Genomic DNA, 695759 nt, shown 5'->3' with positions numbered 1-695759 from the left:
AGGCGAGGCCGAGAGGCGTAGTCGATGCACATACGGTTGAAATTCCGTAACCACCGAAACTGTTAAGCACACTGACACATGGAGATAGCCGAACCCCGGCGTTGGTCGACCGGGGCGTAAGGGACCGAACATCAGTAGGGAAGTCGGCGATGCTCTGTGGCGAGAAAAGGTGTGTGTATTGGTGAGGTGCCCGTACCGCAAACCGACACAGGTAGATGAGGAGAGAATCCTAAGGCCAACGGGAGAAGGGTTGTCAAGGAACTCGGCAAGTTAACCCCGTAACTTCGGGATAAGGGGAGCCTCCGAAAGGAGGCCGCAGTGAAAAGGCCCAAGCGACTGTTTACCAAAAACACAGGTCTCTGCTAAATCGAAAGATGACGTATAGGGGCTGACGCCTGCCCGGTGCCGGAAGGTTAAGAGGAGATGTTAGGAGCAATCCGAAGCATTGAATTGAAGCCCCGGTAAACGGCGGCCGTAACTATAACGGTCCTAAGGTAGCGAAATTCCTTGTCAGGTAAGTTCTGACCCGCACGAATGGCGTAACGATTTGGGCACTGTCTCGACAGCCCGCCCGGCGAAATTGTAGTACTGGTGAAGATGCCAGTTACCCGCAACTAGACGGAAAGACCCCATGGAGCTTTACTGTAGCTTAATACTGGAGCTTGGCAATGCATGTATAGGATAGGTGGGAGCCTAAGAAGCCGGACCGTCAGGCCCGGTGGAGGCGACGTTGGAATACCACCCTTGTATTGCTGGGTTTCTAACCTGCGGCCATGAATCTGGTCGGGGGACACTGTTAGGTGGGCAGTTTGACTGGGGCGGTCGCCTCCCAAAAGGTAACGGAGGCGCTCAAAGGTTCGTTCAGCACGGACGGAAATCGTGCAGTGAGTGTAAACGCAAAAACGAGCCTAACTGCGAGACCGACGGGTCGAGCAGTAACGAAAGTTGGAGTTAGTGATCCGGCGGTATGTGCGTGGAAATGCCGTCGCTCAACGGATAAAAGCTACCCTGGGGATAACAGGCTGATCTCCCCCAAGCGTCCACAGCGACGGGGAGGTTTGGCACCTCGATGTCGGCTCGTCGCATCCTGGGGCTGTATTCGGTCCCAAGGGTTTGGCTGTTCGCCAATTAAAGCGGCACGCGAGCTGGGTTCAGAACGTCGTGAGACAGTTCGGTCCCTATCTGTTGCGGGCGAAGGAGAATTGAAGGGAGCTGTCCTTAGTACGAGAGGACCGGGATGGACATACCTCTGGTGCACCAGTTGTCGTGCCAACGGCATAGCTGGGTAGCTAAGTATGGACGAGATAAACGCTGAAAGCATCTAAGTGTGAAACTCTCCCTAAGATAAGTTCTCCCATCCTTTATGGAGTAAGGGTCGATGTAGACTACATCGTTGATAGGTCGGAGGTGTACGCACGGTAACGTGTTTAGCTGACCGATACTAATAACCCGAGGGCTTGACCTGGAAATGCAGGCAAACAAGCCTTGTGGGAACGTCACAAACAAATTCATTGTTCGGTTTTGAAGGTGCAGACGCGCGGTGCGAACCAATTGCAAGTATGCACCTTTAGCTCAGTTGGTAGAGCACCTGACTCTTAATCAGGGTGTCCAGGGTTCGAGTCCCTGAAGGTGTATTAACCCCGTTGGGGTGTGATACACTCCAGCGGGTAAAACAAACCCTCGCAAGGCCCGTTGGTCAAGCGGTCAAGACGGCGGCCTCTCACGCCGCAAACAGGAGTTCGATTCTCCTACGGGTCATTTCCCCTTAAAAGCCCTTGACATGGGCGTCATATTGTTGTAGTATTCGGTTTAGCCCGATTACATAGTTGGTGTTGATGACGGTGAGGGTCCACCCGTTCCCATTCCGAACACGGCAGTTAAGCTCACTCGTGCCGACAATACTTGGCCGGCGACGGCCCGGGAAAATAGGTAGATGCCAACACAAAAAGAGCCTGAAGTTTCTTCAGGCTCGCCATATTCCTCAATAGCTCAGTCGGTAGAGCATGCGGCTGTTAACCGCAGGGTCGTTGGTTCGAGTCCAACTTGGGGAGCCAGCTTGCGGTATTGCCGTCACGAATATCGTGACGGCAATGCTTATCATTCATGCGGGCCTTTAGCTCAGTTGGTTAGAGCAACCGGCTCATAACCGGTCGGTCCTGGGTTCGAGTCCCCGAAGGCCCATTTTTTAGCGAATCGTCATGGTATACATAGCGTTTAGGGGTATAGCTCAGCTGGTAGAGCAGCGGTCTCCAAAACCGCGTGCCGAGGGTTCAAATCCTTCTGCCCCTGCCATAAGGAATTCCCATGAGATAAGGCTTTGATTGTTTCAGGCAATCAGAGTCTTTTTCTCTTTTTATGAGTTATTGGGTTTATTTTGGGTTGATTATGAAGTAAATAGCCTCAAATAGCGGTGAAATAAATATCGAAAATGAAAGGGTGGCAAAAATGATTAAAATGAAAAACTACGAAGAGCTATCAACAAACTCCTACCGGCTGACTGTTTATTATGGGTACAAACCTAATGGGCAGCAAAATCGCCACAGAAGGACATTTAAGTGGTCTAAAGAAAAGCTAACCGATAATCAAAAAGAAAAAGAAGCCAGAGCTAACTACCAAGAGTTTAAAAGAGAGGTCGAAAACGGGACATATTTAGATAAAGGGAATATGACGTTTGAGCGGTTTACTCAAATATGGCTTGCAGATTACGCAGAGAAAAAACTAGCGTTAAAAACCGTTGAACGGTATAAGTCATTACTTTATCGAATCAATAATGAATTAGGTGACTTAAAGCTTTGTAGAATAGAACCCATACATATTATTAAACTTATGGTATTAATTCTTGGGGAAAGGATAATGTTGTTTATGTGGAATCACCGGCTCCGATTTCCACATCTACCTCTGCAACTGAAACCCATACTGAAGTTGAACCCAAACCTGAACCTGATGACACCACTATCGGCTCTGACGAAGTAGCGGTATCAACCCCTGCTGTGCAAGCTGAAATTTCGGACTTTGATAAAGCAGTTGCTGAAAATCCTGAAGCTGTTATATTGAGTGATGGTTTTCTAGGACCCGGGATTTTGTGGAACGTTGAAATACTAGAAACTTCAAATGATATAGCTCAGGTGACAGCTTTTGTGGAGCGGCATCATCCTAATGCTGTATCGCTGATTGAGTTTGGCAATGAGTCTGGTTATGTCACAATATATGTGAAATGCAGGATTACTCTGATTCAATCACAGACAGGTTTGTCGTATAAATTCGACCCTGATACTTTTGTATTCTTTGATTCCAATTATGATAAATTAGATTCAACGGTGATAGCTGACAATGGTTTCGATGAAAAAATACATATAGGTGATTACGCTACTGGCGGCTTTGTAGTCCAAATACAAACAGATAAAATCCCGAGAATTTTTCTTGGAGATAAAGTGTTTAAGTAGATAGATCATAGCTGATAGTTGTGTAAATTAGATTCTGCCTAATAAAGAGCGCTCTCAGAAATGGTCTAAGGCGGCTTGAAGGTGTTGGGGTAACTGTATAGGGTACAAAGAGAAACGGCGCTCACAGGGGCGGGGAAACGGCGCGAACTGCTATGTATGCCCGTATGTACAATTCGATTAAGCCTAGCGTAAAGGCAAAACATTATGGTCAATATAACACAAATAACACTTTATAACTTATAAAAGTCTTGAAATTACTAGGTTTCAGGGCTTTTTGTTACTATTATTAATAAACAGTAATTTACAGGTATTCACATCCGCGCTATTTAATGTTATTATAAATTTTAAAAGTATATAAACAATAATTTCAGTTATTTAGCCTACTACAAGCTTAACAATAACACACAGTTCATTATAAGAAAAAAGTAAATGGAGGTTTAACATGAACGAGCACATTCTAATTTCGAAAGCAAAGCGTTACGATGTATCAAAAGCCAAAACCGAACCGGCTTCATGCACATTTTCTTATAGAGGGGGCTATTGGACTGATAATATGTCAGGTATTCCAATGATGTTAATGGATGACCCAAGGAGGCCTAAGCCTGAGACCAAAAAATTTGATGTTGAAACAGGTGAGGACCAAAAAGGTGAATAACATATGTCACTTAATAATATCAAACACAATTGATTTTTCCACTGATTTAGTTTGCCTCAAACTTAAAAAGCTTGGAGAAAGTTACTTAAGAATTAATAGAGATAAATTTTCAGAATGCAAAATTACTTATAAACTAAGTGAAAATGCAATATTCATAACTATGTGTGATGAAAATTTTGTAATTAGAGAGAGTGAACTAAAATCCATATTTTTCAGAGCACCTGTTTTTTTAAGAAGCGGGAAAACTTATACAGTTTCGGAACAATTGTATCGAAGTCAGTGGAGTGCTTTTATTAGAAATTTGATTGTCTTTGAAAAAAGTAAATGGTTAAATAATCCGGTTGACACTTATAAGGCCGAAAACAAAATGTATCAGCTTAAATTGGCAAGTGACATAGGTTTTCTTGTTCCCGAGACTTTATTAAGTAATAGCGCAAATGAAAGTGTAGTTGATACTAATGAGTACATAATGAAAGCATTAGATACAGCTTTGTTTCATGATGGAAACATGGAACTCTTTACTTATTCAACCATTGTAACTGGGTTAGAGTTGAAGCAATCAGACTTATCTAGTGCTCCTGTTATAATACAGGAATACCTAAAAGAAAAAATAGACATAAGGGTAACTGTAATTGGAGAGAAACTATTTCCGGTTAAGATAACGAAAAACGGTTGTGGGATAGCCGGAGATTGGCGAAAAACATCAAAAGAAGCGTTGAATTATACACCGTTTGAGTTGCCAAAGGAAATATCATCAAAATTAATTAGCTTAATGAAAAGGTTAAACTTACTCTTTGGTGGAATAGATTTGATTTTTTGCAATGATGAATACTATTTTGTTGAAGTTAACCCCACTGGGGAATGGGGCTGGTTAAAGTTTGCGACCAAAATTGACCTTGAAGATGAAATTGTTAATTGCATGTTGACTTAACAATTTAAAGGAGCTTCTATGGAAAAATTCTTAAAATCACTCTTTTTTGCATTATTCCCTTTTGCTGAATCATTCTTTAAAAACAAAAAAGTCGGCGTATTAATTGATAATTTAGAAAATAAGGATTTTGAGCAGAACAAAAACTTTATGGAATTAAAAACAGAATACGAAATTTCATACAAGAGGAAAGACAAGTTCGAAGACAAGGCTAAAAGTAATATTATTTCAGTTACAATTGCGATAACACTTATTATGGGTTCGCTAACGATTATCAAAGAATTCATGAAATCTTATAACTTTTCTTGTTTCAATATCATAGCAATAGGATTGTTTGTATTTGCGGTAATCTATATGATAAGTGCAGGTTTAAGCGCATTTTCGTCATTGATGGATAAAAACATCGTTTACCTCTCCAGATTAAATGAATCAGACCTAGAGGAAATTGAGCAGGCAGTGACTGGCAATAATTATTATAACACTATTCGTAATAATCTGGTGACTACATCATATAGGTGTATTCGAAATGCTTTAATATGTATGTTTTTTGTGATGTTAATACTAATTGCAAGCCAATTTGAATTCACAAAAAACGACAAAATTGTTGCGCTCCCCCAAACGAATACGGGAGTTTATTATTCTTCTGAAGTAATTAATAACGACTGGTTTTTTGAGATGAAACCAAAAATTGAAAGCTTCATACAAAACAGTATAATTGTAATTGAACTGGATACTGGAATCGAGACCGGGGTAATCGATTTGGATAATGAGCTGTTCATCAAACTTGTTAAAAATGTTGACAATTCAATACATGTCATACTTATCGAGCAATTCAAAAGTGAATAACTTGTCCCGTTTACAGTAAGTGTATTGTAGAGATAAATTATATTATTGTAGTTCAAGGCAATATAACATAAATAACGCTTGTGACTTAAAATAACCAGTTTTGTAATGCTCCAAAACCATAAGCCAGGGACCGGATCCTATTTGCTACAGTTAAAAGTCTTGAAACTACGAGGATTCAGGGCTTTTTGCTATACAGGGGTTGAAATCCATGGATTGGGGTTTAATTTTTTAGATTCATTCTCTTTGCGTATGCAGGAGAGTGTCTTTATTGCTTATTGCGACAGTAATTGACGGATATCAACAACTGAACTACTTAATGTTATTAGAAACTATTGTTGCCGTTTCTGCCATAGCATGATATACTTTTGCTGTATATGTAAGTTTGTATTATCTATATCTTGCGGCGCGAATAGAAGCGACATGGGCTATATAGTATGCCTACTGACATTTTTTGAGGGGAGTGACCAACAGGATGGATAAACTGTACGCAATCTCGCTTTTTTCTGGTGCTGGTGGCTTTGACCTCGGAATTGAAGCGGCGGGATTCACAACAAGGCTATGCACTGACATTGATTTGCACAGTTGCCAAACACTTGAGCTTAATCGTGACACACTGAAAATGGGTAATGGACCGCATTTTCTCGCTGAGGCAAAAGTCGTTCAAAAAAATATAAAGGAATATACATCAGAACAAATGCTTGCTGATGCTGGATTAAAAACAGGCGAAGTTGCTCTCGTATATGGTGGCGCTCCTTGCCAGTCTTTCTCTGTTTTTGGGCAGCGTAAAGGTATGGAAGACCCCCGTGGAACACTTCTATGGGATTACCTCCGAGTTATCCGCGAAATTGAGCCTACCTGTTTCATTTTTGAAAATGTGGCCGGGCTGTTAACCATTGATGACGGAAAAGTATTTAAGCAGTTTTTAGACGAATTATCAAAAGATGCTGACGGAAATATCGTATATAAAACATCGCATTATCTTCTGGATACTGCATCGTTTGGTGTGCCACAATATCGATCAAGAGTGATTATATTTGGGACGAAAGGCAAGGAAATCTCCTGCCCTGTTAAAACTCATGCCATAAGCACAGAGAAAGAAGGCGTACTTTTGCCTGCTGTTACGGTAGAAGATGCAATTGGAGACTTGCCAGAACCATCAAAAATTAAATTGCCTAATCACAGCGGCAGAGTACATGGAGAAAATATAATACAGCGGTATACCGCGCTTAAATTCGGTGAACGCGATTCAAAAACGAGAATAAATAGACTTAATCCGAAAAAACCGAGTTTTACTATTGTTGTGGGTTCAGATAAAGGCGGCGGAAAGGGCCATGTTCATCCATATTCTCCACGAGAAGTTACGCCGCGTGAATCTGCAAGGCTGCAATCCTTTCCGGATTATTGGGAGTTTACGGGTACAAGTCGTCATCCGATAAGACAAGTCGGAAACGCTGTTCCCCCAATTTTTGCTGCCGTAATCGGGTCCCATTTGCTCAAAGAGGCGTTCAATGTTACGGATACTCCCGACTATGAAGAAATAATTGAACGTTTAGGGTTGGAATATTTAAAAAACGCATCAAAGGAGCTTAAAGGCAAAGAGTTTTCAAAGGCTGTATAGCCTTACAAAAAGTAAACGAACGGCGGTGATTTCTCAATGGGGTTACTCACCGAACCCATACTCAAAAAATTTTTTGTCAATAAAATTGAGAGTTCCCGCCCCGAATGGGGAGATTATCTTCTTGAAGTTGCAGACATATTTTCAACTTTCGATGGTGAGGACTTAGACCGAGAACTTCTCGCTGAAAGGTTTTCTGTTATTAGCGGCAGATCGCCTTACGCTTTGCGTGATGTGTCAAACTTCCGCGACGAGTTTGGGGCATACGGTACTTACTTAGGCGTATTTCGTATTGAGCGAATCAACAATAGCTGGAAGATATTTTTATCTAATGCTGCGAAACATTTTCTTTGTTCAACAGAACCGGATGTAGAAAGCTTTTGTCGCGCCCAATTGTCGCTGTTCCAATATCCAAACGGGGCGGGAGCTGTTCAAAATCATAGTGGGTCTGTACGTATGCAAGCCAACGCTCAAGCTGACACTGTGCGCGAGATTACAAATGGTATACGAGTAAATCCATTGCGACTATTATGCAGGGTTGTAGTTGCGTTCCATGAAATCGCTAATATTGCGTTGTCAGACATTCATATTTCATATCAGCATATCTTTATGTTAATGAATGATGATAGAATAAACACGGCATTTTCACCTGATAAGAATACCCTTGTTGATGTTTTGAATGAATATGTAAGCAGCACCCCACCAGATTGGGCAATTGCTCGAAATTATTTGACAAACTTCAAGCGCAACTTTCATATCCTTGAACGAACAGGTTTGTTTTCTCGAGATAGAAGTGGACTAATTGTCCGCACTGATAATCTTCAAAGGGTTTATTCGTATATCTCGGCAATTAGCGAAATGACCACAAACTTTAATGGTTTTGATGATTGCTATGGCAGCCCCAATATTGCCGACAGGGTTAATGCGGTGGTATCAAGTCCCGCATGGGGCGTGTATTTCGATGCACTAACACTCCCAATGCAAATACTGACTGCGTTGTCTGATGATATAGATGATGCTGAGATTATTCAGACTGAGATGCCTATTGGCACAATGCCGCCCCCGTTACAGGATTTTCCCGCTATGCGGAGTTTTCAATCGAACCAACCTCGCGCTTTTGTGGCAAGCGGAAACACAGTTGATCCTTTTGAAACAATAATTCGAAGAGAAAAAGCAAATCGTGAGCACGCTCGTATTCTGAATTTGCTCGCCGCATCTTTAAGGCTGCGGTATGCTGACGTTTTTGAAAATACGTTTATTGACCTCATGGCAACCGCTGACGATCAGACATTTATTTTTGAAGTTAAGTCTAACAACACCAGAAATGTCCTTAGCCAAATCCGCAAGGCGATTGCCCAGCTTTACGAATATCGCTACCGGATCGAATTGCCGCAAGCAATTTTATGTACTGTTCTTCAACAAAAACCTTCACAAGAATGGGTAATAGATTATCTCCTAAACGACCGCGAAATACTCGTTTGTTGGTTGGTCGATGACGTTCGGTTGGAGTGCCCACCCCAATGTCACACATTATTATCGCAAATAGGGATACTGGAATAGGCACAACGGATACCTTGGAGGTTTTCGCTGTGCCTATAAATTTATAAGCGGATTGTTAACTGACATGGTGATTTATTATTTCGGATGTCTCTTGTAAAGATTCTCGAAGCTGCTGTATATCTCAAATCATAGCAAAGATAATAAACTCATAGTTGTATACTACTCAGGCTTTTAAACAGCGCCCTCAGAATCGGCTGTGAACCGGCTTGGATGCTTTATTGGTATAGGTTAGGGTATAAGGCGAAAAAACGTTGACACAAGGGCGAGAAACGGCTCGATTTGCGATGTAAGTTCCGTTTGTGCTATAATATAGGTGTAAAAAGTATTGTAGTATAGGGGGTTAGAGCGAACTTGAAAGTTCCGTTTCGTTATCAGGCAACGAGATATGATTGTGTACCAACGACATTTATTAACGCTTTGCAGTACCTATTTAAGCGAAACGAAATCCCGCCGGTGGTTATCCAAAAGATAATGCTATATGCACTTGACACTGTGAACAAAAATGGGGAAAGTGGCAAGCGTGGAACATCGGGACTAGCTATACAGCTAATTATGCAATACTTGGAAACATTCCGAGGTGATAAGTTTGCGTTTAAACGATGCGAGTATCTTTCTGAAGATCAAATACACCTTAGGAAAGGCAACAAAATTATATCGTGTATAAACAGGGGCGGCGTAGCTTTACTGCGAGTGAGTGCAGGCAAGCGAACAACCGCCCTTTTTCATTATATGCTCGTTTTAGGCGTAGACAGACAAGATAGCGAATGGCTGTTATTGTTTGACCCGTTTTACAGAAGCACCCCCTTTAGCGGCGAAGAAGCAAAGTATCTGCAATGGCTCGGTAGCGAAAATGAAAAAGGCGCAAACTTGAAAATAAAGCGGGAAAGATTAGATTCTTATAAATATGAAAAATATAGTATGGCGCATTTAGACGAGCGTGAATGTTGCCTACTTGAACGTATATAAAGGCTCAGACCTCATGAACGTGCCTGCTTAGCCTACAGAGTTGCATGGATAAAAATATTATGGAAATCTTAAAGTTGAACTTAGTTCAGGAAAGTCCGAGGTAATTCCAAATATTCCAAAAATGGAAGCGATCAATTCTGAATTAAGCAATTATGTAAAGCAATGTACAAAAGTAACCGTTGAAGAATTATATTCAAATCCTAAAAGATATAATGGGATGGATGTTGCTGTTACAGCCTGGAATGCTTATTATGGTTTAATAGAACCCGTAAAATCTGAAAGCTATTACCAGCTATATCTAATTAACGATAGGTCGCGCTTCTTAGGTAATAATAAACTTTCTTCAGCGGTTGATGCGGAGAAATACCCTTCAATATTTGTATATGTTTATTATTCAGATTATATTGAGCCATATCATACACCATATGTTGATGCAATTATATATAATAAATATATCGATGAAGTTATTAATTCGCGCGAGAATAAAATAACGGTCTATGGTAAATTTACATATAATCCAGCTTATGATGAAGGTGGATATGTTGCTGATCCCAAACCATATCAAATTGAAGTATATGAATACCAACTTCAATAATGCGCGCTTTGAAACAATTAAAACGTAAGCAGAAAATAATCGTGTTTCTGTTACTATTCCTTCAAAACAATCCTTCTGCCCCTGCCAAAAGACACGCCATCAATTGATGGCGTGTCTTTTTTTTGTTGGGGGTATATCGATGCTTCCAGGTTCGGTTTCAAACAAAGAATCCGTGTTACTCAAGCAGGACGCAGCCGGTATAGGCGACATGGTCTGACCCGTAATTGTATGCCAAGTCATTCGCTTTGCAAACCTTGCTGACGAAGAGACCGCAGGCTTCCATGGAGTAGATGAGCTTATCTGGAAACCGGCACGGCTCACCGTCTAAATACGCGCATGTTTTGCATCGGGTGCATGTACCGGCACCCAAAGCGAGAAGGTTCGGAAAATCTTCAGACAGATTATCGCAGAACGTTAAAAGGTTCGCTGCCTGATCCTTTCCTGTTTGCTCCATCGTTTTCCAATCAAAGGTGCTGTTGAGCTTCTTAACGGTTTGCACGAGCAGACCCTTGGAGTACTTCGTCACCTTGTCGCGCATTTCTTCCAGTGTCCCGATCGCCGGTGGGCAAGCCCAAGATTTGTTATAGCTGCGGCAGCGGTCAGAAGCGCACATATCACGAACTTGCGGCATAAATTCAAGCGTTGCAACGTCCAGCGGGCCCGCGTTCGTAAAGCCGGAATCAAGCGCTCGTTTAATTAAATCATCATAATCAAGCATATGACAATCAGCCTTTCTTCGGCGCGTTTGAATAGTAACCCCTTCTGCGCGCGCCGGTTTGGCAAAAGGGGGAAGCCTTGCCGAGAGCTTAGAAAGTCATTTGTTCAATAAACTGGAGCGTAAAATACTTGCTTGTTGACAGCTCAACGACCTCGATATTCTCGTACAGCTTTTGAAGGCGTTCTCTTGCTTCCGCCGAGCATAAGGCAACGGCAGCGCCTTCGCCCGCCATATTCCCCATCGTTTTGGCGTAAGGAAGGAACTCCTTCGGGAACAGGCCGATCGTTGCGGCGCTGACCTGATCGAGAAAACTGCCAAAGCCCCCGGCGATGAGAAATGAATTAATATCCTTGGCCGTGACACCGGCTGCGTTTAACAGCGTTTGAATACCGCCCGCAATGGCAGCCTTTGCCAGCTGGAGCTTTCGAATATCGTTGCGCGTCATGTAGACATCATTTTCACGCGAGAGCCAGAAAACAGGCTTGCCGTCAATTTCGCCGATTAGCTCGGAAATGGGGCCTTCAATCTTATCCGCGAAGAGCAGACGACCGCTTGAATCAACAGCGCCCGTGTGGACGAGGACGGCCAAGGCGTCCATCAGGCCGGAGCCGCAAAGGCCGAGAGGTGCGGCGTCTCCAATGACGGACAGTTCAAGCTTATTATCGACCCATTTCAAGTGACTGATGGCACCGTCGATAGCCGCCATGCCTTTGGTAATTTCAGCACCTTCAAAAGCCGGACCGGCTGCCGTCGCACAGCAGTAATATTTGTCGCCAACCTTCAAAACGATTTCTCCGTTTGTTCCGATGTCCATATAGACACAAGGGCCGGGGATATCTTCGATATTTGCCGCGATCATACCGGCCGTAATGTCGCCGCCGACGTAAGCGTAGACACACGGGGCATAGTAGACGATCGCGTCGTCAGCAACGGGAAAATCCTTGCCAGCGGGGCGCTCGTCACCAAAAAGGGAAAGAGGATGAAACGGGATCATGGCCATCTCAATCGGGGAAAGATCGTCCGCCAGGTGCTGCATGATGGTGTTTCCTGCAATCGATATGTAATGAATATCCTTTAATTCGGCACCGATTTTACCGCAAGCCTCTTGCATCAAATCAGCAAGCTGTTCACGGATAACACGTGTTAAAGTTTCGTGGCCGTTTTTGATACAGAACTGAATACGGCTGATGACGTCGGCACCGTATGTCCGCTGTGCGTTGACGCCGCTAGCCGTCGCCAACCGCGCGCAATTTGCAAGGTCAGTTAAATGCACAACGACGGTTGTCGTTCCGATATCGATCGCAACGCCGAGTCGGCCGGAGTGCGAAACAGCCTTTGCTTTGGAATCGGAGCCGGCGATTTTCATTTTCATCTCGTCCGGGATGTAAACATCCATATCCCCGTGAATAAACGTCTGACAGGCGCGCACCTTTTCGCCGCCCGGTTCAAGCTGGACGAGGCATTTGCCGCATTTACCTTTGCCGCCGCAAGGCGCTTCAAGATAGACGTCCGACGCGATAATGCGCTCATACAGAGATTCGCCCTCGATGGCTTGTGCGGTGGCGATAAGTTCACCAGACTGGTAGATTTTGACGATAGGGGGCATCGAGCAGGACTCCTTTGTCTTTATTTTAAATAAGCTCTCCAAAAAGCGCCCACGTATTGCAATGAATAATTGCCGCATTTTGAAATGAGCCAATTTTCGATTGATCGCCGGAGAGATGGACAAGGCGGCCGCCGTTTGTCCTGCCGGTCAGCGGATAGAGAACATCTTCCGCCTCGCCGTCCACGAGAACGCGCAGCGTCTTGCCGACGTATTCGCGATGCTTTTCTTCAGATATCGCGTTCTGGCGGGACAATAAGTCGTCAAAACGGCGCTGTTTTTCCTGCTTTGGCACATCGTCGGGCATGCGCCCGGCAGGCGTCCCCTCGCGTTTTGAATACAGAAATGTAAATAAAGCATCAAAGCGTGCTTTTTCGATGACATCCAGCGTTTCAAGAAAATCGTCATACGTTTCGCCGGGGAAACCGACGATGATATCACTTGTTAAAACAATATCCGGCATATATTGCCGGGCTTTTTCAACCAGATGAAGATACTGCTCTTTTGTATAGCCTCTATTCATCGCGGCTAGAATTCTGTTACTGCCGGCTTGAAAAGGCAAATGGAGATGGCGTGCCACTTTTGGGCTGATTGCCATCGCTTCGAAAAGACGGTCGGAGGCGTCTTTCGGATGACTTGTCATAAAACGAATTAAAAAGTCACCGTCAAGCGCGTTAATCCGGCGCAAAAGCTCAGAAAAATCGATTTTCTCAGACAAACCCCGGCCATAGGAATTAACGTTTTGCCCAAGCAGTGTGAGGTCCTTATAGCCGTCTTTTATAAGCGCGCGTGCTTCCGATAAAATATCGTCCGGGTGGCGGCTCCGCTCACGGCCGCGGACATATGGGACGATACAGTAGGAACAGAAATTGTTACAGCCATACATGATGGACAGCCAGGCTTTGACGCGCCCGTCCCGCAGGACGGGCAGCCCCTCCGCGATGGCATCCGGTGCGTCATCAATCGAAAACACGCGGCCGCGCGCCAAAAGGACCTGTTCTAATAGCTCCGGAAAGCGCCATAGTGCCTGGGGCCCGAAAACGAGGTCGACATGCCGATAGGAGCGCCGAATTTTATCAGCCACGTGCTGCTGCTGCACCATGCAGCCGCAAAGGGCTATAATCTGCTCTGGTTTCTCTTTTTTCGTGTGCACGAGCGCGCCGACGTTGCCGAAAACACGCATTTCCGCGTGCTCACGGACGGCGCAGGTGTTGATGACGATAACATCCGCTTCACGTTCGTTTTGCGTTAAGCGATAACCCATACAATCGAGCATGCCGCGCAGGCGCTGGCTGTCCGATTCGTTCTGTTGGCAGCCGTATGTGTCAACAAAAGCAAGCGGCTGGACGGAGCGGGCGCTGTTCCTGTCGCCGAGCCGCCGCATAATGTCATTTTGACGCGCGATTTCAGTGGGGGGGATTTCCTGTCGTTGAGCGTTCACGCATGCCTCCGTGTTAGTGGTTCGGATGGCCGCGAAAAGAGCCTTCCTTCAAATTATTTTATCATTTAGACATAGAATTTACAATGTAAATAATGTACATAAATTGCAAGTGCAAATTGAACACCCCGAGGCAAAATCGTTCCCATCAATTAACCTTGGACACAGATGGTGCCGCAGGCGCTGTCTGTGCCAAGGTTGTCGCAGCCGTCAGGCTGCGTATTCGGAATCAAGAAAGGCTTCAAATAGTTCCTCTGGCGTGTGGTATCCGAGCTTCTTCCGGGGTCGCCCATTTAACTCATCAGCAGCGGACAGGATGTCCTCGTCTGTATACTGCTCAATAGATGTTCCCTTTGGAACGAAGGTCCGGAACAGTCCATTATGCCTTTCGTTCTGAGGACGTTCCCAAGAGCTGTATGGGTGGGCAAAGTAGATCTGGGAACCCCAAGCCTCGACTTCTGCAAAGTCGGCGAACTCGCTGCCGTTGTCTACGGTAATCGTCTTAAAAATCTGTGAAAAACGTTCCCCGTACTCAGCGCGTAGGCTTTTCATGGCAGACATCACCGCATCACTGGTCTTTCCGGGAATACGAATGGCGATGTAGTGCTCGGTCTTCTTCTCCAGCAGAGAGAGTACAACTGCCTCTTTCCCAGCTCGTTTTCCAACCACGGTGTCGCCCTCCCAGTGGCCGCCTTCTATACGAAGGGAAGCGATCTCAGGACGGGCGGAAATGCTTGTGCCGTAGTGCTTTTTGTTTTCCCTGCCCCTGGCCTTTCGGGTGCTGCGTTTTAAGGCTTCCGGCAGTTCGGTCGGCGTGATGGGAAGCAAGCCTGCCCAGACCATGTTGTACAGAGTGCGGGTACAAACCATCTGATCTTCACTGTACAAACGCTGTCGCTTCGCATATCCGCAGCAGGAATCCAGCGACCACTTGTGTTCCCGGATCTGCTTGACTACCCAGTCAATGAAAGTCTTGCAGGAGCCTGCTTTGAGGGGCTTGACACAAGCCCTTCGATTAGCCTTGTAGATGGCCTCGCCGAGTTTCGGAGAATAGCCAGGTGCTTGGCCCCTGTTGCTCTTCCGTGTCGGTGTACCTCGCCTTAACTCGTATGAGATGGTGGACGGTGAACAGCCAATGTTTCGGGCGATGCCGCGTACGCCAAGTCCCTGCTTCAAGAGGGCTTTGACAGCACCACGATCTTCCAAGCTCAAGTGTTGCCCTTTCTTGCGTTCTGCGCTGACTGTGATAGAATCATTGTTATCCATAGTGATTGTATCCTTTCGGTGGCAGATGTTGTGTAGGAACTACATTTTACCACGAAGAATAATCACTATGGATTTTTCTGTTCAAGTGTTCAATTTCATTTTACAATCAACCTGTAAATAATGTATAATCAGACAATAACAACAGAAGCTGTCGTATGCGCGGAAAGGGTTAGAGGGTCAGCCATGAAATATCTGGTTATTGACAGGCGCGTCGTCCGAAATAATCTCAAGGTCGTTAAGGAACGCTCGGAAGATGCGGAAATCTATGCGGACCTGAGTGCCAATGCCTGTGGCATGGGGCTTTTGGAAATTGCAAAGCTCCTGCGTGATGAGGGCATTCGCTCATATGCCGTCTCCGACCCGAAGGACGCCGCCTTTCTCCGCAGCAACGGGTTTCAACAGGAAAAAATCATGATGCTTCGTTCAACAGCGGACCCCGACGAGCTGGGGGAATTGCTGGAGGCAAACGTTATCTGTACCGTTGGCTCTTATGACGCGGCCGTTGCCCTTAACGGCATCGCAGAAGCGCGGAAAACAGTTGCCGATGTGCTCATAAAGGTCGATACCGGTCTTGGCCGCTACGGCTTTCTGCCGGGAGAAACAGATAAAATGGCGGCGATTTTTAAATATATGTCGAACCTTGCCGTTATCGGCATGTTTACATCATACGCGGCGTCCTGGAGCAACAAGAAACTGACGATGCAGCAATTCAACAGCTTTAACGCCGTCCTCGATAAAATCACGGAAATGGGCTTTGAACCGGGTGCCGCGCATGCATGTGACTCGGCAGCCCTTTTCCGCTATAATTATGGGCGGATGGATGCCGTTCGTATCGACACGGCGCTTTCCGGCAGGATGCCGGGCAAAAACGCCCCGGGGATCAGCCGCGTCGGTTATATCGAAGCAGGAATCGAAGAAATCGGCTGGTTTCCGAAAGGCCACCGCATCGGCGCGGAGCACAGCATCGTGACGAAAAAGCCGACGAAGATCGCCATATTGTCCGTCGGGTATTATCACGGCTTCGGCGTTGACCGCCACATGAGCCTCGGTATCCTGAGCTTTTTCCTCAGGCACCGGTATAACAAGCTGTTTGTCAAAATAGGCGGGCAGCGCGCCAAAGTGCTCGGCAACGTTGGCCTTCTGCACACGATTCTTGATGTGACGAACATTGACTGCGCCGTCGGAGACCCCGTTTACCTTGATGTTGACCCAGTCAACGTGAAGGGGCTTCCGATTTTATATTTATAGGTACAAGACCGCGTGTGAGCGCTGGACTTGTTCGGGAGAAGGAATGGTGATCTTTGGCCAGAATTCTGCAGCTTGACGCGCATGTTGCCGACTTGATTGCCGCCGGTGAGGTGGTTGAACGGCCGGCGTCTGTCGTCAAGGAGCTCATGGAAAATGCAATTGACGCCGGGGCAACAAGTGTAACGGTCGAAATTAAAAACGGCGGCATGACGTATATCCGCGTGACGGATAACGGCTGCGGCATTGCCTCGGACGATGCCCAGACAGCATTTTTGCGTCATGCCACCAGTAAGCTGCGCGACGAACGAGGCCTTGAAGCTATTACAACGCTTGGATTCCGCGGCGAGGCGCTGGCCGCCATAGCCGCCGTGTCAAGAATCGAGCTGCTCACGCGGGAAGCGGGCGCGCCGGAGGGAACCGGCCTCGTCATTGAGGGCGGCACCGTGACAGAAAAGACGGCCGCCGGTTGCCCGGACGGAACAACGATGATCGTACGAGACTTGTTTTTTAATACGCCCGCGCGACAGAAATTTATGAAAACCGATAGGGCAGAGGGGGCCGCGGTCTCTGCGCAAATCATCTGCTGCGCCCTGTCGCATCCGGAGGTCTCCGTCCGCTATCTCAAGGACGGGAAGGAAGAGTGCCACACACCCGGCGACGGACAGATATCGTCCTGCGTGTACAGCATTTTCGGCCGCGACTTTGCCGGCAGCCTGCTCGAAGCAACGACGAGCGACGGAGACATTTCCGTCAGTGGCTTTGTATCGTCGCCTTCCGCCGCGCGCGGGAACAGAAGCTATCAGTTCTTTTTCGTCAATGGACGCCACGTGAAGTCAAAAACGCTGCAGGCTGCTTTAGAACAAGCTTATAAAAACACGCTTTTCACCGGGCGGTTCCCGGCTTGCGTCTTATACGTCACACTGCGGCCGTCCTGTGTGGACGTCAACGTTCATCCGACAAAAACAGAAGTGAAATTCCTGAACGATCATCAGGCGTTCGACGGTGTTTATTACGCCGCGCGCTCATCGCTGGAAGGCGAAACACAACGCCCGCTCATCACGCTATCGCCTGGAACATCGAAGGTACTTTCTTCGGAAAGTCAGCCGACAGCCCCCAATACATACAGCAACGTGACAAACGGGGGACGACTGCCCGACAGCAGCCCACCGCCACAAATAACAGACCGGCACGGGCGACTGCCAGGCGGCTTTAAAAGCCGGGTGCCGTCCGCAACGGAGCGACCGCTTTACGCATCGGTTCGCGATGAGACAAGAGTAGCATATCAATCTTTAAAAACACCTGGCGATAGCGCCGCTATCGCCGTTGAAGCAGTGACCGTGCCGATTGCCGAAATGCCGACACAGCGGGAACACCGCATCGTCGGCGAAGCGCTTGACACCTACATTATTGCCGAGCAGGCGGGGACGCTTTGGCTCATTGACAAGCACGCCGCCCATGAACGGATTCATTTTGACAGATTAAAGGATCAAAAACAAGTGACGATGTCACAATTGCTTATGACGCCCGTTATTTGCCAACTCGGGCGTGAAGATATGGCACTCGTGCAGGAAAATATCACGCTTTTTGAGCAGCTTGGTTTTCAAATCGACGCCTTTGGCGATGGGTCGGTGGCAATCCGTCAAATACCAGCCGACATATTAATTGACGGCGCCGAAGCGGTGCTTGAAGAGCTTTGTACCATCCTGCGCCGAAGCGGCGCTCTAAGCGGCGAAGCACGGCGGGACGCCCTCCTGCAGTCAATTGCCTGCAAGGCGGCAATCAAGGCCGGGCGTGCGTCGGAGCCGATGGAGATTGAAACGCTTGTAAAAAGGGTTCTCTCCGGTGACGTGCGTTATTGCCCGCATGGGCGGCCGGTGGCTGTCGAACTGACAAAAACGGCGCTGGACAAATATTTCAAACGAACGTAGAGGAGCAGCCATGAGCCAGAAGATCGCCGTCATCGCGGGGCCGACGGCAACAGGGAAGACAGCGCTCGGGATTACCCTCGCAAAGCGGCTGGGCGGTGAAGTCATCTCCGCCGACGCAATGCAGGTCTATCGCGCTATGAATATCGGCACCGCCAAGACGACAGTGGCGGAACAACAGGGCATTCGCCACCATATGCTTGACGTGGCGTCTCCCTTTGAAAGCTATTCCGTGGCTCGCTATGTCCAAGAGGCGTCCGCCTGCGCCGACGATATTTTAAGCCGCGGTAGGCTGCCGATTGTTGTTGGCGGAACAGGCCTTTATATCGAGGCGCTGATTGCCGGGAACGAGTTCTCCCCTGTCGGGGACGCCGCACTGCGCCAACGCCTTTCCGACCGTTATGACGGGTCCGGGGGCGAGGCACTTTTAGAGGAACTGGCGCGCGTTGACCCGCAGGCTGGGGCACGACTTCACGCTAATGACAAAAAGCGCATCATCCGCGCCCTCGAAATATTTGAGCTGACAGGGAAACCAATGTCTGAGCACGACAGCCAGACGAAAAAGCGCCCGCCGCGTTATGACGCGTGCCGCATTGTGCTCTCTTATGGCAACAGGGCCGAGTTATACGAGGCCATCAACCGGCGCGTCGACAACATGATGGCAGACGGGCTGCTTGGCGAGGTCAGGCAACTTCTGGACGCCGGACTCACACTTGCGCATACGGCGATGCAGGCCATTGGTTATAAAGAGCTCGCGCGGGCGATAACGACAAATCAGGATATCCAAGTGGCTGTCGACGAGATTAAACGAGAAACACGGCGATATGCCAAAAGGCAGCTGTCGTGGTTTCGCCGCGAGCCCGGTGCGCACTGGATTTTATGGGAGAAAGAGCCCGATTTTGATACCGGCCTGCAGCTTTCGACAAAGTATTTGGAGACGAACGGATAGAATAAAGCCGTCTAAAAATGAACAGACGGCGCCGCTTCAGATAAAGAAGACGCCGTCAAAGAAAGGACGGCAAATATGGCAAAAATTCAGAATTTACAGGACATTTTTCTCAATCAGGCGCGATGCAGCAAACAACAGGTAACGGTTTTTCTCGTCAACGGATTTCAGCTGCGCGGAAACGTGACGGGGTTTGACAGTTTTACCGTCGTGCTTGACACGGAGGGAAAGCAGCAACTCATTTACAAGCACGCAATTTCGACGATCATTCCGTCCAGAGCGGTCAATCTGATGGCCGAAAATGACGCAGGCGGTGTGTAATACGCCGGAAGTCCGGCATGAAAAATAAAGCGTCAAAAAGCGTCGCATTTAGAAAGACACAACAACAGAAAGTGTCCGGCGGGTTAAGGGGATGTTTGCACCATGCAGCGCACCGATTTTTTAATGAAAGTAATGACAGGCATCTTGTTTATCGCGATTGCCGCGTATATTGGGCTTTACATATTTAATGCGGTGGACAAGCCTTTAAAAACGGTTGTTGCCGTCCGTTCAACGCTTGACGAGAGCGGCCGTGCCGAAGGGTATGTTGTGCGTTCCGAGACCGTCGTCACCGGTGGCGGGAGCGCGACGCTGTTAGTCTCCGAAGGGGAAAAAGTGGCGTCGGGAGAGACGCTCGCCGTCAGCTATCAAGGGACGGCGGCGCTCAAGCGGGCCAGCGAAATCCGCGCGCTTCAGATTGACATCAAAGAAGCTGAAGCGCCCGCCTCCACGACGGGCGGTGCCGGTGAGGCTGTTTTAGAATTATCTCGCGCCGTTATTTCAGGAAACCTTGAAAATTTAGGTGAATTAACGGCAGGAATCCATAAGCAGGTCTTCACAGGATCCGTTCAGCAGGGTGCCGACCTTGATACGATGAAAGCACAACTGGCGCAGCTGCTTTCCGAAAACGCCGGGACGCAAACCGTAACGGCGCCGATGGGCGGCATTTTTACAGCTGTTGTCGACGGGTTTGAGGGCACGACGCCGGATGACCTTGATAATTTAAGACCGTCATCGCTCAAGGCGCTGTTTTCGACGCCGGGGGGCACGGGAAATGAAGTACTCGGTAAGCTGATGACGGACATCAAATGGTATTACGCCGCCGTTATGGATGACGATGATGTGCAACGGTTAACGGACAAGCTAAAAGAAAAGAAGACTTTTTCGGTGCGCTTTGTCGACACCTACAGTGCGTCACTGAATATGGCAGTTGAAAGCGTCGGCCCCAGTGAAAACGGCCAGTGCGTCGTCGTCTTTTCATCAAAACAGGAAATCCCCGATATTGCAGCCGTTCGGGCGCTGACGGCACAGATCGAATTCGACAGCGTTTCCGGCCTTGCCGTCCCGAAGGAAGCCGTTAAAACCGATTCGGACGGTAAGCCTTATATTTATCTGCTGACGGGGCTGCAGGCCGAACAGGTTTTTGTGGATATACAGGCTGAAAAAGGCAATAACTACATCGTCCGCGACGGCTCGGAAAACAATACGGTTCTGCGCGAAGGCTCTGTCATTATCGTTAAGGCGAAAGATCTGGCTGACGGCAAGGTGGTGTTATCATGACAATAGCAGACCGCGTGAAAGCCGTCCGTGACCAAATCGGCGATGCAGCACTTCGCTCCGGCCGTCGGCCCGAAGACATTACGCTCGTTGCCGCCGCCAAAATGAACACGGCGGAAAAGGTGCGCGCGGCAATTGAGGCTGGGGTGGACGCCGTCGGCGAAAACCGCGTGCAGGAGATGCTGCAAAAAAACGACGAGGGCGCGTATCGCGGCGTACCGCTGCATTTTATTGGCCATCTGCAGACAAATAAGGTGCGCCAGGTTGTCGGCGTGTGCCGGATGATCGAGTCGGTCGATTCCGAAGAGCTCCTCGCCCTCATCGGGAAAAAGGCGCAGTCTCTGAACATGACGCAGGACATCCTGATCGAAGTCAATATCGGCAGGGAGCTCAGTAAATCCGGTGTTTTGCCGGAGCGGCTCGATGATATATTGGCTGCCGCGTCCAAAACGCCGGGAATTTCCGTCAGGGGGTTAATGGCCGTTCCGCCTATTTATGGAAATTTCAGCGGTAGTGACCATTATTTCGAAGAAATGTACAAGCTTTTTGTTGACATAAGAGTAAAAAAATATGATAATATCTCTATGCATTATCTGTCAATGGGCATGAGCGACACTTTTACCGCGGCGATACATGCCGGGGCAAATATGGTGCGTGTTGGGTCCGCGATATTTGGAGAGCGATTTTATCCGTAATAAGCTGTCAACCAATAGAGCCAACGCAGACGCAAATGAATAAGGCAGGGGCGGCCCCGGACGAACCGGCGCCTTAAGGAGGTACCTTCCATGGGATTTTTAAATGAGCTGAAAAAGCTGACACGGCCGTACGATGACGACGACGATGAATTTGAGGATTTTAAGCCGCACGCGGCTGAGGAAATCCCCATTACGCCGAGGACGCCGACACAGGCCAGAAGCTCTTACGGTGGCTTTGAGGAGCGGCGCGACAGCAACAAGGTCGTCAATATTCACGCTACAGCGCAGCTGCAGGTTGTATTAGTCAAGCCGGAGCGGTTTGAAAACGCTGCCGAGGTCGCCGACCATCTCCGAGAGAAGCGTACGGTTGTCTTGAATCTGGAGCAAACGAACAAGGATATTGCCAGGCGGCTCATCGATTTTCTCAGCGGCGTGGCCTACGCGCAGGAGGGGAAAATTAAAAAGGTTGCCGTTAACACATACATCATCACACCATATAACGTCGATCTTTTAGGTGACCTCATCGACGAGCTTGAAAATAACGGGCTTTATTTCTGACCGTTAAGCCGGGCTATAGCCTGAATACTCAAACAGAGAATATAAAAACTAAAACGAGATGCTGATAAAAAGGCACGGATTTTGGGAAAGGATTGTGGGAACATGCTGACACCGCAGGAAATCTCCGGTAAAGAGTTTGTCAAAGCCGTTTTCGGCGGTTACGACATGTCGGTCGTTGACGATTTTCTTGAAACGCTGACAGCCGATTACACGGCGCTGTATAAAGAAAATGCCATTTTAAAGAGTAAGATAAAAGTCCTCGTTGAAAAGGTTGAGGAATACCGGACAACGGACGACGCCATGCGTATGGCGCTATTAACAGCGCAGAAGCTCGGTGACGAAATTACCACCGATGCGAAAAAGAAGAGCGATGATATGATACGCCAGACGGAGAACGACATCAGAGATCGACTCCTTGAAATGAAAAGCAAGTATGCCGACGAAGATGCCAGATTGTTATCCGTTAAAGATGAAACGAAAAAGTATATTCAGGCCTCACAGGAAATTCTCAAGCAGCACGCAGCTTTTCTTTCGCGCATTGAGGAGTTGAGCACGGGGAAGAGCAGCTCGGCAGCTTATGAGCCCAATGACGAACCGGTCTGCAGTCCGGCAGCAGAGGACGAGCCATCTGAAAGCGACATTTCAACGACGGCTCGGCAGATTGACAGCGCACTATCAAATCTGACGGAGACCGACACAGCAGCCGATCCCTTCGCCCCTATGTTTAAAGACGGAGAGACGGCAAAGCTTTTCCGCCCGAAACATGAAAACGACCCGCCGGAAGACGACGAGCCAACCTCGCCGCGGCCAAAATTTGATTTTAACGATCTGAAATTCGGCTCTAATTACGCGGGAGAATAAACGAAACCCACATCTGATTTTTAACGGGCCGGCTTATCAGGCGGCCCGTTTGGCCGCATTTTAGCGGAAAATGTTACGACAGCTAGAGGAGATAGAAGTCATGCCAGTCGACTATAACGCCACGATCAATCTGCCGAAAACGGATTTCCCCATGCGCGCCGGCCTGCCGAAGCGTGAACCGGAAATGCTGGCCGGTTTTTATAATAAAGACGTTTACGGGAACCTGATGGCGCGCAATGCAGGAAAGCCGCTTTTTATCCTGCATGACGGCCCACCGTTTTCAAACGGCGATATTCATCTTGGCCACGTGCTTAACAAGTGCCTGAAGGATTTCATCGTGCGCTATAAAAACATGACGGGCTTTCAAGCGCCTTACGTCCCGGGGTGGGATAACCACGGCATGCCAATTGAAAGCGCCATCATCAAAAAGAGTAAACTCGACAGAAAAACGATGTCGGTGCCGGAGTTCCGAGATGCCTGCCACGCGTTTGCCGACAACTTTGTTAACCGCCAGCGCGAGCAATTTAAGCGGCTGGGTGTTATTGGCGACTGGGACAGGCCGTACCTTACGATGGATCCGAAATTCGAGGCCAAAGAGGTGCGCGTTTTCGGGAAGATGTATGAGAAGGGCTATATTTATAAAGGCCTCAAGCCGGTCTATTGGTGCCCGCACGACGAGACGGCGCTGGCCGAAGCCGAAATAGAGTACAGCGACGACCCGTGCACGGCTATTTTCGTTAAATTCAAGCTTAAAGACGACAAAGGCGTGTTGAAAGACGTCTGTGACCCGGCTAAAACCTTTTTTCTCATCTGGACGACGACGACATGGACGCTTCCGGGTAACCTGGCTATCAGCCTTGGCCCGGATTTCGAGTATGCCATTGTCAAAGCCGGGGACGAATGCTTTATTGTTGCCGCCGACCTGGCCGACGCCGTCATGAAAAAGGGCGGTATTACCGACTATACTGTTTTAAAGAAAATGCCCGGTCGCGCGTTCGAGCTTGCCGTTGCCCAGCACCCGTTCTACGATAGGCAGTCGCTCATCATCGTCGGTAACCATGTGACAATCGATACCGGCACGGGATGTGTCCATACGGCTCCGGGCTTCGGCGTCGACGACTTTAATGTCTGTAAAAACTACCCGCAGATACCCTTCGTTGCGCCCGTCAACGGCCACGGCGTTATGACGGAGGAGGCGCTGCAATACCAAGGGCTCCATTATTCTAAGGCCAATGACGTGATTTTTGAGGATCTCCGAAAGAGCGGTGCGCTCTTTGCTGTTGAAAAAATCGTCCACGCCTATCCGCACTGCTGGCGGTGCAAAAATCCGATTATTTTTAGGGCAACCGAGCAGTGGTTTGCTTCTGTTGACGCCATGAAGGAGACGGCTGTAAAAGCATGTGAGGAGATCAAGTGGATTCCCGAATGGGGCAAAGAACGCATGATCGCCATGATCCGTGAGCGGAGCGATTGGTGTATTTCACGCCAGCGCCACTGGGGATTGCCGATTCCCGTTTTCTATTGCGAGGACTGCAAAAAACCGGTTTGCACGCCGGAGACGATTGACGCTGTTGCAAACTTGTTCGGCGATAAAGGCTCCAACACGTGGTACGAGCTGGAGGCGGGCGACATTCTGCCGGAAGGCTTTGTCTGCCCGCATTGCGGCGGCCGTCATTTTACAAAAGAAACCGATACGCTTGACGGATGGTTTGATTCCGGCTCCACTCATTCCGCCGTGCTGGATGAATTTCCGGGCCTCCGTTCCCCTGCCGACGTCTATCTGGAGGGCGGCGACCAGTACCGCGGCTGGTTCCAATCGTCCATGCTGACGAGCATTGCGGAAAAAGGCGTTGCCCCGTACCGCCAGATTATCACAAACGGCTGGACAGTCGACGGTGAGGGCAAGGCCATGCACAAATCACTCGGGAACGCCGTCTCACCGGACGAGATCATCAAGGATTATGGCGCGGATATTCTGCGGCTGTGGGTCGCCTCTACCGATTACAGGGTTGATGTGCGCATATCAAAGGAGATCGTCAAGCAGCTGTCGGACATCTATCTGAAAATCAGAAACACGGCGCGTTATATTTTAGGAAACCTAAACGGGTTTGATCCCGACATGGCCATCGAGTTTAACGATCTGGCCGAGCTGGATAAATGGGCGGTTGTCCGCTTCAACCGGCTTGTCGAGCGCGTCCGAGCCGCTTACGATCGGTATGAATACCATACGATATATCATGGCATTCACAATTTCTGTGCTGTGGAGATGTCAAGCTTCTATCTTGACGTGATTAAAGACAGGCTCTACTGCGACGGAACGGATAGCGACTCGCGCAAAAGCGCACAGTCGGCTATTTATCTGATTCTAGACGGGCTTGTGCGTCTGATTGCCCCGATTTTGGCCTTCACGGCTGAGGAAATCTGGGCGGCAATGCCGCACGGCAAAAATACCGATACAGAAAGCGTCCTCTATAACGACATGCCCGCGTATAACCCTGCCTACAATTTCAGCATGGATCAGGAAACCGTGTGGGAAACGCTTTTAGCCCTGCGTACCGATGTCAACAAGGCGCTCGAGCTTGCGCGCGCAGACAAAATTGTCGGCAAGCCGCTCGACGCCGAAATCACGCTTTATCTTGACGACGTTGGCAAGAAGGCGTTCAAGCTGATTGAGGACAAAAACCTCAAAGAGCTCTTCATTGTTTCCAAGGTCACTGTAGCTGACGGCAGCGGCCAGGGCTACAGCGCACAGGAGTTTAAAGGTGCTGTGATTGCCGTTGGGGCAAGCAGCGCGGCAAAATGCGCCCGTTGCTGGACACATGACGACGCACTCGGCAATAACGCATTACACCCGGAGCTTTGCCCGAGATGCGCAGAAGTTGTATCGTCAATCGGCTGAACAATCGGGCTGCCCTTATTTGGGCGGCCCGTTTCAATGATCAATAAAGGCGGGAGATTGATGGTTTATTTTATTTTGGCGGCGTTTATCGTCCTGCTCGACCAGATGAGCAAATATTATCTGGCGCTGCGCCTGGCCCCTGGTAAAACGGCAGCGCTGCTGCCCGGTATTCTCCATATGACGTATGTCAAGAATACGGGGGCCGCGTTCAGCTTCCTCTCTGATATGCGCTGGGTGCTCGTTGCTGTCTCGGCGGCCGTGATTATCCTGATCGTTATCATCATGCTGCGATATGGGCAGAAAATGAGCCTTGTCGGACGTCTCGGACTGGCGTTTGTTTTAGGCGGCGCTTTTTCAAACCTCATTGACAGAGTGGCGCTCGGCTATGTGGCCGATTTTTTCGAATTTGAATTTGTCCGGTTTGCGATTTTCAACGTCGCCGATATTTTTATCACGGTCGGCGGTATGGTGTTCTGTCTGTATTACATTTTCGGCATGCCGAGAAGCGACTTGAAAAAAGCGCAGAATGGTGCATCCGCATCACCATCGACGTGTGACGCACACGAGGACGACGTGGAGGACGGCAGTGGGCCCGATCATTCTTGAAGCGGCGACCGGCGGGACGCGCCTTGACGTCTTTTTGGCGGATAAACTGCCGGAAATAAGCCGCAGCGCCGCCCAGAAGCTTTTGGAAGGCGGGTATGTGACGCGTGCCGGTAAGCCGGTGCGCAAAAACGATAAGGCCGCGCGTGGTGACACGTTTGAGGTGACGCTGCCGGAGCCAGCCCCGGCGCAGATGGCAGCGCAGGATATCCCACTCGATATCGTCTTTGAGGATGACGACGTCATTGTCGTCAACAAACCGCGCGGCATGGTCGTACACCCTGCGCCGGGCCACGCGGACGGAACGCTCGTCAACGCGCTGCTCGCCCATTGTGGGGACAGCCTGTCCGGTATCGGCGGGGAGATACGCCCCGGCATCGTCCACCGGATTGATAAGGACACTTCCGGCCTGGTGATTGCGGCGAAAAACGATGCGGCGCACATTAAGCTCTCGGCACAGCTGAAAAACCGCACCCTGTCGCGTGTTTACGAGGCGGTCGTTATCGGGCGTGTCAGGGCGGACGCCGGAACTGTTGATGCGGCCATTGGCAGACACCCGACCGATCGAAAGCGCCAATCCGTCACCGCGAGAAATGGGCGGGCAGCCATCACCCACTATGAGGTGATTTCCCGCTACAACGGGTATACGCATGTGCGGTGCCGCCTTGAAACGGGGCGGACGCATCAAATCCGCGTTCACATGGCATCAATTGGGCATCCCGTCTTGGGTGACCTCGTCTACGGCCGCAAAAAAGCCGAGAAAGGGCTTTCCGGCCAATGCCTGCACGCCAAAGAGCTGAAATTTATCCACCCCAAAACAGGGGATAGTATCGAACTGACAACGACGCTGCCGCCTTACTTTTTAGATGTTTTGTCAAAGCTCGGCAGCGCCGAGTAAGACAGCCCGTCGCCACGTTGAAAACCGGATTAAACCGAATTATTAAGCCGCGCGCCGCTGGGGTTAAACGTTTTCACATGGCGGCGCGGCGGCCTTTTCATTGCGAAAACCGGCCCGATATGCTACAATACCGGCAGGACAAACGGGGAGAAATTCACCATGCGCATGAGAAAAAAACCGAATCTGCCCGAGCGAATCGCAAAATGCGGTGATTTGTACATACAAGATCCGGCGCGTTTTCGAGGCGGGTGGCAGCAACAATTTCCGCAGTTTCGTGACAAGTACCTTGAAATTGGCTGCGGGCGCGGCCGATTCACGACAGAGACAGCGCTCAAAATGCCGGATATTCTGCTCATCGCGGTCGAGCGGGTGCCAGAGGCGATGATTATTGGCCTTGAGCGCGCCGCGCGGGAGCAGATACCGAACGTCCGCTTTCTCGATACGGACGCGGCCACACTGCCGGACATTTTTGGCGATGGCGAAGTGGGCCGCATTTACATCAATTTCTGCGATCCATGGCCGAAGGCAGGCAACCGAAAGCGGCGGCTGACGCATGAAAATTTCCTCGTCATCTATGAGTCCGTTCTGCGTGTCGGTGGTGAAATCCACTTTAAAACCGACAACCGCGATTTGTTTGAGTTCTCGCTCGGTCAGTTCGAAAAGGCCGGTTTTGAATTATCTGAGGTTACAACCAACCTGCATCAAAACGGCCCGGTCGGTATCATGACGGATTACGAAGAGAAGTTTTACAGCGAGGGTGTTTCAATCTGCCGCTGCGTGGCTAAACTTTCTGAAAAAGCGCATCGTTTCGGGGAGCGTCCCGGTGCTCCCGATATCATGGGAAGCGATATAGAAAAACGGCGTGAACAGGAGTAACCAATGCATAAAATCAGATTTATAGCGGCGCTTTGGCTGGCGAAATGCGCGCGGCTGGCGCTGAAAATGTTAAGACGGAACGCCACGTATTTTCCGGGCTATCTGGCGCTTAAAATTTGCCCCGACTTTCTGCGTTACGTTGGCAAGCCTGAAAAGATCATCGCCGTCACCGGCTCCAACGGCAAGACGACGGTTTCAAATCTTCTCAATGACATTTTAACCGGCCGCTCACAGCGCGTTTTAAACAATCAGCTCGGCTCTAACGTCCCCGCCGGGATCGCAACGAGCCTTCTGACGGGGTGTAGCCTCACCGGGAAGACGCGGTATAGTATGGCGGTTCTTGAAGTGGACGAGCGCTCGTCAAAACGCATCTATCCATACGTTAAGCCCGACTACCTCATTGTGACGAACCTGTTCCGCGATTCCGCCATGCGCAACGCGCACCCGCAGTATATCGCCGGTTTTATTGAGACAGCTGTCCCACCGGAGACGAAGCTTATTTTAAACGCTGACGATTTGATTTCCGCCGGCATCTGTCCGCATAACGCGCGTCCCTATTTTGGCATTGACCGGATGGCTACAGACGTCGAAGCGTGTATCAATCTCATTAACGACGTTCAGCTCTGCCCCGCCTGCTGCGGCGCGCTTACCTATGACTACCGGCGCTACCATCATATTGGAAAGGCACATTGCCAAGATTGCGGTTTTCAGTCGCCGCAGGCCGATTATCGCGCATCTGACGTCAAAACGGACAACATGACAATGACCGTATCGGATGAGTCCGGTTCGATGGTGTATCCGCTTCTCAGCGACAGTATTTTTAATATTTATAATGTCTTGACGGTCGTCGCCGCGCTCCGGGAGCTGGGCCTTTCTCACGAGGAGATTAAAACAGGCCTTGAAAAAACGAAAATCGTTGAAACACGGTTTAACGCGCAAAAGGCCGGTGACGTCACCGTTGTCATGCAGATGTCGAAGGATAAAAACGCGCTGGCCGGGTCGAGGGCTTTTGATTACATCAGCGGTCTGCCCGGGAAAAAGGAAGTCATCCTGATGATGAACTGTATCCACGATCAGCAGCACTGGTCGGAAAACGTTACATGGCTGTACGACTGCGATTTTGAATTTTTGAATAACGAAAATATCACCAGAATTGTGGCGACAGGCCCACGGGCGAAGGATTATTACCTGCGCCTTGTATTTGCCGGGGTGCCGGAGGACAGGCTCCGCTGCACGCTCCGCGAGCTTGATGCACCGGCGCTGCTCGCGTATGAAAACGGTGAAAGCGTTTGCCTCTTTTATGGGACAGATGCCTTAGACCTCGTCTACAAAGTGCAGGGAAAGATCAAGCAGTGCGCGGAGGCGGCCGCTCTATGAAGATTGAAATTCTCTATCCAGAAATCTGTTATCTGTACGGCGACCTCATGAACATCGAATATTTGCACCGCTGTCTGCCGGAAGCGACCGTTGTCCGCACCGGCTTGAAGGCGCGGCCCGCGTTCGTGGACGGGAATGTTGACCTCGTCTACATAGGCTCGATGACAGAGCGGGCGCAGGAACTTGTGATTGACGCGCTTCGGCCTTATACGGAGACAATCAATGAGCTGATCGAGCGTGGCGTGATCTTTCTTGCCACCGGCAACGCGCTGGAGATTTTTATCGGCCGGATTGAAAATGAAGACGGTAGCGCCCTTGAAGCGCTTGGGCTATTTGACCTCGTCGCCAAGCGCCGGATGATGAACCGGTATAATGCCCTGTATCTCGGCAAGTTTGGCGATGTCGACATCGTCGGCTTTAAAAGCCAGTTTGCCCATGCCTACGGCGAGGATGGGGAAGCGCTGTTTGAAACAGCCCGCGGCGCCGGGCGAAACCCCGGCACGAAACCTGAGGGCATCCGAAAAAACAATTTCATGGCGACATATGTTTTAGGACCGCTGCTCATTTTAAACCCGCCGTTTACAAAATATCTGCTGGGCCTTCTCGGCGTGCCGGACAGGCCGCTTGCCTATGAAGCTGCGGCGATGGACGCCTATTGCCTGCGCCTGGCGGAGTTCTCCGACCCAAAAAGAGGCTTTGACTATTAATGCGTGTTGTCGAGCATGGTGGCTTCGTAGAGCTTGCTGAAATCCGGGAATTTGATCTGGCGCGCATCTTTGAATGCGGGCAGTGCTTTCGCTGGAGCGCGGCATCGGACGGGGCATATATCGGCGTCGCCATGGGGAAGGCAGCCCGTATCTTTCAAGAGGGCGGCAGCGTTTTTATTTCCGGGACGCTGGCGGATTTTAACACCGTCTGGCGGCACTATTTTGATCTGGACAGGGATTATGAGGCCATCCGCCGTGCCGTCGCCATCGACCCGTTCATGACAAAAGCCGCCGCGTTCGGCGCGGGTATCCGCATATTGAGGCAGGACAAATGGGAGGCGCTCGCGTCGTTCATCCTCTCCCAGTGCAACAATATTCCGCGCATTAAAAAAATTATTGATACGCTCTGCCGCCTTTACGGTGAGCCGGTTGACTTTGACGGCAGGACGTTTCAGACGTTCCCATCGGCTGAAGCCGTCGCGTCACTCTCGCTATCGGACTTAGAACAGCTGCGCTGCGGCTACCGCGCCCCTTTTTTAATTGAAGCGGCGCGCGCCGTCGCTTCCGGTGATCTCAACTTGGAAGCGCTGTCAAACCGGCCGCCGGAAGAGGCTTTGGCGGCGCTTAAAAGCCTTGCCGGCGTGGGCGACAAGGTGGCCAGCTGCGTCGTTCTCTTTGGGCTGCACCGGCTCGACGCATTCCCTGTCGACACGTGGATCCGTAAGACCGTCCGCGATCACTACGGCAGCAGCTTTGACCCGGCGGTTTTCGGCCAACACGCAGGCATTGCACAGCAGTATATGTTTTTTTATGCCAGAAGCAATCAAACGCGGGCGGACAAAATGCTCTGTGAGACAGAAGATGCCGGATAAGCCGCCGCTTGGCACAGCCGGATGGTTGACATCATCAAAAGCGGTGCTATAATAGGCAAAAAGCATGTGAATAGAATCGGAAAAGGAGAGGTCACCATGGCATATATTTTTAACGAGCCGTCACGGACGTTTAGTGAATATCTGCTCGTACCGGGGTACTCGGGTGCAGACTGTGTCCCGGACAGCGTCAGCCTGAAAACACCGCTTGTCAGATTTAAAAAAGGGGAAGCACCGGCGCTTTCAATGAATATACCGATGACATCTGCCATCATGCAGTCGGTCTCGGATGACAAAATGGCCGTCGCACTTGCAAAAGAGGGCGGCGTCTCTTTTATTTATTGTTCCCAATCGATTGAAAGCCAGGCTGCCATGGTCGCAAAGGTCAAGTCCCACAAGGCCGGTTTTGTTATCAGTGAATCGAACATCCGGCCGAACGCAACGCTGCGTGACATATTAGAGCTGAAGCAGAAGACCGGCCATTCCACCGTCGCCGTCACGGAGGACGGGACGCCGTCCGGCCGCCTTGTCGGCATTGTCACAAGCCGCGACTACCGCGTCTCCCGCATGACGGGTGACGAGCAGGTATCAAGCTTCATGACACCGATTGACAAGCTCGTCACCGCCCCGGCTGGAACGTCTCTGCGTGAGGCAAACGATATCATCTGGGACCATAAGCTCAACGCCCTGCCGGTGATCGATAATAATGGGCGCCTGATGCACCTCGTCTTCAGAAAGGATTACGACTCGCATAAGGAAAATCCTCTGGAGCTGCTCGATAGCCATAAAAAATACGTCGTCGGCGCGGGTGTCAATACGCGTGACTATAGTGAGCGCATCCCGGCGCTCCTTGAAGCGGGGGCCGACGTTTTATGTATCGACTCGTCAGAAGGCTTCTCAGAGTGGCAAAAGAGGACGCTTTCATGGGTTCGGGAGAAATACGGGGATACTGTTAAAATCGGGGCCGGAAACGTCGTCGACGGCGAGGGCTTCCGCTTCCTGGCCGATTGTGGGGCAGATTTTATCAAAGTCGGTATTGGCGGCGGCTCTATCTGCATCACGCGCGAGCAGAAGGGCATTGGGCGCGGGCAGGCCACAGCGCTCATCGACGTTTCAAAAGCCAGAGACGAATACTTTGAAAAAACCGGCGTTTACATTCCGCTCTGCTCGGATGGCGGTATCGTCCATGACTATCACTTCACGCTCGCCCTGGCGATGGGCGCCGATTTTCTGATGCTGGGGCGTTATTTCGCCCGGTTTGACGAGAGCCCGACGAATAAGGTCAGCGTCGGCGGCAGCTACATGAAGGAATACTGGGGCGAGGGCTCGGCCCGCGCGCGCAACTGGCAGCGATACGATCTCGGCGGTGCCGGAAAGCTCTCCTTTGAAGAAGGCGTCGATTCGTATGTCCCGTACGCCGGCAGTCTCAAAGACAACGTTGGCTTGACGCTGAGTAAAATTCGCTCGACGATGTGTAACTGCGGATCGATGACAATTACGGAGCTTCAGAAAACGGCGAAAATTACAATGGTCTCCGCGACGTCCATCGTCGAAGGCGGTGCGCACGACGTGCTGCTGAAGGAAAATACCATCGGCTCAAAATAAGAATCGGGGCGGCTTCGGCCGCCCCTTGTTTCTAATACAGACAAGCCGTCAGCGACCGCACTTAAAATCAACGGAGGACATATGATGGACGAAAAAATCACGCAGTTGAAAAAATGGATTGACGAGAGCGACAACGTTGTTTTCTTCGGCGGGGCGGGCGTGTCAACCGAGAGCGGGATACCGGATTTTCGGAGCGTTGACGGCCTTTACAGCCAGAAATACAAATACCCACCGGAGACGATTATCAGCCACTCGTTTTTTCTTTCAAACACGGCGGAATTTTACCGCTTCTACCGGGACAAGCTGCTCGTTACCGGCGTTGCCCCGAACGCCGCCCATTTAAAGCTGGCGGAATGGGAAACAATCGGCAAGCTCCGTACCGTTATCACGCAAAATATTGACGGGCTGCACCAGATGGCTGGGAGCAAGAATGTTCTGGAGCTGCACGGCTCGGTACATCGGAACACCTGTATGCGCTGCCTAAAGCCGTACGGATTGGAGGCCGTCAGCGCGACCGACGGCGTGCCGCGCTGTGATTGCGGCGGCATCATCAAGCCCGACGTTATTTTATATGAGGAGGGGCTTGATGCTGATGTGATGCACGCTGCCGTCCAGCATATATCAAACGCTGAGGTTTTAATCATCGGGGGCACATCCCTCGTCGTTTACCCTGCGGCGGGACTCGTTAATTACTACAAGGGTAAAAAGCTTGTTCTCATCAACAAAAGCACAACAAGCTATGATTCTCAAGCCGACCTTCTCATCGACGGTAAAATCGGGGAAGTGTTGGGGCAGATATAGGGAGATGACATTGGAGGGCATACATGAAAGCCTATAAACGAGACTACCCGCTTTTTTCATTGTGTGGATTAAACTGCGGACTTTGCCCGCGCTATCAGAGTAAAAGCGCGTCCAGATGCCCCGGCTGCGGTGGCCAGGATTTCCACTTGAAACACCCCTCCTGCGCCGTTATTGCGTGCAGCCAAAAGCATGATAATGTGGCGTACTGTTTTCAATGCGCCGCGTACCCCTGTGAAAGGTACCAAAAACAAAGCGACAAAGATTCATTTATAACTTACCGCCATGTGATTTCCGATCTTGAAAAAGCCCGTGTCAAAGGGATTGAGGCTTATATGAAAGAACTCAACGAAAAAGTCGCCTTTCTTGAGCAACTTGTCAACGCGTATAATGATGGCAGAAGAATGAATACGTACTGCGTTGCCGTCAATCTCTTGGACCTTGAGGATCTGAATGATATTAAAAACAGTATCCGGAATAAAGTGAATGACACCGAGATGGCGTTGAGGGAAAAGATCGCGATTGTAATATCTGAAATAGAAGAAAAAGCGCGGAAAAATAATATCGATTTGAGATTACGAAAATAGGTCGGCGCAGATATGCGGAAAACATTTACGATTGCTGTGGCAAAAAGATATGGAGACGATGAATAGGAGGCAAATTGATGCTTCAAAAAGTCAATTTAAAAGAGAAGGCTACGTCGCTTAACCAGCTTTTTACATACTTGAATGTCGGAAAACTGAATAATCATACGCTTAATATTTTAAAAGCGGAAAATAGAACGCTTGACTTTCATGTGCACGAGAAATCCGATGAGCTGTTTTACTGTATTGAAGGCTCGTTTGATATTGAATTAGCGGATGGCTTTGTGCATCTCAATGAAGGTGAATTTATTATTGTTCCGAAGGGCATTTTGCACAGGCCTATTTGCAAAGACCTTGTAACATGCTTTTTGATCGAAATTGAAGGGACGCTAAATAAAGAGAATACCGGCGGGACATATGAGCCGATTTAGGAAACCTGATTGACATCAAAACAAAGAGACAAGCCGATTTCTGGCTTGTCTCTTTAATATTCGTAAAAGTTTTTTGCTTATTTTGCCAGCGCTTTTGCCACATTGACCGCGCAGGCGACGGTGGCGCCGACCATGGGGTTGTTGCCCATGCCGATAAAGCCCATCATCTCGACGTGCGCCGGGACAGAGGAGGAGCCAGCAAACTGTGCGTCGGAGTGCATTCTTCCCATCGTGTCCGTCATGCCGTAGGAGGCGGGGCCGGCTGCCATGTTGTCCGGGTGGAGTGTTCTGCCCGTGCCGCCGCCGGACGCGACGGAGAAATATTTGCGCCCGAGTTCGACGCGCTCTTTCTTATATGTACCCGCGACGGGGTGCTGAAAACGCGTCGGATTCGTGGAGTTGCCGGTGATGGAGATGTCCACATTTTCGAGGTGCATGATCGCAACGCCCTCGCGGACGTCGTCCGCCCCATAGCATCGGACATTTGCGCGCTCACCCTTGGAGTAGGCAAGCTCTTCTGTTACGGCAACCGTTCCGGCGTAGTAATCAAACGCCGTTTTGCAGTATGTAAAGCCGTTGATGCGGGAGATGATCTGCGCGGCGTCCTTCCCCAAGCCGTTTAAGATGACGCGCAAGGGCTTTTGGCGGACAGTATTGGCGCTTCTGGCGATGCCGATGGCGCCCTCCGCCGCGGCGAAGGATTCATGACCGGCCAAAAAGGCAAAGCATTCCGTTTCATCGGAGAGGAGCATTGCCGCGAGATTCCCGTGCCCGAGCCCGACCCTGCGGTCCTCGGCGACGGAGCCGGGGATGCAGAAGGCCTGCAGCCCAATGCCGATGGTTTTCGCCGCCTCGGCGGCAACGGCGCAGTTTTTCTTGAGCGCAATCGCCGAACCGACGATATAGGCCCAACCAGCGTCCTCAAAGCAGATCGGCTGAACGTCTCGCGCTGTCGTATATGGGTCAAGGCCATGCTGCGCGCAGAGTGCTTTGGCCTCGTCGAGATTTTTGATGCCGTTTTCTAAAAGGGCGGCGTTCACCTTGTCGATCCGGCGCCCGTAGCTTTCAAACAGTTCCATGATGTGAGCCTCCTTATTCGTGTCTCGGGTCGATGTATGTAACGCCCTCGGCAAAGCGCCCGTAGGTGCCGGTTGCTTTTTTCAGCGCCTCGTTGGCGTCGGTGCCTTTTTTGATGAAATCCATCATCTTGCCGAGATGAATAAATTCATAACCGATTATTTGGCTGTCGGCGTCGAGTGCCATGCGGCTGATATAGCCCTCGGCGATCTCCAAATAGCGCGGGCCCTTGGCAAGTGTGCCAAACGTCGTTCCGACTTGACCGCGTAAACCCTTGCCGAGGTCCTCAAGGCTTGCGCCGATAGGCAGGCCGCCTTCAGAGAATGCTGTCTGCGTCCGGCCGTAGACAATCTGCAAAAACAGCTCGCGCATGGCGACGTTGATAGCGTCGCATACGAGGTCGGTGTTGAGTGCCTCCAGAATTGTTTTGCCCGGCAGGATTTCGGCGGCCATCGCGGCGGAATGCGTCATCCCGCTGCAACCGACCGTTTCGACGAGCGCCTCTTCAATAACGCCATTTTTGACGTTCAACGTCAGTTTGCAGGCCCCCTGCTGCGGCGCGCAGCCGCCGACGCCGTGCGTCAGGCCGGAAATGTCCTCGATTTTTGTGGCCTTGACCCACTTGCCCTCCTCGGGAATCGGGGCCGGGCCGTGATTGGCGCCTTTTTTCAGGCACGTCATCTGTTCCACTTCGTGTGAATAAGTCATCAGTGAGCTCCCTTCGTAACGCTTGGTGATTTCATTGGCTCAATTATTGAGCGCTTCAAAACGGCGGCTGCCACCGCCGGATAGATACAGATAGAGGGCGCTGGACAAAACGGCAAATAAAACGGCGCACAGCATCAGATATAATTCGACGGTGAAAACGCCTGCCAATACGACAACATATAAAACAATAAGGGCGGCGATAAAAGCCATCGCGCCGAACATGGTGATCAGCACGCTCAACCCTTGCTTAATTGGCTGCAGCTCATTGATCCAATCAAATTTCGGGAATTGAAGATTCATGACGACACCAAATAAAGCGGTGAGCAGCGTCATGAGCAGCGGCAGGGCAAGCAGAAGGAGAAATTCCAGAAAATTTACGCCAAGTGTTACGGCGCAGATAAGCCCGGCTAATAATGCCGGAATACCGCAGACGAGAAGATGCAGTTGAACTTTTGCCATCAAAACATCAAGCGGCAGGACGGGCAGGCTTTTGGCAATCCAAAGGTTCTTCCCCTCCAGCGAGACAGACGGAGCCGAGACAAAATTGAGCGCCGAGACGGCGGTGAGCGCGACGCAAACGAGTATGGCTGGGGACAGGAAAAGCCCCGCGGCGTTAAATCGGCTCAAATACGTCAGCACCATGCTCCGGTTGACGACAAGGAGAACGGCGCCTGCAAGCATAAACGCCCCGCCAAGCCCGGCATTTAGGATATACATCGGATTCGACCAAAAGTGGCGCAGTTCTTTGTTTGTGAACGCGGTACGCACGCCGGAGGACTTCAAGGCCTTTTCCTTGTATTTGATCTTGGCCGCGCCGCGGTTTGCGGTGGTGATGGCGATAAAGTTCCATGATAGGATGAAAACCATAATAGCAAACGGAATCAAGACGCTAAGGAGAAAAACAAGAAGGCTCCAGAAGCGCCCGTCTTCAATCGCCTTGCCGAGGTAATAGGCGGGCGGCAGGGCCTTTTGGACGGCTGCGGCAATCTGCACGCCGTTTTGAATAAGGCTGTTCAAGTAGCCGTTGATATTTGAAACGACCTTAAAGTAGCCGAAGAGGAAAAGCAGGGACAAGACAAGCGTTGCGATATTTTTGTTGTGCAGCCGCGACGTTATAAGGGCGATCAGCCAGGCAATCAGGCTTGCTAAGGCGAGCGCGCCGAGAGGCAAGGCTAATACGGCGATCATAAAAAACACAATGCTAAGGATCGTTACGGGCTGGTAGACAACCCAGACAACGAACGCCGGAACGGCAATAAACGCTGCAAAAATATACTCCAATACGAGGAGTGAAGCCAGCCTGCCAATAAGAATATCTGAGGGCCTCACAGGCAGCGATAAAAGCAATTCGTTGTCCTTGGCGTTAAAAAGCTGATTTTGGGCTGCAAAAATGCTCCCAATAAAGCAAAGTCCAAAAACGGCCAGACCCATCATGGAGAAATAAAACCAGCCGAGTCGCATCGGAAACAACGCGCCGCTGAGCTGATAAAACGTCACGGCTGACATGCTTAAAAAAGCGCCGATGACATAAAGGGCGAGCAGAGCGATCAGGACAATAAAAACAGGGCTTCGTTTTTTTGCATTCTACCCCGCAGAAACATCCTAGAAAAAAGCGCCCGGATATTGAGCGCAACGAGCCTTCCGGTCATTTCCGATCCTCCAGCTCAAGGAAGACGGATTCGAGTGACGCGTTACCGCGAACGTCTTCCATCGTCCCCGCAACGACGAGGCGGCCGCTTTTGATAATGGCGACCTTATCGCACAGCTTTTCGGCGACCTCCAGAACATGCGTTGAAAAGAAGATGGCCCCGCCGCCGTCGCACAGCTCGCGCATGATGCTTTTAAGTTTGTGCGATGCGATGGGGTCAAGCCCGACAAAAGGCTCGTCAAGAATCATCAGCCGCGGCTCATGGATGAGCGCGGAGATGATGGCGAGCTTTTGCTTCATGCCGTGTGAATAGGCGGAAACGGGCTGCGCAAGGTCGCTCGTCAGATCGAATAAATCGGCGTATTTGTGAATGCGTTCCTGCCGGATGTCAGCCGGGACGCCAAAAACATCGGCAATAAAATTGAGATATTTAATGCCAGACAGAAAGTCGTAAAGATCGGGGTTGTCCGGAATATAGGCAAGGCTTTTTTTACAGCCGAGCGGGTCAGCTTTGATCGATTTGCCATTGACGGTGATGTCGCCGCTGTCAAACTGCAAAATGCCGCAGCAGGCCTTGATTGTCGTCGTCTTACCAGCGCCGTTATGACCGATAAAGCCGTAAATCTCCCCGGGGTTGATGTGCAGCGACAAATTGTCAACAGCGCGTTTTTCACCATAAGTCTTTGTAAGATTCTCGATATGAAGCATAAAAAAGACCTCCCAGTGTCGGCGTCAGGCGTTGGCGCCACGAAAAACAGTATAGCTGTATTCCGATTTGATGTCAACAAGAGACGAGCGCCCGCAATGATATGCAGGCGCAGGGCGCATGGCGTTTTATGACAGGCGGTTTTTAAAATCCGCGAAACCGAAGGTCTTGACAATTTGAGTCGTGCCATCGGCTTTGGCAATCGCGATTGACGGCAGATTAATGCCGTTGAAGGTGTTGTTTTTAACCATTGAGTAGATGGCCATATCGGTGAAAATAAGCTTGTCGCCAACAGTAAGCGGCCTGTCAAAGCTGTAATCGCCGATAACGTCCCCGGCAAGGCACGTCGGCCCGGCGAGCCTGTAGGTGTGCTTTTTCCTGTTCGGGAAATCCGCACCGAGAACAGCCGGGCGGTACGGCATCTCCAAAACGTCCGGCATGTGGCAGGCGGCCGAGGCATCAAGAATCGCAATGTCAATGCCGTTTGAGACAACGTCGAGAACGGTTGAGACGAGATAACCCGTGTTTAAGGCAACGGCCTCGCCCGGCTCCAGATAGACGGCCACCTGATATTTATCCTGGAACGCACCGATCGCGGAGATGAGTGCTTCGACATCATAATCCGCCCGCGTGATATGGTGACCGCCGCCGAAATTGACCCAGTCCATCCTGTGCAGGACAGCGCCGAACTTCTGCTCGACGGCCTCCAGCGTGACGATGAGCGCGTCGGCATTCTGCTCGCACAGGGTATGAAAGTGAAGACCGCTCACACCGTCCAAGAGGTCTTCCCGGAAATTGTCCTTGGTCACGCCGAGGCGGGAGCCGGCGGCGCAGGGATCGTAAATGTCGCGCCCCTGCGTCGAGCGCTCTGGATTGATGCGGATACCGAGACGGCAATCCTTCAACTGCGCCCTGTCTTTAAATTTCTGGAGCTGCGCGAAGGAATTGAAAACGACATGGTCGCAGACGTCCGCGATTTCGTCAAATTCGTCGTCGCAGAACGCCGCTGAGAAAACGTGCGTTTCGCCGCCCATTTCCTCACGGCCAAGTCGGGCCTCAAAAAGGCCGCTGGCTGCCGTGCCGCTGAGGTAGCGGCCGATGAGCGGATAGAGCGAAAACATGGAAAAGGCCTTCTGGGCGAGTAAGATCTTGCAGCCCGTCCTGTCCATGACATGCTTTAATATCTCGAGGTTCTTTATCAGAAGGGCCTCGTCGACGACATAAGACGGCGTTTTGACAGCCGCGGCATCAAACAGGCCGTCCATCAGTCCACAAGCTCCGGCGAGAAGCTCTCCTGCCAGGGGAGGCCCCAAGTGTTGAGGGCTTCCATAAACGGGTCGGGGTCAAACTCCTCGACGTTGAAGACGCCGGGCTTTTTCCACGTGCCATTCATAACGAGCATTGCGCCAATCATGGCGGGAACGCCGGTCGTGTACGAAATAGCCTGCGAAGAAACTTCTTTAAAACACGCCTCATGGTCGCAGACGTTGTAGACATAATAGGTTTTTTCCCGGCCGTCCTTTACACCGGTGAAGATGCAGCCGATGTTCGTCTTGCCCTTTGTCCGCGGGCCGAGCGTTGCAGGGTCTGGCAGCACGGCCTTCAAAAATTGGAGCGGGACAATCATTTTCCCGTCATATTCGATCGGCTCGATGGCCGTCATACCGACGTTTTCAAGGCACTTGAGATGCGTCAAATAGCTCTGCCCGAACGTCATGAAAAATCGAATGCGCCGGATGCCTTTGATGTTCAGAGCCAGAGACTCCAGCTCCTCATGGTGGAGAAGATACATATCCTTGTTGCCGATTTCAGGGAAATTGTAAACGCGCTTAATTTCCATCGGTTCCGTCTCGACCCAATGGCCGTTTTCCCAATAGCTGCCCTTGGCCGTGACCTCTCGGATGTTGATTTCGGGGTTAAAGTTTGTGGCAAACGGGTAGCCGTGGTCGCCCGCGTTGGCATCGAGAATATCGATTGTGTGAATCTCGTCAAAATAGTGCTTTTGCGCATAGGCTGAAAAAACGCCCGTGACGCCGGGGTCAAAGCCGCTGCCGAGTAGCGCCGTAATCCCGGCTTTTTCAAATCGGTCGCGGTAAGCCCACTGCCATTTGTATTCAAATTTCGCCGTATCAAGCGGCTCATAATTGGCGGTGTCGACATAGCTCGTCTTTGTGGCGAGGCAGGCTTCCATGATGGCAAGATCCTGATACGGTAGCGCGAGGTTTAAAACAACATCCGGCTTGTAGGCGCTTATGAGCGCAATAAGCTCCGGGACGCTGTCGGCATCGACCTGTGCCGTTGAAATTGTCGTTTTGCCGCCGGAGAGCTTGTCCTTCAACGCGTCGCACTTGCTTTTCGTCCGGCTGGCGATCATGATATCGTCAAAAACAGCGCTGTTTTGGCAGCACTTATGAATGGCGACGGCGGCAACGCCGCCGCAGCCGATGATGAGGGCTTTTCCCATCGTTATTCCTCCCTTAATAGATGCAGGGACAGCAGCAATTCACGAAGCGTTTTACAGGCCGTCGCCGTTGAGACGCCGCTCTGGTCGTATACAGGAGAGAGCTCCACAAGGTCACAGCCCACGACGCGGCCCACACAGACTGTTTTGATCGCCTGGCGCAGATCGCGGAACGTGACGCCCCCGGCCTCCGGTGTCCCCGTCCCCGGGAAAACAGACGGGTCAAGCACGTCGAGGTCAACCGTGAGATAAAGAGGCTTGTCCCCCAAGGCAGCGAGTACATCGGAAAGCCCTGTAAAATCAAACTTCTGCAAGTGGGTATGACTGCCTGAGAAGAGAAATTCGCTTTTATCGCCGGAGCGGATGCCAAACTGAAAGATGCGCCCGTCCCCGAGAAAGTCGTGGCACCGGCGGATCACTGACGCGTGCGATAACGAAACACCCAGATAATCGTCGCGCAGGTCGGCGTGCGCGTCAAAATGGATGAGACACAGGTCGGGATGATGTCTAAAGGCTGCTCGGACGGCACCAAGCGTCACCAGATGCTCGCCGCCGAGCATGACGGGGATTTTGCCGTCGTCAAAAACATCTGACGCGAGAGCCTCGATCTGCACAAGGGCCTTTTGGGTGTCGCCAAAGGGGAGCTCCAAGTCCCCGGCGTCAAAAACAGCGATATCGCTAAGATCGCGATCCAAATACGGGCTGTACGTCTCAAGGCCGAACGATTGGGCGCGCATCTCGCGGCTGGCAAAGCGCGTACCGGGCCTATAAGACGTCGTCGAGTCAAACGGCGCGCCGAACAACACAACGGCGGCCTCGGGATACTCACTCTCACAGCCGATAAACGGCGCATACTGTCTATTCAACATCTCTGAGCATCTCCCAGACGTAATTCGGCAGGGCAAATGCCCCAACGTGCAGCTTTGTGTTGTAATACTTCATCGGCAGGTTTAAGGCGTTCCAGCGGTCTTCGTTTAAATCAGCCGTCGGATGGCGGCGCTTGGACGAGAAGCCGAACAGCCAGTGACCGGACGGATACGTCGGGATATGCGCCTGATAGACGCGGCTTATTGGAAAGCACTGAACGATGCGCTTGTGCGCCCGCTGCATGGCGCGCGCGTCGTTTTCATAAAACGGGCTTTCGTGCTGGTTAATCATGATCCCGTCGTCTCGGAGCGCCTTGTAGCAGTTGCCGTAAAACTCTTTTGTAAAGAGGCCCTCGCCGGGGCCGAACGGATCGGTCGAATCGACGATAATGAGGTCATACTGATCGCTGCAGCCGCGGATGTATTTCAGCCCATCCTGAAAAGTGAGCGTCACGCGCGGATCGTCAAAGCCACACGCCGTCTGCGGCAGCAGTTTTTTGCAGACGCCGACGACGTTTTCGTCGATCTCAACGATGTCGATGCGCTTGATGCCCGCGTATCGGGATAACTCACGTGCCACGCCGCCGTCACCGGCACCAATGACGAGCACGTCCCGGATGTCCGGGTTCACGGCAAAGGCGGGGTGGACGATCATCTCATGATAAATAAATTCGTCTTTCTCCGTCAGCATGAGAAAGCCGTCCAGCGTCAGAAACCGGCCAAACTCCTCGGACTCGAATACGTCGATCCGCTGAAATGGGCTTTCGCCCGAATACAGCTGCTTATCTGTCCTGATGGAAAACATCACATTTTTGGTGTGCCGCTCGGAAAACCACAGCTCCATGCTAATCGCTCCTTTTCAGAACGTTGAGTCTGTCTACGGCAAGATCCTCCGGACCCGTCAAAAAACAGCCCTTTTCCTTCGCGTAGATGATGTAATCAATAATATCTTTTGTAACCTGCTCACCCGGTGAGAGTATCGGGATACCGGGCGGATAGCTCATCACGTTTTCGGCGCAGATTTCGCCGAGGCACTCCTCCAGCAGCAGAGATTTCTTCTCGGCAAAAAAAGCCTTTTGCGGCGTTGTCACAACCGTTGGGGAAATATATTCGTAGGAGAGCATCCCGGCGCGGTCCTTTTTATACAGCCGCCGGATGTCGGACAGGGCGCTGACGAGTCGCTCGATATTTTTGTTCGTATCGCCGACGGAGATGTAAGCAAGGAAATTGCCAATATCACCGAACTCAACCTGAATGTCATACTCGTCGCGCAGAATGTCGTACACCTCAATCCCGGCAAGGCCGAGGCCGAGCGTGTTGACGGAGAGCTTTGTCCTGTCAAAATCATAGACGGTATCTCCGTTGATGCGCTCTGTTGAAAAAGCGTAATAATCGCCGATTTGATTGATCTCGTCTCGGGCATATTGTGCCATAGCCGCGACCTTTTCGAAAATCTCCCGACCGTTGAGGGCCAGATTTTTTCGGGAGATATCAAGGCTTGATAAAAGCAGATAGGAGCCGCTCGTCGTCTGTGTGAGGTTAATGATCTGGCGGACGTAATGCGCGTTGACGCCAGCCCCCGTTAAAAGTAGTGAGCTCTGTGTCAAGGAGCCGCCGGATTTGTGCATGCTGACGGACGCCATATCGGCTCCGACGGCCATCGCCGAAACAGGGAGGTTTTCGCCAAAATAAAAATGGGTGCCGTGCGCCTCATCGACGAGTACCAGCATGCCGCAGTCGTGCGCGAGCGCCGTCAGATGCTTTAAGTCGGAACAGATGCCGTAATAGGTGGGGTTGTTGATTAATATGGCCTTGGCGTCGGCATGATCTCGGAGGGCTTTTTCCACATCTCCGACAGACATGCCAAGAGAAATCCCCAGCTCCTTGTCGATCTGGGGGTTTATATAGACGGGCGTCGCGCCGCAGATAATGAGGGCGTTGATAACGCTGATGTGCACATTGCGCGGGAGAATAATTTTATCGCCTTTTTTGCAAGCCGTCATGACCATCGCCTGAACGGCGGACGTCGTCCCGCCCACCATGAAGAAGGCGTGATGCGCGCCGAAGGCCTGCGCGGCCAGCGCTTCGGCGTCTTGGATAACGGAAACGGGGTGGCAGAGGTTGTCAAGAGGCTTCATGGAATTGACATCCACGCTTAAGCACTTTTCGCCGAGAAAATCCGTCAGCTCCGGACTGCCGCGACCACGCTTGTGGCCGGGAACGTCAAACGGCACGAGGCGCTGGCTTTTGACGACCCGAAGCGCCTCTAAAATCGGCGTTCTGTTTTGATCCAACTTGTTTTCCAATGTCACAGACCCTCGATTAATAGACGTTCATCGCGCTGAAAATCTCAATCATTTCCTTGCGGAGAAGGCTGTTGATCTGCAAGCGCGTTTTCGGCGGCAGCTCATAGACATCGGCGTTGAAGAGGTAATTCTGCAGGTCGATTTCCTTGATGAGCATTTTCGTGTGAAAAATATTCGACTGGTACATATTAATGTCAATGGTGTCATACCGCTCTAGGGTTTTGCCATCGATATATTCCTGAATGGAGGTGATCGTGTGGTCGATAAAAAGCTTCTTGCCGTCAATATTGCGCGTAAAGCCGCGCACTCTGTAATCCATCGTGATGATATCGCTATCGAAACTGCTGATCAGATAGTCGAGGGTTGACAAGGGGGTGATGGCCCCGCATGTCGTCACGTCGATATCGACGCGGAACGTGGCGATGGCGTTATCCGGATGGTATTCCGGATACGTATGGACGGTGACATGGCTTTTATCAAGATGGGCGACGACGGTGTCGCCACTCGGGTGCATGATCATGGACGGCTCGGCAATCAGAAACGTCACACTCGCGCCCTGGGGGTCATAATCCTGCTTGGAGACGTTTAAAACCGTCGCGCCGATCATTTCCGTCAGGTGAAAGAGAATCTTCGTCAACCGTTCTGAATTATACTGTTCGCCGATGTACGCGATATAGTCCTTCTGCGCGCGCTCTGTTTTGGCATAGCAGACGTCATATATATTAAAGCTTAAGGATTTCGTCAGATTGTTAAAGCCGTATAATTTCAGTTTGTTCTCCATGGCCGCGTCTCCTCACCAAAAAAAAAATAAATGCCCACGTCATTATGGTATTCACCACAACACACTTGAGCGCTTATCTTAGAAATGTTTTATTTATTTCGAATGTAAATTCGTTTTATTTATTCATTCTTTGACAAATTTCAGAGTCTATATAGCAAGAATTACTTTTACTACTCTTATTGATCCATTTCACAAGTGTATTTGGTTTAAAGTAACCAACTTATAAAATTTAAGCGGGGTTCAATCAATAAGGCAACGAAGTTGCCACGCGGCATTTGACCTGGCTGTCCGTCCGGCCTCTTATATCCGCTTTGTGCGGATACGGTCAAAAATTCTGGACTCTGATAGATTTCCAGTGATAACAAGACGCATACTAACACATAAAAAACAATCTGTCAATACCGCAGGGATAATTAGAGCATAGTATAAAAGAGGGCGTCACAGATGCCTTCTTAAGAAACGGAGTATGACTATGATCTGGTTTTTATCGCAGCGGTCAAAATACTATATCGATATTCTGGACAAAAAACGGCCGGACGCCAAAGCTGATATAAGAGGCAGCAGCGCCTATTCCGATATTGTCGGAACGGTCGGCTTTTATCAGACGAAAGACGGCGTTCTCGTCAGTGCCGAGGTGATGGGGCTGCCACACGGCGGCGATTTATGCGCCGGCGGCGTCTTCGCGTTTCATATCCACGAGGGTACGGCCTGCGCTGGAAACAGCGAGGACGCGTTTGCCGATGCAAAAGGGCACTTCAATCCGCAGGGCTGCAAGCACCCTTACCACGCCGGCGATATGCCGCCGCTTTTTGAAGACAACGGGCGGGCCTTTCTCGTTTTCCTGACGGGACGGTTTACCGTTGAGGACATCATCGGGCGGACAGTCGTTATTCACGCATCGCCGGACGACTTTACATCACAGCCCGCCGGAAACGCCGGGAAAAAAATCGCCTGCGGCGTCATTCGAAAATAACGGCGCAGACGGGCGACGGCACGTCTGCTTCGCGCACCGGCATATGACGGGGAAGAAAACGGCGGGGGTCAGCCCCCGCCGTTTGTTTATTTGCTTTTCAGATATGCGTTGCAGGCGGTGGCGGCATCACGCCCTTCGCGGATGGCCCAGACAACAAGGCTCTGGCCGCGGCGCGCGTCACCGGCGGCGAACACGCCGTCAACATTCGTTGCGAACACGCCCTCGGCGGCGTCAATGTTGCTACGTTTATCCTGATTTAAGGAGAGCTCTTGGATAATCGCCTCGTCCGGCCCCAAAAAGCCCATGGCGATGAGAACAAGCTGCGCCGGCCATGTTTTTTCCGTCCCGGGGATTTCTTTCATCGCACCGGTGCTCCAATCCACTTCAACGGTATGGAGGGCTTTAACATTGCCGTTTTCGTCACAATCAATTTTCTTCGTCGTCAGACAGAAGTTGCGCGGGTCGCGCCCATAGAGCGCCATGGCCTCCTGCTGGCCGTAATCGGTTTTGAAGACCTTTGGCCATTCGGGCCAGGGGTTGCTCACGTTTCTGTCAACAGGAGCCGCGGGGAGAATTTCCAGCTGGTTGACGGTATGGCAGCCGTGGCGGATTGCCGTTGCCACGCAGTCTGTGCCCGTGTCGCCGCCGCCGATAACAATAACGTCTTTTCCCTTGGCGGAGATGTTCTTCCCGTCTGCGAGATTTGAATCGAGCAGGCTCTTCGTGTTTGCCGCCAAGAAGTCGACGGCGAAATAGATGCCGCCGCAGTCGCGGCCGTCAACACGGAGGTCACGCGGGCGTTTGGCGCCAATGCATAAGACGACGGCGTCATAGTCTTTTCTAAGGCTTTCTGCTGTGACGCTTTTGCCGACCTCGACGCCTGTTTTGAAGACGACGCCCTCTTCTTCCATCAGCTTAACACGGCGATCGATGATTTTTTTCTCAAGTTTCATGTTCGGAATGCCGTACATGAGAAGGCCGCCGACGCGATCGTCCTTTTCAAAGACGGTGACCGTATGGCCGAATCTGTTGAGCGTATCGGCGCAGGCAAGGCCGGACGGGCCGGAGCCGACGACGGCCACTGTTTTACCGGTGCGGGTTTTCGGCGGACGGGGCTTCACATAGCCGTTTTCAAACGCATATTCGATGATGGCGCGCTCATTTTGCTTTGTTGCCACCGCGTCATCGTTTAAGCCGAGTGTACAGGAGCCCTCACAGAGCGCGGGACAGACGCGCGACGTAAATTCCGGGAAGTTACTTGTTTTAGCAAGGCGTTTGTATGCTTTTTCATACATGCCGTTATATAAAAGCTCGTTCCACTCGGGGATGAGATTGTTCAACGGGCAGCCGGAAGCAGTTCCGCCGATCATGAGGCCCATCTGGCAGAAAGCCGTGCCGCAGTCCATACAGCGGGCACTCTGCTCCTTGAGCTTGTCAAGCGGCATTTCCGTATGAAAGTCGTTCCAGTCTTGGATACGCTCGCTGATCGGCCTGTCGGGAGCGTTTTCTCGTTGGTATTCTAAAAATCCTGTCGGTTTAGCCATTGTCTGTACCCCCTTAGTTTCCGCTCAGGCGCGAGACGTCACGATTATTGGCGTCAAACGCGATCATCAGGGCTTCGTCGCCCGAGTAACCGTCGTCAAAAGCTTTTTTAATTGCCGTCAGCATGCGGTCATAGTCGTTCGGCAGAACGCGGACGAACTTTTTAAGTGACGCGCCCCAATCGGCGAGAAGGGCTTTGGCCTTGTCGCTGTTTGTATACCGCGCGTGGTTTTCAACCATCTCTTTGAGCTCGTCGGCAGCCTCGCCTTCGACGGCGGTGAGGCGGACCATTTCCGTATTGCATCGTGCTGCAAACGTGCCGTCGTCATCGTACACATATGCGATACCGCCGGACATGCCCGCGGCGAAGTTGCGGCCCGTCTTGCCGAGAACGGCAACGCGCCCGCCAGTCATATACTCACAACCGTGATCGCCGACCGATTCGACAACAGCTTTGACGCCGCTGTTTCGGACACAGAAGCGCTCACCCGCAGCGCCCCGGATATAGGACTCACCGCTTGTGGCGCCATAGAAGGCCACGTTGCCGATGATGATATTTTCTTCCGGCACGAAGGTTGACACGTCCGGTGGCATGACGACGATCTTACCGCCGGAGAGGCCCTTGCCGGTATAGTCGTTGGCGTCGCCGCGGAGCGTTATCGTGATACCCTTCGGCATGAAGGCTCCAAGGCTCTGACCGGATGAGCCCTTGAGATTAATTTTTATGGTGTCCTCCGGCAACCCGTCAAAGCCGTATTTTCGTGTCAGGTAGCTGCCAAGGATCGTCCCGGCGGCGCGGTCGGTGTTGTGAATGTCAAGGTCTACTTCGACCTTTTCACCGTTTTGCAGCGCGGGCTCACAGGCTTTCAAGAGTACACTCATGTCAAGCGCCGTCTCAAGACCGTGGTTTTGTGGGATGGTTTGATAGAGGGGAAGGTTATCTGCATTCACCGGCCTATGGAGGATTGCCGAAAGGTCAAGCCCTTTCGCCTTCCAAGATGATTCCGGCACACACATGTCGAGCATGTCGGAGCGGCCAACCATTTCGTTAACCGTTCTGAAGCCCATCTCCGCCATGTATTCGCGCATTTCCTGCGCGATGAAACGCATGAAGTTGACAACGTATTCCGGCTTGCCCGTGAACTTTTTGCGCAGCTCCGGATTGTTTGTGGCAACACCGACGGGGCAGGTGTCCAGATTGCACACACGCATCATCACGCAGCCGATTGTAACGAGCGGGGCGGTGGCAAAGCCGAATTCCTCAGCGCCGAGAAGCGCCGCCACGGCAACATCACGGCCCGTCATCAGCTTGCCGTCCGTCTCGACGACGATTCTGTTTCGGAGGTTGTTTAAGACGAGCGTCTGATGCGCTTCGGCCAAACCAAGCTCCCAGGGAAGACCGGCATGGCGCATGGACGTTCTCGGAGACGCGCCCGTACCGCCGTCGTAGCCGGAGATCAGAACGACGTCGGCAAAGCCCTTGGCAACACCGGCGGCAACTGTGCCAACACCAGCCTCGCTGACGAGCTTAACGTTGATGCGCGCGTTCGGATTGGCGTTTTTGAGGTCATAGATGAGCTCTTTGAGATCCTCGATTGAATATATATCGTGGTGCGGCGGAGGCGAAATAAGCCCGACGCCGGGCGTTGAATAGCGCACCTTGGCAACGGCGGGATACACCTTGCGGCCCGGTAACTGGCCGCCTTCACCGGGTTTCGCGCCCTGGGCCATTTTGATCTGAATTTCCTGGGCGCTGACGAGGTATTCGCTCGTCACCCCGAAGCGGCCGGAAGCAACCTGTTTCACGGCGCTGCAACGCGAGTCGCCGTTCGGCTCCTTCTTATAACGGGCCGGGTCCTCACCGCCTTCACCGGTGTTGGACTTCGCGCCCAGGCGGTTCATGGCGATAGCAATTGTCTCATGCGCTTCCTTGCTGATAGAGCCGAAGGACATAGCCCCCGTTTTAAAACGCCTGACAATTGCGTCCACCGACTCGACTTCGTCAAGCGGCACAGGATTGGCACTCTTTTTAAAGCACATGGCGGACCGGAGCGTTGCGTGTTCCGTTACATTGTCGTTTAAAAGCTTGGTGTATTCCTTAAACAGGGCGTAATTGCCCTCGCGGGTCGCCCGCTGAAGCTTGTCAATCGTCTCGGGGTTGTAGAGGTGATACTCACCGTTGCGACGATACTGGTAGTTGCCGGTGGAATCAAGATCCTCCTCGTCATCAACGGCAGAAAAGGCCATGGTGTGGCGCATTTCGGCTTCCTTGGCAATCTCGTCGAGGCCAACGCCGCCGATGGGGGCCGGCGTTGATGTAAAGTAATTGTCGACAACCGTGTTGCTGATGCCGAGTGCTTCAAAAATTTGTGCGCCCATGTAGCTCTGAATTGTCGAGATACCCATTTTGGAGAGCACCTTGATTACACCCTTGTAAGCGACCTTTATGTAGGTGTGCAGCGCCTTGTCTTCCGTATAGCCTTTAATATATTGATCTTTTACGAGCAATGCAACGGAATCGAGGGCGACATACGGGTTGATGGCGGCGGCACCATAGCCGATCAGGCAGGCGAAATGATGCACCTCGCGCGGCTCGCCCGATTCCAGGACGATGCTCGCCTTGGGACGCAGGCCGGAGCGGATAAGATAATGGTGCAGACCGGCAACAGCGAGCAGGGCGGGGATGGCCGCGTTTTTCGCATCAACGCCGCGGTCAGAGAGGATGAGGATGTTCGCGCCGCCGGCGATTGCGGCGGCAGCTGCTTCAAACAGCTGATCGAGCGCCGTTTTCAAAGCGTCTCCGCCGCCTCCCGACTTAAAGAGGATCGGCAGCGTTGCAGACTTGAAGCCGGGGATATTGACAGATTTAAGCTTGTTAAGCTCCTCGTTGTCAATCACGGGGGCGTGTAGCTTGATGCGGCGGCAGCTCTCCGGGCCGGGCTTTAAAAGGTTGCTCTCTGAACCGAGGAAGACAACCGAAGAAGTGATTAACGACTCGCGGAGCGCGTCGATCGGCGGGTTCGTCACCTGTGCGAAGAGCTGTTTGAAGTAATCATACATTAACATGGGCTTTTTGGAGAGGACGGCCAGCGGCGTGTCGTTGCCCATCGCGCCGACGGGGTCAACACCGGTCGTCACCATGGGGGCGAGAAACATCCGCAGATCCTCATAGCTGTAGCCGAAGGCTTTTTGCAGCAGGAGAAGCGGACGGCCGTCAAGCCTGTCGGCCGACGGGGCCGGCAGCGCGCAGAGGTCAACAAGATATTTTTTTAGCCAGTCGCCGTAAGGCTCGCTTGACGCGGCTTTATTTTTAATTTCCTCGTCTTCAATGATGCGGCCGCTTTCCGTATCAATGAGCAGCATGCGGCCCGGATGCAAACGCTCTTTTTTCACAATCTTTTCGGGCGGAATATCGAGAACGCCGACCTCGGAGGCCAAAATGACCGTATCGTCCGTCGTTACATAGTAACGCGAGGGGCGCAGGCCATTGCGGTCTAAGACGGCACCGACACTGACACCGTCCGTAAAGCCCATGGCGGCGGGGCCGTCCCAGGGTTCCATCAGGCAGGCATTAAATTCATAAAAGGCCTTCTTTTCGGGGCTCATGCTCTCGTGGTTGGCCCACGGCTCTGGAATCATCAGCATTAAAACACGCTCGATCGGCATGCCGGAGAGCATCAGAAACTCGGCGGTGTTGTCAAACATTGACGAGTCGCTGCCTGTTTTATCAATGATGGGCAGCACCTTTTTCATGTCGGCACCGAAAACGTCGCTCTCCAGAACGGACTGGCGGGCATCCATGTAATTGACGTTGCCGCGCAGCGTGTTGATTTCGCCGTTGTGGATGAGGCATCTGTTCGGATGTGCCCGCTCCCAGCTCGGGAACGTGTTCGTGGAATATCGGGAATGGATAAGTGCCAGCGCGGTCACGACGGCGTCATCCTGAAGGTCCAGATAAAATTCGTCAAGCTGCTCGGCCGTCAGCATGCCTTTATAGACGATGGTTTTGGCCGAGAGGCTCGGCATATAAAGCGTTGAGCCGTTATGAAGCGCGCCGACAGCGTTTTCAACGCGACGGCGGATAATATACAGGCGGCGCTCAAAGTCAAGGCCTCTGTCACCTGCCTTGCGGCCGATGAATATCTGGCGCATGAACGGCATGCTCCCGCGCGCCGTTTTACCGAGCATTGATGCGTCGACAGGGACGTCTCTGTAGCCCAGGAAGGTTTGGCCTTCTTCTTCGACAACAGACTTAAAAAGAGCTTCTATCGCCGCACGCTTATCGGTGTCCGTCGGCAAAAAGACGATGCCGGTGCCGTAGTCACCCAGGTCAGGCAGATTGATCCCATCAGGCGGGCAGACCTTTTTATAATAATCGTGGGGGATCTGAAATAAGATACCTGCGCCGTCTCCCGAGGTGGGCTCGCTGCCAAGACCGCCGCGGTGACTGAGGTTTTTCAAAGCGGTCAAAGCGTCGCGGAGAATCCGGTTTGATTTTTCCCCCTTGATATTGACAACAAAGCCAATGCCGCAGGCGTCATGCTCAAACCGCGGGTCATAAAGCCCCTGCCGCGCCGGGAAATTACGCATGTTCATGTTTACCATTCCTTTCAAGACACGAAAAACTGCCAATATCCGGATAAGTGATCCATTCTCGGGCAGAAAACCCCCGAAAACGCATCACGACACATCAAAAAGACCGACAAAAAAACCTGCCGCACGGATCGGTCTGATAAGGCAGTGTTATGATATTTTAAGGGTTTGGGTGATGTTTTGCAATACCTATAATAAAAAATAACTGTAAAATCGACAAATTATTTATTTCCAGCGACACGGCAGCGCGCGGCAAAAGAGGCGGACCGGGGCTTTTGACAGCAAAGCATGGCAACGACGCCAGCGCTTCTGCGATCGTCCCGCAGACCGGCCGTCGTGCCACGCTTCGGTTGGCCTTGCCACAGCTGCCGAAGGGCCGGATTACTCCGGCTTCGGTGTTTCACCGGCTTGTTTTTGGCCGGATGATTTGCCCCGGCCCTTGCCACCGCGGTGATGCCGTTTGGCGGGCTTTTTACTCAAAACAGTCTCGTCTTGCTTGGGCTCCGCCGTTTTCGGCATCAACTGTTTTTTTGGCGGTGGCTGTTTGCCCGGATGCATCTTCTGGCGCTTCGGGTCGTTTCGATACTCCGGTTTTTTGTGATGGGGCGCTTCCGGTGTGGGTTCGCCCCGCTGCTCCCGTACAGGCTCGGGCCGGCGTTCCTTCGGACGGGGTTGGGTATCGGTAAAGCCTGCTTCCTCAAGCCGACCTTCGGCTTTTGCTGCGATATACTCGGCGCGGCGCGATTTGCCGCCAAGCACGTCAAGCTCTTCGAAGGTAAAGGTTTTCAGCGTGGTGTCCATGCCGTCCTCCAGGCGGACTTTGGCATTTCCGCGCAAGAGGTTCACGCTGGTGACAGACCCCTTGCCGGAGGGGGTTTCAACAAACGCGTCTACCTTGGGCGCACGCTTAACAAGGTCTTCATACGCATTTTCTTCGTATTTGAGGCAGCACATCAGCCGACCGCACGTACCGGAAATCTTGACGGGATTTAAGGATAGCCCCTGGACTTTTGCCATTTTGATGGAGACGGGATGGAACTCGTCAAGGAATTGGGCGCAGCAAAACGGTTTGCCGCAAATGCCGAGACCGCCCAGCATGCGGGCCTCATCGCGAACGCCGATCTGTCGCAGCTCGATACGCGTTTTAAAAGCAGAGGCAAGGTCTTTGACAAGCTCGCGGAAATCAACACGCCCATCCGACGTGAAAAAGAAGAGGATTTTATTGCCCTCAAAGCTAAACTCCACATCGACAAGCTTCATATCGAGCCGGTGCTCGGCAATTTTCTTCAGGCAGTAATCAAACGCCTCGCTCTCCCGCGCCTTGTTGTCCAGAGCTCTTTTGTCATCCTCCGGCGTTGCCAGCCGGACGACGGGCCGGAGCGGCGGGATGATTGCCGTGTCCTCGACGGCGTGGTTGCCAAATGTGCACTCGGCGTATTCAAGGCCCTTTGACGTCTCGACTACAACATGCGCCCCCGTTGGGACGGACAGCCCGGACGGGTCAAAAAAATATATTTTTCCTTTGTTTTTAAAACGGACGCTAATTACTTCAGTCATGATGATCCTCACTTTGTCCTGTCAGTGCCGCGGCTAAAAGCCCGGCAATGTGCCCGGCACCGACGTTGTGCTCGATGAATTCGTCGGCCCGGCTTAAAGCGCGCTCAGCCTTGAGAAGAAGTGCCGCCTCCGGCATGCCGGGAGCGCCGAGAAGTGCTTCTCTGAGACGGTGTACCGCACCGGCCCGCGCCCCGTCAACAAAGGATATGAGGCGGTCCTTCTCAAATTTTTCGAGGGAAAAAGAAAACGTTAAAAGCGCGACGGGGCCATCGCCCAAGGCTTTGAAAAAAGCTTCGACATCAGCGCTTTCGTTAGCCTGCGCATCGTTTTGGCTGTGGAGATAAATTTCTACGCAACGTGACCGGACGGTCATCAACAGAGCGGACGGGTTTTCGGCTGTCAAAATAAAAACAGCGTGCGGCGGCGGCTCTTCCAGAAGCTTCAAAATGGCGTTCTGCGCCGCTGTGTTCATGTACTCGGCACCGAAAATCAGATAAATCTTCTTGTCCGCCTCGTTCGGCAGGATAACAGCATCCCCCCGAAGCGCGCGGATCTCGTCGACGTATATCATGCCGGTTTCGGAGCCGTCAAGCACGGACAGATCCGGATGAACGCGGCGGGAGACTTTTCCGCAGTGCTCGCAGGCGCGGCACGGCGTTCTGCCCGGGCCGGTACAGAGTATCGCGGCGGCGAGCTCATAGGACGCCGCTGCGCAGGCGGCGGGGGCCCCCGCCAATAAAATGGCATGCTGCCCAGCGGCTGTTTTTATGATTTCCGAATAAGAGGTTTCGGCAGCTTTCTTCTGGTCCATAGTCGCTCCAGTATGACGGACGTCGTCATTTGTGCTCATCATGTTATTCTACATAGAAAGCAGGCGGTTCGTCAACAGAAATTGTCAATATCCTGCAACGCTGCAGAGAATTTGTACCTTTTGCGTCCAGAAACAGGTTGTATTGGGTGTCTTGCAGGCGTATAATTTTAAAACATAGTAAAAATGACATTTGGAGGCAGAATATGTCTTTAGAGCTAAGCTATTATTTTCGACAGCCGGAAAAATTTCCGATTGACGGATTTTTAGACGGTGTTCAATCGCCGTGCGAGCTTTTGGCCAAAGCAAAAAGTGTCTTAAACAGCTTGCTTGTTGAGCCGGATGTTCATGAAAATAACGGCGCTGTCCGCTGCGGGACCTTGCATACGTGCGGCAACTTGGTCATCGGCGAGGGGACCGTTATATACGGCGACGTGACAATCATCGGGCCTGTTTTTATTGGCAGAAACTGCGAAATCATGCCCGGCGCCGTCATCCGCCCGTATTCAATCATCGGAGATAACTGCTCTGTAGGACACGGAAGCGAAGTCAAGCGCGGCCTTTTGTTCGCCGGTGCCAAGGTGGCGAGCCTGGCCTTCGTCGGGGACAGCGTTCTCGGTGCCGCCGCCCGGATCGGTTCCGGCGTCATCACCGCAAACCGCAAATTTGACCAGACCGGCGTCACATTAAAGCTTCAAGGCGTCCGACATGACTTGGGCGACACATATTTCGGCCTTGTGCTCGGCGATTCATCACGGCTTGGCGCCAACAGCGTTTCCCAGCCGGGGACGCATATCGGCCCGCACACCTGGATTTATCCGATGACGTCCGTGCGCGGCTTCATCCCGCGGGAAAAGAGGGTCGGCCACGGCCAGAGCCTCCAGATGGCGGACAATGCCGTCGTTGAGCTCAAGCCGTAAGCGCTTGCGCGCCACACCGAAGTCTGATATACTGCCGGTTATCCGATTTAAACGGAACGGTTTTGATAGCAGTGCCGAAAGCACTGTTATGATACACGGAAAGGAAAGAGTCATAACATGAGCAAAGGAACATTCTACATCACAACGCCCATCTATTATCCCTCGGACAAGCTCCACATCGGGCACACGTATTGCACGGTGGCAACGGACGCGATGGCGAGGTATAAGCGCATGCAAGGCTATGATGTCATGTTCCTGACGGGAACCGACGAGCATGGCCAGAAGATTGAGGAAAAGGCAGCCGCCGCTGGCCTGACGCCCAAGCAGTTCGTCGACAATATTATTGAGGGCCCGGGCGGCATCCGCGACCTCTGGAAGCTCATGAACATCAGTAACGACCGATTCATCCGCACGACGGACGATTATCACGAAAAGTCGGTTCAGCGGATTTTTAAAAAACTCTATGAGCAGGGCGATATTTATAAAAGCGCCTACAAAGGCCGATACTGCACGCCGTGTGAATCGTTCTGGACGGAGAGTCAGCTTCAAGAAGGCAAGTGCCCCGATTGTGGACGGGAGGTCAAATATGCCGAGGAGGAGGCTTACTTCTTCCGCTTGTCAAACTATACGCAGCGTATTCTTGACCTCTATGAAAAGCAGCCGGACTTTTTAGAGCCGGCGTCGCGCGTCAATGAGATGGTGGGCAACTTTTTAAAGCCGGGTTTGGAGGATTTGTGCGTTTCTCGGACGACATTTACATGGGGGGTCCCCGTTGATTTCGACCCCGGCCATGTCGTGTATGTTTGGATTGACGCCTTGACAAACTACATTACGGCGCTTGGCTATCTCAACGAGGCATATAATGATTTTGATCACTACTGGCCGGCAAACGTCCACTTTGTAGGCAAGGAAATCGTCCGCTTCCACGCGATTATCTGGCCCGCGCTCCTCATGGCGCTCGGCTTGCCTCTGCCGAAGAAGGTGTTCGGCCACGGCTGGCTCCTCTTAAACGGCGGCAAAATGAGCAAATCGGTCGGCAACGTCGTCGACCCGGGGATTCTAGCTGCTCGGTATGGCGTTGACGCGCTGCGGTATTTTCTCCTCCGCGAGTTCCCCTTTGGAACGGACGGTACGTTTTCAAACGAACTGCTGATCAGCCGGATTAACACCGATCTGGCAAATGACCTGGGCAATCTCGTCTCACGCACGGTCGCCATGGTCATCAAATATTTTGACGGGACACTGCCAACGACACAGGAAGCTGACAGCGGTGATGAGGAGCTGTGTGCGATGGCATCTGCGCTGCGTGGTCATTTTGAGACGCAGATGGAGAAATACGCGTTTCAGAGCGCTCTTTGCGAAATTTTTCGGGTCACAGCCCGGGCCAATAAATACATTGACGAAATGACGCCGTGGGTGCTGGCAAAGGACGAGGCGAAGAAACCGCGCCTTGCCGCCGTCATGTACAACCTGTTGGAATCCATTCGAATCTGCGCCGTCCTCCTCTCACCGTTTATGCCGGAGACAAGCGCGAAAATATTGGCGCAGATCGGCGCAGCGCCAGCCGATACGACGTGGGATGCCGCCGGTGTGTTCGGCGCGCTGCCGAAAGCGGTCACCGTCATGAAGGGAGAGGCTATCTTCCCACGGATTGATGCGGCCAAGGAACTGGCCGCGCTGGCGGAACACAGCAGCTGAATAGGCATAAAAAACTGCCGGATGATATCCGGCAGTTTTTCGTTTATGGTTTTTTCCGTGCTCCCAAAAGCCTGTCACGGAGCTTTCGCAGCGCCCCGTCATATTTGAGAGACTGCAGCTTTGGGAAAGCCTTGAACAGACGGAGGTTTTGCAGCCTGTCTAAGTTAAAGAGTGTTCGGATCCGGTCAGAGTAAAATTCACTGCCTTCAAAGTTGACAAGGAGCGTATTTTTAAATTCGCCGGCGCGGCGGGAATATTTTTCGAAAAAAGCATTGATCGCCGTCTGGATTTCACTCAACCGACCGTTTAATAGCAGGACGTGGCGGACGGTAAAGGCAAAGTCGAAAAGGATCAGCATGAGGATGACAAAAGAAAACGCTATCTTAAAGTTATCGGGGAGCCTGTCCGTCAGGCCGCTGATAAAGGGATGACCATATTTAATCTGCACAACCGACATCAAACCGAAAACAACGGTGGAAATAACGCCGATTCTGCCCTGAAAATTCAGCGGGAACTCGGAATAGTCCCACCATTTGGCGTTAAAAACTTTTTCAAGAACAACAGCCGTCAGATATTCAAGTGTTGTCGTCAGGACGGCGGCGAGGAAAAACAGGACAAAAACGTTCGTCGTATGTTCAAAAATCAACAGGTTCAGAATAGCGCCAAAGCCGTAAATCGGGCAGAGGGGACCGTTAAGGAACCCGCGGTTGACAAAGTGCTTTTCCTGAATCGTAAACAAAACCGATTCATACGCCCAGCCGATAAAGCTGTATATGACAAACCACAAAAATAAATCCAAGATGTCCATGGATACACGCTCCATATCATATTATCCCGTCTCGCGCGGAGGACAGCCGGGAAATAGTGGCCAGACGTTAGATATTCTGGTATGTCTCTTCAAGATAGAAATTCTGACTGCGGCGGAAAAGCTTGAAGGCGCTTGCGGATTCGCTGACGCAGCAAAACTTGTCGACAAGAATGACAACGAGCGTTTCAAGATATTTCGGCATGGAGACGGTGAGCGGCCACATGTGTTTCTTAATAACATCCTGCTCTTTATTGTTCAGCGAGAAGTGGCGGTTTGCGTTTAATGCCGCGATTTTCGGATGGCGGAAGCCGTGCAGCCCGCCGTATGGGTTTTCAACATGCCAGTCGTAGAGAAAGAAATCGTGGAGCAGGCCACCTCTTGCCGCGGAGCGGTAATCAAGACCGAGGCGACGGCAAATGAGAAAGCTACGGTAGGATACATTCAGGCAGTGCCGCAGGCAGTCGACGCCCGCGTGCTGATTATACCCGCGCATTGACCGGACGGCGTCGTGATGTGTCATCTCCCGGACGCACGAGAGATAATCGTTGATATTGCCGGTTTTATCCCGCTTTTTGTCAGGCATAAAAACCCTCCGTTTGACAGTCTCGATGACTTAATATGACACATTTATTAATACATGTCAAGGAATTGACAGAAGAGGGCGCCGCTCGGCGTTCTCAACATCCTCTATATTATCGGAAACATCGCCGCCTGTCCACCCCATCGATGTAAAATGTTCTGGAAAGCTGACAAGGGGCAAGCTTTGCCGATGCATTTAATCAGGTTTTGGGGAGACATAGAAGGGCATAACGATGGCGCTGCGGCGGCTCGTTATGCCCTGTTTTCGGCGGTACGGCGGCGTTAAGCCATTTCGATAGCGGCGGCCTTCTGAAGGCCAAGCTTTTAAACCGGCAGGTAATGCGATAATTACCTACTGGGTGTGAACGTCAGGTCATTCGTGTGCAGCCCGCCGTCGCATGAGGCATTTTGTAGTTGCCCTTCATTATATTATACCCGCAGGTCGCAAATTCCCCATTTGTCTAGACGGGAAGGCCGGCACGCCGTGGAAGAGCGTAATCGCTCGGATGGTTTTGCCGCTTCTTAAACTGAGATCGGACACAACTGCTCACCCAACACGTGCCAGGAGATGTCTGCAAGCTGTACCGATTTCATTTGCAAAACCGCCGTCTTTTTTTCGCGGATTAAACGGGAACTGTCCAGCCCATATCGTCCTGGAGCTTCCCTGTCTGGATGCCGTAAAGTGTTTCATAAAGCTTGTTTGACAGGCTGCCGACAACGCCGCCGCCGATTGAAACGTCATTTCCCTTGTAGACGAGCGTACCGACTGGAGAAATAACGGCGGCTGTGCCCGTTGCAAAGACTTCCCTCAGACTGCCATCAGAGGACGCTTTGATAACATCTTCGATGCGCAGGCGGCGCTCCGAAACCGTCAGGCCCCACTTTTTCAGAAGCGCAATAACGGAATCGCGTGTGACGCCGGGGAGAATCGTCCCGCCGAGCGGGGCGGTGATCACCTCGTCGCCAATGACGAAAAAGGCGTTTGAAGTGCCGATTTCTTCAACAAAGCTGTGCTCGATAGCGTCAAGCCACAGCACCTGCTCGCAGCCAAGCGCGTTGGCTTTCGTCTGCGCCTTCAAGGACCCGGCGTAATTGCCACCGACCTTGGCAAATCCGGTACCGCCCGGCGCAGCGCGGACAAACTCCTCTTCGACAAAAATTTTCGTCGCCGGGAGGGCGCCTCCGGCTGTGGCGTAATATGGGCCGACAGGACACATGATGATCATGAATTTATAATGGGTTGCCGCGTGGACGCCGAGAAAAGCCTCGTCAGCAAAAATAAACGGGCGGATATAAAGCGACGTGCCGGGCTTTTCCGGAATCCAGTCGCGGTCTACATCAACAAGCGCACGAATGGCCTCGACAAACAGCTCCTCATCAAGCGGCGGGATGCACATGCGCTCGTTTGTCCTGTTAGTCCGGCGGGCGTTCATATAAGGGCGGAAGAGCAGAATTGTGCCGTCTGGCGTCTTATAGGCCTTGAGGCCTTCAAACATCATCTGAGCGTAATGCAGGGCGGCCGCGGCCGGTTCGAGCGAAATCGGGCCATAGGGGACGATTTTTCCGTCGTGCCAGCCTTTGTCGGCCGAGTAGTCCATAATAAACATGTGGTCCGTAAACGTTTTGCCGAACTTAAGCGTATCGGGGTCCGGCTTCGGCTTCGGCGCTGTCGTTCTCTGTATGGAAAAATTATAAGTCATTTTGATTCTCCTTTATCGGTATATCGGAAAGCCTTCATATTCAGGTCAATCAGCTTGGCCTTGCTGCCGGTAAATGTTTTTTGCATGACCTTTTCGATCGATGCTTCACTGACGACGCCCGTTGCGCGGACGAGCGCGCCGAGCATAACCATGTTGGCGACCTTCGCGTTGCCAAGCTCGATGGCAATGTCGTTAGCCGGTATGGCAATGGCCGTGATATCTGTGCGTTTGACGGGCTGGTCGACGATGGAGGTGTTCACAAGGATCACGCCGCCGGGTTTGACCATTGATTCGAATTTAATGAGTGACGGCAGATTCATCACGACAAGGGCGTCGGCTTCATAAATCAGCGGGCAGCTGACCTCTTTGTCGGATACGACGACGGTGCAATTGGCGGTGCCGCCGCGCATCTCCGGGCCGTATGACGGAAAAAAGGTTGATGATTTATCTTCCAGCATAGCGGCGTATGTGACCATCTGGCCCATCAGCAGGATACCCTGACCGCCGGAACCGGCAAAAAACAGTTTATGTGTCCTCATTGGATGTCCTCCGGCTCTTTTAATACGCCCAGCGGGTAGAAAGGAATCATCTTATCGGCAAGCCACTTCATGGAATCAGGCGGCGTCAGACCCCAGTTCGTCGGACAGGTTGATAGCATTTCCACGAAGGCAAAGCCGAGCTTCTTTTCCTGCACCGCAAACGCGCGCCGGACAGCTTTTTTCGCAAGCCTGATGTGAGCCGGGGTATCGAGCGCAACACGCTCAACGTAAACGGCACAGTCAAGCGTTGCTATCAGTTCGGACATCTTAATCGGCATACCGGCCTGTTCGACGGTACGGCCATCCTGCGACGTTGTCGTCTTCTGGCCGACGAGCGTTGTCGGGGCCATCTGGCCGGACGTCATACCATAGATGCAGTTGTTGATAAAAAAGGTGCAGATTTTTTCGCCGCGTGCTGCGGCGTGGACGATTTCGCCCATACCGATGGACGCAAGGTCGCCGTCCCCTTGATAGGTGAATACGAGTTTATTGGGATGGACGCGTTTAATACCGGACGCAACGGCGGGCGCACGGCCATGTGCCGACTCGCACATATCGACATTCATAAATTTGTGGGCCTGTACGCTGCAGCCGATGGGGGCGGCGCCGATCGCCTCGCCGAGCTTTCCCATTTCCTCCAGCGTTTCCATGATGAGACGGTGCGCAATGCCATGTGTACAGCCGGGGCAGTAGCTCGTGTCAACCGGCGTCATGCCGTTCGTATATGTAAAGACAGATTTCATGTTACCCTCCATCTGCTAGCGTAATTCTTCGTAAATCTTTTTGGCCCGCTCGGCAATCTCAATGGATGTTGGGATCATGCCGCCCGTCCTGTGAATGAGCCGAACGGGCTTGCGGCCGCCAATGCCAAGCTTGACATCGTCGATCATCTGGCCCATCGACAGCTCGGCGGAAATGACGACCGTCGTTTTGCTGCCAACCTCGTCGAAAGCGCCGTATGGGAACGGCCAGAGGGAGATGGGGCGGATGAGACCGGCGCGAATGCCCTGCGCCTCGAGGATGTCGATGGCTTCCTTCGTGATGCGGGCGACCGTACCGAACGCGACAAAAACGATATCAGCGTCGGCAACATTGGTGCTTTCGTAACGGCAGAGCGCTGTTTTGGCCTGCTCATATTTTTTAAAAAGCTTTTCAACGTGTGCCTCCAGCTCATCAGGCTGCATACGCAGGGATTTAACGACACGCCTGTTCCCGTCGTCGTTGCCATAACCGACAATGGCCCACGGCTTTTTGGCCGCGATGTCCGCCTCTTCGATAAAGGGGCGCGCTTGGGGCAGCGTGATGGGCTCCATCATCTGGCCCATAATACCGTCGGCAAAAATCATAATGGGGTTCTGCCACGCGTCGGAAAGCGCCACGGATTCATAAATCAGGTCAACGGCCTCTTGAATGCTGGCGGGCGCAAAGACGATAAGTTTATAGTCACCGTTGCCGCCGCCGCGCGTAGCTTGAAAATAGTCTGCCTGCCCAGGTTGAATACCGCCGATGCCGGGGCCGCCGCGGGAAACGTTGAGAATGACGACGGGAACCTCCGCCGAGCACAAAAAGCTCATGCCTTCCTGCATCAGGGCGATGCCGGGTGACGAGGACGAGAGAAACACACTCCCTCCGGCAGCGCCGGCGCCGTAGGCCATATTGACAGCACCAAGCTCGCTTTCAGCCTGCAGGAAAGTTCCGCCGCGCTTCGGCAGCTCGCGCGACATAAATTCGGGAATTTCGCTCTGCGGTGTGATCGGATATCCGAAATAGAAACGGGCGCCGCCACGGATGGCCGCTTCGGCAAAAGCCTCATTTCCCTTCATAAGAACTTTTTCTGTCATTGAGACGCCTCCTCTTGAAAAATGGCAATCGCGCCATCCGGACAGACGAGGGCGCAGGACTGGCATCCAATGCATGCATCCTGCTCGGCGACGGTAGCCGGTGCGAAACCCTTGTTGTTCAGAGTGGCGCTCATAATGATGATCCCTTTTGGACAGGCTGCGCGGCAAAGTTCGCAGCCCTTGCACTTGTCGCTGTTGAACTGGACGAGAAATTTAGCCATATCTTTGCTCCTTTCGGTTGTTTAACAAGTTGAAAAACCGGCTGGCATCACCGATCCAGCCAGGTTGGGCGCATATATAGGCCCAAAGGCATGAGGAAAGCGGGGATTCCGCTTAACTGCTCTCTGGAAACGAGCTGTTCAGGATAACAGACGCACCAAAGCGATATACCTGTTTTTTCGCAGAGCTCGGTGCTCAGACGGTAGCCGTGTATAATCGTCTCCGCCACTGTCTCCCGCAGCAGATGCGTGTTGCTCACGATCCCTTCAACAGTGAGCCCGGTGACATTTTCGATCGCGCGGATATGGGCTTCGGCACGCCCAATATCACGTGTCTCAAACCGGTTGAAATTCAAAACAGCGACGACCGCCGCCGCTTCTTGTGTAAAATATTTTTTAAACTGGTTGAGAACCTTGGCACCACTGTCATTTCCGCCGACATCAAGAATCACGCGGCAGTGCTTGTCCTCCAGCGGGGCGCGGATATCGGCGGCAAGCTCCGGGAGCTCCGCCGTAATCTCTGTTTTGTAAATGCCGCCGTAAACGCCAATACCCGCGTCCGCCAACAGCTGCGATTGCTCACGCGAGCGAAAATACGGGTTGACAATATCGAGATCGACAAGGGCCAGGCGCTCGTCACCACGCATGTTTTCCAGTACCAGCTTCAGGGCGAGACTGACGGAAAACTCCGTCTTTCCGCTGCCGTAATGACCGGTAACAAGGAGCAGGCGTTTTTTTAAGAAGGGAAAGGAGGTGGGATTCAAAACGGATCACCGGCTTTCGGTGTGATGGCAGGTATTTGCGGTAATAACGCAGGGATAAAAGGGATGATAAATAGTATACGCCCGTTTAGTCTGTTTTGACAAGCCGCATTTCAACAAACATAAACGCTCCCAATAGGCAAAAAAAGGCGAACCGCCAAGCGATTCGCCAAAGAAAGGGTTGTGGGATAAAGATATGAGCTTATGTCCGAGCGCCTCCGCCGAGGCCAGGGACGGTTGGCATCCTCATGCCATTGGATAAGCTGTGTCATTATCATACAACAATTAACAGAATGTGTAAATAGGAGCATTTGTCAGAAAGGCACTAGTTTTGTCGTGAAACAACCGGCGTGCAATCGTTAAGACAATGCCTTGTCCCCGGCCTTCATACTGAGATACGCGTTAATAAATCCGTCGATATCGCCGTCCATAACGGCATTGATATTCCCGTTTTCAAAATTGGTCCGGTGATCCTTAGCGAGCGTGTACGGCATGAAGACATAGGAGCGGATCTGACTGCCCCATTCGATTTTCATCTGCTCACCTTTGATATCGCTGATTTTATCAAGATGTTCGCGTTCTTTAATCTCAACGAGCTTGGAGCGGAGCATGCGCATAGCGACCTCGCGATTTTGATGCTGGCTGCGCTCCATCTGACAGGCGACGATGATACCGGTTGGGATGTGCGTGATGCGGATGGCGCTCTCCGTCTTGTTAACGTGCTGGCCGCCCGCACCGGAGGAGCGGTACGTATCAACCTTTAAGTCCTCGGGGCGGATATCGACCTCAATATCGTCGGAAATCAGCGGCGCGACCTCGACGGCGGCAAAAGATGTGTGGCGGCGGCCGGAGGAATCAAACGGTGAGATGCGGACAAGGCGGTGGATGCCGCCCTCGCTCTTCAGATAACCGTAGGCATTTTCGCCCTCAATTTCAATAGAGGCAGATTTGATGCCGGCCTCCTCGCCGTCCAGATAGTCAAGGATTTTGTATTTCATACCATGGCGTTCGGCCCAGCGTGTATACATACGATAAAGCATTTCCGTCCAATCCTGTGCCTCGGTGCCGCCGGCACCGGCGTGGAAAGACAAAATCGCGTTGCAACCATCGTATTCGCCCGACAAGAGCGTTGATAGCCGCGCGTTTTCAAGGTCCTTTTCAAATGCGTTGAAGTCCTCCACAAGCTCCGGAAGAAGGCTCTCGTCCTTCTCCTCAATCGCCATCTGGCACAGCGTCAGCAGATCATCCCAGCGGGAAGCCAGCTTTTTATAGCCTGCCACCTTGTTTTTCTGCTGCTTGATTTTTTGCAGGACCTTCTGGGAGTTTTCAATATTTGACCAAAATCCGTCGGCGGCGCTCTCACTTTCCAGCTTTTCGATTTCCGCTTCGGCATCGTCGAGCTTCAGGGCCTCGCCAAGGCCGGTTAAAACCGGCTTTAAGGCGTTAATCTTTACTTTGTAATCATCAAATTCTATCATTGTCTGACCGCGCTTTCATTTGTATATAAGATGTATATGGGGAAAAAACATGTTGCCGGCAGCGGCGTGATGGCAACTAAAGCGGGGATGGCCAACCTGTCAGGCGTTCGCTCGGGACGGTTCCCGTATCGCCGTAAATCAGGTCGTCAATATCCAGAGAGTCCTCGCCGCTGCAGCGGGTTATGTGATGTCGCATACGCTCACTCCTAAAATGCTGATAACTTCATCATATGTTGCGCCTTTTAGAAATGTGCATATTATTTTGTGCGCCGGAGGATGGCAACGACGAGCTCGGGATTGTTCAGAAGACGGGGATACCCCGTCCGGTTGCCGATGCCGCGGGAGACGAGCATCTGCGTCGCGCCGTCAGTATAAACGCCGCTAGTATATTTGGGGAACCACTCTCTGCTCGGGCCGATCAGGCCGTCCGTCAGCGGCAGGCGGACAAGGCCGCCGTGTGCGTGCCCGCTCAGCACGAGGTCGATACCTAAGCTGGCATACCGGGCAAGCGCGTCATTTCGGTGCGCGAGCAGGATAACGAACGGGTCGCCGACCTGCGCATGGATTTCCGACATAAGCGCTTCCGGTGTTTTCATATCCGCAGGACCGTTCGGGTCGTCAACACCGGCCAGAACGATTGATTCTTCACCGACGGTCAGCCGGACAAAGCTGTTTCGGAAAACGGTCACACCGCGCGCTGTCAAGACGCTGAGCAGGCTGTTTAGGGCTCCCGAGCGCCACTCGTGGTTGCCGGTGACGAAATAGACGGGAGCAATGCCTGTGAGGGCCTGAACAAGCGGGCTGACAATGGGCAAATCGTTCTTGCTGTCGATTAAATCGCCGGTTATAACGATGATGTTGGGCCGGGCTTTCTGGACGGCGGCAAGTAACGTTGCGTTGTTTTGACCGAGAACGGCCGCATGAATATCGGAGAGCTGAACAATTCTGTAACCGTCAAAGGACGGTGGGAGATTTTCAAAATAAAGGCTGTACGCATCTGTTACGAGGCTCGTGTTGCTGTCGTAAAACAAATAAGAGACGGACAGACAGATGAGAAGGAAGAAAACGAGGCCGACACGGCGGCGGTTTTTGCATGTTTTCATAAACCGACTTTCAGCCGCGGTGCGGCGAAGAAAAATCTGCCCCTGACGTCAGGACTCTTTGTCGTGGACATAGGGGTGCTTAATATTCGGATCCGTCGTCTGGCGAAAATCGACATCGAAGCGATCAATCGATTTTATGAGGGAGGACAGACTTTTAAACCCAAAATTTCTGTGGTCAAAATCCGGCTGTTTCTTCAAGATGAGGTTACCGAGTTCGCCCATAAAGACCCAGTCGTCATCAACGGCCAAATCAGAAATCGAGTCGGCAATAATCTGAATCACATCCTCCGGAACCTTGCTGCCGCGCGTTTTGGATGGGAGCGGCTGTTTTGAGCGCGTTTTCTCAACGGGCTTTTGCTCCTCCCCGGCGGCCTTGACTTCTACGGCGTTGGCCCGGATGACCTCAATATACGTGAATTTATCGCACGCGGCAATAAAGGGACTTGGTGTCTTCATTTCACCAATGCCGATAACGCGCTGGCCCGCCTCACGCAGACGGATGGCAAGCCGCGTAAAGTCACTGTCGCTGGAGACGATGACAAACCCGTCTGTCTTTTCCGTGTAGAGAATGTCCATCGCGTCGATAATCATGGCCGAGTCCGACGAATTTTTGCCGAAGGTGTAGCTGTACTGCTGAATGGGCGTAATGGCGTTTTCCAAAAGGGAGTGCTTCCACCCGGCGATGGACGGATTCGTCCAGTCACCGTAAATGCGCTTAATGGTCGGCGTCCCGTAGATCGCGATCTCCTCCATGACGCTTTTGATACAGTTGCGCGGCACATTTTCGGCGTCAATCAAGACGGCCAGGCGAAGGTTATTCAGGTTCAATACGTTTGCTGTCAACGTCACACCTTCTTTCAATTTCATGCGGGCAAAGATGCACCTGCGGCACCGCTGTGCGCTGGACAAATAAAATATTGCTTGATGCAAGTTATTATAATGGACATCCGGCAGATAATCAATACACGGAGGGCATCGGCACAACCCGCGTGTTATCAACAAACACACAGAATTATCCACATAATTCCATATATTGATGCCGAATGACGGCGGATTTTAGCGAAATGCTCGTGTAAAGCACGATTTGAGTGACAGATGCTTGAGTCGGCAGATCCTACATAACTATTAATTTCGTTCACAATTAGGCATCTGTGGCGGTGGTTTTGACTGATAATTTGAGCACCGACGGCTGGAATTTTACATTTTTAACAAAAAAGCGGCCAAAATTAGCCGATAAATTTATCTAATTATTAAGAAAATATTAAGATTTGATTAATACCATTGTTTATTTCGAGAAATAGAGGTATAAATATAGATGTGTTAATTTATGTTTGTTCGTTATTTAAGGATGTTTACCTAAAGGAGCAGTAAACAATGCATACAATAGGCCTTATTAATTTTATCATATCGATTACGTTCACCATCGTCTATATGTATCAGTTTTTCTATGTGCTGGTGCCGTTTATCAAAAAACACAAGCCACAGACAAAGCCTGTGGTTATGCACCGATTCGGCGTTCTCATCTCGGCGCGCAACGAGGAAAACGTCATAGGACAGCTGATAGACAATATTGGCGAGCAGAGCTATCCAGCCGAGCTTGTGACCGTCTTTGTCGTCGCCGACAATTGTACGGACGAAACGGCGCGTGTTGCCCGAGAGGCGGGCGCCGTTGTTTACGAACGCTTTAACAAGGTTGAGGTCGGCAAAGGCTACGCGCTGGATTATTTGCTGACAAAAATCGATGAAGATTACAACAGAGAAGAATTTGACGGCTTTTTCGTCTTTGATGCCGACAATCTGCTCGACGAGAACTATATTGCCGAGATGAACAAGACGTTTTCTCAGGGGCATAAAATCATTACAAGCTACAGAAATTCCAAAAACTATGCCGATAACTGGATTTCCGCCGGCTATTCGCTCTGGTTTCTCCGCGAGTCAAAGTATCTCAACAATTCTCGTATGATTCTCGGTACAAGCTGTGCCATTTCTGGAACGGGCTTTCTGCTCCACCGCGAGATAATAGAAAAGCACGGCGGCTGGAAATTCTTCCTGCTGACGGAAGATATCGAATTTACTATTTGCAGCGTTATCAACGGCGACCGGATTGCCTACTGCAAGAACGCCGTTTTGTACGACGAGCAGCCAACGGCCTTCAGCCAGTCCTGGCGGCAGCGCCTGCGCTGGGCGAAGGGCTTTTTGCAGGTTTTCCGCAAGCACGGCTCGTCGCTTATTAAGTCGATCTTCTCGCGCCGCAGCTTTGCCAGCTATGACATGACGATGACGATTATGCCCGCCATCTTCCTGACGATGACCGGTGTTCTGTGCAACTTTGTCGCCGCCATTGCTTACGGGCTGCTTGGGCAGGACGTCTCGGAGGTCTTTTATTCGCTGCTTATAACGTGCCTTGACGGCTATTTGCTCCTGTTGGTCATCGGTATTGTAACCGTGGCGTCTGAATGGAAACAGATTCACTGCAAGCCGGTTCACAAAATCCTTTATCTCTTCACATTCCCAATCTTCCTTGCGACGTATCTGCCGATTGCGCTGGCCGCACTCTTTAAAAAGGTTGAGTGGAAGCCGATCATTCATAAAGAGGTTAAAACGCTGGCCGACGTCCGCGGTGAGATCAGAAAAGCTGGCTGACGGCGCAGCAAAGCTCCTTTTTAAAATAAACATCCATGTGGTATACTACCTGAAAAGGCGGTATACCACGTTTTTTTGGAGGACTTATGACGATACCGGCACCGTGGCTCCGATTTTTCGGCGACGTCCCGCATCATCTCGACTATCCGGACTGTTCGATGAGCGCTTTAGTGCTTGAAGCGACAAAGACGTATGCAAACACCGACGCCCTCGATTTTTTTGGCTGCCGAACGACATATGGTGAATTGGCAAATGAAATCAACGCCTGTGCCCGGGCGCTTTTCGCCATCGGGATCAGGCCGGATGACCGTGTTACCGTTTGTATGCCGAATACCCCGCAGGCGCTTGTATGTTTTTACGCGATCAACAGAGTTGGGGCTGTTGCCAATATGGTGCATCCACTATCGGCGGCGGAAGAGCTTGTCTTTTTCCTAAACAGCAGTAACAGCGTTGCCGCCCTGACGCTTGACCAGTTTTATCCGACGTTGGCGCCCATTGCGCACAGAACGAGGCTCAAAACACTCATCGTCACCGGCATTGAGGACGGGCTGAATGGGTATCGAAAGGCATCATACAGACTTTCTAAAGGGCGGAAAATAAGACGCGTTCCGACGGGCGGCATTGTCTTGCGCTGGAAAGACTTTTTGGAAAAGGGAAGCGATGCTGAACCGGAATTTCCCGCGCGTCAGGGTGGTGATCTCGCAGCCATTTTATATAGCGGTGGCACAACGGGGACGATGAAGGGCATTCTCCTGACGAACAGGAATTTCAACGCCCTGGCGCTGCAGACCGGCGCTGCCGGCAACTGCATTGTCCCCGGTCATAAAATGCTGGCAATCATGCCGATCTTTCACGGCTTTGGTCTCGGCGTCTGTATTCACACAATGCTGACGCACGGCGTCACCGGTGTTCTCGTGCCGCAATTCACCGTCGCGGGATATTTGGCGCTTTTGAAAAAATATAAGCCTCATTACATCGCCGGTGTCCCGACGCTGTTTGAGGCACTTTTAAGAATCGACGGCTTAGAGAGGCTCGATATGTCACAGCTTGAGGGCGTGTTCTGCGGCGGTGATACGCTGTCCGTCGCGCTCAAGCACAAGGTGGACGCCTTTTTAAAAGCGCACGGCGCCGCTGTTCAGGTCAGGGAGGGCTATGGCCTGACGGAGTGTGTGACGGCCAGTTGTCTAACGCCGCGTGATGATTACAGGGAGGGCAGCATCGGCATTCCGTTTCCGGACATGTATTACAAAATCGTCCGGCCGGGGACGGCCGAGACGCTCCCGCCCGGCGAAATCGGTGAGATATGCCTGACAGGGCCGACGGTAATGGCGGGATATGCCAACAATCCGTCGGAGACGGCGGAAGTACGCCAACGTCACTCGGATGGGGCCGTCTGGCTGCATACAGGAGACCTCGGTATGATGGATCAAGACGGCTTCGTCTATTTCCGCCAGCGGCTAAAGCGCCTCATCATTACCTCGGGCTACAGCATTTACCCCTCTCAGCTTGAAAACGCGATTAACGCGCACGAAAAGGTTTTGACATGCTGTGTCATCGGCGTTGACGACCCGTATAAGATGCAGAAGGTCAAGGCATTCGTCGTCCTGCAAGACAGCCTTCAGGCAACAGACGACGTGAAAGCGTCAATCCTTGAGCACTGTAAGAAGTATATTGCCAAATACGCTATGCCCTTTGAATTCGAATACCGCGCGACGCTGCCGAAAACCCTGGTCGGCAAAGTCGCCTACACGGTGCTCGAAAAGGAGGAAGCCGAAAAAACAGCGTCTGGCAGGCAGGCAAACCCGTGAGGTATTTACGTCATTGCTGCTGCATTTTCAAGGTCTTCGCGCGTTAGCAGCATCAGCACGTCGCGTGTGGGCTGCTCAAAGCAGGAGACGCGGTCTGAATGGACGGTTACGGCGTTTTCAAAGAAATTGCGCACATCGCGCGCGTTGCCGAAATGCTCGTCCCGCTGCGCATAAAGGGCATCGAAATAAGCGCTGGCATAAGCCGCGGCATCGTCGGCTATGACATATTCGTTTTGCTCACAAAGGGATTTAAAAATACTGCCCAGCTCATCACTTGTGTAATCGTCAAAGGCAAAGTAACGGTTAAAGCGGGACTGAAGCCCGGGGTTTGAGGCGATAAACGCCGCCATCAGCGCGTCGTACCCGGCCACGATGACGATGAAGTCGTCACGATGATCCTCCATCGCCTTCAAGAGCGTCTCAATGGCCTCGTGGCCGAAGTCGTTGACGCCGTCTTTCGAGACGAGGGCATATGCCTCGTCAATAAATAAAATGCCGCCGAGTGCGCTTTGAATAACACCACTTGTCTTCATGGCCGTCTGACCAACGTATCCGGCGACGAGACCTGAGCGGTCAACCTCAACAAGCTGGCCCTTCGACAAAACGCCGATCGCGCAGAAAAGGGAAGAGAGGATGCGCGCGACCGTCGTTTTCCCGGTACCCGGATTGCCGGTAAACACCATGTGCAGAGAGACCGGCGGCACGGTCAGGCCGTTTTCCTCACGCAGCTTGCGTACCTTGACGAGGTTAATGAGACTTCGGACGCTTGATTTAATGTTCCGCAAACCGATCAGCGCGTCAAGCTGGCAGAGCAGGGCGTTTAAATCAGGCTTTTCGGGGGATTGCTCGGCCTTTGTCTTCGGGGCGGCGTCATGCAGCGCGCCGCCCGTTTCTTCAAGAAGCTCATTTGCCGCATGCTCCGCCGATTCGATGACGCCGAGTAATTCGGCAAAATCGGACAAGCTGCTTAAATACGAGCCGGGCGGTTTAAGTGCCGGTTCCGGCATGTTATCGTTTTTCACGGCGGTCACCTCATAACGCTTTTCTGTTTCGTGAAATTATCATAGCACGTTCTAGGAGAAAATAAAACGCCCCGTTTTCGGGGCGTTAGGTGCGTTATCGGCCGCGGCGGCGCGGCCCTTTTTTATCGGCATACTGCTTGAGCCCGGAAATTTTGCTGTCGGAATCTTGCATAAAGCGCTTGAGCTTATCCTCAAAAGTTGCCTCAAACACAGGCGGCGGGCTGGAAAGACGTTCGCCATTATGGCGCGGCGCAACTGGGGCGCGGCGCGGGGCGTCGTTACGAACGGGGCGCGGCGCTTTCGGAAGGGCCGCTTTGATTGAGAGGTTGATTCTACCGTTGTTGTCCATGCCAATCACCTTGACGGTGACTTCCTGCCCGTCCGTCAAGTGCTCGCGAATATCGTTGACATATGTATCGGCGATTTCCGAAATATGCACAAGCCCAGATTTCCCCGGCACAAGGGAGACAAAAGCGCCGAATTTCGTGATGCCGGTGACCTTGCCTGTGACAATTGATCCCACTTCAAAATCCATACGAAAAGAAAAACCCTCTCAATAATTATAATATGACATCTATTAGCTAGTTGCCTGAATCGTAAAAAACTTTTTCGCCGGGAGCCACGAGACCAAGATCGTCTCTGGCAACATCGGCAATCGTCTCTTTATCGCTGCTGTGATCGATTTGATACTGAAGCGCGGCGTTTGACGTTTCTTTTTCCGTCACCTGCTGGCGGAGCGCCTCCTGCGCCGTACGGGCGGCGTCGATCTGCGTTCTGAGATTGATAAGAGCTACCGATGCGTAGACGATCATTGCGAAGATGATAATTTTCGTAATGGTACCTGCCCTTTTCAGCTTCATGCTGGACTCCTTTCGAGCGGGCTTTTTGAAGCCTTATCTGGTGTGACGGCCGGAAAACGTTATCAATCTCAAGTTTATACCATTTTTGCAGATAATGAAAGATGTTTTTGATAAATAAACAGATTTTTTTCATGGCCAAGTATAACCAAACGACAGGTCTCGACAGACAAAAGAGAATAAAGATAATAATATCTGCCAGCTTGTTGCAGATGGCAAGTGATATCCGGCTGAGCGTGATAAAATACAAAGTGGCACCCGTCACGGCGACAACGCTCATAAAAATCCGCTGACGGCCGCCGCCGAGAGACAGGCCAAGCAGAAAAAGACCCGCGCCGCACACGAGCCAAAATAGAAAATCAGCGATCATTGTCACGGTGCCCGACGGTGCCCGGCGCCGCACAACACGGAAAAAATCGTATAAGAAACCGGCGGCCGCCCCCAACAGCAGGGAGGAGGCCGCCTGGATTACTTGCTCTGTGACGGGGATTTCCATCGACTACTTGAAAAGACGGCTGAACAAACCGCCTGAAACGCGCGCGTCATCTTCATATTCAAGCCGGTCAACCATTCCGTCGAGCACAACGTCACCGCTGTCAAGGTTCAGTTTTTCGATCCGAAGCCCTCTGCCGCGGACGATGAGAATCCCTTGCGTTGTGCGCATAACGATTTCATTATCGTCAAAGCTCTCGACGTCTTCAACGCCGGAGACAGAGACCTTTTTCCGGCCCTCCATGATCACATTGTGCGGAAGCTCGGCGGTCTTATATTTTTCCTCGTACGGCATGTTCTTCATCCTTTCCAATGCTGCCTATTGTTGGGGGACGGCAAGTGCCGCGCCACGATGTGGACACACCATATATATATTGCTTGTCAGAGGGAAATAGAATTTTTTTCTGAAAGATAGGAGCGCACAAAAAAATACAGTCGTCGCTTTACACGATTCGCGATTTTTGATATAATGGCATCCGCTTCCGATGAAATCGGAAATAGGCGCCCGTAGCTCAGTTGGATAGAGTGTCAGACTCCGACTCTGAAGGTCGCTGGTTCGAATCCAGTCGGGCGTACTTCAAAGACCCGCCGTTTTAACAAACGGCGGGTGTCGCCTTTTTTCGCAATTAAGACAGGCTGAGTTTAGTCATTTATTCTCAATGACCTGCCGGTAAGGAGCCGCACATGACACAGTCCCAACAGATCAAATACTCAAAAATCGGCGTGCTGGCCTTAGCGCATCTGCTCAATGACTTTTACAGCAACTTTCTGCCGCAGCTGATTCCTTTTCTGGCCGTTTTATTTGTCGGCTTTACGGCGACGCAGGCGTCGATTCTCGTCTCTGCGTTCACAATATCGTCGTCATTGATTCAGCCGGTTTTCGGCTTTTTGCTCGACAGGCAAGGCAAGCGCTGGCTTGTCTATATCGGAACCGTGTGGATGGGCGTCATGCTCAGCTTAACGGGTCTCGTCGGCAACTTTCCGCTGCTCGTTGTTTTAGCGGCACTGGCGGGACTTGGCACGGCGGCCTTTCACCCACAGGCAACGACAATGGTGAACGTTCTGAGCGGGGACAGGAAGGCTGTTTTAATATCGGCATTTGTCGCGTTCGGCAATTTCGGTTTTGCACTCAGCCCACTGCTGCTCGTCCCGCTTTTTCAGGCCTTTGGCCTCCGGGCGACCGTCTTTACCGTTATCCCGGGCGTTCTGGTGGCGCTGCTTCTGTTGTTTTTTGCCCCGCGCGACAATGTTCTTGCCGGGGCGATAACGCCGCTTAAAGAAGTTATTGCGTCGCTCAAAAAAGCGTCACGCGAGCTTGGGGCGATTGTTGGCGTCATCGCGATCCGTTCGCTCGCCTACACATCCATGCTCACGCTGCTGCCGCTTTATTTTAAGGCGGAGAACATTTCAAACGTCGCGGCGAGTCATCTTGTTACGATCATGCTGGCGGCTGGCGCCGTTGGGGGCGTAACGGGCGGCTTTATATCAGATTTATATGGGCGGAAACGGCTCATAGTCGGCTCGCTCGCTTTGTCAACACCGCTCTTTTTCGGATTCTATTTGTTCTCTGGAACGATCGGCACCATTTTTCTTGCGCTGGCAGGCGCCGCGCTCCTGTCAAGCTTTTCCGTTACCGTTGTTGCCGCGCAGGAGGCCATTCCGAACAACAAGGCGCTTGCGGCCGGTCTAACGATGGGCTTTGCGGGCGGCCTTGGCGGCCTTGCGGCGATCGTGATGGGAACGGTTGCCGACGCGTGGGGGCTGAAGACGGCAATTTTCATCGTTTTTCTGCTGCCCCTCATAGCGGGCCTTTTCGGCCTGCTCCTGAAAAAAAGACCGTCGGCCCGGTCGCGCCGCGCGGCGTGATAGCGCTTTTGGCCAATGAACAAAACGCTGGCTGCAAAACTAAACAGGAGCCCTCGGGCTCCTGTTTTGATTTTATCTAGTTACCGTTAGAGCTTATTTCTCTGAATCTTACCGCTAATTGTCTTCGGCAGCGATTCCCGGAAGACGACAATGCGCGGGTATTTATACGGCGCCGTATGTGTTTTGACGTATTCCTGAATTTCCTTGGCCAGCGCGTCGCTCGGTTCGGTGCCCTTCGTCAGCACAATGCTGGCCTTGACAACCTGGCCGCGGATTTCGTCCGGTGCGGGTGAGACGGCGCATTCCAAAACATAAGGCAGCTCCATGATGACGCTTTCGATCTCAAATGGCCCAATGCGGTAGCCGGAGGATTTGATGACATCGTCCATACGGCCGACAAACCAGTAGTAGCCTTCTTCGTCACGCCAGGCTGTATCGCCCGTGTGATAAAGGCCGTCATGCCAGGCGGCGCTCGTTTTCGCCTCGTCGAGATAATAGCCCATGAAGAGACCGCATGGAATCTCCTTGTCAGTGCGAATGACAATTTCGCCCGTTTCTCCGACGCCGACAGGATTGCCGTCGCTGTCAACAAGGTCAATATCGTACAAGGGCGTCGGCTTACCCATCGCGCCGACCTTCGGCACCATGCCGACGAGGCTGCCGAGCGCCAGCGTCGTCTCCGTCTGGCCGAAGCCCTCCATAACGGATAGGCCGGTTGCCTTTTTAAACTGATTGAAGACCTCAGGGTTGAGCGCCTCCCCGGCAGTGGTGGCATACTTGATGGCGGTCAGATCAAATTTTGACAGATCCTCCTTGATCATAAAGCGGTACATCGTTGGTGGCGCGCAGAAAGTGGTGATGCCGTATTGCCGGAACATCGGCAAAATATCATTGGCGTCAAAGCGGTCAAAATCATACGTAAAGACGGCCGCTTCGCAGAGCCACTGGCCGTAAAGCTTACCCCACATGGCCTTGCCCCAGCCGGTATCGGAGATCGTGAAATGAATGCCTTCTGGGTCGACACAATGCCAGTATTTAGCAGTGATGAAGTGGCCGAGCGGGTATGTAAAGTTGTGAGCCGCGATTTTGGGATACCCTGTCGTACCCGAGGTGAAGTACATGAGCATCGGTTCAAAGCCGCACGCCGTATCGTCCGTCCGCGGGAAAGTGCTCCTGAACATTTCATATTCGCTGTCAAAATGATGCCAGCCTTCGCGCGTGCCGGAGGCGATAATTTGGACGGCGACCTGCGGACATTGCGCCATCGCCTTCTCGGCCTCCTGTGCGGCGCCCGACTCGGCCGTGCAGACAAGCGCGCTGACGCCGGCGGCGTTGAAACGATAAACAAAATCCTTCTCAAGCAGCTGGTCAGTTGCCGGGATCACGACCGCCCCAAGCTTGTGCAGGGCGATAATGGCGAGCCAGAACTGATAGTTGCGCTTTAAAACAAGCATGACGCGGTCACCTTTTTTGATGCCGAGCGAGCGGAAGTAGTTGGCCGCGCGTGCCGACATGCGGCTGATATCGCCGAATGTAAAGCGGCGCTCGACCTTGTTGCGGTCAATGTGCAGCATTGCGAGCTTCTCCGGCTTTTTCACGCCCAGCACATCTACCACGTCAAAGGCGAAGTTGAACGTCTCCCTATTTTTAAAGGAGATGGCCTGCAAAGCGCCGTGCGCGTCTTCAACCGTTGTGATAAAGTCCTCATAAATACGGGTGGCAGTCGCAGCGGCAGGCTCGGGCGTTTTGCCGGGCAGTACCGGCGCTTGCGTTTTTGCACCGGGGACAACGACGGCGCAGAAAACGCAGTCTTTCCCGTCGACGGCGAGCATGCCGTGTGGCGTTGAGCTGTCATAATAAATGCTGTCGCCCTCGGTGAGTATTTCCGTGTGCTCGCCGATTTGAATTTTCAGCTTGCCGCTGATAATGATATCAAATTCCTGACCGGCGTGCGTTGACTGGGCAATTGGCTTGTCTTGCAGCGCTTCTGAATAGGCGTATGTGACCCAAAACGGCTCGACGAGCTTATGGCGGAAAAGCGGAGCTAAATCCTTAATGTCAATACCCGGCTCGTGCGCCGTCATTTTCCCTTTGCCTTTGCGTGTGATCGTATAGGAAGACAGATGTGCGCCGCTGCCCTCCAAAAGCTCCGTCATGTCCACGCCAAAGATAAACGCGCACTTGTGAATAAAGGAAAAAGGCAAATCGACAATACCGGATTCATATGTCCGATACGTTTCGGCGCTGAGGTCTGTTTTCTGGGCCATCTCATCCTGACTTAAACCGATAATTTCACGCAGTTCTTTAATGCGCACTGCCATGTCAAGCAGTCTCGAGGAGATCTGATCGTTTGCAGTCATGATAACCGTCCTTTTCTCCGGCGGTATTTTGGTCAGGGACACTGTACCGGTATGTCAACAGAATGCCATAGAGATAAAAGCGTGTCAAGAGAGGAGCGAGAGGGGGCATTCGGCGGCCGACCGGACTGGACAAGCGTTTTTCGATATGATAAAATAATCTGACTTGCTGCTATAGCAGCTGTCATATTATGGCTTGTGAACGGACAGATGAGAACATGAGAACGGATGTATACGGCGTCGGCTTTGACAATCTGACGATGGAAGAGGCCGTTGGGCGGGCGGAAGCGCTTTTGGAAGCGCAGAACACCTCTTATGTAGTGACGCCGAACCCTGAAATCGTCTGGCTCTGCCGGTCGGATCCGGAATTAAAAGAGATCATATCCGGCGCCGCGCTTGTCCTGCCGGATGGCATCGGCGTAGTTTATGGAGCAAAAATTCTTGGCCGCCCGCTCAAGGGCAAACTGGCCGGGATTGAATTTGCCGAAAAATTAATGGAAAGCATGGCACGCACCAATAAAAGCATTTTCTTGCTCGGTGCCAAACCCGGCATTGCCGAAAAGGCCGCCGAAAACCTTGCCAATAAATATCCCGGCTTGGCTGTTGCCGGGACGGCCGACGGATATTTTCAGGAAGACGGCCCTGTCGTTGAAAAGATTAACAACGCAAAGCCGGACCTTTTGCTCGTCTGTCTTGGCGCGCCGAAGCAGGAGCGCTGGATGGCACGCAACTTGAGGCGCCTCAACGTCCGCGTTATGGCCGGGCTTGGCGGCTCGCTGGATGTTTATGCCGGCGTTGTGGCGCGCGCACCGGACGTTTGGATCAAGCTCCATCTGGAATGGCTGTACCGGCTAAAAAAGGAACCGTGGCGCTGGCGGCGGATGACAAAGCTGCCGCTGTTTGTGCTGGCAGTAATCGGCTGGAGGCTCAGAGGGAAATGACGATGGGTAAGTTAATCGTATTTGAAGGTATCGACGGCAGTGGGAAATCAACACAGTTCAAGCGAATCTGCGATCGCTTTGAAGCGGCGGGGGTTTCCTTCCGCCGTCTGGCGTTTCCACAGTATCAGGAAATGTCCTCCGCCCTTATAAAAATGTATCTGGCGGGGGAATTTGGTGCCGACCCGGCGGACGTTAACCCGTATGCCGCGTCATCTTTTTTTGCCGTTGACCGGTATGCCTCCTTTGTGAAGGACTGGGGCGGCTATTACAGCGGCGGCGGGCTTATTTTAACCGACCGCTATACAACGAGCAACGCGCTGCATCAGGGCTCCAAGCTCCCGGAAAGAAAGCGACCGGCGTTTTTTAAATGGCTGTATGATTTTGAATTTAATAAGATGGGGATGCCCAAACCAGATACCGTCTTGTATCTCGATATATCTGTTGAAACGGCGGCCGCGCGTATTCAAAATCGCCAAGCCAGAACAGGCACCGATAGCGACATCCACGAGCGCGATATCGAATACCTGAAATGCTGTGCATCGAGCGGCCTGCAAGCGGCAGATTACTACGGCTGGAAAAAAATTGCTTGCATCCGGGATGGCAAAGAGCGGGCAGCGCAGGATGTTCACGCAGAGATTTATGAGCTTCTAATCAGTGAGGTGCCGTATGATAAATGAAAAAGCAGCCTGGCGCAAGGAAATCGCCGAGAAAATCGGCGCATTGACGGACGATTATATTGCCCAAAGCGATACGGGCGTATTTCAGAATATCATCGCGATGGCCGAATATAAAACGGCGCAAACCATTTTTGTATATTATAGCCTTGGGCGTGAGGTCGGTACACATCAAATTATCGAACACGCGCTGGCACAAGGAAAAACGGTCGCGCTGCCGGTCTGCTTTCCGGGCGGGATCATGGAAGCACGTGCCATTAAAAGCATTGATGAACTGACGCTATCCCGTTATAAGCTCATGGAGCCGCTATCCTCAACACAGATCATTCCACCGGAGGCGCTGGACTTTATCATTGTCCCGGCGCTGTCGTTTGACCGCTACGGCTTCCGGCTCGGCTGGGGCGGCGGGTATTATGACCGTTTTCTTGTGAAAACAACCGGCTTTACGGCTGGTATTGCGCGAGAGAGCCTCTTGTCGGACGTTCTGCCGCATGAGGCGCACGATATCCCCGTCCGACGTGTCGTGACGGAAAAAAGCGAGACTCCGTAAGAGGAGCCTCGCACAAAGTCCGGATCAGGGGGACGCCATTTTGCCTGATGGGATCCCGACGCTGTTGTATGTAGGTGTCAGCGGTTGCAGCCGCAGTTGTCGCCGAAGCCGCCACAGCAGCAACAAAGGATAATCAGGATAATTATGATCCAGCAGCAGGAATTATTTCCAAAATTAAACATATTATGAACTCCATTCTGCCGCTGCGCGCCGGCATATTATAATTTTCAATCCTCACTTATCACGCGCAGAAAAATGATAAGGGCTCATCGTCTTTTGAAGACGGTACATTTTCTTTAGCTCCACCGTCTGCGTTATTCTATGCGACCCTGTGAAAAGGGGTTCCAGTGGGTAAACAGCGGATTTGCATTATATTTTTCGATCTGAAGACCGAACAAGGAGTGATCGTTCTTATGGGAAACCCTGAATACTGGAAAAATCTTTTGGGAGACGATTACAGTGATGACCTCATGAATGTCCTGCAGCCGTCCGAACAGGGAAAACAGGCTGACGCGATAAAGGCAAAGCAGCCAGCGGCGGACGAGCCGGACGACGGCGACCGCTTTTACAGCTATAACGCGCAGCAAGACAAAAAAACGGCAGCGCGAAAACAGGCACCGGCAAGCCCGGCTGCAAGTTCCGGTAAGCCGAATGAAAATGAGGAATTCAGTGTGAATTTTGATTTCGACGGTGAGTACAGAGATATACCGGATAAACGGCCGATACGGCCGCGCCGCGAGAAAAAATCCGGCTGCCTCAGCGGCGTCACCTATGTGGCGTTTGTTCTCTGCGTCAGTTTACTATTCGCGTCGCTCGGCTGGCTTGCCGCGACGGATGTGCTTGGCCTTGCCAATGAGGACAAGCTGGTTCAGGTGACGATCCCGGAGGACTTCACTATTGGCACTGTCGCCGACGTTTTATACCGCAGCGGTTTGATCAAGTATAAGCTTTTATTTGAAGCCTATGCCGGATTTTCACATGCCGTTAAGAAAATTGACCCCGGGACATATGAGCTGAATAAAAACTATGATTACCGCGCCCTCGTCAGCGGCATGTCCACCCATGGCGGAAAACGCGCCGAGGTCACCTTGACAATTCCCGAAGGGTTTACGGAGAAACAGATATTTCAGCTTCTTGCTACCAACAATGTCTGTACGGAGGACGAGCTTTGGAACACAGCGACGAATGAGGCGTTCGAATACGACTTTCTCGACAACAGTACCCTTGGTGACAAGCACAGGCTGGAGGGCTTCCTGTTCCCGGATACGTATACCTTCTACGTCGGCGATTCGGCAACGCGTGTCATGTCAAAAATGCTTGATAATTTTGAAGAAAAGTTCGGCGCGGACTACATCAAGAAGGCGAAGGACATGGGTTATACGGTTCAACAGATCGTTACGATCGCTTCTATGATTGAAAAGGAGGCGGGCGGCGACAGCGAACGGGCAACGATTGCCTCCGTCATCTATAACCGCCTGAACAGCTCGGCCTTCCCATATCTCCAGATCGACGCAACAATTATTTATGGCATTGACGAAACGGGTGAGAAGTTCTCAACTACCGCCAACACGCCATATAACACCTATACAAACAAAGGTTTGCCGCCAGGGCCGATTGCAAACCCCGGTATCGCGTCCATCAAAGCCGCCCTCAATCCCCAAAAGACGAGCTATTACTTCTATGCGCTCAACAAATCGCGCATGCACGACTTCTTTAAGGATGCGGCCTCCTTTGACAGCTTTGTAAACAGCGATCAGTATGGCGGGTAAAACGCCCGAGCTGCTTTGCCCAGCCGGTGATATGGAGCGGTTGGAGATGGCGCTATGCTACGGTGCCGATGCCGTCTACCTGTCGGGCACCCGGTTCGGCATGCGCGCCGCTTCAGGCTTCTCAGAAGAGGCGCTGCGGCGGGCAGCGACGATGTGCCGGGAAAAAGGCGTGAAACTCTATGCCGCGTGCAACGCCGTGCTGCATGGACAGGATGTCCGCGCGCTGCCACCGTTTCTTGAATTTCTGCAGGAGGTCGGCGCGGATGCCGTCATTGTTGCCGATCTTGGTGCGTTGGCTTTGGCAAAAAAGCATGCCCCGCGGCTCCAAATCCATGTCAGCACGCAAGCCGGTGTCGCCAACGACGCGTGCGCCAGAGCGTTTTATGACATGGGCGCCACGCGCGTTATCCTCGCTCGGGAGCTGACGCTTGACGAGATTGCCGACATCCGCGCTAACACACCGCCGGACCTCGCGCTCGAGGCCTTTGTCCACGGCAGTATGTGCGTATCATTTTCCGGACGCTGCCTGATATCTAACTACCTGACGGGGCGCGACGCCAATCAGGGTGCGTGCGCGCAGCCGTGCCGCTGGAAATATCATCTCGTGGAAGAAAAGCGGCCCGGCGAGCTGTTTGAAATTACCGAGGATAACGGCACGTTTATTTTAAATTCCCGAGACCTGTGTATGATTGAGCATATACCGGCCCTTTTAGATGCCGGGATTGATAGCCTGAAAATAGAAGGGCGCATGAAATCGGCGTACTATGCCGCCGTCGTCACAAATGCCTACCGCCATGCGCTTGACGCCACTGTGCGCGGCGAAGCGCCGGAGCGCCTTTGGCTTGACGAGGTTCAAAACGTCAGCCATCGGCCTTACGAGACGGGCTTTTACTTCAAAGCGGACGGTCCAGGCCAGTATTATGAGAACGCCATGTATTTTTCCGGCTGTGACGTTGTCGCTGTTGTGGAATCGTGCGACGCGTCTCAAAATGCTGTTTTGACCCAGCGTAACAGGTTTTTTAAAGGCGATACGCTGGAGCTACTGATGCCAGACGTGCCGCCCGTTTCCTTTGTCGCTGAGGCGTTGTATGATACCGATGGCATGGAGCTTGACGCCGCCCCCCACCCGATGATGGTTTTCACCATGCGCCTGCCTGCTGTGGCACCGCGCTGTGCCATCATACGAAAGAGGCGGCAAAAGACGCCCGACGGCCCGTGAGAACAGGTGGGAATCTTTGTGCACCATGGGACATGTCCGATAAACAGCGTGTTTTGCAAGAGGCATGCCGCCGAATTTTTATTGACACAGTCAGGCGACGTATTATATAATGAGCTTCCGCATGAGCTGTCCAGCAAGCTTTGAAATCGCCAAAGAAATCATCTTTTTTGTATGGCGACGCCGGGAAATGACCGATACTTGTCAGAATGTTGAGACATGCCGCGCAGCCGGATGCCGTGCGCCGGAGATGCCCGCTTTCAGATACCATAAGGAGGTGCCAGGATGCTCAGAACATATCAGCCGAAAAAACGTCAGCGTTCGAAGGAACATGGATTCCGTAAAAGAATGTCAACAAAAAATGGCCGCAAGGTTCTTGCCCGCCGCCGCGCGAGAGGCCGCGCGAAGCTCTCCGCTTAATGGTTGGCGAGTCTGGTAATAATTAAGTTTAGGGCGGGTACCCCGCCCTATGGCTGTTTGACGGGAGGGGCCGTTTGAAGTTCTCGGTTTCTTTAAAAAACAACTTCGAATTCAGGCGCCTGTATGCCAAAGGCAAAAGCGTGGCCTCCCCCTATGCCGTTGTCTATTGCAGAAAAAACAGAGGTGCCCAAAACAGGCTTGGCCTGACCGTCAGCACAAAAATTGGAAAGGCCGTCTGCCGCAACAGAATCAGGCGCCGCTTTAAAGAGATTTACAGGCTCCACGAAAATCAATTGACCCCAGGGTTTGATATTGTGATCGTTGCCAGGACAAGAAGCCGTACGGCACGCTTTCAGGAACTGGAGGCAGACTTTTTGAAATGCTGCCAGCGGCTGGGGATAACGCATTAAATGAAAAAGGTCGTCATCGCGATGATTCGCTTTTACAGAAGGAATATTTCACCGCTCACGAAGCCGAGCTGCCGTTTCGTGCCAACTTGCTCGGCGTATGCCCTCGAAGCCGTTGAAAAGTACGGTGCCCGAAAAGGGACGTGGATGGCTGTGAAAAGAATTTTTAGGTGCCATCCTTTTCATGAGGGCGGGTATGACCCCGTCCCATAACTTTCTTTGTTTTCCGACAGATAGGAGAATGTATGTTTGACTTTATAACAAAGCCGTTCGGCTGGCTTCTCATGCTGCTGTATGAGGTCACCATAAATTACGGTTTTGCTGTTATTCTATTTGCACTTGTTCTGAAAATCATTCTGCTGCCGTTCCAGTATAAATCGAAGCGGAGCATGATGCAGACAAGCCGTCTCCAGCCGAAACTTAAGGAATTGGAGAAGCGGCACGGTGCCAATAAGCAAAAGTATAATGAAGAGGTGGCCAAGCTCTATCGGGAGGAGAAAATCAACCCGATGTCGGGCTGCTTGTGGTCTCTTTTGCCGTTTCCAATCCTGCTGGCGCTCTTTGCCGCCATCAGAGACCCGCTGACAATCATGATGGGCGTTCCGAAGGCGCTTTTGGAACAGGGCGGGGCCATTGCAAACAAGCTCTCGGAGCTCGGCTTCTCGACAACGATGAATAACAATTATATACAGATTGCCCAAACGCAGTTCATTTCCGAGCACTTTGACAAATTTGCCGGATTGAGCGACAAGCTGCGGATGATTGATTATAACTTCCTGGGCATGAATCTCGGCGATACGCCACAGTTTAACTTCCTCTGGACGACGAACTGGAACGATGTTTCCGTCTGGCTGCCGGGCCTTTTGCTCTTTACGCTGCCGATCATTTCCGGCGTTCTGGCATTCCTCTCCTCAAAAATCAGTATGCAGATCAATACGGCCGGTGACCAGCAGCAGCAGAACACGACGAAGACAATGCTGCTCCTCATGCCTTTGATTAACGTCTATTTCGCGTTTATCATGCCGGGTTCAATCGGTATTTATATCATCGCCAGCACGCTGTTTGCCATGATTCAGGATATCATTCTGACAAAGCGGTTCAAACGGATCCTGGATGCGGAGGACGCCGTCAAACTCGAGCGCCAGAAAGAGAAGGAAGCCGAGCTTGAGGCCAAGCATCTGGAGACGGAACGCAAAAAAGCGGAAAACATGACGGAAAGAAACCCCAATACGTCCAAGAAAAAGCAGCACAAAAGTGAGCGGCAGGAGCAGCTGGAGAAAGCGGCGGATTGGGAGAAGAAGCATTCGGATACCGTTGAGGAAACCGACCCGAGCCGTGTCGGCACGCGCCGATTCGCCAGAGGGCGTGCGTATGACCCGGAACGTTTTGGCGACGGTGTTGCCCTCGATGATGCGGCGACGGACGCGCCTGATGAAAACATGTAATGCGCCCTTGGGCGCTGAAGGAGCTGACTGGGATGTTGAAATCAATTGAAGTGACTGGAAAAAGTGAGGATGATGCGATCCAGTCGGCGCTGGATCAACTCGGGCTGTCGCGCGACGAAGTATCCGTTGAAATCGTCGAGCGGGCAAAAGCCGGATTTCTCGGACTGAAAAGTACGCCGGCCGTTGTCCGTGTCACATTTGACAGCGTTACCAGCAGCGCCGAGCACGTTGAGACGTTTTTAACGGGCTTATTTGTTCGGATGGGCGTCAAAGCAACGCCCGAAATTGCCGAAGCGGAAGGGACTCTGGCCGTCACGCTGACCGGGGAAGACCCGGGGGCGTTAATTGGCCGCCGCGGCGAAACGCTGGACGCCATACAGCATCTGACCAACTATGTTATCAACCGTGGTAATGCCGCGCACGTCCGCGTCAGCATCGACGCGGAGAATTACAGAGAGCGCCGCAACGAGGCGCTGGAGCGCCTTGCCGAAAAAGTTGCCGCCAAGGTCGTCAAATATAGAAAGAATATGACGCTTGAACCGATGAACTCCTATGAGCGCCATGTCATCCATACGGCACTGCAGGAAGTTGCCAATGTGACAACATACTCCGTCGGGACGGAGCCAAACCGACGCATTGTTGTCGCCTATGAACGCAAAGGCGGAGAGACGAACAGCCAGCCGACGTATCGGGAATGGAGATAAGAGGGGGTACGGCAAAATGGTACTTGACAAAGTGCGGGAGCTGTTGGCATCGCAGTTTGAACTGGATATCAGCAAAATATCGCAGGACACGGATATCGTTGCGGATCTCGGCGCCGATTCCTTAGATCTTGTTGAGATGATTATGATGCTGGAAGAGGAATTCGGTATTGTCATTACAGATGAGACGATTTACGGGTATAAGACAGTCGGAGAAGTGACAGCGTTTATTGAAAACATACTTGACAAAACGCTATAAATTCATGAAAAAAGAGCGGTGCAGGTTATACCTGCACCGCTTAATTCATAAATTCGGAAACGTTTAGGTTAAGACATCACGCGTTTAGCGCCGTACCAGACACGCGTGTAATAGGCGCTGTCAAGGCTAGAGATAACGACGCCGATTTTGGGCGTTGAGGCATGGACGAATTTGTTGTTGCCGATGTAAATCCCAACGTGCGTCACGCTGTGCCCGCCGTTTGAGGAGAAGAAGACAAGGTCACCCGGCTGCAGGTCTGCTTTCTTTACGGACGTGCCGTCATTTTTAAACTGGCTCGATGCCGTCCTGTTGACATTATAATCAAAATGACGGAAAACGTAGTAAACAAGACCGGAGCAGTCAAAACCGGACGAAGGAGACGCGCCGCCATAAACATAGTTGTAACCGACATACTGCGTGGCAAAGTCAACAAGAACCTGGCGGGCCGAGAGCTGCTCGGAGGAAAGCTGCGTCACTGTGACGTTGTTGGCACCTGTCTGAGCCGCGGCGGTTGTGCCGGACGGCGTAGGCGTTGCTGAAGGCGTCGCCACAATGCTCACAAAATCAGAGCGGATATAACCCGTTTTACCGCTATATTTGACTTTATACCAGCCGTTATTGATGCCTATGACACTGACGACCGTGGCGTTCTTGCAGCTGCACAGTAAAGTTCCCGATGTTGAGGGTGTTGCGCGCATGGAGACGCTGTCACCTGTAACGCTGCCGGTTGCATTAAAATTTTCCGCTTTTAAAACGTTCGACAGATACATCGTCGCGACGTACCCGGCGGTCCCGTTATAATTGACGTGGTACCAGTCGCTGCTCGTCTGCTCGAGAACGACCACCCTTTCGTTATGTGCAACGGTTGCAACGATTGGATATGACGTGTCCGGCCCCGAGCGAATGTTGAGACTGGAGGCGGAAACGGTCGCTGCACCATAGGCAATGCTGCCGGCTGCGGCTGTTATGTATTGTGCTGTTAACAGGACCGATAAGACCATCAGCACGGCGAAAAGCTTCTTGAATAATCGCAAAACACATCACACCTTTCCGATTGCGCTTATTTTGAATTCAATGCCCTGTCAAGCCAGACGGCGGCAACATCTATTGCCGCATACAAGCTATTTTTCTCGCTTTTTTTAACGACCCTGTCACGTGACTTTAAATCGGGATCCGTGAGCTGCAGCTGCACGATGATTTTCGTCGCCACGTCCATATCTTTAACCTTTTTCGTTTCCGTGACCTGAAGCATGATTATATATTTATCGGACATGCTGCCGTAATAAATGAGATTATCCTTGCGTCTGAGCGGATGACCTTTATACTCTAAAACTGATTCTGCCGTAGCTGTGGACATACTTCGCCCCCTTTCTATGATTGTAACGGAATTGTAACACATTGTTTCCCAGCTGTCAATATAAAAAGCACCAATTCCGGTCAATATAGACAATGTCACTGTCAAAGCATGATATGATTGGTATAAATTATACAATAAGGACATAAATGCCGCCTGAAAAGATAAAAAGACAGCCAATGACGTGTCATCGGCTGTCTTAAAATGTGATGAAGATTGCGGCCAGGTTATTTTTCCAGATAGAATTTAACGAGCTCTTGCAGGAGCTCGTCCCTGTCGAGACGACAGATGAGGCTGCGGGCGTTGTTATAATTTGTAATATAGGTGGGGTCTTCAGATAAAATATAGCCGACAATCTGGTTGACCGGATTGTAGCCTTTAACACGCAGTGATTCATAAACCGAGGAGAGTATTTCGCGTGTCTCGGTTCTTGTTGTCACGACATCAAATTTTCTCGTATATCCGTCCATCACGATGCCCTCCTTATGCATAATCAAATGCGCTCACGATAGATACACAACAATATTATAACAAATTTTAGCAGTGTGTAAAGCCGATTGTGTTACAATTTCATGACAAATACCACAAGATGCTAGCAAATAGAACAAAATTACATGTCCATCTGCTCTTTGCCAAACGGCTCCGGCAGCAAGGCCGTCAGCGGATAGCTGACGTACCGCCCGTCCGAACGCGAGCAAAGCACTTCAATCCGCGGCGAGAATTCCCACAAAACCTGACGGCAGGTGCCGCATGGGAAGCAATAGGCGTTCGTATCAGCATAGATGGCAATGCGCTTAAAGCTACGGTGACCGGCGCTGACGGCACTGGCAACGGCGGCTCGTTCAGCACAAAGTGTACACTCCAGCGCGGCGTTTTCAATTTTGCTGCCGGTAAAAACAGTGCCGTCTTCACACTCCAGTGCGGCTCCGACGGCAAAACGTGAGTAAGGGGCATAAGCGTTTTTCACGGCATTGGCAGCTTTTTCAATCAAATTTCTGTCTGTCATGGCGTCCTCCCGTTCCGGAATAACCGGTACTCATAGAAAAATGCCGTTTCGCCCGCGGTATTTAGATAAAGTAACGAACACCGCTTTCGAAAATAGGCTGATGCTTATTGCCGAGGATGTTTTTCGCGACATATGTGTTGCGGCGCTCGGTATGCGCCATCTTGCCAAAAACGCGCCCGTCAGGGCTTGTAATGCCCTCAACGGCCATAACTGAACTGTTCGGGTTTACAAGAATGTCCATCGACGGCGTGCCGGAAGCATCGCAGTACTGCGTGGCGAGCTGCCCGCTGGCAAGCAAGCCCTTTATCGTCTCATTAGAGGCAACAAAGCGCCCCTCGCCGTGGGAAACGGGAATCGCATGCACGTCATCTACTTGGCAGAGGTTCATCCATGGCGAGTGCACGGACGCGACACGCGTATAAACGTATCTGGACTGGTGACGGCCAATCAGGTTGTAAGTCAGCGTCGGGCAAGCCGCGTCCGTCTGCCGGATTTCACCGAAGGGAACGAGCCCGAGTTTGATGAGTGCTTGAAAACCATTGCAGATGCCGAGCATGAGACCATCACGGTTGTACAAAAGATCATGGACGGCATCCGTTATGCGCGGATTTTTGTAAAAGGCCGTAATAAATTTCGCAGACCCGTCCGGCTCGTCGCCACCGGAAAAACCGCCGGGCAGAATAATTATCTGGCTGTTCCGGATCGCCTTTTCAACAGCGTCAACAGACTCTTCCAAAAAAGATGACGTTAAGTTGCGAACCAGTCTTGTGTCAGCAATACCGCCGGCGGCGATCACGGCACGGGCTGTATCAATTTCACAGTTGGTGCCGGGAAAAGCGGTGATGACCACGCGCGGCTTGGCAAACGATTGCTTTGGCGTGAGAAGGCACTTGTCTCGAAAACTGACAGCTGGAACAGACGCCGTTTCACCGGTTTTCGTTTTAAAAACGTCCTCAAGTGTCTGTTCCCAGTGCACACATAAGGGCTGAAGCTCAATCGTTTCAGCCGCAAAAACGAGTGCATGGGTATCGGAAACGCGACCAAGAGGCAGAGCCCTGTCGACAGGGCCGGTCACTTCCGCAATAATTGATCCAACAGGCGCTGAAAAAAGGGTATCGCTGTCTAAGCCCAAGTCCGCCGTTAAGCCGAGTTGATTGCCGAGTGCCATTTTAAAGAGACCTTCGGCAATACCGCCACTTGTGACGGCCCAAGCTGAGACAATAACGCCGCGCCCGGCTAGCTGATGGACGGTTTTCCAAACTTGTTTCGTTTCGGAAAGCGTCCGCCCGGCTTTGAAGAGGACAACGGCATTCCCGGGCTGCTTGAATTCAGGGGATAGGACGCGCGACGCGTCATTCGGCGCGATGGCAAATGAAATGAGAGACGGCGGCACGTCAAGCTCGTTAAAGGAGCCGGACATGCTGTCTTTGCCGCCGATGGCGGCAAGCTCCAAGTCCATCTGCGCTTCTAAGGCACCGAGAAGGGCGGACAGCGGTTTGCCCCAACGGACAGCGTCGTGCCGCAGGCGCTCAAAATACTCCTGAAACGAAAGATAAACGGCGTCGGGGTCGCACCCGGCCGCAACAAGCTTGGCGACTGAGGTCACAACAGCAGTTTTAGCCCCTTCAAAGGGGTTTTGCGCAGACAAAAACGGGTCAAAACCGAAGGACATGGCAGAACAAGTCGATGTCTGCCCAGAAAAAGCAGGCAGGAGCGCCGCCATCACCTGCGTCGGTGTGCGCTGCGTTTTGCCGCCAAATGGCATTAAGACGCTGCCGGCCCCGATAGAGCTGTCAAAGCGCTCAATCAGGCCGCGCTGGGAGCAGGCGTTCAAGCTGCCGACAAGCGCTAGAAAGCGTTCGCCTAGGGCTGCACTAGATGAATCGGCTTGCTCCGCCGGAAGCGGCGGCACAACGGCCGAGATATGCTTTTCAGAGCCGTTGGACGCCAGAAATTCACGGCTTAAATCGGCAATCACCTTGCCCTCAAAGCGCATGACAAGGCGGGGAGATTCGGTCACCTCAGCGACGACGTAAGCTTCGAGATTCTCCTGGGCTGCTTTTTCAATAAAAGCTGAGACATTTTCCGGTGCCACAACGACCGCCATGCGTTCCTGTGACTCGGAAATGGCAATTTCCGTACCGGTTAAGCCGTCGTATTTTTTCCGGACACGGGAAAGGTCAATCGACAGACCGTCGGCCAGTTCGCCGATGGCAACCGAAACGCCGCCCGCGCCAAAATCGTTGCAGCGCTTGATCATGGCCGTGACAGCCGGGTCAAGAAACAGGCGCTGGATTTTGCGCTCTTCCGGCGCGTTGCCCTTTTGAACCTCCGAAGCCATCGTGACAAGGGAGGCATCGTTGTGCGTCTTGGAGGACCCCGTCGCGCCACCGATACCGTCGCGGCCTGTCCGGCCGCCAAGCAGCAAAACCTGATCGCCGGGGGCGGGCGTCAGGCGAACAACGTCCTTCGCCCGAACGGCACCGACAACGGCACCAATCTCCATGCGTTTGGCGACATAGCCGGGGTGATAGTACTCGTGAACAAGCCCGGTTGCCAGGCCGATTTGATTACCATAGGAAGAATAGCCCTGTGCGGCTGTCACCGTCAGCTTACGCTGCGGGAGTTTGCCGGGCAGCGTGTCCATAAGCGCAACGCGCGGGTCGCCGGAGCCTGTTACGCGCATGGCCTGATAAACATAGGCTCTGCCGGAGAGCGGGTCGCGGATGGCGCCGCCGATGCACGTTGCAGCACCGCCAAAAGGCTCAATTTCGGTCGGGTGGTTATGTGTTTCATTTTTGAACATCAGCAGCCAGTCTTCCGTTTCACCGTTGACTGTCGCATCGACATGAATGGAGCAGGCGTTGATCTCATCAGAGACGTCGATATTTTTCAAAAGGCCGCGCTTGGCAAGCGCTTTGGCCGCGATGGTCGCGATGTCCATCAGCGTTTCAGGGCGCTTGGCCGCGTTGTCGCCATAAACCTCGTTTCGGAGGTCTTTGTATCTGGTATAGGCGCGGGAAACGGCCTCGTCCTCAATCTTGATATCGTCAAAATGTGTGCCGAAGGTTGTGTGGCGGCAGTGGTCGGACCAGTATGTGTCAATCAGCCTGATTTCCGTCTCGGTCGGGTCGCGCTGCTCAGTCCGGCGGAAATAGGCCTGCATAAAGCGCAGATCGTCCATGTCCATAGCCAGCCCAAAGGTGTCATGCAGGCGCGAAAGCACTGCATCGTCGGCGTCAATAAAACCGCTCACAACGCCCACGGGTGCCGGAACAATCGTTTCCTGATACAGTGTTTCAGGTTTTTCAAGACCGGCACGGCGCGTTTCAACAGGGTTAATGAGATAATCAGACAGGCGGTTTTTATCTGTTTCGTTGAGAGTACCGACAAACACATAGATTTTTGCCGCTTTGACGGCAGGCCGGTCAAGGCATGTGAGCATTTGGATGCACTGCGCGCAGGAATCGGCGCGCTGGTCAAACTGCCCGGGGAGGGCCTCGACGCCTAGAACCCAGTATTCGCCGGTAAAAGCGGGCAACGCTTCGTCATAACAATCGTCAACCTGCGGCTCGGAAAAGACAGTGCCGTGCGCTTTATTATAGATATCTTCCGTTATACCTTCAACGTCGTATCGGTTAAAAATTCGAACGGCCTGAAGGTCTTTTAAACCGAGAAAATCGCGCAGGTCGACGGAAAGGCCTTGAGCTTCAATATCATAGCCGGGCCTTTTTTCTGTGTAGCATCTGTAGACGTGCATAGTTGCCCCTTCCCCTGGTCAGCTGAGATTGATTTTCCAAGACGTCAGCCCATAAAAAATATCGGACTGCGTCGGGTTTAAACCGCTTATAACATTTCTGTTGGCGTGGACGGTATATTGCCTGTATAAAATCGGGATGATCGGATCGGTTGAATCGACATAAGCGCACAGCTGTGCGGCCGCCGTTTTTTCAGTTTCCTCGTCCGACGCGGCCAATAATGCGTTGATTCGCGTCTGGCAGGCCGTTGTCCCGGCGTGGCCGTAATCAACCGAACCGCCGGGTGCCAATAGCGCGGAAAGGTCATTATCGGCGGGCAGATAGACATCGCCGTAATACATATCAAAATTACCGTTTTTTAAAGCCTCGACATAAGCGCTCCAAGAAAGCGGCTTGAGCTCAACATTGATGCCGACCTTCTTAAGCGAATCGACGACCTGTTGGGCTGCGGCGACCTTGTAGCTGTTATCACCGTTGACGATGAAGGTGAGCTTAAAGGGAACAAGCGTATTGCCAGAGCTCGGGAATTCAAGGAAACCGTCTGTATCGTCATCACGCATCCCGAGCGATGAGAAAATGCTGGACAGCTCGCTGAGCGTATCGGTAATCTGCGGCTCCCAAGCCGTATCGTAAAACTTATAATTCGGGCTTAAAATAAGCGGTGCGGCAAGGGCATGGCCGTTGTAAACGGCGCTCACGATGCTTTTTCGGTCAATAATAAGCGAAAAAGCGTTGCGGATTTTCGCGTTTGACAAGACGCGGTTATGCAGGTTAAAGCCGACATACTGCAAAATTGTCGTATTATAATAGCGAATTTCATGGTCGTTTAAAATGTTGATTTCTGAGGCGTCAGCCGGATCGTCCCAGAACATGTCGACGGTTTGCGAGGAAAATTCAACCGACAGGTCTGAGTTCGTGCAGTCCTTTAAATAGATCTCAGAAACAGGAATTTTAGCGGCATCGCGATATGTGGTAAGGGCGACGAGATGCGCCGAGCCAGTATCATCATAGTAATAGGGGCCAGAGCCCGCCGGGTGGGTGCTGTTGATAGCGCCGCTCTTAATAATCGGCACGTCTAAAAGCTCTGGCAGCTTATAATTTGCTTTTGTGAGCGTGATCTTCAGCGTGAGGGCGTCAACTGTTGAGATGCCTGAAAGAGCCCCAAAGCGACCGGCAAAACGGCCGAGTTGACTGGCCCAGTTTAGTGAATACTTGACGTCGGCCGCGTTGAGTGTTGACCCGTCACTCATGGCGACGCCGGATTTTAGCTTGATGGTATATGTTTTGCCGTCGGATGATGTTGAAAAGCTGTCACATAGGACGGACTCGGCTTCCATTTTGTCATTCAGAACAAAGAGCCCCTCATACATCAGCGGTGCCAGCGCCATATTATCCGGCGAAGTTCCCGTAATTGGATTGAGCGTTTGGCCCGCGTTATACCGAACCGTGAAGACGTGGTCGGAGGCATTTGAAGCGCCCGCCGTTACGCCGGGGGAGGCGCTGGACGCCGGATCGTCTGATGATTTGGATGATGACGCACAGGAAGACAGCGTCGCCGCCAAAAGGGCGCCGACAAGCAGCAGGGCAAGCGATTTTTTAAAATGCCGTTTCAATGAGCGCTTCCTTTCAGCATGATCACGGTGGCCTGACTGCCCCGCTGTCCCTTCGTGACACGGTGGGACCAGTATTTTGTGTTGGCGCAGGCCGTGCATTCCGGCGAAACGTCGATATTTTCCGCCTTTAACCCCGCGCGGCGTAAAAGAAACGTGTTAATACCTTTCAAGTCGACGTTAAACATGCCGTCATCTGCTCGGATGAAATTAGACGCGGCTGGGCCGAGAAGGGCTGAAACAGCGACGGTGACATCTTTCCCCGTTTCAAAGCAGCATTGAGAAATACAAGGCCCGATGGCCGCCCGGAGATTTTCCGGGTGCGTCCCGAAACTCGCGGCCATTTTCCGGACGGCCGCACCGGCAATGTCTGCCGTCGTCCCGCGCCAGCCCGCATGAACGGCACCGACGGCGTACTCTTGGGGGTCAAATAGTAACATCGGGACACAATCCGCCGTGAAGATAACGAGCGGCACGTTTATGGCCGCCGTGACGAGCCCGTCAGCCTCAAACGGGACAGGCTGGAACACATCCACGCGGTCTTCTTTTGTGACAAGGCGAACCTCGGCCCCATGCACCTGCCGGGAAAAGACAAAGCCGCCGGCTGGAAGGCCAAGGGATGCGGCAAGGAGCTGATAGTTTTCCCGGACGGCAGCCGGGTCATCCCCGACATTCTGCCCGAGATTCAACGATGCGTGAATACCGTGGCTGACACCGCCGCCGCGCGTTGTAAAGGCATGGGTGACAGGTAGAAGCGACGACGTCATAAAAGGGATACCGCCCGCGCTTTTCTCTGCAAATGACATAATTTAGTCGTTTCTGCCGCAGCAGTCCTTATACTTCATCGGTAAACCGTTTGAGCGTTTTTTGCCGCAGGGGCAGGGGTCGTTCCGGCCAATTTTTGCGCCTTTTTTAACCGGCTGCTGTTTGACGGAATCGTCGCCTCCGGCGTTTTCAACCGCGCTGGCGTTTTTAGAAACGCTCTTGCGTTCCAGCGTCTGCTCTTTTTTGACGCGCGCGACAAATATCCGGCGGACGACTTCTTCCTTGATGCCGCCGATCATGGCCTCAAACATGTCGTAGCCCTCGCGCTTATATTCGTCAACAGGGTTTGTCTGCCCGTAGGCCCGGAGACGGACGCCGTCTCGAAGCTCTTCCATAGCGTCAATATGCTCCATCCAGTATTCGTCAACAACACGCAGCATGATGACGCGTTCGAGCTCACGCATGAGCAGCGCGTCTGTCCCCGGCAGGAGACCAAGATCCTTTTCCTTTGCCTCATAGGCGGCAATGGCTTTATCATATAAAAGGTCACGAAGCTCGTCGCGGCTGATTTTCTTTGTTTCAGACAGCTGCGGTAGGTCACCTTTATTTAAAAACAGCTGTTCATACGGCTTGACAAGCTCGTCAAGTTCCGCCTGATCGGACAGGCTGCCATGCTCGCCGAAACTGCCGGCAAGCGTCGCGTCAATCACCTCGCCGATCATACCCTGCAGATTTGCCTTGATATCCTCGCCGTCAAGAACCTTGCGGCGCTGCTCATAGATGAGTGTGCGCTGCGTGTTCATGACGTCGTCATATTCCAAAACGTGCTTGCGCGACTGGAAGTTACGGCTTTCAACCTTTTTCTGTGCCTGCTCAATCGCATTGGAGAGAATTTTCTGGTCGATGGGCGTGTCCTCGTCAAGGCCGAGAGAATCCATCATGCCCATAATGCGTTCGGAGCCGAACAAGCGCATAATATCGTCCGTCAAGGCGATATAAAACCGCGTTTCACCGGGGTCGCCCTGGCGGCCGGCGCGGCCGCGGAGCTGATTGTCAATTCGGCGGGACTCATGGCGCTCAGTGCCGAGAATGAACAGGCCGCCCGCCTCTTTCACTTTTTCGGCCTCGGCGCTTGTAACGGCTTTATGTTTTTCAAGACTTGATACGAAAAGATGGCGGGCTTCAAGAATGCGCTCGTCCTCTGTCTCGGCATAACCGGTGGCTTCGACAATAACTTCGTCTGAGATATTCGCTTTTTGCAAATCGTTTTTCGCCATATATTCGGCATTGCCGCCGAGCATAATGTCTGTACCGCGCCCGGCCATATTCGTTGCGATCGTGACAGCGCCGAGCTTTCCGGCCTGCGCGACAATTTCGGCCTCCTTCTCATGGTGCTTGGCGTTGAGAACATTATGCGGAACGCCGCGCTTTTTCAGCATGGCGGATAAGAGCTCGCTCTTTTCAATAGAGACGGTGCCGACAAGGACAGGCTGGCCTTTTTTATGGCAGTCGTCAATCTGATTGATGATAGCCTTATACTTGCCGTTTTCAGTTTTGTAAATGACATCAGGGTTGTCAATACGCAAAAGCGGGCGGTTTGTTGGAATTTCGATGATATCAAGATTATAAATAGCGCCGAACTCCTCTTCCTCGGTCAGCGCCGTACCGGTCATGCCGGAGAGCTTGTCATACAGGCGGAAATAGTTCTGAAAGGTGATCGTGGCAAGGGTTTTACTCTCATGGGCGACCTTGACGTGCTCCTTGGCCTCGATAGCCTGATGTAGGCCCTCGTTATAACGGCGCCCGAACATCAAACGGCCGGTGAATTCGTCGACAATGATGACCTCACCGTCCTTGACAACGTAGTCAACATCGCGTTGCATAATGCCGTGGGCTTTGACGGCCTGATTGATGTGGTGGGAAAGCGTGTTGTTTTCAAGGTCTGATAGATTTTCAAGCCCGAAATACTGTTCGGCCTTAGCGATGCCATTGGCCGTCAGCGTCGCGGTTCGGGCTTTTTCGTCGACGACGTAATCCTCGTCAATATCCTCATCCTCCTGTGACTTCTCGTCGATGGAGGCATAGACTTTTTTCTTCAGCTTGCTGACAAACTCGTCAGCCTTTGTATACATATCCGTCGATTCGTCACCCTGACCGGAAATGATAAGCGGTGTTCTGGCCTCGTCGATCAAAATGGAGTCGACCTCGTCAACGATGGCAAAGGAATGGCCGCGCTGCACCATGTTTTGGCTGTAGAGCGCCATGTTGTCACGCAGGTAGTCAAAGCCCATTTCGTTGTTGGTACCGTAGGTGATGTCCGCCGCGTATGCCGCGCGCCGTTCCGGGCTTGACAAGCCGTGGACGATGAGGCCGACGGACAGACCCATAAACCGGTGGACCTTGCCCATCCAATCGCTGTCACGCCGGGCGAGATAATCGTTGACGGTGACTATGTGGACGCCGTTGCCGGCAAGCGCGTTTAAGTAGGAGGGCAAAACAGCGACGAGCGTTTTGCCTTCACCGGTTTTCATCTCGGCAATTCGGCCCTGATGGAGGACGATGCCGCCGATGAGCTGGACCTTATACGGCCTGAGACCTAAAACGCGGTCGGCAGCCTCTCGCACGGCGGCAAATGCCTCCGGCAGAATATCGTCAAGCGTTTCGCCGCTGCCAAGTCTTTCTTTAAATTCAGCCGTCTTGGCCTTTAAGGCCTCGTCTGACAGTTCTTTGTATTCCTCTTCATAAGACTCGATTTTAACAACAAGCGGGGCAATGGTTTTGAGCTCGCGCATACTGTGCGTGCCAAAAACTTTTGATACGAGTTCTTTAAACATATGACTGCCTTTCCTGCGGATAGAGTGTGATTTGGTTAACCAACGTATTATAGCATACACATATGAATAAAAAAAGAGATTCTTATAAAAAATGAGTAATCCAATGCTTATGGGATCGTATCAAGCAAAAAGGCTGGCAGCGGGGTGTTTTCGTCTGTAAAAATTAAGCAATATAAACGAAATATGGAACAGATGTTTGCTTATGATCCGGCATACATTTTTCTGATGCGAAAAATGGAGAAAGGAATCGGGTGGGTTAAAACTTTTTGTTGACAACACCGGGCTGTTTTGCTATCATTAACCTCACTGACGGCAAGGGTGTGCTGGTGTAGCTCAGCCGGTAGAGCAGCTGATTTGTAATCAGCAGGTCGGGGGTTCGAATCCGTCCACCAGCTCCATTTCGTCTTCCGTCCAAATTGAATATGGAGGAGTTCCCGAGTGGCCAAAGGGGGCAGACTGTAAATCTGTTGTCACCGACTTCGGTGGTTCGAATCCACCCTCCTCCACCAAATTAAAACACCGTTTTCATACAAGAAAGGCTGGCTCTTATGAGTCAGCCTTTCTTGTATATTTGGTTGAAAACCTTTTAGAATTAGGACTTTCAACGTATGGACATGGATTTTTCATCGCTGGGCTTAACGCTGGGAATATCTTCAGTGGTGATGCGCGGCATTATTTGTTTCGGAATATGCAACAAGCCGACAAAAACGGGCGAAGTCAATACATCGGCGTGGTACGCGGCATCATATTGTTTTTTTAGGCGCTAAACCCGCAAGCGGCCGCGAAACCCTCTACTGCTATAAAATGAGGGGGCGCCATTATGATAAACAAAGACATGGCCATATCGGCGATCGCCAAAAATTGCGCCGCCAAGCTTTCTGATGTCCTCCGGTGTCATCAGCCAGCTTGAGGTTTTCGTATCAAAATTTCCTTGTTTCTGTAATTGCTTATACTGCTCTTGCGTCAAAAGCTCAATACCCATGGAAGCGGCCATATCTATGGCATTGCCCTTTGGAAAAACCCCTTTTTCAATCCGCTCCTGCTGGCCAATACCATCATAACAAACATTGCGCCGACCGATAGGACTTTCCGGTGAGCAATCATAAAAGATGTATTCACCGGTCGCGCCATCAAGCTCCAAAACATCCGGTTCGCCACCGGTACGCTCCATAGTTTCCAAGGAGCGAAGCTTTTCGGGGTAGAGTTGAAGTCTTTTCAGCATATCGGGCCAGTAAATGTTCTGGTGGCGATTCATATTTGCTTCAAAGCGGCTTTTTAGTATGCCGAGCAATTCCGTTTCTGTCATATTAACCCTCCTATGAACGATCTTGAATACCGCCTTGATGTCTAAACCAAACGCGTCGGCTCTGGTATGAAACGATATTTCCCTTTTTTTGAAACTTTACAGGTGATCGAACGCGCCGAACTCATTGTTCCAAACGCATGGCGCGCATGGCGTTTAAAATTGCAAGCAGTGCCACGCCGACGTCGCCAAACACGGCTTCCCACATAGTCGCAAACCCCAATGCCCCGAGAAGAAGGATGACGGCCTTCACCGAGAGTGCGAAAATAATGTTTTGCCAGACGATGGCCCGCGTCCGGCGCGCTATCCGGATTGCCGAAACGAGCTTTGAGGGTTCATCCGTCATCAGGACGATGTCGGCGGCCTCAATGGCGGCATCGGAGCCGAGCGCACCCATCGAAACACCGACGTCGGCCCGCGCGAGTACCGGGGCGTCGTTCACACCGTCTCCCACAAAAACGAGCGTTTTGCTTTTCTGCTTTTCCTGTTGCAGGGCTTCAAGCTGTGCCACCTTCTGCGCGGGAAGAAGGTCTGTCACCACCGCGTCCAAGCCGATGCTTGCGGCTATAGCCTCGCCGGAAGCCTTGACGTCACCTGTCAGCATAACCGTTTTTCGGACGCCGAGGGTTTTAAGGTCTTTGATGGTCTGCCGACTATCCGGCTTTAACGTGTCGGCGATGACGATAGACCCGGCGAAAACGCCGTCAACCGCCACATAAACGACGCTTCCCGGTACGGTGCTTACTTGCCAGTCAATTCCCGCCGACGCCATAAGCCTGCCATTGCCTGCGAGGACCTGCCTGCCGTCCACCGTGACGCGGACGCCGAGACCGGGGAGCTCTTCATGCGCCCCGACCCGTTCCGGGCGGACGGGTTGCCTGTAAGCTTTTTGAAGCGAGACGGCAATCGGATGATTTGAAAAGCTCTCGGCGTGCACGGCCATATCAAGTAGTGCCGCTTCCGACCAGCCGTTTGCACAGGTTGTTTCCGTCACGTCAAAAACGCCTTTCGTCAAGGTGCCTGTTTTATCGAAAACGACCGTATCGATGGTGTTGAGAGCCTCCAGATAGTTGCCGCCTTTAATCAAAATGCCGTTGCGGGAAGCGCCGCCGATCCCGCCGAAGTAGCTGAGCGGGATGGAGATGACAAGTGCGCACGGGCAGGAGACAACGAGAAAGACGAGCGCCCTGGAGAGCCAGTCATGGAACATCGCCCCGGGTATAATAAGCGGTGGAATAATGGCAAGCGCCAGCGCCGAGAAGACGACAAATGGCGTATAAAACCTGGCGAATTTTGTGATGAAGGTCTCTGTTGGCGCTTTTTTGCTGCCGGCGTTTTGCACGAGATCAAGGATTTTTGAAACGGTCGAATCGCCAAAGACTTTTGTAACCGCAATCGTCAGCAGGCCGTTTTGATTGACGGAGCCGGACAAAACGGCACTGCCTGGCTCAACGTCGCGAAACAGGGCTTCTCCCGTCAAGGCGGATGTATCAAGAGCCGAGCGGCCTTCAACAACGCGCCCGTCAAGCGGGATTTTTTCACCCGGCTTGACGACTATTAAATCGCCAACGGCAACGTCTTCCGGGGCGACACGACGAAGCGTGCCGTCAATTTTTAAATTTGCGGTATCTGGCCGGATGTCCATCAGCGCGGCGATGGAACGGCGGGAGCGCCTAACGGCGAGATGTTCAAATGCTTCACCCACCTGATAAAAAAGCATGACCGCTACACCCTCGGGGTATTGCCCGATGGCGAACGCACCAATTGTCGCGACGCTCATGAGAAAATTTTCGTCAAAGAAGTCGCCTTTCAGGATGTTTCTCAGCGCCCGGATAACGACCGTGCCGCCAATCAACACATAACTGATCAAAAAAAGCGCCAGTGCCGCCGTTTTGCTAGAATTTGCGAGGAGACCAGCGACAAAAAAACCGACCCCCGCCACAAAAGCTATTTGACGGACATGCATTTTTTTTGTCTCGTCGTTATCTGCCGCCTGTTTTTCGACGGACGATACGGTCACATCGGGCTCAATTGCATTGATGATGGAAGACGCCTGCCGGACGATGCCTGGCAGCGCCTTTTTGTCGGACACCGTGAGCGTCAACCGCTGCGCGGCAAAGTTTATTTCCGATGTCAAAACACCTGTAATGGCACTTGTCTGCGCCTCAATTTTTTGCGCGCAGTTATTGCAGCTCAGCCCATCCAAAATGAGAATATGCCGGCCGGGTCCCGTTGTTTTCTGGTCCATAGTCAGTCCCTCGTCTAAATCGATATAATAAAATAACCTGTTCATCTATACGCCGCATACAAAGCACGCGTTTGCAGCACTATTCGCAGATGTGTTGAAGTCCCTGATCAAAAATATGGCGAACATGATCGTCGGCTAGAGAATAAAAAATAATCTTACCGTCCCGATGGTAATTGACAAGCTTGGCTTGCTTTAGAATCCGAAGCTGATGGGAAATCGCCGACTTCGTCATTCCCAGCAGTACGGCGATATCGCACACGCACATCTCGGCGTTTAAAAGCGCGCAGAGAATTTTAACGCGCGTGGAGTCGCCGAACACTTTAAAAAGCTCGGAGAGATTCAGAAGACTGATTTCGTCGGGCAGCAGGGCGCGGACGTCGCTGACGACATCCTCGTGAATGGTGCTGCAATCGCACCGATCCATTTCGACCGTATAGGCGCACATGTTGAATTCCTCCAATAAAACCACAGTTGTTCAATTGTTCAACTATAGTATACATATGACGGCTCGTCATGTCAACAGAAAATGTGCTGCGGGGAGACGGGGGCGTAAAGCCGACCTTTACGTCAAAATGTTAAAAGAGACCGGCGCCGCCGGTCTCTTTTTGTCATCACGTAGAGGATTCTTTAGCAGAGTATTAGAACAGCGTCAGCTGGCTTGTCTCCGGCAGCACGCCAAGCGCGCCGAGGTTTTTCAGCTGCTCGATATGCGTTTTCGAAACTTTCGGGCAGCAGAGCGACAACTCTTCAATCGAGATAAACAGCCGCCCACCCCCGCGGCTTTTAACGAGATCGAACGCCGCCGTCTCGCCGAGGCCGCTGATGGCGACAAACGGGGGGCGGAGCTTCCCGTCTGTCGTGATGTTGAATTTAACGGCGTCCGATTCGTAAAGGTCAACCGCTGTAAATTCAAACCCACGCTGATAGAACTCGTAACAAGCCTCAAGTGTCGTTAAGAGGTCTTCTTCCTTGGCTTTGGCTTCCGGCAGGTTTTTGATCTCGCGGATTTTTGCCGAGACAACGTCAATCCCGCGCGTCATGAACTCAGCGTCGAAAGAGTCCTTCTGGCTGCGCCGGTAGAAATAGGCGCTATAAAAGGCCAGCGGCTCGTGGACCTTAAACCACGCTATGCGGAAAGCCATCATGACGTAGGCCACGGCGTGCGCTTTCGGGAATAGATATTTGATTTTTTTGCAGGATGTTATGTACCACCCGGGGACGCCGATGGCTGCCATTTTGTCCTCGGCCCCCTCCGGAAGGCCTTTGCCCTTTCGAACGCACTCCATAATTTTAAACGCCAGCTTTTCATCCATACCCTTGGAAATCAGGTAGAGCATAATATCGTCGCGACAGCCGATTGTCTCGCCGATGGTGGCTGTGCCGCTTAAGATAATATCCTTGGCGTTGCCGAGCCAAACGTCCGTCCCGTGAGAGAAGCCGGACAGACGGACGAGCGTATCAAACTTGTCCGGCTTCGTGTCAACCAGCATCTGTCGTGTAAAACCCGTGCCGAATTCCGGGATGCCGATCGAGCCCGTTTCACCGACGATATCGTCCCCCCGGGCAAGGCCGAGCGGTTCGGGCGATTTAAAAATCGCCATCGTTTCGGGGTCGTCAAGCGGAATTTCACGGGCGTCCACGCCCGTTAAGTCTTCCAGCATTTTAATCATCGTTGGGTCATCGTGGCCGAGCTCGTCAAGCTTTAAAAGGTTATCCTCCATGCAGTGATATTCAAAATGCGTTGTGATGATGCCGGTACCGCTGTCGTCTGCCGGGTGCTGTGCCGGGCAGAAATCGGTGATCTCCATATCCTGCGGAATGACGACGAGGCCCCCGGGGTGTTGGCCAGTCGTCCGCTTGACACCGACGCAGCCCTGCGCGAGACGGTTTTCTTCCGCGCGCGAAACGTGCTTCCCCAGCCCCTCTAAATATTTTTTGACGTAGCCAAAGGCTGTTTTTTCAGCGACTGTTCCAATGGTACCCGCCCTGAAAACATGGTCAGAGCCGAACAGCTCATTCGTATATTTGTGCGCATTTGCCTGATATTCGCCGGAAAAATTGAGGTCGATATCGGGAACTTTATCGCCCCCGAAACCAAGAAACGTCTCAAACGGAATGTCAAATCCGTCTTTTTTATAGATGTCACCGCAGATGGGGCAGACATTGTCTGGCATATCTGCGCCGCAGCCGTACCCTTTGCCGGCGTCGAAATCAGAATGGCCGCAATTGGCGCAGCGGTAGTGGGCTGGAAGTGCGTTGACCTCTGTTATACCCGAAAGGTAGGCGACGATCGATGAGCCGACGCTGCCGCGCGAGCCGACGAGATAGCCGTGCGCAAGCGAATCGGCCACAAGCCTCTGCGCGCTCATATAAATAACGTCGTAATGACGCTCTAAAATATCGCCCAATTCTGCCTCAACCCGTTTGAGAACGATTTCCGGCGGTTGAAGGCCGTAAAGCTCCCGCATCCGGTTTGTGACAATCGTTTTCAAATCATCGGCGCTGTTGTCAATTTTCGGCGCGAACAGCGTTTTGGCAGGCGGCAGCGGCCGAACGGGGTCACACCAGTCGGCAATAAGCCGCGTATTCGTTATGACGACGGCATACGCTGCCTCCTCGCCGAGGTATTGAAATTCCTCCAGCATCTCCGCCGTTGTTCGGAAATAGAGCGGCAGGTCGCGGTCGGCATCCTCAAAGCCTTTGGAAGACAGGAGGATGTGGCGGAAAACTTCCTGCTCTGGGTCAAGGAAGTGAACGTCACCCGTCGCGACGACCGGCTTGTTGAGTTCCTTGCCGAGCGCAACGATGCGGCGGTTGAAGTTGCGCAGATCCTCAACGTTTCCAGCCTTTGGCCTGTCTCCTGACAGCATGAAAAGATTATTGCAGATCGGCTGAATTTCTAGGTAATCATAAAAGGAAGCAAGACGGCGCTGCTCTAATCGGCCGTACCCGTCGGCAACGGCGCTGAAAACCTCGCCAGCCTCGCACGCCGAGCCGATGAGCAGACCATCCCGGTGTTCCAGAAGCGCGCTTTTCGGCATAATGGGATATCGGTTAAAAAACTCGAGATGGCTTTTCGTGATGAGCTTATAGAGGTTTTTGATGCCCGTCTGATTCTTTGCCAGAATCATGATGTGCTTTGGCTTAAACCGGCCCTTGACGGCGGCACCGGCGCGCGCCGCTTGGATATAAGGCCCGATTTGATCCATCGACTCAAGGCCGCCTTGGCGGAGGCGTTCAAACAATCGCGCGAGCACAAGACCCGCCGTAACCGCATCGTCGGACGCCCGATGATGGCGGAAATCAGGCAGACCCAAAAAGCCCGCCACCAGATTAAGGCGATGGCTTTTCAGCTGAGGCAAAAGCGCCCGCGCCAATGCCAGCGTGTCAAGATAAACAGGATCGAAGGCGATGCCGTATCGGCAGCAGGCCTCATCGATAAAGCCAATATCGAAGCTTGCGTTGTGTGCGGCCAGCGGCCGCGTGCCGGCAAAATCGAGAAAGGCGCGCACGGCCTCCTCCTGCGAGGGTGCCGTTAAAACGTCACTGTCTGAAATGCCGGTCAGCTGTGTGATGGCCGGGGGAATATGCCGACCGGGATTGACAAACGTTTGAAATCGCTTGAGCTCCGCGCCGTCTTTCATGATGACGGCCCCAATTTCCGTGATGGCGTCATTAAATGCCGACAGCCCTGTTGTCTCAATATCGAAAACAACGATCTCGGTATCGAGAGGGGCGCAGCAGTCGCCGAAGACGGCCGTCTTATCGTCAACATCGTTGATGTAATACCCTTCAACACCGTAAAGAACCTTAATTTTATCACCGGCGGCCTTCATCGCATCCGGAAACGACTGGACGACGCCGTGGTCGGTGATGGCCACAGCGGGGTGCCCCCACGCGATGGCCCGCCGGATAACGTCCGACGTATCGGTTAAGGCATCCATGGCAGACATTTTTGTATGCAGGTGGAGCTCAACGCGCTTTTCATCGGCCGTATCTGTGCGGCTTTCCTTTGACGCTGTTGCAATGCCTGTGGGCTCGAGCGTCAGCTCGCCGTCATACCGGTTAAAGCCGAGGACGCCCGAGACGGTGACGCTAAGGCCCTTTTTAATACGGCCGACAACATCCGCCGCGTTTTCGTCCGTCAAAAATTTCGAAACGCGGACAGAGCTTGTGTAGTCGGTTATATCAAAGCTTAAGACCCAGGCTTTGCGCTTTGGAATCTCGCGGGATTGGATATCAAAAATGTCGCCCCGAATCGTCACCTTGCCGAGGTCAAGCGTCACCTTTTCCATCGGGGTGATGCTGCCGCCGGGCTCGCGGCCATAGAGAAGTGCACTTTCGGGCTTCTTTTTTTCCGATTTTTTCTTGGAGGCTGTGCCGCCGATGCGGGGATAGACGGGCGTTACCAAAACGGCGGCGAGGCCGAAATCGGCTTTAATGCCGTCGGCGATCACGCCGAGATCAACGGGTGCAATCGGCTCCGGCAGCAGGAGCGTGATTTTCATCAGGCGTTTAGCCTTGTCCACCGAAGCCGAGACAACAAAGGTCTGGGCCAGCTTATCTGCCAAGGCTCCCGCGTTCTGAAGGCACGAGAACATCTCAAGAAAAGGTATCTGATTTTGCTCGCTCAACAGTCCTCTCCCTTTCAGTGTGCCGTTTGTTTTTCTTTCTCACAGTCATCGATGAGCGCCATCAACGCGTCGACAAGCGCTTCTTTCGGAACCTTTCGGACGATTTCACCTTTTTTGAACAAGACGCCTTCACCGTCGCCCCCGGCGATACCAACGTCGGCACGCCTGGCTTCTCCGGGGCCGTTGACGGCGCAACCCATCACAGCAACGGTCAGCTCGGTTTTCCGCCCGGAAAGCCGCCGCTCGACCTCCTCGGCAATCGATATGAGGTCTATCCGCGTCCGACCGCACGTCGGGCAGGAGATGAGCTCTACGCCGCCGCGGCGCAAGCCCAGTGCTTTTAGGATTTCAAGCCCGGCCTTCACCTCGCTCTCCGGCGGGGCGGTGAGGGAAACGCGAAGCGTATCGCCGATTCCTTCGGCCAAAAGCGCCCCGATGCCAACGGCGGATTTGACGAGCCCAGCATAAGCCGTCCCGGCCTCGGTGACGCCGAGATGGAGCGGGTATGCCGTTGCCTCGTGCAGGAGGCGGTAGGCATCAATCGTCAGCCGAACGTCAGATGCTTTGACAGAAATGCAGATATCGTCAAAGTCGAATTGATGTAGCAGCGCGACGTGGCGCAGGGCGCTCTCCAGCATTGCTTCGGCTGTCACGCCGCCATGGGCTTTCAGAATGTCTTTTTCAAGGCTGCCACCGTTGACGCCGATGCGGATGGGGATGCCCTTTTGGCGGCAGACGTCCGTCACCGCGCGGATGTTTTCATCAGAGCCGATGTTGCCGGGATTGATCCGGATTTTGTCAGCCCCCGATTCGGCGGCGGCAATGGCCAGCTGATAATCAAAATGAATATCGGCCACGAGCGGCAATGAAACGTCTTTTTTAATGGCCGCCAGGGCACGAGCCGACGAAAGATCGGGTACGGCAAGACGCACAACGTCACACCCGGCATCCGCCAGTCGCCCAATCTGTGCGACGGTGGCCGAAATATCGCTTGTTTTCGTGTTCGTCATGGACTGGACGGTAATCGGCGCACCGCCGCCAATCAAAACGCCCCCCACGCGAATTTGTTTTTTAACCATTAAACAACTTCACCACATCGTTAAACATCACAATCAGCATGAGCCCCATCAGCAGGACGAAACCGGCTGTGTGCACATACCCCTCATACTTCGGGTCAATATGCTTGCGGGTCAATTTCTCCACAACGAACGTGACGGCCATAAAAAAGATGCGGCCGCCGTCAAGCGCCGGAATGGGCAAGAGATTGAAAACGGCGAGGTTAATGGCGATAAACGCACAAAAGTAGGCGATGTCGGCAAGCCGTTCGGAAAGCGGAACAGACTGATTCTGCCCAACCTGATTGATGGCCGAGACAATCCCGACGGGGCCGGACAAATCCTTTAACCCGGCGCTGCCTGAAACGAGCATCGACAGGCTGACGCGGATGAGGCGGACGAAGTTCATCGTCTTGTACGCCGCGTATTTCACCTTCGCGCCCACTGTTGCCTCAATGGTGTTGAAAGTGACGCCGTAGCGCACGACCGTCTCGCCGTCCTGCGTGTATTCGCGCAAAACGAGCGGAAAATCGTTCCGTTGAATCGTCCGGCCGCCACGATTGATAACGAGGTCAACCGGCTTGTTGCTAGCAAGGCTCATAAAAACGGCAAAATCCTCTAAATAGTAAAGGCGCTCGCCGTTAATCGAGACGATCGTGTCACCCGGCAGGAGGCCTTCTTCCCCCTGCAGCGGGAAGCCGTCGGCCAGGCCTGTCAATGTTGTACCGCTGAAGCTTGAGGCCTGCGAAACGAGCAGGAAAATGACAAGCGCCCCGGCGAGAAAATTCATCAAAGCACCGGCAACAAGGATGATAAAGCGCTTCCAGCGTGGCTGCGCCGTGAACGAGCGTGTGTCGCCCGTTTCCGCATCCTCGCCCTCCATCAGGCAGGAGCCGCCGATGGGCAGTGCGCGCAGGGTATACAGCGTCTCACGGCCCTGCTTTTTAAAAAGCCGCGGGCCCATACCGACGGAGAATTCCAAGACTTTGACGTGAAAAGCCTTCGCTGCCGCGAAGTGACCTAGCTCGTGGATCACAATCAGCAGCCCGAAGGCGAGAATGGCAAGGATAATATACATCATTCACAACCCTTTCTGCGGGGGAGACACTCAGGGATGCAGCCGAAAGACATATCGACGTGCTTCCTGGTCGGATTTAATAATGTCGTCTACGGACGGATTTTCAATGTTTTTTATCGTGTCCAGCGCGGCCGAGACACATTCATAGATACCGTAAAAAGAAATTTTGCCGTTTAGAAAAAGCGAAACGGCGGCTTCGTTGGCGGCGTTCATGACGGCGCAGGCCGTGCCGCTCCTTGACGCCGTGTCCATCGCGAGCTTTAGGCAAGGGAAAACGACTATGTCCGGCTTTTCAAATGTCAGTGACGCGACGGCGACGAGATCTAACGGCGCGGTCAGTGACGCCCGGCGCTCCGGATACGTCAGCGCGTATTGAATCGGCAGGCACATATCAGGGACGGACAGCTGTGCCAACACGGACCGGTCCTCAAACTCGACCATGGAATGGATGACGCTTTGCGGGTGGACAACGATGTCGAGCTGGTCCGGCGCTGCGCCGAACAGGTGCATCGCCTCGATGTATTCAAGGCCCTTATTCATCAGTGTTGCCGAATCGACAGTGATTTTGGGTCCCATCCGCCAGTTCGGATGCGAAAGCGCCTCGCGGCACGTGACGTGCCTCAAAGCATCGGCTGATTTACCGCGAAAGGGCCCGCCTGAGGCTGTTAATATGATTTTTTTGAATGTCTTCGAGCCGGAGAGACACTGAAAAATTGCCGAATGCTCCGAGTCGACAGGGATAATTTCTGCCTGGCATCGCGCCGCCGTTTGCATAACATATTCGCCCGCGCAGACGAGCGTCTCCTTGTTTGCCAAGGCGATGCGCTTTCCTTTTTCAGCGGCCGCCAGTGTCGGTTTTAACCCGACGGTGCCGACGACGGCCGTAACAACGGCGTCTGCTTCCTCAATAACAGCAGCCTGAATTAGCCCCTCCAGACCGGACACGACCCGGACAGGTGTGTCAGCCAGGCGCACACGCATGTCACAGGCAGCGCGCTCGTCATAAACGGCAACGAGGGCGGGCTTAAAGCGCCTGACCTGCTCCTCCAGTAGCGGCGTCCCGCGGGAAGCCGCCAGCGCCGAAACGCGGATGCCAAGCAGCTCGGAGACCTCCAGCGTTTGGCGGCCGATGGAGCCGGTGGAGCCTAATAGTGATACAGCATGAATTCTCACGGAAAAGACCTCTTTACGCGCACGTGCCTTAATAGTGTATTCAACAGCGGCCCCCAGACATGTATTCTCTGGATAAATGTTTGTCGTTCGTCAAAAAGCTGGGAACAGCTTAGCGAGCATAAAAACGGCGGGCGCGGCGAAAATCATACTGTCAAAGCGGTCGAGCATACCACCGTGCCCCGGAATCAGGTTGGAGTAGTCTTTAACGCCAAACTCCCTTTTGATCAGCGAGAAGGCCAAATCGCCAAGCTCCGTCACTACGCCGCCGCCGAGGCCGTAGAGGATCAGCGCCCAGAACCGGACGGCAATGCCCTGCGAGAGCCCGACGATGGCGCCGAAGACGACGAGTGCGGCAACACCTGTCAAAATGCCGCCGATACAGCCTTCCACCGTTTTCTTCGGGCTGACGGACGGAAAAGCCTTGTGTTTGCCGAAAAAGACGCCTGTAAAATAAGCCCCTCCGTCCGTAATAAAGGCGACGAGAAAGGGCACGAGCACATAAAACCGGCCGTTTTCAAAGAGCTTTAAACTGATGATAGCCGACAGGAAGTATGGGATGACGACGCCGCCAAATAAAACGGCGGCAATGTGCGACAGGGCGATTCTGTGTACCGAGGTGGATGTTATAACAGCGTCGGCAAACAAAACGACGATGACAGCATAGAGAAGGACGCGGAAAAAAATACTGCCCGTTCCAAATAAAACAGCAACGGGAATTATAGCCGCTGCTATCCCCGCGTACACATACAGCCGCCTGACGGTGGACGCGCCGACAGCCCGGACGAGCTCAAACGACGCAACGACGGTGATGATCGTGACAAGAATCGTGACGGCGTACGGCGGCAGGAAAAAGAGTGTGACAAAAATGAGCGGGACAAAAATGGCGGCAATTAGAATTCTTGTTTTCATTTTTCCCGTCCTTTCACGCCCCCGTAACGACGGTCGCGGCTTTGGTAGGAGACGATGGCGCGGTCGAGCTCCCGCTCGCTAAAATCCGGCCATAAAACATCTGTAAAATAAAATTCGGAATAAGCCGACTGCCATAACAGAAAATTCGACAGACGCATTTCCCCGCTCGGCCGGATGATAAGGTCTGGGTCGGGAAGGCCTTGAGAAAACAAATAGCTCGAAAAACGCTCTTCCGTCAGGGCAGCGCCTGTTTCTTTGTAATCCTCGGCGTAGCGGCGGGCAGCGCGCAGAATCTCATCCCTGCCGCCATAGTTGACGCACATATTGACTTGCACGCCGTCAAACTTGGCTGAAATTTTTTCCGTTTGATCAATCAGCAGACGGATTTTATCCGATAAAAACGAAATGTCACCGAAAAATTTCATTTTGACGCGGTCGCGCTCCATTGTCTCGATGGCTTCCTTGAGATAGCGCTCTAGGATATCCATAATGGCGGCGACTTCGTCTGTCGGGCGGCGCCAGTTCTCGGTTGAAAAGGCATACACCGTCAGATACTCAATGCCGATGTTTTTACAGTAGGTGGCAATGCGGCGGAACGTTTCCGCCCCGGCGGCATGACCGGCCGTGCGCGGCAGCCCGCGCTTTTTGGCCCAACGGCCGTTGCCGTCCATGATTACCGCAATATGGCGGGGGAGCCTTGACTGATCCGGCTGCCCCGCCTTTCCGGTTCTTTTGTTAAATAGTTTCATAGCCAATCTGTTACTCCGATAGGCGCGCGAGCGGACTAAATATCGCTAAGCTCCTTTTCCTTCTTGTCGGCGAGCTTATCAATTTCCTTCGCGTATTCGTCCGTCAGCTTTTGCAGGTCCTTTTCAATGTCTTTTAAATCATCCTCTGTGATTTCGGACTTCTTCTTCTGCGCCTTAAAAACCTCCAGCGCGTCCCGGCGGATGTTGCGGATGGCGACCTTGGCTTCCTCGGCGTACTTGCTGACCTGCCGGACAAGCTCGCGGCGGCGCTCCTCGGTCAGCTGCGGGAAAAGAAGGCGGACGACGCGGCCGTCATTAGTCGGGTTAATTCCAAGGTCGGACGTTTGAATGGCCTTTTCAATCGCCTTCAGACTAGAGGCGTCCCACGGCTGTATGACAAGCGTTCTCGGGTCGGGCGAAGAAACCGAGGCAATCTGCTGAATCGGCGTCGGTGCACCGTAATAATCAACCTTGATGTGGTCGAGAACAGACGCGTTGGCGCGGCCTGCGCGGACAGACGTAAACTGTGCGTGCAGCACGTCAACCGTTTTCTTCATTTTATTTTCATATTCCGTAAACATAATCCTACCTCCAGTTGTTTTTCAGCCGACGACGGTGCCGATTTTTTCACCGAGAATGACGCGGAGAATATTTTCCGGATCCTTCAAGGCGAAGAGGATGACGGGGATGTGATTGTCCATAGACAGGGAGGTCGCCGTTGAATCCATAACAGTTAGCTTTTTGGCGAGCACGTCGTCGTATGAAATGGTATCGAACTTGACGGCCGTCGGATCTGTCTTCGGGTCGGCGCTGTACACGCCGTCAATGTTTTTTGCCAGCAGGATGACATCGGCGTCAATTTCCGCCGCGCGTAAAACGGCGGCCGTGTCGGTCGAGAAGTACGGGCAGCCTGTGCCGCAGCCGAAGATGACGACGCGCCCGTTTTTCAGGTGTTTGTCGGCTTTGAGCCGGATGTACGGCTCGGCGACCGCCTTAATTTCCAGCGCCGTCTGAACGCGGACAGGAACATCCATCTGCTCCAAGACGTCGGCCAGTGCCAGACAGTTCATGACGGTTGCCATCATGCCCATATGGTCGGCTCGCGTGCGTTCAATTTTGCCGCTGCCGTCCTTCGTGCCGCGCCAGAAGTTGCCGCCACCGACGACGATACCGATCTCAACGCCCATATCCACGCATTTTTTAATGACTCTGCAGACGCTTTTGATCACGTCAAAATCGAGTCCAGAGTGTTTGTCACCCGACAGCGCCTCTCCGCTGATTTTAAGCAGAACACGCTTGAAGACGGGTTTTTCCGCAGTCATCGGCGCACCTCCAAGAAGCTTTTCCCATGTATTTTAATATATTTAAGGGTAAATTGGAAGAGCTAACTGAAATTTGTTTCCGTGCGGCTTCGACCGGCGGCGGCCGAAATCGTCATAGCGGCAGCACTTCTGATAAGAAACAAATCCCGTTTTTTTCGCCCTGCGAAAAAAACGGGAAATGGCATGAGATTTAAATAGGATGGTGCCAGTTATTTTTTCGGCAAATATTCAAGCGGGTTTGTCGGGTTGCCGTCTTTCAGCATGGCAAAGTGGAGGTGTGACGGCTGGCTCGACTCGCCGATGGCCGTATCGCCGACGGCACCGAGAACAGCCCCCATGGCAACTTTATCGCCTTTTTTAACGACAGGTGTTTTTGCGAGGTTTGCGTAAATGCTCTTGAGCCCATTGCCGTGGTCGATGATAACGGTCGTGCCAAGCAGATCGTCCAGTTTCACGTCAACAACGGTCCCGTCGGCAACGGCCAGCACTTTCGTGCCGATTTGGGAATCAATATCGATGCCGTTATGCGTGCGCCAGTCTGCCATTGTTTTGTCGTAGAGGAGGTCATCGACCGAATAGCCGACGTCGATATCACCGACGACGGGCCAGGAAAACGTCAGCTGTTTGGCCATTGCCTCAGCAGATTTCCCGGTTGACGACGGTTTGTTCGTGGTCGATGGCGACGCCGTGGCGGATGGCGAAGCGGTGCTAGGATGATTACCGGTGGGTGACACCATGACCTGCGGGGATGCGTTGGCGGCGGTGTCCTTGCCGGCCTGATCAACCCGGCTGCTTGAAAATAGCAGAATCCATGCAGAGACGCCGATGACGGCGGTACAGATAAAAAGGACGACATAGAAGCCCTTGCCGGCGAGAAAATCGCCGATTCTGCGTGTCAGTGAGAACTTATCTTTCACAACTGATCCTCCCGTAGTTAAAAATTATACCGAAGCGCCGATAAGTATAAAAGTGAAGCGCGTCTGCCGTTATTGTTGACGGCGGACGCGCGCTTTATACCAGATTACGGAATAAATTTTTACAGAAACTACCGGACGAAATTGATTATATAGCAGGGGCGTCATGTTGTCGGTTTAAAGCTGTCCTTCAGGGCAACGGAGCGATTAAAGACAAGCGCATCCGACGTGGAAGCCCGGCTGTCGGCCGTGAAATATCCAAGACGCAAAAATTGAAATGTATCGGGCGCCTTGGCAAGGGCAAGAGACTGTTCGACTTTGCAGCCCTTCAGAACCTCCAGAGAATCCGGATTTAAGCACGTGATAAAGTCTTTATCGCCGCCGTCGGGGTCGGGGTCGGAAAACAGGTTGTCGTATAGGCGCACCTCGGCGTCGGCGGCATCGTGCGCGTTGACCCAGTGAATCGTTCCGCGCACCTTGCGGCCGTCTGGTGTGTTGCCGCCACGCGTTTCAGGGTCATATTCGGCGAGCACTTCGGTCACGTTGCCGTCTTCATCGGTTTGATAACCGGTACACCGGACAATATAGGCGGATTTGAGGCGCACCTCGCCGCCGACGAAGAGCCTGTTGTATTTTTTCGGAGGGTCGACCATAAAGTCGTCCTGCTCAATCCAAAGTGAACGGGAAAATGAAACGCTCCGCGTACCCGCGGAAGGGTCTTCCGGGTTGTTTTCTACAGCAAAGTCCTCGCTGCTGCCGTCCCGGTAATTGACGATAGTCAGCTTAAGCGGGCGGAGCACGGCCATAGCCCGTTTGGCGTTTTGGTTGAGGTCTTCGCGCAGGCAGTGCTCCAAAAAGCCGAACTCAACCGTGCTGGGGGCTTTCGCCACGCCGATGCGCTCGCAGAAATTGCGGATGGACGCCGGCGTATAACCGCGCCGGCGCAGGCCACAGATCGTCGGCATCCTCGGATCGTCCCACCCGTCGACATAGCCCTCTTCAACGAGGCGTCGCAGCTTACGCTTGCTCATGACGGTATAGTTGATGCCGAGGCGGGCAAACTCAATCTGACGCGGAGTACTTGGCACGTCCGTATGCTCGATGACCCAGTCGTAAAGAGGCCTGTGATCCTCGTATTCCAGCGAACACAGCGAGTGCGTGATACCCTCCAGAGCATCCTGAATCGGGTGCGCGAAATCATACATCGGATAAACGCACCATTTATCACCCTGACGGTGGTGGTGCGCGTAGCGGATGCGGTATAAAACAGGGTCGCGCATATTGAAATTGCCGCTCGCCAGGTCAATTTTGGCCCGCAGCGTCATCTCGCCCTCTTTAAACGCACCGTTTTTCATGCGTCCGAACAGCTCAAGGCTTTCGGCGACCGGCCTGTCCCGAAAAGGGCTCGTCGCGGGGACGCCGACATCGCCGCGACGCTCTTTAAATTCCTCCGGGGAGAGCTGGCAGACGTAAGCAAGGCCTTTTTGAATCAGGCCGACGGCCAGCGCATACGTTTTTTCAAAGTAGTCGCTGCCGTAAAAAAAGCGGTCGCCCCAGGAAAAGCCGAGCCAGCGGATATCCGCCTGAATGGCGTCGACAAATTCCTCGTCTTCCTTGACGGGATTCGTGTCGTCCATGCGCAGGTTGCACAGGCCGCCGTACCGCTCGGCTGTGCCGAAATCAATTGTCATGGCTTTGCAGTGGCCAATGTGCAGGTAACCGTTCGGTTCCGGCGGAAAGCGCGTATGAACTGGTTTTCCCGCGAAGCGGCCGCCAGGGGCAATATCCTCGTCGATAAATGCATGAATAAAATTTTTGGATGCTTCTTCCATGTGCCATTCAACTCCAAGCTTGTCTCATAAATGAATATTATAAACGATTTGTGTGGTATTTACAATGATGGTATGTTAAAATTACCCTAACAACGGGCACGGCCTTGACCCTTTAAGAATGCGCTGCTGCCCGCCAGCGAATTTGCATTTAACGCTTGGTTCATGAACCGGATTATATAGAAAACGGGGGTATCACATGTTTGACATCATCATCGTCGGCAACGGGCCTGCCGGCCTCTCGGCCGCCATCACGGCCCGTATGCGTGATAAAAGCGTTGCCGTCATTTCCAATAACAGAACGGAAAGCGGCCTTTATAAGGCCGTTGAAATCGGCAATTATCCGGGCATGCCAGGCATTTCCGGCATGGAGCTCTCGGGCAAGCTGTCGATGCATGCCTCAGGCATGGGGGCCGAGCTCATCGGCGGCCGCGTGACAACGATTCTGCCGCTTGGCGCGGAAATTTCGGTTGCTTACGGCTCCGAGGCCGTCTCCTGCAAGAGCCTCGTCCTAGCGACCGGCGTCGTGCAGACAGCAGTATTCCCGGGCGAAACGGCACTGCTTGGCAGCGGTGTGTCTTATTGCGCGACGTGCGACGGTATGCTTTTCAAAGGGAAAAAGGTCGCCGTCGTCTGCCTGTCGCCCGAGGCAGAGCACGAGGCGGATTTTCTGGAATCCATCGGCTGCCTTGTCACGCGCTTTAAAACGAAAAACGTTGTCGTTAACGGCAGCGGCAAGGTGACCTCCATCACGGCGGACGGGGAGGAGATTCCTTGCGACGGCGTTTTCATTCTCCGCGCAACCATCGCGCCGGATTCCCTCCTGCCGGGGCTTGAGACGGAAAAAGGTCATATTAAGGTCGACCGCGCGATGCGTACGAATATCCCCGGCGTCTTTGCGGCAGGAGATTGCACCGGAACGCCGTATCAGGTGGCCAAGGCCGTCGGCGAGGGGCAGGTTGCCGTCTTGTCGGCGATTGACTATCTCGCAAAAAAATAAAGAGTGGGCGCGCGCTTACGCAGCGCGGCTGTACGAATATCGGAAGGAGTTTTATTATGGAGATTCTGCATCTGACTCAAAAGACGTTTCAGGAAACAGTGGCAGAAGGAACTGTTCTTGTTGATTTCTGGGCCGGTTGGTGCCTGCCGTGCAAAATGCTGGCCCCCGTGCTGGAAGAGCTTGCCGCCGCGTTTGACAATGTTCGGGTTGCCAAGGTCGACGTGGATGCAGAGGGCATTTTAGCGCTTGAATACGGTGTGATGAGCATCCCGACTGTTGTGATGTTTCAGGATGGGCAGGAGGTTAGGCGGTTTGTCGGCGTCCAGCCGAAAGATGTGTTTATTGAAGCGCTCTCGCCGGATACCGAACCTGCCGACCCGGAGGACACCAACGAAGGGGAAGAGGAATAACACGCCCATTGACAATGCTTGCAGACTGTGCTACGCTCTAAAAATTAAATGAAACTCGTTAAAAGCTGTGATGAAGAGGGTCTGATTTCGAAGCTTCAGAGAAGCCCGCAAGAGAGCTTATTGTTCTTGATGGTGAGAGCGGGCAGCAGAGGATCACGGACTTGTCCCTTCTGAGCTGGAGCGCAGAACAAGCCAAATGCCGGACAGTATTTGGCTTCAGTAGAGCCTCCCGCAGATGCCGCGTTATGGCAGCTGACTTATGTTCAGTCCTAAAGAGTGGTCGTGGTCTTTTGAGGCCTTGGCAATTTGAGTGGTACCGCGGGTCTTTCTGCCCGTCTCAAAGCACAGCTTTGAGACGGGCTTTCTATATCTGAAAAACTATGTAATTCGGCGCCAAAAGCGCGTGGAGGTTCTTATGAAAAAAGAATTACCGAAGGTGTATGAACCCGGCGACGTGGAAAAAAATATCTATCAGATGTGGATGGACGGGGGTTATTTCAAGGGCGTCATCGACCCCGAGAAAGAGCCGTTCACCATTGTTATCCCACCGCCGAACGTCACGGGCCAGCTCCATCTTGGCCATGCCTTTGACGAGACGCTGCAGGACGTTCTCATCCGTTATAAGCGCATGCAGGGGTTTGCCGCCCTGTGGCTGCCGGGCACGGATCACGCCGGTATCGCCACGCAGATCAAGGTAGAGGAGGAGCTCCGGCATGAGGGCCTCACCCGGTATGATTTGGGGCGCGAGAAGTTTTTAGAGCGCGTCTGGGCGTGGAAAAACAAATATGGCAGCCGGATCGTTGAGCAGCTCAAGACGCTTGGGTCGTCCTGCGACTGGGACAGAGAGCGCTTTACGATGGATGAAGGCTGCTCTCGCGCCGTCCGTGAGGTCTTCGTCTCCCTTTACGAAAAGGGGCTAATCTATAAAGGCAACCGCATCATCAACTGGTGCCCGCAGTGCACGACGGCGCTGTCCGACGCCGAGGTGGAGCACGCCGAAAAGGCGGGCTATTTCTGGCATATCAAATACCCCGTCAAGGATTCGGACGAATTTGTGATCGTTGCGACAACACGGCCGGAGACGATGCTGGGTGATACGGGCGTTGCCGTTCACCCGGCGGATGAGCGCTATCAGCACCTTATTGGCAAAACGGTGATTCTGCCGCTCATGAACCGGGAAATCCGCGTTGTCGCCGACGACTATGTCGACCGCGAATTCGGCACCGGCTGCGTTAAGATGACGCCTTGCCACGACCCGAATGACTTTGAGGTGGGCCAACGCCACAATTTAGAGCAGATCCTCGTTCTTGATGAGAACGCCAGGGTTATTAACGGCGGGAAATATAACGGGCTTGACCGCTATGAAGCGCGCAAAGAGATTGTTAAAGACCTCGACGCGCTCGGCTTGCTCGTTAAGACAGAAGAGCACACCCACAGCGTCGGTGCGTGCTATCGCTGTGGCACGACGGTGGAGCCGATCACGTCCCCCCAATGGTTTGTGAAGATGGAGCCACTCGCGAAAGAGGCGCTAGACGTTGTGGAGGACGGGCGGATCAAATTTGTCCCCGACCGTTTTGTGAAGATTTATCACAACTGGATGACGAACGCGCACGACTGGTGCATCTCGCGCCAGCTTTGGTGGGGCCATCAGATTCCCGCCTGGTATTGCGCCGACTGCGGCCACACGAGCGTCAGCCGGGAAGACCCCGTTGCCTGTGAAAAGTGCCACAGCAAAAATATCACACGAGACGAGGATGTCTTAGACACGTGGTTTTCGTCCGCGCTCTGGCCGTTTTCAACGCTCGGCTGGCCTGACAAGACGCCGGAGCTTGACTATTTCTACCCGACGAGCGTCCTCGTCACGGGCTACGATATTATCTTCTTCTGGGTTGCCCGCATGATCTTTTCCGGCATGGAGCACATGAAAAAAGAGCCGTTTAAAACAGTTTTATTCCACGGCCTCATCCGTGACGCCGAGGGGCGCAAAATGTCCAAATCACTCGGCAACGGCGTTGACCCGATTGAGATCATCAACGCCTACGGGGCGGACGCACTGCGCTTTAACATTATCACCGGCAATTCGCCCGGAAACGATATGCGCTTTTACCCGGAGCGCTGCGAGGCCATGCGCAACTTCGCCAATAAAATCTGGAACGCCAGCCGGTTTGTGATGATGAACCTCACTATTGAGCAAAACGCCCTTCCGGATAAGCTGGAGCTGGAGGATCGCTGGATTCTCTCCAAGCTTAACGCGCTTGCCGGTGCCGTGACGGACAATCTTGACAAATTTGAGCTCGGTATCGCCGCCGCCAAAATTTACGATTTTATTTGGGACAGCTACTGCGACTGGTATATCGAGCTGACAAAGCCGCGTTTAAGCGGCGATGACGAAGCGGCGAAAATCGGCGCGCAGCAGGTCCTCCTCTACGTCCTCACGGAAACGCTGAAGCTCCTGCATCCCTTTATGCCGTTTATCACCGAGGCGATTTGGCAGGCGCTGCCGCATGAGGGCGAGGCGCTCATGATTGAGAAATTCCCGGAATTGACGGAAAAGCTGGCCTTCCCGGAGGACGAGGCGAATTTTGAAATCATCATGGCGGCAATCCGCGCCGTCCGTGTTCGCCGCTCGGAGATGAACGTGCCGCCGTCCAAAAGGCCGCATCTTTATATCGTTACCGACAAAACGGCTATTTTTGAGGCTGGGCGCGTCTACCTGTCGAAGCTTGCCTATGCGGGAGAACTCAGCATTTCAAATACGCCGCCGACGACAACGGACGGTCTTGTGGCCGTCGTTACAAACGACGCCAAGCTCTTTATGCCGCTTGATGAGCTCGTTGACCTCCAAAAGGAGCGCGAGCGGATTGAAAAGGAGCTCAAAAAAGCGCAGGACGATCTTCAAAAAACAGAAGCCAAGCTGAATAACCAAGGCTTTGTCGCCAAAGCGCCGGAAGCCGTCGTGGGCGCCGAGCGCGAACGCGTGGAAAAGCTCAAGGCCCTCATCGACAATCTGCACGAGAGCCTGAAAGGGCTGTAAACACAGCCGGATTCGACACAATACGCAGGAAAGTTCAGATAAAATACCCGTGTACAAGATGTACACGGGTATTTTTATTTTCTCCGGCCGACAGTCGGCAAAAAATCATCGAGGAGGGGAAAGGATGACAATCGGCACATCGATTGACGGCGGACAGCTGACGATTTTTCTCAATGGTGAGCTCGACCACCACGCCGCCAGAAAAGCCATTGCCGTAATAGAAGAAAAGATCGACACGCAGCTGCCGCGTGAAACCATTCTGGACTTTCGGGGGCTGACGTTTATGGATTCATCCGGCATTGCCATTGTCTTAAAAACGTACCGCCGTATGCAGGAGCTCGGCGGAAAAGTCCGCGTTGAAAATGTGAGCAACCAGCCGCGGCGCGTGCTTGACGCGGCCGGGGTCGAACGTATCGTCAAAATAACCGCGCTGACGAAGGAGGTCTAATACATATGACAGAGACTAACGGTTTTAAAATGGAGTTTTTAAGCCGATCAACGAATGAGGGCTTCGCGCGGACGGTCATGGCCTGCTTTGCCTCACAGCTCGATCCGACGCTGGAGGAATTAGGGGATATCAAAACGGCCGTCAGCGAGGCGGTTACAAACAGCATCGTGCATGCTTATCCGAACACACTTGGACGCATTCAGCTGCGTGCGCGCCTTTTTGACGATGACTGGATTGAAATCACGGTTCGTGACTGGGGCTGCGGCATCGACGATGTGAAGCGCGCCCGGTCGCCGATGTTCACAACGGGCGGCGACGAGCGCAGCGGCATGGGCTTTACCATTATGGAAAGCTTTATGGACAAGCTGCGCGTCCGCTCAAAGCCCGGGCGTGGAACGACCGTCGTCATGCGCCGTAACATCTCGGTGCGGATGAGCGAAAAATGATGGAACAGGCCACGCTCTGCCGCCTCTTGGCTGCCAAACAAGGGGACCGCGACGCTGCCGATGAAATGGTGTCGCTCAATTCCGGACTCATCTGGAGTGTCGCGCGGCGGTACTTCGGGCGTGGCGTCGACCCGGACGACCTCTACCAGTTGGGCTGTGTCGGCTTTCTGAAGGCGGTGGCCGGATTTGACCCCGAATACGGCACGCAGTTTTCAACGTATGCCGTCCCAAAGATCGCCGGGGAGATCCGGCGCTTTTTGCGTGACGACGGCAGCATCAAGGTCAGCCGCACCATTAAGGAGCGGGCGCATGTCATCCACAGCGCGAAGAGCCACTTAGAGCAAAAGCTCGGCCGGGAGCCGACGCTGTCAGAGCTGTCGGCGGAAACCGGCGTGACGATTGAGGATATCGCCGTCGCCGAGACGGCTGTCGGCGCGCCGGAGTCGCTGCAGCGGGAGACAGGGGATGATGGCTTCACACTGGAAAACATCCTCGGCGACTGGTGCCAGGAGGAGCATTTGATTGAGCGCGTGGCGCTGCGCGAGGCCATTGCTGCGCTGCCGGAGAAGGAACAGATGGTTATTCGCCTGCGCTATTACCGCGGCATGACGCAGGAGTCTGCCGCCCGCATCTTAAAAGTGTCGCAGGTGCAGGTCTCGCGGCTGGAGCGCCGCGCCGTTGAGCAGCTGCGATACCTGCTGAGATAGCGGGTGCTGCGGCAGGCGTTCACCAAAAATAACCTGAGAATGACAGGGCATCCTAAAGCCTGCCGTCTCAGGCTGTTTATTTTCATAAAAAATATCGATTATCGATAAAATACTATTGCAAAACAATATGACGTCTGTTATACTGCGGGTGAAAATACGGATTAGGAGGCCATACGATGTGGAATGACGACCGGTCGCTTCTTTTAAGCCGGGTCTGTGTAACTGTCTTCTTGATTGTTCTAGCGGCAACGGCCGTTTTTGCGCCGTGGCTTGTAGCGAGAACGTTTGGGAATACAGATATGGCAGGTTCGGAGACACTCGTATTAATCACGGTCTATACAGGCTGCATTCCCGCCGCTTTTTTGCTGACAAGGCTATATATTCTCCTGCGCCGGATTGCGCAGGGCGAGGTTTTTGTCCCGCAAAACGTTGAGGCACTGCGGCACATCTCGTGGTGTTGTTTTGCCGGGGCTATCATCTGCGCCGTCTCTGTCATCTATTATATGCCGTGGGTCTTTGTCGCCGTAGCCGCCGGTTTTGTCGGTCTCATCGTCCGCGTCGTGAAAAACGTTTTCGCGCGGGCGGTTGCCCTGCAGGATGACGCCGACCACACCATTTAGGGGGCAGACGATGGCGATAGTAATTAACCTTGACGTCATGATGGCCCGGCGGAAAATCTCCTCCGGCGAGCTTGCCGAAAAAATCGGTTTAAGCCAGGCCAATCTGTCAATTCTCAAAACAGGAAAGGCACGGGCGATCCGTTTTTCAACGCTGGAAGCCCTCTGCCGGGCGCTGGACTGCCAGCCCGGCGACATTTTGGAATACAGGGAGGAAGCATAGATGACTGATTTACCGAATGGGGCGAGCAGTTCGCCCGAGTCCGTACCGGGCGGGAGTCTGCCCTCTTATGCCGGGCTTGTTCCAGCCCCCTTTCAGGCGTCGCGCCGGGACGGCATATTTGCGCTCGTTGCGTTTGTTCTCGGTTATTTCTTCTGCCGCTGGGTGCTGGTGTCGACACAGGGGTGGGGGACGGCCGTTTTCACTGTCGCTTTCCTGGCAACGGTCACGACGTATCTTTTTGCGAAAGGCGCACGGATGAGCGGTGAAGCGTGGTTTTGGTTCGGCGTGACGCTTCTCGTCGGCCTCAGCTTTGCCGTCTGGGATGACGTTGGTCTTCTGCCGCTGAAAAACATGTTTTTATTCTGCGCCGCTGTATACTGGGTTATGGCCGCTACGCAAACACAAATGGCCGGGAGAACAAACAATTTTCTGCTGCTTGATGCCCTGAGTGTCGTTTTTATCGTTCCCTTCAGCAACTTTATAAACCAGTATAGAAGTCTTGGGGCGTTGAGCCGTGGGCGGGAGCCAAAAAAAAGAATGGGCCAGTCAATTGCCTTGGGGATCGTCCTATCTGCTGTCGTTATTCTGTTTGTAACGCCACAGCTTTTAACAGCTGACAGCGGTGGTTTTTCGCACCTGCTGCGCCGCTTTATCGGCTTGTTCCGATTCGATTTTTCAAAGCTCGTCGAATTTCTTTTGTACGCCTTCCTCGCCATCCCGACGGCGGCCTATCTGTTCGGGCTTGTGTCGGGCTGTGCCGCCCGGCGGCACACATCGTCGTTTTCCCCGGAGAAGACGGGTGAAAGCGTCAAGGCTTGCCGTGTTGTCGCGCCGGTGACGATTTTTATTGTTCTGGGCGCGGCGGTTTTACTGTATGGCGTATTCATCGCGTGCCAAGTGCCATACTTCTTTTCGGCATTCTCCGGCGCGCGGCCGGAGGGCTGGCTCTCGTATTCTGACTATGCCCGGCGCGGATTTTTTGAGCTCTGCCGTCTGGCTTTTGTTAATCTTCTGCTTTTAACGGCGGCCAACGTCACAAGCCGCACGCCGCGGCGGGAGAGCCTGCCGCTCAAAATCTTCAACATCCTCCTCGCGCTCATAACACTGCTCCTCATCGCGACGGCCTGGAGCAAGATGGCGCTTTATATCAGTGCCTATGGCCTCACAATGCTGCGGATACTGCCATGCGTGTTCATGGCGCTTCTGGCGATGATCTGTATCGGAATTCTTGTACTGCAGAAATGGCAGTTTTCAATCGTCCGTCTCGCGCTGATTGCCGGTGCCGTCTTGTTCACGGCGCTCTGCATATTAAACGTTGACGGCTATATCACTCGTTATAATACGAATCGTTACCTCGCCGGAACACTGCCGCAGTACAGTGACGCCGTGCTCTATCGCGCCGGGGCGGCGGGCGTTCCTGACGCCGCGCGGGTTTATGAAACAACGGAGGACCCGGTCCTGCGCGGCGCGCTGCAAAACTATCTCCAGGAGCAAAAATCACGCACCGACATGACAGAGGGCACCTTCTGGGAGACGTATCAGGACAAAATAGCGCGGGAAAGACTTCGAACGCTTTATCTGGGGTAAGCGGAAAAACGCCTGATGGTAAAATATCTTTCGCTGCAAAACACCAACTGCCGGGCCATGTGCCCGGCAGTTGCTTTCGATTAATGAAATGCCGAGCCTAGGACTATACATCCCCCTCCAGCGATTGGCAGAATGCATACAGCGGTACAAGCGATTCGAATTCGAGGCAGAGCGTTTTGGCAAACGCCGGGGTGGCGATTGTTTCGTGCCCCTTAAATTCAGCGATGACGGCAAGCGTTTTCCGATTGTACCAATCGGCGAGCAGGCCCGTCTTCTCAGCTTTTTTGCGTCGGTATTCCTCACCGAAAATCTGAAAGTCTTTGTGGCGTTTAAGTGCTGCGGCAATGCGCTCAAATTCGGCGGGGTTTACGTCAAGCCGGTCACGGAATTTCTTCATCGTCGCGGCGGTCGCTGCATAATACCCCATGCCGTACATGTACCCCTCGGGAGAAATTTCGAAAAAGAAGACGGGCATTTCCTGCCAGTTTTCATGGTGCTTTTCCAGAGAAAACCAAAGGCTGTCCTTATAGAATTCACCGGTCTTGACGCGGCGTGCGTCTCTGTATATGCGGGAGATGCGATATGTGAGGTCGAGCCCTGTTTTATCGATCAGATATGACCAGACGTCGTCTGCCAGCGCCTTGAGCGGGGCCTGGATTTCATCATGAAAAACGCCTTTGTTTTCAAGAAACCACGCCCGATTGTTATTCAAGCGGATGCCCCATAAAAATTCCGCTGCTTTTTCCGTAAAACCGGTGAACATGACGCATAATCCTTTCTCATATAGCGTACTGCAAATTTAAATACCAAAATACACGTTTATTTTATTGGCTGTCACGTATTTGCTGCCAACCGGCTTTAAAAAAAGACAGCTTTGTCTCACTGATAATAACGGCTGCAAACGTTAGCATAAAGCCGACGGTCAGCTTGACGGTTAACACTTCGCCGGTAAAGAGGACGGAAGCCGCAGCCCCGAAAACAGCCTCCAGCGCCATGATGACGGACGCTTGTGCCGGTGGCGTATGCTTTTGGCCGAACGTCTGAAGAAACAGGCACAAGGCCGTGCTCACGACCGTCAGAAAAACAAGGCCCCAAACTGTCTCGGCTGAAAGATTGACCGGTGCCGGTTCAAATAGCAGGGCCAGTATCAGCGCAAGCGCCCCGGCAACAGCAAACTGCAGCATTGCCACAAGCACGGTGCTGCGGTTACGCACAGCCGCGCCTGTCACAACGATGTGAACGGCAAAAACGAGCCCGCAGACAAGCGTCAGCCCATCGCCGAGACCGAGGCGGAGACTGCCATCAAGCGAGATGAGACCGCCGCCGACAATGCAGATGGCTGCTGCGGCAATGTTAAAGGCGTGCGGCCGTTTCCGCCTGAAAGCCCAATAGAGAAACGGGACGATGATACAGTAAACGGCCGTCAGAAAGGCGTTTTTACCCGGCGTAGTGAGCGCAAGACCAAACGTTTGAAACGCATAGGCAGCCAGAAGCAAAAGCCCCATGATGACGCCGCTCGTCAGATACCGCTTATCAAGCTTTTTAAAATCGCGCGCAGCGAACGGCAGCATGACAGCGGCAGCGCCCAAAAACCGGATGGCGAGGATAAAAAACGCCCCCATGTGGGTCAGCGTCACGTCCATCAGGACAAATGAGATCCCCCAGATGAGCGTTGCCAGAAACAGCGCGGCCCGCCCGAGTGCTTGATCATGATTTTTCACTGTCATACTCCGTTAGCCGGACAAACAGGAATTAGCCGCTTGTCCGGTCAGACTTTTTTCATATACGCTGACGCCGAGCGCGCCATCAGCCGCTTCGTCCCGCCGTTATCGAAGGCAACCTCCAAAAGGGCGTCGCCGCCAGCCGGTGAAACACTGATAATAAGCCCGCGCCCGAACGCCTTGTGCTCGACACTGTCGCCTTTTTGAAAGGCGGCCACCGGAGCAGCCTGCAGGATACTCGGCGCATAAGGTTTTAGATCCTTCTTTTTGTAGGACGTCGCACCCGATGAGGATGAGCGGCTATATGGGCGCTCTGTGGGTGTTCGTGAACTCTCAAAACCATCGTCGTCAAAGCGATAGCCCATGGAAAATGCGGGTGCTTCCGGCTTGTCAATATGGTCTGAAGAGACCTCCTCAATGAAGCGAGAGGGTTTTCCGGCTGTTGTTTTGCCGAAGATCATGCGCTGACGGGCGCTGGTGAAATAGAGCTTTTTTTTGGCGCGCGTCATCCCGACGTAACACAGGCGGCGCTCCTCCTCCATCTCCTCCGGCTCACCGATGGCGCGAACACCTGGGAAAATGCCCTCCTCAGCCCCGACGATGAACACCGTTTCAAACTCCAAGCCCTTGGCGCTGTGCATCGTCATCATCACGACACTGTCCGCCGTTTTATCATACTGGTCGAGATCTGTGTACAGCGCTATTTCATTGAGAAAGTCCAAGAGCGTACCGCCTTCGGCCTCCCGTAGAAACGTGACGATGTTAGTTTTGAGCTCGCGGACGTTTTCAAGCCGCGTCAAGTTTTCATCCGTCTCCTTCGCCTCCAGCATGCGCACGTAGCCGCTGCGGTCAAGCAGCGCTTCATAAAAGCTGTCGAGCGGGACCGTGTCGGCGAGCGCGCGCAGCTCGTCAATTAGATTAACAAATTGGTGCAGCTTGGGCGCCGCCTTTTGGAGGCTTTCAATGGTTGAGGATGCCTTTAAAACGTCATAGACGGCCAATTGCCGCGTCGCGGCCATTTCGTAAACGGCGTCCAGCGTGACTTGGCCGATGCCGCGGGGCGGGTTGTTGATAATACGCATGAGGCGCAGGTCGTCTGACGTGTTATTCACAACACAGAGATACGCCAGCATGTCCTTCACTTCCGCGCGGTCAAAAAAGCGCGTGCCGCCGACCATGCGGTACGGGACGCCGCTGCGCTTGAAGGCGTACTCGAGCTGGTTTGACTGAGCGTTGAGGCGGTAGAGCACCGCGTGGTCGCTCCATCTGTCGCCCGCGGCAATGTCTGATATAATCGTCGATGTGACGAAGGCGGCCTCCTCGCGCTCGTTGGGCGCGATGTGCAGCGTTACCTTCTCGCCGCTATCCTTCTCCGTCCACAGCTTTTTGCTGTGCCGGCCCTTGTTGTTCCGGATGACGTCGTTGGCGGCGTTTAATATATGGCTCGTCGAACGGTAATTCTGTTCTAATCGAATGACGCGGGCGTTTTTATAATGGCTTTCAAAGCTTAGTATGTTTTCAATCGTCGCGCCGCGGAATTTATAGATGCTCTGGTCATCATCGCCGACGACGCAAATGTTTTCGTGGCCGCCCGCCAAAGCGCGCGCTAAAAGGTACTGGAGGTTATTTGTGTCCTGATACTCGTCAATCAACACATAGCGGAAGCGGCGCTGATAAAACGCCCGCACGTCTTCATGCTCCTGAAGCAGGCGGACAGTCAGGAGAATCAGGTCATCAAAATCGAGGGCGTTGGAGGACTTCATGCGCTGGGCATATTCGAGATATGCCCGCGCGATGTGGCGCTTGCGGATATCACCCGTTTTGTCAGCAGCGGCGGCAAAATCCTCGGCCATAATCATGCTGTCCTTCGCGCGGCTGATTGTATTGAGCACCGTGCGGTACGGATACGTCTTATCGTCCATATTGAGGTCTTTTAAAATCCGCTTCATGAGGGACTGGCTGTCCGACGTGTCGTAAATCGTGAAGGAACGGTCATACCCGAGCCGGTCAATATCGCGCCGCAGAATGCGCACGCACGCGGCGTGAAACGTTAGCGCCCAGATATCGTTTGAGGCATCGCCCAACAGCTTTTCAAGGCGCAGCTTCAGTTCGTCGGCCGCCTTATTTGTAAAAGTAATCGCCAAAAGCCGCCACGGCTCGACCGGTTCAACGGCGCATAACGCCTGTGCCCGCGCACGCTCTTCCGGTATGGGGTTCTTGGCGTACGCTTCTAAAAACGCCGCGTCCTGCTCTGTGACGGCGGGCGGGAGTTCCAGACTATCCGAGCCGCTGCCGTATTGAATCAAATTCGCGATTCTGTTGATCAGAACCGTTGTCTTCCCGCTGCCGGCACCGGCCAGCAGGAGCAAAGGGCCCGCCGTCGTCAAAACGCCGCGGCGCTGCATATCGTTTAAATGCATGAAATCAAGCGCGATCACGTCGCGCCGAGCCGAAATAAAGCGATCTGTCAATGAAGCTGTCATATCTGTCTCCTCAATCAATATACCCGGCCGCTATTATATAACAAGAAGGGCCTGCACGCAATTATGAAGGGCGCGGCTAAGGGCAAACAGATGACCGACGGGAGGTGTAACTCCCGTCGGTCAAAGGTTATGAGGATAATAAAATGAAAAAAGATAAAAGCGGCATTGGCAACCCTACGCTATCTATATTACCAGCCAGTTGTTAACAATTCTACATTTAATTGTTTCGAAACTATGAATTTTTGAATAAAGTTTTCATGAAGATCAGTCAAACGCCGGGCCGTACCAGCACACGGCGTCTGAACAGTGTTCCAAACCGCGAAGCGGGCGCAGCATGCCGAAGCGACGATAATTGGCAGCGTCACCCGTCGTCGTGCGGAGACGGTAGACGGGTGCCGGGAAGTACTCGCCGAGCGCGGCGACGGCAGCTTTTTTAAGCGCCGCGTCAGCCAATAAAAGCTCTTTGATGATAAGCGTGCCCGCCTCGCGCTCACAGATGGCACAGCCGACAGCCGTGCCGTTGCGCCGGATTTCAAAAAGACCGCCGCCCGCTGTGCGGCAGAGGTGCTCTTGATAGGAGAGCGCGTGCGTGTCCATGTCGATATAGACGCCGCCGGATAAGAGGGCTGCCCGGCGCTGTCGGTATGATAGCGGCGAAACGGGCACGGCGGCAACACCCGGCGTGGGAGGCGTGAGGGCGGCCGATTCAAACGCCTCCTCGTAAACGCCGAAAAATTCAACGAAATCGCTTTTTCGGGCGTAATAGTCAAACAGGCCGTCTGTAGCCGGTTTCAGTACAACCGCGTCATAGCCGAGCGCCAGCGCCTGTTTTTCAGCAGCTGTTGTCACAGAAGCGCCGTAGCCTCGGCCTCTCTGAGCCGGGTGCGTGGCGACGGCGTAAATCATCGCGCAGGCAAAGCGCTGGCCATCCGGCAGGACAAGGCTTCCAACGGGCAGAAGGTATGACGCGGCAACAATCCCAGTCCCGCCGTCAATCACAACGGTGTGGTCCGGGCTAAAGAAGATTTTAAAAAAATCCTCAACGTCCTGCGCGCTGTCGTCAAAAACAAGGCGCCAGAGCTCTTTCAGAGCGGGGACGTCTTTTAAAGAGGCAAGACGCGGCGTTGCCTGCGCCGTCATGACAGCGTATACGTGCCGGGGCACGTCTCTTTGATCGCCTGCTCGAGCGTCTTGAGATCGACAAATGTCTCCGGCCGCCGCCGCGGGTCACGCAGCAGCGCCGCCGGGTGATAAAGCGCCATGAAACGCGTGCCGTTTTTGTCAAACCATTTCCCGTGGTCGCGTGAAATTTTAAAATCCTCGCCGATCAGGCGATAGGCCGCAATGCGCCCCAGACAGACAACGATTTTCGGCGTGAGCAGCGCAAATTGCGCGCGCAGGTAATCCATGCACGCGTCCTGCTCCGTGTTCAAGGGGTCGCGGTTTTTCGGCGGGCGGCATTTAACGATGTTGGCGATATAGATGTTCTTGTGCCGGTCAAGATTGATGATTTTCAGCATGTCGTCCAAGAGCTGGCCCGCCCGCCCGACGAAGGGCTCCCCCTTTAAATCCTCCTGCTCGCCCGGCCCCTCGCCAACGAACAAAACGTCGGCCTCGCGGCTGCCGACGCCGAAAACAACGTTCGTCCGTGTCTCGTACAGCGCGCATTTTTTGCAGGTCTGGCAGGCTTTTTCAAGTTCTTCCCACGATGGCATGAGCTTGTCCCTCCGCTTTTTTGTCTGTTTTCAAAGTATACCGTGTTTCGCCTGAAAAGTCCATGCCGGGCGGTATTATGTTCTTGACTAATGCGCGCATATCTACTATAATAACTAAGCCTGACAGCACCCGCTGCCGGGAATTTACTCAATAATGTATGGAGAAGTCGCCTAGTCCGGTCGAGGGCGCACGATTGGAAATCGTGTAGGCGTCAAAAGCGTCTCGAGGGTTCGAATCCCTCCTTCTCCGCTGAAAAGAAGACTCTGGATTTGTTAGTCCAGAGTCTTTTTTAACGCTTTTTAACATGTACCATAAGTCGAATCTTAACAATACTTTAACCCGCAATCATTTATTATGTTATTTTCTCATTTGGCATCGTAAAACAACATTGGTTGATTACCAAGATGTGATGCTAGCAATCACAGCACGCTCATTTTCAACTTTGTCTTTAAGATCCTTTAAACCCGATAATAAAAGGGCATGATCTCCAGTTGCATTATTATAAGTAATTATTTCGAGATTTCTATTGTTTCTTAAGCTATTAGAAATTTGATTAGCGAAGTTATCTTCGGATGTTATAAAAAAGTGAGGTCTACATTTTGGAAATGAGAAATTATAGTTTTCTAATACCAATTGTATGTCGGGATCTGCAATTCCACAGCCAATAAAAATAAAAGTGTGAGTTAACATTAAGGCATCTAAAATACGATAAAAAGTTTCAAATTGATATCGTGCCCTTGCATATTGTTGGTGAGTAAAAATAATTCTTTCTGCACTGTCAACAGTGCCATGTGCCTTAATAATTAAGAAATCCTGCGATCGCAGATATTTAGCCACATCATCATCATAAAAGGTCTTTGGTACAATAGTTCCATGTGACTCCATGCTAGCATATTGTTCGTAGATTTTATCGATATTAGGAGTAATAACAATTTTTGAATCTAAAGAAAAAATAACCTCATGAATTTCATGATGTCGATAACCAGGTCTTCGATATTCATCTGCCGCGAGCTCTCCGAATACACGTTCACCTATATGGTCAACAATCAATTCACAAGAAGTTAAATAGTCTTCTCTGGCAATTAACGATATTATTAAGTCTTTATCAGTTCCAAGGAGATGACCTTTACTACTAACAATATCGGTTAGAAATTTTGCCCAAGTTGCAGGATGCTTTCCAGTATCGTTTATAGAATTAGCAGAAACACCTGAACCCAAATATAATACACACTTCCGTTTTGCTATATCCTGTATTAATTCCACTGGCCAGTTAATCATTTTAAGGCCTCCATGTTTTGCAACACGCGCTGAGTAATACCACCCATCATTTCATTATAATCGCTAACTTTCTGATAATGAGCACCAAGAACACCATCAGCATTCGTTAATAAGAATACAGGCTTATGAGCAGTTTGAGACATTGGTATTAGACTATAAAAGTTGGGTATAGACCCCAAGTTGTAATTTTCGAATTCTATATCACCGTTTATCGGCGCTATTACATATCTTTTAATTTCATCGGGGATTGTACTTAAAATCTTTTCATAGGAACGTACAGCCACTTTTTTTCCCCCGCTACTTTTTGAAATGTACTGCTGCTCAACGTATCCCAAAAACTTTATATTACATTTATCCTTTAATCCCTCAAATAGAGCTTTATCTTTTGGGTTTACATCAGATAGCGTTTCATTATATAAATCTCTCCATGTAGATATTGATTCCCCTATATTTTTTAATGCAAGCACGCTAAAAATATCGGAAGACATAGGTGTTATAAAATAGTCACAAGCCAGTAAAACAGCACGATTGATAGCGCCTAATGAAGGTCCCATATCGAAAAAAACATAATCATATTCTTGACACAAGGTTAAAAAATGAACAAAGAGCATATTTGTACGTATTCCACGTATTTCCTTAGCTCGCAATTCTGACCAATCCTTTGATAGAAAATCTTCATGAGCGGCTAATTCAGGGTTACCTGCGATAAGATCAAAACCAAATAGATCTGACTTAGTTGCTTTTATCTGTTTGGCATAACCCAACCCGTTTTTAAGTGGTGGGATAAGATCAGCTATAGTAAAATTATTTTGTTCAAAATAAACGTCATAGTAGTCATCATCATCTAAAACATAGGATGTTGAATTGCATTGTGGATCAGCATCAACTACTAATACTTTCTTCCCACATTTGGTTTGCAAATAACTTGCAAGGTTGCATAGAAAAGTGGTCTTGCCAACACCACCTTTGTTATTAAATATTGCAGTTGATATCAATGTGTTCAACTCCTCATTTTATGACGAAATATTTTGGCAGTACACAGCACCCTTTGTGTGGCCGTGCTTAAACATAACTCATTCTCATTAAGAATAATACTTTTTACTGTGTTTGGCAATTGTTGGACTGAAAAATAAAGACTCTGATATAAATCAGAGCCGATATTTATTTATTATATAAACTTATGACTATCATTTTTGCACTGAATATCATCCACCTGTTTCTTATAGGATTCGCATTTCTCACCGTTAATAACTTCAATCGGTGTCAGATGGGGATACTCTTTGCATACTGCTGTTTTCGTGTCTGGGTAGACATATATGCAATCTTTGCATACAAACTTAGGTTGCTTAACAGTTCCATCTCGCCTTCATGCATGATAAAGCGTTCATCTCTAATGGTGCCTCCTGGTCAACTTATTCACCTGAATACTATATAAACTTATGATCTGGCCGATCAACGGCACTAGATGCATAACGCATCATTCAACTTGATAGCGGCGTCGCGCTAGAGGTCTTCGTCTATATGACTATATAGGTCCATTGTAGTGCCTATTGTCGTGTGTCCTAGGCGTTCACTAGCCACTTTCATAGGGTACTCCAGCGTTTAGTATCAGGCTGGCGTTTGTGTGACTTAAATCGTGTAATCTTACGGTATTGACAATACTTGTCCGTCTGCTCAAACACATAAGAGGGTGATAGCCGTTTGGTTTCACCCTCTTTTTGCCGTTGTTATGACTAAATCTCAATGACACGAATATCGCGTTCCAGCATGGCTGCCTCCCGCATGGCAAATACCGTGTTGCCTTTATCCCGGCCATCGTATACGGCTATTACCCGTTGGCATAGGGAAACCATTTCACGACTGCACTTCATATAACAAGAAGGACTGTATTTTTCGCTGTGGATGCAGATCGTTTTGCATTTAAGCAGCAACCGGCGAAACAGCTTGTCAGTTGTCTTCATCCGGTTACGGTATGGGAGGGCGGCTTCCAATGTCAGCGCAGGATTATCTTCCATCAAGTCCGCTACAATGGATGCGAAAAGCAGGTCAACACCTTCGTAAAAACCCGATATGAAATGCGTATAACCGTCCGCTATTGCCTGTAATATTTCGTGGTGAAGCGCTTGTTTGACATAATCAATTTTTTCTACTGCTATCTCCCTGTGACCCGTAACACAGCAAGTTTTTTCATCCATAATATCTTCCCCCATTATACATATCATTGTGCCCAATATTGGGAATAACACATGTGCCCATTATATAGGCATACTAGAAATATGTAAAGGGAGGGTTGAGAAATGATTTCATATGCGCCATTGTGGAAAACAATGAAGGAAATAGGAGTCACGCCATACGCACTGCGATATAAGTATAATGTTGGCGGGGGAACCATACAGCGCTTGAAGAAAAACGAAACGGTGTCTACAAACACACTGGATATACTGTGCAAAGTTTTAAACTGCCCTTTGCATCAAGTTGCCGAATTCGTTCCTGACTAATAGGCCGCGAATGATCATCCCGCCTTCTTCGCCAAAATACTAAGGCTTGCAGGGTTTAACTGCAAGCCTTTTGCTGTGTCATTTTGGGGGGCGAAGAAGACAGCTTTAATGCCTTTTAACGTAAGTTAATAATTAGTCTGAGGATTAATTATTAACTTATTTGACAATTCTTGAGAACATGTCTATCATGAGATGAGTAGTATCGTATTTTTTAATGGTTGTGGAGGATGTGTGATGAAATTAAAAAAAGTATTCGTTGTTCTCTTTACCATATTCATTTGTATTATTGTCTCGAACTGCATGCATGCGGCAAAAAATATTTCAGTGGTCGTAGACAATAACCTTGTTGTATTTGACACACCGCCTTACATTGTAAATGGCCAGGTACTTGTGCCGCTAAGAGCCATTGCCGAAGCGGCAGACATGAAGGTTGATTATGACGAGAATACTCGTACCGCAACAATAACGAAGACAGAAAAATTGATGAAAATTCCACTGGATTCTACGAATCGATATGTTGACGGTAAAACACACATAGTGACGCTGACACTTAATAGCGACACGGCTACCGTTGATGGTTCAACAATTCAACTTGACGTTCCCGCTAGGGCAGTCAGGGGCAGTGTGATGGTGCCGTTGCGATTCATTTTTGAAGCAATGGACATGGACGTGATTTGGAGCTCTATCGGAGCAGGCGTTTTAGATGGGAACGCTGGATTTTTAATCAGCACGCGTTTGCGAGGGAGTGCTCCGCTCGCTGGCGAGAGTCTTTTCCCAACCGTTTCACCGGAAATAATTTCAGTTATAGACAGCAAAGGCAACACCGTTTCCCTTGGCATGGATGTGACTGAAATGCAGCAAAACTTAGGTGAACCCGCATTTGTTTGGGGGCGCGGCGTACCGTCTCCGCAATCACGTTATGAATATGGCGAAAATATTTCAAGCACAGCGGATATCGGAAATGCTTATGCCGAAATTGGGTGCAGCTTGGGGAAAGTAACGGTCATCCAGCTTGGACCGGGCAGCGGAGGCAACCTGAAAACAGGCACAGGGGTCGCTGTTGGAGACCCCGCGTCAAGTATCGCGAAGGCTTATGATGGAAGCGAAAGTTATTTACAGAAGCATGACGCAAACGGACACATTATACTGGCTTACGTCGGCAACACCCTAAAATATGCGGTGAGTATCAGCGGTGCCGTCCAATCCGACTATTCCGATAGCGACATTACACATGCAATAGACTTCATCATAAAGGATGATAAAATCGAAGCCATAGCTATCACCGATATCGTCTCTGCTCGTGAACTTTAGTCTGGTGATTAATTACATTAACCTTACACTGGATATACTGTGCAAAGTTTTAAACTGCCCTTTGCATCAAGTTGCCGAATTCGTTCCTGACTAAACGGCCGCGAATGATCATCCCGCCTACTCCAACACAACACAAAGGCTTGCAGTGTTTAACTGCAAGCCTTTTGCTATGGCTTTTTAAGGAGACCACTTTGTCACAAAAAAACGTTTGTGAGAAAATTTAGTATGTCTATATACAAAATTCCATAATTGCTTTACAATGGCTAATATGTATTTTTTAGCACGAAAGTGGTGTTATCGTGAAAATACGACTGATTGAACCCGGTAATCTGCCGTACAGAAAATCATTCAAGAATCTGTATCTTTATGATAAATACATACGAACACCGTCAAACGGTCTTTTGACGCTGACAACAATTGTGAAGCAATATGTGAGCGACACGTTAATGTACAGTGAGTCCATATCCGAAATTATCTGGAAAGATGTTCTTGACGCGGATATTATTTTTATCAGCATCTTCACGTTCAACGCCGTCAGGGGGTACGAGCTGGCTGACGAAATTCGGAAAAAAAGCCGTGCGCTCATTGTTTTTGGCGGCCTGCACGCAACGCTCAATTATTCGGAGGCATGCCGACACGGCGATTATGTTCTGCTCGGCGAGGGCGATGCGTCAATCATTCAGTTTATTCAGGCAGTGCAAGCGAACAAACCGATCGATTTTCCGGGCGTTGCGTATTATCGCGATGAGCAGCTGATACATACCGGCAGCCCGAAGATACCGGAACAAATTGAGACCATTCCGAACAGGTTTTTACTGTACAATTTCAAAAAGATGGCCGGCCACAATACGATTTGGCCGCAGGTGCACGCGTCACGCGGGTGCCCGCACCAATGCGATTATTGTGCGCTTGTCGCCGCGTTTGGCAGGAAGCTGCGGCATCGCGCGCCGGAAACAATTATTGAAGATATCCGGCAGGCAATCCGATTTTTTGAAAACGGATACCACAGATTGACGAAAATTCTCTGGCTGACGGATGACAATTTCTTTGCAGATAGGGGCTGGGCCATCCGCGTTTTGAACGCCTTGATCGACAGTAAAATCAGCTATAACTTTACAATACAGGCCCGATATGAAGTCGGCCTCGACGATGAAATGCTGGAACTGCTCAAACGCGCCGGGTTTGTTGAGCTTGCGGTTGGCATTGAATTTATTGAGGACGAGGCCTTTGAAATCTATCACAAAAAAAGCACGAGAGACGACATCAGGCGTTCTATTAAAAACATTCAGGCGCACGGCCTGCGCGTGCGCGGCCTGTTCATCGTCGGTGCTGAAAATCATACGAAGGGGATAGGCCGGCGTTTGGCGGATTTCGTCATTGAAAATAAGCTCTGCGGCGTTCTCATACAGTCTATGTACTTTATTCCGGGCACGCCTGTATATGAAACGTATCAGGCGCGTTTGTTGGATTTGGATTGGTCAAGGTGTGTTGGAAAAGTCGTTCATTACCCCAAAAATATCTCGCCGTATGATCTGCAGAAAGAAATCATTCTTGCAAGCAGGAGAATCTATTCGATCAAGCGGCTTTTTGAGGCGATAACAACAATGAGAGGAAACGAGCGGCTGCTGTTTATCGGCGAGTACTTTTGGCAGAAAAACGTCAGAAAAAATTTATTGAGAGACCTGCCGTATTTAAAAAAGATCTCGGAAAATGCGCTTCCCGGCGCTTGCCCCGCAGGCGTTGGCGGTGGTTAAGAGCAAGCTTTTCCTGTATTCGTGAATGAAGACACCCCCGCCGCCATCTATGCTGGCGGACAGAGGGTGTCTTTTTAAGCTGTTTTAGATAAGACTATTCGGCGGAGACGCTGCCCTGGTAAAAATTAAGCTGTCCGTTTAAGAATTCCATAACGCGCTCCCACGCTTTTTTTGTCGCTTCGAACATATTGTAATGCTCCACAACATGCGATGAAAAATCATCAAGCTCTTGACGCAGGCTCATAAAATCGCACGTCGGAAAATAACGAGACACTTTTGGCAAAACGCGGTCAAGGTTCTTTTTCATGAGCGCAATGTCCCGCTCGTAGGTATCTCTGCCCGTTATATACATCAATAATGGCTTATACCGAATCCAGCCGACGCAGGCTTTATAAAACCGCTCGTCTGTTTCACGGTTTCCGGAAAAAATCGGCTTGAGTTTTTTAGGCAAAATACCACAGAGCAGGTGAGGGTATGACAAAAATCCGTCGTGGAACATATAGCATGGGACCTTTAAGACTTTTACATCGGATAGACAAGTACTCAGGAACGTGTCTTCTCCCCGTGCGCCCGGCGGGTTAAAAAACGGGAAAAGCTGTTTCTCGGTATTCAGCTTGAAAAACAAATTTGATCCCGAAATGAATTTCGCCCCATTAATTTCCGGAACTTCTACCGCCTCCCGGCTGCTGAGAAGACTTTTCTTGGCATATGTAATACCGCCGTTTTGCATTTTTTCTTTGATAGAGTTCCAACTGATGATATCGTTGCTAATCGTTTCGATAAACATCCTGAAATCATCCTCGGTTAAGACGTCATTAAAAGTAATCTGTGGAATCGGAGAAACGTAACCACAGTGATAGCCATATGTTATATCGGCATTTTCAATCGCCTTTAGGTGGGCCGCCAGCACCTGCTGACCTTGCCAGACCAAACCGTCTGGCGTTTTTGCAGCGGCAATCGGATATTCATCGTCATCAATAAACAATAGATAATCCATGCCGTTTTTGACGGCAAAGTACAAAATGGCGTTCCTTTTCTTGGCGTAACCGTCACCGAAAAGCAGCTGCGCCTCATATCTGCTGACGACGCCGCTGCTGACGAGCATTGCCGTTTCCTTTTTTATTTCAGTGTCTCCGATATAATAAGGATAATTGAGCATATCGGTTATTCTCGGGTCATGAATTCTGTAATCCTCGGGCTTTGTGTTTTTATACTTCAGATCATAGGCCACAAAAAGATTCAGTTTGATATTTTCACTTTCAGTCAAGCCGGACTCGCACCAGCTTTCCGCATACGTTCTGGCGATATGTCTGAAGTTCTTCCTCCCGGCGGCAAAACCAATTCCGATATTCATGGAATTATCTATCGTAATCACCTCTTTAATAAGTCGTATCCGAACAATATATTTAGAAAATCGCTCAGCCATTTACATCGCAGAGCACAGATAATCTAAATATATCTATTATTTACATAAATCACCATCAATCATAAAAATAAAATAGATGAGAAGCAATAAATAAGCTTCCCACCCAAGAAGCGGCATCTTGAAAACGGCTCGCGCCGCCCAACCGAAAACCATTTTATTCAGTTTTATTATTCAAATTATATCAAATGAAGCATTTCCTGTCAAACAAACGCACAAAATTCGGCTGTCATCACAAAGTAATTCTCTTTTATTTGTAAGGGGTTACAGAAAATTATTACATAATATGTATATTGTATTACAAATGTATGAAGCGCAGATGGTGTTTTCAAATGGAAGCCGGTCAAGGAGTGGGATACTAAAGAGGAAGCGGGGTAGACCAAAAAAATACACAAAAATTTGTTTTTTTGATAATTATGGGTATTATTGACGGCACTTTTATCGATAAATATGTAAAGTCCATTTATGTGAGGAGGCCCACCATGATCAATACGGTCGGCGCGTCTGCCTTATCGGCATACAAAACGGATTATGACAAGACAGCCGCGACAAAACAGCCGAAGAAAGATATCGTGCCTGACGAGGCGTATCATCTGAGCCTCAGCACAGAAAGTCTTGAGGCAAGCGCTGTCACATCGGGCTCGGCAGAAATCGAGGACATCAGGCAGCAAGCCGATATGACGACGGCAGCCTTGCGCGACCTCGTTGAAAAACTGATCTCCCGCCAGTCCGGTGACACGTCGGCGATTTCGCTGTCAACAAAGTTTTTCGCCGCATCAGGAACCGAAACAATGTCTCAGGCAGAAGCACAAGAGGCTGTCGGTGACGGCGGGGACTGGGGCGTCGAGGCTGTCAGCGACAGAATTGTCAATTTTGCCAAGGCCGTATCCGGCGGCGACACAAGCAAGCTGGAGACGCTCCGGGAAGCGATCGATAAGGGGTTTGCTAACGCTAAAAAAACGCTTGGCGGCAGCCTGCCGGATATTAGCAGCCAGACGTACGACGCCGTGATGCAGAAGCTTGACGACTGGGCCAGCACCACAGAAACGACCGTATCAAATTGAAGCGAAATACATGACGAAAAGGCGGCATCTATTAGGATGACGCCTTTTTTGTTTTCGGTCGACGCATGACGACACGGGCATTGACAGTTGATTGGAAATCATCTAATATTAATTTAAATTGGTTTAGAGCAAAAAGCTTTGCTCGGAATCACTAGATTGAAAGATGGAGATGGATGAAATGACGACTGTATCAATTAACCCGGGTATTTGCAGCTTGATGACAAAAGTAGAAGCAGTTGCCTCGGAGAATAAGAAGACAGTCACACTAACCGTGGAATCCGCCTGCGACGCCGTCAATAAAATGATGGCAGAGGTCGGCAGCACGTTCAAGGCCTATGACATTTGCCTTGTCAGGCCTGGCGTCGGCCCCTTCTATGACTATGCTTCAAAGAAATTTCCGGTTCACGTCTCCTGCCCCGTCATTGCGGGCATTATCAAATGCGCCGAGGTCGAATGCCGCCTGGCGCTGCCGAGAGACGCAGAAATCCGATTTGAAAAGAAAGAAAATACATAATTCATATTTCATGATGTATATGGGCTCCCGGTTTTTACCGGGAGCCCTTTTTGATTGCCAACGGACCGGATTCTATTTTCCCCAGACTGTTTTATTGACAATTTTCGTATAGCTCTCAATCAAATTGACGACTTTGATGGAGACATTTAAATCACCATAATCGGCGGGAAGCGCGTTACCCTCGCCTGTGACGCGCAGCGCCAGAGCGAGCGCGACAGCACGGGCAACATCGTCTTGCTGGATACCGCCGATGACGACAGAACCTTTGTCGAGTGTTTCCGGCCGCTCCGTTGAGGTTCGGATTAGGACACCGGCAAAGCCCAAGATGGCCGACTCCTCCGAAAGCGTACCGCTGTCAGATAGGACGCAGGCGCTGTTCATCTGCAGCTTGACATAGTCAAAAAAGCCGAACGGCTTGACAAGGCGTACGAGCGGGCTGAAGGGAAACTGATGCGCCTTGATTGTCCGCATCGAGCGCGGATGCGCCGGATAAATCACCGACATCCCGTATTTGTCGGCAATATGGTTGATGGACTGCATGAGCTCAAGGAAGTTTGCATCGTTATCGATATTCTCCTCCCGGTGCGCTGAAACAAGGAAATAGGCTTTTTCTTCAAGAGACAGGCGTGATAGCACGTCGCTTTGCGCAATCTCTTCCCGGTGGCGATGGAGCACCTCGCCCATCGGCGAGCCGGTTACGAAAATCATTTTGCCGTCAAGCCCCTCGGAAAGGAGATAGCGCCGCGCGTGCTCCGTATAGGGGAGGTTCACATCCGAAATATGATCGACTATTTTTCTGTTGATCATCTCCGGGACATTCCAATCCCAGCAGCGGTTCCCAGCTTCCATATGGAAAATGGGTATTTTGAGCCGCTTGGCCGAAATGGCTGACAGCGTTGAATTGGTGTCGCCCAGCAGCAGAACGGCGTCCGGCTTCTCGCGACGCATGAGGTCGTATGAGCGTGTGATAATATTGCCCATTGTTTGGCCAAGATCAGCACCGGCGCAGTTTAAATAATGAGCCGGGGCGCGCAGGCCCAAGTCGTCAAAAAACACCTGATTGAGTGTATAGTCCCAGTTCTGCCCTGTGTGGACGAGGACGTGGTCAAAATAAGTATCGCAGACCCCAATGCAGGCCGACAATCGGATAATCTCCGGCCGCGTACCCAGAATCGTCATCAACTTAAGCTTTTCCATCAACCGTCAAACCTCCAGCCGATATGTGTCCGGTCTTGCGGGGTCAAACGGCTCGCTGGCCCAGATCAAAACGACAAGATCGCTTTGCCCGGTGTTGAGGATGGCGTGCGTATATCCCGGGGGAATCTCGACGGCCGTTATTAGATTGCCGGAAACGTCAAATTCAATAACATCAGGTGCGCCGACGCGGCGTAGCATGATTTTTCCTGTCCCGCTTAAAGCGATAAATTTTTCATTTTTTGTCTGATGCCAGTGATTACCGCGCACGGCTCCTGGTTTCGCGACGCAGACGGAGAGCTGCCCCAGATCCTCCGACCGGAACAGCTCGGCAAACATGCCGCGCGCATCAACGCTTGTCTCGACCCGATGAGAGAGCGCTTCAGCCGGGAGATAGGTGAGATACGTTGCATAGAGCTTTCTCACAAAGTCGTCCCCCATATTTGGGAGGCTTTTTTGATCCCGGCAGGCTTTAAATTCGGATAAAATAGAGACAATTTCGCCGAGCGTTTTTTCGTATGGGACTGGGACGAGGCAGCATCCGGCGGCTGCCGCGGTTGTGTCGGTCATGATGCGCACGTAAGTGTCAACCACATCATCAATGTAGACGAGACGAAGCGTACGGCTAGGGTCATCGACGCGGATGGGTAGGCAGTGCGCTGTGTTGCGGCAGAAGGTCGCGACGGCACTGTTATAGTCAGGACGGCACCATTTGCCGAAAACATTCGGAAGGCGGGATATATAAGTGCGCGCGCCGGTGATACGGCTGTGGGCATCAAGAAGGAATTCTGCTGCTTTTTTGCTCCGGCCGTAAGGTGTATCTTCGTCAGCCTGAACGGAAGAAGTATAGAGAATTGGACAGGCGTTTTTGTTATCTTCGAGCTGATCTATAAGGCGTGCCGTCAAGCCGACATTAACGGTGCCAAAATCGTCGGGATTATCGGGGCGGTTTGCCCCCGCGAGATGGCAGACAAAGGCACAATCTTTTGTAAACGCGTGCAGCTGCGCGGGATCATCGTCGGCGTGAAAGAGATACAGTTCAACGTCCGGCTGATTGTTCAGCGCCGCGACGAGGTTTTTTCCGATAAACCCGGCGGCGCCCGTCACCAAAATTTTCATGGCGGCCTCCAAAAAAATTATTCCTGAACCGGCTGTACGGCAGGCTTGGCGGGAAACCTGTCGGACAACGCTTCTCGGATACAGGGTAAGCCGCGCAGCTTTTCCTTGACTTGCCCAACCGTGAGCTGTTCGGCGTTGTTGGAGTTAAACTCCTTCAGCCCGACGTGAGGCCGCAATCCCAAGCTGACGTACTTGTCATAATTCAAGCCGCGCTTATCAGCCGGTACGCGGTAAAAGGCCCCCATATCAACAGCGGCGGCGCATTCCTCGTTTGTTAAAAGCGTCTCAAACATTTTTTCACCGTGGCGGATGCCGATGGTTTTAATTGGAATGTCAGCCTCAAACAGTTCCAAGAGCGCCTGGGCCAGTACGCCAACGGTGCAGGCCGGCGCCTTCTGTACGAGGATATCGCCGCTCTCGGCATGTTCAAACGCAAAGAGAACGAGTTCGACCGCCTCGTCGAGGCTCATGATAAAGCGCGTCATCGATGGATCGGTGACGGTCAGCGGTTTTCCGGCCTTTATCTGCCCAATGAACAAGGGGATGACGGAGCCCCGTGAACAGAGGACGTTGCCGTAGCGTGTGCCGCAGATGAGCGTTTTCTCCGGTAGAACGGCTCTCGACTTGGCGACAAAGACCTTCTCCATCATTGCCTTTGAAGCGCCCATGGCGTTGACGGGATAAGCAGCCTTGTCGGTCGACAGGCAGACGACCTTAGAAACGCCTGCTTCGATACAAGCCGACAAGACATTTTCCGTTCCGAGCACATTTGTTTTCACGGCTTCAAGCGGAAAGAATTCACAGGACGGCACCTGCTTTAACGCTGCCGCGTGAAACACAAAGTCAACGCCGTGCATAACGCTGCGAAGGCCTGCGGGGTCCCGCACATCGCCAATGTAGTAACTGATTTTGTCGCTATTATAGTGAAATCGCATCTCGTCCTGCTTCTTTTCGTCACGTGAGAAGATACGAATTTCAGCAATAGCGGTTGATATAAAGCGTTCTAAAACGGCATTGCCGAAGCTGCCGGTTCCGCCTGTTATAAGCAGTGTTTTGTTGTTAAATAAATTATCCATATTTATCAACAGGCGCCGTCGATGATGTCATCAAGGAGCGTTTTATATTCCAGTTCTCGGGTTGATTGGAGGATCTCCTCTAATTTCTTAAGACGAGGCAGAAGACAGGGGGAAACATTGGCAGGGCCGCAGACGAAGATTTTGTTGTTCTCTGTTTTTCCAAGAAGCTCGTTATGAAAAGACAGTTCCTCATACATTTTTTCACCGGGGCGAAGACCGATGAACTCGACAAGAATATCCCGCTCCGGCTTTAAGCCGTTCAGGCGGATCATGTTGTGCGCGAGATCAAGGATTTTGATCGGTTTGCCCATATCCAAAACGAAAATCTCACCGCCGCGGGCCATGGACGCGGCCAGCAGAACGAGGCTGACAGCTTCCTTAATTGTCATAAAATAGCGCTCGACCGCCGGATGCGTCACCGTAACAGGGCCGCCGTCCCGAATCTGGCTCTGAAACATTGGGATGACGCTGCCGCTGCTGCCAAGAACATTGCCGAAGCGGACGGCCGCGAGCTCGGTCAAGGGGGCATCATCATTGAGCCGCTGGACGATCATTTCGGCGATGCGCTTCGTTGCACCCATAATGCTTGTTGCATTGACAGCCTTATCGGTTGAAACGAGAATAAATTTTCGGGTGCCGTATTGAACGGCCATTTGTGCGGTTTTTAATGTGCCGAAGACGTTGTTCTTAATCGCCTCGGCCGGATTGCTTTCCATGAGCGGGACATGCTTGTGTGCTGCCGCGTGAAAAACGACGTCGATCTGATGCCGGGCAAAAATGTCTGTCAGACTGCCGCCGTCCTTGACGGAGCCGACAACAACGTCATAGCGCTCGGGGTTGAATTTCTTCCGGAACGCATTATTCAGCGCGAATAAAGCGTTTTCGTTTATATCGAATAAAATCAATTTTTTACACCCGGATGACAGCACGTGCTGGCAGATTTCCGACCCGATGGAACCCGCACCGCCCGTCACGAGAACAGTTTTGTCATGAAGGCCTTCTCTGATCTTTTCCGTATTCAGAACAGCCGGCGGGCGGCCAAGCAGGTCGTCGGTGTTAATCTCGCAGGAAAGGCGGGCCTGAAGCGGCCGCGGCGGCAATTCGGCACCGAAAAAGTGATCGGTTGATGTTGAAAAGAATTCGGACATGTGAAATCCTATCTTATTTCATTAGGCTTAAGCGTTATCGCTTGGTTAGATTAGCGGTGTTACCGGCCGCTTGACGATTAACCGGTAAATGCAGTCGAGATCCTCCGGTGTCATGCGCTGATCAATCGGTAGTGGTAAAAGGTGGCGTGACAGCATCATTTCAAGGCTGTTTTCCGGCACAAGTGATGTCAGCGCCGCCCACCATCTGCCGAGGTAGACGCTGCTTTTAAGAAGATGTGGCAAAATCTCATCGTCGGCTAATACAAGCGGGTAAACCATGGGGACGGTATCCTCATCCAGAGGAAAACGGCTTAAATCAAAAAGGTTCATTTGCGAAAAGAGCGACTGCGCATAGCGAAAATTTTGAACGCGCCGGTCTTTAATGGTAATATAATCAACATTTTGTAAAAGCGCCCGCGTCAGGCGTGACATCAAGGAAAGGCCGCTTCCGTCCAGCCGTGTTTCGTTCATCATCCTGTCGGAATAGCTGCCCTGGCAGCCCCGTTCAATCCGCTTGAGGAGAAAAAGCGACGTGTCGGCTGAAAAACCACAGGGGATGAAAAAATCCTCCTGCCCGGCCTTTTCCCCAACGACGTAGCACCCGTCCGGCACGCCAAAAAATTTCCGTGGGGAATAGACAGAGTAGGCGTTTTCAGCGGGCTTTTTGTAAAAAGCCTGCGCGTTGTCGACAATGACGTTTTGAAACCTTGACGTTATTGTTTCAATTTTTTCACGCGGCAGGAGGCCGAAATAATTGACGATCAAGACGGCGGTGTCGCCGCTTATCTTCTCGGGAAGTATCGGCAGAAGATCATCGCCGAGGGCGCAGTTAACAAGCTCGATGGACTGCGCGATCAGATATTCACGCACTTTTGGGCATAGGTATGTCGGAAGCAAGAGCTTTTTAAGGCCTAAGAGCCTTAAAACGTAGCCAATACCACAACGTGCCGTGTTGAGACGCTTGACGCCCACACCGTCGTAATACTCCGGCCCTTTTTTCAGGTCAAGCTCAAGAAAACTGCCGTATTCTTTGATCGTTGTCGTCCCTCCAGTTAAAGCCACAGTTCATGACATAATCCAAAACGGATAGATTTTCAATAAAGCTGCCCCAAAGCTGCGGGTATTCGAACGGCGTATAAGCACTATAAGTGAGCTGCACGCCGTTTTCCGAAAAATGCGCTAATGTTTGATAGACCTGCGCGCCGTTGCCGGATAGATACGTATCGGCCCCAACAGCGCGGCAGAGGTCAATGACCCGCTGTTCTTTTTTTGTGCGGATGTGTAACTGAGATGACTGTAAAAATGCCGTGTCAAAACCGAATTCATGGCTGAAACGGACGATGACCGCCTCGTTTAATCGGGCGATGTTGTCATACGCCGGTTCCAGAAGTTCGCTGAAAATCGGGAAGACGGCATCAAAAAAAGGGGCGCTTTTGTAATGCTCACGGACGGCTGAGAGATGCTTTGCCTTCCAGCCGAGATGATCTTTTGTCCGAACCTCGTTAATGGCGTCGCCCAAGGTCTGTGATACCGGTATTTTAAGGGCTTTAACCCCCAAAGGCGTTTTGAAGAGGTTTCTGTCATGACCGCCGGTATTGGAAAACTGGGCGTCATCGAGAAAAACAAAAACATCCGCCCGGCTAATTTTATAAAAATACCCGAGATACGGGATATAATCCGGCTGGTGAATAGCGGCCGTCACGGTGAAATACCGAACTCAATGGACCGCTGAAGGCTAAACGCTTCGGCGTACATAAGACCGGCCGCCAGCCCCCTATAAGAGGCATGGGCGCGGATGCCATGCTCTGACCGCGGGTGCGGCGCAGAACGCAGCTCGATGTCATACTCTGCCAGTGCTTCGATTTTCCGCGCAATCGTCTCATCAATATCGATAAAGACAGTTGGAATGAAAGCCGTTTTATAATCATAGCCTTGCCATTCGGTAGCTGAGGGCGTCTCATACAGAAGTATATCGATCGGATGTCTATCCACAGGGCGGGCAGCCACCATCGTCGAGCGATAGACGAGCTGATGGTCCAGGTTCAAGTCACCGGGATGATGCGTCAAAACAAGGCGCGGGGCTGTTTCCGCAATCACCTTTTCCAAAAAGGCATTAATCGTGACATGCCCCACGGTATCAAGGCGCATATCTGGGAAATCACCGAAAAAAACGTCTCGGACGCCCAGCAGGCCGTTAGCCTTCAAGGCGGCCTTTTTTTTAAGGGCGATAATCTTTTTGTAATCCGTATCGGCATACTGCGCACTGCAACCCTCGGTGACGATAGCCGTAAAAACCTCGTTTGACTCGGATAGCCGCGCTATATACCCGCCGCAGCCAAGCACCTCGTCGTCCGGGTGCGCGGCGATTACGAGAATTCTCATAGATGACTCCGATCTGCCGCTGAAGGCAAGTTTCTGCGGCAGTGTCATCATATGCATTGTCCAGCGTATTGGTTAAGTCTCAGGCAAATCTTCAGAAAATGCCGTTCGTTATCAGCAATACTGTCATTTGGCGTTGTCCTGCATATATTGGACTGACACGATGTTTGTCAGGGAGGTGCTTTTAAATAAAAAGTCTTTTTTGCATACCAAATTTCATTCTCGTGATACTCGGCTCCCTGTTCGGCTCAGCGAGTGCCTTAATCTGGTATTATGGCTTTATCCCATATGTCCGGCCGACGCTGCCTTTTGTGCTCGTTTTCGCGATTATTCTTTTTGTTGTCACCGCTATTCTCAAAGCAAGATGTGGCAACATGGCGGAAGGGATCTGTCTCACGTCTACCTGCTCAAGCCTGCGTAAATATTCTGCTTTGGTGCTAATCAGCGCAGCTATTTTTATCATTTTTTCATTTGTTGTTATGGCGACATTTTTACCGCTCTTATTCCGGACGATCTTGGCGTTTATCGGCGCTATATCGTTATGGACGATGCTGTTTGAATTTGTTGCAATGCTGTTTTGCATGCTGTACAGGCGCTGAGGGCCAAAGGCTTTTTCATATTTCATGAAAAAGCCTTTACATAAAGGTGCTGCAGTCACATGAAAGGCGTGGCGGATTTGGAAAATCTCATTATCTACGGCGCGGGGGATCTAGGCCGAGAATTTTTATGGCTTGCAGCCTCAAGCCTGCCGGGCCTCTGTCTTTTGGGCTTTCTGGATGATGCACTCCTACCTGGAACTGTTATATGGCACTATCCGGTTCTTGGGGATGCGACATATTTTGAACGCATCTTAACGCCGACTGCCGTTTTATGTGCCGTTGGTGCGCCAACCGACAAAAGGCGCATCGTTCGAGCGCTGAAGCGGCTGCCGTTTATTTGTTTTCCGGCTGTCGTGCACCCGTCAGCCATTCTTGCCGACAGAACGAAGCTGGGGGAGGGAAGTGTGGTCGGCCCCTTATGCACAGTTTCGGTTGACACGATTGTCGGCAGCCACGTACTCATCAATCAAGGCTGCGCCGTCGGCCATCACGGCTATATTGGCGATTTCGCAATGCTGGCACCAGGCTGCCGTCTGGGTGGCCATGTTACGGTAGGGGAGGGGGCTGTCCTCGGCGTCGGATGCTCAATCAAACCCGGCGTTGCCATCGGGGAATATGCTGTTATTGGTGCAGGAGCCGCTGTCGTATGCGATATCCCGGCTTACTGCACGGCTGTTGGCGTTCCGGCAAGGCCTTGTGAAAATAGCGTCGGTATCAGCGATGTATAAGCAGGGCGTTAAGCGGCTGCTGGACGTGGCCTTGTCGGGCCTTGCACTGCTATTGTTTTCCCCCGTGATGGTTGTGACGGCGATTAGCGTCAGATTGGCGCTGGGAAAACCAATCCTCTTCCGCCAGCCGCGGCTTGGCAAGGATGAGAAAGCGTTTATGATGCTCAAGTTCAGGACGCTGACGGATCAAAAAGAGGAGGACAGCATGCTGCTTTGCGATCATCAGCGACTGACACAGTTAGGACGATTTTTACGCGGGACGGGACTTGATGAGCTGCCTGAACTCGTCAATATAATTCGGGGCGACATGTCCCTCGTCGGGCCGCGCCCGCTTCTGACGGAATATCTGCCGTATTTTACAACGGCTGAACGGGTACGCCACCGCGTGCGGGGCGGGCTTATTCCACCGGAGGTGCTGTATGGCAATATCCGGCCGACATGGGCCGAGCAGCTTCAATATGAAGCCGACTATGCGGCCAATGTTTCTTTTTTACTGGATACACGAATTTTATTTAAAGCCCTATCGGGGCTGTTTTATCGAAAAAGCACGGATTACGGCGGCTACATCCGACGGCAGCTGTCGGCAGAGCGTCAAAGCAGCATGGCTGAAGGGGGAGAGCACCGTTAAAATTCTTCTGATTACAGCCGCCTGGCCCCCATGCGGTGAACAGAATCTCTACACCGATCTGATAGAGACATTTTGTGATATGGGGCATGAGGTGACGGTTGCCGCCGTGGGAATACACGCGGAAAAGTCCGGCCTACGCCCTGAAAAGCATTGCCGCGTACTGGCGGTGAAAACAAGGCCGCTCCAAAAAACCGGAAAATACAGAAAAGTTTTGTTCTCCTTTTTCGCTGGGCTCCAGCTCGCTCGCGCCGTCTTCCGAAATTTTAAGCGGGAGCCGGTTGATCTGATTGTTTTTTCAACGCCGCCGATTACGCTTCTTCCCGGCGTGCTGTTAATCAAAAGGCATTTAAAGGCGCCCTTATATCTTCTGTTAAAAGACATCTGGCCGGACGATACGGTCGGCATCGGCGGCATGCGCAAAGGCGGCGTTGTCTGGCGCGTTTTTCGTTTTCTGGCTAATCGCACATACCGGGCGGCCGACTTTATCGGCTGCATGTCGGAGGCTTCGGTCCGCTATCTCCACCGGCACTATCCTGAGCTGCCGTCAGAGAAGGTGGAAGTCTGCCCCAACAGCAGAAAAAGCCGGAAACGCCCGCCGGTAGACCGGCAGGCCATCCGGCGTCAGTATGGGATACCAGACTCGGCGCTTGTGATTGTTTATGGCGGCAATCTAGGCAAGGCACAGGGCATTGGGTTTCTCATCGATATTGCCATAGCGTACCGGAATGATTTGGCGGTGTTCTTTTTAATTGTCGGCACCGGAACCGAGGCGTTGGCTTTGAAGCGCGGCCTACTGACTGCAGACGCGCCGAATGTGCGGCTGCTCCCCGCTTTGCCGAGCCCCGATTATGAGGCGCTCACGGCTTCGTGCGATGTGGGGCTTGTTTTGCTCCATCCGTTGGGGCGGGTACCGAATTTTCCGTCACGCCTGCTCTCTTACCTGATGGCAGGCCTTCCCGTCATTGTCGCCGCAGACGACGCAACAGACATGGGAGACATTCTTGAGCGACAGCAATGCGGTTTTAAATGCCGAAACGGTGATCTTTCGCGCTTTAAACAGGCTGTTGAAGCATTAAAGGATGAAAAGAAGCGGTTGGATATGGGGCAAAAATCGCTCCAATTATTCAGAACGCACTATACAACTGCGGTAAGCTGCGCGGCCATTCTGCGCCATTTCGGCGCATCCGTCAAAGAAGAAAGCCATGACGCTTAAAACGCTTCTTTTGAAGTCCCCCGGCCTGACGGCGCTTTGTGCGGCCGTTTACAGACTATTTGGGTTTAATGGCATCCGAATAAAAGGAAAAGAGAACGTCATATATCAACAAAGCGGCTTTGTCAGACAGACAAAATTTAAGCTGCTAGGCAATCGGAACACCGTGATCATCGGCCCGCACTGCCATATCAGCAATTGCCGGTTTTTTATATCCGGCTGCGGCAACATGATGATTCTGCACGAGCGCGTCACAGCCGACGGCAGTGACTTTTATATGGAGGACGATGGGGGCGTCATCGAAATCGGCACCGGCACCGTTATTAACGCGGGATCACATCTGGCCTGCATCGAAGGAACACATCTGACGCTCGGCAGAGATTGTCTTCTGTCGTCCGACGTTGTGATAAGGACGGGCGATAGCCACGCCCTTGTTGACCAAAACGGCGTACGGATTAATGCCTCGCGCGATGTGACGCTCGGCGACCGTGTCTGGGTCGGGCACCGCGTAACCTTTTTAAAAGGTTCGGGCGTCGGATCGGATAGTGTTGCTGCGACAAACGCCGTCGTCACGAAATTTTTTACAGAATCCAATATCGTCATTGGGGGCAACCCGGCGGCCGTTATCCGTCGGGAGATTACATGGGCGCCGGAGCGGAAAACGGGGATTAATGCATGAGCACGGCACAGACAAGAGAATACCTCTATATCGTCAAAGCGCTGGCGCTCTTCAGTATCGTCTGCGCGCACTGCGGCGTTTGGTCCGATAACGCCGGGGCGGGCGGCAAAACGGCCGTTCTTGTTATGCTCAGTGTTGGCGCTAGTGGTGTCGGCGTTTTTCTGCTCGTCGCCGGTTACCTTTTTTACGGCAGCCGAAAGTCGGCGCGCGCTTTCTTTCAAGGGAAGGTCACGTCGTTGGTTGTCCCATGGCTCGTTTGCGGAACGGTTGATTACCTTTATGTCGCGCTGCGAAAAGGCGGCCTGGGGTTGAGCGACTGGTTTCTTGCGCTGACTTGTAAGAGCCATTATTACTTCCTCACGGTTTTGTTCGCCTCCTATATTGTTTTCTTTTACATCCGCGGGCGCCGTTTTGAAGGAGTGGCGCTGCTCTGCCTCGCCGCACTGTCCGTCACGAGCATTACACTGACCGGCGCGGGTGTTTTGAAGCTCAACCCTTATATCAATCCGTTCAATTGGTTTATCTATTTCATTCTTGGGGTCGCTTTGAAAAAATACGCGCTGCTTAACACCATCGTCGGCTTTTGTAAAAAAGGTATATGGGTCCTCGCATTGTGGTATGGTCTTGCCATATTTTTACCCGTTTCCGGTGGTTTGCATATTGACTACTGGCAAAACGCCGCCATACCCGCTGAACTGCTCGCCATTCTGACAATTTTGGGCTTTGCCGCGCGGCTTCAAAAACAAAAACTGGCGTCTTTGCCGGTGCAGCTTGGAAAGCGCTCCTTCTCGGTTTATCTCATTCATATGATACCGGCCGGTCTTGTCGTCAGGCTGACGAGCGACGTGGATTTTTGGCCTGTGATCCTTCTAAGACCGTTTGTCGTCATCACGCTGTCGCTTGCCGCCATCGGCCTCTGTCGGTTGACGGCGCGCAAACGAGGTGTTTTAAAAACAGCCGATATCCTCATCGGGGTGCGGGAATGAACGTTTTAATGATCAATTCAGACAGTGGCTCTGGCAGCACGGGTCGAATTGCCGACGATTTGTGCCACGCGCTGATAAAACGCGGTCATCGCTGCCTTCTGGCCTATGGCCGCAATAACGCGGGGAGAAATCCGGACGCCATCAGAGTTGGGAGCCAATGGGACGTTTTATGGCACACGCTTCAAACCCGACTGCTTGACGCCCAAGGCCTTGGTTCAAAAAACGCTACGCGCGCCTTTTTAAAAGAAGCAGCATTGTTTTCGCCTGACGTGATCCATCTGCACAATCTCCACGGCAGCTATATCAACATACCGCTGCTTTTTCGCTGGCTGAAGAAGCTGAATAAGCCCATTGTCTGGACGCTGCACGACTGCTGGCCGCTGACGGGGCACTGCACCAATTTTACGGCAATCGGCTGCCGCCGCTGGGAAACGGGTTGTCAAAGCTGCCCGCAGCGGCAGGCATACCCGAAAAGCTGGCTTGTTGACCGCAGCGCCCAAAATATGGCGCTGAAAAGGCGCCTGTTCACATCACTCGACAAGCTGACGCTCGTTCCGGTTTCACAGTGGCTCTGCCAGCAGGCAGCACAATCCTTTCTTGGCGGTTGTGAGCGACGCGTCATCTCCAACGGCGTCGATCGGTGCATTTTCGCGCCGACTGAAAGCGATTTCAGAGCCCAAAATGGTCTGGACGGCAAGACAATCCTACTCGGGGCGGCGTCCGTTTGGAGCCCCCAGAAGGGACTTTCCATGTTCAACGCGCTTTCGGCACTTCTGGACGAAACATACCAAATCATCCTCGTTGGTGTGACGCAGGCGCAAAAGAAGAAGCTTTCAAAAAAAATTATGACGTTCGAGCACATTCAAGACCCGCAAGAACTCGCGAACGTCTATTCGGCCACCGATATTTTTCTCAATCCATCTGTTGAGGAGTCGTTCGGCCTCGTCGCGCTCGAAGCGCTTGCCTGCGGCATACCGGTCATTTCTAACAGCTTTTCGGCAAACCCGGAACTCATAACGCCGTCCTGTGGACTTGTACTCGGCGATGTTTCAGCCGCGGCTTTTGCACAGGCCGTCAAAAAGCTGCAAATAAACCCCTTCAAACAGGCGGACTGCGTTAAGCGCGCTTCGGGGTTTGACAAAGAAATCATGCTGGCGCGGTATCTTGATTTATATGAAACACTTTATGAAAAGGCTGGCCGATTAAATGGATAACATTCTGTGGCTGACGAATATCCCCGCGCCGTACAGGGTTGATTTTTTCAACACGCTTGGGAGCGGGTGCGCGCTGACCGTGCTTTTTGAAAAGAAAACGTCCGGAGAGCGGGACCGGCGCTGGGTTTTCGGCTGTTTTAAGACCTTCACCGGCGTTTTTTTAAAGGGCGTATCCATCAGACCGGATATGGCATTTTGCCCAGGCGTTATCCGGTATCTGAGAAGAAGGGACTATGATGGCGTCGTTATCAGCAATCCGCTGACGCCGACAGGCATACTCGCCGTCGCCTATTTAAAATTAATGAAGCGCTCTTATATGATTGAGGGTGACGGCGGGTTTTACAAAAAGGGCGACTGGCTCCGCGCCTTTGTCAAAAGGCGGATTTTTGGAGGCGCTGCGGTTTGTTTCAGCACCGGTGACAGCCATGATGCGTACTTCCTGTCAAACGGTGCCCGTGAGGACGCGCTTTGCCGCTACCATTTCACATCCCTTTATGAAAGGGACATCCGCAGCGCCCCGCCATCCGACGCTGAAAAAGGCGCGCTCCGCCGCGCTCATGGAATCCCGGAGGCGAAAATGGTTGTAAGCGTTGGGCGGTTTGTTCCCGGAAAGGGCTTTGACTGTCTGCTCGGCGCCTGCCGGTATTTAGACATGGATACCGGCATCTATCTGATCGGCGGACAGCCGACGGCGGAATACAGGCGTATTATGGCGGCAAACGAATACCGTAACGTTCATTTTCTTGATTTTATGGGCAAAGAGAAAATTAATTGTTATTTTGACATGGCCGATGTGTTTGTCCTGCCGACACGAGCAGACGTCTGGGGCCTTGTTGTCAGCGAGGCGATGGCGCGCGGCCTGCCCGTCATTACGACAGACGCCTGCGGCGCGGGTGCTGCGCTTATTAAAAACGGCGAAAACGGCTATATCATACCGGCTGGTGATGAAAAAGTGCTGGCAGAGCGGCTTTTGTGCTTGTTAAATCATAACGGATCACGGCACCGCATGGCCGAAAAATGCTTGCAGCGCATCCGGGGCTACACTATTGAGACGATGGCTGCCGAGCATCTTGAGAAGTTTAGAGAGCGCTGCCGGACAACGCTTATTTTTCTGGGCGCCCTTGCCGGAAAAGACGGGGCCGAGGTGCGCTCGGGCGGGTCTGTGGCGGGTAATACCATGCAGCTAAATCTTTTAAAGCACCTCTCGGCGTTAAGAGATTTTGATATTAAGGTTCTGGCACTGCAAACCACTGGGGCCTATCCGAAGGAAAGAACGCTGTTTTCCGCGCGGCACCGTGAAGCGGTGCTCGATGATACATGCATGACGGCGGAATTTGTTCCATTCCTCAATATCCCGCTCATCAAGCAGCTCTGGCAGGCTTTAGCGCTATGCCGCCGGGCAAAACAAATCGCGTGCCGGGCCGGTAATGTCATCGTCCTGTCCTACAATCTCTATCCGCAGACGGGCCTGCCGCTGCTGTCAATGAAAAAACACTGGCATGTCGCCGCACTCCTCGCCGACCTGCCCTTCGACGACCGGACAGACAGGCCGTTTCCCGGCAGGCTTTTGTTGGGGATCTTTAATGCCTTGACGAAGAAGATTATTGCCGCCTGCCCGAACCTGATCGTCCTGAACCGGCACGCCGCCGAGCAATACAATCCCAATGCCTGCTTCATCGTCATGGAAGGCGGCGTGGATCATATCAGCGACGACGGGGATCCCGCAAATAAAACAACCGGACAAAGAAGAATCGTGTATTCCGGCAGCCTCACGGCCTATAATGGTATCTCTGCCCTGATGGACGCAATGGCGCTTGTTGAACACCACGATGTGAGCCTTCATATATATGGTAAGGGACAGCTTGAGTCCGCTGTTCAAAAAAGGGCGAGCATGATGCCGAATGTGTGCTATGGCGGCAGCCTAAAGAACGCCGAAGTACGCGCCGTCCAGAAAAACGCCTGGCTTCTAATTAATCCCCGGCCTGTTGACGACCCGATTGCACAGGTTACGTTTCCGTCAAAAATCCTGGAATACATGCAAAGTGGTACGCCGGTACTCACAGCACGCTTAAACGGCTTTCATGAGGCGTATAACGACAAGCTCTTTTTCATTCAAGGTTTGGGAAAAGCGCCCGAGATTGCCGAGGCAATCAATCACCTTGCCGGTTTAGATGAGGCCGCTTTAGCCGAAAGAGCAGAGAAAGCAAAAAAGTTTATTTGCAGCAGTAAAACGTGGGCCGTTCAGGCAGAGAAAATCAACGAATTTTTAAAGGAAATCAGCAATGGAAGAAATGGTGTTGGCGAATCGAGATCATGAAGCATTTATTGACCGGTGTTTTTTCTGGTTTTGTCTTATCGACCTCTTTTTCATGCCGTATTTTTGGTTTATATCGATACCCTATTCCATGCCGGTTGTCCTATATTGGTTTATAAAAAGATATGCGGCGGTTTCGCAGCGGCGGGAATGGCGGCTATTTGTCCTGCTCTTGTTTTTAATGGGCGTGAGCACCGTGCTGTCGTTTTTCCTCAACCCGGCGCACATTTATGACAACACAACGCTGCTCGTCGAGCTACTTATGATGTTTATTTATTACTTCATGTTTGCTTATTACGCCGAGAGGTATCCTCTTCGAGTCAAAGGCGTTCTCATCGGATTTATTCTATTTGTCACAGCGTTTGCTGTTGTTTACAACGTGGATAAATCCCTCTATCAGGATATAAAATTTATCTGGAATCCACGCATGGCGACAGCTTGGATGACGACAGATTTTACGGGCTATCGCTTCGGATTTTTTTGGATGGATGAAAACAACATCGGCTATATGGCAAATGCCGTTGTTTTGTTTATACTTTGTCACGAGAAAACGAGCCTTTTTACAAAAGCACTCCTGCTTGGCGCGCTAACGCTTATCGTTATATCCTGCATGAGCAGCGGCGCGCTGCTGAGCACCGTGATTTCAGTTGGACTATACATGGTGTATTCAGTTTGGCGCTTCATAACAGGGCGCGTGACCTTTCGGTGGCGTCTTACGAACGTCGTTTTGTTTGTCTTGCTGGCCGTTATTCTGTACTTTCTTATCCCCAGAATACCGGACTATCTGGGTGGTACCGTCGCGCAGGAGTCATTTTCCCGGATAGCGGGCAATTCGGCCAGCTCCCGCTTATCCATCTGGAAAAATATCTTACAGCAGGCTAATTTCTTTCAATATCTGCTGATCGGACAGGGGGGCGACACGTTTTTAAACGACGCGAAGATCAGCCCACATAATGGGCACCTGTTCTGGATACTGGCATATGGGATAATCTCCTATGTCATATTTATGGTGATGTTTTTCAGAAAAAGAAAAACAACGCCACCCGCCGGTTATTTGTTTATGATACCGATTTGGATCGGGTTCACCATCAATATTTTGCTGGGCGAAGTCAAGCTTGCGGCGATACTCGCCCTTCTTGTCGCGCTGTCGTGCGGCAGCCGGCCTATGACCATGCCGCAAGGCAGACAGGAGGTTCTCAATGCGTAATATTTCAGCCGAAATCGGAAAGCCGCTTTTGAGCATTATCGTGCCGGTATACAATGTGGAGGCGTATCTGACAGCCTGCGTTGAAAGCATCCGGCGTCAGGATTACGACAATTTGGACATTATTTTGGTTGACGACGGGTCAACAGATGGTTGCCCGCGGCTTTGCGACATATTTGCCAAAGCGGACACCCGAATTCGGGTTATCCACAAAACAAACGGCGGGCTGAGCGACGCGCGCAACGCCGGTCTGGCATCATCGCGCGGCGACCTTGTCGCGTTTGTCGACGCGGATGATTGGCTTGAAAAAGACATGTATACAACACTTTTTGATCTCATGAGCCAACATAACGCCGATATAGCCGAATGCGGCATCCGGTACGTATATCCGAACGGGAAACGACGCAAAGATGGGGCGAGAGGTGGTATTTGCGTCCTTGATCAGCGCGCGGCAACGGCGGCGTTTCTGGACAGACGCGTTAAAATCAGTGCGAGCATCTGTAACAAGCTTTATAAAAAATCCATTTTTGAAACGCTGCGGTTTCAGAAAAACCGGTTACATGAGGATGCATTTTTTATGTATCGCGCCCTTTATGACGCGCGCGTTTTCGTACGAACGGCACGGCCGAAATATAATTACCGGCAGGGCAGGCCCGGCAGCATCATGACATCACCCGTTTTGCCAAAAAATATCCGGGACATTCTGGACGCCTTTGAGGAACGCAACGCGTTTTTTGAAAAGGAGGGGCAAGAAATCCTCCTTCAAAAATCAAAAAACTATTATTATCAGACGCTGATATCGTCTTTTGCCGAAGCAAGCGTTTACCTGCCAGAAGAAAAAGAGCTGTTGCACGAAATAACGTCGAAACTGATTGGCGCAAAACGCGATATTATCCAAATGCCCATCCATGTGCGCCTCATACTCCGTTACATCGTGTTCCTAGTGTGCCCGAAGCTTTTAACGCTTCTGTTTCGGCTCAGGGAGGGATGGCGGTGAAAAAAGCGGTCGTGGTGACGTTTCACTGCGTCCCGAATTACGGGGCAATGCTGCAGGCTTACGCCATGCAGCAAAACCTTGAGAAGTTCGTCGATACAGCGGAGATATTAAACTATGTCCCTCCGCATCTGCTGCGGCAATATCACTATTTCTATTTCAAAACAATGCGCTGGTTTCTTTCCTGCCTGCTTAATTTCCCCTTCACATTTGTTCGAAACAAGAAGTTCGGATCCTTTTTAAAAAAGTATCTGTGCCTGACGCCGGGCGTATACCGCGTCCGGGAGGCGCTCACGCTGGACTGTGACTACGTCTTTCTCGGCAGTGATCAAATTTGGAGCTTCGGGATTACAGACGGCGTTGACAAAACATATTTCGGTGATTTTAAAAAAAAGAAGGGCTGCCGCGTCATCGCTTACGCAGCAAGCTACGGCAAGGATATCCTTGAGGCACGGGAGCTGGCTCTGTATAGCGCGCTTTTAAAAAACGTGGACGTTGTTGCCGTCCGGGAGCGCTCGGCGCAGAAGGCGATCGGCTTTGTCTATCCCCGGCCTGTATCCGTTGTCCTTGACCCGACACTGCTCCTCACGCGGGAAGAGTGGCGATGCGTGGCTAAAAAGAGCCGGTTGAAAAAATATCTCCTTTTATATGCCCTCAATGGGTACGACGAAACGTATCGTCTTGCCGCTGAAATCGCCGCGAGAAAAGGCCTTACGGTGTATGAAATTGCCTCCGGCGGCTTGTCGTTTCGCGCGCGCCGTCGCCATCGGGTTATACCCTGCGCCGGACCGTCGGACTTCCTCGGGCTGATTGACGGGTCGGACTATGTCGTCACCGATTCCTTCCACGGCACAGCCTTTGCCGTTTTATTCAAAAAAAATTTCTATACGGTACCTCATCGGACAAAAGGCTCCCGAATGGTGGATCTTTTAAAAGATCTCAGGCTTGACGGCAGGATCGTCTCTTCGTTTGATTCCGAGATGGCCATCGAGGATATCGATTTTACGATCCCAAGCATTCGCCTCAATGAGCTGAGAAAAAATTCGCTGGCGTATATCCGTGCATCCCTTGATAACACGCCAACCGGGCAGGTGACGAGGTGATATCAATCATCGTGCCTGTTTACAACGGTGAAAAGTATTTGGATCGATGCCTGAATGCCATCCTGCGCCAAACGTATCGAGATATTGAAATCCTGCTCGTTGACGACGGTTCGAAAGACGCCTCTTTTGATATTTGCAGGCGATATGAAAAAGCAGATCACAGAGTGCGCGTTATTCACAGAGATAACGGGGGTGTCTCCGCCGCGCGCAACGCCGGGCTTGACAACGCCGTGGGGCAGTATATTCAATTTGTCGATGCCGACGATTATCTTGAGCCGGATTGCTGCCGGACGCTCGTTGAGGCTATTGAAGAAAGCGGCTGCGATATGGCCGTTTCGGCATTTAACAACGTTTATGAACAGCCCGGCGGGGAACTGAAAACCATCCCCATCAAGCTGCCGATTGCAGGGCGCTTCGAGACGGCGGCCTATGTCCGGCAATTTGATGTCTTGCAGGGTTTTTCACCGTTTATCGGCGGCGTTTGGAATAAAATGTACAGGCGAGAGGCCCTGCAGGCGAGCGGCGTCCGCTTTCGGGAAGATATCAGCCTGCACGAGGACTCCATTTTCAATTTTAGGTTTTATCGGCATACAGCAAGTATCTGCGTTGTCAATCAATGCCTGTACAATTATTTTCATGAATTGGGTAACATGTCGCTGAGCCGTAAAAAGCAACGCGAACTGCACCGCCTGACACACCTGTTTTACAGTGAATACAAAATGCTGTTCAAAGCATATGACGCCTATTCTGGGTGCCGCCTTCTTCATACCGAAGAAAACTGTTACCGTGCGTATCTTGTCTGCCTGCTGAGCAGCGCCGACAGACGCAACCCGCTGTCGCATGCGGTTTTGAACGAATTAAAAGCATATTATTCCGACGCGGTTTTTATGGCGTCGCTCCCCTATGCACAGCTGAAAAACCACACAGACAAATGGCTGAATTTTTTAATTGCACGGCGGAGAACCGTTCTGTTGGCGCTTTCGTTATATCTGACTAATGCCTGGCACCGGTTTGGGGCGCGGTTACCCGATCATCGGCTGGCCGAGAAGCGGATGAATGAGCATTGATGAGCAGAACAAGAGCCTTTTTTTACAACACGGCCGCAACGGCGCTGATGCAGCTTGTCACCCTTCTGGCCGGTCTCATAACGCCACGCGTCCTGCTCACCGCCTACGGCTCGGAAATTAACGGGCTCGTTACCTCTGTCTCCCAGTTTATCGCCTATTTCAATCTGGCAGAGGCGGGGCTTGCGGGGGCGGCCGTTTACGCCCTGTATAGACCGCTGGCCGAGCAAAACCATCAAGCTGTCAACGGTATTGTCGCCGCGGCAAAAAAATTCTACACGCAGAGCGGGTACTTGTTTCTGGCCCTGACGGCCGGGCTTGCGATTTTGTATCCCATTTATATCCGCTCGGAGACACTGCCCTTTTCCATGATTGGCCTGCTTGTTTTAATTTTGGGAACAAACGGGGCGATGGAATTTTTTACGCTGGCCAAATACCGTGTGCTGCTGACAGCCGATCAGAAGACATATGTCATCGCCGCCGCGACGACGGCGGAGATTGTGCTCAGTACGGTGGTCATTGCTACCCTCGCTTTTTGGCGCGTTCCAATCGTCGGGCTGCGCGCCGTCTGTCTGTGCGCCCTATTTCTCCGATCGGCCATTTTATGGCGCTATTGCAGACGACGGTATCGATTTCTTAATGACAGGGTCCCGCCCGATAATAAATCGCTAAACAAGCGGTGGGATGCCATGTTTCTGCAGATTCTCGGAATGGTTCACACGGGGGCACCCGTGATTTTATTGACGCTTCTTCTAAAAGACCTCAAGCTTGTCAGTGTCTTCTCGGTGTATAACATGGTACTGACGGGAATCGGCGGTCTCGTCGGCATTTTTATCAGCGGGCTTTCCGCGTCGTTCGGTGACGTGATTGCACGCGGAGAATTGCCAACGCTTCAAAAAGCTTATCGGGAATTTGAAATGGCTTATTACGCCATTATTTCTTTGATGTACGGCGTGACATTTGTGATGATCATGCCCTTTGTTCAGTTGTACACAGCCGGCATCTCGGATGCGCACTACAATATGCCGCTTGTCGGATTTCTCATGGTTTTAAATGGGCTGCTTTTTAACATTAAAACGCCGCAGGGCATGCTTGTCTTATCAGCGGGGCTGTATCGGGAAACGCGGTATCAAACGGTGGCACAGGGGATGATCGCCGTGACAGTCGGCGCGGCACTCGCACCTGTTTTCGGTCTTGCCGGGATCATCCTAGGCTCGGTGGTCTCCAATATATACAGGGATTTAGATTTAATGTTTTTCATCCCGCGCCACGTGACGAAGCTACCTGTCAAAAAAACGGCAAGGCGCATTTTGCTGGTCTTTGTGCGCGTCGGGCTTATCATTTTGCCGTTTACCGTGATCAAATTAGAACCGGCGCATTTGAGCAGCTGGGTGCTTATGACGTGCCTGACGGCGCTGTATGCCGCCCTGGTCATCGCTATAACGGCACTGTTTATTGAGCGGGAGGAACACCGCCATATCCTCAAAAGAATTAGAAACTTAAAAGGAGCGACGAAAATGACAACAAAACCACAGGGAAAGGAAAACTGCTGCGGCTGCGGGGCATGCCAAGCCGTTTGCCCGCATCACGCCGTCACGCTCCGGCCGGATGAAAAAGGCTTTCTCTATCCCGAGGTCAGCACGGCACTCTGCGTCGGCTGCCGGGCTTGTGTCAGAACTTGCCCGCTGGATGCTGCCGCGGAAAGAGAACTCAGCGGAAGGCTTACAGAACCAACGGTCTACGCTGTCAAGCATCGGGATAGCGCCGTCCGCCGCTCGAGCACATCGGGCGGCATGTTCACGGCGCTGTCCGACGTGGTGTTGGAAAAGGGAGGGAGCGTCTACGGTGCGTGCTTTGACGAAAATTTCAACGTATGCCACCGGCGGGCCGTGACAAAACAGGTGCGTGACGCCTTTAAAGGCTCTAAATATGTGCAGAGCACGCTTCTCAACGTCTATTGGGAGGTTGAAAAAGACTTACATCAGGGCAGAACTGTCCTCTTTACAGGGACGCCGTGTCAGACCTCGGCGCTGATGCGATTTCTCACACAGCATGCGGTAAGAACTGAAAGACTTTTCATTTGCGATCTCGTCTGTCACGGTGTGACGAGCCCGGTTATCTGGCAGGCATATCTGGCCTTCCTCATGAAAAAATTTAAGGGGCGCGTGATGTCTGCCGCTTTTCGGAGCAAGGAGATATCCAATGGTGGGATTGGAATGAAAATTCATTTCTTCAGCACATTGCACGGCACGCAGGACACATATCAGAAATCCTTTGTGACCGACGTGTTTTTCCGGCTATACCTCGATGGATTGATCCTGCGGGAATCGTGCCACCGATGCCGCTTCGCCGGAACAAAACGGCCTTCCGACATGACGATTGGTGACTTCTGGGGAATAGAGACATGTAAGCCGGAATTTGACGACGGCGGCGGCGTTTCGCTTGTCCTCGTCCAAACAGAAAAAGGCAAAACGTTGTTCGAAGCGGTTGGTGATCGAATCGACTTTGAAAAGAGCAATTTGTCGGAATGCTTGCCGCGTCAGCCGCAGCTAAAAAGCCCCAGCGAACGAAGCTCGAAAGCAGATACCTTCTGGGAAGAGTTTTTCACACGCGGCCTCTCATATGTCCTCAAAAAATATACGCCTGCCGGATGGCGGTTCTGCTTAAAAAAGCGCATCGAAAACAGTGCCTATGCGCTTTTAAAAGCGCTGCATCTCGTCAACTTCGCCAAAAAAATACTCGGCAGAGAGTGAAAGAAGCCTGACGATTAACCGTCAGGCTCAGCACATTGAGAACACGCGCCGTTAATGCTTCATATAGGCGTACAGTTTATTTGTTTTACCGGAATCAAAACCGTTTAAGACACAACCGAGAACATGGGCGTCTTGTGCCTTTATACTGTTCATTGAAAATTCGGCGGCTTCGAACGGCGTTGCATTTTGCCTGACGACGAAGAGAACGCTGTCAACCGCGGGCAAAAGAGAAAGGGTGTCGGAGAAAACGGCCATCGGCGGCGTGTCCAGGATAATGTGGTCATAATTATTTGACAAGGTCTCCAGAAGCGATTGCATCGCATCCGACTCCAGTAAATCGTTCGGACTGGCCGGTGCGATGCCGGAAGGCAAAATGGTGATGCCGGATGCACCATACTGGACAAGACAATCCGATAACGGCGCGTTTTTCAAGAGAACTTCTGTCAGGCCGCATCCGTTATGGTATGACGGCGAAAACAGCACGCCAAGACCCGGATTTCTAAAATCGGCATCAATGAGAAGTACGCTTTTACCGCTCCGACCGAGAGAAATAGCCAGGTTGACGGCAACGGACGTCCGTCCCTCGCCGCTTATCGCGCTGGCAATGATAATCTTTTTAGCCGGGTGCTGTTGGGCGGCATGTTTCAAGTTTGCCCGCATGGCATAGTACGATTCAGTCAGATGCGCCCAATCCCGCTCAGGCAAAATACTGTTTTCATCGATGGTTATCTTTTGGGAGCTGGCTTTTGCCGGTTGATATGTCGGCACGACGGCGATCACACGGCAGGAAAGCTTGCTGCTGATATCCTCGCTCGTCATAAACTTATTGTTTAAAAGCTCAAGAACAAAAACGACGATGCAGGATGCGGCGAAACCGACAAACAAGCCGGTAAAAGAATTATTTAGGATGTTAGGGCCTACATACACCGTCCCTTTCGACAGAATGACGATCTGCGCTGAATCGACTTTAAGTGTTTTGCTGATCTCCTCAGGTGCTAAAGTCAAAATAGCGTCAATAATGGCGGCAGCTCTTTTTTCATCGCTGTCGCGAACAGAAAGCGTGAAAATTTCAGTTGAACCGATCTCACTGATATGAACACGGTTTTCAAGCGATTTGACGCTCATATTCAGGTGCAGCGCTGCAATCGCGTTTTCCAGCAACGGCTGATTTTTCAGAATAAAAGCAAACGTATCGCCAAATTTAACGGCGGAGCCGACAACTGACTTATTTTCCTCGGCCTGCGAAACAAACAACGTTGCAGTAGACTCGTACGTTGGTGAAAGAATGAATTTTGACGCGGCAAAGCTTAAAACGCCGACGGACAGCGTCAGTACGATGATGAGTGCAAACCGCCTTTTCAGAAAAAAAAGGATATCACTTACGGTGACTTCAACGGACTGTTGCAAATAAATGCCTCCCCTATGCTCCCGCTATGTCCGAAATGCATCGCAAGAAACCGGACAAATCAGCGGCATTAACAATATATCGATTCGGGCCGTCTGATGTGCCTGCTAAACGGTGATAAATCATCGAAAAAAAGAAAAACACTTCAAAACCAACTGATTTTGAAGTGTTTAAATACGTATCAAAGGCTTTGGGTAATAAGCCAGATTTTTGATACCAATCAGCACAAGAAGATAAATTGCTGTGTTCTGAATGGCCTTTCGATATTTGAGATTCATGAAGACTCCCTCAGCCAAAGCAATATCATTTGCCGTTATCATAGCAAGGAATATCCCGCTTGACAATATTTGAATGATTGCTTCGCAATTAGAATATGCGGCATATCCTCGGGATTCAGCCATTTTAAAACCGCGAGCAGATCGTTTTTCGGCATGGCCACGCACCCCGCCGTCGGCTGTTGGCCGCAATGCATAAAAATAGCGGAGCCGCATTTTGGGATGCGCTGCGTGTTGTAGCCGATCGTGACGGCAAAAGCGTATTCCTCCGGATAGACGGCCAGTTGCTCGGCGCTTACCCAGTCCTCGTTTTCGTCGCCTTCAGCCCAGGTGTTGTAGTTGGCGGAGCGTGGGTCGTCGACCCAGCAGCTATTGACGGAGACAGGCCGGTAAGGCATCGCCGTTTCCGGTCTCGGCCCGCAGCCGAAGGCAAAGCCGAGCCTAAATAGGCCGCATGGCGTGCAGCCGTCTCTCTCGCGCTTGACCGTACTCAGGCCGTGAATACCAACGAAGCCTTGTATAATCCCGGTGTCTTCGCTTGGCGCCCAAAAGCCCATGGCATCTCGCTGATAGCAGATGATTTTGACGTCTGATTTTTGGACGGCGACGTGCAGCAGCTGTGAGAAATCGAGCTTTTCGGCAGACAGGCCCTCGCATGACAGCGCCTCGGCCAGAATCGGCGGCACGGCACACCGTTTTCCGTACAATCACATCACCGCCTTCAATAACTACTGAAGTTTGAGAAATCGATAAACACGCGTTTAATAACAGTGATTGACAGCTTGACGGCATACGAAAAACCGCCAAAACTATTTGTTTTCCGGGGCGTATCTGCTATAATACAGGTGGCAAGCGAAAAAGAGGGGGACAACAATGGTTTCACATGGGAAAGATATTAAAATATTTGCGGGCAATGCCAACAAGCCACTGGCTGAAAGCATCTGCCGAAACATAGGAATCCGCCTGGGGGATTCGAAGGTCACAAGCTTTTCGGACGGCGAGATTTCCGTTTCGCTGTATGAATCCGTCCGCGGCTCAGACGTTTTCATCATTCAGCCCACCTGCGGGCCGGTCAACGATCATCTGATGGAGCTGCTCATCATGGTGGATGCCTGCAAAAGGGCGTCGGCCGGGCGCATCACAGCCGTCGTCCCCTATTTTGGATACGCGCGTCAGGACAGAAAGGCAAAAGCCAGAGACCCTATATCCGCCAAGCTTGTGGCAAATCTGATCACCTCGGCCGGGGCCGACCGGGTGCTCACGATGGATTTGCACGCTTCGCAGATACAGGGCTTTTTTGATATCCCGGTTGACAATTTGCTTGGCAGCCCGCTATTCGCGGAATACTACATTAAAAAATTTGGTGAAGGCTCGGAAGATGTTGTCGTCGTCTCGCCGGATGTCGGCTCCGTCGCCAGAGCGCGCACGTTTGCCCTGAAAATGGGCCTTGGGCTTGCGATTATCGATAAACGACGCGAAAAGGCCAATCAGTCTGAAGTAATGAATATCATTGGTTCCGTCAAGGATAAAAACGTTATTCTCTTCGACGACATGGTGGATACGGCCGGGAGTCTCTGTGGCGCGGCTAAAGCCCTTGTCGAGATCGGTAAGGCAAAGGAAATCTTCGCCTGCGCGACGCACGGCGTCCTCTCCGGCGCCGCCGTTGAACGGGTTAACGACAGCTATATCAAGGAATTAATATTTACCGATACGATCCCGTACCCCGGAAAGATTGCGAGCAGCAAAATTAAGTATCTGTCCGCCGCGCCGCTTTTTGCGGAAGCGATTGAGCGCGTCTATGAGGAAGTTTCGATTTCAACCTTGTTCCGTTAATGAAGGCAGGGTGTGCCGATGTTGTTTAAGAAAAGCGGCCCCGTCGACTGGCTTGTCGTTTTTTTGGGGAATCCCGGTGCCGTCTACAGCAAAACGCGGCACAACGCCGGCTTTATGACGGCGGATGTTTTTGAAAAAGCAGGCGTCAGAATAAACCGCCTGAAATTCAAAGCATTAACAGGCTCGGCCGATATTGACGGCGTCAAGCTCTTTCTGATGAAACCGCAAACGTATATGAATCTGAGCGGCGATGCCGTCCGGGAGGCTATGGCATTTTACAAGCTGCCGCTTGAGCGCGTCATTGTCGTCTCCGACGATGTGGCCTTGCTGCCCGGCAAGCTCAGAATCCGGCGTGACGGTACGGCGGGCGGGCACAACGGCCTAAAGGATATTATCGCCAAATGCGGCGGCGACAGCTTCATCCGCGTTAAAATCGGCGTCGGCAAACCTGCGCATCCTGATTTCGAAATGGCCGACTGGGTGCTCTCCACACTTTTCGGCAGTGAGCTCCAGCAGCTCGAAGCGGCGGCGGAAACAGCGGCGGCGGCTGTGAAGACCATCGTCACGTCCGGTGTTGACACGGCGATGAATCGATATAATTGACAGGATGGCGGGGCAGTAATTTGCCCCGCCTCTTCTTATGAACAAAAGCGATGGTCCCCGATAATAACGAGAAGCGGGCGTGACCAAATCCACGCGCTCGTCGCCGTGTTCGGATTAAAATAGTAAATCGCGCCGCCGGAAGGATCCCAGCCGTTTAAAGCGTCCCGCGCGGCGTTGTATGCGCTGTCAGACACGGGTGCGTAGAATTGCCCATCGTCGAGGCAGGTAAAGGCACCCGGCTGATAAACGACACCTGAAATCGAATGGGGGAAGGCCGGATGCTTCGTCCTGTTGAGGACGACGGCACCGACGGCGACCTGCCCGGAATACGGCTCGCCGCGGGCCTCGGCAGAGATGAGGCGTGCTAAAAGCTCCATGTCGTTTGAGCGCGCCGTCGAGCCAGACCCCCCGTTGACGCCAATGGCCGCGAGCGTTTCATCCCCTGCAACCCCGTCAACCGTCAGTCCGTTTTTGCTCTGAAAATATCGGACAGCCGATTCCGTCTGCTCACCGTATACCCCGTCAATCCCATTGTCATAATAACCCCAGTCGGACAGGCGCTGCTGAATCTCTGTAACAACAGAGCCCGTCGAGCCTCTTCTATATGTGGCAGCCTGTGCCGACTGCAAGAATTGGATGAGCGAAATGAGCGCGATGTTGAGTGCGAAAATGACAGCCAGCGATAAAATCAGCTTTCGTTTGTTTGCCACGTCAAAAACTCCCTTAATTGTAATGGCTGTTTTTAGTTTACGAAGGCATGCCTGCTCATATGTCTTGTAAATTTTGTCGCTGAATTTGCAGCAAAAAAGGGTTTAAGCGTTCGCTTAAACCCTTTGGTTTGGCATCTTGACTTTTATTTAATAGCGCGCGAATCCCGCTCTTCCGTGATGGCTGCCAGGAAATCGGCAAGGGCCATCGCGCCCTGATCGCCGCCTGCACGCGTGCGTACGGTGACGGTGTTTGTCTCAGCTTCTTTATCGCCAAGGACAAGCATATACGGGATTTTTTGAAGCTGTGCCTCACGGATTTTATAGCCGATTTTTTCACTGCGACGGTCCGTTTCCGCCCGAAAGCCGCTGGCGCGGAGCGTCTTTGTGATCTGATCGGCGTAATCAGCCGTTCTGTCGGTAATCGGGAGGACGCGAACCTGCTCCGGCATCAGCCACAGCGGCAGAGCGCCGGCGTATTTTTCGAGCAGCAGAGCGAGCGTGCGCTCATAGCAGCCGATGGAAGTGCGGTGAATGATATACGGCCGCTTCTTTGAGCCGTCGGCGTCGACATACTCCATGCCGAACTTCTCGGCCAGCAGCATATCGATCTGGATGGTGATGAGCGTGTCCTCTTTGCCGTGGACGTTTTTGATCTGAATATCAAGCTTCGGGCCGTAAAAGGCCGCCTCGTCAATGCCAATTTTGTAGTCGATACCGAGATGGTCAAGGATTTTGCCCATCAGTGCCTGCGCCGCGTTCCACTGCTCGGCTGTGCCCTCGTATTTGGCGGTATTGTTCGGGTCCCACTGGGAGAAACGATAGGTGCAGTCGCCCTCGAGGCCGAGCGTCTCCAGCATGAATTTTGCCAGCTCCAGGCAGCCTTTAAATTCCTCCTCCAGTTGGTCGGGGCGCAGGATGAGGTGGCCTTCTGAAATAGTGAACTGACGCACGCGAATCAAGCCGTGCATTTCGCCGGAATCCTCGTTGCGGAAGAGGGTGGATGTCTCACCAAGACGCATTGGCAGATCGCGGTATGAGCGCATGCTGTTTAAAAACACCTGATACTGGAACGGGCACGTCATCGGGCGCAGGGCAAAGCACTCCGTCGTTTCGTCGTCCGGTTCACCGAGGATGAACATGCCCTCGCGGTAGTGATCCCAGTGGCCGGAGATTTTATAAAGCTCCCGCTTGGCCATGAACGGCGTTTTTGTGAGCTGATAACCGCGGCGCTGCTCCTCATCCTCCACAAAGCGGGACAGAAGCTGAATGACGCGTGCGCCGTTCGGCATCAGGATCGGCAAGCCCTGCCCAATGACGTCGACCGTTGTAAAGTAACCGAGTTCACGGCCGATCTTATTGTGGTCGCGGCGCTTGGCCTCCTCAACACGTTCTAAATAGGCGTCAAGCACATCCTTTGTCATAAAACACGTACCGTAAACGCGCTGAAGCATTTTTTTGCTCGAGTCGCCGCGCCAGTAAGCACCCGTGCAGCTTGTCAGCTTAAAGGCATTGGCTTTGACGCGCCCGGTGCTGTCGAGATGCGGGCCGGCGCACAGGTCGACGAAGTCACCCTGCCTGTAAAAGCTGATGACGGCGTCCTCCGGAAGATCACCAATCAGCTCAACCTTATATGGCTCCCCGCGCTCTTCCATGAGCGCTACGGCCTGGTCGCGCGGCAGCTCAAAGCGCTCGAGCGGCAGCTTTTCTTTGATGATCTTCTTCATTTCGGCTTCAAGCTGTTCCAGCACCTCGGGTCCGAACGGCTCCGGCGCGTCAAAATCATAATAAAAACCGTCAGTTATGGCAGGGCCAATGGCGAGCTTTGTATCGGGAAAGAGGCGTTTGACGGCCTGTGCCAGAATATGTGACGTCGTATGACGATAGGCATTTTTATAATTTTCATTTTCAAATGTGTAAAGCGCGTCCGGCATATTATCATCTCCTGAATTTATAACTTAACATGCCGACGCTGTGGTGTCAAGCCGGGGGGAACCTAGGAATGCGATGACACAAAAGCTCAGTTTTTCAAATGTTTTTATTTTATTCATTTATTGGACATAAAGACAATATATGATACGATTGCAAGAGGAAGCGAGAAGCTTTTAAAGATACATGTTTCGTTTTGGAGGAATACGAATGCTCAATGACGACGGAATGAGAAATGATGAAACCCAGGCCGCGCAGCCGTCGGAAAATTTAATGCCGGAAAGCGCTGTGGAGGTTGGTGAGAATCCGGAGACAACGGCAGCTATCCCGGATGAAGCGACACCGCCAAGCACCCAGCCGCCTGAAGGACAGACAGGCGAGCCGCCAAAGACGAGCGGATACGTCTATGAGGCGCCATGGCAGGAGCCTGTTTACCGAGAAGTTGGAGTAGCTGCGCCACCGCCGTTTTCACCGGGGTATCACAGCGCGCCCTTTAAAGACTATGGGCATTTTCAGCCAGCGCCGCCCAAGCCAAAAAAGCCCAGAAAGCCGCTTAGCGGTTTTGCAAAAGCCGTGTGCCTTGTTCTGGCGTGCGCCATAGCCAGCGCCGGTTCAACGTACGGTGTTATTCAGGTTACAAATTACAGAAACAACGCAACGCAGAATAAAGTTATCATCGGCTCGTCATCAAACGGGGCATCAAACAACGGGCAAGGCACATCGTCTAACGTCTCGCCTGGGACAGAAATGGCAGCGGAGGATATTTACGCTATGGCTGTCAATCAAGTTGTTGGTGTTAACTCGCAGATGAAGACGAACGTTTTTGGGGAGTCTTCGTCATCGGCCGTTTCAGGGTCGGGCTTTATTATATCGGCGGACGGATATATCGTTACCAATTACCATGTGATCGAATACGCCGTCAAAAACGGCTATGAGCTGACAGTGATGATGCACGACGGCAAATCCTATCCGGCAAAAATCGTCGGCTACGAGCAGGATAATGACTTGGCCGTCATCAAGATCGATCAAACGGGCCTGAGCGCCGTTACCATCGGCAGCAGCAAGAACATGCAGGTCGGCGACCGGGTTTTTGCCGTCGGCAATCCGCTTGGCGAGCTCGATTATACGATGACGAACGGTATTGTCAGCGCGCTTGACCGCGTGATCCCAATTGACGAGGCGACGAAAATCAACATGTTTCAGATTGATGCCGCCGTCAACCCGGGCAATTCGGGCGGGCCGGTCTACAATTCAAAAGGGGAAATCATCGGCATCGTCTCGGCTAAATATGCCAGCAGCAGCGTCCCCGTGGAGGGACTGGGCTTTGCCATCCCGATTGATGACGCCATGAACATCATCACGCAGCTGATGACGACAGGCCATGTCAGCGGCAAACCGAGTATGGGCATTACCGTCAGCACCGTGACGAGCGCGGCGGCGCAGTATTACAATTGGGTTGAAGGCGCATATGTCAATTCCGTCGAGCCCGGCTCCTGCGCCGACAAAGCCGGGATCAAGGTTGGCGATATTATCACGAAGCTTGGCGACACGGCTGTAACGTCTTCCGATACGCTCAAGGCGGCGAAAAAAAATTATAAAGCCGGTGAGACGGCGAAAGTAACGATTCGACGTGAAGGAAAGGATATCACGCTGTCCATCACGTTTGACGAAGAGGGCGTGACACAAACGACCAGCGAAAACGGCTGAAAAAAGCTGTCTGCCGGTATAAAACAACTGCCGGTTTAACATATGAGTGCCGCTGCCCATTTGGGCGGCGGCACTTTATGATCGTCTGCACGCACACGTCAGCCGCTCGAATTGAAAAGCGCCTTGTAAAGTTATGGATTTCCTGTATAATTGACGGAGGGACGATAGTTACCGCATACTGGGAAAAGAGGGCGATTATGAAAAGGTACATAAAAGCGGCCGCGACGGCCGCCCTTCTCGCGCTGCTTGTATCCATCGCGTCAAACGTTATGGCGGTCAGCACGGTGCAGTATCTGGGCACGTACCGGAAAGACACCGAGAACATGCGCTCAGCCGAAGCTGTGTTTTCTCAGCAGGCGTACCCCGAGAGCACAGATTACACCGTCGGTGATTACGAGAGCTTTATTGAAACGGCCGCCGAGCAGTTTGTCGCGCGTGATACCGATTTCACGATTGCGTATATAAATGTCAGCTTTAGCACGTTCACTGCGATTGTCCCAGATCAGATTTGGGACGATATCTTTTCGGCTGATCTCCCAGAGACGACATCGGATCTTGATTATCTGTCTAGTAACATGGTTGGGTATATGTATATGAGCCGTACATGGTCAAATGGCACCGCTGCCTATAAATTCACGCAGTCGTACCTGACAACACAGCAACAGGAAGATTATGTGGACGCGGCTGTCGAAACGATCCTCGAGCAGCTTGACATCGGTGAGAGCAGCCAGTATGAAAAAATCAAAGCCGTTCATGATTACATAAAACAGCAGGTTGACTATGATTATACGCTAGAAAAGTATTCGGCTTATGACGGACTTTATTCTAAGAGAACAGTCTGCAACGGGTACGCGTTATTGTTGTATAAAATGCTCCTGGAGGCTGGTGTGCCGGTCAGAATTATCACTGGCCAAGCCAGAAATTCAAGTGACGGCCATGCCTGGAATATTGCGCAGATCGGGAAGTACTGGTACAATATCGACGTAACCTGGGATGATACGGGAAGGACGTCGGCCTATTTTCTAAAAAACGATGCCGCGTTTTCAGACCACGATCGGGATCCTGAATACGATACAGCCGCGTTTTACGCGGAATACCCCATGTCGCCCGTCAACTTTAACAGTTCGCGTGATGTCACGCTTGTTGCCTCTATCACGTTCCCTTCCAGCGAGGGGGTTTATACCGTCGGCGATACGTTTACGCTGACGCCGACGATAAGCCCGGCAGACGCGACAAACAAGACCCTCCGCTGGTATTCGATAGGGTCTTACGGCAGCGTGGTTGACAGCGCCGGCCACGTCACGGTCGATCGCGCGGGCACGGTTTATGTCGTCGCCGAGGCGACGGATGGCAGCGGCGTCGCTGCGATGTATCAAATCACGGCCTATGATAACGCCGCTGTCAGCCCATGGGCGCAGGCCGATGTTGCAGCGCTGGCAGCCCGCGGCGTCGTGCCGGAGGCACTCGCCTCAAGCTATCAGAGCAGCATCACGCGCGCCGAGTTCACGGCGCTCATGGTGAATATTTACGAATATGCGGCTGGGGACTATACAGCGCCTACTGAAACCCCGTTTACCGATATTTCCAGCAGTCCATACGCCGCTGAAATTGCAAAGGGCTACGCTCTCGGCATCGTCAGCGGCCAAAGCCCAACGACGTTTGGGCCAAATGGTACGCTGACGCGTGAGCAGTGCGCAAAAATCATCGGCGCAACTGTTGCGGCGGTCACAAGCGTGCCGGTGTCATCGTCATCACCGCTGCCGTATCAGGACGCTTCTCGGATTAGCGCCTGGGCGCTTTTATATGTTCGGTATGCTTATGAAAACGGCTTGATGACGGGAACGGGTACCAATTTTGAACCGCAAGGTCTTTTATCACGCGAACAGGCCATGACGATTGCCGAGCGTATGATTGAGAAATACGCCTGGTAGAACTGCCATAACACAAAACAGGAGAGGGCCGATTGAAGGCCCTCTCTTTTCATAGATGCGCCGCACAGTTGCATAAACACCCCCAGTATGGAAACGCTAACGGCGAGGTGCGTGTTTATGGATATGTCAAAAAAAGACTATAAGAAATTTGTAGAGAAAAAATCGCCTAATTCGCCGCTCGCTGCCAACATGGTGAAAGCATTTATATCCGGCGGGCTTATTTGCGTCATCGGTGAGGTCATATTAAACGGCTATACAAGCCTGGGACTCACGCCCGATGGCGCGGGGGCGGCGACATCAGTCACACTCGTGTTTGCCGGGGCGCTCTTAACGGGTCTTAAAGTATACGACAATCTTGCGAAATTTTCAGGTGCGGGAACGCTTGTGCCGATTACCGGCTTTGCCAATTCCGTCGCCGCACCGGCGCTGGAATTTAAAAGCGAGGGGCTTATTACTGGCATGAGCGCCAAAATGTTTATCATCGCCGGCCCCGTTATCGTTTTCGGCACGATGGCGTCGGTGCTGTACGGGCTTTTTTATTTTCTGGTGAAGCTGGCTCAAGGCGCATAAAAAAACAGCGGTGTGTTCGGAAGGAACACACCGCTGTTGCGTTATCACGAGCCACCGGCTGTTTTGAGAATGTTACCGTCGTCCTTCAAGCCGTCCTGCGTCAGGAGGTTTTCAAGGACGGTGATGTCCGAGGAGATATCGAGCTTATCCGACTGAAACAGGTTGTCCAATTGCTGCTTAAAACCGGCCGTTAGCGTGTCAAGGATGCGCTCAATGTCCTGCTTGGCCGTTGTAATATTCTCGCCGTCAATGCCTTGCTTTTCAAGTGTTTCATACGTGTGGAGGAGCTTGAGTGTCGTCGGCAGATAGTAGTTCATAAAACGACGGATGAGCGGGCGCTTTTCCGGATGATCTTCAACAGTTTTGAAGATTTTGATCGTCAGCGTTTCAATCTGCGTAATTTTACCGCAGATGACGGGGTCTGACGTCCTAGCGCAGATCATATGAAGCTGGCTGACGACGCTGACGAAGGGGTTGGAGACGCCATCGGCTGTCTCACCGTCTTGCGCCTCAACAGGCGCAGACGCGGCGCTCCGCGCCTTTTCGGCTGCCTCAAAGGAGATGACAAAACTGTCAAGGGATGTGTCAATATAGGCAAAGGGGCCGAAACAGCCACACTCGAGCAAATTCTCCAGATCGGCACGCGCTCTCTTTAAAGAGCAGCCGATGGCCTCGGCAATCTCAGCGACGGGGACGGCGTCTCGTCCGGCTATGACGGCCGCCGAGGTGTTCAGGCGGCGCGTGCGTTTTTTAACAAAGCCGCGCGTTATCAGGGAGATAATCCCGCCGGACAGGAAAAATCCGGCCATGGCAAAACTGAAAGGAACAGAACCGGCAAGACCAAGACTGATCAGCCCCTGTATTCCGGCCAGTAAAGACGCGCCGCCTGCGGCGATAAAAACAAGCCCGAGCAGTAAAAGCCAGGTTGCAAGCCCCTGCCCCGGAACCTTGATCGGCTTTTTGGGCTTAGGCGCACCGCCTTGAGCAGCTTCCGACGCCTCTTTATTGCCGTGAGCCGTCTTTTGATATCGGCCCGCCTGCGCATTCTGCACCTTGTTTTCCGTGGGCGTGCCTGATGCGCTTTCACCGTAACGCGGCGCATTGGCCGAATTGCCGTACCCCGTGCCCTGCCGGTTCGCGCTCTGGGTACCCAGCGGCTTAACGGTGATTTTCCGGATCAGCAGGAAAAGGCCGAGCGGCCAGAAGGCCAACAGACAGATGACGATGACGACCCATGAAAAAATATCGCCCGACGCATCGCGCCCACCATTTGTAAAGCCGTTATTCAACTGCCGTCACCTCTTTTGTATCTGATGCAGAAAGTATAGCAGACTTTGATGAAAAAGAAAACATGCCGTCAACAAGCTAAAAAACAAGCCGCCGTTGCCGGCAGCCTGTGCAGGAATCTTGGAAGTATCAGACGCCGCTGAAATAAAGAGCGGCGTTGTCCGCATCCGCGCGAATCTGCTGCTTCAGGGCGTCGATGCTGTCAAAACGGATTTCAGGCCGCAGGCGTTTATAAAACTCCAAGCGGACCATTTTTCCGTACTGGTTGCCGGTGTAGTTGAGAATATACGTCTCAGCAGTGACATTGTCCTGATTGTCGACCGTCGGACGTACGCCGATGTTCGTCACGCCGACGTGCTCGCTGCCGTCATCAAGAAAGACGCGCGTGGCATAAACGCCGTAAGCGGGGATGAGAACACCGGGTGCAAAGCACATGTTGATCGTCGGCGTTCCGAGCGTCCTGCCGAGACGGTAGCCGTAATGGACGATGTCGGTCAAAACGTGCGGATGGCCGAGAAATTCGTTTGCCTGCTCGAGATCGCCTTCGGCTATCAGCGTTCTGATATATGTGGAGCTGCTGACAATGCCCTTGTATGTGACGGCCGGAATAATATCGCAGCCGATGCCAAGCGCGCGGCTTTTTTCGAGAAGCTTTTCGGCACAGCCCTCGCCTTTCCAGCCAAAGCGGAAGTCGTGGCCTGCCACAAGATGTACGGCATCAAATTCGCCGGTCAGGCGCTCGACGAACTCCGACCACGGCATATGCATCGTCTCATTGTCAAAATGCAGAATAATGACGTTCTTGATACCAAAAATGCGGTGGATAAGCCCGGCCCTATCCTCGCAGGAATTAATAAGCGGCACAGGGCAGCCGGTGACCATGCTGATGGGATGGGCGTCAAACGTTATAACGGAGGGCAATAGGTCTTTTTCCTTCGCAATTTTTAAAACGCGCTCCATCAGTGCCGAATGGCCGATATGCACCCCGTCAAAAAACCCTAGGGCGATGACTCGTTTTTTTTCTGTCATTTTGAAGCGATCCTTTCGCCGGTGCTTTAGCACGTGTAACCGGCGCGATTGTCAAGAACTTACTCAAAAAAATTTTTAACAGCGCGCATCATACCGCCGTCGACATTGCCGAGCATGAGGAATTGGTTGTCGGCATCATAAACGCGGTAGCGCCCGTCCTCTGCCATGACGGCAAAATCGGCGCCATTGCGGCACTTTTTTTCCTGACTGCCGTCAATCACGATTGCCGGGTACAGACTGAAAAGCGTATCGACCGACTTTAAAAAAGCAGGAGACGACCCACCGGCCGACGATGCGATGATCTCATCAAGCGTCACGGCGTCGTCAAGTGTGAAAGTGCCGACGCGGGTGCGCCGGAGTGACGACATTGCTCCGCCGCAGCCAAGAGCCGCACCGATATCATGGCACAGGGTACGGACATACGTCCCCTTCGAGCAGACAACGCGCAAAAGAACATCTGGCCCGTCGCCGTCAAGACGCTCGAGCACTTGGATGGTGATAGCGCGCGTTTCGCGGGCAATCTCGATACCGCGCCGCGCCAGCTGATAGAGCTTCTGGCCGCCGATTTTAATCGCCGAATACATTGGCGGCAGCTGCTGCTGTGGGCCGATAAAGCGCCCGAGTACCGCGTCGATATCCTGGGCTTTTATGGGGACGGGCGATTGCTTTAAAACCTGCCCCGTTGTATCTTGTGTATCCGTTACGATGCCGAGGCGCAGCCCGGCGAGATACTCTTTGTCAGACACTTCACAGAACGAAACGGCCCGCGTGGCGCGGCCGATGAAAACGGGCAGAACGCCCGTTGCCATTGGGTCAAGCGTCCCGCCGTGGCCGATGCGCTTTTCGTGCAGAACACCGCGGAGCTTGGCCACGACGTCGTGCGATGTCCAACCCGCCGGTTTATCGACGACAACGATTCCGTTCATTTGCCGGTATGGCTCTCCGAAAAAACGTCCCCCAGCGCGTCCACCAGAAGCGCCGCCGTTTTTTCAGAAGAAGCTTTGATGGAGAAGCCCGCCGCCATCGCATGACCGCCGCCGCCAAAGCGCGCGCACAAGTCGTTTGCGTTGACGATCGGCGTCGTCCGGACGGAGACCTTGCAGCCTTCCTCGTCGATCATTTCCCGGATGGTAATGCCGACGATGACCTCTTCAATTGAACCGGGGATGGAAGCGATGTCATCGAGTTCATTATCACTGGCACCCGTTTGCGCCAGCATCTCCCGTGTGACTGTGGCGACGGCGACGGCACCGTTAAAATAAAACGCCATTCCGGATGTAATAAGACCTTCCAGCATCATGCGGCTTTTGGCCTTACGCCGGAACAGCTCCCTGTTGATTTCACCGATCGGCGCGCCCGCATCCACAAGCGTTGCGGCGACGCGGAGCGTGTTAGACGTCGTGTTGGCAAAGGCAAAACAGCCGGTGTCAGTCGACAGCGCGACGTAGAGCGAGGTTGCCGCCTCCGTGCTGATATGGCCGTTTAAGGCCATCAGAATTTCATAGACAATTTCGCCGCAGGCCGCGCGTGTTGTATCGATACAGCTGCTCGAAGCGTACTGCGTGTTCGACGGGTGATGGTCAACGCACAGGTCAATCTTGTCCCGGTAAACGGCGGCGTTAGGCGGCAGCAGCTCCTGCGACGCAATATCAACGGAGATGATATGCGCCGGAACAAATCCCGCCGGTGCCCAGTGCTTTTCCACATACGTCGTATAGCGAGCCGTGGCCTCCGGATTATAGAGGATGTAAGCCGTTTTCCCAGCCTCTAAAAGGCCCCCGACAAGCCCCGCTGCGCAGCCGAGCGTATCGCCGTCCGGCCGCCGATGCGTCAGAACAAGAAATTGATCGCGCGACGAAAGCCAGTGTGCCGTTTCACTGATGGTCATGTTGATCCCCGTCTTCTTTCTCTGTCAGGTCAGCAAGAATTTTATTAATGGCCGCGCCGTGCTCGATAGACTTGTCCAAATGAAAAATGAGCTCCGGTGTGTATCGCAGCGATAGGGCGCTGCCCAGCTCCCGGCGCAGAAAACCGGAAGCCGACTTGAGACCCTTCATGAGCTCTTTTTCAGACTGAAGCCCTAAAACGCTCAGGTAAATGTTACTGTAGCGCAAATCACCTGTCGTGTCGACAGCGGTGATACTGAGCATGCCCTGCTGGATGCGCGGGTCCTTCACATTTCGGAGAAGCGTCGACATGACGCGCTGGATATCCTCATTTGTCCTGCCGATTTTATTTGATGACATGGTTTTTTACCTCAGTCGGAAATTAATCCTTGATCTGCTCCATGATATACGCCTCAATGATATCGCCTTCTTTGACATCATTGAATTTTTCGAGGGTGATGCCGCACTCATAGTTTGTCGCAACTTCCTTGACGTCATCCTTGAAGCGGCGCAGGGAGCCGAGTTCGCCCTCATGGATGACGATCCCGTCGCGAATAAGGCGGACGAGGCTGTTGCGGACGATCTTGCCGTCCTGCACATAGCTGCCGCAGACGGTGCCGATGTGCGAAATTTTGTAAACCTGACGCACCTCGGCGTGGCCGAGGACGACCTCTTTGAACTTCGGGGCGAGCATGCCCTTCATGGCTGCCTCGATCTCATTGATCGCGTCGTAAATGACGCGGTACATACGGATATCAACGTTTGAGCGCACGGCGCTGTCACGGGCGGCATTGTCCGGCCGGACGTTGAAGCCGACGATAATCGCGCCGCTCGTGGCGGCAAGCATGACGTCCGACTCGCTGATGGCGCCAACGCCCGAGTGGATAACGCGCACGCGCACCTCGCTGCCGGAAAGCTTTTCAAGCGACGATTTGATGGCCTCCGCCGAGCCCTGCACGTCGGCTTTGACGATAATATTCAGGTCTTTGAGTTCGCCCTGCTGAATTCTGGAGAAGAGATCCTCCAACGAGACCTTGACCGTCTCGGCACCGGCGTTCTTCTTTTCGGCCTTCCGCTGCTCGACGAGCTCGCGGGCCATGCGCTCGTCGGCGACGGCGTTGAACGTGTCGCCCGCGTCGGGCACTTCCGACATACCGGAAATTTCAACGGGGACGGAGGGGCCTGCCTCAGTGACGCGCTCGCCGCGGTCATTCGTCATCACGCGGACGTGGCCGACGGCCGTACCGGCGATGATGATGTCGTTCTGCTTTAAGGTGCCGTTCTGGACGAGAACCGTCATGATCGGGCCGCGGCCCTTATCAAGTCGTGCTTCGATAACGGTACCGCGGGCGGCTCTGCTCGGATTGGCGCGCAGTTCGCCCATTTCGGCCGTCAGGACGACCATCTCAAGAAGGTGGTCGATGCCCATGCCGGTTTTCGCTGAAATCGGGCAGACGATCGTGTCGCCGCCCCATTCGTCGCTGACGAGCTCGTATTCCGTCAGCTGCTGCTTGATGCGGTCTGGGTTAGCGCCGGGAACGTCCATCTTATTGATGGCGACGATGATCGGAATACCGGCAGCCTTGGCGTGGTTGATAGACTCAACGGTCTGCGGCATGATGCCATCGTCTGCCGCGACGATCAAAATGGCGATATCGGTGACCTGCGCGCCACGGGCGCGCATGGCCGTAAAGGCTTCGTGACCCGGTGTGTCGAGGAAGGTGACTGGGCTGCCGTTAACGGACACACGGTAAGCGCCGATGTGCTGGGTGATGCCGCCGGCCTCGCCCTCGGCAACGTTAGCTTCGCGGATTTTATCTAAGAGTGACGTCTTGCCGTGGTCGACATGGCCCATGACAACAACGACGGGCGCACGCGGGGCAAGCTCTTCCTCGGTGTCGGCCCTGTCGTCAATCAGGCGTTCTTCAATCGTGACAACGACCTCGTGCTCAACCTTGCAGCCGAGCTCGATGGCGACGAGCGCCGCCGTCTCGTAATCAATCACGTCGGACAAGGAAGCCATAACGCCGAGCTTAATGAGGCGCTTAACAACCTCGGCACCCGTCTTTTTCATGCGGGCGGCGAGGTCGCCGACGGAGATTTCATCAGGGATGGCGACCTTGAGCTGCGCTTTTTTAGCGATTTCAAACTGCAGGCGCTGCATGCGCTCGCGTTCTTCCTGACGGCGCTTGGCGCCGGAGGCCATCGTCGGGCCGCGGCTTTGATTCTTTTTTGTAAATTTCTCTTTGCCGTGCTTCATATGCTCGGCGCGCTCTGGTACGAGATTGTCGAGCCGCTCGTCATATTTGTCGATGTTGATGGTGGCGCCGGAGGTGTCAATCACGCGTTTTTGCGGGGCCTGGCGCGGGACAAACGGTTTATCCGGCTTTTTCGCCTGTTCCGGGCGGTACGCTGGGGGGTGCTGCGGGGTAGCACCGGTGGCCGGCTGCGCGGCTTCCGGCGTTTTCTGGCCTTGCGGGGCTTTTTCGGCTTCGGGCGCCGCTGCGGGCTTCTTTTCCGATGCCGCTTTGTCGGACTGGCCGGCCTTCGTCTGAGAGTAGGGCGTGACGGCGTAGATCTCCTCAATATCGGCGATCTGGTTGTGTTGGGTCAAATGCTCGAAAATCAGATCGAGCTCCTCCGACGTCAGAACCTGCATATGGTTTTTCGGCGTCGTGGCATACTCGGTCAGTATTTCGGTGATGACCTTTGTCTGGACCTTAAAGTCCTTAGCCACCTCGTGAACCCTGTATTTAAACATCGTGCTCATTGTCCTGTCCTCCTCTTACCGGTTCGTTTGTTTCTGTCGTGCGCCCGGGCTTCCCGCCGCCGTTGCAGCACGCGCTGGGCCATTTTTGACAAGGTTTCCGCTTCGGTGTCATACCGCCCGGGTTCCAGCCGGGCAAGCATGTCGGCGTAGCGGGACGCGATACCCGCGTCGAGAATGGCCAGCATGCCCGGGGCGCCTCTGCCGACAACCGCCCCCAGATCTTCCTTCGTACTCGGCAGAACGAGATATATGATATTGTACTGTTCGGCATACGCATGCGCCCGGCGTTTTGATCCGTCCGACGCATCGGCAGCCGACAGGATGACCTTTGCTTTTTTGTTCCGCGCCGCGGTGGCGACGGATTCCTCGCCGATTTCGAGAAAACCGGCTTTTTTGGCAATGCCGAGGAGTCTATTGTCCATCCGCTTCCTCCAGCTGCACTTTCAGCGCCTCATAAAAATCCTCGGGGAAGGCGGTCTCCAGCGCCCGCTCTAGGGCTTTCGTCTTCAGCGCTTTTTTCAGGCAGTCGGCGTTTTGGCACACATATGCCCCACGCCCCGGGTTTTTACCCCTGACGTCAAGGGACACGCTGCCGTCCGGCGCGCGGACGGCGCGGATGAGCTCTTTTTTCGGCTTCATGGCACGGCAGCCCAGACATTGGCGCATCGGTATTTTTTTCTGCATAGCCAGGCCGCCTTTCGATAATGATTTTTGCCCCAACGGGGTATTGATTTGATCGGGCGGGCGGATATGGAATCCGCCCCTACGGGGCAATCGGTTAATTGATGCCGTGTTTGGTTCGCCGCTTTGACGGGCGAACACAGTTCGCCCCTACGGGTGTGTTGGTTTATTCATACAGTAGGGGCGATCTGTGATCGCCCGCTTTTATTAAGCCTGCGATTCCGGCTTGATATCGATTTTAAAGCCCGTCAGCCGCGCGGCCAAACGAACGTTTTGCCCTTCCTTGCCGATGGCGAGGGAGAGCTGGTTATCCGGCACGATCACGCGGCAGCTTTTGCCGTCTTCGAGGATGGTAACGCCGAGAACAGCCGATGGGGCAAGTGCCGAGGCGATATACTCCTCCGAAACCTCGGAATATTTCACGATGTCAATTTTTTCGCCGCCGAGCTCGTCGACAATCGACGCCACGCGCCCGCCCTTGGGGCCGACGCACGCGCCGATGGGGTCTACCTCGGGGTCAGAGGAGGCGACGGCGATTTTCGTCCGGCTGCCGGCCTCGCGCGCAATGCTTTTGATTTCAACGATGCCGTCAAAAATCTCCGGCACCTCCAGCTCGAAAAGGCGCTTGACAAGACCGGGGTGCGTGCGGGAGATCAGAATCTGCGGGCCGCGCGTTGATTTCCGCACCTCAACGACGTAGACCTTAATTCGGTCGCCCTCGCGGAGCGCCTCCGTCGGGATGCGTTCGCCGGGGGAGAGCATGGCCTCGGTAAACTCCGAATTGGAGCTGATTTGAATCGAAACACTGCCGTTGCGCGGTTCAATGCGCGTGACAACGCCCGTTAAAATTTCGTGTTCCTTGGAATTGAATTCATCAAAAACAATGCCGCGCTCTGCCTCGCGGATGCCCTGAATGATTACCTGTTTCGCCGCCTGCGCGGCAATCCTGCCGAACTTTTTGGCGTCAACCGTCTCATTCACAACGTCGCCGACCTCGGCACCGGCGCTGATTTTTCTGGCGGCCTCCAGCGTAACCTGCGTGTCCGGGTCTGTGACAGGGTCGGCCACTTCTTTTTGCAGGTACATATGAACCGTCTTGCCGACGGGGTCTAAAACGACGCGGGCGCAGTCCTGACAGGCGGGGGAGTCTTTTTTCAGGGCCGCCAGAAGCGCCTGCTCGATTTTTTCAAGCATATAAGACTGCGGGATGCCCTTTTCCTTTTCAATGTCGGCTATCGCTGAAAAAAATTCGGCATTCATGGATGTGCTCCTCCAATATCTAACTTATGCGAAGGCGCACGTTGGCGACTTCGCTTTTTGGCAGCTGATGCAAGGTGTCCGCTATTTTTATGTCAACCGTATCGCCGGTGCCGTCTACAAGCGTGCCGACAAACTCCTTGCGCCCGTCCTGCGCCTTATAGAGCTTTACCTCAACGAGATGGCCCTGAAACCGCGCGAAATCCGATGGGCGGCGGAGGGCGCGTTCGGCCCCGGCGGAGGAGACCTCAAAGGTGTAGCTGTCCGGAACGGGGTCGTGCTCGTCAAGCAGCGGGTCAAGCGCACGGCTGATGTTTTCGCAATCGTCCAGCGTCGCGCCGCCGTCGCGGTCAATGTACACCCTAAGGTACCAATAGCCCGCTTCCTTCACATACTCAACGTCCCACAGCTCGCAGCCGAACTGGCGGACGACCGGCTCGGCCAGCGCCGAGACCTTGTCTGTCACTTTTTTCATCTAACGCCTCTTTAATTATAGCGGTATGTGCCATTCGGCAAATTTAACAATTTACAATAACGCAAGAAAAAGAGTGGGAAAAACCCACTCAAACCGTCTCTGCCATGACTAACGTGTGAATTATACCACTCAGAGCAGTCAATTGCAAGCGTTTTCCGCATTTAGTTTTTCACGCGGCCAGTTATTTATTATAATGAATCGTGGCGGCGCGGCAGCCGCGGGCGAAAGGGTTATTTTGCCCGCTGTAACATAACTGTAATATAAATATTTCCTTTTTTGAATTGACATGATTCGGTCTTTTCTCTATAATCATCCTTGGAATAAAACGTACAGTATACCCATTTTCTGAATGGATTATGTACGGCAAGCAGGGCTGAAGGTATGTGGTGTGCCGCGTCAGACTTGTCTTGGAGGTCTTTATGTATGATGGGGGGCGGCCTTACCGCCGCACCCCTGCCTCCTTCGGCAAAGCTGCTTTCACCCGGCGAAGCTCCAAAAACGGTACAAACATCCGTCTCCGGTACTAGCCGAACCGGCGCGGATGCCGTACATAAACAAGCCGACCCCGCAAACCCCGCTCATTTAATAAGACCCGGGGCGTCACATTCACCACGCCGGTAGAACGGCTTGGGCGCTTTTGCGGCTTATCAAAAAGGCGGCCCGTTTAGGGCAAGGCAGAAAAAGCGTGTAATCACGCAAAAAAATAATAGGAGGAAAATACATGAAGAATCTCAGAAAAGTTCTCGCAGTGGTTCTCGTCGTTTGCATGGTGTTCAGCCTTGCAACGATCGCTTCTGCTCTGACGTTCACTGACGACTCCAGCATTCAGTACAAAGAAGCTGTTGGCGTCATGACCGGCATCGGCGCGATCAACGGGTACCCGGACGGCAGCTTCGGCCCGACGAACAACGTCACCCGCGCTGAGGCCGCCAAGATGATCGTTTACGCGATCCTCGGCCCCACAGTCGCCGCATCACTCTCAACATCGACATCATCCTTCTCGGATGTTGCCGCTTCCCACTGGGCTTCCCCGTACATTGAGTACTGCGTTGACAACGGCATTATTAACGGCCGCGGCGACGGTACTTTTGATCCCACCGGCAACGTCACAGGCTTTGAGCTTGCCAAAATGATGCTCTGTGCTGACGGCTACGGCAAGGACAACGAGTATGTTGGCTCCAATTGGGCGCTCAACGTTGCTATCGATGCTTTCGATAACGACATCTTCAATGGCAATGACGACGGCAATTTCTCCGTTGCCGCCACGCGTGAAGAGGCTGCCCTGTACATCTACAACGGCCTGATGGTCGAAAGAGTCACCTACAGTAAGGTCACCGGCGAATATACCGGCACAGGCTCCGACATGCTCGAATCGAAGTATGACATGGAACCCGATACCGGTATGGTCATGGCAAACCAGGCAACCGGCGACGATTTTACTGTTGTCGATATCGCAGGTGTTGAAAAGGACTGCGACGTCACGACCGGTCTTAGCCTGATCGGCCACGATGTTACAGTGTTCTATGCAGATGCAAACGAAGACGGCAACATCGACGATGATGAAACAATCTACTACGTCCTTGACAACTCCACGACGTGGGCTGCCGAGGAAGATGATGACCTTCCGGATGATGTCACCTATGACGCTGTTGTCCCGATGTTCGAGGACTATACGAACACAGGAGACACCCCTGACACGACGATTGATGAAGGTACATACATCATTACCGATGATGCAGTCACCGCTTACCTCGCTCCCTCCACGTTTGCTGTTGACCTCGTTGTCGACATCGACGATACCGAAGATGCAGAGACGATCGAGCTTGACGGCGCTGGCGTGCTGGAGAACAACGACACGCTTGACGAAGTCATCGAGTATGCCGGCATCGCTGTTGACGATATTGTCATCGTCACCTACACCGGTACCCTCTTCACGCTGACCAAGGCCACGACGGTTGAAGGCACGATCTCCAAGGTCACAGCCGACGACACGATCACCCTCGGCGGCGTCGCCTACGCGGAGACCGACGCAGTGACCAACGACAGCGGTATCGTTGACGACGCGATCAACTTTGACGACACCTTTACGCTCTACCTTGATGGTTTCGGCGGATACTTCGGTGTCGAGGCGGTTGATGCCGCTTCGGATGCTGGCCTCCTTTATGTAACGCTGGCATATACTGTTGAGACCACCGACGCTTACGGCAACCCGACCACCTCTTACTATGTGCAGGGTGTTACCACGACTGGCACAGAAGCCAACTATCAGGTCACAGTTGCGACGTATACCGAGATTAACAACGGCGACGGCGATAACGACGAACTGATGCTCTTCTCCGTCGAGACAGCTGTTGCTGAGGACGCGGGCAATGGCGGCCTTGAAGCAAACTATGCAACGCTGACTGCAGAAGGCACTGTGATACCGTGGACTGATGATAACGCAAACACAACTTGGGACAGTGGCGAAACAGATACTGTTGCTGCTGATGCAGTCAAGATTGAAGATGACAACTATTATGCCAGCGATGTTGCATTCATCTACGTCGACGGCTCCGGCGCTACTCTTGACGTCACAGTTCTGAACGAGGTTCAGGCTATCGAGAATACTAACACAGGTTACTATTATGCTGAGCAGATCGGCGACACGACCAACAACTCCGTTATGTACGTCTTCATTGACGGTGAAGCTCCGGCGGCAGAATCCGACGGTTTGGGCCTCATCTTTGTCAATGATTTGGTAAAAGATGCCGATACCGCTGACGGCGATGTCTTCGAGGTTTACCTCGACGGCGTTGAGACAGAGATTACGCTTGCTAACGGCACAACCCCGGCAGCTGTTGGCTTCTACACCTACACTGAGACAGATGGCGTGACAACGCTGACTGCGTACACCGGCGATGACGTTGTCGGCGAAACGCTCGACAACCTCGTCGGCGACCTTATCACGACGGCTTCGGCAGATGATGTCGACGCTACGGGCGCAACAGTTGTTGATCTGACGGATGACGATGTTGATCTTGCGGACATCGAAGACGATGCCGATTACATGGTCTCCTTCGCGATCGACGACGATGGCGTGACTGCTGTCATCTATATCGAGCTGGCTCCGTAACTTACCCTAACCCTCTAACGCTTAACCGCGTTTAGAAAAAGAGAACCCCCGCCGAAAGGCGGGGGTTTTCTTTTTGCGTTGCTGCTCGTGGCGTAAATTGAAACATTCCTGTTGTTGACAGGCAAAGGAAAAAGCCGGTATACTGAACATATCCAAAATCAGTAAAGAAGATGATTGAATGAAAGCTATGAAAAAGATGCTGGCTGGCTTTTTTGCTGCCGTCCTTCTCGTGGGGGCCGCGTCAATAACGTGTTTAGCCTCGGGCACTCTAGCGACGATATCGTCGTCAAGCGTCAAAATATCCGATAAAACAATGGCGTTTGAAGCGTATACCATCGGCGGCAATAATTACTTCAAGCTGCGGGATATCGCCATGGCGCTCAGCTATACATCGGCGCGCTTTTCCGTCGATTACGACGCGGGGACGAATTCGATTTATCTTTTCACGAATAAATACTATGTCCCGGTCGGCGGGGAGCTGACATCGTCCGGCGGCGCGGCAACCGTTACGGCCTACCCGACGACGTCTAACGTCTATCTCAACGGGCAAAAAATCAGCCTCACGGCGTACACCATCGGCGGATATAATTATTTTAAGCTCCGCGATATCGGCATGACGCTTAATTTCGGCGTTACCTACGACGCTAAGTACAATATCATTAACGTTGACCCGAACAGCTCCTATTATCTGGCGGCCTTTTTTGAAGTTCTGCCGAACGCGGGGTATGACGCGGTAACCGGCGTTATTAATGCGCATGATACGGATACCGGGACGATTACAATCAACATCATGAAAGAGACGTACTATAAAATCACCGCCGAGCAGCTCACAACAACGCACGATCTGACTGTTCTGAAAAACGTTCTCGGTGTTCTTGTGGCATCGCCTGATACCATCATGACGGCCTTAAAAGACAATAAAGACGCGGGGACAAAAACGATGACGCTGGGTGACCGCCAAATTACGTATTACTACACGTCCAACACGCGTTACATCGAAATCAGCTGGTAAATCAGATACACCTCTGTTAAGCGCATGCCTTGACACCCAAGCGCAAGGCGTGCTAAACTATACCTAATATATCCGCGAAGAACGGAAAGAGTAGGGCACGCGCGCCGCAAGGCGTTTTGCCGCCAGAGAAGGGCCGCCGCTGGCTGAAAGCGGCCTTCGGTAAAGGTTGCCCAAAGTGCATCCGGGAGCGGGGGGCTGTAACGGCCCCCGTCAGGCCGCGTTAAGGCCAAAAAGGCGCTGTTGAGAAGCGCGAATGAGAGTGGAACCGCGGGTCACGCCGCCTCTTGTACAGATCAAGAGGCGGCGTTTTTGTCTATGTTGGAGCGGATTCCATATACGCCCGTGTGGGAAAACGCCGGGCGAATAATATTCGCCCCTACAGAGACCAAGGCAAGACATTGCGTGTATATCGTCGGGGCGATTATCAATCGCCCGGGTGTCTGACGTAGGAGACATTGCCATGGAACTACAAAAACGAAAGAAGCTACGCCTGCCTGAACATGATTACGCACAAAACGGCATGTATTTTATCACAATGTGCACGAAAGACAGGCAAAATTTGTTCTGGGATGTAGGGGCGATTATCAATCGCCCGCAGGATATACCGACATTATCAGATTACGGCATCATAGCGGAAAAGACTTTATTTGAAATACCAAAGCGGTATCCTCACGTGCGTGTCGATAAATATGTGATCATGCCCAATCACATTCATCTGATCTTACATCTGGATAATACTGATTTGGACGGCGGGCGAATAATATTCGCCCCTACGACAGTATCAAAAATTATTCAGCAATATAAAAGCACTGTGACAAAAGAAATTGGGATGCCATTGTGGCAAAAATCATATTATGAACACATTATCAGAAATGAAAAAGATTATAATGATATCTGGCAGTATATTCATACAAATCCTGAAAAATGGCATGAAGATAAATACAATAAGTTCATCATGGTATAGTGGGCAATTCCCCGAAAAGATGGAGATGAATCACATGTTTAAAAACCTGCGTGAAACGATCAAAGCTTATCAAAAGCGCGACCCGGCGGCGCGGAGCGCGCTGGAGGTATTCCTGCTGTATACCGGTCTGCACGCCGTGATGTATCACCGCTTGGCGCATTGGCTTTTCCGGCACAAGCTTCTCTTTCTGGCGCGCGTTGTGTCTCAGTGGTCACGCTTTTGGACAGGGGTAGAAATTCACCCCGGGGCAAAAATCGGCCGCCGCTTCGTCATAGACCACGGCATGGGCATCGTCATCGGCGAGACGACGGAGATCGGTGACGACGTACTTCTCTATCAGGGCGTCACGCTCGGCGGTACCGGCAAGGACAAGGGCAAGCGCCACCCGACGCTGGGCAGCAACGTGATGGTCGGCGCGGGGGCAAAGGTGCTCGGCCCGTTCAAGGTCGGCGATAACGCGCGTATTGCGGCCAACGCCGTCGTCCTCAAAGAGGTGCCGCCGGACGCTACAGCTGTCGGCGTCCCGGCGCGGATTGTGAACGTTGCGGGCGTGAAGGTCAATTACGCCGAGATTGTCGACCAAATCAGCGTGACGGACCCCGTCGCCATCGAGCTGGCAACGCTTTGCGCACAGGTGCAGCTTTTGGAAAAGAAGATGGCCGAGCAGCAGGCCACGGCTTACAGGCACGGCACATAAGACGGGCAAATCGGGCTATCGGCATGTCGAAAATACTGCGCGGCGACACAAAAAGCCGCTGAAACGGAGCGTTTGGATTGAAGCTGTTTAACACGATGACCATGAAAAAAGAAGAATTTGTACCGCTGGTGCCCGGCGCTGTCAAGATGTACGCCTGCGGGCCGACGGTGTATAATTATATCCACGTCGGCAACGCGCGGCCGCTCATTGTCTTTGACGTTTTGCGCCGCTATCTCGAGTATCGCGGGTATGATGTCACATTCGTCCAGAACTTCACGGATGTCGACGATAAGATTATCGGTCGCGCCAGAGAAGAGGGGACGACGCCGGAGGCTGTTGCCGAGAAATACATTGCCGAATATTTTAAAGACGCTGAGGGCCTCGGTGTTCGCGCGGCGACCATCCACCCGCGAGCGACGGAGAATATCGGCGAGATCGTCGCCCTGATTGAAACGCTTGTCGACAAGGGCAGCGCCTACGTCTCAAACGGGGATGTCTACTTTAAAACATCATCGTTTCCGCAGTACGGCAAGCTCTCGCACCAGCCGCTTGACGAGCTTCTCGCCGGGGCGCGCATCGATGTGAGCGACGTTAAGGAAAGCCCGATGGACTTTGCGCTGTGGAAGGCGGCAAAGCCGGGCGAGCCGTCTTGGCCATCCCCGTGGGGGGAAGGGCGGCCGGGCTGGCACATTGAGTGCTCGGCCATGTCCAGCCGCTATCTGGGGAAGACGATTGACCTCCACTGCGGCGGGCAGGACCTCACCTTTCCGCACCACGAAAATGAAATTGCCCAGTCGGAGGCGGCCAATGGCACAGAATTCGTCCGATACTGGCTGCATAACGGCTTTATCAGCATCGACAACAAAAAAATGTCCAAGTCACTCGGTAATTTTTTCACCGTCCGGGAGGCGGCCGAGGCGTATGGGTACGATACGATCCGAATGTTCATGCTGATGAGCCACTACAGAAGCCCCCTCAACTATTCCGGGGACATTCTTATACAAGCCAAAAACGCGCTGGACCGGCTGAAAACGTTTCGGAAGAACCTCCAGTTCGTTCAGGAAAACGGCGCTGACGGCGGCCTTTCCGGAAACGAGAAGACGGCCACAGCGGCGCTGCCGGGCTACCGCGAGCGGTTTATCGAAGCCATGGACGATGACTTTAATACGGCCGACGCCATCGCCGTTCTTTTCGAGCTTGTTCGAGAGGGCAACAGCATGACGGCAGCGGATAAAAACCCTTCCAAAGAGCTGGCGGCGGCGATACTGGCATTGTTTGACGAGCTGGACGGCGTCCTCGGCCTCCTCTACGCAGAAACGGGCGCGGAGAACCTCGCGGATACGGTGGAGGCGCTGATCGCCGCACGGCAGGCAGCCCGGCAAGCAAAGAATTGGGCCGAGGCCGACCGCATCCGCGACGAGATCAAAGCGATGGGTATCGTTTTAGAGGACACCCCGCAGGGCGTCAAATGGCACAAGGCTTAACGGTATAACGCACCGTAATGTAGGGGCGGATTCCATATCCGCCCGTATAAGAACGAATTCGTCAGAGACGAAATTTTGGGCGGATATGGAATCCGCCCCTACAGAAATCGAATGACAGGGGTGGATGATCCTTGAAGCTCATGGTGATAGACGGTAACAGCATCGTCAACAGAGCGTTTTACGCCATACGGCTTTTAACGACGAAGGACGGCACACCGACGAACGCCGTCTACGGCTTTCTGACGATTCTTCAAAAGCTCCTCAACGAGGAAGCGCCCGACGCCGTCTGCGTCTGTTTCGACCTGCCCGCGCCGACGTTCCGCCACGAACAGTTCGAGGCCTACAAGGCGCAGCGGAAGGGCATGCCGGATGAGCTGGCCGTGCAGATGCCGATTCTCAAGGCAGTGCTCGATGCCATGAACATCCCGCGCTATGAGCTCTCCGGCTGGGAAGCCGACGACCTCATCGGGACGATTGCCCGCCGGTGCGAAGAAGCGGGCTGGGACGCTGTCATCGTCACGGGGGATAAGGATGCCTTTCAGCTCGTCACCGAAAAAACGCACGTGCGCCATGTGAAGACGCGCATGGGGCAGCCGGAGTCGACAGATTATACACCGGCTGTTTTCTTTGAGACGTACGGCTTTGAGCCGCTGAAAATGGTCGACCTCAAGGCGCTGATGGGCGATGCATCCGACAATATTCCCGGCGTCAAGGGCGTCGGCGAGAAAACGGCGCTTGACTTGGTGCGGCGCTTCGGCAGCCTTGAGGCGCTGTATACATTACTTCCGACGCTGGACCTCACGGACAGCCTGAAAAAGAAGCTTGCTGACGGGAAAGAGGCGGCCGAGCTGTCGTACCAGCTCGCGACAATTTGCCGCGACGCGCCGATAGACTTCCACCCCGAGGACAACAAACGCCGCCCGGCCAATAACGACGCCTTATACGCGCTGTTTCAGACGCTGGAATTTCAAAAGCTGACGGAAAAGTTCGGGCTGACGAAGCCGAAAGAAGAACAAGACGTTGCGCCGGAAAACGATATGTCTTTCCGCCGCGTCGATATTGTCACGGCAGCGGACGGTGCCGGTCTGATCACGATGCTTGAAAGCGCCCAGTTCGTCGCGGTGCGCTGCCACCTTGCGGCGGGGCTCCTCGCTGTTTGCGATGCCGGTGAAAAAACGGTTTATCTCTTGAGCCGGGATACAACAGACGGCTTTGACAGCGGCCTGCGCGCTGTTTTCAGCGAAAACGTCAAAAAAGCCGGGCACGACATTAAGGACACACAGCGGGCCCTTTTAGGACTTGGTATTGACGCGGGCGGTTGGATTTTTGACACGGCGCTTGGCGCCTATCTCCTCTCGCCGACGGACAGCACTTATCAGCTTGCCCGGCTGGCGGAAACTTACGGCGGCTTTGCCTTAAAAACATCGGAAGACGAAAACGAGCAGCTGACGCTGTATGGCGGGGCCGAGGCGGAGCGGTTCGCAGCAGAAGCGGCCGCCATTGCGCGGCTTTATCCGATCTTAGCGCAAAAGCTGGCTGAAAACGGGATGGACAGGCTTTTTTATGACATTGAGCTGCCGCTTTGCCATGTACTGGCCGAGATGGAGCAGACGGGCTTTCTCATCGACAAGAGCGCCCTGCGCGACTTTGGCCAGACGCTATCCGTCAAAATCCAGGCGCTTGAAAAAGAGATTTTTGATCTCGCCGGGGAGCCGTTTAATATCAATTCACCGAAGCAGCTGGGAACCGTTCTTTTCGACAGGCTGATGCTGCCCACCCCGAAAAAGACGAAGACGGGGTATTCCACAAATATTGAGGTCCTCGAGTATCTTGCCGATAAGCATCCCATCATCGGGCACTTGATGGCGTACAGGGAGCTGACAAAGCTCAAATCCACATATGCCGACGGGCTTTTAAAGGTGATCTCCGACGACGGACGGATCCACACGAATTTTCAAATGACGGTGACGGCGACGGGCCGCCTGTCGTCAACCGAGCCGAATCTGCAGAACATCCCCGTACGCAAGGAATCGGGCGGTGCGCTGCGAAAAATGTTTGTCGCGGGGCCTGGTAATGTTCTCGTCGACGCCGACTATTCGCAGATCGAGCTGCGCATTCTCGCGCACCTGTCGGGCGATACGGTTATGCAGGCGGCGTTTCAAAACGGTGAGGATATCCACGCCGTGACGGCTTCACAGGTCTTCATGACGATGCCGGAGGATGTGACGCCCCTCATGCGCAGCCGGGCCAAGGCCGTTAACTTCGGCATTGTATACGGCATTTCGGCTTTCTCGCTGGCACAGGATATCGGCGTCACCGTGCCGGAAGCGCGTCTTTATATCGACAACTACTTTGCCAAATACAGCGGCGTGCGCGCCTACATGCACGACATCGTCGAGCAGGCCAAGCGTGACGGGTTCGTCACAACGCTCTTCGGCCGCCGCCGGTATCTGCCGGAGCTGCGGTCAGGTAACTTTAACACGCGCGCTTTCGGCGAGCGCGTGGCGCGTAATACGCCCATGCAGGGGACGGCTGCCGACATCATCAAGCGCGCCATGGTGACGACTGCCGCCCGCCTGAAGGCCGAGGGCCTGACCGCTAAACTCATTTTGCAGATTCACGATGAGCTGATCGCCGAATGCCCCGAGCGCGAGGAGGAGGCCGTTAAAAGAATTCTGACGGCAGAAATGGAAAATGCCGCGGCCCTCGCCGTCCCGCTGACGGCTGAGGCACACGCGGGCAAAAGCTGGTATGCGGCCAAATGATGACGATTGTGGAGGCGCAGGAGCGTGATATCCCAGCCGTTATGGAAATTGAGCGCGCGTCCATCACGCCGCCTTGGTCGGAGGGGACGCTGCTTGGTGAAGTAGGGCGCATGGATACGGTTTTTAAGCTGGCGGTGGAGGGCGGGCAGGTCTCTGGTTTTTTCATCGTCCGCTTTGCCGCCGACGAGGCGGAGCTTTATCAGATTGCCGTCCGGGAATCCCGGCGGAAAAAGGGGATTGGAGATGCCCTCATGACAGCCGCTCTGGCGGCTTGCCGCGCGCGCGCTGCCGCCGCCTTATACTTAGAGGTGCGAAAATCGAATGCCCCCGCGCTCATGCTTTATAAAAAGCACGGTTTTGTCCACGCGGGGCGGCGTAAAAATTATTACAGTAATCCCGTGGAGGATGCCATCGTCCTGTCGTATCATTTTGATGGCGACAAAGAAAGCGTGTGAAGAAATGATTATTTTATCAGTTGAAACGTCCTGCGACGAGACGGCCGTCGCCATTACGAAGGACGGGCGCTCGGTGCTGTCCGACGAGATTTTCTCACAGGCGGACATGCATGCGCTCTATGGCGGCGTCGTCCCGGAGATCGCCTCGCGCAACCACGTCGCCGTTATCGGCCGCCTCGCCGAGCAGGCGCTGAAAAAGGCTGGAATCACGAAAAAGGAAATTGACGCCGTCGCTGTCACATACGCGCCGGGTCTCGTTGGCGCCTTGCTCGTCGGTGTCAATTTTGCCAAAGGGCTGGCGCTGGCGCTCAACGTCCCGCTCATTCCTGTCCATCACATCAAGGGCCACATTGCCGCCAATTATATTGCTTTTCCAGAGCTTGAGCCGCCGTTTCTCGCCCTCATTGTCTCCGGCGGGAACAGCCTTATTGCCGACGTACGCGACTATACAGATATCGGCCTTGTCGGTGCCTCACGGGACGACGCGGCGGGCGAATGCTTTGATAAGGCAGCGCGTGTGCTCGGCCTGCCGTACCCCGGCGGCCGCCCAATGGACCTGCTGGCGCAGACGGGAGACGACACGGCCTTCACGCTCCCGCGCGCCAAAATTGAGGGCGCGCCGTATGATATGTCTTTTTCCGGACTCAAAACAGCCGTCGTCAATATCGTCCACAACGCCGAGCAAAAAAACGAGACACTTGACAAAGCGTCTCTCGCGGCGTCGTTTGCCCGCGCTGTCAGCGAGACGCTCGTGCCACGGACGATGGCGGCAGCCCGGGCGCTTGGGCATAAAAAAATCGCCGTCGCGGGCGGCGTTGCTGCCAATTCCCGCATTCGGGCTGATTTTATCTCTGCGGCAGCCGAAGCGGGGATTTCGCTTTTTATCCCGCCGCTGTCCTTGTGCGGTGACAACGGCGCGATGATCGGTGCGCAGGCGTATTATGAATTTTTGAGCGGGCGGCGCGCTGGGATGGATCTCAACGCTTGCGCGACGATGGATATTGACGCGGAAGTGCTATAAATCACACTAAACTATCTTTATCGGGAGATTTATCAAAAAGTTTAGGGAATATTTTTGTAAAATATTTTTGTGGCAACCGTCTCAAACCGGTTATTATGTAAATAGAAATGAAAAGGCGGCAAACGATGCGCAATGCGCGAAAATCGATTGTTAATTATTAGTAAAAAAGCGTTTGAACGCTATGATACAAAGGAAATGTAGCGGTGGATAAACCGGTGGACAGTGTGAATAACTCTCTGTAGAAAGCTGTAACGAATGAATTTACGTAAACTCTATCGGCGTTGTATTTGTCAGTAGACATTTAAGAAAACCGTCGATTTTACAAAAAGTTAACAAGCCGAACTAGTCGAAGTCATGAAATAAAATTTCACCAAGCAGAAAAATTCTCATATCCTGTCGGTCTGTAATTTTTGTCGAATCGCGTTTATACAAAACGTAATATCAACCGGACAGAAACGTTAAAACAGCGTCATTAAATGCGGCGCTATTTTCTTGGGCAATAAAATGAGAGCCGTCGACAATGGTGAGAACGCCACGCGGCAAATGTCGGCACATTGTCGCGGTGTGTCGCTGGCGGATCATGTCGCGGCTTCCGACGATGACGAGGACCGGCATCTGAAGCTTTTGAAGCGCTGTGGGGCAAATATTTGGCTCAAACAACATCAGTGCCATGAAGTCGCGCTTAATGACGGATTTCTTGCTGACGGGCGATAAAAGCGACGCCAGGCACCAAGACAGGGCGATGGGGAGCAAAACAAAGGGCTTGAGACCGAACGGTGACAGATTTGCCCCGTTTAAAACAAGGCGCGCAACGAAGGCGGGGTAACGAAGCGCGAATAACAGAGCGATGTTGCCACCGTCGCTAAAGCCGAGCAGATGTGTTTGCTGGATACCCAGCCCATCAAGAAAGAGCTTTAAATCCTCGGCAAACCGTGAAAGTTTGAAGTGCCCCGCACCGCGTGGCGACTGACCGTGGCCGCGCGAGTCAACGGCAATGACGCGATAGTGGCGGGCGAAGGCATCGATTTGCCGGTCGAAATACTGTGCGCTCTCTCCGTTGCCGTGTAGCAGGACAAGGGGAAAGCCAGTGCCTTTTTCAATGTAGTGCAGGTTAATATCCACGGCAGCGCCCTCCCAGTTAGCATGTCTTTTATTATAACATTAAGTCTTTACAGTATAAATAAATTCTGCTATAATAAACACCGCTCTGAAAAAAACATGTGGGGGCGTAGCTCAGCTGGGAGAGCGTACGGTTCGCATCCGTAAGGTCGAGAGTTCGATCCTCTTCGTCTCCACTGAATAGCACAAGGCAGTCAGAATAATAGACTGCCTTGTGCTTTTTCTCATTCGGCAAAGCCGAAAATTATTGCGTAAATCTAGATTATGAAAAAGGGATATATGGCTGCCGTTTGCCGGCAAAGCCGCCACCGATAACGACAACCTTCATTATTTCCTCCTTATACCAAGTGTATCCGGTCGTACCCTTGAAGTTCTGAGGGAAGTCTGTGTGTGATTAACAAGACGCCCTTTGTTTTTGAGAGTGATAAAATGCAGTCGATCATGCGTTTTTCATTGAGCTGATCAAGGCTGCTTGTCGGTTCGTCGAATATATAAAAGGGCGCTTTTTTTAAAAGGGCACGGGCGATGGATAGCCGCTGAAGCTCGCCGCCGGAGAGATTCTCGCCGCTTTCAAAAATCATCGTGTCAAGACCGTCCGGAAGAGCTTTGAGAAAGGGTGTAAGGCCGACTGCATCCAAAACATTATGCAGTGCTTCGTCCGACTCGGATGCGTCGGCGAGAAGATTAGCCCGAAGGGTGTCATTGAAAAAATGGGGCGATTGCTCCGCCACGGAGAAAAGGCGGAGGCGCGCGTGCTCCGGTAAGGAGAAAATCGAGACGCCGTCAACCATTATCTCGCCCGCTTCCGGGGTTAGAAAGCCGCAGAGCAGATCGGCAATCGTTGATTTCCCGCGGCCGCTTTTCCCCGTTAGCACCGTCAGCTTTCCCGGTTCAAGTGAAAAGCTGATATCTTTAAAAAGCGCGCGGCCAGGGTAAGAAAAGGTGAGATGATCGACAGACAGTTTTTTGCAGGCAGCCGGGTCAAAGCCATCAGGTGATGATTGAGCGAACTGATGGGGTGGTTTTCCGGTAAAAATGCGGTTGGCAGCAGTTTTTACGCGCTCGAACCGCGCCCCCACAGCAGCAAGAGCCGAAACGGGCTCCGTTAAATAGCTCAGACCGACAACGGCGGCAGCCAGCAACGTCCCGTCCAGGCGCTGCGCTGCGCAAAGCGCAGCGGAGACGGCCAGCAAGATAACGAAAGACAAGCCGGAAAAGAAACTGGCAGCAGCGTCACTTAAAGCGGACACGCGGCTGACGGCGCTTTGCGCGGCGGCGCTGTCGGACAAACGGCGGGATAAATGTTCTTGACGGGCGCCTTCACAGGAATTTGTCTTAATATCAGTCAAACCGGCCGAGAGGTCCATCAGGTCGCCGTAAAGGCAGCTTCGGAGTTCATCATAGCGCTTTTGACGCTTTTGCGATAAAAGTGCCGTCAAGCCGAACACGACAAACGACAGTGGCAGTGTCAAAAAGAAAAAGACAACGGCAAGAAGCGGCGAGAGGAAATAAGCCCCCATCGTCCCCATAAGAGCGGCAAAGACCGCGACGGCAATCGGATAGACAATGCGCAGCAGCCCGTCCTGCAGCATCTCGACGTCGGACACAGCGACCGAGAGATTATAACCGCGATCCCGGCTTGCCTTGCTGTACGGGACAAGCGGCGCCAAGCTGTCATAAACAAGCACTCTGATGTCAGAGAGAATTCTAAATGTTTCATTATGCGATACATAGCGCTCAAGATAAGAGAGGACGGCGCGGCCGAGACCGAAAAAACGGACAAGGACAGCCGGTACCAGTATCACATCATATAGCGGATGCAGGGCTGATAAGGATATAAGAAAGCAAGCAACACCGTAAAGACCCGCGGCAAAAAGGCTCGCGGCAACGCCGAGTAAGCAAGAAAATAAGACGGACAAAGGCCTTGCTTTGAAAATGACAATCAGATAATTTTTGAAACCGGTCATCTGCTCACCCCCACGAACGCACAAGCGCGCTGTAGCGGCCGCCGAGTGCCAGCAAATCGTTGTGGCAGCCTTCCTCCGCGACACTGCCGTCGTTCAACACGTAAATTTTATCGGCGCTTTGGACTGTTTCAAGGCGGTGGGCAATAATCAGAACAGTTTTATTCACAGACAGGCGCTCAAACGATTTAGTCAGTAACCGTTCATTTTCGCGATCCTGCGCGGAGACGGCCTCGTCGATCACGACAATGGGCGCATCCTTCAAAAGCGCTCTGGCGATGGCGATACGCTGGCGCTCTCCGGCGCTGAAATTGATCGCCATGTCGGCAACAGGCGTATCGAGCCCGCCGGGCAGGGCGGCGACAAGATCTCCTAAAAGCGCGTCTCGAACGGCTGCCTCGACGGTGTTGTCCGTAGCTTTTGGGGTTGAAAGGGTGATGTTTTCCCGCAGGGTGCCCTTAAAGATATAAGGCCGCTGCGGGATATAGGAAACCGAGCGGCGCAGGGAATCAGTGTCAATCTCGGCGAGATTGACACCGCCAACGAAGACGGCGCCGTCCTCGGGAGTAATCAGTTTGAGAAGTGACTTGGCAATCGATGATTTGCCGGAGCCGCTGGGCCCGACAAGAGCGGTTATTTCACCGCACCGGAAATCTAGATTGACACACGCAAGCGCGGCCTCTCCCCGGTTGTAAGAGCACGTAACACCCCGAAATGAAACGTCGCAGTCGGCTGGAAAGGGAAGACCCGGTTTTCGACCAACTGACGACGGGGGCTTGGGCTCAAGGAGAAGCTCCGCCGCTGTTTTCGCGTTTTGCGCGACATGAAATTTAGCGCCGAAACGGCGGATTGCCATAAAATAGTCCGGCGTCATCAGGAGAATAAAAAAGCAGGGAAAGAAATCAATGCGGCCGTCAATCAAACGAGCGCCCAGCGTGACGGCGATGATCGCCGTGCTGATCGTGGCGGCAAGCTCCAAAACAAAGGCGGAAAGAAAGGAAATACGAAGCACCTGCATCGTCAGGCGACGGAAGTCTTCACTGATTGAGGCGACTTTTGCCCGGGCGCTATCGATCCGGCCAAAGAGCTTTAAGGTTTTCAGACCAGACAGCAGATCATTGAGGCCGCCGCCCAAGCGGGTAAGGCTTTTGAGCCGGGCACGCGAAGCCTTCTCGGATTCCGTTCCAATCAGATAGAGAAAAAACGGCAAAACGGGCCCCGTTACGAGCATGATCAGAAATGACACAAAGTCAACGGATAAAACAGCCACCAGAATTAGCGGCAAAGTGACGGCGAGCGAAGAGAGCGCCGGAAGATACTCGTAATAGTATGGTTCCAGCAGCTCGGCGGCCTCCCCGGATATGGCGGAGACGCCGCCGGAGTCTTTGCTCTTTGTCAATATAGGGCCTGTTTCCAGTAGGGCTTCAGCATTGCGCGCAAGCACCTGGCGCTTGATGCCGGCCGCAGCGTTTCTGAAATAGAGCGAAAAATAGTAGGTCAGCCCCGCGCGGGCAAGAACCCCCACAAGCAGGGCGAAAAGCATGGGAACCATGCTTTTCAGCCCGAGCCCGCGCAGGAAAACGGCGCTGATGATGTAAGAGGCCAGCAGGGCAACGGTCAGTGACAGTAAAAACGACGTCAGACCGTTTAAAACGAGATGCACCTGATAGCTTCTATTGCCTTTGATCTCAGTAAACAGCCTCTTCTCTTTCACCGTTGTCACCCTGGTTTTCTGAAGATTTATCGTCACGCAGTTTTCTGAAAGACCAATGTGACCAGATCGTGTATAGAAGCACAATCGGCAGGACTGAGATCGTGACGGTCAGCATGATTGTAAGGGTATACGGCGTTGAGGCTGTGTTGTAAATTGTGAGGCTGTTGGCAGGGTCTGTACTGGAGATCATCACGTTCGGGAATAGACCGCCGAAAACGGTGCCGATGCCGCAGGCGATGACAAGCGCGTTCAAAATCATGGACAGCCTTGTCGGTTTTTTGATTGTGACAAGATAGGAGACAATGAGGAGAACAATACCGGCAACAGCCGCAACCGCTGCGACGGGTTTTGTGAAAACGTCTGTCTGGAGCAGCGCGAAGACGGCGGCGGCAGCGGCCAGAACGATAGCGGCAAGACCGGTTGCTTTGATGACGGGCATCGTCCCGGTGATGTCGCCTTTAGCTTTCAGGTCCGTGAAAACGGCCCCGTGATAAAGGAAAAACGCGACAGAGCCGAGGGCGGCGGCAAGCGTGAAGGGGGTGAAAAGCGTGAAAAGTGTGCCAGTGTAGTTCTGTGAGGCATCAATCGGGATGCCCTGAACGATGTTGGCAAGAGCGCACGCCAGAAGTAGCGGCGGCAGCAGACTGCCAACGGTAATGCAGACGGACGCCAGCTTTTTACCAGCTGCCGTTGCTGCCTTCCCCCAGTACTCCACGCCGATACCGCGGGCAATAAGACCGAGCAGGAGGAGGAAGAGCGCCGGATAGAAGCCGCTGAACATTGAGGCATACCAGCCGGGGAAGGCAGCAAACGTGGCGCCGCCGGCCGTTAAAAGCCAAACCTCGCTCGCACCCCAGGTCGGCCCGATGGCACGCAGCATGAGGGCTTTGTCTTTATCTTTTTTGCCGAGGACAGGAAAAAGCATACCGACGCCGAGGTCCATACCGTCGAGAAAGAAGTAACCGCAGTATAAAACGGCAATCAGTAAAAACCACAGAATATTCAAATTCATTTCCGCGCCTCCTCCTTGATTTCTTCTTTGGCAATTCGCTTGATTAAAACAACATCGGCAACGGCGGCGATTACAAAGATGAGGACAAAGCCGACGCTGGAGAAGATGACCCATCCCGGCGCAACCGTTGTGGAAACGGCGTTGTCGAGCGTCAGCAATTTGTAGACGATAAAGGGCTGCCGACCGAGTTCTGCCATCATCCAGCCGCTTGTGTTGGCGATATATGGGAAGCTGATTGCCGCAAGAGATGCGCCGAGAAGGAATTTCGAGTCGGTAAATCTGTTATTCTTCCATTTGGCGAGAGCAAGAATGCACAGAACGAGCATCAGCCCGGCGAAGCCGATCATCAGCCTGAAGCTCCAGAATGTGGCGGCGACCGGCGGGATGTAGTTGCCGTCACCAAGCTCGGCACTCATTTCATTTTGCAAGTCTTTGATGCCCTTGACCTCGCCGGTGAAATTGTTGTAACTCAAAAAGCTCAGCAGATTTGGTATAGCGATTTCAAAGGTGTTCTTTTGATTGGCTTCATCGATCCCCGCGATGACGGCAAACGGCGCTGGCTGTGCCGTATCCCAAAGGGCTTCAGCGGCGGCTATTTTCATCGGCTGTTCTTTCACAAGGAACTTGCCCTGTAAATCACCGGTGAAGGCGGAGGCAATGACAAAGATGAGACCGACAATGACGGAGAATTTAAACGATTTTGCAAATATGTCGGCATTTTTTTTGCGCAGCAGGCGATAGGCCGAGATACCCATAACAAAGAATGCGGCCGTTAAAAGCGCTGTGACGACCACATGCGCAAACTGTAAAAGCGCGTGCTGATTGAAGATAACAGCGGCAAAATCCGTCATTTCGGCACGGCCGCCGTTTAGGGAATAGCCTGTCGGGTGCTGCATAAAGGAGTTTGCCACGAGAATCCAATATGCCGATAAGGTGCTGCCGAGTGCCACAAGCCAGATGCTGAGGTTATGGACCTTCGGTGACAGCTTGTTTCTTCCGAGAAGCCAAACGCCAATAAACGTCGATTCCAGGAAGAATGCCGCTAAGGCCTCAATCGCCAGCGGCGCGCCGAAAATATCGCCGACGAAGCGAGAATATCCGGCCCAGTTCATGCCGAATTGGAACTCTTGAATGATGCCCGTCACGACGCCGACGGCAAAATTAACGATAAACAGCTTGCCAAAGAAAATTGAGAGCTTTGTGTACGCTTCATCCTTTTTAACGTAGCCGACCGTTTGAAATATCGCGACAATAATGGATAAGCCGATGGTAATGGGTACGAAAAAGTAATGGAAAACCGTTGTCAGAAGAAATTGAATTCGGGAGAGTACGATAACATCCATATGCTTGACAGTAACCTGTCGTCCCACCTTCCAGTTTTAAAATGTGTGATGCCGAAGTTAGAAAAATCGGATCAGCTCTGAAAAACGTTTGTTTTTATCAGCACAGTTGATTTTTTCCAGCAATTCCTCCGTTTCCTTTATGTATTGTGCAAGTGCCGCCTCGAAATTAAAATCAGCACTGACGTGTGCGTCTTGATCTTTCAGGTCATCCTTCAGCTGATACAAGACGCCGATTCGGCTACCGATTTCTTCCCAGTATTCAACAAAGAAGCTGCCTGTGATGATTGCGGCACCTTTACAAGCGAGCGCCGTCAGGCCGCCTGTTTTTGCTTTGACGATGTCGAGATAAACGTTTTTCGGCATCTGCCTGTTTTGGTATGAGGCCTGCTGCAGTTCCCCGGTGCACATGCGAAAGGCCGTCTTGATAATAGCGCCGGTGATGGCATCGTCCAAATGGGTATTTGATAACTCCAAAGCCTTGATATAAAAACAATTACCTGCCAGGAGCGCCGCGTTTGGACCGTATTGCTTATAAAGGCTTGGCCTGCCCCGCCGGAGTTCTTCGCGGTCGAGCAAATCGTCGTGAATGAGGCTGGCGTTATGGATGAGCTCGACGGCGGCAGCAAATGTTACGAGCTTTTGGTTTGTTTCATTGGTTATCTCGACGTCAGTGGCTAAGGACGTCAAATATACGAGAAGCGGGCGGAGCATATGCCCGGCCGATGACAGCGGATACGAGAGTAGGCCGTTGATATCGTCATTTCCCGTCGCACTGGAAATTAACTGAACCTTGTCGGTAACATCCTTCAGAAATATGTACGCGCTGTTGAGCAATTCTTTAAAATCTGTTTGCATGCTCTCCCACCAATCGATTATAAGAATTAGAATCATTATTATATTTATCGCCATAATACCATTTTCTATGGAAATGGGCAACGCCTTTTTAAATTATTTTTAAAATGGACAAAAAGGATAGACAATTTATTTATTTTTGACGAATTAAACCGATATATAGTACTAAAGACAAAGGAGGTTTTTATGCAAAGCAGTTTATTAAGCTGGATGCGCGCCATCCGCCCGCCAACACTGACGGCGTCTGTCATACCGGTTGTCCTGGGCAGTGTTCTTGCCGCAAAAGTGTACCCGCTCCACGTCATCGGATTTTTATTGGCCGTCATTGCCATGACTTTTTTTCAAATTGCGTCGAACCTTATCAATGACGTCGACGATTTTAACAGACATGTTGACACGCAGGAATCTCTCGGCTCAAGCCGTGTTATTGTTGAAGAGCTGCTAACACAAAAACAAGTGCGCACGGCATCCCACATTTTTTTCTTGCTGGCTGTTGGAATCGGCATCTATTTAAGTATCGTTGGCGGCGTTGTCATTTTGATCATCGGCCTTTTCGGCGCGGCCGGTGCGTACGCTTATACGGGCAAGCCGTTTCGGCTTAAATACAGAGGATATGGCATCCCGCTCGTCTTCATTATGTTCGGCCCGCTGCCGGTGGTGGGCGCGTATTACTTATCTGCCGGGAGCTTCAGCTGGCTGCCGCCTATCCAATCCGTGCCCGTCGGATTGCTCACGACGGCGATTTTGCATGCCAATGACCTGCGTGATATTGAGCATGACCGGAAAGCCGGGATTAAATCACTGGCCATGGCCATAGGCGCGCAAAAAGCCCGCCTGTTTTACAAGGGGCTTATTCTGGGGGCATATGCCGCCGTAATCGTAGATGTTCTGACAGGTGTTTTGTCCGCCTGGGGGCTATTGGTGATCTTATCGGTGCCGCTTGCATTGATGCTGATGAAAAGTGCTGAAACAACCGAAAACCTCCGGACGCTTGACCATAAAACGGCCGCGCTGCAGCTGACGTTCGGCCTGCTGCTGCTGATTGCGGTGCTCTTTTAGCGGCAGATGAAAAAGAAAGCGGTGATTTTGCCGGTGGCCGGTATTGTATCGGCCTTCATCCTCTGGTACGTTATTTTTGTTGTCAGCCCGATGAATTTTTGGCTGTCAATGTGCCTTGGCGTTCTGCTTTTGGCTGGGTATGCCGTCATGATTGAGCGGGATGAATTCCGGCACGACACGTTTCGGGTTCATCATATTGCGCTCGGCCTCCTATCGGCTGCACTATTGTATGGATGCTTCTATGTCGGGAATATTCTGGCCGGTCTTTTTATACCGGCCAAAGACACGCAGATCATGAGCGTTTACGCCAACCGCACAAGCCTGCATCCAGTGGTGATCGGCGCGGCGCTGCTCGTTATCATCGGGCCGGGAGAAGAGCTCTTTTGGCGCGGGTTTATCCAAAAAAGTTTGAAGCGCTTCGGCGTGCTTTCCATTGTTCTTCAGGCGCTTATCTATGCGCTGGTACATGCCGTTACGTTTAATTTCATGCTCATCATGGCGGCGCTCGTTTGCGGCCTGTTCTGGGGGGCGCTTTATTACTGGAAGAAAAGCATTTATCCCGTCATTATTTCACATGCCGTCTGGGACGTCACGGTTTTCCTTCTCCTGCCGTTTCATCGATAACAGCACGGTATTCAAAAAGCGCGCCCCAGGCATGCAAAAAAGCAGCGATAAAAAACCATGCGTATCGGCCTGTCACAACTCAGGACGGTACGCATGGTTTTTGCGGGAGATAACAGCGATAATAAGCCATACAGATCATCTGTACTATACTCTAAAAATCTTGTATTTGCAAGCTCCCTGGGGGGATAAAAAGAATCGAGGATTTGTTTTTCTGCTACCGGAATTTAAGCAGCAGGCGCAAAGCGGCTTTTAACCAGAACGGTTCCATCCGTTTTGTCACGGCGGCTAGGCGGTCTCTGATCTGAATATGCTGCGGGCAGTGCTCTTCGCATTTACCGCATTTGATGCAGTTGGCGGGCGAGCGGTTATTGTCCGGATTCGTCATGCCGGTGCTGAGGACATACTGCTGCACGCCCGAAACATAACCAACCGTATGGGACAAATTATAGGCAGAAAAGCAAGCCGGGATGTTGATGTTTTGCGGGCAGGGCATGCAGTAATTGCAGCCTGTGCAGGGAATTTTATAGGAGGCTCGGAAAGCGTCCGTCACCGCCTCAATGGTTTTCTCTTCACGCGCAGAAAGTGTGCCGGGCAAGGCTTGTTCGGCAAGAGCGATGTTTTCGGTGAGTTGTGCGTCCTCATTCATACCGGACAGGACAACGGTGACCTCGCGCTGATGCCAAAGCCATCGGAGCGCCCACCCCGCTGGCGACAGAGCGGGGTTAGCTGTTTTGAACAGGTCGAAGGCTTTGCGCGGCAGACCTGTTGCGAGCTTGCCGCCCAGAAGCGGCTCCATGACGATGACAGGTAGGCCTTTGGCCGTGGCTTTTTTCAGCCCGGCCGTCCCCGCCTGGTAATGCGTATTGACGTAATTGTATTGAATCTGGCAGAAATCCCAGTCATACGCGGCCAGAAGGGCGTCAAACGCTTCAGACGTCCCATGGAAGGAGAAGCCGATTTGGCGGATGGCACCGCTTGCTTTTTTCTCTATAATCCAGCTTTCGATGCCCAGCGCGCACAGGCGCTGCCACTCTTCAAGGTTTGATATGTTGTGAATGAGATAGTAATCAATATAATCGGTTTGAAGGCGGTCAAGCTGCGTTTGAAAAAAAACATCAAAATCCGCATCGCTGCGGCATCGGCTGTGCGGCAGCTTTGTCGCTATATAAATCTTTTCTCTTAAATTGTTTTTGGCGACAATGCGCCCAAGAGCCTCTTCGCTGCCGCCGTAGAGATACGCCGTATCAAAGTAATTGACGCCGTTCTCAAAGGCTTTGAGGACAAGCTTTTCTGATTTATCCAAGTCAATCTGCGTCAGATTTCTTGGAAAACGCATACAGCCAAAGCCGAGAGCCGATAACTTGTTGCCCGATTTCATGTCAAGACGGTATTGCATGACAATTCTCCTTTGATAAACCTGTCAGAGGTTTGTATCCTTGTCATCATCATACCACGTTTCGGGTGGCGTTTATAGTGATTGCTGTTTTATCTCTTATCGCGTTTCAATAAAGGTTGTATAACCGTCGGCCACAACGGTATAGCCTAGCTGCTCTCCCGCGGCTGAAAACACATCGAACTGCCCGTCCGGCCGCCGGACGGCCGTCACGCGCTCAAGCGTTACGCCGTCGTCATAATACAGGGCATCGAACGTGTCAAGCCTCTTTGTATCGCCGTCCCAAGGGGCTGCCATCGGGTTTTCCGGCAGCGGCTCCAGGTCCGGGATATAGTAGCCTGATATGCTCTCTAAAGCGCCGTGCAGTGCCCAGCCGCTCTCGGTGACGCCATGGATGTGCTCATGATAAAAATAATTCTGATCGTTCAGATAAGAAGCGTTTAAGTTGATAATGCCAACACGCAGGTCTTTTTTCATCAGCTTGTCTGCCCGAAGCGCCGCCGACAGGCGGCTTGTAAACGCCGTATCCTGCAGCGTCGTCTGCCGGTAATCGTGCAGCTCACTGACGGATGCCACGCAGCAGGCAAAAACAAAAAGTGCAGCCAACGTGGCGGCAATTAAGCGGCGATTGCCGAGTCTGCCGACGAGGCACAGAAATTGCGTATCCGCAAAAAGGGCGACACCGCAAAAGGACGTGACCGTCCCGCGCAAGGAAAACCAGCCGTCCGCTAGAACGAAGAAAATCGTTACAGGTGCAACGGCTAAAATAAGCCCCGCCAGAAGCGCGAGTTTTGGCCGACTTGTCCGATTATCAGAGAATTTGACGGTGAAAAAAACGACGGCGACTAGGAGGACTAGCCCCAGCGCGTACCAGCCGTTAAAATCGGAAAGCATGAGGGTGACCCCGCGCGCAAACCCTTTAAACAAGGTATAAAAGCCCCCACCCAGAAAAGCGCTTTTCATCTGCCGGAGGACGCCGGGAAAAACTGTTGTCCAATAGCTGGTGTCACGCATGACGGCCAGTGTTCCGCGGCCGGAGAACACACTGTTGTGTGAAAAGAACTGCTCAAAAAGAAAGGCCAGACCGGCATTGACGAGTGATAAAAGCCCGAACAGCGCGCGCAGCCTATGCTTTTTGAGATGAATCCCAGAAAAGAGGAGAATGGCCGTAACGGAAAAGATCAGAACCTGCTCGTAAAAGCCGCAGGCGAGCAACTGGCAGAAGAAAAAGAGGATGAGTAATCGAATTCTGCCGCTATCGCACCACCGGTCAAAAGCATCCAGCGCAGCCGCGGCAAAAAATAAGCCCACGACGATCCGCGTGGCGGCCGACATCCAGTAGGTACCCTCAAAACCGAGCGGAAGTAGCGTGTAAACAAAAAGAAAAATTGGTGATGTACCGAAATGACGCGAAAAAACATGTCTAAAAAGACAGGCAGAGGCGGCAAAGAGCGCCGATATGACGGCAACGCCGAAAATCATGACGGGGAAGAGATGTGACCAGACAAAAAGGTCCGCCATCCAGGCAAGCGGCCTGTTGCCCAAAAGCCCAAGGGATGTTAAAAGAGCCCAGATACTCTGTGTGCCGGCTGTCAGATTATGATACTGTATGTAATCGTCCAACTGATAGAAATACGAAAAGCCATAATAACAGTAACGAATAAAAATCAGAGCAAAGACAAGCGGGAAAAACAATCTTTCTAGGTTGTTTTTAATTTTAGCAATAACTGCGCTGTGTTTTTTCATAAAATACTTGTCTGAGAAGACTTTTTCCTCCTTCGGCAAGATATCTGAAATATTCCAGAAATGGGCTATACGCCCTATAGTACCTCGGATGGCTTTTTCTGTCAATCAAAATAACTGGTGCGGCAGTAAAAAAGCCGCATCCTTTCGGATGCGGCAAATGGCCTATGCGTTTTTTAAAATGACGTCCACAATTTCTTCCCACGGCAGGAGCTTGCCCTTGCCGGTATCGCCGCAGGCCAGGCGGCCCTTAGCGGTGTCCAGAACCTCAAAACCGAAGCTTTGGAGCCTTTTGATGTTGTCCTGAACGATCGGATTTTCCCACATGGCCGTATTCATAGCGGGGGCGATGACCCGGCGGCAGGTGGCAGCCAACAGCGTCGTCGTCAGCATATCGTCGGCAATGCCGGCGGCTATTTTCCCGATGATGTTCGCCGTTGCCGGGACGACGGCAAAAATATCAGCCCTTTTTGCCAGCGAAATATGGTGAACGTCCCAACTGTCAGGCATCTCGAAAAGATCCGTGATGACCTTGTTTTGCGACAGCGTCTGAAAGGTAAGAGGTGTTACAAATTTCTGCGCGTTTTCTGTCATGATGACGTCGACGCGGTGCCCCCTTTTTACAAGCGCTGAGACGATTTCCGCCGCCTTGTAACAGGCGATACCGCCGGTGACGCCAATGATAATCGATTTCATCTTATCCCTCCCCGATGGCAGATAGAAGCTGCCCGGCAAGCCCCTCGGCGATTTCCTGTTTCGTTTCGTACCGCGCAAGAACAGCGCGCCCCTTCAAAAGCAGGCCCTCATGACGGCCGTTTTGAATTTTAGCCGCGTCGTTTGCCAGTATCAGGTCGCAGCCATTATTCTCCCCAAGCGTGGCCGCGGCTTCAATAAGAGCTGCTTCCGGGACGTTATTTAAGAGCTTGAAACCGATCAAAAATGCATCGGGATGATGGTTTTTAAAAAGGCCTATGAGCTTTGGCGTCCGTTTCAAGGCGAGAACAAGATCGGAATCGGAACGGACTTTTTGCGTGGCGTCCAGCTTTCTTTGTGGGTTTTCAAAGGTGCTTTCAAGCACAGCGCGGAGCGCTGTTGCAGACGATGCGCCCGGAGCGGCGGCGATCGTCTCCTCGATATTTACCAGCAGTTCCGAAATAAGCGCATCACGCGTCGTGACGTAATCCGTTGTAAAGTCCGAAACGGCCATGCCATGCACGACGGCGGCTATCGGAAAGTCGGCTAAAATCTTTTCAAGGACGGTCGCTGCACTCGCGGCATCGCTGACCTCATAAAACGTGACCGGGAGATGATAATTTCTGTCAGGCCGCACAGCTGTTTTGGAAACGACGTAATGTATACGGAAAGCGAGGCCTTTTTTGGTGGAAGCTTCTCTTTCGGCAGAAAGACGTGTCGCCAACGCATCGTAAACACAGGCGCAAAGGCTGCCGGTGCTCATGTTGGTGATCCGGCGGACGGTATCAATTGGCTCTGTGGTGCCCCCAGCTGTTATAAGAATGTGCTTTAAAACTGCCATATCTTATACCGTCGCCCCGTGGTGTTCTTCGTACCGGACGTGGACGACATGGTTTGCGTCGTCCAGAATCAGCACATTCGGCTTGAAGGTTTTTGCTTCAGATTCATCCATCATGGCGTAGGCGATGATAATGACCTTGTCGCCGGGCTGAACGAGCCGCGCCGCTGCGCCGTTAACGCAGACAACGCCGCTGTCTGCCTCACCCTCGATCGTATATGTCTCGAACCGCTCGCCATTATTTAAGTTGACGATCTGCACCTTTTCGCCCGGCAAAATACCCGCCTGCTGGAGGAGCGACTTGTCAATCGTCACACTGCCAACGTAGTGGATATCCGCCTGCGTCACGGTTGCACGGTGCAGCTTTGCTTTTAGCATAAATAGTAACATCGCATTTACCTCTCAGTCGGCCGTGAGGAGCCTGTTGTCAATGAGCCGCGTTTTTCCGAAACGGACGGCAACGGCGGCCAGCGCGGTTTTTCCGGGGGCAATTTCTCTGATATCCGTCAGCGTCTCGCTGTCACGAATCTCGACGTAGTCGATGTTGGCCAGCGGCTGCGCTTTAATACAATTTTTAATGATGGATACGAGCTTATCCGTTTGATACGCGTCCGGCTGTCCCGAGCGGAGATAATCCGCCGCTTTTTGAAGACCCGCGTTCAGGCATACGGCCTCGCGCCGTTCGTCGGGGCTTAAGTAGATATTGCGGGAGCTCATCGCCAAGCCGTCTTCCTCTCTCACAATCGGGCAGATGAGAACGGAAACCGGCATATGGAGGTCACGAACCATTTTTTTAATAAGGAGCGCCTGCTGTGCGTCCTTCTGGCCGAAATAGGCGGTATCGGGCCTGACGATGTTCAAGAGAATGGTTACAACGGTTGCAACACCTTTAAAATGCCCAGGCCGTGACGCACCGCAAAGTGTTTCAGACAGCGCACCGGAGACGTCGACCGTCGTCCCTGCGCCGGGGGGATAAATTTCATCGACGTCCGGGCTGAAGACAGCGTCTGCCCCGGCAGAAAAAGCGAGGCGGCAGTCGCGGTCAAGGTCTCGCGGGTACTGCGTAAAGTCCTCGTTCGGGCCAAATTGCGTGGGGTTAACAAAAACGCTTACAATAACGAGGCCGCAGGAGGCCTTCGCCGCCCGGATGAGGGACAGGTGCCCCTCGTGCAGAGAGCCCATCGTCGGCACAAAGCCGAGCGTTTTGCCGCCCCGGCCGGATACATTTAAAAAATTATTTAATTCTGATGCTGTTTTTAATAGCATAATAACGCCGCCTTAATAGAGCTTTTCCAAAATTTCTTCCCGCATTGTAAAGGTGTGCTGCTGCTCAGGGAAACGGCTTGTTTTCACGTCGCCAATATACGACCCGACGGCTTCGGTGATCGTGCTTTTCAGGTCGGCGTACCGCTTGGCAAACTTCGGGGTGAATTCTGAGTACAACCCTAAAACGTCGTTGACGACGAGCACCTGCCCGTCACAGGAGCGGCCGGCGCCGATGCCGATTGTCGGAATGCTGATTTTTTCGGTAATCAGCTTTGCCAGTGCCTCCGGCACAGCCTCCAAAACGACGGCGAAAGCGCCCGCCGCCTCCAGAGCGAGCGCATCGTCCAAAAGCGCCCGCGCCGTCTGTTCCTCCCGGCCCTGAACTTTAAAGCCGCCGAACATATGAATAGACTGCGGCGTTAAGCCGATGTGGCCCATCACAGGGATCTGCGCCCGGACAATGGCTTTAACGGTCTCCGCCATGATGGTACCGCCCTCCAGCTTGACAGCGGAGACGTTGCCCTCCTGAATAAAGCGCCCGGCGTTGCGCACGGCCTCTTCCGAATTGATGTGATAAGTTAAAAAGGGCATATCGCCGACGACGAGCGCATTTTGAACGCCGCGCGACACGCATTTGCAGTGGTAGAGCATCTCCTCCAGCGTGACGCCGAGCGTTGATTCCCGGCCCTGAATGACCATACCGAGCGAGTCGCCGACGAGGATGGCGTCGATGCCGCACCCATCCATTATCTGTGCCATCGAATAATCGTACGCGGTGAGCATCGTTATTTTTTCACCTTGGCGTTTGGCTTCAAGAAAGGATTGCGTCGTAAATTTTTTGCTCATGCGGTTACTCCTCCAAAATGAATTGCAGTGCAGCAGCCTGCTTCGGCGTCAGTCGCGCCGCCGCCATGCGGGCGGTTTTGAGAGCCGCGGCTTTGTAAAACGCCGCTTCTTGCGGCAGTGTTGATTCAATTGCCGATAGATGCGCCCGTATTGTCGTCACGTCCCCGCGGGCGACAGGGCCTGTCAAAGCATTGGCAGGTCCTTTTTTTCGGACGTTGTCAAGCGTTGCGTCAACAAGGGGGAAAAGGGCCTGACAAATGGCCTCGCGGTCCATACCGGCCGCTTCAAAAAGCCGGGTACCGCTGTCTATAAGCGTGACGAGATGGTTTGAGACAACGCACGCCGCAGCATGGTATAAGGGCTTTTTCTCCGGCGCGATGCGCTGGAATTGCGCGCCCGTTTTCTCAAGAATTTTCGTTGCCACGGCGACGGCCAGCTCCGAGCCCTCCACGGAAAAGACGGTGCCGTCAAGCCGCGCGGCGCTCGTTTCCGGGTCACCAAAGCTCAAAAGCGGATGCACACTGCCGACAGCGCCGCCGGATGACACGATGTTTTTCAGGCATGAGGACGCATGCGCCCCGCTCGTGTGCAGCCATATTTTCTCCCGGCCGATTTCCCCGCGTTCAATCGAGGCGGCGACCGACGCGTCGATGGCACAGAGGGCATCGTCCGGAACGGTCAAAAAAATGACGTCACTGGCTTCGGCTAGCTCGGTTAGATTTTTAAACATGTCCGAACAGGTGATTGCCCCGGCAGCCTGGCTTGAGGCGCGGCGGCGGCTTGCATAGCCGGATAGCGCTATGCCGTGGCGGCGGAAATAGAGCCCGAGCGCCGTGCCCGCCTTTCCGGCGCCGAAAAATCCGATTTTCAAGAAGTCACCTCGCCAATAGTGTCCGCCGCCGCCGTTGCCTTATACAGGCAAACAGACGGATAAAACAAAAATGCCCTTTTCGCCTGCCCGGCCCGCTCCCATGGAAACAGGCCGTCAAAAAGACGAAAAAGACATGGTGATACATACTGGCACGCCGCTGTCTCTGTCACAATGGATCAAAGCAGATGAAAATGATGATTCAACTAAAGCAGGGTAGGCGTGCGGCTCTTTACGATGCCGCCGCTATAAGGACATTATAATGTAGTCCGGATGAAAATTCAATAAAGACTTCATTTCGCTGCCAAAATTTATGGAAGTGTTAATCCAAAATCAAAAATTTTGAGAAAATTACAGTTATTTAGCACTATTCCATTGTTTTCCTTGAGGCGATATTTTATAATACGAACAGCTGCAATCAATCGGTCTAACGATTTCCGAAAGGCGGGGATGCCATGAATTCGTATCTCAGCAGGGAAGAACTCGACGCGATGGGTTTTAAGAGTCTCGGGCAGAATGTCTGCCTCAGCCGGAAGGCGAGTGTTTACGCACCGGAACGTATCCAAATCGGCGCGAACGTCCGAATTGACGACTTTGTCTTTCTGTCGGGCGATATTACGCTTGGCAGCCATGTTCACATTGCGCCGTTCTGCTCGCTCGTCGGCGGCAGCGCCGGGGCGGGCATTGTGATGGAAGATTTCTCTGGCTTGTCCGGCCATGTGATGATTTACGCCGTGTCGGACGATTACTCCGGTGACTTTATGACAAATCCGACCGTCCCCGATTGTTATACGAACGTCAAGACGGGCGAGGTCGCCTTGAGGCGCTATGTGATTGTCGGTGCCGGTTCGGTGATCCTGCCCGGTGTCGAGATCGGAGAGGGTGCGGCGGTTGCCGCGATGAGCCTGGTGACGCGGCAGCTGCCGGCGTGGAAGATCTGCGCCGGAATCCCCGCACGGCCGCTTAAGGATAGGAGCCGAAACCTCCTCGAGCTTGAAAAACAGTATTGGATGGATACATTGCCTTCTGAAAGAGGGTGTGCTGTATGAGCGGTCAATTGTCGGCAGAGCGTGTGACGGAGAGCATCCGCGCTTTTTTATTTGACCGCTATTTGTTCGGATATGAGGAGAACGAATTGGATAACGACGCGTCCTTCATGGATAACGGCGTTCTCGATTCGATGGGAATCCTGGAGCTTGTCACCTTTGTCGAAAACACCTTCGGCATAACGGTGACCGATGCGGATATCCTTCCGGAGAATATGGATTCCGTCAATCGCTTGGAGCGATTTATCCGGACGAAATTAAATGACGTGGTCTACAGGGGGTGACGGGATGCGCTTTTGCAACCGCTGTACGCTCAGCGACCGCGTCTTTAGTGTCAAAATAGACGACGCCGGGCGCTGTAATTACTGCACTGAAGAGTCAAAGCCGCCGCTGACCCGAGATGAGCGACAGACCTCGGCGGACGATGCGCTCAAAGATGTTATCAAGCAAACCGGGGACAGGCCGTATCAGGTGCTGCTTGCCTATAGCGGCGGGAAGGACAGTACATATACGCTTTTAAAGCTCCGGCAGACATTCGGCGCCTCCGTTTTAGCCGTGACGTTTGATAACGGCTTTCTGACGGCGCAATGCCGGGAAAACATTCACACCGTTACAGCACACCTTCATGTTGACAGCATAACGATAAAACCCTCTTTTCCTGAGCTGGCGCAGATTTTTAAGCTGGCGGCGTCACAGGAAATTTTTCCGAAGAAAGCGCTGGAACGGGCGAGCTCGATCTGCACGGCCTGCATCGGCCTCGTAAAAGCGGCTGTCTGGCGTGAGGCAATTCTCCGGCAGATCCCGTTTGTCTGCTTCGGTTGGACACCGGGTCAGGCGCCTGTTAAATCACCCGTTTTAACTCTGGACGTCCGCATGCTCTTGGCTAATCAAAAGCAGATTGAAGAGCCGATTGTAAAAAACCTTGGAGACACCTACAAAAAGTATTTTCTAGACGCCGCATGGGCGCTGTCGCACGGGGCGGACATCCCGGCACAACTTTATCCGCTTGTGTTTGAGCAGTATGACGAAGACAGGATATATAAGGCGATTGAGCGTATCGGCTGGCGACGACCTTCCGAAACGGATATGAACAGCACGAACTGCCTGCTGAATTCTTACGCCAATGCCGTTCACTATAGGCAGTACGGGTTTCACCCATACTGTTTTGAAATCGCCGGGCTCGTCCGTCGTGGGTTTTTGACAAGGGAAGAAGGCCTTAAAAAGCTTTCTTCGGAAGGCGATGAGGCTGTTATTCAGGCTGTGAAGCAGCAGCTTGATACAGACGCGAGCGTATGAGAGAGGGTTTCAGATGGCACACATCTACGCCTTTTTAAGTGACAGTGCCCGCCGCCACCCAGATAAAACGTTTGTGACAGACCGGGGGCGTGACTGGACATTTGGGGAGATATCCCGCCGCTCGGCGGCCATTGCGGGCGGCCTCATGGCTTCCGGTGTACAAGCGGGGAGTCGGGTCCTGCTCTACTTTGACAACTGCGCCGAATACATTGCGTCCTATTTTGCGGTGCTGTTATTAAACGCCATTGTTGTGCCGGTCCATAAGAACCTGACAATCGAGACGAGGAGCCATATCATCTGTCAGACACAGCCAAAGATGATCCTGACAAGCCATGCTTTTCAAAGGCGGCTGCACGACGTTGACGGCGATATCGTCCGCGTCGTCGATTTCAGCGCGCCGATGGACGCCGGTCACCAAGGCGTTCCGGACGAGCCTGAAGAGGCTGACGACGCGCCCGCGCTGATCCTCTATACATCCGGCACGACGCGATTACCCAAGGGTGTGACGCTGACGCACCGGAACCTTTCGGCGAATACGGCGTCGATTTTAGCGTATTTGGATCTGACGGCGGACGATGCTCTCCTCGCTGTTGTCAACTTTGCTTATTCCTATGGCAATTCGCTGCTCTTAACGCATGCCAAGGCGGGGGCAAGGCTAGTTCTTGAAAACGCCACAGCGTATCCGGCACAGGTGCTCAAAGCCCTGCTTGAAAGCCGCGTGACCGGCTTTTCAACGGTTGGGTCCTATCTTGCCGTGCTGCTTCGGCAGGGGGCGCTTAGCGCCAATCATCTGCGGTTTCTCCGCTATGTGACGTTTGCAGGGGAAAGCACAAACGCTGACGACTTAAAGCAGCTGGCGTCTCTTGCGCCCGGGCTTCGGATTTTCGTGATGTACGGGCAGACGGAGGCCTCAGCCCGATTGAGCTACTTAGACCCGGCGCTTTTGTTTGATAAACCCGGTTCCATCGGCAAGGCCATCCCGGGTGTCGTGCTGCGCGTCGTCACGGAGGACGGTCACCCGGCACGCCCGGGGGAATGGGGTGAGCTTGTCGCCGCCGGCGAGAATATCATGAAGGGCTATTGGAACGACGAGGAAGCAACGCGCGACGTTCTTGTTGCGGGGTGGCTCCAAACGGGGGACCTCGCTTATACGGATGAGGACGGATTTTTATACATCAAGGGCAGAAAGGACGACATCATTAAACATCTCGGGCACCGTATCAGCCCCGCTGAAATTGAGGCTGCCGTTAACAGCTGCCCGAAAGTGCTCGAATCCGCCGTTGTCGCCGTTCTTGACGGCTCAGCGCTGTGCATAAAGGCATTTGTCGTTCTGAAAGAAGACACCGGCGCCGGGGAAATTGAGGCGCATGTCAGGCGGCTTCTGCCATCATACAAAAGGCCGCATATCTATGAAATCATCGACGCACTGCCGCGGACGGCAAGCGGTAAGATCAAGCGGAGCGATTTGAGAAGCGGTATAATTTGATGACAACGGTCGGGAGATGATGCTATGTGTGGGATCGCGGGCCTTTTGCCCGGCAGGCCGACGGACTTAAAAAAGACGCTCGCCGAAATGATTGACACGATTCGATACCGGGGGCCGGATGAGACCGGCTTTTATTGTGACGGTGATATCGGGCTCGGGCATGCGCGGCTGGCTGTGATGGACCCCTTAAACGGGCATCAGCCGGCGGCCAGCGAGGACGGTACCGTCGTCGTTGTCTTTAACGGCGAGATTTTTAACTTCAGGGTGCTCCGCGATGCGCTGCTCCGAAAAGGGCATGTTCTGCAGGGAGAGGGCGACACGGCCGTACTGCCGCATCTTTATGAGGAATACGGCGAAGACATGTTTGCCCTGCTGGACGGCCAGTTTGCTATTGCGATCTGGGATAAGACACAAAAGAAGCTTTTTTTAGCCCGTGACCGCTTCGGGGAGAAGCCTCTTTTTTATTGCCGGAAGGGCAGCGCCTTCTGCTTTGCATCCGAGGCCAAAGCGCTCTTTCAAAGCGGTGTTGTCAGGGCAAAAGTATCACCAGCGGCGCTCGGGCACATTTTTACCTTCTGGACGACCATCGGCAGCGAATCCGTTTTTGAGGATATTTTTCAGGTCATGCCGGGCTCATACCTCGTTTATAGCCAAAACGACGTGGCAGTAAAGAAGTATTGGCAGCTATCCTTCCCGGCTTCAATGCGCCCGGAAAGCGAAAAGGAGCTCGTCGATGAACTGGAAGTGAAGCTCACTGCCGCCGTTCAAAGCCGGATGATCTCGGATGTCCCCGTCTCGTTTTATTTAAGCGGCGGGCTGGATTCAAGCCTCATTACCGGTATTGCCGCCCGGAGCGCCGAGCGGCTCAACACGTTTTCCGTAGTCTTTGACGACGAGCGCTATGACGAATCCATCTATCAGCGCCTGCTGGCGGAAAGCCTCGGAACACATCACACCGAGATTTTATATTCGCCGAAACAACTGCCGCAAATGCTCGGCGATGTTGTGTATCATACGGAGAGCCCGCTCTTACGGGCGGGGGCTTTTCCGATGCTGGCGCTGTCGGCGCTTGTCCGTCGTCATGGGATCAAGGTTGTCTTATCCGGTGAGGGGGCTGATGAGCTATTCGGCGGATACGACATTTTCAGGGAAGCAAAAATTCGTGCGTTCTGTGCCCGCGTGCCCGGCTCGGCAATGCGGCCGATGCTGTACAGACGTGTTAATCAGTTTGTACCGGCAGTTACCGCGCTGTCACCGGCACGTCTGTCGTATTATTACGGCGGAGACAGCAACGGGCCGTTTGGGTCCCACCTGCCTCGCTGGAAAATGGGATCATATAGCCGACAATTCTTTTCAAAGGATTTTCAGGAGGCCATGGATCTGCCGACAGCGATGGCCGACCTCGCCGCGCTGCTGCCGCCGGATTATCAGAGCTGGTCGCCAGTCAAACGGGCACAGACACTTGAAATGATGACGCTCTTTTCAAATTATCTGCTTTCTTCACAAGGAGATCGAATGACAATGGGTCATGGGGTTGAGTGCCGGTGCCCGTTTTTGGACAATGCACTTTGGGCGTTTGCCGCGTCGCTGCCGGATCATCTGAAAATCAGGGGCTTGAAGGAAAAATACATCGTTGGGAAGCTCGCGCAGAAATACGTGCCGGAATCAATCATCCGGCGCAAGAAGTTTCCGTACAGAGCACCCGTCCATATCCCCGAGCTGTTAAAGGATGAGATTGTCCGCTATTACTTAAGCCCCGACCTGCTGAGCCACTATGGTATTTTCAATGCCCAGGCCGTTGAGAGATTCCTGACCGCGCTCAATTCACAGGCGACCGAGCGGGACACCATGCTTTTTATGGGTGTTTTAACGACGCAGGCGCTTTGCGAGCGCTTTTCCGGCGCGCTATCAATTTGAAGACAGGCACAAAAGCAGCACAAAGACAATATAATGGTTGGGGGCATGTCGAAAATGATGCCGCCGTCTGGCACCCATCTTGAAATTATGACGAAATAACGATAAAATATTAAAAAAACAACGAAAAAAGGAGAAGCGTATGTATTGTGCCAAGTGCGGGGCTACCAATCCCGACGACGCGAGCTTTTGCCAAAAATGCGGCGCCTCCTCCGCGTTTGGAAGCGCGCAAAAACCGCCCGCTTCAAATTCATACATACAAAACGGCGGGCCGCCAAGACCCGGCCTGGCACCGGGACAGGGCTATAATCCGACAGGGCCCGGCGCGCCGGTTCCGCCGTTCTATCCGCCGGCCTATGGGCCCAGAGTGCCAATAATGCCACCGCGCCGTCAACGTAAAGCGTCATTTGTCGCCGGCGGCATTATTTTAGGGCTTTTAATCCTCCTCATCCCGATACTTATTTTACTGAGCAATCGTCAAGTTTTCGGCGGCAACGAAACGGCGGACGGCTTCCGCAACAATTACACAGAAATTTTGGGCGGCGGCCGTGACACCGTAACCGTGATGGTTTACGTCTGCGGTTCCGACCTCGAATCGGATGGCGGCTGTGGGACGATCGATTTAAATGAAATGCTTGAAGCAGACCTTGGCGACAATGTCAATGTCATCGTCGAGACGGGCGGGTGCCGGTCTTGGGATATGCCGGGCATCAAGGACGGTGCGGTGCAGCGCTGGGCGATTGAAAACCATCAGCTTGTGCCGCTGCAGGATCTTGGCAAGACAGGGATGCTCAACGCACAGCAGTTGGCCGATTTCATTTCGTTTGCGAAAGACCGCTATCCCGCCAACCGATATGAGCTTGTTTTTTGGGATCACGGCGGCGGCTCGCTGTATGGGTACGGCTCCGACGAATTATATCCCGACTCGGTCCTCTTTTTATCGGATATGGCCACGGCTCTACAAAACAGCGGTGTCAAGTTCGACATGATCGGCTTTGACGCCTGCTTAATGGGGACAATCGAAACGGCCTATATGCTCGAGCCGTATGCCGACTATCTCGTCGGCTCCGAGGAGACAGAACCGGCAGACGGCTGGGACTACACGCCGTGGCTTAACGCGCTCGGCCAGAATACATCCATCGATACGGTCTCGCTCGGCCAAATTATTGTTGACAGCTTCCTTAAACAGAACGCGGACAGCGGCAAGAACGGCAGCCCGGACTCGACGCTGTCGGTCGTTGCCCTGCGTGAAATACCATATGTCTATGAAACGCTTTGCTCCTATATGTCGAACGCGACGACGGCGCTCTCAAATCAGGAATTTAAAACAATTTCGACCGCCGTTTCGCGTTCAAGGGCGTTTGCCGAGGGCGACTACGACCTCATTGATATCGTTGATTTCACGACGCGGTCGAATCTAGACGGGAAGGACGAACTGGTGACGGCGCTGCAAAGCGCTGTCAAATACAGCAACAGCACGGCACGCACTGGCGTTTACGGTCTGTCAATGTACTTCCCATATAAGGACCTGTCTGTTTATGGCTATGCCAAGAAAATATTTGCGCAATTCGGTTACGGCGGTGAAATCTATCAATTTTACGACAAATTCGTTAATATTTTAGCGGGCGGCCAGAAAAATTCAACGACGCGGTCGTTAAAGGAGAACCTGACAGGACAGACAGACGCTGAAACCGATTATTCCTCGTTTGACTGGTATGATAACACGGCCGTTGAGAACTACACGTATGATAATATTAATTACACCGAGCTGAGCGTCATTGAAGATGCTTCAAAGGGCAATTGGTATCTGCCGCTGACGGATGAGGACTGGGACCTCCTGACAGATGTGCAGATGCAGATTCTGCTTGACGACGGCGGCGGGTATATTGATCTCGGCAGCGACCAGTATTATGAAAAGGATGATCAGGGCAATCTCATTTTAAATTTTGGTGCCGACTACACATGGGTTGCCATCGGCGGCCAGATCGTCTGCTATTACGCCGAGGAGACGATTCAAAGAGACGATATGACGGTCTTTATCGGCTATGTTCCGGCTGTTTTGAACGGTCAAACGGATATCGATATTATTCTGGAATGGGACGGTAAGGATGCAGACGGCTACATCGCCGGGTACCGTCTTGTTGACAGCACCTCGTCCATCGGTGGGGAAGGCACGGTCGGCAAAGGCTATAAACAGTTCAGTAAAGGCGATAAGATTGATTTCATCTGCGATTACTACACCTATAAAGGTAAGTACGACATGAGCTATTACTTCGGCGACACGCTTGTCATCGGCAATGAGCTCCCGGCTGTGACATATGAGGACGTTGGCGACAGCCCCGTTTTGGAGTGCTACATGCTGACGGACATTTATCACAACCAGTCCTGGACTCAAACGGTCAAATTCGACGGCAAAGCAACCTAAGCGGCGCAATGGCCGGAGCGGCCAAATTGCTTTTATAGTCTTTTGCCCCGGCGGTCTTTGTGGTATACTGCTTGCCAGTAAACATACAGGGGATAACGGTTAATGGTCATCTATTTAATCAGACATGGCGAAACGGACTGGAATAGGCAGAACAGGCTGCAGGGCATTGAGGATATCGAGCTCAACGAAACGGGTCTTCTACAGTCGGCAGATTGTGCACGGGCGTTTCACGGCGTCCCGGTCGACTGCATTTTATCAAGCCCTTTAAAACGGGCGAAAAAAACGGCGGACATCATGGCCGAGCACTTAGGCCTTCACGATATCCTCGTCGAGCAGGGCCTCACCGAACGGGATTTCGGCAAACTCTCCGGCCTGACGCTCGAGGCGCGTGAGCGCCTATTGGAAAGCGGGGAAGACCCGATGCTGGAGCCGAAAGAAGATTTGACGGCGCGCCTGATGTCGGTTTTAAACAATTATATCGCGCACAGCGCGTGCCAAAATATTGTGATCGTCTCGCACGGGGCATCCATCAACGCCATTTTATCGCATCTGTCCGGCGGTGAGATCGGCACGGGGAAGACAATTTTGAAAAACACGTGCGTTAACAAACTGAGCTGTCACGGGCAAAACGTCACAATTGATTTTTATAACCTGACGCCTGCAGAGTTTTTTTCCATAAATTGCAAGTGCAAATTGAACACCCCGAGGCAAAATCGTTCCCATCAATTAACCTTGGACACAGATGGTGCCGCAGGCGCTGTCTGTGCCAAGGTTGTCGCAGCCGTCAGGCTGCGTATTCGGAATCAAGAAAGGCTTCAAATAGTTCCTCTGGCGTGTGGTATCCGAGCTTCTTCCGGGGTCGCCCATTTAACTCATCAGCAGCGGACAGGATGTCCTCGTCTGTATACTGCTCAATAGATGTTCCCTTTGGAACGAAGGTCCGGAACAGTCCATTATGCCTTTCGTTCTGAGGACGTTCCCAAGAGCTGTATGGGTGGGCAAAGTAGATCTGGGAACCCCAAGCCTCGACTTCTGCAAAGTCGGCGAACTCGCTGCCGTTGTCTACGGTAATCGTCTTAAAAATCTGTGAAAAACGTTCCCCGTACTCAGCGCGTAGGCTTTTCATGGCAGACATCACCGCATCACTGGTCTTTCCGGGAATACGAATGGCGATGTAGTGCTCGGTCTTCTTCTCCAGCAGAGAGAGTACAACTGCCTCTTTCCCAGCTCGTTTTCCAACCACGGTGTCGCCCTCCCAGTGGCCGCCTTCTATACGAAGGGAAGCGATCTCAGGACGGGCGGAAATGCTTGTGCCGTAGTGCTTTTTGTTTTCCCTGCCCCTGGCCTTTCGGGTGCTGCGTTTTAAGGCTTCCGGCAGTTCGGTCGGCGTGATGGGAAGCAAGCCTGCCCAGACCATGTTGTACAGAGTGCGGGTACAAACCATCTGATCTTCACTGTACAAACGCTGTCGCTTCGCATATCCGCAGCAGGAATCCAGCGACCACTTGTGTTCCCGGATCTGCTTGACTACCCAGTCAATGAAAGTCTTGCAGGAGCCTGCTTTGAGGGGCTTGACACAAGCCCTTCGATTAGCCTTGTAGATGGCCTCGCCGAGTTTCGGAGAATAGCCAGGTGCTTGGCCCCTGTTGCTCTTCCGTGTCGGTGTACCTCGCCTTAACTCGTATGAGATGGTGGACGGTGAACAGCCAATGTTTCGGGCGATGCCGCGTACGCCAAGTCCCTGCTTCAAGAGGGCTTTGACAGCACCACGATCTTCCAAGCTCAAGTGTTGCCCTTTCTTGCGTTCTGCGCTGACTGTGATAGAATCATTGTTATCCATAGTGATTGTATCCTTTCGGTGGCAGATGTTGTGTAGGAACTACATTTTACCACGAAGAATAATCACTATGGATTTTTCTGTTCAAGTGTTCAATTTCATTTTACAATCAACCCAGAGTTTTTTTCCTACCGCCAGGCAGACAGCCGCGGCGTTAAAAAGACTTCATAATGTCTTTTCGTGTTCCGAAAGCTTGACAAACGGGTGTTGCCTCAGTACAATGACGTGTAAATATATGTAATTAAAAAATTTCATATAGAGCCTGAGAGCCTTTTAACTGTTTGGGGAAACCCGTGCAGCTAAAAGGCTCTTTAATTTCAGGTAAGATGAAGAAATGAGGATTTAATATGGCCAATCAAAGCGGTTCAAACAGACGGCGCAATGGGCGCATGGGGAAAAAAGATATCAAGAAGCCGGAGAATTTTTTTGAAAAGCTGATGACAGGAAAGCCGCCGTCATCTGATGCAAAAACAGAAAACGACCGCATCGCCGACGAAGGCGTTTGGGAATGGCTCAAAGCCGACCATGAAGAAAGGTCTCGTCCATTACGCAGCAAATGGCCTGAGACGGAACAAGAGCTTTCGGAGGCCTCGCCGAAACGGCAGGCACTTACACGTAATCCGCTTGCAGCTGTCGAAACGATGGGTTATAATGGGAAAGAAGTGCCGGGCCTTATTAATCTTGTGTCTCACGCCCAATCGTCGCTAGATTTAATGGAGAGGGCGCTGGCTAAAACATCGGGCAGCGAAATGAAGCTCACGGCGGGTTCAGCGGGTGACGATGTAAAAAGGCTGCAAAAGATGCTCAATAAGCTCGGTGTGACGGACGTGAACGGGCGCGCGCTGGAGGAAGACGGCGTCTTCGGGCGGCATACGCTGGAAGCCGTCAACACCTATAAGGATGCCGCGATACCCGGTGGCAATACGGGGACAAACAGGGGCATCGTCGGCCCATCGACGTTTGGCAGGCTGACATTCGATTCGACATTTAACTTTAAACCGCCTGCTTTGAGAAATTCGGGAATAAGCAACGTATCTGGCGGCGGAGGCTCTTGGGGTGATGATTCTGGCGATGGTTTTTTTGATAGGTTATTGAAAGCACAATCATCAACGACGCAGAGTCCAAATGCGGGAAGTGGCGGTGGCTTTACATCATCAGTAACGGCAAACAAATACGGAATTGATACCAATGCTTTAGTTGAAAAAGCATTAAGTCAAGTTGGTGTTTCCGAGAAATTAGTTGTCGATGAAGACGGTAAACCGATATTGGATTCTTATGGAAAAATACAGGGAACAAATGAAAATATCTATGGTGATTGGTACGGCCAAAATGGCGTCTATTGGTGTGCTCAATTTATTGATTGGTGTGTATATAACAGCGGAATATCTCCGGATTTAATTCCAAATAAACGATCAATAAGCGATAAGGGTATAAATTGTGCAAGTACTGGCGCATATAAGAATTGGTATGCGGAACAGGGCCGATATCAAGATGTCACGAAGGATAGGACACCACCTCATGAGGGTGATATAGTGATTTTTGGTGAGCATACACATATTGGCATAGTCTTATCTTATGATGAAAAGACTGGAATAGTATATACGATTGAAGGCAATTCAGGGCAGCAAGTGAAAATAAACAAGTACAATTTGAAAACAACCACTTATATTACAGGATTTTGTTTAAACGGTAGTACTTCTTATGGTAGAGTACCATCTACGAGTAGTGACGGTACTAGCAGCAGTATAAGATAAAATATTAGATAGGAGGCAGCTTGTGAAAAAACGGATGGTTCTATTTGTTATTGCAGTGATGATGTGTTTTGTCGGGTGTACATCCATTAACAATAATGCAAAAACGAATAATGCCTCTATGAGTGAGAATTCCAATAAATATGATTCACTTCTAGATGAAACGTTGAACGAGACGTTTGGAGGGTGGTGGCCTGATGATTTTGTTAATAAATTTGGAAAGCCTGAAAAAACTGTAAATGCAGAAGATTACGACAGATGGTATTTTAAGCAAGGTGTTGAGATCGATGTAGTTGATCAAAACGATATTCCGACGCTTTTTAATTATATATATATCGCACCTGACAGCAGTATTAAACTGAACAGAGATATTGGAATTGGCAGCACACGCGATGATGTTTTAAAAGCATATGAAAAGGAGGTTAATCAGAAAGAATCAAATAATCATATGCTCATTGCCGGAGACAGATATGGCGGTATCATTTTTATTATTGAGCAAAACGTCGTAACGTCAATTTATATAGCAACAGGAGCTTTTACCGGTGTTTCAGAAGTGCGACAAATACCGTGACAGATAGGTGTTTTATGGATATAATGACTAGACTGCATGGTGCGCCAGCAAATAGGAATTCAAAATATTATGGGCGTTTAAGCCAGACCGTTAAACAAAAAACACCGCGCCGAATCCGGCGCGGTGTTTTAATCGTTTGCCGGTTCGGCGCAGTCTTTTGCCGGAGGGAACAAGGCCCTCATCACAGACCCGTCTTATAGAGCGGAATTACATTGATAACGGGCGTTTCATACGGGTGAACGGCCTTGATTGCCCGGAGCGTTTCATCGACACGGTCACAGCGGCAGAGCACTTCAACCTTGTATTCCGGCGCTGTGCTGACGACGTTCTCGGTCCCGTCGTAGGGGTGACTGCCGGGCAGCGGGCGCCAGCAGCCCGTTGTCTCCGTATAGGACAGGCAGCTGTCGTACGTGCCGAAATGACCGGCACCGACCTGTCGAAGCGCCTCTTGAAGCGGGGACAGATGCGTCCTCGGGATAAAGATATCAATCTTGCAGCAGTCAACATCGTCAAGGTGAGGCGGCTGCTTGACAAAGACCTGAGAGGGGCTTGCAGCCTCCACATCGGTCAGCCACCGCTCGTCAGACGATGCCGGGACATATGCGTCGATATGTTCCAGCGCCGCTGCAACGCTGTCGGTGACAAGAAACAGATCAAGACAGGCGGGCTTTGCAAACTGTTCGTCAACAGCATTACGCAGCTGTGCAATCAGTGCCGTGAAATAGCCGCCAATATTTAAAATGACGATCGGTTTACTGTGATAGCGCAGCTGCTTGAGCGTGATAATTTCCATGATTTCCTCAATCGTTCCAAAGCCGCCGGGCAGGGCGACAAAAGCATCCGACCGGCTGTCCATCACGGCCTTGCGCTCGCGCATACCGGCGGTGACGACAAGCTCGTCACACGCTTCATAGACGATGCCGGGCTCGTTGAGGGCTTCCGGAATCACGCCGATCACGGTCCCGCTGTGCTGGTGGACCGCGCGGGCGCACGCGCCCATAAGGCCCGTCATCCCGCCGCCGAACAGCAGCAGATCACCCTCGCGGGCGATTTCCGCCCCCAGGCGCGCTGCGGCATCAAAGTAAACAGGGCTGATTGTATTGCTTGAAGAGCTGTAAACACAGATGACCTTGTTCATGCAGAGAACTCCTGATTATCATTGTCGAGCTGGCGGAGCTGGCCGCACCCGCCCAGAACGCCGCTGCCGAAATTGTGGAAGAGATCACACGTGCAATTATCTTTTATTTTATTATAAAAACGCAAAAGGTCAAGGTCTCCGGTGGGGGCGAGACCTTCAATTTGGTTGTCGTTATACGCCGAGAGAACGAGCTTGAATGGCTTTCCTTTGAGAAGGCTTGTCAAAGCGTCAATATCGGCGTCCGTATCGTTGAAGCCCTTGATCAGCATATAGCGGATGCGGGCCGTTGTCCCCGTTGCGTCAGCAAAATCGGCAGCCGCGCGGACGATGTCTGAAAGCCCGTATTTTCGGGTATAGGGGATGAGATGCAGGCGCTTTTCGTCCGTCGCACCGTGGAGTGAAAGGTTGAGGCGGAGCTTCAGTTCGTGGCCTCTGAGGTCCGCGATGAGGTCATACAGCCGCGGCACGATACCGACGGTCGCCAGCTCAAAATGGGTAATGCCCAAGTCTCTCTGAATCAGATCAATGGCAGAGAGGACATTGGCGTAATTCAATAGTGGCTCGCCCATACCGGCGAAGACGACGGCGTCCATCGGGATGAAGCCAGCTTTTTTCCGGCTGCTGTCGCAAAGCAAGACCTCGCCGAGGATCTCATCAGCGTTCAAATTTCGTAAAAAGCCCTGTCGGCCTGTGGCGCAGAAGCGGCAGCCGACGGTGCAGCCAACCTGCGACGAGACGCAAACCGTGCTGTGATACGTCAGTTTAAACGCTTTGTCGTACATATAAAGCGCTTCGACGGTGCTGCCGTCATTGAGACTGAGCAGGTGCTTGACGGCGCAGTCCTCGCTCTGGACGGTTTTCAGGATTTTCATGGTTTCGTTCCTCCATCATCAGTTGTCTCCGGAGAAAACAAAAAATCCCCGAAGCAAAGCTTCGAGGATTTTACCATAGTCCTCTTGCATCTCATCCTCGCCGGGATAAGAGTTAAAACAGTCAGGCAGGTCTCCTGGCTCGTGACTCACCGCGATTTTCGCCTTCCCGGCACAAGCCAGTGGCATGAGAAAACCGCTCCTCACATACAGTGGCGGGACCGCTCGGTTTATAGCCGATTCCCTATTCTCCCCGCGCGCGGGGCACCTGACCGGAGCTATTAAATTAAAGAGATTTTAGCACAAACACAATTGTTTTGCAAGCAAAAAACGCTTGGCTCATGACTCCTCCAGCATCGCTTGCTTGATGGCGTGCAGGGCGCTGGCTTTATCAAACGGTTTTGTCAGATAGCTTTTCGCGCCGCAGTTAAGCGCTTCAAGAACTTGATCCGGCTTGCCGACGACCGAGAGCATGATGACGACGGCATCCTTGTTGATGTCAATGATACGTTTGAGCGCATCAATTCCGCTGCTTTCGGGCATTTTCATGTCGACAAACACAATGTCCGGCAGCAAAAAGCGGTACAGCTCGACAACGTCAAGACCGTTTGTAGCTTCGCCGACGACTTCATAACCGATGTCGTGCATGATTTCCCGAAGGTTTTCCCGCATGTATTGTGAATCGTCCGCGATCAGAATACGATACATCATCTGTCTCCCCTTCGAAAGTAGCCGGATAAAAGCTGTGGAACTTTTTAGACAAAAAACCGCATATGAGAGGCAGCCGACGGCGTTTCCAAGAATAATATACACAAAATTGTTGCTTTTGACAATATAAATCTGGAAATAAATTGTTTAAAAACGAAGAAATGGGCTGCCGAAACGGCAGCCCAAAATAATATATGGAATGACGATTTGCTGCACAGGCAATTATCGATTGGGTGATTTCAACATCGTTCGACCGACGGCGTGGTTCAATAAAAGCCCCATTGCCAGCATGAAAAGCATGCACAGAAGAGCGATGGCGTCGAGAACGGCGACATATCCCGGCCAGCCAAAGACATGGGCAAGCGGAACAATGACAGTTCCTTTCGGCGCTTCCATGAGATATAAATAATTTGTTCCGAAAATCCGGTTGACGAGATAAACAGGGATCAGGCACACATTGCCGAGGACAGCAAGCCGAATCAGCCCGCCGAGCGACGGCTTCAAGCGCTCGACAATGGCAAGATACAAAGCGCCCGCCACGAGCATCATGTGGCTCATGATGAAAAGGACAGCCCGCGGGATGCCTGGTGCCGGGTGATTCCTGCCGGGAAAGAGCGCGACCGACAGGGCAAAAGGGATGCCCACGAGGAAGCAGAAATTGAACAGCGTTTTATTCGGTCGCACCAGGCAGATAACTAGCACGACAAGGTCAATATGGCAAATATGCAGGGATAAAAGATCTGTCCACTCAAAAACACCGTAATAGACGTCCATCACATAGCGGGTGCCGCGGATGACAATGATCAAGACGGCCAGAATATAACGCAAAAGGCGGCGTTTTTTATCTGTCTTTGCCTTCAACCCCAAGAAGATAAAAACGGCGATGAGCACAATGGGGAATAGAAGACTCGTTATATGGATGGCACCAAAGCTTTTAAAATTTGTTACCATGCTTTATTGTGCCGGAACTCTGCTGACAGAATCGGGAAGGCTGCCTTTTAAATCAAGCTTGCCGTTGTCTGCCTGCAGCAGGTCAATCGACGTACCTGCCCGCGCGTTTTCCGAAGCAATATAGATGTTAAGCACCTGCGTGACAAACGGCTCGGCCTGGGATATAAGATCCTGCGGGACGTCAATACCCATGACCTTGACATCGGCAATATCAAGCCCCTGTACCGTGTTGTTCACGACGCTGCCGTTGACCTTGAAGTAGATATTGACGTCGTTCGGGATAAGACCGACCATCGGCAGCGCATTTTGGGCATCCTGCCGTGTATATTGCCCGAAAAGCATGTTGTTAAAGACATAGCTTGTATCGAGCTTGGCAGATGCTTCAATCGTTCCGTCCGGATTGACGCGCACTTGCACATTCTTGACAGCATAGTATGACGGTCTGTTTTCGTTGAAAAATGAGGTGAGTTCTTCGCTGGAAAGAGCTGTGCTGACATCGTGCGGCGCGCCGTAGATAATTTTATAATCGTCAGCACTGCCGGATGTCGGCGCGGCATCCTTCGTCACGCCGATTTTCACCATGGCGCTCTCATAAGCCGCGCGCGTTGACTTAATCCCGAGGTCATACGGCCGGAGAAGACCCGGTATCAGAAAATAGACGGCCGCGACTGCCGCGGCAAGCAGGACGATGACGATTATCAGGGTGATGAGGCAGCCATGCCTCTTTTTGGGCTTGGGTGGCGGCGTTGCCGATATGTAGGGCTGCTGCGGGAACTGTACCGGCTGTGGTGTGGTGACGGGTGATGGGGCAGGTGGATTTTGGCCTGTTGGAGCGGACGGAGTTTGACCTTTGTCCTGTTTTTGGCCGCAGCCCGGGCAAAACAGGGTATCATCGTCAAGCTTTTGGCCACAATTGACACAAAACATCATGATCCTCCTGACTTGTTGGCAATTTTTTTCATGATTATTGTAATATGAAAGTCGGGGTTCGGTCAATAACGAAATGGGTCGAGATGGTGTTATCGAGAAAAGTATCGTTTTGTGCCAAAATTAAGCACGTATTTTGACAGAAAACAGAATAAAATGGTATAATAAAAACAGTAGCAATGAAAATCACGTATCAAGTGAGGGACAACATCAAATGAAAGATATTTTAATGTTTATGACGACATGGTGCCCCTATTGCAAGCGCGCGTCCGTGATGATCGAGCAGCTGAAGGCGGCAGACGAGCGGTACAAAGATCTAGAAATCATCATGATCGACGAGGAGAAGGAAAAAAAGTACGCTGACAGCTTTAATTATTTCCGCGTACCGACGTTTTACGTCGATGGAGAGAAAATCCACGAGGGGGCGGCAAACCTTGATATCATCAGAACTGTTTTTGACAAGGCGTTGGAGTAAAATTTCTATGCAGGCAGAAAAATCAAACAGGAGGACGGCGCTTCGGCGTCGTCCTTTTTTACATGCGGCAGCGGTGCAACAGCACTGAACGAGCGTTAAACACAAATGATGCTTCATATTCGATGAGAATTCTACTATATGTTGTAGTTTTTTGCTGAAATTGCAGTTTTTGCACTTGAATTCGATGTATTTTAGTGGTAAAATGAACTGAAAAAGTATTACCATATTTTATCAAAAATTGTGACGGAGCCTGAAAATGAAAGCGTTATGGTTTCTTGAGATCGATCCGGTCGTGAATAATGATCTCATCCGCGAGATGATGGGCTCGGTTTCCACTGAGAAGAACCAGCGTCTTTCAAAATATCGCCATGAAATCGACAGAAAACTGAGTGTTTATTCTGAAATTCTGGCGCGCTGCCTTGCCTGCCGACTGACGGGCGCCGCGTTTGACAAGACGGCAATCTTTTATGGCGAGACGGGCAAACCCGTTTTTGAATATCTTCCGAACTGCCACTTTAATATTTCACATACGAAATACGCTGTTGCGGCTGTCGTGGCCTCACAACCGGTCGGTGTTGACGTCGAACGGGTTCGCGATATTGACCGGCGTGTTGCCGAAACAGCTTTGACGGGCAACGAGCTGTCGTGGCTTGACAAAGCCGGGGCTGAAAACTGGCGTCAGCGCTTCTTTGAAATCTGGACAAAAAAAGAAGCGGTTCTCAAACGGAGCGGCGAGGGGTTGGCGGGAGGACTTAAAACAACCGATGTCACCTGTTTGAACACCGATTTAAACATTTCGACTTTTCAATTTGATGCGTATGTCCTGTCCGCCTGCACGGCCGAGTTGTTGACAGAAAGCGACATATATTGCCTGACTGAGGAAGAATTCATAAAGATGTGGCGTTTCTATACCTTATATGTTGGTAATTGACGGAGGATTCTGATACATGAATACGGAAAAACTGTATCCGCTGTCTGAATCGCAAAAATCGATCTGGTATCTTGAAAAAGCATATCCGGGAACGAGCCTGAATATCATCGCCGCCTCTCTGAGGCTTCGGTGCGATGTTGACATGACGCTTTTTGCCAAGGCGATGAATCAATTTATTAAAGACAATGACGCCGTACGTCTCCATATCGTTGAAAATGCTGAAGGTGAACCGCTTCAATACGTCTCGCCATTTACCGAGAAAAAATTTGAGCTTGTCGATTTCAGCCTCGGGAACGGGCTGGAGGATATGTATGTCTGGGACAGACTTCAAGCAAAAATTCCCTTTCAGGTTATTGATTCTGATCTGTTTCATTTCGTGATGATTAAAATCAGCGATCGGGAAGCCGGGATTTTTGCCCGAATGCATCATTTGGTTGCCGATGCCTGGTCAATGATCCTGCAGGGAAATCAAATCGTCCGAAATTATCTGGCGCTAACTGAAAAACCGGAGTTTAACGGTGCCGCCGAGGCCTCATACCTGGAAGTTCTCAAGGTGGAAGAAGACTATAAAAAATCGGAACGGTATCTGAGAGATAAGATATACTGGGAAAAAAAGTTCGAAACAGCGCCTGACCCAATACAACTTAAGAAAAAAAGTGCGATGGGATCGCAAATGGCTGCAGCGCGTAAAACGCTACTCACACCGGCAAAACTATCAAATAAAATTCGCCAGTTTTGCCAGGAACACCATGAATCTGTTTTTACGCTTTTTATGGCGGCAATGTCGATGTACTTATTCCGGGTCATTGGGAAAAACGACGTTGTACTCGGAACGACCGTTTTGAACAGAACAAATCGGCGTGACAAAGAAACGATTGGCATGTTTGCCAGTATCGGTGCACCTGTCAGAATTTTTATGGATGAATCGCAGGATTTTCTGACACTGATCGACCAAATCAGAAAAGAAAATCTGGACGTCTTGCGGCATCAAAAGTATCCGTATTACAAATTACTTCAAGATTTAAAAAAGAAACACAACTTGGGAAACAATATGTTTGATATTGTTTTAACATATCAAAACACAAAATTTCAAAAAAACCAGTTTAATGTTGACTATGTTACCCGCTGGCATTTTACGGGACATCAGATGGAATCTCTATCTATCAATATTAATGACCGGGAAGATGACGGCAACCTTATCATTGATTACGATTATCTGACGGATGTCTTCAATGTGAAAGAAATTGAGTTTATTCACAAGCACATGATCAGCCTTTTATGGCACGCACTGGACAATCCGGCAAAAAAAATCACGCAACTTGAAATCCTCTCGGAAATCGAGAGGAAAAAGGTGCTGATTGATTTTAATCAAACAGCTGCCGACTTCCCATCGGGGATGACGCTGCACGCTTTCTTAGAAAGACAGGCGGCGCTCACGCCGGATCGCGTGGCTGTCATTTCCGGCAGGGCGCAGTTGACGTATCGGGCGCTCAACGAAAAGTCCAATCAGCTCGCCCGTCTGCTGCGTGAAAAAGGCGTTTGCGCCGACCAGATTGTCGGCATTGAGCTCTACCGGTCGGAACTGATGGTCATTGGCCTTTTTGCGATTTTAAAAGCCGGTGGCGCTTATATGCCGATGGACCCCGACTTTCCCGACGAGCGAAAATCCTATATGCTGGAAAACAGCGGCACCCGTATTCTTCTTACTGACGGAGCCGCTGGTGACGGGCGTTTTTCCGGGGAGGTCATCAATCTGGCAGACCCCGCCGTTTACCGGGGTGATACGGCAAATCTTCAGCCGGTTTGCGGTCCCCGGAATTTGGCGTATGTTATTTATACCTCTGGCTCGACTGGCCGACCGAAAGGCGCTATGATTGAGCACAGGAGCATTGTCAACAGAATTTTCTGGATGCAGAAAACGTATCCGCTCGGAGAAAACAGCGTTATCCTGCAGAAAACGAGATTTACGTTTGATGTATCTGTTTGGGAACTATTCTGGTGGTCCTTTGCCGGCGCATCCGTCTGCATGCTGCGGTCAGGCGGAGAAAAAGACCCGGAAGCAATTATTGAGACGATTGAGAAGAATGCTGTCACGACGATGCACTTTGTACCGTCAATGTTTGGCGCGTTCCTCGATTATGTTGAAAAAATGCAGTGTATTGACCGCGTTGCTTCATTGAAACATGTCTTTGCCAGCGGAGAAGCGCTTGGCGTATCGCACGTCGACACGTTTAACCGGCTGTTAAACCGGCGCAACGGAACGCAGCTGATTAATCTTTACGGTCCGACGGAGGCCGCCGTCGATGTATCCTATTTCAATTGCTCCCCGGCTTCTAACCTTAAAACAGTCCCAATCGGCAGACCGATCGACAACATCAGGCTGTACATATTGGACGCGTATTTAAGTCCTGTCCCTGTTGGGGTTGCCGGAGAGCTCTATATCGGCGGTGTCGGTGTCGGCAGAGGGTATGTCAACAACGAGGACCTGACGCACGAGCGTTTTATTGAAAGCCCGTTTGTGGCGGGCGACGTTTTATATAAAACGGGCGACCGTGCCAGATGGTTCCCAAAAGGAGACATTGAATATCTCGGCCGAATCGACTTTCAGGTCAAAATTCGCGGAATCCGCATTGAGCTCGGTGAGATCGAAAATGCCCTCAGCACGCATGACGATATCAAAGAGGCGCTTGTAACCGGCTTTACACATCATAACAACACATATCTTTGCGCTTATGTTGTCGCAACACGAGAACTCAGCACAGCCGGCGTCAGAGATTATCTTTCAGCGAAGGTGCCGGAATACATGGTACCGTCCTTTGTTATGTTCCTTGATGAAATCCCCATGCTTCCAAACGGCAAAGCCAACAGAAAAGGGTTGCCGTCTCCGAATGTTGATGCATCGTCCGCTGATGACTATAAGGCGCCGAACGGCACGGTTGAAGAGGCGCTTGCCGCGATCTGGTCCCGCCTTCTGGGCCGGGATCGCATCAGCGTTACAGACAATTTTTTCAGCATCGGAGGAGACTCGCTACTGGCCATCGCCATGATTGTCCAGATTCATAAAGAATTGAATCTTGAAGTAACCGTTCGGGAGATTTTCCGTTTGCGGACTATCCGGCAGTTGGCCGAATATCTGGAACACGCGCATGTTAACCTTTTTAAACCAATTAAAAAACTCCCCGACATGATGCATTATCCGCTTTCCTCCGCGCAAAAGCGGCTTTTTATTCTCAACCGCCTTCACGGGGAGGATCTCAGCTATAATCTGCCGGGCGTTATCCGCATTGATCGGCAGGTGACGGCCGACCAGGTTGAAAATGTTCTCAAGGTTCTTGTCGACAGACATGAAGCCCTTCGAACCTCTTTTGATATTGTTGGCGGCGAGCCTGTTCAGATTGTGCACACGCACGCAGATGTTGCTGTATCTTGCTTTAATGCCGCGGCGGCTGATGTCGATGCGCTGATGGGCGCATTTGTCAAGCCGTTTGACTTGACGCGGGCCCCGCTTTTAAGGGCACAGCTTGTTATGACAGATAATGAAGAACGCTTGCTATTCTTTGATATGCATCACATCGTTTCTGACGGATCGTCCATGAACGTGCTGGCGCGGGAGTTTTTGGCGCTGCTCGTTGGCGAGGCGCTGCCGGAGCTTCCCTGCCAGTATAAAGATTACGCCAGCTGGCATAACGAGCTCTTGGAAACGGGCGTCTTTAAGGAACAGGAGGCTTATTGGGTCTCCAGATTTTCTGATGAGATACCGGTACTGAATATGCCGGTTGATTTCCAAAGGCCCGTCCATCGGACAAGCGGCGGCAGAAAAATGTTTTTCGATCTCGATGCGGACATGACTTCGCGTCTGAAAACGCTTGCCGCAGAAACGGGAACCACCCTGTATATGGTTTTGTTTGCCGTTTATACGGTGCTCCTGCACCGCTATACCGCGCAGGAGGACATTGTTATCGGCATCCCTGTCGAAGGCCGTTTGAACGCAGATGTATCAAACCTGGTGGGCATGTTTGTCAACATGCTCCCGATCCGAAATTGCCCCAACGGAGACAAAACATTTTTGCAGCTGCTGCAGGAGGTGAGAGAGAGCCTTCTGACGGCCTATGAAAACCAGGAATACCCATTTGAGCGATTAGTCGATGTCTTGAAAGTCAAAAGAGATCTGGGCAGAAATCCGCTGTTTGACACATCTTTCGTCCTACAGAATTTTGATCTGTCCGCGCTTCCTGTCAAGCCGTTTGCCGGTCTGTCCTCCAAATTTGATTTGTCAGTTGAAGCTTTTGATCGCGGAGAGACGATTGCCGTTTATATCGAGTACTCAACCGACCTTTTCGAGGCGGTGACCATCAAAAGGCTGTCGGAGCATTTTGAAATTTTGGCAGGCGATATCAGCCACGCACCTTGGAAAAAACTTTCTGATTTTGATATATTGCCAGACAAAGAGCGCAACTTGCTTTTAAACGTTTTCAGCGGGATCGAAGCCGAATACCCGCAGGATCAGACGCTGCAGTCCATTTTTGAATATCAGGTGTCTGTAACGCCAGACAATATCGCCGTCGTATCCGGGGATATCAGTCTGACATATAAGCAGCTCAATGCCAAAGCCAATCAGCTTGCCCGGTTATTAAGAGAAAAAGGCGTGGGGCCGGATAAGATCGTTGCCATTTCCCTATACCGGTCCGAAATGATGATCGTGGGTCTGCTTGCCATTTTGAAGGCGGGCGGTGCCTATCTGCCGATTGACCCCGATTATCCGGAGGACAGAATCCGCTATATGCTGGAAGACAGCGGGTCGGCGTTTCTGTTGACGCAGGGTGGGCTAACAGAAAGATGGCATTTTGATATTGAGATCATTAATATTGATGATGCCAACATCTACAGCGGCAGTGAAGAAAATCTCTCCGGTATTAATCAACCGACAGATATTGCCTATGTCATCTATACGTCCGGTTCCACCGGCCGCCCCAAAGGCGTTATGATTGAACATAAAAATGTCGTCCGCCTTCTATTTAACGATCACTTCGAATTTATGTTTTCAGAAAAAGATATATGGACATTATTCCACGCATTTTGCTTTGATTTTTCTGTTTGGGAAATGTACGGTGCGCTTCTTTTTGGCGCGAAACTTATTGTGATTTCAAAAAATGATGCTATGGATACAATGTCGTTTCTGAAGATTCTGAAAGAAAAAAAAGTGACGGTTTTAAATCAGACTCCCGGCGCATTTTATAACTTGGCAGCTGAAGAATGTAAATATGCTGATACCAAATTGGCGTTACGATATGTCATTTTTGGCGGAGAGGCATTAAAACCTTATTTAATCAAACAATTCAAACAAAAATATCGTAATACAAAGTTTGTTAATATGTACGGCATAACAGAGACGACTGTTCATGTAACATTTAAAGAAATTGACGATTTTATGATTGAAAGCAATGTCAGCAATATTGGCCGTGCAATTCCGACATTAAAAGTTTATATCCTGGACAAATATTTGAAATTGCTTCCCATAGGTGTGCCGGGGGAATTGTGTATTAGTGGCGAAGGTGTTGCACGGGGATACTTAAATAATAAGCCCTTGACAGATATGAAATTTGTTGAATCTCCATATAACAAAAATGAAATCATTTATCGCTCTGAGGATCTAGCCAAAATGTTGCCATCTGGTGAAATTGAATATTTAGGAAGAATTGATAATCAGGTAAAGGTAAGAGGCTACCGTATTGAATTAGGTGAAATTGAATTTGCGCTATTGCAACACCCTGAAATCAAAGAGGTCTTTGTTGGTGCATTTGAAAATAAAGCAGGAGATAAGAGAATCCACGCGTATTATCTGGCAAAAAGAGAATTATCTATACATGAATTACAGACATTTCTGAACTTGTATATACCTGAACATATGATACCGTCTTATTTTGTTAAATTAGAAGAAATGCCACTAAACATCAATGGCAAGATAAATAAAAAAATGCTGCCGAAATTTGAGCTGGTTATTACAGATGAATTTATAAAGCCTCGAAATGATGTTGAAAAATTAGTGCATGACATTTGGGCTTCCATTCTAGGAATTGAAAATATCAGTATAAATTCGAATTTCTTTGAACTGGGAGGTGATTCCCTCAGTGCTATTAAAGTTCTAGCATCCTTGCCGGATAAATATTTGGGAGTTTCACTTGTTGATTTTTATAATTTTTCAACAATCATGCAATTTTCTGAAAAAATTCTCAAGATTTCAAATGAAAATAATATTCTTATAAAATTAGCTTCTGGTAGAAATGCAAAGAAGACTGTTGTTTGTTTCCCATATGGTGGCGGTAATGTTATTTCATTTCGAGATTTAAGTGAATCAATTTCTGCACAATCTGATCAATTTGATATATATGCTGTCAACTTGCCAGGTCATGCTTTTGTTGAAGAGAAATTCATTGATATTTATGAAGCTGCAGAAAAAATTTCAGTAGAAATCTGCAACAATTTTAAAAATCAGATAATATTATATGGACATTGTGTTGGAAGCGCGTTAGTACTTGAAACAGCAAAACGAGTTCTTTTAAAGGGTTTTCATATAAACGAAATCTTACTTGGTGCGACGTTACCCCCACTCTTTTCGGGAATTCTTGGATGTTTTTATGATCCATGGATTTTCTACTCAGACAAAAAGATATTCGAATATTTACATAACATTGGGCTGAATAGAACAACATTTGATGAAAAGTATTCGAGAGCTATTATTAGAGCATTCCGGCATGATGCAAAATGCTTTTATCGATATTTTTACGATATCAGCAAGAAGAAAGATCAAAGGCTTGATGTACCAGTTGTTTGTATTTTTGGAGAAAAAGACGATGTCACAAAAAGCTATGAAATCAAATATAAAAAATGGAGAAAGTATGCAAAATCTGTAACGTATAAAGTAATTCAGAATGCAAGTCATTATTTTTTAAATACGCATTATAATCAATTGGCAGCCATATTTCTCGAAGTGCTCTAGCGTATGAAGGTGAGGGTTGAATGCAGAATATTGTTCCGTTTATTATTTTACATCTGTCGATCGTATTAGTGGTGAGTCTCTTTATTAGCATATTAAAGATAAAAAACAAAAAATATCTACATTACTATTCTGCGGCAACCGTTTTTTGTATACTTATTTGGGCTTTGGGGTCTTTAATTGAAGAATACGCTGCATTTTATTTTTTATATAAAGGGATGATATTTACAGATATATCCTTTTCGGCTGTCAGTTTTATTCCTGTCTGCTTTTTCTTTGTGAGCATTTCCTTCGCAAAGTCGATTAAGAAAGGGTATTATTTATTTTTCATTGTTCCCCTCGTTTCCGTGATCCTTCTTTGGACAAATGGATATCACCATTTATTCTTTGTCAAATTCTCAACCATCAGCAGTGAAATCGTCAAGGGCCCATACCTGATTTTTGAAACGCTTTTTTCGTACATCTTCAATGCTATTGCCCTATATATTCTGATTTTCTATTCTATTAAGAACTCCGGCTTTTTCTCTCGGCAGTCAATTATGATTATTATCGGGGCTCTTTTCCCTTTGATCGTTGATATCTTATTCGTGCTTGATCTTTTCGAAATACCGCTCTATATGGAAACAGTCGCCTTCTCCATCGGCGTGTTCTTCTTTATGATCGCAATTAACAGGTTTGGCTTTCTTGGGGTTGTGCCGATTGCGCTTCAAACGGTCGTTGACCATATATCGGACTTCTATGTTGTCATCAACGAAGATAGGGAAATTATCGATTTTAACAAGCCCTTTGTGGATTATTTTAAAAACATAGCTGTGATTGCCAGAAAAGACAAATTAGAAGATCTGCTCATGCAAGTTGACCAATTAGCAACTCAAAAGTATGAAACATTCTTGAATTTTATTGACGAAGCCGTCAAATCAAATAAAACGGTCAGCTTTGAGAATCAATTTGTTTCAAATTCATTCGATAAAATAGTTACGGTTGAAATAACACCGATTTACAGTAATGCTCTGTACAAAGGTACTGTTATATTATTCAAAGACATCACCGAACAGAAAAAGGACGCCGAACTCATCGCAAAAACACAGCTCATGCTCATCGAAAGCGAACACCTGGTATCCTTGGGGCAGCTTGTCGGCGGCATTGCGCATAATCTGAAAACGCCGATCATGTCCATTTCAGGCGGTTTGGAGGGATTATCTGATCTCATAGAAGAATATGACGAATCGATTGGGGATGACGAAATTACACCGGAAGATCATCATGAGATCGCCGGAGAAATGCGGGCTTGGATCGGTAAAATGAAGGACTATACCGCCTATATGTCCGATGTCATCTCAACCGTCAAGGGTCAGGCCGTCCAGCTCACGGCGTCGACCACCGATTGGTTTACCCTGAGAGAGCTTTTAAAGCGTATTGAAATCCTGATGAATCATGAGCTCAAACGCTTCTCCTGCCATCTCAGGGTTCACTGCACAACCGATATGGATCAGCGAATAAAGGGTGAAGTCAACAGCCTGATCCAGGTTATCAACAATCTGATAGCCAACAGCATCGACGCTTATGAAGGAAAAGAAGGCGTTATCGAATTCATCATCAAGAAGGTCGACTCAATGGTGCTGTTTGAAATCAGAGATTATGCAAGCGGAATGACAGAAGAGGTTCAAAACAAGCTTTTTAAGGAAATGATCACGACGAAAGCCAAAAACGGAACGGGACTTGGGCTCTATATGTCCTATTCCACAATTACCGGGCGGTACGGCGGAAAGATGTGGTTTAAATCGGTCGCCGGTCAGGGAACATCGTTCTTTGTATCGGTACCGGCGGCTTAGGCCGGGGGGATTTAGGTATGAGAAGAAGAAAGACAGAAAAGGAAACCGAGTTTAATATTCTGGCGCTTGACGATGAAGTTGGTATCATCGATTCTCTGGCTGTCGTTTTAAGACGCAACGGATACGGATTTGAGGGCATGACCTCGCCGTATGATGCGTTAGCACGTCTGAAAACAGATGCCTTCGATTTACTGATTTTGGATTATATGATGCAGCCGATCAATGGTGATAAAGTTGTTGAGAAAATCAGAGAGTTCAATAAGGACTTATATATCCTTCTGCTAACAGGGCATAAGGATATGGCGCCGCCTGTTGAAACGATCAAAGCGCTTGATATTCAAGGTTATTGCGAAAAAAACGACAAGTTTGATCAGCTGTTGCTGCTTGTTGAATCGGCCATTAAAGTTATTACACAAAAAAAGACGATTTCACGCTATAACGACGGCTTAAACAAAATCATTGAAGCCGTGCCAAGAATTTATCAGCTGCAACCGATTGTGAATATTCTTGAGGATATCCTCGGCGAGCTGATGCGCCTCGTTAGCAGCAGCAGTGCTTTTATCTTAGTTGACAACGCGGCGGATCTCACCAGTGAGCATAAAAGCATTTTCAGAGGACTTGGCCAGTATGATACGACAATGGAAGAGTTTATGGCCATGCTTGATCCGGCTTTGATGGAGCAGATCGGCTCCACGAGAACGGAGAACAGGACACATCGTGTAACGAACGGCGTCATCCTCCCGCTGATTAGTGAATATGAACAGGTGGCCGGCGTTATTTATGTCGAGAGCAGCCACTACGAAGAAGATTTGCAGCTGTTGGAAATTTACGCGGCGCAGGCGTCATCAGCCATCTCCAACGCCTTTCTCCATTCGATGGTCAATTTGAAAAACGATGAGCTCAACAAAACGTATGACGAGCTTCGCAAGATGTATCTCGATACGGTCAATGCGCTGCGTCTGACGGTTGACGCCAAGGATGAGTATACACGGGGCCACTCCGACAGAGTAGCGTATTTCTCACAAAAAGTCGGTCAGGCGTTTGAAATGACAGAGCATGAATTGGAACTCTTGCGTGTCGGCGGCATTTTCCATGACATCGGTAAAATCGGCACGTCGGATGAGATTCTCAAGAAGTCTGATACGCTGAGTGTTTATGAGTATGAGATCATTAAGCAACATCCGTTAAAAGGCGCGCATATACTGGCGGCAATGTCTATGTTTGACGACGCGATTCCCCTCATCAAATGCCACCATGAGTGGATTGACGGCTCCGGTTATCCATTCGGCCTAAAGGGAGACGATATCCCATTTCTGGCGCGGATTCTTTCAGTAGGGGATGCTTTCGATGCGATGACATCCACGCGTCACTACCGGTCAAAGCTCAATTTGGATAATGCCAAGGATCAGCTGATCAAAGGTGCGGGAACGCAATTTGATAAAGATATCGTTGATGTATTTATCCGTGTGATTGTTGATGATTTTCAAAATGTTATGGACGGATTCGAGGGGACGTTGAAACCTGCGTGAGTATTAATCAGTTTTTAAAGGGAACACAATTCGACAGTAATTGAATCGCTGACGCGGTATACTACCTTAAAACTAAAAGGAGGTATTGGTATGCCGCGCGGGATTAAACGGGAACGAAACATTGCTGAAGAAATGGCATCCGTCAGTGCGCAGATAGCCAAGCACGAGTCGGTTATCAAATCACTTCGTTCACAACTTAATGCATTATTGGGGGAGCAGGAGCAGGCCGAATTGAAAAGCCTTAACAAGCTTCTGAAGGAATCAGGATTGACACCGGAGGAGCTCGCAAGCATGATCGTCAAACCAACAGAAGATATCGCTTGAGTGCACACAAGCGGCGGGCAGACGGATACTGCCCGCCGCTTGACTTTTGCATGCAATTGCCATGAATTTAAGTTATAATATAAGTGTTGGTTTCGTTTTTGATCAATGGGCCAAGGCGTTTTCCTTCTTTTGGTGTATGCCGTTTAAAGCGTCAACACCCGCCATATAGGCAATCAGGTCGAGCACTTTGCTGGAATAGCCGACCTCATTATCGTACCAGGCGATGAGCTTGACAAACCGGTCGTTTAAAGACAGACCGGCGCGTGCGTCGAAAATACAGGTGTGGTGATCCCCGATGAAATCCGTCGAGACGACGTCATCATCGACATATCGGATGATGCCACCGAATTCAGTGACCGATGCCCGCCGGATTTCGTCGCAAATATCCTGATAACTGGCCGGTAAATTCAGTTTTGCCGTCATGTCTACAACAGAGACATCAATAATCGGTACGCGCATTGAGATGCCCGTCAGCTTTCCGTTGAGAGCCGGGATAACCTGGCCGACGGCTTTTGCGGCACCTGTCGAGGCCGGGATAATATTGCCGATGATGGAGCGACCCGCACGCCAGTCTTTTTTCGACGGACCGTCGACTGTTTTCTGCGTTGCGGTGGCAGCATGGATCGTCGTCATGAGGCCCTCGCTGATACCGAAGCGGTCGTTTAATACCTTAGCCAGCGGGGCTAGACAGTTTGTTGTGCAAGAGGCGTTTGAGACAATATCCGTATCCCCTTTATATGTGCTGTGGTTGACACCCATAACATACATTGGTGCGTCGACTGACGGGCCGGTAATCACGACCTTTTTGACGCATCCGCCGAGGTGTGGCGCCGCCGCGCCGCTTCTTGTAAAAACACCGGTTGCCTCAACGATATATTCGCAGCCCGCACTTTCCCAAGAGATATGCGCTGGTTCCTTCTCTGCAAAAACCATAATTTTTCTGCCGTCAACATACAGATGGCCGCCTTTTGATTCAACGCAGCCGGGAAACGAGCCGTGTGCCGAATCATGGCGGAGCATGTATGCCATATAGTCGCTGTCTATAAACGGGTCGTTGATGGCTGTAAACGTGACGTCATCACGTTGCTGACCGGCCCTTAGAACAAGGCGCCCGATGCGCCCGAATCCATTGATTCCGATTTTAATTGACACTGTGATCCCTCCGATTTCTTATGTAGTCTTCGCAGTGCCGTTTTATATAAACCCTTTCGATCGTATTAAAATCATCCTCAAGCGGAAAATCATGGCGGCAAGCAAATCCAAGAGAAGAATAATAGATAAGAATGGACGATGAATAAGATGACACGCTTTTTAGACTTTGTTGAAATCAAAACAAAAATTACAAGCGTCTTTGCATTTTTGTTGACGCTTGCGTATCTCTTCGCCGCCGGGACGAAAATCGACGTGCTGCGGTCCGCTGTTTTCTTTGCCGGGATGTTTTTGTTCGATTTAACGGCAACTGCTATTAATAATTATTACGACACCAAAAAAAATGGGCTGCCGTTATCACTGCCGCGGCCGGCTGCAATGGGAACAATGATCGCATTGTTCCTGGCCAGCATATTTTTTGGGCTATATCTTTTTTATTTAACAGACCTTGTCGTGCTGGCGCTTGGCGGCGTCTGCTTTTTCTTCGGCGTTTTATACTCTTTCGGCCCAGTGCCGCTGTCGCACAGCCCTTACGGTGAAATTGTCTCCGGTTTTTTTTACGGTGCCGTCATCCCGGCCATACTCATTTACATCAACGTGCCGGAAGGTGCTTTGCTGGCTTATTCTTTTTCTGGTGGCAACCTCTATCTGCAAATCAACATTGCCTCGGCAATCGGCGTTGCCCTGCTGGCAGTCGTCCCCTTCTGCCTGACGGCCAATATCATGTTTGCAAACAATATCTGCGACGTTGAGCGAGATGTTGCCGTAGGCCGCTTTACGCTGCCATATTATTTAAAATCATATGCCCTGCCGCTTTTTTCCGCTTTTTATTATCTGGCCTATCTGTCCGTCGTTGTGATGGTTATCACCGGTTTTCTAACGCCGCTGAGCCTCCTGTTGCTGCTGACGATCATCCCTGTTCAAAAAAATATCAATATTTTTCATAAAAAGCAGATAAAAGAGGAAACCTTTATTATATCGATAAAGAATTTTATACTGATCATCACAGTTCATATTGCTTTAATAATTATCGGGGGGATCCTGCTCCGGTAGATAAGCGGCCGTTTTGCCGTGCCGCCCCCCCGTACGGGAGTTTTCTATGAAAAAAACATTGGCACGGCTTATTGCCGTTTGGAGTATCCTGCTCATTTTTTCCGGCTGTCAATCCAACCCGACGACAGCGCCAGAAAGCGCCTCGCCGTCCTCGCCAGGCGCGTCAAGCTCGGCCTCCGCATCGCCCTCGACGTCGGCAGGCTCAGCTAAAACGGGCTTGGCAATCCTGACATCGCTGACAAAATCGAAAGATGCCGCCTCGGCTGACGGCCTGGCAGAGGTGGACGCAACCGTTGTCGGCGTGATGGTCGACAAGAAAGGCAAAATCGTCAAGTGCGCCATTGATGCAGTCGAGGCCAAAATCGGCTTTGACAAAAAGGGACAGCTTAAAACACCCACAACGACAATGTTTAAAACAAACGACGAGCTTGGCGATGCCTATGGCCTCAAAGCGGTCTCTGGGATCGGCAAGGAATGGTACGAACAGGCAAACGCGTTTGCCAAATACGTTGAGGGGATGACGATTGACGATGTGAAAAACATTAAGGTCGACGAGAAGAACTATCCGACACAGTCCGACCTCAAAGCCACCGTTTCTATTTCAATCGGCAATTTTATTAAAGGCCTTGAAAAGGCCGTCAATAACGCCAAAAACGGCGGTGCGGCCGAATCCGATCGTCTCAGCCTCGGTATTATCACGGGCATGAGTCAGTCGAAAAATGCGTCCGACAGCATGGAGGGACTTGTTTACGTGACGTCAACAGTTGCCCTGTTGACGCGGGATACGGCGGGAAAAATTTCAGGCTGCATTTTGGATGAGACAAACAGCAGCATCAATTTCACGGCACAGGGCAGGATCACAACAGATCTTGCCGTTGACCCGCAGTCGAAGAATGAGCTCAAAGACGCCGTCGGTATTAAAGAGCAGTCCGGCATCGGGAAAGAGTGGTTTGAGCAGGCAGAGGCCTTTGCCAAATATGTCCGAGGCAAGATGCCGGGCGAGGTGGCCGGTATTGCCGTTGATGAAAAGGGCTTTGCAGTCTCCTCCGAACTGCGCACCTCAGTTGCCATCAGCATTGCCGATTTCAAGGCGGCAATCGCACAGGCCGCATCGGGCGTCTGATACAACAACGATCAAAAAGGAGAGGCGAAAGCCTCTCCTTTTTGACGCGCATAGCTTTGCTTTTCGTTTGCAAAAAAGCCGCTGCTATGGTACTATTTTCCCAAGCAGTGACATTTTCAGACGAAAGAGGGCGCTTGGATGAGCCTATACGATCAAATAGCCGCTGGGGAAGAGCGCATATCCGTCGTCGGCCTCGGTTATGTCGGCATGCCGATAGCCGTGGCGTTTGCCAGAAAAGCCAAAGTCATCGGCTTTGACGTCAATAAAGATAAAATTGCCCTTTACAAAAGCGGCGTCGATCCGACGCGGGAAGTCGGCGACAAGACCGTTCAAACAACGACGATGTCCCTCACATCGGATGAAAAAGAACTGAAAAACGCGAAATTTCATATTATCGCCGTCCCGACGCCGATTCATCCGGACAAAACGCCCGACCTCAGTGCCGTTATTTCGGCAAGCCGCGCCGTCGGCAGGAATCTTCAGGAAGGGGCTGTCGTTGTATACGAATCGACCGTTTATCCCGGCGTGACGGAAGAGGTCTGTGTCCCGATTCTTGAGCAGGAATCGAAAATGACGTGTGGCGTTGGATTCAAGGTTGGCTATTCGCCGGAACGCATCAACCCTGGTGATAAGGTTCACCGCCTTGAGACGATTACAAAAATTGTCTCCGGGATGGATGAGGATTCGCTTGATATCATTGCGCGTGTATACAGCCTCGTCGTGGAAGCGGGCGTTTACAAAGCCGAGAACATCAAAGTCGCCGAGGCGGCCAAGGTCATTGAAAACAGCCAGCGTGACATTAACATTGCCTTTATGAACGAGCTGGCCATTATTTTTAATAAAATCGGCGTCGACACAGGCGCCGTTTTAAAAGCCGCCGCGACAAAATGGAACTTTCTCAATTTCAGACCTGGCCTTGTCGGCGGCCATTGCATCGGCGTGGACCCGTATTATCTGACGTATATGGCCGAACAGGCCGGGTACCATTCGCAAGTGATCTTATCCGGGCGACGCATAAACGACAGTATGGGTAAATACGTGGCGGAGAACACCGTCAAAGCCTTGATAAAAGCCGGGGCGTCTGTTAAAAAGGCCCGGGTTGCGGTGCTCGGTGTGACTTTTAAAGAAAACGTCCCTGACGCGCGGAACACAAAGGTTGTCAGCATCATTGAAGAGCTCCTGTCATACGGGATCGAGCCGGTCATCTGCGACCCTGTTGCCGACACATCGGAAGTCTATAATATCTATGGTATCACCCTTGCCGACCATGCTGCTTTGAAAGATGTTGACGCTGTTATCGTCGCTGTGGCGCACGATGTGTACAGGGCGTTAACGGTGCGCGAGATTGACGGTATGGTTAAAAACACAGCCGGTGCCCAAAAGGTCCTAGTCGATGTCAAAGGCCTTTTTGACCGTGGTACCTTTGAAGCGTCCGGCTATTATTACTGGAGTTTGTAATATGGAAGAAATTTTAACGTTCCCAAAGGGGACGTCGTTTCTTGTGACGGGCGGCGCGGGCTTTATCGGGTCAAATCTGTGCGAGGCCATACTGGCGCTCGGCTGCCGCGTTGTCTGTCTGGACAATCTGTCAACCGGAAAAGCGGAAAACATCAATTTTTTAAGAAATCACCCGCTGATGACGTTTCTGAACGGCGATATCCGTACGCTTGACGACTGCCTCGAAGCCACACAGGGCATTGATTTCGTTCTCCATCAGGCTGCGTGGGGCAGCGTTCCGCGGAGCGTTAAGGAACCGTTGCTATACGAAGAAATCAACATCCGCGGCACGCTGAATATGCTGGAGGCCTCCCGCCGAAACGGCGTTAAACGGTTTGTTTACGCATCGAGTTCTTCTGTCTACGGCGATGAGCCGAACCTGCCGAAGACTGAGGGGCGCGAAGGCCGCTTGCTCTCGCCGTACGCGGTGACAAAGCGTGTCTGCGAGGAATACGCGGGCCTCTATACACGCCTTTATGGGCTTGAAACAATCGGGCTGCGTTATTTTAACGTTTTCGGAAAGCGGCAGGACCCCGACGGCGATTATGCAGCAGTCATCCCGCGCTTTATCCGGCAGCTATTGCGCGGCGAGCAGCCGATTATTTATGGAGATGGCGGGCAGAGCCGTGACTTTACGTTTGTCAATAATGTCGTGGAGGCGAACCTCAAAGCCTGCCTCGCGCCGGGGGACGCTGCCGGTGAGGTGTTTAATATCGCGTACGGTGGGCGGGCGTACCTCATTGACGTGTATAAAACGCTCAAAACGGCCCTATCATCAGGTATTGAGCCACAATTCATGCCGGAGCGCCCCGGCGATATCCGCCACAGTGCGGCAGATATCTCAAAGGCCAAAAGGCTGCTCGGATATGACCCGCAATTCAGCTTTGAGGACGGTATCCGCCTGGCGATCGACTGGTATAAAGCCAATATATCATCCTAAAAAAGCTGCTAAAGGCAATGTGCCTTTAGCAGCTTTTTTATCGGATATAAATACGCTCGCCGGTTGTTAACAGCTCTGCCGAGCGGCGCATGATTTCAGAAAACCGAGAACCAAGGTGGTTTTGTGCGCGCTTATACCGGCGGTAATCGACACTTTTGCCGTGCGCATCGCTTCCAAGCGCCGAGATTTTACCCGAATCAATCCAGCGCAGCAGGCGTCTCCTACCGCCGAGGCGCAGCAGACCGGCAGCATTCAACTGGCCAGTTACCCCGATTTCGAAAAGGCTTTCAACAAGGTGCGCTTCATATCGGTCAACATGAGCTATAACGGCTCTGCCGCCGGCGAGGTCATTAATTTTTTCGACGGTGTCATACGTTTTCAGTGACCATTTTGACCGAGGCATTTCGAGCAAAATCGTCTGATCGCCATTTAAAGCGAGACTGAACAGCCCCTCCATCTGCTCCATGCCGTCACAAAGCGTGACTTCAGCACCGAGATGTATTTGCGGTGTCGCCTCTGGAAGAGCATCCTTGAGAAGCGACCAGGCAGCCTGACGCCGTTCTAGAAACCGCTCCGGCGTGTCAATGGTGGGATAAAAGTGCGAGGTCGCAGCGATGATGTCAACACCGGCGCGACGGGCTGCCGCAACTTGGCGCAGTGCTGCCTGTACATCGCGGCAGCCGTGGTCCATCCCCGGCAGGATGTGGGCATGAAAGTCAATAACCATGGAAAAACTCCCGCTACAAACAATAATGTAAATAAATGGCAATTATGATTATAGCAGTCTCGTCAAAACACGTCAAGTTTTTTAAATACGCAAAAAAAAGGGGAGACGCCATTGGCGTCTCCCGTATGATTATAACACGCTTATTTTTGCGTATACTGCAGATTATCAAAGGTGCTTAGGCCAATGACGGTTTTGTCCGTTTTCGTGTAGGTGATTGAGACGGCGTCACCCTCCTGTGTCAGAGAAAGCTCTGGGCTGAGATCGGCAACGGCTGTAAAGATTTTTTCCGGTTTCTCAGCGAGGATGATATAGTAAATGGTGTTGCCGCCTGAAATTTGTGACGAAATACGCTCGATTTTGCCGGATAGCGTCTCCTGTTGGCCGCTTGTGTCAATCGCGGAGCTGCCGCCCGATTGATTGATGACAGAGCGGAAATTGGTAATGGCATCGCCAATCGTCTCACCGTTGCCGACGCTAGTATAGTCGCTGACGGAGACAAAGGCGTATTGCTTAATAAGGGCGGCGTCATCCTTCAGTGTCATGAAATACGCGGGTTTGCCGTCAACATTTGTGATGAGCGGGAACGATGCTGTATACTGAAGATTTTGAACCTTACCCTCCGCCGACTGCTGCGCGGCATATTCCGTCGCGCCGCCGATCTGATAATAATACGGTGTTTTATTCACCATATCGATCAGCACGAAACCGATGGTGCTTTCATCGGCACCAACGCTTGTGAGGCCGGTATAGAGATAGCAGCGGCCGTCATTATAGACGATGGCTTCGCCCTCCGACGTCTGGAACTTATCCTTGTTCGAGAAGTTGAACAGGCCGTGAATGTAATTGCCGCGGTTATTCAGCTGAGTCATCAAAAAGTCTTCCGGCTGTACGCGGTCAACCCAAGCGGGTATATTATCGAGATTATACCGGGTGGTTTCGCCAGTCGCAGCGTCAATCAGCAGGATACCGTCAGCCTCCGGCATGCTGATGCCAACGAGATTTTTGTAGGTGGTAATGACCCAGTATGGCCGCCCCTCGTCATTGATTTCAAAGGAATAATCGGTCATGCCGGTGAAAAGACCGCCGGAGAACCGCGCGTGGCGCATCAGGTTATCGAGCAGATAAGCGTTCGGTTGGTATTTGATGCTGTAGTTTTCAACGTACGTCACATCCCGCGGATTCGTTGCGGAGACGAGGATATATCCCGGCGTGCCGTCTAAGTCGGACAGCCATTTGAAAAAGCCGGAATGCAGGAGCGGGACAGCCCATACAAGCTTGCCGTTGACATTTTGTATGGTCGGGTCGCCGAGCGTGACCTGGCTGCCAAGGGAGGAACGCTCGCCCAGCTTTTTGTCGGCCAGCAGTGACGCCAATTCACTGTCGACAACGGGGAGCTGACTGATATCGATGGGCTGCACATCCGCGGCAAATTCGCGCAGCTGTGGCTCGGCAAGCTGCTCTTTGTAGACGTTGACGTGAAAAAGCGGGGCTGAAAAAATGCCGGCAAGAATAAATAAAACCCACGGAGCGCCCGCTGCGAGCAGATAAAACCGCCCTTTATTCGGCAGTTTATACCGAACGGCGCCGCTCATGCTGAAAACGATATTTTGCCGCCCCGAGCGCATCATCATGAAGGCGAGCGAAACAACCGTGATTAAAAATGCCCAGAAAGCGAGGCCTTCTCCATAAAGCGGGTTTAAGTTCGGTGAAAAGAAGAAGACGATCAGTGCAAAGAGGAAAAGAAGAACGCTGGTGGTAATGACATACTTTTTCATAGACACGTTCCTTTCGGATTATCTGTCTTAGTTTTTTGTATTATAACACAAACCAGCCGCAAGAGAAACCGCCGGCAGGAGCCATTGAGAATTCAAGTGATATCGGCAGTTGCGTTTTTTGCTGATTTCCGATATGCTGTGCGTATAGGAAACTGAAGTGGAGATATATGCATGGATATACGGGAAATACTGGCGTCGGTCGACCATACGAGGCTTGCCGTTGACAGCACGTGGGAGGACATCAAAGCGCTGTGTGACGACGCCGTCTCGTTTCAAACGGCCAGCGTTTGTATCCCGCCCGCCTTTGTCGCCAAAGCCAAAGCATACGTTGGCACGCGCATGAAGGTCTGCACCGTCATCGGCTTTCCCACCGGCTACGCCACCACGACCGCTAAGGTTTTCGAAACGCAGAACGCCGTTCAAAACGGGGCTGATGAAATCGATATGGTTATTCATATCGGCTCTGTCAAGGCTGGAGAGGTCGGCAATGTGCAGCGGGAAATCAGCGCCGTGAAAGAAGCCTGCGACGGGCGTGTCCTGAAGGTCATTATTGAAACATGCCTTCTGACAGAGGCAGAAAAGATCGCCATGTGCCGCGCCGTGACAGATGGGGGTGCCGACTTCATCAAAACCTCAACGGGCTTTTCAACGGGCGGCGCGACGTTTGACGATATCCGCCTCTTAAGGCGTTATATTGGCCCGGATGTCAAAATCAAGGCCTCTGGCGGTATCAGAAGCCTGGAAGACGCCGCCGAATTTTTGCGCCTTGGCTGTGCGCGTTTAGGAACGAGCCAAATTGTCAGGCTTTTGAAAGAAACGGGGGAGTCGGCATGGAATACAGCGCATTATTAAAGATGGCAGTGATGGCCCGAGGCGCGTCGTACGCGCCATATTCGCACTTTACTGTGGGGGCGGCGCTGCTCTGCACGGACGGCTCTGTTTACACAGGGGCCAATATTGAAAACGCGGCGCAGACGCCGACGGTCTGCGCCGAGCGTGTGGCAATTTTTAAGGCCGTCTCCGAAGGGAAACGAAGCTTTAAGGCCATCGCCGTTTCCGGCGGCAAAGATCGTGAGGCGCCGGATGCGGCGGTTTCGCCTTGTGGCGTCTGCCGCCAGGTCATGCTGGAATTTTGCGACGTCGGGAATTTTGACGTCATCGTCGCGGGCGCGAGCGGGGAGCCGACGACTTACCGGCTTGACACGCTCATACCGCTCGCCTTCGGCCCGGAAAAGCTCGTGTAAACAGAAAAGGCCCTTCAAGCACTTGAAGGGCCTTTTGTTTTTGCGGCGGATTGTGCCGCTATACGTTTTTCGTCAGCGGAACGCCCGGGATGGAGACAGACATAGCTTTTAAGGCAAAACGCTGGCCGTCCCACGTCAGCAGATTTTCAACCGTCCCCAGTGTGTCGGCGTTTGTCAGGCCGATGATGCGCTGTGCGGCTAGAAGGTCAAAATAATCACCTGTCTCACTGTTTGCAATCGGAGTCAGCGCCCCGAGCGGCAGGACACTGCCGGAGGTCGGTCGCAGGAGCCTGCCGTCCGGGCCGTAGGGGTTATTGGCGCCATCACTGACAGAGCCCGAGATATCGAGAAAAAACAGCCTGTTGTATTGCCCGCTTGTGACGCTGACACGGTAAAAGTCGTGATAATCCACCACATACTGAAAATGGCTGTTAAAGGCTTCAGAATCAAACAGCTCCCGCAGGATTTGTTTTTTGTAGGAATAAACGGTGCTATAGATATACCCGCCGCTTCCGCCGGCTTCAAGACTGACTTGGATATCACACGTCAGGTCTTGGTCGAAATCGCCAAGGAAGAGCTGCGCATGATAACCGGCCGTGCAGCGGGGTGCGACGGCCTTTGCTTGATTGTATCGCCCGTCCTGAATGACGAGTGTGATATTGTCGGCAAAAGGGCTGCTTGGACCGCCCGGCTTATTGCCGTAGAGATAGACGTTATCGGGTACACCGTCACCCGTGACGTCGCCGCGCTTGTAATCAAGCAAAAAGACACGTTGACCGTTAATGCTGTTGTAAATTCTGCGTTCCCCGAGATTGCCGTTCATGAAATACCCCCACTCACTCATAAAGATATCGATCAGACACGCGGTGGTGTGAAAGCGCCGACAAAACAAGGTCATTTGCCGCCTGCATGCCCGTCTGAAGTGCTCCTTGCATCCAGCGGTGGACGGCGGCAACATGTTCCCCCGCAAAAAAAACACGGTTATCATATTCCGGCAGTGCCATGTCGGCGGCGAAGAGACGCTTCTGTGCGGGCGTATAAAAGCAGAGCGCCCCACGGAAGGTCGGTTCCTGATTCCAGTTGACGGTTTTAAGAGCCAAGACCGATTCAGTGACAGCTTCCGCCGTTAAACCGTGGACAGCGGCTACGTTTTGAAGTACTTCCGCCGACAAGACGCCGCTAAACTGATTGAAAAGACGTGTGGTATCGAGGTTAAAGTTATAGCTGCCAATCAGAACGCCGGGCGCCGGACTCAGGTTCTCGGCAAAGTCGGCCGTCTCATTTGGGGCGCGCAGGCGCCGCGCACTGTCCGACGGATACCAGAGCGAGGCCACCGGCAGATCGGAATACGACCCACCGCCGAAAATCCCTTGCTTTTCCCAGAAGCGTTCACGGCAGCACAGCAGCATTTTTTGAGACGGCGTGTAATTGACCTCCCGGATGGCGCGCATTTTTTGGCCGGAAAAGAGCGGTGTGACGGTTACGTTACGTAATGTTGAAAACGGCAGCGCGCAGACGAGATAGTCAAAAGTTTCGTATTGACCGGTATGGTCTGAAAGATTGTCATAACAAAGCGTGACGCCACGGCCGCCGCCGTCTGCAGCAATGGCACGGATAAGGCAGCCGGGCCGGTAGGTAACGCGCCCAATAGGGGATTGGCGAAGCGAACCATATGGGTTTTCAGTAAAAAAAGACTGGTAAAAGGCTGACGGGAGGCGCGCTGTGCCGCCGTCTATGGCATAGAGATACGACAAGTCCGCCGGATAGCTTTCCTGAATGTAGTCAATAAAGCTGCTGTATAAATTTCCGTCCAAAAGGGGCGCGAAGTTTGACACAAGATTGATGGCGGCCTGACTGAGGCCGCCTTCTTCCATTAAGGTGAGGCTCGTCTTGTTGATCCAATCAAGCGTTTCGGGTGCGTAATGCGCTTTTGTCTCAAGAATCTCCAGGCGCGCGCGCTGGGACGCGCGCAGAAGATGTGCGTCTGTCCCGGCATATAAGAGCTTTTGCCAGCTCATGGCACGTTCTCGCGGATTGAGCGCATATTTCGGGTAAATAAACGACTGTACGTTGCGGCCGTCCGCGTCGTTTCGGACACGGATATTCTTCAAATAGATAAAGCTGTTTGGGTTCGACTGAATAAAAGGATACGTTGAAAGCCGAAATTCTCGGATGTAATGCCAGACTGTCTCGTGGGAAACGGGGATGCGCATAGGGCCAAATTCACCGATGAGCCCAGGCTGATTGCCAAAGGCATATGTATAAACACGCCCGCCGACGCGGTCGGTCAGCGCGTCAAACACGGTGATATCAAACCCCAACTTGCGCAGCTCGTAGGCGGCGGAAAGACCGGCCAGACCTCCGCCCGCGATCCCCACGCGAACACCCCGGAAGATTCCCGGTTGGGCGAGCGAAGTGACCGGCACGGGCGGTGCCATTCGCATAAGAATTGCTTTAAAGTCGCCGGGCCAGCCCTTCTGCTTCAGTGCGGTTTTAAACAGCAGGTGTCTGTCTTCCGGTGTCGGGTTATCCGGCTGTGGCGGGTCAAGCATATATTGGCTGTTCAGACTCATAAGCGCCTCCGCCGACCGCATACAAAGACGGCCTCAACTTATGATATGACGGGCGCTATGAAAGTGTGAATCGTAACGGAGAAAGGACATGAAGGAATCCTCAAATATTTGACTGTTGACAAGAAAAATATTTTTTGCTATTTTATTATTGACAGACGAGTCAATCAACGGAGATGAAACGATGAGTCCTCGTAACGAAGAACAAAACATGCAAATCAAGGATGAGCGCCGCGAACAGATTTTGTCGGCAGCACTCAAGGTTTTTGCCAAAAAAGGCTTTGCCGCTTCTAAAATCAGCGATATCGTCGCCGCGGCCGGCGTGAGCCACGGGCTTTTCTATCACTATTTTAAATCAAAAGAAGATGTTTTTTATGAGCTGCTGAAACTGGCGATCACATCGTCAACCCAGGCGATTTTGATGGTAAATAACATGCCGATTTCACCGCTGGAAAAGGTACGGCAGACGGCAAAGTATATCCTCGGCGGCATTGAGAGCTTTGAAGATTCGGCGTATTATTTTTTGATCGTGATACATGCTTTTGTGATGGATGCTCCCGCTGAAATCAAAGCACTGACGGAGAATCCAAATCTTCAGATATTTTCGAAAATCGTCCGCGACGGGCAGCAGACCGGCGAGATCAGGGAAGGAGACCCCGACGGCATGACGATGACCTTTTTCGCGGCGATTCAGGGGCTTGCGATGTATAAGCTGGCCTTGCAGAATTTTAAAATGCCAGACCCGGAAATACTCGTCAGCATGCTCCGGAAAGCGTAATCCAAATCCCCTGCCGCTGCCCGGCAGGGGATGCATTGGGCATATTGTTGACTGACGAATTAATCAATAATAAACTGTATTCGGGAGGTTCATATGAAAAAGGTACTCATCATCGGCGCGGGTATCGCGGGGCTCACCTGCGGCATTTACGCGCAGAAAAACGGCTTTGAAACGGAAATCTATGAGCTGCACACGATCCCTGGTGGCGAGTGCACCGGCTGGGACAGGAAGGGGTACCATTTTGACGGCTGCCTTCATTGGCTTGTCGGCACAAGGCCGGGCACATCGCTTCATACGATCTGGCGCGAGACGGGCGCTTTGGACGATGGCGTTGACATCATCGACTTTGACGTTTTTATGCACTATATCGATGGGGATAAAGAAGTCAATTTCTACACAAATGCCGACAAGCTGGAAAAGCATTTGATTACCATCGCGCCTGAGGATAAACGCGCGATTAAAAAGCTGTGCGCCGCGCTGCGCCGGATGGGCAGCTTCGGCATGCCGATTGACAAGCCGATGGATTTGATGACAGGCGGCGATGGGCTGAGATTCGCGGTAAAAAACCTCGGCAGCCTTTCGCCGGTCAGGCGCTATAGCGCCATGTCGATGGAAGAGCTCGTCTCGTCGTTCAAAAATCCGCTGCTCAAAAAAGCGATGCTGGCCTTTATCCCGGAGCATTACACGGCAATGGCGTTTATCTCCACGCTGGCGGGGATGAATGCGGGGGACTGCGGCTATCCGCGCGGCGGCTCCCGCGCGCTGGCCCGGCGTATGGCGCAAAAGTTCTTGTCCCTCGGCGGCAAAGTGTTTTACAATTGCAAGGTCGATAAAATTCTTGTGGAGGGCGGTAAAGCCACGGGCATTCGGCTGGCCGACGGGCGCGAGGTCAGAGCCGACCATGTCGTTTCCTGCGCCGACGGGTACGATACGCTGACGCGTCTGCTGGATGACAAATTGACGCCGCCCGTTTATCAGAAGCTATTCAGGCAGCCTAAAATGTATCCGACGATGACAAGCGCCCTCGTTTTCCTCGGCGTGGACGCCGATATTCCGTATACTTATAGGGGCATGCAAGTGCGGCGCGACAAGGCGTTTACGGCAGGCGGCATCACGAGCGAGAGCGCCATGATCACCCATTATGGGTTTGACGGCACGATGGCACCGGCGGGCAAAACCGTTTTCGGCTGTTACTACCTCGCCAACTTTGATTATTGGAACGCGCTATATAGCGACAAGGAAAAATATGAAGCCGAGAAGATAAAACTGTTAAAAGGTTGATTGTAAAATGAAATTGAACACTTGAACAGAAAAATCCATAGTGATTATTCTTCGTGGTAAAATGTAGTTCCTACACAACATCTGCCACCGAAAGGATACAATCACTATGGATAACAATGATTCTATCACAGTCAGCGCAGAACGCAAGAAAGGGCAACACTTGAGCTTGGAAGATCGTGGTGCTGTCAAAGCCCTCTTGAAGCAGGGACTTGGCGTACGCGGCATCGCCCGAAACATTGGCTGTTCACCGTCCACCATCTCATACGAGTTAAGGCGAGGTACACCGACACGGAAGAGCAACAGGGGCCAAGCACCTGGCTATTCTCCGAAACTCGGCGAGGCCATCTACAAGGCTAATCGAAGGGCTTGTGTCAAGCCCCTCAAAGCAGGCTCCTGCAAGACTTTCATTGACTGGGTAGTCAAGCAGATCCGGGAACACAAGTGGTCGCTGGATTCCTGCTGCGGATATGCGAAGCGACAGCGTTTGTACAGTGAAGATCAGATGGTTTGTACCCGCACTCTGTACAACATGGTCTGGGCAGGCTTGCTTCCCATCACGCCGACCGAACTGCCGGAAGCCTTAAAACGCAGCACCCGAAAGGCCAGGGGCAGGGAAAACAAAAAGCACTACGGCACAAGCATTTCCGCCCGTCCTGAGATCGCTTCCCTTCGTATAGAAGGCGGCCACTGGGAGGGCGACACCGTGGTTGGAAAACGAGCTGGGAAAGAGGCAGTTGTACTCTCTCTGCTGGAGAAGAAGACCGAGCACTACATCGCCATTCGTATTCCCGGAAAGACCAGTGATGCGGTGATGTCTGCCATGAAAAGCCTACGCGCTGAGTACGGGGAACGTTTTTCACAGATTTTTAAGACGATTACCGTAGACAACGGCAGCGAGTTCGCCGACTTTGCAGAAGTCGAGGCTTGGGGTTCCCAGATCTACTTTGCCCACCCATACAGCTCTTGGGAACGTCCTCAGAACGAAAGGCATAATGGACTGTTCCGGACCTTCGTTCCAAAGGGAACATCTATTGAGCAGTATACAGACGAGGACATCCTGTCCGCTGCTGATGAGTTAAATGGGCGACCCCGGAAGAAGCTCGGATACCACACGCCAGAGGAACTATTTGAAGCCTTTCTTGATTCCGAATACGCAGCCTGACGGCTGCGACAACCTTGGCACAGACAGCGCCTGCGGCACCATCTGTGTCCAAGGTTAATTGATGGGAACGATTTTGCCTCGGGGTGTTCAATTTGCACTTGCAATTTATGAAAACTGTTAAAAGACGCCATCTCAGAGGTCACAAAATGTTATCCCGCGATCGAAGGAAAAATTGAGGTGACAGACGTCGTCACGCCCATGACGTATGCGCGCTACTGCAACGCCTGGCGCGGGTCCTGGATGACGTGGGTCAAGAACGATAGGGATGTGCCCCGGTATTATCCCGGCGTCCTCCCCGGCCTTGAGAATTTTATCATGGCGGGGATGTGGACACTGCCGCCCGGCGGCTTGCCGGGCGCAGCCGCGGCAGGCCGGTTCGCCGCGCAGCGCCTGTGCTTACAAAATCACATTGCCTTCAGAGGCGAGTAAGATAAGAAAAATGATCACAGAGCACATCTTTGGTTAGAAAACCCGCAATACACGGCTTTTGTGGCGTGTGCTGCGGGTTTTTGAGCTGCTGTTATTCAAGCGCTTTTGAGCGCCTTTGGCCGGTTTGAGACGGTCACCGCGAGCCCACTTAGCACAAGCCAGGCGGCAGAGCAGAGCGCAAGCCATAAAAAGTTCATGACGCTCCCACCGCCAAATAGCGCATCGGCAGCCAGCATGAAAAAGCGGCCGGGGAGCACGCTGGACAGGAAGAGCAGTGTCCCCGCCCAGGGCGGCAACGTGAAAAGCATGCCGCATAGAACACCCTGCGTGATTGTGAAGACCGGCGCAATCAGCATCAGTTGAACTGTTTTTGACAGGCAGGACGCCAAGAAAAGCGTAAGGCCCATAATGCCCGCCATGTAAAGCGCTAAGGGGAGGAGCAGATACAAGGCGACAGAAAAACTGCCGTACCCCAAAAGTGCCAGCACGATGCCGGACAGGCACCAGCCGCCGAGCGACAGGGCAATAATCGCCAGAGCAGAGCCAGTATACGCGCTGGCAGGGCTGATACCAATAGCATGCATCCGCTCGCCGAGCGCTTTGCGGCGCGTTGCCATAACCCAACCGGCGCTGGCAATGATGAAGAGCGACGAGAAGGCCGCATACCAAGCGCATGATAATAAAATGACGCTTTGTGACCGCATTTCCGGCGGTGCCGGAATATGACTTTTGACCGTTACCGTGTTATGGCCGTGGAGAAGCGTATCAAATTTTTCACGCAGGGCTGCTGTTTGCTCTGCGGTCATGGCGATGCCCTGGCTGGAGAGGTAGCTGTCAAGCTCGATAAAAGCCCGTTCTTCGATCCAGACGGTGAGAACGCTGTTGATAACCGTTTCACTGAGCGTGGCTGCGGCGGTTGCGCTCGGTGCGGTGTACTGCGTCAGCAGGCCTTCATACGCGCCAAGCCGGAGCTTTTCAGTGAAATCGGTATGAATGACGAAGACGGCTTCAAGGCGGCCCATGGCCAGATAGCGCAGTGCTTTCTCCCGCGGGTAGGTATAGACCGTCACGGTGTCGTTGTAATCGCTAAGAAACTGCAAGAGGCTTTCCGATAAGCTACCCCCGTCTTCATTCACGAGGCCGATGGGCAAACGCGTCTGTGAGACGTATCGGCTGGAGAGAGCTGGAACGAGCGCCGCCCCGGCGGCGACGAGAATAAAAACCCAAACGTGTACCTGACGGATGGAGGCCTTCCACCGGATTTGAAACATTTTGAAAAGATATATCAGACAGATGACCTCCTCAAAAAGCCCGTGAAAGCCCCTGCCAGACCGAATAGGCACCACAGAGCCGTTTTCAGCATGTCAAAGGGGTAAGCGGCACTATCAAATTTAAAGATCGTGCTGCCGAGCAGCCGGACGGCGGCGCGCAGCGGTGACCATTGGCCGACGGCGGCTGCCCAGCGCGGCAGCATGCTTTCGGGCAAGATGGCACCACCGACGGCGGCGAAGGCGACAATCAGCCAAAAACCAATCCACACAGCCGTATCTCTGTTCGGAATCCAGGCCGACAGACTGAGAGACAGGGCGGAAAATGTCAGCGCCAGCAGCCCCATAGCACCGAACAGCGCCAACAGATTTCCGCTGAATAATCGCGTCAGGCTTGACGCCCCGATGCCGACAGGGAAGACGAGAAACGCGACGATGAGCAAAAACAGGGCACCGGAAAAAAGCCGGGCGAGCAGAAATTTACGACGCATACCGCGCGAGCGCACAACGCGTTGAAGGACGGATTCGGAAAAATCGGCGGCTGAAAACGCTGTGAGCGGCAGCATGGCGAGCGAGAGAAACCACGTCAGCATGGCAGACAGGCACAGCTCAGCCGGGAGATAGTCTCCAGCTGCAGAAACAAAGCCGGTTTGACCTAAAACAGCCTTTCGGTTCGTCACGACGGAAATGCCGAGATCTAAAAGCCTGTTGTAAAAGGCGTCTGTCTGCCCGGCGTCGGCACCGACTGACAGGGCATAATCACGCACGGCACCAAGCGCGTTCTGCGCGCGGCCGACGGTGTTGAGGGCTGTTTCAACGGCTGTGAGAACAAGCGCGCACTCCAGCGTATGATACGTGTTGCCGTAAATTTGAAGCTGCACACTTTTTCCGGCGCTCAGGTCATCATAAAAATGGCTGGGGATGTAAAGCATGCCTGATACTTTGTCCGCATCGATGAGTGAGAGCCCCTCGTCAAGTGTTTTGACGCTGGAGATGGTGACGACGCCTTTGAAGGCTTTGGAATTGGCGACATAGTCAATGAATTTAACGGAGGGGTCCGTGCCGTCGTCATTGCAGATGACAAAGCAGCTGACGGAAACACGCGCCCGCGTGACAAGAAGCGGTGCGAGGACAGAGGCAAAAAGCAGCATGACAACGAGCGGTACGACAAGGCATAAAATCACCGTCGCACGGCTTGTAAAGATTCGTTTGAGGTCACATCGAAAAAATCTGCCCATTAAAAGCCAGTTACTGCGCCAGCAAAAGGCCGATTAACATTGCGACCTTAAGGGAGTCACTTTTGCCGGAATAACTCGAGTAGTCGAGGCCGAGCGCGTCGCAAAGTGACTGCAGATCCGTCACGGGGGCTATATTGCTCTCTAAAAACATCGGCGGCGTAATCGTCACGTCGTTTGATTTTTTCATATCGGCATCAATACCGAGCGTCATGGAGATGGTATCACCGGCGGCTGAAAGGGACAAGCCCAATGACCCGGTGCAGGTATAGCCGGTGTTGCCTGTCTTTGTCAGCTTATACGAAATATCCCCGCTGGCGACGATATTCTGCGGCGTGCCGCTGTCATCCTTCATGGCGGCATTGAGCGAAAACTTGCCGGTGAAATCCTGCGTCGAGGCGTTTTCCGTTGTCGTCCCTGTATACGTGCTGCTCATGGTCTGCGCGCCTGTTTCATCCAAGGACGTTGAGGTCATGGAGACATTATAGGAGTCGCCGCCGGCTTTAAGCTTTGTCAGGTCCATGGTCATGGTGGCGCCGCTTATGTCCTGCATGCTCATGTTCACTTGGTGCTCTAACCCTTTTTGGTAGGAGATGTAGTTGACCTTATAGGATTTTGCTGTCGTCGAGGTATCAATTGTCATACCGATGGCCTTGTCGCCGTCGAATAGAACGGTCATCTTAAACGACGAGGCCGCGATTTCATCTGGGGTCAGTGCTTTCAGCTCGTCGAGCAGCTCTGTCGTCATCGATGTGGCAGAGGCAGTGCTGCCGTTTGAAATAATATTCTGAAGGTCCGTTGATGTGAGAGATGTCAGCATGCCAAGCGTTCCGCTTGTGTCGGCAAACGTCTCATCCGTATCAAGCAGCTGCACATTTTTCAAAACGAAGTCGTAAGCGCGCTGGCCGCTCATGTTCAGTGTGATGGCACGCAGCGTCACATCGCTGCCCAGCAGGTTTTTTGTCTGAGTCCCATCCGTATAGTCCTGCGCTGTCGTTTCCGTCATCCATGGGTCAAGCAGGCGCGCGGCAAAATCGGCGCGGTCCTCTTGGGCACTCTGCGTGGAAGCCGCTTCACCCGCGTCGGACAAAATGCCGCTTGCAAGGGTGGATAAGACGCCTGTCAGGGATTTATCGGTCGTGCTGGGGAGCTGATACTGAACGATTTTCTTGTCGGCAGAGGTCGTTTTTAACAGCGCAACGCCGTTTTTGACGTAAATGCCGCCGGATACGTTGATATCTGTCCCGACGCCGCCAGACAGCTCAAGCGAAGAATCGCCGCTGTCTTGATTGTGCGCGATATCAAGCGCCAAATTGGCAGACTCGCTCAAGGTCTCTCCATTAGCCGAGAGATTGCCGATAGACAGATTAATCGCCGTCTGATTGGAGGTATTGTCCAGGTCGTTATAAAAATCGGAGGTCAGACCGAGAACAGATGTGCCGTCCTCCTTTTCGGTGAGGAGATTGTTAAAATCGGTTGACAGAAGCGTTTTAGCACCGTCGACGAAAACTTTTTGCGGCGGGGCGTCAGGTGCTTTACTTGTCGCCGTTTTTTTGCCGCAGCCGGCAAGAAGGGCAACGATCAGAAGCAAGGCGCATGCGGGCATCAAAAAATTAAATTTTTTCATTGAGCACACTCTCCTTTAAATTTTGAATGCAGAATATCTAAAACAACTTCTTCAAGGGTAACGGCGGTGCCGCTGCTGTTGCGCATATCAAAAAGCGTACCGGCTGGGCCGCGAAAAAGGATGGCGCCGTCCTTCATGACCATGATGTCGTCGGCCAGCGGCATCATTTCATCGATGTGATGGCTTGCAATGATTTGGGTCACGCCGTCTTGAGACAGTTTTTTAAGGACCGACGCAATTTGCCGCCGCTGCTCAATGTCAACACCGACAAGCGGCTCGTCAAGGATCAAAAGCGCCGGTTCGTCGAGCATTGCCACGGCGAGATTGACGCGGCGCTTCATCCCGCCGGAGAGAGCGGAAACCGGTTTTAGGGCAAACGATGACAAACAGAGCTCATCAATCAGCCGCTCCGCCTGCGCCCTGGCTTTGCCAAAGGGTTTAGAGGACCAGCACATCAGGTTATCACGAACCGTCAGTTCTTCAAACAGCGCCACGTCCTGCGGTACATAGCCGATTCCCGGCAGGACACGGCGGCGCTCGGCAATGGCGTCACGACCGGCAAGTTTGAGTGCTCCGGCGTCCGGCCGCGCAATGAGGGCCAGGATTTTCATTAACGTTGTCTTGCCCGCACCGTTAGGGCCGAGAATACCTAAAATGCGGCCGCGTGCGAGGGAAAAAGTGACGTCTTTCAATACGGTCTGCTTGTTGTATGATTTTCTCAGGCCGACGGCTTCAAGCATGGCATCATCTCCCGTTTTGATCAGGCGAAAAAATACACTCTGACGGTACAATATTACTGATATTGCCGGTAAATGTAAAGAATAATTTAACGCCCTATTATAATTGGACGAAGCAGACGCAAATGATGCTCAAGGCTGCATTAAAAACTTTTTGAACGCCGTTGGCAGGGGGTAAAAAGACGCCATGTCACTGTCTTGCGCCCATGTGAAAAGTGCATTTTTCTCTCGGCAGTCAATGTAATAGGCCGTCATATCCCAGCGGATATGGGTAAAAACATGCGATTTCCGCACTGATCTTAAAAGAGACGAGGGTTTAACACCCCATGACGCCGCCTGTTCGACGGCGGCGCTGTCACCGAGCGCCTCGGGAACGTTTGGCAGCTCCCAGAGCCCGCCGAGCAGGCCGCCGTCATCACGGCGGCGAAGCGCCGTCTGCCCGTCGCATGTTAAGACAAACACCGTGAGATTCATTGTTTTTTTGGCAGGTTTTTGCGCCCTTTTCGGAAATAAGTGCACCGTTTTATCACGATAAGCCTTGCACAGTGCCCCGACAGGGCAGAGAGAACAGGTCGGTGTCCCGTTCGGCACGCAGATTAAAGCGCCAAGCTCCATAAGAGCCTGCGTCAAATCACCGCAGCGTTTTGTATCATAATATGGGCGGAGGCCTTGGGCAATCCTTTTTTTGAGCGCAGCGGGGTCCGGGTCGCTGAGCGCGTCAAGACGCGAGATCACACGGACGACGTTGCCGTCCACAGCGGGCTCCGGCTTGTTAAAGCAAATCGAGGCGATGGCACCGGCCGTATAAGTGCCGATACCGGGGAGCTTTAAAAGGTCCTCTGTTGTATCAGGAAAAACGCCGCCACATTCAGAAACAAGGCGTTTGGCCGCTTGATGCATGTTTCTGGCCCGCGAATAATAACCGAGGCCTTCCCATAACTTTAAAACAGTGTCCTCATCAGCATCGGCCAGCGCCGCCACCGTTGGAAACGCCTCTAAAAAGCGCGGGTAATACAGATTTACAACAGCAACACCCGTCTGCTGAAGCATCATTTCGGAAACCCACACGCGGTAGGGGTCGCGGTCAGCCCGCCATGGGAGGGCCCGCGCGTTTTCATCATACCACGCCAAGAGAAGCGGTGTTAGCGACGAATCGATATTCAGCAATTTTTCTGCCACAATTGTTCACTCCGGTTATCCGTCAAGAGCCGCTAAAGCGGCGACTTGGTGTATCAAGCATTCTTCTGTAAAACGAGACCGGCGGGAAATCCCGCCGGTCTGATGCTTTTTTAAATGAAGTTAGACTTCGAGATAGCTGTCCGCGTAGAGATTGTCGCCACGGATAATGTCACAGGACTTGATGGTCTCCATCAGGCGCAGGTCGCACGGATTGACGATGGCGCTCGTGAGGCCATTCATGATCGCCATGGCAACCATAGCCGAGTCCATAATGGGGCGGATGTGCTTGGGCATACCGTTTGAAATATTCGACAGGCCGCCCGTTGTGGAAAGGCCCATATCCGAGCACATCTTGACAAACTCAAGCACTTCCATCTGCTTGTCCTGCATGCCCTTGACGACAAGGAACAGCGGGTCAAACCACAGATCCGTGGGGTCCATGCCGAGGCCCATGCCGCGCTCGAGCATCTCCTGGCAGTACATCATGCGCTCGTCGTTATCCTTGGAGATACCCGCCTTGGAGCATAGCGCAAAGCAGATGGCGTCGTTAGCGGCCGCGAGGTCGATGTTCTCAATGCGGTCACCCGCGTCGGCGGAGTTGATGATCGGCTTGCCCTTCGCGCGGTTATAGACGGAGATACCGGCTTCGATTGCCTTCTTGTTGGCGGTGTCGAGGCAGAGGGGGACATTGTCGAAATTCTCCTGAAGGAGGCGGACAGCCCATTTCATGAGCTCTTCGCCGGTGGATTCGGCAGGTCCGATGTTGACGTCGAGATACGTTGCGCCGGCGTCAATCTGCTCTTTGGCGCGCTTTAAAATCGGCTCGGGATTTCTGGTGTCCATCGCTTCGCGGATGGAAGGTGAGATGCAGTGAATCCGTTCACCGACAGTAATAAATTTGGCCATGAGCCTTCCTCCTATTTATAATCTTTCAGGTATCTGACAAGCGAAATGGCCTCGTTGGGGCCAACAACAATGTTCCAGCCGGGGAGCTTGGCTTCGAGCTCGCCCTTTAAGACGGCAACCTTGCCGGGGAGAATCAGTGTCCGGCTCTTGAGTTTCGATTCAATGCCGTTTTCCTCGATAAACTTTGCAATAGAGTTTGCCGAGAACTTGCCGGCTGCCCAGCTCGTCAGAACGGAGTAACCGCCAGCGTCGGTGATGAGGAGGTTGACGGGAACGCCGGAGCGCTCCATTTCGCCAGTCACGACGAAGTATGTCAGCGCGAAGTCAACAGTGACGGCGCACACGGCGTTCTCGTCGGCACCGTTGAGCGGATAGATGCCGGGCTCGACCTTCATCGGCTTCTGGGGGTCGGTGAAGATATTCTGGCGCAGACCGTAAAGCGGGAGCGCCTCGGCATATGTCATACGGCCCATGACGATGATGGAGCCGTAACGCAGCGTAAAGAGCGAAGCCAGAGCCGCCTGCATAGTGGCGTCACCCGGGGCAAGCTTCTCAAGATTGACAATGGCCGGATAGCCAAAGGTGCGGTCGTCATCCTTGATAGCGGCGCGGCGGATGGATACGGCCATGGCATAAGCTTCTTTGATGGAAGATGAGCCAACGCAGACGATCAGATTTTTGTTGCCGGCAGCCTCGAGCTTTGCAATCGTATCGTGAATCTCGGAAAGGTCGGCACCGACGACGCCGAGCACAAGACCCTTTTCTGTCGCAAGCGCGTTCATGGCCTCACAGTTGGCGGCATTGGCACCGACGAGGACGGCAGCGGCGCTGCCGGCGGCAGCAACGGCTTCCTTTGCCACGGCGGTATCTGTGGAGCTGATGATGACGACTCTGCCAGCGGCTGCCGCTTTTTGAGCAACGGCAACGGCGCGGTCGGCAGTGGCATCGGCGCAGTCGACAAAGATGCATTCAACGATCATGCGCTCGCTGATACGCTCATAATCAACCTTGAGCATGTCGGCGATTTTGGCGTCAACCGTCGCATCGTCCATTGCGGCGGAGAGGTGCAGGGCAAAAAGGTTTTTGTTGACGAGCGTTTTTTCGTGGCGGAGCATGACGGTCTCGCCGCCGAGCTTATAGTCGCCGACGGCAATCGTCTTCATGGGGGGCTCCGTCGCTTCGGAGAGCTTTGCTAGGGCTTCTGCGGACATATGCGGGCATTTGTCAATCGACAAAGCGCCCTGTGCGACCTTCATGGAAAATGCCATGCAAGTCGGGTTGCCACAGTCTTTGCAGTTTGTTTTCGGTGTCAGTTTAAAAATATCGAGTCCTTTAAGAGCCATTATCGTAACCTCCCCAATTACTGGAGAGCGGCAATCATTGCCGCAATCGTTTTAACGGATGTAGGATGACGCAGGATGACGGCGTCGGAGCCGGAAGCGAGGCAAGCGGAGGCTGTGACGGTTTCCATCGAAATGGCGCGCTCTTCCTGCGAACCCCATTCAGGCATGTCGCTCTCTGCCATGATCGATTCCTTAACAGACCATGTCTCGGCGGAAACAGGCGTCATAATGGGCATCTGAAGCATGGCGTCGTTTTGCTCGAGCGCCGCGGACTTGACATGGTCGAGCGTCGAGGAGACGTATTCGTAACCGTAACCGGCGGCGGCAGAGCCGACATTCATAACGATGTTCTGTGCCGGCACGCCGAGCTGCGTCAGCAAAACGTTCAGCTGCTTGGCAAGGTTGATGTCAACGGCGCTTTCCGCACCGACCTTATGCCCATAAGCCAGCGCGCAGGACGCGCCGATACCCTTGTAGTTCTCTTCGCGAGCCGAGAGGAAGAGAACGTTTCTGCCCTGGCAGACTTCAGCGAGAGCAGAGAAAAGCTCTGCGTCCTTCTCGATGTTTTTGCTGCCTGCAATGACGAGCGGCATGTCAATGGCGTTAATAACGTCCTTGGCGTCGGCAACGCAGTCTTCGATACTGCGGTTTAAGCCCGCTGGGTCGGCACCTTCAAAGCGCAGGCAAACAAAGTTCGCGCCGGGCATTTCGGCAGCACGTTTGGCACGCGCGCCGGCCGTGTTTGCGCCCTCGTAATAGGCGGCCATGACAGGGAAGGCCGTCAGCTCATACCCCGTATCGGTGATTTCAACACCGACAGCCGGAGCATTTTTGGCCGGACTGTCAAAGAAGTTGAGCGGAAGGGTGTTCATTCCCCCGATCGACAGGGTTTTGTCACCTGTGCCGATCTCGACGACGCTAATGGATGCATTGAACGTCTTTGGTTTTGCTGTGAATGGCATTTTCACTGCCTCCTCAAAAATTTATACGATACCAATATATAATGTTACATTATATTACATTATCGGGTCCATCTCAAGTGCGGGATGTGATTTTTCCGACAAAAAGGCCATGAGCTGGTCGGCGTCCTCAGCAATGGTTTCGTCACCGATACGGTCGCAGAAGTTTTCAATGCCATAGAGTTCCTGAGCTGAAGCGTTGAGCTTTTCACTGACCATATCCTTGAGGGCTTTCGGCATCCAGACGATGCGGGCGATGCCGCCTTCAGCCTTCATGAACTTCTTGGAGGGGATGAAGTGACGGCCGTGACCCATGAAGCCCGGCGTCTGTACGCCGCCGCCCGTCATGGACGCAAGCTCGGCAAACGTCATACCAAGCGGTGTCACGCCCGTATGCTCACGGTTGACAATGATAACGCCGTTGGAGCAGGGCTCGATACCGCAGATGCACTCGAAGCAGCCGCAGCTCGTCATCGGGTCTTCCAGGATGGAGTACAGGGTAACACGGTCAAGAGCACCGTGGGAGTAGAGCTTAACAGCCTCGTTGACATCTTCGTAGGCGCCTTTTTCCTCGTCGATAACGCGGGTCTTTGTGACGACCTGGCAGGGGCCGTTGGGGTCGAGCTCGTTCGTCGACTTGGCATCAAGCCAGGAGACGGCACCACAAAGGCCGAGACGCTCCGGCGTGACGATGCAGACATGTGACGGGGAGAAGGACTGGCAGAGAATGCAGGTGTAGAAGTTGTCGACGCTCTCGTCGGTAAGGGAGCGCAGACGCGCGTCGCGCTTGTCGTAGATGACATTGGCGTCCTTGCGCAGACCGGCGACCTTCTCGGGGTCTGTCACGATCGTTACCTGGCACTTGTCAACGACGTTGGCGTAGTCGCTCTTGATTTTGGCGTACAGGAGCTCGCCGAAATGCTTTGCTCTGAAACCGGCTTCAAAAGACGCTTTGCTGACGCGGATACGGATGAGGTCGCGCTGACCGGTGTGCATCACGCCTTCAAGGCAGTTGACAAAGTTATGTATGCGGCGCTCGAAAACAGGCTCAAAGTCGGACTGCATATTTTTGCCGGCCACATCGACGATAATGCCCATGCAAATTTTGCTGCCTGCCTCATAGGCGTCAAGATCGTCACCGATAACTTCAATCTTGTGATCTTCGACTTCGTGAAGATCCTTCGTGCGGACGAGTTCGAAGCAGTCTTTTCTGGAGCCGTCGATTTCAATCTGCATGTCGGCCTTGCGGATGATTTCGCCCTCAAATGCCGTGGAGAAAGCAATCGGCAGATCCATGTTCGTGATTTTAATCTTGATGTCACGCGCTTCAAGAGAGGTTTCGATCAATTCGTCAATGTTCTGCTGGATGATTAGGCTCTTCGGAACCACATCCACATCAACCGTGTCGTTTGTGATGACAGGGAAGCCCATAGCGATGGCGCCCGCGCCGCAGCCGACCGTAATATTCTCAACAGGGGCAAAAGCGTTGACAAAGGCAAAAATGCGCTCGAAGGAATACTTGTTAATGCCATCCCAATCACCGGGCTGGACGGCACCGAAAATCATGGCCGCGCGGACGACAACGGAGATGATGTGGGAGACACCGTTGATTTCAGGGCTGACGGGCACGATACGAACGGGGAAGCCCATCTTGATGCCGCAGCGCTCGGCCTGATCAATAGCACTCTTGAGCAGGAAGACGAAAATACCCTTCGATTGATAGCCCTTAATCAGCGCAAGAGCCTGCTCATCCGTGGGCGCTTCGTCAATGATAACGACAAAGCCGGGGATGTCCTGTGTGACGAGCGGGACGCCCAGCTCACGGACCTCAGCGTCCGTCATGTGACCGTGGTACTTCTCGCTGTAGGGGGTAGGGTTCTCCGCGTATTTGCAAGCTTCAATCACTTCGGCCGCCAACACTGTGGCGATGCCCGACTTAAAAACGTCATTCAAACGGTAATTTCTCGTCATAAGCGCCTTGATCGGCTCCATAGCCGCCTTCAGTTCGCCGATTGTTGTGACCTTCAGTCCGAGATAAGCGTAGATGCAAGCCAAATGATACGCCGTGCTGCCGAAAGCAACGGGGGCGTCGGCACCAAGCTTGTCGTAAGTTATGTCGATAGCGGATTCGGCGAGTTTAAGCATCTCGTCCGAGCCTGTAAATGCTCTGTCAAACAGTCTCAATGTAATTTACCTCCAATTATTCTCGGAATTATTTATGATTCCGTGTCGATTCGCTGTTTTATAGCGCGGATTTCCGCAACCGTTTTTTCACTGTTGTCATATGGGGAATTGCCGGCGCGGTCAGCTTCGGCGATATCGGTGTCATAGTGGATAAAGCCGAGCAATTTATCTGCGGGAATTCTTGATGTGATATAGTCCTCGTCTGCCTTGTTTCTAACCTTGTTAGCGACGACGCGGACCTTGCTGATGCCGAGGTCACCGGCGAGCTGCACAACCTTGTTAAAGGTTTGAATGCTCCTCTCGCCCGGTTCAACAACGACGACAAACTGATCCATCATGTCGGCGGTGCCGCGGCCGAGATGCTCAAGCCCCGCCTCCATATCCATAATAACGACGTCTTCCCGGCGGATGATTAAATGAGAGATCACCTGCTTGAGCATGACGTGCTCAGGGCAGACACAGCCGGTGCCGGCCGTCTCAACGGTTCCCATGACGAGCAGCTTAACGCCGTTTTTATCCTTGGCGAGCATGTCGGGAATATCGTCAACCTTCGGATTGATTTTAAAAAACTTCCCAAAGGTTTCAGCACTCGCACCCGTCCGCTCGGCGATCAGCGTGCGCATCTTGGAGATGGGTGTGATCCCTTCAAGCTCCTCCGGCGTAAAGCCCAACGCCATACCGAGATTTGCATCCGGGTCCACGTCGGCGGCGAGGACTTTGCGCCCCTCGTCGGCATAAAGCCTTGCCAGAACGGCGGAAAATGTTGTCTTGCCGACGCCGCCTTTTCCTGTAACAGCAATTTTCATAATTATATCCCCGTTGGGGGGCGATGCCCACATCGCCCCATCGAAATCGTTAAGGCTATGGCCCGATGTGGGCATCGGGCCCTACGATCTCGTGTAAATAAAGTACTTGAAAAAAGCGATAATCAGATGCCCAGCGCAGCGCGCTTGGCTTCGATACCGTCAATCATTTTCTGAACGAGCGTGTCGGGGTCGGTGCTGATAACAAACCCGGCGCCCGTCATTTTTCTTGTTCCTTCCGTAATGAGCTCCATCATTTGCGCAGAGCCTTTGACCTGCGGCTCGATGCCGAGGTAGGTGTCGATACCGGTGGAGACGACGTAGTTGGCAATGGCGACAGCTTTTTCGCTCATCCACTCCGGCGCACAGCCGACAACGGGAACCTGCGGGATGTCGATGCCCCAATCCTCGGCGATATACGTTGCCAGCAGCATCATACGGCTGATGTCAACGCAGGAGCCCATGTGGAGGACCGGCGGAATGCCAACGAGCTCGCAGACGCGCTTGAGACCAGCGCCGCAGATTTCCTTGGCTTCCTTTTTCATCAGGCCGGCCTTGGCGGCAGCCTGGGCCGAGCAGCCCGTCGTGATGACGATGATATCATTCGCCAGAAGCTTCTTCATTATTTCAATGTGGGAATGGTCCGGGCGAACCTTAGGGTTGTTGCAGCCGACGATGGCAACGGCGCCGCGGAGAACACCGGCTTTGACAACGTCGATAAGCGGCTTGTAAGTATCGCGCTCGTCGACATGGCTGTTGGTGACGCCGTTAAGCTCCTTAATGATCGCCTCGCAGGAATAGCCGACTCTGACCGGCTGCTTATGTGTGGGAACAAAAATCTTCGCCGGATCGCGCTTTTCAAAGTTGTCAATCGCTGTTCTGACAAGATCACGGCCCTGTTCACGAGCCGTTTCCGGATGGAACTCGACATATGTGGAGCCCGGGATGCGCGCGATGGGAGAAGTTGTAATAAATTTCGTGTGGAAGCATTCGGAGAGAGGGCCGACAGCCGGGAAGATGCACTGGACATCGACGGTGATCATTTCGACCATACCGGTGAGCAGCGCGTTTTCCTGCTGAAGGAAGTTACCGGCCATCCGAACGCCGTGGCGCATTGTAACTTCGTTAGCAGTGCAGCACAGACCGGCGATATTAATGCCCTTGGCGCCTTTGGATTTGGCGTAATCAATGAGGTCTTTATCCTCGGCGGCGATGACGATCATTTCAGATAACGCCGGGTCGTGGCCGTGGACAATGATGTTAACCATGTCTTTTTCAAGAACGCCGAGGTCGGCTTCCGTATCTTTCGGGGACGGTGTGCCAAAGAGAATATCCGTCATCTCCGTACCCATCATAGAACCACCCCAACCATCGGCAAGGCCGGTGCGGAGACCTTGAACAACAAGCGATTCCGCATCACAGGTGTTGCCCATAGTGGTCATATGCATGGCTGTTGTAACCTCGCGGTCAATGGCGCGCGGGGCGATACCGAGATCCTCCCAAAGTTTCTGGCGCTCGGCGGGGGCGCGTTTCAAGAAACGCTGCGTGCCAAAGGGCTTGCCGTATTCCATCATGCCCGCCAGGGCAACTTCGTGCGCAACTTCATAGAGATCCTTGCCTTCTGTGGGGATATCCCACTCCTTGGCCAAGCGCAGGAGCTTCTCCGGGTCTTTAACCTGATAGTGGCCGTCGGCGCTTGCTGTGTGCAGGACATGGCAAATCTCACGACCGTGGTCGGAATGCGCTGCCGAGCCACCGGCAATCATGCGCAGATAGTTGCGCCCAGCAATACCGTTGGCGTCACAGCCGCAGATGCCGCGCGGGGCTTTGGGTGTAATGCGGCAGGGGCCCATGGAACAGATGCGGCAGCAGATGCCGTCCTCGCCGAACTTACACGAGGGTGTCTGATTCTTTTTTCTGTCTTCCCAGGTCTCGGCGCCGGCGCAGGCTGCGCATTCTTTCAGGCTCGCTGTGACGGCTTCCATTTGTTCGACTGTTGTGAAGTTGTTCGAATCCATAAAGCTTCTTATCTCCTTTGTCATAACACTAAAAAAGTCTAACTTGTATTTACATGTTGATTCATACTGCATTCTAGCAACCGAGCCCGTGAAAGTCAAACGCCGGACAAGACATTCGTGTGATTTTTATAAAAGCTAAAATCATTCTACAAATTGACTTACCCAAAAAAGGCAAAACGCCTGCAAGACAGGCGTTGATATTATGTTTTGCCAACAAATTTGTTAAAAAAATACCGAAGTTTTTTGTTAAAAAAATAACAAAATTAGAGCTTTCCGGACGTATAATAACCCGATTTGGCCGTCAGCGTGCCGTATGCTTCCGTCAAGTATTGCTTGCCAAATCCGACCGGCTTGTCGTCCTCGGCGCGAATCAGACGGTTGACAACGAGCAGGGGAGCGTGTCCCTCAAGACCCAGCGCATCGCAGACGTATGACGGCGGCGTTTCAAGCCCGATCGTCATCTCCGTATGAATAGACATCGGCGTAAATCGCGTTTCGAACATGTCGGGGAATTCAGCGAAGTGAAATTCAAACTCAATGCTGGGCGTACCGCGCTCGTAAGGGATGAACTTCTCGTCATAGGCAATCGTTTGGCCGCCCTTTTCAAGAATGCGCCGTGTGACAATCGTCATTTGCTGTTTTTTAAGCTTTAAAACGTCGGCAATGGCTTCGTCAGGCTCAATGATATTGACCTCTTGAAAGCGGAAACGCCCGCACGGTGCCGTATCGCCGAAAAAAAGCGTGAACATCGTGTACTTTGGCTGCATAACAAAATGGCCTTTGCCGTGCCACGATTTGATGAGACCTTCGCCGACAAGGACGTCCAGGCTTTTGCGGACGGTGACCCTGCTTGTCTTAAAGCGGGAGGCAAGCTCATTTTCCGACGGGAGCATATCGCCGGGCTTGTAGGCACCGGCAAGAATGCCCTTGCGCAGCGCACATGATATTTTTAAGTATAGCGGTTCTTCCATGTTGTTCTCCCTTGTCTCTTGCAGAAAAGTGCTGTGGGCACAATTAATTTTACGGTCAGACTTCTGTAAATGTCAGCCGCTGGCGTAGCCCGTTAATGACGATGTCATATATCGTGCAGCCCGGTGACGTTGTTGTCTCAACGCTGATATCATTTCCGTCAAACTTATTGGCGACATATGCCGCCACGTCTTCAATCTCGATTTCTTCAACAAAGACATCCCGCATTTGATTGCCGCTACAACTGTTGAAAATTTCCCAGATCATTTCGTAACTCTTTTTCATACTGCCTCCTATCTGTTTGTGACGTGCCGCTGACCTGATTGTATAATTGCCGAACTTGTATCGTCAAGTAAAAAGACGTCATAATGATAACAAATTATCTTTGAATTGGAATGTTTTGTTTGGAGCGAATTGATAAAAGGAGAGATTTGTGTTGACACTAATTTAAATAGCTTTAGGTTGATTGTAAAATGAAATTGAACACTTGAACAGAAAAATCCATAGTGATTATTCTTCGTGGTAAAATGTAGTTCCTACACAACATCTGCCACCGAAAGGATACAATCACTATGGATAACAATGATTCTATCACAGTCAGCGCAGAACGCAAGAAAGGGCAACACTTGAGCTTGGAAGATCGTGGTGCTGTCAAAGCCCTCTTGAAGCAGGGACTTGGCGTACGCGGCATCGCCCGAAACATTGGCTGTTCACCGTCCACCATCTCATACGAGTTAAGGCGAGGTACACCGACACGGAAGAGCAACAGGGGCCAAGCACCTGGCTATTCTCCGAAACTCGGCGAGGCCATCTACAAGGCTAATCGAAGGGCTTGTGTCAAGCCCCTCAAAGCAGGCTCCTGCAAGACTTTCATTGACTGGGTAGTCAAGCAGATCCGGGAACACAAGTGGTCGCTGGATTCCTGCTGCGGATATGCGAAGCGACAGCGTTTGTACAGTGAAGATCAGATGGTTTGTACCCGCACTCTGTACAACATGGTCTGGGCAGGCTTGCTTCCCATCACGCCGACCGAACTGCCGGAAGCCTTAAAACGCAGCACCCGAAAGGCCAGGGGCAGGGAAAACAAAAAGCACTACGGCACAAGCATTTCCGCCCGTCCTGAGATCGCTTCCCTTCGTATAGAAGGCGGCCACTGGGAGGGCGACACCGTGGTTGGAAAACGAGCTGGGAAAGAGGCAGTTGTACTCTCTCTGCTGGAGAAGAAGACCGAGCACTACATCGCCATTCGTATTCCCGGAAAGACCAGTGATGCGGTGATGTCTGCCATGAAAAGCCTACGCGCTGAGTACGGGGAACGTTTTTCACAGATTTTTAAGACGATTACCGTAGACAACGGCAGCGAGTTCGCCGACTTTGCAGAAGTCGAGGCTTGGGGTTCCCAGATCTACTTTGCCCACCCATACAGCTCTTGGGAACGTCCTCAGAACGAAAGGCATAATGGACTGTTCCGGACCTTCGTTCCAAAGGGAACATCTATTGAGCAGTATACAGACGAGGACATCCTGTCCGCTGCTGATGAGTTAAATGGGCGACCCCGGAAGAAGCTCGGATACCACACGCCAGAGGAACTATTTGAAGCCTTTCTTGATTCCGAATACGCAGCCTGACGGCTGCGACAACCTTGGCACAGACAGCGCCTGCGGCACCATCTGTGTCCAAGGTTAATTGATGGGAACGATTTTGCCTCGGGGTGTTCAATTTGCACTTGCAATTTATGTTAAATAGCTTTATAATAATTTTAATGAGAACGATTCTCATTTTAAGCGCGATGACTTAAATTTGTGAATATCCGTATGAATATTCACATGTTACGTGAAATTCAGGAAACGACAAAGAAAAACGGAGGGATTTACATGCATCACGGCGGTTACCATCAGCATCACGACGATCACCACCATAACCACGACGGTCATCACGACCACGAGCATACACACGGTAAGGACAACGGTAGCCTAGACCACCATCACGGCGGCGGCCACGACGATTTGCTCCCGGGTATCGGAGAGGCGGCAGCCTTTGTGCGCTATATGGTTGAGCACAACGCGCATCACGCCGAGGAGCTCGAGAACCTGGCGCATAGCCTTGAGCATCTGCAGCGCAGCGAGGAAGCCGAAGATATCCGCCGCTGCCTGAAGGATTTCAAGAAGGCTGACGAGCACTTGCAGGACGTTTTGAATCGGCTTGTCTGAGGAGGCGTATTATATGTGCTTATCAAAGGTATATGGAAAAAATGATACCGCGGTCCTCTTGAATAATATTCAAAAAGTTGTTTTGGACGGCGACGACATTGTTTTCACCGATCTGCTTGAAAATGAAACGCGTCTGCACGGCAAACTTTTGTCAGCCGATCTTGTCAGCGGGAGAATTATTATTGACACAGGCAACGCATAGCCTTTATATGTGAATCTTAAGACTGGAGAAAAAACATGACACCCATTACGATTGCCGTTGCCGGGAAAGGCGGAACAGGCAAAACAACACTGTGCGGCATTATTGTGGACTATCTTGCAAAGAGCGGCAAAGGGCCGATTTTGGCCGTTGACGCCGACCCGAATTCTAACCTGAATGAAGTTTTGGGGGTGGATATCCAGACGACGCTTGGTGAAATCCGTGAAAAAATGCAGTATAAGGACAATGAAAACGAAGAGCTCCCTTCCAGCATGACAAAGCAGGAATACACGGAGTATATGTTTAACGACGCGCTTATCGAGGAAGACAATTACGACATGCTCGTCATGGGGCGCACACAGGGCGCCGGCTGCTACTGCTATGTCAACGGCGTTTTAAAAACGCAGATTGACAAGTATAAGGGCGGGTACCGCTACATTGTCGTCGACAACGAAGCGGGGCTCGAGCACATTAGCCGCGGTATTCTCCCCCGCATCGATATTCTCTTAATGGTCAGCGACGCCTCGCGCCGCGGGATTCAGGCTGTCGGGCGTGTTGCCGTTATGGTGGAGGAACTCAAGCTTAAGCCCGGCGTTGCAAAGCTCATCATCAACAGAGCGCCGAACGGCCAGCTTGACGCCGGCTTATTAGAGGAAATTGAAAAACAGAAGCTCGACCTTATCGGCGTCGTGCCGCAGGACGATACGATTTATCGCTACGATGCAGATGGAAAACCCAGCTCCGAGGTGCCCGAGTCAAGCCCTGTCAAGGTAGCGATGCGTGAGATTCTCGGTAAGCTTGGCTTATAAATCACAACAAACTTTCAGGAGGTAACATCTATGAGCGTATTAACAGATCTGATCTATGCCGGGTCCAATGCTGTTGCCGGTTTGACGGAAGGCGCCGTTAACGATGCCATTGCCAAATACGGCGCGGATTGCAAAGTGGCTTTCCCGGACACCGCCTATTTCTTCCCGACGATATATGCCGCAACAGGTGTTAAAGTGACAAAGCTGGGCGATTTGCCGGCCTGTGTCGGCGTCCTCAAGAGCCTGATTACGAATAAAGAAGATATCGGCGATGCCTTGAACGCCGGCCTTGCCACCGCCGTCGGGGCGGAAATTCTCGAAGGTCTTAAATGGGCCGCGGGCGGGAATCCTTATGAAAACGAGGGCGGCATCGGTTTTGTGCCTGACCCCGTCATCCGCTCGCTCGGCGTGCCGCTCGTCACCGGCGATATTCCCGGCGTCGCTGTTGTGCTTGGTAAGGCAGACGATACGACGCAGCTGGCGATGGTCCTCAAAGAGTACCAGACGAAAGGTATTCTGACCTTCCTCATCGGCGACGTGATCGATCAGGCTGCCGCCGAGGGCGTCAAAATGGGTCTTGATTTCCGTGTCGTTCCGCTTGGCCATGACGTGACAGCCGTTATCCATGTTGTCACTGTCGCCATCCGCGCGGCGCTCATCTTCGGCGCCGTCCAGCCGGGCGACCTCGCGGGGCTTCTGAAATATACGAAGGAACGCGTTCCCGCGTTTGTCAACACCTTCGGCGCGCTGAACGAAGTCGTCGTCTCCGCCGGTGCCGGCGCTATTGCTTTGGGCTTCCCGGTCATTGTTGACGTTGACCTCGGTGAAAATCAGGTCCCCGGCGCGCTTGTGTCCGTTACCAATCACGTGGACACGGTCAAACGCTCGCTGGAGCTGCGCAACATCAAGGTCAAAGTGAAGAACATCGATATCTGCATGGGTTTTGCCTCTGCCTTTGAGGGCGAAATCATCCGTAAAAGCGATATGCACGCCGAATTTTATTCCGGAACCAATCCGACCTGCGAGCTCGTCGTCATGCGCAAAATCGATGAGATTGAAGACCACAAAATCACAATTGACGGCCCCGATTTTGACGGGACGGCACCCGTTGAGCTTCCGCTGGCGACGTATGTCGAGGTTGCCGGAGCTAAAATGCAGGTTGATTTTGAGCCGGTCATTGAGCGTAAAATTCACCACTGGTTCAACTATGTCGAGGGTGTCATGCACACCGGCCAGAGAAACCTTTTCCGTCTGCGCATCAGCAAGGAAGCCTACCAGAAAGGCCTGCGCCTTAAGGATCTAGCCGAGGTTATCTATCATGAAGTGATGGATGAATTCGACAGCGTCGTTGACAAGTGCCAGGTCACGCTGATTACAGATAAAGCAAAGGTCGAAGCGCTCCTCAATAAGGAAGCGATGCCGCGCTATCAAGCCCGTGACGAGCGCCTTGCCTTGATGACGGACGAAAGCGTTGATACATTCTATACCTGCACACTCTGTCAGTCGTTTGCCCCATCACACTGCTGCGTCGTGACGCCGGAGCGCCTCGGCCTCTGCGGTGCTGTCTCCTGGCTGGACGCCAAGGCGACGAAAGAGCTTACACCGGCAGGCCCCTGCCAGCCGATTACAAAGGTCGGCTGCACCGACGAGCGCACCGGCGCCTACACAGAGGTCAACAAAATTGTCGCCGAAGCCACGCACGGCGCCCTTGAACGCGTCACCCTCTATTCAATCATGGAAGACCCAATGACGAGCTGCGGCTGCTTTGAATGCATCTGCGGCATTCTACCGGAAGCAAACGGCGTCATCATTGCCAACCGCGAATACTCCGGCGTCACCCCCACGGGCATGACGTTTGGTGAGCTGGCCTCGATGACGGGCGGCGGCGTTCAGACGCCGGGCTTCATGGGTCATGGCCGCCACTTCATCTCCTCAAAGAAATTTGCCTCTGCCGAAGGCGGCATTGAGCGCATCGTCTGGATGCCCAAAGAGCTTAAGTCCGACGTTGCAGCCCGCCTGAACAAAACCGCAAAGGAATTATACGGTATTGAGAATTTCGCGGATATGATCTGTGACGATTCGATTGCTACCGAATCTGAAGCTGTGCTTGCATTCTTAACGGAGAAGGGACATCCCGCTCTGGCAATGCAACCAATTATGTAAACGTCAATGAATAAAGTAATCTTTCAATTTGAAGGCGGCGGAGATGTAACAATCTTCGCCGCCTCCGGCGAAAATCTCCTCGATTTAGCCAAAAAGGCCAACGTCGTGATTGACGCGCCTTGCTCCGGCAACGGCTCCTGCGGGAAATGCCGCGTACAGCTCATGAACGGTGACCTCAAGTGTAAGAAGTCGCTCCATCTCGACGATCGGGAGTTTGTCGAAGGCTGGCGTCTGGCTTGTACGGCAACGATCATCGGCGACGTTAAGGTTTTAGTGCCTGACATTGCCTCGGCATTTAAATACAGGATGAAAACGGCCGACTTGTCGTCGCCGGAAGAAGTCCGCATTTTTAATGAACTGCAGGATAACCTGACAGCAGCCGGCCTTCAGCAAAATGGCCTTGTCAGGTCCTTTTCAATCCGGATGGATGAGCCCACGCTGTCCGACACGCTGCCGGACAACGAACGCTTTATGCGGGCTGTCCGTGAGGTCACCGGTATCCAAGAGGTTGTTATACCATTTCATGTTCTGAAGAGCTTGCCGGATATGCTCCGGGATAATAACTATGAACTGCGCTGCATTGGCGAAATGCATGATGACTTTGTCGTTATTCTCGACCTGATGAGCGACACCGGCATGGTGCCCGTTTTGGGTGTTGCCATCGATATCGGCACGACGACGGTCTCGGCGCTGCTTGTTGATATGGACACGGGAAAAATTATCGCGAAGGGCAGCGCAGGCAACGGGCAGATCCGCTATGGGGCCGACGTGATCAACAGAATTATTGAACAGCAGAAAAACGGCGGCATCGACAAGCTGCAAAAAGCCATCATCGGCGAGACGCTTGAACCACTGATCGACATGCTCTGCGACAACGTCAATCAGAAAAAGTGCCGTATCTTCCATATGACAGTTGCGTCCAATACGACAATGAATCATCTGCTGCTTGGCATCAACGCCGACTATCTGCGGATGGAGCCTTACATCCCGGCGTTTTTTGAAATCAATCCGATTTTCACACGCTTTATCGGCATTCGCCTCGCCGTCGGCGCGCGTCTGAGCATTGCCCCTAATATCGGCAGCTACGTCGGCGGCGATATCACCGCCGGAACGCTTGCGAGTATGATCTGGCATAAGGATGAGCTCTCCATGCTCATCGACCTCGGCACCAACGGCGAAATCGTTTTTGGTAACAAGGACTTTATGGTGTCGTGTGCCTGTTCGGCTGGACCCGCCTTTGAAGGCGGCGACATCAGCTGCGGCATGCGCGCCATGCACGGTGCCATAGAAGCATGCACCATTGATGCTGAGACAATGGAACCGCATATGACGATTATTGGTAAAATCCGTCCCGTCGGTCTCTGCGGTTCCGGCATTATCGATGTCATTGCCGAACTGTTCAGGACAGGCATCATCAACGGAAAAGGCAAATTTGTGCGAGAGGGCCGGCGCGTTAAGCACGATGAATTCGGCTTCGGCTGCTATATTCTCGCGTTCCCGGAGGAGTCGGCCAGCGGCCGCCAAGTCTGTATCAATGAAATTGATATTGATAATTTCATCCGGGCAAAAGGCGCAATTTTCTCGGCTATCATGACGCTTGTCAGCGCACTCGGCTTTGCGCCGGAGGATATCGAGCATATCGACGTTGCGGGCGGCATCGGCAGCGGTATTAACATTAAAAATGCTATCCGGATCGGTATGTTCCCTGACGTACCCCTTGAGAAATACAGCTACGTTGGCAACTCTTCGCTCGCTGGCGCTTATGCGGCGCTCGTTTCGGAGGACGCCTCTTCCAAACTTGAGGAAATCTCCAAGAGCATGACGTATTTGGAGTTGTCCACGCAGCCCGGCTACATGGATTCATTCATCGCAGCCTGTTTTCTGCCACACACGAATGCGTCGCTCTTCCCGTCTGTAGAGGTGAATGGATGACGGAAATAATCAATAACAAAGAGGGCGTGCCGCTCGGTATTTACACAGAGCGCTATAAGGCGCTCAATGTTTCAGAGGTTACGGCGCGCTGCGGCGCACCGTTTGACGCCGCGCGCGGTGCTTTCGTCCTGCGCGTCTACGGGAATACGCTATACGCCGCCTGGCCCGAATGGGCGCTCCAGCCTGAGGACCCCGCGTCGTGCCCAAAAGCCCTTCACAGTGGACCGGCTAATATCCTGATGATTCGCTTCCTCCTGGAAGGGCGGGATGTCCCGGCGGCCGGTCAGTACCTTGCCTATCGGGAGCTGCCCTGGGGCGAGGTGTATGACAAGAATTTTCAGGGCCGTTGCATCAAACGGCTGGCCTTCGGCTTTGGCAGCCGGATTGACGCGTTTAAGAAGGGCGCGCTGGCGCTCGGCGGTATTGAATCAAACCGGGCTGATGCCTCGTTCGATCTGCCATATATCGGCGATGTCGTCATTCGGCTGACGCTTTGGGCGGGGGACGATGAGTTCCCGCCGCAATCCCAATGGCTTTTTTCCGATAACACGCCGCAGGCGTTCACAGCGGAAGATGTTGCCGTCGTCGGCGACGTGCTGATTGACGCGCTGAAAGAGCTGTCAAAATAGACTCAATGAAAACAATAAACCGGCGGGAGCATTTCCCGCCGGTTTATTGTTTGCCTTTTTGCCGTTCTTGCCGTCTTACTTCAACAGAATTTCAATGGCCTTGTTGAGTTCGTCAATCGTCACGGTGTCGCCTGATTCAACGGCGTCGACGATGCAGTGGTCAATATGGTCCTTAAGAATGATCTTGGACGTACTATTGATGGCCGAGCGGACGGCGGCCAGCTGAATGAGCACTTCGGAGCAATCGCGCCCCTCCTCCACCATATGTTTGACGGCGTTCAAGTGCCCAATGAGCTTAGAAAGCCGGTTCAATACGGCTTTCGTATTCTGGTGCGTATGGGCATGAGAATGGGCTTTTGCGCCAACTTCACCCGGCAAGCCATCATGGTGGCTGTGACCTTTGCCATGCGGCAGATCCTGATGCGCATGGTCATGGTCATGGTGGCGGCGCTGCGCCCTGTCAAAGTCCGATATCATTTGCTCACCCCTGAAATAAGCTGTGCTTTTTCCCATCATATCGTGTTTAGGTGGACACGTCAATTGCTTTCCGACAGGACAAAGCCAGCGCTTGTTTTCCGCTGTATCCGTATAGCGGAAGCCGCGCGGTCTCAATCGGTTATTTCGCCTTCCGAAAAAACTGTGATGACCTGCAAAGGGATTCTTTTTCGGCTTTTTAGGATCATGTCGACAACCATAGTGGCAAAGTTTTTGCAGCATGGGGCATCCATTCTCGCAATAGTGAGGCTTCTGATATCATTATTCTGGACGATTTTGCAAAGCTTTTCCGAAAATTCAGCGCCGTCAAGCGCCGGACAGCCGATAATCAGTATTTTACTTTTTAACAGGCTCTGATGAAAATCTTTGTATGAAAAGGCCGCGCAATCAGCTGACAACAAAAGATGGGATTTGTGAAAAAAGGGTGCGACGGGAGAAATCAATTTGAGCTTCAGCGGCCACTGAGGCAAATGGGCCTGCCTGGGTGAAGGATTGAATGGACGTTTCCCAAACGTATCGGGGCAGTCCCAGGGGTTATCGGCATGGCACATGGCGGTCTCCTCACTGAAAACATTGAAATTTGAATATAATATAAACGAAAACAACGTCACAGTGTAAGCCCCCCATCGGGATGCGTTTGTTTCCACGCGCCATCTCCCCAAACAAAAAATGATGGAATCCTGCCAAAAAAGAGGACTTTAATTTGACATTTTTAAGCGGAAAGTTCTCTTGCTGGAACGAATTTGCGTTAAATGACAAAAGTGGGCTGCTGATTTTAATATGAATTATGCATTTCAACAAAGTTTGGCCGCCGTATCCCCCATGGGAGCTTGTTGGACAGTGCCATTGCTGATAAACTCTAAAACAAATACAGGCTGACATCAGGGGTTTCAAGTTGAAATAAAGAGAGGATGGCTATTGATGCATATACCTGACAACTACTTAAGCCCAGCGACATGTGTCGTTATGGCCGCGGCGGCTGTACCCGTCGTGGCGGTCTCCATCAAGAAGGTTCGGGAGGAAATTTCACAGGCCAAAATGCCGCTTCTAGGAATCGGCGCGGCCTTTTCTTTTCTCACAATGATGTTTAATGTGCCGCTGCCCGGCGGCACGACAGGGCACGCCGTCGGCGGGACGTTGATTGCCATACTGCTCGGCCCATATTCGGCCTGCATTTCCGTTGCCGTTGCGCTGATTATCCAGGCGCTTCTATTTGGGGATGGCGGTATCCTCGCGCTGGGCGCCAATATCTTCAACATGGCCATCGTCCTCCCGTTTGCCGGATATTTTATTTATAAATTAATCCGGGATCGATTTGGCTCCGGTAAAGGCGAAATCGTCGGTGCTGCCGTAGGGTCTTATGTCGGCCTCAACGCCGCGGCGCTCTTGACGGCTGTTGAATTTGGCCTCCAACCGCTTCTCTTCCAAACGGCCGCGGGGCAACCGCTATACTGCCCCTATCCGCTTTCTGTCTCCATCCCGGCCATGATGATTCCGCATTTACTTGTGGCCGGTGTTGTTGAAGCGGTTTTCACCGTCTTTATCTATAGCTTCATTAAGCGCGTTTCGCCGGGCATGATTTATGAAGGCAAAACAACGCGCACAAAAGCCATTTACGGTCTGCTTGCAGCACTCATCTGCCTGACCCCTCTGGGGCTCTTGGCCGCCGGGACAGCCTGGGGCGAATGGGGTGCCGATGAAATTAACACCGTTTTGTCGGGCGGCACGATGCTCGGCTTTGTCCCGCAGGGGATGCAAAATGGCTTTAACTTCAATGCGATATTGCCCGATTATGCCATTACCGGGCTGCCGGAGATTGCCGGGTACATCATCTCCGCCGTGCTGGGTGTCGCCATTCTCATCATCGCCTTTAAAATCCTGGCAGCTTTCAAGAAAAATAAAGCAAACGTTTAGGAGCTAAATTTATGCCGGAATGGCTTTTAACATCAGAACAGTATGAGCCTGTCAAAGACAAGGATACTTTTATTAACAAAAGTATCCTGTCGATGATCGGCCTCATTGCGCGCATAAAAGCGCAGGATTCAAGAGGGAGAGACCTGTTTGGCGTTAACCCCGTCGTCGCTGTTTTTATGACGTTTTTGCTCGTCGTTCTCATTTCGCTGGTGCGCTATTTCTCGTTCGTGCTCATTGTTATTACGTTCTTAATATTGATTTTGTGCCTCATGCCCGCTGGGGATATTATAAAAGTCCTGCGCGTGAGCTTCGTTGTCACGGTGTTTACATTCATCATTTTGCTCCCCGCCGCCTTTTTCGGCAATCACCTGAGCCTGACGCTCATCCCGGCCAAGGTGTTCGCCTCGGTTACAGCCGTCAATATCCTCGCGCACGTCTATCGCTGGAATCGCCTGATTGCCGCCCTGCGGGTCTTCCGTGTGCCAAACCTTCTAATTTTCGTCCTTGATATCACACTCAAATACATCGTCATGCTGGGCGAGTTTTCTCTTGAGATGCTCTACGCGCTCAAGCTGCGCTCCGTTGGCAAAAACACCGAAAAATACGCGTCGCTTTCCGGCATCGCTGGGACGATGTTTCTTAAATCGCGTGTGATGGCGGAAGAGCTGCACGAATCCATGGTCTGCCGCGGTTTTACAGGGACATATAAAACAGCTGCCGCTTGGCGTTTTTCATTCGCCGACGCCGTCTATATTCTTATGAATGCCGGTATACTGGCCGTCTATATTTATATCAGCCGAGGTTAACATGATTGAGCTTCAAAATGTCAATTTTTCGTATGACGGGCATCTGGCCCTCCGTGATATTAATTTAAAACTTGGGCGGGGCGAAGCCGTATCGCTCTTAGGTGCAAACGGCAGCGGCAAATCAACGCTGTTAAAGCTAATCAACGGACTCATCGCGCCAAGCAGCGGAACATATCTGTTCGAGGGGACTGAAATTAACCCCAGAAAGCTGCGCGACACGGTGTTTTCCAAAGCGTTTCACCAAAAGATCGGATTTGTTTTTCAAAATTCCGATACGCAGCTTTTCTGCCCGGACGTTTACGATGAAATCGCCTTCGGTCCACGGCAAATGGGCCTTGATGAAAAGGCTGTCGCGGCGCGGGTTGAAGACTGTCTGCAGCTACTAAAGCTCGAAGACTTCAGAAACAGGCAGCCGTATCACCTGAGCGGCGGCGAGAAGAAAAAGGTGGCGATTGCCTGTGTGCTCGCGCTCAATCCGGAAATTCTGATCCTTGACGAGCCGATGAACGGGCTCGACCCGCGCTCCGAGCGCTGGCTTGTCGCCTTTCTCCGACAGCTGAACAAGGCGGGCAAAACACTGCTTCTGTCAACGCATAATCTGGAGCTGGTGCAGGAAATATCGCAGCGTGCCGTTTTATTTGACGAGACGCACACGATCGCAGCCGACCTTGAAACGAGGTGCCTGATGGACGATATCGAGCTGCTCAAGCGCGTCAATCTGGTCGACGAATTCTATCATCGGCATGAAGACAGCGGGCACGGGCATTATCATATTCACAATTATTAATGTGTTTTTCAATTCAGTCAGAAGACCGGCTAAGGCCGGTCTTCTGTTATTGATGGCTTTATCCCTCGGAAAACAATAATCAGAACATGATAATTGAAGAAAATAAAAGCAAGATGGGCTGTGAACGCGTCTGAATGCCATAATAGTCAACGATGGTCAAATTTGGCGCGTTTATGCCCTGCCCTCAATTTGACCTTTACTGACTATTAGTTTAAAATAGACTTACATCAGTATAGCTCGTAATGGGAGGTGACGCGTATGGATTTTAAGGACTATTATAAGGTTCTCGGCGTTGAAAAGAGCGCGTCGGCGGAAGAGATCAAGAAGACGTATCGGAAGCTCGCCAAAAAGTATCACCCTGATACGAACGCGGGCAGCAAGAGCGCTGAAGAAAAGTTTAAGGATATCAGCGAAGCGTATGAGGTGCTTGGTGACGCCGATAAGCGCTCTAAATACGACACGATGTATGACGACTTAAAGAGCGGGCGCGCCGGCGCCGGATTCGGCGGCGGTTTTGACCCGAATATGTACAGTAATTACGCCGCCGGTAACAACGGCGGGTATACGTATACCTGGAGCGGCGGAGACGGCGGCGCTGATTTCAGCGATTTCTTTAACATGTTTTTTGGCGGGCGCGGCGGCGGTTATGACGATCTGTTTGCCGGAAGAAGCCGCGGTTTTTCGGGCTATAACGCCGACGGGCAGGATATCGACGCCGTCGTAGAGATCGGCATCCGGGAGGCCTTTAAGGGCGGTGAGAAGACGATTTCACTTCAGACGCAAAGCGGTACAAAGACCGTTAAATTCAAAATTCCGCCCGGTATTCAAAGCGGGCAGAAAATAAAGCTCTCCGGTCTTGGCGGCCCGGCTGCCGGGAAGGGCAAGCCCGGCAATCTGTATCTTGAAATCAGCCTTAAACCGGAGGCCGGGTTCTCGTTCAACGGCCCTGATCTCGAAAAGACAATCGACGTCTATCCGTGGCAGGCAGCCCTTGGCGACAGCATCCGTGTCAATACGCTTGACGAGCGGCTGAGCGTCAAGCTCCCGGCGGGAATTCAAACGGGCGGCAAGCTGCGCGTTGCCGCGCGCGGCTATCCGGGTAAAAACGGCAAGAGGGGCGCGCTCAGCCTCGTAGTAAAACTTGTCAACCCGGGTGTTATCTCCGGTGAAATGAAAGCGCTGTATGAGCAGCTTGCATCAATTTCTAAAAAACAGACGGAAAATCAGTGATGTGAGAAGGGGGTTATAACATGACGATTGATAAATTCACACAACGCGCGCAGGAGGCTATTGCCGCCGCGCAGGAAACAGCCTTGCGGCGCAATCATCAGCAGGTGGACGGCGAGCATTTGCATTTCGCGCTTTTAACGCAGACGGATGGCCTTATCCCGCGCCTTCTGGGCATCATGGGCGTTGAAACCGACCAGCTCGCTGAAGATATTGAGCGGGAGCTTGACAAAATCCCGGGCGTCACCGGCTCCGGCAGTGAAAGCCTCTACGCCGGACGGCGCCTGTCACAGCTGCTGCTTGCCGCCGAGGACAGCGCCAAGCGCTTCGGCGACGCGTTTGCCGGTGTGGAGCACTTGTATCTGGCGCTTTTGGGTGAGCGGAACACGCCGTCCTCAAAGCTTTTCGCCAAATACGGCATTACAACGGAGAAGTTTTTGGCAGCCCTCAACGACGTGCGCAAAAATCAGCGCGTGACGAGCCAGAACCCCGAAAACACGTATGACGCCCTGCGTAAATACGGCACCGATCTCGTCGAGGCGGCAAAAAACGGTAAGCTTGACCCTGTCATCGGGCGTGATCAGGAGATCCGACGCGTGATGACGATATTAAGCCGGAAAACAAAGAACAACCCGGCGCTCATCGGGGAGCCGGGCGTCGGCAAAACGGCCGTCGTCGAGGGCCTCGCGCAGCGCATCTGGAAGGGTGACGTCCCGGAGACGCTGCGGGACAAAACGATTTTCGCCCTTGACATGGGCGCGCTCATCGCCGGGGCCAAATATCGCGGCGAGTTTGAAGAGCGCCTCAAGGCCGTTCTTGATGAGATCACGCAATCTGAAGGGCGCGTCATTTTATTCATCGATGAGATGCACAATATTGTCGGTGCCGGGAAGACGGAAGGCGCGATGGACGCAGGCAATCTTTTAAAGCCGCTCCTCGCGCGCGGAGAACTCCATTGTATCGGCGCAACGACGCTTAATGAATACCGCCAGTATATCGAAAAGGACGCGGCGCTTGAGCGGCGCTTCCAGCCGGTCACGGTGAGCGAACCGTCCGTCGAGGACACGATTTCCATCCTGCGCGGCTTGAAGGAAAAGTATGAGATTCATCACGGCGTGCGCATTACGGACGGGGCAATCGTCTCCTGCGCCGTCCTATCCAGCCGATACATTTCAGACCGCTTCCTGCCCGATAAAGCCATCGACCTGATGGACGAAGCGGCGTCGATTATCCGGACGGAAATTGACAGTATGCCCGCGGAGCTCGACGAAAAAAACCGCAAAATCATGCAGCTGGAGATTGAGCGCGAGGCGCTGAAAAAGGAAAACGACCGCCATTCGAAAGAGCGGCTGGACGCCCTGCAGAAGGAACTCAGTGAGACGAAAGCGTCGTTCGAGGAGATGAGCGCCAAATGGCAGGCGGAAAAGCAGAACATCCAGAAGGTCAGTAAGCTCCGTGAGGAGATTGACCAGGTCAAGGCCGTTATTGAAAAGGCCGAGCGCAATTACGACCTGAATACGCTCTCCGAGCTCAAATACGGCCGCCTGCCGGAATTAGAGCGCCAGCTGGAGGCTGAGAAAAACAAGACAGACGCGCAGGATAACGCGCTCTTGCGCGAGGAGGTTACAGAAGAGGAGATCGCCGAAATCGTCGCCAGATGGACGGGAATCCCTGTCTCTAAACTGATGGAGGGACAGCGGGAAAAGATTCTTCATCTCAGCAAGACGCTCCATCACCGTGTCATCGGCCAGGATGAAGCTGTTGACGCCGTAGCTGACGCCATTTTGCGCTCGCGCTCCGGCTTATCCGACCCAAACAGGCCGATCGGTTCGTTTCTGTTCCTCGGGCCGACAGGCGTCGGCAAAACGGAGCTGGCTAAGGCGCTCGCCGAGGCTTTATTCGACACGGAATCAAACATCATCCGCATCGATATGAGCGAGTATCAGGAAAAGCACACCGTCTCTCGGCTCATCGGCGCACCGCCGGGCTACGTTGGCTACGACGAGGGCGGCCAGCTGACGGAAGCCGTCCGCCGCCGCCCTTACAGCATCGTTCTCTTTGACGAGATCGAGAAGGGCCATCCGGATGTCTTCAACACCATGCTCCAGATTCTTGACGATGGACGCCTGACGGATGGGCAGGGACGGACGGTGAACTTCAAAAACACCGTTGTCATCATGACGAGCAATATCGGCAGCCAGTATCTGATGGAGGGCATCGACGGTGATGGTGACATCACCGAGTCGGCGCGCCAAAACGTGATGAGTGCACTGCAGGCGCACTTCCGCCCGGAATTTTTGAACAGGCTGGACGAAACCGTCCTCTTCAAGCCGCTCTCCATGGCCGAGATCATCCGTATCATCGACCTCATTTTGGAGAAGACGGCGTCGAAGCTCAAAGAGCAGAACATCGCCCTTGTCGTGACGGAAAAAGCCAAAAAACGAATCGCCCAAGCCAGCTACTCGCCCGTCTACGGCGCGCGACCGGTCAAACGCTATGTGCAGAAAAATGTTGAGACCGCCGTCGCCCGCATTATCATGCAGGGGGACACCGTTGACGGCAGCACCATTACCGTTGACGCTGACGACAGCAGCCTTCTGTTTCAGGTGAAAGACCCGGTGATGGCATAAAGAGAACGACTCTAACGAAAGCGGGGCGCTGATTTTCAGCGCCCCGTTGTTGTTTTGGAGAGGCATTATTAAAGCACGGCAGTTGCGCCGGGCTAAACATCATGGGATGATTGAAAAGCCGTCCGAAAACAGATAAAATATGTTTATGGCGATCTTCAAAACGCAGGGAAGGATATTTAATTATGAAAGAATTTAATGGAAGCCAGGGCTATATTGCCTCGGATGACTTAATGCGCAGTGTTAATATCGCGGTTGCCCTCCAAAAGCCACTCCTTATTAAAGGGGAACCGGGAACGGGGAAGACGATGCTTGCCGAATCTGTGGCGGGGGCGCTTGGGATGGAACTCATCGTCTGGAATATCAAGTCCACGACGAAGGCGCAGGACGGGCTGTATGTGTATGACACGGTGCAGCGCCTATACGACAGCCAATTTGGCGGCGAGGGTGTTGATCAGATTGCAAAATATATCAAGCTTGGCAAGCTAGGCGTGGCGTTTAATAACGAGAAACAGGTCGTTCTCTTGATCGATGAGATTGACAAAGCAGACCTTGAATTCCCGAATGATCTGCTTTGGGAACTTGATAAGATGGAGTTTTACATCCCGGAAACAGGAGAGACCGTGAAAGCGGCGGTCCGACCTGTTGTTATCATCACGTCGAATGCCGAGAAAGAGCTGCCGGACGCGTTTCTGCGGCGCTGTATTTTTCACTATATTGCTTTTCCTGATCAAAAAATGATGGAAAATATCGTGCGTGTTCATTTTGAAAACTTGGACGACGCGCTCGTTCAGCAGGCGCTCAAATCATTTTACGCGATCCGCGCCATGCGTGGCATTCAAAAAAAGCCAAGCACCTCAGAACTGCTTGACTGGATTGGCGCGCTGCAAATCGGCGGTATCACACCGCAGCGTCTTGCGGAAGAAATCCCCTTTATCGGGGTTCTGCTCAAGAAGGACGAAGATTTTGGCGTTCTCTCCCGCGGCGGGAATGCCAAGCGCGCTTTATAGAGCACCATGTTTACTTCTTTTTTCTATCTGCTCCGCGCCAAGGGACTGAAGGTGTCCACGCAAGAGTGGTTTGCGCTGCTCCGCGGGCTGCAGCTCGGGCTGCATAAATCAAGCCTCACGGGCTTCTATTACCTCGCGCGCGCGACGCTCGTCAAAACCGAAGCGGACTTTGACGCGTTCGATCTTGCCTTCATAGAGTATTTCGAAGGGATCAAATCGTATGACGACCTGCCGGAGGACCTCCTAAACTGGCTGTCCATACCGGGCGACGGCGATTTCGATGCGGAAGCCTTTGCCGATCTGCCGCAGCTTGATTTGGAGGCACTGCGCCAAAAGCTGGAAGGCAGGACGGAAGAAGAGCACGAAAGCCACGATGGCGACAGTATGTTTCTTGGCACCGGCGGTGCGTCGCCCTTCGGCAATTCAGGAGACAAACCCGGCGGCATCCGCATTGGCGGGGTCAGCAAGCGCCAAAGTGCCCTGCAGGTTGCCGGGGCGCGGCGGTATTTGGACTTCAGGGAAGACAATGTCCTGGAAGACAGGCAATTTCAGATGGCTTTTCGGTCTTTACGGCAGTTTTCCGCCAATGAGGACGGGCCGAAGGATGAGCTGAAGCTTGAGGAGACGATTAGCGAGACGTCTGAAAATGCCGGCAGGCTGAAGCTCGTTTTCGGGCGGCCTCGGCGCAATAGCGTCAAATTGCTTGTTTTGTTTGACTCAGGCGGCTCCATGCTCAGCTATGCCAAGCTTTGCGGGTCTCTCTTCCAAGCCGCGAACAAATCCAATCATTTCAAAGACTTGAAAACGTATTATTTTCACAATTGCTTCTATGACCGGCTGTATACAACGCCGGTCTGCACCGAGGCTCACAGTGTTGAGACGGAGTGGGTGCTGCAAAACCTGAAAAGTGATTATCGCGTTATTGTGGTGGGGGATGCGGCCATGGCGCCGACAGAGTTGCTCCGGCCGGGCGGGGCAATTGATAACCGTCACCCCAATCAGGAGCCCGGTATTGAATGGATTCGCCGTTTTAGAAAAAAATTCGAAAAAATGATCTGGCTCAATCCCGTGGAGCAAGCTACGTTGGATGAGGAACGCGGGTCAATGACGATGCGGCGTATCAAAGAGGAAGTACCGATGTATCACCTATCGGTCGGCGGCCTGCAAGCCGGATTAAAAAGCCTCATAGCCGCAAGATAAGAGGCGACTCTCTTGCTGCACTGACGATCCGACTTAATGTTTGAGGGAAAAGACCCGACGAACAAATAAAAGCGAATAACAGAAAATCAAAAAAGCCGGGCGCTGAATTTTCAGCGCCCTGTGGTGTTTGAGAGTGGGAGGGTAGTTTGAACTGTCCTTTTACTTATATTACAGCATATTGTTATATAGCAATGTTATGAAAGAAACTACTGTTTCAACTGTTTCATAAGTATTTGCAGTTCCCATATATGTAATTGTCTGCTTTGCAAATTCTTCAAACATTATTCTTTGCCATTGTTCTGAACAAAATTGAATTTTTATAGCTATCTCTCTATACTCAAGATATTTATCATTTAGATATTTTGTGAGCGCACTATACTCCTCTCTGTTTAAAAACGGCATGATCTTTTTTTGATAAGCTGGAACTAGTTCAAGTGCTAAATCATAATCTTGCTTAAAACCGCTAATCAAGAATGATTGCATACCTAGTAGCAAACATTCTGTTTCATGTTTGCTAATTGATATAGAATATCCTTTTGCCTTTAAGGTTTCTATTAAATCATTAGTATCATTCAATACATTATCAACTATTTCGTTCGCTCTCTTTTTCACTTTTCCCTTACCAAACATTAAAGAACACTCCTTAATCAAATCTCTACTTACATTTTGCTTAAATGAAACAGCATCTACTGAAGTGCATCACTAACGTTAGTACATCCTGCGCTAATATTTAAGCTTCTTTCTCATGATTTTACTTTAGGGTTTTTATTCTACTTTTTCTCTGTTAATAACTCCGAAAGGAATGTGTACTAACGGTATATCACTCAAGGATTCATCTAGGTGAAAAATTTGATCATCAATAAACAAATGAGGTTTTAAAATTTCTAAAATTCTTCTTTTTTCGATGCCCCCTAGAAAAAACATTTCATCCACATTGACATCCCAGTATTTTAATGTATTAACTGCTCTTTCATGAGCAGGTGCATTCCTAGCTGTAATAATTGCTGTTCTAAGCACCTTCTTGTACTCGGGATCTTGTTCTAAAGCTTTATCTTCTAATTTCTGAAAAAAGGATACTTTTTGTAAAAAACCAAGTAGTAAACCAGCTTCTAATGGTTTGCTTGAATACGCGGTCTCATGTTCAAAATACTTATCTAAATCTTTACATTCTTGATAGTACTGTTCAGCTGAATCGTCTGCTAATACACCATCAAAATCAAAAGCAAGACGAAGCTCAGTATCCTCTTCATTATCACGGATACTTGTTTTGAGGATTCTACCAGCTGGATAATTCTTATTGATTGCGTTTTTTACATCATTTTCATCAGTTGATAAAAATAATGAAATATTAAAAGCCGGTATATATTCATAAGGACTTTTTCCAGATGTAAATGCAGCTCTTGAGATGTCAAGTTTGTATTCACAAATTGAGTTGAATACCCGAAGACCTGTTTCAGGACTGTTTTTCGATAAAACAACGACTTCAACAGGCTGTTTATTAGGAAAGAGTTTATTAATACTTAGAAATCTACGGATAAATGGATATGCCAAACCTTTTCCCAAAATAACAGTTCGATTATCAGTTTGATATTCTTTATATGCTTTTAACCCTTGCTCTTTATAAATTTCATCTTCGACTTGCAAATCAAACAAAGCATTAGAAGATACACCTACAACTAGCTTTTTCTCAATTGGGTATGGCATATCTGGCCACTCTCCTACTATTAAGATTAGTAGAGTCCAATTCTAATTATCGCTATTACTCCAACCCCTCCCCACGCCCTCTTGTATTATATTCCCTTATCCGACAATATTCAACAATAACACTAGTTAAAACCCCCAAAACACAAAACCCGCCCAAAAGGGCGGGTTTTGTTGCGGTTAGAAGAAGATTCTTATTTCACAGCGTCGAGGGTGATGGCAGAAACGGCAGGGCCGTCGTCATAGCCACCGACATACGTTTCGTTGCAAGCTGTGACAGTAGCAAACGTGCCTTCGGTACGGCCAGCTTTAATAAGCGGATTGCCGGCTTTGTCAAACATCGGGGTGGAGTTGTTGATAAGCTGGATGGCGCCGGCGCCGGTGACACCCGTCACAACACCGCTGTAAACGACGTTGCCGTCGATCCAGAGCTTGACGTTTGTGCCGGTGGAGACATCCTGCATGGCAAGGATGAAGTAGTGATACTTGCCATCATTGAGGCTCACGCCTGTGTCTTTGACGACATCCTGCTTGACAAGAGTGCCGGAAGCGTCGGTGTAATTGCGCTGAATCTGAACAGTACCGCCAACGGTGACGATGGCGAGGGCTTTTGTCACGTTGTCATCGGAGAGCGTATTGAACGGCGCTGCATCCTTAAAGATAACGGCGCTGTTGAGCTCACCGGCCTGCGGCGCGGAAAGTCTCATCTTGAACTTAAAGATGCCGTCGCCATACTGGGCGGGGGCACCGTCTTTAAGCAGGACGGCACTGGCAAAATAGGAATCTTTCGTGGGGTCAGTCGTCAAAGTGCCGGACGTTGTTGAAGTTGCTTCAAGCTTACCGCTGTTGCCCTTAAGCATGACGACAGAGGTTGTCTCATCGCGTGGGGCGGCAATCGTTGCCGTCGTCGTTGTGTCAGTTGCGATGATGTTCGTTCTGTCCCAGTTGTCGGACTTGTTCTGTCCCTCTGTGAAGCTTGTCATGACCGTTGAGAAATCAAAAGTCTGCAAAGTTGCAGCGGACGTGCCGGGCTGCTCGGATGCGTTCGGCGTACCGGTGCCCGAGGGCTTGCACCCGGCAAAAAGCATCACAACGGTGGCGACTGATATCGCCGTGGCCAATACTTTTTTGAGTGAACTGTGGTTTTTCAATTTTGTTACCTCCTAAATATTTTTATTTGAACGGCTTTGCCGGTTCATGCTGTCTGGTGTGACGTTGCCAATAGCGTTAAAAGCGGGCATGACGACTTTCAAAAGTGTCCCGGTAAGGGTGCCCATAATGACGCCGGAGATGAGAAGAACAGGGAGATAGGCGAAGACAAGCGCTGTTCCAAGGAGAAACGATGCGACAATAATCTGCCCTAAGTTGTGTGTGATGGCTCCCGCGATGCTGATGATAAGATACGAGATATTCTGGCGGACGAGCAAGAGCAGGAGCAGCATGACGAGAGCCGACAGGATACCGCCGGAAAAGCTCATCAGAAAAGCGGTGAATCCGCGCATGAGAAAAACAAAAGCCGACTTTAAAAAAACGATGGTAAATGCCGAGCGCCGTCCGAGAAAGAAGAGGCAGTACATTGTGACAATATTAGATAGGCCGAGCTTGACGCCGGGCGGCAGCATGGGCAGCGGTGGCAGCAGATACTCAACCGCCGTTAATGTGATGGAAAGTGCAAAAAGAAGACCCATGAGTGTCAAATGTGACGTATTGACACGGCGCTGATTTTTCATCTGTTTATCTTTCATTGACACAACCGTTTTCTAATGGATATAGGTGTCGGCCCCTGATTTGGAATCGCCGGAGGCGACAATCTGGATGGCGACTCTGTTCGGCAGACAGGCGGCACTTTCACCGGGACGGCTTAAAAAGCCTGATCTGATGCAAATTTTATCAGGACACGTTGACTCATAAAAGCAGATTTTGCCGTCTTTGATGAGCAAGGTCACATTCGGCTGGCCGGGAACGGGGAATTCGTCATTGAGACCTGGCGCCAATTCAACGGTTTTAACGAGCTTTGTGTCATAATAGATCATCGCCACAGACGCGGCGGTTTGGTCGGTCAAGAAATATTTAACGGCGAAAATAGCAACGGCAAGGAGCAGGATGCCCGTGATGACAACGAGATCCTTCTTCGAAAAGAATTTCCTGTTTTTCTGCATATCCGGCATGGTTTGCTCCGTTATGCAAAGCTTCCGCTTTGCTGATAGTATTGTCCATGTTCCGCGCGGCTATCCGCGCAGCATGAAGCGTCAATAGACGCGCGCTTTTATCTTTTCAAGAAGCGACAGCAAGAGGTCGCGTTTGGGTTCGAGGACACCGTCAAGAATCTTCTCGGCTTTGTCGCAGTACTTCCCGGCAACGGCCATTGTCCGGTCGACACCACCCAGCGCGATAACCTCGGCAGCAACGGCAAGCGCGCCGCGCGTGTCAAGCGGTGCCTTGAGAGCTGCCTGAAGCGATGGCTTTTGCATGAGAGCGAAAATGAGCGGCAGTGTGACGACGCCGTCATTTAGGTCGTGACGGACCGGCTTTTTCATTGTTTGGTCGTCTGACTGATAATCAAGGCAGTCGTCCGTTAACTGAAAAGCCATCCCAATATAATGGCCGAAGCGCGCGAGACGGCGAGCCTCTTTTTCATCCGCGCCGCCAATAAGCGCGCCCGAATAGAGCGCCAACGCAAATAGGGCGGACGTTTTTCCGGCGATAATCCGAAAATACTGGCGGATGGACAGGGCCGTGTCACCGTGGTGCTGCATTTCGCGCATTTCACCAAGGCAGAGCTTCGACATCGTCTTGGCAATGTCCAAAAACCGGCTCTGAAAATGTTCCGACAGCTCTGCGGTCAGCAGAAAGCATTTACAAAACAGATAGTCGCCCGCGATGACGGCCGATTTGTTCCCGAAGCTCTCTCGGACGCTCGGCAGGCCGCGGCGCGTGTCGGCGTTGTCAATAACATCGTCATGGACGAGCGACGCCAGATGAAGCATCTCCATCGCTGCGGCGGCAACGAGCGCGTTTTTCGGGACATTGCCCGAGTCGTCAGACGCGGCGGCCATCAGAAGAAGCGCTCTGAAGTTCTTACCTTCCGACAGTGTTAAATGGTGCATCATTTCAGAAACAAGCGCATCCGAGTCTAACAGGGAGCTGTGGATCAAATCTTTCACAACAGCGAGCGCGGCGGCGTATTCTATTTTTTCAGGCAGCTGCTGTTTAGTCATTATACAAATAGAGCTTTCTGGCGATTTTTACATTCTTCCAGTGTTTTTTCAAGAACGGCATCGCGTAATAATCGAGGCCAAACGTTCTGCCCGCGCCAATAAGAAGCGCAAAAGCGGCAAAGATCATCCACCACTGGGCCATATACATGCCGGTCGTCATGAGGAACATCGATTGCAGCACGATGGAGTAGCCGGAGGAAATGAAGGTGAACAACCCAAGGATTAAAAGGACGCCGACAGTGATCTCGGAGATGACGACGAGCGTCTGGAAGAACATCTGCTGGCCCGCGGTCTGTGTCATAAACGTTGCGGTAAACCAGTCCATCAGGCCCATCTGAATTTTAACGGCAATGTCCGTCGCCTGAATGGCGATGACCTTGAAAAGGCCAAGGATATTCCAGTTGAAGATGAGCGACGCGGCCGGTGCGGCGGCGGCCCCGCTGGCGGCTGTTGTGGCGCTGGAGGTAGCGTCCGTCGCGCCAGGATTGCTCAGAACACTCGTAAAGACATCCGACGCGCCTTTAAAGTAGGCGGCCAGCTTCGGGGACTGCAGCCAGCCCTCGCTGATTTTTAAAATGCCCTCATAGACCCAGACGGCTCCAAGGAAGACGCGGAGCGGCACGAGCAGAAAGCTCGGCGTGCGGTTGGAAAAATGACCGCCCAAGAAGCTGCGGCAGTTACGGATTTTAAAGAATTCATAGCCGAGGTAACTTGCAATCTTATTCCAGCCGAGAACCTGGATAAAATAAATCACATTAATAAAGTGCTTGGCGAACATCGCGAAGAAGGAGGCCAGAGATATTTTGTTTTTGGCAGTGCCGACGTAAGCGGCGGCATACCGGCCGCCGATGCTGAGCATCGCGCCGTGGAACTTAGGCTCGTATTTCTCCATGGTGCCGGCACCGGTTATTTCGGCGGCAATGTTGTTAGCAACTGTGTGCGCGCACTGCTCGGCATTTTCAACCATCTGCGGTACCGGCGCTTTTTCGCCCTCCGGCACGTAAAAAACATTGTCACCGGCGACGTAGACATTTGTTTTGCCCTCGGCGCGGAGGCAAGCATCCGTTTGCAGGCGCTCACGGCCCGCTTTCTTGAGCGTGGCCTGTTTGACGACGTCGGAGCCCTCGATGCCAGCCGTCCAGATAATGGTCGCCGTTTCCTCGCGGAAAAGCGTCTCGCCGCGTTTGAGCTCAATAAACGTCTCGCCAACGGCTGAGACGCCTGTTTTTAAAACGACCTCAACGCCCATCTTCTTCAGCCGGCGCTCCGCTTTCGCGGAAACCTTCGGCGGGAAGTTTGGAACAGCGCGGTCGAGCATATCGACGTTGACGATTCGGACGAGCTCGCGGGCAATTTCGTATTCGTCACAGAGGACGGGAACCCATTCGGCCAAGTCGCCGGCCGCCTCGACACCCGTAAAACCGGCGCCGACGATATAAAACGTCAGAAGGCGGCGCTTTAACGCATCATCCGTCTCGGAAACAGCCTGCTTAAACAAATCGATGACACGGTTTTTAAGCAGAACGGCATCATCAAACGACCAGAGCTTGTACGAATATTCCTCAGCGCCCGGCGTGCCGAAAAACGTCGGCTTCGAGCCGGTCGATAGCACAAGATAATCATACGAATAAGTGCCGTTCTTTCCGGTCAGGATTCTTTTGTCATAATCGACGGCGGTGATTGTGTCAAGAACGACGTCAACCTTCCGTCCGGCAAAAATCTTCTTCAGGCTAATACGGACGCTGTCGCCCGGGACACGGTTGAAAGCGACCTCGTGCAGCTCTGTCAGCATCGTATGGTATGGGTGCTTGTCAATGAGCGTGATTTTGACGTCCGGCTGTTTTTTCAGACGCTTGGCAAGCTTTTTGGCTGTCAGCACACCGGCGTAACCGGCGCCGACAATGACAATGTTTTTATCCATGGACTTCAACCCCTTTACTGAATTCCGCTCTGAGACGGAAGTTATTGTTGACTTTTTTCTATAAATAAACAATAATCGGTTTATTACTGACAAGTGGAGTTATCAATGAAACGATCTTATTATGTCCTGTCGGTTGCGCTTTCCGTCATTATCCTGCTCGCAGCCGTCGTCACCGCCGTTATCATGTTTAAAAAGAAAGAGACGACGCCTGTTTCCGATACGAAATTTCTGCTGAACACGATCTGTACAATCACGCTGTACGACAAACAGCAGCAGTCTCTGATTGACGGGTCGTTCGACGTTATTTCGCATTATGAGAATCTCTTCAGCACGACAATCGAGGGCAGTGATATTTACAAAATCAATCACGCTGCCGGTGAGCCGGTAACGGTTGACAAGGATACAATCGATGTGATTAACGAGGGCATCGCCTACAGCAAGGAGTCGGACGGACTGTTTGATATCACCGTCGGCGCCTTGACGACGCTTTGGAACATCGAGGGAGAAAACCCGAAGGTTCCGCCAGAAAATCAGATTAAAGCCGCTATGGCGACAATCGGTTATGAAAATATCGTCATCGACGGCAACACGGTCACGCTGCGGAATAAAGAAACGCAGTTAGATCTCGGCGGTCTCGCGAAGGGCTATATCGCCGACAAGGTTAAAGAATACCTTGTTTCTCAGGGCGTCAAAAAGGCCATCGTTAATCTCGGCGGCAACGTTGTGGTCATCGGCTCGAAGGATACGGATACGCCATGGGTCGTCGGTGTGCAGCAGCCGTTTATGGACAGAAACGTCGATATTGGGTATCTGTACGTTTCGGACAAATCAGTCGTGACGTCCGGCATTTATGAGCGCTATTTTATCGAGAACGGCAAAGTTTACGCACACATTCTCGACCCGCGCACTGGCTATCCCGTAGAAAATAATCTTGCATCCGTCACCATCATTTCAAATGCATCCAAACAAGGTGACGGCCTCGCGGCAACATGCTTCTTGCTGGGAATCGATAAGGCGACGGCGCTTGTTGAATCCATGGATAACGTCGAGGCAATTTTCATTACGAAAGACGGGAAAGTCGTCACGACGCCGGGGCTTGGGGACACAGTCAAATTTGAACCGGCCGAAACGTCTGCCGTGACGTCGGCCGTCTCACCGTCGTAACTGGAAGGCTCCGCAAATTGATAAAATTTTAAAAGTCTGTTAAAAAAATATTATATCTTGTATTATAAAGCAATTACATCGATAAATCCAGTATCCCAGGATACAGAAGGAGGAGCGATGCAACCCGACTATCTGGCAGCGTCTTTAAATTCACCGCTTTTTAAAGACATTGATGAAGGTGATATCCTGCATGTTCTGCAGTGTCTGGATTTTCAGATTGAGCATTATAAGAAAAATGACTATGTCGTGCGTCTGGACGCACCGTTTGACGGGGTTAAAATCATCCTCGCCGGAGAAGTGGCCATTATCAAAGAAACAAAAAGCGGTACGCGCGTCATCGTCAACACCTTTAAACCGGGGGCCATGTTCGGCGAGGTACTGGCCTTCTGCGGAGAAAAAATATGGACAGCCGCCGCGCAGGCCATGACGGATGCGACTGTGATGACAATCCACCCGGAGAAAATTCTCACGATGTGCCAGAGAGGCTGCCGATATCATCAGCGGATTCTCGTCAACCTCGTCCTTGTTGTCTCATACAAGGCAAATATTCTCAGCAGGAAAGTTGATTACCTGTCGCTTAAAAGCATCAACGGTAAGCTCAGCCGATATCTGTTAGAGCAGTACAAGTTGTCGGACAGCATGACGTTCAAGTTCCCGATGAATAGGGTCGAGCTGGCTGATTTCTTAAATGTCTCAAGACCGTCCATGTCGCGGGAACTGTGCAAAATGCGCGATCGGGGGATCATTGAGTTTTATAAGGAATCCGTTCGCATTGTTGACATAAAAGCGCTTGAGGCGCTTTTGGAAGATTAATTACGACGGGGGCGCAGGGCGCCCCCGTTTTTCGTTAATTGACAAGTGTCGTGCGCGACATTTTTATTTTACTTATGCGAAATCAAAGCTTATAATGGCGCAAAGGAGATGACATGGATGAAAAACGCCCTTGAAAAGCTTCCTGGTATCGCCCTTGCGGCCATCATAGCCATTCCCGCTTGGCTGCTTGGCGCTTTTGTGCCTGTGATCGGCAGCCCCGTGCTTGGAATTTTATTCGGTATGGTTCTTGCCTTTTGGAGAAGACCAGCCGTTTTTGATGCAGGTGTCAAATACACGTCAAAAAAAATCCTGCAATATGCCATCATTTTACTCGGATTCAGCATGAATCTTTTCAACGTTTTTAACGCCGGTGTGCAGACGCTTGTCCTCATGGTCTTCACGCTCACGGCGGCATTTTTAACAGCCTATCTTGTCGGTAAGGCGCTGAAGCTTGACGGCAAGATCAATACGCTGGTGGGTGTTGGCACGGCCATCTGCGGCGGCTCAGCCATCGCCGCGACGGCACCCGTGATTGACGCCGACGACGCGGAGGTGGCGCATGCCATTTCAACAATCTTTCTTTTTAACGTCATTGCCGCCTTTTTGTTCCCAATTCTCGGGCATGTCTTCGCGATGAGCGACCACACCTTCGGGCTGTGGGCGGGCACCGCCATCAACGACACCTCGTCCGTCCTCGCCGCTGGTTATACGTTCAGCGATGCAGCGGGAAGACTCGCCGTCATCGTCAAGCTCACGCGGACGCTGATGATCGTCCCCGTTACGCTGGTGCTGGCAATCTACACTGCCCGTAAGACGAAACGTGACGGCAGCTACAGCATCCGAAAAATATTCCCATGGTTTGTGCTTGGCTTCCTTGCCGCATCCGTCATCAGCACGTTTATACCGCTTAATAGCGCCATATATGCGGCTTTGTCTCAGGCCGGAAAGTTTGCCATTGTCATGGCCATGGCGGCCATCGGCCTGAATACAAATCTGCCCAAGCTTGTCAAAAGCGGCGGTAAGCCCATCCTGCTCGGATTTATCTGTTGGGTTATCCTCGCCGCCTCGTCTCTTGCCGTACAATACGTGCTTTTAGGCGCTTAACGTGAAGCTGTCACATCGTTCATCTCGAAAGAATGTTATCCTAGGAAAATAAAACAGAATCAGAGGAAGAAAGCCATGACGCAGCCATTTGATCCCGTCAACATGAAAAAGCTTGACAATGAAGCGCGCATACGCCTGCTCGCCCCGCGCCAAACGCTTATAAAGCTGGGTTATAAGCAAGGCGACAGCCTAGCGGACATCGGCTGCGGGACAGGGGTTTTTACACTGCCGGCAGCAGATATCGGCGGCAGCGGCGCTGTAATTTACGCCATCGACATATCGGAGGCCATGCTCCATGAGGTTGCGCGCCGGGCGCAGGAGAGCGGCCGGAAAAACATCATGACAATCCCGACAAACGGTGTCGAGCTGGCACTTGGCGATCAGTCTGTTAATTTTGTGCTGCTTTGTACGGTCTTGCATGAGGTGGCCCAGCCGGAGAAAATTCTTGCCGAGACCTTCAGAATTTGCCGCCCGGGCGGAAAAATTGCGGTTATTGATTTTAACGCGACAGATCAGGGGTTTGGCCCGCCGTTGCAGCATCGGCTTCCGGCCGACCGTTGCCACGCACTGCTGAAAGCGGCAGGCTATTCCGAGACGGAAGAAACGGCCGTCAGCGCGGCGTTTTATGCCGTGACGGGCGTGCGTGCGCCGCGTCTAGAGACGGATGGCCTGCTCGTAAAATGACCGGACCGTTTCGGTGACGGGACCGAGACCAAAAACCGTTCCGCCGATGGCGGTAACGGGCATAACGCCCATGATGCTGTTTGTCAAAAAGACTTCCTGCGCCGTCATGAGCGTATCAATCATCAGGCGGTCTTCCGAAACCTCAAAGTTTTCTGTGACCCAGCGCCGAACAATACCGTCCAGCAGGCCGCAGGCGACGTTGGGCGTCATGAGCTTGCCGTTTTGCACGATGAAAACGTTTGAGACACTGCCTTCAGAGAGCTCCTGTGATGTATTGAAGAACAACACCTCGTCATAACCGGCTTCGGCGGCCTTCTCCCGCTCAAGCAGGTTATCCGAATAATTTAGGGATTTTATATACGTCGTGTGGCTGTGCGCATTGCGCCTAAGGTGGCTTAAACGAACCTTGAAGCCGTGTTTGTAATCTTCCGCCCGGTAGGGGTTATCGCGCGTCGTAAGCACGATGTTTTTCTCCGTGGCGATAATTTTCAAGACGCAGTTTTTGATATCGTGGCGTGCTAAAAGATCTAAAATGCCCTGTTCCGAAACATCGTTTTTGACGTTTAAAACGTGTAGGCCGCTGTGCAAACGCTCCAAATGGCGCGTTAAGAAAAGCGGCTTTTCTTTAACGAGAATCGTCTCGAAAACACCGCGGCCGAAGCTGTAGCCGCTGTCGAGGGCAATTTGCCCGCTTGCGCTGGGCTGACCGTTGACGAAGATCATATCACAAAACGTTCAGCAATGCTTTTGCCTTGTCCAGGCACTCCTGGTACTCGGCCTCGGGGTCTGAATCGCACGTAATACCCCCACCGACGCCCAGATACGCATCACTGCCTTTCTTGAGAATCGTCCGGATGACAATATTAAAATCGGCGTTGCCGTCAAACGAGAAATAGCCGATACAGCCGGTATAGAGGGCTCTTTTGAGCCCCTCCAGCTCGTCGATGATTTCCATCGCGCGAATTTTCGGCGTTCCGGTGATGGAGCCGCCGGGGAAGCAGGCCTGCATGCCGTGTACGGCGTCAACGCCGTCTTTTAAGCGGCCTGTGATGGTGGAGACGAGGTGGAAGACGGTGCTGTAGGCTTCGATTTTATACAGCTCTGTGACCGCGACGGAATGCGCCTGGCAGACCTTGCTTAAGTCGTTGCGCTCGAGGTCGACGATCATGAGAAGCTCGGCTTTGTCTTTTTCACTGGCCGCCAGCGCCGCTTTGTTTTTTTCGTCTTCTGCTGGCGTTGCCCCGCGCGGGCGCGTTCCCTTGATGGGTCGTGTCTCGACGCAGTTGTCACGGATTTTCAGAAACCGCTCGGGGGAGGAGGAGATGACGTCAAAGCCGTCGAGCCGCATGAGGGCGGCGAAAGGCGCGGGATTGGCCTTTCGCAGGTCCCTGTATATGTCATACGTCTCACGTGTCGTTTCGCAATAAAGGCGCTGCGTCAGATTGGCGATATAAATGTCACCGGCCAAAATATAATCGATCATTCGGCGAATGGCCGCCAGATAGGCGGGCTTCGTCAAGGACGATATAAAGGGAGCGGGTGCTTGCTGCCTGTCGTGGTAGACAACGGGACTTGCCGCGGAGACGGCCGTTTCGATGGCGCCGATACTGTCATGAGCATCCCGCAGGCGGCCGCAGGCTGTGACGAAAGTTCTGCTTTGGGCGTGGTCAAAGACGATGAGGTTATCGTAAAACACAAAATAGAAGTGCGGCAAAACGACATCTTCTTGAGACGTTGTTTTTATCTCCTCCAGGTCAAGCCCGAGGTCATAAGAGAAATACCCAAGGCAGCCACCGGCAATGGGGAGGTCGGTATCATGCTCGATGTGGTACGCCCGCAGAAGGCGGCTGAGTTCATCGAAAACATCGCCGTCAAAAGCCTTGCCGTTTAATTCACATTGCCGATGACGCCCTTTTAATACGGCGAAGGGATTGAGCCCGAGAATGGAATATCGGCCGTATTCGTTTTTCAGGCTGCTGTCGAGAAAAATTATGTCCTTCTCGTCCTTGTAAAGCGAATAGATATCAAACGCGTCAAGGCTGGTCATGAGTTCCTTTACAACGATTTTCATGGCTTTACCCTGCACAGTTCGATAAAGTTTTTGATGATAGCATGCCCGCACTCGGTCAATTCGGCCTCCGGGTGAAACTGTATGCCCTCGATCAGGTAATCTAAGTGTCGCAGCCCCATGATAACGCCGTCGTGCGTCCGGCAGGTCACCTTCAGGCAATCCGGCACAGTCTCTCTGTCGACGATGAGCGAGTGATAGCGCGTGACGCTCAGGGGATTTTTAATCCCGACATAGACACCGGCCCCATCGTGCTCCACAACGGAGATTTTGCCATGCATCGGCTTGTCCGCCCGGACGACACGTGCCCCGAACGCATAGCCAATTGCCTGATGGCCAAGGCAGATACCCAAAATGGGAATGCGGCCTTTAAACGTGCGGATGATATCAAGGGAGAGACCGGCCTCCTTCGGCGTTTTGGGGCCCGGTGAAATGATGATGCCCAGCGGCTGCAGCCGGTCAATTTCTGAAAGCGTTATCTTATCGTTTCTGGCGACATGGACCTCCTCGTCCAGTTCCTCCAGATAACGCACTAAATTGTACGTAAAGCTGTCATAATTATCGATCATTAAAAACATGATGTCACCTTTGTCTGGGTTTAACGGACAAGCGCTCATTCGTATTTTAATGATTATACGATATTTCATGCATGATGTAAACCAACACTTGGTGGTGACGCTAAGTTGCTTTGCCTATAGAGAACAGCCGAAAGTTAGCAAATTTTGATATATATTATCGGCTGGTTTTTTGTTAAAATATTTTCCGAAGTGCCGTAACGCCAAATTACTGTTTTTCAGCTACCGATACAGAAAGAGGTCAATCATGCGTTTCATTAAAAAATGCGATCCGGCATGGCTTGTCGTTTTCGCGATAGTCATCATCAAATCGTATTTTGTACTGGTCACTATTTATCATTTGAGCCCGGCGACGCTTCAGACATTACGTTTTGATTTTTATATTCTGGCACCGGCCATCTTTTTACTGTCTTTTTCCCTGCTGCTGAAAAAGAAGGCGCAGTACATATATCTTTTGATTGCCGATGTCTTTGTTTCCGCCTTGTTTTTTGCCGATCTTCTGTATTGCCGCGCCTATGGCCATTTGCTGACCATTTACATGATATTATCGACCGCCAATGTTATCGGCGGTCTCGATCAAAGCGCTGTCTTCCTTTTGAAAGCGACGGATTTTCTGCTCTTTCTCGACTTGCCGCTTGTTGCCTTCCTCCTGATTAAAAAAATGAAAAGTCCGCCAGTCAAAGAGCGCCTCTTTCTCTTCAAAGCGGCGGTGTTTCTCGTCGCGGCCGCGTCAAGCCTTGTGGCGATGGGCATGCAGTTCAATCGCTTTCAGGAAGCCTTTTATTCTTGCAATGTCGATGAATATCCGCGCTATATGTCCCCGCTGGGAGACTTTATGTATAACATTTATAATTACGGCGTGGAAAAGGCGTATACACTCAATGATGAGGACAGGGCGTTTATTGACAATTGGTTTGAAGACAACCAAAAATACATGGCGGCGGACCCGCAATATGAAAACCTGCGCGGTCTATTGGAAGGGAAAAACATCATCGTTATTCAAGTTGAATCACTTGAGAACTTTGTGATTGACGCATCGTTTGAAGGGCAGGAGATTACGCCGAACTTGAACGCCTTATTGGATGACAGCCTGTATTTCAGCAATATTCACGAGCAGTCGAGGGACGGCAACAGCTCTGATGCCGAGCTGCTCTTCAACGCATCGCTCTATCCCGTCAAAATAGGCAGCGCATTTGTCCGGTATGGGACAAACCCCTATCAGTCGCTTGAAAAGCTCGTTAAGAACGAGGGCTATACGGCTGTCGCCATACATGGCGACGTCAAAACCTTTTGGAACAGGGACGTTGCCTACCCCAATCTGGGTTTCGATGATTACATCAGCGAAGATCATTTCGACAATAAAGAAAGTACCGGGCTTGGTATTCTCGACGCGTCGCTTTTCACGCAATCCGTTAAGGAGATTGAGGGGCTCAAAAATCCATATCTCCTGTTCGCCATCACCATCACGTCACACGTCCCTTTTACGATTGAAGCGCCGGATCAAACGCTCACGTTCAAAGAAAATAATGACGACACGAAGTATCTGCAGAGTATCCATTACACCGACCGGTGCATTGGTGATTTTATCAAAGAGCTCGATGACAAGGGCTTATTAAAAAACACGGCTGTCGTTATATACGGGGATCATGAGGGCGTGCATAAATACTGCGCGTCAAGCCTGCCGGACAATCAGAAGCGAATCCCGTATATCATATATATGCCCGGGCTTGAAGGCGCCAAAATCGATAAAATCGGTGGTCAGGTTGATATGCTGCCGACGCTGGCATTCTTATTAGGCCTCGACGAAAACGACTATTCAAAGAACTTTATGGGCCGCAATCTGTTCGGCGGCTATGACGGAACGGTTATCCTATCAGACGGCACGATTCTCGGCAATCCCGATGATGCGCAGCATCTCAAAGATGCACAGGAGGTCGCCGACAAGCTGATCTTGGGGTATAAGCAGTGGAGTATGGGGAAGCAGGCTTAACAGTCAAATGCTGCATGACCAATGATATCATCAGGCCTTTTGCTGGGACTGATTATGATGATAGAAGTTTATAAAAGACGCTTAAAATACCCGGGCCGACAAGGTGTGCTTGTCGGCCCGGGTATATCGTCAAAGCTTTGGATTTCAGCAGCAGGGCTTTAATATTCACCTTTGATGACAAAAAACGAGCCACGGATTGTTCCAGCGAGCGTTGACTTCTGACTGGCAAACTTAAACTTGCCCTCCAGCGCCTTCGGAACCGCCATTCCCTCGGACAGTTTAAAGCCGACGGCCCGCTTCTTCGGGTCGTCAACCGCGTACATGACGTTAACGCCAAGCCCGTCCTCATAATAAACATAGGCAAAGCGGATGTTTTCCGCTTGAAAACGCGACGTTTCCAAAGGCTTGGCTGTAAAGACAATATCACGCTCTTTTTTTAATATCGTGCTGATATAATCGATCGTTGCCTGGCTTTCATCCGCCGGTTCTACAGTAAAGGCATGCTTGAATTTATTCATGAGATAACGGGCTTCATTTGCGCGCAAACCGGCCAGAGCCGCCGCCACCGGCGAAGACGCCAAGCCGATTGTTGAGACGGTGTTAAAATCAACGATATAGGACATTTCTTGGCCACCTTGACAGTCGTTTAATAAAAGATTGAAAAGGGAAATGCGGTCTCGGCTAAAACGCCAGCACCAAACCCTTGTCGTTGGCGTATACGGAGCTGATTCCCCGCGTCGGCACGATCAGAATGTCTTTAAAGGAATGCCTCTGCTGGATGGCTCCTTTTAATTTTTCGGCAAGTGTAATGTTGTTGCAGTGCGCGATGACCATGCATTCACCCGTCATATCCCGACCGGACAGCCTGATCATATCGGATAGCTTTTCGATGGTCTGTTTTTCGCCGCGCGCATGAGAGAAAAGAGCAATATTGCCGTTGCCATCCGATCCCATAATCGGCTTAATATTTAATGCCGTAATAATTTTTCCTGTTATTTTTCCGATCCTCCCGTTTTTAAGCAGCGTATCGATATTCTCCAAAACAAAATAGGTTTTCATCTGCTGAATAAAGGCGTCTATTTTTTCGATGATTGTCTGTTTGGAGACTCCCGCGCGGATCATCTCGCCAATTTTCAAGCTGATTAAAACCTCCCCGGCTGAGGCACTTTTTGAGTCGAAGACATGGACTTCTGCGCCCTCTTCCTGCGCCAGCTCTTGCCCGACAAGCGAACTGGCATAAGAGCCGGACAAATTGCTTGAAAGCGTTACGGCAAATGCTTTGCAGGATTTAACGAAGGCATCCTTGAACAAGAGCGGAGCCGGCGCTGCTGTGCCGATTTTCCCCTGATAATCTTTTATATCTTCAAGAAAACTCGGCATGTCCAGCTCTTCGTTGTCTGAAAAGCTCCTGTCGCCCAGATTAATCGTTAACGGAACGGATACAAGTTTAACATCATCACAAATCTCGGGGATAATATCGCAACAGCTGTCAACAACAATGCCCCACTCCATCATGACACCTCAAATTCTGATTATTACTATTTGGCTTTATACGGCCGGGAAGCAGATCGCGAGCCACCTTTACTGCGTGCGTTATGATGCTGCCATCTTTTATGAGCTTGCGTTCTTTCTGTTGCCCTGAATAGTTCGGATTCTTTTGTTTCATCGAGCGGAAACGGATGCTCGGCGACGACCGGTATCGTTTTCCCGATAAGTTTTTCAATACTGGCCAAGGACCGTTTTTCAAGGCTGTCGCAAAAAGAGATAGCCGTCCCTGTCAGCCCGGCCCTGCCGGTGCGGCCGATCCTGTGCACGTAATCCTCCGGTGACTCCGGGATATTGAAATTAATAACGTGCGATAATTCCGCAATATCAATGCCCCTGGCAACAATATCCGTCGCGACCAAAACACGAGCCTTGCCGGATTTGAATTTTTCCAACGCGCGCAGCCGGATGGACTGAGACTTGTTGGCGTGAATGACCTCGCACGATTCTCCGGCAGCCCGAAGCGCTTCCGTCAGCTGATTGGCACCGTGTTTTGTCCGCGTAAACACAAGTGCCGACACGATTTCAGAATCTTTGAGAAGGTGAATCAGCAGCTTGGTTTTGTTTGTTTTGTTGACGTGGTAGACGACCTGCTCGATGTCGTTGCTTGTTGATGATACAGGCGCTACCGCCACCTTGACAGGGTCTTTGAGAATCGTTTTCGTCAGCGCCTCAATTTCCGGCGGCATTGTCGCGGAAAAGAGCATAGTCTGCCTATTGGTGGGCAGCACAGGGATGATTTTTTCGAGATCGCGCAGAAACCCCATGTCCAGCATACGGTCGGCTTCGTCGAGAACGAAATAGCCGATATGGCTCAGATCGACAAATTTTTGGTTCATCAGATCAATAAGCCGCCCCGGTGTGGCAACAAGAACGTCAACGCCGAATTGGAGTGTCTGGATTTGCGGATTTTGTGAAACGCCGCCATAAATAACGGTGTGCTTCAGCCCGGCAAAGCGCCCGTAAGCCGAAAAGCTGTTGTCAATCTGAACGGCGAGCTCTCTCGTCGGCGTCAAGATCAGTGCTTTGATATGCCGTGGGCCTTTAACGGCGCTCTTTTCCAGAGACAGCCGCTGAATAATCGGAATGGCAAAGGCGGCTGTTTTGCCCGTCCCGGTCTGGGCGCAGCCGAGCAGGTCTCGGCCTTCGAGCAGCGGCGGGATAGCCGCTTCCTGAATCGGCGTGGGCATTGTGTAGCCCTGCTTGACTAAAGCTTGTAAAATGGGTTCTGTAATTTTCAGGTTTTGAAAGGACATTTAAAGTTGTTTTCCCCTTAATCGCCGCCCTGCTGCAAAGCAGGCCAACGGCAGTTATCGTTTGTTTTTCGTGATAAAAGGGCGGAGCACCCACAAAGAGCGTTCCACCCTGATATGCAAATATATGATGGGTATTCTTAACTCGTACGGTATCAGTCTATACTAATTCTAACCGTTTGTATATAGTTTAATAAATAATTATAAGTATCGAAATTGCATGACAAGGCTATTTAATCTCCTGCTCAAGCTGCAATTATATCGAAGCGGAGCCTTTTACTTATCTGCATAAAAGTTGTATACTCACATTCAGACAAGCCCTTAAATTTGGGACAGATTATAAAAGGAGGGTATCACATGAATTTTGTAAAGGTAGCCCATACGACCGATTTGACAGCAGGAAATAAGAAGAAAATATCTTTAGGAGGCAAAGAAATCCTTTTGACAAATATTCAGAACTCATATTATGCGATTGACAACACTTGCCCGCATATGGGAGGGTCGCTCTATGATGGGAACCTCGATGGCAGTCAAATTATCTGCCCCAGACACGGGTCTATCTTTGACGTTACGACAGGAAAGGTGCTTCAAAACGGCAAATTGTTATTTTTCAAGGCAAAGGTGCATGATCTACATGTATACCCCGTTAAGATTGAAGGAACGGACTTGCTTATCGGAATTGAATAAGGAACTACTTGATGTCTTACTGTAAGGTAGACGTGAAAACAGCTGGTACCAACGGGAAGATCAATACTTCTTGTGCTGACCCTTTAGGGTGGTTCTTTTTGGTAGGCTGACTTAACCCTTATACGAACTAAATTTGCATTGTTGGAGGGTTTGCGGGGACAGTCGCTTCCGTGTGATAACTTGCATTTCAGTATTCTATTGATATTTCAGTTTCTAGTTGCTGGGCAACAAATCCGATTCCTTACCATTTTGAACTGGAAGTACATAGATTAATACTGTTGCAATAAGCGTTACAAGCGCTGTTGACGCCGGATGATACGACGAACCATAGTAAGGCAACAGCGAAAACGCGGTGTTATAGGTTGCATGCATTGCCACCGCACTAAAGACACTGCGATTAGTCAAAATATAGACTTTTGTCAGCATTACGCGGTAGATAACGGTGAAGATGCATTGCCAGAAAATCCATGAGGCTGTATTGTGCGTCTGCATAAAAGGGATGATATGCCAAATTGCCCAAGTGATTCCGACAAGCAATCCTGAGAGCAAAATGCTGCGGCGTTCCAGCAGTGTTTCGGTCATGACTGCCGTCCAGCCAATTTGTTCACAATACCCACTAAAGCCATAGATCAGGAGGAAAATAGGCGCAATGTAAATCGGCGTCATCTGAATGTCGGCCGACTGAGCAAATATGCGCGAAACAAAGAAGGAAGCTGTGACAATGACGGGCATCAAGACAAAAATGACAACGCGCCATACGGGCTGCTTTATTCGGTAGAAATCGATTCCTTGTGATAAAAGCTTCCGTGTTGATTTTTCTTTGCGCATCACGATTATTGCTGCCAACAAGACTGATAGAAACTGCAGAGCGCTGAATGGAAGCTTGACCGGTATTATTTTTGTCATATCCAGCAGGATGGCCGCTAGCCACAGCGGGACTGAAAAGAGCAGCACAAACAATAAAAAACGGGTTAGTTTTTTCATAGCAGTTCTCCTCGGTGGCGCTGCTTATCAGCCATTTCGTTGTACATTGAACACATCTTCGATATGCGCGATCAGCTGCTTGAGAAGAAACAGTTTGGATCGAGGGTCCAAAAAATAGTAATTCATAGTTCCTAGACGATGAACGCCGATGATCCCGGCATCCTTGAGAATTTTCAGATGATGTGAGACCGCAGGCCGCGACAAATGCGTACTCTTAGATATTTCAAGAACACGTTTGCCGGGCTGCCCGCATTCGATATCCATAAGCGTGATGATGATGAGTTGTCTTGTCTCGTCCCCAAGCGCTATGAGGACATCCCGGCAGTCACCAAAATCCTGATTAACATGCGCCATCCTTTTGAGAATCTCGGTACTTATTGCCGCATTCAATCTGTCTGGCCCTCCGTTCGATGAATGGTTTATATTTTTGGACTGAAGTCATCGTAACATATCGCGCGCAACCGTTCAACATTGAGAAAGAAAATTGAGACGGACAAAATAAAACCAGGAAAACTTTCAACAAGTTCACCTGGTTTTATCGTGGTGGAGTTGGGGGAGTTAAACTGGCGTAGGGTATGTCACTTATAGTCACGCATCTTCCCGGACTGTCTCTTACTGTCTCGTTTTTTGGCTTTGCCATTTCCCTTGTTGTCACGGCTTTTCACCTGTGATATTTTGCTTAGCTGACAGCAATGTTTCTCCCACTGTTTTTAGCGTGATATAGTTTTTCATCTGCAAGCGCTATAAGTTCTTCAGGCGTCATTTTGTTTGATTGGGATGTGTAGGTTCCGATACTTACCGTAAAATTAATTTTTGAATCTCTGTAATAAACAATATGCGTTTCAGATGCTCGTCTTATTCCTTCCGCTACTCTTTGTGCGACTTGTTTAGATGCGCCGTTTAGAACAATTAAAAATTCATCTCCGCCGTATCGGGCTATCCAATCTTCATTTTTTCTAATAAAGTTCTTAGTAATAGCTACAAATTCTTTTAATGTATTATCACCACACAAATGACCAAAGATATCATTGATTTTTTTAAAGCAGTCAATGTCAACGAGTAAAACAGAAAGAGGTTGATCAGCTCCTGATTTTAAAATATCGTACAGGAGTCTCTCTTCTATATACCGCCTGTTATATGCATCGGTCAATTTGTCTTTGTTGATTTCTTCGCTCATCATATTGATAATCTGATATATTTCTAATTTTGATTTTGTATGAATGTCATCGATCGGCCCTTTCAATTCAAAATTGTATCCATCTTCGAATGTAATAAAATCCGCACATAAAATATATTTGTTGTTCTCTCTGTTAATAAAAACAGAAGATATTGTGATGCATAGATTACCGGTTGCCAGAGAAATATAAGGTTCTGTCATATGTTTTTTGAGATTTGCGCTCATAAGCGGGTAATAATATTTTTCCATTGAGTGATCAGTACCTTGCGTTGCTGAATAGAATATTAAATTTTTGGGGCTTACAATATTATCTGAACAGACGGTTTGACTGATTTGGATACCAGAATAATTCATGATATAAGCACATTCCATTGACGGATTTTCTTTTATGATCTCCTCGAGAATCGTGTCAAAATCACAACTGGATACATTAAGTAGCTTCTTTACAGACTTGTTTACAATTCTATTTAAAGTTATGCTCGTATTTTTCTCTTTTGAATACTGTAATCTCATATAATCACTTAACCGTTTGCCTAACAGATCAATTTTACCGTTATATATATCCGTACTCATCTCTTTTAGCTCCGCTGGAACAGAAAAATAATACCCCTGAATCATGTGACTGCCCAATCGTAACACCTGAATTGCCTCGTTTTCATTCTCAACGCCTTCTGCAACTATCATCGCTCCGATTTTGTTGGAGAGAATAACTAATGACCTGAAAACACCTTGCTTGTAAAAATCATTTTCAATGTTTTTTACAATAGATATGTCAATTTTAATAATGTCTGGTTTAATCAGCAGAATCCTATCCATATTTGAAAATTCAGTTCCGACATCATCCAAAGCAAGCATAAAACCGTATTGTCTATAAGTATCGGCAAATTTCTTTAGCGCGGCATTTCCGTTAACTTTTCTTTCACTAATTTCAATAACGATGTTTTTTGGATTGATATTATTTTGAATTACCTGATTCAATAAATAATCAGAGCCCACGGTATCATTTAGAATTGAGGCATCGAAATTCAGAAAGAGAAGAATATTTTTATTGCTTTGATAGATTTTGCTGAAATCTTCGATAATTTTTTCTCGACAAACTCTATCAAGCTCTAATGTGACATTCTCGTTCTTTGCAGCTTCAAAGAGCGCCAAGGGCGAAACAAGCGCATTACTATTTGGATTTATTCCACGGATTAGTCCCTCGAAGCCACTGACTTTTTTTCGGCTGACGGATACAATCTGCTGAAAACATGCAACAACCCGTTTCTGATCAATGATTTCTCGGATTTCTATGCTTTGAGGTTTAGATAAAGATTTTACGTCGTTCATAAACCCTCCAATAATAAAAAGCCTTTAGGTACCTGTATGAACAGGTTCCTAAAGGCCTCTTTGCCTCGATCTTTGCCTCAATCTTTAGAGGAGTATGTTGGATATGCTAATATATTGTTTATCGAAATTAATTTTGAAAAGTTAATGTTATTTTAATAAATTGCCCAGATTAAAAAGAGAATAAATAAATAGCCCCTATATCTTGCGATATAGGGGCCTTTTGGTGGAGCTGGGGGGAGTTGAACAATCGTTCAACATATCACTTATTGTCACTCGATATCCCTTGAAGTCCCTTGACATCAGGGATTTTGACTATTCCATTTCCCTTGCAGTCACTTTTTTTCTTCTATGAATTTTTGCTATATTCAAGTGTCATGTCTACCTATTGTCTACCTAGAGAACCCCCGATATGTTGGTTCACTTTTGGCCACTTTTTGTCTTCTTGCAAATTAGGAAAAGTATCAAGACGAAAAATAGCCGTTGAGTTTTCCACAATAAGTAATATAATGTTTAATGATTAATAACATCAATCCCAATCGGGAGGGTACATATGAAGAAATTCATTATTCTAGCTTTGGTAATCATTTGTATTTGTTTTACTGGTTGTAACAACACAACAAATCAAAACAACACACAATCAAGTGATCAAGCACATACATCCACGACCGAATATCATGACGTTGCATTAGCAGCGGAAACACCTGCGACATCTGCGAATGTAACGATCAAGCAACCGGTTGAAGAAACGCCTTCATTTAATAGTTGCGATTCTGTTGAACCCTCGGCTACGAATAGTCAAGAAGGTAATAGCGAAGATGACATCAAAAATAATGAAACTCAAATTGTTGGAGAATTCTGGAATAATTTAAACAAGATGAGAAATGTTTCTTTCCTTGAAAATTATAATAAATTGAGTGAAATAACAGTAAATTTGATTGGTGTTTCATCAGAGAACTTCGACTTTGAAGGTTGGATGAAATGCGGGATGAAAGGATATGCTGAAGCAAAATATTCGAAATATATTGAATTATTTAATTGTACCTGGGAAATCTCGGCGATGGTGTCCGATAACACAATAAGACTAGTTTCATTTGGAACAACGGAGTACCCGGCGTCAGACATACGGCGGCTTAATACTCTGTTTAATGACTTGTATGGAGGAATAAGTTATTTAGGGTACGGTTGGTTAACGGAATCCTCAACAGGTAAGTATGTCTTTATAAATTTGTCTAATGATTATTATTATTATAGCAACTCCAGTGAATATAAGGGTTATTATAATAATAACGATAACATCTATCTTTGTTTCGAACGTTGCTATGTTTAAATTATAAAAGTATGTGTAGTATCTACACTATCTACTTTCAATTACCCCAATAGTCCAGCTATTAGCTGCATTTCTTAGCATGGATTTTTCGCAATGTCTAGCAAAATGTCTATCTACAGGCATTGGAAGATTTCGAAATGCAATATATAGAGGCAATCGATAAATAAAAAACCACCATATCTTGCGATATAGTGGTTTTTCTTTTGGTGGAGCTGGGGGGAGTTGAACCCCCGTCCGAAAGCACTTTGACAAAAACTTCTCCGGGCGCAGACGGTTATTTCGGGCCGAGGCCCCTTTCCCTTACTATGGCGCAAGCCGTCACGCAGCATAGCTTGGTAGCTTCATTGTTCATGGTACACGCAAAGCTTAATGCACACACGTTCTCCACTCAATCACGCCCCCATCCGGCTCGTGGACCTTCCGGCGGGGACGGGCAGCCTTAAGCGGCTACCGGTAAAGCTTCGTTATTGTTCTTTAATTTATAAAGAATGCCGTTTTAAGGAGGGCGACGCCTCCGCCCGCTATTTTTGCCGCCACACCCCCGTCGAAACCGGTACAGCCCCTTATCATTGCGGGGCGGTGTTCTGGCTTTTACCGGCTTGCGATAGAATTGTTCCGGCTAGTCTTATTATAGAATAGTGCTGATATTGAGTGATTAATAAATTTTAAACTTTTTCGGGTTCGGGATAATCAACGCCCGCCGTATCAACCGTGACCTTTGCCATGCGCTGTTCCTGAAGCGGCCTGTCGCTGTAATCCGTTTCCGCCGCGGCGACGGCATCCACAATATCGAGCCCGTCGGTGACGGCACCGAACGCGGCATACTGCCCGTCGAGGTGTGGGGAATCCTTGTGCATAATAAAGAACTGGCTCCCGGCCGAATTCGGATTTTGCGAGCGGGCCATCGATAAAATGCCGCGCTTGTGCTTCAAATCGTTTTTAAAGCCGTTGGCGTTAAATTCGCCTTTGATGCTGTAGCCGGGATTACCATAGCCCTGCCCCAGCGGGCAGCCGCCCTGCAGCATGAAGCCGGGGATGACGCGGTGAAAAATGAGGCCGTCGTAAAAGCCTTTTTGGATGAGGGAAATAAAATTATTGACGGTATTCGGTGCGATGTCGGGGTAGAGCTCGGCTTTGATGGTGCCGCCGTTTTCCATTTGAATCGTTACAATAGGATTTGCCACGCTTTACATGTTCCTTTCCTTAATCGTTCTGTCCATTTCCCGGTCAGCGTCGCGCGCGGCTTCGGTATCCCGCTTGTCGTGCAGCTTTTTGCCCTTGCATAGGCCGAGCTGAACCTTAACGCGGGAATCCTTGAAGTAGACGGACAGGGGGACGAGTGTGAGCCCCTCCTGCTTCACTTTGCCGTACAGGCGCGTGATCTCACGCTTGTGCATGAGAAGCCGCCGCGGGCGCATGGGGTCCTTATTAAAAATGTTGCCTTTTTCATAAGGGCTCACGTGCATGCCGCGGACAAAAAGTTCGCCGTCCTTGACGGAGGCGAAGGCGTCCTTTAAATTCACGGCGCCCTGCCGGATGGATTTGACCTCCGTCCCGAAAAGCTCGATGCCAGCCTCAAATGTCTCGAGAATGAAATAATCGTGATACGCTTTTCTGTTCTGCGCGACCTGCTTGAAACCGAGCGCCTTGGGCGACATGGCCGGACCACCTTTCAGACCGAGTCGGACCATTCCGGGGAAACGGATATCCGCTTGCGTGACTCTATTATAGCACAAGTGTCAACAATTTAAAAGATTACGCGCAGCTCGTCCAAGGCGGCAGGGCCGGCAAGCACTTTGCTGTGCTCGGACAAGTGCAGGGCAAATAAAGCTGGGCGGGAGAGCGCCTGCCCGTATTCAAAAAGCGCGAAGGGCGGATAGTCGCCGCTCCACGGATAGACGACGAGGACGTATGTATCATCAAGATTTGTCAGATATGAAATCAGCCCGGGCGGGCTGGATTTCGCGGCTGAAATGAGCGGCTCGATGCCTGAAAACGTGAAGTAAAAAGGGCAGTTGGCATGCCGCAGGGCAAACAGCAAAAGCGAATCCCTGCCGGGAAACAGCTCAAAATAGACACTCTCCCAGCTCTCGTCATACGTCGCCCCGAGCGCGCGGCGCAAAATATCGGCGGCCTCCGTCGGCGTGATATCGCCCGGCGCAGCCGGAAGCTTTTTAATTTCGTCTCCGTTTAAGTAGATGACAACCTTCCCGTTGCCGATCGTTTGTATTTCCACAATATAACCTCCCGTAGCGGCAGTTAACCACGCTGTCATCATACCGCGCAAGGCATCGGCCTGCCAGTTTAAATTATTGGAAACACAGCGTTTTCGGATGCATAAAGGCTTCGATGCGTCGAGGCTGCGGCGCGCCCGAAAGGGCGCGTTTTGTTTGACTTGACAGGCACGCGGTGATATAATACGTTAATTTATGAAGCTCGCGCCGAGCGGCCGGGTAAACAGGAGAATTTTAGCAATGTGGCTTTCCGACAAGTGGACGGATTATGAACTGCTCGACTGTTCCGGCGGGGAAAAACTGGAGCGGTGGGGCAGCTTTCTGCTTGTCCGTCCGGACCCGCAGGCCATCTGGGATACGCCGAAGTGTCACCCCGGATGGAAAAAACCGGACGCGCGCTACGCCCGTTCATCCAGCGGCGGCGGCCGGTGGGAGAAAAGCAGCCTGCCAGAGAGCTGGCAGATTTCATACGACGACCTAAAATTTAATATCAAGCCCATGAGCTTTAAGCATACGGGGCTCTTCCCGGAGCAGGCCGCCAACTGGGATTTTATTCGTGACAAAATCGGCGGTTCAACAAAAAAGATATCTGTTTTGAATCTGTTTGCCTATACAGGCGGCGCGACGGTTGCCGCTTTGGCGGCGGGCGCGGCGGTCTGCCATGTTGACGCGGCACGCGGCATGGTGTCATGGGCGCGGGAGAACGCCCGCACATCCGGTTTGGACGGTGGCTCAGTCCGCTGGATTATCGACGATTGTGTGAAATTCCTCGAGCGGGAAATTAGGCGCGGCCGGCGTTATGACGCGCTGATTATGGACCCACCGTCTTACGGCAGAGGGCCGTCAGGCGAAGTGTGGAAGCTGGAGGACGACCTTTTTCCGCTAGTTCAGCTGACGGCGGACGTTTTAAGTGACGACGCCCTGTTCGTTCTTATTAATTCGTACACGACGGGGCTCTCCCCGGCGACGCTGACGTATATGGCCGAAACGGTTTATACAAAGCGCTTCGGCGGACGGGCCGAAAGCCGGGAACTCGGTTTGCCGGTGACGGAAAGCGGCCTCGTTTTGCCCTGCGGCGCGACATGCCGATGGGAAAGGTGACAATGAAAACATCTTATACGGAACATATTATTAAAACGGAAAAGCTCTCCTACGCCTATCAGCAGCAGGAGTCGGCGACGCCGAAAATCGTTCTTGACGGCATTGACCTTGCCATCGAAAAGGGGACCTTTGTGGCTATTCTCGGCCACAACGGCTCTGGGAAAACGACGCTGGCCAAGCATTTCAACGCGATTTTGCTGCCGATGGGTGGGCATGTCTATGTCGGCGGGCTGGACACGTGCGACGAGGAGCGCCTGCTTGATATCCGCCGGTGCGTCGGTATGGTTTTTCAGAATCCCGACAACCAGATCGTTGCAAACGTTGTGGAGGAGGATGTCGCCTTTGCGCCGGAGAACCTCGGCCACCCGCCCGTGGAGATCCGCCGCCGTGTGGACGAGGCTTTGAAAACCGTTGGTATGTATGAGTACAAAACGCACGCGCCGCACCTGTTATCGGGCGGCCAGAAGCAGCGCATTGCCATCGCGGGCGTTTTGGCCATGGAGCCGAAATGCATCGTTTTCGACGAGCCGACGGCCATGCTTGACCCGAAGGGACGGGAGAGCATCGTGCGCATCATTAAAAAGCTGCGGGACGAGCACCGCGTCACCATTGTTCTCATCACGCACCATATGGAAGAGACGATCGACGCCGACAGGCTTGTTGTGATGTCCGACGGGCGGATTCTGATGGACGGAACGCCGCGCGACGTTTTTCAGAACGTGGACGCGCTGCGCCGGACGGGACTCGACGTCCCAGAGACGGTCAGCCTTCTCTACGAACTCCGCCAGAATGGGTTTGACGTGAGGCTTGACGCGCTCGGCGTTGACGACTGCGCGCAGGAGATATTCAGGGCGCTTGGGCATTAAACGCCCCGTTTTTTGGGCGTCATCGGTTGAAGAGACGCACCGCGCAAAGGAAGGTAAGAGATTGGCACCAATCATTAAAACGGAAAAACTGTCCCACATCTACAGCATCGGCACGCCGTTTGAGCATGTGGCGATTCGGGATATTGATTTTGAAGCCGAACGCGGTGAGTATCTCGGCATTATTGGCCACACCGGCTCTGGGAAATCGACGTTTATACAGCATTTAAACGGCCTATTAAAGCCGACGGCAGGCCGCGTTTTTTTCGATGGGCAGGATATTCATGCCGCGAAGGAGAGAACGCGCACCGTCCGTTTTAAGGTTGGCCTTGTCTTTCAATATCCGGAATACCAGCTGTTTGAAGAGACAGTTTATAAAGACATCGCGTTCGGCCCCGGCAATATGGGCGTATCCGAGCGGGACATTGATGAGCGCGTCCGCGAGGCGGCCGGGTTCGTCGGGCTCTCAGAGAGCCTCCTTGAGAAATCGCCTTTTGAGCTCTCCGGCGGGCAGAAACGGCGTGCCGCTATCGCGGGCGTTATAGCCATGCTGCCGGAGGTGCTGATCCTCGATGAGCCGACGGCGGGGCTAGACCCGCGCGGCCGGGATGAAATTATTGCAAATATCCGCCAGTATCAACGATCGACAAACGCCACTGTCATCATGGTTACCCACAGTATGGAGGATATTGCGCGCACCGTTGACAGGCTTGTCGTTTTTGACAGCGGCACCATTGCCCTCAAGGGAACGCCCGCCGATGTGTTTTCGAAGAGCGATCAGCTTACCGGGATGGGCCTCACCGTTCCGAAAGCCGCGATGGTGGCGGCGCGGCTGCGCGCACTCGGCGTGCCGCTCGAACGCGATATCTACACGGTTGACCGGCTTAAAAGAGCCCTCTCGGTACTGAAGGGAGGGCAGCCGGATGCTTAAAGACATCACGCTTGGCCAGTATTTCCCCGGTGATTCCATTGTCCACCGGCTCGACCCGCGGACAAAGTTTATCCTGACGTTTGTCTATATTGTGGCCCTTTTTACGGCGCAGGGGATCTATTCTTACAGCCTGATGTTTGTTGTTTTGCTCACATGCATCCTCCTGTCGCAAATCGGCTTCAAGACGATTCTGCGCAGCGTCAAACCTTTGTTAGTGATCATCATTTTTACGTTTATACTCAACGTTCTGTTTACCCGCGGCACACCACTGTTTCACTTTTGGATCATCACGGTGACGTATGAGGGCGTCATCACGGCGGGGGCAATGGTTGTCCGCCTTGTCATGCTGATTACGGGGACGTTTCTGCTGACATATACAACGTCGCCGATTGCGCTGACCGACGGGATGGAGCGGCTTTTTAATCCTTTGAAAAAGCTCCGTGTGCCCGTTCATGAGCTGTCGATGATGATGAGCATTGCCCTGCGCTTTATACCGACGCTTATTGAAGAGACCGATAAGATCATCAGTGCCCAGCGCGCGCGCGGCGCCGACTTTGATTCGGGCAACCTTGTCCGACGGGCGAAAGCGATGCTGCCGATTCTCGTACCGCTTTTTATCAGCGCCTTCCGCCGTGCCGACGAGCTGGCCGTCGCGATGGAGAGCCGCTGCTATCACGGGGGCGAGGGCCGCACGCGCATGAAGGTCCTGAAGCTGGGCGCGCGGGACACGACCGCCTTTATTCTGGCAGCACTTGTTCTGGCGGCGGTCATTATCTTAAAAATATTTGGGCTGTGACGCCGCGGGAGCGCTGAAAGATGAGAAATATTGCGCTGCGTTTGATGTACGACGGGACAAACTATCACGGCTGGCAGGAACAGAAAACTGATGTGACGGTTGCCGGTACAGTTCGCACAGCCCTGGAAGCGCTTTGCAAGCATCCCGTGAAACTGACGGGGTGCGGGCGGACGGACGCAGGCGTTCACGCTGAGTGCTACTGCGCGAATTTTAGAACAACGGCGCGCATTCCGGCCGACAGGCTGCCGCTGGCGCTCAATACGCTGCTGCCGCCCGATATCGCCGCCGTAGCTGCCGTTGACACATCGGATGATTTCAACGCCATCCTGTCCTGCGTTAAAAAAGAATATACCTACCGTGTCTATAATGACAGACGCCGTAATCCGTTTTATGCCGACAGGGCGCTGTTTTATCCCGTACCGCTTGACATCATGTCGATGGCGGCGGCGGCGCGCCATTTTGTCGGAACGCACGACTTCAAAGCCGTCCGCTCCGTGGGAACCGAAACGAAGACGACGGTACGGACTGTTTTTTGGTTTGACGTTGAGCAAAACGGCCCGCTTGTTGAGCTGCGCGTTTGCGCCGACGGCTTCCTATATAACATGGCGCGTGCCATGGCGGGAACACTCCTGTATGTCTCCGAGGGGAAAATAGAGCCAAGTGAGATACCGGGGCTTTTGGAGGCAGGCGACAGGCGTTTAACAGGCCCCACCGTCCCGCCCGGCGGGCTGTACCTGACACGGCTGTGGTATGACGGCCTCGTCGGCGCAATGATGCGGGAATAGCCTTTCGATTATTTAAAAAGGTGCACGGAAAACAGTATCTTTTATGGATGAATAATGGTAAACTGTTCCTGAGGCAGTTAGATGCCTGACAACCGGAACGTCAATGACCAGAGGCGCACGTATGGCACACAGCAAAATGAGAAAAAAGAAGAAAGGCCGGGCACTGCGGCTCGCCGTATCCGTTTTTATCCTCGCCGCCGTCTCCCTTGTCGCCGCCGTTCTGATTAAGACCGGCAGCCTGAGTGCAGACGGTTTCCGACGGCTTTTTTCAGGCGGCGGTACGATTACGTCGCGCTTCGCCTTTGATGCGTCCAGCGGTGACGCTTTTGCAGACCTTGGCGGCAGCCTTGCCGTCTGCTCAAATGTCGGCATCGCCGTCTATGATAAAAATGGTGAAAAAGCGTTCGGCGAAACAGTCGCACTGCAAAGTCCCGCCGTTGCGTCAAACGGCGAGGTTGCCGTTGCGTATGATCAGGGCGGCAGAATTTTAAAATTTTTCACCACAGCCGGTGAGACAAAATCGTTGACAACAAACGGCCGGATCATCGCCGCAACCGTCAGCAAAAGCGGCTATGTCGCGCTCAGCACGGAGGAGTCCGGTTATAAAGGCCTTGTGACGGTCTATAATGCCAAGGGAGATGAGGTTTACAACCTGCACTCCGGTCAGGGGTATGTGCTGACAGCGCAGGTTTCGCCGGATCATAAAAGCCTTGCCGTTCTGACGCTGACAGACAGCGGCAGCCGCGTCGTCTTCTTTTCTTTGTCAAGCACCGATGAAAAAGCGTCTTGCACGCTGCCCGGCGAAGTGGCGCTTGGCATACAGTATACTGATAACAGCAGTGTGCTGCTGGTTTCCGGCAGCGCGCTGCGTCTTGTTCGAGATAACGGCAAGGCCGAGGAATTAAAAGATTATACCGATAAATACCTTAAGACATTTGATAACGGGGGAGACGGCTTTGCGGTGCTCTTGTTAAGCGACTATCTTGTCGGCAGTCAGGGCACACTGACGACTGTTGACGCCACCGGCAGAACACTCGGAACACTTGAGACAACGCGAAAGGTACTGTCCGTCTCAGCGAAGGATGACAGCGTGGCCGTTTTATACGACGACGGTCTCGTGATCTACACAAAGAATCTCAAGGAGCGCGTCCGCTTTGATGAGACAACGGGCGCCGTCAAAACGATTATGCGTTCGGGTGGCACAGCCCTATTAATCACAACGCATTCCGCGGCCGTCTGCGGCTGATACGGACTGGAGAGGAGATTTTTGCTTGAGCATTGCCATTGACATCATTCTCGTCTTACTTGTTGCGTTTTCCGCCTGGAGAGGGTACAAAAACGGCTTCATCCGCGGTATCTTCGGGCTTCTTTCCATTATTGCTGCAATTTATGGCGCATCACTGGCGGCCTCGGCTTTTTCCAGTGAAGTGACCGGTATGATCGAACCGTTCGTCGCGGGCGTCGTCGACAAGGCTTCAACAGACGTGCTCAAAAGCGGTGAGGCTAAAACGCAGGACGCCGTTATTAAGGAAACCGACAAAACAGACGTTTACAAGGTCAGCTTTGCGATGCTCCGAGACGTGGGTGTTGCCAAAAGCGCGGCTTCTCATCTGGCTGAAAAGGTCAGCGCGGAAATTACGACGGTTGGTCGGCAGATGACGGACTATCTGACGAATCGCCTGAGTGATGCGCTGTCGTACGTGATTGTCTTTGCGCTGGCGTTTTTGCTGCTGACCGTTATATTCGCGTTTGTGGGGAATATCATAAACCTTGCCTTTTCGATCCCGGGCGTTGCGCTACCGGATCAGGTCATCGGGCTGATTCTTGGCTTTGCAAAGGGCGTTCTCATCGTGTTTGCGCTGGCTGTCATTGTCCGTTATCTCGGCATTTTGTCCGCCGGGACGATTGAAAAAACGACGGTGCTGAAATACATACTCAACGTTAATCCGCTCTCAAGTATTCTCGGCATATAACAGACTTGTGCAGTAGGTGGTGCTGATGAAAAACGTACCGAACATCCTGTCGATCATCCGGATCTTCCTTGTTCCCGCCTTCGTCATGATATACTTTTACGAATCGGGGGCGATCAAGGTTTACGCGGCGGCAGTCTATGCCGTGGCCTCGTTTACGGATTTTCTGGACGGTTATGTCGCCAGGAAATATCATTTGATTACAAATCTTGGCAAGATACTCGACCCGGTTGGTGATAAGCTGATGACGCTCGCTGCCCTGATCTGCATCACCATCAGCGGTGTCATACCCGTTTGGGCTGTCGTCGTCGTTTTAATAAAAGAGATGATGATGCTCATCGGCGGCTTCATCATCCGCCAAAAAAGAGGCGGAGAAATTCCGCCGTCCAATATTATTGGGAAGACTTCCACCGTTGTGTTTTTCGTGATCTGTGTTACACTGATGTTAGTTAAGGACATACCGGAGCCTGCCGCAACGGCTATGATCTCCGCCGCCATCCTTTTGATGCTGACGGCGCTGTTTAGCTATACCATCACCTTTATTCATATCATGAAGAAGCGCGGCGGCTGAATATATATAATTGCAAAACAGCTTTGAAGAGGTAATCTGAATGCGACCAACAATTTGTGCACGATGCAAAAAGAATGCCGCTGTGATCTTTATAACAAAAATTGAGAACGGCGTATCGACAAACGAGGGCCTGTGCTTAAAATGTGCCAAGGAACTCAATATCAAGCCGGTTGAAGATATCATCAAAAAAATGGGGCTGACCGACGAAGACCTAGACAGTCTGACTGATGAGATGATGGAAGCTATGGGCGGCGTTGAAAGTCTGACGGAATCGGAAAACGGCGAGGAGGAAGGCAAGACGGCCACCTTTCCATTTTTGAACAGGCTCTTCAGCGGGCCGGACGATCCGGCCGCGCCGAATGAATTCCCGCGCCCCGGCCGGGAGCAAAAAGAAAAGGATTCCGCCGGCCAAAACAGCAAAAAGAAAAAGTATCTGGAGAGCTACTGCATCTCCCTGACGCAGCGCGCCCGCGAGGGCAAGCTTGACCGCATGGTCGGGCGGGCGGTGGAGACAGAGCGCGTCATTCAAATTTTAAACAGGCGGCAGAAAAACAACCCCTGTCTCATCGGTGAGCCCGGCGTGGGTAAAACGGCGATTGCCGAGGGCCTCGCACAGCGCATCTGCGACGGGCAGGTGCCGTATAAGCTGCGTGACAAAGAGGTCTATCTCCTTGACCTGACGGCGCTCGTCGCCGGGACGCAGTTCCGCGGCCAGTTTGAAAGCCGCATGAAGGGCCTTATCGAGGAGATTAAAGCACAGCAGAACATCATCCTTGTGATCGACGAGGTGCACAATCTCGTCGGCGCGGGAGATGCCGAAGGCTCGATGAATGCGGCCAATATTTTAAAGCCCGCCCTCTCGCGCGGCGAGATTCAGGTCATCGGCGCCACGACGTTTACTGAGTACAGAAAGCACATCGAAAAGGACACGGCCTTAGAGCGCCGCTTCCAGCCGGTCACCGTCAACGAGCCCTCGATTGCCGAATCGGTGGAGATCATCAAGGGCATCAAGCACTATTACGAAAAATTCCATGGTGTGAAGATTTCCGACGAGATCGCCCGGCAGGCGGTCGTCCTCTCCGAGCGGTACATTACTGACCGCTTCCTGCCCGATAAGGCGATTGATCTTATTGACGAGGCCTGCTCCGATATGAACCTGAAAAGTGAGCAGATCGCCCGTATGGATATGATCCGCAAGGAAAAGGCCGACCTTTTGAAAGAGCGTGAGCTTCTGTTGTCGAGCGCGGAGAGCGGGGATGACTATGCCCGTCTTGCCACGATCCGCAGCCGTGATATGCAGATATCTGATGAGCTGGCGCGCCTGGAGACGAAGGGAAACCCAGAGCTCACCATTGATAACCTCGCCCGCGTGATCGAGCTGTGGACAAAAATTCCCGCAGCGAGTATCCGCGAGGACGAATATAAACGCCTCAACGAGCTCGATAAGCGCCTGAAAACGCACATTATCGGGCAGGACGAGGCGGTAGATGCCGTCTGTGCCGCCATCCGCCGCAACCGCGTCGGCATATCGGCAAAGCATAAGCCGGTCTCCTTCATCTTCATCGGCTCGACGGGCGTGGGCAAGACCGAGCTCGTCAAGCGCCTGGCGGAGGACTTGTTCGACGCGCCGGAGGCGCTCATCCGGCTTGATATGTCGGAGTTTATGGAAAAGCACGCCGTCTCTCGCATTATCGGCTCGCCCCCGGGCTATGTGGGATACGACGAGGCGGGACAGCTGACAGAGAAAATCCGGCGGCGGCCTTACAGCGTCATCTTATTTGACGAAATCGAAAAGGCACACCCCGACGTGATGAATATCCTTCTTCAGATTCTGGACGACGGCCATATTACCGATGCACACGGCCGCACCGTTAACTTTGAAAACACCGTCATCATCATGACGACGAATGCCGGCAGCGACCGGAAGGACGGGGCCGTCGGCTTTAACCGCTCGATCAATGAGCAGGGGAAGGAAAAAGCCATCAAGGCGCTCAACGATTTCCTGCGCCCGGAATTCATCAACCGTATCGACGAGCTCGTCTACTTCAATCATCTCTCCGAAGAGGACTTCAAGAAGATCGCCCGCCTCATGCTTGACGAGCTGCGTGATGTGATGCTTGAGAAGAAGCTTGAACTCCAGTATGACGACAGCCTTATTGATTATCTTGTCAAAAAGTCGTTTTCACAAACATACGGCGCCCGAAATCTGCGCCGCCTCATCCAACGTGAGGTGGAAGACCGGATCGCCTCTGAGATCATCGCCAATTATACCCGCCAGACGAGCCGCATTGGCCTCACCGCCGTCAGCGGCGAGATTGAAATCCTGGCTGCGTAATGAGCCTTTAATTGATTGCATGAGAAGATGGTAGACACGTTTTGTGCCTACCATCTTTTTTGCTGTTGATGTGCTCTCAAAAGCCGTATCTCTTCATGATGATTGCTCCCGGCGTTTGAGCTTTTCCTTCGTGCCGTCGGGGCGCTCTATGACGGTGTTGTCAAGCGTCTCTTCCAGGCAGGCACGGACGGCGCACAAGTATTCCGCACGCAGCGCTTTCTGCTCTTCTTTCTCCGAATCCGTCAGCAATGTTGTTTTCGCTTTGCGGGCCAGTTCATTCAGCCTGTCGATTTTTACCTGTTCCATAAAAGCTCCTAAAAGATGAGATTTCCCGGCGTACGGGGGTATGGAATCGTATCGCGGATGTTGCCGATGCCGGTCAGATACATCACAAGCCGCTCCAGACCGACACCGAAACCGGCGTGGGGGACAGAGCCGAAGCGCCGCAAGTCCGTATACCAGGAGAGCGCATCGGCGGGAACGTTCATCTCCTGCATGCGGCGCAAAAGCACATCATGGCGCTCCTCGCGCTGGGACCCGCCGATGAGCTCGCCGACGCCGGGTACTAAGAGGTCGCAGGCGGCAACCGTCTTCCCGTCGTCATTCAAACGCATGTAAAAGGCCTTGATGTCCTTCGGATAATCGGTGATAAAGACGGGGCCTTGCGCAACTTTTTCGCAGATATAGCGCTCATGCTCCGTTTTAAGATCGGTACCCCACTCGACGGGGTAGCGGAAGCTTTCACCGGACTTTTTCAGGCGATCAATCGCCTCAGTATAGGTGATGACCTGAAAGGGCGTTTCGGCCACCGCCTGCAAGCGGCTTATAAGTGATTTGTCCTTGTCAATAAAATCGTTAAAGAAGCGCAGCTCCGCCCCTGCCCCTTGAAGGACAGTTTTCACGCAGGATCGGATAAGGTCTTCCATAACGGCCATGTCGTCGTCAAGGTCGGCAAACGCCATCTCCGGCTCGGCCATCCAAAATTCGCTGGCGTGCGTCGTCGTGTTGGAATTTTCCGCCCGAAAGGTTGGGCCGAAGGAATAGACCTTGTCACAGCTGAGCGCAAACGGCTCAATGTGCAACTGGCCGGATACGGTCAGGCAGGCATGGCGGCCAAAAAAATCCTTTTCATAGTCGCTGTCGGCGCGCGTCGTGACGGTAAAGATTTCACCCGCGCCCTCGGCGTCGTTGCCGGTGATGATGGGCGGCGTGATATAGAGAAAGCCATGTGACTGCAGATACGCGTGGACCGCGCCAAAGACGAGAGAACGCACCCGAAAGAGGGCGGAAAACGTGTTCGTGCGCGGCCTTAAGTGCGGTATTTCCCGGAGGAACTCAAGCGAATGCCGCTTTTTTTGCATCGGGTAATCCGGGTCACACCCGCCGAATAGCGTTATAGCCGCCGCGCGGACTTCAAAGGGCTGCTTGGCCCCCGGCGTTGCGACAAATCGGCCGGATACACGAATGGCGGCTCCTGTTGGAAACTTTGAAGCGTCCTTCAATATATTGTTTTCGTCCATATCATAGACGATTTGACAGCCTAAGAAGCACGACCCGTCGTTTAAATCGATAAAGCCGATATGGCCGTTATCTCTGTTTGTACGAATCCAGCCGCGTAGGGCAACATCGTCACCGTCAGCGGGCGGCTGCTTGAAAAGATCGTCTATGAGCGTGTATTGATCGCGTATCATCTGCTGTGTCACCTCTAATTGCATCCGTCGGGGCCGCGTTGCCCCGCTTTTATTATTATCGGCGCGCTTCGTCCAAGAGTCAATACCGCGTGGTCAGGAATACAATAAAATATTATGCCATGTCAATTGGCAGAAAGGATGATCATATTGACCATATACACCGTCAGGCGGGGTGACAGCCTGTATGCTATTGCCAATAAATATGGCGTATCGGTTGACGCGCTCGTCTATGACAATCAGATTCGCGACCCGCTGCGCCTTGTGGAGGGCCAGGCACTTTTCATCCCCGTGACGAGCGTTGCCTATCAGGTGAAGCCGGGCGATAGCCTTTATACCATTGCGCGTACTTACGGCACCAGCGTCGCCGCCCTTGTCGCCGCCAATCCGTCCCTGACGGACCGTTCCAGATTATACCCCGGCCAGACGATCACCATACCGTTCCCGGACGTCATGCTCGGGTCTGTCAGCGTCAACGGTTTTACCGTCACCGCACCGAAGGAGGCGTTGCGGGAATCGTATCCGTCTCTGACGTACATAAGCCTCTTCTCCTGGATGGCCGATGAAGGCGGCGGTATTACGCCGGTCAAAGACGATGTGCTCCGGCAAGAGGCCAGACGCGCCGGTGTCGCGCCAATGCTGTGTGTCACCAATATCCAGCCAAGCGGCGGCTTTTCCAGCGACATAGCCCACGCGCTTTTAACAGATGAAACGGTTCAGGATACATTTATAACGAACATGATGGCGGCCCTCCGCCAGCGGGATTATGAAGGCGTCATCTTTGATCTTGAGTATATCTATCCTTATGACCGCGAAAGCTACAATCAGTTTTTGCGCCGTGTCGTCCCGCTGCTGCATAACGAGGGATACATCGTCATGACGGCCATCGCCCCGAAGCTCTCGGCATCACAGGTCGGCACGCTATATGAGGCGCATGACTATCCCGTGCACGGTGCGCTCGTTGATTTTGTCATCATCATGACGTATGAATGGGGGTATATCGCCGGGCCGGCGATGGCAGTTGCCCCGATCGATCAGGTTCGGAAAGTGCTTGATTACGCCGTCACCGCTATTCCGGCGCGGAAAATACTGATGGGGATGCCGAACTACGGGTATGACTGGACACTGCCGTTTGTACAGGGGTCGACAGCCCGGCCGCTTTCCAACACCGAGGCGGTTGAACTGGCTTCAGACGTGGGTGCCCTGATCCGCTACGACGAAAAGTCGCAGGCACCATTTTTCAACTATTATGACCGGCAGGGCAAACGGCACGAGGTGTGGTTTGACGACGCGCGCAGTATTCAGGCACGGCTCCGGCTCATGAATGAATATGGCCTTGGCGGCCTGAGCTACTGGACGCTTGACGATCTCTTCAGAGCGCAATTTCTCGTGCTCAACGCGATGTACCGCATCAACAAGGTCGTCTGAGGGCGGCGCTCAAACGGGGACAGACCGCCGCGTACCGGCCGCAACACCGCTGGTTTTATAAGCGCTTTGTCCCCTTTCGTCAGGCGGCGGTTGCTTTGAGTAAGTGCATGTATTTTGCGGAAGATTGCTTGTCGAAAACCATAAAATGTGGTATACTTTTTACATATTGACACGGGGAGGCGAGATGTTTTGGCACTGCGGCATCTCATCAGCATTGAGGATGTCACCGTATCGTGGTGGGACGAGCTGTACGCCCTCTGCTGCGACATCATTGCACATCCGAACGACTTTAGCCTCTCCTGCAGCGGCAGGGTAATGGCTTCGCTCTTTTACGAGCCGAGTACGCGGACGAATTTCTCCTTTCAGTCGGCCATGATGCGTCTTGGCGGCAGTGTATTCGGCTTTTCAGAGCCGAGCGCGACGTCAATGGCCAAGGGGGAATCGCTTGCCGATACGGTGCGCATGATGAGCTCATACGCCGACACCATCGTTATCCGCAGCCCACACGAAGGCGCGGCGCTCGCGGCGTCGCTTTACTCCGAGGTGCCGATCATCAATGCCGGTGACGGCGGCCATTTCCACCCGACCCAAACGCTGACGGATCTTACGACGATATCGCAAAAGCGCGGCGGCATCAAGAATCTGCACGTTGGTCTCTGCGGCGATTTGAAAAACGGGCGGACGGTGCACTCACTCATTCTGGCGCTTTCCAAATTCCCGGACATTAAGTTTTACCTTATAGCCCCGCGCGAGCTGGCCATGCCGGACTATATGACGGAGTATTTAAAGGCCAACCATCAGAACTTTGTCGAAGTGACGAATCTGGAAGAGACGCTGCCGGAGCTTGACGTTTTGTATATGACACGCATCCAGCGCGAGCGGTTTAATGATCCTGCCGAGTTCGAGCGTCTTAAAAGCATTTACGTTCTGACGCGGGATAAGCTCCGTCACGCCAAGGCGGACATGCTTGTCATGCACCCGCTGCCACGGCTGGACGAAATCGCACGCGACGTGGATGACGACCCGCGTGCCGTTTACTTTGAGCAGGCGCGCTACGGTATGTTTATCCGCATGGCGCTGCTCTATAAAATGAGCCATTTCGAGCGGCAGGCAACAGGCCCGGCCGGTTTTGACACGCCGCGCTGCTGCCAAAATTCCAGATGTATTACGGCCTCAGAGCTCTATTTGCCGCCGCTTGTTAAAGCGGGCAGCTGCGCCTACTGTGATAAAAAGATATTGACATTTTAATGGCCGAATGCTATTATTTTTAAGCCGTCGTTTTACGGCCGCGTTACAAAAAACCGGCCTTCGCGCAGGCAGCTGCCGCTGCGTCTGGGCGAAGCGGTGGGAGCGCCGTTTCAGTTTCCGACGCATGCGGGTGTAGTTCAATGGTAGAATTCCAGCCTTCCAAGCTGGCCGCGTGGGTTCGATTCCCATCACCCGCTCCAATCAATTTAAAGTAGACGGCGTTTTTTAATACGCGCCAATAGCTCAGTAGGATAGAGCAACTGCCTTCTAAGCAGTAGGTCAGGGGTTCGAATCCCTTTTGGCGTGCCAGCAGGGCCAAAAAGGGAATGGTTTCATTCCCCAAATGGTGGGTGTAGCTCAGTTGGTTAGAGCATCGGATTGTGGTTCCGAGGGTCGAGGGTTCGAATCCCTTCATCCACCCTTATCTTTTCAGTCCTTTTCGCCCGAAAAGGACTGAAATAATGCAAAGCCCCGTCACCCGTCTCAAGCGCCAGTCCAGCCAGAGGTCCCGATCATGGGATGTAGCCAAGCGGTAAGGCACCAGACTTTGACTCTGGCATTCGCAGGTTCGAACCCTGCCATCCCAGTTATATGACCCGTTAGCTCAGTCGGCAGAGCACCTGCCTTTTAAGCAGGGTGTCCCGCGTTCGAGTCGCGGACGGGTCACCAAAAAAGTCCTGTAGTTACAAGAACTACAGGACTTTTTGTTTTTATATAGATTTGTTAGTAACGTTTAGCAACCATCGGCAGCAACTTGAATCCCGTAATGTCCAGTGGTTTTTTTGCATATTTAAAAAAATTTTTAAATAATTGACAAAAATTTTCGCTAAAGCACAATATATAGTGCCCAAATTCACAGTGCAAAATTGCATTGTGTTGCAAATCCTTTCATCCTGTGTATAATAAAGATAACAGGACCCCCCGCACCTCTCCACAGAAATGTGTGAAGTGTCCCCGGGGGGGCATTTATTTTTTATAGACGGAGAGGAAATTTTGTGGAGGTAAAGCAACCGACAACATACGAGCAGCAAATAATAAAATTAAGAGCTCGTGGGTGCCAGATTTCTGATGATGGGGAATGCCAAAAAATTCTTCAAAATGTCAACTACTATAGACTTACCGCATATTTTTTACCCTTCAAAAAAGCTGATGATACATATTTTGACGTCACTATTGAACGAATATATAACATTTACGAATTTGACCGGAAATTGCGACGAATCCTTTTAACTGCTATAGAGGAGATTGAAATAAAACTTAGGACAAGATTAGCGTACTATCACTCGCATGAATATGGCGCGTTGGGCTATAAAGACAGCAACAACTTCAACCAGAAACACAAACATGAACTTTTTGAAAATAAGATTAAGGCTGAAATTAGTAATAATAGAAATGTCCTATACGTTAAGCACCACCTCGAGAACTATGAGGGTCAATTCCCGATATGGGTTGCAGTTGAATTGTTTACATTTGGGATGTTATCATTTTTCTTTGCTGATTTAAAGGGTGTAGACCGTCGATCAGTTGCAGAAAATGATTTTGCCGTTAATGCAGATGTATTACAGAGCTGGCTGGCTTGCTGTACGGACATACGAAATATTTGCGCGCATTATGGGCGGTTATATTACCGGAGATTTTCAAAATTTCCAAAAACGCCAGAAAGATACCGCCAACTGAGCAATACAGTATTTGATTATATTTGCATAATAAAATACCTATTTCCAGATAAACAACGATGGAATAGTGAGACATTAACGGCACTTGAGGCTCTGATAAATGAGTACGATGGTGTTATTAAACTTAACCATATTGGATTTCCTACAAATTGGACAGACTTATTAAACAGTACTGAAAAACTAGATACTACAAATAACCTAGTTTCCACACAAATGACAACAAAAAAGCGGTAAAGGCTGATATGGAACGGAATTCACCGACATACACGAAATACTTAAAATAATTCGGCTGCAGTTTGACCATAGAAAAACAGGTGTAAAATTGAGGTAGTCTGATATAATAAAATACTGCCTTTTAAGCAGGGTGTCCCGTGTTCGAGTCGCGGACGGGTCACCAAAAAAGAGAGCTTGCAAGTGATTGCAAGCTCTCTTTTCTTTGGTGATTTATTACTTTCTGAAAATTTCTGTTATTCAAAAATTTTAAAGATGCTTCTTTTCCGGCGGCGGGTTTTATGATTGATCCGGCGGTTTATTTGGGCAAAATACATTTTCTCAAACGCGATTGTCCTTGTCTTCAACAATACAACGTCATCAAGCACAAGCTCGGCGCATTGCTTCCGGTCGCCGGTGATGTGGCACGCCACAAGCTGCATAAAGTCGCTGTTTGTTTCTATCACGGCAAAGGTTGAATTCTGGTATGTCGTTATAAACAGCCACTTTTTGTGGGCAAGCTGCCGCTGATTATAAGAGTAATTGGCAAATTGCAAAGCGACAAGGACGAAGGCTATGAGAACGATTGAAACCAAATTGAAGCCTTGAAGCATGAAAAAGACAATGGCAAGGAGAAAAACAAGGCACGCGCCTGTTATCCCGATGGCAATGAATAAAGCCTGAAGCCCAATATGCTTGAGAAATTGGCGCTTTTTCCAGATTCCCTGCTCATTGACTTCTGGCAGCAGGAATTTCCAAAGAATCAAGAACAGCGCGAGAGACACGACGGCAAAAATGGCGATACACAGAATCAGGAGCTTGACAGGCCAATCGATGATAAAAAAAGCTTTGTTTTGAAATAAGTAGCAGATAATCAAGCTGGCGACCAGCAGGATGACGGCGGCAAGCGACAAATATTCCGGGTGAAAGCCGGAGCGCATGCTTGTCCGGCACAGGTCATGGATATAAAAATAGTCCCAATAGGCTTTTTTGTTATAGTACTCGCTTAATGACAGGTAGTAGCCGACGGCTGTCACGAGAAAGGCTGTCAAGGCGACAACGCCGGAGAGGTTTGAAGAGAGCCAATTTATTGTTCCCGCGGTCACGTCATCACCTCAAATCTTATCTAAACACCGCTGAGATAAATGACGCCACCTTCGTCAATCATGTATGTAAAACCAAGGAGCGCGGCAAGGTCTGGCAGCGTGACGTAGGTCGTGCCGCCGGTGTTGATGGCGCTTGCAGGACTGATGACGTCACCGAGGGCGAGTGCTGGTATTGACGATGTGACAAGAGCGGTCTTGTTCGCGTCCACAACCGTGATCGTCGGGTCTCCAGTGTACGGGCTGCCCTTTAAAAGGACAATTTTTTGCGCCGCCGGGTCCCACGCTACATCAAACTGAAGGGACGTTTTGTTCAGCAATGCAGCAATGTCCCGCAATTTGAAATATGTATTCCCGTTAACCTCAATTGTTGACAGTTGCGTAATCAGACCGGCAACGGAAATTTGGGCTGTCACCGTGAGACCAACGGCCTTAACGACGCCCGATTTAACGGGCAGCGCGATTTCCTGCGCGTAGTATTCGTCAAACGTCAGGCCGCTTTTAAAAACGGCAGTCGCCAGCTTAACACCGACATAACGCAGATGCCAGGGCTCGAAGCTGTACCCGGTGACAGACTCTTTTCCGTCGGGATAGCGGATAATAAAGCCGTATTTATAGGCGTTTTTTACGTACCATTTATAGGTTGATGTGTTTGTAAGAGCGGTGCTGGAACGAATAACGTCGACGGCAAGGCCTGTCTGGTGTTCGCTGTAGCCGGGGCGTGCCGCCAGACGGTCCTGCACCGTTGGGTCATCCGGCGTATAAAAGCTGTCGTAGACGGCCGCTTGCTTGTCGTAGCTTCTGTAGGAAGATGTGGCAAAGATTTTATACCCAAGCTTTTTGGCGTCTGCGCACATTTTTTCAAAAGCGAGCCGGGCGGAGCGGGTGAGTTTTTGTGTCCCAACGCTGTATTTGGCGTTAATCGTCTCTAGGCCCTTTGGGACATACGTTTTCGGCAGCGCGTGGTATTTGTTGACGAGCACGTTCGTACTGCCGATATTTATAGCGCTGACCGTGTCGGTATAAAAATCGTGATCAAGACCGATATTGACATTTGTTATGACGGATACCCATGACGCGTCAGGATGGAGCACCTTATAATCAAGATAACGCTGTGTATCGTCATCCCAATAGTATTTTGAACTCGTCAACGCAGTCAGCTCGGCCGTATACTGGCGGAGCACCGGTGCTTCGGGTTCCTGAGCGGCCAAGGCCACCTCGCACGGGGCGCATAGCAGCAAACAGAGAAAAAACGCTGCGAAACGGCTTTTCTTCATTGGCATTCGCACCTGCCTTTCGGTAAGAAATATTATAGGATACATTTGGCTTCTTGTCCAGACGCATTGAGCCTTTTCCCGACAAAAATTGAGGAATTTGACAGTGCCAACGCGACCGAATAAATCAAACTTTTGTTTTGCCGCAGGATTTGCTATAATCATCATATGTATGCGCAGACAGCGATGCATAATAAAGCCAAACAAAAGAAACGGATGATTAGATAACATGATAACTGTCTCGAACCTCAGCCTGCAATACGGTGGAACCTCCTTGTTTTCCCGCGTTGACCTACAGTTTTCCGCCGGTAATTGCTATGGTGTGATCGGTGCCAACGGCTCCGGCAAATCCACGTTTTTAAAAATTCTCGCCGGAGAGCTTGAGCCCTCAAGCGGCAGCGTTGAAATCAAGCAGAAGGTGCGCATGTCCGTCCTCAAGCAGGATCAGAATATGTATGACGACTATACGGTCACCGAGACCGTCGTCATGGGCAATATGCGCCTGTATACGTGCGGCAAGGAAAAGGACGCGCTGTATTTAAAAGAAGACTTTACAGACGCCGACGGCATCCGTGCAGCCGAGCTTGAAGAAGAGTTTGCCGAGTTGGGCGGCTGGGAAGCCGAATCAAACGCCTCGCAGTTGTTGCAGGGGCTGGGGATCGCCACGGCGCAGCACGAGCAGATGATGCGGGACTTGGAGCCGCGCCAAAAGGTGAAGGTGCTGCTCGCGCAGGCGCTCTTCGGCACGCCCGATATCATTTTGCTCGATGAGCCAACGAACAATCTCGACGTGAACTCTGTCGTCTGGCTGGAGGATTTTCTGCTCGATTACGCGGGCACTGTCATCGTCGTCTCGCACGACCGGTATTTCCTCAATACGGTCTGTACCCATATTGTCGATATTGATTACGGCAAGATCAAAATGTACGTCGGCAACTATGACTTCTGGTATGACGCCAGCCAGCTTATGCAGAAGCTTATCAAGGATCAAAACCGCAAAAATGAAGATAAAATCAAGGACCTTGAGGAATTTATCCGCCGGTTTTCGGCGAACAAATCAAAGTCCCGCCAGGCGACATCGCGCCGCAAAATGCTCGATAAGCTAACGATGGACGAGATTCCGGCCTCCTCGCGACGCTATCCGTGGGTCGGGTTTAAAATGGAACGCGAACCGGGTAAGGACAGGCTCTTTGTCACAGATGTCTCGATGACAGTAGACGGCGTGAAACTCCTTGACAAGGTCAGCTTCATTATGGGCAAGGACGATAAAATTGCCCTCATCGGTGCCAACGAGATCGCCATCACAACGCTGTATAAAATTCTCGCCGGGGAACTCGAGCCGGACGAGGGGACGGTGAAGTGGGGCGTTTCAACGACACAGGCGTATTTCCCGAAGGACAATTCGGCGTACTTCAACGACTGCGATCTGGGCATTATGGACTGGATGCGCCAATTCTCCGAGGATAAGCGCGAGAGCTATCTACGCACCTTCCTCGGCAGGATGCTCTTTTCGGGGGATGACGTTTATAAAGCCGTTAAGGTGCTGTCGGGTGGCGAAAAAGTCCGGTGTATGCTGTCGAAGATGATGCTCTCAGGCGCAAACGTTCTGATATTCGACCAGCCGACGAACCACCTTGACTTGGAATCCATTGCGGCGCTCAACAATGGTATGGACGAGTTTAAGGGCAACATCATTTTCACAACCCACGACCATCAGCTCATCCAGACGGTGGCAAACCGGATCATCGAGTTTACGGACGATGGGAAGATTATCGACCGGAATATGACGTATGACGAGTATATTGATATGAAGCGCGTGCAAGAAAAAGGATAGGCAACAGAGGTCCTGCCACCGGTGGTAGAAGCTGTTTCGCGCTGCCGCGAGGTCCCATTTGCCCTTGATTCCGGGGGTCGTTACAAGCCCCCGGAATGAAATTAAGGGCTTGACAATTTGCCGCATTCGTTGTAAAATAACGTTCGCTGACATGGACAGTTAGCTCAGCTGGTAGAGCATCCGCTTGACGTGCGGAGGGTCACAGGTTCGAGTCCTGTACCGTCCACCAAATTAAAAATTGTCTTTGAACCAATAAAGGCTGACTCTTATGAGTCAGCCTTTATTGGTTTTATTGGGCGAAAACTGCTTAAGCCAAGGACTTTTCTGCGTTTAGTGATTCCGCAGGCAAAAACTGTGCTTAAAAAGCGTCTTTATACAATCTTTATACGTACCATGGTGTCCTTTACACCAACTTTAGGAGAAAATAATTATAATCAAAAGTGCGAAAACTTGATTAGAAAAAAGTGTGGGTGTTATGGAAGCTATCCTTATTATTGCAGCAATTATTGCGTTAGCCCTCCTCGGGTATCTGTTTTATGTTCTGTTCAGGGGTGAGAATCTATGAGTAATATTTTTGTATCGGATTTGTTCTACATCCTCGTGTTGATTGGCTTGTCTATTCCGCTTGGTTTGTATATTTACAAAGTCATGACAAGCCAGCGCATTTTCCTAACGCGCATTCTATCCCCTGTTGAAAAGGGCATTTACAAACTGATGGGCGTGCGCGGAGAGGGCGACATGACGCCGAAGACGTACGCGTTTTCTGTTATTTCTATAAGCCTTCTCAGCTTTGTCGTTGTCTTTTTGATTCAGCTCCTGCAAAATGTTTTACCCTTCAATCCAGAACATATAAAAAATGTGAGTTGGGATTTGGCATTGAACACCGCGGCCAGCTTTGTAAGCAATACAAACTGGCAGGCCTATTCCGGCGAAAGTACATTATCATATTTCACGCAGAGTCTTGGATTGACTGTTCAGAATTTCCTGTCGGCTGGTGTCGGCATTGCTGTCCTTTTTGCGCTGATCCGCGGCTTCATTCAGAAACAACAAGTGACCATCGGCAACTTCTGGAAGGATCTTGTTCGTGTCACGCTGTATGTCCTGATTCCGCTGTCTCTCGTGCTCGCCGTCATTCTCGTCTCACAGGGCGTTGTTCAGACACTAAGTTCATATACACACACGACAACGCTTGAGCGCGGAGCAGTTCAGACGATTCCGCTTGGCCCTGCGGCCAGCCAGATTGCCATTAAAGAGCTGGGTACAAACGGCGGCGGCTTCTTCGGCATGAATTCGGCATACCCACTCGAAAATCCCACAGCTCTTTCAAATCTGCTGCAGCTTCTCTCCATTCTTCTCATCCCCGCTGCGCTTTGTGTTTCCTTCGGTAAAGCAGTCAAGAATAGTAAGCAAGGCCGATCTATCTATGCCGCGATGCTTATATTGTTTGTCGTTTGCCTCGTTGGCATTACTGCCAGTGAGCTTTATGGCGCGCCCGTTTTCGGTGGCGTTGTATCATCCGGAAGTATGGAGGGCAAAGAGGTTATACACGGCGTCGCGACTTCGGCGCTCTGGGGGACGGCTACAACGGCGGCTTCAAACGGTTCCGTTAACGCAATGCTTGATAGTTTTACACCCCTGAGTGGTGTTGTGCTTATGTTCCTGATGCACATCGGCGAGGTTGTCTTCGGCGGCGTTGGGAGCGGCTTGTATGGCATGCTTGGTTTTATTATTCTCACCGTGTTTATTGCAGGTCTTATGGTCGGGAGAACACCGGAATATCTCGGTAAAAAAATAGAGCCGTTTGACATGAAAATGGTCTGCATTATTATTCTGACACCGGCTTTGTTCATCTTGTTTGGCACTCTGGCAGCCGTATTAATGCCGCAGGTCACAACGTGGCTGACAAATCCGGGCGCGCACGGTTTCTCAGAAATCCTTTATGCATTTACTTCCATGGGGGCAAATAACGGCAGCGCGTTTGGCGGATATGCGGCAAATACCGTTTTTACCAATGTCATCGGCAGCATCATAATGCTGATCACGCGTTTTGTGCCAATGACTGCGGTGATATTTTTAGCTGGCAATCTGTCCAATAAAAAAATCGTTGCCGCCGGGGAAGGGACACTATCAACAAGCAACGCATTGTTCGTCGGTCTCCTGATTGCTATTATCCTGATCGTCGGCGCGCTGACTTTTTTACCAGCGCTAGCCCTTGGACCGATCGCAGACTACTTTACAGCTGTAAGATGAGGTGTGAACAATGAAAACAAACCATACAAAGTCAAAAATCTATGCGGACGCTATTGTTCAATCCTTTAAAAAATTGACGCCGGCTGTTCAGATTAAAAATCCCGTCATGTTTGTCGTCTATATTGGAGCTTTTCTGACAACGGCACTGTGGCTTCTGACTTTTGTCGGAATTCGAGATGAAAGCACGGGATATACATTGGCCATTGCGTTAATCCTTTGGTTTACGGTGCTTTTTGCGAATTTTGCCGAGGCGATTGCCGAAGGCCGCGGACGCGCTCAGGCCGATACGCTTCGGAAATCACGTAAGGACGTCAAGGCGCGGAAATTAAAAACATCATGTAACCCGGATGATTATGAAGAGGTGATATCAAGCACCCTTAAAAAGGGCGATATCGTTTATGTGAAGGTGGGTGAACAGATTCCAATTGACGGTGAAGTCATTGACGGCGCAGCCTCCGTTGACGAGAGCGCCATCACTGGTGAATCTGCTCCAGTCATCCGCGAGTCAGGCGGCGACCGCAGTGCCGTGACCGGTGGTACAACGTTGGTTTCCGACTGGTTGATTATCAAAGGAACAGCTGACCCAGGCGAGAGCTTCCTTGACAAGATGATCGCCATGGTCGAAGGTGCTTCCAGAAAGAAAACGCCCAACGAAATCGCTCTGCAGATTTTGCTGGTAACACTGACAATTATATTTCTCGTCGTGACAGCGACACTTCTTCCGTTCTCCGATTTTGCCAGCAAACAAGCCGGTGCAGGTCATGCTGTTTCAATCACCAATGTTATTGCCCTTCTTGTTTGCTTGGCACCAACGACAATCGGTGCATTATTGTCCTCTATCGGTATTGCGGGTATGAGTCGGCTCAATCAGGCGAATGTCCTGGCGATGAGCGGGCGTGCCATTGAAGCGGCGGGTGATGTTGATGTCTTACTGTTGGATAAGACTGGCACCATTACACTCGGCAATAGGCAAGCAAGTGCGTTTTTCCCGGTAAAAGGCGTTTCAGAACAGGAGCTGGCAGACGCAGCACAACTGTCTTCACTGGCTGATGAAACAGCAGAAGGACGCAGCATCGTCATCCTCGCCAAGGAGCGCTTCAATATAAGGGGGCGCGACATGTCAAATCTCGGCGCATCCTTCATAGAATTCACCGCAAAGACAAGAATGAGTGGGATTGACTACAAGGGTAATGAAATCAGAAAAGGCGCCGCTGACGCTGTCAAGAATTATGTTCTTGATAAAGGCGAAGACTATCCCGACGAATGTGATCAAATCGTCAAGCAGATCGCCGGCAAAGGCGGTACACCGCTTGTTGTGGCAAAAAACGGGGCCGTTCTCGGTGTAATCTACTTAAAAGATATCGTTAAGAATGGCGTTAAGGAGCGCTTTGACGATCTTCGGAAGATGGGCATAAAGACGATTATGATCACTGGCGACAACCCCATGACAGCTGCCGCCATTGCTGCCGAGGCAGGTGTCGATGATTTTCTGGCTGAAGCCACGCCGGATGCCAAGCTCAATCTCATCCGCGATTATCAGGCACTGGGGCATCTCGTAGCCATGACCGGCGACGGTACAAACGACGCGCCAGCTCTAGCCCAAGCGGACGTGGCTGTTGCGATGAATACCGGGACGCAAGCCGCCAAAGAGGCAGGCAACATGGTCGACCTAGATTCCAGCCCGACAAAGCTCATCGATATCGTACGTATTGGCAAACAGCTTCTTATGACGCGTGGCGCGCTGACGACCTTTAGCGTTACAAATGATATCGCTAAATATTTTGCCATCATTCCCATTTTGTTTTTTGGGATATATCCTCAACTTGCCGTTCTTAATTTCATGGGCTTGACAAGCGCTACGAGTGCGATCTTGTCAGCAATTATCTACAATGCATTGATTATTATCGCGCTTATCCCATTGTCTCTAAAAGGCGTCAAATATCAGGAAACATCCGCTGGAAACCTGCTAAAACGTAATCTCGGTGTCTATGGTTTAGGTGGAATAATCGCGCCATTTATCGCAATCAAACTGATTGATATCATTTTAACTGTCTGTCATATCGTGTGAGGTGAAATAACGTGAGAAGAATCTTAAAATCATTGCGGCCCGTGCTTGTCTGTTTTTTCATCATGACAATGCTGTGTGGCGTCGTTTACCCAGGTGTTATCACCGTTGTTGCACAAGCGGTATTTCCTGCGCAGGCTAATGGGAGTATTATGACGGTGACGCTGAAAGACGGGTCAAAAAAGGAATATGGCTCGGCACTGATCGAGCAGGAGTTTTCGAAACCACAGTATTTAATTGGACGAGCGCTTGGTACAACGAATCTGAACCCTGCCAGCAGCGATGAAAAAAAGCTGGTTCAGGAGCGCATTGACTGGTGGCACGCCTTTGATCCCACCAATACCGCACCTATCCCGATGGATCTCGTCACTGGCTCTGCCAGCGGTGTAGACCCAAATATTTCCCCCGCAGCGGCTGAGTACCAAGTTGCCAGAATCGCGCGTGAGCGCGGGATGAGTGAGAAGTCGGTTCGAGAGATCATTAGTAAATATACAACCGGTAAATTTCTCGGTTTTTGGGGCGAAGACGCTGTTAATGTCCTGAAGGTCAATATGGCGCTTGACGGCTTGATTTAGCTGTTAAACAATGGCATACTGCATATACGAGAGGCTGGTGAAAGACATGTCTGAAGTCAATGATGGGCGGCCCGATCCGGACGCATTGCTGGAAAGTATTCATTTAAGCGAACCGAGAAAAGAAGGAAAATTGAAAATATTTTTTGGCTTCGCCGCCGGTGTTGGCAAAACATATGCCATGCTTGATGACGCCAGAGAACAACAAAAAAACGACGTGGATGTTCTTGTCGGCTATCTAGAGCCGCACACAAGGCCGGAGACAATGTCTTTGCTGGAGGGTCTGCCGGTGCTACAGCCCCAAACAATCCAGTATCGGAACATTCAGCTCAAAGAATTCGACCTTGATGCCGCGCTGAAACGCCAGCCGGAGCTGATACTTGTCGACGAGCTTGCGCATACAAACGCGGAAGGGGTTCGGAACAAAAAAAGGTATCAGGATATTGAAGAATTGCTGAAGGCTGGCATCAATGTCTATACGACAGTCAATGTTCAGCATATCGAGAGTTTAAACGACATTGTGCAGAATATTACGAAGGTACGAGTCCGCGAAACGATCCCCGACGCCATCTTCGATCGGGCCGATATGGTCAAGCTGATTGATATCGAACCGGATGAACTGCTTAGGCGTTTCGAAGCAGGCAAAATATACCGTCCCGAGCGAGCCCGCACGGCAATGGATAACTTTTTCACGAAGGGGAATCTGCGTCTTCTCCGTGAAATAGCCATGCGAAAAGCAACTGACCGCGTCAGCCACGACAATCAGAACGAATTACATATGGCAGAGAAAATGGCCAGCACAAGGCTGCTGGTTTGCATTGGGCCATCCCCTTCCTCCGCAAAATGTATCCGCTGGACGGCGAGGACTGCAGATTCATTCCACGCCCCCTGGGTAGCAGCCTATGTCGACTGTTTGGACAGTCAAAACATATCGGAAGAAGATAAGAAAAATATCCGGTTGAACATGGATCTAGCCGAGGAGCTCGGCGGTGAAATTGTCACCCTCAATGGCGACGATATTGCAACGATCATTGCCAGTTATGCTAAGCTATCAGGGATAACAAATATCGTTGTCGGCAAAAGCCGGAACAAAAAAACATTTTTGTCTTACTTTGAAACTGATCTTGAAGATAAACTAATAGCCCTTCTGCCAACTGTCGAGCTTCATATCATACCTGGTATCCCTGGGCAGAAAAGATATAAAAAGCCGCGGCGTAAAATACTGTCTCAAAACATCTCCTTATCTTGGTCGGATACGATAAAAGCCCTAGGCTATTTAGTGCTGGCGACACTTCTCTGTTTTGTCCTGAAAGCGCTTGAGATTGGTGACCAGAATATCATCATGGTATACATCCTGTCAGTCCTTACGATTTCACGGACGACTCAAGGGTATTTTTACGGTGTATTCTTTTCAATCCTGAGTGTTTTGGTCTTCAATTTCTTCTTTACCGTACCTTATTATACCTTTAACGCCATCCAACCGGGTTACCCAGTCACTTTTGCTGTCATGCTGCTTGTCGCTCTCGTCACGAGCGCCATGACTGTTCGGGTCAAAACAAACGCGCAGCAAGCTGTGGAAAGAGAGCGGCGCACTAAGGTCCTTTATGAAATCAACAAAAAGCTGCTTGTCACACGAGGAAATGATAATATAACTGCGCTGACTACCGATTATATTACAAAGCTTTTTTCACGCTCCGCCGTTTTCTATACACAAGACCCGGAAAATAACAAGCAGTTCTCGTTCAAACAAGCCGAAGCAGAGACCGATGCATCAGTACTTTTTTCGGCTGACGAACGTGCTGTTGCGCACTGGGTTTTTCTAAATCTCAAAAATGCCGGTGCTGGAACCGATACGCTGATGGGTGCAAGTGGATATTATGTGCCTGTGATCGCGCAGGGCAAGCCACTAGGCGTTATCGGCGTTTCTTGTTTGAACGGAAAACTGAGTCAGGACCGTCGGCTGTACCTACAAATGATTGTCTCACAGGTTGCTCTAGCCCTTGAACGGCAGATTCTCTCGGACGAGCAACGAAAAATCCTTATCGATTCCGAAAAAGAAAAAATGCGCAGCAATTTGCTACGTGCTATCTCACACGATCTGAGGACCCCATTGACTTGCATATTCGGATCAAGTCAGGCGATTCTAGAAAGTGGCGAGTCACTTGATCGGGAGACCCACGTTAAGCTATTGACAGATATTAAAGAAGAATCGCAGTGGCTGATTCGTATGGTAGAAAATATTTTGTCCGTTACACGGATCAATGAAGGTACTTCCAGTGTTATCAAAACACCGGAGGCCGCTGAAGAAATTGTCGCTGAAGCAATCAGCCGAATTCGAAAAAGATTTCCGGAACGTAAAATCGCGGTTAAGGTCCCAGATCAGCTCTTGATCGTCCCGATGGATGGAACACTCATTGAACAGGTACTTATAAACTTGCTCGAAAACGCGGTAAAGCACTCAGGTAATGAAACTAATATTGATGTTATTGTCAGTAAAAACGCTGAAGACGCTGTCTTTGAAGTGCTTGACAACGGCGAAGGGATTTCAGAGCAGGACTTACCTTACGTTTTCGATAGTTATGCACCTGATAGAAAGCGAAGCGCCGATTCATCTAGAAATATGGGAATCGGTTTGTCAATTTGCATGTCCATTATAAAGTCTCATAACGGAAGTATGGAGGCCACTAACCGAAAAAAAGGCGGCGCAGCGTTTAAATTCACCTTGCCACTTGTAGAGGAACAAAAAGATGGAGAATAAGACACTCGTGATGATTGTTGATGACGAGGGAAGCATCTGCAATTTCATGTCTGCCGTGCTAACATCAAATGATTTCAATGTTATAAAAGCGGCAACAGGCAAGGAAGCTATTTCGATGGCAGCCTCACATGTACCAGATCTGATTTTGCTTGATCTCGGTCTGCCCGATATGGACGGACTTGAAGTCCTGAAAACTATTCGGCAATGGACAGGGCTTCCGATTATTGTTGTTTCTGCACGGGGACATGAACGTGAGAAGGTTGAGGCGCTTGACCTTGGCGCAGACGACTATATCACGAAGCCATTCGGAACAGCGGAATTGTTGGCTCGGATCAGAACTGCCTTGCGACACTGTCTAAAGTCAACGGAATCCTCAGTCCTTGAAAAGGGTAAGTTCGCCGTCGGAGACCTTGAAATCGATTTTGAAAAGAGACTCGTCGCCTTATCAGGAAAAGAGCTACATCTTACACCGATTGAATATAAAATCCTCGTGTTACTTTCAAAACATGCCGGGAAAGTTTTGACACACGATTTTATCATCAAAGAAGTCTGGGGGCCTTATACGAGTGATACATTTTTGAGTGAAGTACAAGCCCTTCGTGTAAATATGGCCAATATCCGGAGGAAACTGGAGATTAACCCCGCTGAACCACGGTATATTGATACTGAAGTTGGCGTCGGGTATCGGATGGTTGAGGATTAAATTTTTGCGAATACCCTTGGAAGAACATAATTGAGCTTGCTTACTTCCCTGAAAATGATCTAAAAAAGCGGCGGGACGTTTTCTAACGTCCCGCCGCTAAACACTGTTGGATTTACATGGAGGTTGACACCGCTGGGCTGTCAAGATTGAGCTTTTGCTTATTTTTATTGATAAACTTCAGGAAGATAACCGGAAGCACAAGGCTGGATATGAGAGCGGTGACAACAAGCGCCGAGTAGAAAGTTTCGTCAATAATATGATTCTCCAAGGCGATTGCAGAGCCGATCAGCAAAAGGCTAAACTGCGCCGCCAGCAGTGAACCGGTATGCATGGCAAGCTTTTTGCCGAACACCTTTGTGAAAAGGAAGGCCGGAATAAACTTCGCTAGGAACATCAGACCAAAGAGGCAGGGAATCAGCACGATGACGTTCCACGAGCTGAAAACGGCCGGAATATTGAGATTTGACCCTGTGATGATAAAAAAGAGCGGGATAAAAAATCCAAAGCCGATCGTGTCGAGCTGCTTGTGAATGACTTCCTTTTCGCTTTTCTTTAAAACGATCGCCAGCGTGATACCAGCCAGATAGGCACCGAGCACGACATCATAATTGAGCATGTAGAAAATTGTTGCGAAGATGAACATGATGGCCAAGGCAAACCGCGATTCTAAGTTAAAAAAGCTGTTGACCTTTAAGGTGGTGTAGCGGTCACCGACTTTGTCTTTCACCGTTTTAAAGACTTTAACAGTGACGAAGATGCCGAGCACGATGAGGATATTATAGACAAGACCCATCAGCGACAAATGGCTGTATGAGGAAATCAAGAATAGGCAGATAACTTCGCTGATTGTCATATACAACACGATTGTCTGGCCATAAAAGGTATCCGAAATATTGTTTTCTTTCAGAACCGGGATGACAATACCGGGTGCCGTTGCCGCGATGATGACGCTGATAATATAGATATTCTTAATGATGCCGAAATGGTACAGTATGTAACCAAACGCGAAGGAAATGACAAGTGAGGAGACAAAGATGATGAGGACTAAGACAAGCGGGTTTGTTGTTTTTGGGCCGTTGGATTTACGGAAAATAATATCAGGATTGATTTCTAACCCTAATACAAGCATAAAGAACAGAACGCCGATTTCCGACAAATAACGGAGCTGCTCATGCTGTGAGGCGAATAAATCGAGAAAACTTTTGCCAAGGATGATACCTACAATAATTTCCAAAATGAGGGTTGGGATCTTAAAAAGTTTCATTTTGGCGGAGAGGACCGGTGTAAATAACGCGAAAATGCAGAGCAATAACATGGAGCCGTAGATGTTGTGAAAAATTAATAACACGAAAATTGCACCCTTCCGAATAACTTTTGATTATCGTATATTATAATATATTTTTTCGGATGTCAACTCAACAACCTTGCCATTTAGCGGTTTAATTGCTTATTTGACTGGCGCAAATCGGGAAAAATCTGACTGTGCCGGTCAAGACAGACGCACGCCAAAACACGATTGAAATAGGCGGACAGACGAAATATAATGGTGTTATCGAAATTGATTGGGAGCCGCTTATGAAAAATTTCAAATGTATGAAGGATCTGGACCTGTTTCAGGCGCTTAACGACACGGAAAAGCAGCAGATTATTAAGCTGGCAAAAGGCAGGCGCTACGCCAAAGGCGACCGCATTTTCGCTGAGGGAGACCCGGCGGATACAATTTTTCTAGTGCGCTACGGCAAGGTGCTTTTGTACAAATGCTCCGAAGAAGGCAAGGAAATCGCGCTCGATATTCTCGAGGAAAACGATATAATCGGGGAAAACACGATTTTTGACGATATGTTCCAGACGCTCAATGCCCGGGCGCTGGAGGAGACGTTTGTCTGTCGCTGCTATAAAAACGACTTTGTGAAGCTATTGAAGAACCCGGAAATCTCGATAAAACTCATCAAAGCGCTGACGGACAGGCTCAACAGCTACACGAACTCTATGTCGGACATGGCTTTTTGCGATGTGAAGAACAGAGTACTCAATACGCTCGTCCGGCTGAGTCGGAAATACGGCACCGTAACGCCAGAAGGCACCCAGCTGACGGTTCGCCTCAGCCATGAGGATATCGCGCATCTCGTCAACGCCTCGCGCGTTATGGTGACAAATTCAATCAACGCGCTGCGGCAGGAAGGCAGAATCATCAGCCATCAGCGCCGCTTTATTCTGCCAACCCATCATGAGGATAAAGTTGCCGCTGCCGGCAGAAAGAATTCTATTTTGTAAAACACTTGACGGAAATACGCGCATTAATACTGTAAACTGACAACATCTTAATTAAAGAGGTGCATATTATGGATGTTCGTCAGACAATCAAAGGCCAGATCGTCGGTGCGCTTAAAAACGCATCTTTCCCAATCGCGACACCGGAAGCTTTGCTGGCTGCCTTTCCTAACGGTGCGGATACAACATGCCAGGCCGGGGACCTGAAGGTGACAGCCGGAGAGGCCGGCAAACTGCTCAAGGCCGACGATTTTCCGTTTCAATCGGCTGAGGACGTCGGCGAGACGATTGTCAGCCGTGCTGGTTTGTAAGACGTATTAAATCGACACATCGCGAGAGCGGCGGGCAGGTGGAAACACCGCCCGCCGCCCCCGCTTGTTTTGGCATCTTATCCTGCTAAAAATCAAAATTGAAAATTTTGCTGGAATCTTGTATAATGACTCAAACACCGTGATTACTGACCGAAGGAGTTATGCAGATGGGGACTTTATTGGAAAATAAAAATATTTTAATCATGGGACTGCGCAACAAATGGAGCATTGCCTGGGGCATTACACAAGCCGCCGCCGCTGAGGGCGCCAATCTGATTTTTACCTGTTTAAGCGAGCGGGAAAAGGAAGAGACGGAAAAGCTGACAGCGGAGCTCGGCGCGTTCGGCGTGTATATCTGCGACATTTCGTCAGACGACAATATTAATGCGACTTTTGACGTCATTAAGGAAAAGTACGGCGTCCTCCATGGCGTTGTCCACGCGATTGCGCACGCCAATCCCGAGGATTTGACGAATGATTTCATCTACACCTCTAGAGAGGGCTTCGCCCACGCGCTCGATGTCAGCGCCTATTCTCTCGTCGCCGTTTCCCGTAAGGCAAAGGACCTGATGACAGAGGGCGGCGGTATCGTAACGCTCACTTATATGGGCTCGGAAAAAGTCTTTACAGGCTACAATGTTATGGGTGTTGCCAAAGCCGCCTTAGAAGCCAGCGTCCGCTATCTAGCGTCCGACCTCGGCCCGGCGAACATTCGCGTCAATGCGATTTCGGCAGGCCCTGTCAAGACAATGTCTGCCAAAGGCGTTAAGAACTTCAACACGATTCTGACGACGACCGATGAGAAGGCGCCGCTCAAGCGCCGTGTGACGATTGAAGACCTCGGAAACGCCGCCGTATTCTATTTAAGCAACCTCTCGTCCGGTATTACCGGCGAAGTGACCTATGTCGACTGCGGCTTTAACATCATGGGGCTGTAAAATTACAACGTTTGCTTAAAGAAACCCGCCTTATGGCGGGTTTCTTATTGCTACAATATTAAACGAGATAAAAGATACTCAATAATCACGAATATGAAAAAATTTAAGAACAATAACAGCACGTAATATAACGAACGTTAAAATATAATCACTGACGCTTATACACTGAATATTAATTCAATATATAACTATTGCTAAAAAATGTAAATATAATGATGCAAAAAAATGTGCTTGCTCAGAAAAAAATAAACCGGTGGCGGGTCATTGATCCCGTCACCGGTTTGGGTCTTGTAAAAAAAGCTCATAGACATGTCAAGCCGAACAGCCGCGCACAAAAAGCGTTTTTAAGCCATATGAATAACAGCGCGGAGCGCGTCGCGCATGGACAGGGCTTCCGCGCGGGCGGCCTCGGCGAAATCGCGGCCGTCGTGGCCTGTTTTCCGCCAGGCACAGATGATCGCGCGGGAGGAGTTGATGATGGCGCCGCGGCCTTTTTCACTGAAGGCATGCGCGACATCGCTGGCGCTGCCACCCTGCGCGCCATAACCGGGAACAAGGAAAAACGTTTTGCTCAAATGCTCACGCAAATAACGCAGCTCTTCCGGATACGTTGCACCAACGACGGCGCCGACACACGAATAGCCGTATGCACCTACGGTATCTGAAGAAAGTCCCTCCAGAAGCTCGCCGACGACAGTGTAGACCCGGCGGTCATGAACCATCAGGTCCTGCAGCTCCGCACTGGATGGGTTGGACGTTTTGACAAGCCCAAAGATGGCCTTATTGTTTTGGCGGCACGTCTCGATAAAAGGCTTCACGCCGTCTGAGCCAAGATAAGCATTAACCGTCACCGCGTCAAAGTCAAACGGGAAAAGCTGGCGTGTACCGACTGTCACACTGCCGAGATAGGCGGCGCTGTAGGCTTCGGCCGTTGAACCGATGTCGTTGCGTTTGATATCGGCAATGGTGTACAGTCCTTTGGATTTCGCGTAATCTGCTGTTTCCTTCAGCGCCCGCACACCCTCAAAGCCGAGAAGCTCATAATAAGCCGACTGCGGCTTAACGGCTGGAACAATGTCACAGACGGCGTCAATCAGACCGCGGTTGAATTCCACAAACGCATCGGCTGCGGCTGCCAGCGTTTCGCCCTTTTCGGCGATGTGCTTTTCTAGGATGAATGGCGGGATATAATCCGGTTTTGGGTCAAGGCCGACGACGGTGGGGTTATTGCGTGCCAGAATTTTCTCCTGCAGAATATCAAATGACATGGTCAGTCTCCTTAAAAACAATCTCCCCAGCGACAAGGGTGTATTTGACACGGCCCTTGACAGACATGCCGTTAAACGGTGTGTTGCGGCTTTTGGAGTAAAAACGGCCGCTGTCAACCGTCCACGCTTCGTCCGGGTCGAAGATGACGACGTCGGCGCAGCTGCCGACATCGAGACGGCCTTTAGAAAGACCGAGGATTTTGGCAGGGTTTTCGCTCATCAGGCGGATCAGTGTTCCGACTGACATGCGGCCAGTGTGGCAAAGCGCCGTCAGTGAAAGGGCGAGGGACGTCTCAAGCCCGACCATGCCGCTTGGCGCGTCGGGGAGAGGGCGCGCTTTTTCTGCTGACAAGTGCGGCGCGTGGTCAGTGGCGATGGCGTCGAGCGTCCCGTCACACAAGCCTTCAATCACAGCCTCAATGTCCGTCTCCGTCCGGAGCGGGGGATTGACGCGGGCCAGCGCGCCCTGACGGAGCACTTCGTCTTCCGTCAGTGTGAAATATTGCGGGCACGTCTCAGCCGTGACAGAAATGCCGAGCGCCTTGGCCCGGCGGATGATATGAACGGTTTCGGCGGCACTGACATGCGCGATGTGCAGACGGGAGCCCGTTTCATGCGCAAGCATCACGTCCCGCGCCGCCATCAAAGACTCGGCGACGGCAGGTCGGCCCGGCATGCCGAGACGGCGGGAAACGGCCCCATCGTTGACGGCGTAATTTTTCACCAGATCGGCGTCCTCACAGTGGCTGCTGATGAAAAGCCCGTTATTTTTCGCTTCCAGCATCGCGCGGCGCAAAACAGCGGCATTCATGACCGGCACGCCGTCGTCCGATAAAGCACAGGCACCGGCGGCCTTGACAGCGGCGAAATCGGATAGTGCCGTCCCTTTTTGCCCGACTGTTACGGCCGCATATGGCAGGATGTTGACGGCAGCCTTTTTAGCCCGTAAAACGATATCACGAACGCTGTCGGCCGTGTCGATGACGGGGGAGGTGTTGGGCATGCAGGCAACAGTTGTCACGCCGCCTGCAGCAGCGGCCAGTGCACCGCTCAAAAGATCTTCTTTGTCGGTCTGGCCGGGGTCACGCAGATGGACATGCATATCGACAAGGCCGGGCGCGACGATACAACCGGCGGCGTCAAGCACCGTGACGTCTCGAAGGTCCTTCGGCATGTCGCTCAATGGCGCAATTTTGCCTTTATTAATAAAAATGTCGCGTCGGCTCGGCTCCTGCGCGCCAAAGCCGACGACGCGCCCGTTTTGAATCAATAACATGCCAGTGCCCCTCACTTTGGTCGAAAATCCGGCAATTCTTGCGTTGAATTATATAGGAATAAAAAATTTTTCGCAAGCACATACTAAAAACGTCCTGAAATGGGGAATTTGACTGCGCAGATTCGGGCGCTTCTGAATTAAAAAATGCCGGGCGCAGCGGCAGAAATGGAGCAATAATTATGACAAGAGCAGGGTTTGTGAAAGGTATGACGATCGGCGTCATGACGGGCACCGCCCTCGGTATGGTCCTCGCGCCGAGAAGCAAGAACACAAAAAGCGCTGCCGGTAAGGCGCTCAAGGCTGCCGGAGAAGTAATTGACAACATCACCGGTATGTGGAGCTGAATAAAAAATTGCGTCACGATATTCGTGGCGCAATTTTTTGTCATCACTGAAACGTTACAAAGCCGAGGCGCAAAAAAGCTGTACCAGAATCGGCACAGCTTTTTGATCGTCTTGTGTTAACTTGCGGAAAACTTCTGTCGTGCTTTCTGAATTTTCTGCTGCTCGGCCGGTTCAACCTGATACCAGCCGTGTGACTGCATGGTTGAGAAAATATCGGACTGTATTTGATGGACATCGTTTAAAATATTGAGCATCGTTGAGCGCAGTTGCTGGTTGATGCATTCACCAGCGTAAAGATTGTAGCTGTCCGTCATATGCTTCTCGCTGATGAGCGAATCTTGCAGAATCTGCTGTTCATTTAAGAGCGAGGTGGCCTGATTTGTGTTCATCATTGTACCTCCTGTTACTGTAAAAATGAGACTAGGGAATTAACATGCTGCTGGTGCCTGCCTGCATAATCGTTGAGGCACTGCTGAATCTGTGTGTCTTTACACATAGTGGCCATCGCCTGATACTTCTTGACGAGCGTCTGTTCCTGCCCGACCTGATCTTCAAGGGCCGACAGCTCCTTCGACGTGAGATTTGCCAAAATACTACCTCCTGTTTCGGCTGTGAAAAATTTGACCGGAGCTTTCCCGCTGGAAGCCCCGGTTTTAGTATGACCCGCCAAGGGTGACCATATTCTCCATCAGAATGAAAGACTGCCATTTTTTATTTTAAACAAAAGGTATTCGCCACTTCCAATTTCGAAGGGTTCGCCAAAGCAGAAAATCGACATCATCGGAAAAGGTGCGCTTGGAGAGACCGGAACAGCCAGCAGCGTCAGACCATCCTGCTCGGTAGTTAAGGCGCCTTCAATACCCTGGCAGGCCTCTGAAATCGTCTCGTCGTCAAACAAGCGGGCCGGCTCGCCAATGGGACGCCAGCCACCGACGGCGCTTGGCGAATCGGGCGTCGATTCAGGTTCCGCGTCACCGTGAACTTTTAAAAGCGGCATTTCCTCAAAAGCATCGTCGTGCTCGGTGGTATGGAGCGGGGCCTCCGGTACCGACACGGTTGTGTCAATGCTGTTTGCGGTCGGCGCGAGGCGTGTGTCGGCGGCCGCTTCATCAGCCTTCTCAGTTGTATTGGCTGATACGGCAATCCGCGGGGTGCCCGCGTCAGCGGTGGCTTGCCTTAAAGCAGGCGCGTCGGCGTAGACCTCGGCGGGTTTGACGAGGTGATAGGACTGGGCGTCTTGGTAGCCGATAAAGGCCAGTCCGTTTCTTGTGTAGCTTTTTTTCAGGCGCAGCACGCCTGCTTCCGGTACCAGCACGCCAAGCGGAATATATTTGCCCTCACAAACCGCCGCCAGACGCAGAATATCACGGCTTTTTTGTGTGCAAGCGCAGTCAAAAACAGTTGTCTGCCCGTTTTGGGAGACCGTCACGGTGCCGGCTTCCGTTCCGCTCATATAGACGGGAAATTCTCCTGTCAAAGTCGTCATCGTTTTCCCTCCAAAAAACAAAATCCCATGCCTATTTCTATGCATGGGATTTTTATTTAGACGTCAATTTGTCCATGAAGAGGCGGTGCGATCATTTAGCTGACTGTATACGTCCCCCGGATGAGGATCTTGACGGAAGCACCTGTGGCCTTCAAACCACTGCTTTGAATCGTTACCATATACAAATGATTTGCTGTCAGGGCATCGCCGGCAACTAACGTTGACCCCGCCGTTGTGTCGACAAGGGCTGGAGAGCCCCCGGCAGCCGACGCTGTCCCAACGCGCAGCATCACTTCCGCCCCGGCGGCGCAGGTAACGGTCTGATCCTTGCTGAGCGTGACGACGGTAAAACCGGTCTGGCCAGAACCTGAAACGCGGGCGTTGATATCCGCCTCAAACGCATCAAGCTTGGTGTCGAGCGAGGACGACATAGACACTTCAGCCGCTGAGATGTTGGCGCTTACATCGCTCATGATCTGAGGCCTCAGCTTGTTCGTCAGATAGCTCAGCGTTACAAGCGGGTCGGACGATGTGCCGAGGTTCGTCGCCGCCAGGATGCTGACCCCCGATATCAAAACAACAGCGACGATGACGCCAAGCGCGATTAGGATTTTCTTCTTCCGATTCATTATGTATCCTCCGTATGATCCGGTCGGGCGCATGTGCTGCCCTATAAGCCTGTCCAACAAAGAGCCGGACAGCTGGGGTGCGCGCGGCGCGCAGCGCCGCGCGAAAGCCCCAAAATTTTTCATCCAAGTCCAAAGCTCACGGCGATGGCGTTGTCAACCTGATTCATCAGCCGTTCATCCAGCGAACCCATGCGCTCCTTGAGCCGCCGCTTGTCAATCGTGCGGATCTGCTCTAAAAGCACCACAGAGTCTTTTGTAAGCCCGTAGCTTTTTGCCTCCAGCTCGATGTGGGTCGGAAGGCGTGCTTTGTTTATCTGCGAGGTAATCGCCGCGGCGATTACAGTCGGGCTGTGCTTGTTTCCCGTGTCATTCTGCACGATGAGCACAGGCCGCAGGCCGCCCTGTTCGCTCCCAACGACGGGGCTCAGGTCGGCGTAATAGATGTCTCCTCTTTTTACTCCAATTAACACACAGCTTCACTCTCCGACGAAGTATAGATGCCGCGGTTACTTCCCATTTCAGGAATATTTATGTAACCGGACTTCTATAATTCTTTCACAAAGCAAAACAATTTATACAGCTGCTGCCATGGCAAATGAGAAAAATCACGTGTGGCGGGATTGCTCCCATTACCAGTATATGTTGTAGAAGACGGTTGGTGTCAAGCCCTTGGATCGTCCTATTTCAAATAGACGCGCGGTACGCGCGGTGAGACGGCGCATAAAAGCTCGTAGGATATCGTCCCGGCGAGGCGCGCCGGTTCTTCAACCGGGATAAAAGAATCCCCATCCCGCCCGAAAATTGTCACCTCGTCGCCGACAGTGACGTCATCAAGCCCCGTTACATCGATCATGCACATATCCATGCAGATGCGGCCGACCTGATGGGCTCGGTGAGAGCGCACCAAAACATCCATCTTGCCAGAAAGAACGCGGTGCAGACCGTCGGCATAACCAATCGTGATGACGGCGATTTTTTTCTTTTCCGGCGCCGAGTAAATGCGGCCGTAACTGATCGTGTCACCCGCCTCAACGACTTTTATCTGTGCCACGCGCGTTTTAAGTGCCATGGCGGGCAACAGGTCAAGGCCTCCTGTGTCCTTGTCTGGATAGTGGCCGTAGAGGGACAGGCCTGGGCGCACCATATCAAAATATGTCCAGTCATAGTTTATCATCGCACCGCTGTTGGCGCAATGCTTAATCGCAAAACGGATGCCGGCACTATCTTCCAGCTTGTCCACAAGGGCTTTAAAATCGTCAAACTGCTGCTTGGTAAAGACATCCCCGCGTGTGTCAGAGACGGCGAAATGCGTGAAAATACCCTCGACGGAAAGGCCGGGCAGCTTTAAAACAGTCAGCATGTCCTGATAGGGGTCGCGCCCGCTGTGACAAGTGAAGCCGAGGCGGCCCATGCCGCTGTCAGCTTTTAAATGCACCTTCAGCGATTTGCCGAGCTGCTGCGCCGCGCGGGAGACGCTCTCTGCCATCTCCAGACTGTATACCGTCTGCGTCAGGGCGTTATCAACAAGCTCATGGACAAACTGGGGCGATGTATAGCCCATGATTAGAATTGGCAGCGTGACGCCGTTTTCTCGTAGTTGAAGCGCCTCGTCAATACATGCAACACCCAGATAATCGCAGCCGAGCGCTTCGAGAAGCTTGGCAACGGGAACGGCACCGTGGCCGTACGCGTCGGCTTTGACAATGCCGAGAAAGCGCGTTTTATCGCTTAAACGCGCTTTCATGGCTTTATAGTTGTGTTCGATATTTTTTAGGCTGACTTCCGCCCATGTTCTCATTTGCATATGACTCATCTGTCTTTTTCCTTTGTCTGTCTTTACGGCCCGACTGTGACGTTTTCAAAAACGCAGGCGAGTACCATTTTGCCGTTCTCGTTGAGCTCCGAGCGGAGCGGGAGGAGCGTTTTCACATCAAACCACGTGCGCTGCGTTGTTGTTTCCGTGATATCCGTCGTCACGGCGAGGGCTTTCGTATCCCCGAGATTTTCATAGTTACAGCCGCTGATATAACCGCGTTGCCACTGGCTGAGCAGAAGCGGGACGGCTTCCGCCGGGGAAAGCCCGTTTTTTGTTAACGCGCCGGTGTCGAGCACGGCACCGTCATATTCAAGCGTCCCGCCGGAGATGGAGACGTGCGCTTTCAGCCCGGCGATATCTTGAGGTGCCAGAATGTCAATATCGCCTTTGTCAGCACCGCCCGTATACTGAATGGTAAAATCATAAACACGATCGCCGTAGTCGGCGGTTATGACCGCCGTCAGCGTCAGCGCCGTCGTCTCAAGGAGATTTGCTCGGATTTTAAGAGCCAACGCCTCACCGTTGTTTTTCGCCGAGCATGATGTGAGCAGCAGGATCGGCAGTATCATTCGTGTAAGTGTTTTCACGTGTTTCAACGCGTTTTCACCACACTTTATTCGTTTGTCGTGACCGCTTTCGTCACATCCGGCAGCATGCCGATGAGGTCGGACGCTGTGACGGCGTATTCCCCAAACCGCGCCGCGCAGCGATCGCCGGATTGCCCGTGGAGGAAGACAGCGGCGAGAACCGCGTCTTTTAAAGGAAATTTCTGCCCGATAAGAGCGGCAATCATACCGGAGAGCACGTCGCCCGAGCCACCCTTGGCCATTGAGGGCCCGCCCGTCGTGTTGATATAAGCCGTGCCGTCCGGCAGGGCGATGATCGTCCTGTGGCCTTTGAGTACCAATATGCAGTTGTGATCCGTTGCAAACGAGCGCGCGGACGTGAGCCTGTCGCCATCGGAGAGGTCACCGCCGAGCCGAAGGTACTCGCCATCGTGCGGGGTGAGAATGACGGGACAGCGCGCCTCGTCCAATACATCTATATTCGCGCTCAAAGCGTTTATGCCGTCAGCGTCAAGAACGAGCGGGACGGCAGACCGGCGGATAACTGCTGTGACAAGCTCGGATATGGCCTCAGAACGCCCAAGGCCAGGGCCGAGAAGGCAAACGTCGCACGATTTCAGCCGGTCGAGAATAGGCCCTTCGGCCGATGTTGCCAATTGCCCGTTCTGAGCGGGCAGAGGGAACACCATCTCCTCCACGCATTTGACAGCGGCGATGGTATATACATCCTCCGGTACGCCGAGAAAAACAAGCCCGGCTCCCATGGCGGAAGCGGCGCGGGCGGCAAGCACCGGGGCACCCGTAAAACCAACGCTGCCCGCTATGATCAAGTCGCGCCCATAGTCGCCTTTGTGCGTGTCGGGGCGGCGGCGCGGCAGCGAAATATCGCCGTTTGCAACAGTGTGGCAGTCCGTTTCAAGCGCTTGAACGAGCTCGTCCGGGATGCCAATCGGGACGACGCGGACATCGCCGCAAACCGTGCAGCCGGGCTCAATATATTGGCCCGGCTTGGGATAGGTGAACGTGACTGTCACGTCGGCGCGGACGGCAACACCCAAAATGCGCCCCGTATCAGCCTCGACGCCGGAAGGGATATCGGCTGAGACAACGCGCGCTGCGGCGCTGTTGATGAGCCGGACTGCGTCAAGAGATGCCCCGCGCAACGGGGTGTTCAGGCCGATGCCGAACATCGCGTCAATTATGACGCCACAGCGCGCCACATATACGCCGACGTCCGGCGCGTCGTCGAAATCTTCTAAAACGCCGCCGGCCTCTTCGAGGCGGCGTACCATTTCAACTGTATCGGGCGTCATTTTGCTGCGATTGCCCGTTAAGAAAACGCGAACGGTGCAGCCGTGTTTTATAAGCGCGACGGCGGCGGCCACGCCGTCGCCGCCGTTGTTGCCGCTGCCGCAGAAAACAGCGGCCGTTCCGGCTTCACCCAGCAGAGCCATCGCCGCTTCGGCAACGGCGCGCGAGGCGTTCGTCATGAGAAGCGTCGACGGCACGCCAAGCCTGTCGATGGCGATATGATCCATTTCGCGCATTTGCGCGGCGGTACACAGCTTCAAAACGTCACCTCCGGGTATGGCCGTCAATTAGCCTCATTATATGTCAAACGCCTGGTATAGTCAATTTTTTGTTGCCTTTTGCACCGGGGTATGATATATCTAATAAACAGGAATCATATGTCATGGCTGTGATCGGGAAAATAGCGCCGGAAGACGCCAAAGAGAGGGGAGGCCGACGGCTGAAAGCCCCCTGCGTCAGAATTCGCTTGGTTCGCCCGTGAGCTCCGGCTAATCACCGGCGTTTTGTCACGTTACAGACTGATGAGTGCGGCCTTGTGGCCGAATTCGGGTGGTATCGCGGAAGGTCTGCGCCTTTCGTCCCTTATTGTGGGACGGAGGGCATTATTTTTTACGCCCGCCCCTGTGGCATTGTCTATTCAAATTCAGGAGTTGAATTTTATGAAACAGCAGCTTGAAAAACTCAAAAGCGAAGCTTTGTCCGCGGTCGCGTCGTCGGAAACGCCTGCCGCGCTGGAGACGGCGCGCGTTCGTTTTCTCGGAAAAAAGGGCGAAATCACGGTGATTTTAAAGCAGATGGGCGGCCTTTCAGCCGAGGAGCGGCCTGTCATCGGCCAACTGGCCAATCAAGTTCGCGCCGACATTGAAGAAGCGATTGAAGAGCACGCTGCGCGCATCGAGGCGCAGGAGCTCACGGCGCGCCTTGAGCGCGAAGCGCTTGATGTGACGATACCCGGCACGAAAGTCGCCGTCGGCCACCGGCACCCGATGTCGATTGTCCTTGACGAGGCGAAGGACATTTTTATCGGCATGGGCTTTTCCGTCGCGGAAGGGCCGGAGGTCGAGCTGTCCGTTTACGATTTTGATCGTTTGAATATCCCTGTCGGCCACACGGTGCGTGAATGGCACGACACGTTTTATATCACAGAGGATGAAACCGTCCATCTCCGATGCCAGACGTCGCCCGTTCAGGTGCGCGTGATGGAGCGGCAAACGCCGCCCATCCGCATCATTTCGCCCGGCCGCGTTTACCGGAAGGACGAGGTGGACGCCACGCATTCCCCTATGTTCCACCAGATCGAGGGCCTCGTCGTTGACCGCGGTATCACCATGGGTGACCTGAAAGGCACGCTCAACGCGCTCGTCGGTAAACTTTACGGAGAAGGGACGCAGACACGTTTCCGCCCGCATCATTTCCCGTTCACAGAGCCGTCGTGCGAGGTTGACGTGCAATGCTTCGCCTGCGGCGGAGCGGGCTGCCGCGTCTGCAAGGGCGAGGGCTGGATTGAACTCCTCGGCGCCGGTATGGTGCACCAAAAGGTGCTCTCCGGCTGCGGCATCGACCCAGAGGTCTACGCCGGCTTTGCCTTCGGCATCGGGCTTGAGCGCATGACGATGCTGCGCTACAGCATTGACGACATGCGCCTCATCTTCGAAAATGATATGCGCTTTTTGTCTCAGTTTTAGGAGGTACGAATCCATGAATCTTTCAAGAAAATGGCTGTCAGCCTATACAAATATAACGGCGTCCTCCAAAGAGTATGCCGAACGGATGACAATGTCCGGCTCTAAGGTCGAAATGACGCACGAACCTTCCGAGGAGATTAAAAACGTCCTCGTCGGGCGCGTCGACACCATCGAGCGCCACCCCGATTCCGACCATTTGTGGGTCTGCCAGGTTGACGTCGGCAAGGGGGAGGCGGTCCAGATTATTACCGGCGCGCAGAACGTCAAAGCCGGTGACCTTGTCCCCGTCGCCCTGCACAAGTCGCTATTGCCGGGCGGCGTGAAAATTGAAAAGGGTAAGCTGCGCGGCATGGTTTCAAACGGCATGCTCTGCTCGCTCAAAGAGTTGAACCTCGACCGCCATGACTTCCCGGACGCTGTTGAGGATGGAATTTTCATTCTCAACGAGGACGTACAGCCCGGTGACGATATTAAGCCCGTCATCGGCGCCGACGACAGCATCGTCGAATTTGAAATCACAAACAACAGGCCGGACTGCCTGTCCGTTATCGGCCTTGCCCGTGAAAGCGCCGTCACGTTTGGAACGGCGCTTACCGTTCCCGAGCCGGTTGTTAAAGGCGGCGCCGGAAATATCGCAGAGCACCTCGCCATCGACATTGAAAGCCCGGCGCTCTGCCCGCGCTACACGGCCCGGATGGTCAAAAACATCAAAATCGCGCCATCGCCGAAATGGCTGCGCCAGCGCCTGCGCAGCGCCGGTGTCCGCCCCATCAATAATATTGTCGACATCACGAACTACGTCATGCTCGAATACGGCCAGCCGATGCACGCGTTTGATTACGCCTGCCTTGACGGTGGCAAAATTATTGTCCGGACGGCGAAGACCGGCGAGACAATTCACACGCTTGACGGAACAGCCCGCGCTCTAACGCCCGACATGCTCGTCATTGCCGACGCCAAAAAACCTGTTGGGGTTGCGGGCGTCATGGGCGGCGAAAACAGCGAAATCACCGACAACACTGCCTACGCCGTCTTTGAGTCGGCTAATTTTAACGGCGTCTCCATCCGCAAAACGGCACTGGCGCTGGGCATGCGCACAGACGCCTCGTCCCGCTTTGAAAAAGGCCTCGACCCGGAAAACACCTTCCGGGCTGTCCAGCGCGCGTGCGAGCTTGTTGAAGAACTCGGCGCCGGGGAAGTGCTCGACGGCGTTGTTGACATCACGGCCAAACAATACGTCCCGCGGACGCTGCAGCTCGAGCCGGAAAAAATAAACCGCCTTCTAGGCACCGATATACCGACAGGCTTCATGACGTCAACGCTTAAAAACCTCGGCTTTACGGTTGAGGGCACTGCCGTCACCGTGCCCTCCTGGCGCGGCGATATCGAGCATTACTCCGACCTTGCCGAAGAAATCGCACGCTTCTATGGTTACAGCAGCATTGAGCCGACGATGTTCGGCGGCGCGACCGTTGCGGGCGGCTTTACTGAAAAGCAGACACTGGAACGCCATATCGGGTACCTTTTGCGGGGTATGGGTTTTTCCGAAATATACACGTATTCGTTTATCAGCCCGTCCGCCTATGATAAAATTAAATTGAATTGTAATTCAAAAATGCGCGACAGCGTCGTCATCTTAAACCCGCTCGGCGAGGACACAAGCGTGATGCGAACCACGTCGCTGCCGTCGATGCTGGAGACGCTTGCGCGTAACGAGAACTATAGAAATACAAACGTCCGGCTGTACGAGATGGCAAAGGTCTATCGCCCATCCGGCGAGATGTTGCCGGACGAGCGCCTGATTCTAACGTTGGGCGCTGACGGCGCGACGGACTTTTTTGCCCTCAAGGGCGCCGTTGAGGCCCTTTTGCGCGATTTGCGCATCCCCGCCGTTGCCTTTGAAGCGGACCGGGAAAACCCCTCCTATCATCCCGAACGGTGCGCTTTCATTTTTTCCGGGCAGACAACCGTCGGCACCATAGGCCAGATTCACCCAGCCGTCGCCAAAAATTATGACCTCGGTGACGCTTTCGCGGCGGAGCTTGACTTTGGTCTGCTCTTAGCTTGCCGCTCCGAGGAGAGCAAATACATGCCGCTGCCGCGTTTCCCGGCTGTCACGCGCGATCTTGCCGTGATCTGCGACGCCGCCGTTACCGTTGCTGCGCTGACGGATGTTATTCGCCGCGGCGGTGCGCTTTTAAAGGAAGTAGCCCTGTTTGATATCTACACCGGCGCGCCGATTCCTCAAGGCAAAAAAAGCGTCGCCTTCTCGCTCAAACTGCGTAGCGACGATACAACACTTACGGATGATGACGCCGACAAGACAATGAAAAGTATTCTGGCGCTTCTGGAAAAGGAACTCGGCGCCGTGCGGCGCTGAGCAAAATTATATATTGAATATATGTTCAAAATATAATCGGCGGGTGGAAAAGATAGCTGCCCGCCGTGCCCGCCGATATTTAACCCGGTCGTTTTTTTGGATTGACAAGCGAAGACCGTTTGCTGTATAATAACCCTCGCCCATTAATAATGGCGCGATGCTGGTATAGCTCAGCCGGTAGAGCAGCGCATTCGTAATGCGCAGGTCGTCAGTTCGAGTCTGACTACCAGCTCCAAGAAAACCCCCGCAGTGTGGTGACTGCGGGGGTTTTTGGTATTTGTACGGGAAGTGCGGCGGATGGCCGTCGCTTCCATGGCTTAAGAGTTTATTAATGATGGTTGCGGCCACAGACGCTGTCCCCGGCGCAAGAGCAGCCGGAGCAGCCGCTGCAGGAGGATTTGTGCTGCCTTTTGTCCCGGATGAGCTTAATAACGACGGCTGTGAAAACAGCCAAAACGCAGGTACCGACGAGGATCGTCGCCAGATTTTCGGCAATGAAGCTAAACATTCTCAGTCACCTTTCCTTTGAGCGTTGCCGTCTCAGACCGTTCGGTTCGTTTACGCCGAAACAGCAGCCAGAGCATAATCGCCAGGCAGAGCAGAGCGGCTGCCGTCCCGGGTGTAAAGCCGCCGCCGGTAAACAGCAGGCCATACTGAAATACCATGAGCGAAACGGCATAGGCGAATACTGTGAGATAGCCAATGGCCGCCCAGGTCCATCTGGCGTTGTTCATTTCCCGCTTCATGGCACCCATGGCGGCAAAGCAGGGAGCGCAAAGGAGATTGAACAGCATGAAGCTGTAAGCCGTGAGGCCGGTAAAGCTTGTGGAGAGATTGGCCCAGATCTCCGCACCGTTTTCAGCCACCTTGGCAAAGCCGTACAGAACGCCGAAGGTACCGACGACATTTTCCTTGGCGATGAGACCGGTGATCGTTGCCACCGCAGCTTTCCAGTCACCAAAGCCCAGCGGGGCGAAAAGTGGGGCAATAAAGCCGCCGATGGAGGCCAAAAGGCTTGTATTGTTGTCCTCCACCATGCCGAACACGCCGTTCACAACGCCAAAGGCTTGCAGGAACCACAGGACAACGGATGAGGCCAGTATGACGGTCCCTGCGCGTTTGATAAAGCTCCACCCACGCTCCCAAGTACTTCTGAGCACATTTCCTGCGGACGGAATGTGATAGGCGGGCAGCTCCATAACGAATGGTGCCGGACTGCCTGCAAAGGGCTTCGTTTTTTTGAGGATGATGCCGGATATGACAACAGCCGCGACACCGATGAAATAGGCGGACGTGGCCACCCAGCCGGCACCACCGAATAGCGCCCCGGCAAAAAGTGCCACTATGGGCATTTTCGCACCGCAGGGGATTAAGGAGGTGGTCATAATCGTCATACGACGATCGCGCTCGTTTTCAATGGTTCGGGAGGCCATAATGCCGGGGACGGAGCAACCTGAGCCGATGAGCATGGGGATAAAGCTTTTGCCCGACAGTCCGAATTTGCGGAAGACGCGGTCCATGATAAACGCCACGCGCGCCATATAGCCAATATCTTCAAGAATGGAGAGCATTAAAAACAAGACGATCATCTGGGGTACAAAGCCAATAACAGCACCAACGCCGCCGACAATACCGTCCACAATCAAACCAGTCAGCCAGTCGGCCACACCGATGCCGGTGAGCCAAGGGCCGAGATTGCCAATGATCCATTCGCCAAAGAGTTTGTCATTTGTAAAATCGGTCACGATCGTGCCGATTGTCGTGACGGATAAGTAATAGACAAGGAACATAACAAGCGCAAAAATCGGCAGTGCCAGAATGCGGTTGGTGACAATGCGGTCGATTTTATCCGATACGGTACCGCCCGCATGGATCTTTTTCTTAACGGCATTAGAGACAATATTTGAAATATACGCATAGCGCTGGTTGGTGATGATGCTCTCCGCATCGTCGTCCAGCTCTAGTTCGCAGGTGGTGATATACGACTGCAAATGCGTCCACAGCGCCGCGTCCAGCTTCAGCTCCTCCAGCACCTTGGCGTCCCGTTCGAAAAGCTTAATGGCATACCAGCGCAGATTTTGTGCCGGAACGTGACCCTCAATGGATTTCTCAATGTGCGCGATGGCTTGTTCAACGCTGCCGTTGAAGACGGCGGGCAAGGCGCGGCTATCCGAATCGCCTTGGCGTGCCAGCTCTGCTGCGATCGAGGCCACCTCCTGAGAACCCGTGCCCTTCAGCGCACTCGTCTCAACGACCTTACATCCCAAAGCCTCGCCCAGCTTTTGCAGATTGATCAAATCGCCGTTCTTACGGACAAGGTCAATCATGTTGACGGCGATGACGGTTGGGATACCCAGCTCAATCAGCTGTGTCGTTAGATACAAATTCCGTTCGATATTTGTGCCGTCAATGATATTTATAATGGCATCCGGCTTTTCGCCGACGAGATAGCCGCGCGCGACAACCTCTTCCAGTGTGTACGGCGACAGGGAATATATACCGGGCAGATCCTGAATGACAATGTCTTTGAAGCCCTTGAGCTTGCCTTCCTTTTTTTCCACGGTGACGCCCGGCCAGTTGCCGACATACTGGGCGGAACCGGTCAGGTCGTTAAACATCGTTGTTTTGCCGCTGTTGGGATTGCCCGCCAGCGCAATTTTTCTGGTCATTTTATCTTCCTCCAGTCAAGTGCCGGTTAGAATATTCTAACCTTTGCGTCAAAAACTAACTGACCTCAATCATTTCCGCGTCACCCTTGCGGATGCTCAGCTCATAACCGCGGACGGTGACCTCGACGGGGTCACCCAAGGGCGCCACCTTGCGCACATAGACTGCCGCGCCTTTCGTTACACCCATGTCCATGATCCGGCGCCTGACGGGGCCGTTGCCATGCAGCTTAACAACGGTGGCTGTTTCACCGATTTTAATGTCTTTCAATGTCTTCATAGCGTTCTCCTCAAATCAGAATACGGTTTGTCATTGTTCTATCCAGGGCGATACGGCTGTTCTTAACCGACAAAATCATGCTGCCGCCCATTTCGGAGACGACGGTTACGCATTCGCCCGCCACAAAGCCCAGCTCGGCCAGATGGCGACGAACCTCGTCATTTCCTGTGATTTTTAAAATACAATTTGTATCACCGGTCTTTGCAAATGTCAGTGGCATCACACGTTCCTCCTATGCCGAGAGTTAGAGTATACTAACCATAAAGCCAATTAAACAGTTAGATCGAACTAACTGATAAAAGTTTAACGCATCTAACTCTTGTTGTCAAGACCGTATTTGAAATTTATTCACAACATACAAAAAGCAGCTTTGCATTGAAACAAAGCTGCCTGATGAAAGATATTCATACCATTTAGTAAATGATTGACAAGGCGTGCCTCACAGCGTTTTTAAAAACGCTTCCATCGCCGAAACGGAAGTGGAGCTGATGACGTGCTCAATAGCGCAGGCGTCCTCGTTGGCGACGGCGGCGTCGATTTTGAGCACATGGATCAGAAACTGCTGAATAATATGATGCTTATTGGCGGTAAGCTGGGCAATCCGCAGGCCTTCCGCCGTTAAGTATACTTCCTTATATTTTTCGTTAACGATGAGGCCTTTTTCCGAGAGGGTACACATGGCACTGTTGGTGCTGGCCTTGGTAACGCCCAAACGCTCTGCTATATCCGTCACGCGCGCGCCGTCCCCTTCGGGGGAGAGCTCATAGATGGCTTCCAAGTAATTTTCCATTGTAAAAGTCAGCTTATCCATAGGAGGTCATCCCTTTCGGTTTGCGTTGAGCATACAAGGCTCTCACAGCCGCATGATGTCTTGTCGGTATTATACCTGACATTTCTTAAAAAATAAAGATGTCGCTTGTGGCCGCGCGGGGCGGAAGCAGGGCCATCTTTTACACCGTGGTGACATTATAAAAAACAGTTGACCTTTTACTTTTCGCTGTGATATACTCTCTGTACCTGTCGGCAGATGGGTTTATTTTGTGTGCCAAAATTTCGCGCGCGAAGAAATGATTCTGTCAAATTCAAACAGGGAGGCAAACGAATTGGAGGTGCCGCCATGCGCGTCAAAGTCGTGCTCCGCTGCAACGAGTGCAAGCAGAGAAACTACAACACGATGAAGAACAAGAAAAACACACCGGAAAAGCTTGAGATGAACAAATACTGCCGCTTCTGCCGCAAACACACAGTCCACAGTGAAACGAAGTAAAGCCGTACATCTAAGGGAAAGGATGTGTTTTAATGTCGGAAGATAAGCTCGCAAAAACACCCGACGGCAGAAAAGACAAGAAGAAGGAAAAGAAAAAGCGCAGAAATCCCGTGATCAAATGGCTGCGTGAAATGAAAAGCGAACTGAAAAAGGTCGTCTGGCCGACACCAAAACAGACGCTTAACAACACGGCTGTCGCGCTTGTCATAATGCTTGCTTCAAGCATTGTCGTCTGGTGCGTCGACCAAGCTGGTGCCCAGATCGTTCAGGCCCTGCTCACGCTTGGGGGGAAATAACCGCCATGTCAGAGGAAGCAAAGTGGTATGTTGTCCACACTTACTCCGGTTATGAAAATGCCGTTGCCGCGACAATTGAGAAGGCCGCTGAAAACAGAAAAATGCAGGATCTGATCCTCGAGGTCAAAATCCCGATGGAGACCGTCACGGAAATTCATGACTCCCAAGCGAAAACAGTGGAGCGCAAGACTTTTCCGGGTTATGTCCTCATTAAGATGATCATGACGGATGAGAGCTGGCATCTCGTGCGCAATGTACGCGGCGTGACCGGTTTCGTCGGCTCTGCCAATAAGGCAGTTCCGCTGACGGAGGAGGAGATTTCTTCTCTCGGCATCGAAAAGCATGAGATCATCGTCGGCTATGAGGTCGGCAACACCGTCAAGGTCACCGACGGCCCGCTGTTGGGCTTTCTTGGTACCGTTGAGGAAATCGAGACGGACAAGTCCCGCGTTCGCGTCATCGTTTCCATGTTCGGGCGCGAAACACCTGTTGACTTGGATTTCGACCAGGTCGAGGCCGTCAAATAATCCAGCAATCAAACGAGACATTTTCGGGAAACCGTTTTTGCCGGCTGCGCCCGGCAAGTGGGAGGAGCACTGCTCCGCCAAGGTGCGCGATCTGTAGGCGCGTATCACCACATCTTAATTAGGAGGTGCACACACAGTGGCACTAAAAGTTACAGGATTCGTTAAACTTCAGATCCCTGCCGGCAAAGCGACGCCGGCCCCCCCGGTTGGCCCGGCGCTCGGTCAGCACGGCGTCAACATCGGCTTGTTTACAAAGGAATTCAACGAACGGACAAAAAATGACCTCGGCATGACGATCCCTGTCGTCATCACCGTCTATTCCGACAGAAGCTTTTCCTTTATCACAAAAACACCCCCTGTCCCCGACCTTTTAAAGAAGGCCTGCGGGATTGAAAAAGGCTCCGGCGTTCCCCAGCGTGACAAGGTCGCGAAGATCTCCAAGGACGAGGTCCGCAAGATCGCCGAAATGAAAATGCCCGACTTAAACGCCGCGAGCATTGAGGCCGCCATGAGCATGGTTGCCGGTACGGCCCGCAGCATGGGCATCGTCGTTTTGGAGGGCTAAGTCATGTTTAGAGGAAAAAATTATAAAGAGAGCGTTAAGCTCGTTGACAGAACACAGCAGTATGAAGCGGCAGACGCTTTTGACCTTGTCATCAAGGCCGCCAAGGCCAAGTTTGACGAGACGGTTGAGCTTCACATCAAGCTCGGTGTCGACTCCCGCCACGCTGACCAGCAGGTGAGAGGCGCCATCGTCCTCCCGCACGGAACCGGCAAAACCCGCAAGGTGCTTGTCTTTTGTAAAGAAGAGCGCCAGCAGGAAGCGCTTGATGCCGGTGCCGATTACGTCGGCGCACAGGACATGGTTGACCGCATCCAGAAAGAGAACTTTTTCGATTACGACGTTGTCGTCGCCACGCCCGATATGATGGGTGTCGTCGGCCGACTTGGTAAAGTGCTCGGCCCGAAGGGCCTCATGCCGACGCCGAAAGCCGGTACGGTTACGCCGAACCTCGCTCAGGCGATTCAGGAAATTAAAGCCGGTAAGATCGAGTACCGCCTCGACAAGACGAACATTATTCACTGCCCGATCGGCAAGGTCTCCTTCGGCGTTGAAAAGCTTGTTGATAACTATACGGCGCTGATTTCCGCAGTCATCAAGGCCAAACCTTCAGCCGCCAAAGGCCAGTACATCAGAAGCTGCGTCACGGCTTCCACGATGGGCCCCGGCGTCAAAATCAATGCGCTGAAACAGCTGTAAACCAACCTGTTTGCACGATTAAAAAGATTCTTCGCCTCGCGGCTTGGAATGACAGGATATGTCATTCTGAGGGGCTTTGCCCCGAAGAATCTTTTTTTGCGTTTCACAGGCCTTTGACGGCAGAATTTTTACAATTTCGACGCATTATTGCCCTGTACAGGTCTGCCGGTTGGTGGTAACATAGGGAAGAAATATGCCGACATCTGAACAGGAGAATTACCATGATTTTAGTATCGGGCTTTCTTGAGATCATCAAATCCATCATACTTGGCATCGTCGAGGGCGTCACGGAGTGGCTCCCGATCAGCAGCACGGGTCACCTGCTGCTGCTGGATGAATTCCTGAAACTCAATGTTTCAGATAATCCGGCCCAGGCGCAGGCCTTCAGCGACATGTTCCTCGTCGTTATCCAGCTTGGCGCAATTCTGGCCGTTGTCTTTTTATTCTGGAATAAAATCTTTCCGTTCAGGCCATCGATGAAGCCCGATGAAAAGCGCGAATCCTGGTCGCTCTGGGGGAAAATCATTATTGCCGGTCTTCCGGCCGCCATCGTCGGCATCCCGTTCAACGACAAGATTGAAGAGCTGTTTTACCACAACGCCGTCTCGTCAGCCATTACCATCGCCGCGGCGCTCATATTTTACGGCATTCTGTTCATCGTCATCGAAAACCGCAATAGGGATAAAATCGCCAAGATCAAGGCGTTGCCGCAGCTTACATATAAAACCGCTCTGTTCATCGGGTTGTTCCAGCTCCTGTCGCTCATTCCCGGCACGTCGCGCTCCGGTGCCACGATTATCGGTGCAATCCTGCTCGGCACGTCGAGGACGGTGGCCGCGGAATTCACGTTCGTGCTCTCAATTCCGATCATGTTCGGCGCGAGCTTCATAAAGCTCTTTAAATTCGGGCTGAATTTCACCGGACTTGAGGCCGCCGTGCTGATTATCGGTATGCTTGCCGCATTTATTGTTTCAATGATATCGATAAAATTCCTGATGAACTACGTTAAAAAGCATGACTTCAAGGTTTTCGGCTGGTACAGGATTGCGCTCGGCATCGCCGTGCTCGTTTACTTTCTGATTTTGACGTAACAAGGTTGATGTAAGAAGGGCGGCACAATGAAAAATTTGTATTGAATGCTAATTCAATACACGTTATATCCGAGAGGTATAATAAATTCCGGCCTAGAAAAGGCCGGAATTTATTATATACAGAGTAGCGATCTTTTTAAAAAAGGCGCTCGTCATAGACGGCCCTTGCCCCGCCGATAAATTTTGGCCGCGTCCTGGCGGCGTTGACAGGTGCCTGACCGATATGCGTTATTGAAAGCCGCAGAGGGACGGCTACGCGCTTTAAATGCATGCCAATCAGCGTGCCCCCAATGTCGAGCCCGGCGTCGGCACGGATTTCTTCAATGGCGACAGGGTCCGTCAAACCCCGGTATGCGGCTGTAGCAAACGACCCGCCCGCCTTTGGCTGCGGAACGACGTTGACAAGCGCGCAGCCGACCGCCGCTGCGCGCTCTAGGATGAGCGCCCTGTTGAGATGCTCACAGCACTGTGCGGCAAGATGAAGACCCTTCTGACGCAGGACGTTGTAGATTCCCTCGAAGACAGCTTTACCAATCTCGGGATTTGACAGACTCCCAACTCGCGCGCCGGCAATCTCGCTCGACGAGCAGCCGACGACAACGAGCTGTCCCGGCTGGAGATGTGCTGCTTCACAAAGCGCCCACGCCAAATTTTCCGATTGTAGCCGGATTTCGTCAAAAAGGTCCATTTGTCAGGGCTCCTTTCAAGCGGGTGGTAAGACGGCCCGCCTCAGATCATAAAAGTATTATAGCCGAGGATGCCGATATTGTCGACATCCCCGGCCATTATTTTTGTATCTGTCGGTTACACGTAGTTTTTCAGGTCGCTGTCGGTTGCCTTGATGTGATCGACGAGCCACTCAGTGATAATCCGGTTGATTTTGATGACCATGCTGATATTGACGCCGCCTTCCAAAGCTTCTTTTTTAAGCTTCGTCACCTGATTAAGAAATTCGGTGTGTTTTGCTTTGTGCTGCTGAAAGTTCGGATACTTGATCTTCAGCTGAAAGGCCTCCTCGTCGGCAAAATGCTTGACAGTGTAGCTTGCGAGAAAATCAAGAACTTTTTTAACCTCTTCGGCACCTTTGCCGTGAGAACACGCGTCAGACAGTTTGTCCACCTGATCGCAAAGATCCTTGTGCTGTTTGTCGATTGCCGGAATGCCGAGCGCGAAGCTGTCTTTCCAGGTCATACTTTCTCCTCCTTTGGATTAACTCTACTAAATCTATCGTATTTATTCCTGATATCTTTAGGAGGAGAGTATAATTTTATAAATTTTTTGCGAATTTCAGGTTTGGCCGGTCGAACCGAAGCCGCCTGTGCCACGCGCCGTCGCGTCCAAAGTGTCTGTTTCGATAAAATCACACGTCAAAACAGGCGTCACAACGAGCTGGGCAACACGCTCGCCCGGTGTGATCGTGACAGGCCCTCTGCCGTGATTAAAAAGCGCTACAAGCACCTCGCCGCGGTAATCGCTGTCAATGACGCCGACCTTGTTGGCGGGGGCGAGCCCCTTTTTTGTGGCGAGACCGCTTCTGGCAAAAACGAGCCCGGCGTGAGACGGGGGCAACTCAAGTGAGAGCCCTGTTGGAATCATTGCTGTTTCACCGGGCACGATGGTGACGTCCGTCTCAAGGCAGGCGTACAAGTCGGCACCGGCCGAAGAGGCCGTTGCATACGTTGGCGCGATAGCAGCCGGGCAGAGTTTTTTTATTTTGACTGTCATGTTTGGCATGGGGATACCTCCGGTATCTCAGGATTCATAAAGCTGAAGGAATCGGTGTAAAACAGCGGCTGTCTCAGCGCGCGTTGCGCTGCTTTTCGGATTTAATCGCCAGCCGGAGCCGCCGAGAATGCCCTTGTTTACCGCCCACGTAACCGCTTGGACGGCATAAGGCGATACACTGCTTATATCGGTATAATCCGCCGTGACTTTATCGGGCGTGTCTAAGTTATAGCCGAGTAGCCCCCCAAAACGGTAGAGCAAGACGGCAATCTGCTCGCGTGTGATGGCGTCGGCAGGGCGGAAGGTGCCGTCACTCCCGCCGCTGACGAGGCCTTCCGATGCGGCCCAAGCGATATAACCGGCTGACCAGCCGTCTGCGGTAACGTCGGAAAAGCCTGTCTCCGCCGTCTGGTCGACATCGGCTCCCGCCAGCCGCCCGAGAATTGTGACGAACATCGCCCGGCTGAGCGGTGTATCCGGGCCGAAGGCGTCTAGGGAGATGCCGCTCATTAAATGGCGTTCGGCGATAGACATCACATCGTTATAATACCAGGCGGACGTGCTAACGTCCCGAAAGCCGTATTGAATGACGTCATCGGGCGGCAGGCGCAGAACCGTTGGCAGCCCGTTGGCGTAATACCGCTCAATTTGAACAAAGTGGCGGACGCCCGCGCCTGTCGAATCAATGATTATTTCGCCGTTTGGGTCCGTTACATATGTCATGCCGTCCCACGTCACCGTCGCGCCGGTAATTGGGCTGCCGGGCATGGCATTTCCGGATGCGGGCTGCTGGCCGTCAGAGCTTGTAAAGCGGACAATGCCATCCGTCAGCATGCGGCTTAAATCAATGATGGGGTATTGCATCAGCGATATATCGCCGTAAAAAACGACAAGGTCGTCCCCTGTATGCACCGGCGTTGCGTCAAGCCCGGACGTGATGTTTTGCCCGTTGAGACGCACCGTCCAGACATCCTGAAAAGGGCTTTGAAGGCTGTTTTCAGATAGGTCGTTGACAGCGCATACCCGCCGCGCGCCGACCTCCCCGGCAAGTGTGACGGCGGGTGCATCATCGGCCCCGGCAAGGCTGTCGAGGATATCGGCGACTGTCGGTGTTATGGAAGATACGGTCAGAGCGCTATTGTTATACAGGTTTTTTGCAGCACCCTCAATGCGGAGACAGACCTGGACGGAACCGGCAGCCGCCGCGGTCGGTGCCGACCAGACGGCTAGCAGCAGGGCGGCTAATAGGGTGAGAAGCCTTCGCATTTTCATCACAACCTCCATATAATGGAAATATTTTCTTAATATCCATTATAATTGAGTGAAACTAATTTGTAAACTATTGTATTTAAATTGTAAATAATTCGACAAAAAAAGAAGCGAAACGGCAATACCGTTCGCTTCTTGAACCATCAGGTCCTATCGATTTAACGAAATATTATCCATGCCATTTTGTTCGAACTCTTCAATATATTCGTCGATCCGGCTTGTCAGCTCACTGAAATTATCGGGACCGATCGGTTCGAAATCCATATCGCGCCTGGCCAGTTCTTCAGCCAGAATCTCAAAAAAGACGGTGTCCTCGTAATCGGCAATTGCCTCGTGAATCCCGCCGTTTTCAAATGCGGCAGACGGCACAACGCGCCCCTCGCGGGTATCATAAAGCGCCTTCATACCGGCTTTGGCACACTGAGAGAAAATGAGGCTCTCAACGTGGTCGTAATCTTCAAAGCGGTCGGTGCCGCGTGTTGAATTCAAAATCCAGTTACCGATATAAACCAAATCCAGAAGACGCCGTAATTCAATTTCTGTCAGTTCGATTTTCATTTTGGCCCTCCCAGCTCTCATGTTTTTTCAGTCTTTATAGTATAGCAAAATCGTTTTAAAAATTCCACACTTATCTTTATTTTTGACTTGTTTTATTAATTATTATAGCATATCATAGTATGGACGTTTTTGGGGAAGGGTTCACCGCTCCGGCGGCGTCGTAACCGGGCCGCCCGCCGGCAGGGCGATGGGCGTGAACCATGGCGGCTTCTTTGGATATGCGAATGGAATAAAACATATGAAAAATGTTCTCATCTCGATCAAGGGTTTTCAATCAACGCAATACACGGACGAGGAGAGCTTTGAGCTCGAGACCGACGGGGAATACGCCGTCAATGACGGCGTGATTGAGTTTTGTTATATGGAAAGCGAACTGACCGGATACGCCGGGCAAAAAACGTCGTTCGTCGTCGAGCCGGAGCGTGTGGTGCTGACACGGGCCGGGGGGCTCAACGGTGAAATGATTTTCTCCGAAGGCCGCAAGCACCATTTCGTCTATGAAACACCGTATGGCTCTCTGATGATGGGCATCGATACGAAAAGCATTACACAAAGTCTCGGCGAAAACGGCGGTGACCTTGAAATCCATTATTCAATTGACGTGGATAACGTTGTTATGAGCCGAAATTCCTTCAAAATCAACGTCAAATAGCTGAGGTACGACATGGCAAATTTCATTGACATCGCAAAATTTCAAATTGACGCGCTTTTGCGCGCCGCTTATGACAAAGCGGTTTCGGACAAGCTCTTACCCGATGGCTTTGACTTGACGGGCGGCGTTGAAATTCCGCGGGAGACATCTCATGGCGACTATGCCGCGACGCACGCCATGGCAGCTGCGCGCGCGCTTAAAATGCCGCCGCGCAAAATCGCGGAAGCGCTTGCCGCTTGTCTCGTTTTAAATGACAGCTATTTTTCCCGGTGTGAGATTGCCGGGCCGGGCTTTATCAACTTCTATCTGTCCGACAATTGGTACAGGGATGTCTTATGCGCCGTCGAGGCAGAGGGGCAGAACTTTGGCCGGTGTGATATCGGTAAGGGCCAGCGCGTCATGGTTGAGTTTGTCTCTGCCAACCCAACGGGGCCGATGACAATCGGCAACGCCCGCGGCGGCGTTTTGGGGGATACACTTGCCGCCGTCCTCGATATGGCGGGCTACAGTGTCTCGCGCGAGTTTTACGTCAATGACGCGGGCAACCAGGTCGAGCTGTTTGGCCGGTCGATTGAGGCGCGCTATATGCAGCTGTGCCTTGGCGAAGACAATTACGCGTTCCCGGAAAATGGCTATCATGGCGACGATATCCGAGCGCTGGCAGCGCTTTTATTTGAGCGTGACGGTGACAAATACGCCGCCTGGGAGCAGGACGCCCGCAGCCGCGCCTTCGTCGCCTTTGCCCTGCCGCATAACATCGCGCTGATGAAGCAGCATCTGGAGCGCTATCGAATTCGCTTTGACACATGGTTTCTTGAAAGCACACTCCATGAAAGCGGCTACGTCGCCGAGACGGTCGCATTGCTTGAAACGAACGGCTATACGTATGAGAAAGACGGCGCCCTCTGGCTTAAAAACATAGAGCTCGGTGCCGATAAGGATGAGGTGCTGCGCCGCGCCAACGGCTTTTACACATATTATGCCGTCGATATCGCTTATCACCGTAACAAATTCGTCGAGCGTGCCTTTGACCGCGTCATTGACGTTTGGGGGGCCGACCATCACGGCCACGCCATCCGCTTCAAATCGACGATGACGTCTCCGGCGCTTGGTATCAACCCGGACAGGCTCGATTTCGTTATTATGCAAATGGTGCGCCTCGTCCGGGACGGGGAGACCGTCAAGGTTTCGAAGCGAACGGGGAAGGCGCTGACATTAAATGACCTCCTCGACGAAATTTCTGTTGACGCTTGCCGCTTTTTCTTCAATGCCAAGCCGGATACGCATCTGGAATTCGACCTTGGTCTCGCCGTCCGGCAGGACAGCGAGAACCCCGTCTACTATGTCCAGTACGCGCATGCCCGCATCGCCAGCCTTTTAGCTGCGCTGAAAGGGGAAGGGCACGATGTTTTGCCCATGGCACAGATCGATGGCGCTTTATTATCCCACGAGACGGAGCGCGAGCTTGTCAAGCAGCTTTCGCTGCTGCCGGAGGAAGTGAAGCTCGCCGCCAGAGATTACGACCCCTCCCGCATCAACCGCTATGTCATCGAGCTGGCCGCCCGGTTCCACCGGTTTTACAATGCCTGCCGTATCAAGGGTGAAGCACCAGACATGCTCGCAGCGCGGCTCAAGCTGGCCGAATTGGCGCAAACCGTTATTCGCAACAGCCTGTCAATCCTCGGTGTCACGGCACCGGAAAAGATGTAGTGTTCACAAGTAAAAAGATTCTTCGCCGTATGGCTCGGCATGACAGTGGTGTCATGCCGAGGGGCTTGAAGCCCCGAAGAATCTTTTTTTATTATTTTACGTTGATTAAAGCCTTTTTCTGTCCTCCGGGGTTGCAATCCGGCCGATGAGCGCTGCGGCCTCCGCTTTTGTGATGAGTCCCATCGGATCATAGCGGCCGGGGGGAAGTAGCAGAACGCCGGCCCGCGCCAGCCGGTAGATGCTTTCACCGGAGGGTGTAGTTTCTTCAACATCCGGGATATTTGCGATATGATTGATGACAGGGAATTCGGCCTGCGGTACGCAGCGGGAGAAAATAAACGCCGCGTCCGCGCGCGTTGCGTATGCCAAAACATCGTCAAAGGCACCGCGTGAAACGATACCGTGTTTGACGGCATATTGGAAATACGGGGTGTACCACGGCGACGTCTGCGGGAAGGCCCCGCTGCCGCTGTGATAGATGTTGTGCAAAACGGCTGCCATTTTAACAGCTTCGGCTAGCGTGAGAAAATCAGAAGGCCCAGCGGCGGCGCGTTTTGACGGTGCCGGTTTGGGCGGATCCGCCGCATCGTCGTCAAAACGCTTTTCATCGGGCGCCGGCCCAAAAATGTAAAGCGCATATGGCAGCTCCGTAATTTTTCTGAGGTTTGACAGCGCCCCGGAAGCGGCGGCAGGCACATCACCCGTCGCATGTGCCGCAGTCAGCAGCGTTGAGGCCAGACGTGTCACATCATCAGAAAAGCCGCTTTCCGGCCCATTAACTGCCGGGCGAACAAGGTCGGCAGGTGGCTTGCCTGTTAAAATGCGTTCATTGAATCTTGGTTCAATATATGGCCTGAAGTCGTTTTCAGGCTGTAACATCGTCTCACCGCCCGTCGCGTCAGGACGAACAGTCATCGGCGTCTCATCGCCCGTCGCGTCAGGACGGACGGTCATCGGCGTCACCGTTTTGCCGAGAGCTGCAGCACCGCCGTTATCTGGCGCTTTCATGATGGGAACGGTATCTTCCCGAAGCATTGTCATCAGCGCTTCGCGCAGTTCCGGCTCCAAAGTCAGAATAAGCTCGTAGTCGGATTTGGAGAGGCTGACCAACAAAGCACGGCTTTGCCCCGCAGTCTCATCCTCCTGTATCACAGCAGGCTGGCGCACGCCGGGGCCCTGTGCGGAATCGGCGCTGTTCGGTGGCGGCTGAGGGACAGACGTGCTGGAAAAAGCGCCCAAAGGAGCCTCCTGCATAAACGATTCTTCACGAAGGACGCCGAACCGCGAGAGCAGCGCTTGAACCTTTTCCTGCAAAAAGGTCTGTGCTTCATCGGCCGTGTCGGGGATGACAGCTGATTCAGCAGTGCCTGCCTGGTTGACGGGCTTTGAGATCTGCCGTCCGCCTGTTTTTCCCAACTGCTCATAATTTCTGATCCGCGCCAGTTCCCGCAGCGTTTCAGCGGGTAGGGGTGCCTCGTCGCCGCCCAAGCTGAGCGAATATGCGTCGCCAGGCAGTGGCGCGCTGTTTTGCCCGCTGTTTGGTGCGTTCTGCCGCCGTGGCGGTGCTTGCCTGTCGGCCGCTTTCTGGTCATAGCCTTTGATTTGAAGACTGAGCGTATATGGATTGTTCAGAAACTCCGACGTCGCGGTGTCGGACTGAAAATTGTTGTCGGGCAGGGGCATGATCTCGACGGGTGGACCCTTAATAATGCCTTTTTCCGCAATGGTGCTGCTGTCCGGCAGAATCGGCGTAACCGACGTCAGCCCGGAAGGAATCCCGTCCATCAGGTTCACCCCCTTTTTGGCCCTTACTTTTAGTATATATTTCGGTATTTTATAATGTTTGTTGAGCCATTTTCCGAAAACAAGCATAAAATGCGCCGAAAGGTTCCGCTTGCTTGACACGGCTTTGCCTTCGTGTTAACATAAATAAACTATTCCGGCAATGGGTCAAGATCGGGAGGATATTATGGACAATCAGCTTGTCATTGTATTGGATTTCGGCGGGCAGTATAAGGAGCTTATCGCACGGCGCGTCCGCGAGTGCAGCGTCTGTTCCGTCATCAAGCCCGGCAACATGCCGCTTGGCGATATTAAGGCGCTCAATCCAATCGGTATTATCCTCACCGGCGGCCCGGACAGCGTCTATTGTGATAATGCACCCCGGTGCGACCCCGCACTGTTTGACCTTGCCATCCCGGTTCTCGGCATCTGCTATGGCCTTCAGCTGCTTGTGCATTCGACAGGGGGCGCGGTTAAGCCGTGCACCGTCAGTGAATACGGGCGCACGAAGATGACGGTGGATCCCGTATCGCCGCTTTTTCGAGGCCTTGATAAAAATCAAATCGGGCTCATGAGCCATACCGACCAGGTGGATATGCTGCCGCCGGGATTCACGGCCATAGCCGCCACCGCGGCCTGCCGGAATGCCGCCGTTGCCGACGACAAACGGCACCTTTACGGCACGCAGTTTCATCCCGAGGTTGAAAACACACCGAACGGCACGCAGATGATCCGCAATTTTCTTTTTGAGGTCTGTAATGCCGCCGGAGACTACAATATTCATGATTACGAGACGCGCATGATCGGCGAAATCCGCGAACAGGTCGGCGAGGAGCATGTCATCCTCGGCCTCTCCGGCGGTGTGGACTCCTCCGTGTGCGCCGCGCTCTTGGCTAAGGCCATCCCGGGGCGGCTCCACTGCATCTTTGTCGACCACGGCCTCTTGCGTAAAGACGAGGGCGATGAGGTTGAGGCGGCCTTTCGCGGCCGCGACCTCCATTTTATCCGCGTCAACGCTGAAGAGCGGTTTTTAAAGCTCTTAAAAGGCGTCGACGACCCGGAGCAAAAGCGCAAGATCATCGGCACCGAATTTGTCCGCGTTTTTGAGGATGAGGCGAAAAAACTCGGTAAGATCCGCTTTCTCGCGCAGGGGACGATTTACCCGGACGTGATCGAATCGGGCGTCAACGCCGCCGTCATCAAAAGCCATCACAACGTGGGCGGCTTGCCGAAGGATATGTCGTTTACAGAGCTTGTCGAGCCGCTGCGCGGCCTGTTTAAAGACGAGGTGCGCGCCTTAGGCCGCCAGCTCGGCCTGCCGAAGGCGCTTGTCGAGCGCCAGCCGTTCCCCGGGCCGGGCCTTGCCGTCCGTGTCATCGGGGATATCACGAAGGAAAAGCTCGACATGCTGCGAGAGGCCGACGCCATTTTCCGTCAGGAAATGAAGCGTTCCCGCGTCAAGTCGGATCAGTATTTTGCCGTCTTAACGGACACGCGCTCCGTCGGCGTCATGGGCGATTTCCGCACCCACGGGTGGACGGTCGCGCTCCGCGCCGTCAAGACGACCGATTTTATGACATGCCAGGTTGTCCCGATCTCCTATAACCTTCTCACCCGTACGGCAACCCGCATCGTCAACGAAGTCCGCGGCGTCTCCCGCGTCGTCTACGACATCACCGGAAAACCCCCCGCGACGATAGAATGGGAGTGAATAATTGAACCACGGGAACCATTGCAAATACTCGGTTATTATAGGCGGCGTTTTTGCTTATAATTCAATTTTGGCTCTAAAATAAGAACTGAAAACGGCTCTCCATTTCTGTGGAGAGCCGTTAAAATTGTCGATTAGAATGTCAAATTGCGCATGGCCCGGTAGCGGGAGTTCCACAAACAATACCTGTCGGAATGGCTGTTGCCTCCGCAGAGAAAGCGAGCGGTACCTGAACGCAGATACTCTGGCTGACAATAAACGTACAGGAGTCAGTAGGTGAAGGCGTCCCGGGGCATGCGCCTATAACCGGGCCACCAACACAAAAGGATTCAATGTCTCCCACAGTGACATTCGGCGTAATGACAACTTCAGCCTGAATGCAAACGGTTTCATGGACCAGTGCCGGACATTCTATCAGTTCGTTCGGCGCTGCAGCGGCAGTAGCGATATCGGAAGCTGTTTCACTACATCCACAAGGATTTGACAAATATAACACACCTTTCTGGTATTTAATTACTGAATAATTTTAATTTATTTGGATGGCTTTTGTTATGGGCAATGCTCAGGGCATCCGGATAAATTTCCTAAGTTAAATGCAGCCAGCGGTGCTGCTACAAGCGGCGCACCGGCCTTCCCGACGCCCGATGGAGACGTTGCGATGAAAGTATTGGCATTGGAGATTGCTATGCTAACATTGTCGCAGGTTGCTCCGTTTATGACATTTAAATTAGACGCAAGGAGCTGAGCATAGAGATTTTGATATTGCCTGGCGAAGGGCGGCAGGGACGGGGCAGGCGGCGACGGGGTATTCAGCGACAATACCGCAGCAGAGTTTGCCGTTGTGACTGTAAAGCTTGCACCTAGGTTATCGATACCAAGTATGATTGACCCGCCTGCGGCGGTGATTAATGAGTTTGTTAACGCAGGATGCGTGCTGAAATACCCAAATGAATACGTGCAGCCAGTGACAGTCGAGCAATTACCTGATGCCGGTGTTCCGCAGGCAATGCCTGCCGATATGGCAGAGACATCCGCTTTAAACGTTAAAGGAATCTGAACACAGATATTCTGGCTTACTGCAAATTTGCATGAATCCGTCGGTGACGGCGTTCCCATGCACCCGCCAATAGACGGTGAGCCGACGCAAAATGACTCAACATTCCCAGTTGCGACAACCGGAATAATTGAGACTGACGCCTGTATACACACATTTTCATGGACTATTGCTGGACATTGTATTGGATCGGATTGTGAAAGATTTTTATTCAATATGGCTGATGCAGACTGAGAATCTGAACAACCATAGGAAACGGACAAAAGTGACCCACCTTTCAGGTTGCATCTTTACATTATACAAAATTTCCTCGTTCTTGTTACAAGCAGTTTTCATTTAGCGAGTGGGAGTAGGAACTCGTCGCAGCGGCAAGAGCGCGAGACGATTCCATGCGCGCTCTTGCAAAGCAAATCATATCACAAGAAAAATGGGAAAATACGGGTATTGACAGATCTGCACTATCGTGCTATAATACCCCTGTATTCAATATGACAGCTATGATCTCACATGTTCGTAAATCACAGTTTTTGTTGATGAACGAACTGATGTGAGTTCTTTGTTTTATTGGTATGAATAATTTTTGGAGGTACCGAATGAATAGTGGTACAGTAAAATGGTTTAATTCTGAAAAAGGCTTTGGATTCATAGCAAATGACAATGGCGGAGACGATGTGTTCGTGCATTTCTCAGCAATTGCCAGCACAGGCTACAAAACGCTTGAAGAGGGACAGAAGGTCACGTTTGATACGGAGAATGACCCGAAAGACAGACGCAAAATGAGAGCTGTCAACGTCCGCATGGCGTAGCCTCATCCCGCACGTATTATTAGTTGGACAAATTATATTTTGAGGCTTTGGAATTGAACGATTTTACCTCCTAGGTACCTTTTGCCATAAGAATAATACATTTCGCAATTTTAAAGAGCGAGCTGATTGACACAATCGGTTCGCTCTTTATTTTTACGCACAATAACAAAGGGCAAAGAAGCGAAACCGGATTAAAAGTATAACGCAGTAAACCCAAGCCATACCGGCTTCATGAATGTGCAGGAAAGCACCCTTCCGGGTGCTTTCCTGCGTTGTGATTTTTTGTTGTGAGTTTAAACGAGTGGGGGCATGAATTTGGCGAAAATCTGCAAACCGTCATCGCCTGCGGTGACCGAGTGCAGTGTCTGCGGCTGGAAAATCGTCATCACGCCTGTCTCGTAGGCGAGCTCCTGCCCGTTGTTGACGCAGACCCCCGTGCCTGAGATGACCTCGTGCGTCTCGAGCTGTGTCTGATGCATGTGGCCGTTGATGCTCATGTTCGGTGCAATCCGGATGAGATGGTAGCTGAACTTGCCGTCCGTGTCCTTCGATGTAATGAGATGCTTCAGCTGAACGCCGCCATAGGCAGGATGATCTGTCCACGGTATGTCGGCAAACGGCTTTGTCATGTTAGGAACGCGGAGAACGCCGTTTTCAAAAGCTTCAAACAATACTGTGTTATTCATAACGTGCACCCCTTTCGTGGATATGATAGGGCTATTATATACCAATATTGTATATATTAAAAGCATCAAATGTCTCAAATCGGCAGCCTTTAAATTGTGCGTTTCAACATGTTTTTGGTGATCGTCTCTTGACATGAAGATGGCTATTGTATTAATATAATAATACAAAAATCGGCGTCGCTGACATTTTAATCTCATTTTAATTCTATTCTGCCTTTTGTATGATAGGATAGCATCAATAGGCGATACCGAGACGAAGAGGTGGCATATGGAAAACTTTGCGGCGTACTTAAACGAAGGCGTTGAAATCATCGTTCGGCAGGCGCTCCGCTCGGCGCTCTCTAACCCGAATGAGACGGCTTTTATACTAAAGTTCATGGCTGAGGCAAAAAAGGCGGCGGATAGGCGCCTTTTTGCATCAGAGGGTGGCGTGCACGTTCCGCCCTTTCTCATCGCCAGCATCTCGTCACAGTGCAATCTGTTCTGCGCCGGGTGTTACGCACGCGCGAACAATAGCGTCGGCGAAAGTGCCTGCGCCACGCAGCTCACCAGCGGCGACTGGGCGCGCTTATTCGGGGAAGCGCGCGCATTGGGCGTGACGTTTATCCTTCTCGCGGGCGGTGAGCCGCTTTTGCGGCGGGACGTTATTGAAGCCGCTGCCGGCTTTCCTGAAATCGTCTTTCCGGTCTTTACAAACGGAACACTGTTTGACGAGGCTATGGTTCGCCTTTTCAACAAAAAAAGAAATCTCGTGCCGATGCTAAGCCTTGAAGGAGACGCGCAGCAGACGGACACGCGCCGTGGCGACGGCGTCCACGCGGCGCTGGAGGTCGCGATGGCACGCCTTAGGGAAATGGGCATTCTCTTTGGCGCCTCTATCACTGTGACAAAGGAAAACCTTTTACGCGTGACCGATCAGACATATATTGAAAGACTGCGTGAGAGCGGCTGCAAAGTCGTCGTCTTTGTCGAATATGTCCCGGTGGACGCCTCGGCGGCCACAGCGCCGGACATGGAGGACAGGGCCGTGCTGCTGGCGCGGCAGGATCGACTGCGCTGCGAGTTTGACGATATGCTTCTCATCGCCTTCCCGGGCGATGAGGAAGCGCTTGGGGGCTGCCTCGCGGCCGGGCGGGGCTTTTTCCACATCAGCCCGACAGGGGACGCCGAGCCGTGCCCGTTTTCGCCGTTTTCAGATACGAACCTCCGCGCACGACCATTAAAAGACGCGCTCACATCCCCGCTGTTTCGAAAGCTCGGCCTCGGCGGTTTGCTTGCCACTGAGCATCTCGGCGGCTGTGCCCTGTTCGGCCGGGAAGACGACGTACGCCAACTGCTTGTTGATGAGATCGACTCTGGATCACCCCAAAGAGAGCCGATATATTTATGTTGAATTTAAATTCAATATAAATAAAACATACAAAAACCCCCTGAAACAGGCTTTCAGGGGGTTTTTGCAATCAATATCAAACGGAGGTGACGAATCTGGCAGAGTAGAGGTCGCACATGATCATGGCGTGCGTGGCATTATCTTCGAGAACGAAATAATTGACGCCGACTTCGCGGAGAATCCCTGTTTTGTCAAGATAAAGGCTTGAAAAAACGAATTCCGCACGAACGCGTTTGCCGATTTGAGATTTCAAATAATTTGGAATATAGCCGGGGCTCATAACGGACGGCGGGCCCTGAACATTGAAGAATGGGTCTGTGGCATAGGCGTCGTCCCGTGTCGTCGTATTCTGCCTCGTGGGGGCCTGTTGCGTGGGCATATCACCATACGGCATCGCCATCGGTGACGGGTCTTGGTAGGCAGCCGGGGAGAGACCGGTCATGCTCGGGGTGTTTGAATCCTGGTAAGCCGGGGAGAGCCCCATGTTCGGGGCTTTTGGTGTCGGCTCTGGCATCGCCGCAGGTGAAAGGCCCGTATTCGCGGGGTTCATGTTATTTATGTATGGTCTGATTGGGGGGGCGTCGTTGTAGGGCTTAGCTTGCGCTGGATTAAAAACGCGGTTGTCAGCCCAGTTAATGTTGTTTTTGTTCATAGCAAAACACCTTCATTCAATTATGTTTGCGCGTATAAGTCTGTCGGATTATAGAAGCAATGCTGATTAACGCGCGTGAACCAGTAGCCTGAGCCGTTATACGGGAAGGGGTCTGGGCAGGTCGGGACAAACGGGTTCATATACCAGAGTGACTGACTGCCGACACCGGTGAAAGTGCCGCCCTGAATGGCCCAGTCGGCGATATCGTAGTGAACCTGCAGCGGCGTCATGTTCCAGATATTTTGCCCGTTATCTGAGCCGCCGATCACAGTTTTCAGACAGGAAAACTGGCATGCCTGCTCGATCACACGGCGAAGGTCGCCCTGACCTGTGCGGAGATACTCGCCGTACGCGACGTGGACGCGGTTCATAACGACGGTGGCGACAGCCCGCATACCGGCGTCACCCTCGCCTTCTGCCTCGCAGCGAATCAGCCGTGCAAATAATTCTCTTGTATCCAAACACATCACCTCATCTTTTACTAATATATTCCGGCATCCGTCAGAGGACACTTTGAAGCCGCAAAATAATAAAAGGCGGCTGTAAAAGCCGCCTTTTGGATATTGTATTCAGTTCTTTCGCGCTCAGTCTTCGAGAGAGATGACGGAAACGGGGCAGGAATCCCGCGCTTCCTCGGCACTGGACTGCAGCTCTTGGGTGACGTCGGCATAAGCCTCCGCCAATCCGTCTGAGCCCATACGGAAGACGTCCGGGCAGATGGAGGCGCACAGCGTGCAGGCGATGCAGCCTGATTTATCTACAGTAGCTTTCATGGCGTTCTCCTTTCCATACGGATATTACCCCAAAAAGAAGCGCATTATACCGGCCTTTTCCAAAAGGGCGTGCCACCGTATGTGATTAATGGTTTGCGATCAGCTTAAAGATAAATGTTATACCGGCACCAAGGAGCATCGTTGCCGGGATTGTAATAAACCAGGAAGTAATAATATTCTTGACAAGCGACCAGCGGACGGCCGACAGGCGTTTGGAAGCGCCGACGCCCATGATGGACGCGGAGATAACGTGTGTTGTGCTCACGGGCGCTTTGAGCGCTGTCATGACTTGAATGACGATAGCGGCGCTTGTCTCAGCCGCGAAGCCGCCAATTGGCTGAAGGCGGATCATATTGACGCCGATTGTCTTAATGATCTTCCAGCCGCCAAGGGATGTGCCGATGGCCATCGCAAGGGCACAGGCCAGCTTCACCTCGACTGGGATGCCGAAATCACGATTGATGACACCGGCGCTGACAAGCGCGAGCGTGATAATACCCATTGATTTCTGCGCGTCGTTGCTGCCGTGAGAGAATGACATAAAGGCGGCTGAGACGACCTGAAACTTGGAAAACCATTTGTCGACGAACTGTGGCGTACAGCGCTTGAGCAGCTTGTACAATCCGGACATAATGATATAGCCCATCAAAAAGCCGATGACGGGGGAAGAGAAGAGCGGGATAATAACTTTTTTCAGGACACCCGACCAGATGATGGTATCAAAGCTTGCGGCATAGACGATAGCCGAGCCGACAAGGCCGCCGATGAGCGCGTGAGAGGAGCTGCTCGGAATGCCGAGATACCATGTGAAAAGGTCCCAGATGATAGCGGCAAGCAGCGCAGCAACAATAACGTATTGCTCTAAAGAGGCGTGAACAAGACCTTTGGATATCGTCTCGGCGACGCCCGTGCTGACGAGAGCACCGAGAAAATTTAGACCGGCAGCCATGATAATAGCCTTTCGCGGCGTTAATACACGGGTCGAAACGGATGTTGCGATGGCATTTGCCGTGTCGTGAAAGCCATTGATAAAGTCAAAGGTCAAAGCGGCGATAATCACCGCAATCAGCATCAGACTAAGCATGCTTTGTGACGATCCCTTCAACAATATTGGCGACATCCTCGCAGGCGTCGAAGGAGCGCTCGAGGAACTCGTAAATTTCTTTCCATTTGATGATTTCCAACGCGTCCAGACCGCTTGTAAAGAGGTCGGCCGTTACACGGCGGTAAATATCGTCGCCCTCGTTTTCAATGCGATTGACCTCGATAATTTTTTCACACAGCGTTTTGCTGGTTTTCATGTTTTTAAGCTCAGACATGACGCATTTAAGTTCTTCCGTACAGCGGACAATGAGGGCGGAAAGGAGCTTGGCGTCGTCGGTGACAGCTTTAATGTCAAACATTCGAAAACGGTGGGCCGTATCCTCAATGGCGTCGGTGATATTGTCGAGCTCCTTGGCGATTTCGTTGATATCCTCGCGGTCAATCGGCGTGATAAAGGATTTGTTGAGCTGGTCGACGATACCATGAACAAGAATGTCACACTCGTGTTCAATCTTTTCAATCGCATCAATTTTTGCATCGACGTCAGAATAATTGCTGATAAGGTCATGCAGCTTTTTCGCGGCCTTGCAAGCCATTTCGGCCGTGTTTTCAAACATCGTAAAAAATACTTCTTCCTTGCGTGTGACTCGGAACATGCTCCCACTTCTTTCGTTCAATGAAATTTATTTGCCGCGATTCGAAAATGCGATGCCCTGAGAATATTCGCGTACAAAAACCCAGCAAGTCAGGTGTTGTACCGGATTCCGGCGACCTTTGGCTGGGTTTGTTACTGACCGACATTTGGCCGAGTGTATGACGTATAGTTATCTGAATTTTAACATAGGAGGATTCAATTAACAAGAATGATTTTACACAAGTCTTGCCCTGCGACAGCTTTTTTTCTAATCAAACGGCCTAAAGGCTTTGCCTGCCAAAACGAAGCGCCGCCACACAGCAATGTGACCTGCTCACAGATAAAAAGCGCCATTCGGGTATAATAAAGTTAATCAAAAAAACAAAGGAGCGATGAAGATGTCGGTACTGACAATCACAAGAGATAATTTTGAAGCTGAGGTCATTCGTTCGGACAAACCGGTTCTGCTCGATTTCTGGGCATCATGGTGCGGGCCGTGCCGCATGGTATCGCCGATTGTCGACGAGGTAGCCAATGAAACCACAAATGCGAAGGTCGGCAAAATCAACGTGGATGAACAGCCCGAATTGGCGCAGGCGTTTAACGTTATGAGCATTCCGACGCTGGCCGTAGTCAAGGGCGGCAAGGTTGTCAAAACAGCTGTCGGCGTCCGCCCGAAGGCGGACATCCTGCGCCTGCTTGACGTATAACAGGAGAATGGTTAAAGCGGCGGCGGTGCAATCACCGCCGCCGCGCCTTTTATAAGCGATTTTCTACTCGGTAAGCTTTCGAAGCTTCTTTTTGTCAATGATCCTGATTCCGCCGCGGGAGAGTTCGACGATGCCCTCTGATGAAAAATATTTCAGCATCCGGCTGACGACTTCACGAGCACTGCCGACGTCACGTGCCACCTGTTCGTGTGTCAGGTGCACCGTATCGTCGGCTGATTTGGCAATCTCATCCCAGAGAAAGACAGCCAGACGTTTATCCATGCTCATAAAGAGGATCTGCTGCATCGCCCACATCACGTCGGAAAAACGGTCGGTCGCTGTTTTATAGACGAAGCATTCAACATAAATATTGCGCTCAACAAGGCCCTGCAGGTACAGAGAGCTTGTAAAATAGACGTCGGCGTTTTCCTCGGCGTCAATCTGTACGTCAAACGTGATGGCCGATAAAACACATGAAGCGGAAAGGACGCACACATCGCCTGCTTTGAGCCGGTAAAGTGTGATCTCCTTACCGTTTTCGGACAGCATATACGTCCGCAAAACGCCGCTTTTAATAATGAGCATGCCTTTACAGTCATTCTCGCCGTTATGCACGCAGGTACCTTTTGGGTAATGCATTAAGGTTGTGTTTGCCAAAACGCTTTCCCGCTCGTCCGGCGTCAGGTGATCCCAGGCCGAAAAAGACCTCGCTAAGGTTGAGGTTGTATCCGCCACTTCCATCGATTAACCTCCGCTTTTTCTGATGCCTCTATTTTAAACGAAATTTCCGTTTCATGCAAGATGTGTTACAATGCACGCGCCGCTGCATACAATGACAGAAACGGAAAAGGACGGTCGGAATGGGCAACGGTTCGGCGTCATATGACAGGCTTCGCGCTGTCGGATATGCGCACACATGGGCATATGGGAGAAACCCCATGTATTATAATTATGAAAACATCGGTGGTGACTGCACCAATTTCGTCTCTCAATGCCTGTTCGCGGGCGCGCAGGTGATGAATCACGCACGAAATGGCTGGTATTATTATGATGCCAACAACAAGTCGGCCTCCTGGTCCGGCGTTGAATTTCTCTATGAATTTTTAGTCGGCAACAGTGGGCTCGGTCCATTTGCCGCGTTGAGCTCGGCAGAGGACATCCTGCCCGGCGATATCATCCAGATGTCCTTTAACGGCCAGTATTTCCAACACTCCCTGTTTGTTGTGGACACCGGCCGTGGCGCAGGGAAGAAAACCATACAAGTCGCCACGCATACGGATGACACGGACCATAATCCGCTTGAAACATATACATATGAAAAAATCCGTTTTCTGCATATCCTAGGCGTGCGCTTATAGGCATCTGACACGGTATCAGCCGACAAAACAGCATGCGCCGGTCAAAGCGCATGCTGTGAATTGCTGTTATTCGGATGAAGAGGCGATTAAGTTGCAGCGGTGACGATGGCTTGTGCAATGGCATCAAGGGGCGCCTGCTTTTCAACGGCGCCGATTTCAAACGCGACTTTGGGCATACCGTAGACGACAGAGGTCGCCTCGTCCTGGCCAATTGTCCTGGCACCTTTCTGGCGCATCAGCGCGAGCCCTCTTGCGCCGTCGGCACCCATGCCTGTCAGGATGACCCCGACAGCATCTTTACCGATGGAGAGCGCCACAGAGTTAAACAAAACGTCGACGGAGGGGCAATGCCCGTTGACCTTTTCACCAACATAGCATTCCAGACGGATCTTGTCGCCGATTTTGTTGACTATCAGATGCTTGTCACCGGGGGCTATAAAAGCAGTGCCGGGTTCCACAAAATCACCTGTCTGAGCTTCTTTCACGCGCAGGCGCGTTGTCCTGTTAAGACGCTCGGCGAAAGTCCTAGAAAAAACAGGCGGGATATGCTGAACGATGACAATACCGGGTAGGTTGGTCGGCAGCGCGTTTAAAACAGAGAAAATGGCCTCGGTGCCGCCGGTCGAAGCCCCCAGAGCGATGAGCTTTTTGGTGGCGGTTGAAACGGGCTGTAGAATGCTTCTTGCCGCTGGCGCCGCTGACTGGACAACGGGGAGCTTCGCGTAGGAGGAGATTTTTATTTTTTCTATTAGATCCGCTATGAAAATGCTGGAAGAGCGGCCGGACGTTGTATCAGGTTTGGCAACAAAGTCAACAGCACCGGCGTTCATAGCGTCAAGCACAGCTTCACTTTGCGAGCTGACGACAACGACGCGCAACGGATATTGCGGCAGAAGCCTTCTGATAAATTCAATACCGTCCATCCGTGGCATGACAACGTCACAGATCATCACATCAGGGTCTGTCTCAACGATTTTATCCCGTGCATCAAACGGGTCAATGGCCGTTCCGACAACGACAATGTCAGGGTCTGCCGAAATGCCTTTTGAAACAACGCCTCTGAATAGGGCGCTGTCGTCAACTATCAATACACGTATTTTCTTTGAGAGCACGGGGTAAGCCTCCTTATTCCTTCCGATAAACAGCTGGCATGACAAATTTGTATTTTGTCAGCTCCTTGTTGAGCGACTCCGCCTGACCGATGAACAGGTAGCCGCCTTTCTCTGTCATCTCATAAAATTTATTGACAAGCTCGGCCTTCGTTTCATTATTGAAATAGATCATCACGTTCCGGCAGAAAATCACATGAAATTTCTTGCGGAAGGAAAATGTTTCGTTCATAAGATTGAAAGGCCGGAAGATGACCCCGTTTTTTATGGCGTCGCTGACGGCACTTGTTTCAGCATCGACTTTCTTAAAATAATTCGACCGCCAGTGGGTGGGCAAGGGCGCCAGTTCCTTGTTGCTGTATACGCCGTTTTTTGCCTCATTGAGGGCTTTGAGTGAGATATCGGTGGCGAGAATTGCCGTATCCCAATTCTTTTTCTCAGCACCAAAAAATTCGTCGATAATCATCGCGAGTGTATACGGCTCCTCGCCGGTGCTGCACCCGGCACTCCAGACGCGCAGGTCGCGGTCACTGATTTCATTTTTCAGATAAGGCAGGACGCGGTCGCGGAAAAAGTTAAAATGCTCGACTTCCCGCATGAAAAATGTATGATTCGTCGTTATTTTATTTATGAGGTCAATGGCTGCTTGGCCTGTTGTATCGCCGACGACGTAGGCATAATATTCCGAAAAGGTCCGGAAATTTTTTTGAACCAAAAGGCTTTGAAGCCTGCCGGTGACAAGTGCCAGCTTTTCTTCCTTCAGTTGGATGCCAAAGTTGGCTTTCACGTAATCTGTGATTTGCTTGAATTCCTTTTCCGTAATTTTAACCAATGAATCCATCACCTCTTTGACTGTGAATCGGAGAGAACGGCTGGCGTTCTCTCCGTAGCTATTTTGTTGACAGGCGAATGAAGACCCGCCTCAGGCACTGATATCGGCGAGCTCGCCCATAACGTCATCCGACAAGAGCTTTTCGCAGTCTAAGATCAAAACGATGGCGGATGGTGTTTTACCGATACTTTTAACGAATCTGTTCCCTGATATGGTGTTTAGGCCCGGAAGAGGGGAGATTTCCTCGTCCGGAATCGTCAGCACCTCGGCAACACTGTCGACAATCAAGCCATAGGAGAAGCCGCCGATGTCGACGACGATGACACATGTTCTGTCATCATATGGCTTCGGCTCAAGTGCAAAACGCAGACGGATATCGATAAGCGGGATGATGCGCCCTCTCAGGTTAATAATGCCTTTCACATAATCCGGCATCTCCGGCAGCTCCGTGATGCTCTGGATGCCAATAATCTCCGTCACATATTTTATTTCAATGCCGTATGATTCCGTGCCGACCAAGAAGTCCAGAAAACGGCCTTTTTGGGCATCTTCCTCGTTGACGGCGTTATTGATGACTTCGCTCATCTTGATTCCCTCCTGCAGGTTGATTAACGCTTAATATTTGCCAAAATCACCTTCACTCAGCGAAATTTTCTGTTTGGTCTGCGGTTTGCTGGAGAGCTGATTGAGCATCTGAATCGACTCCGGGCTGCGGTCGGTTTTTGTCTGCCGGGAAGCCCCGCCGGCTCTTTTGAGTTTAAATACACTGACAGATTCCTTCAGCTGAGCTGCCTGGCCGGATAGCTGCTCGCTGGCGGCGGCGCTTTCCTGGCTTGTCGCGGCATTTGTCTGCACGACTTCCGAGACCTGCTGAATACCGCTGTTAATCTGTTCTATGGACAAGGCCTGTTCGTTTGACGCCTGTGCGATTGAGTGGATTAAGTCAGCGGCAATCTCAACATGCGTGACGATTTCGCGAAGCGCTTCAGCCGTGTCTCTGGCAATTTTCGTGCCGGACTCGACCTTGCGTTTGGAACCTTCAATGAGATTCGTCGTCTCCTGTGCGGCCTGTGCGGACTTGGCAGCGAGGTTTCTGACCTCCTCAGCGACAACGGCAAAGCCCTTGCCGTGCTGGCCGGCGCGGGCTGCCTCGACCGCAGCATTGAGCGCCAGGATATTTGTCTGGAAGGCGATATCGTCAATGACCTTTATGATTTTACCGATGTTGGCGGAGGAATCATTTATTTCGTCCATCGCGTTGAGCATATCCTGCATATGCTCATTGCCTTCGGCAGCATTGACTTTAGCCTTTTGGGACAAATCGTTTGCTTTTTCCGCATTTTTCGCGTTGAGATTCGTCTGTGAGGCGATCTCAACAAGTGAAGCCGTCAGCTGCTGGATGGAGCTTGCCTGAACTGTTGCGCCCTGCGAGAGGGAAAAGCTCGAATCGGCTACGAGATTGGAGCCGGAGGAGACCTGATCGGCCGCCGCAAAAATCGCGCTCACGACGCGGTGCGTGTTGTGAACGACGTCTAAAAGCGCCTGGCCGAGTTCATCGTTGTCACTTTGCATATGTATGTGTGTCGTTAAATCGCCGTTGGCGATCTGGCGCGTGTCTTCAACCTTTTCCTTCGAACGTTTAATGAGGTTGTTGAAAGCATCGGACTGCTTGCATGTCTCCGTGCTTGATGCGTCGAGCCAGACATCTTTGTCAAAATAGGAGAGGTTGCCTTCGGCCAGCATATTCAGGCCGGTTGTGACAGCCTCAAGATGCGCGATAATGTTGTTTCTGAAATAACGCGTTACAATGGTGGCGGCTGCCAGCCCCAGCAGGAAAAGGAATATAACGATGATGATGCGGCCTGTCTGCCCAAACGGGAGTACATCCAGCGCCATCAGGCCAAGGATGATCAGCGCCACGCCGACAATGGAAAAACTGGACAGCAGCTTAACCGTTATGCTCGATTTTTTAAACGTATTATTCATGGTTACAGCACCCCGTAGTCAAATTTAATCGCGCCCGAACAAACGGGACGGATTACTGTTTACAAATATTATCGACAGGATTTATCGGCGGTTTATAAAAAACACAAAATATCATAAAAAAACGAAAACAGGCCGCATCTTTTGTCGCAAACGCCAAAAATCATCGGTGACATCAAGAAACATCCCGCGCAGCAGGGCGCAGGATGTTTTTGTTCATAGAAGCAGATCCATCACAAGGCCTCGGATATCGTCAACGCGGCTTAGGATATCGAGCTTATCACCCGTCTCGACAAAGAGGTCGGATGCCAATGTGCTGAGCTTCTGATCAATGACGGTAACAGTTTCAAAAAGGCGCTGACGCCCGTTGGCGTCTGTTACTTGCTCCGTCTGCAGCGTGTAAGCGTTCTGAAGAATGTCGGACAACAGCTCCTTTATTAAGAGGCGGCAGCGCTCGAACGTATCAAGATTGACGGGCGTTTCAAGACACTGCGCCGTTTCCTTCAGGTCATCAAACAGCTCCTGCGCGCGTTTTTTCAGGTTGTCCTTCAGCGATTGGCCCATCTGGTCGCGGAAGCGTTCTCCGGCCGTGCCGCCGCCGGAAGAAGATGTCACGCCGTATAGGGGCGGCTTTTCCGCGCGGCTGATTTTATTGATGTCCATCGCAAACCTCTTTCGGTCTGTGCCGGCAGTTATTTTGATAAATCAACACTGTCGCCCGGCTGCTCGCTCAATACCGTTTTCATATAAGCGGAGATATTTTTTTTGTTTCTGGCTTTTAGCGTTTCATTTTTATAAATTTTCATTTTGCCGCCGATGATCTTCATGATGTCCAGATCCTTTTTCGAAACATCGTGTAAAACAGCGCGGGCAGCGCGTCGGAGTTCTTCGGCGTCGGGCGGCAGCGCCCTGCCGTTTTCAAACGCCTCGACGTTTTCCAAGAGGTCGTCGATCTGATATTCAATACTGACAAGCTTTTCGATAATCTTTTCACGGTCGTTGACGACGGCGACGATTTTCTCGTCATCTCCGCTTAAAAAAACATCGTAGTGTTCGTCGGTATATGCCTTCAAGGCGCGGCTGATATCGAGCGCCTCCGCCATCAGCGTGCTCAGTACAGTGATGTGCTGTTCGGACGTATTCATCCGCAGCTGACCTCTTGCGTCGGTGCATACGGCGCTTTGGCGATTTTCTCCCAGGTGTCTCGCATGGCGGTGAGAATTTCCAGAACGTCGGGCATGAGGGAGAGGTCTTTTCGGCTGTTCATCTCGCGCAGTGTCCGAAGCAGGAAATCGTAAATATCCAGCAGTTGGGCAGAGAGATCGACACTTGTATCCAGACAATTCACAAGCTCGAGGATAATTTCCTGCGCGTTAATGAAATGCGTATGCGCGCTGCTGACGTTCTGATTGTCTTCCAAGCTAATCTGTGCGAGCTTCAAATGCCGCAAAGCCGCGTCAAACAGCATGACAATCAGTTCTGCCGGGCTCGCCGTCATCACGCTTTGCTTTAAGTATTCCTGTTTAATTTTCTTATAATCCACGTTTATACCTCACCATTTTATGACGATGTTGAACCGAACAGCTGACTGATGTAAGAGGCTTGAGTGTTGAGTTTAGACAGCGCCGTCTCCATATTCGAAAATTTCTTGTAATACGTGTCGGCCAGAGATTGCAGCTTGTCCTCCAGATCGCTGACCTCCGTCCCGTAAGAAGTAATTTTAGTGGACGCAGTCTTCATCTGGTTTGTCACAACCGACGTATAGCCTGTGATGCTGTTTTTAAGCTTGTAGATAAGCCCCTGATCGGCACTGGCTGCGGTGCTGCTGCCGTTTGTGAACATCTTGACGACCTCGTCCGGGTTGTTTTCAAGGGACGCTTCAAAGACCGTCTTGTCAAAAACTATCTGGCCGGCATTGCTTTCAAAGTAGCCGGCAAATGAGATGCCGATGTCTGTTGCGTTCCTGCCGGTTCCGCCCAGAGCTGAGTAAAAGGCGTTTTTCAGATTTGACAGCAGGTTTTCGAGGTCTGTGTTATGGCGGAGAAGGCCGCTTTTCGCTTTCGTTTCCCATGCTGTAATTTGCTCTGTCGTCATTTCAGCTTTCTGGTCATCCGTCAGCGGCGGATAATCGGCGGAGTAGTCCTTCTGACTGTTGAGCGCCGATAGTTTTTTATACAGCGTGTTGTAGGCGTCAACAAATTTTGAGACGGCGTCCGACGTTGTGCTGAAGTCACGTTCGATAGAGAAGCTGACCGTTTCTTCACTTGTGCCGGTCGTCACTTTTTTCAGATTATAGGTGATGTTGTCTATCGTAAAGGTGTTGCTGTCCTGATTAACGGTCGTTCCGTTGATGATAGCGGTGGCGTCACTGCCGTTTTTGACGATCCCCGTCCCGATTTTAAATGCACTGTTCGTGCCGAAGGCGTTGCCTTTCAAGTTCGTGATGTTAACGCTGCTGTCGGCCCCGCCGGCATCGGCCGTAATGGTGAAGGCGTCTGTCAAACGGCTGTATTTCATTGTGACATTAGCTGTTTTATCGGTGTTAATGGTGTTGATCATGCTTTGCAGCGTTGTGTCTTTTGTAAAAGAAAATGTTTTGCTGTTGATAGAAAAGGTGATTTTTCCGTCGGTGCCGAACTGGAGCGGTGTTGCCAAGGATAGGCTGCCCAGCGTGGCCGTGTTGCTCGAGGAAATTTCCGTTCCGTTTTTTGACACCTTGCCGCTGCTGGCGGCATAGGCGTTTGCCGCCAGCTTGCTGACTTGAACTGTAATATTACCCGTATCGGCACCGCTCGCCGCCGAAATACTCACAGCTCCGGCGGTGCTCGCTGTAACGGTTTTGTAGGACATGTAAGAGGCCGACTTAAGCATGCTTGACGAACCGGTCACGCTGACATATGTATTCAGGAAATCGTTCACGTCATCTTGGACACCCTCCAAGGCGTCGTTATACCATTGCTGACGTGTTTGCTTCTGCTTGACGGCGTCAATCTTTGCCTGCTGCGACGAGCACATGCTTTTGACAAGAGCATCCGTATCAAGGGACGAAAACATGCCTGTTAAACGGGAACTCGTCCGATAGGCTGAATTTGTGCCCGTTGTTGTGCCGGAGCCCGACGAACCCGATGTGGAACTGACCGTAGACATCCTGCCATCTCCTTTCCGAATATAACCCTGCGGCGTCTGCCGCGCGGTTGATATGATGGCGAAATGAGGAATTAAATGCCATTAAAGGCAGATCGTGCAACAAATATTGGCTCTAATTCAATTATCGTTCCAATCGTCCCGAAATTAAGATACGTTGTAAAAATTTTTGCGTTTTTCATTGGCAGATGACGTCTGTTTGTGCATGAAATGAGCGAGACCTGACAATTTAGACAATTTACGATGAGATTATTTATCTATTAGGACGATACTGCTGAATTAAAATGATTCATCTTAATTTATCATTAAAAGTGACGAAATTATACTATGATACCATTGACAAAACGCTGACGGAGGAAATAAATGAACAGCAACGCCGAATCCATCGATTCAGACAAGAGAGACGTTTTAAAGGAAATCGCCAATATCGGCGCGGGCCACGCCGCGACGGCGCTGGCCGCCCTTTTAGAGCGCCCGATCAATCAAACGGTGCCGGACGTGATGCTCATCCCGCTCAGCGAGATGCCGGACAGGCTTGGCGGTGCGGAGAAAATCGTCGTCGCGGGGCTCTTAGAAATTCAGGGCGAAATGACAGGCTTTTTCATGGTTGTTTTGGAGATCAGCCAGGCTGAGCGGATCATCAGCATGATGCTTCACAAGAAAATGCGCAAGCACAGCGATGAAGGACGCCGCTTTTCGGCAATTGAAAAATCCGTTATTGCGGAAACCGTCAACATCCTCGGCGGGTCATACTTAACGGCCGTCAACGAGATGACTGGACTTAATCTTCAGCCGTCAACGCCGTATTTAAGTATTGATATGGTCGGTGCTGTTTTGAATATTGCCATGGCGGAAGCCGGAAAGAGCGGCAATTTCGCGGTCATGTTCAAATCCGAGCTCTCCAATGAACAGGAGTGTCTTATCGGGGATCTTTTCCTTATACCCGAAAAGTCGTCCTGTGACAAAATACTGGGGTCTTTAGGGTATATGTAATGAGTGAATTAAGGCATGCTGTCGATATTGCAATGATGAAAATTGCCCGTGCCCCGGCGCAGCTTTATTCTCTTGGGCTTGGTTCCTGTATTGGCGTTGCCATCTATGATCCGCTGACAAAAGTCGGTGGCCTCATTCACGTGCTTCTCCCTTTCAGTGAGGGATTTGATTTGTCCTATCACCCGCGAACGAAATTTGCCGATTCCGGCATTGCCGACCTCGTGGAAGCGCTGATCAAAAACGGTGCGTCACGGTCGCGGATGAAAGCGAAAATGGCGGGCGGGGCGTCCATGTTTGTAATCAAGCACACGTCGGACGTCCACGAGGTGGGCAAACGCAACATTCACAGCTCACGTGAGACGCTTAAGAGGCTTGGCATAGAACTCATCGCGCACGATACGGGCGGCAACAAGGGCAGAACGGTCATCTTCGATCTGGAAACGGGTCAAATGACAATCAAGACGGTCGATAGGGCTGTCAAAGTGATTTAAGTGTAAAAATGAGCATTTTCCAAACACATTGCTGGAGGTTATTTGAATGGCAAAAATTATGATCGTGGATGACGCGGCCTTTATGCGGATTACCATTAAAAACATGCTGAAAAAGAGCGTTCATGAGGTTGTCGGAGAGGCGGAAAACGGCAAAATCGCCGTCGAGCGCTACAAAGCGCTTTCGCCCGATATCGTCACCATGGACATCACGATGCCGGAGATGGACGGGCTGCATGCCCTGAAAGAGATTTTGGCCATCAATCCCGCGGCCAATGTCATTATGGTGTCTGCGATGGGGCAGGAGGCCATGGTACGGGAAGCCATCATGAGTGGGGCGAAGGGCTTTATCGTCAAACCTTTCAAGGAGGAAGGCATCCTATCGGCGATCGATAAGCTGGCCTGACGACAAAATTCTTTAGAGAAACAGGGGATCAGTATGAACGTTGACGAGTCCATGCTCGATGTGTACATATACGAAACGCAGCAGCTTCTGGAATCCCTCGAAAACACCTTGTTTGCGGGTGAAAATGAGAAAAAGCTCAACGCCGACCAGGTTAATGAAATCTTCCGCGTGATGCACACCGTCAAGGGTGCTTCTGCCATGATGGAATTTGACAACATGGCCAAGCTCGCCCACTCTCTGGAGGATATGTTTGCCCTCATCCGGGACGACAACAGTATTGTATCGGACTGGACCGAAATTTTTGATATCGTTTTCACCACGGTATCATTTTTCAACGGTGAGCTGGCAAAGCTGCTCGAAAAAACGCCCATGGACGGCGATGCTTCCGACATTGTCGACAGGCTTAAAGAGATTGTTGCCTGGATGAAGGGCGAATCGGTCGAGCCGAGTCCGGCAAGGGCGACAGCGCCGACAATAGCAGTGGCGGAAGGGGTGGCAGAGGCTGCATCCGGCACGCCGGCAGAGACAAAAACGGGCGAGGGCGCATTTTATAAGATTAAAATTTATTTTGAAGATAATTGTTTGATGGAAAGCATCCGTGCATTCGGCGTCGTCCAGAATCTTTGCAAGCAGGACGTTCGCTGCGCGCACGTCCCAGAAGACTTAAACGTTGATGCCGCGTCGGAGGAAATTCAGATTAACGGCTTTAAGCTGTACCTCCAGACACCGGAGAATCCTGACAAAATTAAGGCGATTATCGATGAGACGCTCTTCCTAAAATCGTGCAGCATTCTGCCGATCGAGGGTGATGACGAGGAGATCCCCGCCGCCATTCGTCTTGTCAAAGAGCACACTGCAGAAGTAGCCGTCGAGAAGCATCAGGAGCATCAAGCTGCCGCTGAAAGCGGCGGTACAGAGTCAATCTCAAAACAGAATTTTATCAGCGTTAATGTCAATAAGCTGGACAATCTGCTCAATATCGTCGGTGAAATCGTCACGGCGCAGTCCATGGTTATGAGCAACGCCGACTTCGGCAGCCAAACGCATGACAGCTTTGATTCGGCTGCCCAGCAGTTGCATGCGCTCATCAATGAGCTGCAGGATATTGTCATGTCCATCCGTATGATCCCGGTCTCAACGCTGTTCCAGAAGATGCGCCGTCTCATCCGGGACATGGCCAAGAAATTTGATAAAACGATTGACCTTCAAATCTTCGGAGAGGAGACGGAGGTCGATAAAAACGTGATCGACAATCTGTCCGATCCGCTTTTGCACATTATCCGCAATTCTGTTGACCACGGCATTGAGGATGAAGCCACACGCCGCGCCCTTGGCAAACCCGCCCATGGAAAAATCACGCTGGAAGCTAAAATGACGGGCAGCGATGTCATCGTCACCATCTCGGACGACGGCGGTGGCCTGTCCCGCGAGAAAATTTTGAAAAAGGCCTATGAAAAAGGGATTATAACGAAAACAGACGTGGAGATGTCGGACAAAGACGTCTACAACCTCATTTTCTTGCCGGGCTTTTCAACGAAAGACGCTGTCACGGAGTTTTCCGGGCGCGGCGTCGGCATGGACGTTGTCCGCAAGAATATCGGCCTCATTGGCGGCTCGGTCACTGTGGACAGCACACCGGGAAAAGGCACGGTACACACCATTCGTATCCCACTGACACTGACAATTGTGGACGGCATGAAATTCAGCGTCGGAAAAATGAATTTCATTGTGCCGACTGTCTCCGTCCGCTCGGCCGTCAAGCCGAATCTCGATGATATTTTTACGGACCCCGAAGGCAACGAAATGATCATGCTGCAGGGCAATTGTTACGCGCTGTTCCGCCTGAGCCGGTTTTTCAACATAGACGACGCTGTTTCAGACCTTGCCGAAGGCATGCTCATGCTGATTGCCTCGGAGGACAGAGAGTTCTGCATCTTTTTTGACAGCCTTGACGGCGAGTATCAGGTCGTCGTTAAGAAACTCCCGAATTACCTCAAACGCTGTTCCGCACGGCTGGACGGTATTGGCGGCTGCGCCATGCTGGGTGATGGTTCCATTAATCTGATCATTGACGTCAACAGCCTGCAGGTCTAATAACGAAAGACAGGGGTGCATCATATGGAAGAGCCGCTTATGACGACGGCAACGGATGAAGATATACAAGAGTACCTGATTTTTACGGTCAATGGGATTGATTTCGGCATTGATATCGGCCTCGTCCAAGAGATTATCGAATTCCAACCCGCTGCCCCCATCCCGAATGCGCTTGATTTTTGCCGTGGTATCATCAATATCCGCGGGATGATCGTGCCAGTGCTTGATATGCGCGTTAAGCTGGGGTATGAGATGATTGAATACGACGGCAGAGCCTGCATAATCGTTGTCACCCTGGAATCCGAGATGGTTGGTGCGATTGTCGACGCGGTCAAGGATGTCATCCACATCTCTGAGGAAGATTTGATTGATTCACCGGCGATCGCCGGGAGTGCCGAGCAGCTTTCGTATACGTCGAAAATTGCCAGTATTGACGGTGACATTAAGCAGCTTCTCAATGTCAGCGCTGTTTTTGATATCGTTCAGGAGTTATCGGAATAGCGTTATCCTGTCAATAAAAGCCGTATGCTTTTAAGCATATGGCTTTTTTGTTTTGATCGCGGTATAATACGGATTGCAAGATATGGACAACGGAGGTCACTATGAAAACACTCATTTTCAACGGCTCGCCGAGGAAAAACGGCAATACGTCGCAGCTCGTCGCCACATTGCAGAAAAAGCTCAGCGGGGAGGTTAAAGTCGTGACGGCCTATGACTGCGATGTCAAGCCCTGCATCGATTGCCGCTATTGCTGGAAGAATCCCGGCTGTGCCATTCATGACGGCATGCAGGCAATTTATGATGATATACAGGAGGCGGACAACATCGTTATCGCCTCGCCGACGTATTTTACAGAGCTCTCCGGCCAGCTTCTGGCTGTTATGAGCCGCCTTCAGACATATTGGTGTGCCAAATATCTCCGGAAGGAAGAGCCGGTTCAAAAGAAAAAACGTGGCGGTATCATCATCGTCCGCGGCGGCGCAGGGGAGCTGACGAAGGGTATCGGCACGGCAAAAGTGTTGCTCGGCGATATAAATGCCAGGGATATTGCGGGCATTGTCTTTGCCGATGATTCCGATTCAACGCCCGCCGCAGCGCGTGATGATATTCAAAAAGCGATTACCGACCTTGCCGACTCTCTGAACGAAAAGCGTCCGTAAACTCAAATTTTTGACTAACTGATTAAAGCGTTATCTGGCCGTCCTGCTGTCAGCGGGGCGGCTTTTCGCGTCTTCTTTGTCGCATTGGGCAGCTTTTGAATATGATGATACAGACTTTAGAAATGAGGCGTATCAAATGGGCATATTTTCAGCCGGCATTGTCACGGGCGGCATCTTGTTCTATGTGCTCGTCTCGCTGCCCGTACTCGCGGCCGCCGCGTTTATCGCATACGTCCTGCGTCAGCGTCGGATTGACGCGCTGCTCAAAGAGCCGCTCCCATCGCAGCAGACACAGGTGCTTTATACCGCCGCGCAGCTGCAAGCCGTTCGGCAGCTGCTGGCAGGAACTGGGTATGCGTACGACTGGCAGCAGAACATTTTTTATTCGCTTTTGTACCCCTGGCAGCGGGATTTCGGCTATTGCAGCCTGTATGACGAATCGTCTGTCCCCTTCGGCATGGTGATTGACTGCGAGCCCGTCACGTTTGAATATGGCGGGAAACGCTGGCTCATTGAGCTGTGGAAGGGGCAGTACGGAATCACCATCGGCGGCGAAATCGGCGTCTATAATACGACGGGGCCGGACCTTGACATTCCCGGTGTCTTCAACGGCACGTTTTACCACTGCGCTAAGGATGAGGACACGCTGAGCATGACGTATACACTGCTGCGTAACAACGAGGTGCTGTTTCAGAGAGCGGGCCGCCACTGGTGGCTGACCGGCTTCAGGCTCGGCGAATTTTCAAAACCGGCCGCGCTGACGATGGAGGCATCCATTACCTTCAGAGATCGGATGATGCTAAAGGCCTTCCTCGGGGGACTAAAAAATAACGGCTACAAGGATAATGAAATCCGCATAAACGGGAACACGGTGCTTATCCTGTTTGGGAAGCCACACGCAAGGCAGCCGCTGACGCGCCACGGCTTTCTGGCATGGCTGGCGCTCCGGCGGAACAGGCGCCTTGTCGCGTCGTACAGGCGGCTGACAAAGGATATGGGCGACAATCTCTACGATATCCTGACGACCTTGAAAGAGAAGTCTCCCGTACTCTACGGGCTCACACTTAACGTCGGCCGCCAGGAAAGATTTTTCAAATTTCACGAAAAGCTGCTTGACTATCTCGATTAATCGGTGCGGCGGCGGGCGGCAGGTCGCCCGCCGCCGCATACCAGGTATTAAACATCATGTGCAGGAGGGTGGGGGCCGGGATGGTCTCACGAAAAAAACGAATTGATCGGGTGTATCGGTCAGCCCGCGTCATACCGTTCGGCGCGGCATCCAGTATCGTCGTCATGAGCGACTGCCACAGGGGTATCGGTTCCTGGGCGGATGATTTTACGAAAAATCAAACCATTTATCTAGCGGCGCTGAAGCATTACGACAGACTCGGCTATACATATATCGAACTGGGTGATGGTGACGAGCTGTGGGAAAACAAGCGCCTGGAGGACATCTATGCAGCCCACGGTGATGTATTCGCGGCGCTGCGCCACTTTGATAAGGGCAACAGGCTTTATCTCGTTGTCGGCAATCATGACCTGGAAAAGTTGAAAAAAACCACGACGGCTTCCGCCGGGGCGGCACAAAATGCCACGCCTTTCCAGACGGGTACGACGCTCTATGAGGGGCTCATTTTGAAGGACAAGGTAACAGACGGGGAGATTTTTCTGCTGCACGGCCATCAGGCCGATGTGTTAAACGACACGCTGTGGCGGCTGTCGCGCTTCCTTGTGCGATATGTTTGGCAGCCGCTTGAGCTGCTTGGCGTGCATGACCCGACGAGTGCCGCGAAAAACAACAAAGTCAAAGCGAGTGTCGAACGCCACCTGAAACATTGGGCCGAGACGGAAAACAAGCTGCTCATTGCCGGTCATACGCACAGGCCGGTGTTCTCCGACGCACCGGGCGGCCGGTATTTTAACGACGGCTGCTGCGTGCATCTATTTAACATCACCGCCATCGAAATTACAGACGGCAGCATAGCGCTCGTCAAATGGGGGGAGAAGACGCGGGAGGATGGCACCATCTACATCGGCCGGGATATAATCGCCGGGCCCGTCAAGCTAAAGGCGTATTCAATGGGCACTACATCTATGCAATATTCAAAATGAATATTATGCAAAACACAATATATAGGTTTAGATGACATAAAAACAAAAATGGGATAAACAGGAAGAATGAGAAAATAAGAGAATAAAAATAAGAAAAGCCCGGAAATCCGGGCTTTTCTTTATCAAAAGAGGGATATTTATTTGCCGATGAGGGAGAGGACGCTCTGCGGGAGGCTGTTGGCCTGAGCCAGCATCGCCGTGGCGGCCTGGGACAGGATGTTCGCGTTGGTGAACTCCGTCATCTCCTTGGCCATATCGACGTTGCGGATCTGGCTCTCGGCTGATGTCAGGTTCGTGGAAGATGTGCTCAGGTTGTCGATCTTGTACTCAAGGCGGTTCTGAACGGCGCCGAGCGTCGCGCGCTGCCCAGAGACCTGATTGATAGCGCTGTCGACTGTCTCGATGGCTGCAGCGGCTGCCGTGCGGGTGGCAACACTAGTGGAAGAAACGCCGAGGTAGTTGGCATCCATCTTGTCGATGTTAATGACCATTGAGTCACCTTCGTTGGCACCGACTTGGAAAGTGAGACCGGCGTTTTTCGTGGCTTCGACGGAGAAATTGGAGGCCGTGGAAACTTCAAGATCAGCGTCAGTACCGGCACCGAATATTTTTGTATAATTGTGACCTGCGTCTTGTACAGTTGCAGCTTGTGTTGTTGCAGTAGCAACAGTATTAAGGAAGTTCGTTGCAGTACCGGTATTTGTTACCGCCAGATCCAAAGAAAACTCATTGTTTCCATCAGCGTCCGTGAAAGTGAGCGTCGTGGTATCGCTGACACCGCCGTTAGCTGCTGACAGACCTAAATCTGCCTTATTCACGGTTGAAGTATATGTGTTTGTATCATTGTCGGTAAATGTGAAAGTAACCGTTGTAGCATCGGCTGCGGTAATGCTCACCGTTCCGGCGCCATTGACAACTGTAGCATCGTCCAAAGCCTGCATATTGGTAAAAGCAGCTGTGGCCGCGGCAGCCATTCCGTTTGTGCCGTTACCTGTGAATGTAACAGTAGCTGTTAAAGACGCATCGTTAGCAGTGTCGACAGATGACGCCGTCAATGTATCAAAATTGACTTTGACGCCGTTGCCAAAAGTGACGGAACTCATCCCAGCTTCTAATTTAACGCTTTCAGCGCCGGTGAGGTTGGCATAGACGCCATATTCGGCATCTCTGGCCGTCACACCGCCGGAGACGGAGACTGACAGCTTCGAGATATTCTGAGCGAGTGTGTCGTAATTAGATTCGCTGGCGGTTGGTATCGTAGAATTCAGGCCTAATGTGATGTTAAACGCATCGTCAGCATCTTTGTTAAAGCTAAGCGTCAACGTTGTGCCTGTCTTCAGTGCTTCGAGATCCGCAACGGAAACTTTTGCTTCAAACTTTTGATTGTTATCGCCCGTCGCTTTTACGGTGATCTGGCCGTCACCTTGGTCATTCGTTGGGTCAGCGTAGGTGGCAGAAAGCGTGTAGTTGCCGTTTAAGAGGTCTGAAGCTGCGACATTGGCACCGAGTGCGACGCTGTTGGAGCCGCTGAAATACGTGGCCGCGCCGTCGGTGACGAGCTCAACGCTGGTGGGTTCAACGCCGGTGACAGCAGCACTCTCAAGCTTTGTAGAAACGCTGAAATTGTAGTCTCCGGTTGCCGCGTTGCCGAGGTTGACGGTCATGCCGCTGTTGGCAAGACTTGTCGTGCCAAGGTTTTTGGTTTCTGTGGCGAGGGAGCCGTCGAGAAGGTTTTTCTTATTGAAGGTTGTGTTCTTGGCGATGTCGTCCAGCTCCGACTGAAGCTGCGTAAACTCATCCTGCAAAGCGGCGCGGTCTATATCGTTCTCGTTCGTGTCGGAAGCCGATTGCACAGCCAGTTCGCGCATGCGCTGGAGGATCTGGGTCGAGCTGTCGAGTGCGCCTTCTGCCGTCTGAACAAGGGATATGGCGTCCTGGGCGTTGGCAGAGGCTTTGTCGAGGCCACGGATCTGGGCGCGCATTTTTTCGGAGATCGCAAGGCCGGCTGCGTTGTCAGCCGCCGTGTTGATGGCGTAGCCGGATGAAAGCTTGGCCACCGCGCTGGAGATTTTGTTCTGGTTCTTCGTGTACTGGGTATAGGTGTTCATCGCGGTAAGGTTCGTGTTAATACGCATGATTGTTCCTCCTTGATGTTTCCGGCGGCGTCCATGCCGCTCGGTTTTTGTTTTTTGAGTTCCCTGTCGAACGGGAGACTCCTTACATTGTCCTTTATCGCAAAATTCGACACGGACTTTAGTCATTTTGATAAAAAAATTTTTGTGAGTTATTTTGCAAAAATTCTCATCATTTTCAGTTGTTTTGTGAGAAAACGGTGAGAGAAATGAAGTAAAAAGCTATTATCGAAACATTTCAAAAATAATTTAGTGTGAATTTTAATAGAATTTTTGGGCGAAACCCAGAAAATTGTCGGGCAGGTACTGAAAAAAGCCAAAATATTATGCAATAAGTACAAAAAAATAATAAAATAGGCAGTTATAATTGACAAAAAGTATAATAAATTGAAAATCGAAATTTGTAGAATTATATTGCATTTTGGCAAAAATTATAGTAACCTAAAACACAGATAAGGGGAGAACCGTGAAAATGACCTATGTAAACCGTTTCATTACGGCTCCTTCTCCAATGGTGTTCGGCGTGAATAATTATACTGAAATTGTATATTTATTCACTATTTTTGCACAAAAATAGCTGTTCGGCGCGTGCCGAAATTCGCGAAAAAAGGCTGAAAGCGTAGTCTGAATGGAGAGCAGGGGCGGTAGGATTGGCTGCTTTTATGAAATCGATGCTGGATAGAACGCGTGAGTTTTTTCAGAATATCGAAAAAAAGAAGTTAATAATGCTGATTTCGTTGGCGGTTACGGTTGTCGCTGCCGGTGTTGTTGGTGCGCTGCTGCTCAATCAGGTGCATTACACAGTGCTCTACTCAGGGCTTGACGCCGGCGAAGCCGGGACGATTAAAACGCTGTTGGACAACAAGGGCGTCAAATCAAAAGTTCAGGGGACGAGCACGATCCTCGTTCCGGACGATCAGGCCGACGAGCTGCGCATTGAGCTGGCCTCGGAAGGCTACCCAAGCACCGGCCTCAATTACGACATCTTTTCAAATTCCTCTGCTATCGGCTCGACGGATTTGGAACGGCGCACATATTTGCAGTACCAGCTTCAGGAAAACATGCGGGCCACAATCAACAAGATGGACAAGATACAGGATTCTGTTGTCATCGTCAATCTCGCGTCGGATTCCTCTTTTGTCGTCACGGATACGACAAAAGACGCCAGCGTCGCCGTTATGCTCAAATTAAAGGACACGCAGACGCTGACAAGCGGCGAAGCAAAAACGATCGGCGAATTCGTGCTCAAGTGCGTACCGGACCTCAAGCCGGAAAATGTGAGCATTGTCGACGCCAAGATGAATTCATACAGTATTAATGAGGACGACGGCGCCGGGGAATATTCGGCAAGTCAGCAGCAGCTGACAGAGCAGATGAAATCGATTCTCTCCGATCAGGCCTTGAACATCTTGGAACCGGTTATCGGAACAGGCAATGTCGCCGTCTCGGTGAATTTAAGCCTCGATTTTGATAAGCAGACCGTCAGCAAGGTCGAATTTGCCCCACCGATTGCCGGCGAAACGGACGGCCTTGTCCGCAGTAGTGAGGAGATTATAAACGCCAGCGGGACAGGGACGACCGGCGCTTCCGGTTCAGCCGGAACCGATACAAACGGCACGGGAACGCCAGCTTATGTTGCCGATACGACTGGAACGGGAAGCAGCAGTACAAACTCGTCGAAAACCTATAATTATGAGCTCAACGAGATCCAGACGCAGATTGAAAAGGCCCAGGGTTCCGTTCAGAACCTCTCGGTCGCCGTACTCGTTAACTCCAGTGCCGCCGATGGGATCGACGGTTACGTTGATAAAGTTAAAAATCTTGTCGCCAAGGCGATTGGCGTGAAGCCGGATTACATTTCGGTGGAGCTGATGCCGTTTTCACAGAGTAACGGCATTGACAGCGCGTTTGAGCAAAACCAGGATACGATCAAGCAGGTCACGCAAAACAGCCTTATTAAAACAATCGTTACCATCGCGGCGCTGCTGGCAGCCGTTATCATTACGCTCCGTTTCTTTGGGAAGAGGACCTTCAAACATCGGGAAGATGAAGGGCACGGTCTCAAGCCGCAGCCTGTCGGCGTGACGGCAGGTGACGGCGACGTTATGCCGGAGCTTCCAAACTTTGACTTGGCAGACCTCGTCCTTAAAAAATCAACAGAAGCGGAGAAAATTGAAGAGCTGATGGACAGATATCCCGAGACGGTGGCGCTGATTCTGCGCACATGGCTGGCGGAGGATAATTGATATGGCCAGCACGGATTCAAGACGCCTGACACGGCGGGAGAAAGCGGCGATCCTTTTGATCGCACTCGGAAAGAATCAGGCCGCCGAAATTTTTAAATACCTCACAGAAGAGGAGATTGCCACACTGACACTGGCAATCACAACGACGGAAAAGGTGACAAAGGAAGAAAGCGAAAGCGTTCTATCCGAATTTCTGGAGACGGTTCTGGCCCAGAAATTTATTTCAGAGGGCGGGCTGGATTACGCGCGCGGCGTTTTAAAAAAAGCGCTTGGCGATAACAAAGCCGGTGAAATTCTTGACAAGCTCACGGAGACGCTTCAGGTGCGGCCCTTCGAGTTCGTCCGCAAGGCTGACACGATGCAGATTGTTCACCTCGTGGCCAACGAGAACCCGCAGATGATTGCCCTCCTTATGTCCTATCTGGAGCCGAAAAAAGCATCCGGTGTGCTGGCAGCGCTGCCGAACAGCCTGCAGGTAGAAGTTATCACGCGCATGGCGAATATGGAAAGCGTCATCCCGGAATATATCCGCGAAGCCGAAATGATTTTAGAGCAGCGCCTCGCCAAAATGGGCATGAGCGACCAAACGACCGTCGGCGGGATCGACGCCGTTGTTAAAATTATTAACAGTGTCGACCGCGGCACAGAGAAAAATATTTTGGAAAGCCTCGACGTCCTTGACCCGGACCTGTCTGAAAATATTAAAAAGAATATGTTCGTTTTCGAAGATATCGCCAAGCTTTCAAACCAGGCGATCCAGCGCGTTCTCAAAGATGTGCAGCAAAGCGACATCGCCGTGGCGCTGAAGGGTGCCAACGAAGAGGTCAAAAATGTCATCATGTCTAATCTCAGTAAGCGGCTGCAGGAAATGATCGCCGACGACCTCTCTGTCATGGGCCCGATGCGTATGAAGGATGTGGAGGAAGCGCAGCAGAAGATTGTGAACGCTGTCCGGGCGCTGGAGGAAAACGGCGAAATTATCGTTTCCAGGGGGGACGCCAGCGATGTCCTCGTTTAGAATCGACAGGCAGTATGTCTCTTTTGAAACGGCTGAAACGCAGACCGTTTACGCGCAGCGGCACGAGCCGGTGCCGGTGGAACATCCCGCCGCGCCGGGTGACGATATTAACAGGCTATATAACGAAATTTACGAACGGCTTCAGCAGGAGCACGCTGAACAGGCCGAAACAATGCTGCAAAAAGCCAAGGAAGAGGCGCAGGAAATCATTGACAGGGCAAAAAGAGAAGCCTCCGACATGCTCAGCGCGGCGCAGGACGAGAGTGACCGCCGTTGTGCGGAAACCGAGCAGGCGCTGGCAGCGGCTGAAGCCGAACGCAAAAGTGACGAGGCAAACCGGCTGCTTCAAATGGAAAGTGACCTGCAAAGCCGCTACAAGGTTATGGTCGAGCAAATGCGCGGCGACTTTGTGACACTGGTGATGGATATCACCAAAAAAATCATCGGGTATAAGCTTGAGGAATCCGATGCTGTTTTTCTGAATCTGATCAAAGACGCTTTAGAACGCCTGAAGCAGACGGGGACAATAACCATTCGCGTCAGCCCACAGGATTACGCCCGATATTTCGGGGCCGAACGGCCCGAGCTGGAGCCGGAAAACAGCGACGCCCGCATCGTTGCCGTTGAGGACCCGGCATTTAAACCGGGGGACCTTGTCGTTGAGTCGGACGGGGAAGTCGTTGACATCTCCATCGACCGGCAGCTCGACCTGATTGAACAGGCTTTTTCAAACTGAGAGGGACAGCCGATGCAGAGCGATTTCCAAAGCTTTCACGATATTCTGAAAAACCTTAACACCGTTGAGCACAGCGGTAAGGTCATGAAGGTCGTCGGGCTGACGGTGGAGTCAAACGGCCCTGCCGTCAACATCGGCAATATCTGCCGCATCTACCCCTCCGTCGGTGACGATTACGTTGAAGCCGAAGTCGTCGGCTTTCGCGACCAGCGCGTTTTACTGATGCCGTTCGGCGACATGACCGGCATTGGCTTCGGCAGTCGGGTTGTTTCAACGGGCCACTCTCTGCGGGTGGCTGTGTCCGACGAACTCATCGGTCGCGTTTTGAACGCGCTCGGTAAACCAATGGACGATGGCCCGCCCATCCCGGACGACATTTGCTATCCTGTTGACAATATGCCGCCCAATCCTCTGACGCGCACGCGCATATCGGAAGAGTTCCCACTCGGTGTACGTGCCATTGACGGACTCTTGACAGTCGGCCAGGGACAGCGCCTCGGCATTTTCGCCGGCAGCGGCGTCGGTAAATCAACGCTTCTCGGTATGATTGCGCGCAACGCTGTGGCGGACGTCAACGTCATCGTCCTCGTCGGTGAACGCGGGCGCGAGGTCAAGGATTTTATAGAAAAAGACTTGGGGCCGGAAGGCTTGCGAAAAACGGCCCTCATCGTTGCAACGAGCGACCAGCCCGCTCTCCTTCGGTTGAAGGCGGCGCTTGTGGGGACAAGCATTGCTGAGTATTTCAGAGACAAGGGCCTTAAGGTTTTACTCCTGATGGATTCCGTCACGCGCTTTGCCATGGCCCAGCGGGAGATTGGCATGGCTGTCGGCGAGCCGCCGATTTCGCGCGGCTTCCCCCCATCAGTGTACTCAATTCTGCCGAAGCTTTTAGAGCGCTCGGGAACGTCGGATAAGGGCTCGATCACCGGCCTCTACACCGTTCTCGTTGAAGGCGACGACATGAACGAACCGATCTCCGACACCGTCCGCGGCATTCTTGACGGGCATATCGTCCTCTCGCGGGCGCTGGCAACGGCAAACCATTATCCGGCGATTGACGTGTTGGAAAGCATCAGCCGTGTTATGAAGGACATTATTCCCCCGGAGCAGTACGACAAGGCCGGATACATCAAAAACACGATGGCCGTCTACCGCAAGGCGAAAGACCTCATCGATATCGGTGCCTATAAGGCAGGCTCCAGCATAGAAATTGACGAAGCCGTCCGATTAAACCCTGTGGTTACCGGATTTTTAAGACAGACAGTTGATGAGGCGGCGACGTACGACGCGGTTAAAGAAGGCCTGTATGCGATTGAATAACGACGGCTTCGGAGGGCGCGTGCATGAAAAAATTTATGTTTTCCCTCGGTGCCCTGTACGACGTTAAAAAAGCCGAAAAGGATGCCCGGCAGGCGCAGTTTGCCGCCGCAACGGCGGCGCTTGAAGCCGCGAAGGCCAGAAAAGAAGCACTTGAAAAAACGCATAAAGAGAAAAAGGCGCAATATGAACAGCAGGCGAAGGCCGGTATGACCGTTAGTGATTTTAAAGGGTATGCCGTCTATTTCGAAGAGCTGCTGGAGACCATTCAAAAGGCAGGGCGCGAGGTTGACAGAGCCGCCAGAGAGGTTGAAGCACGGCGCGGGGAGCTCGTGGCCGTGCACAAGGAAATCAAGGTGCTTGAAAAACTGTATGACAAACAGTATGCCGAGTATGTAAAAGAGTTTGAAAAGAGCGAAACGAAAACGGTTGACGATATCGTCTCCTACAACGTGACGGAGTCGGGCGGCCGCGGGCCGGGGGCGGCGATACCATAATACGACATCGGGAGATGAGCGCATGAGTCCAGCGTCGACGGCCGGAAAGCCCGGAAAACTTGGTGACAAAGAATTTGAAGAGGCATTCAAGCCGGGGACGAAGGGCGTTCCCGCCGATAAGGTGGGGAAGGCGAAGAAGAAATCCCCCCTCGTCATGGTCGTCATCATTGTCCTGATTATACTCGTTTTAATTGCAGGCGGCGTTGCGGGGCTTTATTTAACAGGAAACCTAAACCCTCTTTTGCAGGCCGTCGGCCTTGGCAGCCTTGTCGATACGTCGCAGGGTGACCGCGCGGCGGCACTCGACGCGCGCGAGGCGGCGCTCAATGCCAGAGAACAGGCGCTCAACGACTTGCAGAAGCAGCTCGATGACCAAGCGGCGCAAAGCAGCACGGCTCCCTCCACGAGTCCTTCCGGAACGGACGGGCAGACGACAACGACAACATCAACGCAGACACTTGAAGAACTGCTCACCGGGCTGTCCACTGAAAAGCTCACGGAGCTCCAGCAGGTCGGCGCGATTTACAGCAAAATGGACGCTGTTTCGGCGGGCGCGATTATGACAAAGGTTTATGATGCGCAGCAGATTGCCGTCATTGTCTATTACATGCAGCCGGCCGCGGCAGCCCTATTGCTGTCGAAGCTGGACCCCCAGCTGGCTGCGGACGTCACAAAGATTCTGGCAAGCTGAGGCTTATTAACCGCGTGCGAGAGGAGGATATTATGCAGGCTGTTTCCATTCCATTGATGACTGCGACACCGGCAATTGCTGAGCAGGGCAGTGAAACGACGGCCGGCCAGGGGCTGAAGGTTAATTCCGCGCTCCGGTCACAGCCGGCTGTTATGCTGTTTAACGCAGTCCTTCAGCAGGAAATTGGTAAGGACACCGGCGCTCAGGCAGGCGGTCTTTCCGCCGAATTACTCACGGCGCTCGGCGACACCACGGTCAATAAAGACAACGCAGGGGAGGCTGATTTGAGCGGGATGCTCGCTCAGCTGATGGTGCTGGCCGTAAACACCCCGACATTACCTGGGGAACCGGCGGCAACAGACGGCGAGCCAGCAGAACAAGCGCTTCAATCGATTCAAACGGCTCAATCAATTCAGGCTACTCAAGCTATTCAAACTGCTCAAACTGCACAAACTGCTGTTGTGACGGATACCGCTTCCCGCACAGCCCCAACGATCGGTCAGGAGGCTGTTTTGGCACCCGCTAATGCAGGGCTCACGACGGCTACAGCAGCGGCACTGCCTGACCGGCCAACAGCCGGTGCAGACCCGGGATCTTCAGCCGATGGCACGGGCGAATTTTTTGCAGCCGTCAAGCAGGCCATGCAGGATGCCGGGCAGGCGTTGGGTGCCGCAGCGGCACCGCAAGCACCGGCACCACACGCCGTGGCGCCTGAGGTACCCGCTACGGCAGCAATGGGAATTACAGCAAACGACCCAAAAGAGCAGCGCCGTGACGCATCGGTTTCCCTCTTTTCCGACGCAGTACCGACGTCAGCCAGTGCGGTGGGAAGCGCGCCCATGGCAACCGAGACGTCGACCGACGGCGGATTCGGCGAGTCGGCTTCCTTCACTCGGTCAAAAGAGACCGTATCACCGCTAGCAGCCGCCGCCGTCCAGAAGGGTGATACAGCAGCCGCTATCGATACCTCTTTCTCCATCACAACGGACGTTGTGACGCCCGCTATTGAAAATGCTTTTGACCGCTTTGTCGACGATGTCAGAAGTATTCGGGGCAGCGCACAGGAAATTAAAATTGTTTTGGAGCCCGAGTCGCTCGGGATTTTAACAATATCCGTCCTTCGGACGGAAAACGGGGTCTCGGCGAAAATCAAATCAGAGAACAAAGAGGTGGCCGGGGCCATCTCCGGCCATCTTCACAAGCTTGTGGCCGCTATGCAAACGAAGGGAATCACCGTCGATAATATTGACGTTGTCTATTCAAAAAATGACGGCCCGGCAAGCTTTACCGAGCAGGGTTCGTCGCAGCAGAGCTTTACGCAGCAACGCTTCACGGGCGGCCGGGAAGACGACGCGGCCAGAAGGCAGCCGACTTCAACAGGGGCCACGGAAGGCGACGTCTGGCAGGAGTACGGCACGGCCCGGGCCGGTGATTCAACGGTAGATTATCGGGTCTGATATCAACCGGCATCAGCCGGTCAAGGAGGGTGAAATAATGTCTGTCGGTACGGTCGGCGCATCGGATGCCATCACGTATACTTCCAACAGCGAAGACACTTCGAAAACCAATTCAAAGGTTGACACAGAAACGTTTCTCAATCTGCTCGTGGCACAACTGAAATATCAGGACCCGCTCGAGCCGCAGGACAACACGGCCTTCGTCACGCAGCTGGCGCAAATGTCATCGCTTAGCGAGATGCAGGATATGAAATCAACGCTCCAGAATTCTCAGGCTTATGACATGATCGGAAAAGATATCTACGCCGAGGTGCTCGATAAAACGACGGGCGTGACAAACGCCTATGCCGGGATTGTCGACAGCGTTATTATCCGAGACGGGATCCCATATATCGTCGTTGGCAGCACGGCCATCCGTGTATCTGACGTCAAGCAGGTTTTCCCCGTACAGGAGCAAGACAGCGCAACAGACAACGCAACGGACGGCACAACGATCTGATCAGTCTTGAAGAATAAAAAAATATAAAGAGGAGATTTGCTTTATGATGCGTTCACTTTTCTCGGCTGTTTCCGGTTTGAAAAGCAATCAGACGGCCATGGACATCATCGGCAATAATATCGCAAACGTCAACACAACAGGCTATAAAACAAGCCGGACGATTTTCCAGGATATTTTCAGCCAGACGATCAGCAGCGCCACGGCGCCGACGGCAACGACAGGCGGCAGCAACCCCAAGCAGGTCGGCCTTGGCGTCTCTATTTCTACCATCGGCATGAACATGACGGAGGGCAGTACGCAGTCAACGTCCAATCCACTGGATTTCGCCATCTCCGGCGAGGGCTTCTTCGTCGTTGATGACGGCAGCGGCTCCTATAAATACACAAGAAACGGCGCGCTGCAGCTCGATTCTCAGGGCTTTCTCGTTACGGCTAACGGCGACTATGTTATGGCCGTTAACCATGACACTGATTCCGACGGTACGCCCGATGTCGACAATACGGACACGTTTGTTACGGCTGATCTGACAAAGGTTCAGCTGCTTGGCGACATTTATGACACAGCAACGCCGCCGGCACTGGTAGATCATTATTCCGATTACGCCATTGACGCAAACGGTGTGATCACAGCCGTCAACAATGCCGGCGCGAAGGTGACGGTCGGGCGCGTTGTATTGGCAACGTTCAACAATAACGGCGGCCTAGAGAAGACCGGGTCGAGCTATTACGTTGTGTCCTCCAACAGCGGTACGGCCAAATACGGCTTTGTCGGAAACGAATGCGGAACGCTTAACAGCGGCAGTCTCGAGATGTCAAACGTTGATCTGTCGACAGAACTGACAAATATGATTATCACACAAAGAGGCTTTCAGGCAAACTCGCGCGTCATCACGACGACGGATTCCATGCTTGAAGAACTCATCAATCTCAAGCGTTAGCGGGTGCGCGAATGATTAAAGTAACGCGCATCAATAAGGTTGACCATTTCTGGGTCAATGAAAATCAAATTGAATACCTTGAAGAGACGCCGGATACGATTTTGACAATGGTGTCGGGTCATAAGTATGCTGTCGCTGAGACGGCTGAAGAGATAGCGGAAAAGATCACTGATGTAAAAAGAGCCGTTCTCAAAAAACGGGACGAAAGAGGCGATCTGATCCACTAAAAGTGCCTTGAATCATCTTTAAAGATATGCCAACAGGGAGGTGACGATATTGCTGGATGTCCTGTCGCAGGCCGAAATAGACAAGCTCATGCGTGATTTGGCTACCGGTGAGGCGGATGAAACAGATGAACCGTCAAAAAACACTGTCAAAACATATGATTTTAAGACCGCCAACCGATTTACGAAGGAGCAGATTCGCGCCATCAACGTCGTTTTCAAGAATTTCGGGCACCTCTTATCGAACTATCTCATGGGGTCTTTGCGGGCCAGCTGTGATTCGGAAGTGCTCTCCATTGAAGAAATATCCTTCAACGAATTTAACAACTCTGTGCCGTCTCCCGTCATAATCGCGATTATTAATACAATTCCCTTTACGGGCTCGTTCATCATGGAAATGACAAAGGAGATCTCGTATTCCATCATCAGCCGCGTGTTGGGCGGGACGAAAGAGATTACTGCCGAAGGGCGGCAGTTTACGGATATTGAGCTGGCCATCGTCGAGCGCGTGCTCTGGCAGGCGCTGAAAAACTTTGACGAGGCGTGGATCAAAATTATGGAGGTCAGCTCCTCGCTGGAGAAAGTTGAAACAAGCATGCAGTTTGCCCAGATCGTCGACAATAACGAACCTGTTTTAATGGTAACGCTCAATGTCACAATCGGCAACGAGAGCGGGCTCATCGGTTTTTGTCTGCCGCATCAGGCGCTCGAGCCTTTTACAAAGAAGCTGAACACACAGCACATGTATACCGGCAACGTCACAAAAAAAGTCGATGCCGATCCGCTTGGCATCATCAAGACCATCGGGAGCACCGATATCGTCGTCAGTGCCGTCTTCAACCCGACGGAGGCAACGGTTCGGGACATAACGAGCCTCAATGTGGGCGATGTGATACAGCTTCAGCACCGCCTCAACGAGCCGCTGATCATCAAATATCAGCAGGTACCGAAATACCGCGCCGAAATCGGCAAGCTCAAAAACAATCTAGCCCTGAAAATCCTTGATGAAATCAGAGGAGACGACGAGAATGAGTGATTTGACCCAGGAAGAGATAGACGCCCTCGTCAGCGGCACAACGACGGCGATGACGCAGGATTATTCGGAAGAGGATATAAAAGACCTTCAGGCGCTTGAAGAGGTAGACGCCGTCGTGGCTGAGGATATTTCCGCCTATTTTACGCCGGATGAGGTTGATGCGCTGGGCGAAATCGGTAATATCAGCATGGGGAACTCCGCGACGACAATGCACGCGCTGTTAGGCCGTAAGGTGACGATCACCACACCCAAAGTCGGCCTGTTTAAAACAGAAAACGTACTCTCGGCATTTAAATGGCCGTTTTTGGCCATCAGCGTGGAGTATACGGAGGGCATGTTCGGCAAAAATCTTTTAATCCTGAAGGACTATGACGCGGCTGTTATCACAGACCTATTAATGGGCGGGGAAGGTAGCGTCGACCGAGATAAAATTGTCCTCAATGAAATTCATTTAAGCGCCATGAGCGAAGTCATGAATCAGATGATCGGCTCGTCGGCTACGGCAATGGCCAACATGATGGGCCGCTATATCAATATCGCGCCACCACAGATTGAGCGAGCCACACCTGACGATGACGTCTCCTCGTTTTTGGACGGCACGCCCCTCGTTATTAAAATCAGCTTTGATATGGAGATTGAGGGGCTGCTCAAAAGCAAGCTGATGCAGATCATGTCGGTTGAGATGGCGCGATCAATGATCAACGAACTCATGCCAAGCGAAGATACGAGCCCCGTTCAGGACAAAGCCCCCGCTCCCGCCGCGCAGCCGGTACCAGCCGCGCCGAAACCTGCTGCGACGCCGCCGCCAGAGCCGAAGCGTGTGCAGTCAGTTAAACCGGCCGCCTATCAGTCATTCGACGAGCCGGGAATGGCTTCGATGGGTGACATCAGCCATATTAACTACGATCTCATCAACGACATTCCGCTGCAGGTCACCGTTGAGCTTGGCAAATCAAAAAAGAGCCTCAGCGACGTTATGAATTTCGGCATTGGTTCCATTATTGTTTTGGATAAGCTGGCCGGAGAACTTGTTGACGTCATTGTCAACGGCAAGAAAATTGCCAAGGGTGAGGTCGTCGTCATTGATGACAATTACGGTGTACGCATAACAGAGATTATCCGCTAGTAGAGGCTTTTCTGAACAATCGGCATTGTCCCGATAAGAATGGTGAGTGGTAAACGTGTTTGAGTGTGTAGCAAGTCAGCCAATATTTAATATTAAAAAAGAAATATTCGGATATGAGTTGCTATACAGGGCAGGGCAGGACTCGGTAGAATATGACGCCGAGGACGGCAGCAGCGCGACAAAAGACGTTTTGGTAACAGCGTTTAGTGATATCGGCATAGAGGCCATCACCGGCGGGCGCAAGGCATTTGTCAACTTCACGGCGGACCTTATTTTAGAAGAAGTACCGCACATGCTCTCCAACGACATTCTTATTGTCGAGCTCTTAGAGGATGTCCGGCCGACGGAGGCGGTGCTGGCCGCCTGCCGAAAGCTCAAGCGCCGCGGCTATCTCCTCGCGCTGGACGATTTCATCTATACGGAGGAGGCCGAGCCGCTTGTTGACCTGGCCGATATCATCAAAATCGACTTTATGAAGTGCAATGTCGACAGTATTGCAAAGAGCGTTTATAGAATCACGCGCAACAGGCGAAAAATTCTTCTGGCGGAAAAAATTGAGACGTATGAGGACCTTGAATTAGCCAGATCATTAGGCTTCAACCTCTTTCAGGGCTTCTTTTTCTGCAAGCCGACAATTGCCAACGCCAAATGCACCGAGACGCTGCAGGTCAGCAAGCTCCAACTTATAAAATATATTGCCGACCCCGAAGTCAGTTTTTTTGACCTCGCCAACGTTATCAAGCGCGATCTCGTCTTGTCATACCGCCTTTTAAAAATCGTCAATTCCGCCTATTACGGGCTCAAATACACCGTGACCGGCATTCTGCACGCGCTTTTAATTCTCGGTCTCAATGAGATTAAGAAATGGATTTCCCTGATCGTTCTAAACCAGATTAAAACGACGAAACCGAGCGAGCTGATCCGCGCCGCGCTTGTCCGCGGGATTTTCATGGAGAAGATCGCCATCTCACAAAAAAAGCGGAAATACAGGGACGAGTATTTTCTTGTCGGGTTGTTTTCGCTGGCTGAAGCCATCATGGACACGCCGATAGACGCGATCCTGAAAGAAACACATTTAAGCGAGGAGATCACAAAACCGCTCATCACGGGCGAGGGCGAAAAAGCCGAGCTTTTAAAAATCATTACCCATATCGAACGGGCGGAATGGGATGAGGCGCGCGCATATGCCGCCAAATGCGGCGTCGACCCCGGCAAAACGAACCAGTTCTACATCGAAGCGATGATAGACGCGAATAAACTGCTGAAATAGAAGGAGGTGATTTTGTGTTAGACAATATGTTTTCCTCCGTCAACACACTGCAGAAAGGCCTAAATGCCTCATGGCTCCGCAACGAGGTCATCGCCAATAATATCGCCAACGTCGACACACCCGGCTTCAAGGCCTCGCACGTCCAATTTGAGGATCTCATGGCTGAGGCAGCTGGGTCGGACGGCGGGACATTATCCATGGAAACGACAAATGACAAGCATCTCGGCTTTTCGGGCGGCGCGGCAATTTCGAGCGTCGAGCCGCAGGTGGTGACCGACGAGACGACGTCAACGCGGCTTGACGGGAATAACGTCAATATTGAAAACGAGATGGTCGAGCTGGCGAAAAACTCTATAAATTATTACACCACCGTTACAAAGATCAATTCTGAATTTCGCAAGCTCAATACGGCCATCAACGTCAACTAAACAGGCGTTGCGGCGCAGGCATAGAAAAATCGGAACGGAGGAAACCAAATGGGCTTTTTAAGTGGCATGGATATCAGCGGCTCCGGCCTGACGGCACAGCGAATGCGGATGGATGTCATCTCCGATAACATCGCCAACGTCGACACGACGCGCACAGCCGACGGGACGCCGTATACAAAAAAATACGTTGTTTTGGCTGAGCGCAGCGATTTTGCTGGTGTTTTGAAAAACGCCTCCGGCGGCACCTCGGGCAGTGTTTCAGGCGGCGTCCGCGTCACCGAAATCGGGGAAGATACGACAACGCCCTACCAGCTCGTCTACGACCCGACGAATCCCGACGCCGGTGAAGACGGCTACGTCCGGATGCCGAACGTTGATATCACACAGGAGATGGTCGACATGATTTCGGCTTACCGCTCCTACGAGGCAAACGTCACGGCCTTCAACGCATACAAGGACATGGCGATCAAATCGCTTGAAATCGGCAAATAATGCCGCCGGCAGAAAGGAGCATCACCCATGGTCAGTATCGGTTCTTCACTTATCAGCAATCTTGGCAGCATCGCCAATCCTGTCACGGCCAAGCCGGTGTCGTCTGGAACGACGACGGCAGACTCTGGCTTTAAAGAGGCACTCTCCAGCGCGCTTGACCGCTTTGAGCAAGTCGGTGACGAGAACGCGCAGTCCACGCTGGATCTTTTGACTGGAAATACGGATGATCTGTCCAACACCATGATTGCCGCCCAGAAGTCCGAAATTTCCCTGAATCTGACGGTGGCGCTTCGGAACAAGGCCGTAGAGGCGTATAAAGAAATTATGAACATGCAGGTCTGACCTGCCGTTGGGGGGCGCACAGTGCTGAATTTTTGGGATTACGTCCAGGCGATCGCCATCATCGTCGCCGTTTTGTTCGGGGCGTATTATGTCACGAAGCTTGTGGCGAGAACGAGCACCGGCTCCTTCCGTAGAAACACCGGTATCCGCATCCTCGGTTCACAGCCGCTTGGGAAGGACAGATCTGTTTTCGTGGTAGAGATCGGGGAAAACGCGTATATTCTCGGCGTCAGCGCCCAGCGCGTTGAGCTGCTGGACAAGCAGCCGACAGCACAGCTCGGCCTTCCCAAGGAAGAGCCGTCACCCGTCCTGCCAAGCTTCGCCGCGAGCTTTAAGGACGAACTGAATAAACGGTTGAAAAGGTTTAACAAAGATGACTAAATGCGTAAAACCCAGATTTAATTGGATACCGGTATCTGTAGAAAGGCTGCCGGACCCGGGAAGATATGAACCGGCACATCAAAAGCTCTTCAAAACCGCAAAAATCTGCGCGGCCACGAGCTTCATTTTTGTTCTTGGCTTGATGTTGCTTTTGGGTGTGTCGCACAGCGCCGCTGCGGCCCCCATCGATTCGGTCCAGTCCCTCTTAGACAATAACCAGCAGTCTATGCAGATCATTATGATCTTAACGGCCATCACGCTCGTACCGACGGCACTCATTATGCTCACCGGCTTTACGCGGATCGTCATTGTTTTATCCATCGTGCGCAACGCCATCGGACTGCAGAATATGCCGCCCAACACGGTGATTATCGGCCTTGCGCTCTTTATTACATATTTCGTCATGAGCCCTGTTCTCGTTAAAATCAATGACGTTGCTTATCAGCCTTACGTTAAAAACCAGATCACGTTTACCGAGTTTTCGGAGAAGTCGATGGTGCCGCTCCGGGAGTTTATGCTGAAAGAGACGTACTCGACGGATTTGAATTTTTTTGAAGGCCTGTCCGGCATTGATAAGCAGACGGATGTTAAAAATGTTCCCGACCGCGTCGTCATCGCCGCGTTCGTCACAAGCGAGCTCAAGCACGCGTTTGCCATCGGATTTTTTATCTACATCCCGTTTATCGTGATCGATATGATTGTGGCGAGCACGCTGATGGCGATGGGCATGATGATGCTGCCGCCGGCGATGATCTCCATGCCCTTTAAAATTCTGCTGTTTGTTTTAGTAGACGGCTGGCGTCTGACAATTGGGGCGCTCGTCAGCAGCTTCGGCTAGAGGGAGAAAAAATGATCACACAACCGGAAATTCTGACGGTCATTAAAGATGCTGTCTACGTCGTCCTCCTTGGCTCGGCGCCGATGCTCGCGGCGGCGCTCATCATCGGTATCCTCGTCTCCATTTTTCAAGCCACCACGCAAATCAACGAACAGACGCTGGCCTTTGTCCCGAAAATCATTGGTATCCTTTTGGCGCTGCTTCTTTTCGGCGGCTGGATCATTTCAAAGCTCACCGACTACACGGTGGAGCTCTACAATTCGATTAACGTTATGCTGAAATAAGGGGCGAGTATGGCGCAGCTGTCATTTGTTTGGAACCATCTTGATTATGTGATGCTGATGTTTGTCCGCATCAGCGGGCTTTTGATTTCAAGCCCGATCTTCGGGCGCCGAAATATCCCGAACATTGCAAAAATTGGCTTCTGTGCTGTTTTAACCGCTGTTTTCATGGCCGGTCTCCCGGCACCGGACACATATGCTGTTTATGACAATTTGGTCGTCTATGCGCTTGTCTTGGTACGCGAGCTCGCCTTTGGCGTTGCAATGGGCTTTGTATTAACGACAATGTTTAATTTAACGATGACGGCCGGCGCCATCATGGACTATCAGATCGGCTTTTCCATGGCAAGTATCTACGACGCCCAGAACAACGCGCAGACGCCTATTACTGGCAGCCTTTTCAATATCATGATGATTCTGCTCTTTTTCCTGTACGACGGGCACCTGAAGCTCATTGACCTTATTTGGCGCACGTTTACGGCAATTCCCGTCGGCGCGGCCATGGCACCGGCCGAGATTTTATGGGTAGCGGCCGAGGTGATGACAAAGTCTTTTGTCCTGTCGGTCATGGTGGCGATGCCGGTTCTGGCGGCAGGGATCATGATGGAATTTGCGCTTGGGGCCATCATCAAAACCGTCCCGCAGATGAACATGTTCGTCGTGGGCATCCCGATTAAAATTGTCGTTGGTCTCGTTGTTTTACTGATGACATTTTCTCTTTTCGCCGTCGTGACGAAAGATATTTTTTCCACGATATTCAGCCAGATCGGCTTGATGTTTAATCACCTGGCGGGCAAGGCGTAGGGGCGCGAATAATTTTAAGATAGCAGAGGTGAACTTGGCTTTATGGCGCAGGGAAGCGGCGAAAAAACAGAAAAAGCCTCGCCAAAGAAGCGAAGAGACACACGCAAGAAGGGCGATGTTCATAAAAGTACCGATTTATGTTCGGCAATCATGATTTTCATCATGTTCGGCACACTGAAAATCGGGTATGAAGGCTTTATCCGCTCCATGCGGGACTTTTCGGCCAATATGCTCTCAGCAGGCACTGTTGCCGGAAACGCCGGAAACGTCACCGGCGCGTCCGTCGTTTTGTACTATAAAAACATTCTTTTATCCGTTATGCCAATGATTTTGCCGCTGATGCTTGTGGCAATGATCGGCGGTGCGCTCGTCCATGTTGTGCAAACGGGGCCGATGTTCGTTACCGACAAGCTCAAGCCGGACTTCAGCAAAATCAATCCGATTGCCGGTTTTAAGCGTCTTTTTTCCTCGCGGTCACTTGTTGAGCTCTTTAAAGCAATCATCAAAATCATCATTCTCTGCTATGTGGCATACGCGTACCTCTCCAAAGGCCTCAAAGGCTTTGTCGGTCTGATCAACACGGACGTCGGGACGGCTTTTTCGAAATTCCTCTCGCAGACGTTTTCCATGGGAATCATGATCGGAATCGTGCTGATTGCCTTTTCCGCCATCGATGTTTTGTATCAGTGGTGGAAATTCGAAAAAGACATCATGATGACAAAGCAGGAGGTCAAGGAGGAAAATAAACAGCTTGAAGGCGACCCACAGATTAAAGGTAAAATTCGCCAGAAGCAGCGTAAAATGAGTGCCCAGCGTATGATGAACCGGCTGCAGGAGGCGACCGTCGTCATCACAAACCCCGATCACTACGCCGTTGCGCTCCGCTACCGCGAAAATGTTGACAAAGCACCGGTTGTTATTGCCAAGGGCGAGGATTTTCTGGCGCAGCGGATTAAACAAAGGGCCGCCGAACTCAAAATCGCCGTTGTCGAAAACAAGCCCGTCGCGCGGGCCCTCTACGCCGCTTGCGACATCGACGATGAGATTCCCCCGGAATTGTATCAGGCCATCGCCGACGTCCTCATTTACGTCTATAAGATGATTAAAACATAGAAAGGTTCGTGGCAATGAAGAGATCGGATATCGCAACAAGCGTCCTTGTCCTCGGCATCATCATGATCATCATTCTGCCGCTGCCGACGTGGTTGTTTGACGCGTTGCTCATCATGAACATCATGATATCTCTTTTCATCATGCTCACGACGCTGCTCATAAAAGAAGCACTCGAATTTTCCGTCCTGCCGACGCTGCTGCTCATCACAACGCTTTTCCGCCTCTCGCTTAACCTCTCCTCCGTCAAGCTGATTCTCGGCAATGGGGGTGACGCCGGAGAAGTCATCGCCACATTTGGCTCCTTTGTTATCCGTGGCAATCTCGTCGTCGGTATCGTCGCGTTCGTCGTCATCGTCGCCATTCAGTTCATCGTCATTACGAAAGGTGCCGAGCGCGTTTCCGAAGTGGCCGCCCGCTTCACGCTTGACGCGATGCCCGGCAAGCAGATGGCGATTGACGCCGACCTCAACACTGGCGCCATTGATGAGGCCACCGCCAGAAAACGGCGGTCGGATATTCAGCGCGAGGCCGATTTTTACGGGGCCATGGACGGCGCGAGCAAGTTTATCAAGGGTGACGCGATTATTTCGATCATCATCATTATTGTCAACATCGTCGGCGGTCTCGTCGTCGGCCTGACGATGGAGCATATGGAAATCTCAAAGGCCGTTAGCGTGTATACGCTGGCAACCGTTGGTGACGGTCTCGTCAGCCAGATACCGGCGCTTCTCATCTCCACCTCGACCGGTATCGTCGTCACGCGATCGGCGTCCGACGCCAGCTTCGGCGTCGACCTGACAAAGCAGCTGTTGTCAAACCCCAACGCCATGCTTATCTGCGGCGGCATCCTGCTCGCCATGTGCCTCATCCCGGGTTTCCCAAAAGTACAGATTCTGGTGATTGCCGCTGTTTTGATCGGTGCCGGTCTCTATCTGCGCCGGAGTATCCGCAAAAAAGCGGAGCAGCCACCGGAGCCCGACGCCGTCAAGGAGCGCGCCGAGGAAAAGCGCAAGCCAGAAAACGTGTTAAACCTTCTTCAGGTGGAACAGTTAGAGCTGGAGTTCGGGTATGGAATCGTCCCAATGGTGGACGTCAGCCTCGGCGGCGACCTCTTGGACCGTATTATTATGATCCGCCGCCAGTGCGCCATCGACCTCGGTATCGTCCTCCCGTCTGTCCGCATGCGAGACAATGTGCGCCTCGTGACGAACGAATATAAAATACTTATCAAAGGCATCGAGGTCGCCCGCGGCGAAATCATGCCAGACCATTATCTAGCAATCAATTCCGACGGCGTCGAGGAGACGATCACCGGCATTGAGACGATCGAGCCGACGTTTGGCCTGCCAGCCTTGTGGATTACAAAAAAACAGCGCGAAAAAGCAGAGCTGCTCGGTTACACGACGATTGACCCGCCGTCCGTTATCACAACGCATTTGATGGAGGTTATCAAAGCCCACAGCAGTGAGCTGATGAGCCGCCAGCAGGTTCAGATGCTTATTGAGAACCTTTCCCAACAGCAGCCGGCCCTCGTGGAAGAGGTCGTGCCGAAAATGTTCTCCTACGGCGATATTCAAAAGGTCTTTGTTCGGCTTCTGCGGGAGAATATTCCCATTAAAAACCTTGCAACGATTATCGAAACACTTGCCGAATACGGCAGCATGACGAAAAATCCCGACGAGCTGACCGAATACGTCCGCCAGAACCTCGCGCGTGTTATCACAAACCGGTTTTTAACGGGCGAAGATGTCGGCGTTATCGCGCTCGACGCGCAGGTCGAGCAGCTCATCGCCGAGAAAACGAAACGAACGGAATCGGGCATGGTGACCGTATTAGAACCGTCCCAACTGCAAAGTATTTTCAAAAACACGCGGGAGACGATCGATGATCTGACCGTTCAGGGCAAAAAAGCCGTCGCGCTGACGGCCCCGGCCATCCGGCCGCGCTTTAAAAAGCTGATCGAGCAGATTGCCCCGAACCTGACGGTTCTCTCATACGCCGAAGTCGAACAGAGCATGGAACTGCACATTGAAAGCATCATTAGGCTGACGTGATGTCACGGGATTGCATGATAATAAAAAATCGGGGTGAAGCGGTTGAACCTGGAGAATATTTTAAAAACCGGCAATGAGGTTCGTGTCAAAAGTGGGACAGATACATTTATTTCAACGATCGACGACATTACCGGTGAGACGACGTTTACGATTCTCACGCCGTTTGCCAAGGGACATCAGCTTCAGGTAAAGCAGGGCGAGACGTTTTCCCTCTCGTGTGTCACTGAGCGCGGGATATATATGTTTGAGGCGCAAGTGCTATCAATAGATGATTCGTCTAATGTGATGATCATTCATCTCCGTGTTATGGGAGACGTCCGGCGCGTTCAGCGGCGGCAGGCGTTCCGCGTCCGTGAGAATATTGCCGTCAACGCGCGTATTAAATCCACCGATAAAAATCCGGACGGCAAATGGGTCAAAACAAATACGATTGATATCGCCGAACTTGGCTTACTTCTTCGGTTTGATGAAAATTGTGATTATGGACAGGAAATGGAGCTGTCTCTGCGCATCAATATGTTCGGTATTAACGAGGTTATTCCGAAGGTCAAGGGCAAGGTTGTACGCTGTGTTTCAACACGGAACAAGGAATTTGGCTACCTTCTCGGCATTAAGTTCGAGGATCTGCCGGAAAAGGCAAGGGATGCGCTTATCCGGCTCGTTGTTTTAAGCCAGCGCAACAAGCTGACTTATAAAAACGTCAAAAAGCTGCGATGATTGACCGGTACGTTTGAAAACGGCGGACGGCGGAAAAGCGTCAAACCGACTATTGTGCCGCGGTGACGGCAGATTGGGGCGTCAAATGGGAACAGAGGATTTGACGAATGTTGATGACCTTTGGGAAAAATATTTTGATACCGGAAACCCTGACATCAAAAATCAGATCATCTCGCATTATCTGTACATCGTCGGCATTATTGTCAAGCGGCTTCTGCCGCAGTATAAGGATTACAGTGAGAAGGATGAACTGATGAGCTGCGGTGTTCTGGGGCTTATCGACGCGGTCAACAAATTTGACCGTTCGTTCGGTGTCAAGTTTCAGACATATGCCACCGTGCGCATTCGCGGTGAAATCATTGACTACATGCGAAAGCAAGACTGGGCCCCGTCAAGCCTGCGGAAAAAAATCAGCAGCATTCAGAAGGCGTATGAAAGCCTGGAAGCGGAGCTTAACAGAAGGCCGACGGAGGAGGAAATTGCCGATTACCTCGGCGTGAAGGAATCGCTCATCCAAAAGGTCATGCACAAAACGCACATGTTCAACCTTGTCTATTTCGAGTCCATGCTCTATGAAAAGGAGACGGAAGGATTTCAGGAACCGACAAAAAACGACCCATACCAGAAGATTGAAAGCGAAGTCATGTCAGAGGCGCTTAAAAAGCTCATCGATTCGCTTCCGGAGCGGGAGAAAATGGTCATCACGCTCCATTACTACGAAGGGCTCACGATGAAGAGCATCGCCAAAATCCTGCAGATATCCGAGTCGCGCGTTTCACAGATTCACTCCCGTATTCTCATGGAAATGCGATTAGTTCTTGACAATTGATTACCAATAGCACAGGCCATCTCCAAACAAGACAAATAAAGTCTATTTTAAGCGACTAAATTTAAGCAAAATGCACAAATAGTAAAAAAATTCTCAGTGACAATATTTATAAAGGAAAAAAATAACGATATGTATGGTATGGATTGGTTGGCACCAGTTGACTTGATGGGTGGGCCGCCCGTACTGTCATACCGGGGGAGGTATTTATGGTACGCGGCTTATATACGTCGGCAACAGGCATGAACGTCCAGCGCAACAAAATGGATGTCCTGACCAATAATATCGTCAACGCCGAGACAACAGGCTTCAAGGCCGACACGCTCGTCACCTCCACCTTTGACCAGGTGATGCTCCAGCGCATTAATGACCCGAACATCAACATTCTCGGCGCGCCCGATGTCGGAGGGTACGACTTCGGCACGCATGTTGACGAGCTTGTCACCGATTTTTCGGGCGGCACGCTGGAAGTGACGGACCGGCCAACGGACATCGCCCTCACAGGAAACGGTTTCTTCACGGTTGAAACAGCCGATGGCCAGATTCGCTATACTAAGAGCGGCAACTTCACGGTCAATGCCGACGGGTATCTCGTCACACAGGATGGCGATTTTGTCCTCGGCGAGAAGGGGCGTATTAAAGTCGGTTCAAGCGACTTTTCTGTTTCAGCGCAGGGAGATGTGACGGGGGATGCGGCAACGCCGGACCGTCTGAAAATTGTGACCTTCAGCGACTTAAGCGTTCTGCGCAAGGCGGGCAATAACCTCTACTATCCGTATGGAGACGTTGCGCCCGTTACAACCTCGGACACGGTAGTTCACCAAGGCGTGCTGGAGGGTTCCAACGTCGATATTTCAGGTGAAATGGTTGATATGATCTCTGTTTATCGAAAATATGAGGCTAATCAGAAACTCGTGAGTATGACAGACAAATCGCTCGAGATGGCCGTTAACCTCGGCAGAGTTGGAGGGTAAGCGGTATGCAATCGTTATTCACGGCCGCATCCGGCCTCTCAAGTCAGCAAAAGCGTCTTGAAACACTGGCAGCCAATGTCGCCAACGCAAGCACACCGGGGTACAAAGCCGCGCGTGTTGATTTTAAGGATGCTCTGTATAACAGCATGACCGATCCCGTCTTGCCTGACAGCGCCCAAAACAATCTTCTTTCCGGCAGTGGTGTCATTGTGAACGACACGGCTGTGGATTACAGCGGCGGCGCACTCCTTCAGACAGGTTCGCCGCTCGATATGGCCATTGAGGGGAGCGGCTTCTTTCAGGTGCAAAACAGCGGCGGCGAGGTTTTTTACACGCGCAGCGGCAGTTTTCAGATTTCGGTGACGGATACTGGCAATTATCTCGTGACGGCGGAAGGGTATTTCGTTCTCAATCAGAAGGGTGAGAAAATAAAGCTGCCGGATGGGGCAACGAGCTTTCGGGTCTCGTCAAACGGTGAATTATCAACGGACTCGGGTACGCCTTTTGCAACGCTTGGCATAGTAGATTTCGCAAACCCGAACGGTTTGGCACCGGCCGGCGCGACCAGCTTCACCGCAACGGCGGCCACAGGGCAAGGTGTGACTGTTGCTGATGCCCATATCGTCCAAGGGAGTCTTGAGGGCTCCAACGTCAATCTCGCCCAGGAAATGACGCTTTTAATCCGCGCGCAGCGTGCCTATTCGCTCGCCAGCCGCGCACTTCAAACCTCAGACGATATGCTGGGTCTTGCAAACAATATGCATTAGTATTATTCTATTCGGAGGGACTCCTGTGGCTATCAGTGTATGTGAATTCTGCAGAAAACCATTTAACAGCTATGGCGCATCGCTTTGCGCCGACTGCTCGAAGACAATTGACGAGGCGTATCTTAAAGCCCGGAAATTTATTTACATGAACCCGGATAAGGCGGATTTCATTTCGATTACAGAGGAGACGGAAATCACGGAAAAAGCGCTCTCCTATCTGATCAACAAAGGCCGGATTGAAATCAGCGGAAAAAATGGTGTGGGAGTCGGCAGGTGCCGCGCCTGCGGGAAAGAAATCAGTTCCGGTACTGTCTGTCAGTCATGTCTGTCAAAGGTTCTTGCAGAGAAGATGAAGGCCGATTCTGAAAGCAGTGCAGACCCGAAAAAACAAGTGTCGTCGACAGACAAGAAAAAGACAATCCCAACGTCGTTTGGTACCTTAAAAGAGCATTATCTTGGAAAGTGAGTGATTGACGATGAAAATTAATTCTGTCTCTCAGAATGACGCCATCTCAAAATACGTCCATACCATCAACAGCAAGCCCACCCCGGCAGCCGTCAAAACGGGGATTAACGACAGCGTTGAGCTGTCTGAAGGCGCACAGAAGTATGCTGCGCTTCTGAAAGCGGCGAAAGACTCGATAGACAGTCCGGGGGCGGAGGAGGCCAAAGCGGCCGACATTATGGCCCGGATGAACAATAATAGTTACAATGTCCCGACAGGGGATGTCGTCGGCAGTATCATGAGCGGGATTCCGACGCATATATAAGTGCGCTGATGAAAGAATTATCACATATCGCAGAAGCGTTGCTTGACGGTATGGCGCGGTCATACGATCTTCTGTGTCAGCTTCAGGAAATTGCCGCCGAGAAAGAGGCATTTCTGACGACGGGTGACATTGAGGGGCTGCGCCGTGTTACGGAGCAGGAGGAAGAGCTTCTGCAAGTCCTGAATCATGAAGAAAAAGAAAGAGCAAAGAATGCCGAGGCGCTGTCACAGGCCGTCGGTGTTTTTGACAAAAACACACGGCTGAAGGAGATTGTTGAAAAAATCGAAGATAATGCGCTTCGGTCAAGGCTCGATAAGGCCAGAGAGCGTCTCGTCGAAGCCGTCGCGGCGCTGACATCTCGCAACGATCGGCTCGAGGCCCTTTTGCAGCAGCAGATCGGCTATACCGATTTTATGCTCAACCTGCTCATCCGCCCGCAAAAAACAACGCATACGTACGACGGCCAGGGCAGCCGCCAGGAAGAATCGGGCAGCTTGGGGCTGTTGGATTTTCATGTTTGACAGGCTCAGGCAGCCGAAATAAAGGCGTTTTATCAGCACCTGCGCGTGGTAAAACGGTTTAAGACACAGCCGGCGCGCAGCGGCGGATTGGACGGACCATATGTCATCTACCTTCGGCTCGTTTGAAATTGCACGGTCGGGTCTCTCCGTCGCCATGCAGCAGCTGAGCGTGACGGAGCAGAATATATCCAACGCCAATACGGAAGGGTATACGCGCCAAAGACTTCTGACGAAAGCAAAATCCTCCTCAAGCGACGGTTACTTGATCAGCCAGCTCAATAAGGCAAACGTCGGCCAAGGCGTTGCGGCAACAGGAATTCAGCAGATCAGAAGCTCTTATCTTGATCAGCAGTTCAGAACGCTCAACACAAATTATATGTACAGCACAACGCGTGACGGCGCGCTGACATATCTCACGGGCCTTGTCAACGAGCTTGATGAGGACAGCGGCCTGACAACGGCCATCGGGAACTTCTATTCGGCGCTGAGTTCATTTTCTGCGGACACGTCGAGCAAGGAATACAGGACGAATGTCCAGCAGCAAGCGCTTGCCATGACGTCGAGTTTCAACAACGTCTATGAGGAAATGCAAAGCCTCTGGAAAGAGCAGAACGACAGCATGACGACCGTCGCCTCGGAGATTAATTCGGTCGCCCAAAAGATCGCCGATTTAAACAATGCCATTGCCAGAACCGTTCAGACAGGCGGATCGTCCAACGAGCTCAATGACCAGCGCAATCTTCTGCTGGACAAGCTGGCCGGGTACGCGAACATTTCCTACAGTCTCAACGCGGGCAATGACAGTATGCTCGACGTCCGTGTCGGCGGCCTTTTGCTTGTTGACGGCGTTACAACAAACGCCATTACTGCCGACAGCCCCACATCGCACACGGCCGAGATCGACAATCTGACGGCGCAGATTGCTGCTGTCAATACACAGGTTGAGGCCGGTTCAGTAACACCGTCCGACGGCCAAACGGCCATCGCAGCCCTCGTGACGCAGCTCGGCCAGTACATGACGGTTTCATCGTCATTAAACGCCGATAATCCAGACCTGACCGACGTGACGTTTAACGGCGCTGCCCTTGTCAGCGGTACGACGGCAACAGGAGTGGCTGACGCCGTTGCCAACAATGTGACGGCTTGGGTTGAATTTAACCGCAGCAATCTGACGCTTGACGGCAGCGAATTGAGCATCCAAAGCGGGACGCTGACAGGCGGCCAGCTCTACGCCAATATGGAGATGGTCGAAAGCCAGGATGCGAGAACGCCGGGCATTCCATATTACATGGCACAGGTCAATTCATTCGTGCGGGACATGGCAGAGCATATCAATACGATTCATCAAGGCGGCTGGACGTATCCTGATGGGACGACAGCCAGCCAGTCAGGCGTCAGCTTTTTCGACGTCCCATCCTATGTGGACGGTTTGGGGAACACGGTCTATGACTATTCAAAGGTCAATGCGGGCAACTTTACGCTTAGCAGTGATGTGCTCTCCAGTGTATACAATATTGCAGGCTCGTCGCAGCAGATTTCTTTGAGCGGCAGTTCGACGAATTCTGGTAATAATATCACGGCGCTGGCCCTTATCAATGACCTTTCCGACAGCGGCTATTATGACAAGCTCAACAGTATCGTTTTGAATCTTGCCGTCGTGGCCAACACTGGTGAAAGTGTGACGAGCACCAGAAAATCAGTACTTGACAGTGTCGACACACAGCGGCAGTCCATGTCTTCCGTCTCGACGGATGAGGAGACGACGAATCTCATCATCTTCCAACAGACGTACGCCGCGTGCGCGAAAGCCATATCCGTCCTGGACAATATGCTCGATACATTGATCAATATGATGGGCCGCTAATAGCCACCAAACGGCTATAATCGATGATGGAGGAGGTGTTTTGCTTTGAGAATCACGAATTCCATGATGGCGGGCAAATTTTTGTCTGAGTCAAACGATGCGCTGAACAGAGTCAGTAAATATCAGTCGCAGGTGGATACATCTAAAAAAATCTCCGGCATTTCAGATGACCCGCATGCCACGCTTGCAACGCTGCGGGCGCGCAACAGGCTGACGAATCTGGCGCTGTATCAAAGCAATATTCAAACCGCCTCCAGCTATCTGACAGAAGCTGAGTCAGTCGCCAATGAGCTCAACGAGATTCTTCAGTCGGCATATGGTGATATTATTACGGCAAACGACGGGTCAAAAACACAGGCCGACCTGTCGGCCATCTCGGAAGACCTGAAAAACCTCCGCAATGAGGTCTTATCAATCGGCAATACAACGCTCGGAACAAGCTATATTTTTGGCGGCTTCAATTATACGGGCAGCACAAACGGCGTCACAAAAACACCGCCGTTTTCCACCAGCAGCGCAACGGGGGATGTTCTCTATAACGGCATCAATCTCTCACAGGTCGCCTGGAAGGACGATTTTGACAATGGCGTTTCTGTTATGACAAACTTACAGGGCAAAGCCAATGCCATTATCGCCGCCTTTTCAACGACTGCATCAGACAGCTATAATCTGACGCAAGCCACAACGGCGTTCGGCGACCTCAATGATCTTGTCACGGCTGGAAATGCCGCCTTAAACGCGGCTAAGTCGTTCGGCGCAGACCCCGCGTCGGCCGAATATACGGGGCTTAAAACAGTCATAGACGGCTTGGCGGGTATCGCGGCAGACCTTTACACCGAAACGTCGAAAGAACTCGCGGCCGACCCGGCTGACACCACAAACAAATTCAGCGCAACGGCTGTTCAGACGCTCTTGAATAATGCCGCCGCTTATCTGACCGACCCGGGTACAGGCTCGGCACTCGATAACGCCATGGCACAGCTCGGCACCGTTGTGACGATCCCGGCCGCCACACAGGCGGCTATTACCGCTGAGGCCGGCAACAGGACAACAATGCAGATCGGCACATCACAGACGATTGACATGACACTCACAGGCCTTGACCTTTTTGGGACAGGAAAAGACAATATCTATCATGTCCTAACGAAGTGCATTAAAATGCTCGACGGCGGTATGACGCCCGATTTAGATGGCATGACCACAGCGCTGCAGTCGGCACAGTCGTCTGTTTTAAACCTGCAGACGAAAATCGGCGCTTCTCAGAACAGGCTAACGCTTGTTGGAAGCCGTTACCAAACGAACGAGCTCAATTATACCAAAATGCGTTCCGACGCGGAAGATGCCGACATGGCCGAGACCGCCATGAACCTGGCGACGGCACAGTCGGTCTACAATGCCGCGCTGGCCGGCGGCGCGAAAATCCTGCAGACATCGCTGATTGATTTTCTCAAATAAAAGATAAAAGCGCAACGCTCGTCAGGAGGATTTGTATGAAAGTACGAAGACTTCAGCTTGAAGACATGCAAATGGCGCGTATCAGCGTCGAAACAAAAATGGCGCGGCTTTCAATTGATTCACCGGTGCGGCGAATAAAAAGCGTCTCGCAGGCAACCGCCCACATGACGGTGAAGCGTGAAAACCCCAGCCTTACGGTCGCTTCAGAGATGTCTTCTGGATCGGCGGAACCGGTGCGCGTTATGACGCCGATCCAGCAAAGCGTTGTTTCTGTCCATCCGTCGGAGATTTCTCAATTGCCGGCAGGCAGCCAAGCCGCTGCACCGCTGCGCAAAACCAATCCCATTATCCATATCTCCAGAAACACCGCCGGTAAAATCGGTCAGTCGGCCATGCGCCAATCGGTGCCGCGGCCTGTTCTGAAGGGCCAACCCGGCTCTCTCAGCATTAACTGGAGATTCCAGGACGTGACGATCAGTTGGGATGATTATCAAGCACCTGTCATCACGGTTGAACCGAAGGCGTCCGTTAACGTCTATCTCGCTACAGAGCCGCATTTGGAATTTAAGGTGATTGAACAGTCTTTTCCGCCGGAAATGGGCCAAGCCATCGACGAAGAGGCGTAAAGAAGACGCGCAGAACACGGCGGCTGCACCATCACAGATAGGTTTGGTGAAATAAATGATTATACCGACAGCGCATTTTGGAGATGTTGAAATAGACGACAACAAAATCCTCCATTTTGATAAAGGCCTGCCCGGTCTTGACGAGGACCGGCGTTTTGCCCTTTTGTCAAATGAGGACTCGCGCCCCGTGAGCTGGCTGCAGTCGCTTGACCATAAAGAGATTTCCCTGCCGGTGATGGACCCGTTTCTCATCTGCCCGGATTATTCCTTTGATATCTCGCAGGATGACGTTGAGGTGCTGGCCATTGAGGATATTAAAGATGTCTACGTTTTAAGCATTCTCGTCATCCCCAAAAACGCCAACGCCATGACCATCAACCTCTCCGCGCCGATCATTGTTAACGTCCGCAACAGCCGCGGCTGCCAGATTGTTTTAGACGACAGGAAGTATAGGGTGCGCGTGCCCGTTTCGGATCTGCTCGCCAAATCCGGCAAGGATGGTATGGAGCTATGCTAGTACTGACACGAAAACAAAATGAGGGCATTCTCATTGGCAATGACATCGTTGTGACCGTCATCAGTATTGACGGTGATAAAATCCGCCTCGGTATTGACGCGCCCAAGCACATCCGCGTCATCCGGGAAGAGCTGCTAAAAGAGATCGGGCAGGAGAACATGATGGCGGCGCATTCCGAATACCGCCCCATTAATCAGAAAAAGAAAAATCCTGATAAAGCGCCGTAAATGAAAAGATTCTTCGATAACCGAAGAATCTTTTTTTATACCCATTTATGCTTGGGGCACTCACACAAGGCTTATAACGGCCGCCCGGAGCTGCTCAAGTGCCTGCTGGAGCACAGCGCGCGGACAGGCGATATTAATACGCTGAAAGCCGCTGCCGCCCCGGCCAAACATGGTTCCGCCGTCAAGCCATAATTTCGCTTGATGGACAATGAGTTTTTCCAGCGCCGTGTCATCAAGGCCGAGCGCCCGGCAGTCCAGCCAGCAGAGATACGTCCCCTCCGGTTCCACAAGGCGAAGCTGCGGCAACTTCTGATGCAGAAAATGCCGCAAATAATCAAGATTACCGGTGAGATAGCCCAGAAGGTCGGAGAGCCAAGGCGCGCCGTCTTTGTATGCGGCGCGGCAGGCAACAAGGCCCATCACGTTGACCTGGCTGTACCCGCTTTTGTCAATTTCGTTTGCAATAGCAGCTTTAATGGCTTTATTGGAAACAAATATATTTGAAATCTGAAGCCCCGCCAAATTAAACGTTTTCGTCGGTGCCGTGCAGGTAACGGTAAAGTCCGCGAATTCCGGTTTTAAAGCGGCGAAAACAGAATGACGGTGGCCTGTATATACAAAATCGGCATGGATTTCATCAGAAATAACGATGACACCGTGCTGGTGGCATAGCTCGCCGAGGCGGCAGAGCTCCGCTGCCGTCCAAACGCGGCCGACCGGGTTGTGCGGGCTGCAAAGGATAAAGAGACGAACGTTTTCAGAAACGATTTTTCGCTCGAAGTCCTCAAAATCGATCGTATACACGCCGTTATAATAGGCCAGTTCGTTGACAACAACGCGCCGCTTGTTGCGCTCTATCACATTTCGGAATGGGTAATAGACGGGCTCCTGGATGAGTACGGCGTCGTTTTCACGCGTCAAAGCCCGGATGGCCTGCGCAATCGCGTAGACGATGCCGGGCGTTTTAATCAGCCACGATTCATGAACATCCCAGCCAAACCGATCGGAAAACCAGTCGTGCAGAACATCGAAGTAGTCTCGGCTGCTGTCACTGTAGCCAAAAATACCGTGGCGGCTCTTGCTGATCAGCGCATCGATGACGCCCGGTGGTGACCGGAAATCCATATCGGCGACCCAAAGCGGCAGAACGTCCTCCGGCAGGCCGCGCCGCACGGCAAAGTCATGCTTAATTGAGTCGGTGTTTTTTCGGTCGATGACCGCGTCAAAATCCAAATTCACGATGTCCTCCCAAGGCATATTCCAAATCCGCAATCAGGTCGTCAGCCGTTTCAAGCCCCACAGACAATCGAAGGAGGTGCCCGTCGATCCCTTTCGATGCGCGCTGCTGTTCGGGCAGGTCTGCATGTGTCTGAAGCGTGGGGTACGTGATGAGTGATTCTACGCCGCCAAGGCTCTCGGCATATTGGATAAGCCGCACGCGCTCAAGGGTGCGCCGCGCCGTCTCCTCATCCGTTGTCTCGAACGAGATCATTGCCCCGAAGCCGGTTGACTGCCGGCGGGATACCGCATAACCGGGATGCGACGGCAGGCCGGGATAATGAACAGCGCGCACCTTCGGGTGGCTCCCGAGCCAGTCGGCGAGTTCGAGTGCCGTCTTCTGCTGCTGATGTAGGCGGACGGACAGCGTCTTGATGCCGCGGAGCACAAGCCAGCTGTCAAAAGGGGACAGGCAGGCACCGATTGTTTTATATAGCAGGCGCAGGCGCTCGGCGATCATTGCATTGTTTGTCACAAGGAAGCCTGCCAGCGTATCGTTGTGCCCGGCGAGATATTTTGTCCCGCTGTGAACGACAAGATCGGCCCCAAGGGCAATCGGTTTTTGAAAAGCAGGCGTCAAAAAGGTGTTGTCGACTATCAGCATCAGGTCATGTACCCGTGCCAGCCGCGCGGCGGCGGCAATATCCGTCACAAGCATTTTAGGGTTTGTCGGTGTCTCAAGATAGATGGCCTTCGTCTCCGGACGAAGGCTCTTTTCAAGGGATGACGGAATGGAAGTGTCAACATACTCAAAAATGACCCCAAAATTTGATGCGACAGTGTTAAAGAGCCGAACCGTGCCGCCGTAGAGATCGTCGGAGGCGACGATATGATCGCCCGGGGCAAAGAGCGCCAGCATGACGGTTATGGCCGCCATACCTGAGGAGAATGCCAGCGCCTCGCAACCGCCCTCCAGCGCGGCAACGGTTTTTTCAAGAGCCGCCCGCGTCGGATTCTGCACGCGGGAATAATCATAACCCGTGCTCTGCCCGACGCCGGGGTGGGCAAATGTCGCCGTCTGATAAATCGGGACGCTTACGGCGCCAGTCGGGTCGGCAAGCGACAAACTGCCGTGAACGCACATTGTTTCAAAATCCATCAAGTCACCATCCGCTCATAAAAGTTTCGTGACGCCTGTTCCGTCAGATATAAAACATGTTGGTGTTGTCATTTTTCAGCCTTTCCGATTCAGCGGCAAGGTCCTCAAGCGTCACGCTTTTGAGGGCGTTTTCAAGGGCACTGTCAATCCGCGTGTAGACGAGTCCTCGGACGGCGTTTTCGATTTCCGGGGCCGTATCGGCAACTGTCGCGTCGTTCTTTTCAAAAAGCGGCAGCTCCACGGCGGATAAAACCTCGAAAAGCGTGATCTGCCGCGGCTCGCGTGACAGCTGATAGCCGCCCTGCGCACCTTTAGCGGAAACAACAAGGCCGCCGCGCTTGAGCAGAGAGAAAACTTGCTCCAAATAAATTTTTGAGATGTCCAGTTTTTCGGAGATATATAATACCGTTGTGAACGTGCCGGAAGCGTATTTCTGCGCCAGACTGACGAGTGACGCCAGTGCATACCGGCCTTTTGCCGACAGTTTCATCGCCTCACCACCAATTCATACTTTAGATATATGTATTATAATTATAAATGACCGCCCCTGTCAAGACATATTAATCATATAAAATTAGTATAAATATTTTTAAAAAAGGTCTTGACAAATAAAATTTGGAAGCATATTATAAAGCATATCAAACATATATGAATTATATTATAAATTTATGGAGGTCAACGACATGTCAAAAATCTTTAAAAGCCTGTCGGCGCTCATTGGCAGAACACCGCTTCTGGAGCTGTCAAACTACGGTAAAAAGCACGGCTTGGCCGCGTCGGTCGTGGCAAAGCTGGAATACTTTAACCCAGCCGGGAGCGTCAAGGACCGAATTGCCAAAGCAATGCTTGACGATGCCGAACAAAAAGGACTGCTGACGCCGGAATCTGTCATCATCGAGCCGACGAGCGGCAATACAGGCATCGGGCTGGCCTCTGTCGCGGCCTCGCGCGGGTATCGTGTCATCCTGACAATGCCGGAGACGATGAGTGTCGAGCGGCGCAACCTCTTAAAGGCTTACGGCGCGGAGCTTGTTTTAACGGAAGGCGCCAAGGGCATGAAGGGTGCCATCGCTAGGGCTGATGAACTGGCGGCCGAAATTCCGAACGCTTTTATCCCCGGCCAGTTTACAAATCCGGCAAACCCAACTGTCCACAGGGAGACGACAGGCCCGGAAATCTGGGCAGATACAGACGGTAAGGTCGACATTTTCGTTGCCGGTGTCGGCACAGGCGGGACGGTTACCGGTACGGGCGAGTTCCTCAAATCGCAGAACCCCGCCATTAAAATCGTTGCCGTCGAGCCGGAGGATTCGCCGGTTTTATCCGAAGGGCGCGCCGGTCCGCATAAAATTCAGGGCATCGGTGCCGGCTTTGTACCACAGGTGCTCAACACCGGCATATACGATGAAATTATCCGCGTCAAGAATGAAGACGCTTTTGCAACAGCACGCGAACTGCCAAAAACAGAGGGGCTGCTTGTCGGCATCTCGTCTGGTGCCGCCCTCTGGGCAGCGGCCGAATTGGCAAAACGCCCTGAAAACGCAGGCAAGACAATTGTTGTTATTCTGCCGGACACCGGCGAGCGTTATCTCTCGACGCCCGTGTTTGCTGAATAAGGTTGATATGAATCTTTTCTACGAACGATAAGGACATGACCGGGGGATTATCATGCATCAGGAGTTTTCAAGAACGCAGCTTCTGTTGGGCAGGGCAGCCATGGCCTGTTTAGAAGACGCCTCTGTCGCTGTGTTCGGTATCGGCGGCGTTGGGGGATATGCTGCGGAGGCACTGGCTCGGAGCGGTGTCGGCAGACTGACACTTGTCGATGACGATATGGTTTGCCTGACAAATATCAATCGTCAGCTTATCGCAACGCACGGCACAATCGGGCGAAAAAAGGTTGACGTGATGAAAGAGCGCATACTTGACATTAACCCGAAGTGCCGCGTCATTGTTCGAGAGTGTTTTTACGGCGCGGAGACGGCCGCTGATTTTGAATTGAGTGATTATGACTATATTATTGACGCGATTGACACCGTTTCGTCAAAGCTTATTTTGATCGAAGAAGCGATATTTGCCGGGACGCCGCTCGTCAGCTGCATGGGTGCCGGGAACAAGCTGGACCCGACGCGCCTCGAAGTTGCCGATATTTTTGAAACCTCTGTCTGCCCGCTGGCCCGCGTGATGCGGCGGGAACTGAAAGCACGCGACATCAGGGCGCTGAAAGTCGTCTATTCCCGCGAAGAGGCGCTCAAGCCTGTCGAAGAAGCAAAACAGAGCTGCAGAACAAGCTGTATCTGTCCGCCGGGGACAAAACGCAAATGTACCATCCGCCGCCAGGTTCCGGGCAGCGTCTCCTTTGTCCCGTCAGTCGCGGGGCTGATTCTTGCATCCGAGGTTGTGAGAGACTTGCTGGGCGTTCATTAGCGTCTCTTCTGTAAAACGTCTTGAATTCCTATTATTCATATTGTAAAATACGGATATTGGAAAGGATGATGTCGTATGAAGATATCAACGCGCGGCAGGTATGCCATCCGCATGATGCTGGAGCTTGCCATGAGTGAGCCGGATCAGTATGTCACCATCAAAAGCATTGCCGAGCGGCAGGATATTTCCGGAAAATATCTGGAGCAGATTATTTCCGTTTTGAGCCGGGCGGGGTTTGTTAAAAGCGTTCGCGGTGCGCAGGGCGGCTATAAGCTCGCGCGAAATGCCGAGGAATACACGGTCGGCTCCATTCTGCGTCTGATTGAAGGCAGCCTTGTCCCGGTGGCCTGCATGGAGGATGAGCCGAACCAATGTCCCCGGTGCGAGACGTGCGCAACGCTCGACGTTTGGAAGCAGGTTGACGAGGCTGTCAGCAGTGTGGTGGATCATATCACGCTTTTTGATCTCGTCCAGAAGCAAAAGACAATGGCGTCACCGTCACCGACGCCTGAGCGCTAAACCGTCATCAGTCAAGCCTGTGAGACTGACGGCAGACGTTTGAATCAAATCATACTAAGTAAATAAGAAAAATATGAAAAATGAAATGAGTGAGCAACATGCCGGAAAATAAAAAATTACGATTTGAGACGTTGCAGCTGCACGTCGGGCAGGAGTCACCGGACCCGGCGACGGACGCCCGCGCCGTCCCGATCTACCAGACGACATCTTACGTTTTCGCCGATTCGCAGCAGGCCTCAAACCGCTTTGGTCTGACGGAAGGCGGTAACATCTACACGCGTATCATGAATCCGACGTCCGATGTTTTTGAAAAGCGGATTGCCGCGCTGGAGGGCGGCGCGGCGGCGCTGGCCGTATCAAGCGGCGCGGCGGCTATTACATACGCCATTCAGAACATTGCCCACGCGGGGGATCATATTGTATCGGCCGCAACGCTCTACGGCGGAACATACAATCTCTTTGCGCACACGCTGCACGATTTTGGTGTTGAGGTCACGTTTGTCGACCCGGACGCCCCCGGCAGCTTTGAAAAAGCCATCCGCCCCAATACAAAGGCAATTTTTATCGAGAGCATCGGCAACCCAAACGCCAGTTTGATCGATATTGAGGCCGTCGCTGCGGTTGCGCATAAAAGCGGCCTGCCGCTGATTGTTGACAACACGTTTGCAACGCCGTATCTTCTTCGCCCATTTGAGCACGGGGCCGACATCGTCGTCCACTCCGCCACAAAGTTTATCGGCGGCCACGGCACCTCGATCGGCGGCGTTATCGTCGACGGCGGCACGTTTGACTGGGCAGGTTCCGGCCGCTTCCCGTATTTGACGGAGCCAGACCCGAGTTATCACGGTGTCCGCTTTACCGAGGCTGTTGGCAATCTCGCCTATATCATCAAAGCGCGCGTAACGCTCCTGCGCGATACGGGCGCGGCGCTCAGCCCATTTAATTCGTTTTTATTTCTGCAAGGTCTTGAGACGCTGTCCCTGCGCGTGGAGCGCCATGTGGAAAACACGCTGAAGGTGGTTGACTTTTTGAAGAACCATTCAAAGGTCGACAAAGTGAACCATCCGTCGCTTTCCGACAACCCGTATCATGCGCTTTATGAGCGCTACTTCCCGAACGGCGGTGCCTCGATTTTCACCTTTGAAATTAAAGGCGACGACAAGACGGCTAAAACCTTTATCGACAAGCTTGACATCTTCTCGCTGCTGGCCAATGTGGCCGACGTCAAGTCGCTTGTCATCCATCCGGCCAGCACGACACACTCACAGATGTCGGCAGAAGAGCTGCTTGATTCCGGCATTAGGCCGAATACGATCCGCCTGTCCGTCGGCACGGAGCATATCGACGATCTGCTTGACGATCTTAAACAGGCGTTTGACGCAATCTAAATTCATATCGAAGCACACCACAGAGCACACGGCGGCGGATATTTCCGCCGCCGTCGCTTGTTCAAAACCCTAAAAAAATTTTATGTTGAGACAGCGGATTTAAGGCACCATCGGCAGAGGAGATACAAAAAGGCTGTCTTCCAAACGGCAGATCGGTTATAATGTTGCAAACGGAACAAATTGAGGAGTATTCGTATGTCACGAAAGGTCATGGCGGCTATGAGCGGGGGGGTGGACAGCTCCGTCGCGGCGGCGCTTTTATTAGAGCAGGGCTACTCGGTCTGCGGCGCGACGCTGAAGCTCTTTTCAAATGAAGATATCGGTGAAGCGCCCTCTCGCACCTGCTGCGCTCTCACGGACGTGGAGGACGCGCGCCGTGTGGCGTATAAGCTCGGCATCGAGCATTTTGTTTTCAATTTCAAAGAGCCGTTTTATGCCGACGTTATCGGCCGCTTCGCCGCAGGCTACCGCGCCGGGAAAACGCCGAACCCTTGCATCGACTGCAACCGCTCTATCAAGTTTGACAGGCTGATTGACCGCGCCGTCATGCTGGGGATGGACGCCATCGCCACCGGGCACTACGCGCGCGTCGAGCGGGATGAAAGCACAGGCCGGTATCTTCTCAAGAAAGCCGCGGACGTCACAAAGGATCAGACATACGTCTTGTATATGCTGACGCAGTCGCAGCTGTCAAGGGTTCTCTTCCCACTCGGTGGGTTTTTGAAAAGCGAGATCCGTGAAAAGGCGCTTGCGCGCGGCTTTGTGACGGCGGACAAGCCGGACAGCCAGGATATCTGCTTCGTGCCGGACGGCGACTACGTCGCCTTTTTAACGGATGTGATGGGTCTTATTTCACCCCCCGGCCCCATGATGGATACGGCGGGTAATGTTCTCGGAACGCATCGGGGGCTGCTTCACTACACAATCGGCCAGCGCCGCGGGCTGAATATCGGCTTCGGCAGCCCGCGCTACGTCGTTCGGAAGGACATGGCGTCAAACACCCTCGTCATCGGGGAGGAGCGAGATTTATACAGTGCCGATATGACGGTCGGCGACGTTAATTTCATCGCCGTCCCAGCGCTCAAAGAACCGACGCGGGCAACGGTCAAAACACGCTACAGCCAAAAGGAGACGGCGGCGATGCTCAAGCCGCTGGGGGGTGACCGCGTTTGTGTCGTGTTTGACGCGCCGCAGCGTGCGGTAACGCCGGGGCAGGCCGCCGTGTTTTATGACGGGGACACCGTCCTTGGTGGTGGCACAATTTTATAAGACACCTTGCATTTCTCAAAGAATCGTGCTAAAGTAAAATCATATCAAAATACTATGAATTAATGGGTGGTATTCATGTCAAACGTGATTTACGCGGATAATGCCGCGACGACTTTTTTATCAAAACACGCGCTGGAGGCGATGCTGCCGTACTTGACAAGCGAACCGGGTAACGCATCCACCGTCTACGCTTACGGGCGGCGTGCCAAGCGTGCCGTAGAGGAAGCGCGTATACAAGTTGCTGCCGCCATCGGCGCAAAGCCGGAGGAGATTTATTTTACGGCGGGCGGCACCGAGGCCGACAACTGGGCCATTAAGTCCGCCGTTGCGCGTCAGAAGAACAAGGGTAAACATATTATTTCAACGGCCATCGAGCACCACGCCGTGTTGCACACGCTCCAATTCCTCGAAAAAGAGGGGTACGACGTGACATTTTTGAAGGTCGATTCAAACGGCAATATATCGCTTGACGACCTTCAAAACGCGATCCGGGAGGACACGATTCTTATTACTGCGATGATGGCCAATAATGAGATTGGGACGATTCTGCCGATTGCCGAGATCGGGGCCATCGCGCGCGAGGCCGGGATTCTCTTTCATACAGACGCCGTTCAGGCCGTCGGCCACATCCCGGTGGATGTGAAGGCGCTGAATGTCGACATGCTGTCCCTCGCCGCGCACAAATTCAAGGGTCCGAAGGGCGTGGGCGCCCTCTATGTCAAAAAAGGGCTGCGCCTGCCACCGCTTCTGCACGGCGGCGGGCAGGAGCGCGGCACGCGCTCCGGCACCGAAAACGTCCCCGGCATCGTCGGCCTCGGTGCGGCGATTGAAGAGGCGGTTTCAAACCTACCTGAGACGATGGCGCGTGTTAGTGCCATGCGCGACCGGCTGATTCAAGGGCTTTTAGAGCTTCCGTACACGCGCCTCACCGGTGACCCGGTGAACAGGCTGCCGGGCACGGCCTCCTTTGTCTTCGAGTGCGTGGAAGGGGAGTCGATGGTGCTTATGCTCGATCAAAACGGCATCTGCGCGTCGTCCGGCTCGGCCTGCTCGTCCGGCTCGCTTGATCCCTCGCACGTGCTTTTAGCCATCGGCCTGCCACATGAGATCGCCCACGGTTCGCTGCGCCTGACGCTCAATGAGGACAATACGGACGCGGAGGTTGACGTCATGCTTGAAAAAATTCCGCAGATTATTCAGCGCCTGCGCGACATGTCGCCTCTCTGGGAAGACCGGCACGTCACAGCATAAATAAGCAAACAAAACCGGGGCCTTTTGGCCCCGGTTGCTTTTTATGTGTCTGTTTTAGAGAACGAGTGACGGCGGCGTGAAGACGCGCGTGCCAAGCTCGGCGTCAAGCATATAAAGGCCTCTGGCGTCGCTGCCGAAGAGGTCATATTTCTTGATGATCTCATCGGTGTTTTTTTCTTCCTCGTTTTGCTCTTTAATAAACCAGTCTAAAAACTGCATCGTTCTGAAATCCTTCTGCTCATAGGCCGTGGCGTAAATGCTGTTAATGGAGGCCGTCACCTTAAGCTCGTGCTCATAGGCGGCCTGCGCGGGCGCGCGGAAGTCCTCATATGTCAGGCCCGGCGCGTTGACATCGCCAAACGTTGCCCTGTGGCCGTTGTTTTGCAGATATTTCATAAAGAGCATCGCATGGGTGAGCTCTTCCTGTGTCTGCACATAAAACCAGTTGGCAAAGCCGTTGAGGTTGCTGTCGGCATAGAACGTGTGGATATCGAGATACACATACGCCGAATACAGCTCCATGTTGATTTGATCGTTAATTTGGTTAAATAATTCCGGACTAAGCATCATAGGCCTCCTTTTTATTTTCATTCTATCATGGACTGGGTAAGATTTCAATTTAAGACGCTTCCGTATTGAAAAAGATCAGGCTGAAATACGTGACGATGTTGTTGCCGCAGTCATACGAGATGCCAAGGCTTGAGGCCGTCTCCATAATCAGAACGCCGTGGCTTTCAACAGATGACAGGCGCTCGTCCGGGAAGCGGCAGGGCCCATCGGGATATGTGCAGTCGTCACAGATCCGGCACCCGGTCGACAGCGCGAGCACTTCACCGAACCGGTCGCGAAACGCCCGGCGCAGGTCAAGCGTCACCTTTTCGTGGTCGCGCTTGGCCACAAGGCAGATGTCGTTGTTCATGCTGTCGGACACTTCGGCAACGGTGGAGAACAAAAAGACATGCTCGTAAGCTTTGAAGGCGTCCATACACGTTTCAACAGACGGGATCACAGGTGGGCACGCCCACGACTTGCCGTACCGCGGACATGTCGTCTCGCAGATAAAGCGCACCTTATCGGAATATACAAGCTCCTCCGGCTTCAAAAACGCGTATTCGCAAATGGGATAATCGCCAATCAGCCCCTCAATCGCCGCCTTAAAATCCTCGCCGCTCGTCATAATGTGTCTCCTTGTTGTATGAGTATTACAGATAATTTAGATTGATAAATATCTGGTAAAATAGTAAAATTATCTTACTAAAACAGGGGGAAGAAGAACGTGTTTATCGATTATTTGATTAGTTATTTTAACATCTTCGTTTTGGTGGCCATCGTCGGAGTCGCTGTTTATGTCTTTTTCGACGCCCTGAAAAAAAGCCGCCATATCATCACATCGCTCGGTTGGGCGCTGTTTGCATTGCTTTGTTTGCCCCCGCTCGGAATAATATTCTATTTCTTCTGGAGAAAGCGCATTATGCCACACAAGCAAAAAGGCTCATGTGATGACCGGTAAATTATCAGTTCGTGTTCATACAATATCATAACACCCACTCGCGTGCTGTAACTATATCACAACCCGGTAATGTAAGTGACAAAAAGAAGAAGGCCAATGCCTTCTTCTTTTCAGTGGAGATAAGCGGGATCGAACCGCTGACCTCTTGAATGCCATTGCCAGGGATTATGTTTTAATAGCTCATTTCTGCTCACGTCTGGTCACGGCAAATCCCTTGTATTTTCAAGGAATTCATCATCCTAGGACACAAATAGTACATACGTTCATTGCGCGGTCTAAATCAACGATTTTAATCAAAAATTCGGAAAAATGTTAGAACAGTGTTAGAAGAAACTCACTATTACAGAAATTAAGAGAGGAAATAGACTTGTAGGATTATATCCGATTAAGTCATTTCTTTTCTTTCTTTTTGCAACTTTTTAGTGACGTTGCAATATCATTAAATAAACAAAGCACAAACAACGCAGAAAAATCATCCTCTTTGTAGAATGCTTCAATATAGTTATATGATACACCTAGTAAGATTCTAATTACATCAATCATACCCTCTCTACTTGGCGCAGTACTCCATATGTTTTTCCCAAAATCATTCTCACTTATATCTACTCCATATATTGTATTAAAGACAGTTGCATGAGCGTATTGACAACAATATACATACATATGATAGTAGTCTGCTAACGCGCTTTTATGGGCTAGGTCATAAAAAGTAATTCTATCCCTTTGGATAATGGTACTTGCCCATTGATAATCATTTAGGAAGTCATCACCAAACGAGAAATCTTTGAGTTGTTTTTAATTCTAACAATTAGTTGATCATTAGATAAAGATTTTGCAATTTTCAATCTATTCGTATTACAATGTTTCATAAATTTTTCTGCAATTAAGTCGTCATTATTTATAACTAAATTATAGAAAACCGAGGTTTCATAAAGCGCTCGGCATCTTGCTAACGCCCCTGATGCAAAACCTCCTTGTAATAAAAATATAACCTCATTTAAGGTCTTACAAAATAGCATTGATAACCTTATTTTAGCTTCTCTTTCCATGAATTCGCTTTAGCATATGTATAACCTATTTCGTCTAAAAACAAATACAATAATTGTAACTTTGTTATTATTGTTTTATCTCTGCTTCCTAAATTGATGTTTAATTCATTATATATGTCAGTTAAGGTGTTTCCATAATATTCCACAACCTGATCAATTCGTGATGTATCAGATTTTGTAATATCGTTGGTAGTAAACCAATCATTTATCAAAGTTAAGTATTTATTAACGGTTGATCTCATATATGTTCCTCACTTTCTAAGAATATAAAGAATATGTATAGTAAAATATTACCACCTTAAGTGGCCAGAATCAATATATTGGTTATTCATTAGCCTACCCTTGTCAACAGGCGCCGCGCGGGGTGGAGATATTCAGCGCGCTCGTCCTGCCGAAAATACAACCCGAACCCGTTGACAACAGCACAAGCGCATAATGGAAGCAAGGGTGAAACGCAATATGCGTTTCACCCTTGTTGACATTTGCGCGCTGTGGGGGTTGCATGGGGCTTGGAATAGACGCGCAGACTTTATAACGTTGCAAAATAATATTTATTATGTTGCAATAGACTTACCAAGTAGCATTCGCGTATAGTTATTATTATATTCTATAAATAATTCATAGTCTAAATAGTATTTCTTTTTCGGTTGTCCTATTTTGTGATATTCAAGTTTAAAAATGATTTTTGTTTTGGGAATGATCAAGTTGAATTCCGGCGGTTGGCTATTTGTTAGGGATTGTGTTGAAAGCGTCGAAATGTTCGTGTAACCGAAAGTATAGTGACGATTAAAAGCATTCTTCTGGCCTACACCAACAACACTGCCCTTTGATTTTTCTGCAACATTACTCTGTTGTATGTCGTTCCAGAATATCTCAAATTCTTTCATTTCATATTGAATTTGACTCTTTCCACTGTTCGTAAAATTTATATTATAATCAATTGTTGCTATACCAGCACTTGGATTATCTTGCACAAAAGTATCAACATTGACAAATGATAGAACAGGCCTCCATTCCTGGGAATATGCTATAATTTGTAACATTGCTACGATTATTGAAACAATAAGGGCAATTGAGGAGATTATTATTGCAACGACTTCCAAACATATCACTCCTGTAATTAATGTCTTTTTACTTTACTATAACACATATTTCTTCCAATTCTAGATAATTTAGAAAACTACTTAACTTAAATTATTGCTTGATACAGATTTTCGGCGTCCGATCCGCCGAAAATACAACCAATACACTTTTTCACCCCCAACCCCCCCAAAAAAACAAAAAGAAGAAGGGCAATACCTTCTTCTTTTTAAGTGGAGATAAGCGGGATCGAACCGCTGACCTCTTGAATGCCATTCAAGCGCTCTCCCAGCTGAGCTATACCCCCATATGCAGTTGTGGTGTGGTGTGCCGTTTTGTCCCGGCGCTCGTTGCCGTGGATGTCATGTTAACACAGGAGGCCGCTTTTTGTCAAGGCAAAAATGCGGCTTTTTACGGCCTTATTCATCTTGAAGCGGCGCATATGGGATGGTACAATAAGCGTAAGACAGCCCGGCATTTTGCACGGGGGAAGGAGAGCCTTTATGAACAACAAAGCCATGTACAAGCTTGTTTACGGCCTGTTTGTCCTGACGGCGCAGGATGGTGAAAAGGACAACGGCTGCATCATCAACACGGCCCTGCAGGTAACGACGGCACCCAACCGCGTGACGATGACCGTCAACAAACAGAACCTGACGCACGACATGCTCCTGAAAACGGGGGCGTTCAACCTCTCGACGCTTTCGGAGGACGCGCCGTTTTCCGTTTTTCAGAATTTCGGGATGCAAAGCGGTAAAACAGCCGACAAATTCGCCGATTTTAAAGACGTCTACCGCAGCGAGAACGGCCTTTTGTACCTCACGCGCTGGGCCAATTCGTTCATTTCCGGCAAAGTCGTCACAGCCACGGACATCGGCACGCACACGCTTTTTCTCGCCGACGTGACGGACGCAGAGGTGCTCTCCACCGCAGACTCAATGAGCTACGCGTTTTATCAGAAAAACGTCAAGCCCGCGCCGCCGAGACCGGCCGCCAAAGGCTGGCGCTGCCGCATTTGCGGGTATTTTCACGAAGGGGAAGACCTCGCGCCCGATTTTATTTGCCCCGTCTGCAAGCACGGCGCGGCGGACTTTGAGGAAGCCTAACAAACACAAAACCGCCGGAAGCTTTCCGGCGGTTTTACTTTAATTTATAATAATTATCTTTTAAACGGCTGCGTCCTGCTCGGGTACGAAACAGACGTCCACCCAGCCTTTGGCTTTGGAGAATTTGAACAGCTCGTCAATCGTCAGCTCAATGGCGCTTGTCCCGCTGCCGGCCGCCGGAAAAACCGTATCAAACCGGAGCAGCGACTCGTCGAGATAGACGGGTATGCCGGGCTTGATACCAAAGGGGCAGACGCCGTCTGCACCGTGGCCGACCATGTCTGGAACCTCTTCAGGAGAGAGGAAGGACTCCTTTGAGGAAAAGTAATCGCAGAACTTCCGGCTGTCGATGCGCGCATCGCCCGCGCAAATAATGAGCATGCAGCCCTTATCGGTGCGGAAGGAAAGCGTTTTCGAAATTCTGGCTGTGCAGACGCGCAGCGCTTTGAACGCCGTTTCAACCGTCACAGGTGACGGACCAAGTTCGATGATTCTGTCCTCGATGCCAAACTGGCGAAAATGAGCGCGCGCGGTCTCAGTAGACATATAAAGCCCCACACATAATAAAATGAAAGGGAAAGCTGTACCAGAATAAACGGTGACGTCATTCTAGCACACCAATATGAGGCAGTCAATTTAAAAAAACACACAAAATAAACAAAGTTTTGCTGATATAAGTGGAACTTTGACGGCAAATATCACCGGATGTGGTCTGCAAGGCATCAGAAAGGCGGTTCGGCGCGGAAAACGCTGCCGTTCGGGATGGCTCGGCGATGATTCGGGCTTGTAGTTTCTTTGGCGGTGTAATATAATATGGGCGCAAATTCTGCACTTTCGCAGGCCAATCAACATGAGAACGGAGTTGGGTCGATGATAACGCTTCAGACGGAACAGGGATATATCCGCATTGCCAGCGACGTCTTTACAAATCTCGCCGGGACGGCCGCGACGAATTGCTTCGGCGTCAAGGGGATGACCGTCCGCTCGATGACAGACGGTCTTGTTCACTTGCTGAAACGAGAGTCCATGGGCAAAGGCGTCCATATCACATATAATGATAACGGCACCATTTCAATCGAGCTTCATATTGCCGTGGATCAGGGCGTCAATATACCCGTCCTGTGTACGAGCATCATTGAAGAAGTTCGTTACAAGGTGTCCCTGGCGACCGGCGTGGACATTGAGAGCGTCGACGTTTATGTCGACTCTATGATTATAGGCTGAGCGAGGGGGAAGCTGTTTGACACGTCAGATTACCGGTGCCTTATTGACATCCATGATTCTCAATGGCGCGGCGGCTATTGAGAACCATAAAGGCGAAATTAATGAGCTCAACGTTTTCCCGGTCCCGGACGGGGACACGGGTACCAATATGAGCCTCACTATGGGGGCTGGGGCTGCGGCGCTGTCGAATGCGCCCGTCGCAACCGTCGGCAAAGCCTCAGACGTCACAGCCGCGGCGCTTTTGCGCGGCGCGCGGGGCAACTCCGGCGTCATTTTATCTCTATTATTCCGCGGTATTGCACGCCGCCTCAAAGATTTGGAGACAGCTGGCGCGGCCGATTTTGCCCAAGCAATAACCGACGGCGTCGATTCGGCATACAAAGCCGTTATGAAGCCCGCAGAAGGGACGATTTTAACCGTCTCGCGCCTTTTGGCCGAGGCCGCCGTTTTAGAGGCGGAAAAGACGGATGATATTGAAGCCGTTTTGGAAGCGTCGCTCAAGGCGGGTGGTGAGGCGCTGGCAAATACCATCAATCAAAACCCGATTTTAAAGAAAGCCGGCGTTGTCGATGCCGGGGGAAAAGGCTTTTTGTATATCATGGAGGGTATGCTTAAAGCCCTGCGCGGCGTTACGGTCTTTCAAAACGAAACAGGCTCGGTCGGGGCCGAAAAAGCCGACTTTTCGGATTTTGAAACGGCGGATATTAACTTCACCTATTGTACGGAATTTATCGCCGGACGGGCCAGCACGAAAGACGTCGGCCTGCTCCGCGCGTTTTTAGACGCGCTGGGCGACAGCGTCGTCGTCGTCGATGATGACGAAATTATTAAAGTGCATGTGCATTCCAACGAGCCGGGTGCCGTCCTGACGGAGGCGCTGACGTATGGCCCTTTGCTCTCCGTTAAAATAGAAAACATGAAAGAGCAGCACACAGGCAAGCTTGTCGAGACGCGGGCGCCCCAGCCGGAGCCCGCCGCGCTGCCGGAAGCTGGCGAAGCGGCGCCAATGCCCGAACCAGCCCCCGTGCCGGAAACGATACCCGAGCAGTCAGAGGCGATGCCATTTTGGGGGGCAAGCATGCCGGATGTGCCGCCTGCAGAAAGTGTGCCGGATGAAACAGCGGTCGCTGCGCCCGACGATGACGTTCTGAGCGAGCCGGAAAAGGATTTTGCGGTTGTCGCCGTCTGTGCCGGTGCCGGGCTCTGTGGTGTTTTCCGCGAGCTGGGTGCCGACGCGATCATCATCGGCGGGCAGACGATGAACCCTTCAACAGCCGACATCCTCGCGAAAATCGAAGCGGTGCCGTCGCAGACGGTTTTCGTCCTGCCGAACAATAAAAACATTATTATGGCCGCGCAGCAGTGCATGCGCCTGACCGAGAAAAAGGTTGTCGTCATCCCGACGAAGACGATGCCGCAAGGGATCTCCGCCATGATCGCGCTGGACGTCGGCGCTTCGGTGACGGAAAATATTGCGCTCATGGAGCAGGCCGCCGGGCGCGTTCACACGGCGCAGATTACCTACGCCGCGCGTGACTCATCGTATGACGGGCATGTCATCACAGCGGGTGACTATATCGCCCTGCTGGAAGATACGCTTGTTGCCACAGGGAAGGATACGGCCAGCCTTGTAGACGCCGTTGCCGTTTCTTTAGCGGCGTTTTCACCGGAGTTTATCACGGTTTTTTCCGGTGAGGATGTTGATGCCGAGACGGCGGACAGTGTGCTCAAAAGACTGACAACGGCCATTCCGCAGGCGGAGGCTTCACTCGTAGACGGCGGCCAGCCCGTCTATTACTTCTTGATATCAGCAGAATAATGAAAGACGCAGCTGCTCAAAAGGGGTGGCTGCGCTTTTTTGCACGATTTTAATAATTTTTATAAGAAAATTTTGTGTTGTTATTCCGATTTATTTGGTGTAAAATATTTAATAATCACAAATGAGCGGGAGGCATAATCATGAAGTTTTTCCGGATGGTATTTTTCGCTGTTACCGCGATTCTAGCCATAGCCGCTGCAATTTCCGCGCTTGTCTATTTTAAAGACGAGATTGTGGAATGTCTGATGGATTTTACAAAAAAAGTCGAGGCAAAGAGAACAAAGTTATTCCACAGTGAAGAGTTTACCGATTACGCGGATATTTAATAAAGCGCTCCGGGTCGTCAAGAGCCCTGACCACAGAATAACATGACGATGACGCAGAAGGAGAGGTTTGGCCTCTCCTTCTGTTTAAATGACCAATTTCAGCGGTAAGTCGTATGACGCGCCGCTGTTTTTGTAAAAGTTAAAATGCATTCAATCATAAATGAAACGGCAAAGGGGAGAAGACAATGGCAGAAGAAAATACTTTTATTATGCTGAAACCGGATTGTATGAAAAGAGGGCTCATCGGTGAAATCGTGACGCGGATTGAACGGAAGGGCTATCGGATTATGGATGCAAAAATGGCCAAACTGTCGGCCCCTTTCCTGTATGAGCATTATGCGCATCTGGCAGAGCAGCCGTTTTTCCCTCTGATTTTAAAGCATATGCTGTCCGGCCCTGTTTTGGGACTTATTGTCCGCGGTGAAAATGCGGTGCTCGGCATGAGCATCCTCGTCGGTGCCACAAAATTTGAAGACGCCGAGGCCGTCACAATCCGCGGCGATTACGCAGCCAGCACGAACAACAATCTTATTCACTGCTCGGATTCTGCCGAGATCGGTGAAATTGAGATTAAGAGGTTTTTCAGTTATCTGGCGGAAAAATAATTGGCGCTGCGCGCCGAAAAGGGGGTAACGGGTGATGGCAGACGAGAGAACATTCGTCATGCTCAAACCGGACTGTATCAAAAGAGGCCTTATTGGTGAGGTTATCAGAAGAATCGAGCGGAAAGGCTACAGAATTCTTGACGTTAAAATGAGAAATTTAACACATGAATTTCTAGAGGAACATTATGCGCACATTGCAGACAAACCCTTTTTCCCAGACGTTGCCCGCTATATGATGTCGGGGCCCGTCTTCGGCATGGCTGTATCCGGAGAAAACGTTGTTCTCGGCGTCCGAATTCTCGTCGGCGCGACCAAGTTTGAAGAGGCGGGAGGCGGCACCATCCGAGGTGATTATGCCGAAAGCACGTCAAGCAACCTAATTCATGCATCGGATTCGCCAGAAAACGGCGAAATTGAAATAAAGAGATTCTTTAAATAAGCGGCGCCTTCGGGCGTTCTTCTCGGTTAAAATAAGATGCAATGCGCCGCGGGCAGTAAAGCCCGCGGCGATCTTTTTTCTGGAGCCGCATGGCCAAAAATTTAGTCAAACTGACAGTAATTGTCATGCAACGGCAGCGGATAACAAGATGTTGTGTCTAAAAAAATGAAAATAAACAAGCGGTGACTTTAGTAATATGTTTCGGTTGATTGTAAAATGAAATTGAACACTTGAACAGAAAAATCCATAGTGATTATTCTTCGTGGTAAAATGTAGTTCCTACACAACATCTGCCACCGAAAGGATACAATCACTATGGATAACAATGATTCTATCACAGTCAGCGCAGAACGCAAGAAAGGGCAACACTTGAGCTTGGAAGATCGTGGTGCTGTCAAAGCCCTCTTGAAGCAGGGACTTGGCGTACGCGGCATCGCCCGAAACATTGGCTGTTCACCGTCCACCATCTCATACGAGTTAAGGCGAGGTACACCGACACGGAAGAGCAACAGGGGCCAAGCACCTGGCTATTCTCCGAAACTCGGCGAGGCCATCTACAAGGCTAATCGAAGGGCTTGTGTCAAGCCCCTCAAAGCAGGCTCCTGCAAGACTTTCATTGACTGGGTAGTCAAGCAGATCCGGGAACACAAGTGGTCGCTGGATTCCTGCTGCGGATATGCGAAGCGACAGCGTTTGTACAGTGAAGATCAGATGGTTTGTACCCGCACTCTGTACAACATGGTCTGGGCAGGCTTGCTTCCCATCACGCCGACCGAACTGCCGGAAGCCTTAAAACGCAGCACCCGAAAGGCCAGGGGCAGGGAAAACAAAAAGCACTACGGCACAAGCATTTCCGCCCGTCCTGAGATCGCTTCCCTTCGTATAGAAGGCGGCCACTGGGAGGGCGACACCGTGGTTGGAAAACGAGCTGGGAAAGAGGCAGTTGTACTCTCTCTGCTGGAGAAGAAGACCGAGCACTACATCGCCATTCGTATTCCCGGAAAGACCAGTGATGCGGTGATGTCTGCCATGAAAAGCCTACGCGCTGAGTACGGGGAACGTTTTTCACAGATTTTTAAGACGATTACCGTAGACAACGGCAGCGAGTTCGCCGACTTTGCAGAAGTCGAGGCTTGGGGTTCCCAGATCTACTTTGCCCACCCATACAGCTCTTGGGAACGTCCTCAGAACGAAAGGCATAATGGACTGTTCCGGACCTTCGTTCCAAAGGGAACATCTATTGAGCAGTATACAGACGAGGACATCCTGTCCGCTGCTGATGAGTTAAATGGGCGACCCCGGAAGAAGCTCGGATACCACACGCCAGAGGAACTATTTGAAGCCTTTCTTGATTCCGAATACGCAGCCTGACGGCTGCGACAACCTTGGCACAGACAGCGCCTGCGGCACCATCTGTGTCCAAGGTTAATTGATGGGAACGATTTTGCCTCGGGGTGTTCAATTTGCACTTGCAATTTATGAGTAATATGTTTCAGTTATTTTTCGATATTTGGTATTTTCAACTGATAACGCCCAAATGCGATTGACACTCTATTAAAAATATGTTTACTTATCCTTAACCATAGGCATATCATGCGCATTTTGCCGGTCATACAATAATTCAAGTAAGAACCGCCGGAACACGGTCAACGTGTGTTATTAAAAATGCGTAGATCACTTCATATAAATGTGCAGGATCAGGCGGCAATATTATAATATTCGGAGGTGCATGTTCATGAAAACGTCTGTAGGCATTGTCATTGAGACGGACGGCAAAACTGCGACCGTCAAAGCCGGCAGGCACACCGAATGCGAAAGCTGCGGGGCCTGCTCCGGCAACAACGCCCCCCTTGTAACGGTCCGCAATCCGGTTGGCGCCCACATTGGGCAGCGCGTTGAGTTTGAAGTGCAGGAAGAGTCGTCGCTCAAAGGCGCGTTCCTGATTTTCGTGCTACCGCTCGCGGCGGCGTTTCTCGGTGTCTGGCTGGGCGGCCTTGCGGCTGTGGCACTTGGGTGGAAGATGCTTATTGGAAACATTGCAGGCGGCGCCGTCTTATTTTTCGCTTCCATCGTTGCCATCAGAGTATCGGAGAAAAAGATCAGCCGCTCGCTGTCAAGCTTGCCGGCCATTCTCAAAATCGTCAAGTAATATCCCGGTAAATCATTGCCATAGAGCAAACTAAAATAGAAAAAGGTGATTGCGTGTGTTAAAAACCTTCCGCGGCGGCGTCCACCCAGAAGAGCATAAGGACATAACGGCAGAACTTCATACCGAGTTTATGCCACCGCCGCAAAAAGTCATTATCCCCGTCAGCCAGCATATTGGCGCGCCGGGTGTCCCGATGGTCAACGTCGGCGATACCGTCAAAAAAGGCCAGCCGATTGCGAGTGCCGACGTGCACCTCACAGCTTGGGTGCATGCATCCATCTCCGGCAAAGTCGTCGAAATCGCTGAGTATCCGAGCTCTTTTAAAGATAAGAGCCTCGCGATTGTCATCGAGAGCGACGGTCTTGATGAGTGGGCTCCCGGCCTCCCGATGCAGCGCGACTTTGAAAAGCTCAGCGTCGAGGAGATTCATAAAATCGTCACAACGGCCGGTCTTGTCGGCCTCGGCGGCGCGAACTTCCCCTCGCACTTTAAGCTGACCTACGGCCCCGAAAAGCACATAGACACGCTGCTGATCAATGCCGCTGAGTGCGAACCCTACCTCAACTCAGACTACAGGGTTATGATCGAAGAGACAGACCGTGTTGTCCTGGGTGTGAAAATCGCCATGAAGTCCTTAAACGTCAAAAGATGCTTCGTCGGTGTTGAGGACAACAAGCCCAAAGCGATCGAAGGCTTTAAAAAGGCCTTTGCCAATGTGGATGGCGTTACTGTTGTCGCCCTGCCGACGAAATACCCGCAGGGTGCCGAGCGTATGTTTATTAAAGTTCTCACAGAGCGTGAGATTCCCGCGGGCAAGCGCCATTCCGATATCGGTATTGTCGGCTTAAACGTCGGTTCCATCGTCGCCATTGCCAATGCCGTTGAAAAGGGTATTCCGCTCATCGAGCGCGTTATCACCGTTTCCGGTGACGCCATTGCCCAGCCGAAAAACCTGCGCGTTCGGATCGGCACAAGCTTTAAAGATATTGTTGAATATTGCGGCGGGTACTCCAAAACACCCAAAAAGATTATTAACGGCGGCCCGATGATGGGTTATGCACTTTCCGATCTCAATATCCCGGTCATCAAAGGCGTGGCCGGTATTCTTGTGATGAGCAAGGACGCTGTGGCTGAAGACGAAGAGTATCCCTGCATCCGCTGCGGCAAGTGTGTGGACGCCTGTCCCGCCGGTCTCGTACCGAGCATGCTGAGCATTCTCTCCGAGCGCGGCAGACATACGGAAGCGCGTGAAGAATACGGCGTGTTCAACTGCATCGAATGCGGCAGCTGCGCCTATGTCTGTCCCTCGAAGCGCCGGATATTGCAGTACATCAGATATTCCAAGGCCAAAAACGCCGGTCATGGACATCATTAAACAGGAGGCAGGCGACACATGAGTTCAAATATTAAACTTGAAGAAACGCTTTTAAGCGTCTCTACTTCGCCGCACGTTAAAAATAACGATTCCATTCCGAAGATTATGTGGAATGTCAATCTGGCGCTTGCGCCGGCGGCGATTTTTGCAGCCATCTGGTTCGGCCTTCCCGCAATCATTACCATGGTTGTTGCCATCGTTGCGGCGGTCGCGACCGAATTTCTCATTCAGAAATTCAGAAAAGCCAAAGTCACGGTCGGAGACGGCAGCGCCGTTGTGACCGGTCTTCTCCTGGCGATGTGCCTGCCGCCGGCTCTGCCATGGTACATGACGGCGTTCGGCGCAGTTCTTGCCATTCTTATTGCGAAAATGGCCATGGGCGGCCTCGGCTTTAACGTCTTTAACCCCGCGCACATCGGCCGCGCCGCGTTGATGGTATCATGGCCGGCGCTCATGACATCTTGGGCAGCCAACATCACAAGCCCTGACGCGGTATCAAGCGCGACGGTCCTCAATATCGCTAAGCAGCAGGGTTACGAAACGGTTGTCAATCTCTTTGGCGATAAAACAGCGCTTTATAAAGCGCTGTTCCTCGGCACGAGAAACGGCAGTATTGGTGAAACTTGTACGGTGCTCCTGATTCTCGGCGGCATCTACCTGATCTACAAAGGCTATATCAAGTGGCAGGTCCCTGTCGTGATGATTGGCACAGTCGGTATTCTTGCTTGGGTATTCGGCGGCTTTTTCTACGGCGGCCCCGGCACACTTTTCTCCGGAGATCCGCTTTTCCACATGATGGCAGGTGGCCTGATGATCGGCGCCTTCTTTATGGCGACTGATATGGTCACGATTCCGATTACGATCAAAGGCCAGATTATTTTCGCATTCGGCTGCGGTGTCATCACGACCCTCATTCGTTTTGTCGGCGGATATCCTGAAGGCGTTTGCTACTCGATCCTCCTGATGAACTGCGTGACGCCGCTCATCGATAGGGTCACAAAACCGAGAATCTACGGCACGGGGAGGAAGAGCTATGTCTGAGCACGCGGTACATACCGATAATAATTCGAGCATTCTGAAAATAACAGTGAATCTCGCGGTTACATGTCTCGTGTCCGGCGCAATCCTTGCAGGAGCGTACTTTTTAACACGACCCATCGCCGCAAAGCAAGAAGTTCTGATGGAACAAAAATCAAAACAGGCGCTCGTTTCGGATGCGGCGTCCTTCGAAGAAGTCGAAGGGCAAAAAGAAATGTCCATCGCCAAAGCGCAAGACGGATCTATCGTCGCGTATGTCGTTTCAGTTGAGTCCAGAGGGTATGGCGGCGCCATCAAGATGCTTGTTGCTGTGACGCCGGAAGGAAAGGTTTATAACTTTAAGATCCTCAGCGCAAACGAAACCCCCGGTCTTGGAACAAAAGCCGCAGAATCCCCGTTTAAAGATCAGTTCCCCGGCAAAACAGCAGAGCAGCTCGTCGTCACAAAGGACCCCTCAAACACAACCAATATTCAGGCGATGACGGGTGCCACAATCACTTCAAGAGCCGTGACGAATGGCGTTAAAACAGCTGTTGACGAAGTTAACGCTTATCTGGGGGAGGGAAACAGCAAATGAGTCTGTGGAAAATATTCAGCAAAGGTCTTATTGACGAGAACCCCATTCTTGTCTTGGCGCTCAGCCTTTGCCCGGCCCTCGCTGTGACATCGTCTGTGCTGACGGCGCTGACAATGGGCCTGACTGTGACCTTCGTTATCTCTATGAATAACATTGTCGTGTCGATTATCCGGAAGTTTGTCAACCCAAAGGTTCGTGTTCCGGTATACATCACAAGCATAGCCACGATCGTCACACTAGCGATTTTGTTCCTCCAAGCCTTCGCGCCGGAACTGTATCAGGCGCTTGGTATTTACCTAAGCCTCGTTGTCGTATTCGCCATCATCCTGGCCAGAGCCGAATCTTTTGCGTCGAAAAACCCGGTGTTTCCGTCCTTTCTTGACGGTTTAGGCATGGGTATGGGCTTTACGCTGGCCATGATCACCGTCGGTGCGATCCGTGAGCTCTTTGGCAACGGCACACTCCTCGGCTTTAGAATCCTCGGCTCTTGGTACAATGCCCCGCTTCTGTTTGTTATGGCGCCTGGCGCTTTCTTTGTCATCGCTTATCTCGTTGGCCTGACAAAGATTTATCTCAAAAAGAAGGAAGACCGTGAAAGGGAGCGTGAAGCTGCATGACACAATATATTTTGCTCTTTGTTGGCGCGGCCATCGTTAACAACTTTGTCTTGACGCGTTTTCTCGGCCTGTGTATCTTCTTCGGTGTTTCGAAGAAGCTGGACGCCTCGGTCGGCATGGGCATGGCCGTTACCGCCGTTATGACGCTCTCGAGCATTCTCGCTTGGGTTGTTTATTCACTCGTTCTTGTCCCGCTTGGCCTCAAGTTCCTGACAACGATTGTCTTTGTTATTCTAATTGCAAGCTTCGTTCAGATGCTTGAAATGATTATTAAAAAGCTCGCGCCGACGCTGTATGGCATGTGGGGCATTTACCTGCTTCTGATAGCCACAAACTGCATCGTTCTCGGCGTTCCGCTGATTAACGCTGAAGCTGGCTATGACCTCGGCCTGAGCATTGTCAACGCGCTCGGCTCTGGCGTCGGTTTTGCACTCGCAATGATTTTGATGTCCAGTATCCGTGAAAAGCTTGAGTACGCTGATGTGCCGAAGCCGCTTCAGGGTCTTGGCATTGCGTTTATCGTTGCGGGCATGCTGTCTCTGGCCTTCCTGGGTTTCTCCGGGATGATACCCCTGTAAGGAAAGGCGGAATGAACATGGTTGAACCAATAATTTTAAATGCTGCAATATTTACAGTCATTATCCTGACCGCAGTCGGCATCTTCTTCGGGCTTGTCCTGTCGGTCGCCAACAAAAAATTCAAGGTTGAAGCGAATCCTCTGATTGAAGAGGTCGAGGAGATTCTCCCGAAGGGTCAGTGCGGTGCCTGCGGCTATGCCGGTTGCGCGGCCTACGCAGAAGCCGTTGTTCTGGACCCAGACGTCTCGCCGACGCTCTGCATCCCCGGCAAGCAGGCCGTCGCCGACGAAGTGGCCCATATAACCGGTAAGGTCGCCGAAAAGGTTGCCCCGCGTGCGGCGCATATCCGCTGCGCGGGCAATAAGGATAAAGCGAAGTTTGCCTATGAGTACACCGGCGTGAAAGAATGCGGCGCTGCCAGCATGCTCCACTTTGGTCCTAAGGAATGCAAATACGGCTGTGTCGGTTTTGGCAACTGCGTGGCTGTCTGCAATTTTGGGGCGCTTGTCATGAGCGATGACGGCCTGCCCGTTGTCGACAAAGCAAAGTGCACCGGGTGCGGCGCGTGTGAAAAGGCCTGTCCGAAAGCCGTTATCCTCATGCTCCCGCTTGACGCGCACGTCAAGGTTGACTGCAACTCGAAGGATAAGGGCGCCGTCGCCAAGAAAGCGTGCTCAGCCGCGTGCATTGGGTGCGGCCTTTGCGTCAAAAACTGCCCGTACCAGGCGGTTAAGCTTGAGAACAATCTGGCCATCGTCGATTCGGCCATCTGCGTTGAAAAATGCGGTGAGGCAACATGCGTTACCAAGTGCCCGACAGGTGCGATCAACACCGTTCGTCAAAACTGATAAGGTTCTAAAGAAAGCTTAAGATTTCAGAGGAACCATGAAATACCGCCCACAGCTTCCTCAGGGAAGTCGCCGGCACACTGAAAGGTGTGTCGGCGGGGCGGGATAGAAACTGTCGACTTGGAGCGACGGTAGCGGCGCGGCCGCTTTTCCGACCGTGCCCTCAGAGAGGACGAAAGGGAAACAATGAGTGACAACTATACGATAATAATCTCCATATTAGCCCTTGTAGGCGGGTACGTATGGCGTCGGCGGGTGGTGGCCGTGATTGCGGGCGCGGAGAAGCCGACGAAGGGGCAGAAGCGGAACAGGACGCTGGCGACGCTTGTGACGGTGATTGGCGGCTACTTACTGCTGACGAAGCTGATTGAACTGGTTTTCGGCCCGCAGGAGGCGAAGCCGCTCGAGGTGGCAATTGCGCCGGAGCGCGTCGAGCTATTTGGCCACAGTGTCTCGTCAACCGTTGTGACGTCGTGGGTGATCATCGCGGTGCTTGTGGTCATTGCCATTTTACTGCGCGTTTTCGTACTCACCCGGCTGAAGGACACGCCGCGCGGGGCGCAGAACGTTCTGGAACTCATGATCGAGACGGTCACGAGCTATACGAAGAGCTCGGCGCACGGCGTGGGCGAATTTATGGCCAGCTACATTTTCACGGTAGCGATCTTTCTGGTTGGGTGCGCATGCGCCGAGCCATTTGGCGTTCGGACGCCGTCGTCGGACATCACGCTGACGGGCGCACTGGCGATATTGACGTTTTTTATCATCAACTACTACGGCATCAAGGTCAAGGGCGTGGGCGGGCGCATCAAATCGCTGGCGTCACCGACGCCGGTGGTTTTCCCGATCCGGATTGTAACGGACCTTGCGGTACCGGTCTCACTGGCGAGCCGACTGTTCGGCAACATGCTGGGCGGCCTTGTCGTCATGGATCTTTTGTACTCGGCGCTCGGCGGCTACGCGTTGGGGATACCCAGCGTGGCGGGGCTTTACTTCAACGTGTTTCACCCGTTAATCCAGGCCTTCATTTTTGTCACATTGACATTAACATTCATAAATGAAGCAACAGAATAGGAGGATAAAAAAATGAGTTATTTACCAATCGGTGTAGGACTGTGCCTGTTTGCCGCGGCGCTTGCAGGTCTCGGAATGGGCATTGCCACGGGCAAGGCTGTTGAAGCGGTGGCGCGTCAGCCGGAGGCCTCGGGCAAGATCAACGGCCTTCTGCTTCTTGGTCTGGCGATCACAGAGTCGACGGCGATCTACGGCTTTGTCACAGCGCTCATCATGCTCTTTTCGCTCAAATAAATCAAAGTGAGGTATTGACGGATGGAAGGTCTGCATCCTTCTGACATCCTGATACACATCATCAACGTCCTCATATTGTTCATTCTGCTGCGGGTGATTTTGTTCAAGCCCGTCAGCGCGTTTCTGGCGGCACGGTCGGCGAAGGTGGAAGCCCAGCTGAAGGACGCCGAGACGAAGCAGAACGAAGCGCTCGAGATGAAGGCCTCGTATGAGCATCATATCGAGACGTATGAGGAAGAAGGCCGGGAAATCATTCGACACAGCCAGGTCAAGGCGTCACAGGAAGCCCAGGAGATCGTCAAGGACGCCCGCGGGCAGGCTGAGCGCCTGATGACCGACGCGCACGAGCGGATCGCCGCCGAGAAGGCCCAGGCGATCGCGGAGGCGCGCACGGAGGTGGCGCTTTTGGCGACGGAAATCGCCGCGCGCATTTTAAAGCGTGAGGTGAGCGCAGTCGATAACAAGGCCGTCGCGGAAGACTTTTTCCGTGAGATGAGGTAGTCATGGATAAACCAGTATTGTTGATCGCCTCGCCGTATGACGAGGGGACGGTCAAAGCGATCCGGGACGGCTTTTCGAAGCAGTACGGCAGTGAGCTGGACTTTGAAGTCGTCGAGGACAACAAGATCATAGGCGGTTTTATTGCGATCATAGATGGCAAGGTATACGACGCGAGCTACTCCTCGCGTCTGTATGAAATCAGCCGGCAACTGAGTGAATGAGGTGAATAGATGATTGATTCTTCTTTTGCAACTGTCGGCGCGTTTTTAAAACAACGGGTGACGACGGCCGAGCCGGACACGGCAGTCTACGAGTACGGCGAGGTTGAAAGCTTCAGCGACAATATCGTCCAGATCAAGGGGCTGTCACAAAGCCGCTACGGCGAGCTTCTGGAATTTGACGGCGGGGCCGTCGGTCTGACGCTGGACCTGCATTTAGGGGCGTCGGCGCGGCGCTTTTAGGCGGCAAGGTATCGACATCGAGCGTTGTGCGGCCGACAGGGCGCGTAGCGGAGGTGTGCGTGGGCGAGGAGCTTCTCGGCCGCGTGATTGACCCGATCGGCCGCCCGCTGGACGGCAAGGGCGAACTCAAGACGACGAAATTCCGCCCGATTGAATCGCCGGCACCGACGATCATGCAGCGCGCACCGGTCGACACAGCGCTGGAGACGGGCATTTTATCGGTCGACAGTATGATACCGATCGGCCGCGGCCAGCGCGAGCTGATTATCGGCGACCGCCAGACGGGCAAGACATCGATCGCCCTGTCGGCGATTATGAACCAAAAAGGGCGCGGCGTGTACTGTGTGTACTGCGCGATCGGCCAGAAGGCCTCGACGGTGTCGGGCCTTGTGCACATGCTGGAGAAAGCCGGCGCTTTGGAGAACACGGTGATCGTGGCTGCCTTCGGCAGCGACGCGGCGGCGATGCAATACATTGCACCGTACGCGGCGTGCGCCGTGGCGGAAGAGTTTATGTACAGCGGCAAGGACGTGCTCGTCGTGTACGACGACCTGAGTAAGCACGCGGTGGCATACAGAGCGATGTCGCTCCTGTTGCGCCGTCCGTCGGGCCGTGAGGCGTACCCCGGCGACGTTTTCTATCTGCACAGCCGTCTTTTAGAGCGCTCGGCGAAGCTGAGCGACGAGCTGGGCGGCGGCTCCTTAACGGCGCTGCCGATCGTTGAGACGATGGCGGGCGACATTTCGGCATATATTCCGACGAACGTCATCTCGATCACAGACGGCCAGATTTATCTGGAAAGCGAGCTGTTCAACGCGGGCATGCGCCCGGCTATCAACGTGGGCCTGTCGGTCTCGCGCGTCGGCCGTTCGGCGCAGCACAAGGCGATGCGGGCCGTTTCGGGCAGCCTGCGTCTGGACGTTGCGCAGTACCGCGAAATGGCGGTGTTCGCACAGTTTGGTGCCGACATTGATACGGCGACGGCAAACATGCTCAAAAACGGCGAGCGCCTGATGGAGCTGTTAAAGCAGAAGCAGGATCAGCTGTTTTCCCTGTCGGAGCAGACGGCGATATTGCTGGCTGTGTCAAACGGCGTGTTCACATCGTTTGACAAGCGGGACGTTGACAAGGTGCGGGCGAATTTGCTGGCGTATCTGCATCAGAACGCGGCAAACGTGATGAACAGCATCGACAAGACGGGCCAGCTGACGGACAACGACAAGACAGACCTTCTGCGCAGCTTTGAGCGGTTTGCGGCGGAAAGCGGGGAGAAGTAATGGCGAGCCCTACCGAGATACGCCATCACATCGCCGCCGTCGAACAGACGAAAAAAATCACGGGGGCCATGGAAATGGTCTCGTCGACCCGGATGAAGCGGGTCATGAGTCATATTGAACAGAATCACCGGTACTTTGACCACGTCCAAAAGACGATGAAAGAGATTCTGGTCACCGCGCAGGGCGTATCGCACCCGTACCTGAAGGACGTCCCGGCGGGCGGGCACTGCACCTACATCATCATCTCGGGCGACAAGGGTCTGTGCGGCTCGTACAATTCAAACGTTTTGAATCTGGCGCTGCGTCACATTGAAGAGCATCCGAACCACTCGATTTTAACAATCGGGAACACGGCGGAGGACTTTTTCAACGCGCGGTCGATGGTGCCGGACGTGACGTATCTGGGCATCGCGCAGGACCCGGCGCTGACGCGGGCGCGCATGCTGGTGCGCGACGTGATGGCGCTTTACGACAGCGGGAAGACGGACGAGGTGCGCCTTGTATACACGTCGTTTTACGGGGCGACGAAGAACAGGCCGGTGGAACGGCGACTTCTGCCGATCCGGCTGGACGATTACAGCGACATCGCCGACGCAGAAACGCTGGCGGACATCATGTATCACCCGACGCCGCAGGAGCTGTTTGACCTTCTCATACCGCAGTATATCCTCGGCATTCTGTTCGGGGTTATGGTACAGGCGTACGCGAGCGAGCACTTTGCGCGGATGAACGCGATGCACAGTGCGACGACGAACGCGCAGGACATGCTCAAGAGCCTGCGGACGAAATACAACCTGGCGCGGCAGAGCGCCATCACCAACGAGATAGCCGAGATTACCGGTGCGGCTGAAATCCTTAGAAAAGGAGACAGGTAAATTATGCCGAGTACGAACAGCGGAGTGCTTATCAGGATCAGCGGCCCTGTCCTGGACGTCCGTTTTGAAAACGCCGAAAGCGAGCCGCAGATCAACGATCTACTGATAACCTCCGACGGCCGCCACATGGAGGTCGCCGCGAACGTCTCGCCGGGCGTCGTGCGGTGCATCGCGCTGGAGGCAACCGACGGCTTAAGCTGCGGGATCAGCGTGGAGAACACGGGGCACGGCATCCAGGTGCCCGTCGGCAAAGAGGTCCTGGGCCGCGTTGTCGACGTTTTAGGGCGGCCGATCGATAACGGCCCGCCGATTGAGAGCACAGAGACGTGGGATATCCACCGCAGTGCGCCGAAATTTACAGACCTCACGCCGGTCACCGAGTTTTTCGAGACGGGCATCAAGGTCATCGACCTCATCACGCCGTACTCCAAGGGCGGTAAGATCGGCCTGTTTGGCGGCGCGGGCGTCGGCAAGACGGTTCTGATCATGGAGCTCATCTACAACATCGCCACGATGCACGGCGGCTTCTCCGTTTTCGCCGGCGTCGGCGAGCGCAGCCGTGAAGGCAGCGAGCTGATTCAGGATATGAAGAGCTCGGGCGCCATCAGCAAAACCGCATTGGCCTTCGGCCAGATGAACGAGCCGCCTGGCTCGCGTATGCGCATCGGCCTCACGGGCCTCACGATGGCCGAATACTTCCGCGACGAGATGAACCGCGACGTTCTCTTGTTTATCGACAACATCTTCCGTTACGTCCAGGCGGGCAACGAGGTATCGGCGCTTTTGGGCCGTATGCCCTCGGCCGTCGGCTACCAGCCGACGCTGGCCAACGAGCTGGGTAATCTGGAAGAGCGCATCGTTTCGACGAAGAACGGCTCCATTACGTCGGTACAGGCGATTTACGTCCCGGCCGACGACCTGACGGACCCGGCCCCGGCGACGATCTTTACGCATCTGGACGCGACGACGGTTCTGTCGCGGTCGATCGCCGAAATCGGCGTCTACCCGGCCGTGAGCCCCTTGGAATCCTACTCCCGTATTCTCGACCCGCTGATTGTCGGCCCGGCGCACTACAACGCGGCGCAGGGCGTCATCACGTGCCTCAACCGCTACCGCGAGCTGCGCGATATCATCGCCATTCTCGGTATGGAGGAGCTGTCAGAGGAAGACCGGAAGACGGTTTACAGAGCGCGGCGCATTCAGCAGTTTTTGTCGCAGCCGTTTAACGTTGCCGAGCAGTTTACGGGCAACAAGGGTAAATACGTGGCGCTTGCCGACACAATCCGCTCTTTTGAGGCGATTCTCGGCGGCGAGGCCGACAGTATGCCGGAGGCGGCCTTCTCCATGGTCGGCAATATTGACGACGTTTACAACAAGGCCAAGAACATGAAGTAACAAAGCGGGGGGCACGCGCCCCCCGATACCGCGCAATGAATCTCAGCCGCAGCGCGGCGGCGGAACGGACGGAACAAATGGCCAAACTGTTCAATCTGAAGATACTGACGCCGGAAAAGCAGTTTTTTGACGGCGACGCCGAGGTCCTGACGGTGACGACGACGGACGGGCGTTTCTCCTTTCTGGCTGACCACGCCCCGCTCGTCATGCCGATTGCCGTCGGAACGCTTTATGTGAAGACGCCGACAGAAACACGCGAGGTCTTCAACTCCGAGGGCTTCCTGGAGGTTCGCCACGGCGGCGTGCTCGTCTATGTCCAAGCCTGTGAAAAGCCGGAGGATATCGACGAGGCCCGCGCCGAGGAGGCGCGCCTGCGCGCCGAGGAGCGCCTGCGCCAGCAGCAGAGCATGCAGGAATACCGCCAGTCCAAGCTCGCCCTCGCCCGCGCCATGGCCCGACTCCAGGTCACCAAAGGCCGGGAAAGTGTGTAGCAGAATTTAAAAGAAAGCGCCGCGCGATTGCGCGGCGCTTTTTTTGTTCAAATCATTGAAGAAGGAGGCATTACGCGTCACATAACGTCGTAGCCTTGCTCTTCAATCGCTTCTTTGAGGGCGCTTTCCGCAACGGCGGCAGGGTCAAATTCAACAGTAACAGTCTTGCTCTCAAGACTAACAGCGACGCCTAAAACGCCCGGCAGCGCGGTGACTGCTTTTTCAACGCGGGCGACGCAATGACCGCAAGACATACCCTCGACGTTCAGTGTGATCTTTTCCATATGCATGCTCCTTTATGTTTCATAAGAATAGATTTGAATAAAACTTCAGCGCAGTTTAAAACGGCGCAGGCGCAGCGCGTTTGTGACAACGGAGATAGATGAAAACGCCATAGCGGCTCCGGCAAAAACGGGACTTAAAAGCGGCCCGCCAAAGAGATAGACGACACCGGCAGCAAACGGAATGCCGATGAGGTTATAGATAAAAGCCCAGAAAAGGTTTTGCCGGATATTGCGGATTGTTGCCCGGCCGAGCGCGATGGCGGCTGCAACGTCCATCAAATCGCCGCGCATCAAAACAATATCGGCCGATTCGACGGCGACGTCCGTCCCCGTGCCGATGGCGAGACCGACGTCAGCCTGAACGAGGGCCGGCGCGTCATTAATCCCGTCACCCACCATTGCAACCTTGAGGCCTGTCTCCTGCAGCTGGCGGACGGCACCAGCCTTGTCCTGCGGCAGCACATCGGCGAGCACATGGTCGATATTAACCTCTTTAGCGATGGTGTCCGCCGTGTTTTTATTATCGCCTGTAATCATATAAACGGCAATGCCAAGGCTTTTGAGCTGATCGACAGCCGCGCGGCTCGACTGTTTAACTGTATCGGCCGCGGCAATAAGCGCTGCTGGAACGCCGTCAATCGCAGCATATAAAAGCGTTCTGCCCGCGCCGCTCTGCGCATCGGCGTCGTGGGCGGCGATCGTTGTGTCAATACCGTGGGCGTCAAAAAGCGCTTTATTCCCGGCGAGGATCTGCCGACCTGAAACGTTGGCGTCAATGCCGCGGCCCGGCTCTGCCTGAAAGCGCGCCGGTGCCGTCAGCACAAGGCCTTTTTCTTCGGCATAAGCGACGACTGCGCGGGCGACGGGGTGCTCCGAGCCGCGCTCGGCTGAAGCGACAAGGGCGAGCACGTCGTTTTCGGGAAAGCTGTTATATGTTTTGATAGCCGTCACAGCCGGTTTGCCTTCCGTAATTGTCCCCGTTTTGTCAAGGACGACGGCGCTCACTTGATGCGTCGTCTCCAAAGCCAGTCCGCCTTTGATCAGGATGCCGAGTTGGGCGCCTTTGCCGGTACCAACCATGATAGCCGTCGGTGTCGCAAGGCCTAAGGCGCAGGGGCAGGCGATAACGAGCACGGAGACAAAAATTGTTAAAACAAAATTGAAATCCCGTCCGGCCAGTGCCCACGCGCCGGCGGAGATAACGGCAATACTCAGAACAACCGGTACAAACCAGCCGGAGACAATGTCAGCAAGCTTGGCAATCGGTGCTTTTTTACTCTGTGCATCTTCCACGAGCTTAATAATCTTTGACAGCGCTGTGTCGGTGCCGACGGCCGTTGCTCTGAAGCGAACAAGCCCTTCGCCGTTGATGCTGCCGCCGGTAACGACATCGCCCGGCTTTTTGTCGACCGGCAGGCTCTCGCCCGTGAGCATCGACTCATCCGCCGTCGTGATGCCGTCCGTCACGAGGCCGTCAACGGGGAAAGTGCCGCCGGGGCGGACGAGGAGGATGTCGCCCGTCGTCACCTCGTCAATTGGGACTTCCAGCTCGCGGCCGCCTTTTTCAATCATGGCCGTTGTCGGACGGAGGCGCAGGAGCTTCTTAATGGCCTCCGATGTTTTCCCTTTACTTTTTGCCTCCAAATATTTGCCGAGCATGACAAGCGTTACGACAACGGCGGAAGACTCGTAAAACAGGGACATCACGAAGGCTACGTCGCCGGTAAAAATCCGAACGGTTGCGTAAAGACTATATAAAGAAGCGCTGCCCGTACCGACGGCGACGAGCGTGTCCATATTCGGCGCACCTTTGAAAAGCGACTTCATGCCCCGCGTGTAAAAGCGGCTGCCGGCAATTACAACCGGAATCGTCAGGATGAGCTGCACAAGCGCGAAGAGGCGCGGGTTATGCGCGGGGTGCAAAAAGCGCGGCATTGGGACGCTGAGCGCCGGAAACATGTGTGCCATTGCAAGATACAAGACGGGCGCGGCACAGACAGCGGCGACAATGAGGCGCAGGCGCATATTATTTTCGGCCTTCTCACGGCGTTCCGCGTCCAGGTCACGTGTTTTTTCACCTTCGATATCCCGTGGTGTAAACCCGGCTTTTTCAATAGCGGCCTTAATTTCAGAGAGCTTTGTCTTTGTCGGGTCGTATTCAAACACACCGCGGTTCGTCGTCAGGTTGACAGCGGCCATCGTGACGCCCGGCAACTTGCGCGTGACGCGCTCAACGGCGGCCGAGCACGCCGCACAGCTCATACCGTCAATTGCCAGCTCTGTTTTTTTTGTATTCTCTGTCATGGCGTCCCCTTTTCAAATCCGGTCTATATGTAAATTTTACAGGACGCGCTCTTGTTATTCAAGTGCGTTTGTCACAAAGAAAAACACGGGCGCCAAAACGCCCGCTTGTTAAACACTAGACGATCAGAATAATGCCGATCATTGCCAAACATGCGCCGACGAGATGCGTTAAGGTCAGTTTCTCGCCAAGAAATAAAACAGCCGTCAAAATCGTCACGACAGGCGAGCAGGCCATAATGAGCATGACGATGGCTGGTGAGCCCTGCTTGAGCGCGGCAAAATAGGCGAGGTCGCCGATGAGCGTTGCCAGAATGGCTTCGAGGATCAGGAGAAATAACGCCTTGGAGGAGATGTCCTTAAGCTCTGTGATACCGCCGCTCAATAAAAGCCAGATTAAAATAGCCGTTGCCGTAAAAAACGTTCGGACGGAGAGGCCGACGAGCGGATTGATGTCTTTCAGGCCGAGCTTTGCAAAAATTGGCGAGACGCCCCAGCAGAGCATACCGATGAAGGCAAAAAAATAAACCATGTGCATCAGCTCCCATACCGTTTTATATGTCCAAACCATCCGCAATAGAAGAAATGTGCCAAATAGTTTGTCTTAGCGCGGCGTATACTAGCCAGAAAAGGATGTGGGAGTAATATCGTGAAAAAAACAATGATAATCCTATTAGCCGCCTTCTTGGCGCTGTCGCCGGGCGTGACAAAAAGCGCTTTGGCTCTCGACGCGCCGGAGAACGCCTTGCGGCCGCGCGGCGGCTTTGACCCGTTCATGACGGAAACGCTTGAGTCGTGCCAGACGACTGCTGTACCGTGGGAAAATGACACCGATTTTATCACGGCGAAGGGTGATAACAACTGTCCTGTCTTGATGGCGGCCTATAAAACGGTTCTGCACGACCCGCTGCCCGGCGAGGAGTCCAACGTCCATCTTGCCGCGCGTTATATCAGCGGGACCGTTTTAGAGCCCGGCGCTGTCTTTTCGCAGAATAAGACGGCGGGGCCTTATACGACGGAACGGGGCTACAGCATCGGGCCGACGTATATCGGCACGAGCTATTCCGAGACGATCGGCGGCGGCGTGTGCAAGATTGCCTCAACACTTTACAATGTTGCCGTATTGTCGGACCTTCAGATCACAGAGCGCCATCATCACGGGATGCCGGTGCCATATGTGCCGTACGGGCAGGATGCCACCGTCAGCTACGGGGCCAAGGACTTTCAGTTTAAAAATACGACGCCGGGGAAAATCCTTATTTGGGCGCGCGGCATCGATAATATCCTTTATATCGGTTTTTACGGCCAGACTGTGCCGCCGCAGATTACTTGGAACCATGACGTTCTGAAGGTCTTACCCGCCCCAATCCTGCAAAAAACAAATAAAGAGCTGCCGCCGAATACGGAAAAGGTTGCCCACGAGGGGCTGGACGGGGCTGTTGTGAGCTCGTGGATCGTCCGATTATACCCAGACGGGACGAGCAACGTGAAAGAGATGAGCCTCGATTATTACAGGCCGCTGCCGTGGGTCATTGAAAAAAATTGACAAAGCAAAGCGCGCCGTTGAAATGACGGCGCGCTTCTTGCGCGTTGAAGGCACCGTCAGACGATCCCGCCCAACAGCAAAATTTCCTCGTTTTGACCGTAAATGACGGGCAGCTGCGTCACGGGGACGGGATTTGAGCCGCGGCCGACTTCAACGGTGAAGCCCGGCCGTCTGAAGTCCTGGATAAACCAGTCTTTATACCCCGCGTAGGAGGCCTCCCCGGGGTTTTCGGATATATCGTAGCCGCTCACACGCCCAAAGAGCTGCGCAATCGTTGTCGACTCTGGCGGCTGCAGGTTCTGATATTGGTAATAGATGACCTCGCCTTGTGTGTGGTAGGCGATCACAAGGCGGAAATTGTGTTGCCGCGTGAAATTAACCATAGCCGCCGACTCCGGCTCGGACAGCGGGTAAGGCCCGCCGTAGTCGCGCGGGGCTGGGCCTGTAATGCCCTGCTCCAGCTCCAGCTCGTGCTCCTTATCCCAGTCGGCCGGGTAATTGAGATTTAAGTCGGTGCCGCGGATGTTTGCTTTCCAGACGCGTGGAATCGGCAAGCCGGTTTTGTTGAGCTGCGCCGCCTGTGTATAGGCCGGGTCCGGATAATTGGGCCAGTAGGTAACCATGTTGACGCCGTCTGGATTGACCATTGGGACGATGTAGAGACTCGCACGGCGCCAGATATCCGTTGTGCTGTAACTGCCCAGCCTGCCGCCGACGGCAAACGCCTTTGAGAAGTTTTCAATAAACTTCATAAGAAGCGGCGTCGTAATCCATTCGTTGGCGTGGTGCGACGCGTTGTATGAGACTTCATTTGTCCCGCGCCCAAGGCGAATGACGTAAAGGTTTTTGCCCATGACGCTCTGGCCGATAACGCCGACCTCCAGAAAGGGATACCGCGCGCGCAGGCCGCGGATTTGTCGCTCCATAATTTCATATGTATAGTCGATATCGGTAAAGACAACGTCGATGCCGAACGGCACGGTCAGGCGCTGTCCAATGGTGAGCGCCGTCGGCACGACGCCGGGGTTTGCCGTTTCGATGGCCTGAACCGTTGTGTAATAACGCCGCGCAATGGCATAGAGCGTATCACCCGGTCGGACGGTGTACACATCATACCCCAGTAAAAGCGGCTCAAACAGCGCCCACGTCCGCGGGCCGACGATGCCGTCCGGTGTCAGGCCGTTGTTCCGCTGAAAAGCGGCAACCGCCTGCTTTGTCCGCGACCCAAAGTCACCGTCTACAGGCCCTGCGTCGTAGCCAATCCTGTTTAAAAGACTCTGGATTAGCTTGACGTTCGGGCCCGTCGAGCCGATTAATAGTGTTTCCATATGCATCCCAGCTTTTCATAAAGTACTATATTTTATTGCGCCGGGATCAAAACGGGACTGTTTTTTTGTTCCTTAGACAGTCGCACGAGCTTCTCGTATGTCCGGCGGCCGACAATGCCGTCCACCGCTAGGTGATTTATTTTCTGAAAAGCGCGGACGGCGTTTTCCGTGACGTCGCCGAAGACGCCGTCGGCAGCGGCGGGATAATACCCAAGCTGATGGAGCGTCTGCTGGACGCTGAAAACATCGCTGCCAATCATGCCGCTTTCCATGGCGCGAAAAGGCATCCCATCAAATTTAATATGCACAATTGTACCCAGGGTCACAAGATTTTTTACGATGGCGACATCGTCGTTATGCATACGGATGCAGCCCTTTGAGGCGTTATAGGCACCGAGACTCCATGGTTCAATTGTCCCGTGGATGCCGTATTGGCCCCACGGCACGTTTAGGCCGATCCAGCTGCCGCCGAAGCCTTCGCCCCAATCGGCGATTTCTGTTACCATCCACGTCCCGACAGGCGACGGGGATTGAGGCTGACCGCCGGAGACGGGAAATGTTTCAATGATGACGCCGTCCACGTACACCGTCAGACGGCATGTATCAAGATCGACGAGGAGAAAGGTGCCCTTCTCCGGTACGACAATTCTGACGGCGGCGCTGACTGCCGCCGTCAATAAAATAACGACGGATGCTGCCGCGAAAAACAGTCGCAAGAACTTATGAAACCGCCTGATGATGAGCACCTCCTCCGCTGTTAAAAGATCGCCTTTAAAAAGCCCTTCAGACGGTTCGGCTTTTCCGATGCGACAGAGTCGAGGGCGATAAGCTCGGCGCGCGCCACAATATCGCCATTCAGCGTCCAGACGATTTCACCCATCTTCTGCCCCTTGACAATTGGCGCATACGTAAAACGCCGCATGGACAGGTGCATTTGAATGTGCGAGACCTCCGCACTCGCCAAAGCGGCCGTCGGGTTGTCACGGCTCGTCACCCGAACGCTGTCGCACGCACCGCCCGCAACGGCTGCCGTCAAAACAGGTCTCGCGGCAAAAAGGCGGACGTTTCTCAGCTTTTTAAAACCCTCGTTTAACAGCGCCGTGTGATCGCCCCAGTCGTCATGCCCATTCAGCGTTGCTGCCACGAGCGTGACGCCATCGCGGGCGGCGCAGGTGACGAGGCAGCGGCCGCTTTTTTTTGTGTACCCTGTTTTAATACCCATCGCGCCGTCATAAATATTGAGCATTTCGTTGTGATTAATCAGCAGGCGGCCGTTTTCGATGCCGTTATATGGGATACGCGTTTTGTAGGTTGAGACGATTTTTTTGAAGTCATCATTTTTCATTGCTGCCGCGCCGAGGCGTGCCAAATCGAGCGCCGTCGTATAATGCTCGGCGCCGTCAAGGCCGGATGGGTTCATAAAATGTGTGTTTTGAAGACCAAGCTCGGCGGCCTTTTCATTCATCATAGCGGCAAAGCCGTCGACTGTGCCGCCCAGCGCAATCGCAACGGCCGTGGCGGCATCATTGCCGGATTCCAGCAAAAGGCCGTAAGTAAGCTCGCGCAGCGTCAGCTTTTCACCGGGCTGAAGATAGATGGAGGACCCCTCAACACGCGCGGCTTCGGGCGGCACCGTTACCACCATGTCAAACATGCCGGACTCACAGGCTAAAAGGCCTGTCATAATTTTCGTTGTCGAGGCCATGGGGAGCTTTACATCTACATTCTGCCCCGTCACAAGCCGCCCGGTCGTCATTTCAATTAGTGCATACCCCTTGGCGGAGATGGCGGCGGTCGGCAGCGCAGGGAGAAAAAGAAGCATCAGCAGCAGCGTAACAAATTTTTTAAACATGATGTCACCTTAATTATATGATCACCTCCAGTTTGCGCCGCAGTGTTTTCAAATATAAAGACAATATCTGTCATTTGACGGCGCTGTTTGCGCAAAGCGGTTTTTTTAATGAAAATACACTCATATGATTAGATAGACAAACAATGGAGGCACGGCCATGGAGTTCAAACAATCGTTTAAAATCTGGCCGGGCCAATCATTTGCACCTTTTTTTCTGAGCCAGACGGCTGTTGCCAGCGCCGCCTGCATTCAGCTTATTGCCTTATCGCGCCTTTTAGTAACGCAGACGAATTCCGGATTTTATACAGGTCTCGGCGTCGTCACGGCACCCATACCGGGCGTTATTGTCTCACTGCTGGCCGGGCGCATCGGCGACCGTTTTTCATCGCGGCTGCTGCTCATTTTCTTTGATGTTCTGCGCGGCGTGTTTGTTCTTATATTTGCCTTTTCGAAAACGGCGGGTGCGACGCTCTTTGTCATGCTGGTCGTGAGCTTTCTTGACGTTTTTTACAGCCCGGCCCGCAGCAAGCTTTTCAGAGGCCTCATGACAGAGGGCGAGCTCCTCCGCGGGAGTGCCCTTCTGACAGGGGGAAGCGGCAGCGTCAATCTCCTTGTGCCAATGCTCACAGGCCTGTTCGTCCACACGTTCGGGGTGATGGCGGCCTTTGTCATAAGCGGAGCCTTCTATTGGCTCTCAGCGCTGCTGCTTCTCAAGCTGCCGCGTCAAGCACCGCCCGTTTCACAAAAGCGTGTCCGGCCGTTCGGCGCGATGGCAGAAGGCATCATAATCTGCCTGCGGTCACCAGAGCTCCGCCGCGTTTTGGCGCTCGTTGCCGCTCTTGACGTCGGAACAGTGGCCGTCAATATTGCCTTTTACGCCTACGCCTTTGATGTTTTGCGCGTCACAAGCCGCTACTGGGGTCTTTTACTTTCCGTGCTCTACGGTATGAATCTGTTTGCTATGCTCCTCCTGCTGCGGTATAAGAACTATTTTGATAAAAATCCCCTTTTGAAGGTTACGCTTTTTCTGCCAGTTATCGCGCTCGTCTGGTATTTGTACGGGCTGACGGGGAGCCTCGCCCGGATTTTAATACTCGCCGCCGCGGAAGGCCTGTTTGCATCCCTCGCGGGGACACTTCTGACGACGCGGCTTTTATCGTCGGCCGATAAGCGGTATGCCGCACGCGTGACGGGCGCGCGGGATCTTGTTTCCAGCGCATCCAAACTGATCGGCATCGGCGCGGCGACGCTTCTGCTCGTTTTTTTCCCGCCAGCCGCCGTTTTCATCTCGAGTGCGGCGCTGTTACTAGCGGCAGCCTTCTTGCTGCTGGCGTGGCAGGCGGATGACGGGGGGCAGAAGCATCACGGCGTGATAGCGCCTGAAGAAAGGAGCGGATATGATGAATGACGAGGGATGCTGCTTCTGTGGAAGCGGGAGAAGCCACGCGGACTGCCACAATCATATTCACCCAAAAAGCATCGTCGCGCGGCTATACCGCCTACAAAAGGGGACACCGAGTATAACCGGGCAGCAATGCCGCCCTAATGGCTTTCTCGTCTCCGAAGTGGAATTTGTACGGATTTTTGACCATATCGTCCGTCATTGGGATGGGGAAGAATGTCAAAAAGTGATCGATACAGCCTTGTCGCGCGCCGCCTCAGGCGGTGATTTTCCCTGCCTATTTCTTGATGAGAATGGCGCTTGCCGAATAAATGCCGCCCGGCCCCTCTTCTGCAACCCCCCGGATGACGACGCCTTGGCCTTTTGCGCGCGGCGCGCCGGGTTGTCTGTCAAGGCGGGGCAGGCCCTTGCCCGCTCTGCCGCTGCTGCCCGGGCGTTAGAGCGCTTTGTCTTCCTCCCGGCGCGCGGCGGGGTCCTCGTCCGCCGACCCGCGCCGCTTGACATATTCTTTGCGCGCGCTTTTCATGACGGCGCGATGGCCGATACCGTCATACAAGCCCCGTTTATGACAGCCATGCTGACGCTACCGGAGGAAGCGTATATCGCCTCGCTCGCGGTACATGCCGATGGATGATCGCGTTGATATACTGAGATTTTTAATGCCTCATCAAATTTATATGTTTTCCAACTACATTCGTGGTCTGGCTTATTCTAGGGGCATCGAGCCGGAAATGGACGACATGGTGTCGCTGGAAGTTATCGCGCTGGGGCATGCGTTTAATATGATCCTGCCGTTCCACGCGGGTGAAGGACTGCGTATGGCCTTCTTCCCGTCAAATTTTTCCGTCAAGCGCCGGACAAAACTCACCATTATTTCAACCTTGTCGGACAGCGTTGTCGTTGTTGTGATATCCGCCTTGACAATTCCTTTTGCGCATATAACGGATAAAACGATGCTTCAGGCCATGTGGATTCTGCTATACGTTTATATTGGCCTTCTTGGTTATCGGCCTCGCCGGGCTCGGCGTCGACAAGAGTGACGCGCTCTCAGTCAGTTTTCTTCTTCACATCATGCAGTATATGGCCCTTTTACCGCTTGGCGCGTTTTTATACGTCAAAGCCCTTCATGGTAAATATGGCCAGGCTATTAAAGCTGTGCTGCGAATAAACAGCTGATTCGGTATTGCCCAACAGTTTGAAAGAAAGCAAGGCTTGAAAAGACAGGGGATATAGGCTTTTGTATCACTTTTTCAGACGAAATCGGTCAAATTTAATAATTTTGTCTTGACGGAGCGCCCCACAAGTTGTATTATTATACTCACCAAAGGACGCGGACACACTATATGTAGTGGTTAGGCGTTTTTGATTCAGAGAAAGGGTGAGCGGGTATGCCAGTGACGAGCATTAAAAAGAGAGACGGGAGGACAGTACCGTTCGACGTCGCCAAGATTGCGGAGGCTGTCAGAAAGGCGTTTGACGCGACCTACAGACCCGACAGCAACGGGACGGCGACCGAGCTTGCCAACGAAGTGTTATCGATTCTCGAGGTCGAGGGTAACGAAGCGCCCGACGTCGAGCATATTCAGGATATCGTCGAAAAGGTTTTAATGGATAACGGCTTTGTGACGACGGCAAAGGCCTATATTCTTTACCGGGACCAGCGCAGCCGCCGCCGCCAGATGAATACGCGCCTGATGCAGACGTATGAGGAGATCACATATGCCGACGCGCGCGACTCAGACGTTAAGCGCGAAAATGCCAATATCGACGGCGATACGGCCATGGGCGTCATGCTCAAGTACGGCTCCGAGGGGGCCAAGCAGTTCTATAACATGTTTGTCTTAAACCCCGATCATGCCAAAGCCCATACGGATGGGGACATCCATATACACGACCTTGACTTTTTGACGCTGACGACGACGTGTACACAGATTGACATCACAAAGCTCTTTAAGGGCGGTTTTTCAACCGGCCATGGGACGCTGCGCGAACCAAACGACATCGCCTCCTATTCGGCGCTTGGCTGTATCGCCATTCAGTCTAACCAAAACGACCAGCACGGCGGGCAGAGCATCGTCAATTTTGACTACGGAATGGCCGAAGGCGTCAAGAAGACGTACATCCGTCTTTACCGCCAGAACCTCGCCAAAGCGATTATGCTCTGGAAAGGCCTGACGGAGGATATTGAAAACGACGTCAAGGAGATTGTCGCCGCTGTCCTGGCGCAAACGGGCCTTGTGCCGACGCTTGAAAACAACGCATCGTATCTCGCGGCAGAGCTCCCGCTCCTTGTCGACCGGTTCGGCGACGCCGACGGCATGCAGAAGGCGCAGCAGCTGGCGCTCCGCTATGCCGAGAAAGAGACCGACCGGGCGACCTATCAGGCGATGGAGGCTTTTATCCACAACCTCAACACGATGCACTCGCGCGCCGGCGCGCAGACGCCGTTTTCCTCCATCAACTACGGGATGGACACGTCGCCCGAGGGCCGCATGGTCATGAAAAACGTCATGCTCGCCACAGAGGCTGGCCTCGGCAACGGCGAAACGCCGATTTTCCCAATCCAGATTTTCCGTGTCAAGGACGGCGTCAACTTAAACCCCGGCGAGCCGAATTACGACCTGTTCCAATTGGCCTGCCGTTGTTCGGCCAAGCGCCTGTTCCCGAACTTCTCGTTTGTGGACGCGCCATATAACCTCAAATACTATAAGGAAGGCTGCCCTGAAACGGAAATTGCCTACATGGGCTGCCGCACGCGCGTCATCTCCAACGTTTTTGACCCCGAGCAGGAATTCTGCAGCGGGCGCGGCAATCTGTCGTTTACGTCTATTAATCTGCCGCGGCTGGCCATCAAGGCCAAGGGTGACCTTGGGCGCTTTTTTGAGGACCTCGATGCCAAGCTGACGCTCGTTGTCGATCAGCTTTTAGAGCGCTTTGAAATCCAAGCCCGCAAACATGTGTATAACTACCCGTTTTTGATGGGGCAGGGCGTCTGGGTCGACAGTGACAAGCTCGGCTGGAATGATGAGGTGCGTGAAGTTATTAAACACGGCACACTGACCATCGGCTTTATCGGCCTGGCCGAAACGCTTGTCGCCCTCATCGGGGAGCACCACGGCCAAAGTGAGCGGGCGCAGAATCTCGGCCTCGAGATCGTCAGCCATATGCGTGCCCGGTGCGACGCCGAAAGCCGCAAGCGGCATTTGAACTTCTCTTTGATTGCTACGCCCGCAGAGGGCCTGTCCGGCCGCTTTGTCAAGCTGGATAAAAAGAAGTTCGGCGTCATCCCCGGCATCACAGACAGAGATTACTATACGAACAGCTTCCACATCCCCGTTTATTTCCCGATCAGCGCCTTTGATAAAATCCGCCTTGAAGCGCCGTATCACGCCCTGACAAATGCCGGGCACATCAGTTACATCGAGATGGACGGCGACCCCATGGAAAATCTTGAGGCGTTTGAAAAAATTATCCGTTATATGCAGAAATGCGGCGTCGGTTACGGGTCCATCAACCACCCGGTTGACCGTGACCCCGTCTGCGGCTATACGGGCATCATCAAGGACGAGTGCCCCCACTGCGGCCGGACGGAGAGCGCGGAAGCCGTCGGCTTTGAGCGCATCCGGCGCATCACCGGTTATCTCGTCGGGACGCTGGATCGCTTCAACAATGGCAAGCGTGCCGAGGAGGCCGAGCGCGTCAAGCACGGCTGCAGCTTAACGTAACGCTCAGTAGGGGGCGATGCCCACATCGCCCCGTGGCGCAGCTTGTACCGCTCCTGACGATCCTGTCTAGAAACGGAGGCCTTTTATGCGTATCGCCGGAACAGTTCAGGAGTCGATTGTCGACGGGCCTGGCCTCCGCTATGTGGTGTTCACGCAGGGTTGCCCCCATCACTGCCCCGGCTGCCACAATCCCGAAACGCATGACCCCGTGGGCGGCACTGAAAGACCTGTCGAAGCGATTATTAAAGAGCTACTGTCAAACCCTTTAACGGACGGCGTGACGCTCTCAGGCGGAGAACCGTTTATTCAGGCGGGCGATTGTGCGGCGATTGCCGAGGTGGCAAAAAACGCCGGTCTCACCGTTTGGGTGTACTCCGGATACACTTTTGAAGAGCTCATTATTTCCCCTGACCCGGCAGTTTTGAAGCTCCTCCGGCTGACCGATGTGCTCGTAGACGGGCCATTTGTCCTCGCAGAGCGCAGTCTCACCCTCCGATGGCGTGGCAGTAAAAATCAGCGCCTCGTCGATGTCACGAAAAGCTTCGAAGCAGGCTGCGCCGTGACGCTTGATTAATCATGAATAAATCATAAGCCCTTGCCCGAAGCAGCGGTTGCCGCCGCGCCGGGCAAGGGCTCTCATTTGCGCTTTGAATATCAGACCAGACAGAATTCCGACAGCACCGTTTCGATCTGCTCGTCACGCGCAGGACTTGTCCAATTGACGATGCCGGTATGAACAACGCTGCCGTTTAAAGAGGCTGCCAGACGTGTCATCTGTCTGACCGCCCGGTTGCCGCCCATCCAGGGTTTTTTCAGATACTGTGTGACAAAGCAGGCAACTTTTTTGCCATTTATGGAGGACATTTGCTGAAGGTAGACCTTCATGACGGGTGAAATTGAAAAGGCGCGGACAGGTGCGCCGAAGATAACGTAATCGTCACCAGATACATCCGGTGCTTCGGCTAAAAGAACGGGCTGGTTTGAGGTGGGGTCCTCGTTTACGGCGATTACGCGTTTGAGCGCAACGGTATGCCCCTTGGCGGCAAGCGCCTCTTTCAGTCGCTCGCCGACGGAGAGCGTGTTTTGGGTGTGAGAATGAACGACGATGCCAATATTCATATACATGTCACCTTTCAATCGGAATTCCGACTATTATTAACCAACGATAATATCGAGTTGACGGGTCACCTGCAAGCACCAACCGCATATTTATGCTTGACAAATTAGCAACTGATATTTTGGAGGAATCATCCTTCCTCCGGCACCTCCAGCGCTACAGGGTCGCCATCCCGCGGGAAGAGTGCCCAGACATCGGCATCGCCGTCAAACGCCGAAATATCAGAGAGCTTCATCTTCATATACCGTGCTGTGGCTGTCACAGCGACGGTGCCGTCCGGTAGGATTAGTCGCCCCTCGCCGGAAAAGAGCCGCCGTTTGTTTTCGGTGATTTTTCCGATGATAAGGAGCGGCACGTCGTAGGGAACGGGCTTTTTATAGCGCGTTATGATCTCCACGGTGACACCCCAGGCGTCCGGCTCGGTAATGTTTATAGCCCGGCCAATCGTCTCGTCAAGAAGCGCCGACGAGACGCCGCCATGCACGCGACCGGGATAGCTCTGGTGGAAAGAGCGGGCGATGGCCGTCGCAGCGAGCGTCCCGTCCTCCAGCTCATAAAACGCCGTGCCGAGCGACGCGTCGTTCGTAACACCGCAGACAAAGCAGCGCGAGGAATTGTTTTGCTTTCGGACGACTTTCTTTTTCATTCCTGACCTCCGGCTTCAACGAAACGGCGCTTTCCGGTAATCCGCTCCAGCTCAATGCCATAGACAGCCGTGATACCAAGTGCCACGCATTCGGACGCTGAGGCACTACCCGCCCGGCAATGGTTTAGTAAAAGCTCAAGGCCCTTGATAGCCTCGGCGGTATCGGCTTTGTGGATCGTGCCGAAGCCAATCACACTTTCATACTCGGTTGTGATGCCGTGCCCCGTGCCGGTATAGCGGTAAAAGATATCCGCCTCGACGCAAACCTTATTGTTTTTTAAAATAAGCTCGTGCTTGAGCCCTTCCGTCGCACCGTGAAAATAGATTGTCACCGCGCCGTCTGCCGCTTCATAGCCAAACGACAGCGGCACAACGTATGGATACTCGTCGCCATTTAGCCCCAGCCGGATTGTCTGGCACCGATCGAGAACACCGACGATGTCGTTAAAATCTTTTATTTCCCTGTCCGCTTTGCGCATGGTTAAATCTCTCCTAAAATATGTACATCAGGTTTGGCGATTTAATACACGACCCTTATCATGAACGCACTGAACTGTCCACTATCTTTCATGTCCCAAAACAATCACAAATTTCGACTGATATAGCCCTGGGTGTACGAACAAATCTCGATGCATTTACCGCAGAGGGTGATGTCTTTGTTCAGGGCCTTTGCCGCAATCTCGCGGGCCTTTAACCGGCACGCCATGGCGTCGAAGTATGTGTCTCGGTCCATTTCGGCGTGCCAAAGACGCCCTAAAATCGCCTTACCCGGGCAGGCGTTGGTGCAGATCATGCAATCGCCGCATTTCGGAGTCATAGCGGCACCAGCGCATTGAAGCGGCGCATTCGTCAAAACAGATGTCAGGCGTACAGCAGAACCGTATTGTTCCGTGACAAACAAGGCGCTCTTTCCGATCCAGCCGAGACCAGCGCGGACGGCAACGGTTTTATGCGGCATGATCGTCCTGAAAACGCCGTATTCTTTTGTCGCGGAAACCGTTTGAGGGTAAGCTTGATAGCCTGCTTTATTGAGAGCCTCGGCGCACAAAACAGCCAGCATATCGAGTTTTTTATTCAAAGCGTGATACTGTTGAAAATAATCCATCGTCGGGGCGGATCGAATGTCGCCAATAACGTCGCGCGGCAGCGCCACAGCGATTGAAATGCCCTTGGGAAATCTGGGGATGTCAAACGGTGCTGTTTCGGAATCAACGCTGCGCGGTAACGCTAGAACATCCGCGTTTTGATAAAGCCCGTCGATATCAGCAAAACCAATCAATGAGGCACCATGATCAGTCAGCAGCTTCGTTAATTCCTGATTCATCGGGCAACCCCCATTAGAAAATTATACAGTAATAATATCATTAAACGATTGAATTGTCACTCAAGCGTACCTGCCAACACAAAAAAGGCCCAACGCCGTGGCGTTGAGCCTTTTGATAACTTTTGAGAATCTATCTCTTGGAGAACTGGGGCGCGCGGCGGGCGGCTTTGAGGCCGTATTTTTTACGCTCTTTCATACGCGGGTCACGGGTGAGGAAACCGGCGGCCTTGAGGGCCGGGCGGAAAGTCTCGTCAACCTGCAGCAGGGCGCGGGCGATGCCATGGCGGATTGCGCCGGCCTGACCGGTAACGCCGCCGCCGACAACGGTGGCGACAATATCAACCTTCCCGGCTGTGCCGGTCGTGTTGAGAGGCTGGCGGACAAGGAGCTTGAGCGTCTCAAGTCCAAAATAATCGTTCATATCGCGGCCGTTAATGGTCACGGTGCCGGTACCGCCGGGGAAGAGGTGGACGCGGGCTACGGAGGATTTCCGTCTGCCTGTGCCGTAGACGTAAGGCTTTTTGCTTGTATACATGTTAAATCCTCCCTTATTCCTGCGTCCAGGCAACGGGCTGCTGCGCCTCGTGCTTATGGACGGCGCCCTTGAAAATACGCAGGCGTTTCATGGCCAGACGGTCAAGGTTATTCTTCGCCATCATGCCCTTAACGGCCAGCTGCATGGCAAGCTCCGGCCGTTCGGCCATGAGTTTTTTGTACTGAATTTCCTTCAGGCCGCCAACCCAGCCGCTGTGACGACGGTAGAACTTCTGGACGAGCTTGTTGCCGGTTAGGACAGCCTGCTCAGCGTTAATGATGATGACAAAATCACCGCAGTCCACGTTTGGCGTGTAAATCGGCTTGTGCTTGCCGCGGAGCAGAACAGCAGCCTGCGCAGCCGTCCGGCCGAGCGGCTTGCCGGCCGCGTCAAGGATGTACCATTTGCGCGAAACGGTCTCCTTTTTCGCAAGAGTCGTTGACATAATATATCCCCCATACGGTTAAATAATTTTTGACAAAAAGGGCAAGGGCACGTAAAATACTTGCAAATCGTGCTTTACTTTTATAACATACCGATATTTTGATGTCAACAGCTAATTTCAAAATTTTTAATTTATCACACGGTGAACTCTCATATACTTCAATTATCTCTCGAATTCTGAAGAATGCTTCGAATCGAATTTTAAATTATCCGCGACGAAACGGAAGGGCAAGGTACGCGAAATGAACAAATTCACAGGACTCGTCCGCCGCTGTGCGGAGGATTACCGCATGATTGACGATGGGGACGTTATCGCCGTCGGCGTTTCGGGCGGGAAAGATTCCGTCGCGCTTTTGTGTGCGCTTCATAACCTGAGCCGGTATTATCCGAAGCGCTTTAAGCTGCATGCTATGACGATAAGCCCCGGCCTTGAGGGGATGGATTTTACACCGATTGCCGATTTGTGCCGCAAGCTCGATGTGCCTTATACGGTACATGAGACACAGCTGGCTAAAATCATCTTTGAAGACCGGCAGGAGAAAAACCCATGCGCGCTCTGCGCCAAGATGCGACGCGGCATGTTAAATGATCTGGCGCTTGGGCTCGGCATCAAAAAGCTCGCCCTCGCGCACCATTATGACGACGCCGTCGAAACATTTCTCCTGTCGCTTTTTTACGAAGGGCGGATCAGCTGCTTTGAGCCTGTCACATATATGAGCCGCGCAGGCGTGACACAGATCCGGCCGCTCTTATACGTTGGGGAAGCGTCAATCAGGAATCTCGTTTCGCGCTATGACCTGCCGGTCGTTCACAACCCCTGTCCCAAAAACGGCAAAAGCAAGCGGGAAGAGGTCAAAACGCTCCTTAAAACGCTTTCCGCGCAGTATCCCGATTTAAAAAGCAAAATCTTCGGTGCGATGCAGCGCCAGCCGCTTGACGGCTGGGAGCCCGAGACGCATGCGCGCCGTCCGCTGCCGTAACGTCATCGCTAACGGGCGCACAGACAGATGCCTGTGCGCCGTTTTTTTTGGCGGAAGTTTATGTTGTTATTCGTGTCAAATTAAGGTAATATATGTCATAAGGCGTCGGATTCCGGTGCCGTCCTATTGAGACGGCTTCTGGACTGATACAGCCGGGCATACACTGTGTGAGCATACTCAGGCGATTTTAGAAAGGGTGAAGCAGCATGAACATTCTGATGATTCTGTTAGTGACGCTGGCCGGCATTTTCGCGCTCTATCTTTTCCTGGCTAAAATTCTTGGAATACGCATCATAAATCCCAACGAGGTTGCCGTCGTTGAAAAATGGTGGAGCTTTAGGGGGTCTTTGAAAGATGCCATCATCGCCTTGAACGGGGAGGCAGGCTATTCGCCGGATCTTCTGCGCGGCGGCATCCATTTTAAAACGGTGCTCATGTACCGCATCCATCGGTACCCGCTCATCACCATTCCGCAGGGGCAGATTGCCTATATCTTCGCGCGTGACGGGATTCCCCTCCCGCCGATGCAGACGCTCGGGCGCGTCATTCCGGAGGCTAACAATTTTCAGGATGTCAGAGGCTTTCTGCAGGCGGGCGGCCAAAAGGGCCCGCAGCGCGGCATTTTGAGAGAAGGGACGTACGCCATCAATCTGGCGCAGTTTATCGTCATCACGGCCAACGAAATCAAAACGATTTTCAGCGGGACAAAAGCGGAGATGGCGGATATCTCCAGCATGCACCAGACGCTTATTGAGCGGGACGCGTTCCGCCCGATCGTCATTATGGGAAAAGGCCGCGATGCCAGTGACTATATGGGTATCGTGACGGTGCATGACGGCAGGCCCCTGCCGGAGGGCGAAATCATCGCGCCGGATGTCGGCGAGGCGCATGCCAATTTTCAGGATCCCGAAAAGTTTTTGTCGCTTGGCGGATACCGAGGCAAGCAGATACGCGTGCTGATCGACGGCACCTATTACATCAACCGCCTGTTTGCCACCGTTGAGTATAAAGAAAAAACCGTTGTGCCGATCGGCTTTGTCGGCGTTGTCGTCTCGTTTTTCGGCAAGGAGGGCGTCGATACGACCGGTGCTGATTACAAGCACGGCGAGCTTGTCGGGGAGGGCTGCAAGGGCGTCCTTGAAAAGCCCCTGATGCCCGGTAAGTACGCGTTTAACACCGACGCGGGCAAAATCGTCCAGGTCCCGACGACAAATATCATTCTCAAATGGAACAAAGGCGAAGTCGGCGACCACAAATATGACGAGAATCTCGCTGAGGTTGACATCATTACGAAGGACGCATTTGAGCCATCCCTGCCACTGTCTGTCGTTATGCATATCGACTACAAGCAGGCCCCGTGGGTCATCCAGCGCTTTGGTGACATTAATATGCTCGTCAACCAGTCGCTTGACCCGCTTGTTGGCGCGTATTTTAAAGATGTTGCCCAGACAAAAACGCTGATCGAGCTCATCCAGGAGCGCAGCAGTATCCGCGAGCGCGCTGTGCTGGAAATGCGGGAGAAGTTCAATAAATATAATCTCGAGCTTGAGGAAGTCCTCATCGGCACCCCGAAATCGACAAATGTCAACGACAAGCAGATTGAAAATATTCTGATGCAGCTGCGTGACAGGCAGATTGCCGAAGAGAAGAAGACGACATATCAAAAGCAGCAGGAGGCGGCTGTCAGCGAGAAATCCCTGCGCGAAGCCGAAGCGGTCGCCGCCCAGCAGAGTAAGCTGACGGAGTCCAAAATTCAAATTGACGTCGAGCGCAATATGGGTGCCGCGCTGGCCAGCAAGGCCGAGCAGGAGGCCAACCAGATCACGGCGCTTGCCAAAGCAAACGCCGAAAAGGTGCGCCTGGAAGGTGAAGCCGAAGCTTCCAAGGAAAAGGCTGTCGGCGTCGCGAAGGCAAACGCTATAGAGGCACAGGTTTTGGCATACGGCGGTGCCGAATACCGCGTGACACAGGAGGTCATCGACAAGCTGACGGATGCCATCAAGAATTCCAAAGTCGACCTCGTGCCGAAAACCGTGGTCAGCATGGGCGGTGATGGCCAGAATGCCGGCAGCGGCAGCGTGGTGCTCGAAACGCTTTTAAAGCTCATCACGCTCGGTCAGCTTGGCATCAGCCTTCCCGATACGAGCGGAAAAAGCGACGCTGAAATAATAACGCCGGAAAATGGCAAATAATCCGGCTGACAACGCCATCTGAGATAAAAAGCACGTTGACGGCAAACAACCGTCAGCGTGCTTTTTTAAAGAGTTTATTCTGCTTGGTACGACAGCTTTACCCGCACGAGTGTCCAAGCGCCATCAGCCGCCGCCACGCGCGTTTTCGTGCCTCGGCAGCAGACTCCGGCGTGGCGCGGAAGGTACAGGAGCGCATCTCCTTCAGGCAATAAACGTCCCGTAGCGCCCGGCAGGCGGGGTGGCCGCCTCTATCAACATAAAAGGCAAAGCAGTTTGGGCGTGCCGTCTCCCGGCCGGGGAGATATGGTAGCTTTTTTCTAGGCATCAGGCCACCTCGCTTGTACTGAACTGGCTCGTATCAGTGTTATACAGCGATAGGGCACCTGCCGCGTCGGTGCAGCAGGATCGTGTTTAACGATCGTGTGTCGCGTCAAATTCGCCATACGTTCCGCCTCTTTTCCGAAAAGCAACCGTCTCATGCTCACAGCCGAGAAGCTCGGCGCGCTCAGAAAGACTCATTTCCTGAAACTTGTCCTCCAGACAGTCGGCACAAAGCGTCTCGCCGTCCTCCCAAATGTAAAGCTCCTCGCCCTCATAGAGCTCATGGCCGCAGTCGGCCGTTATACAGCGATCATTCTCCGGCGGGCCGGGGGGCGGCTCCGGGATATCCGGCCGGTGCCGTATGTCCGACGTTGTGCCAATGCCCGGTACCGATACATGGACTCGGCTCCAGGGGCGCGGGGCAGTCCGCATTAAATAACGCGTGCAGGCGTCTGTCGGGCAGCCGCGTGTGCGAAACATGAGAAGCGTATAGTCACAGGTTTCTGTGTAGGCGCTGTAAAACAGGCAGTCCGGACGGCAGGGAATGGGTACTAATACACCGTTTTCAGTCATCAAATTGGCTCCTTTCGTTAAAAATCTAACTATTCCATCGATTTAAAGAGTGACATTTTGTGGTAAATCACGACAATTTTGTTGTTGACGGCCAACCGGTCATAGATTATAGTAGTAATTACTAATTAATGGATATTGTCTCAAATTGTGCTGTGAGCTAGGTGATATTTCGCATATTTTGGCGCGGGGGTGAGCGGATATATGGCTATATGCTGCGTAAATTGTAATTTATTACCAATTATACATACAAAATTGTAGTATGTCAAGAATGGCGGCTACAATTTTGTATTTATATTGGGAGTGACAAAAATATGTACGAACGCTTGGATATATTGCTACGCAGCCGCGGCATGACGCCCTATAAGCTGGCAAAAGACGTTGGGATGTCACAGAGCTCACTGAGCGAGTGGAAGCGCGGCAACAGCATCCCGAAGCATGAAAAGCTTGTCAAAATTGCCCGCTATTTTGATGTTCCCGTCGACTGGCTGACAGAGGAAATGCCTGCGGATGTACAGGTGGGTGAGGAGAGGCTCTTAGAGCGCTTGACGGTGCTCGTCAAAGAAAAGCTCGCCGCTCCAGAGTGGAACGACGAGCAGGCAAAGCAGAATCTCGAGCTATTCAACGCCCTGTCGGCGGAGAAAAAGCAGGAGGCGCTCCGGTATCTTCGGTATCTGACAGCTCTGCAAGAAGCAGAGAAACAATAGACGTGTCTCCAAGACAAACTTGTAATTTCATAAATTCCTGATCGTCCATTTTTACCTCCTTTTCTCTCATCTGGAGAGGCAAGATAAATATAGCATATTTTCTAATAAATGTAAATAAAATGTCGACATAAAGATGAAAAAATTGTACCGTGCATAAAGGAACTGTGGGCACTAAAATACAATATGTATGAGAAAATTGCCTGCCATAAATCGCGAAGAATGATAAATTGTTGAACAAATATCGCAATATCCTGTAATTAATAAGAATAATGAGAGATAAGTGAGAATATAAAACAAGTTTACATTTTACTTTAATGACGTTATTGATCTAGAAATAATTGTACCTTTTGGCGGCGTATGGTATACTTGAAGCAACCATTGCAAAAACCGGAAACAGCCAGTGTGCTGGGCAGCCGAAAACATTCAGCCGATACAAGCGGCGGGAAGAGGGACATTTATGAATTGTGAAATGCGTTTTTTTGTCTGCAAGCATTGCGGAAATCTTGTCGGACTCATTTTGGCTTCTGGAAAGCCGCTGTCATGCTGCGGTGACGAGATGACGGCGCTTGAGCCTAATACTGTTGACGCCAGCCGCGAGAAGCATGTGCCTGTCGTCGCCGTCAGCGGGAACAAAGTTACCGTCACGGTCGGCTCTGTGTTGCATCCGATGACGGAGGAGCATTACATCATGTGGATATATCTACAGACGGCTGCTGGTGGTCAGCGCAAATGCCTCAAGCCCGGCGACAAGCCGGAGGCCGTGTTTACGCTTGAGGGTGATATGCCGGTAGCGGCATACGCTTACTGCAATCTGCACGGTTTGTGGAAAACAGAAATTTAAAAAGCGCTGTTTTCGGTGCATGAAGAAGCAGGGATTCCTTTGAATCCCTGCTTCTTCTCAGTCAGTGTTTTACTGTTTTGAGAAAGGACAGTTGTCTCTGGTTTTTGCCCGTATACCGAATGCGGCAAAGAACGGGCCGATTGACATCATTCAACTCAACCATCTCCCGGCAGACATCCGGCCGTATGACCGAATGGCGTCGTTTTTTACAGTTTCAAACCTGAACATATTATCTTTTGACACGACGTCAGAAAGCATTCTGAATATCCATCGTGTCCAAGTATAGTTTAACGCCAAAATGACCAACTATGTGTCAGCACACATGGTAAATTCTTTTGAATTTTCAGAAATCGTTTGAAATATTGCCCCTGTTGTGCTAAAGTTACACTGGAAGCAGGTATCTATTTGTGCTGTACTGTCAGGCTCGTTTCATATAATGCTTCAATGATGTTGAAAGGAATGAAGAACAGATGGCGTTTTTTGAGGATCTCGGCAAAAAAGTGACGCAGACAAGTCAGGATGCGATCAAAAAAACGAAGATTTTGGCAGAGACAACAAAAATTAACTCGCAGATTTCGGCGGAGAAGCGCGCTATCAGCGATAGTTTCAGCAAAATAGGCGAGAAGTATTTTGAGCTCTTTGCCGAAAATCCTGATGAAAATCTGGCTGTGTTTGTCTTGGCGGTAAAAGAAGCGCAAGCCAAAATTAACGATTTTGAAGAGCAGATTAATAAACTCAAGGGCGCTGAGAGCTGCCCATCCTGCGGCGCGTCTGTGACGGAAGGCAGCCTCTTCTGCACGTCCTGCGGCGCAAAGCTGACACCGCCCCCCGCCGAGGAACCGGTCGCTGCACCGGAGGTAAAAACATGTTCCGGCTGCGGTGCTGTTTTAGCTCCCGGCGCTGTGTTCTGCTCCGGCTGCGGCCAGAAGACTGAATAATGGCGTCGCCTCTAGGCACGCCATCGACTAAAGCAACTAATACATACTGAAAGAGTGATTGTTCTTGAATTCAAAGACTAAACGCATTGTCATCATCGCGTCAGCAGCCGTTGCCGTTATTGCAGTCGCCCTGTTGTCGATCTATTTCATCACGACCGCGAACCCTGTTCTCGGCACGTGGTCGGTTGGCGGGGAAAACTCCGGCCTCACGCTCACGTTTGACAGGAACGAAACCGTTGTTATGGAATCCAACGGTGTGAAAACAGAATCGACGTATGTTGTCACGGGTGACAAGCTGACAAAGACGGATTCCGACGGCCAGACAATGTCCGGCCAGTTTAAAATCACTAAGGACAACGGGAAAACACAGATGGAGTGGAATATCGGCAACCGCACATTGAAGCTTTATAAACAATAGCGGGATAGTAGTATGCGCAAGTATCGCCCGACCGGTGATGATCAATCCATAAAACAAAAATGAAAAGAGAGGTTTTTCAGATGTTTTGTTCCAATTGCGGGACGAAAAACAGCGAGGGGAACGCTTTTTGCGTCAGTTGCGGTGCACCGCTCGGTGCCAGCGCACCGTCGGCTCCGGTTCAGTCGGCGGCAGCCGGCGGCGCATATGCTCCGGTACAGACAGCCGTCATGGCACCGCCAGCCAAGAAGCCCAATTATACACTGATCGGCATCATTTCCGTGGCAGCTGTCGTCGTCATTATCGCAGCAATCGTCTTAATTGTGATGTTCTCCGGTGGCAAGAGCTCTCTGATCGGCACCTGGACGACGGAGTATTACGGTGTTGAATTCTCGCTCACCTTCAACAGAGACGGTACGGTTGTTTCGGAGAGCTATGGCGACACCGAAACGTCCAAATATTCTGTCAAAGGCGACGTGCTTACCGTAACGGATTCCGACGATTATACGTCCTCGGGGCAGTTTAAAATCTACAAGGCAAACGGCAAAACAGCGCTCGACCTGACATATGAAGGGTTTACACTGACGCTGTATAAGAAATAGCGATGACGCAAAAGCTGCCGCAGGATGACCGGGATCGTGTCCCGTGACGCCACGGCAGCTTTCATTTAAATCTGTGCCGACAGTCGGCATCTGACGAAGCCTCTTCAGGCAAACAACGCTGAGCGGAGAGAGATATGGTAAAATTCGCGCGGGCCGCCCTGGCCGTTTTCATCATTGCGGCTCTCATCGGCACATCGGCCGTGTTCACCCTAAACAGAGTCGTCCTCGGCGGCGGTGGCAGGATTATCAGTGAGTCGGATGCCGCGGGCCTACAGGATGTCGACTGCATCCTGATTCTCGGCTGTGGCGTCTATGCCAACCGATACCCGAGCGAAATGCTACAGGATAGGCTGACAGAGGGCGTTCGCCTCTACAAGCTCGGCGCCTCAGACAGACTTCTGATGAGCGGCGACAACAGCGCCGTCAATTATAACGAAGTGAAGGTTATGAAAGATTTCGCCGTCGCTGCGGGCGTCCCATCGGAGCATGTTTTTCAGGATCACGCGGGGTTTTCGACATATGAGAGCATGTATCGGGCGCGGGATATCTTCGCCGTGAAAAAAATCATTATCGTCACACAGAGCTATCATATAAACAGGGCGCTTTACATTGCCGCGCAGCTCGGTCTGGATGCGTACGGCGTTGTCTCAGAGCCCAAGCCATACGCCGGTCAGTGGTTGAGAGATTGCAGGGAGATTCTGGCGCGTGCCAAGGATTTTTTTACCTGTATTTTTAAGCCGGAGCCGACGTTTCTCGGGGAGGTTATACCTGTCTCCGGCAACGGCGACACGACGGATTAAAATGAAAAAACCACCTATGGAATCTTGATTTTCCATAAAAATTACAAAATTTAAGAAAAAAATTAAATTTTTTCAAAATTATTCCGATAAATAAAAGGTAAAAAAGTCGGCTTTCGTTAGTTCCTTCGTTTATGAAAGAAAAAGAAAAGCGGGGAAAGAATTGTGCAGATGAAAAAGTCCGTCGCTTCGAGCAGCTGGATCATCTTAGTTGTTCTTGTATTGATCTATACGGGCTCCTATTTTGTTATGCCGTCCGCCGGAGACCTTTTGTCACCGATTGTTGCCGCCGTCTCCGGGGGCATTTTACTCATGGTTTATTTGCTGTCAGATAAAAAACAGGTGCTCAGCCTCGCCTTTATCTTTTTGTCGGTGGCCTGCTTTGCATGGTCGGTCGGCGATATCGGTTGGGCTGTGCTGCTGCGCAACGGGATAGACCCGTCGCAGAATATCTCTGTCAATATTGCTTATTTTGTCACAAACATCATGATTGTCGCTGCCGTTTTGTTATTCGGTTTTCAGCAGTTTCACAAATGGCGCTCAATCCGCGGCGTAATCGAATCAGTGACGATCGGAATTCTCAGTGTGCTATTAATCTGGATTGTCTTTTTTGGCAAGGAAGACGCTGCCATCAAAATTTTCATGAGCGACGGCATCATATCAGCCGTTTCGATCGTTCTCGACATTTTTCTTGTGATCGAAATCTCAACGTGGCTCATCACCGCCCCCCACCACAAATTGCCTTTGTTTTTAAAAATGATTGCCGTCGGCGTTGTGCTTTTTTGTGCCACCGATATTTTCTACTACTACTTGGTCTATAAAAACCTGTATCAGCCTAATTCTTTCATTGACGTTTTGTTTATTTATCCGATTGCGCTCATTGCACTTGGGAGCTTTCATAAACTTATATCAAAAATGTCCGCCAAAGACCTCGAAGGGATAGAGGACGATGCCGGTAAAAGCAAATGGTACTTTCTGATGATCTTCCCAGTCCTTGCCGTTGCGTTTGAAGGGCTTAATATGATCGATTTGCTCGTTTTTATGGGCATTATCGTGCTCAACCACGCGACGGTCAAGTATGTCCATCTCGCTTATGAAAACGAGAGGCTGCTCAATCAGGAGTTTTGTCTCAACGCCAAACTCGAAAAGAAGATTCAGGAACAGCTATTAGAATTGTCCGTTCTGGCCAATCAGGACACGGTGACAAAGCTTTATAACAGGCGGTATTTCTCCATCTGCCTTGAGGAAGCCATCCGCCTCCAGCACAGCAGTGAGCGGATTATCGTCATGCAGTTTGACCTCGACCGCTTCAAAACGATTAACGACAGTTATGGACACGACGTCGGTGATAAAGTTATAATCGAAATCTCCGAGCGCCTATTAAACTGGAACAAATACGACGCCGTCCTGGCCCGAATGGGCGGGGACGAGTTTGCCATCCTGCTGCGCGGCCTCTATACACGCCAGCAGCTGGCGGGGCTGTGCCGCCAGATCGTTGAAATCTGCAGTGCGCCGATCTTTGTAGACAAGCAGGTTATTTACGTCACCATCAGCGTCGGCGTGTCGCTCCTGCCGGACGATGCCGCCGACGCCACAACACTGCTGAAGAATTCGGATATGTCGATGTACAGGGCCAAGGCACTCGGCTTTAACAAATATGAGTTTTTTGACCCGAAGTTCAAGGAAAACCTTCGGATGAAAAACGAGGTTGAAGCGCTTTTGCGAAAAGCCAACCTTCAGAAGGATTTTGAGCTTTTCTTCCAGCCGCAATTCGAGATGCCGGAGAAAAAGCTGATCGGCGCCGAAGCCCTTCTGCGCTGGAACAGCTCCGAGCATGGCTATATCCCGCCGAGCATCTTCGTGCCGGTGGCGGAAGAAATTGATTATATTAACAGAATCGGTAAATGGGTTCTCCGCAAGGCGGTTGAGCAGGTTGTGGAATGGAACACGCATTTCGGCGTGCAAATGAAAATGGGCATTAACATATCGCCCAAGCAGTTGACGGAGGATGATTTCTTCTTAACACTGAAGGATATCATCGCCTCAAACGACCTGAAGGCCGCCTGGATTGATGCGGAGATCACGGAAAATCTGATGATTGAGGAGAACGCAAAGGTCAAACCGATTTTTGACCTGTTCGAGGAACTGAACATCTCCGTCTCCATTGACGACTTCGGCTCTGGGTATTCATCGCTTGGCTATCTCAATAAATACCGTTTTGACAGAATTAAAATCGACAAATCCCTCATTGATAATTTGACAGTTTCGGGCGGCAGCGGGCTTGAGGTCGTCAAGGCGATCATTTCGATGGCCAATGCCGTCGGCAAAGTGACAATTGCAGAAGGTGTTGAAACAGCCGAGCAGCTTAGCATCCTTACCGAGCTCGGCTGCCGACAGGTGCAGGGCTATCTCCTCGGCAGGCCGGTACCGGCCGACGAATTCCGGCGGCGCTATCTGCAGGAGGAACGCGTGATCCCGTTTGAAGACCTGTTTTCAAAAAGCAGCTGATAGCGGCAAAAAAGTCAACCGGCAGGATAAACCTGCCGGTTGTTATTTTATTCACCCAGCAGCTTTTTCCGCCTCTTAAAGTCCGGAAGAACCGACCCGATGAGTGCATAAAAAGCCTTGCCGTGGTTTTTGTGCCGAATATGGGCTAGCTCGTGGACGACGACATAATCAATGGCGTCTGCCGGATAGCGCATTAATCGCCATGAAAAGCAAAGGTGGTTTGTGCCGCTGCAGCTGCCGAATCGTTTTTCGGCGCTCGTTATTTTGACGGCCGTTGGCACAAGGCCCATTATAGAGGCATAAAAGGCAACACGTGCCGGAATGTGTTTTATTGCCTGATTCTTTAAGAGCACTATTTCGTCGCCCGTCAGCGGGGGACGCGCCAAAAGGCGGTGACGCTGCGCTGCGAGACCTGTTTGAATCCAGCGCGCATGGCGAGTCAGCATTGCGTCAATATCGCGCGGTGCGGCGTGCAGCGGCGCGCGTACAAGGAGCGCCGCGTCCTTCGTGATTTCAAGGGCCAGTGTCTTGCGTTTAGAGTAAATAACGGTATAATCGGCTGTCATAACAAAGTATCCTCGTCTGCCGGATAATCGATAAATGTAAAACGCGGGATGTACGCGCCGCCGGACAAAACCGTCTCCTGCCACATAGCAGCGGGGCGGACCCAAACATCGCCGCCACCGTAAAGCGCGCGATAAACAACCATCGGCTCGAGTGTCTCCGAGTGACGCGCTATATAAAGAACCTCGTAATCGTTGCCTTTATAATGATGCCAGCGGCCTGGCTTGATTGCGTCCATATTTATCAGCCTCCGTTTCTAACAATACCGGCACCAAGTGATCAGAGGCAGTTTACCATATAACGGCGGATCCGTAAAGGCGCATGCCTTCGCCGTCTAAATGGGCGGGGTGGTTTGACCACCGGGTGGAAACGTGATACCATCGGCATTGCGGCGATGCGCCGCCTCGGATTAAACAGATCAATGCGCGGCGAGAAGCCCGCGCCGGAAAGGTGCGATTTCATGCAGGAAGACGAGAAGCAGCTGTCGAAGCGGCTTGCGGAGCTTGCCGGCAGAGCCGACGCGCAGCGGCGGTATGTCTATTCGGAATTTCTCACACTGGCCGAACAGGAAGTGTTGCGGGCTGTGCAAATCGTTTTTGCCGCACCGGTATCGCTTGTTGGCGGATATGACGGGGCGGAGCGGTGCCTTGCCGTTTTTGGGGATGACACGCTGTGCGGCTATACGGAAGCGCCGCCTGTTGCCCGTGTTGCTATTGCGCCGACCGCCCCAAAATATACCGAGGCACTGACGCATCGAGATTTTCTTGGTGCCCTTTTGGGGCTTGGTTTACGCCGCGGCGTTTTGGGTGATATCATCGTCGTAGGCAATGAGGCGTATGTTGTCTGCGTCGATGCGGTTGCAGACTTCATTGTCCGGGAGCTTTGTGCCGTACGCCGCACGGCTGTTACCTGCACGGCTGTCGACGAGATACCGGCGCAGTCCCTTAAAACACCGGTGCCGTCATCGCTCAACGTTGCGTCCGAGCGGCTGGACGCGCTGATTGCCGCCGTTTTCAATCTGTCACGGACGGCAAGTCAAGCACTGATTGACAAAGGGTGCGTCTTTTTAAACGGGCGCGAAACGGATAAAACAAGCGTTGTTCCGATTAAGGGGACCATTGTTTCTGTCCGAGGGCTCGGGCGATTTATCTATGAAGGAGTCGAGCGCCGGTCAAAAAAAGGTCGGCTGTTTGTAAAGGTCCGTCTTTACTGAACGTTTTCCTTGATATTCTATCGTTGGTGTGCTAGATTAGACGCGTTGAGAATACATCTTTTTAGGTATGCCGTGGCGTCATTTACGCAAAGAATACCATCCGACGCCCGCTTGATACACAAAAATGGATGAGAGGATGTTACCATGAGCTCGACGCTTTTTGATTATGAATGGCAGTTTCTTGTCCAACTGATCACGCGTATGACATACTGCCAGACATACGAAGAAACGTGCGAAATGCTCCTCCAGCAGCTAAAAACACTCATACCGTTTCAGTCAGGCCTTATCTTTCAGGCCGCCAGAGAAGACGGTGCCGTTGAACTGATAGACCCCATTTCAACAGGTTTCTCGGAGGAGGACGTCGACCGTACCGGGTTTTCAGACGGCAGCTTTTCGCTGTGGGACGATTATTTGGCGGCGCCTTCAAGCGTGGTCTTTCGCCTGTCGGACGTTGTGGCACCTGCCCGAATGGAAAAAACGCGCGTTTACCGCGACTGCTGGCAGCGCAACAACATTTACTGGGGTCTTTTTGCCTCGCTGGCATGCAAAGACCGCCCGCTAGCCGTGCTTGGGCTTTTGCGGCGAAAAATTGATGACGATTTTTCCGCGCGTGACATCTACATATTCAATACGCTGAAGGACCCGCTGGAGCGAAAGCTTCAAAGCCTGCTTGCCGGCGGTGCAGGCGCTTTTGTCTATCGGAACGAAAAGATAGCCAGGGCAGCGTCCGGCTACGGACTGACGAAACGTGAGACGGAAATCGTCTCACTTGTCTGCAGCAGCAAAAGCAGCGAAGAGATGTGCCGAAAGCTCTCTATCTCGCGGGCAACGCTCTCCAAGCACCTGTCAAACATCTACATAAAGACGAAGGTCCGCAGCCGAACGCAGTTGTTTGGTTTGTTTGCAGAGGCGTAATGGCAGAAACGATGTTTTTTGTGAAAATATAGTAAAATTGAACGGTTTATTTATACTTTCTTTCGGCACAAGTCGAAAATTATGAACAAAAAGCAAAAAAATTATTAAATAATCCAAAATTCCGGTTGATTGTAAAATGAAATTGAACACTTGAACAGAAAAATCCATAGTGATTATTCTTCGTGGTAAAATGTAGTTCCTACACAACATCTGCCACCGAAAGGATACAATCACTATGGATAACAATGATTCTATCACAGTCAGCGCAGAACGCAAGAAAGGGCAACACTTGAGCTTGGAAGATCGTGGTGCTGTCAAAGCCCTCTTGAAGCAGGGACTTGGCGTACGCGGCATCGCCCGAAACATTGGCTGTTCACCGTCCACCATCTCATACGAGTTAAGGCGAGGTACACCGACACGGAAGAGCAACAGGGGCCAAGCACCTGGCTATTCTCCGAAACTCGGCGAGGCCATCTACAAGGCTAATCGAAGGGCTTGTGTCAAGCCCCTCAAAGCAGGCTCCTGCAAGACTTTCATTGACTGGGTAGTCAAGCAGATCCGGGAACACAAGTGGTCGCTGGATTCCTGCTGCGGATATGCGAAGCGACAGCGTTTGTACAGTGAAGATCAGATGGTTTGTACCCGCACTCTGTACAACATGGTCTGGGCAGGCTTGCTTCCCATCACGCCGACCGAACTGCCGGAAGCCTTAAAACGCAGCACCCGAAAGGCCAGGGGCAGGGAAAACAAAAAGCACTACGGCACAAGCATTTCCGCCCGTCCTGAGATCGCTTCCCTTCGTATAGAAGGCGGCCACTGGGAGGGCGACACCGTGGTTGGAAAACGAGCTGGGAAAGAGGCAGTTGTACTCTCTCTGCTGGAGAAGAAGACCGAGCACTACATCGCCATTCGTATTCCCGGAAAGACCAGTGATGCGGTGATGTCTGCCATGAAAAGCCTACGCGCTGAGTACGGGGAACGTTTTTCACAGATTTTTAAGACGATTACCGTAGACAACGGCAGCGAGTTCGCCGACTTTGCAGAAGTCGAGGCTTGGGGTTCCCAGATCTACTTTGCCCACCCATACAGCTCTTGGGAACGTCCTCAGAACGAAAGGCATAATGGACTGTTCCGGACCTTCGTTCCAAAGGGAACATCTATTGAGCAGTATACAGACGAGGACATCCTGTCCGCTGCTGATGAGTTAAATGGGCGACCCCGGAAGAAGCTCGGATACCACACGCCAGAGGAACTATTTGAAGCCTTTCTTGATTCCGAATACGCAGCCTGACGGCTGCGACAACCTTGGCACAGACAGCGCCTGCGGCACCATCTGTGTCCAAGGTTAATTGATGGGAACGATTTTGCCTCGGGGTGTTCAATTTGCACTTGCAATTTATGAATCCAAAATTCCAAAAGATTTTCATAGAAACAGTTTTGAACAAGTGCTAATATCGACAAGGAGTGTTATACATGAAAGATTTCAAAGGCAGCAAAACAGCAGAAAACCTGATGATCGCGTTTTCAGGTGAGTCCCAGGCACGCAATAAGTATTCCTATTACGCGTCCAAGGCAAAAAAAGACGGATACGAGCAGATCGCGGCTATCTTCGAGGAGACGGCGAACAACGAGAAGGAGCATGCCAAGCTGTGGTTCAAACTCCTGCACGGCGGCGAGGTGCCCGATACCCTGACAAATCTCGGCGACGCGGCTGGCGGTGAACATTACGAGTGGACCGATATGTACGCGTCTTTTGCCAAGGTTGCGCACGAGGAAGGCTTCGACGACATCGCCAAGCAGTTTGAAGGTGTCGCCGCCGTCGAAAAAACCCATGAGGAACGGTATAGAAAGCTGATTGCCAACATTAAAGGCGGTCTCGTTTTCTCAAGGGATCAGGACGTGATATGGCAGTGCAGCAACTGCGGCCACATTGAAATCGGGAAAAAAGCTCCTGATGAATGTCCCGTGTGCAAACACCCACAGGCGTATTTTCAGCTTCGCGCGGAAAATTACTAAGCGTTTAGGAGGATTAGAATGAATTCACCCAAAGAAGTCGCGCAAAACTACATAGCTGTTGGCGCGGCAAAAACAAAGCTCTCCATTGGCAAAATGCTCTGGCTTGGCATCCTGGCTGGTATCTTCATCGCGCTGGCCGGCGTTGCTTCAACAGTCGCACCCGCATCAATCCCGAAAGAACTTGCCTCGGTCGCAAAGCTCCTCGGAGCCAGCGTCTTCCCCGGAGGCCTCGCCATGGTACTCATCGCGGGCAGCGAGCTTTTTACCGGAAATACGATGATCATCATGCCCGTCTGCTGCAAGCAGGCCGCAATCACCGGCATGCTGAAGAACTGGCTCATCGTCTACATCGGCAACCTGATCGGTTCCATGCTTATCGCGGCGCTCGTTGTCTACGGCGGCACGTTTGAACTCTTTAATAACGCTGTCGGCGCCGCGGCAATCAACACGGCCGTCGGCAAGGTCAACCTGACATTCAGTGATGCTTTTATCCGCGGCATCCTCTGCAACTTCCTCGTCTGCATTGCCGTTTGGATGTCCATGGCCGCGAAAGACGTTACCGGTAAAATTGCCGGTCTTTTCTTCCCGATTATGTTCTTCGTGCTCTGCGGCTATGAGCACAGCGTTGCCAACATGTACTTCATTTCTGCGGGTCTCTTTGCCAACGGAACGGGTGCTTTTGCCGATGCCGTTGCCAAAATCGATCCCTCCAAACTCGCCAACCTCTCCTGGTACGGCTTCTTTATCAAGAACCTCCTGCCTGTCACGCTTGGCAATATCGTCGGCGGCTCTGTCCTCGTCGGCCTGGGCTACTGGGGCGTTTACCTCTCCGGCGACAAGAAGGAAGCCCTTTCCGCTGCGAAGAAATAATAAATCGTTCTCGAAACCTCTTCATAAAAGCCTCCCTGACGGGAGGCTTTTATTATTTCCCCGATTGACAAATTCCAACAATATATTGAATAATGGCATTTGATAAAGCTAAAATTATACATTATATTGTGATTTTGGATGGATTAATGGCAAATTATCCGCAAATCGCCATGATTTTACGCTAGTTTGCGACAAAATCACAAGATGTTGTGCTTCTGGCATCCTGGCCCATGAATCCCTTGAGAGTTGGTGACGTCTGTGAACCTGCCAAAACGAAAAATGCGGCTTGGCGATATCCTCAAAGCGCAGGGCGTCGTCGACGACAAGCAGCTTGAAGCCGCCCTCGCCATTCAGCAGCGCACGAAGCAGCGCCTCGGAGACGTCCTGATTGAAACGGGCATCACAACCGAGACGCAGATCACAAATGCCTTGCACCGCCAACTTGGCATTGAGATGATTGAGCTGCGGGGTATTAAAATACCGCCGGAGGTCATCGGTCTCGTCAGCGGCTCTATTCTCCGAAAGCATAAGGTCCTCCCGGTTGGCTTTGATGAAAAGGACTCTAACGCCCTCATCGTCGCCATGGCAGACCCGCTCGATATGATCGCGCAGGACGATATTGCCATCATCACAAACAGGCGCATTGAGCCGCGCGTGGCCACCGTCGGCGCCATTAACTCAGTGCTTGATCGTTATTTTGGCAATGAAGAGGCTATGACGGCAGCCGAGCAGTATACGAAGGAGCGGGAGCATCAGCAGCAGGCGCTGGAAGAGGCGGCCCTGCAAGCCGAGATGGAGCTTAATTCCGCGCCGATCGTCCAGCTCGTTAAAACAATGATCGAGCAAGCCGTCCGCCAGCGGGCGAGTGACATTCATGTCGAGGCGCTCGAGAAAAAAGTCCGTGTACGGTACCGGATAGACGGTATTTTAATTGAAAAGATGATGTACGACGCAGCGCTTCTGGCTGCCATCATCACGCGCATTAAAATTCTCGGCCGGATGGACATCTCCGAAAAACGCAAGCCGCAGGATGGGCGCATTACCATCGTTGTCGACCATGCCGAGTATGATGTTCGCGTCTCGGTGCTGCCAACGTCATACGGTGAAAAGGTCGTCATGCGCATCGCCTCCGCCACCGGCTTGACGAAAGACAAATCTGAGCTTGGCTTCCGCACCTGGGAGTTGTCACAATTTGATCATATTCTCTCCAACCCAAACGGGATGATCCTCGTCACCGGGCCGACAGGCAGCGGTAAATCCACGACGCTGTATACAGCGCTGAGCGAACTCAATCAAGAGGACGTCAATATTGTTACCGTTGAAGACCCCGTCGAGGCCAATATTATGGGTATCAATCAGGTGCAGGTCAATCCGAAGGCGGATATGACGTTTGCAAGCGCCCTTCGTGCCATTCTCCGTCAAGACCCCGACATCATTATGATCGGCGAGATCCGTGACTTTGAGACGGCCTCCATTGCCGTACAGGCATCGATTACCGGCCATCTCGTCGTTTCAACGCTCCACACCAACAGCTCGGCGGCAACGGTTACCCGCCTGATTGATATGGGCGTGGAATCATTTCTGCTTGCCGACTCGCTTGTCGGCGTTATCGCGCAGCGCCTTGTCCGCCGCCTGTGCACCGCCTGCCGCAAACAGCGTCCGGCAACAGAACAGGAGAAGGTCATTCTGGGGGTAGACCCAAGTCTGCCGCTCATGATTTATGCGCCCGGCGGCTGTCATCTCTGCGGCGAATCAGGCTACTTCGGCCGGATTGGCGTGTATGAAATTATGGAGATCACGCCGCCGCTTAAACGTATTATCGCCGCCAAAGGGACGACGGAACAGATCAAGGAGCAGGCAATCAAAGACGGGATGCACACCTTGCGCATGTCGGCGTCTGAATATGTTCTGGACGGTACGACTTCGGTTTCCGAAATGGTCAAGGTGTCGTTTGAATCATAGGGCTCAGAATCTATCGGAAAGGATGGTGTTCGATGAACCCTATCGATGATATTTTGAGAGACGCTGTTGAAAAAGGCGCTTCCGATGTTCATTTTACCGTTGGGATCCCGCCCGTTGCACGCATTGACGGCAATCTTGTTTCCCTCGGCGGAGACGTTTTGAAACCGGCTGACACAATTGCTGTCGCCGAGGCAATGATGACCGATAAAAACAAAGCCCATCTCCAAGCAAACGGCGAGGCGGATTTGGCCTATTCCGTTACGAATTTCGGGCGCTTCCGCGTCAACGTTTTTATGCAGCGGGGGAGCGTCGCCGTCGCGGTTCGCGCTTTAAATTATGAGATTCCAACGCCCGACAAACTCGGTATTCCCGACAGCGTTATCGACGTTGTCAAAAGGCAGCGCGGGCTCGTCCTCGTCACCGGGCCGACGGGCAGCGGCAAATCCACGACGCTGGCATCACTCATCAACGTACTCAATGAGAATTATCCATACCATATCATCACGCTGGAAGACCCCATTGAATATCTGCACCGGCATAAGAAGGCGATCGTCAACCAGCGGGAAATGGGAACGGATTCCGAAAATTACGCCAGCGGCCTCCGAGCCGCCCTGCGTGAAGACCCTGATGTTATTCTCGTCGGCGAAATGCGTGACCTTGAGACAATCTCTATTGCCGTAACGGCGGCTGAGACCGGCCATCTTGTCTTCTCAACCCTGCACACGATCGGCGCGGCGTCAACGATTGACCGTATCATCGACGTGTTTCCGCCGCACCAGCAACAGCAGATCCGGACGCAGCTGGCCGAGGTGCTCGTGAGTGTCGTCTCTCAGCAGCTCATCTCGAAAAAAATCGGGAAGGGGCGCTGCGCAGCCATCGAGGTCATGCACATTAATCCCGCCATCCGCAATCTCATCCGTGACAGCAAAACGTTTCAAATCCCGTCCGTCATGCAGACGAATAAAAAAGCCGGCATGCAGACGATGGACGACGCGATATACGACCTGTATACCCGCAATGTCATCACAGACACCGAGGCCATGCGTTATGCGCAGGATATCAATTATCTCGCCAAGCGGATTATCTGAAGGATTCGATCTCAATCGGGCGGCCTTATTGGCTTGAAGGGGGCGGCATATTGGCAGCATATATCTATACGGCGGTTGACCGGTCCGGCAGAAACCGCAAGGGAACGATCGAGGCGGACACGAAAGAACGCGCCCGCGAGATGTTAAAAAACGACGGCCTTGTCGCGCTTGCCGTCAATGACCAAAACCTTTTAAATAAGGAAATCACTTTTGATATCGGCGGCAAGCCAAAGTCGCGCGATATGAGCATCTTTTGCCGCCAGTTTGTCAGTATTGTCGGCGCGGGCGTGACGATTATCGAAGCGCTTGGCATGCTCTCGGAGCAGACAGAGAACAAAATGCTTAAAAAGGCGATTTTGGAGACAAAGCTCGCCGTCGAAAAGGGCGAATCACTGGCAGAGGCCATGCGCCAGAATGAAAAGGTCTTTTCCGGCATGCTCATCACAATGGTTGAGGCAGGCGAAGCCTCCGGCAGTCTGGAGGTCTCCTTCACACGGATGGCCGATCAGTTTGAAAAGGAAGCGCGGCTCAAAGCGCTCATTAAAAAGGCGTCTATTTACCCGGCCGTTGTCGCCGTTGTCGCCGTTGCCGTTGTTATTGCGATGCTGACCTTTGTGGTGCCAACATTTCAGCAGATGTTTGCCGACCTCGGCACGAAGCTTCCGGCGATTACACTTTTTGTCGTCGCGCTGAGCAAATTCATGCAGAGCTACTGGTATATCGTTGTTTTAACAATTATTTTGCTCGTCGTCTTTCTCAACTATTTTAAAACGACGGACGCAGGGATGCGCGTTTTTGGTAAAATCGCGATGAAGCTGCCGCTATTCGGCAAGCTGACGGTTAAAACGGCGTCGTCCCGCCTGGCCAGAACGCTATCAACGCTTTTGGCGGCCGGTCTGCCGCTCATTAACGCTTTGGAAATCACCGCCAACACGATGACAAACATCTTTTTCAAAGAGGCTATTTTAAACGCCAAGGAAGACGTCACCATGGGCACATCACTTTCGGAGCCACTTGTGCGCGGCGGCCTTTTTCCACCGCTCGTGTGCCACATGCTCAAAATAGGCGAGGAATCCGGCAATATTGAGGCGATGCTCTCAAAACTCGCCGATTATTATGACGAGGAGGTTGAAATCGCCACACAATCGCTGATGGCAGCCTTAGAGCCGGCAATTATCATCTTTCTGGCAGGCGTTATCGGGACGATCATTATTTCAGTGATCCTGCCGATGGCGCAGATGTACAGCGGACTGCAGAACATTTAACGCGCGTTCTCCTTCCGGCAATACCGATTGAATACACGGCCTATCTTCATGATTTTCACCAAAAACTGAAAAAAGTGACGAAATGTGAGAAAAAGTGAGATAAACACTTGACACTTATAAAGTGCCATGGTACCGTTAACTTGACAAGTTGTCAGTTAATTCAATCGATAATAGCAAACCTGTTGAAAAGCAGGGACGCAAAGCTTAGGGTCTAAGGCCGCTCGTCGGCTATGACAGCCAGTTGCCGAAATTGAAGGGTATGCAGTGTTTGCCTCCTTTCCGAAATTTCGGTAAAGGAGGTTTTTTATTGGTAAAAAAAAGAAGAGACGACATAAAGATGACATCTTCAAGGCAACGAATCCCGGCATTAAACGGCACCTGCGCTATGAGGGAGGCGGGCATCGTTTAAGTTGTGAATTGAAAGGCAACTGTCAAAAAACCGGCCGGCCCGCTTACTGGGCACGAATTAAATGAAAGAAGGTAAAACAAAAATGATGCAGTTAATGCAAAAAAGCCGCAATAACCTGAATAAACGCAGAGCACTTGGCAACAAGGGCTTCTCGCTCGTCGAGCTCATCATCGTCATCGCCATCATGGCCGTCCTCGTGGCCATTCTCGCCCCGCAATACCTGAAGTACGTGGAGAAATCGAGAGTGTCTGCTGATAATACGTTTGCTGATTCACTTCTGAGTACAACTCGAGTTATTTTGAGTGACGATGATTTTTCAGCAACAATCGATGAGAACTTTGTCGTTACATGGACTAATGGTTCCGTTGCTGTCACGGGAAATGACAATGCAGCTGTTGCTGCTGCGTTAGCCAGCGCTTTGCCAGGTTATGCGACTAAGGCAATTCAATCAAACGCACACAAAGCGGCCGCATCTGATACCTATACAATTACTGTTACATTTACAAACGGTGTTGGCGCTGCGACATCTGCTTGGGCCTGATTAAGTACGGTTTTAGGAAATTAAGTTTCTTAGCTCACCAGAAAGGACGCCGTCCAATGCTGCTTTATCCGGCCATTCCGTATATCGTCATTGTCCTGTTCGGCCTTCTGATCGGCAGCTTTCTCAATGTCTGCATGCTCAGAATCCCGGCGGGCGAGAGCATTGTGACGGCGCCCTCCCACTGCCCGCGCTGCTTAAAAAAGCTCCGCTGGTATGAGCTTATTCCTGTTTTCAGCTGGCTTTTTCAGCGTGGCCGCTGCAACGGCTGCAAGAGCCCGATTTCTGCCCAGTACCCCCTTGTTGAGGTATCAACCGGCATCTTGTTCGCCGTTATCTACAATCGTTTTGGCTTTTCCACCGAAACGTTGCTCTATTGTTCTATGACCTCAGCGCTTTTGGCGCTGAGCGTCATAGACTTTAGAACGCTTGAAATTCCGGAAGGCTTCATTTATTTTCTTCTGGCTGTCGGCATCGCGCGCGTTGTGACGGACGTTGGGAACTGGAGCTTATATCTCATTGGCGCTGGTGCCGTCGGTTTGCCGCTCTTACTGATCTTGTTAATAAGCGGCGGGCGCGGTGTCGGCGGCGGCGACGTGAAGCTCATGGCCGTCTGCGGTCTCATCCTCGGCTGGAAGCTTGTGATCCTCGCGTTTTTTCTGGGCTGCGTTCTCGGCAGTATCATCCATCTGCTGCGCATGGTCATCACGCGCACGGGGCATCAGTTGGCCTTCGGGCCGTATCTTTCTCTGGGCATCTTTATTGCCGCCCTGTGGGGCGGCGGCTTGATAAACGCCTATCTTGCGCTGTTTTTACTGTGAGAAATCAAAGTTTAAGCTTTTTTATATAGTGACTGAAATGATATGGGAGCGGGTGTGAGCATGGCCACGAAAGTTCTTGGCATTGAAATTGGCGAGCGGCTCATTAAGGTGTGTGAGACGGTCATGGGGCCGGGCGCACGGCGGGTGAGCGGCTGTGCGATGTTCCAGACACCGCCCGACGCCGTTGTGGACGGGGAAATCAGAGATCCCGAGGCTGTTGCGGCGGCGTTAAGCGAAAATCTGACCCGCTATAGCCTGAAAAACAAAAAAGTCATTTTTACAATTGCCTCCGGCCGTATTGCCATCCGCGAGGTGACAATTCCACCTGTTAAAGATAACAAAATCAAGTCGATCGTTGAGGCCAACGCCTCAGATTATTTCCCGGTTGATATGAGCAAATACCATATTACTTACACGCTGCAGGAGCGCAAGATGACAGGGGACGATGCCGGCTGCCGCTTGCTCGTGATGGCGGCACCACTATCGATATTAGAGGGGTATTTCCGTCTGGCAAACATGGCGGGGCTCTCTATTCAGGCGCTCGACTACTGCGGCAACAGCCAGTTCCGCCTGTTGGAGACGCTGCACACAGAGGGCGTCACCATGTATATCGACGTCAGCGGGGCGTATACGATAACAACGGTCGTCAAAAAGAACAAGCTTCTCATGCAGCGAACGTTTCCAAGCGGCGTGGACGACTATGTTCTCGCCTATATGGGCGGTACAAATAAAGGTGAAGGCGACTATCTCACAACGCTCAGAGAGCTCAGCAGCGAGCTGTTTAAACCGGACTTCGATGATGACACACTCGCAAGTGAAATTAATGACTATTTATCACGTCTCGTTGGCAATATCACCCGGCTGGCCGACTATTTCAATTCCTCCAACTGGGAAACCCCCATCGAAGAACTCGTTTTGACAGGTGTCGGCGCGCCGCTTGCCGGCTTGCGTGACGCCGTGGCCGAATCAACGGGTCTCACGGTCACCGTGATGCAGAAGCTTGATAAGGTGACGGCACCTGCCAGCATGGCCGGCGTCCTGATGCAGTATATCTCCTGTATCGGCGCCGCAGTTGCCCCTGTCGACTTTATTCCGGAGCAGTTTTCCAAAACGAAGAAAAAGGATGCATCGAAGAATCCGGAGTCACTATCACTCGGCGTGACGCTTCTCGTGGCGTTTACAGCCACGGCCATCGTCTTGTCTGGCGTCACTATTTTAGGGTATATTGCCGCGCAGGCAGAAAAGAAGAATCTGGAGAAAAAGATCAGCGATTTATCGTATGTCGAGACGATACATGACAACTACGTCGCCTATAACAAATATAAAAGCGATTTAACGGCGCTTGAAACACAGATCGCGTCGCCAAATGATCAGCTTCTCGAGTTTATTAACGAGCTCGAGCTGAAAATGCCGTCGGAGATCACCATTCTCTCCGCCACCTGCACGAAGGACGGCATTAGTATGAACATCACCGTTTCGTCAAAAATAGCGGCGGCCAAAACGATACAGCAGCTGCGGGCGTTTAAGACGATAGCGGCAGTTACCGTCGGCCAGATGTCTGAAACAAACGATGTCACAGGCGCCACAATGGTGACTTTCACCGTCAACTGTCAATACGCCGAGCTCGAACAGACCGCAGCAACGCCGTCACCCAGTACGCAACCGGCCAATGAGACCGTTTCCCCGTCCCCCGGTGATGGGTCAACAGATTCCGTATCGCCGTCACCCGGCACGTCGCCGGATTCCACGCCGTCAGGTGGTACAACGCCAACAGGCGGTACAACGCCAACAAGTGGCACAACGCCAACCGGCGGCGCGACACCAGCACAATAACGAAAGGGGGCGAGGGATATGAGCATTCCGAAAAAAACGATGAAACTTCTTCTGATCTGCGTGGGCTTACTGCTGCTGGTGGCCAGCTACTTCTTCGTCTATCTGAACTTTTCTGGGAAAACCGAAAAGCTGAATGCCGAAAATGATGCGCTCAAAAAGCAGTTAAACACTTTAAACGGCTATAATAGTCAGCTATCTGTCCTGAAAACGAAGCTTGACAATGACAAGGCAGACGTTGACGCGCTGCTCAGCCATTATTACAGCATGGAGCAGCCGGAGGACTTTATCATGCTCGCGTCGAATATGGACAATTATCTCGGCGTCAAGGTCACAGCGTTGTCGTTTGAAGAACCGGCTGTTGTGACGAAACTGGCCGGTGTAACGGATACGACATACAACACACTGCCGGTGACAAAAAAAGAGCTGACAGCATACGTCCTCTCGTCCACGGTGAGCGCCTCGATGAATTACAGCAAGCTAAAAAATCTTTTAAAATCAATTTATATGCAAAAAGATAAAACAACGCTCGACAGCCTCACCCTGAATTTTGACAGCTCGTCCGGCCTTATTCTTGGCACGTTAAAGCTGAACAAATACTATATCACCGGCCGCGGCATAGACGACCACAAGATTGACATCCCGTTCAACAACATCGGCAAAAGCGTTTTGATGGGCAGCTGAGTGCGTTTTTTTTGACGAGGGGAGGTGCCGGAATGAAAAGAAGATTGGGCAGCGCGGGCTTTTCGCTCCTGGAGCTCTTAATCGGCATCACCATTCTCGGCATCATCGCCGTCCCGCTTTTAACGGCTTTCGTCACAACGTCGTCAACGTCAGCTAGGGCCAACCGCCTGCGCAGCCAGACGGTTGCGGCGCAGAACGTGGCCGAATCGGTCAAAGCTGCCGGGGTTACATCTGTTCTCAACGATTTGAAATCAGGGACGCCGGCCCTCACGGCCCTTGCGTCGTCTTCCGGCCTCTATACGACGAATGAAGACGGCTCATTTGCCCCCGTCACGGACCTCTCCTCGTACGAGGATACGGACGTCTATCACGCGGGTTTTACCGGTATTGCAGCCGGTGGCCAGATGTACGACGCCATGGTAACGCTGGACGCCACAACGTACAAGGACGGCGACACCTCTTTAAATAACACGGAGATCGTCCATTACAAATCGATGGATATTATTTTCAAACAGCCTAACAGCGGTGTTGAGGACCCCGACGGTGTCGCCGCAGCCGACATGGTTTTTCAATTGACGTCAGACGGCTACAATCTGACGGACGACGATGTCATCAGTCTGATGAAAAGAACGGTGACAATCACGATAGCGCCGGTCGGCGGAGACGGCTCAACCGTTTCCTGCACGGCGCAGTATCGATATGAATTGGTGTATCAGGGTAAAACATATACGGCAAGCAGTACGTATTCCTTTTATAACGGCAGCTTTACACCGAGTAACGGCGTTTATTTCTTCTTCTACCCCCTGCATACATCGGATGTCTTCAATATTGAAAACAGGGGCAATCTGACCGTCAGCTTCTTTCTGATCAAGCAAGGTCAATCCAATCTAACGTATCTGCCGCAGATCAATCTGAAAGAGACGTATGATACCGAAAAGCTTGATGCGCACAATCTCCCGATTCCAAACGGCAGCATCTATTTTAACCGTGACAATACAACGGCACCACTGACGTTTCGCTATTACGCGGGCCATCTCTTTGGCTCAACATATCAGGACAGCCTTTTTCAAAGCAAAGATTTCAGCGTCAAACTTGTCAATACGACCATTCCGAACAGGATTTACAAGCTCACCGTCACGCTCTACAGACATGGCGACGATTTTAACAATCCGCTCATGACGTTTGACACGTCCGTCGACGCTGGCAGCTGATATGATGGCAGGAGGCAGTATGATAAACATCGTTAAAATCAGAAGGCTTCTTTGTGATAACAGAGGCTCTGCCATCATTTCCGTCCTCGTCACGATGGCGTTTGTCATCATTTTGGCGGCAATTCTTTTATACATGTCGCTCGTTAATATGCAGATGAAAAAGCTTGACCGCGAGGGAAAGGCCGTCTATTACGACGCCGAGGCTGCCGCAAATGAGATCAGAACGGGCATTCAGGGCGCTGTGTCGGAGGCCATCTCAGACGCGTATACCGAGGTTCTCGTCAATTACAACTCAACAGATGAGACGCAGCGGAAAACGACGTTTCAAACGGCATATCTCAACAGCCTGAAAGAGACGCTGGCACTGCCGGATGATTCGTTTTCTCTGTATGATCCGGAAGCGTTTTTAAGCTATGTGACAGAAAAAACACGGGTAACGCTTACCGGAACCGTGATGACAACGCAAAGCGCTGACGGCTGGGTCACGAGCGTGACGTTTAAAGACCTCACTGTGACATACAGCTCTGTCAACGGATATGTTTCATCCGTTACAACGGATATCCGCATCGAAATGCCGCCGACGGCATTCCAGCCGTCACAGCTTGCACTTGCTTCCCTGCCGAATTTCGCGGTAATCGCCGAGACGGCGCTCCAGCAGACGACATCGTCCGGCGCGCTGTCATTGACCGGCAGCGTCTATGCGGGGGCTTTGAACACAAGCAATAATGGCAACACGCTGAGCATCCGTAACGCGTCAAACTTCGTCTGTGCCGGAACCGTTACGATTCAAAACAGCGCCGCCGTCAACTTCAACGTCAACTCATCGCTGTGGGCGCGGGATATCGACCTTGACACGGGCGGCATCATCCGTACCTACGGTAACGCCTATATTGCCAACGATTTAAATCTTCACGGGGACGGCACCGAGGCTATCCTCTCCGGGCGCTACTATGGATACGGCAGCTCATCATCCAACCCCGACGAGAGCAGCGCCATTGTTATAAACGGCAAGCATACGCTGCTTGACATGTCCGCGCTCTCCGTCCTCACACTGGCCGGGCACAGCTTTGTTGATTATACGTCGGACAATGTTTTAATGGGGCAGTCGATATCCGTCAAAAGCGACCAGCTTGTCTACCTCGTCCCGGCTGCCTGTCTCACGGCCGGCATCACCAATCCGTATCAAATTCAGACCGATCCCGGCAACGCGACACTGCAAAGCTATGTCAGCGTCACACAGCCGATATTTCCAAACGGCAACTCGCTGAGCACCTATGGCGTGGCGGCAACCGATATCCAATGCATCCGAAAACTGATTGGCCAAGGCGGCAACACGGTCACACTCGTGTATTTTTGCATCAGGTTCCCGTCGGTTGAGCGGGCAAACGCCTATTTTAAGGATTACTACGCCGCCAATAGTACGGCACTGGGGAAATATACGGCTGTGTATACTAACGGCATTACCCTGATGGACAATGCGATAAAAAACATCAGTGGCGAAGCGTATACCTTCAATGCGGGTCTTGCGCAGGTGCTTAACAGAACGGCCTTCTCGTCGACACCCATCAGCGAGCTGCCCGGCAGCTTTGAAAATCTGTGCGTGACGCTGTCGAAATCGGTACCCGGCGGCGGTGAAGCATCCCCCTTTGAATATTATCTTGACGAAACCCAAATGGCCGCTGTTTCGGGCACGACGACGTATTCAAAAGACGGTGATGTCCGCGTGATTGTCACAAACGCTTCAAATTACAATGTCAGCCAGGCCCCCGGGACGGTAAACCTCATTCTGTCAACGGGCAATGTGACCGTCGATCGGGATTTTTCAGGGCTCATCATCGCCAGAGGCACCGTTGAACTGCAGGCAAACGTGACGGCCAACAGCGCGGCCGTCAGCAGCGCCCTTCAGGCACTTCGGTCTTCGAAGGACGGTACAGGGTATTACTTATATCTTAATCAGGAAAATATCAAGCTGCCCAACAACGATGATGATACCCCTACACCTGATACGGGTTCCGGTGACGAATCGGCGGCCTTGTGGGATCTCAATAATCTCGTCGTCTTTTACAACTGGAGGAAAAATGCGGAATAGAGCGCAGAGACAAACGGCGAGCGGGGAGGCGCTTTCTTTGAAAAACCGCGGCTATACCCTCGTCGAGGTTCTCGTCGTTGTGGCGATGATTCTTGTCGCCGGGACGATCGTGTTTATGTCGATCAGCACCATATTTGCCCTCGATATGCGCCAGACGGCGAAGGAAGTGTACGCGGGCATCTCAAAGCTGAAGGTGGACACCATGAGCAAAACGGGTGACGTCTGCCTGCATCTGTACACAAAAAGCGACGGCATTTATATGGACATCTGGGAACAAGGCGCCGCGTCATCAACGGCTGTCCTGCTTCATGAAACGAACGATCTCGGCAGCGTCAATAAAGTCGGGAAAAAAACCGTTAGCGTTTTCTATACGACGTCAAACAACACGGCGCTCGAAATCCCGCTCGATAATACGGGCGTCGTGCTCGCTTTTAACAGGTCCAACGGCAGCTTTAAAACACTCGGCCAGTCGTGGTCACTCGCACAGACGCTGTTCGGCGCGACGTATACGCCGCCAAACCAGAGCGATACGATTACCGCAATCATCTTCCAGAGCTCCGGTACCCGTAAGACGCTGACGTTCAGCGCCGACACCGGCAAATTTATTTTCTCATGACAGGGGATAGGATGATTCTCCGATGAAAAGAAACAGCAAGGGCTTTACGCTCGTTGAAATGCTCGTCTCGTTTGCCATATTGGGGATTCTTCTGGTGATGATCACGCTCATCATCCAAAACGGCTCGGTAACATATAACGCCGTCTCGTCCGACATCAATCTCCAGTATGAATCGCAGAACACGATGAGCCAGCTTGAAAACTATATTATAGATTGCAATGAATTTGCCGCCGTCAGCACCGCGGGCGACAGGCTCTATCTCATCAGTCACGAGAGCGACGGGACATATACCGTTTATGCATTTGCTCATGACGCGTCTTCTAAGACGCTCCAGTTTTACAAAACAGAAGGCATCACGACGCTTGACACGGACGATCCTAGCCTTTACGCGCTGACAGGCAGCGCACAGCCAATGTCCAGCTATGTCACGTCGTTGACGGCGGATATCGCGCCGGACAACAAATCGATCACCGTCACCATTGCGTACGCGCTGGGGAACAAATCGAACACCGGCAGCCAGACCGTCGCTTTCCGAAATATCGTCGCCTCCAGAGTTGTCACGTTTTAAGCCGTTTTCAGTCGCCAGAGTTAAAGGAGCGCTTGTCATGCTTACAGTTAAACACAAACGCGCGGGGAGGATCGCCGTTTTTGCCGTCACAGTTTTGCTGCTGGCGGCACTGCTGGCGTCTTTAGACCCGCGCTCAAGTGTTGACGCAGCCTCCTTAAAGCATATCGATGAAATTGTCGCCGCGAACCAGCCGTTTAAGATTCTCGAAATCGTCCCCGATACGGCAGGGGCGTCAATTGGGTATTATGTTGACGGGCAGGAGCCCATAGCTAACTGGAAGACACTGCTTGCCGGTATGACAACCCCGGCCGAACGAAGTAATTATGTTAACACTTTGTTTACGCGGCTGCAGTCAAAAGGCGTTTTGAGCAATACGAATGCCGCGCCCCTGCAGTATTCATATTATGACGGCGTCAATCACAGCTTCTATACGGAAGCCTATACCGTCAACGACCCGCAGAACTGGCAGGTTCTCCATCTGAACACCCCCGAGACGACAACGCTGGTCGGGACATTTTCACCGCAGGAGGGTGGGCCCTACAGGGCAGCCTATCTTTACAGCCTTGCTAACGGTGGCGGGTATAACCAGAATATTGCGCGTTTTGAGTACACGGAGACGCCGGTATATGGTGCCGGTGACTACTACTATAACCCCGTTTTCTCGGAACTTGATAAAACGACAAATTTCAGCCTTGACTGGGCAAAATGGTCAAAAACGGCTGTTTATCAGCAGGATCCCGATACAGGCCGGTACAACTATATCGCAACCGTCTCAGAAATTGTTGACGGCGGCGGATTCGATGCCGGTGAGACGTATTATTATGTCGAAGCGTCGCAGACCGGTGCGCCCGGCACCAACAACTACAAAGCGATCGTCGATACAACCGACAATGATGACGCGCCCCAAGACGGGTTCGTCACAGCGTCGGGCACCTCCTATTTTTCGCGGACGATCACGGGCTTTTCCTACGTCGGCACGGGCGGCACCTATACCTACACCGCGTCGGGCAGCAGCTCCTATACTGTCTATTACCCGGATGTGTATTATAAGGCGGGGTTTACGAGCAACAATCTGATGAAGCAACAGGTCTTCGGCCTTGACGCCATGAATTATTCAGCCCTGACAATCAACGTGACGGTCAAGAAAGCCAGCGACGTGACGTCAGCAGATGTCACGGGGGCGGGGCTCATCTATCTCTCCAAGGGGACGGATATCACACAAAGCGGCGTCGTCACAACCTATACGGCAGCAAACGATATCCCGGACGCTGTTGCCGTCCAGATTTTCAATTATGCAGCCAGCCAAAATTCAAGCGGCGAAACGACGACGTGCCAGTATCCTGTTATCATTGACTACGCGCTGATTAGCGGGGTGACACAGTCCACACCGCTGTCCCAGCTCAGCCGCATGCAGCAGCTGAGTCTACTCTGCCTGCAGACAAGCTTTAATCAGACGTCGGCAACAAGCCTGACAACGCTGACGGCAAACTGGGCGGCCGTCTGGGCTAAGCTCACTTATGTCGCAGCCGACCAAGACAAAACCTTTGTCAACAACAACGTTTACTGTTTTGACGCCTTTAACACGGCAGCACTTGCCAATCCGGATAATGTGACGATGCTTGAAACACCGCTGTTTAACGCCGCATATGCATCGGCTGTCGTCTCAAGTGGCTTTTCGGCTGTCCTGGCGGAGATTACGAACGAAAACTTCGTCCGACAGCTCGCCGGGCAAACAACGCTGTTGCCGGAGACCGTCACCGTCTCGGCCAGTCTGCGCCATATTATCAACTATAAAGGCCGACGGATCATGAACGCGAAGACGGCCATCCGCGTGCTTGACCTTGAACCGGCGAAAGTAACTGCCTCGTCCTGGCTGACAACAGACACAGTGCGGGCATGGATCAACAATACGCTCCCGGCGGAGAGCATCACCATTGATCATATGACGACAGCGGAATTCGCCGGTAAAATCACGGATATCAACGAGACGTATGACATGATCTATATCGGTATGTCAACGGAGACGCTCAACACATCCGGCGGCAACACGGTGTATAATGATACTGCCATGAACGGCCTGATCTATTCGAACATCGGAGATAAATATTACGGCAATATCGAGCTTGCCGGTATCCGCGCGCAGGATTACGTCTTCGTCAACGGGACGAAGGCCATCAACAACGGAACGGGGACGAACGCCAATCTCTTCCGCTTTTCCGGTAACGATATTTCGAGTACAGCTGTGACGGCGCTGCAAAAATATGCGCAGGCAGGCTATCCTCTTATTCTCGCAAACGGCTTTGTCTCAAATGGTGCTATCAATACAGCCAAGGTTGACAACAGTTCCTACATGTATCAGGCCGTATCAGGCGTCTACGGGGCCTTTGCCAACGTGTTAAAACAGGATGACGCGGCCAATAACACCTCTACCGTCATCAAGTACTTAAACGTCTCCAAGCCGTCTATCACACTAACGACGAAACCGATTGACTATACCGGCACAGAGACAATGACGCCCAACCCGAATGATGGCTATTACTACCTCCGATACGACTTTACAATCAATAACATTACCGATTCAACGCCCGTGACAACGACGTATGACTGCCGCTTGTTTATGGACCTCAATGCAGACGGCCGATTTGCCGCCAATGAAGAGCTCGGTGATATTGAGGTGCACCGCCAGGCGGACGCCGCCCTCATCCTCCCGCTGACGGATGAAAGCGGCAACGAGTATTACGCCCTGTCGGCAAACGTCTCCTACAGTGTTACGCGCCAGATGTCAACCGGTACGGTCGGTATAATCCCCTGGAAGCTGGAGGTTGTCAAAAACGGTGCCGATCAGATTCACGCCTCCCAGCAGGGCTTTACGCGGATAGCAGCCGGCAGCAGCAAACAAACCGTAAAAGTGCTGCAGATTATGCAGGCGGGGACGACGGGGTCGAAGCTGAACCTGCAGCAGCAGCTTACAGTCAACCCCTCCGGCACGAACCCGCAGCTGCGCGGTGAGGACGGCAGCTACTATACCGGGATTTATGGCAAGCTTATCGCCGACCTTGATGATTTCGCCGTCAATATCACAACTATTGAAACAAACACACTCGAGGCCAAGGGCAGCGCGGACACCATTCTTGGCTTTTTAAATGACTATGATATGCTGGTCATCGGCTTCAATGACTGTTATAACGGTATCGGGTCGAACAGCGCTTCAGCAATTGTCGACTTTATTTCAAGCGGGAAAAGCGTCCTGTTCACGCATGACACAACGTCCCTCACGCAGGTACCGTCGTCAAACTACCCGATGGCCATCTCCGCCAATCCCACAACGAAAACGTTGAACGCAACGGACGTTTTATGGAATACATCAACGCATGAATACAAAAGCATCAACGGCAATATCTTTTGGTACGGCGATCAGTCCGCGACGGCACCGTCCAACATCCGGCAATATAGCCCAACATACGTCGTGATGATGTCGTCCAACGTCACGTCCGCAAACGAGCAGGACTACTATAACGCCCGCGTCAATAATAACATCTATCTTCTATCCGGCTCCAGCTATTCCGCTATCGCAAATCCAACCAGTTACAATAACTTTAAAAACACAACCGGCACAGCACCCGTCATCTATGTCTATTGCAGTGATACCAGCGGCTGGTACGGCACCGGCTATTACACAGACCGCATGAATGCCTCTGTGACGGGTAATTTTACAAAATTTGCAAGCGGCGTTAAATACACATGCTCCGACCTGACATATGCCTATTCCAACGGCAACAGACCGTGGAGTAGCTATCAGAATATGACAGAAACATCGTATTCCAAAATTATGATGTGCCTGTTTAATGACGCCGCGCCGGATTCCTATACCGTTATCGGCTCTTATGACCCGAGCACAAACACGTATACCCTGAGCGGGGCAACGTGGTACCCGGCAACCGGCGCACCCTATCCGCAGACAACGCTCTACAGTGTGGACCCCGACAATCCCTATACACTCTCAACGCTGCCCAACGGCATCACCGACTGGGGCTATTATTTTAACACCGTCATCCGCGACGCGGTCGGTCTTGACCGCTACGGCGTCACGAATTCAACGCTTAAGAGCATTGTTGATGTGTCATCCTCGATGCCTTGGGCGGATATCACAACCGTGCTTGCCGCTAACAGAAGCGTTGCCTTCACACCGAAAAGCGGCCGGTCAACAACCGTCCCGGAATTTCAGGGATACACGAACTATGCGATCATCCGCTTTGCAGGCAGCGGCAATACATATAACTATACGAAAAACACCTATTCAACCCGTGAAACGACAAAAGTTTCGCAGGTCAACCAAGGTCAGATTACGACATATCCATATAACGTCAACACGCTGACCTTCGGCGGTACCGACACCAGTATCACGTCCTCCGGCGGGTCTTATATGCAAATCGGCAATACGCATGAGCAGTATTTTCAGATCAACATGAACACCGATGATATCGTGGTGTGGTATTGCCTGTCGTCCGGTACGACAAACGATTCAAATTATTATTATGACGATGTGCCGAATGACTGCGCCAACGCCTATTATATCTATAACAAAGGCAATGTCACTTACTCCGGCGTCGGGCACTCGTCCGATTCAAGCCTTTATACAGGCTCCAACATCGGCCCACAGTACGTCAACGAAGCCAAGCTCTTTGTCAACACCATGATTGCGGCGTACCGTTCGGCGTCTCAGAAGCCAACCGTCAGTTTCAAAAAGGATGCCAACGGGACAAGCGATTTGACCGCTGTCACCGTCCTCGTTGATGAGGGCAAACCAAGTGGGGCGGATTCCACTGTGGTGCAAGGCCAGCTCAGCGCATCAGACGAGGTGCGCGCCCTCTACTACAGAATTACGGACCCGAACAACACCGCTAACAAAACGATCACCGTGCAGTATTTCATTGCTGACAACACCGGCACGATTGACCCCGATGTCGATAAAACGCAAAAAGTCCGCGCAATTACCGGCGTCACAACGTATTACGCCAACGGCGCAAACGTGACATCAATCAAGGGCGGCTTTGTCTATAAATTCTTCATACCCGACAGTGTTTACAATGTTCTGACGGACGATAACGTCTATTCCGTTCGAATCTACGTGAAAGTAACCACAACGATCGGCGGGGAAGCGCTGGCCAGCAGCGATTATATCGATATCAAAAAACAGCAGCTGTTCGAGCTGTCGTAACGATCAGCAGAAAAAGCGCCGTGAGATGATCTCTCATGGCGCTTTTGTTATTAGGATTGTGAAAATAGCGTTACGAAGCGGCTGACTGGGTTGCGGCGTTACTGTTTTCTAGAGCGGTCTGGTCAGATGCGGCAACCTCTTTGCGGAGGATGGTGATGACGACGCGTCTGTTTTTTGCCTTGTTTGCTGCCGTATCGTTCGGGGCAATCGGCCTGTATTCACCGTAGCCGATGGCCGCTGTATTTGTCGGCGATATCCCCATTTTAATCAGCTCCCGCCAAACGTTGGTGGCACGCTGGGTGCTGAGATCCATGTTGTCGATGTATTCCGCCGTGTGGATCGGGTCGGTGTCGGTGTGGCCCTCGACGAGGATAAAGGAATATGTCAGATGATTGAGCAGTGAGCCAATATTATCGATGAGCGCTAGCGACTTGGCGCTCAGGTTGGCTTGACCGCTCGGATAAAGAACATTGTCTTTAAAGGATATGACAACGCCCCTGTCGTCCATCGTAACGTCGACCATATCGGTGAGGTTGTTTTCCTGGATCAGCTTAATAACATCCTCATAAAACTGCTGATAAGCAATTCCTTCCGGTGACCAATACTGGTCGCTGCCGGGGGAAGATGCTGCAGAGCCGTCACTGGCTGAAGCGTCAGCACCACTTTCCTGATATCCGAAGCCGCTGCGGACGGATTGGGCGACCTTAGCCGCCTTAGCCTTGTCAATCTGGCTGGCGGCGAACAGGATGATGAATAAAATCAGCAGCAAATTCATCAGGTCAGCATATGTGACAAGCCAGCGCTCTGAATTATCCTTTTTGGGCTTATTGTTGTTTCTAGCCATTTCTTGCCCCCGTCATTTGGCTGTCAGGCACTTTTGTCCTGTGGCTTTGATTTGCCCTTGCCTTCTTCAAGTCCCCCGATCGATGCGATCAGATTGTCGCGCATCCTCGCCGGGTATTCGCCTTCAAGAATGCTGAGAAGACCTGTGACAATAAGACCCATGTACGCCGCGTCCTCGTCGGCGCAGTTGTTGATATGCGCCCCAAGCGGCAGCCATAGAAGGTTTGCCGCGCCGACACCATACATCGTGGCGATGAAGGCCGTGGCGATTTTATGCCCGAGCTCCTCCATGTCGGCACCCATTTCACGCAGAATGCTGACCATGCCCATAACGGTGCCGAGCACGCCCATAGCCGGGGAGACGCCACCGGCACCCTCCATCACTTTGGCTGCCTGTTCGAATTCACGTGTTTTCGCCTCAATCTCGTTTTCGAGGACTTCCTTCAAAAAGTCTGGCTCCACGCCGTCGGCAACATATAAAAGGCCCTTTTTAATAAACGGGTCATTAACTTTTTCCGCTTCGGCCTCCATGGCGAGAATGCCGTCGCGCCGCGCGACATTGGCAAGGCTATAAAGCAGGTCGATAATCTCTGCATAATTCTTTTTTTTCCGAAATAAAATCATTTTCAAAGCTTTCGGCAACTGCTTGAGAAAGGTCAGCGGAAAAGACAGCAGGACAAAACCGATTGTGCCGCCGAAAACGATGCTGGCCGCTGTCGGCTTCAAAAGCGCCGATAAAACGCCTTCATCGCCGATATAACCATAAATCACACCGCCGAAGCCGATCAAAAGACCAAGGAGCAGGAATATATTCATCTGTCTTCTCCCAATCAAGCAGATTTTTCAAGACATTCAACTGTTATGTTTTTCGGCATTTTTTCAGTTCTCTGAAGAGTAAAAGTGGTAAGCAGCTCGATAATTCACAGAAAAAAAGCAAAAAAGGCGAAAAAATTCATAAAAAAGCGAAAAAGCCCTGCCAAGCAACGCTTTTTCGCTTATAATGGTTGTTATAGCAACCGTCTCAATGCAACCGTATTCAAAATTAGCCGCTTTGAAAACCGGCGATCGAAGGGAGAGAGCTGATGGATTTTATCCTGCGTGACTGGCGTTTTGACGATGCCGACAGCCTCGTTTTTTACGCCGACAACCCGAGAATTGCTGTGAACCTGCGTGATTTTTTCCCAAGCCCCTATACGGCGGCGGCCGCCCATGATTTTATCACCAGCTGCCGTCGAAATGACCCTGCGGTGACGCGCATCCTTGCCATTGATGTCGGCGGTATGGCCGTCGGCAGCATCGGCGTTTTGAAAAAGGATGACGTCTACCGGAAATCCGCCGAGCTCGGCTACTGGCTTGGCGAACCATTCTGGGGGCAGGGCATCATGACGCGCGCCGTTTGTGAGCTGTGTCAAACGGCGTTTGAAAACATGGATATTATACGCATCTTTGCCGAACCGTTCGCGTGGAATACAGGTTCTCGCCGTGTGCTCGAAAAGGCTGGTTTTGCGTTGGAGGGTATTTTGAAAAACAGCGTTTATAAAAACGGGCGCCTCGGCGACTCGTGCGTCTATGCGCGCATCAGAGAATAAAGACGGTACGAAATGATGCGTATGAGCCGATTGTTTGAAATAACGTATTTACTATTAGAGCGTCAAAACGTTACCGCGCGGGCGCTCGCGGAACGCTTTGAGGTCTCCGTCCGGACGATTTATCGTGATGTTGAGGAACTCTCCGCTGCGGGGATTCCCGTTTATATGCAAAAAGGCCGAAACGGTGGGATCAGCCTGATGCCGGATTTTATACTAGATAAGACAGTGCTGACGGCACAGGAGAAGGAACAAGTGCTTTCGGCGCTCGCGGCACTCTCGGCAGCAAACCGACATGAGGGTGTTGTCATAGAAAAGCTTTCGGCGTTGTTCGGCAGCCGGGCGGCAAACTGGATCGAAGTCGATTTTTCTGGTTGGGGCTGGGGTCAAATCGCCAAGGACGATTTCGCCCTGATTAAAAGCGCCATTTTGGAACGGCGCGTTCTCAGCTTCACCTATCACGGTGGGCAGGCGTACGCGTCTCGGCGCGTTGCAGAGCCCTTGAAGCTTGTATTTCGTGGTCAGGCATGGTATTTGTTTGCCTGGTGCAGGAAACGCCGCGCACCGCGCTTTTTCAAGCTCTCGCGCATAGAAGAACTCACGGTGTCGGATGAAACATTTGATAGAGAGGTGCCCGAACGGGCGTTACCAGAAACGATGCTTGCGCAAAATGTAAAAATTCTTGTCCGCCTTCGGGCGGATGATGCCGTGTCCTTCCGCATTTTTGACGAGTTCCCGCACGGTGCCATAAAGCCGGATGGGGAGAACGGCCTCATTGTCGAATCACTGATGCCGGACGGCGACTGGCTCGTGTCGTATCTGCTCTCGTATGGGTCGTGTATTGATGTGCTGGAGCCGCCGGTGCTCCGGGCGAAAATAAAGGCGGAGCTTGAATTTATGTACCGCAGATATGAAGAAAATATGACATAACGCTGTCAACAAATCGTGGTATGCTGACCGTATCTGATAAACACAGAAAGGGATGCAGCGTATGGACAAGATTGATTACAAAAAAGCGTTTAAGGAGCTCTACCAGCCCAGGGCGAAGCCCTCAAAAATCCTTGTTCCCGAGATGACCTTTCTCATGGTCGACGGGAAAGGCGACCCCAACATGCCGGACGGCGAATTTGCCGAGGCTGTTTCGCTTTTGTACGCGCTGGCCTACACGATCAAAATGAGCAAAATGGGCGGACGGGAACTAAAGGGATACGTCGACTATGTTGTCCCGCCGCTGGAAGGTTTCTGGGCATATGACGACGGTGGGCTGTTTCGTTTCGGCGGCAATGCGCATTTTATCTGGACGGCGGTGATTCGGCAACCAGACTTTGTGACGTCGGGTGTTTTGGAGTGGGCCGTTTCGGAAGTCCATAAGAAAAAGCCGGGCCTTGACGCGTCAAAAGCACGGCTGGAGACATTTGAAGAGGGCCTGTGCGTTCAATGCCTCCATGTCGGGCCCTACGCCACAGAGCCGGAGACGGTGGAGAAAATGAACGTGTTTATGCGTGAAAATGCGCTTGTACCCGATTTCTCCGCCGCGCGCCGCCACCATGAGATTTATCTCGGTGATCCGCGCAAATCAGACCCGGCAAAACTGAAAACCGTGGTGCGCCACCCGGTCAAAGCGACAACATAACATAAGGAGCGGCTTTTGCCGCTCCTTGAATTTTGGTTCAGTTATTCGTAACGCAGGGCGTCAATTGGGTTGAGGCGCGCGGCTTTTCTCGCAGGCAGATAGCCGAAGAGAATGCCGATGGCAGCTGATATGCCGAAGGCGATTACAATCGCGGAAAATGACGGGACGACGGCCAGATTCGGGTCAAGCGCTCTTTTGAGGATGACGGTGGCCAAGGCCGACAGAAGGTAACCGAAGCCAATGCCGAAAAGGCCGCCAAGGGCGCTGAGCGTCGCCGCTTCAATGACGAACTGCTGCAGGATGTGGCGGCGCTTGGCGCCCAGCGCTTTTCGGATGCCGATTTCACGCGTGCGCTCAGAGACGGAGACGAGCATGATGTTCATAATACCAATACCGCCGACGACGAGGGATATGGCGGCAATCGCCGCAAGGACCGAGACCAGCACGTTCAGCATTGTTGTCATGATGCTGAGCATCTCGGAGAGGCTGATGATCGTAAAGGCATCCTTTGTCCCATAGACGTGGAAGAGCGCGTCGCCAATAATCTCCTTGCTTTTGGAAATATTGTCCTCCGAAACGACCTGAAAGTTATAGACGTTGACCATCCCGGTCGACGATAAACGCGCGGCCGTCGTATAGGGGATATAGACGGCGTCGTCCGTCCCGCCTTCTTCACTTTCAGACTGCTCCGTGACGGTGCCCACAATCGTCAGCGTGACGCCGTTTATTCTAATCGTTTTGCCGATAGCGTCGCTGTTATACCACATTTTATTGATATAGCTGCCAACGACGCAGACGTTGCCGCGCCTCGCGATATCAACGTACTGTAAAAATCGTCCGCCGCTCATGTCATACATTTTCATCGCGGCGTAAGATTCGCTGACGCCTGTGACGCTTGTCTTATCAAGCGTGCTGCTGCCGATTTTAACGCTACCGACAACCTTAACAATCGGGGAGACATCTTTTAGGTAGGCGGTGTTTTCCGCAACAAGCGTGTACATGTCGTCGGGCGTGACCGTTTTAGAGGTCGCCGTCCCCGTGATGGTAACGGTCAGCAAATCCGTCCCGAGGCTTTTAAAGCTGTTTGTCATATAATTTTGCATGCCGTTGCCCATGCCGACGATAACCATCACGCCGGAAACGCCAATGATGATGCCAAGCATCGTCAAAAAAGAACGCATTTTGCTTGTGACGATGGTTTTCAGCGCCAGCTGAAAAGACTGCACAATTCTCATGCAGGGCCTCCTCCGCTGTTTTGTTTCTCCGGTGCCCCGTCGGATACAATGCGCCCGTCGGACAGGCGGATAACACGCCCGGCTTCAGCGGCAATGGACGGGTCATGCGTGATGAGGACGATGGTGTTGCCCTCGCGGTGCAGGGCCTTTAAAAGGGATAGAACGTCTCGGCCCGTCTTGGAGTCGAGCGCGCCGGTTGGCTCGTCGGCCAGAATAACGGACGGGCCGCCCGCGAGGGCGCGCGCGATGGAAACACGCTGCTGCTGGCCGCCGGAGAGCTGATTTGGCCTGTTGGCAAGCTTATCCGACAAACCGACGCGCGCGAGTGCCTCAAGGGCGCGCTCACGCCGGATTTTTTTTGGCTGCCCGGCGTATAAAAGCGGGACCTCAACGTTTTCAAGCACGGATAACTTCGGCAGCAGATTATATTGCTGAAAGATGAAGCCGATCATCCTGTTGCGGATGTCTGCCAGGGCGTTATCATCCATCTGGCCCACATTTTTGCCGCCGAGCAGGTAAGCGCCCGACGTCGGCACGTCAAGGCAGCCGATGATGTTCATGCACGTTGTTTTGCCGGAGCCAGACTGGCCGACAATGGCAACGAACTCGCCCTTCGAGACGGCCATGCTGATACCGTCAACAGCACGGACGGGGCTGCCGCCTAGGACATACGTTTTCCGGACGTCCCGAAATTCAATGAGCGGCGTCATCCGGCATTACCCGCGGGGGTGTCGCCGCTGTCGGCGGCACTGTCTGTCGTGGGGGCGCCGCTCGATGTGTTGCTGGCGTTGTCTATACGGTTTTCCGCCCGTCCGGCGAAAAGGTTTGTGTCATACGACGTCGGCGTATTGTCCATAACGGCGATAACGTCACCTTCCTTGAGGCCGCCGGTAATCACGATATCCGTGTCGCTGGACGGGCCGAGTGTGACGGGCGTAGATGTGAATCCGGTGGGAATACCGGCGTCTGTTTTCTCCTTTGTTCCCGTTTGGAGCAGGACAAAATTGTCCCGGAGGACGGCGGCAACAGGGACGGTCAAAACGTCATGGAGAGACTCGAGGATGATTTTTGCATCAACGTTCATGCCGGGAAGCAGCGCGTCTGTCTCGTCGAGCTGAATCGTGACGGGATAGGACGTCACGCCGTTTTTCGTCGTCCCCTTGATGTTGACGGTGACGACGACACCGTTAAACGTCATGCCCGGCGCGGCATCCGCCGTCAGTGTGACGGCCTGTCCCGGCCGCACAGACTTGATATCAAGCTCGTCGACATTAAGCGTTAGTGAGAGATGAGAGAGGTCGTAAACCGTGCAGACGCCCTCGCCAACCTTTAGCGTGTCACCCTGCTTGACGATTTTTTCAACAATCGTTCCGTCAATCGGAGAGGTAACGGTGTAGCTTTCAAGCTTTCGCTGCTGGGTGCTGAGATTGATTTGGGCGTTTTCAAGCGCACTGTGTGCCGCGGAAACCTGATTATCGACATCGTTGCTCTGGAGGACGACGACAGTCTGCCCCTTTGCAACACGGCTGCCCTCCGGGGCGCTGACGGTCATGACGGTCGCGCTCGCCGGCGCTTTCAGGCTGCCCTCGTATTTATAAGTGAACGTCCCGTCAACGATACTCGTCGTGCCGCCGATGGTGGCGCTTGCCGTCGTTGCTGTTGAAATGGCGCCAGGGTTATTCACATCGATCGTGACATTACGGACGATGATGTTACCCGGCAGCACAATGTCCACAGAACTGACCTTGGAGACGACGCCGGGGAGCGTTTCATAGAAGTTGTTGATAAAAACGTCCGCCGATTGGCCGACGGAGAATCCGGCCGCCGCGCTTTTCTGGAACTGCACCGTCACGGACATGACGTTCATGTCACGGATGACGGCGACGGTCTGCCCCGCCGCGACCGTGTCTCCGGGCTGAACGGCCAGCTGCGTCACGGAACCTGCGCCGCCCGCTTTCAGTGTCAGGTCGCTTTGCAGCTTTAAAGCATTATTATACTGGCGCTGATTGTCGCCGACGCTGTTCTCCGCCTGCTGAACGGCGGCAGCTACGTCGGCGTTATCAACCGTATAAAGCACATCGCCCTTTTGAACGGTGTCACCCTCCTCGAACGGCGCCGACAAAACGTCGCCGGAGACGAGAGCGTTGAGCGTGTAAGCGTCGGCAGGCTGGAGTGTTCCGCTGCCGCTTAGCGTCACCGTAATGTCGCCGCGCTTGACCGTATACGGCGTATACGCGGCACTTGTCAGTGATTTCCGGGAGGATGAAAGGCTGGCTAAAACGATGAAAACAACAGCCAGTACGGCCGCCGCAATGATGATAATCCAGCGTTTTTTCAGTTTCTTTTTCGCGGACCTATCCGGGCCGTCCGGCTGCTCCGGTGTGTCTCGTGTCATTATCTCTTGATCGTTTGAACCCATAACAGTATCAAACCTTTCCTGTGTCGGTTTTTTTATTGTAGCACAGCGGCAGCCTCTGTTTAAAGGGACTGCGGCGCTTCAAATGTCAATATTCTGTTAATTTTGCAGGATGTTGCCTTATTTCCGCATCTTCGGAACGTCATACATATTATCTCGTTCGGCCACGCATCCTAAAAACAGGAAAGGATGTGATCAGATGGCACTGTTAGGAAACCCCTTTGTCGCCAACGTCACAAAGCAGATGACGCCGGAGGAGACGCTCCAGGCGCTCCGTGTCGATATTGCAGGGGAGCTCGAGGCAATCATCGGATACGAGGCGCACGCGGCGGCGACGAGCGATATGCGCGTTAAGAAGGTTTTAGCTCATATTGCCGACGAGGAGCGGCAGCACGTCGGCGAGCTTCAGCAGCTGTTGTACGTGCTCAGCCCGAACGACATGGAACAGACGGAGAAAGGGAGACAGGCCGTCCTCAGTCAGCAGCAGCAGAATTTTCAGCCTGCAATGCAGTAGGCGGCATTATTCTGAAAAAAGAGCGGGCGCGGCCCGGCGGGAATCACCTCGCCTGGCCGCGCCCGTTTTGGTCGGCGTGTCAGATTCTCTATAGAAGTTCCCCGGAAATCGTGTTACAATTCAAACGGGAAAACAAGCTTTTAAGTCCCGAAAGATCGGTTCGGTGAATATGAAGCTGAATAAGTGCGCCCTGTTCTCCCAATGGTCAATGGGGGTATTTCATTTGCCGTTATTAGAATTGAAGAACGTCAGCTATGAAAGCGACGGGAAAACAATACTCGATAATATTTCGCTGCGCATAGACGCGGGGGATTGTGTTTCAATCATGGGCCCGTCCGGCAGCGGCAAAAGCACGCTGCTCCGGCTGTGCAGTCATCTGATTAGTCCGACGGGCGGCGTCATTGTGTATAACGGTAAAAGCTTAGAGGCGTACAATCCCATCCAGCTGCGCAGAAGCATCGCCTATTGCTTTCAGACGCCGTATCTCTTTGGTGATACGGTCTTGGATAATATTAAATTCCCGTACGCCATCAGGAATTTACGGATCGATCAGAACCGGGTGCGCGACCTGTTTGAGATGATCGGTTTGACGGACGATTATTTGGCGCGTGATGTCAAAGACCTTTCCGGGGGCGAAAAGCAGCGGATTGCCTTCATCCGCTCTTTGCTGTTCAGGCCAGAGATTCTGCTGCTCGACGAAATAACGTCGGCGCTTGACTCAGAGAACGCATCCGCCGTTGAGCGTGTCGTCAAAGCTGAAAACGAAGCGGGGACGACCGTCTTGTGGGTCACACATGATCCTCTGCAAAGCCGCCGTATCGCCGACACGCAGATGATTATGGAAGCTGGCAAGCTGAAATCGTGGGAGGTTTTAAGGTGACGGGATCAAATCCAATCAGTTTGACATCGCTTTTGATAGCGTCATTGCTTGTTCTGATAACGCTTGTTTTCTCGTATTGGCAGAAGCTGAAGCTTGAGAAGGAAACGCTCGTCAGCGTCATCCGGGCTGTTGTTCAGCTTATTGCCGTCGGGTATGTTCTGCAGTATATATTCGGCATGAAAAGCCCCGTTTTCACAACGCTGCTGCTTATTTTCATGATGGTCAACGCCGCTTATAACGCCGCAAAAAGGGGAAAAGGTCTCAAAAACGGATGGCTCATTTCCGTCGCAGCCATCGCCCTGGGGACAGCCGTCACGCTCTCTGTTTTGATTCTGGCCGGGGCGATTGCGTATGACGCGTACCAGATCATTCCTGTCGGCGGCATGGTCATCAGCAATTCGATGGTCGCGCTGGGGCTTTGCTATCGGCAGCTAACATCCGATTTCAAGATAAAACGGCAGGAAGTGGAGACGAAATTGGCGCTCGGGGCAGATATCCTGCCATCCACCGTCGAGATCATCCGCGACGCCATCAGAACAGGCATGATGCCGACGATCGATTCGGCGAAAACACTTGGCATCGTCGCCCTCCCCGGCATGATGACAGGCCTTATCCTTGCGGGAACGTCGCCTTTGAACGCCATTAAGTATCAGATAATGGTGACGTTTATGCTGCTGTCAACAACGTCCATTTCGTCGTTTGTCGCCTGCTATCTGGCTTATAAGGGCTTTTTCAACGCGCGTAAGCAGCTCGTGCGCTAAAGCGCTTCTTATGATAAGCGCGGGCCTTTGTGTGCCCGCCGTGTCAAACCCATTTATATACGCAAAGCAGTCTCAATGGATTGCCTTTGTCAACACGCAATGGAGGTAAAAAGCATGGTTAAAAAATGGCTTGCGCTCATGGTCGGCCTCGCCGTCATACTCGGCGCTTCAAGCTGCAATGTCGGGCAGCCGAAGGGCCAGACAGCTGATAACGGTAAAATCAAGGTCGTTGTGACGTTTGATGTGCTGCGGCAGTTTGCCGAAACCGTCGGCGGCGACAAGGTCGCAGTCTCCGTGATCGTTCCGGACGGCACGGAAGTACACGATTTCGAGCCGAAGGCAAAGGACCTTGCGGCGCTCTCGGAGGCCGATGTCTTTGTCTATAACGGTCTTGGGCTGGAGTCATGGGTGGATGAGGCGCTGGCATCATCCGGTAACAGCGGGTTAATTGTTGTCAACGCGTCGGAAGGCGCCGAGCCGATTGTGTTAACAAACGCTGCGGAAATCAGCGAGCACGGGCAGTATGACCCGCATCTCTGGCTGAGCCTCAAAGGCGCTCAAGTCGAGGTCCGCAATATTCAAAATGCGCTCATCAAGGCGTCGCCAGAGAATAAAGCGCTGTTTGAACAAAACGGTGCCGATTTTACTGCGCAGCTTGAAGGCCTCTATTCAGAATACGCCGCGAAATTCCAAACCGTCTCGACGAAAGATTTTGTCACGGGCCACGCGGCGTTCGGCTATCTCTGCCGTGATTTCGGCTTGACGCAAAACAGCGTCGAAGATGTCTTCGCTGAAGGCGAGCCGACAGCGCAGAAGCTCGCGGCGCTGATCACATACTGCCGGGAACACAACGTCAAAACAATCTTTGCCGAGCAAATGGCAAGCCCAGCCGTCTCCCAAACGCTGGCCAATGAGGTCGGCGCACAGGTGAAGACGATCTATACGCTGGAAAGCTCAGAGGACGGGCAGTCCTATCTCCAGCGCATGACGGCAAATTTGGCATCAATATATGACAGCTTGAAGTAACACCCAGCACCGAGCCAACCATATAACAAAGAGGCAGGCGTTTTTCAGCCTGCCTCTTCTTTTTTCAACACAAAATTCTAAATTTCCCAAAAACAGTGATAATACTATCTTCCAAACTGGAATATTAAGGTGTATTATGTAAAAAGAGATGAGTTTTTGCTACTGGTAATAGCAATTAGGCGCAATGCGGAAAATTGGAGGTTATGTCTTTGAGTGTCCAGCCAGTGCAATCTGAAAAAGGATAATTATTTTACTAAGGAGGTCTTTGCTTGATCCGATATTTGAAACTAATTCTAGTTCACGCTGTCAGATGATTACGAAGACTCCGTACCATATTCAGCTTACCTACTTGGTAAAGTTGGTGACATGTCCGACTTACCACACCTGCAACGGCTTTATCTTTCAATCCAAAAATCAATGACCGATAGGTCAATCTGTCTAAGCAGTATTTTTTTGCCCAAAAGAAACATATTGGACGCTATAGAATGGATTAATTACCGCAGCAGATAATGTGCTTCCCATTAAGCAACCAAGGAGGATGCGTTATGGCTCCTAAAAAGCTTATAATCGGTTCGATGATTGCTGCCGTTATCATAATCATAGCGATAGCTGTGGTCGGCATCATATTGACTTTTCGTAATGGACGACCGGGTGTTTCTGACGCGCAGGACCGATCAGGCGGTTTAGTTTCCGATCAGTATACATATGAAGATCTTTATACGGACGGTGTAAACAATTCATACAAAATTTCTTATCACGTCCCAAAAATTAACTTGGATACCGCAGATGCCAAGAACACAAACTCGGAAATATATACTAATTGTATGGAAGAAATAAATAAAGAGTTGATAACTATGAAGGACGGCTGCAGCCCTGTTTTGCTTGACGTAAGTTACTCAACTTATGTACAGGGAGACGTTGTATCAATCATAATTAAACAATGTCTTGACTGAGACGACTTTATCGCTTATCAGGTCTATAATGTTGACCAGAACACCGGAAAGCAGATTAGCAATAGCGAACTATTAAGCTTGGTAAACATAGACCAAGAAACTTTCATTGATGCTGCCAGAGCGTGTATATGTGATAGATTTAAGGGGGAAGTTCAGAATTACAAAAATCACGTCGAAGAAGTGCTGTCTCTATATAATTCAACGGTTTATTCTGACGCTATTACGATAGATATGCCAATGTTTTTTGATAACAACGGGAATATTAATATTATCGCGACTATTTACGGTATCGCAGGTGATGGTTATGAATGCATAATCAATACGTCGCTGAGCCAGACCACGCCAATAACAAGCAAAGATTTCGCTCTCGACCCGTTGTATCCACAAGTCATCGAAGTATTAGCTAATGGCAGCAATGCGTCCATAACCCTTTACGACTGGTCTGATGGAAAATGGACAAAAGAATATTCGTGCTTAGGGTATATCGGCAAAAATGGTATTACGCCAAACAAATCTGATGGCGATGGCAAAACTCCCAAAGGAAAATTCGCGCTTGGTTTTGTTTTCGGCCTGACACAGCCCGAAACAAATTTACTTTTTAAGAGTGTTATTCCGGGTACTGTTTGGGTAGATGACATTAACTCGGAATACTATAATACATGGCAGCTCAACAATGCTCCCTTTAAGGATTGGAATAGCAGCGAGGATCTGTATTCAGACTGTGAATCATTAATATATGCGGCCATTACATTTGATTTTAACGGTGATGGTCTGGGTACGAATGGATCAATAAATAGCGCAACGTCTGGCGATGGTGCAGCACTATGGTTCAACGGACGATATACTTTAAGAAACGGTACACCCGGTGATATTGACATTAACAAAGCTGATATTATTGCTATATTGAAGTTACTTGACATTAATAAAACGCCAATTATCGATATCAAGGAAGCGACATCGGGGAGCGATTATAAAGGTTAGATAACCGGCGACAACATAGCTGCCGCATAGGTGCCAAAGAGGCAGGCCGACAAGGCCTGCCTCTTTCTGATGTTATATTCGGCTTTTGCCACAACATGCTCATAGCTGCTTTTTTTTGAAAATAACGATGGCCAGCGCGACGAGCGCCACAATTAAACCAGCCGTGAGATAAGCCGTCACCGCCATTTCCCCGGTTGAGAGAGAGCCGTTTAACAGCGCGGTGCTCGAGGCCGCAAGTGTAGCGGGGTTCCATTTTGAGACAATCGGGAAGGTGTTCAGGATGAGCATCACGATGATAATCGCGCCCGTTACCAAAAGCCCGCCGTAATTGCCCGGTGCTGCCGTGCTGGCAAAAAGCAGCAGCGCAAGAAGGAAGGCCCCGAAAAGCCAGAGGCTGAAAAAAGCCGGCAGAAGGTTCGGCACGACGTCTGCGCCGAAGAGATAAATGGTATAACCCCAGGCGGTAAACGCGGCCAGGGCGTATCCGGCAGTCCAGACGATGAGTGAAGTGATAAACTTCGCTGCAATGACGGCGCTGCGGGATAACCCCTTGGCAAGCAGAACAATCAGCGTCCCCTTCGTCACATCCTGCGACAGCAGGCCGCCGTATAAAAGCAGGAGAACCAAAAGCCCCATCTGGCCGACGTTTTTGAAAAACTGGGCATACGCGTCAAACGCGGTCGGCGTCGGAATAATGATTGTAATGCCCTGAACCTGCATCCCGGTAAAAATGTCCGGCAGGATTTTTGCCGTGAGCGGGCTCATCATGCCGAAAAGGAAGAGAACGGCCATCAGGATAAGGGCCTTAAAGCTGCGCAGCTGCTCTGTCAATTCCTTCTTTGAAAAAGCGATCAAGCCGTTCATTGGATCACCTCCAGAAAGACGTCTTCAAGCGACGGCTCGCGGACTTCAAATTTGACAATGGCGAGATTCGCGCTGACCAGAGCGGAGAGGATGGCGCGCGCGTCGCCGCCGCTTTGCAGCTGTGCGATGACGCCGTTTTCCGCGGCGGCGGCACTTTTAACGTCCGGCAGTAACGCCAGTTTTTCGGCGAGCTGCCCGGCGCTTTCTTTTTTTGCCGGTTCAATGAACACGCAATCGCTTCGGTATGTGTTTTTGACCTCGGAAAGCCTGCCGCTTAAAACAAGCCGGCCGCCGTCCAAAATCCCAATGTCGTCACAAACGCGCTCTACGTCGGCAAGAATGTGTGTTGAAAAGATGATCGCTGTTTCGCTTCGGACGCCTTGAAGGATGTCGAGCAGTTCCTTGCGCCCGACCGGGTCGAGCGCCGACGTCGGCTCGTCGCAAATCAGAAGCTTCGGCGCGCCGAGCAATGCCTGCGCGATGCCCAGCCGCTGCTTCATCCCGCGTGAAAACCCGCCGATTTTTCTGTTCACGGTGCCGAGGCCGACGCATTCCAATAATTCTCCGGCACGCCGCTTAATGTCCGACGGCGTCATGCCGGAAATTTCACCGCAAAGCGTTAAATATTCCATCGGCCTCATAAAGCCGTAAAATTCCGGCACGTCCGGCAGATACCCGATATGCCTGTTCGTTTTTGATTGGCCGTAAACAACTTTTTCGCCGCAGACGGTGATCTCGCCGGCCGTCGCTTTTAAGAAGCCGAGCACCATTTTCATTGTTGTCGTCTTACCGGCGCCGTTTTTACCAATCAGGCCGTAGACGGCGTGTTCCCGGACAGTCAGGTTCAGGTCTCGAATGACGTCGAGACTGCCAAAGCTTTTTGACACGTGCCGGAGGGATAGGATATCCATCACTCGTCACCCCGCGCGATGGCAAAGTAAAGGATGGGGCCAATGATATTGAAGACCACCGCGACAATAATCCAGATAACTCTGTTCCCGACGCGATATGTCTTGTGGCGAAAGATCGAGATGAGTGCGGCAATCAGAAGCCCAAGTTCGACGGCGGCAATCGGAATGAGAAAGGGGATATACGGCGTGAGTGCTGACAAGTTAGACATTTTGACAGATCCTTTCTAAGTGATTATTCTAAACGGCCGAGCCGCTCGGCAAGTGCACGGAAACGGTCGAGCGTCTTTAGGCCGTCAAAGGCCGGGTTGCAGATAACGGCGTCTTTTAAGTCCTTTTTAATCAGCGTTTCGCTGCGCGGAGCCATGTTGCCGAGACGAAGTGTATCGAAATACGGCTCAATTCGGTCAAAGAACGCGCTGCCCCGCAGTTTCAGCGGATAAATAGTCTCGTCGGTGACGATGCCGACGTAATCTTCAAGGATGTCGAGGGCCTTTTCTACAGCGCCGAGGGCGGCAAATAGGGCAGCCGCTGTCAGATACAGCGCAAAATAATGATGAGGCTGGGTCTTTCGAAGCTCAAATGCGTCGCCGATTAGCGCGGCGATTAAAAGACACGCGTCCAGCTTATTTGGCGTATCGGCATACAGCAGCATCAGATCCGGCATCGCGGCGATAACGGTGACGCCGCTTGTGTAGATAAAGCGCTGGAGCAGCTCCTTGGCACGGTCGGTATCACCTTTGAGCATATACGCTTTCGCCAGCAGCGGGTCAATCGGCAGCGCGTGTGTGTCTGCGTCGCCGAGGAGATCGATAGCCTCGGCGGCGCGGCCTGTGGCCAGATAGCAGTAGGCGCGAAGGGACAACGCCTCTTTGGCGAGCGTTGCCTCGCCGCTCTCCGTCTCGACGCGCTCGAGCAGCGCGGCGGCTTCATGCAGCACGGCTTCCGCCGCGTCGGAGCTGCCTCCAAGCATGGCGTGGTTTGTATAGAGAAGTGAAACCGCGTATAGAAGATTCCAGCAGGCGTGATATTTTTTAACATAATCACGGCATTCAGCCATAACCGTCTCAAACGGTTCAGTCGCAAAACGGGCGGAGAGTTTTTTGTACAGCGCTTTGATCTCCTGCTTAGACAGCTGCGCTTCATAGCCGAGCAGCGCGTCGACACTTGTGTTGAAAAAGGCGGCCAAAACAGGCAGCAGCACGATATCGGGATAGCTCTGGCCGGACTCCCATTTGGAAACGGCCGGCTTTGAGACACCGAGATAAGAGGCAAGCTCCTCCTGTGTCAAGCCGCGCTCTTTCCGTTTTGCCGCGATGAATGCGCCGATTTTAATATGTCCCATATCATCACCTCATGGCCACATTATATTTTCCAAAGCGGAAATTAGCAAGGGAGGTGTCGTAAACTTTTGTTAATTTTGTTAACCATAGGTTAACAAGCGATGAAAACAAGCAAAAAAAGCGTACGCATGTCATAACATGCGTACGCAGCTTGTTGAAGAACCCGGTTACACACTGATGTATGCCGGATTTTCTAAAATTACAAAATATAGAAAAAATAACAATTGACGGGAAATAGAATATGATGTAAAATAATGGTACAAATGTAAAATAGCCATCGAATCATTCCGTACTTGGCAGGTCAGATGATTCGATGGCTGCCCCAAGTATTCGTGATTGTTAATTAAGAATACTTAGCTTTGCTATTCACATAATTACCACAAAAAAACTAATAGATCAACATCTGAACGGAAAAATTCAGAAATTATTCAAAATTTTGATGCTGTTTTGGAGGAACCGATATGAAATTACTATCAAAGTTGTTGGCATTTATTATGACGGTATGCTTGGTTGTACAATTATTATCCGTTAATTTGCTTACAAAAGCACTAAATGTCACGGCCACCCAAGTATCAGCGGGAGCAAATTTCACAGCGATCCTCGCTTCGGACGGTACAGTTTGGACATGGGGCCAAAATGAGCATGGAGAGTGCGGAAACGGCACGGTTTCTGCAACGTCACAAATAACGCAAGTTACAGGTCTGACTGATATTGCAATGATATCAGCCGGTTACTATTTTTGTTTGGCGTTGAAGTCGGATGGAACGGTCTGGGCTTGGGGGCAAAACAGCAATGGTGAATTGGGTATTGGAACAACGAGCAATTACAGTGATGTACCCGTTCAAATCAGCGCGCTAACGGGAATAACACAAATTGCAGGTGGCGAATGTTTTGGAATGGCCTTAAAGGCAGATGGAACAGTAAAGACATGGGGAAAAAATCAGTTCGGGCAGCTTGGCAACGGATCGACGACTGATTCTTCCTCTCCGGTACAAGTAAGCGGCCTGAATGGTGTTAGCTATATTTCGGCCGGAGCAAATGCGGGTTATGCGGTTAAAGCGTCACAATCCGGGATTGTATATTCGTGGGGCAATAACGCTTACGGTCAGCTTGGGGATGGGACGACGATTAATGCAAACACGCCGATTCAGGTAATCAATCTGTCTGGCGTGAGTAAGCTCGCCGGCGGCGGAAATCATGTGCTGGCGCTCTTGACTTCTGGCGCGTTAAAGGCATGGGGCGCCAATGATTGTGTACAGCTTGGCAATGCATCTTGGACAAACAGTAGCATACCGGTTGATGTTGCTAATTTGAACGATCCTAATTCGGCCGTATTGATTTCAGCAGGCGCGAACGATAGTTTTGCAATTGATTCCGATGGTAATGGTCTATGTTGGGGTTGCAACGATTATGGTGCGCTAGGTGACGGGACAACGGACTGGCATATGGTCGATAATCCTATTGCTAATTTGACAAATTTGACACAAATTTCTGCAGGGTATCAACATACCGTTGCGCTGAAAAGTGACGGTACCATATGGTCATGGGGGAACAACAATTTTGGGCAACTGGGTGGTTTTTCTGAAAACTATTCGGTGATACCAGTCCAAAGCATGGATAGTGAGGAGGACACGACGCCGCCGACGGCACCGACAGGTCTTACATTTACCTCTGTTACGGATACGTCTGTTTCTCTTGCATGGACGGCGGCATCGGACGATGTGGCCGTCACGGGTTATGATATCTACCGCGACGGCACAATGGTTGGTACGACTGCCAACACGACATATACGGATACGGGCCTGACGGCGGAAACGTCGTATTCGTATGATGTCAAAGCGAAGGATGCCGCCAACAACGAATCAACCGCCAGCAATACGCTGAATGTTGAGACGACGGCTGCATCGGAAGCCAAAGTCATTCAGATTGCAGCAGGTAATGGATTCACAGTCGTCTTAAAAGATGATGGCACAGTGTGGGTGTGGGGAAGAAACGATTTTGACCAGTGCTCAACGGGGACAGCGTCCGACGATGAGGAACTGACGTTAGTGCCGGGGCTGACGAATGTGACGGAGATATCGGCGGGTCTTGCTTTCTGCATGGCGCTGAAAGCGGACGGTACCGTGTGGACGTGGGGACGCAACTGGAACAGCGAGCTGGGCGACGGGGATAACTATCAGTATAGCACAGGAGTTGTCCAGGTTTCAGGGTTGACAAATGTGACGGATATCGCGGCGGGTGCTTATCATGGTTTGGTATTGAAAGTAGACGGAACGGTTTACGCCTGGGGATATAACGCAGATGGGCAGCTTGGTAATGGAACGACAAATGAGTCGGATGTCCCTGTTCAAGTGAATAATCTCACGGGTGTCAATTCTATTGCTGCCGGTGCGTTCTCGAGCTATGCCGTGAAGTCCGACGGAACGGCCTGGTCGTGGGGCAATAATGAAAGCGGTCAGCTGGGCAATGGTACGACGAACAATACGACGGCGCCTGTGCAGGTCAGCAATTTGACAGGAGTTAAATTTATTTCGGCAGGGTTTGACCATGCACTGGCCCTGCTGACAAATGACGCTGTCAAAGCATGGGGCAGCAATGACTGCGTGCAGCTTGGTAATGCGTCTTGGACAAGTAGCAGTACGCCCGTTGATGTGGTTAACATGGATGACCCAGACTCGGCGATTGATATTTCCGCCGGTGCTTACCACAGCCTAGCAATTCTAGCTGACGGGACGGCCGTCGGCTGGGGGAACAATGATGACGGCGTGCTTGGCGACGGCAGCGAAGCTTGGCATATGGTCCCAAATGACGTTTTAAACCTGACGGGGCTGATTCAGATTTCCGGTGGATATACGCACAGTGTGGCACTCACAAGTGCCGGCACGGTATGGTCGTGGGGCAAAAACGATTATGGCCAGTTGGGTGGATATATAGGAGATGCTTCTTTGGAACCAGTACAGAGTATTACATGTGAAGATGATATAACCGCGCCGACTGCACCGACAGGACTGACATGCTCATCAAGGACAGGCACAACAGCGACGTTAACATGGTCGTCGTCAACGGATAATGTCGGTGTTACGGGGTATGATGTTTTTCGTGATGGAACAAAGATTGGCGACTCAACGACAACGTCATATACTGAGACTGGCCTGACAGCAAATACAGCCTATACATATTATGTGAAGGCGAAGGACGCAGCAGAAAATATTTCTGAAGCGAGCAATACGGTTGAAATAACGACACTTTCCAGTAATGCAATGGTTCAGCAGGTTTCGGCGGGTGGATACTTTACAGCAATTCTGAAATCAGATGGTACAGTATGGGCCTGGGGACAAAACGATTTTAACCAGTGTTGTACAGGGACTGTATCGGATTCGGAAACCCTAACCCAGATACCGGGATTAGACAATGTCATACAAATATCCGCAGGTTTTGACTTTTGCATGGCTTTAAAGACGGATGGTACAGTTTGGGCATGGGGTCGCAATTGGAATAGTGAGCTTGGGGATGGAGATAATTATCAGTTCAGTACGGCGGCCGTTCAAGTTGTCGGTCTGACAAACATTAAGGAAATTTCCGCAGGGACCTACCATGGTATGGCGTTAAAGACGGACGGCACTGTGTGGTCTTGGGGATACAACGAATATGGACAACTCGGTAACGGAACCACGGATGAATCTGATACAGCGGCTCAGATCAGCGGACTTTCAGGGGTAAAATACATTGCCTGTGGAAGTTACTCAAGCTATTCAGTCAAAACGGATGGGACAGTTTGGGCATGGGGCAAAAATGACAAAGGACAACTTGGAGACGGAACCACGGTAAATAAGACGGTACCGGTTCAGGTGGGCGGTCTTAGCGGTGTTGATAAAGTAGCTGCCGGGGCGGAGCATGCGCTGGCACTATTGACAACCGGTATCGTAATGGCCTGGGGTGCAAATGAAGAATTTCAGTTGGGAAATGGCACATCGACGAATAGCAGCACACCTGTCAATGTGACAAGCTTAAGTTCCGAGGGATCAGCTGTAGAAATTGCAACGGGAGATTATCAAAGCTTTGCCATTAAGGCCGACAGAACGGTGGCCGGTTGGGGCTATAACGACTGTGGGTTGCTTGGTGATGGAACGGAAATCTCACGTTCAACGCCAGTGGCTGTATCGAATTTGTCAAGCGTTACACAGATAGACGGGGCGTCCTACCATAGTGTTGCGCTGCTTGAAGACGGGACGGTCTGGTCCTGGGGGCGTAATAATTGTGCGCAGTTAGGCGGATCAAGTTTGGAGTATTCCACAACGGCTGTGTTAAGCAAGACAAGCAATGGAGCCTTAAGTTTCGAGTTTAGCAGTTACTCGATAACAAAACCAGAAGCCGATACAAGCTCAATTACCGTTAGTGCATCTGGTACGGATGCTGAAGGCAATCAAATCGCTCCAGAGGAGATCGTATATAGTCTACAGGATACATATTTGGGTGTCCAAGTTAATGACTCGACAGGGGTTGTTACAGTTTCGGCTGAAGCTGAATTAGGGACTGTTACACTTGTTGCGACGTTTGAGAATATTACTTGTACGGCGACTCTCAGCATTCACGATGCTGCTTCAACGACGATTACGCTCTCGGCAGCACAAAATAATTCATATAACGTTGCAGTTACAGGAAGCAGCATTTCTTCATATAGTGGCGTGACCTATACAGTCACTTATGATGCTGCAGTGCTTCAAATTAGCGATTTATGTGCGTTGACATATGCAAAAGAAACAACGACTGGTGATATTGCGGGTACTGGCATTACAATTACAAGTTTTACACCAGGAACAATTCAGTTTACCGTTGACAAAACGATACCCAGTGGTACGCAATGGTCAGGAATCATCGATGTGTTTCAATTTGTTGCGCTTCAAACACAAGAGACAACAGTACATATTGAGTAATCGATTTAGTATGTCGTCTAATATATTTTGATAGGAGTGAATGAAATGTCAACGTTTTTTAAATGTTTAAATAAGACACTGATTATACTTCTCGCTGTAGTTACTCTATCAGGTGCTGTTTCCTTGCCGGCAATCGCACAAGGAATTATCGAGCAGGCAACATATAAAAGTATATTGAATTCGGATTTACAAACTGATCATTCAACAATTCAACCCTTGTCGAATAAGCCGGATTCAGCTCAACAAAATGGAAATAATGGCAAAAAAACAGATGATCAGAAAAAGGCGGATTATTTAAAGAATCTTGAAAATGATACAAAAAACTTTCAAAGCTATCGGTATATTGTAAAATACAGCGATGAGCAAAGTGTACCGCAGTTTACAGATGGTGGAAAGAAAAACAACAACGGTAAGAATGTTGACGCTAATAAGGTTGCGTCAGCCGGGATAGAATCTTCGAAAAAAGTATTTGGGGATAAGAATAATAAAATTGCGATTATTGCTTTAAAAAAAGCCATGAATTCAGCGGAATTTATGAATGCCATGAAATCAGCTGGCATAGATGGAAATATTGCTTATGTCCAGCCAGACTATGCAATGACAACATCGGCAACATCATCTGACCCGCTTTTTTCGGAACAGTGGGGGCTCAATGCAGTAGACACAAATTCGGATCATGTTACAGTTGGTGCCGGCGTTACCGATGCATGGTCAAATAGTCTAGGTGATGGTGTTTTAGTTGCGGTTATCGATTCGGGAATCGATTTGTCGCATACTGACTTAGCTGGTAGTATGTATATAAACAATTATGAAATAGCAAATAATGGAATTGATGACGATGAGAATGGTTATGTTGATGATTACTGCGGCTGGGATTTTTTCAATGATGATAGTAACGTCAATGACCAATCGACCTATTATGACGAATGGCATGGAACGCATATCGCAGGGATAATTGCAGCGCAGAAAGATAATAGTGTTGGCGTTGCCGGTGTTGCACCGAACGCAAAAATCATGCCAATTAAGGTGTTTCAGGATGGTGTCGCCTATACAAGTGATATTATTAACGCCATAGCATATGCGGACAAAATGGGCGCTAAAATCATTAACTGTAGCTGGGGCAGCCGGTTTAACAATCCGGCTTTGGAGGAAGCGATCGCAAGCAGCAGTGCACTCTTTGTCTGTGCGACAGGAAATAACCTTTACAATACAGATAACTATCCGGTATATCCCGCTGCATATTCATCGGCACATGAAAACGTCATTTCTGTTGCTGCAATTGATCAGTCCGGTAAGTTATGCAGATTTTCAAATTATGGCTCAACCACAGTCAATATTGCTGCGCCCGGTCAGAATATCTTGAGTACATGGATTAAAGGTCAATATCAGAGCCTGGATGGTACATCAATGTCTGCGGCTTTTGTAAGCGGAGCGGCTGCGTTGATCTTTTCAAAGGGCACTTTCAACACAGCTGCGGCTGTAAAAGAAAGAATAATATCTTCAGCAGATTCCGTTACGGGCTTGCAAGACAAGATAGCTGGTGGGAAAATTCTGAACTGTTCGTATGCTACCGGAAATATTTCTGCTGCAAATACAGCGCTGATCAATGTCCCAGATACGGAAACACTTCCGGCTATTGTCCCAAATACGGAGCCGTCTCAGGATGATTATCAGCAGTCAAATGCCGAAAACTATGTGGTTACAAAAGCTTCAATGAATACGGCGCGTCAAGGGCTTCAGGTCGTGACGCTCAACGATACGATTTACGCGATCGGTGGGCAAACGACGACGACTGGTGGATATACAAATAGTGTTGAATTGTATAATCCGAGTAACAATACTTGGATGACAGTGGCCAGTATGAACACTGCCCGCAGTTATTTTGGCGCCGTTGTGTATAATGGAAAAATTTATGTTATGGGCGGCATTAACGCAACCGGTTATCTGAACAGCATGGAGTATTACGACCCGGCAACTGATGTTTGGACGACAATGTCAATGACTTTGCCGGTTGCCATGTCATCATTTTCTGCAACACTTATAACTGGAACGAGTACTGTTTATGTAGTTGGCGGATATACTGGCTCGTATCGTTCATCAATTTATGAGATAAACCTTAGTACAGGCACGAAGACAACAAAAACGAGCCTGTCCGTGCCAATTTCCAATCATGTTGCCTTCTATTATAACGGTATTATATATGTTGAGGGCGGATTGACAACTGGTGGCGCATACACATATAACGAGTATAAATATACGATTTCAAACGGGACAACTTCCAGCGCGGTTTGGGCGCGCTCATCCCTTTCGAACGCCACCGGTATCATGACAAATGACCGATTCATTGCGATTGGAGGTAAAAACAGTACATCCAATTATTCGACAGATATTACACAGTCATCTTTACTTACAAATAACTCAACAACAAGGGGATATTACATCTCGGCTACACATCTACTGACTGCCCGAAGTGGTTTGGGGTCTGCAATTGTCAACGGTAAAGTGTATATTGTTGGCGGCTTGAATTCGACGGGAGTTCTCAATAGCGTTGAAATGTTGGATATGGGGTGGCAGCAGAAGGCGTCTTTACCGGCACCGTTATCAAACTATAAATCCGTTCAGCTTGATGGGAAATTGTATGTAATGGGCGGGTCAGCAAATATTGGAGGCTCAAATCAGAATTCCAACGCGATGTATATGTACGACCCGACGTCCGACAGTTGGACGACACTGAGCTGCACGATGCCGGTTTATGCGAAAGATTTTTCACTTACTGCCGGGTTCAGCAAAATTTATATGTTTGGCGGATTAACATCGTCAACTCAAAATGGAACGTTTACAACAAGCAATCAGATCTATGAATTTAACCCTGCAACTTGTACATGGTCTGCAAAAAATACGTTAAGCGTTGCGAGATCAAATCTCTCGTCAGTATTGCTTAATGGTCTTATCTATATTACAGGCGGATTAAACAGTGGTGGTAGCGCAACAAACACTGTTGAAGCATACAATCCGGCAACAAATAGTATTGTGACAAAAGGCAATCTGCCAAGTACATTTTCTAATCACTTCACGACTGTATTAGCTGGAACAATATATCTCTTCACGCCGACAACTTCAAATACTCTAAAGTATAACGCATCATCCGATTCTTGGTCGAGCGTTAACCCCGGCAGCAGCTATACCGGAAATTTGTTCGTGACGCTAAACAATTATCTGTATATTCTCGGAACGGCTAACGATACATCGATTTGCCCAACCTTCTATAAGTATCTCCCTGTAGATAACACGTGTACGTCACTTTCTACGTTTAATTATTATAGTAACCTACAGCAGTCTATTGAGCTGAATAACAAAGCGTATATTTTTACAGGAACTGATTCAACATACAGCACAGGGCTGGTGGAATATATACCGCCGGCAACCGCATGGACAGCAAAAACGGCCTTAAATACGCCGCGTTACAATTTTGGGGCGGCAGTCCTGGATGGTAGCATTTATGCTGCTGGTGGATATAACAACGCCAGCGCATTAAATACACTGGAACAATATAACGAAACGACAAATACGTGGACAGCAAAAGCAGGCATGACGTATCCGCGTTATGGTGTAGGCGTCGTGGCGGCGAACAGCAAGATTTATGCGATCGGCGGGACAAGCAGCGGAACGGTGCGTTCATATGTAGAAGCATATACTCCATCTTCAAATACGTGGGCCACAAAGACGGCAATTCCCGCGGCAACAACCGACATGGCGATTGCGACATACAATAATATTATCTATATTATCGGAGGAAAAAACTCCTCGGGTACTGTGTTGAACACGGTCCGCGCTTATGATACTAACACGAACGCTTGGTCAACAAAAGCAAATATCCCGACGGCGACCTTTGGGAGCGGCGCGGCAGTCATCGGCGGCAAAATTTATGTTGTCGGCGGCTTTACGAATTCCACAACGGCTACAAGCGTTTTGCAGGTTTATGATATTACTACAAATACTTGGGATACCACAAAAGCCAGCTTACCGGTGGCGGCGGGGTATGCCGGTGTCGTTGCGTCTTCTGACACGCTGTATGCCATTGGCGGCACAAACGGGATAAGCGATATCAATTATGCATTCCAGTTTAATCCGACATCAAATGCATGGCTTACATGGGAAGGCCCGAATAAAGTTCGAAATACTTTTGGTGCGGCGATGACAAGTTTAGGCATCTATGTCATCGGTGGTAAAAATAACAGCGGTTACTTTCCCGACGTTGAATTCGCAACTGTCCGCAGCTTGAGTATTGATTATCTTTTGCATTTGGGTGACGATACGGTCAACATGACGGGAAACTACGCCCGAACGTACACCGATTTGAGCTATACGGCGCCCGGTTTTAATGTTGAATTCAGCCGGACATATAACTCACAGGATTCAAGAACGAATAATATCATCAGCACGGGTTGGACATTCGGGTTCCAAGGGAACATAGATATCGTTGGCACCAACGCTATTGTCCGGCTGCCGAAAGGAAGCGGCAACACATTCCAAATCAATGGCGACGGCACATATACAGCCATGGATTCAAGAAGCACACTTGTTAAAAATGCGGATAATACGTATACGTTGACAACGAAAGACCAATACACATACGGTTTTAATAGTAGCGGTTATCTCACATCAATGAAGGACAGAAACGGCAATATAATAACCATCACCCTGAACGCGTCCAATAAGCCGACACAGATTACAGACCAGGTTGGCAGAGTGACGACAATCAGCTATACCAATAATAGAATAAGCTCAATAACGGATCCGGCAGGACGCATTGTGACGTATAACTATGACGCGAATAACCGGCTTTATCAGGTCATCGACCCGAACGGCAGTTCAACTTACTATTATTATGGGTCAAACGGATTTATTTCAACAGTTAAAGACAACACAAACAGCACGGTGCTTGAAAGTGTGACTTATCTCGCAGCTCAAGGGAGTAAGCCGGCCAGAGTCAGCGCGGTAACCGACAAGTATGGAAATACGACCAGCTATTCATATATCGAAAGCGATGGTCTTATTACGACCACCGATTCTAACGGTCGGACAACAAGCACATGGTATGACAGTTCAAATTATCCTATCTGCACGAAGGACGCAGAGGGCAAAGAATCGCGGACAGAATATAACCTTGTCGATGGTTTTAATAAATATGGCGAGGCGTACAAGACGATTGACCGAAATGGCAATGCGACCTATTACCTCCGCGACAGTAATGGCAATGTTACCAAGCAAATCAATCCAGACAGCTCGACAAAAGAATATACGTATGACAATAAGAATAATGTCCTGTCCGTCAAAGATGAAGTGGGCAATTACACCTTCTACGTCTATGACGCAAACGGTGTTAATCTGATTAAAACAGCGCAGCCGTTAAACGGAACGGACGTTTTCGGCGTTGCCCCGGACGCGAACTTTGCTATTTCGGTGAATACCTATTACACCGGAGCCGAAGCACTTAGCCTGTTCGGTAAAACAATTTACGGTCTGTTAAAGACGAAAGCAGACCCCGAAGGCGGCGTTACGACTTATACGTATGATACTTATGGGAATATTGCGACCATCCAAAACCCGACGTCAAAGACGACGACATACGCGTATAACAAGCTCGGATGGCTCAAATCCGTCACGACGCCGAAGGGCTATTTGACATCCTATTACTATGACAAAAACGGCAACCTGCTCAAGCAGGTTAATCCGGATTCCGGCGTTATCAGAAGCGTTTACGACTTCAGAAATAATTTGACGCAAAAAATTATGCCGACGCAATATTCGGCGTCGGCGGATACGGCAGTAACATTCAGCGGTGAAAACATTCAGAACAGCGCCTCAAACGCCTATACGCAAACGGCGCATGGGTATCGCAATGTCTATCTGTCAAACGGTCTTCTAAGTACAGCGACAGATCCGTGCAATAACCAGACATCTTACACCTATGACCAGTATGGGAACAAGCTGACGGAGACAAAGCCGAACGGCGCAATCTATGGGTATTCCTATACGGTTATGAACCTGACTGATACCGTGACCTTTAAGGAATCAGCACAATCGTCGGCTGTCACACTCCAGCATTACGATTATGCCATTCTCACAAACGGCAGTACGACGATGACGGTTACTCAATATTTCAGCGATACATCGACTGCCGTTACAAAAACGACTTATGATTATGCCGGGCGGCAGATCCGGCTCGATCAGGCCGATAACACACATAAAACAAATTCTTATAATGCAAATGGGTCACTGGCCAGCACAACAGACGCCAGAGGGAACACGACATATTTTGCATATGACGGACTTAACCGCCTCATTTATCAGTGGTCGCCCGTGGGATCAAATACCTATGCCTTTACGTCAACCACATACGATAAAGCAGGCCGCGTTATTATGACAGCCGCCGCAAAAGAACTGGTTCCAAACGGCACGGTGCCGACCTCGAACCTGATGACAGACAGCTTCACGTACTTTGCCGACGGAAAATTGCAGCAGCAGCTGAAGAGCAGCGGCGCCAAGACGACGTATACGTATGATAATGACGGAAATACTTTTACGAAAAACGTCTACTATGACGCTACGAATTACAGCCAGGAATCCTATACGTTTAATAACATCGAAAAGCTGGCCTCAAAAACCGTGACCGTGCAGAACAGGGATATGACCGGTTATGACAGTTCGACAAACAATCTGTCATTAACATCCTCCTATACGTATGATAAAGACGGCAACATTCTGACATCAACGGATGAAAATGGCGTTGTTACCACAAATACGTATGATCTGATGGACAGCCTCCTGACGACGAGCCAGCCGGGCGTTGACGAAAATAACGCCGCCGTGACGATCACGTCATCCAGAACATATGACTGGGCCGGCAAAGTTCTGACGGCGACGGACCCGAATAACAATACGACGACCTATACATACGACAAGCAGGAAAACGTGAGTAAAATCACCAATGCGTCAAATGGCGTTCAGTATTTTGTTTATGACAGGGCGGGGCATAAGTTAGCAGAAGTCAGCCCGAAGAATTATTCAAGCGGCGCGGAGCTGACCGACATGTCGCGTACGGAGTATGCCTATGATGATATGGGCCGCGTTCTCCTTGTCACGCAGATATATTATGACGACGAAACGAGCAGTTGGAAGCAGTTTGTCAGCAAAGCTTATACATACGATGAAAACGGCAACGTGACATACTCACAGGACGCGCTGGGTTACGCAAATGGTTACGGTACGACAACTGAATATGACGCAGCTAACAAGGTTATCAAGACAACCGACCCTGCCTGCCAAGCGGCCAATATTGACCATACGGCGCTGTATTCATACGACGCCCTTGGCCGTGTGCTGTCAAAAACGGATGCCAACAATCATGTAACATCGTATACGTATAATGACGACGGAAAAGTTCTCACATCGTCCCTCAACGGGGCGTTAACACAGACAAACACCTATGACCTGCAGGGCAATATACTGACAAGCACCGACGGCAATGGCAACGTGACCACATACGTCTATAATAATCTCAATCAGATTCGCAGTATGACGCTACCGGGAGACGGCACCATCGCAAGCCTGACGACAACCTATAAATACACTAAAACAGGGAAACCGGCCGAGCAGCTCACCAGCCTCGGAAAGCAGCAGGTCGTCACCTATGACAATCAGGGGCACGTCCTGACGACGACGGAAAAAAAGAGCGACGGCACCCAGATTATCACAACGTCGAACCGTTATGATAAGTCGGGCAACCTGCGGTATAAGGTTGACCCGCGTGGCAACACAACGCAGTATACCTACGATGCGCTCGGCCGAAACCTGACGCAAGCCGTCACAGTCACCGATGTCAACAACAATACAACAACGCAGACGACGACATTTACATACGACGCCAATGGCAATAAGCTCACCGAGCAGAATTGGCGCGGGAATACGGTTACCTATATGTATGACCCGCTCAACAGAGTGACGTTAAAAACAGACCCGTATGGCAAAACCATCGAAAAGCTGACATATAACAATAATGGGAGCCAGATTTCTTCAACCGACGCACTCAATCATACGACGCAGTATGTCTATGACCGCGATAACCGCCTGATTCAGACGATTGACCCGATGAATCACAGCACAACACTGGCTTATGACGGCGCGGGAAATGTCGTCCAAACACTTGACGGGAACAACAAATCGACATATTATACATATAATGGATTTAATCGTCTGATTCAGGTGAAGGACGCGCTGAATCAGATAACAAGTTATACGTATGACGCCAACGGCAACATGCTGACGCAGACAGACGCGAGCGGCAACGTGACGACGATGACGTATAACTGCCGCAATCTGCCCGTTCAGCGCATTGACGCCGGCGGCATCGGCGAGGGCGGCACAGTCGACGCGACGAAAGCCGACACCACCGCGTATAACGCCGACGGCACGGTATCGTCCGTGACCGACAAAAACGGCGTGACAACAACGATTGAATACGATATCCACGGTCGGACGCTTTCAACCGCAACCGACGGCGTCACCATCAGCTACACCTACGACAATAACGGCAATACGCTGACGATGACGGACGCGACTGGGACGACGACACGCGTGTATGACCAATTGGGCCGGACGATCAGCAAAACGGTGCCAGAAGCCGGGACAAGCACGTACCTCTATGACGTGACAAGCAGCATCCCGACGGGTTGCATCGGTGAAGTGACAACAGACGGGAAGGGTAACGTCAACACCAAGATTTTCGATAAAGCGGGGCGGCTGTCCCAAATCAAGGTCGGCAGCGCGACGACGACGTATGCCTATTTTGACAATGGTAACCGGCAGTCACTGACGTATCCGAACGGCCTGACAGCGGAATATACGTACTATGCCGATAACCGCTTGCACACGCTGGCGAACAAGAACAGCGGCGGCGCAATTATTAACGCGTACAACTACGCCTACGACGGCAATGGCAATTTGGTGACGAAGCTGGATAACAGCGGGACGACAGCGTATGTCTATGATGCCTTGAACAGGCTCCAGAGTGTCACGGTGCCGGGCGGCAAGGTGACAACGTACACGTTTGACGCAGCCGGTAACCGCGCGGCACAGCAGGTGACGGACAACGGCAGCGTGACAAATACGACGTATACCTATAACGCGCAGAACCAGCTGCTGAGCGCCGCGGATATCATCAATGGCAAGACGACGACAACAAGTTATTGCTATGATCATAACGGGAATACGGTTTCCAGCCGTGAGGAGACAACAGACGTCACAAGCGGCGAAGGCAGCGTGGGCCTCACCGTCACAGGGAGCGAAACATCGAAGTATACGCTCAACACATACGATGTGTTTAACCAGCTCGTGACGACAAAAGATCAAGATTCCACGTCTACGTTTACGTATAACGGGGACGGGCTGCGCGTTGGCAAAACAGTCACAAAGGACAATACGACAACGACGACGAAGTTTGTCTATGAGTATGACAAGGTCGTCCTGGAGCTGGACGGCAGCGGAAATCAGACGGCGTACAACGTGTACGGCGGGGACATGCTCATCAGCCGGACGGCGGGTACAACGACGCTGTATTACCTGTACAATGGGCACGGCGATGTTGTGAACATCGCGGATTCAACGGGCAGCATCGTCATGACGTACGACTACGACCCGTTCGGCGTTGTCACCACCGCCACCGGCAATATCGCCAACAGCTATCTCTACGCGGGGTATCAGTTTGACGATGAGACGGGCCTGTACTACCTCAACGCGCGGTATTATGACCCTGTGACAGCGCGGTTTATCTCGGCGGACACGTACACCGGGCAGGCAAGCGACCCGCTGAGCCTGAATCTGTACACGTATTGCTCGAACGAGCCAATGATGTATAGTGACCCGACGGGGCATACGCAAGCAGGTGATGAGAATCTTTCAGCAGCGCAACAACAGATAATATCGGCGGCGACCGAGGATTGGATCACAGCCAATTCATATTATCAGACGGCAGTCGCATCAGGAAATACATCAGCTGCGCAGTATTGGCAGACTCAAATGAATACAGCACATAATACGGCCGATGCAGCCAGAAGTGGAGCAAATGCATCCGTAGCGGATTTAACAGCAGCGTCAGGCGGGTCGACATCCTATGACGCTCAAACAAATACGGCAACAGTAAAAGTAAATGGTGTCACGCAAACGTTTCAAATAAAAACCGATTCTACTGGTTCTTATGCTGTTTGCAATGGACAAAGATATGCAATATTAGATAATCATATCGTTATCAATAACAATATGTATGACATTCTGTTTACACAAACAAATCAAGGTATTTTTACCACAACATCTCAATCTGTAAATACTAATGTGACCGCAGCAACAGTATCGGCGACCGTAACAACCACGAATATCCAGTACTGGGGTTTAGGTGTGAAAACTACAGTGAGTACAAGTGGTACCACTGTGGCAAATTCATTTTATAAATCAACGAATGATGTTAATGGTGATACAACTGGCGGCACAAAACCAGACGTATCATCCTATGTCTCGCCGCTAAGCGGAACTGTGCCGAAAAACGAAGCTAGTGTTTATGAACATGGTGGACTAGACATTCATGCTCCTATAGGCACTCCAATTTATGCTTTCGCAGATGGTACAATTGATTATTCAGAACCTGGCCATACGACTTGCACACCTGATAGGGGAGGAGAATATAAAAATGACACACCTAATTCCTTTACTATGATATTAGACACGCCTATCACAATTGACGGAGTAGAATACACAACTGTATATTTTACACATATGTCTGGACTTGCCCAAATCGTACCAGACAAACATGATGGAGTTATAAAAATTAAGAAAGGTGACCTAATAGGGTATGTAGGATTGGGCAGAGGAGTTGCGCATTTACACATTTCTTTCTACACAGTGAGGAATGGAAGTAAAATGACTACGTACAATACCATGCTGGTGTTTGGCCTTCAGCCCGAAAACGTATCTGGTTCATATACGCTTGAAGCATTGAAATAATATGAGGTAATGTAATGAAATGTAGACTTGTAATACTCCTATTTAGCTTTTTGCTACTTGCTGGTTGCACTGCCGTTTCCAACGAAAATAGCGGAGATGTGAATTCAATTGAGAATTCAGATCTATTAAATAAAACTGATACAGAATATGAAAAATTATTGAGCCAATATCATGAGATCCTTTTTAAATACAATGATACAAATAGTGAACAGTTCTATTCTTTGGATTATGAAGCAATGGAAAAATTTCAGGCTTTACTTAAATATCGTGAGAGTGTTTGTGAAATGAATCCATTGGGATATGAGGTCTATTACGAAGTTCCTGGGACAATGATAAGATTCTCGGAAATATATAAGAACAACGACGAAGACTTTAGATATGTGACATATATTCCTGGATACAACAACTCAAGGGTATTTTTACAAATATGGAATGATGACGTGTTTGAGAGCACAAAATTACTTACTGTTTTATTATCACCTGAAGAGGAGAATGCGGTCGTTGACACAAGAATTCTAACGGACGAAAGTGGGGTTTATGCCAATATATTAATAAAAAAGAGTAATTGGGATATCAGTGACGAATCTTATGAGATGTACACGTATAAAATTGAAAATAGGACGTTAACAAGTTTCATTCCGATAAAAGGAATTGTAAGCGCCGGAAACTGGATGGTCGAAGAAACGGAAGCTTTTGATACCGATTCTCTAGCAATTGAAATTAAGTGTAATAAAGAGAAAGAAACAAGTGTATGGTTTAATGTGGAATATAAATTCGAGGGGAATGTTTTAGTGATTTCCGAGATAGGAAACCCCGAGAATTCGATCCAATTAATATTTGAAAATGGTGAATGGAAATAACAAAGGAAAAACAAGCAAGCAAATCAAGGCGACGGTGCTACTGTTTGAAAATACTCCCGCAGCTATGTTATGATAGCTGCGGGAGTGGTATATTATGCCGAGAAGTGAAAGAAAAGCGGATTCAAGATATATGAATATGGGAAAAACAACCAGTATAAGTCGGGTTTTATACTTTGCGAAGGTAATAAATGGGTATTCAACGATGGCCTCCATAGTGCAGGGTTAATTTTTAGTTAAAGGACAAAGAAGCTATGATTAAGAGCATTTTTGGGTTTTTACTTATAGCAAGTATATTATTTCTAAATGCATGTTCAATAGGAGGGGCAAGAACACATATGTTAAGTATAGATAATGACGGAGGTAAGGCAGACGCCAGACTGAAACAAATCATAAAAGCGATAAATAACCAGGATAAAAATTCTATAAAGAACATGTTTTCCAATCAGGCGAAAAATAAGACAGAAGACCTTGACGGACAGATTGATTATTTATTTGTATTTGTACAAGGGAAAATTGAATCATGGGAAACAATCGTGCATGGTGCTACTGCAGAATCTATTAATAATGGGAGCAGAATCAAAGGATCAAATTCATGGTATTATATTTATACTGATAAACAGAAGTATTTAATTTTTCTGGTGGAATGTACTATTGATACTGACCATCCTGAGAATGTAGGCATGTATGTAATTCAGGTAATGAAAGCAGAAGATAAAGATAAATACTTCCATGGCGGTGGACCTGATACGCTTCCTGCTGGGATCGATATACCAGATGGCAGTACAGTAACAACGACATAACATCAATTTAGCACCTCGCATGTATTAGCAGATACATGCGAGGTGTTTCTTATCCCCAAAACATTCTCAAAGGCTTTTTCATATTTCTTGACTGGAACAACAATACGACATATTATACATTTAATGGATTCAATCGCGTTGCTATTGCCCTTTAGACAAGGTCGTCCTGGAGCTAGACGGCAGCGGAAATCAGACGGCGTACAACGTCTACGGTGGGGACATGCTCATCAGCCGCACGGCGGGTACAACGACGCTGTATTACCTGTATAACGGGCACGGCGACGTTGTGAATATTGCGGATTCAACCGGCAGCATCGTCATGACGTACGACTACGACGCATTCGGCGTTGTCACCACCGCCACCGGCAATATTGCCAATAGCTATCTCTACGCCGGGTATCAGTTTGACGATGAGACGGGAATGTACTACCTCAACGCGCGGTATTATGACCCTGTGACAGCGCGGTTTATCACGGCGGACTCGTATACCGGCCAAGCAAACGACCCGCTGAGCCTGAATCTGTATACGTATTGCCATAACGAGCCAATGATGAATAGTGATCCGACGGGGCATGTTGATGAACCCAGTTACTTTTATTCAACCAGCTCCAGATATTTAGGATCAATACCTGGTTCCGGAGTTTCCGAACCGGAAATAACTACAACAACTATTTATTATTCTAATGGTGGCATAAAGTCGGTTGAAACAGTGCACGAAATATGCGGTAATATTACTGAAACTACTAAGGAAATAACTCCGGATGGCAGAGAAACTAAACATGTAGTAATTTATGATAATAATGGAAAAATTATATATGATTCGGACAATGGTCAAAAAGGCACAAATATATTCACACCATCAAAAGCAAACACAACAATAAAGCCTATCGAATATGGAACTATCAACACTTCCTACGATAGTGACAATGATGTTATGCAGATGCAATGGTTGTTATATATGCTTGGGTATTATACTGGAATATATACTGCCGATGACTTTAATCAAGGGAGAGTAGTAGACGGCGTGTTCCAAAAAAACACGCTTGAAGCACTTTTGAGATTTCAAACGTTATACATCACGAAAGGGGTTATCACGAAGTCTGATTTATTTAACAGCGATGGATCATACGCCGGTTGCGGAAAATTTATTGCCGGTGAACTGTCAAAAATATACGCAGATTATCTAACTAATCCCAGTAGTTATGCTAAGTATAAAGGTCAGCGCAACGATTTAGTAAATAGTATCATGGACAGCATGACGATTACGCCTTCTTCAGCAATAATAGATAATAATACAGGTGGAAGTGGAGGGGCAACTGAAAATACATCTGAATATCTTGTAACAAAAGAATTGTTAGAACAATTATTAAAAAAGAGTAATCATTTTCTTGCGGGAAAAGTTACTGATGCTTTAGTAAGCGATTTAAACAGGGTGTTGGTCACGTATGGAATCACCACCCTTGAACAAGTGCAATATTTTCTAGCGGTGTGTTTGCATGAATCACGCCTTGCACTCACCGAAGCGGGTTGGTGCTCAGAAAGTTATGTAAGACAATACTGCAAAAAGTATGAACCGGGTACGACAGGTGGGAAAAATTTAGGAAATACACAAGTTGGGGACGGCTACCTTTTTAGAGGGGCAGGTTTTATTCAATTAACAGGGCGGTATAATTATCAAAAATTTTCTAATTACCTAATCGAAAAATTTGGTATCAGTGATCCAAATATTATGAAACTTGGTGCTAACCATATTGCTGCTAATTATGCATGGGAAGTAGCGGGGTATTATTGGAGTACACATAAAATTAATGACGTAATAGCAAAAGGCTATGACTCCATGACGACCCTAAAAATGGTATCTAATGCAGTATATGCAGGTGATTCAAATGCTTCTGCGTATCCAGGAGAATGGGATAGTAGAAAGGAAATATATACTGTTGTTACGTCCATAATTAAATAATAAATTCGATCAATGAAAGGTTATTGAAATGAAAATCTACTTAAAAAGATATCTGATTGTCATTTTCATACTATTATTTTTAACATCATGTAATAAATCAGAATTAGGACAGAAAACTGAAGCAAAAGAAGCGGGGGATAGCGTGATTGCTGTTCATACTGTTATTCCAGAAGAAATAGAAAAAGGGAATACCGAAAATATTAATGAAAACTATACACCTGGTAATGAAAACATCACTATTAATGATTTATGCTTTGTAGACAAAAATATTAATATTCGATATCCTTGTCTATCTCACATGAGCAATACCGTTTTAGAAGAAAGCATTAATGATATTTTAAAGAAACAAGCATTTGCGGAATTTATTTCTTTAGGTGGCAATTCAGAAAAAATAACATTAGAGCTAAATTTTAGAGTAATGTATACCAATAAAAGCTTGTTGAGTATAAAATATTTTGGTTCAGTGTACTATGAAGGCGCGGCTTATCCACGTGAATTATCTTATACTGTTAATATCAATTTGCTTAAAGGATATAGGCTGCAGTTAAAAGATTTCTTAAAAATTAATAAAAATTTTGTGAACATTCTAAGAAGCGTTAATATTCCAGCTGAGAACGAACTTGCATCAGAGGCATTTGATTATTTTAACAAAAATTATTCTGATGATGATATTATTTATTTATTAAACAATGCTGACTCGCCGTATGAAGATTCTCCTGTTATCTATAGCTACTTTAATAAAGAATTAATCGGATTAATTATTGCTGTGCCACATGTGACAGGGGATGTTGTAGAATTACAAATTAAATGGAGTGATTTGAAAAGCCTGAAATCTGGCTGTTCGTAGTAACCACAGACACCCAAAAGGTGTTCATTGCTCGATTTACATCCACCTATGAAAAAATAGACAATTTGCTCAAAGTCATTGGGCGGTCGGCATTGCCGTCCACTGTGAATCGGCGGGTGCGCCTCGAGGTGTACCCGCCTTTAACCTGCATCATTTTCATTACCATGGTTCACCCTAAAAATTGGGGCGACGAAACAAATTTTGAGTCTGAATTTTGAATGATAAGACCCTTTCGCAGAAAGCCTACATATCCAGTTTCATTTTTTGCTGAATACGCCAAATGCCAATTTGAATTGACGGAAGCTCAGCAAAGAGAACTGGTAAATACCGTACTAACAAATATAAAATTTGAAAAAGAGAAGTAACTAGAATTTCAGATGAATCAAAAAGACGACCCTCGACACTTTTTCTGGCGGTAATAATGCCTTCTTTAGAATTGTAAAAAAAGCCCCAAAGGTTTCCCTTTGAGGCTTTTTTCAATGCCGGTGGCCGGACTCGAACCGGCATGCTGTTGCCAGCGGCGGATTTTGAGTCCGCTACGTCTACCGATTTCATCACACCGGCATAAGGCTTGATGCACGCCACATTATACAACAGCCCATCAGGGATTTCAAGTGAAAATAGACAGACGGCGCACCGACGGAATACGGTAAAGTTCCTACTACCAATCTTCTGAAAAATATGATAAAATAAATAAGATTATTGATTTCTGCCGGAACAGGCGGCGGGAACGCCAGATTGAGGAAAAAGGGGGCGGGCACCATGCAGATCGGACGGCGGTATGCAGTGGGTCTCGTCTGCCTGCTGGCCATGCTTTTTGCTTTGTCGGGCTGCTTTAAAGTGACGCCGGATGACTTATATACGCTTCCTCAAGCGTCGAAAGAATATGTGAAGCTTCAAGAGCAAATCAACATGGTTTTGGCCGCCGGTGCCGAATATGCGCCGCCAACGTCCGGTCCGAACCGTCAGGCCGTCCAGCTCAAGGATCTCGACGGAGACGGTATCAATGAGGCGGTCGTTTTTTTCCGCGTCAAAGGGGACAAGCCCCTGCGGATTTATATCATGCGCCTGCAGGGCGATAACTACGAAACAGCCGATGTCATAGACGGCGACGGGACGGCGATTGAAAGCATCCGCTACGCCGATATGGATGGTGACGGCATGACGGAGCTGGTTGTCGGCTGGCAGATGAGCGCGGCGCTCCTGCACATGTCGATTTACGCCATTAAGAGTTATCAGCAGACGCTTTTGGCCGGGGCGGACTATACGGCACTTGTCCTCAATGACCTCGACAACGACGGCCGGACAGATGTTTTGGCGCTCCAGTTGGCGTCGTCGGACGTGCCCGGCGAGGCGGCGATGTTCTCGCTTCTGCCGGACGGCAACGTTAAAACAAGCACGGTGCGCCTGTCAAACGGCCTGTCCGCCTTTTCACGCGTTGTGGCCGGTTCGCTGTCCGACGGGAAGCAGGCCGTTTTTGCGGAGGGGCAGCTGCCCGGCGGCGGGATGCTGACGGACGTGCTTGCTTTCAAAAGCGGCGCGCTATCGAACATTACCCTCAATAAAACAAGTGGTATCAGCGAGACATCGGTGCGGGACTATACTGTTTACAGTACCGACATTAATAAGGATGGTGTTTATGAGGTGCCGTCCCCGCGGCGACTGACTTCGCCTGAACAATCGGATTACTATGTGATCGACTGGCTCGCTTTCGACAGCAGCGGAAATAAAAGCCGTGTTTTCACGACGTATCATAATTTTTCGGACGGCTGGTATCTCATCCTTCCGAATGCCTGGCGCGATAAGATCACCGTCCGCCGGGAGGACAGTGTCTCCGGCGAGCGGACGATTGTTTTCTCTTATCTCTCCGGCGCAAGCGATACGCCTGTCGATTATCTGAAGATATACGCCCTCTACGGCGACAACAGGAATGACCGGGCGGCCGTTGCGGGCCGGTTTAAGCTCGCAGAGCATGGAGACGTTGTCTACGCCGCCGAAATTATTGCGTCACCGGCGGGGCTCTCCGTCAGCCAAAAAACGATAACCGATAACTTCAAACTGCTGTACTCGGACTGGGTCACCGGCGCGCTGTAACATGGGGTCACCGTCAAAGTAAGGAGGAGTAGCGATGAAAAAAGTTCTTGTTTTAGAGGATGAGACAAGCATCAGAAGCTTTGTGGTCATCAATCTCAAGCGGGCCGGTTATGAGGCCGTCGAGGCCGGAACCGGGGCGGAGGCTTTCGAAAAGCTCAAAGCCAATCCCGATATTAAGGTTGCCATCCTCGATATCATGCTCCCTGATATGGACGGGTTCGAGGTCTGCCGCAAGATCAGGGCAGCCGACGCGCATATCGGCATCATCATGCTGACGGCGCGGACGCAGGAGATGGACAAAGTGACAGGCCTTATGACAGGGGCCGACGACTATGTGACGAAGCCTTTTTCCCCGGCTGAGCTGACGGCGCGGATTGACGCCCTGTACCGCCGCACGGGCGGCCCGGAGCAGATCGACACGGGCGAAATCGTGCAGGGGCCGTTCCGGCTGAATACCCGCAACAGGACGCTTGAAAAAAACGGCGTGCGCATCAAACTCACCCAGGTGGAATACGCCATCATGAAAATGTTTATGGATAACCCCGGCAAAGCGCTCTCTCGTGAGGACATCCTGAATACAGTCTGGGGTCGGGACTATTTTGGGGAACTGAAAATTGCCGATGTCAATATTAGGCGTTTGCGTCTTAAGATCGAGGATGACCCGACGAATCCGAGCTTCATCACAACCGTCTGGGGCTACGGATATAAATGGGGCCTGTAAAAGAAACGGATGTAACGGCTGCACGAAAAGCAGGTGATGACGATGAGAAAGTTTTTCAGAATACCGACAAGCGGCCTGAAGCGCCGCTGGATCAGAAGCAGCTTTTTGGTGATTCTGGTTTCGCTTCTCGTCGTCACGGCGGCTATTTCAGTTTTCATCGCCGCCAATTATTATGATGCCGTTCGGACAGGCCTTGAAACGAAAGCCAAAACAGCGACCGACTTTTTCGCCAATTACGTTGCCAAGTCGTATGGGGAATATTACGACAGCGCTTACCGTTACACCGAGTCATTTGAAGACGCCGACAGGCTGGAGCTTCAGTTCATGGATGCGGAAGGCCGCGTTATGATGTCAACGTTCGGCATCTCGGCGGGCTCCTCCTCAACACCCGACGTGACCGAAGCGATTCAATCGCGTGAAATTTCCTCTTGGGTCGGGCGCATGCCGTCGACAGGTGAGCGCGTGATGTCTGTCTCGGCACCCATGATTTATTCCGACAGGGTCGTTGGCGTTATGCGCTATATTACAAGTCTTGATGCGGTTGATGCGCAGGTGCTGTTTAATGTTTTGGCTGTCTGCGCGCTCGGTGCCGTCATTATGCTGCTCGTCATTTTTATTAACCTTGTGTTCATCCGCTCCGTTATCGAGCCGGTCACCGAAATTACCAAGATGACAGGCCGAATCGCGCAGGGCAGCTACGGTATCCAGATCGATAAAGATTATCACGACGAGATTGGTGAAATGGTGGACTCCATCAACGAGATGTCGCTGAAAATCGCGCAGTCGGAAAAGATTCAAACGGAGTTTATATCCTCGGTATCGCACGAGCTGCGCACACCGCTGACGGCCATTACCGGCTGGGGTGAGACGCTTATCTATAACGAAAACCTTGACGGCGAGACGAAAAAAGGCATTGCCATCATCTTAAAGGAAGCCCGGCGGCTGACAAAAATGGTTGAGGAGCTTTTGGAATTCACACGCATGGAGGATGGCCGCTTTACGCTCAATATTGAGCTCATTGACATCGTTGCCGAGCTGGAGGATTCGATTTTCACTTACCGCGAGCTCTTGCGGCAGGATGAGCTGGAGCTCATATATGAGCCGTACATGGACGAAATTCCGCTCATACCCGGCGATCCGAGCCGACTAAAACAGGTGTTCCTCAATCTCTTCGATAACGCCGCCAAATATGGCCGAGAGGGTAAGCGCATCGAGGTCACCGTCGGCCTAGACGCGAGCTATGTCATCATCTGTATTCGTGATTTTGGACCCGGCGTCCCGGCAGATGAACTGGACAACGTGAAAATGAAGTTTTATAAAGGCTCGAATGCCAAGGACCGCGGCAGCGGTATCGGCCTTGCCGTTTGTGACGAAATTATTCGCTTCCATGGCGGCACGCTCACGCTTGAAAACGCCGAGGGCGGCGGTTTGCTTGTGACGGTCCGTCTGCCGGTCAGCAGCTCTGTTTAAGGGCCGGAAGCTACCATAAAGGAGAATTAACGCACCATATGACTGAAGAGGAAAAGACCGCCTTTAAAACAACTGTCGGCGGGCAGGCGCTGATTGAGGGCGTTTTAATGCGTGGGCCGCATAAACAGGCCATTGTCGTCAGAGGACGTGATGGTCTCGTCGAAAAAGTCGAGGAACTCAAGTTGCTCAAAGAAAAATACCCCATAGTCGGCTGGCCTCTCATTCGGGGCGTCGTCAATTTCGGTGCCACGATGGTCGCCGGTGTCCGGGCGCTCATGTATGCCGCCGAGCAAATGCCGGAGGAGGAACAGGAAGAGCCGTCAAAACTTGACCGTTGGATTGAAGAGCACTTCGGCGGTGAGAAGGCGGAAAAAATAATCATTACGCTGGCCGTTGTCATCGGACTTGCCATGTCGGTCGGCCTGTTCATCCTGCTGCCGACGCTACTGGCCGGGCTGCTTGACAGCGTCATTCACAGCACACTCCTTCGGAACCTCTTCGAGGGTGTTCTGCGCATCCTCATCTTTATCGGTTACCTGTGGCTGACATCGGGGATGAAGGATGTTCAGCGCATCTGGCAGTATCACGGCGCCGAGCACAAGTCGATCGCCTGTTACGAAAGCGGGCTGCCGCTCACGGTTGAAAATGCGCGGACGCAGTCGCGCCTGCACCCCCGCTGTGGCACGAGCTTTATGTTTATCGTCATGATCGTCAGCATTCTGATTTTTTCTCTCGCGACGTGGTCAAATCCGCTTGTGCGCGTGGCGCTGCGCCTTTTGCTTTTGCCGGTTGTCGTCGGGCTGAGCTATGAGCTTATCAAATGGGCCGGTCGGCATGACAATTTACTGACGCGGATTGTTTCGGCCCCCGGCAAGGCGCTTCAGCACCTGACAACGCGTGAGCCGGACGATGAAATGCTAGAGGTTGCCCTTCGTGCCCTGCGCCTCGTCATTCCAGAAAAGGCCGCCGACGCCGCCTGGTAATTTTAAATCCCACCGCCCGCCCAATTAAGGAATGGGGGCTTGGCCCCTATGACCCCGAAAAAGGCTTCCCCTGGGGGAAGCTGCCGCCAAAGGCGGCTGATGAGGGAAATGTTCATCGCATCTCCCGTAGGGGCGAACTGTGTTCGCCCGCCACCAAGGCTCCTATAGCAAAGAAGCTGCCGACAAAGGCGACTGAGGATTGTCTCTGCCCCGCGCCGGCGCCCCAAAAACAAAAAACCCCCAACGGAGGGATCACGATCAAAACATATAATGATATCTATCTGTCCGCGCGGCGGCGCCTGAAGGCGGCCGGAATCGAAGCGTTTGACGTGGAGGCACGGCTTTTTGCCGTTGCGGTTTCCGGCAAAACGCGCGAGCAGTTTGTCCGCGATAAAGGCCTGATTGCAACGGACGATTTTGAGAAGAAGGTTGATGGCCTCATCGCCCGCCGGAAATCGGGTGAGCCGGTTGCGTACATCCTTGGCGAGTGGGAGTTTTACGGCATGCCCATCACCGTTAATCGCCACGTGCTCATCCCACGTGCCGATACGGAGGTGCTGGCCGAGGCAGTCATTAAGGTCTTTGAAAAAAATCTGGACGGCACGCGCGTCTTAGATCTCTGTACCGGCAGCGGCTGTGTGGGGCTTGCCATTGCCGCACACGTTCCGTTCTGCCGCGCCGTTCTGGCGGATAAATCAGCGGAAGCCTTACGCGTCTGCCGCATCAATATCATCAAAAACAACCTCACCCGCAGCACGACGACGCTGGAGCTCAACGCGCTGGAAGCCCCGCCGATGCTGCTGGGAGAATTCGACGTTATCGTCTGCAACCCGCCGTATATTCCGGCGGCGGATATCGCGCAGTTGGACACGTCGGTTAAGGACTTCGAGCCGCTTACGGCGCTCGACGGCGGCAAAGACGGACTGATCTTTTATAAAAATATCGCGGCCAAATGGAAAACCGTTTTAAAAAGCGGCGGGCTTTTAGCCTTTGAGTGCGGCATTGGTCAGGCAGTCCAGGTCGCCGGTATATTAAAGCAAAATGGCTTTGAACATATTCAGATCATACGGGATACGCGCGGCATCGAAAGGGTTGTCCTCGCGACAAGACAGAAATAGGAGGCGTTATCATGGCGGATAAAAAGAGAACAGAAGCGGCCGCACCGGCCGACGACAAGAAGAAAGCACTGGAAACGGCCATTTCGCAGATTGAAAAAAGCTACGGCAAAGGCGCCATCATGCGCTTTGGTGACAATCTCGCCGTCAACGTGGAGTCCATTCCAACGGGCTCTCTGTCTTTAGACCTTGCCCTTGGCATCGGCGGCGTCCCGAAGGGGCGCATTATTGAGATATACGGACCCGAATCATCCGGTAAAACAACACTTGCCTTGCACATCATCGCCTCCGCCCAGAAAAACGGCGGCGAGGTTGCGTTTGTCGATGCCGAGCACGCCCTGGAGCCGGCCTATGCCCGCGCCCTCGGCGTTGATATCGAAAATCTTCTCATCTCCCAGCCGGACACCGGCGAGGATGCCCTGGCCATTACGGAAACGCTCGTTCGCTCCGGCGCCATTGACGTTGTCGTCGTCGACTCCGTTGCGGCGCTTGTGCCGAGAAGCGAAATCGAGGGTGAAATGGGCGATTCCAGCGTCGGCGTCGTGGCGCGGCTGATGAGCCAGGCGCTCCGCAAGCTCGCAGGCTCCATATCGAAAACAAACTGTATCGTCATCTTCATTAACCAGTTGCGCGAGAAGATCGGCGTGATGTACGGCAGCCCGGAGACAACGCCCGGCGGCCGCGCCCTCAAGTATTTTGCCAGCGTCCGTATCGACGTTCGGCGTATTGAGTCACTTAAAAACGGCACCGAGGTCGTCGGTAACAGGACACGGGCGAAAATCGTCAAAAACAAGGTCGCCCCGCCGTTTAAAGAGGCGGAGTTTGACATCATGTATGGCGAGGGTATCTCGAAAACGGGCGAGCTGATCGACCTCGGCGTCAAGCTTGGCCTGATCGAGAAGGGCGGCGCGTGGTTTACCGTCGGTGAGACGCGCCTGCAGGGGCGTGACAACGTTCGCGAGTATCTGAAGTCAAACCGCGACGTCGCCGAGGACCTCGAAATGAAAATCCGCCGCGACGCGGCAAAGCTCATGACGCCGCAGGAGCGCATCGCCGCCAAGGCGGCCGGGCGCGCCGTTGACGTCTCCGCCGAGGACTTCGAGGGCTGACTTTGGAAATCGTCAGGCTGTCCATCAGTGAAAAAAAGAAGGACGCCTTCATCCTGGAGCTGGATGACGGCGCGGCAATGACTGTTACGGCGGCGCACGTCGCGGATTTCTCTCTTTATCGCGGGCGGACGCTGACGGACGGGGAGTATGACGCGCTCGTCAAAGCCGTCAAAACATCTGCGTCAAAAAAGCGTGCGCTGAATATGCTGGGCAGCCGCAACATGTCTCGCCATGAGATCACCGAGCGCCTTGAGCGAAAAGGGGAGGATGCCGAGACGGCATCGGAGACAGCCGACTGGCTGGAACGCCAGGGGCTCCTCAACGACGCGGATTTTGCCGCCATGCTGGTTCGACATTATGCCGCCAAGGGTTATGGCGCCGGGCGCGTCAAAGACGAGCTGTATAAGCGCGGTGTTGACCGGGCGCTGTGGGACGATGCGCTGGCACAAATGCCGGATACGGGTGAAGCGGTGTATCAGCGCCTCACAGCAAAACTCCGCGGCAAGAATACCGATCGCAAGGCCTTGAAATCAGCCGCAGACGCTTTATACAGGCGCGGCTTTGCCTGGGACGAGATCCGTCCTGCCATCGACAGATATTTAAGCGAAATTAAGGATTTATCAGATGAAGACTAAAATCGGGCTCATTTCACTTGGCTGCCCAAAAAACAGAGTTGTCAGCGAGCAGATGCTCTATCTCCTGCGCGAGGCAGGCTTTGATATCACCGGCGAAACAGACGGCGTGGATGCTGTTGTCGTCAACACATGCGGCTTTATCGACAGCGCCAAAAAAGAGGCCATCGAGACGGTGCTCGCGCTCGGCGAAGCCAAAAAAAAAGGCCGCATTAAAAAAATTATCGTCACCGGCTGTCTGGCTGAGCGGTACAAGGTTGAAATCCTCGCCGAACTGCCGGAGATTGACGCCGTGCTCGGTGTCGGCAGCGCATCAGATATCGTGGCGGCCGTCACAACGGCACTCAGTGGCCGCGTTTTTGCCCGTTTCGATGATAAAAACCGGCCAGACCCCGACATTCCGCGCGTTGTGACCACGTCGGACGCCTGGGCGTATCTCAAGGTCGCCGAGGGCTGTGACAACCGCTGCGCCTTTTGTGTCATCCCCGATATCCGCGGCCGCTTCAGAAGTCGCCCGATGGAAAGCGTTATCAAGGAAGCCGAAGCGCTCGTCCAAGGCGGCGTCAAAGAACTCATCGTCGTCGCGCAGGACACAACGCGCTACGGGCTCGACTTATACGGGAAAAGAAGCCTTGCAGAGCTTCTTAAAAAGCTCTGCGCGATTGACGGCCTCAACTGGATTCGCCTGCATTATCTCTATCCCGACGAAATGGACGACGACCTCATCGCCGTCATCGCCGAAGAGGAAAAAATCCTCAAGTATCTTGATATCCCCATGCAGCATATCAGCGATAGAATCCTCAAAAAAATGGGCCGCCGCGGCACGGGGGACGAAATCCGCGCTCTTTTTGAGAAGCTGCGCGCCCGGATTCCCGGCGTCGTTCTGCGCACGAGTCTGATTGTCGGTCTGCCCGGCGAGGGTGAGCAAGAATTCCTCGAACTCATGGACTTTCTGCGTGAGGCGCGGATTGAGCGCGCCGGTGTTTTCACGTATTCACCGGAGGAGGGAACGCCCGCTGCCGTCATGGACCGCCCGGACGCCGAGACAGCCGCCAAACGGGCCGAGGCTGTCATGGCGCTGCAAAGCGATGTCATGGACGCGTTTAATAACAGCCGCCTCGGCACAACGGTAACGATTCTCGCGGAGGGCGTAGAGGACGGGCTGTTTATCGGACGCAGTTGGGCCGAGTCACCGGAAATTGACGGCTATATCCATTTTACCGGCCGCACCGTCAAACCGGGTGACATTGTCACCGTCCATATTACCGGCACGCGGGACGGTGAGCCGTCCGGTGAGCAAATAAACCGAGGGGATGCATAAAAAATGAATCTAGCCAATAAACTGACGCTGTTTCGCGTCATCCTGATCCCCATATTCCTGCTCGTTTTGTATCTGGATTTTCCGGACAGCCGGTACGTTGCGTTGGCCATCTTTGCCGTGGCGAGCCTGACCGACTTTGCCGACGGGCATATTGCCCGGTCACGCGGCCAGATCACGGACTTCGGCAAGTTTATGGACCCGCTTGCCGATAAGGCGCTCGTTTTTGCTGCGCTTTTATGGTTTACCCAGCAGGGCCTCATGCCCGCGTGGGCCGTTTTAATCGTCGTCATCCGTGAGTTTGCCGTCACGGCGCTGCGGCTTATCGCTGTCGATCGCGGTCGCGTCATCGCGGCTGGTTTATCGGGAAAGATTAAAACGGCGTCGACGATGGTGTGCATTCTTCTGATGCTTCTGCCGATCCCGACCGTTCTCGTGACGGCTTGTGTCGCCGTTATTGTATTGGCGACACTGTATTCCGGGATAGAATACTTCATAAAAAATAAAGACGCACTGAACTGGACGAAATAGCGAGGAGAAATTTTTGGAATTTCAAGCATTAAAACTGGAGCATATCACGCAGCTCCGCCCGTATTTTGAAAAAAACAAATGCCGTATTTGTGACTGTACAATCGGCGGGTCGTTTATCTGGCGGGATACATTTAAAACAGAGTTCGCCATTGAAGAGGGGCTTTTGTATCTCAAGGTCAAGTATTTGACGGGAGAGACGGCGTTTACACCGCCGCGCGGCGAGCCATGCCCCGAAAAAGAGGCCTATGACAGAATTGTTGATTACTGCCGTCAAAACGGCCTGATACCGCGCCTGTGCGTTGTCTCCGAACACCGGCTTGAGCAGGTCAAATTGTCATACCCGGACGCCGAAATCACAACGAACAGAAACTGGTTTGACTACCTGTATCAAAGTGAGGATATCAAAAACCTTTCCGGTCGGCGCTACAGCGGCCAGCGCAACCACATTAACCGCTTTCAGCGCGAAAACCCAGACTGGTCGTTTGAGATTATCAATCCCGAAAATCTGAAGGAAGTCCGGGCATTTTTCGAAACGTATGCGCAAGAGCACCATCGCGACTCCGAGACGTATGAGGAGGGCAACCGCAAAGCGCTAGAAGTGCTGGATAATCTCGATATCTACAAGCTTTTCGGCGGCTTTTTAACGGCAGGCGGGAAGGTCGTCGGCGCGTCGCTTGGCGAAATCGTCGGCGATACGCTATTTGTCCACGTCGAGAAATCGCTGACGGCATATGCCGGGTCGTATCCCATGGTTGTCAACCAGTTTGCCAAAGCGTTTGCCGGAGAAGGCGTCACCTATATCAACAGGGAAGAGGACGACGGCATTGAGGGCCTGCGCACGTCCAAACTTTCATATCACCCCTGCGCCCTCTTGGAAAAATACATCGTCACGCTCAAATGACGGAGTCGGCTATGAAAACAGTATCCATCAAAAATATGAAGCTGTTCGAAATCCATGACGGCGGAACGCCCTGCTGTGGCGGTCGGCAGGCTTGGTACCTGACGGGGTTCAAGCGCCTTGCGGGTTGCGGACCAACAGTATTTGCCGGAATTATAAATTATGTAAACCGAAATCAAAGCGGGCTTTCAGGCGGGCCTGACCCGATCGCCAAAGCTGATTTCGTAACGCTGATGGAAGAGGTATGGCGGTATGTGACGCCCGGTATTCAGGGCATTCCGACGACGGCGGCCTTTATGAAGGGCGCGCGCGCCTATATGGATGCCAAAGGCCTCCCTTATACGCTGGAGAGCTGTGACATCCCGGCAAAAAAAGCGGTAAGGCCCGGCCTTGGGGCGGTGGCGGACTTTATTGCCCGCGCGCTGTACGATGATATGCCGGTCGCCTTTTTAAGCCTCGACAAGGGCACGGAGCCGTTCGTTGACACGTGGCATTGGGTGACGCTCCTGTCTCTGAGTTGGGATGAAGACATGTCGCGCCTAGAAGCCGACATCGCCGACGAAGGGCGGCTATTCCATGTCAACCTCAAAAACTGGCTGGAGACGACGCGCCGCGGCGGTGGCTTTGTCCGTTTGAAGCGGCTTGATAACTGACCGTGTAAAAGACATACATACGAAAGGAACACCTCGCTTCGGCGAGGTGTTCCTTATAACTGTTATTTGGTAAAGTATACGTTTCCGTTTTCTGTGTTTTGAGGCAGCATTGGCTGCAGCTTCTCCCAATACGTCACAATAACGTCATTATTCTTTTCAAGGGTCAGCAGCAGATCGCCTTGTTGATATGGTTCATTTAAATTGTCTGGCAAGTATTTGTCAAAAGTCAGATTTATTGCTTGCGCGTCTCCAGAAACAGTCGCTTGCATTCTAATCATCGTCTGGAAACCGTCTATAAATATATCGGCAAAATACTGATGATTTTTTTGAAATATCGTTATGCTATAAAACATGTTTTCATCGGGATCATTGTGTTCAGAAAAGGAGTAATCTCCGACCCAAGAATTTAAATCCGCGTCAGGACTTACAGGATTGGCGCTGTTTGAAAGTGCAGCCGGTTGAGCGGGCGACGTCAATCCAGAACAGGCACAGAGGACTAAGCAAAGTATGACGGTAAGGATCAAGAAAATTTGTCTTTTTTTCATTTCTCTCCTTTTTAACGCTTAACAAATATTTTTCAGACCTGGTTATGATCGATGAAGCGATGTTATCACATTATTAAGAAGATGAAGCCGTATCCGAAACGTCTTGAATATCCCGAATTTTTTGAATTTTTCCATCGTCGTACACCGTAAAGACCTGTGATTTTTTTATTTCAGTGACAACTTTATTGGAATCAGTTTCTCGAATGATACAGTCATAGACAACTTTGTATAAATTGTTCGGGAGCTCTTCAACATCAACATCTGCAATACAATAATCTAACTCATAATGAATATTCTTGGATGCACAATCTTCAATATATTGCATTTCGCTTTGATAAATAGGATAATTTTCATCCAAAAAATCTTTATAAATATGGATGAAATAAATGTCATTCATTGCATCTTCTTTAAAGCTAATATAATAATGGATTAATTCATAAATATAATAAAAATTAGCCTTGACATCATCTATGTTGATTGTAACATCTGCATTTTGAGCCTGTGATTCTTCTGCCACATTCTGCTGATAGCCCGACGGTGTGTTTGAAAGGCTGCATGAGGGCAACGTCATTACAAATAGAAAACAGAAACAACTCCATAAAAAACGCTTCAATTTTTTCACCCCTTTTCCATGACACTATTTCCATGATGTACAGCTCTTGACCATAAAACGATTCGTAAAGTCCGGCGACGACAGGACATGTGCCAAATTGGTAATCCCCGGCAGCTTAATCCCATTATATCCCACTGTTTCGACATCTGCAAGCGGAACGCTGAAAGGCGATTGCCGTTTCGGCGAGGTGTCCAAAAGCTCTTGTTCCGTCTCATCTTACCTGAAATTAAAGAGCCTTTTAGCTGTACGGGTTTCCCCAAACAGTTAAAAGGCTCTCAGGCTCTTTATTAATTTATTATAATTACATATATTTACACGTCATTGTACTGAGGCAGCACCCGTTTGTCAAGCTTTCGGAACATGAAAACCAAAAATCATGTGCTCACTTATTTATGATTTTTTTTGCGTTCCGGGTGGATGTGTTGAAAACCGTTATCGACTTTATTCGTCACCTGCGGGATATTTTCAAGCGATGAATACGACACCGCCTCTGCAATAGATGTCGGCGGCGTCGGCTCGAGGCCCGTACAGTCGCTTCCCGAGGCGACCTGTGCAATGCCGCCCAATTCGTCCTCCGTATAGACGGGATAGCCTTTGAGCTTTCTGTCTTCCATCGTGTGCTCCTCTCCGCGCGGGAAGCGCTTTATAACAACATACCCGCGCAAAAAACCGTTTTTGTCCTTAAATGTATTATGGCGGGATCGGTTTTTCCTATGCCATGCAGTTTTTGACACAAAAATAAAATCACTATTGACAAATCAAAACTACTATATTATAATTAATAGTAGATGATGACGCATCAAACGTACGTCAAAGGGGGAAAACGATGAACAGCCAATACAAAAAGGGCGTTCTGGAGCTCTGCGTCCTGTCGCTGCTCTATCAAAAGGACTGTTACGGATACGACGTGTCAGAGTATCTCTCACAGCATATTGAGATCGCCGACGGCACCGTCTACCCGATTTTAAGAAAGCTCAAGAGCGACGGCTTTGTGACGACGTATCTGTCTGAAGAAAGCGGCGGCCCGCCGCGCAAATACTATTCACTGACGAAAACGGGGCGGGACGAATTTTTAACGCAAAAAGCCGAATGGCAGGCGTTTGCCGCATCAATTGAGAAGCTCGTGAAAGGGGGAGAAGAAAAATGACAAAGCAGGAATATTTAAATGAACTGAAAAACCAGTTGAAAGCAAATAACGTTTCGGATATAGACGAGATTTTAGCCGAATACAAGGAGCATTTTGACCGCAAAATGGCGGACGGGTATACAGAGGAGGAAATCGCCAAGAAGCTCGGCGCACCGCCGGAGATCGCCGCGCAGTTTGCGCTTTCCGGTACCGCCAAAGAAGTGATAAAATCAAATAAAATTTTTGCCGGAGTCGGGCTCTTTTTTGCCGATATTTTTGTCGCGTCGTTTTTCGCTTTGCTGTTTTCTTGGGTGCTTGTCTTGGCCTTGTCTGCCGTATCGTCATGCCTTGTCGGCCTTTGCCTTCTTTTAAGGCCGCTCTTACCGGCGTTTGTGTTGCTGCCGGTCATGCCGTATGCCGGTGGCGCGCTCCTTGGTATCGATCTCATTGCGCTGGGCGTTTTGTTCGCCGTCGCCGCCGTCTGGTTCATCGCGCTGACACGTCAGATGGCGCGGGCGTATAGGCGATGGCATAAAAACGTCATGACGGACGGGAAGTACCCGCCATACGCCTTGCACCCCGTCATGAAGGATACAGCACGCCGCCAGCTGCGTATCGTCGGCCTCTTGGCAGTGCTCATATTCGTTGTTTTCTTCGCCGTCAGTTATGTCGTCCTTGCCATCAGCGCCGGGGCTGTTGAGTTCTGGCACGTCTGGCACTGGTTTGTATAGGAGTAGGTGATGAAAACAGTCGTCGTCACTGGCGCGACAAGCGGCATCGGTTTTGCCGTCTGCGCCGCCCTTCTTCAAGATAATTGCCGCGTCATCGCGCTGGGGCGCAGCGCGGAGACATGCCGGGCATCGGAAGAAGCGCTGCGCGCGCTTGTGCCGGGCGCGCGCGTCACGTTTTATGCGGGCGACCTGCTACACCTATCTGATATCCGCGCCCTCGCACAGAAAATCCGCGCGGACCTTCAGGAAAACAGCGCAGGCAGACTCGACGCGCTTATTAACAACGCCGGGTGCGTCCGCCGATTTTTCATGACGACGCCGGAGGGGTACGAACACCAGTTTGCGCTCAACCACCTGGCGGGGTATCTTCTGACGCATGAGCTGCTTGCCAACCTGCTCGAAGCACAGGGGCGTGTCATCATCACGTCAAGCGCCTCGCACAGGCTGATGCGTATGCGCTGGAAGGACCTGATGTTTGAAAAACGCTACAGCCCGCTTTTGGCTTACAAGCAGTCGAAACTCTGCAACATGCTCTTTGCCCGCGGGCTTATGGAGCGCTACGCCGATATGGGCCTTCGCGCTTATGGCGTCGACCCTGGCCTTGTGAAAACGGATATCGGCAATAAAAACACGGGCGGTCTCGTCGGCTTTGTGTGGACGCATCGGAAAAAGACCGGCGTTGATCCTTCCGTCCCCGCGTCAATTTATAAGCGGCTTATGACCGAAAAGCCCGCGCCAGCGGGGCTCTGCCACGGCCTGAACGGCCCGGCGAGGATAAGCCGTGAAGTAAACCGGCAAAACACCGAGCAGCTCTTTGCGGTCAGTGACAGGCTCCTTGGCATCCGATTCGGGGTGACGGCGTCATGACAGTTTTGATCACGGGGGCCGCAGGCGGCCTAGGCCGGGCGTTTGCCAACGCCTGCGCCGAAAGAGGCTATGACCTTTTCTTGACGGATTTGAGCGGCGACGGTCTGGCGCTGATCGCGCAAGGTATTCAAAGCCGTTATCCCGTCCGCGTCTTAACGCATCAATGCGACTTGACGCGCGCAGGAGATGTTGAGGCGCTCTTCCGCGCTGCCGAGGCAGAAGGCGCAAAGCCAGACATGCTTTTAAACGTGGCGGGCATCGACTTTGAGGGCGGCTTTTACGAGCGGCAGGCCGAAGAGCTTTTGCAGATCGTCCGCCTCAACGTGGAGGCGACGCTGGGCGTCACCCGCCGTGCGCTCGACAGCCGCGCGCCGGCAAAGCCGTTTTACATCGTCTTCGTCTCCAGCCTCGCGGCCTTTTACCCCATGCCGCTCAAAGCGACCTACGCCGCGTCAAAAACGTTTCTGCGTGACTTTGCCACGGCGCTCGGGCAGGAGCTGCGCCCGTACGGCGTCCGGGTACTGACGCTGTGTCCCGGCGGCCTGATGACGACGGACGCGGCGCTTTCCGGTATCGCGGCGCAGGGGTTCTGGGGCGGCGTGACGACAAACGCGCTTGAAAAGATCACGCGTCGGACGCTGACGCGCGTTTTGAAGGGTGATTCACTCTATATCCCGGGGCCCGTCAACACGTTTTTCCGTTTCGTCGGCGCGCTCGTTCCCAGATCGTTGATTGCCAAGCTGTTGTACGCCCGCTGGCAAAGTGCCCAGAAAAAATGGCTATCTGTGTGACTGGTGGTCGTGGCGGATTCCATATCCGCCCGTGTTCTGAATATGGATTGACAATGCTGCCGCAATAACATATCCTGCATATGCCGGGGAGGTGCCAAATGCTCTACGAGTTGCTTTCTGAATATCACAAAAATGGCGCTGTGCCGCTGCATATGCCGGGCCACAAAAGAAACACGAAGCTGCTGGGTGATAAACTGCCGTATAGCCTTGACATCACGGAAATCACCGGCTTTGACAATTTGCAGGATATGACCGGCGTCTTAAAAGACACGGCCGACACAGCCGCAGCGCTCTACGGCGCCGACGAGGCGTTTTTGCTTGTGAACGGCGCGACCGGCGGCATTCTTGCCGCTGTGCGCGCCGCCGTCCGGGCTGGCGGCACGGTGATAATGGCGCGCAACTGCCATCAGTCTGTTTATAACGCCCTTGATTTAAACGATATAAGCCCTGTCTTCCTCCTGCCGGAGACGGACGACGTAACGGGCCTCTTCGGCAGCATCCGGCCGGAACAGGTTGAAGAGGCCCTTCAACAATACCCCTTGGCATCGCTCGTCATCGTCACGTCGCCGACGTACGAGGGCGTCGTCAGTGACCTTCCGGCAATTGTCGAAACGGCACATCGCCATTTTGTCCCTGTGCTTGTTGACGCGGCCCACGGCGCGCATCTCGGCTTTCACGAGGCGTTTCCCGATAATGCCGTGGCGTCTGGGGCCGACCTCGTTGTGATGAGCCTGCACAAAACGCTTTTCGCGCTGACGCCGGGGGCGCTTTTATGCCGCACCGGAACGCGCGTTGACGCGCAGCGGCTCCGGCGCGCCCTCGCCGTCTTTCAGACGTCGAGCCCGTCGTATGTCCTGCTGTCCTCCATTGACTTCAGTATCCGGGAGATGGCAGCGCAGCGACAAGCGCTTTTTGAAGCTTATGCCGCCAATCTCCGGGCGTTTGACGCGGCGGTCAAAGATCTAAAAAAGCTCGCCGTCGTCTGTCACGGGCGCGACGCGCTCTCAGCACACGCCGCCTTTTTCGTGTTTGACCCCGGCAAAATCGTTGTGTCCACGCGCGGGACAGCGCTCACCGGCCCGTCTCTTTTTGCTATTTTGCGTGACAAGTATCGAATCGAACTGGAGATGGCATATCCCGGTGGTGTGCTCGCCATGACGAGCGTCTGCGACAGCCGTGAGTCGTTTGAGATTTTCGCAGGAGCGCTACTGGAGATCGACCGCGAGCTTGAAACACAGCAGGCGCCAATTGCTGCCCCCGCCGCCTTCACGCTGCCGGAGCGCGTCCTGTCCACCCGCGAGGCCGAGGATAAAACGGGCGCCTTTATCCCACTCGAAGCCGCTGCCGGGGCGGTTTGCCTCGAGTACGTCTGGGCGTACCCGCCGGGTGTTCCGATTCTTGTCCCCGGGGAGAAGATCGGTATAGACGCTGTCCGTCGGCTCCAATATCTTCTAAAAAGCGGCGTCAGCTTAAAAAGCACGCGCGGCAGCGCGCCGGAACGCCTCTGCTGCCTTGAGATTCCCAGCACTTGCCTTTGACGGAAAACGTCGAATCTGATATGATTGTATCAGCAAATCAAGGATGTTATCTTCACTTGGCCCTGCCTTTTCGGCGGGGCCTCCTTTTTGACCTCGCCGTTGACAGGATGGGGAAAAAATGTTATGGTATTTAAAGAAAATCTTAGTGGGGAGAATGTATCATGGAAAGAATTATCACCATTGAAACGCGTGACCTCGTTGAAAGCGCCGTGAGCGGCGGTTGCGGCGAGTGCCAGACGTCTTGCCAGTCGGCCTGTAAAACCTCCTGCGGCGTTGCCAATCAGCCGTGTGAAAACAGCGACAGGAACTAAACGCGTCCATAAACAAAAATGCTGCCGTTTTTCGCCTTTCGGAGATAAACGGCATTGCGTTTTTATCAGATAAATATTCGGAGTTCACATGATTCATCAATTTCAGCTCAACGGCTATAATATCGTTATCGACGTATACAGTGGTGCCGTCCACGTTGTCGACGCGCTCGTCTATGACCTCATCGGCCTTTATGAAACAGCAAATAGGGAAGACCTCGTCAGCACCCTGTGTGACAAATACACGGGAGACACGACAAAGGCAGATGTTTTGGAGGCGCTGTCAGCTGTCGACGCGCTCAAAAACGCGGGCAAGCTTTTTTCGCCGGATACATACAAGGCACTAGCCGAAAACCTGACAACGAAAAAAAGTGTTATCAAAGCTTTGTGCCTGCACGTATCGCACGCGTGCAACCTCGCCTGTGCCTACTGCTTCGCCGGAGCGGGGCGCTATCACGGCGCAAGTGCGCTCATGAATTTTAACGTCGGCAAACGGGCGATCGACTTTCTGGTGGAACAGTCTGGGGCGCGGCGCAATTTGGAGGTTGACTTCTTTGGCGGCGAGCCGCTTTTGAACTGGGACGTCGTCAAGCAAATTGTCGCCTACGCCCGCAGCCTTGAACAAGTCGCGGGGAAAAACTTTCGCTTTACGCTGACGACAAATGGTGTTTTGATTGACGACGATGTCATCGACTTCTGCAACAGGGAGATGCACAATGTTGTTTTAAGCCTAGACGGCCGAAAAGAGACGCACGACCGCTTCCGCAAGAGCCCGGACGGCGGCGGCAGCTATGACACCGTTGTGCCGAAATTTCAGCGCTTCGTCAAGGAGCGCGGCAACAAAAATTACTATATCCGTGGCACGTTCACGCATGACAATACAGATTTCACGAAAGATATTCTGCACATGGCGAACCTCGGCTTTTCGGAACTGTCCATGGAGCCTGTCGTCTCAAAGCAGGAGGACGCCATCGCTCTGACGGAGAATGATATGCCCGTACTTCTCGAGCAATACGAGGCGCTCGCGTACGAGATGCTCCGGCGGGATCAAGAAGGCTGCGGCTTTACGTTTTATCATTTCCTTCTGGACTTAAACGGCGGGCCGTGCATATATAAGCGCATTTCGGGCTGCGGTGCCGGAACGGAATACGCCGCCGTCACGCCGGAAGGCACGCTTTACCCCTGCCACCAGTTTGTCGGCGATAAGGATTACGTTTTGGGCGACATTTGGCGCGGTATCAAAAATGACCAAAAGCGCGAAGCCTTCGCGCGCTGCAACGCCTATACGCGCGAGGCGTGCCAGGCTTGCTGGGCGCGGCTTTACTGCTCCGGCGGCTGCGCGGCCAACGCCTATCATGCGTCTGGGTCGATTGAAGGCGTTTACGAGGACGGCTGCCGCCTTTTCAAAAAACGCATCGAATGTGCCGTCATGATGAAGGTCGCCCGGGCGCTCGGCCGGTAACCTATTTCTTGTCGCCGTCGTCTTTTTTGTCCATGTCGGCAAGCTCCTCAGAAAACTCAGCCGAGAGCCCGGTTTTTTGAAAGGGCGGAACAATGACCTTGTAGCGGCCGTGGCGGCGATAAAATTTTAAAAACGAATAACACGCCTCAAAGAAGACGACGAAAAGAAGGCCGACGATGAGGCCGTCGCTTTGCCCTTTGACAAACGGCATGCAGAGGATGGCGACGATGAGCGCCGCCAGAACAAAGCCGGACGTGAAGGGAAAGCCGCGCAGCTGGCATCTGCCGTCCGGGGGGCAGCCGAATCGGCGACGCAAGCGCAGGTGGGAGGCCATAATTGCCGCGTAGACGAACAAGATGGCAAACCCGCCGGAACTTAAAAGGAAGAGGTAAACGCGCGGGAACAACAGGCCCAGACCCAAAGCCAAAAGCATTCCCACACCGGTCGCGAGGATACCGCGAAACGGCACAGGCGTCTCATCCTTCAGCCAGTGCGGGGCGTGCCCGTCATCGGTGAGCGAGCGCATCATCCGCCCTAGGCCGTAAATGGTAGCCATCATGGTTGAGATAATGGCTGAAATGACGACGGCGGTGATGACGGTGCCGATCCAGCCGATGCCGTGGCTACTGAGCGATTGGACGATGGCACTCGTATTTTCGTTCAGCTGCGCCGTCGGGATGAGCGGCAGGAGAAAGGCGATATATAGGATAAAGAGACTTACAAGGCTTAAAACCGTATACCGAATTGCCCGCGGGATTGTTTTGTGAATATCCGTGACATCGCCTCCGGCAAGGGCAATAACCTCAAATCCGCTGTAAGAAAACATCACGATGAGCATGCTGCCCAAAAGGCCGCCGAGCCCCCCGGGGGCAAACGGCTCGTTCGCGACAGCCCCGATCCCGACAGCTGGCCTGCCAAAAAGAACGCCGGTGACGAGCAGCAGTGCCATCAGAATAAACACGGCGACAGCCGCGACCTTAATCCCGGCAAGTCCGCTCTCGAGCTTAGACAGGCGCACCGCCCCGATCAGATTAACGAGTGTGACAAGCACAATGATCCCGCCGCCCAACAGTGAAATCGGCAGGCTCGGTACCCACTGGCGCAGCAAAATGGCGGCGGCTGTTGCTTCGCTGGACATACCAAGGGCCATACCCGTCCAATAAATCCAGCCGACAACAAAACCCGTCCGCTCGCCAAAGGCTTTCGTGGCAAATGTTTTAAAGCCGCCGTAATCCGGGTAGGCAACCGTCATCTCCGACAAAGCATAGAGAATGTAATAGACGAGTACCCCGCCGAATATATATGACAGAATAATTGACGGGCCTGCGGCGTTGATGGCGACAGAAGACCCTAAAAAGAACGATCCCCCGATGACCGTCCCAAGCGCCAGCATCGTCAGATGCCCGGCGGATATGCCTTTTCGTTTCTTTTCCATATGTCCCCTCGTTGTTTGAAGTTTGGTGTTATTTTGCCTCAAAAATGCAAAAACTCATCCTGTATAAATTAGACAGTGAATTCATGGATGAATATCAACAAAACGGAGGATTATGATGAAAAAAATTGCAGCAGCGCTCCTCATTATGGCACTTGTCATCACGGCGGCCGGCTGCCTGCCCTTCGGTAAAAAGGGCCAGCCCACGCCGACCGGCACAGCCTCGCCCTCACCCTCAACGTCAGACGCAACGGTTAAGGACTATTTTCCCTTCACATCAAATGTTCATATGACATATGAAGGGACGGGCAACGAATACGCGGGCTTTGAATCGTGGGTTGATTATGTCAATAACGGCGCCTATCAGGTTCGGACGAATAACGGTGGGACAGAGTCCGTCGCCGTCTATCTTATTGATGACGGCGCTTTGAAGAAAGTTTTCTCGCAGGGGGAGACGTACTACCGCTATGACTATACCGACAAGCGGGAGATGGATGAAACGATTCTGATGGAGCCGATTATTCCCGGCACGTCCTGGACGCTGCCGGACGGCGACACGCGCGCCATAACAGCAACGGATCTATCCGTCACGGTGCCTTACGGCACGTTCAAGGCCGTCGAAGTGACGACAAAGAGCGCCGATACGACCGTAAAAGAGTATTACGCCCGTGATATTGGCCTGATTAAACGTGAATTTATATCAAACAGTGACCCCGCAAACCCCATTACGAGCGCTTTGAAGTCGGTTGAAACGGGCAGCCCGCTGACAGTCAACCTGCGTGTTTATTATCCTGATTTTGCAGGTGAAAAGGTCAAATATGTCGATAAAAGCATCTCGCTGCAGACGGGAGATGATATCAAAACCAAGCTTGAGTACGAATTCAAGCACGTCCCGACCGGCAGCAGCCTCACGCCCGTCATGTCTACAGATGCCGCCATTAAAAGCCTGACGTTTGACCCGGCAACCGGTGTTGCCACCATTGACTTTTCCAAAACATTTATAACCGGGATGAACGCCGGTTCAACGCTTGAGGGGCTCATCCTTGCCAGTGTAGCCGACACCGTCGGCAGCTACTTCCAAACTGACAAGGTTGCCGTTACAATCAATGGCGGGCCGTATGAGTCCGGCCATTTCCTGTATAACAAGGGCGACCTTCTCCCCGTTGACCCGGACAGTGCCGTGCCCTATAAATAAGACGACGCAAAAAAGCCCGGCCGCCGCAACATGCGACGGCCGGGCTTTTATTTGTCTTGCTCTTATAGGACCTTTGCCAGAAAAGCCTTCAGGCGCTCGCTCTCCGGGTTGCTGAAAAGAACCTCCGGCGTATTCTCCTCAACAATTTTACCGCCGTCCATAAAAATAACACGTGATGAGACCTCGCGGGCAAAACCCATCTCATGCGTGACGACGACCATGGTCATCCCCTCGCGCGCTAAGCCCTTCATCACGTCGAGCACCTCGCCGACCATTTCGGGGTCTAAGGCGCTCGTTGGCTCGTCAAACAGCATGACGTCCGGATCCATGCACAAGGCGCGGACAATGGCGATGCGCTGCTTCTGGCCGCCGGAGAGCTGGTCGGGATATGCCAGAGCTCTGTCCTCCAGCCCAACGCGGCGTAAAAGCGCCAGCGCCTGTGCGTCCGCTTCAGCCTTTGGTTTTTTCAGCAGCGTGATCGGCGCGAGCGTCATGTTTTTTAAAACGGTCATATGCGGGAAGAGATTAAAATGCTGAAACACCATCCCCATTTTCCGGCGGTGGCGGTTGATATCCGTTTTATGGTCGGTGATGTCGGTACCCTCAAAGAAAATCGTACCGCCTGTTGGCACCTCTAAAAGATTCAGACAGCGCAAAAAGGTCGATTTACCGCTGCCGGACGGGCCAATGACGACGACGACCTCGCCGCGCCTGACCTCGGCACTGATGCCGTCGAGGGCTTTGATGTCCCCGCCCTTGAAATATTTTTGAAGGCCTTCAACCTTGATGATCGGTTCAGTGATCACTGCTGCGAAGCCTCCTTTCCAGAATGCCGACAAGCCATGTAAAGAACATAACGAGGATGAGATAGATAAGCGCCAGGGCAATAAGTGGCATGAACGGAGAATACGTCGCGCCGCGAATGGTGATGGCGGCCTTTGTGATATCGCGGATGGCGATATAACCGGCAACCGACGTCTCTTTCAGCAGCGTGATAAATTCGCTCGCCAGCGGCGGCAAAACATTTTTAAAGGCCTGCGGAATAATAATGTGCCACATCGTCTGAACGTAGTTAAAGCCGAGGCTGCGCCCGGCCTCCATCTGGCCGCGGTCAATAGACATGATACCGCCGCGGAAAATCTCCGCAACGTAGGCGCCGGAATTAATGCCGAATGTCAAAATTGCGATCATAACACCATTGTCGGATGCTGAAAAAATAATGAAATAGAAAATCAGCAGTTGAACGACAACGGGCGTCCCGCGAAAGAGCGTCAGATAAATTTTACTGACGGCGTTGAACAATTTGAGTGCTGCTTTGCCAAGGCTGGGGCGCATCGTCTCAATCGTCTTGTCGTGCGTGGCGCGGATGATCGAGATCACAATGCCGATCACAATTCCCAAAACAAGCGCGCCGAATGTGATTTCCAATGTGACGACAAGGCCTTTAGCCATCAGCTGCCATCTGTTTTCCTTGATGAAGTTTAAGTAAAAGTCAGCCTTCACGCTGTCAAGCCAAGCGGACAAAGCCTCGTCCTCCTTAGAAATGAAGCGGAATAGGACACGGTTCACCGTCCCTATTCCGCTCAATGACGTCAATTATTTATTATTAGCCGCAACAAAGGCCTTGGCGGGCTCGTTGTCGATGATGACGCAATCGATTTTGCCGGTGACAAGGGCAGAAACGGCATCAGCGCCGCTGTTATACTGGCGCACGCGCTCAGCACCGAATTGATCGGTGGCGTAGAGGTCACCCGTCGTGTTCTGCTGAACGCCGATGGTATATGTCGCGCCGTCGGCCGCGAGGGCGTCAACGGACGTAATGGGGGAGTTTTCAGGGACGATGATGGACTGGACGCCCGTGGCGTATGATAGGGAGAACGCGACGCTTTCCTCACGGTCGGGCGTCACGGTCAAACCAGCCATGCCGATGTCAGACTTGCCGGTGGCAACAGACGAGATGATCGAATCAAATTCCATATCCTGAATCACGAGCTTCATGCCGAGCTTGTCAGCGATGGCGGCGGCGATATCGGCGTCGATACCGACGATTTTGTTGTCTTGCATAAACTCATACGGCGGGAAGGTGGCGTTTGTCGCCATTTTCAAAACAGGCATGCCGTCGGTGTTCTGCTGGAAGGTCAGGTTGTCGGGAACGTTGCTGATATAATTGTCCACGATTTTTTTCACCGTGCCGTTGTCAATCAGCTCGCCGAGCGCCGTATTGATCTTAAAGAGCAGGTCGGTGTTCTCCTTGGCAACGCAGATGGCGTAATCCTCCGAAACATAAGCCGTATCCAAAACCTTGAGCTTGACGCCTGCGTTCGTCTGCGCTGTTTTACCGGTGCCGCAGGCCGCGAGTGTGAAAAGCGTGCCGAGCGCCAGAATGACTGCCAGGATTTTTGTCACTTTCATCGATTGTCCTACCTCCATAAAAAATGATAGCTGCATTATACACGCTGTGCTGCAATAATTCAATGCCGCGCCGCCGAATACGCCTTAAAAACAAACCGCCGGGCCTGCCTTTGTCGGCAAACCGGCGGTGTGTGCTGATAAAAATATCTCAAAGAGAGGCAAACGCTTTTTTACCGGGATAATATGCCGCTTGTCCAAGTGCTTCCTCAATGCGCAGGAGCTGGTTATATTTACAAACCCTGTCCGTCCGGCTCGGAGCACCCGTTTTGATCTGACCGGCGGAAACGGCAACGCAAAAGTCGGCGATGGTCGTGTCCTCCGTCTCGCCGGAGCGGTGGGAGACAACAGCCCGAAAGCCCGCTCTTTGCGCCGTTTGCACGGCCTCAAACGTCTCCGTCAGCGTCCCGATTTGATTGAGCTTAATGAGAATGGCATTCGTCACGCCCTTTTCGATACCCTTTAAAAGCCGGGACGTGTTTGTGACAAAAAGGTCGTCACCAACGAGCTGGAGCTTCTTTCCGAGGGCGTCGGTCATCATTTTCCAGCCCTCCCAGTCCTCCTCAGCCATCCCGTCTTCAATCGAAACAATGGGGTACCGTGCGGCAAAATCAGCCCACATGGACACCATGTCCGCGCGCGTCATCACGGTGCCCCGCTTGGGCAAGTGATATAGGCCGTCCTTTTCGTTAAACCAATCGGAGACGGCAGGATCCATGGCGATATAGAAATCCTCGCCGGGCTTGTATCCGGCGCGCTCGATAGCCGTCATCAAAGCGCCGAGCGCATCCTCGTCGGCCTTGAGATCGGGCGCATAGCCGCCCTCGTCGCCGACACCTGAAGACGGGACGACTTTGCGGAGCGTGTGAAAAACCTCTGCACACATCCGCAGCCCCTCGCGGAAGGTGGGAGCCGAAACGGGTACAATCATAAATTCCTGAATGTCAACGCTGTTCGTCGCGTGTGCGCCGCCGTTTAAAACGTTCATCATCGGCACCGGCAGGCATCGCGCGTCCGCACCGCCGAGATAGCGGAAGAGGGGCAGGCGGAGGGACTGGGCGGCCGCCTTTGCGCAGGCGAGCGAGACACCCAGGATGGCGTTGGCGCCGAGGCGCTGCTTGTTGGGCGTGGCATCCAGATCAATCAGCAGCCGGTCGACGGCCGTCTGCTGTAAGGCGTCCTGCCCGCGAAGCGCCATATCGATTTCCGTGTTGATGTTTAAAACGGCCTTTAAGACGCCCTTGCCATGATAGCGGCCTGTGTCGCCGTCGCGCAGCTCGCAGGCTTCGAAAAGCCCGGTTGACGCGCCCGATGGGACGGCCGCCCGGCCAACGGTGCCGTCAGCAAGCGTTACCTCCGCCTCAACGGTGGGGTTGCCGCGGGAGTCTAAAATCTCCCGGCCTTTAACGCCGGTGATCTCCAAACGTTTGATATGCCTTACCTCCTATATGGTGCCCTTATGGGGTGACGATGAGTGACCGGCCAGTCATCTGAACAGGTTTTTCAAGACCCATCAATTCCAAAATTGTGGGCGCAATGTCGGAGAGCCTGCCGGGGCGGAGCGTCACATCGGCTCCGACGAGGATCAGCGGCACGGGGTTTTTGCTGTGCGCCGTCTGCGGGGTGATGCCGTCGCCGTCGAGCATTTCTTCGGCATTACCGTGATCGGCCGTGATGATGGAGATGCCGCCCATTTCGCGCGTCGCGTCGACGATCTCGCCGACGCAGGTGTCGACCGTTTCGACGGCTTTGACAGCGGCAGAAAAGACGCCCGTATGGCCGACCATGTCACAGTTGGCGAAGTTGAGGATAACGATATCGTAGACACCGCTTTTAATCCGTTTGACGACCTCCTTCGTGAGCTCAAAGGCGCTCATCTCCGGAATGAGATCATACGTCGGGAATTGCTTCGGGGAGGGGATAAGAAGGCGATCCTCGCCCGGATAGACGGTCTCTGTGCCGCCGTTGAAGAAAAACGTCACATGCGCGTACTTCTCCGTCTCCGCGGCGCGTAGCTGCGTCAGGCCAAGGTCGCTCACCGTTTCGCCAAGCGTATTTTCAATGGATTCGGGCGGATAGGCAACTATCACGTTTGGCATTTTCTCGTCGTACTGCGTCGTGCAGACATAGTGGAGCGGGAAGATACCATTTTTACGTGTAAACGCGTTGAAGGCCGGGTCGACAAAAGCACGGGTGATTTCACGAGCCCTGTCCGGGCGGAAATTGATGAAAATCACCGAATCGCCGGATTTCACAAGGCCTTCCTTGTCGACAATGACCGGCTTGATAAACTCATCGGTGACACCGTCGTCATAAGAATTCTGTATCGCCGCCACCGGGTCGGCGTTATTGATGCCCTCACCGAAAACCATGGCGTTGTACGCGGCCTCGACGCGGTCCCAGCGGTTGTCGCGGTCCATTGCGTAAAAGCGCCCCATCACAGTGGCAACACGGCCGACGCCAAGGGCACGGCACTTCTCCGTCACCTCGGCCATAACCGCCTTGCCCGACATCGGCAGCGTGTCACGGCCGTCCATAAAGCAGTGCAGGAAAACCCTCGTCAGGCCGTTTCGGCGCGCCAGCTCCAAAAACGCCCACAGATGTTCAATATGGCTGTGAACGCCGCCGGGTGATGTGAGGCCTAATAGATGGAGCGCCCCGCCCGTTGCTTTTACCGCGTCAACAGCGCCTTGAAAAGCCGCGTTTTTATAAAAGCCGCCGTCCTCGATATCCTTCGAGATCCGCGTTAAGTCCTGATAGACAACACGGCCCGCGCCAATATTCGTATGGCCGACTTCGCTGTTGCCGATCTGCCCGGCCGGCAGGCCCACATCGAGCCCCGAGGCGGAGAGAACCGTGTTCGGGCATGTCATAAAAAGACGGTCAAGGACGGGTGTCGATGCCGCGGCGGCGGCGTTGCCGCCGTTCGCCGGAGCCAGTCCGTACCCGTCCATAATAACAAGCGTTGTTGGTATTTTCATGATGTACACTCCGCCGCTGTCGCGGCACTTTCAAAATCGTGTTATTCCTGATGTGCGGCATCGATCATCGCCGCAAAAGCGGCAGGGGAGAGCGATGCCCCACCCACAAGGCCGCCGTCGATATCGGGCTGGGCGAGCAGCTCGGCGGCATTTTTGTCATTCATCGAGCCGCCGTAAAGGATGGAGACGGCTCTGGCCGTCCGCGCGCCGTAAAGGCCGCGAATAACGGCGCGGATCGTTGCGCAGACGTCGCCCGCGTCGGCGGCCGTCGCGTTTTTTCCTGTTCCAATAGCCCAGATGGGCTCATAAGCGATGACAATGCGCCGCATTTTAGACGGCGGTACATCATAAAGCGCTGTTTTGATCTGCAGCGTCACAACGTCGGCCGTAACACCGGCCTCGCGTTCGTCGCTGCTCTCGCCGACGCAGAGAATGGGGCGCAGATTTTCTCGGAGGGCTGCATGAACCTTTTTGTTAACGGCGCTGTTCGTCTCGCCGAAGTACTGCCGCCGCTCGCTGTGGCCGACAATCACGTAGCGGAGGTTTAACTCGGCCAGCTGCCCGGCGGAGACTTCGCCCGTATAGGCGCCGGCGTCGTGCTCGCTCACATTCTGAGCGCCGAGGGCAATCCGGCTTTCCCGAAATGCTTTCTGTGCTGCCGGAATGAGAGCGAACGACGGACAGATCACGATGTCACACCACTTGGCGCGCACAGTCAGGAGTTTGAGCTCTTCGGCATACGATTTCACGGCAGACGGGAGCATATTCATCTTCCAGTTGGCGGCGAGAATGGTGTTTCGGTATTTCCTGTTCATGGATTTCTTCTTCCTATTTATTTAGTAGACATGCAATGCCCGGGAGATCTTTCCCCTCCAAAAATTCGAGTGTTGCTCCACCGCCTGTCGAGACATGGGTAACCTTGTCCTCCAGACCGAATTTCCGGATGGCCGCGGCGCTGTCACCGCCGCCGACGATGGAAACAGCGCCTGAATTGGCCAGCGCCTCAGCGACGGCGTGCGTTCCCACAGCAAATTTGGCGATTTCAAAAACACCCATCGGGCCGTTCCAAATAACAGTTTTTGATTTTTTGATCTCATCGCAAAAAAGACGGACGGTTTCAGGCCCGATATCAAGGCCCATTAGCGTATCCGGCATATGGCCGCATTTGACGACGGTGGTATCGGCGTCGTTTGAAATGCTAGCCGCCGCGACGGCGTCGACCGGCAGCAGGATTTTGACGCCCAGCGCTTTTGCCCGGCTCAAAACGTCCAGCGCATAGTCGAGCTTATCGTCTTCACAGAGCGAATTGCCGATGCTGCCGCCCTGCGCCCGAATAAACGTAAACGCCATGCCGCCGCCAATGATGAGCGTGTCCACCTTATTTAAAAGACTCACAATAACGCCGAGTTTATCAGAGACCTTCGAGCCGCCCAGGATGGCGGCAAACGGGTGCGCCGGGTCGTTAAGCGCGCCGCCGATATGCTCGAGCTCCTTGGCGAGCAGAAAGCCGCTGACGGCAGGCAGATAGTGTGAAACGCCTTCTGTTGAGGCATGCGCGCGGTGGACGGAGCCGAAAGCATCGTCAACATAAATGTCGGCCAGATCCGCCAGCGCTTTGGCAAACGCCGGGTCGTTTTTCTCCTCCTCTTTATGGAAACGGAGGTTTTCCAGCAGCATAATTTCGCCGGGGCGCAGGTTGGCGGCAAGACTTTTGGCGTCGTCGCCGATAACGTCCTTCGCCATTTTAACAGGTTTCCCTAACAGCTCCGATAAGCGGCGGCCGACAACGGCCAGAGACATTTTCATATTCCATTCGCCCTTTGGGCGGCCAAGATGGGAACACGCGATAACGGCGGCGCCGTTGCTGAGCAGATAATGTATCGTCGGAAGGGCGGAGGTGATGCGGCCTTCATCGGTAATGGCGCCCGTCTCCTTATCGAGCGGGATGTTGAAATCACACCGCAGGAGCACCTTTTTGCCCTTAACATCAATATCCGTAATCGATTTTTTGTTGTAGTTCATGACATCCTCCGAGGTCAGTTGAATAACAGCTTGAATATTGCTCATAGAAAGCCCCCAATTGATAATGTTAGCAATCGCATATCATTGTAGTACGATTACCGCAACTTTTCAACACATTTTGTCCATCTTTTTTTGAACGAATTGACTCATGTTTATAACATATTTCCCCTATAATCAGGTCTGTTATGCACCAAAACGGTCCAAATGGCTCAGGACGGTTAAAATAATTGCATCCGGCCGTCAGAATGGGTATACTTGGACAGGAAGGGCAGCACGGCGCTTTGAGGCGTTAGCCATACAGCGCCGGAAGAAAGGGAGCGTGCCTCGTGAACAACAGACTTTTTATCGTCGTCCCCTGCTATAATGAAGAAATGGTTCTCCCAGAGGCGGCCAAACGCCTGGAAGACAAGCTGATATCGCTTGTTCAATCTGGAAAAATTGCCGAAAACAGCCGCGTTTTATTTGTTGATGACGGCTCTGCCGACAGAACATGGCCGATGATTCGGCAGCTCGCTGCCGACAGCCGCTATTTTGCGGGCTTGTCCCTCAGCCGTAACCGCGGCCATCAGAATGCCCTTTTGGCGGGGCTCATGGCGGCGCGGGAGCAGGCAGATATGATCGTGTCGATGGACGCTGATTTGCAGGATGATATCGATGCCGTCGACAGGATGGTGGAAGCGTATCTCGACGGGTGTGACGTTGTCTACGGCGTGCGCGCCCGGCGTGACAGCGACACTTTTTTCAAGCGCTTTACAGCCGAGGGGTATTATAAACTTTTACACGCCATGGGCTGCCGCGTCGTCTTTAATCACGCCGATTACCGACTTTTGTCGCGCCGCGCGCTGGATGCGTTGAGCCAATATGGCGAACAAAACCTTTTCCTGCGCGGCATCGTCCCCATGCTCGGCTTTAAAACGGCGACGGTGTCGTACGCGCGCGGCGAGCGTTTTGCCGGGGAGAGCAAATATCCGCTTAAAAAAATGCTGGCCTTGGCTTCAGACGGTGTTTTTTCGCTGAGCCTCAAGCCTGTCCGGGCCGTCACGGTGACGGGCCTTTTACTGCTTTTATTGACGATGGTTCTTCTCGTCGTCTCCCTTGTCGGCCTGTTCATGGGGTATACGCTGTTAAACTGGAAAATAATCACGATCTCCGTCTGGGGTGTCGGCGGCCTTATCTTAACGGCGCTCGGCCTTGTGGGCGAATACGTCGGGCGTACGTATCTGGAGTCCAAGCAGCGCCCGCGCTATCACATCGGCGAGACGGTTGGTCTCGAGCGGGAGGAATAAATGGCGTCATATCACGACGGAGATCTAAAGAAGCTTCTGGAGCGTCACGGGTTTCATTTTTCAAAGGCACTTGGGCAAAATTTTTTAACGGATGCCACGATCCCGGAGCGGATTGCCGACGGGGCCGGGGTGGACGCGTCATTCGGCGTTCTGGAGGTCGGCCCCGGGGTGGGCGCGCTGACAAACGCCCTCTGCCGGCGTGCTGCCCGCGTCGTCGCCGTCGAGCTCGACAAAAGGCTTCTGCCCGTTCTGAATGAGACGCTGGCGCCATGCCCGAACGTCACGGTCGTCTCCGGCGATATCCTGAAGCTTGACATTAAAACAACTGTTTTAAACAACATGCCGAATCTCCGGTACGCCGTGTGCGCGAACCTGCCATATAACATTACAACACCGGCGCTGACGGTGCTTTTTGAAGCGGGCATTTTTGAAACGATTACTGTGATGGTGCAGAAGGAAGTGGCCCAGCGGCTGTGCGCCAAACCGGCAACGCCCGAATACGGCGCGTTTACTGTTTTCACGCAGTTCCACGCCGAGCCCAAGATATTATTTGACGTCCCGCCCGGTGCGTTTATACCGCAGCCGAAGGTGACGTCCGCGGTCGTCAGGCTCCAGATGCGACCGTCGCCGCCGGACGGGATTGAGGACGAAGGGCTTTTCTTTCGCGTTGTGCGCGCTTCGTTTGCCCAGCGGCGCAAAACGCTTGTCAACAGCCTTGGGGCCGCCTTCGGTTCCACGCTGTCGAAGGAAATGCTGACACGTGCCGTGACCGATTGCGGCTTTGATGAAAAGATCCGTGGCGAAACGCTCGATATTGCGGGCTTTCATGCGGTCGCGCGTGCCGTCGGCGCGCGCCTTCAAGCTGTGCAGGTCAGCAACGTGCGATGATTATTCCGAGGGATTTTTACGAGCAGGATACGCTGACGGTCGCTCAATCGCTCCTCGGCCAATTGCTCGTCCGGCACACGCCTGCGGGGACGGTTACCGGCATCATTGTGGAGACAGAAGCGTATCTCGGGGAAAAGGATGACGCCGCGCACAGCTACAAGGGCAAAACGGCGCGGACGGCCGTCCAGTATGGCGAAAAGGGCCATGCCTATATTTACATGATCTATGGCATTCATTTCTGCCTGAATCTCACAGCCGGGCCGCCCAGTCTGCCGGAGGTCGTTCTCATCCGGGCCGTTGAGCCGGTCTCCGGTTTAGAACTCATGGCGGAAAGGCGCGCGTCAAAGAACCGTTTGGCGCTCTGTAGCGGGCCCGGCAAGCTCTGCCGGGCGTTTGATATCGGCAAAGGGCAGTACGGCGCTGATGTCTGCCGAAGCGGTACGCTCTATCTCGAATACGGCAGAAAAGCGGTACCGGTGACAGCATCAAGCCGCATTGGTATTGATTATGCGGTGTCCTCGCGCGAAATGCCCTGGCGTTTTACAATATCCGACAATCCATATATATCAAAGCCATCCGTCGAAAAAAAGCAAAAGTTGTAATATTGCCGAAATTCGTTGACGAAAAGATAAAGTTGTTGTAAACTTTTATCTGGTCTGATACAGCAACAGAAACGGGGGGTTTAAATGGCTGTTATTTCCGATGTTAAATGCACACGATGCGACCGGCGCTATTCCGGTTTCCGCAGCCGCTGCCCGTATTGCGGTGCGCGGCGTAATAAACGCGGAAAAAATGCCGATACGGACGATAACGCCAGGGCAAAACTCGTCATCGGCGTTATTCTGCTTGTGGTTTTGCTTGCCGCGTCTATGGTTTTGATTTTTTCAAGCCTGCCGGACAGCACAGATAACACCGCGTCAACGCCGTCTGTTATGCCGTCTTTTAATAGCAATGAGGATGTCACGTCAATCACACCGTCGCCTTCCGATTCGGCTTCGCCGGATACATCGGCAACACCCGACAGCTCCACATCGCCCGGCGTTTCACCCTCCACCTCGCCATCCGGCTCAACGTCGCCGTCTTCCGGCTCCAACGTGGCGATTTCGAAGGTTGAAATCACGTGGCTTGGCAATGTCAGAACGGATGTGACGATGGAAAAAGTCGGCGACACGCTCCTGTTCGGATTCAAAACAACGCCGGTAACAACTGGGAAAACAGCCACTTGGGAGAGTAGCGACGACGACGTTATTATGGTTCAGCCCAACGGCCGCGTGACGGCGACCGGCAAAGGCTCGGCCACGCTGAAGGTCACGGTGGATGGTAAGACGGCGACATGCGTTATTCACGTCAGGGCAGCAGCATAAAATTGAAAATGTCTATCAAAAAAGCGCGGCAGGTTACTGCCGCGCTTTTTCCTGCTTATATGGCCGTCGTTCGTCATCGAAACAGCAAACGGACGGTGAGGGCTGCCGCTACAAAACCGGCGAGGTCGGCACACAAGGCGGCCGGAATCGCATAGCGTGTTTTTTTGATGCCGACGGCACCGAAATAGACGGCTATGACGTAAAACGTCGTCTCGGTGGAGCCGAGCATGACAGCCGCCGTGCGCCCAACGGTTGAATCCGGACCGTATTGCCCAATCAGCTCGGAACCGACGGCTAGTGCCCCGCTGCCGCTGAGCGGCCGGATAAGCATCAGCGGCACCGTCTCCGGCGGGATACCGACAGCGGAAAGAAGCGGCGCGCATAACGCGCTGAAGGCCTCCAGCGCGCCGGAGGCGCGCAGCATCGAAACGCCGGTCAGCAGGGCGACGAGAGCGGGAAAGATTTTGATCATGACGTGCAGTCCGTCGCGCGCGCCGTCCGTTAAAGCGTCGAAAACGTCAATCTTTTTTGAAAGGGCATAAACGGCTATGAAGCCGAGAAGTGCCGGAACGGCAAGGGCAGCAACCATCTCACGCCCTCCAGATTCTTTTAAAAAGTTGAACAGCTATAATCCCGACGGCGACGGATGTGCCGGATGAAACCCAGACGGCCGGAAGAATATCAAAAGGCTGGGCTGCCCCGGCGGCAGCGCGGACAGCCGCGACGGTGGCCGGAATAAGCTGAAGTGAAGCGGTATTCAAGACAACGAGCGTACAGAGATCGTCTGTCGCCGTTTTTGATTTTGACAATTTGGCCATTGCCGAGGCTGCGTTGATGCCATAAGGTGTTGCGGCGTTTCCAAGTCCCAAAAGATTGGCGGAGACGTTCGCCGAAAGGGCTTCCATTGTCTCGTGCTGACGGCGTGACGCCGGGAACAGGCCGCCTAGAAGCGGCAAAAGAAGCATTTTTAAGCGCTCGGCAAGCCCGCTGCGGCGCATAACTTCCATCACGCCCGTCCAAAGGCACGTGACACCGCAAATCCCAATCGCAAGCGTCACGGCAGAGCCAGCGCCGTCTAAGGCTGCCGTGCCAACAGCATCAATTTTCCCGGTTAAAATTCCAAAAATAACGGAGACGACGACCATGATTGTCCAAACCCATGCCAGTGCCATTTTTTTCCTCCGATTTGAAATTCGTACACAATATATAAAAATATATACGTGTCCCACCGCAAAATAGCACAAGAATGACGATAAAATATTTTATTTATTGAATCGACAGCGATTGACAAATACGGACATTAGTGGTATCCTAATTATGACAAATCTAGGTAAAATGGAGAAGACAATTGAATATTCTGTAGAAAGGAAGCGGAACAATGAAATCAACGGGGATTGTCAGGAAGGTCGATGAGCTGGGGCGAATTGTTCTCCCGATCGAGCTTCGCCGCACATTGGACATTGCCGAGAAGGACTCATTGGAAATCTACGTCGATGAGTCGGCAATCGTTCTCAAAAAGTATGAACCGGCCTGTATTTTTTGCAGCAACGTCAAGGGTGTTACCAATTACAAGGGTAAAAACATCTGCGCGCCCTGCATGAAAGAGCTCAAGAGAAAAGCATAAGTAAAAAAATAAAAAAGTCTCCGTCTTATGGACGGAGACTCTTTTTGTTTTTTAATTGATTTCCGTTGGCATTTTAAGGGCCGCCTCATACAGGGCGTTCTTGGGAAAACCCGTATCAAGCGCGCACGATTTAACGGCATCCTTGAGCGTCATGCCATTGTCACGGCGCGCCTTCACAATGGTAAGCGCCGTTTCGAGCGTCATGCCGGTGTCATCGTGTGTGTCGGGCGCGCCTTCAAGGACGAGGACAAATTCACCGCGTGGTGGGACATCGTCAAAATGCGTGGCGGCCATCGACAGCGTTGTAGACAGCGTCTCCTCGTGAAGTTTTGTCAGTTCCCGGCTAACAGAGATGCGCCGGTCGCCGAAGGCTTCGAGCATATCGCGCAGCGTCGCGCGCAGCTTGTGCGGCGCTTCATAAAAAATCATTGTGCGCTTTTCTGTTTTTAAAGCGGCCAGATGCTCAAAGCGGCTTTTCTTTGCCGTTGATAAAAAGCCCTCAAATGTAAAGCGCCCCGTTGGCAAGCCGGACAGTGCAAGGGCCGAGACGGCCGCGCACGCGCCGGGCACAATGCGGACAAGGACACCGGCTTCGGTACAAAGCCGCACAAGGTCTTCGCCCGGGTCGCTGATAGCCGGCATGCCCGCGTCGGTGACTAGGGCGGCGGTCTCACCGGCGAGAAGGCGGCCTAAAATCCGCTCGCCGCTCTCGGCGCGGTTGTGCTCATAATAGCTGACGGTCGGTTTTTTAAGCCCGAGATGGTTTAACAGCTTCAGCGTGACGCGCGTATCCTCGGCGGCGATAAAATCGACGGCCGACAAGATGTCGGCAGCGCGCTTTGTCAGGTCGCCGAGATTGCCGATCGGCGTTGCCACCAGATAAAGAATTCCGCTCATAAATCACCTCGTGCATCCCGATGATAAATCTTTTTGATTTCATCCGTATCGTAACCGTTTTCATCCGTTAAAATAAGCGGCGGCTCAATGACGAGCGACGGTTTGCCGCCCCGGCGGCTGTCGATTAAAAAAAGGTTCGGCGCCGCGACGGCTTTATAATGGACAAAGCGGAGACGCTTTGGCTCAAAGCCTGTCTGCCGGAGTGTTGTGATAACATCGGCAAGCCGTTCCGGCTTGTGCACGAGGGCAAAGCGCCCACCCCAGCGCGTTAAAAAGGCCGCCGCTGCGCACACGTCATGCAGGGTGCAGGCGTGCTCGGCTCGCGCCGCTGCCGTCGCGGCGTCGCGGGATGATTGACCGCTGCCGGTTACATAATACGGCGGATTGGCGACAACGAGGTCATACGCGCCCGCGGTGAGAAAATCTCGGTGTTCCCGCAGATCACGGTTTAATATGTCAATTTGACCGCCCAGGCCGTTTAAGCGGACGTTTTCACGCGCTATCGCCGCCGATACCGGCAAAAGCTCGATGCCGTCAACGCGCACGTCATCACGGCTGTATGCCAATAAAATCGCGAGGACACCGCTGCCGCAGCCAAGGTCGCAGACGCGCCGGGCCTGCCCATCACCGGCAAAGGCTGCCAGAAGGACGGCGTCTGTACCGATACGAAAGGCGTCTTCACTTTTTTTGAAAACAGGGCCGCCGGGCCACATTGCATCCGTCATTATCTCACCGCCATAAAAAAATGCTGCCATTTAAGTCAGACAACTGCCGCTTGGCGGCGTGTCATATTCCGAAACGACAGCATTTTTATGTTTGTTTGCTTACTGGGAAATAGCTTCCATGGGGCAGGCTTCTGCGCAAGTACCGCAGTCGGTGCACTTGGCGGGGTCGATCACATAGCGATCGGCACCTTCGGAAATTGCCTCGACAGGGCAGTTCGGAGCGCAGGCTCCGCATGAAACGCAAGCGTCACTAATTTTGTATGCCATGAATATACCTCCATATTATGTATCGGCCGCCTTAAAAGACGGTTTAACAATTTAATTGTACCATGACTCTATAAAAAATCAAGAGCAGATTTCTACAGCTTTCGCCGAATAATGCTGCGCCCGGTAAGGATATAATAAACTAAATATAACATCGGGAAGCAGGAAGAAAAAGCCATGCAGCTAGAGGCGTATGATATATTTAGGGGCGACTGCCCCGGTCAAAATGGCGGCCCGAAAAGCCGCGAGCACACAATGCGTGCCATGTCGCACCGGGCGGTCGAGCCGACGTCTATTAAAAGCGGCTTGGCAACGGCGCAAAGCAGCGCTATTACGCCGAAGGCCGCGAAATCAAAAGAACAAGTGAGATAGATTCGAAAATAAAGGATTATTGGTGCAATGACGGGTGAAAAACCCATTGCCAAGCGTGATCAACCGGTGTAAAATAACATAAAAGGTCAAAGATAGTCAAAGTCAAAATGAAGGTGGTGATGCGCGATGGGCATGAGTGATGTGATTGCCGGTTTTATTGTCAACGCGCTCAACGATGCCGACGGCTGCGCCGAGTTGCAGCGCGCCGAGCTGGCAAACCGTTTCAAATGCGTTCCCAGTCAGATTAACTATGTGATTTCGACACGGTTTTCACCCGAGCACGGGTATATTGTGGAGAGCAGGCGGGGCGGCGGCGGGTTCATCCGAATCACGCGCGTCGAGATGGAGCCGGAGCGGCTCATCATGCACACGGTTAACGCCATTGGTGAAGCCGTCAGCCATAGTTCCGCCGAGGCATTAACGAAAAATCTATTAAACAGCGGTGCCATTGATCACAAGCAGGCGCGCATGATTCTCGCGGCCGTCGGCTGCTGTGCGCTGCGCCCCATACCGGCCCCGCTTCGGGATATCGTCAGGGCGAGTATCTTTAAACAAATGCTGATTAATGTCATATAGGCGAGACAAAGAAAGGAGCACAGCTATGAAGTGCCAAAACTGCGGCAATGAGGAAGTCAACTTCCATTATACATCAAATATCAACGGAAATATCACCGAAAAGCACCTGTGTGCCGACTGCGCCGAGAAGCTCGGCCTGACGCAGACGTCCGACATAAAGCCAAAAGGTTCTCTGGCCGAGCTCTTTACCGGTGTTTTCGGCGGGTTGCCGGATGAGGCGCCCGTTCGTTATAACGTCTTTTTCCCGACGTTCGTCATTCCGGCGATGGGCCTCTTGCTCCGCCCGAAGACAGAAACGGCGGTGCCGGGCGTGGCGGATGAGCCTGCCGCTGAAAATGCGCCTGAAATCGACGAGGAAATGAAAAAGCGCCGTGAGCTCAACATCCTGCGCGAGCAGCTGCACAATGCGGTTGAGGCCGAAGACTTTGAGAAGGCAGCCGCGCTGCGTGATACAATTAAACAGCTTGAAAATAGTGAAAACGGACAGGGGGGTTAGATATGAGATATGAAGAGAGATTTACCGAGCGGGCCAAAAGCGTTTTGGAATTGGCGCAGGCTGCAGCCGCAGAGCTTGGGCATGGATATGTCGGCAGCGAGCACGTCCTTTTAGGCCTCGCGCGCGAGGGCGGCGGCGTTGCCGCCAAGGTACTGCGGGAGTCTGGGCTTGAAAGCCGTCTCATTTTAGACCTCATTGAGAAGAATATCGGTCGAGGCGGGCAGGGGGACATGCCCCCCCAAGGCCTCACGCCGCGTGCTAAGCGCGTCATCGAACTGGCCGTTACAGAGGCCAACAGGCTCGGGCACAACTATATCGGGACGGAGCATTTGCTGCTTGGTATTCTGCGCGAATATGACAGTGTTGCGGCGCGGCTGATTCTCTCAACAGGCGTTGACCTCAACAAGATGTATACGGAAATTATCAATATTTTCGGCAGCACCGAATATAAGCCGCGGCAGACGGCCCCTGTTGGCAAGACGAAGAAGACCGAGACGAAAACACTGGATCAGTTTTCACGCGATTTGACAGAGATGGCGCGCAGCGGCGCACTAGACCCCGTCATCGGGCGCGACAATGAAATCCAGCGCGTCATTCAGATACTCTCCCGGCGCACGAAAAACAACCCTGTTTTAATCGGCGAGCCGGGCGTCGGCAAGACGGCCATCGCCGAAGGTCTCGCGCAGCGCGTTATCGCCGGGGACGTGCCGGAAATGCTGCAGGACAAGCGCGTCGTGTCCCTAGACCTCACCGGCATGGTTGCTGGAACAAAGTACAGAGGCGATTTTGAAGAGCGCATCAAGGCTGCCATTGACGAGGTGATCAAAGCGGGAGACGTCATCTTGTTTGTCGATGAACTGCACACAATCATCGGCGCAGGCGCCGCCGAGGGCGCAATTGACGCCGCCAATATCATCAAACCGGCGCTCGGCCGCGGCGAGATTCAGGTTATCGGTGCGACGACGCTCAATGAATACAGAAAACATGTGGAGAAGGACGCAGCGCTTGAAAGACGCTTCCAGCCCGTAACGGTTAATGAGCCGACGCAGGAGGAGTCGATTCAGATCCTCACCGGCCTGCGTGATAAGTATGAAGCCCATCATAAGCTGAAGATCACCGACGAGGCTATCGAAGCCGCCGTCAAGATGTCCAGCCGGTATATTAACGATCGTTATCTCCCCGATAAGGCCATTGACCTCATTGATGAGGCCTCCTCGCGCGTGCGGATGCAGAACCTCAAGCTCCCGCCGGATATCAAGGAGCTGGAAATCAAACGCGAAGCGCTTGGGGCGGAAAAGGAAGCCGCCGTCAAAAGTCAGGACTTTGAGCGTGCCGCCGCCCTGCGCGACAGGGAACACCAGCTCGACACGGAACTGGAGCAAGTCCGCAAGAATTGGGAGAGCCTGCGCAGCGGCGATCGCAAAAGCGTCGGCCCGGAGGATATCGCCGCCGTTGTCTCCGGCTGGACGGGCATTCCCGTGATGAGCATCACGCAGGACGAGAGCGAGCGGCTTTTGAAGATGGAAGCGGTGCTCCACAAGCGCGTTGTGGGGCAGGAGGAGGCCGTTACGGCCGTTGCCAAGGCGCTGCGGCGCGGCAGGGTCGGGTTAAAAGACCCGAAGCGCCCGATCGGCTCTTTCCTGTTCCTTGGCCCGACGGGCGTCGGCAAGACGGAGCTTTCCAAGGCACTTGCCGAGGCGATGTTCGGTGATGAAAACGCCATGATGCGCGTTGATATGTCGGAATTCATGGAAAAGCATACAGTTTCCAAGCTCATCGGCTCGCCGCCGGGCTATGTCGGCTACGACGAGGGCGGCCAGCTGACGGAAAAGGTTCGGCGTCGTCCTTACGCCGTCATCCTCTTCGATGAGATCGAAAAAGCGCATGAGGATGTGTTTAATATCCTTCTCCAAATTATGGAGGACGGGATCCTGACCGACGCGCAGGGCCGCCGCGTGGACTTTAAAAACACCATCATCGTCATGACGTCAAACGTCGGCGCGCGCAACATCACCGATAAGCAGAAAAAGCTCGGCTTCGCCCCGGCTGGCGGCGACAGTGAGCTGACGAAATTTGAAAACATCAAAAGTGCCGTGATGGAGGAACTGCGGCGGACCTTCAAGCCGGAGTTCTTAAACCGCATTGACGAGACAATTGTTTTCCATCAGCTCTCTCGCGAGAACATCAAGGAGATCAGCGCCAAAATGCTCGCGACGGTTGTCAGCCGCATCAAGGCAATGGGCATTGTCATGACGGTGGACGAGTCGGCGCTTGACCTGCTCGCCGAACGCGGCTTTGACCCCGTCTACGGTGCGCGCCCGCTCCGCCGCGCGATTCAAAGCGCCGTGGAGGACGCCGCCGCCGAGAAAATCTTGGACGGCAGCATCAAGGAGGGCGACACGGTCACCGTGACGGCGCTCGACGGAAAAATTGAGCTCGTCCGGCAGGAAGAAAAATCGGCTGAAACCAGTAATGTCTAAAAAGGCCAGCGGCGCAGACAGCAGTCTGCGCCGCTTTTTTTGCGACCGCTGAAGCCTAGCTTTTGTCGCCGGGCTTGAAAATCAGGCCGAACAGATATCCAAAGAAGATGGCGGCGGCAATTCCGGCGGCCGCCGCCGTCAGGCCGCCGGTAAAAATGCCGAGAAAGCCCTTCTCGTCGACGGCCTTTTTAACGCCTTGTGCTAGAATGTTGCCGAAGCCGGTCAGTGGCACCGTCGCACCCGCACCGGCCCAGTCGACGAGCGGCCTGTATAGGCCAACAGCCCCCAGTAAGACACCGGCGACGACGTAGGACGTTAAAATTCGGGCGGGCGTCAGCTTTGTTTTATCAATGAGAATTTGACCGATGAGGCACAAAGCGCCGCCGACTAGAAAAGCCCTTAAATATTCCCAAAAAATCTGCATTTGTTTATTTCCTTTCCTATTTCGCCGTTGAAATCGACACGGCGCAGCAGATACAGGGGATGCTTTCACCCTGCATCGTTGACGTCGGTGATAAAAGCGCCCCAGTCGCGGCAAAGAGGATGTTTTTCCAGCGTCCCGCGCGCATCCCGTCCAGCAGATGCCCCGACAAAACAGACGCCGAGCAGCCGCAGCCGGAGCCGCCAGCGTGCACGTCCTGCGCGTCACGTGCATAAATCATCAGGCCGCAGTCGTTATAGTTAGGCATGATGTCGAGGCCGTCCTTTTTGAGAAGGTCTGTCAGAATATCGGCGCCGACAAGGCCGAGGTCGCCCGTGACGATCATATCGTAATAAGAAGGCTCAAGCGCCAAGTCCTTAAAATGGGCGGTCAGCGTATCATAGGCAGCCGGGGCCATCGCGGCGCCCATATTGTTGGCATCCTTAATGCCCTTATCAACGATTTTGCCGCACGTCACATGCTTGACATATGGGCCCGGCCCGCTCTCTGCAAGGATCACGGCCCCGGCCCCTGTGACGGTCCACTGTGCCGTCGGTGTGCGCTGCCCGCCATATTCCAGCGGGAAGCGGAACTGCCGCTCGGCGCTGCAGAAGTGCGACGATGTGACGGCTGCCGTCTTGTCGGCAAAGCCGCCGTCGATGGTCATCGCCGCCAGAGCAAGGCTCTCGGCCATTGTCGAGCACGCGCCGTACAGCCCGAAAAACGGGATGTTCATATCGCGCAGGGAAAACACCGAGCCGATGCACTGATTTAAAAGGTCCCCGGCAAAAATGTACTGAATGTCAGCGGGCGTGAGACCTGCTTTGGAAAGCGCCGTTTCCAGCGCTTTTTTCTGCATGGCGCTCTCGGATTTTTCCCATGTCTCTTCGCCGAATGTCGTGTCGTCGCTGACAACGTCAAAACTGTCTTTAAGTGGCCCTTCGCCCTCTTTCTTGCCGACGACGCTGGCGCTGGCAATGATGGATGGCGGGTTCGGGAAGCTGACGCTCTGCCCGCCTACATGCTTTTGACTCAAAAAATCACCTCAATCATTTGCTGCTTCTAGGATTGACCGATTTTTTGCAAATATGAAAGCCGACAAACAATATTGCCCGGGCGGTCAAACTGTGGTATACTGGCATATATTTCTAATATCGGAGGCGTCACCTTGAAAATTCTTTTAACGGGCGGAACCGGTTATATCGGCTCGCATACGGCCGTCGAGCTCTTAAAGGCCGGGCACGACGTCGTCATCGCTGATAATTTTTCAAACAGCGCACCGGCCGCAGTGGGCAGAATCGAGCGTCTCGGCGGCAAAAGAATATCCGTTTATGGCATTGATGTCGCTGATAAGGCAGCGCTTAAAACGATTTTTCAAAACCACCGATTTGACGGCGTGATTCACTTTGCGGGCCTCAAGGCCGTCGGCGAATCGGTCAAAGTGCCGCTTCTTTATTACCGGAATAATATCGATTGCACCCTGTCGCTCCTTGAGACGATGGCAGACTTTGGTGTCGAGCACATCATCTTCAGCTCGTCGGCAACAGTCTACGGCACGCCCCAAAGCCTGCCCCTCGTGGAGGACATGCCCACCGGCTCCTGCTCAAACCCCTATGGCTGGACGAAGCTCTTCATCGAGCAGATTATCAAAGACGCCGCTGCGGCGCGGCCATCCTTGTCGGCTGTCCTGCTGCGGTACTTTAACCCCGTCGGCGCGCACGAAAGCGGCCTCATCGGCGAAATGCCGAATGGGATACCAAATAATCTGATGCCGTACATATCGCAGGTCGCCGTCAGGAAGCTTGAGCGCCTTTCGGTATACGGCGATGATTATCCGACGCCGGACGGCACCGGCATGCGCGATTATATTCACGTCGTCGACCTTGCCAAGGGCCATGTCGCCGCGCTCGATTATTGCAGCGGCCACACGGGCGTTGAGGTCTTCAACCTTGGAACAGGGCAGGGCGTCTCGGTGCTTGACATCATCAGGGCGTTTGAAAAAGCGAGCGGTGTTACCATTCCGTATACCATCGCCCCCCGGCGCGAAGGGGACATAGCCGCCTGCTACGCCGACGCTTCAAAGGCCGAGCGACTCATGGGCTGGAAGGCATCACGCACGATTGATGACATGTGCCGTGACGCATGGAACTGGCAGAAGAATAACCCCAACGGGTATGATGATTAATAACAGGCCCGCCCGCAAGGCACTGCTCGCTCCCTGTTTTCTTACACAGTAGGAGGATGCATATGAACATACAGATGTATATAGTTGATGCCTTCACAGAAAAACTTTTTTCTGGTAATCAAGCAGCTGTCTGTGTTTTAAGCGCATGGTTGGAAGATGGAGTTCTTCAAAAGATTGCTGCTGAAAATAACTTATCGGAAACTGCTTTCATTGTGAAAAAGGGCGATCATTATGACCTTAGATGGTTTACGCCTAAGGTTGAAATTGATTTATGTGGTCATGCAACGCTCGCAAGTGCTTATATAATTCTTAATTATTTGGAAACTGACATCTCGTTAGTATCTTTTGAGACCATGAGCGGAATTTTGACTGTCCAAAAAGAAAAAGATGTCTATTGGATGAACTTCCCTGCAAGGAAGCCGGTTTTGATTTCTAAAACAAAAGAAATAACTGAGGCGTTTGGCATGGAGCCAATTGAGATTTACAAATCCAGAGATTTATTAGTGTTATTTGAAAGCGAAGCTAAAATTAGAGAGATAAAACCTGATTTTGGAAGGCTCTCACAAATAAAAGACTGTTTTGGATTTATCATAAGTTCCAAAGGGGATAAAGCTGACTTTGTATCAAGGTTTTTTGCACCCAATGCAGGCGTTCCGGAAGACCCTGCAACTGGATCTTCACATTGTACTCTCATACCGTTTTGGGCTGAAAGATTAGGAAAGTCCAATTTAAAAGCTTTGCAGTTATCCGAACGTGGGGGAGTATTGTTTTGTGAAGACCATGGAGAGAGAGTGATGATCGGAGGACATGCAAAGCTGTATCTTAAAGGAGAAATCAATCTGTGAATCAAAAGTGTACCTTAGAAAGATTCTTCGCTGCGCTCAGAATGACAATGTCCGCACGCTCCGGGTTGCCGCGCCCTCTCCGTAGGGGGCGATGCCCACATCGCCCCGTCAGCTTGACCATGCCTCTGCCATCCTCCGTAGGGGCGGATTCCATATCCGCCCGTTTATCATACCCCCTGTAGGGGCGGATTTCCATGCCCGCCCGCCTCTTCACAACACAACAAAAAGGGCGCTCACATCACTGTGAGCGCCTTAAAATATCCGCCTATTTTCTGTAATAGAGAATCCCCAGACAAACTGGCCCGCAGTGGTGCGAGATGGTACACCCGGCGATTGATTCAATGATCTCGTCAAAATTCTGCAGCGATTGGATTGTCTCCATCACACGTTCGATGACGGCGGGCTTAACGCCGGAGGCGTGCGTGATAAAAATGCGCCGCGTGTCAATGTCGTCACGGTCTTTTAGCCTGTCCGTTATGTATTGGAGGATGACTTTGTCAAAGTCGCCGCGGTACTTTCTGCCGACGGTCATTTTGCTGTCGTCAACCTCAATACAGGGCTTGAGCTTGAGTACGTTTGCGCCGAGCGCCGCGATACCGGAGCAGCGGCCGCCCCTGTATAGGTACTTCAGCGAGTCGATGACAAAGCTGGCGTCAACCGTCGGGACAAGGGCCTTGAGCTTTGAAACGATTTCCGATGCCGTGAGACCCGCTTTTGCCATCTCGGCGGCATCAAGGACGAGATGGCCGACACCGCTGGAGAGATTGCGCGAATCGACGACGAAAACGTTGTCAAAGTCGGATGCGGCAATCATGGCGTTCTGGCAGCAGGCCGAAAAGTCGCCGCCGAGGCTGACGTGGATAACAGCGTCGTAATCCTTCGAGAATACGGCGAATTTCTCACCAAAATCGGAGACGTTGACGGCCGACGTATGCGTGATGCCAGCGCCGCTTTCAACGTATTCAAAAATGTCCTCCGGTGTGATTTCCACACCGTCTAGAAATTCGCCGTCGCCTTTTATAATTGTGAGCGGAAAAATTGTGATGTCATGCCGCGCAATAAGCGCCGGCGTCAAATCGCACGTGCTGTCCGACGTGATTTTAATGCGCATATTTACCACCCCACGCGCATTATACGCCGACTGGTAAAAAGATGCAAGCCCCGCGCACACAGCAAAAAGCCGCCCCGTTTGGAGCGGCTTTTTAAATCAATATGTTACTGCGCGAGCTCTTCGTAGACCGAAACGCATTTACGGTCTTTGCCCAGATGCTCAAAGCTGACCTTACCGTCAACAAGCGCAAACAGCGTATCATCGCTGCCGCGGCCGACATTCGTGCCCGGATGGATATGTGTGCCGCGCTGGCGGACTAGGATGTTGCCCGCGAGGACAAACTGCCCGTCGGCGCGCTTGGGCCCAAGGCGCTTGGATTTGCTGTCACGGCCGTTCTTTGTTGAACCGACGCCCTTTTTATGTGCCATGATTTACACCTCCGATTTGTGTTTATATCGCGCAATCTCCTCAGACGGAGATTTTTTCAATCTGAACCTTTGTGTAGGACTGTCTGTGACCCTGCTTCCGGCGATACCCTTTTTTTGCGTGCATCTTGTACACGATGATTTTTTTGGACCTGCCGTTTTTAATAATGCTGCCCATAACGCTCGCTCCGGCCACCGTCGGTGCGCCGAATGACGAAACGCCTTCGCCGATGACGGCGAGCACCTTGTCAAACGTGACCTTGTCGTTGGCTTCCATCGGGAGCTTTTCGATGTAGATGACGTCGCCCTCGGTCACGCGGTACTGTTTGCCGCCTGTTTCAATCACTGCATGCATGCTCTTTTTTCACCTCATATTGTTGAGACTCGCTCTAGGGGCGGAAAACAGATGTTTTCGCTTCAAGCCCGTTCAAAGCGGCTTGTAAAGTTTATCATCCCGATTCACTCTTGTCAATACAAAAAGATGGCGTCGTTATTGCAAAATGGCTCGTTTATTTGACATACATCGCGCCGATGATTTTTTGCACAAAGGCTTCAGTGAACAGGCGCTTGAGAAAGAGCTGAATTTTTGATATAAAGCCGATGGCATAAAGAGGCTTGACGCGTTTTTTCAGTGCGATGGCACTGATAATGCTGCCGACCGTATCCGGGGACATGCCGTTACTTTCATCATGCTCCATCACGGCGACAGAGCGCGATATCATGCCGCCGTAGACATCGTCACCCACGTGGAATTTATGCCGGATGGGGTCGGTTTTTGTGTCGCCGGGCAAAACAGCCGTGACGCTGACGCCAAATTTTTTCACCTCGCCCGCGAGGGCGCTCGAGAAGGCAAGAACAGCCGTTTTCGAAGCCGAATAATACGCCTGAAAGGGAATCGGGAAGGGGGCGGCCATCGAGCTCGTACAGACGATGCGCCCGCGCCCGGCTTTTCTCATCAACGGCAGGACGGCACGCACGGCGTTGACCGTCCCAAAGAAATTGAGGTCAAAGAGCATTTTGATCTGCTCCGGTTCCGTAAACTCTATTGCACCGGAAAGAACGGTCCCCGCGTTGCACACGAGCACGTCGATACGACCTTCGCGTTCAAGGACCTGCTGGACGGCGGCATTGACGGACGCCGGGTCGGTCACGTCGCCCTGAAGGTGGACGACGCCGGGATTTTCAACCGCATGGCGGCTGATTTCATAAATTTTGCAGCCCTTTTCGGCAAAGCTTCTCGCCGTTGCGTAGCCGATACCGCGGCTGCCGCCCGTTACTATCACAACCTCGTTCATCTCAGCTCACCAAAACGTCTTTAAGGATGTCAAGTGCCTCGTCAAGAAGCGCTTCGGTGTGCGTCGCCATATAGCTCGTTCGCAAAAGGCATTCGTTTTGTGGTGTTGCAGGCGGCATAACCGGATTGACATAAACGCCCGCGTCGTAAAGAGCCTTTGCTTTGATGAGCGTGTTTGTCACCTCGTAGGTATAAATCGGGATAATCGGCGTTTGAGACATTTTAATTTCAATGCCGCGCGCCAGTAGACCGCGGCGCATATAGACAGACAGGTCGTTGAGGCGCTTGACAATCTCCGGGTGCTTTTTCAGGTGGCGCAGCGCCGCCAATGCCGTCGCGCAGTTGGCTGGCGGGATGGAGGCCGAGAAAATAAACGGCCGGGAATTGTGGCGCACGAAGTCGCACACCTTGTCGCTGGCCGCCATAAAGCCGCCGAGGCTGGCCAAAGATTTGCTGAACGTTGACATGATGATATCCACATCGTCCGTCAGCCCAAAGTAATCGGCGGTGCCGCGCCCGCCGTTTCCAAGAATGCCGAGACCGTGCGCATCATCAACCATAATCCGCGCGCCGTATTTTTTACCGAGGGCTACAATATCCGGCAGACGGGCGATGTCGCCGCCCATGCTGAAGACGCCGTCTGTCACAATCAGTTTGCCGGCCCCTTCCGGGATGCTCTGCAGCACGCGCTCAAGGTCCGCCATGTCGCTGTGCAGAAAACGAACCATTTTGCCGAAGCTGAGACGGCAGCCGTCATAAATACTCGCATGGTTTTCTCGGTCACAGACGACATAGTCACCGTGGCCGACGACGGCGCTGATGATGCCGAGATTGGATTGGAAGCCTGTTGAGAAGGTGACGGCCGATGCCTTGTTCACAAAAGCGGCCAGTTCATCTTCCAGTTCTAAATGCATTTCCAGCGTTCCGTTCAAAAAGCGTGAGCCGGAGCAGCCGGAGCCGTATTTTTCAAAAGCCGCGCGCCCGGCCTCAATGATCTCAGGGTGCGTCGTCAGCCCGAGATAGTTGTTGGAGCCGAGCATGATCCGGCGTTTGCCCTCCATAATAACCTCGACGTCCTGCCGCGATTCCAGCGCATGAAAATAAGGATAAATACCCTCTTTTTTCGCGTCGTCGGCAGCCGTAAAGGCATAGCATTTTTCAAAAATATCCATCATCTCATCGTCCGTTCCGCCGCTGTCGGCACAATTTATTAAAAGCGCAAATAACGCCTATAATCACCGCAGGCACAAGAGTTACCGGATGCTCGTTTCCCAAAAGATGCTAGGACTAGAATAGTCTGTCTGCCGAACGCTGTCAACCTCAAATTGCGCGATGCTAAACAGCACAAAAAAACGCGCCGGCGGTCCGACGAAGCGGACTTCCGGCGCGGTTTATTCCTTTTTATTACTCGACGATGGCTTTTGTGTCCCTGGCGATGACGAGCTCCTCATTCGTCGGGATAACAATAATCCGGACTGATGAGCCCTCGCCCGTGATATCGCGGGTCTGGCCTCTGAATTTGTTCTTCTCCTTGTCAAGACGGATGCCGAACCCTTCCAAGCCGTCCATCACAGCCTCCCGCGTCTCCGGCGAGTTTTCACCGAGACCGGCTGTGAAGACAATGGCGTCTGCGCCGCCGAGGGCGGCGATGTAGGAACCGATATATTTTTTGGCGCAGTAGTTGAAGTAATCAAGCGCCAGCTGTGCGCGGTCATTGCCCTCGGCCGCCGCCTCCTCAATGTCGCGGAAGTCGGAGGAGACACCGGAAATGCCGAGGACGCCCGACTCTTTGTTAAGCACCTCCATCGCCTGATGGATTGACAGCCCCTCATGGTTGTGCATGAATTCGACGATCGCCGGGTCAATGCTGCCGCTGCGTGTGCCCATCGGCAGACCTTCCAGCGGGGTGAGGCCCATCGTTGTGTCAATACACTTGCCGTCTTTCACGGCCGCCAGAGATGAGCCGTTGCCGAGGTGGCAGGTGATAATGCGCGAGCCTTCGACAGGGATGCCGAGAAACTCGATTGCCATCTGCGAGACGTAACGGTGCGACGTGCCGTGAAACCCGTAGCGGCGGACGCCGTATTTTTCATAATAAAAATATGGAATCGGATAAATGAAGGCATGCTTCGGCATCGTCTGATGAAAAGCCGTGTCGAACACGGCGACCTGCGGCACGCCAGGCATCGCTTTTTGGCAGGCCTTGATGCCCATCAGATTTGCCGGAATATGAAGAGGCCCCATCGGGATGTACTCCGTAATTGCGCGGATAACACCAGCATCAATCAGAACACTGCTCGAAAAACGCTGCCCGCCGTGCAGCACGCGGTGGCCGACGGCACCAATCTCATCAAGGCTTGAAATGACACCGTGTGCCGGGCTTGTCAGCATCTTGATAACGGCGGCGATGGCCTCGGCGTGAGTCGGCAATGCGATATCGGCTTTGTACTCAGGTTTATCGCCGACGAGCGGCGTGTGCTTCATACGGCCGTCGATACCGATGCGCTCGCACAGGCCTTTGGCGGCAACCATCTCGTTTTCCATATCGAACAGCTGATATTTCAGTGACGAGCTGCCGGCGTTAATGACTAATACGTTCATTTATGCAAACCCCTTGAAAATTAATATACATGCTTTACAATAATATCTGAAGATAAAAGGTGATGTATGATTTATGTTGTCATCTTGTAAAACCGATGAACGGAGGTTCATGCGTTGAAGATCGCCGGTATCATCAGTGAATATAACCCCATTCACAACGGTCACGTCCATCACATTGCGGAAACACGCCGCCTGCTCGGTGCCGATACAGCCATTGTCTGCGCGATGAGCGGTAATTTTGTACAGCGCGGTGAGCTGGCCGTGTTCAGCAAGCACGCGCGGGCCGAGGCCGCCGTTTTGTGTGGGGCAGACCTTGTTGTCGAGCTGCCGCTGCCGTCCGTTCTGTCGTCGGCAGCCCTGTTTGCGCTGGGCGGGGTTGCGCTGTTCAACGCGCTTGGCGTTATCACGCATTTGTCCTTCGGCAGCGAGGCGGGCGATGTGGCGCCGCTTGCCGAAGTCGCCGAAGGCCTTCTTCGGCCGGAAATGGACGGGCTGATTCAAAAGGAACTGACATCGGGCGTCTCTTATGCCGCGGCGCGGCAGCGGGCAGCAAACCGGCTTTTCGGGGACAAGGCGCGTCTTCTGGAAACGCCGAACAATATTCTCGGCATTGAATATATCAAAGCGCTTAAAACGCTTGGCGCGCCGATTGCGCCTGTCACAGTTCGCCGCCTTGGCGCCGCGCACGATTCACAGGGGAATGAATCAGCTTCCGCCCTAAGATGCCTGCTGCGAGCCGGAAAAGATATCTGGCCGCTCATACCGGATGAGGCCGGGCGTCTATACCGCGCGGAGATCGCGGCCCGCCGCGGCCCTGTATTTATGGCCGGCATCGAAACAGCGCTTTTGGCGCGCCTGAGGATGCTGAAGCCTGACGATTTTGCCGCTCTGCCCGATGCCTCGGAAGGGCTGGAGCACCGTCTGATGCGCGCCGCTTTGACGGCGCCGACGCTTGAAGCACTCTACAGCATGACAAAAACGAAGCGGTACGCCCTCTCGCGGCTGCGCCGGATGGTGATGTGCGCCGCGCTTGGACTGACGGCGTCTGAAAGCCGCGCCATGCCCTGCTTCGTGCGTGTGCTGGCGCTCAATAAAACGGGGATGGCCGTCTTGCATCACATCAAAGAAACGTCGAGCCTGCCGGTCATTACAAAGCCGGCTTCAGCGAGGGGTCTGAATGGTCCGGCGCTGTCGCTTTTTCGGAAGGAAGCCGCCGCCACGGACTTTTATGTGCTGGCCTGCCCGGGGGCCGAAAACAGAAGCGGCGGTCAGGAGTGGATGAGAAGCCCCCGCATTGTGGGCGCAATGAACCGGCTTCATCCCTAAAAAAAGCTTTCATGACAGTTCGGCTGTCACAAAAGCACCCTTGCCCGTTCGTTTTACCGAAACGTATTCTAACATATCTATCGTCATTTTCCAACGTTTTTACATGGCACAATGACGTGTTGTTTTTGTAAAATTATCTCCTGCAATTATTGTTTTTTTTATTTTTTGTACTTATTTGTTTAGATACCCTGAAATAGAAGAAGACCGGCGGCCTTTAAGCCCCCGGTCTTGTTCTGTTTTATGCCGCTTTTGACGGGGCGGCGCTTTTTGCGGTGCTCAGCATGTTTTCGATATCAATACCATAGCCTTTCGTCGGGTCGTTGACGAGCACATGCGTCACGGCGCCGATGAGCTTGCCGTCCTGCAGGATGGGGCTGCCGCTCATCCCCTGAACGATACCGCCCGTCTTCTCGATCAGGCGCTTGTCGGTCACGGTGATCATCATGGTGCGGCCGACTGCCTCGGTGCCGGTGTACACCCGTGTGATCTCGACATCATAGGATACGACGTCAGTTCCGGAGACGTTCGAGAGGATCTTGGCTGGACCCGTCTTGATTTCTGATGTTTTGGCAATCGGAACGGCCGTTTTTCCAGCAATCAGGTCTTCATTGTCCAGCGTTCCGAAAATGCCGCTTGTTGAATTTTTCATCAGCGTCCCGAGAACGCTTTCCGTATTAAATGTCCCGTGCAGCTGACCGGGCATACCGGCTTTGCCCAAGATAACGTCCGTCACGGACGAACGCATGATCTGCCCTGTACGCAGCGGGATGAGAACACCCGTCTCCGCATCGTTGACGGCGTGCCCAAGCGCGCCGAAGAGGTGCGTTTCAGGGTCATAGAACGTCAGTGTGCCAATACCGGCGATACCATCGCGCAGCCACAAGCCAAGCTCGCACGCGCCATCATTACTTTTATGCGGTGTCATTTTCAGCGACATCGTTTTGCCGCCGCGCAGAACCGTCATTGCAACAGGCGATCCGTCCAGCATTTTAATTGCCGCCTTCAGGTCGTCGTTGGACGAGACGTGCTGAGAACCAATTTGCGTGATAATATCCCCGACGGCCACACCCGCGTCGCGTGCCGGTGACGCTGTCACGCCGTCCGGCATCGTCTCGGGAACGCCGACAACCATAACACCGTCCGACGACAGTGAAATGCCGACTGCATTTCCCATTGGGATGAGTGCTTTCCCGGCCGCCAGCGTTCCGGGACAGGAAAACGCCAAAACCGTCAAAAGCAAGAAGCCGGAAAACAGCTTTTTATATAATTTAGTAATCCCCATGCATCAGCCTTCCTTCCGATGTGGAGAGCAAAAAAAATTGATCATTAAATTTCCCTCCTGAAATAATTTGAAGCGACAATTTTAATATGTCCGCTGCGTCACAAAAAAGAGATCGCCGTTCGTGACAATATCTATCTGTTTTGTCTTGGTAGGTTTTTGATTGAAAGCCCTCACGCTTTTTTTTCAACAAGCCATGTATGAATTCACATGAAATGTCATAATTTGATTCAAAATAAGCGATTGTTAAACAGATAGGAGTCATGTATATGAATGACCACGCAAAGGACGTTCAGCTGACACCTGCAAACATCCCCATGACAGCGCATCTTTTTGAAGAAACGGTGCGAGCCATTGCCGCCCGTTATCCAATTGTCAAAGTTCGTACCATTGGGTCAAGCGTGCTCGGACGACCACTGCTGCTCATAACGGTCGGTATCGGCGAACAGGCTGTCTTTTTCAACGCCGCGCACCACGCCAACGAATGGATTACAGCGCCGCTCGTTTTAAAATTTGTTGAAAACTATGCCGACGCCGTCGAAAAAAACGCATCGTTGTTTGACTGTGGCGCTCGTTTGCTGTACAGTAAAACAACGTTATATGTTGTGCCAATGGTTAACCCCGACGGGGTCGATCTCGTAACGGGCGCACTGACCGGGGCGCCGCTTGAAAAAGCCGCCGCGATAGCGGAAAAGTTTCCGGATGTGCCGTTTCCAGCTGGTTGGAAGGCAAATATAGAAGGCGTTGATCTAAACCTCCAGTATCCCGCCGGTTGGGAAAAGGCACGCGACATAAAATTTGAACGTGGCATCACAAGCCCCGCACCGCGGGACTATGTCGGGTCGCAGCCGCTTTCGGCCCCTGAAAGCTGCGCCCTTTACGATTTGACGCGGCAAAATGACTTCGCCCTCACGCTGTCTTACCACACGCAGGGAAAAGTGATCTATTGGAAGTATCTCGATTCTGCGCCAAAAAATGCATGGCAGCTTGCGCAAAAATTAAAAGATGTGAGCGGTTATGCGGTGGAAGACACGCCGTATAACGCCGGGTTTGCCGGTTATAAAGACTGGTTCGTATCGGCGTTTAACCGCCCCGGCTTTACCATTGAAGCCGGCATCGGCGTTTCACCGCTGGCCCTTTCGCAGTTTTCAGAGATGTATCAAGATAACGGCCGCTTGATGGCCGCCAGTCTTGAAGCTGCCGCAAAATGGGCAGAAAATCGTTAAACTTTTGGCTAAAATTCGACAGATTGCGACAAATGTATCATTTTTACAACCGATTTTTATGAAATATATCATAATTTTGAACAGAAGGAAAATAATTCATAATTTGGGAGGGCGATTCATGCCGAAACCCTGGGGTGAAAACGGTGAGAAGAATCTGATCGCATTACGTCTGAAGGAGCTCAGAGAGCGGAAAGGACTGTCACAGCGGGCTTTGGCAAACCAGCTGCAATTGCGCGGCGTGGACATGGACAAAAATGTTATCACACGCATTGAAACAAACAAACGATTTGTTTCTGATCTTGAACTCTGTGCTATTGCGGCAATTTTCAACGTTTCCTATGATTATTTGCTTGACGGTAGAGGAAATGGAAATAATTAGAATTATTTTCCAAATAGTGCTTGCAAACGAGGTCTGAATGTGCTAGATTGTTAGACAAGGCCGCAGATAAGCAGAAAAATTGCAAAGCCGTGATGAATTATCAGTGACGGAGGAGCTTACAATGGAAACAAAAACGCGCGTTCTGATTGCCGATACCGGAGAAGATTACAGACTTCTGTTCTCAGAGATCTTGATGAATGAAGGAGATTTTGAGGTTGTCGGCTGCACCGGAGACGGACTCACGGCATATTCCCTCGTGCTGTCGGAGAAGCCGGATGTTCTGGTAACGGACCTCATTTTATCGGGGCTTGACGGGTTATCCGTCCTCGAAAAACTCTCGGACGTGCCCGACGGGGACAAGCCTTCCGTCATCATTGTTTCGGGTTTTTCCAGCGAACACACGCTATCGGAGGCGTCAGCTCTTGGCGCATCCTATTTTTTGCAGAAGCCGTGTGACATCCCCGCGCTTTTATCACGCATCCGCATGGTGTCCGGTAAATCACGCGCTGCGCTCGCGCCTGTCAGCACCGCCGTCAAGCCAACACGGCCGGAGCAGAGCCTGGAGAGCCTCGTCACGGAAATCATTCATGAAATCGGCGTTCCGGCGCACATTAAGGGTTATCAGTATCTGCGCGAGGCCATTATCTTAACGATCAATGATATGGACGTTATCAATGCCGTCACAAAAGTTTTGTATCCGACCGTTGCCAAGCGCTTTGCCACAACGCCCAGCCGCGTCGAGCGCGCCATCCGTCACGCCATCGAGGTTGCTTGGGACAGGGGAGACCTCGAAACGCTCCAAAAATTCTTCGGCTACACGGTGTCCAACATCAAAGGCAAGCCCACAAACAGCGAATTTATCGCCATGATCGCCGACAGGCTCAGCCTTCAGCGGCGGGAAAGCAAATAAAACAATATCGCCGGGGCTGATGCCCCGGCTTTTCATTTTTTGATACAAAAGTCAAATCCTACATAAGGCCCCCTTCGGGGGCTTTTTTGCTGCCCCAAAATGAGCAGTGACAGTGTTTTCAGATAGCCTTTCGAGCAAATAACGAAACGGACGAGCATATTTCGGGACATGCCACAATAGACTGTGACAGAACGAAACGACAGTGGGGTGAAGCAAGATGGCCGACTTAACGGCGCAGGTGGCGCGGTATGACGGTGCTGTTCTGCTCCTGCCGATGATGCTGCGGGAGGCCGCGCGCCGGGTGGTGCGGGAAGACAGGGCTGTCGCCGAGGAGCTGCGGCTGCGCACCGGCCAGCCGCTATCCGTGCTGCTGCCGTCGGGTGAAGTGTCGCTCGGCGGTGCGCCGGTCACAAAGCGTGACCTTGACGGGCTTTTGGACATCGCGACCGGCGCGTCGGCCTACGCTGCGCGTGAGAGCGTCCGATCCGGGTATATCACGGTGCGCGGAGGTTACAGAATCGGCCTGTGCGGCACAGCAATCGTCCAGAGCGGTGAGGCGGCTGGGTTTAAAGCGCTGACGTCGGCGTCCGTTCGCATCGCGCGCGCCGTCGTCGGCATCGCTCGAAGCGTTGCGCCGCAGCTGACGGATGGCGGTATGCTGCGGTCAACGCTCATCCTCTCGCCGCCGGGCCGCGGGAAAACGACGCTCCTGCGCGATTTGGTGCGGCTGATCTCGTCGGGTGACGAGGCGCTTGGCATGAAGCCGCTGCGCGTAGCGCTGGCTGACGAGCGCAGCGAAGTTGCCGCCGTTTGCGACGGCGCGCCCCAGATGGACGTCGGGATGCTGACGGACGTTCTCGACGCCTGCCCAAAGGCCGAGGGCGTTATGATGCTGCTGCGGGCCATGAACCCGCAGGTCATCGCGCTCGACGAGATCACGGCCCCGGCTGACATTGAGGCCATTGAAAGCGCGGCGGGCTGCGGCGTACGGCTTCTTGCAACGGCGCATGCCGAGAGCCTCAATGACCTTGTAAAGCGGCCAATTTATAAGCGGCTACTGAGCGACGCGATTTTCGAAAAAGCCGTGCTGATCGGCAAGGAAAACGGGACGTGGACGTATACCGTCCGTGACTTGGAGGCGGGCGTATGATTCGATTTATGGGAGCTGTGCTTATCATGCTGGGAACGGCCGCCTGGGGCATATTGGGCGTCATAAAGCTCCGAAACCGCGTTAAGAGCCTCCGCGCGCTGACGGGTGCGCTCGGCGTTATGAAAAGCGAAATTTGCGACCATCTCACGCCAATTCCAGCGCTGCTGACACAGCTTGCCGCGGAGTGCACCGCCCCTGCCGCGCTTTTTTTTCAAAACGCGGCGGACCAAATCGGGCAGCTCGGCACAACGCCGTTTTCCGCCCTGTGGCGCCAGGCCGTTTTGGTAACACCGGAACTTTTGCTTACCCCGTCGGAAGCACTCGTCTTAACGGAGCTCGGCCTGTGCCTTGGGCGGTATGATATTGCCGAGCAGCGCAGCGCCATTCAGTACGCCCAGCGACGGCTTGAGGCATACGTCAAACAAGCGGAGGAAGAGCGCGACAGAAATTCAAAAGTTCGCGCTTTTCTCGGTGTCGCCGCCGGTCTCTTCGCAGTCGTCATCCTACTGTAAAATAAGAGGGGTCATATGAATGTCGAGTTAATTTTTAAAATTGCGGCTGTCGGAATACTGGTGGCTGTCTTAAACCTTTTGCTCACGAATTCCAAACGTGAGGAGCAGGCGTTGATGACGACGATTGCCGGGCTTGTTGTCGTCTTGCTTATCATTGTCCAGCAGATCAACGAGCTGTTTGACATGATAAAAAGGCTCTTTGGTTTTTAGCCATGGCGATTCTCATTAAGGTCGCTGCCATCGCTGTTGCGGGGACGGTGCTCGCGCTCGTCATCCGTAAAAACAGCCCGGAGCTGGCGCTGATGCTCACCGTCTCGCTGGCGCTTGTCGCTTTGTATCTCGCGTTTGACACGATCAAAAGCGTGACGGACTTCGTCCTGTCGCTGTCCGACATGGCGCTCGTCTCGCCGGCCGTTTTGTCAATTGTCTTCAAGGCTGTCGGCATTTCGATCATCACAAAGCTCTCGGCGGACGTCTGCCGTGATGCCGGTCAGTCGTCCGTCGCCTCCGGCGTTGAGCTGGCCGGCTCGTTTGCCGCTTTATACCTCGCGCTCCCGCTCTTTGAAACTGTTATAACCATGATCCAGTCGCTGGCCTGAATGGCCGTGCTGGCGGAGCTGCAAATGATAAAAAAACTGATCTTCTTCTTCTTGCTCATTGTTTTCACGATGCCGGCGGCGCTGGCCGCCGGGTCGTTATCAGACACGGACACATCGTCCAATGCCGTCACGGCTGCCGATATTCAGGAGAGCCAGGCCGACGCGCTCGGGACAGACAAGCTCGAAAACGCTCTGCCGGATGACGCCGGAAACGCGCTGGGAAATCTGAAGGTGACGGACAGCCTCGACCTCTCCGGCGGCTTTCAAAAGCTTTTAAAAAGCGCCTCCGACAACATAGGAGACGTCTTTACAGGCGCTTTGAAAAGCGCCGCCGTCATCGTTATCATCGCCATTCTCTGTTCCGTCGTCGCCGCGTCGTTTGACGGCGGCGCGAAATACGCCGTTTTGGCGGGCGTCCTTGCTATCGCGGCCGTCAGCGTATCAAGCATCAATGCGTTTATCGGGCTCGGCGGCAAAACGCTCGACGATCTGAATACCTTTTCAAAGCTGCTGCTGCCAACGCTGACGGCTGCTGCCACAGCGTCCGGTGCCGTCACCTCGGCTGTTGCCAAATACGCCGCTACGGCGCTTTTTATGGATATCTTAATGACCGTATCCAGAAGCGTTGTCATGCCCCTCATCTACGCCTTCACAGCAACAAGCATTGCCGAGGCCGCGTTGGGCGGCGACGCGCTCGCCGGGGCGTCAAGCCTTCTGAAATGGATGGCTAAAACGATCATGACAGTGACGATGCTCCTTTTTATTGCCTACCTGTCGCTGACGGGCGTCATCTCCGGGACGACGGATGCCGTGACGGCAAAGGCCGTCAAAACGACGATTTCAACCGTTCTCCCCGTCGTGGGAAGTATTATTTCTGACGCAGCCGACACCGTTTTAGCCGGGGCGTCAATTCTCCGCAACGCCGTCGGTGTTTTTGGCCTTTTGGCCGTTGCGGCGACGTGCCTGCTGCCGTTTTTGCGCCTCGGTGCCAATTACCTCCTGTATAAAGCTGCCGCCGGTTTGTCCGGGGCAATTGCAGACAGTCGTATTACAAAGCTCCTAAACGCCGTCAGCACGGCCTTCGGTATGATGCTGGGTCTCGTCGGCGCGTCGGCGCTCATGCTGTTTATTGCGATCATTTCGGTCATTAAGGTGGTGACGTGAGATGACGGAAGCGATTCGGACCTGGGTCATCGGCCTCGCGGGCGCGGCGCTCATCACCGCCGTTGCGATGACGGTGACGCCTGAGGGGAAGACGAAAAAAATTGTCTCGCTCATCTGCGGGCTCATGACGATTCTGGCGCTGATCCGCCCGCTCAAGGGTTTTGATTATGTCAGCTTTGCCAAAAATCTCGCATCGTATAAACAGGAAGCGTCGGCCTTCTCCGCCGACGTATCGGACGCCGATGAAAAACTGACAAGACGTATCATAGAGGAGAAATGCTGCGCATATATATTGGACAAAGCTGAGTCCCTCGGTATCACCGATCTCGACGTTACCGTCACTGCCGCGTGGGATGACGACGGTTATTGGTATCCGGCGCGCGCCGAGCTGTCAACAAACGCCGGTCTAGCGCTGCGCGCATCGCTGGAGAGCCGGATTGAATCGGACCTCGGTATCCCGCGGGAAAAGCTCGTTTGGAGTAACAGGAATGAAAAATAAAAACATGACGGCCCTGACAGAAAAGCTCTTAGCGCTCATTAAAAAAAACAAATTCGTCTTGCTTGTTTTGGCGGTCGGCCTTGTGCTGCTCCTTCTGCCGACGGGGCAATCGAATGCGAAGACTGATACGGGCGGGGCAAAAACGACAAATGATTTTTCGCTCGCCGCGCAGGAAGAGCGCATCGCCTCGGCGCTGTCAAAAATTGATGGGGCCGGCCGCGTCACGGTCGTTCTAACGCTCAAAAGCTCGTCGGAACAGGTGCTGGCACAGGACGAAGACACATCGTCAAAAAGCGGCGTTGGGAATGACGCCGAAACAACGACGGAAAAAAGCACAAAAACCGTCATCATCTCTACGGGCACGTCGAGCGAAAGCCCGGTGACGCTCAAGGTTATCTACCCTGAGTATCAGGGCGCGCTCATCGTCTGCCAGGGAGCAGACAACGCCGCCGTCAAATATCAGATCGTTTCGGCAGTGTCAGGGCTGACGGGTCTCGGCGCGGATAAAATCGTTGTCACGAAAATGAATAAATCTTGAGGAGGCAACTTGCGTGAAAACATTTAAAAGGAATGCGGTTATCATCACTGTGCTGCTGTTTGTCTGTGTCGCAGCTTACCTGAACTGGTCTTACAGCAATAACGCTGACAGTGAAACGGCCGCGACATCGGATGACGCCTCGAGCGCCCAGACGGGTGCTAACGCGGCGGCTGACCCATCGGACGCCGGGCTTTATTACTCAGCCGATTCGCAGGTAAACAAAGAGTATTTTGATACGGCCCGCCTGAACCGGGAGCAGGCCCGCTCCGCGGCGGCGGCGTCGCTGGCAACCGTCAGCAAGACGGACGGCGCTTCCAAAGAGATGATCGACGCGTCGCTCAAGGAAATTTCTCAAATCGCGTCCGACGCCCTCAAAGAAGCGCAGCTTGAAGACCTCATCAAAGCCAAGGGTTTTTCTGACTGCGTCGTATACATCTCCAATGACGGCGTGACTGTCACCGTCCCGGCGCCAACAGAGGGGCTCACGGTCTCGTCTGTTGCAAAAATCAGGGATATCGTCACCGCGCAGACAACCTACAAGGCGACCGACCTGAAAATAATTGAAGTAAAATAGCTTTATTTTCTATAGGAACTGTTGTATAATACCTGCATACGCAGGTATTATACTTTTTAAGTGTCCTTTTCCGCTCCGTTGAGCGGAAAGATGACACGATAGCGCATCCTGCCGGATGCCCTATCAACTGCATACGCAGGTATTATACTTTTACTGGGGTGACGGCCGTGGGCGAAAATAAGGAATACATCACTTATACCGAAGAGCGCGGCAGTATCAATATTTCCGAAGAGGTTGTGGCGACGATAGCGGGCGGCGCGGCGCTCGATGTTGACGGTGTGGCCGGTTTGTATTCGACACCCGGGCGTGACATTGCCGAACTTTTAGCGAAAAAGCATCTGTCCAAGGGCGTCAAACTCCGCGTGGAGGATAAAGCTGTCTATGCCGACGTTTATGTGATGGTGACGATGAACAGCGCCGTTAACGAAACGGGCATGGCTGTCCAGTCGGCCGTCGCGACGGCGATTGAATCGACGACAGGGCTCGCCGTTGCCAGCGTCAACGTCCATATCTGCGGCGTGACCTTCAAAAAAGAAAGCAAATAACAAAATAATGCAGACAGGCAAGGCGGAGGGAATCTCCGCCTTTTTATAAAGGTGATAACATGACAAGAACAAACGCCAGAGAGATTGCCGTTCGGCTCTGCTATGGCTTATCTGAAAACCCGACGGACCCGGCAAAGCTCCTTGAGCACGTTTTTGATGAGGACTATTATGGCTCGCTCCGTGAGGAGGACGGGGTCTTTTCCGATTACCCGGACGAAGCACAGCGCGCTTATATTGGGCGGATCATCAACGGCGTCTGGGACCACAGTGCCGAGCTCGACGCTTATATTGAAAAGTACGCCGTCGGCTGGAAATTCGGCCGCATTTCAAGAACGGCCGTCGCCATTTTAAAAACAGCGATGTTTGAAATTCTCTATATGCCGGACGTGCCGCCCAGCGCCGCCATCAACGAGGCGGTTGAACTTGCCAAGCGCTATGAGGAAGCGGCGACGGTTCCGTTTATCAACGGCGTCTTAGGCAGCTTTTCAAGAAATGAAGTGACGTTTTCATGAAACCGTCGGCTTTGGCGTTTGATACGAGCAACTATACGACGAGCTGCGCCGTCTTTGACGGCGAGACGGGGCGCAATTCGGGCCGCCTGCTGGATGTGCCCGTTGGAAACCTTGGCCTTCGGCAGTCGGATGCGCTTTTTATGCATGTGCGCCGTCTGCCGTCCGTTTTTGAAGCGCTCGGTGACCTTGGCGACATTATTGCCGTCGGCGCAAGTACAAAGCCGCGCGAGACGGAAGAGTCGTACATGCCTTGCTTTTTGGCGGGCGAAAGTCAGTCGGCCGTCTTGGCGCGTGCGCTCGGCGTGCCTTTTTTTGATTTTTCGCATCAACAGGGCCACATCGCGGCGGCCGCATGGTCGTCCGGCCGAATAGATCTGCTCGATATGCCCCATCTCGCATGGCATCTCTCCGGCGGGACGACGGAGCTTTTGTCCGTTGTGCCCTTTGGGTCAGCTCTCCGCTGTGAGATCGTCGGCGGGACATCGGATGTCTCCGCCGGCCAGCTTGTCGACAGAGCGGGGCAGCTGCTCGGTTTGCCGTTCCCGTCTGGCCGGGCGCTCGACGCCTTGGCGCAGACGTCTGATGCCGCACGTTGTTTTGAACCGAAAATCAACGGCCTGACTTTTTCTCTGTCAGGTGTTGAACATCAGATGAAGCAGCTTTCCGCATCCGGCGCGCCTCCGGCAGACATCGCGCGTTTTGCGCTTTTGTCGGTGATTGCCGCCATCCGCCAAACGACGGAAACGGCTGTCAAAAAGTATGGTGGCCTGCCGGTTCTCTTTTCGGGGGGCGTCGCGTCCAATACGCTGTTGCGGGAGCGGCTGTCCGGCGGCATTTTTGCCGAGCCGCAATACTCGGTTGACAATGCCCTCGGCGTCGCCATTTTGACATACAGGGCGGTCGATGCGCATGGATAAGAAAATTTACAGCGTCACAGAACTTAATGAGCACATCAAAGGCCTGCTTGATTCGGACGACGTTTTAAACGGCGTCACCGTCCGCGGGGAGTTGTCCAACTACAAAATTTACCCGTCCGGCCATCATTACTTCACATTGAAGGACGGCGAGGGGACGCTGCGCTGCGTCTTTTTTAAAAGCAGCGCCGCCAGATTGCGCTTCCGCCCCGAAAACGGCATGAAGGTCATCGTTTTCGGGCGTGTGACGGTTTTTCCGAGGGACGGGGCTTATCAGCTCTACGTCGGTGACATGACGCCCGACGGCGTTGGTGATTTGTACATCGCCTTCGAGCAGCTCAAAGAGAAGCTTCTGCAGGAAGGCCTTTTTGATCCGTCACATAAAAAACCGCTGCCGCGCTTTCCGGGGACGATTGCGGTCATCACCTCATCGGCGGGTGCCGCGGTGCGGGATATTATTCGCGTATTGGGAAAGCGCTGGCCGATGGCGAAGGTCGTTATTCTCCCGGTTCGTGTGCAAGGCACGGAAGCGCCGCCTGAAATTGCTGGGGCAATCCGTTACGCCAATAAATATAGCGTCGCCGACCTCATTATCACAGGCCGTGGCGGCGGCTCGCTTGAAGACCTCTGGGCGTTTAACGACGAGCGCGTGGTGCGCGCAATTTTTGATTCTCAAATTCCCGTCATCTCCGCCGTCGGTCACGAGCCGGATGTGACGATTTCAGACTTCGTCGCCGACCTCCGCGCCGCGACGCCCTCCAACGCCGCAGAGCTGGCCGTGCCGGAGGCCTCAGAGATGCGCGCCGCTCTGCGCCAGACGGACATCCGCATGCTGCAGGCTGTCACACGGGAGCTTAAAATGCTGCGCCGCCGCGTTTTGGACCTCTCGGAAAAGCGCGTTTTACAAAGCCCAAAAAATCCGATTGATGACAAAAGGCTCCTTCTGGACCATGCGGCCACACGCCTTGGCGCCGCCGCCGCCGGGAAGCTTTCCGTCTCACGCGCGCGCTTTGCCAGTCTTGCCGCCGCGCTCGACGCAATGAGCCCCTTAAAAGTCCTCGGGCGCGGCTACGCGATCGTCGCCAGTGCAGACGGGGCCGTCGTCAAAAGCGCGTCAGACGTCAAACCGGGCGATCGGATCAGGATTCATCTGCAAAAGGATGAAATCAGCGCGCTTGTTGAGTAAGGCGTTTAGGAGAATTGTCCCTCGTTGAGGTCAAAAAAGGAGCTTCATGTTATGACGCTTCCAGTACGAAAGGAAATACGTCTATCTGATTATGATTATTGTCAAAATGGCGCCTATTTCGTGACGATCTGCACTCGAAACAGAGAGCATCTGTTTTGGGATAATGCCGTAGGGACGGCCAATGGCCGTCCGCACCTCTCGAAATGCGGTAATATTACGGATAAAGCAATAAATAAGCTTCATGAAATTTATCCCACCGTCTTCGTTGATAAATACGTCATCATGCCAAATCATATCCATATGATTCTCCTGTTGTCCGGAAACGGCGGACGGCCAATGGCCGTCCCTACGATATCCCGTATAATCAATCAATTTAAAGGGCATGTCAGCAAGAAAGTAGGAGTTTCAATATGGCAGGCACGGTTTTATGAGCATATTATCAGGAACGAACAAGATTATCGTGACATATGGCAGTATATCGATGACAACCCTGTAAAATGGGCAGAAGACGAATATCGAACGCCGTAGGGACGGCCAATGTCCGCCCCGCACTTCCCCCATCCACCCCACTGATAAAGGAGCGCCAATATGAAAAAACAAACGTTTGAACAGGCCATCACGCGCCTCGACGAGATTGTCAAAACACTCGAACGCGGCGACGCGCCGCTCGAGCAGTCGCTCACGCTGTTTGAGGAGGGGACCGGCCTCATTAAATTCTGCTCGGAGCTTCTTGATACCGCCGAGCAAAAGGTGACGAAGCTTCAAAAGGGTGCCGACGGCGCGCCGACGGAATCGGATTTTGACGCCGGGGAGTAACAATGCCTGCTGACACATTTAATGAAGAATATGAAGCCTTGCGGAACATGGTTGAAAAAAGCCTCGCGTCCTGCTTGCCCGGCCGCTCCAAGCTGGCGGAGGCCATGCGCTACAGCCTCTTAGCCGGGGGCAAACGCATCCGGCCCGTGCTGGCTTTGAAATTTGCCGAAGCCGTTGGCGGCAGCGCCCAAAAAGCCCTTTCGGCGGCGCTGGCCGTAGAGGTATTCCATACTTATACGCTCGTGCACGACGATCTGCCCGCGATGGATAACGACAGCCTGCGTCGCGGCAAGCCGACGAACCACGTCGTTTATGGCGAAGGGCTGGCAACGCTCGCGGGCGACGCGCTGCAGGCGGAGGCCTTCAGAATACTCCTGGCATCAGACCTTCCGGCGGAGACGCTCGTTCAAATGGGCAATGTGCTCGCCAAGGCAGCCGGAGCTGACGGCGTCTGCCTCGGGCAGGCGCTTGACATGGATAGTGAGGGCAAAAGGCTCACGCTCGAGGAGATAACGACAGTCCATCATTTGAAGACGTCAACACTTCTCGCAGCAGCCTGTCAGCTCGGCGTTTTAGCGGGCGGCGGCACATCGGCGCAGCGCGTTGCCGCCGAGCGGTATGCGACGGCGCTCGGCCTGGCCTTTCAGATCCGAGACGATATGCTCGACGCAACCGGCGAAACGGCCCGCCTCGGCAAACCGGCCGGTTCCGATGAAACAAACGGCAAAACGACGTTTGTAACGCTTTACGGTCTGGATCAGTGCCGAACTCTCGTGCGCGAGATGACGGGCAAAGCCGTTGATGCCCTTCGGGGATATTTTGAAAACACAGGTTTTTTTGAAGCGCTTGCCATTTATCTGGAAGAAAGAAAGTATTGATAAATCCCGCCGATATTGTTAATATATAGCTACAGCGGCGCAGTATCCTAGTCAGATCTGCCGTCTACCAGGAAGGGCCTAAAAATCCTTTGAAGGGCACACCTTTGAAACCCCTTGTGCCTGCTTTGAACGCCCAGTTCGGGGTGGGTGCTGGGGGGAAGCGCTTCGGCGCTTGCACCTTCAGGGCGACCTCCAATGGCATGGAGTGCGCGACCCTGTTTGTGCGGAGACCTGCCATCGTGCTTTGACGACCTCGTACACCGAGGGCGATCCTTGTACGGGGCAGGATTGAACCTGCATCGCGGTGCTCCGGCGCAAGCCGAGCGCTGTGTGCAGAGTAGCCTGCCTTGAGTGGAATCTGCGGATAGGGGATTAAATGCACGGCGTTGTGGCCACAAAGCTTTGCGCTATTGCCCCTTGAAATATTTTCTGCAAAAGAGGCTAAGAGACGGTGAGACTGCGGTGGAAAACACCTAGGCTGTTCGGGGAGAACCTGTCCCCGTGACAGGATGGGGATTGCAGTACGGACTCAGTGGCAATCGGGCAGCGATGTTGGTAACGCATCGAACGTGGCTTTAATGGGAAACCGCCTCTACGGCAACGAGAGGCAGCCGCGGGGGAAATCCAGCCCGTACCTAAGCCGTAAGATTTACTCAGCTTGTTGCCGCTGCATTGAAAAAACAGCGCGGGTAGTGGCCGATTCCGCGGCATCTCGCGCTTTTTCGTTGCGCGGCCTTTTACAGCCGATAAACGAAATCGGCAGTGTTATAATAAAATGGTGTAATGAATAATGAAAATGAAAACAAACACCGGCTGGCTCGTTAAAATCATCCTAATCAGCGTCTCGATATCCATTGCATTAACCTTTGTCTCCTCAGAGCTTTTGGGGAGGGCCGGTTATGTCGTGGCGTTTTTGATTTTAACGGTTTTTATTTTTTTAGGGATTATTTTTGATATTATCGGCGTGTCTGTGACGGCCGCATCCACAAAACCGTTTCACTCCATGGCCGCCCATAAAGAGCACGGCGCCGTGGAGGCCATCCGCCTCATCCGAAACGCCGAGAAGGTCTCCGCCGTTTGTAACGACGTTGTCGGGGATATCACCGGCATCATCAGCGGCACAACCTCGGCACTCATCGTCTCACGGCTGATGGTGGATTTGTCGACAGACAATATTCTCCTTCAGCTTGCCATATCAGGTCTCGTTACTGGAATGGCCGTTGGCGGCAAGGCTTTTGGTAAGATACTGGCTATAAACAACAGCACCCGCATCGTCCTCGATGTCGGGAAGCTGATCTACATGAAGAATAGACTTTTACGCAAAAAATGAGGGAAACCATTGGAGCTGTTAGACAAATTAAATCTCCCCGGCGATCTCCAGTCGCTTGAGCCCACGGCGCTTGAAACGCTGTGCCGTGAGCTGCGGCAGTTCATGATTCAAAACGTCTCGAAAACGGGCGGCCATCTGGCGTCAAATCTTGGCGTTGTTGAACTGACGGTCGCCATTCACCGTGTTTTTGATACGGCGATAGACCGGCTCGTCTTTGACGTCGGTCATCAAAGCTATGTCCATAAAATTCTCACAGGCCGCATGGAGCAGTTTGATACGCTGCGCCAGTTTAACGGCTTGTCAGGTTATCCCAAGCCGTCCGAATCGCATCATGACGCTTTTATCGCGGGCCACGCATCTAACTCAATTTCCGTGGCGCTCGGCATGGCGCGCGCGCGCTCCCAGAGCAGGCGCGACTATAACGTCGTGGCGCTTATCGGCGACGGGGCGCTCACAGGCGGCCTGTCGTACGAGGCACTGAGTGACGCCGGCGAGAGCGGGGAACCGCTTGTGATTATTTTAAACGATAACGGTATGTCGATTACGAAAAACGTTGGCGGCATGGCATCGTATCTGTCGCGCCAGCGCCTCAAGCCGTCCTATGCGGCGTTTAAAAAGCGGTACAGACGCCTGATGGAAAAGCTGCCGGGCGGGCGAAAAATTTATCAGCTGACACACGGCATCAAAAGCGCCATCAAAGAAGCGCTTTTCCACTGCAGCATGTTCGAGGAGATGGGCCTTCAGTATGCCGGCCCTATAGACGGCCACGATTTAACGCGCCTTTCTGAGGCGCTCACCTGGGCCAAAGAGCTCCGGGAGCCCGTTTTGCTTCACGTTATCACCCAAAAGGGGCGCGGATATATCTATTCGGAAATGACGCCGGATGTCTATCACGGCGTAACGCCGTTTGACTATAAAAAAGGTGTCGTCACAAGCGGCGGCCTCTGCTTTTCAACAGTCTTCGGCGAAACGCTCGACAAGCTCGCGGCAAAGGACTGGCGCGTCTGTGCCGTCACCGCTGCCATGACGAGCGGCACGGGGTTGACGGCGTTTGCGCAGAAATATCCAGATCGATTTTATGACGTCGGCATCGCCGAAGGGCACGCCGCCGCCATGTCTGCGGGGCTTGCCGCGCAAGGGCTCGTTCCCGTTTTTGCCGTCTATTCAACGTTTCTGCAGCGCGCGTATGACATGCTGCTGCATGATATCGCCCTGATGAATCTGCACGTTGTTCTGGCTGTTGACAGGGCTGGCCTCGTCGGCGGCGATGGAGAGACACATCAGGGGATTTTTGATGTCGGATATCTCTCCACCGTGCCGAATATGCAGATTCTCTGCCCGGCGAGCTTTGCGGAGCTGCACGATATGCTCAGCCATGCCGTTTTGGACATGGACGGCCCCGTTGCCGTCCGCTATCCGAAGTGCGCCGAAGGGCGCTATCAGGACGGCGGCACAGAGCCCGCCAAATGCCTACGCAGCGGGGAGGATTTGACAATCGTCACCTATGGCATCTCCGTCAACACGGCGCTGGACGCCGCCGACGTACTGGCGGCGCAGGGCGTATCAATTGAACTGATTAAGCTGAATTTTATCCGGCCGATTGACTTTGAAGCCGTTGAAGGATCCGTCCAAAAAACAGGCCGCCTGCTCGTTTTGGAAGAGTGCGTCGAGGCCGGCTGTGTCGGTAGGCAGATCGCCTGTCATCTGGCTGAACATGCCATCACGCTGAAAACGCTCCGCCTCATGAATCTCGGCAGCCGCTATGTGGCGCAAGGCCGCGTTGAGGAGCTGCGGGAGCTGTGCGGGATCGATACAGACAGTGTCGTCCGCGCCGTCACGGAGGAAATGGCCCAATGAGCAAAAAACGTCTGGACGTTTTCCTGACCGAAAACGGCCTTTGCCCCAGCCGCGAACGGGCGCAGGCCGTCATCATGTGCGGCGACGTTTATGTCGGCGGGCAGCGCGCGCTTAAACCAGGGATGATGATTGACGAGAAGGCCGACGTTGACGTGCGCGGCGAGACGATGAAGTTTGTCAGCCGCGGCGGATACAAGCTTGAAAAGGCGCTGGATGAATTCGGCGTTACACCGGCAGGGTGGTGCTGCCTTGACTGCGGCGCGTCGACAGGCGGCTTTACAGACTGCCTTTTGCAGCGTGGTGCCCGGCGCGTCTATGCCATTGACGTCGGATACGGGCAGCTCGCTTGGCGCCTTCGCAGTGATGAGCGCGTCGTCGTCATGGAGCGCACAAACGTGCGCCATCTCACACCCGACGTCATCCCGGAAAAGGCGCAGCTGGCTGTTGTTGACGTTTCGTTTATTTCACTCAAGCTGGTACTTCCAGCCGTTAAGAGCCTATTAACGGGCGATGGCCTTGTTATCTGTCTCATCAAGCCCCAATTTGAGGCCGGGCGCTTAAAGGTCGGCAAAAAAGGTGTCGTCCGCGACCGGGAAACACATGTGGAAGTGCTGCAATCATTTGTTCAAAATGCAGAAAATAGTGGCTTTCAAGTAAAGTCCGTCACATTTTCACCGATAAAAGGACCAGAGGGGAATATCGAGTTTTTAGGCTGCCTTGCCCTTCAGGGCGCAAAGACCGCGTTTGATTTGGAAACCATCGTAAGCGAGGCGCACAGAGCGTTGGAAGGCCGATAAAGGCCACGCGCTCCTACTCCGGCGGCGATGGCTTTCTTTTTCCGTCCGTCGCTTTTTTCAGTGAAAGGAAAATCGACCATGATGAAACGCGTTCTGCTGTACCCCAATATAAACCGTGATCAAAATCTCGCGCTCACGCAGGAAGTTGTGGCCATGCTCACAGATTGCGGCGTGGAGGCTGTCGTCTGCCCTTTGTATACGGCCAACAGCTCGTGGGCCATTCCGCAAACAATGAGCGTTTCAACGCTTGACGACGAGCTCGACCGCGCTGATATGATTATAACCTTCGGCGGTGACGGGACGATTTTGCGCGCCGCCAGAGCGGCCGCTGGCCTTCCGATTCCGATTCTCGGCGTTAATATGGGCAGCAAAGGCTTTATGGCGGAGCTGGAACAGGGCGACATAGACCTCATCCGCCGTGTCGTCGCCGGTGACTACACCATCAACAGGCGCATGATGCTCGACGTGGAGATCGTCCGCGGCGGTAACGCCGTCTACCGTGACTTTGCACTTAACGACGTCGTCGTCACAGGGCTGACGAAGGTCGTCAATCTCACGCTATTCGGTGACGGGCAGGTTATCACCAGCTTTTCCGGAGACGGTGTTATCGTCGCTACGCCCACCGGCTCGACGGCGTATTCCATGGCCGCCGGGGGCCCGATTGTCGAACCGTCGACAGCCAATATTATTATTACACCGGTCTGTGCGCACGTCCTCGCCGCCAAATCGTTTGTGCTCGCGTCGGACAGGCGCATCTCTGTCGAGCTCGGTGCTGTGAAAGCCAACCCAGCCATTATGACGGTTGATGGCGGCGCATACAGAAACCTTTTAACGGGCGATGTCGTCAACGTCTGCAAATCAGGGAAAGAAACGCTGCTGGTCCACCTTGCAAACAGGAGCTTTTATAAAAAAGTGAGCGAAAAGTTGGGTGAAAGGTTTTGAAAAACAAACGCCAGAATGCGATTTTGAAAATTATCGCATCGCAGGACATCGAGACGCAGAACCAGCTCATTGAAGCCCTCGGCGAAGCCGGTGTCGAGAGCACGCAGGCTACCGTCTCGCGTGACATCAAGGAGCTGCACCTTGTCAAGGAGCTGACGGCGCAGGGCCGGTACCACTATGTCATCGGCCAGAAGCAGGATTTGCAGAATTACGCCTCACGTCTGAAATCCATCTTTAAGGAATGCGTCACATCCTTCGTCAGCGCGCAGAACATTGTCGTCATTAAAACACTGCCCGGGCTGGCCCCGGCAGCCTGCAGCACAATTGACGCGATGAATATCAAAAACCTTGCCGGCTCCATCGCCGGGGACGATACGGCTTTTCTCGCCATGAGCGACAACGCCGCTGCCGAACGCTTCTGCCAGGAAATACAGGACATGCTGTATTAAGAGAAGTGACGGTCGTCATTTAATGACCCCGCTTGTAGAGGCAGACCTTGTGTCTGCCCTCGCGATTGTGAGAGGTAAAATATGATCCAGCTGCTGCATATTGAAAATATCGCCGTCATCGAAAAGGCGGATATTGCCTTTGGCCCCGGCTTGAATGTTTTAACGGGCGAAACGGGCGCGGGCAAATCCATCGTGATTGACGCGCTCACGGCCGTTCTTGGCGGACGGGTGTCGCGTGAGCTTGTGCGCACTGGTGCCGCCGCGGCTGCGGTGACGGCTGTTTTCGCCGATATTGGGGCGGCGGATTGGTATGCGGAAAATGGGATCGAGCCGGATGAGGACGGGCATCTCATTCTCATGCGCCGCGTCACCGCCGATGGGAAAAGCACCTGCCGCATTAACGGAAGCCCTGTCACAGCCGCGCAGCTGCGCGACTTAGGGGAGCGCCTTGTCGACATTCACGGCCAGAATGACGGGAGGAAGCTGCTTGACGAGCGCTTTCACATCCAGTATCTTGACAGCTTCGGTGCGCTGGAAGCAGACCGCGTAGCTTATGAGACGGCCTATAAGGCCCTGCGCGCCAAAGAGGCCGAAATCGATAGGCTGTCGATGGACGAAAGTGAAAAAGAGCGGCGGCTTGACAGCCTCCGCTTTCAATTGGGTGAGCTTGAAAAGGCGGACATCCGCCCAGGCGAGCTTGACGCACTTCTGGCGCGGCGCGAGCTTTTAAAAAACGCCTCGCGCCTGACGGAAGCCACGGAAGGGGCTTTTGCCGCCCTTGACGGCAGTGACAGGACGGATGGGGCCGTCGCTCTCATCGGTGGTGCCGAGTCGCTGATTTCCGGCGCCGCGCGGTATGCCGAGAGCTTTGGGGACATTGCCGCCAAGCTTAAGGATCTTCAGTACGCCGCGGAGGACGCGCTGGAGTCGCTGCGCGACGTGCGCGCCAGTCTGGCGTTTTCCCCCGACGAGTTTGACACGCTTGAAGCCCGGCTCGATACGCTCAAACGGCTGCTGCGCAAGTACGGAGACAGTGAGGAGGCCCTCATTGCCTACCGGGAAAAGTGCCGGGCAGAGCTTGATGAGATTGAATTCTCGGCCGACACGGTTTTGAAGCTCGAAAGGGAGCGGGAAAGCCTTTTAAATGACGCCCGGCAGAAAGCTGCCGCCCTGTCACAAGCGCGCCGCGCGGCTGCCGTTAAACTTGAATCGCGGATCAAAGCAGAGCTTGCCGCGCTTAATATGGCAGGTGTTCGTTTCGAAACAGCGTTTGACGATGTTCAAGGCAGTAACGGCCTTTGCCCTACGGGGTGTGATGAAATTCGCTTTTTGATGTCCGCCAACGCCGGGGAAGCGCCGGGCCGCATCAGCCATATCGCTTCCGGCGGTGAACTCTCACGCATCATGCTGGCGCTGAAAAACGTTCTTGCGGAAAACGATGAAACAGCCACGATGGTCTTTGACGAGGTGGACGCCGGTGTCTCCGGTATCGCCGCCCAGCGCGTCGGCGAAAAGCTGGCAAGCCTTTCGCGCGGCCGCCAAGTGCTGTGCGTGACGCATTTGTCCCAGTTGGCTGTCATGGCGGATACACATTTTGAAATCAATAAAACGACAGCCGACGGGCGGACGTTTACGTCCGTCATCACACTTGACGACGCGGGCCGCCGCCATGAGATCGCCCGCCTCCTCGGCGGGGAAAACATCACGGAGACGACGCTTCTCTCCGCCGCCGAGCAGCTCGCCGCCGCCGAAGTGTACAAGAAAAATCTGAACCCGTCCCCCGCTCAATAAAGCTTGCCGTAGGGACGGCCATTGGCCGTCCGCCCGCTGCCGAGGGATAACAACAGCCGCCAATATTGGCGGCTGTTTTGATGTTTTGGTAATCACCCGTCAGCGGAAGCCCTCAAAAACGCTTTAACATCAAAAAGGGATGGGAAGGCTTTAAAAGCAAGCGAAAAAATTTCCGCGGTCGGGGTAATGACATCCGGCACTAAAAGCGTTTTGAGCCCTGCCGCATGTGCCGACAGAACGCCGTTCGGTGAATCTTCAACGGCGTAGCAGACGTCGGGCGGTACGCCGAGCTTTTCACACGCCAAACGGTAAATATCCGGCGCCGGTTTGCCGTGTAAGACCATGTCCCCGGTGACAAGCACTGTAAAATAGGGAAGGAGCCCCGCTGCGGAGAGCTTTTCCACAGCAGTTTTTTCCCCAGTCGACGTGGCCAACGCGAGCTTCGCGTTCGTCCCCTTGAGCCAGTCGAGCAGCTCAAAAACGCCCGGCTTGAGCGGAAGCCCTTCCGCGTCGGCAATTTTTTTGAAAGCTGCTCGGATTTCAGCGATGAAGGTATCGACGGGCAAAGCGGGGCCGTATTTGTCGGCGACAAACGCCCGGATGTCGGCGCTGTTGCGCCCGATGCAAGCATTGATAGACGCCTCAAGATCAGCAAGGCCGAACGTTTGCCCGGCCTCCCGCCATGCGCGCGCGTAAATCCGCTCGGAATCGAACAGCACGCCATCCATATCGAATACAATACAGAAATAATCCATGGCCGCTCCCTCAGCATAAGCCTATTTTGACCGATGAAACAACTGTTTAATAAACAAGCTGACAGTAGCGCGCCATCCGGCACGCCGCTTTTTTCTCGGCGTTAACGGTATATCCTGTAAAACAGATTCGTCGTCGGGCAGACTCAAGGCTACGGCTTTTTCTGCAACAACCTTTTTTGGTGGATGATGCGGTTTGTTCAAATTGAGCGCTGTCCGAAATTTCCAGCCATGCGCAAGCGCGGTGTTTTTTACAAAATTGGGTGCTGCGCCAAGGTCAACCGTCACCATGTTGCCGTTTTGATCAAGGCGCTTGACCGTTCGGAACATAGACCCATGCGGCGTGCCGGTTGACGCCCCGCTCTGTGAGAGAAGACTTTGCTCTGTGGTTTTAACATATAAATAGACGGCCCCAGCCGGCTCGTCAAACGTTACCGCTAATTCGTATATAATCTTTTTCGGCTCCATGCCGTACCCGACGTCAAAAAATTCCGTGCGAACATGGATATGCCCACCGTCTAAAAGCGTGTACGGCAGCTGCAAATCGTCGAGCTTGGCGCAGATGTCGCGTGTGAGTTCGTTTTTCATTTTTACCCCCGAAACAATGCTCTGATTATAGCACAGGAGCGCATCATCATCAATATCAATCCTGTCAGAGTGTAAACATATACAATATTTAGTATACAACCTCTTTGCGGCAGAAAAAAGCCCGCCCTCTGAAGAGAGCGGGCAATAGTCGAGTCTTTTCATTCAGCGGGCTTGGACTTTAGATCAGCCGGAATGACGTCACCGGATTGATAATTCTCGGCATACTGTGCGCCGCCCGGTGTGCTCTGGAGCATGTTATAGCCATCCGGCATGACGGCACGGTCAAACGTGATGATTTGTTTTTTGCCGCTTTTCGTTTCCAGCGTGATCGTCACACGGACAGTATAGCGCAGCGTGTCGGCCGTCAGGCCATTCGAAGCAGCCTGATTGACAGCGTCCTGCATATACTGGTCGTAATCTGAAATATAGGCATTTGATGTCAGGCCTAAAAGACCTGTGCCGAAACGCAGCTGGACGGACGTGGTATCTTTGACAATACTGAGAATGTAGGGGCACGTCCCGGCCGCTTCGGCAGCATCAGCCGCGTCATACGAATCAAAGACGGGCAGAACGTAATCGGCGGGAAGAGACTGTGACGGCAGTGTCGAGCCGTTAAATGTCATGTTGTCGTTTTGCTTATATGTATAGGAGACAAAGGTGCCGTTCGGGACGGACAGCGGCGTCACGCTCAGCGTCGCGCCGACGATGCTTAAGTCGTCCTGCGTGGCCTTGCCACTATTAAAGTAATCCATATTTGTGTTGATGTCGACGATAAACCGTGTCCGGACGGCCAGAGAGCCATTAAAAAAATCGTCGGCGTTGGGGTTATAAATGATCGGCTGGCTGTCGATGGACAAATAATTGACGGTGAAGATGGAATCTGTCGTCGCCTGGGGCGAAGTGCTTGAATTCAGCGCCTGACCGGCTGTCGGTTTTTGAGAAGATGCATCTCCGCTTTTATCACCCGGAAGTGAGAAGGCGTAGACGATCAGAATGACAAGGAGGGCGGCCAAGAGCGTCAGAATGGGTGCGAGGATCCCCTTTGCGGATAAACGCATCATAAAAAGGAAGGTGAGCGCGAGGATAACGATGGCGATAATCCAGCCGATGGCCGTGTTACCGCTCAAGGCAAAGAATAAAACGGCAAAGAGAACTAAAACGGCAAAAGCGGCGATCAGGCCGGGCAAACCTTTTTTTGCACCTAAATTTTTAACAGGCTGCGGTGATGCGGGCATCGCCTGACCATACGGCGGCGTCATAACGGGCGGCGCGGGCGGCCGGGGTGCAGTCGGCTGCTGCGGTGCTGATAGCCCTGTCCTCGCGCCGCATTGCTCGCAAAAGGCCGCCCCGGCTTGAAGCGGTGCCCCGCAGGCCGAGCAGAAGCGGCCTGCCGTCGGCTGAATCGGTGGCCGGACAGGCGGCTGGACCGCTTGCACCTGTGCTTTTTCCAGCTTCTTTTTGCTTAAAACCGTTTTAAATTTAAAGCCGTAACGCGCGGCCGTCTCTTTAACGGCTTTAGGAATCGCGCCGAGATCCAGCGTGACGTCAAATGCCTTGCCGTCTGGCCCGTACGCGATGATTTTAACTTTTCGGAACAGCGTCGACCCCGATTGAAACGACGTCTCGCCCGACGCCATGCCGGAAATACCCCCGCCGTGCTCAACGGTTTTTTCATACATGAACACTGTCTGCTCGGATGCGCTGACGGCAACGGCGGCCTCATACGCGATTTTTTTTGTGCCTGTCGACCAATTTGCGTCAACAAATTCTGTGTTGATGGCGATGCTGGAAGCGCTGTCAAGCGAAAAAGGAATTCTTAAATCCGTGAGTCTTGCAGAGATTTCAGCAATGATTTGCTCTGTCATAAACGGCACCCCTTTGAATTTTGAGACACAATTTGATGCGGTCTGATGACAGAATTATATCACAGCCTCTATTTTTAGCGCAAGATGTCAAACAAGGGGTACCCGGCGGAGTTGACAAGTGCGCGCGCGCTGTGATATCATCACGTCGGAAATGATGGCGCCCTCTGTCTGTTGGGGACAGCGGGGCGTTGCTTTTAGAGGGGAGAATCGTGATGAAACTCTTTGACGAGCTGGTCGCCCGCGGTCTCATCGCCCAGACGACAAGCGCGGATGAAATCAAATCGCTCATTGATAACGGCAAGGCGACGTTTTATATCGGGTTTGACCCGACGGCCGACTCGCTCCACGTCGGCCACTTTATGGCGCTGTGCCTTATGAAGCGCCTGCAAATGGCTGGGAATAAACCCATCGCGCTCATCGGCGGCGGTACGGCCATGATCGGCGACCCCTCCGGCAGGACGGACATGCGCCAAATGGCAACATCCGAGACGATCGCATATAACAGCGCCTGCTTTAAAAAACAGATGAGCCGCTTCATCGATTTTTCAGACGGCAAGGCCATCATGGTCAATAACGCCGACTGGCTTATGGCGCTCAATTATGTCGAGTTTCTGCGCGACGTCGGGCCGCATTTTTCCGTGAATACCATGCTCAGAGCCGAGTGCTACAAGCAGCGTATGGAAAAGGGCCTGTCGTTTCTTGAATTTAACTATATGATCATGCAGAGCTATGATTTTTACGAGCTATTTGTCAAATACGGGTGCAACATGCAGTTCGGCGGGGACGATCAGTGGTCAAACATGCTCGGCGGCACGGAGCTCATCCGAAAAAAGCTCCAAAAAGACGCGCACGCGATGACGATTACGCTGCTGCTAAACGCCGAGGGCAAAAAAATGGGCAAAACGCAGAGCGGTGCCGTCTGGCTCGACCCGAACAAGACAAGCCCGTTTGATTTTTATCAGTATTGGCGCAACGTCGGCGACGCGGATGTTATTAAGTGCCTGAAGATGCTGACGTTTCTGCCCCTTGAGGAAATCACCCGGATGGAAGCGTGGCAGGGGGCCGATTTAAACCGCGCAAAAGAAATTCTCGCGTATGAACTCACAGACCTTGTCCACGGCCAAGAGGAGGCCGACAAAGCGCAGCAAACGGCACGCGATTTGTTCTCCTCCGGTGGCGCGGGCACGATGCCAACGGCTGAGCTGTCCGCCGATGATTTGATAGACGGCACCGTCGATATCCTGTCAGTGCTGGTCAAATCGGGGCTTTGTGCGTCGAAGTCGGAGGCGCGTCGCGCCGTTGAGCAAGGCGGTGTCGAAGCGGGCGGCGAAAAAATCACCGAGTTTTCGAAATGCTTCGCGGCGGCAGACCTTCAAGGTGATGGTGTTATCATCAAACGCGGCAAGAAAAATTTTAAAAGAGTTATTTTGCAGATATAATTTAAAGCGCGGCAGGCGGAATATCCGCCTGCCGCATTTTTATTGATACGAAACGTTTGTTACTGGACGCCGTTCTCGTAAGCCTGGATCATTTTCTTGACCATCTGGCCGCCGATGCTGCCGGCCTGCTTGGCAGTGATGTCGCCATTGTAGCCCTGCTTCAGGCTAACGCCGACTTCGCTTGCTGTTTCCATCTTAAAACGATTCATCGCGTCACGCGCGTTCTGGTTCACCATTATATTAACACTCCTTGTTTTTCGGTTTTTCGTCAGGTACGTTTGCACCTTTCGATTATAGCATTGCCACGCCCGGTTCTTATATTCAAACAAATAATAGTAAAAAATCGAATTTTATCAAAAAAAGACCTGCCTCAAATCGTCTTTTGTAGGGGGCGATGCCCACATCGCCCCGCCTCCAAGGCTGTTTTGTAGGAACGGCCATTGGCCGTCCGCCCATCCCCACACGGGCGGATATGAAATCCGCCCGCCGTATTTATTGTCCCGAAAACAGGATATATACCAAAAACGGAATCGTCACGATGGAAAACAGCGTCGTCATAAAAACGCCCTCCGCGGCGAGCTTTTCGTTGCCGCCGTATTCAAAGCTCATCATCGTGGCGTTCGTGGCCGACGGCATCGCCGCTAGGACAACGAGGACGCGCAGCATCATCGTGTCCGTGACAAAAAGACGCAAGACAGCCCAGGTCAGAAGCGGGATGATGAGCAGCTTAATAACCGTAAACGGATACAGGCGCAACGCGCCGAAAACCTCTTTAAACGGAATTTCTGCGAGTGTTGAGCCGATGATGAGCATGGCGCACGGTGTCGTCAGCCGCCCAACGACGTCGGCGGTGTTCGCCAGTATGCCTGGGGTGTGCACGCGCAGCACGAAAATCACAATGGCTGCCGCCGAGGCAAAAAGCGCCGGATTGAGAAAAAGCCTCGGATTTATTTTGCCGCCGCGGCCCGAAATCATGAGAATGCCAAAGGAGAAGCAGAGCAGCCCGAACAGCATATTCACGAGCGCGACGTAAAAAACGGCGCTGCTGCCGAACAATGTTTCAACAACGGGGAATCCCATATAACCGACATTGCCGAACACCAGCATAAAGCGCGTGATGCCGCGGTCCTTGTCGGGTGCACGCAGCAGCGTCGGCACGGGCAGGGCAATGGCGAGAAAGATGGCGTACATAACGAGCGCAATACCCATGAAAAGCGCGGCATCGCTGCCGGAGGCCGTCGGCTGGCCGTTCATCACGGAATTTAAAATGGTGCACGGCAGGGCGATGTTCAAAACAAGCTTAGACAATAGTTTATTCGAGTCGGCGTTTAAAACGTGCAGCTTGTTGGCCGTAAAGCCGATAACGAGAATGAGAAATAAAACAGCCATTTGGCTGATGACGGCGCTCATGTTCATAGTGTTATCCTTATCTTTAAAAACGTTGTAACCCAAAATATAGCACAAACAAAAACCCGCCGCAACCGTTAACATTGCCGGATTGAATTTTGAAAAATAAAAAGCTCGCCGAAATCATCGGCAAGCTTTTTCAAATCGGAGTGGTGGGACTCGAACCCACGGCCTCATGCTCCCAAAGCACGCACGCTACCAACTGCGCCACACCCCGACAGGCCAAGTCATTATACAATAATCTAAAACACGTTTCAAGTGGGGCGTCGCGTATTTTATCGCACGGGCGGATGTGCTATAATAATTTTATTCAAACCGAATAAGCGGAGTGAAATGATGGAGCCAATAAAAAAGCCGGATAATGTCCGTTTCAGCGATGACGGTATGTCCGTTGTCATTCTCGACCAGAGCCTGCTGCCGAACGAGACAAAATATTTGACGTTGAGCGATAGGGAAGAGCTGTTTGAGGCAATTGCCCAATTGCGCGTGCGCGGGGCCCCGGCAATTGGGATTTTTGCCGCGTTTGCCGTCAGCGTTCTCGCCACGCGCTCAAAAGCGGCTGATGACGCATCGTTTTATCAAGAATTTACTGAGAACAAGGCGTATCTTGAATCGTCGCGGCCGACGGCGGTGAATCTGCGCCATGCGCTTGACCGAATGGATGCCGTCGTACATAAAAACGCTGGGCTGCCTATTCCGGCGCTCTGCAACGCCTTGTATCATGAAGCGCTGGCGATTCAAAATGAGGACATCGCCATGTGCCGGGCCATCGCTGAGCACGGCCTCTCGCTCGTTAAAGACGGCGACGGCGTCTTGACGCATTGTAACGCCGGACCCTTGGCGACGTCGCTTTACGGCACCGGCCTTGGGGCGATTTTTCTCGCGCACGAGCGCGGTCTTCGCCTGCGCGTTTTCGTCGACGAGACGCGCCCGCTTCTGCAGGGAGCGCGGCTGACGTCGTATGAGCTACACCGGGCGGGCATTGGCTGCACGCTCATTTGCGATAACATGGCAAGCCTCGTGATGAAGGAAGGGAAAATCGGTGCCGTCTTTGTCGGCTGTGACAGGGTGGCGCGAAACGGCGACACGGCCAATAAAATCGGGACAAACGGCCTTGCCGTCCTCGCGCGGTATTACAGCATCCCGTTTTTCGTCTTCTGCCCGTCATCAACGATTGATTTTAACTGCAAAACAGGCGCGGATATCGTCATCGAACAGCGCCCTTCTGAGGAGATTAAGGAAAAATTTTTTGAAAAGCCGATGGCGCTGCCGGAAATCGCCTGCTATAATCCCGCCTTTGACGTGACGGATGCTTCTTTGATAACAGCGATCATCACCGAAAACGGCGTCTGCCGCCCACCGTATCGGGAAAACCTCGCAAATATGTTTCAAAACCCACCCGCCGCCCAATAAAGGTATAGGGGGCTGCGCCCGCTATGACCCCATTAAGCCTTCCCCATTGGGGAAGGTGGCACGACGAAGTCGTGACGGATGAGGGCATCCCGTCCTACATCCCGTAGGGACGGCCATTGGCCGTCCGCCTCAAAGGCCCACTCGCTGCCCCCATACACCACACATGAAGGAGATCCCGCCATGTCACCTGAAGCTTACCCCACCGACCAAGAAGCCAAACGCGCCATCATTGAGGCCGGACAGCGCCTGTATCAAAAAGGCCTCGTCTGCGCAAGCGACGGTAATATAAGCACCCGTGTGTCGCCGAATCACGTCCTGGCAACGCCCTCCGGTGTTTGCAAGGGCTTTTTGACGGAGGATATGCTCATAAAGCTCGACCTGGACGGCAGTGTTCTGGAGGGGACATCCATGCCCTCCAGTGAGATTAAAATGCACCTGAATTGCTACAAACAGTCGCCAGACGTTCTCGCCGTCGTCCACGCGCACCCGCCGTCTGCCGCCGCTTTTGCCGCCGCCGGGCTGCCGCTTGACACGGCGATTTTGCAGGAGACCGTCGTCTTGCTTGGTGTTGTGCCGCTCGTCCCATTTGCCCTGCCGGGATCGGACGATTTGGCGGACGGCGTTTCGGCGTTCGTGCAGGACTATCATGCCCTTCTGCTGGAGCACCATGGCGCCGTCGCGTGGGGGAAAAGCGTCAATGAGGCGCTCGAGCGCATGGAGCGCATCGAGTATACAGCAACCGTTACGCTGTTGTCAAAAATGCTCGGCATCACTCGAGCGATGACGGAAAAACAAATCGACGCGCTTTTGGCGCTGCGGCCGAGGTGGGGGATCACCGGCGGCGGCAGGCCGTTGGGGCGCGACGATGTATGAGGTGACGCGATGAAACTGTTAAGCTTTGTAAAAGACGGTCGTTTTCACACCGGCGTACTCCGGGATAACGGCACCGTCGTCGACCTCGCGCCGCTCGGCTGCCCCACACGCATGAATGACATTATCGCCGGTTGGGATAGCCTCAAAGGCCGCGTCGCGGCGGCGCTCGGCGATGAGAACCTTCCGGCGCTCGACCGTACGTCACTGCACTATGCCAATATCACCGCGCCGCAGAAAATCGTTTGCGTCGGGCTCAATTATAAAAGCCATGCCGCTGAGACGGGAATGGCCCCGCCGCGCGACATCGTCTTTTTTTCTAAATTTAACGATGCGCTCGCGCCCGCGGGCGCGCCCGTTTCGCTCCCACCGTGGCTTCGCTGCTTTGACTACGAGGCCGAGCTTGTCCTTGTCATCGGGAAACAGGCGTGGAACATCCCGGAGGATGCGGCGCTCGATTATATCTTCGGCTATACGTGCGGCAATGACCTCAGCGCGCGCGACAGTCAGTTTCTCTCCAGCCAGTGGCTGGCGGGCAAAGCGTTTCCAGGCTTTGCCCCAGCGGGCCCCGTTATCACGACGGCGGATAGCTTCGACCCCGACGGCGATAACGGGATATACTGCGACGTCAATGGCGTGCGCAGGCAGTCCGGCACAACGTCAGACATGATTTTCAATTGCAGGGCCATCGTCAGCGCGGCCTCGCGCTACTTTAAGCTCGCCCCCGGCGATCTCATTTTTACAGGGACGCCCGCGGGCGTTCTTCTCGGTAAACCGGAAGCGTCGCGCGTTTGGCTGAAACAGGGCGACAGTGTGTCTGTCACAATCGACGGCCTCGGTACCCTGACGACAAAGCTGATCTAAACCCACCCGCCAACCAAAAAGGTATATAGGGTGCAGTTCACCCCCTATGTCCCCTAATAAAAGACAAGGGGCTTCTCCCGTCGAGCACGACGACCTCCGCGTGCCGTAGGGACGGCCATTGGCCGTCCGCCCCTGCGCCCGCCCCAAAAGCCTCCCTTTTGAGGGAGGTGGCATTCGCGCAGCGAATAACGGAGGGCGTTCCCCTACCATCCTCGCAGGGGCGGATTCCATATCCGCCCATAACAAAGCCGCCGGATGATCCGGCGGCTCTGTTCATTATGATATAAGGTTTTCTGAAGCTCTTACAGAACGGAGAAGAGCATATCGCCGTAAGTCGGGAGCGGCCAGGCTTTCTTCGCCGTGATGAGCTCCAGAGCGTCGGCAGCGGCGCGGACGCTGTCCATAACGGGGATGACGTTCGTCTTGTACGCCATAGACATTTCGGCAGTGCCGGTGATGGCTTCCGTCTTTGCCAGCACTTCCTCAAGAGCGATGGTGCCCTTATAAAGATCGCCCGTCAGTTCGCTGATGCGGGAAACGCACGCTGTCTCAAAGGAGACATCAACACCGGCAATCAGGGCCTTTTTGGCGTTTGCCGCTTCGGCAAGCTTTTTGGCATAGCCTGTAACGGCGGGGAGAATGCTCGTCTTGGCAATCTCCAGCATGGTGAGCGCCTCGATGTTGAGAATCTTGCAGTAGTTCTCAAGGGCAATCTCAAAGCGGGAATGCAGCTCCTTCTCAGAATAAACGCCATGTGTCTTGAAGAGCTTGACATTCTTTTCCTGAATGAGATAGGGCAGGGCTTCGGGCGTCGACTTGAGGTTTAACAGGCCGCGCTTTTCAGCCTCTACAACCCATGCGTCGTCGTAACCGTTGCCGTTAAAGATGATGCGTTTATGTTTCTTGATCGTCTCTTTGACGAGCTTTGTAAGCACGGCGTTAAAGTCTGTCGCGTTTTCAAGGGCATCGGCAAAAACGCGCAGGGACTCGGCGACGGCCGTGTTGAGAACGGTGTTGGCCTCGGCAATCGACATGGACGAGCCAGCCATGCGGAACTCGAACTTGTTGCCCGTGAAGGCAAACGGGGAGGTGCGGTTGCGATCCGTCGTATCCTTCGGGAACTGCGGCAGGACGTCGACGCCGATCTTCATCATCGTCTTGGACTTCGAGTCGTAGCTCGAGCCGCTGTCGATTGCTTCGACAATGGCTGTCAGCTCGTCGCCGAGGAAGATGGAGATGATGGCCGGAGGCGCTTCGTTGGCACCGAGGCGGTGATCGTTGGCCGCTGTGGCAACCGAGATGCGCAGAAGATCCTGATGCTCGTCGACAGCCTTGATGACGGCGGCGAGGAAGAGGAGGAACTGCGCGTTTTCAAACGGGGTCTTTCCCGGGTCGAGGAGATTCGTGCCGGTGTTCGTGGCAATTGACCAGTTGTTGTGCTTGCCGCTGCCGTTGACGCCTGCAAAGGGCTTTTCGTGCAGGAGGCAGATCATATCGTATTTTTTGGCGATGCGCTGCATGAGCTCCATCGTCAGGTGGTTGTGATCGACGGCAATATTGGTTGTCGAGAAGATGGGCGCGAGCTCGTGCTGAGCGGGCGCGACTTCATTGTGCTCTGTCTTGGCAAGCACGCCGAGCTTCCACAGCTCCTCGTTGAGTTCATTCATAAAGGCTGCAACGCGGGTTTTGATGGCGGCAAAGTACTGATCCTCCAGCTCCTGACCCTTGGGGGGTTTGTTGCCGAAGAGCGTGCGGCCGGTGAAGACGAGGTCTCTTCTCTGTTCATAGAGCGCCTTGTCGATGAGGAAGTATTCCTGCTCAGGGCCGACCGTTGATTTGACGGCCGTTACGTCCTTGTTACCAAACAGATGCAGAACACGAACAGCCTGCTTGCTGACGGCTTCCATGGAGCGCAGCAGCGGCGTTTTAGCGTCAAGCGCCTCGCCTGTGTAAGAGCAGAAGGCCGTCGGTATGTAAAGCGTCGCGCCCTTGACAAAAGCGGCGGACGTGGGGTCCCACACGGTGTAGCCGCGGGCTTCAAACGTCGCGCGGATGCCGCCGGACGGGAAGCTCGACGCGTCGGGCTCACCGCGGACAAGCTCACCGCCGGAAAACTCCATTAGAACGCGGCCGTCATTTGTCGGCGTGATAAAGCTGTCATGCTTTTCGGCTGTGATGCCGGTCATCGGCTGGAACCAATGGGTGTAATGCGTCGCGCCTTTTTCGAGTGCCCAGTCTTTCATGGCATTGGCGACAACGTTGGCAACGCTGATATCAAGATCAGCGCCCGCGTTAATCGTTTTCTGCAATGCCTTATATGTCTCCTTGGGCAGTCTTTGCTTCATGACATGATCGCTGAAAACCATACTTCCGAACATTTCATTGACAGTAGCCATATAAATATCTCCCCAAATAATAATGTATGTAGGAACAACAAGAAAAAACGGCAACAGGTCACCACCATACCGTGGCGCCCTTGCCGCTGTATTTATAAATTATATCGTCACGTGTTTTGTTTGTCAATGCTCGATCGACAGATAAAACACTGCAAAATGAATAATGTTTTGATAAGTCCTTCAAAAGAAATTATCAAAATATGATGAGAGGGGCGAAGAACGCACCGAAGAGGCTTGTTTTCCTGTGGAAATAAAAAGCAGAGGCAGCGCCAGCTGCCTCTGTTTTTGATTTGATAAGGCTTACTGCTTGCAGCAGTGCTTGACACGGTCAGCTTCCTCGGCGCGTTTGCCGTCGTTAAATCGGTCGAGCGTGCCGACGAGATAGCCCGTAATGCGGCGGATGCGCTCAAAGGGGACTGTTTTCCAGTGATACGTCAGGTCGGCGTATTCGCCGCTGAGCTTAATATCCAGCCCGTCGATAATCTTGTCGGGATGCGCCGTGTGCGCATGGGCGATATAGGCCTCGCGCTCGGCAGCGGTCAAATTTCCTCCAGTAACGGTGACATGCATCACGAAACCCTCCTCAAAAGATATATGTAGTTATTTCTAGATGTAAGATACACTATATCATGTTGTTCAAGGATTGTCTACTGAAATAATCCACAATTATTTGAGTGTATTTTTGTGACGCAGCCACCGGGCGGACAGGTTAAAGACGAAGACAAGGATGATGAGCGCGGCGGCCGCCATGTCGGCCAGCGCATATTTATCGGGCAGAATAGCAGCTGTTTTAAGATACCAGATGCGCACGGCCAGTGTATCGGCCGTCCGGAAAATGTTGAGGGGAGAGGTGTGGCTGAAGGGATTCCAGTTCGAAAAGTTGACGTCGGATGTCAGGCCGGAGGTGTAGATCAGCGCCGCCGCCTCACCAAACGACCGCCCAGCTGCCAAAATGACGCCGGTCGTAATCCGGCTTTTTGCCGCCGGCAGCAGAATTTTAACGATCGTCTGCCAGCGGGTGGCGCCAAGCCCAAAGCTGCCCTCGCGGTAGGCGTCCGGGATGTCGCGCACGGCATCCTCGGTAACGCGTGTTAAAAGCGGAATGCCGATCAGCGCCAGCGTCAGGATACCGGCAAGCATGTTCCAGGTGGCCTTTTCCAGTAGGACAAAGGCGAGAAAGCCGAACAGACCAAGGACGATCGAAGGTAGCGACGAAAGCGTCTCGATAGACGTACGGATAATGTTCGTGAGGCGGCCGCGGCTGGCGTATTCCGCCATATAAATACCGGCGCCGACGCCGAGCGGTACAGAGATGACGAGTGCCAGCAGCACCATATAAACAGTGTTAAAGAGCTCGACGCCGAGTCCGTCCTTCCCAAAACCGAGGTATTGCGGGAGAAATGATGAAATGCCGCGCCCGACGACATAAAGCGTGATAGAAGCGAGTAAAAGGAGAAAAAAACCCGCGATGATGTAGAGCGCAATCGTTGCCGCCTTGTCCTGCTTTTTTCGGATACTGTTATGCTGCATCAGTTGTTGTTCGTTCATGGCGCCCTCAGCTTTCTGTCTTTTTCCGGCCAATCAGGCGGATAACGATAATGAATACAAAGGAGATGATAAACAGCAAAAGCGCCATACTCCAAAGACTGTCCGTCCACTGTGTGCCGTCAGCGGCGCTGCCCATGCCGGAGGCAATCTGTGTTGTGAGCGTGCTCGTCTGAGAGAGAATGCCTTTCGGGAAGGCCAGCCGACCGCCGATGACCATAGAAACAGCCAGCGCCTCGCCGAACGCGCGTGACAAGCCGAGGACAACGCCCGTGAGAATCCCGCCGGAGGCGGCCCGGAGGCGGACTGTTGAAATCATCTGCCAGCGCGTCGCGCCGAGTCCGTAGGATGCCTCTGTGTACTCGTGCGGGACGTTACGGATGGCATCGGCCGAGACGGAGGCAATCGTCGGAAAAATCATGACGGCAAGGACGATGCCGCCTGCCAACACGCTCTCACCCCCGAAGGGCAGATGAAAGAGCTTGGCAATAAAGGGGCATAAAACGGAGATGCCGACCCAGCCGTAAACAACGGACGGAATGCCGACGAAAATTTCTATGGCGGGCTGCAACAGGCGGCTGCCAAGACGCGGCGAAATCTCCACAATAAAAATGGCGCACGCCACGGCAAACGGCGTGGCGATGAGGAGTGCCAAAGACGATACTGCAAGCGACCCCGTGATAAAAATGGCCGAGCCTGCCGGGCCGGCTTCCTGCCTGAATTCCATGGCGGGGTCCCATCGGCTGCCCAAAAGGAAATCAATAACGGACTGATTATGCGTTGTAAAAGACGCCAGTCCTTTCCACGCCAAAAACAGCGAAATCGCCACCGTTAACAGCACAATAAAAAGGCCGAGAACGGTCAGCGTCGATTTTCCGAGCGTCTCTTTGAAAAATTTCGTCTGACTCATAGTATCCCTCTTTTTCGGGCGAAAGCCGTTTCACAAGCATCTGCTTGTGAAACAGCTTTCATGAAGCTTTGTTTGTTATCTCGAAACGGTCATTTTTGAGACATCGCCGTAACCATTGTCAGTGATCGTCTTGGCAAAATCAGCCGACATGACGTAATCAATAAACGCTTTGACGGAACCGGTGGCCTCGCCCTTGGTGTACATGTGCTCGAAGCCCCAGATGACGTATTTGCCGGTGTAAACGTTGTCATACGTGGCGTCGACGCCGTCAAGCTGTAGGAGCGTCAGATCCTTGCAGTAGGGCAGGGTTTCGTAGCCAATCGCACCCTTGCCGGTTGTAATAGCCGTCTGCAGGTCACCGGAGGATTCTTTCTTTGTGAAGTTGGCAAACGCGCCAAGGTCCGCGTCGGAGAGCTTCTTTCCAATGCCGTACGTTTCAAACAGCGTGCGCGTGCCCGAACCGGCCTTGCGGTAGTAGACGCTGACCGGCAGGCTGCCGCCCGTCCAACCGTTCACTTGATTCCAGTCTGTAATCGCGCCGGTGAAAATCTTTGTCAGGTCGTCCTTCGTAATGGATTTGAGGTTTGCGGCGACATCGCTGCTCACGGCAATACCGACGGCAACGACGGCGACCTGATGGTCAACGAGGCCCGTTGCATCCTTACCGGCCTGCTCCGGTGTGACGTCGGAATCGCCGATGTTTACAGTCCCCGCGGCGACATCGGTAAGGCCAGTGCCGGAACCGCCGCCGTTAATTGTGACGGAGCCATCAAATTTGGTCGCTGCCTTAAAGGGGTCGATGGCAAGCGTGAGGAGCGGCTGGAGCGCTGTTGAGCCGGAGGCCGTGATGCTGCCAGCGGCGGCAGGTGACGTTGTGTTGTTTGACGTCGGCGTACCCGCGTTGCAGCCGGCAAGTAATGTGACGGCTGTCAGGGCGGCGAGAGCAAGTGCGATGATTTTTTTCATTTTCATATCTCCTTTTACTCTGATAACGTTTTAGTATTTACATTAATACGGTATTATTATTAAATGAAACAGACAGGTCGTGTAAAATGTTTGTTAAATGTGAAAAGGCAGAAAAATCCCCGCCGGATGTGTCTTCCGGCGGGGACTGCTCTTTATTCTGTTTCGTCATGTTCTCCGCCGGGCGGCGTGACACCGGTCTCGCCGAGGCGGTCCTTATAATCCTGTGAAAACTCAACGTAGACGCCGCTCGGCTCCGGGGCCTTGACCTTCGGAGGCGGCACTTTGCCGTCGTGCTCACAGAGCCAATTGAAGTCGTCGCCGTCCATCGTCTCGTGCTCGAGGAGGTATTCGGCTGTGGCGATGAGGATGTTCTTGTGCGCCACTAAAAGCTCCTCACACTTGGCCATGGCCTCGTCAAAAATCCGTTTGACCTCGTCGTCAATGAGTGCCGCCGTTTTTTCGGAATAGCTCTTCGTCTGAGAGAAGTCGCGCCCGATGAAGACGGAATGGCTGCTGTCATCAAAGGAAATGGGGCCGATCTTGTCGCTCATGCCGTATTTCGTAACCATGGCGCGGGCGATACTCGAGGCGTGCTGAATGTCGGAGGAGGCACCGGTGGAAATATCGTCGAGCATGAGCTTTTCCGCCATGCGGCCGCCGAGGCTCGTAATGATATCCTCAAACATCTGGCTTTTTGAATTATAGCTCTTATCTTCCTGCGGGCGGAAGATCGTGATGCCGCCGGCCATACCGTGCGGGATGATCGTGATGTGGTGGACGGGGTCAACATGCTCGAGGTAATGCGCCACAACGGCGTGCCCCGCCTCATGGTAAGCTGTCAGCTTCCTGTCTTTTTCTGTGACGACGCGGCTTTTCTTCTCCGGTCCGGCAATGACCTTCAGCGTTGCCGCCTCAATCTCATTCATCGTGATAAAGCGCTTATTAAAGCGCGCGGCCAGAAGCGCCGCTTCGTTTAACAGATTTTCAAGGTCAGCGCCCGTGAAGCCGGTCGTCCCCTTGGCAACGCTAGCGAGGTCAACGTCATCGGCGAGCACCTTGCCGCGGGCGTGGACGCGGAGAATCGCTTCGCGGCCCTTGATATCAGGCAGACCGACGTAGACCTGGCGGTCAAAACGGCCGGGGCGCAAAAGTGCGCTGTCAAGGATGTCGTTGCGGTTTGTTGCCGCCATGACGATAACACCTTCGTTTGTGGTGAAACCGTCCATCTCAACGAGCAGTTGGTTGAGCGTTTGCTCGCGCTCGTCGTGGCCGCCGCCGAGACCGGCGCCGCGCTGGCGGCCGACCGCGTCGATTTCATCGATGAAAATGATCGCCGGGGCGAGCTTTTTGGCCTGATCGAACAAGTCGCGCACGCGGGAGGCGCCGACGCCGACATAGAGCTCGACGAAGTCGGAGCCGGAGATGGACAAAAACTGCACACCGGCCTCACCGGCAACAGCCTTGGCCAGCAGCGTTTTACCGGTGCCCGGCGGGCCGATCAGCAAAACGCCCTTGGGTATGCGCGCGCCGAGATTGATATACTTCTGCGGGCCCTTGAGGAAGTCAACGATTTCGCGCAGCTCTTCCTTTTCTTCTTCTGCCCCGGCTACATCGGCAAAAGTGACCTTCTTCTTTTCCTCACTGGCAAGACGCGTTCTGGCCTTGCCAAATTTGATGACGGACTTGTCGCCGCCGACGCCGGAACGGTTCATCATGGCGTTCCAGAGCACGATGAAGAAAATAATGATGAGCGCGTAAGGGATGAGCTGGAACCACCACGGCGCCTGCCAGCCCACGTCATAGTCGTAGTTGAAGTTCGGGTCAAGCATCAGCTTGTTGACATCGGGGTTGACGTCTTCATAAAAGATGCTGACATTGTACAGCTTGTGGGTGACGATTTTGCTCCCTGTATCCTGATAATTCTCCTTGAGCTCCATCGTCAGCGTGCTGTCTTTAAGCGTGAAGGACTGAACCTCCTGTGCACTGAAAAGACGTCGGACTTCCGAATAATTTATCGTCGTGGCGTTCGTCCCCTGATTAATCAGCAAGAGATAGACGGCTGAAATCAGGATAATGATGACGAGCACGTAAAATCCTATGTCACGCGGGCTTCTGTTTTTTGGCTTCAAATATGTCACTTCTTTCCTGTGGGACTACTCATAAATCTCCGGCTTGAGCGAGCCGATATAGGGCAGGTTGCGGTAGTGCTCGGCGTAATCGAGGCCGTAACCGACGTAAAACGCATCGGGGCAGGTAAAGCCGACGTAATCGGCACTGATGGGAGCCTTCCGCCGAGAGGGCTTGTCAAGCAGGGCGCAGATTTTTACTGACGCGGGCTTCAGGCTTAAAAGGTACGAGCGCAGAAATGTCAGCGTCACGCCCGTGTCGAGGATATCCTCTGCGATGAGAAGATGCCGCCCTGCGGCGTCGGCGGAAAGTGGCTTTGTCAGCGTCACGATACCGGATGTCTCGGTCGCGTTGCCGTAAGAGGAGGCCGCGATAAAATCAACGTCGCAATATAAATCAATCGCACGGGCGAGGTCGGCCATGAAGACGAAAGAGCCCTTGAGAATGCCGACGAGTAACGGCGGTTCGGCGGTATAATCGGTGGTTATCTGTGCGCCAAGCTCACAGACTCTTTTGGCGATGGCATCGGCTGTGAAAAATACTTTTTCTATATCATTTTTCATATGCCGTCTCCTCAAATTTTATCTCCAAAATCCGGTCGCCCTCACGGGCGGCGGCGCGTTTGTCAAAACCGAGGCCGTATACGGCAAGGGGGCCGTTGTCATCGCAGACAACTGGGATAGCCTGCCGCCGCGCCAGCGGTATGCGCTCTTCAATAAACAGTTTTTTCAGAGTTTTAGTACCGCCGCGGCCAAAAAGCGCAATTTTGTCGCCCGTTTCGCGCGGCCTGACGATGATTTTACCACATATCTTATCCGTTTTGAATAGAAAAGTGGTGAATGATTTATTAATTTTTTTAAAGTCATCCGATTCCGTACACGTCACGGCAAGGCCAATCTCAGGGATCAAAACGCGCCCGCCGATCGGCAAGAAAATTTTTTCAAACGTGACGGGCCGCAGTGATTTTTCGAAAATAACGCGTTCATATTCACGCCGGACCGTACCGGTCGGGAGCGAGAGCCGAGCGGCGGGTGATGCGGTGCGGCAGAGTGCCAAAACGGCCGCCACATGGCGTGATGTGAGCGCATCGCCAGATAGCTGCCGCACGACGCGGGAGGAAACAGGTTCCGGCAGGGCAGTCAGCGCGCGCGCTTCAATCACGCCGTCCGTGACGTTAGCTTCAATAAACGCGTCGGCAAGGCTTGTCAGATACGCGTCGTCAGAACGGGCAAGCGCTGCCGTCTCGGCAGCACGGCCCAAAAACTGGGGGTTTATGGCCTTCAAAACGGGTATGACTTTGTGGCGCAGGAGATTTCTGTTATAGATGTCTAGCGCGTTTGTGGCGTCCTCAACATAGGTAAGCGCGTGGTCGGCGAGAAATGATAAAATCGCCGCCCGCTCAACTGTCAGCATCGGCCGAATGATGTTGCCGCGGACAGGCGGAATCCCGCCAAGCCCGCGCAGACCCGCGCCGCGCGTGAAGTTTAAAAGGATCGTCTCGGCATTATCATCTGCCGTATGAGCCGTTGCAATCCGGGCAGCCGATATTTTTTCGGCGGCGTTTTCAAGAAATTCGTATCGCAGCGTACGTGCGGCCGCCTCAATGCCAAGACCGTTTGTGTGCGCGTAAGCACGAACATCAGCGCTACCGGTCAGAAGCGGTACGTCCAGTTTCCGGCACAGGTCGCGGACAAATTGCTCGTCACGGTCGGCGTCAGCGCCGCGCAGACGATGGTTAAAGTGGGCCGCCGCGACGGAAAAGCCGCGGGCTGGTGCCAACGCCAAAAGCGCCGCCATAAGACACACGGAATCGGCGCCGCCCGAAACGGCAACTAAAACCGTCCCGCCGCGCGGCAGCATGTCATACCGGTCGGCAAAAGCCGTTATTTTCTGAAGCATGTGTCGTCTCCGGCTTATTCGGCGTGGTGCCTGTCAAGCGAGGTGTACGTCGTAAATTCAGGGATCCATTTGAGCTCGATGGTGCCTGTCTCGCCGCGCCTGTTTTTCAAAACAAGGCATTCGGCAATATTTTGCTGCTCAACTTCTTTATTATAATAGTCCTCGCGGTAAAGACCTAAAACGATGTCGGCATCCTGCTCGATGGCGCCCGACTCGCGCAGGTCGGAGAGCATGGGGCGCTTGTCATGCCGCGCTTCGTTGGCACGGGACAGCTGCGACAGGCAGACGACCGGCACGTTTAATTCCTTAGCCATAATTTTCAGCATGCGGCTGATATCGGAAACAACCTGCGTCCTATTGTCGCCTGAGCTTTTTGTATTGCCGCCCGCGCTTTGCATCAACTGCAAATAGTCGATAACAACGAGACCGAGGTTCGGCAGGCGGCGGCATTGTGCGTTCATATCGGCAACCGACAGAGAGGGGTTATCGTTTATCAGAAGGTCGTAGCCGCTGATCATAGCGGCTGCCGTACCGATTTTCCGCCACTCGTCGGCAGACAGCCGACCTGTCTGGAGCTTTTTGTTGTCTATAAAGCTCTCGGAGGAGAGTAGGCGCATCGCCAACTGCTCGCGAGACATTTCAAGCGAAAAAACGGCAATCGATTTGCCGGAGGTCTTGGCAACATGAAGCGCAATATTCAGCGCGATACTCGTTTTGCCCATACCGGGGCGCGAGGCAATGAGAATCAGGTCGGAGTTGTTAAGACCCATGATAAAGCGGTCCAAATCATCTAGGCCGCTTGGCAAGCCGGGAAACTTGCTGCCGCTTTTGGCCGCCAGCGAAAGCTGATCGTAAACGCTGATAAGAATTTTTGAAATCGGTTCAAGACCCTGCGTGTTCCGCCCTTGCCGCAGGGCATATATTTTTTTCTCCGCCGCCTCCAAAATGATGGCGGCACCGCCGGCGCCCTCCAGCGCCATGTTCAAAATATCACTGCCAGTGTCGGCAATGCTGCGCAACAGCGCCATATCGCGGACGATGGCGGCATATTCCATCACGTTTGCCGATGTCGGCGTGATGTTGACGAGTTCTAAGAGATACGCGGGTGACGTGTCTGTCAAAACACCGGCAACGCGCATCTGTTCCAAAACCGTCACAGGGTCTGTCACCATGGAATATGTGAACATCGAGTAGATCGTCTCATAAATTTCGCGGTTGACGGTTGAATAAAAGTCAGACGGTTTTAATACACCCACAACGTCACCGATGCAGCGGGCGTCAAGTAGCATGGCGCCTAATACCGCCTGTTCGGCTTCAATGCTGTGCGGCATTTGCCTGCCTAAAAGCTCATCCACAAAGTATCCCCCAAACCATCAAACTTCAGCCGGAAATTCTCTCTTATGCCTCTGTGACAAGCAGATGGAGCGTCCCCGTGATTTCAAAACCGAATTTACATTTCACCTCAAAAGAGCCGAACGTCTTAATGGGCTCGTCCAGAACGATCTTGTTCTTTTCGATAACAATGCCGTGCTGCTCCTTCAAGGCGTCGGAAATTTCCTTGGCGGTAACGGCGCCGAAGAGCTTTCCGGCCCCGCCGGCGCGCGCCGAAACCTTGACAACGCAGCTGTCGAGTTTCAATGCGGCTTCGCGCGCGGCAGCCTTTTCGTCCTCCAGCTTTTTAAGGCGCGCCGCTTCTTTGATTTTGATGGCATTTATGTTGTCCGCAGTCGCTTCGACTGCGAATTTTTTCGGAAACAGATAATTTCTCGCGTATCCGTCCGATACGTCGATGAGCTGCCCTTTCTTACCGTGATCCTTGATATCCTGCTGTAAAATAACCTTCATGTTTTCTCCTCCGGAATTTAATTGTTCTCGTCAAGGCGCGTGTGCGCGCTGGCGTCAATGTAGTCGTCAATGGCGGCCTTTAATTGCTCAAGCACTTCCGCCTGGCGCATGCCGGTCACCTTAGCCCCCGCCGTTGACTGATTCCCACCGCCGCCGAGCTTTTCCATAATAACCTGTGCGTTGACGTTGCCGATGCTGCGCGCGGAGATGAAAACGTCGTCGCCGTCGGGTGAGACGACGAAAGAGGCCTGAACACCCGCAATGTTTAAAAGCTCGTCGGCTGCCTGCGCGACAATAACTCTGTTTTCGCGCACGTCGGACGACGCGAGCGCGATCCCGGGCTTAAACATCGTCGCGCCGCGGATAATGGCGTATTTCGACATCGTCGTGTCAAAGTCAGACTGTAAAAGCCGTTTGACATCCGTCGTATCCGCGCCGGAACGGCGCAGATAAGCCGCGGCGTCAAACGTGCGGCTGCCGGTGTGGATGGCAAAGCTTTTCGTGTCAAGCACGATCCCGGCTAAAAGCGCTTCAGACTCAACGCGCAGGATGTCACTCGGCTCAACAAGATATTGCAGCATCTCCGCAACAAGCTCAGACGCCGATGAGGCATACGGCTCGTGGAAGTTGAGCGTGGCGTTTTCAATATAGGTCGCGGCCCGGCGGTGGTGGTCAATGACGGCGACGTGGTTCATGGAGAGCAAGAGCGCCTCGGACTCCACCTGCTCAGGCCTGTTTGTGTCGACGATGACGAGAAGCGTTTTGCTGTCGGCAAAGAGCATCGCGTCCTGCGCGGATATAAAAACGCCCCTGTATTCCGGGTGCTCGCGGAGCTGCTGCGTCATATCCACAACGGCGCTCGGATCGGCGCTTGAGACGATATATGCGCGCTTTTGGCGTTTCCTGGCAATGCAGCAAATGCCGGCGGCCGCCCCAAGAGAGTCAAGGTCGGCGCGCGCGTGGCTCATCACGATAACGGATGAGGCGTCGGAGATGAGTTCACCCAGAGCATTTGCCATAACGCGCGACTTAACCTTTGTCCGTTTTTCAACCTCGGTGGACAAGCCGCCGTAAAATTCAAAGCTGAATCTGTTTTTTATAACGGCTTGATCGCCCCCACGGGAGAGGGCCATTTCGATGCCGACGGACGCATACCGGAAGTTTTCCTCCAGTGTCTTGCCGTCTTTTCCGATGCCGATGCTGAGCGTGGCATGCACACCGCCACCCGTCTTGATGGCCTCGCGCACTGTTTCGAGTAGCGAGAATTTATCCTCGACAAAGGCGTGCAGATAGCGTTCCTCAAAAAGGTAAAGGTAGCGGTCTCTGTCATATTTGCATAAAACGCCGTTACTGCCTGTGAGATAGGCGCTGATTTTATCGTCAATGGCTGATAAAATAGCCGATTTGTCCTTTTCAGCCATGTTTTTGATGAGCTCTTCATAATTGTCAAACATGATAATGGCACAGACGGGCCGCGAGGCCAGATATTCATCCGATCTGTCCGCGTATTCCGTCATGTCGACCCAATAGGCAGCCGCCATCACGCCGTCAGATTCATGCGTTGTGTGAATAATGCTGCCGAAAATCTTGTAGCGCCTGTCGCCGACCGTCATCAGCTGCGGGCATTCGTTTTTTCCGTCGAGCAGCCACTTGGCAGAAAAATCGGGGATCAAGTCTGTCAGGCGCACGTCGAAGAAACGCTCCTTGCTGTCCGTCAGTTGGACAAAACGGTTGTTTGACCAAAGAACCGTCAGCGTTTCCGGGCTAAAAATAACGACGGGCAGCGGAAAGCTCAATAGCGTGTCCTTTGTCGCCGACGCCGTGCTGTTGGTGACGGATTCGATGTATTTTAAGAGCTTTAAGGAGCGCTTTTTGGATGAGAAACGGATAAAAACGGCTAAGAGCAGGACGACAGAAGCCTCGGCGATAGCAAGATACAAACTGTACCGGCCGAAGAAAAATGTCACAACGGCGAAAACGAGCAGAAGGGAGAGGCTCAAACGCATGCTGGGCAGATAATTGTCAAGCATCTTTTTATTCAAAACAGGCACCCCGGTCTTCAGCATTGATATATCATTATATCAGAGCTTCTCCTCTTATACAATAAAAATGAAAGACGAGGCAACAGACAAAACACCACCACGCCGGCGGATAACGGCGTACTGCGGCGGAAATAATGACAGATACCATTGCAGACCAAATTGGGCTGCATCCTTAATGACCGGCGGCATTAAGGCGATGTCTTGTTCCGCTGGAGAGGGGAAACGTCAATCATGAAAGCTGTTATCATGGCCGGCGGCGAGGGGACGCGCCTGCGCCCCGTCAGCGTCAACAAGCCGAAGCCGATGGCGACACTGTTCGGCAGGCCGGTTTTAGAGCATATCCTGCTGCTGCTTCAAAAAAACGGCGTGACAGAGGCGTGCTGCACGCTCAAATACATGCCGCAGATGATCACCGAATATTTCGGCAGCGGCGAAAACTTCGGCGTTCGTCTGACATACAAAATTGAGGAAGAGGCGCTGGGCACGGCTGGCGGTGTCTCAAACTGCGCCGATTTTATCGGGGAAGAAGACTTTCTCGTAATATCCGGCGACTGCGTCTGCGATTTTGACCTTCAGGCGCTCTTCGATTTTCACCGTGCCAAAAAAGCGGCGGCAACGCTGGCGCTCACGCACCATAAAGAGCCGCTTGAATACGGCCTCGTCGTCACGCGGGAGGATGGCCGCGTCGAGCGCTTTGTTGAAAAACCAGCGTGGGATAAGGTGCTGACCGACCGGATCAACACCGGTATTTACGTGCTGTCGCCAACGGTGCTCGGCGAGATTCCACAGGGGCAGCCATACGATTTTGGGCGCGATTTGTTTCCGCGTTTGCTTGAGACAAATAGTGCCTTGTATGGCTTTGACGCCAACGGTTACTGGTGTGACATCGGCAGCCCCGCATCATATCTCGCCTGCTGCCGGGACGCGCTCGGCAGCAAGGTCAGGTTGGATCTCGGCGCACCGCTGGTGAAAGACGGTGTCTGGTGCGCGTCGCCGCTGCCGGAGGGGGTTCTGATCGTGCCGCCCGTTGTCATCGGTGACGGTGCCGTTATCGACAAAGGAGCCACAATCGGCCCGGAAGCCGTTATTGGCGCGTCTTCCGTCGTCGGAGCGGGCGCTGTCGTTTGCCGCGCTGTCGTCTCTGGCGCCATCCTTGATGGTGATGTGCATCTCGACGGGGCAATCGTCTGCCGGGGCGCGCGCATCGGCCGTGGTACCGTCGTCTCCGAGGGTGCCGTCATCGGAGAAGACTGCCTCGTCGGCGAGCACTGCGTGCTCGCGCCCGGCACAAAGCTGTGGCCGTCGCGGCAAATTGTGTCCGGCACGGCCGTCAGCGGGACGCTGTCGTTTGGGTCGCTTAAATCAGGGCCGACATTTGAAAAGCCGGGCATTTTATCGGGTGAGGGCATGCTTGACACCGAAACAGCTCTGCGCCTCGGCGTGGCGTCGGCGTCGTTCGGGCGCGTCGGCGTTGCCTGGCACGGCGGTGACGGTGCCCGCGTCCTGGCCGAAGCATTCGGCTGCGGTGTGTCGTCCGGCGGTGCGGCACTGTACAGGTGTGACAGCGCGTTTCGCGCACAGTGTGCCTACGCGGGCATCTTATACGATTTGCCGCTGACTGTTTTTGCCGAAGAGACGCGGGAAGGTGTCAGCCTGGCGTTTTTCAGCGCTGACGGGGTCGTTATTCCCCGAGAAATCGAGCGTAAACTCGAAAGTGCCGCGTCTGACCTGGGTGAGCGGCCGGTACGCCGAGCCGGGGTCGTCATTTCCGGCGCAGGCGTCGGGGAGGCTTATGTGGCCGAGGCCGCGCGCCGCGCGCGCGCTGATTTAGACGTTACTGAGGCGTTGACGGTCGCCGTTGTCGGTAAAGGCGCTGAAAACAGGGCGCTGAAAAGTGCTCTGTCGCATCTTGGCTGCATTGTTCTGGACAAACTGTTACATTGTCCCGCGTTTGAAATTATGCCCGGCGGCGTCTCGTTTGAAGCGGTTGATGAGGACGGCTATCGGCTTACGGCAGATAAAACAGCCGTTTTATCCGCATTCGTCGCGTTTGACTGCGGCGCAAAGGCGCTCGCCGTCCCGTATGACGCCCCCGACATCATTGACAGTCTTGCGGCGACGTTTCAGGGCTCTGTCCGCCGCCTCGGGCGGGACGGTGCGGCGGCCGACGCGCTTTTTGCCCGACAGTTGACACTGCGTGACGGTGTTTTTGACGCATCGCGCCTCTGCGCGTATCTGACAAGCCGGGGCGAAACGCTTCGTGATTTGCACCGCCGTTTGCCGATCTTTCACGCGGCGACGCGGGAGGTGGTGCTGCAGGGCGACAGGGGCTCCGTCATGCGCGCTTTGTCCGGGGCACAGGCAGGAGCGCGTTTAGAGATGCTTGCCGGTCTGCGACTTGAGTCGGAGAAGGGAAACGTGCACATTGCCCCGCTTCGCCATCGCAGCGCTCTGGCCATCCGCGCCGAAGGGATGAGCGAAGAGATTGCCGAAGAGCTGTGCGCGGAATTTGAGCAGCGCGCCCAACAGGCCGACGACCAGAGTTGACTGCCGTCCGTCAAAACAGAGAAAACGCCGCAGCTGATTAAAAATCGGTTGCGGCGTCTTGTTTTTTGCAATATAATCAAATTTGTTTGTAAAATCATCCGATTTCTCGTCGAGAGGGGGGGGCGTCAGACATGAAAAAAATATTTGCTCTGGTAACCGCGCTGATCATGCTGCTGGGGCTGTCCGCCTGCTCAAAGACGCCTGCCAATACCGTTTTTTCAACAAAAGACCTGACGGGTAAAAACATCGGCGTCGTCAAAAATTCAGCGTCTGTCGTTCTTACCGCCGGATACGGGACGCAGCATCCCTACGACGTGGCGGAGACGATGCTTGTCGATCTGAAAAACGGCGGGCTCGACTGCGCCGTCATGGATGAGACAGCCGCAAAAGCAGCCGTCCGAAAGGTCTCGCACGTCAAAATTCTATCACAGCCCGTCTACGAGGCGGACTTTTGCTTTGCCATCGCCAAGGAAAACCCCGATTTAAAAGAGGCCGTTGATTCGGCGCTCCAGCAGCTGAAGAAAAGCGGCACTCTCAAAAAGATCATTGACGGTTATTCAAAGCAAAACGGCTACCGCTACGCGTCGCCGTCAAACGCCGACCACTCGGTCGGCACGCTGACGCTCGCCGTCGGCGGCGCGTTTGCGCCGTATTGCTATCAGGACGAAAAGAGTGCTTACGTTGGTATCGACATCGATGTGGCCCGCGCCGTCTGTGATATTCTCCGCGTCGATATGAAGGTCAGCGAAACGAAACGAGATAATCTCGTCACTATCGTGCAGTTCGGCAAGGCGGATTTTTCCCTCGGCGGCGTCACAAATAATGACAATGACGCCAAGCTCGTCGACTTCTCAAATCCCTACACAACCTGTACCCAGGTGATTATTGTTCGGAAATAAGTGACTCGCCCGTACCCCTCGCCCCTGTAGGGGCGGGTTTCCATGCCCGCCCGCGCCGCAGGGATTCCAGTGAAAAAAGGAAGAGTAGGCTTTGCCTACTCTTCCTTTATTAATGCGAGAGATGGGACTTGAACCCACACGCCAACGACACACGCCCCTCAAACGTGCCTGTCTACCAATTCCAGCACTCTCGCGGATAGTGCAAGGGTTATTATAGACAGGCACACGCATTTTGTCAACGGATAATTTTCATAAATTGCAAGTGCAAATTGAACACCCCGAGGCAAAATCGTTCCCATCAATTAACCTTGGACACAGATGGTGCCGCAGGCGCTGTCTGTGCCAAGGTTGTCGCAGCCGTCAGGCTGCGTATTCGGAATCAAGAAAGGCTTCAAATAGTTCCTCTGGCGTGTGGTATCCGAGCTTCTTCCGGGGTCGCCCATTTAACTCATCAGCAGCGGACAGGATGTCCTCGTCTGTATACTGCTCAATAGATGTTCCCTTTGGAACGAAGGTCCGGAACAGTCCATTATGCCTTTCGTTCTGAGGACGTTCCCAAGAGCTGTATGGGTGGGCAAAGTAGATCTGGGAACCCCAAGCCTCGACTTCTGCAAAGTCGGCGAACTCGCTGCCGTTGTCTACGGTAATCGTCTTAAAAATCTGTGAAAAACGTTCCCCGTACTCAGCGCGTAGGCTTTTCATGGCAGACATCACCGCATCACTGGTCTTTCCGGGAATACGAATGGCGATGTAGTGCTCGGTCTTCTTCTCCAGCAGAGAGAGTACAACTGCCTCTTTCCCAGCTCGTTTTCCAACCACGGTGTCGCCCTCCCAGTGGCCGCCTTCTATACGAAGGGAAGCGATCTCAGGACGGGCGGAAATGCTTGTGCCGTAGTGCTTTTTGTTTTCCCTGCCCCTGGCCTTTCGGGTGCTGCGTTTTAAGGCTTCCGGCAGTTCGGTCGGCGTGATGGGAAGCAAGCCTGCCCAGACCATGTTGTACAGAGTGCGGGTACAAACCATCTGATCTTCACTGTACAAACGCTGTCGCTTCGCATATCCGCAGCAGGAATCCAGCGACCACTTGTGTTCCCGGATCTGCTTGACTACCCAGTCAATGAAAGTCTTGCAGGAGCCTGCTTTGAGGGGCTTGACACAAGCCCTTCGATTAGCCTTGTAGATGGCCTCGCCGAGTTTCGGAGAATAGCCAGGTGCTTGGCCCCTGTTGCTCTTCCGTGTCGGTGTACCTCGCCTTAACTCGTATGAGATGGTGGACGGTGAACAGCCAATGTTTCGGGCGATGCCGCGTACGCCAAGTCCCTGCTTCAAGAGGGCTTTGACAGCACCACGATCTTCCAAGCTCAAGTGTTGCCCTTTCTTGCGTTCTGCGCTGACTGTGATAGAATCATTGTTATCCATAGTGATTGTATCCTTTCGGTGGCAGATGTTGTGTAGGAACTACATTTTACCACGAAGAATAATCACTATGGATTTTTCTGTTCAAGTGTTCAATTTCATTTTACAATCAACCAACGGATAATTTTGAATTTATTTCTTATACAGTGCCAGAATCACCTTTGACGAGGCGTCGGCAAAATAGCGCGCCGCAGATAGCGACTCATCAAGCGTGTTGCCCGTACAGCCGACCTCCACAATCATCGACCCCGGCGCCGCCTGCTGGTTATAGCGGTACTGTGACAGCTCGATGGGCTTGGCTAATGACGGGTAGAGGCTGTTCATCTCGTCCTGGATATGCAGGGCAAGCTTGAAGTTTTCCTTCCAGTTTGGGTGGTTGAGACCGGAAGCGTTTGATCCGATGACAAACATCACCTGGGAGCAGGTGGTGCCGCCGACATCGGCCAGCGTTTTATAGACAGTCCCGTCGGCAGCCTGAATGGCGTCACGGTGGAGGTCAATGACGAGCTTGATGGTAGGATATTTTTTGAGATAGGCGGCAATGGCGTCGTAAGAGCGGTTGTAAGCACCCTGATAGCTTGGATAATCGTATACGCCCGTGTCATGGATCACCTTAATACCTTTGCTCTCGTATGCCGATGCAAGCTCGTCGCCGACGCGGATGACGCTGTAGCTCTTATTCTGCGTCCGAAACGTGTCGGACACCGCATATTGATCTTTCCCGTCAGGCATATACGCCTCACTGCTGTGCGTGTGAATGATGAGGACGGCCGGCTTGCCTGCGGTGAGAGAGATGCCCAGCGGCTCTTTGAGCAGGGCTTGCGTGTCAAGCGTATAATCCGTTTTATTGTTGACGGCAATAGCCGAATATGTCTTCCCCGGCTTTGTGACAACGGTGGGCGGTGACGGCGTGGCCCCGTCCGTGTTGCTGCCGTTTTGATCGTCCGGCAATGTTTCGTTGCCGTCTTCCGCGCTTTGAGCGGGGCTTTCCGACACGGTAGGCGCATCGGCGGAGATGCTGCCTGAAAACGGGATCGTCGCGCCGAGAATCATTATGCCGGCGTCGTTTTTCTTATCGGGATTCCCAAGCTCCATGCGCAGAATGCTGTCGACAAAATGAGCGTCTCCGGCAAGACCCGTCAGATATCCATCGGACGGTGCATCTCCGCCTAACTGTGCAAACATTCTGAAACAAAGACATAAAAAAAAGAGGAGCGCCAGCGCCTTAACCGTCATCGGCAGTCTCAGCGGCCCGATGCGCGTTCTCGTTCGGACGGTTCTGTGCAAAACCGTGTCACCTCCGTCAGACAAGCTTTTGTCGTACGAAAAATTATATGATACGCCACGCCGCAATATGTGATGTTGTCCATTATCATCTGTTTGTGATATAATCGTCTAAAAAATAACGAGGACAAATATGAAGAAAACTTTTATCCCGAAGGGAATATGCGCCAGCAAAATTGATGTTGAGATTGAAAACGGCGTCATCAAATCCGTTCAATTTACCGGCGGCTGCGATGGCAATCTCACGGGGATCACACGCCTTGTTCAGGGGATGGATGCCCAAAAAGCCACAGAGCTTTTAAGCGGCATCCGCTGCGGCAGAAAGAGCACCTCCTGCCCGGACCAGCTGGCAAAGGCACTTCAGGAAGCCGTGGATTAACGACGGACGGTAGAATGACCCGGGTCATGCTTTTTTGCATGGCCCGGTTTTTTTGACCTTTTTTTTCAGCCGACCCGTCTATAATGGCACCAAGCGGGGAGGGACATGAGTGAAGCCTGTTGTCTATGTCGATGAATTGTTTTTATTGAATTGCCTCATCAATTACCTTCTGCTGCTTTTGACGGCACGGATTTGTTCGGTGCCGTCGCCGCGCCTGCGCCTTTTCTGCGCCGCGGCGCTCGGCGGTCTCTATGCGGTGGCGGCCGTTCTGCCGTTGCCGGATTTTATCATCCATCCCATTGTCAAGGCATCCGTCGGTGTCTTAATGGTGCTTGTATCCTTCGGCGGACAAAAAAAGCTCTTACGCCTGTCGCTCATTTTTTTCGCCGTCGCCGTTGCCTTTGGCGGGGCGGTTCTGGCAGCCCAGTTGCTCGGCGGCGGTGATTTGCTCGGCAGTGTCCTCACGCCTGCAAGCCTGCGCGTCCTGCTGCCGGCCTTTATCATTACCTATTTTGTTTTGACGCTTGTTTTCCGCCGCGCCGCACGGCATACCAAGGGCGGAGGAGGTGTCGTCGCGCTGCGGCTGCGCTCCGGTGACAGGGAGGTGAGCCTCCGGGCTTTGCGTGATACCGGCAATGCACTTGTCGATCCGCTGACGGGCAAGCCCGTCATCATCGCGGGGGTGGGAGACGTTAAAGCGCTCTTCCCGCCGGGGTTACATAAAACAGTTACCGCACTGCGGCTGAAAGACGCCGTCAACGTGCTGGAAGAGCTCTGCGGATCGGATAAGAGCTTGCGTTTTCAGCTCGTGCCGTACAGCGCCGTCGGCGTGCCCGGCAGTATGCTCTTAGCCTTCCGGCCGGATGAAGTGGTTATTGATGGTCAAAATAAAACAGGCATGCTTTTAGCGCTCTCGCCGAACAGTGTCTCGGAAAACGGGACATACGCGGCGCTCCTCGGTGCCTGACAAACGGCCGATGAAAGGAAAATGGATGATGAACGTTTTGCTCCGCCTGAAAGTATTTTTGCTGCTGCGCCTATGGCGACTGTCCGAACGGTTTGGCATCGTCCTGCCGCCGGGTGTCTTTTATATCGGCGGCAGCGAAACGCTCCCGCCGCCCATGTCACGCGAGGAAGAGGCGCATTACATCGAACTGCTGGGGACACGTTCGGAAGAGGCCAAGCAGGCGCTCATCGAGCGGAACCTGCGCCTTGTCGTCTATATCGCCCGCCGTTTTGAAAACACCGGTATAAACATCGAAGATCTCATCTCCATTGGGACGATTGGGCTCATCAAAGCTATAAATACATATGACGCCGAAAAAAACATCAAGCTTGCCACCTACGCCTCGCGCTGCATCGAAAACGAGATTTTAATGTTCCTGCGCAAAACGAGCAACAGAAAGGCGGAGGTCTCATTTGACGAACCGCTTAATACGGACTGGGATGGCAACGAGCTCCTTCTCTCCGATATTCTCGGCACCGATTCTGACATGGTCATGCGCCCGATGGAAGACGATGTGGACAGAAAGCTCCTGCACGATGCCATCGATAAGCTTTCCGACCGGGAGCGCGAGATCATTGTCATGCGCTTTGGCCTTGGCGGCATTGAGGAGCGCACACAGAAGGAGGTTGCCGACCTTATGGGCATCTCCCAGTCCTACATCAGCCGTCTCGAAAAGCGCATCATCCTCCGTCTTCGCCGCGAAATCACCCGGCATATCTAAATCTTTCTCACCCGCCGCCCAGAAAAGGAATAGGGATACGCCCCTATGAAACCTCCTACCTGAAGGAGGTTTCGGCACCGCCTGGGCGATTATCAATCGCCCGCGTTTTAGTCTTCGCCCGCATCCAAAGCCAAAAAGGTCCGCCGGTTTAATACCGACGGACCTTTTCATATTTTGGTGCAGTTATTAAAGAGCTTTCTTGTTCATAAAGCCGCCGACAATATAGAGAACAGGCAGGACGAAACCGATCAGACTAGTCACCTGGAAGCCGTTGTTTGTGACGCCGATGATGATAGAGACGAGTGAAATGACGCAAAGAACGATGCCGACCGTGATAAAATATCCGGCTTTGCTGGGGTCGCCGCTTTTACCGAGACCGACGATGCCGAGAACCAATTCAAGGACGCTGACGATGAGCAGTAGAATCGTTGCCAGAAGCAGGATGCCGCCAAGCGCTGCGCCGCCATCAGCCGTTGCAAGAACGGCGGAGCCGAAAACAGCAAGCAAGGAAATGACCGCGGCGATAGCGCCAAAGACGATAAAGAGAATGCTGACGGTTTTGAGCAGACCTTTGCCGGGTGCGTTCATAAATAATCCCCTTCCATAAAAAATTCTTTTTGCCTTGACCGTTTTCAGATTAACATAGATCTCAAAAAAATACAATGCATCAATTTTGACCCATATTTTTCTCAAAATAACCGCCTTTAATACATAGCGAAAACGAAATTTTTACGCCCTGTCGGCACTGTATGAAATTCCCTTCCCGCGGAAATACTGACTACGTCAATTTCCAAAGGACAGGGAGGGCTGACGGTTGCCGGGCAAGGTCGAAATCTGCGGCGTCAACACGGCCAAACTCAAAGTTTTAAAAAACGACGAGACGACCGAACTGTTGAAAAAAAGTAAGGCAGGTGACAAGAAGGCCAGGGAAGAGCTCATAGCCGGAAATCTCCGGCTTGTTTTATCCGTCATTCAGAAATTCATCAACCGTGGCGAAAATGTTGACGACCTGTTCCAGGTCGGCTGCATCGGTCTTATGAAGGCCATCGATAATTTTGATACCGGCTTGAATGTCCGTTTTTCCACTTACGGCGTCCCCATGATCATCGGTGAAATCCGCCGATATCTGCGTGACAACAGCAGCATCCGCGTCAGCCGCAGCATGCGCGACACGGCGTATAAAGCGCTTCAAATGAAGGAAAAGCTCACAAGCGATACGCAGCGTGAGCCGACGGTGGACGAGCTGGCTCAGGCGCTCGGCATCAAGCGGGAGGAGGTCGTCTTCGCCCTGGACGCCATCACAGATCCGGTTTCGCTCTACGAGCCCTTATACACCGACGGCGGCGAGAGCATCTGCGTGATGGATCAGGTCTCCGATACAAAAAACACTGATGAAAACTGGCTGGAGCAGATCGCGTTGAACGACGCCATCGCCCGCCTTGGCGACCGGGAGAAGCATATTCTGGCCCTCCGCTTCTTCTACGGCAAAACACAGATGGAGGTCGCCAGCGAAGTCGGCATTTCCCAGGCGCAGGTGTCAAGGCTCGAGAAGAACGCGATTAACCAAATTAAAAAGAATCTGTGACAGTAAGAAAAGCCACGCGGGGTATCCGAGCAGTACAAACTCGGGTACCCCGCGTTGTTGTTACGACGCCGTGTTTTCCGGCAGAACCTGCCCGTCCGGTGGGAAGAGCCGTTCCCGCAGGAGCGTTATCTCGGCATCGACTTTTTTTCGACGCATGAAGTATATGAGCATCACGAAAAATGGCACGACAAACGTGAAAAACGAGATATAGTAAAAGACATGCGTAAAGATTTCGTATCGATAGACAACGTTATACGTGTAGGGCGATACGAGAAGGCCGATAAGCACGACGAGCGAAAAACCGACGACGACGGGCTTTTCCGACTTCATACCGAGCACTTCCTTCATAATAAGTGCCGGAATGAGCGTAAAGGCCGATAGCTTGAAGAGGAATCCGGCGACCCACGCCGTCATGTTCAGGTACTCAATGCGCTGGAAGATATCAAACACGTTGATTTGCTTGATAAACTCGAAATACGGAAAGTTAAAATGCTTTGTCAGCTCGATGCCAAGCACAGACTGCGTTGACAGCGTGATAAGAATATAAATCAACGTGGCGGGGATGAGGAAGCTGAAAAAGGTTTTGTTAACACTATATTTTTTGTCCAAAAAGGCGAAGACAACGAGAAAAAAGACACCGTCTGAAAATCGCCCGGCACCGTAAAACAACGCCGATTTATTGATGGTGAGAAAATTTGAGTCTTTTAAAACAGGGGAGAAGACGGAGAAATCCATCTTGTTGAAGCCTAGAAAAGTGAACGCAATGATGATGGCAAGCATATAAAAGATGATAATCTGGGCTGCTTTTGTAATGACGTTAAAGCCCTTGAATGCCGCAAAAATCGTGCACACCATTAAAACAACAGTCAGAACGGACTGCGGCGTCATGACGAGGGAGGAAGATTTGATAAAATCGAGCAGGATGGTGGTAAAAATAAACGTCCACCACAAAAGATAAAGCGAGATAAAAACAGCGAGAATTTTGCCAATCCATTTCCCAAGGATAATCCGATAATAATCCGTTATAAAAATATTGCGGAATTTGTTGGCCAGAAATAAAGGCGGGATATAGAGAAGCGCGATATAAACGCCCGTCAGGAGATCGACGATCCAGGCGTCCTGATTAGCCGGCGGCAAAAGCGCGGTCGGCGTGAAGCCAAAATTAATGAGGATTCTGTTTGATAAAACGAGCGCAACAAGCTGAAACGGCGTTAGCTTCATAGAACCGGTGATTTTCATTTGTTCGTAGCCCTCCTGTTAAGTGGCGTCTCCAGTAGGCCAATCCGGCGGATTGTCGTCTGCACCTCAACGGTGACGTCGGCTTCGCTGAACAGTTCATTCCACCGGTCTTTCAGCACGCGCCACTGATCTGGATGCTGCCGGTGAACCGCGCCGCTAAAGCCGAAAATATCTAGGCAGAGCTCATCCTGTGCCTTTTTAATAACCTGCTCGGCCTCCGCCTTGATCGTCTGGCTATTCAAGGCCTCGATTTGACGCAAAACACTGCGGTTCATGGCAAGGTCTTCCGCACCCGTTTCCTCAACGAGCTTCCCGTTCACTTTAATCACGACTTTCAGCCGAGGCTTGTCTCCAAGCTCCAAAACCTCCATCTTGGCACCGGCGCGCAGTACTTCAACGGAATTATTTCCGCTCCCAGCCGGAGAGGGTGAAACAATAACCGTTCGCTTAAGCTTTCCGCTGATAAAGTTGAGCCCCCGCGTTTCAATACCGTCCAAATAACCAATCAGCTTTTGGCCGGAAAAAACAGCCGCGCCCTCCGCCTTTAAAAGGTTAAGGTTTTTTTGTGCGGCATCGCTGCTGCCCCCCCCCTGGGGCTGCGTTGGTGCCGATTCGTCGCTTTTTTGCCGGAGTATGGTGCCGCACAGGGCATAACCGTTATCAAAATAGAACCGCAAAAAGTCAGCAACGCTTGTGTGTAATGTTTTACCGGTCAAATTTTCATTTTCTTCAAGTTTATCGAGATAATTAGCTGTTACCTCTTCACTGCCTCGTTTCATCCCCAGCACCTCAGTCGGCGAATCTTCGGGAGAAATAAGGACATACGTATTTGGCCATGTCTCATAGCGGCGCATCCAGAAGTCAAGCACGTCGATAAACCCCTCCCGCGCCGTTTCGTCACCGAAAATCAGTTCTTTCGTCTGATACAGAAAGATTTTTTTGTCGTATTCCGTATCGACATTTCGAAGTGCGTCAAAAAAAGATGTCCCGGTCGTCTGCAAAAAGTCCGACTTATTTTCCTGCTTGACAACCTTTCCGGGCTGCTCGGCGTGATACACTTCCATGGCCAGATGATAAACGCCGTCTTTTCTGTCAATTCCGATGGAGCTGGTGATGCCAAGGGTGTTAAGCTCCCTGCGGTCCCAACAGCCTGTCAGCGTACTGATGATAGATATTATCAGAACGATAACAGCGCCTTTTCTGACAAATTGTTTTTTCACGGATTGTCGCCTCTTTTCATTTCTGGCGTGTTTTATTCCTGCCGACGATACCGGCCGGACGCGTTTTGAGCATTCCCAGCGGATAACGGAGCAGGCTATCCCGCAGGTTGCGCACGTTAAAGGTCGCAAAGGGCGACGTGTATTCCATGCCGAAGGACTGGAGTGAGCAGAGGTGGATGATCACGAGATAAACGCCGCACACGACCCCGAAAAGCCCGAGAAATCCGCCCGCGAAAACGAAGGCGACGCGCAGAATGATAATCGGCTCTAAAAGCCCCGGCAAGGCGAAGCTGCAGATTGCCGACAGGGCCACGACGATAACGATTGTTGAACTGACGAGACCGGCGTTAACGGATGCCTCACCGACGATCAGCGCACCCACAATGCTAATGGCCGGGCCGATAACGCGCGGTAGGCGCGTCCCGGCCTCTCGCAGCACCTCGTAAAAGAAAATCATAAGCAGTGCTTCAATGATGGTCGGGAAAGGGATACCGCTCATCGCGCCGGACATTTTGACGAGCAGTACTGTCGGGATCATCTCCTGGTGAAAAATTTGCAGCGCAACATATATTGCCGGGAGCATTGTCGTGATAAAAAAGCAGATATAGCGCAGAAAACGCATAACCTGAGCAAAATAAAATCTGTTGTAGTAATCCTCGCTCGTTTGAAAATATTCGATAAATAGCGTCGGCACCGTCATCATGTGCGGGCTGCCCCCACATAAAATGCCAACGCGCCCTTCCAGCAGCTTGGCGGCGGCGACATCGGGCTTTTCCGAATTGGCAATTGTCGGGAACAAAGAAAATTTGTGGTCTTCAATAAATTGTTCAATCATACCGGCATCGAGAATGGCATCCGTGTCGATGGCCTCAAGCCGCGCATTGACCTCGTTGATGACGTCCTCGCGGGCAATGCCGTCCAGATAGGCAATGGCAATCTGCGTACTCGTCTGGCTGCCCAGCGTTACGCTTTTAAAGACAAGGCGGTGATTTTTTATTTTTCGCCGCAGGAGCATGATGTTCGTCTGCAGGTCCTCAATGAAGCTTTCTTTTGGCCCACGGATTACCGTTTCGTTTGACGGCTCCGATATCGCCCGCTTCTCATAATCTTTGCTGTTGATTAAAACAGCGACCGCAAGATGATCCACGAATAAAACGCTGGTTCCGTCAAGCAAAATATCGGCCGCCTTTTGGAGATCGCTTTCAATGTCGACGTTGGCGACGGAGACAATCTGCCGCAGTAGTGACGGATCGCGACGGACCGCATGAAAATCAAGCGTCTGTGTGTTCATGCAAAAGGTATGGAGCACGTCCCGGTTCAAAATCGTGTCATTGGCCAGCCCGCTGAAGTAGACGAGGAGCCCCTTGACATCGGAAAACAGGCTGACCTCTCTAAAGACGAGGTCAACCGTTCCCCTGAAATAATCATATAAAAAGTTTTTTATTGCCTCAAGGTCACCTGAGATGCGGTTTTCCGATTTTTCTTCCGGCTCGGACGCATCCGGCGACGGACGAGCCCGCTTCGACGTGGAGCGCCCAAAAATATTTTCCAGCATGAAAATCCTCATATGACCGCGCCGGTGTGTTGACGGCAAGCCCGGCGTGGATGTCTAAATAATGTAACAGTAGTATATTCGCAGGGGAATTATTTACACTGGAAAATGCTTGAACGTTTTTTGACGCAAAAAAACCGGAGAGGCTTGCCTCTCCGGTCGGATGCAGTTTATCAATACTACTTGTGGTCGACCTTGTACATGTGCTCAACGATGGAAAGCACCTTGTCGGAGTAACCATACTCGTTGTCATACCAGGCAATGAGCTTCATAAATGTGTCGGTCAGGGCGATGCCGGCCTTGGCGTCAAAAATGGAGATATGGGGGTCTCCGATGAAATCGCTGGAGACGACCTCGTCTTCTGTATAAGCCAAAATACCTTTATAAGCGTTTTCAGAGGCGTTTTTCATCAGGGCGCAGACGTCCTCATATTTGGCAGCCTTCGCCAGATTGACGGTGAGATCAACCGCCGAGACATCAAGCGTCGGTACGCGCATTGACATGCCGGTGAGCTTTCCCTTAAGCGCCGGAATGACTTCACCGACGGCCTTGGCAGCGCCTGTCGAGGAGGGGATGATGTTGTAAGATGCCGCGCGGCCGCCGCGCCAGTCCTTTAGAGACTTGCCGTCAACCGTCTTCTGAGACGCCGTCACTGAATGAATCGTTGTCATCAGACCGCTTGTGATGCCGTAAGCGTCGTTTAAAATTTTTGCCATGGGGGCCAAACAATTCGTTGTGCACGAGGCATTCGAGACAATCGTCATCGAGGGGTCGTACGAGTCGGTGTTGACGCCCATGACGAACATTGGGATATCGGAAGACGGCGCCGTCACGATGACCTTTTTAGCACCGGCTTTCAGGTGCACGGCGGCTTTATCCATCGTTTTAAACTGGCCTGTCGAATCAACGAGGTATTCAACACCGGCGTCGGACCAAGGGATGTTCTCAGGATTTCTGTCAGAATAGGTCGGGATTCTTTTCCCGTCGATGATGAGGGCGCCATCATCGTATGTAATCTCATGGCCGAAACGGCCGTGGATCGTATCGTATTTCATCATGTACGCCATATAGTCCGGCGCAACAGTTGCGTTAATACCGGCGACCTCGATGTTCTCGTGGTCAAGGCTGGCCCGCAAAACAAGCCGCCCTATTCTGCCGAAGCCGGTGATGCCAATTCTGATGCTCATAGTCGTCCTCCGTTTTTTGCAGATTATCACCGGAATTATACCAGTAAATCCATATAAATTCAAAGTAATTTTATTTTGTTTTTATGTTTTTAACAAAATGTGACATAACCAGTTGTTAAGACACGCTTTATTTGTTATTATAAAGAACAATGTAAATTTTACACAGTCTATTATGTGACGGTCATTTCTAATTTTTAACGGGTATTTTTTTCCCCTGTTGTCACATGGATAAACATAAATAGAAACGGGGCGGAGTGCCTTGACAGATCAAACAAAGAATCCTGTTCATCAGGAAGAAGTCCTCATTGCCGTAAAAGACGGAAAAATCCGGTTTTATAACAATGCGGCAGCCAAGCTGATAGACAATATCGGTTCCAAAATGCCCGAGGATATTTTCCCCCGTGAGCTTTTAGTGCACGGGGCAGATTCGTATGTCGGCGGGGCGGTCATCGCTGGCGTTTTGACGACGGTGACGGTAACGATGATTGACGACTGCAGAATCCTGAGTTTTTATCTTCCGGTCCGCGAACGGGACAGGGAGACCTACAGCCTGCTTTCAGCCGTGAGCACGGAACTGAAAAACATGCTGTCCGTTTTGAAAATGTCGTCGAATTTGCTCTTGCCGTATATTGAGAATCTTGGCAATCCGCGCCTTGTCCGGTATGGCGCGATGATTTATCACTGCTATTACAACATGTTGCGCATTACAAACAATCTCAGTGATTTGGACGGCATCCTGCGTGACGATGTGCCGATGGATCGCAAATCGTTTGACCTCATAACGGTCTGCCGGGAGCTCATTGATTCTGCCCAGCATCTTGTTGAGGGCACCGGCGTCACGCTCAAATTTTCATCAGATGAGCCGAGTCTTACCATTTATGCCGATAAAAGCAAAATTGAAAAGATGGTGCTCAATCTTCTGTCGAACAGCTTGGCCTGCACACCGCCGGGCGGTAATTTGACGGTAACTGTCATGTTGGCCGATGTGCGATGCGTCGTAACGGTGTCAGATGACGGGCAGGGTATCGACAGTGAAGCACTGCGTTCTGCCTGGAACAAATATCATGTTTTACAAGAAATATCGGACACAGAAACAGGCCTCGGCATGGGGCTGACAATTGTTCAGAATATTGCCCGGCTGCACGGCGGCAGCGCCGTTTTGGAAAGCCGACCTGGTGCTGGGACGACCGTCACCGTCTCCATCCCGCTTACTCAGCCAGAGGAAACGGATTTCAAGACGAGCCGTATCGACTATGAAAGTGAAGGCATGCAGCAACTCCTGACGGAGTTGTCCGGCGTCATCAGCTATGACCAGTATTCGCAGCTTTATATGGACTGACATACCGGCTGCTGACGACAGCCTTGAATCGTGCGGAGCATTGAATGAATAAATATCTTGGCGTTTATATTCATATACCGTTTTGCGCCGGCAAATGCGCCTACTGCGATTTTTATTCGCTGTCTGGCCATGAGAAGCTGATGCCGGTCTATCAGCATGCCCTTTTAAGCCATATCAGGGAATACGGCCCGCAGATTGACGGCTACCTGACGGACACGATCTACTTCGGCGGCGGCACACCGAGCATTTATGGCAGCGACCGGCTTATCGCTCTATTTGACGCGCTGAAAAAATACGGGCACGTCCTCTTAGATGCGGAGGTTACGACAGAAGTCAATCCGGCCAGCATTACGAAGGCCGACCTTTTGCGCCTGCGCCGTGCCGGATTCAACCGGCTTTCCATTGGTGTGCAGTCGGCCAATGACGCGCTTTTAAAAAGTCTCGGCAGAAAACACACGTTTGCCGACGCCGAGGAAACGGTTAAAAACGCCCGAGAGGCCGGGTTCGACAATATCAGCATTGACCTCATTTACGGGCTGCCGTCTCAAACGCGGGATGACTGGGCCGATACGCTGGGTAGGGCGGCCGCGTTAAAGCCGGAGCACATTTCCTGTTATGGGCTGAAAATTGAGGAGGGCTCCCAGCTCTACATATATAAGGATTCGCCGTTTCTGCCGGACGATGACACGCAGGCGGATATGTATCTCTACGCTGTCGAAACGCTCAGCCGATTCGGTCTTAAGCAGTATGAGATCTCAAATTTTGCCCGCCGCTCCTATGAATCGCGCCACAATATGAAGTATTGGTTCGGAGACGAGTATCTCGGCTTTGGCGCTGCGGCGCACTCGTACATCGGCGGCAAGCGCTACAATCATATAGCAGACCTTGAAAAATATAGTGACAATATCATTGCCGGGCGCCCCGTCGTTGACATGACGGAGGAAATCTCCGGCTTCGAGCTCGCGGGCGAGTATCTCATGCTCCGCCTGCGGACAACGCACGGCATCTCCGAGAAAGAGTATTACGATATTTATCCCTGCAGTATGGACAGCACGGTAAAACTTTTGCGCTTTTATGAATCGAAAGGCTGGGCGTCCTTTTCGGAAGGCCGCTGGAGCTTCACGCCAGTAGGCTTTCTTCTGTCCAACACATTGATCGGCCAGATTCTGGAGACACAGACAAAACAGCGATCCGGGATGACGAAACCGTGGGAAAAGCCGGAGGCGCTCGCCCTGCGCACGCAGTTAACGCTGTTCGAGAACACGAATAAAGAAGTTCAGATGTTCCGAGGAATTTAAACAATGACTTTAAACACGTGATTAAAAGCAGGTTGTTTAAAGATGTTACAATACTTGTAAGAATCTGTAACAAAAATGAGTTGCCTTTTTTATAGCTTTTCAATAAAATGCGATGTAGAGTAGACGTTAAAGGATGTGTCATTATCAAACGGGAACAGACAGAGAAAAAAAGCGGTGGCAAAAAGGCCAGGCGGCCGGGCGTTACCGTTGGAATTATTGCGGGGGCCATACTCGTTTTCCTCGCCGCAGGGACGGTCGGTACCGGAATATTTGTACAAAATGTTGATACCATTTATCCGAACATCACTGTCGCCGGTATCAGCCTGTCGGGCTTGACGGCAGAGGCGGCGGCGCAAGCTTTAACGGACGGTGGTTACGACGATATGGCCGCCAAAGTCGCCGCAACGGTCACCTTTCCCGATGGGCAAGCGATGACGATAACAGGCGAAGAGGCAGGCCTAACGCCGACGGCGCCGCAGGCTGCAGAGCTGGCTTACCAGTATGGCCGGGGCGGGTCGTTTTTTGCCAATGCGCTCAATTATGTCAAAAGCCTCTTTTCCCCAAAGGACCTTAAAGAGAGCGGGGCTTTGCGGCTTGATGAAACATACATCCGGACTGTCGTGGGCGACTATACGAGAAACTATAACGACAAGATTATGAAGGATGTCTATAAGCTTACGGAAGACAGCCTTGAAATTACAAAAGGCAGCGGCAAACCCCTAGCCCAGGAAGATGCCGTCTATCAGCTCGCCGTAGAGGCGTTAAATCAGTCGGCAGCGCAAAACAGCCCTGTTGCCGTCACCTATTCGCTTGATGCCTCCGGGGGCGACTTTGACCTGCAGAGTATTTATAACAACATTCTGACAGAGCCGGTTGACGCCGTCTATGACGCAGAAGCCAAAAGAATAACACCGAGCGTTGCCGGTATCAGCATTGATGTCGATGCGGCGCAGAAGGAACTCGATGCGGCTCAGCTCGGGGAAACCGTTATTATTCCGCTCGTTCTGACACAACCCGCCGTGACGACGGAGCAGCTGCATGCCCAGCTTTTTAAAGACGTTCTCGCCTCACGGACAACATCGGTTGGCGGTACGAGCAACAGAATCCATAATGTCAAGCTTGCCGCTTCATCGATCAACGGAATGGTTTTAAACCCCGGCGAGACATTTTCCTATAACGGGGCACTCGGGCAGCGGACAACGGCGAAGGGCTATTTGGAAGCGGGTGCCTACGTCGGCGGCAAGGTCGTCCAGGAAATCGGCGGCGGCATTTGCCAGGTCTCATCCACACTCTACTGCACCGTTTTGTATGCCGACCTCCAGGTCGTTGAGCGCTCCAATCATATGTTTATCGTCACCTATCTGCCGCTTGGCGTCGACGCGACGGTCAACTGGGGTACCGTGGACTTCAAATTCAAAAACAATACCGGCTATCCGATTGAAATTGAAGCCTACCTCAGCGGCACAAACCTGACGGTACGCCTCCACGGCACGAAGACGACGACAAACACGGTCGACATCAAGTCGGTTGTTGTCAGCAAAACGGATTTCAACACCGTTAAAAAAGAAGACCCAAGCGTTGCCCCCGGCACGACGAAAGAGGATGCGTCCGGCCACTCGGGTTACGTGGTCGACACCTATAAGTATATTTACGACGCTGACGGGAAGCTTTTAAGCAAAACGTTTATCGCGCGAAGTACTTACCGTGTGCAGGATAAGGTGATTCTCGTGCCGGTTGGTACGCTGACGCCGTCCACATCCCCAACGCCGTCCACATCCCCAACGCCGTCCACATCCCCAACGCCATCCACGTCACCATCGACATCGCCGTCCACGTCGCCATCCACGTCGCCGTCCACATCGCCGTCCACATCGCCGTCCACGACACCGTAGGACGTTACTTTCAACCGGCAGGGCTGCCCCAACATGGGGCAGCCTTTTTGCGTCCACACGCAGTTGACGGGGTTGTCATGATTTGGTATACTGCCAGAAGCGCCGCATAAAACAAGATGAGAGAAGACTGATATGAGTATCGCCGAATTACTCCTCCTAGCGCTCGGCCTGTCGATGGACGCCGTTGCCGTCTCCATCTGCAAAGGCCTCTCCATGCAAAAGGTCAGTTTGAAAAACGCCGCCATCGTTGGCGCGTGGTTCGGCGGCTTTCAAGCGGCCATGCCGCTTTTGGGATATCTGCTCGGTACATCGTTTGCTGTTTTCATTCAAACGTACGCGCATTGGGTTGCTTTCGTCTTATTGGCGGCAATCGGTCTGAATATGATTCGGGAAGCGCTCCTTCAAAAAGAGGATGCAGCAGCGGAGAAAACAGATTGCCCAATCACGGCGCGGGCTATGTTCGTCATGGCTGTCGCCACCAGTATTGATGCGCTCGCGGTCGGCGTTACCTTCGCGTTTTTAGAGGTGGCCGTCCTGCCCGCTGTTTTGACGATCGGCGTAATGACTTTTGGGCTCTCCATGGCCGGTGTTAAAATCGGCAATGCCTTTGGGTCGCGTTTTCAGTCAACCGCTGAAATTCTCGGCGGCGTTATTCTCTGCCTGCTCGGCCTGAAGGTTCTTCTCACACATTTCGGCGTTCTCTGATGCGCTATATACGATACAATCCGGGGCGCTATAAGCGCCCATTTTTTTTCGGGAGTCCGTCCGGACACCATTGCCTCTCTGTAGGGGGCGAAGCTCACATCGACCCGACGCTCCGCCGTGTAGGGACGGCCATTGGCCGTCCGCCCCACACAAAGCCTCCCTTTCCGCTCAGCCCACACCTCGCACCCGGCACCCAAGAAAAAAAACGGGCGGCCAACTGGCCGCCCGAAACCACCCTAAAATTACGCTTGAAACCCAAATGAGCGGCGTAAAACATCCGGCCGGATCGTACCGGCAGAAAAGGAATTGCCGCTTTCGAGATTGCATAGCCATATAACAGCGGGGTTGAACTGGTCTGGACTCAGCTTGTAAAAATCACCTGCCGATGTATCGAGCTCAAAGTAGGCAAGCCCGTCGTTTGGCATTGCCACCGTCGGCACACGCCCCACAACAGCCCGGAGGGTATCATCGTCGTCGTGGACATTGCAGATGACCGTCCCGCCATAGGAAATGGCGTCATTCGTGCGCCCGAGAGCGTTGGAGGTGTCCGCGGCGACGGGGGAGATGGGGCAAATCCCGATACCGGACACGATTTTGCCAAGATCGTATTTCAAACGCCTGAGTTTAAACAGGCCGGTCTCTAAGGTGCGCGCGGCAACCTGCACGACTCCTGTTGCCGACGCCGTTGGGGCGACAAGAATGGTGAGGTTTTCCGGTGCGCAGCGGCATTCGGCACAAACCATGTCAATCACCTCGTCCGTCGGCAACTTTGCGCTTTCAAGACAGAGGATGACCGCATCTGAATGATCCTGATAGTCGAGGTATGCGAAAATATTGCCTTTCGGGACGACGGCACAGGCTGGGCCTGAACCGACATAAACGCGGCTGTCACATTTTAATTGCCATCCCGCAAACTGCGACGCCATGCAGGCACGCACGGGATGGTCCGTCACAACGTTCACGGTCGGCCAAACAATACCGCCGAAGTCTTGGTATTGCAGGGTAACGTCGGCAAGTCCGCCCAGACAGATTTTTGAAAACAGTAGACCGGCTTCAAATCCGCCGCGGGCTTTGACGCCGCAGTCAACGATGGTAGCACCGCGCTGCGTGAAAACGTCCACTCGGAGCTGAAGGCTGCGGGCTATGAGTTCCTCAACGTGGGACAGGGCCTGCCTGTTGGGGCTGAGCGCCGGGTCTCGGGAGAGTGGTAAGATCATAATTATCCTCTTTTGTTCATAATCAGAAATCGCATAACATGTTGATTTTACTCCTCCAAAAATTTATCGTCAAGCTGGTTTTTACGTCATGATGGTTGCTGCATAAAGCCTGTGCCTTGGTCATATCCTCCAGTAGAGAGGAAAGGGCGTGAGATTTATGCAGTTTATTTCAAACATCAAACACTATTTTCAGTCGCCTCGGCTGCGTCGGCGTACGGCGCTCATTTCCGCGATTTTGGCCGTCATTCTTATTTTCTATGCCGTCAACTGCCCGGCCATTGTCGGTGTCGCGGCGACAACGCGGGCGCTGCCGATCTACTGCGTCCGGCGCGACGCCAAAATGGTCTCGCTGACGTTTGACGCCGCCTGGGGCAATGAGGACACGCAGACGCTGATTGACATCCTGAACACCTATCACGTTAAGGCGACGTTCTTTGTTGTCGGCGCGTGGGCCGACAAATACCCGGAGTCCGTCAAAGCGCTCTCGGACGCCGGCAACGAAGTGATGAACCACTCCAACGACCACGCACACTTTTCTAAGCTGTCCGCCGATGAGATCGTCAAAAACATCACGGCCTGCAACGATAAGGTCGCTGCCGTCACCGGCGTCAAGCCGACGCTCTTTCGATGCCCATACGGCGAGTATGACGACCATGTGATCACGACGCTGTCTTCCATGGGCATGTACACGATTCAATGGGATGTTGATTCTCTCGACTGGAAGGATCTCTCCGCATCCGAAATCACACAACGCGTGACAAATAAGGTCCAGCCCGGCAGTATTGTCCTGTTCCACAACGCAGCATTGCATACGCCGGAGGCGCTGCCCGCGATTATCGAGTATCTTATTGCCAACGGGTATACGATCGTCCCCGTTTCAGAACTCATCATAAAAGGGGACTACACCATCGACCACACCGGCCGTCAAATCCCGCTTCAGGCCAAAGCAACGCCATAGATCATCGCCATTCGTAGGGGCGGGTTTCCATGACCGTCCGCTCGCGCACCCCGTAGGGGCGGGTTTCCATGCCCGCCCGATGGCATCGCCCTTCGCCCAGCAAAAACCGCCTGCTTTCGCAGGCGGTTGCTTATTTTAACAGGGTTTAATCCGCACAGAGCTTCGGCCCCAGCTTGCGCCCGGCTAGCACGTGGAAATGAATGTGGCCGACAGACTGCCCGGCGTTGGCGCCGCTGTTTGTGATGACGCGGAAACCGTCTCCCAGCTTTTCCTCTTTGGCTAGACGCGCGATGACCTCAAAGCACTTGGCAACAAGCGCGGAATTGTCCGCCGTGATGTCCGCTGCGCTTTCGATATGCTTTTTCGGCACAACGAGGAAATGGACCGGCGCCTGCGGATAAAGGTCGTCAAACGCTAATATGTCGTCGTCCTCATAACGTTTGGCGGATGGGATTTCACCGGCAATGATCTTGCAAAAAATACAGTCCGACATTGTTTTGTCCTCCTTATTAAATCCCAAGTTTTTCAGAAATCAGGCCGGGAACGGCCGCCAGCGCCTCGGAAAGCTTTGAGACGTCCTTCCCGCCGCCCATGGCTGACTCCGGCTTGCCACCGCCCGAACCGCCGCAGATCTTTGTGACAGCTTTGATAATGTCACCCGCGCGAACGCCTTTTTTAACGGTGTCGGCGCCGCACGCGGCAAGAAACGTGAGCTTTTCACCGTCGATGGCGGCGAGAACGGCGACAACGGCGCTGTCTTTATCGCGTAGGTGGTCGCCCATCTGACGGAGCGTATCACCATCGGCGCTATCAACCCGCGCCGTTACAACCTTCAATCCGCCGATATCCTGTGCGTCGCGTAAAAGGCCGTCCGCACCCGCGTTGGCGGCCTGCGCGCCATAGGCGTCAACGGCGCGGCGCAAGTCGCGCAGCTCCTGTGTCTGCTGCTCAAGCCTTGTCATGAGATCACTGGTACTGGCGGCCTTTAAAGCCCCCTGAAGCGCCGAAAGTGTTTTCTTATTCTGATGTTGCGATTCAAGTGTCTGCAAGCCGACAGTCGCCTCAATGCGCCGTACGCCGGAGGCGACGGAAAATTCGCTTGTAATCGCAAACGGCCCGGCCTTGGCCGTGTTGTCGAGATGCGTGCCGCCGCAGAGCTCCATAGAGAAGTCGCCCATCGTCACAACGCGAACCGTCTCGCCGTATTTTTCACCGAAAAGCGCCGTTGCCCCCAATTTCTTTGCGTCGTCAATCGGCATTTCACGGACAGCCACGGGCAGACCGTTTAATACAGCGTCGTTGACGAGCTGTTCAATTTGGGTAAGCTCTTCGGCTGTCGTTGCGGCAAAGTGGGTAAAATCAAAGCGCAGTTTGTCAGGCTCAACGAGCGACCCCGCCTGATTGATATGGTCGCCGAGAACGATTTTCAAAGCCTTTTGCAAGAGGTGCGTAGCCGAGTGTGCCCGCATGATCGCCTGCCGCCGCACCGCGTCGACAGCGGCCGTCACCGTCTCGTCAACAGACAGCGCGCCGGATACTAGCGTGCCTTGATGCAGGTACTTGCCGCCCTTGTTTTTCGATACGCCTGTGACGTGGAAAATTGCGTCGCCCTTCGTTATGATGCCGGTATCGGCCGACTGGCCGCCCATCTCAGCGTAAAAGGGCGTTTTGTCAAGAACAACGATAGCCTCCTCGCCGTCTCGGATAGTCGAGCACACCTCGCCGCCGGAAACAAGCGCTAGAATCCGCCCCGTGTCGGAAAGCGTCTCATAGCCCGTGAAAACGGTCGGCGTCGCGTCAAGGCCGAGGTCAACACCCGCCCAGGCAAGATCGCCCAGCGCGGCGCGCGCCGCGCGCGCCCTGTCGCGCTGCTCCTGCATGAGGCGGTCAAATTCCGGCCTGTCGAGCGTGAAACCGTGTTCCTCGATGATCTCCAGCGTGAGGTCGACGGGGAAGCCATATGTGTCGTAGAGCTTAAAGGCGTCCGCGCCGGAGAAGACGGTGCCGCCCTGCGATTTCAATTCCTTTAATAGGCCATTTAAAATCGCCATACCGCCGTCAATCGTCTTATTAAAGTTTTCCTCTTCAACGCGGATGACGCGTGTGATGTAATCCTGTTTTTGGACAAGGTCGGGGTAGGCCGTCGTGTTTTCGCCGATTACCGTCGCGCAGACTTCATATAAAAATGTATCGGAATAGCCGAGCAGCTTGCCGTGGCGGGCCGCCCGACGTAAGAGGCGGCGCAGGACGTAGCCGCGCCCCTCGTTGGAGGGGAGCACGCCGTCGGCGATCATCATCGTTGATGAGCGGATGTGGTCGGTGATGACGCGGAGCGAGACGTCCGTTTTTGCGCTTTGACCGTATTGTGCGCCCGTCATTTCCGATACTTTTTTCGTAATGTTCATGACGGTGTCGACATCGAACAGGCTATCAACGCCCTGACAGACGACGGCGAGCCGCTCAAGCCCCATGCCGGTGTCGATGTTTTTCTGCGCAAGCTCCGTATAATGGCCCGCTCCGTCGCTCATAAATTGGGAAAACACGTTGTTCCAGACTTCAATATACCGGTCGCAGTCACAACCGACGGTACAGTCGGGTTTTCCGCAGCCCTTCTCGGGGCCGCGGTCAAAATAGACCTCCGAGCAGGGGCCGCAGGGGCCCGCGCCGTGCTCCCAAAAGTTATCCTTTTTGCCGAAGCGGAAGATGCGCTCGGCGGAAATGCCGATCTCTTGGTGCCAGATATCAAAGGCTTCGTCATCCGCCTCGTAGACAGAGGGGTATAAAAGGGTGGGGTCAATGCCGACGGTTTCGGTCAAGAATTCCCAGCACCAGGCAATCGCCTCATGCTTGAAATAGTCGCCGAAGGAAAAGTTGCCCAGCATCTCAAAATATGTACCATGCCGTGCCGTTTTGCCGATGTTCTCAATATCGCCGGTGCGGATGCACTTCTGGCATGTCGTGACGCGGCGTCGCGGCGGCTCTGTTTCGCCGGTAAACCACGGCTTCAAAGGGGCCATGCCGGAGTTGATGAGCAGCAGCGACGCGTCATTTTGCGGAATGAGCGAGAAGCTCGGCAGGCGCAGGTGCCCCTTGCTCTCGAAATACGACAAGAACATCTCTCGCAGCTCATTTAACCCGTACTTTTTCATTGTGTGTGCCTCCAATAAAAACGCGGCCCGCGCGTTGTCTTTTCATTCAAGGGAAATTCAGCAAACGTTATTTTATAATGAAATAAGAGCGCTTGTCAATGCCGGGGCACGATCGTTAAAAACCGTTTCCGCCGATACCGGCGGAAACGGTTTTTAACGCGTTGATTCATGTTACCGCTTTCGAATGTTGACGGATATTTCCGACAGCGCTTTCGACGCTTCCATGTCAAACGCGTGCGTCTTGGCCATATCGCCGATGGCAAGCATTCCAACGAGCCTGCCGCCCTCTACAACGGGCAGCCGCCGCACCTGTGCCTCGGCCATCTGCCGCGCCGCCTCGCGCACATCGTCCGTCGGGCTGACGGTTACAAGCCCCCGTGTCATGATCTCCCGGACGGGCGTCGTCTCGGGGTCGTTTTCCGCCGCGACGCAGCGCAGGACAATATCACGGTCCGTGACGATGCCGCGCAGATGCCCGTCCGCCGAGCAGACGGGGACGGAGCCGATGTTATGGCGGTATAAAAGCCGCGCCGCCAAAGACGCGGGCTCGTCCGGCGCAATGGTAATCACACTGTCAGACATCAGTTCTGCAACGAGCATAATAAACCTCCCCATCAAAAATTGATCTGAGATGATTATGTACCGCCCGCGCATATTATATACCAGAAATTGAGCGCTGCCGGTTGAGATTTTCACCGCCGTGTGATACGCTGAAAGCCTGTAAACCGGATGAAAAGAGGAGACATATGCCGTTAGAGCATGAAAAATACATGAAAGAGGCGCTCGCGCTGGCTGCCCGCGCCATGGACGAGGGCGAGGTGCCCGTCGGTTGCGTGATTACGGACGCGGACGGTGCAATAATCGGCAGCGGTTGGAACCGGCGTGAACAGGCGCAAAGCGCTTTAGGCCACGCTGAGCTCATGGCCATTGAAGAGGCCTGCCGACATCAAAACGACTGGCGTTTGTCAGGCTGCTCTTTATACGTCACGCTTGAGCCTTGCCCCATGTGTGCCGGGGCGATCATCAACGCGCGTCTGCCAAAGCTTTTTTACGGGGCGAAGGAGGAGCAGACAGGTGCCTGCGGCAGCGTTATCAATCTCTTCATGGAGCGCTTCGGCCATGCGCCGCAGATCGTCGGCGGCATTTTGGAGGACGATTGCCGTGCCCTCATGACGGCATTTTTTAAAAGGATCAGAAACAGTAAGGGCGATCTGTGATCGCCCGTTTTTAAAAAGATACAAAGATTCTTCGGGGCATAATGCCCCTCAGAATGACAGAACCTTGTCATTCTGAGCCGTTAGGCGAAGAATCTTTTGTGCTGCATGTTATTGAACTATGATTTACAACAGCCCTTTGAAGCGTTTTTTGGGCATTGCCGTAAGGTTTCGCCGTGCCGGTACAGAGCGTCTTTGCCGCCTTTAAATATCCCGCTTCTTGAATGTCAGATAGCTGAAGAACAGGAAAACGGCGACATAACCGGCTGACACCAGAAGCGCCAAGGGGAGCGTCATCCCGTCATATGGCGACCCGGCAATAATAAAGCGCGAGAAGTTTGACACCGCGAAAACGATATAGCGCCCCCAGTCTGTGTACAGCGCCAGCAGCTGGAACAAGCTCGCGCCGACAACGAGGACGAAAATTGAAAGACCGGTTGCCAAGGCGCGTGAGCGGGACAAGACGGCCAAGAGGAGCGCAAACGAGAGGTAAACAAAGACCTGCAGAAAATCAAGCCCATAGATCATCAGCGCGTTTAAAAACGCCGGAATTTCAATAACCGTGTCGCCCGTCCAGAAAAGGCTCGTCGCGCCGAGGCCGCCGAAGCCGAAGAAGAGCCCCAGTGACAACAAGCCGATGACGAGCGATTCAACGAATAAAACAAACGCATAGATAAGAGAGGACAGAAGCTTAGCCGATAAAATCTCGCCTCTTGAAAACGGCCGCGGGATCATGAGTTTCATCGTCCCTTCCGTATACTCTCCGGCGACGAGAGCTGAGAGCGCGATGATGACGAACAGCGCCACAAGACCGCCGACGTTCGGATTGGAGGAGACGTCCAGGTCGACGACTCTGTTCCAGAGGGATTTAAAATAGTCGCGGTCAAGGTGATGCTCAAGGGCGTAAGTATCCTTCGCAATCGTCATTTTCAAGGCGTCAATCCGGCTTTGACTAACGGCGTCGCCGCTCGCTTCCGCCTGTGTGAGTTGCTGGCGGCTTGATTCTATTTCAATGCGCAATGTCGATTCCCAATCGGCACCGGCGCTGACCGTCTGGCCCGAATAGGCGGCAAGCATCTCCTGATTGTCGTCGATGAATTTTAAAAGACCGGACAGCGCAAAAATGAGAACGGCCATCACAAGAATCATCACCCAGGTTGACACGCGCCCACGGATTTTTCTATTTTCAATGCCGATCAGTGTTATTATACCGCCCATCAGTTGCTCACCTCCGTCAGCTTCATGAAAATATCTTCAAGCGTCTGTGTTTCAAGGCTGTCCATGCCGTAAATGGCAACGCCCTCGGCCGTCAGCGCCGCAACGATTTTCGGCACACCGTCTTTTTCTGTTTCAACGGTGAGTCCGTCGGTATTTTTTGTAAACGCCACGTTTGCCCGAGTCAGGATGTCGGCGGCTTTGTCGTTGTTGTCCGTTTTCAATTGCAGCTTGGCCGTCTGAGCGCTGTTAGCCATGTCAATGAGCTCTGCAACCGTTTTGATAGTGACGATTCTGCCCTGATTGATGATACAAACCCTGTCGCACAGCTGCTGCATCTCGCTTAAAATATGGCTGGAAACAAAAATTGTCATCTTTTGCTCGGCAGCAAGCTTTCGAATGAGCTCGCGAAACTCTCGGATGCCGGAGGGGTCAAGCCCGTTTGTCGGCTCGTCAAGGATGAGAAGCTTCGGCTCGTGCAGCAGTGCCTGCGCGATGCCGAGCCGCTGCTTCATGCCGAGCGAGTAGGTTTTTACCTTGTTGCGTGCAACATCGGCAAGCCCCACGGTATCGAGCAGCGCCCGGATGCGTTCCTCGGAGACCTTGTACATCGCGCCGTACAGGCGCAGGTTATCAAGACCAGACAGATACTTGTACAAATCCGGGTTTTCAATAATGCACCCGACGGAACGGATGGCCGTTTTAAAATGATGCCGGATGGAATAATCACCGATGAAGATATCGCCCGCCGTGATGGCGGCGAGGCCTGTCATCATCCGGATTGTCGTCGTTTTCCCCGCGCCGTTCGGGCCGAGAAAGCCGAAAACCTCTCCTTGCATCACCTCAAAATCAAGGTCTGTGACGATTGTCTTTCTGCCGATCTTTTTTTTGACGCCATGGAGCTTCAGAATCGTATCAGCCATCGCTTACTCCTTATTGGAATAAATTTATAATTGTGTAAAAACAATCATAATAATATAATTTATGGTGAATCGTGTCAAGAAGAAAAGGCCGCGCTTTTCAGGAGGCACAGCCTTTGATTGGATGTGTAAAACCGTTAAAAGTCAGAAAGCGTTTTGCTTACGGTATTTTTTGAAATAAAATACCGTTTTCCTCGGCATATGCTTCGACGGTAGAGCCGGACGGCGCCCGAAGCGTCAAACCGACGCTTTCTGAAAATACGACGGAACCGAACGATGCGGTTTTGCTCTCAATAGTGAGTGTTTTAAGCCCTGCGCCATAAAACGCGTTATCCCCGATTGCCGCAACATGCGCGGGCAGGCGGAGCGATTGAAGCGCCGTACAGCCCCAAAAAGCGCTGTCACCGATGGTTGTCAAACCGTCCGGCAAGGCCATGGTCTTTAAACTGGCACAGCCTGAAAAGGCGGCCTTGCCGATTGCCGTCACGCTGCTCGGGAGCGAGACGGATGTGAGACTGCCGCAATCGGCGCACAGAAAATCGCTGACGGCCGTGAGGCCTTTCGGCAGCGTGAGCTTTTTAAGTCCGGCGCACGCTTCAAAAACGCGCGCGCCGATGGTTTTAACGGTGTTCGGCACGGTGATTTCCCGAAGCTCGGTGCACCCGAAAAAAGCACCGCCGTGCAGCTCGGTAACGCTTTTTGGAATTTTAAAGTCCGTCGAGCTTCCCGGGACGTAATACAAAACAGTACCGTCTTCTGAATATAGGGGACTTAAAATGGCTGTCCCGGCGAAAACAGCATCGCCAATTGTACTTAACCGGTCAGGCAGTGTCACGCCGGTCAGAGCGTCGCAGTCAAAAAAAGCCATGCTGCCAAGGGCTGTGAGCGTCTCGGGCAGCACAACTGTTTGTAAAGATGTGCAATACGCGAAGGCGTAATCGCCGATCATCGTGAGGCCATCCGGCAGTGTCACAGCGCGCAAGGCGGTGCAGTCAGAAAACGCGTCGTTTGAGATGGCGGAAACGCCACGCGGAATCGTCACGCTCGTGAGGCTCGCGCAGCCCTTAAAAACGCCGTCACCCATAGTGCGCAGCGTATCCGGCATCGTGACGGTTTGAAGCGCTGTGCAGTAAGACAGTGCCAGCGCGTTAAGGCGCGTCACGCCGGTGGGGACAGCAAGGGATGTGATGGTTGTGTTGGCCACGTCACCGTGAATAGATTGGGTGAGAAACGCCTTTGCGCCAATAGCCGTTATGCCCAGATTGCCGGGAATCACAACGTCGCCGCCCGCACCATTGTATTTTGTCAGCACACCGTTTTCAATGACAAAATCACGCCGGTTTGGCACGGCGTTTGAAAAGGTGCAGACAAGTAACAAGATGACGGAGACAATGAGTACGACCGGCAAAATTCTTTTCATCGCGTCATTCCTTTTCAGCGCACCTGCGCTGATCGTTATCCGATAGGGTTGCCGGCTTTGTCAAACAGCGGCAGCGGCTCCAAATAAATGATGTCGTCGCGGCCGATGGCGTCGCCCTCGGCTAAAACCGCCATACGCCCGGCAACGGTACCGCCCGCTTGTGTCACAAGCTGTTCCACGGCGCGAAGAGACTCGCCCGTTGAAATAACGTCGTCAATGATCAAAATACGGCTGCCCTTGATTTTTGCGGCGTCGGCGGCGTCCATATACAGCGTTTGAACACCCGCCGTCGTAATCGAGCGGACTTCAGTTGAAAAAACGCCGTCCATATACAGTTTTGGTGCTTTCCGCACGAGCAGATATGTATTCCGGCCGCTTTGCCGCGCCATTTCATGGATAATGGGGATGGCCTTTGCCTCCGGCGCAATCATATAGTCAAAGTGGGGGGCTTTTTCTAAGAGCGCCGCAGCGCAGGCACAGGTGAGCTCCACATCGCCGAAAGGCGTGAAACCGGCAATCATGAGGTCGTCTGTGAGCTTGCCCATCGGCAGCTTGCGTGTCAGTCCGGCAATTGTCATGGTGTAATACATGGTCCTGTCATCTCCGTTTGGGAATTTGTACAGACTGATTATAGTAACGCGGCCGTGAAAAGTCAAATTTCAATTCCCGCCCGCCGCCCAATAAAGGAATGGGGCTTCGCCCCATGCCCCATTTTCAGAAAACGGGATACGCTGAAATACATCGCTCCTTGTAGGGGCGGGTTTCCAAGCCTGCCCGTTCACAAAAAGCGCTCCGTAGGGGCAGACCTTGTGTCTGCTCTGGTTGCAAGTCGCAAAGATTCTTCGCTGCGCTCAGAATGACGCATATGGAAGAGCCATAGCCTTCCCCGTTGGGGAAGGTGGCACGACGAAGTCGTGACGGATGAGGGCCTTCGCTCGCCAGAAGGGCACGACGACCTCAGCGTGCCAAAAGGACGGACATTGGCCGGTCCGCCCGAATGCCCCGCATCATCGCGCTCTAGTAAGCAAACGCTGCCCGATACGCCTCGGCGGTGCCGACCTTCCCAACGGCGGAAAACGACATTTGTGAAAAATCAAGGCTCTGCTGCGAGAGCACCGAAATGTCTGAAACGGTAACGGCGTCGTATGACGCAATGATCTCCTCCGGTGTCGGCACGCGGCCGAAATATAATTCGTTCCGGCCGAGCCGGTTCATGCGCGTCGCCGTCGATTCGAGCCCCATCAGAACATTGGCCTTGACTTGCTCGCGGGCGCGCGCGAGCTCGTCCGCCGTCACGCCATCCTCCTGAAATCGCCGGATTTCTTCGGTGATGACGCCAAGAGCCGCGTGCTCCGTCTCACGTCCGAGCGCTGTGTAGATACAGAAAAGGCCGGTATCGATAAAGCTGGAGCCGTAAGAATAGATACTGTAGCAAAGCCCCCGCTTTTCTCGCACGGTTTGAAACAGCCGGGAAGACATGCCGCCGCCCAAAATATCGGATAGCAGCTGCAGGGCATAGCGCCGCCCGTCTGTTGCGGCAACGCCGGGAAAGGCCGCCGTCAGGTGATTTTGCTCCTGCGCTTTGCGCCTGACGGTGAAAGTCGGTACGTACACGGGGGATTTAAAGGTGTTTTTCCCGCCCGCGGGCATGGCCGAAAAGCGGTCGGAAAGGCTTTTGATATCGTCGGGCGTAAAGCTGCCGGATAGGGCGACGACGACGCTGTCGGCCCGGTAATGCGCCTGCATATGTTGTTTTAAAGACGCACCAGTCATCGCTTCAAGAGAGGATTTCCGACCCAAAACAGGCCGCGCGAGCGCATTGCCCTTATAAGCCGCGGCATACAGCCGCTCGGAAACGAGATCCTCCGGCGTGTCGGCGTACATATCGATTTCTTCTAAAATGACGCCGCGCTCACTGATAACGTCGCTTTCGTCAAATCGGGCGTTGAAAAACATATCGCACAGGGTGTCGGTCAGACGGCCGAGGTGTGTATCAAGAACGCGCCCGTGAAAGCACGTGCATTCCTTTGTCGTAAAGGCGTTAATCTGCCCGCCGATTTCGTCCATTGCGGCGGCCAGCTCGGCGGCCGAGCGTGTTTTTGTCCCCTTAAACACCATATGCTCGATGAAATGGGAGGCGCCGCTCTCTCCGGGTGCCTCATATCGCGCGCCGGTACCCACCCAGATGCCAAGCGTAACAGAGCGCACGGTGGGGATATATTCGTGCACGAGTCGCACGCCGTTTGGGAGTATTATTTTTTCGTACATAGAAGACCTCTTGTATATATGACGTAGGGGCGGATTCAACATCCGCCCCCTGTTGTTTTAATCTAAAATTTCGCTTACGCCTGATCGATCGGCAGACCAGCCGCTTGGCGCTCCTTAATGGCTTCCTTGCGCGAGAGGTTAACGCGGCCTCGGTCGTCGATATCGGTGACCTTAACCCAAGTCATGTCGCCCTCTTTCAGAACATCCTCGACCTTTTCAACGCGGCGGTTTTCAAGCTTAGAGATGTGAACCATGCCGTCCTTGCCGGGGGCCAGCTCGACGAACGCGCCGATCGGGATGATGCGCACAACCTTGCCAAAGTACAGCTGCCCGATCTCCGGGACAAACACAATGGCGTCGATAATCTTTTTTGCCGCGCGGCAGGCCTCAATGTCGGCCGAGGAGATGTAAATGCTGCCGTCGTCTTCAATATCAATCTTCGCGCCCGTGTCGGCAACGATTTTCTGGATGACCTTGCCGCCTGAGCCGATGACCTCGCGGATCTTATCGGGGTGAATCTTCATGGTGATCATCTTCGGAGCCGTCGGGGCCAGCTCGTCACGCGGCTTGTCGATGACGGGCAGCATAATTTCATCGAGAATCTGAATGCGCGCCTCGCGTGTGATGACAAAGGCGTTTTCAATGATGTCATATGTCAGGCCGTCATTTTTCAGATCCATCTGAATGGCCGTAATGCCCTTTTTCGTCCCGCCGACCTTGAAGTCCATCTCACCGTGGAAGTCCTCAACGCCTTGGATGTCAATAAACGTCGTCCAGTCGTCCCCGTCGGAAATGAGGCCGCAGGAGATACCGGCGACTGGGGCCTTGATTGGCACACCGGCGTCCATTAAAGCCAGCGTCGAGCCGCAGATAGAGCCCTGTGACGTCGAGCCGTTGGAGGAGAGGACTTCGGAGACGACGCGGATGGCATAAGGGAATTCGTCAACGGTGGGGAGGACAGGCTCGAGCGCCTTTTCAGCCAGCGCGCCGTGGCCGTACTCGCGGCGGGAGGTTGAGCGGCTCGGCCGCGCCTCGCCGACGGAGAACGAGGGGAAATTATAGTGGTGCATATAGCGCTTTGATTCTTCTTCAAAAATTGTATCAAGCTTCTGCGCCAAGGACAGCGTCCCCAGTGTGCAGATAGAGAGCACCTGCGTCTGGCCGCGCGTAAAGAGGCCGGAGCCGTGTACGCGGGGCAAAACGGAGACCTCGGCGGCCAGCGGGCGGATTTCGTTCATCGCCCGGCCGTCGACGCGCTTGCCCTCTAAAAGCCATGCCTTAACGACCTTCTTTTGAATTTTGTAGGTGATTTCTTCAAGCTGCGCGTTTATTTCGGGATACGCTTCACCGAACTCCGCGAGCATTTTCGTGACGACGGCGTTGTAACGTTCCTCACGGACGTTTTTGTCGTCGGTGTCCATGCAGTATTTCACATCGTCGAAATACTTGTCGACGATTTTCTTAAACAGCTCCTCGTTGAATGAGGCTTTGGCATACTCAAATTTCGGCTTGCCAACCTCGCTGACCATTTGGTTAATAAGGGCGACGATGGGCTTGATGGCCTCATGGGCAGCCTTGATACCGGCGAGCATGATGTCCTCTGAGACTTCATCGGCACCGGCCTCGATCATGACGATCTTCTTTTCCGTCGCGGCGATGGTGCAGTACATGGCGCTTGCAGCGCGCTCGGCACTCGTGGGGTTAATGAGGAACTTGCCGTCGTGATAGCCGAGGCCGACGCCCGCAATCGGGCCGGCCGTCGGGGAAAACGGGATATCCGAGATGGAGACGGCGGCAGAAGCGCCGATCATGGCGGCAATCTCGGGCGAATTGTCATGGTCGACGGACAGGACGGTGCAGGTGATGATAACGTCGTTACGCAGGTCACCCGGGAAGAGGGGGCGCATCGGCCGGTCAATCATGCGGCTGGCCAGCACGCCGCGCTCGGAGGGGCGTCCCTCGCGGCGCAGAAATCCACCCGGAATACGGCCGACGGCGTAAATCTTCTCTTCAAAGTCAACGGCGAGCGGGAAGTAGTCGATGCCGTCCTTCGGGCGTGCGGAAGCGGTGGCCGTTACAAGAACAGTTGTCTCGCCGTACTTGACCAAAACGGCGGCATTGGCGAGCTCGGCGAGCTGGCCGACCTCAAGCGTCAGCGGCCGACCGGCAAGGTCAATCGTGTAGGCTTTGCGGCCCGGGAATTCTCTTTTGCTGATAATCATATGATACTCCTTTTAAGTTGTTTTGGCGGAGCATCACGTTCTTAGCATTTGAAAATAGATCCGAGCCGGTCTCAGACGCATTTTCAACTGCTATGAAAGCGCATGCTCCTATTACGGATAACGGTGGTTTGGGGCTTATTATTTCATAAAAGGGCTGATCTGATACGCTCAGACCAGCCCTCATACGTCCGTTTTACTTTCTGATGCCGAGCTTTGCGATAATGGCTCTGTATCGCTCGATGTCTTTCTTGGCCAGATAGTCAAGCAGGCTGCGGCGCTTGCCGATCATTTTGTACATACCAAGGCGGCTGTGGTTGTCCTTGGCGTGTGAGCGCAGATGCTCTGTCAGCTGGGCAATGCGCTCGGTCAGAATGGCGATCTGGACCTCCGGAGAACCGGTGTCCGTGCCGTGGGCGCGGTTTGCTTCGATAACAGCTGTTTTTTGGTCTTTCGTAATCATCGTTAACAAATCCTTTCTTTTTTTATTCCCCGGCTTCTGAGTATCGGGCGGAAAGGCACCGGATAAAGTCCGGCTTTGTCCCGAAACCAAGAGGCGGCGTGCCGTCGGCGTCATCCGTCGGCTCAATCCTTCGTATTTTAACACGTCAGTAAAATGTTGTAAAGTAATTTTTACAGGAATTCCGGTATTACGCCATGACGGCACTATTGTTGCCCGTTGGGCTGTGTTGGCGCAGTGTCGGAATGTCGGCCGACAACGCCGCTTTCAACAAGATTTTTAATGATCAAAACAGTGATCGGAAATCCGAACAGGCCGATACCGCCAAAGAGGTGCGCACCCATCCACATACAGAAAAGGGTGACAAGCGGATGCAGGCCAACTTGCTTGCCGACAATTTTCGGCTCGATAATCTGACGGACAATGGTGACGAACACATATAAAATGGCAAGGGATACGCCGATTTTAAAATCGCCCAGAATGAAAGTAATAATCGTCCAGGGTATCAAAATAAGCCCAGAGCCGATGATCGGGAGAATGTCAAAAACGGCGATAATCAGCGCGATCAAAACTGCCCAGCGCTGCCCGATGATCAAAAGGCCGATGGCGATTTCTGAAAACGTGATGAGCATAATGAGCAGATACGATTTGGTAAAGTTGCCGAGAATCGTTTTCAGGCTCTGCCCGGCCGCCAGCGTCACGGAGACGACGTTTTTTGGGAAAATCGTTTTAAAAAAGCCGGTAATTTGATCGTAATCAACCGTCGCGTATACAGATACGATAATACAGATAATCGCTGTGAGAATCGCCTCAGGAATGCTGACAGCCACGCCGGAAACCCAAGTGACGACATAGACGGAAAAATCCGTCACCGCACCGCCAATTGACGTAATGATCTGCGGCATTGAGTCGTTGACGATGTTGACGGCGGAGACGTTGAATCGGGTCAGCAGCGCCACAAGTGTTGTGCTGAGCTGGCTGAGCGCCGGCACAACGGCGGAGGTGAAGATACTCGGCATAACCTTAATGAGTTCCAGGATACCGACGATGATCTGGCTTGTAATCAAAAACAAGAGGCCCGCCAAAGCGAGATAAACAAAAATGACAAGGACGAGGCCGGAGAGCCCTTTTGGAATTTTAAATTTTTTGAATAAAAATAAAACGGCCGGGCGCAATAACACCGCAACAGTGAATGCAATCAGAAAAGGCAGGGTAAAGGCAAAGACATACCGGAAAAAGACGTAAACGATCGCAAAGATCGCCGCCCAATAGCCAAATCTCAATAAAAATCTTTTATACTTGTCAGTGTTCATATTGCCCTCACAGTACAATGGCGCCTTTATGCAAAAACCGCTCGCCGCTTTTTTATTTATAACACATTTCCGCGTCTCGCGCCACTGTCAAAATGGAAAATTTCGTTAATATTTTGCCCGTTTTTTGTCATCCTCTACCCAGATGAATCATGAGCGCCGCAATATCGGCGGGTGATACACCGGAAATGCGTGAAGCCTGCCCAAGATTTAAAGGACGCACGCGCGTGAGCTTTTGCCGCGCTTCGATGCGCAGCCCCTGCAGCGTGCTGTAGTCAATGTCGTCCGGCAGGCGGACGTCCTCCATCCGCCGCGCGTCCTCAACCTGCCGCGTCTGGCGTTTTAAATACCCGTCGTATTTAATCGAAATTTCGGCCTGCTCACGAACGGCGAGGTCAAGCCCCGGCCTGTCCCGGTCAAACGGCGCAAGGCTCTCATAATTCAGCTGTGGTCGGCGCAGCAGGGAAGCCAGACTCACGCCGGACGGCGGCGCCGTCGTCCCATTCTCTTCAAGCATGGCGGCAAGCTCTGGCGTCGGCGGGATAAACGTCGTCTCCAGACGCTTCATTTCGCGCGCAACAGCCTCGTATTTCGTGACAATCTTTTCATACCGCGCGTTCGAAATGAGGCCGATGCGGTGCCCAATGTGGGCTAGGCGAATGTCTGCGTTGTCCTGTCGGTGGTAGAGCCTGTATTCCGAGCGCGATGTCATCATGCGATACGGCTCGTTTGTGCCCTTCGTCACGAGGTCGTCGATGAGCGTGCCGATATACCCGTCGTCGCGCCGGAGGAGCATCGGCGGCTCACCTTTAATCGCCAATGCGGCATTCACGCCCGCGACAAAGCCCTGCACGGCAGCCTCCTCGTAGCCGGATGTGCCGTTAAACTGCCCTGCGCCGTAAAGACCGCGAATTTTTTTCGTCTCCAGCGTCGGGAGAAGCTCTAAAGGGTCAAGGCAGTCGTATTCAATGGCATAAGCGCTGCGCATCATTTCGGCGTTCTCAAGGCCCGGAATGGTGTGCAGCATTTTAATCTGTACGTCCTCCGGCAGGGAGGAGGAGAAGCCCTGCACGTAGACCTCCTCGGTACCGAGGCCCATCGGCTCGATAAAAAGCTGATGGCGTTTTTTATCGGCAAAGCGCACGACCTTGTCTTCAATGGATGGGCAGTATCGCGGGCCGACGCCCTCGATGACGCCGGAATACAATGGGCTGCGGTCAAGATTTTCACGGATGACGGTGTGCGTTTCTTCATTTGTATATGTCAGATAACAGACGGCGCGGTTTTCGGGCGGGGACGCCGTTTCAAAGGAAAACGGCACCGGCACGTCGTCGCCCGGCTGAATCTCCATTTTGGAAAAGTCAACGCTGCGGGCGTTAAGGCGCGGCGGCGTGCCTGTTTTAAACCGGCGCATCTCAAGGCCGAGGGCTTTCAGCCGGGAGCCGAGGGCAGTGGCTGCAAACATCCCGTCCGGCCCGCCTTCGCAGACGGTCTCGCCAACGATCGTTCGGCCCGATAAGTACGTTCCAGAGCAAATAACGGCGGCCTTCACGCGGTAAACAGCCCCTGTATGTGTCGTGACGCTCGTAACCGCGCCATTTTGAACAGCGATATCAACGATTTCCGCCTGTTTAAGGCTTAGGTTCCCCTGCTGCTCAAGCGCTTGTTTCATCCGCGCCTGATAAGCCCGCCTGTCGGCCTGTGCGCGCAGGGAATGGACGGCAGGGCCTTTCCCGCGGTTTAAAAGCCTATATTGAATACACGTTTCGTCGGCGGCCTTCGCCATCTCGCCGCCCAAGGCGTCCAGCTCGCGGACGAGGTGGCCCTTCGCCGTACCGCCAATAGCGGGGTTGCACGGCATGTTGCCGATAGCGTCGAGGTTAATTGTGAAGCAAATGGTTTTCATCCCAAGGCGCGCTGACGCCAGGGCCGCTTCAATCCCAGCATGCCCTGCCCCGATGACGGCAATATCAAATTGTCCGGCGTCGTACGTCATAGAACGCTTCCTTATTACTATAAATATAACCCGCTCCCAGAAGCCTTCCCCTGGGGGAAGGTGGCACGACGAAGTCGTGACGGATGAGGGGGCTGTGCTCCACGTAGGGGCGGATTCCATATCCGCGCGTGTCCGCCAACGACGGACGGCCAATGGCCGTCCCTACAAAAAGCAATCGAAACAGAAGCATATTTTTGTTACGGCGATTATCACCCATGAAGCCTTCCCCTGGGGGAAGGTGGCACGACGAAGTCGTGACGGATGAGGGGGCTACGGAGCGTGCCGTAGGGACGGCCATTGGCCGTCCGTGCCGTGCCAAGGCGCCTTTGCAAAGGAGATGTCCCCGGAGGGGAGTGAGGATTGTTCTTCTCGCGCGCACAATGTACCTATGTCGCCGTACCAATGTCGCCGCTCCACGTAGGGGCGGATTCCATATCCGCCCGTGTCCGCCAACGACGGACGGCCAATGGCCGTCCCTACAAAAAGGCAATCGAGACAGAAGCATATTTTTGTTACGGCGATTTCACCCAGAAGCCTTCCCCTGGGGGAAGGTGGCACGACGAAGTCGTGACGGATGAGGGCGATTCGCCCAGCCGTAGGGGCGGATTCCATATCCGCCCGTGTCCGCCAACGACGGACGGCCAATGGCCGTCCCTACAAAACGCCGCGTCCCGAGCCTCCCTCAAGAGGGAGGTGGCAGTCGCGAAGCGACTGACGGAGGGAGGCGTCCTCGCCCCCACAGGCTCATGCTGAAAACACATTGTAAGCTAAATGCATGATAATTGCAAGACGCGACCGCCCAATCCCCGCCTTTTTTAACCATCCCGCCAGTTGACAAGAGGCATCGATAGGATATAATTAAAAAATGTGTAAATGATCATTCGGGCGCGCGTTGATCCTGTCACGCTTTAGGGCGGAACTGGAATCCGCCCCAACGATGGAGGATATATGCTGAAAAATACGGAAAAAACGATGGACAAGCTCGTAGCGCTCTGCAAGGGGCGCGGCTTTGTGTATGCGGGCAGCGAAATTTACGGCGGCCTTGCCAACACGTGGGACTACGGCCCTTTAGGCGTCGAGCTGAAAAACAACATCAAACGCGCCTGGTGGAAAAAGTTCGTGCAGGAGAGCCCATATAACGTCGGGCTTGACTCGGCCATACTCATGAACCCGCAGGTCTGGGTCGCCTCCGGCCATGTCGCGACCTTTAATGACCCGCTTATTGACTGCAAGGCCTGCAAAACGCGCCACCGGGCCGACAAGCTCTGCGAGGAATGGAATCACGCCAATAATGTGACGGACGTTGTGATTGAAGCGATGGATAACGACGCGCTCATCGCTTATATTAAAGACAAGGGCATCACCTGCCCGGACTGCGGTAAAGCAGACTTCACGGACATTCGCAAATTTAACCTTATGTTTAAAACATATCAGGGTGTCAATGAGGATACGGCGGCGCAGATATACCTCCGTCCGGAGACGGCACAGGGCATTTTCGTCAATTTCAAAAATATCCAGCGCACATCGCGCAAGAAGGTACCATTCGGCGTGTGCCAAATCGGCAAATCGTTCCGGAATGAAATCACGCCCGGCAACTTCACTTTCAGAACGCGCGAATTTGAACAGATGGAGCTGGAGTTTTTCTGCAAACCCGGTACCGACCTTGAATGGTTTGATTATTGGCGTAGCTTCTGCCGCGACTGGCTCTTCGCGCTTGGCATGAATGAGGAAAACATCCGCCTGCGCGACCATGAGAAGGAGGAGCTGTCCCACTACTCCAACGCCACGACCGACTTTGAGTTTCTCTTCCCGTTCGGTTGGGGCGAACTGTGGGGCGTTGCCGACAGAACGGATTTTGATCTCAAAGCCCATCAGACAACGTCGGGCGAAAATATGGAATACTTCGATCAGGAGACGAACGAAAAATATATCCCTTACGTCATTGAGCCGTCGCTCGGCGCCGACCGCGTAACGCTCGCGTTTCTCATCGACGCCTACGACGAGGAGGTCGTCGACGCTGAGAAAAACGACACGCGTGTCGTTTTACGACTGCACCCGGCGCTTGCGCCGTTTAAATGCGCCGTTCTGCCGCTGTCGAAAAAACTGTCGGAGGCGGCGGGCGCTGTCTACGACAACCTCCGGAAGCATTTTATGGTGGATTTTGACGATGCCGGCTCTATTGGCAAGCGCTACAGACGGCAGGATGAGATCGGCACGCCGTATTGCCTGACGTTTGACTTCGAGTCCATGGAGGATGGCTGTGTCACCGTGCGCGACCGTGATACCATGGCGCAGGAGCGTGTCAAAACGGACGACCTTGTCCATTATTTGCTCAAGAAAATCAGCTTTTAAACACACAGAAAAGGAATAGAGGTGTGAGATGGAACATCAAGTAAGCGCCAAGGAGCTTCGCGTCATCGCTGAGGGTATCCGCCTTGTCACGCTGCAGGAGCTGGAGGGCTTCGGGGCGGGCCATATCGGCGGTGCAATGTCAATTGTGGAAACCCTGGCTGTTTTATACGGCAGCGAGCTGCGCTGTGACCCCGCCAATCCCGGCTGGCCGGAGCGGGACAGGCTCGTTTTGTCGAAGGGCCATGCGGGCCCGGCGTTATACGCAACGCTCTCTTTAAAGGGCTTTTTCCCAAAGGAGATGCTCGCAGAACTCAATCAGGGCGGCGGTCGGCTGCCCAGCCACTGTGACCGGAACAAGACGCCCGGCGTTGATATGACGACAGGATCCTTGGGTCAGGGCATTTCGGCGGCCATCGGCATTGCGCTCGGGTGCCGCCTGAACAAGTCCGACAGCATCACCTATCTCATCATTGGAGACGGGGAGTGCGACGAGGGTCAGGTCTGGGAGGGCGTCATGTCCGCTTCCCAGTTCAAGGTTGACAATATGATCACATTTGTTGACCGCAATAAGCAGCAGCTCGACGGCTTTACAAAGGATATCATGGACCTCGGCGACATCGGCGAGAAATTCGCCGCCTTTGGCTGGTTTGTCCAGACGGTTGACGGCCACGATACCGGGGCGATTCTTGACGCTGTTGTGACGGCTAAAAATACAAAAGGTGTCCCGTCGGTCATCGTCCTGGACACGGTTAAAGGCTTTGGCACGTTTGCCGCCGGCGTTGAGGGCAACCATCACATGAGCTTTACAAAGGAGCAGATGGAAGAAGCCGTCAAGGTGGTGACAGAGCGCCTCGAAGGTGCCCGCGCGGCCGCCGCAGCAGAGCGGCTGGAGAAGAAGGCCGCCGAAGAAGAAGCCACCGAACAGGCGGCGGCATCAGAAGATGCGGCATCACCGACCGAGGTGGCGCCGCCTGCCATGACGGAAGAGACAGACCCGGAAGAGGGGGAAGCAGATGTTTAACGTCCGTGAATCATTTTCAAAAAGCGACACGCTGATGCGTGACGCGTACTGCAAAACGCTGATGGCTCTGGCGGAGGAAAACGAGGACATCGTCGTTTTAGACGCCGACCTCGTCAGTTCCTCCGGCATGAAACCGTTTTTCAAGGCGTATCCAGAGAGGGCTTTTAACGTCGGTATCGCCGAAGCCAACATGGTTGGCATCGCCGCCGGGCTCTCGGCCGTCGGCAAAATTCCCTTCGCGCACAGCTTCGGCTGTTTTGCCTCGCGCAAAACATGTGACCAGATCATGATCTCGGCGGCCTACGCCAAATTAAATGTCAAAATTCTCGGCTCAGACCCCGGTGTGACGGCCTCGTATAACGGCGGTACGCACATGCCTTTTGAGGATATGGGCGTTCTCCGCTCCATCCCCGGCATCACGCTCATTGAGCTCACGGACCCCGTTATGGTGAAAGATGTCGTCCGTCAGCTCGCCGGGCGCTACGGCGTTTACTATCTCCGTATGCCGCGCAAAAACGTGACGGCTATCTACGAGGAGGGCTCGACATTTGAGATTGGCAAGGGCAACATTTTAGCCGACGGCAAGGACGTCACGATTTTCGCCTCCGGCATTCTGGTGGCGGAAGCCCTCGAAGCGCGTGAGATGCTTAAAAAAGATAAAATTTCGGCACGTATTGTCGATCTCTTCACATGGAAGCCGATTGACATGGCGCTCATCGAAAAATGTGCCCGCGAGACGAAGACGTTTGTCACTGCGGAGAATCACAACATCTTCGGCGGCCTCGGCGCCGCCGTCTCGGAGGCCGTCGTGAAAACATATCCCGTGCCAGTTGAAATGGTCGGCGTCACCGACCGCTTCGGGCAAGTCGGCACGGAGGATTATCTCAAAAAAGAGTACGGCCTGACGGCGGAAGCTATCGCCCAGGCAGCAGGTCGCGCCGTCTCCAGAAAAAAGCGCGGCATCTTTTCACTGTAAACGTTGGGCGGGCGTCTCTTGCCCCGGCGGTGACAGAAGCAGAAACATACCGCAGGGGCAGGCCTCGTGTCTGCCCCTGTTTCCGTATCCGCCCGTGCCCAGCAACGGCGGACGGCCAATGGCCGTCCCTACAAAATAGCAATTGAGAAAGATGCAAATTGCCGTAGGGGCGATTATAATTTCTCTGTCTACGCCTCAGCCTCCCCGTAGGGGGCGATGCCCACATCGCCCCGTTAGCCTTTGCCTAACCACCGCCGTCATCATCCGGGCGGATTCCATGCCCGCCCGCCGTACAGCCGAATCAGTTCGAAAAAGGAGGTATCATCATGGCAGACACCATCGCGGCCCTTGCAACAGGCATCGGCAGAGCCGGGGTCGGCATTATCCGATTGAGCGGCCCGAACGCCATCGCCGCAGCTGACAGAATATTTCGCTCAAAAAGCGGCATAAAAATGAGTGATGCCGAAGACAGGAAGCTCCTATACGGCGCGATTGTCGACGAGACCGGTGCGCCGCTCGACTATGGCCTCTGTGCCGTCAGCCACGCCCCCAACAGCTATACGGGTGAGAACACAGCTGAACTGCACTGCCACGGCGCGCCCGTCGTTCTGGCCGCCGTTCTCGACGAACTGATTCGTGTGGGTGCGCGTCCTGCCGAGCCGGGTGCGTTTACACAGCGCGCGTTTTTAAACGGGCGGCTTGACCTGACGCAGGCGGAGGCCGTTATTGACCTTATCGACGCCGAAACAGAACAGGCGGCTAAAAACGCGGCCGGTCAGCTCGGCGGCGCGATTGCGCAGAAAATCCATACGGCCTATAATGCGCTTGTTGACATCTCCGCCCATTTTTTTGCCGTTATCGACTATCCCGACGAAGCGCTTGAGGATTTCAAAACGGAAGACTGCCTTGCTGTGTTGGATGGCGTCGCCCTCGCGCTCGAAATACTTCTGAAAACATATGAACGCGGCCGGATTTTAAAAGACGGGGTGAAAACGGCCCTCGTCGGGCGGCCAAACGTGGGAAAATCCTCGCTTTTGAACGCGCTGGCCGGATACGAAAGGGCCATTGTCACCCCACACGCCGGAACAACGCGCGATACAATTGAGGAAAAGCTCCGCTTCGGCGGCGTCGTTCTGCGCCTTGTTGACACGGCCGGTATCAGGCGCACGCAGGACGCTATTGAGTCGCTCGGTGTCGACCGGGCGCTTGGCGCGGCGGAAACAGCCGCACTCATCCTCGCCGTTTTTGACGGCAGCATGGATCTGACGGACGACGACCGGCGCGTTTTGGACATCGCCGCCCAAGCAAAAAATGCCGTCGCTGTTGTGAGTAAAAGCGACCTTGCTCAAAAGCTCGATAAAACGCTTTTAAAAACACGCTTTCAGAATATCGTTGAAGTCTCTGCGGTGACGGGGGAGGGACTCCCGGAACTCGGCACGGTGCTTGGGCGACTGTTTACCGGCACCGACGGCGTGCCCGGCGGCGAAATCCTCACAAACGCCCGGCAGGCCGGTGCCATCGCGCGAGCGCGGGAGGATATCGCACGCGCGGCGGCGGCGCTCCAAGCAGGTGTGACACCCGACGCCGTTTTGACGGACATTGAGTCGGCGATGTCGGCACTCGGCGAGGTTACCGGCAAAACGGTTCGGGAGGACATCGTTTCTCGCATCTTCGAGCGCTTTTGCGTCGGGAAATAAACAAAGCGTCAAACTTTTTTGCACTATCGCATTAAATTGATGGAAGTTTTCACGAATATTTTACGAAAATATTGTTTTATCAGGAAGGAATAGCTATAATATTTTTGTTTGAATCCTTGCAAAATCATTCTTTAGGGGGATCATTGTGGACAAAAAATACGTCTACCTCTTCTCGGAGGGCAACGGCAAAATGAAAGCGCTGCTTGGCGGCAAAGGCGCCAACCTCGCTGAAATGACAAATCTCGGCATGCCCGTTCCGCAGGGGTTTACCGTGACGACGGAAGCGTGCACCAAATACTACGATGACGGAGAAGCGATTTCGCCCGATTTGCAGCAGGAGATCATGGCATACGTCGCGACGCTCGAAAAGCTGACAGGCAAAAAATTCGGCGATCAGGAAAATCCGCTTTTAGTCTCCGTCCGTTCCGGCGCGCGCGCGTCCATGCCCGGAATGATGGATACGATTCTCAATCTCGGCCTTAACGAAGATGTCGTTGAGGTCATGGCACGCCGCTCGGGCAACCCGCGCTGGGCGTATGACTGCTATCGCCGCTTTATCCAGATGTATTCCGACGTTGTTATGGAGGTCGGTAAAAAATACTTCGAGGCGCTTATCGATAAAATGAAGGAAGAGCGCGGCGTTCAGCAGGACACCGAGCTCACGGCTGACGACCTTAAAACGCTCGCGCAGCAATTTAAAGACGCATATAAATCAAAGCTCGGCGTTGACTTCCCGACCGACCCGAAAGAGCAGCTTATGGGCGCTATTCAGGCCGTTTTCCGCTCCTGGAATAACCCGCGTGCCATTGTCTACCGTCGTATGAACGACATCCCCGGCGACTGGGGCACGGCCGTCAACGTGCAGGAGATGGTCTTTGGCAACCTCGGCAACACCTCGGGGACAGGCGTTGCCTTCACGCGCAACCCTGCCACCGGCGAGAAAAAGCTCTTCGGTGAATTCCTGATGAACGCGCAGGGCGAGGACGTTGTGGCCGGTATCCGCACACCGCAGACAATTGACCAGCTCAAAGACGTTATGCCCGGCGCTTATGACGATTTCGTCAAAATCTGTGACAAACTTGAAAATCATTACCGCGACATGCAGGATATGGAGTTTACGATTGAGGACAAAAAGCTCTTCATGCTGCAGACGCGCAACGGCAAGCGCACCGCCGCCGCCGCCTTCAAAATTGCCTGTGACCTTGTCGATGAGGGTCTCATCACCGAGAAGGAAGCCGTTCTCATGATCGACCCGAAGCAGCTCGACGCGCTCCTACACCCGCAGTTTGACGCCGAGGCACTGAAAAACGCCAAGGTGATCGGCACCGGTCTTGCTGCGTCACCCGGCGCCGCCTGCGGCAAAGTTGTCTTTACCGCCGAAGAGGCCAAGGCCTGGGCACAGAAGGGTGAAAAAGTCATTCTCGTCCGCCTCGAAACGTCCCCGGAGGATATCGAAGGCATGGCGGCCGCGCAGGGTATCCTGACGGTCCGCGGCGGTATGACGTCGCACGCCGCCGTCGTGGCGCGCGGCATGGGCGCTTGCTGCGTCGCCGGCTGCGGCGCCATCAAGATGGACGAGGAGAACAAAACGTTTGAGCTCGGCGGCAAAACGTATCAAGAAGGCGACTGGCTCAGTCTTGACGGCTCAACCGGCAATATATACGGCGAAGCCATCAAGACGACGGACGCCGCCATCGGCGGCGAATTCGGCCGCATCATGGCCTGGGCCGATTCTTACAGAACGCTTAACGTCCGCACAAACGCCGACACGCCAAAGGACGCCGCGCAGGCGCGCAAATTCGGCGCTGAGGGCATCGGCCTGTGCCGCACCGAGCATATGTTCTTTGATGCCGAGCGCATACCGGCAATCCGCGAGATGATCTGTGCCGACACGGTTGAGCAGCGTGAGAAGGCGCTTTTGAAGCTTGAGCCAATGCAGCAGTCCGACTTTGAAGGCATTTATGAGGCGATGGAGGGCTGCCCCGTCACCATTCGTTATCTCGACCCGCCGCTCCACGAGTTCTTGCCGACAGATGAAGAAGATATCGAGCTTCTGGCAAAAGATCTCGGTAAATCCGTCCACGACATCAAAGAGATTATCGCCTCGCTCCATGAGTTTAACCCCATGATGGGCCATCGCGGCTGCCGTCTCGCCGTCACATATCCCGAAATCGCCGTCATGCAGACGAATGCCGTTATCAAGGCTGCCATCAATGTCAGCAAAAAGCACCCCGATTGGCATCTCGTGCCGGAGATCATGATCCCGCTTGTCGGTGAGGTCAAGGAGCTTCAGTACGTCAAAAAAATCGTTGTTGACACAGCCGACAAGCTCATCAAAGACAGCGGCTCAGACCTGAAGTATAAGGTCGGCACCATGATCGAGATTCCGCGCGCCTGCGTCACGGCAGACGAAATCGCCAAGGAAGCCGAGTTCTTCTCCTTCGGTACGAATGATTTGACGCAGATGACGTTCGGCTTTTCCCGTGACGATGCCGCGAAATTCCTCGATGCGTACTATCAGAAAAAGATTCTGGAGTCCGACCCGTTTGCACGGCTAGACCAGGCAGGTGTTGGCAAGCTTGTCAAGATGGCCGTCTCCCTCGGCCGCGCCACCCGCCCGGACCTCAAAATCGGTATCTGCGGGGAGCACGGCGGCGACCCGTCTTCTGTTGAGTTCTGCCACAGCATTGGCCTCAACTACGTCTCCTGCTCACCGTTCCGCGTCCCCATCGCCCGTCTCGCCGCCGCTCAGGCCGCGCTGAAGCAGGCATAACGCAAAAGAATCAACCGTATGACAGGGTATTAAATCAAGTCGATTTAATACCCTGTTTTTTTAACCGTTGAAATACCGCCAAGGAGTGGTATAATATCCTAAAAATCGGCTTTATACCGCTAATACCGGCGGATTTCGCTGAAAGGCTGTGGATATGATTGAGTCATGTATCACCAATAAAAGACACGCGCTGCCATACAAAATACCCCATTATGCTGCTGCACGGTGTCGGGTTCCGTGATTTTAAGAGCCTCAATTATTGGGGCAGAATACCCAAGGTTTTAGAGGAACACGGTGCCACGATATTTTACGGCATGCAGGACAGCTGGGGGACGATCAAAGAAAACGCTCTTGAGATTAAAGAAAACATCGAAAGAATTTTTAAAGAGCACGGGTATGAAAAAATCAATTTAATCGCCCATTCAAAAGGCGGGCTGGACGCCCGGTATCTCATATCGTCGTTAGGCATGGCGGATAAAATCGCCAGTTTGACGACGCTGGCAACACCGCACCGTGGCATGAAAGCAATAGACGCCTATAGCCGGGTTCCTGATTCACTCTATAAAATAGCCGCGGCGCTCGTCGATATATCCTTTCGCGCGCTGGGTGACAGGCACCCCGATTTTTATAACGCCACGCGCGGCTTCTCAACGCTGGAGGCTGAGCACTTTAATGAACAAAATCCGGATGATGATAACGTTTACTATCAAAGCTACGCTGCCGCCATGGATCGTTCCTTTAGTGATGTGTTTATGTTTCTGCCTCATTTATTTGTCAAACGCCTGGAAGGTGAAAATGATGGGCTCGTCTCAGTGGCGTCGGCGCAGTGGACGAATTTTCGGGGTGTGCTGCGCGGCGCTTCAAAACGCGGGATATCGCATTTTGATGTCATTGATTTGCGCCGGTCGCCTTTCACACGCCAAGTAAAGCCCGGGTACATATCGGATATCACCGACTTTTATGTTGATATAGTTTCGGAACTAAAAACAATGGGGTTCTAAAAATAATGCGCTGCCGAGCGCTAAAAAGGCCGCCTGTTTAGGGCGGCCTTTTTTAGCGCTCCGTCGTCGTTTAATTTTCCGGTACGGCCGTAAACGTTAATGGGCCGATAATGCTGGCCGCTGCCGATGCGTTAACGAGCTCGGCCGTCAGCGTATACGTGACCTGTCCGGTGCTTGTGAAGCCGCTGTCAACGGTGCCGAGAGCTGTTACCTTGAATTTGTCAAAGCCTGTCTCGCCGCTGTCAAGTGTGCTGTAGATCAGTATGCCGGTGTTCGGTGCGCCGCGCCATATTTTATAAAGGACGGGAACTGTGCCGGAGCTGGTACCACTTGAAAAAGCCAATCCGGCGGCGGCGCGCAGGCTGACAAGCATCCCGGCGCTTATCGGCAGCGTGAGTGACGCCAGTGGCGTTCCGGCCGTCGTCAGTGGAATACTGACGCTGCCGGATGTGTTCTGCGGCAAGACGGCATACGCGCCGACCGTTTGAACAGACGCCGTCACCGTCAAAGCACCTGTGATATTAGCCGCGTGATTTATATCCGGCGCTTCGGCCGTCAGGACATAGGTGACGGTTTGCGCCGCGGTGAAGCCGGAATCGACATGTGAAAACGATGTGACGGCGGCCCGCTCCACGTCGGCGCTGTCGTCAGCGCTGCAGACGAGTGTCCCGGTGACGGGCGCTCCGCGCCACAGTTTGAACAGCACATCGACTTTCGGAAGGGAAGAGCCGGTGATGTTCCAGCAGACACTCGGCCGCAGGATAACGGTTTGCCCGGCCTGGACGTTCACGGTGAAATAGGCGAGCGGCACAGGCGCCTGCGCAATGGGGATATTAGCGCCGCCGACCGTGTTGTTAATGAGCTCATAGTAGCTAATGACAGTCAGATTTGTCCCGAAAGCAGTAAAGGACAGCGGTCCGACAACGGACGCCTGCGCCCCAACGTCAACGGTCTCCGCTGTCAATATAAAGGTCACGGGCTGGTTCGGTGTGACGGTGACGACGTCGGAAAAATCGGTCGTTGCAGCGTAATCGTTGAAGTTTTCCGCGCCGTCCTGAACACTGCAGACAAGCGTGCCCGTCCCGGGTGCTGTGCGCCAGATTTTATAAATAATGCGTGTTGTCGACAGTGCCGCGCGCCAGCCAATATTCGCCCGCAGCGTGACTAAATTGTTGGCGTCGTCGGTCACTACGGTCAAAAACGCCAGCGGCGTTGGTGCGTTCGAAATAGGGATGAGCGCCGCCCCGGAGGTGTTTTGGGGCAGCGCGTAATACTGAAAACTCATATCGTTTTCGCACTCCAATTACAAAAATTAAATAATGTTGCAGGGCATTATATGCCGGCTTGTCACACAGCGTCACAATCTGTTCTCCCGGGGCGAAGGCTAATAATCGCTGTCAGCCCGCTTAATTGGTACGCCCGTAGGGGCAGACCTTGTGCTTGCCCTTCAAAGCTCGCCGCCATGCAACAAAACAGGCCGCCTCGTTTGAGGCAGCCTGCTTTGTTGCGAGTAAGTCTGTAAGCCGGATTCTGTCTTAGACAGCCATCTATCTAGGCCCATCGTTGCCAATGGGCTCAAGCCACCTCCTGAGAGCGGTCGGGCCAACCTGTACACTCAAGTACGGCTCTCTCCACGGTGTTGCTCCGGATAGAGTTTACAGCACCGGACTGTCTCCAGCCGATGAGTGAGCTCTTACCTCACTTTTCCACCCTTACCGCCTCCGTAACACCGGAGACGGTGGTATATCTCTGTTGCACTTGTCCTGAAGTCGCCTTCGGCGGGCGTTACCCGTTATCCTTGCCCTGTGGAGCCCGGACTTTCCTCACGGGAAACCTTTCGGCTTTCCCCCGCGGCTGTCCGACTTACTCGCTCTTATATTTTACAATAAAACGAGCTTTATGTCAACGTCACGGTGCTGCGCATCCGTCGGGGCGGATTCCATATCCGCCCGTCTATAGGGCATAACAACCTCAGTATGTAGGGACGGCCATTGGCCGTCCGCCCGCCGCTTTATCCTGCATTACGCCCTACCGCACTTATCGTTCCCGCTGTACCTGCATAGGGGCGAACGGCGTTCGCCCGCCCCGTCCCCGCCGTCCGGGCAGACCTCGTGTTTGCCCATTTCAACCAAGAGCGCAAACCCTTCTCGCTTCACCTTGAAAATGACGCGCGCGCAGTATATAATAACCGGTACAATAGGGTAAGATTTCCTTAGGGTCAAATAAATTCCGGGGTGATGAATTGAAACTGGCCGATTATATAACGTCCCTTAAACACAAAAAAGTCGCCGTCATCGGCATCGGCGTGAGCAACACGCCGCTCATTGAAAGGCTCCTCCAAAACGGTATTGCCGTCACCGCCTGTGACAAAGCAGACCGCGCCAAGCTCGGCGCGTCGGCAGACAGGCTCGAAGCGCTGGGTGCGTCACTCTGCCTCGGTGATGACTATCTGAAATCACTCGACGCCGATGTCATCTTCCGGACGCCCGGCATGCGGCCGGACGTGCCGGAACTCTTGGCGGCTGTTGCCCACGGGGCAATCCTCACCTCTGAAATGGAGGTCTTTTTTGATGTTTGCCCCTGCCGCATCATCGCTGTAACGGGCTCTGACGGCAAGACGACGACGACATCGATTATCGCCGCGATCCTACAGGAAGGCGGCTATACCGTCCACGTCGGCGGTAATATCGGCACGCCGCTTTTAACGCGCGCCGACGCGATGGCCCCGGATGACATCGCGGTTTTAGAGCTATCGTCATTCCAGCTGATGACGATGGCGAAAAGCCCCGCCGTCGCCGTCGTCACAAACGTCTCGCCGAACCATCTGGACGTGCATCGTGACATGGCAGAGTACGTCGAGGCCAAGCGAAACATTTATAAGTATCAGGATGAAACGGGAATCGTTGTTTTAAATTGTGATAACGACATTACACGCGCGTTTGCCGACACAGCGCGCGGCGCCGTCCGATTTTTCAGCCGCCAAAGCCACGTTCAAAACGGTGTGTTCCAAGAAGGTGGGACGATTTTTGAAGTTTCCGGCGGCGAAGCGTCGCCGATCCTCAACGCCGAGCAGATTCTCCTGCCCGGTGTCCACAACATTGAAAACTTCATGGCGGCATTCGCCGCCGTTCGCGGCCTTGTGGGTCGGGAAGCATGCGTGCGCGTCGCTGAGACGTTTCGCGGTGTTGCCCACCGCATCGAGCTT

Annotated in this window: 646 protein-coding genes, 21 tRNA genes, 2 rRNA genes, 2 other RNA genes, 4 pseudogenes and 2 riboswitches (2 of these 677 only partly in view); of the genes and pseudogenes, 384 read left to right on the top strand and 291 right to left on the bottom strand. The window is 52.2% G+C overall.

Features of this window, described 5'->3' with window-relative positions:
* From IZU99_10640 to IZU99_10565, 16 genes are all read left to right on the top strand, one after another.
* A 23S ribosomal RNA gene (locus tag IZU99_10640) occupies positions 1-1465 on the top strand; it begins 1383 nt to the left of the window's first position.
* 96 nt (positions 1466-1561) lie between these two features.
* Positions 1562-1634 (top strand) — tRNA-Lys (locus IZU99_10635).
* A gap of 52 nt (positions 1635-1686) precedes the next feature.
* Positions 1687-1758 (top strand) — tRNA-Glu (locus tag IZU99_10630).
* Between the two features lie 67 nt (positions 1759-1825).
* Positions 1826-1942 (top strand): 5S ribosomal RNA (gene rrf, locus IZU99_10625).
* A 36-nt stretch (positions 1943-1978) separates the two neighbouring features.
* Positions 1979-2054, top strand: a tRNA-Asn gene (locus IZU99_10620).
* A gap of 53 nt (positions 2055-2107) precedes the next feature.
* Positions 2108-2181 (top strand) — tRNA-Ile (locus tag IZU99_10615).
* Positions 2182-2216: 35 nt separating this feature from the next.
* A tRNA-Trp gene (locus IZU99_10610) sits at positions 2217-2292 on the top strand.
* A gap of 153 nt (positions 2293-2445) precedes the next feature.
* Positions 2446-2973 carry a hypothetical protein gene (locus IZU99_10605; protein UOO37674.1) on the top strand — a complete coding sequence of 176 codons (528 nt, stop codon included), beginning with the start codon at positions 2446-2448 and terminating at the stop codon, positions 2971-2973.
* On the top strand, positions 2865-3443 hold the full coding sequence (locus tag IZU99_10600) for a hypothetical protein (protein UOO37673.1): 579 nt from the start codon (positions 2865-2867) through the stop codon (positions 3441-3443). The genes IZU99_10605 and IZU99_10600 overlap by 109 nt, the downstream gene beginning before the upstream one ends.
* A 442-nt stretch (positions 3444-3885) precedes the next feature.
* Positions 3886-4098, top strand: a complete 213-nt coding sequence (locus tag IZU99_10595) for a hypothetical protein (GenBank protein UOO37672.1) — start codon at positions 3886-3888, stop codon at positions 4096-4098.
* Positions 4091-5029, top strand: coding sequence for a hypothetical protein (locus tag IZU99_10590; GenBank protein UOO37671.1), 939 nt, complete (start codon positions 4091-4093; stop codon positions 5027-5029). Before IZU99_10595 ends, IZU99_10590 begins: the two co-directional genes overlap by 8 nt.
* 18 nt (positions 5030-5047) lie before the next feature.
* A complete protein-coding gene (locus IZU99_10585; GenBank protein ID UOO37670.1) occupies positions 5048-5872 on the top strand; it encodes a hypothetical protein in 825 nt (274 codons plus the stop codon).
* Positions 5873-6344: 472 nt separating this feature from the next.
* A complete protein-coding gene (locus tag IZU99_10580) occupies positions 6345-7490 on the top strand; it encodes a DNA cytosine methyltransferase (GenBank protein UOO37669.1) in 1146 nt (381 codons plus the stop codon).
* A gap of 36 nt (positions 7491-7526) precedes the next feature.
* On the top strand, positions 7527-9047 hold the full coding sequence (locus tag IZU99_10575) for a hypothetical protein (GenBank protein ID UOO37668.1): 1521 nt from the start codon (positions 7527-7529) through the stop codon (positions 9045-9047).
* 351 nt (positions 9048-9398) lie between these two features.
* Entirely contained in the window at positions 9399-10013 is a 615-nt protein-coding gene (locus tag IZU99_10570; protein UOO37667.1) for a hypothetical protein, read from the top strand.
* A 121-nt stretch (positions 10014-10134) separates the two neighbouring features.
* Positions 10135-10608 (top strand): hypothetical protein, encoded by a 474-nt coding sequence (locus IZU99_10565; protein ID UOO37666.1) that lies wholly within the window; start codon positions 10135-10137, stop codon positions 10606-10608.
* 175 nt (positions 10609-10783) lie between these two features.
* On the opposite strand, the gene IZU99_10560 is transcribed toward IZU99_10565, so the two are convergent.
* From IZU99_10560 to IZU99_10545, 4 genes are all read right to left on the bottom strand, one after another.
* Positions 10784-11326 carry a DUF2284 domain-containing protein gene (locus IZU99_10560; GenBank protein UOO37665.1) on the bottom strand — a complete coding sequence of 181 codons (543 nt, stop codon included), beginning with the start codon at positions 11324-11326 and terminating at the stop codon, positions 10784-10786.
* 88 nt (positions 11327-11414) lie between these two features.
* Complete coding sequence (locus tag IZU99_10555) at positions 11415-12932, bottom strand: DUF4445 domain-containing protein (GenBank protein UOO37664.1); 1518 nt, start codon at positions 12930-12932, stop codon at positions 11415-11417.
* 25 nt (positions 12933-12957) lie between these two features.
* Entirely contained in the window at positions 12958-14313 is a 1356-nt protein-coding gene (miaB, locus tag IZU99_10550) for a tRNA (N6-isopentenyl adenosine(37)-C2)-methylthiotransferase MiaB (protein ID UOO38819.1), read from the bottom strand.
* Between the two features lie 264 nt (positions 14314-14577).
* Entirely contained in the window at positions 14578-15633 is a 1056-nt protein-coding gene (locus tag IZU99_10545) for an IS30 family transposase (protein UOO37663.1), read from the bottom strand.
* A 183-nt stretch (positions 15634-15816) separates the two neighbouring features.
* Here IZU99_10545 and IZU99_10540 point away from each other — a divergent pair, with 183 nt between their 5' ends.
* The 19 genes from IZU99_10540 to IZU99_10450 all read left to right on the top strand — a co-directional run bounded on the left by IZU99_10540 (position 15817) and on the right by IZU99_10450 (position 35109).
* Positions 15817-16881 carry an alanine racemase gene (locus IZU99_10540; protein ID UOO37662.1) on the top strand — a complete coding sequence of 355 codons (1065 nt, stop codon included), beginning with the start codon at positions 15817-15819 and terminating at the stop codon, positions 16879-16881.
* Between the two features lie 53 nt (positions 16882-16934).
* Positions 16935-18809: a DNA mismatch repair endonuclease MutL gene (mutL, locus tag IZU99_10535; protein UOO37661.1), complete on the top strand. Its 1875-nt coding sequence runs from the start codon at positions 16935-16937 to the stop codon at positions 18807-18809.
* A gap of 10 nt (positions 18810-18819) precedes the next feature.
* Complete coding sequence (miaA, locus tag IZU99_10530) at positions 18820-19755, top strand: tRNA (adenosine(37)-N6)-dimethylallyltransferase MiaA (protein UOO37660.1); 936 nt, start codon at positions 18820-18822, stop codon at positions 19753-19755.
* Between the two features lie 75 nt (positions 19756-19830).
* Positions 19831-20073 carry an RNA chaperone Hfq gene (hfq, locus tag IZU99_10525; GenBank protein UOO37659.1) on the top strand — a complete coding sequence of 81 codons (243 nt, stop codon included), beginning with the start codon at positions 19831-19833 and terminating at the stop codon, positions 20071-20073.
* A gap of 102 nt (positions 20074-20175) precedes the next feature.
* Positions 20176-21351, top strand: a complete 1176-nt coding sequence (locus IZU99_10520; protein ID UOO37658.1) for a hypothetical protein — start codon at positions 20176-20178, stop codon at positions 21349-21351.
* Positions 21348-22043: a YggS family pyridoxal phosphate-dependent enzyme gene (locus tag IZU99_10515; GenBank protein ID UOO37657.1), complete on the top strand. Its 696-nt coding sequence runs from the start codon at positions 21348-21350 to the stop codon at positions 22041-22043. Before IZU99_10520 ends, IZU99_10515 begins: the two co-directional genes overlap by 4 nt.
* Before the next feature lie 90 nt (positions 22044-22133).
* Positions 22134-22601, top strand: a complete 468-nt coding sequence (locus IZU99_10510) for a cell division protein SepF (GenBank protein ID UOO37656.1) — start codon at positions 22134-22136, stop codon at positions 22599-22601.
* 102 nt (positions 22602-22703) lie between these two features.
* On the top strand, positions 22704-23462 hold the full coding sequence (locus tag IZU99_10505; GenBank protein UOO37655.1) for a DivIVA domain-containing protein: 759 nt from the start codon (positions 22704-22706) through the stop codon (positions 23460-23462).
* Positions 23463-23562: 100 nt separating this feature from the next.
* The gene (gene ileS / locus IZU99_10500; protein UOO37654.1) at positions 23563-26361 is read left to right on the top strand and encodes an isoleucine--tRNA ligase; all 2799 of its coding nucleotides are present in this window, start codon (positions 23563-23565) and stop codon (positions 26359-26361) included.
* A 60-nt stretch (positions 26362-26421) separates the two neighbouring features.
* Positions 26422-26967, top strand: a complete 546-nt coding sequence (gene lspA / locus IZU99_10495; GenBank protein ID UOO37653.1) for a signal peptidase II — start codon at positions 26422-26424, stop codon at positions 26965-26967.
* A complete protein-coding gene (locus tag IZU99_10490; protein ID UOO37652.1) occupies positions 26888-27862 on the top strand; it encodes an RluA family pseudouridine synthase in 975 nt (324 codons plus the stop codon). Before lspA ends, IZU99_10490 begins: the two co-directional genes overlap by 80 nt.
* Positions 27863-28027: 165 nt before the next feature.
* On the top strand, positions 28028-28738 hold the full coding sequence (gene trmB, locus IZU99_10485; GenBank protein UOO38818.1) for a tRNA (guanosine(46)-N7)-methyltransferase TrmB: 711 nt from the start codon (positions 28028-28030) through the stop codon (positions 28736-28738).
* Positions 28739-28741: 3 nt separating this feature from the next.
* Positions 28742-30115, top strand: coding sequence for a DUF1727 domain-containing protein (locus tag IZU99_10480; protein ID UOO37651.1), 1374 nt, complete (start codon positions 28742-28744; stop codon positions 30113-30115).
* A complete protein-coding gene (locus IZU99_10475; GenBank protein ID UOO37650.1) occupies positions 30112-30822 on the top strand; it encodes a hypothetical protein in 711 nt (236 codons plus the stop codon). Before IZU99_10480 ends, IZU99_10475 begins: the two co-directional genes overlap by 4 nt.
* Positions 30822-31694, top strand: coding sequence for a DNA-3-methyladenine glycosylase 2 family protein (locus IZU99_10470; GenBank protein UOO37649.1), 873 nt, complete (start codon positions 30822-30824; stop codon positions 31692-31694). The genes IZU99_10475 and IZU99_10470 overlap by 1 nt, the downstream gene beginning before the upstream one ends.
* A 96-nt stretch (positions 31695-31790) precedes the next feature.
* Complete coding sequence (locus IZU99_10465) at positions 31791-33296, top strand: IMP dehydrogenase (GenBank protein ID UOO37648.1); 1506 nt, start codon at positions 31791-31793, stop codon at positions 33294-33296.
* An 84-nt stretch (positions 33297-33380) separates the two neighbouring features.
* On the top strand, positions 33381-34097 hold the full coding sequence (locus IZU99_10460) for an NAD-dependent protein deacylase (GenBank protein UOO38817.1): 717 nt from the start codon (positions 33381-33383) through the stop codon (positions 34095-34097).
* A gap of 23 nt (positions 34098-34120) precedes the next feature.
* Positions 34121-34681, top strand: coding sequence for a DUF3795 domain-containing protein (locus IZU99_10455; GenBank protein UOO37647.1), 561 nt, complete (start codon positions 34121-34123; stop codon positions 34679-34681).
* A gap of 77 nt (positions 34682-34758) precedes the next feature.
* Positions 34759-35109, top strand: coding sequence for a cupin domain-containing protein (locus tag IZU99_10450; protein UOO37646.1), 351 nt, complete (start codon positions 34759-34761; stop codon positions 35107-35109).
* A gap of 77 nt (positions 35110-35186) precedes the next feature.
* Here IZU99_10450 and IZU99_10445 read toward each other — a convergent pair whose 3' ends face one another.
* From IZU99_10445 to speD, 10 genes are all read right to left on the bottom strand, one after another.
* On the bottom strand, positions 35187-36188 hold the full coding sequence (locus IZU99_10445; protein UOO37645.1) for a GGGtGRT protein: 1002 nt from the start codon (positions 36186-36188) through the stop codon (positions 35187-35189).
* Between the two features lie 13 nt (positions 36189-36201).
* Entirely contained in the window at positions 36202-36894 is a 693-nt protein-coding gene (locus IZU99_10440; protein UOO37644.1) for a hypothetical protein, read from the bottom strand.
* 39 nt (positions 36895-36933) lie between these two features.
* Positions 36934-38391, bottom strand: a complete 1458-nt coding sequence (locus IZU99_10435) for a hypothetical protein (GenBank protein ID UOO37643.1) — start codon at positions 38389-38391, stop codon at positions 36934-36936.
* Positions 38392-38539: 148 nt separating this feature from the next.
* Positions 38540-39250 carry an ABC transporter ATP-binding protein gene (locus IZU99_10430; protein ID UOO37642.1) on the bottom strand — a complete coding sequence of 237 codons (711 nt, stop codon included), beginning with the start codon at positions 39248-39250 and terminating at the stop codon, positions 38540-38542.
* Positions 39251-39376: 126 nt separating this feature from the next.
* A complete protein-coding gene (gene nspC, locus IZU99_10425) occupies positions 39377-40513 on the bottom strand; it encodes a carboxynorspermidine decarboxylase (protein ID UOO37641.1) in 1137 nt (378 codons plus the stop codon).
* Positions 40513-41712, bottom strand: coding sequence for a saccharopine dehydrogenase family protein (locus IZU99_10420; protein ID UOO37640.1), 1200 nt, complete (start codon positions 41710-41712; stop codon positions 40513-40515). Before IZU99_10420 ends, nspC begins: the two co-directional genes overlap by 1 nt.
* Before the next feature lie 2 nt (positions 41713-41714).
* Positions 41715-42578, bottom strand: a complete 864-nt coding sequence (gene speB / locus IZU99_10415) for an agmatinase (protein ID UOO37639.1) — start codon at positions 42576-42578, stop codon at positions 41715-41717.
* Entirely contained in the window at positions 42568-43419 is an 852-nt protein-coding gene (speE, locus tag IZU99_10410; protein ID UOO37638.1) for a polyamine aminopropyltransferase, read from the bottom strand. The genes speB and speE overlap by 11 nt, the downstream gene beginning before the upstream one ends.
* 1 nt (position 43420) lies before the next feature.
* The gene (locus IZU99_10405) at positions 43421-44881 is read right to left on the bottom strand and encodes an aminotransferase class I/II-fold pyridoxal phosphate-dependent enzyme (protein UOO37637.1); all 1461 of its coding nucleotides are present in this window, start codon (positions 44879-44881) and stop codon (positions 43421-43423) included.
* A gap of 16 nt (positions 44882-44897) precedes the next feature.
* The gene (speD, locus tag IZU99_10400) at positions 44898-45662 is read right to left on the bottom strand and encodes an adenosylmethionine decarboxylase (protein ID UOO37636.1); all 765 of its coding nucleotides are present in this window, start codon (positions 45660-45662) and stop codon (positions 44898-44900) included.
* Positions 45663-46134: 472 nt separating this feature from the next.
* Between speD and IZU99_10395 the strand changes: the two genes are divergently transcribed.
* Positions 46135-46635 (top strand): superoxide dismutase family protein, encoded by a 501-nt coding sequence (locus IZU99_10395; protein ID UOO37635.1) that lies wholly within the window; start codon positions 46135-46137, stop codon positions 46633-46635.
* Positions 46636-46721: 86 nt separating this feature from the next.
* Here IZU99_10395 and IZU99_10390 read toward each other — a convergent pair whose 3' ends face one another.
* The 4 genes from IZU99_10390 to IZU99_10375 form a co-directional block, all read right to left on the bottom strand.
* A complete protein-coding gene (locus IZU99_10390; GenBank protein ID UOO37634.1) occupies positions 46722-48179 on the bottom strand; it encodes a glutamate synthase subunit beta in 1458 nt (485 codons plus the stop codon).
* A 13-nt stretch (positions 48180-48192) separates the two neighbouring features.
* The gene (gene gltB / locus IZU99_10385; protein ID UOO38816.1) at positions 48193-52782 is read right to left on the bottom strand and encodes a glutamate synthase large subunit; all 4590 of its coding nucleotides are present in this window, start codon (positions 52780-52782) and stop codon (positions 48193-48195) included.
* Positions 52783-53151: 369 nt separating this feature from the next.
* Positions 53152-54327 carry a hypothetical protein gene (locus IZU99_10380; protein ID UOO37633.1) on the bottom strand — a complete coding sequence of 392 codons (1176 nt, stop codon included), beginning with the start codon at positions 54325-54327 and terminating at the stop codon, positions 53152-53154.
* The gene (locus IZU99_10375) at positions 54320-55138 is read right to left on the bottom strand and encodes a hypothetical protein (protein UOO37632.1); all 819 of its coding nucleotides are present in this window, start codon (positions 55136-55138) and stop codon (positions 54320-54322) included. The genes IZU99_10380 and IZU99_10375 overlap by 8 nt, the downstream gene beginning before the upstream one ends.
* 203 nt (positions 55139-55341) lie before the next feature.
* On the opposite strand from IZU99_10375, the gene IZU99_10370 reads away from it, so the two are divergent.
* Positions 55342-56055, top strand: coding sequence for a hypothetical protein (locus IZU99_10370; protein ID UOO37631.1), 714 nt, complete (start codon positions 55342-55344; stop codon positions 56053-56055).
* Between the two features lie 117 nt (positions 56056-56172).
* Positions 56173-57753 carry a methionine--tRNA ligase gene (gene metG / locus IZU99_10365; GenBank protein ID UOO37630.1) on the top strand — a complete coding sequence of 527 codons (1581 nt, stop codon included), beginning with the start codon at positions 56173-56175 and terminating at the stop codon, positions 57751-57753.
* 43 nt (positions 57754-57796) lie between these two features.
* Here the strand turns inward: metG and IZU99_10360 are convergent, their stop codons facing one another.
* From IZU99_10360 to IZU99_10310, 11 genes are all read right to left on the bottom strand, one after another.
* The gene (locus IZU99_10360) at positions 57797-58561 is read right to left on the bottom strand and encodes a putative ABC transporter permease (GenBank protein UOO37629.1); all 765 of its coding nucleotides are present in this window, start codon (positions 58559-58561) and stop codon (positions 57797-57799) included.
* 67 nt (positions 58562-58628) lie between these two features.
* Positions 58629-59144, bottom strand: a complete 516-nt coding sequence (locus tag IZU99_10355) for an HD family phosphohydrolase (protein UOO37628.1) — start codon at positions 59142-59144, stop codon at positions 58629-58631.
* A 619-nt stretch (positions 59145-59763) separates the two neighbouring features.
* Entirely contained in the window at positions 59764-60840 is a 1077-nt protein-coding gene (locus IZU99_10350) for a branched-chain amino acid aminotransferase (GenBank protein UOO37627.1), read from the bottom strand.
* The gene (locus tag IZU99_10345) at positions 60837-61379 is read right to left on the bottom strand and encodes a 2-oxoacid:acceptor oxidoreductase family protein (GenBank protein UOO37626.1); all 543 of its coding nucleotides are present in this window, start codon (positions 61377-61379) and stop codon (positions 60837-60839) included. Before IZU99_10345 ends, IZU99_10350 begins: the two co-directional genes overlap by 4 nt.
* Positions 61376-62122 carry a 2-oxoglutarate oxidoreductase gene (locus IZU99_10340; GenBank protein UOO37625.1) on the bottom strand — a complete coding sequence of 249 codons (747 nt, stop codon included), beginning with the start codon at positions 62120-62122 and terminating at the stop codon, positions 61376-61378. Before IZU99_10340 ends, IZU99_10345 begins: the two co-directional genes overlap by 4 nt.
* A 15-nt stretch (positions 62123-62137) precedes the next feature.
* Positions 62138-63220, bottom strand: coding sequence for a 3-methyl-2-oxobutanoate dehydrogenase subunit VorB (gene vorB / locus IZU99_10335; protein ID UOO37624.1), 1083 nt, complete (start codon positions 63218-63220; stop codon positions 62138-62140).
* Positions 63217-63441 (bottom strand): 4Fe-4S binding protein, encoded by a 225-nt coding sequence (locus IZU99_10330; GenBank protein ID UOO37623.1) that lies wholly within the window; start codon positions 63439-63441, stop codon positions 63217-63219. Before IZU99_10330 ends, vorB begins: the two co-directional genes overlap by 4 nt.
* A 47-nt stretch (positions 63442-63488) precedes the next feature.
* Complete coding sequence (locus tag IZU99_10325; protein UOO37622.1) at positions 63489-64202, bottom strand: ATP-binding protein; 714 nt, start codon at positions 64200-64202, stop codon at positions 63489-63491.
* Positions 64203-64558: 356 nt separating this feature from the next.
* On the bottom strand, positions 64559-65677 hold the full coding sequence (gene prfB, locus IZU99_10320; GenBank protein ID UOO37621.1) for a peptide chain release factor 2: 1119 nt from the start codon (positions 65675-65677) through the stop codon (positions 64559-64561).
* A 257-nt stretch (positions 65678-65934) separates the two neighbouring features.
* Entirely contained in the window at positions 65935-66780 is an 846-nt protein-coding gene (locus IZU99_10315) for a metallophosphoesterase (protein ID UOO37620.1), read from the bottom strand.
* A 48-nt stretch (positions 66781-66828) separates the two neighbouring features.
* Positions 66829-67647 carry an NYN domain-containing protein gene (locus IZU99_10310; GenBank protein UOO37619.1) on the bottom strand — a complete coding sequence of 273 codons (819 nt, stop codon included), beginning with the start codon at positions 67645-67647 and terminating at the stop codon, positions 66829-66831.
* Between the two features lie 507 nt (positions 67648-68154).
* Between IZU99_10310 and IZU99_10305 the strand changes: the two genes are divergently transcribed.
* Together IZU99_10305 and IZU99_10300 are read left to right on the top strand one after the other, a co-directional pair.
* The gene (locus IZU99_10305; GenBank protein UOO37618.1) at positions 68155-69423 is read left to right on the top strand and encodes a glycosyltransferase family 2 protein; all 1269 of its coding nucleotides are present in this window, start codon (positions 68155-68157) and stop codon (positions 69421-69423) included.
* An 86-nt stretch (positions 69424-69509) separates the two neighbouring features.
* On the top strand, positions 69510-71231 hold the full coding sequence (locus IZU99_10300; GenBank protein ID UOO37617.1) for an AMP-binding protein: 1722 nt from the start codon (positions 69510-69512) through the stop codon (positions 71229-71231).
* A 5-nt stretch (positions 71232-71236) separates the two neighbouring features.
* Here the strand turns inward: IZU99_10300 and IZU99_10295 are convergent, their stop codons facing one another.
* The 4 genes from IZU99_10295 to yabP form a co-directional block, all read right to left on the bottom strand.
* The gene (locus IZU99_10295) at positions 71237-72238 is read right to left on the bottom strand and encodes an AAA family ATPase (GenBank protein UOO38815.1); all 1002 of its coding nucleotides are present in this window, start codon (positions 72236-72238) and stop codon (positions 71237-71239) included.
* Between the two features lie 109 nt (positions 72239-72347).
* Positions 72348-72788 (bottom strand): S1 RNA-binding domain-containing protein, encoded by a 441-nt coding sequence (locus tag IZU99_10290; GenBank protein UOO37616.1) that lies wholly within the window; start codon positions 72786-72788, stop codon positions 72348-72350.
* 128 nt (positions 72789-72916) lie between these two features.
* A complete protein-coding gene (locus tag IZU99_10285; protein UOO37615.1) occupies positions 72917-73606 on the bottom strand; it encodes a spore cortex biosynthesis protein YabQ in 690 nt (229 codons plus the stop codon).
* A gap of 3 nt (positions 73607-73609) precedes the next feature.
* Positions 73610-73897 (bottom strand): sporulation protein YabP, encoded by a 288-nt coding sequence (gene yabP, locus IZU99_10280; GenBank protein ID UOO37614.1) that lies wholly within the window; start codon positions 73895-73897, stop codon positions 73610-73612.
* 206 nt (positions 73898-74103) lie between these two features.
* Between yabP and IZU99_10275 the strand changes: the two genes are divergently transcribed.
* Together IZU99_10275 and IZU99_10270 are read left to right on the top strand one after the other, a co-directional pair.
* Positions 74104-74177, top strand: a tRNA-Arg gene (locus IZU99_10275).
* Positions 74178-74286: 109 nt separating this feature from the next.
* Positions 74287-75468: an MFS transporter gene (locus IZU99_10270; protein ID UOO37613.1), complete on the top strand. Its 1182-nt coding sequence runs from the start codon at positions 74287-74289 to the stop codon at positions 75466-75468.
* 86 nt (positions 75469-75554) lie between these two features.
* Here the strand turns inward: IZU99_10270 and IZU99_10265 are convergent, their stop codons facing one another.
* Positions 75555-77828, bottom strand: a complete 2274-nt coding sequence (locus IZU99_10265) for an AMP-binding protein (GenBank protein ID UOO37612.1) — start codon at positions 77826-77828, stop codon at positions 75555-75557.
* Positions 77829-78043: 215 nt separating this feature from the next.
* On the opposite strand from IZU99_10265, the gene IZU99_10260 reads away from it, so the two are divergent.
* The 11 genes from IZU99_10260 (at position 78044) to acpP (ending at position 86207) form a co-directional block, all read left to right on the top strand.
* Positions 78044-78766 (top strand): WecB/TagA/CpsF family glycosyltransferase, encoded by a 723-nt coding sequence (locus IZU99_10260; GenBank protein ID UOO37611.1) that lies wholly within the window; start codon positions 78044-78046, stop codon positions 78764-78766.
* Positions 78763-79443 (top strand): thymidylate kinase, encoded by a 681-nt coding sequence (locus tag IZU99_10255; protein UOO37610.1) that lies wholly within the window; start codon positions 78763-78765, stop codon positions 79441-79443. The genes IZU99_10260 and IZU99_10255 overlap by 4 nt, the downstream gene beginning before the upstream one ends.
* Positions 79433-79990, top strand: coding sequence for a 5-formyltetrahydrofolate cyclo-ligase (locus IZU99_10250; GenBank protein UOO37609.1), 558 nt, complete (start codon positions 79433-79435; stop codon positions 79988-79990). Before IZU99_10255 ends, IZU99_10250 begins: the two co-directional genes overlap by 11 nt.
* Positions 79991-80403: 413 nt before the next feature.
* Positions 80404-81759, top strand: a complete 1356-nt coding sequence (gene mltG, locus IZU99_10245) for an endolytic transglycosylase MltG (protein UOO37608.1) — start codon at positions 80404-80406, stop codon at positions 81757-81759.
* Complete coding sequence (locus tag IZU99_10240; GenBank protein UOO37607.1) at positions 81749-82978, top strand: U32 family peptidase; 1230 nt, start codon at positions 81749-81751, stop codon at positions 82976-82978. Before mltG ends, IZU99_10240 begins: the two co-directional genes overlap by 11 nt.
* Positions 82979-83260: 282 nt before the next feature.
* Positions 83261-83395: a 50S ribosomal protein L34 gene (gene rpmH / locus IZU99_10235; protein UOO37606.1), complete on the top strand. Its 135-nt coding sequence runs from the start codon at positions 83261-83263 to the stop codon at positions 83393-83395.
* 74 nt (positions 83396-83469) lie between these two features.
* Entirely contained in the window at positions 83470-83805 is a 336-nt protein-coding gene (rnpA, locus tag IZU99_10230) for a ribonuclease P protein component (GenBank protein ID UOO37605.1), read from the top strand.
* On the top strand, positions 83806-84015 hold the full coding sequence (gene yidD / locus IZU99_10225; GenBank protein UOO37604.1) for a membrane protein insertion efficiency factor YidD: 210 nt from the start codon (positions 83806-83808) through the stop codon (positions 84013-84015).
* Positions 84016-84047: 32 nt separating this feature from the next.
* Positions 84048-85247 (top strand): membrane protein insertase YidC, encoded by a 1200-nt coding sequence (gene yidC, locus IZU99_10220; protein UOO37603.1) that lies wholly within the window; start codon positions 84048-84050, stop codon positions 85245-85247.
* A 32-nt stretch (positions 85248-85279) separates the two neighbouring features.
* Positions 85280-85951, top strand: a complete 672-nt coding sequence (locus IZU99_10215) for a protein jag (GenBank protein UOO37602.1) — start codon at positions 85280-85282, stop codon at positions 85949-85951.
* 16 nt (positions 85952-85967) lie between these two features.
* Entirely contained in the window at positions 85968-86207 is a 240-nt protein-coding gene (gene acpP / locus IZU99_10210; GenBank protein UOO37601.1) for an acyl carrier protein, read from the top strand.
* A 68-nt stretch (positions 86208-86275) separates the two neighbouring features.
* Here the strand turns inward: acpP and IZU99_10205 are convergent, their stop codons facing one another.
* The 8 genes from IZU99_10205 to secA all read right to left on the bottom strand — a co-directional run bounded on the left by IZU99_10205 (position 86276) and on the right by secA (position 97534).
* Positions 86276-87241, bottom strand: coding sequence for an SH3 domain-containing protein (locus IZU99_10205; GenBank protein UOO37600.1), 966 nt, complete (start codon positions 87239-87241; stop codon positions 86276-86278).
* 26 nt (positions 87242-87267) lie between these two features.
* Positions 87268-87564, bottom strand: a complete 297-nt coding sequence (locus IZU99_10200; protein UOO37599.1) for a hypothetical protein — start codon at positions 87562-87564, stop codon at positions 87268-87270.
* 224 nt (positions 87565-87788) lie between these two features.
* On the bottom strand, positions 87789-88031 hold the full coding sequence (locus tag IZU99_10195) for an IreB family regulatory phosphoprotein (GenBank protein UOO37598.1): 243 nt from the start codon (positions 88029-88031) through the stop codon (positions 87789-87791).
* A gap of 140 nt (positions 88032-88171) precedes the next feature.
* The gene (gene cdd / locus IZU99_10190; protein UOO37597.1) at positions 88172-88567 is read right to left on the bottom strand and encodes a cytidine deaminase; all 396 of its coding nucleotides are present in this window, start codon (positions 88565-88567) and stop codon (positions 88172-88174) included.
* A 61-nt stretch (positions 88568-88628) separates the two neighbouring features.
* Positions 88629-92327, bottom strand: coding sequence for a phosphoribosylformylglycinamidine synthase (locus IZU99_10185; protein UOO37596.1), 3699 nt, complete (start codon positions 92325-92327; stop codon positions 88629-88631).
* Between the two features lie 18 nt (positions 92328-92345).
* Positions 92346-93938: an ABC transporter substrate-binding protein gene (locus tag IZU99_10180; GenBank protein UOO37595.1), complete on the bottom strand. Its 1593-nt coding sequence runs from the start codon at positions 93936-93938 to the stop codon at positions 92346-92348.
* The gene (gene pgeF, locus IZU99_10175) at positions 93935-94741 is read right to left on the bottom strand and encodes a peptidoglycan editing factor PgeF (protein ID UOO37594.1); all 807 of its coding nucleotides are present in this window, start codon (positions 94739-94741) and stop codon (positions 93935-93937) included. The genes IZU99_10180 and pgeF overlap by 4 nt, the downstream gene beginning before the upstream one ends.
* A gap of 3 nt (positions 94742-94744) precedes the next feature.
* A complete protein-coding gene (gene secA, locus IZU99_10170; protein ID UOO37593.1) occupies positions 94745-97534 on the bottom strand; it encodes a preprotein translocase subunit SecA in 2790 nt (929 codons plus the stop codon).
* A 322-nt stretch (positions 97535-97856) separates the two neighbouring features.
* On the opposite strand from secA, the gene IZU99_10165 reads away from it, so the two are divergent.
* Positions 97857-97932 (top strand) — tRNA-Thr (locus tag IZU99_10165).
* A gap of 26 nt (positions 97933-97958) precedes the next feature.
* Positions 97959-98043, top strand: a tRNA-Tyr gene (locus IZU99_10160).
* A 254-nt stretch (positions 98044-98297) separates the two neighbouring features.
* Here the strand turns inward: IZU99_10160 and IZU99_10155 are convergent.
* From IZU99_10155 to IZU99_10095, 13 genes are all read right to left on the bottom strand, one after another.
* Entirely contained in the window at positions 98298-98840 is a 543-nt protein-coding gene (locus IZU99_10155) for a DUF4256 domain-containing protein (GenBank protein ID UOO37592.1), read from the bottom strand.
* A 121-nt stretch (positions 98841-98961) separates the two neighbouring features.
* Positions 98962-101130, bottom strand: a complete 2169-nt coding sequence (gene cadA / locus IZU99_10150; protein ID UOO37591.1) for a cadmium-translocating P-type ATPase — start codon at positions 101128-101130, stop codon at positions 98962-98964.
* Positions 101131-101164: 34 nt separating this feature from the next.
* Complete coding sequence (locus IZU99_10145) at positions 101165-101530, bottom strand: helix-turn-helix transcriptional regulator (GenBank protein UOO37590.1); 366 nt, start codon at positions 101528-101530, stop codon at positions 101165-101167.
* A gap of 193 nt (positions 101531-101723) precedes the next feature.
* Complete coding sequence (locus IZU99_10140) at positions 101724-105686, bottom strand: PolC-type DNA polymerase III (GenBank protein UOO38814.1); 3963 nt, start codon at positions 105684-105686, stop codon at positions 101724-101726.
* Between the two features lie 47 nt (positions 105687-105733).
* A complete protein-coding gene (ispG, locus tag IZU99_10135) occupies positions 105734-106798 on the bottom strand; it encodes a flavodoxin-dependent (E)-4-hydroxy-3-methylbut-2-enyl-diphosphate synthase (GenBank protein UOO37589.1) in 1065 nt (354 codons plus the stop codon).
* Positions 106791-107855: a site-2 protease family protein gene (locus IZU99_10130; protein UOO37588.1), complete on the bottom strand. Its 1065-nt coding sequence runs from the start codon at positions 107853-107855 to the stop codon at positions 106791-106793. Before IZU99_10130 ends, ispG begins: the two co-directional genes overlap by 8 nt.
* Positions 107856-107882: 27 nt before the next feature.
* Positions 107883-109025, bottom strand: coding sequence for a 1-deoxy-D-xylulose-5-phosphate reductoisomerase (locus tag IZU99_10125; GenBank protein ID UOO37587.1), 1143 nt, complete (start codon positions 109023-109025; stop codon positions 107883-107885).
* 90 nt (positions 109026-109115) lie between these two features.
* A complete protein-coding gene (locus IZU99_10120; protein ID UOO37586.1) occupies positions 109116-109934 on the bottom strand; it encodes a phosphatidate cytidylyltransferase in 819 nt (272 codons plus the stop codon).
* The gene (locus tag IZU99_10115) at positions 109931-110683 is read right to left on the bottom strand and encodes an isoprenyl transferase (protein UOO37585.1); all 753 of its coding nucleotides are present in this window, start codon (positions 110681-110683) and stop codon (positions 109931-109933) included. The genes IZU99_10120 and IZU99_10115 overlap by 4 nt, the downstream gene beginning before the upstream one ends.
* A 35-nt stretch (positions 110684-110718) precedes the next feature.
* Positions 110719-111264, bottom strand: coding sequence for a ribosome recycling factor (frr, locus tag IZU99_10110; protein ID UOO37584.1), 546 nt, complete (start codon positions 111262-111264; stop codon positions 110719-110721).
* Positions 111265-111285: 21 nt separating this feature from the next.
* Positions 111286-112005, bottom strand: coding sequence for a UMP kinase (locus IZU99_10105; protein ID UOO37583.1), 720 nt, complete (start codon positions 112003-112005; stop codon positions 111286-111288).
* A 209-nt stretch (positions 112006-112214) separates the two neighbouring features.
* Complete coding sequence (locus IZU99_10100) at positions 112215-112892, bottom strand: M23 family metallopeptidase (protein UOO38813.1); 678 nt, start codon at positions 112890-112892, stop codon at positions 112215-112217.
* A 191-nt stretch (positions 112893-113083) separates the two neighbouring features.
* Positions 113084-114751, bottom strand: coding sequence for a glutamine--tRNA ligase/YqeY domain fusion protein (locus IZU99_10095; GenBank protein UOO37582.1), 1668 nt, complete (start codon positions 114749-114751; stop codon positions 113084-113086).
* Between the two features lie 196 nt (positions 114752-114947).
* Between IZU99_10095 and IZU99_10090 the strand changes: the two genes are divergently transcribed.
* The 9 genes from IZU99_10090 to IZU99_10050 all read left to right on the top strand — a co-directional run bounded on the left by IZU99_10090 (position 114948) and on the right by IZU99_10050 (position 123220).
* Positions 114948-115748, top strand: a complete 801-nt coding sequence (locus IZU99_10090) for an NAD(P)/FAD-dependent oxidoreductase (protein UOO37581.1) — start codon at positions 114948-114950, stop codon at positions 115746-115748.
* A 56-nt stretch (positions 115749-115804) separates the two neighbouring features.
* Positions 115805-116158: a thioredoxin gene (gene trxA, locus IZU99_10085; protein ID UOO37580.1), complete on the top strand. Its 354-nt coding sequence runs from the start codon at positions 115805-115807 to the stop codon at positions 116156-116158.
* Positions 116159-116573: 415 nt separating this feature from the next.
* On the top strand, positions 116574-119192 hold the full coding sequence (locus IZU99_10080; protein UOO37579.1) for a valine--tRNA ligase: 2619 nt from the start codon (positions 116574-116576) through the stop codon (positions 119190-119192).
* 124 nt (positions 119193-119316) lie between these two features.
* Positions 119317-119640: an anti-sigma factor antagonist gene (locus IZU99_10075; protein UOO37578.1), complete on the top strand. Its 324-nt coding sequence runs from the start codon at positions 119317-119319 to the stop codon at positions 119638-119640.
* A 5-nt stretch (positions 119641-119645) separates the two neighbouring features.
* Positions 119646-120086, top strand: a complete 441-nt coding sequence (locus IZU99_10070) for an anti-sigma F factor (protein ID UOO37577.1) — start codon at positions 119646-119648, stop codon at positions 120084-120086.
* The gene (locus IZU99_10065; GenBank protein ID UOO37576.1) at positions 120083-120793 is read left to right on the top strand and encodes a sigma-70 family RNA polymerase sigma factor; all 711 of its coding nucleotides are present in this window, start codon (positions 120083-120085) and stop codon (positions 120791-120793) included. Before IZU99_10070 ends, IZU99_10065 begins: the two co-directional genes overlap by 4 nt.
* 176 nt (positions 120794-120969) lie before the next feature.
* On the top strand, positions 120970-121413 hold the full coding sequence (locus IZU99_10060) for a DUF2975 domain-containing protein (GenBank protein ID UOO37575.1): 444 nt from the start codon (positions 120970-120972) through the stop codon (positions 121411-121413).
* 10 nt (positions 121414-121423) lie between these two features.
* Positions 121424-121633, top strand: coding sequence for a helix-turn-helix transcriptional regulator (locus IZU99_10055; GenBank protein UOO37574.1), 210 nt, complete (start codon positions 121424-121426; stop codon positions 121631-121633).
* A complete protein-coding gene (locus IZU99_10050; GenBank protein ID UOO37573.1) occupies positions 121634-123220 on the top strand; it encodes a DUF4173 domain-containing protein in 1587 nt (528 codons plus the stop codon). It begins immediately after the preceding gene.
* Positions 123221-123323: 103 nt separating this feature from the next.
* Here the strand turns inward: IZU99_10050 and IZU99_10045 are convergent, their stop codons facing one another.
* The 5 genes from IZU99_10045 to IZU99_10025 form a co-directional block, all read right to left on the bottom strand.
* Entirely contained in the window at positions 123324-123983 is a 660-nt protein-coding gene (locus IZU99_10045) for a DUF2461 domain-containing protein (protein ID UOO37572.1), read from the bottom strand.
* A gap of 61 nt (positions 123984-124044) precedes the next feature.
* Positions 124045-124941 (bottom strand): DMT family transporter, encoded by an 897-nt coding sequence (locus tag IZU99_10040; GenBank protein ID UOO37571.1) that lies wholly within the window; start codon positions 124939-124941, stop codon positions 124045-124047.
* A gap of 47 nt (positions 124942-124988) precedes the next feature.
* Positions 124989-127424, bottom strand: coding sequence for a UvrD-helicase domain-containing protein (locus IZU99_10035; protein UOO37570.1), 2436 nt, complete (start codon positions 127422-127424; stop codon positions 124989-124991).
* 264 nt (positions 127425-127688) lie between these two features.
* Positions 127689-128588: a GNAT family N-acetyltransferase gene (locus tag IZU99_10030; GenBank protein UOO37569.1), complete on the bottom strand. Its 900-nt coding sequence runs from the start codon at positions 128586-128588 to the stop codon at positions 127689-127691.
* Positions 128561-129139: a uracil-DNA glycosylase gene (locus IZU99_10025; GenBank protein ID UOO37568.1), complete on the bottom strand. Its 579-nt coding sequence runs from the start codon at positions 129137-129139 to the stop codon at positions 128561-128563. Before IZU99_10025 ends, IZU99_10030 begins: the two co-directional genes overlap by 28 nt.
* A 160-nt stretch (positions 129140-129299) precedes the next feature.
* On the opposite strand from IZU99_10025, the gene IZU99_10020 reads away from it, so the two are divergent.
* Positions 129300-129389, top strand: a tRNA-Ser gene (locus tag IZU99_10020).
* Positions 129390-129536: 147 nt separating this feature from the next.
* Here IZU99_10020 and IZU99_10015 read toward each other — a convergent pair.
* The 3 genes from IZU99_10015 to IZU99_10005 all read right to left on the bottom strand — a co-directional run bounded on the left by IZU99_10015 (position 129537) and on the right by IZU99_10005 (position 132613).
* A complete protein-coding gene (locus tag IZU99_10015; GenBank protein ID UOO37567.1) occupies positions 129537-130418 on the bottom strand; it encodes an SIR2 family protein in 882 nt (293 codons plus the stop codon).
* Positions 130415-131413: a ParA family protein gene (locus tag IZU99_10010; GenBank protein ID UOO37566.1), complete on the bottom strand. Its 999-nt coding sequence runs from the start codon at positions 131411-131413 to the stop codon at positions 130415-130417. Before IZU99_10010 ends, IZU99_10015 begins: the two co-directional genes overlap by 4 nt.
* Positions 131414-132151: 738 nt before the next feature.
* Positions 132152-132613 carry a DUF1273 family protein gene (locus IZU99_10005; GenBank protein UOO37565.1) on the bottom strand — a complete coding sequence of 154 codons (462 nt, stop codon included), beginning with the start codon at positions 132611-132613 and terminating at the stop codon, positions 132152-132154.
* Between the two features lie 102 nt (positions 132614-132715).
* Here IZU99_10005 and IZU99_10000 point away from each other — a divergent pair, with 102 nt between their 5' ends.
* The 3 genes from IZU99_10000 (at position 132716) to IZU99_09990 (ending at position 135981) form a co-directional block, all read left to right on the top strand.
* A complete protein-coding gene (locus IZU99_10000; GenBank protein UOO37564.1) occupies positions 132716-132916 on the top strand; it encodes a helix-turn-helix transcriptional regulator in 201 nt (66 codons plus the stop codon).
* A 234-nt stretch (positions 132917-133150) separates the two neighbouring features.
* Positions 133151-134227, top strand: a complete 1077-nt coding sequence (locus IZU99_09995; protein UOO37563.1) for a copper amine oxidase N-terminal domain-containing protein — start codon at positions 133151-133153, stop codon at positions 134225-134227.
* 299 nt (positions 134228-134526) lie between these two features.
* The gene (locus tag IZU99_09990; protein UOO37562.1) at positions 134527-135981 is read left to right on the top strand and encodes a B12-binding domain-containing radical SAM protein; all 1455 of its coding nucleotides are present in this window, start codon (positions 134527-134529) and stop codon (positions 135979-135981) included.
* Positions 135982-136075: 94 nt separating this feature from the next.
* Here IZU99_09990 and IZU99_09985 read toward each other — a convergent pair whose 3' ends face one another.
* Positions 136076-137347, bottom strand: coding sequence for a hypothetical protein (locus tag IZU99_09985; GenBank protein ID UOO38812.1), 1272 nt, complete (start codon positions 137345-137347; stop codon positions 136076-136078).
* 539 nt (positions 137348-137886) lie between these two features.
* On the opposite strand from IZU99_09985, the gene IZU99_09980 reads away from it, so the two are divergent.
* Positions 137887-138468 carry a hypothetical protein gene (locus tag IZU99_09980; GenBank protein ID UOO37561.1) on the top strand — a complete coding sequence of 194 codons (582 nt, stop codon included), beginning with the start codon at positions 137887-137889 and terminating at the stop codon, positions 138466-138468.
* A gap of 178 nt (positions 138469-138646) precedes the next feature.
* Entirely contained in the window at positions 138647-138982 is a 336-nt protein-coding gene (locus tag IZU99_09975) for a hypothetical protein (GenBank protein UOO37560.1), read from the top strand.
* A gap of 72 nt (positions 138983-139054) precedes the next feature.
* Here IZU99_09975 and wecB read toward each other — a convergent pair whose 3' ends face one another.
* The 7 genes from wecB to IZU99_09940 are packed head-to-tail and all read right to left on the bottom strand — an operon-like array spanning position 139055 to position 145901.
* Complete coding sequence (gene wecB, locus IZU99_09970; protein ID UOO37559.1) at positions 139055-140179, bottom strand: UDP-N-acetylglucosamine 2-epimerase (non-hydrolyzing); 1125 nt, start codon at positions 140177-140179, stop codon at positions 139055-139057.
* A 6-nt stretch (positions 140180-140185) separates the two neighbouring features.
* Positions 140186-141295 carry an NAD-dependent epimerase/dehydratase family protein gene (locus tag IZU99_09965; GenBank protein UOO37558.1) on the bottom strand — a complete coding sequence of 370 codons (1110 nt, stop codon included), beginning with the start codon at positions 141293-141295 and terminating at the stop codon, positions 140186-140188.
* 17 nt (positions 141296-141312) lie between these two features.
* A complete protein-coding gene (locus IZU99_09960) occupies positions 141313-142371 on the bottom strand; it encodes a polysaccharide biosynthesis protein (GenBank protein ID UOO37557.1) in 1059 nt (352 codons plus the stop codon).
* Positions 142372-142376: 5 nt separating this feature from the next.
* On the bottom strand, positions 142377-143519 hold the full coding sequence (locus IZU99_09955; GenBank protein ID UOO37556.1) for a polysaccharide biosynthesis protein: 1143 nt from the start codon (positions 143517-143519) through the stop codon (positions 142377-142379).
* Between the two features lie 45 nt (positions 143520-143564).
* The gene (locus IZU99_09950; GenBank protein ID UOO37555.1) at positions 143565-144581 is read right to left on the bottom strand and encodes a hypothetical protein; all 1017 of its coding nucleotides are present in this window, start codon (positions 144579-144581) and stop codon (positions 143565-143567) included.
* Positions 144529-145221 carry a WbqC family protein gene (locus tag IZU99_09945; GenBank protein UOO37554.1) on the bottom strand — a complete coding sequence of 231 codons (693 nt, stop codon included), beginning with the start codon at positions 145219-145221 and terminating at the stop codon, positions 144529-144531. The genes IZU99_09950 and IZU99_09945 overlap by 53 nt, the downstream gene beginning before the upstream one ends.
* Positions 145218-145901: a PIG-L family deacetylase gene (locus tag IZU99_09940; GenBank protein UOO37553.1), complete on the bottom strand. Its 684-nt coding sequence runs from the start codon at positions 145899-145901 to the stop codon at positions 145218-145220. The genes IZU99_09945 and IZU99_09940 overlap by 4 nt, the downstream gene beginning before the upstream one ends.
* A gap of 673 nt (positions 145902-146574) precedes the next feature.
* Here IZU99_09940 and IZU99_09935 point away from each other — a divergent pair.
* The 11 genes from IZU99_09935 to IZU99_09885 all read left to right on the top strand — a co-directional run bounded on the left by IZU99_09935 (position 146575) and on the right by IZU99_09885 (position 161374).
* Positions 146575-147225 carry a NeuD/PglB/VioB family sugar acetyltransferase gene (locus IZU99_09935; GenBank protein UOO37552.1) on the top strand — a complete coding sequence of 217 codons (651 nt, stop codon included), beginning with the start codon at positions 146575-146577 and terminating at the stop codon, positions 147223-147225.
* Positions 147226-147704: 479 nt separating this feature from the next.
* Positions 147705-149066 (top strand): glycosyltransferase family 4 protein, encoded by a 1362-nt coding sequence (locus IZU99_09930; GenBank protein ID UOO37551.1) that lies wholly within the window; start codon positions 147705-147707, stop codon positions 149064-149066.
* Positions 149056-149742, top strand: coding sequence for an acyltransferase (locus tag IZU99_09925; GenBank protein ID UOO37550.1), 687 nt, complete (start codon positions 149056-149058; stop codon positions 149740-149742). Before IZU99_09930 ends, IZU99_09925 begins: the two co-directional genes overlap by 11 nt.
* Entirely contained in the window at positions 149739-150728 is a 990-nt protein-coding gene (locus tag IZU99_09920; protein ID UOO37549.1) for an acyltransferase, read from the top strand. Before IZU99_09925 ends, IZU99_09920 begins: the two co-directional genes overlap by 4 nt.
* On the top strand, positions 150725-151942 hold the full coding sequence (locus IZU99_09915; protein UOO37548.1) for a glycosyltransferase: 1218 nt from the start codon (positions 150725-150727) through the stop codon (positions 151940-151942). Before IZU99_09920 ends, IZU99_09915 begins: the two co-directional genes overlap by 4 nt.
* Positions 151935-154259 carry a glycosyltransferase gene (locus tag IZU99_09910; protein ID UOO37547.1) on the top strand — a complete coding sequence of 775 codons (2325 nt, stop codon included), beginning with the start codon at positions 151935-151937 and terminating at the stop codon, positions 154257-154259. The genes IZU99_09915 and IZU99_09910 overlap by 8 nt, the downstream gene beginning before the upstream one ends.
* A gap of 88 nt (positions 154260-154347) precedes the next feature.
* A complete protein-coding gene (locus IZU99_09905) occupies positions 154348-155463 on the top strand; it encodes a hypothetical protein (GenBank protein ID UOO37546.1) in 1116 nt (371 codons plus the stop codon).
* Positions 155456-156457 (top strand): glycosyltransferase, encoded by a 1002-nt coding sequence (locus IZU99_09900; GenBank protein ID UOO37545.1) that lies wholly within the window; start codon positions 155456-155458, stop codon positions 156455-156457. The genes IZU99_09905 and IZU99_09900 overlap by 8 nt, the downstream gene beginning before the upstream one ends.
* Complete coding sequence (locus tag IZU99_09895; protein ID UOO37544.1) at positions 156454-157557, top strand: polysaccharide pyruvyl transferase family protein; 1104 nt, start codon at positions 156454-156456, stop codon at positions 157555-157557. Before IZU99_09900 ends, IZU99_09895 begins: the two co-directional genes overlap by 4 nt.
* A complete protein-coding gene (locus tag IZU99_09890) occupies positions 157554-158624 on the top strand; it encodes a glycosyltransferase family 2 protein (GenBank protein UOO37543.1) in 1071 nt (356 codons plus the stop codon). The genes IZU99_09895 and IZU99_09890 overlap by 4 nt, the downstream gene beginning before the upstream one ends.
* Positions 158624-161374 carry a Coenzyme F420 hydrogenase/dehydrogenase, beta subunit C-terminal domain gene (locus IZU99_09885; protein UOO37542.1) on the top strand — a complete coding sequence of 917 codons (2751 nt, stop codon included), beginning with the start codon at positions 158624-158626 and terminating at the stop codon, positions 161372-161374. The genes IZU99_09890 and IZU99_09885 overlap by 1 nt, the downstream gene beginning before the upstream one ends.
* A 51-nt stretch (positions 161375-161425) precedes the next feature.
* Here IZU99_09885 and IZU99_09880 read toward each other — a convergent pair whose 3' ends face one another.
* Positions 161426-162781 (bottom strand): polysaccharide biosynthesis tyrosine autokinase, encoded by a 1356-nt coding sequence (locus IZU99_09880; protein ID UOO37541.1) that lies wholly within the window; start codon positions 162779-162781, stop codon positions 161426-161428.
* Positions 162782-163095: 314 nt separating this feature from the next.
* Positions 163096-163761, bottom strand: a complete 666-nt coding sequence (locus IZU99_09875) for a hypothetical protein (GenBank protein ID UOO37540.1) — start codon at positions 163759-163761, stop codon at positions 163096-163098.
* Positions 163762-163927: 166 nt separating this feature from the next.
* Between IZU99_09875 and IZU99_09870 the strand changes: the two genes are divergently transcribed.
* Both IZU99_09870 and IZU99_09865 read left to right on the top strand, forming a co-directional pair.
* A complete protein-coding gene (locus IZU99_09870; protein UOO37539.1) occupies positions 163928-164887 on the top strand; it encodes a ribose-phosphate pyrophosphokinase in 960 nt (319 codons plus the stop codon).
* 18 nt (positions 164888-164905) lie between these two features.
* Positions 164906-165490, top strand: a complete 585-nt coding sequence (locus IZU99_09865; protein UOO38811.1) for an aminoacyl-tRNA hydrolase — start codon at positions 164906-164908, stop codon at positions 165488-165490.
* A gap of 35 nt (positions 165491-165525) precedes the next feature.
* Here the strand turns inward: IZU99_09865 and sleB are convergent, their stop codons facing one another.
* Both sleB and thrS read right to left on the bottom strand, forming a co-directional pair.
* The gene (gene sleB, locus IZU99_09860; GenBank protein ID UOO37538.1) at positions 165526-166200 is read right to left on the bottom strand and encodes a spore cortex-lytic enzyme; all 675 of its coding nucleotides are present in this window, start codon (positions 166198-166200) and stop codon (positions 165526-165528) included.
* Between the two features lie 143 nt (positions 166201-166343).
* Complete coding sequence (gene thrS / locus IZU99_09855) at positions 166344-168131, bottom strand: threonine--tRNA ligase (GenBank protein UOO37537.1); 1788 nt, start codon at positions 168129-168131, stop codon at positions 166344-166346.
* Between the two features lie 205 nt (positions 168132-168336).
* Between thrS and IZU99_09850 the strand changes: the two genes are divergently transcribed.
* From IZU99_09850 to spoVAC, 3 genes are all read left to right on the top strand, one after another.
* The gene (locus IZU99_09850; GenBank protein ID UOO37536.1) at positions 168337-169833 is read left to right on the top strand and encodes a trypsin-like peptidase domain-containing protein; all 1497 of its coding nucleotides are present in this window, start codon (positions 168337-168339) and stop codon (positions 169831-169833) included.
* Positions 169834-170030: 197 nt separating this feature from the next.
* A complete protein-coding gene (locus IZU99_09845; GenBank protein UOO37535.1) occupies positions 170031-171764 on the top strand; it encodes an S-layer homology domain-containing protein in 1734 nt (577 codons plus the stop codon).
* A 117-nt stretch (positions 171765-171881) separates the two neighbouring features.
* A complete protein-coding gene (gene spoVAC, locus IZU99_09840; GenBank protein ID UOO37534.1) occupies positions 171882-172334 on the top strand; it encodes a stage V sporulation protein AC in 453 nt (150 codons plus the stop codon).
* Positions 172335-172378: 44 nt separating this feature from the next.
* Here the strand turns inward: spoVAC and IZU99_09835 are convergent, their stop codons facing one another.
* The 10 genes from IZU99_09835 to IZU99_09790 form a co-directional block, all read right to left on the bottom strand.
* Entirely contained in the window at positions 172379-173623 is a 1245-nt protein-coding gene (locus tag IZU99_09835) for a 5-bromo-4-chloroindolyl phosphate hydrolysis family protein (GenBank protein ID UOO37533.1), read from the bottom strand.
* Between the two features lie 127 nt (positions 173624-173750).
* Entirely contained in the window at positions 173751-174650 is a 900-nt protein-coding gene (gene ribF / locus IZU99_09830) for a riboflavin biosynthesis protein RibF (GenBank protein UOO37532.1), read from the bottom strand.
* Between the two features lie 59 nt (positions 174651-174709).
* Entirely contained in the window at positions 174710-175576 is an 867-nt protein-coding gene (gene truB, locus IZU99_09825) for a tRNA pseudouridine(55) synthase TruB (GenBank protein ID UOO37531.1), read from the bottom strand.
* Positions 175573-176538 (bottom strand): DHH family phosphoesterase, encoded by a 966-nt coding sequence (locus IZU99_09820; GenBank protein UOO37530.1) that lies wholly within the window; start codon positions 176536-176538, stop codon positions 175573-175575. Before IZU99_09820 ends, truB begins: the two co-directional genes overlap by 4 nt.
* On the bottom strand, positions 176525-176896 hold the full coding sequence (gene rbfA / locus IZU99_09815; GenBank protein ID UOO37529.1) for a 30S ribosome-binding factor RbfA: 372 nt from the start codon (positions 176894-176896) through the stop codon (positions 176525-176527). The genes IZU99_09820 and rbfA overlap by 14 nt, the downstream gene beginning before the upstream one ends.
* 22 nt (positions 176897-176918) lie before the next feature.
* Positions 176919-179306 carry a translation initiation factor IF-2 gene (gene infB, locus IZU99_09810; protein UOO37528.1) on the bottom strand — a complete coding sequence of 796 codons (2388 nt, stop codon included), beginning with the start codon at positions 179304-179306 and terminating at the stop codon, positions 176919-176921.
* Positions 179303-179728, bottom strand: a complete 426-nt coding sequence (locus IZU99_09805; protein UOO37527.1) for a ribosomal L7Ae/L30e/S12e/Gadd45 family protein — start codon at positions 179726-179728, stop codon at positions 179303-179305. The genes infB and IZU99_09805 overlap by 4 nt, the downstream gene beginning before the upstream one ends.
* Positions 179718-179990, bottom strand: coding sequence for a YlxR family protein (locus IZU99_09800; protein ID UOO37526.1), 273 nt, complete (start codon positions 179988-179990; stop codon positions 179718-179720). Before IZU99_09800 ends, IZU99_09805 begins: the two co-directional genes overlap by 11 nt.
* 204 nt (positions 179991-180194) lie before the next feature.
* Complete coding sequence (gene nusA / locus IZU99_09795; GenBank protein ID UOO37525.1) at positions 180195-181247, bottom strand: transcription termination/antitermination protein NusA; 1053 nt, start codon at positions 181245-181247, stop codon at positions 180195-180197.
* 19 nt (positions 181248-181266) lie between these two features.
* On the bottom strand, positions 181267-181719 hold the full coding sequence (locus IZU99_09790) for a ribosome maturation factor RimP (GenBank protein UOO37524.1): 453 nt from the start codon (positions 181717-181719) through the stop codon (positions 181267-181269).
* 721 nt (positions 181720-182440) lie between these two features.
* On the opposite strand from IZU99_09790, the gene IZU99_09785 reads away from it, so the two are divergent.
* The 8 genes from IZU99_09785 to tsaD all read left to right on the top strand — a co-directional run bounded on the left by IZU99_09785 (position 182441) and on the right by tsaD (position 193229).
* Positions 182441-184831, top strand: coding sequence for an S-layer homology domain-containing protein (locus IZU99_09785; protein UOO37523.1), 2391 nt, complete (start codon positions 182441-182443; stop codon positions 184829-184831).
* Between the two features lie 178 nt (positions 184832-185009).
* Positions 185010-185843, top strand: a complete 834-nt coding sequence (locus IZU99_09780; protein ID UOO37522.1) for a hypothetical protein — start codon at positions 185010-185012, stop codon at positions 185841-185843.
* 460 nt (positions 185844-186303) lie between these two features.
* Positions 186304-186807: a transposase gene (locus tag IZU99_09775; protein UOO37521.1), complete on the top strand. Its 504-nt coding sequence runs from the start codon at positions 186304-186306 to the stop codon at positions 186805-186807.
* Between the two features lie 34 nt (positions 186808-186841).
* On the top strand, positions 186842-187504 hold the full coding sequence (gene cysE, locus IZU99_09770; protein ID UOO37520.1) for a serine O-acetyltransferase: 663 nt from the start codon (positions 186842-186844) through the stop codon (positions 187502-187504).
* Positions 187505-187581: 77 nt separating this feature from the next.
* Entirely contained in the window at positions 187582-188988 is a 1407-nt protein-coding gene (locus IZU99_09765; GenBank protein UOO37519.1) for a cysteine--tRNA ligase, read from the top strand.
* A 131-nt stretch (positions 188989-189119) separates the two neighbouring features.
* Positions 189120-191753, top strand: coding sequence for a DNA polymerase I (gene polA, locus IZU99_09760; protein UOO37518.1), 2634 nt, complete (start codon positions 189120-189122; stop codon positions 191751-191753).
* Positions 191750-192208, top strand: coding sequence for a ribosomal protein S18-alanine N-acetyltransferase (rimI, locus tag IZU99_09755; GenBank protein UOO37517.1), 459 nt, complete (start codon positions 191750-191752; stop codon positions 192206-192208). Before polA ends, rimI begins: the two co-directional genes overlap by 4 nt.
* Before the next feature lie 4 nt (positions 192209-192212).
* Positions 192213-193229: a tRNA (adenosine(37)-N6)-threonylcarbamoyltransferase complex transferase subunit TsaD gene (tsaD, locus tag IZU99_09750; protein UOO37516.1), complete on the top strand. Its 1017-nt coding sequence runs from the start codon at positions 192213-192215 to the stop codon at positions 193227-193229.
* Between the two features lie 441 nt (positions 193230-193670).
* On the opposite strand, the gene IZU99_09745 is transcribed toward tsaD, so the two are convergent.
* Positions 193671-194351 carry an alpha/beta hydrolase gene (locus IZU99_09745; GenBank protein UOO37515.1) on the bottom strand — a complete coding sequence of 227 codons (681 nt, stop codon included), beginning with the start codon at positions 194349-194351 and terminating at the stop codon, positions 193671-193673.
* Positions 194352-194451: 100 nt separating this feature from the next.
* On the opposite strand from IZU99_09745, the gene IZU99_09740 reads away from it, so the two are divergent.
* A tRNA-Ala gene (locus IZU99_09740) sits at positions 194452-194524 on the top strand.
* Between the two features lie 162 nt (positions 194525-194686).
* Here IZU99_09740 and cydC read toward each other — a convergent pair.
* From cydC to IZU99_09715, 5 genes are read right to left on the bottom strand one after another with little or no spacing between them, the layout of a single operon-like run.
* Complete coding sequence (gene cydC, locus IZU99_09735; GenBank protein UOO37514.1) at positions 194687-196315, bottom strand: thiol reductant ABC exporter subunit CydC; 1629 nt, start codon at positions 196313-196315, stop codon at positions 194687-194689.
* A 4-nt stretch (positions 196316-196319) separates the two neighbouring features.
* On the bottom strand, positions 196320-198026 hold the full coding sequence (cydD, locus tag IZU99_09730; GenBank protein UOO37513.1) for a thiol reductant ABC exporter subunit CydD: 1707 nt from the start codon (positions 198024-198026) through the stop codon (positions 196320-196322).
* Positions 198001-199038 carry a cytochrome d ubiquinol oxidase subunit II gene (cydB, locus tag IZU99_09725; protein ID UOO37512.1) on the bottom strand — a complete coding sequence of 346 codons (1038 nt, stop codon included), beginning with the start codon at positions 199036-199038 and terminating at the stop codon, positions 198001-198003. Before cydB ends, cydD begins: the two co-directional genes overlap by 26 nt.
* Positions 199035-200381: a cytochrome ubiquinol oxidase subunit I gene (locus IZU99_09720; GenBank protein UOO37511.1), complete on the bottom strand. Its 1347-nt coding sequence runs from the start codon at positions 200379-200381 to the stop codon at positions 199035-199037. Before IZU99_09720 ends, cydB begins: the two co-directional genes overlap by 4 nt.
* A 57-nt stretch (positions 200382-200438) precedes the next feature.
* The gene (locus IZU99_09715; GenBank protein ID UOO37510.1) at positions 200439-201236 is read right to left on the bottom strand and encodes a polyprenyl synthetase family protein; all 798 of its coding nucleotides are present in this window, start codon (positions 201234-201236) and stop codon (positions 200439-200441) included.
* Between the two features lie 183 nt (positions 201237-201419).
* Here IZU99_09715 and menA point away from each other — a divergent pair, with 183 nt between their 5' ends.
* Together menA and IZU99_09705 are read left to right on the top strand one after the other, a co-directional pair.
* The gene (menA, locus tag IZU99_09710; protein ID UOO37509.1) at positions 201420-202292 is read left to right on the top strand and encodes a 1,4-dihydroxy-2-naphthoate octaprenyltransferase; all 873 of its coding nucleotides are present in this window, start codon (positions 201420-201422) and stop codon (positions 202290-202292) included.
* Positions 202293-202298: 6 nt separating this feature from the next.
* Positions 202299-202916: a CPBP family intramembrane metalloprotease gene (locus tag IZU99_09705; protein ID UOO37508.1), complete on the top strand. Its 618-nt coding sequence runs from the start codon at positions 202299-202301 to the stop codon at positions 202914-202916.
* Positions 202917-203130: 214 nt separating this feature from the next.
* Here IZU99_09705 and IZU99_09700 read toward each other — a convergent pair whose 3' ends face one another.
* From IZU99_09700 to IZU99_09665, 8 genes are all read right to left on the bottom strand, one after another.
* Positions 203131-204312: an aldo/keto reductase gene (locus tag IZU99_09700; protein ID UOO37507.1), complete on the bottom strand. Its 1182-nt coding sequence runs from the start codon at positions 204310-204312 to the stop codon at positions 203131-203133.
* Between the two features lie 96 nt (positions 204313-204408).
* A complete protein-coding gene (locus IZU99_09695; protein UOO37506.1) occupies positions 204409-206055 on the bottom strand; it encodes a hypothetical protein in 1647 nt (548 codons plus the stop codon).
* 162 nt (positions 206056-206217) lie between these two features.
* Complete coding sequence (locus IZU99_09690) at positions 206218-206748, bottom strand: hypothetical protein (protein ID UOO37505.1); 531 nt, start codon at positions 206746-206748, stop codon at positions 206218-206220.
* 1 nt (position 206749) lies between these two features.
* A complete protein-coding gene (locus tag IZU99_09685) occupies positions 206750-207586 on the bottom strand; it encodes a hypothetical protein (GenBank protein UOO37504.1) in 837 nt (278 codons plus the stop codon).
* A gap of 3 nt (positions 207587-207589) precedes the next feature.
* On the bottom strand, positions 207590-207973 hold the full coding sequence (locus IZU99_09680) for an aspartate 1-decarboxylase (GenBank protein ID UOO37503.1): 384 nt from the start codon (positions 207971-207973) through the stop codon (positions 207590-207592).
* 12 nt (positions 207974-207985) lie between these two features.
* Positions 207986-208849, bottom strand: a complete 864-nt coding sequence (locus IZU99_09675; protein UOO37502.1) for a pantoate--beta-alanine ligase — start codon at positions 208847-208849, stop codon at positions 207986-207988.
* 12 nt (positions 208850-208861) lie between these two features.
* Positions 208862-209695 (bottom strand): 3-methyl-2-oxobutanoate hydroxymethyltransferase, encoded by an 834-nt coding sequence (gene panB, locus IZU99_09670; protein UOO37501.1) that lies wholly within the window; start codon positions 209693-209695, stop codon positions 208862-208864.
* A gap of 4 nt (positions 209696-209699) precedes the next feature.
* Entirely contained in the window at positions 209700-210566 is an 867-nt protein-coding gene (locus IZU99_09665) for a DUF2520 domain-containing protein (GenBank protein ID UOO37500.1), read from the bottom strand.
* A gap of 452 nt (positions 210567-211018) precedes the next feature.
* Between IZU99_09665 and IZU99_09660 the strand changes: the two genes are divergently transcribed.
* From IZU99_09660 to IZU99_09630, 7 genes and pseudogenes are all read left to right on the top strand, one after another.
* Complete coding sequence (locus IZU99_09660; protein ID UOO37499.1) at positions 211019-211612, top strand: acyltransferase; 594 nt, start codon at positions 211019-211021, stop codon at positions 211610-211612.
* Positions 211609-211893, top strand: a complete 285-nt coding sequence (locus tag IZU99_09655) for an acyl carrier protein (GenBank protein UOO37498.1) — start codon at positions 211609-211611, stop codon at positions 211891-211893. The genes IZU99_09660 and IZU99_09655 overlap by 4 nt, the downstream gene beginning before the upstream one ends.
* On the top strand, positions 211871-212905 hold the full coding sequence (locus tag IZU99_09650) for a hypothetical protein (GenBank protein UOO37497.1): 1035 nt from the start codon (positions 211871-211873) through the stop codon (positions 212903-212905). The genes IZU99_09655 and IZU99_09650 overlap by 23 nt, the downstream gene beginning before the upstream one ends.
* Positions 212906-212918: 13 nt before the next feature.
* Positions 212919-214391: an acyl--CoA ligase gene (locus tag IZU99_09645; GenBank protein ID UOO37496.1), complete on the top strand. Its 1473-nt coding sequence runs from the start codon at positions 212919-212921 to the stop codon at positions 214389-214391.
* 24 nt (positions 214392-214415) lie between these two features.
* Entirely contained in the window at positions 214416-216308 is a 1893-nt protein-coding gene (asnB, locus tag IZU99_09640; protein ID UOO37495.1) for an asparagine synthase (glutamine-hydrolyzing), read from the top strand.
* A gap of 139 nt (positions 216309-216447) precedes the next feature.
* Positions 216448-216513, top strand: a pseudogene (locus IZU99_09635) (zinc-ribbon domain-containing protein).
* Positions 216514-216681: 168 nt separating this feature from the next.
* Positions 216682-218730 carry a hypothetical protein gene (locus IZU99_09630; protein UOO38822.1) on the top strand — a complete coding sequence of 683 codons (2049 nt, stop codon included), beginning with the start codon at positions 216682-216684 and terminating at the stop codon, positions 218728-218730.
* A 784-nt stretch (positions 218731-219514) separates the two neighbouring features.
* Here the strand turns inward: IZU99_09630 and IZU99_09625 are convergent.
* A complete protein-coding gene (locus IZU99_09625; GenBank protein UOO37494.1) occupies positions 219515-220570 on the bottom strand; it encodes an IS30 family transposase in 1056 nt (351 codons plus the stop codon).
* 344 nt (positions 220571-220914) lie between these two features.
* On the opposite strand from IZU99_09625, the gene IZU99_09620 reads away from it, so the two are divergent.
* Together IZU99_09620 and IZU99_09615 are read left to right on the top strand one after the other, a co-directional pair.
* On the top strand, positions 220915-222321 hold the full coding sequence (locus IZU99_09620) for a CHAP domain-containing protein (protein ID UOO37493.1): 1407 nt from the start codon (positions 220915-220917) through the stop codon (positions 222319-222321).
* A 22-nt stretch (positions 222322-222343) separates the two neighbouring features.
* Positions 222344-222889, top strand: a complete 546-nt coding sequence (locus tag IZU99_09615; protein ID UOO37492.1) for a hypothetical protein — start codon at positions 222344-222346, stop codon at positions 222887-222889.
* 181 nt (positions 222890-223070) lie between these two features.
* Here IZU99_09615 and IZU99_09610 read toward each other — a convergent pair whose 3' ends face one another.
* The 5 genes from IZU99_09610 to IZU99_09590 form a co-directional block, all read right to left on the bottom strand.
* Positions 223071-224027: a TIGR00730 family Rossman fold protein gene (locus tag IZU99_09610; GenBank protein ID UOO37491.1), complete on the bottom strand. Its 957-nt coding sequence runs from the start codon at positions 224025-224027 to the stop codon at positions 223071-223073.
* Positions 224024-224899, bottom strand: a complete 876-nt coding sequence (locus tag IZU99_09605; GenBank protein ID UOO37490.1) for a radical SAM protein — start codon at positions 224897-224899, stop codon at positions 224024-224026. Before IZU99_09605 ends, IZU99_09610 begins: the two co-directional genes overlap by 4 nt.
* Positions 224900-225005: 106 nt before the next feature.
* Positions 225006-225183, bottom strand: a riboswitch (cobalamin riboswitch).
* 52 nt (positions 225184-225235) lie between these two features.
* Positions 225236-225604: a response regulator gene (locus IZU99_09600; GenBank protein UOO38810.1), complete on the bottom strand. Its 369-nt coding sequence runs from the start codon at positions 225602-225604 to the stop codon at positions 225236-225238.
* A gap of 222 nt (positions 225605-225826) precedes the next feature.
* Positions 225827-226555, bottom strand: a complete 729-nt coding sequence (locus tag IZU99_09595) for a TIGR02206 family membrane protein (GenBank protein ID UOO37489.1) — start codon at positions 226553-226555, stop codon at positions 225827-225829.
* A 3-nt stretch (positions 226556-226558) separates the two neighbouring features.
* Entirely contained in the window at positions 226559-227485 is a 927-nt protein-coding gene (locus IZU99_09590) for a zinc ribbon domain-containing protein (protein UOO37488.1), read from the bottom strand.
* Between the two features lie 211 nt (positions 227486-227696).
* Between IZU99_09590 and IZU99_09585 the strand changes: the two genes are divergently transcribed.
* The 6 genes from IZU99_09585 (at position 227697) to IZU99_09560 (ending at position 239567) form a co-directional block, all read left to right on the top strand.
* On the top strand, positions 227697-227957 hold the full coding sequence (locus tag IZU99_09585; protein ID UOO37487.1) for a thioredoxin family protein: 261 nt from the start codon (positions 227697-227699) through the stop codon (positions 227955-227957).
* A 256-nt stretch (positions 227958-228213) separates the two neighbouring features.
* Positions 228214-228888 (top strand): 4'-phosphopantetheinyl transferase superfamily protein, encoded by a 675-nt coding sequence (locus IZU99_09580; protein UOO37486.1) that lies wholly within the window; start codon positions 228214-228216, stop codon positions 228886-228888.
* Positions 228889-228904: 16 nt separating this feature from the next.
* On the top strand, positions 228905-235885 hold the full coding sequence (locus tag IZU99_09575; protein UOO37485.1) for an amino acid adenylation domain-containing protein: 6981 nt from the start codon (positions 228905-228907) through the stop codon (positions 235883-235885).
* Positions 235886-236499: 614 nt separating this feature from the next.
* Positions 236500-237714: a HAMP domain-containing histidine kinase gene (locus IZU99_09570; GenBank protein ID UOO38809.1), complete on the top strand. Its 1215-nt coding sequence runs from the start codon at positions 236500-236502 to the stop codon at positions 237712-237714.
* Positions 237715-237731: 17 nt separating this feature from the next.
* Complete coding sequence (locus IZU99_09565; GenBank protein UOO37484.1) at positions 237732-239243, top strand: HD domain-containing response regulator; 1512 nt, start codon at positions 237732-237734, stop codon at positions 239241-239243.
* 90 nt (positions 239244-239333) lie between these two features.
* Positions 239334-239567, top strand: a complete 234-nt coding sequence (locus tag IZU99_09560) for a hypothetical protein (GenBank protein UOO37483.1) — start codon at positions 239334-239336, stop codon at positions 239565-239567.
* A 102-nt stretch (positions 239568-239669) separates the two neighbouring features.
* Here the strand turns inward: IZU99_09560 and gap (IZU99_09555) are convergent, their stop codons facing one another.
* Positions 239670-240719, bottom strand: coding sequence for a type I glyceraldehyde-3-phosphate dehydrogenase (gene gap / locus IZU99_09555; protein UOO37482.1), 1050 nt, complete (start codon positions 240717-240719; stop codon positions 239670-239672).
* A gap of 147 nt (positions 240720-240866) precedes the next feature.
* Here gap (IZU99_09555) and IZU99_09550 point away from each other — a divergent pair, with 147 nt between their 5' ends.
* The 4 genes from IZU99_09550 to IZU99_09535 all read left to right on the top strand — a co-directional run bounded on the left by IZU99_09550 (position 240867) and on the right by IZU99_09535 (position 245329).
* A complete protein-coding gene (locus IZU99_09550) occupies positions 240867-241769 on the top strand; it encodes a UbiA family prenyltransferase (GenBank protein UOO38808.1) in 903 nt (300 codons plus the stop codon).
* Between the two features lie 46 nt (positions 241770-241815).
* Entirely contained in the window at positions 241816-242892 is a 1077-nt protein-coding gene (locus IZU99_09545; GenBank protein UOO37481.1) for a hypothetical protein, read from the top strand.
* A gap of 138 nt (positions 242893-243030) precedes the next feature.
* Positions 243031-244350: a nucleotide sugar dehydrogenase gene (locus IZU99_09540; protein ID UOO37480.1), complete on the top strand. Its 1320-nt coding sequence runs from the start codon at positions 243031-243033 to the stop codon at positions 244348-244350.
* 1 nt (position 244351) lies between these two features.
* Positions 244352-245329, top strand: a complete 978-nt coding sequence (locus IZU99_09535) for an SDR family oxidoreductase (protein ID UOO37479.1) — start codon at positions 244352-244354, stop codon at positions 245327-245329.
* A 37-nt stretch (positions 245330-245366) separates the two neighbouring features.
* On the opposite strand, the gene IZU99_09530 is transcribed toward IZU99_09535, so the two are convergent.
* The gene (locus IZU99_09530; GenBank protein UOO37478.1) at positions 245367-246056 is read right to left on the bottom strand and encodes a hypothetical protein; all 690 of its coding nucleotides are present in this window, start codon (positions 246054-246056) and stop codon (positions 245367-245369) included.
* A 140-nt stretch (positions 246057-246196) separates the two neighbouring features.
* On the bottom strand, positions 246197-247831 hold the full coding sequence (locus IZU99_09525; protein UOO37477.1) for a hypothetical protein: 1635 nt from the start codon (positions 247829-247831) through the stop codon (positions 246197-246199).
* A 171-nt stretch (positions 247832-248002) separates the two neighbouring features.
* On the opposite strand from IZU99_09525, the gene deoC reads away from it, so the two are divergent.
* Positions 248003-248683 carry a deoxyribose-phosphate aldolase gene (deoC, locus tag IZU99_09520; protein ID UOO37476.1) on the top strand — a complete coding sequence of 227 codons (681 nt, stop codon included), beginning with the start codon at positions 248003-248005 and terminating at the stop codon, positions 248681-248683.
* A complete protein-coding gene (cdd, locus tag IZU99_09515) occupies positions 248662-249075 on the top strand; it encodes a cytidine deaminase (protein ID UOO37475.1) in 414 nt (137 codons plus the stop codon). Before deoC ends, cdd (IZU99_09515) begins: the two co-directional genes overlap by 22 nt.
* Positions 249076-249133: 58 nt before the next feature.
* Here the strand turns inward: cdd (IZU99_09515) and IZU99_09510 are convergent, their stop codons facing one another.
* Together IZU99_09510 and IZU99_09505 are read right to left on the bottom strand one after the other, a co-directional pair.
* On the bottom strand, positions 249134-249898 hold the full coding sequence (locus IZU99_09510; protein ID UOO37474.1) for a VCBS repeat-containing protein: 765 nt from the start codon (positions 249896-249898) through the stop codon (positions 249134-249136).
* A gap of 13 nt (positions 249899-249911) precedes the next feature.
* Positions 249912-251648, bottom strand: coding sequence for an FAD-dependent oxidoreductase (locus IZU99_09505; protein UOO37473.1), 1737 nt, complete (start codon positions 251646-251648; stop codon positions 249912-249914).
* Positions 251649-251829: 181 nt separating this feature from the next.
* On the opposite strand from IZU99_09505, the gene IZU99_09500 reads away from it, so the two are divergent.
* From IZU99_09500 to IZU99_09485, 4 genes are all read left to right on the top strand, one after another.
* Positions 251830-252423: a TetR/AcrR family transcriptional regulator gene (locus tag IZU99_09500; GenBank protein UOO37472.1), complete on the top strand. Its 594-nt coding sequence runs from the start codon at positions 251830-251832 to the stop codon at positions 252421-252423.
* A gap of 93 nt (positions 252424-252516) precedes the next feature.
* The gene (locus tag IZU99_09495) at positions 252517-253704 is read left to right on the top strand and encodes an NAD(P)/FAD-dependent oxidoreductase (GenBank protein ID UOO37471.1); all 1188 of its coding nucleotides are present in this window, start codon (positions 252517-252519) and stop codon (positions 253702-253704) included.
* Positions 253705-253810: 106 nt separating this feature from the next.
* Entirely contained in the window at positions 253811-254866 is a 1056-nt protein-coding gene (locus IZU99_09490; protein ID UOO37470.1) for an IS30 family transposase, read from the top strand.
* 177 nt (positions 254867-255043) lie between these two features.
* On the top strand, positions 255044-255295 hold the full coding sequence (locus IZU99_09485; GenBank protein ID UOO37469.1) for a hypothetical protein: 252 nt from the start codon (positions 255044-255046) through the stop codon (positions 255293-255295).
* Positions 255296-255390: 95 nt separating this feature from the next.
* Here IZU99_09485 and IZU99_09480 read toward each other — a convergent pair whose 3' ends face one another.
* From IZU99_09480 to IZU99_09420, 13 genes are all read right to left on the bottom strand, one after another.
* The gene (locus tag IZU99_09480; GenBank protein UOO37468.1) at positions 255391-256638 is read right to left on the bottom strand and encodes an ABC transporter permease; all 1248 of its coding nucleotides are present in this window, start codon (positions 256636-256638) and stop codon (positions 255391-255393) included.
* The gene (locus IZU99_09475; GenBank protein UOO37467.1) at positions 256581-257801 is read right to left on the bottom strand and encodes an ABC transporter permease; all 1221 of its coding nucleotides are present in this window, start codon (positions 257799-257801) and stop codon (positions 256581-256583) included. Before IZU99_09475 ends, IZU99_09480 begins: the two co-directional genes overlap by 58 nt.
* Positions 257802-257811: 10 nt before the next feature.
* Entirely contained in the window at positions 257812-259425 is a 1614-nt protein-coding gene (locus IZU99_09470) for a hypothetical protein (GenBank protein UOO37466.1), read from the bottom strand.
* On the bottom strand, positions 259422-260165 hold the full coding sequence (locus tag IZU99_09465) for an ABC transporter ATP-binding protein (GenBank protein UOO37465.1): 744 nt from the start codon (positions 260163-260165) through the stop codon (positions 259422-259424). Before IZU99_09465 ends, IZU99_09470 begins: the two co-directional genes overlap by 4 nt.
* 129 nt (positions 260166-260294) lie before the next feature.
* Complete coding sequence (gene mutY / locus IZU99_09460; protein UOO38807.1) at positions 260295-261329, bottom strand: A/G-specific adenine glycosylase; 1035 nt, start codon at positions 261327-261329, stop codon at positions 260295-260297.
* A gap of 132 nt (positions 261330-261461) precedes the next feature.
* Entirely contained in the window at positions 261462-262247 is a 786-nt protein-coding gene (locus tag IZU99_09455; GenBank protein UOO37464.1) for a dihydropteroate synthase, read from the bottom strand.
* Positions 262248-262258: 11 nt separating this feature from the next.
* A complete protein-coding gene (locus IZU99_09450; GenBank protein ID UOO37463.1) occupies positions 262259-263590 on the bottom strand; it encodes an acetyl-CoA decarbonylase/synthase complex subunit gamma in 1332 nt (443 codons plus the stop codon).
* Positions 263591-263607: 17 nt separating this feature from the next.
* Positions 263608-264552, bottom strand: a complete 945-nt coding sequence (locus tag IZU99_09445; GenBank protein UOO37462.1) for an acetyl-CoA decarbonylase/synthase complex subunit delta — start codon at positions 264550-264552, stop codon at positions 263608-263610.
* 54 nt (positions 264553-264606) lie between these two features.
* A complete protein-coding gene (gene cdhC, locus IZU99_09440) occupies positions 264607-266733 on the bottom strand; it encodes a CO dehydrogenase/CO-methylating acetyl-CoA synthase complex subunit beta (protein ID UOO37461.1) in 2127 nt (708 codons plus the stop codon).
* A gap of 32 nt (positions 266734-266765) precedes the next feature.
* Positions 266766-267539, bottom strand: coding sequence for an AAA family ATPase (locus tag IZU99_09435; protein ID UOO37460.1), 774 nt, complete (start codon positions 267537-267539; stop codon positions 266766-266768).
* A 122-nt stretch (positions 267540-267661) separates the two neighbouring features.
* Positions 267662-269554 (bottom strand): anaerobic carbon-monoxide dehydrogenase catalytic subunit, encoded by a 1893-nt coding sequence (gene cooS, locus IZU99_09430; GenBank protein ID UOO37459.1) that lies wholly within the window; start codon positions 269552-269554, stop codon positions 267662-267664.
* 263 nt (positions 269555-269817) lie between these two features.
* Positions 269818-270525 (bottom strand): GntR family transcriptional regulator, encoded by a 708-nt coding sequence (locus tag IZU99_09425; GenBank protein ID UOO37458.1) that lies wholly within the window; start codon positions 270523-270525, stop codon positions 269818-269820.
* Positions 270526-270580: 55 nt separating this feature from the next.
* On the bottom strand, positions 270581-270808 hold the full coding sequence (locus tag IZU99_09420) for a hypothetical protein (protein UOO37457.1): 228 nt from the start codon (positions 270806-270808) through the stop codon (positions 270581-270583).
* A gap of 287 nt (positions 270809-271095) precedes the next feature.
* Here IZU99_09420 and IZU99_09415 point away from each other — a divergent pair, with 287 nt between their 5' ends.
* The 7 genes from IZU99_09415 to IZU99_09385 all read left to right on the top strand — a co-directional run bounded on the left by IZU99_09415 (position 271096) and on the right by IZU99_09385 (position 278465).
* Positions 271096-272151: an IS30 family transposase gene (locus IZU99_09415; GenBank protein UOO37456.1), complete on the top strand. Its 1056-nt coding sequence runs from the start codon at positions 271096-271098 to the stop codon at positions 272149-272151.
* 246 nt (positions 272152-272397) lie between these two features.
* A complete protein-coding gene (locus tag IZU99_09410; GenBank protein ID UOO37455.1) occupies positions 272398-272733 on the top strand; it encodes a hypothetical protein in 336 nt (111 codons plus the stop codon).
* Between the two features lie 13 nt (positions 272734-272746).
* Complete coding sequence (locus IZU99_09405) at positions 272747-272935, top strand: CooT family nickel-binding protein (GenBank protein ID UOO37454.1); 189 nt, start codon at positions 272747-272749, stop codon at positions 272933-272935.
* Positions 272936-272970: 35 nt separating this feature from the next.
* Complete coding sequence (locus IZU99_09400; GenBank protein ID UOO37453.1) at positions 272971-273741, top strand: AAA family ATPase; 771 nt, start codon at positions 272971-272973, stop codon at positions 273739-273741.
* 30 nt (positions 273742-273771) lie between these two features.
* Positions 273772-275904: a CO dehydrogenase/CO-methylating acetyl-CoA synthase complex subunit beta gene (cdhC, locus tag IZU99_09395; protein ID UOO37452.1), complete on the top strand. Its 2133-nt coding sequence runs from the start codon at positions 273772-273774 to the stop codon at positions 275902-275904.
* Between the two features lie 6 nt (positions 275905-275910).
* Positions 275911-277836 (top strand): DUF4445 domain-containing protein, encoded by a 1926-nt coding sequence (locus IZU99_09390; protein ID UOO37451.1) that lies wholly within the window; start codon positions 275911-275913, stop codon positions 277834-277836.
* On the top strand, positions 277833-278465 hold the full coding sequence (locus IZU99_09385; GenBank protein ID UOO37450.1) for a DUF3786 domain-containing protein: 633 nt from the start codon (positions 277833-277835) through the stop codon (positions 278463-278465). Before IZU99_09390 ends, IZU99_09385 begins: the two co-directional genes overlap by 4 nt.
* A gap of 75 nt (positions 278466-278540) precedes the next feature.
* Here IZU99_09385 and IZU99_09380 read toward each other — a convergent pair whose 3' ends face one another.
* Positions 278541-278942 (bottom strand): metal-sensing transcriptional repressor, encoded by a 402-nt coding sequence (locus IZU99_09380; GenBank protein ID UOO37449.1) that lies wholly within the window; start codon positions 278940-278942, stop codon positions 278541-278543.
* A gap of 939 nt (positions 278943-279881) precedes the next feature.
* On the opposite strand from IZU99_09380, the gene cbiM reads away from it, so the two are divergent.
* From cbiM to IZU99_09345, 7 genes are all read left to right on the top strand, one after another.
* Positions 279882-280874, top strand: coding sequence for a cobalt transporter CbiM (gene cbiM / locus IZU99_09375; protein ID UOO37448.1), 993 nt, complete (start codon positions 279882-279884; stop codon positions 280872-280874).
* An 11-nt stretch (positions 280875-280885) separates the two neighbouring features.
* Positions 280886-281680, top strand: coding sequence for an energy-coupling factor transporter transmembrane protein EcfT (locus IZU99_09370; protein ID UOO37447.1), 795 nt, complete (start codon positions 280886-280888; stop codon positions 281678-281680).
* Between the two features lies 1 nt (position 281681).
* A complete protein-coding gene (locus tag IZU99_09365; protein ID UOO37446.1) occupies positions 281682-282467 on the top strand; it encodes an ABC transporter ATP-binding protein in 786 nt (261 codons plus the stop codon).
* A 258-nt stretch (positions 282468-282725) separates the two neighbouring features.
* The gene (locus tag IZU99_09360) at positions 282726-283697 is read left to right on the top strand and encodes a J domain-containing protein (protein UOO37445.1); all 972 of its coding nucleotides are present in this window, start codon (positions 282726-282728) and stop codon (positions 283695-283697) included.
* Positions 283698-283717: 20 nt separating this feature from the next.
* The gene (gene clpB / locus IZU99_09355) at positions 283718-286324 is read left to right on the top strand and encodes an ATP-dependent chaperone ClpB (protein UOO37444.1); all 2607 of its coding nucleotides are present in this window, start codon (positions 283718-283720) and stop codon (positions 286322-286324) included.
* Positions 286325-286506: 182 nt separating this feature from the next.
* Positions 286507-287331, top strand: a complete 825-nt coding sequence (locus IZU99_09350) for a MoxR family ATPase (protein UOO37443.1) — start codon at positions 286507-286509, stop codon at positions 287329-287331.
* A 6-nt stretch (positions 287332-287337) separates the two neighbouring features.
* Positions 287338-288531 (top strand): VWA containing CoxE family protein, encoded by a 1194-nt coding sequence (locus IZU99_09345; protein UOO37442.1) that lies wholly within the window; start codon positions 287338-287340, stop codon positions 288529-288531.
* 168 nt (positions 288532-288699) lie between these two features.
* On the opposite strand, the gene IZU99_09340 is transcribed toward IZU99_09345, so the two are convergent.
* The 7 genes from IZU99_09340 to IZU99_09310 form a co-directional block, all read right to left on the bottom strand.
* On the bottom strand, positions 288700-289161 hold the full coding sequence (locus tag IZU99_09340; GenBank protein UOO37441.1) for a hypothetical protein: 462 nt from the start codon (positions 289159-289161) through the stop codon (positions 288700-288702).
* A 135-nt stretch (positions 289162-289296) separates the two neighbouring features.
* Positions 289297-290235, bottom strand: a complete 939-nt coding sequence (locus IZU99_09335) for a 5'-nucleotidase (protein ID UOO37440.1) — start codon at positions 290233-290235, stop codon at positions 289297-289299.
* 191 nt (positions 290236-290426) lie between these two features.
* A complete protein-coding gene (locus IZU99_09330; protein ID UOO37439.1) occupies positions 290427-291383 on the bottom strand; it encodes a hypothetical protein in 957 nt (318 codons plus the stop codon).
* A gap of 12 nt (positions 291384-291395) precedes the next feature.
* Complete coding sequence (locus tag IZU99_09325) at positions 291396-291962, bottom strand: Gx transporter family protein (protein ID UOO38806.1); 567 nt, start codon at positions 291960-291962, stop codon at positions 291396-291398.
* Between the two features lie 30 nt (positions 291963-291992).
* Positions 291993-292400, bottom strand: a complete 408-nt coding sequence (locus IZU99_09320; protein ID UOO37438.1) for a NusG domain II-containing protein — start codon at positions 292398-292400, stop codon at positions 291993-291995.
* Between the two features lie 81 nt (positions 292401-292481).
* Positions 292482-293450, bottom strand: a complete 969-nt coding sequence (locus IZU99_09315) for a polyprenyl synthetase family protein (GenBank protein ID UOO37437.1) — start codon at positions 293448-293450, stop codon at positions 292482-292484.
* On the bottom strand, positions 293443-295371 hold the full coding sequence (locus tag IZU99_09310) for an FAD-dependent oxidoreductase (GenBank protein UOO37436.1): 1929 nt from the start codon (positions 295369-295371) through the stop codon (positions 293443-293445). The genes IZU99_09315 and IZU99_09310 overlap by 8 nt, the downstream gene beginning before the upstream one ends.
* A gap of 105 nt (positions 295372-295476) precedes the next feature.
* Here IZU99_09310 and IZU99_09305 point away from each other — a divergent pair, with 105 nt between their 5' ends.
* The 4 genes from IZU99_09305 to IZU99_09290 all read left to right on the top strand — a co-directional run bounded on the left by IZU99_09305 (position 295477) and on the right by IZU99_09290 (position 299136).
* On the top strand, positions 295477-296535 hold the full coding sequence (locus tag IZU99_09305; GenBank protein ID UOO37435.1) for an FAD:protein FMN transferase: 1059 nt from the start codon (positions 295477-295479) through the stop codon (positions 296533-296535).
* Positions 296536-296652: 117 nt separating this feature from the next.
* Complete coding sequence (locus IZU99_09300) at positions 296653-297348, top strand: Crp/Fnr family transcriptional regulator (protein ID UOO37434.1); 696 nt, start codon at positions 296653-296655, stop codon at positions 297346-297348.
* A gap of 117 nt (positions 297349-297465) precedes the next feature.
* Positions 297466-298452, top strand: a complete 987-nt coding sequence (locus IZU99_09295; GenBank protein ID UOO37433.1) for a YeiH family putative sulfate export transporter — start codon at positions 297466-297468, stop codon at positions 298450-298452.
* A gap of 75 nt (positions 298453-298527) precedes the next feature.
* Positions 298528-299136, top strand: coding sequence for a methyltransferase domain-containing protein (locus tag IZU99_09290; protein ID UOO37432.1), 609 nt, complete (start codon positions 298528-298530; stop codon positions 299134-299136).
* On the opposite strand, the gene IZU99_09285 is transcribed toward IZU99_09290, so the two are convergent.
* The 3 genes from IZU99_09285 to IZU99_09275 are packed head-to-tail and all read right to left on the bottom strand — an operon-like array spanning position 299107 to position 301782.
* Positions 299107-299859 carry an aminotransferase class IV gene (locus IZU99_09285; protein UOO37431.1) on the bottom strand — a complete coding sequence of 251 codons (753 nt, stop codon included), beginning with the start codon at positions 299857-299859 and terminating at the stop codon, positions 299107-299109. The genes IZU99_09290 and IZU99_09285 overlap by 30 nt on opposite strands.
* Position 299860: 1 nt before the next feature.
* Positions 299861-301207, bottom strand: a complete 1347-nt coding sequence (gene pabB, locus IZU99_09280) for an aminodeoxychorismate synthase component I (GenBank protein UOO37430.1) — start codon at positions 301205-301207, stop codon at positions 299861-299863.
* A complete protein-coding gene (locus tag IZU99_09275; GenBank protein ID UOO37429.1) occupies positions 301204-301782 on the bottom strand; it encodes an aminodeoxychorismate/anthranilate synthase component II in 579 nt (192 codons plus the stop codon). Before IZU99_09275 ends, pabB begins: the two co-directional genes overlap by 4 nt.
* A gap of 244 nt (positions 301783-302026) precedes the next feature.
* On the opposite strand from IZU99_09275, the gene IZU99_09270 reads away from it, so the two are divergent.
* The gene (locus tag IZU99_09270) at positions 302027-303769 is read left to right on the top strand and encodes an LTA synthase family protein (GenBank protein UOO37428.1); all 1743 of its coding nucleotides are present in this window, start codon (positions 302027-302029) and stop codon (positions 303767-303769) included.
* A 158-nt stretch (positions 303770-303927) separates the two neighbouring features.
* On the opposite strand, the gene IZU99_09265 is transcribed toward IZU99_09270, so the two are convergent.
* From IZU99_09265 to IZU99_09255, 3 genes are read right to left on the bottom strand one after another with little or no spacing between them, the layout of a single operon-like run.
* On the bottom strand, positions 303928-304392 hold the full coding sequence (locus IZU99_09265) for a phage tail protein (GenBank protein UOO37427.1): 465 nt from the start codon (positions 304390-304392) through the stop codon (positions 303928-303930).
* Between the two features lie 58 nt (positions 304393-304450).
* A complete protein-coding gene (locus tag IZU99_09260) occupies positions 304451-305284 on the bottom strand; it encodes a DegV family protein (protein ID UOO37426.1) in 834 nt (277 codons plus the stop codon).
* Positions 305285-305307: 23 nt separating this feature from the next.
* Positions 305308-306570 (bottom strand): DEAD/DEAH box helicase, encoded by a 1263-nt coding sequence (locus IZU99_09255; GenBank protein ID UOO37425.1) that lies wholly within the window; start codon positions 306568-306570, stop codon positions 305308-305310.
* A 354-nt stretch (positions 306571-306924) separates the two neighbouring features.
* On the opposite strand from IZU99_09255, the gene IZU99_09250 reads away from it, so the two are divergent.
* Positions 306925-307254 (top strand): Rieske 2Fe-2S domain-containing protein, encoded by a 330-nt coding sequence (locus IZU99_09250; protein UOO37424.1) that lies wholly within the window; start codon positions 306925-306927, stop codon positions 307252-307254.
* A 213-nt stretch (positions 307255-307467) separates the two neighbouring features.
* On the opposite strand, the gene IZU99_09245 is transcribed toward IZU99_09250, so the two are convergent.
* The 3 genes from IZU99_09245 to IZU99_09235 form a co-directional block, all read right to left on the bottom strand.
* Entirely contained in the window at positions 307468-308238 is a 771-nt protein-coding gene (locus tag IZU99_09245; protein UOO37423.1) for a CPBP family intramembrane metalloprotease, read from the bottom strand.
* Positions 308239-308265: 27 nt separating this feature from the next.
* On the bottom strand, positions 308266-308592 hold the full coding sequence (locus IZU99_09240; protein ID UOO38805.1) for a winged helix-turn-helix transcriptional regulator: 327 nt from the start codon (positions 308590-308592) through the stop codon (positions 308266-308268).
* Positions 308593-308917: 325 nt separating this feature from the next.
* Complete coding sequence (locus IZU99_09235) at positions 308918-310744, bottom strand: GGDEF domain-containing protein (GenBank protein ID UOO37422.1); 1827 nt, start codon at positions 310742-310744, stop codon at positions 308918-308920.
* Between the two features lie 550 nt (positions 310745-311294).
* On the opposite strand from IZU99_09235, the gene IZU99_09230 reads away from it, so the two are divergent.
* Positions 311295-312071, top strand: coding sequence for a hypothetical protein (locus IZU99_09230; protein UOO37421.1), 777 nt, complete (start codon positions 311295-311297; stop codon positions 312069-312071).
* Between the two features lie 204 nt (positions 312072-312275).
* On the opposite strand, the gene ssrA is transcribed toward IZU99_09230, so the two are convergent.
* From ssrA to IZU99_09210, 4 genes are all read right to left on the bottom strand, one after another.
* Positions 312276-312634, bottom strand: a transfer-messenger RNA (tmRNA) gene (gene ssrA, locus IZU99_09225).
* A gap of 102 nt (positions 312635-312736) precedes the next feature.
* A complete protein-coding gene (locus tag IZU99_09220; GenBank protein UOO37420.1) occupies positions 312737-313255 on the bottom strand; it encodes a peptidylprolyl isomerase in 519 nt (172 codons plus the stop codon).
* A gap of 3 nt (positions 313256-313258) precedes the next feature.
* The gene (smpB, locus tag IZU99_09215) at positions 313259-313729 is read right to left on the bottom strand and encodes an SsrA-binding protein SmpB (GenBank protein ID UOO37419.1); all 471 of its coding nucleotides are present in this window, start codon (positions 313727-313729) and stop codon (positions 313259-313261) included.
* Between the two features lie 89 nt (positions 313730-313818).
* The gene (locus tag IZU99_09210) at positions 313819-314307 is read right to left on the bottom strand and encodes a hypothetical protein (GenBank protein ID UOO37418.1); all 489 of its coding nucleotides are present in this window, start codon (positions 314305-314307) and stop codon (positions 313819-313821) included.
* A 238-nt stretch (positions 314308-314545) separates the two neighbouring features.
* Here IZU99_09210 and IZU99_09205 point away from each other — a divergent pair, with 238 nt between their 5' ends.
* The 9 genes from IZU99_09205 to IZU99_09165 all read left to right on the top strand — a co-directional run bounded on the left by IZU99_09205 (position 314546) and on the right by IZU99_09165 (position 323657).
* Entirely contained in the window at positions 314546-315406 is an 861-nt protein-coding gene (locus IZU99_09205; GenBank protein UOO37417.1) for a class I SAM-dependent methyltransferase, read from the top strand.
* Positions 315407-315408: 2 nt separating this feature from the next.
* Positions 315409-316272, top strand: coding sequence for an energy-coupling factor transporter ATPase (locus tag IZU99_09200; GenBank protein ID UOO37416.1), 864 nt, complete (start codon positions 315409-315411; stop codon positions 316270-316272).
* 61 nt (positions 316273-316333) lie between these two features.
* Complete coding sequence (locus IZU99_09195; protein UOO38804.1) at positions 316334-317200, top strand: energy-coupling factor transporter ATPase; 867 nt, start codon at positions 316334-316336, stop codon at positions 317198-317200.
* A complete protein-coding gene (locus IZU99_09190; protein ID UOO37415.1) occupies positions 317193-317996 on the top strand; it encodes an energy-coupling factor transporter transmembrane protein EcfT in 804 nt (267 codons plus the stop codon). Before IZU99_09195 ends, IZU99_09190 begins: the two co-directional genes overlap by 8 nt.
* A 20-nt stretch (positions 317997-318016) precedes the next feature.
* On the top strand, positions 318017-318781 hold the full coding sequence (gene truA / locus IZU99_09185) for a tRNA pseudouridine(38-40) synthase TruA (GenBank protein ID UOO37414.1): 765 nt from the start codon (positions 318017-318019) through the stop codon (positions 318779-318781).
* 121 nt (positions 318782-318902) lie between these two features.
* Positions 318903-320027 carry a hypothetical protein gene (locus IZU99_09180; GenBank protein ID UOO37413.1) on the top strand — a complete coding sequence of 375 codons (1125 nt, stop codon included), beginning with the start codon at positions 318903-318905 and terminating at the stop codon, positions 320025-320027.
* A gap of 25 nt (positions 320028-320052) precedes the next feature.
* Positions 320053-320754, top strand: coding sequence for a CvpA family protein (locus IZU99_09175; GenBank protein UOO37412.1), 702 nt, complete (start codon positions 320053-320055; stop codon positions 320752-320754).
* 25 nt (positions 320755-320779) lie between these two features.
* On the top strand, positions 320780-321322 hold the full coding sequence (gene pgsA, locus IZU99_09170; GenBank protein ID UOO37411.1) for a CDP-diacylglycerol--glycerol-3-phosphate 3-phosphatidyltransferase: 543 nt from the start codon (positions 320780-320782) through the stop codon (positions 321320-321322).
* A gap of 40 nt (positions 321323-321362) precedes the next feature.
* On the top strand, positions 321363-323657 hold the full coding sequence (locus tag IZU99_09165; protein UOO37410.1) for an ATP-dependent Clp protease ATP-binding subunit: 2295 nt from the start codon (positions 321363-321365) through the stop codon (positions 323655-323657).
* Between the two features lie 93 nt (positions 323658-323750).
* Here the strand turns inward: IZU99_09165 and IZU99_09160 are convergent, their stop codons facing one another.
* Together IZU99_09160 and asnS are read right to left on the bottom strand one after the other, a co-directional pair.
* Complete coding sequence (locus IZU99_09160; protein UOO37409.1) at positions 323751-323963, bottom strand: DUF896 domain-containing protein; 213 nt, start codon at positions 323961-323963, stop codon at positions 323751-323753.
* Positions 323964-323971: 8 nt separating this feature from the next.
* A complete protein-coding gene (gene asnS, locus IZU99_09155) occupies positions 323972-325348 on the bottom strand; it encodes an asparagine--tRNA ligase (protein ID UOO37408.1) in 1377 nt (458 codons plus the stop codon).
* A gap of 147 nt (positions 325349-325495) precedes the next feature.
* On the opposite strand from asnS, the gene IZU99_09150 reads away from it, so the two are divergent.
* The 8 genes from IZU99_09150 (at position 325496) to IZU99_09115 (ending at position 329931) form a co-directional block, all read left to right on the top strand.
* Positions 325496-326773 carry a LysM peptidoglycan-binding domain-containing protein gene (locus IZU99_09150; protein UOO37407.1) on the top strand — a complete coding sequence of 426 codons (1278 nt, stop codon included), beginning with the start codon at positions 325496-325498 and terminating at the stop codon, positions 326771-326773.
* 195 nt (positions 326774-326968) lie between these two features.
* Positions 326969-328021, top strand: coding sequence for an aspartate carbamoyltransferase (gene pyrB, locus IZU99_09145; GenBank protein UOO38803.1), 1053 nt, complete (start codon positions 326969-326971; stop codon positions 328019-328021).
* A gap of 126 nt (positions 328022-328147) precedes the next feature.
* Positions 328148-328221: transfer RNA gene (locus IZU99_09140), tRNA-Gly, on the top strand.
* A gap of 32 nt (positions 328222-328253) precedes the next feature.
* Positions 328254-328330, top strand: a tRNA-Arg gene (locus IZU99_09135).
* Positions 328331-328367: 37 nt separating this feature from the next.
* Positions 328368-328441: transfer RNA gene (locus IZU99_09130), tRNA-His, on the top strand.
* Positions 328442-328536: 95 nt separating this feature from the next.
* Positions 328537-328608 (top strand) — tRNA-Gln (locus tag IZU99_09125).
* Between the two features lie 6 nt (positions 328609-328614).
* Positions 328615-328690 (top strand) — tRNA-Lys (locus tag IZU99_09120).
* A gap of 326 nt (positions 328691-329016) precedes the next feature.
* The gene (locus tag IZU99_09115; protein UOO37406.1) at positions 329017-329931 is read left to right on the top strand and encodes an Abi family protein; all 915 of its coding nucleotides are present in this window, start codon (positions 329017-329019) and stop codon (positions 329929-329931) included.
* 233 nt (positions 329932-330164) lie between these two features.
* On the opposite strand, the gene IZU99_09110 is transcribed toward IZU99_09115, so the two are convergent.
* Together IZU99_09110 and IZU99_09105 are read right to left on the bottom strand one after the other, a co-directional pair.
* Positions 330165-331013 carry a hypothetical protein gene (locus IZU99_09110; protein UOO37405.1) on the bottom strand — a complete coding sequence of 283 codons (849 nt, stop codon included), beginning with the start codon at positions 331011-331013 and terminating at the stop codon, positions 330165-330167.
* Between the two features lie 20 nt (positions 331014-331033).
* A complete protein-coding gene (locus tag IZU99_09105) occupies positions 331034-332287 on the bottom strand; it encodes a D-alanyl-D-alanine carboxypeptidase family protein (protein ID UOO37404.1) in 1254 nt (417 codons plus the stop codon).
* A 226-nt stretch (positions 332288-332513) separates the two neighbouring features.
* Here IZU99_09105 and IZU99_09100 point away from each other — a divergent pair, with 226 nt between their 5' ends.
* The 8 genes from IZU99_09100 (at position 332514) to IZU99_09065 (ending at position 342466) form a co-directional block, all read left to right on the top strand.
* On the top strand, positions 332514-334118 hold the full coding sequence (locus IZU99_09100; GenBank protein UOO37403.1) for an ATP-binding cassette domain-containing protein: 1605 nt from the start codon (positions 332514-332516) through the stop codon (positions 334116-334118).
* A 153-nt stretch (positions 334119-334271) separates the two neighbouring features.
* Positions 334272-334347: transfer RNA gene (locus tag IZU99_09095), tRNA-Val, on the top strand.
* 246 nt (positions 334348-334593) lie between these two features.
* Positions 334594-334683 carry a K(+)-transporting ATPase subunit F gene (gene kdpF / locus IZU99_09090; protein ID UOO37402.1) on the top strand — a complete coding sequence of 30 codons (90 nt, stop codon included), beginning with the start codon at positions 334594-334596 and terminating at the stop codon, positions 334681-334683.
* On the top strand, positions 334680-336368 hold the full coding sequence (kdpA, locus tag IZU99_09085; protein UOO37401.1) for a potassium-transporting ATPase subunit KdpA: 1689 nt from the start codon (positions 334680-334682) through the stop codon (positions 336366-336368). Before kdpF ends, kdpA begins: the two co-directional genes overlap by 4 nt.
* A gap of 10 nt (positions 336369-336378) precedes the next feature.
* Positions 336379-338436 carry a potassium-transporting ATPase subunit KdpB gene (gene kdpB / locus IZU99_09080; GenBank protein ID UOO37400.1) on the top strand — a complete coding sequence of 686 codons (2058 nt, stop codon included), beginning with the start codon at positions 336379-336381 and terminating at the stop codon, positions 338434-338436.
* 11 nt (positions 338437-338447) lie between these two features.
* On the top strand, positions 338448-339008 hold the full coding sequence (locus IZU99_09075) for a potassium-transporting ATPase subunit C (protein ID UOO37399.1): 561 nt from the start codon (positions 338448-338450) through the stop codon (positions 339006-339008).
* Positions 339009-339054: 46 nt separating this feature from the next.
* Entirely contained in the window at positions 339055-341763 is a 2709-nt protein-coding gene (locus IZU99_09070) for a sensor histidine kinase KdpD (protein ID UOO37398.1), read from the top strand.
* Positions 341753-342466, top strand: coding sequence for a response regulator transcription factor (locus IZU99_09065; GenBank protein UOO37397.1), 714 nt, complete (start codon positions 341753-341755; stop codon positions 342464-342466). Before IZU99_09070 ends, IZU99_09065 begins: the two co-directional genes overlap by 11 nt.
* 112 nt (positions 342467-342578) lie before the next feature.
* On the opposite strand, the gene IZU99_09060 is transcribed toward IZU99_09065, so the two are convergent.
* Positions 342579-343814: a cation:proton antiporter gene (locus tag IZU99_09060; GenBank protein ID UOO37396.1), complete on the bottom strand. Its 1236-nt coding sequence runs from the start codon at positions 343812-343814 to the stop codon at positions 342579-342581.
* A gap of 227 nt (positions 343815-344041) precedes the next feature.
* Between IZU99_09060 and IZU99_09055 the strand changes: the two genes are divergently transcribed.
* The 3 genes from IZU99_09055 (at position 344042) to IZU99_09045 (ending at position 345986) form a co-directional block, all read left to right on the top strand.
* On the top strand, positions 344042-344740 hold the full coding sequence (locus IZU99_09055; protein UOO37395.1) for a Crp/Fnr family transcriptional regulator: 699 nt from the start codon (positions 344042-344044) through the stop codon (positions 344738-344740).
* 68 nt (positions 344741-344808) lie between these two features.
* On the top strand, positions 344809-345048 hold the full coding sequence (locus IZU99_09050; GenBank protein UOO37394.1) for an MTH865 family protein: 240 nt from the start codon (positions 344809-344811) through the stop codon (positions 345046-345048).
* 167 nt (positions 345049-345215) lie between these two features.
* Positions 345216-345986, top strand: coding sequence for an enoyl-ACP reductase (locus IZU99_09045; protein ID UOO37393.1), 771 nt, complete (start codon positions 345216-345218; stop codon positions 345984-345986).
* Between the two features lie 344 nt (positions 345987-346330).
* Here IZU99_09045 and pyrF read toward each other — a convergent pair whose 3' ends face one another.
* Positions 346331-347254, bottom strand: a complete 924-nt coding sequence (gene pyrF / locus IZU99_09040; GenBank protein ID UOO37392.1) for an orotidine-5'-phosphate decarboxylase — start codon at positions 347252-347254, stop codon at positions 346331-346333.
* The gene (locus IZU99_09035) at positions 347244-348530 is read right to left on the bottom strand and encodes a dihydroorotase (protein ID UOO37391.1); all 1287 of its coding nucleotides are present in this window, start codon (positions 348528-348530) and stop codon (positions 347244-347246) included. The genes pyrF and IZU99_09035 overlap by 11 nt, the downstream gene beginning before the upstream one ends.
* A 179-nt stretch (positions 348531-348709) precedes the next feature.
* Here IZU99_09035 and IZU99_09030 point away from each other — a divergent pair, with 179 nt between their 5' ends.
* The gene (locus IZU99_09030) at positions 348710-348874 is read left to right on the top strand and encodes a YtxH domain-containing protein (GenBank protein ID UOO37390.1); all 165 of its coding nucleotides are present in this window, start codon (positions 348710-348712) and stop codon (positions 348872-348874) included.
* Positions 348875-348990: 116 nt separating this feature from the next.
* On the opposite strand, the gene IZU99_09025 is transcribed toward IZU99_09030, so the two are convergent.
* The 8 genes from IZU99_09025 to IZU99_08990 form a co-directional block, all read right to left on the bottom strand.
* Positions 348991-349263 carry a spore coat protein gene (locus IZU99_09025; protein UOO37389.1) on the bottom strand — a complete coding sequence of 91 codons (273 nt, stop codon included), beginning with the start codon at positions 349261-349263 and terminating at the stop codon, positions 348991-348993.
* A 14-nt stretch (positions 349264-349277) separates the two neighbouring features.
* On the bottom strand, positions 349278-349463 hold the full coding sequence (locus tag IZU99_09020) for a spore coat protein (protein UOO37388.1): 186 nt from the start codon (positions 349461-349463) through the stop codon (positions 349278-349280).
* Between the two features lie 99 nt (positions 349464-349562).
* Complete coding sequence (locus tag IZU99_09015; GenBank protein ID UOO37387.1) at positions 349563-350360, bottom strand: hypothetical protein; 798 nt, start codon at positions 350358-350360, stop codon at positions 349563-349565.
* Positions 350361-350455: 95 nt separating this feature from the next.
* On the bottom strand, positions 350456-350989 hold the full coding sequence (locus IZU99_09010; GenBank protein ID UOO37386.1) for a hypothetical protein: 534 nt from the start codon (positions 350987-350989) through the stop codon (positions 350456-350458).
* A 119-nt stretch (positions 350990-351108) separates the two neighbouring features.
* A complete protein-coding gene (locus tag IZU99_09005) occupies positions 351109-351453 on the bottom strand; it encodes a type II toxin-antitoxin system PemK/MazF family toxin (GenBank protein UOO38802.1) in 345 nt (114 codons plus the stop codon).
* A gap of 215 nt (positions 351454-351668) precedes the next feature.
* Complete coding sequence (gene alr / locus IZU99_09000) at positions 351669-352802, bottom strand: alanine racemase (GenBank protein ID UOO37385.1); 1134 nt, start codon at positions 352800-352802, stop codon at positions 351669-351671.
* 23 nt (positions 352803-352825) lie between these two features.
* Positions 352826-353401, bottom strand: coding sequence for a hypothetical protein (locus tag IZU99_08995; GenBank protein ID UOO37384.1), 576 nt, complete (start codon positions 353399-353401; stop codon positions 352826-352828).
* 17 nt (positions 353402-353418) lie between these two features.
* A complete protein-coding gene (locus tag IZU99_08990) occupies positions 353419-354942 on the bottom strand; it encodes an NAD(P)H-hydrate dehydratase (protein UOO37383.1) in 1524 nt (507 codons plus the stop codon).
* Positions 354943-355341: 399 nt separating this feature from the next.
* Here IZU99_08990 and pheS point away from each other — a divergent pair, with 399 nt between their 5' ends.
* From pheS to IZU99_08975, 3 genes are all read left to right on the top strand, one after another.
* Complete coding sequence (gene pheS / locus IZU99_08985) at positions 355342-356367, top strand: phenylalanine--tRNA ligase subunit alpha (protein ID UOO37382.1); 1026 nt, start codon at positions 355342-355344, stop codon at positions 356365-356367.
* 13 nt (positions 356368-356380) lie between these two features.
* A complete protein-coding gene (locus IZU99_08980) occupies positions 356381-358747 on the top strand; it encodes a phenylalanine--tRNA ligase subunit beta (protein UOO37381.1) in 2367 nt (788 codons plus the stop codon).
* A gap of 159 nt (positions 358748-358906) precedes the next feature.
* Positions 358907-358982, top strand: a tRNA-Thr gene (locus tag IZU99_08975).
* 93 nt (positions 358983-359075) lie between these two features.
* Here IZU99_08975 and IZU99_08970 read toward each other — a convergent pair.
* The 5 genes from IZU99_08970 to IZU99_08950 form a co-directional block, all read right to left on the bottom strand.
* Positions 359076-359255, bottom strand: coding sequence for a FeoB-associated Cys-rich membrane protein (locus tag IZU99_08970; protein ID UOO37380.1), 180 nt, complete (start codon positions 359253-359255; stop codon positions 359076-359078).
* Positions 359248-361416 (bottom strand): ferrous iron transport protein B, encoded by a 2169-nt coding sequence (gene feoB, locus IZU99_08965; protein ID UOO37379.1) that lies wholly within the window; start codon positions 361414-361416, stop codon positions 359248-359250. The genes IZU99_08970 and feoB overlap by 8 nt, the downstream gene beginning before the upstream one ends.
* A gap of 55 nt (positions 361417-361471) precedes the next feature.
* Positions 361472-361693 (bottom strand): ferrous iron transport protein A, encoded by a 222-nt coding sequence (locus IZU99_08960; GenBank protein ID UOO37378.1) that lies wholly within the window; start codon positions 361691-361693, stop codon positions 361472-361474.
* Positions 361694-361703: 10 nt separating this feature from the next.
* Entirely contained in the window at positions 361704-361916 is a 213-nt protein-coding gene (locus IZU99_08955) for a ferrous iron transport protein A (GenBank protein ID UOO37377.1), read from the bottom strand.
* Between the two features lie 216 nt (positions 361917-362132).
* On the bottom strand, positions 362133-362504 hold the full coding sequence (locus tag IZU99_08950) for a metal-dependent transcriptional regulator (protein ID UOO37376.1): 372 nt from the start codon (positions 362502-362504) through the stop codon (positions 362133-362135).
* 306 nt (positions 362505-362810) lie between these two features.
* On the opposite strand from IZU99_08950, the gene rpmG reads away from it, so the two are divergent.
* The 6 genes from rpmG (at position 362811) to IZU99_08920 (ending at position 366135) form a co-directional block, all read left to right on the top strand.
* Positions 362811-362960 (top strand): 50S ribosomal protein L33, encoded by a 150-nt coding sequence (gene rpmG, locus IZU99_08945; GenBank protein UOO37375.1) that lies wholly within the window; start codon positions 362811-362813, stop codon positions 362958-362960.
* A 32-nt stretch (positions 362961-362992) separates the two neighbouring features.
* On the top strand, positions 362993-363256 hold the full coding sequence (gene secE / locus IZU99_08940; protein ID UOO37374.1) for a preprotein translocase subunit SecE: 264 nt from the start codon (positions 362993-362995) through the stop codon (positions 363254-363256).
* 5 nt (positions 363257-363261) lie between these two features.
* Entirely contained in the window at positions 363262-363783 is a 522-nt protein-coding gene (gene nusG, locus IZU99_08935) for a transcription termination/antitermination factor NusG (GenBank protein UOO37373.1), read from the top strand.
* Positions 363784-363919: 136 nt separating this feature from the next.
* Entirely contained in the window at positions 363920-364348 is a 429-nt protein-coding gene (rplK, locus tag IZU99_08930) for a 50S ribosomal protein L11 (GenBank protein UOO37372.1), read from the top strand.
* A gap of 3 nt (positions 364349-364351) precedes the next feature.
* A complete protein-coding gene (gene rplA / locus IZU99_08925) occupies positions 364352-365044 on the top strand; it encodes a 50S ribosomal protein L1 (protein UOO37371.1) in 693 nt (230 codons plus the stop codon).
* A gap of 221 nt (positions 365045-365265) precedes the next feature.
* The gene (locus IZU99_08920) at positions 365266-366135 is read left to right on the top strand and encodes an undecaprenyl-diphosphate phosphatase (GenBank protein ID UOO37370.1); all 870 of its coding nucleotides are present in this window, start codon (positions 365266-365268) and stop codon (positions 366133-366135) included.
* Positions 366136-366271: 136 nt separating this feature from the next.
* Here IZU99_08920 and IZU99_08915 read toward each other — a convergent pair whose 3' ends face one another.
* From IZU99_08915 to IZU99_08895, 5 genes are all read right to left on the bottom strand, one after another.
* Positions 366272-366823, bottom strand: a complete 552-nt coding sequence (locus IZU99_08915) for a TIGR01440 family protein (GenBank protein UOO37369.1) — start codon at positions 366821-366823, stop codon at positions 366272-366274.
* A gap of 116 nt (positions 366824-366939) precedes the next feature.
* On the bottom strand, positions 366940-367326 hold the full coding sequence (locus IZU99_08910) for a hemerythrin family protein (GenBank protein UOO37368.1): 387 nt from the start codon (positions 367324-367326) through the stop codon (positions 366940-366942).
* Positions 367327-367422: 96 nt separating this feature from the next.
* The gene (dut, locus tag IZU99_08905; GenBank protein ID UOO38801.1) at positions 367423-367860 is read right to left on the bottom strand and encodes a dUTP diphosphatase; all 438 of its coding nucleotides are present in this window, start codon (positions 367858-367860) and stop codon (positions 367423-367425) included.
* A 27-nt stretch (positions 367861-367887) separates the two neighbouring features.
* The gene (locus IZU99_08900) at positions 367888-369132 is read right to left on the bottom strand and encodes an S-layer homology domain-containing protein (GenBank protein UOO37367.1); all 1245 of its coding nucleotides are present in this window, start codon (positions 369130-369132) and stop codon (positions 367888-367890) included.
* Positions 369133-369279: 147 nt separating this feature from the next.
* Positions 369280-369687: a hypothetical protein gene (locus tag IZU99_08895; GenBank protein UOO37366.1), complete on the bottom strand. Its 408-nt coding sequence runs from the start codon at positions 369685-369687 to the stop codon at positions 369280-369282.
* A gap of 238 nt (positions 369688-369925) precedes the next feature.
* Here IZU99_08895 and IZU99_08890 point away from each other — a divergent pair, with 238 nt between their 5' ends.
* Both IZU99_08890 and IZU99_08885 read left to right on the top strand, forming a co-directional pair.
* Positions 369926-370339, top strand: a complete 414-nt coding sequence (locus tag IZU99_08890) for a DUF1934 domain-containing protein (protein ID UOO37365.1) — start codon at positions 369926-369928, stop codon at positions 370337-370339.
* 12 nt (positions 370340-370351) lie between these two features.
* Positions 370352-372049, top strand: a complete 1698-nt coding sequence (locus tag IZU99_08885) for an arginine--tRNA ligase (GenBank protein UOO37364.1) — start codon at positions 370352-370354, stop codon at positions 372047-372049.
* Between the two features lie 105 nt (positions 372050-372154).
* On the opposite strand, the gene IZU99_08880 is transcribed toward IZU99_08885, so the two are convergent.
* Entirely contained in the window at positions 372155-373834 is a 1680-nt protein-coding gene (locus IZU99_08880) for a hypothetical protein (GenBank protein UOO37363.1), read from the bottom strand.
* A 184-nt stretch (positions 373835-374018) separates the two neighbouring features.
* Between IZU99_08880 and guaA the strand changes: the two genes are divergently transcribed.
* Complete coding sequence (guaA, locus tag IZU99_08875; GenBank protein UOO37362.1) at positions 374019-375542, top strand: glutamine-hydrolyzing GMP synthase; 1524 nt, start codon at positions 374019-374021, stop codon at positions 375540-375542.
* Positions 375543-376091: 549 nt separating this feature from the next.
* Here the strand turns inward: guaA and IZU99_08870 are convergent.
* Positions 376092-376658 (bottom strand): hypothetical protein, encoded by a 567-nt coding sequence (locus tag IZU99_08870; GenBank protein ID UOO37361.1) that lies wholly within the window; start codon positions 376656-376658, stop codon positions 376092-376094.
* A gap of 531 nt (positions 376659-377189) precedes the next feature.
* Here IZU99_08870 and IZU99_08865 point away from each other — a divergent pair.
* Positions 377190-377402 (top strand): cold-shock protein, encoded by a 213-nt coding sequence (locus tag IZU99_08865; protein UOO37360.1) that lies wholly within the window; start codon positions 377190-377192, stop codon positions 377400-377402.
* A 293-nt stretch (positions 377403-377695) separates the two neighbouring features.
* Here IZU99_08865 and IZU99_08860 read toward each other — a convergent pair whose 3' ends face one another.
* A complete protein-coding gene (locus IZU99_08860; GenBank protein ID UOO37359.1) occupies positions 377696-378088 on the bottom strand; it encodes a cupin in 393 nt (130 codons plus the stop codon).
* A 268-nt stretch (positions 378089-378356) separates the two neighbouring features.
* Here IZU99_08860 and IZU99_08855 point away from each other — a divergent pair, with 268 nt between their 5' ends.
* Complete coding sequence (locus IZU99_08855; protein UOO37358.1) at positions 378357-379481, top strand: radical SAM protein; 1125 nt, start codon at positions 378357-378359, stop codon at positions 379479-379481.
* A 73-nt stretch (positions 379482-379554) separates the two neighbouring features.
* Here the strand turns inward: IZU99_08855 and IZU99_08850 are convergent, their stop codons facing one another.
* The 5 genes from IZU99_08850 to IZU99_08830 all read right to left on the bottom strand — a co-directional run bounded on the left by IZU99_08850 (position 379555) and on the right by IZU99_08830 (position 382603).
* Positions 379555-380130, bottom strand: coding sequence for a hypothetical protein (locus IZU99_08850; GenBank protein UOO37357.1), 576 nt, complete (start codon positions 380128-380130; stop codon positions 379555-379557).
* Positions 380131-380150: 20 nt separating this feature from the next.
* Entirely contained in the window at positions 380151-380597 is a 447-nt protein-coding gene (locus IZU99_08845) for a cell wall hydrolase (protein ID UOO37356.1), read from the bottom strand.
* A 117-nt stretch (positions 380598-380714) separates the two neighbouring features.
* Positions 380715-380903, bottom strand: a complete 189-nt coding sequence (locus IZU99_08840; protein UOO37355.1) for a ferredoxin — start codon at positions 380901-380903, stop codon at positions 380715-380717.
* An 85-nt stretch (positions 380904-380988) separates the two neighbouring features.
* Complete coding sequence (locus IZU99_08835) at positions 380989-381987, bottom strand: inorganic phosphate transporter (protein ID UOO37354.1); 999 nt, start codon at positions 381985-381987, stop codon at positions 380989-380991.
* The gene (locus IZU99_08830) at positions 381980-382603 is read right to left on the bottom strand and encodes a DUF47 domain-containing protein (protein UOO37353.1); all 624 of its coding nucleotides are present in this window, start codon (positions 382601-382603) and stop codon (positions 381980-381982) included. The genes IZU99_08835 and IZU99_08830 overlap by 8 nt, the downstream gene beginning before the upstream one ends.
* A gap of 376 nt (positions 382604-382979) precedes the next feature.
* On the opposite strand from IZU99_08830, the gene trxA (IZU99_08825) reads away from it, so the two are divergent.
* Positions 382980-383291 (top strand): thioredoxin, encoded by a 312-nt coding sequence (gene trxA, locus IZU99_08825; protein UOO37352.1) that lies wholly within the window; start codon positions 382980-382982, stop codon positions 383289-383291.
* Positions 383292-383354: 63 nt separating this feature from the next.
* Here trxA (IZU99_08825) and IZU99_08820 read toward each other — a convergent pair whose 3' ends face one another.
* Complete coding sequence (locus tag IZU99_08820; protein ID UOO37351.1) at positions 383355-384032, bottom strand: Crp/Fnr family transcriptional regulator; 678 nt, start codon at positions 384030-384032, stop codon at positions 383355-383357.
* A gap of 119 nt (positions 384033-384151) precedes the next feature.
* On the opposite strand from IZU99_08820, the gene IZU99_08815 reads away from it, so the two are divergent.
* Complete coding sequence (locus IZU99_08815) at positions 384152-384649, top strand: amidase domain-containing protein (GenBank protein ID UOO37350.1); 498 nt, start codon at positions 384152-384154, stop codon at positions 384647-384649.
* An 86-nt stretch (positions 384650-384735) separates the two neighbouring features.
* On the opposite strand, the gene IZU99_08810 is transcribed toward IZU99_08815, so the two are convergent.
* The 8 genes from IZU99_08810 to fliD all read right to left on the bottom strand — a co-directional run bounded on the left by IZU99_08810 (position 384736) and on the right by fliD (position 391720).
* Entirely contained in the window at positions 384736-385761 is a 1026-nt protein-coding gene (locus IZU99_08810) for a chemotaxis response regulator protein-glutamate methylesterase (protein UOO37349.1), read from the bottom strand.
* 13 nt (positions 385762-385774) lie between these two features.
* A complete protein-coding gene (locus IZU99_08805) occupies positions 385775-386590 on the bottom strand; it encodes a protein-glutamate O-methyltransferase CheR (GenBank protein UOO37348.1) in 816 nt (271 codons plus the stop codon).
* Positions 386591-386680: 90 nt separating this feature from the next.
* Positions 386681-387175 (bottom strand): purine-binding chemotaxis protein CheW, encoded by a 495-nt coding sequence (locus tag IZU99_08800; protein UOO37347.1) that lies wholly within the window; start codon positions 387173-387175, stop codon positions 386681-386683.
* A 30-nt stretch (positions 387176-387205) separates the two neighbouring features.
* A complete protein-coding gene (locus tag IZU99_08795) occupies positions 387206-388576 on the bottom strand; it encodes a methyl-accepting chemotaxis protein (GenBank protein ID UOO37346.1) in 1371 nt (456 codons plus the stop codon).
* A 213-nt stretch (positions 388577-388789) separates the two neighbouring features.
* Complete coding sequence (locus tag IZU99_08790) at positions 388790-389236, bottom strand: YaaR family protein (GenBank protein ID UOO37345.1); 447 nt, start codon at positions 389234-389236, stop codon at positions 388790-388792.
* A 29-nt stretch (positions 389237-389265) separates the two neighbouring features.
* A complete protein-coding gene (locus IZU99_08785; GenBank protein UOO37344.1) occupies positions 389266-389718 on the bottom strand; it encodes a hypothetical protein in 453 nt (150 codons plus the stop codon).
* On the bottom strand, positions 389715-390116 hold the full coding sequence (gene fliS, locus IZU99_08780; GenBank protein UOO37343.1) for a flagellar export chaperone FliS: 402 nt from the start codon (positions 390114-390116) through the stop codon (positions 389715-389717). Before fliS ends, IZU99_08785 begins: the two co-directional genes overlap by 4 nt.
* 17 nt (positions 390117-390133) lie before the next feature.
* Entirely contained in the window at positions 390134-391720 is a 1587-nt protein-coding gene (gene fliD / locus IZU99_08775; protein ID UOO37342.1) for a flagellar filament capping protein FliD, read from the bottom strand.
* Positions 391721-392080: 360 nt separating this feature from the next.
* Here fliD and IZU99_08770 point away from each other — a divergent pair, with 360 nt between their 5' ends.
* The 8 genes from IZU99_08770 to IZU99_08735 all read left to right on the top strand — a co-directional run bounded on the left by IZU99_08770 (position 392081) and on the right by IZU99_08735 (position 398970).
* The gene (locus IZU99_08770; protein UOO37341.1) at positions 392081-392710 is read left to right on the top strand and encodes a chemotaxis protein CheC; all 630 of its coding nucleotides are present in this window, start codon (positions 392081-392083) and stop codon (positions 392708-392710) included.
* Positions 392710-393201, top strand: a complete 492-nt coding sequence (locus IZU99_08765) for a chemotaxis protein CheD (GenBank protein ID UOO37340.1) — start codon at positions 392710-392712, stop codon at positions 393199-393201. The genes IZU99_08770 and IZU99_08765 overlap by 1 nt, the downstream gene beginning before the upstream one ends.
* Before the next feature lie 46 nt (positions 393202-393247).
* Positions 393248-393604 (top strand): response regulator, encoded by a 357-nt coding sequence (locus IZU99_08760; GenBank protein ID UOO37339.1) that lies wholly within the window; start codon positions 393248-393250, stop codon positions 393602-393604.
* Between the two features lie 33 nt (positions 393605-393637).
* Complete coding sequence (locus IZU99_08755) at positions 393638-395698, top strand: chemotaxis protein CheA (protein UOO37338.1); 2061 nt, start codon at positions 393638-393640, stop codon at positions 395696-395698.
* A 24-nt stretch (positions 395699-395722) separates the two neighbouring features.
* A complete protein-coding gene (locus IZU99_08750; GenBank protein ID UOO37337.1) occupies positions 395723-396199 on the top strand; it encodes a purine-binding chemotaxis protein CheW in 477 nt (158 codons plus the stop codon).
* 101 nt (positions 396200-396300) lie between these two features.
* Positions 396301-396858, top strand: a complete 558-nt coding sequence (locus IZU99_08745; protein ID UOO37336.1) for a flavodoxin family protein — start codon at positions 396301-396303, stop codon at positions 396856-396858.
* A 136-nt stretch (positions 396859-396994) separates the two neighbouring features.
* On the top strand, positions 396995-397987 hold the full coding sequence (locus IZU99_08740) for a DUF4474 domain-containing protein (protein UOO37335.1): 993 nt from the start codon (positions 396995-396997) through the stop codon (positions 397985-397987).
* An 80-nt stretch (positions 397988-398067) separates the two neighbouring features.
* On the top strand, positions 398068-398970 hold the full coding sequence (locus IZU99_08735; GenBank protein ID UOO37334.1) for a metallophosphoesterase family protein: 903 nt from the start codon (positions 398068-398070) through the stop codon (positions 398968-398970).
* Between the two features lie 137 nt (positions 398971-399107).
* Here the strand turns inward: IZU99_08735 and IZU99_08730 are convergent, their stop codons facing one another.
* A complete protein-coding gene (locus IZU99_08730) occupies positions 399108-401105 on the bottom strand; it encodes a hypothetical protein (protein UOO37333.1) in 1998 nt (665 codons plus the stop codon).
* A gap of 647 nt (positions 401106-401752) precedes the next feature.
* Here IZU99_08730 and fliF point away from each other — a divergent pair.
* The 34 genes from fliF (at position 401753) to csrA (ending at position 430153) form a co-directional block, all read left to right on the top strand.
* On the top strand, positions 401753-403348 hold the full coding sequence (fliF, locus tag IZU99_08725; protein ID UOO37332.1) for a flagellar M-ring protein FliF: 1596 nt from the start codon (positions 401753-401755) through the stop codon (positions 403346-403348).
* Position 403349: 1 nt separating this feature from the next.
* Entirely contained in the window at positions 403350-404366 is a 1017-nt protein-coding gene (gene fliG, locus IZU99_08720) for a flagellar motor switch protein FliG (GenBank protein UOO37331.1), read from the top strand.
* A complete protein-coding gene (locus IZU99_08715; GenBank protein ID UOO37330.1) occupies positions 404353-405102 on the top strand; it encodes a hypothetical protein in 750 nt (249 codons plus the stop codon). The genes fliG and IZU99_08715 overlap by 14 nt, the downstream gene beginning before the upstream one ends.
* Positions 405103-405114: 12 nt before the next feature.
* Positions 405115-406422, top strand: coding sequence for a flagellar protein export ATPase FliI (fliI, locus tag IZU99_08710; GenBank protein ID UOO37329.1), 1308 nt, complete (start codon positions 405115-405117; stop codon positions 406420-406422).
* A gap of 23 nt (positions 406423-406445) precedes the next feature.
* On the top strand, positions 406446-406916 hold the full coding sequence (fliJ, locus tag IZU99_08705; GenBank protein ID UOO37328.1) for a flagellar export protein FliJ: 471 nt from the start codon (positions 406446-406448) through the stop codon (positions 406914-406916).
* 22 nt (positions 406917-406938) lie between these two features.
* Positions 406939-407607 carry a hypothetical protein gene (locus tag IZU99_08700; GenBank protein ID UOO37327.1) on the top strand — a complete coding sequence of 223 codons (669 nt, stop codon included), beginning with the start codon at positions 406939-406941 and terminating at the stop codon, positions 407605-407607.
* A 32-nt stretch (positions 407608-407639) separates the two neighbouring features.
* Complete coding sequence (locus IZU99_08695; GenBank protein ID UOO37326.1) at positions 407640-409064, top strand: flagellar hook-length control protein FliK; 1425 nt, start codon at positions 407640-407642, stop codon at positions 409062-409064.
* 37 nt (positions 409065-409101) lie between these two features.
* Positions 409102-409563 (top strand): hypothetical protein, encoded by a 462-nt coding sequence (locus tag IZU99_08690; GenBank protein UOO37325.1) that lies wholly within the window; start codon positions 409102-409104, stop codon positions 409561-409563.
* Positions 409564-409606: 43 nt separating this feature from the next.
* A complete protein-coding gene (locus tag IZU99_08685) occupies positions 409607-410500 on the top strand; it encodes a flagellar hook-basal body complex protein (GenBank protein UOO37324.1) in 894 nt (297 codons plus the stop codon).
* A gap of 11 nt (positions 410501-410511) precedes the next feature.
* Positions 410512-410727 carry a flagellar FlbD family protein gene (locus tag IZU99_08680; GenBank protein ID UOO37323.1) on the top strand — a complete coding sequence of 72 codons (216 nt, stop codon included), beginning with the start codon at positions 410512-410514 and terminating at the stop codon, positions 410725-410727.
* A gap of 49 nt (positions 410728-410776) precedes the next feature.
* Complete coding sequence (fliM, locus tag IZU99_08675; GenBank protein ID UOO37322.1) at positions 410777-411760, top strand: flagellar motor switch protein FliM; 984 nt, start codon at positions 410777-410779, stop codon at positions 411758-411760.
* Complete coding sequence (fliY, locus tag IZU99_08670; protein ID UOO37321.1) at positions 411753-412886, top strand: flagellar motor switch phosphatase FliY; 1134 nt, start codon at positions 411753-411755, stop codon at positions 412884-412886. The genes fliM and fliY overlap by 8 nt, the downstream gene beginning before the upstream one ends.
* A 118-nt stretch (positions 412887-413004) precedes the next feature.
* The gene (locus tag IZU99_08665) at positions 413005-414156 is read left to right on the top strand and encodes an HDOD domain-containing protein (GenBank protein ID UOO37320.1); all 1152 of its coding nucleotides are present in this window, start codon (positions 413005-413007) and stop codon (positions 414154-414156) included.
* Positions 414157-414182: 26 nt separating this feature from the next.
* Positions 414183-414584 carry a flagellar basal body rod protein FlgB gene (gene flgB / locus IZU99_08660; protein ID UOO38800.1) on the top strand — a complete coding sequence of 134 codons (402 nt, stop codon included), beginning with the start codon at positions 414183-414185 and terminating at the stop codon, positions 414582-414584.
* Positions 414585-414632: 48 nt separating this feature from the next.
* Positions 414633-415076 (top strand): flagellar basal body rod protein FlgC, encoded by a 444-nt coding sequence (flgC, locus tag IZU99_08655; GenBank protein UOO37319.1) that lies wholly within the window; start codon positions 414633-414635, stop codon positions 415074-415076.
* Positions 415077-415103: 27 nt separating this feature from the next.
* Complete coding sequence (gene fliE, locus IZU99_08650) at positions 415104-415418, top strand: flagellar hook-basal body complex protein FliE (GenBank protein ID UOO37318.1); 315 nt, start codon at positions 415104-415106, stop codon at positions 415416-415418.
* Between the two features lie 21 nt (positions 415419-415439).
* A complete protein-coding gene (gene fliO, locus IZU99_08645; GenBank protein ID UOO37317.1) occupies positions 415440-415799 on the top strand; it encodes a flagellar biosynthetic protein FliO in 360 nt (119 codons plus the stop codon).
* Entirely contained in the window at positions 415792-416637 is an 846-nt protein-coding gene (gene fliP / locus IZU99_08640) for a flagellar type III secretion system pore protein FliP (GenBank protein ID UOO37316.1), read from the top strand. The genes fliO and fliP overlap by 8 nt, the downstream gene beginning before the upstream one ends.
* An 11-nt stretch (positions 416638-416648) precedes the next feature.
* A complete protein-coding gene (gene fliQ, locus IZU99_08635) occupies positions 416649-416921 on the top strand; it encodes a flagellar biosynthesis protein FliQ (protein UOO37315.1) in 273 nt (90 codons plus the stop codon).
* Positions 416922-416930: 9 nt separating this feature from the next.
* A complete protein-coding gene (gene fliR, locus IZU99_08630) occupies positions 416931-417722 on the top strand; it encodes a flagellar biosynthetic protein FliR (GenBank protein UOO37314.1) in 792 nt (263 codons plus the stop codon).
* Between the two features lie 42 nt (positions 417723-417764).
* Positions 417765-418835 carry a flagellar biosynthesis protein FlhB gene (gene flhB / locus IZU99_08625; GenBank protein UOO37313.1) on the top strand — a complete coding sequence of 357 codons (1071 nt, stop codon included), beginning with the start codon at positions 417765-417767 and terminating at the stop codon, positions 418833-418835.
* Positions 418836-418849: 14 nt separating this feature from the next.
* Positions 418850-420889: a flagellar biosynthesis protein FlhA gene (flhA, locus tag IZU99_08620; protein ID UOO37312.1), complete on the top strand. Its 2040-nt coding sequence runs from the start codon at positions 418850-418852 to the stop codon at positions 420887-420889.
* Between the two features lie 42 nt (positions 420890-420931).
* Entirely contained in the window at positions 420932-421606 is a 675-nt protein-coding gene (locus tag IZU99_08615; GenBank protein UOO37311.1) for a flagellar brake protein, read from the top strand.
* Between the two features lie 85 nt (positions 421607-421691).
* The gene (locus IZU99_08610) at positions 421692-422435 is read left to right on the top strand and encodes a FliA/WhiG family RNA polymerase sigma factor (GenBank protein UOO37310.1); all 744 of its coding nucleotides are present in this window, start codon (positions 421692-421694) and stop codon (positions 422433-422435) included.
* Positions 422436-422641: 206 nt separating this feature from the next.
* Positions 422642-423406, top strand: coding sequence for a flagellar basal-body rod protein FlgF (gene flgF / locus IZU99_08605; protein ID UOO37309.1), 765 nt, complete (start codon positions 422642-422644; stop codon positions 423404-423406).
* Positions 423407-423411: 5 nt separating this feature from the next.
* Entirely contained in the window at positions 423412-424173 is a 762-nt protein-coding gene (gene flgF / locus IZU99_08600) for a flagellar basal-body rod protein FlgF (protein UOO37308.1), read from the top strand.
* Positions 424174-424198: 25 nt separating this feature from the next.
* Positions 424199-424639 carry a hypothetical protein gene (locus IZU99_08595; GenBank protein ID UOO37307.1) on the top strand — a complete coding sequence of 147 codons (441 nt, stop codon included), beginning with the start codon at positions 424199-424201 and terminating at the stop codon, positions 424637-424639.
* Between the two features lie 10 nt (positions 424640-424649).
* Positions 424650-424943, top strand: coding sequence for a flagellar biosynthesis anti-sigma factor FlgM (locus IZU99_08590; protein UOO37306.1), 294 nt, complete (start codon positions 424650-424652; stop codon positions 424941-424943).
* Positions 424944-424951: 8 nt separating this feature from the next.
* Entirely contained in the window at positions 424952-425464 is a 513-nt protein-coding gene (locus IZU99_08585) for a flagellar protein FlgN (GenBank protein ID UOO37305.1), read from the top strand.
* Between the two features lie 100 nt (positions 425465-425564).
* Positions 425565-427328: a flagellar hook-associated protein FlgK gene (flgK, locus tag IZU99_08580; protein UOO37304.1), complete on the top strand. Its 1764-nt coding sequence runs from the start codon at positions 425565-425567 to the stop codon at positions 427326-427328.
* A gap of 45 nt (positions 427329-427373) precedes the next feature.
* Positions 427374-428783, top strand: a complete 1410-nt coding sequence (flgL, locus tag IZU99_08575) for a flagellar hook-associated protein FlgL (GenBank protein ID UOO37303.1) — start codon at positions 427374-427376, stop codon at positions 428781-428783.
* A 35-nt stretch (positions 428784-428818) separates the two neighbouring features.
* Positions 428819-429409: a hypothetical protein gene (locus tag IZU99_08570; GenBank protein ID UOO37302.1), complete on the top strand. Its 591-nt coding sequence runs from the start codon at positions 428819-428821 to the stop codon at positions 429407-429409.
* A gap of 55 nt (positions 429410-429464) precedes the next feature.
* Positions 429465-429926, top strand: a complete 462-nt coding sequence (locus IZU99_08565) for a flagellar assembly protein FliW (protein UOO37301.1) — start codon at positions 429465-429467, stop codon at positions 429924-429926.
* Positions 429920-430153, top strand: coding sequence for a carbon storage regulator CsrA (gene csrA, locus IZU99_08560; protein ID UOO37300.1), 234 nt, complete (start codon positions 429920-429922; stop codon positions 430151-430153). Before IZU99_08565 ends, csrA begins: the two co-directional genes overlap by 7 nt.
* A 60-nt stretch (positions 430154-430213) precedes the next feature.
* Here the strand turns inward: csrA and IZU99_08555 are convergent, their stop codons facing one another.
* Genes IZU99_08555 through IZU99_08545 form a run of 3 tightly spaced genes read right to left on the bottom strand, consistent with a single transcriptional unit; the run spans position 430214 to position 433020 of the window.
* Positions 430214-431392: a pyridoxal phosphate-dependent aminotransferase gene (locus IZU99_08555; GenBank protein UOO37299.1), complete on the bottom strand. Its 1179-nt coding sequence runs from the start codon at positions 431390-431392 to the stop codon at positions 430214-430216.
* Positions 431376-432530, bottom strand: a complete 1155-nt coding sequence (locus IZU99_08550; GenBank protein ID UOO37298.1) for a PLP-dependent transferase — start codon at positions 432528-432530, stop codon at positions 431376-431378. The genes IZU99_08555 and IZU99_08550 overlap by 17 nt, the downstream gene beginning before the upstream one ends.
* 43 nt (positions 432531-432573) lie before the next feature.
* The gene (locus IZU99_08545; protein UOO37297.1) at positions 432574-433020 is read right to left on the bottom strand and encodes an Rrf2 family transcriptional regulator; all 447 of its coding nucleotides are present in this window, start codon (positions 433018-433020) and stop codon (positions 432574-432576) included.
* A 193-nt stretch (positions 433021-433213) separates the two neighbouring features.
* On the opposite strand from IZU99_08545, the gene cysK reads away from it, so the two are divergent.
* From cysK to nifS, 6 genes are all read left to right on the top strand, one after another.
* A complete protein-coding gene (cysK, locus tag IZU99_08540; GenBank protein UOO37296.1) occupies positions 433214-434146 on the top strand; it encodes a cysteine synthase A in 933 nt (310 codons plus the stop codon).
* A 52-nt stretch (positions 434147-434198) separates the two neighbouring features.
* Positions 434199-434957 (top strand): tRNA threonylcarbamoyladenosine dehydratase, encoded by a 759-nt coding sequence (locus IZU99_08535; protein UOO37295.1) that lies wholly within the window; start codon positions 434199-434201, stop codon positions 434955-434957.
* A gap of 75 nt (positions 434958-435032) precedes the next feature.
* Entirely contained in the window at positions 435033-435476 is a 444-nt protein-coding gene (locus IZU99_08530; GenBank protein ID UOO37294.1) for an Rrf2 family transcriptional regulator, read from the top strand.
* Positions 435477-435574: 98 nt separating this feature from the next.
* Complete coding sequence (locus tag IZU99_08525; protein ID UOO37293.1) at positions 435575-436864, top strand: O-acetylhomoserine aminocarboxypropyltransferase/cysteine synthase; 1290 nt, start codon at positions 435575-435577, stop codon at positions 436862-436864.
* Between the two features lie 195 nt (positions 436865-437059).
* On the top strand, positions 437060-438133 hold the full coding sequence (gene mnmA, locus IZU99_08520; GenBank protein UOO37292.1) for a tRNA 2-thiouridine(34) synthase MnmA: 1074 nt from the start codon (positions 437060-437062) through the stop codon (positions 438131-438133).
* Between the two features lie 75 nt (positions 438134-438208).
* A complete protein-coding gene (gene nifS / locus IZU99_08515) occupies positions 438209-439384 on the top strand; it encodes a cysteine desulfurase NifS (protein ID UOO37291.1) in 1176 nt (391 codons plus the stop codon).
* Positions 439385-439438: 54 nt separating this feature from the next.
* Here the strand turns inward: nifS and IZU99_08510 are convergent, their stop codons facing one another.
* Positions 439439-439951: a ferritin gene (locus IZU99_08510; protein UOO37290.1), complete on the bottom strand. Its 513-nt coding sequence runs from the start codon at positions 439949-439951 to the stop codon at positions 439439-439441.
* A 52-nt stretch (positions 439952-440003) separates the two neighbouring features.
* Positions 440004-440561, bottom strand: coding sequence for a DUF2284 domain-containing protein (locus IZU99_08505; GenBank protein ID UOO37289.1), 558 nt, complete (start codon positions 440559-440561; stop codon positions 440004-440006).
* 99 nt (positions 440562-440660) lie between these two features.
* On the opposite strand from IZU99_08505, the gene IZU99_08500 reads away from it, so the two are divergent.
* Positions 440661-440894 carry a PLDc N-terminal domain-containing protein gene (locus tag IZU99_08500; GenBank protein UOO37288.1) on the top strand — a complete coding sequence of 78 codons (234 nt, stop codon included), beginning with the start codon at positions 440661-440663 and terminating at the stop codon, positions 440892-440894.
* Between the two features lie 390 nt (positions 440895-441284).
* On the opposite strand, the gene IZU99_08495 is transcribed toward IZU99_08500, so the two are convergent.
* From IZU99_08495 to IZU99_08475, 5 genes are all read right to left on the bottom strand, one after another.
* On the bottom strand, positions 441285-441557 hold the full coding sequence (locus IZU99_08495) for a hypothetical protein (protein ID UOO37287.1): 273 nt from the start codon (positions 441555-441557) through the stop codon (positions 441285-441287).
* 92 nt (positions 441558-441649) lie between these two features.
* The gene (locus tag IZU99_08490) at positions 441650-441943 is read right to left on the bottom strand and encodes a hypothetical protein (GenBank protein ID UOO37286.1); all 294 of its coding nucleotides are present in this window, start codon (positions 441941-441943) and stop codon (positions 441650-441652) included.
* On the bottom strand, positions 441922-442185 hold the full coding sequence (locus IZU99_08485; GenBank protein ID UOO37285.1) for a hypothetical protein: 264 nt from the start codon (positions 442183-442185) through the stop codon (positions 441922-441924). Before IZU99_08485 ends, IZU99_08490 begins: the two co-directional genes overlap by 22 nt.
* Before the next feature lie 312 nt (positions 442186-442497).
* Positions 442498-443046, bottom strand: coding sequence for a hypothetical protein (locus tag IZU99_08480; protein ID UOO37284.1), 549 nt, complete (start codon positions 443044-443046; stop codon positions 442498-442500).
* A gap of 211 nt (positions 443047-443257) precedes the next feature.
* A tRNA-Ala gene (locus IZU99_08475) sits at positions 443258-443330 on the bottom strand.
* 196 nt (positions 443331-443526) lie between these two features.
* Here IZU99_08475 and IZU99_08470 point away from each other — a divergent pair.
* Complete coding sequence (locus tag IZU99_08470) at positions 443527-444129, top strand: flavin reductase (GenBank protein UOO37283.1); 603 nt, start codon at positions 443527-443529, stop codon at positions 444127-444129.
* Positions 444130-444189: 60 nt separating this feature from the next.
* On the opposite strand, the gene IZU99_08465 is transcribed toward IZU99_08470, so the two are convergent.
* Positions 444190-444675: a YbaK/EbsC family protein gene (locus IZU99_08465; GenBank protein ID UOO37282.1), complete on the bottom strand. Its 486-nt coding sequence runs from the start codon at positions 444673-444675 to the stop codon at positions 444190-444192.
* A 327-nt stretch (positions 444676-445002) separates the two neighbouring features.
* Here IZU99_08465 and IZU99_08460 point away from each other — a divergent pair, with 327 nt between their 5' ends.
* The 21 genes and pseudogenes from IZU99_08460 (at position 445003) to atpC (ending at position 462032) form a co-directional block, all read left to right on the top strand.
* Positions 445003-445353, top strand: a complete 351-nt coding sequence (locus tag IZU99_08460; GenBank protein UOO38799.1) for an Asp23/Gls24 family envelope stress response protein — start codon at positions 445003-445005, stop codon at positions 445351-445353.
* 52 nt (positions 445354-445405) lie between these two features.
* Positions 445406-447172 carry a DAK2 domain-containing protein gene (locus tag IZU99_08455; protein ID UOO38798.1) on the top strand — a complete coding sequence of 589 codons (1767 nt, stop codon included), beginning with the start codon at positions 445406-445408 and terminating at the stop codon, positions 447170-447172.
* Between the two features lie 140 nt (positions 447173-447312).
* Complete coding sequence (locus IZU99_08450; protein UOO37281.1) at positions 447313-447498, top strand: hypothetical protein; 186 nt, start codon at positions 447313-447315, stop codon at positions 447496-447498.
* Positions 447499-447683: 185 nt separating this feature from the next.
* Positions 447684-448103: a nucleoside-diphosphate kinase gene (locus IZU99_08445; protein ID UOO37280.1), complete on the top strand. Its 420-nt coding sequence runs from the start codon at positions 447684-447686 to the stop codon at positions 448101-448103.
* Positions 448104-448137: 34 nt separating this feature from the next.
* Complete coding sequence (gene ndk / locus IZU99_08440; protein UOO37279.1) at positions 448138-448542, top strand: nucleoside-diphosphate kinase; 405 nt, start codon at positions 448138-448140, stop codon at positions 448540-448542.
* A gap of 315 nt (positions 448543-448857) precedes the next feature.
* The gene (locus tag IZU99_08435) at positions 448858-449913 is read left to right on the top strand and encodes an IS30 family transposase (protein ID UOO37278.1); all 1056 of its coding nucleotides are present in this window, start codon (positions 448858-448860) and stop codon (positions 449911-449913) included.
* 364 nt (positions 449914-450277) lie between these two features.
* The gene (locus tag IZU99_08430) at positions 450278-450691 is read left to right on the top strand and encodes a SoxR reducing system RseC family protein (protein ID UOO37277.1); all 414 of its coding nucleotides are present in this window, start codon (positions 450278-450280) and stop codon (positions 450689-450691) included.
* 55 nt (positions 450692-450746) lie between these two features.
* Complete coding sequence (gene rsxC / locus IZU99_08425) at positions 450747-452066, top strand: electron transport complex subunit RsxC (protein ID UOO37276.1); 1320 nt, start codon at positions 450747-450749, stop codon at positions 452064-452066.
* A gap of 18 nt (positions 452067-452084) precedes the next feature.
* Positions 452085-453107, top strand: coding sequence for an RnfABCDGE type electron transport complex subunit D (locus tag IZU99_08420; GenBank protein UOO37275.1), 1023 nt, complete (start codon positions 452085-452087; stop codon positions 453105-453107).
* Positions 453100-453681: an FMN-binding protein gene (locus tag IZU99_08415; GenBank protein ID UOO37274.1), complete on the top strand. Its 582-nt coding sequence runs from the start codon at positions 453100-453102 to the stop codon at positions 453679-453681. Before IZU99_08420 ends, IZU99_08415 begins: the two co-directional genes overlap by 8 nt.
* Positions 453678-454298: an electron transport complex subunit RsxE gene (gene rsxE / locus IZU99_08410; GenBank protein UOO37273.1), complete on the top strand. Its 621-nt coding sequence runs from the start codon at positions 453678-453680 to the stop codon at positions 454296-454298. Before IZU99_08415 ends, rsxE begins: the two co-directional genes overlap by 4 nt.
* Entirely contained in the window at positions 454295-454876 is a 582-nt protein-coding gene (locus tag IZU99_08405; protein ID UOO37272.1) for an RnfABCDGE type electron transport complex subunit A, read from the top strand. The genes rsxE and IZU99_08405 overlap by 4 nt, the downstream gene beginning before the upstream one ends.
* A gap of 17 nt (positions 454877-454893) precedes the next feature.
* A complete protein-coding gene (locus IZU99_08400; GenBank protein ID UOO37271.1) occupies positions 454894-455724 on the top strand; it encodes a Fe-S cluster domain-containing protein in 831 nt (276 codons plus the stop codon).
* A 186-nt stretch (positions 455725-455910) separates the two neighbouring features.
* Positions 455911-456798, top strand: a complete 888-nt coding sequence (locus IZU99_08395; protein UOO37270.1) for a F0F1 ATP synthase subunit A — start codon at positions 455911-455913, stop codon at positions 456796-456798.
* 12 nt (positions 456799-456810) lie between these two features.
* On the top strand, positions 456811-457032 hold the full coding sequence (gene atpE, locus IZU99_08390; GenBank protein ID UOO37269.1) for an ATP synthase F0 subunit C: 222 nt from the start codon (positions 456811-456813) through the stop codon (positions 457030-457032).
* A 21-nt stretch (positions 457033-457053) separates the two neighbouring features.
* Positions 457054-457533 carry a F0F1 ATP synthase subunit B gene (atpF, locus tag IZU99_08385; protein ID UOO37268.1) on the top strand — a complete coding sequence of 160 codons (480 nt, stop codon included), beginning with the start codon at positions 457054-457056 and terminating at the stop codon, positions 457531-457533.
* Between the two features lie 2 nt (positions 457534-457535).
* Positions 457536-457754 carry a F0F1 ATP synthase subunit delta gene (locus IZU99_08380; protein ID UOO37267.1) on the top strand — a complete coding sequence of 73 codons (219 nt, stop codon included), beginning with the start codon at positions 457536-457538 and terminating at the stop codon, positions 457752-457754.
* 9 nt (positions 457755-457763) lie between these two features.
* Positions 457764-459271 (top strand): annotated as a pseudogene (locus IZU99_08375) (F0F1 ATP synthase subunit alpha).
* On the top strand, positions 459271-460146 hold the full coding sequence (gene atpG, locus IZU99_08370; GenBank protein UOO37266.1) for an ATP synthase F1 subunit gamma: 876 nt from the start codon (positions 459271-459273) through the stop codon (positions 460144-460146). The pseudogene IZU99_08375 and the gene atpG overlap by 1 nt, the downstream one beginning before the upstream one ends.
* A gap of 3 nt (positions 460147-460149) precedes the next feature.
* On the top strand, positions 460150-461541 hold the full coding sequence (locus IZU99_08365) for a F0F1 ATP synthase subunit beta (protein UOO37265.1): 1392 nt from the start codon (positions 460150-460152) through the stop codon (positions 461539-461541).
* A gap of 77 nt (positions 461542-461618) precedes the next feature.
* Positions 461619-462032: an ATP synthase F1 subunit epsilon gene (gene atpC / locus IZU99_08360; GenBank protein ID UOO37264.1), complete on the top strand. Its 414-nt coding sequence runs from the start codon at positions 461619-461621 to the stop codon at positions 462030-462032.
* A 77-nt stretch (positions 462033-462109) separates the two neighbouring features.
* On the opposite strand, the gene copZ is transcribed toward atpC, so the two are convergent.
* The 3 genes from copZ to IZU99_08345 form a co-directional block, all read right to left on the bottom strand.
* Positions 462110-462316 (bottom strand): copper chaperone CopZ, encoded by a 207-nt coding sequence (gene copZ, locus IZU99_08355; GenBank protein UOO37263.1) that lies wholly within the window; start codon positions 462314-462316, stop codon positions 462110-462112.
* Positions 462317-462361: 45 nt separating this feature from the next.
* A complete protein-coding gene (locus IZU99_08350; protein ID UOO37262.1) occupies positions 462362-464620 on the bottom strand; it encodes a copper-translocating P-type ATPase in 2259 nt (752 codons plus the stop codon).
* Positions 464621-464735: 115 nt separating this feature from the next.
* Positions 464736-465149, bottom strand: a complete 414-nt coding sequence (locus IZU99_08345) for an EamA family transporter (GenBank protein UOO37261.1) — start codon at positions 465147-465149, stop codon at positions 464736-464738.
* A gap of 129 nt (positions 465150-465278) precedes the next feature.
* On the opposite strand from IZU99_08345, the gene IZU99_08340 reads away from it, so the two are divergent.
* Entirely contained in the window at positions 465279-466163 is an 885-nt protein-coding gene (locus IZU99_08340; GenBank protein UOO38797.1) for a VanW family protein, read from the top strand.
* A 56-nt stretch (positions 466164-466219) separates the two neighbouring features.
* On the opposite strand, the gene IZU99_08335 is transcribed toward IZU99_08340, so the two are convergent.
* Genes IZU99_08335 through IZU99_08325 form a run of 3 tightly spaced genes read right to left on the bottom strand, consistent with a single transcriptional unit; the run spans position 466220 to position 469343 of the window.
* Positions 466220-467491 carry a peptidoglycan-binding protein gene (locus IZU99_08335; GenBank protein UOO37260.1) on the bottom strand — a complete coding sequence of 424 codons (1272 nt, stop codon included), beginning with the start codon at positions 467489-467491 and terminating at the stop codon, positions 466220-466222.
* A gap of 32 nt (positions 467492-467523) precedes the next feature.
* Positions 467524-468207, bottom strand: a complete 684-nt coding sequence (locus IZU99_08330) for a peptidoglycan-binding protein (protein UOO37259.1) — start codon at positions 468205-468207, stop codon at positions 467524-467526.
* 41 nt (positions 468208-468248) lie between these two features.
* Entirely contained in the window at positions 468249-469343 is a 1095-nt protein-coding gene (locus IZU99_08325) for a D-alanyl-D-alanine carboxypeptidase (GenBank protein UOO37258.1), read from the bottom strand.
* A 157-nt stretch (positions 469344-469500) separates the two neighbouring features.
* On the opposite strand from IZU99_08325, the gene IZU99_08320 reads away from it, so the two are divergent.
* From IZU99_08320 to nrdG, 5 genes are all read left to right on the top strand, one after another.
* Positions 469501-470751, top strand: coding sequence for an MFS transporter (locus tag IZU99_08320; GenBank protein ID UOO37257.1), 1251 nt, complete (start codon positions 469501-469503; stop codon positions 470749-470751).
* Positions 470741-471379 carry a hypothetical protein gene (locus IZU99_08315; GenBank protein UOO37256.1) on the top strand — a complete coding sequence of 213 codons (639 nt, stop codon included), beginning with the start codon at positions 470741-470743 and terminating at the stop codon, positions 471377-471379. Before IZU99_08320 ends, IZU99_08315 begins: the two co-directional genes overlap by 11 nt.
* A gap of 25 nt (positions 471380-471404) precedes the next feature.
* Entirely contained in the window at positions 471405-471785 is a 381-nt protein-coding gene (locus IZU99_08310) for a hypothetical protein (protein ID UOO37255.1), read from the top strand.
* 348 nt (positions 471786-472133) lie between these two features.
* On the top strand, positions 472134-474470 hold the full coding sequence (locus IZU99_08305; protein UOO37254.1) for an anaerobic ribonucleoside triphosphate reductase: 2337 nt from the start codon (positions 472134-472136) through the stop codon (positions 474468-474470).
* Positions 474471-474555: 85 nt separating this feature from the next.
* Positions 474556-475044, top strand: coding sequence for an anaerobic ribonucleoside-triphosphate reductase activating protein (gene nrdG, locus IZU99_08300; protein UOO37253.1), 489 nt, complete (start codon positions 474556-474558; stop codon positions 475042-475044).
* A gap of 80 nt (positions 475045-475124) precedes the next feature.
* Here the strand turns inward: nrdG and IZU99_08295 are convergent, their stop codons facing one another.
* The 6 genes from IZU99_08295 to rplM all read right to left on the bottom strand — a co-directional run bounded on the left by IZU99_08295 (position 475125) and on the right by rplM (position 478537).
* On the bottom strand, positions 475125-475589 hold the full coding sequence (locus tag IZU99_08295; GenBank protein ID UOO37252.1) for a flavodoxin family protein: 465 nt from the start codon (positions 475587-475589) through the stop codon (positions 475125-475127).
* Positions 475590-475717: 128 nt separating this feature from the next.
* Complete coding sequence (locus tag IZU99_08290; protein UOO37251.1) at positions 475718-476233, bottom strand: PaaI family thioesterase; 516 nt, start codon at positions 476231-476233, stop codon at positions 475718-475720.
* The gene (locus tag IZU99_08285) at positions 476230-476712 is read right to left on the bottom strand and encodes a pyridoxamine 5'-phosphate oxidase family protein (protein ID UOO37250.1); all 483 of its coding nucleotides are present in this window, start codon (positions 476710-476712) and stop codon (positions 476230-476232) included. Before IZU99_08285 ends, IZU99_08290 begins: the two co-directional genes overlap by 4 nt.
* Before the next feature lie 104 nt (positions 476713-476816).
* The gene (locus IZU99_08280) at positions 476817-477557 is read right to left on the bottom strand and encodes an epoxyqueuosine reductase (GenBank protein ID UOO37249.1); all 741 of its coding nucleotides are present in this window, start codon (positions 477555-477557) and stop codon (positions 476817-476819) included.
* A 130-nt stretch (positions 477558-477687) separates the two neighbouring features.
* Positions 477688-478092: a 30S ribosomal protein S9 gene (gene rpsI / locus IZU99_08275; GenBank protein ID UOO37248.1), complete on the bottom strand. Its 405-nt coding sequence runs from the start codon at positions 478090-478092 to the stop codon at positions 477688-477690.
* 13 nt (positions 478093-478105) lie between these two features.
* On the bottom strand, positions 478106-478537 hold the full coding sequence (gene rplM / locus IZU99_08270; protein ID UOO37247.1) for a 50S ribosomal protein L13: 432 nt from the start codon (positions 478535-478537) through the stop codon (positions 478106-478108).
* Positions 478538-478778: 241 nt separating this feature from the next.
* On the opposite strand from rplM, the gene IZU99_08265 reads away from it, so the two are divergent.
* Positions 478779-479516, top strand: a complete 738-nt coding sequence (locus tag IZU99_08265; GenBank protein UOO37246.1) for an adenine nucleotide alpha hydrolase family protein — start codon at positions 478779-478781, stop codon at positions 479514-479516.
* A 206-nt stretch (positions 479517-479722) separates the two neighbouring features.
* Entirely contained in the window at positions 479723-481708 is a 1986-nt protein-coding gene (locus IZU99_08260) for a flotillin family protein (protein UOO37245.1), read from the top strand.
* A gap of 97 nt (positions 481709-481805) precedes the next feature.
* On the opposite strand, the gene IZU99_08255 is transcribed toward IZU99_08260, so the two are convergent.
* Both IZU99_08255 and IZU99_08250 read right to left on the bottom strand, forming a co-directional pair.
* Complete coding sequence (locus tag IZU99_08255) at positions 481806-482033, bottom strand: hypothetical protein (GenBank protein UOO37244.1); 228 nt, start codon at positions 482031-482033, stop codon at positions 481806-481808.
* An 86-nt stretch (positions 482034-482119) separates the two neighbouring features.
* Entirely contained in the window at positions 482120-482602 is a 483-nt protein-coding gene (locus IZU99_08250) for a hypothetical protein (protein UOO37243.1), read from the bottom strand.
* Between the two features lie 311 nt (positions 482603-482913).
* On the opposite strand from IZU99_08250, the gene IZU99_08245 reads away from it, so the two are divergent.
* From IZU99_08245 to IZU99_08215, 7 genes are all read left to right on the top strand, one after another.
* Positions 482914-483306: a helix-turn-helix transcriptional regulator gene (locus IZU99_08245; GenBank protein ID UOO37242.1), complete on the top strand. Its 393-nt coding sequence runs from the start codon at positions 482914-482916 to the stop codon at positions 483304-483306.
* Positions 483307-483763: 457 nt separating this feature from the next.
* Positions 483764-484147, top strand: a complete 384-nt coding sequence (locus tag IZU99_08240; protein ID UOO37241.1) for a desulfoferrodoxin — start codon at positions 483764-483766, stop codon at positions 484145-484147.
* Between the two features lie 470 nt (positions 484148-484617).
* A complete protein-coding gene (locus tag IZU99_08235) occupies positions 484618-485085 on the top strand; it encodes a zinc ribbon domain-containing protein (protein UOO37240.1) in 468 nt (155 codons plus the stop codon).
* A 64-nt stretch (positions 485086-485149) separates the two neighbouring features.
* Positions 485150-485503, top strand: coding sequence for a hypothetical protein (locus IZU99_08230; protein UOO37239.1), 354 nt, complete (start codon positions 485150-485152; stop codon positions 485501-485503).
* An 80-nt stretch (positions 485504-485583) separates the two neighbouring features.
* Positions 485584-486102, top strand: coding sequence for a zinc ribbon domain-containing protein (locus IZU99_08225; GenBank protein UOO37238.1), 519 nt, complete (start codon positions 485584-485586; stop codon positions 486100-486102).
* A gap of 134 nt (positions 486103-486236) precedes the next feature.
* Positions 486237-486902 carry a YdcF family protein gene (locus tag IZU99_08220; protein UOO37237.1) on the top strand — a complete coding sequence of 222 codons (666 nt, stop codon included), beginning with the start codon at positions 486237-486239 and terminating at the stop codon, positions 486900-486902.
* Positions 486903-487064: 162 nt separating this feature from the next.
* Positions 487065-489407, top strand: coding sequence for an EAL domain-containing protein (locus IZU99_08215; GenBank protein ID UOO37236.1), 2343 nt, complete (start codon positions 487065-487067; stop codon positions 489405-489407).
* A gap of 47 nt (positions 489408-489454) precedes the next feature.
* On the opposite strand, the gene IZU99_08210 is transcribed toward IZU99_08215, so the two are convergent.
* Together IZU99_08210 and IZU99_08205 are read right to left on the bottom strand one after the other, a co-directional pair.
* Entirely contained in the window at positions 489455-489973 is a 519-nt protein-coding gene (locus IZU99_08210) for a M48 family metallopeptidase (protein UOO37235.1), read from the bottom strand.
* Positions 489970-490209, bottom strand: coding sequence for a DUF1653 domain-containing protein (locus IZU99_08205; protein ID UOO37234.1), 240 nt, complete (start codon positions 490207-490209; stop codon positions 489970-489972). The genes IZU99_08210 and IZU99_08205 overlap by 4 nt, the downstream gene beginning before the upstream one ends.
* A gap of 114 nt (positions 490210-490323) precedes the next feature.
* Here IZU99_08205 and IZU99_08200 point away from each other — a divergent pair, with 114 nt between their 5' ends.
* The 17 genes and pseudogenes from IZU99_08200 to IZU99_08120 all read left to right on the top strand — a co-directional run bounded on the left by IZU99_08200 (position 490324) and on the right by IZU99_08120 (position 513284).
* A complete protein-coding gene (locus tag IZU99_08200; GenBank protein ID UOO37233.1) occupies positions 490324-491184 on the top strand; it encodes a hypothetical protein in 861 nt (286 codons plus the stop codon).
* Between the two features lie 144 nt (positions 491185-491328).
* Positions 491329-492099, top strand: coding sequence for a hypothetical protein (locus tag IZU99_08195; protein UOO37232.1), 771 nt, complete (start codon positions 491329-491331; stop codon positions 492097-492099).
* Positions 492100-492334: 235 nt separating this feature from the next.
* Positions 492335-493390: an IS30 family transposase gene (locus IZU99_08190; GenBank protein UOO37231.1), complete on the top strand. Its 1056-nt coding sequence runs from the start codon at positions 492335-492337 to the stop codon at positions 493388-493390.
* A gap of 182 nt (positions 493391-493572) precedes the next feature.
* Positions 493573-494115, top strand: coding sequence for a rubrerythrin family protein (locus IZU99_08185; GenBank protein ID UOO37230.1), 543 nt, complete (start codon positions 493573-493575; stop codon positions 494113-494115).
* An 18-nt stretch (positions 494116-494133) separates the two neighbouring features.
* Entirely contained in the window at positions 494134-494985 is an 852-nt protein-coding gene (locus IZU99_08180) for a formate/nitrite transporter family protein (protein ID UOO37229.1), read from the top strand.
* A gap of 258 nt (positions 494986-495243) precedes the next feature.
* On the top strand, positions 495244-496947 hold the full coding sequence (tadA, locus tag IZU99_08175) for a Flp pilus assembly complex ATPase component TadA (GenBank protein UOO37228.1): 1704 nt from the start codon (positions 495244-495246) through the stop codon (positions 496945-496947).
* Positions 496948-496979: 32 nt separating this feature from the next.
* Positions 496980-498035 (top strand): type IV pilus twitching motility protein PilT, encoded by a 1056-nt coding sequence (locus tag IZU99_08170; protein ID UOO37227.1) that lies wholly within the window; start codon positions 496980-496982, stop codon positions 498033-498035.
* 50 nt (positions 498036-498085) lie between these two features.
* A complete protein-coding gene (locus tag IZU99_08165) occupies positions 498086-499300 on the top strand; it encodes a type II secretion system F family protein (GenBank protein UOO37226.1) in 1215 nt (404 codons plus the stop codon).
* A gap of 162 nt (positions 499301-499462) precedes the next feature.
* Positions 499463-499549: riboswitch (cyclic di-GMP riboswitch) on the top strand.
* 254 nt (positions 499550-499803) lie between these two features.
* A pseudogene (locus tag IZU99_08160) lies at positions 499804-499965 on the top strand (prepilin-type N-terminal cleavage/methylation domain-containing protein).
* Positions 499966-500306: 341 nt separating this feature from the next.
* A complete protein-coding gene (locus tag IZU99_08155; GenBank protein ID UOO37225.1) occupies positions 500307-501068 on the top strand; it encodes a prepilin peptidase in 762 nt (253 codons plus the stop codon).
* 60 nt (positions 501069-501128) lie between these two features.
* On the top strand, positions 501129-502901 hold the full coding sequence (pilM, locus tag IZU99_08150; GenBank protein ID UOO37224.1) for a pilus assembly protein PilM: 1773 nt from the start codon (positions 501129-501131) through the stop codon (positions 502899-502901).
* A gap of 18 nt (positions 502902-502919) precedes the next feature.
* Complete coding sequence (locus tag IZU99_08145) at positions 502920-503582, top strand: hypothetical protein (GenBank protein UOO37223.1); 663 nt, start codon at positions 502920-502922, stop codon at positions 503580-503582.
* A gap of 32 nt (positions 503583-503614) precedes the next feature.
* On the top strand, positions 503615-504793 hold the full coding sequence (locus tag IZU99_08140; GenBank protein UOO37222.1) for a prepilin-type N-terminal cleavage/methylation domain-containing protein: 1179 nt from the start codon (positions 503615-503617) through the stop codon (positions 504791-504793).
* 19 nt (positions 504794-504812) lie between these two features.
* Positions 504813-506882: a hypothetical protein gene (locus tag IZU99_08135; GenBank protein UOO37221.1), complete on the top strand. Its 2070-nt coding sequence runs from the start codon at positions 504813-504815 to the stop codon at positions 506880-506882.
* A 37-nt stretch (positions 506883-506919) separates the two neighbouring features.
* Positions 506920-507498, top strand: coding sequence for a type II secretion system protein (locus IZU99_08130; GenBank protein ID UOO37220.1), 579 nt, complete (start codon positions 506920-506922; stop codon positions 507496-507498).
* Positions 507499-507520: 22 nt separating this feature from the next.
* Entirely contained in the window at positions 507521-508066 is a 546-nt protein-coding gene (locus IZU99_08125; protein ID UOO37219.1) for a prepilin-type N-terminal cleavage/methylation domain-containing protein, read from the top strand.
* A 37-nt stretch (positions 508067-508103) separates the two neighbouring features.
* On the top strand, positions 508104-513284 hold the full coding sequence (locus IZU99_08120; protein UOO37218.1) for a DUF5057 domain-containing protein: 5181 nt from the start codon (positions 508104-508106) through the stop codon (positions 513282-513284).
* A gap of 70 nt (positions 513285-513354) precedes the next feature.
* Here the strand turns inward: IZU99_08120 and IZU99_08115 are convergent, their stop codons facing one another.
* Together IZU99_08115 and IZU99_08110 are read right to left on the bottom strand one after the other, a co-directional pair.
* Positions 513355-514128 (bottom strand): OmpA family protein, encoded by a 774-nt coding sequence (locus tag IZU99_08115; protein ID UOO37217.1) that lies wholly within the window; start codon positions 514126-514128, stop codon positions 513355-513357.
* Between the two features lie 23 nt (positions 514129-514151).
* Positions 514152-514943, bottom strand: coding sequence for a MotA/TolQ/ExbB proton channel family protein (locus tag IZU99_08110; protein ID UOO37216.1), 792 nt, complete (start codon positions 514941-514943; stop codon positions 514152-514154).
* Positions 514944-515209: 266 nt separating this feature from the next.
* Between IZU99_08110 and IZU99_08105 the strand changes: the two genes are divergently transcribed.
* The 3 genes from IZU99_08105 to IZU99_08095 all read left to right on the top strand — a co-directional run bounded on the left by IZU99_08105 (position 515210) and on the right by IZU99_08095 (position 517346).
* Positions 515210-515716: a GNAT family N-acetyltransferase gene (locus IZU99_08105; protein UOO37215.1), complete on the top strand. Its 507-nt coding sequence runs from the start codon at positions 515210-515212 to the stop codon at positions 515714-515716.
* A 12-nt stretch (positions 515717-515728) separates the two neighbouring features.
* Positions 515729-516643, top strand: a complete 915-nt coding sequence (locus tag IZU99_08100) for a YafY family transcriptional regulator (GenBank protein ID UOO37214.1) — start codon at positions 515729-515731, stop codon at positions 516641-516643.
* Positions 516644-516704: 61 nt separating this feature from the next.
* Complete coding sequence (locus tag IZU99_08095) at positions 516705-517346, top strand: GyrI-like domain-containing protein (GenBank protein ID UOO37213.1); 642 nt, start codon at positions 516705-516707, stop codon at positions 517344-517346.
* Positions 517347-517387: 41 nt separating this feature from the next.
* Here IZU99_08095 and IZU99_08090 read toward each other — a convergent pair whose 3' ends face one another.
* Genes IZU99_08090 through IZU99_08080 form a run of 3 tightly spaced genes read right to left on the bottom strand, consistent with a single transcriptional unit; the run spans position 517388 to position 520976 of the window.
* Positions 517388-518581 carry an ABC transporter permease gene (locus tag IZU99_08090; protein ID UOO37212.1) on the bottom strand — a complete coding sequence of 398 codons (1194 nt, stop codon included), beginning with the start codon at positions 518579-518581 and terminating at the stop codon, positions 517388-517390.
* Positions 518578-519291 carry an ABC transporter ATP-binding protein gene (locus IZU99_08085; GenBank protein UOO37211.1) on the bottom strand — a complete coding sequence of 238 codons (714 nt, stop codon included), beginning with the start codon at positions 519289-519291 and terminating at the stop codon, positions 518578-518580. Before IZU99_08085 ends, IZU99_08090 begins: the two co-directional genes overlap by 4 nt.
* Positions 519288-520976 (bottom strand): HlyD family efflux transporter periplasmic adaptor subunit, encoded by a 1689-nt coding sequence (locus tag IZU99_08080; GenBank protein UOO37210.1) that lies wholly within the window; start codon positions 520974-520976, stop codon positions 519288-519290. Before IZU99_08080 ends, IZU99_08085 begins: the two co-directional genes overlap by 4 nt.
* Before the next feature lie 220 nt (positions 520977-521196).
* Between IZU99_08080 and IZU99_08075 the strand changes: the two genes are divergently transcribed.
* The 6 genes from IZU99_08075 to IZU99_08050 all read left to right on the top strand — a co-directional run bounded on the left by IZU99_08075 (position 521197) and on the right by IZU99_08050 (position 526112).
* Entirely contained in the window at positions 521197-521511 is a 315-nt protein-coding gene (locus IZU99_08075; protein UOO37209.1) for a demethoxyubiquinone hydroxylase family protein, read from the top strand.
* Between the two features lie 223 nt (positions 521512-521734).
* Complete coding sequence (locus tag IZU99_08070) at positions 521735-522391, top strand: ATP-binding cassette domain-containing protein (protein UOO37208.1); 657 nt, start codon at positions 521735-521737, stop codon at positions 522389-522391.
* Positions 522392-522405: 14 nt separating this feature from the next.
* Positions 522406-523152, top strand: coding sequence for an iron export ABC transporter permease subunit FetB (fetB, locus tag IZU99_08065; protein ID UOO38796.1), 747 nt, complete (start codon positions 522406-522408; stop codon positions 523150-523152).
* A gap of 114 nt (positions 523153-523266) precedes the next feature.
* Positions 523267-524178: a zinc ABC transporter substrate-binding protein gene (locus IZU99_08060; protein ID UOO37207.1), complete on the top strand. Its 912-nt coding sequence runs from the start codon at positions 523267-523269 to the stop codon at positions 524176-524178.
* A 545-nt stretch (positions 524179-524723) separates the two neighbouring features.
* Complete coding sequence (locus IZU99_08055; GenBank protein ID UOO37206.1) at positions 524724-525131, top strand: hypothetical protein; 408 nt, start codon at positions 524724-524726, stop codon at positions 525129-525131.
* Between the two features lie 78 nt (positions 525132-525209).
* Positions 525210-526112, top strand: a complete 903-nt coding sequence (locus tag IZU99_08050; protein ID UOO37205.1) for a hypothetical protein — start codon at positions 525210-525212, stop codon at positions 526110-526112.
* Between the two features lie 99 nt (positions 526113-526211).
* Here IZU99_08050 and IZU99_08045 read toward each other — a convergent pair whose 3' ends face one another.
* The 4 genes from IZU99_08045 to IZU99_08030 are packed head-to-tail and all read right to left on the bottom strand — an operon-like array spanning position 526212 to position 529229.
* On the bottom strand, positions 526212-526976 hold the full coding sequence (locus IZU99_08045) for an LPXTG cell wall anchor domain-containing protein (GenBank protein UOO37204.1): 765 nt from the start codon (positions 526974-526976) through the stop codon (positions 526212-526214).
* Positions 526973-527887 carry an ABC transporter ATP-binding protein gene (locus tag IZU99_08040; protein ID UOO37203.1) on the bottom strand — a complete coding sequence of 305 codons (915 nt, stop codon included), beginning with the start codon at positions 527885-527887 and terminating at the stop codon, positions 526973-526975. Before IZU99_08040 ends, IZU99_08045 begins: the two co-directional genes overlap by 4 nt.
* The gene (locus tag IZU99_08035) at positions 527887-528096 is read right to left on the bottom strand and encodes a PLDc N-terminal domain-containing protein (protein ID UOO37202.1); all 210 of its coding nucleotides are present in this window, start codon (positions 528094-528096) and stop codon (positions 527887-527889) included. Before IZU99_08035 ends, IZU99_08040 begins: the two co-directional genes overlap by 1 nt.
* Before the next feature lie 23 nt (positions 528097-528119).
* Positions 528120-529229 (bottom strand): helix-turn-helix transcriptional regulator, encoded by a 1110-nt coding sequence (locus tag IZU99_08030; GenBank protein ID UOO37201.1) that lies wholly within the window; start codon positions 529227-529229, stop codon positions 528120-528122.
* A 459-nt stretch (positions 529230-529688) separates the two neighbouring features.
* On the opposite strand from IZU99_08030, the gene IZU99_08025 reads away from it, so the two are divergent.
* The 6 genes from IZU99_08025 (at position 529689) to IZU99_08000 (ending at position 549683) form a co-directional block, all read left to right on the top strand.
* A complete protein-coding gene (locus IZU99_08025; protein UOO37200.1) occupies positions 529689-534161 on the top strand; it encodes a fibronectin type III domain-containing protein in 4473 nt (1490 codons plus the stop codon).
* 534 nt (positions 534162-534695) lie between these two features.
* On the top strand, positions 534696-545216 hold the full coding sequence (locus IZU99_08020; GenBank protein UOO37199.1) for a S8 family serine peptidase: 10521 nt from the start codon (positions 534696-534698) through the stop codon (positions 545214-545216).
* Positions 545217-545230: 14 nt separating this feature from the next.
* Positions 545231-546076, top strand: coding sequence for a hypothetical protein (locus tag IZU99_08015; protein UOO37198.1), 846 nt, complete (start codon positions 545231-545233; stop codon positions 546074-546076).
* Positions 546077-546327: 251 nt separating this feature from the next.
* Positions 546328-546876, top strand: coding sequence for a DUF5104 domain-containing protein (locus tag IZU99_08010; GenBank protein ID UOO37197.1), 549 nt, complete (start codon positions 546328-546330; stop codon positions 546874-546876).
* A 220-nt stretch (positions 546877-547096) separates the two neighbouring features.
* A complete protein-coding gene (locus IZU99_08005; protein UOO37196.1) occupies positions 547097-548836 on the top strand; it encodes a hypothetical protein in 1740 nt (579 codons plus the stop codon).
* Between the two features lie 28 nt (positions 548837-548864).
* A complete protein-coding gene (locus tag IZU99_08000) occupies positions 548865-549683 on the top strand; it encodes a hypothetical protein (protein ID UOO37195.1) in 819 nt (272 codons plus the stop codon).
* Between the two features lie 243 nt (positions 549684-549926).
* On the opposite strand, the gene IZU99_07995 is transcribed toward IZU99_08000, so the two are convergent.
* Together IZU99_07995 and IZU99_07990 are read right to left on the bottom strand one after the other, a co-directional pair.
* The gene (locus IZU99_07995; GenBank protein ID UOO37194.1) at positions 549927-550190 is read right to left on the bottom strand and encodes a hypothetical protein; all 264 of its coding nucleotides are present in this window, start codon (positions 550188-550190) and stop codon (positions 549927-549929) included.
* Positions 550164-550247, bottom strand: a tRNA-Leu gene (locus IZU99_07990). Before IZU99_07990 ends, IZU99_07995 begins: the two co-directional genes overlap by 27 nt.
* Positions 550248-550445: 198 nt before the next feature.
* Between IZU99_07990 and IZU99_07985 the strand changes: the two genes are divergently transcribed.
* The 11 genes from IZU99_07985 (at position 550446) to IZU99_07935 (ending at position 561207) form a co-directional block, all read left to right on the top strand.
* Positions 550446-551777, top strand: a complete 1332-nt coding sequence (locus IZU99_07985; protein ID UOO37193.1) for a hypothetical protein — start codon at positions 550446-550448, stop codon at positions 551775-551777.
* Positions 551778-551811: 34 nt separating this feature from the next.
* Positions 551812-552498 (top strand): response regulator transcription factor, encoded by a 687-nt coding sequence (locus IZU99_07980; GenBank protein ID UOO37192.1) that lies wholly within the window; start codon positions 551812-551814, stop codon positions 552496-552498.
* A 42-nt stretch (positions 552499-552540) separates the two neighbouring features.
* Entirely contained in the window at positions 552541-553968 is a 1428-nt protein-coding gene (locus tag IZU99_07975; protein ID UOO37191.1) for a HAMP domain-containing histidine kinase, read from the top strand.
* A gap of 38 nt (positions 553969-554006) precedes the next feature.
* Positions 554007-554951: a DUF1385 domain-containing protein gene (locus tag IZU99_07970; GenBank protein UOO37190.1), complete on the top strand. Its 945-nt coding sequence runs from the start codon at positions 554007-554009 to the stop codon at positions 554949-554951.
* A gap of 257 nt (positions 554952-555208) precedes the next feature.
* Positions 555209-556069 (top strand): peptide chain release factor N(5)-glutamine methyltransferase, encoded by an 861-nt coding sequence (gene prmC, locus IZU99_07965; GenBank protein UOO38795.1) that lies wholly within the window; start codon positions 555209-555211, stop codon positions 556067-556069.
* A gap of 11 nt (positions 556070-556080) precedes the next feature.
* A complete protein-coding gene (recA, locus tag IZU99_07960; GenBank protein ID UOO37189.1) occupies positions 556081-557175 on the top strand; it encodes a recombinase RecA in 1095 nt (364 codons plus the stop codon).
* Between the two features lie 2 nt (positions 557176-557177).
* A complete protein-coding gene (locus IZU99_07955; GenBank protein UOO37188.1) occupies positions 557178-557810 on the top strand; it encodes a regulatory protein RecX in 633 nt (210 codons plus the stop codon).
* Positions 557800-559128 (top strand): 30S ribosomal protein S12 methylthiotransferase RimO, encoded by a 1329-nt coding sequence (gene rimO, locus IZU99_07950; protein UOO37187.1) that lies wholly within the window; start codon positions 557800-557802, stop codon positions 559126-559128. The genes IZU99_07955 and rimO overlap by 11 nt, the downstream gene beginning before the upstream one ends.
* Positions 559129-559131: 3 nt before the next feature.
* Complete coding sequence (gene pgsA / locus IZU99_07945; GenBank protein UOO37186.1) at positions 559132-559656, top strand: CDP-diacylglycerol--glycerol-3-phosphate 3-phosphatidyltransferase; 525 nt, start codon at positions 559132-559134, stop codon at positions 559654-559656.
* Positions 559657-559669: 13 nt separating this feature from the next.
* Positions 559670-560557: a DUF2156 domain-containing protein gene (locus IZU99_07940; protein ID UOO37185.1), complete on the top strand. Its 888-nt coding sequence runs from the start codon at positions 559670-559672 to the stop codon at positions 560555-560557.
* Positions 560558-560568: 11 nt separating this feature from the next.
* Complete coding sequence (locus tag IZU99_07935) at positions 560569-561207, top strand: hypothetical protein (protein UOO37184.1); 639 nt, start codon at positions 560569-560571, stop codon at positions 561205-561207.
* Between the two features lie 62 nt (positions 561208-561269).
* On the opposite strand, the gene IZU99_07930 is transcribed toward IZU99_07935, so the two are convergent.
* From IZU99_07930 to IZU99_07920, 3 genes are all read right to left on the bottom strand, one after another.
* Positions 561270-561752: a hypothetical protein gene (locus tag IZU99_07930; GenBank protein UOO37183.1), complete on the bottom strand. Its 483-nt coding sequence runs from the start codon at positions 561750-561752 to the stop codon at positions 561270-561272.
* A gap of 73 nt (positions 561753-561825) precedes the next feature.
* Complete coding sequence (locus IZU99_07925) at positions 561826-562365, bottom strand: hypothetical protein (GenBank protein ID UOO37182.1); 540 nt, start codon at positions 562363-562365, stop codon at positions 561826-561828.
* A 386-nt stretch (positions 562366-562751) separates the two neighbouring features.
* Positions 562752-562979: a hypothetical protein gene (locus IZU99_07920; protein UOO37181.1), complete on the bottom strand. Its 228-nt coding sequence runs from the start codon at positions 562977-562979 to the stop codon at positions 562752-562754.
* 212 nt (positions 562980-563191) lie between these two features.
* On the opposite strand from IZU99_07920, the gene IZU99_07915 reads away from it, so the two are divergent.
* From IZU99_07915 to scfB, 7 genes are all read left to right on the top strand, one after another.
* On the top strand, positions 563192-563512 hold the full coding sequence (locus tag IZU99_07915) for a PadR family transcriptional regulator (GenBank protein ID UOO37180.1): 321 nt from the start codon (positions 563192-563194) through the stop codon (positions 563510-563512).
* Entirely contained in the window at positions 563509-564222 is a 714-nt protein-coding gene (locus tag IZU99_07910; protein UOO37179.1) for a DUF1700 domain-containing protein, read from the top strand. Before IZU99_07915 ends, IZU99_07910 begins: the two co-directional genes overlap by 4 nt.
* 9 nt (positions 564223-564231) lie before the next feature.
* Positions 564232-565089 (top strand): SDR family NAD(P)-dependent oxidoreductase, encoded by an 858-nt coding sequence (locus IZU99_07905; GenBank protein UOO37178.1) that lies wholly within the window; start codon positions 564232-564234, stop codon positions 565087-565089.
* A complete protein-coding gene (locus IZU99_07900; GenBank protein ID UOO37177.1) occupies positions 565086-565880 on the top strand; it encodes an SDR family NAD(P)-dependent oxidoreductase in 795 nt (264 codons plus the stop codon). The genes IZU99_07905 and IZU99_07900 overlap by 4 nt, the downstream gene beginning before the upstream one ends.
* Before the next feature lie 98 nt (positions 565881-565978).
* Positions 565979-567418, top strand: a complete 1440-nt coding sequence (locus IZU99_07895; protein ID UOO37176.1) for an aminotransferase class I/II-fold pyridoxal phosphate-dependent enzyme — start codon at positions 565979-565981, stop codon at positions 567416-567418.
* Positions 567419-567579: 161 nt separating this feature from the next.
* Positions 567580-567729: a six-cysteine ranthipeptide SCIFF gene (scfA, locus tag IZU99_07890; protein ID UOO37175.1), complete on the top strand. Its 150-nt coding sequence runs from the start codon at positions 567580-567582 to the stop codon at positions 567727-567729.
* An 88-nt stretch (positions 567730-567817) separates the two neighbouring features.
* Positions 567818-569188, top strand: coding sequence for a thioether cross-link-forming SCIFF peptide maturase (gene scfB, locus IZU99_07885; GenBank protein ID UOO37174.1), 1371 nt, complete (start codon positions 567818-567820; stop codon positions 569186-569188).
* Between the two features lies 1 nt (position 569189).
* Here the strand turns inward: scfB and IZU99_07880 are convergent, their stop codons facing one another.
* Positions 569190-570623 carry an amino acid permease gene (locus tag IZU99_07880; protein ID UOO37173.1) on the bottom strand — a complete coding sequence of 478 codons (1434 nt, stop codon included), beginning with the start codon at positions 570621-570623 and terminating at the stop codon, positions 569190-569192.
* Between the two features lie 115 nt (positions 570624-570738).
* On the opposite strand from IZU99_07880, the gene IZU99_07875 reads away from it, so the two are divergent.
* Complete coding sequence (locus IZU99_07875) at positions 570739-571815, top strand: GerMN domain-containing protein (GenBank protein ID UOO37172.1); 1077 nt, start codon at positions 570739-570741, stop codon at positions 571813-571815.
* A gap of 62 nt (positions 571816-571877) precedes the next feature.
* Here IZU99_07875 and IZU99_07870 read toward each other — a convergent pair whose 3' ends face one another.
* The 8 genes and pseudogenes from IZU99_07870 to IZU99_07835 all read right to left on the bottom strand — a co-directional run bounded on the left by IZU99_07870 (position 571878) and on the right by IZU99_07835 (position 579227).
* Positions 571878-572606 (bottom strand): amino acid ABC transporter ATP-binding protein, encoded by a 729-nt coding sequence (locus IZU99_07870; GenBank protein UOO38793.1) that lies wholly within the window; start codon positions 572604-572606, stop codon positions 571878-571880.
* Positions 572607-572610: 4 nt separating this feature from the next.
* Positions 572611-573267 carry an amino acid ABC transporter permease gene (locus tag IZU99_07865; GenBank protein UOO38794.1) on the bottom strand — a complete coding sequence of 219 codons (657 nt, stop codon included), beginning with the start codon at positions 573265-573267 and terminating at the stop codon, positions 572611-572613.
* A 144-nt stretch (positions 573268-573411) separates the two neighbouring features.
* Complete coding sequence (locus tag IZU99_07860) at positions 573412-573930, bottom strand: amino acid ABC transporter substrate-binding protein (GenBank protein ID UOO38792.1); 519 nt, start codon at positions 573928-573930, stop codon at positions 573412-573414.
* 45 nt (positions 573931-573975) lie between these two features.
* Positions 573976-574263, bottom strand: a pseudogene (locus IZU99_07855) (transporter substrate-binding domain-containing protein).
* A 112-nt stretch (positions 574264-574375) separates the two neighbouring features.
* The gene (gene eno, locus IZU99_07850) at positions 574376-575656 is read right to left on the bottom strand and encodes a phosphopyruvate hydratase (GenBank protein ID UOO38791.1); all 1281 of its coding nucleotides are present in this window, start codon (positions 575654-575656) and stop codon (positions 574376-574378) included.
* 25 nt (positions 575657-575681) lie between these two features.
* Complete coding sequence (locus IZU99_07845; protein UOO37171.1) at positions 575682-577205, bottom strand: 2,3-bisphosphoglycerate-independent phosphoglycerate mutase; 1524 nt, start codon at positions 577203-577205, stop codon at positions 575682-575684.
* 41 nt (positions 577206-577246) lie between these two features.
* Positions 577247-578020, bottom strand: a complete 774-nt coding sequence (locus IZU99_07840; protein ID UOO37170.1) for a triose-phosphate isomerase — start codon at positions 578018-578020, stop codon at positions 577247-577249.
* A gap of 13 nt (positions 578021-578033) precedes the next feature.
* Entirely contained in the window at positions 578034-579227 is a 1194-nt protein-coding gene (locus IZU99_07835; protein ID UOO38790.1) for a phosphoglycerate kinase, read from the bottom strand.
* A 326-nt stretch (positions 579228-579553) separates the two neighbouring features.
* Here IZU99_07835 and IZU99_07830 point away from each other — a divergent pair, with 326 nt between their 5' ends.
* From IZU99_07830 to IZU99_07815, 4 genes are all read left to right on the top strand, one after another.
* Positions 579554-580513, top strand: a complete 960-nt coding sequence (locus IZU99_07830; GenBank protein UOO37169.1) for a glycosyltransferase family 2 protein — start codon at positions 579554-579556, stop codon at positions 580511-580513.
* Positions 580514-581401, top strand: a complete 888-nt coding sequence (gene rsmA, locus IZU99_07825; protein UOO37168.1) for a 16S rRNA (adenine(1518)-N(6)/adenine(1519)-N(6))-dimethyltransferase RsmA — start codon at positions 580514-580516, stop codon at positions 581399-581401.
* The gene (locus IZU99_07820; GenBank protein ID UOO37167.1) at positions 581398-582003 is read left to right on the top strand and encodes a DNA-3-methyladenine glycosylase; all 606 of its coding nucleotides are present in this window, start codon (positions 581398-581400) and stop codon (positions 582001-582003) included. The genes rsmA and IZU99_07820 overlap by 4 nt, the downstream gene beginning before the upstream one ends.
* Before the next feature lie 84 nt (positions 582004-582087).
* Positions 582088-582765 carry an Ig-like domain-containing protein gene (locus IZU99_07815; GenBank protein ID UOO37166.1) on the top strand — a complete coding sequence of 226 codons (678 nt, stop codon included), beginning with the start codon at positions 582088-582090 and terminating at the stop codon, positions 582763-582765.
* Between the two features lie 73 nt (positions 582766-582838).
* Here IZU99_07815 and IZU99_07810 read toward each other — a convergent pair whose 3' ends face one another.
* Both IZU99_07810 and IZU99_07805 read right to left on the bottom strand, forming a co-directional pair.
* A complete protein-coding gene (locus IZU99_07810) occupies positions 582839-583354 on the bottom strand; it encodes a spore maturation protein (protein UOO37165.1) in 516 nt (171 codons plus the stop codon).
* A 1-nt stretch (position 583355) separates the two neighbouring features.
* Positions 583356-583937 carry a spore maturation protein A gene (locus tag IZU99_07805; protein ID UOO37164.1) on the bottom strand — a complete coding sequence of 194 codons (582 nt, stop codon included), beginning with the start codon at positions 583935-583937 and terminating at the stop codon, positions 583356-583358.
* Positions 583938-584143: 206 nt separating this feature from the next.
* On the opposite strand from IZU99_07805, the gene IZU99_07800 reads away from it, so the two are divergent.
* Positions 584144-584389 (top strand): AbrB/MazE/SpoVT family DNA-binding domain-containing protein, encoded by a 246-nt coding sequence (locus IZU99_07800; GenBank protein UOO37163.1) that lies wholly within the window; start codon positions 584144-584146, stop codon positions 584387-584389.
* A gap of 51 nt (positions 584390-584440) precedes the next feature.
* On the opposite strand, the gene rsmI is transcribed toward IZU99_07800, so the two are convergent.
* From rsmI to IZU99_07785, 3 genes are all read right to left on the bottom strand, one after another.
* Positions 584441-585286 (bottom strand): 16S rRNA (cytidine(1402)-2'-O)-methyltransferase, encoded by an 846-nt coding sequence (gene rsmI, locus IZU99_07795; GenBank protein ID UOO37162.1) that lies wholly within the window; start codon positions 585284-585286, stop codon positions 584441-584443.
* On the bottom strand, positions 585283-586011 hold the full coding sequence (locus IZU99_07790; protein UOO37161.1) for a methyltransferase: 729 nt from the start codon (positions 586009-586011) through the stop codon (positions 585283-585285). The genes rsmI and IZU99_07790 overlap by 4 nt, the downstream gene beginning before the upstream one ends.
* Positions 586012-586110: 99 nt before the next feature.
* Positions 586111-586278 carry a 4Fe-4S binding protein gene (locus tag IZU99_07785; GenBank protein UOO37160.1) on the bottom strand — a complete coding sequence of 56 codons (168 nt, stop codon included), beginning with the start codon at positions 586276-586278 and terminating at the stop codon, positions 586111-586113.
* 174 nt (positions 586279-586452) lie between these two features.
* Here IZU99_07785 and IZU99_07780 point away from each other — a divergent pair, with 174 nt between their 5' ends.
* From IZU99_07780 to IZU99_07765, 4 genes are all read left to right on the top strand, one after another.
* On the top strand, positions 586453-586647 hold the full coding sequence (locus tag IZU99_07780; GenBank protein ID UOO37159.1) for a hypothetical protein: 195 nt from the start codon (positions 586453-586455) through the stop codon (positions 586645-586647).
* A 126-nt stretch (positions 586648-586773) separates the two neighbouring features.
* Positions 586774-587223, top strand: coding sequence for a CtsR family transcriptional regulator (locus IZU99_07775; GenBank protein UOO37158.1), 450 nt, complete (start codon positions 586774-586776; stop codon positions 587221-587223).
* Positions 587224-587248: 25 nt separating this feature from the next.
* Positions 587249-587719 (top strand): UvrB/UvrC motif-containing protein, encoded by a 471-nt coding sequence (locus tag IZU99_07770; protein UOO37157.1) that lies wholly within the window; start codon positions 587249-587251, stop codon positions 587717-587719.
* Between the two features lie 2 nt (positions 587720-587721).
* A complete protein-coding gene (locus IZU99_07765; GenBank protein ID UOO37156.1) occupies positions 587722-590199 on the top strand; it encodes an ATP-dependent Clp protease ATP-binding subunit in 2478 nt (825 codons plus the stop codon).
* A gap of 55 nt (positions 590200-590254) precedes the next feature.
* Here the strand turns inward: IZU99_07765 and spoVAE are convergent, their stop codons facing one another.
* Together spoVAE and spoVAD are read right to left on the bottom strand one after the other, a co-directional pair.
* Positions 590255-590623: a stage V sporulation protein AE gene (spoVAE, locus tag IZU99_07760; GenBank protein UOO37155.1), complete on the bottom strand. Its 369-nt coding sequence runs from the start codon at positions 590621-590623 to the stop codon at positions 590255-590257.
* Positions 590624-590639: 16 nt separating this feature from the next.
* Complete coding sequence (gene spoVAD, locus IZU99_07755; GenBank protein ID UOO37154.1) at positions 590640-591656, bottom strand: stage V sporulation protein AD; 1017 nt, start codon at positions 591654-591656, stop codon at positions 590640-590642.
* Between the two features lie 132 nt (positions 591657-591788).
* On the opposite strand from spoVAD, the gene galE reads away from it, so the two are divergent.
* Complete coding sequence (galE, locus tag IZU99_07750; protein UOO37153.1) at positions 591789-592805, top strand: UDP-glucose 4-epimerase GalE; 1017 nt, start codon at positions 591789-591791, stop codon at positions 592803-592805.
* A 68-nt stretch (positions 592806-592873) separates the two neighbouring features.
* A complete protein-coding gene (locus IZU99_07745) occupies positions 592874-593650 on the top strand; it encodes a PhzF family phenazine biosynthesis protein (GenBank protein UOO38789.1) in 777 nt (258 codons plus the stop codon).
* 265 nt (positions 593651-593915) lie between these two features.
* Here IZU99_07745 and IZU99_07740 read toward each other — a convergent pair whose 3' ends face one another.
* The 6 genes from IZU99_07740 to IZU99_07715 all read right to left on the bottom strand — a co-directional run bounded on the left by IZU99_07740 (position 593916) and on the right by IZU99_07715 (position 599021).
* Complete coding sequence (locus IZU99_07740; protein ID UOO37152.1) at positions 593916-594761, bottom strand: DegV family protein; 846 nt, start codon at positions 594759-594761, stop codon at positions 593916-593918.
* 104 nt (positions 594762-594865) lie between these two features.
* Positions 594866-595129: a 50S ribosomal protein L27 gene (rpmA, locus tag IZU99_07735; protein UOO37151.1), complete on the bottom strand. Its 264-nt coding sequence runs from the start codon at positions 595127-595129 to the stop codon at positions 594866-594868.
* A gap of 40 nt (positions 595130-595169) precedes the next feature.
* On the bottom strand, positions 595170-595481 hold the full coding sequence (rplU, locus tag IZU99_07730) for a 50S ribosomal protein L21 (GenBank protein UOO37150.1): 312 nt from the start codon (positions 595479-595481) through the stop codon (positions 595170-595172).
* Between the two features lie 154 nt (positions 595482-595635).
* Positions 595636-596421 (bottom strand): SDR family NAD(P)-dependent oxidoreductase, encoded by a 786-nt coding sequence (locus IZU99_07725; protein ID UOO37149.1) that lies wholly within the window; start codon positions 596419-596421, stop codon positions 595636-595638.
* A 1-nt stretch (position 596422) separates the two neighbouring features.
* Positions 596423-597592 (bottom strand): aminotransferase class I/II-fold pyridoxal phosphate-dependent enzyme, encoded by a 1170-nt coding sequence (locus IZU99_07720; GenBank protein ID UOO38788.1) that lies wholly within the window; start codon positions 597590-597592, stop codon positions 596423-596425.
* A 232-nt stretch (positions 597593-597824) separates the two neighbouring features.
* A complete protein-coding gene (locus IZU99_07715; GenBank protein ID UOO37148.1) occupies positions 597825-599021 on the bottom strand; it encodes an acetate kinase in 1197 nt (398 codons plus the stop codon).
* 114 nt (positions 599022-599135) lie between these two features.
* Here IZU99_07715 and IZU99_07710 point away from each other — a divergent pair, with 114 nt between their 5' ends.
* On the top strand, positions 599136-600347 hold the full coding sequence (locus IZU99_07710) for a nucleotidyltransferase family protein (protein UOO37147.1): 1212 nt from the start codon (positions 599136-599138) through the stop codon (positions 600345-600347).
* Between the two features lie 238 nt (positions 600348-600585).
* Here the strand turns inward: IZU99_07710 and spoIVB are convergent, their stop codons facing one another.
* Positions 600586-601629: a SpoIVB peptidase gene (gene spoIVB, locus IZU99_07705; protein ID UOO37146.1), complete on the bottom strand. Its 1044-nt coding sequence runs from the start codon at positions 601627-601629 to the stop codon at positions 600586-600588.
* Between the two features lie 266 nt (positions 601630-601895).
* Between spoIVB and IZU99_07700 the strand changes: the two genes are divergently transcribed.
* From IZU99_07700 to recN, 24 genes are all read left to right on the top strand, one after another.
* On the top strand, positions 601896-602852 hold the full coding sequence (locus IZU99_07700; GenBank protein ID UOO37145.1) for a M14 family metallocarboxypeptidase: 957 nt from the start codon (positions 601896-601898) through the stop codon (positions 602850-602852).
* Between the two features lie 118 nt (positions 602853-602970).
* Positions 602971-603231, top strand: a complete 261-nt coding sequence (locus tag IZU99_07695; protein UOO38787.1) for a helix-turn-helix transcriptional regulator — start codon at positions 602971-602973, stop codon at positions 603229-603231.
* 121 nt (positions 603232-603352) lie between these two features.
* Positions 603353-604141, top strand: coding sequence for a sporulation transcription factor Spo0A (gene spo0A / locus IZU99_07690; protein ID UOO37144.1), 789 nt, complete (start codon positions 603353-603355; stop codon positions 604139-604141).
* A 217-nt stretch (positions 604142-604358) separates the two neighbouring features.
* Positions 604359-605291: a stage III sporulation protein AA gene (gene spoIIIAA / locus IZU99_07685; GenBank protein UOO37143.1), complete on the top strand. Its 933-nt coding sequence runs from the start codon at positions 604359-604361 to the stop codon at positions 605289-605291.
* The gene (locus IZU99_07680) at positions 605288-605803 is read left to right on the top strand and encodes a stage III sporulation protein AB (protein UOO37142.1); all 516 of its coding nucleotides are present in this window, start codon (positions 605288-605290) and stop codon (positions 605801-605803) included. The genes spoIIIAA and IZU99_07680 overlap by 4 nt, the downstream gene beginning before the upstream one ends.
* A gap of 15 nt (positions 605804-605818) precedes the next feature.
* The gene (gene spoIIIAC, locus IZU99_07675) at positions 605819-606013 is read left to right on the top strand and encodes a stage III sporulation protein AC (GenBank protein UOO37141.1); all 195 of its coding nucleotides are present in this window, start codon (positions 605819-605821) and stop codon (positions 606011-606013) included.
* A 2-nt stretch (positions 606014-606015) separates the two neighbouring features.
* The gene (locus IZU99_07670) at positions 606016-606402 is read left to right on the top strand and encodes a stage III sporulation protein AD (protein UOO37140.1); all 387 of its coding nucleotides are present in this window, start codon (positions 606016-606018) and stop codon (positions 606400-606402) included.
* A 24-nt stretch (positions 606403-606426) separates the two neighbouring features.
* Positions 606427-607566: a stage III sporulation protein AE gene (locus tag IZU99_07665; GenBank protein ID UOO37139.1), complete on the top strand. Its 1140-nt coding sequence runs from the start codon at positions 606427-606429 to the stop codon at positions 607564-607566.
* Position 607567: 1 nt separating this feature from the next.
* Complete coding sequence (locus IZU99_07660; GenBank protein ID UOO37138.1) at positions 607568-608065, top strand: hypothetical protein; 498 nt, start codon at positions 607568-607570, stop codon at positions 608063-608065.
* Positions 608055-608603, top strand: a complete 549-nt coding sequence (locus IZU99_07655) for a stage III sporulation protein AG (protein UOO37137.1) — start codon at positions 608055-608057, stop codon at positions 608601-608603. Before IZU99_07660 ends, IZU99_07655 begins: the two co-directional genes overlap by 11 nt.
* A 13-nt stretch (positions 608604-608616) precedes the next feature.
* Positions 608617-609177 carry a SpoIIIAH-like family protein gene (locus IZU99_07650; GenBank protein UOO37136.1) on the top strand — a complete coding sequence of 187 codons (561 nt, stop codon included), beginning with the start codon at positions 608617-608619 and terminating at the stop codon, positions 609175-609177.
* Positions 609178-609344: 167 nt separating this feature from the next.
* A complete protein-coding gene (locus IZU99_07645; protein ID UOO37135.1) occupies positions 609345-609722 on the top strand; it encodes an Asp23/Gls24 family envelope stress response protein in 378 nt (125 codons plus the stop codon).
* Positions 609723-609781: 59 nt separating this feature from the next.
* Positions 609782-610234: a transcription antitermination factor NusB gene (gene nusB / locus IZU99_07640; GenBank protein UOO37134.1), complete on the top strand. Its 453-nt coding sequence runs from the start codon at positions 609782-609784 to the stop codon at positions 610232-610234.
* A complete protein-coding gene (locus tag IZU99_07635; GenBank protein UOO37133.1) occupies positions 610231-611151 on the top strand; it encodes a DNA-binding protein in 921 nt (306 codons plus the stop codon). Before nusB ends, IZU99_07635 begins: the two co-directional genes overlap by 4 nt.
* Positions 611144-612334: an exodeoxyribonuclease VII large subunit gene (xseA, locus tag IZU99_07630; GenBank protein UOO37132.1), complete on the top strand. Its 1191-nt coding sequence runs from the start codon at positions 611144-611146 to the stop codon at positions 612332-612334. The genes IZU99_07635 and xseA overlap by 8 nt, the downstream gene beginning before the upstream one ends.
* Positions 612335-612385: 51 nt before the next feature.
* Complete coding sequence (locus IZU99_07625; GenBank protein UOO37131.1) at positions 612386-612862, top strand: hypothetical protein; 477 nt, start codon at positions 612386-612388, stop codon at positions 612860-612862.
* 60 nt (positions 612863-612922) lie between these two features.
* Positions 612923-613150 (top strand): exodeoxyribonuclease VII small subunit, encoded by a 228-nt coding sequence (gene xseB, locus IZU99_07620; protein ID UOO37130.1) that lies wholly within the window; start codon positions 612923-612925, stop codon positions 613148-613150.
* 2 nt (positions 613151-613152) lie between these two features.
* On the top strand, positions 613153-614028 hold the full coding sequence (locus IZU99_07615) for a polyprenyl synthetase family protein (GenBank protein UOO37129.1): 876 nt from the start codon (positions 613153-613155) through the stop codon (positions 614026-614028).
* Between the two features lie 790 nt (positions 614029-614818).
* Positions 614819-615358, top strand: a complete 540-nt coding sequence (locus tag IZU99_07610) for a hypothetical protein (protein ID UOO37128.1) — start codon at positions 614819-614821, stop codon at positions 615356-615358.
* Positions 615359-615373: 15 nt separating this feature from the next.
* Positions 615374-617215 (top strand): 1-deoxy-D-xylulose-5-phosphate synthase, encoded by a 1842-nt coding sequence (locus IZU99_07605; protein ID UOO38786.1) that lies wholly within the window; start codon positions 615374-615376, stop codon positions 617213-617215.
* Complete coding sequence (locus IZU99_07600; GenBank protein UOO37127.1) at positions 617212-618012, top strand: TlyA family RNA methyltransferase; 801 nt, start codon at positions 617212-617214, stop codon at positions 618010-618012. Before IZU99_07605 ends, IZU99_07600 begins: the two co-directional genes overlap by 4 nt.
* A 78-nt stretch (positions 618013-618090) precedes the next feature.
* Positions 618091-618954: an NAD(+)/NADH kinase gene (locus tag IZU99_07595; protein UOO37126.1), complete on the top strand. Its 864-nt coding sequence runs from the start codon at positions 618091-618093 to the stop codon at positions 618952-618954.
* Positions 618951-619403: an arginine repressor gene (locus IZU99_07590; GenBank protein ID UOO37125.1), complete on the top strand. Its 453-nt coding sequence runs from the start codon at positions 618951-618953 to the stop codon at positions 619401-619403. The genes IZU99_07595 and IZU99_07590 overlap by 4 nt, the downstream gene beginning before the upstream one ends.
* 81 nt (positions 619404-619484) lie before the next feature.
* Positions 619485-621194 carry a DNA repair protein RecN gene (gene recN / locus IZU99_07585; GenBank protein ID UOO37124.1) on the top strand — a complete coding sequence of 570 codons (1710 nt, stop codon included), beginning with the start codon at positions 619485-619487 and terminating at the stop codon, positions 621192-621194.
* Positions 621195-621286: 92 nt separating this feature from the next.
* On the opposite strand, the gene IZU99_07580 is transcribed toward recN, so the two are convergent.
* The 3 genes from IZU99_07580 to IZU99_07570 all read right to left on the bottom strand — a co-directional run bounded on the left by IZU99_07580 (position 621287) and on the right by IZU99_07570 (position 624399).
* On the bottom strand, positions 621287-621949 hold the full coding sequence (locus IZU99_07580; protein UOO37123.1) for an HAD family phosphatase: 663 nt from the start codon (positions 621947-621949) through the stop codon (positions 621287-621289).
* 21 nt (positions 621950-621970) lie between these two features.
* Entirely contained in the window at positions 621971-622534 is a 564-nt protein-coding gene (locus IZU99_07575; protein ID UOO37122.1) for a hypothetical protein, read from the bottom strand.
* A gap of 158 nt (positions 622535-622692) precedes the next feature.
* The gene (locus tag IZU99_07570) at positions 622693-624399 is read right to left on the bottom strand and encodes a zinc ribbon domain-containing protein (GenBank protein ID UOO37121.1); all 1707 of its coding nucleotides are present in this window, start codon (positions 624397-624399) and stop codon (positions 622693-622695) included.
* Between the two features lie 212 nt (positions 624400-624611).
* Between IZU99_07570 and IZU99_07565 the strand changes: the two genes are divergently transcribed.
* Positions 624612-625838, top strand: coding sequence for a tyrosine--tRNA ligase (locus IZU99_07565; GenBank protein UOO37120.1), 1227 nt, complete (start codon positions 624612-624614; stop codon positions 625836-625838).
* A gap of 59 nt (positions 625839-625897) precedes the next feature.
* On the opposite strand, the gene IZU99_07560 is transcribed toward IZU99_07565, so the two are convergent.
* The 3 genes from IZU99_07560 to IZU99_07550 all read right to left on the bottom strand — a co-directional run bounded on the left by IZU99_07560 (position 625898) and on the right by IZU99_07550 (position 627462).
* Positions 625898-626074, bottom strand: coding sequence for an alpha/beta-type small acid-soluble spore protein (locus IZU99_07560; protein UOO37119.1), 177 nt, complete (start codon positions 626072-626074; stop codon positions 625898-625900).
* 256 nt (positions 626075-626330) lie between these two features.
* On the bottom strand, positions 626331-627254 hold the full coding sequence (locus tag IZU99_07555) for an AEC family transporter (protein ID UOO37118.1): 924 nt from the start codon (positions 627252-627254) through the stop codon (positions 626331-626333).
* Between the two features lie 135 nt (positions 627255-627389).
* Positions 627390-627462, bottom strand: a tRNA-Pro gene (locus tag IZU99_07550).
* 116 nt (positions 627463-627578) lie between these two features.
* Here IZU99_07550 and mtnA point away from each other — a divergent pair.
* The 3 genes from mtnA to IZU99_07535 all read left to right on the top strand — a co-directional run bounded on the left by mtnA (position 627579) and on the right by IZU99_07535 (position 630392).
* Entirely contained in the window at positions 627579-628658 is a 1080-nt protein-coding gene (gene mtnA / locus IZU99_07545) for an S-methyl-5-thioribose-1-phosphate isomerase (GenBank protein UOO37117.1), read from the top strand.
* A gap of 180 nt (positions 628659-628838) precedes the next feature.
* Positions 628839-629531, top strand: coding sequence for a class II aldolase/adducin family protein (locus IZU99_07540; protein ID UOO37116.1), 693 nt, complete (start codon positions 628839-628841; stop codon positions 629529-629531).
* A 9-nt stretch (positions 629532-629540) separates the two neighbouring features.
* Positions 629541-630392 carry a fumarylacetoacetate hydrolase family protein gene (locus IZU99_07535; protein ID UOO37115.1) on the top strand — a complete coding sequence of 284 codons (852 nt, stop codon included), beginning with the start codon at positions 629541-629543 and terminating at the stop codon, positions 630390-630392.
* 302 nt (positions 630393-630694) lie between these two features.
* On the opposite strand, the gene IZU99_07530 is transcribed toward IZU99_07535, so the two are convergent.
* The 11 genes from IZU99_07530 to IZU99_07480 form a co-directional block, all read right to left on the bottom strand.
* Positions 630695-632788: a glutamine synthetase III gene (locus IZU99_07530; protein UOO37114.1), complete on the bottom strand. Its 2094-nt coding sequence runs from the start codon at positions 632786-632788 to the stop codon at positions 630695-630697.
* 300 nt (positions 632789-633088) lie between these two features.
* On the bottom strand, positions 633089-633358 hold the full coding sequence (locus IZU99_07525) for a hypothetical protein (protein ID UOO37113.1): 270 nt from the start codon (positions 633356-633358) through the stop codon (positions 633089-633091).
* Positions 633359-633454: 96 nt separating this feature from the next.
* The gene (pstA, locus tag IZU99_07520) at positions 633455-634318 is read right to left on the bottom strand and encodes a phosphate ABC transporter permease PstA (protein ID UOO38785.1); all 864 of its coding nucleotides are present in this window, start codon (positions 634316-634318) and stop codon (positions 633455-633457) included.
* A gap of 25 nt (positions 634319-634343) precedes the next feature.
* Positions 634344-635243 (bottom strand): phosphate ABC transporter permease subunit PstC, encoded by a 900-nt coding sequence (gene pstC / locus IZU99_07515; GenBank protein UOO37112.1) that lies wholly within the window; start codon positions 635241-635243, stop codon positions 634344-634346.
* Between the two features lie 75 nt (positions 635244-635318).
* On the bottom strand, positions 635319-636209 hold the full coding sequence (locus IZU99_07510; protein UOO37111.1) for a substrate-binding domain-containing protein: 891 nt from the start codon (positions 636207-636209) through the stop codon (positions 635319-635321).
* Between the two features lie 152 nt (positions 636210-636361).
* The gene (ftsH, locus tag IZU99_07505; GenBank protein ID UOO38784.1) at positions 636362-638308 is read right to left on the bottom strand and encodes an ATP-dependent zinc metalloprotease FtsH; all 1947 of its coding nucleotides are present in this window, start codon (positions 638306-638308) and stop codon (positions 636362-636364) included.
* Positions 638309-638362: 54 nt separating this feature from the next.
* The gene (gene hpt / locus IZU99_07500; protein UOO37110.1) at positions 638363-638899 is read right to left on the bottom strand and encodes a hypoxanthine phosphoribosyltransferase; all 537 of its coding nucleotides are present in this window, start codon (positions 638897-638899) and stop codon (positions 638363-638365) included.
* Positions 638889-640235 (bottom strand): tRNA lysidine(34) synthetase TilS, encoded by a 1347-nt coding sequence (gene tilS / locus IZU99_07495; GenBank protein UOO37109.1) that lies wholly within the window; start codon positions 640233-640235, stop codon positions 638889-638891. The genes hpt and tilS overlap by 11 nt, the downstream gene beginning before the upstream one ends.
* Positions 640236-640249: 14 nt before the next feature.
* Entirely contained in the window at positions 640250-641566 is a 1317-nt protein-coding gene (gene dnaB, locus IZU99_07490; GenBank protein ID UOO38783.1) for a replicative DNA helicase, read from the bottom strand.
* Positions 641567-641633: 67 nt separating this feature from the next.
* The gene (locus IZU99_07485; GenBank protein UOO37108.1) at positions 641634-642080 is read right to left on the bottom strand and encodes a 50S ribosomal protein L9; all 447 of its coding nucleotides are present in this window, start codon (positions 642078-642080) and stop codon (positions 641634-641636) included.
* Between the two features lie 17 nt (positions 642081-642097).
* Entirely contained in the window at positions 642098-644122 is a 2025-nt protein-coding gene (locus IZU99_07480; protein ID UOO37107.1) for a DHH family phosphoesterase, read from the bottom strand.
* 231 nt (positions 644123-644353) lie between these two features.
* On the opposite strand from IZU99_07480, the gene IZU99_07475 reads away from it, so the two are divergent.
* Entirely contained in the window at positions 644354-646669 is a 2316-nt protein-coding gene (locus IZU99_07475) for an NTP transferase domain-containing protein (GenBank protein ID UOO37106.1), read from the top strand.
* A 131-nt stretch (positions 646670-646800) separates the two neighbouring features.
* The gene (locus IZU99_07470; protein ID UOO37105.1) at positions 646801-647568 is read left to right on the top strand and encodes a transporter substrate-binding domain-containing protein; all 768 of its coding nucleotides are present in this window, start codon (positions 646801-646803) and stop codon (positions 647566-647568) included.
* A gap of 113 nt (positions 647569-647681) precedes the next feature.
* Here IZU99_07470 and IZU99_07465 read toward each other — a convergent pair.
* From IZU99_07465 to IZU99_07455, 3 genes are all read right to left on the bottom strand, one after another.
* Positions 647682-647762: transfer RNA gene (locus IZU99_07465), tRNA-Leu, on the bottom strand.
* Between the two features lie 166 nt (positions 647763-647928).
* Positions 647929-648984, bottom strand: a complete 1056-nt coding sequence (locus IZU99_07460) for an IS30 family transposase (protein UOO37104.1) — start codon at positions 648982-648984, stop codon at positions 647929-647931.
* Positions 648985-649113: 129 nt separating this feature from the next.
* Positions 649114-650268: a stage II sporulation protein P gene (locus IZU99_07455; GenBank protein ID UOO37103.1), complete on the bottom strand. Its 1155-nt coding sequence runs from the start codon at positions 650266-650268 to the stop codon at positions 649114-649116.
* Between the two features lie 130 nt (positions 650269-650398).
* Between IZU99_07455 and IZU99_07450 the strand changes: the two genes are divergently transcribed.
* The 3 genes from IZU99_07450 to sigE all read left to right on the top strand — a co-directional run bounded on the left by IZU99_07450 (position 650399) and on the right by sigE (position 652371).
* Entirely contained in the window at positions 650399-650644 is a 246-nt protein-coding gene (locus IZU99_07450; protein UOO37102.1) for a TIGR03905 family TSCPD domain-containing protein, read from the top strand.
* A gap of 109 nt (positions 650645-650753) precedes the next feature.
* The gene (locus IZU99_07445; GenBank protein UOO37101.1) at positions 650754-651611 is read left to right on the top strand and encodes a sigma-E processing peptidase SpoIIGA; all 858 of its coding nucleotides are present in this window, start codon (positions 650754-650756) and stop codon (positions 651609-651611) included.
* 28 nt (positions 651612-651639) lie between these two features.
* Positions 651640-652371 (top strand): RNA polymerase sporulation sigma factor SigE, encoded by a 732-nt coding sequence (gene sigE / locus IZU99_07440; GenBank protein UOO38782.1) that lies wholly within the window; start codon positions 651640-651642, stop codon positions 652369-652371.
* Between the two features lie 186 nt (positions 652372-652557).
* Here sigE and IZU99_07435 read toward each other — a convergent pair whose 3' ends face one another.
* Complete coding sequence (locus IZU99_07435; GenBank protein UOO37100.1) at positions 652558-652959, bottom strand: hypothetical protein; 402 nt, start codon at positions 652957-652959, stop codon at positions 652558-652560.
* A gap of 226 nt (positions 652960-653185) precedes the next feature.
* On the opposite strand from IZU99_07435, the gene sigG reads away from it, so the two are divergent.
* Entirely contained in the window at positions 653186-653956 is a 771-nt protein-coding gene (sigG, locus tag IZU99_07430) for an RNA polymerase sporulation sigma factor SigG (protein ID UOO37099.1), read from the top strand.
* Positions 653957-654016: 60 nt separating this feature from the next.
* On the opposite strand, the gene IZU99_07425 is transcribed toward sigG, so the two are convergent.
* The 4 genes from IZU99_07425 to gap (IZU99_07410) form a co-directional block, all read right to left on the bottom strand.
* Positions 654017-655195: an endospore germination permease gene (locus tag IZU99_07425; GenBank protein ID UOO37098.1), complete on the bottom strand. Its 1179-nt coding sequence runs from the start codon at positions 655193-655195 to the stop codon at positions 654017-654019.
* Positions 655192-656415, bottom strand: a complete 1224-nt coding sequence (locus IZU99_07420; GenBank protein UOO37097.1) for a Ger(x)C family spore germination protein — start codon at positions 656413-656415, stop codon at positions 655192-655194. The genes IZU99_07425 and IZU99_07420 overlap by 4 nt, the downstream gene beginning before the upstream one ends.
* Positions 656416-656431: 16 nt before the next feature.
* Positions 656432-657970 (bottom strand): spore germination protein, encoded by a 1539-nt coding sequence (locus IZU99_07415; GenBank protein ID UOO37096.1) that lies wholly within the window; start codon positions 657968-657970, stop codon positions 656432-656434.
* A 176-nt stretch (positions 657971-658146) separates the two neighbouring features.
* On the bottom strand, positions 658147-659154 hold the full coding sequence (gap, locus tag IZU99_07410; protein ID UOO37095.1) for a type I glyceraldehyde-3-phosphate dehydrogenase: 1008 nt from the start codon (positions 659152-659154) through the stop codon (positions 658147-658149).
* Between the two features lie 259 nt (positions 659155-659413).
* Here gap (IZU99_07410) and IZU99_07405 point away from each other — a divergent pair, with 259 nt between their 5' ends.
* The 4 genes from IZU99_07405 to IZU99_07390 all read left to right on the top strand — a co-directional run bounded on the left by IZU99_07405 (position 659414) and on the right by IZU99_07390 (position 664388).
* Positions 659414-660493 (top strand): HAMP domain-containing histidine kinase, encoded by a 1080-nt coding sequence (locus tag IZU99_07405; GenBank protein ID UOO37094.1) that lies wholly within the window; start codon positions 659414-659416, stop codon positions 660491-660493.
* Between the two features lie 44 nt (positions 660494-660537).
* Entirely contained in the window at positions 660538-661791 is a 1254-nt protein-coding gene (gene hemW / locus IZU99_07400; protein UOO37093.1) for a radical SAM family heme chaperone HemW, read from the top strand.
* Positions 661792-661898: 107 nt separating this feature from the next.
* On the top strand, positions 661899-663683 hold the full coding sequence (locus tag IZU99_07395) for a VanW family protein (GenBank protein ID UOO37092.1): 1785 nt from the start codon (positions 661899-661901) through the stop codon (positions 663681-663683).
* Between the two features lie 132 nt (positions 663684-663815).
* A complete protein-coding gene (locus IZU99_07390; protein ID UOO37091.1) occupies positions 663816-664388 on the top strand; it encodes a manganese efflux pump in 573 nt (190 codons plus the stop codon).
* Positions 664389-664630: 242 nt separating this feature from the next.
* On the opposite strand, the gene IZU99_07385 is transcribed toward IZU99_07390, so the two are convergent.
* On the bottom strand, positions 664631-665605 hold the full coding sequence (locus IZU99_07385) for a methenyltetrahydromethanopterin cyclohydrolase (GenBank protein ID UOO37090.1): 975 nt from the start codon (positions 665603-665605) through the stop codon (positions 664631-664633).
* Positions 665606-665762: 157 nt separating this feature from the next.
* Here IZU99_07385 and IZU99_07380 point away from each other — a divergent pair, with 157 nt between their 5' ends.
* On the top strand, positions 665763-666563 hold the full coding sequence (locus IZU99_07380; GenBank protein UOO37089.1) for a polysaccharide deacetylase family protein: 801 nt from the start codon (positions 665763-665765) through the stop codon (positions 666561-666563).
* 145 nt (positions 666564-666708) lie between these two features.
* On the opposite strand, the gene IZU99_07375 is transcribed toward IZU99_07380, so the two are convergent.
* From IZU99_07375 to IZU99_07365, 3 genes are all read right to left on the bottom strand, one after another.
* Positions 666709-667056 carry a histidine triad nucleotide-binding protein gene (locus IZU99_07375; GenBank protein UOO37088.1) on the bottom strand — a complete coding sequence of 116 codons (348 nt, stop codon included), beginning with the start codon at positions 667054-667056 and terminating at the stop codon, positions 666709-666711.
* A 16-nt stretch (positions 667057-667072) separates the two neighbouring features.
* On the bottom strand, positions 667073-669712 hold the full coding sequence (gene alaS / locus IZU99_07370) for an alanine--tRNA ligase (GenBank protein UOO37087.1): 2640 nt from the start codon (positions 669710-669712) through the stop codon (positions 667073-667075).
* Positions 669713-669883: 171 nt separating this feature from the next.
* A complete protein-coding gene (locus IZU99_07365; GenBank protein ID UOO37086.1) occupies positions 669884-670312 on the bottom strand; it encodes a CBS domain-containing protein in 429 nt (142 codons plus the stop codon).
* A 146-nt stretch (positions 670313-670458) separates the two neighbouring features.
* Here IZU99_07365 and IZU99_07360 point away from each other — a divergent pair, with 146 nt between their 5' ends.
* Positions 670459-670929: a nucleoside deaminase gene (locus IZU99_07360; protein ID UOO37085.1), complete on the top strand. Its 471-nt coding sequence runs from the start codon at positions 670459-670461 to the stop codon at positions 670927-670929.
* 201 nt (positions 670930-671130) lie between these two features.
* On the opposite strand, the gene IZU99_07355 is transcribed toward IZU99_07360, so the two are convergent.
* From IZU99_07355 to mnmG, 9 genes are all read right to left on the bottom strand, one after another.
* A complete protein-coding gene (locus IZU99_07355) occupies positions 671131-672144 on the bottom strand; it encodes an ABC transporter permease subunit (protein UOO37084.1) in 1014 nt (337 codons plus the stop codon).
* Positions 672144-673064, bottom strand: a complete 921-nt coding sequence (locus IZU99_07350; GenBank protein UOO37083.1) for an ABC transporter ATP-binding protein — start codon at positions 673062-673064, stop codon at positions 672144-672146. The genes IZU99_07355 and IZU99_07350 overlap by 1 nt, the downstream gene beginning before the upstream one ends.
* 157 nt (positions 673065-673221) lie before the next feature.
* Positions 673222-674481 carry a leucine-rich repeat domain-containing protein gene (locus tag IZU99_07345; protein ID UOO37082.1) on the bottom strand — a complete coding sequence of 420 codons (1260 nt, stop codon included), beginning with the start codon at positions 674479-674481 and terminating at the stop codon, positions 673222-673224.
* 35 nt (positions 674482-674516) lie between these two features.
* Entirely contained in the window at positions 674517-675071 is a 555-nt protein-coding gene (locus IZU99_07340; protein UOO37081.1) for an adenine phosphoribosyltransferase, read from the bottom strand.
* Between the two features lie 427 nt (positions 675072-675498).
* On the bottom strand, positions 675499-676749 hold the full coding sequence (locus IZU99_07335) for an insulinase family protein (protein ID UOO37080.1): 1251 nt from the start codon (positions 676747-676749) through the stop codon (positions 675499-675501).
* A gap of 74 nt (positions 676750-676823) precedes the next feature.
* Positions 676824-678971 (bottom strand): polyribonucleotide nucleotidyltransferase, encoded by a 2148-nt coding sequence (locus IZU99_07330; GenBank protein ID UOO37079.1) that lies wholly within the window; start codon positions 678969-678971, stop codon positions 676824-676826.
* A 193-nt stretch (positions 678972-679164) separates the two neighbouring features.
* Complete coding sequence (rpsO, locus tag IZU99_07325) at positions 679165-679431, bottom strand: 30S ribosomal protein S15 (protein UOO37078.1); 267 nt, start codon at positions 679429-679431, stop codon at positions 679165-679167.
* A 203-nt stretch (positions 679432-679634) separates the two neighbouring features.
* Positions 679635-680741 (bottom strand): sporulation integral membrane protein YtvI, encoded by a 1107-nt coding sequence (gene ytvI / locus IZU99_07320; protein UOO37077.1) that lies wholly within the window; start codon positions 680739-680741, stop codon positions 679635-679637.
* A gap of 127 nt (positions 680742-680868) precedes the next feature.
* Positions 680869-682734 (bottom strand): tRNA uridine-5-carboxymethylaminomethyl(34) synthesis enzyme MnmG, encoded by a 1866-nt coding sequence (gene mnmG, locus IZU99_07315; protein ID UOO37076.1) that lies wholly within the window; start codon positions 682732-682734, stop codon positions 680869-680871.
* Positions 682735-683682: 948 nt separating this feature from the next.
* On the opposite strand from mnmG, the gene IZU99_07310 reads away from it, so the two are divergent.
* The 6 genes from IZU99_07310 (at position 683683) to IZU99_07285 (ending at position 692554) form a co-directional block, all read left to right on the top strand.
* On the top strand, positions 683683-685086 hold the full coding sequence (locus IZU99_07310; protein UOO37075.1) for a glycine--tRNA ligase: 1404 nt from the start codon (positions 683683-683685) through the stop codon (positions 685084-685086).
* Positions 685087-685114: 28 nt separating this feature from the next.
* On the top strand, positions 685115-686107 hold the full coding sequence (locus IZU99_07305) for a transketolase (protein ID UOO37074.1): 993 nt from the start codon (positions 685115-685117) through the stop codon (positions 686105-686107).
* Positions 686100-687083, top strand: a complete 984-nt coding sequence (locus IZU99_07300) for a transketolase family protein (GenBank protein ID UOO37073.1) — start codon at positions 686100-686102, stop codon at positions 687081-687083. Before IZU99_07305 ends, IZU99_07300 begins: the two co-directional genes overlap by 8 nt.
* Before the next feature lie 326 nt (positions 687084-687409).
* Positions 687410-688780, top strand: coding sequence for a tRNA uridine-5-carboxymethylaminomethyl(34) synthesis GTPase MnmE (gene mnmE / locus IZU99_07295; GenBank protein UOO37072.1), 1371 nt, complete (start codon positions 687410-687412; stop codon positions 688778-688780).
* A gap of 145 nt (positions 688781-688925) precedes the next feature.
* Positions 688926-691553 (top strand): pyruvate, phosphate dikinase, encoded by a 2628-nt coding sequence (locus IZU99_07290; GenBank protein ID UOO37071.1) that lies wholly within the window; start codon positions 688926-688928, stop codon positions 691551-691553.
* 158 nt (positions 691554-691711) lie between these two features.
* A complete protein-coding gene (locus tag IZU99_07285; protein ID UOO37070.1) occupies positions 691712-692554 on the top strand; it encodes a hypothetical protein in 843 nt (280 codons plus the stop codon).
* 70 nt (positions 692555-692624) lie between these two features.
* Here the strand turns inward: IZU99_07285 and IZU99_07280 are convergent, their stop codons facing one another.
* Together IZU99_07280 and rnpB are read right to left on the bottom strand one after the other, a co-directional pair.
* On the bottom strand, positions 692625-693839 hold the full coding sequence (locus IZU99_07280; protein ID UOO37069.1) for a hypothetical protein: 1215 nt from the start codon (positions 693837-693839) through the stop codon (positions 692625-692627).
* Positions 693840-694057: 218 nt separating this feature from the next.
* Positions 694058-694424, bottom strand: an RNA gene (gene rnpB, locus IZU99_07275) — RNase P RNA component class A.
* A gap of 372 nt (positions 694425-694796) precedes the next feature.
* On the opposite strand from rnpB, the gene IZU99_07270 reads away from it, so the two are divergent.
* Positions 694797-695759, top strand: partial view of a UDP-N-acetylmuramoyl-L-alanine--D-glutamate ligase gene (locus tag IZU99_07270; protein ID UOO37068.1) — the 5' portion only. The gene runs 417 nt beyond the window's last position; the window shows 963 of its 1380 coding nt (coding positions 1-963); it begins with the start codon at positions 694797-694799; its stop codon lies off the right edge, out of view.

It is taken from the genome of Oscillospiraceae bacterium CM (genome assembly GCA_022870705.1).
Classification (GTDB): Bacteria; Bacillota; Clostridia; order Oscillospirales; family Oscillospiraceae; genus Sporobacter.
This window is presented reverse-complemented; position numbering and strand designations above follow the sequence as displayed.

Bases quoted from the DNA above. Each gene is read 5' to 3' on its own strand.
- IZU99_07330 (UOO37079.1), bottom strand. From the start codon at position 678,971: ATGATTATCAGCAAAAGAGAATTCCCGGGCCGCAAAGCCTACACGATT.
- IZU99_10575 (UOO37668.1), top strand. From the start codon at position 7,527: ATGGGGTTACTCACCGAACCCATACTCAAAAAATTTTTTGTCAATAAA.
- IZU99_07530 (UOO37114.1), bottom strand. From the start codon at position 632,788: ATGGCTACTGTCAATGAAATGTTCGGAAGTATGGTTTTCAGCGATCAT.
- IZU99_09910 (UOO37547.1), top strand. From the start codon at position 151,935: ATGGATAACATTCTGTGGCTGACGAATATCCCCGCGCCGTACAGGGTT.
- IZU99_07665 (UOO37139.1), top strand. From the start codon at position 606,427: ATGATAAAAAAACTGATCTTCTTCTTCTTGCTCATTGTTTTCACGATG.
- IZU99_08610 (UOO37310.1), top strand. From the start codon at position 421,692: ATGGGAACAGAGGATTTGACGAATGTTGATGACCTTTGGGAAAAATAT.
- nifS (UOO37291.1), top strand. From the start codon at position 438,209: ATGTCAAACGTGATTTACGCGGATAATGCCGCGACGACTTTTTTATCA.
- IZU99_07555 (UOO37118.1), bottom strand. From the start codon at position 627,254: ATGAACATGAGCGCCGTCATCAGCCAAATGGCTGTTTTATTTCTCATT.
- pgsA (UOO37411.1), top strand. From the start codon at position 320,780: ATGAAAAACGTACCGAACATCCTGTCGATCATCCGGATCTTCCTTGTT.
- mnmE (UOO37072.1), top strand. From the start codon at position 687,410: ATGGCAGACACCATCGCGGCCCTTGCAACAGGCATCGGCAGAGCCGGG.
- IZU99_08185 (UOO37230.1), top strand. From the start codon at position 493,573: ATGAAAGATTTCAAAGGCAGCAAAACAGCAGAAAACCTGATGATCGCG.
- IZU99_09885 (UOO37542.1), top strand. From the start codon at position 158,624: ATGAGCAGAACAAGAGCCTTTTTTTACAACACGGCCGCAACGGCGCTG.
- IZU99_09585 (UOO37487.1), top strand. From the start codon at position 227,697: ATGAAAGATATTTTAATGTTTATGACGACATGGTGCCCCTATTGCAAG.
- IZU99_10380 (UOO37633.1), bottom strand. From the start codon at position 54,327: ATGACTGAAGTAATTAGCGTCCGTTTTAAAAACAAAGGAAAAATATAT.
- rpmH (UOO37606.1), top strand. From the start codon at position 83,261: ATGCTCAGAACATATCAGCCGAAAAAACGTCAGCGTTCGAAGGAACAT.
- asnB (UOO37495.1), top strand. From the start codon at position 214,416: ATGTGTGGGATCGCGGGCCTTTTGCCCGGCAGGCCGACGGACTTAAAA.
- IZU99_09025 (UOO37389.1), bottom strand. From the start codon at position 349,263: ATGAACACAAATCAGGCCACCTCGCTCTTAAATGAACAGCAGATTCTG.
- IZU99_07310 (UOO37075.1), top strand. From the start codon at position 683,683: ATGCTGAAAAATACGGAAAAAACGATGGACAAGCTCGTAGCGCTCTGC.
- IZU99_08090 (UOO37212.1), bottom strand. From the start codon at position 518,581: ATGAGAATTGTGCAGTCTTTTCAGCTGGCGCTGAAAACCATCGTCACA.
- IZU99_10315 (UOO37620.1), bottom strand. From the start codon at position 66,780: ATGAAAACATGCAAAAACCGCCGCCGTGTCGGCCTCGTTTTCTTCCTT.
- IZU99_09575 (UOO37485.1), top strand. From the start codon at position 228,905: ATGAATACGGAAAAACTGTATCCGCTGTCTGAATCGCAAAAATCGATC.
- IZU99_09690 (UOO37505.1), bottom strand. From the start codon at position 206,748: ATGAAATCGATTATCATTGGCGTCACCGGCGGTATCGCCTGTTACAAG.
- fliQ (UOO37315.1), top strand. From the start codon at position 416,649: ATGATCACACAACCGGAAATTCTGACGGTCATTAAAGATGCTGTCTAC.
- IZU99_08790 (UOO37345.1), bottom strand. From the start codon at position 389,236: ATGGACATCAATAAAATCAGCCGCGCGGAAAAGCCGCCCCTATACGGC.
- IZU99_10265 (UOO37612.1), bottom strand. From the start codon at position 77,828: ATGACTGCAAACGATCAGATCTCCTCGAGACTGCTTGACATGGCAGTG.
- IZU99_10375 (UOO37632.1), bottom strand. From the start codon at position 55,138: ATGGACCAGAAGAAAGCTGCCGAAACCTCTTATTCGGAAATCATAAAA.
- IZU99_07995 (UOO37194.1), bottom strand. From the start codon at position 550,190: ATGCCGGTTCGAGTCCGGCCACCGGCATTGAAAAAAGCCTCAAAGGGA.
- IZU99_07695 (UOO38787.1), top strand. From the start codon at position 602,971: ATGCCGAAACCCTGGGGTGAAAACGGTGAGAAGAATCTGATCGCATTA.
- IZU99_09960 (UOO37557.1), bottom strand. From the start codon at position 142,371: ATGGATAATTTATTTAACAACAAAACACTGCTTATAACAGGCGGAACC.
- flgF (UOO37308.1), top strand. From the start codon at position 423,412: ATGCAATCGTTATTCACGGCCGCATCCGGCCTCTCAAGTCAGCAAAAG.
- IZU99_07780 (UOO37159.1), top strand. From the start codon at position 586,453: ATGCAGCTAGAGGCGTATGATATATTTAGGGGCGACTGCCCCGGTCAA.
- IZU99_08770 (UOO37341.1), top strand. From the start codon at position 392,081: ATGAACAGCAACGCCGAATCCATCGATTCAGACAAGAGAGACGTTTTA.
- IZU99_08105 (UOO37215.1), top strand. From the start codon at position 515,210: ATGGATTTTATCCTGCGTGACTGGCGTTTTGACGATGCCGACAGCCTC.
- rbfA (UOO37529.1), bottom strand. From the start codon at position 176,896: ATGTCATCAAATAAAATCGGCAGGACAAATGAGGATATCCAGCGCGTC.
- cadA (UOO37591.1), bottom strand. From the start codon at position 101,130: ATGAACAGGTTATTTTATTATATCGATTTAGACGAGGGACTGACTATG.
- IZU99_09525 (UOO37477.1), bottom strand. From the start codon at position 247,831: ATGAAAAAGTATGTCATTACCACCAGCGTTCTTCTTTTCCTCTTTGCA.
- spo0A (UOO37144.1), top strand. From the start codon at position 603,353: ATGGAAACAAAAACGCGCGTTCTGATTGCCGATACCGGAGAAGATTAC.
- nrdG (UOO37253.1), top strand. From the start codon at position 474,556: ATGCGTATCGCCGGAACAGTTCAGGAGTCGATTGTCGACGGGCCTGGC.
- IZU99_10490 (UOO37652.1), top strand. From the start codon at position 26,888: ATGGTGCATCCGCATCACCATCGACGTGTGACGCACACGAGGACGACG.
- IZU99_08685 (UOO37324.1), top strand. From the start codon at position 409,607: ATGATGCGTTCACTTTTCTCGGCTGTTTCCGGTTTGAAAAGCAATCAG.
- flgK (UOO37304.1), top strand. From the start codon at position 425,565: ATGTCATCTACCTTCGGCTCGTTTGAAATTGCACGGTCGGGTCTCTCC.
- IZU99_08015 (UOO37198.1), top strand. From the start codon at position 545,231: ATGAAATGTAGACTTGTAATACTCCTATTTAGCTTTTTGCTACTTGCT.
- nusG (UOO37373.1), top strand. From the start codon at position 363,262: ATGTCAGAGGAAGCAAAGTGGTATGTTGTCCACACTTACTCCGGTTAT.
- IZU99_08100 (UOO37214.1), top strand. From the start codon at position 515,729: ATGATGCGTATGAGCCGATTGTTTGAAATAACGTATTTACTATTAGAG.
- rplU (UOO37150.1), bottom strand. From the start codon at position 595,481: ATGCATGCAGTGATTGAAACAGGCGGCAAACAGTACCGCGTGACCGAG.
- IZU99_10035 (UOO37570.1), bottom strand. From the start codon at position 127,424: ATGACAGCTTCATTGACAGATCGCTTTATTTCGGCTCGGCGCGACGTG.
- dnaB (UOO38783.1), bottom strand. From the start codon at position 641,566: ATGCCGCACAGCATTGAAGCCGAACAGGCGGTATTAGGCGCCATGCTA.
- IZU99_07435 (UOO37100.1), bottom strand. From the start codon at position 652,959: ATGAACGCACCCGGCAAAGGTCTGCTCAAAACCGTCAGCATTCTCTTT.
- IZU99_08170 (UOO37227.1), top strand. From the start codon at position 496,980: ATGAACCCTATCGATGATATTTTGAGAGACGCTGTTGAAAAAGGCGCT.
- IZU99_08915 (UOO37369.1), bottom strand. From the start codon at position 366,823: ATGGACCTTTTTGACGAAATCCGGCTACAATCGGAAAATTTGGCGTGG.
- IZU99_08180 (UOO37229.1), top strand. From the start codon at position 494,134: ATGAATTCACCCAAAGAAGTCGCGCAAAACTACATAGCTGTTGGCGCG.
- IZU99_08490 (UOO37286.1), bottom strand. From the start codon at position 441,943: ATGGAAAGAGAAGCTAAAATAAGGTTATCAATGCTATTTTGTAAGACC.
- IZU99_08395 (UOO37270.1), top strand. From the start codon at position 455,911: ATGAGTGACAACTATACGATAATAATCTCCATATTAGCCCTTGTAGGC.
- IZU99_07860 (UOO38792.1), bottom strand. From the start codon at position 573,930: ATGCCTGTTTTGAAAATGGCGACAAACGCCACCTTCCCGCCGTATGAG.
- ndk (UOO37279.1), top strand. From the start codon at position 448,138: ATGGCAGACGAGAGAACATTCGTCATGCTCAAACCGGACTGTATCAAA.
- IZU99_09605 (UOO37490.1), bottom strand. From the start codon at position 224,899: ATGAAAATCCTGAAAACCGTCCAGAGCGAGGACTGCGCCGTCAAGCAC.
- spoVAE (UOO37155.1), bottom strand. From the start codon at position 590,623: ATGCAGATTTTTTGGGAATATTTAAGGGCTTTTCTAGTCGGCGGCGCT.
- IZU99_08795 (UOO37346.1), bottom strand. From the start codon at position 388,576: ATGAATAATACGTTTAAAAAATCGAGCATAACGGTTAAGCTGCTGTCC.
- IZU99_09700 (UOO37507.1), bottom strand. From the start codon at position 204,312: ATGCAATACCGTCTTGACATGAAATCGGGCAACAAGTTATCGGCTCTC.
- IZU99_08290 (UOO37251.1), bottom strand. From the start codon at position 476,233: ATGAAAAAGAAAGTCGTCCGAAAGCAAAACAATTCCTCGCGCTGCTTT.
- IZU99_08495 (UOO37287.1), bottom strand. From the start codon at position 441,557: ATGTATGTATATTGTTGTCAATACGCTCATGCAACTGTCTTTAATACA.
- IZU99_09295 (UOO37433.1), top strand. From the start codon at position 297,466: ATGAAAAACGCCCTTGAAAAGCTTCCTGGTATCGCCCTTGCGGCCATC.
- IZU99_07375 (UOO37088.1), bottom strand. From the start codon at position 667,056: ATGTCGGACTGTATTTTTTGCAAGATCATTGCCGGTGAAATCCCATCC.
- cydB (UOO37512.1), bottom strand. From the start codon at position 199,038: ATGAATTTGAATATTCTGTGGTTTTTACTGATTGCCGTTTTATACTGC.
- IZU99_08455 (UOO38798.1), top strand. From the start codon at position 445,406: ATGATTCTCAATGGCGCGGCGGCTATTGAGAACCATAAAGGCGAAATT.
- atpC (UOO37264.1), top strand. From the start codon at position 461,619: ATGGCCAAACTGTTCAATCTGAAGATACTGACGCCGGAAAAGCAGTTT.
- trxA (UOO37352.1), top strand. From the start codon at position 382,980: ATGTCGGTACTGACAATCACAAGAGATAATTTTGAAGCTGAGGTCATT.
- IZU99_09920 (UOO37549.1), top strand. From the start codon at position 149,739: ATGAGCACGGCACAGACAAGAGAATACCTCTATATCGTCAAAGCGCTG.
- IZU99_09370 (UOO37447.1), top strand. From the start codon at position 280,886: ATGCCGGAATGGCTTTTAACATCAGAACAGTATGAGCCTGTCAAAGAC.
- IZU99_08525 (UOO37293.1), top strand. From the start codon at position 435,575: ATGCCGGAAAATAAAAAATTACGATTTGAGACGTTGCAGCTGCACGTC.
- IZU99_07575 (UOO37122.1), bottom strand. From the start codon at position 622,534: ATGAAAAACGAACTCACACGCGACATCTGCGCCAAGCTCGACGATTTG.
- IZU99_08020 (UOO37199.1), top strand. From the start codon at position 534,696: ATGAATGCCATGAAATCAGCTGGCATAGATGGAAATATTGCTTATGTC.
- IZU99_09820 (UOO37530.1), bottom strand. From the start codon at position 176,538: ATGACCATCAGTGAAACGGCACACTGGCTTTCGTCGCGCGATCAATTT.
- recN (UOO37124.1), top strand. From the start codon at position 619,485: ATGATCCAGCTGCTGCATATTGAAAATATCGCCGTCATCGAAAAGGCG.
- IZU99_09940 (UOO37553.1), bottom strand. From the start codon at position 145,901: ATGAGAATTCTCGTAATCGCCGCGCACCCGGACGACGAGGTGCTTGGC.
- IZU99_07815 (UOO37166.1), top strand. From the start codon at position 582,088: ATGGCTGTTATTTCCGATGTTAAATGCACACGATGCGACCGGCGCTAT.
- kdpA (UOO37401.1), top strand. From the start codon at position 334,680: ATGAGTAATATTTTTGTATCGGATTTGTTCTACATCCTCGTGTTGATT.
- xseA (UOO37132.1), top strand. From the start codon at position 611,144: ATGGATAAGAAAATTTACAGCGTCACAGAACTTAATGAGCACATCAAA.
- IZU99_10480 (UOO37651.1), top strand. From the start codon at position 28,742: ATGCATAAAATCAGATTTATAGCGGCGCTTTGGCTGGCGAAATGCGCG.
- IZU99_10290 (UOO37616.1), bottom strand. From the start codon at position 72,788: ATGGATTTTGAAGTGGGATCAATTGTCACAGGCAAGGTCACCGGCATC.
- IZU99_09685 (UOO37504.1), bottom strand. From the start codon at position 207,586: ATGGCAGTTTTAAAGCACATTCTTATAACAGCTGGGGGCACCACAGAG.
- IZU99_09260 (UOO37426.1), bottom strand. From the start codon at position 305,284: ATGATGGAGTGGGGCATTGTTGTTGACAGCTGTTGCGATATTATCCCC.
- IZU99_07635 (UOO37133.1), top strand. From the start codon at position 610,231: ATGAAACCGTCGGCTTTGGCGTTTGATACGAGCAACTATACGACGAGC.
- flhA (UOO37312.1), top strand. From the start codon at position 418,850: ATGAAGAGATCGGATATCGCAACAAGCGTCCTTGTCCTCGGCATCATC.
- IZU99_07300 (UOO37073.1), top strand. From the start codon at position 686,100: ATGTTTAACGTCCGTGAATCATTTTCAAAAAGCGACACGCTGATGCGT.
- IZU99_08005 (UOO37196.1), top strand. From the start codon at position 547,097: ATGCTCATCAGCCGCACGGCGGGTACAACGACGCTGTATTACCTGTAT.
- speB (UOO37639.1), bottom strand. From the start codon at position 42,578: ATGTTGAATAGACAGTATGCGCCGTTTATCGGCTGTGAGAGTGAGTAT.
- spoIVB (UOO37146.1), bottom strand. From the start codon at position 601,629: ATGGGGATTACTAAATTATATAAAAAGCTGTTTTCCGGCTTCTTGCTT.
- IZU99_09505 (UOO37473.1), bottom strand. From the start codon at position 251,648: ATGAGTCTGAACAGCCAATATATGCTTGACCCGCCACAGCCGGATAAC.
- gap (UOO37095.1), bottom strand. From the start codon at position 659,154: ATGAGCATCAGAATTGGCATCACCGGCTTCGGCAGAATAGGGCGGCTT.
- flgC (UOO37319.1), top strand. From the start codon at position 414,633: ATGGGCTTTTTAAGTGGCATGGATATCAGCGGCTCCGGCCTGACGGCA.
- IZU99_08010 (UOO37197.1), top strand. From the start codon at position 546,328: ATGATTAAGAGCATTTTTGGGTTTTTACTTATAGCAAGTATATTATTT.
- IZU99_09205 (UOO37417.1), top strand. From the start codon at position 314,546: ATGTGGCTTTCCGACAAGTGGACGGATTATGAACTGCTCGACTGTTCC.
- guaA (UOO37362.1), top strand. From the start codon at position 374,019: ATGGACAATCAGCTTGTCATTGTATTGGATTTCGGCGGGCAGTATAAG.
- IZU99_09050 (UOO37394.1), top strand. From the start codon at position 344,809: ATGGATGTTCGTCAGACAATCAAAGGCCAGATCGTCGGTGCGCTTAAA.
- clpB (UOO37444.1), top strand. From the start codon at position 283,718: ATGACGATTGATAAATTCACACAACGCGCGCAGGAGGCTATTGCCGCC.
- IZU99_08970 (UOO37380.1), bottom strand. From the start codon at position 359,255: ATGTTTAGCTTCATTGCCGAAAATCTGGCGACGATCCTCGTCGGTACC.
- IZU99_08715 (UOO37330.1), top strand. From the start codon at position 404,353: ATGTCCTCGTTTAGAATCGACAGGCAGTATGTCTCTTTTGAAACGGCT.
- IZU99_10045 (UOO37572.1), bottom strand. From the start codon at position 123,983: ATGTTCACCGGTTTTACGGAAAAAGCAGCGGAATTTTTATGGGGCATC.
- IZU99_07660 (UOO37138.1), top strand. From the start codon at position 607,568: ATGACGGAAGCGATTCGGACCTGGGTCATCGGCCTCGCGGGCGCGGCG.
- IZU99_07895 (UOO37176.1), top strand. From the start codon at position 565,979: ATGCTCTACGAGTTGCTTTCTGAATATCACAAAAATGGCGCTGTGCCG.
- IZU99_07790 (UOO37161.1), bottom strand. From the start codon at position 586,011: ATGACGGATGCAATGTGGCCCGGCGGCCCTGTTTTCAAAAAAAGTGAA.
- IZU99_10370 (UOO37631.1), top strand. From the start codon at position 55,342: ATGTCTTTAGAGCTAAGCTATTATTTTCGACAGCCGGAAAAATTTCCG.
- speE (UOO37638.1), bottom strand. From the start codon at position 43,419: ATGGAGCTGTGGTTTTCCGAGCGGCACACCAAAAATGTGATGTTTTCC.
- IZU99_09625 (UOO37494.1), bottom strand. From the start codon at position 220,570: ATGGATAACAATGATTCTATCACAGTCAGCGCAGAACGCAAGAAAGGG.
- IZU99_08195 (UOO37232.1), top strand. From the start codon at position 491,329: ATGAGCTCGACGCTTTTTGATTATGAATGGCAGTTTCTTGTCCAACTG.
- IZU99_07915 (UOO37180.1), top strand. From the start codon at position 563,192: ATGAACAGCCAATACAAAAAGGGCGTTCTGGAGCTCTGCGTCCTGTCG.
- IZU99_09905 (UOO37546.1), top strand. From the start codon at position 154,348: ATGCCGGTTGTCCTATATTGGTTTATAAAAAGATATGCGGCGGTTTCG.
- IZU99_08235 (UOO37240.1), top strand. From the start codon at position 484,618: ATGGCGTTTTTTGAGGATCTCGGCAAAAAAGTGACGCAGACAAGTCAG.
- IZU99_07570 (UOO37121.1), bottom strand. From the start codon at position 624,399: ATGACAGAGCAAATCATTGCTGAAATCTCTGCAAGACTCACGGATTTA.
- IZU99_09715 (UOO37510.1), bottom strand. From the start codon at position 201,236: ATGCAAACAGATTTTAAAGAATTGCTCAACAGCGCGTACATATTTCTG.
- rplM (UOO37247.1), bottom strand. From the start codon at position 478,537: ATGTCAACGACTCTTGCGAAAAAGGAGACCGTTTCGCGCAAATGGTAC.
- IZU99_10560 (UOO37665.1), bottom strand. From the start codon at position 11,326: ATGCTTGATTATGATGATTTAATTAAACGAGCGCTTGATTCCGGCTTT.
- IZU99_09465 (UOO37465.1), bottom strand. From the start codon at position 260,165: ATGCTTGAAGCCGTCGGCCTGAGAAAATCATACAACAAGCAGACCGTA.
- IZU99_10445 (UOO37645.1), bottom strand. From the start codon at position 36,188: ATGGAACTGTTTGAAAGCTACGGGCGCCGGATCGACAAGGTGAACGCC.
- IZU99_09400 (UOO37453.1), top strand. From the start codon at position 272,971: ATGACACCCATTACGATTGCCGTTGCCGGGAAAGGCGGAACAGGCAAA.
- IZU99_07920 (UOO37181.1), bottom strand. From the start codon at position 562,979: ATGGAAGACAGAAAGCTCAAAGGCTATCCCGTCTATACGGAGGACGAA.
- IZU99_09045 (UOO37393.1), top strand. From the start codon at position 345,216: ATGGGGACTTTATTGGAAAATAAAAATATTTTAATCATGGGACTGCGC.
- IZU99_09915 (UOO37548.1), top strand. From the start codon at position 150,725: ATGAACGTTTTAATGATCAATTCAGACAGTGGCTCTGGCAGCACGGGT.
- IZU99_08920 (UOO37370.1), top strand. From the start codon at position 365,266: ATGATTTTAGTATCGGGCTTTCTTGAGATCATCAAATCCATCATACTT.
- IZU99_08420 (UOO37275.1), top strand. From the start codon at position 452,085: ATGAGTTCAAATATTAAACTTGAAGAAACGCTTTTAAGCGTCTCTACT.
- IZU99_10000 (UOO37564.1), top strand. From the start codon at position 132,716: ATGATTTCATATGCGCCATTGTGGAAAACAATGAAGGAAATAGGAGTC.
- fliR (UOO37314.1), top strand. From the start codon at position 416,931: ATGGCGCAGCTGTCATTTGTTTGGAACCATCTTGATTATGTGATGCTG.
- IZU99_09470 (UOO37466.1), bottom strand. From the start codon at position 259,425: ATGAAAAAATTTAATTTTTTGATGCCCGCATGCGCCTTGCTTCTGATC.
- fliG (UOO37331.1), top strand. From the start codon at position 403,350: ATGGCCAGCACGGATTCAAGACGCCTGACACGGCGGGAGAAAGCGGCG.
- IZU99_08760 (UOO37339.1), top strand. From the start codon at position 393,248: ATGGCAAAAATTATGATCGTGGATGACGCGGCCTTTATGCGGATTACC.
- trxA (UOO37580.1), top strand. From the start codon at position 115,805: ATGGAGATTCTGCATCTGACTCAAAAGACGTTTCAGGAAACAGTGGCA.
- rpsI (UOO37248.1), bottom strand. From the start codon at position 478,092: ATGTATACAAGCAAAAAGCCTTACGTCTACGGCACAGGCAGACGGAAA.
- IZU99_07475 (UOO37106.1), top strand. From the start codon at position 644,354: ATGAAAGCTGTTATCATGGCCGGCGGCGAGGGGACGCGCCTGCGCCCC.
- IZU99_09365 (UOO37446.1), top strand. From the start codon at position 281,682: ATGATTGAGCTTCAAAATGTCAATTTTTCGTATGACGGGCATCTGGCC.
- IZU99_10065 (UOO37576.1), top strand. From the start codon at position 120,083: ATGATGGAACAGGCCACGCTCTGCCGCCTCTTGGCTGCCAAACAAGGG.
- IZU99_10330 (UOO37623.1), bottom strand. From the start codon at position 63,441: ATGGCTAAATTTCTCGTCCAGTTCAACAGCGACAAGTGCAAGGGCTGC.
- IZU99_08075 (UOO37209.1), top strand. From the start codon at position 521,197: ATGGCACTGTTAGGAAACCCCTTTGTCGCCAACGTCACAAAGCAGATG.
- rpsO (UOO37078.1), bottom strand. From the start codon at position 679,431: ATGATTACGAAAGACCAAAAAACAGCTGTTATCGAAGCAAACCGCGCC.
- IZU99_10520 (UOO37658.1), top strand. From the start codon at position 20,176: ATGCAGCGCACCGATTTTTTAATGAAAGTAATGACAGGCATCTTGTTT.
- IZU99_10255 (UOO37610.1), top strand. From the start codon at position 78,763: ATGACGATGGGTAAGTTAATCGTATTTGAAGGTATCGACGGCAGTGGG.
- IZU99_09360 (UOO37445.1), top strand. From the start codon at position 282,726: ATGGATTTTAAGGACTATTATAAGGTTCTCGGCGTTGAAAAGAGCGCG.
- nusA (UOO37525.1), bottom strand. From the start codon at position 181,247: ATGAATGCCGAATTTTTTTCAGCGATAGCCGACATTGAAAAGGAAAAG.
- IZU99_08340 (UOO38797.1), top strand. From the start codon at position 465,279: ATGATAATCCTATTAGCCGCCTTCTTGGCGCTGTCGCCGGGCGTGACA.
- IZU99_08485 (UOO37285.1), bottom strand. From the start codon at position 442,185: ATGAGATCAACCGTTAATAAATACTTAACTTTGATAAATGATTGGTTT.
- IZU99_07810 (UOO37165.1), bottom strand. From the start codon at position 583,354: ATGGTTGCTGCCCTTGCCGTTCCGGCACTTCTCGGCTTCATAGCCGTT.
- IZU99_07740 (UOO37152.1), bottom strand. From the start codon at position 594,761: ATGCGCATTAAAATCACGTCGGACAGCACGTGCGATTTGACGCCGGCG.
- IZU99_07615 (UOO37129.1), top strand. From the start codon at position 613,153: ATGCCTGCTGACACATTTAATGAAGAATATGAAGCCTTGCGGAACATG.
- IZU99_07840 (UOO37170.1), bottom strand. From the start codon at position 578,020: ATGAACAGGAAATACCGAAACACCATTCTCGCCGCCAACTGGAAGATG.
- fliD (UOO37342.1), bottom strand. From the start codon at position 391,720: ATGTCTACGGTCAGTTCCACATCGGGTTCGTCGGGCTCCGGCACAACA.
- IZU99_09380 (UOO37449.1), bottom strand. From the start codon at position 278,942: ATGATATCGGACTTTGACAGGGCGCAGCGCCGCCACCATGACCATGAC.
- IZU99_09065 (UOO37397.1), top strand. From the start codon at position 341,753: ATGGAGAATAAGACACTCGTGATGATTGTTGATGACGAGGGAAGCATC.
- IZU99_10585 (UOO37670.1), top strand. From the start codon at position 5,048: ATGGAAAAATTCTTAAAATCACTCTTTTTTGCATTATTCCCTTTTGCT.
- IZU99_10240 (UOO37607.1), top strand. From the start codon at position 81,749: ATGGCGGGTAAAACGCCCGAGCTGCTTTGCCCAGCCGGTGATATGGAG.
- IZU99_07535 (UOO37115.1), top strand. From the start codon at position 629,541: ATGAAACTGTTAAGCTTTGTAAAAGACGGTCGTTTTCACACCGGCGTA.
- IZU99_09200 (UOO37416.1), top strand. From the start codon at position 315,409: ATGAAAACATCTTATACGGAACATATTATTAAAACGGAAAAGCTCTCC.
- frr (UOO37584.1), bottom strand. From the start codon at position 111,264: ATGTTTACGGAATATGAAAATAAAATGAAGAAAACGGTTGACGTGCTG.
- IZU99_08690 (UOO37325.1), top strand. From the start codon at position 409,102: ATGTCTGTCGGTACGGTCGGCGCATCGGATGCCATCACGTATACTTCC.
- IZU99_09475 (UOO37467.1), bottom strand. From the start codon at position 257,801: ATGGGCAGATTTTTTCGATGTGACCTCAAACGAATCTTTACAAGCCGT.
- metG (UOO37630.1), top strand. From the start codon at position 56,173: ATGAGCAAAGGAACATTCTACATCACAACGCCCATCTATTATCCCTCG.
- IZU99_08060 (UOO37207.1), top strand. From the start codon at position 523,267: ATGGTTAAAAAATGGCTTGCGCTCATGGTCGGCCTCGCCGTCATACTC.
- IZU99_10515 (UOO37657.1), top strand. From the start codon at position 21,348: ATGACAATAGCAGACCGCGTGAAAGCCGTCCGTGACCAAATCGGCGAT.
- hfq (UOO37659.1), top strand. From the start codon at position 19,831: ATGGCAAAAATTCAGAATTTACAGGACATTTTTCTCAATCAGGCGCGA.
- cooS (UOO37459.1), bottom strand. From the start codon at position 269,554: ATGGATTCGAACAACTTCACAACAGTCGAACAAATGGAAGCCGTCACA.
- ispG (UOO37589.1), bottom strand. From the start codon at position 106,798: ATGGTTAAAAAACAAATTCGCGTGGGGGGCGTTTTGATTGGCGGCGGT.
- cysE (UOO37520.1), top strand. From the start codon at position 186,842: ATGTTTAAAAACCTGCGTGAAACGATCAAAGCTTATCAAAAGCGCGAC.
- IZU99_10145 (UOO37590.1), bottom strand. From the start codon at position 101,530: ATGTGCGCCTATACGGTCGAAATGGATCGGTGCGATTGCAGCACCATT.
- rimO (UOO37187.1), top strand. From the start codon at position 557,800: ATGAAGACTAAAATCGGGCTCATTTCACTTGGCTGCCCAAAAAACAGA.
- smpB (UOO37419.1), bottom strand. From the start codon at position 313,729: ATGTCGCCCAAGGCGCTCGGTTTCAAGCAGGTCGCGCAGAACAGAAAA.
- IZU99_08865 (UOO37360.1), top strand. From the start codon at position 377,190: ATGAATAGTGGTACAGTAAAATGGTTTAATTCTGAAAAAGGCTTTGGA.
- IZU99_09320 (UOO37438.1), bottom strand. From the start codon at position 292,400: ATGCCGGATATGCAGAAAAACAGGAAATTCTTTTCGAAGAAGGATCTC.
- IZU99_07970 (UOO37190.1), top strand. From the start codon at position 554,007: ATGACTGAAGAGGAAAAGACCGCCTTTAAAACAACTGTCGGCGGGCAG.
- cydC (UOO37514.1), bottom strand. From the start codon at position 196,315: ATGACCGGTTTCAAAAATTATCTGATTGTCATTTTCAAAGCAAGGCCT.
- pgsA (UOO37186.1), top strand. From the start codon at position 559,132: ATGAATCTAGCCAATAAACTGACGCTGTTTCGCGTCATCCTGATCCCC.
- IZU99_08765 (UOO37340.1), top strand. From the start codon at position 392,710: ATGAGTGAATTAAGGCATGCTGTCGATATTGCAATGATGAAAATTGCC.
- IZU99_08735 (UOO37334.1), top strand. From the start codon at position 398,068: ATGGTCTCACGAAAAAAACGAATTGATCGGGTGTATCGGTCAGCCCGC.
- IZU99_07540 (UOO37116.1), top strand. From the start codon at position 628,839: ATGTCACCTGAAGCTTACCCCACCGACCAAGAAGCCAAACGCGCCATC.
- IZU99_07770 (UOO37157.1), top strand. From the start codon at position 587,249: ATGAAGTGCCAAAACTGCGGCAATGAGGAAGTCAACTTCCATTATACA.
- kdpF (UOO37402.1), top strand. From the start codon at position 334,594: ATGGAAGCTATCCTTATTATTGCAGCAATTATTGCGTTAGCCCTCCTC.
- mnmG (UOO37076.1), bottom strand. From the start codon at position 682,734: ATGACGTACGACGCCGGACAATTTGATATTGCCGTCATCGGGGCAGGG.
- lspA (UOO37653.1), top strand. From the start codon at position 26,422: ATGGTTTATTTTATTTTGGCGGCGTTTATCGTCCTGCTCGACCAGATG.
- IZU99_08435 (UOO37278.1), top strand. From the start codon at position 448,858: ATGGATAACAATGATTCTATCACAGTCAGCGCAGAACGCAAGAAAGGG.
- IZU99_09290 (UOO37432.1), top strand. From the start codon at position 298,528: ATGACGCAGCCATTTGATCCCGTCAACATGAAAAAGCTTGACAATGAA.
- IZU99_09270 (UOO37428.1), top strand. From the start codon at position 302,027: ATGCGTTTCATTAAAAAATGCGATCCGGCATGGCTTGTCGTTTTCGCG.
- IZU99_08850 (UOO37357.1), bottom strand. From the start codon at position 380,130: ATGAACAAAAACAACATTAACTGGGCTGACAACCGCGTTTTTAATCCA.
- rpmA (UOO37151.1), bottom strand. From the start codon at position 595,129: ATGGCACATAAAAAGGGCGTCGGTTCAACAAAGAACGGCCGTGACAGC.
- IZU99_08035 (UOO37202.1), bottom strand. From the start codon at position 528,096: ATGTCTAACTTGTCAGCACTCACGCCGTATATCCCCTTTCTCATTCCG.
- IZU99_09015 (UOO37387.1), bottom strand. From the start codon at position 350,360: ATGACGACTTTGACAGGAGAATTTCCCGTCTATATGAGCGGAACGGAA.
- IZU99_08700 (UOO37327.1), top strand. From the start codon at position 406,939: ATGAGTCCAGCGTCGACGGCCGGAAAGCCCGGAAAACTTGGTGACAAA.
- IZU99_09165 (UOO37410.1), top strand. From the start codon at position 321,363: ATGCGACCAACAATTTGTGCACGATGCAAAAAGAATGCCGCTGTGATC.
- IZU99_08205 (UOO37234.1), bottom strand. From the start codon at position 490,209: ATGGACGCAATCAAGCCAGGCCGCTGGCATCATTATAAAGGCAACGAT.
- rsmI (UOO37162.1), bottom strand. From the start codon at position 585,286: ATGAGCGGAATTCTTTATCTGGTGGCAACGCCGATCGGCAATCTCGGC.
- IZU99_08695 (UOO37326.1), top strand. From the start codon at position 407,640: ATGCAGGCTGTTTCCATTCCATTGATGACTGCGACACCGGCAATTGCT.
- IZU99_07905 (UOO37178.1), top strand. From the start codon at position 564,232: ATGAAAACAGTCGTCGTCACTGGCGCGACAAGCGGCATCGGTTTTGCC.
- IZU99_07525 (UOO37113.1), bottom strand. From the start codon at position 633,358: ATGCATGTCACCGTTACTGGAGGAAATTTGACCGCTGCCGAGCGCGAG.
- rplA (UOO37371.1), top strand. From the start codon at position 364,352: ATGTTTAGAGGAAAAAATTATAAAGAGAGCGTTAAGCTCGTTGACAGA.
- IZU99_09870 (UOO37539.1), top strand. From the start codon at position 163,928: ATGGTTTCACATGGGAAAGATATTAAAATATTTGCGGGCAATGCCAAC.
- fliP (UOO37316.1), top strand. From the start codon at position 415,792: ATGACTAAATGCGTAAAACCCAGATTTAATTGGATACCGGTATCTGTA.
- IZU99_08380 (UOO37267.1), top strand. From the start codon at position 457,536: ATGGATAAACCAGTATTGTTGATCGCCTCGCCGTATGACGAGGGGACG.
- IZU99_09240 (UOO38805.1), bottom strand. From the start codon at position 308,592: ATGGCGCATGTTAATCAGGATTTTGGTGACTGCCGGGATGTCCTCATA.
- cysK (UOO37296.1), top strand. From the start codon at position 433,214: ATGTCAAAAATCTTTAAAAGCCTGTCGGCGCTCATTGGCAGAACACCG.
- IZU99_08980 (UOO37381.1), top strand. From the start codon at position 356,381: ATGAATCTTTCAAGAAAATGGCTGTCAGCCTATACAAATATAACGGCG.
- IZU99_08095 (UOO37213.1), top strand. From the start codon at position 516,705: ATGGACAAGATTGATTACAAAAAAGCGTTTAAGGAGCTCTACCAGCCC.
- IZU99_07835 (UOO38790.1), bottom strand. From the start codon at position 579,227: ATGAACTACAACAAAAAATCGATTACGGATATTGATGTTAAGGGCAAA.
- yidD (UOO37604.1), top strand. From the start codon at position 83,806: ATGAAAAAGGTCGTCATCGCGATGATTCGCTTTTACAGAAGGAATATT.
- IZU99_08110 (UOO37216.1), bottom strand. From the start codon at position 514,943: ATGAATATATTCCTGCTCCTTGGTCTTTTGATCGGCTTCGGCGGTGTG.
- IZU99_08265 (UOO37246.1), top strand. From the start codon at position 478,779: ATGAACAAATTCACAGGACTCGTCCGCCGCTGTGCGGAGGATTACCGC.
- IZU99_09250 (UOO37424.1), top strand. From the start codon at position 306,925: ATGAATTTTGTAAAGGTAGCCCATACGACCGATTTGACAGCAGGAAAT.
- IZU99_07345 (UOO37082.1), bottom strand. From the start codon at position 674,481: ATGAAAAGAATTTTGCCGGTCGTACTCATTGTCTCCGTCATCTTGTTA.
- IZU99_09790 (UOO37524.1), bottom strand. From the start codon at position 181,719: ATGAAAAAAGTGACAGACAAGGTCTCGGCGCTGGCCGAGCCGGTCGTC.
- pstC (UOO37112.1), bottom strand. From the start codon at position 635,243: ATGAGTCAGACGAAATTTTTCAAAGAGACGCTCGGAAAATCGACGCTG.
- IZU99_07680 (UOO37142.1), top strand. From the start codon at position 605,288: ATGATTCGATTTATGGGAGCTGTGCTTATCATGCTGGGAACGGCCGCC.
- IZU99_08345 (UOO37261.1), bottom strand. From the start codon at position 465,149: ATGGTTTATTTTTTTGCCTTCATCGGTATGCTCTGCTGGGGCGTCTCG.
- IZU99_09620 (UOO37493.1), top strand. From the start codon at position 220,915: ATGGCCAATCAAAGCGGTTCAAACAGACGGCGCAATGGGCGCATGGGG.
- IZU99_08365 (UOO37265.1), top strand. From the start codon at position 460,150: ATGCCGAGTACGAACAGCGGAGTGCTTATCAGGATCAGCGGCCCTGTC.
- miaA (UOO37660.1), top strand. From the start codon at position 18,820: ATGAGCCAGAAGATCGCCGTCATCGCGGGGCCGACGGCAACAGGGAAG.
- fliE (UOO37318.1), top strand. From the start codon at position 415,104: ATGGTCAGTATCGGTTCTTCACTTATCAGCAATCTTGGCAGCATCGCC.
- IZU99_09530 (UOO37478.1), bottom strand. From the start codon at position 246,056: ATGGTTATTGACTTTCATGCCCACATCCTGCCGGGGATGGACCACGGC.
- IZU99_08815 (UOO37350.1), top strand. From the start codon at position 384,152: ATGGGCAACGGTTCGGCGTCATATGACAGGCTTCGCGCTGTCGGATAT.
- IZU99_08910 (UOO37368.1), bottom strand. From the start codon at position 367,326: ATGACCTGGAAAGACAGCTTCGCGCTCGGCATTCCGGCAATCGACAAA.
- IZU99_08870 (UOO37361.1), bottom strand. From the start codon at position 376,658: ATGGGAACGCCGTCACCGACGGATTCATGCAAATTTGCAGTAAGCCAG.
- trmB (UOO38818.1), top strand. From the start codon at position 28,028: ATGAGAAAAAAACCGAATCTGCCCGAGCGAATCGCAAAATGCGGTGAT.
- IZU99_10355 (UOO37628.1), bottom strand. From the start codon at position 59,144: ATGCCTGACAAAAAGCGGGATAAAACCGGCAATATCAACGATTATCTC.
- IZU99_08210 (UOO37235.1), bottom strand. From the start codon at position 489,973: ATGACAGCCGATTATACCGTTATTTACTCTAAACGCAAGACACTGGCC.
- IZU99_08415 (UOO37274.1), top strand. From the start codon at position 453,100: ATGTCTGAGCACGCGGTACATACCGATAATAATTCGAGCATTCTGAAA.
- IZU99_08140 (UOO37222.1), top strand. From the start codon at position 503,615: ATGAAAAGAAGATTGGGCAGCGCGGGCTTTTCGCTCCTGGAGCTCTTA.
- IZU99_08085 (UOO37211.1), bottom strand. From the start codon at position 519,291: ATGACGCCGCTCATTGAATTTCGGGACGTCCGGAAAACGTATGTCCTA.
- IZU99_09315 (UOO37437.1), bottom strand. From the start codon at position 293,450: ATGACTAAACAGCAGCTGCCTGAAAAAATAGAATACGCCGCCGCGCTC.
- IZU99_07365 (UOO37086.1), bottom strand. From the start codon at position 670,312: ATGCTCGTTGCAGAACTGATGTCTGACAGTGTGATTACCATTGCGCCG.
- IZU99_09345 (UOO37442.1), top strand. From the start codon at position 287,338: ATGTTTACTTCTTTTTTCTATCTGCTCCGCGCCAAGGGACTGAAGGTG.
- flgF (UOO37309.1), top strand. From the start codon at position 422,642: ATGGTACGCGGCTTATATACGTCGGCAACAGGCATGAACGTCCAGCGC.
- IZU99_09660 (UOO37499.1), top strand. From the start codon at position 211,019: ATGAATTCGTATCTCAGCAGGGAAGAACTCGACGCGATGGGTTTTAAG.
- IZU99_09010 (UOO37386.1), bottom strand. From the start codon at position 350,989: ATGAATCGGAAGAAGAAAATCCTAATCGCGCTTGGCGTCATCGTCGCT.
- IZU99_08820 (UOO37351.1), bottom strand. From the start codon at position 384,032: ATGGAAGTGGCGGATACAACCTCAACCTTAGCGAGGTCTTTTTCGGCC.
- IZU99_09310 (UOO37436.1), bottom strand. From the start codon at position 295,371: ATGGATAAAAACATTGTCATTGTCGGCGCCGGTTACGCCGGTGTGCTG.
- IZU99_07900 (UOO37177.1), top strand. From the start codon at position 565,086: ATGACAGTTTTGATCACGGGGGCCGCAGGCGGCCTAGGCCGGGCGTTT.
- IZU99_09245 (UOO37423.1), bottom strand. From the start codon at position 308,238: ATGAAAAAACTAACCCGTTTTTTATTGTTTGTGCTGCTCTTTTCAGTC.
- IZU99_09410 (UOO37455.1), top strand. From the start codon at position 272,398: ATGCATCACGGCGGTTACCATCAGCATCACGACGATCACCACCATAAC.
- IZU99_09415 (UOO37456.1), top strand. From the start codon at position 271,096: ATGGATAACAATGATTCTATCACAGTCAGCGCAGAACGCAAGAAAGGG.
- infB (UOO37528.1), bottom strand. From the start codon at position 179,306: ATGAGCACGATGTTTAAATACAGGGTTCACGAGGTGGCTAAGGACTTT.
- IZU99_09780 (UOO37522.1), top strand. From the start codon at position 185,010: ATGAAAGCTATGAAAAAGATGCTGGCTGGCTTTTTTGCTGCCGTCCTT.
- IZU99_08565 (UOO37301.1), top strand. From the start codon at position 429,465: ATGATTATACCGACAGCGCATTTTGGAGATGTTGAAATAGACGACAAC.
- IZU99_10555 (UOO37664.1), bottom strand. From the start codon at position 12,932: ATGCCCCCTATCGTCAAAATCTACCAGTCTGGTGAACTTATCGCCACC.
- IZU99_07485 (UOO37108.1), bottom strand. From the start codon at position 642,080: ATGAAGGTTATTTTACAGCAGGATATCAAGGATCACGGTAAGAAAGGG.
- IZU99_08680 (UOO37323.1), top strand. From the start codon at position 410,512: ATGATTAAAGTAACGCGCATCAATAAGGTTGACCATTTCTGGGTCAAT.
- nusB (UOO37134.1), top strand. From the start codon at position 609,782: ATGACAAGAACAAACGCCAGAGAGATTGCCGTTCGGCTCTGCTATGGC.
- IZU99_10260 (UOO37611.1), top strand. From the start codon at position 78,044: ATGAGAACGGATGTATACGGCGTCGGCTTTGACAATCTGACGATGGAA.
- prfB (UOO37621.1), bottom strand. From the start codon at position 65,677: ATGATAGAATTTGATGATTACAAAGTAAAGATTAACGCCTTAAAGCCG.
- IZU99_09160 (UOO37409.1), bottom strand. From the start codon at position 323,963: ATGGAACAGGTAAAAATCGACAGGCTGAATGAACTGGCCCGCAAAGCG.
- IZU99_08115 (UOO37217.1), bottom strand. From the start codon at position 514,128: ATGGCTAGAAACAACAATAAGCCCAAAAAGGATAATTCAGAGCGCTGG.
- IZU99_10185 (UOO37596.1), bottom strand. From the start codon at position 92,327: ATGCACGTCTACAGATGCTACACAGAAAAAAGGCCCGGCTATGATATT.
- IZU99_10050 (UOO37573.1), top strand. From the start codon at position 121,634: ATGACTGATTTACCGAATGGGGCGAGCAGTTCGCCCGAGTCCGTACCG.
- IZU99_07670 (UOO37140.1), top strand. From the start codon at position 606,016: ATGGCGATTCTCATTAAGGTCGCTGCCATCGCTGTTGCGGGGACGGTG.
- IZU99_07655 (UOO37137.1), top strand. From the start codon at position 608,055: ATGAAAAATAAAAACATGACGGCCCTGACAGAAAAGCTCTTAGCGCTC.
- kdpB (UOO37400.1), top strand. From the start codon at position 336,379: ATGAAAACAAACCATACAAAGTCAAAAATCTATGCGGACGCTATTGTT.
- IZU99_09570 (UOO38809.1), top strand. From the start codon at position 236,500: ATGGAAACAGTCGCCTTCTCCATCGGCGTGTTCTTCTTTATGATCGCA.
- IZU99_07820 (UOO37167.1), top strand. From the start codon at position 581,398: ATGATTATTCCGAGGGATTTTTACGAGCAGGATACGCTGACGGTCGCT.
- IZU99_10140 (UOO38814.1), bottom strand. From the start codon at position 105,686: ATGTTCTCGTGCCTTCAGAACGCGGGAGCCTTGGCAGATAAGCTGGCC.
- IZU99_08305 (UOO37254.1), top strand. From the start codon at position 472,134: ATGCCAGTGACGAGCATTAAAAAGAGAGACGGGAGGACAGTACCGTTC.
- ytvI (UOO37077.1), bottom strand. From the start codon at position 680,741: ATGAACACTGACAAGTATAAAAGATTTTTATTGAGATTTGGCTATTGG.
- hpt (UOO37110.1), bottom strand. From the start codon at position 638,899: ATGAAAAATGATATAGAAAAAGTATTTTTCACAGCCGATGCCATCGCC.
- IZU99_09560 (UOO37483.1), top strand. From the start codon at position 239,334: ATGCCGCGCGGGATTAAACGGGAACGAAACATTGCTGAAGAAATGGCA.
- alr (UOO37385.1), bottom strand. From the start codon at position 352,802: ATGAGTCATATGCAAATGAGAACATGGGCGGAAGTCAGCCTAAAAAAT.
- cdhC (UOO37452.1), top strand. From the start codon at position 273,772: ATGAGCGTATTAACAGATCTGATCTATGCCGGGTCCAATGCTGTTGCC.
- IZU99_07565 (UOO37120.1), top strand. From the start codon at position 624,612: ATGAAACTCTTTGACGAGCTGGTCGCCCGCGGTCTCATCGCCCAGACG.
- thrS (UOO37537.1), bottom strand. From the start codon at position 168,131: ATGCCGGACGCGCTTTACACATTTGAAAATGAAAATTATAAAAATGCC.
- sigE (UOO38782.1), top strand. From the start codon at position 651,640: ATGAACGTTTTGCTCCGCCTGAAAGTATTTTTGCTGCTGCGCCTATGG.
- IZU99_07720 (UOO38788.1), bottom strand. From the start codon at position 597,592: ATGGATATTTTTGAAAAATGCTATGCCTTTACGGCTGCCGACGACGCG.
- IZU99_08430 (UOO37277.1), top strand. From the start codon at position 450,278: ATGAAAACGTCTGTAGGCATTGTCATTGAGACGGACGGCAAAACTGCG.
- ileS (UOO37654.1), top strand. From the start codon at position 23,563: ATGCCAGTCGACTATAACGCCACGATCAATCTGCCGAAAACGGATTTC.
- IZU99_08835 (UOO37354.1), bottom strand. From the start codon at position 381,987: ATGCTTAGTCTGATGCTGATTGCGGTGATTATCGCCGCTTTGACCTTT.
- IZU99_07470 (UOO37105.1), top strand. From the start codon at position 646,801: ATGAAAAAAATATTTGCTCTGGTAACCGCGCTGATCATGCTGCTGGGG.
- IZU99_09535 (UOO37479.1), top strand. From the start codon at position 244,352: ATGGAAGAAATTTTAACGTTCCCAAAGGGGACGTCGTTTCTTGTGACG.
- IZU99_07800 (UOO37163.1), top strand. From the start codon at position 584,144: ATGAAATCAACGGGGATTGTCAGGAAGGTCGATGAGCTGGGGCGAATT.
- IZU99_10470 (UOO37649.1), top strand. From the start codon at position 30,822: ATGCGTGTTGTCGAGCATGGTGGCTTCGTAGAGCTTGCTGAAATCCGG.
- IZU99_10015 (UOO37567.1), bottom strand. From the start codon at position 130,418: ATGATTAACTGGCCAGTGGAATTAATACAGGATATAGCAAAACGGAAG.
- IZU99_10130 (UOO37588.1), bottom strand. From the start codon at position 107,855: ATGATGTATATTATCCTTGCCATTCTCGCCTTCGGGCTGCTGATTGTG.
- IZU99_09455 (UOO37464.1), bottom strand. From the start codon at position 262,247: ATGGCCAAATTTATTACTGTCGGTGAACGGATTCACTGCATCTCACCT.
- atpG (UOO37266.1), top strand. From the start codon at position 459,271: ATGGCGAGCCCTACCGAGATACGCCATCACATCGCCGCCGTCGAACAG.
- IZU99_08505 (UOO37289.1), bottom strand. From the start codon at position 440,561: ATGACGAGCGGCGAGGATTTTAAGGCGGCGATTGAGGGGCTGATTGGC.
- IZU99_08510 (UOO37290.1), bottom strand. From the start codon at position 439,951: ATGCTTAGTCCGGAATTATTTAACCAAATTAACGATCAAATCAACATG.
- IZU99_08315 (UOO37256.1), top strand. From the start codon at position 470,741: ATGATGAATGACGAGGGATGCTGCTTCTGTGGAAGCGGGAGAAGCCAC.
- IZU99_08745 (UOO37336.1), top strand. From the start codon at position 396,301: ATGAAAACACTCATTTTCAACGGCTCGCCGAGGAAAAACGGCAATACG.
- IZU99_09845 (UOO37535.1), top strand. From the start codon at position 170,031: ATGAAAAGGTACATAAAAGCGGCCGCGACGGCCGCCCTTCTCGCGCTG.
- IZU99_09580 (UOO37486.1), top strand. From the start codon at position 228,214: ATGAAAGCGTTATGGTTTCTTGAGATCGATCCGGTCGTGAATAATGAT.
- IZU99_09550 (UOO38808.1), top strand. From the start codon at position 240,867: ATGACACGCTTTTTAGACTTTGTTGAAATCAAAACAAAAATTACAAGC.
- IZU99_07725 (UOO37149.1), bottom strand. From the start codon at position 596,421: ATGAACGAGGTTGTGATAGTAACGGGCGGCAGCCGCGGTATCGGCTAC.
- IZU99_10120 (UOO37586.1), bottom strand. From the start codon at position 109,934: ATGAAAACAAGAATTCTAATTGCCGCCATTTTTGTCCCGCTCATTTTT.
- IZU99_08155 (UOO37225.1), top strand. From the start codon at position 500,307: ATGCTGCTTTATCCGGCCATTCCGTATATCGTCATTGTCCTGTTCGGC.
- IZU99_07510 (UOO37111.1), bottom strand. From the start codon at position 636,209: ATGAAAAAAATCATCGCACTTGCTCTCGCCGCCCTGACAGCCGTCACA.
- IZU99_10465 (UOO37648.1), top strand. From the start codon at position 31,791: ATGGCATATATTTTTAACGAGCCGTCACGGACGTTTAGTGAATATCTG.
- IZU99_10605 (UOO37674.1), top strand. From the start codon at position 2,446: ATGATTAAAATGAAAAACTACGAAGAGCTATCAACAAACTCCTACCGG.
- IZU99_09105 (UOO37404.1), bottom strand. From the start codon at position 332,287: ATGAAGAAAAGCCGTTTCGCAGCGTTTTTTCTCTGTTTGCTGCTATGC.
- IZU99_10105 (UOO37583.1), bottom strand. From the start codon at position 112,005: ATGACTGCGGAAAAACCCGTCTTCAAGCGTGTTCTGCTTAAAATCAGC.
- IZU99_09675 (UOO37502.1), bottom strand. From the start codon at position 208,849: ATGCTATTAAAAACAGCATCAGAATTAAATAATTTTTTAAATGTATCC.
- IZU99_09390 (UOO37451.1), top strand. From the start codon at position 275,911: ATGAATAAAGTAATCTTTCAATTTGAAGGCGGCGGAGATGTAACAATC.
- fliI (UOO37329.1), top strand. From the start codon at position 405,115: ATGCAGAGCGATTTCCAAAGCTTTCACGATATTCTGAAAAACCTTAAC.
- IZU99_09385 (UOO37450.1), top strand. From the start codon at position 277,833: ATGACGGAAATAATCAATAACAAAGAGGGCGTGCCGCTCGGTATTTAC.
- IZU99_07395 (UOO37092.1), top strand. From the start codon at position 661,899: ATGCGATGTAGAGTAGACGTTAAAGGATGTGTCATTATCAAACGGGAA.
- IZU99_09590 (UOO37488.1), bottom strand. From the start codon at position 227,485: ATGATGTTTTGTGTCAATTGTGGCCAAAAGCTTGACGATGATACCCTG.
- IZU99_07845 (UOO37171.1), bottom strand. From the start codon at position 577,205: ATGAAAATACCAACAACGCTTGTTATTATGGACGGGTACGGACTGGCT.
- IZU99_08240 (UOO37241.1), top strand. From the start codon at position 483,764: ATGAATTGTGAAATGCGTTTTTTTGTCTGCAAGCATTGCGGAAATCTT.
- IZU99_09850 (UOO37536.1), top strand. From the start codon at position 168,337: ATGCTCAATGACGACGGAATGAGAAATGATGAAACCCAGGCCGCGCAG.
- atpE (UOO37269.1), top strand. From the start codon at position 456,811: ATGAGTTATTTACCAATCGGTGTAGGACTGTGCCTGTTTGCCGCGGCG.
- mnmA (UOO37292.1), top strand. From the start codon at position 437,060: ATGTCACGAAAGGTCATGGCGGCTATGAGCGGGGGGGTGGACAGCTCC.
- dut (UOO38801.1), bottom strand. From the start codon at position 367,860: ATGACAGTCAAAATAAAAAAACTCTGCCCGGCTGCTATCGCGCCAACG.
- copZ (UOO37263.1), bottom strand. From the start codon at position 462,316: ATGGAAAAGATCACACTGAACGTCGAGGGTATGTCTTGCGGTCATTGC.
- IZU99_09655 (UOO37498.1), top strand. From the start codon at position 211,609: ATGAGCGGTCAATTGTCGGCAGAGCGTGTGACGGAGAGCATCCGCGCT.
- IZU99_09720 (UOO37511.1), bottom strand. From the start codon at position 200,381: ATGGATGTTATCGTACTCTCCCGAATTCAATTTCTTCTGACAACGGTT.
- IZU99_09610 (UOO37491.1), bottom strand. From the start codon at position 224,027: ATGAACAAGGTCATCTGTGTTTACAGCTCTTCAAGCAATACAATCAGC.
- IZU99_09595 (UOO37489.1), bottom strand. From the start codon at position 226,555: ATGGTAACAAATTTTAAAAGCTTTGGTGCCATCCATATAACGAGTCTT.
- pabB (UOO37430.1), bottom strand. From the start codon at position 301,207: ATGAAAATCGTTGTAAAGGAACTCATGACCAGCCTTGACGCGTTTGAT.
- IZU99_08950 (UOO37376.1), bottom strand. From the start codon at position 362,504: ATGGATAAGCTGACTTTTACAATGGAAAATTACTTGGAAGCCATCTAT.
- IZU99_08145 (UOO37223.1), top strand. From the start codon at position 502,920: ATGAGCATTCCGAAAAAAACGATGAAACTTCTTCTGATCTGCGTGGGC.
- IZU99_10595 (UOO37672.1), top strand. From the start codon at position 3,886: ATGAACGAGCACATTCTAATTTCGAAAGCAAAGCGTTACGATGTATCA.
- IZU99_08285 (UOO37250.1), bottom strand. From the start codon at position 476,712: ATGCGCAAAGCGGACAGGGAAATAAAAGATTTTAACGACATCGTCGGT.
- deoC (UOO37476.1), top strand. From the start codon at position 248,003: ATGGATATACGGGAAATACTGGCGTCGGTCGACCATACGAGGCTTGCC.
- IZU99_07305 (UOO37074.1), top strand. From the start codon at position 685,115: ATGGAACATCAAGTAAGCGCCAAGGAGCTTCGCGTCATCGCTGAGGGT.
- IZU99_10250 (UOO37609.1), top strand. From the start codon at position 79,433: ATGATAAATGAAAAAGCAGCCTGGCGCAAGGAAATCGCCGAGAAAATC.
- IZU99_08860 (UOO37359.1), bottom strand. From the start codon at position 378,088: ATGAATAACACAGTATTGTTTGAAGCTTTTGAAAACGGCGTTCTCCGC.
- spoIIIAA (UOO37143.1), top strand. From the start codon at position 604,359: ATGGCCGACTTAACGGCGCAGGTGGCGCGGTATGACGGTGCTGTTCTG.
- IZU99_08550 (UOO37298.1), bottom strand. From the start codon at position 432,530: ATGGATTTTGAAACAATGTGCGTTCACGGCAGTTTGTCGCTTGCCGAC.
- IZU99_08570 (UOO37302.1), top strand. From the start codon at position 428,819: ATGAAAGTACGAAGACTTCAGCTTGAAGACATGCAAATGGCGCGTATC.
- miaB (UOO38819.1), bottom strand. From the start codon at position 14,313: ATGCGGCGGCTCGGCGACAGGAACAGCGCCCGCTCCGTCCAGCCGCTT.
- nspC (UOO37641.1), bottom strand. From the start codon at position 40,513: ATGGACGGCCTGTTTGATGCCGCGGCTGTCAAAACGCCGTCTTATGTC.
- secA (UOO37593.1), bottom strand. From the start codon at position 97,534: ATGTTTAAAGAACTCGTATCAAAAGTTTTTGGCACGCACAGTATGCGC.
- IZU99_10215 (UOO37602.1), top strand. From the start codon at position 85,280: ATGTTGAAATCAATTGAAGTGACTGGAAAAAGTGAGGATGATGCGATC.
- IZU99_10195 (UOO37598.1), bottom strand. From the start codon at position 88,031: ATGGACGGATATACGAGAAAATTTGATGTCGTGACAACAAGAACCGAG.
- IZU99_09600 (UOO38810.1), bottom strand. From the start codon at position 225,604: ATGTATCGTATTCTGATCGCGGACGATTCACAATACATGCGGGAAAAC.
- IZU99_09445 (UOO37462.1), bottom strand. From the start codon at position 264,552: ATGCCATTCACAGCAAAACCAAAGACGTTCAATGCATCCATTAGCGTC.
- IZU99_08755 (UOO37338.1), top strand. From the start codon at position 393,638: ATGAACGTTGACGAGTCCATGCTCGATGTGTACATATACGAAACGCAG.
- yidC (UOO37603.1), top strand. From the start codon at position 84,048: ATGTTTGACTTTATAACAAAGCCGTTCGGCTGGCTTCTCATGCTGCTG.
- IZU99_10565 (UOO37666.1), top strand. From the start codon at position 10,135: ATGGAAGCGATCAATTCTGAATTAAGCAATTATGTAAAGCAATGTACA.
- pgeF (UOO37594.1), bottom strand. From the start codon at position 94,741: ATGTCATTTGCAGAGAAAAGCGCGGGCGGTATCCCTTTTATGACGTCG.
- IZU99_09180 (UOO37413.1), top strand. From the start codon at position 318,903: ATGGCACACAGCAAAATGAGAAAAAAGAAGAAAGGCCGGGCACTGCGG.
- IZU99_08045 (UOO37204.1), bottom strand. From the start codon at position 526,976: ATGAACGGCTTGATCGCTTTTTCAAAGAAGGAATTGACAGAGCAGCTG.
- IZU99_10345 (UOO37626.1), bottom strand. From the start codon at position 61,379: ATGAGGACACATAAACTGTTTTTTGCCGGTTCCGGCGGTCAGGGTATC.
- IZU99_07985 (UOO37193.1), top strand. From the start codon at position 550,446: ATGCAGATCGGACGGCGGTATGCAGTGGGTCTCGTCTGCCTGCTGGCC.
- IZU99_07715 (UOO37148.1), bottom strand. From the start codon at position 599,021: ATGAACGTATTAGTCATTAACGCCGGCAGCTCGTCACTGAAATATCAG.
- IZU99_07610 (UOO37128.1), top strand. From the start codon at position 614,819: ATGAAAATGAAAACAAACACCGGCTGGCTCGTTAAAATCATCCTAATC.
- IZU99_07600 (UOO37127.1), top strand. From the start codon at position 617,212: ATGAGCAAAAAACGTCTGGACGTTTTCCTGACCGAAAACGGCCTTTGC.
- IZU99_08055 (UOO37206.1), top strand. From the start codon at position 524,724: ATGGCTCCTAAAAAGCTTATAATCGGTTCGATGATTGCTGCCGTTATC.
- scfB (UOO37174.1), top strand. From the start codon at position 567,818: ATGATTCATCAATTTCAGCTCAACGGCTATAATATCGTTATCGACGTA.
- IZU99_10060 (UOO37575.1), top strand. From the start codon at position 120,970: ATGTGGAATGACGACCGGTCGCTTCTTTTAAGCCGGGTCTGTGTAACT.
- IZU99_08190 (UOO37231.1), top strand. From the start codon at position 492,335: ATGGATAACAATGATTCTATCACAGTCAGCGCAGAACGCAAGAAAGGG.
- IZU99_07805 (UOO37164.1), bottom strand. From the start codon at position 583,937: ATGGCACTGGCATGGGTTTGGACAATCATGGTCGTCGTCTCCGTTATT.
- IZU99_09930 (UOO37551.1), top strand. From the start codon at position 147,705: ATGTTTCTTTTTTACTGGATACACGAATTTTATTTAAAGCCCTATCGG.
- IZU99_07280 (UOO37069.1), bottom strand. From the start codon at position 693,839: ATGAGTTTTCAGTATTACGCGCTGCCCCAAAACACCTCCGGGGCGGCG.
- IZU99_07875 (UOO37172.1), top strand. From the start codon at position 570,739: ATGAAAAAAATTGCAGCAGCGCTCCTCATTATGGCACTTGTCATCACG.
- IZU99_07595 (UOO37126.1), top strand. From the start codon at position 618,091: ATGATGAAACGCGTTCTGCTGTACCCCAATATAAACCGTGATCAAAAT.
- IZU99_10075 (UOO37578.1), top strand. From the start codon at position 119,317: ATGACAATCGGCACATCGATTGACGGCGGACAGCTGACGATTTTTCTC.
- IZU99_09275 (UOO37429.1), bottom strand. From the start codon at position 301,782: ATGTTTTTAATGATCGATAATTATGACAGCTTTACGTACAATTTAGTG.
- IZU99_09705 (UOO37508.1), top strand. From the start codon at position 202,299: ATGAAAAAGAAAGCGGTGATTTTGCCGGTGGCCGGTATTGTATCGGCC.
- IZU99_09650 (UOO37497.1), top strand. From the start codon at position 211,871: ATGACGTGGTCTACAGGGGGTGACGGGATGCGCTTTTGCAACCGCTGT.
- IZU99_10080 (UOO37579.1), top strand. From the start codon at position 116,574: ATGAAAAAAGAATTACCGAAGGTGTATGAACCCGGCGACGTGGAAAAA.
- IZU99_10285 (UOO37615.1), bottom strand. From the start codon at position 73,606: ATGGAAATCCCCGTCACAGAGCAAGTAATCCAGGCGGCCTCCTCCCTG.
- IZU99_09300 (UOO37434.1), top strand. From the start codon at position 296,653: ATGCAACCCGACTATCTGGCAGCGTCTTTAAATTCACCGCTTTTTAAA.
- IZU99_07460 (UOO37104.1), bottom strand. From the start codon at position 648,984: ATGGATAACAATGATTCTATCACAGTCAGCGCAGAACGCAAGAAAGGG.
- IZU99_09975 (UOO37560.1), top strand. From the start codon at position 138,647: ATGACGACTGTATCAATTAACCCGGGTATTTGCAGCTTGATGACAAAA.
- IZU99_08335 (UOO37260.1), bottom strand. From the start codon at position 467,491: ATGGAAACACTATTAATCGGCTCGACGGGCCCGAACGTCAAGCTAATC.
- IZU99_08730 (UOO37333.1), bottom strand. From the start codon at position 401,105: ATGCGTATTAACACGAACCTTACCGCGATGAACACCTATACCCAGTAC.
- IZU99_10350 (UOO37627.1), bottom strand. From the start codon at position 60,840: ATGACTTATAATTTTTCCATACAGAGAACGACAGCGCCGAAGCCGAAG.
- IZU99_09340 (UOO37441.1), bottom strand. From the start codon at position 289,161: ATGTTTGGTAAGGGAAAAGTGAAAAAGAGAGCGAACGAAATAGTTGAT.
- recA (UOO37189.1), top strand. From the start codon at position 556,081: ATGGCGGATAAAAAGAGAACAGAAGCGGCCGCACCGGCCGACGACAAG.
- truA (UOO37414.1), top strand. From the start codon at position 318,017: ATGAGAAATATTGCGCTGCGTTTGATGTACGACGGGACAAACTATCAC.
- IZU99_09100 (UOO37403.1), top strand. From the start codon at position 332,514: ATGATAACTGTCTCGAACCTCAGCCTGCAATACGGTGGAACCTCCTTG.
- rimI (UOO37517.1), top strand. From the start codon at position 191,750: ATGATGACGATTGTGGAGGCGCAGGAGCGTGATATCCCAGCCGTTATG.
- IZU99_10300 (UOO37617.1), top strand. From the start codon at position 69,510: ATGACGATACCGGCACCGTGGCTCCGATTTTTCGGCGACGTCCCGCAT.
- IZU99_10115 (UOO37585.1), bottom strand. From the start codon at position 110,683: ATGAAACTATTTAACAAAAGAACCGGAAAGGCGGGGCAGCCGGATCAG.
- IZU99_08260 (UOO37245.1), top strand. From the start codon at position 479,723: ATGAACATTCTGATGATTCTGTTAGTGACGCTGGCCGGCATTTTCGCG.
- IZU99_07340 (UOO37081.1), bottom strand. From the start codon at position 675,071: ATGTATTACACCATGACAATTGCCGGACTGACACGCAAGCTGCCGATG.
- IZU99_10580 (UOO37669.1), top strand. From the start codon at position 6,345: ATGGATAAACTGTACGCAATCTCGCTTTTTTCTGGTGCTGGTGGCTTT.
- IZU99_09190 (UOO37415.1), top strand. From the start codon at position 317,193: ATGCTTAAAGACATCACGCTTGGCCAGTATTTCCCCGGTGATTCCATT.
- IZU99_08530 (UOO37294.1), top strand. From the start codon at position 435,033: ATGAAGATATCAACGCGCGGCAGGTATGCCATCCGCATGATGCTGGAG.
- vorB (UOO37624.1), bottom strand. From the start codon at position 63,220: ATGACAGAAAAAGTTCTTATGAAGGGAAATGAGGCTTTTGCCGAAGCG.
- IZU99_09545 (UOO37481.1), top strand. From the start codon at position 241,816: ATGAAAAAAACATTGGCACGGCTTATTGCCGTTTGGAGTATCCTGCTC.
- IZU99_08040 (UOO37203.1), bottom strand. From the start codon at position 527,887: ATGGATATCCTATCCCTCCGGCACGTGTCAAAAAGCTTTGGCAGTCTC.
- IZU99_08590 (UOO37306.1), top strand. From the start codon at position 424,650: ATGAAAATTAATTCTGTCTCTCAGAATGACGCCATCTCAAAATACGTC.
- IZU99_08900 (UOO37367.1), bottom strand. From the start codon at position 369,132: ATGAAAATGCGAAGGCTTCTCACCCTATTAGCCGCCCTGCTGCTAGCC.
- yabP (UOO37614.1), bottom strand. From the start codon at position 73,897: ATGCCGTACGAGGAAAAATATAAGACCGCCGAGCTTCCGCACAATGTG.
- IZU99_08465 (UOO37282.1), bottom strand. From the start codon at position 444,675: ATGTCTACTGAGACCGCGCGCGCTCATTTTCGCCAGTTTGGCATCGAG.
- IZU99_09865 (UOO38811.1), top strand. From the start codon at position 164,906: ATGTTGTTTAAGAAAAGCGGCCCCGTCGACTGGCTTGTCGTTTTTTTG.
- fliY (UOO37321.1), top strand. From the start codon at position 411,753: ATGAGTGATTTGACCCAGGAAGAGATAGACGCCCTCGTCAGCGGCACA.
- feoB (UOO37379.1), bottom strand. From the start codon at position 361,416: ATGACCAGAAAAATTGCGCTGGCGGGCAATCCCAACAGCGGCAAAACA.
- IZU99_09495 (UOO37471.1), top strand. From the start codon at position 252,517: ATGAAAAAGGTACTCATCATCGGCGCGGGTATCGCGGGGCTCACCTGC.
- cbiM (UOO37448.1), top strand. From the start codon at position 279,882: ATGCATATACCTGACAACTACTTAAGCCCAGCGACATGTGTCGTTATG.
- IZU99_08030 (UOO37201.1), bottom strand. From the start codon at position 529,229: ATGGGACATATTAAAATCGGCGCATTCATCGCGGCAAAACGGAAAGAG.
- IZU99_08120 (UOO37218.1), top strand. From the start codon at position 508,104: ATGCTTACAGTTAAACACAAACGCGCGGGGAGGATCGCCGTTTTTGCC.
- IZU99_09285 (UOO37431.1), bottom strand. From the start codon at position 299,859: ATGATCTTCGTCAACGGTCAGCCCAGCGCAAGCGGGCAAATTGCCCTC.
- ribF (UOO37532.1), bottom strand. From the start codon at position 174,650: ATGACAGAAAAAAAACGAGTCATCGCCCTAGGGTTTTTTGACGGGGTG.
- IZU99_10090 (UOO37581.1), top strand. From the start codon at position 114,948: ATGTTTGACATCATCATCGTCGGCAACGGGCCTGCCGGCCTCTCGGCC.
- IZU99_10395 (UOO37635.1), top strand. From the start codon at position 46,135: ATGATCTGGTTTTTATCGCAGCGGTCAAAATACTATATCGATATTCTG.
- IZU99_08255 (UOO37244.1), bottom strand. From the start codon at position 482,033: ATGCCTAGAAAAAAGCTACCATATCTCCCCGGCCGGGAGACGGCACGC.
- IZU99_08880 (UOO37363.1), bottom strand. From the start codon at position 373,834: ATGGACGGGATTCCTTCCGGGCTGACGTCGGTTACGCCGATTCTGCCG.
- IZU99_09325 (UOO38806.1), bottom strand. From the start codon at position 291,962: ATGAAAAATCAGCGCCGTGTCAATACGTCACATTTGACACTCATGGGT.
- asnS (UOO37408.1), bottom strand. From the start codon at position 325,348: ATGATACGCGATCAATACACGCTCATAGACGATCTTTTCAAGCAGCCG.
- IZU99_08960 (UOO37378.1), bottom strand. From the start codon at position 361,693: ATGAAGACATTGAAAGACATTAAAATCGGTGAAACAGCCACCGTTGTT.
- IZU99_08025 (UOO37200.1), top strand. From the start codon at position 529,689: ATGAAATTACTATCAAAGTTGTTGGCATTTATTATGACGGTATGCTTG.
- IZU99_07350 (UOO37083.1), bottom strand. From the start codon at position 673,064: ATGGCTGATACGATTCTGAAGCTCCATGGCGTCAAAAAAAAGATCGGC.
- IZU99_07360 (UOO37085.1), top strand. From the start codon at position 670,459: ATGCCGTTAGAGCATGAAAAATACATGAAAGAGGCGCTCGCGCTGGCT.
- IZU99_09925 (UOO37550.1), top strand. From the start codon at position 149,056: ATGACGCTTAAAACGCTTCTTTTGAAGTCCCCCGGCCTGACGGCGCTT.
- IZU99_10455 (UOO37647.1), top strand. From the start codon at position 34,121: ATGAAAGCCTATAAACGAGACTACCCGCTTTTTTCATTGTGTGGATTA.
- IZU99_09435 (UOO37460.1), bottom strand. From the start codon at position 267,539: ATGAAAATTGCTGTTACAGGAAAAGGCGGCGTCGGCAAGACAACATTT.
- IZU99_09335 (UOO37440.1), bottom strand. From the start codon at position 290,235: ATGCCATACCCAATTGAGAAAAAGCTAGTTGTAGGTGTATCTTCTAAT.
- IZU99_07910 (UOO37179.1), top strand. From the start codon at position 563,509: ATGACAAAGCAGGAATATTTAAATGAACTGAAAAACCAGTTGAAAGCA.
- IZU99_10450 (UOO37646.1), top strand. From the start codon at position 34,759: ATGCTTCAAAAAGTCAATTTAAAAGAGAAGGCTACGTCGCTTAACCAG.
- menA (UOO37509.1), top strand. From the start codon at position 201,420: ATGCAAAGCAGTTTATTAAGCTGGATGCGCGCCATCCGCCCGCCAACA.
- IZU99_10440 (UOO37644.1), bottom strand. From the start codon at position 36,894: ATGACTTATTCACACGAAGTGGAACAGATGACGTGCCTGAAAAAAGGC.
- IZU99_10505 (UOO37655.1), top strand. From the start codon at position 22,704: ATGCTGACACCGCAGGAAATCTCCGGTAAAGAGTTTGTCAAAGCCGTT.
- IZU99_09030 (UOO37390.1), top strand. From the start codon at position 348,710: ATGACAAGAGCAGGGTTTGTGAAAGGTATGACGATCGGCGTCATGACG.
- IZU99_09695 (UOO37506.1), bottom strand. From the start codon at position 206,055: ATGAAAAAACACAGCGCAGTTATTGCTAAAATTAAAAACAACCTAGAA.
- IZU99_07385 (UOO37090.1), bottom strand. From the start codon at position 665,605: ATGATCTTACCACTCTCCCGAGACCCGGCGCTCAGCCCCAACAGGCAG.
- IZU99_08845 (UOO37356.1), bottom strand. From the start codon at position 380,597: ATGTGTTTGGATACAAGAGAATTATTTGCACGGCTGATTCGCTGCGAG.
- IZU99_09645 (UOO37496.1), top strand. From the start codon at position 212,919: ATGGCACACATCTACGCCTTTTTAAGTGACAGTGCCCGCCGCCACCCA.
- speD (UOO37636.1), bottom strand. From the start codon at position 45,662: ATGGAGAACAAACTGAAATTATACGGCTTTAACAATCTGACGAAATCC.
- IZU99_09630 (UOO38822.1), top strand. From the start codon at position 216,682: ATGCCACCGCGCCGTCAACGTAAAGCGTCATTTGTCGCCGGCGGCATT.
- IZU99_08280 (UOO37249.1), bottom strand. From the start codon at position 477,557: ATGAATCAGGAATTAACGAAGCTGCTGACTGATCATGGTGCCTCATTG.
- mtnA (UOO37117.1), top strand. From the start codon at position 627,579: ATGATGGAGCCAATAAAAAAGCCGGATAATGTCCGTTTCAGCGATGAC.
- IZU99_08785 (UOO37344.1), bottom strand. From the start codon at position 389,718: ATGAATACGTCCGAACAGCACATCACTGTACTGAGCACGCTGATGGCG.
- mltG (UOO37608.1), top strand. From the start codon at position 80,404: ATGGGAAACCCTGAATACTGGAAAAATCTTTTGGGAGACGATTACAGT.
- IZU99_08890 (UOO37365.1), top strand. From the start codon at position 369,926: ATGAAAAATGTTCTCATCTCGATCAAGGGTTTTCAATCAACGCAATAC.
- IZU99_10475 (UOO37650.1), top strand. From the start codon at position 30,112: ATGAAGATTGAAATTCTCTATCCAGAAATCTGTTATCTGTACGGCGAC.
- cdd (UOO37597.1), bottom strand. From the start codon at position 88,567: ATGACAGACAGAAATTTGATTGAAAAAGCTGCCAATGCCGTGAAAAAC.
- IZU99_08125 (UOO37219.1), top strand. From the start codon at position 507,521: ATGAAAAGAAACAGCAAGGGCTTTACGCTCGTTGAAATGCTCGTCTCG.
- IZU99_07580 (UOO37123.1), bottom strand. From the start codon at position 621,949: ATGGATTATTTCTGTATTGTATTCGATATGGATGGCGTGCTGTTCGAT.
- cdd (UOO37475.1), top strand. From the start codon at position 248,662: ATGGAATACAGCGCATTATTAAAGATGGCAGTGATGGCCCGAGGCGCG.
- IZU99_07355 (UOO37084.1), bottom strand. From the start codon at position 672,144: ATGGGCGGTATAATAACACTGATCGGCATTGAAAATAGAAAAATCCGT.
- flgB (UOO38800.1), top strand. From the start codon at position 414,183: ATGTTTTCCTCCGTCAACACACTGCAGAAAGGCCTAAATGCCTCATGG.
- IZU99_10055 (UOO37574.1), top strand. From the start codon at position 121,424: ATGGCGATAGTAATTAACCTTGACGTCATGATGGCCCGGCGGAAAATC.
- IZU99_10095 (UOO37582.1), bottom strand. From the start codon at position 114,751: ATGGAAGAAGCATCCAAAAATTTTATTCATGCATTTATCGACGAGGAT.
- IZU99_07380 (UOO37089.1), top strand. From the start codon at position 665,763: ATGCAGTTTATTTCAAACATCAAACACTATTTTCAGTCGCCTCGGCTG.
- wecB (UOO37559.1), bottom strand. From the start codon at position 140,179: ATGGAAAAGCTTAAGTTGATGACGATTCTGGGTACGCGGCCGGAGATT.
- IZU99_08320 (UOO37257.1), top strand. From the start codon at position 469,501: ATGGAGTTCAAACAATCGTTTAAAATCTGGCCGGGCCAATCATTTGCA.
- IZU99_09775 (UOO37521.1), top strand. From the start codon at position 186,304: ATGGAACTACAAAAACGAAAGAAGCTACGCCTGCCTGAACATGATTAC.
- IZU99_07975 (UOO37191.1), top strand. From the start codon at position 552,541: ATGAGAAAGTTTTTCAGAATACCGACAAGCGGCCTGAAGCGCCGCTGG.
- IZU99_10070 (UOO37577.1), top strand. From the start codon at position 119,646: ATGACAGAGACTAACGGTTTTAAAATGGAGTTTTTAAGCCGATCAACG.
- IZU99_09805 (UOO37527.1), bottom strand. From the start codon at position 179,728: ATGGACAATAGACTCCTCGGCATTGCCAAAAAAGCCGGTTTTCTCGAA.
- rsxE (UOO37273.1), top strand. From the start codon at position 453,678: ATGAGTCTGTGGAAAATATTCAGCAAAGGTCTTATTGACGAGAACCCC.
- fliJ (UOO37328.1), top strand. From the start codon at position 406,446: ATGAAAAAATTTATGTTTTCCCTCGGTGCCCTGTACGACGTTAAAAAA.
- xseB (UOO37130.1), top strand. From the start codon at position 612,923: ATGAAAAAACAAACGTTTGAACAGGCCATCACGCGCCTCGACGAGATT.
- IZU99_10270 (UOO37613.1), top strand. From the start codon at position 74,287: ATGACACAGTCCCAACAGATCAAATACTCAAAAATCGGCGTGCTGGCC.
- IZU99_07625 (UOO37131.1), top strand. From the start codon at position 612,386: ATGACGCTTCCAGTACGAAAGGAAATACGTCTATCTGATTATGATTAT.
- IZU99_09800 (UOO37526.1), bottom strand. From the start codon at position 179,990: ATGCAGAAAAAAATACCGATGCGCCAATGTCTGGGCTGCCGTGCCATG.
- IZU99_07335 (UOO37080.1), bottom strand. From the start codon at position 676,749: ATGTACGAAAAAATAATACTCCCAAACGGCGTGCGACTCGTGCACGAA.
- IZU99_09265 (UOO37427.1), bottom strand. From the start codon at position 304,392: ATGTCCTATATCGTTGATTTTAACACCGTCTCAACAATCGGCTTGGCG.
- IZU99_08000 (UOO37195.1), top strand. From the start codon at position 548,865: ATGAAAATCTACTTAAAAAGATATCTGATTGTCATTTTCATACTATTA.
- IZU99_08250 (UOO37243.1), bottom strand. From the start codon at position 482,602: ATGACTGAAAACGGTGTATTAGTACCCATTCCCTGCCGTCCGGACTGC.
- IZU99_08295 (UOO37252.1), bottom strand. From the start codon at position 475,589: ATGAATATTGGCATCGTCGTTCATTCTCACACCCAAAACACGCTCTCC.
- IZU99_10430 (UOO37642.1), bottom strand. From the start codon at position 39,250: ATGCTTCATATCGAGAATCTTACAAAGACTTATGGTGAAAAACGCGCT.
- IZU99_10510 (UOO37656.1), top strand. From the start codon at position 22,134: ATGGGATTTTTAAATGAGCTGAAAAAGCTGACACGGCCGTACGATGAC.
- IZU99_09070 (UOO37398.1), top strand. From the start codon at position 339,055: ATGTCTGAAGTCAATGATGGGCGGCCCGATCCGGACGCATTGCTGGAA.
- IZU99_07700 (UOO37145.1), top strand. From the start codon at position 601,896: ATGAATGACCACGCAAAGGACGTTCAGCTGACACCTGCAAACATCCCC.
- IZU99_07450 (UOO37102.1), top strand. From the start codon at position 650,399: ATGAAGAAAACTTTTATCCCGAAGGGAATATGCGCCAGCAAAATTGAT.
- IZU99_09955 (UOO37556.1), bottom strand. From the start codon at position 143,519: ATGTCCGAATTCTTTTCAACATCAACCGATCACTTTTTCGGTGCCGAA.
- IZU99_08350 (UOO37262.1), bottom strand. From the start codon at position 464,620: ATGACAGAGAATACAAAAAAAACAGAGCTGGCAATTGACGGTATGAGC.
- IZU99_08855 (UOO37358.1), top strand. From the start codon at position 378,357: ATGGAAAACTTTGCGGCGTACTTAAACGAAGGCGTTGAAATCATCGTT.
- IZU99_07390 (UOO37091.1), top strand. From the start codon at position 663,816: ATGAGTATCGCCGAATTACTCCTCCTAGCGCTCGGCCTGTCGATGGAC.
- IZU99_07415 (UOO37096.1), bottom strand. From the start codon at position 657,970: ATGCTGGAAAATATTTTTGGGCGCTCCACGTCGAAGCGGGCTCGTCCG.
- IZU99_10545 (UOO37663.1), bottom strand. From the start codon at position 15,633: ATGGATAACAATGATTCTATCACAGTCAGCGCAGAACGCAAGAAAGGG.
- IZU99_09980 (UOO37561.1), top strand. From the start codon at position 137,887: ATGATCAATACGGTCGGCGCGTCTGCCTTATCGGCATACAAAACGGAT.
- IZU99_07980 (UOO37192.1), top strand. From the start codon at position 551,812: ATGAAAAAAGTTCTTGTTTTAGAGGATGAGACAAGCATCAGAAGCTTT.
- IZU99_10025 (UOO37568.1), bottom strand. From the start codon at position 129,139: ATGCCATCGTGGGAAGAACTTGAAAAAGCCTGCCAGACCTGCAAAAAA.
- IZU99_08750 (UOO37337.1), top strand. From the start codon at position 395,723: ATGGAAGAGCCGCTTATGACGACGGCAACGGATGAAGATATACAAGAG.
- IZU99_08830 (UOO37353.1), bottom strand. From the start codon at position 382,603: ATGTTCCGAGTCACACGCAAGGAAGAAGTATTTTTTACGATGTTTGAA.
- IZU99_10295 (UOO38815.1), bottom strand. From the start codon at position 72,238: ATGCCGGAACCGGCACTTAAACCGCCCGGCTCGTATTTAAGCAGCTTG.
- IZU99_08245 (UOO37242.1), top strand. From the start codon at position 482,914: ATGTACGAACGCTTGGATATATTGCTACGCAGCCGCGGCATGACGCCC.
- IZU99_09230 (UOO37421.1), top strand. From the start codon at position 311,295: ATGAAGAAATTCATTATTCTAGCTTTGGTAATCATTTGTATTTGTTTT.
- IZU99_07930 (UOO37183.1), bottom strand. From the start codon at position 561,752: ATGAAAAAAAGACAAATTTTCTTGATCCTTACCGTCATACTTTGCTTA.
- IZU99_08895 (UOO37366.1), bottom strand. From the start codon at position 369,687: ATGAAAATCGAACTGACAGAAATTGAATTACGGCGTCTTCTGGATTTG.
- secE (UOO37374.1), top strand. From the start codon at position 362,993: ATGTCGGAAGATAAGCTCGCAAAAACACCCGACGGCAGAAAAGACAAG.
- IZU99_08400 (UOO37271.1), top strand. From the start codon at position 454,894: ATGGTTGAACCAATAATTTTAAATGCTGCAATATTTACAGTCATTATC.
- IZU99_10390 (UOO37634.1), bottom strand. From the start codon at position 48,179: ATGGCTAAACCGACAGGATTTTTAGAATACCAACGAGAAAACGCTCCC.
- flhB (UOO37313.1), top strand. From the start codon at position 417,765: ATGGCGCAGGGAAGCGGCGAAAAAACAGAAAAAGCCTCGCCAAAGAAG.
- rsmA (UOO37168.1), top strand. From the start codon at position 580,514: ATGGCGTCATATCACGACGGAGATCTAAAGAAGCTTCTGGAGCGTCAC.
- tsaD (UOO37516.1), top strand. From the start codon at position 192,213: ATGATTATTTTATCAGTTGAAACGTCCTGCGACGAGACGGCCGTCGCC.
- IZU99_08225 (UOO37238.1), top strand. From the start codon at position 485,584: ATGTTTTGTTCCAATTGCGGGACGAAAAACAGCGAGGGGAACGCTTTT.
- IZU99_08325 (UOO37258.1), bottom strand. From the start codon at position 469,343: ATGTTTAAAAAATTTGTTACGCTGCTGCTGATGCTTCTTTTTCTCCCT.
- csrA (UOO37300.1), top strand. From the start codon at position 429,920: ATGCTAGTACTGACACGAAAACAAAATGAGGGCATTCTCATTGGCAAT.
- IZU99_10310 (UOO37619.1), bottom strand. From the start codon at position 67,647: ATGAAATTGAAAGAAGGTGTGACGTTGACAGCAAACGTATTGAACCTG.
- IZU99_10340 (UOO37625.1), bottom strand. From the start codon at position 62,122: ATGAAATCTGTCTTTACATATACGAACGGCATGACGCCGGTTGACACG.
- alaS (UOO37087.1), bottom strand. From the start codon at position 669,712: ATGAAAAAGTACGGGTTAAATGAGCTGCGAGAGATGTTCTTGTCGTAT.
- IZU99_08135 (UOO37221.1), top strand. From the start codon at position 504,813: ATGATAAACATCGTTAAAATCAGAAGGCTTCTTTGTGATAACAGAGGC.
- IZU99_09425 (UOO37458.1), bottom strand. From the start codon at position 270,525: ATGGAAGAACCGCTATACTTAAAAATATCATGTGCGCTGCGCAAGGGC.
- IZU99_09540 (UOO37480.1), top strand. From the start codon at position 243,031: ATGAGCCTATACGATCAAATAGCCGCTGGGGAAGAGCGCATATCCGTC.
- IZU99_09500 (UOO37472.1), top strand. From the start codon at position 251,830: ATGAGTCCTCGTAACGAAGAACAAAACATGCAAATCAAGGATGAGCGC.
- IZU99_10460 (UOO38817.1), top strand. From the start codon at position 33,381: ATGGACGAAAAAATCACGCAGTTGAAAAAATGGATTGACGAGAGCGAC.
- IZU99_09510 (UOO37474.1), bottom strand. From the start codon at position 249,898: ATGAACGGCAATCTCGGGGAACGCAGAATTTACAACAGCATTAACGGT.
- spoVAC (UOO37534.1), top strand. From the start codon at position 171,882: ATGGATATGTCAAAAAAAGACTATAAGAAATTTGTAGAGAAAAAATCG.
- IZU99_08840 (UOO37355.1), bottom strand. From the start codon at position 380,903: ATGAAAGCTACTGTAGATAAATCAGGCTGCATCGCCTGCACGCTGTGC.
- pheS (UOO37382.1), top strand. From the start codon at position 355,342: ATGAAACAGCAGCTTGAAAAACTCAAAAGCGAAGCTTTGTCCGCGGTC.
- pyrF (UOO37392.1), bottom strand. From the start codon at position 347,254: ATGTCATTTGATATTCTGCAGGAGAAAATTCTGGCACGCAATAACCCC.
- IZU99_07935 (UOO37184.1), top strand. From the start codon at position 560,569: ATGAAAACAGTATCCATCAAAAATATGAAGCTGTTCGAAATCCATGAC.
- IZU99_09785 (UOO37523.1), top strand. From the start codon at position 182,441: ATGAAGAATCTCAGAAAAGTTCTCGCAGTGGTTCTCGTCGTTTGCATG.
- pstA (UOO38785.1), bottom strand. From the start codon at position 634,318: ATGCAGCATAACAGTATCCGAAAAAAGCAGGACAAGGCGGCAACGATT.
- IZU99_08220 (UOO37237.1), top strand. From the start codon at position 486,237: ATGGTAAAATTCGCGCGGGCCGCCCTGGCCGTTTTCATCATTGCGGCT.
- IZU99_08445 (UOO37280.1), top strand. From the start codon at position 447,684: ATGGCAGAAGAAAATACTTTTATTATGCTGAAACCGGATTGTATGAAA.
- IZU99_10200 (UOO37599.1), bottom strand. From the start codon at position 87,564: ATGTCCACAGCTACGGCAGAATCAGTTTTAGAGTATAAAGGTCATCCG.
- IZU99_07880 (UOO37173.1), bottom strand. From the start codon at position 570,623: ATGGAAAAGAAACGAAAAGGCATATCCGCCGGGCATCTGACGATGCTG.
- IZU99_10360 (UOO37629.1), bottom strand. From the start codon at position 58,561: ATGGACATCTTGGATTTATTTTTGTGGTTTGTCATATACAGCTTTATC.
- IZU99_09450 (UOO37463.1), bottom strand. From the start codon at position 263,590: ATGGCTCTTAAAGGACTCGATATTTTTAAACTGACACCGAAAACAAAC.
- IZU99_09490 (UOO37470.1), top strand. From the start codon at position 253,811: ATGGATAACAATGATTCTATCACAGTCAGCGCAGAACGCAAGAAAGGG.
- IZU99_08885 (UOO37364.1), top strand. From the start codon at position 370,352: ATGGCAAATTTCATTGACATCGCAAAATTTCAAATTGACGCGCTTTTG.
- IZU99_08080 (UOO37210.1), bottom strand. From the start codon at position 520,976: ATGACACGAGACACACCGGAGCAGCCGGACGGCCCGGATAGGTCCGCG.
- IZU99_09405 (UOO37454.1), top strand. From the start codon at position 272,747: ATGTGCTTATCAAAGGTATATGGAAAAAATGATACCGCGGTCCTCTTG.
- IZU99_10005 (UOO37565.1), bottom strand. From the start codon at position 132,613: ATGGATGAAAAAACTTGCTGTGTTACGGGTCACAGGGAGATAGCAGTA.
- IZU99_09235 (UOO37422.1), bottom strand. From the start codon at position 310,744: ATGAACGACGTAAAATCTTTATCTAAACCTCAAAGCATAGAAATCCGA.
- acpP (UOO37601.1), top strand. From the start codon at position 85,968: ATGGTACTTGACAAAGTGCGGGAGCTGTTGGCATCGCAGTTTGAACTG.
- IZU99_08545 (UOO37297.1), bottom strand. From the start codon at position 433,020: ATGAAACTGTCGGCAAAAGGCCGGTATGCACTGGCGTCACTCGTCAGT.
- IZU99_07765 (UOO37156.1), top strand. From the start codon at position 587,722: ATGAGATATGAAGAGAGATTTACCGAGCGGGCCAAAAGCGTTTTGGAA.
- IZU99_07865 (UOO38794.1), bottom strand. From the start codon at position 573,267: ATGGCTAAAGGCCTTGTCGTCACATTGGAAATCACATTCGGCGCGCTT.
- IZU99_07560 (UOO37119.1), bottom strand. From the start codon at position 626,074: ATGGTGAACCAGAACGCGCGTGACGCGATGAATCGTTTTAAGATGGAA.
- IZU99_08310 (UOO37255.1), top strand. From the start codon at position 471,405: ATGCCTCATCAAATTTATATGTTTTCCAACTACATTCGTGGTCTGGCT.
- truB (UOO37531.1), bottom strand. From the start codon at position 175,576: ATGAACGGAATCGTTGTCGTCGATAAACCGGCGGGTTGGACATCGCAC.
- pilM (UOO37224.1), top strand. From the start codon at position 501,129: ATGGCCACGAAAGTTCTTGGCATTGAAATTGGCGAGCGGCTCATTAAG.
- atpF (UOO37268.1), top strand. From the start codon at position 457,054: ATGGAAGGTCTGCATCCTTCTGACATCCTGATACACATCATCAACGTC.
- IZU99_08800 (UOO37347.1), bottom strand. From the start codon at position 387,175: ATGAGCGAAGTCATCAATAACGCCGTCAACGAGGAAGATGCCCAAAAA.
- tilS (UOO37109.1), bottom strand. From the start codon at position 640,235: ATGCTTCAGAAAATAACGGCTTTTGCCGACCGGTATGACATGCTGCCG.
- IZU99_08405 (UOO37272.1), top strand. From the start codon at position 454,295: ATGACACAATATATTTTGCTCTTTGTTGGCGCGGCCATCGTTAACAAC.
- IZU99_10155 (UOO37592.1), bottom strand. From the start codon at position 98,840: ATGACAGAAACGGAATTGCTCGGCATACTAAAAAGCCGCTTTGAAGCA.
- IZU99_08585 (UOO37305.1), top strand. From the start codon at position 424,952: ATGAAAGAATTATCACATATCGCAGAAGCGTTGCTTGACGGTATGGCG.
- IZU99_09565 (UOO37484.1), top strand. From the start codon at position 237,732: ATGAGAAGAAGAAAGACAGAAAAGGAAACCGAGTTTAATATTCTGGCG.
- IZU99_09255 (UOO37425.1), bottom strand. From the start codon at position 306,570: ATGTCCTTTCAAAACCTGAAAATTACAGAACCCATTTTACAAGCTTTA.
- rpmG (UOO37375.1), top strand. From the start codon at position 362,811: ATGCGCGTCAAAGTCGTGCTCCGCTGCAACGAGTGCAAGCAGAGAAAC.
- IZU99_07425 (UOO37098.1), bottom strand. From the start codon at position 655,195: ATGAAAATCACCGGTTCTATGAAGCTAACGCCGTTTCAGCTTGTTGCG.
- IZU99_09035 (UOO37391.1), bottom strand. From the start codon at position 348,530: ATGTTATTGATTCAAAACGGGCGCGTCGTCGGCTTTGGCGCGCAGGAG.
- gltB (UOO38816.1), bottom strand. From the start codon at position 52,782: ATGGTAAACATGAACATGCGTAATTTCCCGGCGCGGCAGGGGCTTTAT.
- IZU99_10540 (UOO37662.1), top strand. From the start codon at position 15,817: ATGAAATATCTGGTTATTGACAGGCGCGTCGTCCGAAATAATCTCAAG.
- IZU99_07785 (UOO37160.1), bottom strand. From the start codon at position 586,278: ATGGCATACAAAATTAGTGACGCTTGCGTTTCATGCGGAGCCTGCGCT.
- IZU99_09420 (UOO37457.1), bottom strand. From the start codon at position 270,808: ATGAAAAAGAGTTACGAAATGATCTGGGAAATTTTCAACAGTTGTAGC.
- IZU99_09995 (UOO37563.1), top strand. From the start codon at position 133,151: ATGAAATTAAAAAAAGTATTCGTTGTTCTCTTTACCATATTCATTTGT.
- IZU99_09350 (UOO37443.1), top strand. From the start codon at position 286,507: ATGAAAGAATTTAATGGAAGCCAGGGCTATATTGCCTCGGATGACTTA.
- hemW (UOO37093.1), top strand. From the start codon at position 660,538: ATGAATAAATATCTTGGCGTTTATATTCATATACCGTTTTGCGCCGGC.
- spoIIIAC (UOO37141.1), top strand. From the start codon at position 605,819: ATGAATGTCGAGTTAATTTTTAAAATTGCGGCTGTCGGAATACTGGTG.
- IZU99_10305 (UOO37618.1), top strand. From the start codon at position 68,155: ATGCATACAATAGGCCTTATTAATTTTATCATATCGATTACGTTCACC.
- panB (UOO37501.1), bottom strand. From the start codon at position 209,695: ATGAGCAAAAAATTTACGACGCAATCCTTTCTTGAAGCCAAACGCCAA.
- scfA (UOO37175.1), top strand. From the start codon at position 567,580: ATGGAAAGAATTATCACCATTGAAACGCGTGACCTCGTTGAAAGCGCC.
- IZU99_08470 (UOO37283.1), top strand. From the start codon at position 443,527: ATGAACAACAAAGCCATGTACAAGCTTGTTTACGGCCTGTTTGTCCTG.
- IZU99_09900 (UOO37545.1), top strand. From the start codon at position 155,456: ATGCGTAATATTTCAGCCGAAATCGGAAAGCCGCTTTTGAGCATTATC.
- IZU99_08740 (UOO37335.1), top strand. From the start codon at position 396,995: ATGGGCATATTTTCAGCCGGCATTGTCACGGGCGGCATCTTGTTCTAT.
- IZU99_09965 (UOO37558.1), bottom strand. From the start codon at position 141,295: ATGAAAATTTTGGTGACGGGCGCCGCCGGGTTTATCGGAAAAAACCTC.
- IZU99_09680 (UOO37503.1), bottom strand. From the start codon at position 207,973: ATGTTACTATTTATGCTAAAAGCAAAGCTGCACCGTGCAACCGTGACG.
- IZU99_07775 (UOO37158.1), top strand. From the start codon at position 586,774: ATGGGCATGAGTGATGTGATTGCCGGTTTTATTGTCAACGCGCTCAAC.
- IZU99_09305 (UOO37435.1), top strand. From the start codon at position 295,477: ATGAAACGATCTTATTATGTCCTGTCGGTTGCGCTTTCCGTCATTATC.
- IZU99_09055 (UOO37395.1), top strand. From the start codon at position 344,042: ATGAAAAATTTCAAATGTATGAAGGATCTGGACCTGTTTCAGGCGCTT.
- IZU99_10420 (UOO37640.1), bottom strand. From the start codon at position 41,712: ATGGGAAAAGCCCTCATCATCGGCTGCGGCGGCGTTGCCGCCGTCGCC.
- IZU99_08535 (UOO37295.1), top strand. From the start codon at position 434,199: ATGCATCAGGAGTTTTCAAGAACGCAGCTTCTGTTGGGCAGGGCAGCC.
- IZU99_08450 (UOO37281.1), top strand. From the start codon at position 447,313: ATGAAGTTTTTCCGGATGGTATTTTTCGCTGTTACCGCGATTCTAGCC.